The sequence below is a fragment of the Pseudomonas vranovensis DSM 16006 genome (assembly GCF_000425805.1).
GTDB lineage: Bacteria > Pseudomonadota > Gammaproteobacteria > Pseudomonadales > Pseudomonadaceae > Aquipseudomonas > Aquipseudomonas vranovensis.
In genome coordinates this window covers 1-769,681 of the sequence record NZ_AUED01000001.1, presented here as the reverse complement: position 1 = coordinate 769,681, position 769,681 = coordinate 1, and the positions used below count along the sequence as shown (strand labels likewise).

776 protein-coding genes, 5 tRNA genes and 7 pseudogenes are annotated in these 769,681 nt (G+C 61.6%); 344 read left to right on the top strand and 444 right to left on the bottom strand.

Annotated features, from left to right (window positions below; all coding sequences use genetic code 11):
• Positions 1 to 135: 135 nt before the first annotated feature.
• The 4 genes from H621_RS0103990 to H621_RS26920 form a co-directional block, all read right to left on the bottom strand.
• Entirely contained in the window at positions 136 to 705 is a 570-nt protein-coding gene (locus H621_RS0103990) for a DUF2889 domain-containing protein (protein ID WP_028942117.1), read from the bottom strand.
• A gap of 80 nt (positions 706 to 785) precedes the next feature.
• Entirely contained in the window at positions 786 to 1,616 is an 831-nt protein-coding gene (locus tag H621_RS0103985) for an SDR family NAD(P)-dependent oxidoreductase (RefSeq protein ID WP_028942116.1), read from the bottom strand.
• 39 nt (positions 1,617 to 1,655) lie between these two features.
• Positions 1,656 to 2,843, bottom strand: a complete 1,188-nt coding sequence (locus tag H621_RS0103980) for a lipid-transfer protein (protein ID WP_028942115.1) — start codon at positions 2,841 to 2,843, stop codon at positions 1,656 to 1,658.
• A 40-nt stretch (positions 2,844 to 2,883) separates the two neighbouring features.
• Complete coding sequence (locus tag H621_RS26920) at positions 2,884 to 3,714, bottom strand: acyl-CoA dehydrogenase family protein (RefSeq protein WP_036989443.1); 831 nt, start codon at positions 3,712 to 3,714, stop codon at positions 2,884 to 2,886.
• 297 nt (positions 3,715 to 4,011) lie between these two features.
• Between H621_RS26920 and H621_RS0103970 the strand changes: the two genes are divergently transcribed.
• Positions 4,012 to 6,693, top strand: a complete 2,682-nt coding sequence (locus tag H621_RS0103970; RefSeq protein ID WP_028942114.1) for a winged helix-turn-helix domain-containing protein — start codon at positions 4,012 to 4,014, stop codon at positions 6,691 to 6,693.
• A gap of 43 nt (positions 6,694 to 6,736) precedes the next feature.
• Here H621_RS0103970 and H621_RS0103965 read toward each other — a convergent pair whose 3' ends face one another.
• From H621_RS0103965 to H621_RS0103935, 7 genes are all read right to left on the bottom strand, one after another.
• The gene (locus H621_RS0103965; RefSeq protein ID WP_028942113.1) at positions 6,737 to 8,065 is read right to left on the bottom strand and encodes an MFS transporter; all 1,329 of its coding nucleotides are present in this window, start codon (positions 8,063 to 8,065) and stop codon (positions 6,737 to 6,739) included.
• A 61-nt stretch (positions 8,066 to 8,126) separates the two neighbouring features.
• Positions 8,127 to 9,074, bottom strand: a complete 948-nt coding sequence (locus tag H621_RS0103960) for an electron transfer flavoprotein subunit alpha/FixB family protein (RefSeq protein WP_028942112.1) — start codon at positions 9,072 to 9,074, stop codon at positions 8,127 to 8,129.
• Entirely contained in the window at positions 9,074 to 9,823 is a 750-nt protein-coding gene (locus H621_RS0103955; RefSeq protein WP_028942111.1) for an electron transfer flavoprotein subunit beta/FixA family protein, read from the bottom strand. Before H621_RS0103955 ends, H621_RS0103960 begins: the two co-directional genes overlap by 1 nt.
• 27 nt (positions 9,824 to 9,850) lie before the next feature.
• Positions 9,851 to 10,993 carry an acyl-CoA dehydrogenase family protein gene (locus tag H621_RS0103950; RefSeq protein ID WP_028942110.1) on the bottom strand — a complete coding sequence of 381 codons (1,143 nt, stop codon included), beginning with the start codon at positions 10,991 to 10,993 and terminating at the stop codon, positions 9,851 to 9,853.
• Positions 10,994 to 11,003: 10 nt separating this feature from the next.
• Entirely contained in the window at positions 11,004 to 12,200 is a 1,197-nt protein-coding gene (locus tag H621_RS0103945; protein WP_028942109.1) for an acyl-CoA dehydrogenase family protein, read from the bottom strand.
• An 82-nt stretch (positions 12,201 to 12,282) separates the two neighbouring features.
• The gene (locus H621_RS0103940) at positions 12,283 to 13,368 is read right to left on the bottom strand and encodes a Zn-dependent alcohol dehydrogenase (RefSeq protein WP_028942108.1); all 1,086 of its coding nucleotides are present in this window, start codon (positions 13,366 to 13,368) and stop codon (positions 12,283 to 12,285) included.
• 46 nt (positions 13,369 to 13,414) lie between these two features.
• Positions 13,415 to 14,827 carry a coniferyl aldehyde dehydrogenase gene (locus H621_RS0103935; RefSeq protein ID WP_028942107.1) on the bottom strand — a complete coding sequence of 471 codons (1,413 nt, stop codon included), beginning with the start codon at positions 14,825 to 14,827 and terminating at the stop codon, positions 13,415 to 13,417.
• A gap of 153 nt (positions 14,828 to 14,980) precedes the next feature.
• On the opposite strand from H621_RS0103935, the gene H621_RS0103930 reads away from it, so the two are divergent.
• The gene (locus tag H621_RS0103930; protein ID WP_036989340.1) at positions 14,981 to 17,653 is read left to right on the top strand and encodes a winged helix-turn-helix domain-containing protein; all 2,673 of its coding nucleotides are present in this window, start codon (positions 14,981 to 14,983) and stop codon (positions 17,651 to 17,653) included.
• Positions 17,654 to 17,662: 9 nt separating this feature from the next.
• Here H621_RS0103930 and H621_RS0103925 read toward each other — a convergent pair whose 3' ends face one another.
• Entirely contained in the window at positions 17,663 to 18,301 is a 639-nt protein-coding gene (locus H621_RS0103925; RefSeq protein WP_028942105.1) for a TetR/AcrR family transcriptional regulator, read from the bottom strand.
• Between the two features lie 11 nt (positions 18,302 to 18,312).
• The gene (locus H621_RS0103920; RefSeq protein WP_051270431.1) at positions 18,313 to 19,098 is read right to left on the bottom strand and encodes an enoyl-CoA hydratase/isomerase family protein; all 786 of its coding nucleotides are present in this window, start codon (positions 19,096 to 19,098) and stop codon (positions 18,313 to 18,315) included.
• A 140-nt stretch (positions 19,099 to 19,238) separates the two neighbouring features.
• Here H621_RS0103920 and H621_RS0103915 point away from each other — a divergent pair, with 140 nt between their 5' ends.
• Both H621_RS0103915 and H621_RS26915 read left to right on the top strand, forming a co-directional pair.
• Positions 19,239 to 20,381, top strand: a complete 1,143-nt coding sequence (locus tag H621_RS0103915; RefSeq protein ID WP_028942103.1) for an acyl-CoA dehydrogenase family protein — start codon at positions 19,239 to 19,241, stop codon at positions 20,379 to 20,381.
• Positions 20,378 to 21,499: an acyl-CoA dehydrogenase family protein gene (locus tag H621_RS26915; RefSeq protein ID WP_051270429.1), complete on the top strand. Its 1,122-nt coding sequence runs from the start codon at positions 20,378 to 20,380 to the stop codon at positions 21,497 to 21,499. The genes H621_RS0103915 and H621_RS26915 overlap by 4 nt, the downstream gene beginning before the upstream one ends.
• Positions 21,500 to 21,548: 49 nt before the next feature.
• Here H621_RS26915 and H621_RS26910 read toward each other — a convergent pair whose 3' ends face one another.
• The 9 genes from H621_RS26910 to H621_RS0103865 form a co-directional block, all read right to left on the bottom strand.
• The gene (locus tag H621_RS26910) at positions 21,549 to 22,475 is read right to left on the bottom strand and encodes a DMT family transporter (protein ID WP_051270426.1); all 927 of its coding nucleotides are present in this window, start codon (positions 22,473 to 22,475) and stop codon (positions 21,549 to 21,551) included.
• Between the two features lie 79 nt (positions 22,476 to 22,554).
• Positions 22,555 to 23,286 carry a helix-turn-helix domain-containing protein gene (locus tag H621_RS0103900; RefSeq protein WP_028942102.1) on the bottom strand — a complete coding sequence of 244 codons (732 nt, stop codon included), beginning with the start codon at positions 23,284 to 23,286 and terminating at the stop codon, positions 22,555 to 22,557.
• A 506-nt stretch (positions 23,287 to 23,792) separates the two neighbouring features.
• On the bottom strand, positions 23,793 to 25,442 hold the full coding sequence (locus H621_RS0103895; RefSeq protein ID WP_028942101.1) for a fatty acid--CoA ligase: 1,650 nt from the start codon (positions 25,440 to 25,442) through the stop codon (positions 23,793 to 23,795).
• Between the two features lie 11 nt (positions 25,443 to 25,453).
• A complete protein-coding gene (locus H621_RS0103890; RefSeq protein ID WP_028942100.1) occupies positions 25,454 to 27,232 on the bottom strand; it encodes an acyl-CoA dehydrogenase C-terminal domain-containing protein in 1,779 nt (592 codons plus the stop codon).
• Positions 27,225 to 29,720 (bottom strand): efflux RND transporter permease subunit, encoded by a 2,496-nt coding sequence (locus tag H621_RS0103885; RefSeq protein ID WP_028942099.1) that lies wholly within the window; start codon positions 29,718 to 29,720, stop codon positions 27,225 to 27,227. Before H621_RS0103885 ends, H621_RS0103890 begins: the two co-directional genes overlap by 8 nt.
• Before the next feature lie 15 nt (positions 29,721 to 29,735).
• A complete protein-coding gene (locus H621_RS0103880; RefSeq protein ID WP_028942098.1) occupies positions 29,736 to 30,818 on the bottom strand; it encodes a WD40/YVTN/BNR-like repeat-containing protein in 1,083 nt (360 codons plus the stop codon).
• Between the two features lie 69 nt (positions 30,819 to 30,887).
• Positions 30,888 to 32,246 carry a DUF1329 domain-containing protein gene (locus tag H621_RS0103875; protein WP_028942097.1) on the bottom strand — a complete coding sequence of 453 codons (1,359 nt, stop codon included), beginning with the start codon at positions 32,244 to 32,246 and terminating at the stop codon, positions 30,888 to 30,890.
• 37 nt (positions 32,247 to 32,283) lie between these two features.
• Entirely contained in the window at positions 32,284 to 34,239 is a 1,956-nt protein-coding gene (locus tag H621_RS0103870; protein ID WP_028942096.1) for a DUF1302 domain-containing protein, read from the bottom strand.
• An 86-nt stretch (positions 34,240 to 34,325) separates the two neighbouring features.
• Positions 34,326 to 34,892 (bottom strand): RBBP9/YdeN family alpha/beta hydrolase, encoded by a 567-nt coding sequence (locus H621_RS0103865; protein ID WP_028942095.1) that lies wholly within the window; start codon positions 34,890 to 34,892, stop codon positions 34,326 to 34,328.
• Positions 34,893 to 35,168: 276 nt separating this feature from the next.
• Here H621_RS0103865 and H621_RS0103860 point away from each other — a divergent pair, with 276 nt between their 5' ends.
• Positions 35,169 to 36,179 carry an AraC family transcriptional regulator gene (locus tag H621_RS0103860; RefSeq protein WP_028942094.1) on the top strand — a complete coding sequence of 337 codons (1,011 nt, stop codon included), beginning with the start codon at positions 35,169 to 35,171 and terminating at the stop codon, positions 36,177 to 36,179.
• A 12-nt stretch (positions 36,180 to 36,191) separates the two neighbouring features.
• Here the strand turns inward: H621_RS0103860 and H621_RS0103855 are convergent, their stop codons facing one another.
• The gene (locus H621_RS0103855) at positions 36,192 to 37,106 is read right to left on the bottom strand and encodes a site-specific integrase (protein WP_028942093.1); all 915 of its coding nucleotides are present in this window, start codon (positions 37,104 to 37,106) and stop codon (positions 36,192 to 36,194) included.
• Positions 37,107 to 37,283: 177 nt separating this feature from the next.
• Between H621_RS0103855 and H621_RS0103845 the strand changes: the two genes are divergently transcribed.
• From H621_RS0103845 to H621_RS0103835, 3 genes are read left to right on the top strand one after another with little or no spacing between them, the layout of a single operon-like run.
• Positions 37,284 to 37,532, top strand: coding sequence for a hypothetical protein (locus H621_RS0103845; protein ID WP_028942092.1), 249 nt, complete (start codon positions 37,284 to 37,286; stop codon positions 37,530 to 37,532).
• Positions 37,519 to 38,685, top strand: a complete 1,167-nt coding sequence (locus H621_RS0103840; RefSeq protein WP_028942091.1) for an NnrS family protein — start codon at positions 37,519 to 37,521, stop codon at positions 38,683 to 38,685. The genes H621_RS0103845 and H621_RS0103840 overlap by 14 nt, the downstream gene beginning before the upstream one ends.
• A gap of 56 nt (positions 38,686 to 38,741) precedes the next feature.
• A complete protein-coding gene (locus tag H621_RS0103835) occupies positions 38,742 to 39,389 on the top strand; it encodes a DUF1345 domain-containing protein (RefSeq protein ID WP_028942090.1) in 648 nt (215 codons plus the stop codon).
• On the opposite strand, the gene H621_RS0103830 is transcribed toward H621_RS0103835, so the two are convergent.
• Positions 39,315 to 40,571, bottom strand: coding sequence for a pyridoxal phosphate-dependent aminotransferase (locus H621_RS0103830; RefSeq protein ID WP_028942089.1), 1,257 nt, complete (start codon positions 40,569 to 40,571; stop codon positions 39,315 to 39,317). The genes H621_RS0103835 and H621_RS0103830 overlap by 75 nt on opposite strands.
• Positions 40,572 to 40,903: 332 nt before the next feature.
• Here H621_RS0103830 and H621_RS0103825 point away from each other — a divergent pair, with 332 nt between their 5' ends.
• Entirely contained in the window at positions 40,904 to 41,164 is a 261-nt protein-coding gene (locus tag H621_RS0103825) for a DUF1652 domain-containing protein (protein ID WP_028942088.1), read from the top strand.
• Positions 41,165 to 41,168: 4 nt separating this feature from the next.
• On the opposite strand, the gene H621_RS0103820 is transcribed toward H621_RS0103825, so the two are convergent.
• The 3 genes from H621_RS0103820 to H621_RS27725 form a co-directional block, all read right to left on the bottom strand.
• On the bottom strand, positions 41,169 to 43,253 hold the full coding sequence (locus H621_RS0103820; protein WP_028942087.1) for a putative bifunctional diguanylate cyclase/phosphodiesterase: 2,085 nt from the start codon (positions 43,251 to 43,253) through the stop codon (positions 41,169 to 41,171).
• A gap of 192 nt (positions 43,254 to 43,445) precedes the next feature.
• The gene (locus H621_RS27730) at positions 43,446 to 43,883 is read right to left on the bottom strand and encodes a CgnE/CgnB domain-containing protein (RefSeq protein WP_146117355.1); all 438 of its coding nucleotides are present in this window, start codon (positions 43,881 to 43,883) and stop codon (positions 43,446 to 43,448) included.
• Complete coding sequence (locus H621_RS27725; RefSeq protein WP_051270419.1) at positions 43,880 to 44,380, bottom strand: CgnE/CgnB domain-containing protein; 501 nt, start codon at positions 44,378 to 44,380, stop codon at positions 43,880 to 43,882. The genes H621_RS27730 and H621_RS27725 overlap by 4 nt, the downstream gene beginning before the upstream one ends.
• A 435-nt stretch (positions 44,381 to 44,815) precedes the next feature.
• Between H621_RS27725 and srmL the strand changes: the two genes are divergently transcribed.
• Positions 44,816 to 45,946 (top strand): PheS-related mystery ligase SrmL, encoded by a 1,131-nt coding sequence (gene srmL, locus H621_RS0103810; RefSeq protein ID WP_028942086.1) that lies wholly within the window; start codon positions 44,816 to 44,818, stop codon positions 45,944 to 45,946.
• Between the two features lie 129 nt (positions 45,947 to 46,075).
• Complete coding sequence (locus tag H621_RS0103805) at positions 46,076 to 46,801, top strand: DUF899 domain-containing protein (RefSeq protein WP_028942085.1); 726 nt, start codon at positions 46,076 to 46,078, stop codon at positions 46,799 to 46,801.
• Positions 46,802 to 46,808: 7 nt separating this feature from the next.
• Here H621_RS0103805 and H621_RS0103800 read toward each other — a convergent pair whose 3' ends face one another.
• Both H621_RS0103800 and H621_RS0103795 read right to left on the bottom strand, forming a co-directional pair.
• Positions 46,809 to 47,978, bottom strand: coding sequence for an acetyltransferase domain-containing protein (locus tag H621_RS0103800; RefSeq protein WP_036989337.1), 1,170 nt, complete (start codon positions 47,976 to 47,978; stop codon positions 46,809 to 46,811).
• Between the two features lie 48 nt (positions 47,979 to 48,026).
• Positions 48,027 to 49,028 carry a bile acid:sodium symporter family protein gene (locus H621_RS0103795; protein WP_028942083.1) on the bottom strand — a complete coding sequence of 334 codons (1,002 nt, stop codon included), beginning with the start codon at positions 49,026 to 49,028 and terminating at the stop codon, positions 48,027 to 48,029.
• Positions 49,029 to 49,107: 79 nt separating this feature from the next.
• Between H621_RS0103795 and H621_RS0103790 the strand changes: the two genes are divergently transcribed.
• Together H621_RS0103790 and ampC are read left to right on the top strand one after the other, a co-directional pair.
• Positions 49,108 to 49,950, top strand: coding sequence for an AraC family transcriptional regulator (locus H621_RS0103790; RefSeq protein WP_028942082.1), 843 nt, complete (start codon positions 49,108 to 49,110; stop codon positions 49,948 to 49,950).
• On the top strand, positions 49,937 to 51,106 hold the full coding sequence (gene ampC, locus H621_RS0103785) for a class C beta-lactamase (RefSeq protein ID WP_028942081.1): 1,170 nt from the start codon (positions 49,937 to 49,939) through the stop codon (positions 51,104 to 51,106). The genes H621_RS0103790 and ampC overlap by 14 nt, the downstream gene beginning before the upstream one ends.
• A gap of 4 nt (positions 51,107 to 51,110) precedes the next feature.
• Here ampC and H621_RS0103780 read toward each other — a convergent pair whose 3' ends face one another.
• The 4 genes from H621_RS0103780 to vasI form a co-directional block, all read right to left on the bottom strand.
• Positions 51,111 to 51,734, bottom strand: a complete 624-nt coding sequence (locus H621_RS0103780; protein WP_028942080.1) for a glutathione S-transferase family protein — start codon at positions 51,732 to 51,734, stop codon at positions 51,111 to 51,113.
• Positions 51,735 to 51,815: 81 nt separating this feature from the next.
• Complete coding sequence (tssM, locus tag H621_RS0103775) at positions 51,816 to 55,457, bottom strand: type VI secretion system membrane subunit TssM (RefSeq protein WP_028942079.1); 3,642 nt, start codon at positions 55,455 to 55,457, stop codon at positions 51,816 to 51,818.
• 25 nt (positions 55,458 to 55,482) lie between these two features.
• Positions 55,483 to 56,922 carry a type VI secretion system protein TssA gene (gene tssA, locus H621_RS0103770; protein ID WP_028942078.1) on the bottom strand — a complete coding sequence of 480 codons (1,440 nt, stop codon included), beginning with the start codon at positions 56,920 to 56,922 and terminating at the stop codon, positions 55,483 to 55,485.
• Positions 56,910 to 57,560, bottom strand: a complete 651-nt coding sequence (vasI, locus tag H621_RS27925; protein ID WP_084167919.1) for a type VI secretion system-associated protein VasI — start codon at positions 57,558 to 57,560, stop codon at positions 56,910 to 56,912. The genes tssA and vasI overlap by 13 nt, the downstream gene beginning before the upstream one ends.
• Positions 57,561 to 57,877: 317 nt before the next feature.
• Between vasI and tssB the strand changes: the two genes are divergently transcribed.
• The 14 genes from tssB (at position 57,878) to H621_RS0103695 (ending at position 70,749) form a co-directional block, all read left to right on the top strand.
• The gene (gene tssB / locus H621_RS0103760) at positions 57,878 to 58,381 is read left to right on the top strand and encodes a type VI secretion system contractile sheath small subunit (protein WP_028942076.1); all 504 of its coding nucleotides are present in this window, start codon (positions 57,878 to 57,880) and stop codon (positions 58,379 to 58,381) included.
• Positions 58,382 to 58,436: 55 nt separating this feature from the next.
• Positions 58,437 to 59,915, top strand: a complete 1,479-nt coding sequence (gene tssC, locus H621_RS0103755; protein ID WP_028942075.1) for a type VI secretion system contractile sheath large subunit — start codon at positions 58,437 to 58,439, stop codon at positions 59,913 to 59,915.
• Positions 59,912 to 60,322, top strand: a complete 411-nt coding sequence (tssE, locus tag H621_RS0103750; RefSeq protein ID WP_028942074.1) for a type VI secretion system baseplate subunit TssE — start codon at positions 59,912 to 59,914, stop codon at positions 60,320 to 60,322. Before tssC ends, tssE begins: the two co-directional genes overlap by 4 nt.
• Positions 60,323 to 60,325: 3 nt before the next feature.
• Positions 60,326 to 62,092, top strand: a complete 1,767-nt coding sequence (gene tssF / locus H621_RS0103745; protein WP_028942073.1) for a type VI secretion system baseplate subunit TssF — start codon at positions 60,326 to 60,328, stop codon at positions 62,090 to 62,092.
• Positions 62,056 to 63,078 (top strand): type VI secretion system baseplate subunit TssG, encoded by a 1,023-nt coding sequence (gene tssG, locus H621_RS0103740; protein ID WP_028942072.1) that lies wholly within the window; start codon positions 62,056 to 62,058, stop codon positions 63,076 to 63,078. Before tssF ends, tssG begins: the two co-directional genes overlap by 37 nt.
• Entirely contained in the window at positions 63,075 to 63,662 is a 588-nt protein-coding gene (locus H621_RS27715) for an FHA domain-containing protein (protein ID WP_051270413.1), read from the top strand. The genes tssG and H621_RS27715 overlap by 4 nt, the downstream gene beginning before the upstream one ends.
• Entirely contained in the window at positions 63,659 to 64,447 is a 789-nt protein-coding gene (gene tssJ, locus H621_RS0103730; protein WP_084167918.1) for a type VI secretion system lipoprotein TssJ, read from the top strand. The genes H621_RS27715 and tssJ overlap by 4 nt, the downstream gene beginning before the upstream one ends.
• A 58-nt stretch (positions 64,448 to 64,505) precedes the next feature.
• Complete coding sequence (tssK, locus tag H621_RS0103725) at positions 64,506 to 65,843, top strand: type VI secretion system baseplate subunit TssK (protein WP_028942070.1); 1,338 nt, start codon at positions 64,506 to 64,508, stop codon at positions 65,841 to 65,843.
• 1 nt (position 65,844) lies between these two features.
• Positions 65,845 to 66,705 carry a type IVB secretion system protein IcmH/DotU gene (icmH, locus tag H621_RS0103720; RefSeq protein WP_084167917.1) on the top strand — a complete coding sequence of 287 codons (861 nt, stop codon included), beginning with the start codon at positions 65,845 to 65,847 and terminating at the stop codon, positions 66,703 to 66,705.
• Positions 66,706 to 66,848: 143 nt separating this feature from the next.
• The gene (locus H621_RS0103715) at positions 66,849 to 67,367 is read left to right on the top strand and encodes an Hcp family type VI secretion system effector (protein ID WP_028942068.1); all 519 of its coding nucleotides are present in this window, start codon (positions 66,849 to 66,851) and stop codon (positions 67,365 to 67,367) included.
• Between the two features lie 297 nt (positions 67,368 to 67,664).
• Positions 67,665 to 69,038 carry a nucleotide 5'-monophosphate nucleosidase PpnN gene (gene ppnN / locus H621_RS0103710; protein WP_028942067.1) on the top strand — a complete coding sequence of 458 codons (1,374 nt, stop codon included), beginning with the start codon at positions 67,665 to 67,667 and terminating at the stop codon, positions 69,036 to 69,038.
• Positions 69,039 to 69,218: 180 nt separating this feature from the next.
• Entirely contained in the window at positions 69,219 to 69,902 is a 684-nt protein-coding gene (locus H621_RS0103705) for a TIGR04211 family SH3 domain-containing protein (protein ID WP_028942066.1), read from the top strand.
• Positions 69,903 to 69,997: 95 nt separating this feature from the next.
• Positions 69,998 to 70,519 (top strand): methylated-DNA--[protein]-cysteine S-methyltransferase, encoded by a 522-nt coding sequence (locus H621_RS29085; RefSeq protein WP_051270410.1) that lies wholly within the window; start codon positions 69,998 to 70,000, stop codon positions 70,517 to 70,519.
• Positions 70,516 to 70,749, top strand: coding sequence for an Ada metal-binding domain-containing protein (locus H621_RS0103695; protein ID WP_084167916.1), 234 nt, complete (start codon positions 70,516 to 70,518; stop codon positions 70,747 to 70,749). Before H621_RS29085 ends, H621_RS0103695 begins: the two co-directional genes overlap by 4 nt.
• Before the next feature lie 4 nt (positions 70,750 to 70,753).
• On the opposite strand, the gene dsdC is transcribed toward H621_RS0103695, so the two are convergent.
• Both dsdC and dsdA read right to left on the bottom strand, forming a co-directional pair.
• Complete coding sequence (gene dsdC / locus H621_RS0103690) at positions 70,754 to 71,692, bottom strand: DNA-binding transcriptional regulator DsdC (protein WP_028942063.1); 939 nt, start codon at positions 71,690 to 71,692, stop codon at positions 70,754 to 70,756.
• 2 nt (positions 71,693 to 71,694) lie between these two features.
• Positions 71,695 to 73,047, bottom strand: coding sequence for a D-serine ammonia-lyase (gene dsdA, locus H621_RS0103685; protein ID WP_028942062.1), 1,353 nt, complete (start codon positions 73,045 to 73,047; stop codon positions 71,695 to 71,697).
• A gap of 179 nt (positions 73,048 to 73,226) precedes the next feature.
• On the opposite strand from dsdA, the gene fusA reads away from it, so the two are divergent.
• The 7 genes from fusA (at position 73,227) to H621_RS0103650 (ending at position 81,233) form a co-directional block, all read left to right on the top strand.
• Positions 73,227 to 75,332: an elongation factor G gene (fusA, locus tag H621_RS0103680; RefSeq protein ID WP_028942061.1), complete on the top strand. Its 2,106-nt coding sequence runs from the start codon at positions 73,227 to 73,229 to the stop codon at positions 75,330 to 75,332.
• Positions 75,333 to 75,481: 149 nt separating this feature from the next.
• Positions 75,482 to 77,917 carry a DNA ligase D gene (gene ligD, locus H621_RS0103675; RefSeq protein WP_028942060.1) on the top strand — a complete coding sequence of 812 codons (2,436 nt, stop codon included), beginning with the start codon at positions 75,482 to 75,484 and terminating at the stop codon, positions 77,915 to 77,917.
• Positions 77,914 to 78,174: a hypothetical protein gene (locus H621_RS0103670; RefSeq protein WP_028942059.1), complete on the top strand. Its 261-nt coding sequence runs from the start codon at positions 77,914 to 77,916 to the stop codon at positions 78,172 to 78,174. Before ligD ends, H621_RS0103670 begins: the two co-directional genes overlap by 4 nt.
• Positions 78,175 to 78,206: 32 nt before the next feature.
• Positions 78,207 to 79,211, top strand: a complete 1,005-nt coding sequence (locus H621_RS0103665) for an acyl-CoA dehydrogenase (protein WP_371919763.1) — start codon at positions 78,207 to 78,209, stop codon at positions 79,209 to 79,211.
• Positions 79,208 to 79,960 carry a PIG-L deacetylase family protein gene (locus tag H621_RS0103660; RefSeq protein ID WP_028942057.1) on the top strand — a complete coding sequence of 251 codons (753 nt, stop codon included), beginning with the start codon at positions 79,208 to 79,210 and terminating at the stop codon, positions 79,958 to 79,960. The genes H621_RS0103665 and H621_RS0103660 overlap by 4 nt, the downstream gene beginning before the upstream one ends.
• Positions 79,957 to 80,556, top strand: a complete 600-nt coding sequence (locus H621_RS0103655) for a class I SAM-dependent methyltransferase (RefSeq protein WP_028942056.1) — start codon at positions 79,957 to 79,959, stop codon at positions 80,554 to 80,556. The genes H621_RS0103660 and H621_RS0103655 overlap by 4 nt, the downstream gene beginning before the upstream one ends.
• Complete coding sequence (locus H621_RS0103650; protein WP_028942055.1) at positions 80,553 to 81,233, top strand: glycosyltransferase family 2 protein; 681 nt, start codon at positions 80,553 to 80,555, stop codon at positions 81,231 to 81,233. The genes H621_RS0103655 and H621_RS0103650 overlap by 4 nt, the downstream gene beginning before the upstream one ends.
• On the opposite strand, the gene H621_RS0103645 is transcribed toward H621_RS0103650, so the two are convergent.
• A complete protein-coding gene (locus tag H621_RS0103645; RefSeq protein ID WP_028942054.1) occupies positions 81,187 to 82,107 on the bottom strand; it encodes a LysR family transcriptional regulator in 921 nt (306 codons plus the stop codon). The two genes, H621_RS0103650 and H621_RS0103645, sit on opposite strands and share 47 nt — an antisense overlap.
• 111 nt (positions 82,108 to 82,218) lie before the next feature.
• On the opposite strand from H621_RS0103645, the gene H621_RS0103640 reads away from it, so the two are divergent.
• Both H621_RS0103640 and H621_RS0103635 read left to right on the top strand, forming a co-directional pair.
• Positions 82,219 to 83,421, top strand: coding sequence for an MFS transporter (locus tag H621_RS0103640; protein ID WP_028942053.1), 1,203 nt, complete (start codon positions 82,219 to 82,221; stop codon positions 83,419 to 83,421).
• Between the two features lie 2 nt (positions 83,422 to 83,423).
• On the top strand, positions 83,424 to 83,819 hold the full coding sequence (locus H621_RS0103635; protein WP_028942052.1) for a hypothetical protein: 396 nt from the start codon (positions 83,424 to 83,426) through the stop codon (positions 83,817 to 83,819).
• 3 nt (positions 83,820 to 83,822) lie between these two features.
• Here the strand turns inward: H621_RS0103635 and ku are convergent, their stop codons facing one another.
• Complete coding sequence (gene ku, locus H621_RS0103630; RefSeq protein ID WP_028942051.1) at positions 83,823 to 84,689, bottom strand: non-homologous end joining protein Ku; 867 nt, start codon at positions 84,687 to 84,689, stop codon at positions 83,823 to 83,825.
• A 72-nt stretch (positions 84,690 to 84,761) separates the two neighbouring features.
• Positions 84,762 to 85,670, bottom strand: a complete 909-nt coding sequence (locus H621_RS0103625) for an SDR family oxidoreductase (RefSeq protein ID WP_028942050.1) — start codon at positions 85,668 to 85,670, stop codon at positions 84,762 to 84,764.
• Between the two features lie 194 nt (positions 85,671 to 85,864).
• Between H621_RS0103625 and H621_RS0103620 the strand changes: the two genes are divergently transcribed.
• Positions 85,865 to 86,368, top strand: coding sequence for a DUF4142 domain-containing protein (locus tag H621_RS0103620; protein WP_028942049.1), 504 nt, complete (start codon positions 85,865 to 85,867; stop codon positions 86,366 to 86,368).
• A gap of 14 nt (positions 86,369 to 86,382) precedes the next feature.
• Positions 86,383 to 86,670: a hypothetical protein gene (locus H621_RS0103615; protein ID WP_028942048.1), complete on the top strand. Its 288-nt coding sequence runs from the start codon at positions 86,383 to 86,385 to the stop codon at positions 86,668 to 86,670.
• A gap of 85 nt (positions 86,671 to 86,755) precedes the next feature.
• Here the strand turns inward: H621_RS0103615 and H621_RS0103610 are convergent, their stop codons facing one another.
• Positions 86,756 to 86,926, bottom strand: coding sequence for a metallothionein (locus H621_RS0103610; RefSeq protein ID WP_028942047.1), 171 nt, complete (start codon positions 86,924 to 86,926; stop codon positions 86,756 to 86,758).
• A gap of 146 nt (positions 86,927 to 87,072) precedes the next feature.
• Here H621_RS0103610 and H621_RS0103605 point away from each other — a divergent pair, with 146 nt between their 5' ends.
• A complete protein-coding gene (locus H621_RS0103605) occupies positions 87,073 to 87,687 on the top strand; it encodes a Yip1 family protein (RefSeq protein ID WP_028942046.1) in 615 nt (204 codons plus the stop codon).
• 22 nt (positions 87,688 to 87,709) lie between these two features.
• Here the strand turns inward: H621_RS0103605 and H621_RS0103600 are convergent, their stop codons facing one another.
• The gene (locus H621_RS0103600) at positions 87,710 to 87,970 is read right to left on the bottom strand and encodes a DUF1652 domain-containing protein (protein ID WP_028942045.1); all 261 of its coding nucleotides are present in this window, start codon (positions 87,968 to 87,970) and stop codon (positions 87,710 to 87,712) included.
• Between the two features lie 307 nt (positions 87,971 to 88,277).
• Here H621_RS0103600 and H621_RS0103595 point away from each other — a divergent pair, with 307 nt between their 5' ends.
• The 3 genes from H621_RS0103595 (at position 88,278) to H621_RS0103585 (ending at position 89,399) form a co-directional block, all read left to right on the top strand.
• On the top strand, positions 88,278 to 88,469 hold the full coding sequence (locus H621_RS0103595) for a KGG domain-containing protein (RefSeq protein ID WP_028942044.1): 192 nt from the start codon (positions 88,278 to 88,280) through the stop codon (positions 88,467 to 88,469).
• Positions 88,470 to 88,518: 49 nt separating this feature from the next.
• Positions 88,519 to 89,079 carry an ATP-dependent Clp protease proteolytic subunit gene (locus tag H621_RS0103590; RefSeq protein WP_028942043.1) on the top strand — a complete coding sequence of 187 codons (561 nt, stop codon included), beginning with the start codon at positions 88,519 to 88,521 and terminating at the stop codon, positions 89,077 to 89,079.
• A 92-nt stretch (positions 89,080 to 89,171) separates the two neighbouring features.
• Positions 89,172 to 89,399, top strand: coding sequence for a DUF6555 family protein (locus tag H621_RS0103585; protein WP_028942042.1), 228 nt, complete (start codon positions 89,172 to 89,174; stop codon positions 89,397 to 89,399).
• Here the strand turns inward: H621_RS0103585 and H621_RS0103580 are convergent.
• Positions 89,396 to 90,319: a DNA-3-methyladenine glycosylase family protein gene (locus H621_RS0103580; protein WP_084167915.1), complete on the bottom strand. Its 924-nt coding sequence runs from the start codon at positions 90,317 to 90,319 to the stop codon at positions 89,396 to 89,398. The genes H621_RS0103585 and H621_RS0103580 overlap by 4 nt on opposite strands.
• Before the next feature lie 102 nt (positions 90,320 to 90,421).
• On the opposite strand from H621_RS0103580, the gene H621_RS0103575 reads away from it, so the two are divergent.
• Positions 90,422 to 90,838, top strand: a complete 417-nt coding sequence (locus H621_RS0103575; protein WP_028942040.1) for a low affinity iron permease family protein — start codon at positions 90,422 to 90,424, stop codon at positions 90,836 to 90,838.
• Positions 90,839 to 90,844: 6 nt separating this feature from the next.
• Here the strand turns inward: H621_RS0103575 and ycaC are convergent, their stop codons facing one another.
• The 3 genes from ycaC to H621_RS0103560 form a co-directional block, all read right to left on the bottom strand.
• A complete protein-coding gene (gene ycaC / locus H621_RS0103570; protein WP_028942039.1) occupies positions 90,845 to 91,471 on the bottom strand; it encodes an isochorismate family cysteine hydrolase YcaC in 627 nt (208 codons plus the stop codon).
• A 55-nt stretch (positions 91,472 to 91,526) separates the two neighbouring features.
• Positions 91,527 to 92,213, bottom strand: a complete 687-nt coding sequence (locus H621_RS0103565) for a hydrolase (protein WP_028942038.1) — start codon at positions 92,211 to 92,213, stop codon at positions 91,527 to 91,529.
• 87 nt (positions 92,214 to 92,300) lie between these two features.
• A complete protein-coding gene (locus H621_RS0103560) occupies positions 92,301 to 93,191 on the bottom strand; it encodes a pirin family protein (protein WP_028942037.1) in 891 nt (296 codons plus the stop codon).
• 96 nt (positions 93,192 to 93,287) lie between these two features.
• Here H621_RS0103560 and H621_RS0103555 point away from each other — a divergent pair, with 96 nt between their 5' ends.
• Complete coding sequence (locus tag H621_RS0103555; protein ID WP_028942036.1) at positions 93,288 to 94,196, top strand: LysR family transcriptional regulator; 909 nt, start codon at positions 93,288 to 93,290, stop codon at positions 94,194 to 94,196.
• 68 nt (positions 94,197 to 94,264) lie between these two features.
• Here H621_RS0103555 and H621_RS0103550 read toward each other — a convergent pair whose 3' ends face one another.
• The 4 genes from H621_RS0103550 to H621_RS0103535 all read right to left on the bottom strand — a co-directional run bounded on the left by H621_RS0103550 (position 94,265) and on the right by H621_RS0103535 (position 97,231).
• Positions 94,265 to 95,134 (bottom strand): alpha/beta fold hydrolase, encoded by an 870-nt coding sequence (locus H621_RS0103550; RefSeq protein WP_028942035.1) that lies wholly within the window; start codon positions 95,132 to 95,134, stop codon positions 94,265 to 94,267.
• A 17-nt stretch (positions 95,135 to 95,151) separates the two neighbouring features.
• The gene (locus tag H621_RS0103545; RefSeq protein ID WP_028942034.1) at positions 95,152 to 95,772 is read right to left on the bottom strand and encodes a LysE family translocator; all 621 of its coding nucleotides are present in this window, start codon (positions 95,770 to 95,772) and stop codon (positions 95,152 to 95,154) included.
• 106 nt (positions 95,773 to 95,878) lie between these two features.
• Positions 95,879 to 96,469 (bottom strand): 2-hydroxychromene-2-carboxylate isomerase, encoded by a 591-nt coding sequence (locus tag H621_RS0103540; protein ID WP_028942033.1) that lies wholly within the window; start codon positions 96,467 to 96,469, stop codon positions 95,879 to 95,881.
• A 30-nt stretch (positions 96,470 to 96,499) separates the two neighbouring features.
• Positions 96,500 to 97,231 carry an SDR family oxidoreductase gene (locus H621_RS0103535; protein ID WP_028942032.1) on the bottom strand — a complete coding sequence of 244 codons (732 nt, stop codon included), beginning with the start codon at positions 97,229 to 97,231 and terminating at the stop codon, positions 96,500 to 96,502.
• A gap of 90 nt (positions 97,232 to 97,321) precedes the next feature.
• On the opposite strand from H621_RS0103535, the gene H621_RS0103530 reads away from it, so the two are divergent.
• From H621_RS0103530 to H621_RS0103520, 3 genes are all read left to right on the top strand, one after another.
• A complete protein-coding gene (locus H621_RS0103530) occupies positions 97,322 to 97,876 on the top strand; it encodes a TetR/AcrR family transcriptional regulator (protein WP_028942031.1) in 555 nt (184 codons plus the stop codon).
• Complete coding sequence (locus H621_RS0103525) at positions 97,863 to 98,459, top strand: eCIS core domain-containing protein (protein ID WP_105642682.1); 597 nt, start codon at positions 97,863 to 97,865, stop codon at positions 98,457 to 98,459. The genes H621_RS0103530 and H621_RS0103525 overlap by 14 nt, the downstream gene beginning before the upstream one ends.
• 95 nt (positions 98,460 to 98,554) lie before the next feature.
• Entirely contained in the window at positions 98,555 to 99,601 is a 1,047-nt protein-coding gene (locus H621_RS0103520) for a class I SAM-dependent methyltransferase (RefSeq protein WP_028942029.1), read from the top strand.
• Positions 99,602 to 99,605: 4 nt separating this feature from the next.
• Here H621_RS0103520 and H621_RS0103515 read toward each other — a convergent pair whose 3' ends face one another.
• The 6 genes from H621_RS0103515 to H621_RS0103490 all read right to left on the bottom strand — a co-directional run bounded on the left by H621_RS0103515 (position 99,606) and on the right by H621_RS0103490 (position 104,374).
• On the bottom strand, positions 99,606 to 99,794 hold the full coding sequence (locus tag H621_RS0103515) for a hypothetical protein (RefSeq protein WP_028942028.1): 189 nt from the start codon (positions 99,792 to 99,794) through the stop codon (positions 99,606 to 99,608).
• A 148-nt stretch (positions 99,795 to 99,942) separates the two neighbouring features.
• Complete coding sequence (locus H621_RS0103510) at positions 99,943 to 100,698, bottom strand: ABC transporter permease (RefSeq protein WP_028942027.1); 756 nt, start codon at positions 100,696 to 100,698, stop codon at positions 99,943 to 99,945.
• Positions 100,698 to 101,897, bottom strand: a complete 1,200-nt coding sequence (locus H621_RS0103505; RefSeq protein WP_028942026.1) for an ABC transporter substrate-binding protein — start codon at positions 101,895 to 101,897, stop codon at positions 100,698 to 100,700. Before H621_RS0103505 ends, H621_RS0103510 begins: the two co-directional genes overlap by 1 nt.
• Positions 101,863 to 102,708, bottom strand: coding sequence for an ABC transporter ATP-binding protein (locus tag H621_RS0103500; protein ID WP_028942025.1), 846 nt, complete (start codon positions 102,706 to 102,708; stop codon positions 101,863 to 101,865). Before H621_RS0103500 ends, H621_RS0103505 begins: the two co-directional genes overlap by 35 nt.
• Positions 102,705 to 103,766, bottom strand: coding sequence for an acyl-CoA dehydrogenase family protein (locus H621_RS0103495; RefSeq protein ID WP_028942024.1), 1,062 nt, complete (start codon positions 103,764 to 103,766; stop codon positions 102,705 to 102,707). Before H621_RS0103495 ends, H621_RS0103500 begins: the two co-directional genes overlap by 4 nt.
• 50 nt (positions 103,767 to 103,816) lie before the next feature.
• A complete protein-coding gene (locus H621_RS0103490) occupies positions 103,817 to 104,374 on the bottom strand; it encodes a carboxymuconolactone decarboxylase family protein (RefSeq protein ID WP_028942023.1) in 558 nt (185 codons plus the stop codon).
• Between the two features lie 105 nt (positions 104,375 to 104,479).
• Here H621_RS0103490 and H621_RS0103485 point away from each other — a divergent pair, with 105 nt between their 5' ends.
• Positions 104,480 to 105,391, top strand: coding sequence for an AraC family transcriptional regulator (locus H621_RS0103485; protein WP_028942022.1), 912 nt, complete (start codon positions 104,480 to 104,482; stop codon positions 105,389 to 105,391).
• Positions 105,392 to 105,531: 140 nt separating this feature from the next.
• Positions 105,532 to 107,157, top strand: coding sequence for a methyl-accepting chemotaxis protein (locus tag H621_RS0103480; protein WP_028942021.1), 1,626 nt, complete (start codon positions 105,532 to 105,534; stop codon positions 107,155 to 107,157).
• A 42-nt stretch (positions 107,158 to 107,199) separates the two neighbouring features.
• On the opposite strand, the gene H621_RS0103475 is transcribed toward H621_RS0103480, so the two are convergent.
• The 3 genes from H621_RS0103475 to H621_RS0103465 all read right to left on the bottom strand — a co-directional run bounded on the left by H621_RS0103475 (position 107,200) and on the right by H621_RS0103465 (position 110,060).
• The gene (locus H621_RS0103475; protein ID WP_028942020.1) at positions 107,200 to 107,553 is read right to left on the bottom strand and encodes a DUF1428 domain-containing protein; all 354 of its coding nucleotides are present in this window, start codon (positions 107,551 to 107,553) and stop codon (positions 107,200 to 107,202) included.
• 359 nt (positions 107,554 to 107,912) lie between these two features.
• Complete coding sequence (locus H621_RS0103470) at positions 107,913 to 108,386, bottom strand: GNAT family N-acetyltransferase (RefSeq protein ID WP_036989335.1); 474 nt, start codon at positions 108,384 to 108,386, stop codon at positions 107,913 to 107,915.
• Between the two features lie 114 nt (positions 108,387 to 108,500).
• Positions 108,501 to 110,060, bottom strand: a complete 1,560-nt coding sequence (locus tag H621_RS0103465) for a winged helix-turn-helix domain-containing protein (protein WP_028942018.1) — start codon at positions 110,058 to 110,060, stop codon at positions 108,501 to 108,503.
• A gap of 239 nt (positions 110,061 to 110,299) precedes the next feature.
• On the opposite strand from H621_RS0103465, the gene H621_RS0103460 reads away from it, so the two are divergent.
• The 6 genes from H621_RS0103460 (at position 110,300) to H621_RS0103435 (ending at position 115,278) form a co-directional block, all read left to right on the top strand.
• Complete coding sequence (locus H621_RS0103460; protein ID WP_028942017.1) at positions 110,300 to 111,055, top strand: SDR family oxidoreductase; 756 nt, start codon at positions 110,300 to 110,302, stop codon at positions 111,053 to 111,055.
• Positions 111,056 to 111,089: 34 nt separating this feature from the next.
• Entirely contained in the window at positions 111,090 to 111,503 is a 414-nt protein-coding gene (locus tag H621_RS0103455) for a cupin domain-containing protein (RefSeq protein WP_028942016.1), read from the top strand.
• Between the two features lie 72 nt (positions 111,504 to 111,575).
• Positions 111,576 to 112,664, top strand: a complete 1,089-nt coding sequence (locus tag H621_RS0103450; protein ID WP_028942015.1) for an HlyD family secretion protein — start codon at positions 111,576 to 111,578, stop codon at positions 112,662 to 112,664.
• 26 nt (positions 112,665 to 112,690) lie between these two features.
• Positions 112,691 to 114,205 carry an MFS transporter gene (locus tag H621_RS0103445; protein ID WP_084167925.1) on the top strand — a complete coding sequence of 505 codons (1,515 nt, stop codon included), beginning with the start codon at positions 112,691 to 112,693 and terminating at the stop codon, positions 114,203 to 114,205.
• A gap of 77 nt (positions 114,206 to 114,282) precedes the next feature.
• A complete protein-coding gene (locus H621_RS0103440; RefSeq protein ID WP_028942013.1) occupies positions 114,283 to 114,837 on the top strand; it encodes a nucleotidyltransferase family protein in 555 nt (184 codons plus the stop codon).
• A gap of 75 nt (positions 114,838 to 114,912) precedes the next feature.
• Entirely contained in the window at positions 114,913 to 115,278 is a 366-nt protein-coding gene (locus H621_RS0103435; RefSeq protein ID WP_028942012.1) for a VOC family protein, read from the top strand.
• Here the strand turns inward: H621_RS0103435 and H621_RS26895 are convergent.
• Positions 115,236 to 116,051, bottom strand: coding sequence for an alpha/beta fold hydrolase (locus H621_RS26895; RefSeq protein ID WP_051270408.1), 816 nt, complete (start codon positions 116,049 to 116,051; stop codon positions 115,236 to 115,238). The two genes, H621_RS0103435 and H621_RS26895, sit on opposite strands and share 43 nt — an antisense overlap.
• Positions 116,052 to 116,309: 258 nt before the next feature.
• Between H621_RS26895 and H621_RS0103425 the strand changes: the two genes are divergently transcribed.
• Positions 116,310 to 117,986: an MFS transporter gene (locus H621_RS0103425; RefSeq protein WP_028942011.1), complete on the top strand. Its 1,677-nt coding sequence runs from the start codon at positions 116,310 to 116,312 to the stop codon at positions 117,984 to 117,986.
• 95 nt (positions 117,987 to 118,081) lie between these two features.
• On the opposite strand, the gene H621_RS0103420 is transcribed toward H621_RS0103425, so the two are convergent.
• The 5 genes from H621_RS0103420 to H621_RS0103400 form a co-directional block, all read right to left on the bottom strand.
• Positions 118,082 to 119,242 (bottom strand): hypothetical protein, encoded by a 1,161-nt coding sequence (locus tag H621_RS0103420; protein WP_028942010.1) that lies wholly within the window; start codon positions 119,240 to 119,242, stop codon positions 118,082 to 118,084.
• Positions 119,243 to 119,354: 112 nt separating this feature from the next.
• The gene (gltS, locus tag H621_RS0103415) at positions 119,355 to 120,563 is read right to left on the bottom strand and encodes a sodium/glutamate symporter (RefSeq protein WP_028942009.1); all 1,209 of its coding nucleotides are present in this window, start codon (positions 120,561 to 120,563) and stop codon (positions 119,355 to 119,357) included.
• Between the two features lie 47 nt (positions 120,564 to 120,610).
• Positions 120,611 to 121,549, bottom strand: a complete 939-nt coding sequence (hutG, locus tag H621_RS0103410) for a formimidoylglutamase (RefSeq protein WP_028942008.1) — start codon at positions 121,547 to 121,549, stop codon at positions 120,611 to 120,613.
• A 19-nt stretch (positions 121,550 to 121,568) separates the two neighbouring features.
• Positions 121,569 to 122,294: an IclR family transcriptional regulator gene (locus H621_RS0103405; protein WP_028942007.1), complete on the bottom strand. Its 726-nt coding sequence runs from the start codon at positions 122,292 to 122,294 to the stop codon at positions 121,569 to 121,571.
• Between the two features lie 151 nt (positions 122,295 to 122,445).
• Positions 122,446 to 122,757, bottom strand: a complete 312-nt coding sequence (locus H621_RS0103400; protein WP_028942006.1) for an NIPSNAP family protein — start codon at positions 122,755 to 122,757, stop codon at positions 122,446 to 122,448.
• A gap of 168 nt (positions 122,758 to 122,925) precedes the next feature.
• Here H621_RS0103400 and H621_RS29170 point away from each other — a divergent pair.
• Positions 122,926 to 123,450: pseudogene (locus tag H621_RS29170) on the top strand (contractile injection system protein, VgrG/Pvc8 family); the annotation flags it as partial.
• Positions 123,451 to 123,780: 330 nt separating this feature from the next.
• On the opposite strand, the gene H621_RS0103385 reads toward H621_RS29170, so the two are convergent.
• From H621_RS0103385 to H621_RS29165, 9 genes are all read right to left on the bottom strand, one after another.
• Complete coding sequence (locus H621_RS0103385; RefSeq protein WP_028942003.1) at positions 123,781 to 125,265, bottom strand: efflux transporter outer membrane subunit; 1,485 nt, start codon at positions 125,263 to 125,265, stop codon at positions 123,781 to 123,783.
• The gene (locus tag H621_RS0103380; protein WP_028942002.1) at positions 125,262 to 128,369 is read right to left on the bottom strand and encodes an efflux RND transporter permease subunit; all 3,108 of its coding nucleotides are present in this window, start codon (positions 128,367 to 128,369) and stop codon (positions 125,262 to 125,264) included. The genes H621_RS0103385 and H621_RS0103380 overlap by 4 nt, the downstream gene beginning before the upstream one ends.
• Positions 128,366 to 131,467 carry an MdtB/MuxB family multidrug efflux RND transporter permease subunit gene (locus H621_RS0103375; RefSeq protein WP_028942001.1) on the bottom strand — a complete coding sequence of 1,034 codons (3,102 nt, stop codon included), beginning with the start codon at positions 131,465 to 131,467 and terminating at the stop codon, positions 128,366 to 128,368. Before H621_RS0103375 ends, H621_RS0103380 begins: the two co-directional genes overlap by 4 nt.
• Positions 131,464 to 132,747 carry an MdtA/MuxA family multidrug efflux RND transporter periplasmic adaptor subunit gene (locus H621_RS0103370; RefSeq protein WP_028942000.1) on the bottom strand — a complete coding sequence of 428 codons (1,284 nt, stop codon included), beginning with the start codon at positions 132,745 to 132,747 and terminating at the stop codon, positions 131,464 to 131,466. Before H621_RS0103370 ends, H621_RS0103375 begins: the two co-directional genes overlap by 4 nt.
• 195 nt (positions 132,748 to 132,942) lie before the next feature.
• The gene (gene tpx / locus H621_RS0103365) at positions 132,943 to 133,443 is read right to left on the bottom strand and encodes a thiol peroxidase (protein WP_028941999.1); all 501 of its coding nucleotides are present in this window, start codon (positions 133,441 to 133,443) and stop codon (positions 132,943 to 132,945) included.
• Positions 133,444 to 133,606: 163 nt separating this feature from the next.
• The gene (locus tag H621_RS0103360) at positions 133,607 to 134,884 is read right to left on the bottom strand and encodes a serine/threonine transporter (protein ID WP_028941998.1); all 1,278 of its coding nucleotides are present in this window, start codon (positions 134,882 to 134,884) and stop codon (positions 133,607 to 133,609) included.
• A gap of 281 nt (positions 134,885 to 135,165) precedes the next feature.
• On the bottom strand, positions 135,166 to 136,359 hold the full coding sequence (locus H621_RS0103355) for an amino acid aminotransferase (protein ID WP_028941997.1): 1,194 nt from the start codon (positions 136,357 to 136,359) through the stop codon (positions 135,166 to 135,168).
• Positions 136,360 to 136,449: 90 nt separating this feature from the next.
• Positions 136,450 to 136,677 (bottom strand): response regulator transcription factor, encoded by a 228-nt coding sequence (locus H621_RS26890; RefSeq protein ID WP_051270405.1) that lies wholly within the window; start codon positions 136,675 to 136,677, stop codon positions 136,450 to 136,452.
• Complete coding sequence (locus tag H621_RS29165; protein WP_084167924.1) at positions 136,629 to 136,904, bottom strand: response regulator transcription factor; 276 nt, start codon at positions 136,902 to 136,904, stop codon at positions 136,629 to 136,631. The genes H621_RS26890 and H621_RS29165 overlap by 49 nt, the downstream gene beginning before the upstream one ends.
• 250 nt (positions 136,905 to 137,154) lie before the next feature.
• On the opposite strand from H621_RS29165, the gene H621_RS0103345 reads away from it, so the two are divergent.
• Both H621_RS0103345 and H621_RS0103340 read left to right on the top strand, forming a co-directional pair.
• The gene (locus H621_RS0103345) at positions 137,155 to 138,216 is read left to right on the top strand and encodes a hypothetical protein (protein WP_028941996.1); all 1,062 of its coding nucleotides are present in this window, start codon (positions 137,155 to 137,157) and stop codon (positions 138,214 to 138,216) included.
• Positions 138,217 to 138,276: 60 nt separating this feature from the next.
• Entirely contained in the window at positions 138,277 to 138,762 is a 486-nt protein-coding gene (locus H621_RS0103340) for a hypothetical protein (protein ID WP_028941995.1), read from the top strand.
• Positions 138,763 to 138,803: 41 nt separating this feature from the next.
• On the opposite strand, the gene H621_RS0103335 is transcribed toward H621_RS0103340, so the two are convergent.
• Positions 138,804 to 139,832, bottom strand: coding sequence for an Ldh family oxidoreductase (locus H621_RS0103335; protein WP_028941994.1), 1,029 nt, complete (start codon positions 139,830 to 139,832; stop codon positions 138,804 to 138,806).
• 149 nt (positions 139,833 to 139,981) lie between these two features.
• Here H621_RS0103335 and H621_RS0103330 point away from each other — a divergent pair, with 149 nt between their 5' ends.
• From H621_RS0103330 to H621_RS0103295, 8 genes are all read left to right on the top strand, one after another.
• Positions 139,982 to 140,851 (top strand): MurR/RpiR family transcriptional regulator, encoded by an 870-nt coding sequence (locus tag H621_RS0103330; RefSeq protein WP_028941993.1) that lies wholly within the window; start codon positions 139,982 to 139,984, stop codon positions 140,849 to 140,851.
• A 31-nt stretch (positions 140,852 to 140,882) separates the two neighbouring features.
• Positions 140,883 to 141,641, top strand: coding sequence for a transporter substrate-binding domain-containing protein (locus tag H621_RS0103325; protein WP_028941992.1), 759 nt, complete (start codon positions 140,883 to 140,885; stop codon positions 141,639 to 141,641).
• An 82-nt stretch (positions 141,642 to 141,723) separates the two neighbouring features.
• Complete coding sequence (locus H621_RS0103320; protein WP_028941991.1) at positions 141,724 to 142,443, top strand: ABC transporter permease; 720 nt, start codon at positions 141,724 to 141,726, stop codon at positions 142,441 to 142,443.
• Positions 142,440 to 143,150: an ABC transporter permease gene (locus tag H621_RS0103315; protein WP_028941990.1), complete on the top strand. Its 711-nt coding sequence runs from the start codon at positions 142,440 to 142,442 to the stop codon at positions 143,148 to 143,150. Before H621_RS0103320 ends, H621_RS0103315 begins: the two co-directional genes overlap by 4 nt.
• 26 nt (positions 143,151 to 143,176) lie before the next feature.
• Complete coding sequence (locus tag H621_RS0103310) at positions 143,177 to 144,418, top strand: NAD(P)/FAD-dependent oxidoreductase (protein ID WP_028941989.1); 1,242 nt, start codon at positions 143,177 to 143,179, stop codon at positions 144,416 to 144,418.
• An 18-nt stretch (positions 144,419 to 144,436) separates the two neighbouring features.
• On the top strand, positions 144,437 to 145,225 hold the full coding sequence (locus H621_RS0103305; RefSeq protein WP_028941988.1) for an amino acid ABC transporter ATP-binding protein: 789 nt from the start codon (positions 144,437 to 144,439) through the stop codon (positions 145,223 to 145,225).
• Positions 145,226 to 145,598: 373 nt separating this feature from the next.
• Positions 145,599 to 146,414: a gamma-glutamyl-gamma-aminobutyrate hydrolase family protein gene (locus tag H621_RS0103300; protein WP_028941987.1), complete on the top strand. Its 816-nt coding sequence runs from the start codon at positions 145,599 to 145,601 to the stop codon at positions 146,412 to 146,414.
• A 227-nt stretch (positions 146,415 to 146,641) separates the two neighbouring features.
• Positions 146,642 to 147,715 carry an NAD(P)-dependent alcohol dehydrogenase gene (locus tag H621_RS0103295; RefSeq protein ID WP_028941986.1) on the top strand — a complete coding sequence of 358 codons (1,074 nt, stop codon included), beginning with the start codon at positions 146,642 to 146,644 and terminating at the stop codon, positions 147,713 to 147,715.
• Between the two features lie 26 nt (positions 147,716 to 147,741).
• On the opposite strand, the gene H621_RS0103290 is transcribed toward H621_RS0103295, so the two are convergent.
• From H621_RS0103290 to H621_RS0103280, 3 genes are read right to left on the bottom strand one after another with little or no spacing between them, the layout of a single operon-like run.
• Entirely contained in the window at positions 147,742 to 148,953 is a 1,212-nt protein-coding gene (locus H621_RS0103290; RefSeq protein ID WP_028941985.1) for a YeeE/YedE family protein, read from the bottom strand.
• Between the two features lie 45 nt (positions 148,954 to 148,998).
• Positions 148,999 to 149,706, bottom strand: coding sequence for an MOSC domain-containing protein (locus tag H621_RS0103285; protein WP_028941984.1), 708 nt, complete (start codon positions 149,704 to 149,706; stop codon positions 148,999 to 149,001).
• A 6-nt stretch (positions 149,707 to 149,712) separates the two neighbouring features.
• Positions 149,713 to 150,270, bottom strand: a complete 558-nt coding sequence (locus H621_RS0103280) for a MarR family winged helix-turn-helix transcriptional regulator (protein WP_028941983.1) — start codon at positions 150,268 to 150,270, stop codon at positions 149,713 to 149,715.
• Positions 150,271 to 150,396: 126 nt separating this feature from the next.
• Between H621_RS0103280 and H621_RS0103275 the strand changes: the two genes are divergently transcribed.
• Together H621_RS0103275 and H621_RS0103270 are read left to right on the top strand one after the other, a co-directional pair.
• Complete coding sequence (locus tag H621_RS0103275; protein WP_028941982.1) at positions 150,397 to 151,131, top strand: hypothetical protein; 735 nt, start codon at positions 150,397 to 150,399, stop codon at positions 151,129 to 151,131.
• A gap of 92 nt (positions 151,132 to 151,223) precedes the next feature.
• Positions 151,224 to 151,610 carry a hypothetical protein gene (locus H621_RS0103270; protein WP_028941981.1) on the top strand — a complete coding sequence of 129 codons (387 nt, stop codon included), beginning with the start codon at positions 151,224 to 151,226 and terminating at the stop codon, positions 151,608 to 151,610.
• A 6-nt stretch (positions 151,611 to 151,616) separates the two neighbouring features.
• Here the strand turns inward: H621_RS0103270 and H621_RS0103265 are convergent, their stop codons facing one another.
• From H621_RS0103265 to H621_RS0103255, 3 genes are all read right to left on the bottom strand, one after another.
• Positions 151,617 to 154,058, bottom strand: a complete 2,442-nt coding sequence (locus H621_RS0103265) for a TonB-dependent siderophore receptor (protein WP_028941980.1) — start codon at positions 154,056 to 154,058, stop codon at positions 151,617 to 151,619.
• An 84-nt stretch (positions 154,059 to 154,142) separates the two neighbouring features.
• Positions 154,143 to 155,117 carry a FecR domain-containing protein gene (locus H621_RS0103260; protein ID WP_028941979.1) on the bottom strand — a complete coding sequence of 325 codons (975 nt, stop codon included), beginning with the start codon at positions 155,115 to 155,117 and terminating at the stop codon, positions 154,143 to 154,145.
• Positions 155,114 to 155,629 carry a sigma-70 family RNA polymerase sigma factor gene (locus H621_RS0103255; RefSeq protein ID WP_177431081.1) on the bottom strand — a complete coding sequence of 172 codons (516 nt, stop codon included), beginning with the start codon at positions 155,627 to 155,629 and terminating at the stop codon, positions 155,114 to 155,116. The genes H621_RS0103260 and H621_RS0103255 overlap by 4 nt, the downstream gene beginning before the upstream one ends.
• A 78-nt stretch (positions 155,630 to 155,707) precedes the next feature.
• On the opposite strand from H621_RS0103255, the gene H621_RS0103250 reads away from it, so the two are divergent.
• Positions 155,708 to 156,013 carry a DUF7693 family protein gene (locus H621_RS0103250; protein WP_028941977.1) on the top strand — a complete coding sequence of 102 codons (306 nt, stop codon included), beginning with the start codon at positions 155,708 to 155,710 and terminating at the stop codon, positions 156,011 to 156,013.
• 49 nt (positions 156,014 to 156,062) lie between these two features.
• On the top strand, positions 156,063 to 156,533 hold the full coding sequence (locus H621_RS0103245) for a GNAT family N-acetyltransferase (RefSeq protein WP_036989328.1): 471 nt from the start codon (positions 156,063 to 156,065) through the stop codon (positions 156,531 to 156,533).
• 19 nt (positions 156,534 to 156,552) lie between these two features.
• Here the strand turns inward: H621_RS0103245 and chrA are convergent, their stop codons facing one another.
• From chrA to H621_RS0103220, 5 genes are all read right to left on the bottom strand, one after another.
• Positions 156,553 to 157,740 carry a chromate efflux transporter gene (gene chrA, locus H621_RS0103240; protein ID WP_028941975.1) on the bottom strand — a complete coding sequence of 396 codons (1,188 nt, stop codon included), beginning with the start codon at positions 157,738 to 157,740 and terminating at the stop codon, positions 156,553 to 156,555.
• A 134-nt stretch (positions 157,741 to 157,874) separates the two neighbouring features.
• Positions 157,875 to 158,615: a TorF family putative porin gene (locus H621_RS0103235; protein WP_028941974.1), complete on the bottom strand. Its 741-nt coding sequence runs from the start codon at positions 158,613 to 158,615 to the stop codon at positions 157,875 to 157,877.
• 99 nt (positions 158,616 to 158,714) lie between these two features.
• Positions 158,715 to 160,457 (bottom strand): amidohydrolase, encoded by a 1,743-nt coding sequence (locus H621_RS0103230; protein WP_028941973.1) that lies wholly within the window; start codon positions 160,455 to 160,457, stop codon positions 158,715 to 158,717.
• Positions 160,458 to 160,539: 82 nt separating this feature from the next.
• Entirely contained in the window at positions 160,540 to 161,520 is a 981-nt protein-coding gene (locus tag H621_RS0103225; protein WP_036989424.1) for a helix-turn-helix transcriptional regulator, read from the bottom strand.
• Positions 161,521 to 161,602: 82 nt separating this feature from the next.
• Complete coding sequence (locus H621_RS0103220) at positions 161,603 to 163,507, bottom strand: M14 family metallopeptidase (protein WP_028941971.1); 1,905 nt, start codon at positions 163,505 to 163,507, stop codon at positions 161,603 to 161,605.
• 72 nt (positions 163,508 to 163,579) lie between these two features.
• Here H621_RS0103220 and H621_RS0103215 point away from each other — a divergent pair, with 72 nt between their 5' ends.
• Positions 163,580 to 163,900, top strand: coding sequence for a cupin domain-containing protein (locus tag H621_RS0103215; RefSeq protein ID WP_028941970.1), 321 nt, complete (start codon positions 163,580 to 163,582; stop codon positions 163,898 to 163,900).
• A gap of 141 nt (positions 163,901 to 164,041) precedes the next feature.
• Here the strand turns inward: H621_RS0103215 and H621_RS0103210 are convergent, their stop codons facing one another.
• Complete coding sequence (locus H621_RS0103210; protein ID WP_028941969.1) at positions 164,042 to 164,935, bottom strand: AraC family transcriptional regulator; 894 nt, start codon at positions 164,933 to 164,935, stop codon at positions 164,042 to 164,044.
• A gap of 178 nt (positions 164,936 to 165,113) precedes the next feature.
• On the opposite strand from H621_RS0103210, the gene H621_RS0103205 reads away from it, so the two are divergent.
• Positions 165,114 to 166,166: an NAD(P)-dependent alcohol dehydrogenase gene (locus H621_RS0103205; protein ID WP_028941968.1), complete on the top strand. Its 1,053-nt coding sequence runs from the start codon at positions 165,114 to 165,116 to the stop codon at positions 166,164 to 166,166.
• Positions 166,167 to 166,240: 74 nt separating this feature from the next.
• On the top strand, positions 166,241 to 168,466 hold the full coding sequence (locus H621_RS0103200) for a C1 family peptidase (RefSeq protein ID WP_051270402.1): 2,226 nt from the start codon (positions 166,241 to 166,243) through the stop codon (positions 168,464 to 168,466).
• Positions 168,467 to 168,506: 40 nt separating this feature from the next.
• On the opposite strand, the gene ureG is transcribed toward H621_RS0103200, so the two are convergent.
• The 15 genes from ureG to phnD form a co-directional block, all read right to left on the bottom strand.
• On the bottom strand, positions 168,507 to 169,133 hold the full coding sequence (gene ureG, locus H621_RS0103195; protein WP_028941966.1) for an urease accessory protein UreG: 627 nt from the start codon (positions 169,131 to 169,133) through the stop codon (positions 168,507 to 168,509).
• A 10-nt stretch (positions 169,134 to 169,143) separates the two neighbouring features.
• Positions 169,144 to 169,818 (bottom strand): urease accessory protein UreF, encoded by a 675-nt coding sequence (locus H621_RS0103190; RefSeq protein WP_028941965.1) that lies wholly within the window; start codon positions 169,816 to 169,818, stop codon positions 169,144 to 169,146.
• Positions 169,818 to 170,363: a HupE/UreJ family protein gene (locus H621_RS0103185; RefSeq protein WP_028941964.1), complete on the bottom strand. Its 546-nt coding sequence runs from the start codon at positions 170,361 to 170,363 to the stop codon at positions 169,818 to 169,820. The genes H621_RS0103190 and H621_RS0103185 overlap by 1 nt, the downstream gene beginning before the upstream one ends.
• A 22-nt stretch (positions 170,364 to 170,385) precedes the next feature.
• Complete coding sequence (gene ureE / locus H621_RS0103180; protein WP_028941963.1) at positions 170,386 to 170,865, bottom strand: urease accessory protein UreE; 480 nt, start codon at positions 170,863 to 170,865, stop codon at positions 170,386 to 170,388.
• Between the two features lie 10 nt (positions 170,866 to 170,875).
• Positions 170,876 to 172,579, bottom strand: coding sequence for an urease subunit alpha (gene ureC, locus H621_RS0103175; protein ID WP_028941962.1), 1,704 nt, complete (start codon positions 172,577 to 172,579; stop codon positions 170,876 to 170,878).
• The gene (locus H621_RS0103170; RefSeq protein WP_028941961.1) at positions 172,576 to 172,893 is read right to left on the bottom strand and encodes an urease subunit beta; all 318 of its coding nucleotides are present in this window, start codon (positions 172,891 to 172,893) and stop codon (positions 172,576 to 172,578) included. The genes ureC and H621_RS0103170 overlap by 4 nt, the downstream gene beginning before the upstream one ends.
• Before the next feature lie 9 nt (positions 172,894 to 172,902).
• Positions 172,903 to 173,205, bottom strand: coding sequence for an urease subunit gamma (locus tag H621_RS0103165; protein WP_028941960.1), 303 nt, complete (start codon positions 173,203 to 173,205; stop codon positions 172,903 to 172,905).
• A 9-nt stretch (positions 173,206 to 173,214) separates the two neighbouring features.
• Positions 173,215 to 174,048 (bottom strand): urease accessory protein UreD, encoded by an 834-nt coding sequence (locus tag H621_RS0103160; RefSeq protein WP_028941959.1) that lies wholly within the window; start codon positions 174,046 to 174,048, stop codon positions 173,215 to 173,217.
• Positions 174,049 to 174,341: 293 nt separating this feature from the next.
• Positions 174,342 to 175,169 (bottom strand): phosphonoacetaldehyde hydrolase, encoded by an 828-nt coding sequence (phnX, locus tag H621_RS0103155; protein WP_028941958.1) that lies wholly within the window; start codon positions 175,167 to 175,169, stop codon positions 174,342 to 174,344.
• 80 nt (positions 175,170 to 175,249) lie between these two features.
• Positions 175,250 to 176,122 (bottom strand): LysR substrate-binding domain-containing protein, encoded by an 873-nt coding sequence (locus tag H621_RS0103150; protein ID WP_028941957.1) that lies wholly within the window; start codon positions 176,120 to 176,122, stop codon positions 175,250 to 175,252.
• A gap of 41 nt (positions 176,123 to 176,163) precedes the next feature.
• Positions 176,164 to 177,459 (bottom strand): MFS transporter, encoded by a 1,296-nt coding sequence (locus H621_RS0103145; protein ID WP_028941956.1) that lies wholly within the window; start codon positions 177,457 to 177,459, stop codon positions 176,164 to 176,166.
• 117 nt (positions 177,460 to 177,576) lie between these two features.
• Positions 177,577 to 178,668 carry an iron-containing alcohol dehydrogenase PsrA gene (gene psrA / locus H621_RS0103140; RefSeq protein ID WP_028941955.1) on the bottom strand — a complete coding sequence of 364 codons (1,092 nt, stop codon included), beginning with the start codon at positions 178,666 to 178,668 and terminating at the stop codon, positions 177,577 to 177,579.
• A gap of 221 nt (positions 178,669 to 178,889) precedes the next feature.
• Positions 178,890 to 179,714, bottom strand: a complete 825-nt coding sequence (gene phnE / locus H621_RS0103135; protein WP_028941954.1) for a phosphonate ABC transporter, permease protein PhnE — start codon at positions 179,712 to 179,714, stop codon at positions 178,890 to 178,892.
• Positions 179,714 to 180,511, bottom strand: a complete 798-nt coding sequence (gene phnC / locus H621_RS0103130) for a phosphonate ABC transporter ATP-binding protein (protein WP_028941953.1) — start codon at positions 180,509 to 180,511, stop codon at positions 179,714 to 179,716. Before phnC ends, phnE begins: the two co-directional genes overlap by 1 nt.
• Positions 180,508 to 181,377: a phosphonate ABC transporter substrate-binding protein gene (gene phnD / locus H621_RS0103125; protein ID WP_028941952.1), complete on the bottom strand. Its 870-nt coding sequence runs from the start codon at positions 181,375 to 181,377 to the stop codon at positions 180,508 to 180,510. The genes phnC and phnD overlap by 4 nt, the downstream gene beginning before the upstream one ends.
• Positions 181,378 to 181,491: 114 nt before the next feature.
• Between phnD and H621_RS0103120 the strand changes: the two genes are divergently transcribed.
• Complete coding sequence (locus tag H621_RS0103120) at positions 181,492 to 182,364, top strand: LysR substrate-binding domain-containing protein (RefSeq protein WP_028941951.1); 873 nt, start codon at positions 181,492 to 181,494, stop codon at positions 182,362 to 182,364.
• A gap of 234 nt (positions 182,365 to 182,598) precedes the next feature.
• Here H621_RS0103120 and H621_RS0103115 read toward each other — a convergent pair whose 3' ends face one another.
• The 4 genes from H621_RS0103115 to H621_RS0103100 form a co-directional block, all read right to left on the bottom strand.
• Positions 182,599 to 183,102: a VOC family protein gene (locus H621_RS0103115; protein ID WP_028941950.1), complete on the bottom strand. Its 504-nt coding sequence runs from the start codon at positions 183,100 to 183,102 to the stop codon at positions 182,599 to 182,601.
• A gap of 96 nt (positions 183,103 to 183,198) precedes the next feature.
• Positions 183,199 to 183,783, bottom strand: coding sequence for a Fe-S biogenesis protein NfuA (nfuA, locus tag H621_RS0103110; protein ID WP_028941949.1), 585 nt, complete (start codon positions 183,781 to 183,783; stop codon positions 183,199 to 183,201).
• Positions 183,784 to 183,840: 57 nt separating this feature from the next.
• Positions 183,841 to 184,875 carry an acyltransferase family protein gene (locus H621_RS0103105; RefSeq protein WP_028941948.1) on the bottom strand — a complete coding sequence of 345 codons (1,035 nt, stop codon included), beginning with the start codon at positions 184,873 to 184,875 and terminating at the stop codon, positions 183,841 to 183,843.
• A gap of 110 nt (positions 184,876 to 184,985) precedes the next feature.
• Positions 184,986 to 187,286 carry a fatty acid cis/trans isomerase gene (locus H621_RS0103100; RefSeq protein ID WP_028941947.1) on the bottom strand — a complete coding sequence of 767 codons (2,301 nt, stop codon included), beginning with the start codon at positions 187,284 to 187,286 and terminating at the stop codon, positions 184,986 to 184,988.
• 156 nt (positions 187,287 to 187,442) lie between these two features.
• Between H621_RS0103100 and metH the strand changes: the two genes are divergently transcribed.
• Both metH and H621_RS0103090 read left to right on the top strand, forming a co-directional pair.
• Positions 187,443 to 191,150, top strand: coding sequence for a methionine synthase (gene metH, locus H621_RS0103095; protein ID WP_028941946.1), 3,708 nt, complete (start codon positions 187,443 to 187,445; stop codon positions 191,148 to 191,150).
• A gap of 98 nt (positions 191,151 to 191,248) precedes the next feature.
• A complete protein-coding gene (locus tag H621_RS0103090) occupies positions 191,249 to 191,467 on the top strand; it encodes a DUF2970 domain-containing protein (protein ID WP_028941945.1) in 219 nt (72 codons plus the stop codon).
• A gap of 260 nt (positions 191,468 to 191,727) precedes the next feature.
• On the opposite strand, the gene H621_RS0103080 is transcribed toward H621_RS0103090, so the two are convergent.
• Positions 191,728 to 192,810: an ABC transporter substrate-binding protein gene (locus H621_RS0103080; protein WP_028941944.1), complete on the bottom strand. Its 1,083-nt coding sequence runs from the start codon at positions 192,808 to 192,810 to the stop codon at positions 191,728 to 191,730.
• 217 nt (positions 192,811 to 193,027) lie between these two features.
• Between H621_RS0103080 and H621_RS0103075 the strand changes: the two genes are divergently transcribed.
• The gene (locus tag H621_RS0103075; protein WP_028941943.1) at positions 193,028 to 194,680 is read left to right on the top strand and encodes a nitrite/sulfite reductase; all 1,653 of its coding nucleotides are present in this window, start codon (positions 193,028 to 193,030) and stop codon (positions 194,678 to 194,680) included.
• On the top strand, positions 194,664 to 195,158 hold the full coding sequence (locus H621_RS0103070; protein ID WP_028941942.1) for a DUF934 domain-containing protein: 495 nt from the start codon (positions 194,664 to 194,666) through the stop codon (positions 195,156 to 195,158). The genes H621_RS0103075 and H621_RS0103070 overlap by 17 nt, the downstream gene beginning before the upstream one ends.
• A gap of 54 nt (positions 195,159 to 195,212) precedes the next feature.
• Here the strand turns inward: H621_RS0103070 and H621_RS0103065 are convergent, their stop codons facing one another.
• Positions 195,213 to 200,135: an NEL-type E3 ubiquitin ligase domain-containing protein gene (locus tag H621_RS0103065; protein ID WP_028941941.1), complete on the bottom strand. Its 4,923-nt coding sequence runs from the start codon at positions 200,133 to 200,135 to the stop codon at positions 195,213 to 195,215.
• Positions 200,136 to 200,207: 72 nt separating this feature from the next.
• Positions 200,208 to 201,224 carry a protease SohB gene (gene sohB / locus H621_RS0103060; RefSeq protein ID WP_028941940.1) on the bottom strand — a complete coding sequence of 339 codons (1,017 nt, stop codon included), beginning with the start codon at positions 201,222 to 201,224 and terminating at the stop codon, positions 200,208 to 200,210.
• 196 nt (positions 201,225 to 201,420) lie between these two features.
• Between sohB and H621_RS0103055 the strand changes: the two genes are divergently transcribed.
• The 5 genes from H621_RS0103055 (at position 201,421) to H621_RS0103035 (ending at position 205,503) form a co-directional block, all read left to right on the top strand.
• Entirely contained in the window at positions 201,421 to 202,131 is a 711-nt protein-coding gene (locus H621_RS0103055) for a histidine phosphatase family protein (protein ID WP_028941939.1), read from the top strand.
• Positions 202,132 to 202,187: 56 nt separating this feature from the next.
• Complete coding sequence (locus tag H621_RS0103050; RefSeq protein ID WP_028941938.1) at positions 202,188 to 202,505, top strand: SCP2 sterol-binding domain-containing protein; 318 nt, start codon at positions 202,188 to 202,190, stop codon at positions 202,503 to 202,505.
• 195 nt (positions 202,506 to 202,700) lie between these two features.
• Positions 202,701 to 203,768, top strand: a complete 1,068-nt coding sequence (locus tag H621_RS0103045; RefSeq protein ID WP_028941937.1) for a phosphotransferase family protein — start codon at positions 202,701 to 202,703, stop codon at positions 203,766 to 203,768.
• Between the two features lie 22 nt (positions 203,769 to 203,790).
• The gene (locus H621_RS0103040) at positions 203,791 to 204,558 is read left to right on the top strand and encodes an SDR family oxidoreductase (RefSeq protein ID WP_028941936.1); all 768 of its coding nucleotides are present in this window, start codon (positions 203,791 to 203,793) and stop codon (positions 204,556 to 204,558) included.
• A 165-nt stretch (positions 204,559 to 204,723) separates the two neighbouring features.
• Positions 204,724 to 205,503 carry a TSUP family transporter gene (locus H621_RS0103035; protein ID WP_028941935.1) on the top strand — a complete coding sequence of 260 codons (780 nt, stop codon included), beginning with the start codon at positions 204,724 to 204,726 and terminating at the stop codon, positions 205,501 to 205,503.
• On the opposite strand, the gene nudC is transcribed toward H621_RS0103035, so the two are convergent.
• Positions 205,471 to 206,301 carry an NAD(+) diphosphatase gene (nudC, locus tag H621_RS0103030; protein ID WP_028941934.1) on the bottom strand — a complete coding sequence of 277 codons (831 nt, stop codon included), beginning with the start codon at positions 206,299 to 206,301 and terminating at the stop codon, positions 205,471 to 205,473. The genes H621_RS0103035 and nudC overlap by 33 nt on opposite strands.
• A gap of 32 nt (positions 206,302 to 206,333) precedes the next feature.
• Complete coding sequence (locus tag H621_RS0103025; RefSeq protein ID WP_028941933.1) at positions 206,334 to 207,146, bottom strand: crotonase/enoyl-CoA hydratase family protein; 813 nt, start codon at positions 207,144 to 207,146, stop codon at positions 206,334 to 206,336.
• A 156-nt stretch (positions 207,147 to 207,302) separates the two neighbouring features.
• Here H621_RS0103025 and nhaB point away from each other — a divergent pair, with 156 nt between their 5' ends.
• Complete coding sequence (gene nhaB, locus H621_RS0103020; RefSeq protein WP_028941932.1) at positions 207,303 to 208,805, top strand: sodium/proton antiporter NhaB; 1,503 nt, start codon at positions 207,303 to 207,305, stop codon at positions 208,803 to 208,805.
• 66 nt (positions 208,806 to 208,871) lie between these two features.
• Here the strand turns inward: nhaB and H621_RS0103015 are convergent, their stop codons facing one another.
• From H621_RS0103015 to gnd, 3 genes are read right to left on the bottom strand one after another with little or no spacing between them, the layout of a single operon-like run.
• Complete coding sequence (locus H621_RS0103015) at positions 208,872 to 210,668, bottom strand: glycoside hydrolase family 15 protein (protein WP_028941931.1); 1,797 nt, start codon at positions 210,666 to 210,668, stop codon at positions 208,872 to 208,874.
• Between the two features lie 20 nt (positions 210,669 to 210,688).
• Positions 210,689 to 212,191 (bottom strand): glucose-6-phosphate dehydrogenase, encoded by a 1,503-nt coding sequence (gene zwf / locus H621_RS0103010; protein WP_028941930.1) that lies wholly within the window; start codon positions 212,189 to 212,191, stop codon positions 210,689 to 210,691.
• Complete coding sequence (gene gnd / locus H621_RS0103005; protein ID WP_028941929.1) at positions 212,188 to 213,171, bottom strand: phosphogluconate dehydrogenase (NAD(+)-dependent, decarboxylating); 984 nt, start codon at positions 213,169 to 213,171, stop codon at positions 212,188 to 212,190. Before gnd ends, zwf begins: the two co-directional genes overlap by 4 nt.
• A 198-nt stretch (positions 213,172 to 213,369) precedes the next feature.
• On the opposite strand from gnd, the gene H621_RS28695 reads away from it, so the two are divergent.
• A complete protein-coding gene (locus tag H621_RS28695) occupies positions 213,370 to 213,537 on the top strand; it encodes a DUF6026 family protein (protein ID WP_167332089.1) in 168 nt (55 codons plus the stop codon).
• 50 nt (positions 213,538 to 213,587) lie between these two features.
• Here H621_RS28695 and H621_RS0102995 read toward each other — a convergent pair whose 3' ends face one another.
• The gene (locus H621_RS0102995; RefSeq protein WP_028941928.1) at positions 213,588 to 214,082 is read right to left on the bottom strand and encodes a GNAT family N-acetyltransferase; all 495 of its coding nucleotides are present in this window, start codon (positions 214,080 to 214,082) and stop codon (positions 213,588 to 213,590) included.
• A gap of 415 nt (positions 214,083 to 214,497) precedes the next feature.
• Here H621_RS0102995 and glgA point away from each other — a divergent pair, with 415 nt between their 5' ends.
• The 8 genes from glgA to H621_RS0102955 all read left to right on the top strand — a co-directional run bounded on the left by glgA (position 214,498) and on the right by H621_RS0102955 (position 227,425).
• Complete coding sequence (gene glgA / locus H621_RS0102990; RefSeq protein WP_028941927.1) at positions 214,498 to 216,054, top strand: glycogen synthase GlgA; 1,557 nt, start codon at positions 214,498 to 214,500, stop codon at positions 216,052 to 216,054.
• 37 nt (positions 216,055 to 216,091) lie between these two features.
• Entirely contained in the window at positions 216,092 to 217,849 is a 1,758-nt protein-coding gene (gene treZ / locus H621_RS0102985) for a malto-oligosyltrehalose trehalohydrolase (RefSeq protein WP_156905597.1), read from the top strand.
• Positions 217,842 to 219,911 carry a 4-alpha-glucanotransferase gene (gene malQ / locus H621_RS0102980; protein WP_028941925.1) on the top strand — a complete coding sequence of 690 codons (2,070 nt, stop codon included), beginning with the start codon at positions 217,842 to 217,844 and terminating at the stop codon, positions 219,909 to 219,911. The genes treZ and malQ overlap by 8 nt, the downstream gene beginning before the upstream one ends.
• Complete coding sequence (locus H621_RS0102975) at positions 219,908 to 222,676, top strand: malto-oligosyltrehalose synthase (protein WP_028941924.1); 2,769 nt, start codon at positions 219,908 to 219,910, stop codon at positions 222,674 to 222,676. Before malQ ends, H621_RS0102975 begins: the two co-directional genes overlap by 4 nt.
• An 18-nt stretch (positions 222,677 to 222,694) precedes the next feature.
• Entirely contained in the window at positions 222,695 to 222,943 is a 249-nt protein-coding gene (locus tag H621_RS0102970; RefSeq protein ID WP_028941923.1) for a DUF2934 domain-containing protein, read from the top strand.
• A gap of 61 nt (positions 222,944 to 223,004) precedes the next feature.
• Positions 223,005 to 225,161, top strand: a complete 2,157-nt coding sequence (glgX, locus tag H621_RS0102965; protein WP_028941922.1) for a glycogen debranching protein GlgX — start codon at positions 223,005 to 223,007, stop codon at positions 225,159 to 225,161.
• 64 nt (positions 225,162 to 225,225) lie between these two features.
• Entirely contained in the window at positions 225,226 to 226,020 is a 795-nt protein-coding gene (locus H621_RS0102960) for an endonuclease/exonuclease/phosphatase family protein (protein WP_051270396.1), read from the top strand.
• Between the two features lie 304 nt (positions 226,021 to 226,324).
• On the top strand, positions 226,325 to 227,425 hold the full coding sequence (locus H621_RS0102955; RefSeq protein WP_028941920.1) for an autotransporter domain-containing protein: 1,101 nt from the start codon (positions 226,325 to 226,327) through the stop codon (positions 227,423 to 227,425).
• A 133-nt stretch (positions 227,426 to 227,558) separates the two neighbouring features.
• On the opposite strand, the gene glgB is transcribed toward H621_RS0102955, so the two are convergent.
• The 3 genes from glgB to H621_RS0102940 are packed head-to-tail and all read right to left on the bottom strand — an operon-like array spanning position 227,559 to position 235,118.
• Positions 227,559 to 229,769, bottom strand: coding sequence for a 1,4-alpha-glucan branching protein GlgB (gene glgB / locus H621_RS0102950; RefSeq protein ID WP_028941919.1), 2,211 nt, complete (start codon positions 229,767 to 229,769; stop codon positions 227,559 to 227,561).
• Positions 229,769 to 233,080, bottom strand: coding sequence for a maltose alpha-D-glucosyltransferase (gene treS / locus H621_RS0102945; protein ID WP_028941918.1), 3,312 nt, complete (start codon positions 233,078 to 233,080; stop codon positions 229,769 to 229,771). The genes glgB and treS overlap by 1 nt, the downstream gene beginning before the upstream one ends.
• Before the next feature lie 13 nt (positions 233,081 to 233,093).
• Positions 233,094 to 235,118, bottom strand: coding sequence for an alpha-1,4-glucan--maltose-1-phosphate maltosyltransferase (locus H621_RS0102940; RefSeq protein WP_028941917.1), 2,025 nt, complete (start codon positions 235,116 to 235,118; stop codon positions 233,094 to 233,096).
• 142 nt (positions 235,119 to 235,260) lie between these two features.
• On the opposite strand from H621_RS0102940, the gene H621_RS28690 reads away from it, so the two are divergent.
• The gene (locus H621_RS28690; RefSeq protein ID WP_167332088.1) at positions 235,261 to 235,422 is read left to right on the top strand and encodes a hypothetical protein; all 162 of its coding nucleotides are present in this window, start codon (positions 235,261 to 235,263) and stop codon (positions 235,420 to 235,422) included.
• A gap of 83 nt (positions 235,423 to 235,505) precedes the next feature.
• Here H621_RS28690 and H621_RS0102930 read toward each other — a convergent pair whose 3' ends face one another.
• Entirely contained in the window at positions 235,506 to 237,179 is a 1,674-nt protein-coding gene (locus H621_RS0102930) for an AMP-binding protein (protein ID WP_028941916.1), read from the bottom strand.
• Positions 237,180 to 237,379: 200 nt separating this feature from the next.
• Here H621_RS0102930 and H621_RS0102925 point away from each other — a divergent pair, with 200 nt between their 5' ends.
• From H621_RS0102925 to H621_RS0102910, 4 genes are all read left to right on the top strand, one after another.
• A complete protein-coding gene (locus H621_RS0102925) occupies positions 237,380 to 238,543 on the top strand; it encodes an isovaleryl-CoA dehydrogenase (RefSeq protein ID WP_028941915.1) in 1,164 nt (387 codons plus the stop codon).
• A gap of 109 nt (positions 238,544 to 238,652) precedes the next feature.
• Positions 238,653 to 240,257, top strand: a complete 1,605-nt coding sequence (locus tag H621_RS0102920; protein WP_028941914.1) for a carboxyl transferase domain-containing protein — start codon at positions 238,653 to 238,655, stop codon at positions 240,255 to 240,257.
• A gap of 2 nt (positions 240,258 to 240,259) precedes the next feature.
• On the top strand, positions 240,260 to 241,078 hold the full coding sequence (locus H621_RS0102915; RefSeq protein WP_028941913.1) for a gamma-carboxygeranoyl-CoA hydratase: 819 nt from the start codon (positions 240,260 to 240,262) through the stop codon (positions 241,076 to 241,078).
• Entirely contained in the window at positions 241,075 to 243,030 is a 1,956-nt protein-coding gene (locus tag H621_RS0102910; RefSeq protein ID WP_028941912.1) for an acetyl/propionyl/methylcrotonyl-CoA carboxylase subunit alpha, read from the top strand. The genes H621_RS0102915 and H621_RS0102910 overlap by 4 nt, the downstream gene beginning before the upstream one ends.
• A 60-nt stretch (positions 243,031 to 243,090) precedes the next feature.
• On the opposite strand, the gene H621_RS0102905 is transcribed toward H621_RS0102910, so the two are convergent.
• Complete coding sequence (locus H621_RS0102905) at positions 243,091 to 243,753, bottom strand: LexA family protein (RefSeq protein WP_028941911.1); 663 nt, start codon at positions 243,751 to 243,753, stop codon at positions 243,091 to 243,093.
• Between the two features lie 131 nt (positions 243,754 to 243,884).
• Here H621_RS0102905 and H621_RS0102900 point away from each other — a divergent pair, with 131 nt between their 5' ends.
• Positions 243,885 to 244,229 carry a DUF6124 family protein gene (locus H621_RS0102900; protein ID WP_146117350.1) on the top strand — a complete coding sequence of 115 codons (345 nt, stop codon included), beginning with the start codon at positions 243,885 to 243,887 and terminating at the stop codon, positions 244,227 to 244,229.
• Between the two features lie 200 nt (positions 244,230 to 244,429).
• Here the strand turns inward: H621_RS0102900 and H621_RS0102890 are convergent, their stop codons facing one another.
• Positions 244,430 to 244,660 carry a hypothetical protein gene (locus tag H621_RS0102890; RefSeq protein ID WP_028941909.1) on the bottom strand — a complete coding sequence of 77 codons (231 nt, stop codon included), beginning with the start codon at positions 244,658 to 244,660 and terminating at the stop codon, positions 244,430 to 244,432.
• Between H621_RS0102890 and H621_RS0102885 the strand changes: the two genes are divergently transcribed.
• On the top strand, positions 244,659 to 245,171 hold the full coding sequence (locus H621_RS0102885; protein WP_028941908.1) for a DUF4880 domain-containing protein: 513 nt from the start codon (positions 244,659 to 244,661) through the stop codon (positions 245,169 to 245,171). The genes H621_RS0102890 and H621_RS0102885 overlap by 2 nt on opposite strands.
• A gap of 48 nt (positions 245,172 to 245,219) precedes the next feature.
• Positions 245,220 to 246,368 carry a M14 family metallopeptidase gene (locus H621_RS0102880; protein ID WP_028941907.1) on the top strand — a complete coding sequence of 383 codons (1,149 nt, stop codon included), beginning with the start codon at positions 245,220 to 245,222 and terminating at the stop codon, positions 246,366 to 246,368.
• Positions 246,369 to 246,393: 25 nt separating this feature from the next.
• Here the strand turns inward: H621_RS0102880 and H621_RS0102875 are convergent, their stop codons facing one another.
• A complete protein-coding gene (locus H621_RS0102875) occupies positions 246,394 to 246,891 on the bottom strand; it encodes a PaaI family thioesterase (RefSeq protein WP_028941906.1) in 498 nt (165 codons plus the stop codon).
• A 118-nt stretch (positions 246,892 to 247,009) separates the two neighbouring features.
• Complete coding sequence (locus tag H621_RS0102870; protein ID WP_028941905.1) at positions 247,010 to 248,422, bottom strand: amino acid permease; 1,413 nt, start codon at positions 248,420 to 248,422, stop codon at positions 247,010 to 247,012.
• Between the two features lie 334 nt (positions 248,423 to 248,756).
• Here H621_RS0102870 and H621_RS0102865 point away from each other — a divergent pair, with 334 nt between their 5' ends.
• The 3 genes from H621_RS0102865 to H621_RS0102855 all read left to right on the top strand — a co-directional run bounded on the left by H621_RS0102865 (position 248,757) and on the right by H621_RS0102855 (position 253,991).
• Complete coding sequence (locus H621_RS0102865) at positions 248,757 to 249,662, top strand: LysR substrate-binding domain-containing protein (RefSeq protein ID WP_028941904.1); 906 nt, start codon at positions 248,757 to 248,759, stop codon at positions 249,660 to 249,662.
• A gap of 92 nt (positions 249,663 to 249,754) precedes the next feature.
• The gene (locus H621_RS0102860; RefSeq protein ID WP_028941903.1) at positions 249,755 to 250,996 is read left to right on the top strand and encodes a 2-aminoadipate transaminase; all 1,242 of its coding nucleotides are present in this window, start codon (positions 249,755 to 249,757) and stop codon (positions 250,994 to 250,996) included.
• Between the two features lie 127 nt (positions 250,997 to 251,123).
• On the top strand, positions 251,124 to 253,991 hold the full coding sequence (locus H621_RS0102855; RefSeq protein ID WP_028941902.1) for an HD domain-containing phosphohydrolase: 2,868 nt from the start codon (positions 251,124 to 251,126) through the stop codon (positions 253,989 to 253,991).
• A gap of 25 nt (positions 253,992 to 254,016) precedes the next feature.
• Here H621_RS0102855 and H621_RS0102850 read toward each other — a convergent pair whose 3' ends face one another.
• Positions 254,017 to 254,658: an ArsR/SmtB family transcription factor gene (locus H621_RS0102850; RefSeq protein ID WP_028941901.1), complete on the bottom strand. Its 642-nt coding sequence runs from the start codon at positions 254,656 to 254,658 to the stop codon at positions 254,017 to 254,019.
• 64 nt (positions 254,659 to 254,722) lie between these two features.
• Here H621_RS0102850 and H621_RS0102845 point away from each other — a divergent pair, with 64 nt between their 5' ends.
• Positions 254,723 to 255,214, top strand: coding sequence for a DUF2938 domain-containing protein (locus H621_RS0102845; protein ID WP_028941900.1), 492 nt, complete (start codon positions 254,723 to 254,725; stop codon positions 255,212 to 255,214).
• A 1-nt stretch (position 255,215) separates the two neighbouring features.
• Here the strand turns inward: H621_RS0102845 and H621_RS0102840 are convergent, their stop codons facing one another.
• Together H621_RS0102840 and H621_RS0102835 are read right to left on the bottom strand one after the other, a co-directional pair.
• Entirely contained in the window at positions 255,216 to 255,464 is a 249-nt protein-coding gene (locus H621_RS0102840; RefSeq protein WP_028941899.1) for a hypothetical protein, read from the bottom strand.
• A gap of 88 nt (positions 255,465 to 255,552) precedes the next feature.
• Positions 255,553 to 255,840 (bottom strand): hypothetical protein, encoded by a 288-nt coding sequence (locus tag H621_RS0102835; RefSeq protein ID WP_028941898.1) that lies wholly within the window; start codon positions 255,838 to 255,840, stop codon positions 255,553 to 255,555.
• 155 nt (positions 255,841 to 255,995) lie between these two features.
• On the opposite strand from H621_RS0102835, the gene H621_RS0102830 reads away from it, so the two are divergent.
• Positions 255,996 to 256,427, top strand: coding sequence for a hypothetical protein (locus tag H621_RS0102830; RefSeq protein WP_028941897.1), 432 nt, complete (start codon positions 255,996 to 255,998; stop codon positions 256,425 to 256,427).
• A gap of 144 nt (positions 256,428 to 256,571) precedes the next feature.
• Here the strand turns inward: H621_RS0102830 and H621_RS0102825 are convergent, their stop codons facing one another.
• Entirely contained in the window at positions 256,572 to 257,516 is a 945-nt protein-coding gene (locus H621_RS0102825) for a LysR family transcriptional regulator (protein WP_028941896.1), read from the bottom strand.
• A 92-nt stretch (positions 257,517 to 257,608) separates the two neighbouring features.
• Between H621_RS0102825 and H621_RS0102820 the strand changes: the two genes are divergently transcribed.
• From H621_RS0102820 to H621_RS0102805, 4 genes are read left to right on the top strand one after another with little or no spacing between them, the layout of a single operon-like run.
• Positions 257,609 to 258,661, top strand: coding sequence for a Gfo/Idh/MocA family protein (locus H621_RS0102820; protein ID WP_028941895.1), 1,053 nt, complete (start codon positions 257,609 to 257,611; stop codon positions 258,659 to 258,661).
• A 40-nt stretch (positions 258,662 to 258,701) separates the two neighbouring features.
• Complete coding sequence (locus H621_RS0102815; protein ID WP_028941894.1) at positions 258,702 to 260,096, top strand: MFS transporter; 1,395 nt, start codon at positions 258,702 to 258,704, stop codon at positions 260,094 to 260,096.
• Positions 260,093 to 260,548: a type II 3-dehydroquinate dehydratase gene (gene aroQ, locus H621_RS0102810; protein ID WP_028941893.1), complete on the top strand. Its 456-nt coding sequence runs from the start codon at positions 260,093 to 260,095 to the stop codon at positions 260,546 to 260,548. The genes H621_RS0102815 and aroQ overlap by 4 nt, the downstream gene beginning before the upstream one ends.
• On the top strand, positions 260,545 to 261,711 hold the full coding sequence (locus H621_RS0102805; RefSeq protein WP_028941892.1) for a Gfo/Idh/MocA family protein: 1,167 nt from the start codon (positions 260,545 to 260,547) through the stop codon (positions 261,709 to 261,711). Before aroQ ends, H621_RS0102805 begins: the two co-directional genes overlap by 4 nt.
• An 18-nt stretch (positions 261,712 to 261,729) precedes the next feature.
• Here H621_RS0102805 and H621_RS0102800 read toward each other — a convergent pair whose 3' ends face one another.
• The gene (locus tag H621_RS0102800; RefSeq protein ID WP_028941891.1) at positions 261,730 to 262,278 is read right to left on the bottom strand and encodes a DUF4174 domain-containing protein; all 549 of its coding nucleotides are present in this window, start codon (positions 262,276 to 262,278) and stop codon (positions 261,730 to 261,732) included.
• 219 nt (positions 262,279 to 262,497) lie between these two features.
• Here H621_RS0102800 and H621_RS0102790 point away from each other — a divergent pair, with 219 nt between their 5' ends.
• Positions 262,498 to 262,998 (top strand): anthrone oxygenase family protein, encoded by a 501-nt coding sequence (locus H621_RS0102790; RefSeq protein ID WP_028941890.1) that lies wholly within the window; start codon positions 262,498 to 262,500, stop codon positions 262,996 to 262,998.
• A gap of 188 nt (positions 262,999 to 263,186) precedes the next feature.
• Here H621_RS0102790 and H621_RS0102785 read toward each other — a convergent pair whose 3' ends face one another.
• Both H621_RS0102785 and H621_RS0102780 read right to left on the bottom strand, forming a co-directional pair.
• The gene (locus H621_RS0102785) at positions 263,187 to 265,547 is read right to left on the bottom strand and encodes a DNA polymerase II (RefSeq protein ID WP_028941889.1); all 2,361 of its coding nucleotides are present in this window, start codon (positions 265,545 to 265,547) and stop codon (positions 263,187 to 263,189) included.
• A 41-nt stretch (positions 265,548 to 265,588) separates the two neighbouring features.
• Positions 265,589 to 266,800: an MFS transporter gene (locus H621_RS0102780; protein WP_028941888.1), complete on the bottom strand. Its 1,212-nt coding sequence runs from the start codon at positions 266,798 to 266,800 to the stop codon at positions 265,589 to 265,591.
• A 122-nt stretch (positions 266,801 to 266,922) separates the two neighbouring features.
• Between H621_RS0102780 and H621_RS0102775 the strand changes: the two genes are divergently transcribed.
• Positions 266,923 to 267,837, top strand: coding sequence for a LysR family transcriptional regulator (locus tag H621_RS0102775; RefSeq protein WP_028941887.1), 915 nt, complete (start codon positions 266,923 to 266,925; stop codon positions 267,835 to 267,837).
• Here H621_RS0102775 and H621_RS0102770 read toward each other — a convergent pair.
• A complete protein-coding gene (locus tag H621_RS0102770) occupies positions 267,834 to 268,754 on the bottom strand; it encodes a LysR substrate-binding domain-containing protein (protein WP_028941886.1) in 921 nt (306 codons plus the stop codon). The two genes, H621_RS0102775 and H621_RS0102770, sit on opposite strands and share 4 nt — an antisense overlap.
• Before the next feature lie 111 nt (positions 268,755 to 268,865).
• On the opposite strand from H621_RS0102770, the gene H621_RS0102765 reads away from it, so the two are divergent.
• The 5 genes from H621_RS0102765 to H621_RS26880 all read left to right on the top strand — a co-directional run bounded on the left by H621_RS0102765 (position 268,866) and on the right by H621_RS26880 (position 272,383).
• Positions 268,866 to 269,483, top strand: a complete 618-nt coding sequence (locus H621_RS0102765; RefSeq protein WP_028941885.1) for a LysE family translocator — start codon at positions 268,866 to 268,868, stop codon at positions 269,481 to 269,483.
• 203 nt (positions 269,484 to 269,686) lie between these two features.
• A complete protein-coding gene (locus H621_RS0102760; RefSeq protein ID WP_051270448.1) occupies positions 269,687 to 270,340 on the top strand; it encodes a hypothetical protein in 654 nt (217 codons plus the stop codon).
• Positions 270,341 to 270,444: 104 nt separating this feature from the next.
• The gene (locus H621_RS0102755) at positions 270,445 to 271,143 is read left to right on the top strand and encodes an AzlC family ABC transporter permease (RefSeq protein WP_028941883.1); all 699 of its coding nucleotides are present in this window, start codon (positions 270,445 to 270,447) and stop codon (positions 271,141 to 271,143) included.
• Positions 271,140 to 271,463 carry an AzlD domain-containing protein gene (locus tag H621_RS0102750; protein ID WP_028941882.1) on the top strand — a complete coding sequence of 108 codons (324 nt, stop codon included), beginning with the start codon at positions 271,140 to 271,142 and terminating at the stop codon, positions 271,461 to 271,463. Before H621_RS0102755 ends, H621_RS0102750 begins: the two co-directional genes overlap by 4 nt.
• On the top strand, positions 271,460 to 272,383 hold the full coding sequence (locus tag H621_RS26880) for an AraC family transcriptional regulator (RefSeq protein ID WP_245219019.1): 924 nt from the start codon (positions 271,460 to 271,462) through the stop codon (positions 272,381 to 272,383). Before H621_RS0102750 ends, H621_RS26880 begins: the two co-directional genes overlap by 4 nt.
• On the opposite strand, the gene ahpF is transcribed toward H621_RS26880, so the two are convergent.
• The 8 genes from ahpF to H621_RS0102705 form a co-directional block, all read right to left on the bottom strand.
• Positions 272,353 to 273,915: an alkyl hydroperoxide reductase subunit F gene (ahpF, locus tag H621_RS0102740; RefSeq protein ID WP_028941881.1), complete on the bottom strand. Its 1,563-nt coding sequence runs from the start codon at positions 273,913 to 273,915 to the stop codon at positions 272,353 to 272,355. The genes H621_RS26880 and ahpF overlap by 31 nt on opposite strands.
• 122 nt (positions 273,916 to 274,037) lie before the next feature.
• Positions 274,038 to 274,601: an alkyl hydroperoxide reductase subunit C gene (gene ahpC / locus H621_RS0102735; protein ID WP_028941880.1), complete on the bottom strand. Its 564-nt coding sequence runs from the start codon at positions 274,599 to 274,601 to the stop codon at positions 274,038 to 274,040.
• 205 nt (positions 274,602 to 274,806) lie between these two features.
• Positions 274,807 to 276,162 (bottom strand): glutathione-disulfide reductase, encoded by a 1,356-nt coding sequence (gene gorA, locus H621_RS0102730; protein WP_028941879.1) that lies wholly within the window; start codon positions 276,160 to 276,162, stop codon positions 274,807 to 274,809.
• Between the two features lie 95 nt (positions 276,163 to 276,257).
• Positions 276,258 to 277,097 (bottom strand): UTP--glucose-1-phosphate uridylyltransferase GalU, encoded by an 840-nt coding sequence (gene galU, locus H621_RS0102725; protein WP_028941878.1) that lies wholly within the window; start codon positions 277,095 to 277,097, stop codon positions 276,258 to 276,260.
• Between the two features lie 47 nt (positions 277,098 to 277,144).
• Positions 277,145 to 278,506, bottom strand: coding sequence for a UDP-glucose dehydrogenase family protein (locus H621_RS0102720; RefSeq protein ID WP_028941877.1), 1,362 nt, complete (start codon positions 278,504 to 278,506; stop codon positions 277,145 to 277,147).
• An 88-nt stretch (positions 278,507 to 278,594) separates the two neighbouring features.
• A complete protein-coding gene (locus H621_RS0102715; RefSeq protein ID WP_028941876.1) occupies positions 278,595 to 279,509 on the bottom strand; it encodes a c-type cytochrome in 915 nt (304 codons plus the stop codon).
• Positions 279,506 to 280,156 carry a c-type cytochrome gene (locus H621_RS0102710; protein ID WP_028941875.1) on the bottom strand — a complete coding sequence of 217 codons (651 nt, stop codon included), beginning with the start codon at positions 280,154 to 280,156 and terminating at the stop codon, positions 279,506 to 279,508. The genes H621_RS0102715 and H621_RS0102710 overlap by 4 nt, the downstream gene beginning before the upstream one ends.
• A 155-nt stretch (positions 280,157 to 280,311) precedes the next feature.
• The gene (locus tag H621_RS0102705) at positions 280,312 to 280,662 is read right to left on the bottom strand and encodes a hypothetical protein (protein WP_028941874.1); all 351 of its coding nucleotides are present in this window, start codon (positions 280,660 to 280,662) and stop codon (positions 280,312 to 280,314) included.
• Positions 280,663 to 280,823: 161 nt separating this feature from the next.
• Here H621_RS0102705 and H621_RS0102695 point away from each other — a divergent pair, with 161 nt between their 5' ends.
• From H621_RS0102695 to csrA, 8 genes are all read left to right on the top strand, one after another.
• Positions 280,824 to 281,126 carry a DUF1883 domain-containing protein gene (locus H621_RS0102695; protein ID WP_028941873.1) on the top strand — a complete coding sequence of 101 codons (303 nt, stop codon included), beginning with the start codon at positions 280,824 to 280,826 and terminating at the stop codon, positions 281,124 to 281,126.
• Between the two features lie 4 nt (positions 281,127 to 281,130).
• Positions 281,131 to 281,301, top strand: coding sequence for a hypothetical protein (locus H621_RS28685; RefSeq protein WP_167332087.1), 171 nt, complete (start codon positions 281,131 to 281,133; stop codon positions 281,299 to 281,301).
• A 28-nt stretch (positions 281,302 to 281,329) separates the two neighbouring features.
• On the top strand, positions 281,330 to 282,403 hold the full coding sequence (locus H621_RS0102685) for an NAD(P)H-dependent flavin oxidoreductase (RefSeq protein ID WP_028941872.1): 1,074 nt from the start codon (positions 281,330 to 281,332) through the stop codon (positions 282,401 to 282,403).
• Positions 282,404 to 282,484: 81 nt separating this feature from the next.
• Positions 282,485 to 283,243, top strand: a complete 759-nt coding sequence (modA, locus tag H621_RS0102680; protein ID WP_028941871.1) for a molybdate ABC transporter substrate-binding protein — start codon at positions 282,485 to 282,487, stop codon at positions 283,241 to 283,243.
• Entirely contained in the window at positions 283,243 to 283,923 is a 681-nt protein-coding gene (gene modB / locus H621_RS0102675) for a molybdate ABC transporter permease subunit (protein ID WP_028941870.1), read from the top strand. The genes modA and modB overlap by 1 nt, the downstream gene beginning before the upstream one ends.
• A 3-nt stretch (positions 283,924 to 283,926) precedes the next feature.
• Positions 283,927 to 285,015, top strand: a complete 1,089-nt coding sequence (gene modC / locus H621_RS0102670) for a molybdenum ABC transporter ATP-binding protein (protein ID WP_028941869.1) — start codon at positions 283,927 to 283,929, stop codon at positions 285,013 to 285,015.
• A gap of 44 nt (positions 285,016 to 285,059) precedes the next feature.
• On the top strand, positions 285,060 to 286,070 hold the full coding sequence (locus H621_RS0102665) for a DNA topoisomerase IB (RefSeq protein WP_028941868.1): 1,011 nt from the start codon (positions 285,060 to 285,062) through the stop codon (positions 286,068 to 286,070).
• A gap of 280 nt (positions 286,071 to 286,350) precedes the next feature.
• Positions 286,351 to 286,551 (top strand): carbon storage regulator CsrA, encoded by a 201-nt coding sequence (gene csrA, locus H621_RS0102660; protein ID WP_028941867.1) that lies wholly within the window; start codon positions 286,351 to 286,353, stop codon positions 286,549 to 286,551.
• A gap of 72 nt (positions 286,552 to 286,623) precedes the next feature.
• Here csrA and H621_RS0102655 read toward each other — a convergent pair whose 3' ends face one another.
• The 4 genes from H621_RS0102655 to H621_RS26875 form a co-directional block, all read right to left on the bottom strand.
• Entirely contained in the window at positions 286,624 to 286,995 is a 372-nt protein-coding gene (locus tag H621_RS0102655; protein ID WP_028941866.1) for a response regulator, read from the bottom strand.
• A gap of 19 nt (positions 286,996 to 287,014) precedes the next feature.
• The gene (locus tag H621_RS0102650) at positions 287,015 to 288,460 is read right to left on the bottom strand and encodes an ATPase domain-containing protein (RefSeq protein ID WP_028941865.1); all 1,446 of its coding nucleotides are present in this window, start codon (positions 288,458 to 288,460) and stop codon (positions 287,015 to 287,017) included.
• A 12-nt stretch (positions 288,461 to 288,472) separates the two neighbouring features.
• The gene (locus H621_RS0102645; RefSeq protein ID WP_028941864.1) at positions 288,473 to 289,627 is read right to left on the bottom strand and encodes a two-component system sensor histidine kinase NtrB; all 1,155 of its coding nucleotides are present in this window, start codon (positions 289,625 to 289,627) and stop codon (positions 288,473 to 288,475) included.
• 91 nt (positions 289,628 to 289,718) lie between these two features.
• Positions 289,719 to 289,916, bottom strand: coding sequence for a hypothetical protein (locus H621_RS26875; RefSeq protein ID WP_084167913.1), 198 nt, complete (start codon positions 289,914 to 289,916; stop codon positions 289,719 to 289,721).
• A gap of 545 nt (positions 289,917 to 290,461) precedes the next feature.
• Between H621_RS26875 and H621_RS0102630 the strand changes: the two genes are divergently transcribed.
• A tRNA-Leu gene (locus H621_RS0102630) sits at positions 290,462 to 290,546 on the top strand.
• A gap of 126 nt (positions 290,547 to 290,672) precedes the next feature.
• The gene (locus H621_RS0102625) at positions 290,673 to 291,086 is read left to right on the top strand and encodes a DoxX family protein (RefSeq protein WP_028941862.1); all 414 of its coding nucleotides are present in this window, start codon (positions 290,673 to 290,675) and stop codon (positions 291,084 to 291,086) included.
• A 76-nt stretch (positions 291,087 to 291,162) separates the two neighbouring features.
• Here the strand turns inward: H621_RS0102625 and H621_RS28680 are convergent, their stop codons facing one another.
• Together H621_RS28680 and H621_RS0102615 are read right to left on the bottom strand one after the other, a co-directional pair.
• Complete coding sequence (locus H621_RS28680) at positions 291,163 to 291,336, bottom strand: hypothetical protein (RefSeq protein WP_167332086.1); 174 nt, start codon at positions 291,334 to 291,336, stop codon at positions 291,163 to 291,165.
• Positions 291,337 to 291,384: 48 nt separating this feature from the next.
• Positions 291,385 to 291,579 (bottom strand): hypothetical protein, encoded by a 195-nt coding sequence (locus H621_RS0102615; protein WP_028941861.1) that lies wholly within the window; start codon positions 291,577 to 291,579, stop codon positions 291,385 to 291,387.
• Between the two features lie 254 nt (positions 291,580 to 291,833).
• On the opposite strand from H621_RS0102615, the gene H621_RS28910 reads away from it, so the two are divergent.
• The 3 genes from H621_RS28910 (at position 291,834) to H621_RS0102605 (ending at position 294,303) form a co-directional block, all read left to right on the top strand.
• Positions 291,834 to 292,070, top strand: a complete 237-nt coding sequence (locus H621_RS28910) for a hypothetical protein (protein WP_084167912.1) — start codon at positions 291,834 to 291,836, stop codon at positions 292,068 to 292,070.
• Between the two features lie 171 nt (positions 292,071 to 292,241).
• Positions 292,242 to 292,496 (top strand): hypothetical protein, encoded by a 255-nt coding sequence (locus H621_RS0102610; RefSeq protein ID WP_036989325.1) that lies wholly within the window; start codon positions 292,242 to 292,244, stop codon positions 292,494 to 292,496.
• A gap of 235 nt (positions 292,497 to 292,731) precedes the next feature.
• Positions 292,732 to 294,303, top strand: a complete 1,572-nt coding sequence (locus H621_RS0102605) for an arylsulfatase (protein ID WP_028941859.1) — start codon at positions 292,732 to 292,734, stop codon at positions 294,301 to 294,303.
• Between the two features lie 78 nt (positions 294,304 to 294,381).
• Here H621_RS0102605 and H621_RS0102600 read toward each other — a convergent pair whose 3' ends face one another.
• Positions 294,382 to 295,062 (bottom strand): nitroreductase family protein, encoded by a 681-nt coding sequence (locus H621_RS0102600; RefSeq protein WP_028941858.1) that lies wholly within the window; start codon positions 295,060 to 295,062, stop codon positions 294,382 to 294,384.
• A gap of 153 nt (positions 295,063 to 295,215) precedes the next feature.
• The gene (locus H621_RS0102595; RefSeq protein ID WP_028941857.1) at positions 295,216 to 295,617 is read right to left on the bottom strand and encodes a hypothetical protein; all 402 of its coding nucleotides are present in this window, start codon (positions 295,615 to 295,617) and stop codon (positions 295,216 to 295,218) included.
• Positions 295,618 to 295,985: 368 nt separating this feature from the next.
• On the opposite strand from H621_RS0102595, the gene H621_RS0102590 reads away from it, so the two are divergent.
• Complete coding sequence (locus tag H621_RS0102590) at positions 295,986 to 297,074, top strand: YkvI family membrane protein (RefSeq protein WP_028941856.1); 1,089 nt, start codon at positions 295,986 to 295,988, stop codon at positions 297,072 to 297,074.
• Between the two features lie 386 nt (positions 297,075 to 297,460).
• Positions 297,461 to 298,135: a DUF3313 domain-containing protein gene (locus tag H621_RS0102585; RefSeq protein ID WP_028941855.1), complete on the top strand. Its 675-nt coding sequence runs from the start codon at positions 297,461 to 297,463 to the stop codon at positions 298,133 to 298,135.
• A 52-nt stretch (positions 298,136 to 298,187) separates the two neighbouring features.
• On the opposite strand, the gene H621_RS0102580 is transcribed toward H621_RS0102585, so the two are convergent.
• On the bottom strand, positions 298,188 to 298,562 hold the full coding sequence (locus H621_RS0102580; protein ID WP_028941854.1) for a hypothetical protein: 375 nt from the start codon (positions 298,560 to 298,562) through the stop codon (positions 298,188 to 298,190).
• 517 nt (positions 298,563 to 299,079) lie between these two features.
• Between H621_RS0102580 and H621_RS0102575 the strand changes: the two genes are divergently transcribed.
• Entirely contained in the window at positions 299,080 to 300,657 is a 1,578-nt protein-coding gene (locus tag H621_RS0102575; RefSeq protein WP_028941853.1) for an arylsulfatase, read from the top strand.
• A 157-nt stretch (positions 300,658 to 300,814) separates the two neighbouring features.
• On the opposite strand, the gene H621_RS0102570 is transcribed toward H621_RS0102575, so the two are convergent.
• The 3 genes from H621_RS0102570 to H621_RS27910 form a co-directional block, all read right to left on the bottom strand.
• Positions 300,815 to 301,048 carry a hypothetical protein gene (locus H621_RS0102570; RefSeq protein WP_028941852.1) on the bottom strand — a complete coding sequence of 78 codons (234 nt, stop codon included), beginning with the start codon at positions 301,046 to 301,048 and terminating at the stop codon, positions 300,815 to 300,817.
• Positions 301,049 to 301,211: 163 nt separating this feature from the next.
• Positions 301,212 to 301,412, bottom strand: a complete 201-nt coding sequence (locus H621_RS0102565) for a hypothetical protein (protein WP_028941851.1) — start codon at positions 301,410 to 301,412, stop codon at positions 301,212 to 301,214.
• A 235-nt stretch (positions 301,413 to 301,647) separates the two neighbouring features.
• A complete protein-coding gene (locus tag H621_RS27910; RefSeq protein WP_084167911.1) occupies positions 301,648 to 301,941 on the bottom strand; it encodes a hypothetical protein in 294 nt (97 codons plus the stop codon).
• Between the two features lie 168 nt (positions 301,942 to 302,109).
• On the opposite strand from H621_RS27910, the gene H621_RS28430 reads away from it, so the two are divergent.
• Complete coding sequence (locus H621_RS28430) at positions 302,110 to 302,304, top strand: hypothetical protein (RefSeq protein ID WP_156905595.1); 195 nt, start codon at positions 302,110 to 302,112, stop codon at positions 302,302 to 302,304.
• Here H621_RS28430 and pdxR read toward each other — a convergent pair.
• Positions 302,297 to 303,778: a MocR-like pyridoxine biosynthesis transcription factor PdxR gene (pdxR, locus tag H621_RS0102560; RefSeq protein WP_028941850.1), complete on the bottom strand. Its 1,482-nt coding sequence runs from the start codon at positions 303,776 to 303,778 to the stop codon at positions 302,297 to 302,299. The two genes, H621_RS28430 and pdxR, sit on opposite strands and share 8 nt — an antisense overlap.
• A 101-nt stretch (positions 303,779 to 303,879) precedes the next feature.
• Here pdxR and H621_RS0102555 point away from each other — a divergent pair, with 101 nt between their 5' ends.
• Positions 303,880 to 304,350, top strand: a complete 471-nt coding sequence (locus tag H621_RS0102555) for a GNAT family N-acetyltransferase (protein WP_028941849.1) — start codon at positions 303,880 to 303,882, stop codon at positions 304,348 to 304,350.
• 230 nt (positions 304,351 to 304,580) lie between these two features.
• Here the strand turns inward: H621_RS0102555 and H621_RS0102550 are convergent, their stop codons facing one another.
• Entirely contained in the window at positions 304,581 to 305,531 is a 951-nt protein-coding gene (locus H621_RS0102550; RefSeq protein ID WP_036989323.1) for a LysR family transcriptional regulator, read from the bottom strand.
• A 145-nt stretch (positions 305,532 to 305,676) separates the two neighbouring features.
• On the opposite strand from H621_RS0102550, the gene H621_RS0102545 reads away from it, so the two are divergent.
• The 5 genes from H621_RS0102545 (at position 305,677) to H621_RS0102525 (ending at position 310,832) form a co-directional block, all read left to right on the top strand.
• A complete protein-coding gene (locus H621_RS0102545; RefSeq protein WP_028941847.1) occupies positions 305,677 to 306,852 on the top strand; it encodes a M20 aminoacylase family protein in 1,176 nt (391 codons plus the stop codon).
• A 27-nt stretch (positions 306,853 to 306,879) separates the two neighbouring features.
• The gene (locus H621_RS0102540) at positions 306,880 to 308,196 is read left to right on the top strand and encodes an MFS transporter (protein WP_028941846.1); all 1,317 of its coding nucleotides are present in this window, start codon (positions 306,880 to 306,882) and stop codon (positions 308,194 to 308,196) included.
• A gap of 104 nt (positions 308,197 to 308,300) precedes the next feature.
• Positions 308,301 to 309,659: an OprD family porin gene (locus H621_RS26870; RefSeq protein WP_051270391.1), complete on the top strand. Its 1,359-nt coding sequence runs from the start codon at positions 308,301 to 308,303 to the stop codon at positions 309,657 to 309,659.
• Positions 309,660 to 309,820: 161 nt separating this feature from the next.
• Positions 309,821 to 310,015, top strand: a complete 195-nt coding sequence (locus tag H621_RS28425) for a site-specific integrase (RefSeq protein WP_028941845.1) — start codon at positions 309,821 to 309,823, stop codon at positions 310,013 to 310,015.
• A gap of 508 nt (positions 310,016 to 310,523) precedes the next feature.
• The gene (locus H621_RS0102525) at positions 310,524 to 310,832 is read left to right on the top strand and encodes a hypothetical protein (protein WP_028941844.1); all 309 of its coding nucleotides are present in this window, start codon (positions 310,524 to 310,526) and stop codon (positions 310,830 to 310,832) included.
• Between the two features lie 368 nt (positions 310,833 to 311,200).
• Here H621_RS0102525 and H621_RS26865 read toward each other — a convergent pair whose 3' ends face one another.
• The 10 genes from H621_RS26865 to H621_RS0102465 form a co-directional block, all read right to left on the bottom strand.
• Positions 311,201 to 311,536: a tail fiber assembly protein gene (locus tag H621_RS26865; protein ID WP_084167910.1), complete on the bottom strand. Its 336-nt coding sequence runs from the start codon at positions 311,534 to 311,536 to the stop codon at positions 311,201 to 311,203.
• Positions 311,533 to 311,754: a hypothetical protein gene (locus tag H621_RS26860; protein WP_156905594.1), complete on the bottom strand. Its 222-nt coding sequence runs from the start codon at positions 311,752 to 311,754 to the stop codon at positions 311,533 to 311,535. Before H621_RS26860 ends, H621_RS26865 begins: the two co-directional genes overlap by 4 nt.
• Positions 311,755 to 312,460: 706 nt before the next feature.
• The gene (locus H621_RS0102505; protein WP_028941843.1) at positions 312,461 to 313,564 is read right to left on the bottom strand and encodes an acyltransferase family protein; all 1,104 of its coding nucleotides are present in this window, start codon (positions 313,562 to 313,564) and stop codon (positions 312,461 to 312,463) included.
• A gap of 66 nt (positions 313,565 to 313,630) precedes the next feature.
• A complete protein-coding gene (locus tag H621_RS27710; RefSeq protein ID WP_084167908.1) occupies positions 313,631 to 314,776 on the bottom strand; it encodes an acyltransferase family protein in 1,146 nt (381 codons plus the stop codon).
• A 120-nt stretch (positions 314,777 to 314,896) separates the two neighbouring features.
• Entirely contained in the window at positions 314,897 to 315,157 is a 261-nt protein-coding gene (locus H621_RS28905) for a hypothetical protein (protein WP_028941842.1), read from the bottom strand.
• On the bottom strand, positions 315,154 to 315,528 hold the full coding sequence (locus H621_RS0102490) for a hypothetical protein (protein ID WP_028941841.1): 375 nt from the start codon (positions 315,526 to 315,528) through the stop codon (positions 315,154 to 315,156). The genes H621_RS28905 and H621_RS0102490 overlap by 4 nt, the downstream gene beginning before the upstream one ends.
• Positions 315,525 to 316,145, bottom strand: coding sequence for a glycoside hydrolase family 19 protein (locus H621_RS0102485; protein ID WP_028941840.1), 621 nt, complete (start codon positions 316,143 to 316,145; stop codon positions 315,525 to 315,527). Before H621_RS0102485 ends, H621_RS0102490 begins: the two co-directional genes overlap by 4 nt.
• Positions 316,145 to 316,360, bottom strand: coding sequence for a hypothetical protein (locus tag H621_RS0102480; protein WP_028941839.1), 216 nt, complete (start codon positions 316,358 to 316,360; stop codon positions 316,145 to 316,147). The genes H621_RS0102485 and H621_RS0102480 overlap by 1 nt, the downstream gene beginning before the upstream one ends.
• Positions 316,361 to 316,439: 79 nt before the next feature.
• Entirely contained in the window at positions 316,440 to 316,751 is a 312-nt protein-coding gene (locus H621_RS26850; protein WP_036989321.1) for a hypothetical protein, read from the bottom strand.
• A complete protein-coding gene (locus tag H621_RS0102465; protein WP_028941838.1) occupies positions 316,748 to 318,568 on the bottom strand; it encodes a hypothetical protein in 1,821 nt (606 codons plus the stop codon). The genes H621_RS26850 and H621_RS0102465 overlap by 4 nt, the downstream gene beginning before the upstream one ends.
• 179 nt (positions 318,569 to 318,747) lie before the next feature.
• Here H621_RS0102465 and H621_RS0102460 point away from each other — a divergent pair, with 179 nt between their 5' ends.
• The 4 genes from H621_RS0102460 to H621_RS27705 all read left to right on the top strand — a co-directional run bounded on the left by H621_RS0102460 (position 318,748) and on the right by H621_RS27705 (position 323,121).
• Positions 318,748 to 319,992: a tyrosine-type recombinase/integrase gene (locus H621_RS0102460; protein WP_028941837.1), complete on the top strand. Its 1,245-nt coding sequence runs from the start codon at positions 318,748 to 318,750 to the stop codon at positions 319,990 to 319,992.
• Complete coding sequence (locus H621_RS0102455) at positions 319,989 to 320,537, top strand: hypothetical protein (protein WP_028941836.1); 549 nt, start codon at positions 319,989 to 319,991, stop codon at positions 320,535 to 320,537. The genes H621_RS0102460 and H621_RS0102455 overlap by 4 nt, the downstream gene beginning before the upstream one ends.
• 101 nt (positions 320,538 to 320,638) lie before the next feature.
• Positions 320,639 to 320,842, top strand: coding sequence for a helix-turn-helix transcriptional regulator (locus H621_RS0102450; RefSeq protein ID WP_028941835.1), 204 nt, complete (start codon positions 320,639 to 320,641; stop codon positions 320,840 to 320,842).
• Positions 320,843 to 321,078: 236 nt separating this feature from the next.
• Positions 321,079 to 323,121 (top strand): AAA family ATPase, encoded by a 2,043-nt coding sequence (locus tag H621_RS27705; RefSeq protein ID WP_028941834.1) that lies wholly within the window; start codon positions 321,079 to 321,081, stop codon positions 323,119 to 323,121.
• 207 nt (positions 323,122 to 323,328) lie between these two features.
• Here the strand turns inward: H621_RS27705 and H621_RS0102440 are convergent, their stop codons facing one another.
• From H621_RS0102440 to H621_RS0102430, 4 genes are all read right to left on the bottom strand, one after another.
• Positions 323,329 to 323,961: a hypothetical protein gene (locus tag H621_RS0102440; protein WP_028941833.1), complete on the bottom strand. Its 633-nt coding sequence runs from the start codon at positions 323,959 to 323,961 to the stop codon at positions 323,329 to 323,331.
• A gap of 734 nt (positions 323,962 to 324,695) precedes the next feature.
• Positions 324,696 to 325,091 (bottom strand): surface-adhesin E family protein, encoded by a 396-nt coding sequence (locus H621_RS28420; protein WP_156905593.1) that lies wholly within the window; start codon positions 325,089 to 325,091, stop codon positions 324,696 to 324,698.
• 146 nt (positions 325,092 to 325,237) lie between these two features.
• A complete protein-coding gene (locus H621_RS0102435; protein WP_028941832.1) occupies positions 325,238 to 325,540 on the bottom strand; it encodes a hypothetical protein in 303 nt (100 codons plus the stop codon).
• Between the two features lie 122 nt (positions 325,541 to 325,662).
• On the bottom strand, positions 325,663 to 326,892 hold the full coding sequence (locus tag H621_RS0102430) for a tetratricopeptide repeat protein (RefSeq protein WP_028941831.1): 1,230 nt from the start codon (positions 326,890 to 326,892) through the stop codon (positions 325,663 to 325,665).
• A 342-nt stretch (positions 326,893 to 327,234) separates the two neighbouring features.
• Between H621_RS0102430 and H621_RS27895 the strand changes: the two genes are divergently transcribed.
• Positions 327,235 to 328,278: a ParA family protein gene (locus H621_RS27895; RefSeq protein ID WP_084167907.1), complete on the top strand. Its 1,044-nt coding sequence runs from the start codon at positions 327,235 to 327,237 to the stop codon at positions 328,276 to 328,278.
• On the top strand, positions 328,275 to 328,994 hold the full coding sequence (locus H621_RS0102425) for a hypothetical protein (RefSeq protein ID WP_028941830.1): 720 nt from the start codon (positions 328,275 to 328,277) through the stop codon (positions 328,992 to 328,994). The genes H621_RS27895 and H621_RS0102425 overlap by 4 nt, the downstream gene beginning before the upstream one ends.
• A 316-nt stretch (positions 328,995 to 329,310) precedes the next feature.
• On the opposite strand, the gene H621_RS28415 is transcribed toward H621_RS0102425, so the two are convergent.
• The 23 genes from H621_RS28415 to H621_RS29080 form a co-directional block, all read right to left on the bottom strand.
• The gene (locus H621_RS28415; protein WP_156905592.1) at positions 329,311 to 330,534 is read right to left on the bottom strand and encodes a hypothetical protein; all 1,224 of its coding nucleotides are present in this window, start codon (positions 330,532 to 330,534) and stop codon (positions 329,311 to 329,313) included.
• Between the two features lie 634 nt (positions 330,535 to 331,168).
• On the bottom strand, positions 331,169 to 334,222 hold the full coding sequence (locus tag H621_RS0102415) for a host specificity factor TipJ family phage tail protein (RefSeq protein WP_028941829.1): 3,054 nt from the start codon (positions 334,220 to 334,222) through the stop codon (positions 331,169 to 331,171).
• The gene (locus H621_RS0102410; protein ID WP_028941828.1) at positions 334,191 to 334,595 is read right to left on the bottom strand and encodes a hypothetical protein; all 405 of its coding nucleotides are present in this window, start codon (positions 334,593 to 334,595) and stop codon (positions 334,191 to 334,193) included. Before H621_RS0102410 ends, H621_RS0102415 begins: the two co-directional genes overlap by 32 nt.
• Positions 334,596 to 334,597: 2 nt before the next feature.
• A complete protein-coding gene (locus H621_RS0102405; RefSeq protein ID WP_028941827.1) occupies positions 334,598 to 335,077 on the bottom strand; it encodes a DUF1833 family protein in 480 nt (159 codons plus the stop codon).
• Positions 335,074 to 335,526, bottom strand: a complete 453-nt coding sequence (locus H621_RS0102400) for a hypothetical protein (RefSeq protein ID WP_028941826.1) — start codon at positions 335,524 to 335,526, stop codon at positions 335,074 to 335,076. The genes H621_RS0102405 and H621_RS0102400 overlap by 4 nt, the downstream gene beginning before the upstream one ends.
• Before the next feature lie 12 nt (positions 335,527 to 335,538).
• Positions 335,539 to 338,472, bottom strand: coding sequence for a phage tail tape measure protein (locus H621_RS0102395; protein WP_028941825.1), 2,934 nt, complete (start codon positions 338,470 to 338,472; stop codon positions 335,539 to 335,541).
• Between the two features lie 314 nt (positions 338,473 to 338,786).
• Entirely contained in the window at positions 338,787 to 339,302 is a 516-nt protein-coding gene (locus H621_RS26835; protein ID WP_245219014.1) for a hypothetical protein, read from the bottom strand.
• Between the two features lie 57 nt (positions 339,303 to 339,359).
• Positions 339,360 to 340,529: a phage tail tube protein gene (locus H621_RS0102380; protein WP_028941824.1), complete on the bottom strand. Its 1,170-nt coding sequence runs from the start codon at positions 340,527 to 340,529 to the stop codon at positions 339,360 to 339,362.
• Positions 340,530 to 340,630: 101 nt separating this feature from the next.
• Complete coding sequence (locus H621_RS26830; RefSeq protein ID WP_051270380.1) at positions 340,631 to 341,155, bottom strand: hypothetical protein; 525 nt, start codon at positions 341,153 to 341,155, stop codon at positions 340,631 to 340,633.
• A 104-nt stretch (positions 341,156 to 341,259) separates the two neighbouring features.
• Positions 341,260 to 341,664, bottom strand: a complete 405-nt coding sequence (locus H621_RS0102370) for a phage tail terminator-like protein (protein ID WP_028941823.1) — start codon at positions 341,662 to 341,664, stop codon at positions 341,260 to 341,262.
• Complete coding sequence (locus H621_RS0102365; RefSeq protein WP_028941822.1) at positions 341,661 to 342,215, bottom strand: hypothetical protein; 555 nt, start codon at positions 342,213 to 342,215, stop codon at positions 341,661 to 341,663. Before H621_RS0102365 ends, H621_RS0102370 begins: the two co-directional genes overlap by 4 nt.
• Positions 342,216 to 342,217: 2 nt before the next feature.
• The gene (locus tag H621_RS0102360) at positions 342,218 to 342,598 is read right to left on the bottom strand and encodes a hypothetical protein (protein ID WP_028941821.1); all 381 of its coding nucleotides are present in this window, start codon (positions 342,596 to 342,598) and stop codon (positions 342,218 to 342,220) included.
• Positions 342,599 to 342,600: 2 nt separating this feature from the next.
• Positions 342,601 to 342,993, bottom strand: coding sequence for a hypothetical protein (locus H621_RS0102355; protein ID WP_028941820.1), 393 nt, complete (start codon positions 342,991 to 342,993; stop codon positions 342,601 to 342,603).
• Positions 342,994 to 343,032: 39 nt separating this feature from the next.
• The gene (locus tag H621_RS0102350; RefSeq protein WP_028941819.1) at positions 343,033 to 343,752 is read right to left on the bottom strand and encodes a hypothetical protein; all 720 of its coding nucleotides are present in this window, start codon (positions 343,750 to 343,752) and stop codon (positions 343,033 to 343,035) included.
• Between the two features lie 50 nt (positions 343,753 to 343,802).
• Positions 343,803 to 344,780, bottom strand: coding sequence for a major capsid protein (locus H621_RS0102345; RefSeq protein ID WP_028941818.1), 978 nt, complete (start codon positions 344,778 to 344,780; stop codon positions 343,803 to 343,805).
• Positions 344,781 to 344,792: 12 nt separating this feature from the next.
• Entirely contained in the window at positions 344,793 to 345,503 is a 711-nt protein-coding gene (locus tag H621_RS0102340) for a hypothetical protein (RefSeq protein ID WP_028941817.1), read from the bottom strand.
• Between the two features lie 117 nt (positions 345,504 to 345,620).
• Positions 345,621 to 346,667, bottom strand: coding sequence for a structural protein (locus tag H621_RS0102335; protein WP_028941816.1), 1,047 nt, complete (start codon positions 346,665 to 346,667; stop codon positions 345,621 to 345,623).
• On the bottom strand, positions 346,660 to 348,060 hold the full coding sequence (locus H621_RS0102330) for a DUF4055 domain-containing protein (RefSeq protein ID WP_028941815.1): 1,401 nt from the start codon (positions 348,058 to 348,060) through the stop codon (positions 346,660 to 346,662). The genes H621_RS0102335 and H621_RS0102330 overlap by 8 nt, the downstream gene beginning before the upstream one ends.
• A gap of 8 nt (positions 348,061 to 348,068) precedes the next feature.
• The gene (locus H621_RS0102325) at positions 348,069 to 349,370 is read right to left on the bottom strand and encodes a terminase large subunit domain-containing protein (RefSeq protein ID WP_028941814.1); all 1,302 of its coding nucleotides are present in this window, start codon (positions 349,368 to 349,370) and stop codon (positions 348,069 to 348,071) included.
• Positions 349,357 to 349,818: a DUF2280 domain-containing protein gene (locus H621_RS0102320; protein ID WP_028941813.1), complete on the bottom strand. Its 462-nt coding sequence runs from the start codon at positions 349,816 to 349,818 to the stop codon at positions 349,357 to 349,359. Before H621_RS0102320 ends, H621_RS0102325 begins: the two co-directional genes overlap by 14 nt.
• A 32-nt stretch (positions 349,819 to 349,850) precedes the next feature.
• Complete coding sequence (locus H621_RS0102315; protein ID WP_028941812.1) at positions 349,851 to 350,462, bottom strand: putative metallopeptidase; 612 nt, start codon at positions 350,460 to 350,462, stop codon at positions 349,851 to 349,853.
• A 20-nt stretch (positions 350,463 to 350,482) separates the two neighbouring features.
• Entirely contained in the window at positions 350,483 to 350,674 is a 192-nt protein-coding gene (locus H621_RS0102310; protein ID WP_028941811.1) for a hypothetical protein, read from the bottom strand.
• A complete protein-coding gene (locus H621_RS29080; protein WP_280643199.1) occupies positions 350,671 to 350,796 on the bottom strand; it encodes a hypothetical protein in 126 nt (41 codons plus the stop codon). Before H621_RS29080 ends, H621_RS0102310 begins: the two co-directional genes overlap by 4 nt.
• A gap of 197 nt (positions 350,797 to 350,993) precedes the next feature.
• Here H621_RS29080 and H621_RS28900 point away from each other — a divergent pair, with 197 nt between their 5' ends.
• Positions 350,994 to 351,230, top strand: coding sequence for a hypothetical protein (locus tag H621_RS28900; protein ID WP_084167906.1), 237 nt, complete (start codon positions 350,994 to 350,996; stop codon positions 351,228 to 351,230).
• 39 nt (positions 351,231 to 351,269) lie between these two features.
• Here H621_RS28900 and H621_RS0102300 read toward each other — a convergent pair whose 3' ends face one another.
• The 15 genes from H621_RS0102300 to H621_RS0102225 form a co-directional block, all read right to left on the bottom strand.
• Complete coding sequence (locus H621_RS0102300) at positions 351,270 to 351,605, bottom strand: phage holin, lambda family (RefSeq protein ID WP_028941810.1); 336 nt, start codon at positions 351,603 to 351,605, stop codon at positions 351,270 to 351,272.
• A gap of 479 nt (positions 351,606 to 352,084) precedes the next feature.
• Entirely contained in the window at positions 352,085 to 352,630 is a 546-nt protein-coding gene (locus H621_RS0102295) for a hypothetical protein (protein WP_028941809.1), read from the bottom strand.
• The gene (locus tag H621_RS29075; protein ID WP_280643198.1) at positions 352,627 to 352,749 is read right to left on the bottom strand and encodes a hypothetical protein; all 123 of its coding nucleotides are present in this window, start codon (positions 352,747 to 352,749) and stop codon (positions 352,627 to 352,629) included. Before H621_RS29075 ends, H621_RS0102295 begins: the two co-directional genes overlap by 4 nt.
• Entirely contained in the window at positions 352,746 to 353,348 is a 603-nt protein-coding gene (locus H621_RS0102285; RefSeq protein ID WP_028941808.1) for a recombination protein NinG, read from the bottom strand. The genes H621_RS29075 and H621_RS0102285 overlap by 4 nt, the downstream gene beginning before the upstream one ends.
• A complete protein-coding gene (locus H621_RS0102280; protein ID WP_028941807.1) occupies positions 353,345 to 353,791 on the bottom strand; it encodes a recombination protein NinB in 447 nt (148 codons plus the stop codon). The genes H621_RS0102285 and H621_RS0102280 overlap by 4 nt, the downstream gene beginning before the upstream one ends.
• Positions 353,784 to 354,350, bottom strand: coding sequence for a hypothetical protein (locus H621_RS26825; RefSeq protein WP_036989318.1), 567 nt, complete (start codon positions 354,348 to 354,350; stop codon positions 353,784 to 353,786). Before H621_RS26825 ends, H621_RS0102280 begins: the two co-directional genes overlap by 8 nt.
• On the bottom strand, positions 354,347 to 354,502 hold the full coding sequence (locus tag H621_RS28675; protein WP_167332085.1) for a hypothetical protein: 156 nt from the start codon (positions 354,500 to 354,502) through the stop codon (positions 354,347 to 354,349). The genes H621_RS26825 and H621_RS28675 overlap by 4 nt, the downstream gene beginning before the upstream one ends.
• Entirely contained in the window at positions 354,502 to 354,693 is a 192-nt protein-coding gene (locus tag H621_RS0102265; RefSeq protein WP_028941806.1) for a hypothetical protein, read from the bottom strand. The genes H621_RS28675 and H621_RS0102265 overlap by 1 nt, the downstream gene beginning before the upstream one ends.
• On the bottom strand, positions 354,693 to 355,499 hold the full coding sequence (locus tag H621_RS0102260) for an ATP-binding protein (RefSeq protein ID WP_028941805.1): 807 nt from the start codon (positions 355,497 to 355,499) through the stop codon (positions 354,693 to 354,695). The genes H621_RS0102265 and H621_RS0102260 overlap by 1 nt, the downstream gene beginning before the upstream one ends.
• On the bottom strand, positions 355,489 to 356,295 hold the full coding sequence (locus tag H621_RS0102255) for a hypothetical protein (protein ID WP_028941804.1): 807 nt from the start codon (positions 356,293 to 356,295) through the stop codon (positions 355,489 to 355,491). The genes H621_RS0102260 and H621_RS0102255 overlap by 11 nt, the downstream gene beginning before the upstream one ends.
• Positions 356,295 to 356,654, bottom strand: a complete 360-nt coding sequence (locus tag H621_RS26820; protein ID WP_036989317.1) for a hypothetical protein — start codon at positions 356,652 to 356,654, stop codon at positions 356,295 to 356,297. The genes H621_RS0102255 and H621_RS26820 overlap by 1 nt, the downstream gene beginning before the upstream one ends.
• Positions 356,651 to 356,935, bottom strand: a complete 285-nt coding sequence (locus H621_RS0102245) for a hypothetical protein (protein ID WP_028941803.1) — start codon at positions 356,933 to 356,935, stop codon at positions 356,651 to 356,653. Before H621_RS0102245 ends, H621_RS26820 begins: the two co-directional genes overlap by 4 nt.
• The gene (locus H621_RS0102240) at positions 356,932 to 357,657 is read right to left on the bottom strand and encodes a Rha family transcriptional regulator (RefSeq protein ID WP_084167905.1); all 726 of its coding nucleotides are present in this window, start codon (positions 357,655 to 357,657) and stop codon (positions 356,932 to 356,934) included. The genes H621_RS0102245 and H621_RS0102240 overlap by 4 nt, the downstream gene beginning before the upstream one ends.
• Positions 357,658 to 358,085: 428 nt before the next feature.
• Positions 358,086 to 358,280 (bottom strand): hypothetical protein, encoded by a 195-nt coding sequence (locus tag H621_RS0102230; protein WP_028941800.1) that lies wholly within the window; start codon positions 358,278 to 358,280, stop codon positions 358,086 to 358,088.
• Between the two features lie 28 nt (positions 358,281 to 358,308).
• Complete coding sequence (locus H621_RS0102225) at positions 358,309 to 358,548, bottom strand: carph-isopro domain-containing protein (protein ID WP_028941799.1); 240 nt, start codon at positions 358,546 to 358,548, stop codon at positions 358,309 to 358,311.
• 83 nt (positions 358,549 to 358,631) lie between these two features.
• On the opposite strand from H621_RS0102225, the gene H621_RS0102220 reads away from it, so the two are divergent.
• From H621_RS0102220 to H621_RS0102110, 20 genes are all read left to right on the top strand, one after another.
• Entirely contained in the window at positions 358,632 to 359,384 is a 753-nt protein-coding gene (locus tag H621_RS0102220; protein WP_028941798.1) for a S24 family peptidase, read from the top strand.
• A 2-nt stretch (positions 359,385 to 359,386) separates the two neighbouring features.
• Positions 359,387 to 359,626: a hypothetical protein gene (locus tag H621_RS28895; RefSeq protein WP_036989316.1), complete on the top strand. Its 240-nt coding sequence runs from the start codon at positions 359,387 to 359,389 to the stop codon at positions 359,624 to 359,626.
• A gap of 48 nt (positions 359,627 to 359,674) precedes the next feature.
• Positions 359,675 to 359,989, top strand: coding sequence for a helix-turn-helix domain-containing protein (locus tag H621_RS0102210; RefSeq protein ID WP_209420926.1), 315 nt, complete (start codon positions 359,675 to 359,677; stop codon positions 359,987 to 359,989).
• A gap of 580 nt (positions 359,990 to 360,569) precedes the next feature.
• Positions 360,570 to 361,088 carry a hypothetical protein gene (locus H621_RS0102195; RefSeq protein ID WP_028941795.1) on the top strand — a complete coding sequence of 173 codons (519 nt, stop codon included), beginning with the start codon at positions 360,570 to 360,572 and terminating at the stop codon, positions 361,086 to 361,088.
• Between the two features lie 102 nt (positions 361,089 to 361,190).
• A complete protein-coding gene (locus tag H621_RS26810) occupies positions 361,191 to 361,601 on the top strand; it encodes a superinfection immunity protein (RefSeq protein WP_036989314.1) in 411 nt (136 codons plus the stop codon).
• A 92-nt stretch (positions 361,602 to 361,693) separates the two neighbouring features.
• On the top strand, positions 361,694 to 362,119 hold the full coding sequence (locus H621_RS26805; RefSeq protein ID WP_036989312.1) for a hypothetical protein: 426 nt from the start codon (positions 361,694 to 361,696) through the stop codon (positions 362,117 to 362,119).
• Positions 362,120 to 362,596: 477 nt separating this feature from the next.
• Positions 362,597 to 362,818 carry a hypothetical protein gene (locus H621_RS0102180; protein WP_028941793.1) on the top strand — a complete coding sequence of 74 codons (222 nt, stop codon included), beginning with the start codon at positions 362,597 to 362,599 and terminating at the stop codon, positions 362,816 to 362,818.
• 58 nt (positions 362,819 to 362,876) lie between these two features.
• Positions 362,877 to 363,107, top strand: coding sequence for an Acb2/Tad1 domain-containing protein (locus tag H621_RS0102175; RefSeq protein ID WP_028941792.1), 231 nt, complete (start codon positions 362,877 to 362,879; stop codon positions 363,105 to 363,107).
• A 384-nt stretch (positions 363,108 to 363,491) separates the two neighbouring features.
• Positions 363,492 to 363,800 (top strand): hypothetical protein, encoded by a 309-nt coding sequence (locus tag H621_RS28890; protein ID WP_245219013.1) that lies wholly within the window; start codon positions 363,492 to 363,494, stop codon positions 363,798 to 363,800.
• Entirely contained in the window at positions 363,797 to 364,018 is a 222-nt protein-coding gene (locus tag H621_RS0102165; RefSeq protein ID WP_028941790.1) for a DUF551 domain-containing protein, read from the top strand. Before H621_RS28890 ends, H621_RS0102165 begins: the two co-directional genes overlap by 4 nt.
• 20 nt (positions 364,019 to 364,038) lie before the next feature.
• Positions 364,039 to 364,470, top strand: coding sequence for a hypothetical protein (locus H621_RS0102160; RefSeq protein WP_028941789.1), 432 nt, complete (start codon positions 364,039 to 364,041; stop codon positions 364,468 to 364,470).
• The gene (locus H621_RS0102155; protein WP_156905591.1) at positions 364,467 to 364,694 is read left to right on the top strand and encodes a hypothetical protein; all 228 of its coding nucleotides are present in this window, start codon (positions 364,467 to 364,469) and stop codon (positions 364,692 to 364,694) included. The genes H621_RS0102160 and H621_RS0102155 overlap by 4 nt, the downstream gene beginning before the upstream one ends.
• The gene (locus tag H621_RS0102150) at positions 364,691 to 365,263 is read left to right on the top strand and encodes a hypothetical protein (protein ID WP_028941787.1); all 573 of its coding nucleotides are present in this window, start codon (positions 364,691 to 364,693) and stop codon (positions 365,261 to 365,263) included. The genes H621_RS0102155 and H621_RS0102150 overlap by 4 nt, the downstream gene beginning before the upstream one ends.
• The gene (locus tag H621_RS0102145) at positions 365,260 to 365,475 is read left to right on the top strand and encodes a hypothetical protein (RefSeq protein ID WP_028941786.1); all 216 of its coding nucleotides are present in this window, start codon (positions 365,260 to 365,262) and stop codon (positions 365,473 to 365,475) included. Before H621_RS0102150 ends, H621_RS0102145 begins: the two co-directional genes overlap by 4 nt.
• Complete coding sequence (locus H621_RS0102140; RefSeq protein ID WP_028941785.1) at positions 365,472 to 365,927, top strand: hypothetical protein; 456 nt, start codon at positions 365,472 to 365,474, stop codon at positions 365,925 to 365,927. Before H621_RS0102145 ends, H621_RS0102140 begins: the two co-directional genes overlap by 4 nt.
• A gap of 292 nt (positions 365,928 to 366,219) precedes the next feature.
• Positions 366,220 to 367,323, top strand: coding sequence for a coiled-coil domain-containing protein (locus tag H621_RS0102130; RefSeq protein WP_028941784.1), 1,104 nt, complete (start codon positions 366,220 to 366,222; stop codon positions 367,321 to 367,323).
• Between the two features lie 7 nt (positions 367,324 to 367,330).
• Positions 367,331 to 368,107: an ERF family protein gene (locus H621_RS0102125; protein ID WP_028941783.1), complete on the top strand. Its 777-nt coding sequence runs from the start codon at positions 367,331 to 367,333 to the stop codon at positions 368,105 to 368,107.
• The gene (locus tag H621_RS0102120; protein ID WP_028941782.1) at positions 368,091 to 368,708 is read left to right on the top strand and encodes a lambda exonuclease family protein; all 618 of its coding nucleotides are present in this window, start codon (positions 368,091 to 368,093) and stop codon (positions 368,706 to 368,708) included. The genes H621_RS0102125 and H621_RS0102120 overlap by 17 nt, the downstream gene beginning before the upstream one ends.
• 14 nt (positions 368,709 to 368,722) lie before the next feature.
• Positions 368,723 to 369,214 carry a single-stranded DNA-binding protein gene (gene ssb, locus H621_RS0102115; protein WP_028941781.1) on the top strand — a complete coding sequence of 164 codons (492 nt, stop codon included), beginning with the start codon at positions 368,723 to 368,725 and terminating at the stop codon, positions 369,212 to 369,214.
• Between the two features lie 250 nt (positions 369,215 to 369,464).
• The gene (locus H621_RS0102110; protein WP_028941780.1) at positions 369,465 to 369,986 is read left to right on the top strand and encodes a hypothetical protein; all 522 of its coding nucleotides are present in this window, start codon (positions 369,465 to 369,467) and stop codon (positions 369,984 to 369,986) included.
• Here H621_RS0102110 and H621_RS0102105 read toward each other — a convergent pair.
• Positions 369,975 to 370,292, bottom strand: a complete 318-nt coding sequence (locus tag H621_RS0102105; protein ID WP_028941779.1) for a hypothetical protein — start codon at positions 370,290 to 370,292, stop codon at positions 369,975 to 369,977. The genes H621_RS0102110 and H621_RS0102105 overlap by 12 nt on opposite strands.
• 113 nt (positions 370,293 to 370,405) lie before the next feature.
• Between H621_RS0102105 and H621_RS0102100 the strand changes: the two genes are divergently transcribed.
• Together H621_RS0102100 and H621_RS0102095 are read left to right on the top strand one after the other, a co-directional pair.
• Entirely contained in the window at positions 370,406 to 370,957 is a 552-nt protein-coding gene (locus H621_RS0102100; protein WP_245219011.1) for a hypothetical protein, read from the top strand.
• A gap of 14 nt (positions 370,958 to 370,971) precedes the next feature.
• A complete protein-coding gene (locus H621_RS0102095; protein WP_028941777.1) occupies positions 370,972 to 371,385 on the top strand; it encodes a hypothetical protein in 414 nt (137 codons plus the stop codon).
• A gap of 33 nt (positions 371,386 to 371,418) precedes the next feature.
• Here the strand turns inward: H621_RS0102095 and H621_RS28410 are convergent, their stop codons facing one another.
• The gene (locus H621_RS28410) at positions 371,419 to 371,967 is read right to left on the bottom strand and encodes a hypothetical protein (RefSeq protein ID WP_156905590.1); all 549 of its coding nucleotides are present in this window, start codon (positions 371,965 to 371,967) and stop codon (positions 371,419 to 371,421) included.
• Between the two features lie 81 nt (positions 371,968 to 372,048).
• Between H621_RS28410 and H621_RS0102085 the strand changes: the two genes are divergently transcribed.
• Positions 372,049 to 374,040 (top strand): DNA cytosine methyltransferase, encoded by a 1,992-nt coding sequence (locus H621_RS0102085; RefSeq protein ID WP_028941775.1) that lies wholly within the window; start codon positions 372,049 to 372,051, stop codon positions 374,038 to 374,040.
• On the opposite strand, the gene H621_RS27880 is transcribed toward H621_RS0102085, so the two are convergent.
• Positions 374,037 to 374,222, bottom strand: a complete 186-nt coding sequence (locus tag H621_RS27880) for a hypothetical protein (RefSeq protein WP_084167902.1) — start codon at positions 374,220 to 374,222, stop codon at positions 374,037 to 374,039. The genes H621_RS0102085 and H621_RS27880 overlap by 4 nt on opposite strands.
• Before the next feature lie 65 nt (positions 374,223 to 374,287).
• On the opposite strand from H621_RS27880, the gene H621_RS0102080 reads away from it, so the two are divergent.
• From H621_RS0102080 to H621_RS0102055, 6 genes are all read left to right on the top strand, one after another.
• On the top strand, positions 374,288 to 374,782 hold the full coding sequence (locus H621_RS0102080; protein WP_028941774.1) for a hypothetical protein: 495 nt from the start codon (positions 374,288 to 374,290) through the stop codon (positions 374,780 to 374,782).
• Positions 374,783 to 374,861: 79 nt separating this feature from the next.
• Positions 374,862 to 375,188, top strand: coding sequence for a hypothetical protein (locus H621_RS0102075; RefSeq protein WP_028941773.1), 327 nt, complete (start codon positions 374,862 to 374,864; stop codon positions 375,186 to 375,188).
• 61 nt (positions 375,189 to 375,249) lie between these two features.
• On the top strand, positions 375,250 to 375,441 hold the full coding sequence (locus H621_RS0102070; RefSeq protein ID WP_028941772.1) for a hypothetical protein: 192 nt from the start codon (positions 375,250 to 375,252) through the stop codon (positions 375,439 to 375,441).
• Between the two features lie 57 nt (positions 375,442 to 375,498).
• Positions 375,499 to 375,891, top strand: coding sequence for a DUF7694 domain-containing protein (locus H621_RS0102065; protein WP_028941771.1), 393 nt, complete (start codon positions 375,499 to 375,501; stop codon positions 375,889 to 375,891).
• Between the two features lie 43 nt (positions 375,892 to 375,934).
• On the top strand, positions 375,935 to 376,111 hold the full coding sequence (locus H621_RS28670; RefSeq protein WP_167332083.1) for a hypothetical protein: 177 nt from the start codon (positions 375,935 to 375,937) through the stop codon (positions 376,109 to 376,111).
• Between the two features lie 41 nt (positions 376,112 to 376,152).
• Positions 376,153 to 376,398 (top strand): helix-turn-helix transcriptional regulator, encoded by a 246-nt coding sequence (locus H621_RS0102055; protein ID WP_028941770.1) that lies wholly within the window; start codon positions 376,153 to 376,155, stop codon positions 376,396 to 376,398.
• On the opposite strand, the gene H621_RS0102050 is transcribed toward H621_RS0102055, so the two are convergent.
• Together H621_RS0102050 and H621_RS0102045 are read right to left on the bottom strand one after the other, a co-directional pair.
• Positions 376,395 to 377,372, bottom strand: a complete 978-nt coding sequence (locus tag H621_RS0102050) for a tyrosine-type recombinase/integrase (RefSeq protein ID WP_028941769.1) — start codon at positions 377,370 to 377,372, stop codon at positions 376,395 to 376,397. The two genes, H621_RS0102055 and H621_RS0102050, sit on opposite strands and share 4 nt — an antisense overlap.
• 137 nt (positions 377,373 to 377,509) lie before the next feature.
• Positions 377,510 to 377,583: transfer RNA gene (locus H621_RS0102045), tRNA-Cys, on the bottom strand.
• 306 nt (positions 377,584 to 377,889) lie between these two features.
• On the opposite strand from H621_RS0102045, the gene alkB reads away from it, so the two are divergent.
• The 3 genes from alkB to H621_RS0102025 all read left to right on the top strand — a co-directional run bounded on the left by alkB (position 377,890) and on the right by H621_RS0102025 (position 381,973).
• A complete protein-coding gene (gene alkB, locus H621_RS0102035) occupies positions 377,890 to 378,546 on the top strand; it encodes a DNA oxidative demethylase AlkB (protein WP_028941767.1) in 657 nt (218 codons plus the stop codon).
• Between the two features lie 76 nt (positions 378,547 to 378,622).
• Positions 378,623 to 379,900, top strand: a complete 1,278-nt coding sequence (locus H621_RS0102030) for a bifunctional O-acetylhomoserine aminocarboxypropyltransferase/cysteine synthase (protein ID WP_028941766.1) — start codon at positions 378,623 to 378,625, stop codon at positions 379,898 to 379,900.
• Positions 379,901 to 380,065: 165 nt separating this feature from the next.
• Entirely contained in the window at positions 380,066 to 381,973 is a 1,908-nt protein-coding gene (locus tag H621_RS0102025; RefSeq protein ID WP_028941765.1) for a DNA topoisomerase III, read from the top strand.
• Positions 381,974 to 382,062: 89 nt separating this feature from the next.
• Here H621_RS0102025 and H621_RS0102020 read toward each other — a convergent pair whose 3' ends face one another.
• The 3 genes from H621_RS0102020 to H621_RS0102010 are packed head-to-tail and all read right to left on the bottom strand — an operon-like array spanning position 382,063 to position 385,630.
• Entirely contained in the window at positions 382,063 to 382,890 is an 828-nt protein-coding gene (locus tag H621_RS0102020; RefSeq protein ID WP_028941764.1) for a class I SAM-dependent methyltransferase, read from the bottom strand.
• Positions 382,891 to 382,937: 47 nt separating this feature from the next.
• The gene (locus H621_RS0102015) at positions 382,938 to 385,031 is read right to left on the bottom strand and encodes a TonB-dependent siderophore receptor (protein WP_028941763.1); all 2,094 of its coding nucleotides are present in this window, start codon (positions 385,029 to 385,031) and stop codon (positions 382,938 to 382,940) included.
• A gap of 56 nt (positions 385,032 to 385,087) precedes the next feature.
• The gene (locus tag H621_RS0102010; RefSeq protein ID WP_028941762.1) at positions 385,088 to 385,630 is read right to left on the bottom strand and encodes a hypothetical protein; all 543 of its coding nucleotides are present in this window, start codon (positions 385,628 to 385,630) and stop codon (positions 385,088 to 385,090) included.
• A 162-nt stretch (positions 385,631 to 385,792) separates the two neighbouring features.
• Here H621_RS0102010 and H621_RS0102005 point away from each other — a divergent pair, with 162 nt between their 5' ends.
• Positions 385,793 to 386,800, top strand: coding sequence for a GlxA family transcriptional regulator (locus H621_RS0102005; RefSeq protein WP_028941761.1), 1,008 nt, complete (start codon positions 385,793 to 385,795; stop codon positions 386,798 to 386,800).
• Here the strand turns inward: H621_RS0102005 and rarD are convergent.
• Complete coding sequence (gene rarD / locus H621_RS0102000) at positions 386,764 to 387,699, bottom strand: EamA family transporter RarD (protein WP_028941760.1); 936 nt, start codon at positions 387,697 to 387,699, stop codon at positions 386,764 to 386,766. The two genes, H621_RS0102005 and rarD, sit on opposite strands and share 37 nt — an antisense overlap.
• Positions 387,700 to 387,798: 99 nt before the next feature.
• Between rarD and H621_RS0101995 the strand changes: the two genes are divergently transcribed.
• A complete protein-coding gene (locus H621_RS0101995; RefSeq protein ID WP_036989307.1) occupies positions 387,799 to 388,272 on the top strand; it encodes an Lrp/AsnC family transcriptional regulator in 474 nt (157 codons plus the stop codon).
• Between the two features lie 12 nt (positions 388,273 to 388,284).
• Positions 388,285 to 388,785 (top strand): HIT family protein, encoded by a 501-nt coding sequence (locus tag H621_RS0101990; protein ID WP_028941758.1) that lies wholly within the window; start codon positions 388,285 to 388,287, stop codon positions 388,783 to 388,785.
• A gap of 101 nt (positions 388,786 to 388,886) precedes the next feature.
• Here H621_RS0101990 and H621_RS0101985 read toward each other — a convergent pair whose 3' ends face one another.
• Together H621_RS0101985 and H621_RS0101980 are read right to left on the bottom strand one after the other, a co-directional pair.
• Complete coding sequence (locus H621_RS0101985) at positions 388,887 to 389,348, bottom strand: hypothetical protein (RefSeq protein WP_028941757.1); 462 nt, start codon at positions 389,346 to 389,348, stop codon at positions 388,887 to 388,889.
• A 63-nt stretch (positions 389,349 to 389,411) separates the two neighbouring features.
• The gene (locus H621_RS0101980; RefSeq protein WP_028941756.1) at positions 389,412 to 390,902 is read right to left on the bottom strand and encodes a DASS family sodium-coupled anion symporter; all 1,491 of its coding nucleotides are present in this window, start codon (positions 390,900 to 390,902) and stop codon (positions 389,412 to 389,414) included.
• Positions 390,903 to 391,268: 366 nt separating this feature from the next.
• On the opposite strand from H621_RS0101980, the gene H621_RS0101975 reads away from it, so the two are divergent.
• Complete coding sequence (locus tag H621_RS0101975; protein ID WP_028941755.1) at positions 391,269 to 391,601, top strand: hypothetical protein; 333 nt, start codon at positions 391,269 to 391,271, stop codon at positions 391,599 to 391,601.
• 103 nt (positions 391,602 to 391,704) lie between these two features.
• Entirely contained in the window at positions 391,705 to 392,127 is a 423-nt protein-coding gene (locus tag H621_RS0101970) for a group II truncated hemoglobin (RefSeq protein ID WP_028941754.1), read from the top strand.
• Here H621_RS0101970 and H621_RS0101965 read toward each other — a convergent pair.
• The 3 genes from H621_RS0101965 to H621_RS0101955 form a co-directional block, all read right to left on the bottom strand.
• Positions 392,118 to 392,420 carry a hypothetical protein gene (locus tag H621_RS0101965; protein ID WP_028941753.1) on the bottom strand — a complete coding sequence of 101 codons (303 nt, stop codon included), beginning with the start codon at positions 392,418 to 392,420 and terminating at the stop codon, positions 392,118 to 392,120. The genes H621_RS0101970 and H621_RS0101965 overlap by 10 nt on opposite strands.
• 142 nt (positions 392,421 to 392,562) lie before the next feature.
• Positions 392,563 to 392,751 (bottom strand): hypothetical protein, encoded by a 189-nt coding sequence (locus H621_RS0101960; protein WP_028941752.1) that lies wholly within the window; start codon positions 392,749 to 392,751, stop codon positions 392,563 to 392,565.
• A 161-nt stretch (positions 392,752 to 392,912) separates the two neighbouring features.
• Positions 392,913 to 393,233 (bottom strand): YbjQ family protein, encoded by a 321-nt coding sequence (locus tag H621_RS0101955; RefSeq protein WP_028941751.1) that lies wholly within the window; start codon positions 393,231 to 393,233, stop codon positions 392,913 to 392,915.
• Between the two features lie 170 nt (positions 393,234 to 393,403).
• Here H621_RS0101955 and H621_RS0101950 point away from each other — a divergent pair, with 170 nt between their 5' ends.
• Together H621_RS0101950 and H621_RS0101945 are read left to right on the top strand one after the other, a co-directional pair.
• Positions 393,404 to 394,828 (top strand): MFS transporter, encoded by a 1,425-nt coding sequence (locus H621_RS0101950; RefSeq protein WP_028941750.1) that lies wholly within the window; start codon positions 393,404 to 393,406, stop codon positions 394,826 to 394,828.
• A gap of 36 nt (positions 394,829 to 394,864) precedes the next feature.
• Positions 394,865 to 395,539, top strand: coding sequence for a helix-turn-helix transcriptional regulator (locus H621_RS0101945; RefSeq protein WP_028941749.1), 675 nt, complete (start codon positions 394,865 to 394,867; stop codon positions 395,537 to 395,539).
• 14 nt (positions 395,540 to 395,553) lie between these two features.
• Here H621_RS0101945 and H621_RS0101940 read toward each other — a convergent pair whose 3' ends face one another.
• Together H621_RS0101940 and H621_RS0101935 are read right to left on the bottom strand one after the other, a co-directional pair.
• A complete protein-coding gene (locus H621_RS0101940; protein ID WP_028941748.1) occupies positions 395,554 to 396,447 on the bottom strand; it encodes an EamA family transporter in 894 nt (297 codons plus the stop codon).
• Positions 396,448 to 396,529: 82 nt separating this feature from the next.
• Entirely contained in the window at positions 396,530 to 398,854 is a 2,325-nt protein-coding gene (locus H621_RS0101935) for an FdhF/YdeP family oxidoreductase (RefSeq protein ID WP_028941747.1), read from the bottom strand.
• Between the two features lie 387 nt (positions 398,855 to 399,241).
• Between H621_RS0101935 and moaA the strand changes: the two genes are divergently transcribed.
• Both moaA and H621_RS0101925 read left to right on the top strand, forming a co-directional pair.
• Positions 399,242 to 400,255, top strand: coding sequence for a GTP 3',8-cyclase MoaA (gene moaA / locus H621_RS0101930; RefSeq protein ID WP_036989300.1), 1,014 nt, complete (start codon positions 399,242 to 399,244; stop codon positions 400,253 to 400,255).
• Between the two features lie 26 nt (positions 400,256 to 400,281).
• The gene (locus H621_RS0101925; RefSeq protein ID WP_028941745.1) at positions 400,282 to 401,181 is read left to right on the top strand and encodes a bestrophin family protein; all 900 of its coding nucleotides are present in this window, start codon (positions 400,282 to 400,284) and stop codon (positions 401,179 to 401,181) included.
• Between the two features lie 160 nt (positions 401,182 to 401,341).
• On the opposite strand, the gene H621_RS0101920 is transcribed toward H621_RS0101925, so the two are convergent.
• Both H621_RS0101920 and moaB read right to left on the bottom strand, forming a co-directional pair.
• The gene (locus H621_RS0101920) at positions 401,342 to 402,547 is read right to left on the bottom strand and encodes a molybdopterin molybdotransferase MoeA (RefSeq protein ID WP_028941744.1); all 1,206 of its coding nucleotides are present in this window, start codon (positions 402,545 to 402,547) and stop codon (positions 401,342 to 401,344) included.
• Positions 402,544 to 403,083: a molybdenum cofactor biosynthesis protein B gene (moaB, locus tag H621_RS0101915; RefSeq protein ID WP_028941743.1), complete on the bottom strand. Its 540-nt coding sequence runs from the start codon at positions 403,081 to 403,083 to the stop codon at positions 402,544 to 402,546. The genes H621_RS0101920 and moaB overlap by 4 nt, the downstream gene beginning before the upstream one ends.
• A 230-nt stretch (positions 403,084 to 403,313) precedes the next feature.
• Between moaB and H621_RS0101910 the strand changes: the two genes are divergently transcribed.
• Positions 403,314 to 404,201, top strand: a complete 888-nt coding sequence (locus tag H621_RS0101910) for a LysR family transcriptional regulator (protein ID WP_028941742.1) — start codon at positions 403,314 to 403,316, stop codon at positions 404,199 to 404,201.
• A gap of 15 nt (positions 404,202 to 404,216) precedes the next feature.
• On the opposite strand, the gene H621_RS0101905 is transcribed toward H621_RS0101910, so the two are convergent.
• Positions 404,217 to 405,167: a Dyp-type peroxidase gene (locus H621_RS0101905; protein WP_028941741.1), complete on the bottom strand. Its 951-nt coding sequence runs from the start codon at positions 405,165 to 405,167 to the stop codon at positions 404,217 to 404,219.
• A 171-nt stretch (positions 405,168 to 405,338) separates the two neighbouring features.
• Here H621_RS0101905 and H621_RS0101900 point away from each other — a divergent pair, with 171 nt between their 5' ends.
• The 3 genes from H621_RS0101900 (at position 405,339) to H621_RS0101890 (ending at position 408,150) form a co-directional block, all read left to right on the top strand.
• Positions 405,339 to 406,760, top strand: a complete 1,422-nt coding sequence (locus tag H621_RS0101900; protein ID WP_028941740.1) for a purine-cytosine permease family protein — start codon at positions 405,339 to 405,341, stop codon at positions 406,758 to 406,760.
• A gap of 126 nt (positions 406,761 to 406,886) precedes the next feature.
• A complete protein-coding gene (locus tag H621_RS0101895) occupies positions 406,887 to 407,519 on the top strand; it encodes a hypothetical protein (RefSeq protein WP_028941739.1) in 633 nt (210 codons plus the stop codon).
• A 13-nt stretch (positions 407,520 to 407,532) separates the two neighbouring features.
• Complete coding sequence (locus H621_RS0101890) at positions 407,533 to 408,150, top strand: helix-turn-helix transcriptional regulator (protein WP_028941738.1); 618 nt, start codon at positions 407,533 to 407,535, stop codon at positions 408,148 to 408,150.
• Here the strand turns inward: H621_RS0101890 and H621_RS0101885 are convergent.
• The gene (locus H621_RS0101885) at positions 408,145 to 408,360 is read right to left on the bottom strand and encodes a TOBE domain-containing protein (protein ID WP_010227092.1); all 216 of its coding nucleotides are present in this window, start codon (positions 408,358 to 408,360) and stop codon (positions 408,145 to 408,147) included. The genes H621_RS0101890 and H621_RS0101885 overlap by 6 nt on opposite strands.
• 211 nt (positions 408,361 to 408,571) lie before the next feature.
• On the opposite strand from H621_RS0101885, the gene H621_RS0101880 reads away from it, so the two are divergent.
• Entirely contained in the window at positions 408,572 to 409,747 is a 1,176-nt protein-coding gene (locus H621_RS0101880; RefSeq protein ID WP_028941737.1) for an acyl-CoA dehydrogenase family protein, read from the top strand.
• Positions 409,748 to 409,757: 10 nt separating this feature from the next.
• The gene (locus H621_RS0101875) at positions 409,758 to 410,858 is read left to right on the top strand and encodes a sigma-54 interaction domain-containing protein (protein WP_028941736.1); all 1,101 of its coding nucleotides are present in this window, start codon (positions 409,758 to 409,760) and stop codon (positions 410,856 to 410,858) included.
• Between the two features lie 174 nt (positions 410,859 to 411,032).
• On the opposite strand, the gene H621_RS0101870 is transcribed toward H621_RS0101875, so the two are convergent.
• From H621_RS0101870 to H621_RS0101825, 10 genes are all read right to left on the bottom strand, one after another.
• Entirely contained in the window at positions 411,033 to 412,361 is a 1,329-nt protein-coding gene (locus tag H621_RS0101870; RefSeq protein ID WP_167332082.1) for an MFS transporter, read from the bottom strand.
• 88 nt (positions 412,362 to 412,449) lie between these two features.
• On the bottom strand, positions 412,450 to 413,652 hold the full coding sequence (locus H621_RS0101865; RefSeq protein ID WP_028941734.1) for an acyl-CoA dehydrogenase family protein: 1,203 nt from the start codon (positions 413,650 to 413,652) through the stop codon (positions 412,450 to 412,452).
• Between the two features lie 27 nt (positions 413,653 to 413,679).
• Positions 413,680 to 415,341: a dipeptide ABC transporter ATP-binding protein gene (locus H621_RS0101860; RefSeq protein WP_028941733.1), complete on the bottom strand. Its 1,662-nt coding sequence runs from the start codon at positions 415,339 to 415,341 to the stop codon at positions 413,680 to 413,682.
• Positions 415,338 to 416,240 (bottom strand): ABC transporter permease, encoded by a 903-nt coding sequence (locus H621_RS0101855; RefSeq protein ID WP_028941732.1) that lies wholly within the window; start codon positions 416,238 to 416,240, stop codon positions 415,338 to 415,340. The genes H621_RS0101860 and H621_RS0101855 overlap by 4 nt, the downstream gene beginning before the upstream one ends.
• Before the next feature lie 30 nt (positions 416,241 to 416,270).
• Positions 416,271 to 417,326: an NADP(H)-dependent aldo-keto reductase gene (locus H621_RS0101850; protein ID WP_028941731.1), complete on the bottom strand. Its 1,056-nt coding sequence runs from the start codon at positions 417,324 to 417,326 to the stop codon at positions 416,271 to 416,273.
• A 26-nt stretch (positions 417,327 to 417,352) separates the two neighbouring features.
• Entirely contained in the window at positions 417,353 to 418,696 is a 1,344-nt protein-coding gene (locus H621_RS0101845; protein ID WP_028941730.1) for an LLM class flavin-dependent oxidoreductase, read from the bottom strand.
• A gap of 22 nt (positions 418,697 to 418,718) precedes the next feature.
• Positions 418,719 to 420,008: an acyl-CoA dehydrogenase family protein gene (locus tag H621_RS0101840; protein WP_028941729.1), complete on the bottom strand. Its 1,290-nt coding sequence runs from the start codon at positions 420,006 to 420,008 to the stop codon at positions 418,719 to 418,721.
• Between the two features lie 20 nt (positions 420,009 to 420,028).
• Entirely contained in the window at positions 420,029 to 420,961 is a 933-nt protein-coding gene (locus tag H621_RS0101835) for an ABC transporter permease (RefSeq protein ID WP_028941728.1), read from the bottom strand.
• Positions 420,958 to 422,664, bottom strand: coding sequence for an ABC transporter substrate-binding protein (locus tag H621_RS0101830; protein WP_028941727.1), 1,707 nt, complete (start codon positions 422,662 to 422,664; stop codon positions 420,958 to 420,960). The genes H621_RS0101835 and H621_RS0101830 overlap by 4 nt, the downstream gene beginning before the upstream one ends.
• A 44-nt stretch (positions 422,665 to 422,708) precedes the next feature.
• A complete protein-coding gene (locus H621_RS0101825; RefSeq protein WP_245219027.1) occupies positions 422,709 to 424,859 on the bottom strand; it encodes a TonB-dependent receptor family protein in 2,151 nt (716 codons plus the stop codon).
• A gap of 455 nt (positions 424,860 to 425,314) precedes the next feature.
• Here H621_RS0101825 and fdnG point away from each other — a divergent pair, with 455 nt between their 5' ends.
• The 5 genes from fdnG to H621_RS0101795 are packed head-to-tail and all read left to right on the top strand — an operon-like array spanning position 425,315 to position 431,070.
• Entirely contained in the window at positions 425,315 to 428,365 is a 3,051-nt protein-coding gene (gene fdnG / locus H621_RS0101815) for a formate dehydrogenase-N subunit alpha (protein WP_084167901.1), read from the top strand.
• A gap of 16 nt (positions 428,366 to 428,381) precedes the next feature.
• Positions 428,382 to 429,272 (top strand): formate dehydrogenase subunit beta, encoded by an 891-nt coding sequence (gene fdxH / locus H621_RS0101810; protein ID WP_301843000.1) that lies wholly within the window; start codon positions 428,382 to 428,384, stop codon positions 429,270 to 429,272.
• A complete protein-coding gene (locus H621_RS0101805) occupies positions 429,269 to 429,913 on the top strand; it encodes a formate dehydrogenase subunit gamma (protein WP_028941723.1) in 645 nt (214 codons plus the stop codon). The genes fdxH and H621_RS0101805 overlap by 4 nt, the downstream gene beginning before the upstream one ends.
• Entirely contained in the window at positions 429,910 to 430,818 is a 909-nt protein-coding gene (gene fdhE, locus H621_RS0101800) for a formate dehydrogenase accessory protein FdhE (RefSeq protein WP_028941722.1), read from the top strand. Before H621_RS0101805 ends, fdhE begins: the two co-directional genes overlap by 4 nt.
• Before the next feature lie 24 nt (positions 430,819 to 430,842).
• A complete protein-coding gene (locus H621_RS0101795; RefSeq protein WP_028941721.1) occupies positions 430,843 to 431,070 on the top strand; it encodes a hypothetical protein in 228 nt (75 codons plus the stop codon).
• A 391-nt stretch (positions 431,071 to 431,461) separates the two neighbouring features.
• On the opposite strand, the gene H621_RS0101790 is transcribed toward H621_RS0101795, so the two are convergent.
• Both H621_RS0101790 and H621_RS0101785 read right to left on the bottom strand, forming a co-directional pair.
• A complete protein-coding gene (locus tag H621_RS0101790; protein ID WP_028941720.1) occupies positions 431,462 to 432,112 on the bottom strand; it encodes an RES family NAD+ phosphorylase in 651 nt (216 codons plus the stop codon).
• Positions 432,105 to 432,737 carry a hypothetical protein gene (locus H621_RS0101785; protein WP_028941719.1) on the bottom strand — a complete coding sequence of 211 codons (633 nt, stop codon included), beginning with the start codon at positions 432,735 to 432,737 and terminating at the stop codon, positions 432,105 to 432,107. Before H621_RS0101785 ends, H621_RS0101790 begins: the two co-directional genes overlap by 8 nt.
• A 164-nt stretch (positions 432,738 to 432,901) precedes the next feature.
• Here H621_RS0101785 and H621_RS0101780 point away from each other — a divergent pair, with 164 nt between their 5' ends.
• On the top strand, positions 432,902 to 433,516 hold the full coding sequence (locus H621_RS0101780) for a LysE family translocator (RefSeq protein WP_028941718.1): 615 nt from the start codon (positions 432,902 to 432,904) through the stop codon (positions 433,514 to 433,516).
• Between the two features lie 12 nt (positions 433,517 to 433,528).
• A complete protein-coding gene (locus tag H621_RS0101775; protein ID WP_028941717.1) occupies positions 433,529 to 435,052 on the top strand; it encodes an FAD-dependent monooxygenase in 1,524 nt (507 codons plus the stop codon).
• A 10-nt stretch (positions 435,053 to 435,062) separates the two neighbouring features.
• Here H621_RS0101775 and H621_RS28845 read toward each other — a convergent pair whose 3' ends face one another.
• The 3 genes from H621_RS28845 to H621_RS0101760 all read right to left on the bottom strand — a co-directional run bounded on the left by H621_RS28845 (position 435,063) and on the right by H621_RS0101760 (position 438,380).
• Positions 435,063 to 435,185, bottom strand: coding sequence for a putative transporter small subunit (locus H621_RS28845; protein WP_209420922.1), 123 nt, complete (start codon positions 435,183 to 435,185; stop codon positions 435,063 to 435,065).
• Positions 435,176 to 436,843 carry a sodium:solute symporter family protein gene (locus tag H621_RS0101765; RefSeq protein WP_028941716.1) on the bottom strand — a complete coding sequence of 556 codons (1,668 nt, stop codon included), beginning with the start codon at positions 436,841 to 436,843 and terminating at the stop codon, positions 435,176 to 435,178. Before H621_RS0101765 ends, H621_RS28845 begins: the two co-directional genes overlap by 10 nt.
• A gap of 343 nt (positions 436,844 to 437,186) precedes the next feature.
• Positions 437,187 to 438,380: a sugar transporter gene (locus H621_RS0101760; protein WP_028941715.1), complete on the bottom strand. Its 1,194-nt coding sequence runs from the start codon at positions 438,378 to 438,380 to the stop codon at positions 437,187 to 437,189.
• Positions 438,381 to 438,625: 245 nt separating this feature from the next.
• On the opposite strand from H621_RS0101760, the gene H621_RS0101755 reads away from it, so the two are divergent.
• The 3 genes from H621_RS0101755 (at position 438,626) to H621_RS0101745 (ending at position 439,728) form a co-directional block, all read left to right on the top strand.
• Entirely contained in the window at positions 438,626 to 438,850 is a 225-nt protein-coding gene (locus tag H621_RS0101755; RefSeq protein WP_028941714.1) for a hypothetical protein, read from the top strand.
• An 85-nt stretch (positions 438,851 to 438,935) separates the two neighbouring features.
• Positions 438,936 to 439,199, top strand: a complete 264-nt coding sequence (locus H621_RS0101750) for a PepSY domain-containing protein (RefSeq protein WP_028941713.1) — start codon at positions 438,936 to 438,938, stop codon at positions 439,197 to 439,199.
• Between the two features lies 1 nt (position 439,200).
• Complete coding sequence (locus H621_RS0101745) at positions 439,201 to 439,728, top strand: cytochrome b/b6 domain-containing protein (protein WP_028941712.1); 528 nt, start codon at positions 439,201 to 439,203, stop codon at positions 439,726 to 439,728.
• Between the two features lie 107 nt (positions 439,729 to 439,835).
• On the opposite strand, the gene H621_RS0101740 is transcribed toward H621_RS0101745, so the two are convergent.
• The 3 genes from H621_RS0101740 to H621_RS0101730 form a co-directional block, all read right to left on the bottom strand.
• On the bottom strand, positions 439,836 to 441,950 hold the full coding sequence (locus H621_RS0101740) for a TonB-dependent receptor (RefSeq protein WP_028941711.1): 2,115 nt from the start codon (positions 441,948 to 441,950) through the stop codon (positions 439,836 to 439,838).
• Between the two features lie 159 nt (positions 441,951 to 442,109).
• Positions 442,110 to 442,580, bottom strand: a complete 471-nt coding sequence (locus H621_RS0101735; RefSeq protein WP_028941710.1) for a copper chaperone PCu(A)C — start codon at positions 442,578 to 442,580, stop codon at positions 442,110 to 442,112.
• Positions 442,580 to 443,188 carry an SCO family protein gene (locus tag H621_RS0101730; protein WP_028941709.1) on the bottom strand — a complete coding sequence of 203 codons (609 nt, stop codon included), beginning with the start codon at positions 443,186 to 443,188 and terminating at the stop codon, positions 442,580 to 442,582. The genes H621_RS0101735 and H621_RS0101730 overlap by 1 nt, the downstream gene beginning before the upstream one ends.
• A 292-nt stretch (positions 443,189 to 443,480) precedes the next feature.
• Between H621_RS0101730 and H621_RS0101725 the strand changes: the two genes are divergently transcribed.
• Positions 443,481 to 444,167: a TetR/AcrR family transcriptional regulator gene (locus tag H621_RS0101725; RefSeq protein WP_084167900.1), complete on the top strand. Its 687-nt coding sequence runs from the start codon at positions 443,481 to 443,483 to the stop codon at positions 444,165 to 444,167.
• On the opposite strand, the gene H621_RS0101720 is transcribed toward H621_RS0101725, so the two are convergent.
• The 3 genes from H621_RS0101720 to H621_RS0101710 all read right to left on the bottom strand — a co-directional run bounded on the left by H621_RS0101720 (position 444,164) and on the right by H621_RS0101710 (position 446,885).
• A complete protein-coding gene (locus H621_RS0101720) occupies positions 444,164 to 445,747 on the bottom strand; it encodes a sensor domain-containing diguanylate cyclase (RefSeq protein ID WP_084167899.1) in 1,584 nt (527 codons plus the stop codon). The genes H621_RS0101725 and H621_RS0101720 overlap by 4 nt on opposite strands.
• 87 nt (positions 445,748 to 445,834) lie before the next feature.
• Positions 445,835 to 446,290, bottom strand: coding sequence for a YbaK/EbsC family protein (locus H621_RS0101715; RefSeq protein ID WP_028941706.1), 456 nt, complete (start codon positions 446,288 to 446,290; stop codon positions 445,835 to 445,837).
• A gap of 91 nt (positions 446,291 to 446,381) precedes the next feature.
• A complete protein-coding gene (locus H621_RS0101710; RefSeq protein WP_028941705.1) occupies positions 446,382 to 446,885 on the bottom strand; it encodes a GNAT family N-acetyltransferase in 504 nt (167 codons plus the stop codon).
• Positions 446,886 to 447,045: 160 nt separating this feature from the next.
• On the opposite strand from H621_RS0101710, the gene H621_RS0101705 reads away from it, so the two are divergent.
• Positions 447,046 to 447,744 (top strand): methyltransferase family protein, encoded by a 699-nt coding sequence (locus H621_RS0101705; protein ID WP_245219007.1) that lies wholly within the window; start codon positions 447,046 to 447,048, stop codon positions 447,742 to 447,744.
• 11 nt (positions 447,745 to 447,755) lie between these two features.
• Here the strand turns inward: H621_RS0101705 and H621_RS0101700 are convergent, their stop codons facing one another.
• From H621_RS0101700 to H621_RS0101675, 6 genes are all read right to left on the bottom strand, one after another.
• A complete protein-coding gene (locus H621_RS0101700; protein ID WP_028941703.1) occupies positions 447,756 to 450,269 on the bottom strand; it encodes a TonB-dependent siderophore receptor in 2,514 nt (837 codons plus the stop codon).
• A gap of 79 nt (positions 450,270 to 450,348) precedes the next feature.
• On the bottom strand, positions 450,349 to 451,323 hold the full coding sequence (locus tag H621_RS0101695; protein WP_028941702.1) for a FecR family protein: 975 nt from the start codon (positions 451,321 to 451,323) through the stop codon (positions 450,349 to 450,351).
• A 5-nt stretch (positions 451,324 to 451,328) separates the two neighbouring features.
• Positions 451,329 to 451,847, bottom strand: a complete 519-nt coding sequence (locus H621_RS0101690) for a sigma-70 family RNA polymerase sigma factor (RefSeq protein WP_028941701.1) — start codon at positions 451,845 to 451,847, stop codon at positions 451,329 to 451,331.
• Positions 451,848 to 451,941: 94 nt separating this feature from the next.
• On the bottom strand, positions 451,942 to 452,328 hold the full coding sequence (locus H621_RS0101685; RefSeq protein ID WP_028941700.1) for a DUF1850 domain-containing protein: 387 nt from the start codon (positions 452,326 to 452,328) through the stop codon (positions 451,942 to 451,944).
• Positions 452,325 to 454,349 (bottom strand): TRAP transporter permease, encoded by a 2,025-nt coding sequence (locus H621_RS0101680; RefSeq protein WP_028941699.1) that lies wholly within the window; start codon positions 454,347 to 454,349, stop codon positions 452,325 to 452,327. Before H621_RS0101680 ends, H621_RS0101685 begins: the two co-directional genes overlap by 4 nt.
• Before the next feature lie 80 nt (positions 454,350 to 454,429).
• Positions 454,430 to 455,383 (bottom strand): TAXI family TRAP transporter solute-binding subunit, encoded by a 954-nt coding sequence (locus tag H621_RS0101675; RefSeq protein ID WP_028941698.1) that lies wholly within the window; start codon positions 455,381 to 455,383, stop codon positions 454,430 to 454,432.
• 162 nt (positions 455,384 to 455,545) lie between these two features.
• Here H621_RS0101675 and H621_RS0101670 point away from each other — a divergent pair, with 162 nt between their 5' ends.
• From H621_RS0101670 to H621_RS0101660, 3 genes are all read left to right on the top strand, one after another.
• Positions 455,546 to 455,875 (top strand): hypothetical protein, encoded by a 330-nt coding sequence (locus H621_RS0101670; RefSeq protein WP_028941697.1) that lies wholly within the window; start codon positions 455,546 to 455,548, stop codon positions 455,873 to 455,875.
• Positions 455,876 to 455,926: 51 nt separating this feature from the next.
• Positions 455,927 to 456,313 (top strand): GFA family protein, encoded by a 387-nt coding sequence (locus H621_RS0101665; protein WP_028941696.1) that lies wholly within the window; start codon positions 455,927 to 455,929, stop codon positions 456,311 to 456,313.
• A 208-nt stretch (positions 456,314 to 456,521) separates the two neighbouring features.
• A complete protein-coding gene (locus tag H621_RS0101660) occupies positions 456,522 to 456,854 on the top strand; it encodes a YegP family protein (protein WP_028941695.1) in 333 nt (110 codons plus the stop codon).
• A 29-nt stretch (positions 456,855 to 456,883) separates the two neighbouring features.
• On the opposite strand, the gene H621_RS26800 is transcribed toward H621_RS0101660, so the two are convergent.
• The 4 genes from H621_RS26800 to H621_RS26795 form a co-directional block, all read right to left on the bottom strand.
• Positions 456,884 to 457,636, bottom strand: coding sequence for a FecR domain-containing protein (locus H621_RS26800; RefSeq protein ID WP_051270372.1), 753 nt, complete (start codon positions 457,634 to 457,636; stop codon positions 456,884 to 456,886).
• A gap of 87 nt (positions 457,637 to 457,723) precedes the next feature.
• Complete coding sequence (locus H621_RS0101650) at positions 457,724 to 458,059, bottom strand: DUF2790 domain-containing protein (protein WP_028941694.1); 336 nt, start codon at positions 458,057 to 458,059, stop codon at positions 457,724 to 457,726.
• Between the two features lie 77 nt (positions 458,060 to 458,136).
• On the bottom strand, positions 458,137 to 458,889 hold the full coding sequence (locus tag H621_RS0101645) for an anti-sigma factor family protein (RefSeq protein ID WP_028941693.1): 753 nt from the start codon (positions 458,887 to 458,889) through the stop codon (positions 458,137 to 458,139).
• Positions 458,886 to 459,395 carry a sigma-70 family RNA polymerase sigma factor gene (locus tag H621_RS26795; RefSeq protein ID WP_036989297.1) on the bottom strand — a complete coding sequence of 170 codons (510 nt, stop codon included), beginning with the start codon at positions 459,393 to 459,395 and terminating at the stop codon, positions 458,886 to 458,888. The genes H621_RS0101645 and H621_RS26795 overlap by 4 nt, the downstream gene beginning before the upstream one ends.
• Before the next feature lie 153 nt (positions 459,396 to 459,548).
• Here H621_RS26795 and H621_RS0101630 point away from each other — a divergent pair, with 153 nt between their 5' ends.
• From H621_RS0101630 to H621_RS0101615, 4 genes are all read left to right on the top strand, one after another.
• Positions 459,549 to 460,595: a catalase family peroxidase gene (locus H621_RS0101630; protein WP_028941691.1), complete on the top strand. Its 1,047-nt coding sequence runs from the start codon at positions 459,549 to 459,551 to the stop codon at positions 460,593 to 460,595.
• Positions 460,592 to 461,134: a cytochrome b gene (locus H621_RS0101625; RefSeq protein ID WP_028941690.1), complete on the top strand. Its 543-nt coding sequence runs from the start codon at positions 460,592 to 460,594 to the stop codon at positions 461,132 to 461,134. The genes H621_RS0101630 and H621_RS0101625 overlap by 4 nt, the downstream gene beginning before the upstream one ends.
• A 76-nt stretch (positions 461,135 to 461,210) precedes the next feature.
• Positions 461,211 to 462,431 (top strand): MFS transporter, encoded by a 1,221-nt coding sequence (locus H621_RS0101620; RefSeq protein WP_028941689.1) that lies wholly within the window; start codon positions 461,211 to 461,213, stop codon positions 462,429 to 462,431.
• Between the two features lie 57 nt (positions 462,432 to 462,488).
• Positions 462,489 to 463,037, top strand: coding sequence for a cupin domain-containing protein (locus H621_RS0101615; RefSeq protein WP_028941688.1), 549 nt, complete (start codon positions 462,489 to 462,491; stop codon positions 463,035 to 463,037).
• Between the two features lie 216 nt (positions 463,038 to 463,253).
• Here H621_RS0101615 and H621_RS0101605 read toward each other — a convergent pair whose 3' ends face one another.
• The 5 genes from H621_RS0101605 to H621_RS0101585 all read right to left on the bottom strand — a co-directional run bounded on the left by H621_RS0101605 (position 463,254) and on the right by H621_RS0101585 (position 468,122).
• Entirely contained in the window at positions 463,254 to 463,658 is a 405-nt protein-coding gene (locus H621_RS0101605; RefSeq protein ID WP_028941687.1) for a cupin domain-containing protein, read from the bottom strand.
• A gap of 22 nt (positions 463,659 to 463,680) precedes the next feature.
• The gene (locus H621_RS0101600; protein WP_028941686.1) at positions 463,681 to 464,436 is read right to left on the bottom strand and encodes an SDR family oxidoreductase; all 756 of its coding nucleotides are present in this window, start codon (positions 464,434 to 464,436) and stop codon (positions 463,681 to 463,683) included.
• Between the two features lie 75 nt (positions 464,437 to 464,511).
• The gene (locus H621_RS0101595) at positions 464,512 to 465,549 is read right to left on the bottom strand and encodes a histone deacetylase family protein (protein WP_028941685.1); all 1,038 of its coding nucleotides are present in this window, start codon (positions 465,547 to 465,549) and stop codon (positions 464,512 to 464,514) included.
• A 10-nt stretch (positions 465,550 to 465,559) separates the two neighbouring features.
• Entirely contained in the window at positions 465,560 to 466,789 is a 1,230-nt protein-coding gene (locus H621_RS0101590; protein ID WP_028941684.1) for a Zn-dependent hydrolase, read from the bottom strand.
• A 28-nt stretch (positions 466,790 to 466,817) separates the two neighbouring features.
• A complete protein-coding gene (locus tag H621_RS0101585; protein ID WP_028941683.1) occupies positions 466,818 to 468,122 on the bottom strand; it encodes an MFS transporter in 1,305 nt (434 codons plus the stop codon).
• A 162-nt stretch (positions 468,123 to 468,284) separates the two neighbouring features.
• Here H621_RS0101585 and H621_RS0101580 point away from each other — a divergent pair, with 162 nt between their 5' ends.
• From H621_RS0101580 to H621_RS29385, 3 genes are all read left to right on the top strand, one after another.
• Complete coding sequence (locus tag H621_RS0101580; RefSeq protein WP_028941682.1) at positions 468,285 to 469,211, top strand: LysR family transcriptional regulator; 927 nt, start codon at positions 468,285 to 468,287, stop codon at positions 469,209 to 469,211.
• 351 nt (positions 469,212 to 469,562) lie between these two features.
• Positions 469,563 to 470,915, top strand: coding sequence for an APC family permease (locus H621_RS0101575; protein ID WP_028941681.1), 1,353 nt, complete (start codon positions 469,563 to 469,565; stop codon positions 470,913 to 470,915).
• A 72-nt stretch (positions 470,916 to 470,987) separates the two neighbouring features.
• The gene (locus tag H621_RS29385) at positions 470,988 to 473,114 is read left to right on the top strand and encodes a methyl-accepting chemotaxis protein (protein ID WP_028941680.1); all 2,127 of its coding nucleotides are present in this window, start codon (positions 470,988 to 470,990) and stop codon (positions 473,112 to 473,114) included.
• A gap of 16 nt (positions 473,115 to 473,130) precedes the next feature.
• On the opposite strand, the gene H621_RS0101565 is transcribed toward H621_RS29385, so the two are convergent.
• The 3 genes from H621_RS0101565 to H621_RS0101555 are packed head-to-tail and all read right to left on the bottom strand — an operon-like array spanning position 473,131 to position 477,235.
• A complete protein-coding gene (locus H621_RS0101565; protein WP_028941679.1) occupies positions 473,131 to 474,486 on the bottom strand; it encodes an MFS transporter in 1,356 nt (451 codons plus the stop codon).
• A 38-nt stretch (positions 474,487 to 474,524) separates the two neighbouring features.
• Positions 474,525 to 476,054, bottom strand: coding sequence for a class I adenylate-forming enzyme family protein (locus H621_RS0101560; RefSeq protein ID WP_028941678.1), 1,530 nt, complete (start codon positions 476,052 to 476,054; stop codon positions 474,525 to 474,527).
• A 2-nt stretch (positions 476,055 to 476,056) separates the two neighbouring features.
• Positions 476,057 to 477,235 (bottom strand): thiolase domain-containing protein, encoded by a 1,179-nt coding sequence (locus H621_RS0101555; RefSeq protein WP_028941677.1) that lies wholly within the window; start codon positions 477,233 to 477,235, stop codon positions 476,057 to 476,059.
• A 148-nt stretch (positions 477,236 to 477,383) separates the two neighbouring features.
• On the opposite strand from H621_RS0101555, the gene H621_RS0101550 reads away from it, so the two are divergent.
• The 3 genes from H621_RS0101550 to H621_RS0101540 all read left to right on the top strand — a co-directional run bounded on the left by H621_RS0101550 (position 477,384) and on the right by H621_RS0101540 (position 478,771).
• Entirely contained in the window at positions 477,384 to 477,956 is a 573-nt protein-coding gene (locus H621_RS0101550; protein ID WP_028941676.1) for a LuxR C-terminal-related transcriptional regulator, read from the top strand.
• 163 nt (positions 477,957 to 478,119) lie between these two features.
• Positions 478,120 to 478,323 carry a hypothetical protein gene (locus tag H621_RS0101545; RefSeq protein WP_028941675.1) on the top strand — a complete coding sequence of 68 codons (204 nt, stop codon included), beginning with the start codon at positions 478,120 to 478,122 and terminating at the stop codon, positions 478,321 to 478,323.
• A gap of 193 nt (positions 478,324 to 478,516) precedes the next feature.
• A complete protein-coding gene (locus tag H621_RS0101540; protein ID WP_028941674.1) occupies positions 478,517 to 478,771 on the top strand; it encodes a Pathogenicity locus in 255 nt (84 codons plus the stop codon).
• A gap of 176 nt (positions 478,772 to 478,947) precedes the next feature.
• Here H621_RS0101540 and H621_RS0101535 read toward each other — a convergent pair.
• The 9 genes from H621_RS0101535 to thrS form a co-directional block, all read right to left on the bottom strand.
• Positions 478,948 to 479,024, bottom strand: a tRNA-Pro gene (locus H621_RS0101535).
• 106 nt (positions 479,025 to 479,130) lie between these two features.
• Positions 479,131 to 479,487: a MerR family transcriptional regulator gene (locus H621_RS0101530; RefSeq protein WP_010222411.1), complete on the bottom strand. Its 357-nt coding sequence runs from the start codon at positions 479,485 to 479,487 to the stop codon at positions 479,131 to 479,133.
• Positions 479,468 to 479,770 (bottom strand): integration host factor subunit alpha, encoded by a 303-nt coding sequence (ihfA, locus tag H621_RS0101525; RefSeq protein ID WP_002553164.1) that lies wholly within the window; start codon positions 479,768 to 479,770, stop codon positions 479,468 to 479,470. Before ihfA ends, H621_RS0101530 begins: the two co-directional genes overlap by 20 nt.
• Positions 479,771 to 479,773: 3 nt before the next feature.
• Positions 479,774 to 482,149, bottom strand: coding sequence for a phenylalanine--tRNA ligase subunit beta (pheT, locus tag H621_RS0101520; protein ID WP_028941673.1), 2,376 nt, complete (start codon positions 482,147 to 482,149; stop codon positions 479,774 to 479,776).
• Positions 482,150 to 482,185: 36 nt separating this feature from the next.
• Positions 482,186 to 483,202 carry a phenylalanine--tRNA ligase subunit alpha gene (pheS, locus tag H621_RS0101515; RefSeq protein WP_028941672.1) on the bottom strand — a complete coding sequence of 339 codons (1,017 nt, stop codon included), beginning with the start codon at positions 483,200 to 483,202 and terminating at the stop codon, positions 482,186 to 482,188.
• Positions 483,203 to 483,306: 104 nt separating this feature from the next.
• The gene (gene rplT / locus H621_RS0101510; RefSeq protein ID WP_010222414.1) at positions 483,307 to 483,663 is read right to left on the bottom strand and encodes a 50S ribosomal protein L20; all 357 of its coding nucleotides are present in this window, start codon (positions 483,661 to 483,663) and stop codon (positions 483,307 to 483,309) included.
• 29 nt (positions 483,664 to 483,692) lie between these two features.
• Positions 483,693 to 483,887, bottom strand: coding sequence for a 50S ribosomal protein L35 (gene rpmI / locus H621_RS0101505; protein ID WP_027620572.1), 195 nt, complete (start codon positions 483,885 to 483,887; stop codon positions 483,693 to 483,695).
• A 60-nt stretch (positions 483,888 to 483,947) separates the two neighbouring features.
• Positions 483,948 to 484,499, bottom strand: a complete 552-nt coding sequence (infC, locus tag H621_RS0101500) for a translation initiation factor IF-3 (RefSeq protein ID WP_174446961.1) — start codon at positions 484,497 to 484,499, stop codon at positions 483,948 to 483,950.
• A complete protein-coding gene (gene thrS / locus H621_RS0101495; RefSeq protein WP_028941670.1) occupies positions 484,499 to 486,421 on the bottom strand; it encodes a threonine--tRNA ligase in 1,923 nt (640 codons plus the stop codon). Before thrS ends, infC begins: the two co-directional genes overlap by 1 nt.
• A 375-nt stretch (positions 486,422 to 486,796) precedes the next feature.
• On the opposite strand from thrS, the gene H621_RS0101490 reads away from it, so the two are divergent.
• Both H621_RS0101490 and H621_RS0101485 read left to right on the top strand, forming a co-directional pair.
• Positions 486,797 to 487,090 (top strand): hypothetical protein, encoded by a 294-nt coding sequence (locus H621_RS0101490; RefSeq protein WP_028941669.1) that lies wholly within the window; start codon positions 486,797 to 486,799, stop codon positions 487,088 to 487,090.
• A gap of 160 nt (positions 487,091 to 487,250) precedes the next feature.
• Entirely contained in the window at positions 487,251 to 487,463 is a 213-nt protein-coding gene (locus tag H621_RS0101485) for a cold-shock protein (RefSeq protein WP_007956027.1), read from the top strand.
• Positions 487,464 to 487,568: 105 nt separating this feature from the next.
• On the opposite strand, the gene H621_RS0101480 is transcribed toward H621_RS0101485, so the two are convergent.
• Entirely contained in the window at positions 487,569 to 487,880 is a 312-nt protein-coding gene (locus H621_RS0101480) for an I78 family peptidase inhibitor (protein WP_028941668.1), read from the bottom strand.
• 142 nt (positions 487,881 to 488,022) lie between these two features.
• Positions 488,023 to 488,325 (bottom strand): hypothetical protein, encoded by a 303-nt coding sequence (locus H621_RS0101475; RefSeq protein WP_028941667.1) that lies wholly within the window; start codon positions 488,323 to 488,325, stop codon positions 488,023 to 488,025.
• 192 nt (positions 488,326 to 488,517) lie between these two features.
• Between H621_RS0101475 and H621_RS0101470 the strand changes: the two genes are divergently transcribed.
• Positions 488,518 to 488,724, top strand: a complete 207-nt coding sequence (locus H621_RS0101470) for a hypothetical protein (protein WP_028941666.1) — start codon at positions 488,518 to 488,520, stop codon at positions 488,722 to 488,724.
• Here H621_RS0101470 and H621_RS0101465 read toward each other — a convergent pair.
• From H621_RS0101465 to H621_RS0101435, 7 genes are read right to left on the bottom strand one after another with little or no spacing between them, the layout of a single operon-like run.
• On the bottom strand, positions 488,696 to 489,670 hold the full coding sequence (locus H621_RS0101465) for a nucleoside hydrolase (protein WP_028941665.1): 975 nt from the start codon (positions 489,668 to 489,670) through the stop codon (positions 488,696 to 488,698). The genes H621_RS0101470 and H621_RS0101465 overlap by 29 nt on opposite strands.
• Before the next feature lie 38 nt (positions 489,671 to 489,708).
• On the bottom strand, positions 489,709 to 490,113 hold the full coding sequence (rbsD, locus tag H621_RS0101460; protein ID WP_028941664.1) for a D-ribose pyranase: 405 nt from the start codon (positions 490,111 to 490,113) through the stop codon (positions 489,709 to 489,711).
• Positions 490,110 to 491,018, bottom strand: coding sequence for a ribokinase (gene rbsK / locus H621_RS0101455; RefSeq protein ID WP_028941663.1), 909 nt, complete (start codon positions 491,016 to 491,018; stop codon positions 490,110 to 490,112). Before rbsK ends, rbsD begins: the two co-directional genes overlap by 4 nt.
• 13 nt (positions 491,019 to 491,031) lie before the next feature.
• Positions 491,032 to 492,054 carry a LacI family DNA-binding transcriptional regulator gene (locus H621_RS0101450; RefSeq protein ID WP_028941662.1) on the bottom strand — a complete coding sequence of 341 codons (1,023 nt, stop codon included), beginning with the start codon at positions 492,052 to 492,054 and terminating at the stop codon, positions 491,032 to 491,034.
• Positions 492,055 to 492,057: 3 nt separating this feature from the next.
• Positions 492,058 to 493,050, bottom strand: a complete 993-nt coding sequence (locus H621_RS0101445; RefSeq protein WP_028941661.1) for an ABC transporter permease — start codon at positions 493,048 to 493,050, stop codon at positions 492,058 to 492,060.
• Complete coding sequence (locus H621_RS0101440; RefSeq protein WP_028941660.1) at positions 493,047 to 494,597, bottom strand: sugar ABC transporter ATP-binding protein; 1,551 nt, start codon at positions 494,595 to 494,597, stop codon at positions 493,047 to 493,049. The genes H621_RS0101445 and H621_RS0101440 overlap by 4 nt, the downstream gene beginning before the upstream one ends.
• Positions 494,598 to 494,646: 49 nt before the next feature.
• The gene (locus tag H621_RS0101435) at positions 494,647 to 495,603 is read right to left on the bottom strand and encodes a sugar ABC transporter substrate-binding protein (protein ID WP_028941659.1); all 957 of its coding nucleotides are present in this window, start codon (positions 495,601 to 495,603) and stop codon (positions 494,647 to 494,649) included.
• 336 nt (positions 495,604 to 495,939) lie between these two features.
• On the opposite strand from H621_RS0101435, the gene H621_RS0101430 reads away from it, so the two are divergent.
• The 3 genes from H621_RS0101430 to H621_RS0101420 all read left to right on the top strand — a co-directional run bounded on the left by H621_RS0101430 (position 495,940) and on the right by H621_RS0101420 (position 498,150).
• Positions 495,940 to 497,028, top strand: coding sequence for an asparaginase (locus H621_RS0101430; protein ID WP_028941658.1), 1,089 nt, complete (start codon positions 495,940 to 495,942; stop codon positions 497,026 to 497,028).
• Between the two features lie 153 nt (positions 497,029 to 497,181).
• Positions 497,182 to 497,451, top strand: coding sequence for a DUF1654 domain-containing protein (locus H621_RS0101425; RefSeq protein ID WP_028941657.1), 270 nt, complete (start codon positions 497,182 to 497,184; stop codon positions 497,449 to 497,451).
• Between the two features lie 6 nt (positions 497,452 to 497,457).
• Positions 497,458 to 498,150: an endonuclease gene (locus tag H621_RS0101420; protein ID WP_028941656.1), complete on the top strand. Its 693-nt coding sequence runs from the start codon at positions 497,458 to 497,460 to the stop codon at positions 498,148 to 498,150.
• 3 nt (positions 498,151 to 498,153) lie between these two features.
• Here H621_RS0101420 and H621_RS0101415 read toward each other — a convergent pair whose 3' ends face one another.
• The 5 genes from H621_RS0101415 to H621_RS0101395 form a co-directional block, all read right to left on the bottom strand.
• Positions 498,154 to 498,579, bottom strand: a complete 426-nt coding sequence (locus H621_RS0101415) for a bifunctional (p)ppGpp synthetase/guanosine-3',5'-bis(diphosphate) 3'-pyrophosphohydrolase (protein WP_028941655.1) — start codon at positions 498,577 to 498,579, stop codon at positions 498,154 to 498,156.
• 14 nt (positions 498,580 to 498,593) lie between these two features.
• Positions 498,594 to 498,767 (bottom strand): hypothetical protein, encoded by a 174-nt coding sequence (locus H621_RS28405; protein ID WP_156905589.1) that lies wholly within the window; start codon positions 498,765 to 498,767, stop codon positions 498,594 to 498,596.
• Positions 498,768 to 498,820: 53 nt separating this feature from the next.
• Positions 498,821 to 499,390: an SPOR domain-containing protein gene (locus tag H621_RS0101405; protein ID WP_028941654.1), complete on the bottom strand. Its 570-nt coding sequence runs from the start codon at positions 499,388 to 499,390 to the stop codon at positions 498,821 to 498,823.
• Between the two features lie 209 nt (positions 499,391 to 499,599).
• Positions 499,600 to 499,676 (bottom strand) — tRNA-Val (locus H621_RS0101400).
• A gap of 157 nt (positions 499,677 to 499,833) precedes the next feature.
• Positions 499,834 to 499,910, bottom strand: a tRNA-Val gene (locus H621_RS0101395).
• 187 nt (positions 499,911 to 500,097) lie between these two features.
• Here H621_RS0101395 and H621_RS0101390 point away from each other — a divergent pair.
• Positions 500,098 to 501,381: an NAD(P)/FAD-dependent oxidoreductase gene (locus H621_RS0101390; RefSeq protein ID WP_028941653.1), complete on the top strand. Its 1,284-nt coding sequence runs from the start codon at positions 500,098 to 500,100 to the stop codon at positions 501,379 to 501,381.
• Between the two features lie 21 nt (positions 501,382 to 501,402).
• Here H621_RS0101390 and H621_RS0101385 read toward each other — a convergent pair whose 3' ends face one another.
• Positions 501,403 to 502,143: a PA2778 family cysteine peptidase gene (locus tag H621_RS0101385; RefSeq protein WP_028941652.1), complete on the bottom strand. Its 741-nt coding sequence runs from the start codon at positions 502,141 to 502,143 to the stop codon at positions 501,403 to 501,405.
• Positions 502,144 to 502,304: 161 nt separating this feature from the next.
• Here H621_RS0101385 and H621_RS28665 point away from each other — a divergent pair, with 161 nt between their 5' ends.
• Positions 502,305 to 502,481 (top strand): hypothetical protein, encoded by a 177-nt coding sequence (locus H621_RS28665; RefSeq protein ID WP_167332081.1) that lies wholly within the window; start codon positions 502,305 to 502,307, stop codon positions 502,479 to 502,481.
• An 84-nt stretch (positions 502,482 to 502,565) separates the two neighbouring features.
• On the opposite strand, the gene H621_RS0101375 is transcribed toward H621_RS28665, so the two are convergent.
• Together H621_RS0101375 and H621_RS0101370 are read right to left on the bottom strand one after the other, a co-directional pair.
• On the bottom strand, positions 502,566 to 503,315 hold the full coding sequence (locus tag H621_RS0101375; RefSeq protein WP_028941651.1) for a TerC family protein: 750 nt from the start codon (positions 503,313 to 503,315) through the stop codon (positions 502,566 to 502,568).
• Between the two features lie 31 nt (positions 503,316 to 503,346).
• Positions 503,347 to 503,589, bottom strand: a complete 243-nt coding sequence (locus H621_RS0101370; protein ID WP_028941650.1) for a hypothetical protein — start codon at positions 503,587 to 503,589, stop codon at positions 503,347 to 503,349.
• 136 nt (positions 503,590 to 503,725) lie between these two features.
• Between H621_RS0101370 and nhaR the strand changes: the two genes are divergently transcribed.
• Positions 503,726 to 504,622: a transcriptional activator NhaR gene (nhaR, locus tag H621_RS0101365; RefSeq protein ID WP_028941649.1), complete on the top strand. Its 897-nt coding sequence runs from the start codon at positions 503,726 to 503,728 to the stop codon at positions 504,620 to 504,622.
• Here nhaR and H621_RS0101360 read toward each other — a convergent pair.
• Positions 504,612 to 505,757 (bottom strand): MFS transporter, encoded by a 1,146-nt coding sequence (locus H621_RS0101360; protein ID WP_028941648.1) that lies wholly within the window; start codon positions 505,755 to 505,757, stop codon positions 504,612 to 504,614. The two genes, nhaR and H621_RS0101360, sit on opposite strands and share 11 nt — an antisense overlap.
• Positions 505,758 to 505,974: 217 nt before the next feature.
• On the opposite strand from H621_RS0101360, the gene sstT reads away from it, so the two are divergent.
• Both sstT and H621_RS0101350 read left to right on the top strand, forming a co-directional pair.
• Positions 505,975 to 507,186: a serine/threonine transporter SstT gene (sstT, locus tag H621_RS0101355; RefSeq protein WP_028941647.1), complete on the top strand. Its 1,212-nt coding sequence runs from the start codon at positions 505,975 to 505,977 to the stop codon at positions 507,184 to 507,186.
• 96 nt (positions 507,187 to 507,282) lie between these two features.
• Positions 507,283 to 507,924: a YceH family protein gene (locus tag H621_RS0101350; RefSeq protein WP_028941646.1), complete on the top strand. Its 642-nt coding sequence runs from the start codon at positions 507,283 to 507,285 to the stop codon at positions 507,922 to 507,924.
• Positions 507,925 to 508,053: 129 nt separating this feature from the next.
• Here the strand turns inward: H621_RS0101350 and H621_RS0101345 are convergent, their stop codons facing one another.
• The gene (locus H621_RS0101345; RefSeq protein ID WP_028941645.1) at positions 508,054 to 508,875 is read right to left on the bottom strand and encodes a shikimate 5-dehydrogenase; all 822 of its coding nucleotides are present in this window, start codon (positions 508,873 to 508,875) and stop codon (positions 508,054 to 508,056) included.
• Between the two features lie 158 nt (positions 508,876 to 509,033).
• On the opposite strand from H621_RS0101345, the gene H621_RS0101340 reads away from it, so the two are divergent.
• Together H621_RS0101340 and H621_RS0101335 are read left to right on the top strand one after the other, a co-directional pair.
• Entirely contained in the window at positions 509,034 to 509,396 is a 363-nt protein-coding gene (locus H621_RS0101340) for a hypothetical protein (protein ID WP_028941644.1), read from the top strand.
• A gap of 99 nt (positions 509,397 to 509,495) precedes the next feature.
• Complete coding sequence (locus H621_RS0101335; protein ID WP_028941643.1) at positions 509,496 to 509,678, top strand: hypothetical protein; 183 nt, start codon at positions 509,496 to 509,498, stop codon at positions 509,676 to 509,678.
• 91 nt (positions 509,679 to 509,769) lie between these two features.
• Here H621_RS0101335 and H621_RS0101330 read toward each other — a convergent pair whose 3' ends face one another.
• From H621_RS0101330 to H621_RS0101315, 4 genes are all read right to left on the bottom strand, one after another.
• Complete coding sequence (locus tag H621_RS0101330) at positions 509,770 to 510,231, bottom strand: anti-virulence regulator CigR family protein (protein ID WP_028941642.1); 462 nt, start codon at positions 510,229 to 510,231, stop codon at positions 509,770 to 509,772.
• Positions 510,232 to 510,814: 583 nt separating this feature from the next.
• Positions 510,815 to 512,005: a PAS domain-containing sensor histidine kinase gene (locus H621_RS0101325; protein ID WP_028941641.1), complete on the bottom strand. Its 1,191-nt coding sequence runs from the start codon at positions 512,003 to 512,005 to the stop codon at positions 510,815 to 510,817.
• 305 nt (positions 512,006 to 512,310) lie between these two features.
• On the bottom strand, positions 512,311 to 512,838 hold the full coding sequence (locus H621_RS0101320; RefSeq protein WP_028941640.1) for a hypothetical protein: 528 nt from the start codon (positions 512,836 to 512,838) through the stop codon (positions 512,311 to 512,313).
• 136 nt (positions 512,839 to 512,974) lie between these two features.
• A complete protein-coding gene (locus tag H621_RS0101315; RefSeq protein ID WP_028941639.1) occupies positions 512,975 to 514,555 on the bottom strand; it encodes an arylsulfatase in 1,581 nt (526 codons plus the stop codon).
• 367 nt (positions 514,556 to 514,922) lie between these two features.
• On the opposite strand from H621_RS0101315, the gene H621_RS0101310 reads away from it, so the two are divergent.
• Positions 514,923 to 515,525, top strand: coding sequence for a c-type cytochrome (locus H621_RS0101310; protein WP_028941638.1), 603 nt, complete (start codon positions 514,923 to 514,925; stop codon positions 515,523 to 515,525).
• Positions 515,526 to 515,535: 10 nt separating this feature from the next.
• Positions 515,536 to 516,591, top strand: a complete 1,056-nt coding sequence (locus H621_RS0101305) for a c-type cytochrome (protein WP_028941637.1) — start codon at positions 515,536 to 515,538, stop codon at positions 516,589 to 516,591.
• 87 nt (positions 516,592 to 516,678) lie between these two features.
• Here the strand turns inward: H621_RS0101305 and H621_RS0101300 are convergent, their stop codons facing one another.
• The 10 genes from H621_RS0101300 to H621_RS0101250 all read right to left on the bottom strand — a co-directional run bounded on the left by H621_RS0101300 (position 516,679) and on the right by H621_RS0101250 (position 528,550).
• Positions 516,679 to 517,191 carry a lysis system i-spanin subunit Rz gene (locus H621_RS0101300; RefSeq protein ID WP_028941636.1) on the bottom strand — a complete coding sequence of 171 codons (513 nt, stop codon included), beginning with the start codon at positions 517,189 to 517,191 and terminating at the stop codon, positions 516,679 to 516,681.
• A complete protein-coding gene (locus tag H621_RS0101295; protein WP_028941635.1) occupies positions 517,188 to 517,808 on the bottom strand; it encodes a glycoside hydrolase family 19 protein in 621 nt (206 codons plus the stop codon). Before H621_RS0101295 ends, H621_RS0101300 begins: the two co-directional genes overlap by 4 nt.
• A complete protein-coding gene (locus H621_RS0101290; protein ID WP_028941634.1) occupies positions 517,808 to 518,023 on the bottom strand; it encodes a hypothetical protein in 216 nt (71 codons plus the stop codon). Before H621_RS0101290 ends, H621_RS0101295 begins: the two co-directional genes overlap by 1 nt.
• Before the next feature lie 58 nt (positions 518,024 to 518,081).
• Positions 518,082 to 518,432: a hypothetical protein gene (locus H621_RS26790; protein ID WP_051270370.1), complete on the bottom strand. Its 351-nt coding sequence runs from the start codon at positions 518,430 to 518,432 to the stop codon at positions 518,082 to 518,084.
• Positions 518,433 to 518,994: 562 nt separating this feature from the next.
• Positions 518,995 to 519,726: a hypothetical protein gene (locus H621_RS0101275; protein ID WP_028941632.1), complete on the bottom strand. Its 732-nt coding sequence runs from the start codon at positions 519,724 to 519,726 to the stop codon at positions 518,995 to 518,997.
• Positions 519,726 to 520,130, bottom strand: a complete 405-nt coding sequence (locus H621_RS0101270; RefSeq protein WP_028941631.1) for a hypothetical protein — start codon at positions 520,128 to 520,130, stop codon at positions 519,726 to 519,728. Before H621_RS0101270 ends, H621_RS0101275 begins: the two co-directional genes overlap by 1 nt.
• 13 nt (positions 520,131 to 520,143) lie before the next feature.
• The gene (gpJ, locus tag H621_RS28885) at positions 520,144 to 526,899 is read right to left on the bottom strand and encodes a phage tail protein (protein ID WP_245219005.1); all 6,756 of its coding nucleotides are present in this window, start codon (positions 526,897 to 526,899) and stop codon (positions 520,144 to 520,146) included.
• A gap of 56 nt (positions 526,900 to 526,955) precedes the next feature.
• Positions 526,956 to 527,555 carry a tail assembly protein gene (locus H621_RS0101260; protein ID WP_036989295.1) on the bottom strand — a complete coding sequence of 200 codons (600 nt, stop codon included), beginning with the start codon at positions 527,553 to 527,555 and terminating at the stop codon, positions 526,956 to 526,958.
• A 41-nt stretch (positions 527,556 to 527,596) separates the two neighbouring features.
• Positions 527,597 to 528,019 carry a hypothetical protein gene (locus tag H621_RS0101255; protein ID WP_028941629.1) on the bottom strand — a complete coding sequence of 141 codons (423 nt, stop codon included), beginning with the start codon at positions 528,017 to 528,019 and terminating at the stop codon, positions 527,597 to 527,599.
• 57 nt (positions 528,020 to 528,076) lie between these two features.
• The gene (locus H621_RS0101250) at positions 528,077 to 528,550 is read right to left on the bottom strand and encodes a hypothetical protein (RefSeq protein WP_028941628.1); all 474 of its coding nucleotides are present in this window, start codon (positions 528,548 to 528,550) and stop codon (positions 528,077 to 528,079) included.
• Positions 528,551 to 529,028: 478 nt separating this feature from the next.
• On the opposite strand from H621_RS0101250, the gene H621_RS0101245 reads away from it, so the two are divergent.
• Positions 529,029 to 529,217 (top strand): hypothetical protein, encoded by a 189-nt coding sequence (locus H621_RS0101245; protein ID WP_028941627.1) that lies wholly within the window; start codon positions 529,029 to 529,031, stop codon positions 529,215 to 529,217.
• A 167-nt stretch (positions 529,218 to 529,384) separates the two neighbouring features.
• Here H621_RS0101245 and H621_RS0101235 read toward each other — a convergent pair whose 3' ends face one another.
• The 31 genes from H621_RS0101235 to H621_RS0101080 form a co-directional block, all read right to left on the bottom strand.
• Positions 529,385 to 530,140 (bottom strand): C40 family peptidase, encoded by a 756-nt coding sequence (locus H621_RS0101235; protein ID WP_028941626.1) that lies wholly within the window; start codon positions 530,138 to 530,140, stop codon positions 529,385 to 529,387.
• Between the two features lie 2 nt (positions 530,141 to 530,142).
• Positions 530,143 to 530,892: a phage minor tail protein L gene (locus tag H621_RS0101230; RefSeq protein WP_028941625.1), complete on the bottom strand. Its 750-nt coding sequence runs from the start codon at positions 530,890 to 530,892 to the stop codon at positions 530,143 to 530,145.
• Positions 530,889 to 531,227 (bottom strand): phage tail protein, encoded by a 339-nt coding sequence (locus H621_RS0101225; RefSeq protein WP_028941624.1) that lies wholly within the window; start codon positions 531,225 to 531,227, stop codon positions 530,889 to 530,891. The genes H621_RS0101230 and H621_RS0101225 overlap by 4 nt, the downstream gene beginning before the upstream one ends.
• A complete protein-coding gene (locus H621_RS0101220; RefSeq protein WP_028941623.1) occupies positions 531,227 to 534,496 on the bottom strand; it encodes a phage tail tape measure protein in 3,270 nt (1,089 codons plus the stop codon). The genes H621_RS0101225 and H621_RS0101220 overlap by 1 nt, the downstream gene beginning before the upstream one ends.
• Before the next feature lie 43 nt (positions 534,497 to 534,539).
• Positions 534,540 to 534,773, bottom strand: a complete 234-nt coding sequence (locus tag H621_RS0101215; protein WP_028941622.1) for a hypothetical protein — start codon at positions 534,771 to 534,773, stop codon at positions 534,540 to 534,542.
• Positions 534,770 to 535,114, bottom strand: coding sequence for a hypothetical protein (locus tag H621_RS0101210; RefSeq protein ID WP_028941621.1), 345 nt, complete (start codon positions 535,112 to 535,114; stop codon positions 534,770 to 534,772). The genes H621_RS0101215 and H621_RS0101210 overlap by 4 nt, the downstream gene beginning before the upstream one ends.
• A 37-nt stretch (positions 535,115 to 535,151) precedes the next feature.
• A complete protein-coding gene (locus tag H621_RS0101205) occupies positions 535,152 to 535,655 on the bottom strand; it encodes a hypothetical protein (protein ID WP_028941620.1) in 504 nt (167 codons plus the stop codon).
• A gap of 55 nt (positions 535,656 to 535,710) precedes the next feature.
• A complete protein-coding gene (locus tag H621_RS0101200; protein WP_028941619.1) occupies positions 535,711 to 536,097 on the bottom strand; it encodes a DUF3168 domain-containing protein in 387 nt (128 codons plus the stop codon).
• Positions 536,090 to 536,662, bottom strand: coding sequence for an HK97-gp10 family putative phage morphogenesis protein (locus H621_RS0101195; RefSeq protein ID WP_028941618.1), 573 nt, complete (start codon positions 536,660 to 536,662; stop codon positions 536,090 to 536,092). The genes H621_RS0101200 and H621_RS0101195 overlap by 8 nt, the downstream gene beginning before the upstream one ends.
• Before the next feature lie 3 nt (positions 536,663 to 536,665).
• Positions 536,666 to 536,836 carry a hypothetical protein gene (locus H621_RS28660; protein WP_167332080.1) on the bottom strand — a complete coding sequence of 57 codons (171 nt, stop codon included), beginning with the start codon at positions 536,834 to 536,836 and terminating at the stop codon, positions 536,666 to 536,668.
• A 10-nt stretch (positions 536,837 to 536,846) separates the two neighbouring features.
• The gene (locus tag H621_RS0101185) at positions 536,847 to 537,173 is read right to left on the bottom strand and encodes a phage head closure protein (RefSeq protein ID WP_028941617.1); all 327 of its coding nucleotides are present in this window, start codon (positions 537,171 to 537,173) and stop codon (positions 536,847 to 536,849) included.
• A complete protein-coding gene (locus H621_RS0101180; RefSeq protein ID WP_028941616.1) occupies positions 537,170 to 537,511 on the bottom strand; it encodes a head-tail connector protein in 342 nt (113 codons plus the stop codon). The genes H621_RS0101185 and H621_RS0101180 overlap by 4 nt, the downstream gene beginning before the upstream one ends.
• Positions 537,512 to 537,514: 3 nt before the next feature.
• Positions 537,515 to 538,048 carry a hypothetical protein gene (locus H621_RS28395; protein ID WP_156905588.1) on the bottom strand — a complete coding sequence of 178 codons (534 nt, stop codon included), beginning with the start codon at positions 538,046 to 538,048 and terminating at the stop codon, positions 537,515 to 537,517.
• A gap of 47 nt (positions 538,049 to 538,095) precedes the next feature.
• The gene (locus H621_RS0101170) at positions 538,096 to 539,283 is read right to left on the bottom strand and encodes a phage major capsid protein (protein ID WP_028941615.1); all 1,188 of its coding nucleotides are present in this window, start codon (positions 539,281 to 539,283) and stop codon (positions 538,096 to 538,098) included.
• A 2-nt stretch (positions 539,284 to 539,285) separates the two neighbouring features.
• Positions 539,286 to 540,143 carry a head maturation protease, ClpP-related gene (locus H621_RS0101165; protein ID WP_028941614.1) on the bottom strand — a complete coding sequence of 286 codons (858 nt, stop codon included), beginning with the start codon at positions 540,141 to 540,143 and terminating at the stop codon, positions 539,286 to 539,288.
• Between the two features lie 3 nt (positions 540,144 to 540,146).
• Entirely contained in the window at positions 540,147 to 541,457 is a 1,311-nt protein-coding gene (locus tag H621_RS0101160; RefSeq protein ID WP_028941613.1) for a phage portal protein, read from the bottom strand.
• A gap of 150 nt (positions 541,458 to 541,607) precedes the next feature.
• Positions 541,608 to 543,287, bottom strand: coding sequence for a terminase large subunit (locus H621_RS0101150; RefSeq protein WP_028941612.1), 1,680 nt, complete (start codon positions 543,285 to 543,287; stop codon positions 541,608 to 541,610).
• Between the two features lie 3 nt (positions 543,288 to 543,290).
• Entirely contained in the window at positions 543,291 to 543,767 is a 477-nt protein-coding gene (locus tag H621_RS0101145; RefSeq protein ID WP_028941611.1) for a terminase small subunit, read from the bottom strand.
• A 159-nt stretch (positions 543,768 to 543,926) separates the two neighbouring features.
• On the bottom strand, positions 543,927 to 544,265 hold the full coding sequence (locus H621_RS0101140; RefSeq protein ID WP_028941610.1) for an HNH endonuclease: 339 nt from the start codon (positions 544,263 to 544,265) through the stop codon (positions 543,927 to 543,929).
• Positions 544,265 to 544,588 (bottom strand): phage holin, lambda family, encoded by a 324-nt coding sequence (locus tag H621_RS0101135; protein WP_028941609.1) that lies wholly within the window; start codon positions 544,586 to 544,588, stop codon positions 544,265 to 544,267. The genes H621_RS0101140 and H621_RS0101135 overlap by 1 nt, the downstream gene beginning before the upstream one ends.
• Before the next feature lie 92 nt (positions 544,589 to 544,680).
• Positions 544,681 to 544,980 carry a hypothetical protein gene (locus H621_RS26775; RefSeq protein WP_156905587.1) on the bottom strand — a complete coding sequence of 100 codons (300 nt, stop codon included), beginning with the start codon at positions 544,978 to 544,980 and terminating at the stop codon, positions 544,681 to 544,683.
• A 181-nt stretch (positions 544,981 to 545,161) separates the two neighbouring features.
• Positions 545,162 to 545,848, bottom strand: a complete 687-nt coding sequence (locus H621_RS0101125) for a hypothetical protein (protein WP_028941608.1) — start codon at positions 545,846 to 545,848, stop codon at positions 545,162 to 545,164.
• 10 nt (positions 545,849 to 545,858) lie between these two features.
• Positions 545,859 to 546,173 carry a hypothetical protein gene (locus H621_RS0101120; RefSeq protein WP_028941607.1) on the bottom strand — a complete coding sequence of 105 codons (315 nt, stop codon included), beginning with the start codon at positions 546,171 to 546,173 and terminating at the stop codon, positions 545,859 to 545,861.
• On the bottom strand, positions 546,170 to 547,465 hold the full coding sequence (locus tag H621_RS0101115) for a tyrosine-type recombinase/integrase (protein ID WP_028941606.1): 1,296 nt from the start codon (positions 547,463 to 547,465) through the stop codon (positions 546,170 to 546,172). The genes H621_RS0101120 and H621_RS0101115 overlap by 4 nt, the downstream gene beginning before the upstream one ends.
• On the bottom strand, positions 547,462 to 547,911 hold the full coding sequence (locus tag H621_RS0101110) for a VRR-NUC domain-containing protein (protein WP_036989292.1): 450 nt from the start codon (positions 547,909 to 547,911) through the stop codon (positions 547,462 to 547,464). The genes H621_RS0101115 and H621_RS0101110 overlap by 4 nt, the downstream gene beginning before the upstream one ends.
• Positions 547,908 to 548,204 carry a DUF1364 domain-containing protein gene (locus H621_RS0101105; RefSeq protein WP_028941604.1) on the bottom strand — a complete coding sequence of 99 codons (297 nt, stop codon included), beginning with the start codon at positions 548,202 to 548,204 and terminating at the stop codon, positions 547,908 to 547,910. Before H621_RS0101105 ends, H621_RS0101110 begins: the two co-directional genes overlap by 4 nt.
• Positions 548,201 to 548,404 carry a hypothetical protein gene (locus tag H621_RS0101100; protein WP_028941603.1) on the bottom strand — a complete coding sequence of 68 codons (204 nt, stop codon included), beginning with the start codon at positions 548,402 to 548,404 and terminating at the stop codon, positions 548,201 to 548,203. The genes H621_RS0101105 and H621_RS0101100 overlap by 4 nt, the downstream gene beginning before the upstream one ends.
• Positions 548,401 to 549,069 (bottom strand): replication protein P, encoded by a 669-nt coding sequence (locus H621_RS0101095; RefSeq protein ID WP_028941602.1) that lies wholly within the window; start codon positions 549,067 to 549,069, stop codon positions 548,401 to 548,403. The genes H621_RS0101100 and H621_RS0101095 overlap by 4 nt, the downstream gene beginning before the upstream one ends.
• The gene (locus H621_RS28835; protein ID WP_084167897.1) at positions 549,066 to 549,884 is read right to left on the bottom strand and encodes a DnaT-like ssDNA-binding domain-containing protein; all 819 of its coding nucleotides are present in this window, start codon (positions 549,882 to 549,884) and stop codon (positions 549,066 to 549,068) included. The genes H621_RS0101095 and H621_RS28835 overlap by 4 nt, the downstream gene beginning before the upstream one ends.
• Positions 549,885 to 549,886: 2 nt before the next feature.
• Positions 549,887 to 550,636, bottom strand: coding sequence for a phage antirepressor KilAC domain-containing protein (locus H621_RS0101085; protein ID WP_028941601.1), 750 nt, complete (start codon positions 550,634 to 550,636; stop codon positions 549,887 to 549,889).
• A gap of 134 nt (positions 550,637 to 550,770) precedes the next feature.
• Complete coding sequence (locus H621_RS0101080; RefSeq protein ID WP_028941600.1) at positions 550,771 to 551,004, bottom strand: transcriptional regulator; 234 nt, start codon at positions 551,002 to 551,004, stop codon at positions 550,771 to 550,773.
• Between the two features lie 30 nt (positions 551,005 to 551,034).
• Between H621_RS0101080 and H621_RS0101075 the strand changes: the two genes are divergently transcribed.
• From H621_RS0101075 to H621_RS0101035, 8 genes are all read left to right on the top strand, one after another.
• Positions 551,035 to 551,766: a LexA family protein gene (locus H621_RS0101075; RefSeq protein WP_028941599.1), complete on the top strand. Its 732-nt coding sequence runs from the start codon at positions 551,035 to 551,037 to the stop codon at positions 551,764 to 551,766.
• 168 nt (positions 551,767 to 551,934) lie between these two features.
• A complete protein-coding gene (locus tag H621_RS0101070; protein ID WP_028941598.1) occupies positions 551,935 to 552,183 on the top strand; it encodes a DUF1654 domain-containing protein in 249 nt (82 codons plus the stop codon).
• Positions 552,184 to 552,543: 360 nt separating this feature from the next.
• On the top strand, positions 552,544 to 553,320 hold the full coding sequence (locus tag H621_RS0101065; protein ID WP_028941597.1) for a hypothetical protein: 777 nt from the start codon (positions 552,544 to 552,546) through the stop codon (positions 553,318 to 553,320).
• Between the two features lie 234 nt (positions 553,321 to 553,554).
• A complete protein-coding gene (locus tag H621_RS0101060; protein WP_028941596.1) occupies positions 553,555 to 553,938 on the top strand; it encodes a response regulator transcription factor in 384 nt (127 codons plus the stop codon).
• Positions 553,939 to 553,958: 20 nt separating this feature from the next.
• Positions 553,959 to 554,228, top strand: a complete 270-nt coding sequence (locus H621_RS0101055) for a hypothetical protein (protein ID WP_028941595.1) — start codon at positions 553,959 to 553,961, stop codon at positions 554,226 to 554,228.
• A 226-nt stretch (positions 554,229 to 554,454) separates the two neighbouring features.
• Positions 554,455 to 554,913 carry a hypothetical protein gene (locus tag H621_RS0101045; RefSeq protein ID WP_028941593.1) on the top strand — a complete coding sequence of 153 codons (459 nt, stop codon included), beginning with the start codon at positions 554,455 to 554,457 and terminating at the stop codon, positions 554,911 to 554,913.
• Between the two features lie 88 nt (positions 554,914 to 555,001).
• Positions 555,002 to 555,349: a hypothetical protein gene (locus H621_RS0101040; RefSeq protein WP_028941592.1), complete on the top strand. Its 348-nt coding sequence runs from the start codon at positions 555,002 to 555,004 to the stop codon at positions 555,347 to 555,349.
• A gap of 21 nt (positions 555,350 to 555,370) precedes the next feature.
• Complete coding sequence (locus H621_RS0101035; protein WP_028941591.1) at positions 555,371 to 556,186, top strand: DUF2303 family protein; 816 nt, start codon at positions 555,371 to 555,373, stop codon at positions 556,184 to 556,186.
• Between the two features lie 61 nt (positions 556,187 to 556,247).
• Here H621_RS0101035 and H621_RS28390 read toward each other — a convergent pair whose 3' ends face one another.
• Complete coding sequence (locus tag H621_RS28390) at positions 556,248 to 557,027, bottom strand: DUF2971 domain-containing protein (RefSeq protein WP_156905586.1); 780 nt, start codon at positions 557,025 to 557,027, stop codon at positions 556,248 to 556,250.
• A gap of 69 nt (positions 557,028 to 557,096) precedes the next feature.
• Here H621_RS28390 and H621_RS0101030 point away from each other — a divergent pair, with 69 nt between their 5' ends.
• Complete coding sequence (locus tag H621_RS0101030) at positions 557,097 to 558,020, top strand: DNA cytosine methyltransferase (RefSeq protein ID WP_028941590.1); 924 nt, start codon at positions 557,097 to 557,099, stop codon at positions 558,018 to 558,020.
• Between the two features lie 36 nt (positions 558,021 to 558,056).
• Here H621_RS0101030 and H621_RS0101025 read toward each other — a convergent pair whose 3' ends face one another.
• Complete coding sequence (locus H621_RS0101025) at positions 558,057 to 558,866, bottom strand: hypothetical protein (RefSeq protein ID WP_028941589.1); 810 nt, start codon at positions 558,864 to 558,866, stop codon at positions 558,057 to 558,059.
• A gap of 50 nt (positions 558,867 to 558,916) precedes the next feature.
• Between H621_RS0101025 and H621_RS27695 the strand changes: the two genes are divergently transcribed.
• The 6 genes from H621_RS27695 (at position 558,917) to pbpG (ending at position 563,660) form a co-directional block, all read left to right on the top strand.
• Complete coding sequence (locus H621_RS27695) at positions 558,917 to 559,657, top strand: hypothetical protein (protein ID WP_028941588.1); 741 nt, start codon at positions 558,917 to 558,919, stop codon at positions 559,655 to 559,657.
• 81 nt (positions 559,658 to 559,738) lie between these two features.
• A complete protein-coding gene (locus tag H621_RS0101015; RefSeq protein WP_028941587.1) occupies positions 559,739 to 560,326 on the top strand; it encodes a hypothetical protein in 588 nt (195 codons plus the stop codon).
• Positions 560,327 to 560,387: 61 nt separating this feature from the next.
• Positions 560,388 to 560,621 carry a hypothetical protein gene (locus tag H621_RS0101010; protein ID WP_028941586.1) on the top strand — a complete coding sequence of 78 codons (234 nt, stop codon included), beginning with the start codon at positions 560,388 to 560,390 and terminating at the stop codon, positions 560,619 to 560,621.
• A 55-nt stretch (positions 560,622 to 560,676) separates the two neighbouring features.
• Positions 560,677 to 561,183, top strand: a complete 507-nt coding sequence (locus H621_RS26760; protein WP_051270366.1) for a DNA N-6-adenine-methyltransferase — start codon at positions 560,677 to 560,679, stop codon at positions 561,181 to 561,183.
• A gap of 242 nt (positions 561,184 to 561,425) precedes the next feature.
• A complete protein-coding gene (locus H621_RS0101000; protein ID WP_342418292.1) occupies positions 561,426 to 562,604 on the top strand; it encodes a tyrosine-type recombinase/integrase in 1,179 nt (392 codons plus the stop codon).
• A gap of 132 nt (positions 562,605 to 562,736) precedes the next feature.
• A complete protein-coding gene (pbpG, locus tag H621_RS0100995) occupies positions 562,737 to 563,660 on the top strand; it encodes a D-alanyl-D-alanine endopeptidase (protein ID WP_028941584.1) in 924 nt (307 codons plus the stop codon).
• A gap of 2 nt (positions 563,661 to 563,662) precedes the next feature.
• On the opposite strand, the gene H621_RS0100990 is transcribed toward pbpG, so the two are convergent.
• Complete coding sequence (locus H621_RS0100990) at positions 563,663 to 564,112, bottom strand: hypothetical protein (protein ID WP_028941583.1); 450 nt, start codon at positions 564,110 to 564,112, stop codon at positions 563,663 to 563,665.
• A gap of 15 nt (positions 564,113 to 564,127) precedes the next feature.
• Between H621_RS0100990 and H621_RS28385 the strand changes: the two genes are divergently transcribed.
• Entirely contained in the window at positions 564,128 to 564,319 is a 192-nt protein-coding gene (locus tag H621_RS28385) for a hypothetical protein (RefSeq protein WP_146117321.1), read from the top strand.
• Between the two features lie 56 nt (positions 564,320 to 564,375).
• On the opposite strand, the gene H621_RS28880 is transcribed toward H621_RS28385, so the two are convergent.
• Entirely contained in the window at positions 564,376 to 564,816 is a 441-nt protein-coding gene (locus tag H621_RS28880; protein WP_028941582.1) for a hypothetical protein, read from the bottom strand.
• A gap of 100 nt (positions 564,817 to 564,916) precedes the next feature.
• Positions 564,917 to 565,390, bottom strand: coding sequence for an STN domain-containing protein (locus H621_RS0100975; protein ID WP_158259228.1), 474 nt, complete (start codon positions 565,388 to 565,390; stop codon positions 564,917 to 564,919).
• Between the two features lie 469 nt (positions 565,391 to 565,859).
• Here H621_RS0100975 and H621_RS0100970 point away from each other — a divergent pair, with 469 nt between their 5' ends.
• From H621_RS0100970 to H621_RS0100935, 8 genes are read left to right on the top strand one after another with little or no spacing between them, the layout of a single operon-like run.
• Positions 565,860 to 567,056 (top strand): PepSY-associated TM helix domain-containing protein, encoded by a 1,197-nt coding sequence (locus H621_RS0100970; protein WP_028941580.1) that lies wholly within the window; start codon positions 565,860 to 565,862, stop codon positions 567,054 to 567,056.
• Complete coding sequence (locus tag H621_RS0100965; protein WP_028941579.1) at positions 567,053 to 567,589, top strand: hypothetical protein; 537 nt, start codon at positions 567,053 to 567,055, stop codon at positions 567,587 to 567,589. The genes H621_RS0100970 and H621_RS0100965 overlap by 4 nt, the downstream gene beginning before the upstream one ends.
• On the top strand, positions 567,589 to 567,912 hold the full coding sequence (locus H621_RS0100960; RefSeq protein WP_028941578.1) for a hypothetical protein: 324 nt from the start codon (positions 567,589 to 567,591) through the stop codon (positions 567,910 to 567,912). The genes H621_RS0100965 and H621_RS0100960 overlap by 1 nt, the downstream gene beginning before the upstream one ends.
• Positions 567,909 to 568,478: a DUF6162 family protein gene (locus tag H621_RS0100955; RefSeq protein WP_028941577.1), complete on the top strand. Its 570-nt coding sequence runs from the start codon at positions 567,909 to 567,911 to the stop codon at positions 568,476 to 568,478. Before H621_RS0100960 ends, H621_RS0100955 begins: the two co-directional genes overlap by 4 nt.
• A 14-nt stretch (positions 568,479 to 568,492) precedes the next feature.
• A complete protein-coding gene (locus H621_RS0100950; protein WP_028941576.1) occupies positions 568,493 to 569,410 on the top strand; it encodes a metal ABC transporter substrate-binding protein in 918 nt (305 codons plus the stop codon).
• On the top strand, positions 569,407 to 570,156 hold the full coding sequence (locus H621_RS0100945) for a metal ABC transporter ATP-binding protein (protein WP_028941575.1): 750 nt from the start codon (positions 569,407 to 569,409) through the stop codon (positions 570,154 to 570,156). Before H621_RS0100950 ends, H621_RS0100945 begins: the two co-directional genes overlap by 4 nt.
• Positions 570,156 to 571,055 carry a metal ABC transporter permease gene (locus H621_RS0100940; RefSeq protein ID WP_028941574.1) on the top strand — a complete coding sequence of 300 codons (900 nt, stop codon included), beginning with the start codon at positions 570,156 to 570,158 and terminating at the stop codon, positions 571,053 to 571,055. Before H621_RS0100945 ends, H621_RS0100940 begins: the two co-directional genes overlap by 1 nt.
• Entirely contained in the window at positions 571,052 to 571,960 is a 909-nt protein-coding gene (locus H621_RS0100935; RefSeq protein WP_028941573.1) for a metal ABC transporter solute-binding protein, Zn/Mn family, read from the top strand. Before H621_RS0100940 ends, H621_RS0100935 begins: the two co-directional genes overlap by 4 nt.
• Positions 571,961 to 572,146: 186 nt before the next feature.
• On the opposite strand, the gene H621_RS0100930 is transcribed toward H621_RS0100935, so the two are convergent.
• From H621_RS0100930 to H621_RS0100905, 6 genes are all read right to left on the bottom strand, one after another.
• A complete protein-coding gene (locus H621_RS0100930; protein ID WP_036989290.1) occupies positions 572,147 to 573,226 on the bottom strand; it encodes a DUF1615 domain-containing protein in 1,080 nt (359 codons plus the stop codon).
• 72 nt (positions 573,227 to 573,298) lie between these two features.
• Positions 573,299 to 573,640 carry an exonuclease/endonuclease/phosphatase family protein gene (locus H621_RS0100925; protein WP_028941571.1) on the bottom strand — a complete coding sequence of 114 codons (342 nt, stop codon included), beginning with the start codon at positions 573,638 to 573,640 and terminating at the stop codon, positions 573,299 to 573,301.
• Positions 573,637 to 574,170, bottom strand: a complete 534-nt coding sequence (locus H621_RS27690) for an endonuclease/exonuclease/phosphatase family protein (RefSeq protein ID WP_028941570.1) — start codon at positions 574,168 to 574,170, stop codon at positions 573,637 to 573,639. The genes H621_RS0100925 and H621_RS27690 overlap by 4 nt, the downstream gene beginning before the upstream one ends.
• The gene (locus H621_RS0100915) at positions 574,151 to 574,468 is read right to left on the bottom strand and encodes a hypothetical protein (protein ID WP_028941569.1); all 318 of its coding nucleotides are present in this window, start codon (positions 574,466 to 574,468) and stop codon (positions 574,151 to 574,153) included. The genes H621_RS27690 and H621_RS0100915 overlap by 20 nt, the downstream gene beginning before the upstream one ends.
• Before the next feature lie 211 nt (positions 574,469 to 574,679).
• On the bottom strand, positions 574,680 to 575,150 hold the full coding sequence (locus H621_RS0100910; RefSeq protein WP_028941568.1) for a hypothetical protein: 471 nt from the start codon (positions 575,148 to 575,150) through the stop codon (positions 574,680 to 574,682).
• 520 nt (positions 575,151 to 575,670) lie between these two features.
• Positions 575,671 to 576,222 (bottom strand): hydrolase, encoded by a 552-nt coding sequence (locus tag H621_RS0100905; RefSeq protein WP_028941567.1) that lies wholly within the window; start codon positions 576,220 to 576,222, stop codon positions 575,671 to 575,673.
• Between the two features lie 164 nt (positions 576,223 to 576,386).
• Between H621_RS0100905 and H621_RS0100900 the strand changes: the two genes are divergently transcribed.
• The 3 genes from H621_RS0100900 (at position 576,387) to H621_RS0100890 (ending at position 578,677) form a co-directional block, all read left to right on the top strand.
• Entirely contained in the window at positions 576,387 to 576,941 is a 555-nt protein-coding gene (locus tag H621_RS0100900; protein ID WP_028941566.1) for a UPF0149 family protein, read from the top strand.
• Positions 576,942 to 577,038: 97 nt separating this feature from the next.
• Positions 577,039 to 578,097, top strand: coding sequence for an NAD(P)-dependent alcohol dehydrogenase (locus H621_RS0100895; protein WP_028941565.1), 1,059 nt, complete (start codon positions 577,039 to 577,041; stop codon positions 578,095 to 578,097).
• A gap of 190 nt (positions 578,098 to 578,287) precedes the next feature.
• Positions 578,288 to 578,677, top strand: coding sequence for a hypothetical protein (locus H621_RS0100890; RefSeq protein ID WP_028941564.1), 390 nt, complete (start codon positions 578,288 to 578,290; stop codon positions 578,675 to 578,677).
• A gap of 373 nt (positions 578,678 to 579,050) precedes the next feature.
• On the opposite strand, the pseudogene H621_RS27855 reads toward H621_RS0100890, so the two are convergent.
• Positions 579,051 to 579,826 (bottom strand): annotated as a pseudogene (locus H621_RS27855) (hypothetical protein).
• A gap of 216 nt (positions 579,827 to 580,042) precedes the next feature.
• Between H621_RS27855 and H621_RS28375 the strand changes: the two are divergent.
• The 3 genes from H621_RS28375 (at position 580,043) to H621_RS0100875 (ending at position 582,247) form a co-directional block, all read left to right on the top strand.
• Positions 580,043 to 580,228 (top strand): hypothetical protein, encoded by a 186-nt coding sequence (locus tag H621_RS28375; protein ID WP_146117322.1) that lies wholly within the window; start codon positions 580,043 to 580,045, stop codon positions 580,226 to 580,228.
• Positions 580,229 to 580,273: 45 nt separating this feature from the next.
• On the top strand, positions 580,274 to 581,257 hold the full coding sequence (locus H621_RS0100880) for an NAD(P)H-dependent flavin oxidoreductase (protein WP_245219004.1): 984 nt from the start codon (positions 580,274 to 580,276) through the stop codon (positions 581,255 to 581,257).
• A gap of 93 nt (positions 581,258 to 581,350) precedes the next feature.
• Positions 581,351 to 582,247 (top strand): serine hydrolase domain-containing protein, encoded by an 897-nt coding sequence (locus H621_RS0100875; protein WP_028941561.1) that lies wholly within the window; start codon positions 581,351 to 581,353, stop codon positions 582,245 to 582,247.
• Between the two features lie 119 nt (positions 582,248 to 582,366).
• Here the strand turns inward: H621_RS0100875 and H621_RS0100870 are convergent, their stop codons facing one another.
• The 3 genes from H621_RS0100870 to H621_RS0100860 are packed head-to-tail and all read right to left on the bottom strand — an operon-like array spanning position 582,367 to position 584,527.
• The gene (locus H621_RS0100870; protein WP_028941560.1) at positions 582,367 to 582,675 is read right to left on the bottom strand and encodes an antibiotic biosynthesis monooxygenase family protein; all 309 of its coding nucleotides are present in this window, start codon (positions 582,673 to 582,675) and stop codon (positions 582,367 to 582,369) included.
• Positions 582,672 to 583,640 (bottom strand): zinc-dependent alcohol dehydrogenase family protein, encoded by a 969-nt coding sequence (locus H621_RS0100865; protein ID WP_028941559.1) that lies wholly within the window; start codon positions 583,638 to 583,640, stop codon positions 582,672 to 582,674. Before H621_RS0100865 ends, H621_RS0100870 begins: the two co-directional genes overlap by 4 nt.
• Positions 583,637 to 584,527 carry an alpha/beta fold hydrolase gene (locus tag H621_RS0100860; protein ID WP_036989282.1) on the bottom strand — a complete coding sequence of 297 codons (891 nt, stop codon included), beginning with the start codon at positions 584,525 to 584,527 and terminating at the stop codon, positions 583,637 to 583,639. Before H621_RS0100860 ends, H621_RS0100865 begins: the two co-directional genes overlap by 4 nt.
• Positions 584,528 to 584,621: 94 nt before the next feature.
• Between H621_RS0100860 and H621_RS0100855 the strand changes: the two genes are divergently transcribed.
• Positions 584,622 to 585,206: a CGNR zinc finger domain-containing protein gene (locus tag H621_RS0100855; RefSeq protein ID WP_028941557.1), complete on the top strand. Its 585-nt coding sequence runs from the start codon at positions 584,622 to 584,624 to the stop codon at positions 585,204 to 585,206.
• Between the two features lie 124 nt (positions 585,207 to 585,330).
• On the opposite strand, the gene H621_RS0100850 is transcribed toward H621_RS0100855, so the two are convergent.
• On the bottom strand, positions 585,331 to 586,551 hold the full coding sequence (locus H621_RS0100850; protein WP_028941556.1) for an MFS transporter: 1,221 nt from the start codon (positions 586,549 to 586,551) through the stop codon (positions 585,331 to 585,333).
• 117 nt (positions 586,552 to 586,668) lie between these two features.
• On the opposite strand from H621_RS0100850, the gene H621_RS0100845 reads away from it, so the two are divergent.
• The gene (locus H621_RS0100845; protein ID WP_028941555.1) at positions 586,669 to 587,127 is read left to right on the top strand and encodes a winged helix-turn-helix transcriptional regulator; all 459 of its coding nucleotides are present in this window, start codon (positions 586,669 to 586,671) and stop codon (positions 587,125 to 587,127) included.
• Positions 587,128 to 587,175: 48 nt separating this feature from the next.
• Entirely contained in the window at positions 587,176 to 587,595 is a 420-nt protein-coding gene (locus H621_RS0100840; protein WP_028941554.1) for an NUDIX hydrolase, read from the top strand.
• Positions 587,596 to 587,689: 94 nt separating this feature from the next.
• Here the strand turns inward: H621_RS0100840 and H621_RS0100835 are convergent, their stop codons facing one another.
• The 4 genes from H621_RS0100835 to H621_RS0100820 form a co-directional block, all read right to left on the bottom strand.
• Positions 587,690 to 590,092, bottom strand: a complete 2,403-nt coding sequence (locus tag H621_RS0100835; protein ID WP_028941553.1) for an efflux RND transporter permease subunit — start codon at positions 590,090 to 590,092, stop codon at positions 587,690 to 587,692.
• The gene (locus H621_RS0100830) at positions 590,089 to 591,039 is read right to left on the bottom strand and encodes a WD40/YVTN/BNR-like repeat-containing protein (protein ID WP_028941552.1); all 951 of its coding nucleotides are present in this window, start codon (positions 591,037 to 591,039) and stop codon (positions 590,089 to 590,091) included. The genes H621_RS0100835 and H621_RS0100830 overlap by 4 nt, the downstream gene beginning before the upstream one ends.
• A gap of 70 nt (positions 591,040 to 591,109) precedes the next feature.
• The gene (locus H621_RS0100825) at positions 591,110 to 592,465 is read right to left on the bottom strand and encodes a DUF1329 domain-containing protein (protein ID WP_028941551.1); all 1,356 of its coding nucleotides are present in this window, start codon (positions 592,463 to 592,465) and stop codon (positions 591,110 to 591,112) included.
• A gap of 23 nt (positions 592,466 to 592,488) precedes the next feature.
• Positions 592,489 to 594,363, bottom strand: a complete 1,875-nt coding sequence (locus H621_RS0100820; RefSeq protein ID WP_028941550.1) for a DUF1302 domain-containing protein — start codon at positions 594,361 to 594,363, stop codon at positions 592,489 to 592,491.
• 267 nt (positions 594,364 to 594,630) lie between these two features.
• Between H621_RS0100820 and H621_RS0100815 the strand changes: the two genes are divergently transcribed.
• Positions 594,631 to 595,656, top strand: coding sequence for an AraC family transcriptional regulator (locus H621_RS0100815; RefSeq protein ID WP_028941549.1), 1,026 nt, complete (start codon positions 594,631 to 594,633; stop codon positions 595,654 to 595,656).
• Between the two features lie 95 nt (positions 595,657 to 595,751).
• Here the strand turns inward: H621_RS0100815 and H621_RS0100810 are convergent, their stop codons facing one another.
• On the bottom strand, positions 595,752 to 596,264 hold the full coding sequence (locus H621_RS0100810) for a 2,4'-dihydroxyacetophenone dioxygenase family protein (RefSeq protein WP_245219002.1): 513 nt from the start codon (positions 596,262 to 596,264) through the stop codon (positions 595,752 to 595,754).
• A gap of 218 nt (positions 596,265 to 596,482) precedes the next feature.
• Between H621_RS0100810 and H621_RS0100805 the strand changes: the two genes are divergently transcribed.
• Entirely contained in the window at positions 596,483 to 598,219 is a 1,737-nt protein-coding gene (locus H621_RS0100805; RefSeq protein ID WP_028941547.1) for an AMP-binding protein, read from the top strand.
• On the opposite strand, the gene H621_RS0100800 is transcribed toward H621_RS0100805, so the two are convergent.
• The 4 genes from H621_RS0100800 to H621_RS0100785 all read right to left on the bottom strand — a co-directional run bounded on the left by H621_RS0100800 (position 598,197) and on the right by H621_RS0100785 (position 601,867).
• A complete protein-coding gene (locus H621_RS0100800; RefSeq protein WP_028941546.1) occupies positions 598,197 to 598,796 on the bottom strand; it encodes a Crp/Fnr family transcriptional regulator in 600 nt (199 codons plus the stop codon). The genes H621_RS0100805 and H621_RS0100800 overlap by 23 nt on opposite strands.
• A 90-nt stretch (positions 598,797 to 598,886) precedes the next feature.
• Positions 598,887 to 599,372 (bottom strand): MaoC family dehydratase, encoded by a 486-nt coding sequence (locus tag H621_RS0100795; RefSeq protein ID WP_028941545.1) that lies wholly within the window; start codon positions 599,370 to 599,372, stop codon positions 598,887 to 598,889.
• Positions 599,369 to 601,018 carry a GMC family oxidoreductase gene (locus H621_RS0100790; RefSeq protein ID WP_036989280.1) on the bottom strand — a complete coding sequence of 550 codons (1,650 nt, stop codon included), beginning with the start codon at positions 601,016 to 601,018 and terminating at the stop codon, positions 599,369 to 599,371. Before H621_RS0100790 ends, H621_RS0100795 begins: the two co-directional genes overlap by 4 nt.
• A gap of 33 nt (positions 601,019 to 601,051) precedes the next feature.
• Positions 601,052 to 601,867 carry a class II aldolase/adducin family protein gene (locus H621_RS0100785; protein WP_028941543.1) on the bottom strand — a complete coding sequence of 272 codons (816 nt, stop codon included), beginning with the start codon at positions 601,865 to 601,867 and terminating at the stop codon, positions 601,052 to 601,054.
• Positions 601,868 to 602,029: 162 nt separating this feature from the next.
• On the opposite strand from H621_RS0100785, the gene H621_RS0100780 reads away from it, so the two are divergent.
• Positions 602,030 to 603,034 (top strand): AraC family transcriptional regulator, encoded by a 1,005-nt coding sequence (locus H621_RS0100780; RefSeq protein ID WP_028941542.1) that lies wholly within the window; start codon positions 602,030 to 602,032, stop codon positions 603,032 to 603,034.
• 32 nt (positions 603,035 to 603,066) lie between these two features.
• Here H621_RS0100780 and H621_RS0100775 read toward each other — a convergent pair whose 3' ends face one another.
• From H621_RS0100775 to H621_RS0100755, 5 genes are all read right to left on the bottom strand, one after another.
• Positions 603,067 to 604,494: a coniferyl aldehyde dehydrogenase gene (locus H621_RS0100775; protein ID WP_028941541.1), complete on the bottom strand. Its 1,428-nt coding sequence runs from the start codon at positions 604,492 to 604,494 to the stop codon at positions 603,067 to 603,069.
• Between the two features lie 184 nt (positions 604,495 to 604,678).
• On the bottom strand, positions 604,679 to 604,891 hold the full coding sequence (locus tag H621_RS0100770; protein WP_028941540.1) for a DUF4287 domain-containing protein: 213 nt from the start codon (positions 604,889 to 604,891) through the stop codon (positions 604,679 to 604,681).
• A 47-nt stretch (positions 604,892 to 604,938) separates the two neighbouring features.
• Positions 604,939 to 606,204 carry an MFS transporter gene (locus tag H621_RS0100765; RefSeq protein ID WP_245219000.1) on the bottom strand — a complete coding sequence of 422 codons (1,266 nt, stop codon included), beginning with the start codon at positions 606,202 to 606,204 and terminating at the stop codon, positions 604,939 to 604,941.
• Between the two features lie 118 nt (positions 606,205 to 606,322).
• Positions 606,323 to 607,393, bottom strand: a complete 1,071-nt coding sequence (locus tag H621_RS0100760) for a C45 family autoproteolytic acyltransferase/hydrolase (protein WP_028941538.1) — start codon at positions 607,391 to 607,393, stop codon at positions 606,323 to 606,325.
• Positions 607,394 to 607,509: 116 nt separating this feature from the next.
• A complete protein-coding gene (locus H621_RS0100755; RefSeq protein ID WP_028941537.1) occupies positions 607,510 to 608,439 on the bottom strand; it encodes a LysR family transcriptional regulator in 930 nt (309 codons plus the stop codon).
• A 161-nt stretch (positions 608,440 to 608,600) separates the two neighbouring features.
• Between H621_RS0100755 and H621_RS0100750 the strand changes: the two genes are divergently transcribed.
• A complete protein-coding gene (locus tag H621_RS0100750) occupies positions 608,601 to 610,322 on the top strand; it encodes an amidohydrolase (protein ID WP_028941536.1) in 1,722 nt (573 codons plus the stop codon).
• A gap of 74 nt (positions 610,323 to 610,396) precedes the next feature.
• Entirely contained in the window at positions 610,397 to 611,122 is a 726-nt protein-coding gene (locus H621_RS0100745; RefSeq protein ID WP_028941535.1) for a TorF family putative porin, read from the top strand.
• 93 nt (positions 611,123 to 611,215) lie between these two features.
• Here H621_RS0100745 and H621_RS0100740 read toward each other — a convergent pair whose 3' ends face one another.
• From H621_RS0100740 to H621_RS0100705, 8 genes are all read right to left on the bottom strand, one after another.
• On the bottom strand, positions 611,216 to 612,016 hold the full coding sequence (locus tag H621_RS0100740) for a transporter (protein WP_245219025.1): 801 nt from the start codon (positions 612,014 to 612,016) through the stop codon (positions 611,216 to 611,218).
• A gap of 142 nt (positions 612,017 to 612,158) precedes the next feature.
• Positions 612,159 to 613,823, bottom strand: coding sequence for a cation acetate symporter (locus H621_RS0100735; protein WP_028941533.1), 1,665 nt, complete (start codon positions 613,821 to 613,823; stop codon positions 612,159 to 612,161).
• Positions 613,820 to 614,149, bottom strand: a complete 330-nt coding sequence (locus tag H621_RS0100730) for a DUF485 domain-containing protein (RefSeq protein ID WP_084167895.1) — start codon at positions 614,147 to 614,149, stop codon at positions 613,820 to 613,822. The genes H621_RS0100735 and H621_RS0100730 overlap by 4 nt, the downstream gene beginning before the upstream one ends.
• Before the next feature lie 57 nt (positions 614,150 to 614,206).
• Positions 614,207 to 615,865 carry an acyl-CoA synthetase gene (locus tag H621_RS0100725; RefSeq protein ID WP_028941531.1) on the bottom strand — a complete coding sequence of 553 codons (1,659 nt, stop codon included), beginning with the start codon at positions 615,863 to 615,865 and terminating at the stop codon, positions 614,207 to 614,209.
• A 62-nt stretch (positions 615,866 to 615,927) separates the two neighbouring features.
• Positions 615,928 to 616,695 carry an SDR family NAD(P)-dependent oxidoreductase gene (locus H621_RS0100720; protein WP_028941530.1) on the bottom strand — a complete coding sequence of 256 codons (768 nt, stop codon included), beginning with the start codon at positions 616,693 to 616,695 and terminating at the stop codon, positions 615,928 to 615,930.
• Positions 616,695 to 617,867 carry an acyl-CoA dehydrogenase family protein gene (locus H621_RS0100715; protein WP_028941529.1) on the bottom strand — a complete coding sequence of 391 codons (1,173 nt, stop codon included), beginning with the start codon at positions 617,865 to 617,867 and terminating at the stop codon, positions 616,695 to 616,697. The genes H621_RS0100720 and H621_RS0100715 overlap by 1 nt, the downstream gene beginning before the upstream one ends.
• Positions 617,868 to 617,922: 55 nt before the next feature.
• Positions 617,923 to 618,279, bottom strand: coding sequence for a DUF6285 domain-containing protein (locus H621_RS0100710; protein WP_028941528.1), 357 nt, complete (start codon positions 618,277 to 618,279; stop codon positions 617,923 to 617,925).
• The gene (locus tag H621_RS0100705) at positions 618,276 to 619,334 is read right to left on the bottom strand and encodes a phosphotransferase family protein (RefSeq protein WP_036989277.1); all 1,059 of its coding nucleotides are present in this window, start codon (positions 619,332 to 619,334) and stop codon (positions 618,276 to 618,278) included. Before H621_RS0100705 ends, H621_RS0100710 begins: the two co-directional genes overlap by 4 nt.
• On the opposite strand from H621_RS0100705, the gene H621_RS28370 reads away from it, so the two are divergent.
• Together H621_RS28370 and prpR are read left to right on the top strand one after the other, a co-directional pair.
• A complete protein-coding gene (locus H621_RS28370) occupies positions 619,333 to 619,563 on the top strand; it encodes a hypothetical protein (RefSeq protein WP_156905585.1) in 231 nt (76 codons plus the stop codon). The two genes, H621_RS0100705 and H621_RS28370, sit on opposite strands and share 2 nt — an antisense overlap.
• A 15-nt stretch (positions 619,564 to 619,578) precedes the next feature.
• Positions 619,579 to 621,525, top strand: a complete 1,947-nt coding sequence (prpR, locus tag H621_RS0100700) for a propionate catabolism operon regulatory protein PrpR (protein ID WP_028941526.1) — start codon at positions 619,579 to 619,581, stop codon at positions 621,523 to 621,525.
• Between the two features lie 108 nt (positions 621,526 to 621,633).
• Here the strand turns inward: prpR and H621_RS26750 are convergent, their stop codons facing one another.
• The 3 genes from H621_RS26750 to H621_RS0100685 form a co-directional block, all read right to left on the bottom strand.
• Positions 621,634 to 623,220, bottom strand: a complete 1,587-nt coding sequence (locus tag H621_RS26750) for an EAL domain-containing protein (protein ID WP_051270364.1) — start codon at positions 623,218 to 623,220, stop codon at positions 621,634 to 621,636.
• A 172-nt stretch (positions 623,221 to 623,392) separates the two neighbouring features.
• The gene (locus H621_RS0100690) at positions 623,393 to 624,232 is read right to left on the bottom strand and encodes an SDR family NAD(P)-dependent oxidoreductase (RefSeq protein WP_028941525.1); all 840 of its coding nucleotides are present in this window, start codon (positions 624,230 to 624,232) and stop codon (positions 623,393 to 623,395) included.
• A gap of 41 nt (positions 624,233 to 624,273) precedes the next feature.
• The gene (locus H621_RS0100685) at positions 624,274 to 625,551 is read right to left on the bottom strand and encodes a tyrosine/phenylalanine carboxypeptidase domain-containing protein (protein ID WP_028941524.1); all 1,278 of its coding nucleotides are present in this window, start codon (positions 625,549 to 625,551) and stop codon (positions 624,274 to 624,276) included.
• A 252-nt stretch (positions 625,552 to 625,803) separates the two neighbouring features.
• Between H621_RS0100685 and H621_RS29150 the strand changes: the two are divergent.
• Both H621_RS29150 and H621_RS29145 read left to right on the top strand, forming a co-directional pair.
• Positions 625,804 to 626,820: pseudogene (locus tag H621_RS29150) on the top strand (HAMP domain-containing protein); the annotation flags it as partial.
• 93 nt (positions 626,821 to 626,913) lie between these two features.
• On the top strand, positions 626,914 to 627,678 hold the full coding sequence (locus H621_RS29145; RefSeq protein WP_413694618.1) for a methyl-accepting chemotaxis protein: 765 nt from the start codon (positions 626,914 to 626,916) through the stop codon (positions 627,676 to 627,678).
• Positions 627,679 to 627,736: 58 nt separating this feature from the next.
• Here the strand turns inward: H621_RS29145 and H621_RS0100675 are convergent, their stop codons facing one another.
• Positions 627,737 to 628,408: a tRNA (adenine(22)-N(1))-methyltransferase gene (locus H621_RS0100675; RefSeq protein ID WP_280643186.1), complete on the bottom strand. Its 672-nt coding sequence runs from the start codon at positions 628,406 to 628,408 to the stop codon at positions 627,737 to 627,739.
• A gap of 159 nt (positions 628,409 to 628,567) precedes the next feature.
• Entirely contained in the window at positions 628,568 to 629,482 is a 915-nt protein-coding gene (locus H621_RS0100670; RefSeq protein ID WP_028941521.1) for a LysR family transcriptional regulator, read from the bottom strand.
• An 84-nt stretch (positions 629,483 to 629,566) separates the two neighbouring features.
• On the opposite strand from H621_RS0100670, the gene H621_RS0100665 reads away from it, so the two are divergent.
• The 6 genes and pseudogenes from H621_RS0100665 (at position 629,567) to H621_RS0100640 (ending at position 635,610) form a co-directional block, all read left to right on the top strand.
• Entirely contained in the window at positions 629,567 to 630,628 is a 1,062-nt protein-coding gene (locus H621_RS0100665; RefSeq protein WP_028941520.1) for an LLM class flavin-dependent oxidoreductase, read from the top strand.
• 61 nt (positions 630,629 to 630,689) lie between these two features.
• Positions 630,690 to 631,211 carry a flavin reductase family protein gene (locus H621_RS26745; RefSeq protein WP_051270361.1) on the top strand — a complete coding sequence of 174 codons (522 nt, stop codon included), beginning with the start codon at positions 630,690 to 630,692 and terminating at the stop codon, positions 631,209 to 631,211.
• Between the two features lie 72 nt (positions 631,212 to 631,283).
• On the top strand, positions 631,284 to 632,696 hold the full coding sequence (locus H621_RS0100655) for an MFS transporter (protein WP_051270356.1): 1,413 nt from the start codon (positions 631,284 to 631,286) through the stop codon (positions 632,694 to 632,696).
• On the top strand, positions 632,693 to 633,106 hold the full coding sequence (locus H621_RS0100650; protein ID WP_028941518.1) for a GFA family protein: 414 nt from the start codon (positions 632,693 to 632,695) through the stop codon (positions 633,104 to 633,106). The genes H621_RS0100655 and H621_RS0100650 overlap by 4 nt, the downstream gene beginning before the upstream one ends.
• Before the next feature lie 55 nt (positions 633,107 to 633,161).
• Positions 633,162 to 634,202: pseudogene (locus tag H621_RS26740) on the top strand (YeiH family protein).
• Between the two features lie 34 nt (positions 634,203 to 634,236).
• Positions 634,237 to 635,610, top strand: coding sequence for a DUF1329 domain-containing protein (locus H621_RS0100640; RefSeq protein ID WP_028941517.1), 1,374 nt, complete (start codon positions 634,237 to 634,239; stop codon positions 635,608 to 635,610).
• Positions 635,611 to 636,297: 687 nt separating this feature from the next.
• Here the strand turns inward: H621_RS0100640 and H621_RS0100635 are convergent.
• From H621_RS0100635 to H621_RS0100625, 3 genes are read right to left on the bottom strand one after another with little or no spacing between them, the layout of a single operon-like run.
• On the bottom strand, positions 636,298 to 636,939 hold the full coding sequence (locus H621_RS0100635; protein ID WP_028941516.1) for a LysE family translocator: 642 nt from the start codon (positions 636,937 to 636,939) through the stop codon (positions 636,298 to 636,300).
• 36 nt (positions 636,940 to 636,975) lie between these two features.
• On the bottom strand, positions 636,976 to 637,296 hold the full coding sequence (locus tag H621_RS0100630) for an AzlD family protein (RefSeq protein ID WP_028941515.1): 321 nt from the start codon (positions 637,294 to 637,296) through the stop codon (positions 636,976 to 636,978).
• Entirely contained in the window at positions 637,286 to 637,999 is a 714-nt protein-coding gene (locus tag H621_RS0100625) for an AzlC family ABC transporter permease (RefSeq protein WP_051270353.1), read from the bottom strand. The genes H621_RS0100630 and H621_RS0100625 overlap by 11 nt, the downstream gene beginning before the upstream one ends.
• 143 nt (positions 638,000 to 638,142) lie before the next feature.
• Here H621_RS0100625 and H621_RS0100620 point away from each other — a divergent pair, with 143 nt between their 5' ends.
• From H621_RS0100620 to H621_RS0100605, 4 genes are all read left to right on the top strand, one after another.
• On the top strand, positions 638,143 to 638,583 hold the full coding sequence (locus tag H621_RS0100620) for a hypothetical protein (protein ID WP_028941513.1): 441 nt from the start codon (positions 638,143 to 638,145) through the stop codon (positions 638,581 to 638,583).
• Between the two features lie 270 nt (positions 638,584 to 638,853).
• Positions 638,854 to 640,245 (top strand): FAD-binding oxidoreductase, encoded by a 1,392-nt coding sequence (locus H621_RS0100615; protein WP_028941512.1) that lies wholly within the window; start codon positions 638,854 to 638,856, stop codon positions 640,243 to 640,245.
• Between the two features lie 51 nt (positions 640,246 to 640,296).
• Positions 640,297 to 641,235, top strand: coding sequence for a LysR family transcriptional regulator (locus tag H621_RS0100610; protein ID WP_028941511.1), 939 nt, complete (start codon positions 640,297 to 640,299; stop codon positions 641,233 to 641,235).
• 55 nt (positions 641,236 to 641,290) lie between these two features.
• Positions 641,291 to 642,628: an MFS transporter gene (locus H621_RS0100605; protein ID WP_028941510.1), complete on the top strand. Its 1,338-nt coding sequence runs from the start codon at positions 641,291 to 641,293 to the stop codon at positions 642,626 to 642,628.
• Positions 642,629 to 642,639: 11 nt separating this feature from the next.
• Here the strand turns inward: H621_RS0100605 and H621_RS0100600 are convergent, their stop codons facing one another.
• Positions 642,640 to 643,572, bottom strand: a complete 933-nt coding sequence (locus H621_RS0100600; protein WP_028941509.1) for a LysR family transcriptional regulator — start codon at positions 643,570 to 643,572, stop codon at positions 642,640 to 642,642.
• 105 nt (positions 643,573 to 643,677) lie between these two features.
• Here H621_RS0100600 and H621_RS0100595 point away from each other — a divergent pair, with 105 nt between their 5' ends.
• Together H621_RS0100595 and H621_RS0100590 are read left to right on the top strand one after the other, a co-directional pair.
• The gene (locus H621_RS0100595) at positions 643,678 to 644,643 is read left to right on the top strand and encodes a DMT family transporter (RefSeq protein ID WP_028941508.1); all 966 of its coding nucleotides are present in this window, start codon (positions 643,678 to 643,680) and stop codon (positions 644,641 to 644,643) included.
• Positions 644,644 to 644,746: 103 nt separating this feature from the next.
• On the top strand, positions 644,747 to 645,499 hold the full coding sequence (locus H621_RS0100590; protein ID WP_028941507.1) for a carbonic anhydrase: 753 nt from the start codon (positions 644,747 to 644,749) through the stop codon (positions 645,497 to 645,499).
• Positions 645,500 to 645,548: 49 nt separating this feature from the next.
• Here the strand turns inward: H621_RS0100590 and H621_RS0100585 are convergent, their stop codons facing one another.
• Both H621_RS0100585 and H621_RS0100580 read right to left on the bottom strand, forming a co-directional pair.
• The gene (locus H621_RS0100585; protein WP_028941506.1) at positions 645,549 to 647,753 is read right to left on the bottom strand and encodes an OsmC domain/YcaO domain-containing protein; all 2,205 of its coding nucleotides are present in this window, start codon (positions 647,751 to 647,753) and stop codon (positions 645,549 to 645,551) included.
• A gap of 98 nt (positions 647,754 to 647,851) precedes the next feature.
• On the bottom strand, positions 647,852 to 648,760 hold the full coding sequence (locus tag H621_RS0100580) for an alpha/beta hydrolase (protein ID WP_209420920.1): 909 nt from the start codon (positions 648,758 to 648,760) through the stop codon (positions 647,852 to 647,854).
• A 202-nt stretch (positions 648,761 to 648,962) separates the two neighbouring features.
• Here H621_RS0100580 and H621_RS0100575 point away from each other — a divergent pair, with 202 nt between their 5' ends.
• Complete coding sequence (locus H621_RS0100575) at positions 648,963 to 649,679, top strand: TorF family putative porin (RefSeq protein ID WP_028941504.1); 717 nt, start codon at positions 648,963 to 648,965, stop codon at positions 649,677 to 649,679.
• Positions 649,680 to 649,758: 79 nt separating this feature from the next.
• Here the strand turns inward: H621_RS0100575 and H621_RS0100570 are convergent, their stop codons facing one another.
• The 3 genes from H621_RS0100570 to H621_RS0100560 all read right to left on the bottom strand — a co-directional run bounded on the left by H621_RS0100570 (position 649,759) and on the right by H621_RS0100560 (position 652,328).
• Positions 649,759 to 650,625, bottom strand: coding sequence for an SDR family NAD(P)-dependent oxidoreductase (locus tag H621_RS0100570; RefSeq protein WP_028941503.1), 867 nt, complete (start codon positions 650,623 to 650,625; stop codon positions 649,759 to 649,761).
• Entirely contained in the window at positions 650,618 to 651,157 is a 540-nt protein-coding gene (locus tag H621_RS26735; RefSeq protein ID WP_051270350.1) for a nuclear transport factor 2 family protein, read from the bottom strand. The genes H621_RS0100570 and H621_RS26735 overlap by 8 nt, the downstream gene beginning before the upstream one ends.
• Positions 651,158 to 651,251: 94 nt before the next feature.
• Complete coding sequence (locus tag H621_RS0100560; RefSeq protein ID WP_028941502.1) at positions 651,252 to 652,328, bottom strand: helix-turn-helix transcriptional regulator; 1,077 nt, start codon at positions 652,326 to 652,328, stop codon at positions 651,252 to 651,254.
• A 100-nt stretch (positions 652,329 to 652,428) separates the two neighbouring features.
• Here H621_RS0100560 and H621_RS0100555 point away from each other — a divergent pair, with 100 nt between their 5' ends.
• Both H621_RS0100555 and H621_RS0100550 read left to right on the top strand, forming a co-directional pair.
• Positions 652,429 to 652,794 carry a hypothetical protein gene (locus H621_RS0100555; RefSeq protein WP_028941501.1) on the top strand — a complete coding sequence of 122 codons (366 nt, stop codon included), beginning with the start codon at positions 652,429 to 652,431 and terminating at the stop codon, positions 652,792 to 652,794.
• A 44-nt stretch (positions 652,795 to 652,838) separates the two neighbouring features.
• A complete protein-coding gene (locus tag H621_RS0100550; protein ID WP_028941500.1) occupies positions 652,839 to 653,387 on the top strand; it encodes a hypothetical protein in 549 nt (182 codons plus the stop codon).
• A 278-nt stretch (positions 653,388 to 653,665) separates the two neighbouring features.
• Here H621_RS0100550 and H621_RS0100545 read toward each other — a convergent pair whose 3' ends face one another.
• The 4 genes and pseudogenes from H621_RS0100545 to H621_RS27850 all read right to left on the bottom strand — a co-directional run.
• On the bottom strand, positions 653,666 to 654,451 hold the full coding sequence (locus H621_RS0100545; protein WP_028941499.1) for a PhzF family phenazine biosynthesis protein: 786 nt from the start codon (positions 654,449 to 654,451) through the stop codon (positions 653,666 to 653,668).
• 5 nt (positions 654,452 to 654,456) lie between these two features.
• A complete protein-coding gene (locus tag H621_RS0100540) occupies positions 654,457 to 655,158 on the bottom strand; it encodes a helix-turn-helix transcriptional regulator (RefSeq protein ID WP_028941498.1) in 702 nt (233 codons plus the stop codon).
• 264 nt (positions 655,159 to 655,422) lie between these two features.
• A complete protein-coding gene (locus H621_RS0100535) occupies positions 655,423 to 655,872 on the bottom strand; it encodes a GNAT family N-acetyltransferase (RefSeq protein ID WP_028941497.1) in 450 nt (149 codons plus the stop codon).
• Positions 655,873 to 655,953: 81 nt separating this feature from the next.
• A pseudogene (locus tag H621_RS27850) lies at positions 655,954 to 656,250 on the bottom strand (GFA family protein); the annotation flags it as partial.
• A 208-nt stretch (positions 656,251 to 656,458) separates the two neighbouring features.
• Here H621_RS27850 and H621_RS0100530 point away from each other — a divergent pair.
• The 3 genes and pseudogenes from H621_RS0100530 to H621_RS26730 all read left to right on the top strand — a co-directional run bounded on the left by H621_RS0100530 (position 656,459) and on the right by H621_RS26730 (position 659,156).
• Positions 656,459 to 657,493 carry a L,D-transpeptidase gene (locus H621_RS0100530; RefSeq protein ID WP_028941496.1) on the top strand — a complete coding sequence of 345 codons (1,035 nt, stop codon included), beginning with the start codon at positions 656,459 to 656,461 and terminating at the stop codon, positions 657,491 to 657,493.
• A 96-nt stretch (positions 657,494 to 657,589) separates the two neighbouring features.
• Positions 657,590 to 658,306: a murein L,D-transpeptidase catalytic domain family protein gene (locus H621_RS0100525; protein ID WP_028941495.1), complete on the top strand. Its 717-nt coding sequence runs from the start codon at positions 657,590 to 657,592 to the stop codon at positions 658,304 to 658,306.
• Between the two features lie 233 nt (positions 658,307 to 658,539).
• Positions 658,540 to 659,156, top strand: a pseudogene (locus H621_RS26730) (LysE family translocator).
• Between the two features lie 60 nt (positions 659,157 to 659,216).
• Here the strand turns inward: H621_RS26730 and H621_RS0100515 are convergent.
• Positions 659,217 to 659,510 (bottom strand): chorismate mutase, encoded by a 294-nt coding sequence (locus tag H621_RS0100515; protein ID WP_028941494.1) that lies wholly within the window; start codon positions 659,508 to 659,510, stop codon positions 659,217 to 659,219.
• A gap of 496 nt (positions 659,511 to 660,006) precedes the next feature.
• Between H621_RS0100515 and H621_RS26725 the strand changes: the two genes are divergently transcribed.
• Positions 660,007 to 660,348 carry a DUF3077 domain-containing protein gene (locus H621_RS26725; protein WP_051270348.1) on the top strand — a complete coding sequence of 114 codons (342 nt, stop codon included), beginning with the start codon at positions 660,007 to 660,009 and terminating at the stop codon, positions 660,346 to 660,348.
• A gap of 420 nt (positions 660,349 to 660,768) precedes the next feature.
• Here the strand turns inward: H621_RS26725 and H621_RS0100505 are convergent, their stop codons facing one another.
• Both H621_RS0100505 and H621_RS0100500 read right to left on the bottom strand, forming a co-directional pair.
• A complete protein-coding gene (locus H621_RS0100505; protein WP_028941493.1) occupies positions 660,769 to 661,323 on the bottom strand; it encodes a YdeI/OmpD-associated family protein in 555 nt (184 codons plus the stop codon).
• Between the two features lie 89 nt (positions 661,324 to 661,412).
• Entirely contained in the window at positions 661,413 to 661,868 is a 456-nt protein-coding gene (locus H621_RS0100500; RefSeq protein WP_028941492.1) for a GNAT family N-acetyltransferase, read from the bottom strand.
• Between the two features lie 162 nt (positions 661,869 to 662,030).
• Between H621_RS0100500 and H621_RS27845 the strand changes: the two genes are divergently transcribed.
• Positions 662,031 to 662,189: a DUF2986 domain-containing protein gene (locus H621_RS27845; RefSeq protein ID WP_084167893.1), complete on the top strand. Its 159-nt coding sequence runs from the start codon at positions 662,031 to 662,033 to the stop codon at positions 662,187 to 662,189.
• A gap of 142 nt (positions 662,190 to 662,331) precedes the next feature.
• On the opposite strand, the gene arsH is transcribed toward H621_RS27845, so the two are convergent.
• The 4 genes from arsH to H621_RS0100475 form a co-directional block, all read right to left on the bottom strand.
• Positions 662,332 to 663,030 (bottom strand): arsenical resistance protein ArsH, encoded by a 699-nt coding sequence (gene arsH, locus H621_RS0100490; RefSeq protein ID WP_028941491.1) that lies wholly within the window; start codon positions 663,028 to 663,030, stop codon positions 662,332 to 662,334.
• Between the two features lie 12 nt (positions 663,031 to 663,042).
• Positions 663,043 to 663,513 carry an arsenate reductase ArsC gene (locus H621_RS0100485; protein WP_028941490.1) on the bottom strand — a complete coding sequence of 157 codons (471 nt, stop codon included), beginning with the start codon at positions 663,511 to 663,513 and terminating at the stop codon, positions 663,043 to 663,045.
• 25 nt (positions 663,514 to 663,538) lie between these two features.
• Positions 663,539 to 663,886, bottom strand: a complete 348-nt coding sequence (locus H621_RS0100480) for a metalloregulator ArsR/SmtB family transcription factor (RefSeq protein ID WP_028941489.1) — start codon at positions 663,884 to 663,886, stop codon at positions 663,539 to 663,541.
• A gap of 89 nt (positions 663,887 to 663,975) precedes the next feature.
• Positions 663,976 to 665,034, bottom strand: a complete 1,059-nt coding sequence (locus H621_RS0100475; RefSeq protein WP_028941488.1) for an alkene reductase — start codon at positions 665,032 to 665,034, stop codon at positions 663,976 to 663,978.
• A 101-nt stretch (positions 665,035 to 665,135) separates the two neighbouring features.
• On the opposite strand from H621_RS0100475, the gene H621_RS0100470 reads away from it, so the two are divergent.
• Positions 665,136 to 666,041, top strand: a complete 906-nt coding sequence (locus H621_RS0100470) for a LysR family transcriptional regulator (protein ID WP_425337414.1) — start codon at positions 665,136 to 665,138, stop codon at positions 666,039 to 666,041.
• A gap of 81 nt (positions 666,042 to 666,122) precedes the next feature.
• Here the strand turns inward: H621_RS0100470 and H621_RS0100465 are convergent, their stop codons facing one another.
• Positions 666,123 to 666,488 (bottom strand): hypothetical protein, encoded by a 366-nt coding sequence (locus H621_RS0100465; RefSeq protein WP_028941486.1) that lies wholly within the window; start codon positions 666,486 to 666,488, stop codon positions 666,123 to 666,125.
• A gap of 121 nt (positions 666,489 to 666,609) precedes the next feature.
• Here H621_RS0100465 and H621_RS28365 point away from each other — a divergent pair, with 121 nt between their 5' ends.
• Complete coding sequence (locus tag H621_RS28365; protein WP_146117345.1) at positions 666,610 to 666,855, top strand: TonB-dependent receptor; 246 nt, start codon at positions 666,610 to 666,612, stop codon at positions 666,853 to 666,855.
• Between the two features lie 70 nt (positions 666,856 to 666,925).
• Positions 666,926 to 667,789 carry a sensor domain-containing diguanylate cyclase gene (locus H621_RS0100455; protein ID WP_028941485.1) on the top strand — a complete coding sequence of 288 codons (864 nt, stop codon included), beginning with the start codon at positions 666,926 to 666,928 and terminating at the stop codon, positions 667,787 to 667,789.
• Between the two features lie 135 nt (positions 667,790 to 667,924).
• On the opposite strand, the gene H621_RS0100450 is transcribed toward H621_RS0100455, so the two are convergent.
• The 3 genes from H621_RS0100450 to H621_RS0100440 form a co-directional block, all read right to left on the bottom strand.
• The gene (locus H621_RS0100450; RefSeq protein ID WP_028941484.1) at positions 667,925 to 670,399 is read right to left on the bottom strand and encodes a TonB-dependent siderophore receptor; all 2,475 of its coding nucleotides are present in this window, start codon (positions 670,397 to 670,399) and stop codon (positions 667,925 to 667,927) included.
• 132 nt (positions 670,400 to 670,531) lie between these two features.
• The gene (locus H621_RS0100445) at positions 670,532 to 671,488 is read right to left on the bottom strand and encodes a FecR domain-containing protein (protein WP_028941483.1); all 957 of its coding nucleotides are present in this window, start codon (positions 671,486 to 671,488) and stop codon (positions 670,532 to 670,534) included.
• Positions 671,485 to 672,006, bottom strand: coding sequence for a sigma-70 family RNA polymerase sigma factor (locus H621_RS0100440; protein WP_028941482.1), 522 nt, complete (start codon positions 672,004 to 672,006; stop codon positions 671,485 to 671,487). The genes H621_RS0100445 and H621_RS0100440 overlap by 4 nt, the downstream gene beginning before the upstream one ends.
• A 452-nt stretch (positions 672,007 to 672,458) precedes the next feature.
• On the opposite strand from H621_RS0100440, the gene katG reads away from it, so the two are divergent.
• The 4 genes from katG (at position 672,459) to H621_RS0100415 (ending at position 678,065) form a co-directional block, all read left to right on the top strand.
• Positions 672,459 to 674,711, top strand: coding sequence for a catalase/peroxidase HPI (katG, locus tag H621_RS0100435; RefSeq protein WP_028941481.1), 2,253 nt, complete (start codon positions 672,459 to 672,461; stop codon positions 674,709 to 674,711).
• Between the two features lie 491 nt (positions 674,712 to 675,202).
• The gene (locus tag H621_RS0100425; RefSeq protein WP_028941480.1) at positions 675,203 to 676,138 is read left to right on the top strand and encodes a Ppx/GppA family phosphatase; all 936 of its coding nucleotides are present in this window, start codon (positions 675,203 to 675,205) and stop codon (positions 676,136 to 676,138) included.
• A gap of 304 nt (positions 676,139 to 676,442) precedes the next feature.
• The gene (gene ndhC / locus H621_RS26720) at positions 676,443 to 676,877 is read left to right on the top strand and encodes an NADH-quinone oxidoreductase subunit A (RefSeq protein WP_084167892.1); all 435 of its coding nucleotides are present in this window, start codon (positions 676,443 to 676,445) and stop codon (positions 676,875 to 676,877) included.
• Between the two features lie 3 nt (positions 676,878 to 676,880).
• Positions 676,881 to 678,065 (top strand): calcium:cation antiporter, encoded by a 1,185-nt coding sequence (locus tag H621_RS0100415; protein WP_051270345.1) that lies wholly within the window; start codon positions 676,881 to 676,883, stop codon positions 678,063 to 678,065.
• Between the two features lie 13 nt (positions 678,066 to 678,078).
• Here H621_RS0100415 and ydiJ read toward each other — a convergent pair whose 3' ends face one another.
• Complete coding sequence (gene ydiJ / locus H621_RS0100410; protein WP_028941478.1) at positions 678,079 to 681,099, bottom strand: D-2-hydroxyglutarate dehydrogenase YdiJ; 3,021 nt, start codon at positions 681,097 to 681,099, stop codon at positions 678,079 to 678,081.
• 152 nt (positions 681,100 to 681,251) lie between these two features.
• Here ydiJ and H621_RS0100405 point away from each other — a divergent pair, with 152 nt between their 5' ends.
• Both H621_RS0100405 and H621_RS0100400 read left to right on the top strand, forming a co-directional pair.
• Complete coding sequence (locus H621_RS0100405; protein ID WP_028941477.1) at positions 681,252 to 682,154, top strand: LysR substrate-binding domain-containing protein; 903 nt, start codon at positions 681,252 to 681,254, stop codon at positions 682,152 to 682,154.
• Between the two features lie 341 nt (positions 682,155 to 682,495).
• On the top strand, positions 682,496 to 683,242 hold the full coding sequence (locus tag H621_RS0100400; RefSeq protein ID WP_028941476.1) for a hypothetical protein: 747 nt from the start codon (positions 682,496 to 682,498) through the stop codon (positions 683,240 to 683,242).
• Between the two features lie 10 nt (positions 683,243 to 683,252).
• Here H621_RS0100400 and H621_RS0100395 read toward each other — a convergent pair whose 3' ends face one another.
• From H621_RS0100395 to H621_RS0100380, 4 genes are read right to left on the bottom strand one after another with little or no spacing between them, the layout of a single operon-like run.
• Complete coding sequence (locus H621_RS0100395) at positions 683,253 to 684,377, bottom strand: agmatine deiminase family protein (RefSeq protein ID WP_028941475.1); 1,125 nt, start codon at positions 684,375 to 684,377, stop codon at positions 683,253 to 683,255.
• Positions 684,378 to 684,407: 30 nt separating this feature from the next.
• Positions 684,408 to 685,511 (bottom strand): extracellular solute-binding protein, encoded by a 1,104-nt coding sequence (locus H621_RS0100390; protein ID WP_028941474.1) that lies wholly within the window; start codon positions 685,509 to 685,511, stop codon positions 684,408 to 684,410.
• 1 nt (position 685,512) lies between these two features.
• Complete coding sequence (gene aguB, locus H621_RS0100385; RefSeq protein WP_028941473.1) at positions 685,513 to 686,421, bottom strand: N-carbamoylputrescine amidase; 909 nt, start codon at positions 686,419 to 686,421, stop codon at positions 685,513 to 685,515.
• A 4-nt stretch (positions 686,422 to 686,425) separates the two neighbouring features.
• Entirely contained in the window at positions 686,426 to 687,478 is a 1,053-nt protein-coding gene (locus H621_RS0100380; protein WP_028941472.1) for an agmatine deiminase family protein, read from the bottom strand.
• A gap of 132 nt (positions 687,479 to 687,610) precedes the next feature.
• Between H621_RS0100380 and H621_RS0100375 the strand changes: the two genes are divergently transcribed.
• From H621_RS0100375 to H621_RS0100360, 4 genes are all read left to right on the top strand, one after another.
• A complete protein-coding gene (locus H621_RS0100375) occupies positions 687,611 to 688,489 on the top strand; it encodes a LysR substrate-binding domain-containing protein (protein WP_028941471.1) in 879 nt (292 codons plus the stop codon).
• A 20-nt stretch (positions 688,490 to 688,509) separates the two neighbouring features.
• Complete coding sequence (locus H621_RS0100370; RefSeq protein ID WP_028941470.1) at positions 688,510 to 688,968, top strand: metallophosphoesterase family protein; 459 nt, start codon at positions 688,510 to 688,512, stop codon at positions 688,966 to 688,968.
• 94 nt (positions 688,969 to 689,062) lie between these two features.
• Entirely contained in the window at positions 689,063 to 691,480 is a 2,418-nt protein-coding gene (locus tag H621_RS0100365; protein WP_028941469.1) for a glucose/quinate/shikimate family membrane-bound PQQ-dependent dehydrogenase, read from the top strand.
• Between the two features lie 85 nt (positions 691,481 to 691,565).
• Positions 691,566 to 692,819, top strand: coding sequence for a carbohydrate porin (locus tag H621_RS0100360; protein WP_028941468.1), 1,254 nt, complete (start codon positions 691,566 to 691,568; stop codon positions 692,817 to 692,819).
• Here H621_RS0100360 and H621_RS26715 read toward each other — a convergent pair.
• A pseudogene (locus tag H621_RS26715) lies at positions 692,816 to 693,219 on the bottom strand (RidA family protein). The gene H621_RS0100360 and the pseudogene H621_RS26715 sit on opposite strands and share 4 nt — an antisense overlap.
• 191 nt (positions 693,220 to 693,410) lie before the next feature.
• Here H621_RS26715 and H621_RS0100345 point away from each other — a divergent pair.
• Positions 693,411 to 693,776, top strand: coding sequence for a glyoxalase superfamily protein (locus H621_RS0100345; RefSeq protein ID WP_028941467.1), 366 nt, complete (start codon positions 693,411 to 693,413; stop codon positions 693,774 to 693,776).
• Between the two features lie 157 nt (positions 693,777 to 693,933).
• The gene (locus H621_RS0100340) at positions 693,934 to 695,523 is read left to right on the top strand and encodes an ABC-F family ATP-binding cassette domain-containing protein (protein WP_028941466.1); all 1,590 of its coding nucleotides are present in this window, start codon (positions 693,934 to 693,936) and stop codon (positions 695,521 to 695,523) included.
• 168 nt (positions 695,524 to 695,691) lie between these two features.
• Here H621_RS0100340 and H621_RS0100335 read toward each other — a convergent pair whose 3' ends face one another.
• A complete protein-coding gene (locus tag H621_RS0100335; protein ID WP_028941465.1) occupies positions 695,692 to 696,168 on the bottom strand; it encodes an Lrp/AsnC family transcriptional regulator in 477 nt (158 codons plus the stop codon).
• Positions 696,169 to 696,312: 144 nt separating this feature from the next.
• Here H621_RS0100335 and H621_RS0100330 point away from each other — a divergent pair, with 144 nt between their 5' ends.
• From H621_RS0100330 to H621_RS0100315, 4 genes are all read left to right on the top strand, one after another.
• Positions 696,313 to 696,948 (top strand): LysE family translocator, encoded by a 636-nt coding sequence (locus H621_RS0100330; RefSeq protein ID WP_028941464.1) that lies wholly within the window; start codon positions 696,313 to 696,315, stop codon positions 696,946 to 696,948.
• A gap of 141 nt (positions 696,949 to 697,089) precedes the next feature.
• On the top strand, positions 697,090 to 698,106 hold the full coding sequence (locus H621_RS0100325) for a branched-chain amino acid aminotransferase (protein WP_028941463.1): 1,017 nt from the start codon (positions 697,090 to 697,092) through the stop codon (positions 698,104 to 698,106).
• A 133-nt stretch (positions 698,107 to 698,239) separates the two neighbouring features.
• Positions 698,240 to 698,920 carry a response regulator transcription factor gene (locus H621_RS0100320; protein ID WP_028941462.1) on the top strand — a complete coding sequence of 227 codons (681 nt, stop codon included), beginning with the start codon at positions 698,240 to 698,242 and terminating at the stop codon, positions 698,918 to 698,920.
• Positions 698,898 to 700,304, top strand: a complete 1,407-nt coding sequence (locus tag H621_RS0100315) for a sensor histidine kinase (RefSeq protein ID WP_028941461.1) — start codon at positions 698,898 to 698,900, stop codon at positions 700,302 to 700,304. Before H621_RS0100320 ends, H621_RS0100315 begins: the two co-directional genes overlap by 23 nt.
• A 22-nt stretch (positions 700,305 to 700,326) precedes the next feature.
• Here H621_RS0100315 and cysS read toward each other — a convergent pair whose 3' ends face one another.
• Positions 700,327 to 701,709 (bottom strand): cysteine--tRNA ligase, encoded by a 1,383-nt coding sequence (gene cysS / locus H621_RS0100310; RefSeq protein ID WP_028941460.1) that lies wholly within the window; start codon positions 701,707 to 701,709, stop codon positions 700,327 to 700,329.
• 9 nt (positions 701,710 to 701,718) lie between these two features.
• On the bottom strand, positions 701,719 to 703,422 hold the full coding sequence (locus H621_RS0100305) for a glutamine--tRNA ligase/YqeY domain fusion protein (protein ID WP_028941459.1): 1,704 nt from the start codon (positions 703,420 to 703,422) through the stop codon (positions 701,719 to 701,721).
• Between the two features lie 236 nt (positions 703,423 to 703,658).
• Between H621_RS0100305 and H621_RS0100300 the strand changes: the two genes are divergently transcribed.
• Positions 703,659 to 704,159, top strand: coding sequence for a peptidylprolyl isomerase (locus H621_RS0100300; RefSeq protein ID WP_028941458.1), 501 nt, complete (start codon positions 703,659 to 703,661; stop codon positions 704,157 to 704,159).
• A complete protein-coding gene (locus H621_RS0100295; RefSeq protein WP_028941457.1) occupies positions 704,156 to 704,878 on the top strand; it encodes a UDP-2,3-diacylglucosamine diphosphatase in 723 nt (240 codons plus the stop codon). The genes H621_RS0100300 and H621_RS0100295 overlap by 4 nt, the downstream gene beginning before the upstream one ends.
• Before the next feature lie 84 nt (positions 704,879 to 704,962).
• Here the strand turns inward: H621_RS0100295 and H621_RS0100290 are convergent, their stop codons facing one another.
• The 4 genes from H621_RS0100290 to H621_RS0100275 all read right to left on the bottom strand — a co-directional run bounded on the left by H621_RS0100290 (position 704,963) and on the right by H621_RS0100275 (position 708,951).
• Positions 704,963 to 706,492, bottom strand: coding sequence for a DHA2 family efflux MFS transporter permease subunit (locus H621_RS0100290; RefSeq protein ID WP_028941456.1), 1,530 nt, complete (start codon positions 706,490 to 706,492; stop codon positions 704,963 to 704,965).
• Positions 706,489 to 707,691 (bottom strand): HlyD/EmrA/EmrK family protein, encoded by a 1,203-nt coding sequence (locus tag H621_RS0100285; protein ID WP_028941455.1) that lies wholly within the window; start codon positions 707,689 to 707,691, stop codon positions 706,489 to 706,491. The genes H621_RS0100290 and H621_RS0100285 overlap by 4 nt, the downstream gene beginning before the upstream one ends.
• 15 nt (positions 707,692 to 707,706) lie before the next feature.
• Positions 707,707 to 708,204, bottom strand: coding sequence for a MarR family winged helix-turn-helix transcriptional regulator (locus H621_RS0100280; RefSeq protein WP_028941454.1), 498 nt, complete (start codon positions 708,202 to 708,204; stop codon positions 707,707 to 707,709).
• Between the two features lie 141 nt (positions 708,205 to 708,345).
• The gene (locus H621_RS0100275) at positions 708,346 to 708,951 is read right to left on the bottom strand and encodes a MiaE family protein (RefSeq protein WP_028941453.1); all 606 of its coding nucleotides are present in this window, start codon (positions 708,949 to 708,951) and stop codon (positions 708,346 to 708,348) included.
• Between the two features lie 156 nt (positions 708,952 to 709,107).
• On the opposite strand from H621_RS0100275, the gene H621_RS0100270 reads away from it, so the two are divergent.
• Positions 709,108 to 709,971 carry a universal stress protein gene (locus H621_RS0100270; protein ID WP_028941452.1) on the top strand — a complete coding sequence of 288 codons (864 nt, stop codon included), beginning with the start codon at positions 709,108 to 709,110 and terminating at the stop codon, positions 709,969 to 709,971.
• Positions 709,972 to 710,074: 103 nt separating this feature from the next.
• On the opposite strand, the gene H621_RS0100265 is transcribed toward H621_RS0100270, so the two are convergent.
• Positions 710,075 to 710,542, bottom strand: coding sequence for a DUF1289 domain-containing protein (locus H621_RS0100265; protein ID WP_028941451.1), 468 nt, complete (start codon positions 710,540 to 710,542; stop codon positions 710,075 to 710,077).
• 407 nt (positions 710,543 to 710,949) lie between these two features.
• On the opposite strand from H621_RS0100265, the gene acnB reads away from it, so the two are divergent.
• Positions 710,950 to 713,550 (top strand): bifunctional aconitate hydratase 2/2-methylisocitrate dehydratase, encoded by a 2,601-nt coding sequence (acnB, locus tag H621_RS0100260; RefSeq protein WP_028941450.1) that lies wholly within the window; start codon positions 710,950 to 710,952, stop codon positions 713,548 to 713,550.
• A gap of 139 nt (positions 713,551 to 713,689) precedes the next feature.
• Here the strand turns inward: acnB and prpD are convergent, their stop codons facing one another.
• From prpD to H621_RS0100230, 6 genes are all read right to left on the bottom strand, one after another.
• Positions 713,690 to 715,174 carry a 2-methylcitrate dehydratase gene (prpD, locus tag H621_RS0100255; protein WP_028941449.1) on the bottom strand — a complete coding sequence of 495 codons (1,485 nt, stop codon included), beginning with the start codon at positions 715,172 to 715,174 and terminating at the stop codon, positions 713,690 to 713,692.
• 47 nt (positions 715,175 to 715,221) lie between these two features.
• A complete protein-coding gene (gene prpF, locus H621_RS0100250; RefSeq protein WP_028941448.1) occupies positions 715,222 to 716,412 on the bottom strand; it encodes a 2-methylaconitate cis-trans isomerase PrpF in 1,191 nt (396 codons plus the stop codon).
• A gap of 84 nt (positions 716,413 to 716,496) precedes the next feature.
• Positions 716,497 to 719,085: a Fe/S-dependent 2-methylisocitrate dehydratase AcnD gene (acnD, locus tag H621_RS0100245; protein WP_028941447.1), complete on the bottom strand. Its 2,589-nt coding sequence runs from the start codon at positions 719,083 to 719,085 to the stop codon at positions 716,497 to 716,499.
• A gap of 158 nt (positions 719,086 to 719,243) precedes the next feature.
• Positions 719,244 to 720,371 carry a bifunctional 2-methylcitrate synthase/citrate synthase gene (gene prpC, locus H621_RS0100240; RefSeq protein WP_028941446.1) on the bottom strand — a complete coding sequence of 376 codons (1,128 nt, stop codon included), beginning with the start codon at positions 720,369 to 720,371 and terminating at the stop codon, positions 719,244 to 719,246.
• Between the two features lie 79 nt (positions 720,372 to 720,450).
• Entirely contained in the window at positions 720,451 to 721,341 is an 891-nt protein-coding gene (gene prpB / locus H621_RS0100235) for a methylisocitrate lyase (RefSeq protein ID WP_028941445.1), read from the bottom strand.
• Positions 721,338 to 722,048 carry a GntR family transcriptional regulator gene (locus H621_RS0100230; protein ID WP_028941444.1) on the bottom strand — a complete coding sequence of 237 codons (711 nt, stop codon included), beginning with the start codon at positions 722,046 to 722,048 and terminating at the stop codon, positions 721,338 to 721,340. The genes prpB and H621_RS0100230 overlap by 4 nt, the downstream gene beginning before the upstream one ends.
• 292 nt (positions 722,049 to 722,340) lie before the next feature.
• Here H621_RS0100230 and rloA point away from each other — a divergent pair, with 292 nt between their 5' ends.
• From rloA to pabB, 4 genes are all read left to right on the top strand, one after another.
• Positions 722,341 to 722,877, top strand: a complete 537-nt coding sequence (gene rloA / locus H621_RS0100225; RefSeq protein ID WP_028941443.1) for a retropepsin-like aspartic peptidase RloA — start codon at positions 722,341 to 722,343, stop codon at positions 722,875 to 722,877.
• Positions 722,878 to 722,882: 5 nt separating this feature from the next.
• On the top strand, positions 722,883 to 724,415 hold the full coding sequence (gene rloB, locus H621_RS0100220) for an osmotic stress tolerance membrane protein RloB (RefSeq protein ID WP_028941442.1): 1,533 nt from the start codon (positions 722,883 to 722,885) through the stop codon (positions 724,413 to 724,415).
• Between the two features lie 2 nt (positions 724,416 to 724,417).
• Complete coding sequence (locus H621_RS0100215; RefSeq protein ID WP_167332091.1) at positions 724,418 to 725,395, top strand: alpha-L-glutamate ligase-like protein; 978 nt, start codon at positions 724,418 to 724,420, stop codon at positions 725,393 to 725,395.
• 130 nt (positions 725,396 to 725,525) lie between these two features.
• Positions 725,526 to 726,869 (top strand): aminodeoxychorismate synthase component I, encoded by a 1,344-nt coding sequence (gene pabB, locus H621_RS0100210; protein WP_028941440.1) that lies wholly within the window; start codon positions 725,526 to 725,528, stop codon positions 726,867 to 726,869.
• Positions 726,870 to 726,925: 56 nt separating this feature from the next.
• On the opposite strand, the gene thrH is transcribed toward pabB, so the two are convergent.
• Positions 726,926 to 727,543, bottom strand: coding sequence for a bifunctional phosphoserine phosphatase/homoserine phosphotransferase ThrH (thrH, locus tag H621_RS0100205; protein WP_028941439.1), 618 nt, complete (start codon positions 727,541 to 727,543; stop codon positions 726,926 to 726,928).
• 129 nt (positions 727,544 to 727,672) lie between these two features.
• Here thrH and H621_RS0100200 point away from each other — a divergent pair, with 129 nt between their 5' ends.
• A complete protein-coding gene (locus tag H621_RS0100200; RefSeq protein WP_028941438.1) occupies positions 727,673 to 728,407 on the top strand; it encodes a phosphoadenylyl-sulfate reductase in 735 nt (244 codons plus the stop codon).
• A 235-nt stretch (positions 728,408 to 728,642) separates the two neighbouring features.
• Here the strand turns inward: H621_RS0100200 and cysB are convergent, their stop codons facing one another.
• The 4 genes from cysB to H621_RS26710 form a co-directional block, all read right to left on the bottom strand.
• Positions 728,643 to 729,617, bottom strand: coding sequence for an HTH-type transcriptional regulator CysB (cysB, locus tag H621_RS0100195; protein ID WP_028941437.1), 975 nt, complete (start codon positions 729,615 to 729,617; stop codon positions 728,643 to 728,645).
• Between the two features lie 125 nt (positions 729,618 to 729,742).
• Entirely contained in the window at positions 729,743 to 730,240 is a 498-nt protein-coding gene (locus H621_RS0100190; RefSeq protein ID WP_028941436.1) for a universal stress protein, read from the bottom strand.
• Between the two features lie 93 nt (positions 730,241 to 730,333).
• Positions 730,334 to 731,242 (bottom strand): 5'-nucleotidase, encoded by a 909-nt coding sequence (locus H621_RS0100185; RefSeq protein ID WP_028941435.1) that lies wholly within the window; start codon positions 731,240 to 731,242, stop codon positions 730,334 to 730,336.
• Positions 731,239 to 732,243 (bottom strand): putative 2-dehydropantoate 2-reductase, encoded by a 1,005-nt coding sequence (locus tag H621_RS26710; RefSeq protein WP_051270342.1) that lies wholly within the window; start codon positions 732,241 to 732,243, stop codon positions 731,239 to 731,241. The genes H621_RS0100185 and H621_RS26710 overlap by 4 nt, the downstream gene beginning before the upstream one ends.
• A gap of 116 nt (positions 732,244 to 732,359) precedes the next feature.
• Between H621_RS26710 and H621_RS0100175 the strand changes: the two genes are divergently transcribed.
• Entirely contained in the window at positions 732,360 to 732,806 is a 447-nt protein-coding gene (locus tag H621_RS0100175) for a PilZ domain-containing protein (RefSeq protein ID WP_028941434.1), read from the top strand.
• Between the two features lie 169 nt (positions 732,807 to 732,975).
• Positions 732,976 to 734,052, top strand: a complete 1,077-nt coding sequence (locus H621_RS0100170) for a 3-deoxy-7-phosphoheptulonate synthase (protein ID WP_028941433.1) — start codon at positions 732,976 to 732,978, stop codon at positions 734,050 to 734,052.
• An 84-nt stretch (positions 734,053 to 734,136) separates the two neighbouring features.
• Here H621_RS0100170 and H621_RS0100165 read toward each other — a convergent pair whose 3' ends face one another.
• Entirely contained in the window at positions 734,137 to 734,418 is a 282-nt protein-coding gene (locus H621_RS0100165; RefSeq protein WP_028941432.1) for a GNAT family N-acetyltransferase, read from the bottom strand.
• A gap of 508 nt (positions 734,419 to 734,926) precedes the next feature.
• On the opposite strand from H621_RS0100165, the gene oprI reads away from it, so the two are divergent.
• Positions 734,927 to 735,178: an outer membrane lipoprotei OprI gene (oprI, locus tag H621_RS0100160; protein WP_003259780.1), complete on the top strand. Its 252-nt coding sequence runs from the start codon at positions 734,927 to 734,929 to the stop codon at positions 735,176 to 735,178.
• Positions 735,179 to 735,308: 130 nt separating this feature from the next.
• On the opposite strand, the gene H621_RS0100155 is transcribed toward oprI, so the two are convergent.
• The 3 genes from H621_RS0100155 to H621_RS0100145 all read right to left on the bottom strand — a co-directional run bounded on the left by H621_RS0100155 (position 735,309) and on the right by H621_RS0100145 (position 737,336).
• Positions 735,309 to 736,280 carry a L,D-transpeptidase family protein gene (locus tag H621_RS0100155; RefSeq protein ID WP_028941431.1) on the bottom strand — a complete coding sequence of 324 codons (972 nt, stop codon included), beginning with the start codon at positions 736,278 to 736,280 and terminating at the stop codon, positions 735,309 to 735,311.
• 103 nt (positions 736,281 to 736,383) lie between these two features.
• Complete coding sequence (locus tag H621_RS0100150) at positions 736,384 to 736,674, bottom strand: hypothetical protein (RefSeq protein ID WP_028941430.1); 291 nt, start codon at positions 736,672 to 736,674, stop codon at positions 736,384 to 736,386.
• Positions 736,675 to 736,730: 56 nt separating this feature from the next.
• A complete protein-coding gene (locus H621_RS0100145) occupies positions 736,731 to 737,336 on the bottom strand; it encodes an arylesterase (protein WP_028941429.1) in 606 nt (201 codons plus the stop codon).
• Positions 737,337 to 737,346: 10 nt separating this feature from the next.
• Here H621_RS0100145 and H621_RS0100140 point away from each other — a divergent pair, with 10 nt between their 5' ends.
• The 5 genes from H621_RS0100140 to H621_RS0100120 all read left to right on the top strand — a co-directional run bounded on the left by H621_RS0100140 (position 737,347) and on the right by H621_RS0100120 (position 743,012).
• Entirely contained in the window at positions 737,347 to 738,030 is a 684-nt protein-coding gene (locus H621_RS0100140; protein WP_028941428.1) for an ABC transporter ATP-binding protein, read from the top strand.
• Entirely contained in the window at positions 738,030 to 740,540 is a 2,511-nt protein-coding gene (locus H621_RS0100135; RefSeq protein WP_028941427.1) for an ABC transporter permease, read from the top strand. Before H621_RS0100140 ends, H621_RS0100135 begins: the two co-directional genes overlap by 1 nt.
• Positions 740,541 to 740,691: 151 nt before the next feature.
• Entirely contained in the window at positions 740,692 to 741,039 is a 348-nt protein-coding gene (locus H621_RS0100130; protein ID WP_084167891.1) for a hypothetical protein, read from the top strand.
• 146 nt (positions 741,040 to 741,185) lie between these two features.
• On the top strand, positions 741,186 to 741,680 hold the full coding sequence (gene greB / locus H621_RS0100125) for a transcription elongation factor GreB (protein WP_028941425.1): 495 nt from the start codon (positions 741,186 to 741,188) through the stop codon (positions 741,678 to 741,680).
• Between the two features lie 114 nt (positions 741,681 to 741,794).
• The gene (locus tag H621_RS0100120; protein WP_028941424.1) at positions 741,795 to 743,012 is read left to right on the top strand and encodes a DUF3422 domain-containing protein; all 1,218 of its coding nucleotides are present in this window, start codon (positions 741,795 to 741,797) and stop codon (positions 743,010 to 743,012) included.
• Positions 743,013 to 743,021: 9 nt separating this feature from the next.
• Here H621_RS0100120 and H621_RS0100115 read toward each other — a convergent pair whose 3' ends face one another.
• Positions 743,022 to 743,330, bottom strand: a complete 309-nt coding sequence (locus H621_RS0100115) for a hypothetical protein (RefSeq protein WP_028941423.1) — start codon at positions 743,328 to 743,330, stop codon at positions 743,022 to 743,024.
• Between the two features lie 258 nt (positions 743,331 to 743,588).
• Positions 743,589 to 744,986, bottom strand: coding sequence for an MltF family protein (locus tag H621_RS0100110; RefSeq protein WP_028941422.1), 1,398 nt, complete (start codon positions 744,984 to 744,986; stop codon positions 743,589 to 743,591).
• A 158-nt stretch (positions 744,987 to 745,144) separates the two neighbouring features.
• On the opposite strand from H621_RS0100110, the gene H621_RS0100105 reads away from it, so the two are divergent.
• The 3 genes from H621_RS0100105 to H621_RS0100095 all read left to right on the top strand — a co-directional run bounded on the left by H621_RS0100105 (position 745,145) and on the right by H621_RS0100095 (position 747,954).
• Complete coding sequence (locus H621_RS0100105; protein WP_028941421.1) at positions 745,145 to 745,951, top strand: TatD family hydrolase; 807 nt, start codon at positions 745,145 to 745,147, stop codon at positions 745,949 to 745,951.
• An 86-nt stretch (positions 745,952 to 746,037) separates the two neighbouring features.
• Positions 746,038 to 747,516: a methyl-accepting chemotaxis protein gene (locus H621_RS0100100; RefSeq protein ID WP_028941420.1), complete on the top strand. Its 1,479-nt coding sequence runs from the start codon at positions 746,038 to 746,040 to the stop codon at positions 747,514 to 747,516.
• Positions 747,517 to 747,591: 75 nt separating this feature from the next.
• On the top strand, positions 747,592 to 747,954 hold the full coding sequence (locus H621_RS0100095) for an Mpo1-like protein (protein WP_028941419.1): 363 nt from the start codon (positions 747,592 to 747,594) through the stop codon (positions 747,952 to 747,954).
• On the opposite strand, the gene H621_RS0100090 is transcribed toward H621_RS0100095, so the two are convergent.
• From H621_RS0100090 to H621_RS0100080, 3 genes are all read right to left on the bottom strand, one after another.
• On the bottom strand, positions 747,951 to 748,751 hold the full coding sequence (locus tag H621_RS0100090; protein WP_028941418.1) for an acyl-CoA thioesterase: 801 nt from the start codon (positions 748,749 to 748,751) through the stop codon (positions 747,951 to 747,953). The two genes, H621_RS0100095 and H621_RS0100090, sit on opposite strands and share 4 nt — an antisense overlap.
• An 81-nt stretch (positions 748,752 to 748,832) precedes the next feature.
• Complete coding sequence (locus H621_RS0100085; protein ID WP_028941417.1) at positions 748,833 to 749,600, bottom strand: CHAD domain-containing protein; 768 nt, start codon at positions 749,598 to 749,600, stop codon at positions 748,833 to 748,835.
• A 14-nt stretch (positions 749,601 to 749,614) separates the two neighbouring features.
• Complete coding sequence (locus H621_RS0100080) at positions 749,615 to 749,893, bottom strand: hypothetical protein (protein WP_028941416.1); 279 nt, start codon at positions 749,891 to 749,893, stop codon at positions 749,615 to 749,617.
• 155 nt (positions 749,894 to 750,048) lie between these two features.
• On the opposite strand from H621_RS0100080, the gene H621_RS0100075 reads away from it, so the two are divergent.
• Positions 750,049 to 751,089: a patatin-like phospholipase family protein gene (locus H621_RS0100075; protein WP_028941415.1), complete on the top strand. Its 1,041-nt coding sequence runs from the start codon at positions 750,049 to 750,051 to the stop codon at positions 751,087 to 751,089.
• Positions 751,090 to 751,158: 69 nt separating this feature from the next.
• Here H621_RS0100075 and H621_RS0100070 read toward each other — a convergent pair whose 3' ends face one another.
• The 8 genes from H621_RS0100070 to H621_RS0100035 form a co-directional block, all read right to left on the bottom strand.
• A complete protein-coding gene (locus H621_RS0100070; protein ID WP_028941414.1) occupies positions 751,159 to 751,857 on the bottom strand; it encodes a response regulator in 699 nt (232 codons plus the stop codon).
• On the bottom strand, positions 751,854 to 754,514 hold the full coding sequence (locus tag H621_RS0100065; RefSeq protein WP_036989275.1) for a sensor histidine kinase: 2,661 nt from the start codon (positions 754,512 to 754,514) through the stop codon (positions 751,854 to 751,856). The genes H621_RS0100070 and H621_RS0100065 overlap by 4 nt, the downstream gene beginning before the upstream one ends.
• Positions 754,515 to 754,523: 9 nt before the next feature.
• Positions 754,524 to 755,084 (bottom strand): potassium-transporting ATPase subunit KdpC, encoded by a 561-nt coding sequence (kdpC, locus tag H621_RS0100060; protein ID WP_028941412.1) that lies wholly within the window; start codon positions 755,082 to 755,084, stop codon positions 754,524 to 754,526.
• 16 nt (positions 755,085 to 755,100) lie between these two features.
• The gene (gene kdpB / locus H621_RS0100055) at positions 755,101 to 757,155 is read right to left on the bottom strand and encodes a potassium-transporting ATPase subunit KdpB (protein WP_028941411.1); all 2,055 of its coding nucleotides are present in this window, start codon (positions 757,153 to 757,155) and stop codon (positions 755,101 to 755,103) included.
• A gap of 10 nt (positions 757,156 to 757,165) precedes the next feature.
• The gene (gene kdpA, locus H621_RS0100050) at positions 757,166 to 758,860 is read right to left on the bottom strand and encodes a potassium-transporting ATPase subunit KdpA (RefSeq protein WP_028941410.1); all 1,695 of its coding nucleotides are present in this window, start codon (positions 758,858 to 758,860) and stop codon (positions 757,166 to 757,168) included.
• A gap of 8 nt (positions 758,861 to 758,868) precedes the next feature.
• Positions 758,869 to 758,958 carry a K(+)-transporting ATPase subunit F gene (gene kdpF / locus H621_RS26705; RefSeq protein ID WP_036989274.1) on the bottom strand — a complete coding sequence of 30 codons (90 nt, stop codon included), beginning with the start codon at positions 758,956 to 758,958 and terminating at the stop codon, positions 758,869 to 758,871.
• Positions 758,959 to 759,073: 115 nt separating this feature from the next.
• Entirely contained in the window at positions 759,074 to 760,771 is a 1,698-nt protein-coding gene (locus H621_RS0100040) for a putative bifunctional diguanylate cyclase/phosphodiesterase (protein WP_028941409.1), read from the bottom strand.
• A gap of 22 nt (positions 760,772 to 760,793) precedes the next feature.
• Positions 760,794 to 762,359 (bottom strand): methyl-accepting chemotaxis protein, encoded by a 1,566-nt coding sequence (locus H621_RS0100035; RefSeq protein WP_028941408.1) that lies wholly within the window; start codon positions 762,357 to 762,359, stop codon positions 760,794 to 760,796.
• 298 nt (positions 762,360 to 762,657) lie between these two features.
• Here H621_RS0100035 and H621_RS0100030 point away from each other — a divergent pair, with 298 nt between their 5' ends.
• The 6 genes from H621_RS0100030 to H621_RS26700 all read left to right on the top strand — a co-directional run.
• The gene (locus tag H621_RS0100030) at positions 762,658 to 763,410 is read left to right on the top strand and encodes a carbonic anhydrase (RefSeq protein WP_028941407.1); all 753 of its coding nucleotides are present in this window, start codon (positions 762,658 to 762,660) and stop codon (positions 763,408 to 763,410) included.
• 573 nt (positions 763,411 to 763,983) lie between these two features.
• The gene (locus tag H621_RS0100025) at positions 763,984 to 764,529 is read left to right on the top strand and encodes a C40 family peptidase (RefSeq protein ID WP_028941406.1); all 546 of its coding nucleotides are present in this window, start codon (positions 763,984 to 763,986) and stop codon (positions 764,527 to 764,529) included.
• A 1,806-nt stretch (positions 764,530 to 766,335) separates the two neighbouring features.
• Complete coding sequence (locus tag H621_RS0100020) at positions 766,336 to 767,646, top strand: C4-dicarboxylate transporter DctA (protein WP_028941405.1); 1,311 nt, start codon at positions 766,336 to 766,338, stop codon at positions 767,644 to 767,646.
• 68 nt (positions 767,647 to 767,714) lie between these two features.
• The gene (locus tag H621_RS0100015) at positions 767,715 to 768,419 is read left to right on the top strand and encodes a FadR/GntR family transcriptional regulator (RefSeq protein ID WP_028941404.1); all 705 of its coding nucleotides are present in this window, start codon (positions 767,715 to 767,717) and stop codon (positions 768,417 to 768,419) included.
• Positions 768,420 to 768,435: 16 nt separating this feature from the next.
• Entirely contained in the window at positions 768,436 to 769,122 is a 687-nt protein-coding gene (locus H621_RS0100010; RefSeq protein ID WP_028941403.1) for a GntR family transcriptional regulator, read from the top strand.
• 165 nt (positions 769,123 to 769,287) lie between these two features.
• A partial coding sequence (locus H621_RS26700) for a toxin VasX (protein WP_036989271.1) occupies positions 769,288 to 769,681 on the top strand: 394 nt, incomplete at its 3' end.

Genomic DNA, 769,681 nt, shown 5'->3' with positions numbered 1-769,681 from the left:
CCATCGAGGCAGGCGCAGGCTTGCCCCGCGAGAGGCCAGCAAGGAGGTGATGGCGACAACCCACATGCTCCGGTAACAGGCCGGAGGCGGTGGATTGCAATGGCAGCATAAAAAGGCTCCGGTAATACAAAAGCGTCAGGCCTTGGGCAGCCCCTGGGGCCACAACAGCCGTACGGCATCGCCGTCTTCGCGGTAGGCATGGCAGGTGCCGATCACCCACGGGCGCACGGCAATCGGTCGTTGCAGGCCATCGACGGTGCGCAGGCTGGCCTGGGCCCGGTAGGTGGAAAACAGGGTCTGCATCGCAGTGGTGGCCATGCGTTCGAGCAGTTCGGTCAGGTGTGTACAGCCGTTGGCACCGCCGATGACTTCTTTCATCTTGCGTTTGAAGCCTGCGGCAATTTTCAGCCCCTGCAGGCCGGCATAGGCGCTGCTGATTTCAGCGCAGAACGGGCTTGCCCCCACTTCGGTGGTGGCCGCGATGTGCTGGATGACCATGTCGGCATCAATGGTCATGACCAGGCGCATGTCATGGATGGTGCCGCCCTCGCCTACCGAGTGAAACGGCAGGTCGGTGGGCGCGTTGGTCAGGTCCTGCAGCCGCCCTTCGATGTCGAACAGGCCGTCGCTGCGCTGGTAGCCTCGACAGATGATTTCACGGGTGTGCAGCAAGGTGCGGGTGAGCGCTGGCGGGGTAGTCGTCATGGACTGCTTCTCTTTGGCCGGGTCGCACAATGGAATGCGCCGGGAACGAGCGTCCGCTCCCGGCGCGGTGACACGAGGGCTCAGAAGCCGCCGCGACCACCACCACAGATGATGGTCTGGCCGGTAACGTAGTCCGACTCGGGAATGCAGAACATGTACACCGAGCCGGCGGCTTCTTCGGCGGTGCCCGGACGACCCAGGGCAATCTCGCGGCTGGCGGCGGCGATGCGGTCCGGGTGAACGCCGACCTTGATGTCGCGGCCTTCGACCTGCACGGTCTTTTCTTCGGTGGTGGGCTGGGTCAGGCGGGTTTCGATAAAGCCGAACGCCACGCAGTTGACGTTGACCTTCATCCGCCCCCACTCCTTGGCCAGGGTCTTGGTCATGCCCATGATGCCGGCCTTGGCCGAGGAGTAGTTGACCTGGCCGGCGTTACCCTGGGTACCCGACACCGAGGAGATGTTGACCACCTTGCGAAACACTTCCTGACCCGCTTCGGCTTCGGCCTTGCTGGCTTCACGAAAGTACGGGTAGGCCGCGCGCAGGATGCGGAACGGCGCCTTGAGGTGGCAGTCGAGGATCGCGTCCCACTGCTCGTCGCCCATTTTCTGGATGACATTGTCCCAGGTAAAACCGGCGTTGTTGACGATGATGTCGATCCGGCCAAAGGCTTCCAATGCGGTTTGCACGATGCGCTCGCCAAAGTCGGGGGCCGAGACGTTGCCGATGCAGGCCACGGCATCGCTGCCCAGGGCGCGGATTTCGGCGATGACTTCTTCGGCCGGGCCCTGATCCAGGTCATTGATGATGACCTTGGCGCCTTTGCTGGCGAATTTGAGTGCCACGCAGCGGCCGATACCGCGGCCGGAACCGGTGACGATGGCAACTTTTCCTGCAAGTGTCTGTTCCATGGAGCTTGTCTCTTGTTTTTGTTGAGAAGGAGTCGGTAATTACTGCTTGCCGTACAGGGTGACCACGCAGGCGCCACCCAGGCCGAGGTTGTGTTGCAGGCCGTGCTGCAAGCCTTCGACCTGGCGGGCGCCGGCGGTGCCGCGCAGTTGGTGGGTCAGTTCGTAGCACTGGGCCAGGCCGGTGGCCCCCAGTGGGTGGCCCTTGCACAGCAGGCCGCCGGACGGGTTGGTGACCACGCGACCGCCGTAGGTGTTGTCGCCGTCGAGGATGAATTTCTCGGCACCGCCCTGGGGGCACAGGCCCAGTGCTTCATAGGTGAGCAGTTCGTTGTGGGCGAAGCAGTCGTGCAGCTCGACCACGCGGATGTCCTGCGGCCCTACGCCGGCTTGCTCGTAGACCGCACCGGCGGCGCGCTCGGCCATGTAGGCACCGACAAAACCGGTCATGGTCTTGGGCTCGAAGGACTCCACCGGGTCGGTCACCAGCGACTGACCGAGGATCGCCACGTCACGGCGCAGGCCGTGCTTGCGGGCAAACGCCGGGGAACAGATGATCGCCGCCGCGGCACCGCAGGTGGGCGGGCAGGCCATCATGCGGGTCATTACCCCTTCCCACATCAGTTGGTCGTTCATCACCTCTTCGGTGCTGACCACTTTCTTGAACAGCGCCAGGGGGTTGTTGGCCGCGTGGCGGCTGGCCTTGGCGCGGATCGCAGCGAAGGTGCTCATCTGCGTGCCATATTTGCGCATGTGTTCGCGTCCGGCGCCGCCGAAGGTGATCAGGTTGCGCGGGATGTCGCCGGCATCACTGCACAGCTCGTCCTGGATCGGCAGGACGTCGCCCCGTGGCAGCGGACGGTCGTCGAAGTTGGAGCGGGTAGGGCCCGGGCGCATCTGCTCGAAGCCGACCGCCAGGGCACACTCGACCTGGCCGCTCTGCACCGCGGCCCGGGCCAGGTACAGGGCACTGGAGCCGGTGGCGCAGGCATTGTTGACGTTGAACACCGGGATGGCTGTCCGGCCTACCCGGTACAGCACGGCCTGGCCGCAGGTGGTATCGCCATAGACGTAGCCGGCAAAGGCCATTTGCACCTGGTTGTAGTCAAGGCCGGCATCGGCCAGCGCCAGGCGCACGGCTTCGGCGCCCATGTCGATGTAGCTGGGGCTGGCGCCAGGTTTGCTGAAGGGGATCATGCCGACCCCGGCTACAAGTACGTTTTCGCTCATGGTGATGTGTCCTGACGGGTGGAAAAAGAGATTGGAGAGATCAGTCCAGGCCATGACCAAGGCTCAAGGCCCTGGTCTTGATGCTGGCAAGGGCCAGGCGCGCATCGCTCGGGTCCCAGCTGCGCTGCGCCTGACCGAGTACGGGCTCCAGCAGTTGCTCCAGCTGGCAGGCCGCGAAAATCGCAGTCAGCAAGTGCCGTTGCCGTAGGGCTTGGTCCAGGCAGGTCTGGCCCCTGCCCGTCTGCCCCAGCAGGTTGGCACTGGGTACACGCACGTCGACAAGACCAATATCCGTGCCACCAGCGCCAAGGCCTGGGCGATCGCGTTCGACGATGATCAGGCTCAAGCCCGCCTCGCTGTCTTCGCCGTCGATCAGGCAGGCCAGCAGCAACAAGTCGAAGTCGCCGCCATTGCCCAGGGCGCAAGCGCTGCCATTGATGTGGTAGTGGTCGTGTTCGCGACGGGCGCGGGTCTGCACTTCGCCATTGGCGCTGTCGGCATCGGCCACTGCCAGGGCGAGGATCAGCTCACCGCTGCAAATGCCCGGCAACCAGCGCTGCTTCTGCTCGTCGGTCGCAAGGCCTGCGATGCAGGGCGCGACAATGTCCGAGTGCAGTGACAAGGCCTGGTCCTGGATACCGGCACGGGCGAACTCTTCGCGGATGATCGCGGCATGGCCGAAGTCGCCGCCACCGCCGTACTGGGCTGGCAGGGTCACGCACAGCAAACCCTGCCGGCCTGCTTTCAACCACAGTTGCCGGTCCAGCGCGCCGCTGCTCTGGTGCGGCAGGTAATCACGCTCCAGAAAACGCCGCACGGCAGTGCGAAACAGCTCGTGATCCTCGCGATAGAGCGTACGCTGTGCATCCATACGAAAACCCTTGGCCCATCACAAGATTGCAAGAACGAAACGGTACAAACCCGTTTCAGCGTGTTGCAGCAATCGTTGCATGGGGGCTGGGTGGGCGAGAGCCACCCTCACCGGGTGGGCCGGTATCCAACGCCCTCCCCGACGAACAATAATCGGGCTCGACCTGGGGTGCAGACGATGGTCCAGTGCCCCACCGCTTATCTGCCACCCGTGGCAGAATGTGGCCCCAGCAGAATAATAATTTGATCGCCTGCGCCGATATCCTCGCGCGGCAGGCGGCACGAGCGGAGGTTTTCAATGCCAGTTCAGCGGGACGAGGTTGCTATCCCCAAAACCACCTCTACCAAGTACGCAAGCCCAAAATCCGCCGACAGCCATTTGCCGCGCCTGCGGCTGCTCGACCAGATGGCCAACACCGACACCACCCGCCTGATCCTGATCCGCGCTGCCGCAGGGTTTGGCAAGACCACCTTGATGCAGCAGTACCGCGAGCTGAGCCTGGCGGCAGGCAAGCAGGTGCTGTGGGTCAACCTGGAACCAGCCGACAACGACCTGCCACGCTTTCTTCGCGTACTGGCCACCGGGCTTGCCCGTTGCCTGCCGACCTGCATCGAGGCCTCCCCCACTCCCGGTGTCGACGAGCTGCTGGAGCAGATTGCCGCCTGCACGCAGTCCTTTACCCTGTTGCTCGATGAAGTCGAGGTGATCCAGAACACCGAAGTCCTGGACTTTCTCCAGCAATTGGTTGAGCAACTGCCCGCAGGCTGCGTGCTGGCCATGGCCTCCCGCGCCTCCCCGGCCATTGGCCTGGGGCGCATTCGTGCCCGTGGCCAGTTGCTGGAAATCAAGCCCGCCGACTTGCGCTTCACCCCTGAAGAGTCCATGGCGTTCATCCGCGACAAACGCCAGATCCCCCTGCGCGACAATGAGCTGGCCACGCTGTACCGCTGCACCGAAGGCTGGATCGCCGGCCTGTACCTGGCCAGCCTGTCGCTCAAGGATCGCGAAGACCATGCCGCGTTCATTGCCTCGTTCTCGGGCTCGAACCTGGAACTGGCCGAATACCTGACCGAAGACATCCTCATGCGCCAGAACGAGGAATGTCGCCTGTTCCTGATGCAAACCAGCATCCTCGACCAATTCTGCGTACCGCTGTGCCAGGCAGTGACCGGCCGCAGCGACAGTGGCGCGATGCTCGAGCACCTGGATCGCACCAACCTGTTCCTGGTCCCGGTCGACAGCCAGCAGCAGTGGTTTCGCTACCACCACTTGTTCGCCAGCTTCCTGCGCCATGCCCTGGAGCGCTTGCACCCGCACATGGCCAAGGGTTTGCACGAAACCGCCGCCCAGTGGTTCTTCGACAACGAGCAACCCATCCCGGCCATCGAGCACCTGTTCAGCGCCGGCTTGCATGACGAAGCGGCCAGGCGCCTGAATCAGCACATGGATACCCTCATCAACAGCGGCCGTACTCGCCTGCTGCTGCGCTGGCTCGACCGAATCGCCCAGGAAACCCGCGACGGCTACCCCTACCTGAGCAAGTCTTACGCCTGGTTGCTGGCCACCACCACGCGCATGAAAGACGCCATGCTGGTCGCCGAACGCCTGGAGCAGGTTTCGGGGCCCGAGTATGCCTACGTGACCCAAGTGCTGCATTGCCTGCAACTGGGGGCCACCGATCACGCCGAAGCCTGTTGCACCCTGGGGCTTGAACTGCTTCGCCAGATGCCCGCCGACGAGGTCAATCTGTATATGGTCCTGGCAAGCTCGGTGGCCCAAAACCTGGTTGCCAATGGTCGCTACGATGAAGCCCGTAGCCTGTTGTCTGCAGCGCTGCAGCGCAATCCATACATCAACGTCAGTTTTCTGCGCCACACATTCAGCGTCAACGAAAGCATCCTGGACCTGATCCAGGGGCGTCTGAGCAACGCCCTGGTGCGCATGCAAGGCACCGTCGATGCGCCACTGGGCAGCAGTCAGCGCAAGTCCCATGAAGCCAAGCTGTCGCTGGATATTTTCTACGGCCTGCTGATGTACGAAGTCGCCGCCTTCGACCAGGCCGAAAAAACCCTGACGCGCTGTCTGTACTTTGCCAAGCAGGTGATCTCGCCGGAGAACCAGATCGTCACGCATGTGCTCACGGCGCGCATTGCCTACAACAAGGGTGACCGCAACACCTGGATGCGTTGCCTGGTGGAGCTGGAGCAGATCGGCCAGCAGGTCGGCTCTCGTCGCCTGCAGTGCTCGGCCTGGCTCGAACGTGCGCGCGTGGCGATTCTTGAGCAACGCCTGGATGTCGCCAGCCAGGCGCTGCACGCCGCCGATCAGAACGGCGACTGGGACCGCCCCGACTTCATCCGTTTTGCCAACGAGGTCGATACCCCCAGCATCGCCCGCCAGCGCCTGCGCATCGTCCAGGGTGAAGGCGCACAGGCGGCCCAGGCCTTGCGTACCGCCATTGAACAAGCGCGGCACTGGCAGCATGTGCGCCGCGAACTGAAGCTGCATATCCTGCTGGCCATGGCCCTGGACAGCCAGCAGCAAACCCAGGAGGCCTTCAACGCGCTCAACGATGCCTTGCGCCTGGCCAGCCATGAAGGCTTCCTCGGGACCTTCATCGAAGAAGGCGAGCGCCTGGCCAACCTGGTGCAACGCTGGGCCGTCGCCGGCAGGTCGCGCTGCAAGGAGCTGGGTATCGAACCCAACTTTGTCGAAGAGTTGCTGCAGTACCTGGGGGCCGAAGCCGGTGAAAGCGAAGCGGCACAAGACGACAATGGCGCCCAGAAGGTCTTGACCGCACGCGAATACCAGATCCTTCAGTTACTGGCTGTGGGCCTCAAGAACCGCGATATCGCCGAAAAAGTGTTCCTCTCCGAGTTCACGGTCAAATCGCACCTGCAAAAAATCTACGCCAAGCTCGATACCAAGGGTCGCACCGAAACCCTGGCCATCGCCCGCGCCAGGGGCTGGATCGCCTGAAGATGCTGTGCGGGGCAGCGCACTGAGCCACCCCGCACAGCACTCAGTGGCCGGAACGTTCCTGCAACTGCCTGGCCGGAATGGCCACCAACAGCAGCACGGCCCCCACTACCAGTACCGCGGCAATGACGTCGAAGGCCAGGTACAAGCTGCCCGTCGCCGACTTGATCGCGCCTACCACAACCTGACTGATGACCCCGGCCATACCGCCAATGCAGCTGATCACGGCAATGCCCACCGCGGCAGCCGAAGGCGTGAGCAACGCCGGGGGAATGGTCCAGAACAGTGACAATGAGGCCAGGGCCGAGGCTGCGCCCACGGTCATCAGTGCCACCGAAAACGCCAGGTGCCCCTGGGCCGGGCCCAACATCGCGAAGCACGCTGCGCTCACCAGTACCGGCACCGCCACATGCCAGCGCCGTTCCAAACGCTTGTCGGAGCTGCGCGCCAGCAGGTACATGCCGATCAATGCCATCAGGTAGGGCAGGCTGGCCAGCGAGCCGATGACTTTCAGATCGTCGACGCCAAAGCCGCGAATCAGGGTCGGCATCCAGTACGACACCGTGTTCGAGCCGCTGTAGAGGCAGAAGAACACCAGGCCGGCGATATACACCCGTGGATTGCGCAACACTTCGCCGAGGGTGGCCTTGGCTGTGTCGGCACCCCTTCCCTGCGCCAGGGCGTTGGTCAGCAATTGCTTCTGCCGGGCAGTGAGCCAGCGCGCATCAGCCGGTTTGTCGACCAGCCAGAACCAGCCGAACACCCCCAGCAGCATCGCCGGAATGCCTTCGACCACGAACAGCACCTGCCAGTCGCGCAATCCCATCCAGCCATGCAGGTGGGTCATGATCCAGCCGGCCAGCGGGCCACTGACAACCCCTGCGATCATCGCTGCCATCAGGAACACGGCGGTGATGCGCGCACGCAGGGCCGGTGGAAACCAGTAGGTGAGGTAGAGGATCACGCCGGGGAAGAACCCGGCCTCGGCCACGCCCAGGAAGAACCGCGCAATGATCAACTGGTTGGCCGTGGTGACGAAGGCCGTGGCCACCGTCACCAGCCCCCACAGCACCATGATCCGGGTCAACGTGGCGCGGGCGCCAATGCGTTGCAGGTACATGTTGCTTGGCACTTCAAACAGGATGTAGCCGAGGTAGAAAATACCCGCGCCGATGCCGTAGGCGGCATCGGTCAGAGCAATGTCTTCGGCCATACGCAGCTTGGCGAACGACACGTTGAGGCGGTCGATGGTGTTCAGGCCGTAGGCCAGGAACAGGTACGGCAGCAAGCGCAGGATGACCTTGCGAAACACCTCGCGGGTTTCCAGGGCCTCTGCATCGCTTGTGACAGGTATCGCAACGGCGTCGTTCATGGTGCTCTCCTGGCCGACTGCAGGGCCCGCCGGGCGGGCCTGCAGAGGGCGCGTTGGCGAATCAGAGTGCCGCTTGCAGTTCAGGCACCGCCTCGAACAGGTCGGCCACCAGGCCGTAGTCGGCGACCTGGAAAATCGGCGCCTCCTCATCCTTGTTGATGGCCACGATGACCTTGGAATCCTTCATCCCGGCCAAGTGCTGGATTGCCCCGGAGATACCCACCGCGATGTACAGCTGCGGGGCGACGATCTTGCCGGTCTGGCCGACCTGCATGTCGTTGGGCACAAAGCCTGCGTCCACCGCCGCGCGCGAGGCCCCCACACCGGCGCCAAGGGTGTCGGCCAGGCTGTACAGGTACTTGAAGTTGTCGCCGTTCTGCATGCCGCGCCCCCCGGAGACGACGATCTTGGCCGCGGTGAGTTCGGGGCGGTCGGACTTGGCCAGTTGTTCACTGATGAAACGGGAGATGCCGGGGTTGTGGGCGCTTGTCAGGGGCTCGACGGCCGCTGTATCGCCGCGCAAGCCTGCGCTTGCGGGAGTGAAGGCGGTGGTGCGGACGGTGATGACCTTGACCGCCGCAGTCGACTGCACGGTGGCGATGGCGTTGCCGGCGTAGATCGGCCGCTTGAAGGTGTCGGGCGACTCCACCGCGATGATCTCGGAGAGCTGGTCGACATCCAGCACCGCCGCCACCCGTGGCAGGATGTTCTTGCCGTTGGCGGTGGCCGGGGCCAGGACGTGGGTGTAGATCACCGACTGGTCGATCACCAGCGTGGTGATCAGCGGGGCGATGTTTTCCGGCAGTTGATGGGCGTAGGCGGCATCGTCGGCCACCAGCACTTTACTCACGCCCTCGACGGTTGCGGCCGCCTCGGCGACAGCACCTACGCCCTGGCCTGCCACCAACACGTGAATGTCGCCACCGATGTGCGTGGCCGCGACCACGGTGTTCAGGGTTGCCGAGGCGAGTGCGCCGCCTTCGTGTTCCGCAATAACCAGGATTGCCATCAGATCACCTTCGCCTCGTTCTTGAGTTTCTCGACCAGTTCGGCCACCGACTTCACCTTGATGCCAGCGCTGCGGCTGGCCGGTGCCTCGACCTTGAGCACCGTGATGCTGGACGCGGTGCTGACACCCAGCGCCTCGGCGGTGGTGCTCTCGAGCGGCTTTTTCTTGGCCTTCATGATGTTGGGCAGCGAGGCATAGCGCGGCTCGTTCAGGCGCAGGTCGGTGGTCACCACCGCCGGCAGGTTCAGCGCCACGGTCTGCAGGCCGCCGTCGATTTCACGGGTGACCAGCAGTTGCCCGCCCTCGACGCCGACCTTGGAGGCGAAGGTGCCCTGGGCGTAGCCGCCCAGCGCCGCGAGCATTTGCCCGGTCTGGTTGTTGTCGCTGTCGATGGCCTGTTTGCCGAGGATCAGCAGTTGCGGCTGCTCTCTTTCGGCCACCGCCTTGAGCAGCTTGGCCACGGCCAGGGCACTGAGCTCATCGGCGGTTTCGACCAGCACCGCACGGTCGGCACCCAGGGCCAGGGCGGTACGCAGCTGCTCCTGGGCAGTTGCCGGGCCGACGCTGACCACGACCACTTCGCTGGCAATACCCTGCTCTTTGAGACGCACGGCCTCTTCCACGGCGATTTCGCAGAAAGGGTTCATGGCCATTTTCACGTTGGCCAGGTCAACGCCACTGTGGTCCGCCTTGACGCGCACCTTGACGTTGAAATCGACCACGCGCTTGACCGCTACGAGGACTTTCATCGGTTGACTCCAGTAATGGGGGGCGGATTACACGACGGCCATCAGTTCGCTGTAGGCCTGCAGGTGATGATCGTCATCACCCAGTTGCCGGGCGATCATCAACAGGTGCTTGGCGTGATGCGACAGCACATATTCCCAGGTCAGGCCGATGCCCCCGTGCAGCTGGATGCCCTGGTCGGCGATGTAGCGCGCCGCCCGGCAGACAATGAACTTGGCGGCGGCGAGGACGCGGCTGCGCTCGTCGCTGTCGGGGGCATCGGCCAGGCAGGCGGCGAGAATGGCCATGGAGGTCGCCTGGTCGAGTTCGATGTGCATATCGACCATGCGGTGCTGCAACACCTGGAACTTGCCGATCGGCTGGCCGAACTGCTTGCGTGTCTTGAGGTAGTCCAAGGTCAGGTCGCAGGCGGCGTTCATGCTGCCCACCGCCTCGGCACACTGCGCGGCAATGGTTCGCCCCTGCTGGTAGCGCAGGGCCGGCAGCGCGGCGCCCGGCTCACCGAGCAAGGCGCCGGCGCTGACGTACACCTGCTCAAGCAGCACATCACAGGCTTTGCGCCCATCCAGGGTTGCGTACTCGCGCAGCGACACACCCGGGCTTTTCGGATCGACCAGGAACAGGCTGATGCCGGTTTTATCGCGGCTTTCGCCGCGGGTGCGGGCCGACACCAGCAGCAGGTTGGCGCTATGCCCCCCCACCACCACAGCCTTGCGTCCATCCAGGGTCCAGCCGCCCGGCACCGCTTCGGCGCGGGTCTGAACATCGTGCAGTTGATAGTGGCTCTGCGGCTCTTCAAGGGCCACGGCCAGTTGCAGCGAGGCCGCGGCAACCTGGGGCAGCAACTCGCTCTTTTGGGCCTGGCTGCCCAGTTGATCGACCAGGCCACCGCCGAACACCACCGAATACAGGAACGGCTCCAGGCACAGGCCGCGGCCCAGCTCCTGGGCGACCAGCATCACGTCCACGCCGTTGCCGCCAAAGCCACCGTAGGCGGGATCAAAGGGCACGGAGGTCAGGCCCAGTTCACCCAATTGCTGCCAGAAGGCGTAGCTGAACCCCCGCGCGCTCTGGCGGTGTTCTTCGCGCTGCTCGAAGCCGTAGGTCTCGCGTACCAGGCGTGCAGCGGTGTCTTGCAGCATCTGCTGCTCTTCAGTCAATTTGAAGTCCATGGCCTGCCCCTTAGAGTTCGAGAATCATCTTGGCGATGATGTTCTTCTGGATTTCATTGGAACCGCCGTAGACCGAAGCCTTGCGCATTTCCAGGTACTGGCAGGTGGCGGTGGCGCTGTAGTCGTTGTGCAGTTGATCCCCGGCATGCCCATAACCGAGCTCGCTTTCAAGAAACGGCACCGCGTAGGCACCCACCACTTTCGACTGCAGGTAGGTAATGGCCTGGCGGATTTCGGTACCCTTGATCTTCAGGATCGAGCTTTCCGCCCCCGGCACACCGCCATCGCGGGCTGCTGCCAGAATGCGCAGGTTGCTCATGTCCACGGCCATCAACTGCATCTCGACTTCGGCGATCTGGGCGCGGAACGACGCGTCGTCGATCAAGGGCGCTCCGTTGCGCAGTTCGAGGCTCGCCGCCTGCTTGAGGCGCTGGAGCATGGCCTTGGCATTGCCGATCCCGGCGATGGTGGTGCGTTCATGGGTCAGCAGGTACTTGGCGCAGGTCCAGCCTTCGTGCTCGCGGCCCACCAGATTGCCAACCGGCACCCGCACGTTATCCAGGAACACTTCGTTGACATGGTGACCACCATCGAGGGTGATGATCGGCCGCACGGTAATGCCCGGGGTTTTCATGTCGATCAACAGGAACGAAATACCGCGTTGGGCCTGGGCCTGGGCATCGGTGCGCACCAGACAGAACATCCAGTCGGCCTGGTGGGCGGTGGAGGTCCAGGTTTTCTGGCCGCTGACCACGTACTCGTCACCTTCGCGCACGGCACGGGTCTTCAGGCTGGCCAGGTCGGAGCCGGCACCGGGCTCGGAGTAGCCCTGGCACCACCAGTCTTCGCAGTTGAGGATGCGTGGCAGGTAATGGGCCTTTTGCTCGGGCGTACCGAACTTGATGATCACCGGACCGACCATGTTGACGCCGAACGGAATAATTCGCGGCGCACCGGCACGTGCGTACTCTTCGTCGAAAATGTGCTTTTGCACGGTGCTCCAACCGGTGCCACCGTGCTCGACCGGCCAACTCGCTGCCAGCCAGCCCTGTTTGTTCAGGGTGCGCATCCAGGCGACGCTGTCGGCCTTGGACACGCTTTTGCCGTGGCGGACCCGCTCGGCGAGGTCTTTGGCCAGGTTACGCTCCAGAAACGCGCGCACCTCGTCGCGAAACGCGAGTTCGTCGCGAGTGAAATGGATATCCATTTGATACCTCGGTAAGGTTTTTCGCCCGGTACAGGCAAGGGGGGGCCGCCGCAGGCCGGGGCGCCGCGGCGGTTTCAGGCTGTTATTGATCGAAGACGATGACCGAGCGGGCCAGCTCGCCGCGACGCAGTTCGTCGAAGGCTTCGTTGATCTGCTCAAGTTTGATGCGCTGGGAGATCATCTCGTCGAGCTTCAGGCGGCCTTGCATGTAGAAGTCTGTCAGGCGCGGCAGGTCGACCGGGAAACGGTTCGAGCCCATGAACGAGCCCTGGATACGGCGCTCGTGCAGCAGCATCAGCGGGTCGATGTCCAGCTTCAGGCCCGGCTTGATCATGCCGATGATGGTCGCGCAGCCGCCTCGGGCGAGCATGGTGAAGGCCTGTTCTGCCGTCTGTTTGAGGCCGATGCACTCGAACGAGTGGTGTACACCGCCACGGGTCAGCTCTTGTACCTGCTGCACCGGGTCGCCGTTTTTCGGATTGATCACATCGGTGGCGCCAAACTGCTTGGCCAGTTCCAGCTTCGAGTCCTGCATGTCGATGGCAATGATGCGCCCCGCGCCTGCCAGTGCCGCACCATTGATGGTGGCAAGGCCGATACCGCCGCAGCCGATCACAGCCACCGTCTCGCCCGGGCGAACCTTGGCCGTGTTGAACACCGCACCGGTGCCGGTGGTGACCGCACAGCCCAGCAGCGCCGCACGGTCCAGCGGCATGTCGCGGCGGATGGCGACCAGCGCGTGCTCATGCACCAGCATCTGCTCGGCGTAGGCCGACAGGTTGATGAACTGGGTCATCGGCTTCTGTACGTAGGTCAGGCGGGGCTCTTCATCCTTGCCGCGCTTGGTGTCGGGCGACACGCACAACGACAAGTGGCCGGTGACGCAGTGTGCGCAATGGCCGCAATAGGCCGACAGGCAGGTGACGACGTGGTCGCCCGGCTTGACTGTGCGCACCAGCTCGCCCACCTGCTCGACAATGCCGGAGGCTTCGTGCCCCAGCACCACGGGTGCCGGGTGCGGGTACAGGCCGTCGACAAAGTGCAGGTCCGAATGGCAGACCCCGACAGCGACGGTGCGCACCAGCACTTCGTGCGGGCCGGGCTTGCTGATGCCCACTTCCTCGATGGTCAACGGGGAACCTGGGGTATGGAATACGGCAGCTTTCATATTGTTGTTCTCTTTATTGAGTGAGCCGGACAGGTGTGGTGGCGGTTCAGCGCTTGATCAGCGAGCCCACCAGCTGGCGTACCTGGTCGCTGTAGGGCGGGCGCATCAGGTCGGGGCCATCGGCTGCGCGCAGCACCGACCGGGCGTGGCTGAAGGTGCGGAAACCATCGAAGCCGTGATAGGCGCCCATGCCGCTGGCACCGACACCGCCGAACGGCAGGGTCTCGACGCCGGCGTGGCGCAGCACATCGTTCACGCACACGCCGCCGGAGGTGGTGCGGTTGAGCACGAAGGCTTCCTCTTCGGCATGGTTGCCGAAGTAGTACAGGCCCAGCGGGCGCGGATGGCTGTTGATGTAGGCAACCACGGCCTGGATGTCGCTGTAGGGCTTGACCGGCAGCAGCGGGCCGAAAATTTCGTCCTGCATGACCTTGAGGCTGTCATCGGGGTTGAGCAGCAAGGTCGGGGCCATCTTGTGGTGGGGCTGGCCGGTGAAGTCTTCATTGGCCGGGTTCAGCTCGACGGTGTGTACACCGGCGTCGCGCGCTTCAGTCAGGTAGCCTTGCAGGCGCTCGAAGTGACGGCTGTTGATCACCGAGGTGTAGTCGGGGTTGTCTTTGAGGGTCGGGTACAACTTGGCCACCGTCGCCTTGGCCAGGCTGACGAATTCGGCCATGTGCTCTTCGGGCACGAACACGTAGTCCGGGGCCAGGCAGATCTGACCGGCGTTGTGCAGCTTGCCGGTGATGATCTTGCTCACCGCCGCTGGCAGGTCGGCAGAGCGCGAAATGATGGTCGGCGACTTGCCACCCAGTTCCAGGGTCACTGGTACCAGGTTCTCGGCGGCGGCGCGCATGACGTGCTTGCCAATACTGGTGGCGCCGGTGAACAGCAGGTGGTCGAACGGCAGCGCACAGAAGGCCTGGCCAACCTCGGCCCCGCCGGTAACGATGGCGACTTCGTCTTCGGCAAACACCGTCGGGAAGATGCGGGCGATCAGCGCGCTGGTGCTCGGGTTGAACTCCGACAGTTTGATCATCACCCGGTTACCGGCCGCCAGGGCACCGGCCAGGCCGTTGAAAATCAGGTTGCCGGGGAAGTTCCAGGCAGTGAGGATGCCCACCACGCCCAGCGGCTGGTAGCGCACCCAGGCTTCGCCGCGGTCGGTATGGCGGGGTTCGTCGCGCATCCACGTGGCGACCTGGCTCTTGGTGTACTTCATCGACGCCAACGGACTGAGCACGTCGAACAGGCGCGAGAAGTCCGCACTGCGATGACCGAAGTCAGCGGCCAGGGCCGTGACGATATCGTCCTGATAATCCACCAGCAGGCCGATGGCACGATCGATCAGCTCGCAGCGCTGTTCGGCTGTCCAGGGCTCATTGGCCAGCCACGCGGCACGTTGCTTCTCCAGCACGACGTGAACATCGGCACCCCGCAGGTTTTCATTGGCACTCATGTGGTTGGGTCTTCCTTTCAAAGGGCTGTTCGGGAGCTGCCAATCCGCCAGCAGGCCGGTACACTCAGGGCGCGTGCCACGATTGGAGCGGTATTCCAGTGAGCCGATACTAAGAAGGACGGGACCACCCGACGACAACCAAAGGTAGGATGCATGGAAGGTTTCTTGCGTAGTTCCAACGGACCAGAGCAGGGAGTAGTCCCTCCTGTACGCCCAGGCAAATTCCTGGTGCCGGCTACCCTGCCCGGGTTGCTGGACCGTAGTGCCCTGCTACCCCTCGGCGAACAACACCCCGGGCTGCGTCTGCTGCTGATCAGCGCCTGTGCCGGTGCTGGCAAGACCACCCTGCTGGCGCACTACCAGGCGCACTGCCTGGAACAGGGCCGGCGGGTGCTGTGGTGCAACCTGGACCCCGCCGACAACGATCCCCGGCACCTGGCTGCCACATTGTTCAGCGGGCTCAGTGAGCGGGGCATCATCAGCGCCGACGTACCCGCCCTCGGGCAACTGCCGCAATGGCTGCTCGAACAACTTGCCGGTTGCCCCGAAGCCTTCGCCATTCTGTTCGACGAATTCGACGTCATCACCCACCCCGACGCGCTGGCGTTCATACAACAGCTGCTCAAGGTACTGCCCACCCACGCCACCCTCGGCCTGGCGAGCCGCACCCTGCCGGAGCTCAATCTCGGGCGCTTGCGCGCCCTGGGGCAACTGCATGAAGTGAGCAGCGAAGACCTGCGCCTGAGCCTCGAGGAAACCAGCCACTACCTGCGTCAGTGCCACCAGCTGGCGCTCGCCCAGGACGACATCGCCCGCCTCTACCAACGTACCGAAGGCTGGCTGACCGGGCTCTATCTGGCCACCTTGTCGCTCAAGCGCCATGAGGATCCGTCGGCGTTCATCAACGCCTTCAGCGGGGCCACGCCGGCGCTGAGCGAGTATCTGGGCGAAGATGTCCTGGCCAGGCTTGATGAGCCGAGCCAGCGGTTTGTGCTGCAGACCTGCGTGCTGGCGCAGTTCTGCCCTGCCCTGTGCGACGCGGTCACCGGGCGTACGGACAGCGCGGCCATGATCCAGGCCCTGGAACAGGACAATCTGTTCATCACCGCCACCGATGAACAACACCTGCAGTTCCGCTACCACGGCCTGTTTGCCGATTTCCTTCGCCACACCCTGGCGCGGCGCCACCCGGACTGGGTCGCGCAGCTGAACCGCGCAGCAGCCCAGTGGTACACCGCCGCAGACCATAGCGAAGAAGCGCTGGAGCATCTGTTTGCCGCCAATGCCATCGACGAAGCGGCCAGCCAGTTGGTATCCCAGGTCGATCACCTGGTCGAGAACGGTCATGCCAGCCTGATGATGCGCTGGCTGTCACGGATTCCCGAGTCAGTGCGGGAACAGCATCCAGGCCTGGGTGTGGCCTATGCCTGGGCGCTGATCCACGCCCGGCGCTACAAAGAAGCGTTGCAAGTAATGGAAAGCCCGACGCTGGCTGATCAACAGCACCACATCCGCTGCCTGCTGCTGGTGATCAACGACCGAGTGACAGAAGCCCGGCAAAGCGCCGAGCAATTGCTGCCGCGCCTGCCTTGCGACTCAAAATCGCCTTATCGGGTGACGGCCTATGTGCTGGCCAGCACCCTGTACTACAGCGGCCGCTACGACGAAGCCCGGCAACTGCTGGGCAGCGACCGCTTGCGCGAGGCGCAGAGCGAGTCCCCTTACCTGCGCGATGTGACCGACAGCCTGGAGGCCCTGCTCGATATCACCCAGGGCCAACTGGACAGCGGCATGAGTCGCTTGCTCGCCGCAAACCGGCGTAGCCGCGAAACCCTGGCCGGTACGCCGCCGGTGGGCTTCCCGGTGCTGCAGACCGCGCTGTGCCTGGTGATGTATGAAACCGATGCCCTGGAGCAAGCGCACCACCGCCTCAACGAGTTGCTGCCTTACGCCCGCGAGCACGCAGCCCCCGACTCGTTGATCACCACTCACGTGCTGCTGGCCCGCATCACCTACCTCAACGGCGACCGCCAGGGCTGGATGCGCTATCTGGCCGAGCTGGACCAGCTCGGCCGGGTTTCGGGGTCCTCTCGCATCCTGTGCTCCAGTTGGCTTGAGCGCGCACGGGTGGCCACCCTGGAAAACCGCCTGGACACCGCCGACCACGCCATGCGCTCGGCCGAGCAGCACAGTGACTGGGACCAACCCGGCATTCTGATCACTGCCAACGATGTCGACACCCCTTACATCGCCCGCCAGCGCTTGAATATCGCCCAGGGCACAGTCGACCCGGCTGACCTGCTGCAGGCCATGAACCAGGCCCTGACACGTCATCAACACCGCCGTGCCTTGAAGCTGCGCTTGCTGCTGGCCATGGCCCTCGAGGCCTGCAAGCAGCCCAAGCAAGCGCTGGAACAATTGACCCAGGCCCTGGGCATCGCCAGCCCGGTAGGGTTCATTCGTACCTTCCTGGATGAAGGGGCGCCGCTTGCCGCGTTGCTGGAGCGTTGGTCGGTGACCTTTCACGGCCAGGAGAGCGCCCTGGGGATCGAACCGCGCTTCGTCGCCCATTTGCTGCAGCGCTGCCACACCGGCCCGGCGCAGGAGGCCAAGGCCCAGGAATCCTCACCCAACGCACTGTCCAACCGCGAACTGCAGGTGCTGCGGCTGCTGGCCCTGGGTTATCGCAACCGCGAAATTGCCGAGAAGATGTTTTTGTCCGAGCTGACGGTCAAATCGCATTTGCGCAAGATCAACACCAAGCTGGGCGCCGGTGGTCGCACCGAGGCGGTATCGATTGCCAGGATCCAGGGCTTGCTCGACTGACGCGCCGGCTCAGGCCGCCAGCGCTGCGTCGATCAAATCGAGCAACTGGCGGTGCAACGCCGCCATGTCGATGCCGCCGGGATCAAGCAGGTACTGCAGCATCGAACCGCGCAAGGTGCCCAGGATCAGCACGGCGCTGGCCAGTGGCTGTACATCGGCGCGGATCTCGCCATTGGCGATGCCCACGCCGATGCAATCGGCCAGGTGCTGCTGCACCGTGCGATTGTACTGCGCCAGGATCTGCGCGGTTTCCGAGTCCTGGGTGACCGCCTCGGCCATCAACGACAACAACGCGCGACTGTTGACCCAGTCGCTGTCGTTGCGTCCCAGGTAAACACTGATAAAGCCCTTGAGCGCATCCAGGCCAGGGCGCCATTTGGGCGCCTCGACCTGTACCAGGCGCATGAAGTTGCTGTTGACGTACGCCGCCAGGGCGCGAAGCAACCCGGCCTTGCTGCCAAAGTGGTGGGTGGCCAGGCCCCGGCTGTAGCCCGCTTCCTCGCCCACCTCGGACAAGGTCATGCCGACCCAGCCCTTGCGTGCAACGATCTGCCGCGCCGCCAGCAACAAGCGCTGTTCAGCCTCGCCTCGACGCTCGGCCTGGGTGCGGCGCGAACCGTTCTGGCCTGTTTTGTCTGCCGGTTCCATCGGGTTGTTCCTTACTCACCTGTAAAAACGGGTTGGCGCCGCTCGGCCATGGCACGGGTGCCCTCGGCAAAGTCGGCGCTGACGATCTGCCACTCCTGCTCGCTGGCTTCGCGGTCTATGATCGTGTCCACCGCATCGGCCAGGCCCATGCGCAGGGTCTCGCGGCTGGACATCACGGCGCGGGGTGCGCTGGCGGCAATTTCCTCGGCCAGTGTACGGGCAGCCTGGCGTTCCTGACCCGGTTCGGCCAGCACATCGGCAAGGCCGATACGTACGGCTTCGCGGCCGTCGATGCGCCGGCCGGTGGCAAGCAGCAAGGCAGCCATCTGCGGGCCGACCAGGCGCGGCATGGTAACCGAAATGCCGAAGCCTTGATGAATCCCCAAGCGGTTGAAGTTGGCCGAAAAGCGCGCTTTTTCGCTGGTGACACGAAAGTCGGCGACCAGCGCCAGGCCCAGGCCGCCGCCTATGGCAGCGCCCTCCACCACACAGATCAACGGCTTGCGGGTGCGGAACAGGCGCACCGCCGACTTGTAGACCCGCCGCGGGTACTGCGGGTCACGTTGGTCGGCCCCGGAAAAGTCGGCCCCGGCACAGAACACCTTGCCTTCGGCCACCAGCACTGTCACCCGGCAGGCGGGCAACTGATCGAGGTAGTCCAGGGTATCGGCCAGGTCCTTGATCAGCTCGGCATCGAAAAAATTCAGCGGCGGACGGCTGAAACTCAAGGTGGCGACATGCCCTTGAAGTTCCAGGGTCAGGCCGCGGCCTGGGGTAAACGTGCTGGGGATCGGCATACAAGCTCCAAAAGGTCACAGGTTGTGGGTGGGCGGCTATTGCTTCACGGGCCGGGTTGCTGATAGCGTATTTACTTGTTGGGCGTTCAGCAAGTTTAAAAACAAGAGCCCTGCCCCTTCAATCACATGAGCACATTGTTATGCAGGCACTCGATATTCGACCCTGTCACCTGGACGCCAAGGCCGAAGCCTTGCGCGTCGAGGTCCGCAGCTTTCTCGCCCAGGCCCTCAAAGACCTTCCCGCTGCCGAGCGAGCCAAGAACTGGAACGGTGCCGACAGCGCCTTCAGTCGCCAGCTTGGCGAACGCGGCTGGCTTGGCATGACCTGGCCCAAGCGCTACGGCGGCCATGAGCGCAGTGCGCTGGAACGCTACGTGGTGCTGGAAGAGCTGCTGGCCGCCGGCGCCCCGGTCAACGCGCACTGGATTGCCGAACGTCAGTCGGGCCCGCTGCTGATGAAGTTTTCCCCTGAAGTGCTTGCCCCGCGACTGCTGCCGGCCATCGCCCGCGGCGAGCTGCTGTTCTGCATCGGCATGAGCGAACCGGATGTCGGTTCCGACCTTGCCTCGGTGCGTACCCGTGCGGTGAAGACCGAGGGCGGATGGGTGGTCAACGGCAGCAAGGTCTGGACCACTGGCGCCCAGCGCTGCGACTACATGGTCACCCTGCTGCGCACCGGGCCCAAGGAGCCTGGCGATCGTCACGGCGGCCTGTCGCAGTTGCTGATCGACCTGAAAGCCCCCGGCGTCACCGTGCGACCGATCCACAACATGCTCGGCGAGCATGATTTCAACGAGGTGTTCCTGGAGGATGTGTTCGTTGCCGACGACTTTCTCATCGGCCAGCCCGGCGATGGCTGGAAGCAGGTCGGTGCCGAGCTTGCGCTGGAACGCAGCGGCCCGGAACGCTACCTGAGCTGCACCCAGCTGTACCTGGAAATGCTCGACGCCGCCGACGCCAGCAACCCGCATCACGCGGTGAGCCTGGGCCGCGTGGCGGCGCGCTATGCAGCCTTGCGGCAAATGTCGCTGGGGGTCGCCGGAATGCTTGCCCGAGGCGAGAACCCTGCCACCCCGGCGGCGCTGGTCAAGGACCAGGGCGCGCTGCTCGAACAGGCCATGCCCGACCTTGCCCACACGCTGTTCGGCGATACGCGCACGCCCGGCTCCCGACTCGACCAGGTAATGCGCTACCTGACCCAGACCGCCCCGTCGTTTTCCCTGCGAGGCGGCACCCGCGAAATTCTTCGTGGAATCATTGCCAGAGGATTAGGACTGCGATGAACCAGGCACTCCATCACAACGACGGGCACGACAGTGCGACTTCGTCACTGCAACGACTGATCGCCGACAGCGTCGAGCGCCTGTTCAACGATCAAGTGACACCCCAAGTCCTGACGCAATTCGATAGTGGTCTGCCGGCCGATGCGCTATGGCAGCAACTGGTCGAGCACGGCTTGCCCCAAGCCCTGGTGGCACCGGTATCCGACGACAACACCGCCAGCTGGCTTGATGTCAGCCCGGTGCTGCGTGGCGTGGGCTACTGGCAGGCGCCGGTACCGCTGAGCGAAACGCTGCTGGCCGGCATGCTGTTGTCCCGGGCAGGTATCGAGGTCCCCGAGGGTGCGCTGACGGTGCTGCAGGCTGGCGCTGCCACCGCACTTGAACTGACAGCATCCGGGGTACTCAATGGCCGCTGCGCCAACGTACCCTGGGCGCGCAGTTGCCGCTGGGCGGCGGTGGCCGACGACAACGGCCGTGTGGCCCTGGTCGATCTGCGCCAGGCCCAGGTCAGCGTCGAAGCAGGCACCAACTTCGCCGGCGAGGAGCGCGATGTACTGCAGTTCACGGCCGCTCCCGTGGACGCGCTGGGTACCTTGCAACTGGCCGATATCCGCGAGCCGGTGCGGGTATTCGGTGCCCTGGTGCGGGCGTGCATGCTGGTGGGTGCGCTGGAGTCGTGCCTCGACCAGGCGGTGGCGTATGCCAACGAGCGGGTCCAGTTCGGCAAGGCTATCGGCGCCTTCCAGGCCATCCAGCAGCAACTGGCGCATATGGCCGGCGCCATCAGCGCGGCCCGTACCGCCACCGAGGTGGCCCTGTACAGCGCGAACCAGGTGATGCAGGCCGCGCCTGGCAGCGCCAGCAGCCTGGCCTTCGATGTTGCCGTGGCCAAAGTCTGCGCTGGTGAAGCCGCCAGCCTAGCAACCTCGGTGGCGCACCAGGTCCACGGCGCCATCGGCTTTACCCAGGAGCACCGCCTGCACTTCGCCACCCGCCGCGTGTGGTCGTGGCGCGATGAGTTCGGCAGCGATGCGCACTGGGCCCAGGTGCTGGGCCAGGCAGCGATTGCAGCGGGCAGCGAAGGGTTCTGGGCCGGGCTGACGGCGCGCTCTCTGTAAACGTGGCCCCGGGAAGGAGCGGGCTTGCTCTGCGATAGCGATCCAACCGTCACATCGCATCGCGGGGCAAGTCGAGACGTCGCACCGCCGCGCCTACAGCCAGTACCGCGCCACCGACGATCAGGAGCGCCGCAACCAGGATCGACCATGTAAACGTACCCGGATCGAGCGCTACCAGGATCAGGGTGGACAGCAGCGGCGCCAGGTAGGACAACGCGCCGATGCGCTGGGATTCACCGGCCTTGGTGGCATAGTCCCAGGCAAAGAAGGCAATACCGACCGGGCCCAGCCCCAACAACAGCAAGGCGACGCCGTTACCGGCATCGGGGATGACCGTCTGCTCGAACAACAGGTGGCAGACCAACCCGGCCATCGCCACCCCTCCGCAAATCCCGCCCATCACATTGGGCGAGGCACCGTTGTAGCGTTTGTTCCACACCGAGTAGCTCGACCACACCAACGCGCCGGCAAAGGCCGACAGGTAGCCGGCGATCGCCGCGTCAGAGAAGCCGCCCCAACCGGGTAGCAACAACACGGCGGTGCCCAGCAGCCCCAGGCTTGCACCCAGCAGGCAAGCGGGCTTGAGCCTGCCGCCGTTGCACAGGCTGCCCAGCACCACGATCAACAGCGGCCAGAGATAGGCAATCAGGCTGGCCTGTGCCGCAGGCGCCTTCTTCAAGGCGAAAAAGTAGAAGGCATGGTAGAAAAAGATCCCGCAAAAACCCGAGACCCAGACGCCCCACGGCTGGCGCCACGCAGCAAACCCACCGGCCACACCAAGTGCTGAAGTGATGCAACTGAGCACAAAGGGCACGAGGAACGATAGAAACATCACCTCGAACGGCGGGATGGCGGCAGTGCGCGTGGTCAGCAAGGCCAACGAGGACCACATGACAATCGCCAGCAGCCCCGCGAGGTTGGCGAGTTGCAGAGATCGTTTGGGTGAAGTGTCCGGGGAAAACGAGGTACGGGTCATGGCAACCTGATCGCAGGGTTTGCCCGACTATAGGCTCGGGTACTGCAGGCAGGATTGTAGAAACCCGCATTTTTATTGTTCAAAACCGTGAGCGATAACGCAGGCGGCCCGGCGTCAGGCCGTATTTTTTCTTCATGGCATGGGTCAACGCACTCTGGTCGCAAAAGCCGCAGCGGCTGGCGATGTCGCTGATGGTCAAGGGGGTGCCGACCAGCAACTGATTGGCCTGGCGCAAACGCAGATCGAGCAGATAGGCATGAGGCGTGGTGCGGTACACCTGTTGAAAAAGATCGTTCATCTTGCGTTCGCTGACCCCCACCGCCTGGGCCATGTGCTTGCAACTGATGGGCTCGGCGATGTGACGCTGCATGAAATCGACGATTTTGCCGCACAGCACCTGATGGAGGCTCGGCTCGGGGGCCGGGTTGGCCAAGGTGCAGAACATGAGGTTCAACCAGGCCTGCGAGTCGGGAGCCGTCGCACTCTGGAAATAGCGCACCAGGTGCAAGCAAGGGTTCGACACCTGGAAGAACTGCGCATCGAGCAGCGGGTCGAGGGCGATGCGTTGCTGGGCGACATACGCCAGCGGCACATCGGCGACGATGAACTGCGCGCCGGGCCTGGCGTGGAAATCATGGCGACTGTTGGCAGGAATGAGCACACCCGTGCTGCAACTGAGGTAGCCACCACGGCCATCAACTTCGATCTCCATCACGCCAGTGGTGGGTACCACCAACTGATGAAAATCGTGGGTGTGGAGTTCGGCGCCGGCCTCGTAGGTTTTCAGGCTGACTTCGCTAATAGCGTCCATTGTGCCTCCTGCAGGAACGGGCTTGCCCCGCGATACGCTGTGACTGATGGTACGCCATCGCGCGGCAATCCTTACACCTCACTCAGAAGCACACAGCGGGGCGCTTGCAACGAACGAAAGGTTTGCTGTGGCCCGTCCCGACATCAGTGCCAGATACCGGCTCATTCAACACCCCCATTCTGCGCATAGGCCACAGCCTTGTCCGCCTGATTCGAAGCCGCGCAGCATCAGCAGCGGCCCGAAGGTGGCATCCAGCGGCCCCATCAGGCCTGCACCTGCTGGCCGTGGACTGGAATGAGGCGGCGGTACGACGTCTCGACTTGCCCCGCGATAGCGAACAGGCGTTACATCGCCATCACGAGGCAAGCCCCTACCCGGCGACTGCTGCGCAGCCGATCGCAGCCTCGTTCCTCGGCAGCGGCTACAGATTGCAAATCAGTCCGGTGTAGCCGCTGGCGACAGCCTGCGATCGACCGCACAGCGGTCGTGGTTCATGACAGTTGCTCCTACCCCAGATTACCGAGGCCCTCGCGAATCAGCTTCTTGTTGATCTTGCCAACGCTGGTCTTGGGTATCTCGCTGACAAAGCGTACCTGGCGCGGTATCGCCCATTTGTTCAGCCGGCCGCTGTCGACAAACTGCTGCAGGTGCCGCGCCAAACCGGGTTGGTCCAGCCGCGCGCCGGCGACACACACCACCAGCGCCAAGGGCTGTTCACCCCATTGCGTGTCGGCAATACCCACAACGGCCACGGCATCGACATCGCTGTGCTGGCTGATCAGGCTCTCGAGTTCCACCGAGCTGATCCACTCGCCGCCGGTCTTGATCACGTCCTTGATCCGGTCGCGGATCTGTACCACGCCGCGCTCATTGATGCAGGCCATGTCGCCAGTATGCATCCAGCCACCGGCCCACAGTTCGGCCCCCTGCTCCGGTGCGTTCAGGTAGCCCTGGGTGAGCCAGGGCGCACGTACCACGATCTCGCCCAGGCTTTCTCCGTCATGGGCGACGCTTTTGCCCTGGCCATCGACAATGCGCAGGTCGACCAGGGGCACAGGCACGCCGGCGTTGATGCGCAGTGGCAGTTGCTGGTCCATGGGCAGCGCAAGATCTTCCGCACTCAGGCAGGTGAGGCTCAGCAACGGGCAGCTCTCGGACATGCCATAGCCGCAGTACACCCGGATGCCCCGGGCGCTGGCGCGCGCAGCCAGGCCCTGGGTCAGGGCGCTGCCGCCAAGGAGCATTTTCCAGCCGACCAGGTCGGTGCGCCGACCCTCTTCGCAATCGAGCATCATCTGCAACAGGGTCGGTACGCAGTGGGAGAACGTCACCTGTTCCTCACGGAACAGGCGCACCAACTGGTTGGGCTCGTAGCGGCCGGGGTACACCTGCTTGATGCCCAATGCCGTGGCGACATAGGGCACGCCCCAGGCATGCACATGGAACATCGGGGTGATCGGCATGTACACATCGCCCGAGCGCAGCAAGGGCTCCGCCCCGCAGGCGGCGAAGGTACCCAGCTCGTTGAGGGTGTGCAACACCAGCTGCCGATGAGTGAAATACACCCCTTTGGGATTGCCCGTGGTGCCGGTGGTATAGAACAGGGTCGCCAGCGAGTTCTCGTCGAAGTCGGGGAACTCATACTCGTCACAAGCCCCGGCAAGCAACGCTTCGTACTCGCCTGCCACGGGCAGGTCGGTGATACAGGTACCCTGGTCACTCAAGCGGATATAACGCTCGACCGTGGTCAACTCGCCGCCGATCTGCTCCATCAGCGGCAGGAAATCGTCATGCACCAGCACCAGGCGATCTTCGGCATGGTTCATGGTGTAGCGGACCTGTTCCGCCGACAGCCGCACATTGACGGTGTGCAGCACCGCGCCCAGCATCGGTACGGCAAAGAAACATTCCAGCGCACGATGGCTGTCCCAGTCGAGCAAGGCCACGGTATCGCCGGGCTTGACCCCGGCCTGGGTCAGTACATTGGCCAGGCGCTGGATGCGCTCATTCAGGGTGGTGTAGGTGTAGCGCAGCGTGTCGGCATAGACGATTTCCTGGCCGGGCTGGTAGCGCACGCCCGACAGCAGCAGGCGCTTGATCAGCAAGGGGTAGTTATAGGCCCCGGGGGCCGGCGGTATGACGCGGGTGTTGATCATGTGCGTGTCCTTCACAGTTGCTCGGCGTCGAGCAGGTACAGGCTGTGGCTGCCGGCCTTGACGCTGGCGCTCAGGGAGTGGATGCGCGGCAACAGGCGGGCAAAGTAGAAGCGCGCAGTGCCCAGCTTGCTCTGGTAGAACGCCCCCTGTTCCTGCCGGGCCAGGGCCACGTCGGCCATCTGCGCCCAGAACCAGGCGTACAGCGTGTAGCCCATCACATGCAGGTACTCCACCGCCGCCGCGCCGACTTCCCGCGGGTCGCCGTGGGCGCGGTCGAGCACCCAGGCCGTCAGTTCGTCCAGATTGGCCATGGCGGCCAGCAGCGGTGCGCCGAACTCTGCACGCGACGCTGGCAGGCCTTTTGCGTAGGCCTTGATCTGCTCGGACAACAGCCCGTAGGTGCGACCACCGTCGGCCACCAGCTTGCGCCCCATCAGGTCCAGGGCCTGGATACCATTGGTGCCTTCGTAGATCTGGGTGATACGACAGTCGCGGATCAACTGCTCCTGGCCCCATTCGCGTATGTAGCCGTGGCCTCCGAACACCTGCTGGCCATGCACCGTGGTTTCCAGGCCCAGGTCGGTGAGGAAGGCCTTGGCCACTGGCGTCAGCAACGCGACCTGGGCCTCGGCCTGGCTGCGCGCCGCGGCGTCTTCGCTGTACTTGGCCAGGTCCAGTTGTTGCGCCACGTAGGTGGAAAACGCCCGCCCGCCTTCGTTCAGCGCCTTCATGGTCAGCAGCATGCGGCGCACGTCCGGATGTACGACAATCGGGTCGGCCGCCTGCTCGGCGGCTTGCGGCCCGCTGGGCGCACGGCTTTGCAGGCGCTCGCGGGCATACTCGATGGCGTTCTGGTACGAGCGTTCGCCCAGGGCCAGGCCCTGGATACCCACGCCCAGGCGCTCGTAGTTCATCATGGTGAACATGGCAGCCAGGCCCTTGTTCGGCTCGCCCACCAGGTAGCCGGTGGCGCCGTCGAAGTTCATCACGCAGGTGGCCGAGGCCTTGATGCCCATCTTGTGCTCGATGGAGCCGCAGCTCACCGCGTTGGCCTGGTTCAGCGCCCCGTCGTCGCCAACCATCACCTTGGGTACCAGGAACAGCGAGATGCCCTTGGCTCCGGCGGGCGCATCGGGCAGCTTGGCCAGCACCAGGTGAATGATGTTCTCACTCAGGTCCTGTTCGCCGCCGGTGATGAAGATCTTCGTACCGCTGACCCGATAGCTGCCATCGGCCTGGGGCTCGGCGCGGGTACGGATGAGCCCCAGGTCGGTGCCGGCATGGGGCTCGGTCAGGCACATGGAGCCGCTCCAGCGCCCTTCGTACATGGGCGGCAGATAGCGGGCCTTGAGCGCTTCGCTGGCATGGTTGAGCAGCGACAGGCAGGCACCCGCCGTGAGCATCGGGTACAGGGCAAACGACAGGTTGGCGGCATTGAGCATCTCTTCGACCTGCGCGCCAATCACCTTGGGCATGCCCATGCCACCGAACTCCGGCGAGCCGGCCACACCCACCCAGCCATCGGCGGCGTAGGTACGGTAGGCCTGGACAAAGCCGTCGGGGGTGACGACCCGCCCCGCGTCGAAGCGACAGCCCTGTTCATCACCACTGCGGTTGAGCGGCGCCACCACCTGGGCGATGACCTTGCCGGCCTGCTCCAGTACCGCCCGGGCGGTGTCGGCATCGATCTGCTCGGCCAGGGCCGGCATCCGTGCCCACTGAGACGGGATGTCGAAGACTTCGTTGAACAGAAATTCCATGTCGCGCAAAGGTGGGAGGTAATCAGACATGTTGCGAACACTCGACTGCTTGGGTGGTTAGGGGCTGCCCCTTGGCAGGTGCGGGGCTTGCGGTGGTCGCCCGGGCCTTGTTGTCGGGCAACAGGAAGTACGACAGCGCCGGGATCAGGATCAGCGCGCCAAGCATGTTCCACAGGAACATGAAGGTCAGCAGGATGCCCATGTCGGCCTGGAACTTGATCGGCGACCAGGCCCAGCCCACTACGCCGGCGGCCAGGGTGATGCCCACCAGGCCCACTACCCGGCCGGTGAAGGCCACAGCGTTCTCATAGGCCTGTGACAGCGACATGCCCTTGCGCTGGTAATGCAGCTGCACGCTGAGCAGGTACAGCGCGTAGTCGACGCCGATGCCCACGCCCAGGGCGATCACCGGCAAGGTAGCGACTTTCACCCCGATGCCCATCATCACCATCAGTGCTTCGCACAGTACCGAGGTGAGCATCAGTGGCAGTACCGCCACCAGGGTGGCGCGCCAGCTGCGGAAGGTGATCAGGCAGAACACCGTGACGGCCAGGTACACCAGCAACAACATAGTGCGGTTGGCGTCATGCACCACGATATTGGTGGCGGCCTCGATACCGGCGCTGCCGGCGGCCAGGAGGAACTGACGGTCGTCGCTGCTATTGGCCTGGGCGAAGCGTTCGGCAATCGCCACCACTTCATTGAGGGTGTCGGCCTTGTGATCCTTGAGGTAGGCGATCACCGGCATCAGCGAGCAATCGTTGTTGAACAGCTCCGGGGCGTTGACCGAGGCCTGTTGCGCCGCGTAGTTGAGCACGTCCTGGTTGCGCTGGATGCTGTTGAGCTTGGGGTTGCCCTCGTAAGTGCCGGCGGTGATCTGGCGCACCGCGTTGGTCAGCGACAGCGTGGTCTGCACCCCCGGATACTGTTGCAGCTCCCAAGCCAGGCGGTCGGCCAGCACCAGGGTCTGGTAGCGCAGGCAGCCTTCGGGGGCGGTTTTGATCATCACCGCGAAGGTGTCGCTGGACAGCGCGTAGTGCCCGGTGATGTAGGCGTTGTCGCGGTTGTAGCGCGAGTCGGCATGCAGCTCCGGGGCGCCACTGTCAAGGTCGCCGATCTTCAGTTGCAGGCTGACCCAGAAGCCCCCTGCCCCCATCAGCGCGGCAATGACCACGGCGGCGGTGGCCCACCTGCGTGTGGTAAAGCGGTCGAGCAGGTCCCAGAGCTTGCCGAAACCGCGGTGCTCGGCCGCCCGCGAGTCGATTCGCAGCGCCCGCTCGGCAGCCTTGCGGCCAACGCCAATGTACGAAAGCGCCACCGGCATCAGCAGCAGCGAGGTGAAGATCAGCACGGCTACGCCGATGCTGGCGGTGATGGCCAGGTCCTGGATCACCGGGATGTCGATCAGCATCAGCACGGCAAAGCCCACGGCGTCGGCCAGCAGCGCGGTGACACCGGCCACGAACAGGCGGCGGAAGGTGTAGCGCGCGGCAATCTGGCGGTGGGTGCCGCGGCCGATGTCCTGCATGATGCCGTTCATCTTCTGCGCGGCATGGGACACACCGATGGCGAAAATCAGGAACGGCACCAGGATCGAATACGGATCAATCGCGTAGCCCAGCCAGGCGACGATCCCCAGTTGCCACACCACCGCCGTCAGCGAGCACACCACCACCAGCAAGGTGCTACGCACGCAACGGGTATAGAGGAAGATGATCACCAGGGTGGTCACCACTGCCAGGGCGAAGAACAGCATGACCTGGATCAGCCCGTCGATCAGATCGCCCATCAGCTTGGCGAAGCCGATCACATGGATCTTGTAGTGGCCCTGGCCGCCGTTTTCAGTACCGATGGCTTCGTACTGGTTGCGCAGCTGTTCGAGCTTGAGGGAAAAGTCGTGGTAGTCGATGCCGCGGCCGGTGGCCGAGTCGCGGTCGAACAGCGGCACAATGAGCATGCTCGACTTGAAGTCACGGGCCACCAGGCTGCCGACAATATTGGCGCGCTCGATGTTCTGGCGCAGTTGCTGGATATCCTCGGCCGAGCCCTGGTAACTGTCGGGCATTACCGGCCCGCCCTGGAAGCCCTCTTCGGTGACTTCGGTCCAGCGCACCGCCGGGCTCCACAGTGACTTCATCCAGGCGCGGTCCACGCCCTGGGCAAGGAACAGCTCATCGTTGATCTGGCGCAGGGTCTGCAAGTAGGCCGGGTCGAAGATGTCGCCCTGGGTGTTCTCCACCACAATACGCAGCGAATTGCCCAGGCCGCGCAGCGACTCACGGTTGTTCAGGTAGTTTTGAATATAGGGATGACTCTGGGGAATCATTTTCTCGAAGCTTGGGCGCAACTCCAGGCGCGTCAGGGCCATGAAGCCCAGCACCAGGGTAACCAGCAGCATGCACACCACGAACGGCAGCCGGTGGTTGAACACCAGGCGTTCGAGCAGGTTGCCGGAGCGTGCATCGAAGTCGCCGAGGTTACGGATCACCGGCAGGGTGTCTTGTTGGATGTTGGCCATCAGGTTGTTCTCTTGTTATGGCTGCAGCGGTTGTTCGTGGGCCAGGGTGCGCACACCGCGGTCGCCTACCAGCACCAGGTCGGACGCGGCATCGAAGGTCGCCCCGCTGACCGGGGTGCGGGCCGTTTGCGTCACCGGTTGGAAACTTACGCCGCTATCACGGCTGACCAGCACGTCCCCGGCCTGGCTCGACAGCCAGAGTTGCCCGGCACGGTCCAGGCTGGCGGCGGTGATGCTGGTGGATAGCCCGGTGGGGACGGCTTGCCAGTGCTGGCCGCCATCGGTGCTGCGGTACACATGCCCGCGCAAGCCGTAGGCCAGCAGCACGCCCGGTTTGCCGAGCGCACCAAAGAAGGTGCCCGCGTATGGCGTGGTCAGTCGTTCAAAGTGCTGGCCATCCGCGGTGAGCTTGAGCAGCAGGCCCTGCTCGCCGGTGATGTACAGCGCGCTGTCGACCTCGGCCAGGCTGGTCAGGTGCAAGGCCTGCGGGTTGTCGGTGCGTTCAAGCCACGGTGTCCAGTGCCGGCCGCCATCGCTGGTGTGCAACAGCAGGTTGAACACCCCGACCGCAAAGCCGTTGTCGGCATCGCGGAACCACACATCCAGCAGCGGCTTGTCGGCACCTTCGGCCACCAGCCGCTCCCCCTCACCCACCCACGTTGCCCAGCGCTCATCCCCCGGCGCGGCGTGAGCCTGGGCCCGGTACCAGGCCACGACCTGCTCGCCCAGTACGCGTCCGTCCAGCTGCTTTTCCCAGCTCAGGCCACCGTCGCGGCTGTGCAGGATCACCCCGTCATTGCCCACTGCCCAGCCCAGCTCCGGGGTCGGGAACGTAACGGCGTTGAGGTCGGCGCTGACCGGCACTCGCGCTTGTTGCCAGCGGCTGCCCAAGTCATCGGAATACACAATGTGCCCGCGCGGCCCTACCGCCACCAGGCGTGGCCCCGCACGGGTCACATCGCGCAAGGCGCTGTTGCTGGCCAGGGCGCTGGGCATGGCCGGCAGGTCCAGCACGTCTACATAAGTGGCCGCCTGGGCCGTGCCGTGCAGGGCCAGCAACGCCACCATCAGCGTCGTCCATCGCTTCAAACAGTACATACCCGATCCTCCGGATCGCTCAACCAGGGGCCCGGCGCCAGGTATCGACGCCAGGCCGTTCGTGGACGCTTATCGGATACCGGCGCCGGCCAACGACTCGGGCGACCATTGGGTACGCGACAGCGGCTCGATGTAGCGGATGCCGCCATAGGCACCGACCACGCCGTTGAGGTTGTAGGTGCCGCCGATCAAGTCGTAGATCATGAAGGGCGTGGCATCCGGGGTCTGCTTGTCGTAGCTCTGGCTGAGGAAGGCGAACGAGCCGCGGTACAGTTGGTCACGGGCGTCGTACTGGTCCGAGGCCAGAGCGATCCAGCTGTCTTCGTCGAGGTAGAAGCGGCGCTTGTGGTAGATGTGGCGGGCGCCGTCCTTGAGTTTGCCTTCCACCACCCACACCCGGTGTTTTTCCCAGCGCACAAATTGCGGCGCCAGGTGGTTGGGGGTGGTCAGCTGCTTGACGTCGGTGTGGTAGGTGAGCTGGTAGGTGTTGTACGGCACGTACATTTCCTGCTTGCCCACCAGGGTCCAGTCGTAGCGGTCCAGAGCGCCGTTGAAGACGAACACGTCATCGTAGGTGCCAGAGCCCGAAGTACCGGGGTTGGGCGTGTCGTAGGCGAGGTTCGGTGCCAGCTTGACCCGGCGCTGCCCCGGCAGGTACTGCCAGGCGCTGCGTGGTTGTACCAGCGGGTTGGCGGCATCGCGCAGCATCATCGCTTCGCCGGCGCGACGAGCGGGCCCGGTGTAGCTCAGCTTCATCTGGTAGTAGGTGTCCTTGGCGCCGATCAGCTTGTTCATGTCCTCGTAGATCGGATAGCTGATGTTGGCCTGGCCGGTGGTGGACAGGGTTGGCCGGCCACTGGCGTCTACGTTCCATGAGTCGTACTTGGCGGTCATGCTCACGCCCTGGTAGCGCAACAGGAAGTTCCACATGGCTTCGGCGCCGGTCTGCGGAATCGGGAACGGAATACCCGGCAGCACGTTGTCGACGGCCGTACCGCCCTCCTGGCTGCGCGCACCCACGGCGTTCTTGCGGGTGTTGTCCAGTACCGCTTGCGGCAAGGCGACGGTGCGATGGGTCGGGTAGACGTCTACGCGAAAACTGGGGTAGCGCTTGAGCAGTTCCAGGGTGGTGGCGGTCAGCTGGCCCTTGTACTGCTCGGCATTCTTGCCGTCGATGACCAGCAGCGGTTTTTCACCGGCAAACGGGTCGGGGCGCATGCTTTCGCCGCTCTTGTAGCTGGCCGGCGGGGTCACCAGGCCGCCCTGGTAGGCGGGAATCGAGCCGTCGGCATTGGCGGCCTTTTCGGCGCCGATCGCGGTCAGGCTGGTGCCCAGGCGCGCGGCCTGTTCGGTGGAAACGGCCGCCTGGGCGGTATTGAGGGCAGCCAGCGACAGGCACGTGGCCAACAGTGTGTGCACGTAGTTCATGATTGTTGTTTTCCTGTTTGGTCTGTGGGAGACGGACTCAGAAGGTGGTCTTGAGGGTCAGGTAGAGCGCGCCACGGTCCTCGGTGGTGGCTGCGCCGCCAGAGAAAGACGCGTACCCGCCGCCGTAGCAGGTGTAATCCTGCTCGCCGTCCAGGGCATTGGGGGTCGTGCCATCGGTCTGGCCGTTGTTGCACGACTGGGACTTGCCAAAGCCGTCGACGTACTTGAGGTCGACAAAATACTGGTTGTACACCGCAGCACTGACGCCCACGGCGTAGTTGCCGGTGTCCTCGGCGCCGCCGCCCTGCACGGGAGACACCCCGTCCAGGCCCATGTTGATCGACAGCGGCATGCTCAGGTCGACGCCGGGCACCACCTGGTACCAGGTCGGGGTGAAGTTGACGGCGATGCCCCAGTTGTCACGGGTGGGTTTGTCGATGCCGCGGTAGCTGCTCTTGCCCTTGTACAAGGCCTCGTTGTGGCCATCGAGCTTGAGCAGGTTGCTGTAGAACAGTTCGCCCAGCAGGGTGGCGCTGTCGAACAGTGGTGTATCGCCAATGGTCATCAGGCCATTGAGGGTCCAGTGCAGGGTCTGGCCGGTGGCGCTCATGCCATCGCCATCCTCGGGCACGTCGTAGATCACGCCACTGCTCGGCAGGCGTGGTGGCAACAGACCGAAACCGCCGCCCAGGCCGCCGGTTCCCGGTGCACTGACAATCGCCGGAATGCTCGCCAGCGGCATGTTGTGACGGATGTTCAGGTCGCTGCCGACGCTGATGCCGGCCACGTCCTTGGACAGGCTCAGGCCATACACGTCGATGTTGTCGGCGTAGGCAAACTGATAGGTAGGGGTTTGCAGCGAGTTGTAGAGGTTGCCGACCGCGCCCTGGAAACCTGCCGGCGGGTTGCCGAACGGGCCACGGGAAACCGTCATGCCACGTGCATCGAGCCAGGCCTGGGGCAGGATCTCGGAGGTCTTGCGGTAGTAGAAGCCCAGGGTGCCGCCCAGCCACTCGGGCGACCACTTGGCCATCACCCCCCAGTCACCGCGCTTGTCCGGGGTCAGGTCATGGCCGCGGCGGATGCTGGTCAATGCCCCTTGTACCGGGATCAGCCCAGGGGTACCGGTATGACCGAGCAGGAAGCTCTGGGCGCCCTCGCCCACCAGGTCTGAACCGCCATAGAAGGTGCCGGCTTCGGGCAGGCGAGCGGCATCCCAGTCGAGGAAGTACTGGGCACCAATGGTCAGTTCCGGGTTGACCAGGAACGAGGTCGACAGCTGATTGCGGGGTACGAACAACTCTTTGGCTTCGGTACCGGGCGATGCCGCCAGCTTGGCGAGGTCAAGACCCGACTGTCCGTAGCTGAGCGAATGCACCGGGTTGAGCAGCGTCTCGCCCCAGAACAGGTTGTGCTGGCCCAGCTTGCCGCTGAGCTGCGAGTTATCACCGATGTCGGTGCGCATGAACACGAAGGCATCGAGCACTTCGCCCGACGGGCCGCTGTAGTAGCGCTGGGCGTAGTTGCTCAGGTGCGGGCTGCCCAGTGGCGTACCCGTGCCTGGCAGGCCATTGAGGCTCGGGTTGATGCCGGAGGTGTCACCGTTGCCATTGACGAACGGATTGGAGTTGGAGCCGGTGTTGTCATAGGCCTTGTCGTACCAACTGGCGGCACTGACGCGAAAGCCCATGTTGCCCTGGTAGATCACATCCAGTTCGGTGAGCAGGTCGACCCGATTGGTCACGGTGGTGCCGGCCTTGCGAAAGTTGTAGTCGCCATCGTTGTTGTTCGGGGTGGCGAGCATGCGTTTGTCGGCGCTTTCGGTGCGTACGCCGTAGTTGTACTTGACGGTGTTGTCCAGACGCACGGCCCAGTCTTCACTGCCGGTATCGACTTCGAACGCCTGGGCACCGGGCAGTGTGAGCAGGCTGATGGCGCAGGCCAGCAGGCAGCGCTGTGGGTTCACAGCACGGTGAGTGCGATGTTTTGGCATTGCGATGACTCCACTTATTGTTATTGTTTTTAACTCCACCCGTCGTGTGCGGGTGTTGGTCGAGCATCCGTGCGGTGAGGCAGGCGTTAGCGGTCGAGCATGTGAATCAGGGCCTCGGCCTTGGGCCAGGGGCCAAATCCGGCGGCGGGATTGAGGTGGCCGACCGCACCCAGCTCCAGCAGTTGGCTGCCCCAGCCACGGGCCATGGCACTGGCGGCTTCGAGGCTGGCCAGGTGGTCATTACTGCTGGCAGCGACGATGCTCGGGAACGGCAGTGGCGTGATCGGCAGCGGGCTCCAGCCATTGGCGCGCAGGCTATCGGGGCTTGGGTAGTTGTCCGGCCATGCCGCTTCAAGGTCAGGAGGTGCGGCCAGCAACGCCCCTTTGATCGGGCGCTGATAACGCGCGGCCCAATGGGCAACCATCAGCACCCCGGCGCTGTGCGCCACCAGCAGCACATCGCCGTCGATCTGCTCGATCTCGCGCTGGATCGCCTCGACCCGTGCCGTGCAGTCGAGCCCGTTGACCTGTAGCGGTGGCACCGAGCGGACCTTGGCCAGGCGCGCCTGGAGCAAGGTCTGCCAATGCTCGGCCACATGATCACGCAGGCCGGGAACGATCAGAACAGTAGCGGCGGTATGCAGTTTTTCCACGTCGGTACCTTTGCTCGGAACAGTCCGCTCGCGAGTGTTGTCGAGCGCTTGTGGCGTCACAGTAATCACCCCACCTGCAAGGCGCTTTACATTGAGCGTCAGTGACTTTTCATTTGATGACAAAGGCAAAGGCAGGCGACCGAAGCGCCAGTACACAAGGCATTTGCGTCGCACCAACGGGCATAAAACGGCTTCTCATTTGACGACACACAGGCTATAAGAAGCGACCCGCCGCAGAAGCGGGTCGCCTGATGAGAATGCGTGGAAAACAATAAAATGACCGCCCTCGTACGTGCTGCAAGCTTGACCAATTACCTCGAAGTGTCCCGTCACCTGGGGCTCAACCCCCATGCTTTGCTGGCCCAGGTGGGCCTGAGCGCTGCCCTGCTCGACGACCCCAACCAACGCCTGCCGGTGGCCAGCGTGATCACCCTGCTGGAAGAGTCTGCCCAGGTCAGTGGCTGTGAAACCTTCGGCCTGCGCATGGCCGAGCTGCGCCAGTTGTCGGATTTCGGTGAAATCAGCTTGCTGCTCAGCCACCAGCGCACCCTGCGCGATGCGCTTCAAGTCATCGTGCAATACCGCCATTTACTCAACGACGCCCTGGCCATTCATATAGAAGAAGCCGGCAAGACCGTGATCATTCGTGAAGAAGTGGTGAGCGACCTGCCTCACCGGGGGCGCCAGTCCATCGAGCTGGCCATTGGTGTGATGCTGCGCCTCTGTGCTGCCCTGCTCGGGGCCCACTGGCATCCGATCAGCGCAAACTTCACCCATGCCGCCCCCGCCGACCTGTCGATTCACCGGCGTATCTTTGGCTGCAAGCTGGTGTTTGGCAGTGAGTTCAACGGCATCGTCTGCCCGGCGGCCGACCTCGACACCGCCAACCCGCTGGCCAATGAGGCCATGGCCCGGCTGGCGCAGCGCTACCTGGATACCCTGCAGGCAGGCGGCAAGCTGTCGCTGGAACTGGAGATGCGCAAGACCATCTATCTGTTGCTGCCGATGGGTCGCGCCACCATTGAACAGGTGGCGCAGACCCAGGGCATGAACGTGCGCACCCTGCAACGGCGCCTGGAGGAAAGTGGCGTGACTTTCAGCGATCTGGTCAACGGCGTGCGTCGCGACCTGGTAATCCGTTACCTGGAAAACCCCAACTATTCGCTGGGGCGCATCGCCGACATGCTCGGCTACTCGATGCCCAGCTCGTTCACTCGCTGGTTCATCGCCCAGTTCGGTATGCCGCCAGCCAGCTGGCGGGCCCAGCACGGCGTGCAGATGCGCTGAACCCGCAGGCCGCTAGTAGTCGTAGCGGTCCACGGCGCGACGCCGTTCGTTGTCATCACGCATGTCATAGTTGGCGGTGGTCTGGATGTTGGTGTGGTGTGCCAGCTTCTGGGCAATCGACAGGTCGTGCTCCTCGATCACCCGAGTGATGAACGAACGGCGAAAATCATGGGGCATGATCTTGACCCCCACCTGGGTGCCGCGCTGGCGGGCAATGTAGTAGATCGCATGCTTGGTAATGCGCTCGCGGGTAATGTGGCTGCCGCGACGAATTCGATTGAACAGGAAGTCGTCGTCTGCCTGGCCCTCTGGCAGGTGTTCGCGACGAAAAGCCAACCAGGCATTCAGCTTGTCGAAGGCCCAGGTGGGCGCGTACTTGATCAGTTGCTTGTTGCCCTTGCCCAGCACCTGCAGGCTGCGCTCGTTGAAATCGACCTGGGCCAGGCTCAGGTTGACCGACTCGGATTTGCGCATGCCGGTGCCATAGAGCAAGGCGATCACTGCGGCATCACGCAATCCCTGCGGCCGGGGGTCGGCGGCGCATGCATCCATCAGCTCGCGGATCAGGCTGCGCTTGAGGTTGCGTCCGGTTGGCAGTCGTGTGCCCTGGGTCGGCTTGACCGTGCGAATTCGCAACAGCTGTTCCTGGTCGATCAGGCCCAGGCGCCAGGCTTCGTTCATCACGCCGCGCACGGCGTTGACGTACAGCGACGAGGTGTTGGGTGCATAGCCGTCGGCCCGCAAGGCAGCGACCAAGGCCGTGACATGACCCGGTTCGAGCTGGTGCCAGGGCACCTCGGCGATGTCGCAATCCTCGAAGCCCAGCCGGTCGGCGGCATCCTGGAGGATGTACTTCATGGTCAGCTGGCTGGAAGGCGCCAAACGCGCGAGGTATTGCAGCAAGGGATTGTGCAGTGAATCGGACAAACCGGAAATCCTGTAGAGCTGAGTCAGAATGACTGCATCAGGTCATTCTGACTCGAATCAACCAGGGTCAATATGACCCACATCATGAGCAGGCCCTTGATAGACAAGAGGTTTATACCTGGCACGTTTCGTGATAGTACCTCATCAGTCCTACCAGAATCGATTGAGGGCAAAATCATGGCCACCCTGTTCAGTCATTCCCGTCACCTGTTGCTGGTATCTAGCTACCTGCTATCGGGCGGGCTTGCCCTGTTGACCGTTGGTCTGTTGCTTGCCTACGGCTGGCAGGCACACCTGACCATCGCCACCCAGGTACTGGGCCATAGCCTGGTGATCCTCGGGCCGACCCTGCTCAAGGTGGGTTACATATTACGCCTGGTCGCGCACCATCAACTGCACAAGGAGTGCCCTCATGCGTTGGCTTGAACAACTGCCACTCTGGCGACTGGGCTTTCGCCCGTTCTTTCTGGCGGGCAGCGCTTTCGCCTTGCTGGCGATCTTGCTCTGGGCGCTGTGGCTGGCGGGGGCGATCAACCCTGAACCCACCGGCGGCATGCTGGCCTGGCATCGGCACGAGATGCTGTTCGGCTTTGGCGCGGCGATCATTGCCGGCTTCCTGCTGACGGCGGTGCAGAACTGGAGCGGCCTGCCGGGGCTCAAGGGCCGCCCGCTGCTGGCCCTGGTGCTGCTTTGGCTGCTGGGTCGCCTGGCCTGGTTCAGCCCCCTGCCCCTGCCCGCCCTGGTGCTGTTGCAAGCAGTGTTTCTACCACTGGTTGCGCTTGCACTCGCCAGGCCGATAATCCGCCGCAAGCTGCGCAACAACTACCCGATTGTCGTCATGGTGTTACTGATTGCCGGCTGCCAGTGGATGGCCCTGGGCGGGCTGCTGCAGGCTGATGAGGCACTGCAACGGCGCGGCGCGCTGGCCGGGCTGTGGTTGATCGGGGCGTTGATGACCGTGCTTGGCGGGCGGGTCATTCCGTTTTTCACCCAGCGCGGGCTTGGTCTTGCTGCACAGCCGGCGGGGAAAGCCTGGCTTGAGCGCCTGACACTGGCCAGCAGCCTTGGCGTGGCGGTACTGACGGCAGCAGGCCTGAGTGATGCGCCGTCGCTGCCGATGGCTGGTGCATTCCTGTTGCTGTGTCTCTTGCATGGGCTGCGGCTGTGGCGCTGGTACACACCGGGGGTGCGCAAGGTGCCCTTGCTGTGGTCACTGCACCTGGCCTACCTGTGGTTACTGTTGGCAAGCCTGGGGATGGCGGCATGGCACCTGGAGCTGGGCCTGAACCAGAGCCTGGCCAGCCATGCCCTGAGTGTCGGCGCCATGAGCGCGATGATCGTGGCGATGATGGCACGGGTGAGCCTGGGCCATACCGGCAGGCCGCTGCAGGTGCCCGCGGCGATTGTTGGCGCTTTTGTCCTGGTGCAACTGGCGGCAGTACTGCGGATCGGCGTGGTGCCCTTCAGCCATTGGGGGCTGGGCCTGTCGGCACTGTGCTGGGTGCTGGCATTTGCACTGTTCGTGCGCCATTACGCGCCGATCCTCTGGGCGGCTCGGGTCGATGGCCAACCGGGTTGAGCCCGGGCGCAGTCAGATGGGCTACAGTTGCCAGAGTCCCTTCGCGCAGAGGCCCCATGGCATTTCACCGCCTGTCCCGCAGCCACCCACGCCTGACGCTCGCTGCCCTCGCCGGTGTACTGGGCGGCTGGCTGATTCCGGCAAACGACTGGATCGAACATGTACTGGTTGGCTGGAACCTCGGCGTCTGGCTCTACGTGCTGCTGATCCTGTGGCTGAGCCTGACTGCCAATCCCGACAAGGTACGCGAAGTTGCCAGCATCGAGGACGAGAACGCTGGCCTGGTTCTGTTTACTGTCAGCATTGCCGCGATAGCGAGCCTGGCGGCGGTAACCTTGCAACTGGTGGCCGGCGCCAAACTGAACGACGGCCCCACCCTGGCGCACTACGCCTTCACCGGCCTCACCGTGGCCGGTTCCTGGTTGTTGATCGGCACCATCTTCAGCCTGCACTACGCCCATCTGTTCTACACCGCCACCGCGCACGCGCCGTTACTGCGCTTCAGCGACGGTGAACGCCACCCCGACTACTGGGATTTCCACTATTTTTCATTCACCTTGAGCGTGGCGGTGCAAACCTCGGATGTGGGGGTTGCCGGGCGCGAGATGCGTCGGGTGGTGCTGGCCCACTCACTGGTAGGCTTTGTGTTCAACACTGCGATACTGGGCTTTACCATCAACATGGCAGCTGCCTTGCTCAACTGAAGCCCGACCTTCCAGTGCTTGCATGGCGCACTGGGCGATGCGACGGCAGGCTTGCTCCAGGCGCTCGCTGTCGAGCACCAGGCCAAGGCGCAGGTGCCCGGCAGCACTGGGCCCAAAGGCATCGCCGGCCAGCACTGATACCCCATGGTCCTCCAGCAGGCGCTCGGCGAACGCCTGGGCGCCCAGGCCCGTTTCACGGATATCGATCATCACGAACATGCCACCGTCAGGCGTGTGTACCCCCACGCCAGGGCAATCGGCCAAGCTTGCACAGACCCGGTCGCGGCGCTCGCGGTAGATGTCGCGCATCTGCCGCACCTCGGGCAGGTCCTGCTCCAGCGCCAACTGGGCCGCATTCTGGATAAAGTCCGGCAGCCCATACAGCATGCACAGCGCCAGGTTGCTCAAGTGTTCGCCCAGCACCTGGGGCCCGATCACCCAACCGACCCGCCAGCCCGACATGGCGTGGGACTTGGAAAGGCTATTGATGGTCGCCGTGCGTTCGGCCATGCCCGGCAGGCTGGCGGGGCTGAAGTGCTGCCCCTCGTAGAGCAGTTCGCTGTAGACCTCATCGCTGATCAACCACAGGTCGTGGTCGATACAGATCTGTGCCAAGTGCTCCCAGGTGGACCGAGGCAGGCTGGCGCCCGTTGGGTTATGCGGGCTGTTGAACAACAGCGCGCGGGTGCGCGGCGTGACCCGTGCGGCGACATCGGCAGGGTCTACCCGAAAGCCCTGCTCGGGCTTGACCGCCACCGGTACCACCCGAGCACCACAGGCGCCGAACACCGCCTCGTAGGTGACGTACATCGGTTCGGCCACAATCACTTCGTCGCCCGGATCGAACAGGCACTGCGCCACGCCGTACAGCGCACATTGGGCCCCCGCCAGTACCACCACGTTCTGCGGTTCGACCGGCTGCCCGCTATGGCGGGCCTGGTGGCTGGCGATGGCCTGGCGCAGCCCCAGGCTGCCGCGCACATCGGCGTAATGGGTATGGCCGGCACGCAGGCTGTCGATGGCGGCTTGGACAATCGGCTGCGGAGTATCGAAATCCGGGTCGCCAATCGACAACAGAAAAATCTCCCGCCCCTGGCTTTGCAACTCGACCGCGCGGTAGTGGATGTTCCAGGCAGCAGCGCCGTCACCGGCGATACGATGGGTGAGCGCGGAATAACGCATGGCGGGTCTCCTTGACTGAACCTGGCGCGCCGTTGTTCTGGCCGTTTGTCTGAAAGTCTCCCAGGCAAGCATCCCAGCCGACTGCCGGTAAAAATAGCAGAACAGCCAGCGCCTACGGGGGGAAACTTTGCCGGCAAACGTTTGCCGTTGCGGACGGTTGATCCAGGCCGGCAGCACCCTGACCGAGACCTGGTTCAAAGAATCGCAAAACCGTCACTTGCGCGGGCAGACACTGACCTCAGCAGTGCTATGTTTAGGATTCTCGCAAGGTCCCATGGCCTGCAGCCACCTCGACCCGATCACCCTGTTGTTCACCCTACAAGGAGGCCGGCATGAACAAGCTTACCTTTCCCAACGCTTGCCAGGTAATGCGCTGGCATTTTCACCCGCTGGGTTTCGAGGCCAGCATGGACGCCCCGCGCAGCATGGTCGCCCGCCTGTTCGACCGCGCCACCGGCGAAACGCTGCTAGCCATTGCCGGCATCCCGTGTGCCACCGTCATGCCGGCCGCCGATGTCGAACGCATCATCGAGGCGGTCGAAGCCGAACTCGATGCCTTCGAGCCTTCCTGCAACCTGCGTGCGGTCGGCTGAGCGATCAGCTCACCGCCATCGCTTTGCGCGTACGCTCGATATCGACGATGAAGCGCTCGGCCGGCATGGGCTGGCCGAGCAGATAGCCCTGCAATGAGTCGCAACCAAGGCGGGTCAGGAAGTTCTGCTGACGGTCGGTTTCCACGCCCTCGGCGACAATCCGCAGGCCCAGCGCCTGCCCCAGGGCGACAATCGCCGAAACAATGGCGGCATCGTCGCTGTCCTGCTCGAGATCGCGCACAAAGCCGCGGTCGATCTTCAATTCGTTGGCCGGCAAGCGCTTGAGGTACATCAGGCTCGAGTAGCCGGTGCCGAAGTCGTCGATCGACAGGTCCACCCCCATGTCCGACAGCTGCTGCAACACCGCCATACTGGCATCGGCATCGCGCATGGCTGTGGTTTCTGTGATTTCCAGAGTCAGGCTGTTGGCCGGCAACTGATGCCGCGCCAAGACCCGCGCCACGCTTTCCACCAATCCGGCATGACAGAACTGGATGGCCGACAGGTTGACCGCGATACGCCAGTCGGCATGCCCCTGGTCGATCCAGGCGCGCATCTGCCGGCAGGCTTCGTCGAGCACCCATTCACCGATGGGGATGATCAAGCCGGTCTTTTCTGCCAGGACGATGAAGCGATCCGGCAACAGCAAACCATGCTGGGGATGCTCCCAGCGCAACAATGCCTCGGCACCAATCGGCAGACAGTTCTGGGCATCGAACTTGGGTTGGTAATAGAGGCGGAACTGGCCCTGCTCCAACGCCATGCGCAAGTCCTGGAGCAATTGCAGTTGCAGGCGCGCGTTGCTGTTCATCGACACATCAAAGAAGCTGTAGCCATTCTTGCCCGCGCTTTTGGCGTGGTACATCGCCGCATCGGCATTGCGCAACAGCTCATGCTGGTCGGTGCCGTTGCCCGGGTACAGGACAATGCCGATACTCGCCGAAATCTGCAGGTTCTGCTCGGCCACGCGAAACGCACGGGAAATCAGGTTGACCTGTTTGGCCGCGACCCCTACGGCGTCGTCCGGCTCCTGCAACTCCACCAGCAGCACGAACTCATCGCCACCGATGCGGGCCAGGGTGTCCTGGCTGTGCAGGTGACCGCGCAAGCGCATCGCTACTTCCTTGAGCAACAGGTCGCCCATGTGGTGACCGAAGGCATCGTTGACCGGCTTGAAGCCATCCAGGTCGATGAACATCATTGCAAAGTAACCGCCCTGCTCTGTCACCTTGCTGATGGCCTGCTCGATGCGATCGGCCAGCAACGTGCGGTTGGGCAAGCCGGTCAGGGTGTCATGCAGGGCCAGTTGGGTCAGCTCCTGGTTGGCCAGGGTCAACGATTGCGCCAACGCTGCCGTACGTGCTTCCAGGCGTGCATCGAGCACCGATGTCAGCAGCGCCACCGCCAGCACCGACAGGGTGGTAATCAGCACCAGGTAATCCAGGCCATCACCACTCAGGCCGCTGCCCACCGCACCACAGAAACTGCCTTCGGGGAAATTCGCCGCCGCCATGCCGGTATAGTGCATCCCGACAATCGCCACCCCCATCACCACCGCAGCAGCACCACGGATCTGCCGCACATAGCGGGTTTGCTGGCGCAGCCGGAAGGCTATCCACAACGCCGCTGCCGACGCCCCCACCGCAATCACCAGCGACAGCGCAAACAGTTGCGGGTCGTAGTCGATACCGGGTTGCATCAGCAGCGCCGCCATCCCGGTGTAATGCATGCTGCTGATGCCGGCCCCCATCACCAGCGAGCCGAGCGCCAGTTGCAGCCAGGGCAGGCTTGGCTGGCTGACCAGCCACAAGGCAAAGCCAGAAGAAAGGCCGGCGATGAGCAACGACAACAAGGTCAGTGCCAGGTCATAACCCAGCTGGATCGGCAGGTTGAATGCGAGCATGCCGATAAAGTGCATCGACCAGATCCCCACGCCCATCGCCAGCGCCCCGCCGGTCATCCACAGGTACACCGCACGGCCCTTGGCGGTGGCAATCCGACCCGCCAGGTCGAGTGCGGTATAAGAGGCAAGAATGGCCACGCAAAGGGAAATCAACACCAGCGAAGAAGAGTAACTACCGATCAGCATGAGGCCTTCCACAACCCTTGAAACCAGGCACTGAGCAGGCCCGGGGGAAAACCGATGATTGTACTCAAGCTTTGGCGAAACGCACGGGGTTTTCGGTGGTGGGAAGGGAAAGGTCAGCGGTGCCAAACGTAGTGGAGCCCTCTGCTCACGAGGGCGTTTACCAATACTGGGAATGGACGCTAACCAAAGGTACTAAGCAGATTCCCCACCCCCAAAAATGACCTTCACCGCCGGGCTCAGAAAATCGATGTGAAAGCCCGTGGAGCCGTCGCCAATTGCCACATGAATACCTTCAACACCTTCATTCATCTGGGAATTGACGCCGTAGTCGATCACATCGCAAATTTCTTTATTCACACCAACCGCAAACTCTGTAAGCGCCAACCCTCGATCGCCCGCAGCAAGTGCCAGCAAAGGAGAGTATTCCTTTCCACCCACAGAGAAAGATTCAACTACATTATTGATCACTACTAAAACCGCCTCATACTCAACAACTTCTTGCGCAAGGTGCGTAAGACTTTCCTTCAGCTCCGCTGCCCTCTCCCAGTGTTCGTTCCTAATGACTGTCAGTACTCCTGATACAGCCACCATCCCCGTAAAACTAAACGGACACTGCTCTCGAGGGCTCATGTGCGCATAATGCACCTCGAAGAACTCAGCAACTGAATGAATATAATTTTTTTGACGTCATCCAAGATCATTGCATAAGGAGTAGCGCCAGGCCTAAGAATTATTTCCCCCTTCGCTCCCCGTCCTAAAATTTGAAATCTGTCCACCACATCAAGCTTAGCCAGTATTTTTTTCTGGCTTTCAAGTGAAGAATAAAAATCACTACCAGCCAATAGACTTAATGCATAATCCGCATGACTTAGAGAGCTTTCAAATACGTGCAAAGCACAAAAAATACATTCCTTTTCGATAGAGATTTTTGCAATCTCAAACGCACGCTTTGACGCTCCCTTGGAGAACGACAGCACTATACTTTTTGCCGGCAGAATTTCCATATCGTGAATATTCTCGGCATGCACACCTCTCCCCAACAAATGGGAAACATACTCAGCAGAGTCAGTAACAATCACTGCCTCCTCCTTCACAACCCAATCAAATATACCTTTGACGGAAGACATTCGACCTCCTTGCATTGATGATAAAGAGGTCGCCCTCTTTATCATCACTCGCTTTTAGTCTTCAGCATGAGCCCAAACAAGAGGAGCCCAGCCAAAATTATCTGGCCCTGAAGCCAGCCGGTTCAATTTACCACCTACATTGAGCATAACTACGATCTCCCTTTGAAAGCCCCTCACAGCGAGAGGTGGTACTAGATTTAGTACGACCCCGACGGGCAAGCAAGCACTTCCCAGGCAATATGTATTTCATTTTGTTATTTACAAAATCGAATCAGCCAGCTGACTAAGCGCACCCACGAAAAACATGTAGTACCTTTCTGAACGAAACTTCCTTTTTTACGCCCCTCCGTTGCCATTCAGTATCCGGAGACCTAGATTGTTCAACCGAAACAACCAAACAACTCACCATTCAAATAAAGTTCGCACAGGTTCTACATGCCTATAAAAAACTTCATTCCCAACGAAAAACTCAATCAAGCGCTCGGACTAAGCGACCTGACAGAAGCCACTCCTACCCCTCACGCCATTTACCTCTTGATGAGCGAGATCGTCAGCGGCTTGAAGTTGTTGGGTTGGCCAGCAGCACAGCAGGTCACCGGCCCGCGCATCGTGTCCGCGCAAGACAACTACGGCTTGCTGGGGTACAGCCCGGACGAAACAACCTTGGGCAGCGCCCATACGCGCTGGGTCGACGACCGCTCGTTGCTGCGCACCCAGACCACCAGCCAGATCCCACCGGCACTGCAGGCCGCGGCACAGGCCAGGAAGCCGGGTGAAACCCTGATGATCGCCGCCCCGGGCATCACCTTCAGGCGTGATACCCGCGATCGCTGGCACTGTGCCGAACCTCATCAAATGGACATCTGGGTCTTGGGTGATCCTTGCCTGTCATCTCGCTCTGAGCTGCTGCGAATGGTCGGGGATATCGTGAAGATCGCTGTGCCTGATGCGGCCTGGACCCATAGCGATAGCCCGCATCACTACACCGACGGAGGGATCGAGGTGAACCTGCTGACGCAAGGGCAGCCTGTCGAAGTCCTTGAGTGTGGCTGCATTGCCACCTCACTCCTCAATCGGCTGAACATCGACTCAAGCACACATGGCGGGCTGGCCCTGGGGATGGGCCTGGACCGACTGACCATGCTTCGCAAGGGCATTCCCGATATTCGCCTGCTGCGTGATGAGCATCCAAGGGTCCGCGCGCAGATGCATGACTTGCTGCCGTGGAAACCGGTTTCACGCTTGCCGTCGATCACACGGGATATTTCGCTTGCCGTCACACCCGGCCAGACAGAAGAAGCGCTGACAGAGAAGATGCTGCACGCAGCCGCGGACAAGGCCGGCTGGATCGAAGAAATGCAGGTCAAGGGACGCTGGTCGGTGGATGAGCTTCCCAGCCAGGCCATCGAACGCCTGGGGCTGCTGCCGGGCCAGGAGAATGTGCTGCTTCGGGTAGTGTTGCGCGATAGCTCCAGGTCCATTGCAACGGAGGAAGCCAATGCACTGTATGCGCATCTGCAGGCTGCGTTGCACGAAGGGGCTGCCGGGGGTGGCTATCGACTGTGAATGTTCGCCAACAGATGCTGTGCAAGGTCGTGGTGTCCTCTGGAACCGTTCATCAGTCCCCGATCCCGCGATGTCGATTCATCCTTCCCGCAAACGACCATCAGTACATTCCCCCACCGGAGCGTACCCATGGACAACTACCACAACCCCCAGGTGGTCTCGCGTAGCGAGTGGCTCGCCGCCCGCCGCCAGCTGCTACTGCACGAAAAAGCCCTGACCCACCAGCGCGACGAGTTGAGCAAGGCCCGCCGCGCCCTGCCCTGGGTCCGGGTCGATCAGGACTTCAGTTTTGAAGGCCCGCAAGGCCGAATGAGCCTGGCTGACCTGTTCGCCGGTCGCAGCCAATTGCTGGTGTACCACTTCATGTTCGCCGACGGCTGGGACGAAGGCTGCGGCGGCTGCTCGTTCCTGGCCGATCATTTCGACGGCGCCAACCTGCACCTCGCTCATCACGATGTGTCACTGGTAGCCGTATCCCGCGCGCCCTTTGCCGAGTTCCAGGGCTTCAAGCAACGCATGGGCTGGAAGTTTCCCTGGGTCTCGTCCCATGGCAGCCACTTCAACCAGGCCTTCGGTGTCAGCGTCAGCGACGACGGCAACAGTCAGTACAACTACGAACCCTACTCGGGCGAGGAAACCGAACTGCCGGGCCTGAGCGTGTTCTATCGCGATGCCGACGGCACGATTTTCCATACCTATTCCAGCTACGCGCGTGGCCTGGATATCCTGGTGGGCGCCTACAACTTCCTCGACCTGATGCCCAAGGGCCGCAACGAGGAAGGCACCATGGACTGGGTCCGCCATCACGACCGCTATGAAGGGGCAAGCGACACCTCCCATTGCTGCCATGATTGACGGTGGCTCAGAAGTACTTGAGCCAGACAATGTCACGACGCCGCTGTTTCAACGCCGCGAACCAGCGCGTCGGGGCATACAGCAGCAACGCCAGCACCAGGCTGCAGAGCCATACGCCACTGACCTGATCAAAACCAAAGTACTGCCCTTGATTCAGGCCCCACCCGGCCACTGCCAACAGATACAGGGCCTTGAGTACATACAGATGCAGCAGGTAGAAAAACATCGGCGCGGCGCCGAACAGCGCCAGCACCGGCACCCAGCGCCGGGCTTGATAGCGCTCCAATAGCGCCAGCAGTACCAGGCACATCCCCAGGGTGGGCAGCAGGAACATCAACGAAGGTGGGTATTTGCGCGCACTGAGGAAACTCATGGTGGTACGCACGGCATCACCCGTGGCCACCCAGGGCTGGTCGCCGTAGCCATTGAGCAGGCGCAATGCGACAAACGCCGCCAGCAAACCAAGCCCCCACCCTGTCAGCAGCGCAAGGCGGCGCCTCGCCCCTCTGGTTTGCGCAAACCAGGGGCCGATCCCCCAACCCAGCAGAATCACGCCAATCCAGGGCAATACCGGGTAGGTGGTGCGCGCGCGGGTAATGCCCAGGTCGATGAAGTCTCGCTGGTGCAGGATCGCCCACGGCGCGAACCAGGGTGAATCGGGGGGCAGCACCAGCGCATCGAGCACGTTGTGTCCTCCCACAATCACGGTGCCGATTACCAGTACCGCCGCGCGCGGAAGATGCAAGGCCGCCGCCAGCACGATCATGCAGACGCCAATGCACCAGATCACTTGCAGCCACAAGGTCTGCGGCAGCAAGGTGCCATTCCAGGCCAGGTTGACCAGGGTCAGCTCCAGCATCACCAGAAACACCCCGCGCTTGAGCAAGAACAGCGAGGTGTCGGCACGGCTGTGCTTCTGGCTGTAGAGCCAGGCCGACAGGCCGGTCAGGAAGATGAACACCGGGGCGCACAGGGCGCTGAGCAAACGGGTGAAGAACAGTTCGGGGGCGATAGTCAGCGCGTCCATCGGGTCGCTGACTTGGCGATGCAGGAAGAACGTCTCGCGCACATGGTCGAGCAACATGAACAACATCACCAGGCCACGCAAGGCGTCGATCGATTGCAGACGGGATTGGCTGGGGGGCATATGCAGGCTCACGGCAAAGGGTAACGGCATAATGTAACACTATATCGTTACCACCTTGCCTGTCCGCACTACGTTGCTCTACAGCAAGGGTTGATTCGCCTGCGCGGCTGACGGCTCGTCCGTGCGGGCGGCGTAGCGCTGGGCCAGGACTGCGCACACCATCAGTTGAATCTGGTGGAAGATCATCAAGGGCAGGATCATCGCGCCGATACCACCGCCGACAAACAGCACCTGGGCCATCGGCACGCCAGTGGCCATGCTCTTTTTCGAGCCGGCAAACAGAATGGTAATGCGATCTTCGACACTGAAGCCCAACCACCGCCCCAGCGCAGCCGTACACCACAACACCACCGCCAGCAGCAGGCAGCAGACCAGCACCAGGCCAGCCAGGCGCAGCGGCGCCACCGAATGCCACAGGCCGCTGACCACCGCATCGCTGAAAGCGGTGTAGACCACCAGCAGGATCGACCCCTGATCGACGACCTTGAGCCAGCGTGCATTGCGCGCCACCCAGTGGCCGATCCAGCGCCGCGCCAGTTGCCCGGCAACAAAGGGCACCAGCAACTGCAGGACAATCTTGAACACCGCATCCAGGCTAGAGCCGGTATCACCCTCCACGCCCATCAACAGCACCACCAGCAAGGGCGTCAGTGCAATACCGAGCAAGCTGGAGGCCGCCGCACTGCAGATGGCTGCCGGTACGTTGCCACGGGCCAGCGAAGTGAAGGCAATGGCCGATTGCACCGTCGCCGGCAACGCACAGAGGTAGAGCACGCCCAGGTACAGTTCATCACCCACCAGCGGCAAGAACAGCGGCTTGAGTGCCAAGCCCAGCAGCGGAAACATCACGAACGTGCAGGCAAATACCAACAAATGCAGGCGCCAGTGCCCAGCGCCGGCAGCCACGGCCTCGCGTGACAGTTTGGCGCCGTGGAGGAAGAACAGCAGGCCGATAGCCAGGTTGGTCAGCCCGCCGAACAGCACGGCACCGGTGCCTTCGCAGGGCAACAAGGTGGCAATGAGGATCACCCCGAGCAGGGCCAGGGTGAAATTGTCGAACAGCATCCGCAGGTACTTCATGGTCGATCCCGACTTGTTATTGTGGCGCGGCAGACGATAAGGTCTACGCACATTCTTCACTAACGCCAGAACCCCCGCAGTGTCGCCAAACGGACAACCCAACCTCCCCGAGCCCCAGGCGCTCGAACACCTGACCCAGCTGCCGCGCCCGGTCTATGGCCACCGCCAGACGTTACCGAACATCGTCCTGGGGTACCGCCACGCGCACCCCTGGGGGCAGTTGTCCCATGCCATTGGCGGCGTGCTCGAAGTGCACACGGACGACAGCTTCTACCTCGTCCCGCCACAGCGGGCGGTATGGGTGCCGGCACAAGTCCAGCACCGCGTCAGCTGCGCCGACGACACCCACCTGCGCAGCCTCTATCTGGAACACGCGCCCAGCGACTGGTCGACCACGCAATGCCGGGTGCTCGCGATCAACCCGCTGTTGCGCGAGTTGATCCGCACCTTCAGCGAACTGCCCGTGCATTACGACCTGCAGGGTGCCGATGGCCGCCTGGTGCAGGTATTGGTCGATCAACTGCAAGCAGCGGCAGAGCAGCACCTGATGCTGCCCCTGCCCCACGACAGCCGACTGCGCGCCTTGTGTGCCCACCTTCAGGCACAACCTGATGCGTCGACCGGACTCAACGACTGGGCATTGCGTGAAGGGGTGTCGGAAAAGACACTGAGCCGCCTGTTCCAGCGCGAGACAGGCCTGAGTTTTCGCCTCTGGCGCCAACGCATGCGCCTGTTGAGCGCGCTACCGGCGCTGGAGCGCGGCGAGCGGGTAACCGATGTCGCCCTCGCGTGCGGCTACGATTCGCTGTCGGCCTTCATTGCTGCCTTCGGCAAACAGTTCGGTTTGCCACCGGGAGCGTTCTTTCGCACTCAATCCACCGAAATCGCTACACATGAGGCCTTGTCAGATGGAACACGATAGAACCCGGGCCATGCCGGCGATCCTGGCCGCTGCCACCCTGATGATCGTTGCAGCCCCCGCGCTGGCTGCACCGCTGGCCGATGCCCAACTCGAATCGACCGTCAGTGCTGCTATCCGCCCGCTGATGCAGCAACAGGCAATTGCAGGCATGGCAGTGGCAATCTCGGTAGAGGGCAAACAGCACTACTTCAACTTTGGCGTTGCATCCAAGCAAACCGAGCAGCCAGTAACCGCCGACACCCTGTTCGAAATCGGCTCGGTGAGCAAGACCTTCACCGCCACCCTGGCAGGTTTCGCCCAGGCCAGCGGTGCGCTGTCGCTCAGCGACACGGCCAGCAAGCACTGGCCGGCACTCAAGGGCACCGCGCTCGATGGCATCACCTTGCTCAACTTGGGCACCTACAGTGCCGGCGGCTTGCCGTTGCAATTTCCCGACGAAGTCAAGGCCCCGTCCGACCTACTCGGCTATTACACCCATTGGAAAGCCGACTATGCACCCGGCACCCATCGGTTGTACTCCAACCCCAGCCTGGGTTTGTTCGGCTACCTCGCCGCCCGGAGCCTGAATGCCCCGTTCGCAGACCTCATGCAAAAACAGCTGCTGCCGCAAATGGGCTTGCAGCACACTTTCATCCAGGTACCCACAGAGCAACTGAGCCACTATGCCCAGGGCTACAACAAGGACGATCAGCCGGTGCGCGTCGGCCCGGGGCCGCTGGACGCCGAAGCCTATGGTTTGAAAACCACATCGGCCGATCTGCTGCACTATCTGGAACTGAACATGCGGCCGAAGGCCCAGAGCCCGGTGTTGGAGCGTACCCTGGCGATTACCCAGACCGGCTACTACCGGGTCGGTGAAATGATTCAAGGTCTGGGCTGGGAAATGTATCGCTATCCCGTTTCCCTTGATCAACTGCTCAAGGGCAACACAAACGAAATGGCGCTGCAGCCGCAGCCGGTAACCTGGCTCAAGCCCATCCGCGTCCCGCAGCCCGACACCTGGCTGAACAAGACAGGCTCGACCAATGGATTCGGCGCCTATGTCGCGTTTGTTCCGTCGAAGAACATCGCCATTGTGCTGCTGGCGAACAAGAACTACCCCAACGCCGAGCGAATAAAAGCGGCCCACGCGATTCTCGGCGCAGTGGACCGCTAGGGCCTCAAGGCGTGCCGTTACGCCCATGCAATCGGTAGCCTTCACGCGCATTCAAGCGGTCGTAGTAGGCCTGCACGGCGGGAAGCGGAGGATGCTCGATCGGGGTCTGAAACCAGCGATTGACCGACAGCCCAATGGGGATATCGGCCAGGCTGAAGGTATCGCCACTGACATACGCACCGGTGCGCTCCAGCTGGCGATCGAGAATCGTCATGTTGCGCGCCCAATTGCGGCAGGCCGCCGCAAGGGCTTCCGGGTCCTGATGCGCGGGCGACTGGCGAACCCGCGAGAGAAAGGCATAGCGCCATGCACCATTGAGGTCGGTGGCCTGCCAGTCCATCCATTGGTCAACCCGCGCCCGCAACTGTGGCGCGGTGGGATACAGGTGCTCACCGCCATAGCGATTAGCCAGGTAGCGGATGATGCTGTTGGACTCCCACAACACAAAATCGCCGTCCTGGATCACCGGCACCATTGCGTTGGGGTTGAGCGCCAGAAAGGCCTCGTCCTGGGTCGACTGGAAGCCCGAGCCCCACTCTTCGCGCTCGAAATCCAGGTCCAATTCAGCGCACGTCCACAGCACCTTGCGCACGTTGATCGATGAAGCCTTGCCCAGTATCCGTAGCATCACTCACTCCTGTGGGTTTATTGATCTGGATATGAGCACACGTCGCAACCTGGAATCCATCGTTACCTGAGCGTCGTCTCCTCACAATGCACGCCCCAAATACGGTGCCTCGTTTTGCGCCAAGGCACCGTGGGAGCTCTGCAGCAGTGTCCGTGGCAGTACAAAACCCTTGAATGGGCGCTGGGTGATCGGATTCAACGCTTTTTCAGAACTCAATTGATAGCGCATCATGCCATCGCCGGTCTTGAAGCTCAGATCGACGCTGGTTGCAGTTCGACCATTGAGACTGCCGCGGCCGAGCAGACGAAACATCGACCAGGGACCACGAAACTCCAGACTGCTGCTATTACCGTTCAACTTGATCAGGGTCAGGTTACTGCGCACCTGCTGACTGAGTGTATTGGGCCAGATCAGGCCAGTGATAATACTGGGGCCATGGGTGTATGAGACAAGTTGGCCATCGAGGTCCAGCACACTGGTACGCTGGTTTGCGCTCAGTCCCAATGGTTCGACGCTGAACTGCACACTCAGGCTTCCCCGATGATCGAAAAACGTCTCGCGAATGCGATCAGCAAGCTCCAACTGCTCAATGACGTCGGTGCGAACCAGGTAGCCGTTACGGCTGTGGGAGTACAAGGCGTCCAGATTGTCCTTTAGAAATACCTTCAAGTACTGATCCTGGAACTGCTGCAAACGGCCTCTGGGTCCGAAAAACGCTTCAAAGTCGTCCAGCGCTGCATCCGGCCCGCTGGCAACAAACGGATAGCGCCCGGCCAAGCGCTGCTGGAAGAAGCTGTAGACTTCCGACTCCCAACGTTTCTCCAGCTCACGCAGTGCTTCCTCCACCAATACTTGGGCGGTCTGATCCGCGACTTTCCGGATGTGCTGGTTTATCGGCTCAGGCAAGCCGGTTGCTACACGCTGCAATGTGCTGATCGGGTCGGGAGCAGTCATGGAGAAGCGGTTGAGTACCGTGCTGAGTGCGGCCTTGCCACGATCAGGGCTATCCTGTACCGCCTTGGCATAGTCATAGACCGCCATGACGGCATTAAGTGTTTCATCGTAGTTGGTCGGTTTGTCTCCCTTGGCCGCCAACAACTCGGCCAATCCGGAAAATGCCCTGCGGATCCCCATGGCTTGATGCGGGTGGGCAACATCGAGACTGGCTACCTCAAGTGCCTTGGCTGCTTGCCCCTCGACAACCGGCAGCTGCAGATTGATGACGGTGTTGTCGCGTACAACCTCCAGTAGCCGGCGCAGGGGCGCCGAAGGCCCGGTCAAGTGCTCCAGCACTGACACACCATGGGCCAGGTCTTCAAAATCAGTCACGGCCAACTGGTTCAAGGCCCGACGCCAGCTGTCAACGTAATCGGCATAGTAAAGCGCGCGGATACGCTCGGTAAGCGCCTGCTGGTCAACCGCCGAATAGTCCAGCCGGTCGCGCTCGCCCAGCGCCCATTGATCGACCATCGCCAAGTCTGTGATGCCCTGACTATTGGGTTCGAAGTAATCCTTGTATCCCTTGGCCGTCAGTAGCGGTGCCAACAACATGGCGTCCGAAGTCGGTTCGTCACGGGGGCTGGCCAAAGGCTGATACACCACATTGAAGGCCGGGCCGACCTCATTGCGTAAATCCAGCCCACTGTGCAGCTGCTCTTGGGCCTGCTGTTTCAGTGTCATGTAGATGCGCTGTGGCAAGGGCACCTTGCGTAACACGTGCTGCACCTGTGCAACTTGCTGGCGAAACTGTGGCAAATCGGCTTCTGCATAAGTCAGCGCATACTGCAGATGACGCATCAGGTCGCGCTGCACCTGGCCTTGGCCCGGGAATGCGGCCTGCCATTGACGCGCCATCCACTCCTCGACCATGTGCGGGCGGCGATTGTTCTTATCTTCGATCATCCGATACACACGCAAGGCTGCCATTTGCGCTTCACTGCCCTCAGGGGCTGCGTTCATGGCGTCGACAACCCCACTGGCTAGCGCCGGTAGAAACCGCCGCGACAACAAGGTCAAGTAAGCCTGGTCCACGGTTGGCCCAATAGACTTGCCCTGGTAAAGACCCGCGTCTGCCACCAACGGCCAAGCCGAGCGATAGTCCCCATACACCGAGACGGCATCACGAATTTGGTCCAGCGGGGCCAACAAGTTGCGCGCGGTCGGGTCGATTCGGGTGTCGATGTCGCGACCGCTGAACTCCTGACTCTTGGCCAGCACACTCATGGCCTTGTCGCGGTTGCCATCGAAATTGCGTTGCCAGGTCGCCACACCGATGGCGACGGCCAGCACCCCTAGCCCCGAGCTGACCCACAACAAGCGCCGCTTGCTGCGTGCCACCTTGACGTTGTCACCCGCCAGCCCCGCCTCCGGGTAGATGACCTTCCGGAACACCTGCTGAGCAAAGTAGACCTGCGGCGCCACCTGCGGCCTTGTATCACTCAGAGGCACCGCCAGCTTGTAGGGTTGGGCGGCAGCCCGTACAAAGGCATTGTTGATTTCGCCCTGCTGGCACACCGAAGAAAAGTACAGGCCACGTACCAGCGCAGGGGTCGTGAAACGGTCGCTGCCCAGCGCCTCGGTCAAGAAGCGCAACAACGCAGGACGCAGACCGATCAGTTGGGCTTGCAATGAAAGGAGCCGCTGGCGCTGATCAGTCGAAGTGATCGCCCCCATGCAATCCAGTACGTGCTCTTCAAGCACCTCGAGCAAGTGATCATAGTGAGCTGCGCATTCTTCCAGCCAGGCGTCAAACGAGGTAACCGCGTCCAGCTTGAAGGTAAATCCAAGCATCTGCTCACGAACCGAAACGGGTAACCTGGCAAATAGCGCGTCAAAGCCCTCGATCAGATCGAACTTGCTCAACACCACATAGAGCGGCAGCCGCGACCCCAACTGACTGCTGAGCTCATACAGGCGAGCGCGCAGCACATGCGCCAGCTCGATTCGTTGTGTCGGCGAGGACTGCAATAAAGCGGACAGGTCAATAACCAGGACAATTCCGTTGAGGGCGCGGCGACTTCGGTTACGCGCCAGCCACTCCAGCAAATGGCTCCAGAGCCTGGCTTGCGTACCGGGCGGTAGCAATGGACGTGTCTTGGCTTTTGCGCTTTGCGCATTACCCTCGGTCGCAGCCTGTGCAACAAGCTCGCCCGGCGGGTCGATAATTACCGCATCGTTGCCAATCCACCAATCCACGGGATACGCCAGCTCACCATCTGCACGGCTGCGGGCCTGGGCCTTGCTCACGCGGGTCAATGCAAAGCTTTGGTCGGAACGCGTTATAAAACTCGACTTGCCTGCGTTCTCCTCACCCAATACCAGGTACCACGGCAACTGATAAAGCGCTCGACGCCCCCCTGCATTGTCGAGAAAATTGGCAAGGCTTCGATTCAGCGCGCCCTCCTGGGCTTGCACATAAGGCAAGCAGGGGTCGGCGACTACCGACGCTTCATGTCGACGCTCACCTTGCAGGCGCCGAAAGCGCGACCGCAACAACAAGGCCCAGAACAGCAAGGGCAGCAGCACGGCAAGAAGGCTGACGATACTACGGTGCGCCATACTGGCCAAGGGTTGCTGCTCACGCCAGGTCCATTGCGGCCCTAGCCACCAGATACCCACCAACAACAGCACTGTCCCAAATACCCACATCAGTGGCAAGACCCCGGTGACCCGACGCAATGCTGACAACCCCCAACGCTTGAAGTAATCCCGGAATTTCCCCATCGCAGACTCCTAACGCCCTGTTGGTCTAATCGTTCAGCCGTGACGAGCCGCCACACTGCTTGAGTTTCTGATAAACGTCGGGTTCCCACTGCGTGGCCATGGTTTCTTGCATGGTGCGCGCGACGCCTGCACACAGGTCACCTGCCAGCCATGACAACCCACGCGAAGCCAGCAAGTCAGCGGCAATCAACGTGGCATGGCAGCGCTCACGCGGCGAACGGTAGTCGCCCTGCAATGCCTGCAGGCGCAGTAGCACGTGCTCGACCCCTTCCTGCTCGAGCTGGGCAACAAGTTCTTCTCGCAAACGTTGAAATTCATGGCAGTGCGAGTCCGCCCCTTGCGCTGTCCCGCTGCCTTTCAGCCAGGCCATGCATTGCTCATCGACAAAGGCTGTGCCGTCGCTGAAGCAAAGCTGCTGCATGGCTGGCAAGCGCCTGACAAAGCGCTCGGTTGCCTGGCGAATAGCTTCAGCCACTTCGCCCATGGCCAGTCGGTTGGCAATGCTAGCGGCCATGAAGCTCCCTCGCGCCCAGAATGGCGAGGCGACTACACTGCGCTCCACCCTGAGCAGCAGCTCAGGCTCGACCACCGTGCCGGACAAGGCATCCTGGTATCGACTCACGATTTCAACCGGGACGGCCATCAGCTCCGTACGCAGTTCTTTTCTGACAGGAGGCAACGCATGAACATGTGCCCACAGCCCAAAGCGGCGCAGTTGGTAACCCGTTGGGTCATAGATGTCCTGCTGATTGATGAACTCGGCCATGGTCAACACGGCGTGTCGAGTTTCGCGATCATTGCCCAGCGAAATACCGTTCTGAGCAGACAGTAGCGTCCGGCCAAGAGAGTCGTCGCTACTCGAGGGAACAATTGCCAATGACTGCTTTGACGGGCCGTCGCGGGCTGCGGTCGCCTGCTCCTCGAGCAATCGCTGCAGCTCCAGCAACGCTGCCTGGTCCAACTGCGCGCTACCTGAACACTTCATCAACCGTGCAAGTGATTCTTGCGCCAAGGCGCCGTGAGCGGGCACGAAGCTCGCCCGCTCCAGTGTCGGCAGCGTAGTTGCCAGGCGTTTGAGCAGTCCTTCGACGAGTTTGCGCTTGGTCAGGTATCCCGTCGGCCCCGGTTTAGGATAGGCACTTTCCCAATAGGTCTCGACCATACCGGCCAGCACGTTCACCACGGTACACCAGCGTTCCCAGCAGCGACGGCGCAACCAGGCGGTGCCCAGATGGACAAGAATGCGGAATTGCTTGCATCGGCTACTCAGGTACTGCTGTGAAGCTTCCTCTATGTACTGCCAGTCGATGTTGGCTTCCTGCAACCCGCCCAGCTTGACCATCTCCTGGTCGATTGCTTGATAGGTTTCGTCTTCAATGTCGAACAACCCGGCGGGCGTCTTCGAATCGATCGGAGCCAAGAGTAACGCTGCCACCTGAGCAGGTGCTTCGACTACCAATGACATGCTGTACGCGCCTGGTTGATCATGGGCGCCAGGGTGTTGCTATCGAACACCAGGCCATTGAGCAGCGCATTGTCGCTGCTGATGTGAATGTATTGCCAATCGAGCACGCCCTTCACCATCTCGATTGCGGTTCGACCGCGACCGACGTCAATCACCGTGCCATCTTCCATCACCTGCCAAGGCCGCTTGCTTGCAGCGCCGAGGTTGGGCCCCAAGCCAATGCTGACGCGACTGGTTTCCACAGGCTGTGCAGTGAGCAACTGCAGACGGGTAATGTTCTGCACACAGCTGATTGCCAAATAGGTGTGGGGATGTGCAGAAGCCGGTGCCGAAATCAATACCCGTTGCTGCTTGCCGTCGACGCTTTCATTCTCGCTGCTCATGACGAAACCCGATTGGCCAGGCGCTCGCTGCACCTCATTGGACATGATCAGGGTCCGGGTCGGGGCTGCAGGTTCCGGTATTTGCCTGACGGGTAACCGGGGTACCACTACCGGTGTTCCCGCCGCCTCATCAAAACATGCAAGACGCTCGACGTTGGAGACAATACCGGTGCAGTCACGCGGGCCACTTGCCTGAACTTGTCCCACACAGAACAACAAGTAACTCCCCAGCGTCCAACCAACATAACGATCCATCAGCGCCAACCCTGTCGTTGAAATCATACGTACCAATGACCTACCTCCGTCTGCACACTTGCACGGAAATACCTCACCAGCGAATCGGACGGGAGCTTAGGGTATTAACTTGGATAAAAACAAATAAACATGAAGTAACACCTTGCGACTCGACGCAAACACCTCACCCCATGCATCGTCTTAAAAAACAGCAAGCACCTACTTACAGCCACCAGAATTTTCCTACAAACAGTTCGCAAACCATTTAATTGCCAGCACCTGATATTAGAAAAAGAAACTTCCTACAACCTGAATTGACTTAATGGAGTTCTCAACGCATGGCCAAGCCATCAAGCTCTGTCGCCCCCAAAGAACGTATAAACATAAAATATGTCCCTGCCACGGGCGATCAACAAGCGGAAGTCGAACTGCCGCACAAGATGCTGATAACGGGTGACTTTGGCCTGATTGATGATCGTGCCCTCGAAGACCGACAAGTCATGCGCGTGGACAAACACAACTTCAACAACGTGCTCGACGATGCTGACGTTCGTTTGGACATGAACGTGCCCTTGGCGCTGAGTCAGGCACCAGATGCAGAGATGCAGGTGCGCCTGCAGTTTCGATCGATCAACGACTTCGGGCCGGATGCAATTGCCCGCCAGGTCCCGGAGCTGAACAAACTACTTGAACTGCGTGAAGCACTGGTGGCCCTCAAGGGCCCGCTGGGTAACGTTCCGGCCTTCCGAAAACAGTTGCAGTACCTGCTGAGCGATGAGCAGTCGCGCAACCAACTGGCCCAGGAGCTGGAGCTTGTTCTGGAAGCCCCCAACGAAGATTGACAGCCCGCCTTGAGTCCGGCCCTGCCGGTCTTGAAATCGACAACGGAGCGACACGATGCCAACTAGGACCACCCCGAACACGTCACCAACAACAGTGGGTGACCCCTGTCTGCTTGATCAAATCATGGCCGAAACCATGTTGCAGCCAACCCAGGAAGGTTACCTGATCGCCAAGCAAGGGGTTGCAGCATTTATTACGGAAATACTGAAAAGCAACGAGCGCGACCAACTCATCAACAAGCATCGTGTCGATCTAATGATTGCCGAACTGGACCGCGCACTCGGGCGGCAAATGGACATCATCTTGCATCAACCCGAATACCAGCAACTGGAATCAGCCTGGCGCGGCCTGAAGCTGTTAGTGGACCGAACCGACTTTCGCGAGAACATAAAACTCGAGGTGTTGCACATCAGCAAGAATGACTTGCTGGAAGACTTCGATAATGCCGGCGACATTACCAGCAGCGGTCTTTACAAACATGTCTACACCGCTGGCTTTGGACAATTCGGCGGTGAACCGGTTGCCGCCATGATCGGCAATTACTCATTTGGCCCGTCTTCCAGTGACATAAAGCTGCTTAGTTATGTCGCCTCCGTGGCCGCCATGTCACATGCACCATTCATCACAGCCCCCGGGCCTGATTTTTTCAACCTGAACAGCTTTGAAGACCTGCCTAATCTGAAAGAGGTGAAGGACATCTTTGAGGGGCCCCGCTTCGCCAAATGGCGCTCCTTTCGCGATGCCGAGGATTCACGCAACGTCGGATTGGCATTGCCACGCTTCATGCTGCGCCAGCCTTACGAGCGTAACGAACACCCCATAACCAGCTTCAGCTATGACGAAAACATTGACGGCGAGCACAGTAACTACTTGTGGGGCAATGCCGCGTTCCTGCTGGCCAGTTGCATCAACGAAAGCTTTGCCCGTTACCGCTGGTGCCCAAATATCATCGGCCCGCAGTCCGGCGGTGCGGTGGACGATCTGCCGGTTCATCTGTATGAGTCCCTTGGCCGGTTACAGGCAAAAATCCCCACTGAGGTGTTGATATCGGACCGCAAGGAATTTGAACTGGCCGAGGAAGGTTTCATCGCCCTGACCATGCGCAAGGACAGCGACAATGCCGCGTTCTTCTCGGCCAACTCGGCGCAGCGACCCAAGGTGTTCCCCAGAACGCCCGAAGGCCAGGAAGCACAGACCAACTACAAATTGGGTACTCAGTTACCTTACCTGTTCATCGTCAACCGCCTGGCCCACTACATCAAGGTTCTGCAGCGCGAGCAGATCGGTAGCTGGAAGGAACGCCAGGACCTGCAAAGCGAACTCAGCCGCTGGATCAAACAGTATGTAGCCGATCAGGAAAACCCTTCTGCCGATGTCCGCAGTCGCCGTCCATTACGCGCGGCCCGAATTGAAGTGACCGATGTTGCCGGCGATCCAGGTTGGTACCAGGTTTCGCTCGCGGTACGCCCTCACTTCAAATACATGGGCGCCAACTTCGAGATTTCCCTGGTAGGGCGGCTCGACACCCAATGAGCAGCCTGTTTGAGCGCCTGAAATCCGATACACCTGCGCGGCGCCCGTCGCATTGCCAGGAATACGTCGCAGAGAAGTTCGAGGCGATCAAACAGCACCTGGAGCGCCTGCTGAACAGCCGTCAAGGCAGCTCGCAAAGTAGTCCAGCACTGGGCTTGCGCGACTTCAACGACCATGCACTAAGCCGCGGTGACGTATTGAAACAGATCGCTGCCGACATTCGTCGCACCATCCATTTGTACGAGCCGCGCATCAAGGTATGCGCAATACGGTGTCAGCCTGATCCCGAGGTCCCCCTGCAGTTGGACTTTCGACTCGAATGCCAACTGCAGGTACGCAACCAGCAACAGCAGTTGCAAATCGAGCTACTGGTCAATGGCCATAACCGCTACACCAAAGTGAGGTAAGCCATGACCCTCAAAGACCGCTTTGGCGAAGAGTTGAGCTACCTGCGAGAGTTGGGTGCCGAGTTTGCCCAGGACAACCCGCAACTGAGCCGTTTCCTGGGTGAACAAGGCGGGGACCCGGACGTCGAACGACTGTTGGAAGGCTTTGCATTTCTGACTGCCAAGTTACGCCTGAAACTCGAGGATGACCTGCCAGAGCTCACCCATTCACTGTTGCAAATGCTCTGGCCCAACTACTTGCGCCCCCTGCCCAGCGCGACGATCGTTCAGTTCACCCCTGTGGAGCAATCGATCAGCGAGCAACAATGCATTCCCAAGGGCGCTCGACTGTTCGCACACCCTGTCGAAGGCGTGGCCTGTGAGTATCGAACCTGCACAGAGGTCAATATCTATCCCCTTGCCATTGCCAATGTCGACGCCACGCATACGCGCGAACGCTCCACCGTGTGTATCGACCTGGACACCCTGGTGAACAGGCCCTTGAACACCTTGGGCTGTGATCGCCTTGACTTCCACCTCAGCGGTGATGACCGAAACGCACAGAGCCTTTATCTGTGGCTTTCGCACTACCTGAGCGCTGTCAGCATCACAGTCAACGGGGAACGTCGACAACTGCCGGCAAGCTCGCTGGCGTTTCCCGGATTCACCCCCGAAGAAGCACTACTGCCCTACCCTCGCAACGTTTTTGACGGCTATCGGATACTGCAGGAATATTTTGTCTTCCCGCAGCGCTTTCACTTTTTCACCCTGACGCAGTTGAGCCGCCTATGGCCCGATCAGGACAGCCGCAAGATCTGCCTGGAATTTCACTTCAGCCGCCCCCTGCCCGCGACCCTGCGTGTTGGTAATGGTGACTTCAGCTTGTTTTGCGCACCGGCAATCAACCTGTTCGAACACAGCGCCGAACCCATTGACCTTGCTGGCCACGCCGACCAGATACGCCTCACGCCCAGCGGCCAGCGCCCGGATGCCTACGAGATCTTCAGCGTCGACCAGGTGGCAAGCTGGCGCGTGGCGACGGATGGCAATAGCAGCGAACGGCTGCGAATCTTCCAGCCCTTCGAGTCATTCGCCCACGAGATTGAAGTCGCCCGGGGCCGAACGGCATTGTATTACCGCTGCAAAGTCGAAGAATCGCTACGGGGTGACGGGCTGGAACACCGAATCGCTTTCGTGCGCGGCGACGAGAGTGCCTACATCGGAGACTTGGAAACCGCCTCGGTAGACCTGACGTGTACCAACCGCAACCTGCCGCTGGCACTCGGCGTGGGCGACATCAGCCTCGCCACCGAGGCGACTCCTCCCCTGGCCAGTTACCGCAACATCACTCGTCCAACCCGCCCCTACCGCCCGGTACTCGACGGTCAACTGCAATGGACGTTGATCTCCAACCTGTCGCTCAACTACCTGTCACTGCTCTCGGCCGAGCCGCTCAAAGCTGTGATCAGTGCCTATGACTTCGCGGCCTTGCATGACATCCAGCAGGCCCGCGCCACCCGCAAGCGCCTCAACGGTATTGGCCAAGCCCGCACCGCCCCCCTGGACTGGTTGATCAAGGGCTTGCCCATACGCGGCCTGCAAACCCGGTTGGAGCTCGACCAGGACGCTTTCTTGTGCGAAGGCGACCTGTACCTGTTCGGCACAGTCCTTTCGCATTTCTTCGCACTGTACGCCAGCGTCAATTCCTTCCATCAACTGGAAGTGATCAACACAACCAACAACGAGCACTACACATGGCCTTTGCTGACCGGCAGACAACCACTGATCTAGCCAACACGTTGCTCGCCGAGGCCCACCAGCACAACTTCTTCCAATTACTGGAGCGGCTGCACGGGCTGCATGGCGATGACCTGGAGCCACAGCGCCCGATTGCCTCAGCACGTCAGCGCGTGTGGCTACGAAGCGATGCGTGCCTGTCGTTCCCCGCTTCCGACATCCGCAAGGCCGAACGTATGATGCAGACGTCGGACGGTCAGCGCTACAACGTCTGCGCTACCTTCTTCGGCCTGCACGGTACCGATTCACCCTTGCCCGGCTTCTATCTCGACCAGGTTGCCTATGAGCAAACTCAGGGCATCGGTATTCGCCCTGCCTTTCTGGACTTTTTCAACCATTACCTGCTCAGCCTCTTGCATCGCAGCTGGCGCAAGTACCGCTATTACATCCGCTTTCAGGCGCAAGCCAACGATGACTTTTCCCGCTATGTATTCGCCCTCATAGGCTTGAACGACGGGCAATTGCGTGGCAACACCGCCCTGCCCTGGGGCCGACTGCTCAGTTTTGCCGGCGTCATTGCCAGCCGTAGCCGCGCCCCCGGCACGGTCGCAGGGATCATCGCCCATTGCTTTGATTTGCCCTGCGTACAGATTCGTGAATTCGAAGCGCGTTCGCTCCGGCTTGATCCCCGACAGATGCTCAGCCTGGGCCGGCAGAACGGCCACCTGGGCAACGACTTTACTGTCGGCACGCGAACGCGCACGCGCAGCAGCAAATTTACCCTTGTCATTTCCCAGCTTACCCAGGTGCGCTTGCGTGAATTCCTGCCCAGTGGCGAGCACTTCGAACGGATACGCGCGCTCATCGACTTTCTCCTGCGCGACGGCTTGGCATATGACCTCGAATTGGTGCTCAAGGACGATGAAGTGCCTGCCTTTTGCCTGAGTCGCAACCACGGCACTCACCTGGGGTGGACCAGCTTCATTGAAATCATTCAAGGGCAATGCGAAGGCATTGTCAGGATCAAGGTACGTTCATGAGCCGTCTCACGTTGACCGTCTGCAACCCTGGGCGCCTGCAGCATGGGGTCAAGCCCAGCCACCAGCTTGATACCCGGGGCGGCACCATTGGCAGCCAGGGGGCTAGCTGGCGATTGAGCGACTGTGACTGCAGCGTTCAACCGATCCACTGCGAAATCCTCTGGACGGAAGGCTGCTTCTGTGTGGTCGATCGCTGCGGACAAACCTACCTCAACAACAATGACCTGAGCCTCGGAACACTCGCACCCGTGCGTTTGTGCGATGGCGACCACCTGCGTATCGGCGGCTTTCAGGTTCAAATCCATACCCTCACAGACGGAACCACACAGCATCTGGCACGCCACTGTGTGACGGCGTTGATCAATGAGCACGAACAGGTACTCGATACGTTCATCCGTGATCTCCCCGCCGAAGTGCCCATCCCCGTCCTGCGCAGCGCGCCGTCCCGGGTGTTCGCCGAACTGAGCCGAACACGGACAACGGGTGAAGGGCTGGACCCTCTGGCGGCGCTGGATGCACTGCGCTCACCTGCGCGACCTGAAGATTACTGGATCAACTGCACCCTGACATCGGTGCTCCCATGAGCCTGCGAACACACTCGATAATCGTGTCGCTATGCCTGGTGCTGGGTGGCTGCACCACTCTGGGCAAAATGGGTCAGGTCATCATGGACCCGTCGATTGCGGTCGGAGGCCTGGGGGACCAACCCACACAGGTAGCCCTGAGCCTGTACGCCAGCCCGACACTCAACGGCAATCCACGAAGTGTGGAACCAGCAGTAGCCGCGCATGCATCGGAAATGCCCCCTGCCCCTTATGCGGTGAGCCTCACCGCCGCAGACCCACACGCGCTGACTGGCAAACTGCTGGGCTTGCTGGCGCATCTTCAAAGCGAGTTTCCGGCCATGTCACCGGTACCGCCAGATCCGCAGGACACGCTGGAGCAATCACCCGCTGTGCTCGACAGTCTGGGGCACTACGAAGCGGCAGGCGTTCACTTGGCAATGCCGGGTACGCCACCTGCGACCGCGACCCGAATCGCCACACCGATTGCCGTGAAAGTGCTGCAACTACGCGATGACTCGTTGCTGTTGAACGCCACGTTCAGCGCCCTTGATGAGGACCTTCAGAAAGCATTGCGCAGCACCTACGTTCGTGATGACGACTACTTGTTGCTGCCAGGTCAGTTCAAGTTCGTACCGTTTGAAGCCATCGAACCGGCAACTCGATTCATCGCCGTGATCGCCAGTTACCGGGATAGAAACGATGTCACCTGGAAACAGGCACTTCGTATCGAGCCACACGGTCGCAAGGTCGCCTTGGCAGTACAGGTCGAAGATAAACAGGTGCTGTTGAAGGAAGAAAGCTGATGCCCGCCAACAGCCTCGCACACCGAAGCAACTCCACTCCATTCCTGGATTTCCACTCATGAGTTCACGCAACCCGGTCATCTGGCGCGAAGGTTTGTTCGTCAAGCCGCAGCACTTTCAACAACAAGCCCGGGCAACCGAGGCAGCGGCGCACCAGCGTTTTTCCAGTTTGAACCCGGCCTTCTACGGATTCAGCGAACTTGAACTGAACCAGGAGTACCTGACCTTCGGTAAAGTCGCCATCACCCGTGCCAGGGGCGTCATGCCCGATGGCAGCGTGTTCGATATTCCCGCCGACATGCCGCCTCCTGCCCCCCTTGAAATACACGACGGCGGTATCGCCAAGCGGGAACTCTACCTGTGCCTGCCATTACGCACAGAAGGCGGCTGCGAAGTGACCTGGCCCGACAGTGAAGCGACCCGCCGCTACATCGCCAGCCCACAGGAGCTCAAAGACACCCATACCCACGATGGCGATCTGGTTCAGGTGGAACTTGCTGTACCCAACCTGCAGATCAAGCTCGACAACGACGACAGCAGCACCTATACCCGGCTTGCCCTGGGCCGGGTACTCGACAAACGCCCCGACGGCAGCCTGCTGATGGACGAGACGTTCTACCCCACCAGCGTGTCCCTGCAGGCGATCCCCGCACTCAAGCGCTTTCTCGATGAGATTTCCGGCATGTTCCGCGAACGTGCGCGCAACCTGGCTACGCGCATCGGATCATCCGGGCAGTCGGGTGTCGCCGATGTGACCGACTTCAACCTGCTGCAGGCCCTGAACCGTTGGTTCCCCTACTTCCAGCACCTGGCGCGTCAGCCCCATGCGCATTCGGAGCAGCTCTATGTTGCCCTTAGCCAGGCCTGTGGCGAGTTGGTGACCTTTACCGATCACCAACGCTTGCCTCAGGAATACCCGGCCTATCAACACAACGCATTGCACACCTCATTTCGGCCGCTGGAAGAGACATTGCGTCGTGCCTTGGGCACCGTGTTGCAACCACGCGCCATTTCGCTGCCAATTTTCGAGCAACAGTACGGTGTTCTAAGCGCCAGCCTGGAAGACAGACGCCTGTTGGACACCGCCGCGTTTGTACTTGCAGTGCGCGCAAACCTGCCAGCAGAAAGTCTGCGCCAGCAATTCTTGCAAAAGGCCAAGGTGGCGTCGCTCGAATCACTGACCGACCTTGTGCAACTGCAACTGCCCGGAATTCCCCTTACCCCCTTGCCCGTGGCGCCGCGCGAGCTGCCGTTTCATGCTGGTTTCAGTTACTTCGAGCTGGAGCGACGCAGCGCCGCCTGGCAAGCCTTGAAAGACAGCACAGGCTTTGGCTTCCACATTGCCGGCGAATTCCCTGACCTCGAGCTGCAGTTCTGGGCCATCAGGAGCGATTGACATGACTCCAGCCGACAACACGCCATATACGCTGGATAAAACGCTTCTGACGGCCCAGCTTCCGCGGCCCCCTGCCAGCACGCACGCAACGCCTGAGCCTGAGAAGGGCTCAACCACGCCATCAGCCAAGGCAGTACTTGATATCCACTATCCGGCAGACCCTGAATTCCAGCTGCGGGGTGGTTTCAAGAACCCGATGGTCGACGCCGCCATGCCACTGTTCGGTCTGGCCATGCGCCTACGCACAACTGATACCCCCAACGACATCGGTGCGTTGTACGCCGATGTACACAATCAGGTCACCACCGTGCTCGAAGAAATTCGCCTTCACCCCTACGAGCCGGCCCAGCAACTGGCCTATTCCTATGCGTTGTGCCTGTACCTGGACGAAAGCGTGTTGGGCACCACGTGGGGCAACAACTCCATCTGGAGCCACAAGCCGCTGCTCAGCGAGTTCCACCACGAGACGTGGGGAGGCGAGAAATTTTTCACCGTATTGTCGCGAATGATGATGGAACCTCAGCGCTACCACGACGTACTGGAGTTCATGTACTTGTGCCTGTGCATGGGGTTGAGGGGCAAATACGCCATTCAGCCCAAAGGCGATGAGGCCTTGCAAGGGATCATCAGCCGATTGCAGCGCATGATCCGTGACCTGCGAGGCACCACTCCCGAACAACTCAGCGACCCGTTGAGCAATGTGGCCTCACGCAACTTTCGCATCAATCGGCAATGGCCCTGGTGGAGTCCCTTGCTGATCGCCGGGGCTCTTCTGGCCACTTTGTATGGCCTCTACACCTACCAGTTGCAAGCGATCACCCATGAGGTGCTGCAGTCGCTGGGCGCAATTCTTCGGCTATAGCCGGCGGCAACCACCAGACCGTTCAAACACCTGACAAGCGCCCGCACTGCCGTTTTGGCAGCCTGGCCTTGTTGCCCACGCCATCTACCGATGGCCACGCTCACAGGCTGTGAGCGTGATTGACAATGAAGCAGGAGATAACCATGCCAACACCCGCCTACATCAAAATCGAAGGGGAAACCCAAGGCAACATCACCCAGGGTGCCTTCACCTCCGACTCGGTCGGCAATGTGTTTGTCGAGGGTCACGAAGATGAAATCCTGGTACAGCAGATCCAGCATCAGGTCACTGTGCCAACCGACCCGCAAAGCGGCCAGCCCGCGGGCCAGCGGGTACACAAGGCGTTCCGGTTCACCAGTTCGCTGAACAAAGCCACTCCGTTGATGTACCAGGCCCTGGCCAGCGGTGAAAAACTGCCGACCGTAGAAGTCAGCTGGTACCGCACCTCGTCCGAGGGCAAGCAGGAGCACTTTTTCACCACCAAGCTTGAGGATGCCACCATCGTCGACATCAACACTGTCTTGCCTCACGCACAAGACGAACAAAACGCCAACTACACCCAGTTGATCGAAGTCGCCATGGCTTACCGCAAGATTACCTGGACCCACACCACCGCTGGCACCGAAGGTTCGGACGACTGGCGCAAGCCGATCGAAGCCTGACCCTGTTACCCCTCATCAGGTCGAGAACAGGTTCGATGCCTGGGTGGGTACACCCAGGCCTTTTCAATTCGCCTTCGACCACGCCGGAGAACTGCCACTTTTCTCATTACTGTGGGCGCAAGGCCAATGGCAACCAAGCGCTGGCACTCAAGCCCGAACGGCTGCTCGACGCCATGCTTGCCATCGGCTGGAGAGCGCAGAACCACACTTGAGCATAAAGCCTCTCGTTGCTGCGACAATTTGTCGGTATGGTGGTATTCGGAAGATGGATGTTTACCCGCTCACAGGAAACCCAGAATGCCCCAACGTGAAGTCATCAATGCCTCCGTAAGCCCAAAAGGCAGCCTTGAAACACTGTCTCAACGTGAAGTCCAGCAACTGAGTGAAGCCGGTTCCGGCAGCCTGTATACCCTGTTCCGCCAATGCGCCCTGGCAATCCTCAACACCGGCGCCCATGTCGACAACGCCAAGACCATTCTCGAAGCCTACAAGGACTTCGAGGTGCGTATTCACCAGCAGGATCGCGGTGTACGCCTGGAGCTGCTCAACGCGCCGGCCGACGCCTTTGTCGATGGCGAGATGATTGCCAGCACCCGCGAGATGCTGTTCAGCGCCCTGCGCGACATCGTCTACACCGAAAGCGAACTGGCCAGCCAGCGCATCGACCTGGAAAGCTCCCAGGGCATTACCGACTACGTCTTCCACCTGCTGCGCAACGCCCGCACCCTGCGCCCGGGCGTGGAGCCGAAGATGGTGGTGTGCTGGGGCGGTCATTCGATCAGTACCGAGGAATACCAGTACACCAAGAAGGTCGGCCATGAGCTGGGCCTGCGCAAGCTGGACGTCTGCACCGGCTGCGGCCCTGGCGTGATGAAAGGCCCGATGAAGGGCGCGACCATCGCCCATGCCAAGCAACGCATGAGCGGCAGCCGCTACCTGGGCCTGACCGAGCCAGGGATCATCGCTGCCGAAGCGCCGAACCCGATCGTCAATGAGTTGGTGATCCTGCCGGATATCGAAAAGCGCCTGGAAGCCTTTGTGCGTGTCGGCCACGGCATCATCATCTTTCCCGGTGGCGCCGGTACCGCCGAAGAGTTCCTGTACCTGCTCGGCATTCTCATGCACCCGGACAACCGCGACCTGCCGTTCCCGGTCATCCTCACCGGGCCGAAGAGCGCCGAGCCGTACCTGCAGCAGCTGCACGCCTTCGTCGGCGCCACCTTGGGCGAAGAGGCGCAAAGCCACTACCAGATCATCATCGACAACCCGGCCGAGGTGGCCCGACAGATGGTCGAAGGGCTCAAGGAGGTCAAGCAGTTCCGTCGCGAGCGCGCCGACGCCTTCCACTTCAACTGGCTGCTGAAGATCGAAGAAGGCTTTCAGCGCCCCTTCGATCCGACCCACGAGAACATGGCCAGCCTGCAGTTGCGCCGCGATCTGCCGGCCCATGAACTGGCCGCCAACCTGCGCCGGGCGTTCTCCGGAATTGTCGCCGGCAACGTCAAGGACAACGGTATCCGCCTGATCGAAGAAAAAGGCCCGTACGAAATCCACGGCGATCCCGTGGTCATGCAGCCCCTGGGCAAACTGCTGGAAGCCTTCGTTGCCCAACACCGCATGAAGCTACCAGGGGGTGCTGAATATGTGCCCTGCTACCGCGTCGTAAGCTGATCCCCTCCTGCGTTTTATTGCGGACACAGCGTGTGTCCGCAATATTTGCTGCCATTTTCCTACACCCTTCAGTGAACCAGCCTACATAAAAGTGGTCTTTGAGCTGGCGGCTTGCGCGCACGCCCACGTTCACCGGCCCAGTCAGCGGGCTTTTATTTTTTATTTCACGCGAAGACCACCATGCCTATCTCTCGTCCTGTTCCTGCGGCGCTCGCCTCCCGTTCTTCCTTTTTCAACCGCTCACGCACCAGGCTGGCGGTCGGCATGCTCGGTGCTTTGCTGAGCGTATCAGGCGTGCTGCAGGCGGAAGAAACCACCAGCAACGAGCGCTGGGTCAGTGACAGCCTGACCACCTACGTACGCAGTGGCCCTACCGATGGCCATCGGATTGTTGGCAACCTCAAGTCCGGACAGAAAGTCACCCTGCTCACGACCCAGGGCAACTACAGCCAGGTGCGTGGCGAGTCCGGCGATACCGTGTGGATTCCCAGCGGCGATCTGCAGAGTGTGCCCGGCCAGGCCGAGCGCGTACCGCAGTTGACCGAGCAGGTCAGCCAACTGAGCGAGAAGCTCAAGACCATCGACGACAGCTGGAAGACTCGCGTGCAAGGGATGCAAGAAACCCTGGATTCGCGCAAGGCGTTGATCGATGAACTGGAAGCCCGCAGCAAGGCGCTCAATGCCGAACTTGCCGACACCCAGTCGGAATTGCGCAGTACCCAGGCGCGCCTGGGCGACGAGAATAAACAGGTGCTGATGCGCTACATGGTGTATGGCGGCGGGATCGCCGGTGCCGGCTTGCTGGCGGGCTTGATTCTGCCAGCCCTGACCCGTGGCCGTAAGCGCAATGATCGTTGGTTCTGATCTGTCGGCAATTCAACCGCAAACAGCGGAGTGACGTCGCTGCGGGATGCCCTTAATCTGCCAGGACTTATCCAGGGAAGATTGAGGCTTTGACGATGTCACCTGCTGAACTGCTGTTATACCGCCTCACCCTGCCCGCCCCGATCGGGCAGGTACTGATCGTCAGCAATGGGCACGAACTGGTCGGCCTGGAGTTCGACGAGCCAGAAATACGCCTGCTACGGCTGCTCCACACCCGCTTCGGCAGTGGCCTCAGATTACGCGAAACAGCGGATCTGGCGCCGTTCAGCACGCCGGTACAAGACTATTTTGCTGGTGACCTGCATGCCCTCGACGCGCTGGCGGTAGCCGCGGGTGGCACCGCCTTTCAACAGCGGGTCTGGACGGCATTGCGGCAGATCCCCACCGGCACCACTCGCACCTACGGACAAATTGCTGTCGCTATCGGCAGCCCCTCGGCGGCGCGGGCAGTAGGCCTGGCCAATGCCTTGAACCCGATAAGCCTGGCCATTCCCTGCCACCGGGTGATCGGCAGTGCAGGCTCACTGACTGGTTACGGTGGTGGTATTGAACGCAAGCGCTGGCTGCTGGAGCACGAACGCAGGGGCTGCCCGTGAGCGGCGGGCCATGGCGTTTGCTGGGCGCCGATGGTGCTGTGTATCTGAGCGATCAACCCGGGCAATTGGGCGGGCACCGCCGCAGCAAGCTCTATGGACGCCTGGATTGCCCCTGCGCACTGCGAGCCATCGCCCGGGGCGGCTATGTGAAGCAGCGGGTATTTTTTTGGGATGCACAGACGGCCCGCGCGGCGGGCTACCGACCCTGCAAGATCTGCAAGCCCTTTTGAGACATCACCCTCCGACGACGGCTGCGCACGCCTGGAGCCACTCGACCATCACCTTGACCCGCAGCGGTAGCGGCTCGCGCGGCGCGTGTACCAGGTAGTAGCCCTGCCCGGCCGTCGGCTCGAAGCCGCCCAACGGCAGTATCAGCAACCCCTGGTCCAGCAGCGGCTGTACCAGGCGCTGGCGCCCCATCGCCACACCGGCATGGTTGCTGGCGGCCAATGCACACAGGTCGGCGCGATCAAAGGTCAGGCCAGCGCTGGGCAGTTGCACCCGGTGTTGTCGGGCCCAGCGCTGCCACTCGGCGTCGAAGGCTGCGTGTTCCCAGGCCAGGGCATCGTGCAACAGGGTGCATTGGTCGAGGCGATCCGGCGCATCAAGCAGGCCGTGGCGCTCGGCATAGGCCCGGCTGCACACCGGCGCCACCTGTTCGGTCATCAACAGGTGGCTGGCCAGGCCGGGAAACTCGCCATCACCATAGAGCAGTGCCAGGTCGATGTGACGGGCACGAAAGTCGACGGCTTCGTTACCGGTACGAATGTCCAGGCTGATCTGCGGGTAGCGTTGCTGGAAGTCCGCCAGCCGCGGCACCAACCAGCATTGGGTGATCGACGGCCGCGCATACAGCGTCAATGCCCCGCTGACGCTGGCGGTCGAGTCCGGTTGCAGGGCTTCCTCCAGGTTTTCCACCACCCCCTGTATCAGGCGGTACAAGCGTTCGCCTTCCGCCGTCAGACGTATGCGTCGGGTCAGGCGCTCGAACAGGCGCAACGAAAGCGCCCGCTCCAGGCGGGCGATGCGATGGCTGACGGCACTCGGCGTCAGGCACAGTTCCTCGGCCGCCAGGGTAAAGCTCAGGTGCCTCGCGGCGACGGCGAAGGTATGCAGGTTGGCGAACTGGGCCCCGGTCAAGCGGGCGCTGAGGCGAGTCGGCAACGTCTGCACAGCTACTGCCCGGCCAATTCAACGCGGCCCTTGGCCAGGTAGGCGTCCATTTCCGTCCGCGGCACCATGCTGCCACCCGTGCCCCAGACCAGATGCGTGGCCTGCGCCATGCGCGTGTCACTGAGCCCCAGGCGCTGGCGATAGCCTTGCTGCTCCTGCAGCACCTGCACCATGCCCGGCACACCGGCCAGTGCCGACGGCTCCAGTTCATGGCCTTCGCAGGCCTGCATTTGCGCCAACAAGCGGTACAGGGTGGCGTCGTCCACCGTGTAGTAGCCATCGATCAGGCGCTGCATGGCCCGCCCGACAAAGCCGGAAGGCCGGCCCACGGCCAGGCCATCGGCGGCGGTGTGGTTGTCGATGCCGAAGTCGTATACCGAGACGTGGTCATGCAGGCCGGTGTAAACGCCGAGCAACATGCATGGCGAATGCGTGGGTTCGGCAAACAGGCAGTGTACGGCGTCGCCGAATACCAGCTTGAGGCCAAACGCCACGCCACCAGGCCCACCGCCCACGCCGCACGGCAGATAGACGAACAGCGGGTGCTCGGCATCCACTGCGATGCCTTGCTCGACAAACTGGCGCTGCAAGCGCTCGGCGGCCACGGCATAGCCGAGGAACAGGTTGCGTGAGTTCTCGTCATCGACGAAATGGCAGTGTGGATCGGCTTCAGCCTCACGACGTCCCTGTTCCACCGCCACGCTGTAGTCGGCGCTGTATTCGCGTACCTCTACACCGTGGGCGCGCAGGCGATCCTTCTTCCATTGCCGGGCATCGGCTGACATGTGAACCGTGGCCTTGAAGCCCAGGCGCGCACTGATGATGCCGATGGACAACCCCAAGTTGCCCGTGGAGCCCACGGCAATGCTGTACTGGCTGAAAAATGCCCGCGCCGCGTCACTGTCCAGCCTGGCGTAGTCATCGCCCGGCTGCAGCAGGCCACCGGCCAGGGCCAGGTCTTCGGCGTGCTTGAGCACCTCGTAGATTCCGCCGCGGGCCTTGATCGACCCGGAAATCGGCAGCAGGTTGTCGGCCTTGAGCCACAACGCGCCGCCTTCTGGCAGTTGATGCTCGGCGCGCAACACTCCCTGCAGGGCGGGCAGCGCCAACAACGGCGATTCGATGATGCCGTGGCTGGCACGGGTTTCGGCGAAGGCCGAGGCTATGAACGGTGCAAACCGCTGTAATCGCGCGCTGGCCTCGCGGACGTCTTCAGCGTTCAGCGGCACATCGCTCAAGGCCTGGGCGCTGGGTGCGATGGCGGGATTGAACCAGCTGGTTGCCCGCAACGCTACCAGCTCGGCGATCAGCGGGTGAGTCTGGCACCAGGCATCGACAGTCTTTTCCAGCGGCATTACGGTACTCCCTTGGCAATCGGATAGAACGATTAAGCGTCAGGCACCGGGCGCTTTACAACCGATGGTTGCTCACAGCATGGATGATCCCTGTTCAACCATGCGCCGCCGTGCAAGCCTGCCTACTTCTGCTACCTTGGGATTACCCCCTTCTCCGCATTTCGCACAGGTGACCCCTCATGGCGCGCACCACCCCCATCGAGCTGTACCGCAACATCGGCATCGTCGCCCATGTTGATGCCGGCAAGACCACCACCACCGAACGCATCCTGTTCTACACCGGGGTCAACCACAAGATGGGCGAGGTGCATGACGGCGCCGCAACCATGGACTGGATGGCCCAGGAGCAAGAGCGCGGCATCACCATCACTTCAGCCGCCACCACGGCGTTCTGGCAGGGCTCGACCAAGCAGTTCCCCGACAAGTACCGCTTCAACATCATCGACACCCCCGGCCACGTCGATTTCACCATCGAGGTGGAGCGATCGCTGCGGGTACTCGACGGAGCGGTGGTGGTGTTCAGCGGCGCCGATGGGGTGGAACCGCAATCGGAAACAGTCTGGCGCCAGGCCAACAAGTACCACGTCCCGCGCATGGCCTACGTCAACAAAATGGACCGCCAGGGCGCTGATTTTCTCAAGGTGGTCAAGCAGATCGACCAGCGCCTGGGGCACCACCCGGTCCCCATCCAGCTGTCGATTGGCGCCGAGGAACACTTCGTCGGCCAGATCGACCTGGTGAAGATGAAAGCCATCTACTGGAACGAAGACGACCAGGGCACCAGCTATCGCGAGGAAGCCATTCCCGCCGACATGCAGGACCTGGCCAATGAGTGGCGTGCCCACATGATCGAGGCAGCCGCCGAGGCCAATGACGAGTTCATGGAGCTGTACCTCAATGGCCAGGAACTGAGCAATGAACAGATCAAGGCCGGGCTGCGCCAGCGCACCCTGGCCAATGAAATCGTCCCGGCCATCTGCGGCTCCTCGTTCAAGAACAAGGGCGTGCCCCTGATGCTCGATGCGGTGATCGACTACCTGCCGGCACCGTCGGAAATCCCGGCCATCCACGGCACCGACCCCGACGACGAAGAGAAACACCTGGAGCGTCACGCCGACGACAATGAACCGTTCTCGGCCCTGGCGTTCAAGATTGCCACCGACCCCTTCGTCGGTACCCTGACCTTCGCCCGGGTGTACTCCGGCGTCCTGAGTTCGGGCAATGCCGTGCTCAACTCGGTCAAGGGCAAGAAGGAGCGGATTGGCCGCATGGTGCAGATGCATGCCAACCAGCGCGCCGAAATAAAGGACGTGTGCGCCGGCGACATCGCCGCGCTGATCGGCATGAAGGACGTCACCACCGGTGACACCCTGTGCGACATCAACAAGCCTATCATCCTCGAACGCATGGACTTTCCCGACCCGGTGATCTCGGTGGCGGTAGAGCCCAAGACCAAGGCCGACCAGGAGAAAATGGGCATTGCCCTGAGCAAGCTGGCCCAGGAGGACCCGTCGTTCCGGGTACGCACCGACGAAGAAACCGCGCAGACGATCATCTCCGGCATGGGTGAGCTGCACCTGGACATCATCGTCGACCGCATGCGCCGCGAGTTCGGGGTCGAGGCCAACATCGGCAAGCCGCAGGTGGCCTACCGCGAAAAAATCACCAGGACGTGCGAAATCGAAGGCAAGTTCGTGCGCCAGTCCGGTGGCCGTGGCCAGTACGGGCATTGCTGGATCCGCTTCGCCCCGGGAGAAGAAGGCAAGGAAGGCCTGGAGTTCGTCAACGAAGTGGTCGGTGGCGTAGTGCCGCGCGAGTATATCCCGGCGATCCAGAAAGGCATCGAAGAGCAGATGCAAAACGGTGTGGTGGCCGGGTATCCGCTGATCGGCTTGAAAGCGACCGTGTTCGATGGTTCGTACCACGACGTCGACTCCAACGAGATGGCCTTCAAGGTGGCCGCCTCCATGGCGACCAAACAACTGAAGGAAAAAGGCGGCGCCGTGCTGCTGGAGCCGGTGATGAAAGTCGAAGTGGTGACACCTGAGGAATACCAGGGTGACATCATGGGTGACCTGAGTCGACGTCGCGGGGTCATTCAGGAAGGTGGCGAGACCCCGGCTGGCAAAGTGGTGCGGGCCGAGGTGCCGCTGGGCGAGATGTTCGGCTACTCCACCCAGATGCGCTCCATGACCCAGGGCCGGGCGAGCTACACCATGGAATTCACCAAGTATGCCGAGGCACCGGCGAGCATTGCCGACGCGATCATCAAGAAACAGGGCTGACCACCGTGGGAGTGGGCTTGCCCCGCGATAGCGATCTCCAGTCACATCGCTATCGCGGGCAAGCCCGCTTGCGCACCAATACGATTGAACTCCCGCACCCGCCGCTTTTCCCAAGCTAACAAGCAGCCGAAAAGCCGCAGGTCACTGCCATGCCCAAGCCGTTGCAGGAATACGCGCACAAGCGCAATTTCGACGCCACCCCGGAACCTGCTGGAGCGCGCTTGCCCCGCGAATCAAGCGGCGCCCTGCAGTATTGCATCCAGAAGCACGACGCCAGCCACCTGCACTACGACTTCCGCCTGGAACTCGACGGCACCCTGAAAAGCTGGGCCATCCCCAAGGGGCCATCGCTGGATCCCAAGGTACGACGCCTGGCCGTTCATGTCGAAGACCATCCGCTGGACTACGCCAACTTCGAAGGCCATATTCCTGAAGGTCACTACGGCGCCGGTGATGTCATCGTCTGGGACCGTGGCGTGTGGCTGCCCGAAGGCGACCCACACAAAGACTATGCCAAGGGCAAACTGCGCTTTCGCCTGCAGGGCGAGAAACTCTCCGGTACCTGGAACCTGTTTCGCACCCACCTGGCCGGCAAGAAAGAACAATGGCTACTGGTCAAGTCGGCTGATACCCAGGCTCGCCCCGAAGCCGAGTACAACGTGCTGGAAGCCGAGCCCGACAGCGTCCTGAGCGACCGCACCCTGGTCACGGACAAGCCGCCTAGACCCCGTAGACCCCGGGCGAAAAAAGCCCCTCTCCCCGACAGTCTGAAACCCCAACTGGCCACTCTTGTGGAATCCCCTCCGGAAGGTGACTGGCGCTATGAGGTGAAGTTCGACGGCTACCGCGTCCTGGCTCGTATCGACCATGGCAAGGTGCAACTGTTCACCCGCAACGGCCACGACTGGACTGCCAAGCTGGCCCGTCAGGCTGCCGCCCTCAAGACACTGAAGCTTGAATCGGCCTGGCTCGATGGCGAAATGGTGGTGAACAACAGCGAAGGCGTAGCAGATTTCCAGGCCTTGCAGAACGCCTTCGACAGTGCCAGCGACGCGTCCATCCTCTACTACCTGTTCGATGCACCCTACCTCAACGGCGTCGACCTGCGCCCGTGTCCGCTGGAGCAGCGTCGGGCCGCGCTGGCCAAGGTACTGGAAGATGCAGACGACAGCTGCGTGCGCTTTTCCGCCGATTTCGACCAAACGCCTCAGGCCCTGCTCGACAGCGCCTGCCGCCTGCAACTCGAAGGCCTGATCGGCAAGCGCGCCGGCAGCCCCTACGTCAGCCGGCGCAGCAGCGACTGGATCAAGCTCAAGTGCAAGCAGCGCCAGGAATTCGTGGTCATTGGCTTCACCGATCCCAAGGGCAGCCGCGAAGCGTTCGGCGCATTGCTGCTGGGCCTGCATGACCCCGACACTGGCGAGCTGCGCTATGCCGGCAAGGTCGGAACCGGCTTCGACAGCGCCGGCCTCAAACGCATTCACCAGCGCCTGAGCCCGTTGCAGATCAAAAAAACACCGCTGGCCCAGCCGCCTGCCGGGGCCGAGGCGCACGGCGTGCACTGGCTCAAGCCCCAGGTGCTTGCCGAGGTCTCATACGCCCAGATGACCCGCGATGGCATCGTGCGCCACTCGGTGTTCCACGGCCTGCGCGATGACAAACCGGCCCGCGCCATCAGCCTGGAGCAGCCTGTGAAAACGCCGCCAAGTACCTCATGCCTGCACCTGACTCATCCCGAGCGCATTGTCGATGCCAGCACCGACGCTACCAAGCGCGACATCGCCGAGTACTACGCCCACGTGGCGCCCTGGATCCTGCCGCACCTCAAGCGCCGGCCGGTGGCACTGGTACGCGCCCCCGACGGTCTGGCCGGTGAGCTGTTCTTCCAGAAAAACGCCGCCCAGCTGAACCTTCCCGACGTTGAAAGCCACGACAAGGCCGAGACAGGCCAGGCCGTGATGATCATCGACCAGGCCAATACGCTGCTCGGTGCAGTGCAGATGAACACCCTTGAACTGCACACCTGGAACGCCACCGCCCAGGACTTCGACAAGCCGGACCGGCTGGTGCTCGACCTTGACCCCGATCCTGCCCTGCCCTGGAAAGCCATGCTCGAAGCCACTCAACTGACCCTGACGCTGCTGGATGAACTGGGTTTGCAGGTGTTTCTGAAAACCAGCGGCGGCAAAGGCATGCACCTTGTCGTGCCCCTCACCCGCCGCGCTGGCTGGGATGAGGTCAAGGCCTTCAGCCATGCCATCGTCAAGCACCTGGCCGGGCTGTTTCCAGAGCGCCTGTCGGCTGTCTCCGGGCCGAAAAACCGCGTGGGGCGGATCTTCATCGACTACCTGCGCAACGGCAAGGGCGCCACCACCGTGTGCGCCTACTCCTTGCGCGCTCGCGAAGGCTTGCCGGTTTCGGTACCGATCCATCGCGAGGAGTTGACCGAACTCAAGGGCGCCAACCAGTGGACACTGCACACCGTTGGCGAGCGCCTGGCCGAAGGCGATGATCCCTGGGCCGGTTACGCCAAGGTTCGCCAATCGATTACCAAAGACATGCGCCGCCGCCTGGGGCTTGAATGATGCGCGATCTGAACCTGATCGACCTGCTGCAATGGCCGGCCATGCTCACCACTGTGCTGGCCGCCTGGTGGATTGGCTCGCGCAAGCCCCAGCGCCGGCGCATCGGTTTTGCCTGCTTTCTGGCCAGTAATCTGCTTTGGACGCTCTGGGGCTGGCATGCACAGGCCTGGGCGCTGATCGTGCTGCAAATCTGCCTGTGCGCCATGAACCTGCGCGGGCTGAAAAAAACCACACCGGCCCAGGAGCAACGCTCATGACCCTTGCCCAAAACGACCTCGCCGTTGCCCTGATGCCCTGGCTCGAACAGGTCACAACCAGGCCTCTGGACACCCACACCGACCGGCTGCTCCAGACCTGCCTGGCGCAATGCCGGGCCAATGGCCTGGACCAGTTGCCGCTGCCCGGCCATGGCCGCACACTGCAGCGCTGGCAGGTACTGGCCCAGGTCGCTGCCGCCGACCTGGCCCTGGCCAAGCTCTATGAAGGCCATACCGATGCCCTGGCGATCATTACCGAGTGCGCCGCCACCGACCTGGACACGCGCGGTACCTGGGGCGTGTGGGCGGCCGAGCCACCGGATGCGCGGGTACAGATCGTCGCCCGTCATGGCCGCGAAGTGCGTCTGCAAGGACGCAAGGCCTGGTGCTCCGGCGCACTGCAGATCGACCGCGCGTTGCTCACCGCGTGGGATGAGCAACAGCGTCCGCAACTGGTGGCGGTCAGGCTCGATGATCCCGGCCTGCGTGTGCTGGGTACCGGCTGGCAGGCGGTGGGAATGGGCAGCACAGCCAGTGTCGAGGTCGCCTTCGAGCTATGCGCTGGGCAGCAGGTGGGCGACAGCGGGCACTACCTGAGTCGCCCGGGCTTCTGGCACGGTGGCGGTGGCATCGCTGCCTGCTGGTATGGCGCGGCCTCGGCGCTGGCCAATTACCTGCATGAACATTGCGCAAGCCACCAGGACCCCCACGCCCTGGCCCACCTGGGCGCGGTGGATGCGCAACTGGCCGGTGCGGCGGCGAGCCTGCGCGAAACCGCACAGTGGATCGACGGTCATCCGGGAGCCGATGCCGAGGTTCCCGTACGCCGCCTGCGGGCCCAGGTCGAAGTTGCCGCGACCGCCGTGCTGGCCCACGTCGGCCGTGCCCTGGGCGCTACACCCTATTGTCGCATTGCGCATTTCGCCAGGCTCGCCGCCGACCTGCCGGTGTTCCTGCGCCAGAGCCACGCGGAGCGCGACCTGGCCGAGCTGGGCCGCCGGGTGGCCAGTGCGCCAATGACGGAGTGGTCACTATGACAACCTTCCAGGCACAGGATCCAGGCACCCCGTTGGCCCAGTGGCAAGCCTCGGCGCAGCTGCAGGCGGTGCCGGCCATCAGTCTTGAGCAATTGCTCCCGACAGGCTGTCGACTGGTGGTCGTGGCGCCCCACCCGGATGACGAAATACTCGGTTGCGGTGGCCTGCTGGCCATGCTGCACGGGCGCGAGCCGGCACTGTTGCTGGTGTCGGTCAGCGATGGTGAAGCCAGCCATCCGCACTCCCAGCAGTGGAGCCAGGAACGTTTGCGCGAGCAGCGCCCACGGGAAAGTGCGGCGGCGTTGCGACGCCTCGGCCTGGACCTTGGCCAACTGCAGTGGCTGCGCCTGGGGCTGGCCGACACCACCGTGGCCCAGCACGAACGCTGGCTGGCGGAACACCTGGTCGGGCTGCTGCGGCCCCAGGACCGGGTATTGACCACCTGGCGCCTGGATGGCCACAGCGACCACGACGCCGTGGGCCGTGCCTGCGCCCGGGCGTGTGAAACCGTGGGTGCGCAACTGCTGGAGGTGCCGATCTGGGCCTGGCATTGGGCCCGCCCCAACGACCCGCGCCTGCCCTGGCCGCGTGCCCACAAGCTGTTTCTCGACCCCGGCGTGCGGGTGCTCAAGCAACAGGCCATTGCCGCCCACACCAGCCAGCTGCTGGCCGACGGCGACACCCCGGCGGTGCTGCTACCGACCACCCTGGTGCGCTTGCTGCAACCGTTTGAACTGGTGTTCACATGAGCATGCCGGCCGAGTACTTCAAGCAACTGTTCGCCCACAGCGACGATCCCTGGGCGTTTCGTACCCGCTGGTACGAAAAGCGCAAACGCGACCTGCTACTGGCCTGTCTGCCGCGCCAGCACTATCAGCGAGTGTTCGAACCGGCCTGTGCCAACGGTGAGCTCAGCGCGGCACTGGCCGAACGCTGCGAGCAACTGCTCTGCCAGGACCTCGATGCCACCGCCGTGGCGCTGGCACGCCAACGCCTGCGCCCATGGCCCCATGTTCGGGTCGATCAGGGTCACCTGCCGGGTGACTGGCCCGGCGGTGAGTTCGACCTGATCGTTCTCAGCGAAATCGGCTACTACCTGGACCCGGTCCAGTGGCTGGAGGTACTGGAGCACGCCCTGGCCTGCCTCGGCACCAACGGTGCACTGCTGGCTTGCCATTGGCTGCACCCCATCGACGGCTGCCCGCAGAGCGGCCATCAGGTCCATGCGCTGCTGGCCAAGCGCTTGGCGTTGTACCGTTGCGTGCGCCATGAAGAGGCCGACTTCCTGCTGGAGTATTGGAGCCTACAGCCCAGTGCCATCGACCTTGAGGAAAACTGCCTGTGATCGCCGTGATTGTCCCGGCCCACAACGAGCAGCACTTGCTCGGGCCCTGCCTGCGTGCCCTGTTGCACGCCCGCCGAGCGGTAAAAGCACTGGGCGAGGCGGTGCAGATCGTGGTGGTCCTGGATGATTGCAGCGATGCCACCGAGCAGGTGGCGCAGGCATATGGGGTCGAGGTGCTTAGCGTCAGTGCGCGTAATGTCGGCTATGCCCGGCGTGCGGGTGCGGCGCTGATGCTCGAGCGCGGGGCACGCTGGCTGGCCTTCACCGACGCCGACAGTTGTGTGCCGGTGGACTGGCTGGTCTGCCAGCTGGACTTTGCCGCCGATGCGGTGTGCGGGACCGTGCATGTGCCGCGCTGGCAGGCGTACCAGGACGCAGCCCTGCGCGCACGCTACCTGGCCCGCTACCAGGCCCGGGAAGGTCACCGCCACATTCACGGGGCCAACCTTGGCGTCTGCGCCAGGGCCTATGAACGGGTCGGCGGTTTTCAGCCCCTGGCCGTAGACGAGGATGTGCAACTGGTCAGTGCGCTGCATGCCAGCGGGGCGCACATCGTATGGACAGCCCTCAACAGCGTGTCCACCAGCAGCCGCGGCGATTGCCGGGTAAGCGGCGGCTTCGGCGACTTTCTCAAGCGCCTGGGCGAGCCCGCGCCGGGTCTTGAAGATAGGCCTTGAGGTAGTCGATCCAGGCGCGCACCTTGCGCGGTACATGACGGGTGTCGGGGTATAGGGCGTACACGCTTTGCCGGGCAAATCGATAGCCGGGCAAGGTATCGAGCAGCTCACCACTGGCCAGGTCGTCGGCCACCAGCCAATGCGGCAGCAACACCACGCCCATTCCCTGCAAGGCAAACGCCCTGAGGAGCGAGGCATTGTCCGCGACCATCACTGCCGGCCCGCGCCCCTGATAGACAGCGGCATTGCCGCAGGCGTCTTCGATTGGCCAGCTGTCGTGCTGCTGGAAACGGCTGTGCAACAACTGCGGCAGTTGTCCCAGGCGCTCGGGGTGGTCGAGCCCGCCCTCCATCTGGGCCAGCAGTGCTGGCGCCGCCACCAGGCACACTGCATAGCGATCCAGGCAAACACCACGGTAGCTGGAGTCGTGTACCTGCCCCAGACGGATGGACACATCAACCCCGTCGCGCACCAAGTCCACCTGGGCGGTATGGGTCTGCAGGTGTACCTGCAACTGAGGATGTTGCCGGCAAAAGCCTTGCAACGCCGGCGCTAGCACCGTCAGGCCGTACTCCACGGTGGACGTGATCCGCAGGCTGCCCTGCAAGCCGCTGTGCTCGGCCCGGGCCTCATCGATGGCCACCTGCGCCGCCTGCACCACCTCCAGGCAGCGCCGGTAAAAGCGCTCACCCGCTTCGGTCAGGGCAACGCGCCGGGTTGTACGGGTCAGCAGGGTGACGCCAAGCTCGGCTTCCAGTTGCTTGATACTGAAGCTGACCGCGGCGCGAGTTTGCTGCAACCGCGCCGCCGCGCCGGTGAAGGAGCCGCTCTGCACCACTGCGCAAAACAGTTCGAAGCGGTCGAGGCTGACCATGCAATGCGCCCTTGATTGTCAAAATAATCTGCACAATCTGGCGGATATCAGAGGCTTATTCAAGCCCCTCGCGCCCTCTAGACTTCGTCTTTCCTTAATGCGCTGCCTACCATGCCCGCCCCTTCCAAAGTCGCTTTCATCTACCTGCTTGGCTTCGCCCTGGACCTGCTCAACCTGTTCGCCCTGGGCAGCGCCTACCCAGTGATGGGCCAGGAGCTGCAGGCTTCGGTAGCCCAACTGAGCTGGGTCAGCAACCTCTACCTGATTGGCCTGACCCTGGTGATCCCGCTGGGCAGCTGGCTTGCCCGGCGCATCGGCGAGCGCCAGACTCTGCTGCTGTCGCTGCTCCTGTTTGGCCTTGCCACGGTGCTTGCCGGCAGCGCGCGCGCTATTGACAGCCTGCTGCTGTGGCGCCTGCTGCAGGGGGTCGGCGGCGGGCTGTTGATTCCGGTGGGGCAAGCCATGGCCTACCGCGCCTGCCCGCCTGAACAGCGCCACGCCCTGACTGCGCGCGTGATGATGGTTGCCCTGTTGGTACCGGCCCTGTCGCCTGCCGTGGGAGGGATGCTGGTGGATCACGCCAGTTGGCGCTGGATCTTCTTCGCCCTGTTGCCGCTGATCTTGCTCACCGGCCTGTTGACCCTGGCCTGGTTACCGACACGCGTACCGCGGCCCGGTCCCGGCCCCTTGCTCGACCTTGCACTGCTGCGCCAGCCGCTGTTGCGCACCGCGATGCTGGTGTACCTGTGCGTGCCCGGCGTGTTCATCGGCGCCAATCTGCTGGCCGTGTTGTACCTGCAAGCACAACTGGGGCTAAGCGCCACCTCCACCGGCGCGCTGATGCTGCCCTGGTCGCTGGGTGCCCTGGCGGCGATCAGTCTGGTGCGCTGGCGCTTCAGGCAATGGGGCCCGCGGCCTTTGCTGTGCGCCGGCATCCTGTTGCAAAGCCTGGCGCTGATCGGGCTGGCAATACCCGGGCTGGCGCAGTTGAAGGGGGTGCAGGTGTTGATCTTCCTGCTCCTGGGCCTGGGCAGCAGCCTGTGCAGCAGTAGCGCACAAAGCCTGGCCTTCATTGCCATCGCGCCCGAGCGCATGGGCGCTGCCAGCACCCTGTGGAATCTCAACCGACAACTGAGCTTTGGCCTGGGAGCTGGCGTGCTTGGGGCCATGCTCGACGCCTTGCTGCCTCGTCCCACAGCCTACACCCAGGTGTTTGTGCTGGCCGCTGCAATCACCCTGCTGGCCCTGCCGGCAGTACTCAAGCTACCCGGGGCGCAAGCCCTGGGGCTTTCCTCTACTGCGTTGGAATCCTGACCATGCCTACTGACCCTGTGTGTTTTGCCGCCGTCATCGACCTCCATGTGTTGATCCAGCAATGGTTGGCCGGCGCGGCCCAGAGCGATCAATTGCCCGCACTGATGGCGCACTTCAGCCCGTCGTTTTCAATGATCGGGTTGTCCGGGCTGCAATTGGACCATGCGGGACTGCACGCGTTGTTCACCCAAGCCTACGGCAAGCGCCCTGGCCTTGAGATCGGTATCGACGAATTGCAACTGATTGCACAAGCCGATGGCCTGACGGTGGTGCATTACCGCGAGCACCAGCACGATGCCCGGGTGCTGCACAGCGTACGGCGCTCGACGGCGGTGTTCGAGCAACTGAAGAATGGCAGCCTACGCTGGCTGCGCCTGCATGAAACGCCCTGCCCCTGAGGCTCAGGCTTTCTTGCGCGTCTTGCGGGGGGTGGCAGGTGCTTTCTTCTCGGTCGCCGTCGCCTTCTTCGCTGGCGCCTTGCGCCCGCCCAGGCTGCGCTTGAGCAGTTCGGTGAGGTCGATGATGTCGGCGCTCTTCTGCTCGCCTTCGCCCTCCAGCGGCTCGACCGTGCTGATCTTGCCCTGGCTGGCTTTCTCCTCGACAAGGTCCATGATGGTGTCCTTGAAGTCGTTGCGGTACTCATCGGGCGTCCACTGCCCGCTCATGTCGTCGATCAGCCGCTTGGCCATCTCCAGCTCGCGCTTGTCGAGGCTGGCCTCACGCACATTTTTGTCCAGCTCCAGGGCATCCAGGCTGCGTACTTCCTCGGGCCAGCGCAGGGTGATCATCACCAGCGCGTCTTCGAGCGGCCGCAGCAGCGCCAGGTGTTGCTGGGTGTGCAGCACGACTTTGGCCAGGGCCACCTTGCCGGTGCTTTCCAATGCCTCGCGCAGCAAGGCGTAGACTTTGCCACCGCGCTTGTCGGGGCTCAGGTAATAAGGCGTCTCGAACTGCTGCAGCGGTATCTCGCTGCTGTCGACGAAGGCGAAAATGTCGATGGTCTGGGTCGCCTCGGGACGGGCCTTGTGGATTTCCTCCTCGCTGATGACCACATAGCGACCCTTCTCGTACTGCACACCCTTGACGATATGTTCACGGCTGATTTCCTTGCCCGTGACCTTGTTCACCCGCTTGTAGCCCACCGGCTCCATGCTGCGCCCATCGAGCCAGTCAAAGTCGACCCGGTCGCTCTTCACTGCTGAATTGAGCGAAACCGGGATATGCACCAGGCCGAAGCTGATGGCACCTTTCCAGATGGCTCTGGCCATGACCGGACTCCTTTGAGGACCGCTGTTAGTGCATGCGACTACCGCCGGCCGCGAAGGTTTGATCCCGCCGACTCACGGCGTCGGATTGCCGCCGGTGACACCGAACACTTCCCCGGTGATATAGCTCGACTCCTGGCTCGCCAGCAGTACATACACAGGCGCGCATTCGGCCGGCTGGCCGGGACGCTTCATGGGCGTGTGGCCGCCGAAGTCAGGGATCTTCTCATCCGGCTGCCCGCCGCTGGGTTGCAGCACGGTCCAGATCGGCCCGGGGGCCACGGCATTGACTCGAATACCGCGTTCGATCACTTGTTTGGCCAAGGATTTGGTAAAGGCCACGATCGCCGCCTTGGTGGTGGCGTAGTCGAGCAACGTCGCCGAAGGGTCGTAGGACTGGATGGAAGCGGTGTTGATAATGGTCGCCCCTGCCGGCATCAGTGGTACGGCGGCCTGGCACAGCCAGAACATCGCATAGATGTTGGTTTTCATCGTGGTGTCGAACTGCTCGCTGCTGATCTGCCCCACCTGCTTGCGTGCCACCTGCTTGCCGGCGACGTTGACCAGGATGTCGAGCCCACCCAGTTGTTCATGGGCCTGGTCGATCAGCTCGCGGCAGAACGCTTCGCTTTTGATATCCCCCGGCAAGGCAATGGCGCGGCGTCCTTCGGCCTCGATCAGCTTGATCACCTCGCGGGCATCGGGCTGTTCAATGGGCAGGTAGTTGAGCACGATGTCGGCCCCTTCACGGGCAAAGGCAATGGCCACGGCGCGGCCGATGCCCGAATCGGCGCCTGTGATCAACGCCTTGCGGCCCCTGAGGCGGCCAAAGCCCTGATAAGTGGTTTCGCCGTGGTCGGGTTTGGGACGCATGTTCAGGTCCAGTCCCGGTGCCGGCTGGGACTGGGCCGGGAACGGGGGATGCGGGTATTGGGTCAGGGGGTTTTGCATCTGGTACTGATTGCGCGGTTTGTCGCTGGACATGGTGGCCTCCCGGTAGCGGATTCAGCGCCAGCAAAGCAGCGCCCGTTTCTACTTGGAAGGAATGGCATGGCCAAGGTTTGAATCGAAATGCTGCCGCGCCGACCAGCGGTCCGCTGGGTAAAAAAGCTGAACTCCAGGCCTGCTGACGTCTCGTAGATAGAACAGTGGATCGCCGCCTCACAGGAGTTATGCCCATGAATCGCCTTCCTTCCCGATTTGCGCTGGGCCTGTTTGCCCTGCTGGCCTTGCAGGCACAGGCCGGTGACAACACCTTCATCGACGAGGCCATGAGCGCCGGCATGGCCGAAATCCAGACCAGCCAACTGGCCCTGGAAAAATCCGACGCTGCAGACATCAAGGCGTTTGCCCGCCTGATGATCAAGGATCACACCCAAAGTAATCAGCAGTTGCTTGAACTGGCAAAAAAGCATGACCTCCCGGCGCCAAACGATGCCGCCCTGGCCGACAAGGCTCGTAAAATGATGTTGCAGGTGCAAGACGGTGCTTCGTTCGATGCCGCCTATGCCAGCCATCAGGTCGATGCCCATGAACAGGCGATCCGCCTGTTTGACGAGCAGCGCCAGTCAACCTCGGCCCCGGCAGACCTGCGCAACTTTGCGACCAATGCCTTGCCGACCTTGCAGCATCACCTGCAGGAGGCCAAGAAACTGGAAAACGAATACCGCGCGGCTGAATGAAGGAGGGCCCAGGCATGAGAATGGCAAACCGCGCCTGTGCGACCTGCCTGCAGATCGACTTTGTCCAGGATACCTTGTTTGGCCCGGTGGCCCGCAGTGCGGAATGCGAGGTGCAGCTGGCGCCGTTGAACCTCAATGGCTTGCCGGGATTGCAGATGCAGGTGCGTGCGCCGGTACCGGACAAGCTTGAGCGCTCCCACAGTGTGGCATTTACCTGGGAGGGCCGGATCTATCGGGGCATCGTGCATTACCACAGGCAGTGTGACGATGGCGGGCTGCAATTGCAGCTGGAATTGCAGTAACCGCCGGCAGCGTCATCCGTTCGGCGGGCAATCAGTAGCCGCTGCCGAAGGACGAGGCTGCGATCGACTGCGTAGCAGTCGCCAATTATCCAGCAGCCTTGCCAGAGGCACAGCCACAGCCACTGGCCGTACACGGTTTGCCGGATGGATGATGGTCGGCACAGGCCTGGCAGCAATACGCCTTGCCTTCACGCATCACCGCATTGGCGCCCACTTTGCAATTGCAGCCGGGGCAGGCACAGGTTTGCTCGTTCATGTCGTTGACTCCTGAGGTTGTGGTCGTCACTGATTGCGACTGAACGCACCCTTCGATGGTTCAAAAAAGATGAACCCCCGGCACCCCGCCCGCCTCAATAGAACAGGGAGCGGCAATTCCGCCTTCTGTTCAGTCTGGAGGTCACCATGACTACCCACCTGCTCAAGCTCTTCACCCACCCAGGCGACGCCTGGATCGACATCCGCCACGAGGAAGAACAACACCCGCGCCACTACCTGCCCCACCTGTTGGTGTTTGCCCTGATTCCCGCCTTGTGCCTGTTCATCGGCACCACCCGTTTCGGCTGGAGCCTGGCCGGTACCGAGCGAGTGCGCCTGAGCGTGGGCAGCGCCGCGGAGCTGGGCATTCTCCTGTACCTGACCATGCTGTTAGGGGTTGCCGTCATGGGGGGATTCATTCGCTGGATGTCGCGCACCTTCGATACCCGCCCAAGCCTTGAACAGTGCATCGGATTCGCCGCATACGGCGCCACACCGTACTTTGTGGCAGGTATTGCCGGGCTGTATCCAGGCCGTTGGCTGGCGCTGATCGCCCTGCTGGCAGCCTCGGCCTATGCCACCTTTCTGCTGTTCATCGGCCTGCCCACCTTTTTGCGCCTGCGCAAGGAACAGGGCCTGTTGTATTCGACCAGCGTCTGGGCGGTAGGCTTGCTGGTGCTGGTGACCATCCTGGTGTCGATGATCCTGTTCTGGTTCGACGTGCTGGGGCCGGAATACATGCGCCCGGCAGCCTTGGGTTGAACCGGCCGCATGGGCCTCGGGCTCAGGCAATCGCCCTGGGCTTGAGGCCGGCGTGACTGCACCCGAGACGCTGTTCCTCACGCACCTGGGCCACCAGGTTGGACACGTCGTGGCAGGTGGTCAGGCTGTCCAGGCGTGTTTCGGTGACGATCAGGTCGTCGCCCTGCCCCAGCCGTATCGTCAGCCAGACACCATCGGTGCAAGTGACTTCACAGCACTCGGGCAGAAACGCCTGCTCGATGAGCTGGCGCAGTTCAAGGGTAGAAACACCGATCAGTGACATGGTGCGATCCTCGTGTCGGAAAGCCCGACTTCTCAGTTACCACCGCCAGGCTGGCCAAGGCCAATTGATATTGACGATGGTGCGCCGCTTGCCTCATGTACCCGGGCAATTACATGGGGTCTATCTAAGAAGAAGACTGCAGCTTGAGTGAAGTTCAGTGCACCAACCCAACTGCGCGATGAACGGAAGACCTGCGCCGTTCGTCATCTCACGACAGATAAATTTCAAACTTTGCAGCTTCCGCGATCGCCCAACCTGTACAAGGCAACACTGCCTTGCACTTCATAGCACAGTGAGGAAGCACATCATGGCTAACAAAGACACTTCCAACCCCGGGAACTTCGCCAACGACCGCCAGAAAGCCTCCGACGCCGGTAAAAAAGGCGGCCAGGCTTCCGGTGGCAACGCGGGTGGCCAGACCCGTAAACCGGAAATGGGCAACAAGCCCGGCATGGGTAACAAGACAGACCGCAAGCCAAGTGGCGGCGGCCGTAGCTGATGGACGAACGACCGGCGCACCTTCGGTGCGTCGGTCTCGAGGCGCGCCGATGAGTCAGCAGGTGATTCATTTTCACTGCCAGATCGACCAGCGCACCACCGAGCGCTTTCGCGACCGGTGCCTGCAAGCCATCGACGAGGGGGCCGGCCAGCTGTTGCTGTACCTGTCGACCACCGGAGGCAGCACCAACTTCGGTTTCTCCATCTACAGCTTCATCAAGTCGCTACCCGTGCCGGTGTGCGCGGTAAATGCCGGCAACATCGAATCGATGGGCATCATCATGTACCTGGCCGCCGGTGTACGCATTGCCGCACCGCACTCGCGCTTTCTGATCCACCCCATGACGTGGCACTTCAGCCAGAGCGCGGTAGACCACTCGCGCCTGCGGGAGTACCTGTCGAGCCTGAACAACGACCTGGAACGCTACGTCCGTATCTTCGAGCTGGAGACGCTGCAGGCCGAGCGCAAGCTGGATATCTTCCAGTGCCTGTCGGCCGAAGAGAAAGTCATCCCCGCCTATGACTCCCTTGCCTGCGGCATCGCCCATCGCCTGGAACAGGTTGTGTTCGACAAGGATGCACGGCACCTGACGATCAGCGGCGAAGACTGAAATCCGATTGAATTTTTTTGCCGCACCGGGACTCAGTCATTGCAGTAGAAGGATTTTTCCAGCGACTGCACTGAAAGGATCGTCAAAGGCCCATGAACGACGCAAAACTCTTCGTGATCGACTACCAACTGCACGGCTCCCCCAAGTCTTTCATCATCCGTGCAGAGAGGATGGACAACGCCGAAGCCTGGCATTGGGCCAGTTGCGACGCGGGTGTTGGCAGGATTGGCCGTTATGGTCGGGAGCAGGTGAAAAAAGTCAGCAAGCCCCTGGCCGAGCGTTATGGCATCACCGCAGTGACCTGGCGCCAGACCGGTTAAGCGCCGGCCAGCGACGCCCACAAATGCTGGGCCGCATAAGCCCGCCACGGGCGCCAAGCCGGCGCGCGTTCGGCCAGTGGCACTGCGGCACCTTCCAGCATACGCAGGGCCTTGACCAGCGCCACATCGCCCAGCGGGAAGGCATCGGCCGCCCCCAGTTGGCGCAAGGCCAGGTACTGCGCGCTCCATGGGCCGATCCCACGCTGCCGGCACAGGCGCTGGACCCACGTCTGCAGGTCGCCATCGGCCCGCAGCAAGCGAGGATCGGCGAGCATCGCCAGCGCCATGCCAGACAAGGTCGCGGCCCGTGAACCGGGCATGCCCAGACCGCTGAGGTCGCCATCAGCGATGGCTTGCGCTACCGGGAATACATGGGTCAGACGCGGCTCGATGGCAAGCGGTGCGAGCAATGGCTGACCATGGCGAACCACCAACCGGCCCGCCAGGGTCATGGCCCCCGCCACGCTGATCTGCTGGCCCAGCACCGTGCGCATGACTTGCTCGAATGCATCCCAGCCCCGGGGGACGCGCAGCCCCGGTCGCGCGGCAATCAGTTGCGCCATGAGCGGGTCCTGAGCCAGTTGTCGTTCGATCAGACCGGGATCGGCATCCAGATCGAATACCCGCCGCACCCGGGCGATCAACCCCGGCAAGACCTGTCGGGGAAGCCCGTACACGCTCAAGGCCAGGCACCGCCCCCTGGCTGGCCGGCACTCGACCATGCCCTGGCGGGTACCGAGCCTTACCGTACGCCGGTAGACGCCTGCCTGCGTGACCTCTATCCCGACGATCGAGCGCGCCGCCAGAAACCCCAGCATCGACGGCCAATGATACGGCGCGCGGTACTTGAGCCACACCGTCAGCACCGGTTGGCCGCTTACCTTGCAGCGATAGGCATGAAGCGCAGTGGTCTGGGTCATCGGCAGGGCCTGTTGAACATGTTGGATACCGACAGTGATGTTACAAAGAATTTCAGACAAGTACCGGGGTCTATTCCATACCTGCCCCGTGGAATCGCAACCATGAAATTCGAACGCTTCGCCCAGGCCATGTCACGGCGCACCGGCAGCTCGCACACCTTCGTTCTGGCGTTGGTGCTGATCGTCATCTGGGCAGCCACCGGACCCTGGTTCGACTACAACGATACCTGGCAACTGATCATCAATACCTCGACCACCATCATCACGTTCCTGATGGTGTTCCTGATCCAGAACACCCAGAACCGCGACAACGATGTGCTGCACCTGAAGATCGACGAATTGCTGCGCGCCACTAAGGCTGCGCACAAGGCCATGCTCAACCTGGACGACCTGGACGCCCGGCAGCTCAAGAGCCTGTTGCAGGAATACAAGGAGATCGGCGCCAACGACGTTGAAGCCCTGGAGCCTGAACCAGACACTGCATCCGGACGCCGTGAGCGTCCGGATGCAGAGCGGTGACCGGTATTACTTACCGTTGGTGAGGGTGTTGTAACTGGTGATCAGGTTGCGGTAGTCCGGGATGTGGTTGGAGAACAGCGTACCCAGGCCCTCGATGTCGTTGCGCCAGTCGCGGTGCAGTTCGCACGCCAGGCCAAACCAGGTCATCAACTGGGCACCGGCTTGTGACATGCGGTCCCAGGCCGAATCACGGGTCAGCGCGTTGAAGGTCCCCGAGGCGTCGGTCACCACGAACACTTCAAAGCCTTCGGCCAGGGCCGACAGTGCCGGGAACGCCACGCAGACTTCAGTCACCACGCCAGCGATGATCAGTTGCTTCTTGCCCGTGGCCTTGACCGCCTTGACGAAGTCTTCGTTGTCCCAGGCGTTGATCTGGCCAGGACGGGCAATGTACGGCGCGTCCGGGAATTGCTCTTTGAGCTCGGGTACCAGCGGGCCGTTGGGGCCGGTTTCAAAGCTGGTGGTGAGGATGGTCGGCAGGTTGAAATACTTGGCCAGGTCACCGACGGCCAGTACGTTGTTCTTGAACTTGTCCGGATCGATATCACGCACCAGCGACAGCAGGCCAGTCTGGTGGTCGACCAGCAGGACCGCGGCGTTGTTCTTGTCCAGACGGACGTAGGGTTTGCTCATGGTCTAACTCCTTGCGTTGGGATGTCGATGCCATGTGGGCATCCGACATGAGGGATCAGCGGGACGAATCCAGTTGTTCGTTTTCTGTGGCGACCTGTTGCGCCTTGAGGTAACTCTCGATCAGCAACTGGTAGTGCGGGAACACCGCGCTGTAGGCCTCGGCCCACTGCTGGGCATCCGCACGGTTCCAGGTGCGCTGTACTTCCGAGCAGACGGCAGCGGTGTCCATCGGTACCACACCGGCCTGCATCACACGGGCCAGGGTCACTTCCTGGGCCATCTTCGAATAGGTGCCGCTGGCATCGATCACGGCAAACACCTGGTAGCCGGCATTGACGGCGCTGATGCTCGGGAAGGCCATGCACACGCTGGTGATAGTGCCGGCGATGATCAGCTGCTTTTTACCGGTGGCTTCAACGGCGGCGACGAACTCGGGATTGTCCCAGGCGTTGATTTCACCTTTGCGTGCGACGTATTTAGCGTGGGGCGCGGCTTCGTGGATTTCCGGAATCAGCGGGCCGTTGGGGCCTTGGGGAACAGAGGCGGTGGTGATCACCGGGATCTTGGCCAGGCTGGCGATCTTGGCCAGGGTGATGGCATTGGCCCGCAGTTCGGTCATGGGCATGTCCTTGACCGTCTGGAACAGACCGCTCTGGTGATCGATCAGCAGCATTGCAGCGTTATCAGGGTCGATACGCGGGACCTGGCCATTGAAATTGGCAACGTTGGCAAATGTACTCATGACACATTCTCCTTGGGGGTGGAGTGCAGGTTGTGCCTGCCATCCGGGTCAAGGCCGCCCTGACGGACGGCCTTCGGGTTTATGAGACTAGCTGTCGTGTCGCGGTCCGCTCGGGCCGTTCATCTGTCCAAAACGCCCGGCACGAAAATCCTCGAACGCCTCGGCAATTTCAGCGTCAGTGTTCATCACGAACGGGCCGTAACCCACGATCGGCTCGTCCAGCGGCTCGCCGCTGAGCAGCAGCACCAGGGCCTCGGTTTGCGCTTCGAGCAACAGCTCGTCTCCGGCACGGTCGAACAGCACCAACTGCGCCGGGCCTACTGCACGCTCGCCGTTCACCAGCACCTTGCCGCGCAGCACCACCAGTGCCGTGCTGCGTCCTGCTGCGCTGGGCAAGCGCACCGGCGCACCGGGCTTGAGTTGCAGGTCCCAGACATCCATCGGCGTGAAGGTGTGTGCCGGGCCCTTATGGCCGCGGTACTCACCGGCAATCACCCGCAGGCTGCCGCTGCCGGCACCCAGGGGCACGGTAGGGATGTCACTGGCCAGCAAGGTCTGGTAACCGGCCGGGGCCGATTTGTCCTTGGCAGGCAGGTTGACCCACAGTTGGACCATCTCCAGGGTGCCACCCGACTTTGCGAACGCTGGCGAATGGAACTCTTCGTGCAGAATGCCGTTGGCGGCGGTCATCCACTGCACATCGCCCGGGCCGATCTGGCCGCCGGCACCGGTGGAGTCGCGGTGCTCCAACTCGCCCTGGTAGACGATAGTCACTGTCTCGAAACCGCGGTGGGGATGCTGGCCAACGCCACGACGGGCTGTGGTCGGGGTGAAATCGTGGGGGCCTGCGTAGTCCAGCAACAGGAACGGGCTGATGTGCTGGGCCAGGTTGTCGTAGGTGAACAAGCTACGTACTGGAAAGCCATCACCGACCCAATGTGGATTGGGGCTGCTGTAAACGCCTTGGATCTTTTTCATGAGAATGCCTCCTCTCGTGTATGGATATACCTTACGAGCGCAACGACATCTGCGGTAGATCAGTTAAACTGCCCTCAGCGTTCCATATGGAGAACACTGGTGGAAGACCTCAACGACCTTTACTACTTTGCCCAGGTGGTCGATCACGGCGGCTTTGCCCCCGCTGGCCGCGCCCTGGACATGCCCAAATCAAAACTCAGTCGACGCATCGCCGGCCTGGAAGAGCGCCTGGGGGTACGCCTGATCCAGCGCTCGACCCGGCACTTTTCGGTCACCGAGATCGGCCAGGCCTATTACCGCCATTGCGTAGCCATGCTGGTAGAGGCCGAGGGCGCGGCCGAACTGATCGAGCGCAACCGTGCCGAGCCCCAGGGCGTGGTACGCCTGAGTTGCCCGACGGCCTTGCTGGATTTCTGGGTGGGAGCGATGCTGACCCGCTTCATGGTCCAGTGCCCGCTGGTGCAATTGCACATCGAAAGCACCAACCGCCATGTCGACCTGATCCAGGAAGGCATCGACATTGCCTTGCGCGTGCGCGTGCCACCGCTGGAAAGCAGCGACCTGGTGATGAAGGTACTGGCGCGCAGCACGCAGCACCTGGTTGCCGCGCCCGAGCTGATGCAGAGCCTGCCGGAGCGCCCAGTACCGGCGGACCTGAGCGCCCTCCCCAGCCTGCACTGGGGCAATCCGCAGCGTGATTACCACTGGAACCTCCAAGGCCCGGACGGTGCCAGTGCGAGTATTCGCCACACCCCGCGGCTGGTTACCGATGACCTGGTGGTATTGCGCCAGGCGGCGGTGGCCGGCGTGGGCGTGGTACACCTGCCGTTGGTGGTGGTACGCGAGGACATCGATGCGGGTCGCCTGGTTCGTGCAACGCCGAACTGGGCGCCGGAATGTGGCGTGGTGCATGCCGTGTTTGCATCGCGGCGGGGATTGCTGCCTTCGGTGCGCAGCTTGCTGGACTTTCTGGCCGCGGAGTTTGAAGCCAGCGACATCGCCTGACTGCCGCCAGGAGCGGCGGTGGGACTGTCACCTCGCATCGCGGGGCAAGTCCAGACGTCGCCCCACTCCTACAACAGGAACGCCTGTACACGCTCACTGCAGGCAGCAGGATCCTCCTGCATGAAACAATGCCCGCCGGCCACCTGCAAAGCCGTCACATGATGGTTGCCCTGCACCCAATGCTGCACCGATTGCGGCACAAACGGATAGGTATCCTCGCCATAGATCACCAGGCACGGCGTCTGCACCTGCGTCAGCGACGCCCACATCCGCCGCGGAAACGAACTGAAGATTTCCACCTCGCGACTTGGCCGGCACTTGAGCACCACGCCCTCGCCACAATCGCCAATGGCGTGTTCGATGTAGGACTGCAGTGCAGGTTCGCTCCAGCCCTTGAAAATCCCCCTGCCCTCCAGCGATGTCCGCGCGGCGGATCGATCCGGCCAATGGCTGCGCCGAGTGGCCGCCTTGCGCGCCAGCGCATGACGCTGGTGCAAACCCACCAGCCGGGCAGCGCCCATCAGGCCCATCATCCGGCGACTGAACAACACCGGGTCGAGCAGCACCGCACGCTGGAACAACTGTGGTCGCTGCGCCAGGATCAGGCCCGTGAGCACCCCGCCAAAGCTGTGGCCGACAGCATGACGTGCAACCTCGCCATACTCGCCGCGCCCGGCTTCGAAGGCCTCGATGGCAAGCTCGGCAGTACGGTTCCAGCCCGCGAAGGGGCCGCCATGATCGCTGTCGCCATGGCCTTGCACATCACACAACCAGAGGTCGAAATGCTCGGCAAGGCGCGCCAGCAAGGGCTGGTACACCAGGCTGCAAAAGCCGTTGCCGTGTAGAAAGTGCAGCAGGGGTTTACCGCTGGCGGGTGAGCGCCAGCCACGCAAGGTAAAGCCGGCACTCGTGTCATGGGACCAGGGAATCAACTGCATGTGCCCGCTTGCTCTTGTCAGGAAAAGCTCGATTCTACAAAGAGCAGCGGGTACAGGGATATCACCAGCAACGCGGCCATCAGGACATTGAACAGCATCAACCAGCGCGGTTTCTGCAAAACGCTGCGCAAGGCACTGCCGAACATCACCCACACACAGACGCTGGGCAGGTTGACCAAGGCAAATACAGTGGCGATGACGATCACATTGGTCACGTAGCCCTGGGCCGGCGTGTAGGTGGTGATCGCCCCCACCGCCATCACCCAGGCCTTGGGGTTGACCCACTGGAATCCCGCCGCGCCCCAGAAGCCCAACGGCTTGCGGCTTTGGCGATCACTGACCGACAACGGCCCGGAGGTGGCAATCTTCCACGCCAGGTACAGCAGGTAGGCCGCGCCCACGTAGCGCAATACGGTGTAGATCGGCGGGTAGGCTTTGAACACCTCGCCCAGGCCAAAGCCCACCGCCAGTACCATGACCATGAAACCCACGCTGATGCCCAGGGCGTGGGGAATCGAGCGGCGTACACCGAAGTTCACCCCCGAGGCCAACAGCATGGTGTTGTTGGGCCCCGGGGTGATCGAGGACACGAAGGCGAACAGCACGAAGGCAGTTATCAGGTCGAGTGAGCTGAGCATGGCGGGCGTTCCAAGGGGGTCAGGGCTGTATTGACACTAACGGAGCACTGCCCTGCCCCCACCATACAGTTGGCAAAAATATCGCCGCTACACTTGACTGTCCTGTTTACGCCAACGCCTCGGCGATGAAGTCCAGGCGGTCCTGGCCGAAGAACATCTGCTCGCCGACAAAGCAGCTGGGCGCACCGAAAACGCCGCGGCGCACGGCCTCTTCCGTAGCTTCCTTCAGGGCTGTCTTGACCTCGGCATCGGCCGTCCAGGCCAGGAACTGCTCCGCATCGAAACCCGCCTCCTGCAGTACCGCTGCCACTATCGCCGGGTCAGCCAGGTTGCGCTGCTGCACCCACAGGGCCTGGAACATGGCCGTGACATAGGCCTCGAAACGCTGCGGCTGGTGCAGTTGCACGGCCACCGCGCCGCGCATCAGGTTGAGGGTATTGATCGGAAACCCCGGCGGGAACGCCAGGGTCACGCCATAGCGCTGGGCAAAGCGTTGCATGTCGACGAACACATGGCGGGCCTTGGCCGGCACCATCGCCGGTGACGCATTGCCGGTGGCCTGGAACACCCCGCCCAACAGCATCGGCCGGTACACCAGTTGCGCCCCGTGACGGGCACAGAGGCTCGGCAGTTGGGTCCAGGCCAGATAACTGGCAGGGCTGCCCAGGTCAAAGAAATACTCAACGGTCTTGCTCATGGCACAGCTTCCTTTTTTGTTGTATGGGACTTACCAGCGCTCCATCCAGGGCCGCAAGTCGAGCTCGAAGGTCCAGGCATCACGCGGTTGGCTGTGCAGGTACCAGTAGCTGTCGGCGATGTGAGCAGGGTCGAGGATACCGTCCTGGTCCTTGAGTGCGTAACGCTCTGGAAAGGTGTCGCGGATGAACGCGGTATCAATGGCACCGTCTACCACCACGTGGGCGACATGAATATTACGGGGGCCAAGTTCGCGCGCCATGCTCTGGGCCAGGGCCCGGATACCGTGCTTGGCGCCAGCAAAGGCGGCAAAGCCGGCGGCGCCGCGCAAGCCAGCGGTAGCGCCGGTGAACAGGATCGTGCCGCGCTCGCGGGTGGCCATGCGTCGTGCCACCGCCTGACTGGTCAAAAAGCCCGCGAAACAGGCCATTTCCCAGATCTTGAAGTACTTGCATGCCGTTTCCTCAAGAATGCTGCACGGCACGTTGGCGCCGATATTGAACACAAAGGCTTCGATCGGGCCGATGCTGCCCTCGATCTGCTCCACCAGTGCAGTCACCTCATCTTCCTTGCGCGCATCGGAGCCAAAGCCATAGGCCTCGCCACCGAAGGCGCGGATCTCGTCCACCAGCGGCTGCAGCTTGTCGACGCTGCGCCGGGTGACACAGGCGACATAACCCTCACGGGCAAAACGCTTGGCAATCGCCCCGCCGGTCGCATCTCCGGCGCCTACCACCAGCACCACTTTCTTGCCCTGGGTCATCCATCGCCTCCATTAGTAAACGATCATTTAGTTAACGAACGCTATGCTATGATCCTGGCTTCGTCAAGGTGCAAAACGGGACCCGCCAGCGTGCGCTACTCCACTACCCACAAAGAACAAACCCGGCAAAAACTGCTGGAAAGCAGCGGCGCCCTGGCCAAGCGCGGGGGCTTCAACGCCACCGGCGTTGCCGGTTTGATGAAAGCCATCGGCCTGACCGGCGGCGCGTTCTACAACCACTTTGCCTCGAAAGACGACCTGTTCACCGAAGTGGTACGCCGCGAACTGTCCCACAGCCCGATGGCCCAGCAACCGATGAACCGCGAGCGACTCGAGCGTTGCCTGGACCAGTACTTGACCCTCGCCCATGTGCACAACCGAGAAGGCGGTTGTGCCATCCCGGCCCTGGGCGCCGAAATCGCCCAGGCGCCGTTGCCCGTGCGTGAAGAAGCCGAGCACTGGTTGAGTGCCCTGCAACACGCCTGGGCCGATACCCTCCAGGACCCGGCCCTGGCCTGGGCGCTGCTCAGCCAATGCGTGGGCGCTCTGGTGATTGCGCGCATGCTGGCCTGCGAAAGCAGCCAGCAGGAAGTGCTCAAGGCCTCTCGTGAATTCCTGGCCGGAGCCCTGCATGATCACCCGTGAAGCTTATTGGCTTGGTCTCGCCCTGCTCTTGCCCTTGAATGCCCTGGCCGCCTGCCCCGCCGGGCAGTATGAAATCTGCCTGGGCACGTGCATCTGCTCGCCGTTCGATCCGGGCCAGGCCGGCACCGTGCTCGATGACCTCGGACGCATGGCCAGCAGCTCTCTGGCCCTTGCCTTGCAACAGGCGCGCAACACGGCTGCGGTTGGCGAGGTACTGCCGATCCCCTTGCACATTCGCGCCCAACTCGAACCCTATTACGACTTTCAGGTGCTCGACGCCGCGCGCTACAAGGTCGGCGACCAGCAGGCCCTGGACAGCGCCAACGCCCTGCTGCAGAACCCGGACGTCAACGCCGTGACCCTGATCGACATCATCGTCTTTCGCAACCAGGCCGATGCCGAGGACAACGCCGCGCTCTGGGCCCACGAACTGCAGCATGTGCAGCAGTACCAGCAATGGGGTGTGGAGGAGTTCGCTCGGCGCTACAGCCGCGACTTCGACGCGGTGGAAGCACCGGCCTACGAGATCCAGGCCAAGGTCAGCAAGGCCCTGCGCGAGCGCGCTTCCGGGCAGGCGCGCTGAACTACACTTAAAATTCCCACTACGGGAAATCGCCCGAGGTTGCCGATAGCTGCGACGACCCCGTTGACGTTGGACTTCTTACAGGAGAACACGCAATGGACGAAGCCAAGCTCAATGACTTCATGGGTAAGCTGGTCAACGACATGGGCGCCGCCGCCCTGCTGGCCAACCTGATCCTCGGCGATGAACTGGGCCTGTACCGGGCCATGGCCGACAGTCAATTCATCACCCCCGACGAACTCGCGAAAAAGACCGGCTGCAATGCCCGGCTGCTGCGCGAATGGCTGAGCGCCCAGGCGGCGTCGGGTTACATGGAACACCGCGATGGCCGCTTTCGCCTGCCCGAAGAGCAGGCCATGGCCCTGGCCATCGAAGATTCGCCGGTGTATGTCGCCGGCGGCGCATCGGTCATTGCTGCCCTCTACCACGACAAGGACAAACTGGTAGCCGCCATGCGCGGCGATGGCGCCCTGCCGTGGGGCGATCACCACCCGTGCATGTTCAGCGGCACCGAGCGGTTCTTTCGCCCCGGCTACCGTGCGCACCTGGTGGCTGAATGGTTGCCGACCCTGACAGGTGTGGTCGACAGACTCCAGGCCGGCGCCAAGGTCGCCGACATTGGCTGCGGCCACGGTGCCTCGACAGTGATCATGGCCCAGGCCTTCCCGGCGTCGCAGTTTCTGGGGTTCGACTACCACGCCCCGTCGATCACGGTGGCCAACCAGCGTGCCGCCGAAGGCGGGGTAGCCGCACGCGCGCAGTTCTTCCAGGCCAGTGCCAAGGACTTTCCCGGCGATGACTACGACCTGATCTGCTATTTCGACTGTCTGCATGACATGGGCGACCCGGTGGGTGCTGCGCGCCGTGCCTTCGAGGCGCTCAAGCCCGCTGGTACGGTGATGCTGGTCGAACCCTTTGCCAATGACAGCCTCGATGAGAACAGCACCCCGGTGGGCAGGTTGTTCTACGCAGCGTCGACCTTCATCTGCACCCCCAATTCACTGTCCCAGGAGGTGGGGCTGGGGCTGGGCGCCCAGGCAGGGGAAGCGCGGTTGCGGGCGGTGTTTCAGGAAGCGGGCTTCAGCCATTTCAGGCGGGCGACAGAAACCCCCTTCAACCTGATCCTCGAGGCGCGCAAATAACGCGTCAGTCCTCGGCTTCGGGGAAATTGCGACAACTCTTGCGCTCGGCCAGCTCCCTGTCACTGGGGCGCTGGTCGACGAACACGGCGTGGCCGTCCTTGTAGATTTCCAGGTAGCCCCAGTGCAGGTCCTGCTCGCGTTGGCCGGGCTTGGGTGGCTCGCGCCACCAGGGTTCTCGACTGATCGGCTCCATAGAGGTTGTCCAAGGCAAACATGACTTCACTATAGACCGCTGCACCACCGCAGCCAGCTACGCTGCCGATCGCAGCCTCGTACCTCGGCAGCGGCTATATGCCATTCCCTTCGCCGCTGCCGTCGGCCAGGTTCATCGAGGCGCACATTCAGGCATGCACCCAGCGCCGATGCAGCCCCCGCGCCAGCGCATCGAGCATGTACCCCAGCGCCCCAATCAACAGCACCATGGCCATCAATTCCGAGTAGGCCAGGCGGTCACGGGTATCGAGGATGAAGTAGCCCAGCCCGGCACTGACCCCGAGCATTTCGCACGGCACCAGTACAATCCACAAGATGCCGATCGCCAGGCGCACACCGGTCAGCACATGCCCCAGTACCCCCGGAATGATCACCTTGCACAAGGTCTCCCAACGCGTCGCACTCAAACTGCGGCTCAGCTGCAACCAGCGCGGGTCAAGCTGGCGCACCCCGGCTGCGGTATTGAGCAGAATCGGCCAGAGCGCCGCAAAGGCCAGCAGGAAGTAGATCGGCTGGTCACCCACGCCCATCAGCATGACCACTACTGGCATCCATGACAGCGGCGAGATCATGCGCAAGAACTGGAACGCTGGTGTGGTCGCCGCTTCCAGATGGCGGTAGCTCCCCACCAGCAACCCCAACGGCACACCGATCAACAACGCCAGCCACAAGCCGATGAGGATGCGCTTGAGGCTCACCCACGCATGTTCGTACACCTCATGCTGGCCCAGCAGCTCGATCAGGCTGCTCAGGGTGGCCTGCGGCGAGAAGCGCGCCGACAGGCCATCGGCCTCACCGAACAGCTGCACACCCAGCCACCACACCAGCAACAAGCCGAGCAAGCCGGCGGCGCCCAGGGCGCCATGAACTGCGTGCTTGCCCATCAGATCGCAAACTCCTCGCTGCGCTCGAAACTGTCCGGCAAGCCGAACGCCTTGAGCCCGCCAACCGCCTCGATGCTGTTGCGCACAAAACGGTCATCGACCAGGTCGCGGGCAGTCTGCTGCGGGTCCAGCCCAGCCAGAAAGCCCTTGTCGCCCTCGATCAGGGTGTTCTGCAGACGGCGCACCAGTTCCTCGGTGTAGCTGGGGAACGGGTAAGGCTGGAAGTCGATGCGCTTCTCGTCCCACTGCGCATGCTGAATTGCACCGCTGGCGATATAGGCCGCACGGTCATCGGCAGACGGCGCCAGTACGTTGCTGAGCACCTGCGGTGTATGCGGGGTGTAGCGATTGGGGCCGGCCTTGGACAGCAACGCCGCCGCCTCGGCGCGGTGATCGCGGGTCCATAGCTGGGCCTTGACGATGGCGTTGACCACCTTTTGCGACCACTGCGGGCGATTGTTCAAGTCATGTTCGTGCATGAACACCACGCAACAGGCATGGTTGCGCCAGATGTCCCCGGTAAAGCGCTGTACCCGGCCCACCTTCAAGTCTTCTGCCAATGCATTGAAAGGCTCTGCGACGATGTAGCCGGCAATGCGCTTGCTGGCCAATGCGGGCGGCATGTCGGACGGTGGCAGTACCAGCAGGTTCACTTCATTGGCCGCAATCTGCGCCGTCGCAGGCTTGGACACCGGCTGCAGGCCATGGTCGCGGAACAACTGCTGCACCACCACGTTGTGGATCGAGTACCAGAACGGAATCGCCACGGTCTGCCCGCCCAGCTGCTTGACCTCGGCAATGCCCGGCGCCACGGTCAGGCCCGAGCCGCCCACATGGTTCCAGGCCACCACCTTGGCCGGCACCTTGCTGCCATAGCGCGCCCACACCGTCATGGGCGAGAGCAGGTGAATGACGTTGACCTGGCCGGAAATGAACGCCTCGATCACCTGGGCCCAGCTTCGCAGCAGCACCGGACGCTCGGCCTTGATGCCTTCGGCTTCGAACAGGCCATTGTTGTGCGCCACCAGCAACGGCGTGGCGTCGGTAATCGGCAAGTAGCCGATACGCACCGGCGCATCGGGATCGCTTGCGGCTCGCGCCTGCAGGCTGCTAAGCAGCGGCATGGCGCCACCGGCGGTCAGCAAGGCGCTGAGTTTGATGAAATCACGACGAGTGTGGGTGAAGTCGTCCAGGCACATGGGCAGTCTCCGACGGCAGCGGCAAAGGTTCAGGTGTGGGTTCGGTGCGGCTGGCCCGCCGAAGGGTTTTGAGAATGTCGATACGTAGCGCGCCCAACTCCTCGACCCGCTGCTCGCGTGGCTGCGGCAGGTCGATGTGCCATTGGCCCAGGGTGCGCGCCGGGTGGTTGCCCAGTAGCAATACCCGGTCAGACAACAGCAGGGCTTCGTCGATATCGTGGGTAATCAGGATCGCCGCCGTGTTGTGCTGGGCGATCAATTGCAACAGCAGTTGCTGCATGTCGGCGCGGGTCACTTCATCCAGGGCACCGAACGGCTCATCGAGCAGCAGCACCTGGGGCTGGCGCGCCAGGCAGCGGGCCAGCGCGGTGCGCTGGGCCATGCCACCGGAGAGCTGTGCCGGGTACTGATCGCGTGCAGGCTGCAGGCCGACCGCCTCGATGGCGTGATCGATCCGGGCACGGCGCTCGCTGGCGGCAATTCTGGGCTGACGGGCAAAGTCCAGGCCGAAGGCGACGTTCTTCTCAAGGCTGAGCCAGGGCAACAGGCTCGGGTCCTGGAAGGCCACCGCCAGCCGTGGGTGTGGGCCCTGCAGTGGCTCACCGAGCAGGCTGACGCTACCCGCGCGCGCCTGCTGCAACCCGGCCAGCACCCGCAGCAGGCTCGATTTGCCGACTCCGCTGGGGCCGAGGATGGTAATCACCTCCCCCGGCGCCAACTGCAGGTCAAAATCTTCCAGCACGCTCTGCCAGCCTTGGTCTCGCGGGTAGCCGAGGCTGACTCCGCGCGCTTCGAGTAACACCTGGGTCATGCTGCCGACGCCTGGCGCTGCAGTTCGGCACGCAGCTGTACCAGGCTCGGGGTGACAATCGGCACAAACGCCGACTCACGCCAGCGCCGGGCAAAGCCTGCTCCGAAGGCAGTGAGGTAAGCCTTTCCGCCGCTGGCCTGCAGTTCCAGTTGCACAGCGTCGGCCGCAGTTTCGGCCAACAGGATGCGCAGCTTGAACAAGGCCGCCGGCTGCGCCAGGAAACGGCCATCGAGCACACCTTGCTTGAGCTCGCGAACGGTGTTTTCCAGACGCTCGTTCAGCACGTTCAAGGTTTCGGCCAGGAACGAACGCGCGCCTTGCAAGTGCGCCTCGACTTCACTCAAGGAGCGCCGCGACAACCCGATCGCCATGCCGCACTGCAAGCCAAGGAACGCCGGACGCACTGCCGGCAGGAATTGCTTGGCGTTCTCGTGCAGCAACCAGTCACGGCTGACAGCCACCTGGTCGAAACCGAGCGCTGCCGTATTGCTGGACTGCAGCCCCATCAGTTGAAGATCGTCGGAGCGCGTCAGGCCCGCCGCGTTGTCGGGGATGGCCAGCACAAAGGGTGATGCGCCCTCCTCGTCGATGGCGGCTGCCACCACAAAGCCGCCCTTGCGCAGGTTGGTCACCCAGTACAGACGACCGTCCAGGGTCCAGCCGGCAGCCTGGGGGCTGGCCTTGACTTGCAGCGCCTCGATGCCGGAAAGGAATTTCATTGCGTTGGACAGGCCCGTGGCCCCGGCCAGCTCACCGCTGAGCAAGGACGGCAACAAGCGTTCGCGCAAGCCTACATTGGGGCTTTGCAGCAGGTATTCGATAAAGGCGCGCTGGCCCCAGAACACAAAGGCCGCCGCCAGCGAGTGGCTGGCTACCTGGGCCACGGCTTCGATAGCATCGGCAACCGTGCCACCGCTGCCGCCCAGGGTCGGGTCGATGCCAGCGCGCAACACCTGGGCCGACGCCAGTTGACCCAGCACGGCCTGCGGGTCGCACTGACCCTGGTCGAGCGCTTCGGCCTGGGCATCGAGCCACCGAGCGAATGCGGGATCGAGCATGGGTTTACTCCTTTAAAAATGCGCCAGTAAACACTGGCGCCATCGATTCGTTATACCGAAGGCTGCCAGCGGTACTTGCTCAGCTCGTCATTGAGCGGGGTTTGGGCGAACACATTAGCAAAGTTGCACAACGTCGCGAGGCTCACGCCCAAAATCACTTCAAGTGCATGACCTTCGCTGTAGCCGGCTTCGCGGAAGGCGGTGTAACCCACATCGCTGACATCGCCACGGGTAGCGATCACCTCACGGGTGAACGCCGCCAGGGCTTCGAGCTTTTCCTGTGGCAGCTCGCCGCGAGCACGCAGGGCGTCGACCACGTCTTGCGGCAACTTGGCCTTGTTCAGGGCAACGGCAGTGTGGCCGGCCACGCAGAAGTCGCAGCCGTGGTTGGTGGCAGCGATCAGTTGCACCACTTCACGCTCGGCCAGGCTCAGCTCGGCCTTGCCATTGAGGGCCGAGACGGTGACGTAGGTTTCCAGTGCGGCCGGGGCGTTGGCCAGCACGCCCAGTAGGTTGGGGATGAAACCCGAGTTTTTGTGGGCGCTTTCCAGGAAAGGACGGGCAGCTTCCGGGGCGGTTTGCAGTGTGTGTAGAGTGACGCGCGACATGGAGTGGACTCCTGCATACTAGGGTGTGCTACCAGTCTGTTGGTTATAAGAAATACCTTCCATATTCTAGAGTCGCTATTACTTGCTTCTGAGTCTTTCCATTAGATGATTTCATCCAGCCCACTTGTCGATTGGTTATTAGAAAGCCTTGAGCTAGACGCCACGCTGTTCCATGTAGGGCGTTACTGCGGGGGCTGGCACGCCAGCACCCAGGGCCTGGCGCGGGCCAGTTTTCATTTGATCGTGCAGGGCCATTGCTGGCTGCACATCGACGACCAACCCGAGGCCATTGCCCTTGAAGCCGGTGATGCGGTGTTCCTGCTGCGCGACCTGCCTTATCGGTTGTCGGGTACGGCTGACGGCGAACGTGCCCGTGAGCAACCGCGCATGGCCATGCTGCCCCTGGACACCGGCGCCAACGACGGCGTGGGCCTGGTGTGCGGGTTCTTTCATTTTCACCCGGGGCTGTCGTCGCTGATTATCGAGGGCCTGGCCGACTGGATCATCCTGCGCGCCGGCGACCCTGCCCTGAGCGCCGCCACCGCCCTTTTCGAGTTGATCCTTGCCGAGTGCCAGCGCCAGCCGTCGCCCTCCTCGGCGTTGCTTGAGCGCTTGAGCCACCTGTTGTTTCTCTACGTGCTGCGCCAGCACGTGCAAGGCGACGCTGGCATGAATGGTCTGGTGGCCCTGGCCCGTCACCCGCAATTCGCGCCTCTGGTCGAACAACTGATCGCCCACCCCGAGCACCCCTGGCCACTGGAAAGCATGGCGGCTTGCACGGGGCTTTCACGTTCGGCCTTCTTCAAGCGCTTCACCGAACTGGCCGGAGAGTCCCCGGGGCAAGTGCTGCTGGCCCTGCGCATGCGTCATGCCTGCCAATTGCTCAAGGCCCACAATACCGTCGAGCAGGTGTGCGCCGCCGTCGGCTACCAGTCCATCGCCGCCTTCACCCGCGCCTTCAGCAAGGCCGTCGGCGTGCAGCCAGGTGCCTACCGGCGACAGCACGAGGGACGCTGAAGCAGTCACCGTGCGGTAATCGAACACAAGCGTCTTTCAGCCCTCAAGTTTGCCAGCAGCAGCTCCGATAGCAGACCACACAGCGCCGACTGCCCGGCACCGGGTGGCGCTGATAACAACTACAAAGGAGTACTGCCTGCATGTTCGCCGACTTGAAAATCCGCACTGGCATGTTCTGGGTGCTGGCGCTGTTCACCCTCACCTTGCTGTTCTCGACCCTCAGCGCCTGGCGCGCGGCAGTGGGCAGCGACCAGCAGATCACCGAACTGGACCAGACCGCGCACCAGGCGGACCGGCTGAACAACGCGCTGCTGATGGCGATCCGCGCCAGTGCCAACGTGTCTTCGGGCTTTATCGAGCAGAGCGGTGGCCACACTGAGAGCGCCAACAAGCGCATGGCAATGTCCGAACAGTTGATCGCCAACAGCCGTGGGCTGTTTGCCGAGCTGGTCGCCACTGCCCAGGAGCCTGCGTTTAGCGCCCTGGCCCTTGACCTTCAACGTACCTTCGATGAATACGCCCAGGCAGTGGCCGGCCAGCGCGAAGCGATGCGCATGAACGACCTGCAGCGCTACTTCAGCGTCAACACCAACGCCGGCAATGCCATGGCCCGCCTGCAGGCCTTGCGTCAGCAACTGGTGGCGGCCCTGAGCGAGCGCAGCCAGCAGATCATGCTTGAGTCCGACCGCCGCCTGCAGGCCGCCAAGGTTCTGAGCGTGGCCCTGGTGGTGCTCACGCTGTTTCTGGCTGCACTGTGCTGGGCTTTTGTCGCCCGCCGTGTGTTGCGTCCGCTGCTCGACGCCAGCGGGCATTTCCAGCGTTTCGCCCAGGATGACTTGAGCGTGACCGTGCAGGTCACAACCCGCGATGAAATCGGCCAGCTGTTCGCCAACCTTGCCCACATGCAAAAAAGCCAGCGCGCCACCCTGGCCCAGTTCACCGCCTATGCGGCGCAAGTGGCGCAGGCCGCGCAGGTGCTGGACAACATCACTGAACAGAGTACCCACAGCCTGCGCCAGCAGGACCAGGAGCTGGAACAGGCCGCCACCGCCGTTACCGAAATGACCACTGCCGTGGAGGAAGTAGCGCGCAATGCGGTGTCCACTTCGCAGGCAGCCAACGCCTCGAACCAGCTTGCCGAACAGAGCCGCCAGCAGGTCGGCGAAAACCTCGACGGCACCCGTGCGATGGCCGGCGAAGTGCAGATCAGCAGTGAGCGCCTGCAACAACTGGCCGGGCAGATTCGTGACATCGGCCAGGTACTGGAAGTGATCCGCGCGGTGTCGGAACAAACCAACCTGCTGGCCCTCAACGCCGCCATTGAGGCCGCCCGCGCCGGTGAGGCCGGGCGAGGCTTTGCCGTGGTGGCCGACGAAGTACGGACCCTCGCCTACCGCACCCAGCAATCGACCCAGGAAATCGAGCAGATGATCGCCGGGGTCAAGCAAGGTACCGAAGCAGCGGTGGCATCGATGCAGGCCAGTACCCAGCGTGCTCAATCGACACTGGGCATTACCCAGGCTTCAGGCCACGTGCTGGAAGGCATCTATAGCGCCATTGGCGAAATCAACGAGCGCAACCTGGTGATTGCCAGCGCGGCGCAAGAGCAGGCGCAGGTGGCGAGGGAGGTGGACCGCAACCTGTTGAACATCCGTGAGCTGTCGAGCCGCTCGGCGTTGGGCGCGCAACAGACGCGGGAGGCCAGCCAGGGATTGTCGCGACTGGCTGAGGAATTGACCGGATTGGTGGGGCGGTTCCGGGTGTGACCGTGATTGCGGGGCAAGGTAGAACTTGCCCCGCGATGGGGCTCAAACATCCACCAGGACCTCGAACCCACCAAAAATCATCCGCTGCCCATCGAATGGCATGGGGTTCTTGTCCGGTTGCAGCCGCGCATCGTCCATCACCTGCTTGAACCCGGCATCCCGCTTCTCGCGGGAAGGCCAGAGAATCCAGGAAAACACCACCGTTTCATCCGGCCTGCATTTCACCGCCATCGGGAACGAGGTGACCTTGCCGTCCGGCACATCGTCGCCCCAGCATTCGATGACCTTCAGGGCACCGGCTTCCTTGAACACGACGGCTGCTTTTTCGGCGTGCTGCTTGAATTGCTCGCGGTTGGCGGTGGGCACTGCAATGACAAAACCTTCGACGTAAGCCATGGTGATTACTCCTGCATTGGGGGTGTCTGCGAAGTAGTCGATCGGCTGACAAGGGAATCGACAACGCCCGCTGATCATCGACAAACGGCTGCAGGAGCAACTGCCTGGCACAGGCTCTGTGGGAGAATCCATGGTTCATGGCAAGGTCTCAAACAGCCTCTTGATCGGAAAGCTGCATCGGCCCTGTCGTTGGCAAGCCAGCGCCCACAGGTTCGGCGTCGCCCTGAGATACACCACACTTGCGGTACATACGAATCCTGTGGGAGCGGGACTTGCCCGCGATCGGCCGCGCAGCGGCCGTGTTCCAGGCAACTGCAGATTCGCGGGATGTTTTGGCCGCTCGCGGGGCAAGCCCGCTCCTACAGGTTCAATGCCTTGGCCATTTCCGCCGTCGGCTTCCACCCCAGCCCTTCATACACCGGCCTGCCCGCCTCGGTCGCATGCAGTACGGCGAAGTTGATACCTCGCTGGGTAAATTCTGCCTGCGCCAGTTGCATCAGTGCGGTGGCCAGGCCCCGGCGTCGGTAAGCAGGTTCGATAAACACGTTGAGCACATAGCCACGCTCACCTTGGGTCGGGTGGAAGGGATGAGGTGGCCAGTCGAGGGACATCAGGCCAATCGCCGCCACGGGTTGATCGGCGTCCAAGAAGGCAAAGCCGTAGTAGCGGCCATCGGCCAGGCGTGGTTCAAGCCAGGCCCGGAAGTGTTCGGTCATCAGGCGCAATTGTGCAGGGTCACCGCTCGCTTCGAGGAACATTGCTTCGCGATGCGCGCAGATCATCTCAAGGTCGGTCGGCACCAGCCGACGGGGGGTCAATCCGGAAACGCTCATGGCCAGCACCTGGGGGGAGCGTTTGATGCTAGGCCGGGGCTATCCAGTCGGGTAGATACAGATCAAACGCAAACTCGGCATACAGGCTGAGTGCGGCGATGGATATTCCTCGCCCTACTCCGGCAACCCCGCCAGCCGAAGCCCTTCGGCAAACCGTGCAAGGTCTTCTGGGCGCTGGATCGGCAGCCACTCCCTCAACGTCGACACGCGCAGCGTGGGATCCAGCTGCTGCAGGCGCCCGGCGGCCTGCTGCGCCTTGTCCATCCGCCCGCTGAGCGCATAGCTGGCGGCCACCAGGGCAACCGGTGCCAAGAGGTTGGGCAGGTTGCCCAGGGCCTTTTCCGCCCAACTGCCGGCGGCATCGAAGTGCCCGGCGAAGAACTGCGCCAGCGCCATGCCGATCTGCATTCTGAACATTTCCGGGTCCAGCGGGCTCAAGCGTACCGCATGGGTGAGGTCGGCGATGGCGGCATCGGTTTCACCCCGGAATGCACGTAATATCCCGCCCAGGTACCAGGCCGGCGCCAGGTTGGGATTGAGCAGCCGGGCTCGGTCCAGCAAGGCAATGCCGCCATCGACATCACCGGCCAGGTGGGCCAGTGCATGACCGCCGCGCGTCAAGGCTACCGCATCGTCGCGGCCAAGGGTCACGGCCAGGCGCGCCAGGCGTGCTCCTTCGGCAATTTCCACCGCTCGGTTGTCCATCCAGCCATTCAATTTTCGCCAGAAGTGGCACCAGGCGGCCATGCCGTAGGCCGAGGCGTATTCAGGGTCCAGTTCGACGGCTTTGTAGAACAGCAGCAATGCCTGGTCAATGGCCTCGCGCGTGCCGTTGTGCAGTTTGGCAACGCCTTGCAGATAGTAGTCATAGGCGTCCAGGCTGTCGGTGGGCTTGCGCTTGGCCCGTTCGATCTCCGCCCGCTCAAGCTGCGGGGCAATGGCACCCACCACATTTTCGGTGACCTGGTCCTGCAACTCGAAGATGTCATCGAGCAGGCCTTCGAAACGCTCGGCCCACAGGTGAGTACCGGTGCTTGCATCAATCAGTTGGCCAGTGATGCGCACCTTGTTGCCGGCTTTGCGCACGCTGCCTTCGAGTACGTAGCGCACGCCCAGCTCCTGGCCGACGGCATGTGCATCCACCGCTCGGCCCTTGTAGGTAAAGCTGGTATTGCGAGCAATGACGAACAGCCAGCGCAGCCGCGACAGGGCGGCGATGATGTCTTCCACCACGCCATCGGCGAAATAGTCCTGCTGCGCATCGCCGCTGAGGTTATGAAACGGCAGCACGGTAATGGACGGTTTGTCGGGCAGCGCCAGTGCCACGGCCGGTGCAGTGGGCTCAAGGCTCACTGGCTCACCTTCCTCGCGCTTGATCTGGCCGACAAAGCGGTAGCCCTTGCGCGCCACCGTGCGCACCAGGCGTTGTTCCTCGCCGGTATCGCCGATGGCCTTGCGCACTGCATTGATGTGGCTGGTGATGGTTGATTCGGAGACGATCCGCTCGCCCCACACCGCCTTGAGCAACTCATCCTTGCTCATCACTCGCTCGCCGTTACTGACCAGCTGCAGCAGCAGGTCGAACACCTGTGGCCCGACGGCCACGACCTGACCGCGCAGGGTCAGCTCCCGGCGCTGCTGGTCGAGCACGTAGTCTTCAAACACGAATTGCAAAGTACGGATCCTTTGGTCGAGTGCTCTCGACTCCGTGTCCGAGCGGGCTGGTGGCTGCTTTCGATCATACGGCAGCCTGCCGGTCGCTGCACCGTCACGCAAGACGGCCGGCGAAATTGGACAGAAATCCAAGCACACTCGAAGGCAAACCCAAGGCGGGCACAAGGACTTCCCTCCTCTACCGGCGCACGCTCTGTACATCGACAGCAACGGTTGCCGTCGGCAAGCGGAGAAACACCATGAAGATCGTCGTTATCGGAGGCACCGGCCTCATCGGCTCAAAACTTGTGAACACCCTTCGTCAGCGCGGCCATGAGGCGCTCGCCGCCTCCCCCAATACCGGCGTGAACAGCATCACCCGTGAAGGACTGGCCGAGGCCATGGATGGCGCCGACATTGTCGTCGACGTCGCCAACGCCCCTGCCTGGGACGACCAGGCGGTGCTGGAGTTTTTCCAGACCTCGACCCGCAACCTGTTGGCAGCCGAAGCCGCTGCGGGTGTACGCCATCACGTGGCGCTGTCGATTGTCAGCTGCGAACGGCAACCCGAGAACGGCTACTTTCGCGCCAAGGTTGCCCAGGAAAACCTCATCAAGGCCTCCGGCATGCCGTACAGCATCCTGCGGGCCACGCAGTTCTTCGAGTTTGTCGGCGGCATCGCCCAGTCAGCCACGGTGGGCGAAGAGGTCCACCTGTCGCCCGCGCTGATCCAGCCGCTGGCATCGGACGATGTTGTCGCGGCGCTGGCCGATGTCACCCTGGCCACACCACTCAACGGCACGGCAGAAGTCGCCGGGCCCGAGGCCATGCCAATGGACGAGCTGGTGCGACGCTTTTTCCACGCCACCCAGGACACCCGCAAGGTGGTCGCTGATGTACACGCCCGCTACTTCGGATCCGAGCTCGACGATCAATCGCTGACCCCGGGCAGCCGCAATCCGCGCCTGGGTGCCATCCGTTTCGAGGACTGGCTCGCAGCCCAGGCCGGGCGCTGAGCCTTCCCTCATCTACTTGAACAGGAGCACTGCCATGTTTAGCCGAACTGTACTGGCCGCCGTCTTTGCGACCTTGACCCTCAGCACGGCCTGGGCCGCCGAACCGCAGCCGGGCAAGGTCACGGTGGTGTTCGACCGCGCCCTGCCCAATGTACCGGGCAAGAGCATGAAGGGTGTGCTGGTGGAATACGCCCCTGGTGGCGCCTCCCCGGCCCATCTGCATCCGAAGTCGGCCTTCATCTATGCCACGGTGCTTGAGGGCGCGGTGCGCAGCAAGGTCGGTGACGCGCCAGAAAAGGTCTATGAGGCCGGCGAAAACTTCGTCGAAGAACCCGGCGCCTTCCATGCCGTCAGCGCCAACGCCAGCACCACCGAGCCTGCCCGCCTGCTGGCGGTATTCGTGCTCGACAGCAGCGAGAAGGAGCTGGTCAAGCCGGTCAAGCCCTGACCCCCACTCACTGCCCGACCCTCGGCAGCCCAGCGTTGCCGAGGGCGCTGGCCCTGCACAGGACACACCAACATGAACGCCCCGCAAACCAGTGTCGACAGCGCCCCACACGCCCAGGTGCCTGACCCGCCACGCCCGGGCAAGCGCAAGGCCGTCGGCCTGTTGTTGTGCGCCAGTGCCCTGGCAGTGATGGTGGGCGGTTGGGTGATGGCATTCGGCGGCGCCAGCATCTCGACCGACAACGCCTATGTGCGCGGCGACGTCACCTCGCTTGCCGCCAAGGTGGCCGGTTATGTCACAACGGTCGAGGTCAGGGACAACCAGGCGGTGCGGGCCGGCGAGGTGCTGTTTCGTATCGATGACAAGGACTACCGTGCGCACCTGGCACAGGCCGCGGCCAATGTCAGCGCAGCCCAGGCACGCTTGAGCCATATAGACGCCCAGACCCGCTTGCAGCATGCCCTTATTCGCCAGGCACAGGCGCAGCACCGCTCGGCCGCCGCCGACATGAACCTGGCCAACAAGACCCACGACCGCAGCCGCAAACTGATCGTCAGCCACGCGGTCAGCCAGGCCCTGGTCGACGAAACGGGCGCAGCACGCTCCAAGGCAGTGGCCAGCGTGTCGGCGACCTCCGCGTCCGTGGACGCTCAGCAGCAGACCATTGCCGTACTGGTGGCCCAGCGCGAAGCCGCCGTGGCTGCGGTGATGCAGGCTCAAGCCGCACTGGACCTGGCCCGGATCGACCTGGACAGCACCGTGGTGCGGGCACCGGTAGGCGGCATTGTCGGTAACCGCCAGGTACGGGTGGGCCGCTACGTGACAACCGGCGTTGCCTTGCTCGACATCGTGCCGGTGGACGATGTGTGGGTGGTGGCCAATTTCAAGGAAACCCAGCTTGAACAGCTGCAGCCCGGCCTGCGTGTGCGCATCACGGTCGATGGCTTTCCTGATGACGTGCTTGAAGGGGTGGTCGACAGTTTTGCTCCGGGTAGCGGCTCGGCCTTCAGCCTGTTGCCTACCGACAACGCCACCGGCAACTTTGTCCGGGTGGTGCAGCGGGTGCCGGTCAAGATCAGTCTGGCCAGCAACCCGCTGCCGGGGCGTATCGTGCCGGGACTGTCGGCGCGGGTCGAGGTAGCCCTTGGGGGTGGATCGTGAGCCGGGTAGCCGCTGCCCTGCTCCTGATGGGCATCGTCCTCGCCGCGCTCACTGAAGCAATCGCCAGCACCGTACTGGCTTTGGGACGCAGCGACATCATCGGCGATACCTACGCAACGCCCGATGAGTTCGCCTGGCTGGACATTGCTTACACCGCATTCAAGTTGATCGGTTTCATGACGGCACCCTGGTGGTTCAAGTGTTTCTACCCGCGGCACGTAATCCTGGCCGCAACCCTGATCATGGGCTTGGCGTGCGCTGGCGCCGCCCTTACCGCGCAACTGGAGCTGCTGGTGCTGCTGCGAGCGGTGCAGGGCTTTGCCGGCGCAACCGTGCTGGTCGGGGGGCAGGCCATCCTCTTTCGCACCTATGCCCGTGCCTACCAGCCCGTGCTTCAAGCCGTGTTTGCCATGGGCGCTGTGGTCGCCCCCGCTACTCTCGCGCCAGCCCTGCAAGGGTGGTTACTCGACAGCCAATCCTGGGTTTGGATCTTCTTCTGTGTAGTGCCCCTTGCCTTGATGGCGGCGGGACTACTCCTGTTCGTTGACGCGCCTGTGCCCCGCCGTCACCGCGCCCGGCATTTTGACTGGACAGGGTTTGTCCTGATGTCTTGCGGCCTGCTCTGTTTTACTTACGTACTCAGCCAGGGCAGCCGCTGGGACTGGTTTGAAGCGCCGCGGATCCTGTGGCTGACAATGCTCGGGACAAGTGCCTTGCTGGCGTTTGTCGGCCAGCAACTGCAGGCCGATGGCGAGTGTCTGCTGGACTTCACCCTGTTCAAGTCGAGTGGTTTTGCGTTCGCCTTCATTGTCAGCTTTGTTGCCGGTGCAGCCCTGTTTGGCAGCGCGTACCTGATCCCGGCGTTCGCCCTGTCGGTGCTCGGGTTCACCCCAACAGACGCCGGCCTGTTGCTGTTGCCCAGCGGTGCGGTGTTTTGCGCCGGGCTGCTGGTGTCGGCCTACCTGTTTCAAGCGCGCCGAATCGCGCCATTTGTCACCGTGCCCTTCGGCATCCTGATGCTCATGCTGGCGATGTGGATGTTGTCGGGTTCTACCAGCGAAAGCGGCAGTGACGACATGATGGCGGCCCTATTGTTGCGCGGCCTGGGGCTGGGCTTCCTGTTCCTGTCGATCACCTTGATTGCCTTCAGTCACCTCGGCAACCGCACCCTGGCCGCTGGCATCGGCCTGTTCAATACCGGGCGGCAGCTGGGAGGTTTGATGGGCGTTGCAGGATTGCAGACCCTGATCGATCACAACCTGGTCAACAATGCCGTGGTACTGGGGACGCACCTCATGCCAGGATCACCGGCCCTGTTCGAACGACTGTCGACCACCACGGCCTTGCTTGCCAGCAAGGGCCTGGATGCAGAGGCGGCAGGTCGGGCGGCGACTAATCTGTTGGGGCGGGTGGTGTCGGGACAGTCGATGGTGATTGCCTTCGATACGGCGTTTGTCGCGGTTGTCCTGCTGTTTGCCGTCGCGGCGCCTGTGCTGGTGGGGATCAAGATCGGGCTGGGGAAGTATGCCAATGGGTATTGATTGCAAATCATGCCTGCGCCTGCCCGGCACTTTGCGCTAATGTCGATCGCCAGAACTTCCCCAGCACAGGAATGCCCATGACATTGACTGCCGAACAACTGGTCAGCATTGCGATGACCAACCCGGTCAACGTTGCCGTCACCTCGCGCCTGCCCTCCCTGGGTCTGAGCCAGTGCCTGCTCACCGCGGGCTGCCTGTTCCAGGCAGTGTGGAACCGGCAAGCACAGCAGCCGGCCGGCTGGGGGATCAAGGACTATGACGTCTTTTACTTCGACCCGGACCTGTCGTGGGAAGCCGAGGATGAGGTGATCCAGCGCGCCGGGCCTCTGTTCCAGGACTTGGGCGTGAACATCGAGGTACGCAATCAGGCACGCGTACACCTGTGGTATGGCGAGCGCTTTGGCCGGTCTTATCCGCAGCTGCAGTCGGCCAGGGACGGAGTTGACCGCTACCTGATTGCCGGGACTTGCATTGCACTGGACCCGGACACAGGCGAAGTCTATGCCCCTTATGGCCTGGAGGATGTGTCGCACGGATGGTTGCGGATCAACCCCAGGAACCCGCAACCGGACCTGTTCGCGCAAAAGGCCAGGAGCTACCAATCCCGCTGGCCCTGGCTGCAGCTTGTGTAGGCGCGGGCTTGCCCCGCGATGCGGTATAACCGTCGGATCGAGCCCCGCTACTACATCACGCGCAAGGAGGCACCCATGAGTGCACAGGGAAAAGACCGTCAGATCGACAATATCGAATTCAATGTCAGCGACATCGCCCGCAGCAAAGCCTTCTACGGCAGTGCGTTCGGCTGGAGTTTCGTTGACTACGGCCCGACTTACACCGAGTTCAGCGACGGTCGACTTTCCGGCGGGCTCACCACTGGCGAGCCCGTGCGACCGGGCGGTCCGCTGGTAATCCTCTACGCCGATGACCTGGAGCAGACCCAGCTAAGGCTAAAGGCCGCCGGCGCCACCATCAGCCGCGAGACGTTCGCGTTCCCGGGCGGGCAACGCTTTCACTTCATCGATCCGGATGGCTATGAGCTAGCGGTCTGGTCGGCAGCCGGGACTACCGGCTGATTCGTCGGCCACTCCTGCAAAAACGCCCCGATCATCGGCACCAACCACTCGGTCCGGGCTGTCACCTGCAGGTGATCGGTGCCTGGCAGCACCACCAACTGCGCCTGCGGCAGCAGCCTGAACAGCTCCACCGCATGCTCTGGCCGTACCACATCCGAATCTCCCACCACGATCAGGGTCGGCGCGGTGATACCGCCAATCACTTCTGGGGCAATGTCCTGGAACTCGCGCATCCGTCGCACCGCCTTGTCGTGCATCAGTTGCAGGTGCCCAGGCTCTGGTGCCACCGCCAGGTAAGCCTGCTGCAACGCCTCGGGCATGGTCTGGAGGCTGGCGGAATCGATCAGTTCCCATAGCCAGGTGTAGGCGCCAGCGCGGCTGACCAACGCCGAAGCCAGCATCAGCTTGCGCACTCTCCGGGGGTGCCTGATCGCCACCAGGGCGGCAATGGTGCCGCCATTGCTGAAGCCAAACAGGTCTGCCTGCCCGATACCCAGATGGGCCAACAGTCCCGCCGTATCATCAGCTGACTGCACGAAGCTGAAGGCCCGCTCAACGATGTCGGCGGTATGGCCGTAGCCCTGCTGTTCAAAGGCGATGACCTGGCGCTCGGCCGCCAGCGCCGGGAGGAGCTGGGCGAAGGAGGTCTCGATGGTGTCGCCACCGCCATGCAGCAGTATCAACGGTGGTTGGTCAGCCTGGTGCTCGCCGTGGATCTCGTAATAGAGGTGCAAGCCGTTTACGGGGGCGTAACCCGATTGTGGGGTGGTCATGATCGAGTGCTCGGGCTGGAGGGATGTATCTGGTCGAACGGGTGGAAGGGAAATCGACAAATCCAGCGCAGGGCAATCCCGCGATCTACCGCCTGTGAGCAGTCGACACACCCGAGTGGATATCTACGCAAACCTGATTATGCTTCAGCATGTGTTCAATATTTGCGCAATCGGTAGTCCAAGACATCAGCCCCAGGGCCTGGGTGCGGCAATATCGATGAGGTGCTCCGGCCTACAAGAACAAGACGGAGAACACTAATGGCGGCAATCGACAACACAACCTCAGGCAGCGCACCCAAACGCGGGATCACCCGGGAGGAGCGCAAGGTCATTTTTGCCTCCTCCCTGGGGACCGTATTCGAGTGGTATGACTTCTACCTCTACGGCTCCCTCGCCGCGATCATCGCCAAACACTTTTTCGCCGGTGTCAACGAAACCACCTCTTTCATCTTTGCCCTGTTGGCTTTTGCCGCGGGCTTTGCCGTACGCCCATTCGGTGCCATAGTGTTCGGCCGCCTGGGCGACATGATCGGGCGCAAGTACACCTTCCTGATCACCATTGTGATCATGGGCGTGTCCACCGCGATTGTCGGTCTGCTACCCAGCTACGCCACCATTGGCGTGGCGGCGCCGATCATCCTGATCACCCTGCGGCTGCTGCAGGGCCTGGCGCTGGGTGGCGAGTACGGCGGGGCGGCGACTTATGTGGCCGAGCATGCGCCACAAGGCAAGCGTGGCTACTTCACTTCGTGGATTCAGACCACCGCGACCCTGGGGCTGTTTCTGTCACTGCTGGTGATCCTGGCGTGCCGGACAATCCTCGGCACCGAAGCCTTCGAGGCCTGGGGCTGGCGGATCCCGTTCCTGCTGTCGATCCTGCTGCTAATCGTATCGGTGTACATCCGCCTGCAACTGAGCGAGTCGCCGGTGTTCCAGAAGATGAAGGCCGAAGGCAAGGCCTCCAAGGCACCGTTGACCGAGTCCTTTGCCCGCTGGGACAACCTCAAGATAGTCATCATGGCCCTGCTTGGCGGCACTGCCGGCCAGGCGGTGGTCTGGTATACCGGCCAGTTCTACGCACTGTTCTTTCTGCTGCAGATGCTCAAGATCGACCCACAGACCGCCAACCTGCTGATAGCCGGCTCGCTGTTGATCGGCACGCCGTTCTTCATCCTGTTCGGTAGCCTGTCCGACCGTATCGGCCGCAAGGGCATCATCATGGCCGGCTGCGTCCTCGCCGCTCTCACCTACTTTCCGATCTTCCATGCGCTGACCCAGTACGGTAATCCGGATGTGTTCACCGCCCAGGAGAAGAACCCGGTCACGGTGATTGCCGATCCCAACCAGTGCTCGTTCCAATTCGACCCGGTAGGCAAGGCCAAATTCACCAGTTCCTGCGACTTGGCCAAGAGCGTGCTGGCCAAGCGGGCCATCCCTTACGAGAACCAGAAAGCAGAACCGGGCGCGGTGGCGCAGATCCGTATCGGCGAGAACGTGGTGCAGAGCTTCGAGGGGACCGGGATGCCGGCTGCCGACTTCAAGGCCCAGAACGATGCCTTCGCCGTAACCCTGGGCACTGCACTCAAAAATGCAGGCTACCCGGAGAAAGCCGACCCGGCCAAGACCAACTACCCGATGGTGCTGTTGCTGCTGACCATCCTGGTGATCTACGTGACCATGGTGTATGGCCCGATCGCCGCGTGGCTGGTCGAGCTGTTCCCGACCCGCATCCGCTACACCTCGATGTCTCTGCCCTACCACATCGGCAATGGCTGGTTCGGCGGTTTCCTGCCGACGGTGGCGTTTGCCATGGTGGCGGCCACCGGGGATATCTATTACGGGCTGTGGTACCCCATCGTCATCGCGGTAATGACGGCCATCCTCGGCACCTTCTTCCTGCCTGAAACCAAGGACCGCGAGATCAACCAGATCTGAAGCTATGGCCTTGTCGCCGGCCGAGCCCGCTCTTGCGAGAGCTGGCTTGCCCGGCGACAAGGCCAGTGCAGCCTGGCTATCTCGTGGTGTCTGAATTACGACCCGCCCTGAATGTGCATCAGGTGCAACAGGTGCTCGACGATTTTCCCTGACGATACATCCGATGCCGCGCCCGGCTTGCGGGCCTCGCGCGGGGTGATACCCCGGTAGTAGATGTCTTGCAGACGAGGCAGCGCTCCCGCTCGAGCGTACCTTGCGGTGGTACAGGGTGCAGTCCTTGAGAGCAGCAGGCACAGAATCACCTTCTCGCGCAGGCTCCCGCGCGGTCGCTTGTCACCGGCACGGGCCATGGCCTCGAACAGTTTGTGCATGTAACACGAGAGGTGGAACACATCATCCTCATCCAGGGCGTGCCCCCGGCTGATGGCAACGTCGACCTGGCAGCTGAAGCGTCTGTGCTTTTCAATTTCCCGTTGTGCCCGCCCAGGGTGCAGAAAGTTACCCGCAGCCTCGATGACGTCGGCCTGCACGCCGTGTACCACGAAATCGAATCGCTGCTGGCCATGGCCGTCGTCTTCGCCAGACCGGCTGTGGTACAGCTCGATGGGCGGCAGCGATTTGTCTGCCTTGTCCGTTATCTCCTGCAACTGCACATCGAGCGTGAAGCCCAATGCATCCAGGTGAGACAGCGCCTGGCCGATAATCTCGCCGATACGCCGGCGATAATCGCGGTTGAACTGCCCCTGCTGCTCGAAAATAGCCCCTTCGACTTCGTTGATGTCCCAGAGGATTTCGTGCAGGTGCGCACAGGTATCGAGGTACCAGTAACTGAGTTGTGCTGGCAGATCGCGTGACCATGCCTGCTCGGCTGCGGCTGCAGTTTTGGACTGCTCGTCTCGCAAAGCCTGCAGTTCGGCCTGCAGTTGCTCGATCTGCTGCTGGTAGCCCTTGACAGTGATTTGATGCTGCTTGTCCTGAGCCTTGAGGCTCTTGGCCAGGTCAGTGGTGGCAGTCAGGCTACTGAACTGGGTTTGCCCCGGGGTCGCCAGAAAACTGGCTACCGGCACGCGCGCGCCCTGCCCCAACACCTGGTCACACCACTTGGCAAAGGTCATGCCTTGCGCAGCCTTCACCGACACGACCGCCTTCAGCGCCCGGTCCAACTGAGCCTCCTGCAGCGCGGAGAAATCCGCCAGCACGCCATATTTGCTCAGCACACTCAGCTGCGCCATCCGGGCCTTTTTCTCTGCACTCAACGCCTGCTCTCCATGACCGCCCCAACGGCAGGCACTCGCCTTCCGTCCATTGGGCGAGAGCATGCCAGCAGGCAAGGCAAAGTGCCGGCAGTGGAGCAGTTGCCTTTAACGGTCAGCTGAAGGCGTTGATGAACCAGGTAATCAACGGCAAGGCCACAATGTCGATGAGCACCGCACCACACAGCGGCACGATGATGAAGGCCTTGTAGGAGAACACTTTGTAGTGATCACAGATCGCGCCCATGTTGGCCACCGCGTTCGGTGTGGCACCCAGACCATGCCCCATGTAGCCCGCGCACAGCACCGCCGCGTCGTAGTTGCCGCCAAACAGGCGGAACAGCACGAAAATGCACAGCAACACCATGATCACTACCTGCACCACCAGGATCATCAGCAACGGCAGGCCCAGTTGTTCCAGTTCCCAGAACTTGAGGCTCATCATCGCCATGGTCAGGAACATGCCCAGGCTGATGTCGCCCAGGGTACTGACGGCGTTGTCGGGAATCTCGATCACCCGGGCACGATCGTTGAGGTTGCGCAGGATGATGGCGACGAACATTGCCCCGACATACACCGGCAAGACGATGCCCAGGTGTTCCTTCAAGGCGTCGCCGATCCAGAAGCCCAGCACCATGATCACCAGCATGCAGGTCAGCAGGCGCAGCAGCACCGGTGCATCGAGGGTGACACTCGGCGACTCGTTGGCTTTTTCCAGGGCTTGCAGCGAGTCGACTTTGTCGGCCTGTACCACCAGCTTCTTACGGTCGATCAGATAGCGCGCCACCGGGCTGCCCAGCAGGCCGCCGGCAACCATGCCGAAGGTGGCCGACGCCAGCGCCGCCGTGGTTGCCCCGACCGTACCGAGGTTTTCGGCGATCGGCCCGAACGCGGCGGCCGCACCAAAGCCCCCTTCCAGCGACACGGCACCGGCCATGATCCCCAGCAATGGGTCAATGCCCAACGCCTTGGCCATGCCGACGCCCACCAGGTTCTGCAACAGGGCCAGGCCCCAGCAGGCACCCAGGTAGATGAACAGGATCTTGCCACCCTGGCGCAGCAGGCCCAGGCTGCCACCGAGACCGACAGTAGTGAAAAATGCCACCATCAGCGGCGTTTGCATGGCGGTATCGAGTTTGATATCCAGTAGCTGCTGGTCACGCAGCAGCCATACCACCAGGGCGAAACCAAAGCCGCCAATCACCGGCGCCGGTACACAGAGTTGGCGCAACCAATAGCTGTGCTTTTTCAGTTGTGAACCCATCGCCAGCAGCAGGAGCGCCAGGGCAACGGTCGTCAGTGCATCGAGTTGCAACGTCAGCATGGTTAAACACTCTTGTTTTTATACTTGGATTAGTGGGGTTGTTGGGCTCAGTCAACCAGGCTCGCCAGTAGCCGCGCGCCGATACGGGCGGTACGTTGATCCTGGTCCAGGCCTGGGTTGAGTTCGGCGACATCAGCCATGCGCAACTTGCCGCTGGCCTTGGCACGCCGGGCCAGGTGCTCGACCACCATCAGATCGACGCCGTGGGCCGAGGGTGCGCTGACGCCTGGGGCCTGGCTTGCCGGTAGCACATCCAGGCACAGCGTCATGTACAAGTGGTCGATGCCATTGAGGAATTCATCGACAACGGCCTCGATGGCCGCAATGTTCCAGGGCTGCATCTCGCGGTCCAGGCAATAGCGCACGTTCAAGCGCGCAGCCTGGTCGAACAGGGCCTGGGTATTGTTTAGCTCGCTCACCCCCAGGCAGCAGTAGTCGAAGGCCATCCCAGCTGCTTCGCAATACTCGGCAATCTGCCGGAAGGGCGTGCCGGAGCTGGCGTGCTCGGCATGACGCAGGTCGAAGTGAGCATCGAAGTTGAGAATGCCAATACGCGGCTGCGCTTGCTGGCTGCGCAAGTGCTGGGCCAGGCCAAGAAAGCTCGCATAGGCGATTTCGTGGCCGCCACCCAGGCCCAGGGGCAAGTGGCCCTGGTCGAGCAACTGGCTGACGCGCTTGGCATAGGCCTGCTGGGCGCCCTCAAGGTCAGTTCCCGTGCAGACAACGTCGCCGCTGTCATAGAGCGGACGCTGGCCACGCCAAGCCAGATTGGCCAATGCCTTGCGCAGTGCGGGTGGCCCCAGGCGTGCGCCACTGCGGCCCTGATTGCGGGTGACACCCTCGTCACAGGCCAGCCCGACCAGCGCCGTTCCGGGCGGCTGTGCGCGGCTGTAGGCCTGCACCCACTGGTGCCAGCGCAGTGCCGACGATCCCTCGCCAGCATCAATACGGCCCTGCCAGACAGGCATGGCAAGATTTGCAGTCATGCGGGTACTCCTGGTTGATTCAGTCCAGCCGCGCACCGACGCGCAGGGCGACCTCACGGGTCCAGCGGGTCAAGCGGTCGCTGTTGTGCTCGGCGCGAAACGCCGGCGCCATCAGGCTGATTGCGCCGTGCAGGCGGTCGCGGCTGTCGAGGACCGGGGCGCTGACACCCCAGATACCATCGTCGATTTCACCCAGGCTGACGGCGTAGCCCTGGGCACGAATGGGGATGAAGCTCTGGCGATAGACCTCATAGCCCTCGGCATCCACGCCAAGCGCCTGAAGAATCGCCTGGCAACGCTCGGGCTCCATATGCGCCAGCAGCACTCGCGCCGAGGCGCCGACCAGCAGTGGTTGGGCCAAGCCTTTCTGATAGCAGCAGCGCAGTGGCTGCACGCTGTCGATCAACTCGATACAAATGGCCTGGCCATTGCTGGGCACCATCAAGGCCACGCTCTCCTGGCTGAGCTCGGCCAGGCGCTTGAGCTCGGGCTTGGCAAGCGATACCAGCAGCGCTTCGCGATCGAACTTCTTCGCCAGCTGCAAACAGGCAGGTCCCGGCAGGTAACGGCCGTGGCCGTTGTCCTCGGCCAGCCCCCACCGCAACAACGTTTTCAGATGCCGATAGGTACTGCTCAGCGGTTGCTGCAGCTGCAGGCTCAACTCCTTGGCCGACACGGCTTCGTTGGCCTGGCCGAGGGCGACGAGAATCTGCAGCAGGCGATCAGTCGGGGTGGTGTAGTTCATGTGTGCTCCTTGCGAACATGGTGCACAGAGTTTTCCCAGAGGATGAAACTGGATTCCCAGTGAGTGGGAAATTACTTGATTAAAGCCGACGAGAGGTGCCTGGGCGCCCCTCAACGAAAGGCCGCCGACGAACGTCAGCGGCGGGCGGGGCTCATTTCTTGCCAAATACCGGCCGGAAGAACGAACGTTCATAGCTGAGGATGCACCGGGTGTCCTCTGCGTACTGGAACGCGGCGATGCATTCAGGGTCGTTCATCGAGTCCTGGCGGTAACGCTCGTACTCGGCGAGGCCTGGAAAGGTGAACATCGCCAAGGCAATGTTGTTGGCGCCTTCGCTGGGCAGGAAGTAGCCGTGGTGCTGACCGCCGAAGCGCTCTACCAACGGGATCCAGAGTGTGCCGTAGTGTTCGAACTCGGCCAGTTTGTAAGGGTCCAGGACGTAACGTAGATAGCAGGTGACCATAGCTGTGCTCCTGTTGGTTTCGGGTAATCGCAAACGCCTATCCTCGCAGGTGGCGCATAAAACAAAGAAGCGAAATTTCCCACGCCAACTTAGGACCTTCCGGGAACGACTTACCTCGACGCAGCCTATAAGGTTCATGCCCTTGCCCCCTACAGGACAAGGACTTCCCTGCCGCGCCAGTCAGACCTGCGCTTTACCTTCCAGCCCCTGGCCAGCGAGGCACAGTTCGAGGTCATCGACTTCGACCTCGAAGAAGGCCTGTCCCAACCCTTCAGGCTTGCCCTCACGCTCTCCAGCCATGACCCCGACATCGCGTTCGCCGGCCTGCTCGACAACCCCGCGCGCTTCACCCTCTGGCAGGGCGAATACGCCGTGCGCCATGTCCACGGCCTGGTCAGCCGCCTCACCGTCGGCACCAGCGGCTTTCGCCGCACCCGCTACCAGGTGCTGGTCGAGCCCACCCTGGCACGCCTGGCCTTGTGCTCCGACTGGCGCATTTTCCAGGCCCTGAGCGTGCCGCAGATCATCGACAAGGTGCTCGGCCAGCACCGCATCTTCGACCGCAAGCTCATCACCACCACCACCACCACCACCACCACCACCACCACCACCTACTCGCCCCGTGAGTACTGCGTGCAGGCCGGCGAAACCGACCTGCAGATCCTGGCCCGCCTGGCGGCCGAAGAAGGCTTGCTCTCAAATGGGCCGCAGGATTTACCTGAGCCTCCCCCCCTCCAGCCTCGTCTGTCTCGCCGACAAACTACCTTTCGCCGATTTCATGAATGGCGGCACTCGTTTCGCAGCAGCTTGACCAGCACACGAGGCAAGTTGTGGGCCCCCATCATGGTTCCGCTTCGGTTGCTCTGGCTGATCTGGGATGTCTTTCCGGAATGCCTGGCCGAATTCATTCAGTACAACGTGCCCTACACCACCTTCCCCCGCGCTATCGACGAGCTCTGCGGCTTTGCGGAAAAGCGCAAGCCCGTCATTCGCGTCAACGGGAAGATTGTCGACCGGTAACCCTCAAGGCGCCTCGGCAAACGCTGCCTGCGCGTCCCATCCTCCACCCAGTGCGGCAATCAACTGCACACTCGCCACCAGACGCCCCTGCAACAAGTTCAGCACACTACGCTCGTTGCTCAGTGCAGTGGTCTGTACATTGACCACGTCCAGGTAGGCAATCAGGCCAGCCTTGTACTGGTTATTGGTCAGGCGCAACGACTCGCGCGCCGAGTCCAGGGCTTCGCTGCGAATGCGGGCTTCGTCTTCGTAGACCTTGAGTTGCACCAGGTAGTTTTCCACTTCCTTGAAGCCGTCGAGCACGGCCTGGCGGTACTGGGCCACGGTCTGGTCATAGACCGCTTCACTGCGGTCGACCTCGGCTGACCGCTGGCCGCCGTCGAACAGGGTCATGGCCAGTTGCGGGCCAACCGACCAGAAGCGGTTCGGCAGGCTGATCCAGTCGTTGAAGCTGCTACTGCTGTAGCCGCCACTCATGCTCAGGGTCAGGTCGGGGAAGTAGGCGGCCCGGGCGACACCGATGCTGGCGTTGGCCGACATGACTTTGCGCTCGGCCGAGGCGATGTCAGGACGGCGTTCCAGCAATTGCGATGGCAGCGCCAGCGGCACCTGCGGCAGTGCCGGGATGTCCTGGCTGTCGGCCAGGGCAAAGCCCGCCGGCGCCTTGCCCAGCAGTACCGCGATGGCGTTTTCCAGCTGGGCACGCTGCCACACCAGGTCGACCAGGTCGGCCTGGGTGGTCTTGAGCTGGGTTTGCGCCTGGGCTACCGCGTCCTTGCCGGAGACACCGGCACGGTACTGGTTTTCGGTCATGGTCAGTGAGCGCTGGTAGGCCAGGACGGTGGCTTCGAGCAGGCGCTTCTGTTCGTCCATGACCCGCAACTGCAGGTAGTTCTGCACCAGTTCCGACTGCAGGCTCAGGCGAATCGCCGCCATGTCGGCAAGGCTCGCCTCGGCACTGGCTTCATTGGCCGCCAGGCTGTCGCGCAGCTTGCCCCAGAGGTCGGCTTCCCAGCTCACACCGAGGGTGGTGCTGTAGGTGTTGCGAATACCACTGCTGTTGTTGCTCAGGCTTGAGCTGGAGCTGCCAGTCCCCTGGCTTGAACGGTTCTTGCCGGCGTTCAGGTCAAGGCTTGGAAACAGTGCGCCACGGGCACTGCGCACCAGGGCCTGGGCCTGACGGTACTGGGCCTCGTACTGGGCGACGGTCTGGTTGCTGGCATTGAGCTCGTCAACCAGGCCATTGAGCCGTGCATCGCCATACAGCTCCCACCAGGCGCCACGCGCCAGGGCGTCCGACGGATTGGCCTGGGTCCAGCCGGCAGCGTGCTTGAACTGCACTGGCGTGGGACTCTCGGGCCGATGGTAGTCCGGACTCAGGGTACAGGCGCTGAGCATGGCCAGGCACAGGCTGGAGGCCAGCAAGCGTGAACCCCGGGCGCCGAGCAGCTGCAGCGTGCGGTTGGAAAGGGTCGGACGTCGGGTCATAGCGGGGTTTCCAAAGCAGCGTCGGTGCGCACGCCACGCCAGTGATTGAAACGATGGCGCAGGCGGTCCAGATAGAGGTAGACCACAGGGGTGGTGTAAAGCGTAAGGACCTGGCTGAAAACCAGCCCGCCAATGATGGTCAGACCCAGCGGCTGACGCATCTCGGAGCCCTCGGCATGGCTGAGCAACAACGGCAAGGCGCCGAGGATCGCGGCCAGGGTGGTCATCAGGATCGGCCGCAGACGCAGCAGGCAGGCTCGGCGGATCGATTCCTCCGGGCTCAGTTGATCGTGACGCTCCAGTTGCAAGGCAAGGTCGATCATCATGATCGCGTTTTTCTTTACCACACCGATGAGCAGGAACAGCCCGAGCAGCGAAATCAGACTGAACTCGCTGCCCACCACGTACAGGGTGAGCAAAGCCCCGACCCCGGCCGATGGCAGGGTCGAGAGAATGGTCAGCGGGTGGATGTAACTCTCATACAGAATGCCGAGCACCAGGTACACCGCGAGCAAGGCTCCGAGGATCATCCACGGTTGCCCTTCCTGGCTCTTGGCAAAGGCATCGCCTGTACCGCCCACCTTGGCGATCACGTCCTCGGGCAAGCCGACCTTGGCCACGGCCCGCTCGACCGCAGCCATGGCCTGGTCCTGACTGTAGCCCTCGGCAACATCGAAGTTGATGTTCTCGGAGGCAAACTGGCCTTCATGGCTGACACGATCATCGGCCAGGCTGTTCTCGTAGTGGGCAAAGGTTGACAGCGGTACCCGGGCACCCTCTGCGGTGATGACCTGGACCTGCTCCAGGGTGCGAGGGTCCTGGGCGTACTTGGGATTGACCTCCATCACCACCTGGTACTGGTTCAGGCTGTCGTAGATGGTCGAGATCTGTCGCTGGCTGTAGGCATTGTTGAGCACCGAGGTCACCATGCTCATGTCGATGCCCAGGCGCTTGGCCTGCTCACGGTCGACCACCAGAGTGATCTGCTCGGTGCCGCCGCCTTCGCGGGCATCGATGGCGGTCAGCTCAGGCAATGCCTTGAACGCGGCGACCACTTTCGGGTACCACTCACGCAGGGCTGACAGCTCGCTGCTTTGCAGGGTATAGAGGAACTGCGAGGTGCTCTGGTCGCGACCGCCGCCAAACTGCAGGTCCTGGTCGGCCATCAGGAACAACCGCCCTCCCGGCACCTTGGGCATCTCTTTGCGTAGCCGCTCGATGATCTTCTGCGCCGACTCCTTGCGCTCGCTGATCGGTTTCAGACGCACCAGCACCATGGCGTTGTTGGTGCCGCTGTTGCCGCCGATAAAACCTGCCACGCTCTGCACCGCAGGGTCCTTGAGCAAGGCGCGCCGATAGATTTCCATCTTCGGCTGCATCACCTGGAACGACAGGCCGTCATCGCCACGCACAAAGCCCATCAACTGGCCGGTGTCCTGCTGCGGCAGGAAGGTCTTGGGCACCACCACATACAGGGCGATGTTGACCGCGATGGTCACCAGCAGGCTCAACAGCGTCAGGCGTCGGTGGCGCAAGACCCAGTCCAGGCTCCGAGCGTAGCTTGCCATCATGCGCTGGTTGAGTTGCTCGCTCCAACGCTGCAGGCGGGTCTGCTCACCCTCGGGGTGGGCTTTGAGCCAGCGGGCACAGAGCATCGGCGTCAAGGTCAGGGAGACTACCAGCGAAACGATGATTGCCGCTGCCAGGGTGATGGAAAACTCGCGGAACAACGACCCGACAATGCCACCCATGAACAGGATCGAGACGAACACCACCACCAGCGAGAGGTTCATCGACAGCAACGTGAAGCCGACTTCCTTGGCCCCAAGGTAGGCGGCGCGCATCGGTTCCACACCTTCATCGATATGCCTGGAGATGTTCTCCAGCACCACGATGGCATCGTCGACCACCAGTCCCGTGGCAAGGATCAATGCCATCAGCGATAAGTTGTTCAGCGAAAAACCACACAGGTACATCACTGCAAAGGTGCCCACCAGCGAAACCGGTACCGCCAGGGTCGGGATAAGCGAAGCACGCAGGTTGCCCAGGAACAGGAACACCACCAGCACCACCAGCACCACAGCGATGATCAGGGTGTGCTCGGCTTCCTTGAGGGTCGCAGTGATCACTGGGGAGCGATCCATGGCCACGTCCAGCTTGACGCTGGCCGGCATCAGCGACTCAAGAGCCGGCAGCTGCTCCTTGATCTTGTTCACCGTCTCGATGATGTTGGCGCCGGTCTGACGGTTGATCACCAGCAATACCGCTTGCTGATCGTTGAAAAAGCCACTGTTGTAGCGGTTCTCCACCGCATCGCTGACCTTGGCCACATGGCTCAGGCGCAGCACTGCGCCGTCCTGGTAGCGAATTACCAGGGGCTCATAGTCCTTGGCCTTTTCCAACTGATCGTTGGCTTGTACCTGCCAGTTGCGCTGGCCGTCTTCGATAAAGCCCTTGGGCCGGCGCTGGTTGGCGTTGGCGATGGTCTGGCGCACGTCGTCCAGGGCCACGCCGTACTGGTTGAGCAACTGCGGCTCGAGCTCGATGCGCACTGCAGGCAGGGAGCTACCGCCGATCTGCACCTCCCCTACCCCAGGCACCTGCGACAGGCTCTGGGACAGGATGGTCGAGGCCAGGTCATAGAGCTGGCCCTTTTGCAGCACGCTGGAAGTCAGTGCCAGCACCATGATCGGTGCCTGGGACGGGTTGAATTTCTTGTAGGTGGGCATGCTGCGCATGCCGCTGGGCAGCAAGTTGCGCGAGGCGTTGATCGCTGCCTGCACCTCGCGGGCCGCCGCATCGACATCACGGCCCTGGTCAAACCCCAGGATGACCCGGGTCGAACCTTGGCTGGAACTGCTGGTCAGCGTCGTGACCCCGGAAATCGCGCCCATGGAGCGCTCCAGCGGGGTCGCCACCGTCGAGGCCATGACCTCAGGACTGGCACCGGGCAGGTTGGCCTGGACCACGATCACCGGAAACTCGATCTGCGGCAGCGGCGCCACTGGCAGCAGGCCAAAGCTGACACCGCCCAGCAACATGATCGCCAGGCTCAGCAGCATGGTGGCTACCGGCCGGCGGATGAAAGGTGCGGACAGGTTCATGGCTGGGCCTGCACCACGGTGTCAGGCTGACGGCGCCAGCGACGGGACAGGCGGTCGAAGTACAGGTAGATGACCGGCGTAGTGAAGAGCGTCAGCACCTGGCTCACCAGCAATCCACCCACCATCACCAAACCAAGCGGCTGACGCAGCTCGGCGCCGGAACCGGTGGCGAGCATCAACGGGATGGCGCCGAACAGCGCCGCCAGGGTGGTCATCAGGATCGGCCGGAAACGCAACAGAGCCGCCTGGTAGATTGCCGTCTGCGGGTCCACGCCCTGGTTGCGTTCGGCTTCCAGGGCGAAGTCGATCATCATGATCGCGTTCTTCTTGACGATGCCGATCAATAGAATGATGCCGATGATGGCGATCATACCCAGATCGTTACCGGTCAGGATCAACGCCAGCAAGGCACCCACGGCGGCCGATGGCAGGGTCGAGAGAATGGTGACCGGATGGATGTAGCTCTCGTAGAGCACACCCAGCACGATGTACATGGTCACCACCGCTGCCAGAATCAGCAGCAAGGTGCTCGACAGCGAGGCCTGGAAGGCTTCGGCAGCGCCCTGGAAGCGAGTCTGCACGCCGACCGGCATGCCGATCTCCTGCTGCACCTGCTCGATCACCTTGACTGCCTCGCCCAGGGCCACGCCCTCGCCGAGGTTGAACGACATCATCACCGCCGGGAACTGGCCGATATGGGCAATGGCCAGTTGTGCCTGGCGTTGCTCGATGCGCGCCAGGCTCGACAGCCGTACCTGGCCGCCATCCGTGGCCTTGACGTGGATCTGCTCCAGTACCTGCGGCCCCAGTGTGGACGCCGCTTCTGCCTGCAGCACCACGCGGTACTGGCTGGCCTGGGTATAGATGGTCGAGATCTGCCGCTGACCAAAGGCGTCGTACAGCGCGTTGGTGATGTCGGCGACATTGATGCCCAGACGGCTGGCAGCGTCACGGTCGATCACCAGGAATACCTGCAGGCCCTTGTCCTGCAGGTCGCTGGCTACGTCAGTGAGTTCCGGACGCTGCTGCAGGGCATCGACCAGCTTGCCGCTCCACTGCGCCAGCAACTCGGCATCAGGCGACGACAGGCTGAATTGGTACTGGGTGCGGCTGACCCGGTCTTCGATGCTCAGGTCTTGCACCGGCTGCATGAACAGGCGAATGCCGATCAGCTTGTCGACCTCCGGCTGCAGGCGGGCAATCACCTGGGCCGCCGTGAGGTCACGCTCGCCATGGGGCTTGAGGTTGATCAGCAAACGGCCGCTGTTGAGCGTGGCATTGTCGCCATCGACACCGATGTAGGACGACAGGCTCTGCACTGCCGGGTCCTGCAGGATGATCGCACTCAGCGCTTGCTGGCGCTGGCTCATGGCCGCGAACGACACCGACTGCGGCGCTTCGGAAATGCCCTGGATGACGCCGGTGTCCTGCACCGGGAAGAAGCCCTTGGGCACCACCAGGTACAACAGCACAGTCAGGCCCAGGGTGGCCACCGCCACCAGCAAAGTCAGCGGCTGATGCCTGAGCACCCAGGTAAGGCCGCGGCCGTAGTAGTCGATCATCCAGTCGACCCAGGCTCCGCTGGCACGGTAGAACCGGCTCTGCTCTTCAGGCTTGGGCTCGCGCTTGAGCAAACGCGCGCACATCATCGGCGTCAGGGTCAGCGAAACTACCAGTGAAATCAGGATGGCCACCGCCAGGGTGATGGCAAACTCACGGAACAGCCGCCCGACCACATCGGCCATGAACAGCAACGGGATCAGCACCGCGATCAGCGAGAAGGTCAGCGAGATCAGGGTGAAGCCGATCTGCCGGGCGCCCTTGAGCGCGGCCTGCATCGGCGTCTCGCCCTCCTCGATATGCCGCGAGATGTTCTCCAGCATGACGATGGCATCGTCCACGACAAAACCGGTGGCGATTGTCAGGGCCATCAGCGTCAGGTTGTTGATCGAGAACCCGGCCAGGTGCATGACGGCGAAGGTGCCGATCAGCGACAGCGGTACTGCCACCGAGGGAATGATGGTGGCGCTGAAACGGCGCAGGAACACAAACGTCACCATGACCACCAGGGCAATGGCGATCAGCAACTCGTGCTGGACGTCCTTGACCGAGGCGCGGATGGTCTGGGTACGGTCGGTGAGCACGGTGACATCCAGGCCCGCCGGCAGGTTGTCGGTGATCGACGGCAGCATGGCCTTGATCCGGTCGACCACCTCGATAACGTTGGCCCCCGGCTGGCGCTGGATGTTCAGCAGCACCGCCTGGTTCTGGTTGGCCCAGGCCGCGAGACGCTCGTTCTCGGCGCCGTCGACGATCTCGGCAACATCCTTGAGGCGCAGGGGTGCGCCGTTGTTGTAGGCCAGGATCAGGTTGGCGTATTCCTCGGGAGAACGCAGCTGGTCGTTGGCATCGAGCATCGACACCCGGGTGGGGCCGTCGAAGTTGCCCTTGGGCTGGTTGACGTTGGAAGCGCCGATCAGGGTGCGCACATCGGCCAGGTTCAGGCCCGCCGAGGCCAAGGCATCGGGGTTGACCTTGATCCGTACCGCCTGGCGCTGGCCGCCGGCGATGCTGACCATGCCGACACCGCCGATCTGGGCGATTTTCTGCGCCACCCGGGTATCGACCAGGTCATTGAGCTTGGGCAGCGGCATGGTCTGGGAAGAAATGGCCAGGGTCAGCACTGGCGTGTCGGCCGGGTTGACCTTGTTGTACACCGGGGGCGCCGGCAGGTCGGTAGGCAGCAGGTTGGTGGCAGCGTTGATGGCTGCCTGCACCTGCTGCTCGGCCACGTCCATGTTCATGTCCAGGCTGAAGCGCAGGGTCAGCACCGAGGCGCCGCCAGAACTGGTGGAGGCCATCTGGGTGAGCCCGGGCATTTGCCCGAACTGGCGCTCCAGGGGCGCGGTGACCGCACTGGTCATCACCTGGGGGCTCGCACCTGGGTAGAGGGTCATGACCCGGATGGTGGGGTAATCGACCTGGGGCAATGCCGCTACCGGCAGCAGTTTGTAGGCGATCAGGCCGGCCAGCACGATGGCCAGCATGCTCAGGGTGGTCGCCACCGGGCGCAGGATGAACAGCCGCGAGAGGTTCATGCGCCAGCCTTGCCCTGGGTGCCCGGGGTGATGGCGGCGTCCTTCTTGTCCTGGCCCTGCAGGTGCTGGCCAGGGGTCACCGGTACTTCGGCGCTGTCGTTGACCACTTCAACATCGCTGCCGTCGCGCAGACGGTCAGTGCCTTCGAGCACTACCCGCTCACCCTTGGCCAGGCCTTCGAGGATCACCGTATGGTCGCCATCGCTGGCACCCAGCTTGAGCGGACGAATACGTACCTTGTTCTCCCCTTCCAGCACATACACGAACGAGCCATCGGTGCCGAACTGGATCGCCGCCGAGGGCGCCAGCACTACATCTTTGAGGGTGTCGGCCAGCAGGCGCACGTTGACGAACTGGTTGGGGAACAGCGCTTCGTCCTGGTTCTCGAAATAGGCCTTGAACTTCAGGGTGCCAGTGGTGGTGTCGATCTGGTTGTCGAGGCTGCGCAGCACGCCGAGCGCTTGCTGCCGGGTGTCGCCACGGTCCCAGGCTTCCACCGGCAGCTTGGCGCCGCTGCGGTAGCGCGCCAGCACGGTGTTGAGTTCAGATTCGGGCAATGTGAACGCGACGGTGATCGGCTGGGTTTGGGTGATCACCACCAGGGCGGTGGTGTCATTGGCCGCCACCAGGTTGCCGACATCGAGCTGGCGCAGACCCAGGCGCCCGGTGATCGGTGCGCGAATGCGGGTGAAGTCCAGGTTCAGCTTGGCGTCGCCGACGGCCGCCTGGTTGGTCTTGATCGTGCCCTGGTACTGGCCGACCAGTGCAACCTGGGTGTCGAGCGTCTGCTTGGCGATACTGTCTTCGGTATACAAGCCCTTGTAACGCTCCAGGTCGATCTGGGCGTTTTTCAGCTGCGCCTGGTTCTGCGCCAGGGTGCCTTCGGCTTGTTGCAGGGCGTTCTGGTAGCTGCGCGGGTCGATCTCGGCGAGCAGGTCGCCGCTCTTGACCTTCTGCCCTTCCTGGAAGTTGACCTTGACCAGTTCGCCGCCCACCCGGCTGCGCACATTGACGGTATTGGTCGCCGTCACCGTGCCCAGGGCCTTGAGGTACACCGGGAAGTCGCCCACGGTTGCCGGCTCCACACGCACCGGCACCGGCCCGCCAAAGGCGCCAAACCCGGGCCGCCCGCCCTTGCCTCCCGGCGCACCGGCTGCCTTGTGGGCGGCTGGCGACGGCCACAGCCACCAGCACAGGCCGGCGACCAGCAGCAGGATCAGCAGGCCGACAAGCCAGCGACGAGAGGAACGGGAACGAGAAAGCATCGGGTGATCGACCATTGTGCGGATAGGAATTCTTTTGAGGAGGCTGAACGATAAGCACTGCGGGCAGATAAGCAAAGCGCCTTTACCGGCAATTTACCTTGGCTTACGTTGGTAAGACGATGAAGTTTAAATAAAAACGGCCTGGACAAGGTCCAGGCCGCAACAACTCTTACAATTTGGCAGCTTCGCAGGCTTGCCCCGCGATCGGCCTTACTTCAGTACAGCCAATGCTGCATCGTAGTTCGGCTCGTCAGCAATTTCGCCCACCAGCTCAGCGTGCAGCACCTTGTCGTTCTCATCCAGGACCACCACGGCGCGGGCAGTCAGGCCGGCCAGCGGGCCATCGGCGATGGCAACGCCGTAGTTCTCGATGAACTCGCGGCCACGCAGGGTGGACAGGTTCTGGACGTTTTCCAGGCCTTCAGCGCCGCAGAAGCGCGCCTGGGCGAATGGCAGGTCGGCCGAGATGCACAGCACCACGGTGTTGTTCAGTTCAGCGGCCTTCTTGTTGAAGGTGCGAACCGAGGTAGCGCAGGTTGGGGTGTCGACGCTTGGGAAGATGTTCAGCACTTTGCGCTTGCCAGCAAGGCTTGCCAGGGTCACGTCAGCCAGGCCAGCACCAACCAGGGAAAACGCTGGAGCCTGGGCGCCGACTTTAGGCAGATCGCCTTTGACCTGTACCGGGTTGCCTTTGAGAGTCACTTGAGCCATGAGCTGAGTCCTTATGCGGGGGTGAGTAAAGGACCAGAGTTAATCATGAAAGTGCCCGGGCACCTATGGGGGAAAGTTAAATTGTTGCATTGCTAGACAATTTTTGTGGACAAACCAGTCATCCGAAAGCAGACAATCCTGCTTCCGGAGGGCCACTTCATCATCAGCTGAGCAGCGAGTACACCAGCGCAGAGATCGCCACCAGGCCTACGGCAACCACAAAGACGTTGGACATCTGCCCGCTGTACTTGCGCATGGCCGGCACCTTGCGGATGGCGTACATCGGCATCAGGAACAGGATCGCCGCGATCACTGGGCCACCCAGGGTCTCGATCATGCCCAGGATGCTCGGGTTGAGGGTGGCGACTATCCAACAGATCACCAGCATGAATGCTGCAGTCATGCGGTCCAGAGCCTTGGCACCTGGGCGCTTGCCGGCCTTGACGATCAACCCCTTGAGGCCTTCGCTGGCACCGATGTAATGGCCCAGGAACGACTTGGCAATGGCAATGAACGCAATCAATGGCGCGGCAAAGGCGATGGTCGGGTTGCTGAAATGGTTGGCAAGGTACGACAGAATCGACAGGTTCTGCGCCTTGGCTTCGGCCAGTTGGCCGGGCGTCAACGTCAGGACGCAACTGAACACGAAGAACATCACCATCGCCACCATCAGCAGATGGGCACGGCACAGGATCTGGCCGCTGCGCTCATCGGCGTGCACGCCATAGCGGCGTTTCTGGTCGACGGCAAAGGCCGAGATGATCGGCGAATGGTTGAACGAGAATACCATCACCGGAATGGCCAGCCACAACGTGTGCAGGAAGGCCGAACCCGACGGCAATTCGGTAGCGGTGGTAAGGATCCCGCCGCTCCAGTGCGGAATCAGGAACACCGCCAGAAAGGCCAGGGCGACGATAAACGGATAGACCAGCAGGCTCATGACCTTGACGGTGGCCTGCTCGCCACAGCGAACGATGGCCAACAGGCCCAGGATCAGCACGAACGACAGCACCGCGCGCGGTGGCGGCTCGATGTGCAACTGGTGCTCCATGAAGCTGCCCACGGTGTTGGTCAGCGCCACGCTGTAGATCAGCAGGATCGGAAAGATGGCGAAGAAGTACAGCAAGGTGATCAGGGCGCCCGCCTTGATGCCGAAGTGCTCTTCGACAACGTCGGTGATGTCGGCCCCCTCGCGCCCGGAGAGCACGAAGCGGGTCAGGCCCCGGTGAGCGTAGTAGGTCATGGGGAAGGCCAACAGGGCCAGAATCAATAAGGGCCAGAAGCCACCGAGCCCGGCGTTGATCGGCAGGAACAGGGTTCCGGCGCCGATGGCTGTGCCGAAAAGGCCCAGCATCCAGGTGGTGTCCTGACGGGACCAGTTGCCGAGGGCAACGGGGGTCGATTCGAAGCGTTGTTCAACGCTTTGGGCCTGCTCGTTCATCCGGGTGCAACTCCACTCGCAAACTGCAACAGGGCTGAGAGCAGCGAGCCAGAGGCCTCACCACTGCTCAACCATACAAAGAAGGGCGCGATTGTGCGCCCATTGGTTGCACTTGCAAAGTCTTGACCGAGGAGCGGTTGCACCTTTTACAACTACAAAAGCAAATGTGGGAGCGGGCTTGCCCCGCGATGGGCCAGCCCAGACGATACAGGTGTATTGGCTGAACCGAACTCATCGCGGGGCAAGTCGAGACGTCGCACCGCAGCTCCCACCCACAGGGATCATTGAACCGCAGCAATCGCCTCGGCTACTTGCTGCAGATTGTCCGGACGCAGGCCCGACATGCACACTCGGCCGCTGTCGATCAGGTACACACCGAACTCGTCACGCAGGCGACGCACCTGCTCGACGCTCAAGCCGGTGTAGCTGAACATCCCGCGCTGGCTCAGGAAGAAGCTGAAGTCCTGGCCCGGCAGCAGCACGGCCAGGGCATCTACCAAGCCCTGGCGCATTTCCAGGATGCGCAGGCGCATCTGTTCCACTTCGGCCGCCCACTGGGCATTGAGCACGGCGTCGCCCAGTACGGCCGCAACCAGTTGCGCGCCGAAGTTGGGCGGGCTGGAGTAGTTGCGGCGTACGGTGGCCTTGAGCTGGCCCAGCACGCTCTGCGCGGTATCGGCATCGTCACACACCACCGACAAGCCCCCTACCCGCTCGCCATACAGCGAGAAGATCTTCGAGAACGAGTTGCTGACCAGGCACGGCACACCGGCACGGGCCACTTCGCGAATGGCATAGGCATCTTCGGCCAGGCCTTCGCCGAAGCCCTGGTAGGCGATATCCAGGAATGGAATGAGGTTGCGCGCCTTGACCACCTCGATCACCTGTTGCCATTGCGCCTGGCTCAGGTCGACGCCAGTGGGGTTGTGGCAGCACGGGTGTAGCAAGACGACGCTGTTGGCCGGCAGGGTGTTGAGGGTTTCGAGCATGCCGTCGAAGTCCAGGCCACGGGTGCCCTGGTCGAAGTACGGGTAGGTATTGACCTTGAACCCTGCACCTTCAAAGATCGCCCGGTGGTTGTCCCAGGTTGGATTGCTGACCCACACCTGGGAGTCCGGGAAATAGCGTTTGAGGAAGTCGGCACCGACTTTCAGCGCACCGGAGCCACCGACCGTCTGCACGGTGGCAACGCGCCCGCCCTGCACGGCGGGATGATCAGCACCGAACAGCAGCGCCTGGATCGCCTGGCGATAGCTGTTCAAGCCTTCCATCGGCAGGTACAGCGAGGCTTCGTGAGGCTGGCCGGCCATGCGCCGCTCGGCTTCGCCAACCGCTGCCAGCTGCGGAACCACGCCTGCGGCGTCGTAATACAGGCCGATACTCAGGTTGACCTTGTTGGCACGAGGGTCGGCCTTGAAGGTCTCCATCAGGGACAGAATCGGGTCGCCGGCATAGGCATCGACATGTTTGAACACAGCGTGCAGCTCCTTGGGTCTGGGCAAAACGAAAAAGACTGTGCCGAGGATACCTGTAGCCGCGCCGAAGCAACATGTCCGTTGGTGCAACTAATCTGTGCATCCCTGCATGTCGCGGGCCGTACTCGGCCAAGGCAGCCAGCCTTGGGTGAAGGCAAGGTACAACAGCGCACAGACATTGGCCGTCGATGTCTTGTCGAGCATGTTGCGCCGATGCGTACGCGCGGTCTGGTCGCTGATACCCAGCGCACGGGCAATCTGCTTGTCGCTCAGCCCCTGGGCCAGGCAGCCAAGCACGTGCTGTTCACGTGCAGACAACGGCGTTGGCAACCTTGGTTGCCCGGCCTCAAGGTCGGGGCTGAGGCCAGGCACAGATAGCGCGCCACCAACGCACTGGCCCTGCCGACCTTGAGTTTGGCGTGCACATTCTCGCGGTGTTTGCGCGCCGTAGACAGGGCGATGAACAACCGCTGGGCGACCTCCCGATCAGTCAATCCTCGCGCAACCCACGACAGCACTTCGGTTTCCCGGTCGCTCAATCGCATGTTCTGTCCTTGAACTGTTCACTGCCGCGCGATGGCCTGCCGGCGCCTGAAACCCAAGCCTAGGACCTGCCAAGGCACTGTCAAGGCTTCCCCGGTTGGTCCTCTTTACATACCGCATTTGCCGAATGTTCCTACGCCATCGACGGACAGATCATTCAACTGCCGACGTTTTTCAACCCGGTGGTCGGCGGCAGGGAATGCCGCTGCGAGTCGCTGCTCGGCCTCACTCAATGGAAAAGGAATGCACACCATGAACTGGAACCGCTCGTTTACCGATCTGATCCGCAATGGCCGCGCCGCGTACTGGGGCAACTGGACCCTGGACCAGAAAATGAAAGTCGGCAGTGTCGGCTTTGTGTCCCCCGACAATGGCGACTTCACCCTGGTGCAGGAACAGGCTCCGGGCCTTACCGTCAGCACCCGCAATGCGCCCAACCAATGGAAGCTGTCGTCGAGCAATGTGAAGCGTACCCAGAGCAGCGTCAGCCTGGATGGCTCCGCCACCGACCCTGAAACCGGTACCAAGATCACCGCAGGCACGGAGGTCAAGTGGGACTTTGCCTCCTCCGGTTCCATCGCCTCGGAGTTCGGCATTGCCTCGGAGTCGTACCTGGCCGACCTCACCGTCCTGACCCAAGCGCAAACCCTGCAGTGGCTCAAAGACCAGGCGAGCCGGGTCAGTATGGCCTCGAGCAACGGCATCGCCCAAGGTTTTGGCGTGATCACCAGCGTCATCTACGCCACCAGCGGGCTGAACGTCGGCTCACAGGACAACAGCTCCTCGTTCTCGGTCACCGGCTCTGTCGGTGGCGTGCAGGACCTGTTGGCCAGCGCCGACGCCAAGGGCTCTTATGTGTCGACCAACCAGACCAAAAGCGTCGACCAGCACCTATGGCCCGACAAGGCCAGCACCTTGGCCAGCCAGCCGATCCCGATCGCCTACACCTTTGCGTCGTTCGACGGCGACCTGTTGATCCCCAACTGGATCACTCGCCTGGGCGGCCTGCAGATCCTGTTCAACAACAAGCCTGGCTGCACCTACATCACCGACATCACCCTCGACTACGACACCCCCACCGGCAAGCAGCACCAGTCGTTCAGCCTCAGCGGCGGCCTGTCGAAAACCGTCGGCAACATCCCGCTCAATGCCACCAACATTACCGCCCAGGTCAAGTTCAAGGGCGTGATGAACAGCGACAACTACAGCTTCAGCTGGCCCAGCCCGCTGGGCCAGTGGCTGACCGGCAGCCGGGAAATCCAGATGACCGGTGTATGGCCAGGCAAGACCTCGGCCCAGGACCTTCAGCGTTGAGCTGCGTGCTGATCACTCAATAAAAAAGCAGCCCGCAAGGGCTGCCGCGAGGACACCATCATGTGTAAATGCACATCGGATTTTTTGGTCAAACACGTCCGGATCCTTGGCCAGCGCCAGCCTGACGACCTGTACAACGAACTGATCATGCGTGATCTGGAAATACCCAGGCAGGCGATGGTCATTCTCAACGAGCCCATCACCAACAACCGTGAGAGCGTGGTCCACCGCGCGGGTATTGTGTTGCAGGCAAGGGCCGAAGAGTTCGGCCATGAATACCCCAACACCGTGATGTTCATGGATCTGACGACCTTGCAACAGGTCTGCACAACGCTGGACTCGTTACCGTCCAACCGACAGGACTTCAACTGCCGGGTGCGCATCCCCTGGATCGTGACGTGGAAAGGCGTCAGCAACTATGAAGTCATCGAGAATGCTTCAGGCTTTGCCGCCTCCACCGATGACAACGGCTACTGCAACCATTACCGCGCGCCGTTGACCGACGCGCAAAGCTATACCAATAACTGGAGCCCTAAAGGTCTGTAGCCACAAACCCCATCGTCAACCGTCGACGATGGGGTTCATCTTCATGCCTGCGCCATCGCCTGCAATTGCTCAAGCTCCTGCACCGTCAGGCTCACGCCCTCCTGGTCGGAGACCTCGCGCTCGCGAAAACGCCGCTCGCCCGGCATACGACTCAACCCCACCGCGTGCATCTGCTCCACCAACTGCCGGCTGCGCTCGGCAAAGTGATTGCCTTCAGCCTTGGCCGGATCAATGACAATGATCAATTGGCCGGTCCAGGGGGTTTTCGCCCCAGGGTGCTGTGACCAGTCGAACTCGAACGAGAAGTTGCCACCGGTCAACGCCGCAGCCAACAGCTCGACCATCATCGACAGTGCCGAGCCCTTGTGCCCGCCAAAAGGCAGCAATGCGCCGCCGTCGAGAATCTTGCGCGGATCGCGAGTCGGCTGGCCCTCGCTGTCTACACCGATGCCATCGGGCAGCATCTCACCCTTGCGCGCAGCGATCTGAACATCACCATGGGCCATGGCGCTGGTGGCCATGTCGAACACGATAGGGTCGCTCTCGGCACACGGCGCGGCAAAGGCAATCGGATTGGTGCCGAACAGTGGCTGGCGGGCACCGTGGGGCACCACGCAGGTCATGCTGTTGACCACGCTCAAGGCCACCAGCCCCTCTTCGGCAAACGGCTCGACATCGGGCCAGAGCGCAGCGAAATGATGCGAGTTGTGGATAGCCAGCACGGCGATCCCGGCACTGCGGGCCTTCTTCACCAGCAGCTCGCGGGCTGCCGCCAGGGCTGGCTGGGCGAACCCGCCGCCGGCATCGACGCGCACGAAACCACTGGCCACATCATCCACCACCGGCACCGCCTGGCCATCGACCCAGCCGCTGGCCAAGGTCGACACATAACCGGGAATACGGAACACGCCATGACTGTGAGCGCCGTCGCGCTGGGCGCTGGCGCAATTGTAGGCAAGGCTGGCGGCTACCGCATCACGGGTGCCGTTATGAACAAAAATGCGGTGCAACAAGGCCTGCAAGTCGGCAAAGGCAATCTGCGTGACAGCAGTGTCGGGGCGTGCGGACATCTGAAGCTCCCTTTTTGGATTTGGTATGGGCTGCAGCGCTGGGCATGGCGGGAACTCTCGCGCAGTGACAGCAAACTGTCAAATGTTGACTTGATGACAGAAAACATTCATTTTCTGTTTCCAAGTGCAACCGCCTTCGAGAACTGCCCGTGAGCCAACCGATCAAGCAACGCCTGGAAAACAGCCTGCACAACGCAGCGGCTTCGGGTCGCAAGATCGCCAGCTACATGCTCGCCAACCTCACCGACCTGCCGTTTGAAACCTCGGCAAGCCTGGCAGCGAAAATCGGCGTCAGTGAGTCCAGTGTCGGGCGGTTCTGCCGTGCCCTGGGCTATGAGCACCTCAAGGCGCTCAAACACGATCTCAAGGACGATCTGGGCGATGGCCCCTGGCTGGTCGGTGATCGTTTGCAAGAATTCCGCCAACACCATGGCAAGGATGCCGCCGGCATCGCCCGCAGCCTTGAGCAAGAAGTCGGGGCGCTGGTGCGGGTCTATGAGTACAGCCGTACCGACGCCTGGCAAACCGTCAGCCAGCGCCTGGCGCAGCGGCGCAAGGTGTTCGTCGCCGGCTTTCAGACCGAGCGCGGCATCGCCCTGTGCATGACCCACCTGCTGCAGTACTTGCGCGATGGCGTGCAGGTGGTTGACGGCAGTGCCGGGCATTTTGGCGAGGTACTGCTCAGCGACCCGGCCGACAGCGCCCTGGTGGTGTTCGAAGCGCGTCGTTACTCACGCCATGCCCTGACCCTGTGCCGCAAGGCACACGAGGCGGGCATCCCGGTAACACTGGTAACCGACACCTTTTGTGACTGGGCCGATGCCAACGCCGATGAGGTGTTTCGTATCCCCACCGAATTCAATCTGTTCTGGGAGTCCACCGCGACGATGCTGTCGTGGGTACACCTGATGGTCAACGAGGTCTGCAAGAAGCTAGGACCGGATGTTGAAAAACGCTTGGAAGCAACTGCCGCTCTACACAACGAATTCGTTGGCTACACGTCAACGAGCAAACAATAGCAAGAGTGCAAACAACAGATCGAGGTGTGACATGAAACCCGTTATCCGCTTTGCAGGTGCGTGCGCCCTGCTGCTCGCCGGCATCACTTCGGCCCATGCCGAGACCCTCAAGATTGCCACTGAAGGCGCATACCCGCCGTTCAACTATGTCGATTCGGATAACCAGCTGCACGGCTTTGATGTGGACATCACCAAGGCCCTGTGCGAGCAGATGAAAGTCGAATGCACCCTCGTTGCCCAGGACTGGGAAGGCATCATCCCGGCGCTGATGGCCAAGAAGTACGACGCGGTGGTGGCCTCGATGATCGACACCCAGGAGCGGCGCAAGAAAATTGCCTTCACCAACCACTACTACAAGACCCCGCTGTCGGTTGCCGTACCCAAGGACAGCGAGATCAGCGACGCCCAGACCGATTTCAAGGGCTACACGGTCGGCGCGCAAGCCTCCTCGACCCAGGCCATCTACGCTGAAGACGTCTATGGCAAGGCCGGTGCCGACGTCAAACTCTACCCTACCCTCGATGAAGCCAATGCCGACCTCGCGGCCGGGCGCCTGGACGGTGTGATCGCCGACAAGTTCCCCCTCCACGAATGGCTGGGCAAGGCCGGCAAGGACTGCTGCAAGATCCTTGGCGACGTCAACGGCACCAAGGCCGACGCCTCGATTGCCGTGCGCAAGGAAGACACCGCCCTGCGTGAGCGGCTGAACAAAGCCCTGGACGAAATCGTCGCCAACGGCACCTACCAGAAGATCGCCAGTCGTTACTTCGACTTCGATATCTATCAGTGAGTAATCGCGGGGCGACGTCTCGACTTGCCCCGCGATCAACCCATAGAAGCACCGCTCACTCTTCCAGCAAGAGGGTTCGCCCATGCTCGACCAACTGTCCCTGTTATCTTTCGCCAGCGGCGGCTGGGGCCAGGCCCTGCTGGCCGGCGCCCTGGTGACCATTTCGCTGGCCCTGGCCTGCCTGCCGATCGGTTTGCCGCTGGGCCTGGGCGTGGCGCTGATGGCCCGCTCGCCCAAGCGTTTTCCGCGGGCCGTGGCGACCGTGTTCTCCACGGTTTTCCGTGGCCTGCCTGAACTGCTCACCCTGCTGATCATCTACTACGGCTGCCAGATCGCCGCGCAGAAAATCCTCGCTGCCATGGGCTATGAAGGCGAAGTGATGATCAACACCTTCCTGGCCGCAATGATTGCCTTCAGCCTGGTATTCGCCGCCTTCTCCAGCGAAATCTGGCTGGGTGCCTTCAAGACTGTCGCCAAAGGCCAGTACGAAGCCTCCCAGGCCCTGGGCCTGAGCAAGGCCACCACCTTTCGCAAAGTGGTGTTCCCGCAACTGGTACGCATTGCCATGCCGGGGTTGTCGAACAACTGGCTGTCGCTGCTCAAGGACACCTCGCTGGTCTCGACCATCTCGCTGGTCGACCTGATGCGCCAGACCAACCTTGCCGTCAGCGTGACCAAGGAGCCGATGTTCTTCTATGGCGTCGCCTGCCTGGGCTATCTGCTGTTCTCGGCACTGTCGGGCCGGGTCTTCGTGTACATCGAACAGTATTTCAGTCGCCACATGCGGAGCGCCCGGACATGAGCTTCGATCAACTGCTGGCACTGGTACTGGACCCCGACCTGCTCGAACGCTACGGCCCTCGCTTTATCGACGGCCTGCTGGTGACCGGCAAGCTGGTGGCGATTTCCTTCACCCTGGGCGCCCTGCTGGGCATGCTCCTGGCTCTGGCGCGGCTGTCGAACAACGTGCTGTTGCAGCGCTTCAGCGCCGGCTACATCTACTTCTTCCGTGGCTCGCCACTGCTGGCGCAGCTGTTCCTGCTGTACTACGGCCTGGGCTCGCTCAAGGGTTTCTGGCAGGACGTCGGCCTGTGGTGGTTTTTCCGTGACGCCTGGTACTGCACGGTACTCGCCTTCACCCTCAATACCGCGGCCTACCAGGCGGAGATCTTTCGTGGCAGCCTGCTGGCCGTTGCCCCCGGCCAGTACGAGGCGGCCAAGGCCTTGAGCCTTAAACGCTCGACGACTTTTTTCAAGGTGATCCTGCCGCAGTCGCTGATCGTTGCCATCGGCCCGCTGGGCAATGAACTGATCCTGATGATCAAGGCCAGTGCGATTGCATCGCTGGTGACCATCTACGACCTGATGGGCGTGACCAAGCTGGCCTTCTCGCGCAGCTTCGACTTCCAGATCTACCTGTGGGCCGCCGTGCTCTACCTGCTGATCGTCGAGATCGTGCGCCGCAGCCTCAAACACATAGAAGCCCGACTGGGCCGCCACCTGCGCTGATTGCCTGCTCTGTGAGGATCGTTCCAATGCATTGTCAAACCATCGTTCTGGGCGCCGGGATTGTCGGCGTCAGTACGGCCCTTTACCTGCAGGCCCGCGGGCGCAAGGTCATCCTCATCGACCGCGACGAGCCTGGCAGCGGCACCAGCCATGGCAACGCCGGGCTGATCGAGCGCTCGAGCGTCATTCCCTATGCCTTCCCCCGCGAGCTGTCGAGCCTGCTGCGCTACGGCCTCAATCGCCAGTCCGACGTGCGCTACAGCCTCACCCACGTACCGAAGATCGCCCCCTGGCTGTTCAAATATTGGCAAAACTCCTCCACCGCCGGCCTGGCCGTGGCCACCCGTGCCATGCTGCCGCTGGTGGAGCGCTGCGTGGAAGAGCACGATGCCCTGATCGAAGCGGCAGGGCTTGGCGAGCTGGTCAAGGCCAACGGCTGGATCGAGGTGTTTCGCAACGACGCCGCCTTCAGCAAGGCAAAGGTCGATGCCCATGCGCTCAAGCCCTATGGGCTGAACTACGAAATACTCGACCGCCAGCAACTGCATGCCCGTGAAGCGGACCTCACCCCTGATGTGGTCGGCGGCATCCACTGGCTCGACCCCAAGACGGTCACCAGCCCCGGCGCCCTGACCCGTGGCTACGCCGCGCTGTTCGTCAAACGCGGTGGCCAGTTCATCCATGGCGATGCGCGCACGCTGCGCCAGATCGACAGCGAGTGGCAGGTCGACAGCCGCCAGGGCCCGATCACCGCGCCCGAGGTGGTGATTGCCCTGGGTCCGCAGGCAGGCGACCTGTTCAAGCCGCTGGGCTACCGCATCCCGCTGGAGATCAAGCGCGGCTACCACATGCACTACCAGGGCCGTGACGGTGCCCAGCTCAAGCACTCGATCTGCGATGGCCAGGGCGGCTATGTGCTGGCGCCGATGGCCCAGGGCATTCGGCTGACGACCGGCATCGAGTTTGCCGCCAGCAGCGATGCCGCCAACGAGATCCAACTGCAGCGCTGCGAAGCCTTGGCGCGCAAGATCTTCCCGCTGGGCAAGCGCGTCGACGCCCAACCCTGGCTGGGCCGACGCCCGTGCCTGCCCGACATGCGCCCGGTCATTGGCCCCGCCGCAGGGCACAAAGGCCTGTGGTTCAACTTCGGCCACGCCCACCATGGCCTGACCCTGGGCCCGGTCAGCGGCCGCTTGCTGGCCGAGATGATGACCGGCGAAACCACCTTCACCGACCCTGCGCCCTACAGCGCGGCACGCTTCAATTGATCGCGGGAGAATAACAACATGACCGCTTCACTGAGCCTTGCATCCAGCCACCCTGCCGCGCAAACCGACCCGCGCAAGGTCGTGGTGCGTATCGAGGGGCTGAACAAACACTACGGCGCCTTCCATGTGCTGCGCGACATCAACCTCAACGTGCGCGAGGGCGAACGCATCGTCCTGTGCGGGCCTTCGGGGTCGGGCAAGTCGACCTTGATCCGCTGCATCAACCGCCTGGAAATCGCCGAGCATGGCAGCATCCGTGTCAACGACACCGACCTCGCCCTGACCACCCGTGAAGCGGGCCAGGTGCGCAGCGAAATCGGCATGGTGTTCCAGCACTTCAACCTGTTCCCGCACATGAGCGTGCTGGACAACTGCACCCTGGCGCCGATGACCGTACGCGGCCTGTCACGCAAGGAAGCCGAGGAGCGTGCGCGGTTCTATTTGAACAAAGTGGGCATCGAAAGCCAGGCCGGCAAATACCCCAGCCAGCTCTCCGGTGGCCAGCAGCAACGGGTGGCGATTGCCCGGGCGCTGTGCATGAAGCCGAAGATCATGCTGTTCGACGAGCCGACCTCGGCGCTGGACCCGGAAATGGTCGCCGAAGTGCTGGATGTGCTGGTGAAACTGGCCGACACCGGCATGACCATGCTCTGCGTGACCCACGAGATGGGCTTCGCCCGACAGGTGGCCGAGCGCGTGTTGTTTCTCGACGGCGGGCAGATCATCGAGGATGCCAGCCCCGAGGCGTTCTTCAACAACCCGCAGAGTGCGCGGGCCAAGGGGTTTCTTGCGCAGATTCTGCACTGACTGAACACATCGCGGGGCAAGTCTCGACTTGCCCCGCGATGTATTGATCAAGCCAATGTGAACGTCAGCACCGCGCGCCTGCGCACCTCCCACCCCGAAGCGCTGTTAATAATAATTAACTGCGAAATCGACGCCCGCACCGTGCCATCTGGCCTGCAGCCCTAAAATTGCACTTATGCAATGAGAGCCTTCGCCTGCGCAATCTGAAGTCGTTTGACATATTAAACGGCTCTGGCAAGCTGTATGACAGGTTTCGACCGGAAATGCTGGCCTAGCGCGGCGTTCCGGCAGTGCTCGAAACCTCAGGTAGCGCCCAGGTTTCAATTGCGCGCCTGCACAATAATGACAGGCCGCGCCTGTCCCAAGGTGACATATGCCCAACAGCAACATTGGCAATAAGAATCAAACCCTTCGTAAACCCGTCGTCCTGATGACCATGGGCTCCCAGGAGCGCAAAGGTCACGATTATCAGGTCATGACCCACAAATACATTACCCCTCTGGTTGAACACGCTGGCTGCGTTCCGGTGCTGGTTCCGACCTGCTGCGGCGTCGAAGACCTGGAAACCTACCTGGACATGGCCGATGGCGTGTACCTGACCGGTGCCGGCAGCAACATCGACCCGGCCCTGTACGGCCAGGAGAACGAAACCCCGGGCAAAGGCCAGGACCGCAACCGCGACCTGTTCGACATTCCGCTGGTCAAGCTTGCCATCGCCCGCGGCCTGCCGATCTTCGGTATCTGCCGTGGCATGCAGGAAATCAACGTGGCCCTGGGGGGTGACATCTACCAGAAGGTCTACGCCGAGCCTGGCTTCAACGATCACCGGGAAAACCCGGAAGATCCGGTCGATGTGCAGTACAGCGCGGTTCACAGCGTGCGTATCGAGCAAGGCACCTGGCTGCAGAAGCTGCTCAAGACTGACGAGATCCGCGTCAACTCGCTGCACGGCCAGGGCCTGAAAAACCTCGGCAAGGGCATCGAGCCACTGGCCCGCGCCGAAGACGGCCTGGTCGAGGCCATTCACGCGCCAAGCCTGTCGCCGTTCCTGTTCGCCGTTCAGTGGCACCCGGAATGGCACGCCGCGAAGAACCCGGACTCCGTGAAGATGTTCGAAGCCTTCGGTGAAGCCTGCCGCAAGCAAGTGGCCAAGGTATCGGGCGTAAAGAAGCTTAGCTCCGCCGCCTGATGCAAACATTGTGGGGCAACTGCCCTTGTAGCCGCTGCCGCCAGGCTGCACAGCAGTCGCCCTGCTAATTCTACGGCCGCTTCGCGGCCGATCGCAGCCTGCTGGCAGCGGCTACTCCCCGCGATGCTTTTTAATGATCCCCATCAATAGCAATCCCCGCCCAACACGCGCACCCTGAACGAAGACTGCACGACCCAGCCACGCACACCTGTTCAGGAGAAATGGCCATGTCCCGCATGAAAGCGGCAATCTTCGTCGAGAAGAACCGCATTGTTCTGGATGAAAAACCCATTCCCGAAGTGGGTCCCTCCGATGCGCTGCTGCGCATTACCACCACCACCCTCTGCGGCACCGACGTGCATATCCTGCGCGGCGAGTACCCGGTCGCCAAGGGCCTGACCATCGGTCACGAGCCGGTCGGCATCATCGAAAAACTCGGCTCACAGGTCCAGGGCTTCATCGAAGGCCAGCGGGTGATCGCCGGCGCCATCACGCCCAGCGGCCACAGCTACGCCTGCCTGTGCGGTTGTGCTTCGCAGGACGGCCCCGGCACCGCGCACGGCTTTCGCCCGGCAGGTGGCTGGAAATTCGGCAATACCATCGACGGTTGCCAGGCCGAGTACGTCCTGGTGCCCGATGCCATGGCCAACCTGTCACCGATTCCCGATGGGCTGAGCGATGAGCAGGTGCTGATGTGCCCGGACATCATGTCCACCGGGTTCTCCGGAGCTGAACGCGGGGGCGTGCGCATTGGTGACACCGTCGCGGTATTTGCCCTGGGACCGATTGGCTTGTGCGCTGTGGCCGGGGCCAAGTTGATGGGTGCAACCACTATCATCGGCGTCGACACAGTCCCCGCGCGCCTGAGTGTTGCCCGCCAACTGGGGGCTACCCACGTGGTCGATTTCAATCAAGGCAACGTGGTGGAGCAGATCATGGCCTTGACCCATGGCCGGGGTGTGGACGTGTCGATCGAAGCCCTTGGCACTCAATCGACCTTCGAGTCGGCGCTGCGCGTCCTGCGTCCGGGCGGCACGCTGTCGAGCCTTGGGGTGTACTCGTCCGACCTGAGCATTCCGCTGTCGGCCTTTGCCGCCGGCCTGGGTGACTACAGCATTGTCAGTACCCTGTGCCCCGGCGGCAAGGAGCGCATGCGCCGGTTGATGGAAGTGGTAGGCAGTGGCAGCGTCGACCTCAAGCCACTGGTGACCCACCGCTTCAAGCTCGACGATATCGAAGCGGCCTACGAGCTGTTCGCCCATCAGCGTGACGGGGTGATGAAAGTAGCGATCACCCCGTAAGCCCAGGCACGTGCCAGCGTGCAGTATCAGCAGCCGCTGAGCTGCACCGGGCGCCGCTCGCCGACAAAGAAAAACGGGCGCAGGCGCACGCCCACCAGGTTGCCGGCATAGGCGGCGACCAGCCACAACCAGCCATGCAGGCTGCCCGAGGCAATACCACTGAAGTACGCACCGATGTTGCAGCCATAGGCCAGACGCGAGCCGTACCCCAGCAGCAAGCCGCCCACCACCGCCGCGACCAGTGAACGCAGCGGAATGTTGAGGTTCGGCGCAAAGCGCCCGGCAAGCCCGGCGGCGAGCAAGGCCCCCAGCACGATACCGATGTCCATGACCGTGGTGATGTCCTGCCAGAGCGGCGAAGCCAGGGCCTTGGCGTTGGCAGGCGCTTGCCAGAACACCCAGCTGCCGACATCCACGCCCAGCCCGCTCAAGGTCTTGGCGCCCCACAAGGCGAACGCCGAGGTAATGCCCCAGGGGCGACCGGCCAGCGCCAGGGTGGCGTAGTTGAGGAGTGCCAGCGCTACCGCGCCCCACACCAGCGGCCAGGGCCCTTGCAGGAAACGGCGCAAGCCGCGCACATCGCTCTGCACCGGCGACTCCAGTTGTCCGTGACGGCGCTTCTCCAGCAAACGGGTCAGCCAGGCGATGGCGGCAAACACCCCCAGGCTCGCCACCAGGGCCGGCATCACGCCCCATTCCTTGACGATCGACGTGGCAGGCAATGAAGGCAGCGCAAACCACCAATCGGCATGGTGGGTCGCGGTCACCGAACCGATGATGAAGAACAGCAGCGTCACCAGCATGCGCGCATTGCCGCCGCCCACCGTGAACAGCGTGCCCGACGCACAACCGCCGCCCATCTGCATGCCGATACCGAAGATGAACGCACCGAACACCACCGACACCCCGATCGGGGCGACCAGCCCGGTCACTGGCGTGCCGAACAGGGTGCCTGCACTCAAGGCCGGGAAAAACAGCAGCACGGCCACGCTGAGCATGACCATCTGCGCACGCAGGCCAGCACCGCGGCGTTCGGTGATGAACACCCGCCAGGCCGAGGTAAAGCCGAAGGCAGCATGGTAAAGCGTCAGCCCCAGGGCCGCGCCGACGATTAGCAGCAAGACCTGTTGCAGGCCGGCGGCGCTGTTGAGGAAGAACGCACCTGCCAGCAACAGCGCCAGCGCACACATCGGAACAGTGAAGCGGCGCTCAGGCGCTGCTGAAATGGTAAGACCCATCGTGGTACTCGGATAAAGGCAGAACGGGTCGCGAGTATACCCCGATCAGACCGGTCGTTCGATGCCAGGACCCTGCAGCCGCGGCGCCCAGTCTTCGACTTCGGCCTTTTCCAGACGGCGCTCCAGGGTACGCCGCCAGGAGGGTGCCAGTGGCAGTGCCAGGCACTGGCGCAGAATGTCGGCGTCCACCTGCTTGTCGAACAACACTGACGATAACCGCGCCACAGACCATTTCGGGCAAGGCCGTTCGATCAATTCGATCAGCGCCCCTGCAGCCACCATGCCCTCCTCCAGCACGCGGTAATACCAGCCGGTACGGCCACTCTGCTGGACCCTTAACGACATGTCCCTGACCCCAAAGCGGTCATTGAGCTTCCAGCACGGCATGCGCCCCTGGGAGATTTCCAGCACCGCGCTGCCCACCCTCAGGCGATCCCCTAGGCACACCGTGTGCTCGGTCCAGCCGTAGGTGCTGAAGTTCTCGCCGAAGGCACCCGGCGCCTGCAGCAGTGGATGGCCACCCAGTTCCAGGGCCCATGCGTCGTAATGCTCGCGGGGGTAATGATGGATCGCCTTTTCCTTGCCGCCGTGTACCCGCAGGTCGCCCTGTTCGTCGCCGGCCAGGCCCAGCGCGGTCACCGCGACCTCCCCGGTACGCGGCTGCTTGTCGATGGCACTGTGCGAGCCCGGCCGGGTGTAGAGCACCGCCCTGCCGGTGAGTACGGTATCAAGCATCACGAGGTTTACCGTCATGGGCAGTCACTCCGTCAGTTCGGCGAGCTGATGCTCGCGGCAGATCAAATCGCATTCGGCCACGGCCAAAGGCTCCCGGGTCAGTTCACAAAAACCACCGGTGGCCGTAATGCGATGAAAGCGGCAGGTCTTGCACAGGCCGAAACCCGGTACGTTTTCGTTGCGCTGGAGGGTGCGCAACAGGTCGGCCAGCAACCCCTCCAGGTCCTGGGCGCGCGCGCCCATGCGCTCGGTGGCGGCGACCAGGAAGTCCGGCGGCATTACCGCGTCGAGCAAGGCCCGGGCGGGTTCGGTCAGGCTCAAGTGTACGCTGCGTTTGTCACTCACCGCCTGGGTCTTGAGGATCAAGCCCTTGGCCTCCAGGGCCTTGAGCGACTGCGACACCGTCCCCTTGGTCAGCCCCAGGTACTCGGTCACCGCCAGCGGCGTGTTGGAGTAGCGGTTGCAACGCGCCAAATACAGCAAGGCGCTCAATTGAATGGGCTGCAGATCCGCCAACAGCGGGTGCTGGCGAAACCAGACGCGGGTCAGGCTCGACAGCCTTTCCAACAGGTCGAATAGCACGGCGGGTGGCCTCGATTGATGACGTCGATAGATAGTATCGAATAAAAACTATATTGACAAAGACCGGGATAGGCTTAGGCTGTTTGGTATCGATTCGAAACCATAATCCCAAGTCGGAGTCATCCCATGAAACGCACACTCGCCTTCACCCTCACCTTGCTCTCCACCCAGGCCTGGGCCCATGAAAGCCCCGGCATCACCAGTGCCAAAGGCAATGCCGAGGCCGCCTTCGATCTGGTCCATACCCGGGTCTACAAGCAAGGTGACAACCTGGTGTTCGAGCAACTGGTCGACGGCAAGGCCGGCAGCCGCCTGCCCACGGCCAAGGGCGCGTTTGCCGGCGCCGAGGTCTACAGTTACGTGTGGCCCACCAGTCTTGACAGCAGCAGCGTAGGCTTCGACGCCAAGGCCGGCATCCTGGCCCTGGCCCTGACCTCGCATCCGGACTTCGACGACACACCCAAGCTCGATGAAAACCGTGACGGCAAGGCCGACAACGACGGTGGCCTGTGGCACTCCCACTGGGTGGTGTTGAGCAAGGATGAAAGCTGTGGCCCGGGCGGGCTCAAGGTGCGGGACATCCCCGAGGGGGCAAAACCGACGCTTCCGGCCACCTGGCCGGGTGCGCCGATCTACATCGATTCCCCCGGCTACGACCTGAGCCTGGACAAGAATGCTGCGCGGATCAGCGTGCCGCTGGCGGCAGTGGGCTTTCCACAGGGCTTCAACTACGACGGCGTGACGGCGGCGCTGAAGATCAATGCCGACCTGCACAACCCGTTGCTGTGCGTAAGCAGTGTGTGGGATGTCAGCTCGGGGGACCTGTCGTTGCCGGGCCGTTGGACGCTTAATAAGCAGTAATCTATCGCGGGGCAAGCCCGCTCCCACCCGTTTGTGAGTACCAGTGGGATCGGGCTTGCCCCGCGATCAACGCTGTAGCTATGCTCAAGCACATGGACACCACCCCGCCCACCCGTTCCCCCTGCCCGCCCGGCGCCTGCGATTGCGGCCGTGAAACGCTGCAGGACCTGCGCATCCTGCTGCTCACCCGGCTAGAAGAAAAGCGCCTGCTCGAACGCCTGGAAAACCTGCAGAGCCTGGCCGACCTCGAGCATATGCAGCGCAAGCTGTACGAGAACCTGGGCATTCGCCTGCGTATCAGTCCAAGCTTCAACGAAGTGCGGACCATGCGTGGTTTCACCATCCAGATCGACGACCTGCCGGGCCTGTGCCGCAAGACCCGCCAGAGTATTCCTGCCGCCATACGCCGGGCCCTGGAGCGTCAGCCGGAGATTGCCTACCGGCTGCTCGATGCCCACGACCTGTTGCGCGACGCCTGACCGCTCCTACCAGTTGTAGGTCAGGTCGGTGGTCAATGTACGCCCTTCACCGTAGTAGCAATCCACAGTGGTGCTGCAACGGCTGACATACTTTTTGTCTTCCAGGTTCTGCAGGTTGACCTGCAACTTGACGCCCTTAAGGCGCAGCGGCGACTGCTGGAAATCGTAGGAAAGCATGCCGTCATACACGGTATAGGACGGTACGTGGAAGTTGTCTTCGGCAAAGTCACTGCCGTCACTGCCACGCACATACCGCGTGCCCAGGCCCATCCCCAGGCCCGCCAACGGGGTATCGCCAATAAAGTGATAATCCAGCCACAACGAGGCCGTCATCGGTGGCGTGCCCGAAGGGTGGCGCCCATCGCGCCCGTCGTTGTCCTTGGTGTAGGTCACGTCGTTACGCGACACCGAGGCGATCATCCCCAGGTTGTCGGTCAGGTTGGCCTTGCCCTCCAGTTCCACACCGCGCGAACGCAATTCACCTATCTGGCTGCTGAAGGCCATGTCGTTCGGGTCGGTGGTAAGGATGTTCTGCTGCTTGATTTCGTACACCGACAGCTGGATGAAGCTGTCCTGGCCTGGCGGCTGGTATTTGACCCCAGCCTCGACCTGCTTGCCGGTGGACGGCTCGAACGGTTTGCCGCCACGGTCGGTACCGCTCAATGGCAGGAAGGATTCGGAGTAACTGACGTAAGGCGTGACGCCATTGTCGAAGGCGTAGCCCAGCCCGGCCCGGCCGGTGAACTTCTCATCCTTGACGTTGCTGAAGTTGCCGGCAATCGGCTGGCGGGTGTCCACCTCGACCCAGTCATAGCGGCCGCCCAGGGTCAGGAACCAGTTGTCCCACTTCAACTGATCCTGCACATACAGGCCCGTCTGGGTCACGGTGTTGTCCCAATCGTACGGTTGACCAAAATTCAGCGCTTGGCCGTACACCGGCGAATACAGGTCGATGATCGGCGGATTGCGGTCATACAGGCCGAGGAACTTGGAATTGGAGTGATAATAGTCGACCCCCACCAGCAGGGTGTGGGCCACATCGAAGGTGTTGAATTTGGCCTGGACCATGTTGTCGACGCCAAACACCTTGTTGCGCTGCGCCCAGTCGACGCCGTAGCGGGTCTGGTAACGCTGGTCGTCGACGCCGGTCTGCGGGTTGGTGACGAAACGGTAGCCATGCAGTGGTGCCCGGTAACGGTCGTCGACATAGGCGTAGCGGGTGTTCTGCTTGAGGGTCCAGACATCGTCAAGGGCATGGCTCAATTCATAGCCGAAGGTGTATTGCTCGCGGTCATAGGCATTGACGCCCGGCTCGCCGATAAAACGGCTGCGCTTGATCCGCCCGTTGGGGCTCTCGAACACCGTACCCACGGCAGGCAGGCCCTGGGCCTCCGGCACGCCATTGTCTTTCTGATAATGGCCGTAGAGCGTCAGGCGCGTCTGCTCGTTGGGGGCCCAGGTCAGGCTGGGCGCCAACACAAAACGCTGTGATTCGACGTAGTCGATCTCGCCATTCTTGTCGTAGCCGCTACCGGTCAGGCGATACAGAAACTCGCTCTGCTCATCCAGTGGCCCGCCGAAGTCGAAGGAAGCGGCACGACGATCCTGGCTGCCGCCCCCCAGCACTACCTCGCGCAACGGGGCACTGGTCGGACGCTTGGACACCATGTTGACCAGCCCGCCCGGCTGGTTCTGACCATAGAGCACCGACGCGGGCCCCTTCATCACCTCGATACGCTCCAGCAAGTAGGGGTCGATCTGCAGCGCACCACCGGTACTGCCGCCCCCGTAGGGCAAATGCAGGCCATCCAGGTACAAGGGGGTCGGGCTGAATCCCCGCGAGGTAGGTTCGTCGAAGATACCGACACGGTCGGAAAAGCCCCCGCCGGTGATGCCGGGGGTATAGCGCAGGGCCTGGGTCACTGACTGCGAGCCCAGCGCCTTGATCTCTTCCTGGGTGATGATGTTGATGGTCTGCGGCGTTTCCAGCACCGAGGTATCGGTCTTGGTAGCGGTACCGGTGCGCTTGGCCACATAGCCCACTACCGGGCCCCAGGCGTCTACATCACCCTGGCCTGTGACCTGGGTGGCGCTCAGCTCCAGGGCATTACCGGCAACCGCAGGCTCCAGGCTCCAGGTGCCGCCAGCGGTGATACTCAAGCGCAGGTCACTGCCCCGCAGGGCCTGGCTGGCGGCCTGTTCAGGGGTGAACTGACCACTGACCCCGACAGCCCGCTTGCCTTGCACCAACGCAGGGTTCACCGACAGCACACGCCCGGACTGACGGGCTATGCGGCTCAGGCTTTCGCCCAGGTCGCCGGCGGGAATGTCGAAGGCCTGGGTGGCACTGACGGTGCGCTCGTCCTGCGCCAGGACGTACATCGGTGCGCTGCTGCCCAGCGCGATGGCAAGTGCCAGCAGGCTGGGGCGGATCATGGAATCGGGCATTGGCTGTGGGCTCGTTGAAAGTTGTTGTCCATAACGAGGACACGCCAGTAGCCGGATCCCCTCACGGCCCGCTGAATTTTTCAGTCAGATCACATCGATGCGGGTCAACCAACTACCAAGGCTGTCGACCCGTATGGGCAGGGTTTCACTCAGCGACAGCAAGGTGCGATCACTGTCGTCCAGCGGGAAGCTGCCGTACACGCGGATTTGTGCCGCTTGCGGGCTGATGCGCAGCAGCCCGGCGCGGTAGGGGCGCAAGGCCTCGACCAGATCACCCAGCGGCTCGTCGCGTACATCAACCCGGCCATCGGTCCAGCTGGCGCGGGTGCGCAGCGACGGTGCCAGGGCCTCGCTGTGCAGGCCGTCGAAGCGAAATGCCTGGCCCTGGTCAACCCTGAGGGGCGCATCACTGCCGGTACTGAGCAGCACACTGTGCTGCTGCACAGCCACCAGGCTTTGCCGATCTTCCTGGCGCATCACGAAACGCGTGCCGAGGGCTTGCACCCGGCCCTGGCGTGTAGCGACGACAAACGGCCGACCGGGTTCGGCGGCCACTTCGACCTGCAGCTCACCTTCGCGCAGCACTACCAGGCGTTGGCTGGCATCGAAGCGCAGGTCCACAGCGCTACGGGCGTTGAGACGCAAGCGCGAGCCATCGGCCAGGGTGTAGGTGCGGCGCTCGCCGGTACCGGTGTGCAGGTCGGCCAGCACATCACCCAACGGCATACGTCGATGGACAAGCCCCGCGCCGCCCAGCCCCAGCAACAGCATCGCCAGCCCCCCCCCCAGCACCTTGCGCCGCGACGGCGAAGCCTGCGTGCGCAGGCTGCGGCTGGCCATGGCCAACTGGCCTGGGGTGCGCTGCTCGGCCAGTTGCAGGTCGGCCAGGGGTTGCTCGAGCACCGCGTTGACCCGTTGCCAGGCCGTCTGGTGGCTCGGGCATCGCTGCAGCCACAGCTCGAAGGCGTGCTGCATGCGGCTGCGCGTCGGCGCTTGTTCGAGTTTGAGCAGCCAGCCCACCGCTTCGTGGGTAGCGCGATCGACCGGTACGTTACTCATTCAGGGCTCACACTCAGGCAATGCAAGAAGGCCCGGCGCAGGTCGCGTTCCACCGTCGCCAGCGATACACCCAAGTGCTCGGCAATCGACGGTTGGCTCAACCCTTCCAGGCGATGCAGAATGAAGGCGTGACGAACCCGTCGCGGCAACCCATCGAGCAGACGGTCGATCTGCGCCAGGGCTTCGCGTACCAACAGCACGTCTTCGGCGGACGGCATGCACTGCAGCGGCAAGCGCCCCAGCTCTTCCAGATACGCCTGCTCCAATGCACGCCGGCGAAACAGGTTACTGAGCAACCGTCGGGCAACCGTGGCCAGAAAGGCTCGGGGCTCCTCGATGGCTGGCAATGCCGTGCTGCCCATGGCCCGGACAAAGGTGTCCTGAGCCAGGTCGGCAGCGTCATGAGGGCAGTTCAACCGGCGATAAAGCCAGGCACGCAACCAGCGATGATGATCGCTGTACAAATGGGCCACGACAGCCTTTGAGTCGACAGAGCTGGTCACTTCGATCATCACGCGCTAATGGTAATTACTCGCATTATCGTGATGGCACCGTGAATATACAATCCCCCTTCCAGGAACAGATGACAGATGCCCGCCCTGACTCCCCGTGAGGTCTACCAGCAATTGCGCGACGCCGCCCTGGGTATTCGTGCGCTGCAGCCACTGGCGCCCTGCTCCACCCGCGGCCAGGTACACGTAGACATCGAGGGCTGGCAGTTGCTGCTGGACTTCGAAGGCCATCGCCTGCACCACTGCGAGCACTGCCGCCACCCCGATGGCCGTGAGGGGTCGCTGGACACCTGGCAGCGCTACGGTACCGATCCGGTGAGCTTGCTGAGCACCTGGGAGTTGGCGCAGATCGAGCGGTTGTTGCTGGGCATCATGCAACGCTAGTTGCTACCCTGCCTGGCGACTGTCTGACCTGCACAACAAGGATGTGGTGATGCAACGATATACCCTTCGACCCGCACAACCTGGCGATGGCCAGGCAATCTTCGATGTTACCCACCAATCAATCAGCGCCTTGGCCAACGACCATTACCGCCCTGAGCAACTCCAGGGCTGGATGGGCGAACGAACACCCGCGTTCTATGAGCAACAGATCGAACACACCCAGATGGTCGTGGCTGTGCATGACGGCAGGATCGTGGGTTTTGTCGATGCAGCGCCCGGGGAAGTGACGCGCCTGTTCATCCTGCCCGAAGCCTCAGGTACGGGCCTGGGCGCGCGCTTGTTGCAGATCGGGATCGACAAGGCACGGGCTCCAGGCATCGACGTCATCAACGTGGAATCGACCTTGAACGCCGAGGGCTTCTACCAGAAGCACGGGTTCGTGACACGCCGCCGGGGAGTCTTCAGCCATGGGGTCGGTGGGCAACCCATCGACATCGTCCACATGGAACTGCACACGTAGGAGCGGGCTTGCCCCGCTCCTACAATAGACAGCCGGCTACACCACAGCCGATCACCACCAGCCACGGCGGTAGTTTCCAGCGCATCAACGCCAGCAGTGCCAGCAGCGCCAGGCCAATATCCACCGGATGCAGAATGGCGCTGGTCCACACCGGCTGATACAACGCCGCCAGCAGCAACCCGACCACCGCCGCGTTGATGCCCTGCATCGCCGCTTGCATGCGCAGGTTTTGCCGCAACTGCTGCCAGAACGGCAGCGCCCCCATCACCAGCAGAAACGACGGTACAAAGATCGCCACCAGGCACAGCACGCCGCCCGCCCAGCCCGACGGCCCGGTTTGCATCGAGGCACCGAGGAACGCAGCAAAGGTAAACAAGGGGCCCGGCATTGCCTGGGTAGCGCCGTATCCCGCCAGGAACGTTTCGTTGCCCACCCAGCCCGCGGGCACCACTTCGGCCTGGAGCAACGGCAGCACCACGTGACCACCGCCGAACACCAGCGACCCACTGCGATAGAAGGCATCGAACATCGCCAGGGCTGGGCTCGGCCAGCGCTCGGCCAATAACGGCAACCCCAGCAACAAGACAACAAACAGCGCCAGCCAACACATACCAGCGCGTTTGCTGACCGTGATCGGCAATGGTTCATGGCCGATGGCCTTGCCGGGCGTGAACAGAATAAGCCCCACCACCCCCGCCGCCACCATCACGCCTGCCTGCGCCCAGGGCGACGGCACTACCAGCACCAGAGCTGCGGCCATCAGCATCAGCGCAATCCTCGATGCATCTGGACACAACGCACGCCCCATGCCCCACACCGCCTGCGCCACCACCGCCACGGCGACCACATGCAGACCATGCAACACACCGGAGGGAATGGCAGCGCCAAAACCGGCAACACCCAGGGCGATCAGTATCAGCATGAGCGCAGAAGGCAGCGTAAAACCCAGCCAGGCGGCCAGCGCGCCCCGGTAACCTGCTCGCGCCAGCCCCAGGGCGATGCCGACCTGACTGCTGGCAGGGCCTGGCAGAAACTGACAGAGCGTCACCAGGTCGAGGTAGCTACGCTCGCTGAGCCAACGTCGGCGGGTGACGAACTCGTCGCGAAAATAGCCCAGGTGAGCGACCGGGCCGCCGAACGAGGTCAGGCCCAGTCGCAGGAAGATGAAAAAGACCTGCCACGGGCGGGGTGACGGATTGTGAGGCATACACGGTGTCTGATCGGCTGAGATGAACACAGTCTATCGCGGGCGACTGCTGCGCAGTCGATCGCAGCCTCGTTCCTCGGCAGCGGCTACACACGGGTGTAACCGCTGGCGACAGTCTGCGGCTCGCGTAGCCGTCAGAACGCTTTGCTGGCACTGACCACGACGGTTGCCGAACACAGGTCGTCATAGCCGTACCAACTCATGCATTCGCTTTTTTTCAGGTCGGTATCGATGTAGCTCAAGCCCCAGGTGACACCGACGAACTCGCGTGTCAGTTTGGCTTCCCACTCGTAGTAGGCGTCGCGATTATCACCATTGGTGGCCCAGAACGCGGGGTCCTTGACGTCGTTGTAGCCCAGCCGCAACTCCACCCCGACCTCGGCAGGCAAGGTGAAGCTGTAGCCCAGGTAGCTATAAAGGGTGTCCTGGTCCTTACCGAAGGCGTTGGGAGAATCACTGGAGTAGTTGACGCTCAGCTTGACCCCATACAGGTCGAGGATGGCGTAGACCTCGCTCATGTTGAACTGCCCTTCCTTGGGATAGCTGTACTTGAGATAGCCAAGGTCCAGGCTGATGGCATCGGTGGCCTGCCAGTACCAACCAGCGTAATAGTCCACCTCCTGGCGGGTCTTGTAGTCGAAGCCGTAGTCGACGTTCGAAGTCCAGGCGCCGACGTACAGGCCACTGCCGTGGATCAAGGTAGCACCCGCTTGCAGCGCCGGGTCGCCGAGGGTCTGCGACACGCCCCGGGAGCGATAGTCGCTGACGGCGGCCAGGGTCAGCTCCAGGTTGAAATCGTCGTTCAGGGTCAGGGCCTGACTGGTCAAAGGGACCAGCATCAGGCTGGCAACGGTAAAGATGGCGCGTGCGTTCATACGAAACCCTTGTTGTTATCGATGTACGGGCAGATTCGTGCAGGCGAGACCCGGCCCCTCGCGGGGCAAGGAACCAGGCATCGTGGTCAGGGCGCGCGGTCAGGACGCCGGGGCGTAGACCTGTTTGCCGGCGAAGAAGGTTTTCAGCACTTGGGTATCGAACAACTCGTCGTTGCTGACCTTGAACACATCACGGTCGAGCACGATCAGGTCAGCCTGCTTGCCCGGCGCCAGCGAGCCGATCTGCTGCTCAAGACGCAGGGTCTTGGCGGCATTGAGGGTGTAGGCCTGGAACATGACCTGGCGGTCGACGCTCTCGTTGGCATTGAGTACCCCCAACGGCCCCTTGCGGGTGATGGCCTGGGCAATGGCGTTCCAGGGATTGGGACTGGACACTGGCCAATCACTGGCACCGGCAATCGTCGCACCAGCCTTCTGCAGGGAATGGGCCGGGTATTGGTAGCCGTAGGCCGAGGCGCTGATGTACGGCTTGACCAACTCGACGGTGTAGCTCTCGCCAGTGGCCCAGAGCAATTGCATCGATGCGATCACGCCCAATTGCTTGAAGCGCGGAAAGTCCTTGGGGTCGACCAGTTGCAGGTGGCTGATGCTGTGGGCCTTGGGGGTGCTGCTGAGCGTGCGGGCATACGCCACGCCGTTGAGCGACTCACGCACCGCCCGGTCGCCCACCGCGTGCATGTGTACGATCCAGTCACGTTTTTCGGCTGCAGCCAGCAGTTCGCCGAAGTGCTCCGGCTCGATCAGCAACTGGCCGTTCTTTTTGCTGTTCTTGTACGGCGCAATCACTGCAGCAGTCTGGCCGGGGTACTCCAGAACGCCGTCGACAAACACCTTGATTCCCGGAAAGCTCAGGTTCGGTACCCCCTCGAACTGCTTCATTACCTTGGCCAGCACTTCAAGGTCGGCGGGCCGACTCTTGGGGTTGGCGATCATCAAGGCGGCGACGTGGGCATTGAGCTCACCCTTCTCGGCCAGGGCGCGGTACAGCGGCAACACACCGACACTCTGCTCGGTGGCCTTGAAATCAAACAGCGAGTCGCCGCTACCGGCGTTCGAGGCGGCATCCATCCAGGCCGTGACCCCATACTGGTTATTGATCCGCACCGCCTCTCGGGCGGCCTTGATCATGACCTCTTCACTGGCGGGCGGAATCTGGCTACGCACCTGGTCCCAGCGCGACTCGGAGAAGTAACCGTTGGGGGTGAAGTCGGCGTCGTGGCCGACGTAGCTGCGGTCCTGCTCCGACATGCCCTTGACCAATGCCGCGTCGATGTTCAGGCGCTTGAGCATGGCGTTGTTGGCCCAGCCGGTATGGCCGTCGATACCGCCGAGCACCAGCGGTTGGTCCACCCAGCGCCCCTGGTTGAACACTTGGCCCAGCTCGCGGCTTTGCTCCCAATAGGCCGAGCTCACCCCGGCAATACTGATCACATCACCTGCCCGGCCGCGCCCCTCCTTGACCTCGGCCAGGATCCACTGCTCAAGTTCCGGCAGCGGTTTTTCTTCGTCTTGCAGGTTGGCACCCAGGCTGTCGAAAGCAGCCACCACCGGGTGACTGTGGGTGTCGATCATGCCGGGCATCAGCACCTTGCCGGCCAGGTCGATGCGTTGCGTATTGGCATCGGCCAGCGCGTTGATCTGGGCATCGCTGCCCACTTGCAGGATCTTGCCGTCCTTGACGGCCACCGCTTGCATCAGCCGCTGCCCGGGCTCGGCGGTGTACACCTTGCCATTGACCAGCACGAGGTCGGCGGCAGCCAGGGCGTGAAAGGACGAAACGGCCAGCGCGGTGGCCAACAGGGTGGGAATCAATCGTTGCATTGGAACGCTCTCTTGTTTTTATCGGGGCTGCGCACACCCTATAGCGCGCCGCCGAAGAGCGAACCTCTGCAAATGAGGAGGGTCAGGCGGATTTTTCACTCCCTGCAAGCCCGGAACGCAAGGCAGAGCCCAACTCCACCTTGCTCTTGACCCCCAATTGGGCGTAGCAGTTGCGCAAATAGGTGCGCACTGTGGCCGGGCTGAGCGACAGAATGCGGGCGATTTCCTTGTATGAATGGCCCGCGGCGAACAGCATCGCCGCCGTGCGCTCGCGGGGCGCCAGCATCACACCGGGTGGCGGCGCTTCCAGTGACAGGATCACATGCTCGCCATTGGGGCTCAGGGTCAGGGCACAACGTCCCAGGCGCATCACACAAGGTACTTTGTGCAACTGCGCGATCACCTCGGAGGGCAGCACCGAACCGTGCCAGCCCGGCACCTCGCGCTCGATCGCAGCGCACAGGCGCGCGCCGATGTGCAACAGGCTGCCATCCAGGCGTGCCACACCGAAATCACTGGCGCCGTTGCCGGTGTCGACCCGGATCATGTCCTGGACCTGGAACCGCCACAATTGCAGCAAGTGATCGCAGAAGGCGGCAAACAAGCCCTCTTCGCTGACATCGAACGCCACATCGTCAATACCCCGGTACAGGCAGACAAAAAAATTGAGCCCGCTTTCGGGCAGTTCGAAGGTAATGCACATCAGGTGGTAGAGGTCGTAGCGGCGGGCAAACACATTGACCGCTTCGACCGGGTCGGTGAATTCGCTGTCGCGCACCACCCTGCCCACCCTGGCCAAGGTGTCGTGGGCAAAGCTGTCGAAGCCGGCCACCTGGCGCCATTCGGCAGCGAACGCGTCGGGCAGGTCGATACGCCCGTGCATCCAACTTTGCGGCGCTACGCTGGCAGCGCCTGTAGACATCTCACCCCACCAGGCCGAGGCAAAGGGCACCAGCTCACGGAAGGACTGCAAGCCATCTGCGATAAAGTGCGAGCCGCCCTCCTCGCGCGCCAGGCTGGCCAATTGCAGAACACAACGATTGAACGCCTGCAGCGTTGCCATCGACAGCTGTGGTGCCACGTTGGGTATTCCTTGTTGTTGAGATTTTCGCGGGGCAGTGAGAGCGGGCTTGCCCCGCGATCGATCAGTACACCGCCCCGACCGGATACACGAACGCATTCACGTCATAGAACGGCGTACGCTGGTAAAACCACTGCAAGCGCGCACCGGGGCTGGCGGCAAAGGTCTTGTCGTCCTTGAGCTTCTTTTCGAACTCGGCCTTGAGCGCCGGACTCTCGGCAAGCATCTTGCGCGCCATGGGTTCCATCACGTATTCCTCGGGTTCTTCGGCCACCACCAGGGTCGAGTTGAAGAACCCCCAGGCCCAGAATGAATCCGGGCTTTCCGGGTACAGCAAATTGACCGCCAATACGCCCAGAGGCTGGTCAAGGTCGATGACCACCGAACCTGCCGGAAAGGTCTGCAGGCGCTCGAACGGCTTGCCCACGCCACTGACCGGCAGACGCCCTTCGTAACCGGGAATCTGGTTCGGTTGCGCGCGATCGGGCTCGAATCCGCCGGCCACCTTGACCTGGTCCATGCGATAGAGGGTGACCGCCATGGCAGTGGGCTTGTCCAGGGTGGTCATCTGGATGCCATGGGCCTTGAGCCGGGCAATCACCTCGCGCCATTGCGCGGGCACCACATACTGCTGCGGACGCTTGACCACAAGGTCCGGCTCGCTGTTGCCGGTGACCGGCACCGTCAGCTTCTTGGGCTTGTTGCTCCAGACAATGGTCTTGGCCCCCGTGATCGGCGACTGCTCGTAGCGGTAGTCTCCCACGGTGAACGGCGTAGTCTGCACCTTGCCTGGCTTCCAGGTGAGGGTCACGTCCTGCTGGGCTTCAAGACGCTCGCGGTCTTGGCGAATGGCTTCCCTGAGCGAGGCCGACTGGTCGCCGATCACCTGGATCATTTTCTTGAGCATCACGTAGTTGCCCAGCACCTGGGTCTGATAAGGGTGCAGCGCATGCTGCTCGATCAAGATCGACGGCACGTTGCGGATGTCGCCGTACTGGTTGGAGAACCGTGCGAAGTCGGTGCGGTATGGGTAGTAGCCCTGGCTCGGGTCCTGGTTGTCGTTCAGGCTGATGCACTCATGCACCACATGGCCGTCTGCCTCCAGGGCCTGGTACACCGGCGCGCGCATGACCGTGTCCATCCAGGCGCTGCTGGCCGGCGACCAGCCATTGCCGTTGTGGCAATAGGAACTGTCGTAGGGGTACATGGCGCCGTCGGTGGAGTGGGTGTCGGCAAAAAAGCTCAGGTCATAGGTATTGAACACCCAGGCGACGTTGCGGATCTCGGCGCTGTCGAGCTTGGTGAAATCGCGGTTGAGGTTGTAGTTCAGGCCGTTGACCCGCCAACCGGTTTCCTGCGGGCCGTTCTGGTTGATCCGGCCGTAGGCGCTGCGGCGCAGGTCGCCGTCGATGTTGACGGTGGGTATGAACAGAATGTTGACCTTGGCCAGCAGGCTGGCAAGCGGCTTGTCACCCGTGGTCATGTCGCGCAGCAGCATGAACATGGCGTCCTTGCCGTTGGCCTCGCCAGGGTGGATCTCGGCCTCGACGAAGATCGTCGGCTTGCCCGAATCGTTGAGCCCGGCCGGCGACTTGTCGACTTCAAGCGAAGCGATGGCCATCACCATCGGATGACCCTCGGCGCTTTTTTCCGGCAACTCGTGCAGCACGACACTGCCACCGGAAGCCGCCGCCAGCTTGGTCAGGTAGGCACGGGTTTCATCGTAGTTGCTGGTCTGGTTGAAGTTGCTGGCCTCGGCCTGGGTGATCAGCGGGTCATCCGCCTTGGCAATGTAGCGGGTGCTGGTCAGGGCTTGCTCGAACATCGGCGGCAGAATGCGCTGCTTGGCCGCCTCGGGATAACCGCTATCGTCGATATAGGAAGGCGCGCCGGGCAATGCCGCCAGTGCCGGCAGGCCTGCGCTCATCAGCATCGCGGCAACGAGGGGCTGCAAAAGCGGGTGTTTCATGATGTTTCCCTATCATGAGAGGCAGACGCCACCTTAAACCACAATGCCAAGCCAGACGAGAGGCAGACCACCATGCTCGAAAACCTGTTCACTTCCCTGCCTGCGGACACCACCCAGGAACACATCGACAACCTGCTCAGCCGCCCTGGCCTGCGCATTGAGCGCATCGTCTCGTTTGGCCAGGCCAGCCCACCGGGCTTCTGGTATGACCAACCGCAGGGCGAATGGGTCGTGGTCCTCAGCGGCTCGGCCGGGTTGCGCCTGGAGCACGAGGCAGTTGAACGCGTCATGCGCCCGGGCGACTGCATCGAACTGCCCGCCCACTGCCGGCACCGGGTGGAGTGGACCGACCGTACACAAGCCACCGTTTGGCTGGCGGTTCACTGGAGTTGAAAGCGAGCCCCGCGTGATGGCGGCCGCATTGCGGCTGATCGCAGGCTGTTGCCAGCGGCTACGTAGCCGCTGCCGAGGAACCAGGCTGCGATCGACTGCGCAACAGTTGCCATCCACTGGCATCGCAGGGCAAGCAGGCGCTTACAGGTACGGTTGTTCTTCACCGGGACTGCGGTCGAAATGGCGCTTGTATTCACGGCTGAACTGCGAAGTACTCTGATACCCCACCCGATGCGCCACCTGCGCCACCCCCAGCCCTTCACCGATCAACATCTGCTGGGCCTTGAGCAAGCGCAGCCGCTTGAGGTACTGCATCGGCGACAGCAACGTGCTGCGCTTGAAATGCTCATGAAAGGTCGAGGCACTCATGTTCGCGCACCCCGCCAACGCATCGACACTCAAGGGTTCGGCATAGTGCTCACGCAAATGACTGAGTGCCGCGGCGATCCGCGCAAAGTGCCCCTGCTGCTCCACCAATGCCCGCAACACCCCCGCCTGCGGCCCGCGCAGCGCCACATACAACACCTCCCGCACACGCGCCGCGCCCATCACCTGACTGTCGAGCGGATCCTGCAAACAACGCAACAACCGCTCGACACTGTCGCGCATGGCGTCATCCAGCACCGCCGAAGTCATCGACTCCGGCGTCTGCGCTGCGATTGCCTGGTCAGGCGGCAGCCCCATGCTCTGCACCAGCTCCCCCAGGACGATGCGGTCAATGGCTACCGAAACTCCCAGCAACGGCTCCTGTTCAGTGGCAAAGGTCTCGCACATGAATGGCACCGACAACGCCTGCACCAGATAATGCCCTGCCCCGTATTCCAGGGTACGTGGCCCCAGGCGCGCCAGTTTGCTGCCCTGGGCGAGGATCATCAGGCTCGGTTCATAGATTTGCGGGCTGCTGGCCACGTAGCGATTGGCCAGAAGCACCTGCACCTGGGGCAAGTGCGTTTCGACGAACCCCGGGCGCACGGCCAGGGTACGGATCAACGAGCAAAGGGTGGCGTTGGCATCAACGTGGCGGGTCAGTTGCATGGGAATCCGAGACGGAGGAATAGACACTGCCATGATCGCAGCTTCAAGGGCCACTGTGTGCAAGTCTCAGCCAACTCCGGAGTTTTAGGCATGACTGACGGAGGATTGATGGTGGGCAGCCACCCTGCCCCTGCGGACAATGGGCGCTCATCCGCTTAAACGATTTAGCGAGGTCTCCATGTACACAGCAATCGGCTACGCCGCCCAGTCCGCCACTGCCCCCCTGGCCCCCATGACCTTCCAGCGCCGCGCCCTGCGTCCCGATGATGTGGCCATCGAGATTCTCTATTGTGGTGTGTGCCACTCGGACATCCACCAGGCCCGCAATGACTGGGGTATCGCCGTGTACCCGCTGATGCCCGGCCATGAAATCGTCGGCAGGGTCACGGCAGTGGGCGACAACGTCAGCCGCTACCAGGTCGGCGACAACGTCGGTGTCGGCTGTATGGTCGACTCCTGCCAGCACTGTGAAGCCTGCCGGGCAGACCTGGAGCAGTACTGCCTCGAAGGCCCGACCATGACCTACGCCACCCCGGACCGCATCGACGGCAGCAACACCATGGGCGGCTACTCCAACAGCATCGTGGTCAGCGAGCGCTTCGTCCTGCGCATTCCGGCGGCCCTGGACCTGGCCGGCGCCGCGCCGATCCTGTGCGCCGGCATCACCACCTACTCGCCGCTCAAGCACTACGGGGTCAAGCCCGGCGACCGCGTGGGCATTCTGGGCATGGGCGGCCTGGGCCACATGGGCATCAAGTTTGCCAAGGCTCTGGGTGCTGAAGTCACCTTGTTCACCCGCTCGCAGAGCAAGGCCGAAGAAGCACGCCGCCAGGGCGCCGATCATGTGATCGTGTCCACCGACCCTGCGCAGATGCAGGCGGCGGCCGAGCAGTTCGACTTTCTGCTCGACACCATACCGGTACAACACGACCTGAACCCTTACCTGCAAACCCTGAAGTTCGATGGCGTACACATCCTGGTTGGCCTGATCGAACCCGTGGACCCTGCCCTGCATGCCGCCAACCTGGTGATGAAGCGCCGGGTGCTGGCCGGCTCCCTGATCGGCGGCATCGCCGAAACCCAGGAGGTGCTTGAGTTCTGCGCCGAGCACGACATCCGCTGCGACATCGAGATGCTCGATATTCGTCACATCAACGAAGCCTACAGCCGAATGATTGCGGGCGATGTGAAGTACCGGTTTGTGATCGATATGGCTACGCTCAAAGGCTGACGGAATTACTTCAGGTGCAGGGGCTCGCTCAAGGCCCCTGCCAGCCAACAGGGTTTCTCCAAGGAGAAGCAACCATGAGCAAAGCCAACGCCGGCGCCATCAAATCCCCACCTGCCAACCCTGCGGTCACCCGCACCCCGATTCCCGGCCGCGTGTTCGACGCCCGCCCTGACCGCCTGGATTTTCGCGACCTGCCTTACGCCCCTCCGCTGCGTTCCTTGCCGCCGTGCTGGCCGCCGCAGACTGACCTTGCGATGTACCTGAAAAGCTATGTGGCCCAAGGCCTGGTGCTGGATCAAGGCAACGAAGGTGCCTGTACCGGGTTCGGACTGGCCTGCGTGGTCAACTACCTGCTCTGGCTCCAGCACCTTGAACTGGGCAACACAGGCAGCTTCGAATCGGTCAGCCCGCGCATGCTCTATGAGTTGGCCCGTCGTTACGACGAGTGGCCGGGCGACGACTACCAGGGTTCAAGTTGCCGGGGCGCGCTCAAGGGCTGGCACAAGCATGGGGTGTGCAGTGAAACGCTCTGGCCATTTTCGACCCAGGGGTTCATCCGGCCGCGACCGCGCTGGGACACCGATGCCGCCAGGCGGCCACTGGGCGTGTACTACCGCATCAACAGCAATGCCGTGGTCGACCTGCAGGCAGCGATTTTGAACATTGGTGCGGTGTACGTCTCGGCGAGCGTGCATGACGGCTGGGAAACCCTCATGCACGCGCGCGCCACCTCTGTGCCGAAGAACCTCGACAGCCTGCCGGTCATCCCTCCTGCGCAATCGCCCGGCTCACTGGGAGGCCACGCCTTTGCAATTGTTGGCTATGACCACCGGGGCTTTGTGATACAGAACTCGTGGGGCACCCGTTGGGGGCGCTCAGGTTTTGCCGTGTTGCCCTATGAAGACTGGGTGATCCATGGCACCGATGCCTGGGCCTGCGCACTGGGTGTGCCGCAACAGCTATTGGTACCCGGCATTGGCAAACCCGGCAAGTCGGGGTTACGCGATCAGGTGTCCTCGGCTTTTCGCATTGGCTCCGGGCGTTCGCTGACCGGCCTTGACCGCTCGGCGCGGGTGCCGGGCAATCCGGTCGACGACCCTTGGCCGTTCGATCACCCGTTCAACGAACCTCGCTATCAGCCGGTCAGCACGCCGCGGGCCTATGAGCTCACCCTGGTGACCGGCAATGACGGTGAAATAGTACCCACCGATTTCACCCGTGGCCCGCTGGATCGCGCCGGGCTGGTCAAGGAAGTGGTGCATGAACGACCGCTGGCCTGGCTGCAGACACAACCGCAGAAAAAGCTGCTGCGCGTGGTGCTGTATGTCCATGGCGGGCTGAACAACGAAGACGAGTCGATCCAGCGCATTCGAGTATTGGCGCCGTATTTTCTGGCCAACGGTATCTACCCGCTGTTCATGACCTGGAAGACCGGCCCGGGCGAAACACTGGCCGACATGGCCGAGGACTGGCTGCGCAAACTGTTCGGCACCGATGAGCGTGCAAGTGGCGTGGAGGATATGGTTTCTGAGGCCAAGGACCGAGCCATCGAAGCCCTGGCCCATGTGCTGGGCACCGGGATCTGGTCGCAGATGCGCAGCAACGCCCGTGACAGCAGCCAGCCTGGCCATGGCCTGGATCTGGTGGGCCGGGCCTTGCAGGCGCTGGCAGCTGACCTGCAGGCCCGGGGTGCAAAACTGGAGCTGCACCTGGTGGGTCATTCGGCCGGGTCGATCTTGCTCGGCCATCTCCTCGACCTGCTAGGCAGAAACACGCCCCAACCGCTTAAAGTGCAGAGCTGCGAACTGTTCGCCGCCGCCTGCTCCACCGGCTTTGCCCTTGAGCACTACCTCAAGGCCCATGCCAATGGCGTGTTGAGCCTGGACCAACTCTGGCTGGATGTGCTGAGCGACAGCAATGAAAAGGATGATGGCCTGCCGACGCCGGAGTTTGCCGCGTATGGCAAGTCGCTGCTGTACCTGGTGTCGCGCGCCCTGGAGGATGTGCGCAAGCAACCCCTGCTGGGCATGGCACGCGCCCTGGACAAGCGTTTTGCCAACGACAAGGACCAATGGGATGCCAGCACTCTGCCCGCTGTTCAGCAGTGGCTGGCGAACTGGCCGACCAAGCCTGACCGCTTGCGTATCTGGCAATCGCCCCGGGTAAGGAACACCCGTGACGGCCAGCAGATACCCTCGACCCACGGCTCTTTCGACAACAACATTGAAGTGCTCACCTTCGTGCTCATGCGCATCCTGGGCAAGCAACTGATCGGCCCACTGGAGTGGCTGGACTATTGAGCCGACAAAAAAGGGGCCGCACTGGCGGCCCCGGCACGGCTCAAACCCCGGTAGCCTTGAGCATTCCGCGCTCGACAATAAAGTCGATGACCCGCTGCAGGCCCTGCCCGGTCTTGAGGTTGGTGAAGGCCCAGGGCCGTTCGGGGCGCATGCGCTGGGTGTCCTTTTCCATCACCTCGAGGGAAGCGCCGACGTAGGGCGCAAGATCGATCTTGTTGATCACCAGGAAATCCGACTTGGTGATGCCCGGCCCGCCCTTGCGCGGGATCTTCTCGCCTTCGGCCACATCGATGACATAGACCGTCAGGTCGGCCAGCTCCGGGCTGAAGGTGGCACTCAGGTTATCGCCGCCACTTTCGACAAAGATCACTTCGAGGTTACCGAATTTGCGTGCCAGCTCCTCCACCGCCGCCAGGTTCATCGAGGCATCCTCGCGAATGGCCGTGTGCGGGCAGCCACCGGTTTCCACCCCGACGATGCGCTCCGGGGCCAGGGCGCCCGCTTCGGTGAGGATGCGCTGGTCTTCCTTGGTGTAGATGTCATTGGTCACCACGGCGATTTCGTAGTGGTCGCGCATGGCTTTGCACAGGGCTTCGAGCAGTGCGGTCTTGCCGGACCCAACCGGGCCGCCGACACCGACGCGCAGGGGTTGCTGGTAGCTTTGCATGGGGCTTTCCTCAGGATCGGAACAATCGGGTGTATTGGGTTTCGTGACGCGCCGAGGCAATTGCCAGCAGTGGCAGGCCACCGCCGAGCTGGTCATCGGCTAACTCAAGGGCGTGTTCCAGCACCAAAGGCAGCTCGGCGCACAGATCACGCAGCAGGCTCTGGGCCGCTTGCTGCCCGAAGGGCACCAGCTTGACGCCGGCCATCACGGCCCCTTCAAGCCAGGTGAAGCCAAGCCCCAGGGCCAGGTCGCGCAACGGGATTTTCCAGTGCGCCCCCAGCCAGGCCATGCCCCCCAACTGGCTCAGGGCCAGGCTCGACCGCCACGCGGGCGCCTGGCACAACTGCCAGCCATCGAGCAGCCGTGCCAGGGCCATGCCACGCTGGCGCTCTTCCAGGCGCAGCTCGGCGGTTTCACGGTTGGCCAGCAGGAACTGGCTCCAGCGCGCGAACGCCTGCGCATCGTCGTCGCGACAGGCCTGGTACAGGCGCGCCAGCAAGGGCCAGTCGATGCAGCCCAGGGTGTCGTCCAGCTGTTGCCGTTGCCACTGGCGAAAGCCTTCGGCGCCCTGAACCCAGCCCGCTTCCACCGCCCACTCCAGCCCTTGCGAATACGTGAACCCCCCCACCGGCAGGTTGGGGCTGGCCAGCTGCAGCAAGCGCAGCAGCTTCAGCTCAGTGCTCATCAGCCGGCCAGTACCAGTGCGGCGCCGGCCAACAGGCCGCCTCCGAAGGCTTTTTGCAGCCTGTCATGACGGCGCAGCAGGCAACCGCCGGCAAAACCTGCCAGCAACAGCAGGCCGCTGACGGTCACAAAACCTGCGCTGAACAACCAGAACGCACCGGGGCTGGCCTCAACGCCATGGGCCCAGCCATGGAACAGGGCGAACAGCGGCATGGCCAGGGCCAGCAACACTTGGCGGCGGGGCAGCAACAACGCGGCGGCAGCCACCAGCAGCGAACCGATGATCATCTGTTCCATACCGATCACGCCACCGAACAGATGGCCCAGCAAGGCGCCGCCAAACATCGCTGTCAATGTCAGCAAAGGCAGTGCCAGGGTACGGCCGGTCAGAGCTGCCAGTACGCCGGTGCCCAGCAGCATCAACAGGTGATCAAGGCCGGTGAGCGGGTGCAGCAAGCCGTCCTGTAAAGGGTTGGCGTCGTGGCCCGGATGGGCAAACGCAGGGACCGCGACCAGCAGCAAGGCAAGTGCCAGGGACGTTTTCATCGGGGTATCTCCTTATAAGAAATCAGTGGTGAGCGACGCGCACAAAGGGATGGTCGGTATGCGCATGGCTGTGCGGCGCGCTCTGGTAGGCACCGGCTTCGGGTTCGAACGACGCCTGCTCCACGCTGACCTGCAGGCCCAGGCCACGGACCATTTCGTCCAGCACATGGTCGTGCTGGTAGCGCACAAAGCCGGCTTCGATCTGCAGCGGCACATGGCGGTTGCCCAGGTGATAGCTGGCCCGCGCCAGCAGCAACGGATCGGCGCAGCGCACCGTGGACACCTGCTCGGCGGCGGCCAGCACGCGGATCACCTCTGCGCCCTGCTCCGCCGCCAGCAACTCGCCGCCGCGCAGCAGTTGGCCACGTTCGAGCATCAGCCCGGCTTCACGGCCATCGTCCAGGGTGACGCGCACACGGCTCTTGATGCGGGTATCCAGGCTCAAGGTGACGGTGCCACTGACGTGTTCGGCGTCTGTGACCCGACGGGTCAAAAGAATCATGCTCGCTCCTTCAAAACAGAAAATAACGTTGCGCCATCGGCACAACGGTGGCCGGCTCGCACACCAGCAGCTCACCGTTGGCGCGCACCTCGTAGGTTTGCGAATCCACCTCGATCACGGGCAGCAAAGCGTTGTGGACCATGTCGCCCTTGCGCACCGTGCGACAGCCGCGGGCCACGCCGATCAGGCTGCGCAGGCCCAGTTCATGATGAACGCCGCGCGCCACCGCCGACTGCGACAGGAAGGTCATGCGCGTGGCATTGCGCGCAGCGCCCAGGGCACCGAACATCGGCCGGTAGTGCACCGGCTGCGGGGTCGGGATCGAGCCGTTGATATCGCCCATGGGCGCCATGGCAATCATGCCGCCCTTGATCACCAGGGCCGGCTTGACCCCGAAGAACGCCGGAGCCCAAAGCACCAGGTCGGCCAGCTTGCCGGCCTCCACCGAGCCCACTTCGTGGGCAATGCCGTGGGTCAGGGCCGGGTTGATGGTGTACTTGGCAATGAAGCGCTTGACCCGGAAGTTGTCGCTGTAACCGCTGTCGGGTGCCAGTGGCCCGCGGCGGCGCTTCATCTGGTCGGCGACCTGCCAGGTGCGCAGCACCACCTCGCCGACCCGGCCCATGGCCTGGGAGTCGGACGAGGTCATGGAGAAAGCGCCGATATCGTGAAGGATATCTTCGGCGGCAATGGTCTCGCGGCGTATGCGCGACTCGGCGAACGCCACGTCCTCGGCGATGCTCGGGTCCAGGTGGTGGCAGACCATGAGCATGTCCAGGTGCTCATCCACGGTGTTGATGGTGTAGGGCAAGGTCGGGTTGGTGGACGATGGCAGCACGTTGGCAAATGCGGCGGCGCGGATGATGTCGGGCGCATGGCCGCCACCGGCACCTTCGGTATGGAAGGTGTGAATGGTGCGGTCGCCGATGGCCGCCAGGGTGTCCTCGACACAGCCGGACTCGTTGAGCGTATCGGTATGGATGGCCACCTGCACGTCCAGCTCTTCGGCCACGGCCAGGCAACAGTCGATGGCCGCCGGGGTCGAGCCCCAGTCCTCATGCAGCTTCAGGCCCACGGCGCCGGCGCGGACCTGCTCGCGCAGCGCCTCGGGCTGCGAGGCGTTGCCCTTGCCGAGCAGGCCGATATTGATCGGCAGCTCGTCGGCGGCCTGGAGCATGCGCGCCAGGTACCAGGGCCCGGAAGTGCAGGTGGTGGCGTTGGTGCCGGTGGCCGGCCCGGTGCCGCCGCCGATGAAGGTGGTGATGCCGGAGGTCAGCGCCTCTTCCACCTGCTGCGGGCAAATGAAGTGGATGTGCGAGTCGATGCCGCCGGCGGTGACGATCTTGCCTTCGGCGGCAATCACCTCGGTGCCGGGACCAATGGGCAGGGTCACACCGGGCTGCACATCGGGGTTGCCGGCTTTGCCGACCCCGACGATGCGGCCATTCTTGATGCCGATGTCGGCCTTGACGATGCCCCAGTGGTCGATGATCAGAGCGTTGGTCAGCACCAGGTCCATCGCCACGGTGGCGAGCATCTGGCCCTGGCCCATGCCGTCGCGGATCACCTTGCCGCCGCCGAACTTGACCTCTTCGCCATAGATCGTGAAGTCCTTCTCCACCTCCACCCACAGTTCGGTGTCGGCCAGGCGTACACGGTCGCCCACGGTGGGGCCGAACATATCGGCGTAGGCGCGTCGGGAAATCCGGCTCATCCCTGCACCTCCAGCTTGCCCATCACCTTGCCTTGAAAACCGTAGACCTCACGCTTGCCGGCGTACGGCACCAGGGTCACGGTACGCGCCTGGCCAGGCTCGAAGCGCACGGCAGTGCCGGCCGCGATATCCAGACGACAGCCCAGGCTGACCTCGCGCTCGAACACCAGGCAGTCATTGACCTCATAGAAGTGGTAGTGCGAGCCGACCTGCACCGGGCGGTCGCCGTGATTGGCCACGGTGACGCTGACCCGCGTGTAGCCCACGTTCAATTCGATGTCGCCGTCGGCGACCTGTACTTCTCCGGGAATCATCCTGCGCTCCTAGACAATCGGGTCATGCACGGTCACAAGCTTGGTGCCGTCAGGGAAGGTCGCCTCGACCTGGACGTCGGGGATCATTTCACTCACGCCCTGCATGACCTGGTCGCGGCTGAGCACTTCGCGGCCCAGGTTCATCAGTTCGGCGACGGTGCGCCCATCACGGGCCCCCTCCATCACCGTGGCACTGATCAGCGCCACCGCCTCCGGGTAGTTCAGCTTCAGGCCGCGGGCCAACCGACGCTCGGCGAGCAAGGCGGCGGTGAACAGCAGTAGTTTGTCTTTCTCTCGCGGGGTCAGCTCCATGGCGTTCTCTCAAGTGGCCCAGATACGCGGCGGGCATGGCGCCAGACCGACCACTTCGGGTCGCAAGGCATGCCAGATCCGCTGCAGGGTGAGTTGCAGGCGTTGGTTGTCGTGGTCCAGCAGACGCACCACCAGCAATTGCCCGAGCAAGGTCGCCCCGGCGGGAACGGCAAGGTGCTCGATCAGGCTGCGAGTCTGTTCGAGCAAGGCGTCGGTGGCCGGGTAGGCGCAAAAGGTGGCTTGCAGTGGGTAACCGCCGAGTTTTTGCAACTGGCCGCCTTCGATGCGCAGGCGTTCGTGCAGGCCGGGGTCGTCGGGCACGTCGATCTGCAGGCGGCTGTCCAAGGCACCGTGACTGAAAGGCTCGTTCATCACCGGGCGCCCCAGGCACAGGGTTTCCCAGGCCAACAGGCGTGCCCCGGGCTCCAGGCTGAAGCGATTTTCGAGGCGCACACGCGCACCGGGAAAGCAGATGCTGCCTTGGGGCAGCCACTCCAGGACGCTGTCGGCGGCCAGGTGAAAGTGCTGGTCGAGGGTCGAGGTCTGGCCGTTGCTGCGGTAGAACTTGGTGGCGCCGGGCATGGTCAGCAGCGCATGGCTGCCGGCGTCGAGGTGCACGTCGAGCACCAATTTGTCGCCACCGACCACTCCACCGGGCGGATGCAGCACATAAACGTGGCACGGGGCGCCCTCGGGGTAGAACGGGCGCTGCACCAAAAGAGGACCAAAATGTCGCCGCGCACCAATACAGGTCTTTTGCCCACGGCGTACGAAGCGCAGCACCAGTTCGGCGCGCCAGCCGGTGCCGTGGGCAGTGAGGTCCAGTGGTTGGGCAAGCGTCATGCATCTGATCCCTGTAAATACGGAGTCCGACGTATTTGATGGATCGGCTGTGCCTCGGGTTATACGGGGAAGCGTTCGAGGTTTGACCAATCGATCAGCAATCGATGCAGGGGGACAAAGCACATAGCGGGCCAGATGTGGGAATGCGCGCAACTGTCTTGAATCACGACCGCTGCACGGTCGATCGCAGGCTGTCGCCAGCGGCTACACCGGCAATCTGTAGCCGCTGCCGAGGAACGAGGCTGTGATCGACCGCACAGCGGCCGTAATCCAGGCGACGCCCTATTTGATGGTTACTGCGCCTGCGGCATCTCCCCGCGCGCCAACCGCGCATTGATGTCTTCGATCACCGCTGGCAGCTCTGCGATGGTGTCGATCAGGTAATGCGGGCGCGAGCCTTCGAACATCCGGCCGATACGGGCACGCTCCTGCTCCAGGATGTCCAGCGGCAAGGCTTTATAGGCCTCGTAGGTCAACCCCAGGGCATTGCCCGAGCAGGTCAGTGCGACGGTCCACATGCCCGCCTTGCGACCTTCGAGAATGCCCGGCCAGGTGTCGTCCACCTTCACGCAAGCCGCCACATCGTCGATGCCCAGGGCGATGACGTTGGCCAGGGCCTGGGCCGGCCAAGGACGACCATTGGGGGTTTCGTCGGTGGCCACCACATGGTCGGCGACGTAGCCATTGCGCTGCGCCAGTTCCACCACTTTTTCCATTACCACTTTCGGATAGCCCGAGCACGAGCCAATCTTCAGGCCTTGTTCCCGCAGTTGGGCAATCGCCTGCAAGGCCCCCGGAATCAACGCCGAATGCTCGGCGATCTTCTCGATCTGCAGTGGCATGAAGCGGTTGTAGATGGCGGTGACATCGTCATCGCTGGGGTTGCGCCCGAACACCAGGCGATAACGCTCGGCAATCTGCGGTTGATCGCACAAGGTGCGGATATGGTCCCACTTGCCCATGCCCATGGGGCCGCGGGCTTCCTCCAGCGATACGGCCACGCCGAACTCGGCAAAGGCTTCGACGAAGATCTGGGTCGGCGCGAACGAGCCGAAGTCGACCACAGTACCCGCCCAGTCCAGGACGACCGCTTGCAGGCGTTCAGGGTTTTGATATTGCATGGTGATTCTCCGGTTTTCAGGGATGAGAGTGCCCGCACCTTGCAGGCAAGGCGTTGTCGATGGGCCAGGGTTGAACGGGCTTAGCTGTCCGGTGGCACGCCGGTGTCGAACAGCTCGGCAATGATCGGGCGATTGCGCCGTATCGCCAGGCAACACAGGTAGTAGCTGATGTGAAACGGCTCCTCGGTAAACGACACGGCCTTGGTGCCAGGGCGGTCGGCGTATTCCACGGCGGCGACAAAGCCGATGCCGATGCCCTGCACCACCGCATGCACAATGGCCTCGCGGCTGTTGAGCTCCATGGCGCAGTCCAGGGGCACGCCATAACGCTGGCAGCCTTCCTCCACCAGTTGCCGGGTGCGCGAGGCCGCTTCGCGCAACACCAGGCGCTGGCCACTGATCTCACGTACGCTGACCTGCTCCTGCGAGGCCCACGGGTGGTCATCACGCACCACTGCCAGAATCGGCACCGTACGGTACAGGTGGGTGCTCAAGCGCTGGTCGAAGGTCGACAGCGCCAGGATCGCCACGTCGATATCGAAGGCATAGAGTCGCTCCAGGGTCTGCGCCTCGGTGGTGAACGAGGTGTTCAGGTCGATATCCGGGTACTGCTGCATCAAGCTGTAGGTCAGGCTCATGGCGATCGGTGGCGACACCGCGCCGATGCGCAGCATGCCTTGCTTGCGCTGGGCGAAGCGCTGCAGCAGCTGCACCGCTTCGTCCTCCTGACCGAACAGGCCCTGGGTGATGTCATACAGCTTGTGCCCCGCCGCGCTCAGTTCGATGTAGCGGCCGCGGCGGTGGAACAGCTCGACCGAAAACTTCTTCTCCAGGGTGCTCACCTGCTCGCTGACAGTAGGCTGGCCGACACTCAAGTACTCGGCGGCCAAAGTAAAACTGCCGGTCCTGGCCACCGCGTGAAATGAACGCAACCATTTGTGGTACTGGTACATGAGCAGCTTCCGCTTCCTGGAGTCGGTTCTAGGTTAGATGATCAACGTCGCACGAACAGCGCCACCACTGCACTGCACAGGCAACTGGCGGTGACGACGATAAAGATCAGCGAGGTATTGCCTGTGGTGTCGAGCATCCGCCCGATCAGCGGTTCGGCAAGACCGGCAAACAGGTACGACGAGAAGTTCATCACCCCCGTAGCCGTCCCGGCACGCTTGGCACCGACCAGGTCCGGGCACAACGCCCAAAAGCTCGAGGCCGGGCCATAGACAAAGAAGCCGCAGAGGAACAAGGCCACCAACCCCACGGTACTGTGGGCCGGCAAGCTCCACATCCACAGGCTGGTCAGGGCCCCCAGGAACATATAGAGCATGATCGCCAGGTAGCGCTTGGAACCGAACAGTTTGTCCGACACCCAGCCGTTGCTCAGCGCCCCCACTGCCATACCTACCGGCAAGGCCACGGTGATCCACTTGGGATCGATGAAGCTCTGGCCCGATTTCCAGTCGGCACCGAGAAAATGTACCGGCACCCAGACGATCAGGCCGTAGCGCGCCGCGTTCTGAAAGCCCAGGGACACCGCCGCAATCAGCAGCCGCACGTTCTTGAGCACAGCCTTGTAGCGCTGGGCCGAGCTCTCTTCGTTTTCATGGCCGACCTCATGGTTCTTGTCTTCGGCGTTGGCCACGCCGGTGTCGTCCAGCGGCTTGAAGCCCATGTCCTGCGGTCGCTCACGGGCCACCAGGTAAAAGACGATGCCACCGGCCAGCATCAGCAGCACTGGCAGGCGGAAGATCCAGCGCCACTCCAGGTGCAGCACTTCCAGCACTACCACCGAGGTGACATACGACAGCACCGAGGCGCAGCCCGCAGCAAATACATAGAAGCCATACACCCGGCCCCGCTCGCCGGCGCTCCACCAGTTCGACAGCAGTCGGCTGCCCGGCGCCCAGCCCAGGGCCTGGAAGTAACCATTCACGCCCCAGGGCAGGATCAGGCTCATGAAGCCACCGGCAAAACTGGTCACCCAGTTGGCCGCGCACGAGAGCACCGCGCCCAGGCTCATGATCCGCCGGCCGCCGAACTTGTCGGCCAGGTTGCCATTGATGGCCTGGCCGATGGCATAGGCCCAGAGCATGGCAGTGGAGGCCCAGCCGAGGGTTTCCTTGCTCAGGCCGAATTCGGCCTGGATGCCGGGAATGGCGAACCCGAAGGTTTGCCTGCCAGTGTAGAAAAACAGGTAGCAGAACATCGCCGCCAGCAACATTCGCCATTGCGCGGTGCGAAACGGTGACGCAGGGACAGCCAGACCGGACAGACTTTCGGCACGATTCATGATGATTTCCTTTTTTGTTCGCTAGCGCGAGCCACGGCCCGCGTTACGGCACTCTTGGTTGGTGCAACAGGAAACAGAGCGACCCTACAGGGCGCCCACTACGTTGGGAAACGAAATTCAGGCGGCGCTGGCGCCGATGAAATTCTTGCCCCGGGCGCCTTGCAAGGCGTGGGCGATCATCGCCTGGGCCTCGTCGGCACCGACGCCGTAGTCGGCAAAGTCGGTCTTCACCCCAAGGCTGTGCAGGAAGTTGCGCAAGCGTGTGCGGGCCTGCTCCAGGTCCGGGCCGAACACCCGCTGCAAGGTGCGGTCGCGACCGCCGTCGCGGCCCCAGGCCAGGCCCAGCACCAGCGGCAGCGAAAAGGAACAGGCAATGCCGTGGGGCAGGCCGTGGCGCAGGGTCATTTCATAGGAGATGGAATGCGCCAGCGCCGTTTTGGTGTTGGAGAACGCCATGCCGGCCTTGAGTGCTGCCAGCGCCATGCGTGCGCGCAGGTCACGGTTGCCCAGGTCGCGTTGCAGTTGGGGCAGGCAGTCGAGGATGTCTTCGATGGCCGACACCGCGAAGGTATCGGAGAGCGGATTGGCGTTGACGTTCCAGATCGCCTCAAGGGCATGGGACAGTGCATCCAGCCCGGTGGATACCGTCACCCCGGCCGGCACGGTAAGCATCAGGTCGGGGTCGACGATGGCCGCCTTCGGCCAGGTGCAGTCCAGGTGCAGCGAGTACTTCTTCTGCGCGGCGCTGTCCCAGATGGTTGCCCAGGGCGTTACTTCACTGCCGGTCCCGGCGGTAGTGGGGGCGGCGATCAAGGCCTTGCAGCGCGCAGGAGTGAACGGTTGGCCGAGGGCCAGCAGGTGCAGCAGCTCATCGAACTGCCCCGATTCGGTACCGACGATCAGCGCCTTGGCCGTGTCGATGGCACTGCCGCCGCCCAGGGCGATGACGGTCTGGCAATCGCCGGCCTCGGCCCAGAACCGCTCGTAGGTGGTGCGCAGTTGCGCCACGTCCGGGTTGGGTTGTACATCCTCGACCACATGACACAGGCGCTCACCCAGCAGGGCCTGCACCTGGTCGATCAAGCCCAGGGCGCGGGCCTCCGGAAAGGTCACCAGGGCAACCTGCTGGCCTGCAGTCAGGTCGCTGATGCGGCTCAGGCTGCCACTGCCGAAGCAAGTGGCCACCGGGTTATGGAAGTAGGCAGGCATGGCGGTTCCCTTTGTTGTTGTTTTGGCTGGGGACATAGTCATGGCCAGGTCGCCTGGGCTCAAATCGATTGATTCAAGGCTTGCATTGGCTGAACCGATAACAGGAATGGCAGTAACCCTTTGCACAACGACGACTCCAGTCAGAACGCTGAATCGCGGGCGAAGCCGGGCCGAGTCGGACCCTGGCTCGCCAGTCGAGATGATTGAAAAAGTGGGGTGACTCAGTGGCGGCTGGCGCCCTGGATTCGATGGCGCAGGCGGCTGGAGACCAGGTCGGCGGCCACCACCATCAGGGTGATGACGATGATGCAGGTGGCGGTTTCCTGGTACTTGAACAGCTTCAGGCTGCTGACCAGTTCAAACCCCAGCCCCCCTGCCCCGACCATGCCCAGCACCGTCGCCGAACGCAGGTTGACCTCGAAGCGGTACAACACCACGGCGATCCAGGCGGTGATTACCTGTGGTATCACGCCAAACACGATCACCTGCAACGGCCGGGCGCCCGTGGCCTGCAAGGCCTCGATCGGTCCCTGGTCGATCTCCTCGATGCTGTCGGCAAAGAACTTGCCGAGCATGCCCACCCCGTGCAGCGCCAGGGCCAGCACGCCCGGGAACGGTCCAAGGCCCACCGCCGACACGAACACCAGCGCCAGGATCAGCTCGTTGATGCTGCGGATCACGTTCAGGGTTTGCCGGGTGCCGGCATACAGCCAGCGATTGCCCTGCAGGTTGCGCGCGGCCAGGAACGCCAGCGGAATGGCGAAGACGATCCCCAGCAGAGTGCCCCACAGGGCGATCTGCAGCGTCTCGACGGCCGGCTGCCACAACCTTGGCAGGATGCTCAAGTCAGGCGGCATCGAGCGGGCCAGGAAGTCGCCGATCTGCGGCAGGCCATTGCTCAGCTCACTCCAACTCAATTGCGTGCCCTGGGCGCTCCAGTGCAGCAAGGTCACGGCCAGCAGCACCCAGGCGCCGGTGACGATCCACCCCCGTGGGGTGTCTGGGGTACTGACCAACCATTGGTAATGCGTGGGTTGTGGGTTCATCAGGCAATCCCTCCGCCAATCTGCATACACGGCACCGCTACCGGGGCCTGGTTGGCATCGGACGGGCGCTCGGCCTGTGGGTAGATGCGTTGCAGGCAGGCCTCGTCCAGCGTCTCGCGCTGGCTGTCGAACACCAGCCGACCATGGGCCAGGCCGACGATGCGGTCACCGAATTCACGGGCCAGGTCCACCTGGTGCAGGTTGCAGACCACAGTAATGCCCAGCTCGCGGGTAGCATCGCGCAGGTATTGCATCACCCGCCGGGCGGTCTTGGGGTCCAGGCTTGCCACCGGTTCGTCGGCCAGGATCACCTTGGGCCGCTGGGCCAGGGCCCGGGCGATGCCGACCCGCTGCATCTGCCCGCCCGACAGCGAGTCGGTGCGGGCGCAGGCCTTGTGCTGCAGATCGACCTGTTCCAGGCAGTTCATTGCCAATGCCACGTCGCTGCGGCTGAACAGCTGCAACAGCGAGGCCAGGGTCGACACCGAGCCCAGGCGCCCGGTGAGCACGTTCTTGAGTACCGACAGGCGCGGTACCACGTTATGGTGCTGGAAGATCATCGCCACCTGCCGGCGCAACTCGCGTTGCTGGCCTGCACCCATGGCGTCGATACCGGCAATCTGCAGTTCGCCGCTGTCGGCCTGGGCCAGGCGGTTCATGCAACGCAGCAAGGTCGACTTGCCGGCCCCGGACTGGCCCAGCACCACCACGAATTCACCGGCGCCGATGTCCAGGTCGATGCCCTTGAGCACGGCGTTGTCGGCGTAGTCCTTGGCCAGGCTGCGCACGCGGATCATTTCATGCTCCGCAGGTCGAGATCGAGGACCTTGGCGGTGTCGCGCACCACGTCGTAAGCGGCATCGGTAGTCGGCTGAAAGCCGTTGAGTTGGCCCTGGTCGCCCCAGGGCACGTCCTTGATGTTGGCCATGGCGGTGGCGATTTTCTGCTTGAGGGCCGGGTCCAGGTCCTGGCGCCAGACCATCGGCGACTCGGGAATATCGGACGACGACCAGACGATCTGCAAGTCGTCCGGCTTGATATGCCCCTGGGCCACGGCGGAGGCATAGATACGATCCGCCACGGCCGCCGCATCGACCTTGCGGTTGGCCACGGCGAGGATGCTGGCGTCGTGGGAGCCGGAGAAAATCACCCGGGAAAATACCTTGTCCGGCACATAGCCAGCCGCTTCCAGGCCCGCCTTGGGAAACAGATGACCGGACGCCGAGCTCGGGTCGACGAAAGCGAAGGTATGGCCCTTGAGGTCGCTCAGTTGCTTGATGCCGCTGTCCTTGCGCGCCACGATCTGGCTGCGGTAGGCACTCTTGCCGGTCTTCTTGGTCACCGCCACGGCAAAGGCATCGACACCCGCCACCTGGTGCGCCAGCACATAGGAGAACGGGCCCAGGTACGCCACGTCGAGCTTGCCCGAACGCAACGCCTCGATCACGCCGTTGTAGTCGGTGGCCACGAACGGCTTGACCGGCATGCCCAACTGGCGCTCCAGGTCCGCCAGTACCTGCTTGCTGCTTTCGATCATGGCCTGGGAGTCTTCCGAGGGAATCAGGCCGATGCTCAACGACGATTGCGCAGAAGCCTGGGCGCAGGCAATCAAGGGCAACAGGGCAAAGCCGGTCAATCGGAGCAGTTTGGCGAACGGGTTCATGGGGAGTGTCCTGCAGGTGTTGTTTAAGGTCACTCCACACTAGGGGTGTCACGTGACAGTCACAGCTTCAATTCACTATGCGTTTTCCCGCAAAACCATTGATGGAAGCTATGGATGTCCACCACCAAGTTGCGCACCTTTCTCGCCGTCGCCCGCCAGGGCAGCTTCAGCGCTGGCGCCCGTGCCCTGGGTTTGAGCCAGCCAACGGTAACCACGCAGATCCAGGCCCTGGAACGTGACTACAACGTCGAGCTGTTCCATCGCCGCGGGCGGCGCATCGAGCTGACGGTAGTGGGTCGCCAACTGCTGCCCATCGCCCAGCAACTGGGCATGCTGGAACTTGAAGCGTTCAACCTGCTGCGCGACTCCGGCAAGCTCAATCGTGGGCAGCTCAAGATCGGGGCGGTGGGGCCCTTTCATGTCATCGAGATGGTCGATGCCTATCGCCACCAGTACCCGCAGATCGACTTGTCGATCAAGGTCGGCAACTCGGCCACGGTGCTGGCGGAGCTGGAAAACTATGTGACCGATGTGGGGGTGCTGGCAGGCCTGCATGAAGACCCGGCCTTCAGCGCGCAGTTGTATGCCCGCCACCCCGTGGTGCTGTTTGCCCATGTCGAGCACCCGCTGGCCCGCTTCGATGAAGTCCCCCTGCAAGCCCTGCAGGGCCAACCCCTGCTGCACCGCGAAAGCGGCTCCACTACCCGGCTGGCCCTGGCAAAAGCCTTGGTCGAGCATGAGGTCACGCCGCGGGTGGTGATGGAGATCGGCAGCCGCGAAGCCCTGCGCGAGGCGGTGATCCGCGGGATCGGCGTGGGCGCGGTGTCGGAGGCGGAGTTCATTGCCGATGCGCGGATCAAGACCATCCGTCTACAGGGCGATCCGGTACACACCGAAACCTACCTGTACTGCCTGGCAGAGCGGCGCAACAGCCAGGTGATTTCGTCATTCCTGGACCTGGTAAGTGCACGCGAGGGCTGCGCCTGAACTGAACAGGGTCATGCGCGTGCAACTTGAGCGAACCGGCGGCCCGCAGGTGCTGCAACTTAAAACGGTACAGGTACAGCATTGGCGAGCTGAGCGCCAGCCGCCTGGTGGCAACTGGACAGCGAAGCCGGGGTCTACTCCGTGCGCCCCGGCGGCCGCTTCAACAGCGCGGCGACCACGGTGTTCAAGCAGTGGATCGAACGACAATTCGCCAATGGCGCCCCTAACGCTGATTCAGTCGCCCTCGTAGGCGTGCTCGAGTGCCGCGAGGTCCATCTTCTTCATTTGCAGCATTGCGGCCATGACCCGCCCGGCCTTGTCCGCGTCCTGATCCTCGATCATCTCGAACAATCGCACCGGTACCACCTGCCAGCTCAGGCCATAACGGTCCTTGAGCCAGCCACAGACCTGCGCCTGCGGGTCACCTTCTTCGCCGAGGGTATTCCAGTAGTGGTCGATCTCGGCCTGGCTCTGGCAGTTGACCTGAAGCGAGATGGCCTCAGTGAATTTGAAATGCGGACCGCCATTGAGCGCACTGAACTGCTGGCCGTCGAGTTCGAAGGAAATCGCCATGACAGAACCCGCCGGGCGCCCGTGGATTTCGGTGCCGACATCGCTGTAGTAGCGGGTGCTGAGAATTCTGGAAGAGCCGCCGAAGGTCTGGATGTAGAACCGCACGGCCTGCTCGGCCTGGTGGTCGAACCACAGGCAGGGGGTGATGGTCTGGATGCGTTGCATGTGGGCCTCCCTTGAAATGGAATCGCGGGGCAAGCCCGCTCCTACGGGTAGGAGCGGGCTTGCCCCGCGAAGGGCCACCCAGGCAACAGAAGGCCCTTAGTAGTAAGCGTTCTCTTTCTGACTGTGGTCAGTCACGTCACGCACACCCTTGAGCTCAGGGATACGCTCGAGCAAGGTCCGCTCGATGCCTTCCTTCAAGGTGACGTCGGCCTGGCCGCAGCCCTGGCAACCGCCGCCGAACTGCAGTACGGCAATGCCATCCTCGACCACTTCGATCAGGCTGACCTGACCGCCGTGGCTGGCCAGCCCCGGGTTGATCTCGGTTTGCAGGTAATAGTTGATGCGCTCGTTGATCGGGCTGTCTTCATTGACCATCGGCACCTTGGCGTTCGGCGCCTTGATGGTCAGTTGGCCACCCATGCGATCGGTGGCGTAGTCGACCACGGCGTCCTCAAGGAACGGCACGCTGACGGCGTCCAGGTAGGCGGTGAAGCTGGCAAGACCCACGGCGGTGTCTTCCGGCTTTTCTTCGCCCGGCTTGCAGTAGGCAATGCAAGTCTCGGCGTAGGTGGTGCCTGGTTGGGTGATAAAGATGCGAATGCCAATACCCGGGGTGTTCTGCTTGGACAGCAGATCAGCCAGGTAATCATGCGCGGCGTCGGTAATAGTTATGGCGCTCATGGAAGTTCCTCACAGACTTGCCGGCAGTTTACGCCAACCTTGGCGCCGAACAAAGTCCTAGTAATTTTGTCGGGAAAGCGTTACAGGCACGGGGCCCCCCGCAGGCGGTGCGAACCAGCCACTCAACTGGCGGTAAAGGCGCTTTTCCAGCAGCAGGTAGCTACCCCAGGACAGCAGTGCAATCAACGGCACGCACAGGGCAAACACCGCATAAGGGCTCATCCCCAGGCGCTGGCTGGCGAACCAGCCACCGTACAGCACCAGCACATGCACCAGGTACACCGAATAAGAGCTGTCGCCCAGCGCCTTGAGCAACCGGTTGCCCTTGAAGTACGGCTCCAGCGACACGCAGGCCAGTACGATCAAGGCACTGGGCAAGCCCCAGTGCAGCAGGCGCCGCGACGCATCGAGAAAATGTATCGCCACCGCCGCCATTGCCAGCATCGCCAGCGGCAGCCACAGGCCCTGGACAATCCAGCCGCGCCGATACAGCACGCCGATGCCGATCCCCAGCAAGAACTCGTAGACGATGTTGTTGCGGTAGAAATGATTGAGCAGCCCGGCCCGGGTGAGCACCTCGCTGACCAGCAGCAAGACCACCGCCACCAGCAGTACCCGGTGCTGCTGGCGTACCAGAAATACCAGCGAGAACAACAGGTAGAAGAACATTTCGTAGTTCAAGGTCCAACCGACATTGAGCGTCGGGTACTGACCGTAGCCACCAGGGTTCTCCGCCGGGATGAACAGCAGCGACAACACGAAATGCTCAAGATCGACGGCCTGGTGCGGCATCCACTGCCGCGCCGTAAGCAGCAACAGGCCCATCAACGCGGTGTAGAACCAGTAGGCCGGCACGATACGCAGCGCCCGGTTGAGCAGAAACCGCTGGGGTGCGATGGCCTTGTCGCGGGTCGACAGGTAAATCACCATCCCGCTGATGACAAAAAAGATGTCCACCCCCACGGCGCCCCGGTCGGTGAGGAACTGGCCGATGGGGCCACTGGCATGGAAGTCGAAGAAGATCTGCATGAAGTGGTGACAGACCACCACCCAGGCGGCGAGCGCCCTCAAGGCTTGAAGCGAAAACAGCATCCGGATACCTGCTGGAAAATCCCACCCAAGCCCCGGCCGGAACCGGGGCCGCTTGCAGGTGGGACCGCAGGATGCCGGGAAAGGTCAACCGACCTTCCCGGCGGCGAGGCTCAGAGGTTCTCGTAGCGGTTCATGTCGAGCACGCCCGCTTCCACCGGATCAGTCTCCTGGATGTACGTACTCAGGTCATGGAAGTACTGCCAGAACTGCGGATGGCTGCGGCGCACGCCCCAACGCATGACCAGGCGCTCGAACTTGGCCGTATCGTCACGCGCCAGTTCCATGTCCTCGACAAACTCCGGCACGTCGCTGGCCGGAATGTTGAAGATGAAATTGGGGTAGCTGCTGAGCACGCCCGGGTACAGGGTCAGGCTGTCCAGGCCCGGCTGGTAGCGGTAGGCCTCGCCGAGCATGAACGCCACATTGCTGTGGGCGCGATTGCGCAGCAGGCTGTAGACCTGGCGCTGGCCGCCCTGCCCCTCGATGCGCAGCATCGTCGCCTCGGGCATCTGGCCGATCACTTTCAGCCCTGCGGCCGGGCGCGACACCAGGCGGCTCAGGGCCTGCTCGACGCCACGAAACTCCTCGCTCATTTCCGGGCGCGAGCAATAGGCGCTCATGCAACGGTTGATCGGATCGGGGGCGGCGTTGAGGCTGTCGGTGCGCTGGATCAGCTTGAGGCCGAAATCGCGCTTGGGATCATTGGCTGCCAGCTTCAAGGCCGTCGGGGTATCGGTGTCGATATCCTCGTAGTCCAGCCACATCTTCACCTTGCCGCTGTTCTGGTACCAGTCGCTGAGGATCGCGCCCCGCTGATCGGCCGGCATCAGGCGCAGGAAGTTGACCTCGGCGCCATTGCGGATAAGGTCGAAATACAGGCGCGTCTGCGCCTGGTGCGAGACGTTGCCATACACGTCGAAGTTGACGGCCAGCTGATAGTAGGTGCGCTCGAACAGGGGGTAGTCGAACAGCCACATCGTCTTGGGCACATCGCCAATCAAGCCCTTGGTCACCGAGGCGCTGTCGAAGTGACGGAAGATGGACAGCAGCGCATTGTCGTTGCCGGCCCACAGGGTCGACCAGCTTGGCGGCGGCAGGTCGGCGTAGGTGTCGCGGCGCAGGCTCTCGTATTCGTTGCGCTTGTCGCGGTAGGCATGCCAGAGGCTGATGATGCTGCCCACGTCGTCGATCTGCCCGGGCATGGCCAGCAGCGGTGTGGCCTGGCCGCGGTATTCGGCATCGGTCACATAGCGGTCATGGGCCGGTTCCTGGAACAGCGCCCAGAAGTGGTCGCGGATCACGTCGGTAGCAATCTGGCCGCGGCACACCGGGCCACGGATGAAGGTGCGCACGAAGTACTCGGCGTTATCGAGCATGAACTGATAGCGGGCCACGGCGGGAATCGCTTCGAAGGTTTCGAAGGGGTTGGCGCGGTGGCGCGGGCCGTAGCCTGGCAGTGCATTGGCATGCCAGTCGCCGCTGTAGAACAGCTGCTTGACGCGCTTGAGCTTGTTCGGGCCCATCGGGTAGGTGATGTGGGTTTTATGCACGATCACGCCTTGCACCGGCATCAAGCGATAATAGAAGTCGGTGCCGGGCGGATCGTTGGGCCGGCGCGTGGCGATCAGGTCGATCGGCTGGCCGCTGGGCGTGCGCGAGCGCACCCACTGGAAGAAGTGCCCGCGCTCACCGCCCACAAAATGGATGTGGGCCAGGAACAAATGCTCATAGAGCCAGCGGCCGACCAAGGCCTCGGTCGAACCCGGGCGGTTGAGCAGCGCTTCCCAGTCGGCGATCTGCGCAGCCTCGGTGGCGCTTGGCCGGATCGCCTCGTGCTCCACCGGGGCACCGGCGGCAAGCCAGCGCTGCAGCGTCTGGTACTCGGCATCGGTAAGGCCGGTGACCGCCAGTGGCATGCCCTCCTTGGGGTGGGCACCGGCGTAGGCGTCGAACTCGCCCGGCTGCGGGCACATGTTGTTGCGGTTCAGGCCCAGGACGATCTCTTCGGGCAGCTTGGCGTTGGGCGTCAGCGGTGTCTTGTGGCCCAGCTCAAGCATCCGTGCCATCAGCGCGGCCTGGCTGCCCTGGTTGTCGAGCACCGAGTAGAAACCCTTGCGCTGCCAGGCCCCGGTGCTTTGGGCATCGTAGAAAAGCCGCGTCGGGGCGACGGCCTTGCTGCGGTCACCCTGGTACACCGGCACCTTCGAAGCGCCGCGCGAGGCGCCCTCGGCACTGCCCAGGTTGAGCTGGCAGGCAGCGTCGTTGCAGGCGTGGCAGGCCACGCATTTCTCGGTGAAGATCGGTTGGATATCCCGGGTATATGAAATAGCCGGGCTCGATTGAGGGGCTTGCCCTAGCGCTGCGCCACTGATGAACAGGGCGAAAGCGCCGGCAAGTAAACGATGCACCATGTGCCGAATGTCCTGGGTATTGATAGCTTCACGATTCTACCGGTGCTGGCGGCGCGCCAACATGAATGAAATTCATGTAAACCTTCGACACGTCTAAAAACCGCGCAGCTTTGTTATTATTCCGCAACTTTTGTTTTCGCCCGACCAGGTAGTCCTATGTCTGACCGCAGCGCTCGTTTCCAAGCACTTCAGCAAGCACTCAAAGAGCGCATTCTGATTCTCGATGGCGGCATGGGTACTATGATCCAAAGCTACCGCCTCGAGGAACACGACTATCGTGGCACGCGCTTCGCCGATTGGCCAAGCGACGTCAAAGGCAACAACGACCTGTTGCTGCTCTCGCGCCCGGATGTCATCGCCGCCATCGAAAAGGCCTATCTTGACGCTGGCGCCGATATCCTCGAAACCAATACCTTCAACGCCACGCAGATTTCCCAGGCCGACTACGGCATGGAGTCGCTGGTGTACGAGCTGAACGTCGAAGGCGCGCGTATCGCCCGTCAGGTCGCCGATGCCAAGACCCTCGAGACGCCGGACAAACCCCGTTTCGTTGCCGGCGTGCTCGGCCCGACCAGCCGCACCTGCTCCATCTCCCCGGATGTCAACGATCCAGGCTTTCGCAACGTCACCTTCGATCTGTTGGTAGAAAACTACATCGAGGCCACCCGTGGCCTGATCGAGGGCGGCGCCGACCTGATCCTGATCGAGACCATCTTCGACACCCTCAACGCCAAGGCGGCCATCTTTGCCGTGCAGCAGGTGTTCGAGGAAGACGGCCTCGAATTGCCAATCATGATTTCCGGCACCATCACCGATGCCTCCGGCCGCACCCTGTCCGGCCAGACCACCGAGGCTTTCTGGAACTCGGTGCGCCACGCCAACCCGATCTCGGTGGGCCTGAACTGTGCTCTCGGCGCCAAGGACCTGCGTCCGTACCTGGAAGAGCTGTCGACCAAGGCCGGCACCCATGTCTCCGCGCACCCCAACGCCGGCCTGCCGAACGCCTTCGGCGAGTACGACGAAACCCCGGCCGAGATGGCCGTGGTGGTCGAGGAGTTCGCCGCCAGCGGTTTTCTCAACATCATCGGCGGTTGCTGCGGCACCACCCCCGGCCACATCCAGGCGATTGCCGAAGCGGTCGGCAAATACCCACCGCGCGCCATCCCGGACATTCCCAAGGCGTGCCGGCTGTCGGGCCTGGAGCCCTTCACCATCGATCGCAGCTCGCTGTTCGTCAACGTCGGCGAGCGCACCAACATCACGGGCTCCGCCAAGTTCGCCCGGCTGATCCGCGAAGAGAACTACACCGAAGCCCTGGAAGTGGCGCTGCAACAAGTTGAAGCCGGTGCCCAGGTGATCGACATCAACATGGACGAAGGGATGCTCGATTCCCAGGCGGCCATGGTCAAGTTCCTCAATTTGATCGCCGGTGAACCCGACATCTCGCGCGTGCCGATCATGATCGACTCCTCCAAGTGGGAAGTGATCGAAGCGGGCCTCAAGTGCATCCAGGGCAAGGGCATCGTCAACTCGATCTCGATGAAGGAAGGCGTCGAGGCCTTCAAGTATCACGCCAAACTGTGCAAGCGCTATGGCGCCGCCGTGGTGGTGATGGCCTTCGACGAAGTCGGCCAGGCCGACACCGCCGCGCGCAAGCGCGAGATCTGCCAGCGCAGCTACGACATCCTGGTCAATGAGGTGGGCTTCCCGCCTGAAGACATCATCTTCGACCCGAACATCTTCGCCGTGGCCACCGGCATCGAAGAGCACAACAACTATGCCGTGGACTTCATCGAAGCCTGCGCCTACATCCGCGACCACCTGCCCTACGCACTGAGCTCCGGCGGGGTGTCCAACGTCTCGTTCTCGTTCCGCGGCAACAACCCGGTGCGCGAGGCGATCCACTCGGTGTTCCTCTACCACGCGATCCAGAATGGCTTGACCATGGGTATCGTCAACGCTGGCCAGTTGGAAATCTACGACGAGATCCCTCCCGCGCTGCGCGAGCGGGTCGAGGACGTGGTGCTCAACCGTACCCCGGAAGGCACCGACGCCCTGCTGGCGATTGCCGACGACTACAAGGGCGGCGGCGCGGTCAAGGAAGTCGAGAACGAAGAATGGCGCTCGCTGCCGGTCGACAAACGCCTGGAGCACGCGCTGGTCAAGGGCATTACCGCCTTTATCGTCGAAGACACCGAGGAATGCCGCCAGCAATGCGCGCGGCCCATCGAAGTGATCGAGGGCCCGCTGATGAGCGGCATGAACGTGGTCGGCGACCTGTTCGGCGCCGGCAAGATGTTCCTGCCCCAGGTGGTGAAGTCCGCACGCGTCATGAAGCAGGCCGTTGCCCACCTGATCCCCTTCATCGAAGCCGAGAAAGGCGACAAGCCCGAAGCCAAGGGCAAGATCCTCATGGCCACGGTCAAGGGTGACGTACACGACATCGGCAAGAACATTGTCGGCGTGGTGCTGGGCTGTAACGGCTACGACATCGTCGACCTGGGCGTGATGGTGCCGGCCGAGAAGATCCTGCAGACCGCTCGCGAGCAGAAGTGCGACATTATCGGGCTGTCCGGCCTGATCACCCCGTCGCTGGACGAGATGGTCCATGTTGCCCGCGAAATGCAGCGCCAGGATTTCCACCTGCCGTTGATGATCGGTGGCGCGACCACCTCCAAGGCGCATACCGCGGTGAAAATCGAGCCCAAGTACAGCAACGATGCGGTGGTGTATGTGACCGACGCCTCGCGTGCGGTGGGTGTGGCCACGCAGCTGCTGTCCAAGGAACTCAAGCCGGGCTTTGTCGAGAAGACTCGCCTGGACTACATCGACGTGCGCGAACGCACCGCCAACCGCAGTGCCCGTACCGAGCGCCTGAGCTACGCGCAGTCGATTGCCGCCAAGCCGAAGTACGACTGGGCCGGCTACCAGCCGGCAGTGCCGAGTTTCACCGGCGTCAAGGTGCTGGAGAACATCGACCTCAAGGTATTGGCCGAGTACATCGACTGGACGCCGTTCTTTATCTCCTGGGACCTGGCGGGCAAGTACCCGCGCATCCTCACCGACGAAGTGGTCGGCGAGGCAGCCACCGCCTTGTTCAAAGACGCCCAGGAGATGCTCGCCAAGCTGATCGACGAGAAACTGATCAGCGCCCGTGCCGTGTTCGGCTTCTGGCCGGCCAACCAGGTCAACCATGACGATATCGAAGTCTATGGCGCCGACGGCCAGCCGCTGGCCCAGCTTCATCACCTGCGCCAGCAGACCATCAAGCCGGACAGCAAGCCCAACTTCTCCCTGGCCGACTTTGTCGCACCCAAGGAAACCGGCATCACCGACTACGTGGGTGGCTTTATCACCACCGCCGGCATCGGCGCCGAAGAAGTGGCCAAGGCCTATCAGGACAAGGGCGACGACTACAATTCGATCATGGTCAAGGCCCTGGCCGACCGCCTGGCCGAAGCCTGTGCCGAGTGGCTGCACGAGCAGGTGCGTAAAGACTACTGGGGCTACGCCAAGGACGAGCACCTGGACAACGAAGCACTGATCAAGGAGCAGTACTCGGGCATCCGCCCTGCCCCGGGCTACCCGGCCTGTCCTGACCACACCGAGAAAGAAACCCTGTTCCGCCTGCTCGATGGCACCGCCATCGGCGAGACCGGCCCCAGCGGTGTGTTCCTTACCGAACACTTCGCCATGTTCCCCGCGGCGGCGGTCAGTGGCTGGTACTTCGCCCACCCACAGGCGCAGTACTTTGCCGTGGGCAAGGTCGACAAGGACCAGGTGCAGAGCTACACCGCGCGCAAGGGCCAGGACCTGAACGTGAGTGAGCGCTGGCTGGCGCCAAATCTGGGGTACGAGAACTGAAATCGCGGGGTAAGCCCGCTCCCACCGGTCAAGGTAGGAGCGGGCTTGCCCCGCGATCCGGTCTAGACTGAGAAAACTCCTACACCAAGGACTTACTCATGGACGACCCAGCCCAAGGCAAGCCACCCACCTTCTGGCAGATGCTGCAAAGCATCCTGGCAGCGGCGTTTGGCGTTCAAAGCGGCAAGAACCGCGCCCGCGACTTCAACCACGGCAAGGCCAGCCACTTCATCGCGCTGGGCACCGTGTTCACCTTGATTTTCATTCTGGTCTTGGTGGGGCTGGTGCAACTGGCCATGCACCTTACTGCCCGCTGAAATGCAATCCGCCCGCAGATGTCCATTCTGCGGGCGGTTCATGGTTACCCATCGCGTGATGTCACTGGTGGCTGACCCAGTACACGGCGGTCACGACTACCAGGATGATCAGACAGAGTATCGCCCAGGCATCGACACTGCTGTCACTCTTACCCGCTTTGGTCGAGTTTCCCATTGCATCGCCTCTTGTAGTGGTTATGGGAATGCATGTCACCCGTAGCAGTTAAGTCCAGCAATGCCCTTTGCTCAAGCAGGGGTTTTCAATAGTTGACCGGCGCCTCAAGAAAGGGGTAGCGGTAGTCCGCCGAATGCCCCTCGGCGCTGAAGCGATGAAAGTCCAGGCCATAGTCGTCCCGGCCTTGCTGGTTCAGCCAGCGGCGCGCCCGTACTGGATCGATCAGTTGCAGCGCCGGTATCTGGTGATCGCGATGACCATCACGGTCGATGGGCAGGTTGTGCGCATCATCGTGCAACAGGACCATGGCCCAGCCCCCCAGCGAAAAGTGCCCGCCCATCAACACGCTCAAGCGCCCGTCGATACGCGCCTGCAAGGCCTGCGGGGAGCTGTTGACAGCACTGAACAGCACATCCTGGCCCGGCATGCGCCCGGCCTCGGCAAACGCCTGCATGGCGCCAAAGGCCATCTCGTCATTGGCCGACCAGACCAGTTCGATCTTCGGGTAGCGCTTGAGCAGTTGCTGGGCCTGCTCAAAGGCCCGCTCCTTGCCCCAGCCGCCATACACCACCTGGCGCAGGCGCACCTCGGGGTGCTCGGCCAGGGCCCGGCGCATGCCCTTTTCGCGCAGTTGCGCAGCCGGCGTGGTCTTGATGCCGGAAAAAGCCAGCATCTCGATAGGCCGCGTGATGCCCGGCCGGGCGCGCAAGGCAATCAGTTCCTTGAGCATCTGGTAGCCCGCCTGCTCGTCATTGCCAACCAGGGTCCCGAGCACGGGCGCGTACTTGTCCGGATGCTCCTGGATAAGTCTTGCCTGATTTTCAGTCAGGCCGTTGTTGACCAGGAACAGCTTGACCCCGCTGTCGTGCGACAGACGGATGATTTCGGGCGCGATGTACTGCTCGTTGACCAGCACCAGGTAGTCGGGGCGCTGCGCACTTTCGAGTACCTGGCGTGCCTGGGTCAGCGCCAGCGCTGGCCGGCGCTCGCTGTACTGGATGCTCAGGTCCATTCCCAGGTCGCTGGCGGCGGCTTGCATGAAGCGCGAGTAACTGACCCAGAACGTTTCGTTGGAATAACCCGGATTGAGGAACACCACCGACGCGCCCTGGGCACTGGCCACCAACGGCAGACTCAGGCACAGACTTCGGCACAGGGCCTTGAGCATGCGGATTCGCTCCTGCCATTCAAACCGTCAATTATAAACACCAGCGGGGCCCAAACAGCCAAATGCCAGTCAGTCTCACTTAGTCCAAATGGTTCTTTTCATATGCAAAAACATCACTTTTGCGCATAAACGCAAACTGCTATCTTTCGTCCGCTCCGCTTGGGAGTGCGCGGCCGTGCGCGCGATTAGCTGCAAGCAGCTTGAGAACAGGACCCCTATGTACGTATACGACGAGTACGATCAGCGGATCATCGAGGACCGCGTCAAGCAGTTCCGTGATCAGACCCGCCGCTACCTGGCCGGTGAGCTGAGCGAAGAAGAGTTCCGCCCCCTGCGCCTGCAAAATGGCCTCTATATTCAACGTTTTGCCCCGATGTTGCGGGTCGCGGTGCCCTATGGCCAGCTGACCTCGCGTCAAACGCGGATGCTGGCGAAGATCGCGCGCGACTACGACAAGGGCTACGCCCACATCAGTACCCGGCAGAACGTGCAGTACAACTGGCCTGCGCTGGAAGACATCCCCGAGATCCTGGCTGAGCTGGCCACCGTGCAGATGCACGCCATTCAGACCAGCGGCAACTGCCTGCGCAACGTCACCACCGACCAGTTCGCCGGTGTGGCCGCCGATGAAGTGATCGACCCGCGCCCTTGGTGCGAGATCGTCCGTCAGTGGACCACCTTCCACCCCGAATTCGCCTACCTGCCGCGCAAGTTCAAGATCGCCATCAACGGCTCGACCAGCGACCGCGCGGCCATCGAAGTCCACGACATCGGCCTGGAGCCGGTGTACAACGCCGCAGGCGAGCTGGGCTTTCGCGTACTGGTCGGTGGCGGCCTGGGCCGCACCCCGGTGGTCGGCGCCTTCATCAATGAGTTCCTGCCCTGGCAGGACCTGCTCAGCTACCTGGACGCGATCCTGCGGGTGTACAACCGCTACGGCCGTCGCGACAACAAGTACAAGGCGCGGATCAAGATCCTGGTCAAGGCCCTTACCCCTGAAGTCTTCGCCGAGAAGGTCGATGCCGAAATGGCCCACCTGCGTGGTGGCAGCACGACCCTGACCGAAGCCGAAGTGCAGCGCGTAGCCAAGCACTTCGTCGACCCGGACTACAAGGTGCTCGACAACCTCGACTTCAGCGAGCTCGAACAACAGCACCCGGGCTTTGCCCGCTGGCGCACCCGCAACGTACTGGCGCACAAGAAGCCTGGCTACGTTGCCGTGACCCTGTCGCTCAAGCCGACCGGCGTTGCCCCGGGCGACCTGACCGACAAGCAGCTCGATGCCGTGGCCGACCTCGCCGAGCGCTACAGCTTCGGCCAGCTGCGCACCTCGCACGAGCAGAACATCATCCTGGCCGACGTCGAGCAGAGTCAGCTTCACGCCCTGTGGCTGGAACTGCGCGAGAACGGATTCGCTACGCCGAACATCGGCCTGCTGACCGACATCATCTGCTGCCCGGGGGGCGATTTCTGCTCCCTGGCCAACGCCAAGTCGATCCCGATCGCCGAATCCATCCAGCGCCGTTTCGACGACCTGGACTACCTGTTCGACATCGGTGAACTGGACCTGAACATCTCCGGCTGCATGAACGCCTGTGGTCACCACCACGTCGGCCACATCGGCATCCTCGGGGTGGACAAGAAAGGTGAGGAGTTCTACCAGGTATCCCTGGGTGGCAGCGCCAGCCGCGACGCCAGCCTGGGCAAGATCCTCGGCCCGTCCTTCGCCCAGGACGACATGCCGGATGTGATCGAGAAGCTGATCGACGTCTACGTTGAAAAACGTACCGAAGACGAGCGTTTCATCGACACCTACCAACGTATTGGCATCGACCCTTTCAAGGAACGCGTCTATGCAGCGAATCATTAAGAACAACGAAATCGTCGACGAAACCTGGCACCTGCTGCCCAAGGACGCCAACTTCGACGAGTTGACCAACTGTGATGACTACATCGTGCCGTTGCAGTTCTGGCGTGACCACGCCCATGTACTCAAGGCCCGCGACGGCGGCCTGGGTGTGTGGCTGGACGCCGATGAAGAAGCCGAGGAAATCGGCGACGACGTCGGACACTTCCAAGTGATCGCCCTGAACTTCCCGGCCTTCACCGACGGGCGCAACTACTCCAATGCGCGCCTGTTGCGTGACCGCTACAAGTTCACTGGCGAGCTGCGTGCCATTGGCGATGTACTGCGTGACCAGCTGTTCTACCTGAAACGCTGCGGTTTCGACGCCTTTGCCCTGCGCGCCGACAAGGACCCGGTCGAAGCCCTGGAAAGCCTGAAAGACTTTTCGGTGACCTACCAGGCCGCCACCGACGAACCGCAACCGCTGTTCCGTCGTCGTTGACGAAAACGGCTCCCGTGCCATCCCTGGCGCGGGAGCCGTTTTGATTCCAGGCAACTACAAATGGGTAACCTGGCCTGGCAGGGTGTTCCAGATCGTTGCGGTCAGGTCCTCTACCAATCGCTGTTCTTCAGCGGCACGACGTTGTTGAATGGTTTCAATGTTTTCGAGGTAAACCTGGTCACTCATCCTTTCCTTGTCTTTGTCCAACGCTACGAGCCGGGAAAAATAGGGCCGGTTGGCCTCATCGAAACGTGCGCGATAGCGCGACTTGAGGAACTCCACCCAGAAATCCCGACTCACAATAGATGCCTTCAAGGCGTCGGCCGTCTCGCCTTCCAACACTTCGGTACCGGCAGCGTCCAGTAGTACCTGGCTGACTTCGGCCTTCCCCACATAGATCATGCGTCGCGGCTGCCCCGGAAGTTCGAGCCGCTCGGCCAATCCAATCCGGTAAGCCAGGCGAACTTCTACCTCGTCGACCGACCGACCCGCCTCACGCCGCACAGCGATCTCGCGCAAGGCAATTCGCTCGACAGCGTCCAGGCGACTCAATCCCCGCGCCAACTCCATCAGTGCATGTTCGGCGCCGACGACTGTCCCGCTCTCACGCGCTTCCTGTACCAGCGCCATCACTTCCAGCTGACTGAACACCAGGATCGTACCGTCGCCGCATGTATGCGGATGCGCCACAAGCTCGAACAACTCCTGGCGCAGGCGCGTGCTGTTGTTGGCAGCCGCGAGCACCTTCCACACTCGCTCGCGCAACACGGCATAGCCACGCTGAAAGTCGGCGGTGTTGCGCAGGTCGTCGAGCAACCGGAAGAAGTCGCCGCTGTCCGGCTCAGCAGCCAACGTACCCCAGTACTGGGTTATCTGCGCACGCTGACCGGCATCGACGCCGACCAGCCACCGAGAGGAAGCGTGCGCCGGCGAGGCATCGACGCGTACATGCCCTGCTCGCTGCCCCGTCCTAATCCCGAATGTCGTACCGGTGCGCTGACGATAGCTGCCCAGGCGGGCAAGGCTCTGGGCATCAAGCGGATTACCGCTCAAATTGGTCACCGCATTGACCCAGTCGAACCGGGCGGCCTGGGCCGAGGGCTCGAGGACATCCGCCGGAATACGGGCAATCTGGTTGTCGCGCAAATCCAGGACCAGTAACCGTTGCAACTCAAACACGCCTGCCGGCCAGTCGTGGATGCCTGTATTTCTCAACGTCAAGTTGAGTATCTGCGGTAAATGGGTGAGCGCTGGCGGTCTGCCCAGGGGGTTGTTTTCCAGTTGCAAAAACTTCAGGTTGGTCAGTCGATTGAGCACCGACTGAGACGCTTCATTGATGACAAGATTGTTGTTCTGAAGACTGAGTTTGGTCAGTTGTTGCAACTCACCCACCACCTCCCCCAGCCTGTGCAAGCGATTGCCGTTAAGACTCAGCCAGCGAAGGCTACTGAACGCCCGAAGGAAATCATCCGGTACGCTGCCCAAACCCATATTGGCAAGGTTCAAGTCGGCAACATGACTGAAGTCCGCCGATAAGCCCGGCAAGCTCCCCAAGCGTATGTCCCCCAGGTCCAGGCGATACCCAATACATCGACCATCGGCGCTGTGTACACGGATGGTCTCCCGACGCCACGCCTTCTTGATACGTTCGGCAACCCGGTACAAGTCAGCGGAACGCACCGTCCGGGCCCAGCCGTCGCCCGCATCGACGAGTTGGCGTCGATCGACCCAGCGGTCCAGGACCTCTACCAGATGTCGGTATTGCTCGTGGCGCTGCGTCAGTGCGGCAATCCGCTCGGCATCCGACGCCCCCAGCGCCTCCAGAAAGGGCCCGAGTTCATCATCACTCAACACGGGGTACAAGCTGCGCACCTGGCGCTTCAGGGCACTACTGAACCGAACACTCGCAGCGCCTCGGCCGCTGAGCGGGTACCCCACACGGCCATCAGCCAATCGCAGGGGCGTGCGCAACCAGGGCTGCACAGGTTGCTGACCAAGCACTGCCGAGGCGCGCAGCCGATCCCCCGCTGCAAGCCTGACCAATGCTGTGCGCAGGCGCTCATGATCGCTCAACTGCAGGCCCAGCGCCTGCCGCTCACTGTCCGGCAACGCCTTGAGCAGCGCGCTGGCCAGCGTATCATCGGTGGTCAATTCGTTACCCTGCGCATCGTAGGCACTGTATCCTGCGGGCCTGCACACCAAGGTCTTGGGCGTTCCGCTCGACTCGCCCACCTCGGCGATGAGCGTGCCATTGACGCTGCCGTCGTATACCCGCAGGTGAATCTTCCCACTCCAGCCTGGCAGACCTTCGAGCATCCGCACCGCCAGACAGTCGCTGTCAAGGCTCGATAGCTGCGGCCAATAGATGCCCTCAAAGGCGCGGTTGAGTCGGATCTGGCGCTGATAGAGACGCGCCTCTTCGGCCAAACGCAAAGGCAGGCGGGCATCGGCACCCTGCATTTTCTCAAACTCCAGCGGGGTGGCATGACTGACGAGCTCTTCGCAGACCTGGGTCGGTAACGTCGCAAAACTCCGTTGCAGCAAGCTCGCTTCAGCGCTGGCCGAGTTGCCCGACGCGGCAAAGATTCGCTTGAACAGTATCCTGCGGCCGTGCTCCGCCTGTTGCGCCATCAGCGTGCGCAACGTCTGCAATCGGTCGGCACGCTGTACATGGACACCAAGCAATTGGTTGATGGCCTGCTCATCAAAGTCCCGCAGTACTATTTCCGGCAGTCGATTGGCAACCAGTTCACTCATCGGCACCTTGAGGGGTTCAACTCCAGGCCAGCGCTCCTGGCCGTAGTGCGTCGACACGGGCGAAAACTCGGCGCCGTCGATGACCTCGATCGGTCGGCGAGGCCACCCTGGCATTTCGATCGCCAACAAGGCAGCACAATCCCGGCCAACCCCACCTGGCAGGCCATTGCGCACGTTGCCGATCCAGGTATCGAGCTGACGGTTCAGCTGTAGACGTTGCAAGGTATCGATCAACAGCGGCGGCATCGGTGCCTGGGCCACATGCACGGTTCGCAGCACATCGTCACTGATACCGCTGATGTCGGCGGCGATCATCAACTGCGTATCGTCCACCCCCTCCGCGAGAGGGCCTAAGCGGCGCATCAGCTGGGTGCGGCGCCAGGTCAGCGGCTGCTCGCCATGCGCCACCCATCCGCCTTGACCGTTGTGCCGAAGCAGTGGTTGATACGCCAGGGGATCATGGGGATGAACCATGCGCCACTCACCGTGAGCGTCATGAGTGACTTCGTGGGCGCGATTGTCGAGGCGTATGTAGTGTTTGTCGGCTATCTGGAAAAGCCCTTGCTCGTTACTTTCGTGACCGACCAGCGCGATATCACTGGCATACGGTGTCAGGTCCGGTTTCCATAGACGAACCTGACCATCTGGTCGTTTGACCTGGACCAGGCAGTCCACGAACTCATTCGACTCCAGCCTGGCAGCCGCACCACCGGCCATTCCCAGCCCGGCCACCAGCGCGATGTTCAGCCCCACCGACTGCAAATGCGCCCACACCTGATCCAGGTCGCCATCCTCCCAGGCTTGAGCCCCCTCGACCACCTCATTGACCAGTTGCGCAGCACCGACCACGGCCATCACTTCGCTCAGTCCCGGTACAAAGAAGGCCGCCGCATTGAGCACGTTGAACCCGATACCTTCCCAGTACGCCAGGCGAGCTTCACGGGCTTGCTCGTCTACGTCGGCGCTGGGTACGGCAAGGACTCTGGCGTCAGCCTTGAGTCGTTCCAGGTGGCGGTCTTGCAGGTAACCGAACAGCTCGGCGTCAATCGGCTCTTCACGTACCTGCAGGTTGCCGTGGGGATTGAGCTGGCGGACATAAACGCCGTTGGCTTGTTGCACCTGGTGGTACAGCACACTGTTGAGCTGGTCCAGCACATGGGACTCCCGGGCCTTGCCCGCATACTGGCGCAGCAACACCTGATAAGCCGGCGAACCCAGATTGATGTGCAAGTCCTGCAAGGCCGCGGATGCCGAGGGGTACTCCTTCAAGGGACACAAGGGCGCGCCAGGCATATACACCACAATCGGCTCAACCTGCTCACTGCGCTCCCGGTCAGCGCCCATCACCACCACTTCGGCCAACGGCGCACCGAACATTTCCATTCGCCAGCAACGCACCGGTTTGCCGTTGAAGTGCGCTGCGCGCTCCCCCTGCAACAGGCTGCTCAGCATCTGCCGGGCTTGCGCACTGATCGCCCCTTTCATGAAAGCGATCTGCATCTGAACCCGCAACTGGTCCTTGCGGGTGGCAATGGCCTGGGTACGTATCTGGGCGCGGGTTTCGGGGGCCTCGAACACCTGTTGCAGGTGCTGCTGGTACTGCCCACCCAGGTCCAACTCATGGCACAGGCGGGCGAACCGGCTGGGTTCAATGTCCAGCTTGCTCTGATAGCGATAGCCAAAGCGCGGATACGCTTGCTCGGTTGCCGGCAACAGCTCCATGAGCAGTGCATCCTTAGGCGCCAGGGCGCTGCCCTTTTCAAACTTGGTGTCCTCGGCAAAATTCTGCAGGGCGGCCTGCATCAGGCTCTGACGACGCGGAACGTTCTTGACGATGAAACCAAGCAGATGTGATTCGGGATGAAACTGGACGAATTCCACCGTGTCCACGTCTGGTGTGATACCCAGCTCATGGGTCAGGCGCGCTCGAAACAAGGGCTCGGCAAACTCGCCGATGCCCTTGAGCGGTTTGAGGGAGGTTGCCAGTGCCTGGGCCGAGGCGCGCCTGCGAGCCTGATAGTCGAGCAACGCCTGGCGCTCGCCTGGCAGGGCACTGCTGAACCAGTCGGCAGTGCCGGTCGAGGTGAATTGCTCGGCGACCTGGTGGTTGCGCAAGCGCTCAACGTCGTCTGGCGTGGCGTGCTTGAGCCAGTCGGGCAAGCGGCTTTGCAGGAAGGGGCCATTGAGGCCGGGGATGGATATCGAGCGAGGGGTTGGCATCGCGGTTTCTCCTTGGGCGAATGAGACCGAAAGGAGAACCGCTTTACCGACGCCAAAGGCGCTACATAATGCTTATCGCCAGCGACCGAGCTTGCTCCACAACCCCAGCAGGGTGTTTTCGATCGACCCGCTGGCCGCCAGCCCTACCCGCTCCTGCAGGCTTTTACGCTCGGCGAAGTGCAGGTGGTACAGGTTCGATTCCCGTGCCCGCTCGCCCAGGTATTCATCGCTGGTCTTGAGTTCGTCGACCAATTGCTTGTTCAGCGCCGCGACACCCAGCCAGACTTCGCCGGTAGCCACTTCGTCGATATGCAACTGCGGGCGATAACGCGAAACGAAGTCCTTGAACAACTGATGGGTCACATCCAGGTCTTCCTGGAACTTCTCCCGGCCCTTCTCGGTGTTCTCGCCGAACACGGTCACCGTGCGCTTGTATTCGCCAGCGGTGAACACCTCGAAGTCGACATCGTGCTTTTTCAGCAGGCGATTGACGTTGGGCAATTGGGCCACCACGCCGATCGACCCGAGGATGGCGAAAGGCGCACTGACGATTTTCTCGCCAATGCACGCCATCATGTAGCCACCGCTGGCAGCGACCTTGTCGATGCAGATGGTCAACGGTATGCCCGCCTGGCGAATACGCGCCAGTTGCGAAGCCGCCAGGCCATAGCTATGCACCATGCCACCGCCACTTTCCAGGCGCAGCACCACTTCATCGCGCGGGGTGGCCAGGGTCAGCAATGCGGTGATCTCATGGCGCAGGCTTTCAGTGGCCGATGCCTTTATGTCGCCATCGAAATCCAGGACGAACACCCGCGATTTATCCTCGGGCTTCTTCTTGAGTTGCTTCTCGGCCTTGGCCTGCTGCTTGCGCAGCGCCTTGAGCTGGGACTTGTCCAGCAGGCTGGACTCCAAGCGCTCGCGCAAGTCCTTGTAGAACTCGTTGAGCTTGCTGACCTGCAACTGCCCGCCCCCCTTGCGCCGGCCCTTGCCGCGCAACCCGGCAATCGCCGACAGGACAATCAGAATCGCGATCACCAGGGTCGCGGTCTTGGCGAGAAAGCTTGCGTACTCTGCAAGAAACTCCACAGTAACTCCTTAACATGCCTGCGCCCCTGTGGCGCGAACCGATAGTCAAGCATACCGACGCGGCGGCACTGCTGCCAATGTAGGAAATTTCCGGAAATGCAGTTCAAACGCTCTTTTCAAACGCTTGTATGTTTTTCCGTTGACAGCCTGTCGACGGCGCCCTAACCTCGGCTCATTCTTCTTGCAGGCAGACGACGTGGGCAGCATCTACCTGATTCGACATGGCCAGGCCTCCTTTGGTGCAGACGACTATGACGTTCTCTCGCCCATGGGCATCCGCCAGAGTGAAGCACTCGGCGAGCACCTTGCCCAGTTGGGGTTGCGCCTTGATCGCTGCCTGGCCGGCGACCTGCGTCGCCAGCAGGACACCGCTCGCCTGGCCCTGGCGGCCATGCACAATGCAGGTTGCGAGGTCCCGCTGCTGGAAACCGATACGGCCTTCAATGAGTTCGACGCCGACGATGTGATCCGCAGCCTGCTCCCGGGCCTGCTGCCCGAAGAGCCCGAGGCCTTGCATATCCTGCGCAACGGTGCGCAGAACCGTCGCGAATTCCAGCGCTTGTTCGCCCTGCTTATCCAACGCTGGCATGGCGGTGAACATCAAAGTGATTGCCTGGAGTCCTGGCAGGGTTTTGTCGAGCGGGTCGATGGCGGCCTTTCGCGCGTACTGCAGCAAGCGGACAGCAACGACAACATTGCAATCTTTACTTCAGGCGGCACCATTGCCGCCTTGCTTCACCGCGTAACCCGTATCACTGCCAGCCAGGCCTTCGAGCTCAACTGGCAGATCATCAACACCTCGCTCAGCCAACTGAGGTTTCGTGGCCGCGAGGTGGCCCTGGCCTCCTTCAACAGCCAGGCCCATGTGCAGCTGTTGAGGGTACCGGAACTCATCACCTACCGATGAACACCGGCGCGTTGTGACCTCGCCGGTCACGCCAATCACTTAATAAGGAACACACCATGAGCGATGTAGCAAAAGCCGTCGAAGCGATGAAAGCCAAATTCAACCCAGCTGCGGCTGCCGGCCTGGACCTGGTATTCGGTTTCAACATCACCGACGAAGACAAGCACTACGCCCTGATCGTCAAGGATGGCACCTGCGAAATCCAGGAAGGCGAAAACGCCGACGCCAACTGCACCCTGGTGCTGGACAGCGAAACCCTCAAGGGTATCGTCAGCGGCGACACCGACGGCATGCAGGCCTTCATGGGCGGCAAGCTGCGCGTTGAAGGCGACATGATGCTGTCGATGAAGCTCAGCGAGCTGTTCCCGGCCTGAGCCCTGCGCTGATGCCGAACAAAACCGAAGTCCTTGCGGCTTCGGTTTTTTTTCGTCTGGTGGTTTCAGGCCAGGCATCAGGAGCGTTGATCGACCTGCAACACGCTGGCCTATAAGACCCTGCAAGGCTTGTTCGGGCCCGACGCGAGAATTAGATTAGCCAATAATCTCTGGCTTCGATCATAAGGTAAAAGCATGACGCTCACTGATCAGTCCACCCAGGTCCGCCCCGGCGAAGAGCTCGACGCCGCCGTCATCGCCCCTTACCTGAAGGCGCACATCGACGGCCTTAGCGGAACGCCGACCATCAGCCAGTTTCCCGGCGGCGCCTCGAACCTGACCTACCTGGTGCAGTACCCCACGCGCGAGTTCGTCCTGCGGCGCCCGCCGTTCGGCCACAAGGCCAAGTCGGCCCATGACATGGGTCGCGAGTTCCGCATCCTCAACCAGCTAAACAGCGGCTTCCCCTACTGCCCCAAGGCCTACGTCCACTGCACCGACGAGTCGCTGATCGGTGGCGAGTTCTACGTGATGGACCGGGTCAAGGGCATCATCCTGCGCTCGGACCTGCCGCCCGAACTGGGGCTCGACGCCGAGCGCACCGAGGCACTGTGCAAGAGCTTCATCGACCGCCTGGTCGAGCTGCACCAGGTGGACTACAACGCCTGCGGCCTGGGCGACCTGGGCAAGCCCGAAGGCTATGTGCAGCGCCAGATCGAAGGCTGGAGCAGCCGCTACGAAAAGGCCCTGACCCCGGACGCGCCGCGCTGGGAAACGGTGATTGCCTGGCTGCGCGAAAAAATGCCGGCTGACCACCCCAAGCCTGCCATTGTTCACAACGATTACCGCTTCGACAACGTCATCCTCGATGCCGACAACCCCATGCGCATCATTGGCGTGCTCGACTGGGAGATGACCACCCTTGGCGACCCGCTGATGGACCTGGGCAACACCCTGGCCTACTGGATCGAAGCCAGCGACCCAGCGCCGATGCAGCTGATGCGCCGCCAGCCGAGCAACGCCCCGGGCATGCTCACCCGACAGCAGTTCGTCGACTACTATGCCCTGCGCGCCGGCATCCAGATCGACAACTACGACTTCTACTACACCTATGGCCTGTTCCGCCTGGCCGGGATCGTCCAGCAGATCTACTACCGCTTCTACCATGGCCAGACCCAGGACAAGCGCTTCGCCCAGTTCATCCACATGAACAAGCTGCTGGAGCACATGAGTCTGCAGGTCATCGCAACGTCCAGCCTCTGACGACTACAACAAGGAAAACACCATGTCCAAGACCCAACTGTTCGACCTAGACGGCAAGATCGCCTTCGTTTCCGGTGCCAGCCGCGGTATTGGCGAAGCCATCGCCCACCTGCTGGCCCAGCAAGGCGCCCATGTAATCGTCTCCAGTCGCAAGCTCGACGGCTGCCAGCAAGTGGCCGACGCGATCATCGCCGCCGGCGGCAAGGCCACGGCCATTGCCTGCCATATCGGTGAAATGGAGCAGATCAGCCAGGTCTTCGCCGGCATCCGTGAACAGTTCGGTCGCCTGGACATCCTGGTCAACAACGCGGCGACCAACCCACAGTTCTGCAACGTGCTGGACACCGACCTGGGCGCCTTCCAGAAGACCGTCGATGTGAACATCCGCGGCTACTTCTTCATGTCGGTCGAAGCCGGCAAACTGATGCGCGAAAATGGTGGCGGCAGCATCATTAACGTGGCCTCGATCAATGGTGTGTCGCCGGGGATCTTCCAGGGCATCTACTCGGTAACCAAGGCCGCGGTGATCAACATGACCAAGGTGTTTGCCAAGGAATGTGCGCAGTTCGGCATTCGTTGCAACGCCCTGCTGCCAGGCCTGACCGACACCAAGTTCGCCTCGGCGCTGGTCAAGAACGACGCGATCCTCAACACCGCGCTGCAGCAGATCCCCCTCAAGCGCGTGGCCGATCCCAAGGAAATGGCCGGTGCCGTGCTGTACCTGGCCAGCGATGCATCGAGCTACACCACGGGCGTGGCGTTGAATGTGGATGGTGGTTTCCTGTCCTGATAAAAGCCTTGCGGGGCAAGCCCGCTCCCGCAGGGCAAGACAGTTGCTCTCACTGTGGGAGCGGGCTTGCCCCGCGAAGAGGCCCTGACAGGCGGCCTCGATCTCCATTACCATATCGGCCGTCAGGCGCAGCTCCTTCTGCGCCCAGCCGATTAAGCTCATGCCATGCCCTTCGAACTCAGCGTAGACCTCACCACCCTCGCCATTCTCGCCGCTGTCGCCTTTGTTGCCGGATTCATCGATGCCATCGCCGGAGGCGGTGGCCTGCTGACCACCCCTGCCTTGCTGACCGCCGGGATGCCACCGCACCTGGTGTTGGGCACCAACAAGCTCAGCTCGACCTTTGGTTCGGCTACCGCCGGTTTCACCTATTACCGCCGCAAGTTGTTCCACCCCGCACAGTGGCGCCATGCCTTGGGCGGCACCTTTGTCGGCGCCCTGATCGGCGCGGTAGTCGCCCATTACCTGCCGGCCGAATGGCTGAACAAGATGCTGCCGGTGATCGTCTTCCTGTGTGGCGTCTACCTGCTGTTCGGTGGCACGCCCAAGGCGCCGCTGGACGCCGACGTGCCGGTCAAGAAGAAGTGGCAACTCCCCCAGGGCCTGACCCTGGGTTTCTACGATGGCGTGGCAGGTCCCGGCACCGGCGCTTTCTGGACCGTCAGCACGCTGCTGCTCTACCCCATCGACCTGGTCAAGGCCAGCGGTGTGGCGCGCAGCATGAACTTCGTCAGCAATGCCGCGGCACTGTCGGTGTTCATCTTTTCCGGTCAGGTCGACTGGCTGGTAGGGTTGTCGATGGGCTCGGCGCTGATGGTTGGCGCCTTCTTCGGCGCGCGTACCGCCATCAGCGGCGGCAGCAAGTTCATCCGCCCGGTGTTCATCACCGTGGTGCTGGCCCTGACCGTGCGCCTAGCGTGGCAGCACTGGTTCGGCCAGGCCTAAGCGACGGGCCACGTACAGGTCGATCAGGTACCGGGCAATCGAGCGCCCTGCCGGCAACGGCGGGAGCGCATCGACCCGGAACCACTGGGCGTCCTCGATCTCGTCCGGCTGCATGACGATCTCCCCGCCCGCGTATTCGGCATGAAAACCCAGCATCATCGAGTGCGGGAACGGCCAGCACTGGCTGCCGACGTACTGGATGTTCTGCACCTCGATCGCCACTTCCTCGCGCACCTCGCGCACCAGGCAATCCTCGGCTGATTCGCCTGGCTCGGCAAAGCCGGCCAGGGTGCTGTAGACGCCGGTGACGAAGCGTGGAGAACGGGCCAGGAGGATTTCGTCGCCACGGGTGATCAGCACGATCATGCTCGGCGAGATGCGCGGGTAACTGCGCAGGTCACAGGGCTCGCAGAACATCGCCCGCTCCCAGTGGATCTGCTGCATGGGCTGGCCACAGCTGCCACAAAACCGGTGTTCACGGGCCCAGGTGCCGATCTGCGCGGCGTAACCAAGAATCTTGTAGGTATCGAAGTCGCCTTCGAGCATGAACTGGCGCAAGCCGCGCCAGCGGCAACCGGCTACAGCCTGCGGATTGCGCAGTTCAAGCAGGAACACCGGCTGGCCATCGAAATGGCCGATGCCGTGCTCGAACAACACGTCCAGCCCCTGGCGCTTGAGCCAGTCGCGCGGGAACAGCGCGCCGTTGTCGTCAACCAGGAAGCCCTCGCGGCACCGGGCTACCGCCCAGCCGCCAGCGAGGTTTGTGTCCAGTACCGCGGTGGTCCAACGCACTGCCATGTTCCGGTTCCTTGCGCGGCCCGCCGCTGGTGTCAGTCGGCGAACTCGGGTTTCTGTTTGCTCATGTGGGCAGCCACGGCCACCCGCAGATCGGTGGATTGCAACATGGCGGCGTTCCAGGTGGCAATGTAGTCCAGGCCATCGTCGATACGGTGATCGCGCATATAGCTGATCATTTCTTTGGTGCCGGCCACGGCAATCGGGGATTTTCCCGCAATTTCGGCAGCAATGGCAAAGACTCCGTCGAGCAAGACGTCATGGTCATCGTAGACCCGATTCACCAGGCCGATACGCTGGGCCTCGTCGGCCTCGACATTGCGCCCGGTATAGGCCAGCTCGCGCATGATGCCGTCGCCGATGATCCGTGGCAGGCGCTGCAGGGTGCCAACGTCGGCGGCCATGCCCATGTCGATTTCCTTGATCGAGAACTGCGCGTCGCGGCTGCAGTAGCGCATGTCGCACGCCGAGACCAGGTCGATGGCGCCACCGATGCAGTAGCCGTGAATGGCCGCCAGGACCGGTTTGCGGCAGCTGTCCACAGCTGTGAACGAGGCCTGCATGCGTACAATGATCCGGCGCAGGGTCCGGGCGTTGCGCCCTACGTCCTTGCCCAGCTCGTTGGCCAGCGAGGCCAGCATCATCAGGTCGATACCGGCGGAGAAGTGTTTGCCCGCACCGCTGATCACCACCGCGCGCACCGCATCGGTCTCGTCGATCCACTTAAAGATGTCGACGATTTCGCTCCAGAACGGCGCGTTCATCGCGTTGTACTTTTCCGGGCGATTGATCTGCACGTGGGCGATATGGTTGTTCAGTTCGACCTTGAATGCCTGGTAGTCGGTCACAGCGCGCTCCTTGAGGGGGAAGGACAATCGCAGGACTATATCAAGGCCTCAAGGCCGGGCTAGACCGCGCTTGTGCCAAAACCGGGACTTTTACCTTGATCTTACGGCCTGTATCCGGCACCTTTCGCACCTGTTGAATTATTAGGATACATTTTCATGTCCCGCTCCCTGGCCGGCGCCCTGGCCCACAACTTCCTCGGGCAGTCGCCCCGCTGGTACAAGGCGACCCTTTGCCTGTTCCTGCTGCTCAATCCGATACTGCTGTTTACCCTCGGTCCGGTAGTCACTGGCTGGGTGCTGGTGATCCAGTTCATCTTCACCCTGGGGATGGCCCTCAAATGCTACCCGCTGATGCCTGGCGGCCTGTTGATGGTCGAAGCGTTGTTGCTGGGGATGACCACACCCCAGGCGCTGTATGACGAACTGCAGCACAACTTCCCGGTGATCCTGCTGTTGATGTTCATGGTCGCCGGGATCTACTTCATGAAGGACCTGCTGCTGTTCGTGTTCTCGCGCATCCTCCTGGGCGTGCGTTCCAAGGCGATGCTGGCCCTGCTGTTCTGTTTCCTCTCGGCCTTCCTCTCGGCCTTTCTCGATGCCCTGACCGTCACCGCAGTGATCATCAGCGCGGCTGTGGGCTTCTACTCGGTCTACCACCGGGTCGCGTCGGGGACCAACCCGCGTGAAGAGTCCGACCTGGACAGCGACCACGACATCGCCCAACTGCAGCGCGATGACCTGCAGCAGTTTCGCGCCTTCCTGCGCAGCCTGCTGATGCATGGCGCCGTGGGTACCGCCCTGGGCGGCGTCTGCACCTTGGTCGGCGAGCCACAGAACCTGTTGATCGGCCATGAGATGGGCTGGCACTTCGGCGATTTCTTCTTCAAGGTCGCCCCCGTGTCCATGCCAGTGCTGGCGGCGGGCCTGGTAACCTGTGTGCTGCTGGAAAAGCTGCGCTGGTTCGGTTACGGCACCCTGCTGCCGGACAACGTGCGCGACGTGCTGGCCGCCTATGCCGCCGAAGACGATGCCCAGCGCACCGCGCAACAACGGGTGGCGCTGCTGGTACAAGGCCTGGCGGCCTTGATCCTGATCGTCAGCCTGGGCCTGCACATTGCCGAAGTCGGCCTGATCGGCCTGCTGGTGATCGTGCTGATTACCGCCTTCACCGGCATCACCGATGAGCACCGCCTGGGGCGCGCGTTCCAGGACGCGATGCCGTTTACCGCACTGCTGGTGGTGTTCTTTGCCGTGGTGGCGGTGATTCACGACCAGCAGCTGTTCACGCCGCTGATCCAGTGGGTACTGGCACTGCCAACCGAACAACAGCCAGGCATGCTGTTCATTGCCAATGGCTTGCTGTCGGCGATCAGCGACAACGTGTTCGTAGCCACCATTTACATCACCGAGGTCAAGCAGGCGTTTCTCGACGGCCACATGAGCCGCGAGCACTTCGAGACCCTGGCGGTGGCAATCAACACCGGCACCAACCTGCCGAGCGTGGCCACGCCCAATGGCCAGGCTGCGTTCCTGTTCCTGTTGACCTCGGCCATTGCCCCGCTGATTCGCCTGTCGTACGGGCGCATGGTGTGGATGGCGCTGCCCTACACCGTGGTGATGGGTGGATTGGGCTGGTGGGCGGTGACGTACTGGCTGTAAACCTGATCGCGGGGCAAGCCCGCGCCCACCGACACTCGGTAGGTGCGGGCTTGCCCCGCGATCGCTTCACCCGCTTTGCGCCCGGTCCCGCGCCGGACACTGCGCCCGGTGCAGGTTCAACGCCGTATTGATGATCCCGATATGGCTGAAGGCCTGGGGAAAGTTGCCGAGCATGCGCCCGCTTAGCGGGTCGTACTGCTCGGCCAGCAGGCCGACATCGTTGCACAGCCCGCTCAGGCGTTCGTACAGGTTCTGGGCATCCTGGTCGCGGCCCAGTAGCACGTACACATCCGCCAGCCAGAACGAACACACCAGGAACGTCCCCTCCCCCGGCGTCAAGCCATCACAGCCGCTGTCGGTGTTGTAGCGCAGCAGCAGGCCATTGCGCAGTAACCGACGTTCGATCTGCTCAAGTGTGGCCAGAAAGCGCGGGTCGTCGGCCGGCAGGAAACCCGTCAGGGCAATCTGCAACAGGCTGGCATCCATCTCGGTCGAGCCGTAGGCCTGCACGAAGCAGCCCAATGCCGGGTCAATGCCCTGCTCACAGACTTCACGGTGAATCTTCGCCGCGACCTGCCGATAGTGCCGCGCCCGGGCCTGTCCTTCCTCGGTGGTGTCGCTCAGGCTCGCCGCGCGGTCAAAGGCCACCCAGGCCATCACCTTGGAGTGAGTGAAGTGCTGGCGACCACCGCGGACCTCCCAGATCCCCTCGTCGGGTTTGCGCCAGACCTTTTCCAGGTACGCCAGAATCACCCGCGAGATCGCCGCGCTGCGCGGATGCCGAGGCAGGCCCCCGCGTACCGCCTGGCAAAGGGCATCGGCCATTTCGCCATAGATGTCCAACTGGTGCTGCAGGGCGGCGGCGTTGCCAATGCGTACCGGCTGTGAGCCTTCGTAGCCGCTGAGCCAGGGCAGCTCAAACTCCTGCAAGCGACGCTCACCCGCCAGGCCGTACATGATCTGCATCTGCTCCGGGTTGCCCGCCACCGAGCGCAACAGCCACTCGCGCCAGGCCTGAGCCTCCTCGAAGTAGCCCAGGTTCATGAACGCCAGCAAAGTCATGGTTGCATCACGCAGCCAGCAATAGCGGTAGTCCCAATTGCGCTCACCGCCCAGGTGCTCGGGCAACGAGGTGGTCACCGCCGCAACGATGCCACCGGTGGGGGCATAGGTCATGGCCTTGAGGGTGATCAGCGAGCGTTTTACCAAGGCTGTCCAGGGACCGACATCAGGACAACGCCCAGCGAAAATCCGCCACTGCTCTGCCGTTTCTTCCAGGGCTTTTTCGACGGCAAACGGGGCCGGCAATGGCAAGTGGGAGGCTTGGTAGGTGAGGCTGAAGGCCAATTGCTGGCCCTGCTGGACACTGAAGCGACTGCCCACATGCTGGTCGTGGGAATGGGTCGCTACTTCACTGCGCAGTACCAGGCGATCCGGCCCCACTACCGCTGTCAGTACCAGGGGCTCGCTCTTTTCGACCCAAGGTACGCTGTTGCCGTAGTCGAAGCGCATGACCAGGTCCATCTCGAACGGCACGTGGCCTTCGAGCCCTTCGACCACGCGTACCACGCTGTTGTGATCGGCCAGGGGCATGCAGTCGATGACCCGGGCTCGACCACTGGCGGTGACGAAGGTGGTCTGCAGGATCAGCGTGTCCTCCAGGTACTCCCGGCTCACCTGCTCCACCGCCTCGCTGGGCGCCAGACGCCAACGGCCGTTTTCCTCCTCCCCGAGCAAGGCGGCAAATACCGCTGGTGAATCGAACCTGGGCAAGCACAGCCAGTCCAGTGAGCCATCGCGCCCCACCAGGGCAGCGCTGCGACAATTTCCAATCAATGCATAGTCTTCGATCAAGCCGGGCATCGGCCCTCCTCTTGCGTGCGTTAACCAATGCTGTGCCAGACCCTCCGATCCCGGGCCAGCAACTCGTCAGCCGCGGCCGGGCCGTCTTCACCGGCGGCATAGGGTTGCACCTCGCCGCCCTCCGCCCAGGCATCGAGAAATGGCTGCACCGCACGCCAGCCGTTCTCGATGTTGTCGGCGCGCTGGAACAGTGTCTGGTCGCCTGTCAGGCAGTCGTAGATCAGGGTCTCGTAGCCGGTGGACGGCTGCATTTTGAAGAAATCCTTGTAGGCAAACCCAAGCTCGACGTTCTCCATCGCCAGGGCCGGGCCTGGCCGCTTGGCTTGCAGGTCAAACCACATGCCTTCGTTGGGCTGGATCTGGATCTTCAAATAGTTGGGCTTGAGCTTGTCGACTTCGGTGTCGCGAAACTGTGCATAGGGCGCAGGCTTGAAGCAGATGGCGATCTCGGTATCGCGCACACTCATGCGCTTGCCAGTGCGCAGGTAGAACGGCACCCCCACCCAGCGCCAGTTGTCGATCATCACCTTCAGCGCCACGTAGGTTTCGGTCTGGCTTTGCGGGTCGACCCGCGGTTCCTCGCGGTAGCCGGACAGTTTCTTGCGTCCCAGCTTGCCGGCGGTGTACTGCCCGCGTACCGAGTTCTTCAGGGCCATGTTCTTCGACCAGGGGCGAATGGCGCCGATGACCTTGGCCTTCTCGCTGCGTACTGCATCAGCGCCAAATGCCGCGGGCGGCTCCATGGCAACCATGGCCAACAGTTGGAACAGGTGATTGGGCACCATGTCACGCAGGGCACCGGTATGGTCATAGAAGGCGCCCCGGGTCTCCACCCCGACAGTTTCAGCGGCGGTGATCTGCACATGGTCGATGTAATGGTTGTTCCAGAAGGCCTCGAACAGGCCGTTGGAGAATCGACTGACCAGAATGTTCTGCACCGTCTCCTTGCCCAGGTAATGATCGATGCGGTAGATCTGTTTCTCGCTCATCACCTTGAGCAGGCAGGCGTTGAGCGCCTCGGCGCTGGCCAGGTCCGAACCGAACGGTTTCTCCACTACCACCCGGCGAAAGCCCTCGGTTTCGTCGAGCAGGCCAGCGGCCCCCAGACGCTGCACCACTTCGCCGAAAAAGCGCGGTGAAGTGGCCAGGTAAAACACCGCATTGCCGCTTGGGTTCTTTTCAATCCGCTGGGCGATGGCCTGGTAGGTAGCCTCGTCAAGAAAGTCGCCGGTAAGGTAGCCAATGCGTTTGGCCAAACGGCTCCAACGCTTGTCGTCCAGGCACTTTTCGGCGCCTTCGCTGGTCTTGTCGCGCTCGCGCATGAACGCTTCCAGGCGTTCGGCGAATTCGGCGTCGGTGGCGCTGTTATGGTCCACCCCGACAATGCGCAGGTTTTTGTCCAGTAAGCCATCACGGCTGAGGTTGTAGAGTGCCGGCATCAACAGGCGCTTGACCAGGTCGCCGTTGGCGCCAAACAGGAACAGGGTGCAAGGCGGAGCCGCTTCGATCTGTGGTGTAGTCATTCGGGCTTTTTCTCGACATGGCCACCGAAACCGAAACGCATTGCCGAAAGCATCCGATCGGCGTAGGTGCCCTGCTGCTGACGTGAACGGAAGCGGGCGAACAGCGCACTCGACAGCACCGGCACCGGCACCGCCTGCTCCACGGCGGCATCAATAGTCCAGCGCCCTTCGCCACTGTCGGCCACCGAACCGCTGTAGCCGCCCAATTGCGGGTCTGCCACCAGGGCGTCGGCCGTGAGGTCCAGCAACCAGGAGGTCACCACGCTGCCGCGACGCCACACCTCGGCGATCTCGGCCATGTCCAGGTCAAAGCGCTGTTCGGCCGGCAAGGCATCACTGCCCTTGCTCTTGAGGATGTCGAATCCCTCGGCGTAGGCCTGCATCAGGCCGTACTCGATACCATTGTGGATCATCTTCACATAGTGCCCGGCACCTGCCGGGCCGGCATGGATGTACCCTTGCTCGGCGCGCCCGGCCGGGCCCTGGCGGCCTCGAGTGCGGGGGATGTTGCCGACACCGGGGGCCAGTGTGGCAAACAGCGGGTCGAGGCGATCGAAGACCGCCTTCTCGCCACCGATCATCATGCAGTAGCCACGCTCCAGGCCCCAGACGCCACCCGAGGTGCCCACATCCATGTAATGCAGCTGCCGCTTGCCCAGGTCGCTGGCACGACGGATGTCGTCCTTGTAGAAGGTGTTGCCGCCATCAATGATCACATCGTCGGCGTCCAGCAGGTCGGCCAGTTGCGCGATGGTCTGCTCGGTCGGCTCACCCGCCGGCAGCATCACCCACACCGCGCGCGGCTTGTGCAGCTTGCCCACCAGCGCGCCCAGGTCATGCGCGCCGACAGCACCCTCGGCTGCCAGGGACTCGACGGCCTTGCGGTCGCGGTCATGCACCACCGTCTGGTGGCCGCCGCGCATCAAACGTCTTGCGATATTGCCGCCCATGCGGCCCAGCCCCACGATTCCCAGTTGCATGTGCCGATGCTCCCCTTGAATGAAAACTGCCGGTTCAGGCCTTCAAGGTTAGTCCAGCACCGGCAGACTTGGTTCAGCGACGAACGGCAAGACAGCAAGAAACAAAAAAGTTCCCATGCACTTAAAAAGAATTCAGAATCCCCGACCGACCGAGCAACTACGCTTGTACTCAACAACCAGCCATTTGCGAGGTGTGCAATGGGAACCCTTCTGGCGAAAATGCCGCCCCAGACGCTCTACGTCACCATTACCCGGGAAGAGTTGCGGCGCCTGCGGGAAGAACGCGAGCTGTTGCAACAGCAAGTCGCCACGCTGAGTCGACAGTTGGAACAAGCCAAGTCCGACAGTAAAAATTCTCTCGCCTGATACTCACGGGCAGGCTCTCCCCCACCTGCCCGTTCACTGTTGCCCCAACCCTACAACACCTTGGTCCAGAACTGCATGGCGCCATAGGCCGGGTCGAAGCGGGCATGTTCAAAACCGAAGGTGCGGTAGCTGCCCTGGGCTGCGGGATTGCCTTCGAGCACCTCCAGGGTCAGCTTGCAGCAGCCGCGCTGGCGGGCGATTTCTTCGACCTTGGTCAACATGCGCTGGCTCAACCCTTTGCCGCGATGAGCCGGCACCACCGACACGTCATGAATGTTCACCAGCGGCCGGCAGGCAAAGGTCGAGAACCCTTCAAAGCAGTTCACCAGCCCCGCCGGCTGGCCATCGACAAAGGCCAGCACGCTGAAGGCATGCGGCCGCCGGGCCAGCTCCTCCGGCAGCTGCGCCAGCAGGTGCGGGTCAAGCGCCTGGCCGCCGCCCATGGGGTCCCGGGCATACTGGTCCAGCACCAGGCCGATGGCTTCCGCGTGCATCGGGTTGCTGTAGCTGGCCTGTAAAACCAGAATCTGTTCGGCGGCGTCCATGGTCATCCTTGTCCCTGTAATAAGTGTTGCCCCGGCAAGGCTGGGGAAAGTCGGGCGATTGTACGGTATGACACAGACCGAAAGTAAAGTGACCAGCGGGTCACATTCCCCCACGTATCTCTCCTACACTCAGTAGCGGCCACGAGATTGTTCGGAAAACCAGGCTGAAAAAAGTCGAACTTTCTGAAATCGCAACAGGTCAGCAATTTAGTAGGCCATCGTTTCTGGTCAACCAGGCGCGGCCCACCCACCCCAATCTGTCACCACGCCGCCGGCACGGATCGCCGACTTGCGTAGCGCTTGCGCGCATGACGTCGGGGCATGGATCGCAATGCAACTCCACACATAGAGAGACGCCTTTAGCAGACACACAACAACGGGTGACCACACCCGCAACATAGGGACGGAGAGAAGTATGATCAGTGCCGCTGTCGAGCCTAACGTAGAGCATTTCACCCCGGACAACCGTGAGCCGCTGGCCACGCATTTCAATACGACAGCCAAGGCACCCGACGCCGACTCCCGGCACACGCAAAAACGCAAGGTATTGTTCGTCACCTCTGAAATTGCCGACCTGGTCAAGACCGGTGGCCTGGGCGATGTTTCCGCCGCCCTGCCCCGGGCCATGCGCCACCTGCACGACGTGCGCGTACTGATCCCCGGCTACCCGCAGGTGCTGGAAAGCGAGTACCCGATCCATCTGGTGGGAGAGTTGGGTGGGCACGCGGCGTTGCCGCCCTGCAAGATCGGTCGCATGGACCTGTCCGATGGCCTGGTGATCTATGTCTTGATCTGCCCGGAACTGTACCAGCGCGAAGGCACGCCCTATGGTGCCAACAATGGTCGAGACTGGCCTGACAACCACATCCGTTTTGCCCGTCTGGGCCTGGCCGCCGCCGAGATCGCCGCAGGCGAAGGCATGGTGCACTGGAAGCCGGATCTGGTGCATGCCCATGACTGGCCCGCAGGCCTGGCGCCGGCCTATATGCACTGGCGCGGTCTGCAAACCCCCACCCTGTTCACCATCCACAACCTGGCCTACCAGGGCGTGGTCAGCCGGGCCTGCTGCCCGGAGCTGGCCATCCCCGACCACGCCCTGCAACAGGAGGGCATGGAGTTCTACGGCAAGCTGTCGTTCCTCAAGGCGGGCCTGGCCTACTCCAGCCACATCACCACGGTCAGCGCCACCTACGCCCGGGAAATCACCACCCCGGACTTTGGCTGCGGCCTGGACGGCTTTCTTGGCAGCAAGGCCCAGCAAGGCCTGCTCAGTGGCATTCCCAACGGCATCGACGAAAGCTGGGACTCGGCCAGCGACCCGCACCTGGCCCGCCCGTTCAGCCTCAACGACTGGGAGGGCAAGGCGGTCAACAGCCGCCAGGTCCGTGAACTGTTCGAACTCGAGCCCTCCAGCGGCCCGCTGTTCGCGGTGGTCTCGCGGCTGGTCTACCAGAAGGGCCTGGACCTCACCCTGGGAGTGGCCGACTACATCGTCAGCCGGGGTGGCCAGATCGCGATCATCGGCCGCGGCGAGCCGGAAGAAGAACACGCCATGCGCGAACTGGCGCTGCGCTACCCCGGCCAGATCGGCGTGCGCATCGGCTTCAACGAAACCGATGCCCGGCGCATGTTTGCCGGCAGTGATTTCCTCCTGATGCCGTCGCGCTACGAGCCCTGCGGCCTGAGCCAGATGTACGCCCAGCGTTTCGGCTCGCTGCCGGTGGCGCGCAATACCGGCGGCCTGGCCGACACCATCGACAACGGCGTCACCGGCTTCCTGTTCGACGAATCCACCGTTGAAAGCTACCGCCAGGCCCTGAGCCGGGCCTTCTATGTCTATGGCAAGAAAGACCTGCTCAACGCCATGCGCTGCCTGGCCATGACCCAGCCCTTCAACTGGTGCCAGGCCGTGGAGCCCTATGCGCGGCTGTATGAGGAACTGGTGGAGCGGGCGCGGGTGATGGCGCGTTAAGGACGAGGTGGCAGGTATGCCCTTGAGGTCAGAGCCAATCGCGACCCACGGGGCCGTGATGCTTGATAGTGAAACCGCACGCTTTGCGCTATGGGCACCAGATGCCCACAGCGTAGAGGTGTGCCTGGAGCCGGATGTGCGCCACGCCCTTGAGCGCGGTGCCGACGGTTGGTTCAGCGCACGTCTGCCAGCCATCGCTGGCAGGCGCTACCGCTACTGCATCGACGGCGACCTGCAGGTGGCCGATCCGGCCTCGCGCTTTCAGCCTGAAGGCGTACACGGCCCCAGCCAACTGGTCGACCTTGCCAACTACCCCTGGCAGCACAGCCACTGGAACGGCCGCCCCTGGCCGGAGGCGGTGATCTACGAAGTCCACGTGGGCCTCATGGGCGGCTACGCCCAACTGATCCAGCAACTGCCGCGCCTTGCCGACCTGGGCGTGACCGCTATCGAATTGATGCCCCTGGGCCAGTTTCCCGGGGAGCGAAACTGGGGCTATGACGGCGTGCTGCCCTTTGCCCCACAGCACAGCTACGGCACGCCCGAGCAACTCTGCCATCTGATCGACCAGGCCCACGGCCACGGTTTGATGGTGCTGGTGGATGTGATCTACAACCACTTCGGCCCCGACGGCAATTACTTGAACCGCTACGCATCCGGCTTCTTTCGCCAGGATAAGCACACCCCCTGGGGGGCGGCCATCGATTTTCGCAGCCCGCAAGTGTGCGACTTTTTCATCGAGAACGCCCTGATGTGGCTGCACGTCTATCGCGTCGACGGCCTGCGCCTGGACGCCGTGCATGCCATCGGGCACCCCGAATACTTGCGCGAGCTGAGCCAGCGGGTGCGCCAGTCGCTGGCACCCGAGCGGCAGGTCTGGCTGGTGCTGGAGAACGAGCACAACCAGGCGCACCTGCTTGAACAGGCGTACGACGGCCAATGGAATGATGACGGTCACAACGCCCTGCATGTGTTGCTCACCGGCGAGCACGAAGCCTACTACGCCGACTACCGCCAGGCGACCATCCAGAAACTTGCCCGCTGCCTGAGCCAGGGGTTCGTGTTCCAGGGCGAAGCGGACCGCACCGGTCGCCCGCGCGGCGAGCCCAGCGCGCACCTGCCGCCCTGCGCCTTTGTGCTGTTCCTGCAGAACCACGACCAGGTCGGCAACCGTGCCCTTGGTGAACGCTTGAGGCGGCTGTGTCCGCCCCAGGCCCTGCGCGCCGCCACCACCCTGTTGTTGCTGTCGCCAATGATCCCGCTGCTGTTCATGGGTGAGGAATGGGGCAGCGAGACACCGTTCCTGTTTTTTACCGACCACCACGATGAACTGGCCGACGCCGTGCGCGAAGGGCGACGGGCCGAGTTCGCCGGCTTCACCGCCTACGCCGACCCGTTGCAGCGGGCCGCCATTCCCGACCCCAATGCCCTGGCCACCTACAGCGCTTCGCGCCCCCTGGTGCCAGATACCCCTCAGCAACCCTGGCAGGCGTTTTACCGCCAGCTGTTGCACCTGCGTCACCAGCACATCGTCCCCCACTTGTCCGGCTGCCACGCCGAAGGCGCCGAGGTGATCGGCGACAAGGCACTGAGTGCGCGCTGGCGCCTGGCCGATGGTCGCACCCTGCGCATTGACCTGAACCTGAGCGCAGCACCGGTGCCCTGCATGCTGCCCCAGGTCTCGACTCACGTGTATGCCTGCACGAGCGAGCCGTTGCCCAGCGACCAACTCCCCCCTTTTGCCACCCTGGTCAGCCTGCTGCCCAGCCCATCGCCGGAGCCTGTCCATGACTGACGCACACCTGCAGGAACTGGCAGCCCTTGCCGGGCTTTCTGTGGACTGGATCGACGCCAATGGGCGAGCACAACGGGTCAGCGATGATGCCTTGCGCCAGGTACTGGCTGGGCTTGGCCATCCGGCCGACGACCCCGTAGCCATTGCCGCGAGCCTGGCCGCCCTGAGGACCGCCCACGACGCCCGGCACCTGCCGCCGCTGTTCACCGTCGATGAGCAGCAGGCGCTGGACCTGTCTGCCTACTTTGCCGCCGCCAGCCCCGTTCGCGTGCAGCTTGAAGACGGCAGCGAACAACACCTGCAGCTCGACCCGAACGCCGCCCTGGCGCCGGGACTGCCAGTCGGCTATCACCAGGTGAGCATCGATGAGCGTCACTTTACCCTCGCCGTTGCCCCTACCCGTTGCTTCAGTTTCAGCGATGCATTGCACACGCCAACGCCGCGCTGCTGGGGTATCAGCGCCCAGCTCTACAGCCTGCGCCGCTCCGGTGATGGCGGCTACGGCGATTGCCAGGCACTGGAGCAACTGGCCCGCAGCGCCGCCGAACGGGGTGCCGATGCCCTGGCCATCAGCCCGCTGCACGCGATGTTCGCCAGCGACACTGGGCGCTACAGCCCGTACTCGCCGTCCAGTCGCCTGTTCCTCAACAGCCTGTACGCCAACCCTTCCGTCATATTGGGTGAGCATGTGGTGCGCGTGGCCATCGATACCCTGGGGCTTGAACCGGCCCTTGAGAAGCTCGAAGCACTGCCGCTGATCGACTGGCCCATGGCGGGGGCGGCGCGCTACCAGCTGCTGCAGGTGCTGTTTGATGATTTCATCGACGGCGATCATCCCTTGCGGGCCGATTTCGACAGCTACTGTGCCCAGGCCGGCGATGCCCTGGAACAACATTGCCGGTTTGAAGCGCTGCTGGCGGAGGCTTGCACCCGGGGCCTGAACCCCGACTGGCGGCAATGGCCGAACGCCTGGCATGACCCCCAGAGCCCCGAAGTTGCAGCCTTTGCCCGTGAGCACCGCGAACAGATCCAGTTTCACGCCTTTTGCCAATGGCTGGTCGAACGCAGCCTGCAGCGCGCTCAGGATGCTGCCCGCAGCAACGGCATGGCCATCGGCCTGATCGCCGACCTGGCCGTGGGCGCCGACGGTGCCGGCAGCCAGGCCTGGAGCCGCCAGGACGAGCTGCTGGCCGGGCTCAATGTCGGTGCGCCACCCGACATCCTCAACCGCTCGGGACAGAACTGGGCCATCTGTGCCTTTTCCCCCGAAGGCCTGCGACGCAATGGCTATCGCGCCTTTATCGAGATGCTGCGGGCCAACTTCGCCCATGCCGGGGGCCTGCGCATCGACCACATCATGGGCCTGCAGCGTCTCTGGCTGGTGCCACTGGGCGCCCATGCCCGTGACGGCGCCTACCTCAATTATCCGCTGGACGATCTACTGCGCCTGCTGTGCCTGGAGTCGGTGCGTCACCGCGCCGTTGTCCTGGGTGAAGACCTGGGCACCGTTCCCGCCGGGCTTCGGGAAAAACTCGGGCAGCGCGCCATTCTCGGTATGCGCGTGCTGCAATTCGAGCAGGACCCACCCGGCCACTTCAAACCCATTCTCGACTGGCCGGACAATGCCCTGGCCACCCCCAGCACCCACGACCTGCCGCCACTGGCCGGCTGGCTGCAGGCCCGCGACATCGACTGGAACCAGCGTCTGGGCCTGATCGATGCCATCACCGAACGGCACTGGCGCGAAACCCGTCAACAGGAGCGGCTGGGGCTGCAGCGTACCCTGGAGCACAATTACGGTGCCCTGGCCGACACCGATGGGCTGATCGACGCCTGCGTTCGCTTTCTCGGGCACACCCATGCTCCGTTGGTGTTGCTGCCGCTGGAGGATCTGCTGGGCATCGACGAGCAACCCAACCTGCCCGGCACAGTCGATAGCCACCCCAACTGGCGCCGTCGCTTTGCCCTGCCGGCCAATGCGCTGCTCGACGACGATGATGCCGCACGACGCCTGGAACTGCTCGCCCAGGCCCGCGAGCAGGCCTGGGAGCGCGACCGATGAAACCCTTGAGCGCCACCCTGCGCCTGCAGTTCCATGCCGGCTTCAGCCTCGACGATGCAGTGCCGCTGGTGCCCTACTTTTCCCGCCTTGGCATCAGCCACCTGTATGCCTCCCCGCTGCTCAGTGCCAGGCCGGGCTCGATGCACGGCTACGATGTGGTCGACCCGACCCGGATCAACCCCGAGCTTGGCGGTGAAGCGGCACTGATTCGCCTGGTGGCTGCGCTGCGCCAGCATGGCATGGGACTGATCCTGGATATCGTCTCCAATCACATGGCCGTGGGCAGCGACAACCCCTGGTGGCAAGACCTGCTGACCTGGGGCCGACGCAGCCGTTACGCGACGTTCTTCGATATCCAATGGCACTCCAGCGATCCCTTGCTGGAAGGCCAGTTGCTGTTGCCCTTTCTGGGCAGCGACTATGGCGCGGTGTTGCAGGCAGGTGACCTGAAGCTGCGTTTCGATTCAGCCGGGGGCAGCTTTCATGTACAGCACCATGAGCACCGCTTTCCCATCAGCCCGACCGACTACGGGCAAATTCTTTGCCTGAGCGACAGCACCGAGGTTCAGGCCCTGGGCATGCGCTTTGTCGCCCTGCACAGCGCAATGCAGGCCGCCGACAAGGCGCCAGGTTTGCAGCAGGAGCTGGCGGCGCTGGCCATCGAGTACCCCATCGATCATCTGCTGCCGGCCTTCGACGGCCGCAGCACCGAGGGTTTCGAGCGCCTGCACGGTTTGCTGGAAAGCCAGGCGTACCGCCTGGCCAGCTGGCGCACCGCGGCCGACGACATCAACTGGCGGCGCTTTTTCGACATCAACGAATTGGGCGGTTTGCGGGTCGAACGCAGCGAGGTGTTCGAGGCCACCCACCACATGCTCTTCGAGCTGATCCGCCGCGGCCTGGTCGACGGCCTGCGCATCGACCACATCGACGGCCTGGCCGATCCGCGCGGCTATTGCCGCAAACTGCGCCGACGGGTGGACCGGCTGCTGGCCGAGCGCCCCTTGAGTGCAGCGCTGGACCATTTCCCCATTTATGTCGAAAAAATTCTCGCCGCCAATGAACAGTTGCACAGCGACTGGGGCGTGGATGGCACCACCGGCTACGAGTTCATGAACCAGGTCAGCCTGCTGCAGCATGACCCGACCGGGGAAGCCATATTGGGTGAAGCCTGGAGCGCCCTCAGTGAACGCCCGGGCTTCGCCGAGGAAGTACGCCTGGCCCGCCAGCAGGTGCTCAATGGCAGCCTGGCCGGCGACTTCGAGTCGGTGGCCCAGGCGTTACTGCAGGTGGCCCGTGACGATCTGATGAGTCGCGACCTGACCCTGGGCGCAATACGCAGGGCTCTGCAGGCACTGGTCGAGCACTACCCGGTATACCGCACCTACCTCAACGCCGCTGGCCGTCCCGTCGAGGACGAAGCCTTTTTCCAGCATGCCTTGCAGGGTGCCCGAAAAACCCTGGGCGAAGGCGACTGGCCGGTGCTCGATGCCCTGCAAAACTGGCTGGGAGGCCAGCCCTGGCGCCGCCTGCCCGCCGGGCGCGCACGCAAGCACCTGCGCCATGCCTGCATTCGCTTCCAGCAATTGACCTCGCCAACCGCCGCCAAAGCCGTGGAGGACACCGCCTTTTACCGCTCAGCGCTGCTGCTTTCACGCAATGATGTGGGCTTCGACGCCGAGCGGTTCAGTGCGCCGGTCGAGGACTTCCATCAGGTCTGCCTGCAACGTCAGCACACCTTCCCGCTCAACCTGCTGAGCACCGCCACGCACGACCACAAACGTGGCGAAGACAGCCGCGCGCGCCTGGCAGTACTGAGTGAGCGCAGCGCGTGGCTGGTCAGCCGGGTGGAGCACTGGCGAGAATTGGCAGCGCCCCTGCGCACCGAACTGGCCGACGGCGTGGCCCCTGCCCCCGGTGATGAGTGGCTGCTGTACCAGACGCTGCTGGGCAGTTGGCCGTTGGCCCTGGATGAAAGCGACCCAGTGGCCCTGCGCACCTATGTGCAGCGCTTGCAACAGTGGCAACGCAAGGCGTTGCGCGAAGCCAAGCTGCGCAGCAGCTGGAGCGCCCCGAACGACGTTTATGAACAGGCTTGCCTGGGCTTTGTCGAAGCCCTGCTGCTGGACCCGCAGAACCAGCAACTGCGTCATTCCATTGCCCTGGCCGCACAGTCCATTGCCTGCGCCGGCGCCCTGAACAGCCTCGGCCAGTGCCTGCTGCGCATGACCGCACCGGGGGTGCCGGACGTGTATCAGGGCAATGAATTCTGGGACTTGAGCCTGGTGGACCCGGACAACCGCCGCGCCGTTGATTTTGCCGAACGCCGCCAAGCCCTGGATGAAAGCACCAGCACGGCGCAGCTACTCCAGGATTGGCGCAATGGCCGGGTCAAGCAGGCGCTGATCAGCCAGGTGCTGGAACGTCGCCTGGACTATCCCGAGCTGTTTGCCGAGGGCCGTTACCTGCCGCTGGAGGTGCGCGGCAGACACGCCGAGCGGGTCCTGGCCTTTGCTCGCGTGGGTGACTCGGCGCGGGCGATCGTAATCGTCCCGCGGCTGGCCTGCGCCTTGCTTGCAGATACCCCGATTCCCTTGATCCCGGCGCAGAACTGGGACGACACACACCTGCTGTTGCCATCTGCCTTGTCACCTGCTAACTACACGGGACTTTTTGCCAGCAGCGCAGTCACAACCTCAAAGGAGCTGTTGCTCAGCGCTGTACTCAGGGAGTTCCCGGTCAACGTATTGATTGATCATGCCTAAGCCATCAGGAGCGTCGAGATGAGTGTCGAAGAAAAACGAATCCGCGAATTCGCCTACCAGATCTGGGAGTCCGAAGGTAAACCCGAAGGCCAGGAATCGCGCCACTGGGAGATGGCGCGCAAGCTGGCCGAAGCCGAAGCCCTGGCTCCCAAGGCCACCCCGCGCAAGGTCAAGGCCAAGCCGGGGGCGCCGCTGCAGGTGACGCCCGCCAAGCCGGCGGCAGCTAAAAAGCCGCGCAGTACGACCAAGAAACCGCCTGTTGCTTGATAGCCATCGCGGTGCGACGTTTCGACTTGCCCGCGATGTCCCAATACCAACAAGGAGTCCCATGACCAAGCCCAGACCCACCGACGCCCCCGTCGCCGAACCCTCGCGTATCCGCGAAGGCCTGCCCTTTCCGCTGGGCGCCACCTGGGACGGTCTGGGGGTCAATTTCGCCCTGTTCTCCGCTCATGCCACCAAGGTCGAACTGTGCCTGTTCGACTCAAGTGGTGAAGTTGAGCTCGAACGCATCGAGCTGCCCGAATACACCGACGAAATATTCCACGGCTACCTGCCCGACGCCCACCCGGGGCAGATCTACGGCTACCGGGTCCACGGCCCCTACGAGCCGCAGAACGGCCACCGTTTCAACCCCAACAAGCTGCTGATCGACCCGTATGCCAAGCAATTGATAGGCAGCCTGAAGTGGTCCGAAGCCCTGTTCGGCTACACCATCGGCCACCCCGACGGCGACCTGAGTTTCGATGAGCGCGACAGTGCGCCCTTCGTGCCCAAGTGCAAGGTCATCGACCCCGCCTACACCTGGGGCCGCGACCAACGCGTGGGCATTCCCTGGGAACGCACCATCCTCTATGAAGCCCACGTGCGCGGCATCAGCATGCGTCACCCGGCAGTGCCAGCCGGCAACCGCGGTACCTTTGCCGGGCTGATGTGCGACGAGTTGCTCGGTCATATCAAGCAGTTGGGGGTGTCTTCCATCGAGCTGCTGCCGATCCATGCCTACGTCAATGACCAGCACTTGCTGCAAAAGGGCCTGAACAACTACTGGGGCTACAACAGCATCGCGTTTTTCGCCCCACACCCGCGCTACCTGGCCAACGGCAAGATCGCCGAGTTCAAGGAAATGGTCGCGCACCTGCACGACGCCGGCCTGGAGGTGATTCTGGATGTGGTCTACAACCACACCGCCGAGGGCAACGAGTTGGGCCCGACCCTGTCGATGCGCGGTATCGACAACGCCTCTTACTACCGCCTGATGCCAGACGACAAGCGCTTCTACATCAACGACTCAGGCACCGGCAACACCCTGGACCTGAGCCACCCCTGCGTGCTGCAACTGGTCACCGATTCGCTGCGCTACTGGGCCGGCGAGATGCACGTGGACGGCTTTCGTTTCGACCTGGCCACCATCCTTGGGCGCTATCACGAAGGTTTCGATGAACGCCACAGCTTCCTCGTGGCCTGCCGCCAGGACCCCCTGCTCAGCCAGGTCAAGCTGATCGCCGAACCCTGGGACTGCGGCCCCGGCGGCTACCAGGTGGGCAACTTCGCTCCCGGCTGGGCCGAATGGAATGACCGTTTTCGCGACACAGTACGGGCCTTCTGGAAAGGCGACGAAGGCCAGCTGGCCGACTTTGCCGCACGCATGACCGCCTCTGGCGAGCTGTTCAACCGCCGCGGGCGACGGCCGTATGCCTCGATCAACTTCATCACCGCCCATGACGGTTTCACCCTGCGCGACCTGGTTTCGTACAACGACAAGCACAACGAGGACAACGACGAGAACAACCAGGATGGCAGCAACAACAACCTGTCCTGGAACCACGGCGCCGAGGGGCCGACCGACGACCCCGAGATCAACGCCTTGCGCCTGCGCCAGATGCGCAACTTCTTCGCCACCCTGCTATTGGCCCAGGGCACACCGATGATCGTCGCCGGTGATGAATTCAGCCGCACCCAGCACGGCAACAACAATGCCTACTGCCAGGACAGCGAAATCGGTTGGGTCAACTGGGACCTGGACGATGAAGGCGCGGCACTGCTCAAGTTCGTCAAGCGCCTGACCAAACTGCGCCTGGCTTACCCGGTGCTGCGCCGCTCGCGCTTTCTGGTCGGCGACTACAATGAGGCGATTGGGGTCAAGGATGTCACCTGGCTGGCCCCGGATGGCAGCGAGATGAATGTTGAACAATGGCAGGACAGTCAAGGAAGGACGCTCGGCATGCTGATGGATGGTCGTGCCCAGGTCAGTGGCATCCCGCGACCGGGGGCCGATGCGACCTTGCTGTTGATCGTCAATGCCTACCACGATGCCGTCACCTTTACCTTGCCCCAGGTGCCCGAGGGCGAAAACTGGAACTGCCTGCTCGACACCGACCGGCCACAACTGCGCAAGGGCGAACAGCATGAGTTCGACTCGGCGCTGGAGGTAGCAGGACGGTCACTGGTGCTGCTGGAGTTGCAACGCGAGGACGACTCATGAAGGCCGGGAACTGAACCCGACCGGGGCCAGTCCCATGCAGTAGGCTTGCCGACAAGGAGCAATCGTGAATCTCGAACCGCACCCCACCCTCCTTGCAGATACCCGCCAGGCACCTCCGGTGCAGCGCTTGCGGGTGCTGACCGTCAACACTCACAAGGGCTTTACCGCCTTCAACCGTCGCTTCATCTTGCCGGAACTGCGCGAGGCGGTGCGCAGCACCCAGGCCGATATCGTGTTCCTGCAGGAAGTGCTCGGCAGCCACGACCGTCATGCCGCCCGCTACGCCGGCTGGCCGCAAACGTCGCAGTACGAATTCCTCGCCGACAGCATGTGGAGCGATTTCGCCTATGGGCGCAATGCCGTCTACCCGGACGGCCACCACGGCAACGCCCTGCTGTCCAAGTACCCGATCATCGAACACCGCAACCTCGACGTCTCGATCACCGGCCCCGAGCGCCGTGGCTTGTTGCATTGCGTACTGGATGTACCCGGGCAGCACCAGGTGCACGCCGTGTGCGTACACCTGTCGCTGCTGGAAAGCCACCGGCAAAAGCAGCTGCAGCTGCTGCGCCGACTGCTCGACTCGCTGCCGGTCGATGCACCGGTGATCATTGCCGGTGACTTCAATGACTGGAAGCTACGGGGCAACCGCACGCTGGGGTTGCACCGCGGGTTGCACGAGGCGTTCGAACGTCATCATGGCCTGCTTGCCCGCACGTACCCCGCCCGCCTTCCGTTGCTGCGCCTGGACCGTATCTACCTGCGCAATGCCAACAGTCACGCCCCGCAGATCCTGGGTAACAAACCCTGGAGTCACCTCTCCGACCACCTGCCCCTGGCCGTAGAAGTACACCTTTAGCAATGATTCGGCATAGCCACCACGGCTGAAAGAGCCGTGGCGACTATGAAACGTGAATAATTGTTAATTTTCAGCCAATTGGAGCATCCAATAGCTTGACAACAGATCTATAACGCCTTCTTGACGCCCGCCCGGTCCTCTCCTTAGCTACAAGTAATGCCGCATCCTTATTCCGAGCCTCTAGCTCGCGCCTTTCGGCGCGTGGCAGGAACTGTTTTTTGCTGGTTTGGGTCGCCCTCTGGTTTTGTCTTACAGCCCGTGACATCAGGCCAGGACCTTGGCTGTAATACAGAGGAGATCCGCCATGAAAAAAACTCCGACTCCTACGGGCTTTGAGTATGTTTTCTATGCGGTTTCCACGTCGCTGCTTCTTGCAACCCCGTTGGAAACCCATGCGTTGGGCCTGGAGGATAACGACCCGTTCAACAGCTTCATGCAGAGGCAAACCCAGGTAAAAGGACAAGACCTGCCGCCACCCACGCTGGTACTGGTACCCGTCAGTGCCAGTGGCCTGGGCCTGCACACCTTGAATGCATTTTCCGAACGCATGTCCGAGCACAACTCTCCGGCGGCCAGGGATGCCATTGCCAGCCAGTGGGCGCAGTTCTTCCCGGCACCGATGAAAAATGGCGCACCTGAACCTTCGCGCCTGGACGCGCGCACCCCGACCCTGCAGATCAGCCCGGACCTGTTCGTGCGTGAAACCGGCAGTGGCAATACTCACCGTGCCGGCTTCTTCGTTGGCCACAGTAACCTGCAGAGTGGTTTCGATGGCATGCACAAGCCCCAGGTCGGTGACAAGCAATCCACCGTCAGCCTCGATGGTGAAAGCCTGGGTGTGTACTGGAGCATGACCCACGCCCAGGGCTGGCACCTGGATGCCGTGGCCATGGGTACCCGTTTCGACATCAACGGGCGCAGCGAAACCGGCCAGCGCCTGGATGGCAATGGCCATGCGGTGACCTTGTCGGTTGAAGGCGGCTACCCTATCAGCCTGGGTGAGAACTGGACCATCGAGCCCCAGGCACAGTTGATCAACCAACAGTTCTTTCCTGGCAGCCAGACGCCGGCGGCTACCCAGCAAGCCTTCGATGAGCAACCGAACTGGACCGGCCGGGTCGGGGCCAAATTGTCGGCACGCTATAACCTGCGCGGCATGCCGATCGAACCCTTCCTGCGTACCAACGTCTGGTACGACTTCTCCCATTCCGACACTGTAAGCCTGGACCAGGTCGACAAGATCAGCAGCGGGCGCAACTCGGCCACAGTGGAAGTGGGATTGGGGCTGGTGGCACGGGTGACGCCCAAGGTCGCTCTGTTTGTCAGTGCCGACTACAGCAGCGATGTGGATGACAACGACTTGAATGGCCTGATCGGCAACCTGGGTGTGCGGGTCAGGTGGTAGGGCAGCAACTGTCTTGCACGGGCAAGGTTCTTTAGCCCCCACAGGTAGTGTATGTGCCGGTGGGAAGGGGCTTGCCCCGCGAAGGCCAGTGCAGGCAATACAGGCCTCGCGCGAGGAAAGCTCGCTCCAACAGTCAGGCGGGTCGCAGGATCAGCACGCCCAACGGTGGCAGGTTCAAGGCCAGCGACTGCGGCTGGCCGTGGCTGGGGATAGCCTCGCTGATGACCTCGCCCAGGTTGCCGTAGTTGGTGCCGGCATAGCCTTCGGCATCGCTGTTGAGCACCTCGGCCCAGCGCTCGCCAAAGGGCACCCCGATGCGATAGCGCTCCCTCGGCACCGGCGTGAAGTTCGCCACCACCAGCAATGGCTCGCCGCTCGCGCTCCAGCGCAGCCAGGCATAGACGCTGTTATGGGCATCGTCGCCGATCAGCCATTGGAACCCCTGGGGCAGGCAGTCCTGTTCGTGCAGCGCGCGCTCATCACGGTACAGGCGGTTGAGATCGCCGACCAGGCGCTGCACCCCCAGGTGCTCGGGGTACTTGAGCAGGTACCAGTCCAGTTCGCTGTCGTGGTTCCACTCGCGCCACTGGCCGAACTCGCAGCCCATGAACAGCAGCTTCTTGCCCGGATGGGTCCACATGAAGGTCAGGTAGGCGCGCAGGTTGGCGAACTTCTGCCAGCGGTCACCCGGCATCTTGTCGATCAGCGAGTGTTTGCCGTGGACCACTTCATCGTGGGAAATCGGCAGAATGAAATGCTCGGAGTAGGCGTAGATCAGCCCGAAGCTCATCTCATTGTGATGGTAGGTACGGTGGATCGGGTCGTTCTGGATGTAATGCAGGGTGTCGTGCATCCAGCCCATGTTCCATTTGTAGGCAAAGCCCAGGCCGCCCTGCTGGGTCGGCTGGCTGACCCCGGGCCAGGCCGTGGACTCTTCAGCGATCACCAGGGCTCCCGGCGCTTCAAGCGCGACCACATCGTTTAGGTGGCGAAGAAAGTCGATGGCCTCGAGGTTTTCCCGACCACCATGGCGGTTGGGCACCCACTCGCCGGCTTTGCGTGAGTAGTCGCGGTAGAGCATCGAGGCCACGGCATCGACCCGCAGCCCGTCGATATGAAAATGCTTGAGCCAATGCAAGGCCGAGGCCAGCATGAAGCCATGCACTTCGGTGCGGCCCAGGTTGTAGATCAGCGTGTCCCAATCCTGGTGAAAGCCTTCGAGGGGGTTGTCGTACTCATACAGCGCCGTGCCGTCGAAGCGCGCCAGGCCATGGGTATCGGTGGGGAAATGTGCCGGCACCCAGTCGAGGATCACCCCGATGGATGCCTGGTGACAGGCATCGACGAAGGCGGCGAAGTCTTCTGCACTACCGTAGCGTGCAGTCGGCGCGAACAGCGACAGCGGCTGATAGCCCCATGAGCCGCCAAACGGATGCTCCATGATCGGCATCAGTTCGATATGCGTGAAGCCCATCTGCTGGATGTATGGCACCAGTCGTCCGGCGAGTTCGCGCCAGTTGTAGAAGCGCGCCACTTCACCGGTGTCGTCCAGCTCGCATTGCCAGGAGCCTGCGTGCAGCTCGTAGATCGACAACGGTGCATGGGTCGCCTGACGTTCACCACGGACCTGCATCCAGGCCTGGTCCTGCCAGTCGTGTGCCAAGGGGCCGGCCACCCGTGAGGCAGTGCTGGGCGGCAGCTCCGTGGCGCGGGCCAAGGGGTCGGCCTTGAGCGGCAGGATGCCTTCGCGACCCAGCACTTCGTACTTGTAGGCTTCGCCGGCCGTCAGGCGCGGCACGAAGATCTCCCACACGCCGGAAGGATGACGCAGGCGCATCGGGTGGCGACGCCCGTCCCAGTTGTTGAAATCGCCCACCACCGATACTCGCCGGGCATTGGGTGCCCACACGGAGAAGCGTACGCCGTCGATGCCTTCTACCTGTGTCAGTTGCGCGCCCATGCTGCCGGAAAGGTCACGGTGGTTGCCCTCGGCAAACAGATAAAGGTCCATGTCCCCCAGCAGCGGGCCGAAGCTGTAAGGGTCTTCGGTCAGTTGCTCGCCTCCGGCCCAGTTGATCCGCAGCACATAGGGCTGGTGCTCGGGCAGGTGAGCGATGAACAGGCCCGGCACCGATTGCTGCTCGAGTTCGCCCAGCACCCGCCCGTCATCACGGGCCAGGGCTTGAGCGCTCAAGGCATTGGGCAAATAGGCGCGGACAAACTGGCCGCCTGCACCATCCGGGTGCGGGCCGAGCACGGCGAACGGGTCGGCGTGCTCGGCCCTGACCAGGGCGTCGCTGTCTCGATGACCCAGCCCGCCTTCCTCGCGCTTGCGTTGATTCATTACGTTTCTCCCCAGGTACTTGTCAGGCCATGCAGGCCATGCAAAGGCACGGCCAGCCAACTTGGGCGGTTTTCGGCTTCATACAGGATTTCGTAGGCGGCCTTTTCCAGGCTGAACAGTTCCAGTGCCGCGCGCTCGCCGTCGGCATGTTCCCAGGCATGGGGCATGGCCGCGGTGGCCAGCCCATAGGCCTCGACAAAGGCATGCCGGGCCTGGTGCAGATAACGCCTGGCAACCCGTTGACGTGCCTGCCGGGCACTGTCCGAGAGGTCGACACTGGAGGCACTGCGCAGCACCATGGCAGCAGCATAGTCGAAGGATCGCAACACGCCGCTGACATCCTTGTAAGGGCTGTGCCTGGCCCTGCGCTCCTCGAGCGGGCGCGCAGGCTCACCCTCGAAATCGATCAGGTAGGCATCGCCCTGTACTACCAGTACCTGGCCCAGGTGCAGGTCGCCATGCACGCGCATCAACAGGCCGCCCTGGGCTTGCTTGCTCAGGGCCATGACCGTGGCCAGCAGGTCCTTGCGTTGCTGTTGCAGGTCATCGACCACAGCCTGGCTTTCGGGGTCCAGTTCGCCACGGTGCTGTTTGAGCACGTCCAGGGCACGGGTCAGTTGCGCGCTGATCTGCTTGCCCCAGGCCTGGCAATCGCGGGCGCTGCTGACACGCTGCTGGAAGGCCGACTCCTTGGTTGGGGCTGCGAGCAGCAGATGCATTTCGCCCAGGCGTTGCCCCAGCAACGCGGCAAAATCGGCCAGGTCCTGCAGCGCATCGGTATGGGCATCCAGCGTTTGCTCGCCGGGCTCCAGTTCGTCGCGGATAGCGCGTTCCAGGTTGTTCTGGGTCCAGTCCCAGGCGTCCCCCTGGTTGCTCAGGTAGCCTTGGGCAATCATCAGCAGGTGCGGTTGTTGCTGGGCATCGATACGGCTGACCCAGCCCAGCAAGGGCGAGATATTGGTAAAGCCTGAGGCCGTGAGGTAGGCGCTCATTTCCAGCTCCGGATGCACCCCCGGGTTGACCCGGCGGATCAGCTTGAGCACCAGGCTGCCGCCGACCACCACCGAGCTGTTGGACTGCTCGGCCGAGAGGTAGCGCACCTCGGCGTCGTCACCCAGGTTCAGGGCGGCCAGCTGCTCGGTGGCATTGAAACACAGCTCACCTTCGGCACAGGGCAACCGGGTACCTTGCTTGCAGCCGAACAGCACGGCACGAACAAAGCTTTCCAGCACGAAGCCATCGGTGATCAAACCCACCTGACGCCCGCGCCGTACCCGCGCCAGGGCCAACTGCTGGGGGGGCGCGCTGTTGATCTGCTCTTCGCCGATCAGGCCGAATGGCAGTTGATAGCGACTGCTGTGACCGCCACCTTTGACTTCGATCTCACTGAGCAGCACCGGACTGGTCGGCGCACCAAAGCGCACGCCATAGGCAATGTGTACCTGATCGATGCGGGTTTCCTTGCCAGCGAACCAGCGGCGCTTGGGCAGGTACTGCGGCAGGATGCTGTCTTGAAGGGTGTAGCGGGCCGGTGCTTCGAGCAACTCTTCCATGCGCTTTTTCAGTACCAGCGTGGTGAACTCCGGCAAGCTCTGGGCCGGTTCCTGGTGCCAGCTGGGCATCTGGTCCTTGGGCGCCAGCAGGAACCAATAGAAGCCATAGGGCGGCAGGGTCAACAGGAACGGCAGTTGGCCGATGGGCGGGAAGGCACTGGCGCCGAGCATTTCCACCGGGACCATTCCGGCGAACTGCGACAGGTCGAGTTCGGCGGCCTGGGCGGCACGGGAGACGTTGGCCACACACAGGATGATCTCGCCCTTGCCGTCGGGGCCGGTGTATTCGCGGATATACGCAAGGATACGGCGGTTGGTTGGCGAGAGCATTTTCAAAGTGCCCCGCCCGAAGGCTTTTTGCTGCTTGCGCACCGCCAGCAGGCGTCGGTTCCAGTTCAGCAGCGAGTGCGGATCATGGGCCTGGGTCTCGACGTTGACCGAGGCGTAGCCGTACAACGGGTCCATGATCGGCGGCAACACCAGGCGTGCCGGGTCGGCACGGGAGAAGCCGCCGTTGCGGTCGATCGACCACTGCATGGGGGTGCGCACGCCGTCGCGGTCGCCCAGGTAAATGTTGTCACCCATGCCAATCTCGTCGCCGTAGTACAGCGTTGGCGTGCCGGGCATCGACAACAGCAGGCTGGAGAGCAGCTCCACCCGCCGCCGGTCACGCTGCAGCAAGGGTGCCAGGCGCCGGCGAATCCCCAGGTTGATCCGTGCCCGACGGTCTTCGGCATAGTAGTTCCATAAGTAGTCGCGTTCGCGATCGGTGACCATCTCCAGGGTCAATTCATCGTGGTTGCGCAGGAAGATCGCCCATTGGCAGTTGGGGGGGATCTCCGGGGTCTGGCGCAGTATGTCGGTGATCGGAAACCGGTCTTCCTGGGCCACGGCCATGTACATGCGCGGCATCAGCGGGAAGTGAAACGCCATGTGGCACTCATCGCCCTGCCCTTCGCCGAAATACAGCTGGGTGTCTTCGGGCCACTGGTTGGCCTCGGCCAGCAGCATGCGGTCGGGGTAGTTGGCGTCGATCTCGGCGCGGATCTGCTTGAGCACCTGGTGGGTTTCGGGCAGGTTCTCGTTGTTGGTGCCATCGCGCTCGATCAGGTATGGGATGGCGTCCAGGCGCAGGCCGTCCACCCCCAGGTCGAGCCAGTAGCGCATGACCCCGATCACCGCCTTCATTACCTGGGGGTTGTCGAAGTTGAGGTCGGGCTGGTGCGAATAGAAGCGGTGCCAGAAGTACTGACCGGCCACCGGATCCCAGGTCCAGTTGGACTTCTCAGTGTCGAGAAAGATGATCCGCGTACCGTCGTATTTCTGGTCGGTGTCGGACCATACATAGAAGTCCCGGGCCTTGCTGCCGGGCTTGGCGTGACGGGCCTTCTGGAACCAGGCGTGCTGGTCGGAGGTGTGGTTGATGACCAGCTCGGTGATCACCCGCAGGCCGCGCCTGTGCGCCTCGGCGATAAAGCGCTTCACATCGGCCAGGGTGCCGTAGTCGGGATGTACGGCCTTGTACTCGGCAATGTCATAGCCGTCGTCGCGCCGTGGCGAAGGGTAGAACGGCAGTAACCACAGGGTATTGACACCAAGTTCCGCGATGTAGTCGAGCTTGGCGATCAGGCCGGGGAAATCACCGATGCCATCGTTGTTCGAGTCGAAGAACGATTTGACATGCACCTGGTAGATGATCGCGTCCTTGTACCACAGGGGATCGTCGATAAAGGCTGTCGGGCGGGTACGCTTGGCCATGGTCGACTCCTTTCTAGAGGGCTTTTTCGATACGCCAGATTCCGAACGGCAGGTGCCAGGGCTCGATGCGCATCCATTGGGTCTTGCCGTGCCAGGTCCAGCGGTGGCCGGTCATCAGGTCTTCACCGAAGGTGTCGGCGTTGTCATCCAGGCCCAGCTCCCACAGCGGCAACTCGAAGTGCGCCTCCTGGGCGTTGTGCGGGTCGAGGCTGATGGCGATGAGGATGAAGTTGTCGCGCTCGGCGGTACGCTTGCCGAAATACACGATGTTGTCGTTCCAGGCATTGAAGAACGCCACGCCCAGGTGGGTCTGCAGCGCCGGGTTCTGGCGGCGGATGCGGTTGAGCTGAGCGATTTCGGCAATGATGTTGCCCGGCTGGGTGAAGTCCCGCGGGCGGAGCTGGTACTTCTCCGAATCCAGGTATTCCTCTTTGCCCGGTATCGGCGTGGCCTCGCACAGTTCGAACCCCGAGTACATGCCCCACAACCCCGAGCCCATGGTGGCCAGGGCGGCGCGAATGAGGAACCCGGCGCGACCGGACTCGTGGAGAAAATACGGGTTGATGTCGGGGGTGTTGACGAAGAAGTTGGGGCGGTAGCAATAGCGCCAGGGTGGCTGGTTGAGCTCCTCGAAGTAAGTTTGCAGCTCGGCCTTGGTGTTGCGCCAGGTGAAGTAGGTGTAGCTCTGCGAATAGCCGACCTTGCCCAGGCGCGCCATCATCGCTGGCTTGGTGAAGGCTTCAGCGAGGAAGATCACCTCCGGGTGCTGGCTGCGGATGTTGGCGATCATCCAGTGCCAGAACGGCAACGGCTTGGTGTGCGGGTTGTCGACCCGGAACATCTTCACCCCTTCCTGTACCCAGCCCAGCACCACATCGCGCAGAGCCAGCCACAAGGCCGGCACGGCATCGGCGGCATAGAAGTCGACGTTGACGATGTCCTGATACTTTTTCGGCGGATTTTCCGCGTAGCGAATCGTGCCGTCCGGGCGCCAGGAGAACCAGCCGGGATGCTCTTTCAGCCAGGGGTGGTCCTGGGAACACTGGATGGCGAAGTCCAGAGCGATCTCCAGGCCGTGCTCGGCGGCAGCAGCCACCAGTCGACGAAAGTCCTCGCGGCTGCCCAGTTGCGGGTGGATGGCTTCGTGTCCGCCCTCTTCATTGCCGATGGCGTAGGGGCTGCCCGGGTCGCCGGGCTCGGCCTGCAGGGCGTTGTTGCGGCCCTTGCGGTGGCGTACGCCGATGGGGTGAATGGGCGGGAAATACAACACATCGAAGCCCATGTCGCGGATCATCGGCAGGCGTTCATGCACATCGTTGAAGGTGCCGTGCCGCTCGGGGTCGTCAGTGATCGAGCGGGGAAACAGCTCGTACCAGCTGGCAAACAGCGCCTGGCGCCGCTCCACATCCAGGGGGTATTCCGGACTGCGGCTCAGGAAGGTGCGGTGATCGGCTTCGCGCATCAAGCTGGCAGTATTGGCATGCAGCAACTGCGCCACCTGCTCTTCGTGGGTCAGGGTTGGCAGCGCCAGGCGCAGCCCTTGCAGCTGTTCGCGCAACAAGCCCTGGCTGCGTTCGATATTGTGATCAAGCAGCAGCAAGCCTTCCTGCAACTCCAATGGCACGGGTACGCCTGCATTGAATTTTTTCTCAAGGTCATGGCAATACGTGGCGAAGGGGTCGATCCAGGCTTCGATGCTGAACAGGTGCCGACCTTGCTCGATAACGGTGAACTCGGCCTGCCACAGGTCATTGCCAGCGAACGTCATCGGCACGCAGTGCCAGCGCCGGCTGTGGGCCTGGCGCCAATTGAGCATCACCGCCAGTGCATCGTGGCCATCACTGTAGACCTTGCTGCTGACCTGCACCGCCTCCCCCACCACCGCCTTGACCGCGAACAGGCCGCCATCGAGCAGAGGCTGGGTATTTTCGATCGCGATCCTGGGTTCGAGCAGGGCCTGAGACAGGCTGATGGCCTGGTCGGCGTGGTCATTGGCCGGGGCTGTACGGTCGGTTTCGAAGGGCTCATCGCGGGTCATCGATCCTTGCTCCGTTACGAGGTAGGCGTAAGAGTTCAGAGCAGATGGGCGGCGTGGGGTTCAAAAAAAATGAGCGATTGGCGCCCGGTGCAGTCGAAAACAACTGAGCCCGTCATCCATAACCCCCTTGCGAGGTCAGGCCATGAACATTCCCATCCCGGCAGAAACGCCCGATCCGAATATCGACGACCCGACGCTGCCACCCGAGGTGCCGGAGGAAGAGCCCGATGAATTGCCGGTCACACCGACGGTGCCACCCACCGTGGGCGACCCGCCCAGTGACGAGCCGCCGGTGAAAGCGTAGACGATCGCGGGGCAAGCCCGCTCCCACAAAGCCCACCGCTGTGGGGGCGGCGGTGCGACGGCTCGACTTGCCCCGCGACGGCCTCAACCCCTGGCCAGCTCCTCGATGCTGATCTCGCGCATCCTGAACTTCTGCACCTTGCCGGTCACCGTCATCGGGAACTCGTCGACAAAACGGAAGTAACGCGGGGTCTTGAAGTGGGCAATGCGGCTCTTGCACCACTGCTGTAGCTCGATCTCGCTGACGCTGTGGCCGGGGTGGAACTTGATCCAGGCAACGATCTCCTCGCCATAGCGCTCGTCCGGAATACCGATCACCTGCACATCGGCCACCGCGGGGTGGGTGAAGAAGAACTCCTCCAGCTCCCGTGGATAAATGTTCTCGCCACCGCGGATGATCATGTCCTTGTTGCGCCCGGCGATACACACGTACCCCGCCTCGTTCATGGTCGCCAGGTCGCCGGTGTGCATCCAGCCGGCCGGGTCGATGGCTTCGAGGGTCGCGTCGGGGTTGCCCCAGTAGCCCAGCATCACGCTGTAGCCACGCGTACACAGCTCGCCAATGGTGCCGCGCGGCACGATGCAGCCGTGCTCGTCGACAATCTTGCTTTCCAGCTGCGGCTGGGTACGCCCTACCGTGGTGACACGCAGCTCCAGGTCGTCATCGGGACCTGTCTGCAGCGACACCGGGCTGGTCTCGGTCATACCGTAGGCAATCTGCACCTCGCTCATGTGCAACTGATCGATCACCCGGCGCATCACCTCGATCGGGCAGGTGGCCCCGGCCATGATCCCGGTGCGCAGGCTCGACAGGTCGCGCTCGGTGCGCTGGGGGTGGTCGAGCATGGCGATGAACATGGTCGGCACACCGTAGAGCGCGGTGGCCTTTTCCTGGGCGACGGTGTCCAGGGTCAGCAACGGGTCGAAGGCGTCGTTGGGGTAGATCATGGTGCTGCCGTGGGTGATGCAGCCCAGGTTGCCCATGACCATGCCGAAGCAGTGGTACAACGGCACCGGGATCACCATGCGGTCGTGCTCGGTCAGGCCCAGGCTTTCACCGACCATGTAGCCGTTATTGAGGATGTTGTAGTGACTGAGGGTGGCCCCCTTGGGGAAGCCGGTGGTGCCGGAGGTGTACTGGATGTTGACCGGTTGATCGAACTGCAGGCTGTGCTGGCGGGCCAGGTAGTCGTCCGGGGTGGTATGCGCCGCCAAGGCTGCCAACTGCTCCCAGGCCAGGAAGCCTGCCGGTGGCGCGGCATCGAGGCTGATCAGCCCGCGCAGGGCCGGCAACAGCTCGCTGCAGAACTCGCCAGGCACTTGATCGCCGAGCTCGGGCAACAGCTCACCGAGCATGGCGTGGTAATCGGAGGTCTTGAAGGCACCGGCGCAGATCAACCACTGGCAACCCGACTGTTTGAGCACATACTCAAGCTCGCTGGTGCGATAGGCGGGGTTGATATTGACCAGGATCACGCCGATCTTGGCGCTGGCGACCTGGGCAATGCACCACTCGGCGCAGTTGGGTGCCCAGATGCCCAGGCGGTCGCCGGTCTTGAGCCCCAGGGCCATCAGCGCCCGGGCGTGACAGTCAACGCTGTCGGCCAGTTGCTGCCAGCTGTAGCGCAACTGCTGGTGGCGCACCACCAGAGCCTCGCGCTGGGCAAAATGCGACACAGTATTGTCAAACGCCTGGCCGATAGTCATGGCCAGCAAGGGCTTATCCTGGCGCCCCTGGGTATAGCTCGGTTGATTCATGGCGGTCCCTTGTTGTGGTTGTTCTGGGAACTGATTCAAGCGGGTCCTACTCTGGCTGATATTTACGTTAACGTAAAGGTCATGGCGCGATTGACAGTGACCGACCGCAGGCTTACGTTAACGTAAAGGTGATTGATAGACCTGTAGCCGCGGGCTTGCCCCGCGATACTCCTGAAATCCAAGAACAAAAAGGTGCCCACATGCGTTATCCGACCCTGAACTTCGCCCTCGGCGAAACCATCGACATGCTGCGCGACCAGGTACAGTCTTTCGTCGCCGCCGAACTGGCACCTCGCGCCGCACAGATCGACCAGGACAACCTGTTCCCCGCCGACATGTGGCGCAAGTTCGGCGACATGGGCCTGTTGGGCATCACCGTCTCCGAAGAATACGGCGGCGCCGGCCTGGGCTACCTGGCCCACGTGGTGGCCATGGAAGAAATCAGTCGTGGCTCGGCCTCGGTCGCCCTCTCCTACGGCGCCCACTCCAACCTCTGCGTCAACCAGATCAACCGCAACGGCAACGCCGAGCAAAAAGCCAAATACCTGCCCAAGCTGATCAGCGGCGAGCACATCGGTGCCCTGGCCATGAGCGAGCCCAATGCCGGCTCCGACGTGGTGTCAATGAAGCTGCGCGCCGAAGCATGTGGCGACCATTTCGTCCTCAACGGCAGCAAGACCTGGATCACCAACGGTCCCGACGCCAACACCTATGTGATCTACGCCAAGACCGACCTGGACAAGGGCCCTCACGGCATCACCGCCTTTATTGTCGAGCGTGACTTCAAGGGCTTCAGCCGCAGCAACAAATTCGACAAGCTGGGTATGCGCGGCTCCAACACCTGCGAACTGTTTTTCGACAACGTCGAAGTACCCAGGGAAAACATCCTCGGCGCCCTCAACGGTGGCGTAAAAGTGCTGATGAGCGGCCTGGACTATGAACGCGTTGTGCTCTCCGGTGGCCCGACCGGGATCATGCAGGCCTGTATGGACCTGGTCGTGCCCTACATCCACGACCGCAAGCAGTTCGGCCAGAGCATCGGTGAATTCCAGCTGATCCAGGGCAAGATCGCCGACATGTACACCCAGCTCAACGCCAGCCGTGCCTACCTGTACGCCGTGGCCCAGGCGTGCGACCGCAGCGAGACCACTCGCAAGGACGCCGCCGGGGTGATCCTCTATACCGCCGAGCGCGCTACCCAGATGGCCCTGGAGGCTATCCAGATCCTTGGTGGCAACGGCTACATCAACGAGTTCCCGGCCGGTCGCCTGCTGCGCGACGCCAAGCTCTATGAAATCGGCGCAGGCACCAGCGAGATTCGCCGGATGCTGATCGGGCGCGAACTGTTCAACGAAACCCGCTGAGCGAGTCAGCGGTTAGCTTCAAGCGACAAGCTGCAAGTAAAAGCAGTTGTAGCGCCGATCAACTCTTGCAGCTTGAAGCTTGCCGCTTGAAGCTGCGCCAGGAGCCCCGATGATTCTGAAATCCCATTTGAACCCCCGCGCTCCCGAGTTCGCCCAGAACAGCGCGGCCATGCTTGAGCAAGTCCAGGGCCTTCGCACGCTGCTGGCCAAGGTCCACCAGGGCGGCGGCCACAAGGCCCAGGAGCGGCACACCTCGCGAGGCAAATTGCTGCCGCGCGATCGCATCGACCACTTGCTCGACGCCGGTTCGCCGTTCCTGGAAATCGGCCAGTTGGCCGCACATGAGGTGTACGGCGAGGACGTACCGGCAGCAGGCGTGATTGCCGGCATCGGCCGAGTCGAAGGCGTCGAATGCATGATCGTGGCCAACGACGCCACGGTCAAAGGCGGCTCCTACTACCCGCTGACGGTAAAAAAGCACCTGCGTGCCCAGGCCATCGCCTTGCAGAACCGCCTGCCCTGCCTGTACCTGGTGGACTCCGGCGGTGCCAACCTGCCGCGCCAGGACGAGGTGTTCCCGGACCGCGAGCACTTCGGGCGAATTTTCTTCAACCAGGCCAACATGAGTGCCTTGGGCATTCCGCAGATCGCCGTGGTCATGGGTTCATGCACTGCAGGCGGCGCCTATGTGCCAGCCATGGCCGACGAAGCGATCATGGTGCGCCAGCAGGCCACGATCTTTCTGGCCGGCCCGCCGCTGGTCAAGGCGGCCACCGGTGAAGTGGTCAGCGCCGAGGACCTGGGCGGTGCCGATGTACATTGCAAGACCAGCGGCGTGGCCGACCACTATGCCGACAACGACGAACACGCCCTGGCCATCGCTCGGCGCTGCGTGGCCAACCTCAACTGGCAGAAGCTCGGCACCTTGCAGCAACGGGCACCGATCGCGCCGCTGTACGACGCCCAGGAGCTGTACGGCGTGGTGCCGGCCGATGCCAAGCAACCGTTCGATGTGCGCGAGGTGATTGCCCGCCTGGTGGACGGTTCGGTGTTCGACGAGTTCAAGGCACTGTTCGGCACCACTTTGGTGTGCGGCTTTGCCCACCTGCACGGTTACCCGATCGCCATCCTGGCCAACAACGGCATCCTGTTCGCGGAGGCTGCGCAAAAAGGCGCGCACTTTATCGAACTGGCCTGCCAGCGCGGCATTCCCTTGCTGTTTTTGCAGAACATCACCGGCTTCATGGTGGGTCAGAAGTACGAAGCCGGCGGTATCGCCAAGCATGGCGCCAAACTGGTGACCGCCGTGGCCTGTGCCCGGGTACCGAAGTTCACCGTGATCATCGGTGGCAGTTTCGGTGCCGGCAACTACGGCATGTGCGGCCGCGCCTACGACCCACGGTTCCTGTGGATGTGGCCCAATGCACGCATCGGTGTCATGGGCGCCGAACAAGCCGCCGGCGTGCTGGCCCAGGTCAAGCGCGAGCAGAGCGAGCGTAGCGGCCAGCCGTTCAGCGCCGAGGACGAGGCACGGCTCAAGCAGCCGATCCTCGATCAGTACGAACACCAGGGCCACCCGTACTACTCCAGCGCCCGCCTGTGGGATGACGGCGTCATCGACCCGGCACAAACCCGCGACGTACTGGGCCTGGCATTGTCCGCAGCCCTCAACGCACCGATCGAACAAAGCCGTTTCGGCATTTTCCGGATGTGAGCATGAGCGACTTCACTACCCTTGAACTGAACAAGGACTCCCGTGGTTTCGCCACCCTGTGGCTGAGCCGGGAAGACAAGAACAACGCCTTCAACGCCCAGATGATCCGCGAGCTGATCCTGGCCATCGACCAGATCGCCGCCGACGCCAGCTTGCGCTTCGTCCTGCTGCGCGGCCGTGGCCGGCATTTCAGCGCAGGCGCCGACCTGGCCTGGATGCAGCAATCGGCAGCGCTTGACTACAACACCAACCTGGACGATGCCCGCGAGCTGGCAGAGCTGATGTACAACCTGGCCAAGCTCAAGGTACCGACTCTGGCCGTGGTCCAGGGCGCAGCCTTTGGCGGCGCACTGGGCCTGATCAGTTGCTGCGACATGGCCATCGGCACCCGCGAGGCACAACTGTGCCTGTCGGAAGTACGCATCGGCCTGGCGCCTGCGGTGATCAGCCCGTTCGTGGTACAGGCCATGGGCGAGCGCGCCGCACGTCGCTATGCCCTGACCGCCGAGCGCTTCAGTGGCGAGCGCGCCCGTGAACTGGGCTTGCTGGCCGAGGCGTACCCGGCCGCCGAGCTTGAGCAACAGGTCGAACTGTGGATCGACAACCTGCTGCTCAACAGCCCCCAGGCCATGCGTGCCAGCAAAGAGTTGCTGCGTGAAGTGGGTCACGGCGAGCTGACCCCTGCCCTGCGCCGCTACTGCGAGAATGCCATCGCCCGTATCCGCGTGAGCCCCGAGGGCCAGGAAGGCTTGCGCGCCTTCCTGGAAAAACGCACACCCGCCTGGCAGGGCGAACCGTCGAACAAGGAGCCGCGCCCATGACCCGCACGCCATTGACTACCCTGCTGGTTGCCAACCGCGGCGAGATCGCTTGCCGGGTGATGCGCACCGCCAAGGCCCTGGGCCTGACCACCGTGGCCGTACACAGCGCCATCGACCGTGAAGCGCGGCACAGCCGTGAAGCCGATATCCGCGTTGACCTGGGTGGAGCCAAGGCCGCCGAAAGCTACCTGGACATCGACAAGCTGCTGGCCGCGGCCAAGGCCAGCGGCGCCCAGGCGATTCACCCGGGTTACGGCTTCCTGTCGGAGAACGCGGGCTTCGCCCGTGCCATCGAAGCGGCCGGGCTGATCTTCCTCGGCCCGCCGGCCAGCGCTATCGACGCGATGGGCAGCAAGTCGGCCGCCAAGGCCCTGATGGAGCAAGCCGGCGTCCCCCTGGTGCCGGGCTACCACGGTGAAGCCCAGGACCTGGAAACCTTCCGCGCTGCCGCCGAGTCCATCGGCTACCCGGTGCTGCTCAAGGCCACCGCCGGGGGTGGCGGCAAGGGCATGAAGGTGGTCGAAAGCGAAAGCCAGCTGGCCGAAGCCCTGGCCTCGGCCCAGCGTGAAGCGCAGTCGTCGTTTGGCGATGCGCGCATGCTGGTGGAGAAGTACGTACTCAAGCCGCGTCACGTAGAGATCCAGGTATTCGCCGACCAGCACGGCAACTGCCTGTACCTCAATGAGCGCGACTGCTCGATCCAGCGCCGCCACCAGAAAGTCGTCGAGGAGGCCCCAGCACCAGGCCTGAGCCCAGCCCAGCGCCAGGCCATGGGCGAAGCGGCGGTCAAGGCCGCCCAGGCCATTGGTTATGTCGGCGCCGGTACCGTCGAATTCCTGCTCGATGCCCGCGGCGAATTCTTCTTCATGGAAATGAACACCCGCCTGCAGGTGGAGCACCCGGTGACCGAAGCCATTACCGGCCTGGACCTGGTGGCCTGGCAGATCCGCGTGGCTTGCGGCGAGCCATTGCCGATCACCCAGGAACAAGTGCCGCTCAATGGCCACGCCATCGAAGTACGCCTGTACGCAGAAGACCCCGCCAACGACTTCCTCCCTGCTACCGGGCAACTGGTGCTGTACCGCGAGTCGGCGCCGGGTGAAGGGCGCCGGGTCGACAGTGGCGTCAGTGAAGGCGACAGCATCTCGCCGTTCTACGACCCGATGCTGGGCAAGCTGATCGCCTGGGGCCAGACCCGCGAACAGGCACGCCTGCGCTTGCTGGCGATGCTCGATGAGTTCGCCATTGGCGGGCTGAAAACCAACATCGCGTTTCTGCGGCGGATCCTTGCGCACCCGGCGTTCGCCGAGGCCGAGCTCGATACCGGTTTCATCCCGCGCTATCAGGAACAGTTGTTGCCAGCCACCCAGCCACTGCCCGCTGCGTTCTGGCAGGCCGCGGCTGAAGCCTGGATTCAGAGCCAGCCGGTCCAGCACCGTGGCGATGATCGCCACTCGCCCTGGGCGGCAAACGCGGGCTTGCGCCTGGGCGTGCCGGCGCACATCAGCCTGCACTTGAATTGCAACGGCCAGGACCAGGCCGTGGGGCTCAGTCATGCGGCTGCGCCAACGCTGACACTGGACGGCGAACAGCTAGTGATCGAGCAGGATGGCCTGCGCCGTCGGCACTTGGCAATCCGTCGCGGCACCACCCTCTATCTGCAGTGGGACGGCGAGCTGCACGCGGTGACCCCGTTTGACCCGATTGCCGAGGCCGATGCCAGTCACAGCCACCAGGGCGGCCTGAGTGCGCCCATGAACGGCAGTATCGTGCGGGTATTGGTCGAGGTAGGGCAGACGGTTGAAGCGGGTGCTCAATTGGTGGTGCTGGAAGCCATGAAGATGGAACACAGCATTCGCGCAGCGCACGCCGGGACGGTCAAGGCGCTGTTTTGCCAGGAAGGCGAGATGGTCAGTGAAGGGGCTGTGCTGGTGGAGCTGCAAGAAGACTGAAAACACATCGCGGGACAAGTTCGCTCCTACTGTAGGAGCGAACTTGTCCCGCGATGCCGTTCAAAACCTCACAAACGCCTGCACCACCACACCCAGCACTTCACACTGCGCCGTGAACACTGCCTTGGGGTACGTCGGATTGAGGGGTTTCAGGTAGCGTTGGCCACCCTCCTCGATCAGTTGGCGAAAAACCGGGCCCGTGCGATCGGGCAAGCGGGCGATCACCAGCTTGCCCGGCGCGACGCTCACGCCCGTATCCACCAGGATCAGCATGCCCTCCGGCACACTCAAGCCCATTGGCGCGGTCATCGCATCGCCTTCCACCGGCAACCAGAACGTTCGCCCCAACGCGACATGGTCCGACGACTGGCGCACGCAAGGCCTTGTAGGCTCGATCGTCTCCAGGCCATCCCAGGACAGGATCGGGTAGCGAAAATACAGATCGTGCTTCTGGTGCTCCAGGTCCAGGGTTGCCGCCGATGTACCGGGCAGCACACCATAAGTGCCGCTGGTTTCCGACGTGTGCGAGGGAAACACCATCTGCAATGGCGGCAAGCCGACCTCGATCAGAATCTGGTTCAGCACCCTGAGCCTGGGCTCGCGTTCTTCGCGCAACCAATGCCCGACTGCACCCTGGGTGACCCCGATGCGTTCGGCGAGATTCTCCTGCGTGACTTTGAGTTCACGCATCCTGGCCTTGACCAGATCAGTCCAATTATCCATCGCTGGCACGATACGGACTGCTCCCTGACGTTCAATACACAAATTGTAGTATTTAAAAAGCGGTCACAACTACATTACGTATTATTATTCGCGCCTACCTTAGATCGCTTACCCATATGGCAGGTAGCCGAATGAAACAGACACTTCCTGAAATGGATATCAACCTGGATAACGAAGCACTGAGCACGAGCGACGCTGCCCGCAAAGCGCTGGATTTCTACCTCAATCCAACACCGGTGATACCGACAGCGGAGGAACCCTGGTTGATTCCGCGAGGAACCCTCAGCGGCCCTGAAGCGGCCGAACGTGCCGTGCAGTTGCTGCTGTGTGCCGAAGCCACCGCCTGCGAGTCGGCCAACGGGTTGCAGGGAAGGCCGCGACAACTGGCCTTGGCCGTGGTGCACATGATCAGCCTGGCCAAGGCCATGGTCGAACACCTGCCCACCGAACAGCGGTGTAGAGGGACAGAAAGCTAACGTGGGAAGTCGCTGCAATGACGGCGCCAGCGCCGCTCATTCAAGGAGGGAGCGCATTCGGTAAAGTTTTTTTACGGAATGACGGAAAATTCATTTGACTTGCAAATGATAACGATTATTATTGCTCACAACTGGTCGCGAGACTGGTTGGATAAACTGAAAGCCCTTAGGTCGGACTCTCAGATTATCTCCTCATCAGGCTAATCACGGTTTTTGACCCGGCTTTTTGCCGGGTCTTTTTTTTGGCTCTTCAGGCTAATGAAGGCGGGTGCTGCTTGAATGGCCGCGATGATAGCAAATGAATGTCTCATCGTGAAGGATGTAACGGCGCTTTGCAGAATTAGCACTTGAGAATCAATCTCGTTAAGACTAAGCTGTTGCAGCGTCACGGAGGACGCCCCCTTCCCCCTCTGAGCAAGGAGCTTGTACATGACACGTCTGCTGCTGCCCCTTGAGCATCAACCCGAATCCCAGCACCTTGCGGACGACACCCTGCTGCAACACCTGAAGAAGCTGCCGCGTCGCGTCCAGCAAGTCTTCCTCCTCAGCCGCCTCGACCAACTGAGCTTTGCCAGCATCGCCGAACGCCTGAGCCTGCCAGCACTGACTGTCGAACGCCACATGAACCAGGCCCTGCAGAGCGTACGCCCGCAAGGCGACGTCCTCGCGAGCATGGCCGGGCAATGGTATGTACGCTTGCAGAGCCCGCAGGTGACGGCCAGCGAGCGCATCGACTTTCGCCGCTGGCTGGACGCCGCCCCCGAACATCGCGAAGCCTTCCACGCCACCGAACTGCGCTGGCGCACCTTGCTGGCACCAGCGCAGCGACTGGGGCACGACGCCTGGTACCGCGAGCCACGCGCGGCCTTGTCGGTGGGCGGTTGCTCGGTGGCCATAGGCCTGGGTCTGGCAGCATTGGCAGCGATCGGTTTCTGGTCCTGATCCAGGCGTGTAGAGTGGGTGCCACAACAACTCTACAGGTGCCTGGTGATGACTGTGACGCTGCCCCCTCTGCATATCGACTGCGATTTCGATTCCGGCAATATCCTGATCAACGATGCCAGTGACCCGCGCCTGACCCGCCTGGCTATACGGCCCGACACCCACAGCGGTCACTTCCAGTGGTTTCATTTTAAGGCCAGCGGCCTGACCCCAGGCCAGCAGCACGGTTTCGTCCTGGAGAACGCCGGCCAGTCATCCTATAACGGGGCGTGGACAGGCTACCAGGCAGTGGCATCCTACGATCAGCAGCACTGGTTCCGCGTCCCCACCCGCTTTGATGGCAAAGCCCTGAGCTTTGATCTTGCCGCCGAGCAGCCACAGGCCTGGTTCGCCTATTTCGAGCCCTACCCCCGCTCCCGCCACAACCAATTGATCGAACGCGCCAAGCACTTGCCGGGTGTCGAACTGTTGGCCACCGGCCGCAGCATTGAAGGTCGTGATATTCCCTTGCTGCGCGCAGGCGACAGTGCGCCCGGCAAACGCAAGCTGTGGCTGATTGCCCAACAGCACCCGGGCGAACACATGGCTGAATGGTTCATGGAAGGCGTGATCGATCGCCTGGAGCACAATGACCCGACGCTGCAGGCGTTGCTCCAGCGAGCCGACCTTTATTTGATCCCCAACATGAACCCCGATGGCGCCTTCCGTGGCCACCTGCGTACCAATTTCGCCGGCCAGGACCTCAACCGCGCCTGGCAGAGCGCAAGTATCGACAAGAGCCCGGAAGTGTTCTTCGCCCAGTCGCAAATGAAGCAGCACGGCGTCGACCTGTTCCTGGATGTACACGGCGACGAAGAAATCCCGCATGTGTTCACCGCCGGCTGCGAAGGCAACCCTGGCTACACCCCGCGCCTGGCTGAACTGGAGAAAACCTTCCGCGACAGCCTGTGCAAACGCACGGTGGACTTCCAGCAGGTTCACGGTTATCCGCGCTCGGCACCGGGCCAGGCCAACCTGACCCTGGGTGCCAACAGCGTCGGCCAGGCCTACGACTGCTTGTCGCTGACCCTGGAGATGCCCTTCAAGGACCACGATGACGCCCCCAACCCGCAAACGGGCTGGAACGGCCGACGCTCCAAGGATCTGGCTGACGCCGTGCTGGATGTCCTGGGACAGATGGTCGACACCCTGCGCTGAGGCGTGTCGACCGCTTTGATTGGCTTCAAGCCTGACCGTGGGCCTTGTGCTTGAGCTTCTCGGTGTCGACCCGCACGAACACCGAGTCGGCCGTCACGGTCAGCACATCACCGGCCCACACCTCGCAGATCACCCGGCTCTTGCGCCCTACCTCACCTTCGACCCGGGCCTTGAGCAGCAACTCGACCCCCATGGGTGTCGGCTTGAGGTAGGTCAGGCTCAATTGCCCTGTCACGCAGTCCAGGCGTGGCAGACTGCCGGGTTCACGGCCTTCGGCGCGGTAGTGGTAAGCCATGGCCGTCCAGTTGGAATGGCAGTCGACCAGCATCGCCAGCAGCCCGCCGTACACCAGCCCCGGCCATCCGAGAAAGGTGCTGTCCGGTGAGTGCCGGCAGATCAGGTGAATACCGTCCTCGTCCCAATGACTTTTAACGTGCAAGCCGCTTGGGTGGGAACAACCGCAGCCATAGCAGACGCCTTCGGGTGCGGCCAGTTCCTGGAGGGATAGCAGGTGGTTACTCATAAGCTTCCTGATTGTCTGTTTTAGAGGGAAAGCGAGGGTTGATAGTAACGTCGTGTAACGCAAAAGCCCATGAACCGGTCATGGGCTTTTTTGCGCTTCAACCTTGCAAAAGTACGGGCTAGGCGCCTTTGCCCGATACCGCCGGTTGACCTGCCAGGGCGCTGGAGCCCGCTTTGCGCCGGGTCAGCGAGATCAGCAGAATGGCCAGGGTAACGCCTGCAGTCATCAGGGTTTCATAGCGGTAGGCCGGGCTGATCAGCATGTACCCCAGCACGGTGACGATCAGGCCGATCACCAGCCATGTGAGCCACGGGAACAACCACATTTTGAAGGCCAGTTCGGTACCTGCACGGTCGGTGATAGCACGCATACGCAGCTGCGATACGGCGATCACCAGGTACACCAGTAGAGCGATGGCACCCGTGGTCGAGAGCAGGAAGCCAAACACTTTGCCGGGGAACACATAGTTGACCAGGCATCCGGCAAACCCTGCAAAAGTCGAGAGGATCACCGCCACGGTGGGTACGCCGTTGCCGGAAATACGCTTGGTCATTTTCAGCGCCTCGCCGCGTGAGCCCAGCGAGTAGAGCATACGCGAAGCGGTGTAGAGTCCCGAGTTCATGCAACTGGTCACCGCCACCAGGACCACCAGGTCAACCAGCAACTTGGCCCCCGGTACGTTCAGCACTTCCAGCACGCGCTGGAACGAGCCCACGGATTTGAGCCCCGGGTCATTCCAGGCCACCAGCGAGACAATGAAGAAGATCGACACGATGTAGAAAATCGCGATGCGGTAGACCACCAGGTTGGTGGCCTTGCGGATCTTGTCTTTGGGGTTGGCGGTTTCGTCGGCTGCAATGGTGACGATCTCGGCACCAAAGAACGAGAAAATGGTCACCAGTACGCCGCCCAGCACCGCGCCGAAGCCGTTGGGCATGAAGCCCCCGTTGGCCCACAACTGGCTGACCCCGGAGGTCTGCTGCGCCAGTGGCCACACTCCGAACACCGCCAGGGTGCACACGCCGATGAAGGCCAGGATCGCCACCACCTTGATCAGGGCGAACCAGTACTCGAACTCACCGAAGTTCTTTACGCTGATCAGGTTGGTGCACGACAGCACGATCATGATCAGAAACGCGAACAGCCAGGACGGCACACCGGGGAAATAGGCATGGAGGATGTCGGCGCCGGCAATGGCTTCGACCGGGATGATCAGCACCCAGAACCACCAGTACAACCAGCCGATGGTAAAGCCGGCCCAGGGGCCGATGGCCTGGCTTGCGTACGTTGAGAACGAGCCACTGTTCGGGTTGGCGATGGCCATCTCACCCAGCATGCGCATCACCAGCAGCACCAGCAGGCCGGTCATGGCGTAGGAGATCAGGATGGCTGGCCCGGCCGTGGCGATGGCAGTGGATGAGCCGATGAACAGTCCGGCGCCAATGATTCCGGCAATGGAAATCATCGACACCTGACGGGAGGTCAGGCCATGTTGCAGCGAACGCTGTTTCTTTTGTTGTAGCGATGCCATGTTCAACCCTCAACTGGGTATGCCGCTGCACATCAGCGCAGCCGACAGGAATAGAGCAGATTTTTATTTTAAGGAGGACGCTTGTTGTTATCCGCGGCTCGTCCCACGCCGAATAAAAGTTATTCTCACCGGTGAAAAAAATGAACTTTGCGAGCAGGAAAAGACGGCCAGTTAGTTACCCTGGCCACTAAGGTTTGCCTACTGTGAATTTCAGTTGAAATCCTTGATGCGGGTCAGTATTAATCTAGAGGGCCGCCTGTCACAAACGACCTTTTAGAAACACATGATTCCATTACGGAATGACCTCACGCCTTTTTCGCCGGATTGACCGCCCATGTCCAAACGCCTGATGCCCTCGACCACCGCCCTGCAGTGCTTCGAAGCCGCCGCCCGGCACCTGAGCTTCACCCGCGCCGCCCAGGAACTGCACCTGACCCAGAGCGCGGTCAGCAAGCAGGTCGCCCAGCTTGAAGACATGCTCAGTCATCCCTTGTTCCAGCGCATTCGCCGGCGCCTGCACCTGACCCCGGCCGGCGCCCTGTACCTGACCGAGGTAAACAAGATCCTGGTCCAGCTGGACATGTCCAGCCGCTACATCCTCAGCTATGGCGGCGAAACCGAAGTACTGCGCATTGCCACCCAGCCAACCTTCGGCGAGCGCTGGCTGGTGCCCAACCTCAAGGGCTTTGGTGAGCGTTACCCGCGCATTCACCTGGACGTACGCAACGCACTTGAGCCCTTCGACCTGGTCCAGGCCAAGGCCGATATCGCCTTCTTCTTCGGCCAGGGCACCTGGCCCGGGGCAACCTGCATCGAGCTGTTCAACGAACAGGTGGTACCGGTGTGTTCACCGCAACTGCTGGCCCGCCACAGCTTCGACAGCGCCAGCGCCCTCACCGCGCACCGCCTGCTGCAATGCACATCGCGCCCGGAAGCCTGGCACGAATGGTTCCAGGGCCAGGGCCTGCACAGCGAAAACAGCTACCATGGCCCGCGATTCGACACCTTTTCCATGTGCATCCGCGCAGCCCAGGCCGGCTGCGGTATCGCGCTGATACCCCAGTACCTGGTGGCTGAGGAGCTGCAGGAGGGCAAACTGGTGATCGCCTGGGCACACGCCAAGCCCAGCGAGGGCTCGCACTTCATTGCCCATGCTGAACATGCCGCCGAAGTGCCCAAGGTGCGGGCGTTCGTTCAGTGGATCAACGAGCGTGTCCGTTTCCAGGGGAAACTTCAATAATTGCCGGAATGATTCCAATCCTTTAATTCGTTTGCGCGCCTGTCGGTTGTCTCGCTTATATACCGGCATAACTAATCAGAGGCCGCGTGCATATGAGCCACGAATTTATCAGTCAGTCCATCTCCGTAGTTCATCCGATAACGCTGTCCCACGGAAAAAACGCGGAAGTCTGGGATACCCACGGCAAGCGGTATATAGATTTTGTCGGCGGTATTGGCGTATTGAACCTGGGCCATTGCAACCCGAGTATTGTCGCGGCGATCCAGCATCAGGCCACACGCCTCACCCACTACGCATTCAATGCCGCCGGGCATGAGCCGTACATTGAACTGATGCAGCGCCTGGCAGCGTTCGTACCGGTGTCCTACCCGTTGAGCGGCATGCTCACCAACAGTGGCGCAGAGGCGGCGGAGAACGCCCTGAAAATTGCCCGGGGCGCTACGGGCAAGACGGCGATCATCGCCTTCGACGGTGGCTTTCACGGTCGCACCCTGGCTACCCTGAACCTCAACGGCAAGGTAGCCCCTTACAAGCAGCGGGTCGGCGTACTGCCGGGACCGGTGTATCACCTGCCCTTCCCCAGCGCCGATACCGGCGTGACCAGCGAACAGGCTCTGGCGGCCCTGGAGCGGCTGTTCAGTGTCGAGATCGATGTCGACGAAGTGGCGGCAGTGATCTTCGAACCGGTACAGGGCGAAGGCGGCTTCCTGGCCATGGAACCGGCCTTTGCCCAGGCGCTTCGCAGCTTCTGCGATCGTCATGGGATTGTGCTGATTGCCGACGAGATCCAGTCCGGTTTCGGTCGCACCGGCCAGCGCTTTGCCTTCCCCCGCCTGGGCATCGAACCCGACCTGCTGCTGGTGGCCAAGAGCATCGCCGGCGGCATGCCGCTGGGGGCCGTACTTGGGCGCAAGGACCTGCTCGACAACCTGCCCAAGGGCGGCTTGGGTGGCACCTATTCGGGTAACCCGATGGCCTGCGCTGCGGCCCTCTCGACCCTCGAACAGCTGACGGATGCCAACCTCGCCACCTGGGGCGAGCTGCAGGAAAGCGCCATTGTCAGCCGCTACCAGCGCTGGCAGGCGCAGAAGCTGTCGCCCTGCCTGGGCCGTCTGACGGGAACCGGTGCCATGCGCGGCATCGAGCTGGTCGATGCCAACGGCGCGCCCGCCCCCGCGCAACTGGCCCGGGTGCTGGAAGCGGCCCGGGACGCCGGGCTGCTGCTGATGCCCAGCGGCAAGTCACGGCACATCATCCGCCTGCTTGCCCCGCTGACGATCGAGCCTGAGGTACTGAACGAGGGGCTGGACATTCTTGAACGCTGCCTCAGGTAGCGTTCACTGGCGTCAGGCGCCCGGACAATCGCTGGTCTAGCATTGTCTTACCCATGCGCCGCCGGTATTGGCCTATGTGGAACTGAACAGCAGTTATCACCCTGCGTGCCAATAAAGGTTCTCCGCCATGAACAGACCCCGTCGCGGGTTCTCCCTGCAGGTGCTCATCGGCCTGGCGATCATGGTCAGTACCCTGCTGCTCTGCGGGGTGCTGGCCTATCAGGGCTATCACGGCATCAAGCAGGCGCTGGTGGCCGCCTCGGCAGATTCCACGCACCAGTTGGGCCGCACCATCAACGAGCGCGCCCAACGCTTGATCGACCCGGTGCTCAGTACCATCCGCCTGCTGGCCTATGACCCTATCTCCCAGGCCCGCACTCTGTCACAGCGCCTCGACCGCCTGCCCTTGCTGGTGGCGAGCCTGAACGCCAACTCAACGCTCAGTGCGGTGTATGTCGGCTATCCCAATGGTGAGTTCCTGCTGGTGCGCGAGCTGCGCAACGCTACCGAGAAACACGACCTGCAAGCCCCGCCGGGCTCGGCCTACCTGGTACAGAGCATCAGCCAGGACAGCGCCGGCCAGATGCAGGGCGAATGGCGTTTCTACGACCTGCAACTGATGCAGCTCAAAAGCGTCGCCAAGCCTGATTACCGCTTCGACCCACGCACCCGTGGCTGGTTTGTCACGGGCATGGAGTCCGCAACTGCCGTGCTGACAGAACCCTATGTGTTCTTTACCACCCGCGAAATCGGCCTGACGGTAGCGCAGCGCAGTGTCGACGGTGCGGCAGTGATGGGCATGGATGCCTCGGTCAATGACCTGGGCGGCGAAGTCAAAGACCTGCGCATGACCCCCGGTACCGAAATGGCCGTGGTGGACAGTAAAGGCAACGTGATCATTTACCCGGATCTGCAGCGAGTGGTGGTCAGGGAGGGAGAAAAGCTGCGCTTGTCGCGACTGGACGAGCTGGGGGTAAGCAGCCTGGACTGGTTGCTGGCCAATGACCACAAGGGCCTGGACCCCATCCGCTATCATTCCGCCGGCCAGGACTGGTATGGCATTCAGGTGCCCTTGTCGTCCTTTATCCAGCATGACATCCGAATGCTTATTGCCATACCGGCCAGCGAACTGCTGACTGGCGCGCGCCGTGCGCTGCTCGAAGCGGCGCTATGGGCAGGCGCCTTGACTGCCCTGTTATTGATGGCGGGCTGGGCGCTGTCCCAGCGCATCGCGCAACCGTTGCAGGCGCTGACTCATCAGGTGCGGGCACTGGCCGGGTTCGATTTTGCCCAGAAGGTGGGAGTCAAGTCGCGGATCACCGAGGTGGGCGAGCTCAGCCAGGTGCTGGGCAGCATGTCGCGCACCATCAACAATTTTCAGGCCATCACCCTGGCCCTCAGCCGGGAAACCGACCTCGACAAGATGCTCGAGCAGGTGCTGGGGCAACTGGTGGACGCCACATGCGTCGAAGGCGGCGCGATATATCTGCACCGGGAAGAATCCCAAGTCCTGCAACTGGCGGCCCATTGCCGCAGTGACCCGTTCCCCCCGGAACTGCACCTGGCGACCCATAGCCCGGAAGCACTCAATACCGCTGTGGCTCGGGCGCTGCCGAGCCAGGTACACCCGCTGACTGTTGCGCTGAACGACCGCAGCGAGCGTCTGCTTGGCATCCTGGTACTGCAACTGGGGCCCGCCCAGCAGCAGCCGGGCGGCGTGCAGCAACCGTTCCGCCAGTTCGTCCAGGAATTGTCCGGGGCTGCGGCTGTTGCCATCGAAACGCGCCAACTGATCGAAACCCAGCAACGCCTGCTGGACGCCATCATCAAGCTGCTGGCCGACGCCACCGACGCCAAGAGCCCCTACACCGGCGGCCACTGCCAGCGGGTACCGCAGCTGGCCGAAATGTTGCTGGACAAGGTGATCGAAACCCAAAGTGGTCCTTATGCCGACTACCGCATGAGTGAAATCGAGCGGTATGAATTCAGGATCGCTGCGTGGCTGCATGACTGCGGCAAGGTCACCAGCCCCGAATACGTGGTCGATAAAGCCACCAAGCTGGAGACGCTGTACAACCGCATCCATGAAATCCGTACCCGCTTCGAAGTGCTGTGGCGCGACGCCGAACTGGAGCACTGCAAAGCCCTGGCCGCCGGCGGCGATCAACAGGCACTGCAAACGGCCCTCGACCGTCAAAGGGCCACGCTTCAAGAGGAGTTTGCCTTTGTTGCCACTGCCAACATCGGTGGCGAGTTCATGAGTGACGAGGCTATCGAACGCCTCCAGCAGATCGGCGCGCGGCGCTGGGTCCGGCATTTCGACAACCGCCTGGGCGTGTCCCGTGACGAAGCCGAGCGCCTGGCAACGGCGCCGTCGCCTGCCTTGCCGGTGCAAGAGACATTGCTGGCCGACCGCGCCGACCATCTCGTGCCCTGGGGCGAACGCAAGCCACCGGTGGACAAGCACGATCCGCGCAATATCTGGGGCTTCGACATGCGCTTGCCGGCGCAGGCCTACAATTATGGCGAGCTGTACAACCTCTCCATCCGCCGCGGCACCTTGACCGACGAAGAGCGCTTCAAGATCAACGAACACATCGTGCAGACGATCATCATGCTCAACACCTTGCCGTTGCCGAGCCACCTCAAACGCGTGCCCTCCATTGCCGGCAACCATCACGAAAAGATGGACGGTACCGGTTACCCGCGCCGCCTGCACAAGGACGACATGAGCATCGCCGAACGGGTGATGGCCATCGCCGACATCTTTGAAGCACTCAGCGCGGCGGACCGGCCTTACAAAACGGCCAAGACCCTCTCCGAGTCCGTGAAGATCCTCAGCTTCATGGCCCGCGACCAGCATATCGATGCAGAGCTGTTTCGCCTGTTCCTCACCAGTGGCGTGTATCGCCAGTACGGTGAGCAGTTCCTTGGGCGCGATCAGCTCGACGAGGTGGATATCGAGCCCTATTTGGCGGCGCTGGATAGCGCTTGACGGCGTCGCCCCTACCCTTGCGGCCCTACTGTAATGCGCCCGGCCAGTGTTCGACGCCATTGGCAAAATGGCGTGCGCGCAAGCCGCCGGCCTTGAGGGCGGCGACCGCATCGCGGGAAAACACGCACCAGGGACCACGGCAATAGGCGATTACCTCCTGGCTCGGTGGCAGCTCGCCCAGGCGCTGCTGCAACTCACGAAATGGAATGTTGATGGCGCCGGGCAAGTGGCCCTGGGCGAATTCGTCGGCGGGCCGCACATCAAGCAATGTCACGCTGTGCTCGCGCAAACGCTCGAGCAACTCTTCACGGCTGATGGCTTCCAATTGTTCGGGGGTGTGCTGGCTGTCGTCGAGCAGCTCGCGCATGGCGGCGCGGTTGAACTCGGCCAGTTGCCCAAGTGCGGCGAGCAGCCCGTGGATGGGGCCTTCGCCGAGGCGGTACAACACACGCTTGCCGTCGCGGCGGGTCTGCACGAAACCGGCCCGACGCAGGTGCTGCAGATGTTGCGAGGCATTGGCCACCGACAGTTCACACTGCTGCGCCAACTGCTCCACGGCACGCTCACCCTGAGCGATGGCGTCGAGCAGGTTAAGGCGATGGGCGTGGCCCAGGGTTCGGGCCAGTTCGGCGATATCGTGCTGAAATTGAGAGTTGAGGTCAGTCATTGACAGCACGGTAGCATTGATCAATCATTCAATCAATTCATTGAATGATAAACAGGAGAAACCCATGCTCGAAGGATTCATTCTCGCGGTGCTGATCGGCCTGACCGCAACGGCGCTGGCCGACCTGTGGACACTGTTCCAGCAGCGGGTACTCGATATCCAGGGACCGAACTGGGCACTGGTGGGCCGCTGGGTCGGGTATATGCCCCAGGGTCAGTTCTTCCATGCCAGCATCGCCAAGGCGCCGGCCTTGCCCTCGGAGCGTGTGCTGGGCTGGGCCACCCACTACCTGACCGGCATCGTTTTCGCCGCCGTTCTGCTGGCCCTCAACGGGCTGGACTGGGTACGTCAGCCTGTCTTGCTACCGGCGCTGGCGCTGGGTGTGGCGACGGTCCTGGCGCCGTTTCTAATCATGCAACCCGGAATGGGCCTGGGCATTGCCGCGTCGAAAACCCCCAACCCACCGGCGGCACGCGTGCGCAGCCTGGTGGCCCACATCGTGTTCGGCGTGGCCTTGTATCTGGCGGGGCTATTGTGGTCGGCCGTGCTGGCCTGAATCATCGACTGTGATGCAACCAGCACTTAATGCGGGGCCACAGGCCGGAGGGTGGTAGCTGCACCGGCAACAGCGCGGGCTCGACCGTGAGCCGTGGCTCCCAGCTATCCACCAGCGCCTTGAGTTCGGCATCATGGCTCATATGATGCTCGAACTCGGTGCGCGGCCCGGCTGCGAGGGTTCCCAGAACATACTCGGCAGCCAGTTGGTCAAGCTCGTCCTGGGGCTCGTTGTCATCAACATTGCTCATTCCCGGCACTCCGGCTGCGCAGCCAGGATTTGCCTGCGACCTACAGCATACAACCAAGGCCGATGGCTGGGTCGCGAGGGGATGAACGTTACAGGCCGAGTTCTTGAGGGGTGAGCATGTCGCATTCAAAGGCGATCCAGCCGCCTTCGAGCTCGGCATGACCGTTGACGATCGGGCCGTAGTAGCTCAGGCCGTTGTCCAAGGTGACGCAAATGTGCGTGGCCTTGTCGGGTGCTGCCAGGGCACCGACAAAATGCACCTTTTTCAGGGTTTCGGTCACCGCTTCAAGGCCGACCCGGATCGCGACGTTTTCCACCGCTTCGACGTCTTCGTGCAAGTCGTCGCTGACGGTCACGGTGGCTGTGTAGTTGTACATGCTTGAACTCCAACGACGGATAGATCGGCGTCTACTGACGCACGCGGGCGCCTAGGGTAAAGGACTGGCGCACAAAAATCCCGCGCACTTCGACATCCGGCGCCGGCAAAGGCTGGTATTGTGCGCGCCCGCCATGATCAATCAGGGAAACGACATTGACCGCTGAACAACATCTGACCTCGGACCTGTTCGAGGTCGACAAGCGCCTGGGCCTCAAGCCTGTGGTGGATTTCAACAGCTACCTGCAAAAAGCCTTCGGCGACGGCCCTTGCCGCTGCAGCCGCTGCCTGGCCACCGCCGGTGACGAGTCGGGTTACGAGCATGCGCACACCTTCGACCTGCAAGGCCAGACGGTCAATCGCCGCTTTGCCACGACCTCAGGCAGTGATGTGTTGCTGGTACTGAGGAAAGCCTGGTTGTCGTACACCAAGGCCGAGCTGTCGCCGCTGGGCAATCTGGACCTGGACACCCTGCGCGCCTTCGTCGAACCGCAACTGCACAAGCGCCTGGTGCCCCTGCTGCTGGCCAGCGGGTTGGTCCGTAGCTTTGACGGGCAACTGGTACTGCAGGTTCAGGCAGGCGACTGAATAGCGCCTGCCTGGCGACTGCCGCGCAGTCGATCGCAGCCTCGTGCCTCGGCAGCGGCTACAGAAACCAGTGTAGCCGCTGGCGACTGCCTGCGATCGACCGCACAGCGGTCGTGGCTCAAGTCAGTTCCCACACCCACGCGGTCACCCACCCACCGCCAACGCATAGGGCCCCTCGGCCAGTTGCTCGCGCAGAAATGCCACGCAACTGCGCACCTTGGCCGAGCTGCTCGAGCGCGCTGCGGTCACCGCCCAGACATCCGCCGGCTGGTAGTACGCCGGCAGCACCCGCACCAGCGATCCATCCTCAAGATTACTGACCACATCCCAGTAGGACGCCATGATGATGCCGTGGCCGTCCAATGCCCACTGGCGCACGATGTCACTGTGGTTGGCCGCCATGGGCCCGGTGACCTTGACCGTCTCGGCGCCGCCCGGACCGGTCAGTCGCCATACCCCGAAGCGGTCGTCGCGGCTGCGAAACAACAGGCAGTCCTGCTGCGCCAGTTCCGCCGGTACCCGCACCGGGCCGCGGCGCGCCAGGTAGTCGGGTGCCGCTGCCAGCACGCGCTTGTTTTCAGCAATACGATGAGCGATCAGGTGCTTTTCCTGCACCTCCCCCACGCGGATATCAATGTCGAAGTTCTCCCCGATCAGGTCCACCCGACGGTCCATCAGCTCCAGCCAGACATCCAGGTTCGGATGGCGCTTGCGCAGCAACGACAAGATCGGGGCGACATGCTCGCGCCCCAGGCGCAGGCTGGTGCTGATGCGCAAGGTACCGCGCGGCTCGCTATGCGCCCCGGACAGCGACTCGAGCATCGACTCGACGTTCTCGAGGATCTTCTGCGCCCAGATGAAGGCTGCCTCGCCATCGCTGGTGATGTTTACCCGTCGCGTGGTGCGGTTGAACAACTTCACCCCCAGCAGCGTCTCCAGGGTGGCGATACGCTTGCTGACGTGAGCCGGCGACAGCCCTATCTCGGTGGCTGCGGCAATGAAACTCGAACGCCGGGCCACTTCACAGAACAACTGCAGGTCGCGCAGCAGCGGATCATTATTCGCTAATAGCGCATTCTGATTCTTCATTCAGCCCGATTATCTCCCCAGCGTTTTTTATTAGCCTCTCACAAAACCGCCGCCGCGGTCAGCCTTGTCCACACAAGAACAATGAGAGCGCCATGACCACCCTACGCATTGCCGTCGCCGGCGCCGGCCTGATCGGCCGTCGTCACATCGAACTGATCCAGGCCAGCACCACCTGCCAACTCTGCGCGCTGGTCGATCCGGCACCGGCCGCCGCAGCACTGGCCCTGGCCGCCGGGGTGCCGTTGTACGCCTCGCTGGAACAGTTGTTCGCCGAACAGCGCCCGGACGGAGTCATCCTCGCTACGCCCAATCAACTGCATGTTCAAGGCGCCCTGGCCTGCGTCGAGCAAGGCGTGGCCGCGCTGATCGAAAAACCGGTGGCTCACAGCCTCGCAGAAGGCAAGCGCCTGCTGGCCATCGCCGAGCAACGCGGCGCACGACTGCTGGTGGGCCACCATCGCGCCCACAGCGCGATTCTCGACAAGGCCCGCGAGGTCATCGCCGAGGGCGTCCTCGGCAACCTCGTGGCGGTGATGGGCAGCGCCCTGTTCTACAAGCCCGATGATTACTTCGACGCCGCGCCCTGGCGCCGCGAAGCCGGGGGCGGACCGGTGCTGATCAACCTGATCCACGAGATCGGCAACCTGCGTTCGCTGTGCGGCGAGATCGTTGCCGTGCAGGCCCAGGCCTCCAGCGCCACCCGCAGCTTTGCCGTGGAAGACAGCATCGCCATCAGCCTGCGCTTCGCCAGTGGCGCCCTGGGCACCTTCATGCTCTCGGACACCGCCGCCTGCGCCCGAAGCTGGGAGCAGACCGCCCGGGAGAATCTCGATTACCCAAGCTATGCCGACGAAGACTGCTACGTGATAACCGGCACCCGTGGCTCGTTGTCGATCCCGACCATGCGCCTGAAGTACTACCAGCGCGATCAAGACCGCTCCTGGTGGAAGCCCTTCAGCACTGCTGTGGCGACACTGGAGCAGGCCGACCCGCTGCAACGCCAGCTGGGGCACTTCTGTCAGGTGATACGCGGCGAGGCCCAACCGTTGGTGACCGTGCTTGACGGCCTGCGCAACCTGCAGATCGTCGATGCCATTGCCCAGGCTGCCCGCAGCGGCCAGACCGTACTCACCGAATCGCTTTAACCCGCCGTACCTCCATAACAACAACAAACGGAGACACCCAATGGCCAAACATGCCGGGGGGCTGCACGCTACGCAGCAAACGAAAAAAGCCACGGCCAGTGGCTGGGTCGGTTCGGCCCTGGAGTACTACGATTTCTTTATCTACGCCCAGGCCGCGGCACTGATCTTCCCGCAGATCTTCTTCCCTTCCAGCGACCCCAGTGTGGCGATCATCGCCTCGCTCGCCACCTACGGCGTGGGTTACCTGGCGCGCCCGGTAGGCGCCTTCTTCCTCGGTCACTGGGGCGATACCCGCGGGCGCAAGAATGTGCTGTTGCTGTGCATGTTCCTCATGGGCCTGGCCACCGTCGCGGTCGGCCTGTTGCCCACCTACAACCAGATCGGCTACTGGGCGCCCGCGCTGCTGGTAGTGCTGCGCCTGATCCAGGGTTTCGCCGTGGCCGGGGAAATCGCCGGGGCGAGTTCGATGATCCTTGAACATGCCCCGCCCGGGCGACGTGGCTTCTTTGCCAGCTTTACCCTGCAAGGGGTGCAGGCCGGGCAAGTATTGGCCGCGGCGATCTTCCTGCCACTGGCCTACTTCATGCCCGAGGAAGCATTCAACAGCTGGGGCTGGCGGATTCCGTTCCTGCTCAGCGCCGCCGTGCTGATCGCCGCCTTCATCATCCGCCGCGAGGTGGAGGAACCCCAGGCGTTCACCCGCAAGGTCAACCCGCAGGTTCGCCAACGCTCGCCGATTCGCGATGCGTTCAAGTACAGCTGGCGCGGCATGCTGGTGGTGCTGGGGGTATCGCTGATGAACGTGATCCCGGTGGTGACCACCGTGTTTGGCGCCGCCTATGCGGTGCAGCCGGCCTACGGCGTGGGTTTCGACAAGAGCGTGTACCTGTGGATTCCGGTGGTGGGCAATATCGTCGCGGTGCTGGTAATTCCCTTTGTCGGCAACCTTTCGGACCGGGTCGGACGCCGGCCGCTGATCATCGGCAGTGCGCTGGGCTGCGGCCTGATGTCGTTCCTGTACCTGTATGCGATCAGCCTGCACAACCTGCCGCTGGCCTTCGCCGCCTCGCTGCTGATGTGGGGAATGATCTACCAGGGCTACAACGCGATTTTCCCCAGCTTTTTTCCCGAGCAGTTCCAGACCCACTATCGGGTGTCGGCCATGGCCATTGCCCAGAACGTCGGCTACATGTTCACCGCCCTGCTCCCGGCCCTGTTTACCGCCGTGGCACCGCCTGGCTCGGACAACGTGCCGCTGCTGATCGGCAGCATCACCTGCGTAGTGACCGCGATCTCGGCTATCGCTGCCTGGAGTGCGCCGGAAACCTACCGCACCCCCCTGGATCAACTTGGCCGCGGTGATGCCGTCGCCCTGGACAAACCCACCTATGACGCCCTGCGCGCCACCTCACTGACGGGAAATCTGCACCCATGACCACCCTGCTCGTGCTCAACGGCCCCAACCTGAACATGCTTGGCCTGCGTCAGCCCGACGTCTATGGCCGGGAAACCCTGGCCGATGTCCAGGCCCTGTGCGAACAGGCCGCCAGCGGCCAGGACCTGGCCCTGGAGTTTCACCAGACCAACCACGAAGGCCAGATGATCGACTGGATTCACCAGGCGCGTGGCCGGGTGGCCGGTATCGTTATCAACCCTGGCGCCTGGACTCACACCTCGCTGGCCATTCACGACGCACTGATCGCTGCCGAAGTACCGGTGATCGAGGTGCATATTTCCAACGTTCACCGCCGCGAAGCCTTCCGCCACCACTCCTATGTGTCGCTGGTGGCCAAGGCGGTGCTGGCCGGCTTCGGTACCCACGGCTATGTGTTGGCCATCGACCATTTCGCCCGTGAACTGCGCGCACAACAAGGAGGTGATGCATGAAAACACTCGCCAACCCCAGCCAACGGCTGCGCCTGGGTTTCGTTGGTGGCGGCCTGGAGTCGTCGATCGGCGCCACCCACCGCTACGCCGCTCACCTTGACGGGCACTTCGAGCTGGTCGCCGGGGTGTTTGCCCGCGACCCGCAGCGCAACCTGGCTGCCGCGCAGGCCTACGGCGTGGACCCAGAACGTATCTACAGCGACTTTGCGCAGATGGCCCGGGTCGAAGCCGGGCGCGCCGACGGTATCCAGGCGGTAGCGATCATGGCGCCCAATGCCGTGCATGTGCCAGCGAGCCTGGCCTTTCTCGAACACGGCATCGATGTGATCTGTGACAAGCCCCTGGCCACCAGCCTGGACGAGGCCAGAACACTGGTCGAGCGGGTGCGTCAGGGCCCGGCGCTGCAATTGCTCACGCACAACTACAGTGGCTATCCGATGATCCGCGAAGCCCGGGAGCTGATCGCCCGGGGTGCGATTGGCGAGGTGCGCCTGGTGCAGGTCGAGCACGCCAGCGCCTTCGGCACCCACCCGCTGGAGCAGCAAGGGGTCAAGAGCCTGGCCTGGCGCACCGACCCAAGTCAGGCTGGCACCTCGTCGGTACTCGCCGATGTTGGCGTACACGCCCACCAGTTGCTGCGCTTTGTCACCGGCCAGGAAATCAGCGAAGTTTCTGCCGAACTCAGCACCCTGGTGCCGGGACGCCGCTCCGACGACAACGCTCATGTAAAGCTGCGCCTGAACGGTGGCGCCCGCGGGATGCTCTGGGCAAGCTTTGTCGCCGCTGGTCATCGACATGGTTTGCAGATCCGGGTCTTCGGCTCGACCGGCTCGCTGTACTGGCACCAGGAAGAGCCGGAACGCCTGGAGCTGCGTCATCAGGACCAGCCCCATCAGGTACTGCGCCGTGGCGAAGCCTGGCTAAGCGATGCAGCGAAGCAGGCTACGCGGATCAAGGCTGGTCAACCGGAAGGCTTGCTCGAAGCTTTCGCCAACATCTACAGCGACGCCGCCGAGCTGATCCGGGCGCGACGCGAGCAACGCCCAAGCTCCCCACTGGTGCGTCTGTGTCCGAACGCCGAAGACGGCTTGCGCGGCATGGCTTTCATTGAGGCGTGTGTGCGCTCCGACCAGGACCAGGGCTGCTGGACCACGGTGTCCTGAGCCCCTTCGCTGCAGGGCTCAGTCTTCCAGCGGTTTTGGAGGCGCGGCCGGCTTCGCGGGTTTGGCAGGCTTGGCCGGCTTGCCATCTTTGCCCGGCTTTGCCTCTGCCACGGGAGCTGCCACGGTCGGTGGGGTAACCGCCTTCTCGGCAGCGGGCAATTCGTCCACTGCCTTGAAGATCGATTCAGGTTCGACCGAGCCATCGTGCTCGATCACATGCTTCTCGCCATCCTTGCCGACCAGAATCACCTGGGTGCCGGCACGCGCCCCCAGCTTCAGCTCACGGATCAGGGCCATGGTGGTCTGTTGTTCAAGGTTCTTGTCATCGCGCTTGCCGACCATGCCGGCAACGCTGTAGAGCACCAGGCTACGTTCATCGAAGGCCTTCTTGGTGGCCGGGTCCTTGAGCGCTTCGTTCAGGCCGCGCAGGGTCGGGTCGGCGGTGCTGGGGGCGATCACAATCAAGGGGCGGGACTTGTACAGGTCCTGGGTCAGGGGGGCGTCGTCAGCGAGGACGGGGCCGGCAATGGCCAGCAAGGTGGCGAGGGTCAGTGACCGGACGAGCATGCGCATCTCCTTCAAATTCCATGCATCAAAGACTACAGATCGCGTCGAAAGATCCGAGGTGCGAGCCTAAACTACAGGACGAATTCCGTGGGCTGGCCAAAGGTAACTTCCGATTTCCAAGTAGAACCTTCGCCTCGTCCAGAGACGGCTGACATCTGAATCTGAGGATAGCTGAAGCTGTCAGCCATGCCTGTCACCCCGCTGCCGAAGGACTGGACCATGAGCCTTGTCGAAATCCTGCTGTTGCTGCTGATACTTGCCACCGCCCTGGGCTGTGGCTTGATGGGCGGGCTGTTCTTCGCCTTCTCCAACTTCGTGATGAAAGCCCTGGAGCGCATCCCCGAACAAAGTGCGGTGACGGCCATGCAGTCGATCAACCAAGTGGTGCTCAACCGGTTGTTCCTGGCCTTGTTCTTCGGCACGGCGCTGACCAGCGTGGGGTTGTTGATCTGGGCCTACCAGCGCTGGCCGCTGCCGGGCAGCCTGTGCATGGCCATTGGTAGCGCGTTGTACCTGGCGGGCAATGTCGTGGTGACGATGCTGTTCAACGTGCCGAAAAACCAGGCCCTGGCCAAGCTTGATCCGGGCAGTGCCGAGGCCGCTGCGGCCTGGCAGCGCTATGTGCCGGGGTGGAACCGCTGGAACCATGTGCGCACGGTGACCGCGCTGGCGGCGGCTGCCTGGTTGATGTTGGCCCTGGGGTTGATCCGGGGCGTGTAGGAGCGGGCTTGCCAGCGAGGAGGCCAGTGCAGCGTGCCTGGCAGGTGGTGCCTGGATTACGACCGCTTTGCGGTCGATCGCAGCCTCGTGCCTCGGCAGCGGCTACACATGATGGTGTAGCCGCTGCCGATAGCCTGCGATCGAGCGCGCAGCGGTCATGGTTCAAGGCAGTTGCTCCCACAGGCAAGCTAGAACAAACCCATCTGCCGATCGATCAAGGCCGAAAAATCATCCTGCACAAACGGCAGGATGGCATCGGCCACCGGTTGCAGTTGGCGGGTCAGGTAATGGTCATAGTCGATGGCCGCGTGCCGGGTCTCCAATGGCTCGGGCCCGGCCACGGTAATCACATAGCTGATCCACCCACCATTCTGGTACTGGCGCGGGCGCCCCTGGCGCTGGTTGTAGTCATCAGCCATTCGCGCCGCCCGCACATGGGGCGGTACGTTGCGCTGGTAATCAGCCAGGGGTCTGCGCAAGCGCTTGCGGTAGATCAGCAGCTCATCGTGCTCACCGGCCAGGGTCTTGCGCACGTATTCGCGCACGTACGCCTGGTAGGGCTGGCGGCGGAATATCCGTTCGTACAGTTCCTGCTGGAACTGCCGGGCCAGCGGCGACCAGTCGGTACGCACGCTTTCCAGGCCCTTGTAGATCATTTCTTCATGCCCATCACTGCGCTGCACCAGCCCGGCATAGCGCTTCTTGCTGCCCTCCTCGGCACCGCGGATGGTCGGCATCAGGAAGCGCTTGTAGTGGGTCTCGTATTGCAACTCCAGGGCGCTGTCCAGGCCGTAGGTACCACGCAGGTGTTCACGCCACCACTGGTTGACCTGCTGTACCAGGCGCCGGCCGATGACATCGGCATCGGCCTCGTCATGGGCACGCTTGAGCCAGACGAAGGTGGAGTCGGTGTCGCCATAGATCACGGTATAACCCTGAGCTTCGATCAACTCGCGGGTGCGGCGCATGATTTCGTGGCCACGCATAGTGATCGACGAGGCCAGGCGCGGGTCGAAAAAGCGGCAGCCACTGGAGCCCAGTACGCCATAAAACGCATTCATGATGATCTTCAAGGCCTGGGACAACGGCGCGTTGTGGTCGCGCTTGGCCGTTTCGCGCCCCTGCCATACGCGCTCGACAATCGCAGGCAGGCAATGCTGGGTACGCGAGAAGCGTGCGCCGCGAAACCCCGGCACCGAGCTTTCGTCATCCGGCGCACGCAAGCCTTCGACCAACCCCAGCGGGTCGATCAGGAAGGTGCGGATGATGGACGGGTACAGGCTCTTGTAGTCGAGCACCAGCACCGACTCGTACAAGCCCGGCCGCGAATCCATGACAAAGCCACCGGGGCTGGCTTCGTCCGGTCGCTCGCCCTGGTTGGGTGCAACAAAACCCTGGCGGTGCATCAGGGGGATATACAAATGGCAGAACGCAGCCACCGAACCACCACTGCGATCAGCCGGTAGCCCGGTGACCGTGGCACGCTCCAGCAAAAAGGTCAGCAGTTCGGTCTTGGCAAAAATGCGTGTAACCAGCTCACAGTCCTTGAGGTTGTAGCGGGCCAGGGCCGGCTTGTCCTCGGCAAACATGCGGTTGATCTCATCCATGCGCTGGTACGGGGTATCGATGGCCTTGCCTTCGCCGAGCAGAGTCTGGGCAACGTTCTCCAGGCTGAACGAGGGAAAGCTCCAGGTCGCCGAGCGCAGCGCCTCGATGCCGTCGATGATCAGGCGTCCCGAGGCACCGGCAAAAAAGTGCGTACGGCTGCCATGCTCGCGCCACTCCATCACCTCGCCCTCGCGTCCCAGGCGCAGCGGCACCTGCAACTGCTGGGCGTGAGCGTGCAGCACGCGCAGGTCGAACTGCACCAGGTTCCAACCGATGATCGCATCCGGGTCGTGTACGGCCAGCCAGTGGTTCAGACGCTCAAGCAATTGGCCGCGGCTGTCGCAATACTCCAGGTCGAAATCGATGCCCCGGGCGTCGCCATTGGCAGGCCCGAGCATGTACACCTGGCGCTGGCCGCAGCCTTCGAGGGCAATGGAATAGAGTTCGCCGCGTTCGGTGGTTTCGATGTCCAGGGACACCAGTTTCAGTGTCGGGCGGTAGTCGGGGGCGGGCTTGAGCTGGGCATCGTGCAGCACGCCGTGCTCATCTGGCGTGCCGCTGAAGTTGACCGGCGCGGTGATAAAGCGCTCCATCAGGTAGCGCTCCGGCGGACGGATATCGGCTTCGTAGACCTGCACTCCAGCGGCGCGCAGGCGCTTTTCCAGCTGGATCAACTGACGGTGCTGGCGGCAGTAGAGGCCCAGCACCGGGCGCTGTTCAAAGTCGCGAAGGCCCAGCGGGCGCAGGCTCACATCGCGCTCACCGCGCAGCACGGCCTGTGCTTGCGCCTCATGTGCTGCAGGAATAAACGCCACCGACGTCTGCACCGACAAGCGCACACGCCGAGGGCCCTGATCGGTGGCCAGCCAGAACTCCACGCAGGTACCTGCCGGGGTATCGCGCCAATGCCGGGTCAGGACAAAGCCCTGCTGTAACTCCACCGCTGCAACCTCAATACCGCTGGATAGGGAGTGATTCTACCCTAGCCCGCCACCCGGGCGCCCGGTGTAAAGCCATGGCGACGGGATTGCCCGGCAATCAGCAACGCAGCGCCAATCAAGGCGAGCAACACCCAGGCGAAACTGCCGACGCCCCACTGGGTCAGCAGTACACCACCCAGCAAGCCGCCGGCGGCTATGGCCAGGTTCCACACGGTGACAATCATTGACTGCGCCACATCAGCGCCCTCCCCGGCGGCGTCGGCGCTGGCCGTCTGCAAGAGAGTCGGCGCACCGCCGTAGGTCAGGCCCCAAACCGCCACGCTGAAAAACACCAGCGTCGGCGACTGGCCGGCAAAGCCAAGCACCAGCGCCACGGCACCAAAGCCTGCGAGGCTGAGCACGACCATGGTGCGCAAGTGCCGGTCGATCCAGGCGCCTACGAGGGCAATGCCGGCCAGGGCGGCGATACCGAACGTCAACAACACCAGCCCGGTGCTGGCGGCCATGTTCGCCGCCGCCAGAAACGGCACGATGTAGGTGTACAGCACGTTGTGGGCCAGCACCCAGGTGAGGATTACCAACAGCACGGCCACCACCCCCGGCGTGCGCAGCACCTGGGCGATTCCCGGGCGCTGGCCCGGCGCGTGCCCGTCGAAGTCCGGCACCTTGTACAGCACCCAGACGATCAGCAACACGCTCGACAGCGAGACCCAGGCAAAGGTCGCCCGCCAACCCACCCACTCGCCCAGCCAGGTACCGACCGGCACGCCCAGCGACAACGCCACCGGTGCCCCGATCATCGCCACGGCCATGGCCCTGCCTTGCAGGACCGGGCTGACCATGCGCCGTGCATGCCCTGCAATCACGCCCCAGGCAAGGCCTGCCGCGACCCCGGTCATGAAGCGTGCGAACAGGGTCAGCAGGTAAGACTGCGACACGGCGGTCAGGGTGTTGAACAGCAGGAAACCGACAATCGCCAGTAGCAACACCGGGCGCCGGCGCCAGCCCTGGGTCAGGGTCACCAGTGGAATGGCCGTGAGCAAGGAGCCCAGCGCGTACACCGTGACCAATTGCCCGCTCATGGCTTCGCTGATGTGCATGCCCGCCGAAATCTGCCCGAGCAACCCGGCGGGCAGGGTCTCGCTGAGAATGGCAATGAAGCCGGTCATTGCCAGCGCCAGCAAACCGCTGAGCGGAAAAGGCTGTTCGCTGGCCTCCTCGGGGGTGGTCTGGGCAGCAGCGCTGCAACTCATCTGAGTCATGGTGGAACTCCTGTTTGAAAGACAGGCGAACCTTACTGGCTGCGGCCACTACGGAAAAAGACGGGTACTATTCCGTACATCCAGGACACTGATGTCCGTAATAGGAGTTGCCCGTGGACAGTCTCAACGGTTTCGTGGTGTTCGTACGGGTAGCCGAAACCCGCAGTTTTGTCGCTGCGGCGCAATCGCTTGGTGTCAGTGCCTCGGCCATTGGCAAGCGAGTCGCGCGCCTGGAAGCCCGCCTGGGTGTGCGGCTGTTTCACCGCAGCACCCGCAGCATCACCCTCACCGCCGAAGGCACGGTGTTTCTGGAGCGCAGCCGGCGCATCCTGGCCGAGATCGAGGCCACCGAACTTGAACTGTCGCAATCGACGGAAACCCCGCGCGGGCGCCTGCGCGTCAGCCTGCCCCAGGTCACTGCGCTGGTAATGCCGGCCTTGAGCGAGTTCATGGCGCTGTACCCGCAGGTCGAATTGGACCTCGATTTCAGCGACCGCATGGTCGACATCATCGGTGAAGGGTTCGATGTGGTAATGCGCGGCGGTACGCCGTCGGACTCACGCCTGAACGCGAAATTCCTCGGCCACTTCCACCACTTGCTGGTGGGCTCCCCTGGCTACTTCCAACGCTGCGGCATGCCGCGTCACCCTGACGATCTGGCCGGTCACACCTGCCTGCATTACCGCTTCCCCAGCAGCGGCAAGCTTGAGCGCTGGCCACTGCGCAGCGAGCAGCCGGGACGCGAGTACGAAATTCCGGTGTCGATGGTCTGCAACCATGTCGAGACGCGCGTGTGCTTTGCCATGCGTGATCGCGGCATCACCTGCCTGCCGGATTTCACCGTACGCCAGCAACTGGCCAAGGGAGAACTGACTACGGTGCTGGACGACTTCATGGAGCGGCGCGGCAGTTTCTACTTGCTGTGGCCGTCGGGGCGGCAGATGCCGTCGCGCTTGCGAGTGTTCATCGACTTCATGAGTGAGCGGCTATTTACCGAACCGGCCTGTGGGAGCGGGCCCGACTATTAGTCATATAAATAATCAATGCCCTGCTGCGGCAGCTGCGGTGCGCTTTTCAGCAGGAACTCACCCAGCGCCCGCACCTGCCGGGCCTGGGGACTGGACCTGAGCCATGTCAGGTAATAACCCTCGCCGGTCGCCACAGCCTGTGGGAACGGCGTCACCAGCCGACCGCCCTCGAGCTCGACCTGGGCCAGTAGCAGGTCGGCGACGGCAACACCTGCGCCTTGCTGGGCAGCGGACATGCCCTGATCAAGGGTGTCGAACACTTGCCCACGGTCGATCGCCAGCTGCAGCGCCCCCAAGCGGGTGAGCCAGCGCCGCCAGTCGCGGCGGTCTGGCGAGGGATGAAGCAATTGGCTGGGGTCCAGTTCAGACAGCGCGCGGGCACTGGCGGCGCAGTGATCCGGGCTGCACACCGGTACCAGCCACTCATCGAACAGTCTGAGGCTGTCGACCTCGGCGGCAAAACGCCCATCGGCCAGCAGGATCGCGGCCTCAAAGGGTTCGCTGTAGAAGTCGACACGGTCGATATCCATCCAGACGCTCGATAACTGCACCCGACTGTGCGGCGCCTGCTCGCGATACTGGTCGAGGGCCTTGAGCAGCCAACGCACCGTGAGGGTCGAAGGTGCCTTCAGACGAATACCGCTGCGGTCTTTCCTCAACAGCCCGCAAGCGTTTTCAATGATCTTGAACCCGACCTTGAGCTCCTGGGCGAGCAGCCGCCCGGGCTCGGTCAGCGTCAGCCGGGGCCCGCGCCGCTGGAAGAGAGCGCAGTCGTACAGACTTTCGAGGGTCTTGATGTGGTGGCTGACAGCACCTTGGGTCAGTGCCAGTTCCTGGGCGGCGCGGGTGAAGGAGCCATAGCGGGCAGCCACCTCGAAGGCCCGCAATGCCTGGAGGGCGGGGATGCGTTCAGACATGGTCGAATTCAAGCATGAGTAAAACTAATAGAAAGCCATAGTAACAGGCGTTTTACAAGGGTCAGGGTGCTGCCGAAAATACCGCCAACCCTTTACCGCCCGAGCCTGCCGATGAACATCACTTTGCTGCTGTCCTATGCCCTGACCGTCCTGCTGTTGATTGCCACCCCCGGCCCGGTGGTGGCGCTGGTTGTCGACACAGCCGCCCGCGCCGGTCGGCGCCAGGCCGTGGCCACGGCGCTGGGCACCAACGGTGCATCCCTGGTGCTGATCGCCGTGGCGGCCGCGGTAATACTCACCAGCGTGGTAGTCGACCCGCGGTGGCTTGCGGCCTTGAGCCTGGTGGGCTGCCTGTTCATCGCCTACCTGGCGATGGGCAGCCTGCGCCAGGGTCGCCAGGACGACGCTGCCCGACCCGCTACTCGTGGTGCCCGGGGTGGCTGGTGGCAAGGGTTTGCCGTCGGCCTGTCAAACCCCAAGGACATCCTGTTCTTTGTGGCCTTTTTCCCACAGTTCATTCAGGTGAGTACCCATGCAGGTCACAGCCTGTTACTACTTTCCCTGGTGTGGGTGGTGATCGATGTGGCGATACTGGGCCTTTATATTTTCATGACACAGCGACTGATTGCCTCCCGCCATCACCACCTGATCCGCCTGACCAGCGGTGGGTTGCTGCTGGTGATCGCCGTGGCGGGGCTGTTCTACAATCTTGATGCGCTCCGCTCCTGATCCGGTGCGGGTTTGGACTGCGGTCCTGGTACGGTTAGAATGAACACCGAACACCCAGGCCCCTTCGAACCACACTATGGACAGTCGGATTGAACCCTGAACTTCACAGCCGTACCCAATTATTCATGCACAGCCGCCAGCACCTGCTTCAAAAAGGCCTCACCGTGATACGCGCGCAGGTTCTGCGCGGCCTGATCCTGGTGATGGCTCCTGCCTGCGCCCTGGCTGACGATTCGCCCATCGACCCGCATGCCGACCTCTTGTACCGCCAGGCCCTGACCTTTCTGGAGCAGGCTGAAGCCCAGAGCAGCGGCTTCAGTCTCAAGGCCAGCACCACCGACCAGGACCTGGCCCAGCAAGGCCAGGCGCTGGGGCGCACCCTTGCGCCGGCGGTGAGCCTGCTGAAAAAAGCTGTCGAGCGCGACCATCCCGTGGCCCGCTACCGGTTGGCGCTCTACTACATGACCTACCTCCCCGCCAGCCAGATTCCCGAGGCGGCCTGTCCTCTGCTGCAAGACAGCCTTGCCCAGGGCTTTGCGCCAGCCGCACTGGGGATCGAGACCTGGTGTACCGACTACAGCCAGAGCAGCGCCTTTGCCAGGGACCTTGAAAAAATCCCCGCCCTGGCCCCCCGCTACGCTTCCTACTACCCGCAGCCGGCCGAACGCCTGCAGTGCAACCGCCAGCAGCCTCAGGGGCTGGCCATGCAGTGGGGGCGCCAGCGTGACTATCAGGCTGAAATCTATCGCTTGCAGGGCAACCTCTACCCGGGGCAACGCCAGGTCTACTGGCAGAAGGCGGTGGACCTCAACGGTTGCTTTGCCGCCCAACAGCAGTTGCTCAGCCGCCACCACTGACACCCCGCCGCATGCGCGGGTGACCGCGCACAGCAAGATCGTTCAAGTCACCCGCCTGCCGCTCTGGCATGCTGTACATCCTTGTTCAGCTGCCGCAGATTTCCATGTCCAATCCTCCCTTCGCCCGCCAAGCGTTTATTCAGGGCGCCATTGCCATCCTGCCGTTATCCCTCGCCGTTGCTCCCTGGGGCTTGTTGGCCGGCTCGATGGCCATCGAAGCCAACCTGACCCCGTGGGAAGGCCAGGGGCTGTCGGCCATTGTCTTTGCCGGCGCGGCCCAGCTGGTGGCCATCGGCATGATCAAGGGCGGGGCCAACCTGTTCTCGATCCTCTTGACCACCCTGCTGCTGACGTCCCAGCACCTGCTCTACGGGCTGTCGATGCGTCCAGTGTTGTCGGGGCTGCCCACGCGCTGGCGCCTGGGCCTGGGTTTTTTGCTCACCGATGAGTTCTTCGCCCTCACCAGTCAGTACGACCAGAAGCAGTTCAACCGCTGGTATGCCCTGGGGGTGGGCCTGACGTTCTACATTGCCTGGAACCTGTTCACCCTGGTCGGGATCATCCTGGGGCAGAATATTCCGCACCTGGACCAGTTGGGCCTGGACTTCTCCATCGTCGCCACCTTCGTTGCCCTGATTGCGCCCCTGGTGCGCAACCTGCCCACTGTAGTGTGTGTCGCGGTGTCGTTGTTCAGCTCGGTGCTGTTCAGCTTCTGGCACTGGGAAACCGGCCTGGTGGCCGCAGGCCTGCTGGGCATGAGCGCCGGCTTCATCTGCCAGAAATTCAGTGGAGTGCGCGCATGATTTTTGCCTTGATTATCGGCATGGGCCTGTTGGTGTTTCTCAACCGCTATGCCTTTCTCGAACCACGCCTGCCTTTGCGCCTGAGTTCCAACGCGCGGCAGTTTCTGGGCTTTGCCGTACCGGGCATGCTCACGGCGATTTGCGGACCGATCATTTTCCTGCCCGGCCATCAGCTCGACCTGAGCCTGGCCAACCCCTACCTGCTCGGTTCGGTGGTGGCTGTAGTGCTGGTACTGTTGACCCGCAGCACCTTGATCAGCATGCTGGTGAGCATGGCTTTCTTCTTTGTCATTCGCTGGTGGTTGAACGGCACTCCATGAACGCAGCAGCACAAGAGCAGACCCGCTTCTGGCAAGCCCCGGCGCTGGGTGATATCGAGCTGTTGCACGCCCGGTACATCCAGCAGCGCTTTGCGCCCCATGTGCATGAAGGGTATGTAATTACCATTATCGAGTCCGGTGCCCAGCGCTTCTGGCACCGTGGCAGCGAGCACCTGGCCCCCGTGGGCAGCATGGTGCTGATCAACCCGGACGAGTTGCACACCGGGGCCAAGGCCCATGAACAAGGCTGGCGCTATCGCGGCTTTTATCCCGACAGCGAGCGCATTACCGGCGTGCTCGACGAATTGGAAATCAAGCGCGACGGCCTGCCCGGCTTCCAGGCCAGCGTGCTGCACGACCCGCAACTGGCCAAGGCATTCAGTTGGCTGCACAGCTCTGCCGAGCATGGCGCCAGCGCCCTCGAACAACAAACCGCCTGGCGCGAGGCGGTGTTGTTGCTGCTGCAGCGTCACGCCCACGTGGTCAGCCCGCGAACACCGGGCAATGAGCCGTGCGCCGTGGCCCGGGCCAAAGAGTTGATGGACAGCCGCCTGGCCTACCCGCCTTCGCTGCAGGAACTGGCCGAAGCAGTCAGCCTGTCGCCGTTTCATTTTGCCCGGGTGTTTCGCCAGGCCACCGGCTTGCCGCCGCATGCCTGGCTCAAGCAACGTCGCTTGAGCCGTGCGCGAGAACTGTTGAAGAACGATTGCCTGCCCTTCAATGTGGCGTTTGCGTTAGGGTTTTCGGACCAGAGCCACCTCAACCGGCAGTTCAAGCAGGCCTATGGGGTGACACCTGGGGAGTATCGCCAGGCAAAAGCACCGCGGGGCAAACACGCCCCCGAAGGAGCGGCGCTGCGACGTCTCGACTTGCCCCGCGTTCTGGATCCTCAAGCCGGAGCCGACGTCCGGATCAAGTGATCAAAGGCGGCCAGCGAAGCCTTGGCGCCCTCACCCACGGCAATCACGATCTGCTTGTACGGCACCGTGGTCACATCACCTGCGGCAAACACACCCGGCAGGTTGGTCTGGCCACGGGCATCAACAATGATCTCGCCACGCGGAGACAGCTCCAGCGTGCCCTTGAGCCAGTCAGTGTTGGGCAGCAAGCCGATCTGTACAAAGATGCCTTCCAGCGCGATGTCATGCAGCTCATCGCTATTGCGGTCTTTGTAGCGCAGGCCGTTGACCTTCTCGCCGTCGCCCAGCACTTCGGTGGTCAAGGCGCTGGTAATGACCTTGACGTTCGGCAGGCTGTGCAGCTTGCGTTGCAACACGGCGTCGGCGCGCAACTGGCTGTCGAACTCGATCAGGGTCACGTGGGCGACGATACCGGCCAGGTCGATGGCCGCTTCCACACCGGAGTTTCCGCCACCGATCACCGCCACGCGCTTGCCTTTGAACAGGGGGCCGTCGCAGTGCGGGCAGTAGGCAACGCCACGGCTGCGGTACTCTTTTTCACCCGGCACGTTCATTTCGCGCCAGCGGGCACCAGTGGCCAGGATGACGGCCTTGGCCTTGAGCGAGGCGCCACTGGCCAGGCGTACTTCATGCAGGCCGCCGTCCGTGGCCGGGATCAGCGCTTCACCGCGCTGCAGGTTCATGATGTCGACGTCGTACTGCTTGACGTGCTCTTCCAGCGCCATGGCCAGTTTCGGGCCTTCGGTTTCCTGCACCGAGATGAAGTTCTCGATGGCCATGGTGTCGAGCACCTGGCCGCCGAAGCGCTCCGCGGCAACACCGGTGCGAATGCCTTTGCGCGCGGCATAAATGGCCGCTGCGGCGCCGGCCGGGCCACCGCCGACCACCAGCACGTCAAAGGCGTCCTTGGCGTTGATCTTCTCGGCCTGGCGTTCACCTGCGCTGGTGTCCAGCTTGGCGAGTATCTCTTCCAGGCCCATGCGGCCCTGGCCGAAAACTTCACCGTTGAGGTAGACACTCGGCACGGCCATGACCTTGCGCGAGTCGACTTCGGCCTGGAACAACGCACCGTCGATGGCAACGTGACGCACGTTGGGGTTGAGCACTGCCATCAGGTTCAGCGCCTGGACCACGTCCGGGCAGTTCTGGCACGACAGCGAGAAGTAGGTTTCAAAGTTGAATTTACCCTTGAGGGCGCTGATCTGCTCGATGACTTCCGCGCCGGCCTTGGACGGATGACCGCCGACTTGCAGCAGGGCGAGCACCAGCGAGGTGAATTCGTGGCCCATGGGGATGCCGGCAAAGCGCAGGCTGATGTCTGCCCCGGGCCGATTGAGCGAAAACGAAGGACGACGGGCGTCGCTGCCGTCTTCGCGCAGGGTAATCAGGTTCGACAGGCCGGCGATTTCTACCAGCAAGTCGCGCAATTCGCGGGATTTCGCGCCGTCATCGAGGGAAGCAACGATCTCGATCGGCTGAGTGACCCGCTCCAGGTAGGCTTTCAACTGAGTTTTAAGCGTGGCGTCCAACATACGGGCGATTCCTTTTTCAAACGGTAGAAAGTAAAACGCCCGGGCGAAAGCGCCCGGGCGTTTTTGCGGGGCGGTGACAACGTCAGGTGCGGCAGACCACCGCCCTCGGCTGGCTCACGGTCTTAGATCTTGCCGACCAGGTCCAGCGATGGCGCCAGAGTGGCTTCGCCTTCTTTCCACTTGGCCGGGCAGACTTCGCCTGGGTGGGCAGCAACGTACTGGGCAGCCTTGATCTTGCGCAGCAGCTCGCTGGCGTCACGGCCGACACCACCGTCGTTCAGTTCGACGATCTTGATCTGGCCTTCCGGGTTGATCACGAAAGTGCCACGGTCAGCGATACCGGCTTCTTCGATCAGCACGTCGAAGTTGCGCGAGATGACGTGGGTCGGGTCACCGATCAGCGGGTACTGGATCTTGCCGATGGTGTCCGAAGTGTCGTGCCAGGCTTTGTGGGTGAAGTGGGTGTCGGTGGACACGCCGTAGATTTCAACGCCCAGGTCTTTGAACTCGGCGTAGTTGTCGGCCAGGTCGCCCAGCTCGGTCGGGCAGACGAAAGTGAAGTCGGCTGGGTAGAAGAACACCACGGACCATTTGCCCTTGAGGTTGGCTTCAGACACTTCGACGAACTTGCCCTGGTGGTAAGCAGTGGCTTTGAACGGTTTTACCTGGCTGTTGATGATAGGCATGAGTGACTCTCCTTCAGGGGGTTGAAAAATCTGATGGGAGAATCGTAGCTAATACACCGGCTCAATGCTCATTGGCAAAGCTGATGCTGCTGATTGGTTTTGGCTATAACGGGAGAGTATTAATAGAAGGGAATGGATGGAAGCATCGCGGGGCAAGCCCGCTCCTACGTTCTAGGAGCGGGCTTGCCCCGCAATAGCTCTACCCTCAACGAGCAGGCGTACGCAGCGTAACGAACTCCTCCGCCGCCGTAGGGTGTACCCCGATGGTCTCATCGAACTGCTGCTTGGTGGCACCGGCCTTGAGCGCAATGCCCAGGCCCTGGATGATCTCGCCCGCATCCGGGCCGACCATGTGGCAACCCAGCACGCGGTCGGTTTCGGCATCGACCACCAGCTTCATCAAGGTCTTTTCCTGCACCTGGGTCAGGGTCAACTTCATTGGCCGGAAGCGGCTCTCGAAGACCTGCACCTGGTGCCCCTGCTCCAGCGCCTGCTCTTCGGTCAGGCCCACGGTGCCAATTGGCGGCTGGCTGAACACCGCCGTCGGAATGTTCTGGTAGTCCACCGGGCGGTACTGCTCAGGCTTGAACAGGCGCCGAGCAACGGCCATGCCTTCGGCCAGGGCGACCGGGGTCAGTTGCACGCGGCCAATCACATCGCCAATGGCCAGGATCGAGGGTTCGGTGGTCTGATAAAGGTCATCGACGCGGATGAAGCCACGCGGGTCCAGCTCGACCCCAGTGTTTTCCAGGCCCAGGTTGTCGAGCATCGGCCGACGGCCCGTGGCGTAGAACACGCAGTCGGCTACCAGCTCGCGTCCGTCCTTGAGGGTGGCCTTGAGGCTGCCGTCGTCCTGGCGGTCGATACGCTGGATGTCGCTGTTGAACTGCAGGTCCATGCCGCGCTTTTCCAGCTCTTCCTTGAGGTGGGTACGCACCCCGCCGTCGAAGCCGCGCAGGAACAGGTCGCCGCGGTACAGCAGCGAAGTCTTGGCGCCGAGCCCCTGGAAGATACCGGCGAACTCGACAGCAATGTAGCCGCCGCCCACGACCAGCACGCGCTTGGGCAGTTCCTTGAGGTAGAACGCCTCGTTGGAGCTGATCGCCAGGTCCTTGCCCGGGATGTCGGGGATCTGCGGCCAGCCGCCGGTGGCGATGAGGATGTTCTTGGCGCTGTAGCGCTGGCCATCGACTTCCACTTCGTGGGCGCCGGTGAGCCTGGCGTGTCCTTCGAGCAGGGTCACCCCGCTGTTGACCAGCAAGTTGCGGTAGATGCCGTTGAGCCGCTCGATCTCGCGATTCTTGTTGGCGATCAGTTGACCCCAGTCGAACTGGGCATCTTCCAGCGTCCAGCCAAAGCCTGCCGCCTGCTCGAAGTCATCGGAAAAGTGGGCGCCATACACCAGCAGTTTTTTCGGCACGCAGCCAACGTTGACGCAAGTACCACCCAGGTAGCGGCTTTCGGCCACCGCCACTTTCGCACCGAATCCGGCAGCAAAACGCGCCGCGCGCACACCGCCGGAACCGGCGCCAATTACGAACAGATCAAAATCATGGGCCATTTCAGTCTCCTTGCCAGGCCGACAGCATACCCCCTGTCAGGGGCCGCAAACAAAAAAGCCACCCGAAGGTGGCTTTTTCATACAACACCGAAATATCAGTAGGCTTTGCCGGTCTTGTAGAAGTTTTCGAAGCAGAAGTTGGTCGCCTCGATGTAGCCTTCAGCGCCACCGCAGTCAAAACGCTTGCCTTTGAACTTGTAGGCAATCACGCAACCGTTCTGTGCCTGTTTCATCAGGGCATCGGTGATCTGGATCTCGCCGCCTTTGCCTGGCTCGGTTTCTTCGATCAGCTTGAAGATATCCGGGGTCAGGATGTAGCGGCCGATAATGGCCAGGTTCGACGGGGCGTCTTCAGGTGCCGGCTTCTCGACCATGCTGTTCACACGATAGATGTCGTCACGGATCATCTCGCCGGAGATCACGCCGTACTTGTTGGTTTCCTGCGGGTCGACTTCCTGGATGGCAACGATCGAGCAGCGGAACTGGTTGTACAGCTTGACCATCTGTTGCAGCACACCGTCACCTTCGAGGTTGACGCACAGGTCGTCAGCCAGCACGACCGCGAACGGCTCGTCGCCGATCAGCGGGCGGCCAGTGAGGATGGCGTGGCCCAGGCCTTTCATTTCGGTCTGACGGGTGTAGGAGAACGAGCACTCGTCGAGTAGACGGCGAATACCGACCAGGTACTTCTCCTTGTCGGTGCCCTTGATCTGGTTTTCCAGCTCGTAGCTGATGTCGAAGTGGTCTTCCAGGGCACGCTTGCCGCGACCGGTAACGATGGAAATCTCGTTCAATCCAGCTTCCAGCGCTTCTTCAACGCCGTACTGGATCAGTGGCTTGTTCACCACCGGCAGCATTTCCTTGGGCATGGCTTTGGTAGCAGGCAGGAAGCGGGTGCCGTAACCGGCTGCCGGGAACAAGCATTTCTTGATCATAAACGTCCTTAACAAGGGCTTTGCGTACGAAATTCGGCGCAGTCTAATCAGGCAGCAGTCACCTTACAATGCCCTGCCACCGGGCGACCGATGCCATGATAGAGAAATCCTAGTGGAGATAGTTCCCCCGGATCATAAATATTGCGCCCATCGAAGACCACGGGCATACGCATCAGGCCGCGCAAACGCGGCCAATCAGGTTGTCGGTATTGCTTCCATTCGGTCACCAACACCAGGGCGTCGGCGCCTTCGGCGCACCCGTAGGGGTTGCCCGACAAACGCAGGCGGCCACTGGCCACGGCCTCGGGATAACGCTGCGCCACACCTTCCAGGGCCGCAGGATCAGTGGCCTGGACCCGCGCTCCGGCTGCCAGCAGCGCCTCGATCAACACCAGGCTCGGTGCCTCGCGCAGGTCGTCGGTGCCAGGCTTGAACGCCAGCCCCCAGAGCCCTACCACCCTGCCCTGCACAAAGCCGCCAAAATGCTGGACCAGCGCCTGGAACAGCAGGGTTTTCTGCAGTGCATTGCGCGCCTGAACCGCATCGAGTATGGCTGTGGGATAGTCCGCGGCCCGGGCGGTATGGATCAAGGCCCGTACATCCTTGGGAAAGCACGAGCCGCCATAACCGCAGCCGGCGTAGATGAAATGGGTGCCGATGCGCGTATCACTGCCGATACCACGGCGCACCTGCTCGATATCTACATCGAGGCGTGCGCACAGTCCGGCCAGCTCATTGATGAAGGAGATTTTCGTCGCCAGAAAGGCGTTGGCAGCGTACTTGCTGAACTCGGCCGCCCTTGGGGTCATCAGCAGCACCCGATCATGGTTGCGCACGAACGGGGTGTACAGGCGCTGCAACAACGCCGTGGCATGCGGGTCGTCACAGCCCAGGACGATCCGGTCAGGGCGCATGAAGTCGTCGATGGCGCTGCCTTCCTTTAGAAACTCCGGGTTGCTCGCCACCGTCACGGATACCTTCAGCCCGCGGGCCTTGAGACCCTGCAGGATACGCCAGGCCACCTGTTCGCAGGTGCCCACCGGCACGGTCGACTTGTTGACCACAAGGCATGGCCGGACCAGCAGTTGTCCCAGTGCGTCGGCCACGGCCAGTACATGACCAAGATCAGCCGAGCCATCCTCCTGGCTGGGTGTTCCGACAGCGATAAAGGCCACATCGGCCTGCGCCACGCCGTTTTCCAGTGCCTCGGTAAAACTCAACTGACCGCTTGCCAATTGCGCCTTGAGCAGCGCGTCAAGGCCTGGCTCATGGATCGGGCATTCACCGCGCTGCAGGCGTGCGAGCCGTTGCCGGTCGCGCTCCACGCATACCACCTGGTTACCCATTTCGGCAAAACAGGCCGCCGTCACCAGCCCCACATAACCCGCTCCGATTACACACAGTCGCATGGCCGCCTCTCCTTGCTGGGATGCAGTCATTGCAACGAAGGGGTGTTGCACCGGCATGACGACTTGGCGTCATGCCGGTGACAAGGCGCTACTTGCCGGTGCCCTGGCCGATCAATACACCGTCAAGTTTCTGCCCGTACAGGTTGACCCCGTCATTGGCGTGGTACTTGAGGCGGGTCTTCTCGATCGAGCCTTCCACCAGGCGCGGGTCCTGCGGGCGTTCATGGCGGTTGATGAAGGCGGCGACGTCCCAGGCCTGCTGGTCACTCAGGCTGCCGGGCTTGCCCAGGGGCATGTTGTACTTGATAAAGGACGCGGCGGTGTTGATCCGGTGCATGCCGGCGCCCCAGTTGTACGAGTCCTTGCCCCACAGCGGCGGCATGACGTAGTCCTTGGCCACTTTCTGCCCTTCGCCATTGGCGCCGTGACAGATTGCGCACTGCTGCTGGTAAACCTGCTCGCCGCGCTTGAAGTCATAGCCCAGGGCAGGCTTGGGCACCTCGGGATAACCCCGACCCGGCGTTTCCACACCGATCGGCGCCTTGCTCGCCAGCCAGTAGGCATATACCGACAAGGCCGTCATCTCCGGGCTGTCTGCCGCCGGTGGCGTGCCGTTCATGCTGAACTGGAAGCAACCCTGGATACGCTCGGCGAAGGTGTTGACCTTGTCGTTTTTCTTGCGGTACGCCGGGTACATGGGATACGCGCCCCACAAGGGAGCCGAATTGCCCAGGCGCCCCTGGTCCAGATGGCAGTTGCTGCAGTTCAGACCGTTGCCCACCTTGTCGGGCATCATCCTCCGGGTATCGACAAACAAGGCGTGGCCCTGGCGGACCATTTTGCCGAAGGCGTTGTCTGGCAGTTCACTCTCGGCAGGCGGTGCAAACCCCGGGGCGCCGCTGGAAGGCGGAACCGTGATCTGCGACTGATCATCCATGGCTATCGGTGCGGCGTGGGCAGTGCCCAAGGCCAGGGCCAGCGCCCCGAACATCAATGGTTTCATGGCTTGACCTCCGGGCTTGCTGGGTTGGCGAAGTAGTCGGCAACCGCTTTGATTTCTTCATCGCTCATCGCCTTGGCAACACCGACCATCAACTGGTTCGGGTCGTTGCGGCGACTGCCGTCGCGCCAGGCGTTGAGTTGCGCCACCAAGTAAGCAGCCGGCTGATGCGCCAGTGGAGGAAAGTGCTCGCCAACCCCAACGCCGCCAGGGCCGTGACATTGCACGCAGCCAGGCAGTTTGCGACTCCAGTCGCCATACAGCGCCAGCTTCTGAGTGGCGTCGCCGGCCATCTGCCGGCGCCGGGTATCGGCCACCGGGTCGCTCGGCATGGCCGCCAAGGTGGTGGTGACCGCCTGGATTTCCTCATCGCTGAGGGCCTTGGCCAGTGGCTCCATGATTGGGTTCTTGCGGGTGCCGTCACGAAAATCGTGCAGCTGTTTGCTCAAGTACGCGGCAGGCAACCCGGCCAGGCGCGGAAAACCAGCCGCCGCCATGCCCTTGCCATCGGGGCCGTGGCAACCCAGGCAAGCCATTGCGGCGGGGTTCTGCCCGCCCTGGCTGAAGATTTTCTGGCCGTCTGCGGCATGAGCTGTGGTGACTGAGAACAGCAGCAGGCTGCTCATCAGGATTCGATCCAGTGGGATCATCACGGACTCCATTTTCTTGTTATAAGCTTAGGCTTATTAGTCATAAGCCAACAGATAGTAGGCCCATCCGCCGCCAGCGACAACGCTGTAGGACGCAAGAAAATGGCAAATCGCCAGCTGAAACGATTAGCTTGCTATTAAATAGCGGAACGGACTCAGCCCGAGATGCAGTGCGTTGCTGCAGTTTTTACATCGCCCAGGCGCAAGGGGAAATTGTTCAAGCGTTCATACAACTTGATACTGCTGCCGCCACCGCGTTCGTTGATGTCGACCAGCGCTGCGGGACCGGCGCCGACCTTCTGTGGCACGACCAGACGCAAGCCATCGTGGTGCTTCTCCACTTCCAGCGGGCCGCGGGTCTCGGCCAGCTCCTGCTGCACGCAAACGGCGTACTCCTGAGGCTTTTTGCCGGAGATCACGCTCAGGGTTTCCGGGGTGTTTTCGAGCTCCGAAACACTTGCACAACCCCCCAATGTCACTGCCAGCGCTGCTACAACCCACTTCATCAAGCTACACCTCCACCACGGAAAGACACTCTGACCGCGCCAAGTCCATTTTGCTCCCTTCGTTGGCAGATTTATCGCGCTGGCCGGTACGAAGGGCGCCAGCCCGACCGGTGATCATGGTATCGTTTCGGTTTGCCGACAGATCCATTGCGGAGAGCAACATGAAATTCGTACACCAGCGCGAGCACCTCAACGAGGATGACATTGTCGTCATCCACTGCTCCCAGCGCTGCAATATCCGCCTGATGAACGACGCCAACTTCCGCAGCTTCAAGAATGGCGGGCGCCACACCTATCACGGCGGTGCGTTCGTCGACTTCCCGGCCAAGATCACTGTGCCCAGCACCGGATTCTGGAACATCACCATCGATACCGTCGGCCCTCGCGCGCTGTCGGCCGTGACCAAGCCGACCTTCACCCACACCATCAAGATCATCCGCCGTTCGTCCTCGAAGCTGAGATAAGCCCATGAGCCAGACCATCAAGTACGTCATCAAGTACAAGCTCGACGGCGAGCGTCGTTTCGACTTCGCCCTGCTCAGCAGCGACGCGCCGGAGCAGGTCCAGGCCGCGCTGGAAAAACTGCACGGTGACGACGCCAAGAAAATCACCGACATCAAGGTGAGCAAAGCCCTGTAATCGCCACACCGCACAAGGAAGCCCAGGCATGAACCGTTGGCCAGATACCCGACTTCTTGACGTGTTCGGCATCGAAGTGCCGATCATCCAGGCGCCAATGGCCGGTTCCACCGGTTCGGCCATGGCAATTGCCGTGAGCAACGCCGGCGGCCTGGGCTCCTTGCCTTGCGCAACATTGGGCCTTGAGCAGATCCGCAGTGAGCTTGAAGCCTTCAGGCAGGCCAGCACCGGCCCGCTCAACGTCAACTTCTTCTGCCATCAACCGCCCCAACCCGATCCTGCCCGCGACGCGGCCTGGAAGCAGGCACTCAAGCCCTACTACGAGGAACTGGGCGCCGACTTCGACGCGCCAACGCCGGTGTCCAACCGCGCACCGTTCGATGACGCCACGTGCCAGTTGGTCGAGCAGTTCAAGCCTGCCGTGGTCAGTTTTCACTTCGGCCTGCCGGACGCTGACCTGCTGGAGCGGGTCAAGGCTACCGGGGCCAGGGTGCTGTCCAGCGCCACCACCGTCGACGAAGCCGTCTGGCTGGAGCAGCATGGATGCGATGCGATCATTGCCATGGGCTACGAAGCCGGCGGTCATCGCGGGATGTTCCTCAGCAACGACCTGAACACGCAGGTCGGCACGATGGCGCTGGTGCCCCAGATAGTGGACGCCGTGAAGGTGCCGGTGATCGCCGCCGGCGGTATCGGTGATCATCGCGGCATTGTCGCCGCCCTGGCCTTGGGCGCCTCGGCCGTGCAGCTGGGTACCGCCTACCTGTTGTGCCCGGAAGCCAAGGTGTCGACGGCTCATCGCCAGGCACTGCAGAACGCCAAGGACAGCGACACCGCCGTGACCAACCTGTTCACCGGCCGCCCGGCCCGCGGCATCAATACCCGGATCATGCGCGAACTGGGGCCGATGAGCGTGCTGGTGCCGCACTTTCCGCTGGCAGGTGGTGCGTTGATGCCGTTGCGGGCAATCAGCGAGCCCACTGGCAGCAGCGACTTCAGCAACCTCTGGTCTGGCCAGGCAGCGCGCCTGGGCCAGGCGTTACCCGCGGGTGAACTGACCCGCAGCCTTGCGCAAAAAGCCCTCGCTCAGTTACTTCGTTAAATCAGAGCTTTCCGTTTGTCGGACAATCGCTATATATTCATGTATACAACGATTACCCCTCAGCCCGTGGAGCTGTGTTTCATGAGTAAGTGCGCACCCCGTTTTGCCCTGGCCGCCCTGGCCGCGTACATGACCATCAACAGCGCCTGGGCCGATGAAGTCCAGGTTGCGGTCGCCGCCAACTTCACCGCGCCCATCCAGGCCATCGCCAAGGACTTTGAGAAAGACACCGGGCACAAGCTGGTAGCCGCCTACGGCGCCACCGGGCAGTTCTATGCGCAGATCAAGAACGGCGCGCCGTTTGAAGTCTTCCTGGCCGCCGACGACAGCACCCCGGCCAAGCTCGAAAGCGAAGGCGACAGCGTCAAGGGTTCGCGCTTCACCTATGCCGTGGGCACCCTGGCCCTGTGGTCGGCCAAAGAGGGTTACGTGGATGCCAAGGGCGAGGTCCTGAAGCAAAACCAGTTCAAGCACTTGTCCATCGCCAATCCGAAAGCCGCACCCTATGGCCTGGCCGCCACTCAGGTACTGGACAAGCTCAAGCTGACCGACGCCACCAAGGCCAAGATCGTCGAAGGCCAGAACATTACCCAGGCCTATCAGTTCGTCTCCACCGGCAATGCCGAGCTGGGTTTTGTCGCCCTGTCGCAGATCTTCAAGAACGGCAAAGTCAGCCAGGGCTCGGCCTGGATCGTACCGGCCACCCTGCATGAACCGATCAAGCAAGACGCGCTGATCCTCAACAAGGGCAAGGACAACCCCGCAGCCCAGGCGCTGGTGGATTACCTCAAGGGCCCGAAAGCCGCTGCGGTAATCAAGTCGTACGGCTACGAAATCTGATGCCTCTGGATGCCAGCGACCTGGGTGCCATCTGGCTGACCTTGAAACTGGCCAGCCTGACCACGTTGATTCTGCTGTTGGTCGGCACCCCCATCGCCTGGTGGCTGGCGCGCACGCGCTCCTGGCTGCGTGGGCCGGTGGGGGCTGTGGTGGCTTTGCCCCTAGTGCTCCCCCCCACGGTTATCGGCTTCTACCTGCTGCTGGCCCTCGGCCCGCACGGCTGGATCGGCCAGGCCACCCAGGCCATGGGGCTGGGCACCGTGGTGTTCAGCTTCACAGGCCTGGTAATCGGCTCGGTGATCTACTCGATGCCCTTTGTCGTGCAACCACTGCAGAACGCCTTCAGCGCCATTGGCGAACGCCCGCTGGAGGTGGCCGCGACCCTGCGTGCCACGCCCTGGGACTGCTTTGTCCATGTGGTGTTGCCGCTTGCCCGCCCAGGCTTTATCACTGCCAGCATCCTTGGCTTTGCCCATACCGTGGGCGAATTTGGCGTAGTGCTGATGATTGGCGGCAACATCCCCGACAAGACTCGCGTGGTGTCGGTGCAGATCTTCGACCACGTCGAAGCCATGGAATACGCCCAAGCGCACTGGCTGGCGGGTGCCATGCTAGTGTTCTCGTTCCTCGTGCTGCTGGCGCTGTACACCAGTCGCCGGGGCAAGTCGGCCTGGAGTTGAGTGATGAGCGCAACGATTCATGCGCGGCTCAAGGTTGCCCGCAACGATTTTGAACTGGATGTCGACCTGCAGTTGCCTGGGCGCGGCATCAGTGCCCTGTTTGGCCACTCCGGCTCCGGCAAGACCACCTGCTTGCGCTGCCTGGCCGGCCTGGAACGCGCGCCCGAGGCCTACATCGAAGTCAACGGCCAGGTATGGCAAGACTCGCGGCGCAAGCATTTCCTGGCCCCCCACTTACGCCCGATCGGCTATGTGTTCCAGGAGGCCAGCCTGTTCCCGCACCTGTCGGTACAGGGCAACCTGACCTTCGGCTGGCGACGCATTGACGCGAAAGATTGCAAGGTCAGCCTGGACCAGGCCTGCGCGCTGCTGGGTATCGAGCACCTGCTCGAGCGCAAGCCAGCCACCCTGTCCGGCGGCGAAGCCCAGCGTGTGGGCATTGCCCGAGCGCTGCTCAGCAGCCCGCAGCTTTTATTGATGGACGAGCCGCTGGCGGCCCTCGATGGGCCGCGCAAGCGCGAAATCCTGCCCTACCTCGAGCGCTTGCACGACGAGTTGGAGATCCCGCTGATTTACGTCAGCCACGCCCAGGATGAAGTTGCCCGCCTGGCCGATCACCTGGTGCTGCTGGAGCACGGCAAAGTCCAGGCCAGCGGCCCGATTGCCGCCACCCTTGCCCGCCTCGACCTGCCCCTGGCGCGGGGTGACGACGCCGGAGTCATCATTGAGGGCCAGGTGAACAGCTACGATCCGGGGTATCAATTGCTCGGCCTGCAACTGCCGGGCAGCGCCTTGCAACTGCGCCTTACCCACGACCCAATGGCCCTCGGCACCTCGTTGCGCCTGAAAATCCAGGCCCGTGATGTCAGCCTGAGCCTGGCCCACGAGAGCCAGTCGAGCATTCTCAATCGGCTGCCGGTGCAGGTCACCGGTCACCAGCCGGCAGATAACAGCGCCCATGTACTGGTGAGCCTGGAGGCCGATGGCAACGTGCTGCTGGCGCGAATCACGCGCTATTCGGCCGACCAACTGGGCTTGCATACAGGCCAGCAACTGGTGGCGCAGATCAAGTCGGTGGCACTGCTGGGCTGATCGCGAGGTCCATAGAACAGGCCCTCGCGATCGGACCCCGGACTATGCCCGACATTCCCCTGCCCGATGAGTTGCACTATGTCGATGACAGCCAGCCGGGCCTGCGTCGAAAAACACTGCGTGGGTCCTTTGTCTATGTCGATGCCGCGGGCCGGCGCATCAACGACCCCGTCACCCTGGAGCGCATCAAGGCGCTGGCCATTCCCCCGGCCTACACCGACGTGTGGATCTGTGCCGACCCGTGCGGCCACCTGCAAGCCACCGGGCGTGATGCACGCGGCCGCAAGCAATATCGCTATCACTTGCAGTGGCGGGACTTTCGCGACAGCCACAAGTACGGCCGCATGCTGGCCTTCGCCAACCTGCTGCCCAAGCTGCGCAGCCAGCTGGACAGCCACCTGGCACGCCCCGGGTTGGACCGGGAAAAGGTCCTGGCGCTGGTCGTGAGCCTGCTCGACACCACACTGATACGAGTGGGCAGCCGCCAATATGCCCGCGACAACCACTCATTTGGCCTGACCACCCTGCGCAATCGCCACGTCAAGGTCCAGGGCAGCGCCATACGCTTCTGCTTTCGCGGCAAAAGCGGCATCGAACACCAGGTGACCCTGCGCAACCGCCGCCTGGCCAATCTGGTCAAGCGTTGCATGGACTTGCCGGGCCAGGACCTGTTCCAGTACCAGGATGAACAGGGCCAACGCCATTGCATCGGCTCGGCCGACGTCAACGCCTTCTTGCAACAGCTGACCGGCAGCGACTTTACCGCCAAGGACTACCGCACCTGGGCGGGCAGCACCCTGGCTCTGAACCGATTGCGCACGCTGCAGTGGCAACCGGAGCCACAGGCTCGCCAGCAAATCGTTGAAACGGTCAAGCACGTGGCCCTGCGCCTGGGCAATACGCCAGCGGTGTGCCGACGTTGCTACATTCATCCGGCCTTGCTGGAGTGTTTTGCCCGTGGCGAGTTGGCCAAACTGCCAACTGCACGAAAACGCAAGGGCCTGGAGGTCGAGGAAGTTCGCCTGTTGTTGTTTCTACAGGGTATTGCCCCTTGAAATTGCCTTCGATTGACCATAGTTCTCATATCATGCAGAGAAATTTCCCATATTCGTCCAACCCCCCTATGCTTGCGGGTGTGAGCAGCGTTCGCTGCTGCGGAGCGCTCAATTGCCCCCTGGGGACCTGCTACTAAAGACTCACTACAGAATCTGTGTTCGGAGGAATTAATATCCGCCGAAAGCGTCTTTAATGAAGGAATAGAGGAACGCGTTGCGCGTGTTTCCGGCCGCTGCAGGCAAGGCCTGTGGGGCAACTTACGTTACCAAGGAGATATAAATGCTGATACTCACCCGCAAGGTTGGCGAAAGCATCGTCATCAATGACGACATCAAAGTCACCATTCTGGGCGTCAAAGGTATGCAAGTGAGGATCGGCATCGATGCACCCAAAGATGTCCAGGTGCACCGCGAGGAGATTTTCAAACGCATCCAGGCCGGCAGCCCGGCACCGGACAAAGGAGACGAGCATCACGAGTAACCCTCGCTGACTCAAGCCGCACGGATGCGCTTGACCCTGCCACGCAAGCCCTGGCAGCAGGCCGCAATGGCCTCATGATGGTTCGGGTGCGCCGACCAGCTCCTTGACCTTGGCAATCATCTTGTCGATGTCGAACGGCTTGTCGAACACAGCTACGAACAAGTCGGGATTGTCTCGCCCCTGATGGGCCTGGGCACCGCTCATCAAAATGACCGGCAAGCCCTGCAATTGCAATTCTTCGCGGATCTTTCTTGCCAGCTCTTCGCCATTGAGCTGCGGCATCATGTAGTCGGTGATCACCAGCTCCACGCGCTTTTCTTTCAAGAAATCCAGTGCCTTCTGCCCATTGCTGGCCGTTTCGACCACGTAGCCTTCATCCTCAAGGGCGTAGCCGAGGATATTGGCGATCAAGTACTCGTCGTCGACGACCAGAATCGTACTCATGGCAGTGCAGCCTGCAGACTCACGCGCCCTGCACCGGCGTCGCGGTACCGGACAGCACCGCCGTGGCCTGGGTGAAGGCTTTTTTCAGATCAATACCCTGGTCGCTGATGATCAGCTCCAACAGCGCCGGATCGTAATAGCTGTCCCTCACCTTGAGAATCGACAACAGGCGCTTGAGTTCCGAGTCCAGCTCGACAAATCGCATCAGCAGCAGGTTGTCGACGATGCTCGAGAGGTCTGGTGCAGGTGCGTTGATTTCTGATCCGAAGATATCGCGCATTTCCCAGGTGGCCATGACACAGACGTCACGGGCGCGCAGTTCGCCGGTCAGGGCGCGGAAGAATTCATTCAGCCTCGCAGGATTGGTCGCCAGTCGGGTGAAGGCGCCCAGGCTGTCGATCAGCACACGACGAATGCCATGCGCCTGGACGTGCTGCAGCAAACGCGCACCGACATCATCGAGCAACCCCTCGGTAGTTGGCTGCCAGACGATATGCAATGCGCCGCTACGCTCCAGGCCGGCAAAGTCATGGCCAAGGGCGCTGGCCTTGAGGCGCAAACGCTGGGGCGTCTCATAAAAGCCAAAATGCAGGCCGGGTGCATCGACAGTGGACGCGGCCAGGAAACTCACACCCAGGGACGTCTTGCCGATACCCGAAGGCCCCATCACCAGGGTCAGCGACGCGTCGGGCAACCCACCGCCCAACAGCTCATCGAATACCTTCACACCACTGCCGACTCGGCCAAGCACATCGCTGCCCAAGCTGCTCGGGTGGCTGTAGAGCGATTCCAGCCTGGGGTAGACCTGCAGGCCGTGATCCGTGATCTCGCATTCATGCAAACCTGACAGCGCCCCGCTGCCTCGCGTCTTGCGCAGCTGGATGCGCCGGATCGAGCGGTTGCCGACCAACTCCTCGCCCAATTCGATCACACCATCGACCATGGTGTGCTCCGGGCTACCGTCGTCCAGTCGCGAACTGGTGAGAAACAGCACCGTGCAGCCCGCGAACGCCGCATGCCCTTGCAGCTCGGCAATGAATTTCTTGGTATCAAGAGGCGTTTCAGCCCGGGAGCGGGCGGTGAGCAAGCCGTCGACGATCAACAACGTAGCCTGGTGACGATTGATTTCCCCACGCAGCAACTTGACCACCTCGTCCAACCCTTCGCTCTCCAGCGTGTCGAATGCGCTGACAAACTGGATCTGATTGCCGATCAGAGCCGGATCGAAAAAGGCCAGGGTCGAAAGGTACTGGAACAAGCGCTCGTGGGATTCGCTCAACAAGGTCGCTACCAGTACTCGCCCACCCTGGCCGACATGGTTGAAGGCCAGTTGGTTGGCCAGAATCGTCTTGCCCGACCCCGGTCGCCCTTGAACAATGTAGGAGGCGCCGACGATCAGACCGCCCTTGAGTAGCGCATCGAGCCCAGTAATATCGGTGGCAAGTCGTTTGAGCTGTTCCACGATAGTGCGACCTGTTCAATTCGTCGTTGAGGTGACCGGTTGGTAGGCCGGCAGGTACAGCGTCATGCAAGTGCCGTTGTCGGCGCTGCTGACGACGGTGACCGCGCCATTGCTTTGCCTGGCAAAACCATAGACCTGGCTCAACCCTAATCCAGTTCCCTTGCCAAAGGCCTTGGTGGTGAAAAAAGGTTCAAAAATACGCGGCAGCACATGCGGGGCAATGCCTCGGCCATTGTCGCTGACATCCAGGCGCACAAAGCTGCCCTGCAGGTCATCGACCTCCCCTTGCAAGTGGCAGTTGCGCGCCCGCAAGTCGATCACCCCGTCGTGCTCGACGGCATCGCGGGCATTGAAGATCAGGTTGAGCAAGACCATCTGCAGTTGACTACCATCGACTTCGACATCCTGCACGTCTTCGTCGATCCGTATATGCAGCTCGATGTCTTTGGGCAGTGCCTGCCCGAGCAACATCCGCGTCGAATCGATCAAGGGGGGCAAGGCGACCCTTCCGGTGTTCATTGCCTTGTGCCGGGCAAAACTCAGCAACTGCTGGGTCATCTGGGTGCCCCGCTCACCGGCATCGAGAATATGCTCGAGCAAACGCTGGGTACGCTGCGGATCCCGGCTGCTGAGGGCCAGGCGGGCCGAGCCGAGAATGATGGTCAGAAGGTTGTTGAAGTCATGGGCCATGCCCCCGGTCAATTGGCCGAGGGCTTCAAGCTTTTGCGCCTGGAACAACTGCGCACGCATGGCATCGAGCTGCTGGGCTGCCTCGCGGCGGTCGGTGATGTCGCGGGTGACTTTCGCAAGGCCGACAATTTCGCCCTCCGTCCCACGGACCACATCCAGTGCTGCCAAAGCCCAGAACTGCGTGCCGTCCTTGCGCACACGCCAGCCCTCATCCTGGGCAACACCGGTACTCAAGGCCAACGCCAGGAGCCTGGCCGGCTTGCCTTCGACACAATCCTGCTCGGTGAAAAACAGCGAGAAATGCTTGCCGATCACTTCGTCGGCGCGCCAACCCTTGATCCGTTGTGCACCTGCGTTCCAGGACACTACATACCCATCGACATCAAGCATATAGATGGCGTAGTCCACCACCGCCTGCACCAGTTGCTCATAACGACTGGCATGCATGGTGTGTAAATCCGAGCGATCAGAAGGCCCCATGGCAGCTCCACGCAAATCGCAGACGTAGTCAAGAATAGACAGCATACGCTGCTTGCAACGACTCAGGCCCGGCAATTGTTCCGGTGTGTCGCTACTGTGTTTGCCTGGGGCGGGTCTTGAACACAAGGTACAGGCACCCCGCCAGAATCAGTGCCCCACCGGTAAACGCGTATACCCGCTGCTCGGTGGCAAGGTCCGGATCACTGCCCATCAACACCAGCAGTACACCCGATGCGATCAGGCTGAAAAACAGAAAGGCTGCTGCCAACCAGGCATTGACGAACAGCAAGCGCCAGAACCACCGGGCACGAGACCTGGGTGGCTGAGGTGAAGGGAGCTCGGGGGCAGACACGTCGCGACTGGCTCATGTTGGATCCAATGAGCGGTACAGTGGCCGAATGACATTTCGGTGTCAATTGCTCTATAGTCAGCCCTTCCCTGCTCGTATCAACCATTAATGAGGGCGCAACACTTGGCTGCCGACCCACGGATGAAAGGCATTCACGACGATTTGCACAGCACCGCACGCGAACTTGAACGTGTGTCGCGAGAGCTAGGAGGCCACGCCCGCTACCTGCAGTGCTCGGTCCACCACACCGATGCCGCCGAGGTGCTGGGGCAGATTCAGGGGCTGCAAGCTTCAGTTGAGCAACTTCGCGACGTTGCACATCGAATCCGTCGATAAGCCCCGCCCAAGCGACACCTGGGGGCCGGCGTGCGGTTGACTCAAATATAACGATGAGTTATAAAGCACGCTTGATTGCGGAGGAAAAGCATTTTCCCCAGGGCTTTGATTCAATCGCGCGCCCGGTCGCCAGACGCTTTCAAACCTGTGCGAGTGTGGTGGAATTGGTATACACAGCAGACTTAAAATCTGCCGGCGTGAGCCTTGCGGGTTCGAGTCCCGCCACTCGCACCATCTTCTGAAAAAGGCGCCTTCAAGGCGCCTTTTTGTTGCCTGCGATTCATGCCCTTCCCTGCCTGCGGCGCAAAGGCTGCACGCACCTGCTATGGTGAAATTGCCCCATCACAAAGGAAGGCAGCCATGCGCTATACCCTGTTCGACAACCAGCGTGACGTGATCATCCTGCTTGCGCGGATTCTATTGATGATCCTGTTCGTGATGTCTGGCTGGAGCAAGATGACCGGCTTTTCCGGTACCGTCGAGTACCTCGGCTCCCTGGGCGCGCCCATGCCCCAGGTGGCTGCCGGGGTGGCAGTAGCCATGGAGTTCTTCATCGCAATACTGTTGATTCTCGGGTTCTATACCCGCCCACTGGCGTTTCTGTTCGCCCTGTTCGTGGTGGGTACCGCCGTTATCGGCCACCCATTCTGGAACATGGTCGACCCGGCGCGTGCCGCCAACAGCGTTCAGTTCTTCAAGAACATGAGCATCACCGGCGGCTTGCTGCTGCTCGCCGTTACCGGTGCCGGCAGATTCTCGGTAGACGGGCGATAGTTCCACCACTTTTAAGAGCGGGCTCGCCCGCGATAGCAGTCTGCCTGACGCACTGCATCGCGGGGCAACCCCGCGACTACAAGTCGTCCAGGGTATCGACGCCTTCGTCCCAGTCCACGTCGTCTTCTTCCTCATCCGCCGGATCATACATCGGGTCGACTTCGTCCTGTAGCGCGGGATCGGCGTCATAGAACTCATGATCCAGCAAGTGATCGTGTTCGGGTTCGTGAAGGTCTTGTTCGTCGTGCATCGAAGGTTCCAGATTTTCGCGCCTGTATAAGTGCGCAATGATTACAGCTCACTCCTGGCGAAGCAACGCGGCATTGGCCTGTCGAACCATCTGTACCCATTCACTGGCACTCACCGAGCCTGAGTGCTCAAGCCGCTCTGCAGCCAACAGGGCCTGGTCATATTCCGCTTCTTGCAGGGAGTGCTCGCCAAGATACCTGGCCCGCCATTCCAGCATCGCCGCAGCGCCTTGTTTATCGTCCATCCCCATCCTCACGTTGCGCTGATTGAAGGCACGCAATCCAGGTGCCGCCTGAAAGGCGGCGAGATTACACCACATCAAAGCCAATGAGAATTGTTTGCATTTTTACCCTTATCAGAAACAGACGAGCGGACAATCGCTTGCGCTGGGCATCTGCGTCGCAACGGCCTCGTGAGGCACTGTTTTGGTCGCTAACGACCTTGTTGGCTGTCAACACAGCGACTAATACTTAAGTCTTACCTGGGGAGGTATAAAAAATGCTGCCAAGATTCGTTGTCGTTCCAGCAGTGCCCATTGAGACGCATTCTGTACGCAACGGCACTCGATACTACGCAACTACTGTCACGGGAGGTTTTGACCTCTATGACAATCAGGAAAAGCTTCGACTCAAGCCCAGCTATCCCACCCGGGCCGAGGCCGACGCCGAATGCGCCAGAAGAAACAGCGAGCCCAGCTGTCACTATGCGGTCTTTCCTCAACTACGGACGGTTTGAGCCATACCTGATCCTTGCTGTTCAACGGTTGTCCCAGCGGCTCTTCGTGGCACTTGTCTGCGGGAGACTGGCAGATTCGGGCAACCCGCACAGGTGAGCTACGCTCAATAGGTTGACACGAGCGTGCTGTACTCGCGTCTGGCTGGTTTTATTTCGTTCGGGAGAACCGTTATGAAGTACCTGGCAGCGTTTATCGTCACACTGACACTGGGCAGTTCCGCCTTCGCCACTGAATGCGATGACAGCATCAAACAGCTCGAAAATATCGACAAGACCGACGGCCAGGCCCTTGCCGGTGGTAAGGTCGATGAGTTTCGCGAATTGCTCGATCAGGCCAAGCAGGCACAAAAAGCAGGCGATGAAGAGCTGTGCAATGCTTCAGCGCAGCGCGCCCTGCAGATCTACAAGGTTGGACGCAGCAAATAGGCGAACACCTTGACTCGGTCGCTGCCGCTTGAGCCTCCACGACCGCTTCGCGTTCGATCGCAGCCTGGCGGCAGCGGCTACGAGCAGGACTGCATTTCCTGCTGAATACTCCCCTGGCTAGTTTGTTCGAACTACCCGGATTTCCCCCTCAATATCCTCCCTTCTGCTGTCGCGGTTTCACCACCTGTCTCTCTAGTATCGAAGTCAAAATCAACAATAACAATGGAGACAGGACATGACCCGCACAGGGAAATGGTCACGCCTACTTGCCGTGGCAGGTGCATTATTAATCGCGTCACTGGGTGTAAGCGCCGCCGACAAACCGAACATCCTGGTGATCTTTGGTGACGATATCGGCATGTTCAATATCAGCGCCTACAACCAGGGGATGATGGGCTACGAGACCCCCAACATCGACCGCATCGCACGGGAAGGCGCATTGTTCACCCACTCCTATGGCGAGCAGTCCTGCACCGCCGGCCGCTCGGCCTTCGCGCTGGGCCAGCACCCCTTCCGCACCGGCCTGTTGACGGTCGGAATGCCGGGCTCCGAGCATGGCATTCCGGACTGGGCACCGACGATCGGTGATGTGATGAAACAGCAAGGCTATACCACCGGCCAGTTTGGCAAGAATCACCTGGGTGATCGCGACCGGCATCTGCCAACCAACCATGGTTTCGACGAGTTCTTCGGCAACCTCTACCACATGAATGCCGAGGAAGAGCCGGAAACCTACTACTATCCCAAGGACCCCGAGTTCCGCAAAAAGTACGGTCCGCGCGGGGTGATCCACTCCTACGCCGACGGCAAGATCGAAGACACCGGTGCCCTGACCCGCAAGCGCATGGAAACCATCGACGATGAACTGGTGCAGGCCACCGAAAACTTCATCGACAAGGCACACAAGGCAGACAAGCCCTTTTTCGTCTGGTTCAACTCCACTCGCATGCACATCTGGACCCACCTGAAGAAGGAGTCCGAAGGCAAGACGGGCGTTGGCCTGTACCCGGACGGTATGGTCGAGCACGACGGTCATGTCGGTCAGTTGCTGAAAAAGCTCGATGACCTCGGGATCGCCGACAACACGATCATCATCTATACCACCGACAACGGCGCCCAAAAGTTCTCCTGGCCCGACGGTGGCACCTCGCCCTTTGCCGGCGAAAAAGGGACATCCAACGAAGGGGGGCATCGCGTGCCTTTGTTGGTCAAATGGCCCAAGGTCATCAAGCCGGGCAGCCACTACAACAACTTGATTGCCCACAACGACTGGATGCCCACGCTGGCTGCCGCCGCCGGAGACCCGACGCTGGTTACCGACCTGGCCAAGGGTGGCAAGCTCAACGGCAAGGACTACCGTGTCCATCTGGACGGCTACAACTTCCTGCCGTTTTTCAAGGGGGAGGAGAAGAGCAGCCCACGCGAGGAGTACTTGTACTTCAGCATGGGTGGTGACCTGGATGCGATCCGCTGGAAGGAATGGCGGGTCAGCTTCGCCACCATGGACGGCGATTTCGGTACCGCGTCGCGCAAGGTGACCAATGCCCCGATACTCACCAACCTGTTGGCCGACCCGTTCCAGACCGCTCGCCAGGAATCGCCTCTGTCCAAGCGCTGGGCAGCCGACCAAATCTGGCTGTTCGTTCCGGTACAGGCCAAGGTCAAGTCCTTCCTGGCCAGCCTGTCGCAGTACCCGTTTCAGGAAGGCGTCAGCCTGAACGTCGGCAATATCAACTACCAGAGCCTCGCGGTGAAGAAAGCGCTGATGGGCCTGAAGAACGCGCCACCTGCCAAGCCAGGCGAATAGAGGTAATCGAGGACCTGAAACACAAGGGCAGCCATTGGCTGCCCTTTTTCGTTGGCGCTGCGATCAGTGCGCTGCGAATCAAACGTCGTGCCACGACACCGCGCTTTCGGTCGCGGCTCGCGAGGTGAAAAAGCGATTGGCCGGCGCGTCGTGATCGGCATGCCCAAACGACACACCACACACCACCAACCGGCTTTCATCAATTGCAAAGTGGCGCCGCACAAACGCTGCATGGCTGGCCAATGCGGCCTGAGCGATGGCCCCGAGTCCCAGCGCCTCGGCAGCAAGCAGCAGGTTGGCAACATAACCACCACAATCGACGGCACCGTAGGTGCCGAGCCCTCGTTCGGTGGTAATGATCGCGACGTGTGGCGCCCCGAAGAGTGAAAAGTTGCGCAGCATCTGCTGCCGACTCGCCATTCGGTCACCCGGTGCAATACCGATACTCTCGTAGAGCTGCTGCCCACATTCGCGCCGGCGTTGTTGGTAAACCCCGTTATATTCAGCCGGAAAATCAAAGTCCGGCTGAGCGGAACCGGACAGCAACTCGGCTGCATAGGCAGCCCGAAACCGCTCCGTCGCCTCGCCACGGGTAACGATGACTTGCCAAGGCTGAGTGTTGCACCATGAGGCCGAGCGCTGGGCCAGCGCGAACATGTTCATTGCCACCTCATGCTCGACGGGCTGTGGCAAAAAGCCCCGGCAACTGCGGCGGCGGTGTAACAAGCGTTCCAACGTGTCGAGGGGTGCTGGATTCATCGTGGAGCCCTGTTCGATTCATGAAAATCATCCCGACACTAATGCTGAGGGGCGCTCCCTGGTTGGCACAACCACCTCCAGTGGGTGGGCAGGGAAGCACTCGGCATGCTTGTGTTTACTTTGCGTGGCCTCCGTGGGCAAGCCCTGCCCTGCTCATGCGGTCCCCCTGCGTTTTTGAATCAGCACCGCGAGCCCCGCCAGGAGAATGGCGAACAGGTACGCAAACAAACCAAGGTTGATCCCCACAATCATTTTTTCCGAGCCATCCGTGAGCGCCATTGAGCCCCCGTAGCCGTCACGCAGCCAGTAGGCCATCAAGAAGCCCCCGGTGACGAACACGGTAAGCAGGCTCGCCAGCCTGAGGTCATCCTTGCCCCACACAAGCCACACGCTGAATGCGCCAATGGCCGTATTGGTAAACAACTGCCACGTCTCGTGCAGACGCGCATGGGGCGCCCACGCCTGATTGAAGACATGGGTATCATTGATCTCGAGAATCGGTACAACGACGGCGTAAAAAACAATGCCAACGGTCACCAGGCACTTTTCCAGCATGTAAAACCTCCCTGTCCTGCGTTTATCCAACGTATCCGGCAGGCTGCTCATCCCGCTGCAGAGTGGTGCAGACCCGCCCATCATGCGACAAAGCGCAGAGGACGTTGCGGTCAATTTCGCCGGACTTGCGCAACTTATGGCGCCGAAACATTTTTTTCAGCGTTTTCAACCAGATACACCGACTTATTCAGGCAAAACAACTAGCCCACTCTTCCTATACTGCAGGGCGGCGTCCGCATGCCTGCGCGCTCCAGCGAGCCAGGGTGCTTGTTGTGCTGGCAAGTGGATAGCCGCTCTGCGGAAATGATAGGACAGGAATCGCCTCACGTTTCCATGCAACTAATAAGTCTAAGAACGAGAAAAGTGTAATGAATAAACAATCCATCCAGATTGCGCTGGCTTACATGTCCGTGGTGATCGGCGGCGGCTTCGCCTCCGGGCAGGAGGTACTGCAGTTTTTCACCGGCTATGGACTGATAGGCATTGTCGGTACTCTGGTCAGCGGTGTGCTGTTTGCCTTCCTCGGCATGCAGATCGCCCGGATGAGCTCGCAGATGCAAGCGAACTCCCACAAGGAAGTCCTTTACCGTTTGTTCGGTACTCGAATCGGCTTGGTCGTCGACGTCGTGCTGTCGTTCTTCCTCTACGGTGTCGGCGTTGTGATGCTGGCTGGCAGCGGCTCGATCTTTGCCCAGGAGTACAGCATGCCGCCGTTGTTCGGCGGTGTATTGATGACTGTGCTGGTGATCGCCACCCTGTGCCTGAACGTCAAGCGCATCATCAATCTGATCAGCGCAGTCATGCCCTTCCTGCTGGCAATGGTCCTGATCATCACCACCTACTCGATCTTCAACTACAACGCCTCGGTCGAGACCCTCGACGCCGTTGCCCGCGAGAACAACGAAACGGTCACCGGCAACTGGTTCGTCGGCGCCCTGCTGTACGCATCGTTCAACATCGCCGTAGGCTTCCCGATGCTGGCCGTTATCGGCGGCATGACCAAGCAGCCCAAGGCCGCAGCCGTCGGCGGCATACTCGGAGGCCTTGGCCTGGGCGCGCTGATCCTGCTGCTGAACATCGGCCTGTTCGCCAACATCAACCAGCTGCAGGGCATCGAGATGCCGTCGCTGGCATTGTCGGGGCGCATCTCGCCAATCCTTTCGGTGGTCATGTCGATCGCGCTGGTCTGCATGATCTACAGCACTGCGGTCGGTATGTTCTTTGCCTTCAGCGCCCGCTTTGCCAAGCCTGATTCACGCCGTTTCAAACTCGTCAGCGCAGTGACGGTTTGCGTGGGCCTGGCCTTGAGCCTGGGTGGTTTCAGCAAGTTGGTCGGCACCGTCTACCCACTGCTGGGCTACGTCGGTTTTGCACTGATCCTCGCCATTGGCTTCAGCTGGATTCGCGGCCGCTCCGCTGCCAAGGCGCAACGCGCCGAACTGAACGCCCTGTCCTGAGGCGCGTAGACAAACGCAGTCAAGCCCTTTCAGGGCTTTCCAAAAAACCGATGCCAGGTCCGGGCATCGGTTTTTTTATGCCCGTTCAACGGCCCCCGCCCTGTACTTCCATGTGGATACGCACCGCTGTGCCTCCAGGCTGATCGGAGACTGTTTCCATTCGTTAACACTTGTAAGTTGATACTTACGAGCTAGGTTTGTTCCTAAAGCTCGGTACAGCACATTCCCTAGCAGGAGCGTTCAATGAGAATGGCAGCTCTATCCTTGACCAGCGTCGACGCAGCGTCATCAACTTCTGGTCCACTATTGTCACGCCCGGACACTGCAATCACTGTCTCGGCGGGATACTCGCCGGGACCGCACAATTCGCCACTAGGAGCTACACGATGAAGTCGAAGTACCTGATGATCACGCTCTGCGTCACCTCACTGGCACTCTCAGGCTGTGCCAGCAAGTATGTTGAATCCGATCAATATTCCGGTTTTCTCAAGGACTACAGTGCCCTGAAGGAGGAAAAGTCACCGTCGGGCGCGGCAGTGATGCGCTGGATCGACCCAAAAGTCGATGCCAACAAGTTCAGCAGCGTCTATATCGAGCCAAGCCAACTTTACCCCAAGCCTCAAGCGACGGAAAAAATCCCGGACACCACCTTGCAAGGCATCACCCAGTACTACAACCAGGCCCTGCAGACCCAGTTTTCCAAGGTCGTTCCGCTAGCCAAAGGCCCGGGACCAGGCGTGTTGGTCGTACGGCCGGCGATCACCGCCGTGAGTGCCAAGACCAAGGGGCTGCGTCCGTATGAAGTGATCCCGATCGCCCTGGTCGCCGCGGGCGTCAGTGCTGCCACCGGCATTCGCGATCAGGACACCAGCCTGTCGACCGAAGCGCAGTTTCTCGATGCCAGCAACAACAAAGTCGTTGCCCAGGTCGTACGCAAAGGCGCCGGTGCCGACCTGGAAAACTCCGACCAGGTCATGACGGCCAAGGACGCCAGGGCCGTGCTCGATGGCTGGGCCATCGACATGGTCAAGTCGTTCGAACAACTCAGAACCAAACACTAGGACACGGCCCAGATGCACAAAGCCCAGCGCGACGCTGGGCTTTGAGTACGACCTACGTGTGTGAGCACATCAGCGCTGCGTCCAGCAATCTTCCCTTGTCATACCAGGCATCTCGTTGATAGGCAGAGAATTGATGCTGGCTGCCGGAGCCGTGGACCTCGACAAGGCCAGTGGCTTTATTGGGGTCGGTGCTTTCAACAAAAAGCTTGAGCGTGTCGTTCTCCTTGACCGTGTAGGTTTTTGAGTTTGGACTGCCTTGAAGCTCATCCTGCACACATACAACATAATCGGGTGGACTCTTCCCCGTGCTACCAGAGGTGTAATCATCGCCCTCACGGATATCTGGGTTTTGTGCACAGCCTGCGAGCAAGCAGGCAACGAAAAGCGACAACGTCAAATCACAGGTGGCCGACCTTGAACCCTTCATGTGACACCTTCCGTCTGCCCCCGGGTAAATCAATGGATAGCTACGGATAAAAGCTGCCATTTTTTAGTTGTAGGCCAGACTGACACTCAACAAATCCATCGCCCCTAGAGCGTAGCGCTCGCCACAAATGAAGATTATTCTCGTTTGCTATCTTCCCTACGCTGAATCTGAATAACAACCTGCATCAGCGTGGGTAGTGTTGCCCCGCGCCAATTACAGCTAATCCGTACGTGGGGTTGCAGTGGTCCTGGATGCGCCCTTACGGCGATGGAGAATCCGCAGCAACAACGCGTCCGTGCTGCGCGGCTGCAGCAGACGGACAAGCCATGTCCCAGCAGCTTGGAATAGTGAGCATCGCGTCTGGACGTCTTTCCTGAAACGACTACTTTTAACTCTGTCAGTTGCCACCACACCCATCCTCCACAGTCTGGGACGGCCCCCGGCATGTTTCAAAGCAGGCATCGCATGCAATACAACTATTCGCACTTTGCGACCCACTGGTAAAGGAGCAAGTCAGATGACGCGCGTACGCAAGTGGCTACCCAGAGTCGCCTTGATGGCAACCTCGCTCATGGCGCTATCGGCAACTGCCGCCGCTGCCGACAAACCGAACATACTGGTTATCTTCGGCGACGACATCGGCCAGACCAATATCAGCGCTTACGCTGACGGCGTGGTGGGTTATGAGACCCCGAATATCGACCGCCTAGCCAAAGAAGGCATGAAATTCACCGACTACTACGCGGAGAACAGTTGCACGGCTGGGCGATCGACATTTATTACCGGGCAGTCGCCATTGCGCACTGGCCTCTCCAAAGTGGGTATGCCTGGTGTGCCGGTCGGGCTGCAGGCAAGGGATATAACGATTGCTCAGGCGCTCAAGGCCCAAGGCTATGCCACCGGTCAGTTTGGCAAGAACCATTTAGGGGACAAGGACGAATACCTCCCAACCAACCACGGCTTCGACGAGTTCTTCGGCAACCTGTATCACCTCAACGCCGAAGAGGAACCAGAGCGCCCGTACTGGCCAAAAAACAACGCTGCATTTGTCAAAGCTGCATCGCCACGCGGAGTGATCCACAGCTACGCCGATGGCAAGATCGAAGACACCGGTGCACTGAACAGCAAACGCATGGAAACAATCGATGACGAGACCACTCAGGCCGCCATCAATTTCATTGAGAAACAGGCCAAGGCTGACAAACCATTCTTTGTGTGGATGAACACCACTCGCATGCATGCTTTCACACATGTACGTGATTCCATGAAGGGCCAGAGCGGTATGCCAGGCAACGAATATGCCGATGGCATGCTTGAACACGACGGCGACGTCGGCAAGTTGCTCAAGAGCATCGATGACCTCAAGCTCGCCGACAACACCATCGTTGTCTACACCACTGACAACGGCCCTAATCAATGGTCCTGGCCGGATGCCGCGACCACACCCTTCAGGAACGAGAAAAACTCCAACTGGGAAGGGGCTTACCGCGTTCCAGCAATGGTCCGCTGGCCCGGGAAGATCAAGCCTGGCACCGTTTCTACCCAGATGTTCTCTGGGCTGGACTGGTTCCCGACCTTGCTGGCTGCAGCAGGCGATACCGATATCAAAGATCGCCTCCTAAAGGGAACCAACGTCGGAGGGAGTAACTTCAAGGTACACCTGGACGGCTTCAACCAGCTGGACTACTTGACGGGTAAGGCTGATAAAAGTGCTCGTAACGAGTTCTTCTACTTCAGCGATGATGGCGACCTTGTAGGCATGCGCTATGACGATTGGAAGATTGTCTATTGCGAACAGCGGGCACCCGGTGGCTTGAAGGTATGGAGCGAACCTTTCACGTGCCTGCGAGTACCCAAGCTCTTCAACCTGCGCATGGACCCGTATGAGCGTGCCGACGTGGTATCCGACCAATACTATGATTGGCTGACCAAGAATGACTACTTGATATTCGAGGGCACTCAGAAAGCGGCGGCTTTCCTGGAGACATTTGTCGAATACCCACCGAGCCAACGCCCTGCGAGCTTCAGTATCGACCAGATTCGCGCCGACGTAGATAGACGAATTGAAGCGAAAATGGATCAACAGAAGAAGTGAGTGATGCTGCACCAGCGTCCGCCCAAGGGCGGGCGCGCCCCGCTGTTTCACAGTAATCGTGAAAGCTCTGGACTCGTCCTGCAGTGCTCCAAAAGGTCAAGTCCAGCCTCCCTGCCGAAAAAGTCCGGGGCGATTCCCCCAGGACAGACCGGCGCTCTTAGCCTTGACCGTCATGCACGGTTACCCTCACTCCGGTAGCCACAATCTCGTACTCAGTTTCAGATATTTTTTTCACGTCGCCGCCGAATTGCATCTCGAAATGCTTCAAGCCTTCATGCCGAACCATACCGTGTGGCGAGCGCTCAACGGTCTCGTCCTGATAGATGTTAATCACGTACTCCACGTTATCCGTGCCAACACCCATGATCTTTCCAACATACTTATCTGCCATGTCCGGAGTCCTTGCGTGAAGTCTCGAAGTAGCGGGTACCGACAGGCGCGTCCTTCCCTACCTGGAACCGCCGCGCCACAAAATCACGGTTTCACCGGCTGTGGCGCGGAAGCTTGAACATTTTCAACAACGCGAAGTGCTGCAGATTTGCCAGGAAAACTGATTACTTGAGCTGCAACCGAAGGTTGTTCAAATGCTCAAGTGCAGCCTCCTTCTCCTCCATGGCGGCCGGGCCCTCGCTGCCCATGATTGAGGAATAGGCGTCCTCGTAGACCTTCGCAACAATCTGGGCGCTCTCGGACCGCTTCAGGAAAGCCATTAGAAGGTGTTCAACTGCATCCACTTGCGCTTGATTCAAGCTCACAACAACCTCCTAGACCCGGCCCCATGCCGGTCACCCCGTAATAACCCATCCCACCCATAATTGCCACCATGGTGCATCCGGCCACGGAGGGCGACGCATGCAGGGCGTTCAGGGCTGGACAGCGGGCTGGCGTTCTGCCCAGACCTGATCGGATGAATATATTGGGACTCCAGATCAACAACCTCCAATGACCAGACACAAAGAGGCCGAAGCCTCTGAGCTTCGGCCTTCATCATTACGCCACTTGACGTGGTTTCGCCGACTCGTGACCAGCAGCAAATACCAGTGCCCGGCCAGTGCCCCAGGCCAACGCGCGAGTCATCGTTTCATGAGGTCGGGATGGGTAAGCCTCTTCCACAATGCGGTCTCCACTTTTGGCATATACCCCAATAAAAAGCTGAGTTTCCCCTGTGCGGGAAAGGCGGGTTTGAACATCAATCATGCTGCCGTCATCAAGGATTTCATCGTGATAACGATGGTGAAGGGTGGGGTCTGCCCAGGCCCAGAATACATCGCCGCGATATCTCATACCGAATCTCCTCTGATTACCCAGTAGGCGCGGTAACTGATGAGATAGATATCCATTTCGCTTATAGGCGACCATCGGTGCAATAACCATCCTTTATTGGCCGATACGGCATCCAAAAGCCCAATTCACCCTCTATTGAACAGCCGCTATTGGGCGGGAGGCATCGTCATGTCAAAGAAACTCAAGTCATCGCTGCTTGTACTTTCGGCTTTTCTGCGTGCCAACGAAAACCCCGCAGACGTTAATCTGCGGGGCTTTCAAAAAGGCAAGCCGAGTATGCCTTCCATTCCAACCATTCACCTCGGCAGCTGGGAGATGAGTTTAATCCGCCCCGCCACCTATAGCCGGCCGCAAACTACCTGAGCAGGCCCGCAAACACCTTTGCCAGATTCTCCACCGAGGCGCGCATTTCGCCAGGCGTGTGTGCCGCGAACCCCATCAGAACGCCAACATCATTTCTCGGCGTCGCATGTAAGCCGCCAAGCCCCAGCAGGTCGATACCAACCGCTCTTGCCGCCGTGACCACAGCATCTTCCGAGAGGTCCTGGACGAAATGGCAGGGCATCTGCAGTCCTCCGGCCGGGATGCGCGGCGCTAGAAACTCTCCCAGGCGCTTGTGCACGAGTTCAGCTAGTACGTCCCGTCTCTCGCCATACAGCGCCCTCATGTTCCGCACATGAGCCGTGTAGTGCCCGCCTTCCATAAACCTTGCCAGTGTCAGTTGGGCAATGGACGCTGTATGCCCATCCTGCAGCGTGCGGGCGCTGGTCATCGGGGCGACGAGATTGGGCGGCAACAACAGATAGCCAATACGCAGCCCCGCGAACAGCGACTTGGTGAAGGTGCCGATGTAGAGTGTCCGCTCATGCGGGTCCAGGCCCTGCACGCAGGCAGTTGGCCTGCCTTCGTAGTGGAACTCACTGTCGTAGTCATCCTCGATGATCCAGCCACGCTGCTGCCTTGCCCATTCGATCGCGAGCAACCGTCTGTCAAGCGACAACGTCGCCCCGGTTGGGTATTGATGGGAAGGCGTAAGAAAAACCGCCCTGGCATTACTGGCCAGCGAGCTCATGCCCTCCACCTGCATGCCGCTATCATCCACCGGCACGGGAATGCACTTGAGGCCTGCGGCGGCAACAGCTTTGCGGGTGCCTTGGTAGAGAGGGTCTTCGACCAGCACCGGGTCGCCCGCATCCATGAGTAGTTGCGCGCACAGGCCAAGCGCCTGCTGTGAACTGGTGAGAATCAACACCCGATCGGCGGACGCCTTCGCCCCACGTTCAAGGTTGAGGTAGTCAGCGATTGCAATCCGCAGTGAAGCCATGCCTTGGGGCGCACTGTGATCCAGAGCCTGGGTGCCATATTCCTTGTACACCTGGCGCTCCAGCTTTTCCCAAATTGCCAAGGGAAAGCGCCGGGTCTCGGCTACCCCAGGTGCGAAGGGGCGCGGTGCTTGAAAGTTGTCCACGCCCCCGCCCTGAAGCATGTCCATCGCCCTGCGGCTGAGCTGAGGTGGGCCATCGCAGACAGCCTCGCGTTGGCGCTTTCGCATTGGCAGGTGCCGAGCACGTTGCGAAACGAAACTTCCGCTGCCCACGCGGCGCTCGATGTAACCCTCTGCATGCAACTGACTGTATGCCGCCTCTACGGTATCCCTCGACACGCCCAGGGAACGGGCCAAAGGACGTGAGGCAGGCAACGCCTTGCCGACCGGCAGCGCGCCATCAAGTACCAATTGACGAATCGCCCTCTGGATACGTACATGCAGCGACAACGTTCCATGAGCGGGGTCGGTCATCCAGGCTTTAACCGACTGCAACTGTGAGTGCTTGAACATTGGTCTGGTTCATTTGCAGAAAGTGGTAGGGCAATTCCGGCCATTCTATCGCTATAAATGCATTGTTTTCCGACCATTCTTCAACCGAAAGGGGTTCCACGATGACAGCTGCACAACAATTCGTTTCCGTTCGCGAGTTGGAACAGAGTGATTACCAACCATGGTCCCTGTACTGGGACCAGTATCAGGCGTTCTACAAGGTGGAACTGAGCGAGGACACGACAGAGCTGACCTGGGCTCGGTTCTTCGACCCTGCAGAGCCCGTGCACTGCGCCGTTGCCACGGAAGGTGAGCGGCTTCTCGGCTTCGTCCATTTTGTTTTCCATCGCTCGACCTGGGCGCGTAACAACTTCTGCTACCTCGAGGACCTGTACGTCTGCCCCACTGCCCGGGGGAAAATGGTTGGCAAGCAGTTGATCGAGTTTGTTCAGGGGCAGGCGCAGGAGAAACGCTGCGATCGGCTCTATTGGCATACCCAGGAGACTAACCAGACCGCACAGCGACTATACGATTGGATAGCCGAAAAGCCGGGGGTGATCGAGTACCGGATGGCACTGCCTGCGCTGGACTGAAGCGAATACCACACAACGCTTGCCCCCCCGCAGATCTACTCTGCGGGGCTCGCAATAATTAAGTTGGAATCACATGGCATTGACGGATTCTAGAATGGGTTCCCTATACCGCCATGCATCGAAACCACTGCGCGCACCTCATCAACCTCTGCCGCGCCGGTGATGCTCCCTCCCCTGGGAAAACAACAAACTGCTGCGCCAGTAGTTGCCGAAAACGCAGGAGAACTCACTCAGAACAGCAACCGGAGCATATCGGCCAACTGCCGGGACTCGGCATCGGCTGAACGACTGCAGGCTTTCAACGCTTGCTGCAGGCACACCACAAAACAGCGCGCTGCAGGATCCAGGGCCTGATCGCGCAAACGCACGACGCTGATGTCGCCCTCCTCCAACGTTTCATCCAGCGCCAGAGCTGTGGCCTTGCCGCGCAAAGGTTCACACAACAACATCGGTTCGGGCGAATAGCCCAACATGCCGGCATCGATGATCAGGCTGCTCAGCATGGCACTGGACTGGGCGCAGACGATGCGCCCGGGAGCAACGCTGTAGCCGTGGCGGCCAAACAGATGGCGCAAGACCTGATCCTGGCTGGCCTGGGTGAAGTTCATCACCCAGTCCTGCTCCAGCAACTGCCCCAACGACCGGGCCGTCCGCAGGGGATGTTTGTCGTTTGCCAATACCCGCATGCGATAGCGGGCCAGCGGTTCATGGGCGAACTCCTGACCGGGCAGATTGCCCGCAGGGCCGAGAGCAAACTGCATCTGGCCGGTGCGCAGCAATGACAAGCTGACTGCTTGCAAACCTTCGTAGAGCTCCAATTGCACAGCAGGCATCTCGCGACGAAAAGCCTGCACCGCCACGGCCAGCAAGGTCTGTCCGAACCACGGTGTTACCCCCACGCACAGCCGCGTCGGCGCTTCGCCGCGCAGACTGGCAAGATCACGCTGGGCACTCTCCAACTGGCTGGCGATCTGCCGGGCGTGGGGCAGCAAGGTCTGCCCGGCCACCGTCAGACGTGCCCCCCCGGCATGACGCGACAACAGCGCAAGCCCCTGCTCTTCTTCCAGCTCACGCAAGGCCCGGGTGATCGCCGCCTGGGACAACCCCAGGCCCCGCGCCGCCGAGCGAATGCCCCCACTGTCGGCCACTGCGATCAGGGCCTGTAACTGATGCAACTTCAAGCGTTTCTCCTGCCTGAACACCAAAGGTCGTCACGACAACCATTTTGCAGCTTATGTGCACCGCTTGCTGGCGCTAGGTTAGATCACGCGAACGCGCCAGCCAACGGGCCGCGCAGTGTCGCCTTGCGAACCAGGACAAGACAATATGCACGACACCGATATTGACCCCGGCATCAAAGCCATCACTCCCGCCATGATCGAGCTACGCCGGGCAATCCATCGCCAGCCTGAGCTGGGCTTTGAGGAATTTGCCACCCGGGAGCGCGTGATCAAACACTTGGAGGATTGGGGCTACGAGATCCACAAGGACATGGCCACCACCGCCGTAGTCGGTACTTTGCGTTGCGGCCAGGGTCCGTCACTGGGCCTGCGTGCAGAACTGGATGCCCTACCGATCCAGGAACACGGCACGCAACCTTGGGCCAGCGCTACACCGGGCAAGATGCACGCTTGCGGGCACGATGGCCATACAGCAATGCTCCTCGCCGCGGCCTGCGAGCTGGCCCGCGTGCGTAGCTGGCAGGGCACCTTGCACGTGTTCTTTCAGCCTGCCGAAGAAGGCCATGGCGGCTCAGGCGCCAAACGCATGCTGGATGAAGGCGTCTTCAAACTGTTCCCCTGCGACGCCCTGTTCGCCCTGCACAACTCGCCCGGCATGCCGGTCGGCAAGTTCGGCATATTGGCCGGCCCCTGCATGGCATCCACCGATAGCGTCAGCATTGTCATCCATGGCAAAGGCGGCCATGGCGCCATGCCGGAGAAGACCATCGACCCAGTGGTGATCGGCGCGTCATTGGTGTTGGTCCTGCAGACCATCGTCTCGCGCAATGCGCCACCTAGCGAAACCGCGATCATCACCATCGGCGCCTTCCTCGCCGGTGACGCCGCCAATGTCATCCCGCAGACCGCCGAGCTGCGTCTCAGTGTCCGCACGCTCAATCCGCAAGTCCGCAGCCTGCTGCGCCAACGTATTCAGACCCTGGCCGAATTGCATGCGCAGAGCTATGGCGCACAGGCCGAAGTCAGCTTCGGTAGCGGCTACCCGGTGTTGGTCAATGACCCGACAGCCAGCCGACTGGCCGAGCAGGTGGTGCGAGTCTGGCTGGGTGACGATGGCCTGGTGCATAACCAGAAACCCATTTGCGCCAGTGACGACTTCGCTTTCTGGCTGGAGCAGATACCCGGTTGCTACGTGCTGATCGGCAACGGCGACGGCGCTGGAAATTGTGAAGTCCACAACCCTGGCTACGACTTCAACGACCAGATCCTACCGCTGGGCGCAACCTTCTGGGTGCGGCTGGCGCAGCGTTTTCTCGACTGAATCGACCTCCCCGAGAGCACCATTGCGATGACAACAAAAACAACAACACTCGACCTCAACTGCGAACTTGTCCGACCGAAAAACCATCGGGCTATCGCCGCCATCTGCCTAGGCAACGCTCTGGAGTTTTACGACTTCCTGGTCTACAGCATGCTGGCGACGCTGATGGCCAGGCTGTTTTTTCCATTCGGTGACCATCCGCTGATCCCCCTGATGCTGTCGCTGGCGGTATTCGGCACTGGCTTCGTCATGCGCCCGCTGGGTGGCCTAGTGATCGGCATGTATGCCGACCGTGTCGGACGCAAGGCAGCAATGCGCTTGACCTTGTGGCTGATGGCAATCGGTTCTTTGCTGTTCACCGTTGCCCCGACCTACGCCCAGGCAGGACTGCTCGGTCCGGCCATCGTCATCGCTGCGCGATTGCTGCAAGGCTTCGCCGTCGGTGGCCAGATCGGCACCTCGACCACCATGCTGATGGAGTACGCCGACAAGCATTCGCGCGGCTACTACTGCAGCTGGCAGACCTTCAGCCAGAGCCTGGGTATCCTCATCGGCGGCTTGATGGTCATGGGCTTGAGCAACCTACTCAGCCCCGAGGCCATGGACAGCTGGGGGTGGCGCCTCGTGTTCGCCATGGGCATCCTCGGGATCCCGGTCAGTGAGTACATTCGCCATCGCCTGGAGGAAACCGTCGTCCATCGTCAGTCTCAGCGAACCAATCCACCGCTGTCGCGCTCCGGGCAGTTGGCACTGTTGCTGCAGCACCCGCGGCAGCTGCTCGCCGGTGTCCTGCTGGTGGTTGGCGCCACGGTGCCGATCTACACCATTCAGTTCTACCTGGCCAACCACGCCGTCGGCGTACTCGGCATGCCGCTGAGCGTCGGTGCTTGGGCAGCCATTTGCGCCTGCCTTCCGCCGTTATTGCTGTCGGCCCACGCCGGGCGCCTGAGTGATCGCATCGGCCGGCGCAAGGCGATTTTCTGGCCACTTCCGATACTGCTGCTGGCGATTTACCCGGCATTCCTGCTAATCAACCAGTACCCGAGCATTAGCATATTGCTGACCGTAGTGACCTTGCTGTGCATCCCCCTGACCTACACCATCGTGCCTAACCTGGCGATGCTGCCGGAACTGTTCCCCACGCAGATACGCGCCAGTGGCATGTCCCTTGCCTACTGCATCGGCGTGGCGCTGTTCGGTGGTTTTGCGCAGTTCTTCGCCGCCGGCCTGGTAAGCCTCACAGGCAGCCCCAACGCCCCGGCCTGGTACATCTTCGCCGCGATCCTGCTGTCGCTGATAGGTTTGAAGCTGGCCCCCGAGACCGTCGGCAAAGACCTCAGCTGAGTCACCCCCGCTCAAGGACGAGCACAACCATTCCCCCTTTTGCGACGCGCCATTGCGTCGTGCATCCAGCTGCGCGAAAAACAATAACAACAGGTGCTACAACCATGCCTCGTCCCCACGCCAAACTGCTCTGCGCTGCCCTGCTGACCGGCGACTCCTCGCTACTTCTGGCCAGCACCGACGGTTTTGTAGAAGCCAGCCGTCTTGAACTGATCAATCGCAACTACTACTTCAATCGCGACCTGCGCAACGGTGCAAGCAACACTCAAGGCGTAAATCCGAAACTACCGGCCAGTGATCGCAACGGCTACCGCGAAGAATGGGCTCATGGCCTGATGCTGCGCTATACCTCAGGCTACACGCCGGGCGCGCTGGGCCTGGGAGTGGATGCCCACGCCCAGCTGGGCGTCAAGCTCGATAGCGGCGCCGGTCGCACCGGCACTGCCCTGCTGCCGATCAACCACAATCGCGAGGCCGATGCGAAGGTCGAAGACCACTACAGCCAAGCGGGCGCCGCACTCAAGGTGCGGGCCTGGGGCACTGAACTGAAATGGGGCGAAATGCGCACCAGCACGCCTGTCTTCACCACAGCCGACAGCCGTCTGCTTCCAGAAATGGCCACTGGCATGTACTTGCGCAGCCAGGCGCTACCTCCCCTGCAGCTTGAGGCCGGACACTTCACCGCCTACCACGAATTTGCCTCAAGCAACCGCGACGACAGCCTGCGCACCCGCTACTCCGATGCCCAGGTCCGCAGCCTGGATTTCATCGGCGCCAGTTATCGCCTTGGCGATACCTTAGGGCTGAAGCTATTTCACGCCCGGGCAGAAGACAACTGGCTGCAGAACTACCTCAACCTCAACTACGATGTGCCCTTGAACAATGGACATGGGCTGAACTTCGATACCCATCTGTATCGCAGCGATGCCACCGGTCGGCAGTTGTCAGGGCCGATCGATAACACCAGTTGGAGCCTGGCGACCGCTTACCGCGTGGGCGCACACAGGCTCACCCTCGCCTACCAGCAGATCGATGGCGAAACACCGTTCGACTATGTCGGCGGCCTGTCGATCGACTTGACAAACTCGGTACAACTCTCCGACTTCAACGCCCCTGGAATGAAATCGCAACAGGTGCGTTATGACTTGGACTTGGCATCGCTAGGCATCCCCGGCCTGAATTTCATGACTCGCTACGTCACCGGCCGCGGTGCCAGTGACAGTGGCTGGACGCCCAGTACGCAGTTTTCGGGGGGGCCGGCTTCGACCTATGGCATGTACGACGGTGCACGTTGGCATGAGCTGGATGTCGACATCCGTTACGTCGTGCAACAAGGCTGGGCCAGGGGCATGCTGCTGCGCACGCGGTTCGCCGTGTATCGCGGCAACCACGAAGCGGCGGCGGATCTGCAGGACATCAATGAAGTCCGAGTGATCGTGGAGCATCCACTTGATTGGCTGTAGGGCTTCGACAATGGTTTGGTTTCGGCTGGCACGCGGCTGGAGCGCATCAAGCTCAGAACCAGAGATCACCTGTCGCCGTTCTTCATTCTGAGCGGTAATGACAAGAGACTGTCGTGGGAAATGTTGCGTAACCGTTGGCAAGATGCGCGGAGGCTGTGCGGGTGAAAGCGGTCAGCGAGAGGAAGCCAGAACTTGCGGATCGGATTGCTCAATTTCAGTTTCGAGATACCAGGCCGAAGGCTGCAGCGGAAATCACTGACCTGGCCGACGCCAGCCTACTGCTGGGTCACTCCAAGGAGGGAATTACCGAGCGGGTTTATCGCCGCACAAAGGCCATCGGCAAGCCTTCCGAATGACAAAGTTTCGAAACTCCACCCTTTTCCGACCCACAAAAGAAAACCCCGCAGACGTTGATCTGCGGGGTTTTCAATAAGGAAGGCCGAGGACGGAATCGAACCGGCGTGGACGGTTTTCAATCCGTGATCTATTTACTTATTTTTCGAATGCTTACATAGCACTCGATTCCGCATCGAACCAAATTATAAAAACAGAAGCTCATAAAAAGTATCACCACCCTTACATTTATCGCGAAACACAGAAGGTTTCGCTCGACGCCCCCATCAAAGTGCAAAGCGGAACTTCTCTAACCCGCCGAACAAGAAATAAATTGTAACAATGACCTCTTGAAATACTCTAAACACCTAGAAACCAACATTGACCGAGCAAAAATGAGAAACCTTGCCTTTTATAGCTGGATGGAAACCCAGTTCATTAAAGCCCCACCCAGTGGTAACGTATGCTTTCGCATTGCTCAGCAGAAGAAACACCATGAGCAAACTTGTTGGTTGAATAAAGGATTAACGAATGACTATCGAGCGAGAGATTTTCTCGGCCCTTATCGCGCAGAACGCATTTCAAGATGAAAAGCCGAGCGTACAAAGCTACGCCCAGCTAGCCGTCGACAAGGGATTTAGAGCGCTTTCGTCAAAGCAACAGGCAGTGGTAAGCCCTTTCCTGCAAAAAAAATGCGAGGGCATGAAAAAACCAAATGAAAAACATAACAACTGCCAGAATATTATAGGCGGTCGTGAATTGGTTACAGCCCTTGAAAAATCCGAGCGCTATAAAGGATGGCGCTGCGAGAGCTGCCGAAGCGCAGCTGAAAACCAATAAATCGATCCAAAGAGAGTAACAAGCTAAAGGCCCATAAAAACAACCAGAAAAACCACTCTTGCTCTCACTGCTCCTGAACGTTATTGCAGCAGGCCACCCTAGGCCTGCTCGCAGGTCTTTCTTTTCCTTAGGCCCTGATCAATAGCCTCGATCAAATCGCCGCTCACTCGTCACGCACTTGAGCACTTCGGAAAAATTTTGCACGACGCAGCCAAATCGTTCTGCGTGTCTAATTTTCAAGGAGAAAATAGTGCCCATATATCAAATAGCACGGCTGGTTGTTTTCGGTATCGCCACACTCTGGTGGGGCTACCGATTGGACAAGAAGAACCGTCAAAAAGAGTTGGCCGCAAAAAGACAAAGCGAAATCATAACCTCCCAGGGTCGCTGGCAGACATCCCTGATAACGGTTCCTGCATCGCCCAGGCTGGTGGTGCCGGCCAGTCAATTGTGTCGGGGTATCCGGCCTGCTCCGGTAGCCGGTTCAGGGCCACCCGGTATTTTTCCCAGGCCTTGAGCGCGACCACCTCTGCCTCGGTGGCTTCGTCGATATCGACCGTATCCTGCAGCGGGGCGATGGCAGCAACGGCAGAGGCACGGTAAGCGGCGGTCTCGGCGACCACGGCGGCCAAGTACTGCCGAGCTGCGGCCTGCTCTTTCATTTCCTTGGTGACCATACGAGTCCAGTCGATATTGCCGTTCATACTCCCGACTCCTGGGCGGCGGGTTCTGCAACGACATCAGTCAGCAACGGCACCCGGCCACTCGGTGGGCTGATAATGTCCGCGGGGAACAGCGCGGCGTGCGGGGCATCGTCTGCGCAGGGCAACTGCAAGGTGATCTGGAGCTGGCCGTTGACCCGCTCCACCGGCGCGACAAACCATTCATACAGAATGGCAGCCTGCGGCAGTGGCCCCTTCAAGCAGCACAGCCTAGGTGCCCTGCTCGACTGCATCATGCGTCGAGCAGGGCAACACCTGTCACCGTTTTTCATCGTCAACGAGCATGGCAAACGGATAGCTGGTCGATGCTGCGCAACAGGTGAGCAGATGCGCGTGAGGCTGACTGGGTGAAAGCGGAAGTAGAGAAAAGCGCTGACCTGACCAACCGAATCGCCCAGTTCCAATTCAGGAATATCCGACCGAAAGCGGCTTCAGAGATCAACGATCTGAGCGATGCGAGCGTGCTGCTCGGCCACTCGAAACAGGGCATCACGGATGCGCGTTTACCATCGCGTCGGCGCCATTGCCAAGCCCTCCAAGTGAGGACCGTTTTGGGGCTGTCGTCTAATTGTTTTGGGACTTCCGAACTTTCCAGCGCACAAAGAAAAACCCCGCAGACGTTAATCTGCGGTGCTTTCAATAATGGAGGCCGAGGTCGGAATCGAACCGGCGTAGACGGATTTGCAATCCGTTATCGACCTGATATTTTATTGAGCCCAATCGCTGAAGCCCCCGTAAATAAAGGGCGCCCCCTAATGTTCATGCATCTGTATTCATCACCATTTGGGACATTCGATGTCCCAGATTTGTCCCACGCCCCCACCGCCCTTCCTTCGGCGCTCTGCCGCCCCAAAATCTCCCACAGAGCAGCCCAGCCCCTCGAGCTTGGTCGATCAACCGGCGAAACTATGCCGATTTTTTATTAGCGGCAACGCTGAGGACTGCAGACAGCCAGGCTTTGTTTTCAAGCCACCTGCTCAACACCCGAGACACTCCAATCGAGACGAACACTACCGCACAGCTCACGAGCCACGACCTGGCACTGTGACCATAGATGTAGTGCTGTGATACCCCCAGAGCAAAAAGCATTATTGGAAAGTGAACAACGTAGAGCGTGTAAGAATAACTAGCGTGCCGGTGCAAACTCTTTGGAAAACGTAAAACCCCACCCAAAAGCAATGCCAGGAAGCAGGCAAACCAAAGCCCAGAAGCCAAGCGGAATAAATTCACCTTACTATAGACAATCTCGTTACCCGAAGGATTTGGATATAGGGCGTATGCAATTGAGGCAGCAGCAATAAAGCTCATAACAAGGAACGTCACCCAAAACACCTTGCCCTTCATCATCGAATTGCGCTGATGAATAAATGCCAGGCCGAACCCCGCGAACCATACCGGGGCTAGCATGTAGAACAATGCATTCCCATAACTTACAAAAGCCACAACCGCAATTAGGAAAGTCGACAACACTTTTCGCCGACCCCATAGGACAATCGCGGCAGCAACTACGTAGTACCATGCCTCAATCGATAAGCTCCACAAAGGGCTGTTAGCTGGTGGATTCTCGACCTTAAAACCATTGAGAAACGTTAGCGCCCCCCAGATATCACGGACAGAAACCACAAACTCTGACCGAATAAACATTGCTCCTTCAAGCGGCAGAAAATAATTAGAGCCGGAGGGAAACACGAAAGGAGCCAGCCAGCCAAGCCCTACCATCAAAACTAACGCAGCCATTAGCGGCGGATAGAGGCGAAGCGACCTATCGAAAAAGTAACGACCAACGTCGAAATACGAATTCTTTAATATGTTATTGCATACGGACTTACCAATGAGAAACCCACTCAACACAAAAAATGCCATAACAGCGAACTGAGACAGCAATACTATCGCAGTAAACCAAACATTCAGCGTTGGTAGCAACAAGGTTTGATAGGTGTGTCCCAGCAACACTGAAAAAGCCGCCAGCGCTCGAATAGAGTCAAGTTGTTGTGATTGATCCAGCGTCATCCGCGACATTCCACACCTATGCATTCAACTCAATCGACATTCCAATATAGAAACGCGCTACCGCGTCTATTGACTACTATTTTTCAACTTCGTTGGACTCGTAGCCAACAGTTCGGCTGCACGCCCAGCTTCCAGCCTTTCAATCAATCTCCGCCCCATCGCAACCCCTGGCTTTTCGATAGTGTTATAGGTTACCCATGACACAACCGCGGTGACGGCGAGAACAAACAAAAAAAACAAAACACTGTTCACATCACCCTCACCCATTGCAGCCGGAATTTTTGTCCCGCTCAACAGTTTAAGAATCGCGATATGCACGAGGTACATGCTAAAGCTCAACTTCCCAAGCAGCACCGTCAGTGGATTTACCAGCAAGGCAATTGGTTTCCTGGCTAAAAACACCGAAAAAATGGCAAAAATCGCCCCTGCAACTACATGACTTGGAACAAAAGTCTGATGGGGGTTCCAGAACTCGAAGGCAAGCACTAAAAACACGGCGGAGGCGAACGCCACAAGCCTCGCATCAACTTGTCGCGTCGTGGCAAGAAATCGGTATGTGATCAATCCAATTACAAACACCGGCAATTGACCAATGAAATTATAGAAGGCAAAACCTTCGATCAGATATTTCTGAGTAGGTTCATACTGAAAAATCACCCCTGCAATCGGCGCGTTCGCCTTCTGAAGAAACAGCGAAAGCAACAGAAGTAAAACAAGATATTTAAAACTTTCAATACGAACTAGTAGAGGAAATACGAGATAGAAGGTCATCTCAACTGCTACTGACCAACCTCCTGGAACGACCGAGTTTATGGTTTCAGGGTGGAAACCATGCAAAAACAACGCGGTCACAGGCACGAACCACCAGCTAATACCATTCGGGGCAAAGTATGACGCCGCCGCACCATTCAAAAAGAGAAACAACGCGATAGCCAAGTAGAACATTGGCGCAATTCTGAAAACTCTTCGCAAATAGAAATCACGGATCGGATTCAGATCATCTTTCCGTCGTGCGCTCCATGACATACAAAGTGTGATAGCGCTAGCGATGTAAAAAAGCTGAACACCTCTTGCTCCCTCGGTCATTATTCGCATCAATACATCAGATAATGGTTTGACGTACTGAGAGGCGTGAACAAGGACTACTAGGGCTATCGCGACCCCACGAAGGGCATCTATGTAATCATATTTTTTTATATTATTACCGGACATAAATCTTCTCTGATGCGCTAAAGCAAACCGCCATTATCGAGAATTCCTAATGGCTCCGCCAGCAGAATGTGGCCATCACTAAACCACAACCGAAGCAAGAAGAACGCTACCTCGAGTGCGCTACCGACAAGCGGCAACGGCGGAAATCAGCTGTCTCTCGTACCCAATCCGCTGTCGCCGCTCTGCCAGCAACGCCCTCACCTTCACTTCCAGGCCATCTCCCTTCTTCAGACCGGCAACGGCCCATGATGGCACTGCGACATCCGGAGCCCGGCACGGCACCAGAACTGGCACCTCAACGCGCACAGTGCGGATCTCAGACTCAACCTGGCCAGCACATCCGGCCAGCCCCGCAGCAACTATTAAAAGTGCAAACCTCATAGGCCAAGCTCCTGATCGATGATTGAGGCGGCCGCCGCACATTGGTCCCCGCCGGTGCGTTCTTGCTGCAGGCGGTTTGCCGCGGCGAAATCATCCTTGGCCCGATCCGTGGCCTCCTTCATAGCCAGTCCTGCCCTAGCCTGGCGCTCGTTCCCGGCCAGGACCAGTTCGCCCAGCTTCAGCCCCTGCTCAGTGGTCAAGATCTCAAGGTTGCCCCAGGCAGTCTGGCACTTGCCCAGGCTGTCATTCGCGGTGTCGAGCAGTGGCCGGAAGTGGTCGACCGCCAGCCACACGCCGCCGGCGGCGCCCAGGCCGAGGAGCAGCAGCGCACCCAATAAGTAGGCAGCCAACCGCCCTACTGTCGCGGTCATACCAGCACCTGCAACGCTCGGTCATACAGCGCCTTGCGCTCAGCAGCACCATGCGGCACCCGGCCGGGCTTGCCAGTGTTGATCACGCTGCCGATATCCTGGAACCGGCCGGCATCGGCCAGTTCGTTCAGCCCATGCTTCGCCCACCACCAGGCGGCAGACATGGCGGCATGCTCCGGCTGCTCGAGCAATTGTGGTTGATCCTCCAGCGGCAGGCCTAGCCCGGCACCGGCGGCTGCATAGTTCGCCCGCCCGGTGAGCTGAATCAGGCCACGCCCGCGGAAGCGCCAGCCATCGCCCGGGTGGATGTTGCCCATGCGTGCGTTGTACACGACATTGGCGATGCGCTCCGGCTGGCGGGCATATTCCTTGGCCAGGGCAGCATTGAACCGGGTCGTCCAGGTACGCATGAGAGCCTCGGCGCTGTAGTTCAGGTTCTCCACCAGGTTGCGCAGGTGGCCCGACTCATGACCGATCTGGGCCAGGAACGCCGCCTGGCGCACCCGGCTGTCGATCTTGAAGCGGGCCATCGCCCGGTTTATCGCAGGCAAAAAAATACCCGCGACTGGGCGGGCATTAGGAAGGATCTGCAGCAACTGCTGCTCGGTAATGGGCATCAGGCTTCCTCCATCGGTTCGACCGACTCAGGCTCATCGACAGTCACCGTCACCTCGGCGGTGTAGCGCTTGAGCACTTTGGCCGTATGTACGATTACCGCTGGTTGAGCAGCCAGCAGATCCCGCGCTGCCTGGTCGGCGGCTTCCTCGGTCGCGTGATGGATCTGGTTGGCGGGATCGTAGTGGTTGCTGGTGTTGATGACGATGTAAGGCATGGGGTTCTCCAGACAAAAAGAAGCCCGCGCGGGGCGGGCACAGGGGCACAGAGACCTTCAATAACTTGGCTACTAGCCGTCAGTCTGGCTTGGGATATCTATCCTTAACCGCCTGAAGTTTTGCCGCCATTTCAACGGGGAATGCACCCGCCCTGAACAGGGCGTCGAGCTGATCGCCGATATCTGGGTATTCCGCCTTTCGCAGGTTGTAATAGTCGTCAGCCAGGAAGGCTCTGCCGTTCTTGCAGAACGCAATATCCACCTCTGCCTCATAAGCACCTTCTGGAATCGGATTGGTGATCGCCATTTCGCCATTCTCGCCGTGGGAGACCATGAAGTCCCAGGCCCCGATGTTAATTAGCTTTCCTTCTTTATCCAGGATCACTTTCATATCTGCAGCCACCCTATGTTGCCGACGCCGTTATCTTTTGTGTACTGCTTGCCATTGCTGGACATGGCAAGGGAGCCCGGCGGAGCTGCGAAGGCCCCTTCCGGTGACGAGGGAACATCAAGTATCAACTTGTCCGCCCCAATGCCGAATCGTGGCGCCCTGAACGTGCCGATGCCCGCGCTGTAAGTGAGCGACATCGTTCCGCCCGCTCTAGAAAGCGTTGGTGCAGTTGCGTCCGGGCCGAACACCAGCCGGCCACCTCCGTCTACGTACATGATGAGTGTGTTGGCCTCGGTGGTTCTCCATTCTGTTAGGTGCTGGGCCGCCAGGTTCTTGAAGGTGGTCATGCCGAACTCGCTACCATCCCAGTTCTGGACGATGGTCGAACGGCGGGTTGACTGGTCATCCACGGGTGTAGCAACCGAGCCAACGGCAACGTGATAGCCCTCGACGTGGGTGAAAGGCAGGGTGCCGGTGATCTTCACGAAGGAAGCCATTGCGCCACCTAGGTTGACGATGCCCTTGACGTGGCAGTGCTTCACGTTGGTGGTGATGATCGGGACGCTTGGAACCCCGTCAACCAAGTTGTGCATGACGTTGTCGAAACCAACCATAGCTGCCTGGCCGCCGACGTTGATCGGACCAAGCGGGGCGCGGCTGCCCTCCAGGTAAAGGCCATAGAACTTGATCGCGTATCCATCGCGGATATCGATCATGTACTCATCCCCACCCGAATACTGGCAGGTGGTGTTGTAGAAGTTGATGACCGAAGGCTGCCCAGATCCCTGCGGCAGAACGATTGCCTCTTTCTGGCAACCGGTGATGTACAGACCATAGGCGCCAAACGCATTGGCCTCTGCTCCGAGCTTCAGACCCTGATAGTTGTCCCAAAGCTCGATGCTGTACAGGTTGTTGCACCAGGCATTAACGGTCAGCGCAGGGCCCGCCCCGACATCGCGCACTTTAATGTTCCTGAACTCGCACGACTTGTCGGCATCGCCAGTCAGGCCATCACTGATGATCCCGCGCAGCAACATGCCACCCAAAGTCGTTGGGTTTCCGACAAACTCGATATCCCGAACTCCAATTCGGCGCTTGTACGCAGCGCCTGGGCCAACTGAGGACTGGTAAAGCGGATTAGAATTGTACGGGTTCTCGATTACCGTTTGCCCCATCTTGCCGTTACCAGAAATCATCTGGCCGTCGGCTGTGGGAGCAATCGTGATGCCTACGTAGTAATGGCTGCCTTCGCATTGGAAGCTGCGCCCGGTTGCTAGTGCCTTGGCGAAGGCCAGGGTTGAATCGAACGGGGCGGGCTTCGCGCCTAAATCCTCAACGCTGAGCATTTCGTTCAGCTTGGCCTGCAGGTCTCTAGGCTCAGCCCCTTCATAGCCGGCAGTAATGCCGATCATTGAACCGCCGACACCGGATGCAAGGGTTTGCCGAAGGACTGCATCGCCGACTGTTACAAACAATGGTCCGTCAGCAGCCCATGAGCCCGTCGTAGTGAATGGCAGGCTAAGCGATGGGCCTGACCTCCAGTACTCACCGTCTTTCGAAAAGACCTGGTTCGCTCGCCGGATGGTCAGAGGCGAATCAGTGTCATAGTCGCCGATGTATTCGTAACCAGAAGCCAGAAGGAAATTCTGGAAATCAATCTCCATGCCCTTCAGAGACTTGCGCGCTCGCCCTTTCCGGTCAATCCAGTTGGGATCATCACCGTTAGCAGCCAAGTCGATATTTCCGGCGTTGTCGAACAAGTCGAACGGACTACTAGAGCCATCGGGTTCAACTGGGTTTCCGGTGTTGTATCGCATATTTTCTCCGGGCATGAAAAAGCCCGCACAAGGCGGGTTTTTTATTTGTACGCCGCAATGCGTAATTATGCGCAACCCCAGCAAACACTGGGCTACACGGTGGTATAATGTACGTAGCGGTATGTAGCTGTACGCCTAAAAGCGCGTAAAAATGTGGGGCTGAGTGTGGGGCTGTTGCAATGAGCGAGCTAAATCCAAAGCAAGTCGAGCACCTAACCGAGCCGGGTAGATACTCGGACGGTGATGGGCTTTATCTGGTAATCAAGGCCGGGGGCAACAAGTCATGGCTGCTGCGCTACCAACTCAACGGCAAGCGCCGAGATATGGGCTTGGGACCGTATCCAGCGGTAAAACTCAAAACAGCAAGACAGGCCGCCGCTGAAGCACGGGCCCTGATCCTGAAGGGCTGCGACCCTTTGGATGAGCGCCGAGCCGAACAGCAGCGCCAGCAAGAACAGCACCTAGCAGAGAAGGCAAATGTCGTTACCTTCAAATCGCTGGTGCTGGATTACCATTCGGCACACTGCCAACACCTGACTGAACGCCGCCGCAAAGGCTGGTTGTCAATTATGGAGCGCTACGCACTCCCAACTATGGGCACGCTGCGACCTGATCAGGTACAGACGGAGCATGTACTACGTGCTCTGCAGCCGATCTGGAGTGCGAAACCAGCGACAGCCGATGAGTTGCGCGGCCACATTGAGCGGGTGCTGGATGCAGCCAAAACGCTCAAATTAAGGACCGGGGAGAATCCTGCACGCTGGCGTGGCCACCTGGACAACCTTTTAAGTCGTGCTGACAAAAAGCGCGCTAGGCAAAAAACCAAACATCCAGCGATGGCTTGGCGCGACCTACCGACTTTCATGGGAAGACTGGCATCCATGGAGGGGCGTGATGCTAATGCGCTGCAATTGTTAATTTTGACTGCCGCTCGCGCTGGAATGGTTCGCTTTGCCACTTGGGACGAGTTTGACCTTGACGCCGCCACGTGGAGCTTACCTGCCGAACGCATGAAAACCCGGCAGCCGTTTTCAATTCCACTTTCAAGACAAGCAGTTGCTTTACTACGAACCATCCCGCGCATCGCTGGCAGTACTTATCTGTTTCCAGGCACCGGCAGCAAGTCTGGCGTCATGCACATTGGCGCGACCTTCAACCTGCTGCGCACAATGGGGCTACCGGACGTAACTACCCACGGCTTCCGCGCCACCTTCCGCACATGGGCGAGTGAATACACCCACTATCCGCGTGAAGTTTGTGAGCTGGCGCTGGCGCACGATGAACGCGACCAGACAGAGGCCGCCTACAGTCGTAGCAACCTGCTGGAAAAGCGCCGCGAGCTGATGCAAGCATGGGCTGACTACGCCACTACCGCGCCAGCGGTGAACGTAGTGCATGGCACATTCGGGAGGGGTGGAGCGTGAATGCGCTTGAAGCATTGAAAGCATACTTCCCTGACACCAAGGGTCTCGTGGGGCCATATGGCTTGCTTGTGGGCTTGGCTTATTTGGAAGAGAACCCTGCGACTGAGCCGAGTAGAAGAGAAGAGTTGATGGCGCTATTAGACTCCATAGCGCCACTGGCGAAGACGCTGACGGATGAACAGCGAGAGCAGCTGACCAATGTAATAGTTTGCTTCTTTAAGCTTGGCGCCACGCTGGTGGTGCCGCATATCGTAGACAAAAAGAAGGCAGAACAAGTCTTCCAGCGCTCTTTGGGACCAGTAAACGCCGCCAAGGCGACAGTACAGGATCGCGCCAGAACACTTGCTTCCGAAGTATGGCAAGCCGACACCGATCAGGAGTTTCGACTTAAGGATATGGCGGGATTAGTTAAGGACGTGCTGAAACGCGAAGGCCGCGAAGATTTACCTTCACTTGAACGGATCAAAAAGTGGATAAAACCCGTTGCGCCAGCCTATGCCAGTAATCCAGGCCGCTCTCCTAAAACCCCCAAAGCGTTACGGTAAACCCCTTTACCGGCACGGCTGGGTAATTTTTGAAACCCGCCGTACCGCACAGCATATGCCCTGTACGCCGCAGCCCGTGGCCATACTTGGGGCAACCAAACATGAACACCACTCCACTCCCTCGCACAATTTTACGCATCCATGACCTACAAAAAGTTATGGGTCTTAGTCGCACTAAAATTTACGAATTGATGGCCGAGGGCAAGTTCCCCAAGGGGAAGCCAATTGCAGGTCTGCGCGCCGTCGGCTGGGACAGCCAGATGGTGGAGTCCTGGGTAAATACTCAGCTTGATCAACCCCAATAAAAGACCGCCGACCAGTTAAGGCGTCGGCGGCTTTGGGGCGTAACAACACAATTGCAATTTCACACCCCCTTTGCACGCACCGCCCCCCTTTGCTGGCTGGGCTTCTCGGGAGAGAACCCAATGGAAAAGCTTTCGATAAACAAGGCAGAACCGGCTGCCATGGCTGGCTCGCTTGACCATTATCTTGATCAGCGAGTGGCTATGCGGCGTGCCCCCGTGCCCAGGTGGGGTGGTGTATGACCTCTTTCGAGCACACCGCAGTACCAATGGAAAAAATCAAGGCAGCGCTAGCTAGCATTGATCCCGACTGCGACCGTAGTGAGTGGTTCAAGGTCTGTGCGGCTGTTAAGTCCGAGTTAGGCGAGGACGGTCGGGACATCTGCGAGGAATGGAGCGCAAAGGGTGCGAGCTACAACGAAAAGGATTTCGCCAGCACTTGGCGCAGCATTGGGTCTGGGGGTGTTGGCATTGCAACGCTGTTCCACATTGCCCGTAAGAGCGGGTGGATCGATATTGGAGGTTGGGACAGCGTCAGCAAGGCGGATCTACTGCGTCGGGCCGAGCGCAAGACTCAGCAGGAAGCTATCGACTACGAGCAAGCCAAGGCGGCGCAGCTGGCTGCTCGACTGGTGGCCGCTGGAGCACCAATGGCCATTCCATACTTGGAGCGTAAACAGGTGGCTGCTGCCGGCCTGCACGGAGTTAGCGCCACAACGGCTGAGGGGATGTTGGGGTACACCCCCAACTCAGGTGGCGAGCCGCTAACAGGTGAGTTACTACTGGCGCCCATCCACAAGTTGGTGGGGGGCAAGTTGGTGCTGAGCAGCGTGGAGCTGATTGACCGGGAGGGACGAAAAGCGTCATTGCCGGGACATGGCACCCGCACTGGCGGGTTCGTAAAGCTGGGGGCGGGAGATGTCAATGAGCGGCTGGTAATTGTAGAAGGGGTGGCTACAGGGCTCAGCGTGCTAGAAGCTACCGGTTTGCCCGTATTCTGCGCGTTGAGTTGCACTAACCTCCTTAATGTCGCCAAGGCTCTGCGGAAGCACTGGCCAAATGTTGAGATTGTTGTTGGGGCTGATTTACTCAAGGACGGTAGCGGGCCGCACCCAGACGCAGTTAAGGCCGCTAGGGAGGCTCGCGCACTTCTGGCTGTGCCGGTGTTCTGCAATAAACCGGGCGACGACTTTAACGACTTGCACCAGCATGAAGGGGCAGATGCTGTTAGAAGGTGTGTGTCAGCAGCTAAGTGCATGACCAGATTTACCCTCCTCAAAGGGGATGAGCTAGCAGCAAGCTGCAAGCCAGCAACCTACCTGATCGATGGCGTATTAGAGGCAGACTCTCACGGGCTGATGTTTGGTCCATCTGGTAGCTATAAGTCGTTCTTAGCACTGCGTGTAGCCCACAGCATTTGCACGGGGCAGGCGTTTGGCACTATGAAGGTACGGCGCATCGGGCCAGTGGTTTACGTATGTGGCGAAGGGCAAGGAGGAATATCTCGCCGCCTGAAGGCGCAGGTGAAAAAACTCGGTGCGTTTGGCGACAATTTGGAAATTGTCTTCACTGGTGTGGACTTGGCGGATGACGGTTGCATGAAAGCACTCGGGGCGCAGTTAGCCCCTCTACAGCCGGTACTGGTGATGTTCGATACCTTTGCTGCGCTGAATGGCGGTGTTGATGAAAACAACCCCTCCGACGTTGGGAGGTGTTTGCGGGGCGTTCGTCTTTGCGGTCAAGCCTGTGGGGCGTCAACGCTTATTGTTCACCACAGCGGGAAGGAAACCAGCAAGGGCGCGCGTGGCGCGAGTAACTTCTACAACGACACAGACTTTGTTTGGGCACTAAGCAGTATAGGCGTAGGACTAGAGAAGGTTGTTGACGCGACCACGTACGGCCCTACTGGCAAGATGAAGGACGGTGAGCCGTTTAGCTTCCACTTCAAGGCCGTGCAGGTACCGTTAGGCATATACAACGAAGATGGTGCTGAAAACACATCGTTGGTAATTGAGTTTTGCGCCCCAGAGGACATTCAGGCTGCTGGGGAGAAGGCCTCGTACAGAGAGGGGGACAAGGCGCTGGCCATACTGATAAAGCTCTATGATGAGGCTGGTGGTGACCGAGCTCGAATCAAGCAGTCTACGTGGTATGACGCCATGAAAGCCGCAGACATCAAGAGCTACAGGAGTGTAGCTAAACGCTTGATTGATGGGGGGCAGGTGGACCAGCTCCAAGGGGATGAGTACCGCCCTCGGCCGAGTAATAAACCTAAGTTTTAGGGTCATAGGCAGCGTTACAAACTGCGTTACAAACCCTTTTTGCGTTACCGTAACGCAGCATGTAACGCAATCCCGCACCAGCCGCCCTAGCACGGGCGTTACAGCTGTAACGCAACCTGTAACGCTGGTGCGTTACGTTACACATACCCCCCTATAAGGGGGTATGTAACGCACCCAAACTTTTTGGTAAAAAATAACCCATTGGAGCTATCTATTTGCCTGCGCCTCTGCTGCATTAAGGTCAGCCAGCGCCAGCATTACACGATCCCACCGTATTGGCGCGTCCATCCGCAACGCTACCGTTGCCACGCCGCGCCGTGTTGATGGCGCCAGCGTATTTATAATCCACGGGGGTATGTTGCGGCGTTGCATCCAGCGGCGTACTTCGGCCTCGGCCACGCACTCAGTCTTACGCAGTTGTCCAAGCAAATCGTCGAACCGCTCTCGCGCCATCTTCGGCGGCCTGGCTATGCGTTCCAGCGGCTCATCTCCGCATCGCAGCAATCGGCGCAGGTGTTCCATTCGCGCTGTTAGTACATCGTCGTGCGATGTGCCACGCACTAGCCTATGACAATATCGGCACGCCAGCCGATTCACCATGTACAACTTAGTGCGGAGCGCTGAACAATCAGGGCAGCGCAGGTAGCCGCCCCATCTGTTTGGCACGACTTCAATTTGTTGCACCACGCCATCAGCCGTCACCTGTAGTATCGCGAAAGTAACTGCTAGCGTCTCGATAGTTACCCCATCGGCCTCCAGTTCCAGCTTGGTGCCCAGCTCCAGGCCGCCTAACCGCCGCAATAGACCCAACTCCAGTGCTGGGACCTCGCCCATCTTCATGGCAGTTGCTCCCGCTTGGCGCGGCGAATCGCCGCCAGATGTTGCTCACGCTGAGCTTGCTGGAGCACGATCCTGCTTTCGTCATCACGTCGCCCGGCCGCCTCGACTACGGGGGCTATCGGGCCGCAGGATTGCACGACAGACCTACTCGCTAGTAGTGCCAGCAATGCAATGGGGCCTTGTGCTGCGGCCTCTAACACAGCTACGGCGTCCTTAGCCCTGCGCAACCGCTCAGCAGTACCGAGCCCAGAGCGCAGTCCGTGGCACTTGGCGCAGGCGAAAGTTTCGAGCAGGTAGAGCAGCGAGGTAGGTTTTCCGCATTGAGGGCAGCACCAGCTAACTCGGTGCGCGCAAGGACGGCCACGTACGCCGGTCCAGCGGAGGGGCAACGATTGCTGGTGTCCGTCCCAACTAACTAACAGTGCTGAGCGGTCAGGCGCCACGCAATTAAATCTAAGCTCACTTAAACTCAAAGTTCCGGGTGTGGAGTCCCTCAGTAACCCTTGATGCAGCAAGGTTCTGATGTCCAGTGTAGGTAGGTCTGCGCGATGCAAGATGGCGGCCCCTTGGTGGTGGCGCGGCATGCACATTTTACCACGGCATATACAGGCTGCGGCGCCAGCAGCCTGTATATACTTAGTTACCCACAAAGTTAACCCGCAGGAGCTGAAACGGAGTTTTTTACGCTGGATAGTGAGTTTACCTGCTTGGTCTGTGCAGATAACGTCGAACCATTACATGTTTTTGCATATGTAACTGATTACCACTTCGTATGTTGATCCCGGCACGACGAAACTCCACTCTCCCGCTCTGTTTTCCGTATGAATAATACTACCCCCTCCGTTTATATTTTTGTACAAGGCACCCTGCACCATTCTCAGTTTATTTTCACGACAGTCAATCTCGTAGAAATACTTTTCGGATAGATACGCTGGATCGTTGCCAACTTGCTGGGGAGATGAATAATTAGTCAAAATCCAGAGTTTAAGTAAATTTTGTGATTTCTTTATCGTACTATTTTCGACAAAAAAAGCCCGCTCAATAGAGTCTACAGGTACTGACTGCCATTCCGCACTTGCTTTGGCGCACAGTAATAAGAAGAGAGCGATAAACATGCATAATTTTTTCATTGAGACTTCCTCGGCGTCCATCTATTGACATCACCGCCTAGCAATATTGAGGTATTGGGGTGCTTTCGAGTCGCTCCGTGCTTTCACCGAAAGACTCATCATGCAAGCCCACTCCCGAAAAGAAGCCGCGGCACTCAGGATTTTTACTAAAGATGCCCTGTTTTCAGGAAAGACCAAAGCAAAAATGCCATCAGCCCGTAGGTAGTAATGTAGCCAACCACTTTCCAAATCCGGTCATAACGCGCACGGCGTTGATCATCAGCGAATTCGTATTTCTCTCCCAACCACAAGACCACCCAGCCGATGCCAGCTAGAACAAGACAACACGCGATAACGATGAATGTCGGCTTAGGCGCAATGTAGAGCGCGATCGCTATGGCAACTCCACTAGCAATTGTGGCCCCGTATGCTACACCTTTCCGGAAACCCCTCTCCTCATCTTCATTCATAGCTGATTCCTGTGATTAAATAAACGGCCGCCCCCGTCTCTAACGTGAATATACATTTCCCGCAATTCGCATTCCTTGCGAACAAAGACCAAGTTATCCATTGATGACGCAACCGCGCACTGCTATTTGGCTGGCTTGTATTTCTCAAGGTAATCGCCTGCTAACTCTTGAGCTTTCGCCAGTTTTGCAGGTGACAATTTTTTAGCAAACTCGTCACGCTTACTCGCGAAGCCGCCATATCCATATGTATCTATAGCAGCGCCGAAAGGTGCCCAAGCGTAGGCTAGCTTGTAGTCTTGCTGCACACCAGAACCAGAAGCGTAGCAATTAGCAAGTTTATAGATAGCTCTCTCATTAGCTTGCTCAGCAGATTTTCGGTACCAACTCGCAGCCGCCTTATAATCTTGGGTAGTGCCTACTCCGTCAAAGTAGAGCTCGGCAAGACTGAATTGTCCCTTTGCGTTTCCATTTTTAGCGGCCTTCAGGTACCAGGAGAATGCCTGAGTAGGGTCGGTATTTAACCCTCTGCCTACGAGAAGCCTATCTCCAAGCTCGATCTGTGCTGAAGCATTACCTCTTTCGGCAGCTTTACGTATCAAAGCTTCACCTTTTAATCGTTCAACTGGCACGCCTTCTCTGCCATCAAGGTACAATGAACCCAGCTTAATAAAGGCAGTGCTGTCCTGTTGATCAGCCGCTTTAGTTAACCAGTAAATTCCCCTCTCAGTATTCTTCGGGAAATCTGAAGCACCGTCTAAATAAATAGTCCCCACCATTACCTGAGCAATAGGAAGACCTTTCTCGGCAGCTTGTTGAATCAATGCGAAGCTTTTTTCTAAGCCTTTTTCCTGGTCTTTTTGTTCCATTAACTCCAGTAACCCAAGAAAAAACATCCCTGAACTGCTACCTTGATCGATCGATTTATTAAGCAAGACTCTTCCGAGCTCGGAGTCCACAGGAAAACCAAACTGCCCAGAACCATATACCATTCCAAGAAAAGACTGCCCTATTGCATTACCTTGTTCTGCTGATTTCTGAAGCCATGATATTCCTTGATTTTGATCAGCTAGAACGCCATTTTTGCCAGTTAAATATATCGTGCTCATTAAGAGTTGTGCATCGGAGTTTCCCTTTTCAGCAAAATCCTTTAACTGAGGAATATCTTTCGCTTTAAATTGGCATTCATTGCTATCGCCGCCACCAAATTCCGAGCAGTATTCAGAAAGCATCTTCATTGCTGATAGGTCTCCCTGCTTGGCTTTCTCAATAAGCACTTCAACATTCACAGCAGCAAGCGCCAGTGGCTGAAACAGAGCCAGTACAAACACCAGCAGCGCGACTTTAAGCTTCATGACGACCCCACCTCCTGTCGAAAGATCGGATGCTTAGCCTCGCCAAAGCGGAATGGGATAGTCACATCAGATCAGAACCGGCTGAGATCAGCCTATATTCATTGAGCTGATGTCGCATTGACCTGGGACAATATAGCAGGAGATCATCAAGAGAGTCCTTGTCTTACTCGCCATAGCTGCCTTGGGCTTCAAATGCATCTGCGGGCGTCCAAAAGTGGTAATGGACGGGCGTAGTGGCGCTGCGCTATCGTGAGGGGCGTTGCGAAAGGCACAGCCGATGGCTCGATTTACCGCAACAAAAATGGTTTATAAATCCACAGGCATCAGGGATGGACATTTAAAATGACAAAGATTGTAACGCTTTACAATCATAAAGGCGGCGTTTCTAAGACCACAACGACTTTCAATTTGGCGCATGCTATAGCCGAGAAATTTAATACCAAAGTTTTAATGGTTGACGCTGATCCGCAGTGCAATTTAACCGAACTCGCCTTGTCTCAACTGATTGAGAAACTAGATATAAAGTCGGAAAAGGAAGGTCGAGAATATCCACTCCCTGGCACCACTATATTAGAGGCACTAAGCCCTCGATTCATTGGTGATCGCTCAACGGTTGATGTGGATGGGATAGAATTACTTCCAGTTAATGGCGCCACTGAAAATGTATTTTTGTTTCGAGGAGATATCGCTTTAAGTGACTCCGAAGATACATTGTCGCAAGCGCACAGCATGCGAACGACAAATGATTTGCATCAGAAGCGCAACTATGTAGCAATTAATGACATGCTCCGGCGCCTAGGTGAAAAATATGGGTTTAGTCACATTCTTGTCGATGTGGGGCCAAGTGCTGGCGCTTTAACTCGGGCATGCTTCCTAGCCGCTGATGTTTTCATGGTTCCTGTTTTCCCAGACAGATTTAATTACCAAGCTATAGGTTCACTATCTCAAATTATCGGAAAATGGATTTCTGAACACGCAGCTATAGTCGAGGATTTCAAAAAATTATCGCTAAATGTGGCGCATGGTAAGCCGGAATTTCGCGGAGTAATAGTTCAAAGATTTCAAAAGTATGGCGGGTCTCCTAAGCCAGCTTTTGATCATTGGATGAAGTTAATTCCTCAGCGTGTAATGTCTGATTTAATGCCATCTTTGGTGGCAGCATCAGGCGATAAAGCTACTGTTTCCGAAGCCTGTTGGAAGAACCCCACAGTCGCTGAAATCGCGGAATTTGCTAGTTTGGCGCCGATGATGTTGACGTGGGGAACTCCCGTCTGGAAATTAACTCGTGAACAAACGGGTTGGGGCGGAAGTGTTTGGGATCAACGTAGTGAAGCGATGCAAACTTTCAAAGATCTATTTTTTGAATTGGCTGAGGTAGCCAAATGACGACAATCGCAAGCTTAGACTATGGGCTAGTCGCTTTTATCGATATTCTTGGATTTTCTTCTATGGTGGAGGAAGATTCAAAAGGTAAAATCCCAAAATTTCTTCCAATTTTCTTAGAGGTTTTTGAAGAAGTAGCGGGGAGCGCCGCAGGCAGTGGCTGCGATGTAAAAATGTTCTCTGACTCGATAATAGTGGAAGCTGGACTTACCCCATCCAATGTGGTGGGACTGCTTGGTATCGCGGCATCAATGCAGAAGTTATTTCTTAAACGAAATATTTTAGTAAGGGGTGGCATTGCATTTGGCAAGCACTTTTCAAACGAGCGAGTGACGTTCTCTCAAGCCCTGATAAACGCCTACCACTTGGAAAGTAAAGTCGCAAAGTTTCCTAGAATAGTCATCAATGATGATGTACTTAATTTTGCCTGGCATCATATTGACGCCGACGAGGGAATCAGAGATGGAGTTCGAGCGTTAGTTTTTCGTGATCGGGATAACTCGGCGTTTGTTCACTATTTTATGGGCGAGGAATTAGATGATCTAAAACCATTTGTCCGGGACTATATTCAGAACAATGCATCTTCGCACGAGACAGTTTTAGAAAAGATGCGCTGGCTTCTGGATTACTATAACTATTGCGCTAATGACTCTGGAGGCGAGCGCTTAGCGATCAGAAGTTTAGAACGTGACTTTTCGAATCTGGATATTATAAACTGAGGCGCGGTAGCGTTCTAGATAACTCACTCCATTCGCATCGCGCACCAATACTTAGCTCGCTTTAAAAGCGAGCTAGTGAATCAAAACCTACGAAAACTATTAATAGTTAATTTCAATGTCGTATTCGACAGCCAGCCCGGATCGCCGCGCTGCTTCGCCCGTACGATCAATTGTGTCAAAAAACCGGCCCAGTGGTGAGGTGGGGGCTCTTGCTTTATACTTGCGTTAGGCTCGACGGAAGTCCTAATTCGACTCAAACGAGTCTTTCAGAGAATTTTTCTGTCCAATTTTCGCTGTTTCTAAGTAGCGTGGTTCGCTATCTTTTCCTTGGATCCCAGCGTTCTCCAGATCGAAACCTTTCAAGGTCAAAGTGTTTTTCGACTGCTGAAAAATCTGGGGCTTTAGAAAACACCTCAGAGTAGCCAGGAAATTTGAACTCGATCGGGACGGCGAACTGGTGCGCCCTGATCTGGTCGTGGGCAATGTGCTCGAACACAATAGCCTCTCCACTTGTGTTGAAACTGATGCTCGTGATTTCTACTTCAGTGCCACCGATACGATTTATGCTGCCCAATACCGTTTTCATACGCGAACCAGAGCCGCTCCCAACTTTGAAAATTGGAGTATTACTGCATAGAAGGCGGAAGCGGATCATATATACAAATGCCTTCCTTGGTTGATCGAACTCGCCGCGAAATGCGCGAACAAGATTTCTAGGTGCTCCCTGAGCGCGCCGACTGCATTTTGGGCACCCTGTGCCGCCAAGGTGGCCAGTTGGGCTTTGGTTGAAAGCCCCATCTATCGGGCAGATGATCGTTACCCGGTCAAATGCTCCCTTATAGTCAGTCTCCGAGTAGTCGTAGGCAATTCCGTGGACTGCACGCGCATCTTCGATGAAGGACTCAGTCGTTTTCCGCATGGAATTGCCTGTCCTGATTACAGCGCACAGGGGGCATCCGCCACCTTGAAGATGTCCGCTAGGCAATTGTTCAAATATCCCATGCTCAGGGCAGACTATTTGAATTTTGGTAGCAGTACCTTGGAAGTAATCCTTCGAAAGCGTGTATTCATAGCGACCGTCGTGAAGCTTAACTGCTCGGTCAACGAAGTCTTCAAATGTCATACGTGCCTGCTTACCACGCATCGAGTAGGAACAAGGCTCACAACCGGCACCGCTTAAATGCACACCGGCAGTCTGTTCAAACTCTCCATGTATAGAGCAAATTATAGTTAGCGAATTTCTGGCGCCAATGTATTTGGTAACAGAGTAGTCATATTTACTGCCGTGGACCACTTTCGCAGCCGCTATGAATTTTTCGGTGTCTTTTTTATGGTACTTCCCTGCATTTTCAAAGCCACAGAGCTTGCACCCAAAATACAAATGATTTGCTGGGGTTTGCTCAAACCCCCCATGCTTTTTGCAGATAATCACTACTTTCTTTCTGTTGCTCACATACTTTACTTTTGAGTAATCATAACGATTTCCGTGAACCGCTACTCCGTCTCGGATGAACTCCTCTGTGGTTTTTTTCAATCTCATTAACTACCCCAACGCCAAAATAACTTGTCATTCCCTGTAGCTGCCGACGTTCATCTATGCACAAAGCTTAATTTACTGCCAGTCGGCGAAAGCCATTTTATAGCATGGCTGTTATACGTGGCGCGTCAGGGAACAATTCCCGACGTGACCAGTGGTCAGATGAAAATGACTGATCAGGTTGAATGCAAATGGATGAGCAAGTGGATTGCAATTTCGCAGGAAGGAAGCGGCGTAGCACCATGCACCTTAGAAACACAAATTTTTCGTGGATGCTTACAGACCTGCACAGCACCCCACCGTATTTTACTTTACGGGGGGGGGGGGCACTTGGGGCTATGGATGGCCGCGTGGGGCTAGGGCCCTAAGCGCCGCAAAAAGGTTGGGGGTAGCCACCTGCGCGGCCAACAGGGCCGCTACAGCATGCCTGCGGGGCAGTTACACGGTACAGCTTGGTGGCTGGCGTGCAGTTAGGTGGGCACTGCCACCTGCTTGCAAACCATCAGCCCTTCACGCAAGCAATCCGTGTGGGGCTCAGTGTGGGGCTAACGCCATATGCATAATTTTAATTCATATAAAACATATAGTTACGTTAAACAAAAACCCGCACAAGGCGGGCATGCTCGATAAGGTCCGGTCAGGCCGGCGGGAATTGGTCGTCGTAGGTGTAAACGCGGGCGTCGTAGGGCATGCCCTTCATGGCGACGTTGCCGTTGGCTGGGTCAGAGCTAGTGATCAGCGTCGGATAGGCCCAGCGGGTGCTCGGGCCGAACAGGATGTGCGGCGGCTCCAGCGGGCCGTCGACTTCCGGCGTGAAGTCGAGCGCGTCAACTCTGACGGTGTACTGATCGACTTGCGTAGCGGTGAATGGGCCCGACAGCGTGCCATCCAGCTTGCGCACGCCGATCAAGTGCTCGCCCCCGGCGCTGAAGTCCAGCGGCTCTGAAGAGCTCAAAAGCGCCCCCGAGCCGGTGACTGCAAAGTCCAGAAGGATCGCGCTCTGGCAACGCTTGGGGGCGTCATCGGCAACGGCTGCAAAACTCAGGTATCCGCTGTTGCTGCCGTCCATCTCGGTTTCCCAGGTGTAAACGTCGGTGCGGAACTTCTGATGCCCGCGCCGGCGCATGCCGAACCGCCAGGCCCTGGTCTTGTCGCTGAACCCTGGCATCTTGATCTTCTCGACCTTGGTGCCCAGGTCGCCCGGCCAGCGGCACTCGACCGTTTCCCAGGCCCATGTCTCGCGGGAGAAGTACTCCATGTCCACGCCGTCGAAGTCGTTGATCGACGGCATCGCGCCGCTGATCTTCAGCATCTTGGTCATGTTCTGCGGCGAGTACGTCTGCGTCTTCGGGCCGTAACTCACGTCGAACGCGGCCCGAGCGGCATCACGCACCGGACGCAACAGGCCCCGGAACACCACCAACTCACCGAACCCGCAAGCCAGGGCGTTGTTGATCATGTCCTTGACCGTGATCGTCGCGTCCAGCGTCTCGTCGTAGGTGTCGCCGCGGGAAACGCAGACGTTGTGAAAGGCCTGCCATTCGGGCAAGTCCAAATCGTCATCGGTGTAACCGCGCTGCTTCAGTTGGTAGATACACCAGGGCACGATGTCTCTGGTGGGACCTTTGCCCCCTTCCATGAGCGGCAGGATTCGTGTGGCCTCGGCGCTGACCTGGCTCTCCGACTGCGCTGACAGCCGATCACCGCCACGAATGTTGCAGGTCATAACCGTCAAGCCGGTATAGCTGGTTGGCGAGCTCTGCATCCGGCCGCGCAGGTCGGTCCATGTCGCGTCGTCTCGAGCTTCGTCGTTGATTCGGCCCGGCCGGTCGACGTACTGCTTGCGAATCCTGGCCTCGGCACGCATCGGGTAAGGCAGCACCACCCTTTCCGTGAAGCCCTGGGCATCCAGTGAACCGCCCACGTTCATCTTTTCGATTACGATCCAGGCCCCAGCTACATCCATGTCGCGGTACTCGAAGACGTAGTAGGTCGGGATCTCGTAAATCTGGCCCTCTCGACCGATGCCAGCCAGGCCATTGGCATAAGTGACAGACCACTCAATCTCCGTGATCTTCTCGCCTTCTGGGCAACAGGCAATTGGACCTCGGTAACCACCCTGCAGATTGGATGCGTCCAGTGTGATCAAGCCATTTACGGTCTGCATGCTGTTGAAGCCAGGCCAGCCCGCGTCGGTTGAACCTGACGAGCTCAGACGCTCAACAGCTAACAGGCTCGCGCTGTAGGCCGTGATCCGGTAGCGCAAGCCGCGCGGACCGATAGTGGCCAGACCTTGGCCAATAGCCAGGCCTACCACGGGTGATCCACCGTCGTAATCAAGCGTCATCTCCGCCGGTTGCGCTGGCGTGCCTCCGGTCGTAGCCGTCCCAGTCACACCAACCGGAGCCGACCCCAGCACCGTCGAAGCGCCAGATGCCGATATAGGCATGCCGAAGAAAGGGGTGAGCTCTACAAATCGGACCACACCCGATGATTGCTGGGCCTGGATCGGTACGCCAGTGAGCTGCACGTTCAGTGCCGAAACCAGGCCGGCCAGGTCAGTTGTGGCGGTGCTCAGCGTCAGCGGGTAGGTCGATCCCGCATGCGAAAGAGTGAACCCGAGAGGCGTGACGTTGAAATCGTATCGCGTCGGTGCAGCAGAGCCGGTCAGTGTGGATGCTGAGCCAGGATCTGCTGGCACAGCCGGTACCGCCGGAGTGAAGCTGTGCACCACGTACATCCCAGCGTTCGACCCGGCCACCTCAATGAGCATGCCCGGAGACGGGCTCAGCATTTCAAGCGGGCCGCGGATGATGTCGCGCCCGGCGCCGCCGTCAACAACCTCATAGCTGTAAGGCGAAAGCACACGGATGATGATGCCATTCGACCAGTCGGCCGGGAACTGGCCCGATCCAACCGGAATGCTGATCGTGTCACCGACAAACTGGTACGCCGAGGCTGTGGCGGCCCGGGTCAGCTCGGTGGCCATGGTCAGCTCAAGGCCTGCAGAACCACTGGAGCTGGCCCCAACCTCTGGCGCGTTGAACCAGTTGATGTGCGCCGGATCAGCTGACAGGTCAGCACCTGGTGGGTAGATGGTGAAGGTTGCGTCCGCACCCAGGGAAATCAAAGGCGTTTCACCGACCTTTACCTTGGACAGAGGGATGTCGTACTCACCCTCACCGACATAGAGAAGCATTTCAACGCGCTGGTCGCGCGGAGCCAAAAAAGCGCGGCGCGGCTGAGCCAGGTAAGACGGATAGGTTCTCTGGTGGCCGGCGATCTGCCGCACCGGATCACCCAGTTTGACCTTGTTACCCTTAGCGCTGGCATCCATCAGCGGGTCACCCTGCTGGGTGCCGGCACTGGACGGCATGCCCGGCATCTTGGGCATGATCGCCTTGAGCACCGCCTTGGCGCCTTTGAACAGGGCGAAGGTAATGGAGAACGGGTCGGTACCCTTCGGCTCTCGGTAGATCTGAAGCAGGTCGGAAGGCTTGAAGGCGACCTTGTGCCAGTTGGTTTGCTCTATCACTTCGTCGTTCAGCACGGCGCTGATGGGCGGGCTCTCGCGACGTTCGTAGGACGTGGCTTGGGACTTCAGCCATTCCTCGATGGTCATCCGGCGATCGGTCTTCCAGGTGCCCAGGGGCGCGGTGTCACTCAGCTTGTTCGGATAGAACTCGATCACGGTAGTAAACCACCCTTGGGTTAGCGGCTTCGAACTCGCCGGTTGTCCGGAGGCAGGCGCCACCGGGATTTGTGTCGATCACCTTCAGGCGACCTTCGCTCAACAGCACTGTGCCAACATGCAGCAGCGCCTTTCCGCGCAGTACCGCAGCGATCGCGCCAGGCTCTGGCGCGCACTCCTCCATCGACTTTCTGAGGTCGCGGTAAGCCTTGGTGTTCTCGCGGATCTTGTCCTTTCCCACCGCGCCCAGCGAAGGCAGCCAGTCCAGCCCGAAAAGGTCATGCCGGACCGCCCGGCACAGCCCCCAGCAATCGAAGGCAATAGGACCCCTTGCACCCTCGCGATACGGGGCGCGCATGAATTTCTCGATCATGGTCAGATGTACTTCAGGCCAGGTGCCAGGGATGTGGTCAGCACGGTGCGCAGACCATTGGTGTTCAGCAGATCGAAGAAGCCGGCAGTGAGCTTGGCGATATCGTCCTCATACTCCCGACTGAGCAGCGTCATGCGATACCGCTCCTGAGGGAACGAGAGGTCTTCGGCCAAGTAAATGCGCACGGTGATAATGAAGCGGTTATCGGCGGCCTTGGCGGCCTCGACCACCTCTTGCACCTCACCGGTCACATTGTCCAGGCCGAGCACCAGGTTCTGGAACGCGCTGTTGTCGTTCTTTGGCATGGCCAAATCCATGGCCATAGCGATGAAGAGCAGCGTTCGGCCGTCCTCGGTGGTGCAGATCCGGTCCTCGTAACCTGAGCAGTAGAGGTGCGAGATGCTGCTACCCTCCTCTCGCCCCTCCACAGTCACCACCAGCTCCCCTTTGCCTGAGGCGTAACATTCCTCAATCAGGCTCATGCTTCAGGCCACTCCTTGTTCATGGCAAGGTCAATCACGTTCTTGTTGAGCCAGTATTCTGGAAACTGCTCCCAGGGCGCGGGGATCAGTGGCCGCGCCTTAAGCTGAACTACTGCCGAATACCGCCAACGCTTGACCTGGGTAAGATCTGGCCCCTGGTATATGCCCTTGAAGTGGGCCTCATAAGCCGTGAATCCTGCCGGGGTCTGCAGGCTGATCTCGAACCACTCCAGACCGTTATTCAGGGTGCGCGCATACCAGGCCTCAAATATCCCCGCTTCGTCCTGGCTGAAGTTGAAACTGAACTTCACCTCAGTCGGGACGTAGCTGTGCCGAACCCGGTACCGCGTACGCCCGGTTACCATTGGGGTAGCCCGCATCGGATCGACCGTGCTCATGCCGTACCCTTCCTGCAGAGGAAGTGACAATCCTGCCGGGTACTGAATCATTGCCATTCCTCGTTAGGAGCCCTGTCTTTTCCAGCCATATGCGCCTTCGCCGGCATCCACGACCTGGCCGTACCCAGAAGCAAGCTGGCCAGAAATCTCGTCAACCGCAGCCTGGACGATCACCCGCAATCGGCCGTCAGAGTCAGTCCGGGTTTCGATTTGGCTTTGGCTGTAGTTCTCGATGGTTACCTGGTGGATAACCTGAGTGGCCTGGGTGCCGCCCTGACTTCCCCGCTGCGCAACCGCCACGGATGCCCCTTGACTGGCCACCGATACCCGCTCGTTCGAATTGATAGCCTCTAGCAGCGAACGGTTACGCTTGGTGGCCTGGGCGTTAACCACGAACTCACCGTCGCTCAGCCTGGCCGTGATGCTGTCAGAGGTGCCAGTACCAGCCCCGGACACGTAACCCCCAGTGGCGAAACCAGGGACCACTGCGAGACCGGCAGCCAGCGCTGTGGTGGAAGTCAAAGCAGTAGCAGCGGGGACGGCGTTGGTGCCAAGCGTGGCAAGGGAGGCCATCGCGGCCGCAGGCGCCCAGGCGGAAGCGGTTGTCCCAGCCAGGGCAATGTTGGTCGCTGCTGCCGAAGCTCCGAGTGTCGCGCTCAGCGCGGCGTTCATCGCCATCTGCACGCCCATCCGGATAAATCCGGTGATCACCTGGTCGAGCACGTCAGCGCCGATATCCCCAAGCGTCTTGAACGACAAGCTGCCGCTCTTGATCGCGCTGGTGATGTCATTCGCTATGGTGTTGAACGAACTGGAGAAGATCGACTGCGTCTGTCCGGCGATGTCGCGCGCTTCGTTGCCGAAGTTTTGGACTGCCGCCGTCCACCCGTTGATAGGGTTGAGCATGGCCTGGTCCATCTGCGCCCAGCCAGCCTGCAATGCTTCCAGCTGTCTCGGTAGAAACTCGTTGGTCAGGTCGATCTGCGTTTGCAGGTCCTGCCGCTGCTTCTCCGTGGTGGCATTGGCGAGCTCAGTACGCAGCTGGAGGATGCGGTCGTTGGTCTGCTGCTCCAACTGCACACGCTGCTGCAGACGGGTTGACTGCAAGTCACCCATGCCCACGCCTTGAGCCTCCAGGCTGTACTGCGTCCGCTGGGTGCTGAGCTGCTTCTCCAACTGAGCGCGGTACTGCTCAGCTTGCGTCAGGCCTTGAGCGCCTTTGATGGCAGCGCCGTAGTTGATCGAAGCCTGGGCCAGGGCCTTGTTGTACTCCTCCTGGCTGATTTTGCCCTTGTCCAGCACCAGCTGGAGCTGACCCTGCTCCTTGACCAGCGCACGCGCTGCCTGGGCTGCCGGATCGTACTGGTTGTAGAGCTTGGCGAAGGTGTTTTCAGCCTCGGACACGCCGCGATTCTGGCCGGTGGCCGCCTTGGGCTTGTTCTTCTTCGCCTCACGCTCTTTGATGTCGGCGATTTGTTGCTCGACGTTCTTTCTGGCTACCGCGTACTTGGCTTCTTCCTCAGCAGTGAACCCGCCGGCCTTCTGCGCATCTGCGCGGGCCTTGTCGATGTCCTTCAGCTGCTTCTGAAGCTTCTCGGTTTGGGTCTGAGCCGCCTTGAAGGTGGCGTTGATCGTGTCGACGCCTTTTTTTCCAGCATCTTGAATCGCCTTGCTGGCAGCATCCTCAGAAGCTTTTCGACCGGCCTCGGCAATGGCTGATTGCAGATCGGCAGCCTGTTGACGCAGTTGAACGATGCTCTTTGAGGTGATCCCGAGACCAAAGGCTGCACGGCCGCCCTGCTGAATGCCTTTCTCGGCATCCGCAATCTTGCGCTCTACGTCCGCAAGCTGTTGTTCGAGGGATTTGTCGCGACCAACGTCGAGCATCGCATCCCAGGCTTTCTTGGCGAACCCGGCTACTGACTGCCAGGCAGACTCTAGGGTGCCGAGGTTTCCCTCGATCTCTATGGCTCGACTGCTGATCTCCTCGGCGTACAGCCCTGCGGCCACCTGCGCCGCCCCCATGGTGTCGCCCTGCTCCTGCAGGGAAACGATGTTGGCGTACTGCGAGGTGGTCAGAATGTTCAGCTCAGCGTCGAGCTTCTTGATTGCCTCGACCGGGCTTTTCGCGATGTCGTTGAACGACTTCACGACCCCATCGATGTCTCGACCGGTTTGCTTCGACCAGGCCAGCGAGGCCTGGGTGATCTCCGCGTACATTGAGGTCAGCGGGTTGCCTGCGGCTGCCAGCTTGGTGAGCACAGCCGCTGCAGCGCCAACCGTGCCGCTGGTGCTGGCCACTTCATTGGCAAGGTCTGCCAACTGGCCTGCACTGGTGCCGGCGGCGTTGCCGTTCTCGATCAACGCATTGGCGAAGCGCTCCGATTCCTCTGAGCCCTGGTAGTAGGCCAGCGCCAGAGTAGCGGCGGCTGCCGCGGCAACGGAAAACGGGTTCACCAATCCAAGGATGTAGCCACCCATGGCGCGCGCGGCCGGCCCTACACCACCGAACATATCCTTGAGCTGACCGCCCTGCTGCAGGAATACGGTCAATGGGGCCTGCCCGGCCTGAAGGCTGACGGCAATATCGGTGAACTGGGCAGGAAGGCCACGCAAGGATGCCTGGTAGGCCTTGGCCGACATTCCGGCCTTGTTCATGCCGGTGCTGGTTTCACCCAGAGCATCGCGCATGGTGTTAATGCGCTGGGTGTATTCGACGAACGTGTCGCTTTCGACAATGCCTGCCTTTTTGAACTTTGCCAGCTTCTCCTGCATGTCGTCCAGACGGCCAAGGGCAGCGGTGGTCGGATTGATCTGCCCAAGCAGCTGGGTAAGGGCTTTGCGCTGGTCGTCCAGGCTTTCCGAAACCCCTTCGGCCGATGCTGCTGCCGCATCCCCAGCCTTCTCCATCCGTCCGAGCGAGTCGGTCAGGTCATCCGCATTGCGCTTGGCGCCGCGCGAGTCGATCGTTACCGCGAGGCGGGATTCCTGCGCCATAGCATTCTCCAGGCGTAAAAAAACCCGCTTGGCGGGCTATCGTTTTGGCGGCGTCGACCTGTCCTTCTCCTGCTGCTCGTCCCAGTGCCTGCGGTACTCGTCATCCAGCGCGAAAATCGCAGCGTCGAACTCATCGCGACAAATCGCTGTGGGATAGCGGGCCATATAGTCAGTGATGGCTGCCGGGGAGATTGGTGCGGGAGCGCCGATCATTCCGACGTATTGCCGGGTGCGGCTGATAGAGCCGTAGGCCTCAAGGACCTCGGCAGTGACGCCATCAATTTCGGGCTGAGGCGGTACCGGCGCTACGCCTTTCAGCCTTTCGCGCTTCCAGCGGGCTTTTTCATTGCTTTCGCCCGCCCACTCCCGCCCCCAGATGTAGGCGTCGATGGCTTTTTTGCGGTTGCCTGAGCCTTCTCTTCGATCCGGCGGGCAATGTCGCTACCTGTCTTGATTGCCAGGAAGTAGACCTCGGGCATCTGCCTAAGAAGCGCCTTACAGAGCCCTGGCGAGTAAGGCGCGGGGATGCCGGGACTGTCGGCTTCATCGACGCCCTCCCAGTCTTGGATCAGATGCTTGGAGACCAAATCGAAGAGCATCTCGCTTTCCTGCTCGAAAACAACCGGCTCCGCATCGGCAATGCTGAAGTCCTTGGTGCCAACACGGGTCTGCATGTCGATGGATGCGAGGTGGCGCTGGATCAGCGCGTAGTGCGACTTGTACAGCGGGCTGGCGGTAGAGCCGACCAGGATTTTCGCACCCTTGGCGATTTCGACCCAACGGGTGCCATCAATGTCGAGCTCTGGCTTCTTGGCAATAGTGATGCCCATGGTAATCCTCTGCGGTAAAAGGCCCAGCGCACACCGCAGGGCGCGCCGGGCGAAGGGTTAAGCGGTGACGGTAACAGCACAGGTGTCGGTCTTGGTGCCGTCTGCTGCACTGGTCGCGGTGATGTTGGCGGTGCCCACTGCAAGGGCAGTGACCAGGCCGGTCGCGCTCACGCTGGCGATGGCTGGGGCCGAGGAGATCCAGGTGACCAGCTGGCTTGCGCCCACTGGGGTTACCGCTGCCTCGAGATCGGCGGTTTCGTCTACAGCCAGGCTCATGGTGTCCGGGGTGACGGTCACCGCTGCGATGGCGATAGGCGCTGGCAGGCGGGTGATGGTCGGTGGCACGCGGCGAGCGGTATAGGTCAACTCCACCTGGATGATGTCGGTGGCGCCGCCGTCCGGCCAGTCGCCGCTGACTTCCATCTCAGGGATGAGGAAGGTGTAGCCACCGTCTGCATTGCTCAGGGTGAATTCAAAGCTGAGCGAATCACCGGTCTGCTGCGCCTTCCAGTACTCGTAGGCGGTCTTGGACCAGCTCATGGTGATCGAGCCGCCTGGCACGAAGGTGGTCTGAATGATGTTGCCAGCGAACGGGTTGCCGTTTCCGATGCATCGCTGGGTCTGGGAGTTATTGGCGAACTGCAGGTTGAAGGTGTCAACGCACGCGTTGTCGTCACCCAGTTGCACGCCATTGATCTTCAGGCCGGTCACATCCTTGAAATCGTAGCGCCGCTGGCTGGCCTCGGGTGCAGGGCTGACGATGAACGACGAGTTGTCGGCCTTGTCCTGCCACGAGGTGGCCATGAACGTCGTGGTGACGCTGATCTCGTTGTCGTTCGGGACCTCGATGTTGATCGTGTCAACCTGAGCGCCCCGGGCAATGCCCGCGATTCCCACGTCAGCGTCGTATGCGGCGATGGAGAACGAGATTCGCTCGTTGCCCATGGTCAGGGTATTGCCGACCCAGTTCGCACCGAAGCAGGAGGCCAGGAACTCGTCCAGGGCGCCGTAGCGGAACTTGGTTTCGATATCACCGCCAACGTCCACGGTGGTCTGGGCGGTGCCCTGCGACATCCGGGTTTCGCCGATCTCGTTGTTCTCTTCGGTGTTGTAGGTGGGCACCAGGCCGAAGCTGACGCGGGTCAGCACGTTCCATGGGCCCGGCGGGGTAATCCCTGGCGTCACTTCGCGAATCCACGCGGTTGAGCGTTTTGCACCGCTACTCATGGGGTGTTTCTCCTATCAATAGGCGTAAAAAAACCGCCATGTGGCGGTGCATTTGCGAGGTTTTGGTCGGCTAATTGTGAGCCGAGATCACATTTACGAGATCAATGAAGAGGCAGGGATGGCTGCATCTGCGAGGCAAGATCGTCAAGCTTCGCTTCAAGCGGAGGCTTCTGCCTTTGCCACTGACGCAGGCCTTTCCCGCAGAGGCTGGCCAAGGCCTGCTTGCCGCTGTACTCGAGAAGAGTTCGCTGAAACTCGGCGCTGAGCGTCTCGCCCTGGCGAACCTGCTCGTCCAGCACATCAAGTACGGCGCGACGGAACTGCTTGGCGCGCTCGGTTCGAGCAAACATGCCGAGCAGGTGGGCGCCACGAAGGCTGAATACGCGCACATACTGTTCGCCGCCGCGTGTCTGCATCTTGACCATGCCAGTCATGGTCTTGGTGAACTCATCGGCATGCCGCGTGTATAGCTTCTGCACCTGGCGCACAGCAGAATCAAAGGGTGCGTCAGTTTGGTCGCCCCCTTTTCCGTAAAGCGCAATAGCGACTTCCGACAGCGTTAGACAGGGCTGCCCGCCATGATCAATCACGCTCAGTTCGGTATCGCCGATAATCAGTTTGTCCATGGTGTATCCCCTGCAATAGCCCTGGAAATAGATCGGCCACAGCAACGCCCCAGGGAAGGCGCTTTCAGGTGCCCCCTAGCTGTGACCAGAAACTGAATTGGGGCTCAGTAGGCCCGGTATGGAATCCGCACGTTTACCTGGTACCAGTTGTTGCCGTCGTCCCCGACGACCTGGGCGGACGCCGCATGACACTCAAATGGGCCGGTGGGATCGCTGTAGAACTCGAACTGTTCTACCAGCGTGTCAGCAGCTCGCGTGATCGCCAAAGTGCCCTCGTAGGTCGGAACGAACAGCTGAATAACGATGATCCCAGTGCGGCGAACGCATGGCCCTACTCCGACCTCTGGAGTACTGCTCAGGCCAGGAATATCGGCCAGGCGCGCCCAGATGGTCTTGCCAGCCGGATCGAATGGCTTGGCGTTGTTCGGGTAGTCCACATTCTCCGCTGGGATACCGGTCCACTGCTGCATGCGCCCGATGACGATGTTGCGGATCTGTTCAAAGGTCATGAGCTGTAGGCCTGTGAGACACCATGGAAGGAGACGGCATAGACGCCTCCTGGCGCCTGGGTGGAATGGCCGTCCTCCAGGCGCTCCGCGTATGGCAGGTTGTTCTGGATGTACACGACGGAGTAGGCGGAAACACCGTTCAACACGGCCGCGCCTTTCGCTATCGTGGCTGAGCCATTGGCGTCCGTAGCATCCAACTGGGAATAGCTAGGGTCGCCTATCGTCACGATGTTGTTCGCACGGAACCTCCCGCCGACGTAGCCTTTGCCTGCGGCCAAGTCGTTCACATAGAAGTTCTGGTCCCGCTCTTTCTTCGTCAGCTTCTTGTTGCCGAGAGACAGGGCCACCGCGTCATAGGCGTCTGCCTGCGAGACATTTCGGGCCCTTTGTTCAGTGTTGACCTTCCAGAGATCAGGGTTACCTACAGGGGACTTGAAAACGATCTCCCGAAGCATGGCCATAGCGATGACCCGAGACCTGGTGGCCACCGCCTCGTCCACCTCCTCCCGGAATGCTGATGGTGGAACGCTCCACCCTCTTCCCTTGGCCATGGTCACCTCCTCAGCTGGATCTCATAGTGGGCCTTGGCCGGGTCAATACCGGGACTGACGATGGTGTAGGTCGCCTGCTCGCCGGTGAGCAGGTCTTCGGCAGTGATCTTGTGCCCTACGGCAGGCTTGTCGGTGACCTCGTTGGCCAGGCAGATCAGCAGCACATCACCAACGAGGATGTTCACCCCGTCGATGCGTCGGCTATCGTAGGCGTCGAGGATGCCGCGCCCCGTGTAGGTCACTGGCTGGGCCGTGGTCGTCTCGTTGACTGGGTCCCAGACACCAGGGCCCATGTAGGTGCCGGTAAAAGTCGATACCGCATCGGCTAGGTCTTCATCGAAGGCCTCGGCCAGATCGGCCTGCACATCGTCGCGCAGCCCCATGGCTACCCCCTCTTTACAGCAAAAGCGAAAGGATTGCTGCGCCAAGGTGTTAGCAGGGCCAGGGCCAACTGCACGCACGCAGGCTGAGCGGCCTTGCTCGACCGGTCGAGCGCACCGAAAGACTTGCTGGTCGATACCGAACCGGCTTTGACCGTCTTGGACTCAAGCGAGCCTTCAGTCTGCTGCTGGTACAGCTTGCCCTCGGCTGCGCACTTGGCCAGTTGGGCGCCAGCTTGCTTTACATCGTCAGGCACATTGTCCATGTCGACGCCGACCAGGTTCAGTGAGGTCAGGTAAGCGTTGGCCTGCATGACTGCGCCGGCCTTCTTGTCCTCGGTGGTCCAGTCTGGGCCGAGGATCTCGTCGACGTCGGCCACAGTGATGTAGGTAGCCATCAGGCCTCCGCTTGAATGAATGGGGCCGTAGCCCCGGTGTTACGCCTTCGACAGATCGTCGATCAATTTCTGAAGCGACTCTTTCGAGGCATTGGCTCGGTAGCTGACGCTGGCGGCGTCGAGTCGAGCCTTGAGCTCCGCGACTTCTTTCGCCTCTCGCTCTTCGTCAGGCACCTGTCGGCCCTGAGCGGTTTGCGCCACGAACTCATCCAGTTTGCGCTGCAGATCCTGAGCCTTCTCGACTTCCCCATCGCGCTCGCGCTGGAGGCTGGCAATTCCGGCGTTGACCGCTTCAAGCACCTTGAGCAGGTGGTCAGTGGTTTCGCCAAGCTCACCTTCTGGCCGCTCCAAGCTCTGCGCGGCGAACGATTCAACGATTTTCCGAACCAACACAAGTTGATCGGACTGCGCCTCCAAGTCCTTGTGTAGTGCAACTACAGATTCATGGATTCGCAGCGCCACACCATCGCCGCGCGGAACATCCAGGACCCCAGACTCCAGCGATACAGCCAGCTCTTCGATGGCACCGAGCTGAGAGCGCAGATACTCCATGTCCTGATGGCCGATGCCTGGCGCCACAACAACGGCCTTCAGCTCAGGCCGGATGGTCACCTCAGGCACGTCCTCGGCCTCCCCCTCGCGGCTCTGGGCAGCGTTGGCGTCGACAATGCGCAGGCCGTGCTCTTGGGCCAAGGCCTTCACGTTTTCCCGGTACTGGTGGAACGGGCCTGCCAGGTACCAGATGTTGTTCTTGATCATGACTTTTTCCTCAGCGAGCCAGGCGACGTGCCCGGCCCGCTATCACTGGATTACTTGGAGGCGTCGCCGATCAGGGCCGTACCAGCGGTGTGCTTGATGCTGGTGGCGGTCTTGTCCCAGTTGGTGCCGGTCGCCAGCTCGGCATCGGTCGGGGACTTGCCGCCAGCGACGGTGTCCCAGGTGTAGCCCTTCAGGCCCAGGCCGAAGGTGTAATCAACCTGCAGCGTGGTTTCGATGCGCTCTTTGCCGTTGGTGGTGTCGACGTTGCTGATCATGTCGCGACCGTCATGCACCAGAGCTGCACCCTGGACCAGGGAAAGGATGATTTCCTTGTCCGGCGCCGGATCGACACCCGCCTGCATCAGAGCAGGAGCATCGGTGACCACCGACACCTTGCCGAGAATGTCGATCACTCGGACGTTGCCCGCCTGGAACAGCTGCTGCTGGTTAGCCAGGTTCTGACCGATCAGCTTGTGGTAGGTGGTGCCCTGCATTACCTGGGTGATCAGGTTCTGGCTGGCATCACCGAACTTCGCGTGGGCGTTGTTCAGGCCGGCATAGGTAATACCGGCAGTGGCGGACACGTCGTTTACTGCTGCGGCCTGGGCGGTGATCGCAGCCACCAGAGCGGCGATAGCAGTGTTCAGCTGATCCTTCAGCAGGATCTCAGCGAAGGCGCGCGAAGCAACTTCGATGCCCTGGGCGGTGGGACGCTCCAGCCAGGTCATCTGGGATGGCTCGTAGCGCACCGGGCCGAAGCCGCCGGCGACTTTAACCGAGCTGTTCTTCAGCTCGGTCAGGTCGGTGATCGGCGCGGCGCCGTTGGCAGCGTAGCGATCTACGCGGCGCTGGGCGGCGGCCAGGGTCTGGAAGAAAGACTCCTGCAGGAAGTCGCCGGTGAAGCCGTCCGGGGACAGCACGATTGCGCCGCGGCTGGCGGCGTTGAACGCAACGAGCATCTGGTCCAGCGTTTCGATGGTCGCCGGCATGATGTATTCGTTGAAAACCTGCATTTGCGACAGGGACATGGGTGTTTTTCCTTATTTCAGTGGGAGGTCTGGGAACCGGTCAGCGATTGCTGCCGTGCGTTCCTCTTTGGTGCCGCCGATTTTTCCTTTTGCGGCCCCGCCGCCCTTTCCAGCACCTCCGGCCCCGCCGCCAGATGCTTTGCTACCAGCGATCAGCGGACCGAAGGCCGGATCGTTGGTGAATTCAGCTTTCAGCTCATCCAGCGTTGCCGCCGAGAGCTTGCCGGCCGCGTCCAGCACGACAACGGTGGGTTTACCGTCGCGCTGCTCGACGCTCAGCCGGCGTTCGATATGGGGGAGCAATGCCTTGGCGCTGCCTGGGATGGCCAGAGTGGTCGCGATCTCGGTAGCGGTGCGGCCCACAGTCAGATCCCGAATCTGGCCTTGCAGAGTGGTGCGCTCGCTTTCGAGTGTGCCGGTCAGCTCTGCTTCGCGGCGCGCGTACTTCTCGGACCAGGACTTCTCGAGCTCTTCGACGTTGCCCGACTTGCGCAATGCCTCTTCGCGCTCCAAGCGGGCCTGCTCTTCGGCATCCTTGCGGGCCTTGTCGGCAGCCTTCTTCTCATCCAGCAGCTCCTGGACCTTCGACTTCAGGCCAGAAACATCCTCAGGCTGTGGCAGCCCTTCGATGCCGAGAACGAATTTGCCGTCCTTCTCGACGTACAGAGCCTGAATGGATTCGTCGACGCCTTCGAGGCTGTCCAGTTGGAATTTCAAGGTCATTGCTGTCTCCCAGAGACGTAGTGCAGGCCCTGCCTGCGGATACAAAAAAGCCCCGGCTCAGCCAGGGCTTGGAAAGTGCGCGCCACGAAAGCGCGATGTGGTGTTTTGTGGCGCGGATCAGTTCATGCCTGCCCGCTCGAAAGCCATAGGCTCACGCTCGCGCAGCTGCTGAAGGGTCAGTGTCTTGCCGTTGTCGTCGACGAACCGGTCGATGGGCAGCTCGCCTTTGCTGAACAGCTCATAGCGAGCCGGACCGAGCACGTCCTTCTGGAACGCCACAGGCTGCCGGGCAAGCCATTCGCCGTAGCTGGTCTTGCTGCTGACCTGCTCGACACCATCCGGCCCGACAGAGGGACGCGTAGAGCCTGGAATCTCGCGGGCGTATTCGTCCTTGAGCACCGGCACCAGCGTGGTACGGCAGCGCCAGTGATACGGAGGCCGGGGCCCGTCCAGCGGGATGATGGTTTGATCCAAGCTCATGCACAGAAGCGTCGTGCGGCTGTCCAAGGTGGCAATGCGGCGCATACCTTTGAGGATGTCGTCGTTGTCCTTGAGCACTTCCACGCGCGCCGTACTGGCGATGTGGTTGGTCATGGTGTTGACCAGTGCTGCAGCCTGCTCCTTTTGCTTCACACCAAGCGGGGCCAGGCGCCTGGCGATCTGGTCGCTGGTTTCGCCCAAGGCTGAACCAACCCGAATCTGGCTGATGATTTCGGCCGACTTCTTGGTGCCGAACTCATCCAGAGCGCCAGCAATGCTGATGCGCTGCCTGCCCTTCCCGACTTCAAGGTCCATCGGATCGGCCAGGGCCGCCGCTGCGATCTGGGCTGGTACTGGCGTGTTCAGCTGGACGACCGTCTTCACGACCTTGCCCAGCAGCGTCATGTTGAACTCGGCCTCGTAGCCGCCGAATTCTGTCAGATCCAGAATGGCCTGCCTCTTCATGTCGCCGTAGATGGTCGCCAGATCGCCCTGCAATGCCTGTATCTGCCGCTCGTAGCGCTTGCTGCCGTACAGGCTCAACCCGTCGGCAACGCGCGCCTTGGCTGTGCTGATGGCCTTGCTGATGAACTTGGCCAGCTTCTTCAGAGTGCCTCCGGCGTAGCGCTGGACATGCACCTGGTGCCGCGTGGCCGCATCGGTCAGATAGCCTTCGTTACTCATCGCCGCCCACCGGTGGTTCGCGTGCCAGTTCTTCGTCGATCAGCTCGTCAGTCCGATCAGCCTCAAGTACGCCACCCTGGCGCAGGTTGGTCCGAACATCAGACTTCGCAATGAAGCCCTGCTGCCAGAGCTGGACCTGGGCCAGGATGTCCTGGGCAGTCATGGTCTCGTCGAAGAACGATTGGTTGAGCCAGAAGACAGTACCAGCCTCGTCCGGCTCGCCCATCATGAACCGCTCAGCGTCGAGGATGGCCCGCTTCAGGGCCTCCGACACGTTGCCGGCGATGGTGCCCAGTACGCTGTTATCGGAGCTGTACCGGATGCGCACCGCTTCGGCAGTCTCGGCGCCACCAGCCTGCTGGACGATGCGAGCACCGATCATCAGCATCTGCTCCTCCTTGTCCTTGAGCAGCGTGCGAGCCAGCTGGCTCTCGGTTGCCTGGACCAGGGTTGCGGTACCGCTCTTGCCGAGGTTATAGCCGCGAGTCGATCCGATGTGCATGCCGTTCGGGTTCAGCTTGGCGAAGTCATCAGCGGTGATATCAGTGGTGATGAACAGCGTCGGCTGACTGCTGATGAACCCGCTCTCCTCCACCGTAGCGCTGTTGCCGTAGTGCAGGATGTTCACGTCGGCCAGGTCTTCCAAGGGCGACTTGTCGACGCTGGCGTCGTTGTTCTGGGCGCCGTAGAAGCTGAATAGGATGTGGTCGAAGGGGCGGCCGTTCTTGTCGAGCGGCGCGACCTCGGTGTAGGTGTTGCCGTCTTCGGCGTAAACACGCTGCACATAGCGGCCATCAACCAGCAGCAGCACTCGGAACTGGGTGCCCGTGGTCCGCTCCAGGCTTTCTGCGCTGAACACGGACACGCACTCCAGCAGGCAGACATAGACCAGTCGCTTTACGCCATCGACCACCTGCTCATCCCAGTCGATGATCGACTCGGCGCCATAGTGGTGAATCAACGCGCTGCGCCCCTGCATGTCAGCCATAGAGGACACGCCCTCAACCGCAGGGAAGTCCACAAGGAACCCACCCCGGCCGGCGTCCAGGCATTCGCCCACGGCATCCTTGGAGAGCTGCTCCAGGCTCGCGCCGTCGCCGCTCGCGTTCTCTTTGAGGTACTCGACCCCAGCGGGAAGCTCCAGCTCCGCAGTCTTGCGGAAGACCGCGCCCAGCAGGCCGGTGCGCGTGCGCCCGGTGATGTTCAGGAACATCGCCCGCTTCTTGTACTGCTTGTAGCGCGCTAGGTTCTCCGGGGATTTGTTCTCCGGGTCCGGCATCGGCAGGTAGATATCGTGCTTGCGTACCTCGCGGGCGCCGGCCACGCAGCGCTTGACCAGCTGCCAGCCGGGCAAGGCTTCCGAGTACTCTGCCCGGGGACTGAAATTCGGCATGGGTGGCCTCAGAAAGTGAACGAGATTGGAACGTGAGTGACCGGCCTGCTGATCGGGTAGTCGTGGTGGATGAAGTAGCCGCCCGCATCGTTCGCGTGGTCGACACCCGACTTCTTGTCAGGCTCGCCGTTGGCTGCCCACACCTGCTGCTCTAGTCCATCCGCGTAGGTCGGGCAGCGCAGCGGGTTGATCAGATAGCGACGCTCTCCATTCGCGTTGCAGAACATCGCGTTCATGGCGTTGATGCGGTCTTTCACTGGCGGGTTGGCGTCTGGCGCGATCACAGCGAAGCCGGCCTGGCGCAGGATGGCGATGTCCGTCTCACTGGCATTGACAGACTTGCGCGAACCACCAGAGGCATCCGGGTAGATCCTGATCTCGCAGGTCTTCTCGTAGTCCTTGCCGTTGTGCCGCCAGTAGCGCTCTTTGATGCGCCGGATCATGTCCGGGGTATCGAAGCCGTCGATCAGCTCATCCACCGCCCTGGGCTTGCCGTCACTGCGCTTGACGTGCGTGATTGCCGCCATCTTACCGACGTTAAAGTCCATGCCGATGAACAGCGGCTCTCCCGCCTCGACTGAGTCGAAGCAGGTATTCAGCTTGCGGTCATAGGCGTGGTAGATCGAACCCGCGTTGAGGTTTACGAACTGGCCATTCAGGTAAGCCAGGATCAGCTGTGCCGGGTATGACTCCATCAGGGACGGGATGTAGTCGGTCGGCAGGTTCAGCTCGTTGTCGAACGTGCTCGCCTGGACCAGGCCATACATGTCTTTCAGCGCCGGCTTCTCGCGCAGCTGCTTCACGAACTGCTGATAGACGAACTTGAACCCCTCGGGGGTGGTGGTCACGTCAACGCCGTTCTTCAGGCCCGGCATGTTGTAGCGCATCCGGGCAATGATCTTGCGCCAGGCATGCTCAGCCTTCATCGCGGGCATAACATCGAGCTCGTCGACCAAGGCGTGCCCGATCTTGAAGCCAACGATGGTCTGGGGCTTCTCCATCGAGCGGCAGATGGTCGTGCTGCGGTACTGGCCGCCGCTATAGAACTCGACCTCTTTGTCGCTCTCCTTCGTCTTGACCCTCAGGCCCCAGTCGAAGGCAACCTCCTCGATCGTCGGGAAGAAGATGTCGCGGATCTGCGGGTAAGTCGGGGCGAAGTAGCCGGAGTTGATCCGGGGCCACTCCCAAACGTGCTTGCAGATGCCCGCGCAGCCTACCCAGGTCTTGCCAGAGCCGAAGCCCGCTACGAAACCGCGGAACTTGTTCTCCATCTGGAGGAACTTGGCCTGAGGCACGTTAAGCGTCGGCATCAGGCTTCCTCGCATCCACCACGTCGACTTGCACCCTGGTGGGCGGCACGTTGTCGTGGGGGTTCTCGTTCTTGGTCTGGCGATTCACGTACACGTCGCCGACTTCCTTGGCGGCCTGCTCAAGGATTTGAAGGGTCAGCCCGTAGTTGCGCATCCCCTCGACCTTTTCTGCCAGCCTACCCAGCGTGCGGAGCCGGTAGGCCCGGTTAGCGATTGGTATCTCGGCTGCCTCTTCGCGGAATCGCGCTCGAGTGTCTGCGAACAGGGTTACCCAGCGCTTGGCTAGGGTCTTGCTGCAGCGCTTTGTTGGATCGTGCGTCTCCACCTGCTGGCGGGTCACATCGATGTTGAATTCACGCTTGACGGCCTCAGCCACCTGGGTGGGGGTATCGAAGCAGGCCAACGCCTGAACGATAAAGGCCTTCACCTCGTTGCTCAGGGCTGCCATAGGTTGGGATTCCGTCTAATGCCTGTCTAGCGTCAGGCCGACTTGAGCAGACAGGTTCCGCAGGCCCTCGAAATGTTGATCTTGGCCACCTCAGGCGGCCGGCTTGCAGCGTCGATCAGCTGCTGTACGTCGTGGCTCGCACCGTAGCGGCGGACCACACCAACGAACTCCTCCACATCATGACCACGAAGCGTCAGGCTAGGCAGGCCGTCCTGGGTGAACTTGGGCGCGCCGTACTGATCGAGCTTTTGGGCAATGTGGTAAAGCTCATGCTCAATGAGGGCGCAGAACTCGATGTCGGAGCACTGGGAGCAGTAATCCGCAGCCAAGGTGATGACGAAGCCCGGCACCTCGCCGAACCAGTCGATCATCTGTTGCTCTTGCCGAGCCTTCTGCCAGCCACCAGCGCGGAACATCACCGCCTCGGCCTGGCCTACTACGGTTCGACCTTGCTTCTCGAAGCAGGCAGAAGCCCATAGGAAGCGAAGCGGCGCATCGATCAGGTGAGCATGGTCAGGGTTGTGCAGCTCGCCATCGGTACTGAGGATCGCAGCCTGAACCCAATCCCCCACCTCTGGTGCTGGCTGAAGCCTGGTGCCGAGCATCGAGAGCTCGGTCAGCTCAAGCAAAGCAGGAGGCGGCATGGGCCTGGCCGTCGCTCCACTCACTTGCACACCATCTTGTGCGTCTCGGCGTGCGCGTGACCATGCAGCAGTCCCACCAGCAACCCCTGAGGAAGTCCGGCCTCCTTGGCGGCATCAATAGCTTTCACCAGTGCGGCATCGAGCTCTGAGACCGCATGGACGATATCCATGCCCACCGGCAGCTCGTGGCGGATCCGGGAGATGTTGCTCATGCCAGCACCACACGAAAGTGGGAGAAGACCCAGATCATGCCCTCGATGAATGCCCACCCTGCTACGGCGCACATCAGCCCGAGCATGATGAATGCGCCGGTCATATCTGGAAGCTGGCCCATCTGTATGCCCTCTGCTCGCGCCACAAATCGGCGCACCTTGAATTTGTGGCGCCACAATCACGTCGAGGCGGTAAAAACAGAATCATGACGCCAGTGAAGTGGCACTTCGCCACCGGTCGCCAAATGCCGAAACTCTCGTCCCAAGTCCGCGCATACGACCAATACTAAAGTCTTGATCTGCCTGGGGAGTCACGAAAATGCAGCTAAGATTCGTTATCGTTCCGGCGTTACCAATAGAGCAAGAAGCCTTCCGACAGGGTATCCGTCATTGCTCAACCACCATATCCGGTGGCTTTGACATCTACGACAATCAGGAAAAGCTGCGACTCAAGCCAAGCTACTCAACCAGGGCATTGGCAGAAACAGCATGTGTGAAGATGAACCTGGAGTGCCTCAACCCCGACGAACTCTTTCCCCGCCCGCGAACTTGTTGACGCACCGCAAACCCATGAACCTCGAAAACGTGGCGCGGATTACGGCTCAGGGTTGCGCCCGGGCAACTTGAATCCAGTGAATCGATCGGCATAGGCGCGAATCTTGTCCACTCCTAGCAGGCCAATCATCCCACCGACGATTCCGGCAGCCGACTGGGGAATTCCCAGTAGCTCGAGCCCCGAGAGCATGGCCAGGGTGATGCAGCCACAAAGCAGGCTTTCGAGGAAGGCCGCCTTCTTGGTGCCGCCGCCATAAATAATCCGCAGCGCAGAGATCGACACCGCCAGGCCGGCCGCGTAGAAAGCGGGTGCATGCTGACTGAGCCAGGCAAGCACAATGAGCCAGGTGTCTGGTTTGTCTGGCATATGGTTCATCCGGGTTCCTCCCTTTCGGGGAGCGAATTAGATTCGACTCCAGCAGCACTCCCAGCTCGGAGCAATGGGTGTGGCGGAGCCGAAAACAGAAAGGCCCCGATCAATGTCGAGGCCCTGAATAGGTGCGCGGTCTTTCCCGCCGTCTGCCAAAGACCATCACGACGCTGGCACCCAACTGCACCAGTCTCACCGATCCAGTCTCGCGCCACCCATGAAGCGTACACGGCATGGGTGCGCGGGCTGCCGGTGTTTTTCCGTAGCACTGTACTACCGGCTTATCAGTGTCCAGGCCTTCCCGAAGACTGCCCTGGCTGCAGTGAATTTTATTGCAGGCACAAAAACCCGGCGCAGTGGCCGGGACTCTTGAGGCCCTCTTCGGGCAATAAAAAACCCGACACTTGGCCGGGTTCTTTTGGGTCACTCCTAAACGCGCAGGAATGACAGGATGGGTGCATATTGGCTCATTGGCTCACTCAACGTCAAGCGACATTTGCCACCAAAAGGCCTTCATGGTCGAGAATGTGCTGCGCCTCGGTCAAAGCCTCATTGACTGCGCCCTCCAGAGCCTTGCGAATGTCACGCCTCCAGCGCTCCTGAGTCTTGATCGGGTGAGGCTCGTTGCTCCAGTTGTCCATCTCGTACCAGGCCGCCGGGAGCACGCTTGTGCTGCGCTTCCCGTCCACGCCTGGCAGCTTGGGCATGGCCCAGGTCAGGATGGCGCAGTGGCGGAATCGCTGCGGCGCAGGAGAGCGATGCGTGCGCGTGATTTCCTCGATCGCTGCGTGCTTGCGGTCGACGTGTGTCGAATACTTCGCCACCAGGTGCCGCCAGTGCTCGGCGCTGAGGTTTTTGTGCAAGCGGCTGAACACCATGCAGTCGAAGAGGAAAGCCGCCTCCTTGCCCACGATAGCGCCCTTCTGCTTGGCTGCCTGAACCTTCGGCTCGAAGTCGCACCCACCTGCGCTGTTGATCGTCTCGGCGGCCAGGGCCCGGACTACTGCGGATACCACGTTCTGATAATTCACAGGCCCTGCTCCTTTTTCCGGCGATTCGAAATAACCATGCCCCGCACGATGCAATAGGCACCCAGAATTGCCATGCCCAGGAGAAGCAGCTGGGCGGTGTCGAGTGGTGTCCAGTTCATGCTGCTTGCTCCTTCAGCTGTTTGATCTTTGCCCGGTACTCGGCCTTGATGGCCTTGAGGTCGTCGATGGTGTACTTGCGGGGCTGATGAGGCCCTTCGAGGAATGCCACCCGGTCGGCGCCGATGCGATGCACCAGCCGGATTCGGTACTCGACCGCGTTGCCCGACAGGTTGCGGTTGCACTTCACACACTGGCGGTGGACGTTGAGAGGCTCGAACCGCAGCTCCGGGCAGGCGCCTACAGACCGGTAGTGGCCGGCGTCCCAGCGGCTGCCGGTGATCAGGTCGTGATCACTGGGCAGTGAGTCGCAGCTGATGCACGGCTGACCGGCGTCGCGCAGGCGGATGAATTCGTTGAACAGGGTCTGGGCTTCACGCATATGGTCTGCCCGGGTCTTGAGCTTCTCCTTGCGCACCTGGACCTCACGGCGCACGCGCTGGGCAATCGCCTTCTTGGCCTTGTCCTGGTTCACGTCCTTGATCGCCAAGCCACAAGCTGGACTGCAAACGGTCTGGCCCAGACGGCGCGGCGTGAAGCTGATGCCACATTCGGAGTTTTTGCACTTCTTCGGGCGAGGCGGCTTAGCTGGAAGACTCATGCAGCCCTCCCCCGGCGCTCGCCGTAGATCGCCATCATCAGGTCCTCTGGATGCGGTAGGAGCAGCTGCAGGCTCTCGGCGCAGTAAGCGTCCAGAAGCTCCAGGTACTGAGTCATCTGCTGGGTGTTGAATTTGCGGGTCTTGGCCCGGCCAACGCGGTACCGAGTGCCGTCGGGCAGCTCTACCGGATGAACCTCGGCCGGCCACAGTTTGGCGACCAGGATCTCGTGCCATTCCTCACCGCTCGCCACCTGGCCGTAGGAATCGCGCAGATGCTCCTGGATCAGTCCATTCCACATCCACAGCAAACGGTTCTGGGCGTCGCTGCGCTTGTTCCGGACCTCGACGATGGTCAGGCGGCGCGGCTTGGCCAGGTCTAGGCCAGTGAGGTAGCCGATCAGGCGGGCGCGATCTTGCTCTGTGCGAAGCATCAGGTCAGCCATGGTCGACATCCTCAAGCAGGTTGCGCGCGGCCATGACAGCCCAATTGTCGCCAGATGTTCTGCTCACTTCTGCGAGAAAGCTGCGCATCTTTTCGTTCTCGGCCTTGAGCTGGTCGCGCTCGACAATCAAGTCCGCAGTTACAACCGCACCTCGCGATGCAAGCGCCCGTAGCTGTTCGGCACGAGCGCGGATCTCTACCGCCCCCATACCCCCTTGCCAGCCAAGTCGCTGCTTTACGCGACGCACCTTGCGGCTGATGTTTGGTGGCGTGCAGCCATTCGCCTTTGCCAATTCGATTTGTGACGCGCCCTCGATAGACGCGATCAGCAGGTCTAGGTCGCCGTTATGAATTGCCGGGTAGTCACACAAGTTGAGCTTCAAACTGGCAGCGAGCCGCTCGTTCTCCGCCAGCAAGCCAAGGGCGACCTCCTCCACCGTGCTTTCGCCAAGGAACTCATCCAGCGCGTCGGTGCGCAAATGCATATCCTGGTCACCAGCCTTCCAGGCTCCTACCACTGCCCAAAGCAGGGGCTGGAGCTTCGATTTTTCGATGATCATGGCCTGGCCCTCCCGATGGTGCAGTTGTAAGTGGTGTTGCCGATGTAGAAGCCACCAATGCGGTCGCAGTCGTTCTTGATGCTCTCGTGCGCACCAACCCAGCCACCCACGGCGCAGAGCGCGAAAACAAATGCCAGCCAAATGGAATTCATCACAGGCCCTCCCCAACCGGCTGCCCGGCGCGCTTGAACTCAACGTGATATCCGCGCTTCTGGCTGCCATCAGCCATCACGACACGGCGGTCGGCGCCCTTGGTCATTCGGACGATTTCCCGGCCTTCCACGATTTGCGCGAAGCCCTGGCTCTTGAGCTGGGCGACAGTGATTTCTTGGGCTGGGGTCATCAGATGGCCTCCTTGCCGCGATGCGATTCCCACTCGAACGGGACCACGATCATTCCGCCCTCGCGCAGGCGGTCGACGCAGCGCTCGCCCATGGCCATTGGCAGCTGACTGCCGTCCAGGTTGGAGATCACCACCGTTGGCTTCACCTGCTCGTACCGGCCGTTGATGATCGCGAACAAGGTCGTCAGCTCGAAGTCGCTCGGCTGCTCCTTGCTCACGCCGACTTCGTCCAGCACCAGCAGGGAGGGTTCGATAAGGCTGGCCAGAATGCTCGCCTCGGTCGCCTCGCTGGACCTGTCGTAGGTGGCGCGGATGGCCTGCAGGATCGAGCCGACAGTGCGGTAAACGGCCGAATGCGAGGTGTTGCGCATCAGGTCGTTGGCCATGCCGGCGCCAAGGTGGGTCTTACCGGTACCAGGCTTGCCCAGCAGCACCATGCAGCGGCCGCTCTCCGCGATCTGGTCGAAGGTCTTCACGTAGTGGCGGCAGAAGCGCAGAGCCTCGGCCTGGCCCTTGTGCTCGGCCTTGTAGTTCGCCAGAGAGCGATCAGCGAAGCGTTTCGGAATCAGTGAGTCGCCCAGCTTGCGGGAGATCGCCAGGCGCACGTTCAGGGCCTGCTCGGCCTCGGCCCGGGCCTCTCGCTCCTCCTTGGCAATGCGAGCGCACTCAGGGCAATGACTGCGCAGTGCCTTGCCCAGCAGCATGGTGACCTTCTGCTCGAAGGGGCCGTGCTTCTCGCACTCGGCTGGCTGAATACGGGCAACGACCGCCCCTTGGTCGATCTGGACGACTTTTTCAGAGCGCATAGCTGCCGTCCTCCCGACGCTTCAAGCCTGAGGTGTAGTCGCGCTCAGCGAAGCCGTGGTGGCGGCTGGCTGGCAGGTGATGGACGTTGTCAGCAGGAACCTCGACCTCGTCCTCCCAGCGCTTGCCGTTGAGCCAGGTGGCCGCGTGAGGGATGAACTGGCCCTTGTCCTTAGTCCAGCCAGGCAACAGGCAATGCTTGGCAAGAGCCGTGACGATGGTGTCGAACAAATCAGCGGTCAGCTTGAGCTTTGCCCAGGCCTTCTCGGCTTTGTCCTTCCCTACCTTGCGCGGGTACAGCTTCCAGAACCGCGAAAACAACTCGGCCGAATCAACCGGAGCTGGCGACGGGTTGAGGGAATCAGGAATCAGGAATCCGGAATCAAGAGAGAGGGAATCAGCAGGGAAAGAACCATGCGAGTCTGGTGCTTGCACCATGCTTGTACCGTGCTCACCCTGCGAGCGCTCTACTCCGGGTATTTCAGGGATGGTGCTCTTCGCCTCTTTGACGTGCGGGTTCTGGTGCTTCGACCAGTTGATCACCTGAATCGCTTTCACATCACCGACGGTGTAGCGCTTGATGAACCCCAAATGATCCAGGTCATCGAGCATCCGGTTGATGTCGACGTTGTCGGCAGGGAACAGGGCCATTTTCAGGCGGCGCGGGCGATCCTCAAGGCGCCCTTCACGGTCTGCCTCGGTCCACAGACCGATGAACAGCAAGCGAGTGGCGAAGTCCAGTTCTGCCAGGTGTTCGTTCGAGAAGAACCCTGGTTTGATATTTCTTGAACGGGCCATCATTGGGCCTCCTTGGTGTTCTGTGCGGCGGTGTAGCGCTCGGCCATGCCGTGAAGGTGCTTGAGTGGCTCGGGGTCAGTGAATCGAGACTCGCAGGCATACTCGGCAAGCTCAGCGCGCAGGGCTCCGAACTCGATCCCCTCGTCTGGCGGCATGCCGAAAGGCCCAAGCCTCAAGGTCATGTCGAGCCAGACGAAAGCGTGATGGCATGCTCCGCAGCGCTTGAAGCTGAAGCCCTGGCCTTCAAAGGCGCCGGAAATGAGCATGTAGCGCTCCCCAGCAGGGATGAATCCCTTGCACTCGCTACAGTCGTGCTGCTTTCTGGCCTTGACGCTCTTCTGGGTGACGAAATCGCTCATGCTGCACCCCGCACGGCCTTGTCGTGGGTGTGCAGGCCGTCCCCGGCATCCTCGAGCGCAGTGATAAGGTCGCGTGCTTTCTGAGCCGCAGCTTCGAGAGCCGCGTCATGCGGGAGTGCTCCTTCCTCGATAAGAAACACGAGATCCTTGGCGGCCTCCATGAGCTCTGTGTAGGCGCAGTAGTCGCCAATTCCAGCGGCAGTGACTCGACCACCAGAGACTCGCATGCCCAGGCGAATCTGGTCGACAGGGTTTTCTACAACGATTGTCACGAGCTTCATGTGCGCCCCTTCCCTACAAGCTCCGCCAGTTCATCGAACCGCTCGACATACCAATGAGGCTGGGTTTCGCGTGGACTGTTAGGGCTGGTCAGGTTCTTGCCGAAATGAAGGCCCTTTTCAGTGATCGCCCAGAATTCCACGACGCCGCGCTTGGTGCTGTTGCGCTGGCATTTCTTGATGATCCCCTTTTCGGCTAGGTACCGATTGAACACCCTGGCAGTGCTGCGAATGCCCCGATCCTTCAGCAGATCGGTTAGAGGTAGGGTTTGCATAGATGAGCCGCCAGTAGCATCTGGAGCGGCATCGATGGCGTAGCTAGGCAAGAAGCTGGATTCCAGGCCGTTGTTGGCGGCGATTCTGTTCAACATGGCCATTTGGCTGGAAGGCGAAGGCTTGAGCAGGCGCGTGTAGCATTCAAAGATCGCGATCTCGCCGTTGACCTTAGCGCCGTTCACCTTCTTGGCCGGATCAAGAACTATGTTCTCCAGCTCCCGCCAACGGCGAATTACGCGCATACGCAGCATGGCGCTGTAGCCAGTCAGCAGGCACTCAGTGTGCTCGCGATCGAGGAGGTATTCGGTTTGCCTGCGATTGCGACCATCCAGATAAATGTGAGCAAAACTGCTCGCATCGACTTTCAGCTCGGAAGCCATTGCCTGAATGTCGCGCTTCACGTCGGGGTGGCGTTTTCCGGTGAGCTCGGAAATCTCTCGCGAACTCATGGTTTGCCGCGCCACGTTTTCATTATCTTCATTTTGTGGCGCGGGGCTGATTAGCCCCTTGCCTGAGAGTTTCGATTCCGTCATGATTCACCCCACAGATGAGTTACCGCTGTACTTAGAAGAAGCCGCCCCGCCAGGCGGCTTTTTTGTGTCCGCGATTCGGCGGATTCGCTAATCTGGGCCTTCATCAGTCCCTCCTTTTTCAGGCCCTATTGAGTCCTGATTCCTTTGTGGCACCGGTAGGTTTCGGATTTTTCCGGCCCCCCTGGGCCTGGTCTTCTCGAAGAAGCGCTCTGCTCCAAGTTGTGCGGCGTACTGTTCGGGCGACATACCCGCCTTCTTTGCCAACCGCTCAAGCTTCTCGTAGAGGCGTCCATCGATCCCATGGCAGATCGTGGTTTCGGGCACGTAGGCCTCCTTCCGGGCCTTCAGGCCATCTGGCTTTTGTCGGTAACATCGCTCTCGATGATGCTTTCCAGCTTTTCCTCGACGCACATGCGAACGAACACAGCCAGCTGCAGCTTGTGGAGTCGCGCCACAGCCTTCAGCGCCTCGTAGGTTTCCTCGTCGTAACGCGACTTAATCTCCCGGTCTTTCAGGTGACTTTGGTCGTGATATGCCATGCGGTATTGCTCCTTGCGGTTGAAAGGGTTAGGCGGCGTATTTGGTCGGCGCGGTTGAAGCCAAAAGGTGTTGAGCCTTGAACGGCTTGCCATTGGCTTTCGCCAGGGCGGCGATCTTCTCTGCGTACTTGGTTTCGCCGGTGTATTCGGTGCGCGGGAGGCAGCCGGCAGTGAGCCACTTGTAGACGGCGCGCGGCGTTTTCCCGCAAGCGAGAGCTACGGCGGTGACCCCGCCTGCATCATCGATTGCCTTCTTGAGCTCCTGCATAGGGCCTCCAATGGAAATATGAACTGTCAGTACATATTATGTCGGAACTGAAAGTACATGCAAGCGCATGCGATATTGAACCTATGGTTCATATAGAAGAAATACGAGCGGCCTTCGCGGCGCGCTTGAAGGTTGCCCTGGCCGCCAACGACATGCCGTCGTGGGGTGCCGGTGCGCGCCTGGCGAAACTTGCCGGGGTTACGCCCAAGGCCAGCAGCAAGTGGCTGAACGGAGAATCTATGCCGGGTGGCGCCAAGATGCTTGCTCTGGCATCAGCTCTAAAGGTTCGCGTTGAGTGGCTGGAGTATGGTCGTGGCGATATGCAGGAAGGGGCCGCGCTGGAAACTCGGCCGTTGTCCGTACAGCCTGCTGAGATCCCTGCCTTTCCGACTGAAGATGACGCCGAGGACGCTTATGTTCACATCAAGCAGTACTCCGCCCTTCTATCTGCAGGCCCCGGGCACACCAATGAACACGTTGAGGTTCGCGGAACGCTGGCCTTCAAGCGTGAGTGGATCAGGTACATGGGGCTCAACCCCAAAAACCTGAAAGTGATCTACGCCCAGGGCTCAAGCATGGAGCCGACGATCAATGATCGGGACGTGCTCTTGATCGATGAGTCGCGAGTGGACCCGGTAGATGGCCAGGTCTTCGCACTGTTCAGCGAAAACAAAGGCGCTATCGTCAAGCGTTTGATCTTCTCCGACCTGGAAGGCTGGATAGTCCGAAGTGATAACCCAGACAAGACCCTGTACGCAGACCTCAAGATTCCTGACGGAGAAATCCATGAGCACCGAATTCTTGGCCGCGTGATCTGGCGCGGCGGGGTTCTCTAGCCATGCCCCTAACCAAGCCCAACCAAGAGCTGCGCCGAGACCTTCAAGGTCTGGCCTCCGACCTGAAGTGGTCGGCTGTCGAGTTGACGAGAATCGCTGAGCGTTTGAGCCTCGCCGGACATGAGGCAGATGCTCAAGCGGTCCTAAGGATCTGCCAAGTGATGCATGCTGGTGAAGATCGTCTGCAGGAACATGCGGCCAGCCTCCGGGACCAGGCCATCAACCAAGAACTGAAACCGTGACGTAAGGACGCGGAGATTCAAGGCAATCGGAGTGCTGGAGTGGAGGCCTTGAATTCCATGAACAGTGAAAATTTGTGGGTATGGGAAGAGATTGAGTACGAAGCGTTGCGCAAAGCGCTCAAGGACTTCAACGATGCGGCGCCTCGGGCCGATCGGATTACTCGGCGTAAGCTGGCAAACGCAATGGGCGTGAGCCCCACTACGGTGAACAGCTTTCTGAATGGAAGCCGACCACTCACCAAATCCATAGCGCTAGCGTTCCAGAATATTAGCGGTGTGCCTGTCAGGTCATTCAGTGCCAGGCTGGCTGATGAGATCGATGCAGCCCAGAGGCGTCTCTCGAAAAGAGACAAAGAGGTCTGATCTGCACGGTGATGCAGGCTGGGGAGTATCGGTTGGTGGGGTATGGGGATGAGGTGGAGGCGGGGCAGCTTTTGCGGGACAAAGCGAAATAGCCATCACCAAACTGGTGAAGAGGCGTAGCAATGAGAAGGTGCATGGGAAGGATAATGCCCCATGAGTAAATAGTTGTTGAGCGCCACTTCACATCAAGCGAGTCACTAAGTAGTAAACACAGGGAAGGGTCACATGACCGATCATCAAGATGCTGCTCAAGACCGATCCGACTTTCTGAGAGTAGATGCAGGGGACTTCGCAAGGTTTCTCGAGGCCAAAATTGGAACCGAGGACTGCTGCCCACTATGCAATGGTGAAGACTGGGATATCTTTTGCCCCGGCGGCCCGAATTCTCCTACCCTTAGGATGGGCCTGCTAGTCCGAAACGCAGATCCTCAGTATTACGCTTCTACGTTCGCCTATGCCTGCAAGAATTGTGGGTTCATGAGGTTTCATAACGCTTTCCTCGTGCATAAATGGGTATCGGACAATCCCGCCTTTGATGCAGACCTGGCCGGGACTGGCGCGCATGAGGGGCAAGCCCCAAATGAGTAAAATTTTCAAAGGACAATCGGCAGAAGACGTCAAGCAACGCTTCGATGCATGCACAGCAGGACGTTTTGGCTTTAATGCTGGTGGCAGGCCATCCGAAGAGATGGTCAGTGACATTGAGCAATCCTTACGCAATACTGAGCCTATGAACGATATCACCCGCGAAGAACTGAATGCGCGCCTTGAGAACCAGCAACTCAAGGCAGATGCTCGCCTGAAGGATTTTGAGGGAAGGATTGCAGACGGGTTTACCCAGATAAACCATAGCTTGCAGCTGCTCGACAAAGACCTTTCAGGAGTCAAGGGGTTGCGTGGGACGATCATCACGAACTCGATTGTCTCCGTGATAGCCATTGTAGGCATCGTGATTGCTGTGATGGCATACGGTGTTTCCAACTTCGACTCTGGCCGCGATACAGCTGCTGCAATCCAAGAGGTTAAGCAGCAGTCAGCAGAGGCCAAGGCGTTGCTTGAGCAAATCAAGGCACAGCAGGCCAAGTCTTCTGGCCAATAGCATCTGGCGATAAGCAGGGCCCGCCTCGGCGGGCTTTTTCATGCCTACGTGATGGCTGATAGCCAGAGTGGTAGGATGGAGCCCCCATCAAGGAGCGCTCTAATGAAAATTGCTGGCCTGCTAGGGCTCGTATTGTTAACCCTGGTTTCTATTGCAATTGGTAGTGGTAATAACGCAATCGCGAAGATTTTCGCGTTCGTCTTCTTCCCTGCCGCCATTGCACTGTACTTTTACCCAACGATCTGCGCGATTGACCATCCAAAGGTGACGGCGATTTTCGGCCTTAACCTTCTGGCTGGCTGGACCTTTATCGGCTGGCTTATAGCTTTCGTCTGGTCGCTTAACAAGCCAGATCCTGTCGAGATAACGATCGCCACCCCAGAATCTGTGCCGACAGTTGTGCCAGATGCTGAAGTTGCAAGCATGAAAGCCTGCCCTAAATGTGCTGAGACCATCAAAGCTGCTGCCATTAAATGCAGATACTGTGGATCAGAGCTTTCGCAAGCTTCATGAGTAAACCAAAGCCGTCTTTTAGGATTGTTCGCGGCCGAATGCCGATTTCTTTCCGGTAGTCATATCAGAACCTCCCAGGAAGAGCACCTCACATGCGAACCACGTTACGATCAGCGATAATCTGTTCAGCAATCTGGTCAGCCTTTGCTGCAGCCGATCCAACCTACCTCGAGAAAATGACAGGGCTGCCGGCTGTATGCACTATTGATGCAATGTACCAACAGACCGAGGTTGACGCAGCCTCCAGGAAATATGGGGAGGGTAGTAAGCGCTGGTCAGACGCCTACCATCGCCGCCTGGACTCTGTTAGGGCGTGCGTTGATGACGCCAAGAAGAAGGGAAAGGCCCTCTACAAAGCAGAGGTTGAGCGTGCCCCTTCTTTGGAGTCAGAGCTGGCAGACATGTACGCTTCATGGCTCAACTACTTGGATCATTTAACCAATGATGATCGAGACTCACATGAACAGGCCTATGAAGCCTCCGCCAACCGCGTGAAAGCCCACGCTGACCTTCTGTAGTAGTAGTCACCCCCCCCTCTACGGCCCGCCATTGAGCGGGCTTTTTTGTGGGCGCAAGAAAATTCTGTACTTTTGGTACTTGACGATTATGAACCTCTGGTACATATTTACATCCATCGAGGCGCTACACAGCCCCTCGGGAGGCCCTCAAGCCTCACCGCTCTTTCACATCGATGGGAACCTCGCGGATCGATCCCGGAAACGGCACAGCGCGAGCAATAAATTCGATCCCCATGCCAGCTCTGGAACTGGCTACTGCGAAGTGAACCTTCGCCTGCTCAACGTCACGACGAACGCCAGTCAGCCAGGAACACAGGGTTGGCCGCGCAAGACGGACCGAGGGTTGCGCTTCAAACCGTCTCCCTGAAAGGTCCAGCTAAAAGGGCATCTATAGGCGCTTGGAGTGACTGCAAAACCAGATTTTCTCGGTGCCCTTCTTGCGAGGGGCATCCGGAAAATCAACCGGAGGGATTCACGATGTTCAACATGGCAACCATGGCGGCTGATGAATGCCGCGAAGACGCAGAAGACCGCGCCTGGAATCGCTGGATAGCACAAGCCCGCAAGATCCTCGGTCGCTATATCGTTGACGACCAGGGCGAAGCTGAAGAATGGCTGCATGATCTCTACTGCGACGGCTGTGAGCCTGCCGAAGCGGTCACCGAAGTTCAGTGCCAACTGGGCTTCATTGAGGCCTGATTTCACTGGCTGGCCTTGGCGACAGGGCCAGACGGGAAATCAACCAGAGGGCTACCCCATGGACAACCAGCACAAAAAGATCACCGGTTACCGCGACCTCACTCAGAGCGAAATCGACGGCATGAACTCGATCAAGGCCCTGGAGGCTGATGCCGGCGAGCTGTTCAAGCAAATCGGCCAGATCGAGGGCGTCGACCCTCGCCTACTGGCCTTGGCCAAGACCAACCTGCAGCAGGGCTTCATGTGGTTCGTCCGCTCGATCGCGAAGCCTGCCGACCCATTCGGCTGAACAACCAGCGCCACGTCAGTCTGACGTTAACTGCCCGATCACCTGGTTCCCCATCACCAGGCTGCATCGGAGTGTGATCTGAATGCGCAGGCTGATGCGCAGGTTTGAAAGCAAACAGTTCCCGCGAACGATCGATACCGGCTAAGTAGTTTCATATGCCCGCGCGGTACCGGGTCGTAATAACTGGCATTGAGGTAGGCGCAAGCCGTTCACCTCGGCATGGTTCGCAAGCCGGAGATCAGTTCCGGCCAGATCACACCCCGATGCATCCCGCATCCCCTTCCCTTCACATCGACCGTATCGGCATGTGCCAGCGAGCTTCATGGCTCGGGTTGGTCACCTGTGCTGGCATCTGACCGATGCGGTCCTACTGAGGATCACAAAATGGAATACATGGCAGCCCAAATGGATCGCCAAATTGAAGGCGCCCAGCACCGATACGACGATGCTCTCAAGGAGGGCGAGCAGCCAGCCTTCCCGATTGCGGATTACGACCACCAAACCTTCATGCCAGAAACCGTTGATGAGGCGAAGCGCCTACTGTCAGGCATGAGCCTTCGCGACTACTTCTCAGCCAAGGCAATGAACGGCATCTGCGCCCACCACGACACTTGGGGGCTGACAGAGCAAGAGATAGCCGATCACGCCTACCGCCTCGCCGACGCCATGCTCGCCGCCCGGGCGAAGCCATGAGCGGCTGGATCAAGTGCTCTGAGCACATGCCTGAGCTACCCAAGGGTGGCGGCAAGGCCTGGGTAATCGCCTACACACCCGCACGCAAAGCACAGAGCGCCTTCAACGGCGCCCGCTTCCTCTACTGGAACGGCATTGACTGGCGCTACGGAGATGGCTCGCGTTTCGAGCACCGCGTTACGCATTGGCAACCACACCTCTCCCCACCCACCGAGTAACCCACCACCTGGAGGCGACCATGGGCGCACTTCGCAAAGCACAGTTTGAGTACGACAACCGGCTCCCGCCTGCGGTGCGCGACGATGATGCCGCCCAGGGCGAGTGGATCGACAAACACGCCGCCGAGCTGGTGCTGGGCTACCGCGTGAGCTGGGGCTACCGGCAAGGGGAGAAAGGCGAGGTCACCCAAGCCGACATGGCCCGGGCGGTCCAGGATCGGCTGAATCAGCGACAGATTGATGGACTAGATACGCAGGACGCCTTCGGCCAACTGGTAATGGCTGGGATGGGCACCGGCAGCGCTGGCTTCATCCTTGGCCTGTGCACGTACCTGCTGGGCGGCCGCAACGCGCTCAAGGACATCGCCGCCGACCTGCTGCGCCCACATGCAGCCAAGGCCGTGGCCCTTGAGCGGGAGCAGGATCGCCTGGAGCGGGAGTGTGGATTTTGAAAACTCCCGAGCAGATGCACGCCCTGGCGATTGGTGAGGTGATGTCTCAGCTTCGCCAGCTCGCTAAGTCGCCTACCCCTGTTCCGGACCAGACCTTCGTCCTCGGGATGCTGGAAGGTTTCGAGAAGATCGGAGTCTTCGACCTCCACACCCTGAACAACATCCGCGACAAGGTCTTCGTCACCACCACTCAACGCGTTGAGCAATTGAGGGAATCAGCATGAGCCAGATTGATTGGAGCAAGGCGCCACCGCACGCAACGCATTGGTGCCCGGGCAACGCAAAGATTGAGGCCGGCTGGATCTACAACCCTGGCAGCACCAAGGGCGAGTTTTACAGCTGCTATGCCGACAAAGGGCTCGAGCACATCCCGGCTTTCCCTGAATGGAGAAAGGCAAGGCTCGTGCCGAGGCCTGCTGAGCCGGGCTGGAACGGCGAAGGCCTGCCACCGGTTGGCACCCCGGTAGAAGCATCGTTTGCCTGTGAAAACTTCGACAAGTGGCACGACGGCGTTTGTGTTGCGGTAGGCGAAGATCCAGAAGGTCGCGAAGACTTCTGCGTTGTTCAGTGCGGCAAGAAGATTGCCATGTACAGGGACGAAGCCAAACGGGTTAGACCACGCCGCACGCCCGAGCAGATCGCCGCCGATGAGCGCCTGCATGAGATTCGCAATGCGCTGACGACGATCAACTCCAAAGTGCATTTCCCAAATGACCTAGTGCGCGGGAACATTCTCGCCGCAGCGGTGGAGGCCATGATCGACGCTGGCTACCGCAAGCAGGAGGCATCATGACAACTCCAGTTTTCCCGTCGATCATCGACGAGCAGGTCGCTGAGGCTGCGCAGGCAATCCCGGATGACCGCATCCTGATGGTTTTCAAGGGCCTGACCATGGCGGACGCCATGAACCAGGCGCGCATGGCTCACATCGAGAACCCGGCAGCCTGGTCGGGTCGCGCCTACCTGTGCGGAATGTGCACGCTGGCCTATGAGGTGCGGGCATGAAGCTTGAGCGCTCGATACTCATCACCTTGGCCGCTCACGAATCAACCTTGCAGCAGATCAAGTCGTTGACGGCCGAGATCGGGCTTCACCTTGGTAGATGTGAGAACCGCTTCGAGTTGATTGGCCCAAAGCCTGTCAACCCATGCCCGGAACTTGGCGATATGCCTTGGCCGAATGGAAGCGAAGAGCATTGGCGAATCCTGTATGACGAGAAAGATCGACGCAGGACGCATATGTGGGACGCATTCCGACAGTATTCGGACGACGAAGACCGAGGACTGAATGACGTGGAAGTGGCGGATTACCTTCTCAAGCAGGGATGCGTCCACTGCACCAGAGCCTGGTATTTCGTCAGGGATCGCAAGAAAGCGCGTCGCGACCTTGGCAACTTCCGCCGCTCTCTGCGCGCACTGGGCAAGTCGGCTATCAAGGCTCTGGGGTCAAAGCCATGACCTCCTACCAGCGCGCCCGCCGCCTCTACATCCTGCGCGGCTCAGTCACCACCCTCACCCTCTTCACCTTCCTGATGCTGCTCAGCGCTCTCGCTGACCGGATCACTTCCTGATTCACACTCCCGAGCACGGCGGGCCCCTACGGGGATAACCGTACCCTGAGTGGAGCGTAGGCCGGAAAGAGCGCGCAACCATCACCGGCAGCCAGAGCCTGGGTCAACCCTCCGTGCTTGGGTGATCTGGCATTCCCTATTCCAACTGACGGCGCTCGCATGGAGCGCGAGGTGTCCTAATGTCCGCACAACAGCAGCTGATCACCGTCGACGACATCAGCGAAGACAACGCCCCGGCCATCTACGTCGCCGGCGGCTTGAAGCAGTTCATCGAGATTGCAAAATCAGAAGTCGAAGGCGAAGTGCCTGACTTGACCACCCGCAAAGGCCGCGAGCGCATCGCCAGCCTGGCCGCCAAGGTCAGCAAGTCGAAGTCCGCCGTCGAAAAGCCGGGCCGTGATTATCTACGGCGCCTGAAGGAAATGCCGAAGGTCGTCGAGACCGAGCTGCGCGAGTTCGTGACGGAAATGGACGCCCTGCGCGATCGGGTTCGCCAGCCGCTGAACGACTGGCAGGCTGCCGAAGATGCCCGGGTGGATCGGCACAACAGCGCCATCACCCACCTGAAACTCAACGCCCAGGACTTGGACGGTATCACCGCTGAGGACCTGGCCGACCGCATCGCCAGGGTGGAAGCCGTTGCCCTGGGCAAAACGTGGGAAGAGTTCGAGGCTGAAGCTGCCCGGGCCAAGGACGATTCGCTGAAAGTGCTGCGCGCCGCTCTGGCTGCCCGCCAGCAGTACGAATCCGAGCAGGCCGAACTGACCCGCCTGCGCGCCGAGGCAGAGGCCCGCGAGAAACGGGACCGCGAAGAACGCATTGCCCGGGAAGCCGCAGAACAGGCCACCCGAGAAGCTGAAGCCAAGGCCCAGCGCGAGCGTGACGCAGGAGCTCAACGAATCCGTGACGAGCAGGCCGCCGCCGAGAAGCGCGAGAACGACCTGAGGCTTCAGGCCGCCGAAGCTGAACGTCGCGCCGAGCAAGCAAAGCGCGAGCAGATTGAAGCCGAGCAGAAGGCTGAACAAGAGCGCCAGGCCGCAGCACGACGCGAGGAAGAGGCTGCCGAACAGGCCCGCCAAGACGAGCGCCGCCGGGCTGACGAAGCCGCAGCCGAAATCCTCCGCCAGCAACAGGCGCGAGAGCGCGACCAGGCGCACAAGATCAAGATCATGGGCGAAGCCAAGGAAGCGCTGATGTCGATGAACATCACCGAAGAACTGGCCAAGGCCATCGTCCTGAAGATCGCCCGCCGCGAAGTCCCGAATATCACCATCAACTTCTGAGGTTGCCATGAGCCAAGTAGCCAGGGTCGAAACCCATTCCCAGCCGCCGGCTGTAGCCGCCGAGTCGGTAACCGTCCTGCAGATCATTCAGCAGGTCGCCATGTCTCCGAACGCTGACATCGACAAGATGGAGCGCCTGATGGTCATGCACCAGAACATCCAGGCCCTGCAGGCCAAGCAGCAGTTCGACGAAGCCTTGGCCGCCATGCAGGAAGAGCTGCCGGTGATCGGCGAACGTGGAGGTATCAAGGACAAGAATGGCCGCATCCAGAGCACCTACGCGCTCTGGGAAGACATCAACGAGATGATCAAGCCGGTTCTCGCAAGGCATGGATTCGCCCTGTCCTTCCGCACCCCACGCAACGAACGCGGCATCGAGGTCGAAGGAGTCCTGAGCCACCGCGCCGGTCACCGCGAAACCACCTCCCTGGTCCTGCCGGCCGATACTACCGGCAGCAAGAACGGCGTACAGGCCGTGGCCTCCAGCGTTAGCTACGGAAAGCGCTACACCGCCGGCGCCCTGCTCAACTTCACTACCACTGGTGAGGATGACGATGGCAACGGCGCAGTTGTGACGCCGCGGGTGACCTCGGTGCAGGCCACACAGCTGGCCATGCTGCTGGAGCGCTGCAGCGATAAAGCCAAGACCGCATTCGCCAGCATCCACGGAACCCCATCCGCAGTTGAGAAAGCAGCGTTCGACCAGGTGTTGGGGATGCTGAGCAAGTCTGTGAAGCAGCACGAAGCCGCGAGCGAGGAGAGCACTAATGCAGATCATCACTGATATCGAGCAAGGCACGCCGGAGTGGCTGGCACTGCGCCTGGGCATCATCACCTGCTCGGAACTGGATTGCCTGCTGGTCAGTGGCAAGGGGGAAGCAGGCTTCGGCGTGGCAGCCTTCACCTACATGGACCAGCTGATTGGGGAGCGCATCACCGAAGAGGCCGCCGAAATTCCTTTTCAGACCAAGGCAACCATCCGAGGTCATGAACTGGAGGGGGTCGCGCGAAGCCTGTATGAGGACCGCGAAAGCCTCAAGACTCGGTCCGTGGGAATCATCTTGAACCACGGCATCGGCTACTCGCCTGACGCCCTGGTCGGCGACAACGGCCTCACCGAGATCAAAACCAAGCTGCCCAAGTTTCAGGTCGGCGTGATCCTGGCTGGTGAAGTTCCGAAAGAGCATGTCGCCCAATGCCAGGGCGGCCTGTGGGTCTCCGAGCGCGAGTGGCTGGACTTCATCAGCTACTGGCCGGGCATGCCCCTCTTCGTCAAGCGCGTGTACCGCGACGAAGTGATGATCCGCAAGCTCACCGAGCGGGTGAAGACCTTCTACGAAATCCTCGACGAGCGCATGAACAAGGTTCTCGGCGCGGCCGCATAATCCAAGGAATCACGATGCCTACTCTTACTGATATCGGCCGCATTGGCCGCGACGCTGAACTGCGCTACACCCCAGGCGGCGACGCCGTGTGCAACCTGGCAATTGCCTGTGACTACGGTCGCAAGGGCCAGGACGGCAAGCGCCCGACACAATGGGTAGATGCCACGCTCTGGGGTAAGCAGGCCGAAGCCATGGCCCAGTACCTGGTCAAAGGCCAGCAGGTCCACTTCACCATCGATGACGCCCACGTTGAGGTGTTCACCAAATCGGACCAAACGCAGGGCGTGAAGCTCACGGGCCGGGTGATCATCATCAAGTTTGCCGGCAGCCCGCCACAGCAGGCGCAGCAGAGCAGCCAGCAGCAACAGTCCAGGCCACAGCAGCAGCGCCCACAGAACCGCCAGCAGGCACCTCAGCAGAGTCAGCAAGGCGCCCATGGCCCGGACTACGAAAGCTTCGACGATGATATTCCCTTTGCGCCGCTGCCCTACCTGTCCGGGGCATAGCCATGAAGACCACACGGCTACGCCTCACCTACCCCGTCGCCTACTACCAGGGCCGGACCAGCCGCCAAGACGGCAAATGCCGCCTCTCCCAGCCCTACGGAAACATGACCGTCGACGGAGGCTGGTGGTTGGCGGGCTGGCACGACGCCGATATGGAACTCACCCATGAAACTCAAACGAATGGCCCTGCAGCGCCACCAGCGCCGGGCACAGGTTCACTTGCCGCCTAGCGGATTGAAGGGGGTGCCAAATGGCAATGACGCAGACACAGCGCGACGAGCGCCGCCGAGAGAAGGCGGCCAGGCTACAGGAAGAAGACCTGCGCTTGAAGGTTCGACCAGGGACTAAGCAGGCCCTGCTGGAGCTGATGGAGTGGGCCGGAATCGAGGAACAGGGCGAGGCGATGACGCTGATGATTCATCACATCGAAGCGCTCGGACACCACGCCTTGTTCAGGATCGCGCGCCACGAAATCGAAGCTCACCGATCTGCGGCGCGGGCCGATCCGCTGCGCCTGTCAGCCAGGAAGCGAACCGGCCAGCACCTTCGGGCGATATGCGGATGGGCAGATGCCACATACAGCCAGATGATCGAGGCTTTGATCCACGGCATCCATGCACTGGGCATGCAGCACGCTGCGAAGTTTCTAACCCCGCCGCGGCACGAGATCAGCATATCGCCCCGCCTGGCACTGGCCTTCGACCGGAAGAGCATGCTGATGATTCAGCAGGATCCGGGCGACGAGGTGCTCTCCCCTCGCTTACAGGCCTAGCTCGTCTAGCTCTTTGTCAATGAGTGTCTGGGAGTGATTCATTGCAGATGTCGCGAAGGTCGCATAAATCTGGAGGTCGTCGTAATCAAGCCCGGATTTTCCGTCTTGTATTTCAATACAGCGCGCAAGCGCGTGCTCAATCAGGCCATGACTCAGCACGTTATTTGCAACCTCACTGCCGTATGACTCATGTATCCGCAAGCGAAGAGCCTTCACTTCATCCAGCTTGGTCTGTGCTGCAGATTTACCAAGGCTGTCTTGGTCGTAGATCTTTGCCCAAATATGGTCGACAACAGGCTTTTTCACAGCTCACTCCTTTGACCCGGCCCCATGCCGGTCACCCGTAATACCCCATCCAAAACCAAATTGCCACCATGCCGCATCCGGCCACGGAGGGCGGCGCATGCATGGAGAAAGCCATGAGCTACTTCTACAAGACCGAATCGCCAAAGGTCCTGGCCGCCGTGCGCGCCTGGGACGGGAAGAAAGCAGCCTGGGACGCTCAGCGCAAAAATCTGGGCGAAGCCTTTGGCGCCGACGCCTCGCCGATGTACAGCGGCTCCCGCAACTACGTCGGCGGCATCAAGCTCAGCGCCAGCCGCGACCTTGATGTGCATTGGTGCCGCCCCGACGAATACGGCTACCGCTCTCTGCGCCGGGCGCCCAAGCATGCCAAGGGCACGGACAAAGAGGTGCGCGCGGCAGAGAAGGCTGAGCACCAGCGCCTGGAAGATCTCTGGAAAGCACATTGCCCGGACGATATCGACCGGGACGAAATGTGGGAAGCCATCGGCGTCGAGCGCGGCGGCATCTGGCTCAGTGGCGGGGTGTGCTTCACCTATGGCGATACCGTGTACCTGAACCTGGGCAGCAAGGCGGCTGACGGCGATGTCGACGGCCTGGTTGAGATAGTCAGCAGCGAGTACGAAGCCGCCCGCCAGCGCGTGCTCAATCAGCGCAAAGCAGCCTGATCAAGGACCGACCAATGAGCAATTACAGCTGCGACTACGTTCGCCGCCATTACGACGTGCCGGCCGAGGTCGGTCGCCGGGTTATCGCCAACGGCGAGCCCGGCATCATCATGGCTGACCGTGGCCACTACATCGGCGTCATCCTCGACAGCGACCCGAAGAAGCGCATCCGCAACTATCACCCGACTTGGGAGATGCAGTACGGCGAGATGGCCGACGAGCTGCCGATCAAGCAGTGGGAAGTCCTCACCAACTGCATGTACGACTGGGATGACGTGCGTTACATGCTGGGCGATGCCCGCCACTACGTGCGGCGCATTTGGGCCGCCACTCGCAGTCAGGCCAAGTACAGGGCCTATCAAGAGCTGGCCGAGTGCTTCAACGACGACGCTACGGCCATGCTCACCTTCAAAGTCCGCGCCGCCTGACACTCCGGCGCTGCCTGCCAGCTAACCTGCAGACTACCTTTTCATCCGGATACGCTTCAGCTCAGCGCGATCTTGAAATTGAGTCCAGTCGAACTGGATCATCGATGACAGCAGCTTCAGATCATCGTAAAGCCTGAGTGTCGCCTCCGTAGTCGGCGTCGTGGCCATGTATTTCTCAACTTCATAGTGAATTTTATAAATCGAGCCCATCAAGCCGCTGTAGTACACAACAAGCTTATAGTCTGAGAGCTCGTGCACCAAAATCGCCTTGGCTGCCTCCAAAGAGGACCTCAAAGATTCACTTAAATACTTTTCCCAAACCGAGCGAAACTCGAAATAAGCAGCCTCATCATTTGCAAAGCTGGAAACCGACTGTGCGCTTTCGACCGCATTTTTAATGACGGCGCAGTAGGCGTCGAAACGATCTATAGAGTTTCGTTTTGCAAGCCTACTTTGACGCCTTTCTTGCCCACTGCTGATTGCAAAAGCACCAACAATCGCACCGATTGAGCCTACTGCCTGGACCCAAGACGCAAGACCCGGATGATGTTCAATCCACAACAAAACGCCTTCCCAGCTCACTCATATCCCCTTTAGCTCAGCACTGCGCCGGGCACTAATACCCGACTTCACCAACTTACGCCACCCCGGCGAGGACCGCCCATGTCTGCATTTCAGAAAAAGCCCGCCTTCGACTTCAAAACCCAGTACGGCCTGGGCCTCGATCCGCAAGATGACGAGATCGTGGTCGACTTCTTCTGCGGCGGTGGCGGCGCCGGTACCGGGCTGGAGATGGGCCTGGGTCGTCCGGTGACCGTGGCCAAGAACCACAACCCGGCAGCAATCAGCATGCACACGGCCAACCACCCGCACGCTCGGCACTACACCACCGACGTGTTCGAGGGTGACCCGGACGAGGAGTGCGGCGGCCGCCCAGTGGGCTGGTTCCACATGAGCCCGGACTGCACCCACCACAGCCAGGCTGCCGGCGGCCAGCCGCGCAAGCGCGAGATTCGCAACTTGTCGTGGATCGGCCTGAAGTGGGCCGGAAAGAAGAAGCCCCGGGTGATCAGCCTGGAAAACGTGAAGCAGATCCTGCAATGGGGCCCACTGATCGCCAAGCGCGACAAGGCTACTGGCCGGGTCGTCACTCTGGACCTGGTGCAGCACCCAACCAAGCCAAAGGCAAAGGTCAACCGGGTGGCCGCGTCCGGCGAGCAGGTTCCGGTTTCCAATCAGTTCCTGGTGCCAGACCCAAAGCGCCGCGGCACCACCTGGAAGCGCTTTGTGGCTTTGCTGGAGGGCATGGGTTATCAGGTCGAGTGGCGCGTTATCAAGGCCTGCGACTTCGGCGCCCCTACCAGCCGGGAGCGCCTGTTCATGATCGCCCGCTGCGACGACCAGCCGATCGTGTGGCCGACGCCAACCCACGCGAAGAAGCCCGCCAAGGGTCAGCAGAAGTGGCGCACCGCGGCGGAGTGCATCGACTGGACTGTGCCGAGCAAAAGCATCTTCGGCAGGAAGAAAGACCTGGCCCAGGCCACCCTGCGTCGAGTCGCCAAAGGCCTGCAGAAGTTCGTGCTCAATAACCCGCAGCCCTTCATTGTGCCGATCGCCAACTGGTCCGGCGAACTGGCCCAGTCCGCACATGAACCATTGCGCACAGTCACCTCTTGGCCCCGCGGCGGGTCGTTCGCCATGGCCAGCCCGATCATTGCACCAGCAACACACCAGGGCAGCGACCGGGTGAACGATCCCTTGGAACCATTGCCGACAGTGACCTGCGCCAATCGCGGGGAGCTGACGCTGATCAGCCCTACCCTAATTCAGTCGGGATATGGCGAGCGCACCGGCCAGAAGCCGCGAGTGCCCGGGCTCGATCAACCAGTGGGCACAGTGGTCGCCGGCGGCGTGAAGCACGCATTGGCCTCCGCTCACCTGGTGAAGTTCCGCTTCGATGACGCAGGCAAGGCCGTGGACGAGCCGGTACCGACCATCACCAGCGGTGGTAACTACCAGCGCCCGGCCGGCGCCGCACACGCCATGGGCCTTACAACGGTGTTCATGGCCCAGATGAATGGCGGCTTCAACACCACCCACGCCAAGGGTATGGACGACCCCATGACCACGGTGACCAACACCGGCAGCCAGCAGCAACTGGTCAGTGCCAGCCTGGCTACCCTGCGCAACAACTGCACCGGGCGAAGCATGGATGAGCCAGTGCCAACCATGACCGCCGGCGCCGAGCATCACGCCCTGGTCGAGTACAAGCTTTCTCCAGAGCATGAAGAAGGCGCGCTGCGGGTGGCTGCGTTCCTGATCAGCTACTACGGGACGGAGAACACCAGCGGTGCTGACCACCCCTCACCCACAGTCACGACCCGGGACCGCCTGGCACTGGTCACCGTGCATGTGAAAGGCACGCCGTATGTGATCGTCGACATCTGCCTGCGCATGCTGCAACCGCATGAGCTGTACCTGGCCCAGGGCTTCCCAGCCGACTACATCATCGACAAGGGCGCCGACGGCAGGGAGTTCACCAAGACCGAACAGGTACACATGTGTGGCAACAGCGTCAGTCCGCCACCAATGGCTGCCTTGGCCAGAGCTAATGATCCGTGGCGAATAGCAGAGCGTCTATCGGTAGCAGCTTAAGACTCATCAGCGAGTCGGAAGCGGAACTCCGCTGGAGATCCTGGAGCTTTGAAATAGGACTCCTCGACATGCAAGGCACCACAAAGTTGGCAGTTAAAAACCTGCCAATCGGTTTTGCCGTCGTGGCGTAACTGAACTTCGGTTTCCTTGCCGCATTTCTTACAAGTCAGCTTTTGATTCATCGCGCTCCTCCAGCCCCACCCCTTAACTGTAGCCGCGTCTTGCTCAGGCGCAGATAGGTATCCCCATGCCCACAGAAAACCGATCCAGCAACACCGAACAGATGGTCAGCGTGCCGCGTGAGCTGCTCGAGCGCTGCGACTTTGGAAGGAATACGGCGACAGCACTGGCCGCGCTCCCTGAGCTTCGCGCCATTCTTGCCAAGCCAGCCGCCCAGCACCAGAGCGAGCCGGTTTTCATGGTCCGATCTCATGGCTCCTGCTGCTGGGAAGAGTCGAATGGCGAGGGCTTGGACATAGCCTTGTCGATGCCGGATGAGTACGAGGTCCGAAAGTTCTACCTCCACCCACCAACCTCCGACGGCTTCAGCGCCGGTGACATGGCCGACCAGGGTGCCAAGGCGTTTGCTGCGCGAGATCCGGAAGTTGAGCAACTGCGCGCCAAACTGGTCGAGCTCCGGTCTTCGGTGCATGAGTTCGTGCGGATTCATGGCCTGTCGGTCGACGGAGCGGCAGCACGCAACAAAGCCCTGATCGAACTCCAAGCCGCTGTCGAAGGCTGAAATGCCCAAGGAGTACATTTGTACTCCGCCCCCTCTCCCCTCTATTGAACAGCCGCTATATGGCGGCAAGGACGAAGTCATGCCTGAAGAAGTCAAACTGATCCAGCGATCGCCGGTAGTGCGCGATGAAAACGGAATGTTCCAGCACCCCGACCTGCCTGACTTCGATGAAGGCGATGGCGACAAGTGCAAGGCCTGGATCGCTGAGCAAGGCTTGCAGGTCACCATGGTCAGCCTGGAGTACGCCGACGAAGCGGTAGCTAACCGGTACTTTGAAAGTCATGACCCGGATTGCAGCTATTGGGAGCCAGAACGGCCGTTCGGTGGCGACTGGTTTTGTCTGGCCATCCACGACACCGACGACGGCCCTGTGTGTTGGTGGGCGCGCCGCGAGGTGACGCCATGATCCTCCTACCAATCGCCGCCCCGCTCTACATGGCCTGGCTCATCTGGAAGGGGCCGAGGCCATGATCCCGCGAGACGGATTTCTCCGACGCCAACTGGAATCGGGCCTGATCCTGCTGGCCGCCTGGATTCTGGGTGGACGCAACGTCACAAGGTCGCCAGTCGTTTCGCGCAAGGACAACAACGAGATGTTCGAGATGGACTTCGAGCTCCGCGCCATCGCCCGCCGCATCCGCAAGCAGTACAGCGAGTAACCCCTCCCCCTACAACAACTCAAGCCTGCCAGTGGGCGGGCATGGAGAGCTATTGCTATGAACACGGATAGAAGCCAGCGCCGCCTGCTGGCGAAGCAGAACGCCAAGGAGCCTGTTGTCCTACGCCGGGTGCCGCAAGAGGAGTGGCCGGGCTTTCGCCCTCCTGACCTAGTCGAGGTGTGGCGGTCGAGGTCCTTCCTTGTTCAGGTGTTCACTGAGCCCAACGGATTCCAGCGCATGAGTATCTGCCGCGCGGCCCATAACGGCAGCACATGGGTGGATCAGGTGACCTGGGATGAGCTCATGCAGCTAAAGCGCGAATGCGGACGCGGCGGCCTGGACGCGGTTGAGGTTTTCCCGGCAGACCACGACATCGTGAACGTCGCCAATATGCGCCACCTGTTCTTCCCGCCTGAGCCGCTGTCATTCAAATGGTCGGCACCACGCTAACTCCTCCCCACCTCTGCCGCCATGCGCGGCGTGGAGACACCCCATGAACCTGATCGACTGCTACGTCAGCAAGATCCTGGGCGCGCCTTATCGCAAGTTCGGCGCCTGGTGGGTTGACGTTGAATACGAGGCCTATGGCCGGACCAGCAAGACACGGCTGATGTTCCGCACGGAGCAGGCCGCCCTGGCCGCGACCGTGGGCCACCACTTCCTCGCCTGACCCCTTACTACTGTGCCGCCGCCGGCGGCGTGGAGACATTTATGGAACCAGAGATCATCCATATTCCTGAACTGGCCAAGCTCCTGGGCCGAACTGAATCATCGATCCGCAGCGCGCGGCAGGCTGGTGCGAGCTGGTTGCCGCCCTTCTTCAAGCAGGGGAGCCGCATCTGCTGGCGGGTCAGCACGGTTCGCCAGTTTCTGTTGGAGTGCGAACAGGGGCGCCATGTTCCGGCTCGTCCGGGCAGAAAGCGCCAGACACCGCCGACACTCGCCCGGGTCAGTTAACCGAGCTTGTCGGCCAGAGCGTCAGGGCACAGGTGGGTATAGCGCTTGAGCATGCTCATTGTCTTGTGCCCGGTGATGCTGGCCACCTCCATGATCGACAATCCCTTCTCAAATAGCCTGGATGTCCCCTCATGGCGCAGATCATGAAAGTGCAGGTCTTCAACACTCACCGCATTGCAAGCTTTGTGGAAATACTGGCTCACTGAGTGCGGCGCCAGCGAAAAGACTTTGCCATCAATGCGAGCTGGCAGTGACTCGAGTAGGGTCCTGGCCCGCATGGACAGCGGAACCAATCGACGAGTCCCGTTTTTTGTATCCTCCAGCAGCGCGTGCTTTGCCTTGACGTTCTCACGACGCAATGTGAGAAGTTCACCTCTCCGCATCGCTGTCTCTACCGCGATCTCGATGATCGCCGGCATTTCGGCGTGAATCTCCCCTGCCGCTTTGATCACGTCCTTCAATTCTTTGGCCGTCGGCCGCCGATCGCGCTCCTTCGATCCCTTCGGCATCCGCAGCTTGGCCACGGGGTTGCTCAGCCCCTCAATCCCCCAATCCTTGATTGCCACTGTATATAGATGGCTGATCACGGCCAGGTCGAGCTTGACCGTGGCCGTGGACTTGCCAGCCTTCAGCTCTTCATCACGGTAAGCAGCCAAGTCGCTCGAGCGTATGGCGGCGAGACCCTTGCCTGCCAACTTGTGCAGTTTCCACTTATTGATGCGGGTCCCTTCCTGCTTGGCCCCCTTTTTCGCCGAGCTCACCTCGCGTGAGTATCGGTCCAGGGCCTCGGAAAGTGTCGTGCTCTCTGCCTCACGCATGTCGACGAATCGGGCACGCGACATATCGCCCTCGATCTCGGCTGCCCATCGCTGGGCCTCGGCCTTTGTATCGAAGGTGGCGGAAAGTGTCGGATATCCTTTTCGGCGAATCTTGGTCCGCCATGCCCCGTTTGGGCGCTGTTCGAAAGTGGCCATGCACCGGATTTTGCCGGGGACACTTGGGACATGCAAATTTTGTCAGTGTCCCAAATTTGTCCCAAATACTCGGCGGGACAAAATCCGCAGGCATAAAAAAAGCCCCGCAACCTCAATGGCTGCGGGGCTTTCTGTAATGGAGGCCGAGGTCGGAATCGAACCGGCGTAGACGGATTTGCAATCCGGAGCATAACCACTTTGCTACTCGGCCTCAAATGCCAGAGACTCCCAAAAAGCAATCTCAAACATATACAACTCTTTAAGGAAATAACTCACTAAAACTGCTATCTCCTTGAAAACGCTAGCCTTTTCAGCTGCCTCGTTTTCGATGGACGCAATTATGTACTCATTCCTTTGTGCTGACAACCCCTTGAATTCAAAAAGTTTTATTTTTTTCAATCAAGAGCGCTGATGAGCAGTGCGCCGGGGTTTGCACGCAGGATTCGGGGTGACGCCAGCCCGGCAAAGGGTCTTATCATACAGGTTATGCCCCGCTCCGTTCCGGATATCCGCGCCAATGATGCAAACCGAACTGGATCTGTTCAACCCCACGAGCCCGCAGCCACCACAGTGGGTCGCTGCACGTGCAGTGGTACTGCCCGGTTTTGCCTTGCCCGCGGTACCGGTGTTGTTACCAGCATTGCGCACGGTCATCGGCGAGGCGCCCTTTCGCCATATGGTCACCCCAGGCGGATTGAAGATGGCGGTGGGGTTGACCAACTGTGGCCGCTTGGGCTGGGTCAGTGATGCTCAGGGCTACCGCTACAGTCCGGTCGATCCACTGAGTGGTCGCCCCTGGCCAACTTTGCCCGAAGCGCTGCTGAGACTGGCCAGTAGCGCTGCCGATGCCGCCGGGTTTGAAGGGTTTGTACCCGATGCCTGCCTGGTCAATTGCTACCGCCCCGGTCATCGATTGAGCCTGCATCAGGACCGCGACGAGCGCGACTTTACTCAGCCCATCGTGTCGGTATCGCTGGGGTTGCCGGCGGTGTTTCTACTGGGTGGCCACAAACGCGGCGATCCCACCCAGCGTATCGAGCTTCGCCATGGCGATGTGCTGGTCTGGGGCGGCGAGGACCGGCTGCGCTTTCATGGCGTGCAACCGCTCAAGCCTGGGGTGCATCCGCTGCTGGGCAGTCGGCGGATCAACTTGACCTTGCGCTCGGCCGGATAACCCGCCGCCTGCCTTGACCGGCGCCAGGCAGGCGCTCCATGATCGGCCTCCTCCCCGCCTTTCAAGGAACGATTGCATGAAGCTGGAAACCCTGGCCATCCACGCGGGCTTCAGTCCCGACCCCACCACCAAGGCCGTGGCCGTACCGATCTACCAGACCACTTCGTTCGCCTTCGATGACACCCAGCACGGTGCCGACCTGTTTGACCTGAAGGTGGCCGGCAACATCTACAGCCGCATCATGAACCCTACCAATGATGTGCTCGAACAGCGTATGGCCGCCCTTGAAGGCGGGGTCGGTGCCCTGGCGGTAGCGTCGGGCATGGCGGCCATTACCTATGCCATCCAGACCGTGGCCCAGGCCGGTGACAACATTGTTTCGGTGGCCAAGCTCTATGGCGGCACTTATAACCTGCTGGCCCATACCCTGCCACGCTTTGGTATCCAGACCCGCTTCGCCGCCCATGACGACATCGACGCCCTCGAGGCGCTGATCGACAGCAACACCAAGGCGGTGTTCTGCGAGTCGATCGGCAACCCGGCCGGCAACATCGTCGACGTGCAGGCGCTGGCCGATGCCGCCCACCGCCACGGCGTGCCGTTGATTGTCGACAACACCGTGGCCACCCCGATCCTGTGCCGGCCGTTCGAGCACGGCGCCGATATCGTCGTGCATTCGTTGACCAAGTACATCGGCGGGCACGGCACCAGCATTGGTGGCATTGTGATCGACTCGGGCACCTTCCCCTGGGCCGATCACAAGGAGCGCTTCGCCCTGCTCAATACGCCCGATCCGTCCTACCACGGTGTGACCTACACCGAAGCCTTCGGCCCTGCGGCCTTCATCGGTCGTTGTCGGGTGGTGCCTCTGCGCAACACTGGTGCGGCACTGTCACCGTTCAACGCCTTCCTTATTCTGCAAGGCCTGGAGACCCTGGCTTTGCGCATGGAGCGCCACACCGAGAACGCCTTGAAGGTTGCCCATTACCTGCAGGCCCATGACCAGGTGGCCTGGGTCAAATACGCGGGCCTGCCCGACCACCCCGAGCATGACCTGGCCCTGCGTTACACCCAGGGCAAGCCGGCGTCGATCCTGTCGTTCGGGATCAAGGGCGGGCAAGAGGCCGGGGCGCGCTTCATTGATGCGCTGAAGCTGGTGGTGCGGCTGGTAAACATCGGGGACGCCAAGTCCCTGGCCTGCCACCCGGCCTCGACCACTCACCGCCAGCTCAATGATGAAGAACTGGAAAAGGCCGGTGTGCCGCGCGACATGGTGCGTTTGTCGATCGGTATCGAGCATTGCGACGACATCATCGCCGACCTGAGCCAGGCACTGGAAGCCAGCAGGTCGTAACCTGCAGGAGCGGGCTTGCCCCGCGACAGCGATGTAACTGCCCGATCGCTGGCGCGGAACAAGCCCGCCCCACAAAGCTGTATATGCATACAGATAAAACTTGCCACTCCCTTCGTTCCTGCGCATGCTATGCCCTCCCCAGCCACAGAACGACACCCCGCCGGCATGCGCCTGTTTCTCTGCGAAAAACCCTCCCAGGCCAAGGATATCGCCAAGGTCCTCGGCGCCAACCGCCGGGGCGATGGCTGCTGGGTAGGTACCGATGTCACCGTCACCTGGTGCATCGGCCACCTGCTCGAAACCGCTCCGCCCGACAGCTACGATGCCCGCTACAAGCGCTGGGTTCTGGCCGACCTGCCGATCATTCCCAGCCAGTGGAAGATGCTGGTCAAGCCCAAGACTGCCAGCCAGTTCAAGGCAGTCAAGCGCCTGCTCGGTGAAGCCCGGGAGCTGGTAATCGCCACCGATGCCGACCGTGAGGGGGAGATGATCGCCCGGGAGCTGGTGGAACACTGCCGCTATCGCGGACCGATTCGCCGGTTGTGGTTGTCGGCGCTGGATGACGCCTCGATTCGCAAGGCCCTGGCCGCGCTCAAGCCCGGCACCGAGACCTTCAGCCTGTATCACTCGGCCCTGGGTCGCTCGCGTGCCGACTGGTTGATCGGCATGAACATGAGCCGGCTCTTCACCCTGCTCGGACGTCAGTCCGGCTACCAGGGCGTGCTGCCCGTAGGCCGGGTGCAAACGCCGACCCTGCGCCTGGTGGTTGACCGCGACCGCAGCATCGCCGATTTCGTGCCAGTGGCGTTCTGGGCCATTGATGTACAGCTCGACAGCGCGGGCACCCGCTTCACCGCGCAATGGCGGGCCGCCGAAGACGCCTGCGACGATCAGGGCCGCTGTCTCAATCAAGCCCTGGCCCGGCAGGCTGCAGCAGCCATCGGCAATGCGGTCGCTGCCCGGGTGGTAAACGTGGCCACTGAGCGCGTGCGTGAAGCCGCACCGCTGCCCTTCGACCTCGGCACCCTGCAGGAGCTGTGCTCGAAGAAACTCGGCCTCGGCGCCCAGGAAACCCTCGACATCGCCCAGGCGCTGTACGAAACCCACAAGCTCATCACCTACCCGCGCAGCGACTGCGGCTACCTGCCGTTGAGCCAGCACGCCGAGGCACCGACCATTCTTGCCGCCTTGCTGCGCGCCGATCCAAGCCTTGCGCCGTTACAGGGGCACTTGCAAGCCCAGCGCCGCTCACGGGCCTGGAACGACGCCAAGGTCAGCGCCCACCACGGTATCATCCCGACTGCCGCGGCCAGTGATCCGTCACGCTTGCCGGCCAAGTACAAGGCGGTCTATACCCTGATCCGGGCCCGCTACCTGGCGCAGTTCCTGCCCAACCACGAGTACGACCGTACCCAGGCCGACTTCGACTGCGCAGGCTTTGCCTTGCGCGCGGTGGGCAAACAGATCGTCGAGCCTGGCTGGCGCCGCGCCCTGCCCGAAGCCCTGACCCCGGCCAAAGGCCGTGAAGCGCCGGTGGCCCAGGTACTGCCGCCACTGCGCGAAGGCCAGGACTGCGCCGTGGCCGAGGTCAACCTCAAGGATTTATGGACCCAACCGCCCAAACCCTTCACCGAAGGGGACCTGATCAAGGCGATGAAGAACGTTGCCAAACTGGTGGACGACCCGCGCCTTAAACAAAAACTCAAGGACACCACCGGCATCGGCACCGAGGCCACCCGTGCCGGCATCATCCAAGGCTTGCTGGATCGCGGCTACCTGGTCAAGAACGGCAAGGCCTTGAGCGCCACCCCGGCAGCCTTCGGCTTGATCGACAGCGTGCCCCGGGCCATAGCCGACCCTGGCACTACCGCGATCTGGGAGCAGGCCCTGGACATGGTCCAGAGTGGCGAGATGAGCCTGGAAGAGTTCGTCGCCAAGCAGTCGGCGTGGATGACCAAGCAGGTGGAGCGCTGTGCCGGATTGAGCCTGACCATCAGCGGCCCTGCACCGGCGCGTGCGCCGTGGAAGAAGAAGCGCAAGAGCAGCACGCGCAAAGCCAAACCCAAACCGTAGAAGCAGGCTTGCCCCGCGATGCGATGCGACGCTCAGATCGCTATCGCGGGGCAAGTCGAGACGTCGCACCGCCGCTCCTGCAGGGTTATCTATGACCTCGGTTTCATGGCCTGCAGGGTATAGCTCAATGGCAGCCGCCAGCGGTCCTGGCTCAATACCCACTCACCGTTGTCCTGCAGGCTCATCTGCCCCGGCAAGGCTTCCCACGGGATGCTGTCATGCTCTACCAGCGCAGTGATCAGCAGGCCATGGCCCAGCAAGGCGCTGACGACCTCGCCCAGGCCATGGTTCCACTCGTGGGTGACGGTCTGTGTCAGCGGCGTGTCGGTCTGGACATAGGTCTGGTCACTGTCCCAGACCGTCGGCGCCTCACGCTCGAAATACGGAAACTCGATCACCAGTTTGTCGCGATGATCCTCGTTCACCGCCAGCAGCATCGGATGCCCTTCACGCAGGAACAAGCGCCCACCAGGCTTGAGCAACGCCGCCACGGTACGCGCCCAGCGCTCGATGCTGGGCAGCCAGATCAACGCGCCGATGCCGGTGTACACCAGGTCGAAGCTGCCCGCTTCCAACACCTGGTCAGCGGCGTACACATCCGACTCGACATAGTCGATCAACGTGTCGCAACGCTTGGCCAGGGCACGGGCTTGAAGCAGCGATTGCGCTGAAAAATCCAGCCCCGTCACCCGGGCTCCGAGTCGTGCGAGCGACAAGGTGTCAGTACCGATATGGCATTGCAGATGCACCGTGCGTGCGCCGTGGATATCGCCCAGACGTGGAACATCGAAGCGCACGACCTCGCTCAAATGCGCGGGGTCGGCAACAAACGCATCGACTTCATAGTCGCTGGACGCCGCATGCAGCGGCGCCCTCTCGTCCCAGCTCTGGCGGTTCAGTTCCATCGAGTCGCTCATGACAGTCCTTTCAGGGTAATCGGCGAAGAGCTGGAACTATAGTCGGCTCAAAGCGCCAGGCTCAAACTGACCATCAAGTTGCGCGGCTCGCCCGGCAGGTTCCACACCGCGTTGTAGCCGCGCTCGTAGTACTTGCGGTCGAACAGGTTGTTCAGGTTGAGCCCGACAGTGGCGTCTTCACTCACCTTATAGTGGGCCAGCAAATCCACCGTGCTGTAGCTCGGCAGCCGGAAGCTGCTGCCCGCCTGCCCCGAGCGCTCACCGACATAGTTGGCCGCCGCGCCTACATCCGACCCCTGCAGAAATCCGCTCTGGAATTCATACACGGCCATCAGGCTTGCGCTGTGTTGCGGTATACCCAGCAGGTCGCTGCCCTTGGGCAGGTTGGCATCGCCCTTGGTCACTTCGGCATCGATATAGGCATAGGCGCCAATTACCCGCAGCGCTTCGCTGAGCTGGCCGCTGAACTGCAGGTCGACGCCCTGGCTGCGCGCCTTTCCGGCTGCGATGCTGTCACCAAAGGCATCGGTGGTGATGACGTTTTCCTTGTCGATGTGAAACAGCGCCAGGGTCGCGCCCAGGCGGCTGTCGAACAGGTCGAGCTTCAAGCCCGTCTCGTAACCCAGGCCCTTCTCCGGCTTGTACACCTGGCCCCGGGTACCGATGCTGTTGGGCTTGAACGAGGTGGACGCATTGGCGAACACACCGACTTCAGGAGTCAGCTGGTACAGCAGCCCCACACGCGGGGTGGCCACGTCTTTCTTCTGCGTGTTGCTGACTTGGCTGGTGCGGTTCTGCGCCGTCTGTTCGATGTGCTCCAGTCGCACGCCGACCAGGCCGCGCAGGCGCTCGGTGAAGGTGATCTGGTCCTGCAGGTTGAGCGCATAGCTTTCGGTGCGTTCGAAGAAGTCGTTGGGGTTGACCAGCGCAGGCTTGGGTTTGCCATACACCGGGTTGTAGATGTCCAGGCCATAGGCGGGTGTCGTCACGCTCTGCGGGTACTTCTGGCTGTTGCGGTAGTTCTCGTATTCGAGGCCGATCAGGCTCTGGTGTTGCCAACTGCCAACGTCGAACTCGCCGTGCAGCTCGGCCTGGGTGATGGTGTCGTTCCACTCGAAACTGCGCTCGCGATAAAAACGGCTGAGCGTATTGCCCACCAGGCGTTGCGGCTCGGAACTGTTGCCCTTGAGTCGGCCCTGGGTGTAATGGTTGGCCAGGCGCAGCTTCCAGTTTTCGGAAAGGTAGTGTTCCAGGGTCAGGTCGAGCGTCTGGTTGTCGTTGCGGATACGCCCGTCATTGGGCTCGCCGAAAAAACGCGAGCGGCTGACCGGTCCCAGCTCGTTGTTCACCGCCGGTATACCGCGGTCGAACACTGACTCGGTGCGCGAGAACTCGCTGTCGAGCGACACCAGAGTGTCCGGGCTCAACTGCCAGCTCAGCGAGGGGCTGACGATGCGCCGCTCGCTGCCGACGTAATCGCGAAAGCTGCCATTGTCCTCCACCGCCATGTTCACCCGTGAAAGCACACGGCCGTCTTCGCTCAGGGGCGTGTTCACGTCCAGGCTGCTGCGGTAACGGTCCCAACTGCCGGCGCTCGCTTTGAAGTGAGTGAAGGCCTCGGCTTGAGGCCGCTTGGTGACGATGTTCACCAGCCCGCCCGGATCCCCTCGCCCATACAAGCTGGCTGCCGGTCCCTTGAGCACTTCGATGCGCTCGATGTTCGAGGTGTCCGGAGCGCTGTAACTGCCACGGTTGACGGCAAAGCCGTTCTTGTACAACTCGCCGGTAGTAAAGCCACGCACGCTGTAGTTGAGGAAAGTCAGGCCACCGAAATTGTTCTGCCGACTCACGCCGCCGGCAAAATCCAGGGCGCGGTCGATACGCGTGGTGTTGAGGTCATCGAGCACCTGGCTCGGCACCACGGCAATGCTCTGGGGCGTGTCGCGAATGTCGGTATCCGTCCGGGTTGCTGTGCTTGAACGGGTCGCGCGATAGCCCTGCACGGGGCCATTGGCGGTTTCTTCGAGTGGGCGATCGGTGACGCTCAAGGCATCGAGCAAGACCGGGGCGGCGGCCGCTGCTGGCAAGGCAAGCAATGAAACAGACAAACCGAGGGACAACCTTGCGAAGGGGGCGTACATGGGAGGCTCCTTAAAATTATGTAATAACATAACAATAAGGAGCGAAACATAAAAGATTACCGGCCAAAAACCACCAGCTCTCCAGCTGTCGCCAGCACCAGGCTCAGGCCGCTATAGGAAAACCCGAACGCGCGCACTTCAAGCTCCACCCCCAACTTGTGAAACACCGCTGGCCGATGATACCGCGCGCCGTGCAGCCACGACCCTGGCTCGACCAGCAGCAAGTGCTGCTCGGGCCAGGCCAGGGTGATGTCTTCGATCATCCAGCCGTCGGCAGTGGCCACCGGCAGGCGGCCACCATGTATTCCGGCCATAGGGATCACCCGGTCCCGCAACGGCCCCAGGCCCCGGGTTTCCAGAAAGCGGTCGCTGCCCAAGTTGTCGGTGCGGTCGCGCGCGACCTTTTCGCCGGTGTGGCAGTCAATCACGCTGCGCCCGGAACTTGAGGCGACCAGCAACAGCTCGCTGTCGCGGTCAAAGCCGACTTCCATCAGGCCCACGATGCTAAGGCGCGCCTTCAACTGCCAGGGCGCGGGAGGTGGCGTGACCTGCAGTTGCACGATCTCGCGGCGCAGCGGGTCAAGGTGGGATGTGGGCATGTCGCGGCTCCATGTGTGGCGCGAGCGTCAGGTGTGTACCTTCGATTAGGCCCTATCCCGGACGCGAAAGCGATACGCCACACGCACATCGAGACGCGGTGCAAAGTGCCAATCTCTGGCATCATCCAGCGGTGCCGTCACCCCTGCCCTGCGGAGCTCAAATTGCCCACCCCTCGTCACTTCAGCCAGAAAACCAGTACAACAAACATGCTGAATCTCAAACACCCCCAGAGCCCGTCCGCGCCGGCCTACCGCGTGGGCTTCTTGCTGCTGGAGAACTTTTCCATGGCCAGCTTCACCGTGGCCATGGATGTGCTGGTCACCGCCAACCTGCTGCAAGCCGAGTTGTTCGCCATCACCCCGCTGTCGCTGGGCAGCGAACGCGTGACCAGCGACCTGGGCCTGGATATCTATGCGACCCGTATCGAGCGCAACGCGCTGGAGTCACTGGACCTGCTGGTAGTCTGCGGCGGCCTGCGCACGCCGCTCAAATACCCCGAACTCGACCGCTTGCTGGTCGATGCCGACGCCCATGGCCTGGCCCTGGGCGGGTTGTGGAACGGCGCCTATTTTCTCGGCCGCGCCGGGGTTCTGGACAACTACAGCTGCACCATCCACCCCGAACAACGGGCGAGCCTCGCCGAGCGCAGTGCGCAGAGCACCATCACCCCGGCAAGCTTTGTGCTGGACCGCAACCGCTTGACCGCCGCCAGCCCCAACGGCGCGCTGGAAATGATGCTGGCGTTGCTCAAGGTGCTACAAGGCGAGGCACTGGCGGGTGGCGTCGAGGAGATCCTGGCGTTTTCCGGTGCGCGTTTCCGGCGAGTGGACAGCAGCTCGAAAAAGTCCATGAGTGCGCCACTGCGCACCATTGTCGAGCTGATGGAAAACAACCTGGAAGAAACCTTGAGCCTGGACCAACTGGCGGAATACAGCGGGCGCTCGCGCCGCCAGATCGACCGCCTGTTCCAGGCCCAGCTGGGTACCTCGCCCAGCCGCTACTACATGGAACTGCGCATCACCAAGAGCCGGCGCCTGTTGCAGTATTCGGACCTGCCACTGATGGATGTCGCCATCGCCTGCGGCTTTGTCTCGGTGTCGCACTTCAGCAAGTGCTACAGCGCCTACTTCGGCTATCCGCCTTCACGGGAGCAGCGGCTGGGCGAATAAGCGCGACGACGGATGCCCAGGCTCATCATCCCTTCCAGCACCAGCACCAGCACCGCCAGCCAGATGGCAATGTACGTCGGCCATTGCGCTGGTGCGATAGTCTCCCCCAGCAGCACCGAGGCCAGTACCAGCAACACCGGCTCAACGTAGATCAACAGGCCGAACAGGGTCAGGTTCAGGCGCGGCCCCGACAGCGCCTGCAAGGCCAGGGCCGAGGCGCTGATCGCCCCCAGGCCCATTACCAGCCAGGGCAAGCTCGAACCACTGCCGGCCACACCCAGCACCACCCCGCCCTTGAATACCAGCAACAGGCTGACCGGCAGGCTCAGGCTCATGTCGAACCACAGCCCACCCATGGTATTGCTGTCGCTGACCCGACGCAGCCAGAAGTACAGCGGATAGCCCAATCCCACCGCCAGCACCGGCCAGGTAATGGCCTTGGCAATGGCAATCTGGTTGATGACGCCCAGCGCCGCCAACGCACATGCCAGTAGTTGCAGCCGGCTGATGCTGTCCTTGAAGGCCAGGCGACCGACAATGACCATGGTCAACGGCATCAGAAAGTAACCCAGCGACACATCCAGGCCATAGCCATTGATCGGTGCCCACATGAACAACCACAACTGCACACCGAGCAGCGCCGCCGACAGCAGGCGCACTGCCCAGAACAGGCGTTCTTCAAACACCCGCGCAAACAGGCGGCGTACTTCGTGCCAATGGCCGCTGGCGATCACCATCAGGGTCAGGCAAGGCACCGTCAGCAGGATGCGCCAGCCGTAGATTTCCTCACCACCGAGGTCTTGCAGCAAGTGGGTATAGGCATACATCACCGCGAAGAGCACCGAGGCGAGAATATTGAGCACAACGCCAAGGGTGGCATTGGGGGTGCGAGTGTCCATGGTGCAAGCCTTCTGGTCAGGGGCAGAGGGTGATAATTTATTGCGTTGCGCCTGATAAGTGCCCTCGTTTTCCACCCAGCAAATGAGAAAATCTTGCACATGAATACTGCGCTCGACGACTTCGACCTAGCACTGCTCGACGCCTTGCAACAGGACAACAGCCTGCCCTTGCGCGAACTGGCCGAGCGGATACACCTGTCCACGGCGTCGGTGCAACGACGCATGCAGCGGCTAAAAAAGGCCGGGTACATCCAGGCCAACACGGCAGTGATCGACCCGGAAAAAGTCGGCCAGGTGATCACCTTGATGGTCGAGGTACACGCCGACCGCACCCAGTCGGCGGACCTTCAGGTGATGAAACAGGCGTTTTCGGGGCCTGAAATCCAGCAGTGCTACTACGTCACCGGTGACGCCGACTTCATGCTGGTGCTGACGGTGGCGAGCATGGGCGAGTTCCAGGCCCTCACCCAGCGCCTTTTCCACGATAACCCCAATGTGAAATGGTTCAGGACCATCGTGGTGCTGGAGCGGGTCAAGTCGACCTTGCACGTGCCCCTGGTCTCCCACGCTTAAGGACCCTGGCGAATGGAAATTGCGCAGTCGCACATCCTGTACGAGACCGAACACTGGATCCTCAACCATCACCTGGCCTCTGCCCTGCCGGGTTACCTGATGCTGGGCACCCGCGCGCAGATCAACTCGCTGGCCGACCTGCCGCCTGAGGCACTGGTGCAGATGGGTAGTTTGATGGCCGACGTGCAACGGATCATGGAAACCGAACTCAAGCCCAGATGGCTGTACATCAGCCGCTACGGACACATGCCGGGGCTGGCGCTGCACTTTCATTTCATCCCGGTGTATGACTGGGTGGAGCGGGCATTCTGGCGGGATGAGCGTTATCGGGCGCTGCAAGGCTTCGGCTCGCGGGAAGCGGCGCAAAACCTCACTGATGGCGCGGAGCTGACGTTGTTCATCTGGCGGGAGTTCGGCGAAAGCCCCACCCCGCCGGCCATCGAAGGACCCGCGGTGGATGAGGTGATCGAACACTTGCGCCAAGCCTGCAGGAGCGGGCTTGCCCCGCGTTAGCCCTTGCCTGGAATACGGCCGCTACGCGAGTCACCAGCCTCGTTCCCCAGCAGCGGCGACAGGCCAGGCCTGTGCAGCCGCTGGCGATGGCACAAGTCAGTTCAATCCTGCTCCAGCGCCTCACGCAGCTCTTCGGCCGTGGCGTACTCACGCTGCGCCACCACTTGCCCCTTGTCCAGCTGCAACCACAGCACCTTGTCTTCGGCGCCTGCATAGCGCGTCGCAACGCTGCCCTCACGATCGAGCAGCACGCGGTAGCTGTAGTCGCGCATGGCCGGGATGGCGAACAGCTTGGAGATCAATGCCGGCATGCGCTGGATGTCAGCAACGAACACCGCATTGCGTTCCTCAAGATACCCTTTGGGACGATCAGCCAAAGCAGCCTTGACCAGCTTGGCACCCTCCATGTTGCTCGCCACCAGCAAGGTACGGGTCTGGTCATTGAGGCTGTATTCCTGGTCATGCTGATCCAGCAAGGTCCAGGGCGCCAAACGCTCGCCAACCTCGACGGCCTGGGCAAACAACGGCATCAGGCTCAGCAGTAAAACGATCGGGTATTTCACAAGTAACCTCATCGCAGAAAAAACCAGTGCCGATCCTACCTTGAATACCAACATGAGGCGTCACTACATCCACCCCAGCCATTTCCACCAGGTCGCCGCGAACACCAGCATCAGCAGATACCCGATCAAGGTGATCAGTATCCCGACACGGGCGAATTGCTTGGCACTGAAGGTCTCGGTGCCCAGGCACACCATGTTCTGAGGGGCGTTGATCGGCAAAATGAAGCCGTAGCTGACGACGAAACCCAGGGCCATGGTCATGCCCAGGCGGCTGAAATCACCCGGCAATGTCTGCAACACCGAGATAAGAATTGGCAGCAGCGCCGAGGTCAGCGCCGTGGCACTGGCAAAACCAAGGTGAATCAGAATCAGGAACGCCGCCAGGATCGCGAACACGCCCAGGGTGCCCAACTGATCCAGCCCGGTATGGGCCACCACCTGCGCGCCGAGCCATTGCCCGGCCTGGGTGGTCAGCAAGGTGGTTCCCAGGCTGATACCGACACCGAAGACAATCACCGTGCCCCACGGAATGCGCGCCTGCACATCTTTCCAGGTCATCACCCCAAGGCGCGGCAACAGCAGAATCACCAGGCCCGCATAGGTGGTCGAAGTGGTATCGAAGTGATGCAACTTGCCTTCAGTGGCCCAGGCCAGCAGCAACAGGACCGACACCGCCAACAGGCGCTTCTGCGCTCCGCTCATGGGACCAAGCTCGGCCAGGGTCTTGCTCACCGCTGCCTTGCCGCCGGGAATGCTGTCACTCTCGGGTGGCATCATCTTCAGCACGACGAAGATCAGCACCGCCGACATGATCACCGCCCACGGGGCACCGGCAACCAGCCAGTCGATCCACGACACCCGGGCGCCGAGCATCTTGTCCATGAAGCCCACCGTCAGCAGGTTCTGCGCCGCCGCCGTCTGGATGCCGATGTTCCAGATACTGGTGCCCTGGGCCACGATGATCATGATTCCGGCGGCGATGTTGGAGCGCTTGTCGACACCGAAGGCGGCAATCACCCCCATCATGATCGGTACTACACAGGCACTGCGCGCCGTGGCGCTGGGCACCACCAGGCTGAGCAGGATGGTCACCGCCACTGCGCCAAGCAGAATGCGCCGGGTACTGACACCCACGCTTGAGAGCGTCACCAGGGCAATGCGCCGGTCAAGGCCGGTATGGGTCATGGCCGCAGCAATGAACAGGGCGCCGACCACCAGGGCCAGGGCGCTGTTGGAGAACCCGGTCAGGGCCAGGCTGATGGCTGCGGACGAACCATAGGTTACCGAAGGGTCGGCCACGGTCGGTGCAGTACCGAGCAAAAAAGCCATGAGCGAGGTGATCATGATCGCGCTGGCCTCGTACGAGACCGCCTCGCTGATCCACACCACCACGGCAAACGCCAGAATCGCCAGTACCCGGTGCCCGGCCACCGGCAAGTCGGCCGGCAGCGGCAACAAGAGCACACCGATCAAGGCGGCAACCCCCACCAGCAGGCCGATCGGAACCTTCATTCGGGTGCTTTGCGCATCCGCTGCGCTGGCCGACGAACGCATGTGAATCTCCGTGCAATGTATGAGCGGCCATGATCGGATACATCCCCCACCGGCGAACTGATTCGCATCAATTACCAAGGAATCGAGCATTGTCCGACAAGAATGTAGTGCCACAAAAAAATCACTACAAAACATATTGACGCCGTTCATCGGCCCTTGCATGATGAGGTCGTCTCCCCGATCGGGGACACTGGCAAGGGTGTTCCAGGCAGCTCGAAGGATCCATGAGCTGTATGCGGATGGGTACTGCCCAAAAGGCAGCGTGTAAAAGCCCCCAGTTGCGACGCTGCTGTAGCAGCTTTCTTTCAACGCTACATGTGATGTGCGCCGAGTTTGAACTCAACTACGAATGGTCTAGGGGGCTTTATGATGAATCTGAACAATCAACCGACTGTTGACGAATTGGCCCGGCTGTTCGCCGCGCGCAAAGACACGCTCGACAGCCACATCCTCTGGGTCTGTGAACGCGGCGAAGTGCGTCTCGACAGCCTGGGGCCACTGACCGATGAAGCACAGTTCGAGCAACGTACGCCGAACATGCGCGCCCGGTTGAAGATGTACCGTCGTGGCCAGGGCTATGTCGGCAAGAAAGCCGCCGCCGACACCCAGTACGTAGGCCGCGTTCTGCAGACCCTGCAACACGAGTGGGCCGAGCTGCAGGACAAACCGGGGGTCGCGGTCATCGACCGCCTCTGCTAAGTCACCCAACGGCAACACGCAAAGCCCGATCCGCAAGGATCGGGTTTTTTTCATTGCCGCGCGCACTGGCTACAATGACCGCCTTTTCTTCAAGAGCATGCTTATGAACAGCCCCCTATTCGGCACCGGCGATGCCTCCTACCAGGCTGCTGGCGGTATCGACGGCCTACGCCGCCTGGTCGACGATTTCTACCGCCTGATGGACCAGACCCCAAGTGCCCGCCCAGTGCGCCAGATGCACCCGGACAGCCTCGAGGCCTCGCGGGACAAGCTGGCCTGTTTTCTCAGCGGCTGGCTCGGCGGTCCGGCGCTGTTCAGCGAACGCTATGGCTCGATCGCCATCCCCGCTTTTCATGCTCAATGGCCGATCGATCAGTCCCACAGCGATATCTGGTTGAGCTGCATGGAGCAGGCAATTGCGCTACAGGGTTACTCACCCGAGTTCGCCGAATACCTGCTGCGCCAGTTGCGCGTGCCGGCCCAGCGTATTGTCCAGGCCAGCCGCAACCGCCACGCTCAGGCCTGACGCCGCAGCGGCGCCTGCTCCAGCGGCAGCCAGCCGGTGGCCAGCGCGCGAGCACGCTCTACACCCCAGGCCATGGCCCGGGTCATGGTCTCGCCAGGGCGGTTGTCGTAGTACTCCTCCACCATTGCTTTGCCCTGGCGCGCATAAATGCCCAGGAACAGTTGCGTGGCGCCGGTGCGTGACAGCCTGACCTGGACGTCAATGCTGGTACCGTCACTGAGCGCTTCTTCATGGCTGCGGCTGTGCAATTGCGCATCCGCCCATTTCCAGAAAGTTTCTTCCCTGATACGCATCGACTGGCTCCTGTGTAGTTGACGGCGGGGCAAGTAAGTCATACCTGAGCGCGACAGGCGAGCGCCTATTTCGCATCCGTTGAGCAAGGTCAAATAATGCAGAAAAAACCCCGCCTATGGAGGCGGGGTGATGTGAACCTGTTCACTTTTTTGCCGGAACCCTGGGCATGAACCTGCCCTGCTTGGCGCGTTGCACATGGCTGGGCTTGACCTGGTCCGAGTCATCCAGGGTCATGTGGGCAAAGCCCAGGCGGTAAGCCGCCTGACCGCAACGCACCTGGCTGTTGATGGGAAATTCGTCGCCGTTGTCCTCGAAATAGAATTCGCTCATGCCCTGCCTCCCTCTGACAGCGGGGCGGTACCGGCAAGCAGATGTTTGCCCAGGAAAATACCGACCCAAGAGCCTCTGAGACTAGCCGGTCATTTAGAGACTTCCTGGCCGAAAACCAAAAAGCCCGACCAATGGCCGGGCCAGATTGTCGCACCCAAGGCTCAGCGGAGCTTGACGGCAGTACCGGTAACGAACACCACGACCATCCCGCCACGGGACGACGGCATGCTGATTTCATAGTCCAGCCCCACCACCGCATCGGCCTGCAGGCTGCGGGCACGGGCCTTTATCTCGTTGGTGGCCTGGATGCGTGCCTCTTTCAAGGCGCTTTCCAGGGTTTGCGAACGGCCACCAAAAAAGTCGCGAAAACTGGTGAACACATCCCGTACCACGTTGATGCCCTGTACCGACTCGGCGCTGACCACATCCAGGTAGGCGACGATCTGACGGCCTTCGACGGTGCCTGTGGTGGTGACAATCATGCTGCTCTCCTTCGGTCTTGCAGGGTGTACGCCGCGCGCAGGTGGCGGCAAAAGAAGGCGATGGTAACAAAATCCCGCCGCCGCCCCGCCGCCATTTATACAAGCACCAACTTGTTTAACCCGACAGGCACACCTAGACTCCCCCACTCACATCCGCGAAGGAGTCGCGCATGCACCCTGCCCCTCAGTCTGCCTCCTGGGCGCAGCTACTCAAGGGCCGCAATGCCCTGCGCTCGATCGCCCTGGCCGGTGGCGTGGGGTTGCACGCCATCAACGTCTACATCGTCACCACTATTTTGCCGACGGTGATCGCCGACATCGGCGGGCTGGCCTTCTATGCCTGGAGCACCACGCTGTTTGTGGTCACCTCGATCATCGGCTCGACCCTCTCGGCACGATTGCTCGAACGCCTCGGCGCGCGACGCGCCTTCCTGCTGGCATTGGCCGTGTTTGCCGCAGGCTCGGCCCTGTGCGCCGCCGCCCCGAACATGACGGTGCTGCTGGCCGGTCGCAGTGTGCAGGGGTTTGGTGGTGGCATCCTGTTTGCCCTGAGCTATGCCTTGATCCGTCTGGTGTTCGATGAGGCGTTGTGGCCGCGCGCCATGGCCATGGTCTCAGGCATGTGGGGCGTCGCCACCCTGTGCGGGCCCGCCATCGGTGGCGTATTCGCGGAACTCGGCCATTGGCGCTGGGCGTTCTGGTCGTTATTGCCGGTGGTAGCCCTGCTGGCCCTGATCGTGATCCGGCAACTGGGCAGCATCGTCGCCCCTGCGCCAACGCGCTCGCGCCCGCCCTATGGCCTGATCGCCTGCCTGGTCGTCTCGGTGCTGGTGGTCTCGACCGCCAGCCTGTCCAGCCAGTTGCTGTGGAACCTGTTGGGCATCGTCGCAGGTCTTGCCATCGCCGTGCTTATAGCCCGCCTCGACCGTCACCCTGAACGGCGTCTGCTGCCCACCGGCTCATACTCTCTGGGCACCCGTCTGGGCGTGCTGTACGCCATGATGTGCCTGCTGATCACAGCCATGACCAGCGAAATTTTCGTGCCGTACTTCCTCCAGCAGATCCACGGCCTTGGCCCGCTGGCCGCCGGCTACATGACTGCCGCCATGGCGGCAGGCTGGACCTTGGGCGCCCTGTTCGGTGCCGGCCGCTCGGGCGAGGCGGCCGAACGCCTGATGCGGTTCGGGCCTGCGGTGATCGTGGTGGCCTTGCTGGCCTTGGCATTGATGACACCCCAGGCGCATTGGCTGCACAGCGCAGCCGGTGTAGCGAGTTACTGCCTGGCCCTGGCCGGCGTCGGCCTGGGCATTGGCCTGGGCTGGCCGCACCTGCTGACCCGCGTGCTGAGTGCAGCCCGCCCGGGCGAGGAAAATCTGGCATCGGCCTCGATCACCACCGTGCAACTGTATGCCACCGCCCTGGCTGCTGCCCTGGCCGGGCTGGTGAGTAATGGCGCAGGCCTGGTTGACCCAGGCGGTGTAGCCGGCGCCCAGAATGCCGCCGCCTGGCTGTTCGGGCTGTTTGCCCTGGCCCCGGTACTGACGTTGCTGCTGGTCTGGCGCATCACCGGCACACCGGCCAAGGTCCCGGCCTGATGCATTGCGTATCCATCCTTGTGCAGGACGCCCACCGTGCATGACACCGCCGCTTCCCCGCTCCCGACGGCCACCGCCGAGCGCATTCTGTTTCTGCTCAAGACCCGGGGCCCGCTGAAAACCACCGACCTTGCCAGCCTGCTGCACATCAGCTTCGAGGCCACACGCCAACAGCTTCAAAAACTGCAGGGCGCTGACCTGATCGCTGGTATCAGCGCACCGGCCAGCGGTGCCGGGCGACCGTCACAAAAGTGGGTACTCACCGAGACTGCGCAACGACGCTTCCCCGACACCCACAGTGTGCTCACCTTGCAACTGATCGAATCGGTCGAGCAGGTGTTTGGTGCCGAAGGCGTCGATCAACTGATCAGCCGCATGGAGGCCACAAACCTCAAGGAGTATCAGCATGCCTGCAGCCAGGCCCGGAACCTGGAGGATAAGGTCCGCACCCTGGTGCAATTGCGCGAGCAGGCCGGCTATATGGCGCAGATGCAAACCTGCGACGATGGTTGGCTGATCATCGAGCACCATTGCCCGATCTGCGTTGCGGCCAGCCGCTGCCAGGGGTTCTGCCGCTCAGAGCTGCAGACATTCCAGGCGGTGATCGGCAATCAGGCGCAAGTGGAGCGCTGCGAACACCTGCTCTCGGGCGACCGGCGTTGCGTCTACCGTATCACCCCTGAACCCACCCTTAAGTCCACTGCTGGGTGAACGGGCCTCCTGGCTCAGGCCTCGCCCTGGCCGGACAGCCTGCGGGCGGCCATCAGCCTGGGACCGAACACATTGATCAGCAGCCCGGCCATCACCAGCAATGCGCCCCACCCCTGCAGCGGGCTCAGACGCTCATCGAGCAGCAACGCCGAAGAACTCAGGCCCACTACCGGGACCAGCAGCGAAAACGGCGCCACCTTGCCGGCCGGGTAGCGCGACAACAGGTAGCTCCACAAGCTGTAGCCCAGCATGGTGGCGACAAACGCCAGGTAGGCCAGTGACAGGATCGAGCTCCAGCCAATACCGCGCAGGGCGCTCTCGATCAGCACCGGCCCTTCCAGCCACCACGACAGTGCCAGGAATGGCAACGGCGGAATCAACCCGCCCCAGATCACCAGCGCCACCAGGTCGATGTTGCCGAACCGCCGGGTGATGATGTTGCCCATGGCCCACATGGCAGCGGCGCACAAGGTCAGGATCAAGGCGAAAAACGGCACGCGGGCGCCGTTCTCGCTGCCGATCAGGGCCAGCCCTGCAGCGGCGACCAACAGCCCCAGCACACTGGCTGCGCGCAGCCGTTCACCCAGGAACATCGCGGCAAAGAACAGGGTGAAAAACGCCTGCGACTGCAGGACCAGCGAGGCCAGCCCCGGCGGCATACCGTTGCCCATGGCCTCGAACAGAAAGGCGAACTGCCCCAGGGAAATGGTGGCACCGTAGGCGATCAACCAGCGCCACGGCAACTGCGGGCGCTTGATCAGCAACACCGCCGGGAACGCTACCAGGGCAAAGCGCAAGGCCCCCAGCAACATGGGCGGCAGGCCATCCAGGCCCACCTTGATCACCACGAAGTTGACGCCCCAGGCGATGATCACCACCAGCGCCAACAGCAAGTCCTTTAATGGCATAGTCCCCACCCGCTCTTTGTAATATTTGGCAACATCATAACCCCTAATCGGGGGAGGATCGCACACCCTCGGGGACTGCCTCCTAGCGCTTCGTCGAGGGAATGCGATTATCGGGCCGCGCGCGCTCCAGCTTGATGGCGATGAACTTGGACGTCGGCGTGTAGGTTCGGTCACCGTAGCTTTCCAGCGGCACCAGCGGGTTGGTTTCTGGGTAGTAGGCCGCCGCCTGCCCCTCGGGAATGTCGTAGGCCACCAGGGTAAAGCCGCTGACCCGACGCTCGCGGCCATCCGCCCAAAGCGAGACCAGGTCTACCTTCTGGTTCGGCGTGAAGCCCAGGCGGCGGATGTCCTGCTCATTGGCGAACACCACTTCACGCAGGCCGAACACTCCGCGATAGCGATCATCCAGACCGTACAAAGTGGTGTTGTACTGATCGTGGGAGCGCAGGGTCTGGAGGATCAGGTCGGGCTTGTCGCCGCGTGCCAGCACCGCATCATTGACCAATTGCGCAGGCAACGCGCTTGGGCTGAATTGCGCCTTGCCCGATTCCGTCTGCCACTGCCGCTCCGCCGCAGCGTTACTCAGGTGAAAGCCACCCGGGTGCTGCAAGCGCGCATTGAAATCTTCGAAGCCCGGCAGGGTGTCGGCGATCAGGTCGCGGATACGACTGTAGTCGGCCACGGTCCAGTCCCAGTCGATCGGCCGGTCACCCAGGGTGGCCTTGGCCATGCCGGCTACGATCCACGGCTCGGAACGCAGCAACGGCGAGTGCGGCTTCAACTGGCCATAGGACACATGCACCATGCTGAAAGTGTCCTCCACGGTGACACCCTGTGGACCTTCGGCCTGCACATCGATTTCGGTACGGCCCAGGCAAGGCAGGATCAACGCATCACGCCCAGTGACCAGGTGCGAACGATTAAGCTTGGTGGCGATGTGTACCGTCAGCTCGCAGTTGCGCAACGCCGCGTGGGTACGCGGGGTGTCGGGGGTGGCCTGGGCAAAGTTGCCGCCCAGGGCAATGAATACCTTGGAGCGTTTTTCCTCCATGGCCTGGATCGCCAGCACGGCGTTGTGCCCGTGCTCGCGCGGCACCTTGAATTCGAATCGCTGCTCCAGCGCGTCAAGCAACCAGGTGGGCGGCTTCTCGTCGATGCCCATGGTGCGGTCGCCCTGGACGTTGCTGTGACCGCGCACCGGCGAAAGACCTGCGCCCGGCTTGCCGACATTGCCGCGCAACAATTGCAGGTTGATGATTTCCTGCACGGTCGGCACCGAATGGCGGTGCTGCGTCACCCCCATCGCCCAGCACATGATCACCCGCTCGGCACGCCGGTACATGTGTGCCGCCAGCTCGAGTTCGGCCAGGCTCAGACCCGACTGCTCGACAATGTGCGACCAGGTGGTGGCATCGAGTTCCGCCAGGTAGGCGTCCAGGCCCGAGGTGTGCTCGGCAATGAAGGCGTGATCGAACACCGCCGGTTCGCCATTGGCCTGGGCTTCGCGCTCCCACTTGAGCAGGAACTTGGCGATACCGCGCATCACCGCCATGTCACCGCCCAGGGCTGGGCGAAAGTAAGCCGTGTTGGTTGGCCGTGAGCCGTTGCTGAGCATTTCCAATGGATGCTGCGGGTGCTGGAAACGTTCCAGGCCTCGCTCTTTCAGGGGGTTGAAGCACACCACCTGGGCGCCGCGTTTGACCGCCTCTCGCAAGGGCTCCAGCATCCGCGGGTGGTTGGTGCCCGGATTCTGGCCGATGACAAAGATCGCATCGGCTTGTTCCAGGTCGTGATACACCACGGTGCCTTTGCCAACCCCGAGGGCCTCGCCCATCCCTACCCCACTGGCCTCATGGCACATGTTCGAGCAGTCGGGGAAATTGTTGGTGCCGAAGGCCCGCACGAACAGCTGGTACAAAAACGCCGCTTCGTTACTGGCCCTGCCCGAGGTGTAGAACTCGGCCTGGTCGGGTGAGTCCAGCGCATCAAGGTGGCGGGCGATCAGCGCGAACGCCTCCTCCCACGAAGTCTCCACATAGTGGTCAGTGGCCGCATCGAAGCGCATCGGATGCGTGAGTCGTCCCTGGTATTCGAGCCAATAGTCGGTCTGGTCGGCCAGGGCGCTGACGCTGTAGCGGGCGAAAAAGCCCGGGGCGACAGAGCGCCCGGTAGACTCCCAGTTAACCGCCTTGGCGCCGTTCTCGCAGAACTTGACCATATCGCTTTCAGGCGATTCGCCCCAGGCGCAACCGGGGCAGTCGAAACCGCCGTTCTGGTTGGTCTTGAGCATGGCCCGCAGATTCTTGAACGCGTTGTCACTGCCCAGCCAGCTCTTGGTCACGCTTTTGAGCGCGCCCCAGCCGGCGGCCGGGCCATTATAGTTTTTGATGTGTTCGTCTTGACTCATCAGGATATTCCTCGATGTGCACGCAGCGGTTTGAACAATCTCAAGACAAAGCGCCGCCGTCCGGCATCATTAACGGGTGTTATTCAACTAACAGTCAGTTGCACACCGGCCACGCTTCAAGTTGTTCTACCGCTCCAGCCTATTGACCCTCTTCTGGCACGTCCAATCGAAAGTAATGACAGGATGATCAAGGATCTCTATCAAGCCACAACTAGCAAAATACGGGCCCTCCAGCCGTGATAGAGGGTACTTATCGGTTGGTCATTAAAAGCAATTTGACGCACCTTCCCGTGCTACCTATGCTCGACACAAGTTGGGAGAGTTATTTAATTAACGTTCAAAGAATGCGTTCACCACCACGACCCAATTGGCAATTAAAAAGAGGTAATGGCAACCGTGAATGCAACGGACAAGACACTGGTCGACGGCTTCAATCGAAAGATTGATTACCTGCGCATGTCGGTCACCGACCGTTGCGACTTTCGATGTGTCTATTGCATGGCCGAAGACATGCAGTTCCTGCCGCGCCAGCAAATCCTCAGCCTTGAAGAGCTGTACCAGGTGGCTGAACGCTTCGTTGCCCTGGGCACCCGCAAGATCCGCCTTACCGGCGGTGAACCACTGGTGCGCAGCGGCATCGTCGGGCTGTGTGCCCGCATCGCCGCCCTGCCGGGCCTGCGCGAGCTGTGCATGACCAGCAACGGCTCGCAACTGGGACGCCTGGCCGGGCCGCTGTTCGATGCCGGCCTTTCACGCCTGAACATCAGCCTGGACAGCCTCGACGCCCAACGCTTCAAGGCCCTGACCCGCACGGGCGACCTGGAACAAGTGATCGCCGGCATCGACGCCGCGCGCGCCGCCGGCTTTCGTCGCACCAAGCTCAACTGCGTGGTGCTCAAGGGCCGCAACGATGGCGAAGTCAATGATCTGGTGCGCTTTGCCATCGACCGCGAGCTGGATATTTCCTTCATTGAAGAAATGCCCCTGGGCGTCATCAGCGAACACCAGCGCAGCGAGTCCTACTGCTCAAGTGATGAGGTGCGCCAGCGTATCGGCGAGCAGTTCACCCTGATCGAATCGGCTGAATCCACCCAAGGCCCTTCGCGCTACTGGCGCCTGGCCGAGGCGCCGCAGATCCGCATCGGATTCATATCGCCCCACAGCCACAACTTCTGCGCCACCTGCAACCGGGTGCGGCTGACCGTCGAAGGGCGCTTGCTGCTGTGCCTGGGCAATGAGCACGCCAGCGACCTCAAGCACGTACTGCGTGCTCACCCTGGCGACAGCACCCGCCTGGACCAGGCCATTTGCAACGCCATGGCCCTCAAGCCCTATCGCCATCACTTCGACGTCAATGGCGATGTACAGATCCTGCGCTTCATGAACATGACCGGCGGCTGAGTGCTGCCGCCGCCGATAGGACCTCCATGATCGTTCACCCCAAGCCCAACCTGCTCAACGTCCTGATCAGCCTCAAAGGCTCCATCGCCAAACGCATCGCCCGGCGCACCTTTATGGTCACAGCGCTCGCCTCATTGATTGTGCTGATCGAAAACCTGCACCCCGCGTTGTTTTCCAAGGTCAATGCCACACCCTTCACCCTGCTCGGCCTTTCGCTGTCGATCTTCATGAGCTTTCGCAACAACGCCTGCTACGACCGCTGGTGGGAGGGTCGTAAAGCCTGGGGGCTGGTGATCATTGAAGTGCGCTCGTTCATCCGCGAGAGCTGCGTGATTGCCGACGCCACGTTGCGCGAGCGACTGCTGCTGGGCCTGTGCGGCTACGCCCATGCGCTCAATGCGCGGTTGCGTGGTGAAGACGAACTCAAAGCGGCGCGCAACTGGGTGCCGGACGTACACACCCTGGCCGAACACAACATCAGCGACGCCATCCTGCAAGACACCGGCAGCACCTGCTCGCGCCTGGCAGAAGAAAACACCATCAGCGAATGGCGCTACATGACCCTGGAGCAGCGCCTGCGCGGGTTGTCCGAAGCCCAGGCCGTGTGCGAGCGGATCAAGAGCACACCACTGCCCTTCCCTTACACCCTGCTGCTGCACCGCACCATCTACATGTTCTGTGTACTGTTGCCGTTTGCCATGGCCCAACCGCTGGGTTGGCTGGCACCGATTTTCACCGCGATCGTCAGCTACACCTTCTTTGGCCTGGACGCCATCAGCGACGAACTTGAAGACCCGTTCGGCCGTGAAGAAAACGACCTGCCCACCGATGCCATGGTACGCACCATCGAGCGCGAAATACTGACCGCGATCGGCCGTACGGACCTGCCCGCACCGTTGCAGCCGGTGGATTTTGTGCTCACCTGATCAATGCCTGAGGGGGCTGGTTTGCCGCTCGAACGGCGCCTGGACTGCGACCGATTCGCGGTTGATCGCAGCCTCGTGCCTCGGCAGCGATTAAGGTTGCAGGCCAAACCCGTAGCCGCTGGCGATAGCCTGCAATCGGCTGCGCAGCGGTCGCCCGGGCCTACGCCAGCAAACTGGCAAACGGGATGAAGTCGAGCGAATCGCCTGCCTTGAACGTGGTACCGACCGGCACCTCAAGGAGTCCATCCGCCCAGGTAGCACTGAGCAAGGTCCCCGAGCTCTGGTTCGGCTGCAACACCGCTCGACCCTGCTCGATACTGACCCGCAGGTACTCCTGACGTCGTCCCGCCCTGGGCCAGTCAAACCCGCAGACCACCGGCAAGCGCATCTGTTCGACCCGGGCACGCCCCATGCGACGCAGGATGTAAGGCCGGGCTAGCATCAGGAAGGTCACCAGCGACGAGCCCGGATTACCCGGCAATCCAATGAACGGTACGCCGTTGAAATGAGCGAAGGTAAACGGCTTGCCTGGCTTGATCGCCAATTTCCACATCAGCACCTCGCCCGCTTCGCGCAACAGTGATCCGATGCAATCGGCATCCCCTACCGACACACCACCACTGCTGATGATCAAATCGGCGTTGCCTGCCCGTTCAAGGGCTGCGCGTATCAATGCCAGCTCGTCATTGACCTTGCCCAGGTCGATGACGTCACAGCCCATGCGCTGCAACAACGACTGCAATACCACACGGTTGCTGTCGTGGATCTGTCCCGGGGCCGGTACCTCGCCCTCGCCCACCAGTTCGTTACCCGTGGACAGCAAGGCGACCTTGAGCCTGCGCACAACCGATACGCGATAGATACCCTGGCACGCCAGCACCCCCAGGGCGATCGGACTCAACACCGTACCCTTGCCCAGCAGCAACTGACCGACAGCGGTCTCGCTGCCTTGCTGGCGAATGTTGGCGCCCTCGCGCAGAGTACCTTGCACGGCAATCCGACCGTCCTCCAGTACTGTGCAGTTTTCCTGCATCTGCACGCAGTTGGCGCCTTGGGGGATCGGCGCCCCGGTGAAGATGCGCGCACAGGTGCCCGGTGCCAGCGGCTCACCCGCCTGACCGGCAAATACGGTCTGGGAAACGGGCAAGGGAAAACCAATGGCATCGACCAGGTTGAAGGCGTAGCCATCCATGGCACTGTTCGACCAGGCTGGCGCATCGACAATCGCTACCACGTCACCGGCCAGCACACGACCCTCGGCATCGGCCAGGCCCAGCGTCTCGACCGCGTCGAGCGGGGCACGCTCTGCCAGCGTCAGCAGTTGGCCCAGCGCATCGTCAACCGCCAGTAGCGCAGGTGTATTCATTGGCGCGACTCACACAGTTGGCCAGGTTTCAGATGGGCGACAAAGTTGCAGGGCCGGTGACGGGCATCGAGCTGCTCGGCAAGAATCCCCTCCCAGGCGGTACGACAAGCGCCGGTGGAGCCCGGCACGCAACACACCAGCGTACCGTTGGCCAGGCCCGCCAGGGCGCGGGACTGTACAGTGGAGGTGCCGATATCCAGGATCGACAGGGCACGGAACAATTCGCCAAAGCCCTCGATATGTTTGTCGAGCAGGCACGCGACCGCCTCGGGCGTGCTATCGCGGGCGGTAAAGCCGGTGCCACCGGTCACCAGCACCACTTGCACCTGCTCGTCGGCAATCCAGGTCGCCACCTGGGCGCGGATCTTGTAGATGTCGTCCTTGACCAGGGCACGCGCCACCAGGCGATGGCCCATCTCCACTGCGCGGGTGGCCAGCAGTTCACCGGAGGTATCGGTCTGGAAGGTGCGTGTATCACTGACCGTCAGTACGGCAATGTTGAGCGGCACAAAGACCGCGTCCAGTTTCACACTCATATCGGTAGGCTCACCAAGGTTCATTATCTACGGGCAAACTAGTGGCTGACGCCTGGGTCGTCCAATCGACAGTTCCCAACACCCCATCGACCTCATCTATTGGCAACGCACCGCTCTGGGCCGGGCTTGATCGACCTCACCTATCAGCCGTTCACGATTTCTCATTGGACGAATATCAGTGCCATCGGTAACACTGGATATTCGCTTCAGATCAATTGCCGGGCCGTGCCATGGACATCAAACAACTCAAGTTTCTCATCGCCCTGGACCAGACCCGCCACTTCGGCCAGGCCGCCGCCCTGTGCCACGTCACCCAGCCTACCCTGTCGATGCGCCTGCGCAACCTTGAAGATGAGCTGGACCTGGTGCTGGTGACCCGCGGCCAACGCTTTGAAGGCTTCACTGAAGCCGGTGAGCGTATCCTCGCCTGGGCCCGCACCCTGCTGGCCGCCTACGACGGCTTGCAGGCCGAAGCCGCCAGTTGTCGCGGGCAGATCGTCGGCAGCCTGCGCCTGGGCATGGTGCCACTGTCGAGCATCAACCCCATGAGTTTTCTCACCCCACTGGCCCAGCGTTACCCCGAGTTGCAGTTCCAGCTCTCGTCCCTGAGCTCGGAGCAGGTCATCGATGGCTTGAGCCGCAACCAGCTCGACCTTGGAATCTGCTATCTGGACCAGATCAACACCGCCTACTTCGAGGTGATTGAACTGGGCTCCACCAGCATGGGCCTGCTGTACGACACCCGCCACTTCCAGTTCGACCAGCCCGAGCTACCGTGGGACCAGATCAGCGATCTGCCCTTGGGGATGCTCTCCAAGGGCATGCACTATCGCCAGTCGGTAGACCTGAGCTTTCGCAGCCGGGGCCTGTACCCCAAACCCGTACTGGAGAGCGACTCCACTTACCAGTTGATCCAGGCGATCTGCACCGGCATCTGCTGCGCCATCATGCCGCTCAACTGCGGGCTGGACGACCTGAGCGAACACATCCGCATCGTGCCGATTGCCAGTGCCAGCGTGCATGCGCCCATCGGCCTGTTGCTGCGCCGCAGCGAACCGCGCTCGGCCCTGGCGGAAAAATGCTTTGCCGAGGTCAAGGCCCTGCTCGATAGGCCATGACGACAAGCGCCCGGATCAGGGCGTACGCTGCGCCAGGTCTTCGAGCAAGTCGGCCGAAGGCACGAAAAACAGCCCCCCGGTGACCGCCGTACTGAAATCCAGCAGGCGGTCATAGTTGCCCTCGGGGTTGCCGACGAACATGTTCTCGAGCATCCGTTCGATGGGCACCGGGGAGCGCGCGTAACCGATGAAATAAGTGCCGAACTCACCGGCACCAGGGCGTCCGAAAGGCATGTTGTCGCGCAGGATCTTCAACTCCTCGCCGTTGCTGTCGGTGATGACGGTCAAGGCACTGTGCGAGCAACTCGGCTTCACCGACTCGTCCAGTTCGATATCCGACAGTTTGGTGCGCCCGATAACCCGCTCCTGGGCCTCGACCGACAACGCATTCCACGCCGTCATGTTGTGCAGGTACTTCTGCACCAGCACATAGCTGCCCGCCCTGAACGCCGGATCTTCATCGCCAATCAAGGTAGAGGCCTCGGCCTTGCGCCCTTCCGGGTTTTCGGTGCCATCGACAAAACCGATGATGCTGCGCATGTCGAAGTAGCGAAAGCCCTGCACCTCGTCGACCACCGTGACCGCATCGCCCAGTGCCTGCATCAACTGGGTGGCCAGTTCGAAGCACAGGTCCATGTGTTCGGCGCGAATGTGCAGCAACAGGTCACCTGGCGTCGCCAGGGCACGGCGTGCTGGCGGGCCGAACTCACGAAAGCCATGGAGGTTTGCCGGACGTGGCTGACCGAACAGGCGATCCCAGGCGCTGTCAGCAAAGCCACAGACACACGACAGGTTGCCGCCCTGCGAGCGCTTGCCCACCGAGCGGGTCAGCCCGGCGACGTCGGCGCACCAGCCGCGTACCTGTTCGGCTGCCGCCTCGCCGGGGTTGAGGGTGACAACGAGGTAGATCGCGCTGCGGGTGATGGGACTGCAGACGGCTTGGGGTTCGGGCATCGATTCAGGCATGGAGGTGAATACTGTGAGGCTGAAAACCTGCAGCCTAGCAGAGCTGCAATGTTTCGACACATTCACTTGACCGTAATTGTATATACATGCTCATATCTGCTGGCGTCGCCGCCCCGCGTCCGGCCGGTGACCCGACCGCTCGACAACAACAATATGCGGAGATCCACAGCAATGACCCAGGCCAGCGCCCCGCGCAGCAAGCCCTTGATCGAGCGCCGCTCGATTGACTACATCCCGGAGAATGAACGGCACGGACGCCTCTACAGCCAGTTCACCCTGTGGCTGGGTGCCAACCTGCAGATCACTGCCATCGTCACCGGGGCCTTGGCCGTGGTGCTGGGCGGCGATGTGTTCTGGTCGTTGATCGGCTTGCTGATCGGCCAACTGGCCGGCGGCGCGGTCATGGCCCTGCATGCAGCCCAAGGCCCCAAGCTGGGCCTGCCGCAGATGATTTCCAGCCGCGTGCAGTTCGGTGTCTATGGCGCGGCCATCCCGATTGCCCTGGTGTGCCTGATGTACCTGGGCTTCACCGCCACCGGCACGGTGCTCTCCGGCCAGGCCATCGGCCAGTTGCTGAGCGTCAGCGACAGTACCGGGATCCTGATCTTCGCCGCGGTCATCGTCCTCGCCACGGTGTCCGGCTACCGCGTGATCCACTGGATCGGGCGCATCGCCAGCGTGTTGGGGATCATCGCCTTCGTCTACCTGTTCAGCCGCATCATGGCCATTGCCGACATCAGCCAGTTGCTGGAAAACCGCCACTTCACCTGGGCCTCGTTCTTGCTCGCGGTGTCGCTGTCGGCGTCCTGGCAGATCGCCTTCGGTCCTTATGTGGCGGACTACTCCCGCTACCTGCCAAGCAGCACCTCCTCGTTCAAGACCTTCCTCGCCGCCGGCCTGGGTTCGGTGATCGGCGCCCAGGCGTCGATGGTCCTCGGGGTGTTCGCCGCCGCCATCGCCAACGGCCAGTTTTCCGGGCGTGAAGTGGCCTACATCGTGGGCCTGGGGGGCACCGGTGCCACCGCTGCACTGCTGTACTTCAGCATCGCTTTCGGCAAGGTGACCATTTCCACCCTCAACTCCTACGGCAGCTTCATGTGCATCGCCACTATCATCAGTGGCTTTCGCGGGCACATCGACGTCAGCCGCCGCCAGCGCCTGCTGTTCGTGCTCGCCATTGTCGGTGCCTCGACGGTGGTTGCCTTGCTCGGCCAACACTCGTTCCTCAGCGCCTTCAAGTCGTTCATCCTGTTCCTGCTGACCTTCTTTGTGCCCTGGAGCGCGGTCAACCTGGTGGACTACTACTTCATCACCAAGGAACGCTACGACGTACCGGCGCTGGCCGATCCCAAAGGCCGCTACGGACGCTGGAACATGTCCGGCATCATCGTCTACACCCTCGGTGTGCTGGTGCAGATGCCGTTCATTTCCACCAAGCTCTACACCGGCCCGATGGTCGCCTACCTGGGCGGCGTCGATGTGTCGTGGATCATCGGCCTGGTCGTACCGAGCGTGCTCTACTACCTGGTCGCCCGTGACAAGGCCGCCCAGGCACCGGCGCGGATGATCCTGCCAGATGCCGTCCGTTCCTGAGCCGAGCCCTTCGGTTACCCACCGCCCTGGCGGTGGGTAACCACCGTTCGGCGCCCCAATCATTAACGACATATTTCTATGCTGTAATTGATCTTGTAGGCCACTTCACCCCTCGAGGGTACTGCCATGAAGATCAAACTGCCCGTTGTGCTGCTGCTTGCAGCCTTGTGTACGCTCCCCGCCCTCAGCACCGCCGCACAAACCACCTCGCCCCCCGCCGACTCGGCCACCTTGATCACCCGCCTGGCCCTGCGTGACCTGTGGGTGGAGCATATTTTCTGGATTCGCAATTACGCCCTGGCCAACCAGCTGGGTGATCGCCAGCAAGCCGAAGTCGCCAGCCAGGAGGTGGTCAGCAACGCTACCGCCATCGCCAACAGCATTGCCCCGCTCTACGGCCAGCCTGCCGCAGATCAGCTGTTGAAACTGCTTGGCGGGCACTGGGGGGCGGTCAAGCACTACAGTGATGCCAGCGTCAGCCAGTCGGCCAGCGGCAAACAAGCGGCCGTGGCCGAGCTTTCCAGCAACGCCAAGGCCTTGGCCAAATTCCTCGCCACTGCCAACCCCAACCTGCCGGAATCGACGCTCAACACCCTGCTCGCCGCCCATGGTGGGCACCATGTCGCCCAGATCGACGAATTCGGCAAGAAGGACTACAAGACAGAAGCCGTCACCTGGAAACACATGCGCGAACATATCCTGGGGCTGGCCGATGCCTTGACGGCGGCATTGGTCAAACAGTTCCCGAACAAGTTCTGAGCGAGGTCAACCAATGTTCGAAGGCTTGGGACGCACCCAGCAGGATCTGCTCTCGGCACTGTTGTACAAGCCCGCCGGCATGAGCATTGAAGAACTGGCCGGCCAGCTGGCAGTCACCCGCACGGCTGTGCGTCAGCACCTATCGGCGCTGGAGCGTGATGACCTGGTGACGCGCGGTGAACTGCGCGCCACCGGCCGGCGCCCCGAGCAGTTGTATCAACTCAGCCGCCAAGGCCAGGAGCTGTTCCCGCGCCACTACCACCTGCTGGCGAATCTGCTGATTGGCGAGGTCGCCAGCTTGATCGGCGAAGAGGCATTGATTGGTCTGATGCGCAGCCTGGGCGAAAAAATCGCCCGTGACCTGAGCGCAACCCGGCTGGACGAAGCACAGATTGCTGCCCGCATGAAGGAGGTTGGCTACGAAGCCGAAGTGTTTTTCCGCTCAGGGGGCCCTGTGCAGATCGTCGCCCACAACTGCGTGTTCCATCAGTTGGCCGAGGCTCACCCGCAAATCTGTGAGCTCGACCTGGCGCTGATTGGCAGTCTGGGAGGTGGGCAGGTGCAGCACCTGGAATGCATGCTGCGCGGAGGACAGGTGTGTCGTTTTCAATTGTTGCGCGACGCCTCATAGCTTGGCGATCGACACCTCGGTGGATTTGACGAAGGCAATCACCTCACTGCCCACCCGCAATTCCAGCTCATGCACCGAACGGGTGGTGATCACCGAGGTGACGATTCCGGCGGAGGTCTGCACGTCGATCTCCGAAACCACCGGTCCTTCTATGATCTCCTTGACCGTGCCCTTGAACTGATTGCGTACGTTGATCGCCTTGATGGTCATATGCTGCTTCCTCGTTCTGGATGCACTGCCGCGCAGTGCTTGAGGTGGAGAGTGCGCTGCACCGATTAAAATTAAAAAGAATAAATACTTACTTAGTAAGATCGTTTAGAAATATAAAAAACGACATAACTAAAGATCTATAAGTTATTTATTTTAGATTTTTTAGATCATTTAGCATCACTGTATCTCTCCGAGCCCCAGTGAGCGCACCTTGCATATCGCCCCCTCAACCCCATTGCAGACAGCCCGGGCCCTGGCCAGCGAGTTTGCCCGCACCGTCGTCGAACGTGACCGCCAGGGCGGTACGCCCAAGGCAGAGCGCGATGCCATACGTCGCAGCGGCCTGCTGGCCCTGAGCATTCCCCGCGAGTTCGGCGGTCTGGGTGGCAGTTGGGCGCAAACCTTCGAGGTGGTGCGCGAATTTGCCCGAGTCGACAGCTCCCTGGCCCATGTCTTCGGCTTTCATCACCTGATGCTCGCCACCGTGCGCCTGTTCGCCACACCCGCGCAGTGGCAGCCCTGGTTCGAGCTCACCGCCCGCAAGCACTGGTTCTGGGGCAACGCTCTGAACCCGCTGGACACCCGCACCGTGGTCAAAGACCACGGCAGCTATCGCGAATTTTCCGGCAAGAAGAGCTTCTGCTCCGGCGCCAGCGACTCGCAAATGCTGATCGCTTCAGCCGTGGATGAAGCCGCCGGCGGCAAGCTGCTGATCGCCGCCATTCCCAGCGGCCGCAGCGGCATCACCCTGCATAACGATTGGCACAACATGGGCCAGCGCCAGACCGACAGCGGCAGTGCCACCTTCGAGCGGGTGCGGGTGGAGGAAAGCGACCTGTTGCTCGACCCTGGTCCCCTGAGCACGCCCTTTGCCTGCCTGAGGCCGTTGATTGCCCAGTTGCATTTCGCCCATGTCTTTCTCGGCATTGCCGAAGGCGCTTTCGAAGAAGCACGTCACTACGCCCTGACGGAGTCGCGGCGCTGGTTCAAGTCCCCGGTCGAGCAGGTGCATGAGGACCCATATGTACTCAATCACTTCGGTGACTTCTGGGTGCGTCTGCAGGGTGCGCGGGGCCTGGTGCAACAAGCCACCGCAGCGCTGGACGACGCCTGGAGCAAAGGCCCGGCGCTTACCGCCGAGCAACGCGGGCGCCTGGCAGTGACCATCGCCACCGCCAAGGTCGCCGCCAGCCGCGACGGCCTGGAAATTTGCAGCAAGGTCTTCGAAGTCACCGGTGCCCGTGCCACCCAGGCCTCGGTAGGGCTCGACCGCCACTGGCGCAACCTGCGTACCCAGAGCCTGCACGACCCGCTGGACTACAAGCTGCACGAACTCGGTGAGTGGGCCCTGAACGGGCAACTGCCGACTCCGACCTTCTACTCATAGTGTGACCGCCATGCAATTGTTGACCCTCCCGCCCTCACCGGCCCTGGCCACCTCGATCCGCGCCACGGCGCAGGTGTTCGAAGACCCCAAGTCACAGGCCCTGCTCGCGCACCTGCAACAGGTCGCCCCCAGTGAAGCCAGCGTACTGATCATCGGCGAGACCGGAACCGGCAAAGAGCTGGTGGCCCGCCACATCCACAACCTCAGTGGTCGGCGCGACAAGCCCTTTGTCGCAGTCAACTGTGGCGCGTTCTCCGAGTCGCTGGTAGAAGCCGAGCTGTTCGGTCATGAAAAAGGCGCCTTCACCGGCGCCCTGGGTGCCAAGGCCGGGTGGTTCGAGGAAGCCAATGGCGGCACCCTGTTCCTCGATGAGATTGGCGACTTGCCCATGGCCATCCAGGTCAAATTGCTGCGGGTATTGCAAGAACGCGAAGTGGTGCGCCTGGGGTCGCGCAAAAGTATCCCCATCGATGTACGGGTGCTGGCGGCTACCAACGTACAACTGGAAAAAGCCATCAACGCCGGGCATTTTCGCGAAGACCTCTACTACCGCCTGGACGTTGTCAGCCTGGAGCTGGTGCCCCTGCGCGAGCGGCCTGGCGACATCCTGCCGCTGGTGCGCCACTTCATCCAGGCCTACAGCCAGCGCCTGGGCTATGGCGCGGTGAGCCTGAGCAGCGAGGCCGAAGCCAGGCTGCGCAGCTATGGCTGGCCGGGCAATATCCGCGAGTTGGAGAACGTGATTCACCATACGCTGTTGATCTGCCGCGACGGTGTGATCCGCCAGCAGGACCTGCGCCTGTCGAACCTGCGCATCGAACGCGCCGACGACAACGGCGACTGCGACGACTCGGCCGAAGGGTTGCTTGAGCGCGCCTTCCAGAAGCTCTTCGAGCAAGCGCCTGGTGCGTTGCATGAGAAAGTCGATGATGCGTTACTGCGCGCAGCCTACCGCTTCAGTCATTACAACCAGGTCCACACCGCCAACCTGCTCGGGCTTAGCCGCAACATCACCCGTAGCCGGTTGATCAAGATCGGTGAACTGGCAGTGAACCGGCGGCGGCCGGCCGAGACTGTTCAGGGAGAGCGCGTGCTGAACCTCTCCATCTGAACCAGGTACGACCTGAACTGGGCGCACTTCATGTAGGAACGGGCTTGCCCCGCGAGAGGCCGTCACAGAACTCACCATTCCGCCAGCCACACCGCATCGCGGGGCAAGCCCGCTCCCACCGAGGAACATCTCACCCGCCGGCGAAGGTGAGCGGCGGCTGAACCGGGTACGCGCCTATCGGTAGACATCCCGCCCCGCCTCCGGCGCCAAGTGTCGGAACACCAGCGCCGACGCCATGCACACCACTGCGCACACGCCCATCACCGTGGCGATATCCCCCACCCCTACCTGTTGCTCAGCCTTGAGGCTCATCAACACGCCCAATAACGAAGCCGCAATGCCCACCGACACGCTCATGGTCAATTGCACCGTGGCCGCCGACAGGCTGCTGGCCCTGCTGTGCAACCGCGCCGGCACATCGGCATAGGTCAGTCCGCCCATGGCACTGAACTGCAGGGAACGGATCAGCCCGCTGCAGAACAACACCAGCACCACCAGCCAGTAGGGCGTATCCAGGTCGAAGCGAGCGCAGGCCAGCAGGCTCAGCCCCGTCATTACCGCGTTGAGGCTCAAGGTTCGGCGAAACCCCAGGCGCCGCACGATCCGTACCGCCAGCAGTTTCACCACAAACGCCCCCACCCCGCCGGTAAAGGTCAACAGCCCCGCCTGTAACGGGCTCAGGCCAAAGCACAGTTGAAACAGCAGCACCATCAGAAAAGGCTGCGCCGCCGTGCCCAGGCGAAACAGGTTTCCACCCCAGTAGCTGAGGGCAAAGCTGCGCACCCGCAGCGGCGAAAAATCCAGCAAGGGCTGCGCACACCGCCGGGCATGGCGTACATACAGCAACGCCGCCAACGCCCCGAGCACCAGCAGTACCGCCACCCACCGACGCGCCAGCAAGCCGTGGCCCAACGCCTCGAATCCGAACACCAACGCCCCCAGGGCGACGCTGCTGAGCAACAACCCGCGCCCATCCAGCGGCCGATCACTGGCGCCCGGGTAATCCGGGATGTGTCGCAGTACCAGGTAGATCCCCAGCACCCCGATGGGCAGGTTGACCAGGAAGATCCACTGCCAGGACAGCAACGTCACCATCAAGCCGCCCAGCGGTGGCCCGAGCATCGGCCCGATCAGGGGTGGAATGGTCAGGTACGACATGTTGCGCAGCAGGTCCTCACGCGGTGACCAGCGCAACAGGATCATCATCCCCACCGGCACCATCATCGCCCCGGCCGCCCCCTGGCACAGCCGCGCCAGGCACAGCTGCAGCAACGAACCGGCCAGCGCGCAGGCCAGCGACGACAGGGTGAACAGCACCATCGCCAACACGAACAAGCGCCGTGGCCCGAAGCGGTCGGCAGCCCAGCCACTGACCGGCACCGCCAGGGCCGCGGCCAGCAGGTACAGCGACACCACCAGGTTCATTCGCACACTGGGCACGCCGAGTTCGACGCCCATCTGCGGCAAGGCGGTCATCACCACAGTGGCGTCGATCAGCTCCATCAACAACGCACACCCAATAATGACCGGCACCCGCCGAGACGTATTGGCGACCGGCGGGGTCAGGAGCGGCGCCTGCAGCGCGCCCAAGTCAGAACAACCCCGAGGTCGGCGGTGGCGTGTCGGTCAAGTACCAGGCCCCCACAGCCGCCGCCTTCCAATGACGCGGGTTGTGGTTGGCCACGGTGCGGGCATTGCGCCAGTGGCGGTCGAGGTTATGGCTACGCCCGGTGGTCGAGGCGCCGCCGACATCGAACAACAGCTCTGCGGCCTTGAGCGCCGACTCGGCGGCAATGTACTGCGCCTGGGCGACATCGATGGCGGCCTGATCGACCAGCGCCGGATCAAGGTCGGCGGCCCAGGCCCGGTCGATAGAGGCTGCGGCGCGCAGCACCACCGCTTCGACAGCGAAGGCCCGGGCCGCGATATCGCCGACGCTGTGTTGCACATACGGATCATCGACCGAGCGCGTGGCGCTGCTGTGCTTGATCGGGCGGGCATGCTCGCGGGCAAAGCGGGTGGCATCGTTCAGGGCATTGCGGGCGATACCTGCCTGCACCGTGGCCAGGAACAACTGCAGGAAGGGCGTGACGATGGTGCGTTTGCCCTCCTCCACGGTGCGCGTACGAATCTCGTCGGCATACACCCGTACATCGTTGAGCCGGGTGGTACCACTGGCCGTCAGGCGCTGGCCCATCGCGTCGAAATCGTCCAGCAGCTCAAGGCCCTGGCGATCACGGGGCAACACGAAAGAAACCGGCTGGTCGTCTTCATCCAGGGCCACGGCACTGATCCAGTCTGCATACAGGGAGCCGGTGCTGTAGTACTTGCTGCCACTGGCCCGGTAGTGCTCGCCATCGCGAACGATGCGCGCACTGATCGCGCCGTTGACCCCGCCCACTTCCCAACCGGCGTTGCCCAGCACCGCACCGTCCAGGTAACGGGCGAACCAGCGCTGGCGCTCCACCTCGGCGCCCTCGGCACGGGACGCCAGCAGCCCTTCGACAAAACCGAAGCCGGGGCGCAATGCCTGGGCGACGTTGGAGTCCACCGAAGCGATGCGCAGCAGCAGGCCGATCACATCGCTGACGCTGCCTCCCGGCCCGCCGTGGGCTTCAGGAATGCGGCAGGTGTAAAGCCCGGCCTCGGCGATCTGACGCACCGCCTCATAGGGCAACCGGCGTTCGCGTTCACGTTGTGCAGCGCCTGCGCCAATCAGCGGCAGCAGGTTCTCGGTGTTGCCCTTGAGGTCGTCCAGGTGACGGCGTTGGGGTACTGCAAGTAAGCCAGGCATAAAGCATCCTTGTACAAATCGGGCGAGTCAGATCGCCAGGCGGAGAAATTCAAAACGGGTGCGCCGGCCGCTTTCCAGGTGCGGGATGGCATCGAGCAAGGCACGGGTATAGGGGTGTTGCGGGCGGTCGAAAACATCGCGCACCGGGCCGCTTTCCACCGCCACGCCGTCCTTCATCACCAGCACATGGTCGCTGACATGGTTGATCACCCCCAGGTCGTGGGAGATGAACAGGCACGCCAGGCCCAGTCGCTGCTTGAGGTCGTCGAGCAGCTCGAGAATCTGCGCCTGCACCGACACATCCAGGGCTGAAACCGGCTCGTCGCACACCAGCATCTGCGGCTGCGCCGCCAGCGCCCGGGCAATGGCGATGCGCTGTCGCTGGCCGCCGGACAGCTCGATCGGGCGACGCTCCAGCAGGCCCGCATCAAGGCGTACCAGGTCCAGCAGTTCCAGCGCTCGGGTGCGCCAGCTGGCGCGCAGGTGCCCGGCCACTTCCAGCGCCTCAAACAGCACCCGCTGCACGGTGTAGCGTGGATCGAAGGAGCTCAGCGGGTCCTGGAACACCACCTGGATGCTGCGCCGCAGCTGGCGTTTTTCACCATCGCCAAGGCTCAGCCAGGGCCGGCCCTTGATCTGGATATCACCGCCATCGGGGGGTTCCAGGCCGAGGATCATTCGGGTCAGGGTGGTCTTGCCCGAGCCCGACTCACCGACGATCCCCAGGGTGCGGCCCTTGTGCAGTTGCAGCGAGACGCCATCGACCACCGTGCGCAGTTGCCCGTCCGGGCCCTTGAAGGCTTTGCTCAGGCCCTGCACCTGCAACAGTGGCGCAGCGGTTTCGACCGGCGCCTGGCTAACCGCGGCCAGCGCGGGCAACTGGGGCCGGCGAAAATGCACGGCAGCACCCGCCTTGAGCAGGTACTGGGTGTAGGGGTGCTGCGGGGCCTGCAGCACCGCTTCGACGCTGCCCTGCTCGACGATCACCCCGTTGTGCATCACCGCCACCCGATTGGCCAGGCGCGAAACCACCGCCAGGTCATGGCTGACGATCAGCATGGCGGTGCTGTCGCCACGCAGCGATTCAAGCAGGTCCAGCACCTGGGCCTGCACGGTGGCATCCAGCGCCGTAGTGGGCTCGTCGGCGATCAGCAGGCGCGGGTTGCAGGCAATGGCCGAGGCGATCAATGCCCGTTGGCGCAACCCACCCGACAACTGCCAGGGATACTGCCGCGCCCGCAGTTCAGGCGACGGCACGCCCACCAGGCGCAGCAGTTCCAGCACCCGTGCCTGGCGCTGCTCACGGTTCAATGCGCCGTGCAGTTGCAGGGGTTCTTCGATTTCCTTGCCCACCGGCCGCAAGGGATCGAGCGAGCCCAGGGCGTCCTGCATGACAAAACCGATCTGCGCGCCGCGCACCTGGCGCCAGGCGCGCTCCGAGAACGCACGCAGATCCTGCCCGGCAAACGCCAGGCGACTGGCCTGAACCTGGGCATGGGCGCCGGTGAGCCCGGCCAGGGTGCGCGAGGTGACGCTCTTGCCCGAGCCGGACTCGCCCACCAATGCCAGGCACTCCCCGGCCTGCAGGTTGAAGCTGATGCCCTTGAGCACCGGCGCGCCGTTTGCAAAGCGCACCTGCAGGTCGCGCACATCAATCAAGGGTTCCAGCGGTTTGATGCTCGCGTTCATGAGCGTTTACCTTCGTTGCGGCGCAGCAGTTCGCGGCCGATGGCAGTGATCGAAACCACGGTGAGGGTGATCGCCAGGGCCGGCCAGGTCGCCAGCCACCAGGCGTTGGCCAGGTAATTGCGGCCAATGGCGAGCATGCCGCCCCACTCCGGCTCGGGCGGCGGCGCGCCAAAGCCGAGGAAGCTCAGGGCGGCGCCGGCGACGATAGTGCTGCCGATGCCGATGGTGGCCAGGATCAGGATCGGCTTGATGGCGTTGGGCAGCACGTGCCGCCAGATCACCTGACGCCGTGCCAGGCCCAGGGTAGTGGCCGCTTCCACATAGCCGGCACCGCGCACCACCAGGGTTTGCGCACGCACCAGGCGGGCATAGCGCGGCACACTGGCGACACCCACGGCGATGATAGTGTTGACGGCGCCCTGACCGAAAAAGGTGATGATCACCAGTGCCAGCAGCAGGTCGGGAAACGCCAGCAGCACGTCCACCAGGCGCATCACGGCACCATCCACCCAGCGCGGTCCGAGCCCCGCTGCCAGCCCCAGCACGGTCCCCAGTACAAGGCCCAGGGCGGTGGCGCTCAGGCCCAGCACCAGCGAGGGGCGCACCGCGTACACCAGCCGCGCAAGAATGTCGCGGCCGTTCTCGTCGGTACCCAGCCAATGCAGGCTGCTCGGAGGCTGGAACGCCTGGCGCGCGCTGGCCTCCAGCGGGTCGGCCGACACCAGCCAGCCTGGCGCCAGCGCGGCCGCCAGCAGCAGCGCGACGAACAGCGCCGCCAGCACCAGGCCCGGGCGCACAGCCAGTTGTTGCAGCTGTCGACGCCGTCTGCCAAAGCGCGCCTGGGCCTGGATCAGCCCGGCACTGGGCAACACCGCGGCAGTTGAATTGATCGGCGCCATCGGCCACCTCCAGTCACAAAGGGTTGGGATTCAAGGCGCCGGGTTGGGGACCTGGCGGTGGATCTGTTCGATGCGCGCCAGCGTCTCCTGGTCGAGCTTCACATCCAGCGCATCGAGGTTGTCGGCCAGTTGCACAAGGCTGGTCTGCCCGGTCAGGGCGCTGCTGACAAAGGGCTGGTTGATGACAAAAGCCAGGGCCAACTGCGCCGGGCTCAGCGCCAGTTCGGCGGCCAGTGCCACGTAGGCGGCAATGGCCTGGTGGGCGCCGGGGCTGTCGTAGCGATTGAAGGTGCGGTACACCGACGACAGCCGCGAGCCCTCGGGCAAGGCGCCGTTGAGGTACTTGCCGGTCAGGGCACCGAAGGCCAGCGGCGAGTAGGCCAGCAGGCCGAGGTTTTCACGCTGGCTGAACTCCGAAAGGCCACCCTCGTACAGGCGATTGAGCAGGCTGTAGGGGTTCTGGATGCTGACAATGCGCGGCAGGTCCTGCTCGCGGGCCTGGCGCAGGAACTCGGCCACGCCCCAGGGCGTTTCGTTGGACACACCGATATGGCGGATCTTGCCCGCCTTCACCTGCTCTGCCAGCACCTGAAGTGTTTCGCCGATGCTCACAGTCTGGGCGTCGTCGGCCACATAGGGATATTCGCGCTGGCCAAAAATATTGGTGGTGCGGTCCGGCCAGTGCAGTTGGTAGAGGTCCAGGTATTCGGTTCGCAGGCGCTTGAGGCTGCCGTCCAGGGCCGCGACAATGTTGGCGCGGTCGTGGCGCGTACGCCCTTGGCGGATATGCGCGCCCGCCCCCGGCTGGCGTGCCGGGCCGATGATCTTGCTGGCCAGTACCACCTCATTGCGCCGCCCGGTTTTGGCCAGCCAACTACCGATGAAGCGCTCGGTGCTGCCCCAGGTTTCGGCGTGGGTTGGCGTGGGGTACATCTCGGCGGTGTCGATCAGGTTGATGCCGGCAGCCAGGGCCGCATCGAGCTGCTGGTGGGCGTGGCTTTCGCTGTTCTGGTGGCCCCAGGTCATGGTGCCAAGGCCGAGGATGCTGACCTGGATGTCGCTGTTGCCGAGTGTGCGTTTGATCATGGTGAGTCCGTGTGCGATAGGAGAATTCAGACAGCCGCGGCTGCCCGTTGGTATTGGCTGGCCGGGTACGGCAGGCCCAGGTGGTCACGCAGGGTGCTGCCCTGGTAGTCGTGGCGGAACACACCGCGCTTTTGCAGCAGCGGCACCACCTCGTCGACAAACGCCTCGACACCGGAAGGGAACATGTCGGGCATGATGTTGAAGCCGTCGGCGGCACCGGCACGGAACCAGTGCTCCAGGGTGTCGGCGACCTGCTCCGGGGTGCCGACCATCAGCCGGTGGCCTACCAGAATCCGCCGCGACAGCTCGCGAATGGTCAGGTTCTCCCGGCGCGCGAGGTTCAACTGGGCTTCGAGAAACCCATGGGAGCCGCGCTCGAAGGCATTGACCGGGCCAATGCGCTCCCACGGCAAGGGCGCGTCCAGTTGCAGCTCGCTGACCGCCAGCCCTACCCGCGCCGCCACCTGGTTGATCAGCCCTTCTTCGCCGTAATAGGCATTCAACTCATCGAAGCGCGCATGGGCCTCGGCCTCGGTGCTGCCGATCACCGTCGACAGCCCCGGCATGATCTTCAGGTGCTCGGGGTTGCGCCCCCACTGACGAGCGCGCTGCTTCATCTCCTGGTAGAACGCCAGGCCATCGACCAGGGTGGTCTGGGTGGTGAAGATTGCATCGGCATAGCGCGAGCCCAGGGCCTTGCCGCCCTCGGATGAACCGGCCTGCACCAGCACTGGCCGGCCCTGGGGCGAGCGCGGCAGGTTCAGCGGCCCCTTGACCGAGAAGTGCTGGCCGACAAAGTCGATGGCATGGACCTTGGACGGGTCGGCAAAGCGCCCGTCACGGGCATCGCCGATCACCGCATCGTCTTCCCAGCTGTCCCACAGTTTGAGCGTCACGTCGATGAACTCGTCGGCCCGGGCATAGCGGTCGACGTGACGCGGTGCCCCGGCCAGACCGAAGTTCTGCGCGGCGGCGTCGCCGGCGTTGGTGACCACGTTCCAGGCCGCGCGCCCGCCACTGATATGGTCGAGCGAGCTGAAGCGCCGGGCCAGGTTGAATGGGTCGTTGTAGCTGCTCGATGCCGTGGCGATCACGCCGATGTGCTGCGTCGCCAGGGCCACGGCGGTGAGCAGTACAGTCGGCTCCAGACGCCCGGCGGGCTGCTGGGCGATGTCACCGACCAGCGCCGGGCCATCGGCAAGGAAGATCGCATCGAGTTTGCCGCGTTCGGCGATGCGGGCGATGTTGCGGTAATACTCGACATCCAGGTAGGCATCGGCGGCCACCTCGGCCTTGCGCCAGGCCCCGGCGTGGGCGCCGAAGCCGAGGATATTCATACCGATGCTCATCTGTGCGGTGGACTGGCTCATGGCAACTCCAAAGTGAGGGGTTTCAAACGGCACTGGCTTCATCGCGGGCACCGGTATCCTGCTGCGCGGCATGCAATGCACGCCAGGCCGCACCCGGGCTGATGCCGTTCAGGTAGTAGTTGCCCAGTGCCTGCTCGCGGTAGATCGCCGGATTGTGCGAGGCCAGGGTGCGGGCATTGCGCCAGTGACGGTCCAGGCGCCGGGCCTGGCTGGTGGCCGAGGCTCCGCCTGCCTCGAACAGCAAGGTGGTGGCTTCCAGCACTTGCTCCAGCACGATCTGCTGGGCCTGGAAGGTGCGGATGTCGGCCTCCACGTAATGGGCTTCGGTGACCGAACCGCTCTGCTCGGCTTCGTGTACCTGCTGCAGCACCTGGGCCACGTCCAGCACCAGGGCTTGCGCGGCATAGGCCAGGCTCGACAGGCGGCCGATCACCCGTTGCACCAGCGGATCATCCTTGGGGCTGGACTGCCCGGGAATGCCGAAGGCGCGGGTGCGGCCCTGCACGAACGCGGTGGCATCGCGCTGCACGGCGCGGGCTATACCGGCCAGGGTGGCCAGGTGGAACAGCTGGTAGAACGCCGAAAGGTACGACTCGGCGCGCAACTCGCCCGGTTTGAAGCGGCGCAATACCTGCTCCGGCGCCACCGCCACTTGATTGAAGCGGGTGGTGCCGCTGCCGCTCAGGCGCTGGCCAAAGCCGTCCCAGTCGTCTTCCAGGCGCACGCCAGGGGCCGAGGTCGAGACCACCACGCTGACAAAATCCTTGTCGTCCACCGCCACCGCTGCCAGCCAATCGGCGTAGATGGCGCCGGTGCAGTAGTACTTCTCGCCATCCAGCAACCAGCCGGCTTCAGGCGCTGCGGGGTCGGCCGGGCTGAGCAGCACCGAGTTGCCGGTGGTGTCGGTGCGCTCGGCCATGGCCGCGCCCCACAGCTGCCCGGCCGCCACCTTGGTCAGCCAGTACTGCCGGGAATCGGCATCGTCACTGGAGAGCCGGCCTTCGACAAAGCCGAAGTGGGCACGGAAGATCTGCGGCAGGTTGGAATCTGCTTCGGCCAGATCGATCAGCAAGCGAAACAGCACCGGCAGGCTGACGTGCGAGCCGCCCTGGGCCAGGGGCACACGTAGCGCACCAAAGCCCGCCTGGCGCAACCAGGTCACGGGGTCGTGAGCCAGCTGACGCTGCTGTTCGCGTTCGACCGCGCCTTGGCCAATACGGCTGAACAGCGGGGCAAAGCGTGCCAGCAGTTGCGGGTAATCCAGGCCGGCGCTGCTGGCGGCCTGTGGGGTGTGCGGTTGATGAGCAGTCATGGTGAGTCCTTGATGCGGGTTCATACCCGAGTGCTACGGGGGTCGACCCAATGGTTGATCAGGTCGACGACAAAGTTGACGACCACATAAATGGCCGCCGCCAGCAGGGTGATGCCCAGCAGCAACGGCATGTCCTTGCTCAGGGCGGCGTCGAGCATCAGCCGGCCGATGCCCTGGCGGGCAAACAACATTTCGATGATCACTGCGCCGCCCAGGAGGCTTGCGAAAACAAACCCCGACAGCGTCACCAGCGACACCAGGGCATGACGCAGCGCGTGCTTGAGACGCACGCCAGTCTCGGACATGCCCCGGGCCCGGGCCATGGCGATGAAGGGTTGTTCGAGGATGTCCTCAAGCGCCTGGCGCAGCACCTGGGTCAGCACCGCCGCAATTGGCAAGGCCAGTGCCAGGCTGGGCAAGATCAACGCCTGCCAGCTGCCGGAGCCCGAGGGCGGCAACAGGTGCCAACCAAATGAAAAAAGCAACAACAACAGGATGCCGATCACGAACGATGGCGCCGACGACAGCACCAGCTCCGTACCGGACACCAGCGAACGCACCCAACGCGGCCGGTTGGCGCTGAGCACCGCGCACACCAGCGCCAGCAGCACCGACACCAGCGCCGCGGCCAGCGACAGCTGCACGGTGGCGCCCAGTTGCCCGCCGATCACTTGCAGCACCGGCATGCGCAACCGGTACGACTCGCCCAGATCGCCCTGGGCCAAGCGCCCCAGGTATTGGCCGTACTGCACCAGCAGCGGCTGGTCCAGACCATATTCGGTGCGCACCTGGGCAATCAGCTCGGCACTGGGCATCGCCTCGGGGCCGCCAAGAATCGCCAGCGCCGGGTCGCCAGCACTGAGGTTGATGGCCAGGAAGGTCAGGGTTGCTGCGCCCCAGAGCACGCCGACACCGGCCGCAAGGCGCCAGAAAATACGCTGCAGGGTGTTCATAGGCCCTCCTGGTCGAGCCAGACGCTGGTGAAAAACGGGGTGTTGTGCGAGGTGTCGAAAATCAAGCCCTTGACCGCTTTGCGGTAAGCCAGCAGCACATGGCTCTCGAACACCGGTACCGCCGGAATGGTGTATGCCAGACGTTCCTGGGCGGTGCGGTAGAGCCCGGCCAGCTCAGCCGGGTCGGTAGTGCGCCGGGCCGCGCTGAGCACCCGGTCAAGTTCGGTGTCGCGAAAACGTCCGGCGTTCTGGCCGATCAACTTGGCCGTGCTGATCGCCTGGCTGTGGTAGAGAATGAACAGCCCGTCCGGTGTATTGGTGTGCCAGTAGCCGCCGCCGATCAGCTGGAAATCGCTGGCGTAGCGGCGCTGGGTGACTTGTGCCAGCGGCAGCAGGTCGATGTCGATTTCCAGGCCGATCTTTTTCAGGTCCGACTGGATGGCCACGGCGATGCTGCTGGGGTAGGCGGCGGTCTCGTAGGTGAGCAGGTGCGCGGCCAGGCGCTGGCCGTTCCTGACCCGATAACCCTGGGCATCGCGTTGCTGCCAGCCAGCCTGGTCGAGTATGCGGTTGGCCTCGTTCACGTCGTAGGCCAGTGCATCCTTGAACGCCGGGTCGTAGTAGCGGGTGTTGGCCGCGAGAAAATCACCCTTGGCCAAGTACTCGCCAAAGCCGGTGATCCACGCCAGGCCTTCGCGGTCGATGGCCTTGGCCACGGCCCGACGCACGTCGACGTCATCAAAGGGAAAGCGCTCGACGTTGAAGGTCAGGCTGCGAAACGGGTTGGCCTTGCGGATGCGGCTGCGCAGTTCGAGCGCGGGGTTGCTGCGAATCGCCCGGGCGTTCTGGGTCGGGGCATCGACGGTGAAGTCCGACTGGCCCGACTCCAGGGTACTGAAGCGGATCATCGGCTCAGGGACGATACTCAGCTCCAGGCGGTCCAGGTAGGCCTCGCCCTGGTGACGGGTCACGGCCGGCGCCCAGTTGTAGCCCTTGCGCTTGACGAAGTTAGCCCCCTGGTCACGGGTGTAGCTTTCCAGTACGAAGGGCCCGGAGCCGATCGGGTGCTCGGCGATGCTCTTGGGTGCTTCGAGAATCTGGCGGGGCGAAATCATGCTCAGCCAGGATTGCGCCAGCACATCGAGAAACGGCGAATAGGGCTCGCGCAGGTGCGCCTCGAAGGTGTACTCATCGATGATGCGCCCGTCCACATAGGGAGCAATGTAGGCCGCCGCCAGCGGCGACTTGGTGGCCGGGTCGCGCATGTGCTCAAGGTTGACCTGCAATGCGCGGGCGTTGAATTTCTCGCCGTCGCTGAAGGTCACGTCGTCACGCAGGTGAAAGGTGTAGGTCTTGCCGTCGGCCGAAATATCCCAGGCCTTGGCCAGCCACGGCGAGATGTTGCCCTGCTCGTCCTGGTACAACAGGCAGTCGAACAGGATGCGCCCCAGCCACTGCACATTGCCGTGGGAAATCGAGTGTACATCCAGGGTGGTGGTGTCCGAGGCGGTCGATACCCGCAGGGTGCCGCCGGACTTGCCCGGTGTGGCCTCGAAATAATCCTGGGCGGCATAGCTCAGGGTACCGTTGCTGAACGTACCATCGATTGCGCTGGTAGCGCCCTGCCCCGCGTCACCCGCAGGCTCGCAGGCCGCCAGGGCCAGCAGCGCGCCGAGCGCGCCCAGCCGTGTGAATACACTCATGTGGTTCTCCCGCGGGTGCCGAGCAAACGGCACCCGCCCCTGGCTCAGAAGTTGTAGGCGATACCGGTGTAGGCACCGAAACCGTCACCCGGATACAGCGCCGCGGTGTCCTGGCCTCTGGCGTCATAGGTAGGCAGCAGTGCGGTGGCGTAGTCCTGGTCGGTGAGGTTCTTCAGGTCCAGGTACACCTGCCACTTGTTGTTCGGCGCGTCGTAGCCCAGGCGTGCCCCCCACAAGGTGTAGGACGGCGCGTAGAAACTGTTGGCGTAATCCACCGCCGTGCGCGAGGCCGAGCGCACATTGACCCCGGCGTAGAAGCCGTTGGCGTATTGGTAGAACAGCTCGCCCTGATAGATGTGCTTGGGCAGGCCGGGCAGCTCGTTCTTGCTGAACAGCGGGTCGTGCTGGTAGTGGAAGTCGTTGAGGGTGTAGGCCTGGCGCCAGCTCAGTACATCGCCGTTGGCCCGTTGCCACAACTTGGTGGTCAGCCCCGCTTCGACGCCCTGGTGAATGGTCGGGCTGGCGTTGGCGGTGGAGACCACCGAAGCCGAGGTGGTGGTCGCCGGGATGATCTCGACGTTGAGCAACTCGTCCTTGATCCAGGATTTGTACAGGGTCAGGCTGCCGTCGAAGATCTCCGAGCGACCGCGAATGCCCAGTTCCACGGTGTTGGCGCTTTGCGGCACCAGGGTCTTGGCGAAGTTGGTGGTGACCCCGGAACCGGAACTGGACCAGGAGCTGGGCGGGTCGATTGAACGGCTGACGTTGCCGAACACCTGCACATCGGGCGTCACGTAGTAACGCAGGCCTGCACGCGGCGCCAGCTTCCATTCCTGGTAGCGGTAATGGCTGGGAAAGCTGCTGGTGTTGGGCCGGTCGCTGAAGGTCACATCGACATTGCGCTTGACCTCGATGGCCGAGACGCCGGTAGACAGGTACAGGTTGTCGGTCAGGCCCAGGTCGTTGCCCAGGGTGAACACATGGTCGAAGGAGCCGTCGTACTCGACCTGCTTCTGCAGCACGCCAAGGTCTTTGTCACCCTTGTAGGTACGCACCCCCGAGCGGATGTGCTGGGTGCTGGTCCAGCCCACCGTGGTGGTGCTGGGCAGGCCCAGCAGTTCATCGCTGCGGGTGTAGTTGAGCGAGTAGTTGATGTCGCGCCAGTCCCAGTAGTTGGGGTTGACCGTGCTCTTCTTGCTGAGGATCTGCGGGTAGTTGTGATAGACCAGGCCGGCCACCAGCGTCGAGTCGTCGTCGAAGGTGTAGGTGGTCTTGCTGCCGACCCAGGTCGAGCCTTCCTTGGTGGAGTCGGCGCGGGTGGCCTGGGTGGCCGGGTTGGTCTGGGTGGCGTTCTTTTTCAGTTGCGCCCGGGTCAGGGTGCCCGAGTTCTCGTGGTACTCCTCGCGGTAGCGGATATACAAGCGGGTTTCGAGTTTCGGGTTGAAGCGATAGCCGAAGTTGGTCACCACGCCCTTGGCCTTGGTGAAGGTGAAATCCTGGTAGCCGTCGCGGCGCGAGTTGTCGACGCTGATGAAGTAATCGCCATTGCCTGCCGCGCCGCCGGTGCTCAAGGTCTGCTTTTGCCAGCCGAAGCTGCCGCCCTCGACCTTAATGCGGTTACCCGGCGCGGTGAGACCCGACTGGGTGACGAAGTTGATGGCCCCACCCAATGACAAGGCGCCGAACTCGAAGGCGTTGGCCCCGCGCAGCACTTCGGTGTAGTTCAGGCCCTGGGTGTCGAGCAGCTCATAGGGCGTGCCGCCGGCGCCGGTGAGTGCCAGGCCGTCGAACAGGAACTTGGTGCCTTCGCGGAAATAGCCAGGCGAGGTATTGGCGCCCGAGCCACGAATGGAAATCTTGATCGCGTCGTTGCCACCGGCGGCCTGGGCATACACACCCGGCTGGTAGGCCAGGGTGTCTTCCAGGGTCGCCGAGCGGCCCTTCTCCACCTCGGCCTGAGTGACCAGGCTGGTGCCCCCGGGGATTTCGTCCAGTTGCGCCTGGGCCTGTTCCACTGGAGTGACTTTTGCGGCCTGGACCGTCACGGTCTGCAGGCGTTGTTCGGGTGCTGCGCCGTCCTGGGCCTCGGCCAAGGGGGCCAGGGTCAGCAGTGCTGCGCCAACGCCGGCCAGTGTCCAATCTCTCCCTACTACTTTGGTCGAATGAATGCGTATTGCGGATGTTGCCCGAGGCACGAAATTCAAGGTCTTGCTCCCCACCTGATTAAAAAATAGGCGAGTTTCTATTGGTATAGTCAATCTCGAAGAGGGCTGTTGCAGCGACCGTGCCAACCTTTAAAACCCTTTGTTTACGGGTAGTTGGCACGCCATTGCCGGTTAAACCATTGTTCGGATTACAGGCGATGTGTGGATCTGCTGTTGCCTGGCAAACAGTTGGCCAGGCGATAGATCAAGCCTTGGTAAAAAATGCTTTGATAGATTTGCTCGATAGGCTCATCGACAGCCTTGATTAGCCCATACATTCAGTAAGGGAATACACTACCGCGCATCCGCGTCATCCGAGCCCTGCGCCAGACAGGGCCTGCAACCAATCGTGACCTCACCCCAGCCAACTGCGCTTGCGACGCCTTGTTGCCGGGCATGCCCATGCCTGTGGCTTTGTGCAGCCGCTAAAAAATAAGGAGATACCCATGGGACTCGGCAGACGCCAGTTCTTCAAGCTCTGCACCGCCGGTGTCGCCACTGCCACCTGTGCCTCCCTGGGCTTTGCCCCCGGCATGGCCCAGGCCACGCAGTCGCGCCAGTACAAGCTGCTGCGCGCCAAGGAAACCCGCAACAACTGCACCTACTGCTCGGTGGGCTGCGGGATTCTCATGTACAGCCTCGGCGACGGCGCCAAGAACGCCAAGGCACGTATCTTCCACATCGAAGGCGACCCGGATCACCCGGTCAGCCGTGGTTCGTTGTGCCCCAAGGGCGCGGGCCTGGTGGACTACGTCCACAGCGAGCAGCGCCTCCTGTTCCCCGAATACCGCGCGCCCGGTTCGGATAAATGGCAGCGCATCACCTGGGACCATGCGATTGAGCGCATTGCCCGGTTGATGAAGGACGACCGCGACGCCAATTTCATCGAGAAGAACGCCAAGGGCACCACGGTCAACCGCTGGTTGAGCACCGGCATGCTCTGCTCCTCGGCCGCCAGCAGCGAAACCGGCTCGCTGGACCAGCGCTTCACCCGCGCCCTGGGGATTCTTGGCACCGACAGCCAGGCCAGGGTCTGCCACGCACCGACCGTGTCGGCCCTGGCGCCGACCTTCGGCCGTGGCGCGATGACCAACAACTGGGTCGACATCAAGAACGCCAACGTGGTGCTGATCATGGGTGGCAACCCGGCCGAGGCACACCCGGTAGGCTTCAAGTGGGTGATCGAGGCGAAGATTCGCAACGGCGCCAAGGTCATTGTCGTCGACCCGCGCTTCAACCGCAGCGCCGCGGTGGCCGACATCTACTCGCCGATCCGCGCTGGCTCCGACGTGACCTTCCTGATGGGCGTGGTCAACTACCTGATCAGCCACGACAAGGTCCAGCACGAGTACGTGCGCCACTACACCAATGCCAGCCTTATCGTGCGCGAGGACTACCACTTCGACGACGGCCTGTTCAGCGGCTACGATGCCGGCAAGCGCAGTTACGACCGCAGCTCATGGACCTACGAGCTGGATGAAAAAGGCCATGCCAAGCGCGACCTGACCCTGAGCCACCCGCGCTGCGTGTGGAACCTGCTCAAGGCCCATGTCAGCCGCTACACCCCCGAGGTGGTCACTAACATCTGCGGTACACCCAAGGAGGACTTCCTCGAGATCTGCGCGATCCTGGCCAGCACTTGCGTGCCCGACCGCACCGCCACTTTCCTCTATGCCCTGGGCTGGACCCACCACACCAACGGTGCGCAGATGATCCGCGGCTCGGGCATGATCCAGCTGCTGTTGGGCAACATCGGCATGGCCGGTGGCGGGGTGAACGCCCTGCGCGGCCACTCCAACATCCAGGGCTACACCGACCTTGGCCTGCTGTCGCTGCGCCTGCCCGGCTACATGAACCTGCCCTCCGACGAGCAGACCACGCTGGCCACTTACCTCAAGCAGACCACCCCCACGGCGCTGCTGGAAGACCAGGTCAACTACTACAAGCACACACCCAAGTTCTTCATCAGCCTGATGAAGAGCCTGTGGGGCGACAAGGCCACCAAAGACAACGACTGGGGTTTCGACTGGCTGCCCAAATGGGACGACAGCTACGACGTGCTCAACTACAGCAACCGCATGTTCGAGGGCAAGGTCAACGGCTACATCGCCCAGGGCTTCAACCCGGTGGCGGCCTTCCCCGACAAGAACAAGGCCCAGGCGGCGCTGGCCAAGCTCAAGTTCCTGGTGATCATCGACCCGCTGGCCACCGAAACGTCGAGCTTCTGGCAGAACCACGGCGAGCAGCACGATGTCGACACTGCCGCGATCCAGACCGAAGTGTTCCGCCTGCCCTCCTCTTGTTTCGCCGAGGAAGACGGCTCGATCGTCAACTCCGGGCGCTGGCTGCAGTGGCATTGGGCAGGCGCCGCACCGCCCGGCGAGGCCTGGCACGATGGCAAGATCCTCGGCCACCTGTTCATGAAAATCCGCGCGTTGTATGAGAAAGAAGGCGGTGCCAACCCGGCTCCGATTCTCAACATGGCCTGGGACTACGCCGACCCGTTCGACCCCAAGCCCGAAGAAGTGGCCAAGGAGTCCAACGGCCGCGCCCTGGCCGACCTGCACGACGAGCAAGGCCAGCTGATCTTGCGCAAGGGCCAGTTGCTCAGCGATTTTTCGCAGTTGCGCGATGACGGCAGCACCCAGTGCTTCAACTGGATCTTTGCCGGCTCCTGGACCGAACAGGGCAACCAGATGGCCCGGCGCGACAATGCCGACAGCGGCCTGGGCTGCACGCCGGGCTGGGCCTGGGCCTGGCCGCAGAACCGACGCATTCTCTACAACCGCGCCTCGGCCGACCCCCAGGGCAACCCGTGGGACCCGAAACGCAAGTTGATTGGCTGGGACGGCCAGCGCTGGAGTGGCGTCGATGTACCCGACTTCGCCATCAACGCCGCCCCCGGCGGCAAGGTCAATCCGTTCATCATGCTGCCCGAAGGCCTGGGCCGGCTGTTCTCGGTCGGCGCCCTGAACGACGGGCCGTTCCCCGAGCATTACGAGCCGACCGAAAGCCCGCTGGCGAACAACCCCTTGCACCCGAACGTTACCTACAGCCCTACGGCGCGGGTGTACGAAAGCGACCGCAAGCGCATGGGCAAGCGCGAAGACTTCCCCTACGTGGCCACCACCTACTCGATCACCGAGCTGTTCCGTCACTGGACCAAACACGCGCGGCTGAACGCCATCGTCCAGCCCGAGCAGTTCATCGAGATCGGCGAAAAACTGGCCAATGACAAAGGCATCGTTCAGGGCGACACGGTCAAGGTGACCACCCAGCGCGGCTACATCAAGGCCAAGGCCGTGGTGACCAAGCGTATCCGCCGGCTGGCGGTGAACGGCCAGGATGTCGACACCATCGGCATCCCTTGCCACTGGGGTTACGAGGGCGCCACCCGCAAGGGCTTCTTGGCCAACACCCTGACCCCGGGCATCGGCGACTCGAACACCCAGACGCCGGAGTACAAGGCATTTCTCGTGAACATTGAAAAGGTCTGAGGGCGAAACCATGTCCATGCAATCCCAAGACATCGTCCGCCGCTCGGCCACCAGCGTGCTGACCCCGGCGCCACACACCCGCGATCACCAGGCTGAAGTTGCCAAGCTGATCGACGTGAGCATCTGCATCGGCTGCAAGGCTTGCCAGGTGGCGTGCAACGAGTGGAACGACCTGCGTGACGAAGTCGGCCACAACGTTGGCGTGTACGACAACCCGGCGGACCTGTCTGCCGAGACCTGGACGCTGATGCGCTTCGACGAAGTCGAAGACGAAAGCGGCAAGCTCGAATGGCTGATCCGCAAGGACGGCTGCATGCACTGCGCCGACCCCGGCTGTTTGAAAGCCTGCCCGCAACCGGGGGCGATCATCCAGTACGCCAACGGCATCGTCGACTTCCAGTCCGAGCACTGCATCGGCTGCGGCTACTGCATCGCCGGTTGCCCGTTCGATGTGCCGCGCATCAGCCAGAAAGACAACAAGGCCTACAAATGTACCCTGTGCGTGGACCGCGTTTCGGTCGGCCAGGAGCCTGCATGCGTCAAGACCTGCCCCACCGGTGCGATCAACTTCGGCAGCAAGCAGGACATGCTGCACCAGGCCAGTGAGCGGGTCACCGAACTGCAGGGCCGCGGCTTTGCCGGCGCCGGTATCTACGACCCGCAAGGCGTGGGCGGCACCCATGTGGTGTACGTACTGCAGCACGCCGACAAACCGCAGCTGTACCACAAGCTGCCGACCGACCCGCGCATCAGCACCGCCATCCAGGGCTGGAAAGGCTGGATGAAACCGGTGGCCGCGGCTGCGTTCTTCGCCACCCTGGCCGGCACCCTGTTCCACTACATCGGCGTGGGCCCCAACGAGGTCGACGAAGCGGACGAGAAACGTGAGGAGGACACCCACGCATGAACACCGACAAACTGATCCTGCGCACTCGCTTCATCGACCGCGCCTGCCACTGGTTCATGGTGATCTGCTTCTTTGCCGTGGCGTTGTCTGGCCTGTCGTGGTTCTTCCCCTCGTTCAACGGCCTGAACGCGGTGTTCGGCACCCCGCAACTGGCGCGTATCCTCCACCCGTTCTTCGGGGTCGTGGTGTTCGTGCTGCTGATGTTCCTGTTCGTGCGCTTTGTGCGCTACAACCTGCCCGAACGCGAGGACGTGCAGTGGTTCAAGAACGTCAAGCAGGTACTGGCCGGCAAACATGACCCGGCGCTGAACATCGGCAAGTACAACGCCGGGCAGAAGGTGCTGTTCTGGGGAATCATGGGCCTGATCAGCCTCTTGCTGCTCAGCGGCGTGGTGATCTGGCGGCCTTATTTCGCGCCGCTGTTCAGCATCCCGGCCATTCGCATCGGCTTGCTGGTACACGCCCTGGCCGGTATTGCCCTGATCCTGCTGATCATTGGCCATGCCTACCTCGCGTTCTGGGTCAAAGGCTCGATCCGCGGCATGGTCACCGGCTACGTCAGCCGCGCCTGGGCCAAGACCCACCATGACCGCTGGTACCGCCAGATCAGCAAGCAGGACAAGCCAGGGAGCAAACCATGAGCATCCACATGACCCCGGTGCAAACGCCCACCGGCGGCGTCAACGAGATCGTTGCCGTACTGCTTCCTGCACTCAAGAAGCGCTACAGCAAGCGTGCCGCGCGCCTGCGCCAACTGGCGCAGGGCCATGCCATGGGCGACTACCTCGACTTTTGCGCGCAACTGGCCCAGGCCCAGCAACAGTTGCTTGAACACATACCGTTGCCGTCGGCGCTGGTGACGGGTCTGGCTGAACGACTGGGCACAGGCCAGCCCCCCCTCGACAACGCCGATTACCCCCGTGATCGGTACTGGCAAACGTTGTTGCACGGCTTGATCGATCACTTGCACGCCGACGCCAACCCGGCAGTGCGCGCTACCCTCGACAGCCTTCGCGAGCACAGCCCCGAACAACTGGAAGACCTGGCCAGTGCCTTGCTGACGGGCGACTTCGAGCAGGTCGGCAGTGGCCAGGCACTGTTTGTGTGGGCGGCGCTGTCGCTGTACTTCACCCAACTGGCCAGTGCCCTGCCCGCGTCGGCCAGCGCCGCGTTGGGTGAACAGCGCCAGCACTGCCCGGTGTGCGCCAGCGCGCCGGTGGCCAGTGTAGTGATGACCGGCGCCCAGGCCGGCTTGCGGTACCTGCAGTGCAGCCTGTGCGAGTGCCGTTGGCACATGGTGCGGGTCAAGTGCAGCAACTGCGAAGGCACCGGCGCGCTGGACTACTGGTCGCTGGACCGTCAGGATGCCGCGTTCAAGGCTGAAAGCTGCAACGACTGTCACAGTTACCTGAAAGTCTTCTACCCGGAAAAGGACCGCGACCAGGAACTGCTGGCCGACGACCTGGCGTCCCTGGCGCTGGATGCCGAGGTGGAACGTGAAGGGTACGGGCGTAGTGGCATCAGTCCGTTTCTATTTCCGGGTTGATATCGCCCACCACAGAGGTTTCCCATGGGCCTGAAAAAATCGTCTGCTGAACTCAAGCGCGACCTCAAGAGCGTCGCCTCGAACCTTGAGCGCACAGCGGGTGAAATCAGCAAACTGGCCGAACGCATCGACGGCGTCGATGTGGTGGCCGTGTTGCACTTGATGAACCGGCTGTATAAAGACTCCGACAAGCTTCACGCGTATGCCGACGAAATCAAGAGCGGCCGTATCGTGCGGGGCAAGGCGGAGTAAACCATCGCGGGCCAGAGCACAGCGAATTGTGCTCTTGACTTTGATCGTCCGGCCCCGTTGACCAGAAGGGCCGAACGGAGGTGTCGCGCAGCGTAGAGCCCCTGGTGGGGCGAGAATTCTGCCTACTTTTTTTCGACTGAAGAAGTAAGGCGCCGTAAGGGCGCAAAGGTGACTGCGCATCACCCTCAACAATGGTTAAACACACAAGGCCGAATCGCGGGGCAAGCCCGCTCGTACCAGTAGGAGCGGGCTTGCCCCGCGAGAAGCCTGTCCAGCCTGCACATTCGGTGTTGCCTGCATTACGGCAGCGGCGCGGCCGATCGCGGATGAATCCGCTCCCCCACACAGCAAGAGCACAGCGAAGGTAGGGCCCCTGGCCGCGTGGTACGGATCAACCCACCCGCCCCGCCACCAGCAACACCCCAATCAGCTCCGCCAACCCCAGCACCTGCAGATACACCGCACTATCAGCCAACAGGCTACGCCCCTCTCCCTGCTGGACCAGCGTTGCAGCCCCAACCCGATCCCCGAACAACATCAACGCCCGCGCACTGTCATCCTGGCGCGACGTCCAGCACAACCCCTGCACCTCAGCGCATTGCCTGTGAATCGCTTCGGCCCACAGCCGCGTCAACGGATACTGATCCTTCTCGGTATCGATCAACACCTTGCGCGGCACCCCCAGCTTGCGCAGCGCCTTGCTACCCAGATCCACCAACAACAAATCCTGCCCGCAGTGCAGCAACGAATGTTGCTGCCCCACCAGCTTGCCCTTGTCATAGGTTTTGAACCCGGCCACAAAGGGCACGTCATGAAACACCGTCTCCATCGCCGCACAATCGAAACTGGTGCCACCGTACAACGTCGGAATCGGCCGTCCATGCACATCACGAATCGGACTGAAACGCGCATTGCCCCGAAGGCCTGGATTGAATTGGTCAGCGCCATAGCAATCGAGGTGTACCCGATGAATCGGCGTACCCGCCGCCCAGGTCAGGGTCGATAGCTGCAGCCTGTCTGGCGGCTGCGGCGTATCAGCCATGGGCTACAACCTGCAGCTCATCCTCGGCAGCGGCAAGTACCCGGTCAGGCTCCCGGGCCAGCAGGTCCAGCGGACGCTGTCCCGCCAGAAAGCTGTTGGCCGACATGAACCAGTAGGCCAGGCCCCAGCTGTCTTTATGCTCGCCAAACCGCTCCAGCACCGGGGCCATGGCTTTCAACGGCCGGTAGCCGCCGGCAGCGTCCAGGCCATAGGCCGGAAAGTAATCCACACCATGGTGGCGCAAGGCAAAGATCGCCCCTTCACGCTTCCATTTGTTGGGTTGGGCGCTGGGGTTGCTCAGGCTGAACCCGGCAAGCCCGGCGATCTGCGCCGCGGTCAGCCACTCGCCGCTCTCCAGCACTGCCGTACGCGCCTGGGCCAGCATCGCAGCCTCCTTGAGCGCGGTGGGCGTGGGCGGCACCTTGGGTACCAGGGCCTCGACGATGGACTCCAGCGCCTGCCGGTGCTGGCGACCAACCAGGTCTTTGACGAACCCGGCAATGCTGGCAAAGGTTTCGGCAATGGCATCTGCCTCGCGCGGGCTGGCCTGGGCAAGGGCCACGGCGACGACTTTTTCGGCTTCGCGCTGCCGCTGCTGCTGCTTAGGATCGGTCCGGCGGTTCATGGGACCTCCGCATGATTAGATCGGATATGAATAATTCATACTAATCCAGATCACCCTGCACCTCCATCCGCGCGCACTCGTGCCGACGACCGGCGCGCAAATCCTGTGGGCCGTCTTACACTTGGGGGAGTGTCTTTCCCCCTGCGTGCATGGAGCGCAACACAATGCCAAGCCTGGATTTTCTCATTACCTCCCTGATCGTCGTGCTGATCCCCGGTAGCGGTGTGATCCTGACCATCTCCACCGCCCTGGTGGCCGGCACGCGTGCCAGCCTGTACACGGCGCTCGGTTGCACCGCCGGGATCGTCCCGCACTTGCTGGCCTCGATCCTCGGGCTGTCGGCAATCCTGCACACCAGTGCCCTGGCCTTCCAGGCGCTGAAGTTCGCGGGCGTCGCCTACCTGCTGTACCTGGCCTACGCCACCTGGCGCGACCGCTCGGCCTTTGCCGTCGACAGCAACACCAAGGTCGGCAGCGCTGGCAGCCTGATGCTGCGGGCGGGCCTGTTGAACATCCTCAACCCCAAGCTGACCATTTTCTTCCTGGCATTCCTACCCCAGTTCATCACCCAGCAGGGTGGCTCGGTGACCGCGCAGATGCTCAGCCTCAGCGGGGTGTTCATGCTCATGACGTTGGTGGTGTTCATGTTGTACGGCCTGCTGGCCAACCTGTTCCGCCGCGCGGTGATCGAGTCGCCGCAGGTGCAGAACTGGCTGCGCCGCAGTTTTGCGGCATCCTTTGCCGGCCTGGGCCTGAACCTGGCGTTCGCCCAGCGCTGAGGAGCGCGTGCGATGAACCGCTGTGAGGTACTGATCGTCGGTGCCGGCCCCACCGGGCTGGTGCTGGCGTTGTGGCTGAGCAAGCTGGGCGTGAAGGTGCGCATCATCGACCGGACCGCCAGCCCCGGTACTACCTCGCGCGCCCTGGCGGTGCAGGCCCGGACCCTTGAGTTGTACCGTCAGTTGGACCTCACTTCGGCGGTCCTCGAGCAGGGCCACCGGGTGCCGGCGGCCAACCTCTGGGTCAAAGGCGAAGCAGCCGCGCGCCTGCCCTTCAGCGCAATTGGTGCCGACCTGACCCCCTACCCCTTCCTGCACATCTACCCCCAGGACGAGCACGAGCAACTGCTGATCGAGCGCTTGCGAGGTTTTGGTGTGGAAGTGGAGCGCCAGACCGAACTGCTGGGCTTCAACCAGGATGAGGGGGGCGTCAGCGCCCAGTTGCGCCACGCCGACGGGCTGCAGGCGCAGTGCGAAGCGGCTTACCTGGCCGGCTGCGACGGTGCCCGCTCGACCGTGCGCAAGGCACTGGGCATCGGTTTTCCTGGCGGCACCTACCAGCAGGTGTTCTATGTGGCCGATGTGCAGGCCCAGGGCCCGGCACTCAACGGTGAACTGCACGTGGACCTGGACGAGGCAGACTTTCTGGCTGTCTTTCCCCTGGCAGGCAGTGGCCGTGCGCGCCTGATCGGTACAGTGCGCGATGAACGTGCCGAACACCCCGATAAACTGCGCTTCGAAGATGTCAGCCAGCGGGCTATCGAGCACCTGAAGGTGCAGGTGCAACAGGTGAACTGGTTTTCCACCTACCGGGTCCATCATCGGGTAGCCGAGCAGTTCAGCCAGCAACGTGCGTTCCTGCTCGGCGACGCCGCCCACGTTCACAGCCCGGCCGGTGGCCAGGGCATGAACACCGGTATCGGTGATGCCATCAATCTCGCCTGGAAGCTGACCAGCGTGCTGCGCGGCCAGGCCGAGGACAGCCTGCTCGACACCTTCGAGATCGAACGCAGCGCCTTTGCCAGGCGGCTGGTGGCGACCACCGACCAGGTGTTCAACTTCATCACCGCCGATGGCCGCCTGGCCGGCCTGCTGCGCACCCGCCTGGCACCGCGCCTGTTCCCGCGAGTGGTAGCGTTGAAGTCGGCGCGCGAATTCCTCTTTCGGACGGTCTCGCAAATCGGCATCAACTATCGCGACATGCCGCTCAGCGTTGGCAGCGCCGGCCATGTTCATGGCGGCGATCGCATGCCATGGGTGGCCGATGACGGACGCGACAACTACAGCACCCTGACCCGCGTGCGCTGGCAAGTACAGGTGTACGGCGCGGTAGGTGCCGACCTGGTGCAATGGTGCGGCACCCGTGGCATACCGGTGGAGGTATTCAACTGGAGCGAAGCCCATGAAGCTGCCGGGCTGATGCGCGATGCGGTGTACCTGCTGCGCCCCGACAGCTACGTCGCCCTGGCCTGGAGCAACGCTGGGGCGGAGGTACTGGAGCAGTACTTTGCCGAGCGCGGGCTGACCGGCCGCTGATACGCGGCCGTCAGATCATTGCCTCGCCGCGCTTGCGGGCTGCACGTATATCGCGCCAGAGGGTCACCAGCAGCACCATCAGTACCACCAGCGAGATCGCCGGCCAGACCAGAAAATATACTGTCAACCACATACCACTTCTCCTTGTATCGAAGGTTGTTCACGCTGGAACGAGGTCACCCGCGTTGCCAGCAGGTCGAAGTCGAAACGCTCGTGGTTGCGCAGGCTCAGGGCCACGCAGACCACTGTGCTGACCCCGTAGGCGGTCAGCGAACCCAACAGCACGATGTACTCGCGCAAGGTGCCGATGAACGTCGGCAGCATGATTGCCAGTGCCACTGCAGCCACCGCAAATGCCGCCATGCGCCCGAAAAAGCCGAAGGTCATCAGCCCCAGCACCACCGCGCCACCCACCGCCGCGCAGATTTCGAAGAACACCGCCACCGCACCGTCGACCTGCACCAGTTCGAAGCGCACCACGGTGAACAGCAGCACCGCCGACAACACCGACCAGACAAAGGCGCGGTTGTTGACCCGGTCCCAATAGCAACTGGCGATCACCGGGAACACAATCGCTCCCCACAGGGCACCGACAAACACCAGCATGACCAGGATGTCGAACTTGAGACTGGCGAATACCACGCCGAACAGCGTGGCAATCACCATGGTCGCGCGCCCCCACCAGAGCATGCGACGCGGGTCCGGGTTGCCCTTGGCGAGGTTCTTGCCGTACACATCGGTCATGACGATCGCCGAAAGTGCGGTCAGGTCGGAATCGGCGGTCGATGACAGCGAGCCGATCACCAGAATGAAGAACAACGCAATTCCAACAGGGGGCAGGTAGGTCGAGGCCATCTGCGGAATGATGTTGTTCATGTCGCCGTTGACGGGCTCGAGCCCGGTGAACAACGCCAGCAGACCCAGCATGCCCAGGCCGATGACGATGGCGCCATAGCCGATGGTGGCAGTCAGGAAGGTCGGCTTGATCAAGTCTTCACGCACGGCGAACAGACGCTGGGCAATGGTCTGGTTGCCAATGGCATAGGCCAGCACGGCCACGAAGTACGGTGCGCCCTGCTCCAGGATCGCCTTGGTGGAGTAGAAGTCGGCTTGCTGGGCATCCAGGCGCCACATATTGGCGGCCAGCAGGTCGGGACCACCGGCATTGAAAAAGATCAACGGAATAATAATGACCGCGGCCAGGATCATCGCCACCAGTTGGGCGAAGTCGGTCATCACCGAGGCGCGAAAGCCCGACCACAGCGTATACGACAGTACCCCGAGACCGGCGATCAGCACGCCCTGGATGAAAGTCAGCGGGCTGAGCATCGACACCAGCGCACCCGCAGCCGTGAAATTGACCATCAGGCTGATGCAACTGCCAATGATGTTGGACACCGCCATGATCATCTGGCTGGAGGTGCCATGGCGGGCGTGAAGGATTTCGGCCAGCGTGTGGGCCTTGGGCGCCAGTTGGCGAAAGCGCCTACCGAAGGGGTAGATGAACAGGATCATCAGCGCGCCCCAGAAGCCATAGTGCAGTGGCCCGGAGAGGCCGTACTTGAAGCCCGACGTGGCGCTGGCATAGAACGAGGCGGCCCAGATCCAGGTGGCGATCATGCTCGCGCTCGACAGCCCGAAACCCACGGCGCTGTTGGAGACCATGAAACCATCGACGTTTTCGTTTTTCTCACGAATCAACAGTGACAGGAGGAAGGTGGTGCCGTAGAAGCCGACCAGCAGCAGAATCGCCGAGGCGGCTGACAGCTGAAAAAAAGCAGTGTCTTGCATCGTGTTTTCCCTTTCTCTTTCGCAGGTTCGGTCATGCATGACCAGAGGTGGCTGCGAGAAGGCCGTTTGCGCGGGGTGCGATGGGCGGCGAGCCCCATGGCCAAGCCGTCGAAACACTGAGCAGAATTGCGGATGCGCGTGGACTTGCGCGAATGTGCAAGACGCGCCTGGGGCGCGAGGTATCTGCGAAACAAGGCAGAGCGTGCTTCGACGCTGGGCGTCGGGCCACTGAGCGTGACCTGGATGTTGACCCGGCAAAAGCAGGGCCAATGGTGAATTGCGAGAGAGGGAGTATAGGGAGACAGGGGGCGATGGTCCAGCCTTGGACCCGTCCCCCTGAACGCTACAGCGGGCGATCGGCCATACCGGCATTGGCAAAGCGGTAGGTGGTGACCCCGCACAACAGCAGGCCGACCACTGCCAGCGAGCCACCCACCAGGCCGATATTGGCCAGCCCCATATGCACGCTGACCAGGCTGCCGATCAAGGCCCCGGCGCCAATACCGATGTTGTAGATCCCCGAGAACATTGCCATGGCCACGTCCGTGGCATCGGAAGCCAGGATCAGCACTTTGGACTGCAGCGCCAGGCTGAAGCACATGATCGAGATGCCCCAGAACACACTCAGCGTACCGAGCAGGCCGAAGTCGGCGGACAACGGCAACAGCAGCAACAGGCAGGCCGCCAGCATGGCAATGGCGGCAATCAGGAAACCGCTGGGGAAACGTTCGCTGTAGCGGCTGAACAGCACTGAGCCAAACACCCCAGCACCACCGAACAGCAACAGCAACACGGTGGTCAGCTCGCCACTGATCTGCGCGACGTTCAAGGCAAAGGGCTCGATGTAGCTGTAGGCGGTGAACTGCGCGGCAATCACCAGCGCCACCAGCACATACACCGTGACCAGTGCCGGGCGCTTGAACAACACCGGTACACTGCGCAGCGAGCCCGAGTTCTGGCTAGGCAGCAACGGCAGCGACTTGACCAGGCAAATCAAGGTCGCCAATGCCACCCCGGCAATGGCCAGGAAGGTGGTGCGCCAACCCAGCGCCTCCCCTACTACCCGCCCCAGGGGGATGCCCATGACCATCGCCAGGGTGGTGCCAGTCGCCAGCAGCCCCAGGGCCTTGGCCTGTTGCCCCGGCGGCGCCACCCGCACGGCCAGCGATGCGGTGATGGCCCAGAACACGGCGTGGGCCAGGGCGATGCCGATACGGCTGAGCAGCAGCATGCCAAAGCTCTGCGCCACCCCCGAGAGCAGGTGGCTGACGATGAACAACGCGAAGACGATGATCAGCAGTTTACGCCGCTCGATGTTGCGGGTGAGCAGCATCATCGGCAGCGACGCCAGGGCTACCACCCAGGCATAGATAGTCAGCATCAGGCCGACCTGGGCGGTTGGCATCTGAAAGCTTTCGCCGATATCACTGAGCAGGGCCACCGGCACGAACTCGGTGGTGTTGAAGATAAAGGCCGCCAGGGCCAGGGCGATCACACTGAGCCAGCTGCCGGCTCGCGCATCCACGGGGGTATTCATCGGTGGGGGTGTTACTCCAGATCGATTGCAGTCGCAAGGCACGGATCGTGCGCCCAGCATGAAGCACCCAAGGCCGTCGGACCTGAGTGGAAGCGTGTGCGCAGAGGAATTGGTTATAAGTATGCGGGGTATCGCTTGGCGGCAAGGATAGTACGTCATGGGCCGGGTCACAACCGCGCGGCGGGCGTGCATCTGCAGTTTTAGCGGGCACTGCTACACTGAATTCGCACGCGGAGGATTACACCATGTCCGACAAAGAAATCACCAAACTTCTGACCCTGATCGACCATCGGCAGACCACATTGGCCAGCGCCTGCAAAGAGATTGCCGACTGGATCGACCGCCAGGGCGATATCCCTGTGGCCGGCAAGATCCGCGCCAGCCTCAAGGCGGTGGAAGCCGACGAAGCCCTGGTCAAAAAGACCCTGACCTCGCTCAACGTCGAACGCCCGCTACCGCGTTTTCGCTGATCGTCGCCACACCTGACATTAAGCTCAACCCGGCTTCATGGCTGTGCTGCCGCGTTTTTCATAATCGCGAGGACTTGTCATGCGTATGCCTCCCCTTCTGCTTGCCGCACTGCTTGTTGCCAGCCCGCTGGCGATGGCCAAGACCGAATGTTCCAAGGCCGACAAGGTCCAGTGGCAAGACCCGGACAACTTCCAGCAAGAGCTGAAAAAGCAAGGTTACGAGATCAAGAAGTTCAAGATCACTGACGGCAACTGCTACGAGATCTATGGCTGGGACAAGGACAAGCGCAAAGTGGAAATCTACTTCGACCCGGTCACGGGCAAGAAGGTGAAAGAAGAGATCGACTGACGTGAAGGCCGACACACTGCGCCTTTGGGACCCCATGGTGCGGTTTTGCCACGGGTCGCTGGTGGTGGCCTTTGTCGGGGGCTACTTCTTCACCGAAGAAGGTGATGGCTGGCACCGCTGGCTGGGCTACTACGCCGTGGCCATTGTGCTGGCCCGGACGCTATGGGGGTTTGTAGGTACACCGGCAGCGCGCTGGTCCGACTTCTGGCCCACCCCTGCCCGGCTCAAATGGCACCTGCACGCGCTGATCCAGGGCAAGGACTATCACCGCCTCGGCCACTCGCCCATCGGCGCACTGGTCATGGTGCTGATGATGCTGTTGATGGTCGGGCTGGGTGTCAGCGGTTTTCTGATGGAGGAAGTGGACTACTTCTGGGGTGAAGAACTGCCGCGCGATATTCACGAGTACATGGCCAACACCTTGCTGGGGCTGGCCTGTGTACACATCGCCGCGGCGGTGTTCGAGAGCCTGCGGCTTAAAGAGAACCTGCCGCTGTCGATGATCACCGGTAGGCGGCGCAGCCGCTGACTACAACACCAGGTGACTGCATGGCGCTTGCTGCGCAGCCGATCGCAGCCTCGTTCCTCGCCAGCCTGCGATCGGCCGCACAGCGGTCGTGGTCGGCAATCACAACCTCAGAAGCGATAGTGGGTGCTCAGCTCCAGGGTGCGCGGTGCGCCCGGAGTAATCAGGTCGACCGAGCCGTGGGCCGAGGCGTAGTAGTCGCGGTCGAACACGTTGCGCAAACGCAGTGCCATGTCCCACTTCGGCTGGTTGTACAGCAAGGCCGCATCGACGGTGGTGTAGGACGGCATCACCACCACGTTGTCCAGCGCGGTGTAGCGCTGGTCCACATAGTTGGCACCCATGCCCACCCGCCAGGTTTCGGTCAGGGAGCGCACCAGCCACAGGTTGGCACTGGTGCGCGGGGTCAACGTTGGGGTCTGGCCTTCGTTAGCTACGCCGTTGGTGCTGCTGTTGGACTTGGTGATTTCCGCATCCAGGAAGGCAAAACCACCATACACCTGCCATTTGTCTGTCAGCTGACCGCTGACGGTCGTTTCGACACCATCGGTACGCTGCTCGCCCGACAACACCAGGTTGGCCGGGTTGGCCGGATCGGTGGTCTTCATGTTGGTGCGCTCCAGGCGGAACACCGCAGCCGTCACCGACAGGCGACTGTCGAGCAGGTCCCATTTGGCACCGATCTCGTAGTTAGTGGTTTCTTCCGGCTCCAGCCCCTGGTTGCCGGTGCTCAGGGCAAACACCTCGGACGAGGGCTGGTAGGAGCGGCTGACCGATACGTAGTAGGACTGGATCTGGTCGGGCTGGAACACCAGGCCAATACGCGGGCTCCAAGTGGTGTCGGTACGGGTGAGGTCGGCGCCGCTGAGGTCATCGGCGTATTCCTGCTCGAACACGTCGTAGCGTACCCCGACCAGAGCCTTCCACTGCGGAGCCAGGTCGATCAGGTCCTGCACGTAGAAGCCGGCGGTGTCCTGGGTGGTGGTGCCCTTGGTGGTCTGGCGGTTGGCCTGGAACGGCACATCCACCAGCCCCTCGCGGAACACCGGTACCTGGGCCACGTTGTTCTGGCTGAACACCGACTGATCCTTGACCTGACGGCCCAACTCCACCCCGTACAGCAGGTTGTGGTTCATGCCGGCCAGTTGCGCCTGGTGCTTGAGCTCGGTCTGGTTGAACCAGCCGTCTTCGGTGCGCTGCACATTGCCGCGGTTGAGTTTGACCAGCAATTCACCATTGGCAGCGGTGACAAAACGCGTGGGGCTGGCATCGGCCAGGGTATTGTTGCGGTCCAGGTCGTAGTGGTAGTAGCGGCTGGTGTTGCTCAGAGTGAAGTCGTCGTTGAGGCGGTAATCAACGCCTGCGGTGAACGAGAACACTTCGCTGCGGGCGTAGTCGTCATCCGGGTCGCCGGCGCCAAAACGCTTGTCGCGGTCGACATCCACCGGGCGATCGCCCAGGGCGGGAATGCCGAAATCGATCAGGCGCTTGTCATACAGGTAGGTGGCGCCGACGGTCAGGTCCAGGTCGTCGGAGAGCTTGAAGTAGGCGGTCGGCGCGATGGCCTTGCGGTCGATGTAGCCGTCATCGCGGAAGGTGTCGCTGTCTTCCAGGGCGCCAGTGATGCGGAACGCTTTGTCGCCCTGCTGCTGGTCGGCCCAGCCAGCATCGAACTGGGTGCGGCGCTTGCCTTCGCTGTCGAAGGTTACGCCCGCTTCCTGCACCGGGTTGAAGTTGGGCTTCTTGCTGACGTTGTTGATCAGGCCACCCGACGACCCGCGCCCGTACAGCACCGCCGCCGGGCCCTTGATCACCTCGACCCGCTCGACATTGGAAAGGTCGCGATAGTACAGGGCATCGTCGCGCAGGCCATCGACGTACATGTCACCGATGGCGCTGAAGCCACGGATGGTGACCTGGTCGCGCTGGCCGTCGCCGTTGGACAGGCCGATACCGGGCACGTTCTTGAGCACGTCTTCCATCGACTGCGCGCCCTGGTCCTTGATCACGCTTTGCGGCACGACGTTGACCGTCTGCGGGATGTCGCGCAGCGGGGCATCGATTTTCAGCGCGGTCTTGCTTTCGCTGGCCTTGTAGCTCTGTTCTTCATAACTGCTGTTGACCGAGGTTGCCGGTATAGCCAGGGTTTCGGCTTGCAGCGCTGGAGCAACCAACATGCCCAGCACGGAAAGAGAGGCCGGGCGAATGCGCGAAAATGCCACCATGCGTTCCTTTTTGTAAAGATTGTAAAGAAGGGTGCGAATGGTAACGATTTGTAAATGAGAAGTGAACGCTATTACTGTAGAAGTTTTGAAGACGCGCACAAAAAAGCCAGGCTGCAGTCGTGGACTGCAGCCTGGCTTTTTTTAACCATCGCGGGGCGATCAATGCATGTGCTTGTGCTCATGCATTTCGGCGTTCAAGGCACGTACCGGCGCGTTGATCTCGAGGGTCTGCTTCTGGCCCTTGGCGTCTTCGATCACCAGGGTCAGGGGCACCTGCTCGCCTTCCTTGACCTGTTGTTTGAGCTTCATCAGCATCACGTGGTAGCCGTTGGGGTCGAGGCTGACGGCCTTGCCGGCGGGCAAGTCGACGCTCTGCACCTGCTTCATGCCCATGACGTCGTTGTTCATGGTCATCTGGTGTACCTGGACGATTTCGGCCACAGGCGACTGCACGTCCACCAGCTTGCTGTCGCTGCTGGCGGTCAAGGTCATGAAGGCACCGGTGGACTGCTGGTGCGCCACGGTGGCACGAACCCAGGCATCGGTGACGCTGGTGTCGGCCAATGCCGGCAGGGCCAGGCCGAAAACAGCCAGGGCGGCCAGGGTGCGTTTGAGGGTTGGATAGCGCATCAACATACCTCCATGACCGTGAGCAGATCTTCCGTACACTCTTTGGCGGTCAGTGAATGGGACAGTCCCAGGCGCAGCTGGCCACGGGAGTCGAAGACGTAGCTGGTCGAGGTGTGCGAGATCGTATAGGTATCGCCCGCCGGGACCTTTTCGTAGAACACGCCAAATTCCTTGGCGGCTGCGGCGGTTTCCTCAAGGGTGCCGGACAACGCCACGAACGAAGGGTCGAACGCCTTGACGTAGGCATCGAGCACCTCGGGGGTGTCACGTTCCGGATCCAGGCTGATGAACACCACCTGCAAGAAGCCGCCATCGCGGCCCATCAGCTTCTTGATCTGCGCCGCGCGCGCCAGGGTGGTCGGACACACCGCCGGGCACTGGGTAAAGCCGAAGAACACCATGGGCATGGTGCCCCAGAAGCTGGACAGCGTACGTTCGTTGCCCTGGGTGTCCTTGAGTTTGAAGGAACGGCCAAGGATCTTGTTGCTCATGTCCTTGCCGTACTTGAACGACAAGGCGCCACCGCCTCTGTCGCAACCTGCCAGAACCCCGAGGCTCAGCAGGCTGATCCCGGCCATGACCTGGCGCCGGGTCAGTAAATCAGTCATGTAACCATCCTTTTGGGAAGGTGTTTCGCCTCGTATGCGAGGCCTGTCGAAAAAGCGCGACATTTTGTCATGTGGGCCCGCCGGGGTTCCAGCGCCGATCGCTCCGTACGTCTGTAACCCTTTAATTACGGGGTGCGGCCCGTTGTCGCAGAATGTGACAAGAACCTCAACCAACCGATAACCCACTACCACCCTGCCCGCCCATCCGATCAAGTGCCTCACAAAGCTCACCTCTACCGCTATATAATTTTGTATATTGCGTGACGAATGGCCCAGCCAGGCGAGAACACCGATGGAAAACCTGTTGTATGAACCTACCCAGGGCACACCCGCCGGCGTGCCCTATGTCAGTGCCCGGGCGGTGGAGAAAAGGCCCAACGAGCCGGGGCGGCGCAATCGCGCGCTGATTTTGCGGGTTGCAGCCAAAGCGTTCGCCCGTAACGGTTTCGCCGCCACCACCCTGAGCGAGGTTGCGCAGTTGAGCGGTTTGCCCAAGGCCAACGTGAACTATTACTTCCTGTCCAAGGAAAACCTCTACCGGCAGGTACTCGACAGTGTCGCCCAGCGCTATCTGGACGCCTTTACCCAGTTGCGCCCGGAAAACTCGCCGCGGGAGGCCCTGGAGCGATTGATCCGCGCCAAGTTCAAGATCATTCGCACCCGTCCGTGGGCGGCGAAAGTCTTTGTCGCGGAAATGATGCACGGCGCGCGGCACCTGCCCCGCGAGCATGCGGTGCGCCTGCAGCATGAAGTGGACCGGGGTGTCGAGTGCCTGCAACAGTGGATCGACAACGGCCAACTGGCCGCCATCGATGCCCGGCACCTGCTCATCAGTCTCTGGTCGACCACCCAGGCCTATGCCAATTTCGGCGCCCACCTTGTAAGCGATGCGCACAAGAGCAAGGCCAGCGACACCGACCTGGACAACGCCGTGGCCAGCATCACTCGCCTGGTGCTGCGCGGCGTGATGCCGGCCTAGGCGCTCTGCACCTCGGCGTCGTCGGCCACCACGCGGTTACGGCCCCCGGTTTTAGCACGGTACAAGCGCTGGTCGGCGCGCTTGAGAATGGCCCCGGAAGCCTGCGAATCGACGCTGCGGCAGGCCACGCCGATCGAGATCGTGAGTGTTCCCACCTGGGCTATTTCGGTGGTAGCAACGGTATGGCGGATGCGTTCGGCAATGTCCCGGGCCGCCTCCAGGCTGGATTCCGGCAGCACCAGCACGAACTCCTCGCCACCGGCACGGCAGGCCAGGTCTTCGGCGCGGGAACACTGCTGAATGATCGCAGCCACCTGTTTGAGGGCGATGTCGCCGACGTCATGGCCAAAGGTGTCGTTGACCCGTTTGAAGTGGTCGATATCCAGGGCCAGCACGGCATAGTCGCGTTCCGTCTGATCGAGTGCTTGCAACGAGGCATCCATTGCCCGGCGGTTGGCCAGCCCCGTCAATGCATCGCTCTGGGCGGCCTGGCTGAGGCTGCCGATTTTTTGCCGCACCCGCTGCACGCTGCCGAGCAAGGCCTGGCGAATGGCCGCCGCCTCCCGGTACCAGGCATTGATGGCATTCAGCTCTTCAGACGTATTCGGGGCCGACAGGCGGTTGGCGCTTTTTGCCAGCTGCTGCAACGGCCGGGTAATCAACATGGTGCCGAGCAGAATCAATATCAGCCCCACCAGGCCCGCCGGCACGATCTTGATCAGCATGTCGCGCATCAGTGTTTCCAGCGGCGCCAAGGCCAGCGCCCTGGGCTGCTGCGCGACCACCGCCCAGTTGGCGTTCTTCACCTGGGCGTATCCGGCCAGCATCTGGATGCCCTTTAGGTTCGGCACATCCATGGCCCCGTTTTCGCCGCGCAAGGCAGCATCGACGGTCGGGCTTGAAGTAAGCACTTCGCCGATACGCGGATGATCAGAGTGATACAAAAGGCGCCGGTTGTCGTCGGCAACGAAGGCGTAGGTACCGTCATGGTGATAGTGGTTGCCGATCAGCGTGTGCAGCACGCCTTGGTCACGGATGAATACCGATGCACCAACGACACCGAGAAACTCCCCGGCCGCACTGAAAATGGGATTGGAGATAAACACGATCAGGTTGCCCGTTACCGTCACATAGGCATGACTGACCAGAGGGCGGCGCTCCTTGAGTGCCTGCTGGATTTCATCGGACCTCAATGTGGTACCGATCAAGTGCGCCTGATCGGGGTACGCCTGCAGGACCTTGCCACTGGCGTCGATAATGCGCACGGCGTTGAAGTCGGTGTCCTGGGCGTGCAAGCGCACGGCTTCATCCTTGAGCAACTGCGGGTTGCCAAAGTCCCGGGCAACCATCTGGCTGCTGTAGCCCAGATGATGGTGGGCCGAACTCAGGAACTGGCCGATGCTCGAAGCGACCTTGGAGGCGTAGGCGCGGTTCGCCTCCAGGCGTGAGTGGATCAACGCATCGCGCTGTACGCCATAGGCCACCCACAGGCTGTTGCACAGCGTGGCCATGACGGCCAGGAGGACGAAGGTAAGGATCAGGCCGCGTAGGCCGATGGCGTTCGGACGTAAGTACTTCATGCTTCCTGCCGTAGGTAAATCCTGCGTTTGTAGCCTAGCTGTTATGGGTCGCGGGGCAAGCCCGCGCCTACAGTGGAAGCGGGACCGTTACACCACGTCCACCCACTGCGCGCCCACCAGGCTTGCCAGGTGTCCTGGCTCGATCCGCACCGCAGCGTTGGGTGCGCCGCCTGCCGGGAATACAACGGAAAAGCTTTTGAGCGACACATCGCAATACACCGACAACGGCCGCACCAGCCCGAACGGGCAGACGCCACCGACCGGGTGCCCGGTCGCCTCTTCGACCTGCGCGGCATCGAGCATGCGCGCCTTGACGCCAAAGTGCTGCTTGTACTTGCGGTTGTCCAGGCGCGCATCGCCCCGGGTGACCAGCAGAATGACCTCCTCGCCCACCCGCAGTGACAGGGTCTTGGCAATCTGGCCATGTTCGACCCCCAGGGCCTCGGCGGCCAGGGCGACGGTGGCGGTGCTGGTACCCAGCTCGACGACTTCGATATCGGGGGCGTGATGGGCAAAATAAGCCCGGACTGACTGCAAGCTCATGAGTGACGTGTCCTTGTGATTGAGGCGTTGCGGTTTGACCCAAAGCCGCAATGGAACATGACCCCCTCACACTTGGCAAGCACCCGACCGGTCAGTGCAACGCCCGCGTCACCAGGAAATTCTGCAGGTCGGGTTCATCATCCAGCTCAATGGCCCGGACCGGCCGTGGCAACGCGTCGAGTACCTTGCGCCAGAATGCGTGGGCGGTTTCGTCCTGGTCGTAGTAACGGATCAACCAGTCGCTCTCCCCGCTCATCAATACCTGGCTGGCCAATGCGCTGGCGATGCCCTTGCGCCGGTAGCGCCTGAGGATGAACAGGTCGGCCAGCTCCAACGCATTGAACGCCGGCAGTTCACTGCGCTCGATCAGCATGAAGCCTGCAATGAAACCCTCGACCAGAATCAGGTTGGCGCTCCAGTCCGGCTCTTGCCAGTAGCGCAGCAGGTGCTCGTCATGAATGTAGAAACGGCCGTCCGCCTCCACGTCTTCCTGCTCCCAGTCCGAGGACTCATAGGCATAGAACTGGTAGAGGTTGCGGATCAGTTCGACGTGTTCGGGGCCGGTTTGCAGCAGCTCGACGGTGAGTTCGCTCATGGCTGGGCCTCGAAAGCAGACAGGCAGGAATCATGGATCGAAAGCATGGGGATCTCGGTCTAAAAACAAGGGTGCCTGATTGGCGGGCGCCATTGTTATCAATGCCGGATCGCGGGGCAAGTCGAGACGTCGCACCGCCGCTCCCACAAGGAGGTCCTCCATGAAGGCGATAGACCCACCACCGATGTCCCGCCGCAGCGTCCTCGCCTACGCGATCGTCCTGCCACTGGCGCTGCTGGCCTTGATCTTCCTGCCCGCCGGCAGTCTCACCTGGGCTCCCGGCTGGAGGTTTCTCGGCGTGCTGGTGGTGGGCTTTGGTGTCTCGGCCCTGATACTGGCCCGGGTCAACCCGGTGATCTACCGCGCGCGCAGCCGCTTTCAACCCGGCACCAAACGCTGGGACAAGGCCTTGCTGGCAATCATTCTGCCGGCGATGACCGCCGTGTTGCCCGTGGCGGCGCTCGATGCCGGGCGCTTTCACGGGTCATCAGTACCGGGCTGGATGGTACTGCTGGGCTACCTCGGCATTCTTGCAGGGATCGCGGTGACCGCCTGGGCGCAGGCAGTCAATCCGTTCTTCGAGCCCGGCGTACGTATCCAGTCCGAGCGCCAGCAACGGGTGATCGACAACGGCCCCTACCGCTTTGTCCGCCACCCCGGCTACATCGCCGCGCTCTGGCTATTTTTCGGCATGGCGCTGGCGCTGGGCTCGTTCTGGGCGCTGCTCCCGGCCGCCCTGGCCGCAGCGCTGCTGGTGGTGCGTACCGGCTGGGAAGACCGCTTGCTGCAGGCCGAACTTGCCGGGTACGCCGCCTACGCCCAACGGGTGCGCTGGAAACTGATGCCCGGCCTCTGGTAGCGCAAGCCTGGTCAGTAAGTACCGCGCAGGGTCAGCATAAAGTTGCGCGGGTCGCCGTAGTAGTTGCCATAGGTCGAGGTGCCGACGGTCTGGTAGTACTTCTTGTCGAACAGGTTGTTGCCGTTGAGCGCCAGGTCCCAGTGCTCGTCCAGTTTGTAGTCCACCAGCGCGTTCCAGGTGGCATAGCCACCCTGGCCGAAGTCGAACGGCACGTTGCTCTGGGCCACGCTGCCATCGGGATTGAAGCGCGTGGTGGTACCCGACACATAGGTGGCGCTCTGCACCTGCACACCGCCGCCCACCTTGAAGTCGTGCAGCACGCCTGGCAGGCGGTAGGTGGTGTAGAGCTTGAACAGGTGCTTGGGCATGACCGTGCTCAGCGGGACATCGGCACTGCGGTTACGGTTGAGGTTGAAGGTGTAGCCACCGATCAGGGTCCAGTCCGGCAGCAGTTCGCCAGAGGCTTCGATGTCCACACCCTTGCTTACCACCTTGCCGTTGCTCAGGTAACAGCAGCTACCGGCGAACAGGCTGCTGGTGCCGGCGTAGGCCGGGTCGATCACTGCCTCGTTTTCGCGGGTGGTGTAGTACAGGGCGATGTTGGTGTTCAAGGCGCCGTCGAACAGTTCGCCCTTGACGCCGGTCTCGTAGGTTTTGCCCTTCATCGGCTCGATCGGGCTGCCTGGCTGTGGGCCGGAGAGCTTGTTGGCCTGGGGCTTGTAGATTTCCGAATAGCTGGCGTAGGCCGACCACTGATCGCTCAGGTCGTAGACGATACCGCCGAAGGGCGTGAGTTTGGTGCCGATGCGCTGGTCGACATCCGACACCGGGCTCCACACATCGCCACTGCGGGTCTGGTAGGTCTGGTTGAAGTGATAGCGCTGGGCCCGGGCACCGACGATCAGGTGCAACGGTTCGGCCAACTGCAGGCGCAGGCTGGAGTACAGGCCGTACTGACGCTGAGCATTGGGGTTGTAGTCGCGGCTGTAGTCGGTGTGATTGGCCGGCTCCTCCCAGGGCGTTGCCGCCGGGCCGAAGACGTTCACCGGCCCGCCAAAGCCCGGGTGCGGCGCAGTGCCCAGCCAGCGGCTGTCGATGCGCTGGTAATCGGCGCCCACCACCAGTTGGTGATCGAGGCCAAAGGCCTGGAAGTCGCCGGCCAGGTTGACGTCGTACAGGTGCTGCTCGTTTTCCTGGCGGCTCTGGGTACCGTACCACGTCACCCCAGTGCCGGTGGTGGGGCTGACCGCATTGAGGGTAGAGGCGGTCTTGAACCAGGACACATCCCAGATGTTGGTGTACGACAGGTTGAGCTTCCAGTCGTCGTTGAAGCGGTGGTCGTACTTGGCGAAATACTCACGCGCGGTAGTGTCGGCAAACGCCCAGCTCTGGGTCAGGCCGGTGTGCCGCGGCAGGCCCAGGTCGGCACCGTCGCTGTAGCGTGGCACCGAACTCTGGGTGCCGTTTTCATGGGATTTGTTGTAGCGCACGCCGAAAGTGAACATGTCGGCGTCGGTGAGATCAGCCTCCATCACCCCGTACACCAGCGGCTTTTGTGTGCTGCGCTTGTCGACGAAGTACTGGCGGTCGGTATTGGCCACCACCAGACGCCCACGCAGGCGACCGTCCCAGCCCATGGGGCCGGTAAGGTCCAGCTCCTGGCGGTAGTTGTCCCAGCTGCCGGCGCTCAGGGTCAGCTTGAGCTGGTTGTAGGCCATTGGCCGTTTGCGCACCAGGTTGATAATGCCACCAGGGTCGCCCGAGCCACCGAACAGCGCCGCCGAACCACGCAGCACTTCGACGTGGTCGAACTCGGCCAGGTCGAAGATGTTCGAGGAGTAGAACGAGCCCATGGCAGTACCCAGCGCCTGGGGGGCAGCGCCGTCGATCTGCAGGTTCTGGATGGAGAAGCCGCGGGAGATGAAGTCCTGGATACGGAAGGTGGTGCTCTGGGTAATCACCCCAGGCGTGGCCTTCATCGCTTCGTTGATGTCGGTCATCTGCTGGTCTTCGATCAACTGACGGGTAATCACCGAGACCGACTGTGGCGTTTCCCGCAGACTGGTGGGCGACTTGGAACCGACGCTGATCAGGCCCGGCGCATAGCTGCCGGTGTTCTCGGTACTTTCCCCCATGCCCTGCCCGGCCACGGTGGTCACGCCCAGCTCCAGGGTTTGCCCGGACTGCAGATCGAGCACCGGCAACAGCACATAACCGTCGTCGCTTTGGCTGCTGCGATAGCCGCTACCGTCGAGCAAGGTGGCAAAACCGTCTTCCACGGTGTAGTTGCCGACCAGGCCATGGCTGGCACGCCCCGCCAGTTCATCAGCCTGGAACACCAGGGCGACACCGGCCTGCTGGGCAAAGCGGTTCAGCGCAGTGCTCAGCGGCCCGGCCGGAATGTCGTAACGCTGCTGGGACTGGGCCACAGCCAGTTGCGGCATGGCCACGACCACCCCGGCACAGGCCAGGTGAATACACAGCGCAATGGGGCTCAGGGTGGGTGAGGCAGCAAATCGACGCATGGTGCAACGGCTCCTGTTTTAATCATGTTGGCCCTTTGCTTGACGGGCCACGCTGACAATGCGGAACCGATGGAAATGATTATTTTTCAGCTGGTCGTCGTTCGATGCGCGTCCACAGCGGCGTAAACGACTGCAGACGGATCGGCAAGGCCTGGGCCAGCAGCTGCAAGGCACGCTGGGTATCGTCCAGTGGCAGTACGGCAGACACCTTCAGATCGGCCAGAGCCGCCGCATCGAATTGCAGGTGCCCGCGACGCTGACGCCCCAGTGCCTCCAGCACCTTGGGCAGCGGCCATTGCTCGACCACCAGTTGATGCCCCTGCCAGGCCTGCTCGAAGCTGGCAGGGTCGATATCCGGCAGCCGGCCCACTGCATCGGGACGCACCCATACGCGCCCGCCGCTGCGCACCTCCAGCGCCTGGCTGTGGTCCGCGCTTTGCGCCGCCACGCTGGAGTGCAACATGCTCAACTCGCTCTGGCCTTGCCCACGGCTGACCACAAAACGCGTGCCCAGGGCCTTGAAACTGCCTTCATCCGTGACCACCACGAACGGCCGGCCCGGGTCTGGCGCAACGTCCACCAGCACCTGACCGCGCAGCAACTCGACGCGACGCTGGCCACTGCCGAGGTTCAGATCGACAGCGCTGTTGCCATACAGGGTGATACGCGAGCCGTCTTCCAGCGTACGGGTATGCCACTCGCCTGGCGCGGTGTGCAGGTCGACGAACAGGTCATCGATGCGGTAGCCGCCCAAGTGCATCACCAGCCCCAGGTTGGCCAGTAGAACGCCCAGGCCCAACAGGTGGCGCGCACGCGGTACCTTGTTGCGACGCTTGCCGTTGGCCTCCAGTGCAGCCCGTACGGGCCGGCGCTGCGAGCACAGGCCGTGAAGCTGCGCAACCACGCTGCTGATGCGATCGAACGTGGCCTGGTGGCGGCTGTCGAGCTGGCGCCAGCGCTCGAACGCCTGGCGCTCCTGCTCGCTCAGCTCGCCTTCGCCCAGGCGCAGGACCCACTCGGCAGCCTGGGCCTCGATGCTGTCATCGACGTGCATTGGCCTCACACATCCAGGGCCTGGTTGCAGTGCATCAGCGCCTGCAACAGGTACTTGCGCACCATGCGCTCGGACACTTCCAGACGCTGGGCGATCTGGACCTGGGTCAGTTCGTCGAGGTAGTAGTCGACGAAGGCCTGGCGCACCTTGTCGTTCAGGCCTTCGAGTACAAAGGCGATCTGCTCCAGGGCTTCGAGGGTGGTGAGGATCTGCTCGGGTGACTGATGGCCTTCGAGCACATCGACGGTCAGCGCCAGCTCGCGCAGGTAGGCATCTTCGATGTGCTGGCGGCGGGCCTTGTCGATGATCAACCGGCGCGCGGTGGTGCTGAGGAATGCCCGCGGCTCGCGGATGCCCACCAGCGAATCGCGTGATCCCAGGATACGCAGGAACGTATCGTGGGCGGTGTCGGCGGCATTCTGCGGGCAACGCAGCTTGCGGCGCAGCCAGGTGAACAACCATCCATGATGCTCGTTGTACAGCTCATGGATCGCACGCTGGAAGGTCGGCTCGGCAGCAGACATGGACGCACCTGGAAAAGATGTAAGTGAGAATTGTTCCGAATGGTATCGACACTACGGTCGCCCGGCAACCGTTGAATCGATAGGCGCCTGCCCTTCAGCCCAACTCGCAGCTCCACATCTCCACCGCAGGCTGACTCGCCTGTGGCGGCCCCAGCCAATGGCTCAAGACCAGGCAGCGGCCGTCGATGCACAGGTGATAGTCCCCGGCCTGGGGCGTACGCCCCAGGCGCAGGGGCTGCAACGGCGGCAATTGGCGCTGGTAATGCCAACTGCCGTCGTGCAAGCGGGCATCGTCGGGGATCTCCATGCCAGCGCCCGAGCCCTTCACCCGTGCTTCCCCGAGCAGCAACCCCGAGGGCGCGACGCGATAGTCCTCCTCCCAGCGGACCTTCTCGATGCTGTGGTTCCAGGCCAGGGTGAAGTCGTCCACCAACAACTGGCTCCACACCACCCCGGCCAACCCCATGCACAATCCGATCACGCCAGCGCCACAGCCCTGCGGGTACGCCACAGGTGCTGGCCGAGCAACAGCAGGCCCAAGGCAAAGCCCACCTCATCGGTCATCGGCACCGCCAGAATCAGCAGGCCGCCCACGAGCAGTGCCATTACACGCTCCCACCAGGTCAGATGCCCTCTCAGGTAGCCGATCGACGCCGCGCCCCACAGCCCAATGGCAAACGCTGCCTTGAACACCATGTAGACACTCGCCCACACACTGTCACCCTGCAGCATCAGCGCCGAGTCGTAGACCGCCATGAACGGCACCACGAAACCGGCAGCGGCGATGCGTACCGCCCACAGGCTGATCTTCAGGCCCGACGCCCGGGCGATCGGCGCGGCGGCAAAGCAGGCCAGTGCCACCGGCGGCGTGAGGTCGGCGAGAATGCCGAAGTAGAACACGAACATGTGCGAAACGATCAGCGGAACACCCAGTTCCATCAATGCCGGCGCGGCGATGGAACTGGTGATGATGTAGTTGGGGATGGTCGGGATGCCCATGCCCAATACCAGGCAGGTGAGCATGGTCAGCACCAGAGACAACAGCAAGCTGTCCTCGCCGATAGCCAGGATGTAGCCCGCAAAGGTGGTGGCAATGCCGGTCAGGCTGACGATGCCGATGATCACCCCGACCAGCGCACAGGCGATACCCACTGGTACGGCATGACGAGCGCCTTCCACCAGCGCATTGAGACAGACCCGCAAGGTATCGCGCCCGCCCTTGATGAACCAGCAGACCGCCACCAGGGCAGCGATCACGGCAAAGATCACACTGATGCCCAACTGGAAGAATCCGGCACACAGCACCCCCAGCGCGATCCAGAATGCCACCCGCAAGCCGGTGCTGGACACCTTGAGAATCAGTGCCGAGCCGAGAATGACGATTGCCGTCAGGGCAAGGCCGACCATGCCTGAGAACAACGGCGTGCGGCCGGAGAACAACAGGTACACGAGCACGAACAATGGAATCAGCAGGTACCAACGCTCGCGCACCGCAGCCCAGGCATTGGGGCACTGGTCTTTGGGCAAGCCCTGAAGGTCGGCCTGCTTGGCCGAAAGGTGAACCATCCAGAACACCGAGCCGAAAAACAGCAACGCCGGAATCAGCGCCGCCTTGGCGACTTCGATGTACGGCACGTTGATGGTCTCGGCCATGATGAACGCCACTGCGCCCATCACTGGCGGCATCATCTGGCTGCCCATGCTGGCGGTGGCTTCCACGCCACCGGCAAAGGCCGGCTTGTACCCGGAGCGCTTCATCAACGGAATGGTGAACTGTCCGGTGGTGACCACGTTGGCCACCCCGGAACCGGTGATGGTGCCCATCAGTGCCGAGGACACGACCGAGACCTTGGCCGGGCCACCTACCTTGTGGCCGAACAGGCCCATGGAGAAGTCGGTGAACAGCTTGATCATGCCGGCCTGCTCGAGAAAGGCACCGAACAGGATGAACAGGAAAATGTAGCTGGCCGATACATAGGTCGGAGTGCCGTACAGCCCTTCGGTACCAAACGACAACTGGTTGACGATCTGGTCCAGGCCGTAGCCACGATGCGCCAGGTCGCCCGGCAGGTATTCACCGAACAGTCCGTAGGCAAGGAACAGGCCACAGATGATCGGCAAGGCACTGCCCATGACCCGTCGTGCGGCCTCGAAGACCATGACGATCAGGATCAGCCCAATCACCATGTCGGCCTGGGACAAGTCACCCGAACGCTGGATCAGATCGCCCTCGAACCACCACTGGTACAACGCCGTGCCCAGGCCCAGCAGGCCCAGCAACCAGGCCAGGGGCTGGTACGGACGGGCCTTGCCGAGTGCCGGGTAGCTGAGGAACACCAGCATCAGCAAAAAGCCCACGTGCCCGGCACGCTGCACCTGGCTTGAGAACGGGTGGAAGGCTGCGGTAATTATCTGGAAGGTGGTAAAGGCCAAGGCGACGATAAACAGCGCCTTTGGCCAATTGCCAACGCCGGCCGTCAGGCCTTGTGGTTGTTCACTCATGGATCAGTACCTCGGTGATCACAAACGTGCAACAAGTCGGACCTGGCATGACCAGGCCCGACCAGCGAATACGCGATGGCTTACAGAGCACCTTGCTCTTTGAAGTAGCGCTCGGCGCCGGGGTGCAGGGGAATAGGCAGGTTCTGGGTGGCTGTCTCGAGCGAAATGTCCTTGGCCACAGAATGTGCGGTCGACAGGCGATTGAGGTTGTCGAACATCAACCTGGTCATCTGATAGGCCAGTTCATCGGAGACCTTCTCCTGGCTGACGAGAATATTGGCCACCGCCGCCGTCGGCACATCAGTGTCCTGACCGTCGTAGGTACCGGCCGGGATGGTGCTAGCCTGGTAGGCCGAGTTGCCGATGCTGGCGACGACATCAGCAGGAATGGCGACGAAGCGGATCTTCATGGTCGAGGCCAGGTCGCGGATAGCCGCCATGCCCAGGCCCGCCGACTGCAAGGTGGCATCGAGTTGGCGGTTCTTGATCAACTCGACCGACTCGGCGTAAGGCAAATATTCAACCTTGCCCATGTCTTCATACGAGAGGCCGGCAGCCTTGAAAATGGCCCGGGCATTGAGCTCGGTCCCCGATTTCGGCGCGCCTACCGAAATGCGCTTGCCCTTGAGGTCCTCCAGGGTCTTGATGCCGGACTCTTCACTGGCAACGACCTGGATATAGTTGGGGTAGGTACTGGCAATCGCCCGCAGCTTTTTCAGCGGCTTCTTGAAGCCTGCTTCTTCTTCGCCGTTCCAGGCATCGGCTACCGAATCGGCCAGGGCCAGGGCCAATTCGCCACGGCCTGCCTCCAGCAGATTGAGATTTTCAACCGACGCCTTGGTGGCCTGCACCGATGTCCTGGAACCCTCGATACCTGCGCTATAGGCCTGCGAAAGGCCGACACCAATGGGGTAGTACACCCCGCTGGTACCGCCGGTGAGGATATTGATGAAAGTAGGAGCGGCGAATGCCGCACTGCTGGCGGTGAGGGCCGCTGCGGCAGCAAAAAGGCCCAGGCGCATGCTCGATCGCATAGGGTTGACTCCACTATGGTTTTGTTTTTCGAACCCCGGATTATGGTGACACTTGCCGGGCCCCTCCTTCAGAACCGTCTGAAAAAAACGCCTTACTGGTGGCCCCCTGCCCTCTGTCACATTGGCAAACTCGCTTTCCTTTCAATAGCTTAGGTAGGCATCATGCGGGCTTATGGATTGACCCTCGCAACCGTTTTTCTTGCCACGTTGTCCCTTGGTTCGCACGCCAAGGCACTGGGCCAGAATGATCGCTATGTGTGTAGTTGGGGTTCGGATATAGCCGCTGGCGCGCAACAATCGAAGCTTGCCGGGGTGACCTTGTACTCGGCGCGCAAACGACTACAGGCGCGCAAATTCCCCAAACCCTGGATGCGCATGACCGCCATGGGCATCACCGAGCAGACCTACAACAGCCAGTCACGTCTCAAGCCTGCGGCCATCAAGCAGACCTACTACGAGCAGTGCGTCCACCACGCGGTGGCACGCCGGTAGTCACCCGGGGCGTGTATCATCCTCGACGGACTTTTCACGGACGCTCGATGGATGAAAGCGCTCTACCACGGCAGTTGCTTGTGCGGCGCCGTTACCTACCACATCGACTCGCCGATCAAGGCCGTCAGCCATTGCCATTGCAGCCAGTGCCGCAAAGGCCATGGCGCGGCCTTCGCGTCCTATGGCAGTGTGCCCGGTGCCGACCTGACGTGCCTGGACCCGCAGGGGCTGGTGCGCGTGTACCACTCTTCGCCGACGGTCAGCCGCAGCTTTTGCTCGTGCTGTGGCGCGAACCTGTTCTGGGCTGATGCGGCAGGCGCTTTTCCAGACTGGATCAGTATCGCCCTGGGAACGCTGGACACGCCCTTTGAACCTGCCCGGCAGAAGCATGTGCATATAGGGTCGAAGGTGTGCTGGTGGGTGGAAAGAATGGAATGACCACTCGGTAGCTACTGCCGTCAGGCTGCGATCGAGGGCATTGCAGTCGCAAGCACATGACCGCTTCGCGCCCAATTGCAGCCTGGCGGCAGCGGCTACCCGCGACTGGTCACGTTGGACAACCCGACAAACCCCACCATACTGACTCGTCACTGCAAGCAAGCACGCTAGCAGCCCCTGAATGATCTACACACTCCAAGGAGCTCCCATGGCAGGTTGGTTCGAGTTGGGCACCAGCAGTGACGGCCAGTACCGCTTTGTTCTCAAGGCCGGGAATGGTGAAGTCATCCTCACCAGTGAGTTATACAAAGCCAAGGCCTCTGCCGAAAGCGGCATCGCCTCGGTCCAGGCCAATAGCGGCACTGACGAACGCTATGAGAAAAAGGAGGCCAGCAACGGCAAGTTCCACTTCAACCTCAAGGCGGCCAATCATCAGGTCATCGGCACCAGCCAGTTGTACGCCACCGCGCAATCACGCGACGCGGGCATTGCCTCGGTGAAAATCAATGGCAGCAGCAAGACCGTCAAAGACAACACCTGAGTACAGCGTGTACCGGGACAAGTCCGCACCTACCCGGTAGGAGCGGGCTTGCCCCGCGATACCAGCGTGACCCAGTAACGACTGCGAGCTTGTACAGTGACCGGAAAATTGGCGGCCAGGTAAGCAAGGATCGAATCGGTGTCATGCAGCGGGAACGTGCCACTGACCGTATGCGATTCAAGCGCCGGCTCCCACCGCAAAACCCCCGGACGATAGCGTGAGACCTCGCGCAGAAACTCGCCCAGTGGCACATCCGTGACATTCAGCACACCGTCACGCCAATCCGGTGCGTGCGGGTCAAGACGCCCCATGGCGCCACTGCCATCGGCATACACCGTCAACTGGTCACCGTAATGCAGCGCCAGCGCCATTCCGTGCTTTATCTGCACCTGCACCGTGCCGTACAGCACGGACAGCCGGCAAACCCTGTCATCGCAACGCACGCTGACCTGCGCCTGGCCCACCGTTACCCGAGCCGGCCCGAAGTCGACATGCAAGGGGCGCGCATGGTTGACGCTCAGGGCAAGCTCGCCCTCGATCAGCCTTACGCAATGCTGAGCGAGGTCCAGGTTCACTGCCGTCGCGGTGTTCAATTGCAGCACGCTGCCATCTGCCAGGCGCACACCGCGTCGCTCACCAACCGTCGTGCGCAGATCGGCGCTCCATGCGGCCAGCGGCAATTGCCAGCCCAGCAACCCACTGCCCGGCACCGCAACGGCCAAGGCCAGCCCGTACTTGAGCATGGTGCGACGGCTGGCCTGTGTGCTCCCTGCCACGTTCATGACCAACCCCTGTGGCACGAATAAAGCCGCAGATGCTAATTGGCCATCACCTGATCGGCCAGCACTTTCTGCATGTGTGCGCCACCTTTACCGCGTGGACTGAAACCGCGCGCACTGCCCCTCCAGCCGATAACGCACTGTCACCAGTTGCCCGCTCGTGTCTTCGTAGGTAATCAGCATCGGCGCCGCTTCACAGCCGCGGGCCTGTGGGGTCTGCTCGATCAAGCGGGCTACATCCATGGAAGTGCCAACGCGATAGTCCTGAACAACCGGGACGGGTTTTCCGATGCTTGCTGCATAGGCCTGCACTGCCTGCTCATGGGCAACCAGACGCGCATCCTTCACTTCTGGTGCCGAGGCCAGCGCGTTTTGGCCGGCCAGCAGCAACACCACCGCCGCCACCAAACCTTGCTTGCGCTTCATTTCGGCTTACCTCGCTCGTAGTGGCTCGATTTGCCAAGCCAAACACTCCTGAGCTTACGCCCGCAATGACAGACCGGCTACAAGGCGACACCCAGTGCATTGCGCAGCGCTGCGCCCCGGCTGTCGGAGGCCGCGCTGATCAACGCGTAGTTGTAGTCACCCTGGGACCAATAGCGAGCCTGCAGTTGTCCGTCGATGCGCTCGCCGCTGGGCATGCGCCCATAGTGCTCGCCGGGTGAACGCAGAAACAGGCTGACCCGCTGGCCGTGGGCATCTTCAAACACCAGCAAGGCGGCCGGGCCCTGCTCGTTGCTCAACAGCCGTGCCCCTAACGGGGTGAAGCCATAGACGGAAAAATCCGGCAGGTTGCCGACGTGCTTGAAATGCTCGCCCAGCCAGGCCTGCAGGCGAGCCGGGTCGCGGGCGCTGAGATCCAGGGCGCTGGCACCGGCGAACAACCGGTGCGCCTGCACGGCATCGGCCATGGGCGGGTTGCCAGCCAGCAGGCTCGACTCGCGTACGTGCCAACCGCCCAAGCCGCCAATCCCCAGCGTCACCAGCAAGACAGCGGCATTGGCCCAACGCCGCTGGCGCTTGCGGCGCAGTTCACGACGAATCGCCGCAGGTTCCAGTCGCGGGTTGGGGGCTCGCCCGGCAAGACCGGACAAGGCTACGCGCAAGTGCCGGGCATCGTTGCGCCAGCCTTCGACCCGGGCCGCCTGCTCGGGGTTGGCCGCCAGGTAACGCTCCACGGTGCGCCGACGCTCGCGGTCCAGGCGCTCGTCGACATAGGCATGCAACTCTTCTTCAGAAGGGATCAACTGACTCATTTCAACCTCCGCAACGCCGGGGGCGGTGTATTGCCCTCGGCCAGTTCGCGCAACGCCGTGCGCGCCCGCGACAATCGCGACATCACCGTACCGATGGGCACCTGCAACGCCTGGGCAGCCTCCTTGTAGCTCAGCCCCTCGACGCTGATCAACAGCAGCAAGGCCCGCTGCTCGGTGGGCAGGCGAGCGAAGGCGGCGAGGCCCGACTGGGCCAGGACGATGTCTTCGGTGGCATTGCCCGCCTCCTCCCCCCGCCCGAACCAGGCCAGCCAGCGGGCATGACGACGTTCCCGGCGCTTGCCATCGATGAATTGCCGATACAGGATCGAGAACAGCCAGGCCCTGAGGCTGCCGTCCTCACGTTGCTGGCCACGATGGGTCAAGGCGCGCTCGACCGTGGCCTGAACCAGGTCGTCGGCGCTGCTGGCTTCACGGGTCAGCCACAAGGCAAAGCGGCGCAGCCTCTCGAGCATCTCGCGCAGTTGGTCGTCGTCCAGGTCGTTCATGTGCTGAGCCTTGGCCTGTAGGTGCGGCGGTGCGACTTGCCCCGCGATAAAATTTCAAGAAAGACGCCGGAGAAAGCAATTTATTCCCTGGCGCCGGAATAAATCCCCGCCCCCAACGTCGTACCGGCTCATTCATTGACCCGGATTGTTCCCATGAACACACCGTTACGCGGTACACCTCGCGCCTTGCGCCTGGCAGCCATCGGTGTCGGGCTGGCGGCCCTCGGCGCAGCCTTTGCTTACGCCGCCGGCTGGATCGGCGCCGAGCGACTGACCCCGCAACGCATCATCGACACCTTTGAAGCCCAGGGTGGCCACTTCCCCGGCTACCGTAAAAACCACGCCAAGGGCCTCTGCGTCAGTGGCTACTTCCAGAGCAGCGGCCTGGCCGAACCACTGTCCCGCGCCCGGGTGTTCAACCAGGCGAAGGTGCCGGTGATCGGGCGCTTCGCCATCGGCGGCAGCAACCCCTACAGCCCAGACACCAGTGTGCCAGTGCGCAGCCTGGCGTTGCAGTTCAGCAGTGATGACGGCCAGCAGTGGCGTACCGGCATGAACACCCCGCCGGTACTGCCGGTGAATACCCCCGAAGCCTTCTACCAGCAAATCCTGTCCATGAAGCCGGACCCCGCCACCGGAAAGCCGGACCCGGCCCGGATCCAGGCATTCTTTGCCGCTCACCCGGAGAGTGCGGCCTTTCGCCAATGGGCCAAGGACTACAAGGCACCTGACAGCTTCGCCAACTCAAGCTACAACAGCATCAATGCCTTTGCCTTGGTCAACGGCAGTGGTACGCGCCAGTTCGTGCGCTGGAGCCTGATACCGCAAACGCCGTTCGCGGCCCTGCAAAGCCCGATCGACGACCGCGACTACCTGCAGCACGACCTGCATCAGCGCCTGAGCGAGGGCGCATTGCGCTGGACCTTGCGCCTGGCCCTGGCCGAACCTGGCGATCCGGTCGATGACCCGTCGCAGCCCTGGCCGGCCCAACGCCGTAGCATCGATGCGGGCACCCTGGTGATCGAACAGGTGGACGGTCCCGAGCAAGGCGCCTGTCGCGACCTCAACTTCGACCCATTGATCCTGCCCTCGGGCATCGAACCCTCGGACGACCCGATCCTCGCGGCGCGCTCATCCGCCTACGCCGTGTCGTTCAACCGCCGCAGTCGCGAAGCCGGCCACCAGGAAGCACAACCATGAACGCCTCCTCACCCTCTGTCTTTCACCCCCTGGCAAGGCTGCTGCACTGGCTGATGGCGCTGCTGATCCTGGCGATGTTATTCGTCGGGGTGAGCATGGTCGTCGACCTGTCACCCCGCCACACCATGCTGATCAGCCTGCACAAAGCCATTGGCCTGGCCTTGCTGATACTGGTCGTGGTCCGTATTGCCATGCGCCTGACCTTGCCCCACCCTCCGCTGCCCCGCGATTTGCCGCCCTGGCAGCGCCTGGCCGCCGGCGCCTCGCACCTGGTGTTGTATGCCTTGATGCTAGCCATGCCACTGATCGGTTGGGGCATGCTGTCGGCCGGTGGCTACCCTCTGCCGCTGCACTTGCCGGCCCTGGTGCCGCACGACCTGCAGCTGTATGCCGTGTTGCGCCGAGCCCATGGCTGGCTGGCCTATGGGCTGTTCGCCACGGTGCTGGTACACCTGGGCGCGGCATTGGTCCACGCCCTGGTACGCCGCGACGGTGTGATGCGCAGTATGTGGCCCGGGCCGGTTCGGCCCGATCAGTGAGCCGTCCATGACCGGTATTGTCGGCCAGCCTTTTACGGCACAATGCCCGGCCCGCCTTCACTGCCTTGGATAGCCCATGAACGCCGCACAGGACCCTGCCCAACCCGATACAGCCCAAGCCACCTTCGACCTGCGCCCGCTGCTGATCGCCAACATGGCCTGCACCATGGCGATGATGGCGTTCGTCGCGCTGATCGGCCCCATCGCGCGCACTTTGGGGCTGGCCACCTGGCAGGCGGGGGCCGCGGTCACGGTGGCGGGGGTGATCTGGATGCTGCTGGCCAGGCCCTGGGGCCAGGCCAGTGATCGCCTGGGCCGACGCCGCGTGCTGCTGCTCGGCACGGCCGGCTTCACCCTCGCCTACTGGGCCTTGTGCCTGTTCATCGATACCGCCCTGCATCTGCTGCCCAGTGCCGCGCTGGCCTTCGCCGGCCTGGTGATCGGCCGCGGCCTGATCGGCGCGTTCTATGCGGCCCTGCCGGTTGCGGGTGCGGCGCTGATTGCCGACAACATTGCTCCGCAGTACCGCGCCCGAACCCTGGCGTCACTGGGTGCGGCCAACGCCGTGGGCCTGGTGATCGGTCCGGCCCTGGCGGCGCTGCTGGCACGCTACAGCCTGAGCCTGCCGTTCTATGCCATGGCGATCCTGCCGATGCTGGCGTTCCTGGTGTTGCTACTCAAGCTCAAGCGCCAGGAACTGCACCTCAAGCAACCACCGCGCCCGGTACGTCTGACCGACCCGCGCCTGCGCCGACCGCTGCTGGTGGCGTTCGTGGCCATGATCAGCGTGTCGGTGGCGCAGATCACCGTCGGTTTCTTTGCCCTCGATCGCCTGGGAATGGGCCCGGCAGAAGCGGCGCAAACCGCTGGCATTGCCCTGACCATGGTCGGTGTGGCGTTGATCGTGGCGCAATTGTTGGTGCGCAAGCTGCAGTGGCCCCCGCTGCGAATGATCGCCGTCGGCGCCAGTATTGCCGCCGTGGGCTTTGCCACTGCCGCCTTTGCTACCAGTGCGACCCTGCTGTCGGCGTGCTTTTTTGTTTCAGCCTGCGGCATGGGCTGGGTGTTCCCGGCGTTCTCGGCGCTGGCGGCCAATGCAATGGACGCCTCCGAACAGGGTGCCACGGCCGGGTCCATCGGCGCTGCGCAAGGCCTGGGCGTGGTCGTAGGGCCACTGGCCGGCACTCTGATCTATGCCGTCGACCCCCGCCTGCCGTACCTGATCGTCGCCGCGTTGTTGCTGATGATCGGCCTGTGGCCGCATCCGCGCCCGGCATCCGTACAAGCGGGCCGCTAATAGGTGACGGAATGTGCTTTAATGCTTCGCCCAAAATTTTCAACTTATAAGGCGGCTATGGACACGGGGACACGACTCAAACTGGTGCGTGAACGCAACAAACTCTCCCAGCGGGAGCTGGCCCGTCGCAGCGGGTTGACCAACTCGACAATTTCCCAGATCGAGCAGAACCGCGTCAGCCCCTCGGTCAGTTCCCTGAAAAAACTGCTCGAAGGCATTCCCATGTCCCTGGCGGAGTTCTTCAGCTTCGACGAGCCGCCACGCGAGGAACGTTTCGTCTTCCGCTCCACCGAACAGCCCGACCTTGGCAACAGCGGCCTGCGCCTGCTGCTGGTCGGCGCCAGTGTCGAGGGCCGGCAGATGCGCATGCTGCGCGAGCTTTACGCCCCCGGTGCAGACTCCGGCGATGAGCCGATCGTGCATGCCGAAGGTGAAGAGTGCGGCCTGGTCACCCGTGGCACCATCGAGCTGCGCGTCGATGGCCAGGTCAGCATTCTCAACTCCGGTGACGGCTACTACTTCCCCACCACCCTGCCCCACAGCTTCAAGAACATCGGCCCCGACGAAGCCGAGATCATCAGCGCCAACACCCCGGCGAACTTCTGACAGGGGGGCTTGCTCCCGCCTGGCGACAGCCTGCGATCGACCGCTCAGCGGTCGTGGCTCAGGTCGCTCGCTCCTGCTCCCAGCAGTTGCTGGATCATGGCCATCGCCCAGCAATTGACCCATGCCATCGGCGGTACCCTGACCCTCAACAACCGACCGGGAGGCGGGCTGTGCGCGCAGGTGGATCTGCCGTCGCAACGACCGTAGCGGCAGCGACTATTGCGCGGGCAACACTGCCGCCTTGTTCACGTCCTTGAGCAGGAACACCACGAACTTCGCCGGTTTGCTCTGGCTGGCGTTGCGCCCCACCGTGTGGATGTCGGCCGGGCCTTCATGAAAGCTCTGCCCAGGCATGAGGGTAACCTCCTTGCCCCCCTTCACGCCCATCACCACCGACCCTTCCAGCACATAGACAAATCCGTGGGCATCATGGCGATGCACGGGGTCGGCGCCACCTGGTGGGTACTCGACCTCCAGGATCAATACTTCCTTGCCCGGATAGTCGGGCAGCGCCTGGGTCATCACCGGCTTGACGCTGGGCGGTGGCGCAGTGGGTGTCTGGGCATGGACGCTGATGACGGCCATCAAGGGGAAAAGCATGAACAAAGACTGGATGCGCATGTCGCTCTCCTGGTCCGGTGTATCAATGTTGGACAGCGGTGGTTTTCAGCCAGGTCTGGAAGTGAATGGCGCCCAGGCGCGCACCGGCGTCGGGCGTCAACGAGCGGTCGTCGATGGGGGCGCCGAAGTAAGTGGCCTGGGGGTCGGCGATGACTTCGCGAGGGTCCTGGTTGTACTGCAGGTAGCTGCGCACAAATTCCACCAGCGGCAAGCGCTCGGGGCCGGCGACTTCCAGCGTGCGGTTGGCCGGGGCCTGCTCGGCACTGTCGGCCAGGGCCTGAGCAACGTCGGCCGATGCCACCGGCTGCAAGGCAGCGTCGGTCAAGCGCACCCGGTTGCCCTCAGCGCCAGAGTAGGCAATGCCCGCCATGAACTCGAAGAATTGTGTGGCGCGCAAAATGGTGTACGGCACCCCCGACTGCTTGATCAGTTCTTCCTGGGCCATCTTGGCGCGAAAGTAGCCGCTGTCGAGCATGCGTTCGGTACCCACCACCGACAGCGCAATGTGGTGGCCCACGCCCGCGGCCTTCTCAGCGGCAAACAGGTTGCGCCCGCAGGTTTCAAAGAACGACAGCGCCGCGGCATCTTCGAATGACGGGGAGTTGGATACATCGACCACCACCTCGGCACCCTGCAGCGCCGGGCCCAGGCCTTCGCCGGTGAGAGCATCGACGCCGGTTCTGGGAGAAGCGGCCAGCACAACATGGCCCTTCGCCCGCAAGTTGTTGCACAACTGGGCACCGATCAGACCGGTGCCCCCGATCACGACGACTTTCATGGCCGACTCTCCCACGGTTGGTTAGTAGCAACCCTTCATCGTAGTTCGTCGTACAACCGGGGGCGTGGCAGCGGATCAGTGGTTGTCGTGCAGTTGCCACTCGGCGCTCTGGGCGAAAAACGCTTGCGCGTTGTCTTCCAGGCTTTCCAGGTGATAGCCGCCCTCCTGCACGATCAGGCACGGCAGGCCCAGGCTGCGAATTCGCTCGCCCAGGAGGGCGAAACCTTCGCGGGTGACGGCAACCTTGCTTTGCGGGTCCAGTTCGAAGATGTCGAAGCCCAGCGACAGCACCAGCACCTGCGCGTCAAAGTCCTTCACTGCGGCCAGGGCCAGGTCCAGGTACGCGAGAAAATCCGCCTCGCTGGCACCGTGGACCATGGGCAGGTTCAGGTTGTAGCCCTCCCCGGCGCCGCTGCCGCGTTCATCGGCAAAGCCAGCCACACCTGGGTAGAAGTTGGTGGGGTCGCCATGCACCGAGACGTACAGCACATCATCCCGGGCGTAGAAAATCTCCTGGATACCCTGGCCGTGGTGCATGTCGGTGTCGAGTACCGCCACTCGCTCGAAGCGCTCGCGCAGCACCTGGGCGGCAATGGCGGCGTTGTTCAGGTAGCAGAAACCACCGGCAGCTTCGGCACGGGCGTGATGGCCCGGTGGCCGGCACAGGGCATAGGCAGCCGGCTCGCCATCGAGCAGCGCCCTGGCCCCGGCCACCGCGCTTTGTGCCGACCAGTAGGCCGAGCGCCAGGTCAGCTCGCCCACCGGGCAGCTGCCGTCGGCCAGATAACAGGCCGCCTGGGCAAGGATGCCGCGCAGTGCGTTGGGTTCGCGCACGAAGATGTTCGACATCACTTCATCGCCCCAGTCTTCGGGTACTTCCTTCCAGCGTCGATGGGCCTCTTCAAGGAACGTCAGGTACGGCGCACCGTGTACCGCCAGAAGCGGCTGCAGGCCGCCATCCGTGGGCTCGACGATCTCGAAGCCCAGGCGCTTGGCCGCCTGCAGCAGGTGCCGAGCACGCTCGGGCACTTCCTGAGGCGTGCGCATCTGGCCGCGGGAATAGTAGCTGCGCGGGTGGTGCAGCAGCTGTTCGGGGTGAAAGTAGCAACGCATGAGCTTCTCCTTAATCGACCCGGCCGGCACGGGCCAGCACGGCGTTGAGCAGTACGTCGGCGCCCTGGCGCACGTCCTCGGGCAGCACGTCTTCGGCCTCATTGTGGCTCAGGCCGCCCACGCAAGGGATGAACACCATGGCGGTCGGGCAGTAGCGCGCCAGCAGGATCGCATCGTGACCGGCACCACTGACGATGGCTTGCTGTGCGTATCCCAGGCCGTCCACCGCCGCCTGCACGGCGGCCACGCAGTCGGCATCGAAGGGTGTCGCCGGGCTGACCCAGTGGCGGTTGATGGTGACCCTCAAGCCACGCAGCGCGGCGATCGCCCGCAAGCGCGCTTCGACCTGCCGCTCCATTTCTTCGATGGCGCTGTCGTGGTGGTGACGCAGGTCCACGGTGAACTGCAGCAAGCCGGGGATGGTGTTGCGCGACGACTTGGCGATGCTCAGCTCGCCTACGGTAGTCAGGCCCTCGGGGGCGAAGTCGCTGGCCAGTTGTTCGATGGCCTGGATCATCGGGGCGGCGCCATAAAGGGCATCCTTGCGCAGGGGCATGGGTGTGGTGCCCGCATGGGCAGCCATGCCCTCGACCTGCACATCGAGCCAGCGAATGGCCTGGCCACCGCTGACCACACCGATGTTCTTGGCGTTGTCCTCAAGGATCGGGCCTTGCTCGATATGCGCCTCGAAATAGGCATCCACCGCCCCGCCCAACGGACGTTCGCCGGCGAAGCCGGTTCGCTCCAGTGCCTGGGCGACACTGATGCCCTCGGCATCGCGTACCGCCAGCGCGTCCTCGAGCTTCATGCTGCCGGTGAACACCGCCGAGCCGAACATGGCCGGGGTGAAGCGGGCGCCCTCCTCGTTGGTCCAGACGGCGATTTCAAGCGGCTTATGCGTCTGGATCTTCAAGTCATTGAGACGACGTACCACCTCAAGACCGGCCAACACGCCATACACGCCATCGAAGCGCCCACCTTCGGGCTGGGTGTCGAGATGACTGCCCATCATTACCGGTGCGGCATCCGGATCGCACCCTGGGCGGCGGGCAAACAGGTTGCCGATAGGGTCGACGCTCAGGGTCAGGCCGGCTTCACGGCACCAGTGGGCGAACAGCTCGCGCCCGGCCTTGTCTTCTTCGCTCAGGGCCAGGCGGCAACTGCCGCCCCGGGCGGTGGCACCCACTTCAGCCATGGCCATCAGGCTCGCCCACAGGCGTTCGCCGTTGCTTTTCAACATCGCAGCTACTCCAGAACTCATCGAAATTTCAGGCCATTTCCAGGCGGTGGGCGGCAGCATGGCGGCGCGCCAGGGCCAGCACACAGAGCAGCGAAATCGCCGCAATCACGCTGTAAAACACTGCCATCGGCCACCATTGGCCGGTGAACGTGTGCGCAAGCCAAGTGCCCACCAGCGGCGTCAGGCCGCCAGCAATGGCGCCACACACCTGATAGGCCATGGAGATCGCGGTGTAGCGCACATGGGTGTCGAACATGCCACTCACGTAGCCTGCGATCACCGCATAGAACGACGCCATGCAGATCACCGCCAGGGCAATGCCGACAATGATCAACGGTGCCTGGCCGGAACTGACCAGCACGAACATCGGATAGGGCGAGGCCATGGCCAGCAGCGACACCAGGCACAGGAACCGGGTGGCGCCCATTTTCTCCGCCACCCAGGCAGCCATGGGCTGGATGCAGAACTGAATGATCGCCACCACGAACAGGCACTCAAGGATCAACGAGCGTGGCAAGGCCAACTGCTGGGTGGTGTAGGCGATCATGAAGGTATTGGTGAAGTACACCCCGGCAATCCCCAGGGTATTGGCGCCGATGCACAGCAGCAGTGGGCGCCATGCAGTGCGCAGCACTTCCATGACCGGTGCCTGCTCCTTGCGCTTGGCCTTGCTGGCCTGTTCGCGACTGGCGAGGAACTCCGGTGACTCATTGACCCCCAGGCGAATCGCCAGGCCCACCAGTAACAACAGCGCACTGGCCAGGAACGGCAGGCGCCAGCCCCAGCTCATCAAGTCTTCTTCAGGCAGGCGGGTGACCGCGCTGAAGGCCAGCAGCGACAGGATCAAGCCCGCCGGGCTGCCCAACTGGGCGAAGGAGGCAAAGAAATTGCGCCGGCCCTTGGGTGCGTGTTCTCCGGCCATCAACACCGCCCCGCCCCACTCCCCGCCCACGGCAATGCCCTGGACGATGCGCAGCAGGATCAGCAACACCGGTGCGGCGGCGCCAATCTGCGCATAGGTGGGAAGCAAGCCGATGCAGACCGTAACCACGCCCATCATCAGCAAGGTGATCACCAGCGACTTCTTGCGCCCGATGCGGTCACCAATATGACCGAAGACGATTCCGCCCAGAGGCCGGGCGAAAAAACCCACGGCGAAGGTGCCGAAGGCGGCCATGGTGCTGAAAAGTTTGTCATCGGAGGGGAAGAACAAGGCGCCGAACACCAGGGCAGCGGCAGTGGCATAAATGTAAAAGTCGTACCACTCGATCATGGTGCCGATAAAAGCGGCAGCCGCGGCCCGGCGAGGCTGGGGCGAAGCGGGAGGCGTCATGGGTCAGGCTCCTTTGATTATTTTTCTGGCAGGAGAGAACGGTGTGTCCGGGGCGCTCTGGCGGCGCCTGTGCAAGATCGATTTTTTGCCTGGGGCTATGATTAGTCAATTTTCTATTTATTATTCACACTATTAGCCGCCCTTATATTTACAGAGCCCACCATGCCTGACCGCCTGCTCAACGACCGCCTGGACTGGAACCTGCTGCGTACCTTCCGGGTGATCGGCCAGGAACTGAGCATCAGCCGCGCCGCCGCCCGCCTGCACCTGACCCAGCCTGCGGTGAGCCAGGCGCTCAAGCGCCTGGAAGAACAACTCGGCCGCCAACTGATCGCCCGACGCGGCCCGCGCTTTGCCCTGACTGAAGTAGGCGAGCAGATCTTCCACCTGGCCGGGGAAATCTACGGGCAGATGTCCCAGGTCAGCGGTGTGCTGGAACAACCGGCGGATGAAGTGATCGGCAAGGTGCGGCTGCTGATGATCAGCCGGATCTGTTCCGAGCCCTTTGATGACTTCCTGGCCGAGTTTCATCGCCAGCATCCCCGGGTAGACCTGGAGATCGACGTAATGCGCAGCTCCGACATCATCAGCGCCCTGCAGGAAAAGACCGCGACCCTGGGCTTGAGCCTCAACCGTCGCCCGCAGCCGCGCCTGGAGCAGCGCTTGTTCCTGCGCCAGCGCTACGCCTTTTTCTGTGGCAAGCACCATGCGCTGTTCGGCAAGCAGCAGGTGGCCGAAGGCGACCTGCAGAAAGAGAATTTTGTCAGTTTTACCAGCGACCAGATTGGCGGGATGCTCTCGCCATTGACCATCTTTCGTGACCAGCAAGGCTTCAGCGGGCGCATCGTGGCGTCGTCGCCGAGCCTCGAAGAAGTGCGGCGTCTGGTGATTGCCGGATTTGGCATCGGTTGTTTGCCGGCCCATGTTGTGGTCACGGATGTCGAGGCCGGGTTGCTCTGGCAACTGCCGCCCAACGAAGGGATTGCCGATGTCGACATTCACCTGCTGTGGAACCGTGAGCAACGCATGAGCCGGGCCGAGTCGGTGTTCATCGAGGCCGCTCAAGCCAGTTGTGGGCTGGCTTCGTAGCAGCGGCTACGGTTTTGCCGATAAATATCTGCAACACACCCCACGCTGTCTATTTTATTAGACGTTCGTATTACACGTCATTCGGCCATAACTGTTGGTGTAGAGCACCAGGATCGATATTCCCCGACAAACCCTTGAAACAATTTGTCAGAATTTAATTGACACACCTCTGTCACCTTCTTATTTTCGCTCCTGCCTCACCTCCTTCAAAAAAATAATTCAAAACAAAACACGGGCCAGTGCCATCCATGATGCCAGTCTCTTCACGCGCACCCAGCAAGCAGAACAACGGACCCGTTCTCAGCGTTACCCCTCGCCAGCCCGCTCCTCAGAACCAGGAGCGCGCCCAGCATGCCCAGTAATAACGCCGCAGCCCCCGACGCCCAATTCAAAAAAACGCTCAAGCTCTGGCAGGTGGTGATCATCGGCCTGGCCTACATCGCCCCGATGACCGTGTTCGACACCTTCGGCATCGTCTCCGGCATTACTGATGGGCATGTACCCAGCGCTTATGTGTTGGCCCTGCTCGGCATCCTCTTCACCGCCGTGAGCTACGGCGTGCTGGTTCGCCGCTTTCCGGAATCCGGCTCGGCCTACACCTACACCCGCCGAGCGATCAATCCGCATGTGGGCTTTCTGGTTGGCTGGTCGTCGCTGCTCGACTACCTGCTGCTGCCGATGGTCAACGCCTTGCTGGCCAAGCTGTACCTGTCGGTAATGTTCCCCGAGGTGCCGGCCTGGGCCTGGGTGGTGGGTTTTGTGACGGTGATGAGCCTGATCAACATCCGCAGCATCAACCTGGTGGCCAACTTCAACACGCTGTTCGTGGCGATCCAGGCCATCATCATCGGTGTCTTCATCTACCTGACCGTGCGCGGACTGCACAACGGTGAAGGCCTGGGCACCACGTGGAGCCTGCTGCCGTTTGCCGGCGAAGACACCCACCTCAATGCGCTGGTGGCCGGCGCCACCATCTTGTGTTTCTCGTTCCTGGGCTTTGATGCAGTCACTACCCTGTCGGAGGAAACCGAGAACGCCGAGAAGGTCATCCCGCGGGCGATCTTCCTGATTGCGCTGATCGGTGGCCTGGTGTTCATCATCGTTTCGTTCTACATCCAGTCGTTCTTCCCGAACATGGACCGCTTCCAGGACCACGAGGCCGCACTGCCGGAAATCGCGCTGTATGTAGGCGGCAAGCTGTTCCAGTCGATCTTCATCTGCTGCACCTTCATCAATACCCTGGCCTCGGGCCTGGCCTCACAAGCCAGCGTGTCGCGCTTGCTGTATGTGATGGGCCGCGACAACGTCATCCCCAAGCGCTACTTCGGCCGCCTGCACAGCACTTGGAAAACCCCGGTGATCAATATCGTGATCGTCGGCTTCATCTCGCTGTCGGCTATTTTCTTCGACCTGGTGACCGCCACCTCGGTGATCAACTTCGGTGCGCTGGTGGCCTTCAGTTTCGTAAACCTGTCGGTGATCGTTCACTGCTACTGGCGAGAAGGCCAGAACAAGACCCTGGCCGACAAGTTCAAGTACCTGGTCGTGCCCACTATCGGTTTTTGTATCATCGCCATCCTGTGGCTGGACCTCGACGAGCACTCGCTGCTGTTCGGCGGGGTCTGGGCCGCGACCGGGGTGTTGTACCTGGCGTACCTGACCAAAGCCTTCAAGGTTGCGCCGCCGAGTTTCATTGCCGAGTAGAGCCCCATGAGAACAGCCCGTCGATATCGACGGGCTTTTGCGTTCAATACCGCCAACAATAAGGACGTCCCCATGCTGCTGCGCCGCCTGCTGATTCAATGGAAGATCACCCTGCTGGCAGGCCTGTGCCTGCTGGCCATCGTCGCGGTGCTGATGGCGGCGGCGCTGTTTCAATCCAGTCGCAGTGCCGCCCTGGTCAACAGCGCCAACACGCAGATGCTCGACCAGAACGCCCGCCTGCGCCTGCACACCTATGCCCAGCTGCAGGCGTCGCGCATCCAGCGTTACTTCAAGGATGCCTACCTGTATGGCAACGGCGTCGCCCACCTGATGACGGCGCTCAAGGCGCAAGGCAGCGATAACCTGCGCCAGGTGCTGACGGCGCAGGCGAAAACGGCACTGGGCGACAATCCGGAACTGCTGGGCCTGTACCTGGTGTACTTGCCCGATGCGCTCGACGGCAAGGACAGCGCTTTCATCGATCAGGCCGACCTGGGCAGCAATGAGAACGGACGCTTTTCCCTGTATTGGTCGCAACCAAAGCCCGGCCAACTGGAGTCCGAGGCGATGCCTGAGTCCATGCTCGCCGACACCACCCTGGGCGCCAACGGTTTTGCCTACAACCGCTGGTTGACCTGCCCATTGGAAACCGGCGAAACCTGCGTGATCGATCCCTACTTCGACACCGTCGGCGACCGTACGCCATTGATGACCAGCATTGCCATCCCGCTCAAGCAGGGCGGCAAGGTGATCGGCGTGATGGGCCTGGACATCAGCCTCGACAACCTGCAGCAACTGAGCCTTGAGGGTCGTCAGGAACTGTTCGACGGTAACGGCCAGGTCAGCATCATCAGCCCTGCCGGCCTGCTGGCCGGGCATAGCCGTGACGGCGGCCAGCTGAGCAAGAAGTTCGAGGCAGTGTTCGGCCCGCAAGCCAGCGCCCTCACCGCACAGATCCGCGCCGGCAAGGCGGCCGAATTCACCAGCGATGGCATGCTCCAGGTCAGCCAACCGTTTGTGCCGGTACCCGGTGCGCAGCCGTGGAACCTACTGCTGGAAGTACCCGAAGCGGTATTGCAGGCCCCGGCCATTGAGCTCAATGCGCGCCTGGACGCCCATAATACCCGCGCCAACCTGACCAGCCTGCTCATGGCTCTGGGCGCCGCCGTGCTCGGGCTGCTGGTGATCTGGATGACCGCCCGTGGCGTGACCCGGCCGATCCTCAAGGTGGCGGCGATGCTCAAGGACATCGCGAGCGGAGAAGGCGACCTCACCCGCCGCCTGGACTACAACGGCAAGGATGAACTGGGCGAACTGACAGGTTGGTTCAACCGTTTTCTCGACAAGCTGCAACCCGTAATTGCCGACGTCAAAACCTCGGTACAGGATGCACGCGGCACTGCCGACCAGTCGGCAGCCATCGCCAGCCAGACCAGCGCCGGCATGCAGCAGCAATTTCGCGAAGTGGACCAGGTGGCCACTGCCTCGCAGGAAATGAGCGCCACTGCCCAGGACGTTGCCCGCAACGCCGCCCAGGCGGCGGAAGCGGCGCGCGGTGCCGACCAGGCTACCCGTGAAGGGTTGGCGCTGATTCGCACCACTACCCGCGCTATCGAACAACTGGCCTGCGAGATGACCGCCGGCATGGAAGAAGTGCAACAACTGGCCAGCCGCAGCGAGCAGATCGGATCGGTACTTGAGGTTATCCGTTCTATCGCCGAGCAGACCAACCTGCTCGCCCTGAACGCCGCGATCGAAGCGGCCCGTGCTGGTGAAGCGGGCCGGGGCTTTGCCGTGGTGGCAGATGAAGTGCGCAACCTGGCCAAGCGCACCCAGGACTCGGTGGATGAAATCCGCGTGGTAATCGAAGGGCTGCAGCAAGGTACGCGCGAGGTAGTCGGCTCGATGCACAGCAGCCATCGTCAGGCTCAGAGCAGCGTGAGCCAGGCCGAGCAGGCGCTGCCGGCGCTGCAGCGGATTGGCGAGGCGGTGACAGTGATCACCGACATGAACCTGCAGATTGCCTCGGCCGCCGAAGAACAGAGCGCGGTGGCTGAAGAGGTGAACCGCAATGTAGCGAGCATCCGAGACGTGACCGAATCGCTATCCGGGCAGGCTGAGGAGTCGGCACAGATCAGCCAGGCGTTGAACCGCCTGGCCAATCATCAGCAAGGGCTGATGGCGACGTTCAAAGTGTAGAAGCCGCCTTGCTGCACTACCGCGATGTGGTTGGAAGATCGCGCTGGAGGGGCAAGCTCGCTGCTGCGGGCCGAGGGGACTCCCCAGCCCCTTGGCAGGCTACGAAGTCTTCCTTGCGCAGCGCTACCAAAGCAATCAGCGACACCACCCCGGTGCCGATGTAGAAGTACCACGGTGACGAAATATCCCCGGTCTGCTGGATCAGCCAGGTCGAAATGAACGGCGCACTGCCGCCGAACACCGCCACCGGAATGTTGTACGCCACCGCAATCCCCGTGGAGCGGATGCGCGTGGGCAGCAGTTCGCTCATGGTGGCGTAGGTGGACGAGGCATACAGCCCGAAGAAGATCGCCACCGCCATCAACGGCAGGAAGAACGAACCCGGCGTGGCCGTGGGCGCCGCCTTGAAGAACCAGTACATCGAAAGCGTTGCCAATACCCCCACCACTATCAGGAAAGTTTTGCGCCCGTAGCGGTCGGTGAACAGCCCGCCAAACGGCATGACGAATGCGGCCGTCAAACTGGCGATGAACACGTAGAGCAGCGTGGTACCACTGTCGAACTTGAGGATCCGCGACATGTAGGTGGAGGCGAACGTCAGTACCAGGTAGAAGATCGAGCTGTGCAGGGTGATGATGAAAAACACCAGGGTGATCGCCCGCTTCCATTGCCACACTTCACGCAGCGGTGCCTTCGAAGTTTCCCCGGCCCTCTGCAGCGCCAGGAACTCAGGGCTGTCCTCGAGTTTGAGGCGAATGTACATGGAGATCAGCCCCATGGGGCCGGCGACCAGGAACGGAATGCGCCAGCCCCAGTCCTGCATCATTTCCGCACCCAGCAGCCAGGTCATACCATTGGCGACCGCACCACCCAGCACCAGGCCAAGCACAGCGGTCACCATCAGCCAACAGGTAGAGAAGCCCCGCCGCCCGGGCCCTGCATATTCAGAGATGAAGCTGGTGATGGTGCCGATCTCGCCACCGGCAGAAAAGCCTTGAACGCAGCGAATCAGTACCAGCAGGATCGGCGCGGCGATACCAATGGAGGCGTAGGTGGGCAGCATGCCCAACAGGCAAGTGGAGCCTGCCATCATGACCAGGACAGTGATGAGCGTTTTGCGCCGGCCGATCCTGTCGGCCAGCGGTCCGAAAAACAGACCACCCAGTGGCCGGATGAAAAAGCTCAAGGCAAAGGCGGCAAAACTGCTGAGCAAACTGGTGGTCGGGTCGTCGGAGACGAAAAACGCCTGGCCGATGTACACCGCCAGAAAGCCGTACACGCCATAGTCGTACCATTCAATGAGGTGCCCAGAGGTTGCACCGATAAAGGCGCGGCGCCGTTGCCGGGCCGGGTTGTGCTGACGCGTTGCCATAGAAGTATTCCTGTCTTGTTCTTATTGATGGAAAACAGTCACGGGGAAACAACCGTACCGGGAGCCTCCTGCAGCCATTGACGCAGTGCAGTCTTGGGCACCTTGCCGTAGCTGTTTTTCGGCAATTCGGTGAGGAACACGTACTTCTTCGGCTTTTTGAACGACGCCATGCGCGCGACGAACCAGGCCGTGAGCGATCGTTCATCCAGCGGCTGGTTGTCACGGGCAACCACAAAGGCCACCACCGACTCGCCCCACTCTTCGTCCGCCTCGCCAACCACGCACACCTCGAACACCTCGGGGTGCAGCGCCAGCACCTCCTCCACCTCTCGCGGATAAACGTTGCTGCCGCCGGAGATGATCACGTCTTTGCAGCGGTCGGTGAGGGTCAGGTAGCCATGATCGTCAAAGTAGCCAATGTCGCCGGTCAGCAGCCAGCCATCGACCAGTGCCTCGCGTGTAGCCACCTCATTGCGCCAGTAGCCATGCATCACCGTCGGCCCACGCACGGCAATCTGGCCAGGCTGCCCTGCCGGCAGCGAGTGCAGCTGGGTATCGAGCACGCAGACATCCACACAGGCATGTGCCCGCCCCACCGAAGAGACGATGCGGGACCAGTCCGGGCGCTCACGATCGGCGATCAGCTCGCGGGACAAGGCGCTGATGGTCATCGGACTCTCCCCTTGGCCGTAGATCTGCACCAGACGCGGGCCAAAGGTGCTGAGCGCCTCCTGGAGATCGGCCAGGTACATCGGCGCACCACCGTACACGATGGTCTTGATGCCTTCGCCGGCATAGCCGATACACCGGGCCTGCTCGACCATGCGCTTGACCATGGTCGGCGCCGCGAACAGCGTTACGTTGCCCAGCTGGGTGGCAAGCCCGAACAGCTCGTCGGCCTTGAAGCCACGACTCTCGGGCACTACATGCCGGGCGCCGCAGCGTACATGGATGAAGTTGTACAGGCCGGCACCGTGGGACATGGGCGCGGCATACACCACGGCGTCCAGGGCACTCACCGCATCCACATCCAGCGGGTAACACAGCGACATTGCCGCCAGATTGCCATGGGACAGCATCACGCCCTTGGAGCGCCCGGTGGTCCCGGAGGTGTAGAACAGCCAGGCCAGGTGATCGGCGTTGCAGCTATAGGGGACGGGCTGGACACCACCGACATCGATCGTTGTCCGGCTGCGCCCCGCCATCTCGCGGCAGGCCAGCTCGTTGGGGGCAAAAACCTGCCCGTCATCCGTGAACAGTACCCGTGCCTGGGCGTTGTCAACGATCCAGCCGGCTTCGCTGCGGTGCAGCTTGCAATTGATCGGCACCACCACGCCGCCGACCCACCACACCGCGTACATCAGCTCCAGGTACTCGCAGCAGTTCTTCATGAACAGCGCCACGCGATCACCCGGTTCGACCCCGTGCTGGTGAACCAGCTCGTGGGCCAGGCCGCGCACCCTGGCAGCAAAGCTCTGATAGTCGGCAACCTGCCGCGCCCCTTCGAACAGCGCCGGACGCCCGGGCCAGCACTGGGCAGCGGCATGCAGCCAATTGGCAATATTCACCGTTACGCCCTCCGCGCCTGCAGCACCGTGGCGTAGTTGGCCACCGCCATTCCACCCATGTTGAACAACAGGCCGAACTCGGCATTCGCTGCCGCCAGGCCGATCGGGTTGCCGGTCAACTGGCCGAACGCCAAGGCATGCATCGACACCCCCGTGGCCCCCACCGGATGCCCCTTGGCCTTGAGCCCGCCCGACAGGTTTACCGGCAAAGTACCGCCGGCCTGCACGATCCCCTCTTCCAGTACCCGATGACCCTGACCTTTCGGCGCCAGGCCCATGGCTTCGTAGATCAGCAATTCGGCGATTGTGAAACAGTCATGAACCTCGGCAAAGTTCAGCTCATCCAGCGTGACCTGCGCCTGGCTCAGGGCAGACTGGATCGCCCGCTGCGGGCCTTCGAACGCCAACAGGTCGCGCCGGGAAAGCGGCAAAAAGTCATTGACCTGAGCCATGCTGCGGATCGCCACCTCACGACGGAACTGCCTGGCGCGTTTTTCCGACGCCAGCACGATCGCCGCCGCGCCGTCGGTGACCAGCGAGCAGTCGGTCAAGCGCAGCGGCTCGGCGATGTGGGGGTTGCTCTCGGACACCGTATTGCAGTGCTCGAAACTCATGGCCTTGTGCATCTGCGCCAGCGGGTTGACCATGGCGTTGTCGTGGTTTTTTGCGGCAATCGCAGCCATGGCCGCCAGCGGACTCTGGTAACGCTGGCCGTACCCCGCGGCTGCCAGCCCGAACAGCTGAGGGAAGCTCAACCCAGCCTCTTCTGCATCATGCTGATACCCCGCCCCGGCCAGGGCTTGGGTAACCTGTGCGGTGGAGTTCGAGGTCATCTTCTCGGCCCCCACCACCAGCACCAGCTCCGCAGCGCCCGAGCGAATCGCATTGATCCCCGCCTGAATCGCCGCCGCGCCCGAAGCACAGGCGTTCTCGCAACGCGTGGCGGGTTTGAAGCGAAGCGCAGGATCGGCCTGCAGCATCAACGATGCCGGGAAACCGTCGGGAACCAGCCCCGAATTGAAATGCCCGAGATACAGCGCGTCGATCTCCGAAGCGGCAACATTCGCATCCGCCAGCGCGGCACGGGTGACATCAATGATCAGATCTTCCAGCGTGGCATCGTTCAGGCGGCCAAAACGCGAATGCGCGGCGGCGACGATGCTGATGGAATCGGTAGCCATGGTTTTATCCTTGTGGTTGAACAGGCGTTCCCTACAATGGCCCCAACCTCCAGGCCCTCGCTATTCGTGCAACTACGTATAGGGATGAGTAGCCCGACTGATAGATACTGCGTGGGAAAACTCCATAGAAACGAGGGAGGCCTGCCCCATGACCGACCCAGCCCGACAACTGCAAGACCTTGAACGCCTGGCCTTCCAGGTGTCGCCCGCGCCACAAGTCATCACCGGCAACCGCCGCATGCTCGACCTCAACGAAGCCTTCCAGAGCTTGTTCGGCTACGAGCGTGATGAGCTGATGGGCGAACTGATCCTCAAGCTCTACCCGTCGCAAGCCGACTACCAGGCCATCGGCGAACGCAGCCTGAGCTGGCTGCGTCACGCCAGGAACGGTGCCTACTCTGACGAGCGTTTCATGCAGCACCACAGTGGCGAAGTCTTCTGGGCCCGCGCCAATGGCTACACCCTGACCCCGGATGATCCATTCCAATTGATGGTGTGGCATTTCGAGCGTATGGACCGGGTGTTCAGGCCTACCGTCAACCTCACGCCCAGGGAGCGGGAAATATCCGCCCATATCGTCAACGGACTGACGTGCAAGGAAATTGGCCGCAAGCTGAATATCTCGCACCGAACGGTGGAAGTGCATCGGGCGCGCCTGATGAAAAAGCTTGAGGCAAAAAACAGTGCAGAATTGGTGTCGCGGATTATTGTGTTGAACTGAGCAGCTCTCCCCCGACCCGCCACTCGTCGCATTTGGAAATATTACCTCAACTTCCCTCCAGCCTCTGGCGTGGCTATTGCACAAGCCGGCTCTAGCGGCCCCGGGAAGACGTAATTCTGACGCGGCAGCGGCCACAATAATTGCTTGTTATCGGAGATGCACCGTGTCGACGCTCAGTGAAATCGCAATGAACCACGCGAGAATGGTCAAAAGGCTGGCGGAGGAATCGCTTGAGCAGGAAGCTCGACTGCCACTGATCGTGGGTGGTTTCGAAGTATCAACCACTGATACACCTGAGCACATGCCGCTGCACTTCATCATGGACGCTCAAGACAGGACAATCGACCTGATCGCTGTCGCTGTCTGAGCGAGAGGAACGTCGAGCAGTCCTTGACAAATTTTTCACGGAGCAAGGTGCACATTACCCCTACTCTCTCGTGACACCTTAGGCCCGCTACTTGCGGGCTTTTCTTTGCCTGCCATTTCACCGGTTCAGTTGAGCAGCACTCAAACTTAGTGCAAGCTCCAAGGAACTCTCGCACCCGAAAAGGATTTCAAGGATGCCATTTCCACCAAACGAGCGAACCGCGCTGCTGGCAGTCAAAGGCGTAGGTCCTACCGTCATCACCCGGCTTGAGCAGATGGGGATCGAAACGCTGGCAGAGCTGGGTAAATCGGATGTCGGCGACATCCTGGCTCAAGCATCGGCAGCTGTAGGATCAACCTGCTGGAAAAACAGTCCACAAGCCCGCGCAGCCATCACCGCGGCGGTTGATCTTGCCAGAGGGTCGATTGGAAGCAGCGTGGACGGGTAGGCTCGTTGGCTCTGCTCTTCTAGTTGCCGAGACAAACTTGTCTCGGCAACCTGATTGAGGTTGCAATCTTCGTCTTGGCAGGCGATTCGTGCGGACCGGATCGGATGATGTTCCCGAAAAACCGCACGCATGAAAAAGCCCAACCTGATAAGATTGGGCTAAGTCATTGAAAATAATGGTCGGGACGGAGTGATTCGAACACTCGACCCCTTGCACCCCATGCAAGTGCGCTACCGGGCTGCGCTACGCCCCGACTGGGCTTGAAGCATGTTCCCCTAGTTGCTGAGAACGTTGAAGAATGTACCCTAACCTTTTGAATTATGGAAGCATTTTTTCCAAAATTCCCGGCCCGATAAAGACTACTTCTTCAGCACCACCAATACATCCTCAAGCTCGACAATCATCTGCCGGATCAGCTGTTTGTACTGGGTAGTGTCGTCCTTGGCTTCATCGCCAGAGAGGCGCAGTCTCGCCCCGCCGATGGTGAAGCCCTGGTCGTACAACAGCGCGCGGATCTGGCGGATCATCAGCACGTCCTGGCGCTGGTAATACCGCCGGTTGCCGCGTCGCTTCACCGGGTTGAGTTGCGGGAATTCCTGCTCCCAGTAACGGAGCACATGCGGTTTTACCGCACAAAGCTCACTCACTTCACCGATGGTGAAGTAGCGTTTGCCTGGAATCGGCGGAAGCTCGTCGTTATGACTTGGTTCCAGCATAAGCCTCAACTCGGGCTTTCAACTTCTGCCCTGGACGAAAGGTGACGACTCGACGCGCCGTGATCGGGATCTCTTCCCCTGTCTTGGGGTTGCGGCCCGGCCGCTGGCGTTTGTCACGCAGGTCGAAATTGCCGAATCCGGACAATTTGACCTGCTCGTTGTCTTCTAGAGCGTGCCTGATTTCCTCAAAGAACAGTTCGACCAATTCCTTGGCCTCACGCTTGTTCAGGCCCAGCTCCTCGTACAGCCGTTCGGCCATCTCAGCTTTCGTCAGAGCACCCATACGCTATTTCCTTAACGTGGTGTTCAACCTTTGTTCGAGCGAGGTGAGGATGTTTTGGGTCGCGGTATTCACCTCTTCATCATTAAGAGTGCGCGATGGATGCTGCCAGGTCAAGCCAACGGCCAGGCTTTTTCTATCAGGATCAATGCCTTTACCCTGATAAACATCAAACAGCCTGAGGTCTGTCAGCCATTCGCCTGCATTGTCACGAATTACTTCAAGCACTGAGCTCGAAGCAACATCACGTCCTGCCACCAACGCCAGGTCACGACGCACTTCCGGGAATTTCGACAACTCGCTGAACTTCGGCAGGCGACCTTCGGCCACCTCACCCAGGACCAGCTCAAAGACGAAGACCGGACGATCCAGTCCCAAGGTCTTGGCCAACTCCGGGTGGATCGCACCCAGGTAGCCGACTTCGCGACCGTCACGCTCGATGCGGGCGGTCTGGCCTGGATGCAGTGCAGGGTGCTTGCCCGGTACGAAACTGAACTCGGCCAGCGAACCCGAGAAGCCCAACAGTGCTTCGACGTCAGCCTTCACATCGAAGAAGTCGATGGTGTCGCGACCGTTGGCCCAGCCTTCCGGCAGGCGACTGCCACACACCACACCAGCCAACATTGGCTGCTGCTGCAGGTTGCCCAACTGGCCGACAAAGCGCAGGCCGCTTTCGAACAGACGCACGCGGTCTTGCTGACGGTTGAGGTTGTGCTGCAGCGACTTGACCAGGCCCGGCCACAGGGAGGCACGCATGGCCGCCATGTCGCTGGAGATCGGGTTGGCCAGCAACAGCGGTTCTACGCCAGGGCTGAACAGTTCGAACAGTTTCGGGTCGATGAAGCTGTAGGTGATGGCTTCCTGATAGCCGCGGGCAACCAGCAGGCGGCGCAGGGCCGGCAGCTCGCCACGGGCTTCGGCCTTGGCCTGCGGGGCCAGGCGCGCTTGCGGGTATCGAACCGGCAGGCGGTTGTAACCGTAAAGGCGGGCCAGCTCTTCGATCAAGTCGACTTCCAGGCTGATGTCAAAGCGGTGGCTGGGTACTTCGACCTGCCACTGCCCTGCTTCACCGCTGGTTTTCAAGCCCAGCGCGTTGAGCAGGCGCTCGACTTCAGCAGTGTCCATGTTCATGCCGAGCATCTGGTTGATGCGCTCGGAACGCAGTGCCACCGGTGCAATCTGCGGCAAATGCTGCTCGCTGACGGTTTCGATAACCGGACCGGCGTCGCCACCGACGATGTCCAGCAGCAGGCCAGTGGCGCGCTCCATGGCTTCGCGGGCGAGCTGCGAGTCGACACCACGCTCGTAGCGGTGCGAAGCGTCGGTGTGCAGGCCATAGGAACGGGCCTTGCCAGCGACCGAAATTGGCTCGAAGAAGGCGCTTTCAAGGAAGATGTCGCGCGTGGTGGCAGAAACACCACTGTGCTCGCCCCCCATGACGCCGGCGATAGCCAGGGCGCGGGTATGGTCGGCGATCACCAGGGTATCGCTGCGCAGTGCTACTTCCTGACCATCAAGCAGGACGAGCTTCTCGCCCTCCTCGGCCATGCGTACGCGGATGCCACCGTTGATTTCGGCGAGATCGAACGCATGCAGCGGCTGGCCCAATTCGAGCATTACATAGTTGGTGATGTCGACGGCAGCATCAATGCTGCGGACGTCAGCGCGACGCAGGCGCTCAACCATCCACAACGGAGTCGGACGCGACAGGTCGACGTTGCGGATGACACGACCCAGGTAACGCGGGCACGCAGCCGGCGCCAAGACTTCGACTGGGCGCACTTCGTCATGCACGGCGGCAATGGCGGGAACTTGCGGACGAGTGACCCGCTCTGCGTACAGGGCGCCAACTTCACGGGCAAGGCCAGCCAGAGACAGGCAGTCGCCACGGTTCGGGGTCAGGTCGACCTCGATGCTGGCGTCGTCCAGGTCCAGGTATACGCGAATGTCTTCGCCAACCGGAGCGTCGGCAGCCAGCTCCAGCAGGCCGTCGTTCTCTTCGCTGATCTGTAGCTCGGCTGCCGAGCACAGCATGCCATTGGATTCAACGCCACGCAGCTTGGCTTTCTTGATTTTGAAGTCGCCCGGCAGTTCGGCACCGATCATGGCGAACGGGATCTTCAGGCCAGGGCGCACATTAGGCGCACCACACACTACCTGGAAGGTCTCGCCGCCGTTGCTGACCTGGCACACGCGCAGCTTGTCGGCGTCAGGGTGTTGCTCGGTGCTCAGCACCTCACCGACGACGATACCGGTGAACTGACCGGCAGCCGGGGTAACGCTGTCGACTTCAAGGCCGGCCATGGACAGACGGGCAACCAGCTCGTCTCGGGATACCTGCGGGTTTACCCAACCGCGCAGCCATTTTTCACTGAATTTCATCCTGCTCTCCTGAAAGTTTCGTTACGGGTGCGCGACCTAGCGAAATTGCGCAAGGAACCGCAAGTCGTTGTCGAAGAACAGACGCAAATCGTTGACACCGTAACGCAGCATGGCCAGGCGCTCGGCCCCCATGCCAAAGGCAAAGCCCTGGAACTCTTCAGGGTCGATGCCAGACATGCGCAGCACGTTCGGGTGAACCATGCCGCAGCCCATGACTTCCAGCCAGCCGGTCTGCTTGCAAACGCGGCAGCCTTTGCCGCTGCACATCACGCACTGGATGTCGACTTCAGCCGAAGGCTCGGTGAAAGGGAAGAAGGACGGACGGAAGCGAACCGCCAGTTCCTTTTCGAAGAACACCCGCAGGAATTCTTCGATGGTGCCTTTGAGGTCGGCGAAATTGATGTCGCGATCGATCAGCAGGCCTTCGACCTGGTGAAACATCGGCGAGTGGGTCAGGTCGGAGTCGCAACGATAGACGCGGCCCGGGCAGACAATGCGGATTGGCGGCTGGCTGGACTCCATGGTCCGTACCTGCACCGGCGAGGTGTGGGTGCGCAGCAGCATGTTGGCATTGAAATAGAAGGTGTCGTGCATTGCCCGAGCCGGATGGTGGCCGGGAATGTTGAGCGCTTCGAAGTTGTGGTAGTCGTCTTCGACCTCTGGGCCTTCGGCGATGCCGTAGCCGATATGAGTGAAGAACTGCTCGATGCGCTCCAGGGTGCGGGTGATCGGATGCAGGCCACCGGAGGTCTGGCCACGGCCCGGCAGGGTCACATCAATGCACTCGGCGGCCAGGCGGGCGCTAAGCTCGGCTTCTTCAAAAGCCGCCTTGCGCGCGTTGAGCACCTCGGTGACGCGCTCCTTGGCGTCGTTGATCAGCGCGCCAACCTTTGGCCGCTCTTCGGCAGGCATATTGCCCAGGGTCTTCATCACCTGGGTCAGCTCGCCTTTCTTGCCAAGGAATTGAACCCGGATCTGTTCCAGGGCATTGATGTCTTCAGCGCGTTCCACGGCCTCCAGGGCTTGGGAGACCAGCGCGTCCAGGTTTTCCATGTACAGACTCCAGATACAAAATAGGGGAAGAGCGCAGGCTCTTCCCCTATTAAGACGTTTAACACCCGGCGCCGGAAATGACGCCGGGTGATTGTCGGGGGTACTTAAGCCAGCGAGGCTTTAGCTTTCTCGACAATCGCAGCAAACGCCGCTTTTTCGTTCACTGCCAGATCAGCCAGAACCTTACGGTCGATTTCGATCGACGCTTTTTTCAGGCCAGCGATCAGGCGGCTGTAGGACAGACCGTTGATACGCGCACCAGCGTTGATACGAGCGATCCACAGAGCGCGGAACTGACGTTTTTTCTGACGACGGTCGCGGTAGGCGTATTGGCCTGCCTTGATGACCGCTTGCTTGGCAACACGGAAAACGCGCGAGCGTGCACCGTAGTAACCTTTAGCCAGTTTCAGAATTTTCTTGTGACGCTTACGAGCGATGACGCCACGCTTTACACGAGCCATGAGTAACTTCCTCTATCTTTGACCAAAAATTAACGAAGGCGCAGCATGCGCTCGACTTTTGCAACGTCCGACGCGTGCAGCAAGCTGCTACCGCGAAGTTGACGCTTACGCTTGGTCGACATTTTGGTCAGGATGTGGCTCTTGAAAGCGTGCTTGTGCTTGATGCCGTTAGCCGTTTTCAAGAAACGCTTGGCTGCACCGCTTTTGGTTTTCATTTTTGGCATGTTCGGATACTCCGCATTCAGTTGATAAACATAACCGCTAGGCCTGCCGTGCCCAGGTGGTTATTTCTTTTTCTTGGGGGCGATGACCATCAAAAGCTGGCGTCCTTCCATCTTAGGATGCTGTTCGACGGTCCCGTATTCGGCGAGATCAGCTTCGATCCGCTTCAACAGTTCCATACCCAGCTCCTGGTGGGCCATCTCACGACCACGGAATCTCAGAGAGATCTTGGTCTTGTCCCCATCACTAAGGAAACGTACCAGGTTGCGTAGTTTTACCTGGTAATCCCCTTCCTCCGTCCCTGGACGAAACTTGATTTCTTTGATCTGGATGATCTTCTGGTTCTTCTTCGCAGCGGCCTGTTGCTTCTTCTTTTCGAACAGGCTCTTGCCGTAGTCCAGGACTTTACAGACCGGAGGTACGGCATCAGCAGAGATTTCTACCAGATCCAGCTTCGCTTCTTCAGCGATACGAAGCGCTTCTTCAATCGAGACGATGCCCAACTGCTCGCCGTCAGCGCCAATTAACCGAACCTCACGTGCCGAGATATTCTCGTTGATCGGGGCTTTCGGTACAGCTCGTTTGTCTTGTCTCATATCACGCTTAATAGTAATTACTCCGAATCTTGGCGACCACGCCGGGAAACCGCTTGCGCGAGCAAGTCCGCGAATTGGGCGACGGGCATCGAGCCCAGGTCTGCACCTTCACGGGTACGCACAGCGACAGTTTGCGTTTCGACTTCCCGATCCCCGATAACCAGGAGATAAGGAACCTTGAGCAAGGTATGCTCGCGGATCTTAAAGCCAATTTTCTCATTTCTCAAGTCGGACTTGGCACGGAAACCGCTTTCGGCCAGAGTTTTTTCCACTTGCTGAGCAAATTCAGCCTGCTTGTCGGTGATATTCATGATCACCGCCTGGGTTGGCGCGAGCCAAGCCGGGAAGGCACCTTCGTAGTGCTCGATCAGAATTCCGACGAAACGCTCGAACGAACCGAGGATTGCGCGGTGCAACATCACTGGGTGCTTGCGACCGTTATCTTCGGAGACGAACTCTGCGCCCAGACGGATCGGCAGATTGAAGTCGAGCTGCAGGGTACCACACTGCCACACGCGGCCCAGGCAATCCTTGAGCGAGAACTCGATCTTCGGACCATAGAAGGCGCCCTCACCCGGCTGCAGGTCGTACGGCAGGCCGGCGCTGTCGAGTGCAGAGGCCAAAGCGGCCTCGGCGCGGTCCCACAGCTCATCGGAACCCACACGCTTCTCAGGGCGGGTGGAGAGCTTCATTTCGATGTCTTTGAAGCCGAAGTCGGCGTAGACATCCATGGTCAGCTTGATGAAGGCCGCGGACTCGGATTGCATTTGTTCTTCGGTACAGAAGATATGCGCGTCATCCTGGGTAAAACCACGCACCCGCATGATGCCGTGCAGCGCACCGGATGGCTCATTACGGTGGCAGGCACCGAACTCGGCCAGACGCAGCGGCAGCTCGCGATAGCTCTTCAGGCCCTGGTTGAACACCTGCACGTGGCAAGGGCAGTTCATCGGCTTGATGGCGTAGTCACGGTTTTCCGACTGAGTGGTGAACATGTTGTCGGCATAGTTGGCCCAGTGACCGGATTTCTCCCACAGGGAGCGGTCGACCACTTGCGGGGTCTTGATTTCCTGGTAGCCGTTGTCACGCTGCACCTTGCGCATGTACTGCTCAAGCACCTGGTACAGGGTCCAGCCGTTAGGGTGCCAGAACACCATGCCCGGCGCTTCTTCCTGGAGGTGGAACAGGCCCAGGCGCTTGCCGATTTTACGGTGGTCGCGTTTTTCCGCCTCTTCAATGCGCTGAATGTAGGCAGCCAGCTGCTTCTTGTCGGCCCAAGCGGTGCCGTAGACGCGCTGCAGCTGCTCGTTCTTGGCATCGCCGCGCCAATAGGCGCCCGACAACTTGGTCAGCTTGAAGGATTTGAGGAAGCGTGTGTTCGGCACGTGCGGGCCACGGCACATGTCGACATATTCTTCGTGGTAGTACAGGCCCATGGCCTGCTCATCCGGCATGTCTTCGACCAGGCGCAGCTTGTAGTCTTCGCCGCGGGCCTTGAACACTTCGATCACCTCGGCGCGCGGGGTGACCTTCTTGATGACATCGTAATCGGTGTCGATCAGCTGCTGCATGCGCTGCTCGATGGCCGCCATGTCGTCAGGCGTGAAAGGACGTTCGTAGGCGATGTCGTAATAGAAGCCTTCGTCAATGACCGGGCCGATGACCATCTTGGCGGTCGGGTACAGCTGTTTGACGGCGTGGCCGACCAAGTGAGCGCACGAGTGACGGATGATCTCCAGCCCCTCTTCGTCCTTGGGCGTGATGATTTGCAGAGTGGCATCGTGTTCGATCAGGTCGCAGGCATCGACCAGCTTGCCATCGACTTTACCGGCGACGGTGGCCTTGGCCAGGCCGGCACCGATGGATGCGGCGACTTCGGCTACGGATACGGCCTTGTCGAACGAACGTTGACTGCCATCGGGAAGAGTAATAATGGGCATGGCGCCTCCTCTCCTAGTGGTGACCCCTACCAAAGGTCACGTGGGTTGGGATGAGCCAGTACGCGATCCGCCCCTGTCCTTGCCTAAGCAAAGCCTGCCTCACAGTGGCAGAAGCCCGAGAGCCTGCCAGGGAACGAACCAGAGTGACTGGAAGTGGGTAAACAATTGAGTGGGGAGTTTCAAGCTGCAAGCGCCAAGAAAAAGCGTGCGGCAATCCCGAGCTGGGCATGCTAGCACAAAGCTTTGCGGCGATTGGCGCCTGGGCAGAAATATTCGGAAATTACGCCTTTGGGGTGAACTTGCGCGGATTTTTTCCGCTCAGAGTTTGTGAAGCGTCCTACTCTTGTGAGACTCGACCCCAAGGAGTGTTTGGTTATGCGACTTCAGTCTCTTCTGGCCCTGGCGGCTGCTTCTGCCCTGCTACTGCCGCTGGGGGCCCATGCCGGAAAGCTACCTGCAGGCTACCAGGCCAATTGCGTTGCCCAGGCGCAACAACAAGGCGTGGCAAAAACCGCGGCCGAACAGCACTGCACTTGCGCGGGCAAAGTGATCGAAAAGGAGTTCAGCGATGCTGAAATCAAGGACCTGGACAGCCGGGACGGCATCGACGCCAGCACAATGAAGCGCGCACAAGAAAAAGTTGCAGCCGCCTGCGCCCCGAAAAAATAGGCGTTTGGCCAGGTAATCCATCGCAAATTTGCTCCAGATCAGCAATCTGCGAAGGTAAAAGGGGCTACAAGCCCATAATTAGACTATGATGGTCGGCGTGCACCCTGTTGGCCTCGGCAACACCGCACTACTGAAAATCATGTTTCCTGGAGATACACCCATGTCTAATCGCCAAACCGGCACCGTAAAATGGTTCAACGATGAGAAAGGCTTCGGCTTCATCACTCCACAAGGTGGCGGCGACGACCTGTTCGTTCACTTCAAGGCTATCGAAACCGACGGTTTCAAAAGCCTGAAGGAAGGCCAGACCGTTTCCTTCGTTGCCGAAAAAGGCCAGAAGGGCATGCAGGCTGCACAAGTTCGTCCAGAGTAAGATCTGACGAATAAAAAAACCCGTCCATGTGACGGGTTTTTTTGTGCCTGTAGGCGCGGGCTTGTCTTGCGATCGCGATCGCAAGACAAGCCATAAAGGTCGGATTCAGCCGCAGTTGACGCGAGTGACAACGCCCTGGGCATCGGTATTCAGATTCAAACGCTCGGAACGGTACTCCAGCGTCATGACATCATGAGGTCCAATGGCGCGAGCCAGTTGCGAACCGCTGGCCTTGCGGGCCTGCTCCACCAGCTGGGGGGTCACCTGCTTGCCGACGGCGAACCCGGCACCACTGGCCTGGCAACGGCCGTCAGTGTTCGCAGCCACAGGCTCAGTCGTCTTCGACGAAGAACCGTCTGTGCTGCAACCGGCCAGAGCGGCAACCGCCAACAGGCTCATCAATGATGCACGGAACATGAATCCTCCTTTGAATTACAGAATGCTGTCCATCTGACAGCCTCGCTGGTTTTTCGTTGCAAAACCCGTCAAGTCTGCCTGAGCCAGCGCGCTCAAGGAAAAACCGAATCGTCACGGGATTTTGCGCAAGACCTCTCTGTCTTCAGTAAAGGTCGATGTAATCGCTCGCAGGTTTGGGCCAGTTATTCTTCAAGGCATTGAATACCTGCAACACCCAGCGCTCGTCTGCCGCGGCCTGCGCACCGACGCAACCGGATCCCGCTGCCCAGGTTTCCAGACGAAAGGCCAGCCCTTCGAGCTCACGACCACCCACCACCTGGGAAAGCCAGGCAATACCCCCGCGGTTGACCCGCAACTGGTTGTGCTGGGCGTTGTTGCCTGCGGCAAGCATGCTGCGCACGGCCTCAAGGGTGAGCTGTTCGGGGTTGTTCAAATCGATCTGCACAGCGCGCTTCCGACAAACTGGAAACCGTTAGTTTGCCACGGCCCCTGCTCTTATGCCTAAGTCGCAGTGCCTTGCAGCGCCTTGACATGATTAACTGCACTCCTTGGGCAATGGCAGCTTGGCCTTGCTCTTCAATCGCCAGGGCCCGGCGTTTGAACCCACAGTGCGCGCAGTTTTTATCCGGAAACGTTCATGACAAGCCACACCATCGATGCCGACATCAAGGTCAAATGGCCCGAAGGCCAGAGCGCCTATAGCCCCGCCAGCGCCGAAGAGCTGATGCTGATTGCCGTCGACCTGCTGGTCAAAGACCTTGGTAACGAAGCCGCGCGCAGCTTCGTCGACCAGGTCTTCGAGCGCTACGCACACACTACGCCAGACGCCCAAGCCGCGTACTGAGCAGATCGAAAAAGCCCTGGGCATCGGCACTGTTGATCCACATCACATTCGCCGGTTGCCCCAGTGCGTCATGCCAGTCGGCAATGGTCTGGCCATAGGTCGGACCTTCGCGGCTGTCGACCTGCATATGGATCTGTCGCCCGGAAAACAGCTCAGGCTTGAGCAGGTAGGCGATCATGCTGGCGTCATGTACAGGGCCGCCGGGTAGGCCGTAGCGCGCCATGTCGGCGGTAACGTAGGCATCGAGGATATCCACCACCCGCGCGCTGGCCGCATTGCCCACGGCGGCCAGCTGCTGAAGTCGCGCCTCGCTGGTCAGCACCTTGTGGGTGACGTCCAGCGGCAGGTATGTCAACTTCACGCCACTGCTGAGCACCACTTCTGCCGCCTCAGGGTCGGCGAACACGTTGAATTCGGCCACCGGCGTAATATTGCCGCCATTGAAGTGCGTGCCGCCCATTACCACCACGTCCTTGATACCCCGGGCAATCTCCGGCGCCTGGATCAGTGCCAGCGCGAGATTGGTCTGCGGACCGAGCATGGCCACTGTGATACTGCGCGACTCGGCATTGCCGAGCATGTCGATCAGGTACTGCACCGCGCCGCCTGCAGCCAGGCCCAGCCTGGGCTCGTACACTGCAACACCCGGCACGCCCTCTTCGCCATGGATATCGGCCGCGTACACAGGGGCGCGCAACAACGGCCTGGAGGCTCCGGCATATACCGGGATGTCTTCGCGCCCTCCCCACTCCCTGGCCAGGCACGCATTACGCGAAGTCTTGCCCAGGCGCACGTTGCCGGCCACGGTTGTAATGGCGAGGATGTTCAGCTCATCGGGTGATGCCATGGCCAGTAGCAACGCCACCACATCGTCAGCACCCGGGTCGGTATCAATGATCAATTGGATCGGGGCAACCTGGGCGGACTTGGCCGTCAACAGGGACATCAGCAGCACTCCTTGGAGCAAACGATTGGCGAATACACCTAAAAGATCACACCTGCGATCAAGGCGATGTTGCTGTACGGCTTGCATTCACCGGTGCGCACCACAGCGCGGGCGCCACGACTGAGCTGCTTGAATTCGGCATGACTGAGCAGGTTGCGGACGCCGAGCTGGCCATGGGCAAAACATTGTTCAATGGTGGTCAGGGCGGGGGGATTGGCCTTGAACAGCTCATCGGCCAGCACGTGGCTTTCAACCTGCATTTCGCTGAGTACGGCACGCAAGGTACTGGCAAAGTCCGGGATGCCAGGCGTCAAGGCCAGGTCGATCAGCTCGACGCCGGGTGGCACCGGCAAACCGGCGTCGCCGATCACCAGGATGTCACCATGACCGAGGGAGGCTACAACCCTGGACAGGGCTATGTTGAGCAAGGCGGTCTTTTTCATGACTGCAACTCGACCAGATAGGGGATCGAAGGCTGGGCGCCAGCGCGAGTGACCGACACCGCCGCCGCGCGCTGGCCGAACGCGATAGCCTCGCCATCTTCCATGCCCCGCGCCAGGGCTGCAGCAAAGCCACCAACGAAGGTGTCGCCAGCGGCCGTGGTGTCCAGCGGCTGGACCACCGGCGCCGGAAAGTGGCGCATGCCCTGAGCACTGGCAAACAATGCGCCCTGGGCGCCAAGGGTGACAATCACGTTTTTCACCCCCAGGTTGCGCAGATGGCTGGCCGCCACCTCGGCGCCGGTCAGGTCAACTACTGGCAGGCCGGTCAGTGCCTGGGCTTCGCTCTCGTTCGGGATCAGGTAATCGATAGCGTCGTACCAGTGTTGAGGCAAGGGGCCGGTGCATGGCGCCGGGTTGAGGATCACCGTCTTGCCCAGCGCACGACCGCGCGCCAGGGTGTAGGCGACCGTCGCTGGCGGCACTTCCAGCTGGCAGATGATCACCTCGGCACCTTGCAGCAACTGGTCGAAAGCCTGCACCGACTCAGGCAGCAACTGGCCATTGCCACCGGGAATGATGACGATGGAATTCTGACTGCTGGCATCCACGACAATCAGCGCCAGGCCACTGGAGACCCCAGCGCACACGCCCACTCCCTGGCAGTCAATCTGCTCATCGAGCAGCGCCTGGCGCAGGTGCTGGCCATAGGCATCGTCACCCACCTTCCCGATCATCGCCACCGGCGCCCCCAGTCGCGCCGCGGCCACTGCCTGGTTGGCGCCCTTGCCGCCAGGGACGGTGGCGAAGGATTCGCCCGCCAGGGTCTCGCCCGCGCGCGGCAGCCGCTGGGCGCGGGCCACCAGGTCCATGTTCAGGCTGCCGACCACCACTACCTTGGCTTGCATGTTCGTGTTGCTCTCAGCGGTAATCATTGAAAAGGTCCGGACGCGGCGCAGTCGACTCGCGCAATACGATCTTTGGTGCAACGATGCGCTGCTCTGGCGCACCGCGCAGCGGCTGGGCGATGCGTGACAGCAACAAAGCCGCGGCACTTTCGCCCAACTCGCGAATCGACTGCCCCACCGTAGTAAGCGCAGGAAACACATAGCGACTGAGCTGGATGTCATCGAAGCCGATCACCGACAGCTCGCTCGGCACACAGATGTTGCGCTCGGCTGCCGCGCGCAGCACGCCGATGCCGATCATGTCGTTGCCGGCAAATATCGCCGTCGGGTGCTGGCCCTCCAGCAACCGCGCCGCCGCGGCGTAACCGCCCAGGCTGGTGAAGTCACTGCTGAGAATACGCTCTGGCGCCACCGTCACCCGGGCTTCAGCCAGGGCACGCTCGAACCCCGCGAGGCGCAGCTGGGCGACGCTGGTGTTGTCCGGGCCGCCAATGCAGGCGATATCGCGATGCCCCAGGTCCAGCAGGTGGCGAGTGGCAAGGTAGGCGCCCTGCTCATGGTCGATTCGTACGATGTCGGCCTCAACCCCCTCCAGCGCCCGGTCGACGATCACCATGGGCGTACGCACCGCAGCAAGGCTGTCGAGCAAATCGCTGTCTTCGCCCACCGAGGCAACGATCAGGCCGTCGATGCGCTTTTCCAACAGCACGCGCAGGTAGCTGCGCTGTTTTTGCGGGTTATCGTCGGAGTTGCACAGGATCACACAGTACCCCTTGCGCTCGCAGCCGTCCTCGATGCCTCGGGCCAGCTCGGCGAAGTACGGGTTGACGCTGTTGGGCACCAGCAAGCCGATGGTGGCAGTGCTTCGCGCCTTGAGCGAGCGCGCCACGGCGCTGGGCACATAGTCGAGCTCAGCGATGGCGGCTTCCACTTTCAGGCGCACCTGTTCGCTGACCGGCCGAGTCTTGTTCAATACATGGGACACGGTGGTGTAGGAAATCCCCGCCAGTGCCGCGACATCTTTGATCGTTGCCATTGTTCAATTCCGCCGGCTAGCACGCCGGCTACGGTAGGTGTCGAGGACCACGGCGATCACGATGACCGCCCCAGTGATAATTCGTTTGGTGGGCTCCGAAGCGCCGATCTGCGCCAGCCCTGCGGCCAGCACCGAAATAATCAACACGCCGAAAAAGGTGCTGATCACCGAGCCGCGCCCGCCCATCAGGCTGGTGCCACCGATGACCACGGCGGCGATCACCTGCAGCTCAAGGCCGGAACCTGCGTTGGGGTCAGCTGCCTCCAAGCGGGAAATCTGGAACAGCGCCGCGAGCCCGGCGAGCATCCCCATCAGCGAGAACACCAGGACCTTGTACGGGCGCGGATCGATACCGGCCAGGCGCACTGCCTCTTCGTTGGTGCCAATGCCGATCAGGTAGCGGCCGAACACGGTGCGGGTCAACACCAACTGGGCGAGGACAATGACCAGCAAGGCGATAATGAATGACGGCGACACGCCGAATGCCAGTGGGTTGGAGAGCCAGGCGAAGGCGTCTCCGATATAGGCGGTACGCGAATCGGTCAGTTGATACGCCACGCCCCGCGCCATTTCCAGCACACCCAGCGAAACGATGAACGAGGGAATCCGCCAGGCCACCGTAATTGCCCCGGTGACGCTTCCGGCCAATGTCGCCACGCCCATGCCCAGCAAGGCCGCCGGCAATACGCTCCAGCCCCAGCCCAGTATCGCCATACTGACCGCCGACGCCGCCAGGGCCAGCACTGAACCTACCGACAGATCGATGCCTCCGATGATCAGGACGAAGGTCATGCCCACCGCCAGCACCATCAGGTCGGGAATCTGGTTGGCCAGGGTGCTGAAGGTGCCATAGGAAAGAAAGTGATCGCTCAACAGCGAGAACAGTACGATCATGGCCAGCAATGCGCCGGCCAGGCCCAGGTAGGTACCCAGGCCATAGCAGGTACCGCTGCGCTTGTCGCGAGGGGCGGTGGTGTCCGGTACAGTGGTTTTCATAGGGCCGTCCTGGGTGCTGCATCGTGCAGCAGCGCATCTTGTTTTTCATAGCCGGCGAACGCCGCGGCCAGGAGTTGGTCCTGGGTCCAGTGCTCGCGCTCGAAGGTGTCGACCAGGCGCCCGGCGCTGAGTACGCCAATGCGGTCGCAGATCAGCATTAGCTCGCGCAGGTCACTGGAGACCACCACCAGCGCCTTGCCCTGGCGCGCCAGTTCGGCGAGCAGGCCGTAGATATCGAACTTGGCGCCAACATCAATGCCGCGGGTCGGCTCATCGAACAGCAACACGCTGCAGTCGCGCTCAAGCCAGCGGCCGATGACTACCTTCTGCTGGTTGCCACCGGACAGCTCCCCCACCACCTGGTCCGGGCTGGAGCTGCGAATGCGCATGGCGCTGATTTGCCGTTGGGCAAGCGCTCGCTCGGCGGCGCCGTCAAGCACCCCAGCGCGGGAAATCGCCGGCAGGTTGCCCAGGGCGATATTGGCGCTGATCGATTGCGATAACAGCAACCCCTCACCCTTGCGGTCTTCGGTGATCAAGGCGATGCCTTCACGCACGGCCAACTTCGGCGAGTGGATCTGTACCGGGCGCAAGGGGCTGCCCAGTTCAATACTGCCGCTGTCGGCTCGATCAGCACCATAAATCAGGCGCAGCAGCTCAGTGCGCCCGGCTCCGATCAGTCCCGAGAGGCCAAAAATCTCACCCCTGCGCACCTCAAAGGACACATCGCGAACCTTGTCGGCCCGACTCAGCCCATTGACCTTGAGGAGCGGCGCGCCAATCTGGCGCTGGCCCAGATCGATATGCTCGGCGAGTTCGCGACCCACCATCAGGTTGACCAGTTGCGCACTGCTGTAGCGCTCCATGGGCTCGACACACACCAGTTTGCCGTCGCGCAGCACGGCAATGCGCTGGGCGATACGCTTGAGCTCTTCAAGGCGGTGAGAGATGTAGACGATAGCCACGCCCCGCTGCTGCAGGCGCTCGATCTGGGTGAACAGCAACTCGACTTCGCGCGCGGTGAGCATGGCCGTCGGCTCATCGAAGATCAGCACACGGCAGTCGCCAACCAGATTGCGGGCAATTTCCACCATTTGCTGACGGCCGATACCCAGCTCGCCAACCGGCGTATCCGGGTCGATGGCCTCCAAGCCAACCTGAGCCATGGCTTGCTGGGCCATTTGGCGCAAGCACCTGCGGTTGATCCAGCCAGCACGACTGGGCAGGTTGTCGAGAAACAGGTTCTCGGCCACGCTCAGGGTCGGCAGCAGGTTGAGTTCCTGCATGACCATGCGCACACCCGCGTGCTCGGCGGCCGCGCGACTGCCCGGTCGGTAGGGCTGCCCCAGAAAATGCATCTGCCCGGTGCTGGGCACTTCAAGGCCGCCGATGATCTTGGAAAGGGTGCTCTTGCCCGCTCCGTTCTCGCCGGTGAGCGCCAGCACCTCGCCGCGATACAGGCTCAAGTCGATATCGCCCAGCACGGGCTGGGCGTAGGTCTTGCCGATTGCGCTGACTGAAAGTACAACATCCGCCGTCGCTGACATTGCCGATTCTCCTGGCGCCTGCCCTGTGGGGCAGGCGCACATTGTGCGACTACGGCTGGGTGACCAGCTCGACCGGGGTCTGAATGACGTTGTCCGAATCCACTTCAGGCTTTTCGCCCTTTAGCATCTTCAGTGCCGCCTCGATGCCGAACACTGCCTGTTTGGCCGCGTACTGATCGGCCGTGGCGAGCACGCGACCGTCCTTGAGCATCGGCTTGATCGCATTGATGTTGTCATAGCCGACCACCTGCACCTGGCCGGCCTTGCCCGCCGCCCGCACTGCCGACACCGCCCCCAGGGCCATGCTGTCGTTACCGGCCAGCAACGCCTTGATATCCGGGTGCGCATTGAGCATCGAGGCGGCAACTGCGTTGCCTTTGGCAATTTCCCAGTCACCCGACTGCACCGAGACCACCTTCATCTGCGCCGCTTCCATTGCATCCTTGAAGCCTGCGGTGCGCTGCTGGGCGTTGGTGGTGGTGGAGACACCCTCGATAATACCTACCTGGTCACCGGCCTTGAGTTTCTCCTTGGCCAGGTACTCACCCACCAGACGTGCGCCCTTGCGGTTATCGGGACCGACGAAAGGCACGCTGAGGTTTTTGCTCTTGAGCACCTCCGGGTCCAGGCGGTTGTCGATATTGACCACGGTGATGCCAGCATCCATGGCCTTTTTCACCACCGACACCAGGGCCTTTGAATCGGCAGGCGCGATGACCAGGGCATTGACCCCGGAAACGATCATCTGCTCGACGATACGAATCTGGTTGCTTGAGTCGGTCTCGTCCTTGATGCCGTTGGAGATCAGCGCGAAGTCACCTGCATGGGCTTTCTGGTAGGCCTTGGCACCGTCTTCCATCGTCAGGAAGAACTCGTTAGCGAGCGACTTCATTACCAGTGCAACCTTGGGCTTTTCATCAGCCAGGGCCTGGGACAAGGGTGCGGCAAGGGTAAACGTCGAGAGTACGGCGACAGCCAGCAGGCGCCCTGGGAACGGCAGCTTCATGGGTTTACTCCGGATCTTGTGATTTTTATCGGGTCGCAAACGTTTGCGTTAGCTCACTATGGAAATGTAACCAAACTTTGTCAAATCCGCTGCCGAAGACCGTCTGGATAGCGCGCGTAGGAATTATCGTTCAAAACAACCGTAAAACCGAACACTCCTTGCAGGCAATATTCGGAATTCCGAATATCCAGGGCCTTGAACCGCCTAAGACGTAAATCATTTTTTATAGCTAAATCAATCAGTTATGTATAAAAACCGACTAACGGGCGAGCTGGTACGCTTTCTGCTCCCTCCCCCGAGTTACACAGCAAACGCCATCAATAAGAGAGAACAATAATGAAAGCTGCGCTTACCTCCTTCGCCCCAGGGGCCTTGGCCCTTCTGCTGCTCCTGCCTACTGGTGTCAGCGCCAAGGAAGCCGAAAACCAGCAAAAACTGGCCAACGTCGTGATTCTCGCCACTGGCGGCACCATTGCTGGCGCAGGCGCCAGTGCCGCTAACAGCGCGACCTACCAGGCGGCCAAGCTGGGCGTCGACAAGCTGATTGCCGGCGTTCCGGAACTGGCCAACATTGCCAACGTGCGCGGCGAGCAAGTGATGCAGATCGCCTCCGAGAGCATCAGTAACGAAAACCTGCTGCAACTGGGCAAGCGCGTGGCCGAACTTGCCGACAGCAAGGACGTCGACGGCATCGTCATCACCCACGGCACTGACACCCTGGAAGAAACCGCCTACTTCCTCAACCTGGTAGAGAAGACCGACAAACCGATCGTAGTGGTGGGCTCGATGCGTCCAGGCACCGCGATGTCGGCCGACGGCATGCTCAACCTGTACAACGCCGTGGCCGTTGCCAGTGACAAGCAGTCGCGCGGCAAGGGCGTGCTGGTCACCATGAACGACGAGATCCAGTCTGGTCGTGACGTCAGCAAAACCATCAACATCAAGACCGAAGCCTTCAAGAGCCCATGGGGCCCACTAGGTATGGTGGTCGAAGGCAAATCCTACTGGTTCCGCCTGCCGGCCAAGCGCCACACCATGGATTCGGAGTTCGACATCAAGAAAATCAGCAGCCTGCCTGCCGTGGACATCGCCTACGGCTACGGCAACGTGACCGACACGGCCTACAAGGCGCTGGCCCAGAACGGCGCCAAGGCGATCATTCATGCCGGCACCGGCAACGGTTCGGTATCGTCGCGCGTCGTGCCCACCTTGCAGGAACTGCGCAAGGAAGGCGTGCAGATCATTCGCTCTTCCCACGTCAATGCCGGCGGCTTCGTACTGCGCAACGCCGAGCAGCCAGACGACAAGAATGACTGGGTCGTGGCCCACGACCTGAACCCACAGAAAGCCCGCATCCTGGCCATGGTCGCCCTGACCAAGACCCAGGACAGCAAAGAGCTGCAGCGTATCTTCTGGGAGTACTGAGTGAAATGCGCTGGCTCCCCGTGCAGGTGGGCCAGCGCCTCTCCCCTTCGGCCAAAATCGCACTGAACAGATTGCAGCAGCATCTGCGGTTTGGTGTCCGATGCGTTCTTTCACTGACGAGCAGTTGCGAAAAGACCCACAGTAAAATACTGTATGCGCATACAGCAAAACAAGGAACGCTTCGTGGCCACCACCTCCGCACCTGCCAGCAGTTACGAACAACTGGGCATTCGCATCCAGAAAATCATCAACTCGCCCACCGCACAAAAAGCGCGGGCTGCACTGATCTTCCGCCTGGAGCATGAGTCGCCCGACGACTGGGCAACCCTGCTCGAAGAAATCGCCGAGAACGACAACGTCACCCTCGCCTATCGCGACGACGGTGGCGTGCAGATTTTCTGGGTTGTGCCGAAGGAAGATTGATTGCGCATGAGCGTTTCGTTTTTTGCAGTCGCTTGCCTGCTGTTCAGTGTCACGGCCGCCCATGCCGATGCACCACGCACCTTCAGCGAAGCCAAGAAGGTTGCCTGGCGCCTGTATGCGCCGCAGTCCACCGAGTTCTATTGTGGCTGCAAGTACAACGGCAACAAGGTCGATCTTGCTGCCTGCGGTTATGTACCCCGCAAGAATGCCAACCGCGCCTCGCGCATCGAGTGGGAACACATTGTCCCTGCATGGCAGATCGGCCACCAGCGCCAGTGCTGGCAGGACGGTGGGCGCAAAAATTGCGCGCGCAACGACAAGGTCTTCCAGCGCGCCGAAGCCGACCTGCACAACCTGGTGCCGAGTATCGGCGAAGTGAACGGTGATCGCAGCAACTTCAGCTTCGGCTGGCTGCCCGAGCAGCGCGGGCAATACGGCTCGTGCCTGACCCAGGTGGACTTCAAGGCCAAGAAGGTCATGCCTCGCCCGTCGATTCGCGGGATGATCGCACGCACCTACTTCTATATGAGCAAGCAGTACAACTTGAAGCTGTCCAAGCAGGACCGACAATTGTACGAAGCCTGGAACAAGACCTACCCGCCGCAGGGCTGGGAACGCCAGCGCAATCAGCGGGTGGCCTGCGTGATGGGTCGCGGGAATGACTTTGTCGGCCCAGTGAACCTCAGCGCGTGCGGCTGAGGCTCAGGCCAGTGCTTGCAGGTAGGCACTGGCCTGCTGGTAGCGGGCCAGGCGAGCCATGTCTTCAGGGCCGGGAATGGCGATGCGCGTCAGGTCGCTGTTGTCGGCAAGGTCTGCCAGCTTGACCACCCGCGCCAGCGGGTCGCCTCCCAGGCGGATGACGAAGGCTTCGTAGCTTTCGTTATCGCGCCGACTCAACGCTTGCACCGCCGCCAGAATCTTCAGGGCGAAACCTTCACGGGCCAGGTCCGACAGGGTCATGGGCGAATCTTCAAGCACATCGTGCAGCACCGCGACAATGCGCTGCTCTACGGTCGATACCCGCAGCATCACCCGCAATGGATGCAGAATATATGCAGCACCACCCTTGTCGTGCTGCCCTTCGTGCGCCTTTGCCGCCACCGCAATGGCCCGTTCCAACGTCGACATTAGGCCCCTCCCACTCAACGCCCGCGCCATTCACGACGCGCCATGCTGTAGACATCGGTCAACCCGCCGCCACACAAAGCATAGTCAAGCAATTGTCCTTCGACTTCAAAGCCATGGCACTTGCACAACCCCTGAACATGCTGTTCGGTGGCACGCTGCAGGGTAATGACGGGGGATGCTTTCTTCATCACGGCTCTCCTTGCGTTGAGCCGTGAGTGTACGGGGCCGGGAAAGATGCTGGCTAGCGCGTCGCACCGTGCTGGATGATCACCGAGTCAGTCCCCAGGCGCGCCATCACATCGTCTTGCCGCGATTCGGCCTCGGCTTTGGTCGCGAACGGGCCAAGCAGCACCACCGGCTTACCGTCGCGATAGGCGACCGAAGACGGAATCTGCTTCTCGATCAGGCGTGCGGTCATGTCGCTCAGGGCGCCCATGTTCGGGCCCTGGACAATCTCGACATCCCAGCCTTCAGGGGCGGGCTGGTCAGCCAGGGCGTCGGCGCGGCGCTGCAGATCGGCACCGCCGCAGATTTCGCGAATACGCAGGTTGCTACCCTTGTCGGCGAGGAGAATCTCGTAGCCGTCGGTTCCCTTGATTGCCACGTAGCTGCGGTATGGCAGGAAGGTGCCGGTATCGTCCTTGGTACGCACCTGGCCACAGATATCACCCTGAGTGTCGGTCCGTACGTTGGCGAACTTGGCTGTCTTGGGGTTTGGCAGCTGTTCGGCAATCTGCTTGTGAACACCTTCGATTTCGTTTTCACAGCCGGCCAGCGCCAGAACTGCCATTACCATCGCCACTTTGCGCACGCGTCTATCTCCTGAATACAAGCGGCGGATTCTAGCATTTATGGGGCGTAGCCGCTGCGGTCGGGCTGCGATCGGGCGCGAAGCGACCGCAATACTTGCATCGGCGGCAGTTGCACAGTTGATCGCAGCCTGGCGGCAGCGGCTACCGCATTCAGGAAACCGGAATGCAAAAAGGGCGATCCTTTCGGATCGCCCTTTTTGTCGAGATTTGGTAGGCACAATTGGACTCGAACCAACGACCCCCACCATGTCAAGGTGGTGCTCTAACCAACTGAGCTATGTGCCTGCTGTGGGGCGCATAATACGCAGGTATGTACCTGTCGTAAAGCGAAATTTCATAAAAAAATCAGCAGCTTTAGTCTTTCGAGCAAACCCGCCCAAAACAAAAAAGGCGACCCTTGCGGATCGCCTTCCTGGTACCGCCAGCAGGGGCGGATTTGATTTGGTAGGCACAATTGGACTCGAACCAACGACCCCCACCATGTCAAGGTGGTGCTCTAACCAACTGAGCTATGTGCCTGCTGTGGGGCGGCATTCTACGGAATCGGCTGACAGTGTCAACTCTTTTTTTCACGCTAAGCCACTGAATCTTAAAAATATTTATGAAAACCCCCAGTAAAGGATTTTCAACACACGACTAGCGGGTGTTTATTATTATTGATAGCATCGGTACAGTCGTAAAAAATATAAAACAGAGGTTTCGCAGCATGGCCAATACCCCCTACCCTCAATCCTACTACGCCGCATCGGCCAATCCGGTACCGCCGCGCCCGGCGTTGCAGGAAGAGGTCCAGACCGACGTCTGCGTGATCGGCGCCGGCTACACCGGTCTGTCCAGCGCACTGTTCCTGCTGGAAGCGGGCTTTAGTGTAACCGTGCTGGAAGCTGCCAAGGTTGGTTTCGGCGCGTCGGGCCGCAACGGCGGCCAGATCGTCAACAGTTATAGCCGTGACATCGACGTGATCGAGCGCACCGTCGGCCCCAAGCAGGCGCAACTGCTCGGCCATATGGCCTTTGAAGGCGGCCGTATCATTCGTGAGCGCGTGGCCAAGTACAACATCCAGTGCGACCTTAAGGACGGCGGTGTGTTCGCAGCCCTGACCGCCAAGCAGATGGGCCACCTGGAATCGCAAAAACGCCTGTGGGAACGTTTCGGCCACACCCAGCTGGAACTGATGGACCAGAAGCGTATCCGTGAAGTGGTCGATTGCGACCAGTACCTGGGCGGCATGCTCGACATGAGTGGCGGTCATATCCACCCGCTGAACCTGGCCCTGGGCGAAGCTGCCGCGGTCGAGTCGCTGGGCGGCAAGATCTACGAGCAGTCCCCGGCCGTGCGCATCGAGCGTGGCGCCAACCCTGTCGTCCATACCCCGCAAGGTAAAGTGCGCGCCAAGTTCATCATCGTTGCCGGTAATGCCTACCTCGGCAACCTGGTGCCGGAGCTGGCCGCCAAGTCCATGCCGTGCGGCACCCAGGTCATCACCACCGAGCCACTGGGCGAAGACCTCGCACGTCAGCTGCTGCCACAAGACTACTGCGTCGAAGACTGCAACTACCTGCTCGACTACTACCGCCTGACCGGCGACAAGCGCCTGATCTTCGGCGGCGGTGTGGTCTACGGTGCGCGCGACCCGGCCAACATCGAAGCGATCATCCGTCCGAAGATGCTCAAGGCCTTCCCACAGCTCAAGGACGTGAAGATCGACTACGCCTGGACCGGTAACTTCCTGCTGACCCTGTCGCGCCTGCCGCAAGTGGGCCGCCTGGGCGACAACATCTACTACTCCCAGGGTTGCAGTGGCCACGGCGTCACCTACACCCACCTGGCGGGCAAGGTGCTGGCTGAAGCCCTGCGTGGCCAGGCCGAGCGATTCGACGCCTTTGCCGAGCTGCCGCACTACCCGTTCCCGGGTGGCCAGATGCTGCGCGTACCGTTCAGTGCCCTCGGCGCCTGGTACTACAGCCTGCGCGACCGCCTGGGCTTCTAAGCCAGAACCCGGCTTGCGCCGTCACTGCCCCAGGGCGCTGACGGCCTGCCGGGCCGCTTGTTCCTGGCCCGCCTGGGCCAGGTCATTGGCCGCCTTGAGCCAACGATTACGATCTACCTGGGCCGGCAATTGGCCTGGCTGCTGCACCAGTACCGCCCACCCCCCCTCCTCGCTCCACGCCGACGTGAAATCATCGAAGTCCATCAGCATGCGCCTGTGATTACCGGAGCGCAGCAGTACACGCTGCTTGTAGCGGTCGTAACCGACCATCAAGGCATAGCGTGGCTGCGCCCAGAACGTCGAGCCTTCGGAATAACGCAGCAGCACCGGATTGCCGGCCGACACCTGCGCCAGCAAAGCGTTGAGTTTCGGCTCCAGCGGGTAAACCACCATGCCGTATTGACGGGCAACGTTCTGCATCGAGTCCTGCAGTTTATCCACGCCCTGAGGCAGGCCCAACTGCTGCTCAAGCAAACCTGGCGTAATACGCACCCCCTGTTGCGACAGCATGGCCGCCAGCGCCATTGGCGCGCTCTGATTGGCATTGCCGCGGTAGAACGGCACCGAACCGATTTCGACGCGCTGCGCCAGACCGTCCTTGATCGGGGCCGGTGGCTGGCTGGCACACCCCACCAGCGCAACAGCCAGCGCACAGGCCGCCAACAGGCGACGCGGGGAGGAACATGAGAAAGACAGTGGCAGCATGAACATTCGCTTGTGCTGATGCCCGGCAGACAGCGCCCGGCCCTGGGTTGCGATCATAGGCTGGCAGGCGGTGCGGGTATAGCCCGGTGGGGGCTTAGAACAAAGTAACCCAAGGGGCTAGACCATCGGTCAATGGCCTGCAACATGCCTTCGGCTAGACTACAGGGGTGTCCGCGCGACCAGCATCAAGGGCTGGCCAGGGACCTGAGGAGGCATACATGAGCCTGACAATGGCAATCCTGATGCTGGTCGGCGCCTGGTTGAGCGTCGCCGCCGCCATGCTATGGGGCGTCCTGCGGATTGCCCGCCGTCATCACCCACACCCTACCTTGCCGAAAAAGAGCAACGAGCCTGTACCTGCCCGGCGCAGTCGCCGGCATGCCGATGCGCATTGATCCCTGAAAGCATCGCGGGGCAAGCCCGCTCCCACGCTGTGTGGGAGCGGGCTTGCCCCGCGATTCACGCTTATCAACCGGTTATCAGCTTTCAGTCGCCTCACGCTTCAACCGTGCCCGACGCGACATGATGTTCAGCACCTCGATCGCCGTCGAGAACGCCATCGCCGCATACACATAGCCTTTCGGTACGTGGGCGCCGAAGCCCTCGGCGATCAGGGTCATGCCGATCATGATCAGGAAGCCCAGGGCCAGCATCACCACGGTCGGGTTGTCGTTGATGAACTTGGCCAGCGGGTCAGCCGCTACCAGCATCACGATCACGGCACTGATCACAGCAATGATCATGATCGGCAGGTGCTCGGTCATGCCCACGGCGGTAATGATGCTGTCGATCGAGAAGACGATATCCAGGATCAGGATCTGACCGATGGCAGCGGCAAAGCCCAGGGTGATGGTCGAGGACGCCTTGGCTTCAGCCTGGGCGCGTGGATCGACGCTCTCGTGGATCTCCTTGGTCGCTTTCCACAACAGGAACAGGCCACCGGCGATCAGGATCATGTCCTTCCAGGAGAAGGTATGCCCGAACACATCGACCACGGGTTCGGTCAGCTGGACGATCCAGGCCACGGTGCTCAGCAGGCCCAGGCGCATGATCAGCGCCATGCTGATACCGATGCGTCGCGCCTTGGAACGAAATTCCACCGGCAGCTTGTTGGTCAGGATAGAGATGAAAATCAGGTTATCGATGCCCAGCACGATCTCCATGGCCACCAGGGTGGCCAGGGCTACCCAGGCGGTCGGGCTTGCAGCGAGTTCCAACAAGTATTCCATGAATCAATCCTGAATCGAGGTAAGGGGTGGGTCAGATTTCTTGAGCGCTGTCATCGCGCTCGGATTTGCCGGCCTTGTCGCCACCCTGGGAGCCCGTGGCTTCACTCAGGGCCTGCTGGGCCGCGTCGTTGGTTTTATCGATGGCCTCCTTGGCCGACTCCGCTGCCTGGTTGAGCATCTGCTGGGCGGACTTTTCCGCCTGCTCGCAACCGCTCATGGCCAACAGGGCCAGCAGCAACACCAGGGGTGTACCGATGGATTTGAAGTGAAGCATCTGTGGATCTCCGTGCAAATGAATCAGTGCCCAGTCAGCAGCACCGTGATGGCTGGGGATTCTAAATATCTGGATACATCAGGAAAATTCGTATTTTCGGCAGTTATACTTCGGTTTTTACGAATCCGGACTCGGCATGCTCAATTATCGACAGCTGCACTACTTCTGGGTGGTCGCTCGCACCGGCAGCATCGTGCGCGCCGGCGAGCAACTGAACCTGACGCCCCAGACCATCAGCGGGCAGATCAGCCTGCTGGAGCAAACCTACGGCATCGAGCTGTTTCGCCGGGTCGGCCGGCAACTGGAACTGACCGAAAGCGGCCGCCAGACCCTGACCTACGCCGAGCAAATGTTCCAGATTGGCGGTGAGCTTGAGGCCATGCTACGGGCACGCCCGGATGAGCAACAGATCCTGTTCCGGGTCGGGGTGGCCGATGTGGTGCCCAAGTCGATCGTCTACCGCCTGCTGGCACCGACCATGGACATGGAAGACGCCCTGCGCCTGAGCTGCCGCGAAGACAAACTCGAACGCCTGCTGGCGGACCTGGCGATCCAGCGCCTGGACCTGGTAATTTCCGACAGCCCCATGCCCAGCCATCTGGACATCAAGGGCTACAGCCAGAAACTGGGCGAATGCGGCATCAGTTTTTTTGCCACCCCTAGCCTGGCCGCCAGCCTCGGCGAGGACTTTCCGGCCTGCCTGCAGAACGCACCGTTACTGATTCCCGGCCAGGAAACCGTGGTGCGCAGCCGCCTGCTGCGCTGGTTCGCCGAACAACAACTGCAGCCCAGAATTGTCGGCGAGTTCGATGACAGCGCCTTGATGCAGGCCTTCGGCCAATCCGGCAGTGGGATTTTCATCGGCCCCAGCGTGATTGCCGATGAGGTGTGCAATCAGTACGGCGTCGAACTGATCGGCCAGACTGACGCCGTGATCGAGTCGTTCTACGCCATCTCGGTAGAGCGCAAGGTCAAGCACCCCGGCATCATCGCCATCACCGAAGGCGCCCGGCGCCAGCTGTTCAACTGGTAGTGCGCACCCGCGCCAGGCCCAACGCCAGCAGCACCGACAGGCCAATCAGCAAGGCGGCGGAATAACCGAGACTGGCCAGACCCAGGCTGTCGATCACCCGGCCACCCATCACGGCCCCCAGGCCGATACCCAGGTTGGCCCCGGCGATATTCAGCGAAGCGGCAAAGGCCGGTGCCTGCGGCGCAGACTTGATCACCCGCACATGGCTGACCAGGAACAACGCCGCCTGCGCAGCCCCCCAAATCGCCAGCGCCACGATCAGGCCGTAAGTGGAATGAATGCTCGGCACCAGGGCAATCAAACCCACAAGCATCACCGCGCAAAAGCCTGCCGACGCCAGCAAGGGGTGGCGATCCACAGCGCGGCCGCCCAGGCTGTTGCCAATCAGGCCCACGGCACCGAAGCCCATCAAGTACCAACCGACCCGCGCCCCGTCGAAGCCCGCCAGGCGTTCGAGAATGTCGGCCAGGTAGGTGTAGGCGGTAAACATGCCGCTGAACACCAGCACCGAGAGCAGCACATGCCCTTGCAGCAGACCACTGCGCAGCAATCCGAACTGACCACGCAACGAAGTGACCTGGTTATGCCGTGGGGTGCGCGGCAAATAGAAGTGCAGCAGCAGCGCCTTGGCCAGGGCCAGTACCGCAAGCAGGGCAAATGCCGCGCGCCAGCCCAGGGCGTCGCCTATCAAAGTACCGACTGGAATACCGAATACCGTGGCACACACGACGCCAAAACTGATTTTCGCGATGGCCCGGCCGGCATAGGCCGGGCCGACAATATCCACTGCCGTTTCACTGGCCAGCGACCAGAACACCGGCAAGCCCAGCGCTGGCAGCAACCGCGCCAGGCCCATCACATAGATGTTGGGCGCCAGTGCTGCCAAGGCATTGCAACCGGCGAACAACAGCAAAATGCCGACAAACAGGCGCTTGCGCTCAAGGCGCGCGCACCAGGCCGTGAGGAACGGCCCGAAGCAGGCCACGGTAAACGCAAACAGCGTGACCAGCAGGCCGGCCTGGGGAATGCTCACAGCCAGGTCCCGCGCAATGCCCGGCAACAGGCCGACAATCACGAACTCAGTGGTCAACACGGTGAAGCCTGCGGCAGCCAGCAACAGAATCGGCAGTAACATCTACACTCCAGAAGTTCTAAACATCCACGGCCCGCGGCCGTTTCGAGGGGGCGCGCATACTACACCCGCCGCGCGACCGTCTGACACAGGGCCGTCACCAAAAGTGGCTGCTGTGCTAAAGTCGCGCCCCTTTCACGGCCCTGAACGCCTGGCGCCCCTGCATTTTCGGCGTCGCGACGGGCTTGGAGCCCTCTTACAAGACCGAGAAACACCCGACATGACACCCGTTCTAAAGCTGTTGAGCCGTACCAGTCTGGTGGTACAGATCATGATCGGCCTGGTGGCCGGTATCGCCCTGGCCCTGTATGACCCCGAAGTCGCCCTGACCCTGGGCTTCGTCGGCAAGGTATTTGTCTCTGCCCTGAAGGCTGTTGCACCCATCCTGGTGTTCATCCTGGTCATGGCCTCCATCGCCAACCATAAGCACGGCACCGAAACCCACATTCGCCCGATCCTGGTGCTGTACCTGCTCGGCACGTTCGCCGCGGCCGTGGTCGCCGTCATCGCCAGCATGGCCTTCCCGTCGAACCTGACGCTGAGCACCTCGGACGTTGCCCTCAGTGCTCCTGGCGGTATCGCCGACGTGCTGCAGCGCCTGCTGCTGAGCGTGGTCGACAACCCGGTCAACGCCCTGATGAACGCCAACTTCATCGGTATCCTGGCCTGGGCAATCGGCCTAGGCGTGGCGATACGTCACGCTGGGCAAACCACCCGCACCGTAGTCGAAGACCTGTCCAATGGTGTGACCCTGATCGTGCGTGTGGTGATCCGCTTCGCGCCGCTGGGTATTTTCGGCCTGGTCTCATCGACCCTGGCCCAAGCGGGCCTGAACGCCCTGCTCGGCTACCTGCACCTGTTGGCCGTGCTGATCGGCTGCATGCTGTTCGTGGCGCTGGTGGTCAACCCACTGATCGTGTTCTGGAAGATCCGCCGCAACCCCTACCCGCTGGTGCTGCTGTGCCTGCGTGAAAGCGGCATCACCGCCTTCTTTACCCGCAGCTCCGCCGCCAACATTCCGGTCAACCTGGCCCTGAGCGAAAAACTCGGCCTGCACGAAGACACCTACTCGGTGTCGATCCCGCTGGGCGCAACCATCAACATGGCCGGCGCTGCCACGACCATCACCGTCCTCACCCTGGCAGCGGTACACACCCTCGGCATTGCCGTCGACATCCCCACCGCCATCTTGCTCAGCGTCGTTGCAGCCGTGTGCGCCTGTGGTGCTTCGGGCGTGGCTGGTGGTTCGCTGCTGCTGATTCCGCTGGCGTGCAGCCTGTTCGGCATTCCCAGTGAAATCGCCATGCAAGTGGTGGCCGTGGGCTTCATAATCGGTGTGCTGCAGGATTCGGCGGAAACCGCGCTGAACTCCTCCACCGACGTACTGTTCACCGCGGCGGCCTGCATGGCCAACGACCGTCACACTGCCTGAGCCTGACCCGCAGCCGGTGCGTCCTGCACCGGCTGCTTGTGTTTTACCCTGTCGCGCACCTAGGCTAGAGGCCTTACTTCGCAAAGAGACAGGGTCATGTCCGACGAAAACGAATCCCCTTCCGAAGCCCGTTTCAACAGCACCGAGATCCGCGTCCTCGGCTCGCTGATCGAGAAACAGGCCACCAGCCCCGAAACCTACCCCCTGACTTTGAACGCCCTGGTGCTGGCCTGCAACCAGAAGACCAGCCGCGAACCGGTGACGAACCTGAGCCAGGGCCAGGTCGGCCAGGCCCTGCGCGCCCTTGAGGGCCAGGGGTTGACCCGTTTGCAGATGGGCAGCCGTGCCGACCGCTGGGAACATCGTGTAGACAAGGCCCTGGAGCTGGTACCCGCCCAGGTCACCCTGCTGGGCCTGATGTTTTTGCGCGGCCCGCAGACGGTGAACGAACTGCTGACCCGCAGCAGTCGCATGCATGAATTCGAGGACGCCGAGCAGGTGGTACACCAGCTGGAGCGACTGATCGCCCGCGGCTTTGCCTTGCACCTGCCGCGCCAGGCCGGGCAACGGGAAGATCGCTACACCCACGCCCTGGGTGATCCGGCCGAGATCGAAGCGATTCTGGCAGCGCGCCAACAAGGACCGGAACGCAGTGGCGGTGCAGTGTCGCTGGAGCGTATCGAGGCCCTGGAAGCACGTATTGCCGCCCTGGAAGAACGCCTGGCCCAGCTGGAATAACTGGCGTCTGCCTGACGACCGCTGCGCAGTCGATCGCAGCCTCGTTCCTCGGCAGCGGCTACAGCGTGCAGGCCATGTCCGTGTAGCCGCTGGCGCCAGCCTGCGATCGGCTGCGAAGCGGCCGTGGTTTCAACCCAACCTGGCAAACGCCACTGCCAGCTTCACCTGTTCCGGCGTCGGCCTGACCCCGGTGTACAGCACAAACTGCTCCAGCGCCTGCAAGGCAATCACCTCAAGCCCAGTGATCACTGCCCTTCCCTGGCGTTCAGCCTCGATAATAAACGGTGTGCGCGCCGGCATCGCCACCACATCGAACACCAGCTGCGCCGCCGCAATCGCCTCGAGGCTGAACGCAAGATGCTCGGCCTCCACCCCGCCAGCCATGCCAATGGGCGTGACATTCACCAGCATCGGCGGGCACAGGTCTCCCAGGTCTGCCTGCCAGCGATAGCCACAGCTATCCGCCAACTGCCGTCCCGCCTGTTCATTGCGGGCCACGATAGTACCCTGGGTAAAGCCGGCATCCCGCAAGGCGCTGGCCACCGCCTTGGCCATGCCGCCACTGCCGCGCAAGGCAAACGCCATGTTCGGATCGACCCGGTGCAATTCAAGCAACTGGCGCACGGCCAGGTAGTCGGTGTTGTAGGCCTTGAGCCTTCCACCGTCGTTGACAATGGTATTGATCGAGTCGATCGCCGCGGCCGAAGGGTCGATCTCATCGACCAGGGCCATACAGGCTTCCTTGTACGGCATCGACACGCCACATCCACGAATCCCCAGCGCGCGAATGCCACTCACCGCCGCGGGCAAGTCCTGGGTGGTCATGGCCTTGTAATAGAAATCCAGGCCCAGTTGCTCATACAAGTGGTTGTGAAAACGCACCCCGAAACTGCCGGGGCGACCGGCCAGGGAGATGCACAACACGGTGTCTTTACCGGGAACGTGGGCCATTTGAAACTCCTTTGCGTTCGAGTCGGCATTATGCACAGCGCTCGCGTCTACCGTTGATCGGCGCTTACAAAACCTTTACTCAGACGCACTGTGCAACGCTCGGTTCCCGCAGTCTTATAGAGGTATCCCCACGTGGGTGGCTCTGTGAGGAATTCGCGATGAACCGTCATCTGCCGTCAATCGCCCTGCTGGTCGGCGCCCTGGCTGCCAGCGCGCAGGTCGCCGCCCATGGTGGGGGTGGCGGTGGAGGTCGTGGCTGGTACGGCCCAGCCCCGCTGATTGGCGCGGCGGTGGTCGGCGCCGTGGTTGGTTCGACGCTCTATGGCGGGCGCGACCGCACGGTCTACATTGAGCGCCAGCCGGTCTACTACAGCCCACCACCGGTGTATTACCAGGTTCCCCCGCCGGTGTACTACCAACCGTACCCGGTGGTCGAGCGCTATGCACCGCCGCCGCCACCCTATTACCGCGAACGCTACTACGGCCCGCCGCCGGTCTACTACGGACCGCCGCGCTGGTAAGGCCGGGTCGATGACAGTGATGAACACTATCGAGCCGGTTGATTTCAACCGGCTCACTTCACGACGTAAGGTAGGCCCATGAATCGCAGGAGAACACCCATGGCCCCTATCAGCATCATGTCCGTCATCGGCAGCGCCGTCCCTGCCTCGCTAAGGGAGCTGGGCCTGCTGGCCTGCTGGTACTTGGTCCGCGAAGGTGAGGCGGTGTCCGGCCCGCTGACCTCCCTGACCGATGCCCAGGCCCTTGCCAGTCGCCTGCAGTACCCCGGCATGCGCGCCTGAGGCCCAGGCACTTTTATCGTGCGTTGCTCCGCACAGCCCCTTGCCCCGCCAGTTGGCGGGGCTTTTTATGCACGCGACATCTCCGGGAGACTCAATCCAGGGCCCCCGTGAGCACTTCGTAAATGATGCCGGTGGCAATTGCCACCAGGATCAGGTCCGTGCCAGCCTGCTGCCATTCATAGCCATCGTAGTGCGGAAGCCTGCCCAATAGCCTGCCGTCCAGTTTTTTAGCAATGCCGGGGGGCAGTGGCTTTCCTCTGGCCAGGTTCTTCTGGATTCCTGGAGGCAGCGCCGAACCCGGGCTCCAATAGTCGTGGTAGTCCGTCAGAATGTTGAACACATCACCACGATTGATGCTGGGCCCATAGCTCCAATCGCCGTGATCCGAGCCCTTGGATTTCCCCGCGCCGCCCTGGTTGCCAGGGTTATGAGATTTCTGTGAATTGCCCTTGCCGTTGCCTTGACCATTGCCCGGATCGGCCAGCGCACCCACAGAAGTTGCGGCCAACGCCAGGCTGGTCAGCGCTGCGATGAATGTCTTGGATCTGAACATATCCGTACTCTCGTAAAGGGGGAAATACCCTCTGCAATGTAGACGACGCCCGCCTGGAAAGTTCATCCTGCACGCCACTGAAGACGCACCCTTCGTGCCCAAAGAACGGGTACGGGATTAAGTCTTTTTCATATTTGCCCCAGCAGATACAGGGCAATCGACAGCAACTCGGCCATACTCCAGAGATGTTTTTTGCGTTTGGCTGCGCGTGGCAGAGTGGAGAAACCCAGCAAACACGGGGGTTTCGTCCCTCTGCCCTACGCACTCAAACACGCCAAAACACAGCTATTGGTACAAAAATTGGTACAAGCCGGGCGCACCTCCGATATTGCAGATGCTGGGGCCGCCGTTCCGGAGCGAGCCTTGATCTAACTACCGAAGGCACGCTGGAACCTAAATCATGACCGGCCAACAATAGGCCAGTTAAATCAACAGGTTACGACGCCCGCAATCGTCGAGACCGTTCAAAATGTCCCGCTCTGTGTCACATCAGCTCAGGTGTGTAGCACAATCCTGTCACACATCCCTTCTCCGGCGTTCTGCCAACTGCATCCTCCACTCCTGCCACCGATCCAAAGGCAGTCTACCCTCCCAGGGTTTTAGCCTCTAGCCGAGGGAAAATTGCAATAAAAGTGGTTCCCAACTCCGCAGTTGAGCTGACCGTAATCTCACCATTGTGAGCTCTTACAATTTCGCGAACGATATACAGTCCGAGCCCCACGCTACGCAGCTCTGCATTGTCATGACTGCCGCGAATCATCGGCTCGAACAGATTTTCCAGTAGCCCGGCAGGTATCGGTGTACCGACGTTGTGCACGGAAATTGTCACTGCCTCGTCCTCAATGCGAGTAGAAACAGTGACGGTCGAACCCTCTTCGCCATAAGCGATAGCGTTGGCTGCAAGATTGCCCACCAGTTGGTACAGCCTGTCGCTGTCGGCTGAGAACTCTCCCTGACCGCTACGCAGATGCACCAGGCTGCTCTTGGGGAACGAAAGTCGAATCTCCTCAAGGCAGTCGGCAACCACCTCGTGGAAGTTCAGCGGAGCACAGGTCACAATGATCCCTCGCCCTACTTGGACAAGAGTGAAGTCCAACAGGTCGGCCACAAGCCGCTGAGCGCGTTCGACTGAATGGCTGATATGGCCCAACATCTGGATGCTTCTAGCATCTGGATCACGACGCGAAAGAATTTCGGCCGCCATTCTTATTGCCGAAAGTGGATTGCGTAAGTCGTGGCTGACGATTCCGATCATCTGTTCAGCGAAGAGCGCCCGATCTTCGGCAGCGGCATAGATCGTACGCAGCTTTCCTTGTGTGATTTGCTCGGCTCGCTGGGCCTTGAGGCTCTTGGCCAAATGCCCCTCAGCAAGCATTCGAGCGCTCACTAGTCCACGTTCATACCTTCGCCGATCCTCGGCTTTAAACAGGGTAAGTTCATGAAATATGCCATTCGAATGCTCACAACTTATGGCGCTCAACATCATCGCTATCGAGTGCCCACTTCGATGGACAAGGTCGAATTTCACGTTGGCTACTGAGCCCTGGATCTGCATGAGCGGCCCCCAGTACACCTGATGGAAGGTCTTGGACTCAAGAGTCATTAAGCTCTGAATTGAGCTTCCCAGCAGCTCCTCTCGACTGAAACCAATCCAGCGGCAGAAAGTGAGATTGACCCGTTCGATCCGCCCGTCCTCTGCTGCCAGAAGCAGCCCGGAGTCAGCATCATCAAACAGCGAGTCGGAGCCTAAGGGCAACTCATACTCTGAGGTCATTTTCTTTCCCAGTGGCTAGGGATTGAAGCCTGAGGGGGTGAACCAGATGAATTATAGACAACCAAATTGAAGGTCGAAGCGGGTAGCAGTCAACCAAGGATTAGGGAGTCGAGCATGAAGGACTTGGCCGAGAAGATCGCCGCCGGCGAACCTTTGAGTAGCTGGGGATGGACGCAATGCGCCGGTACCACAGGGATTCTCTGACGGCACCGAGGAGGTGGAGCGTTTGCGACTTGAGGCTGAGTCGCTGATGGAGCCAGCGCCAAGATCGTCACCTTTCCGCCAAATGCAGCCAATTAAGACCACTACGAATTTAGGGGTTGTTCATGCGCTGAAGGAAGTGGCCCCAGGAACATCCTCTTCAGGCGCTCTTTCCCCAAAGCCCGGGTCAGTTCCGACATAACGCAGTACATGAAAATCAGCGTAACCAACAGAATCTGCACCGCCCAGAATTGCGGCCAATTCATGGATGTCCAAAGCATGGCGTTCGCATCCATGACACTGGGTGCCTCTTTCCAGTATTCGTAAAGCCGCTCCAGGTAATGCACCACCAGCGCGACCAGGGCGTACATCAGTGTTTTCCAGGTGACGTTCCATATCAGTGGTTTTTCGGGAAAACGATTGATGAAGGGCAGCATGTCTGCTACCAGTACTGACTTCCCAAGCACCAAGGAAGCGATCAGGATCGACGCCGAAACTGGCAGGGAAACGCCGGTACTCTTGATCATGAGTGCGCGTATGGCGGCCACGATGTGCAGGATAATGAAAAAGAAAATGGTCGGCGGAAGTGCCTTGAGTGCTTCATGTTTGATTGTGGCCAGCACCGATTTCATTTTGCCCCCCAGATACTGTGAAGCTGAGCTTCGTGTCCTTAAATTTCGAGTTGATGCCCCTTCTCCCGAGTTACTGCATCGAGAGAAGAGGTTTTTTGTAGCAATCGAAAGAACAAGTATTGTTCTCGATAGTCGTTTACTGCTTCGATTGGGACTTCATTTTCTCTTCAATCTTCGCATCCACATCAGCGCGGATCTGGTCGATGCTGAAACTTGCCGGACGCTGGCTTGGAGGGTACTCGACGAAGGTTTGCAGGAATGCAGCGGACTTCATCACGGCCAATTCGGTCAGGTAAACATTCTTCGTAGCCCAATCGTAGTACTGGTCAGAGACCACGTCCGCACGCTCAAACGGGTCCATACGGAGATTGAATACCTTAGGTACACGGAGGCACACGAAGGGCTCGCTCCACACCTTGAAACCGCCCGGTGCGCGCTGTTCGCAGAACACGGCCTTCCAGTTGTCGTAACGCATGGAAACCAGCACGCCGTCGTCGTTGAAGTAGTAGAACTCCTTGCGCTCGCCTTTAGGCTGCTGACCGGTCAGGTATGGCAGTTGGTTGTAGCCGTCCAGGTGTACTTTGAAGTTGGTGCCGCCAGAGACCGGCGCCCAACCCTTGAGCAGCTTGTTTTTCACATCGGCATCGCCAGCGGCCGCCAACAGCGTTGGGAACCAGTCCAGGCCCGAGAACATCTCGTTGGAGATTTCGCCCGGTTTGATCTTGCCTGGCCAGCGAACCATGGCCGGTACGCGGTAGGCGCCTTCCCAGTTGGAGTTCTTCTCGTTGCGGAACGGCGTGGTCGCCGCATCCGGCCAGGAGAACTGGTTCGGGCCGTTGTCGGTGGTGTAGACGACAATGGTGTTGTCGGCGATCTTCAGGTCGTCCAGGGTCTTGAGCAGTTTGCCGACGTCTCCGTCGTGCTCAAGCATGCCGTCTGCGTACTCGTTGCCAGACATTCCGCTCTGGCCCTTCATCGAGTCACGCACGTGGGTGAACAAGTGCATGCGGGTGGTGTTCATCCAGACGAAGAACGGCTTGTCGGCCTTGACCTGCTTCTCGATGAATGCTTGCGCCGCTGCTGTGGTTTCGTCGTCGATGGTTTCCATGCGCTTGGTGTTCAGCGCGCCGGTGTCTTCGATCTTGCCATCGGCGAAGCTGTGGATCACGCCACGCGGAGTGAAGGCTTTGGTGAACTCCGGTTCGTTTTTGGGCCAGTTTTCACGTTCCGGCTCTTCCTCGGCATTGAGGTGATAAAGGTTGCCGAAGAACTCGTCGAAACCGTGGGCGGTCGGCAAGTACTCGTCGCGGTCGCCCAGGTGGTTCTTGCCGAACTGCCCGGTGGCGTAGCCCATCGACTTGAGTGCCTGGGCGATGGTGATGTCGCGCTTTTGCAGGCCGACGGTCGCGCCGGGCAAGCCCACTTTTGACAGGCCAGTACGCAGTACCGTCTGGCCGGTGATGAACGAGGAGCGCCCTGCAGTGCAACTGTTCTCCGCGTAGTAATCGGTGAACATCATGCCTTCCTTGGCGATTCGGTCGATGTTCGGGGTCTTGTAGCCGACCACGCCCAGCGCATAGGCGCTGATATTGGTCTGACCAATGTCATCACCGAAAATAACGAGGATATTTGGCTTATCTGCAGCCATCGTTGACGCTGATACAAGCGACGCTGCCAACAAGGCAAATGTAGGTAGCCATTTGCTCGAGTGAGTCATATCTACAACTCCCTATAGGTTTTGGGTCTCGTTTCGGGTAACCCACGCCATCACAATGCCCAGGCTGTAACTCAGGAGTAACCTGCTTCACAATAGATCACTCGCGCTTTTTTGCCTTGTAGAAGCCCTACTCCAATATAAGGTTCTTAATATATTCAATGCTTTATCGTCTGAGTTACTGGGCTTTGCGTGGCTTCGACCCACTACGAAGCAAGATCTGCCCTGTAGTTATCTCTAAACCCATCCCTATGCTGCTAGTCTCTGTAAAGCCGCAAACTTCGTGAATTTCTTGAAGCAGTGATCCACGCACGAATCCTCACCTATGCTAAAGGCATTCTTGCGCAAGCTGATGAACAGGGGGTGCTTGATGGGTTCTGTGAAAAATGACGCCGCGCTGGTGGTGCTGATTGCAGGGCTTTCAAGCGCCGTTTATGCGCAAGATTTACCTAGGGAGGCTCAACCCTGCGTAGCCTGTCATGGCGAGCGTGGCGAGGGCACAGCCCAGGGACCAATGCTCGCTGGGCTGTCCGAGTCATACATCAACACCCAGATCGACCATTTCATTTCCGGGCAACGCCACAATGTGCTGATGACACCTATGGCACAAGCCTATACCGACCCACAACTGCGTAAGCCGGTAGCCACCTACTTCGCTGCCCAGGGGAAACCACCACAATTGCAACTGCGAGGCGAGCGCCTAGCTACGTCGCCCGCCGAACAGCTCTATTACCAGGGCGACTCATCACGTGACCTCCCGGCTTGCTACAGCTGCCACGGTCCGGCGGCAGTGGGCGGAGGCCCCTTCCCGCGACTGGCCGGCCAACAGGCGGACTACCTAAGTTCGCAGTTACTGGCTTGGCAGAAGGGCGAGCGGAAAGGTGATCCCGACAACATGATGGGCATTATCGCCAAAAGGTTGAATGCAAAAGACATTCAGGAGCTAACCAGTTATCTGGCGACTATTCGGTGAGGAACCAGGCATGAGACTCAACAAATGCTGGCGGGCGATGTTGCTCTGGTGCGCACTCCCCAATCTGGCCCTGGCGGCATATCCGGACATGCAAGAAGAAATTGCTACCCAGCCCAAAGCGGCAGACATGCACTACTTCACGCCACGGGACCTGTCCCGCATTCCCAACGGTGCTTTTGGTGACAAAGTGCGCAAGGGCTATGAACTGTTCGTCAATACCCAGCAGCTCAAAGGCCGCTATGTCGGCAACACCCTCAATTGCACTAACTGTCATCTCGATGCGGGTACCAAAGCCTATGCCGCGCCCATGTGGGCTGCCTATCTGGCCTACCCCGCCTTTCGCAAAAAAGATAATCGGGTGAACAACTTTGCTGAGCGCATTCAGGGTTGCTTTAACTACTCGATGAATGGGAAAGCACCCGCCATTGACTCGCCCGAGTTGGTGGCCATGTCCGCCTATTCTTATTGGCTCCTGATGGGCGGTTTACTGGATATGTTTGGCATGCAGGACAAACCAGTGCCCGAACTCAACGATCAACAGCTGCAACTGGGCGGCAAAGATGAAACCTTCAGCCTGCCCGGGCCTCTGGCAGGACGCGTCAAGATGGCTGGGCGCGAGCACATGCCGGGGCGGGCTTTCGCTACCCTGGCCGAGCCTCCCCAGGCCGCTTCGCCGTCACGTGGGCAACAGGTCTACAGCCAACATTGCGCAGTATGCCATGGTGATCAAGGCCAAGGACGGGAAATGGCCGGCGTACCAGTGCTCCCTGCACTCTGGGGCCCGCAGTCCTACAATTGGGGCGCTGGAATGCATCGGGTCAATACTGCCGCCACCTTCATCTTCGAGAACATGCCCCTGGGCAAAGGTGTGCAGCTTAGTGTGCAGCAGGCATGGGATGTAGCAGCCTTCATGAATAGCCGTGAGCGTCCTCAAGATCCCCGCTTCGACGGTGACCTGAGCAACACTGCCAAAGAATTTCATGGATCGGACCAAGGCTATTACGGCAAGAGTGTAGAGGGTGAGCTGTTGGGAAGTCAGGCATTTCCTGCCGGGATTCAGCCCTAACGGCTGGATAGCTGACCTCCACGAAGAGCAGCTTTGATTCGAAAAGAGGTATTTAGCAGATAGACTGTAACCTCCCGTTGGGCTTCGTCATTGCGTGATTAATCGCACGTACGCTTGGCAAGCCTGCAATGCAGTTAATCCTTGGTCGCCGGCATCGGTGATGGCGACAATTCTTTGAGCAGCCGCTGGGTCAAGTTCGCCTCGCGCGGCTCCATGAACCACGCCGCCGGGGCCGGGGGTGGCTGGCACCCCACAGGCAATACCCGGGGCTGGAGCGGCGAGTAGGACTGACAGCCGGAGATCAGAAGTAGCGAGGCGATCGCGTAGGCGAGCTTGGTCATTTTGGGCATTGGTCAATTCCTTATAGTGGATTTGGTCATTGGCCCGAAGGCGATCCTCCAGGGCTTGGCGCTTGCCCCTCTCGACCTCCTGCCAATCGATAACAGCCAAAGCTCCGGCCTCGCGCTCGCACTGGTAAGCCTCCGCTTGATCAGCCAGCTGCGCGCTATATCGCCAGTCCTGCACTTTCCATGTGGCAAAACAAGCAATGGCCACTAGAAGCGCTGCTACCGCCAGGGCTGACCAGCCACGCGCAGTCATGCCAGCACCTTCAAGGCACAGTCATACAGCGCCTTGCGCTCATCTGCACCGTGCGGAACCCGGCCTGGCTTTCCGGTGTTGATGACGCTGCCAATGTCCTGGAAGCGGCCAGCGTCGGCCAGCTCGCTAAGCCCGTGCTTCGCCCACCACCAGGCGGCGGACATGGCGGCATGCTCCGGCTGCTCGAGCAGTTCCGGCAGGTCTTCCAGTGGCAGGCCCAGGCCAACGCCGGCAGCGGCATAGTTCGCCCGACCGGTGACCTGCAGCAGGCCACGCCCACGGAAGCGCCAGCCGTCACCCGGGTGGATGTTGCCCATGCGCGCGTTGTACACGACATTGGCGATGCGCTCCGGTTGCCGGGCATATTCCTTGGCCAGGGCAGCATTGAACCGGGTCGTCCAGGTACGCATGAGAGCCTCGGCGCTGTAGTTCAGGTTCTCCACCAGGTTGCGCAGGTGGCCCGACTCATGACCGATCTGGGCCAGGAACGCCGCCTGGCGAACCCGGCTGTCGATCTTGAAGCGGGCCATGGCTCGGTTTATTGAAGGCAAAAAAATGCCCGCTACTGGGCGGGCATTGGGGAGGATCTGCAGCAACTGCTGCTCGGTAATGGGCATCAGGCTTCCTCCATCGGCTCGACCGACTCAGGCTCATCGACGGTCACAGTCACTTCGGCGGTGTAGCGCTTGAGTACTTTGGCCGTATGCACGATTGCCGCTGGTTGGGAGGACAGCAGATCGCGCGCTGCCTGGTCGGCGGCTTCCTCGGTGGCGTGGTGGATCTGGTTCGCGGGGTCGTAGTGGTTGCTGGTGTTGATGACGATGTAAGGCATGGGGTTCTCCAGGCAAAAATGAACCCGCTCGATGGCGGGCTTGGGTGATAGTTCGACTTCAAACGTCGGCGGCTTCCAAAGGCTCTGTAGCTTCCGGCGCCGGTAGACCCGGCACCAAGAGGTGCAGGGTGATCATGTGCTTCAAGTCGTAGGGCTGCCCATCCTTGGTCGCGATGACGGTCAGCACACCATCGGTGAACTCGATTTCAATGTCAGCCCGACTATCCACCTGATTCACGGTATACCCCCAGCCATCGCCGATCGGGGGAAACGGGACCAGGCCGAGCGAGCCGGCTACCTGATAGACCCCTACTGATTGGCGTGAAGATGTAACGGCCAGGGAGCCATTCGACACCAGATCGTAGGTTTCACCACTTGCGCCAAGGATGTTGATTGCAGCTCTTGCCATGATCAAATCGCCTTCAGAGTGCCGTCAGCGGCACGGGTGGTATTACCAGTGTGGTAGATCTCGTGCCTTGTAGCGCTTGTATAGTCTCCAGCCCTGAACCAGATGCGGCCAGTAACTGACATCAAGATCTGGGTGCCATACGCTCCGCCGCTCCATGCGGCGTTAATCATGGTCCCAAACGACCCCGGCTCAGGAGCGCCGACCGTTCCTTGAGAGGTCCACATCTCGAACGAATTGCCCCAGCTATTGATTGATGCTGCAACGGGTGCAGAGCGATCCCCCACGACCATCAGGCTGCCAGGGGTGGAACCAGCATTACGCGTAGCGGCACTTCCCAGCCCGAGACCGGAACGCCCAGTTTCGGGTGTGGACCCACCGGTACCGCCACGCGCAATTGGCAACGTCACAGGCAGGGTTGCACCGCCCGAGACCCCGGTAAGCCAGTCGTACAGTTCATTGAAGTTACTAATCGCCTTTTGCCAGGCACTTCGCCGGTCATCCCCACCGGCCCCGCTAGGAGCAGTGCCCAGATTGATTGTTTGCTTAGCCATATACGACCTCTTTAGTTTGTATATCTAGCAGCCGGAAACTTACACACCGGAACGGCAAACTGCGTTTCATTCATGCTCTGCCAGTACCAGTAGCCCAGCGCAGTGATACGCTGACAATAGAGCGTGAGATAAGGCGCCCAGTTCGCCCATATGTTAAAGCCCGCAAACTGGGCATTATCGGTGAACCAGTTCACCCCGCGATCCATCGCAGACACGCATATAAAATCGTCAGTCTCGATAGAAACGTTTGGAACGAACACACGAGAGATAGACGTATCAACCGCCATAGACCACGAAGTTGCAAACTTACTATATCGCACAATTTTATCTCTTGCGTTGAATACCGGAATGCCGTTGGCATCCCAAATATTCAGTCCGTAGCCACTATTTTGCACCGCATCTGCAAACTTGCAGGACACATACTCAAGGGTAAAGTCCTGAAGAGGCGCCGCCCCAGTAGCCGCAGAATCCAGTTGAAAGCCTGTCCAATTCCCCGGCCCGCCAAGTAACGTCACCGCTAGGCCCAGCGCGCCGTGGGACGCGCTTTGCACACGAACGAATAGCTGCGGGGCTTCTTGGGTATAGATGGGGCGAATAAATGTCGCTTGCCCCTGGCCGCCACGGTCAGTATAGGATGAGGTAATCCTTACCATGCCTCGCTCTGAAAACACCATCACCTTGTAGGTGCTTGAAATGGTGATCGTGCTGTAGTCGTTTACCGCTTGAAACCCATACTCGGCCATTATCCCACCCTGACTGCTTCAAGCACGCAGTGAGCCGTGTGCTCTATCCACTCGTCTTTATAGTTGTTACCGACGCCCGTGGGGCTGCGTCGGTTGCAGTAAGTGAATATTGCGATCTGCGAGCCGCCCAAATTTCGATAGGTAGGCAGATAACCCCACTGACTTATCTGCCCATTCTGCGGATAACCGGCATAGTACTTAGGGGTAATTAGCAGAAAGCATTTGGACGGATCATACCCTGGCACATTCCAGAGAATGTAATCCGCTCGAGTGCCACTCCCGCTCTTTCGCACGCCATCCGTGGCGGGAATCTCCATTGATGCCAACTTCTGAATGGTGAAATCTTGCATACCCAAAGTTTGGACACCACTTTCGTTGCTCACCTCTACGCCATACAAGGCCATACGGTATACCTCCTTAACCGCTAACTTTGCCAAGTGCCGTACGGCGTACTTGGTTCTGATCGTAAACATAGAACCCGTCGTTATTGAAGAGCGTTGATCCTCCAGCACCCGAGCTGCGAATACTCACGGCACCGGTTACGAAGTTGAGCTCCAGCAATGGCAGCCCTTGGGAGTTCACCGCTGCGGACCTGATGGTCATGCCGGCGACAATTTCCTGGATGAAGGCCTTATTGATCACGGCCTGGTTGATGAACACCTGACCGCCCTGCACCACGAACGGCAGTGACATGTTGCCGCTGGACTCGTCGACAATCGCGAACCGTTGCGCGAAGGCCAGGATCTCGCTGGTTTGGCCGTCGCTTCCGAGTGCAAGCCCTGCCATGACCTTGCGGCCGCCAGTAGTGGTCTCCGCTTTGATGGTGGTCATGGCCGAAACCTTCCCATCAACACCTGCAAGTGTCTCGGAAACCTGCTGGACCGAGGCACTGACAAGCTGCACCGAACCTTCCACGGCGCCGACCTGGGACTGAACGGTATCCACCCGTCTGCCTGTAGCTATCCCGTCTTCAACCCGCGCGGATTGCTCCGTCCAGACACCCACAAAACTACCCGTTGCCCCAGCCAGCCCGGACGAGTCTCCTTCCATCTCCGGATTCACCTGAACATAGAGCCCGTCAAGGCGCGAGGCTTGAGCAGTGATTGCCGTCCCTTGTTGATTTACTGCGGTATTGAGCTGGCTGATCGCTGTGGCTTGGCCGTTCGCTTGGTGAGCGGACGGGCCGGTCGCGAACGAACTCGGCGCAGTGTTGGTGCCCAACTGCTCCTCAAGCATGAATCCGTCGAAGTACGCCTCCATCGAGCCAGCAACGGGTTGCGTAAAGAACAGAATTTCAGCCCGGTCCACCAAAGCCGTAGGAGTGGTCACTACAGCGCTGTATCTCCCCCAATCTGAGCCAACGGCAACGTTGCCCAGGCCAACCTCGACTTGTGCTCCGGCCGCATTCAGGTAACGAATGCGCACCGCAATATTGCGAGCGAGAGGCACTTCCGACCAAAACGAGATGATGTACTTCTGACTCGGTTTGAGTCGCAAGTTCAGTACCTCATTGTTGGCGTACAGACAGAAATAACCGGATCCGGTAGCGCTATCGACTGTCTTGAGACGGTGGGTGGCGTAAGCCGCAGAGAACGCCTCAGCGGTCAGTGCGGTGGTGTTGCGCCGTTGGATGGCAGGCAGGCTATCAGTGAAGACGCAATACTCCGCAGGAATGAGGTTTGCCCCGCTCCCGCCGATGTTTCCCACCGTGCTCTGCAACTGGGTCACTGCCGTGCCCTGGGCATTGAGCGTGTTGCCCTGCTGAGCAACGGTCGACCCCAGCGATTGCAGGGCGCTGTTGTCCGCCTTGCCAGCCACGGTGTTACCCAATTGGGTCAACTGGTTGCTTTGACTGGTCAGCCCTTGCTCCGTCTGGGTAACACGACCATTAAGCGTCTGGGTCGCGGTAGCCTGGGCATTGTCCTGGCCGGAACGCTTGCGCGCCGCCGGCGCCGACATGAACACATCTGTTGCATCGCCGGCGCCGATACGTAGCGTCATAGCCATGCGGATTGCTGCGGCTGGAACAGTGGCCATGCCCGTGAGCTTGACCCAGCCCCCAGTCGTAGTGGTGACGCGCTCACCATCACCGGCTGCAACTACCCAGTTATGCCCGATGCTCACACCTGCCACATCGTAGAACTGAATCCACAGGCCGCACTGGCCACGCGCCGCGGCGACATAGGCGTACAACTCGAAGTCGTAGACTTCACCGCCTACCACAGCAATCTGAGCCGAGTTGCCATTCTCCGGCGGCCTTACATTCAGGGCGCTAAGGAAGGCGTAGTAGGTGTTCCCGGTACCTGTGGCCGGACTTACACGTACTACGCGAGCGCTCGACACCCCACCAGGCACAGCCGCATCGTTTCGCAAAAACACCGTACCGGCCTGGCCAATTCCATTTGAGTTGGAAAAAGTCGGGTCCAGCAGCAAGTTTTCTCCAGCCACGCTCCCCACGGTGGCTTTGATGTTGGTGAGCTCTGTTCCCTGAGCGGTAATGGTGTTGCCCTGCTGGCTAACCGTATTGGTCAGCGCCTGGACAGTCGATGCGTCTGCCTTGGTCTGCGCTACCGCCAAAGCGTTCGCTGCAGCGGCGGCGGCATCGGTGGCAACCTTGTCACTCACCGTCACCCAGGCGCTGCCATTCCAGCGCTTCGGCGTGTTTGCATTGCCCGTGATGTCGATCCACAGGTTCTGCGCCAGGCGATCAGCAACCGCTGGTGTCGCGGTCTGCACCAGGACCTTGCCTTTGCTCCCGGCCAGAGTTGCAGCGGCGTCAGCGGCCTGCTGCGCTGCGGTCACCCCTTGATTCGTAGCGGTCAGGCCGTTGTTCAGGTTGGTGATTGCCGAACCCTGCGACGTCAGGCCAGTTTCAGTTTGAGTCACCCGGGCATCAAGGGCTGTCGTGGCAGCAGCATTCGCCGCCACCTGCCCCGCGCTGTTGCCGATGACGAAGGCGGACGGATCAGTGCCGGCGCCAATCTGTTCCTCCAACATGATCCGATCCACAAACACCGCGATCCCGTCGGCAGGGTTCGGTGATGCGGAAAGGGTTAAGACCATTTTGTCCGCAACAAACAGCGGGCTCGATACATCGAACAGCACGTTGTAGCGCGCCCAGTTCCCGGTAATAGCGATGTTCTGTCCTGGAGCGAACCGGACTTCTCCTGACGAAGAGATGGTCCGCAAGGACGCAACCATTTCCTTGTTCGCGCCCTCGCTTCTGGCATTGAAGGAAGCGATGTACTTCTTGTTCTTCAGGGCAATGTTGGCCCCCGAGTAGATCGCTGACGGTGCGAAGTAAGTCGTCCCAGTGCCAGAGGTTTTCAGCAGGCGAAGCGCATAGCCGTTGAACGCAGTGGGATCAGCCACCACCGAGGCAAACTGGCCACCACCCAGTACCAATGCAGGCGCGGTATCCGAGAACACCGAGTACTCAGCTGGCATCAGGTTGGAGCCATTGCCAGCAATGTTCCCGACCGAGGCCTGGACATTGGTGATTGCCTGGCCCTGGGCAGTAATTGTTTGCCCCTGCTGCGTGACCTCGTTGCTCAGTGCCTGAACCGTCGAGGCCTCGGCTTTGGTGGCCACCTGAGCCAAGGCCGATGCAGCAGCTGCAGCCGCATCCGTCGCCGCCTTGTCGGTCACCGCCGCCCACGCCGAGCCGGTCCAGCGCTTCGGGGTGTTGGCGTTGCCGGTGGTGTCGATCCACAAGTTCTGTACCAGCCGATCAGCTGCTGCCGGAGCAGCCGACTGAATGATCACTTTGCCCTTCCCGCCCGCCAGTGCATTGGCCGCATCTGCAGCTTGCTGCGCCGTCGTGACGTTCTGGTTGGTGGTCGTAAGGCTGTTGTTCAAGCCGGTAAGGGCCTGGCCCTGGCTGGAGATCGTCCCTTCTGCCGCCGTCACCCGGGCGCCGATGCTGCTGACCGTCGAAGCGTCAGCTTTGGTGTTGGCCACCGACAAGGCATTGGCCGCAGCCGCGGCCGCATCCGTGGCGACCTTATCCGTTACCGAGACCCAGGCCGACCCGTTCCAGCGCTTGGGTGTGTTGCCACCACCGGTAGTGTCAATCCAGAGGTTTTGCGGCAGGCGATCAGCTGCAGCCGGGGTGGCCGACTGCGTCAGCACCTTGCCTTTGCCGCCCGCCAGATCCGCTGCAGCCTGAGCGGCGTTCTGCGCGGCAATCACGTTGCCGTTGGTAACCGTCAGGCTCGACTGCACGCCGTCGATTCGCTCGGATTGGGCAGTGAGTTTGCCGTCCTGCTCGGTGACCTTGGTTTCCAGCGTGGTGACGCGGCCAGCCAGGCCGTTGGACTGGGACACCACCTGACCAACATCGAGCCAGTAGGTGGTGTTCGGCGGTGCCTTGGCTCCGGTCAGGTCAGCAGGCACAGCAATCTTGGCCTGATACAGACGATCATTCAGCCGCGTAGAAGCGCCAGCGGCATAAGCTTTCTCCTTCTGGTACTCAGCCGACTTGGCGATTGCGCTCACCTGGTCGATCTGTTGCTGCAGGTTGCCCTGAACCTGGGATATCTGCTCGCCCAGCTGGTCGTTGATCTCTTCGACCTGGACCTTGACCTCCTCTATTCGCTGACTGACCGAACCCGGCAGCGATGGCGGACCATCAATCAAGTCGATGCGTTCCTGCAGCGCCGGGTAAAGCGCGCCCTCGGTGATCTTGTCCTTGAAATACTCCTCATATTCGGACTGGTCGGCGCTCGACTGACCATTGACGCCCACACCCGCCGGGTACCAAGGCCCAACGTTGCCGGTCCGGTCGATCAAACGAGCCCAGAAGAAGAACGACACACCGGCAGCCAGGCCGTGCAGCTCATGCTTGGCCTGCGGGTAGGCGAAGTCGCCCAACTTGATAGCGTCATTGCGCGAATTGGTTTTGCTGTACCAGATCTCCGTCCGCTCGGTGTCCTCGGCGCCAGCAGGAAAGCCCCAAGACAGGCCGATGCCATAGACCAGCGCTGCGGTGTTGAGGAACGAAACCGCTGGCGGCAAGCCGACCTTGCCCGTCAGCTGGGTCAGGTTGGAGCTCTTCCAGATCGACGAAATATCGAACGCGCTCACGGCACGAACACGGGCCAGGTAAGCGCCCGCGTAGATGCCGGTCACGTCGACAGAGGTCGAACCGGTGCGTTGCAGCTTGATCCAGTTGCCGTTGTCCTTGCGCCATTCCACGTCATAGGCCACAGCGCCAGCAACAGCTGGCCAGGCAATGGTCATGGTGCTGACCGCGATCCCCTGGTTAACCGCAGAGCTCGAAGTCAGGGTCACGCTCGCCGGCGACGGTACCACCGTGACCGGGATAACACTGATCGGCCGCTCCTCAAGGCGGGCACCGGTGTCGATCGCCGCGAATTTACTTGGATTGAACTCGAGCGCGGTGATCTCGTACTGGCCTTCTTGAGTACGTGAAGTCTTGAGTACCCGGAACAACTGGATGGCAAGATCTTCATAGTCGATCGCCCATTGCAGCTCTGGCTCGGGCTGAACGCTGTAGACCGTGGTCACAGTCACTGCCCGGCCGTTTACCGACTGCACGGTGCGCGCCTGAGCGCTGCCGTTCGGCAGGTTCAGTATCAGGCGATCACCCGCCTTGATCGGCGTATCGCGGTCCAGGGTCACTACCCGGCCAGCAGCGGACGATATCCGGCCACCGTTCGGGCGGCCGGCAACCAGCTCGTCAGCCACTGGAATGACATAGCCAGGCAGCGGAATGCGGCCCTCCATCCCGGTTTTGAAGGTGACAGTGCGATCCTGGCTGTTGCTGAGCAGCGCCCACTTGCCACGGCGCTGGGCTTCAGAGGCGCGGGTGCAACCAATCGCGGAGAGTTCGATTGGACGATCGCGGTACCGCCGCTGAAGTGCCAGATCAGTCACCGGGATTACGTCGGTATCGTAGTTGTTGGCCGGGTTGTCGTAGCTCACCAGCGCGCGACTGTAGTGGGTGTTCCGCTCGGCACCGCCATAAACGAACTCGCCGGCAATGACGTTCGACCGAGTGAAGACGTAGTCGATGTCTTGAGCACGCGGCATGTCCGCCTGCATATACAGCGAACCGTGAGCCCAGTACACCATGCCCCGGTAGATCGCCGACAGGTCGCGCAACAAGGTCCAGGCCTCGGAACGGCCCTGCAGGTTCAAGTCGCACAGGAAACGTGGCTCCTGGCCGCCTTGGCCATTGGGTACCAGCTGGTCGCAATACTGGGCAATGCGGTACATCTCCCACTTGTCGACCATCCAGGACTTGATGCGCTTGCCCAGGCCGAAACGGTCCTCGACGCACAGGCCGTAAGTTACGAACGCAGGGTTGTTGGTCCAGGCTTGCTTGAAGGTTCCGTCCCAAACGCCGGTGTAGGTGCGTGCTACCGGGTCGTAGTTGGTGGGCACCGGCCAGCGCTTGGCCTTGCAGTCCACGGTCACCGACGGGATGTTCTGGAACTGCTGGGCATCGAATTCGATGTAAAGCAGTGCAGTGTTTGGGTACCGCAGCTTTTCGTCGATGATCTCGGTGTAACCGGCAATGGTCATCGTGTCGGCGATGGTGCCGCTGTTGGCGTTCGGAGTGATCCGGCGAACGCGCATCATCCAGCCAGAAGTGGCGGCCGGCAGATTCACCCGCACAGAGCGCTGGTAGCCGTTGGTTGTCTTGCCATCCACTGCGCCACGGTGAGCTTCGGCATATGCCCCGCCATCGGTGGCGATGTCGATCGCGTACTCGATGCGGTAACCATTGGTATTGCCGCTGCTGTCCTGGCTGGCCAGGCGTGGCCAAGCCATACGAACACGCACGGCAGAGAGCTGGGTATTGCTCAAAGCGCGGGTGAGTGGGTTGTCGCTGCGCAGCTCGACGCCGACCGTGGTCTCGTTCTCCACGGCAGGAATACCCTGGATATAGTCCTGCTCGACAGAACCCTGGCGCCACTCCCATTTCACGCCTGGGAAGTTGATGTTGCCACTGGCATCCATGATCGGCGTGTTGTCGAGGTAGATGTCGCGGTCGGTCGGAGTCCCGTCGAACTCACCCTCACCCACCGCAATCAGGAGCTTGGCCAGGTTCGTCGACTGCAGGCTGTCCGGTGCCTCGACTGGCGATTTAGGTTTGCTGTCGCCGCCTTTGGCGCCAGTGACATTCAGATGAGCTGCTGCGCCCATGCTTTCCTCCGGGCATAGAAAAGCCGCCCGGAGGCGGCTTGTTCACTGGGTTGGCTTTACGCCTTGTCTTGCGCCTCGATGGAGGCAGAGATAATCGCACCACCCCACCGACGTTTGCCAATGCAGATCGGGACGGGGTTGCCGCTGGCAGTGGTGTTCTTGGCACTACCGAACGCATACGACGGCAAGTTTTCCGGTGCTGCGCTTTGTGACAGGCCCTTGGCCTGGGGGCTGAGCATTTGAATCACACCGCCGGCGACCATGCCGATCCCCGCACCTACAAGTGGCGCGCCGAACGGTGTTGTGGACAGGAATACACCCGCGACTATCATGGCGGCCCCTACAATGGTTTGTAGAATTCCGCCGCGCTTGCTGCCGGCAATTACAGGAACTATACGGACATCGATACTCCCAGACTTACCGAAATCATCCTCCCCAATATTCTTGCCATTCCTGAAAATCGCAAAGCGCATACCAAGAGAGTCCAGCCTTTTTATCTCTGCCTCGAAACCGGGTAGCGTGGCGCGTAGCGCGGAAAACACCTCCCTCACGCTGCCGCTATCAAGCGCCCGCCGATGCACCCGGCCGAAGCGGCTGACTAGGGGACCAGACAATTTGATGCTTGCCATTCCCGAACTACCAAAAGCGGTATCCATAATATCTCCGGCCAAGAAAAAGCCGCCCGGAGGCGGCTTGTTCAATTGTAATTAATGTAGGGGCCTATAAAGACACCGCTCATGTCCCCGCTTATTCGGTAAATGGTCTCCTGATCAGCCTTCACGTTTCCGGTAATCGCCCGAATTGCCATCCCACCGCAAAGACCAGAATCGGCTAAGCCGATTCCAATGTTTGGCTGTCCGACAGGCAGGAAAAAGCTTGCGCGCTGCCCAGTACCGACCTTGGCAGATCTTTTCCCATCGATGTACACGACAACATCGCAACCAGAGCCTACAGCGCCTGAGTCGCGTACCACGGTCAGTGTTCCGCTGCTTCCGGCAGGCTTCGACTGAAACGCATACAGTTCATCGCGCGGCACTGGGTCGGCCTGCTGCACGGGAGTAGCAGATGTGGCACATCCCGCCAGCAACGCCAGCCCTACCGCACCGATCAAAATTCGCATGTGATCCCTCCCCAAAAATGCGGAAATGTACCATGACACCGAAAACTAAGAGCGCCGCTAGTGAGTGGATGCTTCATCAATCCGCGCAAGTAGTTCGTCGAACCGTTTCTCGGCCATCCCTTGGTTGCGGGCCAAGATCTCCAAGCTCGGGTCTATTTGTCGCAAATAAATGCGACATTTCTCCTCGCTGAACTTGTCCACGTTCTCGTGTATATCGTCCGCCAGCGCCTTTGCATCACTAATGCATTGTTTCAAGTGCTCCCGCTGACCCGTTAGAAAATTCAGAAGCTCTTGAGCCACTGGCCGATTGTCCCGGAAGTAGCTACCTATCCGTCTGATTAGTGATTCATTCTCCCGGTTAAGCTGGTACCAGCCCGTGCGCGCCTGCTCGGACTTAACCACCAAGCTTTGCCGCAGCGCGAAGAGTTCATTCGACTTTGTTCTGCTGAGCGCCCGCCAGGCCACAGCCAAGCTCAGCAATGCAAAGACCAAGGTGAACACATCGATCAACGAAATTTTGCCTACTTCCATACACGTGATCCTGACAGATAAAGCCTTCAGGATATCCGAACCATGATCAAACGGAATGGCTGGATGAAAACCCAGTACCCGGCCAGCCCACCCCCATAGTAGCGTTGTGCCTCCACAACGAAAGGGATTCGAGATGGCCCTCTACGCCCCAGATACAAAGAAATACGTGAACCAAACGAACCAACCAAACAACAAGCATTGGACTCACGTCTACAAGATAGGCGCAATTGTGCCTGAGTCGGGGATCTACCGATGCGTCACGTGCGGGGACGAAATCACCTCCAATAAAGGAGATCCATTCCCGCCGCAAAACAAGAAGCAGCATCCCTGCACAGATGAAAATGTCAAATGGGAACTTATTGTCATGACCCAAACCACCGGCTCAGGGAAATAGCATATCGAACCGCCCCGGTCCGTTGCCGGAAAGCCCATGGACTGGGGCAGCATCGCCTCTAGCGCAAGCAATTAAGGATTTCGAATGGCCACAAAACTTATTCAACTTAACCTGTCTCTCGCGCCCAAGGCTGTAGTAGGGCTCGGGAATGGGAGCAACGCGAACCTGATGGTTGAAGTAGACCTCTCGGGCAAGCCTATCGGTGATTATTCGATAAAAGAGATCGAGGAGCTCGCACGAGCTGAGCTCAAGCGAGTCGCTGCAACTGCCTGATTTGCTCATCCAAGGCAGCAATGCGGGCGGTCAATATCGCCTCGTATGCTAGCCGCAAGCTCGACTCCGTCGTGAGTCGAGCTTGCAGTTCATCAATCCTACGGTTTGCTTCGTTCAGTCCGTCAGCCGATGCTTTGCTCATTCTCCACTCCTGCGGATTTACCGCTTCATTTCGCGTCTCGATGACGCAACACAAGGCGCGTTCGGTCGAGCCAGGGCCCGCCGAACACGATGATTTCTGATGGCCTGCCGTACAGGTGGTGCAGCAGAAATGGGCCCTGGCCGAACACCTGGACCTGCTCGTCTGGCAGTTGCGGGTCAGTGCCCAGGTAGATCCCGGCATGGTTCGGGTGCGACGTGCGCCCCACCTCCATGACGATCATGTCGCCGCGCTGGGGCTGACCAACCTGGTAGAAGCCAGCCGCTTCATAGGTCTGTTCGTACAGGCTCGGGCCGTCGGCCTGCTCCCACCACCCCTCCTCTCGCGCATAGGGGGGAAACTCCAGGCCCCACTCGCGGCGGTACCAATCAGCGCAGACCTGCCAGCAATCCCAGGCGCCATGTACGAACGGCCGCGCCAGCAACGGCGTATGGCCAGTGGGTGTGATACTGCGCAAATCCCCCTCCGGCCACGACAGGATGTGCCAGGGCAGACCCGTGGCTTCGCACATGGCTAGATCGCGCGGGGACGGCCTGCTGGTGGCATCAGGGTGTGAGTGAACGATGCCGATCACCTCGCCCTGGTCCTCCGCCGCAGCGTATTCCTCCGGAGCAATCCGGAATTCTTCGCCCGGGTCGCTCGCGGTGTTGGCGCACGGCACGTAGATCTGCTTGCCGCCGACGGCCACGACCAAGCCGCAGCACTCACGCGGGTATTCCGCCGCAGCGTGCGCTCGCACGGCAGCCAAGATGTGTTTGCGCATGATTAACTCCGAGCGATCAGTGATACGGCCGGGAAACCACCGAAGGGAATCTGGTTGTCCTGCCCCCAGCGGACAATGCAGCCGGAGTCCAGGCATCCATTGCATTGGTCCTTTTCGGGATCATCCGTGGGGTTGCCCTCGAGGTCGAAATAGGGGCCGGTATAGCCGCAGTTCGGCCCCCGGTAGCCGGCAGTCATTGCCCAGTGACACAGTTGGGTCATTTGCCTGCCAATAGTCTCGCCACCTACATCGCCAGGGCTGGCAAGCTCCCACGCCACCGTGGTGCCGTTTTCCAATACTTTCTGATCGATGTACCAGACCTCGATCGCTTCCTCGGCCGAGTCGGCCTCCGGATTGCCGCTTGGGAAATTGGCGGCATCCAGGTACTGCGCCATGGTGTGGCGTATCGTCAGCTTGAACTCGAGCAGGTTGTCGAACGCCAGGCACAGCGCGGTGACTCGGCCGTTGACGTTGCCAACCGTCAGCGAAGGCCGCACGGCGATACCGTCTGAGTTGGCCTCGATGCCCTCGACCTGCATCGGCCAGGCGCCATATTCTTTCCCCTGCCACCAGATAGATTTGGCGGGCAGCTGGTCAGCGTTAGCGCCAGCTGCAGCCAGTTCTTCAGGTGTATGGGGAATTGCATGCCCATGAAAGCGCAAGATATCTGCACCGAAGTCGGACCCGTCCAGTTCGAACAGCAGGATCTCGGCTCCCGGCTCCAGCTTCTGCAGCTGAGTGATTAGGCTCATGGGTGATAAGACCTCTCAAAGGTTGCCGCCACTACCCCGATGCCCCCCGGCTTTCGTTGCTGTCGGAAAGTCTCGCAGCGGTACATCCCCAGGGCGCCGCCTGGTGGGGTCCAAAGGAATGACCTGGCCCCGCGATGGGAGCGGATGAAGTCGAGGATGGGTTTGACCTCTTCCGCCAGCCCCCCAAAAGACAACGCCCAACTGTCTACCTCAGCGTTCAGTCCATCGCTAGCCACCTGGGCATAGCCATCACCAAACTGCGATTTTCTTGTTCTGAGGGTGCTGTCCGAGCTGGCCTCGTCATCAGGCACCCAAACAAACGTCTCCATTGCCATCAGCTTCTCCGGGTACTGTTGCGGTGGCTTGCACCACCTGGTCGCCAGGAATCGGCGATTGCACGTTCTGCCACCCCGCGCATCTGCAATTGCAGGTTCTGCTGCAGGGCGGCGCTGTCGAGCTCCATGCCTTCTGAGCTTCGATCTGGCACGGAGACCGAAACCGGGGCGTTCACCTGCACCACCGTGCTGCCGCCGGCATTGCCACCCACCATCTGCACCCCCAGCGCCCCGTCGGCGCCGCGGGCCAACGGCATGATCGCTTCCGGCCCCGCCTCTCCAGCAACACCAATCTTCCCGCCGGCCATGCCGAAGGGGGTCGGGGCATTGAGGATGCTGTTGGTGAATGCTTCACCCTTGGCGTAAAGCTGCACGCCGCCGCTCCAGGCGCCACCTTTGGCCTGCGCAACGCCTGACCAACCGTCCATGTATTGGGGGCTGTACCCTGCCTGGGTAGATCCAAGCGAAGCGGAGCCACCGCCGAAATAGTTACCTGCAGCCGACATCCCCATGCCGACCAGGCCGCTCAGGAGTGAGCTCGCCGCCTGCTGACTGGCAATCCTGGCCATGTCCGAGATCACGCTGTTGGCGAAGCTCCTGAAGCTGCCCTTGCCCGTCATGGCGAATTCCGTCAGGGCGTCGCGCGCTGAGTTGAATCCAGTGGTGAGCATGTCTTCTGTCGCACCTGCGAAGTTGGCTGCATCGGCTTGAATGTTGTCCCACGCACGCCGGGCACCGTTGCGGTAGTCGCCCTGGGCCTGCAAGCGCGCGTCGTAACCATCGACCTCCATCTGCAGTTCACGCGCCTGGTAGTCCGCCAGATCCGCCAGCCGCTGCTCGTAGGCCGACTGGCTGAGTCGCCGGGAAACATCCTCTTGCTGCTCTTCCAGTTGCCGGCGAGCCTGGCCGTACTTCTCGCGCACAGCGTTCAAGCGATCGGCCTGCTCACGCTCGTTATCACCCATGCCGACGCCGGCAACGTCCGCATTGATCACCTCTTGCCGTGTCTGCAGCACCACTTCCATGGCCTTGCGATACGCATCAGCGCTGTTACGCCGCAGTTCCGCCAGCTTCTGCTCTTCCTGGGTCCGCTTCTGGATAACGGGGTCTGCGTAGGCCTCGTTCAGGTTCTTGATACCGAGTTCCATCTCGGCAGCCGTTATCCTGCCAGCGGCCTGGGCCTTGCGCAGGCCCTGGACACCTTCGGCGAGGTCTACAAGTCGCTTTTTCTCCGGCAGAGCCCTGTCGATAATGGCATCCAGCGCTTTGAGCTCATCTTGCAGCGACTTGGTGCGGTCCTTGCTGCTGTCGGTGGCATCCTTGTTGGCCTTCTTTTGCGCCTCGATTGCGCTGGCAGCAGACAGGATCGCCAGGCGGTCGATTTCGGTGAGGTCGGCGTTTTCTGCAATGTGCCGATTGGCAATCTTGATCGCATCGCCATTGTCCTTCAGGCCTGCCAACTGCTTCTGGAGCGTTTCCAGATAGGTCTGACCCGCCGTGCTCATGCCGGCCTTGGCGGCATTGTTGGCATGGGTCGATGCGGTGTTCTCCTCGGTGACCCCGGTGAGAACGCGCAGCGTCTCGGCGATCAGGCCGGATCGCTGGTCGGCATCACTGACTGCGCCAGCCTGGGTGATCCACTGTTGCACAGTCTCGGGGGGCAACTTCACCCGAGTGCCAACCTCGCGAAGGATGGGTGACAGGTCGGCGCCTGCGGCGCGAGCCTCCTTCAGTTGCTCCACAACACCCTGATAGGCACGTAGCTGCTGGCTGTACTGCCCGCCGGAGTCTCTGGCCGGCGCCGTGACCGTAGCCGAGCGGATCGACTGGGCAAGATTGCCATAAGCATCCTTGACCTTGTCCGTGGCATTGATCTGCTCCTGTTGCCACTTCACCAGCGACGCTTCGCGCTGGTCCTTGTTGAGCTTGGCGAACTCCTCTCGCAGTTGCGCAACGGGCTTGTGCATATCATCCAGGCTGACCCCGGCTTGATCCGCACTGTCCCTCAGCAACAGGAAGCTAGCCGCAGCGGTACCGGCCAACAGCGCCAGCCCCATCGGCCCACCCAGCGCCGCAAGCAGTCCACCGGTGGAGGCGCGCGTCAGGTTGGTCTGCGCAATTGCCAGGGCATCCGTGGATGCCTTCAGCGCTGCTTGCTTGGGGATGAGCTGCGTCTGCACAAGCGACAGCCGTTGCAGACCGCTGGCAGCCGCCACAGAAGCCTGGGCTTGCTGGAACTGCGCCTGCGCATAAATATGCTGCGCATCAGCCGCGCGCAACGCGGCCTGGGCGTTTTGGATCTCGGCGGCGCGCTGGGCCAGTGCGGCCTTCAGGGCCAGGCCGGATTTAGCCACGTAGTTCGTCAGAGCGGCAGCACCCGCGCCGCCCATCGCCACGGCGACCAGGTCGACGTTGTCGGCCAAGCTGATTAACACCTGGGAAAGACCAGCTACCGCACCAGTGCGCTCCTCCATGCTGCCCAGGAAGGTGCTGATCGCGTTGCTGATATTGACCAGGGCGTCTTGGACGCTCGTGGACATACCAGCTGCAGCCTTGCGGTTCGCCTCGACGGTTTGCAGCAAACCGGTGTTGATGTCATCGAGTGACAGTTTGCCCTCGTTACCCAGCTTGCGAATCTCGGCAGCACTTTTGCCTGTTGCGCTGGCGATCGCATCGACGATTGTTGGCATTGCGGTCTGAATTGATACCCAGCCGTCAACGTCTACCTTGCCGGTCTGCAACGCCTTGGAATAGGAATCCAGTGCCGACCCTGCCTTATCGGCTGCTGCAGCGTTGGTCACCAACAGAAAGCTGAAGCTGTCGGTGATATCGAGCGTCTGCTGAGTGTTGAAGCCCAGGCTGCGCATTACGTCGGCCGTGCGGATGTACAGCTCCTGAGCTTCCGCCAGCGGTCGGTATGTCTCCTGGGCGGTACGCAGCAGATGCTCCTGCACTACCTGGTACTCGCCAGCACTCCCAGCAGCGGCCTTCATCCGGTCGGACATCTGCCCATAGGCGTCGACCTGCCGGATGATCCCACCGATCAGGCCAGCGCCAGCCACGGCAGCGAAGGCGCCGCGCATCAGCACCCCGGCCTGTTGGGCCGCACCGCCAGCACTGTCGAACGCAGAGTCGACGGTGGCCAGGCTGCGGTCGATCGACTGAGACGTGCGCGCGACCACCTGGTCCGCGCTGGCCAGCTCCCGACGCAACTGCGCCGTGGTGGCCTCGATCTGGACCAGCATCCCCTGGACTTGTTGGTCGGCCATGAATATCTCCAAGCAAGAAAACCGCCCGAAGGCGGCACGCTATCTACTGTTTCGGGCGACCTCGCAGGAAGTTCTTCAACCTGTCCGCGACGCTTTCACGCTTCTGAGGCGCTGACTGAGCGTTCCCTTGGCTTTGACCGCGCCCCGTCCAATCGAGACGAGCATCGAGTGCGAGCATGATTTGCGGAATCGGCGTGTGCCAGGCAATGTCGGGCGGCCAGCCAAGCCAGCCGGTGGCTACGCCGAACAGGTAGTCGACGTAGCTGCCGTTCTTCACTGCGCTGTGCTGACCGCCTCGTCCTTTCCCCGGGCGACCACGCTTGGCGGCACGGGATTGAGCAGAGTGGTGATGAATTCGGTCAGTTGGCCCGACACCTTGGCCACGCCGGTGTGGAACACCTCAGCGGCAACGACCTGGTGCTGTTCGGGCGCCAGGCCAGCACCGGCGACGACAATGTCAGCGCAGGCCGCGATGCTCATCAGACGCATCGATTCCAGCGCGCCGCGCAAACCGCCGAAGCGAGCTTCAATTCGCAATGCTGCATCCAGCGTCGGTTTCAGGGTGTAGGTGCGCGCACCGATCACCAAGGTGACAGTGCCATGTAGGGCTTCGCTCATTTGGGTTCTCACAGAAAAAAGGCGCAAGCCCCGTCAGTTACGGGGCAGCAGGACCGGCCAGGATTTCGAGAATTTCGGTGTTGATGGCGAGCGTCATGTTGCGGCGCACGACGTTGTCGGCTGCGCCTGGGGCTACGGTGTTGTTCATGACCTTCACGCCGAAGTAGAAAGTGGTCGGCAGGATTGCCGGGGTGGCGTCAGGATCACCGTCGTTCAGGGTGACCTTGATGTTGTAGTTACCCTTGGTGCGGTCCTTGTGAGCCACCGCCACCGCCTTCTGACCGGCGTCCCCGCTGTCCAGGCCAACAGTCAGTGTCATATTGCCCGCGTCGGCGGTGCCTTTGTATTTGCGCACCCGACCATCACTCAGTGCGGTGAAGTTCACCGCGCTGAAGGTATCGCCAAATTCGCCCAGGTCTTCGATCTCGCCCACATCGATGTAGGTGTCGGCTTTGTACTGGGTTTCGGTGCCAGCTGCGGTTTTACTGCCGATGGCGAGTCGGCAGCCGGCGGCCGTATTGAGATTGTCTTCTGCGGGCATGGGTGTTCCTCCAAAGCCACGTTGGATAAAAGCCGCGACGCGGCCGGTGGTGTGTTCAGTGAGTGGTGATCACGCGGACCGTGATCGAACCCTGATACGTAATTCCGTCGGCATCGCGCTGGGCGTCGGCCTGCTCGATACGAACAGAGACTGCCCGGCCGGTTGCCAGTGGCAACTTGCGCTCGTCCAGGGCGTTGATGATCTCGCCGTTGATGCGCTTCACCTCGGCCTGGCCGATGGCATCGGACCACACCGACAGGTAGATCAAGCGCTGCTCACGCTTGCGGCCTGCAATTGGCCGAATGTTCGTAGAAACTTCCCGGTCAATGGAGACATAGGGCTTCGGTGTGTTCATCGGTGCGCCGTCGTGAACGGGGCAGCTGACCTCAGCCACAAGCCTCGCAAACAAGGCTTGCTGGAGCGCGACAGATGGATCAGCCATTCCCTACCCCCTGGCTTGCCTTGCGCAGCGTGCGGGTGATTGCCGCCTCGATCTCTGCCAGGACGAACTCCCGATTGACCTGCATCGCTGGCCTGAGCCAGGGATGTGCCGGTCTGGCTGGAATGTTCGGGTACTTACCGAAGAAGTGGGTGCCGTCGCTCTTGTTCTTGGTATCGCGCCGCCCCAGCCGGTTCTTGCCCTTGAGCTTTGAGCGGTCACGGTTGGTGGTGTGGGTGCCTGACGCGGCGCTTGCATCGGCACGGTGATAGAGCTTGCCGGAGTAGCCTTTGGTGCCGTACTCGATGAAGCGCAGGTAAAAGTAACGTTGGTTGTTGAGCTTTCCGCGCAGACCGATTTCCGCATTCAGCCCGCTGGACGATACGAACGCCGTCAGCGCTGCGGCGGCTTCCCCCGTGTCTTTAGGCACCAGGTCCTTCATCGTTTGCAGCATGCGGTCGGCGGCCTTCTGCATCGCCGGCTTCAGCTCGTTATCCATGTTCTTGTGGATGTTGCGCAGAAGGCGGCGAAGCTTGAAGTCGCCGGACATCCTGGAGCGGCGAGCCATGGCCTACTCCTTGGCCTGATCGCCCTTGGCTGGCTTGGTCGCCTTCTCGATGACCTCTTCGGCGTAGCCACGGGCGATCAGCCCCTTACCGTCTTCAGCTGACACGTCAAACTCTTCACCCTTCGCCCGCTCGCCGACAGCGCCGGAGAGTGGGCCCAGTGCTCGAATCTTCATTGGTTGTACCTCATGGATTTGGCACGGACGAGCAAAGCAGCCTCATCAGCGTCCCGGAGTTATCAATTAGGACGGCCTCGACCTTGTAAGTCACGCCGCGCCTGGTCAGCCGCCAGCCGGCGACAATGTCGCCTCGAGGCCTGACGAGAATTTCGGCGGTAACGACTGCCTCCAGTTGCTCGGCGACTGCTGAAACGCGACCGCTAGGCAACCTGATCTCGGCCCACAGTTCCGGAGGGGTTGCCGCCACCCATGTTTCTTCGGCACCGCCGGAACTGTTTTGCACCCGCCGCGGAAAGGTCACCGTGCAACGATGACGAAGGCGACCGGCCCTCATACGCCCCACCCGATTCGATGTGGTGTCAGCAGGGCCTGAGAACCCATGGGCATTGCTGTGGCGATCGTGCCGGTGACAACGTCTTCACGGTTCGCGTAAAGGTGGCCCAGTATCAGCAGGCAGGCTCCTTTGATTGCAGCATTGATCAATATGGGCGACTCACCAGCCTCATCGGCAGCAACAGCAGCGGCCATCGAATCCTCGTCGGCATAAAACCTGCGGTTCAGGTAGTCCATCGCCTTCCCTTCCGCCGCCGCGATCAGAAGTAGCAGGTACTCGTCATCGTCGTCAGGATCGCGAAGATGTTGGCGAGCGATAGCCATGCTGATAATGGGCATCGCTTACTCCTTCAGCGGGTCAAATGAGGCCAGATTTTTCTGAACCAGTTCCTCGGCGTGACGACGCGGGACCGTATAGGCCGGGCCTCCGCGACGACGCAGTTCACCCTCGTCCATGTAGGAGCGCATAGGGTAAATCTGAACCACCGCAGGGTTGGGATTGGCAGCAGGTTCTTCTCCACTGCCGGGCTGATTGAAGTCATAGCCGGTTTCAGCTGCCACCGATCCGGCTTGGTCGGAATCATCCGGAGCGCTTGCGCCAGCAGCTTCGGCATTGGCGTTTGCAGACTGATCGGTTGCTGTCACATCGGTCGCGAGGGTCGAGCCTGCCTGGCCTACTGTCTGATCCTGACCTGCACTCCCCGTGGCCCCGGGTTCGGCTGAAGAGGTTCCGCCTTCGCCAAGACCCGATGAGACCGGTGCTTCAGGCGAAGGGGTTACGCTGCCATTCTCAGCGTGAGCTGTATTGAGCTCAGTAGGCGAGGCAGAATCTTTCGCCTCCGCCGTGGATGCTGGTGTTTCCTGTTTACGTGCCATAGGAGTACTCCAATCGGCGCCATCACCGGCGCCGCGCGGCAGAAGATTTAGGGAGTGACTGTGGTCAGCGGGCCAGTGACAAAGGCTTCTTCACGGTAGATGGCGAACGCCAGTCGCTCTTCCGCACGGATCGTCGCCATGTTGTTCTCGAAGTCCTTGTCGTTCTCGGTTGAGATCAGCACTTCGATTTCCATCCGATCGAAGATCTGCGCACCGAGCTTGAAGGCCCCGACCAGGAAGTCGTTCTGGGTCATGGCCTGGGTGGACACTACTGGACGATTCCAGAGGCGAGCGTCAGTGCCGCTCTGGGGCTGACCGATGATGTAGCGCCCCTCACCGTCCTTGGTCAGCTCGATCGCCGCCCAGTCAATCGGGTTCAGCACAATGCCGTCCGACGGAAACTCAGCCAGCTCGGCCTGCAACAGCGCCAGACGCAAACGGTCAATGCGCTGCTCGCCTACCACCGCTACGCCCGCGGGAGCCGCGTACAGCTGCGCAACGGTCATGAGGCCCTGAAGATTCGCGCCAGTGCCGCTGCCGTAGAGCAACTGAGCCTCTTCGGCCATATTCAGACCGTAGCGCGCGCGGCCATCGATGTAGCTCTGCAACGCTTTTGCATCGTCGAGCATTTGTCGGCTCGCCTTGAACAGGTGAGCGATGGTTCGGACGTTCGCGGTGGCCAGAGCGAAGGTCAGGTCGGAGTACGGCTTGGCGGTGGTTTCAGCGACGGTGCGGGCGCTGTTGGTGAAGCCGGTTTCGCGGATGTACTCGATAGAGTTCGATTCCGTTTCGCCCGGCGCTACCAGGTCGCGGATAGTCAGGCGACGCTGAGGCGGTGCGACGACACCTGCCAAGCGCTGGGCAGGCACGAGATCACCACCAGTGGCTGTGGTGATTGCCGCACGCGGGACGGATACACGACGCGAACCACGGAAGGACGAGTTCATGTCCTGCATTTCTTCACTGCCGATCACCAGCGCCCCGACCGACTTTTGCGGCTCAACCTGGTGAGAGCGGTCACGGCTCGCATTTACGAGCTTCTGCTCGGCCTCGCCCAGGCGTGCCTGAAGCTCGCCCTGCTTGGTCAGCAGCTCGTCGACCTTGGCGCGTGTCTCGGCAGTCATCTCGCCGGAGGCCTTGATCTGTTTGTCAGTCGCCTCGGCTTGGGCTTTGATCTGGTCGCCAATGCCCTTGAGGCTGGCGTTGAGTTCCTTGACTTGGGCTTCAAAGTCCATGGTTACTTTCCTTTCAGAGAATTGAGGAGATTGGTTGCCGCGCTCAGAGAGGCGGAAAGGTCTGGCGCAACAGCGCTAGGCTTGTCGGTCAGGGCAGCGTTATGCGTACCCCCGCCGGCAGCGCGAGGCATGCCGGACTTGAAACTGGCGAACAGTTCGCGGCGCTCGGAGCGAGGCATGCCGGCCTTAGCCAGGGCAACGTCCATAGCTTTGAGCGCACTGGCCTGTGCGGTCTCTTCGGTTTCGCGCTCGGTGATCTCGGCGGACGACAACAGCCCGGTGGCCAAGCCCAGATCCACGGCGCGCTTGCCACGGATATAGGTTTCGTCGTCCATCAGTTCGGTCATATCTTCTGCAGACTGGCCGCTGGTCTCGGCATAGAGGTCGGCCATAGCGGCATCGAACTCCTCCATGTCATCAGCGATGTCGCGAAGGTAGTGACGATTGCCGGCGAGCCAGGTCCAGCAGTTGTGAATCATGAGGAAGGCGCTGCTGGCTACCTCTCGCGTACCACCAGCGAGGAAGACAATCGAAGCAGCGCTGGCCGCCATGCCGAGCACCTTGGTGGTGACCTTGTGACTGTGTTCACGAAGGCGATGGTAAATGGCAATTCCTTCAAACATGTCGCCGCCCGGCGAGTTGATGTAGACGGTGACGTCGCGGTCTCCGATAGCCCGCAAGGCCGCATCGATTCGTTTCAGCGTTACACCCTCGCCATACCAGTCTTCGCCGATCACACCGTAAACCGTGATGGTGTCCGAGGTATTCTCAACGGCTGCCTGAATCGCGGGGTTCCATTTATCGAGCGCGCGCGGGCTCATCTCGCTGCGCAGGCCGCGAGACTGGATCTTGTGTTTCATGGGCTACTCCCGTGGATTGTTTTCCGGCTCTTGCAGCCAGTGCATCAGTGCGGCCCGTGCGGCCTGACCATCGTTTTGTTTGCCCAACTGGTCCAACGGCACTAGGTTCGACTGAACCGTCAGGACGTCCCCGCCAGGCATGTGAGGCATGTTGTCCTTGCGGCGGCCCTCATTGCGGGTGATGAAGCCGTTCTGGGCCATTGTGCTGAGGTACGCCGCACGCCCTGAGCTGTCGGCCCGCAGGAACGCCTCAAGTGAGAACTCCGAATAGAACTTAATCCGATCAACTGCCGTCATGCACCACTTGTTCACGCACTGCTCGATCGGCGCAGTGAACGACATGATGCAGTAGGTGAGAAACGCGATCTGCTGCTGCTCCAAGCCGGTGCCCCAATTGCTGCCTTTGTCGGTCTTCATAACCATCCAAGGCGGGACGCCAAACCATCGGCAGATTTCCTCGATACTATGTCCTCTCGACTCCAGCAGCTGTGCATCGGCGGGATTGATGCCAATCATCTCCGGCTTCACGCCCTGTTCGAGCACTGGACTCTTGCCCGCATTCAATGCCCCGGAGATTGTCTTCACGTACTCACGGAACTCAACGCGCTGGGCCGGATTCAGCGTCTTGTCCACCGAGAACGCGACCGTGGGCATCATGCCGTTTCGGAAGGTGCTGTTAGCGGCGTCATCTGCCGACATCGCAGAACCGAACACATCCGCGCCGTACCGAATAGCAGAAAGGCCAACTCGGCCATCCAAGGTAAATGCTGGGATGTGCAGCATGTTCTGCCGATCGATCTCCCGGCGACTCCCCTTTCGAGGCCGGAAGAAATACCTGAGCCGGCCATCATCATCGAACTCCAGGTCGACTCGCGACGGCATCAGGAAGTCGAGAGCAATCACGCGCCCAGCAGAACGATGAATCTCGCAATAGGCGTTACCCCACAGCAACATCGAGGCGACGACAGCCTGCCAGAAGTGGAAGGCGGCCATATCCTCGTTGGGGCTGGTATGCACCACGTCATACAGCGGGAAGTCGCGGGCACTCTCGCGGCTGCCATCCGGCATTCGCCGATAGATGCTCAACGGCAAGCCAGCTACGGAAGTCGAGATGATCCGGACACACGCCCACACCGTAGACAGTCGCATCGCCTTGTCGACGCTGACTGACTTGCCACTACTGGATTGGGCACCCAGAAATGCACTCCAGAAACCGCCATCCGACAGCTTGATACTTTTGCCCAACCAATCACTCATGTTGGCTGAAGGCTTGGTGGCGGCAGCCCCCAATGCTTGGGATAGGGTTTTAATCACTGGCCAGCCCCCTGCGAATGAACGCCGCGATGCTGAACAAGCTCAGCGCTCCCGCGAGTAAGGCCCAGCCGGTACCGGCCAACATCCAGACGCCAGCGCAAGCCATGCAAAAGGCCGCCAATGCGGTGATGATGAAATAGTGGATTGCGCTCATGCGATCAAAGGGTCCCGAATGCCAGCCATGAAATTGTCCATTCCGCCTCTCCCTTCTGGGTTGAGGCTGAGCAGCGAAACAGCGTTGAATGTGGCCATAAGCGGGTCGATCTTTGCGGTTCCCGAGGCCTGTTTCGTGATGAGGAAAGCGTTGGCTGAAGGAACACCCTTCGCATTGCCGCAGGCCCAGGCCATCAGCGGCTGACCGCAGTGCAGAAGAGCGCCCTCGGCAAGTTTGCGCTCGGTCGTCTTGATTGCACCGGTGAGCTTCCAGCCTTGGGAGATACCCACGATCTTGTCTTCCTCGACACCGGCATCTGCCAGAGCGTCGAGAACCGCGCCGATGCCGGCTGGGTCGAGGCCAACCTTATCCAGCAAACCGGTGGCATTGACGCGGGCAACAATGGCTGCCAACTGCTCTACGTCGTCTCCGATATGCTCAACGATCGTCAGATCGCCGGTCGCCTCAAGGTCTCTTAGGCGGGGAGCTTCGGACTTGCGCCGCTCCAGAACGGATGGGTGCGCCCAGGCATGCGCCCAGTGCAGCCACTTTCGGGTACCAATCTCACGGCCGAGAACGGCCAGTCCGAGCAAGTCATCGAGGCCGCCGCCGTCACCTCCAATATCCACCACCTCGCACCGGGCGAGCAGCGCATCAAGCGTCAGACCTGGAAGTGACTGTGGCTCCCAGAATTCAGCGCCGACCCAGCTGTCGGACATCAGGGCCAAGCCGATTTCAATATTGAGGTGCTTGGCCAGGAAGCCTCGCAGATCTGCCTCGCCGTCGAGTTCCGCCTGCATGAAGAGGCGTTCCAGCGTCGGGCGGTCGACCGAGTAACCCATGTTCGGGTTTACCAGGTGGAAGTTCTCGGGCTTCCGTGCCTCGCCGCTTTTGATCATCTCTTGCGAGAACTCGTAGATGATCGGAAGGAACCGGTTGTCCTCGATGCGGCCATCCCGAACGCCGCGGGCATACGACAGTTTCGACCTGAACACGCCTGCCGGCGGCTCGTTCGACTGGGTTGTCAGCCAGATGATGAAGCCTTCCGGCCTGGACAACAGGCCGCCGGTAGCCTCGCGGATCATGTCCGCTGCTTTCGGGTTTTTGCCGAACAGCCAGGCTTCGTCGATCAACACGCCGACCGCCTTCTTGCCACCCACCACGTCACTGTCAGCGGCAACCACTTTCAGCGTGGCCCCCGTTTCTCGATGGGTAATCAACCGCAAGTGAGGTTGAACATGGAGAAGTGCTTTCAGCTCCTCATCGTTGTTGACCATGTCTTTGGCCGGGACGAATGAGTTATCCGCAACCTCCTTGGTGGGTGCCAGGATGATGAACTCAGCCGAGAGGCGCCAGTTGCGGATCAGAGCCGTGAGCATGATGCCCGCGGCGATGGTCGACTTACTGTTTTTTTTCGGTATGCAGAGCATTACCTCCCGAATCAGTCGCTCGCCGGTCTCGCTGTTGTAGCTGCCGAACACAGCGCCGGCGAAGGCCAGCACCCACGGAGCGCAGGAGGCTTCGATTGTCGGACTGCCAGGGGCATCGACGATCTTCAGTCCCTTGAACACCTCAAGGCTGGCTTCGGCCTCATCAGGGAACAGCGGCTCTGGAATGATCGACTCACCCGCAGCCAATCGCCGCCACCAGTCTGGGCAGGCGGTAGTCCATTGCATGAGTTACCCCTTGACGACAGAGAGCGGCGGTTTGCCTTGTGCGTAGCGCCCCTTGCCCACCTCCTTGGCGGCATCCTGGCGGGCTTCTTTCTTGCCTTGGTCAGCAACTTTGCCGTGCATATAGGGCATGAGTGCCTTGGCAGCGTCGACCCTCAGCCTTGGCTCTGCAGACTGCTCGTTCATCACTGCCGTCAGGAAGTCGCGAGGATCGTCGAACTCTGCGAAGACCAGGCCGTCGTCAGCCGACGCAGCCTCCGGCGGCGAGTTAACTTTCCGCGCAGTTTTAACTTCTGCCGGAGTAGCGGTTTTGGCCCGTAGCTTTCTGCCGATCGCAGCTATAACATCAGGGTCCCTCGCCAGCTTGGAGCCCGCTTGTGACGCGGTTTTCTCGGAATATCCGGCAGCAATTGCCGCCTCGCGATTGGTGGCCCCCGACTGCAAAGCGTCAGCAAACCGTCGCTTTTTGTCGGTTAAAGCCATGGTTAACTTTTCCGTTAAATGGGAAAAAATGTACGAATGAGGTCGAGGGCGGTCTAGCTAGATGAGAATCCCACACTTTTAACCCCCCTACCCTCTAACGGCACGCCACTGACGTGCCACTAAGCAACTCGAGCCGATCTGCGACGATCCGCTGACGCATCAGTCAATCAGCCCTCCAGCCTCCTCAGCCTGCTTGACTGAGTCATGACATGGCTTGCACAGCGACTGCCAGTTTGATTGATTCCAAAACAGGTCCTGGTCTCCTCGATGTGGGATCTTGTGGTCTACCACACTGGCCGCAGCTATGAGGCCGTGCCGCGCGCAGTACACGCACAACGGATGGTCAAACAGGTAGCGCTCTCGCGCCTGCTGCCACCTGTAGCCGTAGCCTCTTTGGGTGCTGGTCTTGTCGCTGCGCCAACTGCCTGGGGTCACGACCTTGACCCGTGAGCTGGAGCTTTCCTTGATGCGGGAGCCGAGGGTCTTGAGCCTGACCATCAGCCTTCAACCTTCTTGCTCATGAACCGGTCTGAGTAATCGCGCAGCTTCTCCACGCCGATGAAGCCGACCATGCAGCCAGCGAACACCGCCAGATTGGTGGGTAGCGAGAAGTACTCGAGCACCGGCATCAGGCTTGTGCCAATCAGTCCGCATAAGATCCCTTCAAGGATGACCTTGCGGCGACCGCCACCACCGTAGATGACTCGGCACATAGCAACAGCTGCGGCTGTTCCACCGGTGTACAGCTGCGGCTGATGGGCAATCACCCACGCAATCACTGCGGCCCACAGGCCAGGGTCCTTCTCGGGCATGTTAGGCATCTCAGATCCTCCCTCTTAGGGAGTCAGGAATAAAAAAGCCCCGCCAAATTGGCAGGGCTTGTCAAGCTGCAAGGACCGCTTTTGCTAATGACTTAGGCGGCATCATCCTCGTCAGCATCACTGTATGTGTCGCGCACCGTCCCCAGCTTTTTCGAACCATGCGCTGGATCCCCGCTGCCATCGAGAACATCTACATCGTAGCCCGGATAGAGCTTACGGAAGTTAGTTTTCCACTCGGACACAGTCATATCGTTCTTCGATTTGTTCTTCCGTGGGTACTGAGGCATGTCCTTCTTGTCCCCACGAACATCTTTACCTTCGAGCGTTTTGAAGCGCACGTCGAACTCCTGGACATCCCAGATTTTCTTCTCGACGTTTTTAACCATTGGCATGACTTCTACCCCATCCTGAGAAAAACCAAGCGGCAATCATCAGCAATGATGGCATTTTGTCAACAAGAGAAACGAAAAAGCCCGACTCAATGGCCGGGCTTTCGGGATCACTCCTCAACACGCGCAGGAATGACAGGATAGGGATAATTTCGCTCAGTCGCTCACTGATGTCAACAGGCAATCACGCTGCATCTTTCATCAGCAGCCCTTCAGCCTCCAAAATCACCCGCACTTCAGCCAAGGCATCGTCCACCATGCCATCAAGCTTCTCGTTGATCTGTGCTCTCCAGCGACGGCGCGTCGGCTCGGAGGTGGCGTCCAGGTCCCAGGTGTTCATGTCGTAGAAGCTGTCGGCCAGGATGATCACATCCTCTTCCAGCGCCTCGATCCGGCGCTTTTCGGACTGGCCCGCAGCAACTGCAGCATTCACCGTCGCCTCGCGGCGCCATGGCGATGCGTCGAGTGACACCTCAACCGACACTGAGCGCGGCGCCTTCCGGCGAGCGCCCTTCAGCTTTGGGATCGCCCAGGCCGTCACTGCTTTGTAGATGAATAGCGCCGGCGCCGGGCTAGCAATTAGCGGCCTCACCAGCGTAATGGCCTGAACCTTCTTCGCCTTGCTGGTGCTGTACTTCGCCACCAAGGCATCCCAGTGCCGAGGCTTCAGCAGGTGGTGCAGGCGCGCCGACAGCCAGTAATCCACCTGCGTGCGATCCAGTCCATGCGATTGACCACCCAGCGAGGCCAGGCAACCACCCTCCTCTTCGGCCGCCTTGTACAGCTTCTGCCAGGCCTGCCCCTTTGCGGCCCCCTTTTCCCCCGCAGCCAACGCCGCAACCACCGCTCCCGAAACGCTTCCGTAAACCATGTCCTGCCCCTCAATCCAATGTTCTGTTTGAACCGCCAGCCCCGCGGCGATTGCCTTCCTGATAGATAGCCTCCGGCCCAGTGGCCCGAGGGTTCTTCAATTCGTTGATGTGTCGTTGTGCGGCCTGCAGGTGAAGGCTCAATTGAGTGACCAGCTCTTCCAGTGGCAGGGCTTCGCCATCCGCAGCCACCCAGCCAGAGGCGTTGCACTGGACGCAGGCCAGGTCGTGAAACACGCCCCTGATCACCGCCTTGCCACGGCAGGCCGGGCACTCAACCAGGTCGATTGCCTCCTTGCGGAAGGCCGGTCCATGGCTCTTTTTCATGCCTTTGAATCCTCGCCTATGGTTGTTTTCTCAGCGACCTTGCAGCCCTTGACCTGCGCAGCCTCCGGCTCATTTCGCGAATCTTTGTTTCCACCCTCCTCCAACCCGTGAATGAGGATGAAACCCTTGCCGTCTAAATGGGCGTGCCACTGCTCCAGGGCCACACGCTTGCGCTCCTCGACAGTGCTGTGGATGTAGGCCTGCACGTTGTGGCCCATGGTGTGATTGATCAGCATCTCGCCGATCAGGAAGTCGATGCCCAGGTCCGCCCAACCGGTACGGGCCAGCTTGCGCAGGTCGTGGCTGGTCCATTCGCCCTTACCCAGGCGGGTGAACACAGCGCTGGCTTGGCTCTCGCTCAGACTCTTGCCGTTACGTGCTGGGAACAGGTACTGGCCGCTGTAGCCGCTGGCGAGCTGTCGGTCGCGGTACTGGGCCAGCAGCGCGCAGACCTGATCAGTCAGTGGCAAGGAATGCCCAACGCGGGTCTTGGTGTGCTCGGCCGGGATGTGCCAAGTGCGTTCGGCCAGACTGAGGTGCGGCCACTGCGCCATGCGTGTCTCGCCTACCCGGGTGCCATGGCACAGCATCAGCAAGGCCAGCATGGCGTCGGCGGGATCGTCCTCCATGACCCCTTCCAACTGGGCCAGCAGCGGCTCGATCTGCACACCACGCAACCGGGCGGCCTTGGCCTTGATTTTGGTCTTCGAGAAGTCGCTGAACTTGATCCCCGTCATCGGGTTGCTCGGGATCAGGCCCAGGGTGTGCGCTCGACGGCAGGCCACCACCAGCAGGCCGAAGATCAGCCGGACGAACTCCAGCGACAGCGTGGCTTGCAACGGCCACATCAGCTGCGCATCGAGGGTGCCGTGGCGCACATCGGCAAAGGCCAGGCCACCCACGCGCGGAATCAGGTGGCAAGCGATCGCTGACTTGGCCGTAGCCTTGCGCTTGGCCGACAGGTTGCGGTCACGGGACATGCGGTCGCTATACCAGGCCAGCAGCTCGCCGAGCGTGCTCCAAGCCGAAACGGCGGCGCTGGCCTGGGCATCATTCGCCAGGCGCTGACGTAGGTCCGGCAGCGCGGCCAGCACGGTCTTGGTCGACAAGTCAGGGTAGGCGCCGATCCGGTTCCACTTCTTGCGCACCACCAGCGACCAGGTGCCACGCGGGCGCGCCTCGGTGAAGCGGAAGTACAGGCCAGGGTGACGCGGATCGCGCATCAGCACGGTGGCCGGATCTTCAGCACGGCGGCGAATCTCGGCATCGGAGAAAGCGACCGCCAGCGTCATGCGGCCACCTTGGTCTGTGGCTGCAGCAGGTAAGCGCGGATCGCCTCCGAGGCATCAATAGCGCCGCGGCACACGATGGCCAGGTAGCCCTGCTCGAGCAGCGCCTGAATGTAGGCGTCCTGGCTCGGCGACACGGCAGCGTCGAATGGCGGCTTGGCCTTGAACTCGATGTACAAGCCGAAGTGTCCGCCGCGCGCCATCGGCAGCACCAGGTCAGGAACACCAGCCTTCACACCTTGCTCTTTCAGTTTGAGCGCCACCAGCTTGTGCCGGTGACCGCCGTTCGGGACGTGGTAAATCAGCTTGGCGGCGGCCGGGTGGCGCAATGCGACTTCGCGCATCAGCGAGGCTTGCTCCAAGCCTTCGCGGTCGACGGGCTTAGCTCGGGTCTTCTTCGCGCGGAACAGCGGTGGCGGGTTTCGAACGGGAGGCTTCTGGCTATTCATGCAGCAACAACCCCCTCGCGGATCAGAATGGACTGGGTGCGCATCACACCCTCGGCGTGGTGCTGGCGAGCTTCGGCGCGACTGATCAACTGGCTGCGACCGTCACAGGCGTCATGGCAGGCGCTGCACGCCCAGGCGCCCTGCAGATCGTTCGGCTTCATGCCAACGCCACAGGTGCCGGACATCCGGTAATGGGCCAGCACGGTGGTTTCAGGGTCGCCGTTGCAAACGCCCGGAATGCGCACCTGGCATTCCCGGCCGCGTGCGGCTTTGGTCAACTTGGATTGCTTCATGGGCGGTCGTCCTTGTGGAGGTCAACAACGGTGAAGGTGGATGGCCACATGTGCAGGCCGTGCAGGTTCGCCGACTGTTCGTCGCGATACAGGGCTACGGGTGGGTGTGGCTGGCTGGTGAGGTCCAGCAGGTGTCCGCAGGCGTAAAGAGCCCAGCGGTATTCAGTGAGGTCGGGTGCAGTCAGTTTCGAATCGGTCACTGCCGGCCACCTCGAGCAGAGCGCAACGCCTCAAGGGCAGCACGGCCAACATCCAGCGAGCGCGGCGCAGCCGGAGCAGCAAGCTCGGCAACCGGTACCGGCCCAAGGCTCTCGCCCTTCCAGATCTTTCGGCACTGCACCAGGTAGTGCTTCTCGAAGCAGCTCATCCCGAGGTCGCGCGACATTAGCGGCAGGCTGTGGAAGCCAGCGGCCGCGGTTGCGTGGTAAACGGCTGGGTGCATCCACTTCGCTGAAGCGCGCATGGCTGGGTGGCAATTACGCAGGCCTTGGGCATAAGCCTTTTCGGTGCTGGGCAGGCCCAGGCCTTCCGGAGCAAAGCACCAGCTCACGAACACGCCCGGCGCCGGAACGAATGGTGATTTGCTCGCGCTCAGTACGCGCATGCCGTGGTCGATCTGCTCCAGGCGAGTGATGCCTGAGCGCATGAACTCACCGAGCCATTCCAGCTTGGCCGCATCCATCACGGCAGGAGTCGGCCAGGATTGACGCCAAGCACCGCAAGCGCCGCGCAACCGAAGAAACAGGTCTTCGATCACTTGACGGGTGGCTGGATCAATCGGCATTGCCCCGGGTTCTACCGGTGGCTGGTAGGTCGGATCGGTCCGGCGGCCGGCCAGCAACTGGCGAACGTTGGTTGCGCTCATACTCGAACTCCCTTTTCGGTCCAGTCACCCTGGGTTTCGCCCTGCTCTGCTGCGCCGCTGGCTTTCTCACTCTTGAGCCACTTGGCCAGCCGGAAGCACCAGCCGCCGTTGCTGTCGATCACCCGGGGCTTGGCGACGTAGTAACCCAGGAAGCTCTTGAGTGTTTCCTCGGTGAGCGCATCCAAGGTCAGGCCGGCCAAGGTCAGTTGGGCGGTCACGGTTTTGGTCGGAGGGTTCCACTCGGCGAACATCGCGAAGCGCTGCAGGTCATCCTGCGCATCCAGAGCCTGGCGATCCTGCTCGGCGATCACGTCTTGAATTTCGTGCGGCTGCTGACTGGTACCCTGATTGGTTACCTGATTACTGGTACCTTGATTTGTCGGAGATTTTTCCGACCCTGGCTCGGATTTATTTCCGACCTTGCTCGGAGATTTTTCCGAGGTAGCTCGGATTTTTTTCCGACCTGTTCCGGGCTTTGTGGTCGGATATTTTTCCGACCCATCCAGCTTGCGATTCCACTCTTTACCCTTCTCGGTAAGCCGCACCAAAGTGATGCTGGAGGTGCTGGATAGCTCGATCAGACCGGCCTCATCGAGAGCCCTCAGCAGTCGATATGCCGTATCTGGCTTGTCGGTCAAAAGCGGCAGTTCTTCGACGATCTTGGCCTTGCTGAGCGCAAAGTAGATCCCGCTATCCGTCTTGACCGCCTTGGCCCAGCTGGGGCATTCGTAGACGAACGCAAACAGCAGTGCCTGCTGGGCATTCAAGCCCCACTCCAAGGCAAGCGACTGATTGATGTGAATGGTGAACTGCATGGCTATACCACCGCCCGGATTTGATAATCCGCCCACAAGCCGGCAACCCACTGCACGCCCTTCGACGTGAAGCGGGCCTGGTTGAAAGCGTGTCCATTGGAAGTGCTTGTGCCGGTTTTCACTTCAAAGCGCCCGGCGTCTTGATGGTGGCTATACGGGGTGAGCACCCCGGCCAGGTAGTACATGGCACCCTTGTCCAGGAGCATCTGGCGGAACTGGCGCTCGTTGGCCTTCAGCAACTTGGCCACTTGCCGAAAACCCATCGAGCCAGCGGCCTCAACGTACTGGTCGACGAATGCGACTTTTGGCGCCGCAATGGCCAAGGCCTGGCTGGCAGCTTGCTGGAGCTCGAATTGTTCAGCCCAAGCACGGGCAGCGGCAGCCGGATTAGAAAAGTCAGGGAGCGTGGCGATAACGCGCGCACCGCCCTCCTCCAGCTCACGCCAGCGCTTGATCACAGCCATACGCATCAACGCGCTGTAACCAGTCAACAAGCAGTCAGTGTGTGCTCGGTCGAGTAGGAATTCGGTTTGGATGCGATTCTGGCCGTCCAGATAGGTGCATCCATAAATGGATGGATCTACATGGAGCTCAACTAGCATGCGTTCGATGTCGCGCTTCACATGGAAGTGCTGCTTACCAGTCAGCTCGGCAATCTCCCGCGACGACATGACCTGACGCGTCAGATTTGGCGTATTGCCAAAAACTGACGTTCTATCCTTGGTGTTGCTAGCATCGAGTGCGGTGTGCATAATCGACCTCGTTGTGTGCAGTGAAGAAGCCGGGGTGCCTCCCGGCTTTTTTGTGTCTGCGATTTGGGTACTGGATGGATCAGCAGGTGTTTTGGTCATCTACTGGCGCAATGCCAGATGATCGACAATTGGCTTCAACGAGAAGAGTTGGCCTCCTCTTCCGGGTAAAGATCCGGGCGCAGCTGATGGCGGGTAACTTTCCCGTCGACCGCCTTCTCGAACGGAATAACAAGGTCAGCGGGAACGCGCTGATTCCGGTGCACGCACTGCCAAATACGGGGCTGGCTCGTATTGCATCGACGGGCTAACTCAGCCTGGCCGCCGGCCAAGCGGACCACCGTATCTACAGGTCTCTCTTTCTCTGGCATGTGTATGTGCCTCAATGGATCGTGCCAGTGATGATAACTCAAGTTATTAAAGAGGCAAACACATGTTATTTGAAGGGTAATAACGCGTGTTTTACCCTTAGCGGCATGAACGAAGACACCGGAACACTGAAAGACCGTATCCACAGCCGGCGCGTAGCTCTTGGCTTGAGCCAGCAGCAGCTTGCTGAAAAGGCAGGCGTGAGCCAGGTGACGATCCAGCACCTGGAGAGCGGCAGGAATGCGACCTCCAAGAAATTGGTTGAGATCGCTCGCGCGCTGAATGTCTCAGCTGAGTGGCTGGACTCAGGGAAGTCATCGACGACAGAGCCAAGTAATGTGGCGCCGGCAATGCAACCCAACATGTCGTACCGGTACCCAGTTGTAAGCTGGGTTGCAGCAGGCGCTTGGGCTGAAGCTGTAGAGCCCTTTCCGCCCGGCTTTTCGGATCGCTACGAAATTTCCGACTACAACTCGAAAGGCGTCGCCTTCTGGCTTGAGGTCAAAGGCGACTCAATGACGTCGCCCGTGGGCACCAGCATTACCGAGGGGATGATGATCTTGGTCGATACCGAGGCCGAGGCAATCTCGGGAAAGCTCGTAGTAGCTAAGCTTGCCGACAGCAACGAAGCCACCTTCAAGAAGCTGGTGGATGATGGCGGACGGCGTTACCTCAAGCCGCTGAACCCGGCGTACCCCGTCGAAATGTGCGCAGAAAATTGCCGCATTGTGGGCGTGGTTGTCCGCGCAATGATGAAGCTCTGAGGCCTGCACTCTCGATGAAGCCCGGTCATCCGGGCTTTTTTGTGCCTTTCGGAATCTGATCCTGCGCGAAAAACTTACCTGCCAAGAAACTTTACACACCAGCCTCTATTGCAAAGCTCCTTGAAATGAAATAACTGTATATGCATACAGTAAACGGAGTTTTCGTACATGCCGCCCCTCGCTTTCTCACACACCCCTGAATCCTCCTATGAGCGCCTAGGCCAGCGGGTTCAGCGCTTGATCTGCTCACCTCATGTGCAGAAGGTCCAGGTAATCGAAGTGATGCCTGATGTAGCGGAGAGCCAGAGGGACTGGGATCGACTGATCGCAGAGCTGGAAAGCACCCAAGGAATTCGCATTGATCGCCTTGATACCGGCGCGATCCGTATCGGGTGGCGAGACCACATCGATCATTGAACGAAACCCGCCTTCGAGCGGGTTTTCTTTTGCCCACAAAAATAACCTAGGTTATTGACACAAGCCAAACTAAGGTTATTATTTGCTCCATAACTTGCGTTATACGGATGCCGGATCACCACCGGCCAGCAACAAAGGCAGCGATGGACAGGCCTCAACAGTCCAGAGGGTTGGCAACTGACCCAGGCGTGCAGCGTAAAGCGCCAAGAACAGTTATCCGGCGGACCAGGGTCGCGGTCGGAGACAACAATTCGAAGATTGCCAGAGACCGACGCCAGCAGCGGGTCACGGCAGATTTCACTGGCTGGCCTTGGCGACAGGGCCAGACGGGAAATCAACTGATCGAGCACGGAGCACCACATGAGCGAGCAAACCCTTCAAGCACTCCTCGCCGAGCGCGTAAGCGCATATGCCCAATCCGATCGCCCTCGCGAGCTGATCGACGAAGGTATCGAGAAGCTGTTCAAAGAAGTTGTGAATGATGCATTCCGCTCCTACGGCGACTTTGGCGGGGCTATCAAAGAAGCGGTGAAGGCCGCGCTGCCGGCCAACGTATCCGATGTTTTCGAGCTTCAACGCTACAACGCTCTGGTGGCCAATGCCCTGCGCGAGCGCTGGGAGGCAGCCGCCGTGCACTCGACCATCATCGAGCAGGCAGAAAAATCCATCGCCGAAGTGCTAGACGGCAAAGGCCTGATCACTGGCGAAGTGTCGCTCTACAAGCTGCTCACAGCGTTCATCAGCGACCACAAAGACAAGGCCGCCGAAGAACAGTGGGAGCGCCCCGAAATCCGCATCGAAGAGGGCGATAGCTACGGCACCGGCATCAAGTTCCTGCACATCTACTTCGATGAAGAGCCAGAGGATCGGGTCAGCAGCCACCGCCGCCGTGAGAACTACTCGTTGAAGCACAGCATGCACGTGAAGATCACAGGCCAGCGCGATGCGGCAAACCACTGGCGCAAGTGCGACGAGTTCGGCGAGGTCTATTCGGCCAAGCTCGACGACAAGAAAGTGGCCATCAACATGTCGATCCGTTCTGACTGGGAGCGCATGTTGGCGTCCCTGTACTTCGGTAACGCCATTCTGGTGATCGACTGTGACCCGGATGACCTGAGCTACGGCCTGTACGACTGAACAACCAGCGCCACGTCAGCCTGACGTTAACTGCCCGATCACCTGGCTCCCCATCACCAGGCTGCATCGGGATGTGATCTGAGCGCGCAGGTTTGCGCACAACTGGAAGTGGTCAGCCCGACTGGCGTATGCCGGGGTAGCACCAGCGGCGGCCAGGTAAAGCTGAGTCGAAAAAATGACCCCGGCGCCGAGCCGGAAAGATCACACCCCAATGCAGCCCACCGAGGACACTTCATGGAAACGATCACCTGCGGCTCATGGATTGGTCAGCTCGGCAAGGCGCTGGCACCCCGTGAGCTGGAAGCACTGTTGTGGGTGGCTCAAGGGCTCACCACCAAAGAAATCGCCCGCCAGATGGCGGTCAGTCCAGGCACCGTGGCCAATCGCATCGAGGCCGCGCTTTTCAAGCTGGAAGCCGGCCGCCGCATCGAGGCCGTCACCAAGGCCATGCGCCAACAGATCATCAGCCCGCTATGCATCGCCCTTGCTGGGTTGATGGCCATGCACGCAGTCATGGGCGACATCGACCCAATGCGCCGCGACCGGCGCGTACCTGAACGGCGAATTGCCCAGGTCCGAATCATCCGCAAGGCCGAGTCATTCGACCTGCACGCCTGACCCCAACTGAGGAAGACACCATGCAGACAGCAATGCATCCTGCTTTTCAGCAGAAGATTGCCGTGCTCGCGGCCCTGCTCGAGCGCAGCAAGGTAGTGAGAGCCGAAGCGCACGCCAAGGTCGGGCATTCCGCCCCGCTCTTCCAGGCGGTGAACAAGGGCGGCACCTGGGATGTGATCGAGATCGCCACCGGTGCGACCAAGGGCTTCGCCTACAAGTACCCAGCTGCGATGCAGTTCGTCGACGCGATGGAGGCAGCTGCAACGCGCAAGCTGGTCGGGCGGCAATGATCGGCGAGCCTATCCCAGATCCGCGCATCCAAGTGCTTGAGCGGCTGAATGCGAGTATCGACAAGTTCTTCGCCACCGGCGGCCAGGCCACTGAAGTCGAAGGCTACCAGCGCACTCTCCCGCCGGCGCGATCCGCGAAGGTCGACCCCGAAACCATACTGAAGCGTCGGCACCGACGGCCAAGTACAGCAGAGCGCGCCGTCTTGCGGAAGCTTGCGGAGGATCTATGAGCAAGCGCAAACCGCACAACATGCGGGCCCGGATGGAGCGTGCTTGCCGGGCGCTGCTGGGCACCAACCATGTTGCCGTGGTGAACATCGATCCCAGCGGCCAGCAGTGCCTGGTCAACTGGAAGAACTGCAGCCGCATCCGCAGTCGCCAGATCGTCGACGCGGTATGCGATATCCCGCATCGCTGGACCATCTACCTGAGCGTGATGTGCCAGAAGGCCAATGGCGAACAGTACTGCAAGTCCGTCGAGGTCGCACCCCAGGGCAACTACCTGGCCGCGCACCTCACCGACGTGATCGAGGCGATCTATACGGACCTGCGCGCTCAATGCAACCAGCAGCATGTTTCAGCCTCGGGCTGGATCGCTATTCCTAGCGAACTGACGCTCGACGAGACGCAGGCTGCCCGGATCTTCGAAGCCTTGGGCGCCTGGAACCAACAGATAGCAGCATGAAGCGAATTTCTAATCGCGTCCGGCATGGCCGGCGCCAGCAGCACATCACATTGCCGCCGACCGGCATCCTGCCCACGGAGAAGAAGCTATGCCAACCCCAACCAATACAGCCGAGTTCCTTGAGGAGCTGAACGGCGGAGCGTTCGCCAGCCAGATCGGCCACGCCATTTCCGAAGTCGCTGGCGGCGTCGTTGACTTCGACAAGGCCGGGAAAGTGGTTATCACGCTGGACTTCAGCCGTATCGGTGAGTCCAGCCAAGTAAAGATCAAGCACAAGCTCGACTACAAGGTGCCGACCAAGCGCGGTACTCGCAGCGAGAACACCAGCCTGGATACGCCCATGCATGTCGGCACCGGCGGGCAGGTCACTCTGTTTCAGGAAAAGTGCGATCAGCTCTTCAGTCGAGACGAAGCCCCTATCACCCCCCGCACCTAACTCTCCATCAAGGAAAAGCGCATGTCCCTCAGCAAAGAAGCCCTCGAACTTATCCAAGAAAACACCATCGCCGCAGTTGGCCGCGAACTGCCCGCCCTAGGTCCGGTAGCTATTGTCCCGCAGAACTTCAGCGTCGTGGATCTGGAGCGCTACCAGGAAGGCCGCAACCGCTTCCGTGGTACCTACTCCACCCACTCACTGGCGGACTACAGCGCCTATGTGGTCGAGCGCGCGGCACCAGCTGCCCGCGGCTTCATTGACCAGGACAACATGAGTTGCATCGTGCTGTTCAACATCGGCACCCCGGATGCACCAGGTCACGCTGATGACCGTGCCGTGCTGCGCCTGAAGGCCTCAGCCGCCTTCGCTGCAGTGCAAGCTGTATGCGGACAGAGCCTGGCACAGAAAGCGATGAGCGACTGGATCGAAGACTGGCATCAGCACCTGGTGGCCACTGCCGAAGACGGCAGCGTCATGTCGATCGCCAAGGCAATCGCTGCAGTGCGCACCATCACCGTCAAGGCCTCGTCGGAAAGCGACCACGCCGTTGGCGAGACCCGCGCCAGCCGCAGCACCATGGACCAGATCGAGGCCAGCAGCAAAGAAACCCTGCCGGCCTGGCTGGACTTCAAGGTTATCCCGTTCGAAGGGCTGGGCGAACAGGTGATCCGCCTTCGTGTATCCGTCATCACTAGCGGCTCGCAACCAGTACTGAAGCTGCGCTGGATCGGCGAAGAAACTCAGCGCGAAGCTATTGCGCAAGAGTTCAAGGCAGTTCTCGATTTAAAGGTTGGCACTTCTGCAAAACTATCACTTGGGATATTCAGCGCAACGTAACAGCAGACGCCCCCCCCCGTGGATGCGGGGGGGGGGGGGTTGAGAAACAGAAGCACAACACTCACGAACGATAGGGAATATCGGATCGCACAATAGGCACATCCCTCAATCCACAAGAGCGCAGCAACGAATAAAGCGAACGCTCAGCTATATCCTGATCTGCTACAGGTCCTATATGCACAGACTTCACGCAGGACAGATCAAATGTTTTTTCGAGATACGGAATTAAATAATCCCCCTTGGCACGATAGTTAACCCCAGTTAGCTCATAGTCCGAGCTTTCAATCATTCTAACTTCACTCTCCGCCTGAAAGTGAGAGCTTTTCAACGTCGAAATATCAACCATAAATTTTCGCAAAGGGTCTAGTTTCTCATCAACTTCAATATCGAGAATTAGAGTTTGATGAGCGATCAATTCATCAACTCCTCTTCGGCAAACACTTTCTTTCTCCTCAATGGTATAGCGACAATCGTACACAGAGTGCTTCGATTCCAACTCTTGACGAGAGAACTCAATTGCAAAACTCCCATAGGCTCTCCACTGGCTTAATAAATTTGGAGCCTTACTAAAAGAGCAAGTATACAAATTTACATCTGGAAAAATTCTGTAAGCATCGATCACCCCCTGTAGGAAGCCTCTGGTAACGGTCGAGTCGGAAGTCATTTCTCGATCTGATTTTAGCTGCTTGACAACATCAGAAAATATCGACATTCCATCATGAAACTCTTTAGAGTCATTCAGGAATCCGATATTAGTAAGCCAAAGCTTTTTATTTTTCAGAATTGAAGCAACTGCGCTTATATCAGTGTAGTGGAATAGCGACTCGCAAGCCTCTGGCATTCTCAACACCCCTGTTTATATAAAAATCGCAGCTTACTCCATGCTTAGAGTGCGCGGAGGAAATTTCCCATGCCCACAGCAATTGACCTGTTCGCCGGCCTCGGCGGATGGAGCACCGGCGCGCGCGCCGCAGGCGTCCAGGTTCTCTGGGCGGCAAACCACTGGCCAGTGGCCGTTGAGTGGCACAGCGCCAACCACCCCGACACGCAGCACGTCTGCCAAGACCTGCACCAGGCCCGATGGGAGCAGGTGCCTAAACACGACATCATGCTGGCTTCACCTTGCTGCCAAGGTCACACGAAGGCTCGCGGGAAGAAGTCTGGCAACCCTCAGCACGACGCATCTCGCTCGACGGCCTGGGCGCCGGTATCAGCCCTTGAGTTCCACCGGCCACAAGCGGCGGTGATTGAGAACGTGCCGGAGTTCACCGACTGGGTGCTCTACCCGGCCTGGCTGCAGGCGGTCCATGCACTTGGATATCAGGCAGCGCCGCACATCGTGGACTGCGCCGACTTGGGCGTGCCGCAGCACCGGGTGCGCCTGTTCATGGTGCTGACTCGCAGCAAAGCGCCGCTGATGCTTCAGCTGCCGCAGGAACGACATGTGCCGGCAGCCAGCTTCCTCGACTTCGACGCCGGGCGCTGGTCGGCAATCGAAAAGCCAGGCCGGGCTCAGGCCACGCTGGACCGGGTACGCAACGGCCGCCAGCGCTTCGGCGACCGCTTCATCATGCCCTACTACGGCAAGGGCTCCGGTACCACAGGCCGCGACATCAACCGGCCGATCGGAACCATCACCACCCTGGACCGCTGGGCCTTGGTCGATGGCAACCGCATGCGAATGCTCAGCGCCAGCGAGGCCCTGGCTGCTATGTCGTTCCCAGCTGATACGCTACGGCCGGACAACCACCGGCTAACAATGCACATGGCCGGAAATGCGGTTCCGCCATTGGCCGGCCAGCGCGTTATCGAGGCATTGATAAAAGCAGCGTGACCCTCCGGCACTGCCGGCCAGCACCCTCCGTTTTTTTCAAATTGTCATGCCAGGTGAAACCTCACTGCACTTTTTAATTACTGCCGCCGCTTGCTTTATCCCTGCCTCATCAGTTTCAGCGCCGGAAATTGTTTGGTGAATTTCATAAATAATCTTCTGCTCAATCTCTTCGATTAGATGATGATAACAGGCAGCCCCATACTTATCTATATATTCCGACTGATGCGGAAGAACCAACTTAAGGATTTCCGAGCTTTTATCTGAGGTTATTAGCTTTGGATCCACCCCGTGCTTAATTGCAAATGCCTGCATCACTGCCTGCATCATCACTGATGAATATGCAGAATAAGAAGCCCACAGCAAAGGGGTTACGAACGGCCTCGCCCGACACGGAACAAGCTTCTCTTTCATTTTTTCAGGATCGATCTGCTCCCCCAACACATCGACAAGTCTTCGGACATTTGGGTCTGTTTTTGCCGCTTTAGCGGCCTCTTCGAACTTGATATTAGCCATCCAACCTGAAACAAATTTAAATGTCCCAAGTGACATCACGGATGCCCATATCTCCTCCGCTGCCTCCAGACGCTTCTTATCCATCAGCAATTGGCGACTTGAAACAGCAGCAAGAACTCCATTGCGGAGCGCAGAAATCTCTAACTCTTTCGCTTTCAACCCTGCTTTGAATTCTTCCTCAGCACTTCGTAGATCTGTTTTGTAAGTTTCCAACAGCCGAGCATACTCGTGTTCAACTGATTTCGTTAGCCTAGTTACAATAAGGTTCCTAGCTAACCAAAGCGCCAAGGAAAACAACGCAGCGGTGCCCCCAGAGGCGAGTAACGCTTCCATATTCGACCACCTAAATTGAAAGCCATGACTATACGTGGCGAGGTATCCCCATGCCCACAGAAAACCGATCCAGCAACACCGAACAGATGATTTCGTGCGATGACGGCCTGCACCTGATCCAGCTCGACGAGAACTTGAGCCACTACGGATGGGTGTTCCGCAAGGTAGAGAGCGGCTGGCCTTACTCGGTTCGCAAAGCGACTGAGCACGAAATGGCGCACGCCAAAGCTCGACAGCATTTGCGCACAGGCGCTGCACAGATAGCAGTCCAGTACCAGCCAGCCACCCAGTTCGATGGCGACAACGCAACACTAATCAGCAGCATCAATTTCCTTCTCGCTCTGGACGCAAAGGGCGCCCTCGTTCCGAACGGTGTGTGCGGACTTGCACGGCAATTGCTGGAGGCTTCGACTATTCGTCTTGCCGCCCAGCTCCAGGGCGAGCCGGTGGGTGAGGTCGTGGCTTTCGGTGAGTCCTTGCACGAAATCGCATGGGCACAGGGAAAGCTACCGCGCCTCGGGACCAAGCTCTACACCAGCCCACCAACCTCCGACGGCTTCAGCGCCGGTGACATGGCCGACCAGGGTGCCAAGGCGTTCGCTGCGCGTGATCCGGAAGTTGAGGAGCTGCGCGAGCTACTGCGGGCGATGACTTGTGGGTATCGCATGGCGGTTCAGGCAGGCCACGCCCGCATAACGGCCTTGGGCGGTGACTGTGACGGCGTCGACAGGATGCTGGCTGACTTTCCCGAGTACGCCAAGGCCATCGCCGCCACCAAGCGCCAATCCTGACAAGAGTACATTTGTACTCCACCCAGCTGTAACCCCTCTCCCCTCTATTGAACAGCCGCTATATGGCGGCAAGGAATCGCTATGCGCGAAGAAAAAGTCGTGATGTACGAATCTCCCGAGGCCGCCAGCATTCAAACCATCACGGGCTGGGTTGCCGCCGATGGCCGCTTCTGGGGGAATGATGAGCACATGGCCCGCTATTGCGGCTCGACCCACCGCATTTGCAAGAACAACCCAGACCACCCAATACACCGAACCAACGGCTGGTGTGATGTCTGCCACGACGAAAGCCGCGCTGCCAAATTCGCAGCAATGCCGCGCCGGACCTGGGGCGGCGAGCCGATCACCGACTTCGACGGCGACAGCTACTTCTTTGATGAGGAGGATCTGCGCGACCACATCCTCAATCACGAGATCGATCTCGCCGACCTGAAGCTGGTCTTCTGCACGCCAAACTACCCGAGCGAGATAGACCCCAATGACCACTTCATGGACGACTTGCCCGAGGATGGCGAGATAAACGATGACCAGCTGTTGGCAGCGTTCGACCTAGTCAACGAGATGATCCGCAAAAGTCCGCCGTTGTCTTGGTCGCCGGGGGCCGAGGCCGTCGACCTGCCCCAGTCATTCATCGACATGATCAAGCACGAACGGGAGGAGGCAGCATGATCCTCCTACCCATCGCCGCCCCGCTCTACATGGCCTGGATGATCTGGAAGGGGCCGAGGCCATGAGTCGGTTTATCGCGGTGATCCACGGCTGGAACGTCCACAGCAAAGGATTCAACGTACACCAGCTCTCGGCAACCAATTACGACGAAGCCCAGAAGGAAGCCTGCTGGCTCAACCAGCAGCGGGACGCTCCATTCGACCGCTGCGCTTATGTGGTGGTCGAGATCGACAGCCGCGAGCATCTTCCCCGGCGCCTGACCTGGCGCGAACGCGTCACCGGCAAGATTCAGTAACCCCTCCCCCTACAACAACTCAAGCCTGCCAGTAGGCGGGCATGGAGAACTGCGCATGTCTGGAATGATTGGCGCTCGCCCGGAGCAGCCAAAGCACAAGAGCGTCGAGTGGTACACCCCGGCCTGGATCTTTGAGCGCCTGGGCGTTGAATTCGATCTTGACCCCTCCAGTCCGCACGACTACGTGACACCGGTACCAGCGAAGCGGAAATACACCGTCTTCGATGACGGGCTCTCGAAAGATTGGGCTGGCCGGGTGTGGATGAACCCGCCGTACGGCCCCGACACCGGTTTCTGGATGCGTCGGCTGATCGCCCACGGGAATGGCATTGCACTGGTATTCAGCCGAACCGATGCCGAGTGGTTTCAGGAAGCCATGTCCAGCGCATCGGCAACTCTGCTCATCAAGGGCCGAATAGCCTTTATCCCAGGCCATGAGAACAGCCACAAGAAAGGTCGATCGGGCGCCGGAAGCGCGATGTTCGCGTTCGGTGATGAGTGCGCGATCGCCCTGCAGCAGCTATCGGATCTCGGTGTTTTGGTTCCGAGACTTGCCGCCTAACCCCTCCCCACCTCTGCCGCCATGCGCGGCGTGGAGAAAACCATGCAAGACGAAGAACGGCAGCCCATTGCCCACGTTTCCGACAAAGTTCCAGAGGAGCGCATGGCGGAACTGATCGGCACAACCAAGCGCGCCCTGGAAGGCAAGCGAAGCCGCGGCGTGATCCCCGAGGGGGTATGGAAAAAGATCGATGGAAGGATTTTCTACAGCATCAGGAGGTATGAAGCGTGGCTGGAAGGAGAATGGGGTTACCCACTGGAGTCGAGTACATCGGCAAATCAATTCGCATCCGTTTCACTTGGAATGGCGAGCGTCGAAATGAAACCCTCGCGTATCCCCAGACCGCCAAGGGGGTCAAAGCGGCCGCTGATCTACGCGCTCAGGTAGTCAGCCTCGCGAAACATGGCGTACTGGACGAAAAGCGGTACGCCGAGCTGTTCCCGAACTCGAGTTACGGGGCCAGGCCCACCGAGATTCTCTTTGGCGAGTACGCGCAAAGCTGGCTGGATAGCCTTGAGGTCGTCAAGGATACCCGGGTGAACTACAAGGGTTTGATGAACAACTACTGGATGCCGTACTTGGCAGCTCTGCCCATGACGGCGGTAACGCCGATGGTGTTGAGGAAGGTGGTCGCTGAGACCGAGTGGAAAAGCTCGACAGTCAAGCGCGCTGCTATCGCCCGGGTCAAGGCGATGTTTCGTGCAGCGGTCTATGACGAGGTAGTAGAGAGGAACCCAGCGGCATCAATCCAGCTGCCGCAGAAAGTCAGAAAACAAATCGAGCCCTTCACGATTGAGGAAGCCGACGCCTTGATCGCCTGGATGTACGCCAACTTCTCCAAGTGCCTGCAGGGAGTGGCGGCGTTCTATGAGTTTGCTTTCTACACTGGCATGCGGACAGGCGAAATTATGGCCCTGCGATGGGATGAGATCGATTTCGAGCAGAAGACCGCCCACGTTTGCAGGATCGTGGTGGAGAACCAGGTGGTTGAACGCACCAAGACGAAATACACGCGAACGGTGATGTTGAATAGCAGGGCCTTGGGGGCACTTGCAGCAGCTCGCAGGATCGCCGATGACCGGGCAAAGCATAAGCGGCGAGTCTCCACCAGCTCACCCTTTATCTTCCAGCCTTCCGGGAGCTCTCCCCACATGAAGTCGCCGGAAATTCCCGGCCAGCACTTCAACCGGGCTGTTGAAGCACTCGGCATTCCACCCCGATCCCAATACAACTGCCGCCACACGTATGCCACCATGTGCCTTATGTCGGGAATGAATCCAGCCTTCATCGCCGGGCAGCTCGGGCACTCTGTCCAGGTGCTGCTGTCGACCTATGCGAAGTGGTTGAATTCAGCCAATGATTGGACCGAACTGTCCAAGCTGGAAATGCAACTAATTGGTACAAAATTGGTACACGATTAAATCTTTTTCATATTTGCCCCAGCAGATACAGGGCAATCGACAGCAACTCGGCCATACTCCAGAATGCAGCGGTTTTTTTGGGGGAAAACCCTTGCACAGCCAACGACATAACAACTTTTAGTGAGCCTCAACGTGAAAACTTCCCTTTCGATTCTAAGCCTGCTGCTGTTGCTCACGGGTACCGCGACTGTCCCCACGGCCGCTGCTGCGCAACCCCCCGCCCAGGTGCAACGCGATCCTGCCAAGTTGCATCTGGCTTCCGGCGCGGCGTTGTTGATCGATCTGCAGACCAACAAGGTGCTCTACGCCAACAACCCCGACCGGGTGGTACCGATTGCCTCGGTGACCAAGCTGATGACCGGCATGGTGGTGCTCGACGCCAAGCAGAACATGGATGAAATGCTCACGGTTACCATCGCCCAGAACAAGGAAATGAAAGGTGTGTATTCGCGCGTACGGCTGGGTAGCCAACTGAACCGCAAGGACATGCTGCTGATCACCCTGATGTCGTCGGAAAACCGCGCAGCTTCTACCCTGGCCCACAACTACCCAGGCGGTTATAGCGCCTTTATCAAGGCAATGAACGCCAAGGCCAAGGCCCTGGGCATGAGCCAGACCCGTTATGTCGAGCCCACCGGGTTGTCGCACAGCAACGTGTCCACAGCCCGAGACCTGGGCAAGCTGCTGCTGGCCGCGCGCAATTACCCGATGCTCAGCGAACTGAGCAGCACCCCCGAGAAAACGGTGGCGTTCCGCAAGCCCAACTACACCCTGGGCTTTCGCAACACCGACCATCTGGTCAACAAGAGCAACTGGGACATCAAGCTGACCAAGACCGGCTTCACCAATGAAGCCGGCCACTGCCTGGTGCTGTTGACCAAGATGGACAACCGCCCGGTGGCCATGGTGATTCTCGATGCCTTCGGCAAGTACACCCACTTCGCCGATGCCAGCCGGATGCGCCAGTGGCTGGAAACCGGCAGCGCCAAGCCGGCGCCGGCAGTGGCCATGCGCTACAAGTCCGAACGCAGCCAAAACCGCCCGACAGTCGACTGACCTCAGGCGCTGGTGCTGACCAGCGAACCTGAGCTTGCGCCACCGCTCTCGGTCAAGGCCTTGAGCAGTGCGGCGGTGGCCGCGCCCAGCGCCGCCATGGTGGCGCCGACGGCCGACTGCGCGGCGGCAACGGCGGCTGCCTTGGCGGTTTCTTCCATCCGGCTGGCCATTACCTGCTGCAGGTGCTTCTGCTGTTCTTCCAGCTGCTTATGCAGCTTCTCGATCATGTGTCGCAACTGCTTGACATGGGCAGGCTCCGAGTCGGCCCGCGGATCACTGGCGCCACTGGCCTGCGCCTTGGAATTGCGAAAGCTGGACGGATCAACCACCACGTTATCGTCCGAAGCCTCTGCAGATAGCTGCCCTGCGTTGACCGCAACCCGCGAACCGGAGGCCAGAGAGGTGCTTTGCAGGGGATTTCCGTTGAGCGTTACGGCACCGATGCCTGCCATGGAGGGATCTTCCTGATGGGTACTTGGGATGTCGTACGTATCGGCCGCCCTCGCAAAAACTTGAAGCAAATGGATATCCCGCACAAGCCGGCGACCTGCTATCGCTCCGGCTATTCAGGGTACGGCTCAGTAAGTACCGCGCAGCATCAATACAATATTGCGCGGGTCACCGTAGAAGTTGCCGTACATGGCGTTGCCAATGGTTGAGTAGTACTTCTTGTCAGTCTGGTTGTTGCCGTTGAGCGCCACGCTCCAGTGATTGTTCAGCCGGTAGTCGGCAAAGGCGTTGCACAGCGCAAAACCCGGCTGGGAGAAGTCAAGATTAACTTCCGAGACGTAGCTCGCACTCTGGGTCGTGATACCCCCACGCGCAGGTTCTCCAGCGCGCCGGGCATGCGGTAGCTCAGGAATGCCTTGCCCAGGTGCTTGGGCGTCAGGCTCAAGGCCGTGGCGGTGGTCGAGCCGCTTGCGGTCGCTACGTTGCGGCTATGGTTATAGGTGTAGCCAAAGGTACGCTCCAGGCGCTCGGTAATCCGTCCGCTGGCTTCAAACTCAATACTCTTGCCGATGGACTGGGTCACCGAAAACTGACTGAACGCGGTCGGACGCTTGCGCACCAGGTTGACGCTGCCGCCCGGTTCGCCGTTGCCCGAGTACAGGCCATCGGCACCCCGCAGAATCTCCACATGGTCGTAGATGGTCATGTCTAGGTCTTTCCCGGCGAAGGCACTGCCCCTACCGGCGTGCCGCCATCCAGGCGGACGTTAGTGATCTCGAACCCGCGCGCCAGGTAGCGCGAGTTGGTCATGCTGCCCTGGTAGGCAGTGAGGTCTGGGTGAGCACGTCATTCATGGAGGTCAGATGCAGGTCTTCCATCCGTTGCCGGGTGATGACGCGGATGCTCTGCGGGGTGTCCTTGATCGACTGGGGCATCTTGCCGATCGACACCCTGCGGTGTAGGCACCAGTGCCTTGCGTGGTCGCCCCAGCCCGGTGCCGGTGATGCTGGTAGTGCCGAGCTCCAACGCTGCGTCGTCGGGGGGGGGGCCAGCAACAGCACGGTACCGTTGTCGACCTGGTAAAGCAGGCCGCTGCCGCGCAATAGACGCGACAGGGCATCGTTGGATTCCATCGCACCGTTCACCGCTGCTGCACGCTTGCCTTCCACCAGGCTTGGCTCGTACAGCACCTGCACGCCCGACTGCTCAGCAAATGCGCGCAAGGCGCCGACCAGGCTCTGGGCCGGAATGCTGACGGTTACCGATGCAGCTTCGGCCATCGGGGCAAAACCCACTACGCCCAACAGCACCCAGGATGCGGAACGGGAGCGCGCCCTCCGGCAAAACGGCGACATCCGTGAACGCAAACGACGTGCGGCAAGCCCCATGACAACCCATGCATAAACAAGAATGATTATGTTTTAATTACGCGTTTACAATTCGACGAAGCCGTGAATCCAAACCGGATAACTTTTTCGATCAATTTGCGAAAGGGCTGCATCGGCGGGGCTTTTCGGCAGCCGCAGGGGAGCGTCCTGGGCACTTGGGCCATGGACTGCCCCACTGGAATGGATGACAGATTGAGAAGATTTGCGACGGGCTGCCCTTGAAGGAGAGCCTTAGTAAGAATTAGATACATTTTCTTCAAAATAAGCAGACGGGTTTCGCCCTGCTCATCCGTCCTTATAGAGACGGGTAACTTATCTGACGAGATCGGCTGCCCACCGTTCACCTACAAAAGACAGGCTCATGTCGAAAAAGTCACGCTCAAAAATCTGGTTCCTGGTCCATAGCTGGCTCGCGCTGCCGATCTGGTTTTTCGTGCTGATCGTGTGTTTTACCGGCACATTGGCCGTGGTCAGCCAGGAGATCGTTTGGCTTGCCAACCCGGACGTACGCGCCACCAAGCCAAGCCCCGATGCCGAACGCCTCAGCTTCCAGCAAGTGCTCGATGCCATGCAAAAGGCCGAACCGGAGATGGCCGTGCGCTTTATCAGCCAGCCCGACGGCTCGCACTTTGCCCTGACTGCGGCGGTGACCTACCCCGACGGCAGCGCACCGACGCTCTACGTCAACCCCTATACCGGGGCGATCCAAGGCAAGAGCCCGTCGTTCAACTTCGAGGGTTTCACCCGCGCCCTGCACGGCTGGTGGCTGGTGCCCTTCACCAATGGCTACAGCTGGGGCTGGTACCTGGTGTCGCTGCTGGGCTTGCCGATGCTGGCGTCGCTGGTGACCGGCCTTGTGGTGTACAAAAAGTTCTGGAAAGGCTTTTTCAAGCTGCCACGGGCCAACCACGGCTCGCGAATTTTCTGGGGCGACCTGCACCGCTTGAGTGGAGTGTGGTCAATCTGGTTCATCGCCGTCATTTCCATTACCGGCACGTGGTTTCTGATCCAGGCGATCCTGGGCGACAACCACATCACCATTTCCACTGAGCCTGTGGTGCCAGTGATTGCCCGTGAAGATGTGCCGCGCAGCGAATCGGGCGCACCCGCCCCGCGCATCGACCTGGATGAAGCCGAGCGCATCGCCAAGTCACAGATTGCCGGCCTGGATGTGAGCTTCATCCAGATGCCGGGCAACGCCTACTCGCACCTGTACCTGGGTGGCCGTGGCTGGTACCCGCTGATGTTCCAGACGGTCAACGTCAACCCGTACAACAGCAAGATCGAGGCGCAGTTCCTGATCGAGGACCGTTCGCCCCTGGAGTTCGTCACCGAGTCCATGCGCCCGTTGCACACCGGTGACTTCGGCGGCCTGATCATCAAGTTGATCTGGGCCTTCTTCGGCCTGCTGCTGTCGTTGATGGTGCTCAGCGGCTTGCTGATCTGGACCAAGCGCACCGCCCAGGCCACCGCCGCCGCGCTCAAGCGCAGCGAGCGGGCACCACGCAAACAGGCCGTTAGCACCAACCCCGAGACCGCCACGGAGACCAGCGTATGAGCAAGGCAGCCGTCGAGACCGCCAGCCCGTTGAGCCGTTGGTGGCACAAGTGGCGTTTTCACTTGAATATCCTGTTGTTGCTGATCCCGTTGGGCTTCATGCCCAAGTACTTTGCCGATGCCGCGCTGTTTCGCGGAGACAGCGGCCTGGGTGAGCGCGAACTGGGTGATGTGCAGGTAGGGCGCTGGAGTGTGAAGCTGGCCGAAATGCGCGACGAAGCCCCGCGCCAGGACGGCCCCGCCGGTTACTTCAAGACGTTCAACCTGGCGCTGTGCCAAACCTGCATTCCCGAGGTCAAGGCCGTCTACCTGCGCATCGGCAAGCCGCGAAGCCTGCGCGCTGCCGGCACCATCTTCTTCGGCCCGCCCTACCGCATGAGCACCGGCCTGCCGGTACCGGCCAAGACGCGCCCGGACGCCGAGATCTGGATCACCCTCGAAGGCTGGGACGGCAGCATGCAGCAGGGCTCCATCCCCCTGGCCAAGGCCTCGCCGGCTACCGTGGCCTGGCTGAACAAACAAGGAGGCAAGTAATGACGTTTACCGCCCGCAGGCTGCTTGTGCCCCTGCTGTTGCTCGGCACCGCCGGCCCGGCCCTGGCCCACAACCCGATGTGCGAGTGCAAGCCCATCGACGGCGAGCAGATCGAATGCACCGGTGGCTTCTCTGACGGCAGCGGCGCGCCAGGGGTGACCCTGGATGTGATCGGCTACAACGAAGAGATCCTTGTGCCCGGCAAGCTTGGCGACAACTCCAAGCTGACCTTCAAGCGCCCGGAAGGTGAATGGTACGTGCTGTTCGACGCAGGCCCAGGCCACGTAGTGGAAATTGACTACGCCGATATCGGTGAGCCATGAGCCGGGTCCAGGTAGTGCGCCCCGCCGGTGCCGGGCATGAAACCCTTTATGTGCTGCTGGTGAGCCTGTTCATCCTGGCCATGGCCGCCGGGGTGGTGGCGCTGCGCGGCGAAAACCACGACGAGGTCAGCATCGAGGCCCATCAACTCGATGCCCGCCGCGACCTCAACGCTGCCGAACAAGGGGTGTATGCCGACCTGCGGGTGGCCTTCGAGGAAATCCAGCTGCTGCGCGAAGACCAACCGGCACTGGTCGAGGTGGCCGTGCTGGCCGAGGAAGGCTTCCCGCCGTTCGTGACCGATGCCAGTAGCGCCAGCCGTGGCGAGCATCAATGGCAGGTGCTGGGCGACCAGGCCTACCTGGGCCTGAGCCAGTCACCGAGCGTGGCCGGCAGCTTCCTGCTGCTGGTGCCCAGCGCCCATGACGGCGCCGCCGACATCTGGCTGCAGCGCAAGGCGGGCGCCAGTGCCCCTGGCGACTTCACCCCCGCTGCCCTGATCGCCGCCGGCTGGCAGCAGATCGCCGCCCACTACGACGCCGGTGTCACCCGCCAGCATCGCCACTGATACAAGGACGCCCCATGCTTCGCTCCGCCCTCGCCCGCCGTGTTCTGAGCCTGTTGATCGCCTGCGCCCTGCCAACCCTGGCCCTGGCCGACAACGGCAAGCCGCTGCGTATCGGCATCACACTGCACCCCTACTACAGCTACGTGAGCAACATTGTCGGCGACAAGGCCGAGGTGGTGCCGCTGATTCCGGCAGGCTTCAACCCCCACGCCTACGAGCCACGGGCCGAGGACATCAAGCGCATCGGCAGCCTCGATGTGGTAGTGCTCAACGGCATCGGCCACGATGACTTCGCCGACCGCATGATCGCCGCCAGTGAAAAACCGCAGATCACCGTGATCGAGTCCAACACCAACGTACCGCTGCTGGCCGCCACCGGTGTGGCTGCACGTGGTGCAGGCAAAGTGGTGAACCCGCATACCTTCCTGTCGATCAGCGCCAGCATCGCCCAGGTCAATAACATCGCCCGGGAGCTGGGCAAGCTCGATCCGGACAACGCCAAGTACTACAGCCAGAACGCCCGTGCCTACGCCAAGCGCCTGCGCAAGTTGCGCGCCGACGCCCTGGCCCAGGTCACCGAGGCGCCGGGCGCGGAGTTCCGCGTGGCCACTATCCACGCCGCCTACGACTACCTGGTGCGCGAATTCGGCCTGGAAGTGACCGCCGTGGTCGAGCCTGCCCACGGCATCGAGCCAAGCCCCAGCCAGTTGAAAAAGACCATCGACCAGCTCAAGGCCCTGGACGTGAAAGTGATCTTCTCGGAGATGGACTTTCCCTCGGCCTATGTCGAGACCATCCAGCGCGAGTCGGGGGTGATGATCTATCCGCTGACCCATATCTCCTACGGTGAGTACAGCAAGGAAAAGTACGAGGTGGAGATGAAGCGCAACCTCGACACTGTGGTGCGTGCGATCAAGGAGTCCAAGGCATGACCGTGGCCGAAACCGTCGTCAGCCTGCCTTGCGGGCCGGACATCGAATTTGCCGGTATCGACTTGACCCTGGGCCGCACGCGGATTCTCGACCAGGTCAGCTTCAAGGTCGCCGCCGGCAGCGTGCATGCACTGGTGGGCCCGAACGGCGGCGGCAAGAGCTCGCTGATCAAGACCCTGCTGGGGCAGATGCCGCACCAGGGCCAGTTGACCCTGACCTGGCCAAGCGACGCACAGATCATCGGCTATGTGCCCCAGGCCCTGGAGTTCGACCGCGGCCTGCCAATGACCGTGGACGATTTCATGGCTGCCATGTGTCAGCGCCGTCCCGCCTTTCTCGGCCTGTCGCGCAAGGTGGCGCCCGCCATCGACGCGGCACTTGAGCGGGTCGGCATGCTCGACAAGCGCAAGCGGCGCATGGGCGCCCTTTCCGGTGGTGAGCGCCAGCGCGTGCTGCTGGCCCAGGGCTTGATTCCGGCACCGCAACTGCTGGTGCTGGATGAGCCGATGTCGGCGCTGGACGAAGCCGGCATCCAGGTGTTCGAGCGTCTGTTGCTGGACTGGCGCGCCGCCGGCACCACCGTGCTGTGGATCGAGCACGACCTGCAGGCGGTCACGCGTTTGGCCGACCGGGTGACGGGCCTGAGTCGCCGGGTGCTCTTCGACGCCCCGCCCAAGCAGGCCCTGACGCCTGAGCGCCTGCTCAGCCTGTTCTCCATCCATCCGCGCAGCGAGAGCATCGCCTGATGAACTACGAAGAATTCCGCCTGCTGATCCAGGCGTGGGCCAACGCAGGCTACTTGCCCGAAGCCCTGGCCTACGGTTTTGTGGTCAACGCCCTGCTCGCGGGCCTGATGATCGGCCCGGTGCTGGGCGGCCTGGGCACGCTGGTAGTGGTCAAGCGCTTTGCCTTCTTCTCCGAGGCGGTGGGCCACGCGGCGCTCACCGGCGTAGCCATCGGCATCCTGCTGGGCGAGCCCTACACCGGGCCCTACGGCAGCCTGTTCGGCTACTGCCTGCTGTTTGGCATCTTGCTCAACTTCCTGCGCAATCGCACAGGGCTGTCGCCCGACACACTGATCGGCGTGTTCCTGTCAGTGTCCCTGGCGCTGGGTGCGAGCCTGTTGCTGATGCTGGCCGGCAAGATCAACGTTCACATTCTCGAGAACGTACTGTTTGGCTCGGTGCTCACCGTCAATCCCCAGGACCTGCTGGTGCTCGGCATTGTCGGCAGCCTGGTGCTGGCCCTGGCCCTGCCGTTGTACAACCGCATCATCCTGGCCAGCTTCAATCCGCAACTGGCAGCAGTGCGCGGCGTCGCCGTGAAGAGCCTGGATTACTTGTTCGTGGTGCTGGTGACCCTGGTGACCGTGGCGGCGGTGAAGGTGATCGGGGCGATCCTGGTGGGCGCCCTGCTGGTGATCCCGGCGGCGGCGGCGCGGTTGGTCAGCCAGTCGCTCAAGGGCTTTTTCTGGGCGTCGGTACTGATCGCCACCCTGAGCACCCTGATCGGTATCCTGCTGCCGATCGTGTTCGACCTGCCGGTGCCTTCGGGCGCGGCGATCATCCTCGTCTCTGGTGCCTTTTTCGCACTCGCCGCACTGGCACGCGGCCTTGTTCCACGCCTGCAAGGAAACCCGGCATGACCTTCAAGCTCCAACATCTGTGCCTGGCCCTGGCACTCGCCGGCCTGCCCTCCCTGGGCCAGGCCCAGAACACCCCGACGGCCCCTCAGCAACAGGCCACCACGACCACCGTCCTGGCCTCGCTACCCGTCACCCACGCCCTGGCGACCGCCCTGCTCGACGGTACCGCCGTCAAACTGCAGCGCGCGGCACCGGCAAACATTCCAGCTTCGCGTCAATCGTCGTACTTCAGCGGCCGGGGTGGCGCCAGCCTGCAAAAAGCCGCAAGCCATGCCGATGCAGTGATTGCCCTGCGCTCGATCTGGGGCGATGACCCGCTGTACCCGATGGCCCGCCGCAGCAACATCCGCATTATCGAAATCGACGCCGCCCGCCCGGTAGACGGCGCCTTGCCAGGGATTGCCGTACAGGGCAGCAACGCCTTTGCCGCCTACCCCTGGCTGAACCCGACCAACCTAGGACGCATGGCCGACGTACTGGCCAACGACCTGGGACGCTTGAGCCCAAGCGATCAACCGAAGATCCAGGCCAACCTTGCCAACCTCAAGCGCCAGTTGCTGGAACTGAGTGCCGGCAGCGAATCGCGCCTGGCCGAGGCCGACAACCTCAGCGTGGTCAACCTCTCGGACCGCCTGGACTACCTGATCAGCGGCCTGAACCTGGATCTGATCGACCACCCGCGGGTGGCGGACGACCAGTGGGACGCTGCCGCGCTCAAACGCTTGGGCGATGAACTCAAAGGCCAGGACGTGGCGCTGGTGCTGCACCACAAACAACCGAGCAAGGAAGTGACGGAAGTGATCACCACGAGCGGCGCGAAGCTGCTGGTGATCGACACCGACCCGCAGGACACCCTGGCGGGATTGAAGGCCAGTGTTGACCAAGTGGTAGCCGCCTTGCGGTAGGAGCGGGCTTGCCCCGCGATAGCAATCCCACAGTTACTTCGCATTGGCCGCTGCCTCTTGGCGACCGCTGCGCAGTCGATCGCAGCCTCGTTCCTCGGCAGCGGCTACAAATTGCCGATGTAGCCGCTGGCGACAGCCTGCGATCGAGCGCGCAGCGGTCGTGGTTCAGACGGTGCTTTCACTTGGTTAACGCTTCATGCACCGCTCATAGCGCTCGTCCACCCGATTGGCAAACCAGGCCGTGGTCAACTTGCGGGTAATCTTCGGGCTCTTCAACTCGATCCCTGGCAGCTGCGCGCGCGGCAGCGTCTTGCCCGCCTTCCCTTCAGCCAACGCATACACTCCGCTATACAGCCGGGTCTCCTCGAACGCCAGGCTATCGCCCTTCTCCAGCTGACTGCGGATACTCGGGTTACGCAAACCAAGCTGCTCCCCCAACCGCCGCGCCGCCTTCTCGGTAGTGCCCGGAAAAATCGCCCCCGGTGCAATCAAGTCCCCGTCCAGCGCCAAGGTCACCCCACTGGCCCGGCTCAAGGCGCTCTGGAACGCCGCATTGCGACTGGCATACCACCCAGCGTTGAAGTCGGCGAATCGGTACAGCTGCCGCTCGTAATGACTGGGATACCCCAACAAATGAGCGATACCGAAATACATCCCGCCGCGACGGCTGAACACCTCCTGTCGAATCGTCCCCGAATGACTGTAGGGATACCCCTGCGCATTACGCTCGGCAAAATCGATACTCACCTGCATCGGCCCACCGGTATGCACCGGATTCAAATCCCCCAGCAGCGTCCGCCCCAGCGGCACCGTACCGATCAGGTCATCGAAGATCGCACTGAGTTGCTTCTCGCTGCGCACCACGCTCAACCGCTGGCTGTACGTCTGGCCATTGGGCGAACGCGTCTGCAACGCCGCGTTCACCAGCATCTGCGGGATATGCAAGCTGGCCGCGCGCCGGTCGATTTCCTGGCGGGCAATGCGGCCAAGCCCTGGTACTTGCGGGTCGGCCTGGAAGGTCGACTCCTGCTCGGTCACCGCCAGCACCGCGCACAGGTTGGAGCGGCTGGGGGTGATCTTCTGTGTGGTGAAGGCCGTCTGGATATCCCGGGCCCAACCCTCCCGGTCCTTGGTGGATGCAGGCAACAGCCGCAGAATCTGCGCCCGCACCTTCGCTGGGTCGCCTTCCGGTGCCTCGCGCTGGGTGACGCAACCCTGCACCGTCAGCAACACAGCAATCGCCAACAACCCTCCACTGAACCGCATGTACCGCCCTCGCCTGGTGATTGATCAGCAGCACAGTAGCGAGGGCCAGGACCGACTGCAATCAAGCGCCAGTTATTGGAGGTAGAAGTTGTACGAGACCGGCAAGTGATCGGACGGTCCGGCAACCCCGACCCTGCCCGGCGTCAACGGCGCGAGCGTACCGTTGCTGACGGCGTAGTCGAGCATGTTTTGCGGGGCAGTGCTGGGGTGGGTGCTTCCATTGGCCGGAACCACTTGGGCGATGTCGGGAGGCGACACCCAGTTCCCGCGGTCTGCGTGCTGGGGATCGGACACCCGCGGGTCACGTTTGAAGTCTCCCAACATGACGTAGGGGGCACTGACATGCCAGCTGACTTCGCGCAACAGCCTCGGCGCGTTGGCTCCACCACCGGAAATGGCATGCAGGTTAGTCACCACAATGTCCTCGACCAGCCCCTGTAAACGCAGACGCAGCCCCAGTACAGGTCGGATGGGGGCGCCAGGGGATCACGCGGTACACCATCGGCAATGACCAGCGCCGACTGGATACTCAGGCCCGCTCGCTCCGCCACCACGATGGCAAGGTTCACCCGCAAACGTTGAACGTCGAGAAAGAACAGCTGGTAGCCCTCCGGACGGCTTGCAGTGCCTCCAGACCAACGATAGTGGTTGACGTCATGCGGCTGGCCGAACGGGTCGTCTACGCGCATCTGCTCCAGATGCAAAGCGGAGAACGGCGCCACCCCGGCCTCCTGCAATACCACCACATCGTGTTCCCGGGCGAGCTGAGGTACGCGTGTGCGCCATTTGTAGTCGGTAGTTTGCGCTCCGCCCTGCAGGTTCCAGGTGGCCACGCTCAGGGCTATCGGGGCACCGCCCCGACTGCCACGGCCAATATCGATCTGTATGCCATCGTCACGCTCGCCGAGCCTGGCGTGATGGTAGTCACGTACCGCTCCATTCAAACGTATATGGGCATGCCAGGGCCCAATGGCCGCCCCCAACGATGATCTGCAACATGCGCAGCGCGTCAAACGCGTCGAGCGTATGGGGCCCTTCCTGGCTGCGCAGTCCATTCATCAACAAGGCATGATGGATAGGGTAGAGCGAAAGCAGCACCGCCAGGCTTGGAGCCCGCGGTGCGCGGGCAATGGCGAGGATCACACGCTGCTCGTTGCAAAGCCGCTGGAGCAGGCGGGTGAAGGCGCTGGCATACCCCGCCTGCAGCGTCTGGTTACTGCTGCGCATGAACAGCGAAGACATCCGGCTGGCCAGATACGCGCTGGTGGGGGTGCCTCCTCCGGCGAGCGAACGAGCAACTCGACAATCTCTCCAATAATAAAATCAAGCTGCGTTGCCAAGGAGTCGGCAGGCAGCCCGGCAATCAACAAATGGTCAATGTAGTGTCGAATATCCTGATTCAGTGGCATGGCACGAGTCCTTGGAAGAAGACAACTGCTCGGCGGGATACAGCTCAACCCTGACCGTGGTACAGCACGCACAACACACCGTCCTGAACCGCCATGGATACCTGAAACTTCGCCCCCAGGGCCAAACTGGTATCCGGCTCACTGACCACGTTGCCGTCGTAGCAAAAGAGATCGAGCGCCCTGCTTCCCAGGTTTCCTTTCCAGCCACTGAACACCAGCTTCAACAAACCATTGTGAATCGCCATCCCCGGGGAACTTGAATAGTCCTGTCCGATAAATGACTTGGCGCGCGTCCAGGCAGCGTCGCCATCAAACCTCAACAAGAGTGATCCCTTTCCGAGTTCATTATTGGCCACGATATGAATCAGCCCCTGATAACTGATGGCCACCGGATCGAGCGTGCAGGAAAGCTCGAGCGTGCTGTCCATCTTGAGGGTCTTCGCTTCACTCCACGTCAGCATGTCGCGCGTGGTTTTCCACAACACTGTGGTGGTGCCTGGCACCGTGTAGAACATATAGAGCCCCCGTTGTGCTCCACCACACTGGGCCCGCCACTGAACTGTATAGGGAAATCGATCGCGTTGAAGCCTCCACTGAGATCATCATATTCGCCAAGTTTGGCTGAAACGCTCAGCTCGCGAGGATGGTGCTGACCACTGCACAGCACATACAGTTTATTGTTGAACACAAAAATGGCGGGCGGTCCGGAAAGGCTTTCGATGCCGATCTCAACCGGGGCACTCCAGGAGGCGGCAGAGGGCTTGGTAATGAAACTGACGTGCTCATCCTCGCCATCTGCAATATAGGAACAGAACAACGTGCCCTTGTAGTTGACCACCCGGCAGCCATATTTCATGTCCGCCGGGGTGGCGAGCGAATTGCTTAAAACCCGAAACGACTGTTGGTGTACCAGCACTTCATGGTGACGGCCCCCTTTGAATGAGGGGACAGTAGATCTTGCATTACTGCGCACTGGCATTCGGAACCCGTTCATCGGCTTGACGCTCTATCCCGCACGCGGTTCACTGCAGGCGCTCAACTGTCTCCCGGTACGATGTAGGTTTTGCTGATATGCCGGAACTGCTCGTGACTGGAACTTCCCATCAGTTCGAATACCACCATCTCGCGGGTAACGATTTGCGCCCCTGCATCGCGCATGCGGCCGATGCCCGCAACCTTGCTAGCGCTGGTGCGGCTGTCACAGGCATCTTCGACCACGAACACCTGCTTGCCCAGCTCTCGCAGGCCAAGCACAGTCTGCAGCACGCACACATGGGTCTCCATACCGCAGACGATCACTTGCTCCCGGGCCAATAGCGAGGCCGGCAGGCAGTTGGCGGCAACACAGGAGAAGTGCAATTTTTCCACCACCTCGGCAGCGGGCGAGGCCTCGATCAGCGCCGCAACGGTGTGGCCCAGCCCCTTGGGGTACTGCTCGGAAAACACCGTGGGTACGCCCAGCGCATGCGTAGCGGCCAGCAGCCAGCGAGTGCGGGCCAGGGTGCCGGTCGGGTCGCTGACCGCACCAATGAGCTTGTCCTGCACATCTATGACCAGCAGAGTGGCCTGGTTAGGCTTGATCAACATCCCTAGCACCTCGTCTTGAGTGAGCCGCCAAGGCTCGCCCAGCAGCAGCCGTGGCGTCAATGGCCGGCAAGTGACCGCCCACTTCACGCCGGACTGGAAAAATTCGCCGCAACGCGCCATCCTCCCCGCTTTTTTTCCCGCTCACCTCGCCAAGGATCCTGTTCATGCACGCCCAACCCCTGACCCCCAGCGAGTTCGAGTTCATCGAAGACACCTTGCTCAAGTATGGCGACGACCACTCCGTGCTCAACCCTTCCGAGCTCGACGGCTACTTCACGGCACTGGTGTCGAGCTCTGCGCAGGTGGATATCGCCGAGTGGTTCCCGGCCATTTGGGGCGGCAGCACCCCGGAATGGCAAAAGCCCGAAGAATGCCGCCGCTTCATCGACCTGTGCGTGCGCCACCTCAACACCCTGGCCACCCAGCTCGCTACCGCACCCGAGGCATTCAAGGCGCGCTTCGAACAAACCGAACATCGCGGCCAACCCCTGATCCTGGCTGAAGAATGGTGCTTTGGCTACGTGCGTGGCGTGGCGGTCGGCAACTGGCCGGCACTGGCCGAGCCAATGGCAGGCCGCCTGCAACTGATCACTGACTGCGCCGAGCAGGACAACTACGAACTGCCGGTGGATTTCGACGTGGTGCTGCATCGCCAGCGCGTGGCAGCCATCGAACCGGCTGCGCGGGCCTTGCATGACCATTGGCTGGCGCAACGCTGAAAAACCTGTAGTCGCTGCCTGACGGCAGCGGCTACAGGCGGATGCACCACGGATGGCTATAGTCATTGACTGACTCTTCTGCCAAGAGGTGCCCCCCATGCTCACCATCGGCTATGCAGCACAAACCCCGCAGGCGCCACTGGCGCCCTTCACCTTCCAGCGCCGCAGCCTGCGTCCCAACGACGTCGCCATGCAGATCCTCTACTGCGGCGTGTGCCACTCCGACCTGCACCAGGCCCGGGATGACTGGGGCTTCAGCCGCTACCCGATCGTCCCCGGCCACGAAATCATCGGCCGGGTAACCGACATTGGCAGCGCCGTTACCCGCTATAAAGTTGGCGATACCGTGGCTGTGGGCTGCATGGTCGATTCCTGCCAACAGTGCGACCAGTGCCGCAAAGGCGAAGAACAACTGTGCCGCGAGAACAACACCCAGACCTACAACGGCCTGGACCGCATCAGCAAAGAGCCCACCTACGGCGGTTACTCCAAGCACCTGGTCGTGCGTGAAGAATTCGTGCTGCGCGTACCTGACGGCCTGGACCTGGCCAAAGCGGCCCCGCTGCTGTGCGCCGGTATCACCACCTACTCCCCCCTGCGCACCTGGAACGTCGGTCCCGGCAGCCGCGTGGCGGTGATCGGCCTGGGTGGCCTGGGCCACATGGCGGTGAAACTGGCAGCCGGGCTGGGCGCCTTCGTCACCGTACTCAGCCGCACCCCGGACAAACTCGCCGACGCCCTGGAGCTGGGCGCCGACAACCTGCTGGTATCGACCGACGCCAAGGCAATGGCCGCTGCCCGTTCGAGCTTCGACCTGATCATCGACACCATCCCCGTGCGCCACGACGTATCGCCGTACATGGCCTTGCTGGACGTCGACGCCACGTTGGTGATCGTCGGCCAGGTCGGCCCCATCGACGAACAACTCACCGTGCCCTTTATCCTTGGCCGCCGACGGCTGGCCGGCTCGCCCATTGGTGGCATCGCCGAAACCCAGGAAATGCTCGACTTCTGCGCCCGCAAAAACATCCTTCCGGACTGTGAAATGATCCGCATGGACCAGATCAACGAAGCCTTTGAGCGCATGGAACGCTCGGATGTGCGCTACCGCTTCGTCATCGACATGGCCAGCCTGGACGACGCGGCGAAACCTTAAGCCTGATGACCCCATCCGCTGGGGTCATCACCCCCAGCCTGCGATCGGCCGCAAAGCGGTCGTAATCCAGCCCCCTCCAACCGTGCAGGCGCCCGCCCATCTCCCGGCACTGGACACCAATGATGGCCAATTAGTAGCATCACACTCCAAAACCCGTGTTGTCCTACAAAAAACTAGCCAGGGAGGCTGCATGTCCACCATCGTCCACCGACCGATCCACGTCGCACCCCGCCCCACCCTCACCTGGACCGACACTTGGCAAGGCCCCGACAACGGCCTGATCCGTTGCTGGGAAATCGGCCGTGAACGCGCCCTCAAGCACCCGGAAATCGCCCAACGCTGCCTCGCCGGCGAACTGCCTGTGCTGGGCTGGAAAGGCGGTGTCGAACGCACGCTGAAAAAGCGTGAAAAATACGGCTCGCTGAAATACCTCGCCCAATGGCAGGGCCTGCGCGGCGAAGACCTGCGCATTGATACCAGTAACGAACTGACCCTCAACTGCTCGCGCACCGGGATGGTGGTGACCTTTACGCCGGATGCGACTAAGTACTACAACCCGCAGCTTGAGATGGAAGAATAAGGAGCGTTGCAACAGGGGCGGGCTGCTTGCTCGTCGGGGAAGCCTGAATGCCCGGACGGCAGCGTTCAAAAAGACCACCGATGATGTAAGGCGAACAACGCGAGGGGCAACTATCGGCCAGGAGCGGAGCCCAGCTGCTGGGCATTGAACCAACTCTGAAACGCATCGATTCAGTGACTGTGTAAAAGGCAGGGGCAGGATTTTTATCCGCCCCTGCAATTGCCTGGTCTCTTTCGAGAGCGAACCGATTGGCGTTCGCTGCAGACATTGCGCGCGTGACACCCGAGCAGGTTTTCAGCGTGCAATTTTCAATAGTTCAACTGACCACAACCCTGATTTTTCATCAGGCACGACCTGATGGATTTGGCCTGTATCAGCGCGCCTCAAGCAGGGAGGCGAGCGGTTTTGGCGCGTAGAGTGCACTTTGGAACGCCGGTACATATTCGTACTTCATCATTTTTCCAAGCTTCAAGGCGCGGAGGTATTTCGCCAGGCTGCCGTCGCCCAGTGTGAGCGTAGCCGAATCCACACCCCGGCTGTAGCCGTGACTGAGCTGGCGGGAAACAGCATACCCATAGGCCAGTTGGCCCAGGTGGTCGAGGTTAGTGAAGCTGCTGGTGACGATATCGACAACGTGAGAGCGCTCGTCGATCTTCTTGGCTTTGAAGGACACGTCGACTTTTCCGGTCTGGCTGTCGGTGATGTCATAGACCACAGAGTGAGCATCCTCTTTACGGTCTATACCGGTCAGCCATTTCGGCAGGTTGTAACCGATGACACCGCGAACCCTTGCACGCTCTGTATTGGCAGGAGCTGCACAGCTGCCAACACTTCGGGCGGCATCATTGCCCGGAGTGCGTCCAGGTCGGCCGTAAACTGCCGTTACTCGGCTGTTCGGGTAGTAGAAGTTTGGGGAGTACGACTCAAGGCCAATGTCGACCTTGTGTTTTTCCAATCCGTTGAACAGCTCAAATCGACGCCGGGTAGTTCTGCTGCAATCACTGACGAGGGAGGATTCGAGCGATAACGATCGTACAGGCCACCCTTGACGACGGGTACTGGGTGGCCTGCGATTATCTTTGTATCCGTAGGGCTGGGAATTTCAGGCGTCCCCGCCAACACATGGCTGGCAACAGAGCTGAACAGCAATCCTGTTAAAACGGCGCTGGCGAGTTTCAATCTCTCTCCAGGTGCTTGGATCAGCGTGATGGCATCGACCGGAAAATTTCACTGGGCACCTCCTGCGCCTTGATACTCCACGCCGTCACGCCAGTCGAGATTCGCCAGAGCAAGCCTTTGAGATCGCTGAAAAAACGTCAACGTTAAACCTGACTTTAATGTCAAACATCCGAGAGACAGATTTCAATGACCGCTTTGAGCGACATTCAACCCTCCATTCCACCGCTGTTTTTTGGCTCTGCACAACGCTCTGGAGCCCCCCCGAACCGGGTAGCTCCTGCCATAAAGTCATTCGCGATAGTTTTGAAGCTGAAGAAAGGCGTCAAGGCGTTCGTTGAGAAGCGCAATCCCGATTTTGCCGGGCGCGACTGACCCACCCTGCACGCTTACACCCTCCCCCGACAGCAGAGTCGTTACATGACACTCATGAAAACCCGTATCACCGAACTGCTGGGCATCCAGTACCCCATCATCGAAGGTGGCATGCAATGGGTCGGGCGCGCGAAGCTGGCCGCTGCTGTCTCGAACGCCGGCGCGCTGGGCATGGTGACGGCTCGCACACAGCCCACACCAGACGACCTGCGCGATGAAATCGAGCGCACCCGTGAGCTGACCTCGAAGCCTTTCGGCGTGAATCTCACCTTGTCACTGACCGCCAATGACGTGAACTACGACGGCTGGATCGACGCCATTATTCAAGGCGATGTACGCATCGTCGAGACGGCCGGCAACAACCCCATGCCCGTTATTGCCAAGTTGAAGGCGCATGGCATCAAGGTCATTCACAAATGCACATCGGTACGTCATGCCCTTTCGGCACAGCGCTATGGTGCAGATGTAATTTCGATCGATGGTTTCGAAGCCGGCGGGCATTGCGGCGAAGACGATGTGCCAGCCCTGATCATGATTCCTGCCCTGGCCAAGGTGCTGAAGATTCCTTTCATCGCCTCAGGCGGTATCGCCAACGGGCGCAGTATGGCGGCAGCGCTTGTCCTGGGCGCCGACGGCGTGAATATGGGGACGCGCTTCATGCTGACCCGGGAATCTGCCATCCATGACGACGTCAAGGCAGCCTTGTTGGCAGCGACAGAGCGCGATACCACGCTGATCAAGCGAACCCTCAAGCGAACGGCGCGCTTTTTCACCAATCCCGTCGCACAGGAAATCGTCGCACTGGAGCAGCGCCCTGGTGGCGCGACCTATGATGACTTGCAGCATCTGTTGTCCGGCCGTCGTGGCCTCGACGGCCTGGAGTCGGGTGATGTCGCGGCCGGTCTTATCTGTGCCAGCCAAGTGATCGGATTGGTCGACGATATCCCGACCTGCGCCGAACTGGTGACACGCATGGTCGCTGAATGTCGCGAAGGGCTGGAGCAGACGCTGGATCGTATGAACCGATAATCGACTCGATCATTGGGTCGTGATCGCGGCGAAAAAGGGCGAATGGCGTATCTTGTCGAGTTGTCGATCCGATCAACGCGCCAAGGAGAGCCCATGCTCAGTTCACTCATATTAAATGGTCAGCCACGAACGTCTGACCCATCGGAACTGATAGTCCCCTGGTGGAGCTTTACCAAAACAGTCCTGGCAGCGACAGCCCTCTCGCTGGTGCGTGATGGCCGGGTCGGATTGGACGAGCCAATGCCTGATCAACCTTTCACGTTGCGCCAGCTACTACGGCATGAGGCAGGTCTTGCCGATTATGGCGAACTTGCGGAGTATCACGCCGCCGTTGCCAACGGTGAGTCAGCCTGGCCGGCAAGTGAAATGATGCAACGCCTCGAGGGTACTCGGCTTCGATACAGCCCCGGAACCGATTGGCGCTACTCGAATGTTGGCTACTTGCTCATCGGCAGGCTTATTGAACGGCTGACTGATCTGGCGCTTGATGAAGCAGTGACTCAACGCGCGCTGATCCCGTTGGGCCTGGCGGGCGTCCGCTTGGCCAGAACGCGCGAAGCGTTGCAAACGACCCATCTTGGCAGCAGCTCAAACTATGATCCCGCCTGGGTCTACCATGGCTTGCTGATCGGCCCGATTTCACAAGCAGCGCTATTCCTGGATCGGCTCCTCTCGGGCAACCTTCTCTGCACGGCCTTGCTCCAGGAAATGCAGGCTGCACGAACACTGGGCGGTCCGATTCCCGGCCGCCCATGGATCACCCCCGGCTATGGGCTGGGTGTGATGCAGGGTTCAATTGACGGCGGATACTCCCTCTGCGGACACACAGGCTGCGGGCCTGGCAGTGTCATTGCCGTTTACCGTATTTGCGACGGTGACGCATCGGCGTGTTTCGCTGCTTTTGAGGCAGGCGCCAGCCAAGGGGCCGTCGAAGGCATCGTTGCAGAACAGCTGATAGATGCCCTGCGGCAGGAAGCGAAACACCTATAAGCTCTTTGGCGTCGGCCTCATGGTCCGCCCGATAACCGCCAGAGGTCGATAGCTGCAGCCCCGTCGACGCGCCCCCATCGCTTCAGCTATCGCTCAAACACAGCCGCATCAATTCAAACTCACACCTCGCCTGTACCAAGCGTTTCTCCCTCAAGGTGGTAGACCGTCGGTTCTTCCGAGAAATACTCCTGTAAACCCATCATGAACAGCCGATGGTCTTCACTCGCTTCAAAACCCGGCGTGTGATCCTCGAGGGATTGCCATCGGACGATCAAGTTGAACCGCTCGGGGGTTTCGATTCCTTGCGCCAGCGTGTGCCCGAGGTAACCTTTTGCGCGGCCAAGCAAAGGTGCGACTTCGGCAAATGCGCGCTTGAACCTTTCAATGTGCTCCTGATGAACAGGTAGCAGAGCGATTTCATAAATCATGGCGTTGCCTCGACTGCAATCGCGATTTTGCCTTGAATACCGTTGTGGGGACTTTCCAGCCGGGCATGGGCAAGCGGGATATCGGCAAGCGAATACACCGCGCCCACATGCGGCCGCAGGTAACCGCGCGCGACCAACGTGCTCAACTCATCAAGCTTGCCGCGGTTCTGCCGGGTAAAGACGAAGTGATAACTCGCGTTCTTGCCCCAGGCCTGAACCAGGTTTTGTGGCTGAGCAATGTCCACGATCGAGACAACGCGGCCAAGCTGTGCGAGCGCGTCGGGGCTACGCGACAATGTGTTGCCGCCGACGGTGTCGAACACGACATCGACGCCGCGGCCCGCCGTTTCCCGCATGATGGCATCGACGTAATCCTCCTTTTCGTAGTCGATGATCACATCGGCACCCATACGGCGTGCGAACTCGAAGTTTGCTTCGCGCACGGTCGTGAAAACCTTCGCACCCATGGCTTTCGCCAACTGGATCGCTACATGGCCGACGCCTCCCGCGCCGCCGTGTACCAGAATGCTTTCCCCAACGCTGAGCCGCGCGCGCACGGCCAGGGCTTCCCACGCCGTTCCACCGACCAGGCTCAGGCTTGCCGCCTCAAGGTGGCTTAGCGAAGGCGGCTTGTTCCCGATGATGCTTACGGCGGCAACGTGGTACTCGGCATAGCTTCCAGGGCCGTCGAATATTTGCGGGGTGTACCAGACTTCATCGCCCGGCGCGAAGGCTGTCACACCCGGCCCGACGGCCTCGACAACACCAGAGACGTCGTGCCCGGTAATGGTCGCAAGTTGCACCAACCCGGAATAATCGCCACGTCGGACCTGATAATCCAACGGATTGATGGACGTTGCGTGTACCCGGACCAGGACTTGCCCTGTATGCGGCACAGGCTTGGGTACGTCGCACAGCTCGAACGATTCCGGGCCGCCGAATGATTTGAGTAGAACTGCTTTCATTGCAAAGCCTCGCTTCGTTGAACGCGCTTGTCCAAAAACTCACGGATGACGGGAATGATCTGCATGGCATGGGTTTCCAGCGCGAAGTGGCCGGTGTCATAAAAGCGAATGTCGGCGTTGGCAATATCGCGCTTCCAGGCCTCTGCCCCGGCTGGCAGGAAGAAGGGATCGTTTTTTCCCCAGACGGCCAGCAGCGGCGGCTGGTACTGGCGGAAGAACGCCTGGAACGTCGAATACATCGCAACGTTCGAGGCGTAGTCCAGAATCAGGTCGAGCTGGATATCGGCATTGCCAGGCCGGGATACCTGAAGCCCTTCCAGCGTGTAGCCATCGGGCGATACCAACCCCTTGTCGGATACCCCTTCAAGGTACTGCCATTTGATCGAAGCCGGTGTCGGGAAGTCGTGCAGGGCCTCGCGGTTCGGCTGGCTGGGCTCGCGCCAGTACCTCTGTATAGGTGCCCAGCTTTCGCCCAACCCCTCCTCATAAGCGTTGCCATTCTGAGAAATGATCGCCGTAACCCGAGCAGGATGTGCAATGGCAAGGCGCCATCCAACCGGGGCGCCGTAGTCGTGAACCATGAGGGCATAGTGGTCGAGGCTGAGCTGCTCGGTGAATTGCCCGATCGTTTCAGCCAGTTGGCTGAAGGTATACGCATACTCGCCCCGCGCAGGTGCCTCGGTGAAACCGAACGCCGGTAGATCCGGCGCGATCACGTGGTAGCGGTCGGCTAGCGCGGGAATGAGATCGCGGAACATGAACGACGAAGCTGCGAAGCCGTGCAAAAGCAGTACTGTCGGTGCGCCTGGCCGGCCTGCCTCACGATAGAAAACCTTTACGTCACCTACCTGTTCATAGCGGTAGTGAACCGGATGGGAAGCGGTCATAATGCAAGTCCCCTGTAACCGTTAAAATAAGAATTTGAAGGTTACTCACCATTTTGGTAACCTGTCAAAACAATTTTTGCGGTTACAGATCGATATGAACCCGACTACCGATACGCCACAGGGCGCGCTCTTCGTGGCTGACAACCTGGCCCTCGATTTCATCAACACGGAATACGGGGTCGGCGACCATCGACATGACTGTCTTGTTGATGACCAGAGCGTGGTCGGCTGGCTCAAGGCGGCGGGCCAGTTGCCCGCCATCGTTGGCGAGCAGATCCCGCATGGACTGCTGGCCCTTGCCCGCCAGCTTCGCGAGTGCTCGAGAGCGGTGGTCAGCGCCGCCATGAACGGCGTTCCAACGGACCTCAGCGTGATCAATCAAGTGCTGGAAGCGGGCCGCCCGGCGAGGATGCTGGAATGGGACGATGCGGTGCATGGGTTTCGCATCGACGTCCACCCGCGCGATAACAGTGCGGCAAGCCTGCTTGGGCCTGTGGCGGAGTCATTGGTGGCTCTGGTGACGAGCGACAAGTTCGAGTTCGTTCGCCAATGCGAGGCCCACGACTGCGTCCTGCTCTTCCATGACCTGACCAAGTCCCACCGCCGCCGTTGGTGCAGCATGGCGACCTGCGGCAACCGAATGAAAGTGGCAGCATTTCGATCCAGGAAGAAACCCTGAACAAGGGTGGGGAGACCTTCGCCGTGTGCCAGGTTTACAGGGCTGCGGCACGATGTCCGCTTCCGCAATTTGCAATAGATCCAGGCGGCGCAGCAGGCCCAGGCTTCGGCGTCCCCACGAGCTTTCACGCCGGGCGCGCAGAGGCTCCACACGCCAAGGCCCAGACCGCCAATGCGGCAGCACTGATCAAAGCCCCCAGCAGGCTGACCGCCATCCACCCCCAAAGCGCATACACCTGGGTCGCAGCGGCGGCCCCCAGCGCACTGCCAACCGAGTAGAAGCACATGTAGGCGCCGACCATACGACTCTGGGCATCGGGCCGAGCAGCAAAAATGAGACTCTGGTTGGTGACGTGTACCGCTTGCACCGCGAAGTCGAGCAGCACCACGCCGCACACCAGCGCAACCAGTGATGTCTCGGTAAAAGCGATGGGCAGCCACGACAGCACCAGCAGGCCCAGCGACAGGCCAGTGACGCGCTGCGCAAAACCTCGATCAGCCCAGCGACCGGCGCTTCTGGCTGCCAGCGCCCCTGCGACACCGGCCAGGCCAAACAGGCCGATGGCCGTGTGTGAAAGCGCTAATGGCTCAGCGCTCAATGGCAGCACCACCGAGCTCCACAGCACGGAAAATGCGGCAAAGATCAGCATCGCCAACAGGCCCCTTACCCGCAACACCGGCTCGGTGATGAACAACGTGAACAGCGACCGGACCAGCGCTGGGTAAGACTGCTGGCGGCGTGGCGACTCGGTGGCGGGAACCACTTTCCAGAACACCACGGCGATGCTCAGCATCAAGCCCGCGGATATGAAATAAACCGCGCGCCACCCCGCAAGGTCGGCGATCAGCCCCGAGGTAAACCGGGCCAGGAGAATGCCCAGAACAATTCCGCTGGTCACGGTGCCCACGGCCTGCCCGCGTTGCGAGGGTGTTGCCAACATGGCGGCATAGGCCACCAGCACCTGAACGACTACGGCCAGCACACCCATCACGATCATGGCACCCAGCAGGGTCAGCCACTGCTGTGAGGCGCCCACGGCGGCCAGTGCACCAGCAGACAGAATCACCTGGATCAGCACCAGCCGTTTGCGATCAACCCTGTCGCCCAGCGGCACGATCAATAGCAGCCCCAGCGCGTAGCCAACCTGGGTGGCCGTCACCACCATGCCGATCATGCCCCGGGTCACGCCCAGGCTTTGCGCCATAGAAGCCAGCAAGGGCTGGGCAAAATAGACGTTGGCAACGGCCAGTGCACAGGTAACGGAAAACAACAGCGTGAGTAAGGGAGACAGCCCCGAGGGCTGTCTGATGAAACGTTGGTGGGTAAGGCCGGCATCTGCTGTCATGTTCGCCTCCGTGGCGCTAAACTGGTTTCAATTCGAAACCTGAGTGCATTGTTGTCAATTAAGGTTTCAAAATGCAACCACATTAAACCGACACTCCCTACCCCACAGGTAAATACGATGCTCGAAGGTACTGCACCGCCCAACAGCGAATGCCCGGTAGCAAGAACATTGGAGGCCATTGGCGATCGCTGGTCGCTGATGATCATCCGCGACGCATTTGACGACGTTCGCCGGTTCAGCGAGTTCCAGAAGCGTTTGGGCGTGGCCAAGAACATCCTCGCGTCGCGCCTCAAGGCCTTGGTCGAGGCGGGTGTATTCGACATTTGCCCGGCATCGGATGGCAGCGCCTACAAGGAATACGTGCTCACCGCAAAAGGACGGGAGATCTTCCCGGTGGTGGTGAGCATGAGGCAGTGGGGTGAGCGCTTTCTGTTCGAGCCGGGCGAAACGCATTCCGTGCTGGTAGACAACGCGTCCGGGCAGGCGTTGATGCCGCTTGAGGTTCGTTCAGCCAGTGGTGAAGTCTTGGGGCCGTTTGACTGCCACAAAGTCAGACGTACTGCCGGCGCCTCGTGAATCGACTGCCAATCCAACCGCTACCCGAACGACCTGATGGAAATCGCCATGCACCCGAACAAAGCCTGCGCTGTTGTCCTCTCCCCTGCGCCACGCCCTCGCCTCCTGCTGTTTCGTCATCCCCTGGCGGGGGTACAACTGGTCAAGGGCACCATCGAGGACGCAGAAACACCCGCTCAAGCGGCGGTGCGCGAGTTGAAGGAGGAAGCGGGCCTCAGCGCCAGCCACATCACAGTCGACCTGGGCTGCTGGGAGGCGGGGCACCTGGGCCAGGTCTGGTCGTTCCAGCTGTGTCAGGTGAATGAGCCGCTGCCTGAATGCTGGTCGCATCACACTCTTGACGACCATGGTCATGATTTCGAATTTTTCTGGGCCTCGCTCGATCAGTTGCCGTATGCCGATTGCCACCCGGTGTTTCGCCGGGCGCTCGAGTTTTTGACGATCGCACTGTCCCGCGCCCCTGGGTGACAGGATGCGGCCCTGCAAAAAAAACCCGGCTCAAGCCATGAGCCGGGTCCCTCGGCAACATCGCCGACAAGCGTCGATCAATGGGCCGGGCTGCTCAGCGTGTATGCAAGGCCTTGGCGCCTTTGCCTGCCGGCAGCAGCCAGGCGGCCAGCGCCGGCAGCAAGAGGATCGCGCCGAGCATGTTGACCAGAAACATGAAGGCCAGGAGGATGCCCATGTCGGCCTGGAACTTGAGGTTCGAGAAGGCCCAGGTGGCAATCGACAAGGTCATGGTCACCGCCGTGAACACCGACGCCGTGCCACGCTGCTTGAGCGCTTCGACAAACGCCTCGCGCAGGTTCGCCCCACTCTCGTGCATCTCGTGCTTGATGCGCTCGAACAAGTAGATACCGTAGTCCACGCCCACCCCCACACCCAGCGCAACCACCGGCAAGGTATTGACCTTCACGCCGATACCGAGCAGCGCCATCAGGGCGTTGCACAGCACCGTGACCAATGCCAGGGGAATGATCACGCAGAGGGTGATGCGCAGTGAGCGGAACATCCACAGGCACAGCAGCGTCACCGAGGCAAACAGCGCGCCATTGACCAGCGTGTCGCCGGCATGCACCACTTCGTTGGTGGCGGCCATGACACCGACGTTGCCCGACGCCAACTGGAAGCTGACCTGATCGTTGTCATTGACCGCCTTGAACGCCTTGATCTTGTCCATCAGCCGGGTAATGGTATCGGCCTGGTGGTCGCGGGTGTAGATCGACACCGGAATGGCATTGCACGCGCTGTTCATGTACTCGGTACCCACGCGGGTGGCAAAGCCGACACCCTGGGCGATCTGGGCGGTGGACTCGGGCAGTACACGCCACTTCAAGTCGGTTTCAGCGTAAGCCTGGGTGATGTTGCCGACGAAGCCGGCCAGGCTGCGCACTGAAGACACGCCCTCGTCCTGACGCAAATACAGCTCCAACTCGTTGATCGGGTCGAGCACTTCCCGTTTCACGCAGGGCGTCTCCTCGCCCTGGGCTTTGACAATCACCTGCAGCAGGTCGACGCCAATGGCGAAGTCACGGGTGATGGCTGCCACGTCCTGGTTGTAGCGCGAATCGGGGCGCAGTTCGGGTACGCCCACGCCAATGTCGCCAACATGCAGCTGGCGAGCCTCGATAAGCCCCCACCCCAGCAGCAGCGCCGCGCACAGCAACGCCCAGGCCGCGCCGCGACGGGTCGCCAGCACGCCCAGCCGCTCCCATACGCCGGCACCGAGGGTTTCCTTGCCGCGCAGTTTCTGCGCATCGGCGGCAGACAAACGCATGAACGACAGCAGTATCGGCAGCAGCATCTTGTTGGTGACAATCATCACCGACACACCGAGGGTGGCGGTGATGGCCAGCTCGCGGACCATCTCGATGTCCACCAACGCAATCACCATGAAGCCCAGGGCGTTGGCCAGCAGCGCAACAGCACCCGGCACGAAGAGCTTGCGAAAGCAATTGCGCGACGCGGTGATGCCGTCTGCACCCTGCAGGGTTTCCAGTTTCCAGGCGTTGGTCATCTGCACGGCATGGGACACACCGATGGAGAAAATCAGGAACGGCACCAGGATCGACATCGGGTCCAGCGTCAGTTCGAGCAGCGGCAGCAACCCAAGCAGCCAGACCACCGGCACCATGGCGCAAATCAGCGCCCAGCCGGTCAGCATCAGCGAACCACAATACCAGTACAGCAGCAGAGCGCTGATGACGAAGGCAATCACAAAGAAGGCCAGGACATCAGAAGCACCCTCGGCGATATCGCCAATGGATTTGGCGAAACCGATGATGTGGATGCTGATGCCGGCCCCCTGGTTGTCCTGGCGGATCCGCTCAAGGGCATTGGCGACCGCCTGCAGGTCCAGGCGCTGGCCGGTGACCGGATCGGTCTCCTGCAGGTTGGCCACCACCATGGCCGACGACAGATCATTGGAGACGATGCGTCCCATCCAGTCGGACTTGAGCGTGCGCTCACGCACCTGGGCAATCTGCTGTGGGGTTCCGGCATAGCTGGAGTCCACCAGGTTGCCGCCGGTAAAACCGTCCTCGACCACCTCGGTGTAGCGCACGTTGGAGGTGAACAGCGAGGTGACCGAACTGCGCTCCACGCCGTTGATGAAGAACACTTCATCCGACACCTGGCGCAGTACCGCCATGGCCTGGGGCGTGAAGATCTCGCCCTTGTCGCTTTTTACCGCCAGCAGCACCTTGTTGGCCCCACCGAAGTCCTTCTGGTACTCCAGAAAGGTCTTCATGTACGGGTGGTGCAACGGAATCATCTTGAAGAAACCCGCCTCCACTTTCAGATGGGTAGCGCTGTAGCCCAGCGCCAGGGTGATCAGCATGAACAGCGCCAGCAACGGCTTGCGCTGGTGGAAAATCCAGTACGACACTTTACCGACCAGGCCCTGGGCAACGTTGTTGCGCGCCAGTTCCTCGTGCCTGCCTACGTATTTTTCCTGGATGCTCATGGGTGTGCTCCGGTGGCAATCAGCGAGGTGATACCGCGGTCACCGACAGCGAGCAGCCGCCCGCTGTCGAGCTCCAGCGCCTTGGCCAGGCTGGCGTGAGTGGATGGCAAGGCGGTGAAGCTGTGCCCCTGGTCATCGCTGGCCAACAACAAACCGCTGTTGCCAAACACCAGGACCCGCCCGGAGGCAAGCTCGACCGCACCGTTGAAGGCCAGGGTCGTTGCACTGTCGCGCTGGCTCCAGGTCTGGCCGCCATCACTCGACACCCAGAGGTTGCCGCGCATGCCGTAGATCAGCAGGTCACCGTTGCGCAACTGCTGGGCGCCGAACAGACTGCCGGCGTAGGGACTGGCCAATGCCTGCCAGGTTTCGCCACGATCACGTGATTGCGCCAGCGTGCCGCTCTCGCCCACCAGCAACCAGTTGCCATCGGTCAGGGCGATGATCCGGGAAATGTGCCGGTCGAACGCCTCTTCCACCACCGGCAGGCGCTCCCAGGTAAGGCCGTTGTCTTTGGACAACAGGTAAAGGCCGAACGCCCCCCAGGCGGCCATGCGCCCTTCGCCCATTGCCGCGACGCCAAGCAGTGCATCGCCATTGGCCGCCGTCTCGAGCGCCGTCCAGTGCCTGCCACCGTCCTCTGTGCGCAACAGCACGCCACCGTGCCCGACGGCAACGCCGACGTCGGCATTGGCAAAGGCCACGCCGCACAGGGTGCGAGTGGTTTGCGTGCGCACGGTTATCCAGCCTTGTGCCTGTTGATCGGCGACCATCACCACGCCCCGTTCGCCGACGGCGACCAGATGCTGCCCACTGTTCGCAAGGCCAAGCAGCAGGACATGGTTGGGACTGACTTGATAATCAAGCCCGGGCGGCTCGGCATGTGCAGCGGTGGCCAGCAGGCACAGGCCTGCGCCCGCCAGGAAATCCAGGAGGCGAATCGACATAGCAAAATTCCAGTGAGCATCGAGCGGACGGGCAGCCGCTCGATGCAGGGTTGACGAAAGCGGGTCCGGACTACTTGCCCATGCGCCGCAGGGCGTCAGGCTGGAAATCGACGAAGCGGCCCTTGGTGCCGAATTTCCAGGGTTGCTGCTCTTCGTTGGCAAGCCCTGCGAGGTAGTAGCTACCGTTGCTCAGGTCGTGCCAGATGTTGGCGCGATACCACGACACCTGAGCGTCGTAGTACTGGATCAGCGGATGCACGCCCACACGCCACAAAGTGCCGCGGGTGTCATAGGCATCGCTGGCCAGTACGGTCCAGGAGTCTTCGTCCAGGTACATCACGCGCTTGCCATACACGTGCTTGGCATCCGGGCGCAAGGTGCCTTCGACCACCCAGACACGGTGCAGCTCATAGCGCATGAAATCCGGGTTGGGCGTGTTGGCAGTCAGGATGTCCTTGTACTTGGCTTGTTTGGAGCCGAGCTTGTAGTCGTTGTACGGCACGTACATTTCGCGCTTGCCGATCAGCTTCCAGTCGAAGCGGTCGGGCGCACCGTTGTAGCCGTCGAAGTCATCGGTCACCCGCAGGCCTTCGGTACCGTCGTTGACGTTGTCGTAGGCCAGGTCCGGGGCGCGGCGCACACGGCGCTGGCCGACGTTGTAGATCCACGCCGAGCGCACCTCCTTGACCTGGTCGATCGGCTCCTGCACCAGTTGCACGGTGCCCGCCAGGGTGGCCGGGGAAATGAACCGCGCCGAATAGTTGAGCAGGCGGTTTTCCGAGGACTTGTCCATGTTGGTGTCGAACACGCGGTTCTCTTCGAGACGCACGGTGTAGTAGTCCCCCCCGCTGCGCACCGGGAACGATGCGTAAGTGCGCTGCAAGCCGCCCCCCAGGTAACGCACATTGTGATTCCACACCGCTTCCAGGCCGTTCGCTGGAATCGGGAACGGCGTGGTCGAACCATTGAGGTTGCTCACCCCGAAACCGTTGAGCTGGGCATGCACGGCCTCCTGCCTGACCTTCTCGGCAATCGACGGCGGCACCATGGCCGTGCGGTGGGTGGGATAGACCGGCATCGCAAAGGTGGGGTATTTGGCCAGCAGCGCCTGCATGCCCGGAGTGATCTTGTCCTTGTACTGTGCAAGGTTCGCAGCGGTAATGGTAAACAGTGGTTTTTCGTCGGCAAACGGGTCGATGTAGCCCTGCTCCGGGCTCCAGCCGGCTGGCGGTTGTGCCAGGCCACCGGTGTATGCGGGGATCGAGCCATCGGCATTGCCGGCCATCTCGCCGCCCAGCGGGGTCAGGTCCTTGCCCAGGCGCGCGGCCTGGTCGGCGGTGATCTGGGCATGTGCCTGGCCACTCAGGGCGAGCAGCAAGGCAGACGCCAGGCCGCCCAGGCGCGCGGCATGAAAAATAGTGCTCATGGGATGTACCTCTTGTTGTTCTGTCAGAAGCTGTAGCTGTAGTTGGCGGCGTAGAAATCGCGGTCGTGCAGGGGGTCGTACTCGGCGCTGTTGTCAAAGCTCACGTAGCTGAAATCGAGCTTGTGTTGTTGGTTGTAATCGAAGGTAATGCCCACCGCGCTGGTAATCCGGCCTTCGTTGAACTGCCCATCCATCGACACACCGTCAACGTCCTGGCCTAGGAAGGCATAGGGTGATGCCGTGATGCTGGTGCCCAGGAAGTTGTTGTAGTCCAGTTGCCCGCGCAGGCGATAACCCCAGGCAAAGTCGGTGACATACCCGTCGTTCTTGCAGCCAGCCGGGCTTGAATTGACCAGGTCAGGTACCGGGTTGGTACAGGTGCTGCCCCCGGCTGGAATCGTCGGTGACGAGCCCAGGCCGTAGATGAAGCCGCGGCCGTAGCGGCGGTCATCGTCGCCCTGCCCTACGTTGTTCCACTGAAAGCCCACCTCGGCCACCACCGTCAGGTTCTGGGCCTTGAGTACATTGGGGAACACGTTCACGCCATTGATCTGGAATTGGGTTTTCTCGTAGCGGTCCCATCCTGCGGTGAAGGGCGCGCTGTTGACCTTGACCGCCTGCAGCAGGTCGGCAGACGGGCCGATGCCGGCCAGGGCACCGTTGAGCAAGTCGCCGCCATTGATCTGCACGGGCTGGTTCGGCGAGTAGCTCAGTTCCGAGCCGATCGACCACCCCGCCAGCGTGGTGGTGAAACTCAGCCCGAACAGGCGGATGTCTTCCGGATACTCCCAGCTTGGCCCCACGAACTGCCCCTCGGTATTGCGCGCAATCGCGCCGGGCGTGCCGGCCTCCGGGAACTGCGACAGCGACGCCGAGTCGGTACTGCGCAAGCCCAGGTAGGGGGTGCGGGAGTGATAGTTGAGGTAGTACAGGCCCATCTCGCCATCGAGTGCATCGAGCGGCAAGCGAAACGCCACGCCCCACTGTCCACTGTCGTGCGGATCCTTGCCCTTGACCTGGGGCAAGTACGCACCGGCGGCAATCTTGGTCGGCGAGGACGGGTCGGTATCGCCCAGGAAGGTCCCCAACTGGCAGTCGCCGAAGTCATTGCCCACCGCACCTTCGGTTACCGACCAGTAATGACCGCAGCCTTCGATGGCGGTGCTCTCGTACTTGAGCTGGTAGAACGCCTCCATGGAAATCCCGGCTGGCAAGCCGATGTTGAGGTAGCCCATCCACACCGGAATCAGCGCTTCCTTGAGTTCCGTGCCAGGACGGCGCAAGGCGGGTACATCCAGCGGGTTGATCTGGTTGATGCCCTGGATATAGGCACTTTCACCCCAGTTGACCACCTGGCGTCCCAGGCGCACCTGCACTGGTGTTTCATCGAAGTAGTAGGTGTTGTAGGCGTAGGCATCGAGCAGGTAGACGCCGCTGAACTTCTGCAGATCGGCATAGCCGTCGTCATTGAGCGGCCTCTTGCGATACCCGCTGGAGGCACTGCCGAAATTGACGTCTTCGTCCTTGAGCGCCTGGTCGTACCAGCCCTTGACCCTCACCAGCCCGCCCATGTCGCCATTGCGCAGCGACAGATCGGTGACGAACTTGGCAATGGTCGAGACGCGGTCGCCTTTGTCGTAGTTGAGGTTGCCGGCATCCACCGAGCCTCCAGTACCGCCGGACTTGCCCAGCAAGGCGCCGTTGGCGGCGCTGTAGAGCGCGCGGTCCTGATCCTCCGCACGCCATTGCGAACCCACCGACAGCGTGGTGTTCCACTCCCCTTCCCAGCCATTTTCCAGCTGGAATGGCAGTGCCTGGGCGGCACCGGCCGACACGCAGGAAATGGCGACCGCCAGCGGTTTCACAAAGGTACGGACGTTATAGCTCTTATGCTGCATGCAGGTCTCCGCCATCATCGCCCTTACCGTGCGAGACCGGATTCGGTCCGCGGGGTGAGCGTTCTTGTTTGTTGGCGCAAGCATGCCCATGGGTGGAGCAGATCCATTTGTCCGTTCACGTCAGATATTTGTCATTAGCTACCAGCACTCCAATTAAGCTGTAGCCAAGGGATAAAAATCGGAGACGATGTCTTCGAACCCGGGAGGAGGTGCCCGTAGTGCCCGTATTTGGCCACCGTTTGAGTCATCACAATAAGAATCGAGACCATGACCGCCCTGATCAAAACCACTTCGCTGACAGGATTTGCGCAACTTGTGCGTGAGTTGAACGGCAATCCCGAGGACCTGTTACGGCAGATGCAGATCGAACCGGCGCTGCTCGACAACAGCTCGGCGGTAATCCCTTACCGGGCGATGATCAACCTGCTTGAATTGAGTGCCGAGCGTTTGCAGTGCATCGATTTCGGCCTTCGTCTTGCCGAACGGCAAAGCATCACGATCCTCGGCCCGCTGGCGGTGATCGCGCAGAATGCGCGCAATGTCGGCGAGGCGCTGGTCGAGATCATCCGTTTCCTGCACATCTACAGCCCCGGCATATTCATACACCTGGATACCGAGATCGACCCGGCACACCCCCACCTGATCTACGAGATGCGCCTGCGTCCAGCCCCCCGGCAACGCCAGGTGATCGAGTTGACCCTGGGCGTCATGTTCAAGACGCTGCACATGCTGTTCGGGCCTGGATTCCGCCCGCATTCAGTGCTGTCGCGAACCGAAGCGCGCTTGCCACAGAGTCGCTACCAGCGCTTTTTCGGCGCCCGTACCTATTTTGGCCAGGCGCAGAATGCACTGGTGCTGCTGCCGGGGCAGCTGACCAAATCGATCGACCAGCACAATCGCCAGCTGCACGACACGATGATGGATTACATCAGCGACATAGGTGCGGTGAACCCGTTGGATATTGGCAGCCAGGTGGAGTACTCGATCCGTCGCCTGCTGCCGACCCTGCGCTGCGCGCTGCCGTTGATCGCCGAGCAGATGGGCATGCGCGAACGATCCCTGCAGCGCCGCCTGGGCGAAAGCGAGCTGGTGTTCGAGGACATGGTCGAGGCTGCCCGCCGGGAGCTTGCCGACCTGTACCTGGCCGAAGCCAACATGCCCATGGCACAGATTGCCGGCTTGCTGGGTTATGCCGAGCAGAGCTCGTTCAACCGTGCCTGCCGGCGCTGGTACAGCATGTCGCCCCGGGAGCGCCGCGCACTGCTGCGTGCCGGCCAACAGGGGTTCGGCTGATACGCGAGTGAGCTGCCGCGTGGGCTTCGGCAATCCTGGTGGCCGGGCCTGGCGCAGCGGGCCGGCATGCAGGTGTGCATGCCGGCCTCACGTACTCAGCCGGCGGTGTAGTTGGCGTTGCCGGGGCGGATGTAGCGGGCCGGCTGCAGGCCGCGCTCTTTCACCAGGCGTTCGATGATCTGCATGATGTCGGTGGCGTCCATGACATTCACAAAGTTGCCGTCCTGATCGAAATTCACATTGGCCCCGTGAACCACCATGAACGTGTCGGTGGGTTCGGTGTTGTCTTGCGGCACCATGAAGGTGTGGATCGAGCCGCCCGGTTCGTAGAGGTAGCAACCCGCGGTCTGGGGCTGGTCCGGGAACTCGACGTAGTTCCACCTACCCGAGAGCGTGAACAAGTGGACAGGGCCGGTGTGGTAATGGCAAGGAAGCCGTACACCCGGCTGGAAGATTACCCGCAACGCCCATACCCCGAGGTTTGGGTCCAGGTACAGCGGCTGTACGTCAACACCGGGGAAATGCGGGGCCATCGCATCGGTGTAGATGGGCAAGTCCCGGGTGTTGAGCGTCAACAGTTCTTTGTGATCGAAAAGGGGTGTCGGCATAGGCATTGTTATTGTCCTCATTCGGGCTGTTGCACGAAACGGCGGTCGTGCCGAGGACATAGTGCGATGCGGCCCCGCTCAAAAATTGTCATCTGCGGTCAGCAACTTGTCAGTTGACGTCACATTGATGACCTTCCCGGCGTTCTTAACAATTGTTAATGCTGCCCCCCGCCTGACCTGCCCAGAATAAAAAAAACAATAAACGACAGGAGTGCAGCATGCCTACACCACCCTTATGCGCGAACACGGTCTATGAGCTCTTCCAGGCGTCGGCCAGCGCTTATGGCGAACAACCCGCGCTGACCTACCTCAGCAGCCTGGACCCGTTTCAGGAGCAGCGCATCGGTTATGACGCGCTACTGGCCAATATCAACCGCGCAGCACGCCTGATCCTGGACCTTGCCGGCACCCGTAAACCGGTCGTGTCACTGCTGCTGCCGAACATTCCTCAAAGCCAGTACCTGCTCTGGGCCGCAGCCAGCGTTGGTGTTGCCAACCCGCTCAACCCGCTGCTCAGTGAGGATGCGCTGTACAACCTGATGCTCAAGGCGAAGACCGAATTGATCTTCGTAGCCGGGCCTATGCCAGGTTCCGACCTGTGGCAGAAAACCCTGAACGTCGCACAACGCCTGCCACACCCGGTCAAGTGTGTTTCGGTCATGGCGCCCGGAGGCGAGTACTGCTTCGACACCCTGCTCGAAGGCTATCGTGCCGATGCACTGGAGCCTGGGTTGCAGCCCCGGGCCGATGATATCGCCGCCTACTTTCACACCGGAGGCACCACCGGCCTGCCCAAACTGGCCCGCCACACCCACGCCAACCAGGTGGTGGCAGCGCACGCCTATGTACGCTGCATGGAAGCCGGCCCGACTGACGTGGCGCTCAATGGCTTGCCCATCTTCCATGTCGCCGGCGCGTTGGTGAACAGCCTGGGCGGCCTGGCGAGCGGCTTGCACATGCTACTGCCGACACCGTCGGGGTTTCGCAATCCCGAGGTGATCCAGCGTCACTGGCAATTGGTCGAGCACTACGGCATCACCATCAGTGGCGGTATACCGACCTCGGTCGCGGCAATGCTCGATGTCCCCCTGGGCAACCATGACATCAGCTCCCTGCGGTTCATGATCAGCGGCGGCGCGCCGGTGCCTGCGGCGCTTTGCGTACAGCTGCGCGAAGCCACCGGGCTGAATCTGTACCAGGCCTACGGTATGACCGAGGCAGCGGGCGTCATTACTTTGCCCAATCTGCAATGCCCCTCCATTCCCGGCAGCGCCGGGCACGTGAGTGGTGCAATGGAGGTGCGGATCGCCAGCAACGGTGAGATCTGCGTGCGCGGGCCGACGGTGTTTCCCGGTTATCTGGAGCAACGTGAAAGCCCGCTGGACAACGGCTGGCTGCGCACTGGCGACCTCGGCCGCCTGGACGAGCTGGGCAACCTGTACATCACTGGCCGGGCCAAGGACCTGATCATCCGCAGTGGCCACAACATCGACCCGGCACTGATAGAGAATTGCCTGGAGTCCCACCCTCAAGTTTCACTGGCGGCGGCCGTGGGCATGCCTGACGAATATGCCGGCGAACTGCCCGTGGTTTTTGTCCAGTTGCGCCAGGGCAGCCAGGCCAGTGCCGAGGCGCTACGCCAGTACGCCTTCGAAAATATCGCCGAACGCCCCGCCTGTCCGAAACAGGTCTTCCTGATCGACGCCCTGCCGGTCACAGCAGTGGGCAAGGTCGTCAAGCATCGCCTGCGCGAACTGGCGGCCGCATACATCTACAACGAACGTGCCCGGCAGCACTGCGGCGAAGCGTTCTGTGCAGAAGTCACCCAGCAAGGTGATGGCAGCCTCGTGGTCAATCTCGATAGCGTGCCACCTGAGCACCTACGCGGGTGTGCAGCACTGGCTGAGCGTCTGGGTATGCGGGCGCAGAGCGTCAACAGCCCAATTTGCGTTTAATCCGCGAGAAAGACACCGCATCCATGCTCAGGTAGCTGGCCAGCTGGTACTGCGGTACCCGCGCCAGCAACCAGCTTTCATTCTCCTGCAGCCAGCGATAGCGTTCCTCGCTATTGCTGGTGAGCAGCAGCGCCTCCCGCGACTCGTTGCGCAGCATGATTTCCCGGGTAACCTTGTCAAGCATCCCCTGCATCTGCACGCTGGGCCCTGGTTGACGGGCCAGAACCTGTAGTGGCACAGCCACCAGGTGGCTCTGTTCCAGTGCCTCAATGGTGTAGGTACACGGTTGGCGCTTCAAATAAGCGCTGAGCGAACCAACGATCTCACCTTCGCGAAAAAAAGCCTTGTTCCACTCCTTTCCTTCCGGCGAAGCATAGTAGTAGCGCACCAGGCCGCTGAGGATGACGAAGAAGTGCGTTGGCGTTTCACCGGCACGGATGATGCGCTGATCGCGGGCATAGTCACGCTGTTCGAGCACCTGCAACAGGTGCTCCCAGAGCCCGGGATCACTCACGCCATAACGGCAGAGCACGGCCCTGAACTGTGCTTGAGCACTCGCATCCAGGAGATTGTTCACAGCATTTCGCGCCCCGGGGAAGTGTGGTTGACGGCGCCAAGACAGGGTGAAGACAGGCAAGACAAGCCCCCGGAGCCTGTGAAAAATCAGCTATGCGACAGCGTCGCCCTGTGCGTCACGAAACAGCATAGCTACACACTCGGCAGTCAGCGCAGGTTCCTCGGCGCCTTCCAGCTCCAGCTGCGCCAGCAGAATCAACAGCGTACGCCCACCGTCCTTGACCTCGGCTGAATGCACCGAGGCCCGCGCCCGCACGCGCGAGCCGGCACGCACAGCGTTCTTGAAGCGTACGTTGGTCACGCCGGCATTGACCAGGCTGCTCACACCGGCAGGCACAATGCCCATCTGCATCATCAAACCACCGAGCAGCGACAGGTTCAGAAAGCCGTGGGCGATGGTGGTGCCAAAAGGGCTTTCGGCCTGGCAGCGCACCGGGTCGACGTGTATCCACTGGTGGTCTTCCGTACAGTGGGCAAATTCATCGATACGTGCCTGATCGACCGTGGCCCATTCAGAAACGCCGAGTTCCGTGCCAACGAACCGGGCCAGGTGGTCGTAGTGATAATCGAGGTTCATACAGTGCACTCCAGCGCGGCAGCATCTTCAAGAATCATGCTCGCGCCCTTCTCGCCAATCATCGTGACGGGCTGGTTGGTATTGCCGTTGACCAGGGTAGGCATGATAGACGCGTCGATTACGCGCAGCCCCTCAAGACCGTGTACACGCAAGCGCGCATCCACCACCGCCATCGCATCGCTGGCCGGTCCCATCTTGCAGGTGCCCACCGGGTGGTAGGCCGTTTCGACGTTCTGTCGCACCCAGGCTTCGAGCTGTTCATCGGTCTGCACATTCGGCCCAGGGTTGAGCTCGCACTTGTTGTGCGCTGCAAGGACCGGTTGGGCGACAATGTTGCGCATCATCTTGACGCCCAGTACCAGCCGCTGCAGGTCCCGGGCGTGGCTCAGGTAGTTGGGGTCGATCAAGGGCGGTGCCAGCGGATCACTGCTGCGCAGGCCGACGCGACCACGGGAAAGCGGACGGCCATCGTTGATCGCCATCGAGTAACCGAAACCGGATGCCGACAGCTTCATGTCACGTCCATGGTCGCGATACATGATAGGGGCGCAATGCAATTGCATGTCGGGCATGGATGCCTGGGGCAACGAGCGCACAAAGGCACCTGCCTCGATCACATTGGTGGTGAGCATGCCGCGGCGGCGGAATACGAACTGCACCATGGCCTGCACTGCCTGCAGCAGCGACGAGGGGTGCAAGGAAATCCCCCGGCGTGTGTGCGTACGCACGTTGAGCACCACAGCCAGATGATCCTGCAGGTTCTGCCCTACCCCTCCCAGCTCGTGGCGCACCTGAATGCCATGCTTTTCAAGCTCTTCCCGCGGACCGATGCCAGACAACAACAACAGCTGCGGCGACTGGAACGCACCGCCGCAGAGAATGACTTCACTGCCTGCCCGTGCCTGGCACACCTTGCCGTTGCGCATGTACTCCACCCCCACGGCCCGCTTGCCTTCGAGCAACACCCGTGTGGCGTGCGCCCCGGTGATGATGCGCAGGTTGTCCCGGCCCCGTGCCGGTGCCAGGTAGGCCCGTGCGTTGCTGCAGCGCCGGCCGTCCTTTTGGTAGGCGCGTTGCAGGCAGGCCCCTTCTTGGTCGGCGCCGTTTGGATCGCTGCTGCGTGGCAGCCCGGCCTGCGTACAGGCCTCGATGAAGGCGTGTCCATAGAGGCTGGTCCAGCGCCGCTCAGCAATGTTCAGCGGCCCGCCCTTGCCGTGGAACGGTGCATCGGCAGGTTGGCTGGCGGGCTCGAAGTTTTCCGACTTTTTGAAAAAGGGCAAGACATCGCGAAAGCCCCACCCCGGGCACCCCAAACGCTCCCATTCATCGTAATCCCAAGGCTGCCCCCGGGTATTGACCGCCAGATTGATACTGCTTGACCCGCCCAGGCAGCGACCTCGCGGCTGAAACAGCCGGCGGTTCGCCAGCTCAGGCTGCGGTTCGGTTTCAAACAACCAGTTGTAGCGACGGCTTTTCATCAGCGCCACAGCGCCGGCTGGAATCGCCACCAGCGGGCTCCAGCGACCACTCGGCCCAGCTTCCAGCAACAGCACGCGGTTGCTGGCACATTCACTCAAACGGTTTGCCAACACTGAGCCGGCGGACCCGCCACCGACAATAATGTAATCCCACTCGTTGCCGCTCATTTCAGGTACCTTTTTTATTGTTGTGCGGTCACATCAATTGAACAGATCAGGGTCGCTGTGGATGATTTGATCCCACAGCGGTTGTGCCTGAAACCAACCCGCGAACGGCGTACCGACCTGGGCACGCACGCCCAGCGCCGTTTCGTGAGCAATCAGCTTGGGCGTGCCGGCGGCCATGGCCAGCAACTGCGCCTGACAGGAACGCTCCATCGTGATGAACCACCAGATGGCCTCGGCGACAGACTGGCCGACCGTCAGCAGGCCATGGTTCTGCAGGATCACCGCTTTGTGTTTGCCCAGCGCTTCGCCGATACGCACACCTTCGTCCACTTCGGTCGCGACACCGCCGAATTCGCTGTACAAGCCATGGTCTTCGTAAAAGGCGCAGGCATCCTGAGTGATAGGCGCAAGCTTGATGCCCAGGCTGGAAAACGCCTTGCCGTGCAACGAGTGAGCATGCGCAGCAGCAAGGGCATCGGGCCGTGCGGCATGGACATGCGAGTGGATGACCAGGGCCGCGCGATTGACCGCGTACTGGCCCTGGACAACACGGCCCTCATGGTCGACCAGAACCAGGTCTGAAGCACGAATACGGCTGAAACTCATACCAAATGGGTTAACCCAGAACCACTCGGACGGCCGCTCGGGATCACGCACGGTGATGTGCCCCGCCACGCCCTCCGAGAAGCCGAACCGGCCAAACAGTCGCAAGCCGGCGGCCAGCTGCTCTTTGCGGTATTGGCGCTCGTCGGCAATGCAGTCGAAGCTCGGTGGCTCTGGAATCCGGACCCCTTCGGGACGTGGGCCGAACAGGCTGTTGACCAGGGCTGCAGGTAGTTTTGTTGTCATTGTTGTAGGCTCCAGCGGCGCGAATCGAATGCACCATTGCAGGTTTAGGTGCTAAAAAAATAAACAAAAAACACTGAATTAACTTGACTGTTCACGAAGACAAACTTGACTATTCGCGAGTTATTACTTCCCTTCACCAAGGCGCCGACAGGTAACGAGCTGATGAACAATTTCGTCCGAAGTGGCTCGCTTTCAGGCTTTTCCGAGCTGGTCCGCGAACTGGGCCAAGAGCCCGAGCGCCTGCTGCGCGAAACCGGCTTGAGTCAGGCGGTGATGCACTCACCTGACCTCTACATCCCGTATGTCGCGATGGCCGAACTGCTGGAACTGGCTGCCGTGCGCTGCAACGCGCCAGACTTCGGTGTGCGCCTGGGCAACCGCCAGGGCCTGGAGGTGCTCGGCGCGCTCGGCTCGTGCCTGTGCATACAGGCCACCGTGGGTGACGCCATGCAGTTGCTGCAACGAAACATGGACTTCCACGCCCACGGGCTGCTCTGGGAAATCAACACATCCGCATCGCATTTCGAGATCGACCTCAGGTTTGCATTTGCCCTGGAGGTCAATTGCGACCAACTCAATGCGTTGACACTGGCGGTATTCGCCCAAGGCATCCGGCAACTGCACAATGTCGATTTGCTGCCGCTGGAAGTAGGTCTGCAAATCCCCAGGCCTGCCAACACCCAAGCCTACGAAGATGTCTTGGGCGGCACAGTTCGCTATGACCAGCCGATAAACCGGATGAGCTACCCGGCCACCCTGCTGGAACAGCCCGTTGCGGTGGAGCAGCGCTGGCGCAATCACCTGACGCTGCAATGGCGAACCGGTTGGCAACGCCTGGCCCCAAACAACCTGGCCCGCCAGGTGGAAAGCGCCATCGATGCCTTGCTGCCCACGGGCGAGTGCAATCTGGCCATGGTGGCAAAGCTGGTAGAAATGCATCCACGCAGCCTGCAGCAACGCCTCCAGACACAGAACAGCAGCTTTGCGCACACGCTCAAGTCGGCCCGCCTGCGCTTGGCCAAGCACCACCTGACCAGCAGCACCATCGACCTGACCACCCTGGCGCTGAACCTGGGCTTTGCCGACCTCACCGCCTTCAGCCGCGCGTTCAAACAATGGACCGGGATGTCGCCACGAAAGTGGCGACAACAGGTCGACGCCCCATAAACGGCAGCCGAATGAAGGGAACCTCGCCGTACTCAACTCTTCATGCGGATCATCAGGTTGAGCATCTTTTCAACTTTTGCGCCGTATGGCGGCAGCATCATGTTGATCGCCCGAATCGGTCCCTGGTACAGCACCGGGCGCATTTTGGAGAATGTCAGGAAGCCCTCGTAGCCATGGTAATGACCCATGCCGCTGTTGCCGATGCCACCAAACGGCAGGCTGTGGACACTGACATGCAACAGGCTGTCGTTGATGGTCACGCCCCCGGACAGCGTGTTGTAGATGTACCAGTCCGCCAGGCTACGCTCGTTGGTATAGGCATAGAACGCCAGCGGCCGCGGGCGACTGTTGATGTAGCCGGTCACTTCTTCGCGGGTGCGGTAGGTCTTGATCGGCAGAATCGGGCCGAAGATCTCGCGTTGCATCAGCGTCATGTCTTCGGTTGGATTGAGCACGATGGTCGGCGCCATGATCCGGCGGCCAGCATCGGGCGTCTGCGACTCGATCAGATTGACCAGCGTCGCACCCTTGGCCTTGGCGTCGTCCAACGCCGCGTGCAAGCGGTCAAAGGAGCGCTGGTCGATCACCGCGGTGTAATCGCCGTTGTTGATGTTCGGATAGTGCTTGGCGCAGTAAGCCTTGGCCGCCTCGACAAAAGTGGCAACCTGGCTTTCAGGCAAGAACAGATAATCAACGTTGGTGCAGATCTGCCCGGCGTTGAACGTCTTGGCCCACAGAATACGCTGTGCGGCTTTCTCGATCGGAAAGTCCGGCGCGACCACAGCGGGCGACTTGCCCCCCAGCTCAAGCGTCACCGGCGTGAGATTGTGCGCAGCGTTGGCCATGACCGCTTTGCCGGTGGCAGGTGAGCCGGTGAAGAAAATATGGTCGAACGTCAACGCCGTAAACGCCGGGCCACGACCACCGCCGTCTTCGAAGAACGCCAATTTGCCTGCAGGGAAATAACGCGGCGCCAGTGTTTTCAGCAAACTCGCCAAGTGATTGGAGTTCTCCGACATTTTCACCATGGCGCTGTTGCCTGCAGCAAAAATGCAGGTCAACGGGTGAAAGGCCATGGCGATCGGGAAGTTCCACGGCACCACGACCCCGACCACGCCTATTGGCTGCGGGATCAGGCGGGCCCGCGCCAGCGGCAGTTGCATCGGATCAACGTGACGCTTCTGTGGCTTCATCCACTTCTTCACCCGCTTGATGGTGTCTTGCAAGCCATCCAGGGTGACTGCAATCTCGGCGAAGGTGGTTTCAAAGCGCGAACGGCACCCGTAATCCTTGTTGACCGCCTCGATGAGCGCTTCACGGTTATCGGCCACCAGGCGCACCAACGCCTTGAGGTCAGTCACACGCTGAGTGGCATCGGGGTAGCGGTTGGCTTCGAAATGAGCCCGCTGACTTTCCAGGCATTGAAAAAACTCAGCTGGGATTTCGACTTTAGCGTTCATAGATGTCTGTCCGTGCGGGGGTCGGCGCTTGAAAATATACAAATAGCAGTCAAAAAACTTGACCATCTACGAACTCAAACTTGACCATTGGCGAACAGGGTGTACATCGATGAACACCGGCAGGAGCGCGCTTGCCCCGCGATGCGGCTTGTCAGCCGCACCGCATCGCGGGACAAGCCCGCGCCTACCGGATGGCGGCCAAGTAGTGCGCTACCAGGGCATTGGCATGGCCGTGTCCCAGGCCATGCTCGGCCTTGAGTGCAGTCACCAGTTCCATGTGCTTTTTTGCGCCGAGTGCTTCCAGCACACTGAGCCAATGACTGATCGGCTGGCCGTACTTTTTCTCGATCGAAGGAAAGTACGAGGCCGGGCCTTTCACTTTTGAATCTTCGCTCATGATGCAATCCCCTAGGCGTGGAAAAACAGCATAGCCCGCGCCTGCAGTCAGTGGGGGCTGGCGGTAGCGAGGGGCTGCGAGATGGCCTCCTCATCTATCTGCGCCATGCTCATCTGCGCCGTTTCCTTCAACAACAACGAACACACCGCCACCAGCGCCAGTGCCCCGGCGCCATACAGCGCCACGCCCATCGGGTTGTGGTCCGTGAGGATGAGGATCGCCGTCGCAATGCTCGACGCCGTACCACCCCCCAGCGCCGCGCCGATCTGGTAGCTCGCCGAGATCCCCGAGTAACGCATGCTGCGGGGAAACTGCTCTCCCAGGAATGCCGGGATCGGCCCCTGGGTCGCCCCCATCAGTGCGCCAGTCAGGCTGTAGGCAAACAGGGCAACGGCGAAGCGCTGCATATCGACCAGGTTGAAAAAGGCAAACAAGCCAAGAGCCATGACCAGCGCACCGATCACCATCACCGTGCGCCGCCCGAGGCGGTCGGACAAGTGCCCGAACAGCGGCGCCGACAGCACGATGGCAACCGACAAGGTCAGGTCGAACATCAAGGCATCGGTACTGCTGAAGCCCACTTGGGTGGCGTAGGTCAGGAAGAAGGTACTGCCAATGTAGGCGATGGTGCAGTAGCCAAAGGCAATCCCGGTGCACAGCAGCAGTTGCCGTGGCCGTTGACGCAGTGCTTCGGCCAGCGGGGCGCGTACCGGTTTGATCGCAGGTTGGGATACCGCTGCTGGCGCCTTGAGGCGCGCGTACAGGCCGATCAGCACCAGGGTGCCGCCCAGCCAGAACGGTATGCGCCAGGCAAAATCCACCAGATTGTCGTTGTAGGCGGCACTGACCAGGGCAAACACGCCCGCCCCAAGAATGCCGCCGACGCCAATGCCCATGCTGGTGAAGCTGCCCCACAGGCCGCGCCGGCCAGGCGGCGCCGACTCGATGCCGAACAGCGCCGCGCCACCCCACTCGCCGCCCGCGGCAAAGCCCTGGACCAGGCGCAGCAGCACCAACAGGATCGGCGCGGCCACACCGATGCTGGCATGGCCAGGCAGGCAGCCAATGAGAAAGGTGCTCAAGCCCATGAGCAACAGGGTGGCGACCAGCACTTTCTGCCGACCGATGCGATCACCGTAGTGGCCGAACACCAGGCCGCCCAACGGCCGGGCGAAGAAGCCGGCACCGAAGGCACTGAAGGCCACCAGGGTTGCGGTCAGATGGTCCATCTGGGGGAAGAACACCTGGGGGAAGACCAGGGCAGCAGCGGTGCCGTAGATGATGAAATCGTAGAACTCCAGCGCCGTACCCATGCCGGAAACGCAAAAGGTCCGGAAGGCAGAGCGGGAGGACGCAGGATGGGAATGATCCGCATGCATTGTTGTTGTTCTCGTTGTGCGGGTGCCGCCGTGCGGGCGGCACCGGGCGGGTTCAGAAACGTTCGTAGCCGGCTTTGGCCAGGTGCAGCGGCGTACCCGCCACGTACTCCAGAACGCAGTGCTCGGTATCGATGCCCACGCTCAGCAGGGTTTCCCAGCGTTCGGTGTCGGGCATGCTCAGGTCCGGGTAGAAGCAGATCGGTGCGTTGGCGCCTTCGCCACCGCACATGGCCTGGGCGCGGGCGCGCAGGTCGGCACGGCCCATTTGCCCGACCACCTGTTCCAGATGACCCAGCCGGCACTGGGTGTCGGCGCGGTCGGCAACCTGTTCGCCCTCGCTCAGGTACGGGTCGAGGAAGTGGTTGGTGTGCAGCAGCCAGCCGTCGTCACGGGGCAACACCAGCGCTGTGCGCTCGGGGCTGAGCTCGATGCTCGCAGCACGCGGGCTGCTGTCTTCGCGGGAGAACACGGTGAGCACCGTGGACGCGCTGACCCGGGCCGAACGGGCCAGTTCGATGGCCTCCTCGACACTGCTCGCCTCCTCCAGCAAGCGACGGGCAATGGCATGTACCGGCACACCACCGCTATTGTTGTCGCTGCTGTGGTGAAGGATATTGAAGTGCAGGCCAACGCCTGCACTGTTGACGCCCAGCTTGGCCAGCATGCCGAACTCGCAGAACAGTTTGACGTGCATGCCGCGTGTGGTATCGAGCGCCAGCATCAGGCCATGGGGGCACAGGCTGTCGTGCCAGTCCCAGGTTTGCAGGGTCAGCGGCGCGCGCGGCCCGCGCGGGGCATGCACGGTGGTGGAGCATTCGTGGTGACGGGTACGTGCCGCCAGTACTTCGGTGCGGGCATTCAGGCTCGCCAATTGCCACAGCGGCAACTCGGCGCCACTGGCCATGGCGATCACTTCGGCGGCCAGCTCCGGGCGCCAGGCCTCAAGCGCCGCCAGGCTGTTTTCACCGATACGTTGTGCTTCGCTCAGGGACACGCCCACCCGGGGGAAGAAGTCCAGGTACAGGTGGGTGGTGTGGCGGATCTGCTCGGCGAAGCGCTCGCCGATCTGGCGGCCACGCTCGGCGGGGCTGTGGGTCTGGGTGACGAGGGTATGGATCTTCACTGCGCGAGGGCTCCTGGTACAGCGGGCTGTGTGATTGCTATCGACCAAGCCTAACGACCCGTTCCGCGCCGATCATTGCCACAACCCGCACAACTTTTGTGCCCAACTGGAAAAACTCAGCCTCGCGCCCGGCCCTCCAGCCCCTGGCCGCGCAAGTGCTCGTGCAGCAAGGCGATGAAGGCCTGCACTTTGCGGGTGTTGCGCCGGTGCGGCAGGTACAGCACATGCACCCAAGGTCCGAATGCGCTCAGCGCACGCCAGTAGTCGGGCATCACCTCCACCAGTTCACCCTTGGCCAGATACGGTGCCGCACACCAGGTGGGGACGAACTGCAGGCCCTGGCCATCGAGCAGGCAAGCCAGCAGGAAGTCGAAGTTGTCGCTCACCAGCCTGGGCGTGGGCTGGCGTACCCGCAGCGATTGGCCCTCGCGTTCGATCCACCAGTAACTGCGGTTGAGCAAGGGGTGACGCAACAGCAGCCAGTCGTGCTGGGCGTAGTTCTCCAGGGTAATGGAATCACCACGCCGGGCCAGGTAGTCGGGGCTGGCACAAAGGATCACGCGGTTCTCGATCAGCGGCTGGGCAATCAGCTCGGGCTGGTCGGTGGGGCCGTCGCGCAACGACAGGTCGAAACCGCCGTCGATCAGGTCTTCGTTGGCATCGTTGAGGTTCACCTCCAGGCGCACTTGCGGGTGCTCGCGCATGAACCGGCAGCACACCTGGTTGAGGAACGCCGGGCCGAACGACGGCGGCGCGGTGATGCGCAACGTGCCGCGCAAGGCGTGCTGCAACTGCTCCACCTCTTCGGTGACCAACTGCAGGTGCATCAACGCCTGGCGGGCGCCCTCCAGGTAGATCGTCCCGGCTTCGGTCAGGGCCATGCGCCGTGTGGTGCGCTCGAACAGGCGCACGCCCAGCTCGGCCTCCAGATGGGCCACGGCCTTGGTGATGGCCGACGGCGTCTTGCCCAACTGCTCGGCCGCACGACTGAAGCTGCCCTGCTCGGCAGCGGCAACGAAGATGGTCAGGGCCGTCATTTTGTCCATGCTGGGTTCCTGTTCGGCACACGCGGATGCGTTCAAAACGCGCCGAGTATAGGCCAGGGATTATTTCCAAAGGGCGAAAAAAGTTGTGCCTGCCCTCGTCTTTAACCGCCCCCAGGCCTTGGCTAGGCTGCGGCTCCATCACAACAAGAACGAGGCATCGAATGAAGCAGTTCCTGAAAATGGCCCTCAGCGCCGGCCTGGCCTGCACGGCCCTGCCGGGTTTCGCCGCGGTGGACCTGATCCTGCACAACGCCAAGGTCTATACCGCCGAGCCGGGCCAGCCGCTGCAGCAGGCCGTGGCGGTGGAAGGTGACAAGATCGTCGCGGTGGGCACCGACGACGCAGTGCTGCGTTTGAAGGCCGATAGCACTCGGGCCATCGACCTGGGCGGCAAGGTGCTGATGCCCGGGATGCTCGATTCCCACTCCCACGCCATCAAGGGCGGCCTGCAAATGGAACTGGCCAACCTTGCCGGCGAGCAAATCCCCCTCGACCAGTTGGAGCAGCGCCTGCGTCAGTGGCGCGACGACGGCAAGGCGCGCCGAGGCGAATTCCTCAGCGTCGGCGGCCTGCCTTCGACTTACTGGGACAACATCCCGGCCCTGGAACAGCGCTTCAACCACGGCGAATGGGCCGCGCAACCGATTCTCTTTGCCGCCTATGACATGCACACCGGCTGGGCCAACCAGGCCATGCTGACGCGTGCCGGGGTCGATGCCAAGACGATCACGGCCCTGCCGGCCGAAGCACGCAACACCATTGGCCAGCACAAGGACGGCACCCCCAACGGCTTCCTCGTCGACGCCAGCTACTACCCAGTGAGCGACCTGTTGCCGCCTCTGTCCCACGACACGCTGATGACTGCCGGGCGCATGGCCCTGGATTACTCGAAAAAGCTCGGCATCACCGGTTGGATGGACCCGCTGGGCAACGAGCTGCCTGGGGCCGACGTCAAGAACAACTCGCTGGGCGTTCTGCCGATCTACAAGGAACTTTCCGACAAGGGCGAACTGACCGCCCACGTCGCGGCCCTGCTGATGGCCGACTCCAAGGCCCGCCCTGCCGACCTGGACGAACTGGACAAAGTGCGCCAGCAGTTCCAGGGCGTACACAACCTCACCTTGCCGGGTATCAAGGTATTCGCCGACGGTGTCGCGGAGATTCCGGCCCAGAGTGCGGCGATGCTCGAACCCTACAAGAACTCCGGCCAGCGCGGCGAGCTGCTGCTTGACCCAAAACACTTCGGCGAGCTGGTCAGCGCCGCCGATGCCCGTGGCTGGCTGGTGCATGTGCACGCCATCGGCGACCGTGCCGTGCGCGAAACGCTCAACGGCATCGCACAGGCCCGGCGTGACCGCCACAGTGGCATCCCCCACTCCATCACCCACCTGCAGATGGTCAGCCCCAAGGAATACGCACGCTTCAAGGACCTCGACGTGATCGCCTCGATGCAGTTGTACTGGGCCAGTGCCGACGAATCCAACATCGACCTGGTCAAGCCCTACGTGGACGCCATGGCCTTCATGCACACCTTCCCGGCCCATTCGCTGCTCAAGCACGGCGCGACCATTGCCGGTGCCAGCGACTGGCCGATCACCACCCCGGACCCGTGGAAGGCCATCTACCAGGCGGTCAGCCGCAAGGGTTCCAAAGGTGTGCTCAATGCCGACGAAGCCATCGACCGCCAGGTGATGTTCCAGGCCTACACCCTCAATGCCGCCCGGGCCATGCGCCTGGAGCAACTGACCGGCTCGCTCAAGGTCGGCAAGCAGGCCGACATGATCGTGCTCGACCGCGACGTGTTCAGCGTTGCTCCCGAGGCCCTGCGTGACACCCAGGTCACCCAGACCTGGTTCGCCGGCCAGCAGATCTACGCCCGCTGAGCCCGCAGCACCCGTGGCAGCGCCGCGCCGCCACCCCCTGTAGCCCCCACAACAACAATAATGGAACGCCCTTCATGAACCCGCGCACCCTTATCGCAGGCGGTCTGCTCGCCTGCGCGCCGTTTGCCCATGCCATCGACCTCAACGAAGCCTTCAGCCTGGAAGCCAAGGTCGGTCTCTTCAGCGACTACCGCACCCGCGGCATCTCCCAGACCCAGAACGACCCGGCCCTGCAAGGTTCACTGACCCTGCTGCACAGCAGCGGCCTGTATGCCGGGGTATGGAGTTCCAACGTCGACTTCGGCTTCGACAGCCGCACGCGTCAGGAGCAGGATTACTACGCCGGCTACTTCTGGCAGATCAACGACGACGTCACCCTCGACACCTCGTATATCCACTACGTCTACCCGCGCCAGAGTGCCCTGAACTACGGCGAGTACCATGCCGAACTGCGCGCCTGGGGGGTGCTGCTCGGGGGCAACTACTCGGGCGACTTCAACCGCGACCAGTCGATGCTCTACAGCTATGTAGGCTACGGCACGCCACTGCCCTACGACACGGGCCTGCAAGTGCGTTACGGGCGCAACGACTACAAGGACCCGAGCTGGTTTTCCAGCGACGGCGGCAGCCGCAGTGCCTACCACGAGTGGGAAGTGAAGCTCAGCCGCACGATGCTGGCCCTGGACTGGTCGCTGAGCTACATCGACACTGACCTGTCCCAGGCTGAATGCGCCAGCTATCTGGGCTTCGAGGATATCTGCAGCGCTGCCGTGGTGGCCTCGGTCAGCAAGACCTTCTGACGTTCCATCCTGCACACAGGCCCGACCGCTGCGCGGCTACCCAAAGGCTGTAGCCGCTGCCGAGGCTACGATCACCTGCAAAGCAGTCGCCCGCTAGCGCGGGAACAAGAAGGTCACCGCCGCCCGGAAGCCCCAGCCCTGCGGGCCATTGTCCGGGCTGTCGAGCCAGTACCTGGGCCCAACCTGCACGGTCAGCGGGTGACCACTGATTTTCAGCAACTGGGTCACGGTCAGGTTGACCGGTACCGACCATTCGCGGGTTTGCCAGTCGTAGGTGGATTCGGTGTTGATCCCGTAGGTGGTCAGGCTGCTGTTGGTGTAGGAGAAAAATGGCTGCAGGAAGGTCTGGTTGACCTTGTCCTTGTCATCCGGCGGGCTGCCGTCCAGGCCCCAGATATGGTTGGCCAGGATGCCCCGGGTCCAGCCGTTCGATTGTTTGAGCGCAACGGCTGTCGGGCCCAGCCCCCATTGCTCGCTGCCGAGCAATTCATCGCTGCCCGTGGGGATCAACAGCGCAGGGCCGGCTCCGAGTATCCAGCCGCTGTCGGTGGGCTGCTTGGGCGAGAAGAAAAAGCTCTGGGTGATGTCGCCAACACCGGATTTGTCCGCCGCACCACCCGACACCAGCCCGTGCTGATCGATGATCGGCAGGATGGTGCGAGAAATGAGGTTCCACTCGTCGTTCAACTCAAATGGCAGCACTGGCTGGATGTGCGTAACGCTGTGCATGCCCTCGCCCGACGGCCCGATCTTCTGATCCCAGTTGTATTGCACAGGCAGGCTGTACATGGCTGCTACCGGGTTGAGGGCTTTTTTGGCCAGCTCTGCCGAGTCCTCCGCCTGGGCGATTGGAGCCAGGCTCAACACCATCAACGAAACGGGCATCCATTGCATCACATTCATCGTCACTCACCTGTCTGCTCGGTACCGGGTTAGCGTAGGCAACTGTGAGGGATGTGCAATTCTGCACAGGAATGTGGGAGCTGCACGGGCTTCATCGCTGGCACGCCAGCTCCCACCGGGCGTTGCATGTTCGTCAATGGGCCGATGCGCCGCTGGCGCCGACACCGGTCTGGCCGCGTACGTACTGGTCCTCGAAGGCTTCGCGTTCGGCCTTGGCGCGGGCGCTCTGGTCGAGTTTCGAGAACACGTAAGCCGCCAGGAATGCCAACGGCATGGAGAACAACGCCGGCTGGGTATACGGGAACAGCGGCTCGCTGAAGTGGAACACATCGACCCACACCAGCTTCGAAAACACCACGAACGCCATCGCACTCACCAGCCCCAGGTAGCCGCCTGCCAGCGCACCACGGGTGGTCAGGCCACGCCAGAACATCGAGAGAAACAGCACCGGGAAGTTCGCCGAGGCGGCAATACCAAACGCCAGCGCCACCATGAACGCCACGTTGGTGTTCTCGAATACGATGCCCAGGCCAATCGCGACCAGGCCCAGCCCGAGGGTGGCGAACTTGGTCACTCGCAGCTCCTGCGCCTCGCTGGCCGTGCCCTTCTTGATCACCCGCGCATACAAGTCGTGGGCGATGGCCGAGGCACCGGCCAGGGCAAGCCCCGACACCACCGCCAGGATGGTGGCGAAGGTCACCGCCGAGAGAAAGCCCAGCAGCATGTTGCCACCCACGGCCTGGGCCAGGTGCATGGCGACCATGTTGCCGCCGCCCAGCAGTTTGCCGCCGGCCTGGCTACCTTCGAAGTACTGCGGGTCCTGGCTGACGATGACAATCGAGGCCAGGCCCAGCAGGAAGATCACGTTGAAGAAATAGCCGATGAAGCCCGTGGCATAGAGCACCGACTTGCGCGCCTCCTTGGCGTCGCTGACGGTGAAGAAACGCATCAGGATATGTGGCAAGCCGGCGGTCCCGAACACCAGGCCCAGGCTCAGCGACAATGCCGTCAGCGGATCGGCCAGCAGGCTGCCAGGTGCCAGCAGGCGATCACCCAGCCCATGGATGCTCATCGCGCGGGTGACCAGGGTGTCGTAGCTGAAGTTGAACTCGTTCATCGCCAGCAGCATCACCAGGGTGCCGCCCACCATCAGCAGGAAGGCCTTGATGATCTGCACCCAGGTGGTCGCCACCATGCCACCGAAGGTCACGTAGAGCATCATCAGCGCACCGACGATCAGCAGCGCGATGTGATAGTCGAGGCCGAACAGCAGCTTGATCAGTTGCCCCGCCCCGACCATCTGCGCCACCAGGTAGAAGCACACCACGGTCAACGAGCCGATCGCCGCCATGGTCCGCACCTTGCCCTGATCGAGGCGGTACGAGGTGATGTCGGCGAAGGTGAACCGCCCCAGGTTGCGCAGCCGTTCGGTCATCAGCAACAGCAGCACCGGCCAGCCGGCGAAGAAGGCGATCAGGTAGATGTAGCCGTCCATGCCTGAGGTGTAGATCAGCGCAGTGATGCCCAGCAAGGTCGAGGCCGACATGTAGTCGCCCGCCAACGCCAGGCCGTTCTGGAACCCCGAGATACCACCGCCGGCGCTGTAGAAGTCGGCGGTCGAGCGAGTACGCCGCGCGGCCCACCAGGTGATGGCCAGGGTGAAGACCACGAACACCATGAACATGCCGATGGCATGCAGGTTCAAGGGCTGGCGTGTTGCCGCCTCCATCGCTGGCGAAGCCAGCAGCGAAGTGGAGCACAACACCGTGCCAAGGGCGAGCAGGCAACGTGCGTTCATCGTGCCTCCTCCTGCTCGACCTGGGCGATCAGCTCGCGGGTCATGCGGTCGAACTCGCCATTGGCGCGGTACACGTAGAAGCCCGACAACGCGCAGAAGAACACGAACAGCGACACCCCGGCGACCACGCCGAAGGTCAGGTTCGAGCCCTCGGCAAGGCGCTGGCCGATCAGCTCGGGCCAGAACGACACCAGCCCCATATAGGCGTAGAACACCGCCACGATCACCACCAGAAGGCCCAGGGTGAGCCGGTTGCGTCGAGCCACCAGCTCGATGAATTGGGTGTTGCGCCGTATGCGTGCATACAAGGGACTGGAACTGGGCATGTGACCACCTCTGACGAAAGCACTTGTTGTTATTGGAAAAGGCGTGCGACGGGTCGATCAGTGTTCGATCTGGCAGGGCACCTCCTGTGGCACTTTGGCCCACTCACGCAACACGAACTTCTGGATCTTGCCGGTCGCAGTCTTGGGTAGATCCACCAGCGAGACATGCCGCGGTGCCTTGAAATGCGCCAGTCGCTGGCGACACCAGAGGACCAACTCATCAACGCCGACACTGGTGGCGGCATCCGCGCGCAAGGTCACGAATGCATGGGGCGTTTCGCCCCAGTGCGGGTCGGGTCGGGCCACCACGGCTGCCTCGATCACCGCAGGGTGTTGATAAAGCACTTCTTCGATTTCCAGCGAACTGATGTTCTCGCCACCGGAGATGATGATGTCCTTGGAGCGGTCCTTGATCTCTACGTAGCCATCGGCGTGCAGCACTGCCAGGTCGCCGGTGTGCAACCAGCCATCGGCAAAGGCTGCGCGAGTCGCCGAGGCGTTGTTGAGGTAGCCCTTCATCACCGTGTTGCCGCGCACTACCAGCTCACCGAGGGTCACGCCATCGGCCGGCACCGGCTGGCCACTCTCGACGTCGAGTACGGTGGCTTCTTCAAGCATTGGGTGGGCCACGCCCTGGCGGCCCATGAACTGCGCACGGGCCTCCAACGGCAGTTCGTCCAGGCCCGGTTGCCACATGCACAGGGTGCTCGGCCCGTAGCTTTCGGTCATGCCGTAGGCATGGGTGATGCTGAAGCCACGCGCCTCCATGGCAGCGATCACGGCGCTGGGCGGCGCAGCGCCACCGGTGATCACCGCCACCGGCTGACCGGCGCGGTGCTCGAACTGTTGCTGGGCATGGATAAGCATCGACATCACCACCGGCGCCGCACTCATGTGCGTGACGCCGTGCTCGGCGATGGCGGTGTAGATCGAAGTGGTCTGCACTTTGCGCAGGCACACATGGGTACCACCGCACAGGGTCACCGCCCAGGTGTGGCTCCAGCCGTTGCAATGGAACATCGGCAGCGTCCACAAGTACACGCTGCGCGGCCCGAGCTGGAAGATCAGCGCCCCGGCACAGGCATTCAGGTAGGCGCCGCGGTGATGCAGCAGCACGCCCTTGGGGTCGCCCGTGGTGCCGGAGGTGTAGTTCAAGGCAATCGACTGCCATTCATTTTCCGGCAGCGAAAGCGCCCGCCGGGCATCGCCCTGGGCCAGGAACGCTTCGTAGTCCAGTTCGCCGATCAGCTCGCCGCCAAGGGCCTGGGCATCGTCGATATCGATCACCAGGGGCCGGCTCTCCAGCAAGCTCAGGGCCTGGCGCACGGTGGCACTGAACTCGCGGTCACAGATCAGCACCTTGGCCGCCGAGTGGCGAAGGATGAAGGCAATACTGTGCGCTTCCAGGCGAATGTTGATGCTTACCAGTACAGCGCCTGCCCCCGGCACGCCATAGTGCGCTTCAAGCAGCTCCGGCACGTTCGGCGCCAGCACCGCAACACGGTCACCGCGCTGCACGCCGACCCGCTCCAGCGCACTGGCAAGGCAACGGCTGCGTTGGTGAAGCTGCCGGTAGCTGTAGCGACGGCTACCGTGGATCACCGCGTCGCGGTCCGGATAGATGTGCGCGGCACGCTTGAGGAAGGACACGGGCGACAGCGGCACATAATTGGCGTCGTTGGGCGCAAGCTCCGCTTCAAACATCGAAGGCATCATGTAGGGCTCTCCTGACCGTCATCGGTCTGTTGTTGTGCTTGAGAGGCGTTGCAGCAGGCGGCCTACAGGCCGCTGCACAGATGCCCTCCATCGACCACGATTTCGGTACCGGTCATGGCCTTGCCGGCATCGCAGGCCAGCAGCAACAGCGCACCGTCGAGGTCCGTCGGCTGGCAGAACGCACGGCTGGGAATACGCGCACGCAGCTTCTCTCCCGCGTCGCTGCGAAGAAAATCCTCGTTCAGTTCGGTCATCACATAGCCCGGCGCCAGGGCGTTGACCCGGATGCCATGGCGCGCCAGCTCCAGCGCCATGGCGCGGGTCAGGTGGGCCAGTCCGGCCTTGGCCGCAACGTAGGGACTGACCGCACCGGCGACGCGACTGGCGAGAATCGAGGTGACATTGATCACACTGCCGCCGCGCTGCGCCTGCACCATCCGCCGCGCGGTTTCCTGGGCAACGCTCCAGGCGCCCTTGAGGTTAGTGTCGAGAATCTGGTCCCACCCCTCGTCGTCATAAGCCAGCACATTGCGGCTGTCGCTGACACCGGCGTTGTTGACCAGGATGTCCAGCGGGCCGACTTCATCGAGGCAACGGCAGATGGCGTCGCGGCGGGTGACGTCGAGCGAATGGGCGCTGGCCCGGCCACCGGCCGCCTGGATATCGTCCACCAGTTGGCGCAACGGCTCGCTGCGCCGCGCCGCTACCGCCACCTCGGCGCCAGCGGCCGCCAGGGTCAGGGCGAAATGCCGGCCCAGGCCACTGGAGGCGCCTGTGACCAGGGCACGACGGCCTTCAAGGTTGAACAGTTGGGCAATAACGGGCTGCATCAGTGCGCTCCTGTGCGGCGGTCGAGGATTTTTTTCGCCAGGCTCATGCGATGGACTTCGCTCGGGCCGTCGTAGATGCGAAACGGCCGGATGTCGCGGAAAATCCGCTCGACCACGGTGTCGTCGGTCACACCGCGACCACCGAGCATCTGCACGCAACGGTCGACTACCCGCCACAGCGCTTCGGCGCTGATCACCTTGGCCATGCTCGAATCGACATTGCCGCGCTGGCCCTGGTCGAGCACCCAGGCGCAATGCCAGACCGCCAGGCGCACCACGTGCAGGTCCATCATGTTGTCCGCAAGCATGAAACCGACGCCCTGGTGCTCACCCAGCGGCTTGCCGAACGCGTCTCGGGTGCGGGCGTAGTCACAGGCGATGTCGTGGGCCCGACGGGCCGCGCCGAGCCAGCGCATGCAGTGGGTCAGCCGGGCCGGTGCCAGGCGTACCTGGGCATAGCGGAAGCCGGCACCGATCTCACCCAGCACGTCGCTGGCCGGAATGCGCAGATTGTCGAAGCGCAACTGGCCGTGCCCCCCGGTAAAGCAGCTGTCCAGAGAGTTGAGCTGACGCTCGTGGACAATGCCCTCGCGGTCCATGTCGGACAGGAACATGGTGGCGGTGCCGTCTTCCATGCGCGCCATGATGATCACGAAACGCGCGCCCTCGGCGCCGGTGATCAGCCACTTGTGACCGTTGATGAGATAGTCGTCACCGTCGCGGGTGGCCGTAGTGCGCAACATCGACGGATCGGAGCCGGAGCCCGGCGCCGGCTCGGTCATGGCAAAGCAGGAACGGATATGGCCCTGCACCAGCGGACGCAACCAGCGGTCTTTCTGCGCTTCGGTGGCGACCACGTCCATCAGGTGAATATTGCCTTCGTCCGGCGCATGGATGTTCAGCGCCACCGGGCCCAGCGGCGAATAACCGGCCTCTTCGAAGACGATGGCCTTGGCGATGTGGCTCAACGCCTGGCCGCCCATTTCGCGGCTGGCGTGCGGGGTCAACAGGCCAGCCTTGCGGGCGCGCTCGATGAGCTCCTGGCGCAGGCTTTCACCAGGGCCATGGGCGGTCTGGCGCGGGTCTTTTTCCAGCGGGATCACCTGCTCGGCGATAAAGGTGCGGGTCTTCTCTTGCAGGGCGAGCAGGTCGTCGGGGAGCGTGAAGTTCATGGCTGTCCTTGGGTGCTTGGCACGGTGCGGTATTCAAGATGGGCGACGGGTGCGCTCATGGCAGCGCCTTGGGATTGCTGATTGCCAGCTGTGCGAGGGTGGTCTGTTGCAGCGCCTCAAGCAGCCGGCTGCGTTCATCGCCACCATCGAAACGGCCTTCGCGGATAGCGGCAGCGAGCCCTTGGCGGGCGTCACCCAGTGACAACTGGCGGTCGTCCAGCAGCGCCTGCAGGTGCTCATGCTCCAGACCATCAGCGCTGATTGCGTCCTGGTATTCGCGACCCGCGATGGCCATGGCATTGGCGACCATCAGGGTCAGGTAGCGTTTGTCGGCAGGCAGTGCCGGCAGCAGTTCCTGCAGCAGGGTCTGGCGAGCGATATGCAGCAGTTCGCGGGCGTCGGGGCGGTTCATTGTTTCGCTCCTGAGGTCAGGCGCAGGATTTCCAGTTCCAGCTCCGGCAGCAGGCGCCCGGTAAGCGCCAGTTCGAGTGACGGCTCTTCGCCCGAGAGATGGCGCTGGGTTTGTTGCAGGGCGATCACCGCCCAGCGCAAGGTCGCCATCACTTGCCAGTAATCGAGTTGTTCACGGTCGATGTGCAGCGCAGAAACCTCGCGGTAGCCGCGCAGAAAGTCCTCCAGTTGCCCGATGCCGCCTGCCTCGAGGTCTGGTCGAGCGAAGCGCCAGCAACGGGCGCAGAACCAGCCGATGTCTTCACGGGGGTCGCCCCAGCCGGTGAATTCCCAGTCCAGTACGGCCTGCAAGCCTGCTTCGTTGGCCAGGTAATTGCCGCTGCGATAGTCGCGATGCAGCAGGCACACCGTGCTGTCGGTCGGTGCGTTGAGCTCGCACCAGCGCAGGCCCCATTCCAGCACGGGGTGTGCGCCTTGATGGCGATCGAGAAAAGCGCGGTGCGTGGCGATGCTGGCCAGTGCCGGCGCGACGTCGGGCAGCGGCAGAAAGCCCAGCTCGCCACAGGGCGGGCGCAGTTGATGCAACCGCGCAAGGTTGGCACCCAACTCGGCAGCCAACTGCGCATTGCCTTCGGCAGCGCACTGGCCACTGAGCAACCGGCCCGCCGCAATGCCGGGCACCCACTCCATGAGGAAAAAGGCGCGGCCAATCACCGCCGGGTCCCGGCACAGCCACAGCGGCCGGGGCACTTTTACCCCGGCGCGATGCACCCGACTGAGCACGGCAAATTCCTGGGCGCGGCTCAGGCTAGCCGGCAACGCGGAGGCGGCGTCGCTGCGCAGAACCCAACGCTGTACACCGGCAAAGGGGCCGCCGTCGAGCTGCACGTCAAGCAGCCAGTTTTCCTGGATCGCCCCCCCTGAAAGCTGTTTGCGCTGCAAGATGACCACCCGCTGCGCCTGGGCCTGCTCGCCAATGAACGCCAGCAGGGGTTGATCGTTCGCCGCGTCGCTGTGTACGCCAGCGGCCTGGGATGCTGCGTTGAGACTGCTCATGACTCGATTCGCCCTGCCCTTGGGTATTTTTATCGGGGATTGCGTATGGCGAATTAGCTATAGCAACGGCCGGGCCAACTCCTGTCAGTACAGCCATGATTCGCCGCCAAGCCCCGCTCTTGTTGGGCAGCGCAAGTTTGCTCGATCACCCTTGAGCGGCATGGCAGTGGAAAGCCGTTTCACTCTTGAATCAAATCTGTTCAACTCTGAAAAACAATTTCATCCTTGAATAGAGGAGCCCCACATGCCGCTGCCCCGCGCCCAGATCGTCGTGCTCATCAGCCACCTGCAACGCCCCGACCAGCAGAGCCGGCTGGCGCGGGTAGTCGAAGGGTTGATGGGCGACTTTGCCGAAGAGACCCGCATCCAGGTGCTCGACACCTCGGTGGACGAAGCGCTGCAGGTGGCCTGCGAGCTGGAGCGGCGCGGCGAAGTCGATGTGTTCGTGTGCGCTGGCGCAACGGCGGCCTACCTGCGCAAACACCTCACCCGCCCGGTGCTGTCGATGCGCATCAGCGGCGCCGACCTGCTGCGCGCACTGGAGCAGGCGCGCGCGCACTCTTCACAGGTGGCAATCCTCAGCTACAGCCACATCAATGCCGAACTGCAGGCCATGGCCGGGCTGTTCACCGTGCAGTTCCACCAGGCGTCCTACACCACCCTGGAGCAGGCACGGGCAGCGGTGGACCAGGTGGCGAAGCTGGGATGCCGTAGTGTCATCGGCTCGTCGACGGTGCTGGAACTGGCCGAGCAGGCGGGCCTGCATGGGGTGCTGTCGCTGAGCACCGAGACCGTACGCAAGGCACTGGAAGAAGCGATTGGCATTCTGCACAGCCAGCGCATCGAGATCGCCAAGCGCCAGCACCTGAACGGTGTGTTGCAACACATCCCCGCCGGTGTGGCGGCGATTGACAACCATGGCATCGTGCAGTCGCTGAACCCGGCGCTGGCGCTGCTGCTGGACCTGCCGCCCAGCGCTGCACTGGGGCGCCCGCTGCAGGAGTTGTGCCCGGCGCTGGACCTGGCGCAAGCATTGCGCGATGGCATCGGCGAGGAAAACCAGGTGATCCGCCTGGGGACCCACCAGGTGGTCAGCAACCTGCTGCCGATCCTGGAAAACGGCCAGCGTACCGGCATGGTGCTGACCTGCCAGGACACCACCGCTGTACAGCGCGCCGACCAGCGCATCCGCGCCTCGCGCCGCCCCGGTGCATTCGTTGCCAAATACCGGCTGGAACAGATCAGCGGCAACAGCCTGGCCAACCGCGAACTGCTGCGCCTTGCCGAGCGCTATGCCCTGACCGACTCGACCATCCTTATCACCGGCGAGAGCGGCACGGGCAAGGAACTGCTGGCCCAGGGCATCCACAACGCCAGCAAGCGACCCCATGGGCCGTTCGTAGCGATCAACTGCGCAGCCTTCCCCGAGTCGCTGCTCGAAAGCGAACTGTTCGGCTATGAAGAAGGCGCATTCAGCGGTTCGCGCAAGGGCGGCAAGCCGGGCCTGTTCGAGGCAGCGCATCGCGGCACGCTGTTTCTCGATGAAATCGGCGACATGCCGGTGTCACTGCAGACCCGCCTGCTGCGTGTGCTACAGGAACGTGAAGTGTTGCGCCTGGGCGGCACCGAGCCGATCTCCATCGACGTGCGCATCATCGCCGCCACCCACCAGGACCTGCGCGGCGCTATCGAGGCCGGACAGTTTCGTACCGACCTGTATTACCGCCTGAACATCCTGCGCCTGCAGACCCTGCCACTGCGCGAGCGACGCGAGGACATCGCCCTGATCGCCCGCGGTATCGTCCAGGGCCTGCTGGTCAGCGGCCAGCCACGCGGTGCAGGCGCCCTGCCCCCGGCCTTGATGCCGTACCTGCTGGAGTACCCCTGGCCGGGCAACGTGCGCGAGCTTGAGAACATCGTCGAACGCGCGGTGCTCTCGGCCAAGGAGCTGACGCAGCATGGCGAGATCGACCAACAGCGGCTGGCGCGCTTGCTGCCTGAGTTGTTCGAACAACGCGAGGGCCCCTCGGCGCCTTTACCGGCAGTGACCGAAGACCTGCGCTCGCTGGGCAAGGCAGCGCAGTTGACGCATGTGCGCCAGACCCTGGAGGACTGCCAGGGCAATCACGACGAAGCGGCACGGCGGCTGGGTATCAGCCGCACGACCCTGTGGCGGCGCTTGCGGGGCTGATCAGCCCTTGTGGAAGCTGGCGCCAGTACCGCCTATGACCGCTTCGCGGCCGATCGTAGGCAAGACCAGCCCCATAAGTACTGTGCAGGGCAGCTTCTCCAGCAAAGCTCACACCACCGCTGTAGAAATAGGCTCGCCCGGCGAAACGGCCGGCACATGCGCCTGGTAAAAACACTTGAACGCCTCCGCCGGCATTGCCTTGGCGAAATACCACCCCTGGCCGAACTGCACCCCCTGACGGCGCAGGTAATCCGCTTGCGCCTGGGTCTCGATGCCCTCGGCGACGATCTGCAAGCCCAGGCTCCTGGCCATGTCGATGATATGGGTGGTCACCGAGCCGGCACCGGTGTCCGGGTCGAGGGTATCGACGAACGACTTGTCGATCTTCAGGATATCCAGGGGCAGTTGCTGCAGGTGCTGAAGGCTGGAAAAACCCGTACCAAAGTCATCGATGGCTGCCTGGTACCCCAATGCACGCGCCCGGTTCATGGCCGCCCGAGCGCTTTCGATCGCGACGAAGCCACGTTCTGTCGCTTCCAGCCAGATCTGCCCGGGATGCACTCCCGATTTATCCAGGGCACGCTCGAGCGCGGACAGGAAGCGGCCACTGCTGACATCCTCGGCCGCCAGGTTGATGGACACATGCAGGCTGCGATCCTCCACCAGCAGCGGGCCCAGGTCACGCATCACCTGCTCGAACACCTGATCGGTGATCGGCAGGATCAAGCCGCTCTTCTCGGCCAGCGGTATGAACAGGTCCGGGCTAACCAGGCTACCGTCCCGCCGGCGCCAGCGCAGCAGCGCCTCGGCACCGATGCAGCGGCCATCGCTCAGGCGCATGATTGGCTGGTAGTGAACAATGAACTGACGCCTGCGCACCGCCAGCCTCAGCTCGGCCAGCGGCGACAGACGCTGGCGTGTGCGCCTGATGAGCACCACCGCGAGCCCACCGGCAATCAAGCCGCCGATGGGCAGCAGCAACAGCTCCATTCTTATCAACCCTTGCAGCAACTCCTGGCGAGACAGTGCGGCAATGGCCACCCAATCGCCGCTGTGAACCAGGGTGTAGAGATAACCCTCCTCAAGCCCCTTGGCCGAGCCCGTATGCACGCGGCTCAGGAACCGCTCGACGCCCGGCCGCGAGGTACTGACCAGATGGCCACCCGCAGTACCCACTGCAAGATGGACGTTGTCTTCGAGGGGCACCTGGAGGAACTGCTCAGGGTCCACCAGCACGTTGAAGGCGGCGTACTGCAGGGCCATCATCGGTTTGGCGTGGACGATGTGCGGTTGCACACCAATGGATACACGCACGCCATCGGTGGTGGTGAAGTCTTCCCGCCAGGGCTTCACATGCTGGCCCATCGAGCCCCATGAACCGCAGGCGAAGACTTCTTCCTCGACATACCCGACCGACTTCACGGAAAACGTATTGATGGTCAACAGGCGCATCTCATCGATGCTTTCCGGTGTGCAGGGCACGAGGTGGGAGCCGGCAATGCGCTTGAGCGCGCCGGCCGCTTCATTGACGGTGCCACTGGCCCGGCCGGAGGCCACGACGGCCAGGGATTCCAGGCGTTGCTGGGCGGAGTGCAGATTGAGCATCCAAGCCAGATACCCCATCAGCAGAACCGGCAGAAGGACGCAAGGGAAACCCAGGAGGATGCTTTCCCAGACGATGCGTTTACGGTTCATGGTGCCGCCTTGGCCATTGGCCTGTGCCCAGCTACGTCAGCCTAGGCCTGCCCAGGCGCCGCCACATTGCCGCAGATCAACTTCCCCACCCGTGGCAATGGGCTTGTCCGCGATTGCGGTGTGCCAGGCAGATTGCTATCGCGGGGCAAGTCGAGACGTCGCACCGCCGCTCCTACAGGATCCGGTCCCACTGGCTTGCTACCTCCTGCACACTCGCGCATTTGATCCCGGCAAGATCGGTCGGGTAGTCGACACCCGGGTTCTCGCAAAACCGCGTGGCGGTGAATTGGCCGTTGCTGGCCCGCAGGATCAGGCCGGTGTCCTGGCACAGCGAACTGGCCAGGTACAGCACACCCGGTGTGACCCACTCCGGCTTGAGGTTCTCGGGCGGCTGGGTGATGCCCCACATGCGTGTCTTGGCCACCGGCGACACCGCGTTGACCAGGATGCCGTGCTCGCGGCCCTCCATGCTCAGTGCGTTCATGATGCCGATCTGCGCCATCTTTCCGGCCGCGTAGGCCGTCAGGCCGACCTGGGCGTATTGCGCATACATGGCGCGGTCGGAGGTGGTCAGCACCACCCGTGGGGCGGCGGAGCGCTTGAGGTGAGGCCAGGCATGCTTGCTCAACCAGATCGGTGCCTGCACGTTGATGCCCAGCGAGCGTTGCAGGAACGCAGCGTCTTGCTCTTCGATCGACTGATAGCCAACCCAGCCAGCGTTGTGGATCAGGATGTCGAGCCCGCCGAATCGCTCGATGGCCAGCGCCACCAGTGCCTTGCACCCCGCCTCCTCATCCAGGTTGCCTGCGTGTGCCACCACCTGCCCACCTTCGGCCTGCAATGCGCGTACGACGGCAGTTGCGACGCTTTCATCCTGGCCTGCGCCCGCCCGATCCGTACCCAGGTCGCTGATGACAACCCGGGCGCCTTCGGCCAGCAGGGCCTTGGCGTACGCGAGCCCAAGGCCTTGGGCTGCACCGGTGACGATGGCGACTTTATCTTTGAACAGCATGGTCCACTCCTTTGGCTAAGACTGCGACAGCCTAGCAGCCCTCAGCGGGCACTGGCATCCGCCTCGTGCTCGTCGGCAAAGGCCATGAACATCTCAAGGTCCAGCACCTCCAGCTTGATCCTGGCGATGAACGCCGAGAACGCCAGGTTGGCCGCCAGCAGCCGCAGGTCGCTGGCCCAGGCCGGGACATGGACCGGTCCCTTGAGCCAGCCTGAGTCGAACAGCGGCCCCAGGCGCACGGTATCGCTCAGGCTCAGGCGGCCGGCAAACAGGTGCCCGACCAGCTCCGGCCGGTTGTCGCGAATGGCGATGCGCATCAACGTGTGGACGCCAAGCAAACCGGTGAGGTAGGCCGCGTCCTTGGTGAACGCCGAGCCGCCACGCAGGTCGGCGCCACGGAAAATCCGTTGGGTCGAGCGGAAGGACTCCTCTTGTGACTGGCCCGTCGCCAGGAACCCTTCAAATACCTGGATGAAATCGGCGCCATCCATCGCCTGCTGGACCGCCAGCACACGCAGGGCCAGGCGACGCAGGCGGTTGATGTCCATGCTGCCGGTGAACAACTCGGCCAGGGTAGCGATGCCCTCCTGGGTCTGGGTGGTACGCGGCGCCCCCAGGCCCAGGCATTTGAGGTTGGGTTGCAACGCGCCGTTCTGCGCGGTGGCGACATGCACAAAGGCTTCGTGCTGCAACAACTGTTGCTTGTCCAGCTCCGAGAACAGTGCGCTGGCACGCAAGCGGATACGGCTCGTTCCGGCGATGGCCTTGGCGGCGAGGCTCGGGGCCAGCTTGATGGCGACCTGGCCGATGCCAAAAAAACGGTCCAGCTCCGGCTGCATCCAGGCAGCAAATTCTGCCGCCGGGATGTTGGCCTCGGTGGATGGAATACGGGTGCCGCCCAACAGCGCGTCGGTGGTGGTGAGGAAGAACCGGGCGGCGTCCAGCATGCTTAGCTGCTGCTTCGGATAATAGAAATCCGGTCGCCGGTACAGCGCCGAGGAATAGCCCGTGAAGGCCGGTGTGCCGATGGCACCCAGCATCCGTGCGGCGGTGGCGTAGCTGCGGGCGGTCATGGCCAGGTAGTGCCCGGCCGGGTGGCCTTCGTCGCACCGGCCGGCGAAGGCTTCAAGCGCGACAATGTCGCTGCTGTGGTCACGCGGGCGCTGCTCGACGTCGGGCAACCGCGCTTTGCCGCTGCGCCAGTTCGCCAGGAACACCGGCTCGACCCCATCGGGCCACGCCAGCGCATCCAGCACACGAATCTTGCGCGCCAGCAGCGGTAGCGCGGCATCGAGCTCGGTCAACGTGGCAAGGCTCATGGCGAGACCCATTGGCGATGAGGTTTCATCGAATAAGCGTAGCCGCTGTCGGCAGGCTGCGATTGGCTGCGCAGCAGTCGTCTCAGGGCCCTGCGACCGCTTTGCGGGCGATCGCAGCCTGGCGGCAGCGGCTACAAAACCAGTCGCCCCAAGCGGCGTGGCAACTAGCCATCATTTAATGCTCAAGATCTATCTATCCATGGCCGATACCATTCGAACGTCCCGATAAAAATCGAGTGAACTCACCACGCCATGAACAGAAGTCTTCGTTTCAGCCACAAAATTCTTTTGGCAGCGTCTTTGATCGTGATGCTCGCCTTCACCCTGTTCACCCTCTACAACGACTACCTGCAACGCAATGCCACCCGCGTCAGCCTGGAAAACTACCTGGCCGAAATGGGCGAATCGACCGCCACCAACATTCGCAACCTGCTGGAGGGGCGGATCACGCTGGTGGAAAACCTGGCGCAGAACATCGCCCAGGAACCTGCCAATGCCGAGACGCTGATGGGCCAGCAGGCGCTGGTTTCGAGCTTCCTGACCGTTTACCTGGGCAAGGTCGATGGCGGCTTCAGCGTGCGTCCCGACACCAAGATGCCCGAGGGCTACGACCCGCGCCCCCGTCCCTGGTACAAGGACGGCATGGCTGCCAGCGGCGCGATACTCACCGAACCCTACATCGACTTGACCACCAACAAGACGGTGATCGGCATCCTCAGCAAGGTGTCCAGCAGCATCGGTGTGGTCGGTGGCGACCTGTCGCTCGAAGGCTTGGTGCAGATCATCAATTCGCTGAACTTCGGCGGCATGGGCTACGCCTTCCTGGTCAACGACCAGGGCAAGATTCTGGTCCACCCGGACCAGGCGCTGGTAATGAAATCGCTGTCGGACCTGTTCCCGGGGCGCACGCCGAGACTGTCCGGTGAGCTGACCGAGGTCCAGGCCGATGGCCAGGCCCGCCTGCTGACGTTCACGCCGATCAAGGGGCTGCCTTCGGCCAACTGGTACATCGGCCTGTCGGTGGACAAGAACAAGGCCTATGCGATGCTCAGCGAGTTCCGCACCTCGGCGGTGATCGCCACCCTGGTGGCCGTGGCGATCATCATCGCCCTGCTCGGCCTGCTGATCCGCGTGCTGCTGCAACCGCTGCACACCATGACCCGGGCCATGGAAGACATCGCCCAGGGTGAAGGTGACTTGACCAAGCGCCTGGCCATCCACAGCCACGACGAGTTCGGTGACCTGGGTAACGCCTTCAACCGCTTTGTCGAACGTATCCATACCTCGATCCGCGAGGTGTCCTCGGCCACCGAGCAAGTCAACGAAGTAGCCCTGCGGGTGGTCAGCGCCTCCAACTCGTCGATGGTCAACTCCGACGAGCAATCCAACCGCACCAACAGCGTTGCCGCCGCGATCAACGAACTGGGCGCTGCCGCCCAGGAAATCGCCCACAACGCAGCGCAAGCTTCGCAGCAGGCAAGCTCGGCGCGCCGCCTGGCCGAAGAAGGCCAGCAGGTGGTCGACCGCAACATCGCCGCCATGAACCGCCTTTCCGACCTGATCTGCACCTCCAGCTCGCACATCGAAACGCTCAACAGCAAGACGGTGAACATCGGCCAGATCCTCGAAGTGATCACCAGCATTTCCCAACAGACCAACCTGCTGGCCCTCAACGCCGCCATCGAAGCGGCGCGGGCCGGTGAAGCCGGTCGTGGCTTTGCCGTGGTCGCCGATGAAGTACGCAACCTCGCGCACCGCACCCAGGAATCGGCGCAGCAGGTACAGAACATGATCGAGGAATTGCAGGTGGGCGCCCGCGAGTCGGTCGAAACCATGGGCCAGAGCCAGCGCCACAGCCAGGACAGCGTCGAAATCGCCAATCAGGCCGGTGAGCGCCTGGGCAGCGTGAACCTGCGCATTGGCGAAATCGACGGGATGAACCAGTCGGTGGCCACAGCGACCGAAGAACAGACCGCCGTGGTCGAGGCGATCAACATGGACATCAATGAAATCAATATGCTCAACCAGGAAGGGGTCGAGAACCTGCAGGCCACCCTGCGCGCCTGCGCTGACCTGGAACAACAGGCCAGCCGCCTGAAGCACCTGGTGGGCAGCTTCCGTATCTGAGCGCACTGACGGTGGGGGCCACTGTCGTACACAGCACTGGTGGGAGCCCCCAGTGCTGTTACGGCTCCAGCAGTTCGCTGATCCATCGAACGTGCCGGGCGACCTCTTCAGGCGCCGCCTGGTGTGCCAGGATCCGTTGCTTGAGCCGCAACCGGCGTTGCCATTTGCGCAGGAACGCCTCGCTGCGCGCCTGCATCAGCAACGGGCCGAAGTACAGCTCCAGGTCGGTGTACGCCACAGGCTCGCCACGCTCGGCGACGATGATCTCGTAATCGAAGCGGTTCTCGCGCAGCACCTCTTCATGGAGGATGCGGTAACCGTTTTCCATCAGCCACCGGCGCAATGGCTGTTCGCCGCCGTTCGGCTGCAGGATCAGCCGCGCCTTCCCGCACAGGCGCATGTTGTCGCGCTCGAGGATGTCGCGGATCGTCTCGCCGCCCATACCGCACAGACTCACGGCGGTGATCCCGTCACTCGGCTCGATCGCCGCCAGGCCGTTGGCCAGGCGTACGGTAATGTGCTGTTCCAGGCCTTCTTCGCGCACCGTGCGTTCGGCCGCGCGAAAAGGCGTCAACGCCACCTCGCCGGCCACCGCCGCCGCAATCAGGCCACGGCGCATCAAGGCCACCGGCAGATAGCCGTGATCCGAGCCGATATCGGCCAGGCGCGCCCCGGCCGGCACCTGCGCTGCCACGCGCTCAAGGCGCATGGACAATGTCTGTTCGTTCAACCGCTGCCCTTCTTCATTTGCCCGGATCGGGGCGCGATTCTGTCGGGCAATGCCGCGCATTTCAACCCGCCGGGAACAACTGACTTGGACCAGGACCGCTGCGCGCTCGATCGCAGGCTGCCGCCAGCGGCTACACGGTTTGGCCTGCACCTGTAACCGCTACCCGACCGCGCAGTCTTTTATCCGCTCACGCAGCCATTTCAGGCCAGGGTCGGTATCGAACCGGTTGTGCCAGTAGGCAACCAGTTCCGGCGCCGGAAAGTCGACCGGCGGCTCGTGGCAACTGAGGCCGAACGTTGGCGCAAAGACACGGGCGATCGGGCCCGGCAAATTGCAGATGTAGCCTGTCTGTGAAGCGATCACCGGCATCGCCATGAAGTTCTGCACCAGTACCCCGATGCGCCGGGCAAGGCCTCGGGCCTTGAGGGTGGTATCGATGATGTTGCCTTCGCGCTGGTGTATTTCGATCATCACCTGTGGCCGTTCGAGGTACAGCTCCAGGGGGAAGCGTCCGGGCGCAAGGCCTTCGCGCTCCCAGATCAGCGTAAGCAGGGAAACCGTGGTGATCGACTCGTGGCGCAGGCTCGCACCCTGCGCCATGGGCGTGCTGATGACCAGATCAATTTCACCTCGCTCCAGCAACGGCGCCAAGGTGCTGGCAGGCGGCAGCGGCACCACCTCGATCATCACCCCGGGTGCCTCGCGGGCGATGTGTTGGATCAGCCTGGGCAGGATCAGGAATTCGACGAAGTCGCCTGAGGCAATCCGGAACGTGCGCTGCGCTGCCCCCGGCAGAAAGGGTACGGAGCCTTGCAAAACGTCATCCAGCCGCGTCAGTGCATCACGCACCGGGCCTATCAGTTCGGTGGCGCGCGCCGTCGGCACCAAGCCGTTGCGCCCGTTCACGAACAGTTCATCGCCCAGCCGCTCGCGCAATCGTCGCAGGGCATGACTCACCGCTGGCTGGCTGAGTGCCAGGCGCTCGCTGGCGCGAGTGACGTTCTGTGTCTCCCACAAGGTGGCGAAAACCACCAGCAGGTTCAGGTCCAGGGTACGGGTATTAATATTCTGCATTCCCGGAATTCCACATATTCATTTCCTTCACGGTACAGGCTTTGGTGTAGTCGCTCCACCCATCATCTGTGCGAGCGCGCAACCATGAATAACAATAAAACCCTGCAAATGGGCTGGTTCATCCCAACCATTGGCGACACCACTGCCTTCAGTGATCCGACCAAAAGCATCTCGCAGTCCCGCGAGCATTTCGAGCGGGTGGCCGTTACCGCCGAAGAAGCCGGGTTCGATTACGTATTGGTGCCAGTGACCCCCTTCTGCTGGGACGCCTGGGTGACCGCCGCATTCGTGATTGCCCGCACCGAGCGTCTGAAGGCGTTGGTGGCGGTCAAGCCAGGCTTCATCCATCCGGTCGCCCAGGCAAAGATGTTCGCCACCTTCGACCAGATGTCCAAGGGCCGCATCTACATCAACCTGATCGCCGGCCTCAGTGAGAAAGATGCCTACACCGAGGGCCAGATCAGTTCCAAGGAAGGGCGTTATGAGCAGATGGAAGAAGAAGTCGAGCTGATGAAACGCCTGTGGACCGAGGAAAGCGTGGAGCACGAGGGCAGGTATTACCAGGCTCACGGCCCGAAGATCATCCCGGCACCGCTCCAGCAGCCTCACCCGCCGTTCTTCCTCGGTGGCGGCTCCGAACAGGCCGCCGAAATTTCGGCCAAACACTCCTCGGTACACCTGTTCTGGGGCGATTACCCGGAGCGTATCGCCGAACAGGTCAAGGAAATGCGTGAACGCGCGGCCAAGTATGGCCGTGGTGAGGAAATCGAGTTCGCCATGCGTCTGCAGATCATCTGCCGCGAGACCGAAGAGCAGGCCTGGGCCGCCGCCGATGCGCTGGTCGATGGTGCCGACCCGGCCTGGACCGAGCAGGTCAAAACCATGATGGCTGAGTCTGTCGCCAACCAACGGCAGAAAGAACTGTCCCGAACGGTCGGGCGCAAGATGACCCCGCACCTGTGGACCGGCATCACCGAGGTGCGGCCCGGTGCCGGCGTGGCGGTGGTCGGCAACCCCCAGCAAGTCGCCGACCAGTTGCTGGCCTTCGTCGACGCCGGTTGCACCGGCTTCTGCCTCTCCGGCTACCCGCACCACGAAGAAGCAGAGCGCTTCGGTCGCCTGGTCATGCCACTGCTCAAGCGCTGAGTCACTCCACACCAACAACAATTAGCCGCTGGCACGCCCGGCGGCAATGGAGTCCATGTCAATGAACACTTCCAACTTCGAACCCCGGCAGTTCCGCCAGGCGCTGGGCGCCTTCACCACCGGCGTGACCATCGTTACCACCCGTGGCCTGGATGGTCAGGACTATGGACTGACTGCCAACAGTTTCAACTCGGTCTCGATCGACCCGCCGATGGTGCTGTGGAGCATCAACAAGGATTCCTCCTCGGCACACGCCTTTACCGAGGGCTCGCACTTTGCCGTGCACATTCTGGCAACTGACCAGGAGGTGTTGTCCAACCGTTTCGCCAAAAGCGCCAGCGACAAGTTCGAAGCGCTCGAGCTGCAACGCGGTCCTAGCGACATTCCCTTGCTCGATGGCTGCTCGGCTCGCTTCCAGTGCAAGACCACCTACCAGTACGAGGGTGGCGATCACATCATCCTGGTCGGTGAGGTACTGGCCTTCGACCGTGTCGACAAAGCCCCTCTGGTATTCCACGGTGGCGGTTACCGCCGCCTGCTTCCTGTGCAGAACAACATCGACGGCGCTCCCGCAGCGCGCTAGGGCAACACTGCGCGGTGTGCCGAACGCCGCGCGGCCTCGACTTCAACACTCAGTCCCAGAGGTAAACCGTCGATGACCCGTACAACAACTCTGCACACTGCGGCCGTGCCCTGCCCTGCACCGTGGCTACCCAGCCGTGGCCAGGCCAGCTATGCCCTGGGTGTGCTGCTGCTTGCCTATATGTTCTCGATCATGGACCGGCAGATTCTCAGTCTGCTGGTCGGGCCGATCCAGCAGTCCCTTCACGTCAACGACACCTGGATGGGCATGCTCCACGGTTTCACGTTCGCGGCCTTCTACTCCCTGGCAGGCCTGCCACTGGCCCGACTGATCGATCGTGGCAATCGGCGCCTGATTATCACGGTCGGCATCGGCGTATGGTGCCTGGCCACCGCTGCCAGCGGCCTGGCCACCGAATTCTGGCACCTGCTGGTGGCCCGCATCTGTGTGGCGGTGGGCGAAGCAGTACTGCTGCCGGGTGCCGTGTCGCTGATCAGCGACCTGTTCGTGCCACACAAGCGCGGCCGCGCCCTGGGTGTATTCGGCGCCGGCGGCCCGGTCGGTGTGGGGGGTGGTCTGCTGGCCACCGGCCTCGTGCTCGGCTACTTCAGCGCCCATCCCGTGACCTTGCCCGTACTGGGAACCCTGGCTCCCTGGCAGACCACGTTGATGTCCATCGGCCTGCCGGGGCTGATCGTACTGGCACTGATGTTTGGCGTACCGGAACCGCGCATGCGTGGTGCCAGGGTTGTGCCGGGGTCGGCGCCGCTGGGCGTGCCGCTGGCGGAAGTCGGGGCATTCCTGCGTAGCAACCAGCGTTCCTTCGCCACCATTGTGCTCGGACTGGGCTGCTACAACGCCGCAGTCTATGGCGGCGGTACCTGGGTGCCGAGCTATCTGGTACGCGAGTTCGGCTGGACTTACGCCAAAGCCGGCACCGTGATGGGGCTGATCATGTGCGTAAGCGCGCCTCTGGGTGTGCTCGGTGCCAGTTGGCTCGGGGAATTCTGGCACCGTCGCGGCGTGGAAAACGGCAACCTGCGCGTCGCGATCATCGCCAGCATCGGCCTGCCCGTGGGCGCGATCCCCTTGTTGCTGGCGCCCGATGCCTCCATGGCGCTGCCGTTCCTGGCCCTCACCGCCGCCTTATGGGTGTGCCTGTTCGGCGTTGGCCCAGCGTTGATCGTCGAGATGTCGCCCACGCCGATGCGCGGACAGTTCATCGCCTTGTTCACCGGTGTCCTCAACCTGCTCGGTGCCGGCATCGGCCCGGTGGCCATCGGCGTCATCACCGACTACGTGCTGGCCGACCCTGCCGCCATCCGCTACTCGATCCTGGCCGTCACGCTGATTGCCTGCACCCTTGCTGCAGTACTGCTGTCGGGTGCCCGGCGCAGCTTCAGCCGGACCCTGCAGTTGGCGCGTGGATGGCAGCCTGGCTCCAACTGTGCAATCCAACCCGGTAATAAACGAGACCCCTCATGAATACAATCAAAGGCAACTGTCTGTGTGGCGGCATCCACTACTCCAGCCACCTCGCCCCGCTGTCCACCGCAGTCTGTCACTGCATCGACTGCCAAAAGCAGAGCGGCAGCGCTTTTTCGGTCAACCTGCTGGTGCAGGCCGAAGGCTTCCTGGTCCAGGGCGTCAGCCTGGGTTGTTACGCCAAGGCCGGAGGCAGTGGCCTGCCGGTCAAACGCTACTTCTGCACCCGATGTGGCTCGGCACTGTATTCGGAAATCGCTTCGATGCCGGGCGTGCTGGCGGTCAAGGCCGGCACCCTGAGCCATCCGCGCAACAGCGCACCGAATCTGCACCTGTGGTGCGCCTCGGCACAGCCCTGGGTGGTGATCGACCGCTCCCTACCGTGCTTCGAGCAGACACCCACCGAGTGAACGACCACGACCCGGCGGAGGCTTGCTGCAACCGGCCGGGCACGAGATGCCTTTCATGACCAAAGACGTACAGTGCGCTGTGCCTGTCAGCGCTTTCAGACAACGACTGGCCCGCATGCAGGCCCTGGGCCCCGGATTACTGGTCAGCCTGGCCATCGCCATGGCCTCGGCGTTCATCGCTGACCATTATGGTGGCCCCACCCTGCTCTACGCCTTGCTGTTTGGCATGGCATGCCACTTTCTCAGTGAAGCCAGCCGCTGCGTTGCGGGCATCACCTTCACCTCGCGGACGGTCCTGCGCCTCGGTGTGGCCTTGCTGGGCGTGCGAATCACTCTGGAGCAGATCGGCTCGCTGGGCTGGTTCACGGTGCTGGCGGCCGTATGCGCAGTCACCGCGACGATTCTGGTCGGCTGGATGAGTGCCCGCCTGCTGGGTGTACGTGACGACTTCGGGGTGTTGACCGGAGGTGCCGTCGCCATCTGCGGTGCCTCCGCGGCCCTGGCGATCTCCGCCGTACTGCCCAGGCATGAGCACAGCGAGCGCGATACGTTGCTCACGGTGGTCGCTGTAACCGGGCTTTCGACCGTGGCAATGATCACCTATCCGATTATCAGCAACCTGCTGGGCTTTTCGCCCGCGCAGGCCGGGACCTTTCTGGGTGGCACCATTCACGATGTGGCGCAGGTAGTCGGCGCCGGATACATGATCTCTCCGGCAACCGGCGACATCGCCACCGTGGTGAAGTTGTTGCGTGTCGCCCTGCTGGTGCCCGCAGTGGTGGTAATCGCATGGCTGTTTCGCAGGCAGCAGAGCACATAAGCGCACAGTGAACGGCGCATCCCGCTGGTACCGGGATTCTTGCTGGCGTTCATCTGCCTGGTCGCGGTCAACAGCAGTGGATTGATGCCGCACTTCGTTGTCCAGGCCCTGAGCGAAACCTCGCGAGCCTGCCTGGTGGTCGCCATCGCGGCCCTGGGCTTGAAAACCTCGCTGCAAAAACTGGCCACCGTTGGCTGGCGCCCCATCGCCTTGATGGTCGGCGAAACATTGTTCCTTGCGCTGTTGGTGATTGGCCTGCTGTACCTGGGCCGATGAATGAATGAGCGTTTTCTAACGTGAGAGCAACCCCATGAAAACAACAATAAAATTTGTGCAAACCGGCGCGCTGGCGCTTTCGCTGATGGCCTCGGCAGTGATGGCCAAGGTGTCCCCCGAGGAGGCTGCGCAACTGGGCACCACGCTGACACCAATCGGTGCCCTCAAGGCCGGCAATGCGTCGGGCAGCATTCCGGCCTGGGCCGGCGGCCTGCCCGCCACTGCGGGCACAGTCGACAGCAAGGGCTTTTTGTCCGACCCCTTTGCCGCTGAAAAGCCCTTGTTCGTCATCACCGCAGCCACGGTCGCGCAGCACAAGGACAAACTCACGGCGGGCCAACTGGCCCTGTTCGAGCGCTACCCGAGCACCTATAAAATCCCGGTGTACCCGACTCATCGCAGCGCAGCGCTGCCAGCAGACATCTACCCGGTGATCAAGGCCAGTGCGGTCAAGACCGAACAGGTCGATGGCGGTAACGGCCTGAGCGGCTTTGCCGATACCCGCTATTACGCCTTCCCCGTGCCGCAGAGTGGCATCGAAGTGCTGTGGAATCACCTGACCCGCTACCGGGGCGGCAACATCAACCGCTTGGCAACGCGGGTTCAGCCGCAAGCCAACGGCGATTTCAGCATGGTCCAGCTCGAAGACGAGATTTCGTATCCGCGCGAACTGCCGGGCCTGGACAAGCAGAAGGCCGAGAACATCCTGTTCTACTTTATCCAGCGCGTGACAGGGCCGGCACGCCTGGCCGGCAACGTGCTGCTGGTTCACGAAACCATCGACCAGGTGAAGTCGCCGCGCGATGCCTGGCTGTACAACGCAGGCCAGCGCCGGGTGCGCCGCGCGCCCCAGGTTGCCTACGATGGCCCGGCCACTGCCGCCGATGGCCTGGCCACCTCGGACAACTACGACATGTTCAACGGCGCGCCGGATCGCTACACCTGGGAACTGGTCGGCAAAAAGGAGCTGTACATTCCCTACAACAGCTACCGGCTCGACTCACCCAGCCTCAAGTATGCCGACATCCTGCAGGCCGGGCATATCAACCAGGACCTGACCCGCTACGAGCTGCACCGCGTCTGGGAGGTGGTGGCCAAGGTCAAGCCGGGGCAGCGCCACATCTATTCGACACGGCACATGTACTTCGATGAGGACACCTGGCAATTGGCAGAAGTGGATCATTACGACGGCCGCGGCCAGCTGTGGCGTGTGGGAGAGGGGCATGCCCAGCAGTACTACCACAAGCAAGTGCCTGGCTATACCGCCGAAGTGCTGTACGACCTGCAGTCTGGCCGTTATTCGGTGCTGGGCCTGAAAAACGAAGAAAAGCGCAGCATCGAATTCGGTGCCGTCGCCTCGGCGAGCAACTACACCCCGGCTGCACTGCGCCAGGCAGGGGTGCGCTGACGGGTAGGCGCTTCTGCCTTGAACCACGACCGCTGCGCGCTCGATCGCAGGCTGGCGCGGCTACATCAGCCTGGCCTGCACGCTGTAGCCGCTGCCCAGGAACGAGACTGTGATCGACTGCACAGCAGTCGCAACCCGGTCAGCAGATTGACCTCGGCATTGTCAGGCCCAACGGTGGTTCGCTCCCGCCGGCTTGGGCCGGTAGGGGCGGGCTTGCCCCGCGATTTGGATGTGTGTGTTTATCCATTATCTGGGGTGATGCTGAGTTACCCTTGCGCCCTTACGGCGCCCTACTTTCTTCTTGGAAAAAGTAGGCAAAACGCCTGCACCACCAGGTGCCCTACGCTGCGCTTCGGGTCCCCTCGCTCCGGTGTCGCTACGGGGCAATGCGAGCTACGCGTTGCAAGCAACTCTACGCTTCGCATCTTCGGCCAAGGCCGAAGGCGCTTTGCGCCAGCCCCTCCACGACACCTCCGCTCGGCCCTTCTGGTTAACGGGGCAGAAGATCAAGAGCACAATTCGCTGCGCTCTTGCTGTCCAGTGGTGTCCGTATGAGCAACTGTCTTGAACCACGACCGCTGCGCGGTCGATCGCAGGCTGGCGCCAGCGGCTACACCGGGAATTTGTAGCCGCTGCCGAGGCACGAGGCTGCGATCAACTGCGCAGCAGTCGCATGGTGGGAGCGGGCTAGGCAGCCTGGCGGCGCATTGCCAGGATCGCGGCGCCAAAGCCGATGAATGTCGAGCCCACCAGCCGGCTGATCCACACCGAGAACGCAGGTCGTGTCAGCACACCCTTGGCCCGGGAAGCCAACGCGGCATAGACGCTCAACGACGCCAGTGACAACGCCATGAATATCGAGGTCAGGAGCAGGAATTGCGGCAGCAGCGCTGCGCCCTGGTCAATGAACTGCGGGAACAGTGCAGTGAAGAACATCGTCGCCTTGGGGTTGGTGGCCGCAGTCAGGAAGGCCGATTTGTACAGTTTCATGCGCGATGGCTTGACCTGACTACCACCAGCCTGGACATCCCCTGCCAGCATCGGGGTCTTCTTGAGCAGCTGCTTGGCACCCAGGTAGAACAGGTAGCCTGCGCCCAGGATCTTCACGGCGTTGAACATCCACTCCGAACTCGCCAGCAAAGCCCCCAGCCCCAACATTGCCGCAGCCGACAGGCAGAACAGCCCGCTGGCATTGCCGATCGAGGACCACACGGCGTAACGCGGCCCGTACGCCAGGCTGTTGTTGATCGCCATCAACGTCGCCGGGCCAGGGCTGGCGATGGCAATGGCTGCCACCAGGGTAAACGCGAGAATCGAGTGAAGGTCCATTTTCAGCTTCTTGGTACGCAGGTAGGGATTGGCATGTTACAGGACAATCGCGAGTTGTCTGAACAGCGCAGCCACAACAATTCCCGCCGCAATGGCCGGCAGCGGCTTGCGCAGCGCCAGCATCACCACGGCCGTTGTCAGCAAGGCGAGCCGCGCGCCGTTGTCACCAGTGACCGCCAATGGCGCCAGCACCGCCACCAGAACCGAGCCGGACATCGCACTGATGAACTGCTGCACCCGGTAGTTGATCGGAACAAAGGACATCACGAACACACCACCCCAGCGCGTGACCAGGGTGACCACCGCCATGATCAGGATGATGAGAAAGGTGCCGGACCCTGCGCTATCAATGCTCATTCTTTTTCTCCATCCACACCGCGCCCAGAATGCCTCCGGCCAGGGCGCCCACCACGACATGACTGTTTTCCGGCAAGTAGGCGTACGCCAGCAACGACGAGCCCGCCGCTACACTCCAGATGACCAGCATGCGTAGGTTCTTTTGCCCCCCGATCACCATGGCCAGCAAAAAGCAGCCCATTACCATGTCCAGGCCCAGGCTCACCGGGTCCTGGATCGCGCTGCCGAACACCAGCCCCAGCCAGCTGCCCAGTGCCCATGCCGACCACAGGGCGAGCCCACCGCCAAACAGCAACCCCAACCCCGACTTGCCAGCGTTGTAGGCCTGCATCGACATCGCCCAGTTGGCGTCCGAAACCACCAGCATCACACCGTAGCGCTTTGCCCGCGGAAGGTCGCGAAGCCAGGGGTACAAGGTCGCTCCCATCAACAGGTGGCGGGCATTGATTGCAAACACGGTGACCATCAACGGCACGACCGGCACCTGCTGCCCCCACAGATCCAGCGCGGCGAACTGCGCCGCGCCGGCAAACACCAGCGCGCTCATGAGCACCGTCGAGGCATCGTCCAGGCCCCGCTGTGCCGCGGCAAGCCCGAAGGCCACGCCAAACACCACAACAAACAGGGAAATGGGCAAGAGCTGTTTGAAGCCCTGCCCTACCTCCTGCCAATTCAGCGCGACTGCGCTTTTTTCAACGCTCAAGAAATCTCACCTCTTCTGTTGCTAGCGACAACACTGGGGTACTGCGAGCCCTACCATCCATCAGTTGGATCCCACGCCCGGAGCAGGCCACTAGACTTCATATGGGGGACGAAATCAACACACCTCACATCCGGAGATCTGTGATGAACAGAGCATCTTGGCTGGCGTTGGTAGTGGCGGTTGGGGCAGTTTCAGGCTGCGCGAGCAGGTCCGAGATTGTCGATGTCCCCCTCCAGGCTACCGCGCTGAACGCAACGCACATCGCACGCGCCACCCTCAGCCCGGTGGGCGATCAAACCAGCATCAAGCTCACGGTCGGTGGCGTGCCCCACGACATGGCCGTTTCCAACCGCCTGGACACTACGATCGTCGCGGGGTCATGCCAGCACCCGGGCAAACTTGCCTACACCACCCCGCAGGCCAACAGCGTCGACTATCCCTCGCTGGCACCGCGTACCCAGTACTGGGCACAGGCACCCGTGGCGTTGAGCCAACTGGCCAAGGGTGACCATGCCCTGGTCGTTCGCACCAGCCCTGCAGACGGCAGCCAGCCGCTGTTCTGCGGCGATATCAAAGAAGGCTAAAGGCAGGGCGACTGCGATACAGTCGATCGCAGCCTCGTTTCTCGGCAGCGGCTACAGATCACCCCGTGTAGCCGCTGGCGACAGCCTGCGATCGGCCGCGCAGCGGGCGTGAGTAAGTCAACGCCTCCTGTGTGTCAGTCCATCTCTTCAAGAGATGACTCCATCTGAAATCAGCACTACGGGTGTTGGCCAAAGCCTGCCTAAGATGAGCAACAACTCCCTACAAATGCCGCATGACCGACGCGGCGAACAAGAACCGGAGACTGCTCGATGCCCCTGCCCCACTCCCTGCGCGATGACCTGTGCCTGCTGCTCGGTGACCGGCTCTCTACCTCCGCCAGCGTGCGCGAACACCATGGCAGCGATATTTCCGCCCTCGACCCAATGCCGCCGGATGCCGTTGCCTACGCCAACAGCCTTGACGATATTGTCGGCATCAGTGCCGCGTGCTATCACCACGACGTACCGATGATCGCCTATGGCAGCGGCACCTCGCTGGAAGGTTGGTTGCAGGCCACCCATGGTGGCGTGAGCATTGATGTCTCGGGCATGAACCAGATTGTCGAAATTCGCGTCGACGACATGGACGCCACCGTACAACCGGGTGTGACCCGCAAGCAGCTCAATGCCGCCTTGCACGGTACCGGGCTGTTCTTCCCCATCGACCCGGGTGCCGATGCGTCCCTGGGCGGTATGGCGGCAACCCGCGCCTCGGGCACCAACGCCGTACGCTACGGCACCATGCGCGAAAACGTGCTGGGCATGACCGCCGTGCTGGCTGACGGACGCGTGATCAACACCGGTGGCCGGGCGCGCAAGTCTTCGGCAGGTTATGACCTGACCCATCTGCTGGTGGGCTCGGGCGGTACGCTGGCGACCATCGCCGAGCTGACCGTCAAACTGCACCCGATTCCGGAGGCCATTTCGGCAGCCGTGTGCCGATTCCCCAGTGTCGATCACGCCGTACGTGCGGTGATCCAGATCATCCAGCTGGGCGTGCCCATCGCCCGTATCGAGTTGCTCGACGCGCTGACCATGCGCGCCCTCAACGCCTACAGCAAGACGCAACTTCGCGAGGTGCCCTCGTTGCTGTTCGAGCTGCATGGCTCCGAGGCCGGTGTGAAGGAACAGCTGGAAACGGTGCGCATGGTCGCCGACGAACACCAGGGCCTGGACTTTGAATGGGCGGTGCATCCAGAAGACCGCAGCCGCCTGTGGCAAGCCCGCCACGACGGCTATTTCGCTGCCCTGGCCCTGCGCCCTGGTTGTCGCGCCCTGACCACCGATGCGGTGGTGCCGATCTCGCGCCTGGCCGACTGTATTGAAGCGACCGCCGCAGACCTTGCGGAAAATGGCTTGCTCGCCCCCATTTTCGGCCACGTAGGCGACGGCAATTTCCATGCGTTGATCCTGGTTGACCCTGACGATCATGGCGAAGTCGAACGCGCCGAAGCGGCCGCTCATCGACTGGCCGAACGGGCGATTGCCATGCACGGCAGTTGCACCGGCGAGCACGGCATCGGCTTGACCAAACAGCACTTCATGGCGGTTGAACACGGGGCTAACGCGGTGGATGCCATGAAAGCGATCAAGGCCGCACTGGACCCGAAGCAACTGATGAACCCCGGGAAGATTTTTCCTCGCGGACACGCCACCGGCTGAGGCGCTGTACCCTCACCGGCCCCGTACGTTCCCGTGCTGCAGGAAGCCCAAATGGAAATTCGCCAGATCAGATACTTTGTCGCTGTGATTGATTGCGGCAGCTTGTCCCAGGCCGCGCGCCAGGTGCATGTGGCGCAATCGGCCTTGAGCAAACAGATGTCGGCACTGGAGGACGAGCTGGGCGTGCAGTTGTTTCATCGCAGCCACAACGGCGTGGTCGCCAGTGAAGCCGGCAAGGTGTTCTATGAATATGCCCAGGGCATGCTCAAGCACCTGCTCGACGCCCGCGCCGCCGTCACCAGCAGCCCGGACGCGGTCAGCGGCTCGATCATCGTGGCGCTGCCGCAAAGTGTCGCCACCATCCTCGCCATGCCCTTGATGCGGGCGGTGGCCGCACGCTATCCGCAGGTAGCATTCCACCTCAATGAAGAGCTGACCGGCAACGTCATGGACCAACTGATCCGTGGCCGCGTGGACCTTGCCCTGTTCAGCTCTGCCGACCTGCCTGCACAGGTGCTGTTCAGTGCCCTGATCGAAGAAGACTTCTACCTGATCCACCGGGCCAATGCACCGGATGCACCGCCTGCCGGTGACGTGTCACTGGAACAGGCGCTGGCACGGCCGCTGGTGTTTCCCAGCCAGGCCCATGGCCACAGCACCCGCACCCTGGTTGAACAGGCAGTGGCACAACACGGGCTGACCGTGGGCGAGATCGCCATGGAGGTCAACTCCGTCCACATCCTCAAGAGCGCGGTCGAGGCTGGCATTGGCCACACCATCATGCCGTTGAACCTGGCCATGCGCGAAATCGAAGACGGGCGCCTGGTAGCCCATCGGGTTGCCGCCGAGGGGGTGTCGCGCACCCTGGGTATCTGCAGTTGCGCCTCGATGCCTGCCAGCCAGTTGAAAACGCTGATCAGCGAGTTGATCCGCGAAGTAGTCCGGGACATGTGCGCGTGCGGTGACTGGCCGGGAGGCCGCGCGCTCTGACCCGTTGCATTGCCATTTGCCGATTGCCCCTACAACAACAAGAAAGAGGCTCGAGATGACCCCCCTACCGCCACTCCCCGGCGACCTGCCGGACGCCGCACTGCACGCTGCATACCGCAAGACCGCGTGGCGGATCATTCCGCTGCTGATTGTCTGCTACCTGGTGGCCTACCTCGACCGGGTCAACGTCGGCTTTGCCAAGTTACAGATGCTCGATGACCTGAAATTCAGCGAGGCGGTATACGGCCTGGGCGCCGGCGTGTTCTTCGTCGGTTACCTGATGTTCGAGATTCCCAGCAATATCGCCCTGCACAAATTTGGCGCCCGACGCTGGATCGCCCGCATCATGATGACCTGGGGCCTGCTGTCGGCTGCGATGATGTTCATCGAAACGCCGATGACCTTCTACGTGCTGCGCTTTCTGATCGGCATCGCCGAAGCGGGTTTCTTTCCCGGGATCATCTTCTATCTCACCACCTGGTTTCCCAGCCATCGCCGCGGCGTGATGATTTCAATGTTCATCGCTGCCCTGCCGATATCGAGCATGCTCGGCTCGCTGATTTCCGGCTTGATCATGCAGTACTTCGATGGCGTGGCCGGTTACGCCGGCTGGCAGTGGCTGTTCGTGATCGAAGGATTGCCAGCGGTGGCATTGGGCGCTGCGGTGTTTTTCCTGCTGCGCGATCGCATTGCCGATGCCCGCTGGCTCAGCCCCGAAGAAAAGCGCGGGATGCAGGCGGCGCTGGATCGCGAAGCCAGGGCCAAGTCTGGTCACTCGTTGCGCGACGGTTTGCTGAACCCGAAAATCTGGCTGTTGGGCGGGGTGTATTTTTGCCTGGTGCTGGGGCAGTACGTCATCAGCTTCTGGATGCCCACCATCATCCGCAACAGTGGCGTCGCCGAGCCCTGGGCCATCGGCGTGCTGACGGCGATCCCCTATTCGGTGGCGACGGTGAGCATGGTGCTGGTGGGGCGCAGCTCAGACCGACTTCGCGAGTACCGCTGGCACCTGGCGATCTGCGCTTTCATTGGCGGTGCCGGGGTGGTGTTCGGTACGTTGTTCGGTGACAGCCTGTTGTTGTCGATGATCGGCCTTACCGTCGGCACGGCGGCGATGATCAGTAGCTTGCCGGTGTTCTGGGGCATGCCCACGGCGGTGGTCGGTGGCGCGGCCGCAGCGGCGGCGATTGCCTTGATCAACTCGCTGGGCAACGTGGCCGGGTTCTTCAGCACCATTGTGGTGGGCTGGTTGACGCAGCTCACCGGGAACACCCATGCAGCGATGTACTTCATGGCCGGGGCACTGGTGATCGGTGGGCTGCTGGGGTTGAGCGTGTCGCGTTCGCAAAGCGAAAGCAGCCCGCTGGCAGGCTTGCCCCGCGATGCGATGTGAGACACGGATCGCTATCGCGGAACATGTGTGAGCGGCGGTGCGACGTCTCGACTTGCCCCGCGATCCTGATTCAGAAAGCTCACCAGCTCACGGCCATGGCTGCTGAGTGATTCCCAGCCCTTGATGCACAACCGCAGCTCAAGGGTTGCCCAGCGCTCCCCCAGCAAGACCATCCGCACCGGCAACTCCTGCTCCATGCGCAGCGCGGTAGTCTGCGGCAGCATGGCAATGCCGGCACGCTGGGCGACCAGTTGGGCGATGGCCTCGAAGCTCGGGGCCCGCACACGGATCTGCAACGGCATGGCCAGTTTTCTCGCCCGCTCTTCGACAAAACGCTGCATGGCCCGCTCAGCCGGCAGGCCAATGAACGGGTAGCTCAGCGCATCGCTCAGGCGGGTGTGCTCGCACGCGGACAGTGGGTGCTCGTCAGGCACCAGCATCACCAGCCGCTCGTTGCGAAACGGCAACGACAGCACACCATCGCTGATGACACTGCCGTCATACACGCCGATTTCGCATTCGCCGGTCAGTACCGCCCGCATGACGTCGGCACTCCGGTACTCGGTCAGTTGCAGATCGACCTCGGGATAGTCGGCCAAGAATGCCCCCAGTACCGCCGGCAACAGGGTGCTGGTGGTCACGGTGGTGGCCGCCAGGCGCAGGGTGATGCGGCGCTGGCCGGCGAGCTCCTTGAGGGTGTCCTGTAGCTTTTGCGCCTCGCCCAGCACGCTGCGGGCCGCCTCCAGTACCAGCCGACCGGAGGGGGTGAGTTGCATGCCATCAGCCTTGCGCGTGAACACAGTAATGCCACAGCGCTCCTCGAACAGGCGCAGGCGGCTACTGGCGGCAGAGACTGCAACCGGAATACTGGCCGCCGCCTTGCTCAGGCTCCCGGTGGTGGCAATCGCGATCAGCAGGCGTAAGTCGGAGAGGTCGAAATGCACGCGGCGTTCTCTTTTGGCGAAGGCTTCGTTCGTAAAAATGCGATTCTTCGGAATTTACGTTCTCTTTAGAATAACCCCTGTCTCCATTCCTCTCCTGGGTTGCCCATGAATAATTTGCGTGCGTTGTGCCAGCGCTGCGTCCATAACGGCAGCCTGTTCGCGGTGCTGTCTGCCCTGGGGTTCAGCCTCAAGGCGATTTTCGTCAAGTTGTCGTATGCGGCAAGCCAGGTGGATGCGATCACACTGCTGGCGATGCGCATGGGCCTGGCCTTGCCGCTGTTTGCCTGGCTGGTATGGGCCAGCCGCGGCCCGAGCAACGCGCCGCTGGGCTGGGGCGATGGGATGCGGGTGATGCTACTGGGCTTGTTCGGTTACTACCTGGCGAGCCTGTTCGATTTCTATGGCCTTGAGTACATCAGCGCCGGGCTTGAGCGGCTGATCCTGTTCACTTACCCGACCCTGGTGCTGGTATTCCAGGCCATCGCCCTGCGCGAACGCCCTACCCTGCGCACTCTGGCGGCGATGGGTCTGTGCTACCTGGGCCTGGGGATCGCCTTCGTGCATGACGTCAGCGTCGCCGGCATGGGCAACCAGGTGATCGTCGGCGCGGCGTGGGTGTTCGCCAGTGCGGTGACCTATGCACTGTATTACTCGGGCACAGGCATCATGCTCAAGCGCATGAACTCCATGCGCCTGGCGGGGCTTGCGGGCGGTGCGTCATCGCTGATGGTGCTGGCCCATTATCTGCTGGTGGCCGATTTCGCCGGGCTCTGGCAACTGCCCACGGCGGTATGGGTGTATGCAGCGTTGATGGCGGTAGTGTCCACGGTGCTGCCAATCTATTGGGTAGCCCTGGCGATCCAGCGCATGGGCGCCACGCATACCGCCGCCGTCGGCAACCTGGGGCCGGTGCTGACGGTACTGGCCTCATGGGCGGTGCTCAGTGAGGAGGTGTCGGTGTACCAGATGGCCGGGTTGGCCCTGGTGCTGTTCGGGGTCTCGCAGTTGAAACCTGCGAAGGCAAAGGCGCAGGCACCCGAGCAGGTCGAGGCCGCCCCACAAAAGGCTTAGCGTGCAGGTCAGCTAGACTTGAGGGTCCTGGTGCCAGTCGTTGTGCAAGGCACCAGCCCCAAGCGTAGTTACTCTCACCGAGTCGACCTGAGTACACACCATCATGTGTAAATCATGTGATTCAACGTCCACGTCCACCCCCACCGATCGTCGTCGCTTTCTTCAATTTGCCGGTCTCGGGGCCAGCGCCCTGCTACTGGCTGGCGCGTTACCTGCACGGATGATCCAGGCCGCGGAGAAATCGTCTGCGCCCCCCAAACCCCAGAACGTCATGACGCCCGACCAGGCCCTGCATCGCTTGGTCGAGGGCAACGAGCGGTATGTCAGTGGCAACTCCGATACACACGACTTTCTGGATGAACGCGAAGCATTGGTTTCCGGCCAGAACCCGTTCGTGGCAGTGCTCAGTTGCTCCGATTCACGGATCGCCCCGGAGTACGCCTTCGACACTGCACGCGGCGATCTTTTCGCCATCCGTGTGGCCGGCAATTTTGTCACCGACGAAGGCCTGGCCAGCCTTGAATATGCAGTGGCCGTGCTCGGCGCCCCGTTGATCCTGGTGCTGGGCCATGAAAGCTGCGGCGCCATCGATGCCGGTATCAAGGCGGTGAAGGACCAGACCGTGTTCCCCGGGCATATCTCCAAACTGACTGACGCACTCAAGCCCGCCATCGAAAAGGTCATCAAGCAACCCGGCAATCTGATGGAGAACGCGACGGTGCAGAACGTCAAGGACTCCATCCAGCGCCTCAAAAACGCCACCCCGCTACTCACCGATGCCCTTGGCAAAGGCACGCTGAAAGTCGTCGGCGGTGTCTACCGCCTGGGCACCGGCAAAGTCGAGCTGTTTAGCTGAGGCCAGAAAACAAAAAAGCACCCGAGGGTGCTTTTTTGCTTACCGCCATTCAGCTGGACAACGCGGCCACCTTGGCCCGCGCACTGTGCAGCTTTTTGTAGCTTTCGATCAGCCGCAGGTGCTTGTCGAGCCCTTCAAGCTTCATGCTCGTCGGCGTCAGGCCGAAGAAGCGCACGCTGCCGTCCACCGACCCTGTCACCGCATCCATGCGCGGATTACCGAACATGCGGCGGAAGTTGACCTCGTAGTCGGCCATCTCCAACTCGTCATCGAGTTCCACCTCAAGCGCCACGTTCAAGGCCTGGTAGAACAACCCGCGCTCAACGGTGTTGTCGTTGAACTGCAAGAAGGTTTCCACCAACTCCTTGGCCTCGTCGAATTGCTGCAACGCGAGGTGGATCAGCAGTTTCAGCTCAAGGATGGTCAACTGGCCCCAGGCCGTGTTTTCGTCGAATTCGATGCCGATCAAGGTAGAGATATCGGTGTAGTCATCGAGCTCGCTCTCGATCAGGCGATCGAGCAGTGCCTGCAGGTCGTCTTCGTCCAGGCTGTGCAGGTTGAGGATATCGGCGCGGAAGAACAGTGCCTTGTTGGTGTTGTCCCAGATCAGGTCGTCCACCGGGTAGATCTCCGAGTAACCCGGTACCAGGATGCGACAGGCCGTTGCGCCCAGGTGCTCGTACACCGCCATGTACACTTGCTTGTCCATGCCTTCGAGAATGCCGAACAAGGTGGCGGCCTCCTCGGCGTTGGCGTGCTCGCCCTGCCCGGAGAAGTCCCACTCGACAAATTCGAAATCGGCCTTGGCACTGAAGAAGCGCCACGACACCACACCGCTGGAGTCGATGAAGTGCTCGACAAAGTTGTTCGGCTCGGTCAACGCATGGCTTTCAAAGGTCGGCTGAGGCAAATCGTTCAGGCCCTCGAAGCTGCGACCCTGGAGCAACTCGGTCAGGCTGCGCTCCAGCGCCACCTCAAGGCTTGGGTGCGCACCAAAGGAGGCGAACACACCGCCGGTGCGCGGGTTCATCAGGGTGACGCACATGACCGGGAATTCCCCGCCCAGCGAGGCATCCTTGACCAGGACCGGGAAGCCCTGTTCTTCCAGCCCCTGGATACCGGCCAGAATACCGGGGTACTTGGCCAGGACCTCCTGCGGCACATCCGGCAGAGCAATTTCGCCTTCGAGGATTTCACGCTTGACCGCGCGTTCGAAGATCTCCGACAGGCACTGTACCTGGGCCTCGGCCAAGGTGTTGCCGGCGCTCATGCCGTTGCTCAGGTAGAGGTTTTCGATCAGGTTGGAGGGGAAGTACACCACCTCGCCGTCCGACTGACGTACAAACGGCAGCGAGCAGATACCGCGTTCCTCGTTGCCGGAGTTGGTGTCGTACAGGTGCGAGCCGCGCAGCTCGCCATCGGGGTTGTAGATCTCCAGGCAGTAGGCGTCGAGCAGGCCAGCCGGTAGCGCGTCTTTGCGGCCCGGTTTGAACCAGCGCTCGTCGGGGTAATGCACGAACGGCGCGTTGGCAATTTCTTCGCCCCAGAACTGGTCGTTGTAGAAGAAGTTGCAGTTCAGCCGCTCGATGAACTCGCCCAGCGCCGAGGCCAGGGCGCTTTCCTTGGTGGCACCCTTGCCGTTGGTGAAGCACATCGGCGATTGTGCATCGCGGATATGCAGCGACCATACGTTGGGAACGATATTGCGCCACGACGCGATCTCGATCTTCATGCCCAGGCCCGCCAGGATCCCGGACATGTTGGCGATGGTCTGCTCCAGGGGCAGGTCCTTGCCGGCGATGTAGGTGCTGGCGTCCGAATCCGGATTGACCATCAGCAATGCCTGGGCGTTGGCATCGAGGTTTTCCACTTCCTCGATGACAAACTCCGGCCCGGTCTGCACCACTTTCTTTACCGTGCAACGATCGATGGAGCGCAGGATGCCCTGGCGGTCTTTTTCGGAGATATCCGCCGGCAGCTCGACCTGGATCTTGAAGATCTGGTTGTAGCGGTTTTCCGGGTCGACAATGTTGTTCTGCGACAGGCGGATATTGTCGGTGGGGATGTCACGCGTCTGGCAGTAGAGCTTGACGAAGTAAGCCGCGCACAGGGCCGACGAAGCCAGGAAGTAGTCGAATGGACCCGGGGCAGAACCATCACCCTTGTAGCGAATGGGCTGATCGGCCACCACCGTGAAGTCATCGAACTTGGCTTCAAGTCGAAGGTTGTCGAGAAAGTTAACCTTGATTTCCATGCGGGATTACCATCGAGCAAAACAATTTGGCCGCCATTATCCGGTTTTTCACCCTGAAGTCCCGCGCTTTCGAGCGATGGCCGCTGACCGGTCCCGGGCTACGGCTTCACGACAGCGACTATTGCCTCGACCACGCCTTGTGCAAGGGGTAGATCGCGCTGCGCGTAAGAACGCAGGTTGGCTTGGGTGTCGCCCTCGGGCACTTCCTTGAGGACATGATTGACGCGGGGAAGCACCTTCACGATGGCGTCTGGCTTTGCCTTTGACAGCGCTCGGGCATCCTCGGTGTGTACCTGCAGGTCGTCAGTACCTTGAAGGATCAGCACCGGTCCATTGACGTTCTTGATGAGTTGCACGGGATCGACCTGGAAAATGCTGATCAGGTATCCCTGCACCTGCGGTCGAAACAATGGTTCCAGCGGCGCGGAGACCTCGGCCACCGTCTTGCCCTGCTCAAGCGCGCTGATGATGTTCAGTGCCTCGGGCATCAACGGCTGGTTGGCGGGGTTGCTTTCGAGCTGATCGCGCAATACCGAGGCCAATGGCCTGCCTGGTGTAGCGACCAGAATCAGGCCGCACAGGCGCGTGCTGTGTTGCGCCGTCTGCAGTGCGACCAGGCCACCTTCGCTGTGGCCCAGCAGCCAGATGCAACGCTGGCTGCCGCGATCAGCGAGGTACTCGACCCAGGCACCTACGTCGTAGGCATAGTCCTGCATCCGTACCTGATCCGGATCGGTGATCGCAGCCCGGCTGCCAAACATCCCGCGCTTGTCGATACGTACGGAATGGATGTCGCGTGCTGCGAGTTCCTGCGCGAGCAGTCGATAGGGCGCTGCACGGATACCCAGCGGGCTGTTGCCGTCTCGGTTGGTCGGACCGGAGCCGGGGATTATCAGCACCATGGGGGCCGAGGGCTCAGCCCCACTGACCAGGGTGCCCTGCAATGGCCCCTCAGGCCCGGGAATCTGCAACACCTGCTCAGCCATCGAGTGAATGGAAAACACCATCAAGAGCGCTGTGATCGACATCCTTGCCCGGCTCAAAGTCTTGAATCCTCATGGTTGTGCGCACGGTCCGAGTGCGCGGCAATGATTGGACCCCGCAGTCTGCCACAGTCCTTCAACGCCGATGCGCCCCTCCAAGGTTTCCCCAGGCTGCCGGCACGGGTATCCTCTGCCCCTCTAGAACACGCTTTCCAGGACGGTGACCATGACCAGGTTCCTTCTGCTGGCCACGGTGTTGTTGCTCAGCCCTGCGCTGATGGCCCAGCAGATCCAGCGCCAACTGGGCGATTTCGACTTCAAGCTGGGCACCAGCGCCTCGCGCACCATGGCCCAGGGGCTGATTTCGCCAGGCGCCATCGGCGCCTTTCACGGGGGTGTCGACCTGACCCACGCCGACGGCTGGTACATCGGCCAGTACGCACCGAGCATGGGCCTGACGCCCACCTCTTCCCTGCAGCTGGACAGCTACTTCGGCTACAAACAACGCTTCGACGACAGCCTGGGTTATGAAGTGGGGCTGATCCACTACAGCCACCCGACCCTCGCGGACCGCGACAGCTATGCCTTGTATGGTGGCCTGACCTGGCTGGGCAGCCGCCTGGGCGGCGCCTTCAACGACAAGCCCGCCAACCGCACCGGCACTCTGTTCGCCGACTTCGGCCAGTTGCCCATGGTGGATGTGGGCCTGACCCTCAAGCTTGCCTATCACCAGTTGGGCACACCGTATGCCCTGAGCAACGGCGGTCAGGTGAACAGCTTCAATGACTGGTCACTGAAGCTGTCGCGGCCGTGGTTCGGCATGGACCTGGATCTGATCTACAGCAATTCCAACCTCAGTGGCGGGGGATGTGATGCGTATTCGGGAATGAATACGTACTGCGACAGCATGGTGACGTTCAAGGCGCAACGCAGCTTCTTCTGAGGGACAGGAGCTGCTCTCGCGGGATCAAGTTTTACTTGATGTGCTGTACCCACGGCCACCACAGTGGCCCGTCGTGCCGCTACTCGACAATCGCCGGATGCGCCTGCACCGGGCCACCCAGCACCTCGCGGTACGAGGGCGGCTGCGTGCCGTCCAGATCGACAATGCCATACGCCAGCGCCGCTTCTGCGCCGATCAGCACCTGCCCGGATTGCGTCATGCGGTTCGAATCGCAATACAACGCGTGAATGACCTTGCCGGTGAACGCCGGGCTTTCCAGCACAAACGAGAAGTCCTCGTAGCGCTCCGGGTGGTCTTCCAATGCGCGTGTCGTGCGCTCCGTGCGCAGCGGGCCCATCCAGATGGACACCACCGCAACGTCATAGGGGCGAAGATCCACGGCCATGTCCTTGGCGAACTTGTCGACACCGGCCTTCTGCGCGCCATATGCAGCACCGTGCATATAGCAGTTCGAGCCGAATGACGAGGTAAACGCGATCAGCCCGCCCCGCCGCTTAGCCATCAGCGCAGCCGCATGCCAGCTCGCCACATAGGCCGAGCGCAAGCCGACATCAAGGATGTTGACAAGATCGAGCGACTTCTCCCAGAACGGGCCAGGCTCAATCAGTTGATCGTGCAGAAAGGTCGCGTTATTGACCAGGATATCGAGCCGCCCGCTTTCGCGTTCGACCCGTTCAAACAGACTCCGCACCTGCTCGTCATCGGCGTGATCACAGGCGACGGCGATGCCTTTGCCGCCCAACGCGTCGATCTCGCGCGCGGTCGCGTGGATCGTACCTGGCAACGGCGCGTCGCCCTCGTTCTGCGAGCGGCCGGTCACATAAACCGTCGCGCCTTCCGCGCCGAGCGCCAGTGCAATGCCTTTGCCGGCACCGCGCGACGCGCCTGTCACCACCGCGACCCGATTGCTGTGAGCGTTATTCATTGGCGAACGCCTGTGCTGCGGACTGAATGACCGGCACCGCGATTGGCTGAACCCCGGCAAAGCGCACACCGGGCGCCGTGTCCTCGTAGCTCGCCTCCAGGGTGGACGTTACAACGCAGCGCGTGGCAGAGATCTTCCACTGGCCGTCGATCTTGCGGTACTCATCCTCGTAGTACGCACCGAGTTGCGTGATGACGCGCGAGCGCGTGTCGATCATCTGGTAATGCAGGCCCCAGGTGCCGCGGGCTTGTGCGTGATCAAGGACATCGATCTGCGGGTTGACGCCGTGATGCATCTCGACGACGTGCGGGTGGCAGCCAAGCGCCTCGAAAATCGCCACCAGCTGATCGCGGTCCTCGAACGCACCGATCCGGCCATAGTCGATGCGCACCGGGCCTGACGCGAAGCAGTCGCGCATACCCTGCGCATCCTTGAGGTCGCAACAGGCCAGATAGCGCGCTTTAAGCCGGCGAATCGCCTCGGCGTCTTCGAGCAAGCGCAAACGCGATTCCAGTTCATCGGTGGGGGTCATGCCATCTCCTCGGGTCGTGCCGGTTCGTGAGCCTGGGCAACAAGGTACAAGCACCGCCACACCGAGCAGTAATCCAAACAGACGATGTGGCGTCTCAGCGCTCGTAGGCGCTCAGCGCAGCAGCCAGCATCTGGTGGACATGATCCCTGAGGGCCTTGGGCTCCAGCACTTCGATATCCGCAGCATTGGCCATCAGGAACAGTCGCAGGCCCTGCGAGTCGCGAATCGTGCAGGTCAGCAACCACCTGTCTGCGCAGGGGGCCAGGGTCTGGTCTTTATCAAGCGGATTTTCTGAAAGCCGGTTGTACAGGTTGTCCCTTAGACGAAGGCGCGTTAACTGGGGAGGCGTGTGCAGGGTCACGAGGTCTTTCTGGGCTTCGTCCGAATGAATATCGTAACCCTCCGGGTCTTGGATAGTGCGCTTGCCCGGCTCGACCTTGGTGATTCGATGAAGCATCAACGCACACAGTGTATTGGGCCCGTTGCTGCTGTACTTGCCTCGCGGCACGCCAGCATCGGGCGCCTTGCCCAGCCAGTTTTCTTCGGCGACAAAAGCAGAGAGATAGATATTGGAGTCCTGGTGCGACAAACCCAGTGGCTTGAGTTGGTAGATGCACTCGACACCTTCGGCATCGCGAGGCCGATACCAAACCTCCAGGGGCCTGTCCTCAAGGATGGCCTCCTGCAGACGCTTGAGGTGTTCGGCGTTGTGCTTGCCCGGCTGCAGTACCGTAAACCGGGTGCCGGAAGTAATGCGTTTGCTGAAGTCGAGCTTGCGCCTGGCACCATCCTGCATCACTAGGTCAGCGTAGTCCCGCAGGCCTTCGAGCTCATGGGTAGCTGACTGCAGGCCGAAGCGTTCGGCGTGCTGGAAAATGGCCGTGAGCGACATTGCGTCCGAGGGTGAAAGGACAAGCGAGTGGCTTCGGCCAACCGCTTTCCAGAGCAACTCCCGCCGGTCCTCCTTGCTCCTTTCGGATTGAACGTATTTCAGCCCTTTCAGCACCTTCAGGTCACGAATGGTGGTCTTTTCGTGATGGATATCACCGTCATCACCATGACGCTCGACCCAGAGGACCAGCTTCTTGTGAACGTCTGCGGTGGAAACGGGTTCACCGGCGGCATGGAGGATTTGTCGCAAATAATCACGACGGTGAGCACGATTGATCATTTTTTTAATTCAGGACAAGAAGTGTCCCTATTGGAGTTCAGGATGGTCCTCGTTGGCAAGGCAATCATGCGGTTAACGCAGCAGACGAGGGACACACACCATGAGCGACATCACGCTGTTGAAAGCGCTGATTGTTCAGCGCGCGATGGGGGGTATCGGCGCTGCTGAACTTCGCCAGCAGGTCATGCAGCAATCACCTCAGCTGACGGAGGCTGCGCTTCAGTCGGTCTTAGTGGGGTTGCAGGAAGAAGACCGGCTATGTGGTCACGAGGTTGAAGGCCAGTGGATGTACACCGCGATCGACAAGAACGATCCAGGCTATACCCCGCTGGAGTACAGCCCGCAATTTGCGGAGCAGATTATCGCGGCGTCGTGTGAGGCGTTTCATGAGATCGACGTGGACGACATGATCAGTCAACTCGATGCCATGATCGCCAAAGCGCGAGCGCGTCAGAACAACGGTTAATATCGAGCGCCCCTGCGCGGCTCAATCGAATGGAAGTAGAAACCATGGCAACGAAAGATGTGAAGTCGGCGATTATCAACGCCAAGCCGGGCATTCAGAAGTATCTGGCCCTGATGGAGCAAGTAGACAAGGTGAACGTCTCGACGGATGCCGTTTTTCGCCGCGCATACAACGGGTTCTACCGGGTTCAACGGCGCACGCCCTCCTGGTACGACACCTACTACAGCCTCATGGAGCAGTTGAAAGGCTCGAAGCCTACGTTTGCTGAGATTCTCGACCATTTGTACGCGGCCACTGAACGCTACGAACCCTCATTTTCCAGCAAACTGGTCGCGACGCTGCGGCCTGACAAGCCTGTCTGGGACATTCATGTGCTGCGCAACGTCAACCAGACGGCGCCCGCCTACCACTCCAAGACCAAGGTTGAAGACGCCAAGAAACGCTACGCGGACATCGAGAATTGGTACCAGAACTTCCTGCCATCCGATGAAGGCATCAGCTGGATCACACAGTTCAACGCACTGGTACCTGCGCACGACAAGCTGAGCGATCTCAAGAAAGTGGATTTCATACTCTGGCAGACGCGCGACTAGCAGCGGTGAATGGTACAGGCTTTGTACTTGGCCGCTCCGGAGCCTGCCAGGTTGACTCCACAGCGGCGAAATATGACCGGTATCGACGCGAAGCTGCCGTTGGTGAATGGCAGCTATCGGCCAAAAGTGGACATTCAAAAGCGAAATCAATTCATTAGTGAGTGCGACTCAGCCGAGTCCTTTTACAAAATTTACGTTCGAGAGTGTGGTCGCAGAAGAATGAGCGTCGCAGTGGCCCCCATTCATCTGTTAAGCAAGTCCGCCTGAATGAATTGGCCTCAGATAAAGATAGTACCGCGTAAGTACAGCGCACCGTGGCCGCTGATAATGACTCGGTCGCTGTCCAGGACTTCACAGTGCAGCTGACCCTTGCGCGCCCCACCTTGTTCTGCACTCAGGCTGCGCTTGCCTAAGCGCTTGGCCCAATAGGGCGCCAGGGAGGTGTGGGCCGAGCCGGTGACCGGGTCTTCATTCACACCCACCCGAGGGCCGAACCAGCGAGAAACAAAGTCGAAGTGACGACTCGGCGCAGTAACCGCGACACCGCGCACGTCGAACGCGGCCAGCGCAGCAAAGTCGGGATTGAGGCCGGCGAGGATGGCTTCCTCCTCGACCACTACCACGTAATCATCTGTGCGATAAAGCGCATCGATCCGTTCCAGGCCCAAGGCTTGCAAAAGTCCTGGCGGGACAGCTACGAGTTCAGGCTGCTTGGCCGGGAAGTCCATGGCCAGGCGTCCGCCTTCACGGCGTACCCGCAATTCACCACTGCGAGTTGAAAAGCGCAGTATGTCGCGGTTTTCACCAAGCTGTTCAAACAGCACCCAGGCAGCTGCCAAGGTGGCATGGCCACACAGGTCGACTTCCACCGTGGGAGTAAACCAGCGCAACTCGAACACCTCACCGTTACGCACAACATAGGCAGTCTCGGACAGGTTGTTCTCTGCAGCGATTTGTTGCAGCGTCGCATCAGGCAACCAAGCCTGCAGCGGACAAACCGCCGCCGGGTTGCCGCCGAAAGTCTCAGAAGAAAAAGCGTCTACCTGGAAAATATCGAGTTGCATTTTGATCATTCCTGCCCGCTTGCGTTTTCTGTAGCCCGGATCTGCTCCAGGTAGTTGTAGATGGTGTATCGGGTTACTCCGAGCGCGGCAGCGGCTTTTTCAATCCCGCCTTTGACGATGAATATCCCGCGATCTTGCATTTGCCGCACAGCCTCAACTTTCTGAGGTTTTTTCATCCCTGCCACACCGCCGGGACAAGCGACCTGAATGATTTCCGCCATCAACTGCTCCATATCTCTCGGCTCATCGGCGCGCGATTCAGGCGCGCCTTCCAGGCCTAGAATTCCAGCAAGAATAGCGTGGGCGGCGGCAACACCGCTCAAGTCTGCATTGATACACAGACTGGCGAAAGGTTGCCCGCTGCTGTCGCGATATACCACGGTGGAACTGCGGAGCAGACGGCCGTCAGGCGCGAGTGTCGAATAGTTCTCCACCATTATGGGATCAGAGCTTGAGTGATCTTCCATGGCGCGCCTGACGGCGATGAACCCTAAGTCCTGGCGTGGGCCGCCCAATACTGACCCGCCCACCTTTCTGCCAGTGACATGACCATTGGCGATGGCAAGGATGGATCGCGCCGGGTTGGCCAGGTCATGTAACACGATCTCCGTATGAAGGCCTACCGCATTACTGAGCATTTTGAGGGTGCTGTGAAGCACATTAAGAATCAGCTCCCGCTCGGTTGGTGATACTTCAGAAACCGTCATTGGTGCCTGCAAGTGATTTATCGAAGGCCGAGAAAATATCAACAATAAGTTTAATTATCAATTTTTTGTTGAATTAGTAGAATTTCCGAATCGTCCGGCTCGTTTTCCTGACAGGCAGCTTTGGGTCGGGAGCTGACAATCGGGAGCGGCCGCTTTCGACCCATAGCTGCCCTTCGCGCAGGGCAGCTTACGGCCAATTGCAGCCTTCGAGGGCAGGCAGAAACCGGCCAGAAGCGGATATCGATCTGTCGCGATGCCAGCCCCTCAATCAGTCAGCCGCTTCTCCATCGGTTGATAGACCAGCCCGGAAAACTCACCCACCTCCCCCGCCATCGCAAACCCGTAACGTTCATAAGCGGGCACTGAGGGCAGCGACGCCCTGACCGTCACCACATGGGCTCTGGCCTGCTCCAGCGCCGCATTCACCAGACGCTTCCCGACGCCGCGACGCTGCCAGCCAGGCGCAACGAACAGCATCGCCACATGGCGCCCTTCCTTGAGCTCAATCAGCCCCGTCAGGGCTCCGTCTGCGACACACACCAGCATCAGGTTGTCACCCATCATTCGCTCGGCAAACGCCTGCTGTGCGGCCACCTTGGCGAAAGTCTCCACGCCCTGCGCCGACAGCGAAGGCGCAACCGCTAGCGTGAACGACTCCAGGCAAAGGGCATTGGCGCTGGGCAAGTCGGCGTGCGTCATTTTGCGTATCTGCATGGCCATCTTCCGTGATTGAAATGTATGAGTCACTCTTCTCCAAGACAACTAGGGGTCAGCGGTCTGTTCGAGCAAATGCTTTCAGTCGCCTGCTGGCGTGTACCCATGGACTGCGGCATCAGCATGAACATATTTTTGCTTATCCGCTATGAAGGGAGTGTCGAGCGTGCCCAAGGCTATCGAAACCCAGTCGGCAAACGCCCCTTGTGTTCGTGACCAGAACAAGGTCGAACCACACTCCACGCAGAACTCGTGCACGACCGTCTCTGATGGGGCATCGGCTTTGATGCAGGTGGAACCCGCTAGTATGCGAAGCGCGCTGCGAGGAACGCTGCCATAAGACGCGAGCATCGCCCCGTGCCCTTTGCGACACCGGCTGCCGGTTAGCGCCCCAACCCTCGACGGGGGTTACGGGGCACCTTGCATCGCGCGTTTGTCCGGCACATCGGAGTGACACCGGCGGAATACCGCAAGCGCCACGCGCGCACGGACTAAGATGGGAGCACCGGGGGCCGGGTTCTACGTATTTGCTCGATGACGAATGTTCCGATTAAGCTGGCGACATGACGCTATGAGGATGGATTCGATGTTGCGTATACCGCTAGGAATGGGCCTGTTGCTTGCCGCTGTGCTGGTCGAAGCGGCTCCGCTGCAGGTGCCCACCCCGGTCGAGCTCAAAAGCCAGCTCGAAAGTCTCAAGCCGGGTCAGTTTCTCTGGTACCCACAGGTCTCGCCGGTGGGACCAGTGACCGTAGTGGTCAGCCTCACCGAGCAACGTGCCTACGTCTATCGCAATGGGATCGCCATTGGGGTCAGTACCGTGAGCAGTGGCAAGGCAGGCCGGGAAACCCCCACCGGGGTCTTCAGCATTCTGCAGAAAAAGGTCGAGCATAAATCCAGCCTCTACAACAGCGCCCCGATGCCCTACATGGAGCGACTGACGTGGGACGGCATTGCTTTGCACGCGGGCCATCTGCCGGGATACCCCGCCTCGCATGGTTGCGTGCGCTTGCCGATGGAGTTTGCCAAGAAGCTGTATGAAGTCACCGGTTTCAGTTCGACCACAGTCATTGTTTCCGATACCCATAGTGCCCCGGTGGAGGTCTACCACCCTGGCGTACTGGCACCTACGGTCAGCGAAGGCAAAGCCCAAGGCCCGCTGGTATTGAGCAACCAACAGTTCTGGAACGATCCAGATCCGACCGCAGGGCCACTGTCGATCCTGATCAGTCGCGCCGACCTGCGCGCCTACGTGTATCGGGGTGGCCAGTTGATCGGCTCGGCACCAGCACTGTCGCAGGCAACCGGTCAGCATCGCAGTGGAATGGCGGTGTATTCCCTGCTGCAAAAGCCATCCGTCTTGGCGCTGGATGCCGCGCTGCCCTTACGCTGGTCGGTGGTAGGCCTGAGCAACCCGGAGTACGGCGATACACCCTATGAACAGCTGGGGCAATTGAACCTGAGCCCGGAATTTCGTGGTCATTTACTCGCGGCGATGGACGTCGGCACGATGTTGGTGATCACCGATTGGGCGTCCACCCGGGAAACCCGCAGCGAAGGGAAATTCACGGTCATCAGCACCGAAGACCACGAAGATCTTAAGCCATTGGTCAAGAAATGATCGGAAACCCACTAAAAATCAAGCAAAGTAGTGCTCTTTGGTTTCCGTATGACAAGCCTGCTTTCAATTGCAGGCAAGTCTTTAACAGGGTAATCCATGTCGATCTTCAAACCCGTGCGGGGAGCTATACGGCTCTCAGCGGCCAGTATTGGCCTGTTTTTCCTCAGCACCTGTCATACCGCCCATGCGCAATCCATGCCTAGCGCCACCGAGCTGAAGCAATTGGCGCCGAGCGCCAACCTCTCGACCCTCGCCCTGGCACTCACCGCCTATACCTGCGCCAGTCACAGCGACGCGGACAAGTTGCTGACGGTGATCGATTACTCCAAGGCCTCGCGTGACAAGCGTCTGTGGGTGTTCGACTTGCGCGCCAGGAAACTGCTGTTCGAGGAGTGGGTTGCCCATGGCAAGAACAGCGGCGCTGATGTGCCGACAACGTTCTCCAACACCCCGAACAGCTACCAATCCTCCATCGGCCTGTATGAGACCGGGCAGACCTATAGCGGCAAGCACGGCCGCTCGCTCCGCCTTCAGGGGTTGGAGCCGGGGTTCAACGACAACAGCATGTCGCGGGCGATTGTCATGCATGCCGCCGCCTATGCCGACCCCAAGGTCGTTCCCGGCCTCGGTCGCCTCGGTCGCAGCCAGGGATGTCCTGCCGTTCGCCCGGCAATTGCCGGCAAGCTGATCGATACGCTGCAACGCGGCAGCTATGTGTTCGCCTATTACCCGCAGCAAGACTGGCTGAAAAAATCGCGCTTCCTTAATACCCAGAGCTGTCCGCTGGCTAATCAATCGCTCGCCAGCAAGTAGGTGCTCGCCCTTACTTACGACCGGTTTCTGCCAGTCACCGAAGACAGCTTAGGGTTGGGAGCTGCCATCGGGAGCGGCCGCTTTCGACCCATAGCGGACATTGCGTTCGGGCCTGGCTTGGGTAAGTAAGCAGGGCCAAACTCATCAGCTCCTTGAGCGTCCCCCTCACTATTGGCACATCCGACCCTCAGGATGGATTTTTCATCAGGCTTAAGGAGAGCGCCGTGTTTCCCATGAATGTGTGGTTCGCCTACACCGCCGCCTGCGTGCTGTTAGTTCTGGCGCCGGGCCCTGACAACTTGTTGGCCATCGGCCGTGGTCTCGACCAGGGAAAAGTCGCAGCGGCGGTATCAGGGATGGCTTCAGGCGCAGGCATTCTATTCACGTCGCAGCCGCTTCGTTAGGGTTGACCCTTCTAATGTAAACCTCGGTGCTTGCATTCTGGGTGATCAAACTCATGGGTGCCGGCTATCTGCTCTGGCTCGGCATCAAGGTCTTGCGTGCTCGCAGCCTGATCAGTTTTCAACCGGCATCGAGGCAATCTTTGCCCAGCATTTTTCTGACCGGGCTGCTTTCGGCTGCGCTCAACCCGAAGCCAGGCTTGTTTGTGCTGGCATTCATTCCCCAGTTCGTCGATCCGGCACGTGGATCGGTTAGCGTGCAGATGATGGTTTACGGCGTTTGGTTCGCTGTACACACAGCGGTGGGGTTTGCTTTGATGGGCGTTTTCGCCACGGTGCTATCTCGCTACCTGTACCAGCGACAACGGTTGGTGAATGGGCTAAATGTGGGCGCAGGCCTCACCTTTGTCGCCTCTGGCGTTTCGATTGCGGCATTAAGCCAGAGATAGTGAGTAAGGAAAGCGGCGGGGCTGCACATGAGCCCCGCGTTGTCATCAAGATGCTGAAGGCTAGTTGGTCAACTTCGCATGGGCGGTCAGTTCTTCAGCGATAAAGGCCGAGATCATCGCCCGGTAGACCTGTTCCACGACTTCAGCCGAGGCACCGGTTTCGTCAGCCATTTCACGAACCTTCCTTATCACCTGCTCGACCCGAGCAGGCGCACGCACATCATCGGTGGTTTTCTTGAAGGCCGCAGCTTGCGTCACGAGCCTTCCCCGTTTGGCGAGAAGAGAAACGAGGCTGCGGTCGATTTCATCGATCCCTTGGCGGACTTCGTCCAGAGAGGTGCAACGTATATCCATTTGCTTGACTTCCTTTTCATATGCCTGCGATTGATTGGGACAGGCAGTTGCTGGTAGTGCGGCGCTGTATTGTAGCCTCAGGCGGGACGTCCGCTATGGGTCGATAGCGGCCGTATTTTACAGCCCTCTAGAGCGGGCTCGCTCCGCGAGAGCACTCTCACCGATGCATCGCATCGCGGGGCAAACACCGCTCCGCTACCTGACACACATCCAGCTGGCTCTTGAATCCTACCCCCAGCCCCGCGCCCTTCCCTCTGTCGCTGTAAATCCAGCGACCGGGTTTGGTAGCCCGACGATCTCCACGGCGTGCAAGCGCTCCATCCGTCTCGATAGGCGCTTTTTTTGTGTCTGTCGTTTCGTGTCATGGCGGCTGTGCGCAGGGCGCATTCGTGCGCGCTGGGTTTCTTGGAGTCCCGGTCTACCAACCTGTGTACAGCCGTCACCATTTGTTGGGTAGCGAACGGTGAATGGCTCCACTACTCCAAGGAGCTCCACAATGACAAAACCCGTTCCTGACCCTCCCCTCACCACGCAAACCGCCACCACCTTCGGCTCCTGCAACGGCAGCCACGGACCTCTGTTCGCTGTACCTGCTGGTGTCTCGTCCGAAGATGCCCTTATCCACGCCTCCATCCGCATCAAGAGCGCCTACCAGACCAACGCCCAGGCCTGTGGACTGGTCGCCCCCCAGGTCCGTAACCTGCTCTGGGGTTCGCAGCACACGCTGGAAATGAGCCTGGCGCTGATCGAGACGTTGCTGGATGAAGTAGAAGCACGGGCGGCGACGTCAACGGTTCTGCAGCGCTCGGTTGAAGCCTTTCAAGCTGCAGTGAAGTAGTGACTGCGGGTTGACCAGGGGCCGCCGATGCGGCCCTTCGCACGCTGCGCATTGGCGCAGCAAGGTGGCGAACGGGAGCGAGTTCAGCCCGGCGCAGCAGTTTCGGCACGGTGGTGATTTGAACCACGACCGCTGCGCGGCCGATCGCAGGCTGGCGCCAGCGGCTACACCGGCAGTCCGTAGCCGCTGCCGAGGAACGAGGCTGCGATCGACTGCGCAGCAGTCGCCAGGTGGGAGGCGGTGCGAAGTCTCGACTTGTCCCGCGAGAGGCCAATACATCCAGCAAATCCGCTGTTGCCTGGAATACGACCGCTACACGGCCGATCGCAGGCTGGCGCCAGCGGCTACACCGGCAGTCCGTAGCCGCCCCCGATGAACGCATTGAACCCATTGTCAGCCGCATTGAACGGCGTGCACCCTTTAAAAATCATCGACCTCGGGCGCACGGAACGCCTTGCTGTAGTAGCCGGACGGGTCGAAACAACAAACCTGCTTCTTGCCGGCTGCAAGCATTTCGCAGGCATCACCAATTCGTTTTGCGCGCGTCTTGAGTTGCTTGGCTGAAGTAATCCAGTGAATCCAGTCGACGCGTGCGATGGTCGTCGTATTGTTCCAGACTTCACGAGCCTCGGGCGTGGCGGCCAAAGCCTCTTGAAAGTCCGTTGGGATGTCAGGCTCGGGTTCCTTCTTCACAGGGGCTAGCTCGAGTGTAACGATATCCCCAACGGCCGCGCCTGCGGCTTCGAGTAACGCGCTGCCAACCTGCAGCCAATGGCTCCGCTGGCCATCTGGCTCAAGGGTTGCCTGGAAAGGATGACCATTGATTGTGCCTTCGACCGTCGTCCTTCCTCGCCTCGGAAGCTGTTCACTCGCGTCTCTAGGCAGTACGACGAACGCCCACGACGTATCATTGCCAGGCTGTGCCGGACGAAGAAGCTTTGCCTCGAATCGGGATTTCGCGTCGATTGTTGTCATTGCTACGCCTCCAACTAATTCACCTATCTACACTATCCAGCGGCTGCTACTGACCGATAGCAACCACCGCAATTCCCGCACCGATCGCCCTACCCCTCAAGCACCTTGCACATGATGATTGTTTGCTCGGCACCGTAGAACTCGTCGCGCACTTTCTGAAAGCCAAGCGCCGCGTAAAAGCCCTGTGCCGTGATTGAAGAAGGTACGTGCACAATCTCAATTCCGGAACGGCGGGCGTCTGAAAGAATCTCGCTCATCAGCCGCCTGCCAATACCGCCGCCTTGATAGCACGGATCGACAAACACGCTTCTGATGACATCCATCTCCAGGCTCGCGGTGGCGATGATTCGCTGGTCGGCGGAGGCCACATAGACGTGACGCTGTTTCAGCAAACGCAGGATGGCCTGAGGGGAAAAGCTCTGCTCCACCCGAGCAATCACCTCCGGCGAATAGTCCTTTGAATTGCTTTCGCGCAGGGCGCTGATCACCACCAGGCTGATGCCGGATGCATCATCGTCAGTGGCACGACGAACATTACAGTTCATACCCGGCGCCTCATTGCTGCTGTTTTGTGTTGGATCGGTACAGCGCAGAGGGTAGCGCATGCCGGTGGGCAATCGTAAGGCAAGCCACAGAGGATGCGAAGGTGCCGGGCGAGCAAAGGATGGGGCTGATATCATTCAAGCATCCACCAGCCGGGTTAGACCATGAACCGTCAAAAAAAGATCAAGCAGCTACTGAAGGCGCACGCCAAAAAGGCCAGTGCCAAATTGGCACCGAAGAACAAGCCTAAATACATCAGCAAGGCTGATCGCTTGAAGCTTGCGGCTGAAACCGGCCAGGACTCAGACATTCCCACCGAGTGAGTAGCCCCGGACGTTGTGGGAGCCGGACTTGCCAGCAATTGACCGCACAGCGGTCGTCATTCAGGCCCCGTGACAGGCAAGCTGTACTGGCCTCATCGCTGGCAAGCCATCTCCCACACGTTTTCTAGGTACCCGCTCCTGCTCAGATAGAGCGCTGGTTGACGCGGCTCATCAGTTGCTCTGCAGTTTCTTTGCGTTCCGAGTAGCGATCGACCAGAAATTCCTGGCGATCGCGCAGCAGTACGGTGAATTTCACCAACTCTTCCATGACGTCAACCACGCGGTCGTAGAACGGCGACGCTTTCATTCGCCCCCCTTCGTCGAACTCCAGGTAGGCCTTGGGCACCGACGATTGGTTGGGGATGGTGAACATCCGCATCCAGCGCCCCAACACACGCAACTGGTTGACCACGTTGAACGACTGCGAGCCGCCGCAAACCTGCATCACTGCCAGCGTCTTGCCCTGGGTCGGGCGCACGGCGCCCAGTTCCAGCGGGATCCAGTCGATCTGTGCCTTGAACACAGCCGACATCGCCCCGTGGCGCTCCGGCGAACACCAGACCTGACCTTCCGACCACAGCACCAGGTCGCGCAGTTCCTGGACCTTGGGATGGTCGGCCGGAACATCGTCGGGCAGTGGCAAGCCGGACGGATCGAAGATTCGTGCTTCGGCGCCGAAATGCGTGAGCAGGCGGGCAGCCTCCTCCACCAGCAAACGGCTGAACGAGCGCTCTCGGGTCGACCCGTAAAGCAACAGGATGCGTGGCTTGTGATCGCCGGGACTCAACACCTGGACGTTGTCGAACAGGCTGGGATCAAGGTTGGGCAGATGCTCTGACATGGGTCCTCCGGTTTAAAGCGTGCCGATGCGATCAAGCTCGCGCTGGCGTTCATCGCGGCCAAGTCGGCCAAAGGGAAGTGCGAGAAAGGCTTGGCAGCGTCGTTCAATTCGCACCAGGGTGGAACGGAAGGCAGCATCTATCGCCGCCTCGTCACCCGTCACCTCGGACGGATCTTCCAGCCCCCAATGGGACTTGAGCGCCGGGCCGAAATACACCGGGCAAGCTTCGCCGGCCGCCCTGTCGCAGACGGTGATGACGATGTCTGGCGGGCTGTCTTTGAATGCGTCGTTGCCCTTGCTGTGCAGGCCGTCGATGCAGATACCGGCCTGCTGCAACGTGGTAAGGCTGCGTGGCAGCACCTGCCCCTTGGGAAAGCTTCCAGCACTGACGGCTTCGATGCCTTGCGGTGCCAGGTGATTGAACAGGGCTTCGGAAAGAATGCTGCGGCAACTGTTGGCCGTGCACATGAACAGGATTCGCATGAGGGGAGGCTCTCTGGATCAGAATTCAACAACAGGCAACGTCGCGCACCGGACGACCATCCATGTGCTGCAGGCGTAGGGCGTTGTTCTTGAGCCAATCGGCATTGGCCTTCGCGGTGACGTGCAGGATTTGCCGGACCCACTCGGGCAGGTCCGGATTGAGCCGGTAATACACCCACTGGCCCTGGCGGCGATCGAGCAGCAGTCCATTGCTGCGCAACTGTGCGAGGTGACGGCTGATCTTCGGCTGGCTGTCACCGAGCGCACACATCAGCTCGCAGACACACAGCTCCCCCTGATCGGCAATCAGCAAGGTGGCGCGCACGCGGGTCTCGTCGGCCAGGCTCTTGAAGACTTCGGGGGGCGTGATCATGTAGCGCACTCTATATATGGGCTGGCGAATATACGCATTTCCATATATTTAATGCAACCCGCCCCTCCTTTGAATCCCATCCCAGAGCCTCATAGCCAGGTCGCGTAATCCGTGTAGCCCTGCGCGTTGCCTCCAAAGTACGTGCTGCGATCCGCCTCATTCAGTGGCGCATCCGCCTTCAGGCGTGCCACGAAATCGGGATTGGCCAGGATCATCTGTCCATACGACTCCAGATCAGCGAGCCCCGCGGTGACATCGTCCCCGATCTGATCCCGAGGACGACCCGGGCGATTCAGAATCAGCGTCTGCTTCCAACGCTTGCGGATATCTGCCAGAAGCGCCTCGTCCCCCTGGTGCATGATGTGCAAGTACACGAGCCCCAGCTTGTCGAGTTCGGCCACCAGATAACGGTAGAGGTCAGGCCCTTCCACACCCTCGTCAATGCCCCACAGCGCCATACCGGGCGACAGGCGAATGGCCGTACGGTGCGCACCGATTTCTTCGGCGATGGCAGTGGCGACTTCGATGGCAAAGCGCGCGCGGTTTTCAATCGAGCCACCGTATGGGTCGGTCCGGGTATTGGCGCTTGGGGCGAAGAATTGCTGAATGAGATAAGCGTTGGCACCGTGAATCTCCACACCATCAGCGCCGGCCTCGATCGCGCGGCGAGCGGCAAAGCGGAAGTCGGCAACCGTCTGGCGCACCTCGTCGGTGGTTAAAGCACGTGGCGCCGGAATGTCCTGCATGCCGTTTAGCGTGAACATGGGCGTGTTCGGGCTGATGGCCGAGGGTGCGACACCCTGGCGATGATGCGGGGTGTTATCGGGGTGCGACATGCGTCCGGCGTGCATCAGCTGGATAAACAGACGACCGCCCTTTTCGTGTACCGCTGCAGATATTTTCTTCCAGCCCGCAACATGGGCGTCGGTGTAAATGCCGGGGGTGTTGAGGTAGCCCTGTCCGTCCTCCGAGGGCTGCGTGCCCTCAGCCACGATCAAACCGACACTGGCGCGCTGCGCATAATACTCGGCTGCCAACGCGCCTGGACTGCCATCGAATTCGGCGCGGCTGCGGGTCATGGGCGCCATGACCAGGCGGTTCTGCAAAGTGCTATGGCCCAGAGGGATGGAATCAAAAAGTTGGCGCATGAGGATCTCACTTCGAAGCAGGTAAGGATGAGTGGTGAAACGATCATCGCCTGCTTACGATTTGGGATAAATACGCTATTTTGGAAAGAATTAATCCATTAATGGCGCAATCAATGATCCCACTAAATGACATCGCGCTATTCGTCGAGGTCGTGCGAACCAAGAGCTTCGGCCGGGCGGCCGACGCCATGGGCATCCCCAGTTCAACGCTGTCGCGCCGCATCAGCGCGCTGGAAAAGGCCATCGGCTTGCGCCTGCTGCACCGCACAACCCGCAAAATCGAACTGACCGAGGCCGGCCAGCTGTACTTCGATCGATGTAAACGCATCGTTGACGAGGCTCGCCTGGCGCATGAACAACTGAGCGAGATGCTGGACCAGCCCAGCGGTGTGTTGCGGGTATCGATGCCGGTGGATTTCGCCAACATTTACCTGGCGCCCCTGATCGCCGAATTCGCTGGTCTTTATCCGGGTATCAACTTTGAATTCGACCTTTCGCCACGACGGGTCGACCTGGTCGCCGAAGCCGTGGATGTGGTCATTCGCATGGGAAACCCACCGGACTCTAACCTGATCGCGCGTCCACTTGCTCGTTTACCACGATACCTCTACGCCTCACCTCGTTATCTTGCGCGCTTTGGTGAGCCTGGCCATCCCTCGGAGTTGGTCAACCACCAATGCTTGCGATTGAACACGCCAAGCACCAATACGTGGGTATTGCATCAGGAACAGGAAGCTGTCGAAGTCGCTGTCGGCGGCCGGTTTCTGCTCAACAGCGTGGGGATGCTCAAGCGCCTGGCAGCGCTGGACCTGGGCGTCATCATCATGGAGAAAGAAATCGTCGCAGACGACGTGGAGAGTGGCCGGCTACGTCGAATCCTGGGGCAATGGCAGGCAAGCGCCGTTCCGGTTTATGCAATCACCGAGACACGGCTTTTGCCTGCGAAGACTCAGCGGTTCATCGAGTTCTTGCGGGATCGTTTGAGTGGATCGGGGGGTAGCGCATAAGCAATTGATCGCGGGGCAAGCCCGCTCCCACCTGGGCAACACAAATCCGCTAGGAGCGGGCTTGTCCCACGATCGATTGCACTAGCGACGGTAGTAGCGGCGGTCGTCCTCGTAACGATGACGCATGGCCCGGTCATGGTGGCGCTCCCAATCACGATGGCGGGCAGCTTCGCGGCGCGCCTGCTCCCTGCGCCATTGATCCCGGCGCCAGTTGTCGCGGCGCCAGTCATCTCGACGATCATCCCAACGGTGGTCATGCCGGTAGCGGTCGTCATGGGCCAACACCGGCCCCGCCTGCTCACTGGCCAGGGTAGCCCAGGGGTTACCGGCAACCTGTACGGCTGCAACTTGCACAGGTGCGGTCTTGATCTGTGTTGCCGATGCCGAGCCCATTGCCGCGAACGCGAACAGGCCAAAGAGCACCATCCGTGGGACATGGAATTTCATGAGCGAGACAACCTCTGCTGATCGTATGAATGTGTGGCCATCCGGCTGCACCTTGCAACCGAATGTGCCTATCCACATAGACCGGCAAACCGGAAAAAGTTCTAAGGCAGCTTCGCTTTAAATGCCGTTGATCAGCTCGCTTACCCGTCGTAGGTCACCTCGACCGACGCCACTCGCGCCTGCCCGTACGGCATATGCGGTGTGGAACTGCCTGGTCGAGTACACGATCGACCAGCACTGGCCCGCGCAGGTCAACGCCAACAACCTCTTCGACAAAACCTACTACCAGACGGTCAACTCCAGCGATGGCGGCAACGGGTACGGAGCGCCGCGCAACTACATGCTGACCTTGCGCGGTACCTTCTAGAAACGACTATTGCTGTGACCCCAGGGGCGCGGGCTATGATCAGGCAATACCCACCAGGCGTGCCTGACCTATGCCCGTTGACCTCCAAGCCCTTTACCCCAAGCTGATCCACCTGATGCTGGACACGGTCTTTGTAGTCGACCGGGACAACCAGATCGCCTTTGTCAGTGATGCCTGCCAGACGCTGCTCGGCTACCGTGCCGAAGAGCTGGTCGGCACGCCGATCACAGACTATATGCACCCTGACGACCTGGCGGCCACGCGTGCCTCGATCATCCGGGTAATGAATGGTCATTCCCACGTCGATTTTCGCAACCGCTATATCCGCAAGGATGGCAGTATCGTGCATATCCTCTGGGCGGCTTTCTGGTCCGAGGATGTGGGCGCGCGGATCGGTGTCGCCCGAGATGTGACGGCCCTGTGGCAGGCCGAAGAAGAACTGCGGTTTCTCGCCCACCATGATCCGCTGACAAAACTCATCAACCGCTCGGTTTTCAATGACCGGCTGGGCACAGCCCTGCGCACGGCGCAACGCCACAACAGCACACTGGCGTTGCTGTTTCTCGACATCAATGACTTCAAGGGCATTAACGATGGCCACGGCCATGCGGCGGGCGACCGGGTGCTTTGCGCCATTGCCCGGCGACTGGAGCACTGTGTACGGGAGACCGACACCGTGGCCCGGATGGGTGGTGACGAGTTCACGATACTGTTGACCGATGTCCAGTCTCCGGATGTGGTGCATGAGGCCGTGGCGCGTATCGTTGCAGTGATGGCCGAGCCGCTGGGTGAAGGGTTTGACGGCATAAGAATGCCGTCCTGCAGTGTCGGCGTGGCCTGCTACCCCCAGGACGGGGAAGATGCCGATACATTGCTCAGCCATGCCGATGACGATATGTACCGGGTAAAGCGGCAGCGATCTGCTGCCGGTTGAGAAGCTGGCGCACAGTACCCCGTGGGCGCTAGCGTGCCAGCGATGAGACCAGGGCGGCATGCCGATCACGTGGCGTGTGGAATGCGACCGCTGAGCGGTCGATCGCCGGCAAGCCCGGCTCCCACAAGGTCACCCTCAAAAACTCGCCTTGACCGACACCATGAAGTTGCGCGGTTCGCCATAGTAGTTGCCGAACGCCTCGGTACCGATGGTGGCGTAGTAGCGTTTGTCGAACAGGTTGTTGCCATTGAGCGCAACCGACCAGGTGTCATCGATGCGGTAGCCGATGCGGCCATTCCAGATCGCATACCCCGACTGGCTGATTTTTTCGTTACTGGAAGGTGAAACCCGGAAGTTGTCACTCTGTGCGTTCACGCCCGCACCGAGGGTGAACCGCTCCAACGAGCCGCCCAGTGCATAGTCTCCCCACAAGCGCAGCATGTGCCGCGGCACATAGGTGTTGAAGGCAGCGCCATCCAGGCTGGTGTCGATGTCTTCGAGGGTTTTGGTCTGGGTGTAGGTGTAACCGGCGAGCAGTTGCAGGCGCTCGATGACTTCACCGCTGATCTCGGCCTCGAAACCCTGGGCGCGAACCTTGCCGGCATTGACATAGCAATAGCCATCGGACGACGGGCAGGATGAGTTGTAGTCGGTCTGCGCCTGGTCTTTCTGGATCGTGCGGAACAGGTTGAAGGCGCTGTTCAGGCGACCGTCGAACCAGGCGCCCTTGATCCCCAGTTCATAACTCTGGCCCACCAGTGGCTTGAGCGTCGAACCGTCCTCGGAACGGTAGTTGCCTTGGGGGGTGAAGATCTCTGCATAACTGGCATAGGCCGTGAGGTTCTCGTTCAGGTCCAGCAGCAGGCCGGCGAAGGGCGTGACCTGGCCGGTCTCCGTGGTGCTGGCGTGCTGCGAAGTGCCGGTGTTGATGAAGTCGTAATCGGTGTCGGAGCTATACCAGCTCACCCGGCCACCGGCGACGAACGTCAGTGGATCCGCCAGTTTCAGGCGCAAGGTCGAGTACACGCCTTTTTGCTTGGTCACCGAATTGACCGGCCCGCCACGGGATGAATTGTCGATGAAGTAGCTGTCGCTCGGCTCAGGAATGTGTTTGTCGGGGTTGAACACATTCTGGCGCTGCGGCAGAAACGCCACCGAGTAGAAATCGTCCTTTTTCGCCCGGCTGGCATTGAGGCCCACCACCAGCTCATGCTGCTGGCCAAAGCCCTCGAATCTGCCATCCACGTAGGCGTCGAGGCCGTAATCCACCTGGTCGTAGTTGTACAGGCTGCCCAGCATGCCGGTGGTATCCACGCCGGGTGTGACGGCGCCGGAGGCGAATGCGTACTTGATGTCCTGGGTGTTTTTTGAATAGACGCCGGCAACCTTCAGGGCCCAGTCGTCATTGATCTGGTGCCTGAGGTCACCAAAGAAGGTGGTGCGCTTGCTGCGCCAGGTGTTCCACGAAGGGTCCAGGCAGGTCGAGCGGCTGAGGTTCAGGTCGCTGCGGTCGCGGTAGCGCGGCAGCCCACCCCAGCATGGGTTGGCATCGACATCCTCATAGGCAATACCCAGCCCGACCGTGGTGTCCGGGTTCAGGTCAGCGTCGAGGGCACCGTAGTAGACCTGGTCCTTGCGACTGGCGTCGTCGATGAAATAGTGCCGGCTCTGCTCGGCGGCGACCGCCCGGCCACGCAGCGTGCCGGTGCTGTTGAGCGGGCCACCGGTATCGACCTGCGCGCGATAGTTGTCCCACGTGCCAGCGGACAGCGTGATGTCGGTATGCGCGGCCGCCTGGCCGCGTTTGCGCACGAAGTTGACCCCGCCGGCGGTGCCCCCGGCGCCTTTCATCATGCCTGCAGCACCGCGCAGCACTTCGACCCGATCGTAGTACGCCATGTCGCCACTGAAGCTGTCGGCCTGGACATAGAGGTTGCCCATGTCCAGCGGCACGCCGTCGTACTGATACTGCCCCGACATGCGAAAGCCGCGCGAATAGAAGTATTTACCGCCCATGGTCGAGTCGTACACGGTGATGCCCGGGGTCTTCTCCATCACCTGGTCGATGGTGGTGAGGTTCTGGTCATCGAGCAGCTTGCGGGTCATCACCGTGACCGATTGCGGCGTTTCCTTGAGGCTGTGCTCGCCCTTGCCGATGGTCACGGCACCGGTGGTGTACGAGCCGCTGTTCTCCGTGGTGGCGCCCAGCGTTTGGCCATCGACGTTGGTCACACCCAGCTCCAGTGCCGAACCGCTCGTTGCCACTGGCAACAGTACATAGGTGCCGTTGGCCTGGGGGACAGCTTGCAGCCCGCTCCCGGCCAGTATCCTCGCGAAGCCTTCGCTGACCCCAAACGCGCCTTTGAGCCCCGGCGAGTGCAAGCCCTGGGTCTGGCGCGCATCGAAGGAAATCGCTGCGCCTGCGGCACTGGCGAAATGGCTGAGCACCTCGGTCAGGCTGCCACCGGCGATGTCGAAAGTTTGCACCCGCTGCTGCGCCGGCACCTGCGCTGCCAGCGTTGCCGTCGACCATCCACCCGCCGCCGTTGCCGCCAGCAGCCCGACCGCTACTGCGCTCCCCAGACGACCTTTTTTGAACACCCCGGACATGCGTACCCTCCCCCAACAATCGATCAATAGAAACTCATTGAGGGATGAGCCGAACGATGCGCAGCAAAAGTGCAAATGCAAAAAAATTAGGTGCTGTAGCCGCTGCCACCAGGCTGCGCAGCAAGCGCCCTGTCAATGCACATCATGGCCTGAAACACTGGCCCAATAGCGGCTGTACCGGGTAACCCGTAGTGAAAATCCGCTCTCCAGCGCCGCCAGTGCCCTGTCGGTGTCATCGATGGGAAACGCGCCGGACACCTTCAATCGGGCAATGCGTGGATCACAGCGCAAGATGCCACTGCGGTAGCGCGACAGGTCGGCCAACAGTTCTGCCAGGGGGCGGTCGATGGCGATGATGCTGCCCTGTTGCCAGGCCCCCACCGATGCATCGTTGTGGCGCAGCCCACCCAATGCGCCGCCGCCGAAATCAACGGACTGGCCTGCCTCTACACGCACCGCGGAGCCACCACCCGGCACGCTGACCTGCACCGCTTTCTCGATCACTGCCACGTCACGCATCTGCCCCAGGGACCGAACGATGAAGCGGGTACCCAGCGCCAGCACCTCGCCATGGCCGGTCACGACCTTGAACGGCCGCTGCAACGGATCGGCTGCAGTACTCACAAGGATCTCGCCGCGCACCAGTTCCAGTACACGCTGTTGAGCGTCGAAGCGCAGATTGACGGTGGTGTCGGTGTTGAGCAGCAAGGTACTGCCATCGGCCAGGCGGAACTCACGGCGCTCGCCCACTGCGGTACGAAAATCGGCAAACAGGCTCCGCGAGGTTTCACTGCGCCAACCCAACCAGCCTACGGATGCGGCAGACGCCAATACCAGCACACTGCCCAGCACCTGGCGCCGGGAGCGATCAACCCCGCGCAATGCAGGCCCCGCCAGCGCGCCCGGCACATTCGCCATCTGCTCACCCACCGCCGCCATCCGTTGCCAGGCCTGCCGGTGCACAGGGTCGGCGAGCAGCCAGTCGTTCCAGGCAGCCCGATCCGCGTCGCTCGCCACACCGGAGCGCAGCCGCGCATACCACTGGGCCGCAGCGCGAATGGCTTTTGATTCGGCGGGGGAAAGGCTCATGCCTGCTGCATCTGGACTTGCATCAGGCAGCAATGCTCCATGGCCTTGGCCATGTAGGTGTTGACGGTGCGAGGGCTGATGTTCAACCGCTCGGCAATCTGCGCATAGGTCAGGCCGTCGAACTGGGAAAGGATGAACGCCTGCCGGACCTTGGTGCCCAAGCCGTGCAGCAGGCGGTCGATGTCCACCAGCGCCTGCAACAAGATCGCCTGCTCCTCCAGTGAGGGTTGCTGCGCTTCGGGCATGGCGGCCAGCGCGTGCAGATACGATTGCTCCAGCGAGCGGCGGCGGAACAGGTCGATCAACAAGCCCTTGGCGATCCTCGACAGGTAAGGCCGCGGCTCGCGAATCTCCAGTGCGTTGCGCGCCTTGAGGACCCGTACGAACGTGTCCTGCGCCAAGTCCGCTGCATCGCAGCGGTTGCCCAGGCGCTTGCGCAGCCAGCCATTGAGCCAGTCATGATGGTCGCAATACAAATCATTGACGGCACTGCGCAGGGAGAGATCGTTGGCGGGCATGACGAGGGAAAAATTCGCGAGTGATAATGACTCTTATTGTCACGGCTAAAACAAATGATTTGCAATAGCCTCTCCGTGTTTCAATGGCTCGCCTCAGCGCCTCTCATCAAGGATCATGCTTGTCGCTGATATTCAATTGCTCACAGCTGGCCTGTAGGAGCGGCGGTGCGACATCTCGACTTGCCCCGCGAAAGCGATCGCACTGGCACACCGCATCGCAGGGCAAGCCCACAAGAGACTGACTCTATCACCCCCCAACACTCCCGCTATTAGCCCTCGCCCTTCTCCACGACTAGCCTATATTTATCGCTGCACTGATCCGGCCGGATGGCTTCTGGGAAGGCGGTAACACAGCGGCGACAGCCGCCCTCTCCCGCAGTGGACATCAAGCCGATAACGAGATTGCCGCTTCGCTTGCCTGTCCGTGATAGCCATCCTGAGGTGAAACAGTCATGTCAAACGAGTCAAAATGCCCGTTCAATCATGCCGCTGGCGGTGGCACCACCAATCGTGACTGGTGGCCCGACCAGCTGAACCTGAAGATCCTGCATCAACACTCCAGCCTGTCCGACCCTATGGATGAAGGCTTCGACTACGCCAAAGCCTTCAAGGGCCTGGACTTTGCCGCCCTCAAGCAAGACCTGCGCGCGCTGATGACCGACTCCCAGGACTGGTGGCCCGCCGACTTCGGCCACTATGGCCCGCTGTTTATCCGCATGGCCTGGCACAGCGCCGGTACCTACCGTATCGGTGACGGCCGCGGCGGCGCAGGCTCGGGCCAACAGCGTTTCGCCCCGCTCAACAGCTGGCCCGACAACGTCAGCCTCGACAAGGCCCGGCGTCTGCTCTGGCCGATCAAACAGAAGTACGGCAAGAACATTTCCTGGGCCGACCTGATCGTGCTTACCGGCAACGTCGCGCTGGAATCCATGGGCTTCAAGACCTTCGGTTTTTCCGGTGGCCGCGCCGATGTCTGGGAGCCGGATGAAGACGTGTACTGGGGCTCGGAGAAAGTCTGGCTCGGTGGCGACACTCGCTACGGCAAGGCCCAGCCGCCCGGAGACGCCCCACTGGTGGCGGAGCCGTCGATGCACGGCAAAGAAGAAAGCCGCACCGACAACCCCGGCCGCAACCTGGAGAACCCGCTGGCCGCCGTGCAGATGGGGCTGATCTACGTGAACCCGGAAGGCCCCGAAGGCAACCCCGACCCGATCGCCTCGGGCAAGGACATCCGCGATACCTTCGGCCGCATGGCCATGAACGATGAAGAAACCGTGGCGCTGATCGCCGGCGGCCACGCCTTCGGCAAAACCCACGGTGCGGGACCTGCCGACAACGTCGGTGCCGAACCTGAGGCAGCAGGCCTTGAAGAACAGGGCCTTGGGTGGCGCAACAAATTTGGCACCGGTGTCGGTGCCGATGCCATCACCAGCGGCCTGGAAGTCACCTGGACCTCGAAGCCTACGCAATGGACCAACGAGTACCTGGAAAACCTGTTCAATTTTGAATGGGAACTGACTAAAAGCCCGGCCGGCGCCAATCAATGGAAACCGAAGAACGGCGCAGGCGCAGGCACAATCCCGCATGCCTTCGACCCGTCGAAAAAGCAGGAACCGCGGATGCTGACCTCGGACCTGGCGCTGCGCTTCGATCCGATCTATGAACCCATCGCCCGGCGTTTCAAGGAAAACCCCGAGCAATTGGCCGACGCCTTTGCCCGCGCCTGGTACAAGTTGATCCACCGCGACATGGGCCCGCTGTCGCGCTACCTGGGCCCGGAACTGCCCAACGAAGAACTGCTGTGGCAAGACCCGCTGCCCAAGGTCGACCATGCCCTGGTCAGCGACGCCGATGTCGCTGCGCTGAAGGCCAAGGTGCTGGGTTCGGGCCTGTCGGTGTCGCAACTGGTGTCGACTGCCTGGGCGGCCGCCTCAAGCTTTCGCGGCTCGGACAAACGCGGAGGTGCCAACGGTGGCCGCCTGCGCCTGGCACCGCAGAAAGACTGGGAAGCCAACCAGCCAGCACAACTGGCCGAGGTGCTCGGCAAGCTGCAGAGCATCCAGAGCGAGTTCAACGCCGGCGGCAAGAAAATCTCCCTGGCCGACCTGATCGTGCTGGCGGGCAATGCGGGGGTGGAGCAAGCGGCGAAAAACGCAGGCTACAGCGTCACTGTCCCCTTCTCCCCCGGCCGCACCGATGCCTCGCAACAACAGACCGATGTCGAATCCTTCAATCTGCTGGAGCCGGTTGCCGATGGTTTCCGTAACTTCATCAAGGCTGGGGTCAAGGTCAAGCCCGAGGCGCTGCTGGTGGACAAGGCGCAACTGCTGACCCTCACCGCGCCGGAGATGACCGTACTGGTGGGCGGCCTGCGGGTGCTGGGCAACAATGCCGGCAAGAGCGCCCACGGGGTGTTCACCAAACGGCCGGAGCAGTTGACCAACGACTTCTTCCAGAACCTGTTGGACATGAGCGTGGAATGGAAACCCACCTCCAGCGCCAACGACACCTATGAAGCCCGCGATCGCAAGACCGGCGAGGTGAAATGGAGCGGTACTCGCGTTGACCTGGTGTTTGGCTCCCATGCCCAATTGCGGGCACTGGCCGAGGTGTATGCCAGCAACGATGCCAAGGACAAGTTCGTCCATGACTTCGTGGCCGCTTGGACCAAAGTGATGAACCTGGACCGTTTCGACCTGGCGTAGGAGGCACGCCAAAACGCCCCGGCTTGAGGGTTCAGGCCGGGGCGTTTTTTTATTCTGATGCGTATTTTTCTGCGCTATCTGCATCTGTAATGCATGGCCTGAGACTCCGACAATAAAGCCCTGTAAGGCGCGTTTGCCTCTTTCCTGTTCAATTCGGAGTTCCTATGGGCAAGCTTGCATTTTTCGTGGTTGGCTTTCTGGTGCTGGCTATCGGTATCGGCGCGCTGGGCACCATCTCTCCACTGTAAAAACCCTTGGTGCAATTGTCGTGAACCACGACCGCTGTGCGGTCGATCGCAGGTTGTCGCCAGCGGCTACGCGGGCCATCTGTAGTCGCTGACGAGAAACGAGGCCGCGATCGACTGCACAGCAGTCGCCAGGTAGGAGTAGCGGTGCAACGCTCCTACGCTGTCATCTTCATGTCATGGATCGAGTGGCAAGATCATCGCCCACGCTTTCAGCGTTACCGATGAACGAGCAAGGAACACTCGATGAAAAGCGACACCTCCCTGTTTGCGGCCATTGACCTGGGGTCCAATGCGTTTCGCATGATGATCGGCCAACCGGTCAAGCGGAACCGGCAATGGGTCATCGAAGAGGTGAAGTCCTTGCGCGAACCCGTCCGTCTGGCCGAGGGCCTGCACGGGGGTGCCCTGGATGAACTGGCGCTGGACCGGGGCTGGCAAGCCCTCGCCCGCTTCGGTAAGAAACTGCGCGGTTTCGAGCCTGGACGCGTGCGCGCAGTGGCCACCAGTGCCGTCCGCGAAGCGGCGAACGCCAGGCTGTTTTTGAGCGATGCCCAGCGTCACCTGGGGTTTCCCATTGATGTGATCTCGGGCGAAGAAGAGGCCAAATTGGTGTACGCCGGCGTCAGCCATCGCATCCCTGCGTCCGATGCCATGCGCCTGGTAGTGGACATCGGCGGCGGCTCCACCGAGCTGATACTGGGCCGGGGCGAGCAGGCCCTGCTGACCGAAAGCCTTACCATCGGCAGCGGCACCTGGAGTACACGTTTTTTCCCCGGCGGCCTGGTATCGGCACAGGCACTGCTGGACGCCGAGCGCTGCGCCACGCTGCAGTTCGAGAAAGTCGCCCGTCGTTATCGTCACTTGGGCTGGCAGCAGGCAATCGGCTCATCCGGCACCGCCCGAATGCTGGCCAAAGTGCTCAGGGCCAATGCCTTGAACGACTGTGGCGAAGGTGGGATCACCTATCGCGGCCTCTTGCGCCTGGCGGTGTTGCTGCTCGAGGCCGGGCATGTCAACTGCACCCACCTGGGCGGTTTGCAGCCCCATCGCCAGAACGTGTTGCCCGGTGGCCTGGCAATCATGCTGGCAGCCTTCAAGGCGTTCGGGGTTACCGAAATGACGCCATCCGAGCCAGGGCTCAGGTTTGGTCTGCTGCATGGTTTGATGCAACAGCGTTGAGGTCAAACGGACACAAGCGTTGGCATCCGCGAGAAAAATCAGTACAGTCCCGAACGCTACATGACACGCTCACCTGAGGACGACCTCAGGCTCGAATACTGATCGGGGACGGCCCTGGACTTCCAAGGAAGCAGGCCGTGACCGATCTATCCGCACTCCCTACCTCCCCCCTGTCATTCACCCCGGCGCAGCGCTTTCGGTTCTGTCCGTCAGCCCCGTGTGCCTGTGGCTAACCCGTTCCCGTACGAAGATTTCAATGGCTTGAGCAACGCCACCTTGATCCATTCACACCGGGGACTGAACCATGACAGACACAGCCACTATCTCGCACAACTGGGCGTTCGGCGTCTTCTTGCTAGGCGTCGTCACGCTTTGCCTGTTGATGCTGGGCATCTCCAGATTCCTGGGCGGAAAGGCCTGGGGGCGGAGCAAGAACGAACCCTTCGAGTCCGGGATGCTACCCGTGGGTACCGCCCGCCTGCGGCTATCAGCCAAATTCCACCTGGTTGCGATTCTGTTCGTGATCTTTGAAGCCGAGGCGCTGTTTCTGTTTGCCTATGCCGTCTCGGTGAGGGAAACAGGCTGGGCCGGATTTATCGGAGCGGTAATCTTCGCCGGCATCCTGTTGCTCGGGTTGGTGTACGAAGGCGCGATGGGCGCCCTCAATGGCGGCGTTGCAACAAAGCCCCGGGGCGCCGGCAAAAACGTCAACCCGCCAGCGTGCTCGCAGGGAGACTGACCCATGAACACAGCGCCAAGCCAGAACACCCTGTACAGCGACGCCATCAAGCGCCCACTCATTCCCCTCTCGACCTGGATACGCCTGACCGGCGCCTGGCTGGTGGTCGGCCTGTTCATGCTGCTGGGTGCAGACCTGCTGGGCAGCACCTTGAACTCGTTGACCTCGACCTGGGTGTTTCTGCTGCTGTTCTTCACGATCCTGATGGCGTCTTCTGGCGTGGTACACGAAGCCGACCACCTGGCACAGCAGCTGGGCGAGCCCTACGGCACACTGATTCTGACGTTGTCGATTGTCTCGATCGAAGTGATCCTGATCGCCTCGGTATTACTGGGGCCCGGCGAGTTCCCGAGCATTGGCCGGGATTCGATCTTTGCCGTGATGATGATCATCATGAACCTGGTCATCGGCATCTGCCTGCTTGCCGGCGCGGCGCGCAACGGCGAGCAGGCGTTCAATATCCAGGGTGCCAATGCCTACATTTCCATGATCGTGTTGCTCACCGCGATTGCCTTGATACTGCCCAACTACACCTCCAGCACCGGCGAGTTCAGCGTCACCCAGGCGGTTGGCATTTCGGCGCTGACCCTGGCGCTGTACGCCGCATTCCTGTGGATGCAGATGCGCAGCCACCGGCGTTTCTTCATGCAACCACCCGCCGGCCAGATGAGCATTGCCCAACCGCAAGCGCGCAGCGAGACGCTGCAGAGCAGCGACCACACCTCGCTCGATCGCAAAGAAATCCTGGTACGTTCCCTGGTGCTGCTCGGGCTGATACTGCCCATCGTGTTGCTGGCGCACTACCTGGCCGTGGTGACCGACTACGGCATCGAGGCCGTCGGCGCCCCTACTGCGGTGGGCGGTGTGTTGATCGCGATCATTGTCTTCACCCCCGAGTCCATCACCGCCGTGAAGGCAGCGATCAACAACGAGATGCAACGGGCGATCAACCTGTGCCTGGGTGCATTTGTCTCGACCGTCGGCCTCACGGTGCCGGCGGTGCTGGTGATCGGCATGGTCACCAACAAGCAGGTGGTGATGGGGATTTCCAACACCGAAATCCTGCTCTTCGTCATCACTGTGGTGCTGACCATGCTGAGCTTCAACAGCCAGAAAACCTCACCGATTCAGGGCCTCATGCACCTGGTGGTCTTTGCAGTGTTCGGGCTTGTGCTTTTTTACCCTTGACTGTGGGAGCGGCCTAGGCATTGAGTTGCTGCAACACCACTTCCAACGGATGGCGCAAGGTGCGGTCGGCCTGGCGCTTGACCTGGCTACGGCATGAATACCCCGTGGCCAGCGCCTCCCCTTCCTTGTCCAGCTTGCCCGCCCAGGACTGCTCGAAGATGACCTTGGAGGTGTCCTGGTTGCGGGCTTCGTGACCGTAGGTACCCGACATGCCGCAGCAGCCGGTGGCTTCGGTGGACAGTTTCAGGCCCAGGCGGGCGAACACCTGCTCCCACTGGCGGGTACTGGCAGGGACGTTGGTCTTCTCGGTGCAGTGGGCCATCAACCGGTAGGTAGCGGTGACGCGGGTCGGCTGCTCGGGCAGTACGTCCATCAACCACTCCTGGGGCAGCAGCACGGTCGGGCAGCCACCCAGGCCTGGCACTTTCTGGTACTCCTGGCGGTACACCAGGGTCATCGCCGGGTCCAGGCCCACCAGCGGCACGCCGCACTCGGCCAGGGCGCTGAGCTGGCGAGCATTGCGGATCGCCGCCTTGTTGAAGGCACCGAGGAAGCCCTGTACGTGCAGCGGCTTGCCGTTGGCGCTGTAGGGCGCCAGGTACACGCGGTGGCCCAGGCGGTGGACCAGGTCGATAAAGGCCGCCAGCACCGGGGTCTCGAAGTAGCGAGTAAAGGCGTCCTGGACCAGGACGATGCTGCGCTCGCGCTGGGCCGGAGTCAGTTCACGCAGCGCCGGGATGCTGGCCATGCGCACATTGCAGCGGGTCAGCGTGGCCTGCAGGTTGTAGCGGCTGATCAAGGGGCTGTCGAGCATGCCGACATGACGCTCCAGCAATGTGCTCACCCACTTCGACCCCATCACGGCGTTGTACAGGCCGGGGGCATGGGCCAGGTACGGAATGCTGAACTCCAGCGAACCGATCAGGTAGTCACGCAGCGGCCGCTGGTAGCGCCCATGGTAGAGCTCAAGAAAGCGTGAGCGGAACTCAGGCACGTTGACCTTGATCGGGCACTGCCCCGCGCAGGATTTGCATGCCAGGCAGCCGGCCATGGCGTCGTACACCTCATGGGAGAAATCCGCCTCGCCCTTGTTGCGCGCCAGGTTGTTGCGCAGGCGCGTCGGCAGGCCCTTGAGCCAGGCCACCTTGCCCTTGGCGACGTCGAGCACGTCAATACTGGCGGCGCCCTGCAGGCGCAGCCATTCGCGAATCAGCGAGGCACGGCCCTTGGGGGAGTGCTGGCGTTCGCGGGTGGCTTTCCACGAGGGGCACATGGCGTCGTTGGGGTCGTAGTTGTAGCAAGCGCCGTTGCCGTTGCAATGCACGGCGCTGCCGAAGCTTTGCCACACGCGCTCGTCGATCTGGCGGTCGTAGTCGCCGCGCAGCGGTGCCTCGTTGACCTTGATCAGGCCCTGGGCGCTGTCGGGCGGGGTGCAGATCTTGCCGGGGTTGAGCTGGTTGTGCGGGTCGAATGCGCCCTTGAGCGCCTGCAGCGACGGGTACAGCTCACCGAAGTACTCGGGCACGTACTCCGAGCGCAGGCCCTTGCCATGCTCGCCCCACAGCAGGCCACCGTAACGCAGGGTCAGCGCCGCCACGGCATCGGAAATCGGCTTGACCAGCGCGGCCTGGGCGGGGTCTTTCATGTCCAGGGCCGGGCGCACATGCAGCACGCCGGCATCGACGTGGCCGAACATGCCGTAGGCCAGGCCATAGCTGTCGAGCAAGGCACGGAAATCGGCAATGTAGTCGGCCAGTTGCTCCGGCGGTACGGCGGTGTCTTCCACGAACGGCTGCGGGCGCACTTCACCTTCGACGTTGCCCAACAGGCCCACCGAGCGCTTGCGCATCGTGTAGACCCGGGTCACCGCCTCGGCGCCTTCGGCCAGGGTGTGGCCCAGGCGCTCCACGCCCTTGTCGGCCTGCAAGTGTGCGACAAAGGCTTGCACCCGCGCATTCACTTCGGCCGGGTCATCCCCGCAGAACTCCACCAGGTTGATGCCCAGGGTCGGGCGTTCGGCGTCGGCGGGGAAATATTCGGCAACGCTGTGCCAGACGATGTCTTTCATCGCCAGCATCAATACCTTGGAATCGACGGTTTCGATCGACAGCGGCTTGTGCGCCATCAGTGCATTGGCGTCGCGCAGGGCGTCCATGAAACTGGTGTAGCGCACGTTGACCAGCACGGCGTATTTGGGAATCGGCAGCACATTGAGCTTGGCCTCGACCACATAACCCAGCGAACCTTCGGCGCCACACAGCACGCTATTGAGGTTGAAGCGCCCTTGTTCATCACGCAGGTGCGCCAGGTCATAGCCGGTCAGGCAGCGGTTGAGCTTGGGGAAGGTCTGCTCGATCAGCTCGGCCTGGGTTTCCTGGATCCGTCGTGCGGTGCGATACACCTCACCGGCGCGACCGGGCTCGGCACAGGCAGCCTCCAGTTCGGCGTCGCTCAAGGGCCGGGTATGCAGGCGCTGGCCGCCGAGCAACACGCTATGCAGCTCCAGGACGTGGTCGCGGGTCTTGCCGTAGGTGCAGCTGCCCTGGCCGCTGGCGTCGGTGTTGATCATGCCGCCGACGGTGGCGCGGTTGGACGTCGACAGTTCCGGGGCGAAGAACAAGCCATGTGGCTTGAGCGCGGCGTTGAGCTGGTCCTTGACCACACCGGCCTGGACCCGCACCCAGCGCTCCTCGACATTGATGTCGAGGATGGTGTTCATGTGCCGCGACAGGTCGACGACGATGCCGTCGGTCAGCGACTGGCCATTGGTGCCGGTGCCGCCACCGCGCGGTGTGAGCTTGACGTCCTTGAAGCGTGGCTCGGCCATCAGGCTGGCAATGCGAGCGACGTCGTCGGCGTCCACGGGGAACACAGCGGCCTGGGGCAGGCGCTGGTAGATGGAGTTGTCGGTGGCCAACACCGTGCGGGTGGCGTAGTCAGCGCTGAGCTGGCCACGGAAACCTGCACTGCGCAGCGCGTCGAGGAAATCAGGGTACAGCGTGGCCGGTGCAGTGCCGGTCAGTCGGGCGATCATCGGGGGATGGCCTCATTTATGTCAGGCTAATCAGGAATATGTGCCGAAACGGTATGGTCAGTACACCGCCGGGTAGTGGATGATGCCAATGATCCCGTAGCCTTGCGCCCGGCACAAACGGATATTCCCGCAACCTTTGATGACTTTTACGAATGAATTACCGCAACCTCACCCCGTCCATGTCGTTATTGCTGGCCTTTGAGGCTGCCGCCCGGCATGAAAGCTACACCCGCGCCGCCGTGGAGTTGTCGCTGACCCAGAGCGCGGTCAGCCGCCAGGTCCAGGCGCTGGAGCAGCAACTGGGGGTGATGCTGTTTCGCCGCGAAGGCCGCACAGTCAAACTCACCAATGTCGGCCGCCTGTATCAGCGCGAAATCGCCGAGGCCCTGGGCCGGGTGCGCAGCGCCACGTTGCACGCCATTGCCCACCAGGCCGGCGGCGGCAGCCTGCGCCTGGCGACCCTGCCTACCTTTGGCTCGAAATGGCTGCTGCCGCGCCTGCATGCGTTCTACCGCAGCCATCCTGAGGTGATGGTGCATATCAATTCACGGATCGAACCGGTGGACTTCGCCACCAGCGGCATCGACGCCGCCATCATAGTGGCCACCAGCGACCTGCCCGGACTGATCTGCCATCGCCTGCACGCCGAAGAACTGATGGTCATTCTTTCCCCCACGCTGGCCGCCACTCGCCCAGCGTGGAGCCCCCAGGACATCAGCCAGCAGGTACTGCTCAGCGTGGCCAACAACCCCAATGCCTGGGGCGAGTGGTTCACCCACCACGGCCTTGCACACCAGGCCATGCGCCTGGGGCCGAGTTTTGAACTGACTTCGCACCTGATCCAGGCCGTGCGCGCCGACATCGGCATCGGCCTGGTGCCGCGTATCCTGATCACCGAAGAGCTGGCCAGCGGCGAACTGTGCAGCCCTGCCCTGCCTTATGCCAGTGCCCGCAGTTATTACCTGGTCTATCCACCGCGCAATCAGGCGTTACCGGCGCTGCAAGCGTTTCGGGAATGGTTGCTGGACAAGGCTGGAAAGGGACTGGCCGATTAATGTAGTCAAGAACCGACTGCCTGATAAACAGATTTGCTTTAAAAACGCCAGTTGATACTTCAACCCCATAAAATGGCACGCTTATTATTGGCGTCAACTTATTTAAGCCAGCAACTACTGGCGAAACCCGGGCCCAGGCACTGACAGTAGAAATGTAACTTACGATTAATCACAAAGGCAGTAGACACGCCGTTCGACAGCGGCTACCACGCGCTTCAGAGCCCCCATTCCTAGCAAATTGCCATTATTTTTACGGCGCAGTCCTACACATAGAAAAAGAGCAGCTATGTTGCTAATTAACAGGTCCGCAACGGACCTCCGGTGCGCCGAAGGTGTCCCTGATGAAAACAACAATAATGGTTGCCGCTGTTACCGGTGCGCTAACAAGCGCCCTGCCTGCCCTTTCCGTTGCCGCACCCTCTACTGACCCGGTGTTTACGGTGGGCCTGATCGGGAACTATAGCGAACTGGAATTTGAAGGCCAACGCTCCAGCGATACGGAATATATACCTGAAGGTGGCCTGTTCATTAACTACGGCAATAAACTCACGGCGCAGAGCGGTCTGGTTTATCACGCCGAGCTCAGTGGCCAGTACGTGGAGCGCCAGGGAGAGCGGGTCAAGGACGCCCAGGCCGACCTGGACCTGGGCTGGCGCATGGCACTGGATGACAGCAACTTTATCGATGTGCTGCTGGGCGCAGGCTACAAATGGAACCGCTTTCACCCCGACTACAGCAAGTACGACATTGACCTCACCAGCCGCACGCCTTTCGCCAAACTTGCAATTGGCTATAACCATCTTTTCACCACGGCCACCGTGCGATTGGAAGCCGGCGTGCGTAAAACAACTGATGGCGATTCGCAGTTGGATATCAGTCGCGTCGGCGATGACAGCCTGGACTTGAAAGATACCAGCAACCCCTATGCCGAACTGCAGGTATTGTTCAATCAGCAGGGGAACTTCCCGGTGATGGCCACGCTGTACTACAGCCATTTCAAATACGCGCTGGATGGCCAGTTCCTCATCAACAACTTCGACAAGCAAACCCGAAATGAATATGGCGCCAAGCTGGGCTTGGTGTTCTGACGCTTGCGGGTCAAGCCTTCGGCTGATGGCTGGTCACGCAGTGGATGCCACCGCCGCCCGCGGCAATGGCGTCGATGTTCAGTTGCACCACTTCGCGGCCGGGGTAGCACTGTGACAACAGGTCATAAGCAGCAGCGTCTGCCGTGTTGTCACCAAACTCGGGCGCAATGACCGCACCATTGATGACGAAGTAATTGATGTAACCGGCGGCAAAGTCAGGGTTGTTCCTGCTGAATTTGCTTTTGCGCGGTTTGAGCGGTGGCGACAGGGTAAGCACCTGCAAGGGGCGACCCTCGGCATCGGTGGCCTTTTTGAGGATTTCCAGGTGGGCCAACGTGACCTTGTGGTCGTATGAATCGGGATCGGTGTCGAGGTTGGCAATCACGACCCCGGGTTTGACGAAGCGGGCATAGAAGTCGACATGGGCGTCGGTAATGTCCTTGCCCTTGATGCCCGGCAGCCAGATGATTTTGCGCAGGCCCAGGCGCGCCTTGAGTTCTTTCTCGACTTCGGCCTTGCTCCAGTCGGGATTACGGTTGCGATTGATCCAACTGCTTTCGGTCATGATCCCCGTACCGTGGCCATCCACCTCGATACCCCCGCCCTCGCCCACCAGCTCGCTCTGGATGTAGTGTGCATCCGTCCTGTCGGCGACCAGCCCGGCCAGCTGCGCATCGTCTTCGTGCTGCTGCTTGTTGCCCCAGCCGTTGAAGTTGAAGTCCACCGCACCCACGCCGCCCTCGTCATCGATGACAAAGTTGGCGCTGGTATCACGCATCCACACATCATCCAGTTCGGTAATGACGTAGGTGATGTTGGCGGTGCCGCAGCGCTCCTCGGCAAGCGCCCGTTCGTGCTTGCGGCAGAACACCGTGACCGGCTGGTAATGCGCGATGGTGCGGGCGATCTCGCCGATGGCTTGCTGCACGTCGGCGGTAAAGTCTTCCCAGATGTCTTCCTGGGCGCCAAAGGCGATAAACGCCCGCTGGTGGCGGTCACCTTCATCGGGCATGCGCCAGGTGCCCGCGCTGGCAGCGTGGGCGCGCGCGGGGTTGAGACCGAGCCCGAGCGCCACGGCCGCGCTGATGCCGGCAACGACCGAAGCCTGTTTGATGAAGTCACGACGCGTCGTCATAGATGAGTCCTTGAAGGGTTGCCGGAGCACTTACTGCGCGGTGGCGGTCTTGAATTTGGTCCAGGTGCGCATGCGGGCGCGCATGTCGGCCTGAGGAATGTCCTGGCCTGGAATCAGCCGCTCGTACGTGGCCTCGTCCAGGTAAATGTCCGGGTTATTGCGCATGCTCGCCTCGACATCCGGGCGCGCCTTGGCGTTGGACGTGGGATAGCCGGTGAAGTTACTGATTGCAGCCATGTTCTGCGGGCGCATGACAAAGTTGATGAAGGCATAGGCGTACTCCGGATGCCTGGCGTCCACCGGAATCGCCATGGTGTCCATCCATAAGGTAGTCCCCTCCCTGGGAACGCGGTACTGGAACCGGGTGGTTTTGCCGGCACTGTCGGCGGTGCGCTGCGCCTGGGTCATGTCACCGCTGTAGCCCAACGACAGGCATAGGTTGCCGTTGACCAGATCGGTCACCGGCTGGGACTGGAACTTGCGAATGTAAGGCCTAATCCTGAGCAGTACCTCGCTGGCCGCGGCCAGGTCTTCACGTCGCCCACTGCGCGGTTCGCGGCCCAGGTAATTGAGCACCACCGCCAGCACTTCATCGGGCGAGTCGATCATCGAAATGCCGCAGTCGGCGAACCTGGCCGCAAGCTCCGGTTTGAACAGCATGTCCAGGCTGTCGACCGGCGCATCGGGCATGCGCTGGCCGATCTGCTCGGCGTTGTAGGTCAGGCCGATGGTGCCCCAGGTATAAGGCACGGTAGCAGGGCTTGAATGCACATAGTGCGTGCGCAGTTTTTGCAGGCCAGGCTCGATATCGTTCATGGCGGTGAGCCTGGATTGATCCAGCACCTTCAGGCCGCCGGCACGCATCAGGCGCTCAGCCACAGTGTCGCCGGGGAAGATCAGGTCATAGCCGCTACCGCCAGCCATCAGCTTGGCTTCCAGGGTTTCGCTGCCGTCCATGACGTCATAGATCACCTTGATACCGGTTTCGGCGGTGAACCTGGCCAGGGTGTCCTCGGCAAAGTAGTCGGCCCAGTTGTACAGCCGCAGGGTTTTCTCTTCGGCGTGCAGCGATGCCATGCTGCACCCCAGGGCAAGGCCCAGCACGCACAGCAGACGGTTGTGGGCAGCGTTCATATCAGACTCCTTGGGCGTTCCAGCGAGCATTGAGGTGACGGCCGTCCTGGCTCAACAGCGGTCCGTACATTTCCGGCCGGCGGTCGCGGTAAATGCCCCAGCTCAGGCGCTCTTCGGCCATCGCTGCCAGGTCCAGACTGCTCAGCATCACACCGGTACTGCTGCGGTCGGCCTCTGCCAACAACTTGCCCTTGTGGTCGCAGATGAAGGAGGAGCCATAGAAGTCCATCTGCAAGTGCGCATCGGTGGTCGCCACTTCCCGGCCGACACGGTTGGCCGCCACCACCGGCAGGATGTTGGCGGCGGCATGACCGCGCATCGCCATCTGCCAGTGATCACGAGAATCCAATCCAGCACAGCCAGGCTCCGAGCCGATGGCGGTGGGAAACAGCAGGATTTCGGCGCCCATCAATGCCAGGCAGCGGGCGGTCTCGGGAAACCACTGGTCCCAGCAGATGCCCACGCCAATGCGCCCGGCAGCGGTGTCCCAGACCCTGAAGCCGGTATCGCCGGGACTGAAGTACTCCTTCTCCTGGTAGCCGATGGCGTTGGGGATGTGGGTCTTGCGGTACACACCGAGCAACTGCCCATCGGCATCGGCCACGCTCAGGGAATTGAACCAGGCGTTGCCGGCCCGCTCGAACCAGCTCAACGGCAGCACCACTTCCAGTTCCCGTGCCAGTGCGGCGAAACGCTTGAGTACCTTGCTGTCGCGGTACTCCTCGGCCAGCGCCAGGTGCTTGTGGCTTTGCTCGATGCAGAAGTACGGCGTGGCAAACAGCTCTTGCAGCAGGACCAGCCGGGCGCCCTTGGCTGCGGCCTCTCGCACCAGCTGCTCGGCGTGGTCGAGGTTGTGTTCAAGGTTCCAGGTGCAAGGCATCTGGGTGGTGGCGACGGTCAGCAGGCTCATGGCATCAACCCTCCACCGGCCAGGCCGGCTGCTGCTGGGTGATGCAGTGCACCCCGCCACCGCCATGGGCCAGGTGGTTGATGCGCACCGGTACCACTTCGCGCCCCGGAAACGCCTGGGCCAATACCTGCGCCGCCACGTGGTCGGCATCGATGCCGTAGGCCGGCATGATGATCGCGTGGTTGGCAATGTAGAAGTTGGTGTAGGAGGCGCAGAACACTTCGGCGTCGGTGTCTACCGCTTCGCTGGCCTCAAACAGTTCGATCAGCTCGAAGGGGCGGCCCTGGGCATCGGTGGCCAGCTCCAGCGCACGACGGTTTTCCCGTACCACCTCGGCGTATGCCGAACCCTGGTCATGGGTGGCGTCCACCAGCAACACGCCGGGGCGAGCGAAGGCACACACGCCATCGACATGGCCATCGGTCATGTCGCCGGTCACGTAGTCGGGATCGCCCGGCAGCCAGATGGTTTTCTTGATGCCCAGCAAGCGGTTGAAGATACGCTCCATTTCGGCCTTGCTCATGCCCGGATTGCGATTGGGGTTGAGCAACACCGACTCGGTGGTGATCAGCGTGCCTTCGCCGTCGACATGTATGGCGCCGCCTTCGTTGCTCAAGGGCGTGCCGAAGCACGGCAGGCCCAGGCCATTGAGTACGCGGCGGGCCAGGCCTTCGTCCAGGTCATGGGCCGATTTGCCGCCCCAGGCATTGAAGCGCCAACTAACGCCCGCCACACCCTGCTGTGGGTGGCACACAAAGCTTGGGCCCGAATCCCGGCACCAGCTGTCGTTCACTGCCAGCGCGATCAACTCGATGTTTGGCCCGCACAGGGCCTTGGCACTGGCCACCGCAGCAGGGTCGACCACCAGCTTGACCGGCTCGAAGCGGGCGATGGCGTTGGCCACGCGGGCAAAGTCTTCCTGCACTTGCGCCAGGGTCACGCCCCAGCCCGACTCCCACAGCGCCTGGTTGTGGGGCCATACCATCCAGGTTGCCGCGTGCCGGACCCACTCTGCCGGCATCCACCACCCTTCGTTACGCACGTCGCTCTGTTGCATGACAAATACCCTTGAGTTAAGCCATTGTGTTCAATGAAAACTGCCTTGGCGGTCTTGGCATGCATGCTAAGGCTGTAAAAACGGGCAAACAAACGATGGATTTTGCAGAAAACTGATTAGGAAACCTTATCAATGCTCAAGCACTGGCCCCCACTGAGCAGCCTTCGCGGCTTTGAAGCGGCCGCCCGATTGGGCAGCTTTCACAAGGCGGCCGAAGAGCTGCACCTGACCCAATCGGCCATCAGCCAACAGATCCGCAGCCTTGAGGCCTACCTGGAACAGCCCTTGTTTTTCCGCAGCGGGCGCAGTGTCAGCCTGACCGATGCCGGGCACGACCTGCTCAGCACCACCCAGGCAATGCTGCAGCAATTGGCCGTGGGCATCCGTCGCCTGGGGCAATACCAGAAGCCCAATCAATTGGTGCTCAACACCACCCCGGCGTTCGCCCGGCACTGGCTGCTGCCGCGCCTGGGTGACTTTCGCCGCCAGCACCCGGAGGTGGATTTGTGGATCTTCACCACCGACGAAGTGCCCGACATGGCCAGCCAGACCATCGACCTGGCAGTGCGCGATGACATCAGCGCCCAGGCCGAATGCAGCTTCAAAGTGCTGCATGCCGACCGCCTCTATCCGGCGTGTCACCCCAGCGTGATGGCGCTGCCTCGAGAGCAACGCACCACCTTGCATGGCGAGCGGGAGATGGACTGGAGCCACTGGGCGGTAGAAGCCGGCGTCGATGTCGGCCAGCAAGACCAGGGGTTGAATTTCTCCGACCCAGGGCTGTTGCTCGATGCCGCGATCTCGGGGCTGGGCGTTGCCCTGGTCAGCGAACTGCTTAGCCAGCAGGCGCGTGAAAACGGGCTATTGCAACCCTTGGTGGAGCAGACCATTCGCGGCCCGAACTGGGCCTTGCTGACCCATCGCGACAGCGAACACGACCCCTTGGCGCAAAGCTTCAGTGGCTGGTTGCACGACAACCTGCAAGGCGCGGGTACACTACCGGCAACTTGACCCTGGCGCGGAAACCCTGCATGAAAGTTGGCGTGATCTCCGACACCCACGGCCTGCTCCGCCCTGAAGCGCTGGACGCCTTGAGCGGTTGCGAGCGGATCATCCATGCCGGCGATATCGGCAAGCCGGAAATACTCCAGCAACTGGCGGCCATCGCGCCCTTGCAGGTGGTGCGCGGCAACAATGACCTGAACCTGGCCTGGGCCGGCAGCCTTGCCGACCACCTGCGTTTCACGCTCAACGGCTGGCAGGTGCTGCTCGTGCATGACATTGCCGATGTGCCAGCGCTGCTCGATGACGGCATCCGGCTGGTGATCACCGGCCACTCGCACAAGCCTTTGATCGAATGGCGCGGCGGGCGCTTGTACCTCAATCCGGGCAGCGCCGGCCCCAGGCGGTTCAAGTTGCCGGTGACCCTGGCGTTGCTTGAAGTACTGCCCGAATTGCTGGAGCCGCAGCTAGTCTCTTTGGTGGAGTGACCCTTCACGCAAGCCCCGGCAAATTATGTACTAACTTGTTAATTAGCTTGCTAAGGGTATAATTCGGCCACCCCCCCTTCGAGTTTTTTTCGATATGAAGCACGCACCGCGCGCCGCTGGCGCCTCCTCATTCATCCTGGTTGGCCTGGGCGTGATCATCGCTCTGCTCGGCCTTGCACTGGCCGCTGGCGGTGTAAAGCTGGCCGGCCTGGGTGGTTCCTGGTACTTCTTGCTCGGCGGTCTGGCGATGGCGGTTTCCGGCCTGCTGATTGCCCGCCGCAAGCCTGCCGGTGCCTGGTGGTTCGCCGCCTTCCTGGTGGCCACCGCGATCTGGGCCCTGGCCGATGTGGGGCTGCAGTTCTGGCCGCTGTTCTCGCGCCTGTTCATGTTTGGCGCGATTGGTTTTGTCGTCACGCTGGTCTATCCGCTGCTGGCCCGTGCCAACGGCGCCACGCCGGGCCGTGGCGCCTATGGCGTAGCCGGCGTGCTGGCCGTTGCGCTGGTCATTGCGGTGATCAATATGTTCGTCGCTCACCCCAGCGTCGCGCCGACCGGCACCGGCCCGGGCATCACCCCGGTAGACCCTGCCACGGCGCAAAAAGACTGGGCCCACTACGGCAACACCGAGGGTGGCAGCCGCTTCGCAGCGCTGGACCAGATCAATCGTGACACCGTCAGCAAACTGCAAGTGGCCTGGACCTACCACACCGGTGACGTGGCCCTCAGCGACGGCAACGGTGCCGAAGACCAGTTGACCCCGCTGCAGGTCGGTAACAAGGTGTTCATCTGCACCCCGCACAACAACCTGATCGCTCTCGATGCCGATACCGGCAAAGAGCTGTGGAAGAATGAAATCAATGCCAAGTCGGCCGTGTGGCAGCGTTGCCGCGGCATGGCTTACTTCGATGCCACGGCCCCCGTCGCCCAACCGACCCAGCCTGACAGCTCGGCGATCATCGCCGCCAGCGTACCGGCGGGTGCCAACTGCCAGCGCCGCCTCCTGACCAACACCATCGACGCCCGCCTGATCGCGGTGGATGCCGATACCGGCGCGTTCTGCCAGGGCTTTGGCAACAACGGCCAGGTTGACCTCAAGGCCGGCCTTGGCAATGTGCCCGACAGCTACTACCAACTGTCGTCGGCGCCGCTGATGGCCGGCACCACCGTGGTGGTCGGCGGGCGCATTGCCGACAACGTGCAGACCGACATGCCCGGTGGCGTGATCCGTGGTTTTGACGTGATCAGCGGGCAGATGCGCTGGGCCTTCGACCCAGGCAACCCCGAAGACCGCAACGCCCCGACAGGCGACGCCACCTACGTGCGCAGCACGCCCAACAGCTGGGCGCCGATGTCCTACGACCCGGCCATGAACACCCTGTTCCTGCCCATGGGCAGCTCGTCCACCGACATCTATGGCGTGGAGCGCACCGCGCTGAACCACAAGTACGGCGCTTCGGTGCTGGCCCTGGATGCCAGCACCGGTGCTGAAAAGTGGGTGTACCAGACCGTGCACAACGACCTCTGGGACTTCGACCTGCCGATGCAACCCAGCCTGATCGACTTCACCAAGGCCGATGGCCAGTCGGTGCCTGCAGTAGTGATCGGCACCAAGGCCGGGCAGATCTTCGTGCTCGACCGTGCCACGGGCAAGCCGTTGACCCAGGTCGATGAAGTACCGGTCAAGGCGGGTAACATTCCCAACGAACCCTACTCGCCGACCCAGCCCAAGTCGGTAGGCATGCCGCAGATCGGTGCCCAGCAACTGACCGAAGCAGACATGTGGGGTGCAACGCCGTTTGACCAACTGCTGTGCCGCATCGACTTCAAGAAAATGCGCTACGACGGCCTGTACACAGCGCCCGGCACCGACCTGTCGCTGAGCTTCCCCGGCTCCTTGGGTGGCATGAACTGGGGCAGCCTGTCTACCGACCCGGTGCATGGTTTTATCTTCGTCAACGATATGCGCCTGGGCTTGTGGATTCAGATGATCCCGTCGCAGAACAAGGGCCAGGCCGCCTCCGGTGGTGAAGCGCTGAACACCGGCATGGGCGCGGTACCGCTCAAGGGCACGCCGTACGCGGTGAACAAGAACCGCTTCCTGTCGGTGGCCGGCATTCCATGCCAGGCACCGCCTTTCGGCACCCTCACCGCCATCGACATGAAGACCCAGAAAATCGCCTGGCAAGTACCGGTGGGCACCGTCGAAGACACCGGTCCCCTGGGCATCCGCATGCACCTGCCGATCAACATCGGCCTGCCGACGCTGGGCGGCACCCTGTCGACCCAAGGTGGCCTGGTGTTCATTGCCGGCACCCAGGACTTCTACCTGCGCGCCTTCAACAGCGGTAATGGTGAAGAAGTCTGGAAAGCTCGCCTGCCCGTGGGCAGCCAGGGTGGACCGATGACCTACGTGTCGCCCAAGACCGGCAAGCAGTACATCGTGATTACGGCCGGTGGCGCGCGTCAGTCCACCGATCGTGGTGACTATGTGATGGCTTACGCGTTGCCTTGATTCAACCCTTTTTTGCGGGCAAGCCCGCTCCTTGCAGGAGCGGGCTTGCCCCACGATCGCCTCAAAGATTCAGGAACACCCCTCAATGCTTTCCGCTTTGCGCATTACCTCCTGCCTGCTCACCACCCTTGTCAGCACCACTACCCTGGCCCAGGACGCCACCCTCACCGGTGACTGGGGCGGCCTTCGCCACCAGTTGGACGAACAAGGCATCAAATTCACCGGCGACTACAGCGGCGAGACCGCCTATAACGCCAACGGCGGCCTGCACCGCTCGGCGCGCTACTCGCAGAACATCAAGCTCGGCGTGCAGTTCGACCTGGAAAAACTGTACGCCGTGGACGATGGCGGCAAGGTCCAACTGACCCTCAACGACCGTCGTGGCAACAGCGCCTCCGAAGACCTGGTGGGCAACCGCCTGCCGATCCAGGAAAACTACGGCGGCCTCTACACCCGCCTGACCGAACTGAGCTACGAGCGCACGCTGTTCACCCCGGCCCTGAACGTCAAGCTTGGCTACATGGCCATGGGCAACGACCTGGGCGGGCTGGACAGCGGCATCCTGTGCAACTTCATGAACGCCGGTTTCTGCGGGCATCCGCTGAACATGTCGGGCGGTAGCGGCTGGACCAACTACCCCAACGCCCACTTGGGGGTACGGGTCAAATACGACCTGTCGCCGGCCTGGCAGCTACGCGTGGCGGCATTCAATGTCGACCCCGAAAGCAACGGCAACGCCAGCCGTGCCTGGCACGTGGGCCCCAAGCACACCACCGGCACCGTGGTGCCGCTCGAGCTGGTGTACAAACTCGCGGGTGACCTGCCTGGGGAATACAAGCTGGGTTACTACTACGACAGCTCCGATGCCAAGCGTATTGGCAGCGACGATGAAGTGGCCGGTCGGGGCGGTCATTACCTGCTGATCGATCAGGCCGTCTGGAACTCCCAAGCTTCAACGGGCCGCAGCCTGCACGTGTTCGGCCAGTACTCGGCCGCGAGTGCGGCGGCGTCGCCCTTCAAGACCTGGTATGGCACAGGCCTGGTGCTGTACAAGCCGTTTGCAGGCCGCCCCCGCGATACCGTTGCCCTGGGCTATGGCCGTGCCGTGCCCAACCCCCGCAGCCGTGACGTGCAACAGGACGCCGCGCTGGCCAACGGCGAGGCGTTCCCCCACCTGGACAGCGCCGAACAGCTGATTGAACTGAGCTACGGCTACCAGGCCACGCCCTGGCTGACCTTGCGCCCGGATGTGCAATACATCATCGAGCCGGGGGCGTTCTCGGGCGAGCAGATCGACAACGCCCTGGTACTGGGCTTGCAGGTCAAGGCCACGTTCTAACGCGCCGCCACTGCCTCGATCTCCACCTGCATGCCTCCCAGCGCGAGCCTTGGCACCGGGATCAACGTGCAGGTGGGCTTCATGTGCGGGCCCCAGGCGCGGTCGGACTCAGCGACCCACTGACGCAGTTTTTCAGCCGAGTGATCGACGATCAGCAGCGTCAGCTTGAACACATCCTCAAGCCCCGCGCCGCGCGACTGCAACGCCGTCTGCAGGTTGGCCAGAGCCTGGCGGGCCTGGTCGGCAAAGTTGGCTGAAAGCCGCCCCTCGACGTCCTCCCCCCCTGCCCGGCGATATACAGCAGCATCGCCCCGGGGCTTACCTCGGCGACGTGGGAATAGGCGTTGGCGCTGGGGTCGTAGAGGCCCCGAGGGTTGGACAGGCGAAAGGTGCTGGGCATGAGGGAGGCTCCTGTGTGGAAAGAGCCTGCAGTGTCGAACCTCGACTTAACTTCAGGTCAAGCCCCTGCACGCGTAGCCGCTGCCGCCAGGCTGCGATCGGCCGCAAAGCGGTCGCAGAGTTGCCAGGCGGTAGCGGCTACCAAGTGCCTGCTATCATCCTGCCTTCACCCCAACTCGATGAGCCCTCTCAATGCACCTCGCCCCCGCCATCCCGGTTCTGCGCATCTTTTCGGTGGAAAAAGCCAAGGAATTCTATTTGGACTTTCTCGGCTTCACCCTCGACTGGGAACACCGTTTCGAACCCGCCCTGCCGCTCTATGTCCAGGTCCATCGCGACGGGCTCATCCTGCACCTGAGCGAGCACCACGGCGACAGCACGCCTGGCTCTACCGTGTTTGCACGCGTCGAGGATATCCAGGCCCTGCAGCGCGAGCTGATTGCCAAGCAATACGGCTATTCGCGCCCCGAAGCCCAGCACGTCGGCTGGGGCCTGCAAATGGAAATCGCCGACCCGTTCGGCAATCGCCTGCGTTTCTGTCAGCAGATCGAGGACTGAACGGTGCTTTACCTGCCAGGCACCGCGCACTAAGCTGCGTACCTGAACCGCTCGCACCGAGGTGTAGTCCGATGCGCCATTAATGCCGCCGTCTGTTCGACGGCCCGTCTTCATCCCCCTTTACCGGGGACGTTGCTGGCATTTCGTGGAGTGTCGTATGACCCCTGTCTCGATCCTGACGCTCGATGGCGTCGCCTTTGCCTTGCCCGATGGCAGGCCGTTGTTTACCGACCTGAATGAATGCTTCGACCAGCGCCGCACCGGCCTGGTCGGGCGCAATGGCGTGGGCAAGAGCATCCTTGCGCAAATCCTCGCCGGGAACCTGGCACCCACCGCTGGGCACTGCCGTGCCACTGGCCGGGTGCATTGCCTGGCGCAGCAGATTGCCGGCCCCGACACCACCGTGGCGCAACTGGCCCAGGTCGGCGAGGTGCTCGATGCCTTGCGCCGCATCGAGGCCGGCAGTTGCTCGCAAGCCGACTTCGACACCGTGGGCGAACGCTGGGATATGCGCGAGCGCCTGCAGGCGCAATTGGCGCGCCATGGGCTGGAACAATTGGATGCAGACCGGCCGGTCGCCACCCTGAGCGGCGGCCAGGCCATGCGCGTGGCCTTGCTCGGGGCATTTCTCAGTGAGGCCGACTACCTGATCCTCGATGAGCCGAGCAATCACCTGGACGGTCCCGCTCGCGCCCAACTGCTCAGCCTGCTCAAAGAATGGAACAAGGGATTGCTGGTAATCAGCCATGACCGTGAACTGCTCGCGCACATGCAGCGGATCGTCGAGCTTTCGCCCCTTGGCCTGGCCAGTTACGGCGGCAACTACAGTGTGTATGCCCAGTGCAAGGCCGATGAAAGCGCCCAGGCCGAGCGCACGCTGGAGCGCCTGAAGCTGGAACGTCAGCGCCAGGCCCGCGAGCTGCAGCAACAACGCGAGCGGCTAGAGCGGCGCCAGGCCAGGGCTGGCCGGGAGGCGCGCGACAGTAACCAGGCGAAGATACTCCTGGATCGCAGGCAGGAACGCAGCGAAGCCACTGCCGGCAAACTGCAGCGCGACCATCAGGCCGCCCGGCAGGCTATGGCGCAGAGGGTGCGTGAAGCTGCCCGGCGGGTGGAGGCCAGCAACGCCATCGTCCTCCAGGCACCGGCCCCTGCGCGACAGGCGGGCAGCCCGCTGCTAACGCTGCAGGCACTGCGCCTGCCTTTCGGTGATCCGCTACAGGCACCGCTGGACGGGTGCCTGTACAGTGGCGAACGGGTCGCACTGATCGGCGCCAACGGCAGCGGCAAGTCGACGCTGCTCAAGGTGCTGGCAGGTCTTCTCGCACCCCATTCCGGCCACGTCGAGGTTCGCGTTGAAGTCGCCTACCTCGATCAGCACTGCAGCCTGTTGCCTGCCACGCAGTCGGTGCTCGACTACCTGCGCCGGCGCTCCGCCAGCCTCGATGAAAGCAGCCTGCGCACGCGTCTCGCGCAGTTGGGCCTGGGTGCCGAACGGGTGGAGCTGCCCAGTGGTGTGCTCAGTGGCGGGGAGCGCCTCAAGGCGGCCCTGGCGGGTGTGCTCTATGGCGATACGCCGGTGCAGCTATTGCTGCTGGATGAGCCGAGCAATCACCTCGACCTGCCCGCCCTCGCCGCCCTGGAAAACATGCTGTGCCAGTACCGCGGGGCCCTGCTGGTGGCCTCGCACGACACAATGTTTTTGCAGCAGTTGGGGCTGGACCGCGCGTGGCGACTGGAACGCTGAAACGACAAGGCCCCGTCCATTGCTGGACGGGGCCTTGGTTTACCCTGCTGCCTGGTGTTCAAACTATCGTACCTGCCCCGCGATTGGCGGCGGTCGTGGTACGTATCGAGGTCAGCGGGCAAAGCTTCGTTGAATTCATGGTGCGCCTGACTGAGTAGTCTGTCCAGCTCAATGTGCAGCCAGATGGCCCAACGGTAGTGGCCCATGGGGCTTGACCGTCTGGATGGCGAAATTGCTGCGAATATCGCTGACGCCCGGCAGTTTGAGCAGGGTGTCGATCAGAAAGCGTTCGTAGCGGCGCAGGTCCGGCACCACCACCTGGAGCAGGAAATCCGACTCACCCGACACCAGGTGCGCGGCAATCACTTCGGGCAAAGCCAGTACCGCGTTCTGAAAGGCCTGGGCGGCCGGTTCGTGATGGCGCTCGACCTTGACCCCGACGAACACTGTCAGGCCCAGGCCGACTTCGTTGCGGTCCAGCTGGGCCGCATAGCCCTTGATCATCCCCGCTTCCTCCAGCAGTCGGACCCGACGCAGGCAGGGTGACGGCGACAGGCCGATCATTTCGGCAAGCTCCACATTGCTCAGGCGAGCATTGCGCTGCAGGGCGTCGAGAATCTTGCGGTCAAAAGCGTCCAGCGTAATTTTTGGCATGATCGGTATATTCCTTTACTGACCGTGGCAGTTTATATCAATACACCCTGTATTCCACGCAACTTTCGCAAGCACCTGCCAGCCCCTCCCGGCATAGAATTTTCGCCTGACCATTGATTGCCGGGAGTGGGTGAAATGACTCAATACAGCATGTTTTGCGCCGCACTGCTGGTGGTGTACCTGGTGCCCGGACCGGACATGTTCCTGCTGCTCAATACCGGCGCCAGCGAAGGCCGCCGCCAGGCCCTGATGACCGCACTGGGCCTGGCCCTGGCGCGAGCCGCTCATGTCACCCTGGCTGCCCTGGGGCTGGCGGCGCTGCTGCGAACCCACCCCTGGGCCTTCGACCTGCTCAGTATTGCCGGGGGGTTGTACCTCGCCTGGTTGGGCTGGCAGTTGCTGTGCGCTCCGGTCTCGGCCTTGCCCAGCAGCACAACCACGGCCCGCAACCCTGGCCATTGGTCGGCCGCCTTGAAAAAAGGACTGCTGACCAACCTGCTCAACCCCAAGGCCCTGTTGTTCTGTTCGGTGTTGCTGCCACAGTTCATCAGCCAGACGGGCGGACCGATCGGCCAGCAATTTGCCATTCTCGGCGCGGTGCTGGTGGTGGTCGGGCTGGGATTCGACAGCTTCTATGCCCTGAGCGGTGATCGCCTGGGCCGCTGGGTGGCCGCCAGTCCCTGGAAACAAAAGCTGCAGAACCGCCTGTTCGGCACCCTGCTGATCGGCTTCGGTGCGCGCCTGGTGCTGCTGCGCGAGCTGGGCGGGTGACGATTTACGCTGATTTTCACTGCGACCATGGTCCAATCTATGACTGGGCGTTTCCGATCTGCACGGGATGTATTATCGTGGCTGCGTGCGCTATTTCAGCCGCCTGAGCCATCAGGCATATGCCAACCATTCGAGGGTGCCATGAGTAACGAAAGCATTAACTGGGACAAGCTGGGCTTCGACTACATCAAGACCGACAAGCGCTACCTGTCCTACTTCCGTAACGGCGAGTGGGACGCGGGCACCCTGACCGAAGACAACCAGTTGCACATCAGCGAAGGCTCGACCGCGCTGCATTATGGCCAGCAATGCTTCGAAGGCATGAAGGCGTACCGCTGCAAGGATGGTTCGATCAACCTGTTCCGTCCTGACCAGAACGCCCTGCGCATGCAGCGCAGCTGCGACCGCCTGCTGATGCCACAAGTGCCTACCGATGTGTTCATCGAGGCCTGCAAACAAGTGGTCAAGGCCAACGAACGCTTCGTGCCGCCGTATGGCAAGGGTGCCCTGTACCTGCGTCCGTTCGTGATCGGCGTAGGCGACAACATCGGCGTGCGTACCGCCCCGGAGTTCATCTTCTCGATCTTCGCCATTCCGGTCGGCTCGTACTTCAAGGGCGGCATGACCCCGCACAAGTTCCTGATTTCCGACTACGACCGCGCCGCACCACAAGGCACCGGTGCCGCCAAGGTCGGCGGCAACTACGCAGCCAGCCTGCAGCCAGGCTACAAGGCCAAGCAGGCCGGTTTCGCCGACTGCATCTACCTTGACCCGTTGACCCACACCAAGATCGAGGAAGTCGGCTCGGCCAACTTCTTTGGTATCACCGCCAACAACGAGTTCATCACGCCGAAGTCGGCCTCGGTGCTGCCGGGCATCACCCGCCTGTCGCTGATGGAACTGGCGCAATCGCGCCTGGGCCTGAAAGTGATCGAGGGCGACGTACTGATCAACAACCTTGGCCTGTTCAAGGAAGCCGGTGCCTGCGGTACCGCCGCGGTGATCACCCCGATCGGCGGCATCCAGTACAACGGCAACCTGCACGTGTTCTACAGCGAGACCGAAGTGGGCCCAGTTACCCAGAAGCTCTACCAGGAGCTGACCGGTATCCAGAGTGGCGACATTGAAGCGCCGGCGGGCTGGATCGTTAAGGTTTGATGACCTGACAGCATCGCGGGCAAGCCCGCTCCGGCATGGGGCGGGCTGCCTGGCGATCATGAATTTTTCTTTAACCCGGGCACCGCCTATTCTTTGGCACAATCAAGTCTCTACTCGCCGCCCAGGTAATAGCATGCCCCGCGTACTGACTATCGAAGACGATGCGGTCACCGCACAAGAGATCGTCGCCGAACTTTCCAGCCATGGCCTGGAAGTGGATTGGGCCGACAACGGCCGCGAGGGCCTGGCCAAGGCCATTGCCGGCGGCTACGACCTGATCACCCTGGACCGCATGCTCCCCGAGCTCGACGGCCTGACCATCGTCACCACCCTGCGCAACCTCAAGATCGTCACGCCGATCCTGATGATCAGCGCCCTGTCGGATGTCGACGAACGGGTGCGCGGCCTGCGTGCCGGTGGCGACGACTACCTGACCAAACCCTTTGCCTCCGACGAAATGGCCGCCCGCGTAGAAGTGCTGCTGCGACGCAACAGCGTGCCACTGGCGCAGACCCGCCTGCAGGTCGGCGACCTGGAGCTGGACTTGATCAGCCATGAGGCACGGCGCGGCGAGCACACCCTCAACCTGTTGCCCACCGAGTACAAGTTGCTGGAGTTTCTCATGCGCCACGCCGGCCAGGTGATTACCCGGATGATGATCTTCGAGGAAGTCTGGGGTTATCACTTCGACCCCGGCACCAACCTGATCGACGTGCATATCGGCCGCTTGCGCAAGAAGATCGACGCCGCCGGCCAGGCCCCGCTGATTCGGACCGTGCGGGGCTCGGGCTATGCCATTGCCGAACCCGTCTAAGGGCTGGAGCTCGTCCACCAGCCGTCTGCTTGCGCTCTACAGCTTTCTGTTCGTAGCCTGGAGCAGCATCCTCATGGGAGTGCTGTACTTCGAGGTTTCTGGCTACCTGAACAAACTCACCCGTCACTCGTTGCTGCAGCGCCAGCACCTGTTCGCGCACATGAGCGGCAAGCAGCTCGACGACGCCCTGATCGCAAGCCAGGCCTTCGAGGAACGCAGCTTCGATGCCTACGGCCTGTTCGATGCACAGTTCAATCCCCTCGGCGGACAGGTCCGCCAGGTACCGGCAGACCTGGGACTGGACGGCAAGATCCATGAGTTGAACCGCTGCCTGGACGCCGACGACCCACACCTGCCCCGCGACAGCTGTGACGCGGTGGCGATCAAAGTGCGCGATGGCCGCTGGCTGATCCTGGTGCGCGACAACGGCTCGCTGTTCGTGGTTACTCGCATCATCCTCCATGCCCTGCTCTGGGGCCTGTCGCTGACCATCATTCCCGGCATCGCCGGCTGGTACCTGCTGCGCCGCCGACCGCTCAAGCGTATCCGCGCGATCCAGGCGACTGCCGAGCAGATCGTCGCTGGCGACCTGACCCGACGCCTGCCGCTGTCGCAGCGGCGTGACGAGCTGGACATGCTGGCGGCTATCGTCAACGCCATGCTCGACCGCATCGAGCGGCTGATGCATGAGGTCAAGGGTGTGTGCGACAACATTGCCCACGACCTGCGCACCCCACTGACCCGGCTGCGCGCCCAGCTCTACCGCATCCGCCAGCAGGCCGGCGACGACTCGCCCCAGGCCGAAGCGCTGGAGCAGGCCATTGGCGAGACCGACACGCTGATGGCGCGATTTCGCGGCTTGCTCCGTATCAGCGAACTGGAAGACCGCCAGCGCCGTGCCGGCTTTGTCGAACTCGACCCGCGAGCCCTGCTGCTGGAGATGCACGACTTCTACTTGCCGCTGGCCGAGGATGGCGAAATTCGCCTGAGCCTGGAGGTACCTGCCCAGCTACCACCGCTGCATGGCGATCGCGAGCTACTGTTCGAGGCGCTGGCCAACCTGCTCGGCAACGCCATCAAGTTCACCCCCGCAGGCGGCCAGGTGCGAATGCGCGCCAGCAGTGATGCCGGTGCTGTGCAGATTGAGATTGAGGACAGCGGACCGGGGATTCCCGAGGACGAACGCGGGGCGGTGTTGAAGCGCTTCTATCGCAGCGAGGAAGGCCATCGGCACCCGGGGTTCGGGCTGGGGTTGTCAATCGTTGCGGCGATTGTCGATTTGCATGGCTTTGACTTGGAGGTCGGGACGAGTGAGTTGGGTGGGGCGAGGTTGGTGGTGATTTGTCGGGCCCTGATCGCGGGACAACCCGCTCCTAAAGTGTAGGAGCGGGTTGTCCCGCGATTGATCAGTCGGCCAGGCGCCAGGTAGTCCCGCCCTTGCCGTCTTCCAGCACCACGCCCATGGCGGTGATCTGGTCACGAATGCGGTCGGACTCTGCCCAGTTCTTGTCGGCACGTGCCTGCAGGCGCGCCTGGATCAGGGCTTCGACTTCAGCCGCATCGACCTTGCCTTCGGCACCGGCACGCAGGAAGTCGTCGGCATCCAGTTGCAGCACACCGAGCAAGTCACCCATCTCACGCAGGCGACCGGCAAGGCCAGCCGCGACCTCGGGCTCGCTGTCGCGCAGGCGGTTGATCTCGCGCACCAGGTCAAACAGCACGGCGCAGGCCTCGGGGGTGCCGAAGTCGTCGTTCATCGCCAGGGTGAAGCGGTCGACATAGGTCTCGCCACCCTTGGCCTCGACTCGCGGCAAGCCGCGCAGGGCATGGTAGAAACGCTCCAGCGCGCCCTTGGACTCGCGCAGGCTGTCTTCGGAGTAGTTGATCGAGCTGCGGTAGTGGCTCGACACCAACAGGTAGCGGACCACCTCCGGGTGATACTTGTCGAGCACGTCGCGAATGGTGAAGAAGTTGTTCAAGGACTTGGACATCTTCTCGCCATTGATGCGGATCATGCCGCAGTGCATCCACGAATTGGCGTACTGCTTGCCGGTGGCGGCCTCGCTCTGGGCGATTTCGTTTTCGTGGTGCGGGAACTCCAGGTCGTTGCCTCCGCCGTGGATGTCGAAGCTCTCGCCCAGGCAGCAGGTGGACATCACCGAGCACTCGATGTGCCAGCCCGGACGGCCCGGGCCCCATGGCGATTCCCAGCTCGGCTCGCCCGGTTTTACGCCCTTCCACAGGACGAAATCGAGCGGATCCTGCTTGGCTTCGTCGACCTCGATCCGCGCACCGATGCGCAGGTCTTCGATCTTCTTGCGCGACAGCTTGCCGTAGCCGACGAACTTGCCGACGCGGTAGTACACGTCGCCATTGCCGGGTGCATAGGCGTAGCCCTTGTCGATCAGGGTCTGGATCATCGCGTGCATGCCGGCGATATGGTCGGTGGCACGCGGCTCCTGGTCCGGCGGCAGAATGTTCAGGCGGCGCTCGTCTTCGTGCATCGCGTCGATCATGCGGGCGGTCAGCGCGTCGAACGACTCGCCGTTCTCGTTGGCCCGGTTGATGATCTTGTCATCGATGTCGGTGATGTTGCGCACGTAAGTCAGGTCGTAGCCGCTGTAACGCAGCCAGCGGGTGACCAGGTCGAAGGCGACCATGCTGCGGCCGTGACCCAGGTGGCAGTAGTCGTACACGGTCATGCCGCAGACGTACATGCGCACCTTGTTGCCTTCGAGCGGCTTGAAGACTTCCTTGGTTTTGCTAAGCGTGTTGTAGATGGTAAGCACGAGCGTTCCTCAGCTGCCCCACGAATCGCGCAGGGTCACAGTCCGGTTGAATACCGGGCGACCCGGCTGGGAGTCTTTCAGGTCGGCGCAGAAGTAGCCTTCGCGCTCGAACTGGAAGCGGTCTTCTGGCTGGGCCTGGCCCAGGGAAGGTTCCGCGCGACAACCGGTAAGGACCTGCAGCGAATCGGGATTGATGTTGTCGAGGAAGGTGCCGCCATCTTCGGTCTTCTCAGGGTTGGCCGAGCGGAACAGGCGGTCGTACAGACGCACTTCGCACTCCACGCTGGCCGCCGCCGGTACCCAGTGGATCACACCCTTGACCTTGCGGCCTTCAGGGTTCTTGCCCAGGGTGTCCGGGTCGTACGAGCAGCGCAGCTCGACGATGTTGCCTTCGGTGTCCTTGATCGCTTCGTCGGCGCGGATCACGTAGCTGCCGCGCAGACGCACTTCACCGGCCGGCTCCAGGCGCTTGTAGCCCTTCGGCGGCGCTTCCATGAAGTCGTCGCGGTCGATGTAGAGCTCGCTGGCGAACGGCAGTACGCGCACGCCCATGTCTTCTTTCGGGTGGCGTGGCAGTTCGAGGTTCTCGACCTGGCCTTCCGGGTAGTTGGTGATGACCACTTTCAGCGGACGCAGCACGCACATGGCGCGAGGCGCGGTGCGGTCGAGGTCTTCGCGGATGCTGAATTCGAGCATCGACATGTCGACCACGCCGTCGGACCGGTTGGTGCCGATCATTTCGCAGAAGTTGCGGATCGAGGCCGGGGTGTAGCCGCGGCGACGGAAACCCGACAGCGTCGACATGCGCGGATCGTCCCAACCCTGGACGTGCTGCTCGTCGACCAACTGCTTGAGCTTGCGCTTGCTGGTGATGGTGTAGTTCAGGTTCAGGCGGCTGAACTCGTACTGGCGCGGCTTGGCCGGCACCGGCAGGTGGTCCAGGAACCACTCGTACAGCGGACGATGGCCTTCGAATTCGAGGGTGCAGATGGAATGAGTAATGCCTTCGATGGCGTCCGACTGACCGTGGGTGAAGTCGTAGTTCGGATAGATGCACCACGTGTCACCGGTCTGGTGGTGGTGGGCATGGCGGATGCGATAGAGGATCGGATCGCGCATGTTCATGTTCGGCGAGGCCATGTCGATCTTGGCACGCAGCACACGCTCGCCGTCCTTGAATTCGCCGGCTTTCATGCGCGCGAACAGGTCCAGGTTTTCCTCGACCGAACGCTCGCGGAACGGGCTGTTCTTGCCAGGTTCGGTCAGGTTGCCACGGTATTCCTTGGACTGCTCGGGGGTCAGGTCGCAGACGTAGGCATCACCAGCCTTGATCAGCTCCACGGCCCAGTCGTGCAGTTGGTCGAAGTATTCCGAGGCGTAGCGCACCGGGCCGGTCCACTCGAAGCCCAGCCACTTGACGTCGCTCTGGATGGCGTCGATGTACTCCTGGTCTTCTTTGGCCGGGTTGGTGTCATCGAAACGCAGGTGACAGGCTCCGCCGAACTCCTGGGCCAGGCCGAAGTTCACGCAGATCGACTTGGCATGGCCGATGTGCAGGTAACCGTTGGGCTCTGGCGGGAAACGGGTGACGATGCTGCTGTGCTTGCCCGAGTCCAGGTCGGCCTGCACGATCGGACGCAGGAAGTTCGCAGGGACGGCGGGCGCGCCTTTGGCAGCGGCGTTGGGAGCGGTGTCGGCAGTGGGCTTGCTCATAGGATCCTTGAAATACGGGTACACGGCCTGGGTAGGCCGACTGAATCAAAGCGCTTATCATAGCCGAAGCGGTCGAGCTGCCGACAGCGCCCTGCCGACAAACTGGCGGGATATTCGACCGGCAATGCAAAAAAACTGCCGCGAGCCACGTATCTCGGGTTGTAGACTGTGCGTCAGGTTTACATCGCGTTGCGGCGCGACCCTATTTCAAATGCCTTGAAAGAGCGAATCCCAGCATGTCCAAAGTCAAACTGAGCACCAACCACGGCGACATCATCCTGAAACTGGACGCCGAAAAGGCCCCTAAAACCGTCGAGAACTTCGTTCAGTACGTTAAAGAAGGCCACTACGACAACACCGTGTTCCACCGTGTGATCAAGGGCTTCATGATCCAGGGCGGCGGCTTCGAGCCAAGCATGAGCCAGAAGAAAACCCGTGCCAGCATCCAGAACGAAGCGGACAACGGCCTGAAGAACACCAAGTACAGCATCGCCATGGCCCGCACCATGGAGCCACATTCGGCCTCGGCGCAGTTCTTCATCAACGCCTCCAACAACGACTTCCTCAACCACAGCGGCAAGAACGTGCAGGGCTGGGGCTACGCGGTATTCGGTGAAGTGACCGAAGGCCAGGACATCGTCGACAAGATCGAAGGCGTTGCCACCGGTTCCAAGGCCGGCCACCAGGACGTGCCGAAAGACGACGTGATCATCGAGAAAGCCGAGATCATTGAGTGATACTGCTGATCTCTGATCTGCACCTGCAAGAAGAACGCCCGGACATTACCCGGGCGTTTCTTGATCTGCTTGACGGACGTGCCCGCCACGCCCGGGCGCTGTACATCCTCGGTGATTTCTTCGAGGCCTGGATCGGCGACGACGCCATGACGCCCTTCCAGACCAGCATCTGCACTGCCCTGCGCGCCCTGAGCGACAGCGGCACACAGGTGTTCCTGATGCACGGCAACCGCGATTTCCTGATTGGCGAGCCCTTCTGCAAGGCCGCAGGCTGCACCTTGCTGGCCGACCCCTGTGTGGTGGAGATGGGAGGTGAGCCGGTGCTGCTGATGCATGGCGACAGCCTTTGCACCCTGGACCTTGCGTACATGAAGATGCGCCGCTATTTGCGCAACCCGGTCAGCCTGTGGATCCTGCGGCACCTGCCGCTGGGCACCCGGCAAAAACTGGCGCGCAAGCTGCGCAGCGAAAGCCGGGCGCAAACGCGGATGAAGGCCACCGACATCGTCGACGTGACCCCGGAGGAAGTGCCGCGGATCATGGCCCAGTATGGCGTGCGCACCCTGGTGCATGGGCACACCCATCGTCCGGCGATTCACAAACTGGTGGTCGACGGCCAACCGGCGCGGCGTATCGTGCTGGGCGACTGGGATCGCCAGGGCTGGGCGCTGGAGGTGGATGAGCAAGGGTTTCAGTTGCAGCCGTTTGCTTTTCCCTGATCGCTGATCGCGGGGCAAGTCGAGACGTCGCACCGCCGCTCCTACAGGTTGTGGGAGCGGCGGTGCGACTTGCCCCGCGATGTCTCAATGCCCCGCCGAAGCAGGCCCGGCCTTGGCCGCAAACGGCGGCCTGGCCAGCCACACCAGCAGAATCAACCCCGCGAACACCCAACCCATCAGGGTGAAGTAATCCACCGTCGACATCATGTATGCCTGGCTGCTGAGCATGCGCTCAAGCTGCGCATACGACTGCCCGTTCGCCCCGCCCAGGTGGTTGAGCGCCTCGCGGGTGGCCGGCTCGTAGGTGCTGATGCTCTCGCTCAGGTAGGCATGGTGCTGGTCGGCCCGGCGGATCCATATCCAGGTGGTCAGCGAGGCGGCAAAGCTGCCGCCCAGGGTTCGCAGAAAGGTGGCCAGGCCCGAGCCATCGGCAATCTGGTGCGGCGGCAGGTCCGAGAGCAGGATGCTCAGGGTCGGCATGAAGAACAGCGCCACGCCGATACCCATGAACAACTGCACCAGGGCGATGTGCTGGAAGTCCACCTCGTTGGTGAAACCTGCACGCATGAAGCAACTGGTGCCGATGGCCAGGAAGGCCAGGCCCGCCAGCAGGCGCAGGTCGAACTTGTGCGCGTACTTGCCGACAAAGGGCGACATCAGCACGGGTAGCAAACCGATCGGCGCCACGGCCAGGCCGGCCCAGGTGGCGGTGTAGCCCATCTGGGTCTGCAACCACTGCGGCAAAATCAGGTTGATGCCGAAAAAGCCTGCATAACCGAACACCAGGACAATGGTGCCGATGCGAAAGTTGCGGTGTACGAACAGTCGCAGGTTGACCACCGGGTGCTTGTCGGTGAGTTCCCATATGATGAATACCGCGATGAACACCACCGAAATCAGGCTGCCAATCACGATGAAGTTCGACTCGAACCAGTCGAGGTCATTGCCTTTGTCCAGCACGATCTGCAAGGCGCCAACGCCGATGATCAAGCACAGCAAGCCGACGTAGTCCATGGGCTGGCGACGAGTGCTGACGGGACGCGTGCGCATCTGCTGGCGCACCACCGCCGCGGCGAACAGGCCGATGGGCACGTTGATGAAGAAGATCCACGGCCAGCTGTAGCTGTCGGTGATCCAGCCGCCCAGAATGGGGCCGGCAATCGGCGCCACCACCGTGACCATCGCCAACAGGGCCAACGCCATGCCCCGCTTGGCCGGCGGGTAAACGGCAATCAGCAGGGTCTGGGTCATCGGGTACAGGGGGCCCGCAACAATACCTTGCAACACGCGAAAGCCGACCAGCTCCGGCATCGACCGGGCAATACCGCACAGGAACGACGCCAGCACGAACAGCAAGGTGGCCCAGATGAACAGTTTCACCTCACCAAAGCGCCGGCTCAGCCAGCCGGTCAGCGGCAAAGCGATGGCATTGCTGACTGCAAACGAGGTAATCACCCAGGTGCCCTGCTCCACACTCACGCCCAGGTTACCGGCAATGGTCGGCAGCGCCACATTGGCGATGGTGGTGTCGAGCACCTGCATGAAGGTCGCCAGCGACAGGCCGATGGTGGTCAGCAGCAGGCTCGGCGGCGTGAATGACGCGGTGTTGCTCATCGTGCGGCCGTCTTGCTGGCCGCGGCACTGTTGTCATGGATCAAGCGGGTGATCATGGCGTCGGCTTCGACCAATTGGCGGTCATACACCTTGGTGGTGAACGAGGCCTTCTGCGGCGGCAACTGGGCCAGCACCGGGCCGCTCTGGTCATGCATGTCGACCGTGACCTGGGTCGACAGACCGATGCGTAGCGGATGCGCCGCCAATTGCTCGGCATTGATATGGATGCGTACCGGTACCCGCTGGACGATCTTGATCCAGTTACCGGTGGCGTTCTGCGCCGGCAGCAAGGCAAAGGCACTGCCAGTACCGGCCCCCAGGCTGTCGATGGTGCCGCTGTACTTGACCTCGCTGCCGTACAGGTCGGCAACGATATCGACCGGCTGGCCGATGCGCATGTTGCGCAACTGGGTTTCTTTGAAGTTGGCGTCGATCCACAGCTGGTCCAGGGGGATCACTGCCATGGTCGCGGTGCCCGGCTCCAGGCGCTGGCCCAGCTGCACGGTACGCTTGGCCACATAACCGGTCACCGGCGCCACCAGGGTGGTGCGAGCAGCCGCCAGGTACGCCTGGCGCAGTTGAGCGGCAGCCGCCATCACTTCAGGGTGCGAGGACACCACGGTGTCATCGACCAGCGCGGTGGTGGTGTTGAGCTGCTGACGGGCATTGATCAGCGCGTTCTGGGCCGAGGCCAGGTCGTCACGGGCGTGGGACAACTCTTCCAGCGAGATCGCCCCGCCAGCGGCCAGGGTCTTGCGGCGGGTGTAGTTTTCCTGGGCCTTGGTCTGCTCGGCCTGACGCGCCGCGACCTGGGCTTTCATGCCATCAACGTTGCTGTACAGCCCGCGTACCCGGCGCACGGCGCGGGCCAGCTCGGCCTGGGCTGCCTGCAGGCCGATTTCGGCATCGCTGGGGTCGAATTCGATCAGCACCTGGCCCTCATGCACCAGGTCGCCATCGTCGGCGCCGATACTGACGACGGTGCCGGTCACCAGCGGAGTGATTTCCACCACGTTGCCATTGACGTAGGCATCGTCGGTTTCTTCGTTCCAGCGCCCGTACAGTTCATGCCAGGCCCAGACGGCGCCACCGACCACGACGATCAGCAGTAACAGGCCGAGCAGCCAGGTCTTGCGCTTGCGCGAGGTGTTGAGGTCCTGCGCGGCGTCGGCAGGCTCCGGAGTGTTGGCAATGGCCATGTCGAGTACCTAGGCTTACGCGTGTTCAGAAATGGAAGGCTGGGCTGCGGCAGTGCGCAGGGCCGTCAGGGTGTCACCGGCGGCGAGCAGGACCTTGGTCAGCAGGCCTTCAAGGCTTGCCAGCTCGTCCGGCGCCAATATGCCCAGCAGCTCGTTCATGGCTGCAGCGCCGATCTGCGGTAGCTGGTCGGCAAGCGTGTGCCCTTCCTCGCTCAGCGCCAGGCGCACCTGGCGGCGATCATCCGGACAGCGGCGGCGCAGAAGCAGATCTTTCTGTTCCAGGCGGTCGAGCATGCGCGTCATCGAACCGCTGTCCAGGGCCAGGTAACGGCACAGCTCGGCGGGGGTGTCGACGCCGTACTGGGCGACGATGATCAGCACCTTGAACTGCGCGGCGGTCACGCCGAAGGCCTGCAGGTGGCTGTCGAGAATGCGGTCCTTGACCAGCGCGGCACGGCCCAGCAACAGGCCGAGGGTGCAGGACTGGAAGTTCTCGGGGGTGTAATGCGGCATGGCGGGAGATACCTGCTCAAGCAGTTAGTAACATAATGTTACTGCTTAAGCAGCTAACGTCAAGGCATTAATTAGCTAGCTCATTATCTGGCAAGCCGTAACCGCCAGGCTACGGCTACGGTGCAGTGGTCAGGGTCAGGGTCAGGCAGGAATTCCGCTGTGAAACCGGAACTCCTCATCCGGCGTGCTGATCAGTTCGGCTTCCACCGCCCTGACCTTCTCCACCACCCGCTCGATATCGGCCGCATCACCGTACTGGTGCGCCAGCTTCAGGTACCCCTGATAGTGGCGGGCTTCGCTATTGAGCAGCCCGTGATAGAACTTGCCCAGCTCTTCATCCAGATGCGGCACCAGCGCGGCAAAGCGCTCGCAACTGCGCGCTTCAATAAAGGCGCCGACGACCAGTGTGTCGACCAGCTTGACCGGCTCGTGGGTGCGCACCACCCGGCGTAACCCCGAGGCGTAGCGCCCGGCCGACAACGGGCGCAGGCCGATCTTGCGGCGCTTCATCAGGCGCAGTACCTGCTCGTGATGCACCAGCTCCTCGCGGGCCAGACGCGACATCATGTTGATCAGGTCCAGGTGGGTGTTGTACTTGGCCATCAGGCTCAGCGCGGTACTGGCGGCCTTGAACTCGCAGTTCTTGTGGTCGATCAGCAGGGTTTCCTGGTCGGCAAGGGCCGCCTGGACCCAGGCATCAGGCGTACGGCATCCAAGAAAGGCTTCGATTTCGGGAATAAGGGACATAGGCTCACAAACAGGCAGGGCAACGGCAAGACCGGCGATTATACCGGCGGCGGTGGCGATCACCAGTGACTATGCTTGATATGTATCAACGCCCATTGCACTTGGCGCCGACTATAGTCAGGCATTGGTCGCCATTTCTGAAGGGAGTTCACGCTCATGCAAGAAGTACGCAGCATCCTGGTGGTACTCGACCCCGAACACGCCCATAGCCGTGCGCTGACCCGGGCCAAACTGATCGCCGGTGCCACGGGCGCACGTCTGCATCTGCTGATGTGCGACAAAAAGCAGGACCACAGCGCCTTGCTCAGCCTGCTGGCCAGCCAGCTGCATGACGATGGCTTCGACAACGTGACCCATGAGCAGGCCTGGCACGACACCCTGCACGAATCGATCATCGATGTGCAGCAGGCCGAGGGCTGCGACCTGGTGATCAAGGAACATCGCCCGGACAACCCGCTGAAAAAGGCACTGCTCACCCCCACCGACTGGAAACTGCTGCGCCAGTGCCCCTGCGCGGTATTGATGGTCAAGCACGAACGGCCCTGGACCGGCGGCGTGATCCTCGCAGCAGTCGATGTCGGCAACCATGATGAAGCGCACCGCCTGCTGCACAAGAACATCATCGACCACGGCTATGAGATCGCCAACCTGGCCAAGGGCAATCTGCACGTCATCAGCGCCCATCCTTCACCGATGCTGTCGGCGGCCGACCCGGTGTACCAACTGAAGGAAACCATCGAGCAGCGCTACCGTGAGGAATGCAGCGCCTTCCAGGCCGAATTCGATATCAAGGATGATCGCCTGCATGTGGCCGAAGGGCCGGCGGATGTGTTGATCCCCTACACCGCCAAGAAATACGAGGCGGTGGTGACGGTGATCGGTACCGTGGCGCGCACCGGGATTTCCGGGGCACTGATCGGCAACACCGCCGAGGTGGTACTCGATTCGCTTGAGAGTGATGTACTGGTGCTCAAGAGCGAGGAGGCGCGCGTACACCTGACCGAGCTGGCACAGGGCTGACTTCCCGGCGGACCTTCACGACCTCATCGCTGCCAAGCAAGCTCCCACAAGCACCCCAGGCACCAACCCTGTGGGCGCTGGCTTGCCAGCGATGCTCTTGAACTCACCCCAAGGCATCCTTCAGAAAGCCCGGCGCGATGTAGCGCTGATAATGCGCTTCCGACAGCAGGAAAAATTCCCGATCAATGGCATCGCGCAACTGCGGCAATTCCCAGTCGCGAAACTCCGGCAACAACACCATGCCATAGGCTTCAAGGTCGCGTATGACCCGCGCGCCACGGGCGATCAGCTGGTAGGCCCAGCAGTATTCGGACTGGTGCGGCACGAAGCGGATCTTGCGCTGCTCCAGTTGCAGGCGCAGGCGCGTGGCATCAAAGACCTCAAGTTTGGCGACCATGACCTGCACCAGCAATTGCTCGAGGCGCAGCCAGACCGCACGCTTTTCGTCGTCGTTGTAGCCGTTCCAGTTGATCACTTCATGATGAAAACGCTTGCAGCCGCGACACACCAGATCCCCGTAAACCGTGGAACAGAGGCCGACACAAGGCGTTTTAATTGACTGATTGGACATGAAAAAGACAACAGCTTGGCGGTGGAACAGGCCGACATGTTAGCCCTTTGTCTAACGGGGGTCACTCGTTAAAGTCCTACAGCGCGCCTTACCTTTATCCAGTTTTTACCGTAGAATCACCCGGCCTTTTTAAGGCGCCAAATGTCCGTTGGAAGCTGTTTTCAAAGCGTCACGAGCACAGTTCATCCGGTAGAACGGCGTTGGCCCGGGATATTCGCCTGTCGCATATCCCGCGCCAGCCCTCATCAGCCTCCGTTCTACAGGCGTAAAACTTTGAAAGCAGCTTCTGTGAGGATTTCCTGCAACCCTGGCTACGCGGCCCAAGAAGCCGTATTGCGCACGGGTGCTGGACTTTCTGGATGAGCGTCCCGGACACCCATTTGGGACCACTGATGAGGGTAATAACTGTGCTTGAAGCCTACCGCAAACACATCGAAGAGCGTGCCGCCCAGGGTATCGTGCCCCAGCCGCTTAACGCCGAACAAACCGCAGGCCTGGTCGAGCTGCTGAAGAACCCCCCTTCTGGCGAAGAAGCCGTCCTCGTCGACCTGATCACCAATCGCGTTCCACCAGGAGTGGACGAAGCCGCCTACGTCAAGGCTGGTTTCCTCTCTGCTATCGCCAAGGGCGAAGCCACCTCCCCGCTGATCAACAAGCAACGCGCCGTTGAGCTGCTGGGCACCATGCAGGGCGGCTACAACATCGCCACCCTGGTCGAGCTGCTGGATGACGCAGCACTGGCCGCCGTCGCCGCCGAACAACTCAAGCACACCCTGCTGATGTTCGATGCGTTCCACGACGTCGCCGAAAAAGCCAAGGCGGGCAATGCCCACGCCAAGGCTGTGCTGGACTCCTGGGCCGCCGGCGAGTGGTTCACCAGCAAGCCTGCGATCGCTGAAAAATACAGCCTGACCGTCTTCAAGGTCCCTGGCGAAACCAACACCGACGACCTGTCCCCTGCCCCGGACGCCTGGTCGCGCCCAGACATCCCGCTGCACGCCCTGGCCATGCTGAAAATGGCCCGTGACGGCATCGTGCCTGAGCAACAAGGCGCCATCGGCCCGCTCAAGCAGATCGAAGAAGTCAAAGCCAAAGGCTTCCCGGTTGCCTACGTCGGTGACGTGGTCGGTACCGGCTCCTCGCGTAAATCCGCCACCAACTCGGTGCTGTGGTTCTTCGGCGACGACATCCCGTACGTACCGAACAAGCGCGCCGGTGGCTTCTGCTTCGGCTCGAAAATCGCCCCGATCTTCTACAACACCATGGAAGACGCCGGCGCTCTGCCAATCGAGTTCGACGTATCGAACCTGAACATGGGCGACGTCATCGACGTCTACCCACACGCCGGCAAAGTCTGCAAGCACGGTACCGACGAAGTCATCACCACCTTCGAACTGAAGACCCCGGTGCTGCTGGACGAAGTCCGCGCTGGTGGCCGTATCCCGCTGATCGTTGGCCGTGGCCTGACCGACAAGGCTCGCACCGAGCTGGGCCTGCCGGTTTCCGATCTGTTCCAGAAGCCTGAGCAGCCTGTCGACACCGGGAAAGGCTATACCCTGGCGCAAAAAATGGTCGGCAAGGCCTGCGGCGTGACTGGCGTTCGTCCAGGCACCTACTGCGAGCCGAAGATGACCACCGTCGGCTCCCAGGACACCACTGGCCCGATGACCCGTGACGAACTGAAGGACCTGGCGTGCCTGGGCTTCTCTGCTGACCTGGTCATGCAGTCGTTCTGCCACACCGCGGCCTATCCAAAGCCGATCGACGTCAACACCCACCACACCCTGCCGGATTTCATCCGCACCCGTGGCGGCGTGTCCCTGCGTCCAGGCGACGGCATCATCCACAGCTGGCTGAACCGCATGCTGCTGCCTGACACCGTCGGTACCGGTGGTGACTCGCACACCCGTTTCCCGATCGGTATCTCGTTCCCGGCCGGTTCCGGCCTGGTCGCCTTCGCCGCTGCCACCGGCGTCATGCCGCTGGACATGCCGGAGTCGGTACTGGTTCGCTTCAAGGGCAAGCTGCAACCAGGCATCACCCTGCGTGACCTGGTACACGCCATCCCTTACTACGGCATCAAGAACGGCCTGCTGACCGTTGAGAAGAAGGGCAAGATCAACGCCTTCTCCGGCCGCATCCTGGAAATCGAAGGCCTGGACGAGCTGACTGTCGAGCAAGCGTTCGAACTGTCCGACGCCTCGGCCGAGCGTTCCGCTGCCGGTTGCACCATCAAGCTGCCAGAAAAGGCAGTGGCCGAGTACCTGAAGTCGAACATCACCCTGCTGCGCTGGATGATCAGCGAAGGTTACGGCGATGCCCGCACCATGGAGCGTCGTGCCCAAGCGATGGAAGCCTGGCTGGCCAATCCGGTTCTGCTGGAAGCCGACAAGGACGCCGAATACGCCGAGATCATCGAGATCGACCTGGCCGACATCAACGAGCCTGTGCTCTGCGCCCCGAACGACCCGGACGACGCCCGCCTGCTGTCCACCGTTCAAGGCGAGAAGATCGACGAAGTGTTCATTGGCTCGTGCATGACCAACATCGGTCACTTCCGTGCTGCCGGCAAGCTGCTGGAGAAGGTCAAGGGCTCGATTCCAACTCGCCTGTGGCTGTCGCCTCCAACCAAGATGGACGCACACCAGCTCACCGAAGAAGGCTACTACGGCATCTACGGCAAAGCTGGCGCGCGCATGGAAATGCCGGGCTGCTCGCTGTGCATGGGTAACCAGGCACGTGTAGCGGCGAACTCGACCGTAGTGTCGACTTCGACCCGTAATTTCCCGAACCGTCTGGGTGATGGTGCCAACGTGTACCTGGCCTCTGCCGAACTGGCTGCCGTTGCCTCGATCCTGGGCAAACTGCCGACCGTCGAAGAGTACATGGAATACGCGAAGAACATCGACAGCATGGCTGCCGACGTCTACCGCTACCTGAGCTTCGACCAGATCGCCGAGTTCCGTGAAGCTGCTGCGAACGCCAACATCCCGGTCGTTCAAGCGTAAGCTGACTTAGCGTAAAAAAACCCCGCCAATCGGCGGGGTTTTTTATTGGCTTCAGCTCAACCTGCAGGAGCGGGCTTGCCCCGCGCTACTATGCGACTGGCTCACCGCTATCGCGGGGTCGCACCGCCGCGCCTACAGATCAGATTACGAACAAGTCGACGAACCGGTGTACCGCTGTCGCTTCAAGCGCCGCCTGGTCCTTGCACAATGCAAAGATCTCACCCACCCGCTGCCCGGCAAAGCGTGTGGCAAGGTTGGCCTTGAACTTTTCTTCGAGCAACGGAACCCCCTCGGCGCGACGCCGGCGGTGGCCAATCGGGTACTCCACCACCACCTGCTCGGTACTCGATCCATCGCTGAAGAACACCTGCAGCGCATTGGCAATCGAGCGTTTGTCGGCCTCCAGGTATTCACGGGTAAATCGCGGGTTCTCGACGATCTCCATTTTTTCGCGCAACCGATCGATGATCGGGTGGGCGGCATGGAATTCATCCTCGTACTGCTCGGCCACCAGGTGGCCAAAAATCAACGGCACGGCGGTCATGTACTGAATGCAGTGGTCGCGGTCAGCCGCGTTGGCCAGCTTGCCGACCTTGGAGATGATGCGGATCGCCGACTCGTGGGTGGTGATGACGATCCGCTCTATCTCATGCAAGCGGTTACGCACCTGTGGATGCAATGCCACCGCTGCTTCACAGGCAGTCTGGGCATGGAACTCGGCGGGGAAGCTGATCTTGAACAGCACGTTTTCCATCACGTAGCTGGCAAACGGCTGGGAGAAACTGAACGAGCGCTTGCCTTCGGGCTTGAGCGCCAGGTCCTTGTTGGTATGGCTGAACAGCACATCGTAGAAACCCCACTGCGGCGCAGTGAGCACACCGGGCACCCCCATCTCGCCACGCAAGGCGATATCGGCCAGGCGCACGCCACGACTGGAGGCATCTCCCGCCGCCCAGGACTTGCGCGAGCCGGCATTGGGCGCATGACGGTAGGTACGCAAGGCCTGGCCATCCACGAACGCATGGGAAAGCGCCGACAGGAGCTGTTCGCGATTGGCGCCCATGAGCTTGGCGCACACCGCCGTGGAAGCCACCTTGACCAGCAGCACGTGGTCGAGGCCGACGCGGTTGAAGGCGTTCTCCAGGGCAATCACGCCCTGGATCTCGTGGGCCATGACCATGGCTTCGAGCACCACACGCATGCTCAAGGGCGCTTCGCCATTGGCCACGCGCTTTTGTGAAAGGTGGTCGGCCACCGCGAGAATGCCGCCGAGGTTGTCCGACGGGTGCCCCCATTCGGCGGCCAGCCAGGTGTCGTTGTAATCGAGCCAACGCACGATGCTGCCAATGTCCCAGGCCGCCTTGACCGGGTCCAACCGGTAACTGGTGCCCGGCACGCGTGCGCCATGGGGCACTACCGTGCCCTCCACCAGCGGCCCCAGATGCTTGGTGCATTCGGGGAAGCGCAGCGCCAGCAGGCCGCAGCCCAGGGTATCCATCAGGCAGTTGCGCGCCGTGTCCAGCGCCTCCCCGGATTCGACGGTGTAGGTGAGGACATAGTCAGCGATGTCCTGCAGCACCCGGTCGTAGTCGGGACGGTTGTTCAGATCAACGTTGGCACTCATTTCACATCTCTCTGTTGGGTAAACAGGGAGCCAGGCGCCGCTAACGGTTAGAAGGCATCACCGGGTACACGCACCCAGCCCTCCATCAGTATGCGAGCACTGCGGCTCATGATTGCTTTGGTTACAGTCCATTCACCGTTCACCTGGCGAGCCTCGGCGCCAACACGCAAGGTGCCCGACGGGTGCCCGAAACGTACGGCGCTGCGCTCGCCTCCGCCGGCCGCCAGGTTCACCAGGGTGCCCGGCACGGCGGCAGCGGTACCGATGGCAACAGCAGCGGTGCCCATCATGGCGTGGTGCAACTTGCCCATCGACAGCGCCCGTACCAATAGATCAACGTCACTGGCGGCCACGGTTTTGCCGCTGGACGACTGATAGGCTACAGGCGGCGAGACGAACGCAACTTTGGGGGTGTGCTGGCGCTTGACAGCTTCGTCTACGTGGGTGATCAGGCCCATGCGCACGGCACCGTGGGCACGGATGGCTTCAAAACGGGCCAGTGCCTGCGGGTCGCTGTTGATCGCGTCCTGCAGTTCCGTGCCGGTGTAGCCGATGGCTTCGGCCTGGATGAAGATGGTCGGGATGCCGGCGTTGATCAGGGTCGCCTTGAGGGTGCCGACACCGGGCACTTCCAGGTCGTCGATCAGGTTGCCGGTGGGGAACATCGAACCGCCCTCGCCGTCTTCGTCGGCGGCCGGGTCCATGAACTCCAGTTGCACTTCAGCGGCCGGGAAGGTCACGCCGTCCAGCTCGAAATCACCGGTCTCCTGCACTTCACCGTTGGTGATCGGAACGTGGGCGATGATGGTCTTGCCGATGTTGGCCTGCCAGATACGCACGGTGGCGGTGCCGTTCTGCGGCACGCGACTGCCGTCGACCAGACCGGCGCTGATGGCGAAGGAGCCGACCGCCGCCGAGAGATTGCCGCAGTTGCCGCTCCAGTCGACAAAGGCCTTGTCGATCGACACCTGGCCGAACAGGTAGTCGACGTCATGTTCGGGCTTGCTGCTGCGCGAGAGGATCACGGTCTTGCTGGTGCTGGAAGTAGCACCGCCCATGCCGTCGATCTGCTTGCCGTAGGGATCGGGGCTGCCGATCACGCGCAACAGCAGCGCGTCACGGGCGACGCCAGGAACCTGGGCGCGCTCGGGCAGGTCTTGCAGGCGGAAGAACACGCCTTTGCTGGTGCCGCCACGGATGTAGGTGGCGGGGATTTTTACTTGGGGTACGTGAGCCATGTCTGGGGTCCTGAGTGCGCTGTGGAATCGCGGGGCATGCCCGCGCCTACAGGGAGCGGGCTTGCCTCTCGACAATGCCCTGCCTTAAACGGTCGCCGATTCGAGGAAGTCCTGGGCAAAGCGCTGCAGCACGCCGCCGGCTTCATAGATCGACACTTCTTCGGCGGTATCCAGGCGGCAGGTGACCGGCACTTCAAGACGCTCGCCGCTACGACGGGTGATCACCAGGGTCAGGGTCGCCCGCGGGGTGCGTTCACCGACCACGTCGTAGGTTTCGGTACCGTCGATGTCCAGGGTCTTGCGGTTGACGCCCGCCTTGAACTCCAGCGGCAACACGCCCATACCCACCAGGTTGGTACGGTGGATGCGCTCGAAGCCTTCGGCGACGATGGCCTCGACACCCGCCAGACGCACGCCCTTGGCTGCCCAGTCGCGGGACGAGCCCTGACCGTAGTCGGCACCGGCAACAATGATCAGCGGCTGCTTGCGGTGCATGTAGGTCTCAATGGCTTCCCACATGCGCGTGACCTTGCCTTCCGGCTCGATCCGCGCCAACGACCCCTGCTTGACCTTGCCGTCTTCGCGAACCATTTCGTTGAACAGTTTCGGGTTGGCGAAGGTGGCGCGCTGGGCAGTCAGGTGGTCACCACGGTGGGTGGCGTAGGAGTTGAAGTCCTCTTCCGGCAGGCCCATTTTCGCCAGGTACTCGCCGGCAGCGCTGTCGAGCATGATGGCGTTGGACGGCGACAGGTGATCGGTGGTGATGTTGTCCGGCAGCACGGCCAACGGACGCATGCCCTTGAGCGTACGCTCACCGGCCAGTGCGCCCTCCCAGTACGGCGGACGGCGGATGTAGGTGCTCATCTCGCGCCAGTCGTACAACGGCGGCACCTTGGGACCGGTGTCTTCCTCGATGGTGAACATCGGGATGTAGACCTGGCGGAACTGCTCCGGCTTGACCGCTGCCTTGACCACCGCGTCGATCTCTTCGTCGCTCGGCCAGATATCCTTGAGGCGGATTTCCTTGCCGCCGACCACGCCCAGCACATCCTTCTCGATGTCGAAGCGGATGGTGCCGGCAATGGCATAGGCCACGACCAGGGGCGGAGAAGCCAGGAACGCCTGCTTGGCATACGGATGGATACGGCCGTCGAAGTTGCGGTTGCCCGAGAGTACGGCGGTGGCGTACAGGTCGCGGTCGATGATTTCTTGCTGGATGACAGGGTCCAGCGCACCGGACATGCCGTTGCAAGTGGTGCAGGCAAAGGCCACGATGCCGAAACCGAGCTGCTCCAGCTCATCGTCCAGGCCTGCTTCTTTGAGGTACAGGGCAACGGTCTTGGAGCCTGGTGCCAGCGACGATTTCACCCAGGGCTTGCGGGCCAGACCCAACTTGTTGGCATTGCGCGCCAACAGGCCTGCCGCGATCACGTTGCGCGGGTTGCTGGTGTTGGTGCAGCTGGTGATGGCGGCGATGATCACGGCGCCATCGGGCATCTGCCCCGGCACGTCTTCCCACTGACCGGCGATGCCTTTGCTGGCCAGGTCGCTGGTGGCGACGCGGGCGTGCGGGTTGGACGGGCCGGCCATGTTGCGCACAACGCTGGACAGGTCGAAGCGCAGCACGCGCTCGTACTCGGCATCGGCCAGGCTGTCGGACCACAGGCCGGCGATCTTGGCGTAGGTTTCCACCAGCTTGACCTGATCGTCTTCACGGCCGGTGAGCTTGAGGTAGTCGATGGTCTGCTGGTCGATGGAGAACATCGCAGCGGTGGCACCGTATTCCGGAGCCATGTTGGAGATCGTGGCGCGGTCACCCAGGGTCAGGGCGCGGGCGCCTTCGCCGTAGAACTCGAGGTAGGCACCCACGACCTTTTCCTTGCGCAGGAACTCGGTCAGGGCCAGTACCACGTCGGTTGCGGTGATGCCCGGCTGCGGCTTGCCCGACAGCTCGACGCCGACGATTTCAGGCAGGCGCATCCAGGACGCCCGACCGAGCATGACGTTCTCGGCTTCCAGGCCGCCCACACCAATGGCGATCACGCCCAGCGCATCGACATGCGGGGTATGGCTGTCGGTGCCTACGCAGGTATCGGGATAAGCAACGCCACGTTCGGCGTGGATTACCGGAGACATCTTCTCCAGGTTGATCTGGTGCATGATGCCGTTGCCAGGCTGGATCACGTCGACGTTCTTGAACGCCTTCTTGGTCCAGTTGATGAAGTGGAAGCGGTCTTCATTGCGACGGTCCTCAATGGCGCGGTTCTTCTCGAACGCCTGCGGGTCGAAACCACCGCATTCCACGGCCAGGGAGTGGTCGACGATCAACTGCACCGGTACCACCGGGTTGACCTGGGCCGGGTCACCGCCCTTGTCGGCGATGGCGTCGCGCAGGCCGGCCAGGTCCACCAGGGCGGTCTGGCCAAGAATGTCGTGGCAGACCACACGGGCCGGGAACCAGGGGAAGTCCAGGTCGCGCTTGCGCTCGATCAGTTGGCTCAGCGAGTCGTTGAGGCTGGCCGGGGCACAACGGCGCACCAGGTTTTCAGCCAGTACGCGCGAGGTATAGGGGAGACGGTCATAGGCGCCGGGCTTGATGGCATCGACGGCCGCACGGGCGTCGAAATAATCCAGGCCAGTGCCCGGCAGGTTCTTGCGAAATTCAGTATTCATGGCACAGGGACTCAATCACGGTAGGGTCGGGAGGCAATCCGGCCACCCCCTCCTTGCTGTTGTGGGTGCAGGCTTGCCCTGCGATAGCGATCTATCGATGACATCGCTTCGCGGGGCAAGCCCGCTCCTACCCGCAGGAGGGAGCGTCAGCCGTTTGCTCAGCGTTGTTCGATTGGCACGAACTTGCGCTGCTCAACGCCGGTGTACTCGGCGCTCGGGCGAATGATGCGGTTGTTGGCACGCTGCTCGAACACATGCGCCGCCCAGCCGGTCAGGCGCGAGCAGACGAAGATCGGGGTGAACAGCTTGGTCGGGATGCCCATGAAGTGGTACGCCGAGGCATGGTAGAAGTCGGCGTTGGGGAACAGCTTCTTCTGCTCCCACATGGTCTTGTCGATGGCTTCGGACACCGGGTACAGCACGGTGTCGCCCACCTCGTCAGCGAGCTTTTTCGACCAGCCCTTGATGACTTCGTTACGCGGGTCGGACTCTTTGTAGATGGCGTGGCCAAAGCCCATGATCTTGTCTTTGCGCTCAAGCATGCCCAGGGTGCCGTTGATGGCTTCCTGCGGGGTCTTGAACAGCTCGATCATTTCCATGGCCGCTTCGTTGGCGCCGCCGTGCAGCGGACCGCGCAGCGAACCGATGGCGGCGGTGATGCACGAGTACAGGTCCGACAGGGTCGAGGCACACACGCGGGCGGTGAAGGTCGAGGCGTTGAACTCATGCTCTGCGTAGAGGATCAGCGATACGTTCATCACCTTGACGTGCAGCTCGCTCGGCTTCTTGCCGTGCAACAGGTGCAGGAAGTGGCCGCCGATGGTGTCTTCGTCGCTGGTGCAGTCGATGCGCACACCATGGTGGCTGAAGCGGTACCAGTAGCACATGATCGCCGGGAACAGTGCCAGCAGGCGGTCGGTCTTCTCGTGCTGGAGGTCGAAGCTCAGCTCTGGCTCCAGGGTGCCGAGCACCGAGCAACCGGTACGCATCACGTCCATCGGGTGGGCGGTGACCGGAATGCGTTCGAGCACTTCTTTCAGTGCTTGCGGCAGGTCGCGCAGCGTCTTGAGCTTGCCCTTGTACTCGGCCAACTGGGCCGCGCCGGGCAGTTCACCGTAGAGCAGCAGGTAGGCGACTTCTTCAAACTCGGCATGCTCGGCCAGTTCACGAACGTCGTAGCCACGGTAGGTCAGACCGGCTCCGGCCTGGCCTACGGTCGACAGTGCGGTTTGCCCGGCCACTTGACCACGCAGGCCGGCACCACTGAGTACTTTTGCTTCGGCCATTGTTTTTCTCCACTCTTGAATTTGTTATTGGATATCTGGCTAATCGCGGGGCAAGCCCGCTCCTACAGGTTCGAGACGTTCAACCCTTCTTCTGGGCGAACAGCGCGTCGAGGCTTTGCTCGAACGCGTGGTAGTTGATGGCGTCGTACAGTTCCATGCGAGTCTGCATGGTGTCGATGACGTTTTTCTGCGTGCCGTCGCGGCGCAGCGCGGTATAGACGTTCTCGGCAGCCTTGTTCATGGCGCGGAACGCCGACAGCGGGTACAGCACCAGCGAGACATCGACCGAGGCCAGCTCCTGGGTGGTGTACAGCGGCGTGGCACCGAATTCGGTAATGTTGGCCAGGATCGGCGCCTTCACGCGGTCGGCGAAGGTCTTGTACATGGCAAGTTCGGTGATCGCTTCCGGGAAGACCATGTCGGCACCGGCCTCGATGCACGCCGCAGCGCGATCCAGGGCCGCTTCCAGGCCTTCGACGGCCAGGGCATCGGTACGCGCCATGATCACGAAGCTGTCATCGGTACGCGCATCGACCGCAGCCTTGATGCGGTCGACCATCTCCTGCTGGGACACGATCTCTTTATTGGGACGGTGGCCGCAGCGCTTGGCGCCAACCTGGTCTTCGATGTGGATCGCCGCTGCGCCGAACTTGATCATCGACTTGACGGTACGGGCCACGTTGAACGCCGAGGAGCCAAAGCCGGTGTCGACATCCACCAGCAGCGGCAGGTCGCAGACATCGGTGATGCGGCGCACGTCGGTGAGCACGTCATCCAGGCCGGTGATGCCCAGGTCAGGCAGGCCCAGGGAGCCGGCAGCTACACCGCCACCCGACAGGTAGATGGCCTTGAAACCGGCACGCTTGGCCAGCAGCGCGTGGTTGGCATTGATCGCACCGACCACTTGCAACGGGTGTTCGGCGGCGACGGCATCGCGAAAACGCTGGCCGGGACTGCTTTTCTGACTCATGACTCACCTCGTGGGCTGGAAGCGTCCAGGTAGTGACGCTCGATGTTGCGTTTGGATGCGCCGATATGCCGGCGCATCAAGAGCTCGGCCAGTTCACCGTCACGGTCGGCGATGGCATCGAGAATCCGGTGGTGTTCGGCAAACGCCTGGCGCGGCCGATTGGGGGTGGCGGAAAACTGGATGCGGTACATGCGCACCAACTGATACAGCTCGCCACAGAGCATCTGCACCAGGGTGCGGTTACCGCTGCCCTGGATGATCCGGTAATGAAAGTCGTAGTCGCCTTCCTGCTGGTAGTAGCCAAGGCCTGCCTGGAAGGTGGCGTCACGCTCATGGGTATCGAGCACCCGTCGCAGCTCATCGATCTCGGCTACGCTCATACGCTCGGCAGCCAGGCGACAGGCCATGCCTTCAAGGGACTCACGAATTTCGTAGAGCTCGATCAGTTCGGCATGGTTGAGCGACACCACCCGCGCCCCGACATGCGGGATGCGCACCAGCAGGCGCTGGCCTTCAAGACGGTGGATGGCTTCGCGCAGCGGCCCACGGCTGATGCCGTAGGTGCGCGCCAGCTCAGGCTCGGAGATCTTGCTGCCCGGGGCGATCTCGCCCTTGACGATGGCGGCCTGGATACGCCGGAAGACGTTTTCAGAGAGGGTTTCCGAATCCTCTGCTACTGCGCCGGGGGCTTGGGCTGTGTCCAGCATATTGTCGACACCTCGTAAATCAATGAGGCCAAAACTAGCCAAATCGACAGCAAGAGTCAAAGACAAAATAAACATTGTCGACAATCGTCTAAGAACGAACTTCACTGTCCCCGGCGTTGTCTGAGTGCAGCCGCTGGCGCCAGCACACCAGCGTGATAGAATGCCGCGCCTCACACGAGGCATGAATAGTGTGCCTGTCATCAATTTGTGTTGCTGACAGATGAACGAGGAAGCTTGCGCAATACTGCCAGTGGCCTTGACCCGAACATCGCACAGCACCGCGCCAGGATTTATGAGACTTACGCCCCTCCCACTGTTGTTCAGCCTGTTCTTCCTGCCTGCCCTGAGCCAGGCCGCGGAAAAGACCGTGTACGGCCTTAATGAATATGCCCGCCTTGCCGATATCGACCTGGAGGTTGCCGCCAAGCTCGATACCGGGGCCAAGACCGCCTCGCTCAGCGCCCGCGACATCAAGCGCTTCAAGCGCAACGGCGAGTCCTGGGTGCGCTTCTACCTGGCAATTGACGCCGCCCACGCGCATCCGATAGAACGACCCCTGGCCCGCGTCAGCAAGATCAAGCGCCGCGCCGGCGATTACAACCCCGACGAAGGCAAGGCCTACACCGCCCGTCCAGTGATTGAAATGAACATCTGCATGGGGACGGCCAAACGCGTCATCGAAGTGAACCTCACCGACCGCAGCGCGTTCCAGTACCCGCTGCTGATCGGCTCGGAGGCACTCAAACACTTCGATGCACTGGTCGACCCAAGCCTTAAATACGCGGCCGGCAAACCTGCCTGCGCCCCTGACGCTCACACCGCAGAGTAATCCCGATGCGCTCTCTTACCCTTCATCTGAAAGTCCTGATCACCGTACTGGTGCTACTGGGCATCATTGTCACGGCCTATCAGATCTTCTTCCTCGGCATCCCGGTGACCGAAGACGAAACCGACGACCTGTGGAACATCGATGCCAAGGTCGAGTTCGTCGCCAACCCCAAGGACCCGGTCAAGGTACAGATGTTCGTGCCACCGCTGAGCCGTGACTATGTCAGCCTCAACGAGAGCTTCATCTCCAACAACTACGGGGTGAGCGTCAACCGCGTCGACGGCAACCGCAAGGTCACCTGGTCGGCCCGTCGCGCCAGCGGCAACCAGACCCTGTACTACCGCCTGGTCCTGACCAAGCGCTACAGCACCGAAAAAGCCAAGATCAAGGGCCCGACCTTCCGCGACAGCCTCGCTGTCGAAGGCCCGGAGAAGATCGCCGCCGAAGCCCTGATGGCGCCGATCCGCCAGCACTCGGCCGACGTCGAGACCTTTGTCAGCGAGACCATCAAGCGGGTCAACAACCTCAACGACGACAACGTCAAGCTGCTGCTGGCCGGCGACACCTCGTCGCTGAACAAGGCCAAGGTCATCGACCTGCTGCTGTCCATTGCCCACGTGCCGGTTGAGAAGGTCCACACCATCCGCCTGGTCGCCGACCAGCCGCAAACCCCTGAGCTGTGGCTGCGCAGCTTCAACGGCACCGACTGGCTGTACTTCAACCCGGATACCGGCGAGCAAGGCCTGCCGACCGACCGCCTGCTGTGGTGGACCGGTGACGACAACCTGATCACCGTCGATGGCGGCAAGAAAGCCAACGTCAGCTTCAGCCTCAACAACAGCGAGATGAACGCCATCCGCCTGGCCAAGCTGACCGACGAGAACACCGACGCCGACTTCCTCGAATACTCGCTCTACGGCCTGCCCCTGCAAACCCAGCAGACCTTCATGATCATGGTAATGATCCCGATTGGCGTGCTGGTGATCCTGGTGCTGCGCAACCTGATCGGCATCCAGACCCTGGGCACCTTTACCCCGGTACTGATCGCCCTGGCCTTCCGTGAAACCCAGCTGGGCTTCGGTATCATCCTGTTCACGGTGATCACCGCACTTGGCCTGTCGCTACGCTCCTACCTCGAACACCTCAAGCTGCAGATGCTGCCGCGCCTGTCGGTGGTCCTGACCTTCGTGGTGGTGCTGATTGCCGCCATCAGCCTGTTCAGCCACAAGCTGGGCCTCGAGCGTGGGCTGTCGGTCGCACTGTTCCCGATGGTGATCCTGACCATGACTATCGAACGCCTGTCGATCACCTGGGAAGAACGTGGTGGTGGCCATGCAATGAAAGTCGCCATCGGCACCCTGTTCGCTGCCTCCCTGGCTCACCTGCTGATGAGCGTGCCGGAGCTGGTGTACTTTGTGTTCACCTTCCCGGCGGTACTGCTGATTCTGGTCGGCTTCATGCTGGCGATGGGTCGCTATCGCGGCTACCGCCTGACGGAGCTGGTGCGCTTCAAGGCTTTCGTGAAGGCTGACGCCTGATGATCGGACTCTGGAAAACATGGAAAGCCCTGGAGGCCCGGGGCATCATGGGTATCAACCGGCGCAATGCGGACTACGTCCTCAAGTACAACAAGCGCAACTTGTACCCGATCGTCGATGACAAGATCATCACCAAGGAACGCGCCATCAAGGCCGGCATCCATGTGCCGGAAATGTACGGGATCATCTCCACCGAGAAAGAGATCGACAAACTCGGCGAGATCATCGGCGGGCGCAACGACTTCGTCGTCAAGCCTGCCCAGGGCGCCGGCGGCGACGGCATCCTGGTGGTGGCCGATCGCTTCGAGGACCGCTACCGCACGGTCTCGGGCAAGATCATCAGCCACGAAGAAATCGAGCACCAGATCTCCAGCATCCTCACCGGCCTGTACTCCCTGGGCGGTCACCGCGACCGCGCCTTGATCGAGTACCGGGTCACCCCCGACCAGATCTTCAAGAGCATCAGCTACGAAGGTGTGCCGGACATCCGCATCATCGTGCTGATGGGCTACCCGGTGATGGCCATGCTGCGCTTGCCAACCCGCCAGTCCGGCGGCAAGGCCAACCTGCACCAGGGCGCCATCGGCGTCGGTGTAGACCTGGCCACCGGCCTGACCCTGCGCGGCACCTGGCTGAACAACATCATCAGCAAGCACCCAGACACCACCAACGCGGTGGACGGCGTGCAACTGCCGAACTGGGACGGCTTCATGAAGCTTGCGGCCGGCTGCTACGAGCTGTGCGGCCTGGGCTACATCGGTGTCGACATGGTCCTGGACCAGGACAAGGGCCCGTTGATCCTCGAGCTCAACGCCCGTCCCGGCCTGAACATCCAGATTGCCAACGATTGCGGCCTGACCAAGCGTACCCACGCCATCGAGGCTCACCTGGAGCAACTGGCCAAGGACGGCAAACAGGAGACCGCCGAGGAGCGCGTGCGCTTCGCCCAGGCGCTGTTCGGTCACGTACCCTCCACCTGATGCAAACACCTTGTTCGCGTCAGCCCACAGCGGCTGACGTGGGCCAGGCGCTCAAGGTCGCAGTCAGCCCTAGGCGCATGTCCTGCACAGGACTACAATCGCCTCCCCGCATTCATAGCTGTTCACTTGCATGCCGACCTGTACGCTCCATCCCCTGCCCTACCTCGCCGACCCTGCAGACTACTTTGCGCGCATCCGCAAGGCACCCGGCGCCGTGCTGCTCGACAGCGCCCGCCCGAGCGCCGAACGCGGCCGCTACGACCTGCTCAGTGCCTGGCCGGTGCAAAGCCTGGTGCCCGAGGCCGGGGAACGCGGTGAGGCCTACCTGCAGCGCCTGCGCGCGAGCCTCGAGCACCTGGGCCGCGCCGAACTACCCGAGACCGTCGAACTACCCTTTGCCGGCGGCTTGATCGGCTATCTGAGCTACGACTTCGGCCGTCGGCTTGAGCAATTGCCCGAGATTGCCGTCGACGACCTGGGCTTGGAAGACGCACACCTTGGCCTTTACGCCTGGGCACTGATCAGCGATCACAAGCGCACGCAGAGCCAGTTGGTGTTTCACCCAAGCCTGGCCGAGGCCGAGCGCCAGCGCCTGATTGCACTGTTTGAAGGCCCGGCGACGAACGAGCAAGCGCACTTTTCCCTGCAGGCGCCGATGCGCGGTGACATCAGCGCCGAGGACTATCGCCAGGCGTTCGACCGGGTGCAGCAGTACATCCATGCCGGCGACTGCTACCAGATCAACCTCACCCAGCGCTTTCGAGCCCCCTGCCAGGGCGATCCGTGGCATGCCTACCAGGCCCTGCGCCAGGCTTGCCCGACGCCTTATTCGGGCTTCCAGCTGCTGGCCGACGGCAGCGCCCTGTTGAGCTTCTCGCCGGAGCGTTTTATCCAGGTCAGTGCAGGCCAGGTGGAAACCCGGCCGATCAAGGGCACCCGGCCACGCAGCGCCGATACCGCAGAGGATGTCCGCAATGGCGCCGAACTGCTGGCCAGCAAAAAGGATCGCGCCGAGAACCTGATGATTGTCGACCTGCTGCGCAACGACCTGGGTCGCACCTGCGAGATCGGCTCGGTAAAAGTGCCGGAGCTGTTCAGCCTGGAGAGTTACCCCAATGTCCATCACCTGGTCAGCAGCGTCACTGGCCGGCTGGCCGCCGACAAGGACGCTCTGGACCTGATCGCCGGCAGCTTCCCCGGCGGCTCGATCACCGGCGCACCGAAAATTCGCGCCATGCAGATCATCGACGAACTGGAGCCCAGCCGTCGGGCGCTGTACTGCGGCTCGTTGCTGTATGTGGACGTGCGTGGCGAGATGGACAGCTCCATCGCCATTCGCAGTTTGCTGGTCAAAAATGGGCAGGTGTACTGCTGGGGCGGGGGGGCGGTGGTGGCCGACTCGGACTGGCAGGCGGAGTATGAAGAGTCGATTACCAAGGTGAAGGTGTTGCTCAGGACGTTGCAGTGGCTTTGAACGCATCGCGGGGCAAGCCCGCTCCTACTGGAGCCAGCTTGCCCCGCGAAAGGCCGCTACAAATTCAACGACCGGTTGGACGCCTTGATGAACTCTTTCTTCAACGCCTCGAAGTCATGCACCGCTGGAAACTGCGGGAACTCACGAATCACGTTCTCTGGCGCATGGAACAGGATCCCCGCATCGGCCTCGCCCAGCATGGTGGTGTCGTTGTACGAGTCACCAGCGGCAATTACCCGGTAGTACAGGCTCTTGAAGGCCAGCACCGACTGGCGCTTGGGGTCTTTCTGGCGCAGTTGGTAGCCCGTCACCCGATCGGTCTCGTCGGTGATCAGCCGATGACACAGCAAGGTCGGGAAACCCAGCTGGCGCATCAGCGGCTGGGAGAATTCGTAGAAGGTGTCGGAGAGGATCACCACCTGGAAGCGCTCGCGCAGCCAGTCGACGAATTCAATGGCGCCGTCGAGCGGCTTGAGCGTGGCGATGACCGCCTGGATGTCGGACAACTTCAGACCGTGCTCATCCAGAATACGCAGGCGCTGCTTCATCAGCACGTCGTAGTCGGGAATATCGCGGGTGGTGGCCCGTAGCGATTCGATTCCGGTTTTTTCCGCGAAGGCGATCCAGATTTCAGGGACCAATACGCCTTCCAGGTCGAGACAGGCAATTTCCACAGCACACTCCTCGAACAACGCCAAAAATGGGAAGCCGCACTCTACATGCGAGGCGTCTGCCCGGGCAATTTTTGTTAAGATCGGCACATTACGAGCGCCAAGCGCCATTCAATGACCGGAAGCCGCCTGATGAGCCAACCCTTCGACGTCGCCGCCCTGGCCGCGACCTATGCCAACAAGTCCCCGCAAGACATCCTCAAGCTCGCCTTCGAGCACTTTGGCGATGACCTGTGGATCTCTTTCAGCGGCGCCGAAGACGTGGTGCTGGTCGACATGGCCTGGAAGCTGAACAAGAACGTCAAGGTGTTCAGCCTCGACACCGGGCGCCTGCACCCGGAGACCTACCGCTTCATTGACCAGGTGCGCGAGCATTACAACCTGCCGATCGAGATCCTTTCCCCCGACCGCAGCAAGCTCGACCCCTTCGTCAAGGAGAAGGGCTTGTTCAGTTTCTACAAGGACGGCCACGGTGAATGCTGCGGCATTCGCAAGATAGAACCACTGCGACGCAAACTGAGCACTGTCAGCGCCTGGGCCACCGGCCAGCGCCGCGACCAGAGCCCGGGTACCCGCAGCCAGGTGGCCGCGCTGGAAATCGACGGCGCGTTTTCCACGCCCGAGCGCACACTGTACAAGTTCAACCCGCTGGCACAGATGAGCAGCGAGGAAGTCTGGGGCTACATCCGCATGCTCGAGCTACCGTACAACAGCCTGCACGAGCGCGGTTTCATCAGCATCGGCTGCGAGCCGTGCACCCGGCCAGTACTGCCGAACCAGCACGAACGTGAAGGCCGCTGGTGGTGGGAGGAATCGACCCAGAAGGAATGCGGGCTGCACGCCGGCAACCTGATCAGCAAGGGCTGATCGCCAGGCGCACAAAAACCGGCTTCGGCCGGTTTTTTAATGCCTGCGCAAAAGTGACTTGCGTGGAAACCCATGTGTATCGCTACACCAATACACATGGACGCCATGACCCTGCACATCGAGCCCAGCGCCCGCGATCCAATCTATCGCTAGATCGTCCAGATCACCCGTCTGATCAGCGCGGGCATTAAAAAACCGGCGCCAGGGCCGGTTCTTTTGTGGCAGCGATACTGTATCAGTGTACCGGCAGCTCGACGCCTTCGAACAACTCTTCAAGCTCTTGCTTGTTGTGGCACTGGATGGCCTTGGCCATCACCTCGCGGGTCAGGTGCGGGGCGAACTTCTCGATGAAGTCGCACATGAAGCCGCGCAAGAAGGTGCCGCGACGGAAACCGATCTTGGTCACGCTGGACTCGAACAGTTCGCTGGCATCGAGCACTACCAGGTCGCTGTCGAGCTTGGGATCGACGGCCATCTTGGCGACGATGCCGACACCCAGCCCCAGGCGTACATACGTCTTGATGACGTCGGCGTCGGCGGCGGTGAATACCACCTTCGGGGTCAGGCCGCGGTGGCTGAACGCTTCGTCAAGCTTGGAGCGACCGGTGAAACCGAACACATAGGTCACGATCGGGTACTCGGCCAGGGCTTCGAGGCTGAGCTTGGGCAACTTGGTCAGCGGGTGACCCTGGGGTACGACCACACAGCGGTTCCAGCGGTAGCACGGCATCATCACCAGGTCGCCGAACAGCTCCAGGGCTTCGGTGGCAATGGCAAAGTCGACGGTGCCATCAGCGGCCATTTCGGCGATCTGCATGGGCGAACCCTGATGCATGTGCAAGGCTACTTCCGGGTACTGCTTGATGAAGCTGCTGATCACCGGCGGCAGGGCGTAGCGCGCTTGGGTGTGGGTGGTAGCGATCGATAGGGTGCCCTTTTTCTCGTTGGAGAATTCCTGGGCAATCTGCTTGATGCTTTCGACTTTGCGCAGGATCTCGCCAGCCGTGGTGATGATACGTTCACCGGCCGGGGTCACGCGGGTCAGGTGCTTGCCGCTACGGGCGAAAACTTCAACGCCCAGCTCGTCCTCGAGCAGGCGGATCTGCTTACTGATGCCCGGCTGAGACGTATACAGGCTCTGCGCTGTCGCGGAGACGTTGAGGTCGTGGTGCGCCACTTCCCAGATGTAGCGCAATTGTTGAAGCTTCATAGGTATCCCTCAAATCTGCTGGGGCGTCACCGGCAGCAGCGACGATTTATAACTATATTAGTGGTTTGAAGAATAAATCTAGAACTATTTTGGCAGTCTAGTACTAATCCGCTTACAACGCCCCCTCAGGCCTTCCTACGCCCCAGGTGCTGCGCCAGAGGCACCATATAAACCGGTACTGGCGACAGTTGCAGCAGGCGCACCGCAGTACGGCCAATGGGAATATCGACACCCGCCCCCTGGCTGTGGCTGCCGAAGATCAGCAGGTCGACACTCAGGCGCTGGGCCTGCTCCAGAATCACCTGGGCCGGATCGCCTTGGCGTACGCGCACAGCTTTGATCAGAGCCAGATCGGCCTCCTCCCCCAATTCGTCACGAAAGTTTTCCAGCACCCGCTGCTCGATGTTGGCCATGACACTGTTGACACCCTGGCTGTGCAATTCATCGAGGGTGCGTTCGTCTAGGTAGCTTTGCAGCAGCGACTCGGCGAACTGCCCCATGGGTTCGACAGCGTGAATCACGTAGAGCTCTGCGTTGAAAGTTCGCGCCAGCGCCAGCGCGTGTTGCATGACAAAAGGCGCGTATACACCGAGGTCGGTGGCATAGAGCATGGAACGGATCATACGACCTCCTGAACTGCCGCCTGGGCAGAGCAAGCTTCAGCTTAGCAGCGCCCGGACAACGCGCCGTTCCGTCCAGCGCCGGGCGCAGAGGCCTCAGCCGAGGGTCGGTTCGTTGCTGATTCCATGGGGGACATGGCCGGTTGCCACAACGCTGCGCGCACGCTCGCAATGGCCTGCCTGGTCATCGAAAAACACATCGGCGGCAAAGGCTTCAAGGAACGCTGACTTGTCCAGACCGCCGAGAAACAACGATTCATCCAAACGGATATCCCACTCACGCAAGGTGCGAATTACCCGCTCATGAGCCGGCGCCGAACGGGCTGTCACCAGGGCTGTGCGGATCGGGCAGGCACCCTCGGGAAATTCCTTCTGCAACAGATTGAGCGCCGCCAGAAACGGCTTGAACGGCCCGCCCCGCAGCGGCTCGCGGGCCGATTGACGCTCGCTCGCCTGGAACGCCTCAAGGCCGCCCAACTGATAGACCCGCTCGGACTCATCGGAGAACAGCACCGCATCGCCGTCGAAAGCAATGCGCAGCTCATCATTGGCTGCGCGCTGAGCCCCGCCGGAAAGGATGGTCGCGGCGGCAAAACCGGCTTCCAGGGCGCTGCGCACATCATCGGCATCGGTGGACAGGAACAGATGGCAACCAAAGGCCGCCAGGTACGGGTAAGGGCTGCGTCCACCGACGAACGCTGCGCGGTAGATTCCCAGGCCATGATGCTCGATGGAGCTGAACACCCGCAGGCCTGTGTCGGCGCTGTTGCGCGATACCAGCACCACCTCGACCCGTGGTTGGCCGAGGTGGGCGTTGAGGCCAAGCAGCTTTTGCACCAGCGGGAAGGCATCACCCGGCGCCAGCACCTCGTCTTCGTGGTCAATCTGGTACTGACGGTAGGCTTCAACCCCTTGGGCCAGGTAGATACGATGACTGTCGCTGAGGTCGAACAAGGCCCGCGAGGAGATGGCGACGACGAGTTTGTCACCCAGGTTTTTGCTCATTCGTGGCTCCTTTGCGGGACCTCTGGCAGCGGCGGTGCGACGTCCCGACTTGCCCCGCGATTATCCTGGTCGATGAACGCCAGCGCCTGATACAACGCCTCGATGCGCGGCAAGCTGCACCCCGCCTCGCGCGCCCGGGCCAAGGGTTCTGCATAGATCACGTCCAGCTCAAGCGGACGCTGCCCAGTGAAGTCGTGATACATGCTTGGCCAGTAGTCGGGCATTTTTTCGGTCGCCGCGAATAAATGCTCAGCATAGCCTTCAGGCACTTCATGACCGCGCGAACGCGCGCCTTCGACTACCTCGGCCATCAGTGCCTGGATCAATGCCCGACTGTGCGGGTTGCTCATCAAGGCTGTGGTGTTGGCCCTGAGCAACACCGACAGGCCGTTGTAAGGCACGTTCCATACCAGCTTCTGCCAACGCGCCTGGGCAAGGTTGCCCATGGCCTGCGAATCGATACCGGCCGCGCGGAACAGGTCTGCCCCGGCCTCGGCAATATTCTGGCGCATCACCGCATCCACGGCAGGACCGCTGTGATAACCCAGATTCACCGCCCCCAGGGCCTGGTGACGGACAACCCCTGGCGCTTCGCGATTGACGCAGATATAGCACAGGCCTCCGAGCAGATGCAGGCTGGCGGGCAACAGCGGACGTAACTGCTCTTCAACGCCCAAGCCATTTTGCAGCAGCACCACTTTGCAATCGGCCGCAGCAGCCTTGGCAATCACCGGCGCAAGCTCGGCATTGCTGGTGGTTTTGGCACCCACCAGCAGCCAGTCGCAGGGCGGCATATCGGCAACGTCGGCGTAGGCCTGAACCGGCATCTGCAGGGTGCCATGCACGGCGCTTTCAACCCTTAACCCGTGGGTGTTGACTGTGTCAAATTCGCTGCGCAGCAGGAAATGAACGTCCAACCCGGACCTGGCCAGCATCAACCCATAAAAGCCGCCAATGGCGCCGGTTCCGATGATGCCGACTCGTGGACTGCTAGTGCTCATCCTGCTTCCCTCGATTGCTAAATTTTTGTTCAGTTTTTTGACACTTGAATCAACCGCTTTTCGAACGATCACTATACTTAGGCGAGCAAGGTCAAAAAATCGACACGGAGTCGAGCATGCGTGGATACCTGCCACACCCGGACGATGTTCCGGTCGAACTGGTCTTACGCCAGTCGCCCAGCCTGTTTCGCCAGCGCCTGCACACTATCAGCCTGGGCGGTATCGCCTGCAACCATCCCCGCGCCTATCGCCGGGGCATGGCCATCGAAATGTTCATTCCATCACTTGGTGAGTCGGCACGTTACCCCGGCTATGTGGCTTGGTGTCAGAAGCACCAGGATGGCTACCGGGTCGGTATCGCCTTCATCGATGAACAGGCATTGTTCGGCGCGAGAATGAGCGAGCAGGTCTGCCAGATCCAGCACCTTTACCAGCAGCAGGCCCTGGACGAAACCACCTCGCCCGACCTCGACACCCTCGCCTGCCAATGGGTCAGCCTGCACGCCAGCGAGTTCTCCGAGGCCAGCCTTGAAGCCACGCATACCCGACAGATTCTCATTTAACGACAAAAACCCTGCCCCAGCGGGCTTACACACGCAGGAAAGCGGGCTCTGCCCATTGTCGAGCCACGGTGTAACGCGCTAAGGTTCGGCTCCCCGCTGCGTACAATCTTGCTGCTCCGCCGCACGGGGATCGCTGGCGGCCGGCACCCGTGACCTGACGAGTAACACGATGGCTGATTTACCGATCGATGACCTAAACGTTGCCTCCAACGAGACCTTGATCACCCCCGATCAGCTCAAGAAGGAAATTCCCCTGAGCGCCACTGCGCTCAAGACCGTGACTGCGGGCCGCGAAGTGGTGCGCAATATTCTCGACGGCAAGGACCACCGCCTGTTCGTGGTGATCGGCCCCTGCTCGATCCACGACATCAAGGCCGCCCACGAGTATGCCGAGCGCCTCAAGGCCCTGGCCGCCGAAGTGTCCGATACCTTGTACCTGGTCATGCGCGTGTACTTCGAGAAGCCACGCACCACCGTCGGCTGGAAAGGCCTGATCAACGACCCGTACCTGGACGACTCCTTCAAGATCCAGGATGGCTTGCACATCGGCCGCCAACTGCTGCTGGACCTGGCTGAAATGGGCCTGCCTACCGCCACCGAAGCCCTCGACCCGATCTCCCCGCAGTACCTGCAGGACCTGATCAGCTGGTCGGCTATCGGCGCGCGCACCACCGAATCCCAGACCCACCGCGAAATGGCCTCCGGCCTGTCTTCGGCCGTGGGCTTCAAGAACGGTACCGACGGCGGCCTGACCGTGGCGATCAACGCCCTGCAGTCGGTCTCCAGCCCTCACCGCTTCCTGGGTATCAACCAGGAAGGTGGCGTGTCGATCGTCACCACCAAGGGCAATGCCTACGGCCACGTGGTACTGCGCGGCGGCAACGGCAAGCCGAACTATGACTCGGTCAGCGTCGCCCTGTGCGAGCAGGCACTGGCCAAGGCCAAGATCAAGCCGAACATCATGGTCGATTGCAGCCACGCCAACTCCAACAAGGACCCGGCCCTGCAGCCACTGGTGATGGAGAACGTTGCCAACCAGATTCTCGAAGGCAACCAGTCGATCATCGGCCTGATGGTCGAAAGCCACCTGAACTGGGGCTGCCAGGCAATTCCGAAGAACCTTGACGACTTGCAGTACGGTGTTTCGATCACCGACGCCTGCATCGACTGGGAAGCCACCGAGAAAACCTTGCGCAGCATGCACGCCAAGCTCAAGGACGTGCTGCCCAAGCGCAACCGCGGCTGATCGCCACACACAAGAACGCCGGGCAATGCCCGGCGTTCTTGTGTGTGCGCTTGAATGACAGCCCAGGGCTGCCCTTCGCGATTCTCAAGCCTTGGTGGAGTGCCGCTGCTGGCGCTCCATGTAACGTTCCACGTACGAGCATGACGGAATCACGGTGTAGCCCATGTCTTCTGCATACTGCAACGCCTTCTCGGTCAGCGCCGCGGCAATACCCCGGCCCCGCAACGCATTGGGAACAAAGGTGCGGTAGATATCCAGGGTCTGCTTACCCAGGTCCATGTAGGTCAGGTAAGCACGATGACCGTCCACACTGGTCTCGAACTGATGACCAGCCTGGTCATGGTGGATGGACAACGCCTCGCTCATCACTACTCCTCGCGGGTCTTATGATCTGACCCTTACCTTACCGATGTTTGTCCGGCGAAGGAACCTCTACGCCACCCCGTGCCCGGTTGGACAGCAAGAACAGCATGGTCGTTCTCTGGCAAATGAGCACGTACAAATAGTAGGCGCCCAGGGCCCGGATACTCAAGGCGACTGGTCGCAAAAATCACGCACTTGCAGCAGGTGAACCAGGTGGCGCACAGCCGCCTGAACAGTTGCCGGATGTTGTAGTGCTAAGACGTTTGATGACACTTTAAGTCACCTTTAGTTCAACAAAAAGCAAGTTTGCTACACTCTCTTACGCCCGTACAGGCAGCGTCCAGGCGGTTTTCCAGAAAACCCGGTGTCGGCACAAGCGCAAGCGCATTTTTTTTCCAGTTCTTGCGCTCTGTCAGTTTACTTACTACAAGTAATGGGTACTATGTACGCCGGTCAGTTTCTCATTGTTGAGAGATGGCTATTTAATAGAAAGTCCTTGAAGGGGAACACGATGAACAACGTTCTGAAATTCTCTGCTCTGGCTCTGGCCGCAGTTCTGGCTACCGGTTGCAGCAGCGTATCCAAAGAAACCGAAGCTCGTCTGACTGCTACTGAAGACGCAGCAGCTCGTGCACAAGCTCGTGCCGATGAAGCCTATCGCAAAGCTGACGACGCTCTGGCTGCAGCTCAAAAAGCTCAACAGACCGCTGACGAAGCCAACGAGCGCGCTCTGCGCATGCTGGACAAAGCCAGCCGTAAGTAATAATCCCTCGGGATTGTTATTTGGAGCCGACCCACTTGTGGGTCGGCTTTTTTATTGCCCGAAAGAAAGTAACCCTGCACAAACGACGAGGCCTGCACAATGGCAGGCCTCGGGTACGCCAACGCAAGGGTTACTGCATGTCTAGCGGTACGCTCGACACCATTGGCTGCTGGGCAGTGATCGGCACGGCGATTTCCACCGGCATGCCATCTTCGGCGGCGACCACATCACGCACCATGTCCCAGTTCATGCGCAGGTTGTTGGCAAGATCTTCACGCTTGAGCAAGGCGTTGATTACCGCGGTGTGCTTGTCGACCACCGAGGGATCACCTTTGTCATCCAGCGGCGTGTGCGCCTCCAGATAGACCTTGCCAGCACTCACTCCGAACTTGTACGGCTCATTGATGATGCGCACCGCAACTCCGACCGGGGCCATCTTGGCCAGTTCCAGCACGTTGTTGTTGAACATGCGGAAGCAACCGTGGCTGGTACGCATGCCGATGCCGAACTTCTTGTTCGAGCCGTGAATCAGGTAACCCGGTACACCCAGGGTGAACTTGAACGGGCCCAACGGATTGTCCGGGCCAGCAGGCACCACGGTCGGCAGGATGTCACCGTCTGCGGCGTGCTCCTTGCGGATCGAGGCCGGCGGCGTCCAGGTCGGGTTCGGCGTCTTGGCGGTTACCTTGGTGTTGGCGATGGGCGAGCCCCAGCCTTCACGACCGATACCGAGCGGATAGGTATGTACCACGTTCTGCCCTTTCGGGTAGTAGTACATGCGGTACTCGGCGAGGTTGATGACGATACCTTCGCGCGGGCCCGGCGGCAGGATGAAGCGGGTCGGCAGGATGATTTCGGTGCCGGCACCTGGCAACCAGGGGTCGACGCCCGGGTTGGCGGCGATCATTTCCAGATAACCGAGGTCATTGGCAGTACCGATGTCGGCGAAGGTATCTTCGTACTTGGCCTTGATCACCTGGACCTGGCCAATGACGTCTTCACCTGGCGGTGGCAGGGGAAACTCCAGCGCAGCAGCAGGACCTGCCGCCAGCAGGGCGGCCAGGGACAGGCAACGGGTGACGGCGGGAAAGCGCGGCAACATCCGGGAAATCCTTCGCTAATTCAGTGAGGTCAAGACGACGATTGTACACCGCCCCCGGCACAATCGGGAGGGATCGAGGTATTTCAGGAGATGAAAGGCGCTCTCAACCGACTTCCAATTGTGGCCAGACCGGCCGCGTGCCGCGGCGCTGTGCATCGAGAATCGCCCGGCACAGGGTACACAGGCGACGGTCGCGATAGATACCGCGCTCGACAGTCGACCAGCGCGGTTGCGCCGGCAACAGCGTGCCGCACAAGGTACGGTCGGCCGAGCCGCCGAGTTCGAGCTGGCGGGCCACAAGATGGACGCGGATCTCCTGGCAGGCGAACAGGTCAAGCTGTTCGTCAGGCTCGATCAATTGATAGGCATACAGGGACCAGGCGGGACGCGGCATCGGGGGCTCCAAATCGGGGGCGCAACATTAGCCGAAAGCCGGTCACTATAAAAGCGTCAAAGCAGCGGTTTCAGTTGCGGCCAGGCATTTTCCAGCAACCTTTCCTGCGCCCCCTGCCCCGGATGGATGCCGTCGGCCTGCATCAGCTCGGGCACACCGCCCACCCCCTCAAGGAAAAATGGCACCAGCGGCACCTGTTTCTCGCTCGCCAGGTTTTCATAGACCCTGGCGAAAGCCGTGGTGTAGCGCACGCCATAGTTGGGCGGCAGGCGCATGCCCAGCAGCAGGACTTTGGCCCCCGCCTCTCGGGATCGGTCAATCATCGAGGCAAGATTTTGTTGCAATTGCGTAGGAAGCTGCCCACGCAGGCCATCATTGCCACCCAACTCCAGCACCACCAGCTCCGGTTTGTGCTCTGCAAGCAGCGCCGGCAGCCGCGCCTGACCGCCTGCACTGGTGTCACCGCTGATCGAGGCATTGACCACTTTACTGTCGAAACCCTCGGCCTTCAGCCGCTGCTCCAGCAAGGCAACCCAGCCCTGGCGGGTATCCAGGCCGAAAGCGGCACTGATACTATCGCCGACAATCAAGACGGTACCCGCTGCTGCGCCCTGGGCCATGCACATCAAGGCCAGGCCAGCACTCATAAACCACACTCGCATCGGATTCTCCATGGGCCCCAGCATTCTCACTGCGCGGAACCTTAGCAAAGTGGTTCCCAGCGCGGAAGGCGACCTGACCATCCTGCACGAACTCTCACTGGAATTGAAACAAGGCGACAGCCTGGCGATTGTCGGTGCCTCGGGCTCGGGCAAATCGACCCTGCTTGGACTGCTGGCCGGCCTGGACCTGCCCAGCGCAGGCTCAGTGACCCTCGCCGGCCATGACCTCGGCCCGCTGGATGAAGACCAGCGCGCCCGAGTTCGCGCCGAACACGTCGGCTTCGTGTTCCAGTCGTTCCAGTTGCTAGACAGCCTCAATGCCCTGGAAAACGTCATGCTGCCCCTGGAGCTGGATGGTCGCCGCGATGCCCGCGAACATGCCCGCAGCCTGCTGGAGCGGGTCGGCCTGGGCCAGCGCCTGAGTCACTCACCGCGCCAGTTGTCCGGCGGCGAGCAGCAACGGGTAGCGATCGCCCGAGCCTTTGCCGCCGAACCCGCGGTGCTGTTTGCCGACGAACCCACCGGCAACCTCGACAGCCACACCGGCGAGCGCATCAGCGACTTGTTGTTTGAACTGAACAAAGAACGCGGTACCACCCTGGTACTGGTCACCCATGACGAACGCCTGGCACAACGTTGCCGTCGTCTGATCCGCCTGGACGCCGGCCACCTGGTCGCGCCGCTGGAGCCCTGATGGCCCGCCTGCCGTTTTTCCGCCTGCTGGCACTGGCCGTGCGCCAGTTGCTGCGTGATGCCCGTGCCGGTGAACTGCGCGTGCTGTTCTTTGCCTTGCTGGTCGCTGTGGCGGCCAGCACGGCAATCGGTTACTTCGGCGCCCGCCTCAACGGCGCCATGCTGCTGCGCGCCACCGAATTTCTCGGCGCCGACCTGGTACTGCGCGGCAGCTCGCCCGCCCAGCCCGAGCAGATCAGCGCCGGCAAGACAGCAGGCCTGCAACACGCCCAGGTGGTCGAGTTCTCCAGCGTGATTGCCACCGACAACGGCATTCAGCTCTCTAGCATCAAGGCCGCCGACAACGCTTATCCGCTGCGGGGCGAACTGCGCAGCGCCCCCGAGCCGTATGCCAGCGAAACCCGTGGTGGCGGCCCGGCACCGGGCGAGGCCTGGGTCGAGTCGCGGCTTCTGGCGGCCCTGAACCTCAAAGTCGGCGATAGCATCGACGTCGGCATGAAAACCCTGCGCATGAGCCGGGTGCTGACCTACGAACCGGACCGTGCCGGCAACTTCTACAGCCTGACGCCCCGCGTATTGATCAACCTGGCCGACCTCGACGCCACCGGCGTGGTACAACCCGGCAGCCGGGTCAGCTACCGTGACTTGTGGCGCGGCGAGCCCGAGGCCCTGGCCACCTACCGGGACAGCGTCACCCAGGGGCTGGCGCCTAACCAGCGCCTGCAGGATTCGCGCGACGGCAACCAGCAGATCGGTGGCGCCCTGGGCAAGGCCGAGCGCTACCTGAACATGGCCAGCCTGGTTGCTGTGTTGCTGGCCGGTGTGGCAGTAGCCCTGTCGGCCAGCCGCTTTGCCACCCGCCGTTTCGATGCCAGCGCCCTGCTGCGCTGTCTGGGCCTGTCACGGCGCCAGGCGCTGAGCCTGTTCTGCCTGCAACTGGCAATCCTCGGCAGCCTCGCTGCCCTGGGCGGCGCCCTGATTGGCTGGCTGGCCCAACTGGGCTTGTTCCAGTTGTTGCAAGGCCTGATGCCGGCGCAGGTCCCCCCCGGGGGGCTGGCCCCAGCCCTGGCCGGTATCGCCACTGGCCTGGTGGCCCTCGCCGGTTTCGCCCTGCCACCATTGGCAGCACTGGGCCGCGTACCACCGCTGCGGGTACTGCGCCGCGACCTGCTGCCCGTACCACCAAGCAGCTGGCTGGTGTACGGCGCCGCCCTGCTGGCCCTGGGCCTGATCATGTGGCGCCTGAGCCTGGACCTGTTGCTCACCTTCGCCCTGCTCGGTGGCGGTCTGGTGGCCGCAGTGCTGCTTGGCGGCCTGCTGTTGCTGGGCTTGCGCAGCCTGCGCCGAATGCTGGCCGGCTCGCCCCTGGCCTGGCGCCTGGGCCTGGGCCAACTGCTGCGCCATCCGCTGGCCGCAGCCGGACAATCCCTGGCCTTCGGCCTGATCCTGCTGGCCATGGCCCTGATTGCCCTGCTACGAGCCGAGCTACTGGATACCTGGCAGAACCAGCTACCCAAGGACGCACCAAACTACTTTGCCCTTAACATCCTGCCCGATGACAAAAACAGCTTCCCCCAGCGTCTGAATGAGTTCTCCGCAGAAGCCGCCCCCCTGTACCCGGTGATCCCAGGCCGCCTGACCGACATCAACGGCCAGGCCGTGCAACAGATCGTCAGCAAGGAATCCACTGGCGATCGCGCCGTACAGCGCGACCTGAGCCTGACCTGGGCCGCCGACCTGCCAACGGGCAACGCCTTGAGCGAAGGCCAGTGGTGGCAAGCCAGCCCGGCCAATGGCGACGCCCTGCCCGGTGTCTCGGTCGAGGCCCAACTGGCGCAAAGCCTGAAACTCAAGCTGGGCGACCAGCTGACCTTCAACATCGGCGGCCAGCAACGCCAGGCGGTGGTCACCAGCCTGCGCACCGTCAATTGGGACAGCTTCCAGCCCAACTTCTACATGATCTTCCAGCCTGGCACCCTGCAGGACTTGCCAACCACATACCTGACCAGCTTCTACCTCGCCCCCGGTCACGATCAACAAGTGGTCGCCTTGTCGCGTGCCTTCCCGGCGGTGACGATCCTGCAGGTCGACGCCCTGCTCGAGCAGCTACGCAGCATCCTTGCCCAGGTGACTTTGGCTGTGGAGTACGTACTGTTGTTCGTGTTGGCGGCGGGATTGGCCGTGTTGTTCGCAGGGTTGCAGGCCACCCTGGACGAACGCATCCGCCAGGGCGCCCTGCTCCGTGCGCTGGGTGCCAGCCGGGCACTGTTGATCAAGGCACGGCGCATCGAGTTCGGCCTGCTGGGCGCCGCCAGCGGCCTGCTCGCCGCCATTGGCTGCGAGCTGATCACCCTGCTACTGTACCGGTATGCCTTCGACCTGACCTGGAGCCCGCACCCCTGGCTGTTGTTGCTACCGGTGATCGGCGCCCTGCTGGTCGGCGGCGCCGGAGTCTACGGCACCCGCCGAGCCCTCAATGCCAGCCCGCTCAAAGTGCTGCGCGAGGGCTGATCGCCCACCTGCCTCAAGTGGGCCCGGCCGGGCTCACTTGGCATCCCGAGCACTCCTCCCCGTACCACGCATCGACATCCGCAGCCATTGGCTCACGCCTTGCTAGGCTCACCCTGCAGCACCAATCCCTGGCGCCGTGATGGAGGTTCGCATGAGCATTACGAAATCTTTATTGGCATTGTCCGTCGGAGCAATCCTGTCGACATCAACAGTGATGATCCCTGACACCCTGTCCGGATTTTCGAGTGCCTATGCCAAGGACGGTGGCGGTGGCGGTGGACATGGCGGCGGCAGCGGTGGCGGACACGGTAGTGGCAACGGTGGCGGCCATAGCGGCGGAAGCGGACACAGCGGCAGTGATCATGGTGACGGCCATGCCGGGCACAGCAGCACTGGCGAATCCTCCTCGGGTCGTTCTGGCACCCACGCCGAGCCGGGCGATGATCATGGCGTCCACGCGGGGGGCGAGCCAGGTGACGACAAGGGCGGGTTACGCTGACTCCCCCTCCCCGCTTTCGGGGCAATGACACCAGATCCGGTGTGCGCCTGACGTTGACACAAGAGCGCCAGGCGCTTTGTTGCGCCCCGTCGATGAGATATCGTTGAGCCGCCCACCCAATCGGCACACACCCTTAAGGATGACGCTTGGCTACGAACATCATCACGCGAGAAGGCCACGAAGCACTCAAGAGCGAACTGGATCACCTGTGGCGCACCTACCGCCCCGAAATCACGGCAAAAGTGGCCTGGGCAGCATCGCTTGGCGACCGCAGTGAGAATGCCGACTATCAATACAACAAAAAGCTGCTTCGCGAGATCGACCGTCGCGTTCGCTACCTGCGCAAGCGCCTGGAAGACGTCAAGGTCGTCGACTACTCCCCTGAGCAGGAAGGCAAAGTGTTTTTCGGCGCCTGGGTGGAGATCGAGAATGACGATGCTGAACGCAAGACCTTCCGAATCGTCGGCTACGACGAAATCTACGGGCGCAACGACTACATCTCGATCGACGCCCCAATGGCCCGTGCGCTGCTGAAAAAAGAGGAAGGCGACGAAGTGGTGGTACAGACGCCGAGTGGAGAAGCGACCTGGTACATCAACCGCATCACCTACGGCTCGCCCCCGACTCCTGAAGACGCATAACGGTTGTCGAGTGTTTGCTGCCGGTGCGTGACTTGCACCGGTGCTAGTCCCGTCCCACGAAAGTGCCCCGGCACCTGGAACAGCAGACAAACACAACAACAGGGTCTGAAACCCATGCATGCCCAACGAAAAGCGCTGCACAACGAGTTGCACGCCCGCCCGTCGCTGTACTTCGACGAGCCGGCCCATGTTTTCCACCTGGCTTTTCTCGGCACTGCCGCACAATGCGACGCCCTGCTGCAACGCTGCTGCCCCGACACCTTCGAGCCCGATGCGGCCCAAGGCATCACCCAACTGGACGGTCATCCGTTCAAATGGGAGCGCCACGCCGAATTCTTCACCTTGACGCTGGTGATGCCCGCTGCCAGCAGCGAACTCAACTGGACCACCCTCCCCCAAGCCCTGGCGCAGGCCATCGAACCCTGCCAGCAGCAGATCATCAACTCGGTGCAAGTGATCGTGCGCGATGAGACCGGTCTCGACCTTGCCTGCTACGGATTCAAAGACCCTTGCGGCTCCTGCGTTGGCGGCGGCGATGCGGTGGTGTGGAGCGATTTTCGCCTGACCGAAGACGGCACCAGCCGTTTTCTGTTCATCAACCGCCGCCTCAATGCCTATCGGCAAGGACGAATGATTCGCCGCCTGCTGGAAATCGAGACCTACCGGATGATGGCTTCGCTGGCACTGGACAACGCCAAGGCCCTGAGCAGTCAGCTCGATACCTATGACCGCACCCTGGTCAGCCTGTCGGAGCGCAACGTCGCCAGCGATGGCGGCAATGCCAAAGCGCTGCTCGAAGACATCGCCCAACTGTCGCGCCAGGTGGTGGGCAGCACGGTAAAGAACCGCCATCGTTTCAGCGCCACCCAAGCCTATGCGCAACTGGTGTTCGAGCGTTTGGGTGAACTGCGCGAAAGCCACGTCGCCGATTGCCAGCGCCTGGGGGTGTTCATCGAGCGGCGCTTCAAACCCACGGTGCGTTACTGCACCGCCACCGAACAACGCCTGGAACACCTGGCCGAAAGCGTGGCGAACCTCGGCGAGCTGCTGCAAGCACGCGTACAGGTTGAAATGGAAGAACAGAACGCCGAGATACTGCGCAGCCTGAACGCCCGCGCCGACACTCAGATCAAGATACAGCGGGCGGTAGAAGGCCTGTCGATCATTGCCATCACCTACTACCTGCTCAGCCTGCTGAAGCTGGTCTACAGCGGCCTGTACACCCTGGGCGTACCGCTCAGCGCGCGCGAGGCGCTATTGGGCATGGCGCCGTTGGCGATCCTGATCCTGCTGGTGATATTGCTGCGCATCCGCAAAGCCAAGGAGCATTGAGCGTCAGGCCTACGCGCGAGTGATCAGCCCCTGCCGAGCAACCCGGGTCAGGTGGCCGATCACCTCGGCGGCATCTTCGGCAGTGGGCGACTGGATGACGGCCAGGTCGAAACGGTCGCTGGCAAACTGGCTGAGCGATGCACGGGTATCGGCGAACTGAATCAGAAAAGCGGTAGCGCGGCCTTTACGACGAGGCCAGCCATCGAGATAACGCAGAAGCGTGGGCTGGTGAGAACCGCCCAGGAGAATACGCGGCACGCGCGCGGCCTGACTGGCAGGCAGAGGGCTCAAGCAGACACTGGTACGTGGACAACTCATGGAATGATACTCCGCCTCGCAGATCCCGCTGGGCTGCGGTGGGAGGCGTCACCGAACCAGCGTTTTAGCGGTATTTGGAAAAACCGAGAGGTTCCTCCTGCGCCCCGCAAGTAGCTGTTTAAATCGGCGCAAGTCAGCATGCTAGAGAAGCTGCTGCCTGGATGTCAACTCAGCTTCGCTTCAAGTGGCAAGCTTGAAGCCTCAAGCCGCAAGCAAGAACGAAGCGAATTGTGCTTTCGGTCTTGTTTTTGCTTTCTCCTACCGTTCGAGCGCCTTACGCTCACGGTCAAATGCCAGGAAGTACTTGTTCACACTGTTGACGTAACTGACCGGCCCCATCCCCACCTGCTCCATGGCAATCCGCTCAGTCTGAAAAAACCACTGGTTACCATTGAGCCCCCGCCGCCGCGCCTCGGCCCGCATCGCCTGCACCCGCTCCGGTCCAAGGTTATACGCCGCCAGCGTAAACGCCATACGCTCACGCTCATTCAACTGATTGCTGGAAAAGAACTTGCGCCGGATCAGCGCCATGTACCGCGCACTGGCCCGCACATTGCCATCGACGCTGCTGATGTTGCTCACCCCGACCCGCTGCGCCGCACTGGGCGTAATCTGCATCAACCCGTGCGCTCCACCGGCACCGCGGGCAGCGGGATTGAGCGAAGACTCCTTGAACGCCACCGCCGCCAGATTCAACCAATCGATATTCTGCTCGCTGGCATGGCGCTGCAGCACCGGCCTGAGTGCTTCCAACCGCTTGCGGTCACTGCGGGCCAACGGGTTATGTACCCGGTACAAACGCCGATAAATCCGCTCGAACGCTGCATCCTGATTCTGCGGTGGCTTATATCCCTGCAAAAAACGATCGACACTGGCGTGCAGCATCACGGCATCGCGCCGCACATACCAGCGCATGGCCTCGGGAGCCGCCACTTGCACCCTGCGATCCACACGCAGCTTGGGCATCACCCGTGCCCAGCGCTCGGCAATCGGCTGCTCGACCACTGTCAGGTGGAAGATGCCGGCCTGGACCATTTCCAGCACATCCTCCACCGCCAGAGTCGGGTCCACCCACTCGACCTTGATCGGCGCCAGTTTGCGCAAGGCCAGCTTCTGGTTGATCTCATGCAGGGTATCGCCGGCCGCACTGGCGCTGGTCAGCGCCAGCGTGCGACCGGAAAGCTGCTCGACTCGCTGGAAACTGCGCTCGCCCTTGCGCCCCACCAGTACCATGGGCACCTTGTCCACCACCGGATCGCTGGCCACCAGGCCGCGCGTGGAGGTCGGATCGAGCAGCTCACCAGGGGCTACCAGGTCAGCTTCGCCGCGTTGCAACGCCGCCAGCAATTGCTCCTTGGCCCGGGGAATGATTTTCAGGCGGATTTCCTGGCCGTCCTGGGCGCGGGCATTGAGGTAGTGCTCGAAGGCCCGCAAGCGGTGGTACTCGACACCCACCGGCTCGCCCTTGACCTCACCGGAGCTGTTGCGGCTCTGATTGACCAACACCTTGAGCACCCGGGTGCTGCGGATCTGCGCCAGGTCGCGAACCTGGGCCTTGGGTACCGACTGCTGCGGGCCGGGCAGGCGCGCGCTGGCCGGCCCTGCCTGAAGCAGACCGAGGCCCAGCACGATCAACAAAAACAGCGCACGCGTCATCCGTTTGAAGGCTCGCGGGGGTGGGGTTGGCGCCATAGCTTGCAGTCGTTCCATGACAATTGACCGCAAAAGACCACGACAACGCGTTGAAGTTCTTCGATTTAACGAAATTCCTCGAGCTTTGCTATGCTGGCCGGCTTCCGGCCTGAGGTAGCACCATGCAACTCATCGACATCGGCGTCAATCTGACCAATCCAAGTTTTGCCGACAAACATGCGGCCATTCTTGAACGCGCCGAGGCGGCGGGTGTGGTGCAAATGATGGTCACTGGCACCAGCCTTGAAGGCAGCGAACAAGCCCTGGAACTGTGCCAGGCACTGGATGAGAGCGGCCAGCGCTTGTTCAGCACCGCCGGCGTCCACCCCCACGATGCCAGCAGCTGGAACAGCGACAGCAACCGCCACCTGCGCGCCTTGCTCGAGCAACCCCGGGTACAGGCCGTAGGTGAATGCGGGCTGGACTTCAACCGCGACTTTTCGCCGCGCCCGCAACAGGAAAAGGCCCTGGAAGAACAACTGGCCCTGGCGGTGGCGCTGCAAATGCCGGTGTTCCTGCACGAGCGCGACGCCAGCGAACGCCTGCTGGCGATCCTCAAGGACTACCGCGACCGCCTGCCCGCCGCCGTGGTGCATTGTTTTACCGGCGAGCGCGCTGCCCTGTTCGGCTACCTGGACCTGGACCTGCACATCGGCATCACTGGCTGGATCTGCGACGAACGTCGCGGCACCCACCTGCACCCACTGGTCAGCAGCATCCCTGAAGGCCGCCTGATGCTGGAGAGCGATGCACCTTATCTGCTGCCACGCAGCCTGCGGCCCAAACCGAAAAGCGGCCGCAACGAACCGGCCTTCCTGACCGAAGTGCTGCGCGAAGTGGCCTTGCACCGCGGCGAAAGCCCCGAACAGCTGGCAGCCCACACCACCGCCTGCGCCCGCGCCTTCTTTAACCTACCCGCGATTATTTGACGCATATCAAAGCGCTCCTCTGATAGGCTCGGCACAATGATGGCACCTTGCCAACATTGTTTCCGCTCAATCAGAGAAGACCTTACATGGGTGCCTGGCTTAGCAATATCTCCCTGAAGTACAAGTTCTGGGCCGTCAACGCGGTGGCCTTCGTCACAACGCTGTTCCTGGTGCTGTATGCCGTTCACCTGGAGCAACAGGCCCGGGCACAGAATGCCCAGGACCAGGCTCAGGCCCAGGCGCAATTGCTCGCCGCCTGGCCTGCCGGGCAGGCCCTGCCGCACAACCGCCTGTGGCTGCAATACGCCCCCGGCACAGCGCCAGACTTTGACGGTGAACAGCTCCAGCCCCTGGCCAACGCCCAGGGCTGGGTGCAACTGCATGGCCTGGCACTGACCGGTAGCGATCCGCTCAGCGGCGCTCAGGTGATCAGCCGCGACGGTCAGCAGATCGCCGTACTCGCCCCCTCCCCCAGCCTGCTCCAGGTGTTCACCGATCGTTTCACCAACTATGCCGTCTGCGTGCTGATCCTGATGCTGGCGATGCTCTGCGCCTCGCAGTTGCTGATTCGCTTCCTCCTCAGCCAGCTCAACACCCTCAAGGATGTGATGCTGCACGTGGAGAAAACCGGCGACCTTTCGGCGCGGGTGCCGTTGTCGTGTGGTGATGAAGTGGGGCAGATGGCCAGTGCCTTCAACGCCATGCAGACCACCTACCACCGGGTGGTCAACACTGTGGCACGCACTGCCGCGCAGCTGGATTCCGGCGCCGCGCGCCTGGCCGCCAGCATGAATGACGTGCGCCACGGCATGCTCGGCCAGCAGAGCGAGACCGACCAGGCCGCCACCGCCATCAACGAGATGTCGGCCACCGTCTACCACATCGCCCAGCACGCCGGTGCCACCCGCGACCTGTCGCAGACCGCCGACACACTGGCGGGCAGCGGCCAGGCAGTGGTCAGCCGGGTGCAGACCTCGATTGCCGGTCTTTCCAGCGGTGTGCAGCAAACTGCCGAGATGATTCGCCAACTGGCCGAAGACAGCCAGAAGATCAACGGCGTGGTCGGAGTGATTCACAGCATCGCCGAACAGACCAACCTGCTGGCACTCAACGCGGCCATCGAAGCGGCCCGCGCCGGTGACCTGGGACGTGGCTTTGCCGTGGTTGCCGATGAGGTGCGCAACCTCGCCAAGCGCGTGCAAGCCTCCACCGACGAGATCACCACCATGGTCTCGGCGCTGCAGGCCGGCACCCGCGACGCCGTGGACTTCATGCAGGAGAGCTCGTTCAAGGCCGACGACTGCGTCCAGCAGGCCCAGGAAGCCGGTGTCGCCCTGGCCGAGATCACCAGCGCCGTGGCGCAGATGCGTGAAAGCAACACCCAGATTGCCGTGGCCGCTGAACAACAGAGCCAGGTGGCCGAGGAAATGAACCGGGCGGTGGTCAGCATTCGCGATGTCACCGAAGAGACCGTTCAGCAGACCGTCGACTCAGCTACCACCAGCAGCGAACTGGCCACCCTGGCCGGTGAATTGAACAAGGCCATCGGCCAACTCAAGCTATAAGGCCGATAGGCGCCACTCATTGGCCCCCTGACGGGGGCCGCACTATTCTTCAGACAGAACCCTGAGGAATTGCCCATGAGCAAACGCTTGCCCAACTTGCCCGCCTGGCAATGGCGTGGCTACCACCACAATCACCGCAACCCGACCAACCTGGTGTTGCACCTGATTGCCGTGCCGCTGTTCATCCTCGGTGTACTGCTGGTGTTGTCGGGGCTGTTCTCGCTGGACCTGGGACAACTGGCCGTCGGCATCATCGCCCTGATCGCCGGCCTTGGCCTCCAGCGCCAGGGTCATCGCCTGGAAGCCGAGCAACCCGAGCCCTTCAGCGACCGCAAAGACGCCATCGGCCGCCTGTTGGTGGAGCAGTTCATCACTTTTCCGCGCTTTGTCCTGAGTGGCGCCTGGTGGCGGGCCTGGCGTGACCGCCATCGCCACTAGGCGAAGACAGTCACCGTCTGGCGGCTGATCGCCAGCAATTCGCCCGAAGCCGTCCATAGGGCGGCTGCCGCGTGCCCGTAACCGTCACGAGCATGTTCGGTCTGTGCGCAGTACTTGAACCAGTCGTGGGTAGTGAGGCTTGGCACCGGCTGAATGAACTCGATGGTCCAGGTCAGGGTGCTGCCGGCCGCCGGCCTGTTCAAGTGCGAAAGCAACGTGGGCGGCCAGGCGTCCACCAGCGCCAGCAAGTGCGCTTCGCTAAAGGTTTCATCACCGCCCTCGTCACGCAACCTGACCCAGCCGCCCATGTTGCGCGAGGGGGTGTTGCTGAACGGGATACCGCCAATGGCCCAGCGCAGCGCCACGTGGCGCATGAACTCGGGGGTAACGCCTTTGATATAGGGCAGCTCGGTGGTGGATTCGTCCAGGCCTTTCATTTCGATGGCAGGCAACGCAGGCACATCGACCACCGAGTCGCGCCCGGCGCCAAAACTGCCTTGCATCAAGGTCACCACCTGGCCGTTCTGTACCGCTCGACCCAGCAGTGAACTGACCGCCTTGCCTTCGCGCAGCAGTTCCACCTCGAAGCTGATCGGCACTTCCGGCTCGGCCGGGCCAATAAAGGTGATGGACAGCGAACGCACCGGGCGACCCGGCGAGGTCTTGGCGCGCATGGTTTCGTACAGCAGGGCGGCCATCAGGCCACCAAAACAGGCACGACCTTGCGCCCAGCTGGCAGGAATGGTCACCGCCTGGGGATGCAGGCGGACCGCTTTGAGCAATTGCGAAAGATTCATGCCGGACTCATCCGTGGGAAAAATCCGATCTTAACCAGCGCAAGCGCCAGCGACAGCCCGCATTTCGGCCATATCAGCGGCTTATCGTTGCGCCAGAGCCTTCTGCAGGCGTTCCAGGGTGGTATCGGCACGTTGTTCGGCGCTGAGCACTTGTGCTTTCCACTGCTCAACACAAGGTGCCAGGTCGGGCTGCTGGTCGGCTTGCAGCAGCCACTGATGCAAGTCGTGCCAATCGCCCAGATCACCTTGCGCCCGTTTCAGCGCCCGTTGCAGGCGCTTGCCGGCGTGCTCCAGTTGCGGGTAGGCATCGGCGCCGTAGCGCACGCGCTTGATCAGCAGGCGCAGGCGATGACGGTCGTGGGCGGGATCGTCGAGGGCCTCGCGCAACTGCGTCCACTGTTTTTCCAGGCGCTTGTCGATGCGCGGGTGCAGTTTGCGGATCAAGCCTTCACGCTGGGCGGCGCGCAGGAAGATCGGAAAGGCATCGACAATCGCCAGCAACCGCGCAAGCTGCGCACTCTCGGCAACGCTGGCGAAGGTTTCCGTTCGGTGGGCCAGGCGCTGGCGTGCGGCCTCAAACTGCTCGCGTTCAAGCAATTGCGCTGCCAGCACTTCACGGTCGCGCAACGGCGTCGTCAATTCACCCAGCGCCTTGGCCGCGCCTTCAAGCTGCTCGACCCCAGGCAACTCGCGCAGTGGCCGCAACAGGCTGCGCAAGCGCCGGGTGGTGGTGCGCAGGTCATGCAACGCCTCGCTGTCGGTGTCCGCGGCAAGGCGGGCCTGGCAAGCGAGCAGGCGAACCTGCAGGGCCAGTACCTGGGCAATCACATGGTCGAGCATGGCCGACATGGTGTTCTCCTGTGTCAGCGACCGGCGCGGGATTCACGAATGTAGAAGCGGGCCTTCTCGGCCTTCTTGCTGCAGCCCTCAAACGCCTCGAACTGCTGCTGGGTCTTGGCCCCGGTCAACAGCGACAACGCCTTGGAGTAGCTGACGGTACCGGCAAAGCCTTCAGCCTTGGCCAGGTCGAGCTCTTTCCAGGCCGAATCCAGCTGATTGGCGCAACTGTCGCGGTAGGCGGTTTTACCTGCACAACCGGTCAACACCAGGGCAATCAGGGGCAGGCAGATCCAGGCTTTCATCGGTATTACCTCAAAAGAAATGTTCAAGTGGCGAGTTCGACGGCTACAAAGAAGAAAAGTGCCCGGCAAGCGTAGCGCAGCGCGTATGACGATTGAAGCACAGACACAAATGGGCGCATTGTTAGACCATCGATAAAGCACAGACGGGGGGCATCATGGGCAAACGCGTAGCATTGGTGCTGGGCTCGGGGGGCGCCCGCGGGTATGCGCATATCGGCGTGATCGAGGAACTTGAACGACGTGGCTATGACATTGCCTGCGTGGCCGGCTGTTCCATGGGCGCGGTAATTGGCGGCATCTACGCCGCCGGCAAGCTCGAGGAGTACCGCAACTGGATCGAAAGTCTGGATTACCTGGACGTATTGCGCCTGGTCGATGTCAGCTTCCGCCTGGGCGCCATTCGTGGTGAAAAGGTCTTCGGCCAGATTCGCAAGATCGTTGGCGAAATCAATATCGAGGAGCTGCGTATCCCCTACACCGCGGTAGCGGCCGACCTCACCAACCAGCAGGAAATCTGGTTCCAGGAGGGCTGCCTGCATCAGGCCATGCGCGCCTCGGCGGCGATTCCCAGCCTGTTCACTCCGGTGGTGCAAGACAACCGCATGCTGGTCGATGGCGGCATCCTCAATCCGTTGCCGATCATACCGGTGGTGTCCAGCCACTGTGACCTGATCATCGCCGTGAACCTCAACTCCACCAACCAGAAGCACTACCAACTGCCGGTGATCGAGCGCCCGGCGGCGTTCAAACTGCATTTTGACAACCTGATCAACTCCCTGGGCTCGCACCTGCCGTTCCGGCGCAAACAAGCCGAGCAACTGATGCGCATCGAACAAGGGCTCGCGACCGAAGCTGCACAGATTCCCAACCCCTGGCTCAGTGATGCGGCCGACCCCGAAGCCCAGCAGCCCGCTGCCGCACCCGAGAGCGACGGCGCACCGAAATCGGCGAGCGGCTCGTTCATCATCGACAACGTCGGGCCAGCCTCGTTGCTGGACTTGATCAACCAGAGTTTCGAAGTGATGCAAACCTCCCTGGCCCAGTACAAGATCGCCGGTTACCCGCCGGATGTACTGATCAACGTGCCCAAGCGGGTGTGCCGGTTCTTCGAATTCTACAAGGCGCCGGAGCTGATTGCCCTGGGCCGGGAGATTGCGCGCGATACCATGGATAACTACGAGGCTGAGCGGCGCTGACTGGCCAAGAGCATCGCGGGGCAAGCCCGCTCCTACAGCCGTGGGAGCAGGCGTGCCCCGCGAAAACCATTACCCCGCCTCCGGCCCCACCAACCGATACCCCACCCCCGGTTCGGTGATGATGAAGCGCGGCGCCGTAGGATCATCTCCCAGCTTCTGCCGCACATGCGCCACGACGATGCGCAGGTAGTGGCTGTCATCGACATGGGTCGGCCCCCAGATGTCCTTGAGCAGTTGCTGCTGGGTAATCACCCGGCCAGGATGCGTGGCCAGTTGCGCCAGCAAGGCGTACTCCTTGCGCGTCAGGGCAATTTCAACGCCATCGAGGGTGACTTTGCGAAAGGCCAGGTCCACCGTCAACGGACCAAAGCTCGGCGCCACGTGGGGGGCTGCGCCCTGCGGCACCTGACGCAACAACGCCCGCACCCGCGCCAAAAACTCCTGAATACCGAATGGCTTGGTGACATAGTCGTTGGCACCGTTGTCCAGTGCCTCGACCTTCTGGATTTCACTGGCCCGCACCGACAACACCAACACCGGTACCGCGCTCCACTCGCGCAGTTCGCGCAGCACCTGCTGGCCGTCCATGTCCGGCAGGCCAAGGTCGAGCACCACAAGGTCCGGCCGGCTCAGCGCCGCCTGGGCCAGGCCTTCGGCACCGGTCGCCGCCTCCAGCACCTTGTAGCCCTGGGAACTCAGGCTGATGCGCAGGAACTTGCGGATCTGAGGTTCATCGTCGATGACCAGCAGGGTGGCGATCTGGCTCATGGGGCTTCGCTTTCAGGCTCGGGCTGGGTGGGAAGCGGCAAGCATAATGTGATGCAGGTGCCACGGCCATCGATACCCTCCTCCACACGAATATGCCCGCCGTGGGCACCGATCATGCCCTGGCAGATCGCCAGGCCCAGCCCGGTGCCCTGCCCACCTCGGTCGCCACGCGCGGCGGTGTAGAACATGTCGAAAATCTTCTCCCGGTCTACCAGTGGAATGCCCGGCCCTTCATCGCTGACAGCAAAATGCAGTTGTTCATCAACCGCCGCAACCTGCAACACCAGGCGGCCATTGGCAGGCGAAAAGCGCGCGGCGTTCTCGAGGACATTGACCAACGCCTGCTCGATCAGCGCAGCGTGTACAAACAACAACGGCAAGCCCTCCGGCACCTCGGTGGTCAACTGCAACGGCGCCAGCACCACACGCAGACGATTGAGCGCGCTGCCGACGATATCGGTCGGTGCCACCCAGTCACGGGCCAGTTTCAGCCCGCCGTGCCCCAGGCGTGTCATGTCCAGCAGGTTCTGGATGTAACGATCCAGGCGTTCGGCTTCATCGCGCGTGCCTTCGAGCAGTTCTTTCCGATCGGCCTGGGGGATCGCATCGCCAAGGGCCAGCAGGCTGTCGATACTGCCGCGCATGGCCGTCAGAGGCGTGCGCAAGTCATGGGACACCGACGCCAGCAAAGCGCTGCGCAACTGCTCGGTTTCGCCATGCAAGCGTGCCGCCTCCAGTTGCTCTGCCAGGCGCGCCCGGGCCAGCGCCTGGGCCAGTGGCTGGCTCAAGGCCTTGAGCAAACGCCGCCGTTGAGGCGTCAGGTTCTGGCCCTGCCGCGGGCGCACGCCCAGCAGCGCCAGCGGCGATTCGTCTACCGACAGTGGCCACCACCACCATCGACCATTGGGCAACGTATCGCTACCCAGCCCCGCTGCCTGATCGTGCTGCCAGGCCCAATCCGCCGCGGCACGCTCGTTGTCGCTGAACTGCGGACTGTCGCCGCTGGCCACCTGCAAGCGTCCGTCGGCACCGCGCTCAAGCAGGCAGACCTTGAATTCGTGCCAACCATCGAGGTGCTGTCCGGCGGCATTGAACACCGCCTGGCGGTCGGTGGCGGCAGTGAGCTTTCGCGACAGTTCCAGCAGTTGGTTGGTCTGTTCCTGGGTTTCGCGCAGCGCCTGCAACTGCCGACGCTGACGGGCAGCGAGGTTCCCGGTGAGTGCGGCCATGAGCAGGAAGAACAGCGAGGTCAGCACGTCTTCTTCACGCTGGATGCTGAACGAGAAATTCGGCGGAATGAACAAGAAGTCATAGGCCAGGAACGACATCACCGCACAGGCCAATGCCGGCCCCAGGCTGCTGCGCACCGCTACCAGCAGCACCGCGGCAAGAAACACCAGGGAGATGTTCGGCAGCGCCAGCACGCTGGCCACCCCCCAGGCCAGGCCAGTTGCCAGCAGCGTGGCCACCAGGGCCAACAGGTAATGGCGCCACACCCAGGCCTTTTTCGCTACCGCACTGGGCGGCCCGGGTTTGTCGTCGCGGTCCAGTACGTTGATTTCCAGGCCATGGGCTTCACGCAGCAACCGCGTGGCCACGCCCGCGCCGAACAAGCGTCGGCGCAGGCGATCACGCGACTGCCCCACCAGCACCAGGTTGGCACGCCGTTCCAGGGCATGCTGGATCAGGGTCTTGGCCACTTCACCGGCACGCAGCAGCACTACTTCGCCGCCCAGGCGCTCGGCCAATTGCTGGGCCGCTTGCAGACGCTGGCGAGCGGTTTCATCACGCAGCTTGCCGTTATCGACATGCACCAGGCTCCAGGGCAAATGCCGCCGCTGCGCCACGCGGCAGGCATGGCGCACCAGGCGTTCGGCCTGGGCGTCGCCATCCACGCCAACCAGCAAGCGCCCGCGCAAGGCCGGGGCATCCTGGCCCAACTGGCGATAGCCGTGGGCAAGATCGGCATCGACCTGGGCAGCGGCGGTCTGCATGGCCAGTTCGCGCAAGGCGGTCAGGTTGGTCTGGCTGAAAAACGCATCGATGGCGGCGCGCGCCTGTTCGGGCACATAGACCTTGCCCTCGCGCAGGCGCTCAAGCAGTTCCCGCGGCGGCAGGTCGATCAGCACCAGCTCGAAGGCTTCCTGCAGCACCCAGTCAGGCAGGGTTTCGCGCACCTGCACACCGGTTATGCCGCGCACCTGGTCATTGAGGCTTTCCAGGTGCTGGACGTTGACCGTGGTGAACACGTCGATGCCTGCAGCCAAAAGCTCCTGCACGTCCTGCCAGCGTTTGGCGTGACGGCTTCCGGGGGCATTGCTGTGGGCCAGTTCATCGACCAGCGCCAGGTGCGGCGCGGCCTTGAGCAAGCCGTCGAGGTCCATTTCTTCCAGCTGCACGCCACGGTACTCCGAGCGCACCAGCGGTTGCTGCGCAAGCCCCGCCAGCAAGGCTTCGGTTTCGGCCCGGCCATGGGTTTCGACCACCCCCGCCAGCACCTGCACGCCCTGGCGCACCTGGGCATGGGCGGCCTGCAGCATGGCGTAGGTCTTGCCGACGCCAGGCGCCGCCCCGAGGAACACTTTGAGTCGGCCGCGCCCTTCGCGCGGCAATCCCGCCAACAACGCATCGGCGCGTTCGGAGTTGCTATCGCTCACTGCTCTTCCTTATTTCGAAACCGGGGCGAGCCGTTCGAGGGCTGCGTTCAAGGTCAGCACATTGACCACCGGCGGACCGATCAATGGCTGCAGGGTGGACTGCTCTACCAGGGCTTGCAAGGACTGTGTGGCAACCTGCCGCGCCGCCGCCACGCGCGGCAGCTGATAGGCCACGGCAGCGGGTGACAAATGCGGGTCCAGGCCGCTGCCGGAGGTGGTCAACAGGTCCAGCGGCACTGCCCCCTGCTGCTCGACATACTGCTGCGCAGCGCTGTCGGCGATACGCTGGGCCAGCGCCGGGTTGCTCGGCGCCAGGTTGCTGGCACCACTGGCCACGGTGGCGTAATCCGCCGCCGAAGGCCGCGGGTGGAACCAGGCATCGCCAGTGAACGCCTGGGCGATCAAGCGCGAGCCGCGTACCTGGCCCTGGTCATCGCGCAGCAGGCTGCCGTTGGCTTGCTCGGGGAAAGCCACCTGGGCCACCCCGGTAACCACTAGCGGGTACACCGCGCCGGTGATCAGGGTCATCAGCAGGATCAGGCTCAAGGCCGGACGAACGTAAGTTGTCATGGTCATCTCCTTGGTCTCAGACCAGGTGCAAAGCGGTGAGCAGCAGGTCGATCAACTTGATCCCGGCAAACGGCACGATCAGCCCGCCCAGCCCGTAGATCAGCAGGTTGCGGCGCAGCAGGTGCGCAGCGCTGGCCGCCTGCACGCGCACCCCGCGCAGCGCCAGGGGAATCAACACGACGATGATCAGCGCGTTGAACACAATGGCCGAGAGAATCGCGCTCTGCGGGCTGCTCAAGTGCATCAGGTTGAGCACGCCCAGCTGCGGGTAGATCGCCGCGAACAGCGCCGGCAGGATGGCGAAGTACTTGGCCACGTCGTTGGCGATCGAAAAGGTAGTCAGCGCACCACGGGTCACCAGCAGCTCCTTGCCCACCTGCACCACGGCCAGCAGCTTGGTCGGGTCGCTGTCCAGGTCGACCATGTTGGCGGCCTCGCGGGCGGCCTGGGTGCCATCGTTCATGGCCATGCCGACATCGGCCTGGGCCAGGGCCGGGGCGTCGTTGGCGCCGTCGCCGCACATCGCCACCAGGCGTCCGTCGTTCTGCTCCTGGCGAATGCGCGCCAGTTTGCGCTCGGGCGTAGCCTCGGCCAGCACATCATCGACACCGGCTTCGGCGGCAATGGCGGCAGCCGTCAACGGGTTGTCGCCGGTGACCATCACGGTACGGATCCCGAGCTTGCGCAGCTCGGCAAAGCGCTCGCGAATGCCAGGCTTGACCACGTCCTTGAGGTGGATCACCCCCAGCAGGCGCTTGTCGACACACACCAGCAACGGCGTACCGCCGCTCTGGGCGATCTTGTCCACTTCGCGGGACAACGCTGCTGGCATCTCCAGGCGCTGCATCCCCACGAAGGCCAGCACCGAGTCCACCGCGCCCTTGCGAAAGCGGCGCTGCTGGTAGTCGACACCCGACAACCGGGTCTCGGCAGTGAAGGCCACGGGCGTCAGTTGATCCGCAGCGGGCTCGTCGAAGTCATGCAGCTGGCGCAGGTACTCGACAATCGACTTGCCTTCAGCGGTGTCGTCTGCCAGCGAAGCCAGCAAGGCACCCTCGCCCAGCTCCTTGCTGGTGACTCCGGGGGCGGCATGCAAAGCACTGCAACGGCGGTTGCCAAAGGTAATGGTGCCGGTCTTGTCGAGCATCAGCACATGCACGTCACCGGCCGCTTCCACTGCACGACCGGAGCGGGCGATTACATTCAGGCGCACCAGGCGGTCCATGCCGGCAATGCCGATGGCCGACAGCAAGCCGCCAATGGTAGTGGGGATCAAGGTCACCAGCAGCGCCACCAGAAACACCAGCGGCAGGCTGCCGCCGGCAAAGTGGGCGAAGGGCTGCAAGGTCACCACGACCACCAGGAAGATCAGCGTGAGGCCGATCAGCAGGATGTCCAGGGCAACTTCGTTGGGGGTCTTCTGGCGCTTGGCGCCCTCGACCAGGGCGATCATGCGGTCCAGGGTCGACTCGCCCGGGTTGCTGGTGATGCGGACCAGCAACCAGTCGGACACCAGCCGGGTGTTGCCGGTGACCGCCGAACGATCGCCGCCGGACTCGCGGATCACCGGAGCGGATTCACCGGTAATCGCCGCTTCGTTGACCGCCGCAATACCTTCGAGCACCTCGCCGTCACCGGGGATCATCTCGCCGGCCATGACCTTGACCACATCGTCCTTGCGCAGGCTGGTCGCAGGCACCACCTCGAAACCGCCCGAAGGGTTACGGCGCCGCGCGCTGAGGCCCTGGCTACCGGCCTTGAGGCTGTCGGCGCGGGCCTTGCCACGACCTTCGGCCAAGGCTTCGGCAAAGTTGGCGAACAACACCGTGAACCACAGCCACAGGGCAATCTGCACCGCCACCGCCGTGGGCACATTGTTGTCGGGCACCAGGCACAGCACGGTGGTGAAGAGCGCGGTCAGCTCCACCACCAGCATCACCGGCGAGCGCTTCAGTTGACGCGGATCGAGTTTGACAAAGGCCTGCACCAGCGCCGGGCGCCATAGCGCGGCAAAGGTGGTGGGTGCCGCAGAGGCCGGGGCTGCTTTCACTTCAGGAATCGGCATATTCATGATTCGCTCCTCAGAAACCCAGGCTCAGGTGTTCGGTAACCGGGCCCAGGGCCAGGGCCGGCAAAAAGGTCAGGCCGCCAATCAGCAGGATGGTCACCACCAGCAAGGTGGCGAACAGCGGGCCGTGGGTGGGGAAGCTGTTCTCGCCCACCGGCGCGGCCTTTTTCATCGCCAGGCTGCCCGCCAACGCCAGCACCGGCAGGATGTAGCCGAAACGGCCGATCAACATGCCCAGGCCAAGCATCAGGTTGTGGAAGGTGGTGTTGGCACCGAAGCCGGCAAAGGCCGAACCGTTGTTGGCACTGGCCGAGGTGTAGGCGTACAGCAACTGGCTGAAGCCATGGGCACCAGGGTTGGTCACCGCCGCCGCAGGACCCGGCAGGCTGGCCGCCAGGGCGCCGAGCACCAGAACCCCCACCGGCATCACCAGCAAGGTGGCCACCAGCAGTTGCACCTCCCGTGCCTGAAGCTTCTTGCCCAGGTATTCCGGCGTGCGGCCGATCATCAGGCCAGCCAGGAACACCGCGACCAGCACGTTGAGCAACATGCCGTAGAGCCCTGCCCCCACGCCGCCGAAAATCACCTCGCCAACCATCATGTTGACCAGCGCGACCATGCCGCTGATGGGGTTGAGGCTGTCGTGCATGTTATTGACCGAACCATTGGAAGCCGCGGTGGTGGTCACCGTCCACAGCACACTGGCGGTGGTGCCCAGGCGCATCTCCTTGCCTTCGAGCGGCGCGGCCTGCTCCACCTGCGGGTTATTCAGGCTCGGGTTGACCTGATATTCCGACCACAGTGCAGTCGCGCCACCGATCAGGAACAGCGCCAGCATGCAGGCGATGATCGCGCGGCTCTGGCGCAGGTCTTTGACGTAGTGGCCGAAGGTAAACACCAGCGCCGCCGGAATCAGGATGATCGAGGCCATTTCAAACAGATTGCTCCAGGCCGTCGGGTTCTCGAACGGGTGCGCCGAGTTGACGCCGAAGAAACCACCGCCGTTGGTTCCCAGTTGCTTGATGGCGATCTGGCTGGCCGCTGGCCCCAGAGGGATGGTCTGGTCGGCACCTTGCAGGGTCAGGGCCTGAACGTAATGACCGAAGGTTTGCGGCACGCCCTGCCACACCAGCAACAGCGCCAGCAGCAGGCACAGCGGCAGCAGTCCATAGAGGGTGGCGCGGGTCATGTCGACCCAGAAGTTGCCCAGGGTCTGCGCCGAGCGCCGGGCGATGCCCCGGCACAGCGCCACCAGCACGGCAAGGCCGGTGGCGGCACTGACGAAGTTCTGCACGGTCAGGCCGATCATCTGGCTCAGGTAGCTCACCGAGGCTTCGCCGCTGTAGGCCTGCCAGTTGGTGTTGGTGACAAAACTCACCGCCGTGTTGAACGCCAGTGACCATTCCTGGCCCGGCAGGTGCTGCGGGTTGAGCGGCAGGTAGCCTTGCAACAGCAGCACGGCGAACACCAGCACAAAGCCCGCCAGGTTGAACGCCAGCAAGGCCAGGGTGTACTGCTTCCAGCCCTGCTCGGCCTCCGCATTTACCCCGGCCAGGCGGTAACAGCCCCGCTCCACCGGCCCCAGCAGCGGCGACAGCCAGGTGCGCTGGCCTTCCATCACCTGGTAGTAAAAGCGCCCGAGCCAGGGCGCCGGTACCAGCACCAGCGCAAAGAACGCCAGCAGCAACGCGTAATCGTAACTGTGCATGGCCGCTCCTAGCTCCGGTCGGCGCGCAGCAGCGCGACCATCAGGTAGATCATCAACGCCACTGCCAGCAGCAGCGACACCCCGTCCAGAATGCTCATCGAATCTCTCCGTCCTTACGGCGTTTTGCCGCTGACGGTCATTGTCCGAAGAGGTGCTGTAAAGGTGCGAGACCGGGACCGGCTTGAACCCATAAAGAATGTGTAAAGACCGCCTTCAATGCCCCGCCAGTGCCCGCCACTGTGCCGGCTGCACGTAATGCAGGGCCCAGTTGATGACTGCCTCGGCCGGCATCGGCCGGGCAATGCCATAGCCCTGGGCGACATCGCAGCCCAGCCCCATCAGCAACTGGCCATGCTCCAGTGTCTCCAGCCCCTCGGCGATTACCTGGCGACCAAAAGCGCGGGCCAGGCCGATCACCGCGCGGGTCAGGGCCAGGTCGTCATGGTCGTGAAGGATGTCGCGCACGAATGACTTGTCGATCTTGATGGTGCGGGTGGGCAGGCGCTTGAGGTAACTGAGCGACGAGTAACCGGTGCCGAAGTCATCCAGCGAGAACTGCACGCCCAGCTGCTTGCAGGCCTCCAGGCACTGGCTGACCCGCTGGATATTCTCGATGGCCACCGACTCGACGATTTCCAGGTCGAGCATCTGTGGCGCCACGCTCGGGGAACTCGCCAGCAGGCGCTTGAGGCGCTCGACAAAATCGCTGCGCTGAACGTGTCGAGCGGCAATGTTCACACTCACTGGCCACACATGTCCGAGCTGCTGCCAACGCTGCATCTGCTCCAGGGCCTGGGCAATCACCCACTCGCCGATCTCGACGATCAGGTCGGTCTGCTCCACCAGCGGCAGAAACTCACCCGGTGCCACCAGCCCTTCGGCCGGATGCTGCCAACGCAGCAAGGCCTCGAAACCCAGCACCTGGCCGCTGCGCATGTTCACCTTGGGCTGATAGTGCAAACGCAGCTCGCCTTTGACCAGCGCCTGGCGCACCCGCTCCACGGTCTGGTGCGTGGCCTTGACCTCGCGGTCCAGCGACACATCGAACAGGTGGTAACGGTTACGTCCGCTCTGCTTGGCCACGTACAGCGCCTGATCGGCGTGACGCACCAGGGTGTCGGCGTCTTCGTTGTCGAGGGGAAACAGGGTGACGCCGATACTGGCGCTGACACTCACCTCCTGGTCACGGATCGAATACGGCGCGGCAATCGCCTTGAGTACCCGGTCCAGCGCCGCCTGCAGCGCCGACGGGTGTTGCACATGGCGCAGAATCAGTACGAACTCGTCGCCCGAAAGCCGCGCCACTGCATCTTCACCGCGCAGGATGCCCTTGAGGCGCTTGGCCACCTCCACCAGCAGCACGTCACCACTGGCATGGCCGTAGCCGTCATTGACCGCCTTGAAGCCGTCCAGGTCGAGCATGCACACCGCCAGGGCGATGCCTTCGCGACGGGAGAACGCCAACGCCTGGTTGAGCAGGTCGGAGAGGTAGGCGCGATTGGGCAAGCCGGTCAGCACGTCATGCCCCACGCGCCACTGCAGTGTGTGCAGCAACTGGCGCTTCTCGGTGACGTCGAAGCGGATCGACACGTACTTGCGCACCATGCCGCTGGCCGGGTCGATCAGCGGCACCATGGTGCTGTCGACCCAGTACAGCGAGCCGTCCTTGGCGCGGTTGCAGATCTCGCCTTTCCAGACCTTGCCGGCGACCAGGGCCCGCCACATGCCGTCGAAAAAGTCCCGATCGTGCAGGCCCGAATTGAGAATGCGGTGATTGGCCCCCAGCAACTCTTCGCGGCTGTAGCCGGAGATGCTGCAGAACTGCTCGTTGACGTAAGTGATCCGACCGCTCAGGTCGGTTTCGGAAAAAATCGCGGCCGCATCGACGGCCGCACGGTAGTTGTCATCCATGAAACGCTCGTTACCCTTCGCGTCAGCGGTTGAATCGCTCGACCAGGGCACGCAGGCCCATGGAAATGTGTTCCAGTTCTGCCCCGCGGGTGGCGGCGGCATTGGCGTTCTGTGCGGTGTGCTGCACGGTCCCTGCCACGGTGTTGATTTGCTCGGACACCGACTCGGCCACCGACGACTGCTCCTCGGCGGCAGCAGCCATCTGCTGGCTCATGTCGCTGATGTGCTCGACCGCCGCACGAATGCCCAGCAGTGCCTGCTGCGCCTCAAGTACCCGGGCGACGCCTTGTTCGGCCTCGTCGATACCCAGGCTTGCGATGTTCACCGCATCGACCGCGCCAGCCCGCAGGCTCTCGATGATGCCCTGGATCTGTAGCGTCGATTGACGGGTCTTGCCGGCCAGCGCGCGCACCTCATCGGCCACCACGGCGAACCCGCGCCCCTGCTCGCCGGCACGGGCCGCTTCGATGGCGGCATTGAGCGCCAGCAGGTTGGTCTGGTCGGCAATCGAGCGGATCACTTCGGCGGCGACCGAAATGTCCTCGGTCTGCCCGGCCAGGTGGGTTACCGCCTGATTGATCTGGCTGACCGTGCTGGCCAGCAACTGGATCGCGTCACGGGTGGTGCCCACCACGTCATTGCCCTGCCCGGCCAATTGGTTGGCCGTGTGGGCTTGGCCCGCGGTCTCGTGTACATGACGCGCGACCTCGGCAATCGAGGCGGCCATCTCGGTCATCGCCGCGGCGGTCATGTCGGTCTCGGCGCGCTGATCCAGCAGCGCCGACTCGGTATGGCGCGACAGACGGCTGGAGTCACCCGCCGCCTCGCTCATCTGCACGGCCAGGTCGCTCAGGCGCGTCAGTGCAGTCTTGAGCCGCGCTTCTTCACTGATCAGGATCATCTGCAACTGGGCCATAGGGCCCAGCGCATCACTGTAGGTCAGCGCCACAACCGGGTCGGCAAAGGTGTTGCTGGAGCAGCGGGCGATCTGCGCCAATTGCTGACCCATGCGCTGGTGGGCCCACAGGCCGACCAGGCCAAACAGCCCCAGCGTGATGCCATGGGCGGGCCAGCCGGGTAGCCACTGCTGGGCCGCAAGGGCGGCGCCCCCGGCAAGCAGCGGCACGCCCAGCACCTGCCCGAACTGGGCCATGCGACGTGTGGCCGAGACCGCAGGCTTGCCTTCGCGCAAACGGGCGTACAGTGCTTCGGCACGGCGCACCTGATCGCGCGTCGGCTTGACCCGCACCGACTCATAGCCCACCACCCGGCCACCTTCCAGGATCGGCGTGACATACGCACTGACCCAGTAGAAGTTGCCGTTCTTGCAGCGGTTCTTGACGATGCCCATCCAACTTTGGCCAGCCTTGAGGTACTGCCACATCTGCTGGAATACAGCTGGCGGCATGTCAGGGTGGCGTACCAGGTTGTGTGGGCTGCCGATCAGTTCCGCCTGACTGAAACCACTCATGGCGGCGAACTCGGCATTGCAGTAGGTGATGTTGCTAGCGGTATCGGTGGCAGAAATGAGCCGTTGATCCTCGCCGAACGTCTGTTCGACCGAGGTGACCGGCAGGTTGAAGCGCACGATGAAACTCCCTTTATAGCAGCAACAAGCAGCACGTCCGGGCCCTGGCCACTGTTTTTAACTGATCGATTAAATAACCCTACTAATTACATCATATTTCTGTAACAAATAGTTATTGAAATCATAGCGACCAAATGCTAATGGCATTCAATAACTGGTTGATTATTAAGTAGATTTAGTGGTCGGCACGGACAAGTTCTGTCCCTGATTCGTTCGGATTTCAGGACATGTCCTATGGACCCCGCGCCTGCCGATCTCAAGAATCCAGCGCTGTACGATGCCAACCAGAGAACGTCGAATGTGCAAACCCTGCGATGCCCAAGAACAACAACCGGCAGTACCCGAACGACGTCACTTCCTGCGCCTTGCCGGGCTAGGCGCCAGCGCCGCAATGCTTACCAGCCTGTTGCCTGCCGGCGCCGCATTGGCCGGCCCCGCCCCCCAGGTACCCAAACCACAAAACCAGCTGGACCCTGACCAGGCGCTGGAGCGCTTGATGGCGGGCAACACCCGCTACATCCAGGGGGTGGCCAAGCGCCACGATTTCTTGTCCGAACGCGAGGCCCTGGCCGGCGGCCAGAACCCCTACGCTGCGGTGCTGGGCTGTGCAGATTCACGCATTGCCCCGGAGTACGCGTTCGATACCGGTCGCGGCGATCTGTTCGCCGTGCGCATTGCTGGCAACTTCGTCACCACCGATGGACTGGCCAGCCTTGAATACGCGGTGGCGGTGCTGGGCACCCCACTGGTAATGGTGCTGGGGCATGAAAGCTGTGGTGCGGTGGCAGCCGGGGTCAAGGCGGTCAAGGACGGCGCGCGGTTTCCCGGACAGATCCAGAGCCTGGCCGACGCTATCCGCCCGGCTGTGGAAAAGGTCATCAAGGCGCCGGGTGACCTGCTCAACAATGCAATCGAGCAGAATGTGCGCGAGACCGTGCATAACCTTACCGCCCGCTCAGCGGTGCTGAGTGAGGCGGTAAGCCAGGGCAAGCTGAAAATTGTCGGGGGCCTCTACACGCTGCAGAGCGGTCAGGTGCAGTTGCTGTCATGAACAACGGCAGGAGCAACTGACTTGCACAGACGCTGTGGGAGCCGGACTTGCCTGCGATCGGCCGCACAGCGGTCGTATTCCAGGCAACACCGGATTTGCTGGATGTATTGGCCTCTCGCGGGACAAGTCGATACTCCGCACCGCCCCTCCCTCCTGGCGACTGCTGCGCAGTCGATCGCAGCCTCGCTCCTCGGCAGCGACTACGGACTGCCGTGTAGCCGCTGGCGACAGCCTGCGATCGGCCGCGCAGCGGTCGTATTCCAGGCAACACCGGATTTGCTGGATGTATTGGCCTCTCGCGGGACAAGTCGATACTCCGCACCGCCCCTCCCTCCTGGCGACTGCTGCGCAGTCGATCGCAGCCTCGCTCCTCGGCAGCGACTACGGACTGCCGTGTAGCCGCTGGCGACAGCCTGCGATCGGCCGCGCAGCGGTCGTGGTTCAAGAAGGATGATTCGTGCTTTCAGAATCAGGCTCTTGAGCTCGCCTTCAGAAGTCAGACGAATCTGATTTTTATCCAAGGACGCACGCTCTACCCTCGCGGCTGTTTGTTTCGCTACATCGGTATGCATTGTGTCCAAGCTCTTTTTCCTGATTGCCGCAAGCTGCCTGTTTGCCAATCTCACCCTGGCCAACCCTGCACCAGAAACCCGCAAGAAGGCCGCCCCTGCCAAGCCCATGGCAACATCCGCCGGCGCCAGTCCCAAGCGCATCGACAAGGTAGTCAAGCGAGCCCATCAACTGATCGGTACGCCGTACCGCTTTGGCGGCAGCTCGGTCAGTACCGGCTTCGATTGCAGCGGCCTGCTGGTGTACCTGTTTCGCAGCGAGGCCGGTATTCATCTGCCGCGCACCACCCGCTCGATGCTCAATTCAAAGGCGCAAAAAGTCCCGCGACATAAACTCACTCGCGGCGACGCCGTGTTCTTCAGTCATAACGGCCGCAGTGCCGTAGGCCACGTCGGGATCTACATCGGCGGCAATCGTTTTATCCATTCGCCCAGGACCGGCAAGTCGATCCGCATCGACTCACTGAACAACAGCTACTGGAACAAGAACTATGTCGTCGCCAAGCGCTTTCACGACGCCCCGGTCACGCCGAAAACCCGGCGCCGGTAACGCAGGTACACCCCACAGAACTTCAGTCGGCAACGGCACCACCGAGCCAGCGGTGCGAGAGCGAGCCAGACGCGATCAATCATCATGCATCACCCTCACTGGTAGACGTTGATGGGGAGCGGCGACCGTCCTCGATTGACGAGGCAGGCGGACGTTGTTGCATAAGATGGCAGACAAATAGTGAATATCCCGCAGCGAGGATAGCGGCCACAAATAGATTACTGAGGAAGTCGATCCAATTTTTGGACAACTCCCCATTCTGTGGAAGGAGTGAATCTAGGGCGTACGACCCCATGATGACAGTACTAAATAACATCAGACGTCCGGGCATTCTACTGGTGGCTCGACTGGAAAAGTCTACAGCGGTGGCCCGGTTGAAATCGAGCCCTACTTCTAAGCCCGTACGAAGCCCGCGAGGAATAGACCGTTGCTCAATTGTATGTTGCGTTGCCCGCAGCGTCATATCATCTATCATCTCGCCGACAGAATTGATCGCGCTACGTATTAACTCGTTCCGCCATTGAAAGGTCCCAATTGAGGCGGCGCTGGCACCGGCAGGAGACGCCACAGCACCCGAGAGCATACCTCCCGCCAATTGATTGACTCCGTAGGCTGCCGCTGACACACCCACCGCAGGTAGAGACAGTCCATTATTATTGTCAGACTGCCTGACATACATCTCAACAATGTCCCGCAAGACGCAGTACAGCTGCGCCGAAATAAGAGTAGATGCGCCTCGAGCCAGTGTTCCCGTCGCCTGCGCGCCCGCCAGTGCTATGAGGCTTCCAATACCCCCCAATACTCGTCCTGTTCTCGTGGCGCGGGTAGCCGTGTGATTGACTTCATCTCGAATTCCGCCCGCTATGGTCAACGCGACGGGTAGTGCTCCGAACGTGCCACCCATGACAGCACGGGCCGAGGAGGAAATGGCGTGACGCGAGAAAGCGGATTCCATTGCATAAGCAATGGATTGCCGAATAAGGGTGGGCACTCCAACGCTCAGCGAAATTCGCGACCAAGTAGTCAAAACATTTAGAGTCCAACGCTGACCCACTAGCATTCCTGGCCTCAATATTTCGTCGCAGAAAAGTCTAATAGCGAAGTCAATATTACCCATCTGCTCGCCTGAGACGTGTGCACGTGATTGAACAACAACGACATCCATAACAACATCCTTTTGCAACCCAGGGGCCGTTAGTTCGAAATCCTTGCGCGCCGATACTCATCCACCACTGCTTGCCAAGTGAATAAAGTACTGAACGACAAGCGAGGAAGCTAAGCAAAGTCTGCCGTGGGCGACATGGGATTAGTCCTAATTCTCTGTACTTATGTGTAAACGAGCACAACTAGAAAGATCAGTCTTTCTAATCGGGAATGTTCAAAATGAATCGCCCGCACGGAGCCATGGCTGCATCAGACGAAAGCGAAGAGAACGCCGTATGCGCCGATGGCTATCCACAGGCCGGCCCGCTGCTGGGCAGCCTCTCCAGCCGGCATTCAACAGCCGGACTAACCGGTCTTACCAGCTGGAATGTCCGGAGATACCGCCCCCCCACGCCGCTAGGGACGCGAACGACAGCGATCAGGAATCCTTTCAGGTGTGCGAACGCGCCTGTAAACAACTGATTCCCATAGAAACAGCCTCTGACCAGTTGCTTCTGACGAAGAATCCCTTGCCAATCCAGAAAATCCGCGCCTAAACTGGCCTCGCACTGGACATACCGGTAAGACCACAATAATTAAGTCCTCCGCTCTTTCGCCTTCCCCCGGTGATCGAAGCAAGGACACCGATCAGAGATCCCTCCCATGCTCAAATGGTGCTCGCGTTCGATCTTCCTCCAAGTAGTGCTGGGCCTCGCGTTAGGCATTGCCTGCGGCCTCAGCTTTCCCGAAGTTTCCCTGCAGCTCAAACCCTTGGGCGACGGCTTTATCAAGCTGATCAAGATGCTCATCGGCCTGATCGTGTTCTGCGTGGTGGTCAGCGGTATTTCCGGTGCGGGTGACCTGAAGAAGGTCGGGCGGATCGGCCTCAAATCGGTGATCTACTTTGAAATCCTCACCACCATTGCCCTGGTCATCGGCCTGGTGTTCGCCTTTACCTCCGGCATCGGCAGCGGTGCCAACATTCACCTGGACCAACTGTCAGCCGCCGAAGCCGGCAACCTGGCCGAGCGCGGCCAGCATATCCACGGCACCGCCGCCTTCCTCATGGACCTGATACCCACCTCGGTAGTAGGCGCCTTTGCCGACAACAACATCCTTCAAGTGCTGCTGTTCTCGGTGCTGTTTGGCAGTGCGCTGAACCTGGTGGGTGAAGCCGCCTCGGGCATCTCGCGGCTGATCAACGAACTGAGCCACGTAATATTTCGCATCATGGGCATGATCGTGCGCCTGGCGCCACTGGGCGTGTTCGGCGCCATCGCCTTTACCACCAGCAAATATGGCCTGGAATCGCTGCAGCACCTGGGTGGCCTGGTGGCGCTGTTCTACCTGACCTGCATGGGTTTCGTGCTGCTGATCCTGGGCACGGTGATGCGCGTGTCAGGCCTGCGTATCCTGCCGTTCATCAAGTACCTGCGCGAAGAACTGACCATCGTCCTGGGCACGGCTTCGTCCGACGCCGTGCTGCCACAAATCATGCGCAAGCTGGAGCATTTGGGCATCGGAAACTCCACCGTCGGCCTGGTGATTCCCACCGGTTATTCGTTTAACCTCGACGGCTTCTCGATCTACCTGACCCTGGCCATCGTCTTTATCGCCAATGCCACCGGTACACCATTGGCCATGACCGACCTGTTGACCATCCTGCTGGTCTCCCTGATTACCTCCAAAGGTGCCCACGGGATTCCCGGCTCTGCCCTGGTAATCCTTGCCGCGACCCTGACCGCCATCCCCGCGATTCCGGTGGTCGGCCTGGTGCTGGTGCTGGCCGTGGACTGGTTCATGGGCATCGGCCGGGCGCTGACCAACCTGATCGGCAATTGCGTGGCCACCGTAGCCATCGGCCGCTGGGAAGGCGATATCGACATGGAGCGGGCCAACAATGTACTGGCCGGCAAACAGGGCTTCAGCTTTGCCCAGCGCAAGGCCCCGACCGCCCACCAACAAGAGTTTTGAGTGACCGGGCCGGCACTACGGTGCCGGCCCCAGGAGCACAACATGCAATCGATCTCAGGGAGTGAACCGTGATCAGCTCATCCACCGTCGTCAACTCCGTGGTAGAAAAACTGCGCCAGGCCCTGGATCGTGGCCAATGGCGTTCGGGCGACATGCTCCCGGGCCAGCGCGAACTGGCCGAGCAACTGGGCATCAGCCGCCCGAGCCTGCGCGAAGCGGTCACCGTGCTGGAAACCCTGGGCCTGGTGCGCTCGCTGCCCGGCAAAGGCGTGCTGGTGCTCGAACCCGGCAGCGTCGAGCCGATGCAGGCCCAGAACGCCGTGGCCGAAGCCAGCCTCGAAGACGTACTGCAACTGCGCTACACCCTGGAGCCATTCATTGTCGGCCTGGTAGCCCAGTCCATCAGCAGCAAGGAAATCGGCCAGTTGCGCCTGACGCTGATGGACATGCGCGAAGCACTTGAAGCCGAAGACAGCGAAGCGGGTGTCAACGCCTACATCGCCTTCCACGAAGAGCTGTTTACCCTGACCGCCAACCCGATCTTCCAGAACGTGGTGCAACAAACCAGCAATGCCCTCAAGCAAAGCGCCGGTGTACTGCGCAACTCGCCCGAGCACCTGGCCGCGCGACTGGAAGAAAACGAAGCAGTAGTACGTGCCATACGTAACAAGAACAGCGCCCAGGCCAGCGCGCAGATGCGCCACCACATCCTCCAGGAAGGCCGGCGCATGGGTATCGAACTGAACATCCCGGACGAACACCCGGGCAACTGACCTCAGGAGAGCAGTGATGACAGCCAGCGCCCAAGCCCCTGTGACCACCTTGCCACCGCTGCTCGCCCACGGCGAAGTGCGCCTGTCGGCCGAGCAGATCTACCCGCGCCTGTTCGACGCCATCCTCGAACAGCGCCTGGCCCCCGGCAGCGCCCTGCCCGAGCAGGCACTGGGCGATGCGTTCGGCGTCAGCCGCACGGTAATCCGTCGTGTCCTGGGCCGGTTGTGCGACCAGCAGGTGATCGTCCAGCGCCCCAGCCACACAGCGCACCTGGCAGCCCCCGACCCGCAACAGGCACGGCAGATCCTCAGCGCCCGGCGCCTGGCCGAAACCACCCTGATCACCCTTGCCGTGCAACGTTCGCGACCGGCCAAAGTCCGCCAGTTGCGCGAACTGGTTGCCCGCGAGCGGCAGAGCCATGAACAAGGCCAGCGCTGCACCGCGATCCGCCTGGGTGGCGAGTTCCATCTGAAGCTGGCGGAAATCGCCAACAATGCGCCCCTGACCCGTTTTCTCAACGGCCTGGTGCCACAGACGTCGCTGATCATTGCCCAGTATGAAAGCCGCCCGTGCAGCCACTGCGCCTGGCAGGAACATGCGGCGCTCATTGATGCACTGGAGAAAGGGGATGGAGAAGAAGCGTTGGCGTTGATGCATGAACATCTGGATCATATTGAGGCGAAGTTGGAGTTGGGCAGTTGAAGGCATTTGGAAAGTGAAACGTACGCTGCTGGCCGACAGCTGATCAGCAGCGCTCTACGATAAAGTGAAATTTCCCACGCAGTTTTAGGATCACCCAGGAACGACTTGCCCCCGCCCTGCCGTTTAAGGTTCGTGCCTTGTGCCACGCATGCTCAAGGACGCCTCATGTTCAGCCTGGATGAAATCTTCGCCATCAATCGCAAGTTCTGTGAACAGCTGAGCGAACCCTTCGACAACAGCCCCGCCGTCACCTGCACCCGCACTTTCACCCTCCTGCCCCTGCGCTACGCCGTCGTCGGTGGCAACCACGGCCAGCGCCAGCAACTGCCCGAGCTGCCAGCGCACCTGCACCACCCGCACCAGGTCGGCGAACTGCAGCACGCCAGCTATGCCATCCGCACCCTGCGCGAGGGCTTTCTCTATGTCCTCGAAAAACGCAAGACCACCGGCCGCTACACCTGGCACCCGCCCTACCGCATCGCCGCCAACGGCTTGCTGTCCCTGACCGAGCCCGGCCTCCCCCATGCCCCACCACCCCCGGCCTTCAGTGCCCAGGATG

Bases quoted from the DNA above. Each gene is read 5' to 3' on its own strand.
- H621_RS0103990 (WP_028942117.1), bottom strand. From the start codon at position 705: ATGACGACTACCCCGCCAGCGCTCACCCGCACCTTGCTGCACACCCGT.
- H621_RS0103985 (WP_028942116.1), bottom strand. From the start codon at position 1,616: ATGGAACAGACACTTGCAGGAAAAGTTGCCATCGTCACCGGTTCCGGC.
- H621_RS0103980 (WP_028942115.1), bottom strand. From the start codon at position 2,843: ATGAGCGAAAACGTACTTGTAGCCGGGGTCGGCATGATCCCCTTCAGC.
- H621_RS26920 (WP_036989443.1), bottom strand. From the start codon at position 3,714: ATGGATGCACAGCGTACGCTCTATCGCGAGGATCACGAGCTGTTTCGC.
- H621_RS0103970 (WP_028942114.1), top strand. From the start codon at position 4,012: ATGCCAGTTCAGCGGGACGAGGTTGCTATCCCCAAAACCACCTCTACC.
- H621_RS0103965 (WP_028942113.1), bottom strand. From the start codon at position 8,065: ATGAACGACGCCGTTGCGATACCTGTCACAAGCGATGCAGAGGCCCTG.
- H621_RS0103960 (WP_028942112.1), bottom strand. From the start codon at position 9,074: ATGGCAATCCTGGTTATTGCGGAACACGAAGGCGGCGCACTCGCCTCG.
- H621_RS0103955 (WP_028942111.1), bottom strand. From the start codon at position 9,823: ATGAAAGTCCTCGTAGCGGTCAAGCGCGTGGTCGATTTCAACGTCAAG.
- H621_RS0103950 (WP_028942110.1), bottom strand. From the start codon at position 10,993: ATGGACTTCAAATTGACTGAAGAGCAGCAGATGCTGCAAGACACCGCT.
- H621_RS0103945 (WP_028942109.1), bottom strand. From the start codon at position 12,200: ATGGATATCCATTTCACTCGCGACGAACTCGCGTTTCGCGACGAGGTG.
- H621_RS0103940 (WP_028942108.1), bottom strand. From the start codon at position 13,368: ATGAAAGCTGCCGTATTCCATACCCCAGGTTCCCCGTTGACCATCGAG.
- H621_RS0103935 (WP_028942107.1), bottom strand. From the start codon at position 14,827: ATGAGTGCCAATGAAAACCTGCGGGGTGCCGATGTTCACGTCGTGCTG.
- H621_RS0103930 (WP_036989340.1), top strand. From the start codon at position 14,981: ATGGAAGGTTTCTTGCGTAGTTCCAACGGACCAGAGCAGGGAGTAGTC.
- H621_RS0103925 (WP_028942105.1), bottom strand. From the start codon at position 18,301: ATGGAACCGGCAGACAAAACAGGCCAGAACGGTTCGCGCCGCACCCAG.
- H621_RS0103920 (WP_051270431.1), bottom strand. From the start codon at position 19,098: ATGCCGATCCCCAGCACGTTTACCCCAGGCCGCGGCCTGACCCTGGAA.
- H621_RS0103915 (WP_028942103.1), top strand. From the start codon at position 19,239: ATGCAGGCACTCGATATTCGACCCTGTCACCTGGACGCCAAGGCCGAA.
- H621_RS26915 (WP_051270429.1), top strand. From the start codon at position 20,378: ATGAACCAGGCACTCCATCACAACGACGGGCACGACAGTGCGACTTCG.
- H621_RS26910 (WP_051270426.1), bottom strand. From the start codon at position 22,475: ATGACCCGTACCTCGTTTTCCCCGGACACTTCACCCAAACGATCTCTG.
- H621_RS0103900 (WP_028942102.1), bottom strand. From the start codon at position 23,286: ATGGACGCTATTAGCGAAGTCAGCCTGAAAACCTACGAGGCCGGCGCC.
- H621_RS0103895 (WP_028942101.1), bottom strand. From the start codon at position 25,442: ATGATCAACACCCGCGTCATACCGCCGGCCCCCGGGGCCTATAACTAC.
- H621_RS0103890 (WP_028942100.1), bottom strand. From the start codon at position 27,232: ATGTCTGATTACCTCCCACCTTTGCGCGACATGGAATTTCTGTTCAAC.
- H621_RS0103885 (WP_028942099.1), bottom strand. From the start codon at position 29,720: ATGGCCAACATCCAACAAGACACCCTGCCGGTGATCCGTAACCTCGGC.
- H621_RS0103880 (WP_028942098.1), bottom strand. From the start codon at position 30,818: ATGTACTGTTTGAAGCGATGGACGACGCTGATGGTGGCGTTGCTGGCC.
- H621_RS0103875 (WP_028942097.1), bottom strand. From the start codon at position 32,246: ATGAACTACGTGCACACACTGTTGGCCACGTGCCTGTCGCTGGCTGCC.
- H621_RS0103870 (WP_028942096.1), bottom strand. From the start codon at position 34,239: ATGCCAAAACATCGCACTCACCGTGCTGTGAACCCACAGCGCTGCCTG.
- H621_RS0103860 (WP_028942094.1), top strand. From the start codon at position 35,169: ATGACCGCCCTCGTACGTGCTGCAAGCTTGACCAATTACCTCGAAGTG.
- H621_RS0103845 (WP_028942092.1), top strand. From the start codon at position 37,284: ATGGCCACCCTGTTCAGTCATTCCCGTCACCTGTTGCTGGTATCTAGC.
- H621_RS0103840 (WP_028942091.1), top strand. From the start codon at position 37,519: ATGCGTTGGCTTGAACAACTGCCACTCTGGCGACTGGGCTTTCGCCCG.
- H621_RS0103835 (WP_028942090.1), top strand. From the start codon at position 38,742: ATGGCATTTCACCGCCTGTCCCGCAGCCACCCACGCCTGACGCTCGCT.
- H621_RS0103830 (WP_028942089.1), bottom strand. From the start codon at position 40,571: ATGCGTTATTCCGCGCTCACCCATCGTATCGCCGGTGACGGCGCTGCT.
- H621_RS0103825 (WP_028942088.1), top strand. From the start codon at position 40,904: ATGAACAAGCTTACCTTTCCCAACGCTTGCCAGGTAATGCGCTGGCAT.
- H621_RS0103820 (WP_028942087.1), bottom strand. From the start codon at position 43,253: ATGCTGATCGGTAGTTACTCTTCTTCGCTGGTGTTGATTTCCCTTTGC.
- H621_RS27730 (WP_146117355.1), bottom strand. From the start codon at position 43,883: ATGAGCCCTCGAGAGCAGTGTCCGTTTAGTTTTACGGGGATGGTGGCT.
- H621_RS27725 (WP_051270419.1), bottom strand. From the start codon at position 44,380: ATGTCTTCCGTCAAAGGTATATTTGATTGGGTTGTGAAGGAGGAGGCA.
- srmL (WP_028942086.1), top strand. From the start codon at position 44,816: ATGCCTATAAAAAACTTCATTCCCAACGAAAAACTCAATCAAGCGCTC.
- H621_RS0103805 (WP_028942085.1), top strand. From the start codon at position 46,076: ATGGACAACTACCACAACCCCCAGGTGGTCTCGCGTAGCGAGTGGCTC.
- H621_RS0103800 (WP_036989337.1), bottom strand. From the start codon at position 47,978: ATGCCGTTACCCTTTGCCGTGAGCCTGCATATGCCCCCCAGCCAATCC.
- H621_RS0103795 (WP_028942083.1), bottom strand. From the start codon at position 49,028: ATGAAGTACCTGCGGATGCTGTTCGACAATTTCACCCTGGCCCTGCTC.
- ampC (WP_028942081.1), top strand. From the start codon at position 49,937: ATGGAACACGATAGAACCCGGGCCATGCCGGCGATCCTGGCCGCTGCC.
- H621_RS0103780 (WP_028942080.1), bottom strand. From the start codon at position 51,734: ATGCTACGGATACTGGGCAAGGCTTCATCGATCAACGTGCGCAAGGTG.
- tssM (WP_028942079.1), bottom strand. From the start codon at position 55,457: ATGGGGAAATTCCGGGATTACTTCAAGCGTTGGGGGTTGTCAGCATTG.
- tssA (WP_028942078.1), bottom strand. From the start codon at position 56,922: ATGTCATTGGTAGTCGAAGCACCTGCTCAGGTGGCAGCGTTACTCTTG.
- vasI (WP_084167919.1), bottom strand. From the start codon at position 57,560: ATGGATCGTTATGTTGGTTGGACGCTGGGGAGTTACTTGTTGTTCTGT.
- tssB (WP_028942076.1), top strand. From the start codon at position 57,878: ATGGCCAAGCCATCAAGCTCTGTCGCCCCCAAAGAACGTATAAACATA.
- tssC (WP_028942075.1), top strand. From the start codon at position 58,437: ATGCCAACTAGGACCACCCCGAACACGTCACCAACAACAGTGGGTGAC.
- tssE (WP_028942074.1), top strand. From the start codon at position 59,912: ATGAGCAGCCTGTTTGAGCGCCTGAAATCCGATACACCTGCGCGGCGC.
- tssF (WP_028942073.1), top strand. From the start codon at position 60,326: ATGACCCTCAAAGACCGCTTTGGCGAAGAGTTGAGCTACCTGCGAGAG.
- tssG (WP_028942072.1), top strand. From the start codon at position 62,056: ATGGCCTTTGCTGACCGGCAGACAACCACTGATCTAGCCAACACGTTG.
- H621_RS27715 (WP_051270413.1), top strand. From the start codon at position 63,075: ATGAGCCGTCTCACGTTGACCGTCTGCAACCCTGGGCGCCTGCAGCAT.
- tssJ (WP_084167918.1), top strand. From the start codon at position 63,659: ATGAGCCTGCGAACACACTCGATAATCGTGTCGCTATGCCTGGTGCTG.
- tssK (WP_028942070.1), top strand. From the start codon at position 64,506: ATGAGTTCACGCAACCCGGTCATCTGGCGCGAAGGTTTGTTCGTCAAG.
- icmH (WP_084167917.1), top strand. From the start codon at position 65,845: ATGACTCCAGCCGACAACACGCCATATACGCTGGATAAAACGCTTCTG.
- H621_RS0103715 (WP_028942068.1), top strand. From the start codon at position 66,849: ATGCCAACACCCGCCTACATCAAAATCGAAGGGGAAACCCAAGGCAAC.
- ppnN (WP_028942067.1), top strand. From the start codon at position 67,665: ATGCCCCAACGTGAAGTCATCAATGCCTCCGTAAGCCCAAAAGGCAGC.
- H621_RS0103705 (WP_028942066.1), top strand. From the start codon at position 69,219: ATGCCTATCTCTCGTCCTGTTCCTGCGGCGCTCGCCTCCCGTTCTTCC.
- H621_RS29085 (WP_051270410.1), top strand. From the start codon at position 69,998: ATGTCACCTGCTGAACTGCTGTTATACCGCCTCACCCTGCCCGCCCCG.
- dsdA (WP_028942062.1), bottom strand. From the start codon at position 73,047: ATGCCGCTGGAAAAGACTGTCGATGCCTGGTGCCAGACTCACCCGCTG.
- fusA (WP_028942061.1), top strand. From the start codon at position 73,227: ATGGCGCGCACCACCCCCATCGAGCTGTACCGCAACATCGGCATCGTC.
- ligD (WP_028942060.1), top strand. From the start codon at position 75,482: ATGCCCAAGCCGTTGCAGGAATACGCGCACAAGCGCAATTTCGACGCC.
- H621_RS0103670 (WP_028942059.1), top strand. From the start codon at position 77,914: ATGATGCGCGATCTGAACCTGATCGACCTGCTGCAATGGCCGGCCATG.
- H621_RS0103665 (WP_371919763.1), top strand. From the start codon at position 78,207: ATGCCCTGGCTCGAACAGGTCACAACCAGGCCTCTGGACACCCACACC.
- H621_RS0103660 (WP_028942057.1), top strand. From the start codon at position 79,208: ATGACAACCTTCCAGGCACAGGATCCAGGCACCCCGTTGGCCCAGTGG.
- H621_RS0103655 (WP_028942056.1), top strand. From the start codon at position 79,957: ATGAGCATGCCGGCCGAGTACTTCAAGCAACTGTTCGCCCACAGCGAC.
- H621_RS0103645 (WP_028942054.1), bottom strand. From the start codon at position 82,107: ATGGTCAGCCTCGACCGCTTCGAACTGTTTTGCGCAGTGGTGCAGAGC.
- H621_RS0103640 (WP_028942053.1), top strand. From the start codon at position 82,219: ATGCCCGCCCCTTCCAAAGTCGCTTTCATCTACCTGCTTGGCTTCGCC.
- H621_RS0103635 (WP_028942052.1), top strand. From the start codon at position 83,424: ATGCCTACTGACCCTGTGTGTTTTGCCGCCGTCATCGACCTCCATGTG.
- ku (WP_028942051.1), bottom strand. From the start codon at position 84,689: ATGGCCAGAGCCATCTGGAAAGGTGCCATCAGCTTCGGCCTGGTGCAT.
- H621_RS0103625 (WP_028942050.1), bottom strand. From the start codon at position 85,670: ATGTCCAGCGACAAACCGCGCAATCAGTACCAGATGCAAAACCCCCTG.
- H621_RS0103620 (WP_028942049.1), top strand. From the start codon at position 85,865: ATGAATCGCCTTCCTTCCCGATTTGCGCTGGGCCTGTTTGCCCTGCTG.
- H621_RS0103615 (WP_028942048.1), top strand. From the start codon at position 86,383: ATGAGAATGGCAAACCGCGCCTGTGCGACCTGCCTGCAGATCGACTTT.
- H621_RS0103610 (WP_028942047.1), bottom strand. From the start codon at position 86,926: ATGAACGAGCAAACCTGTGCCTGCCCCGGCTGCAATTGCAAAGTGGGC.
- H621_RS0103605 (WP_028942046.1), top strand. From the start codon at position 87,073: ATGACTACCCACCTGCTCAAGCTCTTCACCCACCCAGGCGACGCCTGG.
- H621_RS0103600 (WP_028942045.1), bottom strand. From the start codon at position 87,970: ATGTCACTGATCGGTGTTTCTACCCTTGAACTGCGCCAGCTCATCGAG.
- H621_RS0103595 (WP_028942044.1), top strand. From the start codon at position 88,278: ATGGCTAACAAAGACACTTCCAACCCCGGGAACTTCGCCAACGACCGC.
- H621_RS0103590 (WP_028942043.1), top strand. From the start codon at position 88,519: ATGAGTCAGCAGGTGATTCATTTTCACTGCCAGATCGACCAGCGCACC.
- H621_RS0103585 (WP_028942042.1), top strand. From the start codon at position 89,172: ATGAACGACGCAAAACTCTTCGTGATCGACTACCAACTGCACGGCTCC.
- H621_RS0103580 (WP_084167915.1), bottom strand. From the start codon at position 90,319: ATGACCCAGACCACTGCGCTTCATGCCTATCGCTGCAAGGTAAGCGGC.
- H621_RS0103575 (WP_028942040.1), top strand. From the start codon at position 90,422: ATGAAATTCGAACGCTTCGCCCAGGCCATGTCACGGCGCACCGGCAGC.
- ycaC (WP_028942039.1), bottom strand. From the start codon at position 91,471: ATGAGCAAACCCTACGTCCGTCTGGACAAGAACAACGCCGCGGTCCTG.
- H621_RS0103565 (WP_028942038.1), bottom strand. From the start codon at position 92,213: ATGAGTACATTTGCCAACGTTGCCAATTTCAATGGCCAGGTCCCGCGT.
- H621_RS0103560 (WP_028942037.1), bottom strand. From the start codon at position 93,191: ATGAAAAAGATCCAAGGCGTTTACAGCAGCCCCAATCCACATTGGGTC.
- H621_RS0103550 (WP_028942035.1), bottom strand. From the start codon at position 95,134: ATGCAGTTGATTCCCTGGTCCCATGACACGAGTGCCGGCTTTACCTTG.
- H621_RS0103545 (WP_028942034.1), bottom strand. From the start codon at position 95,772: ATGCTCAGCTCACTCGACCTGATAACTGCCTTCGTGCTGTTCGCCTTC.
- H621_RS0103540 (WP_028942033.1), bottom strand. From the start codon at position 96,469: ATGAGCAAGACCGTTGAGTATTTCTTTGACCTGGGCAGCCCTGCCAGT.
- H621_RS0103535 (WP_028942032.1), bottom strand. From the start codon at position 97,231: ATGACCCAGGGCAAGAAAGTGGTGCTGGTGGTAGGCGCCGGAGATGCG.
- H621_RS0103525 (WP_105642682.1), top strand. From the start codon at position 97,863: ATGATCACCCGTGAAGCTTATTGGCTTGGTCTCGCCCTGCTCTTGCCC.
- H621_RS0103520 (WP_028942029.1), top strand. From the start codon at position 98,555: ATGGACGAAGCCAAGCTCAATGACTTCATGGGTAAGCTGGTCAACGAC.
- H621_RS0103515 (WP_028942028.1), bottom strand. From the start codon at position 99,794: ATGGAGCCGATCAGTCGAGAACCCTGGTGGCGCGAGCCACCCAAGCCC.
- H621_RS0103510 (WP_028942027.1), bottom strand. From the start codon at position 100,698: ATGGGCAAGCACGCAGTTCATGGCGCCCTGGGCGCCGCCGGCTTGCTC.
- H621_RS0103505 (WP_028942026.1), bottom strand. From the start codon at position 101,897: ATGTGCCTGGACGACTTCACCCACACTCGTCGTGATTTCATCAAACTC.
- H621_RS0103500 (WP_028942025.1), bottom strand. From the start codon at position 102,708: ATGACCCAGGTGTTACTCGAAGCGCGCGGAGTCAGCCTCGGCTACCCG.
- H621_RS0103495 (WP_028942024.1), bottom strand. From the start codon at position 103,766: ATGCTCGATCCCGCATTCGCTCGGTGGCTCGATGCCCAGGCCGAAGCG.
- H621_RS0103490 (WP_028942023.1), bottom strand. From the start codon at position 104,374: ATGTCGCGCGTCACTCTACACACACTGCAAACCGCCCCGGAAGCTGCC.
- H621_RS0103485 (WP_028942022.1), top strand. From the start codon at position 104,480: ATGATTTCATCCAGCCCACTTGTCGATTGGTTATTAGAAAGCCTTGAG.
- H621_RS0103480 (WP_028942021.1), top strand. From the start codon at position 105,532: ATGTTCGCCGACTTGAAAATCCGCACTGGCATGTTCTGGGTGCTGGCG.
- H621_RS0103475 (WP_028942020.1), bottom strand. From the start codon at position 107,553: ATGGCTTACGTCGAAGGTTTTGTCATTGCAGTGCCCACCGCCAACCGC.
- H621_RS0103470 (WP_036989335.1), bottom strand. From the start codon at position 108,386: ATGAGCGTTTCCGGATTGACCCCCCGTCGGCTGGTGCCGACCGACCTT.
- H621_RS0103460 (WP_028942017.1), top strand. From the start codon at position 110,300: ATGAAGATCGTCGTTATCGGAGGCACCGGCCTCATCGGCTCAAAACTT.
- H621_RS0103455 (WP_028942016.1), top strand. From the start codon at position 111,090: ATGTTTAGCCGAACTGTACTGGCCGCCGTCTTTGCGACCTTGACCCTC.
- H621_RS0103450 (WP_028942015.1), top strand. From the start codon at position 111,576: ATGAACGCCCCGCAAACCAGTGTCGACAGCGCCCCACACGCCCAGGTG.
- H621_RS0103445 (WP_084167925.1), top strand. From the start codon at position 112,691: ATGGGCATCGTCCTCGCCGCGCTCACTGAAGCAATCGCCAGCACCGTA.
- H621_RS0103440 (WP_028942013.1), top strand. From the start codon at position 114,283: ATGACATTGACTGCCGAACAACTGGTCAGCATTGCGATGACCAACCCG.
- H621_RS0103435 (WP_028942012.1), top strand. From the start codon at position 114,913: ATGAGTGCACAGGGAAAAGACCGTCAGATCGACAATATCGAATTCAAT.
- H621_RS26895 (WP_051270408.1), bottom strand. From the start codon at position 116,051: ATGACCACCCCACAATCGGGTTACGCCCCCGTAAACGGCTTGCACCTC.
- H621_RS0103425 (WP_028942011.1), top strand. From the start codon at position 116,310: ATGGCGGCAATCGACAACACAACCTCAGGCAGCGCACCCAAACGCGGG.
- gltS (WP_028942009.1), bottom strand. From the start codon at position 120,563: ATGCTGACGTTGCAACTCGATGCACTGACGACCGTTGCCCTGGCGCTC.
- hutG (WP_028942008.1), bottom strand. From the start codon at position 121,549: ATGACTGCAAATCTTGCCATGCCTGTCTGGCAGGGCCGTATTGATGCT.
- H621_RS0103405 (WP_028942007.1), bottom strand. From the start codon at position 122,294: ATGAACTACACCACCCCGACTGATCGCCTGCTGCAGATTCTCGTCGCC.
- H621_RS0103400 (WP_028942006.1), bottom strand. From the start codon at position 122,757: ATGGTCACCTGCTATCTACGTTACGTCCTGGACCCTTACAAACTGGCC.
- H621_RS0103385 (WP_028942003.1), bottom strand. From the start codon at position 125,265: ATGACCCGACGTCCGACCCTTTCCAACCGCACGCTGCAGCTGCTCGGC.
- H621_RS0103380 (WP_028942002.1), bottom strand. From the start codon at position 128,369: ATGAACCTGTCCGCACCTTTCATCCGCCGGCCGGTAGCCACCATGCTG.
- H621_RS0103375 (WP_028942001.1), bottom strand. From the start codon at position 131,467: ATGAACCTCTCGCGGCTGTTCATCCTGCGCCCGGTGGCGACCACCCTG.
- H621_RS0103370 (WP_028942000.1), bottom strand. From the start codon at position 132,747: ATGGTCGATCACCCGATGCTTTCTCGTTCCCGTTCCTCTCGTCGCTGG.
- tpx (WP_028941999.1), bottom strand. From the start codon at position 133,443: ATGGCTCAAGTGACTCTCAAAGGCAACCCGGTACAGGTCAAAGGCGAT.
- H621_RS0103360 (WP_028941998.1), bottom strand. From the start codon at position 134,884: ATGAACGAGCAGGCCCAAAGCGTTGAACAACGCTTCGAATCGACCCCC.
- H621_RS29165 (WP_084167924.1), bottom strand. From the start codon at position 136,904: ATGCGATTGAGCGACCGGGAAACCGAAGTGCTGTCGTGGGTTGCGCGA.
- H621_RS0103345 (WP_028941996.1), top strand. From the start codon at position 137,155: ATGAACTGGAACCGCTCGTTTACCGATCTGATCCGCAATGGCCGCGCC.
- H621_RS0103340 (WP_028941995.1), top strand. From the start codon at position 138,277: ATGTGTAAATGCACATCGGATTTTTTGGTCAAACACGTCCGGATCCTT.
- H621_RS0103335 (WP_028941994.1), bottom strand. From the start codon at position 139,832: ATGTCCGCACGCCCCGACACTGCTGTCACGCAGATTGCCTTTGCCGAC.
- H621_RS0103325 (WP_028941992.1), top strand. From the start codon at position 140,883: ATGAAACCCGTTATCCGCTTTGCAGGTGCGTGCGCCCTGCTGCTCGCC.
- H621_RS0103320 (WP_028941991.1), top strand. From the start codon at position 141,724: ATGCTCGACCAACTGTCCCTGTTATCTTTCGCCAGCGGCGGCTGGGGC.
- H621_RS0103315 (WP_028941990.1), top strand. From the start codon at position 142,440: ATGAGCTTCGATCAACTGCTGGCACTGGTACTGGACCCCGACCTGCTC.
- H621_RS0103310 (WP_028941989.1), top strand. From the start codon at position 143,177: ATGCATTGTCAAACCATCGTTCTGGGCGCCGGGATTGTCGGCGTCAGT.
- H621_RS0103305 (WP_028941988.1), top strand. From the start codon at position 144,437: ATGACCGCTTCACTGAGCCTTGCATCCAGCCACCCTGCCGCGCAAACC.
- H621_RS0103300 (WP_028941987.1), top strand. From the start codon at position 145,599: ATGCCCAACAGCAACATTGGCAATAAGAATCAAACCCTTCGTAAACCC.
- H621_RS0103295 (WP_028941986.1), top strand. From the start codon at position 146,642: ATGTCCCGCATGAAAGCGGCAATCTTCGTCGAGAAGAACCGCATTGTT.
- H621_RS0103290 (WP_028941985.1), bottom strand. From the start codon at position 148,953: ATGGGTCTTACCATTTCAGCAGCGCCTGAGCGCCGCTTCACTGTTCCG.
- H621_RS0103285 (WP_028941984.1), bottom strand. From the start codon at position 149,706: ATGACGGTAAACCTCGTGATGCTTGATACCGTACTCACCGGCAGGGCG.
- H621_RS0103275 (WP_028941982.1), top strand. From the start codon at position 150,397: ATGAAACGCACACTCGCCTTCACCCTCACCTTGCTCTCCACCCAGGCC.
- H621_RS0103270 (WP_028941981.1), top strand. From the start codon at position 151,224: ATGGACACCACCCCGCCCACCCGTTCCCCCTGCCCGCCCGGCGCCTGC.
- H621_RS0103265 (WP_028941980.1), bottom strand. From the start codon at position 154,058: ATGCCCGATTCCATGATCCGCCCCAGCCTGCTGGCACTTGCCATCGCG.
- H621_RS0103260 (WP_028941979.1), bottom strand. From the start codon at position 155,117: ATGAGTAACGTACCGGTCGATCGCGCTACCCACGAAGCGGTGGGCTGG.
- H621_RS0103255 (WP_177431081.1), bottom strand. From the start codon at position 155,629: ATGATCGAAGTGACCAGCTCTGTCGACTCAAAGGCTGTCGTGGCCCAT.
- H621_RS0103250 (WP_028941977.1), top strand. From the start codon at position 155,708: ATGCCCGCCCTGACTCCCCGTGAGGTCTACCAGCAATTGCGCGACGCC.
- H621_RS0103245 (WP_036989328.1), top strand. From the start codon at position 156,063: ATGCAACGATATACCCTTCGACCCGCACAACCTGGCGATGGCCAGGCA.
- chrA (WP_028941975.1), bottom strand. From the start codon at position 157,740: ATGCCTCACAATCCGTCACCCCGCCCGTGGCAGGTCTTTTTCATCTTC.
- H621_RS0103235 (WP_028941974.1), bottom strand. From the start codon at position 158,615: ATGAACGCACGCGCCATCTTTACCGTTGCCAGCCTGATGCTGGTCCCT.
- H621_RS0103230 (WP_028941973.1), bottom strand. From the start codon at position 160,457: ATGCAACGATTGATTCCCACCCTGTTGGCCACCGCGCTGGCCGTTTCG.
- H621_RS0103225 (WP_036989424.1), bottom strand. From the start codon at position 161,520: ATGGCAACGCTGCAGGCGTTCAATCGTTGTGTTCTGCAATTGGCCAGC.
- H621_RS0103220 (WP_028941971.1), bottom strand. From the start codon at position 163,507: ATGAAACACCCGCTTTTGCAGCCCCTCGTTGCCGCGATGCTGATGAGC.
- H621_RS0103215 (WP_028941970.1), top strand. From the start codon at position 163,580: ATGCTCGAAAACCTGTTCACTTCCCTGCCTGCGGACACCACCCAGGAA.
- H621_RS0103210 (WP_028941969.1), bottom strand. From the start codon at position 164,935: ATGCAACTGACCCGCCACGTTGATGCCAACGCCACCCTTTGCTCGTTG.
- H621_RS0103205 (WP_028941968.1), top strand. From the start codon at position 165,114: ATGTACACAGCAATCGGCTACGCCGCCCAGTCCGCCACTGCCCCCCTG.
- H621_RS0103200 (WP_051270402.1), top strand. From the start codon at position 166,241: ATGAGCAAAGCCAACGCCGGCGCCATCAAATCCCCACCTGCCAACCCT.
- ureG (WP_028941966.1), bottom strand. From the start codon at position 169,133: ATGCAAAGCTACCAGCAACCCCTGCGCGTCGGTGTCGGCGGCCCGGTT.
- H621_RS0103190 (WP_028941965.1), bottom strand. From the start codon at position 169,818: ATGAGCACTGAGCTGAAGCTGCTGCGCTTGCTGCAGCTGGCCAGCCCC.
- H621_RS0103185 (WP_028941964.1), bottom strand. From the start codon at position 170,363: ATGAAAACGTCCCTGGCACTTGCCTTGCTGCTGGTCGCGGTCCCTGCG.
- ureE (WP_028941963.1), bottom strand. From the start codon at position 170,865: ATGATTCTTTTGACCCGTCGGGTCACAGACGCCGAACACGTCAGTGGC.
- ureC (WP_028941962.1), bottom strand. From the start codon at position 172,579: ATGAGCCGGATTTCCCGACGCGCCTACGCCGATATGTTCGGCCCCACC.
- H621_RS0103170 (WP_028941961.1), bottom strand. From the start codon at position 172,893: ATGATTCCCGGAGAAGTACAGGTCGCCGACGGCGACATCGAATTGAAC.
- H621_RS0103165 (WP_028941960.1), bottom strand. From the start codon at position 173,205: ATGGAGCTGACCCCGCGAGAGAAAGACAAACTACTGCTGTTCACCGCC.
- H621_RS0103160 (WP_028941959.1), bottom strand. From the start codon at position 174,048: ATGACGCTTGCCCAACCACTGGACCTCACTGCCCACGGCACCGGCTGG.
- phnX (WP_028941958.1), bottom strand. From the start codon at position 175,169: ATGCAATATCAAAACCCTGAACGCCTGCAAGCGGTCGTCCTGGACTGG.
- H621_RS0103150 (WP_028941957.1), bottom strand. From the start codon at position 176,122: ATGTACCAGTACCACAAATGGTTGCGTTCATTTCACGCGGTGGCCAGG.
- H621_RS0103145 (WP_028941956.1), bottom strand. From the start codon at position 177,459: ATGAATCGTGCCGAAAGTCTGTCCGGTCTGGCTGTCCCTGCGTCACCG.
- psrA (WP_028941955.1), bottom strand. From the start codon at position 178,668: ATGCCTGCCTACTTCCATAACCCGGTGGCCACTTGCTTCGGCAGTGGC.
- phnE (WP_028941954.1), bottom strand. From the start codon at position 179,714: ATGAACCCACAACCCACGCATTACCAATGGTTGGTCAGTACCCCAGAC.
- phnC (WP_028941953.1), bottom strand. From the start codon at position 180,511: ATGATCCGCGTGCGCAGCCTGGCCAAGGACTACGCCGACAACGCCGTG.
- phnD (WP_028941952.1), bottom strand. From the start codon at position 181,377: ATGAACCCGTTCGCCAAACTGCTCCGATTGACCGGCTTTGCCCTGTTG.
- H621_RS0103120 (WP_028941951.1), top strand. From the start codon at position 181,492: ATGTCCACCACCAAGTTGCGCACCTTTCTCGCCGTCGCCCGCCAGGGC.
- H621_RS0103115 (WP_028941950.1), bottom strand. From the start codon at position 183,102: ATGCAACGCATCCAGACCATCACCCCCTGCCTGTGGTTCGACCACCAG.
- nfuA (WP_028941949.1), bottom strand. From the start codon at position 183,783: ATGAGCGCCATAACTATTACCGACGCCGCGCATGATTACCTGGCTGAT.
- H621_RS0103105 (WP_028941948.1), bottom strand. From the start codon at position 184,875: ATGCTGTTTTCGCTTCAAGCCTTGAGGGCGCTCGCCGCCTGGGTGGTG.
- H621_RS0103100 (WP_028941947.1), bottom strand. From the start codon at position 187,286: ATGGTGCATCGTTTACTTGCCGGCGCTTTCGCCCTGTTCATCAGTGGC.
- metH (WP_028941946.1), top strand. From the start codon at position 187,443: ATGTCTGACCGCAGCGCTCGTTTCCAAGCACTTCAGCAAGCACTCAAA.
- H621_RS0103090 (WP_028941945.1), top strand. From the start codon at position 191,249: ATGGACGACCCAGCCCAAGGCAAGCCACCCACCTTCTGGCAGATGCTG.
- H621_RS0103080 (WP_028941944.1), bottom strand. From the start codon at position 192,810: ATGCTCAAGGCCCTGTGCCGAAGTCTGTGCCTGAGTCTGCCGTTGGTG.
- H621_RS0103075 (WP_028941943.1), top strand. From the start codon at position 193,028: ATGTACGTATACGACGAGTACGATCAGCGGATCATCGAGGACCGCGTC.
- H621_RS0103070 (WP_028941942.1), top strand. From the start codon at position 194,664: ATGCAGCGAATCATTAAGAACAACGAAATCGTCGACGAAACCTGGCAC.
- H621_RS0103065 (WP_028941941.1), bottom strand. From the start codon at position 200,135: ATGCCAACCCCTCGCTCGATATCCATCCCCGGCCTCAATGGCCCCTTC.
- H621_RS0103050 (WP_028941938.1), top strand. From the start codon at position 202,188: ATGAGCGATGTAGCAAAAGCCGTCGAAGCGATGAAAGCCAAATTCAAC.
- H621_RS0103045 (WP_028941937.1), top strand. From the start codon at position 202,701: ATGACGCTCACTGATCAGTCCACCCAGGTCCGCCCCGGCGAAGAGCTC.
- H621_RS0103040 (WP_028941936.1), top strand. From the start codon at position 203,791: ATGTCCAAGACCCAACTGTTCGACCTAGACGGCAAGATCGCCTTCGTT.
- H621_RS0103035 (WP_028941935.1), top strand. From the start codon at position 204,724: ATGCCCTTCGAACTCAGCGTAGACCTCACCACCCTCGCCATTCTCGCC.
- nudC (WP_028941934.1), bottom strand. From the start codon at position 206,301: ATGGCAGTGCGTTGGACCACCGCGGTACTGGACACAAACCTCGCTGGC.
- nhaB (WP_028941932.1), top strand. From the start codon at position 207,303: ATGTCCCGCTCCCTGGCCGGCGCCCTGGCCCACAACTTCCTCGGGCAG.
- H621_RS0103015 (WP_028941931.1), bottom strand. From the start codon at position 210,668: ATGCCCGGCTTGATCGAAGACTATGCATTGATTGGAAATTGTCGCAGC.
- zwf (WP_028941930.1), bottom strand. From the start codon at position 212,191: ATGACTACACCACAGATCGAAGCGGCTCCGCCTTGCACCCTGTTCCTG.
- gnd (WP_028941929.1), bottom strand. From the start codon at position 213,171: ATGCAACTGGGAATCGTGGGGCTGGGCCGCATGGGCGGCAATATCGCA.
- H621_RS28695 (WP_167332089.1), top strand. From the start codon at position 213,370: ATGGGAACCCTTCTGGCGAAAATGCCGCCCCAGACGCTCTACGTCACC.
- H621_RS0102995 (WP_028941928.1), bottom strand. From the start codon at position 214,082: ATGGACGCCGCCGAACAGATTCTGGTTTTACAGGCCAGCTACAGCAAC.
- glgA (WP_028941927.1), top strand. From the start codon at position 214,498: ATGATCAGTGCCGCTGTCGAGCCTAACGTAGAGCATTTCACCCCGGAC.
- malQ (WP_028941925.1), top strand. From the start codon at position 217,842: ATGACTGACGCACACCTGCAGGAACTGGCAGCCCTTGCCGGGCTTTCT.
- H621_RS0102975 (WP_028941924.1), top strand. From the start codon at position 219,908: ATGAAACCCTTGAGCGCCACCCTGCGCCTGCAGTTCCATGCCGGCTTC.
- H621_RS0102970 (WP_028941923.1), top strand. From the start codon at position 222,695: ATGAGTGTCGAAGAAAAACGAATCCGCGAATTCGCCTACCAGATCTGG.
- glgX (WP_028941922.1), top strand. From the start codon at position 223,005: ATGACCAAGCCCAGACCCACCGACGCCCCCGTCGCCGAACCCTCGCGT.
- H621_RS0102955 (WP_028941920.1), top strand. From the start codon at position 226,325: ATGAAAAAAACTCCGACTCCTACGGGCTTTGAGTATGTTTTCTATGCG.
- glgB (WP_028941919.1), bottom strand. From the start codon at position 229,769: ATGAATCAACGCAAGCGCGAGGAAGGCGGGCTGGGTCATCGAGACAGC.
- treS (WP_028941918.1), bottom strand. From the start codon at position 233,080: ATGGCCAAGCGTACCCGCCCGACAGCCTTTATCGACGATCCCCTGTGG.
- H621_RS0102940 (WP_028941917.1), bottom strand. From the start codon at position 235,118: ATGACCCGCGATGAGCCCTTCGAAACCGACCGTACAGCCCCGGCCAAT.
- H621_RS28690 (WP_167332088.1), top strand. From the start codon at position 235,261: ATGAACATTCCCATCCCGGCAGAAACGCCCGATCCGAATATCGACGAC.
- H621_RS0102930 (WP_028941916.1), bottom strand. From the start codon at position 237,179: ATGAATCAACCGAGCTATACCCAGGGGCGCCAGGATAAGCCCTTGCTG.
- H621_RS0102925 (WP_028941915.1), top strand. From the start codon at position 237,380: ATGCGTTATCCGACCCTGAACTTCGCCCTCGGCGAAACCATCGACATG.
- H621_RS0102920 (WP_028941914.1), top strand. From the start codon at position 238,653: ATGATTCTGAAATCCCATTTGAACCCCCGCGCTCCCGAGTTCGCCCAG.
- H621_RS0102915 (WP_028941913.1), top strand. From the start codon at position 240,260: ATGAGCGACTTCACTACCCTTGAACTGAACAAGGACTCCCGTGGTTTC.
- H621_RS0102910 (WP_028941912.1), top strand. From the start codon at position 241,075: ATGACCCGCACGCCATTGACTACCCTGCTGGTTGCCAACCGCGGCGAG.
- H621_RS0102905 (WP_028941911.1), bottom strand. From the start codon at position 243,753: ATGGATAATTGGACTGATCTGGTCAAGGCCAGGATGCGTGAACTCAAA.
- H621_RS0102900 (WP_146117350.1), top strand. From the start codon at position 243,885: ATGAAACAGACACTTCCTGAAATGGATATCAACCTGGATAACGAAGCA.
- H621_RS0102885 (WP_028941908.1), top strand. From the start codon at position 244,659: ATGACACGTCTGCTGCTGCCCCTTGAGCATCAACCCGAATCCCAGCAC.
- H621_RS0102890 (WP_028941909.1), bottom strand. From the start codon at position 244,660: ATGTACAAGCTCCTTGCTCAGAGGGGGAAGGGGGCGTCCTCCGTGACG.
- H621_RS0102880 (WP_028941907.1), top strand. From the start codon at position 245,220: ATGACTGTGACGCTGCCCCCTCTGCATATCGACTGCGATTTCGATTCC.
- H621_RS0102875 (WP_028941906.1), bottom strand. From the start codon at position 246,891: ATGAGTAACCACCTGCTATCCCTCCAGGAACTGGCCGCACCCGAAGGC.
- H621_RS0102870 (WP_028941905.1), bottom strand. From the start codon at position 248,422: ATGGCATCGCTACAACAAAAGAAACAGCGTTCGCTGCAACATGGCCTG.
- H621_RS0102865 (WP_028941904.1), top strand. From the start codon at position 248,757: ATGTCCAAACGCCTGATGCCCTCGACCACCGCCCTGCAGTGCTTCGAA.
- H621_RS0102860 (WP_028941903.1), top strand. From the start codon at position 249,755: ATGAGCCACGAATTTATCAGTCAGTCCATCTCCGTAGTTCATCCGATA.
- H621_RS0102855 (WP_028941902.1), top strand. From the start codon at position 251,124: ATGAACAGACCCCGTCGCGGGTTCTCCCTGCAGGTGCTCATCGGCCTG.
- H621_RS0102850 (WP_028941901.1), bottom strand. From the start codon at position 254,658: ATGACTGACCTCAACTCTCAATTTCAGCACGATATCGCCGAACTGGCC.
- H621_RS0102845 (WP_028941900.1), top strand. From the start codon at position 254,723: ATGCTCGAAGGATTCATTCTCGCGGTGCTGATCGGCCTGACCGCAACG.
- H621_RS0102840 (WP_028941899.1), bottom strand. From the start codon at position 255,464: ATGAGCAATGTTGATGACAACGAGCCCCAGGACGAGCTTGACCAACTG.
- H621_RS0102835 (WP_028941898.1), bottom strand. From the start codon at position 255,840: ATGTACAACTACACAGCCACCGTGACCGTCAGCGACGACTTGCACGAA.
- H621_RS0102825 (WP_028941896.1), bottom strand. From the start codon at position 257,516: ATGAAGAATCAGAATGCGCTATTAGCGAATAATGATCCGCTGCTGCGC.
- H621_RS0102820 (WP_028941895.1), top strand. From the start codon at position 257,609: ATGACCACCCTACGCATTGCCGTCGCCGGCGCCGGCCTGATCGGCCGT.
- H621_RS0102815 (WP_028941894.1), top strand. From the start codon at position 258,702: ATGGCCAAACATGCCGGGGGGCTGCACGCTACGCAGCAAACGAAAAAA.
- aroQ (WP_028941893.1), top strand. From the start codon at position 260,093: ATGACCACCCTGCTCGTGCTCAACGGCCCCAACCTGAACATGCTTGGC.
- H621_RS0102805 (WP_028941892.1), top strand. From the start codon at position 260,545: ATGAAAACACTCGCCAACCCCAGCCAACGGCTGCGCCTGGGTTTCGTT.
- H621_RS0102800 (WP_028941891.1), bottom strand. From the start codon at position 262,278: ATGCTCGTCCGGTCACTGACCCTCGCCACCTTGCTGGCCATTGCCGGC.
- H621_RS0102790 (WP_028941890.1), top strand. From the start codon at position 262,498: ATGAGCCTTGTCGAAATCCTGCTGTTGCTGCTGATACTTGCCACCGCC.
- H621_RS0102780 (WP_028941888.1), bottom strand. From the start codon at position 266,800: ATGAGTTGCAGCGCTGCTGCCCAGACCACCCCCGAGGAGGCCAGCGAA.
- H621_RS0102770 (WP_028941886.1), bottom strand. From the start codon at position 268,754: ATGTCTGAACGCATCCCCGCCCTCCAGGCATTGCGGGCCTTCGAGGTG.
- H621_RS0102765 (WP_028941885.1), top strand. From the start codon at position 268,866: ATGAACATCACTTTGCTGCTGTCCTATGCCCTGACCGTCCTGCTGTTG.
- H621_RS0102760 (WP_051270448.1), top strand. From the start codon at position 269,687: ATGGCTCCTGCCTGCGCCCTGGCTGACGATTCGCCCATCGACCCGCAT.
- H621_RS0102755 (WP_028941883.1), top strand. From the start codon at position 270,445: ATGTCCAATCCTCCCTTCGCCCGCCAAGCGTTTATTCAGGGCGCCATT.
- H621_RS0102750 (WP_028941882.1), top strand. From the start codon at position 271,140: ATGATTTTTGCCTTGATTATCGGCATGGGCCTGTTGGTGTTTCTCAAC.
- H621_RS26880 (WP_245219019.1), top strand. From the start codon at position 271,460: ATGAACGCAGCAGCACAAGAGCAGACCCGCTTCTGGCAAGCCCCGGCG.
- ahpF (WP_028941881.1), bottom strand. From the start codon at position 273,915: ATGTTGGACGCCACGCTTAAAACTCAGTTGAAAGCCTACCTGGAGCGG.
- ahpC (WP_028941880.1), bottom strand. From the start codon at position 274,601: ATGCCTATCATCAACAGCCAGGTAAAACCGTTCAAAGCCACTGCTTAC.
- gorA (WP_028941879.1), bottom strand. From the start codon at position 276,162: ATGGCCCATGATTTTGATCTGTTCGTAATTGGCGCCGGTTCCGGCGGT.
- galU (WP_028941878.1), bottom strand. From the start codon at position 277,097: ATGATCAAGAAATGCTTGTTCCCGGCAGCCGGTTACGGCACCCGCTTC.
- H621_RS0102720 (WP_028941877.1), bottom strand. From the start codon at position 278,506: ATGCGACTGTGTGTAATCGGAGCGGGTTATGTGGGGCTGGTGACGGCG.
- H621_RS0102715 (WP_028941876.1), bottom strand. From the start codon at position 279,509: ATGAAACCATTGATGTTCGGGGCGCTGGCCCTGGCCTTGGGCACTGCC.
- H621_RS0102710 (WP_028941875.1), bottom strand. From the start codon at position 280,156: ATGATCCCACTGGATCGAATCCTGATGAGCAGCCTGCTGCTGTTCTCA.
- H621_RS0102705 (WP_028941874.1), bottom strand. From the start codon at position 280,662: ATGAAGTGGGTTGTAGCAGCGCTGGCAGTGACATTGGGGGGTTGTGCA.
- H621_RS0102695 (WP_028941873.1), top strand. From the start codon at position 280,824: ATGAAATTCGTACACCAGCGCGAGCACCTCAACGAGGATGACATTGTC.
- H621_RS28685 (WP_167332087.1), top strand. From the start codon at position 281,131: ATGAGCCAGACCATCAAGTACGTCATCAAGTACAAGCTCGACGGCGAG.
- H621_RS0102685 (WP_028941872.1), top strand. From the start codon at position 281,330: ATGAACCGTTGGCCAGATACCCGACTTCTTGACGTGTTCGGCATCGAA.
- modA (WP_028941871.1), top strand. From the start codon at position 282,485: ATGAGTAAGTGCGCACCCCGTTTTGCCCTGGCCGCCCTGGCCGCGTAC.
- modB (WP_028941870.1), top strand. From the start codon at position 283,243: ATGCCTCTGGATGCCAGCGACCTGGGTGCCATCTGGCTGACCTTGAAA.
- modC (WP_028941869.1), top strand. From the start codon at position 283,927: ATGAGCGCAACGATTCATGCGCGGCTCAAGGTTGCCCGCAACGATTTT.
- H621_RS0102665 (WP_028941868.1), top strand. From the start codon at position 285,060: ATGCCCGACATTCCCCTGCCCGATGAGTTGCACTATGTCGATGACAGC.
- csrA (WP_028941867.1), top strand. From the start codon at position 286,351: ATGCTGATACTCACCCGCAAGGTTGGCGAAAGCATCGTCATCAATGAC.
- H621_RS0102655 (WP_028941866.1), bottom strand. From the start codon at position 286,995: ATGAGTACGATTCTGGTCGTCGACGACGAGTACTTGATCGCCAATATC.
- H621_RS0102645 (WP_028941864.1), bottom strand. From the start codon at position 289,627: ATGGGGCCTTCTGATCGCTCGGATTTACACACCATGCATGCCAGTCGT.
- H621_RS0102625 (WP_028941862.1), top strand. From the start codon at position 290,673: ATGCGCTATACCCTGTTCGACAACCAGCGTGACGTGATCATCCTGCTT.
- H621_RS28680 (WP_167332086.1), bottom strand. From the start codon at position 291,336: ATGCACGACGAACAAGACCTTCACGAACCCGAACACGATCACTTGCTG.
- H621_RS0102615 (WP_028941861.1), bottom strand. From the start codon at position 291,579: ATGGACGATAAACAAGGCGCTGCGGCGATGCTGGAATGGCGGGCCAGG.
- H621_RS28910 (WP_084167912.1), top strand. From the start codon at position 291,834: ATGCTGCCAAGATTCGTTGTCGTTCCAGCAGTGCCCATTGAGACGCAT.
- H621_RS0102610 (WP_036989325.1), top strand. From the start codon at position 292,242: ATGAAGTACCTGGCAGCGTTTATCGTCACACTGACACTGGGCAGTTCC.
- H621_RS0102605 (WP_028941859.1), top strand. From the start codon at position 292,732: ATGACCCGCACAGGGAAATGGTCACGCCTACTTGCCGTGGCAGGTGCA.
- H621_RS0102600 (WP_028941858.1), bottom strand. From the start codon at position 295,062: ATGAATCCAGCACCCCTCGACACGTTGGAACGCTTGTTACACCGCCGC.
- H621_RS0102595 (WP_028941857.1), bottom strand. From the start codon at position 295,617: ATGCTGGAAAAGTGCCTGGTGACCGTTGGCATTGTTTTTTACGCCGTC.
- H621_RS0102590 (WP_028941856.1), top strand. From the start codon at position 295,986: ATGAATAAACAATCCATCCAGATTGCGCTGGCTTACATGTCCGTGGTG.
- H621_RS0102585 (WP_028941855.1), top strand. From the start codon at position 297,461: ATGAAGTCGAAGTACCTGATGATCACGCTCTGCGTCACCTCACTGGCA.
- H621_RS0102580 (WP_028941854.1), bottom strand. From the start codon at position 298,562: ATGAAGGGTTCAAGGTCGGCCACCTGTGATTTGACGTTGTCGCTTTTC.
- H621_RS0102575 (WP_028941853.1), top strand. From the start codon at position 299,080: ATGACGCGCGTACGCAAGTGGCTACCCAGAGTCGCCTTGATGGCAACC.
- H621_RS0102570 (WP_028941852.1), bottom strand. From the start codon at position 301,048: ATGGCAGATAAGTATGTTGGAAAGATCATGGGTGTTGGCACGGATAAC.
- H621_RS27910 (WP_084167911.1), bottom strand. From the start codon at position 301,941: ATGAGATATCGCGGCGATGTATTCTGGGCCTGGGCAGACCCCACCCTT.
- H621_RS28430 (WP_156905595.1), top strand. From the start codon at position 302,110: ATGTCAAAGAAACTCAAGTCATCGCTGCTTGTACTTTCGGCTTTTCTG.
- pdxR (WP_028941850.1), bottom strand. From the start codon at position 303,778: ATGTTCAAGCACTCACAGTTGCAGTCGGTTAAAGCCTGGATGACCGAC.
- H621_RS0102555 (WP_028941849.1), top strand. From the start codon at position 303,880: ATGACAGCTGCACAACAATTCGTTTCCGTTCGCGAGTTGGAACAGAGT.
- H621_RS0102545 (WP_028941847.1), top strand. From the start codon at position 305,677: ATGCACGACACCGATATTGACCCCGGCATCAAAGCCATCACTCCCGCC.
- H621_RS0102540 (WP_028941846.1), top strand. From the start codon at position 306,880: ATGACAACAAAAACAACAACACTCGACCTCAACTGCGAACTTGTCCGA.
- H621_RS26870 (WP_051270391.1), top strand. From the start codon at position 308,301: ATGCCTCGTCCCCACGCCAAACTGCTCTGCGCTGCCCTGCTGACCGGC.
- H621_RS0102525 (WP_028941844.1), top strand. From the start codon at position 310,524: ATGACTATCGAGCGAGAGATTTTCTCGGCCCTTATCGCGCAGAACGCA.
- H621_RS26865 (WP_084167910.1), bottom strand. From the start codon at position 311,536: ATGAACGGCAATATCGACTGGACTCGTATGGTCACCAAGGAAATGAAA.
- H621_RS0102505 (WP_028941843.1), bottom strand. From the start codon at position 313,564: ATGACGCTGGATCAATCACAACAACTTGACTCTATTCGAGCGCTGGCG.
- H621_RS27710 (WP_084167908.1), bottom strand. From the start codon at position 314,776: ATGTCCGGTAATAATATAAAAAAATATGATTACATAGATGCCCTTCGT.
- H621_RS28905 (WP_028941842.1), bottom strand. From the start codon at position 315,157: ATGAGGTTTGCACTTTTAATAGTTGCTGCGGGGCTGGCCGGATGTGCT.
- H621_RS0102490 (WP_028941841.1), bottom strand. From the start codon at position 315,528: ATGACCGCGACAGTAGGGCGGTTGGCTGCCTACTTATTGGGTGCGCTG.
- H621_RS0102485 (WP_028941840.1), bottom strand. From the start codon at position 316,145: ATGCCCATTACCGAGCAGCAGTTGCTGCAGATCCTTCCTAATGCCCGC.
- H621_RS0102480 (WP_028941839.1), bottom strand. From the start codon at position 316,360: ATGCCTTACATCGTCATCAACACCAGCAACCACTACGATCCCGCCAAC.
- H621_RS26850 (WP_036989321.1), bottom strand. From the start codon at position 316,751: ATGAAAGTGATCCTGGATAAAGAAGGAAAGCTAATTAACATCGGGGCC.
- H621_RS0102465 (WP_028941838.1), bottom strand. From the start codon at position 318,568: ATGCGATACAACACCGGAAACCCAGTTGAACCCGATGGCTCTAGTAGT.
- H621_RS0102460 (WP_028941837.1), top strand. From the start codon at position 318,748: ATGAGCGAGCTAAATCCAAAGCAAGTCGAGCACCTAACCGAGCCGGGT.
- H621_RS0102450 (WP_028941835.1), top strand. From the start codon at position 320,639: ATGAACACCACTCCACTCCCTCGCACAATTTTACGCATCCATGACCTA.
- H621_RS27705 (WP_028941834.1), top strand. From the start codon at position 321,079: ATGACCTCTTTCGAGCACACCGCAGTACCAATGGAAAAAATCAAGGCA.
- H621_RS0102440 (WP_028941833.1), bottom strand. From the start codon at position 323,961: ATGAAGATGGGCGAGGTCCCAGCACTGGAGTTGGGTCTATTGCGGCGG.
- H621_RS28420 (WP_156905593.1), bottom strand. From the start codon at position 325,091: ATGAAAAAATTATGCATGTTTATCGCTCTCTTCTTATTACTGTGCGCC.
- H621_RS0102435 (WP_028941832.1), bottom strand. From the start codon at position 325,540: ATGAATGAAGATGAGGAGAGGGGTTTCCGGAAAGGTGTAGCATACGGG.
- H621_RS0102430 (WP_028941831.1), bottom strand. From the start codon at position 326,892: ATGAAGCTTAAAGTCGCGCTGCTGGTGTTTGTACTGGCTCTGTTTCAG.
- H621_RS27895 (WP_084167907.1), top strand. From the start codon at position 327,235: ATGACAAAGATTGTAACGCTTTACAATCATAAAGGCGGCGTTTCTAAG.
- H621_RS0102425 (WP_028941830.1), top strand. From the start codon at position 328,275: ATGACGACAATCGCAAGCTTAGACTATGGGCTAGTCGCTTTTATCGAT.
- H621_RS28415 (WP_156905592.1), bottom strand. From the start codon at position 330,534: ATGAGATTGAAAAAAACCACAGAGGAGTTCATCCGAGACGGAGTAGCG.
- H621_RS0102410 (WP_028941828.1), bottom strand. From the start codon at position 334,595: ATGATCGAGAAATTCATGCGCGCCCCGTATCGCGAGGGTGCAAGGGGT.
- H621_RS0102405 (WP_028941827.1), bottom strand. From the start codon at position 335,077: ATGAGCCTGATTGAGGAATGTTACGCCTCAGGCAAAGGGGAGCTGGTG.
- H621_RS0102400 (WP_028941826.1), bottom strand. From the start codon at position 335,526: ATGATTCAGTACCCGGCAGGATTGTCACTTCCTCTGCAGGAAGGGTAC.
- H621_RS0102395 (WP_028941825.1), bottom strand. From the start codon at position 338,472: ATGGCGCAGGAATCCCGCCTCGCGGTAACGATCGACTCGCGCGGCGCC.
- H621_RS26835 (WP_245219014.1), bottom strand. From the start codon at position 339,302: ATGGGCATCACTATTGCCAAGAAGCCAGAGCTCGACATTGATGGCACC.
- H621_RS0102380 (WP_028941824.1), bottom strand. From the start codon at position 340,529: ATGAGTAGCGGTGCAAAACGCTCAACCGCGTGGATTCGCGAAGTGACG.
- H621_RS26830 (WP_051270380.1), bottom strand. From the start codon at position 341,155: ATGGACAAACTGATTATCGGCGATACCGAACTGAGCGTGATTGATCAT.
- H621_RS0102370 (WP_028941823.1), bottom strand. From the start codon at position 341,664: ATGACCTTTGAACAGATCCGCAACATCGTCATCGGGCGCATGCAGCAG.
- H621_RS0102365 (WP_028941822.1), bottom strand. From the start codon at position 342,215: ATGGCCAAGGGAAGAGGGTGGAGCGTTCCACCATCAGCATTCCGGGAG.
- H621_RS0102360 (WP_028941821.1), bottom strand. From the start codon at position 342,598: ATGGGGCTGCGCGACGATGTGCAGGCCGATCTGGCCGAGGCCTTCGAT.
- H621_RS0102355 (WP_028941820.1), bottom strand. From the start codon at position 342,993: ATGGCTACCTACATCACTGTGGCCGACGTCGACGAGATCCTCGGCCCA.
- H621_RS0102350 (WP_028941819.1), bottom strand. From the start codon at position 343,752: ATGATCAAGAACAACATCTGGTACCTGGCAGGCCCGTTCCACCAGTAC.
- H621_RS0102345 (WP_028941818.1), bottom strand. From the start codon at position 344,780: ATGTCCCTGTCGCAAATGCAGGTTTTCAACGAATACATCATGCCGGCG.
- H621_RS0102340 (WP_028941817.1), bottom strand. From the start codon at position 345,503: ATGACCTTGAAATTCCAACTGGACAGCCTCGAAGGCGTCGACGAATCC.
- H621_RS0102335 (WP_028941816.1), bottom strand. From the start codon at position 346,667: ATGAGTAACGAAGGCTATCTGACCGATGCGGCCACGCGGCACCAGGTG.
- H621_RS0102330 (WP_028941815.1), bottom strand. From the start codon at position 348,060: ATGCCGAATTTCAGTCCCCGGGCAGAGTACTCGGAAGCCTTGCCCGGC.
- H621_RS0102325 (WP_028941814.1), bottom strand. From the start codon at position 349,370: ATGCCGACGCTTAACGTGCCTCAGGCCAAGTTCCTCCAGATGGAGAAC.
- H621_RS0102320 (WP_028941813.1), bottom strand. From the start codon at position 349,818: ATGGCAGCCCTGAGCAACGAGGTGAAGGCCTTTATCGTTCAGGCGTTG.
- H621_RS0102315 (WP_028941812.1), bottom strand. From the start codon at position 350,462: ATGCCGCCTCCTGCTTTGCTTGAGCTGACCGAGCTCTCGATGCTCGGC.
- H621_RS0102310 (WP_028941811.1), bottom strand. From the start codon at position 350,674: ATGAGCAACATCTCCCGGATCCGCCACGAGCTGCCGGTGGGCATGGAT.
- H621_RS29080 (WP_280643199.1), bottom strand. From the start codon at position 350,796: ATGGGCCAGCTTCCAGATATGACCGGCGCATTCATCATGCTCGGGCTG.
- H621_RS28900 (WP_084167906.1), top strand. From the start codon at position 350,994: ATGCAGCTAAGATTCGTTATCGTTCCGGCGTTACCAATAGAGCAAGAA.
- H621_RS0102300 (WP_028941810.1), bottom strand. From the start codon at position 351,605: ATGAACCATATGCCAGACAAACCAGACACCTGGCTCATTGTGCTTGCC.
- H621_RS29075 (WP_280643198.1), bottom strand. From the start codon at position 352,749: ATGAACTGGACACCACTCGACACCGCCCAGCTGCTTCTCCTGGGCATG.
- H621_RS0102285 (WP_028941808.1), bottom strand. From the start codon at position 353,348: ATGAGTCTTCCAGCTAAGCCGCCTCGCCCGAAGAAGTGCAAAAACTCC.
- H621_RS0102280 (WP_028941807.1), bottom strand. From the start codon at position 353,791: ATGGCTGACCTGATGCTTCGCACAGAGCAAGATCGCGCCCGCCTGATC.
- H621_RS26825 (WP_036989318.1), bottom strand. From the start codon at position 354,350: ATGATCATCGAAAAATCGAAGCTCCAGCCCCTGCTTTGGGCAGTGGTA.
- H621_RS28675 (WP_167332085.1), bottom strand. From the start codon at position 354,502: ATGAATTCCATTTGGCTGGCATTTGTTTTCGCGCTCTGCGCCGTGGGT.
- H621_RS0102265 (WP_028941806.1), bottom strand. From the start codon at position 354,693: ATGACCCCAGCCCAAGAAATCACTGTCGCCCAGCTCAAGAGCCAGGGC.
- H621_RS0102260 (WP_028941805.1), bottom strand. From the start codon at position 355,499: ATGCGCTCTGAAAAAGTCGTCCAGATCGACCAAGGGGCGGTCGTTGCC.
- H621_RS0102255 (WP_028941804.1), bottom strand. From the start codon at position 356,295: ATGGCCCGTTCAAGAAATATCAAACCAGGGTTCTTCTCGAACGAACAC.
- H621_RS26820 (WP_036989317.1), bottom strand. From the start codon at position 356,654: ATGAGCGATTTCGTCACCCAGAAGAGCGTCAAGGCCAGAAAGCAGCAC.
- H621_RS0102245 (WP_028941803.1), bottom strand. From the start codon at position 356,935: ATGAAGCTCGTGACAATCGTTGTAGAAAACCCTGTCGACCAGATTCGC.
- H621_RS0102240 (WP_084167905.1), bottom strand. From the start codon at position 357,657: ATGAGTTCGCGAGAGATTTCCGAGCTCACCGGAAAACGCCACCCCGAC.
- H621_RS0102230 (WP_028941800.1), bottom strand. From the start codon at position 358,280: ATGGCATATCACGACCAAAGTCACCTGAAAGACCGGGAGATTAAGTCG.
- H621_RS0102225 (WP_028941799.1), bottom strand. From the start codon at position 358,548: ATGCAGGAGCTCAAGAAGGCAATCGATGATGCAGGCGGGGTCACCGCC.
- H621_RS0102220 (WP_028941798.1), top strand. From the start codon at position 358,632: ATGGTTCATATAGAAGAAATACGAGCGGCCTTCGCGGCGCGCTTGAAG.
- H621_RS28895 (WP_036989316.1), top strand. From the start codon at position 359,387: ATGCCCCTAACCAAGCCCAACCAAGAGCTGCGCCGAGACCTTCAAGGT.
- H621_RS0102195 (WP_028941795.1), top strand. From the start codon at position 360,570: ATGAGTAAAATTTTCAAAGGACAATCGGCAGAAGACGTCAAGCAACGC.
- H621_RS26810 (WP_036989314.1), top strand. From the start codon at position 361,191: ATGAAAATTGCTGGCCTGCTAGGGCTCGTATTGTTAACCCTGGTTTCT.
- H621_RS26805 (WP_036989312.1), top strand. From the start codon at position 361,694: ATGCGAACCACGTTACGATCAGCGATAATCTGTTCAGCAATCTGGTCA.
- H621_RS0102180 (WP_028941793.1), top strand. From the start codon at position 362,597: ATGTTCAACATGGCAACCATGGCGGCTGATGAATGCCGCGAAGACGCA.
- H621_RS0102175 (WP_028941792.1), top strand. From the start codon at position 362,877: ATGGACAACCAGCACAAAAAGATCACCGGTTACCGCGACCTCACTCAG.
- H621_RS28890 (WP_245219013.1), top strand. From the start codon at position 363,492: ATGGAATACATGGCAGCCCAAATGGATCGCCAAATTGAAGGCGCCCAG.
- H621_RS0102165 (WP_028941790.1), top strand. From the start codon at position 363,797: ATGAGCGGCTGGATCAAGTGCTCTGAGCACATGCCTGAGCTACCCAAG.
- H621_RS0102160 (WP_028941789.1), top strand. From the start codon at position 364,039: ATGGGCGCACTTCGCAAAGCACAGTTTGAGTACGACAACCGGCTCCCG.
- H621_RS0102150 (WP_028941787.1), top strand. From the start codon at position 364,691: ATGAGCCAGATTGATTGGAGCAAGGCGCCACCGCACGCAACGCATTGG.
- H621_RS0102145 (WP_028941786.1), top strand. From the start codon at position 365,260: ATGACAACTCCAGTTTTCCCGTCGATCATCGACGAGCAGGTCGCTGAG.
- H621_RS0102140 (WP_028941785.1), top strand. From the start codon at position 365,472: ATGAAGCTTGAGCGCTCGATACTCATCACCTTGGCCGCTCACGAATCA.
- H621_RS0102130 (WP_028941784.1), top strand. From the start codon at position 366,220: ATGTCCGCACAACAGCAGCTGATCACCGTCGACGACATCAGCGAAGAC.
- H621_RS0102125 (WP_028941783.1), top strand. From the start codon at position 367,331: ATGAGCCAAGTAGCCAGGGTCGAAACCCATTCCCAGCCGCCGGCTGTA.
- H621_RS0102120 (WP_028941782.1), top strand. From the start codon at position 368,091: ATGCAGATCATCACTGATATCGAGCAAGGCACGCCGGAGTGGCTGGCA.
- ssb (WP_028941781.1), top strand. From the start codon at position 368,723: ATGCCTACTCTTACTGATATCGGCCGCATTGGCCGCGACGCTGAACTG.
- H621_RS0102110 (WP_028941780.1), top strand. From the start codon at position 369,465: ATGGCAATGACGCAGACACAGCGCGACGAGCGCCGCCGAGAGAAGGCG.
- H621_RS0102100 (WP_245219011.1), top strand. From the start codon at position 370,406: ATGAGCTACTTCTACAAGACCGAATCGCCAAAGGTCCTGGCCGCCGTG.
- H621_RS0102095 (WP_028941777.1), top strand. From the start codon at position 370,972: ATGAGCAATTACAGCTGCGACTACGTTCGCCGCCATTACGACGTGCCG.
- H621_RS0102085 (WP_028941775.1), top strand. From the start codon at position 372,049: ATGTCTGCATTTCAGAAAAAGCCCGCCTTCGACTTCAAAACCCAGTAC.
- H621_RS27880 (WP_084167902.1), bottom strand. From the start codon at position 374,222: ATGAATCAAAAGCTGACTTGTAAGAAATGCGGCAAGGAAACCGAAGTT.
- H621_RS0102080 (WP_028941774.1), top strand. From the start codon at position 374,288: ATGCCCACAGAAAACCGATCCAGCAACACCGAACAGATGGTCAGCGTG.
- H621_RS0102075 (WP_028941773.1), top strand. From the start codon at position 374,862: ATGCCTGAAGAAGTCAAACTGATCCAGCGATCGCCGGTAGTGCGCGAT.
- H621_RS0102070 (WP_028941772.1), top strand. From the start codon at position 375,250: ATGATCCCGCGAGACGGATTTCTCCGACGCCAACTGGAATCGGGCCTG.
- H621_RS0102065 (WP_028941771.1), top strand. From the start codon at position 375,499: ATGAACACGGATAGAAGCCAGCGCCGCCTGCTGGCGAAGCAGAACGCC.
- H621_RS28670 (WP_167332083.1), top strand. From the start codon at position 375,935: ATGAACCTGATCGACTGCTACGTCAGCAAGATCCTGGGCGCGCCTTAT.
- H621_RS0102055 (WP_028941770.1), top strand. From the start codon at position 376,153: ATGGAACCAGAGATCATCCATATTCCTGAACTGGCCAAGCTCCTGGGC.
- H621_RS0102050 (WP_028941769.1), bottom strand. From the start codon at position 377,372: ATGGCCACTTTCGAACAGCGCCCAAACGGGGCATGGCGGACCAAGATT.
- alkB (WP_028941767.1), top strand. From the start codon at position 377,890: ATGATGCAAACCGAACTGGATCTGTTCAACCCCACGAGCCCGCAGCCA.
- H621_RS0102030 (WP_028941766.1), top strand. From the start codon at position 378,623: ATGAAGCTGGAAACCCTGGCCATCCACGCGGGCTTCAGTCCCGACCCC.
- H621_RS0102025 (WP_028941765.1), top strand. From the start codon at position 380,066: ATGCGCCTGTTTCTCTGCGAAAAACCCTCCCAGGCCAAGGATATCGCC.
- H621_RS0102020 (WP_028941764.1), bottom strand. From the start codon at position 382,890: ATGAGCGACTCGATGGAACTGAACCGCCAGAGCTGGGACGAGAGGGCG.
- H621_RS0102015 (WP_028941763.1), bottom strand. From the start codon at position 385,031: ATGTACGCCCCCTTCGCAAGGTTGTCCCTCGGTTTGTCTGTTTCATTG.
- H621_RS0102010 (WP_028941762.1), bottom strand. From the start codon at position 385,630: ATGCCCACATCCCACCTTGACCCGCTGCGCCGCGAGATCGTGCAACTG.
- rarD (WP_028941760.1), bottom strand. From the start codon at position 387,699: ATGGACACTCGCACCCCCAATGCCACCCTTGGCGTTGTGCTCAATATT.
- H621_RS0101995 (WP_036989307.1), top strand. From the start codon at position 387,799: ATGAATACTGCGCTCGACGACTTCGACCTAGCACTGCTCGACGCCTTG.
- H621_RS0101990 (WP_028941758.1), top strand. From the start codon at position 388,285: ATGGAAATTGCGCAGTCGCACATCCTGTACGAGACCGAACACTGGATC.
- H621_RS0101980 (WP_028941756.1), bottom strand. From the start codon at position 390,902: ATGCGTTCGTCGGCCAGCGCAGCGGATGCGCAAAGCACCCGAATGAAG.
- H621_RS0101975 (WP_028941755.1), top strand. From the start codon at position 391,269: ATGATGAATCTGAACAATCAACCGACTGTTGACGAATTGGCCCGGCTG.
- H621_RS0101970 (WP_028941754.1), top strand. From the start codon at position 391,705: ATGAACAGCCCCCTATTCGGCACCGGCGATGCCTCCTACCAGGCTGCT.
- H621_RS0101965 (WP_028941753.1), bottom strand. From the start codon at position 392,420: ATGCGTATCAGGGAAGAAACTTTCTGGAAATGGGCGGATGCGCAATTG.
- H621_RS0101960 (WP_028941752.1), bottom strand. From the start codon at position 392,751: ATGAGCGAATTCTATTTCGAGGACAACGGCGACGAATTTCCCATCAAC.
- H621_RS0101955 (WP_028941751.1), bottom strand. From the start codon at position 393,233: ATGATTGTCACCACCACAGGCACCGTCGAAGGCCGTCAGATCGTCGCC.
- H621_RS0101950 (WP_028941750.1), top strand. From the start codon at position 393,404: ATGCACCCTGCCCCTCAGTCTGCCTCCTGGGCGCAGCTACTCAAGGGC.
- H621_RS0101940 (WP_028941748.1), bottom strand. From the start codon at position 396,447: ATGCCATTAAAGGACTTGCTGTTGGCGCTGGTGGTGATCATCGCCTGG.
- H621_RS0101935 (WP_028941747.1), bottom strand. From the start codon at position 398,854: ATGAGTCAAGACGAACACATCAAAAACTATAATGGCCCGGCCGCCGGC.
- moaA (WP_036989300.1), top strand. From the start codon at position 399,242: ATGGCAACCGTGAATGCAACGGACAAGACACTGGTCGACGGCTTCAAT.
- H621_RS0101925 (WP_028941745.1), top strand. From the start codon at position 400,282: ATGATCGTTCACCCCAAGCCCAACCTGCTCAACGTCCTGATCAGCCTC.
- H621_RS0101920 (WP_028941744.1), bottom strand. From the start codon at position 402,547: ATGAATACACCTGCGCTACTGGCGGTTGACGATGCGCTGGGCCAACTG.
- moaB (WP_028941743.1), bottom strand. From the start codon at position 403,083: ATGAGTGTGAAACTGGACGCGGTCTTTGTGCCGCTCAACATTGCCGTA.
- H621_RS0101910 (WP_028941742.1), top strand. From the start codon at position 403,314: ATGGACATCAAACAACTCAAGTTTCTCATCGCCCTGGACCAGACCCGC.
- H621_RS0101905 (WP_028941741.1), bottom strand. From the start codon at position 405,167: ATGCCTGAATCGATGCCCGAACCCCAAGCCGTCTGCAGTCCCATCACC.
- H621_RS0101900 (WP_028941740.1), top strand. From the start codon at position 405,339: ATGACCCAGGCCAGCGCCCCGCGCAGCAAGCCCTTGATCGAGCGCCGC.
- H621_RS0101895 (WP_028941739.1), top strand. From the start codon at position 406,887: ATGAAGATCAAACTGCCCGTTGTGCTGCTGCTTGCAGCCTTGTGTACG.
- H621_RS0101890 (WP_028941738.1), top strand. From the start codon at position 407,533: ATGTTCGAAGGCTTGGGACGCACCCAGCAGGATCTGCTCTCGGCACTG.
- H621_RS0101885 (WP_010227092.1), bottom strand. From the start codon at position 408,360: ATGACCATCAAGGCGATCAACGTACGCAATCAGTTCAAGGGCACGGTC.
- H621_RS0101875 (WP_028941736.1), top strand. From the start codon at position 409,758: ATGCAATTGTTGACCCTCCCGCCCTCACCGGCCCTGGCCACCTCGATC.
- H621_RS0101870 (WP_167332082.1), bottom strand. From the start codon at position 412,361: ATGGAGCTGATCGACGCCACTGTGGTGATGACCGCCTTGCCGCAGATG.
- H621_RS0101865 (WP_028941734.1), bottom strand. From the start codon at position 413,652: ATGCCTGGCTTACTTGCAGTACCCCAACGCCGTCACCTGGACGACCTC.
- H621_RS0101860 (WP_028941733.1), bottom strand. From the start codon at position 415,341: ATGAACGCGAGCATCAAACCGCTGGAACCCTTGATTGATGTGCGCGAC.
- H621_RS0101855 (WP_028941732.1), bottom strand. From the start codon at position 416,240: ATGGCGCCGATCAATTCAACTGCCGCGGTGTTGCCCAGTGCCGGGCTG.
- H621_RS0101850 (WP_028941731.1), bottom strand. From the start codon at position 417,326: ATGATCAAACGCACACTCGGCAACAGCGACATCCAGGTCAGCATCCTC.
- H621_RS0101845 (WP_028941730.1), bottom strand. From the start codon at position 418,696: ATGAGCCAGTCCACCGCACAGATGAGCATCGGTATGAATATCCTCGGC.
- H621_RS0101840 (WP_028941729.1), bottom strand. From the start codon at position 420,008: ATGACTGCTCATCAACCGCACACCCCACAGGCCGCCAGCAGCGCCGGC.
- H621_RS0101835 (WP_028941728.1), bottom strand. From the start codon at position 420,961: ATGAACACCCTGCAGCGTATTTTCTGGCGCCTTGCGGCCGGTGTCGGC.
- H621_RS0101830 (WP_028941727.1), bottom strand. From the start codon at position 422,664: ATGAGTGTATTCACACGGCTGGGCGCGCTCGGCGCGCTGCTGGCCCTG.
- fdnG (WP_084167901.1), top strand. From the start codon at position 425,315: ATGGGACTCGGCAGACGCCAGTTCTTCAAGCTCTGCACCGCCGGTGTC.
- fdxH (WP_301843000.1), top strand. From the start codon at position 428,382: ATGCAATCCCAAGACATCGTCCGCCGCTCGGCCACCAGCGTGCTGACC.
- H621_RS0101805 (WP_028941723.1), top strand. From the start codon at position 429,269: ATGAACACCGACAAACTGATCCTGCGCACTCGCTTCATCGACCGCGCC.
- fdhE (WP_028941722.1), top strand. From the start codon at position 429,910: ATGAGCATCCACATGACCCCGGTGCAAACGCCCACCGGCGGCGTCAAC.
- H621_RS0101795 (WP_028941721.1), top strand. From the start codon at position 430,843: ATGGGCCTGAAAAAATCGTCTGCTGAACTCAAGCGCGACCTCAAGAGC.
- H621_RS0101790 (WP_028941720.1), bottom strand. From the start codon at position 432,112: ATGGCTGATACGCCGCAGCCGCCAGACAGGCTGCAGCTATCGACCCTG.
- H621_RS0101785 (WP_028941719.1), bottom strand. From the start codon at position 432,737: ATGAACCGCCGGACCGATCCTAAGCAGCAGCAGCGGCAGCGCGAAGCC.
- H621_RS0101780 (WP_028941718.1), top strand. From the start codon at position 432,902: ATGCCAAGCCTGGATTTTCTCATTACCTCCCTGATCGTCGTGCTGATC.
- H621_RS0101775 (WP_028941717.1), top strand. From the start codon at position 433,529: ATGAACCGCTGTGAGGTACTGATCGTCGGTGCCGGCCCCACCGGGCTG.
- H621_RS28845 (WP_209420922.1), bottom strand. From the start codon at position 435,185: ATGTGGTTGACAGTATATTTTCTGGTCTGGCCGGCGATCTCGCTGGTG.
- H621_RS0101765 (WP_028941716.1), bottom strand. From the start codon at position 436,843: ATGCAAGACACTGCTTTTTTTCAGCTGTCAGCCGCCTCGGCGATTCTG.
- H621_RS0101760 (WP_028941715.1), bottom strand. From the start codon at position 438,380: ATGAATACCCCCGTGGATGCGCGAGCCGGCAGCTGGCTCAGTGTGATC.
- H621_RS0101755 (WP_028941714.1), top strand. From the start codon at position 438,626: ATGTCCGACAAAGAAATCACCAAACTTCTGACCCTGATCGACCATCGG.
- H621_RS0101750 (WP_028941713.1), top strand. From the start codon at position 438,936: ATGCCTCCCCTTCTGCTTGCCGCACTGCTTGTTGCCAGCCCGCTGGCG.
- H621_RS0101740 (WP_028941711.1), bottom strand. From the start codon at position 441,950: ATGGTGGCATTTTCGCGCATTCGCCCGGCCTCTCTTTCCGTGCTGGGC.
- H621_RS0101735 (WP_028941710.1), bottom strand. From the start codon at position 442,580: ATGCGCTATCCAACCCTCAAACGCACCCTGGCCGCCCTGGCTGTTTTC.
- H621_RS0101730 (WP_028941709.1), bottom strand. From the start codon at position 443,188: ATGACTGATTTACTGACCCGGCGCCAGGTCATGGCCGGGATCAGCCTG.
- H621_RS0101725 (WP_084167900.1), top strand. From the start codon at position 443,481: ATGGAAAACCTGTTGTATGAACCTACCCAGGGCACACCCGCCGGCGTG.
- H621_RS0101720 (WP_084167899.1), bottom strand. From the start codon at position 445,747: ATGAAGTACTTACGTCCGAACGCCATCGGCCTACGCGGCCTGATCCTT.
- H621_RS0101715 (WP_028941706.1), bottom strand. From the start codon at position 446,290: ATGAGCTTGCAGTCAGTCCGGGCTTATTTTGCCCATCACGCCCCCGAT.
- H621_RS0101710 (WP_028941705.1), bottom strand. From the start codon at position 446,885: ATGAGCGAACTCACCGTCGAGCTGCTGCAAACCGGCCCCGAACACGTC.
- H621_RS0101705 (WP_245219007.1), top strand. From the start codon at position 447,046: ATGAAGGCGATAGACCCACCACCGATGTCCCGCCGCAGCGTCCTCGCC.
- H621_RS0101700 (WP_028941703.1), bottom strand. From the start codon at position 450,269: ATGCGTCGATTTGCTGCCTCACCCACCCTGAGCCCCATTGCGCTGTGT.
- H621_RS0101695 (WP_028941702.1), bottom strand. From the start codon at position 451,323: ATGCACGTCGATGACAGCATCGAGGCCCAGGCTGCCGAGTGGGTCCTG.
- H621_RS0101690 (WP_028941701.1), bottom strand. From the start codon at position 451,847: ATGTCTGCTGCCGAGCCGACCTTCCAGCGTGCGATCCATGAGCTGTAC.
- H621_RS0101680 (WP_028941699.1), bottom strand. From the start codon at position 454,349: ATGAGTGAACAACCACAAGGCCTGACGGCCGGCGTTGGCAATTGGCCA.
- H621_RS0101675 (WP_028941698.1), bottom strand. From the start codon at position 455,383: ATGCGATCGAGCATGCGCCTGGGCCTTTTTGCTGCCGCAGCGGCCCTC.
- H621_RS0101670 (WP_028941697.1), top strand. From the start codon at position 455,546: ATGCGGGCTTATGGATTGACCCTCGCAACCGTTTTTCTTGCCACGTTG.
- H621_RS0101665 (WP_028941696.1), top strand. From the start codon at position 455,927: ATGAAAGCGCTCTACCACGGCAGTTGCTTGTGCGGCGCCGTTACCTAC.
- H621_RS0101660 (WP_028941695.1), top strand. From the start codon at position 456,522: ATGGCAGGTTGGTTCGAGTTGGGCACCAGCAGTGACGGCCAGTACCGC.
- H621_RS26800 (WP_051270372.1), bottom strand. From the start codon at position 457,636: ATGAACGTGGCAGGGAGCACACAGGCCAGCCGTCGCACCATGCTCAAG.
- H621_RS0101650 (WP_028941694.1), bottom strand. From the start codon at position 458,059: ATGAAGCGCAAGCAAGGTTTGGTGGCGGCGGTGGTGTTGCTGCTGGCC.
- H621_RS0101645 (WP_028941693.1), bottom strand. From the start codon at position 458,889: ATGAGTCAGTTGATCCCTTCTGAAGAAGAGTTGCATGCCTATGTCGAC.
- H621_RS26795 (WP_036989297.1), bottom strand. From the start codon at position 459,395: ATGAACGACCTGGACGACGACCAACTGCGCGAGATGCTCGAGAGGCTG.
- H621_RS0101630 (WP_028941691.1), top strand. From the start codon at position 459,549: ATGAACACACCGTTACGCGGTACACCTCGCGCCTTGCGCCTGGCAGCC.
- H621_RS0101625 (WP_028941690.1), top strand. From the start codon at position 460,592: ATGAACGCCTCCTCACCCTCTGTCTTTCACCCCCTGGCAAGGCTGCTG.
- H621_RS0101620 (WP_028941689.1), top strand. From the start codon at position 461,211: ATGAACGCCGCACAGGACCCTGCCCAACCCGATACAGCCCAAGCCACC.
- H621_RS0101615 (WP_028941688.1), top strand. From the start codon at position 462,489: ATGGACACGGGGACACGACTCAAACTGGTGCGTGAACGCAACAAACTC.
- H621_RS0101605 (WP_028941687.1), bottom strand. From the start codon at position 463,658: ATGCGCATCCAGTCTTTGTTCATGCTTTTCCCCTTGATGGCCGTCATC.
- H621_RS0101600 (WP_028941686.1), bottom strand. From the start codon at position 464,436: ATGAAAGTCGTCGTGATCGGGGGCACCGGTCTGATCGGTGCCCAGTTG.
- H621_RS0101595 (WP_028941685.1), bottom strand. From the start codon at position 465,549: ATGCGTTGCTACTTTCACCCCGAACAGCTGCTGCACCACCCGCGCAGC.
- H621_RS0101590 (WP_028941684.1), bottom strand. From the start codon at position 466,789: ATGTTGAAAAGCAACGGCGAACGCCTGTGGGCGAGCCTGATGGCCATG.
- H621_RS0101585 (WP_028941683.1), bottom strand. From the start codon at position 468,122: ATGACGCCTCCCGCTTCGCCCCAGCCTCGCCGGGCCGCGGCTGCCGCT.
- H621_RS0101580 (WP_028941682.1), top strand. From the start codon at position 468,285: ATGCCTGACCGCCTGCTCAACGACCGCCTGGACTGGAACCTGCTGCGT.
- H621_RS0101575 (WP_028941681.1), top strand. From the start codon at position 469,563: ATGCCCAGTAATAACGCCGCAGCCCCCGACGCCCAATTCAAAAAAACG.
- H621_RS29385 (WP_028941680.1), top strand. From the start codon at position 470,988: ATGCTGCTGCGCCGCCTGCTGATTCAATGGAAGATCACCCTGCTGGCA.
- H621_RS0101565 (WP_028941679.1), bottom strand. From the start codon at position 474,486: ATGGCAACGCGTCAGCACAACCCGGCCCGGCAACGGCGCCGCGCCTTT.
- H621_RS0101555 (WP_028941677.1), bottom strand. From the start codon at position 477,235: ATGGCTACCGATTCCATCAGCATCGTCGCCGCCGCGCATTCGCGTTTT.
- H621_RS0101550 (WP_028941676.1), top strand. From the start codon at position 477,384: ATGACCGACCCAGCCCGACAACTGCAAGACCTTGAACGCCTGGCCTTC.
- H621_RS0101540 (WP_028941674.1), top strand. From the start codon at position 478,517: ATGCCATTTCCACCAAACGAGCGAACCGCGCTGCTGGCAGTCAAAGGC.
- H621_RS0101530 (WP_010222411.1), bottom strand. From the start codon at position 479,487: ATGCTGGAACCAAGTCATAACGACGAGCTTCCGCCGATTCCAGGCAAA.
- ihfA (WP_002553164.1), bottom strand. From the start codon at position 479,770: ATGGGTGCTCTGACGAAAGCTGAGATGGCCGAACGGCTGTACGAGGAG.
- pheT (WP_028941673.1), bottom strand. From the start codon at position 482,149: ATGAAATTCAGTGAAAAATGGCTGCGCGGTTGGGTAAACCCGCAGGTA.
- pheS (WP_028941672.1), bottom strand. From the start codon at position 483,202: ATGGAAAACCTGGACGCGCTGGTCTCCCAAGCCCTGGAGGCCGTGGAA.
- rplT (WP_010222414.1), bottom strand. From the start codon at position 483,663: ATGGCTCGTGTAAAGCGTGGCGTCATCGCTCGTAAGCGTCACAAGAAA.
- rpmI (WP_027620572.1), bottom strand. From the start codon at position 483,887: ATGCCAAAAATGAAAACCAAAAGCGGTGCAGCCAAGCGTTTCTTGAAA.
- thrS (WP_028941670.1), bottom strand. From the start codon at position 486,421: ATGCCCATTATTACTCTTCCCGATGGCAGTCAACGTTCGTTCGACAAG.
- H621_RS0101490 (WP_028941669.1), top strand. From the start codon at position 486,797: ATGCGACTTCAGTCTCTTCTGGCCCTGGCGGCTGCTTCTGCCCTGCTA.
- H621_RS0101485 (WP_007956027.1), top strand. From the start codon at position 487,251: ATGTCTAATCGCCAAACCGGCACCGTAAAATGGTTCAACGATGAGAAA.
- H621_RS0101480 (WP_028941668.1), bottom strand. From the start codon at position 487,880: ATGTTCCGTGCATCATTGATGAGCCTGTTGGCGGTTGCCGCTCTGGCC.
- H621_RS0101470 (WP_028941666.1), top strand. From the start codon at position 488,518: ATGACAAGCCACACCATCGATGCCGACATCAAGGTCAAATGGCCCGAA.
- H621_RS0101465 (WP_028941665.1), bottom strand. From the start codon at position 489,670: ATGTCCCTGTTGACGGCCAAGTCCGCCCAGGTTGCCCCGATCCAATTG.
- rbsD (WP_028941664.1), bottom strand. From the start codon at position 490,113: ATGAAAAAGACCGCCTTGCTCAACATAGCCCTGTCCAGGGTTGTAGCC.
- rbsK (WP_028941663.1), bottom strand. From the start codon at position 491,018: ATGCAAGCCAAGGTAGTGGTGGTCGGCAGCCTGAACATGGACCTGGTG.
- H621_RS0101450 (WP_028941662.1), bottom strand. From the start codon at position 492,054: ATGGCAACGATCAAAGATGTCGCGGCACTGGCGGGGATTTCCTACACC.
- H621_RS0101445 (WP_028941661.1), bottom strand. From the start codon at position 493,050: ATGAAAACCACTGTACCGGACACCACCGCCCCTCGCGACAAGCGCAGC.
- H621_RS0101440 (WP_028941660.1), bottom strand. From the start codon at position 494,597: ATGTCAGCGACGGCGGATGTTGTACTTTCAGTCAGCGCAATCGGCAAG.
- H621_RS0101435 (WP_028941659.1), bottom strand. From the start codon at position 495,603: ATGAAGCTGCCGTTCCCAGGGCGCCTGCTGGCTGTCGCCGTACTCTCG.
- H621_RS0101430 (WP_028941658.1), top strand. From the start codon at position 495,940: ATGAAAGCTGCGCTTACCTCCTTCGCCCCAGGGGCCTTGGCCCTTCTG.
- H621_RS0101425 (WP_028941657.1), top strand. From the start codon at position 497,182: ATGCGCATACAGCAAAACAAGGAACGCTTCGTGGCCACCACCTCCGCA.
- H621_RS0101420 (WP_028941656.1), top strand. From the start codon at position 497,458: ATGAGCGTTTCGTTTTTTGCAGTCGCTTGCCTGCTGTTCAGTGTCACG.
- H621_RS0101415 (WP_028941655.1), bottom strand. From the start codon at position 498,579: ATGTCGACGTTGGAACGGGCCATTGCGGTGGCGGCAAAGGCGCACGAA.
- H621_RS28405 (WP_156905589.1), bottom strand. From the start codon at position 498,767: ATGAAGAAAGCATCCCCCGTCATTACCCTGCAGCGTGCCACCGAACAG.
- H621_RS0101390 (WP_028941653.1), top strand. From the start codon at position 500,098: ATGGCCAATACCCCCTACCCTCAATCCTACTACGCCGCATCGGCCAAT.
- H621_RS0101385 (WP_028941652.1), bottom strand. From the start codon at position 502,143: ATGATCGCAACCCAGGGCCGGGCGCTGTCTGCCGGGCATCAGCACAAG.
- H621_RS28665 (WP_167332081.1), top strand. From the start codon at position 502,305: ATGAGCCTGACAATGGCAATCCTGATGCTGGTCGGCGCCTGGTTGAGC.
- H621_RS0101375 (WP_028941651.1), bottom strand. From the start codon at position 503,315: ATGGAATACTTGTTGGAACTCGCTGCAAGCCCGACCGCCTGGGTAGCC.
- H621_RS0101370 (WP_028941650.1), bottom strand. From the start codon at position 503,589: ATGCTTCACTTCAAATCCATCGGTACACCCCTGGTGTTGCTGCTGGCC.
- nhaR (WP_028941649.1), top strand. From the start codon at position 503,726: ATGCTCAATTATCGACAGCTGCACTACTTCTGGGTGGTCGCTCGCACC.
- H621_RS0101360 (WP_028941648.1), bottom strand. From the start codon at position 505,757: ATGTTACTGCCGATTCTGTTGCTGGCTGCCGCAGGCTTCACCGTGTTG.
- sstT (WP_028941647.1), top strand. From the start codon at position 505,975: ATGACACCCGTTCTAAAGCTGTTGAGCCGTACCAGTCTGGTGGTACAG.
- H621_RS0101350 (WP_028941646.1), top strand. From the start codon at position 507,283: ATGTCCGACGAAAACGAATCCCCTTCCGAAGCCCGTTTCAACAGCACC.
- H621_RS0101345 (WP_028941645.1), bottom strand. From the start codon at position 508,875: ATGGCCCACGTTCCCGGTAAAGACACCGTGTTGTGCATCTCCCTGGCC.
- H621_RS0101340 (WP_028941644.1), top strand. From the start codon at position 509,034: ATGAACCGTCATCTGCCGTCAATCGCCCTGCTGGTCGGCGCCCTGGCT.
- H621_RS0101335 (WP_028941643.1), top strand. From the start codon at position 509,496: ATGGCCCCTATCAGCATCATGTCCGTCATCGGCAGCGCCGTCCCTGCC.
- H621_RS0101330 (WP_028941642.1), bottom strand. From the start codon at position 510,231: ATGTTCAGATCCAAGACATTCATCGCAGCGCTGACCAGCCTGGCGTTG.
- H621_RS0101325 (WP_028941641.1), bottom strand. From the start codon at position 512,005: ATGACCTCAGAGTATGAGTTGCCCTTAGGCTCCGACTCGCTGTTTGAT.
- H621_RS0101320 (WP_028941640.1), bottom strand. From the start codon at position 512,838: ATGAAATCGGTGCTGGCCACAATCAAACATGAAGCACTCAAGGCACTT.
- H621_RS0101315 (WP_028941639.1), bottom strand. From the start codon at position 514,555: ATGACTCACTCGAGCAAATGGCTACCTACATTTGCCTTGTTGGCAGCG.
- H621_RS0101310 (WP_028941638.1), top strand. From the start codon at position 514,923: ATGGGTTCTGTGAAAAATGACGCCGCGCTGGTGGTGCTGATTGCAGGG.
- H621_RS0101305 (WP_028941637.1), top strand. From the start codon at position 515,536: ATGAGACTCAACAAATGCTGGCGGGCGATGTTGCTCTGGTGCGCACTC.
- H621_RS0101300 (WP_028941636.1), bottom strand. From the start codon at position 517,191: ATGACTGCGCGTGGCTGGTCAGCCCTGGCGGTAGCAGCGCTTCTAGTG.
- H621_RS0101295 (WP_028941635.1), bottom strand. From the start codon at position 517,808: ATGCCCATTACCGAGCAGCAGTTGCTGCAGATCCTCCCCAATGCCCGC.
- H621_RS0101290 (WP_028941634.1), bottom strand. From the start codon at position 518,023: ATGCCTTACATCGTCATCAACACCAGCAACCACTACGACCCCGCGAAC.
- H621_RS26790 (WP_051270370.1), bottom strand. From the start codon at position 518,432: ATGGCAAGAGCTGCAATCAACATCCTTGGCGCAAGTGGTGAAACCTAC.
- H621_RS0101275 (WP_028941632.1), bottom strand. From the start codon at position 519,726: ATGGCCGAGTATGGGTTTCAAGCGGTAAACGACTACAGCACGATCACC.
- H621_RS0101270 (WP_028941631.1), bottom strand. From the start codon at position 520,130: ATGGCCTTGTATGGCGTAGAGGTGAGCAACGAAAGTGGTGTCCAAACT.
- gpJ (WP_245219005.1), bottom strand. From the start codon at position 526,899: ATGGGCGCAGCAGCTCATCTGAATGTCACTGGCGCCAAAGGCGGCGAC.
- H621_RS0101260 (WP_036989295.1), bottom strand. From the start codon at position 527,555: ATGGATACCGCTTTTGGTAGTTCGGGAATGGCAAGCATCAAATTGTCT.
- H621_RS0101255 (WP_028941629.1), bottom strand. From the start codon at position 528,019: ATGCGAATTTTGATCGGTGCGGTAGGGCTGGCGTTGCTGGCGGGATGT.
- H621_RS0101250 (WP_028941628.1), bottom strand. From the start codon at position 528,550: ATGGAAGTAGGCAAAATTTCGTTGATCGATGTGTTCACCTTGGTCTTT.
- H621_RS0101245 (WP_028941627.1), top strand. From the start codon at position 529,029: ATGGCCACAAAACTTATTCAACTTAACCTGTCTCTCGCGCCCAAGGCT.
- H621_RS0101235 (WP_028941626.1), bottom strand. From the start codon at position 530,140: ATGCGCAAACACATCTTGGCTGCCGTGCGAGCGCACGCTGCGGCGGAA.
- H621_RS0101230 (WP_028941625.1), bottom strand. From the start codon at position 530,892: ATGAGCCTAATCACTCAGCTGCAGAAGCTGGAGCCGGGAGCCGAGATC.
- H621_RS0101225 (WP_028941624.1), bottom strand. From the start codon at position 531,227: ATGGCAATGGAGACGTTTGTTTGGGTGCCTGATGACGAGGCCAGCTCG.
- H621_RS0101220 (WP_028941623.1), bottom strand. From the start codon at position 534,496: ATGGCCGACCAACAAGTCCAGGGGATGCTGGTCCAGATCGAGGCCACC.
- H621_RS0101210 (WP_028941621.1), bottom strand. From the start codon at position 535,114: ATGAGCGAAGCCCTACATGGCACTGTCACCTTGGTGATCGGTGCGCGC.
- H621_RS0101205 (WP_028941620.1), bottom strand. From the start codon at position 535,655: ATGCCCGCAGAAGACAATCTCAATACGGCCGCCGGCTGCCGACTCGCC.
- H621_RS0101200 (WP_028941619.1), bottom strand. From the start codon at position 536,097: ATGGCTGATCCATCTGTCGCGCTCCAGCAAGCCTTGTTTGCGAGGCTT.
- H621_RS0101195 (WP_028941618.1), bottom strand. From the start codon at position 536,662: ATGGCTCGCCGCTCCAGGATGTCCGGCGACTTCAAGCTTCGCCGCCTT.
- H621_RS28660 (WP_167332080.1), bottom strand. From the start codon at position 536,836: ATGAAGATTCGAGCACTGGGCCCACTCTCCGGCGCTGTCGGCGAGCGG.
- H621_RS0101185 (WP_028941617.1), bottom strand. From the start codon at position 537,173: ATGAGGGCCGGTCGCCTTCGTCATCGTTGCACGGTGACCTTTCCGCGG.
- H621_RS0101180 (WP_028941616.1), bottom strand. From the start codon at position 537,511: ATGCCCATTATCAGCATGGCTATCGCTCGCCAACATCTTCGCGATCCT.
- H621_RS28395 (WP_156905588.1), bottom strand. From the start codon at position 538,048: ATGGCACGTAAACAGGAAACACCAGCATCCACGGCGGAGGCGAAAGAT.
- H621_RS0101170 (WP_028941615.1), bottom strand. From the start codon at position 539,283: ATGGACTTTGAAGCCCAAGTCAAGGAACTCAACGCCAGCCTCAAGGGC.
- H621_RS0101165 (WP_028941614.1), bottom strand. From the start codon at position 540,143: ATGAAACACAAGATCCAGTCTCGCGGCCTGCGCAGCGAGATGAGCCCG.
- H621_RS0101150 (WP_028941612.1), bottom strand. From the start codon at position 543,287: ATGCAATGGACTACCGCCTGCCCAGACTGGTGGCGGCGATTGGCTGCG.
- H621_RS0101145 (WP_028941611.1), bottom strand. From the start codon at position 543,767: ATGGCTTTAACCGACAAAAAGCGACGGTTTGCTGACGCTTTGCAGTCG.
- H621_RS0101140 (WP_028941610.1), bottom strand. From the start codon at position 544,265: ATGGTCAGGCTCAAGACCCTCGGCTCCCGCATCAAGGAAAGCTCCAGC.
- H621_RS0101135 (WP_028941609.1), bottom strand. From the start codon at position 544,588: ATGCCTAACATGCCCGAGAAGGACCCTGGCCTGTGGGCCGCAGTGATT.
- H621_RS26775 (WP_156905587.1), bottom strand. From the start codon at position 544,980: ATGCCAATGGTTAAAAACGTCGAGAAGAAAATCTGGGATGTCCAGGAG.
- H621_RS0101125 (WP_028941608.1), bottom strand. From the start codon at position 545,848: ATGGTTTACGGAAGCGTTTCGGGAGCGGTGGTTGCGGCGTTGGCTGCG.
- H621_RS0101120 (WP_028941607.1), bottom strand. From the start codon at position 546,173: ATGAAAAAGAGCCATGGACCGGCCTTCCGCAAGGAGGCAATCGACCTG.
- H621_RS0101115 (WP_028941606.1), bottom strand. From the start codon at position 547,465: ATGACGCTGGCGGTCGCTTTCTCCGATGCCGAGATTCGCCGCCGTGCT.
- H621_RS0101110 (WP_036989292.1), bottom strand. From the start codon at position 547,911: ATGAATAGCCAGAAGCCTCCCGTTCGAAACCCGCCACCGCTGTTCCGC.
- H621_RS0101105 (WP_028941604.1), bottom strand. From the start codon at position 548,204: ATGAAGCAATCCAAGTTGACCAAAGCCGCACGCGGCCGGGAATGCCAG.
- H621_RS0101095 (WP_028941602.1), bottom strand. From the start codon at position 549,069: ATGAGCGCAACCAACGTTCGCCAGTTGCTGGCCGGCCGCCGGACCGAT.
- H621_RS28835 (WP_084167897.1), bottom strand. From the start codon at position 549,884: ATGCAGTTCACCATTCACATCAATCAGTCGCTTGCCTTGGAGTGGGGC.
- H621_RS0101085 (WP_028941601.1), bottom strand. From the start codon at position 550,636: ATGCACACCGCACTCGATGCTAGCAACACCAAGGATAGAACGTCAGTT.
- H621_RS0101080 (WP_028941600.1), bottom strand. From the start codon at position 551,004: ATGCCAGAGAAAGAGAGACCTGTAGATACGGTGGTCCGCTTGGCCGGC.
- H621_RS0101075 (WP_028941599.1), top strand. From the start codon at position 551,035: ATGATAACTCAAGTTATTAAAGAGGCAAACACATGTTATTTGAAGGGT.
- H621_RS0101070 (WP_028941598.1), top strand. From the start codon at position 551,935: ATGCCGCCCCTCGCTTTCTCACACACCCCTGAATCCTCCTATGAGCGC.
- H621_RS0101065 (WP_028941597.1), top strand. From the start codon at position 552,544: ATGAGCGAGCAAACCCTTCAAGCACTCCTCGCCGAGCGCGTAAGCGCA.
- H621_RS0101060 (WP_028941596.1), top strand. From the start codon at position 553,555: ATGGAAACGATCACCTGCGGCTCATGGATTGGTCAGCTCGGCAAGGCG.
- H621_RS0101055 (WP_028941595.1), top strand. From the start codon at position 553,959: ATGCAGACAGCAATGCATCCTGCTTTTCAGCAGAAGATTGCCGTGCTC.
- H621_RS0101045 (WP_028941593.1), top strand. From the start codon at position 554,455: ATGAGCAAGCGCAAACCGCACAACATGCGGGCCCGGATGGAGCGTGCT.
- H621_RS0101040 (WP_028941592.1), top strand. From the start codon at position 555,002: ATGCCAACCCCAACCAATACAGCCGAGTTCCTTGAGGAGCTGAACGGC.
- H621_RS0101035 (WP_028941591.1), top strand. From the start codon at position 555,371: ATGTCCCTCAGCAAAGAAGCCCTCGAACTTATCCAAGAAAACACCATC.
- H621_RS28390 (WP_156905586.1), bottom strand. From the start codon at position 557,027: ATGCCAGAGGCTTGCGAGTCGCTATTCCACTACACTGATATAAGCGCA.
- H621_RS0101030 (WP_028941590.1), top strand. From the start codon at position 557,097: ATGCCCACAGCAATTGACCTGTTCGCCGGCCTCGGCGGATGGAGCACC.
- H621_RS0101025 (WP_028941589.1), bottom strand. From the start codon at position 558,866: ATGGAAGCGTTACTCGCCTCTGGGGGCACCGCTGCGTTGTTTTCCTTG.
- H621_RS27695 (WP_028941588.1), top strand. From the start codon at position 558,917: ATGCCCACAGAAAACCGATCCAGCAACACCGAACAGATGATTTCGTGC.
- H621_RS0101015 (WP_028941587.1), top strand. From the start codon at position 559,739: ATGCGCGAAGAAAAAGTCGTGATGTACGAATCTCCCGAGGCCGCCAGC.
- H621_RS0101010 (WP_028941586.1), top strand. From the start codon at position 560,388: ATGAGTCGGTTTATCGCGGTGATCCACGGCTGGAACGTCCACAGCAAA.
- H621_RS26760 (WP_051270366.1), top strand. From the start codon at position 560,677: ATGTCTGGAATGATTGGCGCTCGCCCGGAGCAGCCAAAGCACAAGAGC.
- H621_RS0101000 (WP_342418292.1), top strand. From the start codon at position 561,426: ATGGGGTTACCCACTGGAGTCGAGTACATCGGCAAATCAATTCGCATC.
- H621_RS0100990 (WP_028941583.1), bottom strand. From the start codon at position 564,112: ATGGCAGGCATCGGTGCCGTAACGCTCAACGGAAATCCCCTGCAAAGC.
- H621_RS28385 (WP_146117321.1), top strand. From the start codon at position 564,128: ATGGGTACTTGGGATGTCGTACGTATCGGCCGCCCTCGCAAAAACTTG.
- H621_RS28880 (WP_028941582.1), bottom strand. From the start codon at position 564,816: ATGACCATCTACGACCATGTGGAGATTCTGCGGGGTGCCGATGGCCTG.
- H621_RS0100975 (WP_158259228.1), bottom strand. From the start codon at position 565,390: ATGGCCGAAGCTGCATCGGTAACCGTCAGCATTCCGGCCCAGAGCCTG.
- H621_RS0100970 (WP_028941580.1), top strand. From the start codon at position 565,860: ATGTCGAAAAAGTCACGCTCAAAAATCTGGTTCCTGGTCCATAGCTGG.
- H621_RS0100965 (WP_028941579.1), top strand. From the start codon at position 567,053: ATGAGCAAGGCAGCCGTCGAGACCGCCAGCCCGTTGAGCCGTTGGTGG.
- H621_RS0100960 (WP_028941578.1), top strand. From the start codon at position 567,589: ATGACGTTTACCGCCCGCAGGCTGCTTGTGCCCCTGCTGTTGCTCGGC.
- H621_RS0100955 (WP_028941577.1), top strand. From the start codon at position 567,909: ATGAGCCGGGTCCAGGTAGTGCGCCCCGCCGGTGCCGGGCATGAAACC.
- H621_RS0100950 (WP_028941576.1), top strand. From the start codon at position 568,493: ATGCTTCGCTCCGCCCTCGCCCGCCGTGTTCTGAGCCTGTTGATCGCC.
- H621_RS0100945 (WP_028941575.1), top strand. From the start codon at position 569,407: ATGACCGTGGCCGAAACCGTCGTCAGCCTGCCTTGCGGGCCGGACATC.
- H621_RS0100940 (WP_028941574.1), top strand. From the start codon at position 570,156: ATGAACTACGAAGAATTCCGCCTGCTGATCCAGGCGTGGGCCAACGCA.
- H621_RS0100935 (WP_028941573.1), top strand. From the start codon at position 571,052: ATGACCTTCAAGCTCCAACATCTGTGCCTGGCCCTGGCACTCGCCGGC.
- H621_RS0100930 (WP_036989290.1), bottom strand. From the start codon at position 573,226: ATGCGGTTCAGTGGAGGGTTGTTGGCGATTGCTGTGTTGCTGACGGTG.
- H621_RS0100915 (WP_028941569.1), bottom strand. From the start codon at position 574,468: ATGTCTTCGCTGTTCATGCGCAGCAGTAACCAGACGCTGCAGGCGGGG.
- H621_RS0100910 (WP_028941568.1), bottom strand. From the start codon at position 575,150: ATGTTCTACACGGTGCCAGGCACCACCACAGTGTTGTGGAAAACCACG.
- H621_RS0100905 (WP_028941567.1), bottom strand. From the start codon at position 576,222: ATGTTGATCAAGCCTAACCAGGCCACTCTGCTGGTCATAGATGTGCAG.
- H621_RS0100900 (WP_028941566.1), top strand. From the start codon at position 576,387: ATGCACGCCCAACCCCTGACCCCCAGCGAGTTCGAGTTCATCGAAGAC.
- H621_RS0100895 (WP_028941565.1), top strand. From the start codon at position 577,039: ATGCTCACCATCGGCTATGCAGCACAAACCCCGCAGGCGCCACTGGCG.
- H621_RS0100890 (WP_028941564.1), top strand. From the start codon at position 578,288: ATGTCCACCATCGTCCACCGACCGATCCACGTCGCACCCCGCCCCACC.
- H621_RS28375 (WP_146117322.1), top strand. From the start codon at position 580,043: ATGACCGCTTTGAGCGACATTCAACCCTCCATTCCACCGCTGTTTTTT.
- H621_RS0100880 (WP_245219004.1), top strand. From the start codon at position 580,274: ATGACACTCATGAAAACCCGTATCACCGAACTGCTGGGCATCCAGTAC.
- H621_RS0100875 (WP_028941561.1), top strand. From the start codon at position 581,351: ATGCTCAGTTCACTCATATTAAATGGTCAGCCACGAACGTCTGACCCA.
- H621_RS0100870 (WP_028941560.1), bottom strand. From the start codon at position 582,675: ATGATTTATGAAATCGCTCTGCTACCTGTTCATCAGGAGCACATTGAA.
- H621_RS0100865 (WP_028941559.1), bottom strand. From the start codon at position 583,640: ATGAAAGCAGTTCTACTCAAATCATTCGGCGGCCCGGAATCGTTCGAG.
- H621_RS0100860 (WP_036989282.1), bottom strand. From the start codon at position 584,527: ATGACCGCTTCCCATCCGGTTCACTACCGCTATGAACAGGTAGGTGAC.
- H621_RS0100855 (WP_028941557.1), top strand. From the start codon at position 584,622: ATGAACCCGACTACCGATACGCCACAGGGCGCGCTCTTCGTGGCTGAC.
- H621_RS0100850 (WP_028941556.1), bottom strand. From the start codon at position 586,551: ATGACAGCAGATGCCGGCCTTACCCACCAACGTTTCATCAGACAGCCC.
- H621_RS0100845 (WP_028941555.1), top strand. From the start codon at position 586,669: ATGCTCGAAGGTACTGCACCGCCCAACAGCGAATGCCCGGTAGCAAGA.
- H621_RS0100840 (WP_028941554.1), top strand. From the start codon at position 587,176: ATGCACCCGAACAAAGCCTGCGCTGTTGTCCTCTCCCCTGCGCCACGC.
- H621_RS0100835 (WP_028941553.1), bottom strand. From the start codon at position 590,092: ATGAGCATCCAGGAAAAATACGTAGGCAGGCACGAGGAACTGGCGCGC.
- H621_RS0100830 (WP_028941552.1), bottom strand. From the start codon at position 591,039: ATGTCGATTCGCCTCCTGGATTTCCTGGCGGGCGCAGGCCTGTGCCTG.
- H621_RS0100825 (WP_028941551.1), bottom strand. From the start codon at position 592,465: ATGAGCACTATTTTTCATGCCGCGCGCCTGGGCGGCCTGGCGTCTGCC.
- H621_RS0100820 (WP_028941550.1), bottom strand. From the start codon at position 594,363: ATGCAGCATAAGAGCTATAACGTCCGTACCTTTGTGAAACCGCTGGCG.
- H621_RS0100815 (WP_028941549.1), top strand. From the start codon at position 594,631: ATGACCGCCCTGATCAAAACCACTTCGCTGACAGGATTTGCGCAACTT.
- H621_RS0100810 (WP_245219002.1), bottom strand. From the start codon at position 596,264: ATGCCGACACCCCTTTTCGATCACAAAGAACTGTTGACGCTCAACACC.
- H621_RS0100805 (WP_028941547.1), top strand. From the start codon at position 596,483: ATGCCTACACCACCCTTATGCGCGAACACGGTCTATGAGCTCTTCCAG.
- H621_RS0100795 (WP_028941545.1), bottom strand. From the start codon at position 599,372: ATGAACCTCGATTATCACTACGACCACCTGGCCCGGTTCGTTGGCACG.
- H621_RS0100790 (WP_036989280.1), bottom strand. From the start codon at position 601,018: ATGAGCGGCAACGAGTGGGATTACATTATTGTCGGTGGCGGGTCCGCC.
- H621_RS0100785 (WP_028941543.1), bottom strand. From the start codon at position 601,867: ATGACAACAAAACTACCTGCAGCCCTGGTCAACAGCCTGTTCGGCCCA.
- H621_RS0100780 (WP_028941542.1), top strand. From the start codon at position 602,030: ATGAACAATTTCGTCCGAAGTGGCTCGCTTTCAGGCTTTTCCGAGCTG.
- H621_RS0100775 (WP_028941541.1), bottom strand. From the start codon at position 604,494: ATGAACGCTAAAGTCGAAATCCCAGCTGAGTTTTTTCAATGCCTGGAA.
- H621_RS0100770 (WP_028941540.1), bottom strand. From the start codon at position 604,891: ATGAGCGAAGATTCAAAAGTGAAAGGCCCGGCCTCGTACTTTCCTTCG.
- H621_RS0100765 (WP_245219000.1), bottom strand. From the start codon at position 606,204: ATGGGTACGGCGCTGGAGTTCTACGATTTCATCATCTACGGCACCGCT.
- H621_RS0100755 (WP_028941537.1), bottom strand. From the start codon at position 608,439: ATGGACAAAATGACGGCCCTGACCATCTTCGTTGCCGCTGCCGAGCAG.
- H621_RS0100750 (WP_028941536.1), top strand. From the start codon at position 608,601: ATGAAGCAGTTCCTGAAAATGGCCCTCAGCGCCGGCCTGGCCTGCACG.
- H621_RS0100745 (WP_028941535.1), top strand. From the start codon at position 610,397: ATGAACCCGCGCACCCTTATCGCAGGCGGTCTGCTCGCCTGCGCGCCG.
- H621_RS0100740 (WP_245219025.1), bottom strand. From the start codon at position 612,016: ATGCAATGGATGCCCGTTTCGTTGATGGTGTTGAGCCTGGCTCCAATC.
- H621_RS0100735 (WP_028941533.1), bottom strand. From the start codon at position 613,823: ATGAACGCACGTTGCCTGCTCGCCCTTGGCACGGTGTTGTGCTCCACT.
- H621_RS0100730 (WP_084167895.1), bottom strand. From the start codon at position 614,149: ATGCCCAGTTCCAGTCCCTTGTATGCACGCATACGGCGCAACACCCAA.
- H621_RS0100725 (WP_028941531.1), bottom strand. From the start codon at position 615,865: ATGATGCCTTCGATGTTTGAAGCGGAGCTTGCGCCCAACGACGCCAAT.
- H621_RS0100720 (WP_028941530.1), bottom strand. From the start codon at position 616,695: ATGCAGCCCGTTATTGCCCAACTGTTCAACCTTGAAGGCCGTCGTGCC.
- H621_RS0100715 (WP_028941529.1), bottom strand. From the start codon at position 617,867: ATGAACTTCACGCTCCCCGACGACCTGCTCGCCCTGCAAGAGAAGACC.
- H621_RS0100710 (WP_028941528.1), bottom strand. From the start codon at position 618,279: ATGAACCGCCCCGACGCCCGCGAACTGCTGCATATCGCTCGCCAGACC.
- H621_RS28370 (WP_156905585.1), top strand. From the start codon at position 619,333: ATGACTCGATTCGCCCTGCCCTTGGGTATTTTTATCGGGGATTGCGTA.
- H621_RS0100705 (WP_036989277.1), bottom strand. From the start codon at position 619,334: ATGAGCAGTCTCAACGCAGCATCCCAGGCCGCTGGCGTACACAGCGAC.
- prpR (WP_028941526.1), top strand. From the start codon at position 619,579: ATGCCGCTGCCCCGCGCCCAGATCGTCGTGCTCATCAGCCACCTGCAA.
- H621_RS26750 (WP_051270364.1), bottom strand. From the start codon at position 623,220: ATGAACCGTAAACGCATCGTCTGGGAAAGCATCCTCCTGGGTTTCCCT.
- H621_RS0100690 (WP_028941525.1), bottom strand. From the start codon at position 624,232: ATGCTGTTCAAAGATAAAGTCGCCATCGTCACCGGTGCAGCCCAAGGC.
- H621_RS0100685 (WP_028941524.1), bottom strand. From the start codon at position 625,551: ATGAGCCTTGCCACGTTGACCGAGCTCGATGCCGCGCTACCGCTGCTG.
- H621_RS29145 (WP_413694618.1), top strand. From the start codon at position 626,914: ATGGTCAACTCCGACGAGCAATCCAACCGCACCAACAGCGTTGCCGCC.
- H621_RS0100670 (WP_028941521.1), bottom strand. From the start codon at position 629,482: ATGCAGAATATTAATACCCGTACCCTGGACCTGAACCTGCTGGTGGTT.
- H621_RS0100665 (WP_028941520.1), top strand. From the start codon at position 629,567: ATGAATAACAATAAAACCCTGCAAATGGGCTGGTTCATCCCAACCATT.
- H621_RS26745 (WP_051270361.1), top strand. From the start codon at position 630,690: ATGAACACTTCCAACTTCGAACCCCGGCAGTTCCGCCAGGCGCTGGGC.
- H621_RS0100655 (WP_051270356.1), top strand. From the start codon at position 631,284: ATGACCCGTACAACAACTCTGCACACTGCGGCCGTGCCCTGCCCTGCA.
- H621_RS0100650 (WP_028941518.1), top strand. From the start codon at position 632,693: ATGAATACAATCAAAGGCAACTGTCTGTGTGGCGGCATCCACTACTCC.
- H621_RS0100640 (WP_028941517.1), top strand. From the start codon at position 634,237: ATGAAAACAACAATAAAATTTGTGCAAACCGGCGCGCTGGCGCTTTCG.
- H621_RS0100635 (WP_028941516.1), bottom strand. From the start codon at position 636,939: ATGGACCTTCACTCGATTCTCGCGTTTACCCTGGTGGCAGCCATTGCC.
- H621_RS0100630 (WP_028941515.1), bottom strand. From the start codon at position 637,296: ATGAGCATTGATAGCGCAGGGTCCGGCACCTTTCTCATCATCCTGATC.
- H621_RS0100620 (WP_028941513.1), top strand. From the start codon at position 638,143: ATGAACAGAGCATCTTGGCTGGCGTTGGTAGTGGCGGTTGGGGCAGTT.
- H621_RS0100615 (WP_028941512.1), top strand. From the start codon at position 638,854: ATGCCCCTGCCCCACTCCCTGCGCGATGACCTGTGCCTGCTGCTCGGT.
- H621_RS0100610 (WP_028941511.1), top strand. From the start codon at position 640,297: ATGGAAATTCGCCAGATCAGATACTTTGTCGCTGTGATTGATTGCGGC.
- H621_RS0100605 (WP_028941510.1), top strand. From the start codon at position 641,291: ATGACCCCCCTACCGCCACTCCCCGGCGACCTGCCGGACGCCGCACTG.
- H621_RS0100595 (WP_028941508.1), top strand. From the start codon at position 643,678: ATGAATAATTTGCGTGCGTTGTGCCAGCGCTGCGTCCATAACGGCAGC.
- H621_RS0100590 (WP_028941507.1), top strand. From the start codon at position 644,747: ATGTGTAAATCATGTGATTCAACGTCCACGTCCACCCCCACCGATCGT.
- H621_RS0100585 (WP_028941506.1), bottom strand. From the start codon at position 647,753: ATGGAAATCAAGGTTAACTTTCTCGACAACCTTCGACTTGAAGCCAAG.
- H621_RS0100580 (WP_209420920.1), bottom strand. From the start codon at position 648,760: ATGGTGTTTTCCATTCACTCGATGGCTGAGCAGGTGTTGCAGATTCCC.
- H621_RS0100575 (WP_028941504.1), top strand. From the start codon at position 648,963: ATGACCAGGTTCCTTCTGCTGGCCACGGTGTTGTTGCTCAGCCCTGCG.
- H621_RS0100570 (WP_028941503.1), bottom strand. From the start codon at position 650,625: ATGAATAACGCTCACAGCAATCGGGTCGCGGTGGTGACAGGCGCGTCG.
- H621_RS26735 (WP_051270350.1), bottom strand. From the start codon at position 651,157: ATGACCCCCACCGATGAACTGGAATCGCGTTTGCGCTTGCTCGAAGAC.
- H621_RS0100560 (WP_028941502.1), bottom strand. From the start codon at position 652,328: ATGATCAATCGTGCTCACCGTCGTGATTATTTGCGACAAATCCTCCAT.
- H621_RS0100555 (WP_028941501.1), top strand. From the start codon at position 652,429: ATGAGCGACATCACGCTGTTGAAAGCGCTGATTGTTCAGCGCGCGATG.
- H621_RS0100550 (WP_028941500.1), top strand. From the start codon at position 652,839: ATGGCAACGAAAGATGTGAAGTCGGCGATTATCAACGCCAAGCCGGGC.
- H621_RS0100545 (WP_028941499.1), bottom strand. From the start codon at position 654,451: ATGCAACTCGATATTTTCCAGGTAGACGCTTTTTCTTCTGAGACTTTC.
- H621_RS0100540 (WP_028941498.1), bottom strand. From the start codon at position 655,158: ATGACGGTTTCTGAAGTATCACCAACCGAGCGGGAGCTGATTCTTAAT.
- H621_RS0100535 (WP_028941497.1), bottom strand. From the start codon at position 655,872: ATGCAGATACGCAAAATGACGCACGCCGACTTGCCCAGCGCCAATGCC.
- H621_RS0100530 (WP_028941496.1), top strand. From the start codon at position 656,459: ATGTTGCGTATACCGCTAGGAATGGGCCTGTTGCTTGCCGCTGTGCTG.
- H621_RS0100525 (WP_028941495.1), top strand. From the start codon at position 657,590: ATGTCGATCTTCAAACCCGTGCGGGGAGCTATACGGCTCTCAGCGGCC.
- H621_RS0100515 (WP_028941494.1), bottom strand. From the start codon at position 659,510: ATGGATATACGTTGCACCTCTCTGGACGAAGTCCGCCAAGGGATCGAT.
- H621_RS26725 (WP_051270348.1), top strand. From the start codon at position 660,007: ATGACAAAACCCGTTCCTGACCCTCCCCTCACCACGCAAACCGCCACC.
- H621_RS0100505 (WP_028941493.1), bottom strand. From the start codon at position 661,323: ATGACAACAATCGACGCGAAATCCCGATTCGAGGCAAAGCTTCTTCGT.
- H621_RS0100500 (WP_028941492.1), bottom strand. From the start codon at position 661,868: ATGAACTGTAATGTTCGTCGTGCCACTGACGATGATGCATCCGGCATC.
- H621_RS27845 (WP_084167893.1), top strand. From the start codon at position 662,031: ATGAACCGTCAAAAAAAGATCAAGCAGCTACTGAAGGCGCACGCCAAA.
- arsH (WP_028941491.1), bottom strand. From the start codon at position 663,030: ATGTCAGAGCATCTGCCCAACCTTGATCCCAGCCTGTTCGACAACGTC.
- H621_RS0100485 (WP_028941490.1), bottom strand. From the start codon at position 663,513: ATGCGAATCCTGTTCATGTGCACGGCCAACAGTTGCCGCAGCATTCTT.
- H621_RS0100480 (WP_028941489.1), bottom strand. From the start codon at position 663,886: ATGATCACGCCCCCCGAAGTCTTCAAGAGCCTGGCCGACGAGACCCGC.
- H621_RS0100475 (WP_028941488.1), bottom strand. From the start codon at position 665,034: ATGCGCCAACTTTTTGATTCCATCCCTCTGGGCCATAGCACTTTGCAG.
- H621_RS0100470 (WP_425337414.1), top strand. From the start codon at position 665,136: ATGGCGCAATCAATGATCCCACTAAATGACATCGCGCTATTCGTCGAG.
- H621_RS0100465 (WP_028941486.1), bottom strand. From the start codon at position 666,488: ATGAAATTCCATGTCCCACGGATGGTGCTCTTTGGCCTGTTCGCGTTC.
- H621_RS28365 (WP_146117345.1), top strand. From the start codon at position 666,610: ATGCCGTTGATCAGCTCGCTTACCCGTCGTAGGTCACCTCGACCGACG.
- H621_RS0100455 (WP_028941485.1), top strand. From the start codon at position 666,926: ATGCCCGTTGACCTCCAAGCCCTTTACCCCAAGCTGATCCACCTGATG.
- H621_RS0100450 (WP_028941484.1), bottom strand. From the start codon at position 670,399: ATGTCCGGGGTGTTCAAAAAAGGTCGTCTGGGGAGCGCAGTAGCGGTC.
- H621_RS0100445 (WP_028941483.1), bottom strand. From the start codon at position 671,488: ATGAGCCTTTCCCCCGCCGAATCAAAAGCCATTCGCGCTGCGGCCCAG.
- H621_RS0100440 (WP_028941482.1), bottom strand. From the start codon at position 672,006: ATGCCCGCCAACGATCTCTCCCTGCGCAGTGCCGTCAATGATTTGTAT.
- katG (WP_028941481.1), top strand. From the start codon at position 672,459: ATGTCAAACGAGTCAAAATGCCCGTTCAATCATGCCGCTGGCGGTGGC.
- H621_RS0100425 (WP_028941480.1), top strand. From the start codon at position 675,203: ATGAAAAGCGACACCTCCCTGTTTGCGGCCATTGACCTGGGGTCCAAT.
- ndhC (WP_084167892.1), top strand. From the start codon at position 676,443: ATGACAGACACAGCCACTATCTCGCACAACTGGGCGTTCGGCGTCTTC.
- H621_RS0100415 (WP_051270345.1), top strand. From the start codon at position 676,881: ATGAACACAGCGCCAAGCCAGAACACCCTGTACAGCGACGCCATCAAG.
- ydiJ (WP_028941478.1), bottom strand. From the start codon at position 681,099: ATGATCGCCCGACTGACCGGCACTGCACCGGCCACGCTGTACCCTGAT.
- H621_RS0100405 (WP_028941477.1), top strand. From the start codon at position 681,252: ATGAATTACCGCAACCTCACCCCGTCCATGTCGTTATTGCTGGCCTTT.
- H621_RS0100400 (WP_028941476.1), top strand. From the start codon at position 682,496: ATGAAAACAACAATAATGGTTGCCGCTGTTACCGGTGCGCTAACAAGC.
- H621_RS0100395 (WP_028941475.1), bottom strand. From the start codon at position 684,377: ATGACGACGCGTCGTGACTTCATCAAACAGGCTTCGGTCGTTGCCGGC.
- H621_RS0100390 (WP_028941474.1), bottom strand. From the start codon at position 685,511: ATGAACGCTGCCCACAACCGTCTGCTGTGCGTGCTGGGCCTTGCCCTG.
- aguB (WP_028941473.1), bottom strand. From the start codon at position 686,421: ATGAGCCTGCTGACCGTCGCCACCACCCAGATGCCTTGCACCTGGAAC.
- H621_RS0100380 (WP_028941472.1), bottom strand. From the start codon at position 687,478: ATGCAACAGAGCGACGTGCGTAACGAAGGGTGGTGGATGCCGGCAGAG.
- H621_RS0100375 (WP_028941471.1), top strand. From the start codon at position 687,611: ATGCTCAAGCACTGGCCCCCACTGAGCAGCCTTCGCGGCTTTGAAGCG.
- H621_RS0100370 (WP_028941470.1), top strand. From the start codon at position 688,510: ATGAAAGTTGGCGTGATCTCCGACACCCACGGCCTGCTCCGCCCTGAA.
- H621_RS0100365 (WP_028941469.1), top strand. From the start codon at position 689,063: ATGAAGCACGCACCGCGCGCCGCTGGCGCCTCCTCATTCATCCTGGTT.
- H621_RS0100360 (WP_028941468.1), top strand. From the start codon at position 691,566: ATGCTTTCCGCTTTGCGCATTACCTCCTGCCTGCTCACCACCCTTGTC.
- H621_RS0100345 (WP_028941467.1), top strand. From the start codon at position 693,411: ATGCACCTCGCCCCCGCCATCCCGGTTCTGCGCATCTTTTCGGTGGAA.
- H621_RS0100340 (WP_028941466.1), top strand. From the start codon at position 693,934: ATGACCCCTGTCTCGATCCTGACGCTCGATGGCGTCGCCTTTGCCTTG.
- H621_RS0100330 (WP_028941464.1), top strand. From the start codon at position 696,313: ATGACTCAATACAGCATGTTTTGCGCCGCACTGCTGGTGGTGTACCTG.
- H621_RS0100325 (WP_028941463.1), top strand. From the start codon at position 697,090: ATGAGTAACGAAAGCATTAACTGGGACAAGCTGGGCTTCGACTACATC.
- H621_RS0100320 (WP_028941462.1), top strand. From the start codon at position 698,240: ATGCCCCGCGTACTGACTATCGAAGACGATGCGGTCACCGCACAAGAG.
- H621_RS0100315 (WP_028941461.1), top strand. From the start codon at position 698,898: ATGCCATTGCCGAACCCGTCTAAGGGCTGGAGCTCGTCCACCAGCCGT.
- H621_RS0100305 (WP_028941459.1), bottom strand. From the start codon at position 703,422: ATGAGCAAGCCCACTGCCGACACCGCTCCCAACGCCGCTGCCAAAGGC.
- H621_RS0100300 (WP_028941458.1), top strand. From the start codon at position 703,659: ATGTCCAAAGTCAAACTGAGCACCAACCACGGCGACATCATCCTGAAA.
- H621_RS0100290 (WP_028941456.1), bottom strand. From the start codon at position 706,492: ATGAGCAACACCGCGTCATTCACGCCGCCGAGCCTGCTGCTGACCACC.
- H621_RS0100285 (WP_028941455.1), bottom strand. From the start codon at position 707,691: ATGGCCATTGCCAACACTCCGGAGCCTGCCGACGCCGCGCAGGACCTC.
- H621_RS0100280 (WP_028941454.1), bottom strand. From the start codon at position 708,204: ATGCCGCATTACACCCCCGAGAACTTCCAGTCCTGCACCCTCGGCCTG.
- H621_RS0100275 (WP_028941453.1), bottom strand. From the start codon at position 708,951: ATGTCCCTTATTCCCGAAATCGAAGCCTTTCTTGGATGCCGTACGCCT.
- H621_RS0100270 (WP_028941452.1), top strand. From the start codon at position 709,108: ATGCAAGAAGTACGCAGCATCCTGGTGGTACTCGACCCCGAACACGCC.
- H621_RS0100265 (WP_028941451.1), bottom strand. From the start codon at position 710,542: ATGTCCAATCAGTCAATTAAAACGCCTTGTGTCGGCCTCTGTTCCACG.
- prpD (WP_028941449.1), bottom strand. From the start codon at position 715,174: ATGAGTGCCAACGTTGATCTGAACAACCGTCCCGACTACGACCGGGTG.
- prpF (WP_028941448.1), bottom strand. From the start codon at position 716,412: ATGGCTCACGTACCCCAAGTAAAAATCCCCGCCACCTACATCCGTGGC.
- acnD (WP_028941447.1), bottom strand. From the start codon at position 719,085: ATGAATACTGAATTTCGCAAGAACCTGCCGGGCACTGGCCTGGATTAT.
- prpC (WP_028941446.1), bottom strand. From the start codon at position 720,371: ATGGCCGAAGCAAAAGTACTCAGTGGTGCCGGCCTGCGTGGTCAAGTG.
- prpB (WP_028941445.1), bottom strand. From the start codon at position 721,341: ATGAGTCAGAAAAGCAGTCCCGGCCAGCGTTTTCGCGATGCCGTCGCC.
- H621_RS0100230 (WP_028941444.1), bottom strand. From the start codon at position 722,048: ATGCTGGACACAGCCCAAGCCCCCGGCGCAGTAGCAGAGGATTCGGAA.
- rloA (WP_028941443.1), top strand. From the start codon at position 722,341: ATGAGACTTACGCCCCTCCCACTGTTGTTCAGCCTGTTCTTCCTGCCT.
- rloB (WP_028941442.1), top strand. From the start codon at position 722,883: ATGCGCTCTCTTACCCTTCATCTGAAAGTCCTGATCACCGTACTGGTG.
- pabB (WP_028941440.1), top strand. From the start codon at position 725,526: ATGCCGACCTGTACGCTCCATCCCCTGCCCTACCTCGCCGACCCTGCA.
- H621_RS0100200 (WP_028941438.1), top strand. From the start codon at position 727,673: ATGAGCCAACCCTTCGACGTCGCCGCCCTGGCCGCGACCTATGCCAAC.
- cysB (WP_028941437.1), bottom strand. From the start codon at position 729,617: ATGAAGCTTCAACAATTGCGCTACATCTGGGAAGTGGCGCACCACGAC.
- H621_RS0100190 (WP_028941436.1), bottom strand. From the start codon at position 730,240: ATGATCCGTTCCATGCTCTATGCCACCGACCTCGGTGTATACGCGCCT.
- H621_RS0100185 (WP_028941435.1), bottom strand. From the start codon at position 731,242: ATGAGCAAAAACCTGGGTGACAAACTCGTCGTCGCCATCTCCTCGCGG.
- H621_RS26710 (WP_051270342.1), bottom strand. From the start codon at position 732,243: ATGAGCACTAGCAGTCCACGAGTCGGCATCATCGGAACCGGCGCCATT.
- H621_RS0100175 (WP_028941434.1), top strand. From the start codon at position 732,360: ATGCGTGGATACCTGCCACACCCGGACGATGTTCCGGTCGAACTGGTC.
- H621_RS0100170 (WP_028941433.1), top strand. From the start codon at position 732,976: ATGGCTGATTTACCGATCGATGACCTAAACGTTGCCTCCAACGAGACC.
- H621_RS0100165 (WP_028941432.1), bottom strand. From the start codon at position 734,418: ATGAGCGAGGCGTTGTCCATCCACCATGACCAGGCTGGTCATCAGTTC.
- oprI (WP_003259780.1), top strand. From the start codon at position 734,927: ATGAACAACGTTCTGAAATTCTCTGCTCTGGCTCTGGCCGCAGTTCTG.
- H621_RS0100155 (WP_028941431.1), bottom strand. From the start codon at position 736,280: ATGTTGCCGCGCTTTCCCGCCGTCACCCGTTGCCTGTCCCTGGCCGCC.
- H621_RS0100150 (WP_028941430.1), bottom strand. From the start codon at position 736,674: ATGCCGCGTCCCGCCTGGTCCCTGTATGCCTATCAATTGATCGAGCCT.
- H621_RS0100145 (WP_028941429.1), bottom strand. From the start codon at position 737,336: ATGCGAGTGTGGTTTATGAGTGCTGGCCTGGCCTTGATGTGCATGGCC.
- H621_RS0100140 (WP_028941428.1), top strand. From the start codon at position 737,347: ATGGGCCCCAGCATTCTCACTGCGCGGAACCTTAGCAAAGTGGTTCCC.
- H621_RS0100135 (WP_028941427.1), top strand. From the start codon at position 738,030: ATGGCCCGCCTGCCGTTTTTCCGCCTGCTGGCACTGGCCGTGCGCCAG.
- H621_RS0100130 (WP_084167891.1), top strand. From the start codon at position 740,692: ATGAGCATTACGAAATCTTTATTGGCATTGTCCGTCGGAGCAATCCTG.
- H621_RS0100120 (WP_028941424.1), top strand. From the start codon at position 741,795: ATGCATGCCCAACGAAAAGCGCTGCACAACGAGTTGCACGCCCGCCCG.
- H621_RS0100115 (WP_028941423.1), bottom strand. From the start codon at position 743,330: ATGAGTTGTCCACGTACCAGTGTCTGCTTGAGCCCTCTGCCTGCCAGT.
- H621_RS0100110 (WP_028941422.1), bottom strand. From the start codon at position 744,986: ATGACGCGTGCGCTGTTTTTGTTGATCGTGCTGGGCCTCGGTCTGCTT.
- H621_RS0100105 (WP_028941421.1), top strand. From the start codon at position 745,145: ATGCAACTCATCGACATCGGCGTCAATCTGACCAATCCAAGTTTTGCC.
- H621_RS0100100 (WP_028941420.1), top strand. From the start codon at position 746,038: ATGGGTGCCTGGCTTAGCAATATCTCCCTGAAGTACAAGTTCTGGGCC.
- H621_RS0100095 (WP_028941419.1), top strand. From the start codon at position 747,592: ATGAGCAAACGCTTGCCCAACTTGCCCGCCTGGCAATGGCGTGGCTAC.
- H621_RS0100090 (WP_028941418.1), bottom strand. From the start codon at position 748,751: ATGAATCTTTCGCAATTGCTCAAAGCGGTCCGCCTGCATCCCCAGGCG.
- H621_RS0100085 (WP_028941417.1), bottom strand. From the start codon at position 749,600: ATGTCGGCCATGCTCGACCATGTGATTGCCCAGGTACTGGCCCTGCAG.
- H621_RS0100080 (WP_028941416.1), bottom strand. From the start codon at position 749,893: ATGAAAGCCTGGATCTGCCTGCCCCTGATTGCCCTGGTGTTGACCGGT.
- H621_RS0100075 (WP_028941415.1), top strand. From the start codon at position 750,049: ATGGGCAAACGCGTAGCATTGGTGCTGGGCTCGGGGGGCGCCCGCGGG.
- H621_RS0100070 (WP_028941414.1), bottom strand. From the start codon at position 751,857: ATGAGCCAGATCGCCACCCTGCTGGTCATCGACGATGAACCTCAGATC.
- kdpC (WP_028941412.1), bottom strand. From the start codon at position 755,084: ATGACAACTTACGTTCGTCCGGCCTTGAGCCTGATCCTGCTGATGACC.
- kdpB (WP_028941411.1), bottom strand. From the start codon at position 757,155: ATGAATATGCCGATTCCTGAAGTGAAAGCAGCCCCGGCCTCTGCGGCA.
- kdpA (WP_028941410.1), bottom strand. From the start codon at position 758,860: ATGCACAGTTACGATTACGCGTTGCTGCTGGCGTTCTTTGCGCTGGTG.
- kdpF (WP_036989274.1), bottom strand. From the start codon at position 758,958: ATGAGCATTCTGGACGGGGTGTCGCTGCTGCTGGCAGTGGCGTTGATG.
- H621_RS0100040 (WP_028941409.1), bottom strand. From the start codon at position 760,771: ATGGATGACAACTACCGTGCGGCCGTCGATGCGGCCGCGATTTTTTCC.
- H621_RS0100030 (WP_028941407.1), top strand. From the start codon at position 762,658: ATGTGCAAACCCTGCGATGCCCAAGAACAACAACCGGCAGTACCCGAA.
- H621_RS0100020 (WP_028941405.1), top strand. From the start codon at position 766,336: ATGCTCAAATGGTGCTCGCGTTCGATCTTCCTCCAAGTAGTGCTGGGC.
- H621_RS0100010 (WP_028941403.1), top strand. From the start codon at position 768,436: ATGACAGCCAGCGCCCAAGCCCCTGTGACCACCTTGCCACCGCTGCTC.